This window comes from Telluria sp. ZT3P25 (assembly GCF_059685895.1).
The window spans coordinates 397,801-1,305,298 of the sequence record NZ_JCASIJ010000001.1 but is presented as its reverse complement, the minus strand read 5'-3'; the positions used below and the strand labels follow the sequence as shown (position 1 = coordinate 1,305,298).

The 907,498-nt window shown below is 63.6% G+C and carries 817 protein-coding genes, 11 tRNA genes, 2 other RNA genes, 3 pseudogenes and 3 riboswitches (2 of these 836 running past the window's edge); of the genes and pseudogenes, 332 read left to right on the top strand and 501 right to left on the bottom strand.

Going from position 1 to position 907,498, the window contains the following annotated elements:
• On the bottom strand, nucleotides 1-2,879 hold the 5' portion of the coding sequence (locus AC56LY_RS05980; RefSeq protein WP_499577390.1) for a TonB-dependent receptor. The gene continues 145 nt to the left of window position 1, outside the view; only the first 2,879 of its 3,024 coding nucleotides appear in the window; its start codon is at nucleotides 2,877-2,879; its stop codon lies off the left edge, out of view.
• 237 nt (nucleotides 2,880-3,116) lie between these two features.
• On the opposite strand from AC56LY_RS05980, the gene AC56LY_RS05975 reads away from it, so the two are divergent.
• A complete protein-coding gene (locus AC56LY_RS05975; protein ID WP_499577387.1) occupies nucleotides 3,117-4,073 on the top strand; it encodes an N-acetylmuramoyl-L-alanine amidase-like domain-containing protein in 957 nt (318 codons plus the stop codon).
• A 183-nt stretch (nucleotides 4,074-4,256) separates the two neighbouring features.
• Here AC56LY_RS05975 and AC56LY_RS05970 read toward each other — a convergent pair whose 3' ends face one another.
• Entirely contained in the window at nucleotides 4,257-4,415 is a 159-nt protein-coding gene (locus tag AC56LY_RS05970; protein WP_499577384.1) for a hypothetical protein, read from the bottom strand.
• A 452-nt stretch (nucleotides 4,416-4,867) separates the two neighbouring features.
• On the opposite strand from AC56LY_RS05970, the gene AC56LY_RS05965 reads away from it, so the two are divergent.
• The gene (locus AC56LY_RS05965) at nucleotides 4,868-6,196 is read left to right on the top strand and encodes a nucleotide sugar dehydrogenase (RefSeq protein ID WP_499577382.1); all 1,329 of its coding nucleotides are present in this window, start codon (nucleotides 4,868-4,870) and stop codon (nucleotides 6,194-6,196) included.
• A 96-nt stretch (nucleotides 6,197-6,292) separates the two neighbouring features.
• The gene (locus AC56LY_RS05960) at nucleotides 6,293-7,429 is read left to right on the top strand and encodes a DegT/DnrJ/EryC1/StrS family aminotransferase (RefSeq protein WP_499577378.1); all 1,137 of its coding nucleotides are present in this window, start codon (nucleotides 6,293-6,295) and stop codon (nucleotides 7,427-7,429) included.
• 93 nt (nucleotides 7,430-7,522) lie between these two features.
• Here the strand turns inward: AC56LY_RS05960 and AC56LY_RS05955 are convergent, their stop codons facing one another.
• The 3 genes from AC56LY_RS05955 to AC56LY_RS05945 form a co-directional block, all read right to left on the bottom strand.
• Nucleotides 7,523-9,355: an energy transducer TonB gene (locus tag AC56LY_RS05955; RefSeq protein ID WP_499577374.1), complete on the bottom strand. Its 1,833-nt coding sequence runs from the start codon at nucleotides 9,353-9,355 to the stop codon at nucleotides 7,523-7,525.
• Between the two features lie 60 nt (nucleotides 9,356-9,415).
• Nucleotides 9,416-9,838, bottom strand: a complete 423-nt coding sequence (locus AC56LY_RS05950; protein WP_499577372.1) for a DUF5710 domain-containing protein — start codon at nucleotides 9,836-9,838, stop codon at nucleotides 9,416-9,418.
• Nucleotides 9,839-9,904: 66 nt separating this feature from the next.
• A complete protein-coding gene (locus AC56LY_RS05945; RefSeq protein ID WP_499577368.1) occupies nucleotides 9,905-10,111 on the bottom strand; it encodes a hypothetical protein in 207 nt (68 codons plus the stop codon).
• 169 nt (nucleotides 10,112-10,280) lie between these two features.
• Here AC56LY_RS05945 and AC56LY_RS05940 point away from each other — a divergent pair, with 169 nt between their 5' ends.
• Nucleotides 10,281-11,018: a S24 family peptidase gene (locus AC56LY_RS05940; protein WP_499577365.1), complete on the top strand. Its 738-nt coding sequence runs from the start codon at nucleotides 10,281-10,283 to the stop codon at nucleotides 11,016-11,018.
• Nucleotides 11,019-11,034: 16 nt separating this feature from the next.
• Here the strand turns inward: AC56LY_RS05940 and AC56LY_RS05935 are convergent, their stop codons facing one another.
• Nucleotides 11,035-11,922 carry a LysR family transcriptional regulator gene (locus tag AC56LY_RS05935; RefSeq protein WP_499577363.1) on the bottom strand — a complete coding sequence of 296 codons (888 nt, stop codon included), beginning with the start codon at nucleotides 11,920-11,922 and terminating at the stop codon, nucleotides 11,035-11,037.
• 107 nt (nucleotides 11,923-12,029) lie between these two features.
• Here AC56LY_RS05935 and AC56LY_RS05930 point away from each other — a divergent pair, with 107 nt between their 5' ends.
• Both AC56LY_RS05930 and AC56LY_RS05925 read left to right on the top strand, forming a co-directional pair.
• Complete coding sequence (locus AC56LY_RS05930) at nucleotides 12,030-12,440, top strand: tellurite resistance TerB family protein (protein WP_499577362.1); 411 nt, start codon at nucleotides 12,030-12,032, stop codon at nucleotides 12,438-12,440.
• Between the two features lie 99 nt (nucleotides 12,441-12,539).
• Nucleotides 12,540-13,004, top strand: coding sequence for a hypothetical protein (locus AC56LY_RS05925; protein WP_499577360.1), 465 nt, complete (start codon nucleotides 12,540-12,542; stop codon nucleotides 13,002-13,004).
• A gap of 5 nt (nucleotides 13,005-13,009) precedes the next feature.
• Here the strand turns inward: AC56LY_RS05925 and AC56LY_RS05920 are convergent, their stop codons facing one another.
• The gene (locus tag AC56LY_RS05920) at nucleotides 13,010-14,197 is read right to left on the bottom strand and encodes an acyltransferase family protein (protein WP_499577359.1); all 1,188 of its coding nucleotides are present in this window, start codon (nucleotides 14,195-14,197) and stop codon (nucleotides 13,010-13,012) included.
• 729 nt (nucleotides 14,198-14,926) lie between these two features.
• A complete protein-coding gene (locus tag AC56LY_RS05915) occupies nucleotides 14,927-15,184 on the bottom strand; it encodes a hypothetical protein (RefSeq protein WP_499577357.1) in 258 nt (85 codons plus the stop codon).
• A 277-nt stretch (nucleotides 15,185-15,461) separates the two neighbouring features.
• Between AC56LY_RS05915 and AC56LY_RS05910 the strand changes: the two genes are divergently transcribed.
• Nucleotides 15,462-15,839 carry a hypothetical protein gene (locus AC56LY_RS05910; RefSeq protein WP_499577355.1) on the top strand — a complete coding sequence of 126 codons (378 nt, stop codon included), beginning with the start codon at nucleotides 15,462-15,464 and terminating at the stop codon, nucleotides 15,837-15,839.
• A gap of 151 nt (nucleotides 15,840-15,990) precedes the next feature.
• On the opposite strand, the gene AC56LY_RS05905 is transcribed toward AC56LY_RS05910, so the two are convergent.
• The 32 genes from AC56LY_RS05905 to AC56LY_RS05750 form a co-directional block, all read right to left on the bottom strand.
• The gene (locus AC56LY_RS05905; protein ID WP_499577353.1) at nucleotides 15,991-17,163 is read right to left on the bottom strand and encodes an acyltransferase family protein; all 1,173 of its coding nucleotides are present in this window, start codon (nucleotides 17,161-17,163) and stop codon (nucleotides 15,991-15,993) included.
• Between the two features lie 362 nt (nucleotides 17,164-17,525).
• The gene (locus AC56LY_RS05900) at nucleotides 17,526-17,936 is read right to left on the bottom strand and encodes a hypothetical protein (protein WP_499577351.1); all 411 of its coding nucleotides are present in this window, start codon (nucleotides 17,934-17,936) and stop codon (nucleotides 17,526-17,528) included.
• Entirely contained in the window at nucleotides 17,933-18,424 is a 492-nt protein-coding gene (locus AC56LY_RS05895) for a lysozyme (RefSeq protein ID WP_499577350.1), read from the bottom strand. Before AC56LY_RS05895 ends, AC56LY_RS05900 begins: the two co-directional genes overlap by 4 nt.
• Complete coding sequence (locus AC56LY_RS05890; protein ID WP_499577347.1) at nucleotides 18,417-18,629, bottom strand: DUF7940 domain-containing protein; 213 nt, start codon at nucleotides 18,627-18,629, stop codon at nucleotides 18,417-18,419. Before AC56LY_RS05890 ends, AC56LY_RS05895 begins: the two co-directional genes overlap by 8 nt.
• Nucleotides 18,630-18,654: 25 nt before the next feature.
• The gene (locus AC56LY_RS05885; protein ID WP_499577345.1) at nucleotides 18,655-18,999 is read right to left on the bottom strand and encodes a hypothetical protein; all 345 of its coding nucleotides are present in this window, start codon (nucleotides 18,997-18,999) and stop codon (nucleotides 18,655-18,657) included.
• A 64-nt stretch (nucleotides 19,000-19,063) separates the two neighbouring features.
• Nucleotides 19,064-19,570, bottom strand: a complete 507-nt coding sequence (locus AC56LY_RS05880; protein ID WP_499577342.1) for a hypothetical protein — start codon at nucleotides 19,568-19,570, stop codon at nucleotides 19,064-19,066.
• A 794-nt stretch (nucleotides 19,571-20,364) separates the two neighbouring features.
• The gene (locus AC56LY_RS05875) at nucleotides 20,365-21,054 is read right to left on the bottom strand and encodes a hypothetical protein (protein WP_499577340.1); all 690 of its coding nucleotides are present in this window, start codon (nucleotides 21,052-21,054) and stop codon (nucleotides 20,365-20,367) included.
• Nucleotides 21,051-22,094 carry a hypothetical protein gene (locus AC56LY_RS05870; RefSeq protein WP_499577338.1) on the bottom strand — a complete coding sequence of 348 codons (1,044 nt, stop codon included), beginning with the start codon at nucleotides 22,092-22,094 and terminating at the stop codon, nucleotides 21,051-21,053. The genes AC56LY_RS05875 and AC56LY_RS05870 overlap by 4 nt, the downstream gene beginning before the upstream one ends.
• An 8-nt stretch (nucleotides 22,095-22,102) precedes the next feature.
• Nucleotides 22,103-27,685, bottom strand: coding sequence for a tape measure protein (locus AC56LY_RS05865; protein ID WP_499577336.1), 5,583 nt, complete (start codon nucleotides 27,683-27,685; stop codon nucleotides 22,103-22,105).
• A 40-nt stretch (nucleotides 27,686-27,725) separates the two neighbouring features.
• Nucleotides 27,726-28,019 carry a DUF1799 domain-containing protein gene (locus AC56LY_RS05860; protein WP_499577334.1) on the bottom strand — a complete coding sequence of 98 codons (294 nt, stop codon included), beginning with the start codon at nucleotides 28,017-28,019 and terminating at the stop codon, nucleotides 27,726-27,728.
• Between the two features lie 17 nt (nucleotides 28,020-28,036).
• Complete coding sequence (locus AC56LY_RS05855) at nucleotides 28,037-28,354, bottom strand: phage tail assembly chaperone (protein ID WP_343024477.1); 318 nt, start codon at nucleotides 28,352-28,354, stop codon at nucleotides 28,037-28,039.
• A gap of 102 nt (nucleotides 28,355-28,456) precedes the next feature.
• A complete protein-coding gene (locus tag AC56LY_RS05850; RefSeq protein WP_499577330.1) occupies nucleotides 28,457-29,089 on the bottom strand; it encodes a phage tail tube protein in 633 nt (210 codons plus the stop codon).
• 89 nt (nucleotides 29,090-29,178) lie between these two features.
• On the bottom strand, nucleotides 29,179-29,529 hold the full coding sequence (locus AC56LY_RS05845) for a DUF3168 domain-containing protein (RefSeq protein ID WP_499577327.1): 351 nt from the start codon (nucleotides 29,527-29,529) through the stop codon (nucleotides 29,179-29,181).
• Nucleotides 29,526-30,053 (bottom strand): HK97 gp10 family phage protein, encoded by a 528-nt coding sequence (locus tag AC56LY_RS05840; RefSeq protein WP_499577324.1) that lies wholly within the window; start codon nucleotides 30,051-30,053, stop codon nucleotides 29,526-29,528. Before AC56LY_RS05840 ends, AC56LY_RS05845 begins: the two co-directional genes overlap by 4 nt.
• Nucleotides 30,050-30,355, bottom strand: coding sequence for a phage head closure protein (locus tag AC56LY_RS05835; protein ID WP_499577322.1), 306 nt, complete (start codon nucleotides 30,353-30,355; stop codon nucleotides 30,050-30,052). Before AC56LY_RS05835 ends, AC56LY_RS05840 begins: the two co-directional genes overlap by 4 nt.
• Nucleotides 30,352-30,912 (bottom strand): head-tail connector protein, encoded by a 561-nt coding sequence (locus tag AC56LY_RS05830; protein WP_499577319.1) that lies wholly within the window; start codon nucleotides 30,910-30,912, stop codon nucleotides 30,352-30,354. Before AC56LY_RS05830 ends, AC56LY_RS05835 begins: the two co-directional genes overlap by 4 nt.
• Nucleotides 30,909-31,061 carry a hypothetical protein gene (locus tag AC56LY_RS05825; protein ID WP_499577318.1) on the bottom strand — a complete coding sequence of 51 codons (153 nt, stop codon included), beginning with the start codon at nucleotides 31,059-31,061 and terminating at the stop codon, nucleotides 30,909-30,911. The genes AC56LY_RS05830 and AC56LY_RS05825 overlap by 4 nt, the downstream gene beginning before the upstream one ends.
• Nucleotides 31,061-34,075 (bottom strand): sialate O-acetylesterase, encoded by a 3,015-nt coding sequence (locus AC56LY_RS05820; protein ID WP_499577316.1) that lies wholly within the window; start codon nucleotides 34,073-34,075, stop codon nucleotides 31,061-31,063. Before AC56LY_RS05820 ends, AC56LY_RS05825 begins: the two co-directional genes overlap by 1 nt.
• Nucleotides 34,076-34,152: 77 nt before the next feature.
• The gene (locus AC56LY_RS05815; protein ID WP_499577315.1) at nucleotides 34,153-34,419 is read right to left on the bottom strand and encodes a hypothetical protein; all 267 of its coding nucleotides are present in this window, start codon (nucleotides 34,417-34,419) and stop codon (nucleotides 34,153-34,155) included.
• Nucleotides 34,420-34,496: 77 nt separating this feature from the next.
• The gene (locus AC56LY_RS05810; protein WP_499577313.1) at nucleotides 34,497-34,646 is read right to left on the bottom strand and encodes a hypothetical protein; all 150 of its coding nucleotides are present in this window, start codon (nucleotides 34,644-34,646) and stop codon (nucleotides 34,497-34,499) included.
• A 61-nt stretch (nucleotides 34,647-34,707) separates the two neighbouring features.
• Entirely contained in the window at nucleotides 34,708-36,033 is a 1,326-nt protein-coding gene (locus tag AC56LY_RS05805) for a phage major capsid protein (protein ID WP_499577311.1), read from the bottom strand.
• A gap of 66 nt (nucleotides 36,034-36,099) precedes the next feature.
• Nucleotides 36,100-37,059 (bottom strand): S49 family peptidase, encoded by a 960-nt coding sequence (locus tag AC56LY_RS05800; RefSeq protein ID WP_499577310.1) that lies wholly within the window; start codon nucleotides 37,057-37,059, stop codon nucleotides 36,100-36,102.
• Entirely contained in the window at nucleotides 37,056-38,303 is a 1,248-nt protein-coding gene (locus AC56LY_RS05795; RefSeq protein ID WP_499577309.1) for a phage portal protein, read from the bottom strand. Before AC56LY_RS05795 ends, AC56LY_RS05800 begins: the two co-directional genes overlap by 4 nt.
• Before the next feature lie 3 nt (nucleotides 38,304-38,306).
• Nucleotides 38,307-38,480, bottom strand: a complete 174-nt coding sequence (locus AC56LY_RS05790) for a hypothetical protein (protein WP_499577308.1) — start codon at nucleotides 38,478-38,480, stop codon at nucleotides 38,307-38,309.
• The gene (locus tag AC56LY_RS05785; RefSeq protein WP_499577307.1) at nucleotides 38,477-40,057 is read right to left on the bottom strand and encodes a terminase large subunit; all 1,581 of its coding nucleotides are present in this window, start codon (nucleotides 40,055-40,057) and stop codon (nucleotides 38,477-38,479) included. The genes AC56LY_RS05790 and AC56LY_RS05785 overlap by 4 nt, the downstream gene beginning before the upstream one ends.
• A gap of 110 nt (nucleotides 40,058-40,167) precedes the next feature.
• Nucleotides 40,168-40,632, bottom strand: coding sequence for a terminase small subunit (locus tag AC56LY_RS05780; RefSeq protein ID WP_499577306.1), 465 nt, complete (start codon nucleotides 40,630-40,632; stop codon nucleotides 40,168-40,170).
• 106 nt (nucleotides 40,633-40,738) lie between these two features.
• The gene (locus AC56LY_RS05775; protein WP_343024494.1) at nucleotides 40,739-41,002 is read right to left on the bottom strand and encodes an HNH endonuclease; all 264 of its coding nucleotides are present in this window, start codon (nucleotides 41,000-41,002) and stop codon (nucleotides 40,739-40,741) included.
• 205 nt (nucleotides 41,003-41,207) lie between these two features.
• Nucleotides 41,208-41,513: a hypothetical protein gene (locus tag AC56LY_RS05770; protein WP_499577304.1), complete on the bottom strand. Its 306-nt coding sequence runs from the start codon at nucleotides 41,511-41,513 to the stop codon at nucleotides 41,208-41,210.
• A 90-nt stretch (nucleotides 41,514-41,603) separates the two neighbouring features.
• Nucleotides 41,604-41,816 (bottom strand): hypothetical protein, encoded by a 213-nt coding sequence (locus AC56LY_RS05765; RefSeq protein WP_499577303.1) that lies wholly within the window; start codon nucleotides 41,814-41,816, stop codon nucleotides 41,604-41,606.
• 211 nt (nucleotides 41,817-42,027) lie between these two features.
• Nucleotides 42,028-42,125 (bottom strand) — tRNA-OTHER (locus AC56LY_RS05760).
• Between the two features lie 412 nt (nucleotides 42,126-42,537).
• Nucleotides 42,538-42,741 carry a hypothetical protein gene (locus tag AC56LY_RS05755; protein ID WP_499577302.1) on the bottom strand — a complete coding sequence of 68 codons (204 nt, stop codon included), beginning with the start codon at nucleotides 42,739-42,741 and terminating at the stop codon, nucleotides 42,538-42,540.
• Entirely contained in the window at nucleotides 42,738-43,280 is a 543-nt protein-coding gene (locus AC56LY_RS05750) for a hypothetical protein (protein WP_499577301.1), read from the bottom strand. The genes AC56LY_RS05755 and AC56LY_RS05750 overlap by 4 nt, the downstream gene beginning before the upstream one ends.
• A 253-nt stretch (nucleotides 43,281-43,533) precedes the next feature.
• Here AC56LY_RS05750 and AC56LY_RS05745 point away from each other — a divergent pair, with 253 nt between their 5' ends.
• The 3 genes from AC56LY_RS05745 (at nucleotide 43,534) to AC56LY_RS05735 (ending at nucleotide 45,093) form a co-directional block, all read left to right on the top strand.
• Entirely contained in the window at nucleotides 43,534-43,851 is a 318-nt protein-coding gene (locus tag AC56LY_RS05745; RefSeq protein ID WP_499577300.1) for a DUF2471 family protein, read from the top strand.
• A 413-nt stretch (nucleotides 43,852-44,264) separates the two neighbouring features.
• Nucleotides 44,265-44,747, top strand: coding sequence for a response regulator (locus tag AC56LY_RS05740; protein WP_499577298.1), 483 nt, complete (start codon nucleotides 44,265-44,267; stop codon nucleotides 44,745-44,747).
• 64 nt (nucleotides 44,748-44,811) lie between these two features.
• Nucleotides 44,812-45,093, top strand: a complete 282-nt coding sequence (locus tag AC56LY_RS05735; RefSeq protein WP_499577296.1) for a hypothetical protein — start codon at nucleotides 44,812-44,814, stop codon at nucleotides 45,091-45,093.
• Nucleotides 45,094-45,350: 257 nt separating this feature from the next.
• On the opposite strand, the gene AC56LY_RS05730 is transcribed toward AC56LY_RS05735, so the two are convergent.
• The 17 genes from AC56LY_RS05730 to AC56LY_RS05650 all read right to left on the bottom strand — a co-directional run bounded on the left by AC56LY_RS05730 (nucleotide 45,351) and on the right by AC56LY_RS05650 (nucleotide 56,832).
• Nucleotides 45,351-45,701 carry a PDDEXK family nuclease gene (locus AC56LY_RS05730; protein ID WP_499577295.1) on the bottom strand — a complete coding sequence of 117 codons (351 nt, stop codon included), beginning with the start codon at nucleotides 45,699-45,701 and terminating at the stop codon, nucleotides 45,351-45,353.
• The gene (locus tag AC56LY_RS05725; RefSeq protein WP_499577294.1) at nucleotides 45,698-45,943 is read right to left on the bottom strand and encodes a hypothetical protein; all 246 of its coding nucleotides are present in this window, start codon (nucleotides 45,941-45,943) and stop codon (nucleotides 45,698-45,700) included. The genes AC56LY_RS05730 and AC56LY_RS05725 overlap by 4 nt, the downstream gene beginning before the upstream one ends.
• A complete protein-coding gene (locus AC56LY_RS05720) occupies nucleotides 45,924-46,178 on the bottom strand; it encodes a hypothetical protein (protein ID WP_499577292.1) in 255 nt (84 codons plus the stop codon). Before AC56LY_RS05720 ends, AC56LY_RS05725 begins: the two co-directional genes overlap by 20 nt.
• Nucleotides 46,178-46,864, bottom strand: a complete 687-nt coding sequence (locus AC56LY_RS05715; RefSeq protein ID WP_499577291.1) for an LvrA C-terminal domain-related protein — start codon at nucleotides 46,862-46,864, stop codon at nucleotides 46,178-46,180. The genes AC56LY_RS05720 and AC56LY_RS05715 overlap by 1 nt, the downstream gene beginning before the upstream one ends.
• Entirely contained in the window at nucleotides 46,854-47,579 is a 726-nt protein-coding gene (locus tag AC56LY_RS05710) for a phage antirepressor KilAC domain-containing protein (protein WP_499577290.1), read from the bottom strand. The genes AC56LY_RS05715 and AC56LY_RS05710 overlap by 11 nt, the downstream gene beginning before the upstream one ends.
• Complete coding sequence (locus AC56LY_RS05705) at nucleotides 47,564-48,094, bottom strand: hypothetical protein (RefSeq protein WP_499577287.1); 531 nt, start codon at nucleotides 48,092-48,094, stop codon at nucleotides 47,564-47,566. Before AC56LY_RS05705 ends, AC56LY_RS05710 begins: the two co-directional genes overlap by 16 nt.
• Nucleotides 48,091-49,179, bottom strand: coding sequence for a phosphoadenosine phosphosulfate reductase domain-containing protein (locus AC56LY_RS05700; protein WP_499577285.1), 1,089 nt, complete (start codon nucleotides 49,177-49,179; stop codon nucleotides 48,091-48,093). Before AC56LY_RS05700 ends, AC56LY_RS05705 begins: the two co-directional genes overlap by 4 nt.
• A complete protein-coding gene (locus tag AC56LY_RS05695; RefSeq protein ID WP_499577283.1) occupies nucleotides 49,176-51,791 on the bottom strand; it encodes a DNA methyltransferase in 2,616 nt (871 codons plus the stop codon). The genes AC56LY_RS05700 and AC56LY_RS05695 overlap by 4 nt, the downstream gene beginning before the upstream one ends.
• A 2-nt stretch (nucleotides 51,792-51,793) precedes the next feature.
• On the bottom strand, nucleotides 51,794-52,327 hold the full coding sequence (locus tag AC56LY_RS05690; RefSeq protein ID WP_499577282.1) for a Ref family recombination enhancement nuclease: 534 nt from the start codon (nucleotides 52,325-52,327) through the stop codon (nucleotides 51,794-51,796).
• Nucleotides 52,324-52,989, bottom strand: coding sequence for an ASCH domain-containing protein (locus AC56LY_RS05685; RefSeq protein WP_499577280.1), 666 nt, complete (start codon nucleotides 52,987-52,989; stop codon nucleotides 52,324-52,326). Before AC56LY_RS05685 ends, AC56LY_RS05690 begins: the two co-directional genes overlap by 4 nt.
• A complete protein-coding gene (locus AC56LY_RS05680; protein ID WP_499577279.1) occupies nucleotides 52,986-54,047 on the bottom strand; it encodes a UvrB/UvrC motif-containing protein in 1,062 nt (353 codons plus the stop codon). The genes AC56LY_RS05685 and AC56LY_RS05680 overlap by 4 nt, the downstream gene beginning before the upstream one ends.
• Nucleotides 54,044-54,469, bottom strand: coding sequence for a hypothetical protein (locus AC56LY_RS05675; protein WP_499577278.1), 426 nt, complete (start codon nucleotides 54,467-54,469; stop codon nucleotides 54,044-54,046). The genes AC56LY_RS05680 and AC56LY_RS05675 overlap by 4 nt, the downstream gene beginning before the upstream one ends.
• Nucleotides 54,466-54,915, bottom strand: a complete 450-nt coding sequence (locus AC56LY_RS05670) for a hypothetical protein (protein WP_499577277.1) — start codon at nucleotides 54,913-54,915, stop codon at nucleotides 54,466-54,468. Before AC56LY_RS05670 ends, AC56LY_RS05675 begins: the two co-directional genes overlap by 4 nt.
• Nucleotides 54,912-55,631, bottom strand: coding sequence for a hypothetical protein (locus tag AC56LY_RS05665; protein WP_499577276.1), 720 nt, complete (start codon nucleotides 55,629-55,631; stop codon nucleotides 54,912-54,914). The genes AC56LY_RS05670 and AC56LY_RS05665 overlap by 4 nt, the downstream gene beginning before the upstream one ends.
• The gene (locus tag AC56LY_RS05660) at nucleotides 55,628-55,879 is read right to left on the bottom strand and encodes a hypothetical protein (RefSeq protein WP_499577275.1); all 252 of its coding nucleotides are present in this window, start codon (nucleotides 55,877-55,879) and stop codon (nucleotides 55,628-55,630) included. The genes AC56LY_RS05665 and AC56LY_RS05660 overlap by 4 nt, the downstream gene beginning before the upstream one ends.
• Nucleotides 55,880-55,970: 91 nt before the next feature.
• Nucleotides 55,971-56,174: a helix-turn-helix domain-containing protein gene (locus AC56LY_RS05655; RefSeq protein ID WP_499577274.1), complete on the bottom strand. Its 204-nt coding sequence runs from the start codon at nucleotides 56,172-56,174 to the stop codon at nucleotides 55,971-55,973.
• Nucleotides 56,175-56,238: 64 nt separating this feature from the next.
• A complete protein-coding gene (locus AC56LY_RS05650) occupies nucleotides 56,239-56,832 on the bottom strand; it encodes a toxin YdaT family protein (protein ID WP_499577273.1) in 594 nt (197 codons plus the stop codon).
• Nucleotides 56,833-57,297: 465 nt separating this feature from the next.
• On the opposite strand from AC56LY_RS05650, the gene AC56LY_RS05645 reads away from it, so the two are divergent.
• From AC56LY_RS05645 to AC56LY_RS05630, 4 genes are all read left to right on the top strand, one after another.
• On the top strand, nucleotides 57,298-58,086 hold the full coding sequence (locus AC56LY_RS05645) for a S24 family peptidase (RefSeq protein ID WP_499577271.1): 789 nt from the start codon (nucleotides 57,298-57,300) through the stop codon (nucleotides 58,084-58,086).
• A 380-nt stretch (nucleotides 58,087-58,466) separates the two neighbouring features.
• Nucleotides 58,467-58,808, top strand: a complete 342-nt coding sequence (locus tag AC56LY_RS05640; protein WP_499577269.1) for a hypothetical protein — start codon at nucleotides 58,467-58,469, stop codon at nucleotides 58,806-58,808.
• 676 nt (nucleotides 58,809-59,484) lie between these two features.
• On the top strand, nucleotides 59,485-60,159 hold the full coding sequence (locus AC56LY_RS05635; protein WP_499577268.1) for a hypothetical protein: 675 nt from the start codon (nucleotides 59,485-59,487) through the stop codon (nucleotides 60,157-60,159).
• Nucleotides 60,156-60,644 (top strand): type II toxin-antitoxin system VapC family toxin, encoded by a 489-nt coding sequence (locus AC56LY_RS05630; protein ID WP_499577267.1) that lies wholly within the window; start codon nucleotides 60,156-60,158, stop codon nucleotides 60,642-60,644. Before AC56LY_RS05635 ends, AC56LY_RS05630 begins: the two co-directional genes overlap by 4 nt.
• Nucleotides 60,645-60,692: 48 nt before the next feature.
• Here the strand turns inward: AC56LY_RS05630 and AC56LY_RS05625 are convergent, their stop codons facing one another.
• A complete protein-coding gene (locus tag AC56LY_RS05625; protein ID WP_499577265.1) occupies nucleotides 60,693-61,139 on the bottom strand; it encodes a hypothetical protein in 447 nt (148 codons plus the stop codon).
• Nucleotides 61,140-61,609: 470 nt separating this feature from the next.
• On the opposite strand from AC56LY_RS05625, the gene AC56LY_RS05620 reads away from it, so the two are divergent.
• The 12 genes from AC56LY_RS05620 to AC56LY_RS05565 all read left to right on the top strand — a co-directional run bounded on the left by AC56LY_RS05620 (nucleotide 61,610) and on the right by AC56LY_RS05565 (nucleotide 67,855).
• Nucleotides 61,610-61,801 (top strand): hypothetical protein, encoded by a 192-nt coding sequence (locus AC56LY_RS05620; protein WP_499577263.1) that lies wholly within the window; start codon nucleotides 61,610-61,612, stop codon nucleotides 61,799-61,801.
• Nucleotides 61,792-62,274 (top strand): hypothetical protein, encoded by a 483-nt coding sequence (locus AC56LY_RS05615; RefSeq protein ID WP_499577261.1) that lies wholly within the window; start codon nucleotides 61,792-61,794, stop codon nucleotides 62,272-62,274. Before AC56LY_RS05620 ends, AC56LY_RS05615 begins: the two co-directional genes overlap by 10 nt.
• 7 nt (nucleotides 62,275-62,281) lie before the next feature.
• Complete coding sequence (locus AC56LY_RS05610) at nucleotides 62,282-62,407, top strand: hypothetical protein (protein ID WP_499577260.1); 126 nt, start codon at nucleotides 62,282-62,284, stop codon at nucleotides 62,405-62,407.
• A 28-nt stretch (nucleotides 62,408-62,435) separates the two neighbouring features.
• Nucleotides 62,436-63,335 carry a recombination-associated protein RdgC gene (locus tag AC56LY_RS05605; RefSeq protein WP_499577259.1) on the top strand — a complete coding sequence of 300 codons (900 nt, stop codon included), beginning with the start codon at nucleotides 62,436-62,438 and terminating at the stop codon, nucleotides 63,333-63,335.
• Between the two features lie 169 nt (nucleotides 63,336-63,504).
• Nucleotides 63,505-64,203, top strand: coding sequence for a 3'-5' exonuclease (locus AC56LY_RS05600; RefSeq protein ID WP_499577257.1), 699 nt, complete (start codon nucleotides 63,505-63,507; stop codon nucleotides 64,201-64,203).
• Between the two features lie 106 nt (nucleotides 64,204-64,309).
• The gene (locus AC56LY_RS05595; RefSeq protein ID WP_499577255.1) at nucleotides 64,310-64,495 is read left to right on the top strand and encodes a hypothetical protein; all 186 of its coding nucleotides are present in this window, start codon (nucleotides 64,310-64,312) and stop codon (nucleotides 64,493-64,495) included.
• Entirely contained in the window at nucleotides 64,492-65,163 is a 672-nt protein-coding gene (locus AC56LY_RS05590; protein ID WP_499577254.1) for a hypothetical protein, read from the top strand. Before AC56LY_RS05595 ends, AC56LY_RS05590 begins: the two co-directional genes overlap by 4 nt.
• 88 nt (nucleotides 65,164-65,251) lie before the next feature.
• Entirely contained in the window at nucleotides 65,252-65,539 is a 288-nt protein-coding gene (locus AC56LY_RS05585; RefSeq protein WP_499577252.1) for a hypothetical protein, read from the top strand.
• A complete protein-coding gene (locus tag AC56LY_RS05580) occupies nucleotides 65,536-65,817 on the top strand; it encodes a hypothetical protein (RefSeq protein ID WP_499577249.1) in 282 nt (93 codons plus the stop codon). Before AC56LY_RS05585 ends, AC56LY_RS05580 begins: the two co-directional genes overlap by 4 nt.
• 550 nt (nucleotides 65,818-66,367) lie before the next feature.
• Nucleotides 66,368-66,568, top strand: coding sequence for a hypothetical protein (locus tag AC56LY_RS05575; protein WP_499577247.1), 201 nt, complete (start codon nucleotides 66,368-66,370; stop codon nucleotides 66,566-66,568).
• Nucleotides 66,565-66,795: a DUF4224 domain-containing protein gene (locus tag AC56LY_RS05570; protein WP_499577245.1), complete on the top strand. Its 231-nt coding sequence runs from the start codon at nucleotides 66,565-66,567 to the stop codon at nucleotides 66,793-66,795. The genes AC56LY_RS05575 and AC56LY_RS05570 overlap by 4 nt, the downstream gene beginning before the upstream one ends.
• Entirely contained in the window at nucleotides 66,788-67,855 is a 1,068-nt protein-coding gene (locus AC56LY_RS05565; RefSeq protein ID WP_499577243.1) for a tyrosine-type recombinase/integrase, read from the top strand. Before AC56LY_RS05570 ends, AC56LY_RS05565 begins: the two co-directional genes overlap by 8 nt.
• 81 nt (nucleotides 67,856-67,936) lie before the next feature.
• Here AC56LY_RS05565 and AC56LY_RS05560 read toward each other — a convergent pair.
• From AC56LY_RS05560 to AC56LY_RS05535, 6 genes are all read right to left on the bottom strand, one after another.
• Nucleotides 67,937-68,013, bottom strand: a tRNA-Arg gene (locus tag AC56LY_RS05560).
• A gap of 65 nt (nucleotides 68,014-68,078) precedes the next feature.
• Nucleotides 68,079-68,155, bottom strand: a tRNA-Pro gene (locus AC56LY_RS05555).
• Nucleotides 68,156-68,248: 93 nt separating this feature from the next.
• Nucleotides 68,249-69,589, bottom strand: coding sequence for a phosphoglucosamine mutase (gene glmM / locus AC56LY_RS05550; RefSeq protein WP_499577242.1), 1,341 nt, complete (start codon nucleotides 69,587-69,589; stop codon nucleotides 68,249-68,251).
• Nucleotides 69,590-69,621: 32 nt separating this feature from the next.
• Nucleotides 69,622-70,470 carry a dihydropteroate synthase gene (gene folP / locus AC56LY_RS05545; protein ID WP_499577241.1) on the bottom strand — a complete coding sequence of 283 codons (849 nt, stop codon included), beginning with the start codon at nucleotides 70,468-70,470 and terminating at the stop codon, nucleotides 69,622-69,624.
• Between the two features lie 97 nt (nucleotides 70,471-70,567).
• Nucleotides 70,568-72,451, bottom strand: a complete 1,884-nt coding sequence (ftsH, locus tag AC56LY_RS05540) for an ATP-dependent zinc metalloprotease FtsH (RefSeq protein WP_499574595.1) — start codon at nucleotides 72,449-72,451, stop codon at nucleotides 70,568-70,570.
• A 236-nt stretch (nucleotides 72,452-72,687) separates the two neighbouring features.
• Nucleotides 72,688-73,335 (bottom strand): RlmE family RNA methyltransferase, encoded by a 648-nt coding sequence (locus tag AC56LY_RS05535; protein WP_482898340.1) that lies wholly within the window; start codon nucleotides 73,333-73,335, stop codon nucleotides 72,688-72,690.
• Nucleotides 73,336-73,380: 45 nt separating this feature from the next.
• Here AC56LY_RS05535 and yhbY point away from each other — a divergent pair, with 45 nt between their 5' ends.
• Entirely contained in the window at nucleotides 73,381-73,851 is a 471-nt protein-coding gene (yhbY, locus tag AC56LY_RS05530; RefSeq protein WP_258837587.1) for a ribosome assembly RNA-binding protein YhbY, read from the top strand.
• A 59-nt stretch (nucleotides 73,852-73,910) separates the two neighbouring features.
• On the opposite strand, the gene AC56LY_RS05525 is transcribed toward yhbY, so the two are convergent.
• The 6 genes from AC56LY_RS05525 to AC56LY_RS05500 form a co-directional block, all read right to left on the bottom strand.
• Nucleotides 73,911-74,372 carry a DUF4149 domain-containing protein gene (locus AC56LY_RS05525; protein WP_499577238.1) on the bottom strand — a complete coding sequence of 154 codons (462 nt, stop codon included), beginning with the start codon at nucleotides 74,370-74,372 and terminating at the stop codon, nucleotides 73,911-73,913.
• Nucleotides 74,373-74,392: 20 nt separating this feature from the next.
• Entirely contained in the window at nucleotides 74,393-74,866 is a 474-nt protein-coding gene (gene greA / locus AC56LY_RS05520) for a transcription elongation factor GreA (RefSeq protein WP_183551119.1), read from the bottom strand.
• A 147-nt stretch (nucleotides 74,867-75,013) separates the two neighbouring features.
• Nucleotides 75,014-78,244, bottom strand: a complete 3,231-nt coding sequence (gene carB, locus AC56LY_RS05515) for a carbamoyl-phosphate synthase large subunit (protein ID WP_499577236.1) — start codon at nucleotides 78,242-78,244, stop codon at nucleotides 75,014-75,016.
• A 1-nt stretch (nucleotide 78,245) separates the two neighbouring features.
• Nucleotides 78,246-79,409: a glutamine-hydrolyzing carbamoyl-phosphate synthase small subunit gene (gene carA / locus AC56LY_RS05510; RefSeq protein ID WP_499577232.1), complete on the bottom strand. Its 1,164-nt coding sequence runs from the start codon at nucleotides 79,407-79,409 to the stop codon at nucleotides 78,246-78,248.
• Between the two features lie 243 nt (nucleotides 79,410-79,652).
• Nucleotides 79,653-80,063 (bottom strand): GlcG/HbpS family heme-binding protein, encoded by a 411-nt coding sequence (locus tag AC56LY_RS05505; RefSeq protein WP_499577230.1) that lies wholly within the window; start codon nucleotides 80,061-80,063, stop codon nucleotides 79,653-79,655.
• Between the two features lie 11 nt (nucleotides 80,064-80,074).
• Complete coding sequence (locus tag AC56LY_RS05500; RefSeq protein ID WP_183551109.1) at nucleotides 80,075-80,992, bottom strand: patatin-like phospholipase family protein; 918 nt, start codon at nucleotides 80,990-80,992, stop codon at nucleotides 80,075-80,077.
• A gap of 199 nt (nucleotides 80,993-81,191) precedes the next feature.
• On the opposite strand from AC56LY_RS05500, the gene AC56LY_RS05495 reads away from it, so the two are divergent.
• Genes AC56LY_RS05495 through AC56LY_RS05480 form a run of 4 tightly spaced genes read left to right on the top strand, consistent with a single transcriptional unit; the run spans nucleotide 81,192 to nucleotide 84,243 of the window.
• A complete protein-coding gene (locus tag AC56LY_RS05495; protein WP_499577227.1) occupies nucleotides 81,192-81,917 on the top strand; it encodes a DUF4198 domain-containing protein in 726 nt (241 codons plus the stop codon).
• A 57-nt stretch (nucleotides 81,918-81,974) separates the two neighbouring features.
• Nucleotides 81,975-82,262, top strand: a complete 288-nt coding sequence (locus tag AC56LY_RS05490; protein ID WP_258837580.1) for a DUF3649 domain-containing protein — start codon at nucleotides 81,975-81,977, stop codon at nucleotides 82,260-82,262.
• A complete protein-coding gene (locus AC56LY_RS05485; RefSeq protein WP_499577224.1) occupies nucleotides 82,259-83,896 on the top strand; it encodes a PepSY-associated TM helix domain-containing protein in 1,638 nt (545 codons plus the stop codon). The genes AC56LY_RS05490 and AC56LY_RS05485 overlap by 4 nt, the downstream gene beginning before the upstream one ends.
• Nucleotides 83,893-84,243 (top strand): DUF3325 domain-containing protein, encoded by a 351-nt coding sequence (locus AC56LY_RS05480; protein WP_499577223.1) that lies wholly within the window; start codon nucleotides 83,893-83,895, stop codon nucleotides 84,241-84,243. Before AC56LY_RS05485 ends, AC56LY_RS05480 begins: the two co-directional genes overlap by 4 nt.
• Nucleotides 84,244-84,729: 486 nt before the next feature.
• On the opposite strand, the gene phoR is transcribed toward AC56LY_RS05480, so the two are convergent.
• From phoR to alr, 10 genes are all read right to left on the bottom strand, one after another.
• Entirely contained in the window at nucleotides 84,730-86,022 is a 1,293-nt protein-coding gene (gene phoR / locus AC56LY_RS05475; protein WP_499577221.1) for a phosphate regulon sensor histidine kinase PhoR, read from the bottom strand.
• 18 nt (nucleotides 86,023-86,040) lie between these two features.
• Complete coding sequence (locus AC56LY_RS05470; protein ID WP_499577219.1) at nucleotides 86,041-86,727, bottom strand: response regulator; 687 nt, start codon at nucleotides 86,725-86,727, stop codon at nucleotides 86,041-86,043.
• A 2-nt stretch (nucleotides 86,728-86,729) separates the two neighbouring features.
• The gene (gene phoU, locus AC56LY_RS05465) at nucleotides 86,730-87,431 is read right to left on the bottom strand and encodes a phosphate signaling complex protein PhoU (RefSeq protein WP_183551093.1); all 702 of its coding nucleotides are present in this window, start codon (nucleotides 87,429-87,431) and stop codon (nucleotides 86,730-86,732) included.
• A 68-nt stretch (nucleotides 87,432-87,499) separates the two neighbouring features.
• Nucleotides 87,500-88,288 (bottom strand): phosphate ABC transporter ATP-binding protein PstB, encoded by a 789-nt coding sequence (gene pstB / locus AC56LY_RS05460; RefSeq protein ID WP_258837575.1) that lies wholly within the window; start codon nucleotides 88,286-88,288, stop codon nucleotides 87,500-87,502.
• 36 nt (nucleotides 88,289-88,324) lie between these two features.
• Complete coding sequence (gene pstA, locus AC56LY_RS05455; RefSeq protein WP_499577216.1) at nucleotides 88,325-89,185, bottom strand: phosphate ABC transporter permease PstA; 861 nt, start codon at nucleotides 89,183-89,185, stop codon at nucleotides 88,325-88,327.
• Nucleotides 89,186-89,198: 13 nt separating this feature from the next.
• Nucleotides 89,199-90,221, bottom strand: coding sequence for a phosphate ABC transporter permease subunit PstC (pstC, locus tag AC56LY_RS05450; protein WP_482898327.1), 1,023 nt, complete (start codon nucleotides 90,219-90,221; stop codon nucleotides 89,199-89,201).
• A 108-nt stretch (nucleotides 90,222-90,329) separates the two neighbouring features.
• Complete coding sequence (pstS, locus tag AC56LY_RS05445; RefSeq protein WP_499577214.1) at nucleotides 90,330-91,364, bottom strand: phosphate ABC transporter substrate-binding protein PstS; 1,035 nt, start codon at nucleotides 91,362-91,364, stop codon at nucleotides 90,330-90,332.
• A 465-nt stretch (nucleotides 91,365-91,829) separates the two neighbouring features.
• Nucleotides 91,830-92,150 carry a PilZ domain-containing protein gene (locus AC56LY_RS05440; protein ID WP_499577213.1) on the bottom strand — a complete coding sequence of 107 codons (321 nt, stop codon included), beginning with the start codon at nucleotides 92,148-92,150 and terminating at the stop codon, nucleotides 91,830-91,832.
• 101 nt (nucleotides 92,151-92,251) lie between these two features.
• On the bottom strand, nucleotides 92,252-93,628 hold the full coding sequence (gene radA, locus AC56LY_RS05435; RefSeq protein ID WP_183551078.1) for a DNA repair protein RadA: 1,377 nt from the start codon (nucleotides 93,626-93,628) through the stop codon (nucleotides 92,252-92,254).
• A 12-nt stretch (nucleotides 93,629-93,640) separates the two neighbouring features.
• On the bottom strand, nucleotides 93,641-94,747 hold the full coding sequence (gene alr, locus AC56LY_RS05430) for an alanine racemase (RefSeq protein ID WP_499577212.1): 1,107 nt from the start codon (nucleotides 94,745-94,747) through the stop codon (nucleotides 93,641-93,643).
• A gap of 160 nt (nucleotides 94,748-94,907) precedes the next feature.
• Between alr and lplT the strand changes: the two genes are divergently transcribed.
• Complete coding sequence (lplT, locus tag AC56LY_RS05425) at nucleotides 94,908-96,167, top strand: lysophospholipid transporter LplT (RefSeq protein ID WP_499577211.1); 1,260 nt, start codon at nucleotides 94,908-94,910, stop codon at nucleotides 96,165-96,167.
• 457 nt (nucleotides 96,168-96,624) lie between these two features.
• On the opposite strand, the gene AC56LY_RS05420 is transcribed toward lplT, so the two are convergent.
• The 4 genes from AC56LY_RS05420 to tsaB are packed head-to-tail and all read right to left on the bottom strand — an operon-like array spanning nucleotide 96,625 to nucleotide 99,620.
• Nucleotides 96,625-97,563 carry a DUF1853 family protein gene (locus AC56LY_RS05420; RefSeq protein WP_499577210.1) on the bottom strand — a complete coding sequence of 313 codons (939 nt, stop codon included), beginning with the start codon at nucleotides 97,561-97,563 and terminating at the stop codon, nucleotides 96,625-96,627.
• Nucleotides 97,547-98,452 carry a uracil-DNA glycosylase gene (locus AC56LY_RS05415; RefSeq protein ID WP_499577208.1) on the bottom strand — a complete coding sequence of 302 codons (906 nt, stop codon included), beginning with the start codon at nucleotides 98,450-98,452 and terminating at the stop codon, nucleotides 97,547-97,549. Before AC56LY_RS05415 ends, AC56LY_RS05420 begins: the two co-directional genes overlap by 17 nt.
• Nucleotides 98,449-98,916, bottom strand: coding sequence for a ribosomal protein S18-alanine N-acetyltransferase (gene rimI / locus AC56LY_RS05410; RefSeq protein ID WP_499577207.1), 468 nt, complete (start codon nucleotides 98,914-98,916; stop codon nucleotides 98,449-98,451). The genes AC56LY_RS05415 and rimI overlap by 4 nt, the downstream gene beginning before the upstream one ends.
• Nucleotides 98,913-99,620 carry a tRNA (adenosine(37)-N6)-threonylcarbamoyltransferase complex dimerization subunit type 1 TsaB gene (gene tsaB, locus AC56LY_RS05405; RefSeq protein ID WP_499577205.1) on the bottom strand — a complete coding sequence of 236 codons (708 nt, stop codon included), beginning with the start codon at nucleotides 99,618-99,620 and terminating at the stop codon, nucleotides 98,913-98,915. The genes rimI and tsaB overlap by 4 nt, the downstream gene beginning before the upstream one ends.
• 89 nt (nucleotides 99,621-99,709) lie before the next feature.
• Between tsaB and AC56LY_RS05400 the strand changes: the two genes are divergently transcribed.
• Entirely contained in the window at nucleotides 99,710-100,135 is a 426-nt protein-coding gene (locus AC56LY_RS05400; RefSeq protein ID WP_499581964.1) for a thioredoxin family protein, read from the top strand.
• On the opposite strand, the gene AC56LY_RS05395 is transcribed toward AC56LY_RS05400, so the two are convergent.
• Nucleotides 100,132-103,272 (bottom strand): sensor domain-containing protein, encoded by a 3,141-nt coding sequence (locus AC56LY_RS05395; protein ID WP_499581962.1) that lies wholly within the window; start codon nucleotides 103,270-103,272, stop codon nucleotides 100,132-100,134. The genes AC56LY_RS05400 and AC56LY_RS05395 overlap by 4 nt on opposite strands.
• Nucleotides 103,273-103,451: 179 nt before the next feature.
• Between AC56LY_RS05395 and AC56LY_RS05390 the strand changes: the two genes are divergently transcribed.
• Nucleotides 103,452-103,961 carry a DUF1993 domain-containing protein gene (locus AC56LY_RS05390; protein ID WP_499577202.1) on the top strand — a complete coding sequence of 170 codons (510 nt, stop codon included), beginning with the start codon at nucleotides 103,452-103,454 and terminating at the stop codon, nucleotides 103,959-103,961.
• Between the two features lie 19 nt (nucleotides 103,962-103,980).
• Here AC56LY_RS05390 and AC56LY_RS05385 read toward each other — a convergent pair whose 3' ends face one another.
• The gene (locus AC56LY_RS05385; protein WP_499577200.1) at nucleotides 103,981-104,229 is read right to left on the bottom strand and encodes a DUF1289 domain-containing protein; all 249 of its coding nucleotides are present in this window, start codon (nucleotides 104,227-104,229) and stop codon (nucleotides 103,981-103,983) included.
• Nucleotides 104,213-104,779, bottom strand: coding sequence for a DUF1415 domain-containing protein (locus AC56LY_RS05380; protein WP_499577198.1), 567 nt, complete (start codon nucleotides 104,777-104,779; stop codon nucleotides 104,213-104,215). The genes AC56LY_RS05385 and AC56LY_RS05380 overlap by 17 nt, the downstream gene beginning before the upstream one ends.
• A 345-nt stretch (nucleotides 104,780-105,124) precedes the next feature.
• Here AC56LY_RS05380 and AC56LY_RS05375 point away from each other — a divergent pair, with 345 nt between their 5' ends.
• The 3 genes from AC56LY_RS05375 (at nucleotide 105,125) to selD (ending at nucleotide 109,583) form a co-directional block, all read left to right on the top strand.
• A complete protein-coding gene (locus AC56LY_RS05375) occupies nucleotides 105,125-106,447 on the top strand; it encodes a transglycosylase SLT domain-containing protein (protein WP_499577196.1) in 1,323 nt (440 codons plus the stop codon).
• A 389-nt stretch (nucleotides 106,448-106,836) separates the two neighbouring features.
• Nucleotides 106,837-108,390: a DEAD/DEAH box helicase gene (locus tag AC56LY_RS05370; RefSeq protein ID WP_499577194.1), complete on the top strand. Its 1,554-nt coding sequence runs from the start codon at nucleotides 106,837-106,839 to the stop codon at nucleotides 108,388-108,390.
• 137 nt (nucleotides 108,391-108,527) lie between these two features.
• The gene (gene selD / locus AC56LY_RS05365) at nucleotides 108,528-109,583 is read left to right on the top strand and encodes a selenide, water dikinase SelD (protein ID WP_183551040.1); all 1,056 of its coding nucleotides are present in this window, start codon (nucleotides 108,528-108,530) and stop codon (nucleotides 109,581-109,583) included.
• A gap of 18 nt (nucleotides 109,584-109,601) precedes the next feature.
• Here selD and nhaR read toward each other — a convergent pair whose 3' ends face one another.
• Nucleotides 109,602-110,498, bottom strand: a complete 897-nt coding sequence (gene nhaR / locus AC56LY_RS05360) for a transcriptional activator NhaR (protein ID WP_499577190.1) — start codon at nucleotides 110,496-110,498, stop codon at nucleotides 109,602-109,604.
• Between the two features lie 193 nt (nucleotides 110,499-110,691).
• Between nhaR and AC56LY_RS05355 the strand changes: the two genes are divergently transcribed.
• On the top strand, nucleotides 110,692-111,654 hold the full coding sequence (locus AC56LY_RS05355) for a TerC family protein (RefSeq protein ID WP_499577188.1): 963 nt from the start codon (nucleotides 110,692-110,694) through the stop codon (nucleotides 111,652-111,654).
• A 50-nt stretch (nucleotides 111,655-111,704) separates the two neighbouring features.
• Here the strand turns inward: AC56LY_RS05355 and AC56LY_RS05350 are convergent, their stop codons facing one another.
• The 3 genes from AC56LY_RS05350 to egtD are packed head-to-tail and all read right to left on the bottom strand — an operon-like array spanning nucleotide 111,705 to nucleotide 114,849.
• On the bottom strand, nucleotides 111,705-112,661 hold the full coding sequence (locus AC56LY_RS05350) for a YihY/virulence factor BrkB family protein (RefSeq protein WP_499577186.1): 957 nt from the start codon (nucleotides 112,659-112,661) through the stop codon (nucleotides 111,705-111,707).
• The gene (egtB, locus tag AC56LY_RS05345; protein ID WP_499577183.1) at nucleotides 112,658-113,884 is read right to left on the bottom strand and encodes an ergothioneine biosynthesis protein EgtB; all 1,227 of its coding nucleotides are present in this window, start codon (nucleotides 113,882-113,884) and stop codon (nucleotides 112,658-112,660) included. The genes AC56LY_RS05350 and egtB overlap by 4 nt, the downstream gene beginning before the upstream one ends.
• On the bottom strand, nucleotides 113,881-114,849 hold the full coding sequence (gene egtD / locus AC56LY_RS05340; RefSeq protein WP_499577181.1) for an L-histidine N(alpha)-methyltransferase: 969 nt from the start codon (nucleotides 114,847-114,849) through the stop codon (nucleotides 113,881-113,883). The genes egtB and egtD overlap by 4 nt, the downstream gene beginning before the upstream one ends.
• A 198-nt stretch (nucleotides 114,850-115,047) precedes the next feature.
• Here egtD and AC56LY_RS05335 point away from each other — a divergent pair, with 198 nt between their 5' ends.
• The 6 genes from AC56LY_RS05335 to AC56LY_RS05310 all read left to right on the top strand — a co-directional run bounded on the left by AC56LY_RS05335 (nucleotide 115,048) and on the right by AC56LY_RS05310 (nucleotide 119,548).
• On the top strand, nucleotides 115,048-115,926 hold the full coding sequence (locus AC56LY_RS05335; RefSeq protein WP_499577180.1) for a putative selenate ABC transporter substrate-binding protein: 879 nt from the start codon (nucleotides 115,048-115,050) through the stop codon (nucleotides 115,924-115,926).
• A 7-nt stretch (nucleotides 115,927-115,933) separates the two neighbouring features.
• Nucleotides 115,934-116,749 carry a phosphonate ABC transporter ATP-binding protein gene (locus tag AC56LY_RS05330; RefSeq protein WP_499577178.1) on the top strand — a complete coding sequence of 272 codons (816 nt, stop codon included), beginning with the start codon at nucleotides 115,934-115,936 and terminating at the stop codon, nucleotides 116,747-116,749.
• A 2-nt stretch (nucleotides 116,750-116,751) separates the two neighbouring features.
• Nucleotides 116,752-117,582: a PhnE/PtxC family ABC transporter permease gene (locus tag AC56LY_RS05325; protein ID WP_499577176.1), complete on the top strand. Its 831-nt coding sequence runs from the start codon at nucleotides 116,752-116,754 to the stop codon at nucleotides 117,580-117,582.
• On the top strand, nucleotides 117,579-118,388 hold the full coding sequence (gene phnE / locus AC56LY_RS05320; protein WP_499577173.1) for a phosphonate ABC transporter, permease protein PhnE: 810 nt from the start codon (nucleotides 117,579-117,581) through the stop codon (nucleotides 118,386-118,388). Before AC56LY_RS05325 ends, phnE begins: the two co-directional genes overlap by 4 nt.
• A gap of 52 nt (nucleotides 118,389-118,440) precedes the next feature.
• Nucleotides 118,441-119,085: an ABC transporter ATP-binding protein gene (locus tag AC56LY_RS05315; protein WP_499577172.1), complete on the top strand. Its 645-nt coding sequence runs from the start codon at nucleotides 118,441-118,443 to the stop codon at nucleotides 119,083-119,085.
• A gap of 172 nt (nucleotides 119,086-119,257) precedes the next feature.
• Nucleotides 119,258-119,548: a hypothetical protein gene (locus AC56LY_RS05310; RefSeq protein WP_499577171.1), complete on the top strand. Its 291-nt coding sequence runs from the start codon at nucleotides 119,258-119,260 to the stop codon at nucleotides 119,546-119,548.
• Between the two features lie 21 nt (nucleotides 119,549-119,569).
• On the opposite strand, the gene AC56LY_RS05305 is transcribed toward AC56LY_RS05310, so the two are convergent.
• Entirely contained in the window at nucleotides 119,570-120,061 is a 492-nt protein-coding gene (locus tag AC56LY_RS05305) for a hypothetical protein (RefSeq protein WP_499577169.1), read from the bottom strand.
• 305 nt (nucleotides 120,062-120,366) lie between these two features.
• Between AC56LY_RS05305 and AC56LY_RS05300 the strand changes: the two genes are divergently transcribed.
• A complete protein-coding gene (locus tag AC56LY_RS05300; protein ID WP_499577167.1) occupies nucleotides 120,367-121,452 on the top strand; it encodes an AI-2E family transporter in 1,086 nt (361 codons plus the stop codon).
• Here the strand turns inward: AC56LY_RS05300 and AC56LY_RS05295 are convergent.
• The 8 genes from AC56LY_RS05295 to AC56LY_RS05260 all read right to left on the bottom strand — a co-directional run bounded on the left by AC56LY_RS05295 (nucleotide 121,426) and on the right by AC56LY_RS05260 (nucleotide 129,667).
• Nucleotides 121,426-122,352 (bottom strand): Ppx/GppA phosphatase family protein, encoded by a 927-nt coding sequence (locus AC56LY_RS05295; protein ID WP_499577165.1) that lies wholly within the window; start codon nucleotides 122,350-122,352, stop codon nucleotides 121,426-121,428. The two genes, AC56LY_RS05300 and AC56LY_RS05295, sit on opposite strands and share 27 nt — an antisense overlap.
• 74 nt (nucleotides 122,353-122,426) lie before the next feature.
• Complete coding sequence (locus AC56LY_RS05290; protein ID WP_499577163.1) at nucleotides 122,427-123,599, bottom strand: GGDEF domain-containing protein; 1,173 nt, start codon at nucleotides 123,597-123,599, stop codon at nucleotides 122,427-122,429.
• A gap of 156 nt (nucleotides 123,600-123,755) precedes the next feature.
• Nucleotides 123,756-124,382 carry an exopolysaccharide biosynthesis protein gene (locus AC56LY_RS05285; RefSeq protein WP_499577161.1) on the bottom strand — a complete coding sequence of 209 codons (627 nt, stop codon included), beginning with the start codon at nucleotides 124,380-124,382 and terminating at the stop codon, nucleotides 123,756-123,758.
• Between the two features lie 41 nt (nucleotides 124,383-124,423).
• On the bottom strand, nucleotides 124,424-124,672 hold the full coding sequence (locus AC56LY_RS05280) for a hypothetical protein (protein ID WP_499577158.1): 249 nt from the start codon (nucleotides 124,670-124,672) through the stop codon (nucleotides 124,424-124,426).
• A 68-nt stretch (nucleotides 124,673-124,740) separates the two neighbouring features.
• Nucleotides 124,741-126,330, bottom strand: a complete 1,590-nt coding sequence (locus tag AC56LY_RS05275; protein ID WP_499577155.1) for an aspartate-alanine antiporter-like transporter — start codon at nucleotides 126,328-126,330, stop codon at nucleotides 124,741-124,743.
• Nucleotides 126,331-126,562: 232 nt separating this feature from the next.
• Nucleotides 126,563-127,171, bottom strand: coding sequence for a PEP-CTERM sorting domain-containing protein (locus AC56LY_RS05270; RefSeq protein ID WP_499577152.1), 609 nt, complete (start codon nucleotides 127,169-127,171; stop codon nucleotides 126,563-126,565).
• Between the two features lie 429 nt (nucleotides 127,172-127,600).
• On the bottom strand, nucleotides 127,601-128,572 hold the full coding sequence (locus AC56LY_RS05265) for a tripartite tricarboxylate transporter substrate binding protein (protein WP_499577149.1): 972 nt from the start codon (nucleotides 128,570-128,572) through the stop codon (nucleotides 127,601-127,603).
• Between the two features lie 27 nt (nucleotides 128,573-128,599).
• Entirely contained in the window at nucleotides 128,600-129,667 is a 1,068-nt protein-coding gene (locus AC56LY_RS05260) for a porin (RefSeq protein ID WP_499577147.1), read from the bottom strand.
• A gap of 134 nt (nucleotides 129,668-129,801) precedes the next feature.
• Here AC56LY_RS05260 and AC56LY_RS05255 point away from each other — a divergent pair, with 134 nt between their 5' ends.
• The 6 genes from AC56LY_RS05255 to AC56LY_RS05230 all read left to right on the top strand — a co-directional run bounded on the left by AC56LY_RS05255 (nucleotide 129,802) and on the right by AC56LY_RS05230 (nucleotide 137,971).
• Nucleotides 129,802-130,491 carry a response regulator gene (locus tag AC56LY_RS05255; RefSeq protein ID WP_332529995.1) on the top strand — a complete coding sequence of 230 codons (690 nt, stop codon included), beginning with the start codon at nucleotides 129,802-129,804 and terminating at the stop codon, nucleotides 130,489-130,491.
• A gap of 13 nt (nucleotides 130,492-130,504) precedes the next feature.
• On the top strand, nucleotides 130,505-131,983 hold the full coding sequence (locus AC56LY_RS05250; RefSeq protein WP_499577146.1) for a sensor histidine kinase: 1,479 nt from the start codon (nucleotides 130,505-130,507) through the stop codon (nucleotides 131,981-131,983).
• A gap of 273 nt (nucleotides 131,984-132,256) precedes the next feature.
• A complete protein-coding gene (locus tag AC56LY_RS05245) occupies nucleotides 132,257-133,774 on the top strand; it encodes a CitMHS family transporter (protein ID WP_499581960.1) in 1,518 nt (505 codons plus the stop codon).
• Nucleotides 133,775-133,793: 19 nt separating this feature from the next.
• The gene (locus tag AC56LY_RS05240) at nucleotides 133,794-134,594 is read left to right on the top strand and encodes a fused MFS/spermidine synthase (RefSeq protein WP_499577144.1); all 801 of its coding nucleotides are present in this window, start codon (nucleotides 133,794-133,796) and stop codon (nucleotides 134,592-134,594) included.
• A gap of 165 nt (nucleotides 134,595-134,759) precedes the next feature.
• Nucleotides 134,760-137,594 carry a bifunctional diguanylate cyclase/phosphodiesterase gene (locus tag AC56LY_RS05235; RefSeq protein ID WP_499577142.1) on the top strand — a complete coding sequence of 945 codons (2,835 nt, stop codon included), beginning with the start codon at nucleotides 134,760-134,762 and terminating at the stop codon, nucleotides 137,592-137,594.
• A gap of 161 nt (nucleotides 137,595-137,755) precedes the next feature.
• Nucleotides 137,756-137,971 (top strand): hypothetical protein, encoded by a 216-nt coding sequence (locus AC56LY_RS05230; RefSeq protein ID WP_482898287.1) that lies wholly within the window; start codon nucleotides 137,756-137,758, stop codon nucleotides 137,969-137,971.
• A gap of 80 nt (nucleotides 137,972-138,051) precedes the next feature.
• Here AC56LY_RS05230 and AC56LY_RS05225 read toward each other — a convergent pair whose 3' ends face one another.
• Together AC56LY_RS05225 and AC56LY_RS05220 are read right to left on the bottom strand one after the other, a co-directional pair.
• Nucleotides 138,052-138,423: a hypothetical protein gene (locus AC56LY_RS05225; protein WP_499577140.1), complete on the bottom strand. Its 372-nt coding sequence runs from the start codon at nucleotides 138,421-138,423 to the stop codon at nucleotides 138,052-138,054.
• Nucleotides 138,424-138,482: 59 nt separating this feature from the next.
• Nucleotides 138,483-138,620 (bottom strand): hypothetical protein, encoded by a 138-nt coding sequence (locus tag AC56LY_RS05220; RefSeq protein WP_499577137.1) that lies wholly within the window; start codon nucleotides 138,618-138,620, stop codon nucleotides 138,483-138,485.
• 185 nt (nucleotides 138,621-138,805) lie between these two features.
• On the opposite strand from AC56LY_RS05220, the gene AC56LY_RS05215 reads away from it, so the two are divergent.
• Nucleotides 138,806-139,015 carry a hypothetical protein gene (locus tag AC56LY_RS05215; protein ID WP_499577134.1) on the top strand — a complete coding sequence of 70 codons (210 nt, stop codon included), beginning with the start codon at nucleotides 138,806-138,808 and terminating at the stop codon, nucleotides 139,013-139,015.
• An 18-nt stretch (nucleotides 139,016-139,033) separates the two neighbouring features.
• On the opposite strand, the gene AC56LY_RS05210 is transcribed toward AC56LY_RS05215, so the two are convergent.
• On the bottom strand, nucleotides 139,034-139,228 hold the full coding sequence (locus AC56LY_RS05210) for a hypothetical protein (protein ID WP_499577133.1): 195 nt from the start codon (nucleotides 139,226-139,228) through the stop codon (nucleotides 139,034-139,036).
• Between the two features lie 157 nt (nucleotides 139,229-139,385).
• Between AC56LY_RS05210 and AC56LY_RS05205 the strand changes: the two genes are divergently transcribed.
• Entirely contained in the window at nucleotides 139,386-140,288 is a 903-nt protein-coding gene (locus AC56LY_RS05205; RefSeq protein ID WP_499577130.1) for an alpha/beta hydrolase, read from the top strand.
• Between the two features lie 264 nt (nucleotides 140,289-140,552).
• Here the strand turns inward: AC56LY_RS05205 and AC56LY_RS05200 are convergent, their stop codons facing one another.
• Complete coding sequence (locus tag AC56LY_RS05200; protein WP_499577128.1) at nucleotides 140,553-140,861, bottom strand: 2Fe-2S iron-sulfur cluster-binding protein; 309 nt, start codon at nucleotides 140,859-140,861, stop codon at nucleotides 140,553-140,555.
• Nucleotides 140,862-140,975: 114 nt separating this feature from the next.
• Here AC56LY_RS05200 and AC56LY_RS05195 point away from each other — a divergent pair, with 114 nt between their 5' ends.
• The gene (locus AC56LY_RS05195) at nucleotides 140,976-142,007 is read left to right on the top strand and encodes a L,D-transpeptidase family protein (protein ID WP_499577126.1); all 1,032 of its coding nucleotides are present in this window, start codon (nucleotides 140,976-140,978) and stop codon (nucleotides 142,005-142,007) included.
• 51 nt (nucleotides 142,008-142,058) lie between these two features.
• The gene (locus AC56LY_RS05190) at nucleotides 142,059-142,751 is read left to right on the top strand and encodes a M23 family metallopeptidase (RefSeq protein ID WP_499577124.1); all 693 of its coding nucleotides are present in this window, start codon (nucleotides 142,059-142,061) and stop codon (nucleotides 142,749-142,751) included.
• Here AC56LY_RS05190 and AC56LY_RS05185 read toward each other — a convergent pair.
• The 5 genes from AC56LY_RS05185 to AC56LY_RS05165 form a co-directional block, all read right to left on the bottom strand.
• Entirely contained in the window at nucleotides 142,720-144,558 is a 1,839-nt protein-coding gene (locus AC56LY_RS05185) for a M4 family metallopeptidase (RefSeq protein ID WP_499577120.1), read from the bottom strand. The genes AC56LY_RS05190 and AC56LY_RS05185 overlap by 32 nt on opposite strands.
• A gap of 94 nt (nucleotides 144,559-144,652) precedes the next feature.
• Nucleotides 144,653-145,246 carry a hypothetical protein gene (locus AC56LY_RS05180; RefSeq protein WP_499577118.1) on the bottom strand — a complete coding sequence of 198 codons (594 nt, stop codon included), beginning with the start codon at nucleotides 145,244-145,246 and terminating at the stop codon, nucleotides 144,653-144,655.
• A 43-nt stretch (nucleotides 145,247-145,289) separates the two neighbouring features.
• The gene (locus AC56LY_RS05175; RefSeq protein WP_499577116.1) at nucleotides 145,290-146,474 is read right to left on the bottom strand and encodes a zinc-dependent alcohol dehydrogenase; all 1,185 of its coding nucleotides are present in this window, start codon (nucleotides 146,472-146,474) and stop codon (nucleotides 145,290-145,292) included.
• A gap of 185 nt (nucleotides 146,475-146,659) precedes the next feature.
• Entirely contained in the window at nucleotides 146,660-147,541 is an 882-nt protein-coding gene (ypfJ, locus tag AC56LY_RS05170) for a KPN_02809 family neutral zinc metallopeptidase (RefSeq protein WP_499577115.1), read from the bottom strand.
• Between the two features lie 28 nt (nucleotides 147,542-147,569).
• Nucleotides 147,570-147,752 carry a hypothetical protein gene (locus AC56LY_RS05165; protein WP_499577113.1) on the bottom strand — a complete coding sequence of 61 codons (183 nt, stop codon included), beginning with the start codon at nucleotides 147,750-147,752 and terminating at the stop codon, nucleotides 147,570-147,572.
• 164 nt (nucleotides 147,753-147,916) lie between these two features.
• Here AC56LY_RS05165 and AC56LY_RS05160 point away from each other — a divergent pair, with 164 nt between their 5' ends.
• Nucleotides 147,917-148,858, top strand: coding sequence for a methyltransferase (locus AC56LY_RS05160; RefSeq protein WP_499577112.1), 942 nt, complete (start codon nucleotides 147,917-147,919; stop codon nucleotides 148,856-148,858).
• Nucleotides 148,859-148,869: 11 nt separating this feature from the next.
• Here AC56LY_RS05160 and AC56LY_RS05155 read toward each other — a convergent pair whose 3' ends face one another.
• Together AC56LY_RS05155 and AC56LY_RS05150 are read right to left on the bottom strand one after the other, a co-directional pair.
• Nucleotides 148,870-150,174: a cation:proton antiporter gene (locus AC56LY_RS05155; RefSeq protein WP_499577111.1), complete on the bottom strand. Its 1,305-nt coding sequence runs from the start codon at nucleotides 150,172-150,174 to the stop codon at nucleotides 148,870-148,872.
• 528 nt (nucleotides 150,175-150,702) lie between these two features.
• A tRNA-Ser gene (locus tag AC56LY_RS05150) sits at nucleotides 150,703-150,792 on the bottom strand.
• Between the two features lie 237 nt (nucleotides 150,793-151,029).
• Between AC56LY_RS05150 and AC56LY_RS05145 the strand changes: the two genes are divergently transcribed.
• Nucleotides 151,030-151,743 (top strand): hypothetical protein, encoded by a 714-nt coding sequence (locus tag AC56LY_RS05145; RefSeq protein ID WP_499577110.1) that lies wholly within the window; start codon nucleotides 151,030-151,032, stop codon nucleotides 151,741-151,743.
• Between the two features lie 11 nt (nucleotides 151,744-151,754).
• Nucleotides 151,755-152,045, top strand: a complete 291-nt coding sequence (locus AC56LY_RS05140; RefSeq protein WP_499577109.1) for a hypothetical protein — start codon at nucleotides 151,755-151,757, stop codon at nucleotides 152,043-152,045.
• Here AC56LY_RS05140 and AC56LY_RS05135 read toward each other — a convergent pair.
• Genes AC56LY_RS05135 through AC56LY_RS05120 form a run of 4 tightly spaced genes read right to left on the bottom strand, consistent with a single transcriptional unit; the run spans nucleotide 152,042 to nucleotide 156,033 of the window.
• Nucleotides 152,042-152,329, bottom strand: a complete 288-nt coding sequence (locus AC56LY_RS05135) for an RNA recognition motif domain-containing protein (RefSeq protein ID WP_183550915.1) — start codon at nucleotides 152,327-152,329, stop codon at nucleotides 152,042-152,044. The genes AC56LY_RS05140 and AC56LY_RS05135 overlap by 4 nt on opposite strands.
• Nucleotides 152,326-153,540 (bottom strand): acetate/propionate family kinase, encoded by a 1,215-nt coding sequence (locus AC56LY_RS05130; RefSeq protein WP_499577108.1) that lies wholly within the window; start codon nucleotides 153,538-153,540, stop codon nucleotides 152,326-152,328. Before AC56LY_RS05130 ends, AC56LY_RS05135 begins: the two co-directional genes overlap by 4 nt.
• Nucleotides 153,540-154,502: a phosphate acetyltransferase gene (locus AC56LY_RS05125; protein ID WP_499577106.1), complete on the bottom strand. Its 963-nt coding sequence runs from the start codon at nucleotides 154,500-154,502 to the stop codon at nucleotides 153,540-153,542. Before AC56LY_RS05125 ends, AC56LY_RS05130 begins: the two co-directional genes overlap by 1 nt.
• A gap of 25 nt (nucleotides 154,503-154,527) precedes the next feature.
• Nucleotides 154,528-156,033 carry a DASS family sodium-coupled anion symporter gene (locus AC56LY_RS05120; protein WP_499577105.1) on the bottom strand — a complete coding sequence of 502 codons (1,506 nt, stop codon included), beginning with the start codon at nucleotides 156,031-156,033 and terminating at the stop codon, nucleotides 154,528-154,530.
• 176 nt (nucleotides 156,034-156,209) lie between these two features.
• On the opposite strand from AC56LY_RS05120, the gene AC56LY_RS05115 reads away from it, so the two are divergent.
• Nucleotides 156,210-156,710, top strand: coding sequence for an arsinothricin resistance N-acetyltransferase ArsN1 family B (locus AC56LY_RS05115; protein WP_499577104.1), 501 nt, complete (start codon nucleotides 156,210-156,212; stop codon nucleotides 156,708-156,710).
• Here AC56LY_RS05115 and AC56LY_RS05110 read toward each other — a convergent pair.
• From AC56LY_RS05110 to AC56LY_RS05090, 5 genes are all read right to left on the bottom strand, one after another.
• Complete coding sequence (locus tag AC56LY_RS05110; RefSeq protein WP_499577103.1) at nucleotides 156,707-157,660, bottom strand: bile acid:sodium symporter family protein; 954 nt, start codon at nucleotides 157,658-157,660, stop codon at nucleotides 156,707-156,709. The two genes, AC56LY_RS05115 and AC56LY_RS05110, sit on opposite strands and share 4 nt — an antisense overlap.
• Nucleotides 157,661-157,764: 104 nt before the next feature.
• Nucleotides 157,765-157,854 (bottom strand) — tRNA-Ser (locus AC56LY_RS05105).
• A 112-nt stretch (nucleotides 157,855-157,966) separates the two neighbouring features.
• On the bottom strand, nucleotides 157,967-159,262 hold the full coding sequence (gene serS / locus AC56LY_RS05100; RefSeq protein WP_499577101.1) for a serine--tRNA ligase: 1,296 nt from the start codon (nucleotides 159,260-159,262) through the stop codon (nucleotides 157,967-157,969).
• Between the two features lie 119 nt (nucleotides 159,263-159,381).
• Nucleotides 159,382-159,564 (bottom strand): hypothetical protein, encoded by a 183-nt coding sequence (locus AC56LY_RS05095; protein WP_183550899.1) that lies wholly within the window; start codon nucleotides 159,562-159,564, stop codon nucleotides 159,382-159,384.
• A gap of 170 nt (nucleotides 159,565-159,734) precedes the next feature.
• On the bottom strand, nucleotides 159,735-160,286 hold the full coding sequence (locus AC56LY_RS05090) for a hypothetical protein (RefSeq protein ID WP_343027766.1): 552 nt from the start codon (nucleotides 160,284-160,286) through the stop codon (nucleotides 159,735-159,737).
• Between the two features lie 148 nt (nucleotides 160,287-160,434).
• Here AC56LY_RS05090 and AC56LY_RS05085 point away from each other — a divergent pair, with 148 nt between their 5' ends.
• Nucleotides 160,435-160,800: a winged helix-turn-helix domain-containing protein gene (locus AC56LY_RS05085; protein ID WP_499577099.1), complete on the top strand. Its 366-nt coding sequence runs from the start codon at nucleotides 160,435-160,437 to the stop codon at nucleotides 160,798-160,800.
• Here the strand turns inward: AC56LY_RS05085 and AC56LY_RS05080 are convergent.
• The 3 genes from AC56LY_RS05080 to AC56LY_RS05070 all read right to left on the bottom strand — a co-directional run bounded on the left by AC56LY_RS05080 (nucleotide 160,797) and on the right by AC56LY_RS05070 (nucleotide 165,405).
• Nucleotides 160,797-162,098 carry a replication-associated recombination protein A gene (locus AC56LY_RS05080; protein WP_343027767.1) on the bottom strand — a complete coding sequence of 434 codons (1,302 nt, stop codon included), beginning with the start codon at nucleotides 162,096-162,098 and terminating at the stop codon, nucleotides 160,797-160,799. The genes AC56LY_RS05085 and AC56LY_RS05080 overlap by 4 nt on opposite strands.
• A gap of 17 nt (nucleotides 162,099-162,115) precedes the next feature.
• A complete protein-coding gene (gene lolA / locus AC56LY_RS05075) occupies nucleotides 162,116-162,751 on the bottom strand; it encodes an outer membrane lipoprotein chaperone LolA (protein WP_499577098.1) in 636 nt (211 codons plus the stop codon).
• 149 nt (nucleotides 162,752-162,900) lie between these two features.
• Complete coding sequence (locus AC56LY_RS05070; protein WP_499577097.1) at nucleotides 162,901-165,405, bottom strand: DNA translocase FtsK; 2,505 nt, start codon at nucleotides 165,403-165,405, stop codon at nucleotides 162,901-162,903.
• Nucleotides 165,406-165,624: 219 nt separating this feature from the next.
• Here AC56LY_RS05070 and trxB point away from each other — a divergent pair, with 219 nt between their 5' ends.
• The 3 genes from trxB (at nucleotide 165,625) to AC56LY_RS05055 (ending at nucleotide 169,631) form a co-directional block, all read left to right on the top strand.
• Entirely contained in the window at nucleotides 165,625-166,593 is a 969-nt protein-coding gene (gene trxB, locus AC56LY_RS05065; protein ID WP_482898254.1) for a thioredoxin-disulfide reductase, read from the top strand.
• Between the two features lie 23 nt (nucleotides 166,594-166,616).
• A complete protein-coding gene (locus tag AC56LY_RS05060) occupies nucleotides 166,617-167,285 on the top strand; it encodes a Smr/MutS family protein (protein ID WP_499577095.1) in 669 nt (222 codons plus the stop codon).
• A gap of 150 nt (nucleotides 167,286-167,435) precedes the next feature.
• The gene (locus AC56LY_RS05055; protein WP_499577093.1) at nucleotides 167,436-169,631 is read left to right on the top strand and encodes an ATP-binding protein; all 2,196 of its coding nucleotides are present in this window, start codon (nucleotides 167,436-167,438) and stop codon (nucleotides 169,629-169,631) included.
• Here the strand turns inward: AC56LY_RS05055 and AC56LY_RS05050 are convergent.
• Complete coding sequence (locus tag AC56LY_RS05050) at nucleotides 169,600-170,025, bottom strand: DUF1842 domain-containing protein (protein ID WP_499577091.1); 426 nt, start codon at nucleotides 170,023-170,025, stop codon at nucleotides 169,600-169,602. The two genes, AC56LY_RS05055 and AC56LY_RS05050, sit on opposite strands and share 32 nt — an antisense overlap.
• A 210-nt stretch (nucleotides 170,026-170,235) precedes the next feature.
• Between AC56LY_RS05050 and AC56LY_RS05045 the strand changes: the two genes are divergently transcribed.
• Complete coding sequence (locus tag AC56LY_RS05045) at nucleotides 170,236-170,841, top strand: trimeric intracellular cation channel family protein (protein ID WP_183550873.1); 606 nt, start codon at nucleotides 170,236-170,238, stop codon at nucleotides 170,839-170,841.
• 33 nt (nucleotides 170,842-170,874) lie between these two features.
• Here the strand turns inward: AC56LY_RS05045 and AC56LY_RS05040 are convergent, their stop codons facing one another.
• The gene (locus AC56LY_RS05040; RefSeq protein ID WP_183550870.1) at nucleotides 170,875-171,213 is read right to left on the bottom strand and encodes a P-II family nitrogen regulator; all 339 of its coding nucleotides are present in this window, start codon (nucleotides 171,211-171,213) and stop codon (nucleotides 170,875-170,877) included.
• Nucleotides 171,210-173,294, bottom strand: a complete 2,085-nt coding sequence (locus tag AC56LY_RS05035; RefSeq protein ID WP_499577089.1) for an NAD(+) synthase — start codon at nucleotides 173,292-173,294, stop codon at nucleotides 171,210-171,212. Before AC56LY_RS05035 ends, AC56LY_RS05040 begins: the two co-directional genes overlap by 4 nt.
• Nucleotides 173,295-173,374: 80 nt before the next feature.
• On the opposite strand from AC56LY_RS05035, the gene AC56LY_RS05030 reads away from it, so the two are divergent.
• Nucleotides 173,375-174,520 carry a GNAT family N-acetyltransferase gene (locus AC56LY_RS05030; protein ID WP_499577086.1) on the top strand — a complete coding sequence of 382 codons (1,146 nt, stop codon included), beginning with the start codon at nucleotides 173,375-173,377 and terminating at the stop codon, nucleotides 174,518-174,520.
• 89 nt (nucleotides 174,521-174,609) lie between these two features.
• Here the strand turns inward: AC56LY_RS05030 and AC56LY_RS05025 are convergent, their stop codons facing one another.
• The 9 genes from AC56LY_RS05025 to AC56LY_RS04985 form a co-directional block, all read right to left on the bottom strand.
• A complete protein-coding gene (locus AC56LY_RS05025; RefSeq protein WP_258837507.1) occupies nucleotides 174,610-174,738 on the bottom strand; it encodes a hypothetical protein in 129 nt (42 codons plus the stop codon).
• A gap of 131 nt (nucleotides 174,739-174,869) precedes the next feature.
• Nucleotides 174,870-175,826 (bottom strand): ACP S-malonyltransferase, encoded by a 957-nt coding sequence (locus AC56LY_RS05020; protein ID WP_499577084.1) that lies wholly within the window; start codon nucleotides 175,824-175,826, stop codon nucleotides 174,870-174,872.
• On the bottom strand, nucleotides 175,796-176,692 hold the full coding sequence (gene mdcB, locus AC56LY_RS05015) for a triphosphoribosyl-dephospho-CoA synthase MdcB (protein ID WP_499577083.1): 897 nt from the start codon (nucleotides 176,690-176,692) through the stop codon (nucleotides 175,796-175,798). The genes AC56LY_RS05020 and mdcB overlap by 31 nt, the downstream gene beginning before the upstream one ends.
• Nucleotides 176,685-177,359, bottom strand: a complete 675-nt coding sequence (gene mdcG, locus AC56LY_RS05010; RefSeq protein WP_499573836.1) for a malonate decarboxylase holo-[acyl-carrier-protein] synthase — start codon at nucleotides 177,357-177,359, stop codon at nucleotides 176,685-176,687. Before mdcG ends, mdcB begins: the two co-directional genes overlap by 8 nt.
• Nucleotides 177,343-178,059: a biotin-independent malonate decarboxylase subunit gamma gene (gene mdcE / locus AC56LY_RS05005; protein WP_499581959.1), complete on the bottom strand. Its 717-nt coding sequence runs from the start codon at nucleotides 178,057-178,059 to the stop codon at nucleotides 177,343-177,345. The genes mdcG and mdcE overlap by 17 nt, the downstream gene beginning before the upstream one ends.
• Nucleotides 178,059-178,967: a biotin-independent malonate decarboxylase subunit beta gene (locus tag AC56LY_RS05000; protein ID WP_499577080.1), complete on the bottom strand. Its 909-nt coding sequence runs from the start codon at nucleotides 178,965-178,967 to the stop codon at nucleotides 178,059-178,061. The genes mdcE and AC56LY_RS05000 overlap by 1 nt, the downstream gene beginning before the upstream one ends.
• Nucleotides 178,964-179,287 (bottom strand): malonate decarboxylase acyl carrier protein, encoded by a 324-nt coding sequence (gene mdcC / locus AC56LY_RS04995; RefSeq protein ID WP_258837503.1) that lies wholly within the window; start codon nucleotides 179,285-179,287, stop codon nucleotides 178,964-178,966. The genes AC56LY_RS05000 and mdcC overlap by 4 nt, the downstream gene beginning before the upstream one ends.
• An 11-nt stretch (nucleotides 179,288-179,298) precedes the next feature.
• Nucleotides 179,299-180,966 (bottom strand): malonate decarboxylase subunit alpha, encoded by a 1,668-nt coding sequence (gene mdcA, locus AC56LY_RS04990; protein ID WP_482898242.1) that lies wholly within the window; start codon nucleotides 180,964-180,966, stop codon nucleotides 179,299-179,301.
• Between the two features lie 25 nt (nucleotides 180,967-180,991).
• Nucleotides 180,992-182,410, bottom strand: a complete 1,419-nt coding sequence (locus AC56LY_RS04985; RefSeq protein ID WP_499577076.1) for an SLC13 family permease — start codon at nucleotides 182,408-182,410, stop codon at nucleotides 180,992-180,994.
• 271 nt (nucleotides 182,411-182,681) lie between these two features.
• Between AC56LY_RS04985 and AC56LY_RS04980 the strand changes: the two genes are divergently transcribed.
• On the top strand, nucleotides 182,682-183,659 hold the full coding sequence (locus tag AC56LY_RS04980; RefSeq protein ID WP_499577075.1) for a TIGR01777 family oxidoreductase: 978 nt from the start codon (nucleotides 182,682-182,684) through the stop codon (nucleotides 183,657-183,659).
• Between the two features lie 23 nt (nucleotides 183,660-183,682).
• Here AC56LY_RS04980 and AC56LY_RS04975 read toward each other — a convergent pair whose 3' ends face one another.
• Both AC56LY_RS04975 and AC56LY_RS04970 read right to left on the bottom strand, forming a co-directional pair.
• Complete coding sequence (locus tag AC56LY_RS04975; protein WP_499577073.1) at nucleotides 183,683-184,186, bottom strand: hypothetical protein; 504 nt, start codon at nucleotides 184,184-184,186, stop codon at nucleotides 183,683-183,685.
• A 37-nt stretch (nucleotides 184,187-184,223) separates the two neighbouring features.
• Complete coding sequence (locus AC56LY_RS04970) at nucleotides 184,224-185,216, bottom strand: ADP-ribosylglycohydrolase family protein (protein WP_499577072.1); 993 nt, start codon at nucleotides 185,214-185,216, stop codon at nucleotides 184,224-184,226.
• 92 nt (nucleotides 185,217-185,308) lie between these two features.
• Between AC56LY_RS04970 and udk the strand changes: the two genes are divergently transcribed.
• Nucleotides 185,309-185,950 carry a uridine kinase gene (udk, locus tag AC56LY_RS04965; protein ID WP_183550835.1) on the top strand — a complete coding sequence of 214 codons (642 nt, stop codon included), beginning with the start codon at nucleotides 185,309-185,311 and terminating at the stop codon, nucleotides 185,948-185,950.
• 44 nt (nucleotides 185,951-185,994) lie between these two features.
• Here the strand turns inward: udk and AC56LY_RS04960 are convergent, their stop codons facing one another.
• Nucleotides 185,995-186,915, bottom strand: a complete 921-nt coding sequence (locus AC56LY_RS04960) for a LysR family transcriptional regulator (RefSeq protein WP_499577071.1) — start codon at nucleotides 186,913-186,915, stop codon at nucleotides 185,995-185,997.
• 247 nt (nucleotides 186,916-187,162) lie between these two features.
• Between AC56LY_RS04960 and AC56LY_RS04955 the strand changes: the two genes are divergently transcribed.
• The 7 genes from AC56LY_RS04955 (at nucleotide 187,163) to AC56LY_RS04925 (ending at nucleotide 195,160) form a co-directional block, all read left to right on the top strand.
• A complete protein-coding gene (locus tag AC56LY_RS04955; RefSeq protein ID WP_499577070.1) occupies nucleotides 187,163-189,445 on the top strand; it encodes a TonB-dependent receptor in 2,283 nt (760 codons plus the stop codon).
• A 44-nt stretch (nucleotides 189,446-189,489) separates the two neighbouring features.
• Nucleotides 189,490-190,686, top strand: coding sequence for a substrate-binding domain-containing protein (locus AC56LY_RS04950; RefSeq protein ID WP_499577068.1), 1,197 nt, complete (start codon nucleotides 189,490-189,492; stop codon nucleotides 190,684-190,686).
• Between the two features lies 1 nt (nucleotide 190,687).
• Nucleotides 190,688-191,485 carry an ABC transporter ATP-binding protein gene (locus AC56LY_RS04945; protein WP_499577066.1) on the top strand — a complete coding sequence of 266 codons (798 nt, stop codon included), beginning with the start codon at nucleotides 190,688-190,690 and terminating at the stop codon, nucleotides 191,483-191,485.
• A complete protein-coding gene (locus AC56LY_RS04940; RefSeq protein WP_499581957.1) occupies nucleotides 191,472-192,218 on the top strand; it encodes an ABC transporter ATP-binding protein in 747 nt (248 codons plus the stop codon). The genes AC56LY_RS04945 and AC56LY_RS04940 overlap by 14 nt, the downstream gene beginning before the upstream one ends.
• Nucleotides 192,219-192,226: 8 nt before the next feature.
• On the top strand, nucleotides 192,227-193,249 hold the full coding sequence (locus AC56LY_RS04935) for a branched-chain amino acid ABC transporter permease (RefSeq protein ID WP_499577065.1): 1,023 nt from the start codon (nucleotides 192,227-192,229) through the stop codon (nucleotides 193,247-193,249).
• Nucleotides 193,250-193,251: 2 nt separating this feature from the next.
• Nucleotides 193,252-194,337, top strand: coding sequence for a branched-chain amino acid ABC transporter permease (locus tag AC56LY_RS04930; protein WP_499577063.1), 1,086 nt, complete (start codon nucleotides 193,252-193,254; stop codon nucleotides 194,335-194,337).
• A gap of 163 nt (nucleotides 194,338-194,500) precedes the next feature.
• Nucleotides 194,501-195,160, top strand: a complete 660-nt coding sequence (locus tag AC56LY_RS04925) for a choice-of-anchor J domain-containing protein (protein ID WP_499577062.1) — start codon at nucleotides 194,501-194,503, stop codon at nucleotides 195,158-195,160.
• 60 nt (nucleotides 195,161-195,220) lie between these two features.
• On the opposite strand, the gene ppa is transcribed toward AC56LY_RS04925, so the two are convergent.
• The 5 genes from ppa to hemC all read right to left on the bottom strand — a co-directional run bounded on the left by ppa (nucleotide 195,221) and on the right by hemC (nucleotide 199,942).
• On the bottom strand, nucleotides 195,221-195,760 hold the full coding sequence (gene ppa, locus AC56LY_RS04920) for an inorganic diphosphatase (RefSeq protein WP_183550812.1): 540 nt from the start codon (nucleotides 195,758-195,760) through the stop codon (nucleotides 195,221-195,223).
• A 61-nt stretch (nucleotides 195,761-195,821) separates the two neighbouring features.
• Complete coding sequence (locus tag AC56LY_RS04915; RefSeq protein WP_499577060.1) at nucleotides 195,822-197,018, bottom strand: heme biosynthesis protein HemY; 1,197 nt, start codon at nucleotides 197,016-197,018, stop codon at nucleotides 195,822-195,824.
• Nucleotides 197,019-197,020: 2 nt separating this feature from the next.
• On the bottom strand, nucleotides 197,021-198,205 hold the full coding sequence (locus AC56LY_RS04910) for a uroporphyrinogen-III C-methyltransferase (RefSeq protein WP_499577058.1): 1,185 nt from the start codon (nucleotides 198,203-198,205) through the stop codon (nucleotides 197,021-197,023).
• Entirely contained in the window at nucleotides 198,202-198,990 is a 789-nt protein-coding gene (locus AC56LY_RS04905) for a uroporphyrinogen-III synthase (RefSeq protein WP_499577053.1), read from the bottom strand. The genes AC56LY_RS04910 and AC56LY_RS04905 overlap by 4 nt, the downstream gene beginning before the upstream one ends.
• A complete protein-coding gene (hemC, locus tag AC56LY_RS04900) occupies nucleotides 198,983-199,942 on the bottom strand; it encodes a hydroxymethylbilane synthase (protein WP_499577051.1) in 960 nt (319 codons plus the stop codon). Before hemC ends, AC56LY_RS04905 begins: the two co-directional genes overlap by 8 nt.
• A gap of 185 nt (nucleotides 199,943-200,127) precedes the next feature.
• Here hemC and ppc point away from each other — a divergent pair, with 185 nt between their 5' ends.
• Nucleotides 200,128-202,959 (top strand): phosphoenolpyruvate carboxylase, encoded by a 2,832-nt coding sequence (gene ppc, locus AC56LY_RS04895; protein ID WP_499577048.1) that lies wholly within the window; start codon nucleotides 200,128-200,130, stop codon nucleotides 202,957-202,959.
• A 4-nt stretch (nucleotides 202,960-202,963) separates the two neighbouring features.
• On the opposite strand, the gene AC56LY_RS04890 is transcribed toward ppc, so the two are convergent.
• From AC56LY_RS04890 to rpoD, 3 genes are all read right to left on the bottom strand, one after another.
• Entirely contained in the window at nucleotides 202,964-204,568 is a 1,605-nt protein-coding gene (locus AC56LY_RS04890; protein WP_499577045.1) for a methyl-accepting chemotaxis protein, read from the bottom strand.
• A 12-nt stretch (nucleotides 204,569-204,580) separates the two neighbouring features.
• Nucleotides 204,581-205,375, bottom strand: a complete 795-nt coding sequence (locus AC56LY_RS04885; RefSeq protein ID WP_499577042.1) for a transporter — start codon at nucleotides 205,373-205,375, stop codon at nucleotides 204,581-204,583.
• A gap of 299 nt (nucleotides 205,376-205,674) precedes the next feature.
• Nucleotides 205,675-208,422: an RNA polymerase sigma factor RpoD gene (rpoD, locus tag AC56LY_RS04880; RefSeq protein ID WP_499577040.1), complete on the bottom strand. Its 2,748-nt coding sequence runs from the start codon at nucleotides 208,420-208,422 to the stop codon at nucleotides 205,675-205,677.
• A gap of 555 nt (nucleotides 208,423-208,977) precedes the next feature.
• Between rpoD and AC56LY_RS04875 the strand changes: the two genes are divergently transcribed.
• The 4 genes from AC56LY_RS04875 (at nucleotide 208,978) to AC56LY_RS04860 (ending at nucleotide 212,189) form a co-directional block, all read left to right on the top strand.
• The gene (locus AC56LY_RS04875) at nucleotides 208,978-209,517 is read left to right on the top strand and encodes a ProQ/FINO family protein (protein WP_499577037.1); all 540 of its coding nucleotides are present in this window, start codon (nucleotides 208,978-208,980) and stop codon (nucleotides 209,515-209,517) included.
• A 38-nt stretch (nucleotides 209,518-209,555) separates the two neighbouring features.
• On the top strand, nucleotides 209,556-210,143 hold the full coding sequence (locus AC56LY_RS04870) for a 3'-5' exonuclease (RefSeq protein WP_499581955.1): 588 nt from the start codon (nucleotides 209,556-209,558) through the stop codon (nucleotides 210,141-210,143).
• A gap of 61 nt (nucleotides 210,144-210,204) precedes the next feature.
• Complete coding sequence (locus AC56LY_RS04865; RefSeq protein WP_499577034.1) at nucleotides 210,205-210,915, top strand: c-type cytochrome; 711 nt, start codon at nucleotides 210,205-210,207, stop codon at nucleotides 210,913-210,915.
• Entirely contained in the window at nucleotides 210,915-212,189 is a 1,275-nt protein-coding gene (locus AC56LY_RS04860) for a cytochrome c (RefSeq protein WP_499581953.1), read from the top strand. Before AC56LY_RS04865 ends, AC56LY_RS04860 begins: the two co-directional genes overlap by 1 nt.
• A 12-nt stretch (nucleotides 212,190-212,201) precedes the next feature.
• On the opposite strand, the gene AC56LY_RS04855 is transcribed toward AC56LY_RS04860, so the two are convergent.
• Nucleotides 212,202-213,323 carry a type IV pilus twitching motility protein PilT gene (locus tag AC56LY_RS04855; RefSeq protein WP_499577030.1) on the bottom strand — a complete coding sequence of 374 codons (1,122 nt, stop codon included), beginning with the start codon at nucleotides 213,321-213,323 and terminating at the stop codon, nucleotides 212,202-212,204.
• Nucleotides 213,324-213,395: 72 nt separating this feature from the next.
• The gene (locus AC56LY_RS04850) at nucleotides 213,396-213,950 is read right to left on the bottom strand and encodes a DMT family transporter (RefSeq protein WP_499577026.1); all 555 of its coding nucleotides are present in this window, start codon (nucleotides 213,948-213,950) and stop codon (nucleotides 213,396-213,398) included.
• Between the two features lie 125 nt (nucleotides 213,951-214,075).
• On the opposite strand from AC56LY_RS04850, the gene AC56LY_RS04845 reads away from it, so the two are divergent.
• A complete protein-coding gene (locus AC56LY_RS04845) occupies nucleotides 214,076-214,858 on the top strand; it encodes a head GIN domain-containing protein (protein ID WP_499577022.1) in 783 nt (260 codons plus the stop codon).
• Between the two features lie 23 nt (nucleotides 214,859-214,881).
• Here AC56LY_RS04845 and AC56LY_RS04840 read toward each other — a convergent pair whose 3' ends face one another.
• Both AC56LY_RS04840 and AC56LY_RS04835 read right to left on the bottom strand, forming a co-directional pair.
• Nucleotides 214,882-215,361, bottom strand: a complete 480-nt coding sequence (locus AC56LY_RS04840) for a copper chaperone PCu(A)C (protein ID WP_499577018.1) — start codon at nucleotides 215,359-215,361, stop codon at nucleotides 214,882-214,884.
• 40 nt (nucleotides 215,362-215,401) lie between these two features.
• Entirely contained in the window at nucleotides 215,402-215,944 is a 543-nt protein-coding gene (locus AC56LY_RS04835; RefSeq protein ID WP_499577016.1) for a YaeQ family protein, read from the bottom strand.
• Between the two features lie 135 nt (nucleotides 215,945-216,079).
• Here AC56LY_RS04835 and AC56LY_RS04830 point away from each other — a divergent pair, with 135 nt between their 5' ends.
• The 7 genes from AC56LY_RS04830 to AC56LY_RS04800 all read left to right on the top strand — a co-directional run bounded on the left by AC56LY_RS04830 (nucleotide 216,080) and on the right by AC56LY_RS04800 (nucleotide 224,129).
• Nucleotides 216,080-217,111: an NADP-dependent oxidoreductase gene (locus tag AC56LY_RS04830; RefSeq protein WP_499577015.1), complete on the top strand. Its 1,032-nt coding sequence runs from the start codon at nucleotides 216,080-216,082 to the stop codon at nucleotides 217,109-217,111.
• 154 nt (nucleotides 217,112-217,265) lie between these two features.
• Entirely contained in the window at nucleotides 217,266-217,604 is a 339-nt protein-coding gene (locus tag AC56LY_RS04825) for a KGG domain-containing protein (protein WP_499577014.1), read from the top strand.
• A gap of 226 nt (nucleotides 217,605-217,830) precedes the next feature.
• On the top strand, nucleotides 217,831-218,364 hold the full coding sequence (locus tag AC56LY_RS04820; protein ID WP_499577010.1) for a YgjP-like metallopeptidase domain-containing protein: 534 nt from the start codon (nucleotides 217,831-217,833) through the stop codon (nucleotides 218,362-218,364).
• 220 nt (nucleotides 218,365-218,584) lie between these two features.
• Entirely contained in the window at nucleotides 218,585-219,817 is a 1,233-nt protein-coding gene (locus AC56LY_RS04815) for a hypothetical protein (protein WP_499577008.1), read from the top strand.
• A gap of 5 nt (nucleotides 219,818-219,822) precedes the next feature.
• Nucleotides 219,823-220,263, top strand: coding sequence for a phosphate ABC transporter substrate-binding protein (locus AC56LY_RS04810; protein ID WP_499577006.1), 441 nt, complete (start codon nucleotides 219,823-219,825; stop codon nucleotides 220,261-220,263).
• Nucleotides 220,264-220,276: 13 nt separating this feature from the next.
• On the top strand, nucleotides 220,277-223,030 hold the full coding sequence (locus AC56LY_RS04805; protein WP_499577005.1) for a bifunctional diguanylate cyclase/phosphodiesterase: 2,754 nt from the start codon (nucleotides 220,277-220,279) through the stop codon (nucleotides 223,028-223,030).
• On the top strand, nucleotides 223,011-224,129 hold the full coding sequence (locus AC56LY_RS04800) for a diguanylate cyclase domain-containing protein (protein ID WP_499577003.1): 1,119 nt from the start codon (nucleotides 223,011-223,013) through the stop codon (nucleotides 224,127-224,129). Before AC56LY_RS04805 ends, AC56LY_RS04800 begins: the two co-directional genes overlap by 20 nt.
• A 9-nt stretch (nucleotides 224,130-224,138) precedes the next feature.
• Here AC56LY_RS04800 and AC56LY_RS04795 read toward each other — a convergent pair whose 3' ends face one another.
• From AC56LY_RS04795 to AC56LY_RS04775, 5 genes are all read right to left on the bottom strand, one after another.
• A complete protein-coding gene (locus AC56LY_RS04795) occupies nucleotides 224,139-224,735 on the bottom strand; it encodes an LOG family protein (RefSeq protein ID WP_499577002.1) in 597 nt (198 codons plus the stop codon).
• Nucleotides 224,736-224,746: 11 nt separating this feature from the next.
• Entirely contained in the window at nucleotides 224,747-225,442 is a 696-nt protein-coding gene (locus tag AC56LY_RS04790) for a TetR/AcrR family transcriptional regulator (protein ID WP_482898206.1), read from the bottom strand.
• A gap of 91 nt (nucleotides 225,443-225,533) precedes the next feature.
• Nucleotides 225,534-226,379: a response regulator gene (locus AC56LY_RS04785; protein ID WP_499577001.1), complete on the bottom strand. Its 846-nt coding sequence runs from the start codon at nucleotides 226,377-226,379 to the stop codon at nucleotides 225,534-225,536.
• Between the two features lie 60 nt (nucleotides 226,380-226,439).
• On the bottom strand, nucleotides 226,440-227,402 hold the full coding sequence (locus tag AC56LY_RS04780; protein WP_499576999.1) for an esterase/lipase family protein: 963 nt from the start codon (nucleotides 227,400-227,402) through the stop codon (nucleotides 226,440-226,442).
• A gap of 94 nt (nucleotides 227,403-227,496) precedes the next feature.
• Nucleotides 227,497-228,276: an RNA methyltransferase gene (locus tag AC56LY_RS04775; RefSeq protein ID WP_499576997.1), complete on the bottom strand. Its 780-nt coding sequence runs from the start codon at nucleotides 228,274-228,276 to the stop codon at nucleotides 227,497-227,499.
• A gap of 181 nt (nucleotides 228,277-228,457) precedes the next feature.
• On the opposite strand from AC56LY_RS04775, the gene AC56LY_RS04770 reads away from it, so the two are divergent.
• The 4 genes from AC56LY_RS04770 to AC56LY_RS04755 all read left to right on the top strand — a co-directional run bounded on the left by AC56LY_RS04770 (nucleotide 228,458) and on the right by AC56LY_RS04755 (nucleotide 232,944).
• Complete coding sequence (locus tag AC56LY_RS04770) at nucleotides 228,458-229,237, top strand: inositol monophosphatase family protein (RefSeq protein WP_183553544.1); 780 nt, start codon at nucleotides 228,458-228,460, stop codon at nucleotides 229,235-229,237.
• Nucleotides 229,238-229,483: 246 nt separating this feature from the next.
• Complete coding sequence (locus AC56LY_RS04765) at nucleotides 229,484-230,860, top strand: DEAD/DEAH box helicase (RefSeq protein WP_499576994.1); 1,377 nt, start codon at nucleotides 229,484-229,486, stop codon at nucleotides 230,858-230,860.
• A gap of 564 nt (nucleotides 230,861-231,424) precedes the next feature.
• Nucleotides 231,425-232,276 (top strand): hypothetical protein, encoded by an 852-nt coding sequence (locus tag AC56LY_RS04760; protein WP_499576992.1) that lies wholly within the window; start codon nucleotides 231,425-231,427, stop codon nucleotides 232,274-232,276.
• Between the two features lie 11 nt (nucleotides 232,277-232,287).
• Nucleotides 232,288-232,944 (top strand): hypothetical protein, encoded by a 657-nt coding sequence (locus AC56LY_RS04755; RefSeq protein WP_499576991.1) that lies wholly within the window; start codon nucleotides 232,288-232,290, stop codon nucleotides 232,942-232,944.
• 178 nt (nucleotides 232,945-233,122) lie between these two features.
• Here AC56LY_RS04755 and AC56LY_RS04750 read toward each other — a convergent pair whose 3' ends face one another.
• From AC56LY_RS04750 to AC56LY_RS04735, 4 genes are all read right to left on the bottom strand, one after another.
• On the bottom strand, nucleotides 233,123-233,677 hold the full coding sequence (locus tag AC56LY_RS04750) for a hypothetical protein (RefSeq protein WP_499576989.1): 555 nt from the start codon (nucleotides 233,675-233,677) through the stop codon (nucleotides 233,123-233,125).
• 114 nt (nucleotides 233,678-233,791) lie between these two features.
• The gene (locus tag AC56LY_RS04745; RefSeq protein WP_499576988.1) at nucleotides 233,792-234,685 is read right to left on the bottom strand and encodes a M90 family metallopeptidase; all 894 of its coding nucleotides are present in this window, start codon (nucleotides 234,683-234,685) and stop codon (nucleotides 233,792-233,794) included.
• On the bottom strand, nucleotides 234,685-235,431 hold the full coding sequence (locus tag AC56LY_RS04740) for a glutathione peroxidase (protein WP_499576986.1): 747 nt from the start codon (nucleotides 235,429-235,431) through the stop codon (nucleotides 234,685-234,687). Before AC56LY_RS04740 ends, AC56LY_RS04745 begins: the two co-directional genes overlap by 1 nt.
• Nucleotides 235,432-235,646: 215 nt before the next feature.
• A complete protein-coding gene (locus tag AC56LY_RS04735) occupies nucleotides 235,647-236,255 on the bottom strand; it encodes a winged helix-turn-helix domain-containing protein (protein ID WP_482898194.1) in 609 nt (202 codons plus the stop codon).
• 523 nt (nucleotides 236,256-236,778) lie between these two features.
• Between AC56LY_RS04735 and AC56LY_RS04730 the strand changes: the two genes are divergently transcribed.
• On the top strand, nucleotides 236,779-237,807 hold the full coding sequence (locus AC56LY_RS04730; protein ID WP_499576984.1) for an OmpA family protein: 1,029 nt from the start codon (nucleotides 236,779-236,781) through the stop codon (nucleotides 237,805-237,807).
• Between the two features lie 86 nt (nucleotides 237,808-237,893).
• Complete coding sequence (locus AC56LY_RS04725) at nucleotides 237,894-238,808, top strand: YihY/virulence factor BrkB family protein (RefSeq protein ID WP_499576983.1); 915 nt, start codon at nucleotides 237,894-237,896, stop codon at nucleotides 238,806-238,808.
• A gap of 46 nt (nucleotides 238,809-238,854) precedes the next feature.
• Here the strand turns inward: AC56LY_RS04725 and AC56LY_RS04720 are convergent, their stop codons facing one another.
• The 3 genes from AC56LY_RS04720 to AC56LY_RS04710 all read right to left on the bottom strand — a co-directional run bounded on the left by AC56LY_RS04720 (nucleotide 238,855) and on the right by AC56LY_RS04710 (nucleotide 241,087).
• Nucleotides 238,855-240,111 (bottom strand): AI-2E family transporter, encoded by a 1,257-nt coding sequence (locus AC56LY_RS04720; RefSeq protein WP_499576981.1) that lies wholly within the window; start codon nucleotides 240,109-240,111, stop codon nucleotides 238,855-238,857.
• 45 nt (nucleotides 240,112-240,156) lie between these two features.
• Nucleotides 240,157-240,471, bottom strand: a complete 315-nt coding sequence (locus AC56LY_RS04715; RefSeq protein WP_183550710.1) for a BON domain-containing protein — start codon at nucleotides 240,469-240,471, stop codon at nucleotides 240,157-240,159.
• A gap of 79 nt (nucleotides 240,472-240,550) precedes the next feature.
• Nucleotides 240,551-241,087, bottom strand: a complete 537-nt coding sequence (locus tag AC56LY_RS04710) for a hypothetical protein (protein WP_499576977.1) — start codon at nucleotides 241,085-241,087, stop codon at nucleotides 240,551-240,553.
• A gap of 264 nt (nucleotides 241,088-241,351) precedes the next feature.
• Here AC56LY_RS04710 and AC56LY_RS04705 point away from each other — a divergent pair, with 264 nt between their 5' ends.
• Nucleotides 241,352-241,810, top strand: coding sequence for an outer membrane lipoprotein (locus AC56LY_RS04705; protein ID WP_499576973.1), 459 nt, complete (start codon nucleotides 241,352-241,354; stop codon nucleotides 241,808-241,810).
• Between the two features lie 110 nt (nucleotides 241,811-241,920).
• Entirely contained in the window at nucleotides 241,921-242,268 is a 348-nt protein-coding gene (locus AC56LY_RS04700) for a hypothetical protein (protein ID WP_499576969.1), read from the top strand.
• 14 nt (nucleotides 242,269-242,282) lie between these two features.
• Here the strand turns inward: AC56LY_RS04700 and AC56LY_RS04695 are convergent, their stop codons facing one another.
• The 7 genes from AC56LY_RS04695 to AC56LY_RS04665 form a co-directional block, all read right to left on the bottom strand.
• Nucleotides 242,283-243,425, bottom strand: coding sequence for a DUF3616 domain-containing protein (locus tag AC56LY_RS04695; RefSeq protein ID WP_499576966.1), 1,143 nt, complete (start codon nucleotides 243,423-243,425; stop codon nucleotides 242,283-242,285).
• 185 nt (nucleotides 243,426-243,610) lie between these two features.
• Nucleotides 243,611-244,000 (bottom strand): hypothetical protein, encoded by a 390-nt coding sequence (locus AC56LY_RS04690; protein ID WP_499576963.1) that lies wholly within the window; start codon nucleotides 243,998-244,000, stop codon nucleotides 243,611-243,613.
• Between the two features lie 23 nt (nucleotides 244,001-244,023).
• Nucleotides 244,024-244,410 (bottom strand): phage holin family protein, encoded by a 387-nt coding sequence (locus AC56LY_RS04685; RefSeq protein ID WP_499576959.1) that lies wholly within the window; start codon nucleotides 244,408-244,410, stop codon nucleotides 244,024-244,026.
• Between the two features lie 13 nt (nucleotides 244,411-244,423).
• Nucleotides 244,424-244,768, bottom strand: a complete 345-nt coding sequence (locus AC56LY_RS04680; RefSeq protein WP_499576956.1) for an ElaB/YgaM/YqjD family protein — start codon at nucleotides 244,766-244,768, stop codon at nucleotides 244,424-244,426.
• Nucleotides 244,769-244,831: 63 nt separating this feature from the next.
• On the bottom strand, nucleotides 244,832-245,371 hold the full coding sequence (locus AC56LY_RS04675; RefSeq protein ID WP_499576954.1) for a ferritin-like domain-containing protein: 540 nt from the start codon (nucleotides 245,369-245,371) through the stop codon (nucleotides 244,832-244,834).
• A 37-nt stretch (nucleotides 245,372-245,408) separates the two neighbouring features.
• The gene (locus AC56LY_RS04670) at nucleotides 245,409-246,332 is read right to left on the bottom strand and encodes an OmpA family protein (RefSeq protein ID WP_499576951.1); all 924 of its coding nucleotides are present in this window, start codon (nucleotides 246,330-246,332) and stop codon (nucleotides 245,409-245,411) included.
• Nucleotides 246,333-246,437: 105 nt separating this feature from the next.
• Entirely contained in the window at nucleotides 246,438-246,827 is a 390-nt protein-coding gene (locus AC56LY_RS04665) for a DUF4398 domain-containing protein (protein WP_499576950.1), read from the bottom strand.
• Between the two features lie 200 nt (nucleotides 246,828-247,027).
• On the opposite strand from AC56LY_RS04665, the gene AC56LY_RS04660 reads away from it, so the two are divergent.
• The 3 genes from AC56LY_RS04660 to AC56LY_RS04650 all read left to right on the top strand — a co-directional run bounded on the left by AC56LY_RS04660 (nucleotide 247,028) and on the right by AC56LY_RS04650 (nucleotide 249,799).
• Nucleotides 247,028-249,112 (top strand): AsmA family protein, encoded by a 2,085-nt coding sequence (locus AC56LY_RS04660; protein WP_499576947.1) that lies wholly within the window; start codon nucleotides 247,028-247,030, stop codon nucleotides 249,110-249,112.
• An 85-nt stretch (nucleotides 249,113-249,197) separates the two neighbouring features.
• The gene (locus AC56LY_RS04655; RefSeq protein WP_499576945.1) at nucleotides 249,198-249,557 is read left to right on the top strand and encodes a BON domain-containing protein; all 360 of its coding nucleotides are present in this window, start codon (nucleotides 249,198-249,200) and stop codon (nucleotides 249,555-249,557) included.
• Nucleotides 249,558-249,577: 20 nt separating this feature from the next.
• Nucleotides 249,578-249,799, top strand: a complete 222-nt coding sequence (locus tag AC56LY_RS04650) for a YMGG-like glycine zipper-containing protein (protein ID WP_183550660.1) — start codon at nucleotides 249,578-249,580, stop codon at nucleotides 249,797-249,799.
• Nucleotides 249,800-249,899: 100 nt separating this feature from the next.
• Here AC56LY_RS04650 and AC56LY_RS04645 read toward each other — a convergent pair whose 3' ends face one another.
• The gene (locus AC56LY_RS04645; protein ID WP_499576943.1) at nucleotides 249,900-250,628 is read right to left on the bottom strand and encodes a Crp/Fnr family transcriptional regulator; all 729 of its coding nucleotides are present in this window, start codon (nucleotides 250,626-250,628) and stop codon (nucleotides 249,900-249,902) included.
• A gap of 186 nt (nucleotides 250,629-250,814) precedes the next feature.
• On the opposite strand from AC56LY_RS04645, the gene AC56LY_RS04640 reads away from it, so the two are divergent.
• The 4 genes from AC56LY_RS04640 (at nucleotide 250,815) to AC56LY_RS04625 (ending at nucleotide 252,923) form a co-directional block, all read left to right on the top strand.
• Nucleotides 250,815-251,513 (top strand): glycine zipper 2TM domain-containing protein, encoded by a 699-nt coding sequence (locus tag AC56LY_RS04640; RefSeq protein ID WP_499576941.1) that lies wholly within the window; start codon nucleotides 250,815-250,817, stop codon nucleotides 251,511-251,513.
• A 175-nt stretch (nucleotides 251,514-251,688) separates the two neighbouring features.
• Nucleotides 251,689-251,913, top strand: coding sequence for a hypothetical protein (locus AC56LY_RS04635; protein WP_499576940.1), 225 nt, complete (start codon nucleotides 251,689-251,691; stop codon nucleotides 251,911-251,913).
• 86 nt (nucleotides 251,914-251,999) lie between these two features.
• On the top strand, nucleotides 252,000-252,146 hold the full coding sequence (locus AC56LY_RS04630; RefSeq protein ID WP_005671362.1) for a lmo0937 family membrane protein: 147 nt from the start codon (nucleotides 252,000-252,002) through the stop codon (nucleotides 252,144-252,146).
• A 108-nt stretch (nucleotides 252,147-252,254) separates the two neighbouring features.
• Nucleotides 252,255-252,923: a YiaD family glycine zipper/OmpA-like lipoprotein gene (locus AC56LY_RS04625; RefSeq protein ID WP_482898175.1), complete on the top strand. Its 669-nt coding sequence runs from the start codon at nucleotides 252,255-252,257 to the stop codon at nucleotides 252,921-252,923.
• Nucleotides 252,924-252,992: 69 nt separating this feature from the next.
• On the opposite strand, the gene AC56LY_RS04620 is transcribed toward AC56LY_RS04625, so the two are convergent.
• A complete protein-coding gene (locus tag AC56LY_RS04620; RefSeq protein ID WP_499576939.1) occupies nucleotides 252,993-253,829 on the bottom strand; it encodes a branched-chain amino acid aminotransferase in 837 nt (278 codons plus the stop codon).
• 195 nt (nucleotides 253,830-254,024) lie between these two features.
• On the opposite strand from AC56LY_RS04620, the gene AC56LY_RS04615 reads away from it, so the two are divergent.
• Together AC56LY_RS04615 and cls are read left to right on the top strand one after the other, a co-directional pair.
• Nucleotides 254,025-256,232, top strand: a complete 2,208-nt coding sequence (locus AC56LY_RS04615) for a site-specific recombinase (protein WP_499576938.1) — start codon at nucleotides 254,025-254,027, stop codon at nucleotides 256,230-256,232.
• Nucleotides 256,229-257,617, top strand: coding sequence for a cardiolipin synthase (gene cls, locus AC56LY_RS04610; protein ID WP_499576937.1), 1,389 nt, complete (start codon nucleotides 256,229-256,231; stop codon nucleotides 257,615-257,617). Before AC56LY_RS04615 ends, cls begins: the two co-directional genes overlap by 4 nt.
• 15 nt (nucleotides 257,618-257,632) lie before the next feature.
• On the opposite strand, the gene AC56LY_RS04605 is transcribed toward cls, so the two are convergent.
• Both AC56LY_RS04605 and AC56LY_RS04600 read right to left on the bottom strand, forming a co-directional pair.
• Nucleotides 257,633-258,469: a metallophosphoesterase family protein gene (locus AC56LY_RS04605; RefSeq protein WP_499576936.1), complete on the bottom strand. Its 837-nt coding sequence runs from the start codon at nucleotides 258,467-258,469 to the stop codon at nucleotides 257,633-257,635.
• Between the two features lie 11 nt (nucleotides 258,470-258,480).
• On the bottom strand, nucleotides 258,481-259,230 hold the full coding sequence (locus tag AC56LY_RS04600; RefSeq protein WP_499576934.1) for a phosphatase PAP2 family protein: 750 nt from the start codon (nucleotides 259,228-259,230) through the stop codon (nucleotides 258,481-258,483).
• A 140-nt stretch (nucleotides 259,231-259,370) separates the two neighbouring features.
• Between AC56LY_RS04600 and AC56LY_RS04595 the strand changes: the two genes are divergently transcribed.
• The 3 genes from AC56LY_RS04595 to AC56LY_RS04585 all read left to right on the top strand — a co-directional run bounded on the left by AC56LY_RS04595 (nucleotide 259,371) and on the right by AC56LY_RS04585 (nucleotide 261,970).
• On the top strand, nucleotides 259,371-259,583 hold the full coding sequence (locus AC56LY_RS04595) for a hypothetical protein (protein WP_482898161.1): 213 nt from the start codon (nucleotides 259,371-259,373) through the stop codon (nucleotides 259,581-259,583).
• Between the two features lie 109 nt (nucleotides 259,584-259,692).
• On the top strand, nucleotides 259,693-260,694 hold the full coding sequence (locus tag AC56LY_RS04590) for a sulfate ABC transporter substrate-binding protein (RefSeq protein WP_499576931.1): 1,002 nt from the start codon (nucleotides 259,693-259,695) through the stop codon (nucleotides 260,692-260,694).
• Between the two features lie 253 nt (nucleotides 260,695-260,947).
• A complete protein-coding gene (locus AC56LY_RS04585) occupies nucleotides 260,948-261,970 on the top strand; it encodes an SDR family oxidoreductase (RefSeq protein WP_499576928.1) in 1,023 nt (340 codons plus the stop codon).
• Here the strand turns inward: AC56LY_RS04585 and AC56LY_RS04580 are convergent.
• The 4 genes from AC56LY_RS04580 to AC56LY_RS04565 form a co-directional block, all read right to left on the bottom strand.
• Entirely contained in the window at nucleotides 261,932-262,366 is a 435-nt protein-coding gene (locus tag AC56LY_RS04580) for a hypothetical protein (RefSeq protein ID WP_499576926.1), read from the bottom strand. The two genes, AC56LY_RS04585 and AC56LY_RS04580, sit on opposite strands and share 39 nt — an antisense overlap.
• Nucleotides 262,367-262,464: 98 nt before the next feature.
• Nucleotides 262,465-263,442 (bottom strand): porin, encoded by a 978-nt coding sequence (locus tag AC56LY_RS04575; protein ID WP_499576924.1) that lies wholly within the window; start codon nucleotides 263,440-263,442, stop codon nucleotides 262,465-262,467.
• Between the two features lie 119 nt (nucleotides 263,443-263,561).
• Nucleotides 263,562-264,293, bottom strand: coding sequence for a helix-turn-helix domain-containing protein (locus tag AC56LY_RS04570; RefSeq protein ID WP_499576923.1), 732 nt, complete (start codon nucleotides 264,291-264,293; stop codon nucleotides 263,562-263,564).
• 55 nt (nucleotides 264,294-264,348) lie between these two features.
• Nucleotides 264,349-266,007: a diguanylate cyclase domain-containing protein gene (locus AC56LY_RS04565; protein WP_499576921.1), complete on the bottom strand. Its 1,659-nt coding sequence runs from the start codon at nucleotides 266,005-266,007 to the stop codon at nucleotides 264,349-264,351.
• A gap of 306 nt (nucleotides 266,008-266,313) precedes the next feature.
• On the opposite strand from AC56LY_RS04565, the gene AC56LY_RS04560 reads away from it, so the two are divergent.
• On the top strand, nucleotides 266,314-267,762 hold the full coding sequence (locus AC56LY_RS04560; protein ID WP_499576919.1) for a carboxylesterase/lipase family protein: 1,449 nt from the start codon (nucleotides 266,314-266,316) through the stop codon (nucleotides 267,760-267,762).
• 30 nt (nucleotides 267,763-267,792) lie between these two features.
• On the opposite strand, the gene AC56LY_RS04555 is transcribed toward AC56LY_RS04560, so the two are convergent.
• On the bottom strand, nucleotides 267,793-269,436 hold the full coding sequence (locus AC56LY_RS04555) for a methyl-accepting chemotaxis protein (RefSeq protein WP_499576917.1): 1,644 nt from the start codon (nucleotides 269,434-269,436) through the stop codon (nucleotides 267,793-267,795).
• Nucleotides 269,437-269,976: 540 nt separating this feature from the next.
• Between AC56LY_RS04555 and AC56LY_RS04550 the strand changes: the two genes are divergently transcribed.
• Nucleotides 269,977-270,579 carry a PEP-CTERM sorting domain-containing protein gene (locus AC56LY_RS04550; protein WP_499576916.1) on the top strand — a complete coding sequence of 201 codons (603 nt, stop codon included), beginning with the start codon at nucleotides 269,977-269,979 and terminating at the stop codon, nucleotides 270,577-270,579.
• 791 nt (nucleotides 270,580-271,370) lie between these two features.
• On the opposite strand, the gene AC56LY_RS04545 is transcribed toward AC56LY_RS04550, so the two are convergent.
• The 8 genes from AC56LY_RS04545 to AC56LY_RS04510 form a co-directional block, all read right to left on the bottom strand.
• On the bottom strand, nucleotides 271,371-272,285 hold the full coding sequence (locus AC56LY_RS04545) for a Brp/Blh family beta-carotene 15,15'-dioxygenase (RefSeq protein WP_499576915.1): 915 nt from the start codon (nucleotides 272,283-272,285) through the stop codon (nucleotides 271,371-271,373).
• Between the two features lie 88 nt (nucleotides 272,286-272,373).
• Nucleotides 272,374-272,589 carry a hypothetical protein gene (locus AC56LY_RS04540; protein ID WP_499576913.1) on the bottom strand — a complete coding sequence of 72 codons (216 nt, stop codon included), beginning with the start codon at nucleotides 272,587-272,589 and terminating at the stop codon, nucleotides 272,374-272,376.
• 80 nt (nucleotides 272,590-272,669) lie between these two features.
• The gene (locus AC56LY_RS04535; protein WP_499576912.1) at nucleotides 272,670-273,452 is read right to left on the bottom strand and encodes a bacteriorhodopsin-like; all 783 of its coding nucleotides are present in this window, start codon (nucleotides 273,450-273,452) and stop codon (nucleotides 272,670-272,672) included.
• A gap of 1,027 nt (nucleotides 273,453-274,479) precedes the next feature.
• Nucleotides 274,480-274,569, bottom strand: a tRNA-Ser gene (locus AC56LY_RS04530).
• An 87-nt stretch (nucleotides 274,570-274,656) separates the two neighbouring features.
• On the bottom strand, nucleotides 274,657-276,729 hold the full coding sequence (locus AC56LY_RS04525; protein WP_499576910.1) for a putative bifunctional diguanylate cyclase/phosphodiesterase: 2,073 nt from the start codon (nucleotides 276,727-276,729) through the stop codon (nucleotides 274,657-274,659).
• Nucleotides 276,722-277,888, bottom strand: coding sequence for an HDOD domain-containing protein (locus tag AC56LY_RS04520; RefSeq protein WP_499576909.1), 1,167 nt, complete (start codon nucleotides 277,886-277,888; stop codon nucleotides 276,722-276,724). The genes AC56LY_RS04525 and AC56LY_RS04520 overlap by 8 nt, the downstream gene beginning before the upstream one ends.
• 91 nt (nucleotides 277,889-277,979) lie before the next feature.
• Nucleotides 277,980-278,612 carry a response regulator gene (locus AC56LY_RS04515; protein WP_499576907.1) on the bottom strand — a complete coding sequence of 211 codons (633 nt, stop codon included), beginning with the start codon at nucleotides 278,610-278,612 and terminating at the stop codon, nucleotides 277,980-277,982.
• Between the two features lie 4 nt (nucleotides 278,613-278,616).
• Nucleotides 278,617-279,975: a cache domain-containing protein gene (locus tag AC56LY_RS04510; RefSeq protein ID WP_499576906.1), complete on the bottom strand. Its 1,359-nt coding sequence runs from the start codon at nucleotides 279,973-279,975 to the stop codon at nucleotides 278,617-278,619.
• 202 nt (nucleotides 279,976-280,177) lie between these two features.
• Between AC56LY_RS04510 and AC56LY_RS04505 the strand changes: the two genes are divergently transcribed.
• Nucleotides 280,178-282,244 (top strand): carbon starvation CstA family protein, encoded by a 2,067-nt coding sequence (locus AC56LY_RS04505; RefSeq protein WP_183550585.1) that lies wholly within the window; start codon nucleotides 280,178-280,180, stop codon nucleotides 282,242-282,244.
• Nucleotides 282,244-282,438: a YbdD/YjiX family protein gene (locus AC56LY_RS04500; RefSeq protein WP_183550582.1), complete on the top strand. Its 195-nt coding sequence runs from the start codon at nucleotides 282,244-282,246 to the stop codon at nucleotides 282,436-282,438. Before AC56LY_RS04505 ends, AC56LY_RS04500 begins: the two co-directional genes overlap by 1 nt.
• Before the next feature lie 165 nt (nucleotides 282,439-282,603).
• Here AC56LY_RS04500 and AC56LY_RS04495 read toward each other — a convergent pair whose 3' ends face one another.
• Together AC56LY_RS04495 and AC56LY_RS04490 are read right to left on the bottom strand one after the other, a co-directional pair.
• The gene (locus AC56LY_RS04495; RefSeq protein WP_499576904.1) at nucleotides 282,604-283,119 is read right to left on the bottom strand and encodes a GNAT family N-acetyltransferase; all 516 of its coding nucleotides are present in this window, start codon (nucleotides 283,117-283,119) and stop codon (nucleotides 282,604-282,606) included.
• 113 nt (nucleotides 283,120-283,232) lie between these two features.
• A complete protein-coding gene (locus AC56LY_RS04490; RefSeq protein WP_499576902.1) occupies nucleotides 283,233-284,159 on the bottom strand; it encodes a LysR family transcriptional regulator in 927 nt (308 codons plus the stop codon).
• A gap of 96 nt (nucleotides 284,160-284,255) precedes the next feature.
• Between AC56LY_RS04490 and AC56LY_RS04485 the strand changes: the two genes are divergently transcribed.
• A complete protein-coding gene (locus AC56LY_RS04485; RefSeq protein ID WP_499576901.1) occupies nucleotides 284,256-284,891 on the top strand; it encodes an NAD(P)H-dependent oxidoreductase in 636 nt (211 codons plus the stop codon).
• Nucleotides 284,892-285,152: 261 nt separating this feature from the next.
• Here the strand turns inward: AC56LY_RS04485 and AC56LY_RS04480 are convergent, their stop codons facing one another.
• On the bottom strand, nucleotides 285,153-287,810 hold the full coding sequence (locus AC56LY_RS04480; RefSeq protein ID WP_499576899.1) for a molybdopterin-containing oxidoreductase family protein: 2,658 nt from the start codon (nucleotides 287,808-287,810) through the stop codon (nucleotides 285,153-285,155).
• Nucleotides 287,811-287,812: 2 nt separating this feature from the next.
• Nucleotides 287,813-288,556 (bottom strand): 4Fe-4S dicluster domain-containing protein, encoded by a 744-nt coding sequence (locus AC56LY_RS04475; protein WP_499576898.1) that lies wholly within the window; start codon nucleotides 288,554-288,556, stop codon nucleotides 287,813-287,815.
• A 283-nt stretch (nucleotides 288,557-288,839) separates the two neighbouring features.
• On the opposite strand from AC56LY_RS04475, the gene AC56LY_RS04470 reads away from it, so the two are divergent.
• Together AC56LY_RS04470 and AC56LY_RS04465 are read left to right on the top strand one after the other, a co-directional pair.
• Entirely contained in the window at nucleotides 288,840-291,689 is a 2,850-nt protein-coding gene (locus AC56LY_RS04470; RefSeq protein WP_499576896.1) for a response regulator, read from the top strand.
• Nucleotide 291,690: 1 nt separating this feature from the next.
• Nucleotides 291,691-293,847, top strand: a complete 2,157-nt coding sequence (locus AC56LY_RS04465) for a putative bifunctional diguanylate cyclase/phosphodiesterase (RefSeq protein WP_499576895.1) — start codon at nucleotides 291,691-291,693, stop codon at nucleotides 293,845-293,847.
• 38 nt (nucleotides 293,848-293,885) lie between these two features.
• On the opposite strand, the gene AC56LY_RS04460 is transcribed toward AC56LY_RS04465, so the two are convergent.
• The 6 genes from AC56LY_RS04460 to ubiD all read right to left on the bottom strand — a co-directional run bounded on the left by AC56LY_RS04460 (nucleotide 293,886) and on the right by ubiD (nucleotide 301,538).
• On the bottom strand, nucleotides 293,886-296,291 hold the full coding sequence (locus AC56LY_RS04460; protein ID WP_499576893.1) for a penicillin acylase family protein: 2,406 nt from the start codon (nucleotides 296,289-296,291) through the stop codon (nucleotides 293,886-293,888).
• A 162-nt stretch (nucleotides 296,292-296,453) separates the two neighbouring features.
• Complete coding sequence (recR, locus tag AC56LY_RS04455) at nucleotides 296,454-297,044, bottom strand: recombination mediator RecR (RefSeq protein WP_183550560.1); 591 nt, start codon at nucleotides 297,042-297,044, stop codon at nucleotides 296,454-296,456.
• 59 nt (nucleotides 297,045-297,103) lie between these two features.
• Nucleotides 297,104-297,433 (bottom strand): YbaB/EbfC family nucleoid-associated protein, encoded by a 330-nt coding sequence (locus AC56LY_RS04450; protein WP_183550557.1) that lies wholly within the window; start codon nucleotides 297,431-297,433, stop codon nucleotides 297,104-297,106.
• Nucleotides 297,434-297,473: 40 nt separating this feature from the next.
• On the bottom strand, nucleotides 297,474-299,705 hold the full coding sequence (locus AC56LY_RS04445) for a DNA polymerase III subunit gamma/tau (RefSeq protein ID WP_499576890.1): 2,232 nt from the start codon (nucleotides 299,703-299,705) through the stop codon (nucleotides 297,474-297,476).
• A 180-nt stretch (nucleotides 299,706-299,885) separates the two neighbouring features.
• An RNA gene (ffs, locus tag AC56LY_RS04440) (signal recognition particle sRNA small type) lies at nucleotides 299,886-299,984 on the bottom strand.
• Between the two features lie 69 nt (nucleotides 299,985-300,053).
• Entirely contained in the window at nucleotides 300,054-301,538 is a 1,485-nt protein-coding gene (ubiD, locus tag AC56LY_RS04435) for a 4-hydroxy-3-polyprenylbenzoate decarboxylase (RefSeq protein ID WP_499576887.1), read from the bottom strand.
• Between the two features lie 547 nt (nucleotides 301,539-302,085).
• Between ubiD and AC56LY_RS04430 the strand changes: the two genes are divergently transcribed.
• Nucleotides 302,086-302,964, top strand: a complete 879-nt coding sequence (locus AC56LY_RS04430) for a transglycosylase SLT domain-containing protein (RefSeq protein ID WP_499576886.1) — start codon at nucleotides 302,086-302,088, stop codon at nucleotides 302,962-302,964.
• 126 nt (nucleotides 302,965-303,090) lie between these two features.
• Here the strand turns inward: AC56LY_RS04430 and nusB are convergent, their stop codons facing one another.
• The 3 genes from nusB to ribBA are packed head-to-tail and all read right to left on the bottom strand — an operon-like array spanning nucleotide 303,091 to nucleotide 305,206.
• A complete protein-coding gene (gene nusB / locus AC56LY_RS04425) occupies nucleotides 303,091-303,561 on the bottom strand; it encodes a transcription antitermination factor NusB (RefSeq protein ID WP_332529834.1) in 471 nt (156 codons plus the stop codon).
• A 19-nt stretch (nucleotides 303,562-303,580) separates the two neighbouring features.
• The gene (gene ribH / locus AC56LY_RS04420) at nucleotides 303,581-304,060 is read right to left on the bottom strand and encodes a 6,7-dimethyl-8-ribityllumazine synthase (protein WP_183550546.1); all 480 of its coding nucleotides are present in this window, start codon (nucleotides 304,058-304,060) and stop codon (nucleotides 303,581-303,583) included.
• 15 nt (nucleotides 304,061-304,075) lie between these two features.
• On the bottom strand, nucleotides 304,076-305,206 hold the full coding sequence (ribBA, locus tag AC56LY_RS04415; protein ID WP_499576884.1) for a bifunctional 3,4-dihydroxy-2-butanone-4-phosphate synthase/GTP cyclohydrolase II: 1,131 nt from the start codon (nucleotides 305,204-305,206) through the stop codon (nucleotides 304,076-304,078).
• 346 nt (nucleotides 305,207-305,552) lie between these two features.
• Between ribBA and AC56LY_RS04410 the strand changes: the two genes are divergently transcribed.
• The 4 genes from AC56LY_RS04410 to AC56LY_RS04395 all read left to right on the top strand — a co-directional run bounded on the left by AC56LY_RS04410 (nucleotide 305,553) and on the right by AC56LY_RS04395 (nucleotide 314,548).
• Nucleotides 305,553-308,237: a two-component system response regulator gene (locus AC56LY_RS04410; protein ID WP_499576883.1), complete on the top strand. Its 2,685-nt coding sequence runs from the start codon at nucleotides 305,553-305,555 to the stop codon at nucleotides 308,235-308,237.
• A gap of 115 nt (nucleotides 308,238-308,352) precedes the next feature.
• On the top strand, nucleotides 308,353-311,277 hold the full coding sequence (locus tag AC56LY_RS04405) for a M16 family metallopeptidase (protein ID WP_499576881.1): 2,925 nt from the start codon (nucleotides 308,353-308,355) through the stop codon (nucleotides 311,275-311,277).
• A gap of 137 nt (nucleotides 311,278-311,414) precedes the next feature.
• Nucleotides 311,415-312,071 (top strand): MEDS domain-containing protein, encoded by a 657-nt coding sequence (locus AC56LY_RS04400; RefSeq protein ID WP_499576880.1) that lies wholly within the window; start codon nucleotides 311,415-311,417, stop codon nucleotides 312,069-312,071.
• Between the two features lie 14 nt (nucleotides 312,072-312,085).
• Nucleotides 312,086-314,548, top strand: a complete 2,463-nt coding sequence (locus AC56LY_RS04395; protein WP_499576878.1) for a hybrid sensor histidine kinase/response regulator — start codon at nucleotides 312,086-312,088, stop codon at nucleotides 314,546-314,548.
• Here the strand turns inward: AC56LY_RS04395 and AC56LY_RS04390 are convergent.
• From AC56LY_RS04390 to glyA, 9 genes are all read right to left on the bottom strand, one after another.
• Nucleotides 314,509-315,141: a riboflavin synthase gene (locus AC56LY_RS04390; RefSeq protein WP_499576876.1), complete on the bottom strand. Its 633-nt coding sequence runs from the start codon at nucleotides 315,139-315,141 to the stop codon at nucleotides 314,509-314,511. The genes AC56LY_RS04395 and AC56LY_RS04390 overlap by 40 nt on opposite strands.
• Nucleotides 315,142-315,147: 6 nt before the next feature.
• Nucleotides 315,148-316,257: a bifunctional diaminohydroxyphosphoribosylaminopyrimidine deaminase/5-amino-6-(5-phosphoribosylamino)uracil reductase RibD gene (ribD, locus tag AC56LY_RS04385; RefSeq protein ID WP_499581952.1), complete on the bottom strand. Its 1,110-nt coding sequence runs from the start codon at nucleotides 316,255-316,257 to the stop codon at nucleotides 315,148-315,150.
• Nucleotides 316,258-316,361: 104 nt separating this feature from the next.
• Nucleotides 316,362-316,931, bottom strand: a complete 570-nt coding sequence (locus AC56LY_RS04380) for a GspH/FimT family pseudopilin (RefSeq protein WP_499576873.1) — start codon at nucleotides 316,929-316,931, stop codon at nucleotides 316,362-316,364.
• A 23-nt stretch (nucleotides 316,932-316,954) separates the two neighbouring features.
• On the bottom strand, nucleotides 316,955-317,416 hold the full coding sequence (locus tag AC56LY_RS04375) for a type IV pilin protein (RefSeq protein ID WP_499576871.1): 462 nt from the start codon (nucleotides 317,414-317,416) through the stop codon (nucleotides 316,955-316,957).
• A 49-nt stretch (nucleotides 317,417-317,465) separates the two neighbouring features.
• Nucleotides 317,466-318,089, bottom strand: a complete 624-nt coding sequence (locus AC56LY_RS04370) for a pilus assembly PilX family protein (RefSeq protein ID WP_499576870.1) — start codon at nucleotides 318,087-318,089, stop codon at nucleotides 317,466-317,468.
• Nucleotides 318,090-318,117: 28 nt separating this feature from the next.
• Nucleotides 318,118-319,197 carry a PilW family protein gene (locus tag AC56LY_RS04365; RefSeq protein WP_499576868.1) on the bottom strand — a complete coding sequence of 360 codons (1,080 nt, stop codon included), beginning with the start codon at nucleotides 319,195-319,197 and terminating at the stop codon, nucleotides 318,118-318,120.
• Nucleotides 319,194-319,721, bottom strand: coding sequence for a type IV pilus modification protein PilV (gene pilV / locus AC56LY_RS04360; protein WP_499576866.1), 528 nt, complete (start codon nucleotides 319,719-319,721; stop codon nucleotides 319,194-319,196). Before pilV ends, AC56LY_RS04365 begins: the two co-directional genes overlap by 4 nt.
• 103 nt (nucleotides 319,722-319,824) lie before the next feature.
• Nucleotides 319,825-320,292, bottom strand: coding sequence for a transcriptional regulator NrdR (nrdR, locus tag AC56LY_RS04355; protein ID WP_482898045.1), 468 nt, complete (start codon nucleotides 320,290-320,292; stop codon nucleotides 319,825-319,827).
• Nucleotides 320,293-320,365: 73 nt separating this feature from the next.
• Nucleotides 320,366-321,613, bottom strand: a complete 1,248-nt coding sequence (gene glyA / locus AC56LY_RS04350) for a serine hydroxymethyltransferase (protein WP_499576864.1) — start codon at nucleotides 321,611-321,613, stop codon at nucleotides 320,366-320,368.
• 100 nt (nucleotides 321,614-321,713) lie between these two features.
• A riboswitch (ZMP/ZTP riboswitch) is annotated at nucleotides 321,714-321,833 on the bottom strand.
• Nucleotides 321,834-322,012: 179 nt separating this feature from the next.
• Here glyA and AC56LY_RS04345 point away from each other — a divergent pair.
• From AC56LY_RS04345 to AC56LY_RS04300, 10 genes are all read left to right on the top strand, one after another.
• Nucleotides 322,013-322,759, top strand: coding sequence for an SDR family oxidoreductase (locus AC56LY_RS04345; RefSeq protein ID WP_499576862.1), 747 nt, complete (start codon nucleotides 322,013-322,015; stop codon nucleotides 322,757-322,759).
• 257 nt (nucleotides 322,760-323,016) lie between these two features.
• Nucleotides 323,017-323,421 carry a tol-pal system-associated acyl-CoA thioesterase gene (ybgC, locus tag AC56LY_RS04340; protein ID WP_499576860.1) on the top strand — a complete coding sequence of 135 codons (405 nt, stop codon included), beginning with the start codon at nucleotides 323,017-323,019 and terminating at the stop codon, nucleotides 323,419-323,421.
• Nucleotides 323,422-323,444: 23 nt separating this feature from the next.
• The gene (gene tolQ, locus AC56LY_RS04335; RefSeq protein WP_499576858.1) at nucleotides 323,445-324,128 is read left to right on the top strand and encodes a protein TolQ; all 684 of its coding nucleotides are present in this window, start codon (nucleotides 323,445-323,447) and stop codon (nucleotides 324,126-324,128) included.
• A 16-nt stretch (nucleotides 324,129-324,144) separates the two neighbouring features.
• Nucleotides 324,145-324,576, top strand: a complete 432-nt coding sequence (locus AC56LY_RS04330) for a biopolymer transporter ExbD (protein WP_499576854.1) — start codon at nucleotides 324,145-324,147, stop codon at nucleotides 324,574-324,576.
• A gap of 24 nt (nucleotides 324,577-324,600) precedes the next feature.
• Complete coding sequence (tolA, locus tag AC56LY_RS04325) at nucleotides 324,601-325,677, top strand: cell envelope integrity protein TolA (protein WP_499576852.1); 1,077 nt, start codon at nucleotides 324,601-324,603, stop codon at nucleotides 325,675-325,677.
• A gap of 31 nt (nucleotides 325,678-325,708) precedes the next feature.
• On the top strand, nucleotides 325,709-326,980 hold the full coding sequence (tolB, locus tag AC56LY_RS04320; RefSeq protein WP_183550507.1) for a Tol-Pal system beta propeller repeat protein TolB: 1,272 nt from the start codon (nucleotides 325,709-325,711) through the stop codon (nucleotides 326,978-326,980).
• Between the two features lie 33 nt (nucleotides 326,981-327,013).
• Nucleotides 327,014-327,541, top strand: coding sequence for a peptidoglycan-associated lipoprotein Pal (pal, locus tag AC56LY_RS04315; RefSeq protein WP_499576848.1), 528 nt, complete (start codon nucleotides 327,014-327,016; stop codon nucleotides 327,539-327,541).
• A 130-nt stretch (nucleotides 327,542-327,671) separates the two neighbouring features.
• Nucleotides 327,672-328,427 carry a tol-pal system protein YbgF gene (ybgF, locus tag AC56LY_RS04310; protein WP_499576847.1) on the top strand — a complete coding sequence of 252 codons (756 nt, stop codon included), beginning with the start codon at nucleotides 327,672-327,674 and terminating at the stop codon, nucleotides 328,425-328,427.
• Nucleotides 328,428-328,513: 86 nt separating this feature from the next.
• Nucleotides 328,514-328,589, top strand: a tRNA-Lys gene (locus AC56LY_RS04305).
• Nucleotides 328,590-328,659: 70 nt separating this feature from the next.
• Nucleotides 328,660-328,917, top strand: a complete 258-nt coding sequence (locus AC56LY_RS04300) for a hypothetical protein (RefSeq protein WP_258836033.1) — start codon at nucleotides 328,660-328,662, stop codon at nucleotides 328,915-328,917.
• On the opposite strand, the gene AC56LY_RS04295 is transcribed toward AC56LY_RS04300, so the two are convergent.
• From AC56LY_RS04295 to AC56LY_RS04285, 3 genes are read right to left on the bottom strand one after another with little or no spacing between them, the layout of a single operon-like run.
• Entirely contained in the window at nucleotides 328,918-329,727 is an 810-nt protein-coding gene (locus AC56LY_RS04295) for an ABC transporter ATP-binding protein (RefSeq protein ID WP_499576846.1), read from the bottom strand.
• Between the two features lie 14 nt (nucleotides 329,728-329,741).
• Entirely contained in the window at nucleotides 329,742-330,644 is a 903-nt protein-coding gene (gene ntrB / locus AC56LY_RS04290; protein ID WP_499576844.1) for a nitrate ABC transporter permease, read from the bottom strand.
• A gap of 28 nt (nucleotides 330,645-330,672) precedes the next feature.
• Nucleotides 330,673-331,953 (bottom strand): CmpA/NrtA family ABC transporter substrate-binding protein, encoded by a 1,281-nt coding sequence (locus AC56LY_RS04285; protein ID WP_499576842.1) that lies wholly within the window; start codon nucleotides 331,951-331,953, stop codon nucleotides 330,673-330,675.
• Between the two features lie 426 nt (nucleotides 331,954-332,379).
• Here AC56LY_RS04285 and AC56LY_RS04280 point away from each other — a divergent pair, with 426 nt between their 5' ends.
• From AC56LY_RS04280 to AC56LY_RS04260, 5 genes are all read left to right on the top strand, one after another.
• The gene (locus AC56LY_RS04280) at nucleotides 332,380-332,574 is read left to right on the top strand and encodes a hypothetical protein (RefSeq protein WP_183550491.1); all 195 of its coding nucleotides are present in this window, start codon (nucleotides 332,380-332,382) and stop codon (nucleotides 332,572-332,574) included.
• A gap of 76 nt (nucleotides 332,575-332,650) precedes the next feature.
• The gene (locus AC56LY_RS04275; protein WP_499555534.1) at nucleotides 332,651-332,980 is read left to right on the top strand and encodes a hypothetical protein; all 330 of its coding nucleotides are present in this window, start codon (nucleotides 332,651-332,653) and stop codon (nucleotides 332,978-332,980) included.
• A gap of 166 nt (nucleotides 332,981-333,146) precedes the next feature.
• On the top strand, nucleotides 333,147-333,902 hold the full coding sequence (locus AC56LY_RS04270; protein ID WP_499576841.1) for an ABC transporter ATP-binding protein: 756 nt from the start codon (nucleotides 333,147-333,149) through the stop codon (nucleotides 333,900-333,902).
• Nucleotides 333,899-335,329 (top strand): DUF3526 domain-containing protein, encoded by a 1,431-nt coding sequence (locus AC56LY_RS04265; protein ID WP_499576840.1) that lies wholly within the window; start codon nucleotides 333,899-333,901, stop codon nucleotides 335,327-335,329. Before AC56LY_RS04270 ends, AC56LY_RS04265 begins: the two co-directional genes overlap by 4 nt.
• Nucleotides 335,326-336,684 (top strand): DUF3526 domain-containing protein, encoded by a 1,359-nt coding sequence (locus tag AC56LY_RS04260; protein ID WP_499576838.1) that lies wholly within the window; start codon nucleotides 335,326-335,328, stop codon nucleotides 336,682-336,684. Before AC56LY_RS04265 ends, AC56LY_RS04260 begins: the two co-directional genes overlap by 4 nt.
• A 30-nt stretch (nucleotides 336,685-336,714) precedes the next feature.
• On the opposite strand, the gene AC56LY_RS04255 is transcribed toward AC56LY_RS04260, so the two are convergent.
• Nucleotides 336,715-338,523 (bottom strand): methyl-accepting chemotaxis protein, encoded by a 1,809-nt coding sequence (locus tag AC56LY_RS04255; RefSeq protein WP_499576837.1) that lies wholly within the window; start codon nucleotides 338,521-338,523, stop codon nucleotides 336,715-336,717.
• Nucleotides 338,524-338,774: 251 nt separating this feature from the next.
• Between AC56LY_RS04255 and AC56LY_RS04250 the strand changes: the two genes are divergently transcribed.
• The 4 genes from AC56LY_RS04250 (at nucleotide 338,775) to AC56LY_RS04235 (ending at nucleotide 342,712) form a co-directional block, all read left to right on the top strand.
• Nucleotides 338,775-340,175, top strand: a complete 1,401-nt coding sequence (locus AC56LY_RS04250; protein WP_499576836.1) for an L-cystine transporter — start codon at nucleotides 338,775-338,777, stop codon at nucleotides 340,173-340,175.
• Nucleotides 340,176-340,270: 95 nt separating this feature from the next.
• Nucleotides 340,271-341,032, top strand: a complete 762-nt coding sequence (locus AC56LY_RS04245; RefSeq protein ID WP_499576834.1) for a histidine phosphatase family protein — start codon at nucleotides 340,271-340,273, stop codon at nucleotides 341,030-341,032.
• An 11-nt stretch (nucleotides 341,033-341,043) separates the two neighbouring features.
• The gene (locus tag AC56LY_RS04240; protein WP_499576832.1) at nucleotides 341,044-342,021 is read left to right on the top strand and encodes an NAD(P)H-hydrate dehydratase; all 978 of its coding nucleotides are present in this window, start codon (nucleotides 341,044-341,046) and stop codon (nucleotides 342,019-342,021) included.
• A gap of 292 nt (nucleotides 342,022-342,313) precedes the next feature.
• Nucleotides 342,314-342,712 carry a hypothetical protein gene (locus tag AC56LY_RS04235; protein WP_499452935.1) on the top strand — a complete coding sequence of 133 codons (399 nt, stop codon included), beginning with the start codon at nucleotides 342,314-342,316 and terminating at the stop codon, nucleotides 342,710-342,712.
• Nucleotides 342,713-342,782: 70 nt separating this feature from the next.
• Here AC56LY_RS04235 and AC56LY_RS04230 read toward each other — a convergent pair whose 3' ends face one another.
• The 4 genes from AC56LY_RS04230 to AC56LY_RS04215 all read right to left on the bottom strand — a co-directional run bounded on the left by AC56LY_RS04230 (nucleotide 342,783) and on the right by AC56LY_RS04215 (nucleotide 352,365).
• Entirely contained in the window at nucleotides 342,783-347,033 is a 4,251-nt protein-coding gene (locus AC56LY_RS04230) for an ATP-binding protein (protein WP_499576831.1), read from the bottom strand.
• A gap of 261 nt (nucleotides 347,034-347,294) precedes the next feature.
• Nucleotides 347,295-350,501 carry an efflux RND transporter permease subunit gene (locus AC56LY_RS04225; RefSeq protein WP_499576830.1) on the bottom strand — a complete coding sequence of 1,069 codons (3,207 nt, stop codon included), beginning with the start codon at nucleotides 350,499-350,501 and terminating at the stop codon, nucleotides 347,295-347,297.
• A gap of 28 nt (nucleotides 350,502-350,529) precedes the next feature.
• Nucleotides 350,530-351,675 carry an efflux RND transporter periplasmic adaptor subunit gene (locus AC56LY_RS04220; RefSeq protein WP_499576828.1) on the bottom strand — a complete coding sequence of 382 codons (1,146 nt, stop codon included), beginning with the start codon at nucleotides 351,673-351,675 and terminating at the stop codon, nucleotides 350,530-350,532.
• Nucleotides 351,676-351,942: 267 nt separating this feature from the next.
• Nucleotides 351,943-352,365 (bottom strand): divergent PAP2 family protein, encoded by a 423-nt coding sequence (locus AC56LY_RS04215; protein WP_499576827.1) that lies wholly within the window; start codon nucleotides 352,363-352,365, stop codon nucleotides 351,943-351,945.
• A 133-nt stretch (nucleotides 352,366-352,498) separates the two neighbouring features.
• Between AC56LY_RS04215 and AC56LY_RS04210 the strand changes: the two genes are divergently transcribed.
• Both AC56LY_RS04210 and AC56LY_RS04205 read left to right on the top strand, forming a co-directional pair.
• Nucleotides 352,499-353,557, top strand: coding sequence for a DUF475 domain-containing protein (locus AC56LY_RS04210; RefSeq protein WP_499576826.1), 1,059 nt, complete (start codon nucleotides 352,499-352,501; stop codon nucleotides 353,555-353,557).
• 122 nt (nucleotides 353,558-353,679) lie between these two features.
• Nucleotides 353,680-354,114: a DUF8785 domain-containing protein gene (locus AC56LY_RS04205; protein ID WP_499576825.1), complete on the top strand. Its 435-nt coding sequence runs from the start codon at nucleotides 353,680-353,682 to the stop codon at nucleotides 354,112-354,114.
• 27 nt (nucleotides 354,115-354,141) lie between these two features.
• On the opposite strand, the gene AC56LY_RS04200 is transcribed toward AC56LY_RS04205, so the two are convergent.
• Nucleotides 354,142-356,598: a coiled-coil domain-containing protein gene (locus tag AC56LY_RS04200; RefSeq protein WP_499576823.1), complete on the bottom strand. Its 2,457-nt coding sequence runs from the start codon at nucleotides 356,596-356,598 to the stop codon at nucleotides 354,142-354,144.
• A gap of 109 nt (nucleotides 356,599-356,707) precedes the next feature.
• Nucleotides 356,708-357,715, bottom strand: a complete 1,008-nt coding sequence (locus AC56LY_RS04195) for a serine/threonine protein kinase (RefSeq protein ID WP_499576822.1) — start codon at nucleotides 357,713-357,715, stop codon at nucleotides 356,708-356,710.
• A 156-nt stretch (nucleotides 357,716-357,871) separates the two neighbouring features.
• Between AC56LY_RS04195 and AC56LY_RS04190 the strand changes: the two genes are divergently transcribed.
• Nucleotides 357,872-358,912, top strand: coding sequence for an alpha/beta hydrolase (locus AC56LY_RS04190; protein ID WP_499576820.1), 1,041 nt, complete (start codon nucleotides 357,872-357,874; stop codon nucleotides 358,910-358,912).
• Nucleotides 358,913-359,042: 130 nt separating this feature from the next.
• The gene (locus AC56LY_RS04185) at nucleotides 359,043-359,729 is read left to right on the top strand and encodes a UPF0149 family protein (RefSeq protein WP_499452926.1); all 687 of its coding nucleotides are present in this window, start codon (nucleotides 359,043-359,045) and stop codon (nucleotides 359,727-359,729) included.
• 28 nt (nucleotides 359,730-359,757) lie between these two features.
• Here the strand turns inward: AC56LY_RS04185 and AC56LY_RS04180 are convergent, their stop codons facing one another.
• Nucleotides 359,758-362,244, bottom strand: a complete 2,487-nt coding sequence (locus tag AC56LY_RS04180) for an ATP-binding protein (RefSeq protein WP_499576819.1) — start codon at nucleotides 362,242-362,244, stop codon at nucleotides 359,758-359,760.
• A gap of 114 nt (nucleotides 362,245-362,358) precedes the next feature.
• Nucleotides 362,359-362,943 carry an oligoribonuclease gene (gene orn, locus AC56LY_RS04175; protein ID WP_499576817.1) on the bottom strand — a complete coding sequence of 195 codons (585 nt, stop codon included), beginning with the start codon at nucleotides 362,941-362,943 and terminating at the stop codon, nucleotides 362,359-362,361.
• Nucleotides 362,944-362,990: 47 nt separating this feature from the next.
• On the opposite strand from orn, the gene AC56LY_RS04170 reads away from it, so the two are divergent.
• From AC56LY_RS04170 to AC56LY_RS04150, 5 genes are all read left to right on the top strand, one after another.
• On the top strand, nucleotides 362,991-364,253 hold the full coding sequence (locus AC56LY_RS04170; RefSeq protein ID WP_499576816.1) for a M48 family metallopeptidase: 1,263 nt from the start codon (nucleotides 362,991-362,993) through the stop codon (nucleotides 364,251-364,253).
• A complete protein-coding gene (locus AC56LY_RS04165) occupies nucleotides 364,250-364,582 on the top strand; it encodes a 4a-hydroxytetrahydrobiopterin dehydratase (protein WP_499576814.1) in 333 nt (110 codons plus the stop codon). The genes AC56LY_RS04170 and AC56LY_RS04165 overlap by 4 nt, the downstream gene beginning before the upstream one ends.
• Entirely contained in the window at nucleotides 364,579-365,493 is a 915-nt protein-coding gene (gene rsgA / locus AC56LY_RS04160; protein WP_499576812.1) for a ribosome small subunit-dependent GTPase A, read from the top strand. Before AC56LY_RS04165 ends, rsgA begins: the two co-directional genes overlap by 4 nt.
• An 84-nt stretch (nucleotides 365,494-365,577) precedes the next feature.
• Nucleotides 365,578-366,501, top strand: coding sequence for an ornithine carbamoyltransferase (gene argF / locus AC56LY_RS04155; RefSeq protein WP_499581950.1), 924 nt, complete (start codon nucleotides 365,578-365,580; stop codon nucleotides 366,499-366,501).
• A gap of 104 nt (nucleotides 366,502-366,605) precedes the next feature.
• Complete coding sequence (locus AC56LY_RS04150) at nucleotides 366,606-367,838, top strand: argininosuccinate synthase (protein WP_183550422.1); 1,233 nt, start codon at nucleotides 366,606-366,608, stop codon at nucleotides 367,836-367,838.
• Nucleotides 367,839-368,119: 281 nt separating this feature from the next.
• Here the strand turns inward: AC56LY_RS04150 and blaOXA (AC56LY_RS04145) are convergent, their stop codons facing one another.
• The 6 genes from blaOXA (AC56LY_RS04145) to murB form a co-directional block, all read right to left on the bottom strand.
• Nucleotides 368,120-368,896 (bottom strand): class D beta-lactamase, encoded by a 777-nt coding sequence (blaOXA, locus tag AC56LY_RS04145; RefSeq protein WP_499581948.1) that lies wholly within the window; start codon nucleotides 368,894-368,896, stop codon nucleotides 368,120-368,122.
• Complete coding sequence (bla, locus tag AC56LY_RS04140; RefSeq protein ID WP_499576811.1) at nucleotides 368,896-369,759, bottom strand: subclass B3 metallo-beta-lactamase; 864 nt, start codon at nucleotides 369,757-369,759, stop codon at nucleotides 368,896-368,898. Before bla ends, blaOXA (AC56LY_RS04145) begins: the two co-directional genes overlap by 1 nt.
• A gap of 9 nt (nucleotides 369,760-369,768) precedes the next feature.
• Complete coding sequence (blaOXA, locus tag AC56LY_RS04135) at nucleotides 369,769-371,484, bottom strand: class D beta-lactamase (protein ID WP_499576810.1); 1,716 nt, start codon at nucleotides 371,482-371,484, stop codon at nucleotides 369,769-369,771.
• Nucleotides 371,481-371,864: a BlaI/MecI/CopY family transcriptional regulator gene (locus AC56LY_RS04130; RefSeq protein ID WP_258836062.1), complete on the bottom strand. Its 384-nt coding sequence runs from the start codon at nucleotides 371,862-371,864 to the stop codon at nucleotides 371,481-371,483. Before AC56LY_RS04130 ends, blaOXA (AC56LY_RS04135) begins: the two co-directional genes overlap by 4 nt.
• Before the next feature lie 92 nt (nucleotides 371,865-371,956).
• The gene (locus AC56LY_RS04125) at nucleotides 371,957-372,664 is read right to left on the bottom strand and encodes an SDR family oxidoreductase (protein WP_499576808.1); all 708 of its coding nucleotides are present in this window, start codon (nucleotides 372,662-372,664) and stop codon (nucleotides 371,957-371,959) included.
• 10 nt (nucleotides 372,665-372,674) lie between these two features.
• Nucleotides 372,675-373,691 carry a UDP-N-acetylmuramate dehydrogenase gene (gene murB / locus AC56LY_RS04120; RefSeq protein WP_499576807.1) on the bottom strand — a complete coding sequence of 339 codons (1,017 nt, stop codon included), beginning with the start codon at nucleotides 373,689-373,691 and terminating at the stop codon, nucleotides 372,675-372,677.
• A 143-nt stretch (nucleotides 373,692-373,834) separates the two neighbouring features.
• Here murB and AC56LY_RS04115 point away from each other — a divergent pair, with 143 nt between their 5' ends.
• The 10 genes from AC56LY_RS04115 to AC56LY_RS04070 all read left to right on the top strand — a co-directional run bounded on the left by AC56LY_RS04115 (nucleotide 373,835) and on the right by AC56LY_RS04070 (nucleotide 387,274).
• The gene (locus AC56LY_RS04115; RefSeq protein WP_343024173.1) at nucleotides 373,835-374,320 is read left to right on the top strand and encodes a YajQ family cyclic di-GMP-binding protein; all 486 of its coding nucleotides are present in this window, start codon (nucleotides 373,835-373,837) and stop codon (nucleotides 374,318-374,320) included.
• Between the two features lie 178 nt (nucleotides 374,321-374,498).
• Nucleotides 374,499-375,767, top strand: coding sequence for a nitronate monooxygenase (locus AC56LY_RS04110; RefSeq protein ID WP_499576806.1), 1,269 nt, complete (start codon nucleotides 374,499-374,501; stop codon nucleotides 375,765-375,767).
• 220 nt (nucleotides 375,768-375,987) lie between these two features.
• Complete coding sequence (locus AC56LY_RS04105) at nucleotides 375,988-378,315, top strand: FdhF/YdeP family oxidoreductase (RefSeq protein WP_499576805.1); 2,328 nt, start codon at nucleotides 375,988-375,990, stop codon at nucleotides 378,313-378,315.
• Nucleotides 378,312-379,169 carry a formate dehydrogenase accessory sulfurtransferase FdhD gene (gene fdhD / locus AC56LY_RS04100; RefSeq protein WP_499576803.1) on the top strand — a complete coding sequence of 286 codons (858 nt, stop codon included), beginning with the start codon at nucleotides 378,312-378,314 and terminating at the stop codon, nucleotides 379,167-379,169. Before AC56LY_RS04105 ends, fdhD begins: the two co-directional genes overlap by 4 nt.
• 106 nt (nucleotides 379,170-379,275) lie before the next feature.
• Nucleotides 379,276-381,651 (top strand): putative bifunctional diguanylate cyclase/phosphodiesterase, encoded by a 2,376-nt coding sequence (locus AC56LY_RS04095; RefSeq protein WP_499576802.1) that lies wholly within the window; start codon nucleotides 379,276-379,278, stop codon nucleotides 381,649-381,651.
• Nucleotides 381,652-381,861: 210 nt separating this feature from the next.
• Nucleotides 381,862-383,151: a sensor histidine kinase gene (locus tag AC56LY_RS04090; RefSeq protein ID WP_499576801.1), complete on the top strand. Its 1,290-nt coding sequence runs from the start codon at nucleotides 381,862-381,864 to the stop codon at nucleotides 383,149-383,151.
• Between the two features lie 104 nt (nucleotides 383,152-383,255).
• On the top strand, nucleotides 383,256-384,017 hold the full coding sequence (locus AC56LY_RS04085) for a LytR/AlgR family response regulator transcription factor (RefSeq protein ID WP_499576799.1): 762 nt from the start codon (nucleotides 383,256-383,258) through the stop codon (nucleotides 384,015-384,017).
• Between the two features lie 119 nt (nucleotides 384,018-384,136).
• Entirely contained in the window at nucleotides 384,137-385,243 is a 1,107-nt protein-coding gene (locus tag AC56LY_RS04080; protein ID WP_499576798.1) for a PAS domain-containing sensor histidine kinase, read from the top strand.
• Nucleotides 385,244-385,394: 151 nt separating this feature from the next.
• Nucleotides 385,395-386,435: a porin gene (locus AC56LY_RS04075; protein WP_499576797.1), complete on the top strand. Its 1,041-nt coding sequence runs from the start codon at nucleotides 385,395-385,397 to the stop codon at nucleotides 386,433-386,435.
• Between the two features lie 416 nt (nucleotides 386,436-386,851).
• A complete protein-coding gene (locus AC56LY_RS04070; RefSeq protein ID WP_499576795.1) occupies nucleotides 386,852-387,274 on the top strand; it encodes a hypothetical protein in 423 nt (140 codons plus the stop codon).
• A gap of 123 nt (nucleotides 387,275-387,397) precedes the next feature.
• On the opposite strand, the gene AC56LY_RS04065 is transcribed toward AC56LY_RS04070, so the two are convergent.
• Nucleotides 387,398-387,835 (bottom strand): PACE efflux transporter, encoded by a 438-nt coding sequence (locus AC56LY_RS04065; RefSeq protein WP_499576793.1) that lies wholly within the window; start codon nucleotides 387,833-387,835, stop codon nucleotides 387,398-387,400.
• 146 nt (nucleotides 387,836-387,981) lie between these two features.
• Between AC56LY_RS04065 and AC56LY_RS04060 the strand changes: the two genes are divergently transcribed.
• A complete protein-coding gene (locus AC56LY_RS04060; protein ID WP_499576792.1) occupies nucleotides 387,982-388,875 on the top strand; it encodes a LysR family transcriptional regulator in 894 nt (297 codons plus the stop codon).
• Between the two features lie 117 nt (nucleotides 388,876-388,992).
• On the opposite strand, the gene AC56LY_RS04055 is transcribed toward AC56LY_RS04060, so the two are convergent.
• The 6 genes from AC56LY_RS04055 to AC56LY_RS04030 form a co-directional block, all read right to left on the bottom strand.
• Nucleotides 388,993-389,283: a hypothetical protein gene (locus AC56LY_RS04055; RefSeq protein WP_499576790.1), complete on the bottom strand. Its 291-nt coding sequence runs from the start codon at nucleotides 389,281-389,283 to the stop codon at nucleotides 388,993-388,995.
• A gap of 132 nt (nucleotides 389,284-389,415) precedes the next feature.
• A complete protein-coding gene (locus AC56LY_RS04050; protein ID WP_499576788.1) occupies nucleotides 389,416-389,958 on the bottom strand; it encodes a hypothetical protein in 543 nt (180 codons plus the stop codon).
• Nucleotides 389,959-390,137: 179 nt separating this feature from the next.
• Entirely contained in the window at nucleotides 390,138-390,584 is a 447-nt protein-coding gene (locus AC56LY_RS04045; protein ID WP_499576787.1) for a YaiI/YqxD family protein, read from the bottom strand.
• A gap of 30 nt (nucleotides 390,585-390,614) precedes the next feature.
• Entirely contained in the window at nucleotides 390,615-391,139 is a 525-nt protein-coding gene (locus AC56LY_RS04040; RefSeq protein ID WP_499576785.1) for a GNAT family N-acetyltransferase, read from the bottom strand.
• Nucleotides 391,136-391,834 (bottom strand): class I SAM-dependent methyltransferase, encoded by a 699-nt coding sequence (locus AC56LY_RS04035; protein WP_499576784.1) that lies wholly within the window; start codon nucleotides 391,832-391,834, stop codon nucleotides 391,136-391,138. Before AC56LY_RS04035 ends, AC56LY_RS04040 begins: the two co-directional genes overlap by 4 nt.
• The gene (locus tag AC56LY_RS04030) at nucleotides 391,834-392,772 is read right to left on the bottom strand and encodes a CysB family HTH-type transcriptional regulator (protein WP_499576783.1); all 939 of its coding nucleotides are present in this window, start codon (nucleotides 392,770-392,772) and stop codon (nucleotides 391,834-391,836) included. The genes AC56LY_RS04035 and AC56LY_RS04030 overlap by 1 nt, the downstream gene beginning before the upstream one ends.
• 165 nt (nucleotides 392,773-392,937) lie before the next feature.
• On the opposite strand from AC56LY_RS04030, the gene AC56LY_RS04025 reads away from it, so the two are divergent.
• The 6 genes from AC56LY_RS04025 to cobA are packed head-to-tail and all read left to right on the top strand — an operon-like array spanning nucleotide 392,938 to nucleotide 398,913.
• Nucleotides 392,938-394,626 carry a nitrite/sulfite reductase gene (locus tag AC56LY_RS04025; protein WP_499576781.1) on the top strand — a complete coding sequence of 563 codons (1,689 nt, stop codon included), beginning with the start codon at nucleotides 392,938-392,940 and terminating at the stop codon, nucleotides 394,624-394,626.
• Nucleotides 394,619-395,176, top strand: coding sequence for a DUF934 domain-containing protein (locus tag AC56LY_RS04020; protein WP_499576779.1), 558 nt, complete (start codon nucleotides 394,619-394,621; stop codon nucleotides 395,174-395,176). Before AC56LY_RS04025 ends, AC56LY_RS04020 begins: the two co-directional genes overlap by 8 nt.
• A 3-nt stretch (nucleotides 395,177-395,179) precedes the next feature.
• Nucleotides 395,180-395,896 carry a phosphoadenylyl-sulfate reductase gene (locus AC56LY_RS04015; protein ID WP_499576777.1) on the top strand — a complete coding sequence of 239 codons (717 nt, stop codon included), beginning with the start codon at nucleotides 395,180-395,182 and terminating at the stop codon, nucleotides 395,894-395,896.
• A 24-nt stretch (nucleotides 395,897-395,920) separates the two neighbouring features.
• Nucleotides 395,921-396,853: a sulfate adenylyltransferase subunit CysD gene (gene cysD, locus AC56LY_RS04010; RefSeq protein WP_499576776.1), complete on the top strand. Its 933-nt coding sequence runs from the start codon at nucleotides 395,921-395,923 to the stop codon at nucleotides 396,851-396,853.
• On the top strand, nucleotides 396,853-398,178 hold the full coding sequence (locus tag AC56LY_RS04005) for a sulfate adenylyltransferase subunit 1 (protein ID WP_499576775.1): 1,326 nt from the start codon (nucleotides 396,853-396,855) through the stop codon (nucleotides 398,176-398,178). Before cysD ends, AC56LY_RS04005 begins: the two co-directional genes overlap by 1 nt.
• A 15-nt stretch (nucleotides 398,179-398,193) precedes the next feature.
• Nucleotides 398,194-398,913 carry a uroporphyrinogen-III C-methyltransferase gene (gene cobA, locus AC56LY_RS04000; protein WP_499576774.1) on the top strand — a complete coding sequence of 240 codons (720 nt, stop codon included), beginning with the start codon at nucleotides 398,194-398,196 and terminating at the stop codon, nucleotides 398,911-398,913.
• 23 nt (nucleotides 398,914-398,936) lie between these two features.
• On the opposite strand, the gene AC56LY_RS03995 is transcribed toward cobA, so the two are convergent.
• Nucleotides 398,937-399,938 carry a LysR family transcriptional regulator gene (locus AC56LY_RS03995; protein ID WP_499576773.1) on the bottom strand — a complete coding sequence of 334 codons (1,002 nt, stop codon included), beginning with the start codon at nucleotides 399,936-399,938 and terminating at the stop codon, nucleotides 398,937-398,939.
• Nucleotides 399,939-400,066: 128 nt separating this feature from the next.
• On the opposite strand from AC56LY_RS03995, the gene AC56LY_RS03990 reads away from it, so the two are divergent.
• Complete coding sequence (locus tag AC56LY_RS03990) at nucleotides 400,067-400,804, top strand: alpha/beta hydrolase (RefSeq protein WP_499576772.1); 738 nt, start codon at nucleotides 400,067-400,069, stop codon at nucleotides 400,802-400,804.
• A 123-nt stretch (nucleotides 400,805-400,927) separates the two neighbouring features.
• Here AC56LY_RS03990 and AC56LY_RS03985 read toward each other — a convergent pair whose 3' ends face one another.
• From AC56LY_RS03985 to lptF, 3 genes are read right to left on the bottom strand one after another with little or no spacing between them, the layout of a single operon-like run.
• Complete coding sequence (locus AC56LY_RS03985; protein WP_499576771.1) at nucleotides 400,928-401,305, bottom strand: sirohydrochlorin chelatase; 378 nt, start codon at nucleotides 401,303-401,305, stop codon at nucleotides 400,928-400,930.
• 2 nt (nucleotides 401,306-401,307) lie between these two features.
• Nucleotides 401,308-402,492, bottom strand: coding sequence for an LPS export ABC transporter permease LptG (lptG, locus tag AC56LY_RS03980; RefSeq protein ID WP_499576770.1), 1,185 nt, complete (start codon nucleotides 402,490-402,492; stop codon nucleotides 401,308-401,310).
• On the bottom strand, nucleotides 402,489-403,643 hold the full coding sequence (gene lptF, locus AC56LY_RS03975; protein WP_499576769.1) for an LPS export ABC transporter permease LptF: 1,155 nt from the start codon (nucleotides 403,641-403,643) through the stop codon (nucleotides 402,489-402,491). Before lptF ends, lptG begins: the two co-directional genes overlap by 4 nt.
• Nucleotides 403,644-403,706: 63 nt before the next feature.
• Between lptF and AC56LY_RS03970 the strand changes: the two genes are divergently transcribed.
• The gene (locus tag AC56LY_RS03970; RefSeq protein ID WP_499576768.1) at nucleotides 403,707-405,200 is read left to right on the top strand and encodes a leucyl aminopeptidase; all 1,494 of its coding nucleotides are present in this window, start codon (nucleotides 403,707-403,709) and stop codon (nucleotides 405,198-405,200) included.
• Nucleotides 405,201-405,427: 227 nt separating this feature from the next.
• Here the strand turns inward: AC56LY_RS03970 and AC56LY_RS03965 are convergent, their stop codons facing one another.
• The 3 genes from AC56LY_RS03965 to AC56LY_RS03955 form a co-directional block, all read right to left on the bottom strand.
• A complete protein-coding gene (locus AC56LY_RS03965) occupies nucleotides 405,428-405,814 on the bottom strand; it encodes a hypothetical protein (RefSeq protein ID WP_499576766.1) in 387 nt (128 codons plus the stop codon).
• A gap of 124 nt (nucleotides 405,815-405,938) precedes the next feature.
• A complete protein-coding gene (locus AC56LY_RS03960; RefSeq protein WP_499576765.1) occupies nucleotides 405,939-406,127 on the bottom strand; it encodes a DUF1653 domain-containing protein in 189 nt (62 codons plus the stop codon).
• 13 nt (nucleotides 406,128-406,140) lie between these two features.
• Complete coding sequence (locus tag AC56LY_RS03955; RefSeq protein WP_499573523.1) at nucleotides 406,141-406,488, bottom strand: phiTE_015 family protein; 348 nt, start codon at nucleotides 406,486-406,488, stop codon at nucleotides 406,141-406,143.
• 457 nt (nucleotides 406,489-406,945) lie between these two features.
• Between AC56LY_RS03955 and xth the strand changes: the two genes are divergently transcribed.
• The gene (gene xth, locus AC56LY_RS03950; RefSeq protein WP_499576764.1) at nucleotides 406,946-407,713 is read left to right on the top strand and encodes an exodeoxyribonuclease III; all 768 of its coding nucleotides are present in this window, start codon (nucleotides 406,946-406,948) and stop codon (nucleotides 407,711-407,713) included.
• Here xth and AC56LY_RS03945 read toward each other — a convergent pair.
• From AC56LY_RS03945 to AC56LY_RS03905, 9 genes are all read right to left on the bottom strand, one after another.
• Nucleotides 407,710-410,310, bottom strand: coding sequence for a bifunctional diguanylate cyclase/phosphodiesterase (locus tag AC56LY_RS03945; protein ID WP_499576762.1), 2,601 nt, complete (start codon nucleotides 410,308-410,310; stop codon nucleotides 407,710-407,712). The genes xth and AC56LY_RS03945 overlap by 4 nt on opposite strands.
• Nucleotides 410,311-410,428: 118 nt before the next feature.
• A complete protein-coding gene (gene prpF / locus AC56LY_RS03940) occupies nucleotides 410,429-411,622 on the bottom strand; it encodes a 2-methylaconitate cis-trans isomerase PrpF (protein WP_499576761.1) in 1,194 nt (397 codons plus the stop codon).
• Nucleotides 411,619-414,219, bottom strand: coding sequence for a Fe/S-dependent 2-methylisocitrate dehydratase AcnD (acnD, locus tag AC56LY_RS03935; protein ID WP_499576759.1), 2,601 nt, complete (start codon nucleotides 414,217-414,219; stop codon nucleotides 411,619-411,621). Before acnD ends, prpF begins: the two co-directional genes overlap by 4 nt.
• Nucleotides 414,220-414,223: 4 nt before the next feature.
• Nucleotides 414,224-415,369 (bottom strand): bifunctional 2-methylcitrate synthase/citrate synthase, encoded by a 1,146-nt coding sequence (gene prpC / locus AC56LY_RS03930; protein ID WP_499581946.1) that lies wholly within the window; start codon nucleotides 415,367-415,369, stop codon nucleotides 414,224-414,226.
• Nucleotides 415,370-415,395: 26 nt separating this feature from the next.
• Nucleotides 415,396-416,286, bottom strand: a complete 891-nt coding sequence (gene prpB / locus AC56LY_RS03925) for a methylisocitrate lyase (RefSeq protein WP_499576758.1) — start codon at nucleotides 416,284-416,286, stop codon at nucleotides 415,396-415,398.
• Between the two features lie 189 nt (nucleotides 416,287-416,475).
• Entirely contained in the window at nucleotides 416,476-421,587 is a 5,112-nt protein-coding gene (locus AC56LY_RS03920) for a beta strand repeat-containing protein (RefSeq protein WP_499576757.1), read from the bottom strand.
• Between the two features lie 69 nt (nucleotides 421,588-421,656).
• Nucleotides 421,657-422,313 (bottom strand): phage tail protein, encoded by a 657-nt coding sequence (locus AC56LY_RS03915; protein WP_499576756.1) that lies wholly within the window; start codon nucleotides 422,311-422,313, stop codon nucleotides 421,657-421,659.
• Nucleotides 422,314-422,535: 222 nt separating this feature from the next.
• The gene (locus AC56LY_RS03910) at nucleotides 422,536-424,203 is read right to left on the bottom strand and encodes a cation acetate symporter (RefSeq protein WP_499576754.1); all 1,668 of its coding nucleotides are present in this window, start codon (nucleotides 424,201-424,203) and stop codon (nucleotides 422,536-422,538) included.
• Entirely contained in the window at nucleotides 424,200-424,508 is a 309-nt protein-coding gene (locus tag AC56LY_RS03905) for a DUF485 domain-containing protein (protein ID WP_499576753.1), read from the bottom strand. The genes AC56LY_RS03910 and AC56LY_RS03905 overlap by 4 nt, the downstream gene beginning before the upstream one ends.
• A gap of 175 nt (nucleotides 424,509-424,683) precedes the next feature.
• Here AC56LY_RS03905 and prpR point away from each other — a divergent pair, with 175 nt between their 5' ends.
• The 3 genes from prpR to AC56LY_RS03890 all read left to right on the top strand — a co-directional run bounded on the left by prpR (nucleotide 424,684) and on the right by AC56LY_RS03890 (nucleotide 429,046).
• Complete coding sequence (gene prpR, locus AC56LY_RS03900) at nucleotides 424,684-426,306, top strand: propionate catabolism operon regulatory protein PrpR (RefSeq protein WP_499576752.1); 1,623 nt, start codon at nucleotides 424,684-424,686, stop codon at nucleotides 426,304-426,306.
• Nucleotides 426,307-426,470: 164 nt separating this feature from the next.
• Nucleotides 426,471-427,850, top strand: a complete 1,380-nt coding sequence (locus AC56LY_RS03895; protein ID WP_499576751.1) for a pyridoxal-phosphate dependent enzyme — start codon at nucleotides 426,471-426,473, stop codon at nucleotides 427,848-427,850.
• A complete protein-coding gene (locus AC56LY_RS03890; RefSeq protein ID WP_499576750.1) occupies nucleotides 427,847-429,046 on the top strand; it encodes a trans-sulfuration enzyme family protein in 1,200 nt (399 codons plus the stop codon). Before AC56LY_RS03895 ends, AC56LY_RS03890 begins: the two co-directional genes overlap by 4 nt.
• Before the next feature lie 103 nt (nucleotides 429,047-429,149).
• On the opposite strand, the gene AC56LY_RS03885 is transcribed toward AC56LY_RS03890, so the two are convergent.
• The 3 genes from AC56LY_RS03885 to clpS form a co-directional block, all read right to left on the bottom strand.
• Nucleotides 429,150-430,715: a methyl-accepting chemotaxis protein gene (locus tag AC56LY_RS03885; protein WP_499576748.1), complete on the bottom strand. Its 1,566-nt coding sequence runs from the start codon at nucleotides 430,713-430,715 to the stop codon at nucleotides 429,150-429,152.
• A 192-nt stretch (nucleotides 430,716-430,907) separates the two neighbouring features.
• Nucleotides 430,908-433,208: an ATP-dependent Clp protease ATP-binding subunit ClpA gene (gene clpA / locus AC56LY_RS03880; RefSeq protein ID WP_482897957.1), complete on the bottom strand. Its 2,301-nt coding sequence runs from the start codon at nucleotides 433,206-433,208 to the stop codon at nucleotides 430,908-430,910.
• A complete protein-coding gene (clpS, locus tag AC56LY_RS03875; protein ID WP_137175749.1) occupies nucleotides 433,205-433,507 on the bottom strand; it encodes an ATP-dependent Clp protease adapter ClpS in 303 nt (100 codons plus the stop codon). Before clpS ends, clpA begins: the two co-directional genes overlap by 4 nt.
• Nucleotides 433,508-433,823: 316 nt before the next feature.
• On the opposite strand from clpS, the gene AC56LY_RS03870 reads away from it, so the two are divergent.
• Nucleotides 433,824-434,027, top strand: a complete 204-nt coding sequence (locus tag AC56LY_RS03870; RefSeq protein WP_171084635.1) for a cold-shock protein — start codon at nucleotides 433,824-433,826, stop codon at nucleotides 434,025-434,027.
• 78 nt (nucleotides 434,028-434,105) lie between these two features.
• Here the strand turns inward: AC56LY_RS03870 and icd are convergent, their stop codons facing one another.
• Nucleotides 434,106-435,359 carry an NADP-dependent isocitrate dehydrogenase gene (icd, locus tag AC56LY_RS03865; protein WP_499576747.1) on the bottom strand — a complete coding sequence of 418 codons (1,254 nt, stop codon included), beginning with the start codon at nucleotides 435,357-435,359 and terminating at the stop codon, nucleotides 434,106-434,108.
• A gap of 181 nt (nucleotides 435,360-435,540) precedes the next feature.
• Here icd and AC56LY_RS03860 point away from each other — a divergent pair, with 181 nt between their 5' ends.
• Both AC56LY_RS03860 and AC56LY_RS03855 read left to right on the top strand, forming a co-directional pair.
• On the top strand, nucleotides 435,541-436,107 hold the full coding sequence (locus tag AC56LY_RS03860; RefSeq protein WP_499576746.1) for a pseudouridine synthase: 567 nt from the start codon (nucleotides 435,541-435,543) through the stop codon (nucleotides 436,105-436,107).
• A gap of 90 nt (nucleotides 436,108-436,197) precedes the next feature.
• Nucleotides 436,198-437,166 (top strand): IS1595 family transposase, encoded by a 969-nt coding sequence (locus tag AC56LY_RS03855; RefSeq protein WP_499576744.1) that lies wholly within the window; start codon nucleotides 436,198-436,200, stop codon nucleotides 437,164-437,166.
• 70 nt (nucleotides 437,167-437,236) lie between these two features.
• Here AC56LY_RS03855 and AC56LY_RS03850 read toward each other — a convergent pair whose 3' ends face one another.
• Entirely contained in the window at nucleotides 437,237-439,468 is a 2,232-nt protein-coding gene (locus tag AC56LY_RS03850) for an NADP-dependent isocitrate dehydrogenase (protein ID WP_499576743.1), read from the bottom strand.
• A 414-nt stretch (nucleotides 439,469-439,882) separates the two neighbouring features.
• Entirely contained in the window at nucleotides 439,883-440,149 is a 267-nt protein-coding gene (rpsT, locus tag AC56LY_RS03845) for a 30S ribosomal protein S20 (protein WP_183550274.1), read from the bottom strand.
• 209 nt (nucleotides 440,150-440,358) lie between these two features.
• On the opposite strand from rpsT, the gene murJ reads away from it, so the two are divergent.
• Nucleotides 440,359-441,909, top strand: coding sequence for a murein biosynthesis integral membrane protein MurJ (murJ, locus tag AC56LY_RS03840; RefSeq protein ID WP_499576742.1), 1,551 nt, complete (start codon nucleotides 440,359-440,361; stop codon nucleotides 441,907-441,909).
• Between the two features lie 7 nt (nucleotides 441,910-441,916).
• Here the strand turns inward: murJ and AC56LY_RS03835 are convergent, their stop codons facing one another.
• On the bottom strand, nucleotides 441,917-443,452 hold the full coding sequence (locus AC56LY_RS03835) for a dienelactone hydrolase family protein (protein ID WP_499576740.1): 1,536 nt from the start codon (nucleotides 443,450-443,452) through the stop codon (nucleotides 441,917-441,919).
• 19 nt (nucleotides 443,453-443,471) lie between these two features.
• Nucleotides 443,472-443,951, bottom strand: a complete 480-nt coding sequence (locus AC56LY_RS03830) for a nuclear transport factor 2 family protein (protein ID WP_499576739.1) — start codon at nucleotides 443,949-443,951, stop codon at nucleotides 443,472-443,474.
• Here AC56LY_RS03830 and AC56LY_RS03825 point away from each other — a divergent pair.
• From AC56LY_RS03825 to AC56LY_RS03795, 7 genes are all read left to right on the top strand, one after another.
• Nucleotides 443,950-444,459, top strand: a complete 510-nt coding sequence (locus AC56LY_RS03825) for a DUF6984 family protein (RefSeq protein ID WP_499576737.1) — start codon at nucleotides 443,950-443,952, stop codon at nucleotides 444,457-444,459. The genes AC56LY_RS03830 and AC56LY_RS03825 overlap by 2 nt on opposite strands.
• Before the next feature lie 61 nt (nucleotides 444,460-444,520).
• Nucleotides 444,521-444,961, top strand: coding sequence for a hypothetical protein (locus AC56LY_RS03820; protein WP_499576736.1), 441 nt, complete (start codon nucleotides 444,521-444,523; stop codon nucleotides 444,959-444,961).
• 160 nt (nucleotides 444,962-445,121) lie between these two features.
• Entirely contained in the window at nucleotides 445,122-445,637 is a 516-nt protein-coding gene (locus AC56LY_RS03815) for a hypothetical protein (RefSeq protein WP_499576735.1), read from the top strand.
• Nucleotides 445,638-445,788: 151 nt separating this feature from the next.
• A complete protein-coding gene (locus tag AC56LY_RS03810) occupies nucleotides 445,789-446,352 on the top strand; it encodes an SMI1/KNR4 family protein (RefSeq protein ID WP_499576733.1) in 564 nt (187 codons plus the stop codon).
• Between the two features lie 127 nt (nucleotides 446,353-446,479).
• Nucleotides 446,480-447,166, top strand: a complete 687-nt coding sequence (locus AC56LY_RS03805) for a hypothetical protein (RefSeq protein ID WP_499576732.1) — start codon at nucleotides 446,480-446,482, stop codon at nucleotides 447,164-447,166.
• 141 nt (nucleotides 447,167-447,307) lie between these two features.
• Nucleotides 447,308-447,616: a hypothetical protein gene (locus AC56LY_RS03800; protein WP_499576730.1), complete on the top strand. Its 309-nt coding sequence runs from the start codon at nucleotides 447,308-447,310 to the stop codon at nucleotides 447,614-447,616.
• A gap of 164 nt (nucleotides 447,617-447,780) precedes the next feature.
• Complete coding sequence (locus AC56LY_RS03795; RefSeq protein ID WP_499576729.1) at nucleotides 447,781-448,239, top strand: hypothetical protein; 459 nt, start codon at nucleotides 447,781-447,783, stop codon at nucleotides 448,237-448,239.
• Between the two features lie 467 nt (nucleotides 448,240-448,706).
• Here AC56LY_RS03795 and AC56LY_RS03790 read toward each other — a convergent pair whose 3' ends face one another.
• The 11 genes from AC56LY_RS03790 to gspG form a co-directional block, all read right to left on the bottom strand.
• On the bottom strand, nucleotides 448,707-449,420 hold the full coding sequence (locus AC56LY_RS03790) for a type II secretion system protein (protein ID WP_499576727.1): 714 nt from the start codon (nucleotides 449,418-449,420) through the stop codon (nucleotides 448,707-448,709).
• Nucleotides 449,414-449,803: a type II secretion system protein gene (locus tag AC56LY_RS03785; protein WP_499576726.1), complete on the bottom strand. Its 390-nt coding sequence runs from the start codon at nucleotides 449,801-449,803 to the stop codon at nucleotides 449,414-449,416. Before AC56LY_RS03785 ends, AC56LY_RS03790 begins: the two co-directional genes overlap by 7 nt.
• 5 nt (nucleotides 449,804-449,808) lie before the next feature.
• Complete coding sequence (locus AC56LY_RS03780; RefSeq protein WP_499576724.1) at nucleotides 449,809-450,282, bottom strand: type II secretion system protein; 474 nt, start codon at nucleotides 450,280-450,282, stop codon at nucleotides 449,809-449,811.
• An 11-nt stretch (nucleotides 450,283-450,293) separates the two neighbouring features.
• The gene (locus AC56LY_RS03775; RefSeq protein WP_499576722.1) at nucleotides 450,294-452,348 is read right to left on the bottom strand and encodes a secretin GspD/PilQ domain-containing protein; all 2,055 of its coding nucleotides are present in this window, start codon (nucleotides 452,346-452,348) and stop codon (nucleotides 450,294-450,296) included.
• Nucleotides 452,349-452,362: 14 nt separating this feature from the next.
• Nucleotides 452,363-452,908, bottom strand: coding sequence for a hypothetical protein (locus AC56LY_RS03770; RefSeq protein WP_499576721.1), 546 nt, complete (start codon nucleotides 452,906-452,908; stop codon nucleotides 452,363-452,365).
• A complete protein-coding gene (locus AC56LY_RS03765) occupies nucleotides 452,905-453,480 on the bottom strand; it encodes a hypothetical protein (protein WP_499576719.1) in 576 nt (191 codons plus the stop codon). Before AC56LY_RS03765 ends, AC56LY_RS03770 begins: the two co-directional genes overlap by 4 nt.
• On the bottom strand, nucleotides 453,477-454,022 hold the full coding sequence (locus AC56LY_RS03760) for a PilN domain-containing protein (RefSeq protein WP_499576717.1): 546 nt from the start codon (nucleotides 454,020-454,022) through the stop codon (nucleotides 453,477-453,479). The genes AC56LY_RS03765 and AC56LY_RS03760 overlap by 4 nt, the downstream gene beginning before the upstream one ends.
• Nucleotides 454,019-454,828 carry a hypothetical protein gene (locus tag AC56LY_RS03755; RefSeq protein WP_499576715.1) on the bottom strand — a complete coding sequence of 270 codons (810 nt, stop codon included), beginning with the start codon at nucleotides 454,826-454,828 and terminating at the stop codon, nucleotides 454,019-454,021. Before AC56LY_RS03755 ends, AC56LY_RS03760 begins: the two co-directional genes overlap by 4 nt.
• Nucleotides 454,821-456,506 carry a GspE/PulE family protein gene (locus AC56LY_RS03750; protein ID WP_499576714.1) on the bottom strand — a complete coding sequence of 562 codons (1,686 nt, stop codon included), beginning with the start codon at nucleotides 456,504-456,506 and terminating at the stop codon, nucleotides 454,821-454,823. The genes AC56LY_RS03755 and AC56LY_RS03750 overlap by 8 nt, the downstream gene beginning before the upstream one ends.
• Nucleotides 456,503-457,690, bottom strand: coding sequence for a type II secretion system F family protein (locus tag AC56LY_RS03745; RefSeq protein WP_499576713.1), 1,188 nt, complete (start codon nucleotides 457,688-457,690; stop codon nucleotides 456,503-456,505). The genes AC56LY_RS03750 and AC56LY_RS03745 overlap by 4 nt, the downstream gene beginning before the upstream one ends.
• A gap of 62 nt (nucleotides 457,691-457,752) precedes the next feature.
• Nucleotides 457,753-458,190: a type II secretion system major pseudopilin GspG gene (gspG, locus tag AC56LY_RS03740; RefSeq protein ID WP_499576712.1), complete on the bottom strand. Its 438-nt coding sequence runs from the start codon at nucleotides 458,188-458,190 to the stop codon at nucleotides 457,753-457,755.
• Nucleotides 458,191-458,616: 426 nt separating this feature from the next.
• Here gspG and AC56LY_RS03735 point away from each other — a divergent pair, with 426 nt between their 5' ends.
• A complete protein-coding gene (locus AC56LY_RS03735; protein WP_499576711.1) occupies nucleotides 458,617-459,342 on the top strand; it encodes an NF038120 family PEP-CTERM protein in 726 nt (241 codons plus the stop codon).
• A gap of 31 nt (nucleotides 459,343-459,373) precedes the next feature.
• Nucleotides 459,374-462,514, top strand: coding sequence for a S8 family serine peptidase (locus tag AC56LY_RS03730; protein ID WP_499576709.1), 3,141 nt, complete (start codon nucleotides 459,374-459,376; stop codon nucleotides 462,512-462,514).
• A 145-nt stretch (nucleotides 462,515-462,659) separates the two neighbouring features.
• Here the strand turns inward: AC56LY_RS03730 and AC56LY_RS03725 are convergent, their stop codons facing one another.
• The 14 genes from AC56LY_RS03725 to AC56LY_RS03660 all read right to left on the bottom strand — a co-directional run bounded on the left by AC56LY_RS03725 (nucleotide 462,660) and on the right by AC56LY_RS03660 (nucleotide 481,154).
• Entirely contained in the window at nucleotides 462,660-463,070 is a 411-nt protein-coding gene (locus AC56LY_RS03725) for a hypothetical protein (RefSeq protein WP_499576708.1), read from the bottom strand.
• Between the two features lie 82 nt (nucleotides 463,071-463,152).
• Complete coding sequence (locus AC56LY_RS03720; RefSeq protein WP_499576707.1) at nucleotides 463,153-463,863, bottom strand: LuxR C-terminal-related transcriptional regulator; 711 nt, start codon at nucleotides 463,861-463,863, stop codon at nucleotides 463,153-463,155.
• A complete protein-coding gene (locus AC56LY_RS03715) occupies nucleotides 463,860-464,576 on the bottom strand; it encodes a winged helix-turn-helix domain-containing protein (RefSeq protein WP_499581944.1) in 717 nt (238 codons plus the stop codon). Before AC56LY_RS03715 ends, AC56LY_RS03720 begins: the two co-directional genes overlap by 4 nt.
• A 158-nt stretch (nucleotides 464,577-464,734) precedes the next feature.
• On the bottom strand, nucleotides 464,735-465,337 hold the full coding sequence (locus AC56LY_RS03710; protein WP_499576705.1) for an NF038129 family PEP-CTERM protein: 603 nt from the start codon (nucleotides 465,335-465,337) through the stop codon (nucleotides 464,735-464,737).
• A gap of 12 nt (nucleotides 465,338-465,349) precedes the next feature.
• The gene (locus AC56LY_RS03705) at nucleotides 465,350-468,328 is read right to left on the bottom strand and encodes an ExeM/NucH family extracellular endonuclease (protein ID WP_499576703.1); all 2,979 of its coding nucleotides are present in this window, start codon (nucleotides 468,326-468,328) and stop codon (nucleotides 465,350-465,352) included.
• A 437-nt stretch (nucleotides 468,329-468,765) separates the two neighbouring features.
• Nucleotides 468,766-470,184, bottom strand: coding sequence for a mannose-1-phosphate guanylyltransferase/mannose-6-phosphate isomerase (locus tag AC56LY_RS03700; protein WP_499576702.1), 1,419 nt, complete (start codon nucleotides 470,182-470,184; stop codon nucleotides 468,766-468,768).
• Nucleotides 470,181-471,347, bottom strand: a complete 1,167-nt coding sequence (locus tag AC56LY_RS03695) for a nucleotidyltransferase family protein (protein WP_499576700.1) — start codon at nucleotides 471,345-471,347, stop codon at nucleotides 470,181-470,183. Before AC56LY_RS03695 ends, AC56LY_RS03700 begins: the two co-directional genes overlap by 4 nt.
• A 16-nt stretch (nucleotides 471,348-471,363) precedes the next feature.
• Nucleotides 471,364-472,362, bottom strand: coding sequence for a UDP-glucose 4-epimerase GalE (galE, locus tag AC56LY_RS03690; protein WP_499576699.1), 999 nt, complete (start codon nucleotides 472,360-472,362; stop codon nucleotides 471,364-471,366).
• A gap of 437 nt (nucleotides 472,363-472,799) precedes the next feature.
• A complete protein-coding gene (locus AC56LY_RS03685; RefSeq protein ID WP_499576697.1) occupies nucleotides 472,800-474,794 on the bottom strand; it encodes a heparinase II/III family protein in 1,995 nt (664 codons plus the stop codon).
• A 777-nt stretch (nucleotides 474,795-475,571) separates the two neighbouring features.
• Entirely contained in the window at nucleotides 475,572-476,054 is a 483-nt protein-coding gene (locus AC56LY_RS03680; RefSeq protein ID WP_499576694.1) for an MgtC/SapB family protein, read from the bottom strand.
• A 150-nt stretch (nucleotides 476,055-476,204) separates the two neighbouring features.
• A complete protein-coding gene (gene epsE / locus AC56LY_RS03675; protein WP_499576693.1) occupies nucleotides 476,205-476,999 on the bottom strand; it encodes a polysaccharide export protein EpsE in 795 nt (264 codons plus the stop codon).
• Nucleotides 477,000-477,208: 209 nt separating this feature from the next.
• Nucleotides 477,209-478,426, bottom strand: a complete 1,218-nt coding sequence (gene epsL / locus AC56LY_RS03670; RefSeq protein ID WP_499576692.1) for an XrtB/PEP-CTERM-associated polysaccharide biosynthesis outer membrane protein EpsL — start codon at nucleotides 478,424-478,426, stop codon at nucleotides 477,209-477,211.
• Between the two features lie 36 nt (nucleotides 478,427-478,462).
• The gene (locus AC56LY_RS03665) at nucleotides 478,463-479,212 is read right to left on the bottom strand and encodes a CAAX prenyl protease-related protein (protein WP_499576690.1); all 750 of its coding nucleotides are present in this window, start codon (nucleotides 479,210-479,212) and stop codon (nucleotides 478,463-478,465) included.
• A 40-nt stretch (nucleotides 479,213-479,252) separates the two neighbouring features.
• On the bottom strand, nucleotides 479,253-481,154 hold the full coding sequence (locus tag AC56LY_RS03660; RefSeq protein ID WP_499576688.1) for an ATP-binding cassette domain-containing protein: 1,902 nt from the start codon (nucleotides 481,152-481,154) through the stop codon (nucleotides 479,253-479,255).
• Nucleotides 481,155-481,383: 229 nt separating this feature from the next.
• On the opposite strand from AC56LY_RS03660, the gene AC56LY_RS03655 reads away from it, so the two are divergent.
• A tRNA-Arg gene (locus tag AC56LY_RS03655) sits at nucleotides 481,384-481,458 on the top strand.
• 1 nt (nucleotide 481,459) lies between these two features.
• Here AC56LY_RS03655 and AC56LY_RS03650 read toward each other — a convergent pair.
• The 4 genes from AC56LY_RS03650 to AC56LY_RS03635 all read right to left on the bottom strand — a co-directional run bounded on the left by AC56LY_RS03650 (nucleotide 481,460) and on the right by AC56LY_RS03635 (nucleotide 488,719).
• Nucleotides 481,460-481,984: a MarR family winged helix-turn-helix transcriptional regulator gene (locus tag AC56LY_RS03650; protein WP_499576686.1), complete on the bottom strand. Its 525-nt coding sequence runs from the start codon at nucleotides 481,982-481,984 to the stop codon at nucleotides 481,460-481,462.
• A 7-nt stretch (nucleotides 481,985-481,991) separates the two neighbouring features.
• Complete coding sequence (locus AC56LY_RS03645) at nucleotides 481,992-483,629, bottom strand: AMP-binding protein (RefSeq protein WP_499576685.1); 1,638 nt, start codon at nucleotides 483,627-483,629, stop codon at nucleotides 481,992-481,994.
• 132 nt (nucleotides 483,630-483,761) lie between these two features.
• Nucleotides 483,762-484,424, bottom strand: a complete 663-nt coding sequence (locus AC56LY_RS03640) for a response regulator (RefSeq protein ID WP_499576683.1) — start codon at nucleotides 484,422-484,424, stop codon at nucleotides 483,762-483,764.
• A gap of 44 nt (nucleotides 484,425-484,468) precedes the next feature.
• Nucleotides 484,469-488,719 (bottom strand): hybrid sensor histidine kinase/response regulator, encoded by a 4,251-nt coding sequence (locus tag AC56LY_RS03635; protein ID WP_499576682.1) that lies wholly within the window; start codon nucleotides 488,717-488,719, stop codon nucleotides 484,469-484,471.
• 315 nt (nucleotides 488,720-489,034) lie between these two features.
• Between AC56LY_RS03635 and AC56LY_RS03630 the strand changes: the two genes are divergently transcribed.
• From AC56LY_RS03630 to AC56LY_RS03620, 3 genes are all read left to right on the top strand, one after another.
• A complete protein-coding gene (locus tag AC56LY_RS03630; RefSeq protein WP_499576681.1) occupies nucleotides 489,035-489,457 on the top strand; it encodes a hypothetical protein in 423 nt (140 codons plus the stop codon).
• A 144-nt stretch (nucleotides 489,458-489,601) separates the two neighbouring features.
• The gene (locus AC56LY_RS03625) at nucleotides 489,602-490,192 is read left to right on the top strand and encodes a hypothetical protein (RefSeq protein WP_499576679.1); all 591 of its coding nucleotides are present in this window, start codon (nucleotides 489,602-489,604) and stop codon (nucleotides 490,190-490,192) included.
• Between the two features lie 89 nt (nucleotides 490,193-490,281).
• Nucleotides 490,282-490,872, top strand: a complete 591-nt coding sequence (locus AC56LY_RS03620) for a hypothetical protein (protein ID WP_499576678.1) — start codon at nucleotides 490,282-490,284, stop codon at nucleotides 490,870-490,872.
• Between the two features lie 43 nt (nucleotides 490,873-490,915).
• On the opposite strand, the gene ggt is transcribed toward AC56LY_RS03620, so the two are convergent.
• From ggt to AC56LY_RS03575, 9 genes are all read right to left on the bottom strand, one after another.
• Nucleotides 490,916-492,691 carry a gamma-glutamyltransferase gene (ggt, locus tag AC56LY_RS03615; RefSeq protein ID WP_499576677.1) on the bottom strand — a complete coding sequence of 592 codons (1,776 nt, stop codon included), beginning with the start codon at nucleotides 492,689-492,691 and terminating at the stop codon, nucleotides 490,916-490,918.
• A 107-nt stretch (nucleotides 492,692-492,798) separates the two neighbouring features.
• Entirely contained in the window at nucleotides 492,799-493,557 is a 759-nt protein-coding gene (locus AC56LY_RS03610; RefSeq protein ID WP_499576676.1) for a 3-hydroxyacyl-CoA dehydrogenase, read from the bottom strand.
• 109 nt (nucleotides 493,558-493,666) lie between these two features.
• Complete coding sequence (locus AC56LY_RS03605) at nucleotides 493,667-494,236, bottom strand: hypothetical protein (RefSeq protein ID WP_499576674.1); 570 nt, start codon at nucleotides 494,234-494,236, stop codon at nucleotides 493,667-493,669.
• A gap of 180 nt (nucleotides 494,237-494,416) precedes the next feature.
• Nucleotides 494,417-495,073, bottom strand: coding sequence for an adenylate kinase (gene adk, locus AC56LY_RS03600; protein ID WP_499576673.1), 657 nt, complete (start codon nucleotides 495,071-495,073; stop codon nucleotides 494,417-494,419).
• Between the two features lie 186 nt (nucleotides 495,074-495,259).
• A complete protein-coding gene (kdsB, locus tag AC56LY_RS03595) occupies nucleotides 495,260-496,012 on the bottom strand; it encodes a 3-deoxy-manno-octulosonate cytidylyltransferase (protein WP_499576672.1) in 753 nt (250 codons plus the stop codon).
• Nucleotides 496,013-496,021: 9 nt separating this feature from the next.
• Nucleotides 496,022-496,192: a Trm112 family protein gene (locus AC56LY_RS03590; RefSeq protein WP_183550164.1), complete on the bottom strand. Its 171-nt coding sequence runs from the start codon at nucleotides 496,190-496,192 to the stop codon at nucleotides 496,022-496,024.
• Nucleotides 496,173-497,219 carry a tetraacyldisaccharide 4'-kinase gene (gene lpxK / locus AC56LY_RS03585; RefSeq protein ID WP_499576671.1) on the bottom strand — a complete coding sequence of 349 codons (1,047 nt, stop codon included), beginning with the start codon at nucleotides 497,217-497,219 and terminating at the stop codon, nucleotides 496,173-496,175. Before lpxK ends, AC56LY_RS03590 begins: the two co-directional genes overlap by 20 nt.
• A 39-nt stretch (nucleotides 497,220-497,258) precedes the next feature.
• The gene (locus tag AC56LY_RS03580; RefSeq protein ID WP_499581942.1) at nucleotides 497,259-497,696 is read right to left on the bottom strand and encodes an ExbD/TolR family protein; all 438 of its coding nucleotides are present in this window, start codon (nucleotides 497,694-497,696) and stop codon (nucleotides 497,259-497,261) included.
• Nucleotides 497,696-498,304, bottom strand: coding sequence for a MotA/TolQ/ExbB proton channel family protein (locus AC56LY_RS03575; protein WP_183550160.1), 609 nt, complete (start codon nucleotides 498,302-498,304; stop codon nucleotides 497,696-497,698). The genes AC56LY_RS03580 and AC56LY_RS03575 overlap by 1 nt, the downstream gene beginning before the upstream one ends.
• A 1,063-nt stretch (nucleotides 498,305-499,367) precedes the next feature.
• Here AC56LY_RS03575 and xseA point away from each other — a divergent pair.
• Both xseA and AC56LY_RS03565 read left to right on the top strand, forming a co-directional pair.
• Entirely contained in the window at nucleotides 499,368-500,729 is a 1,362-nt protein-coding gene (gene xseA, locus AC56LY_RS03570) for an exodeoxyribonuclease VII large subunit (RefSeq protein ID WP_499576669.1), read from the top strand.
• Between the two features lie 110 nt (nucleotides 500,730-500,839).
• Complete coding sequence (locus AC56LY_RS03565; RefSeq protein WP_183550156.1) at nucleotides 500,840-501,415, top strand: superoxide dismutase; 576 nt, start codon at nucleotides 500,840-500,842, stop codon at nucleotides 501,413-501,415.
• Nucleotides 501,416-501,500: 85 nt separating this feature from the next.
• Here the strand turns inward: AC56LY_RS03565 and AC56LY_RS03560 are convergent, their stop codons facing one another.
• Nucleotides 501,501-502,370, bottom strand: coding sequence for a UCP032817 domain-containing protein (locus AC56LY_RS03560; protein WP_499576668.1), 870 nt, complete (start codon nucleotides 502,368-502,370; stop codon nucleotides 501,501-501,503).
• A 167-nt stretch (nucleotides 502,371-502,537) separates the two neighbouring features.
• On the opposite strand from AC56LY_RS03560, the gene AC56LY_RS03555 reads away from it, so the two are divergent.
• On the top strand, nucleotides 502,538-504,106 hold the full coding sequence (locus tag AC56LY_RS03555; protein ID WP_499576666.1) for an alpha-amylase: 1,569 nt from the start codon (nucleotides 502,538-502,540) through the stop codon (nucleotides 504,104-504,106).
• Between the two features lie 145 nt (nucleotides 504,107-504,251).
• Nucleotides 504,252-504,938 carry a response regulator gene (locus AC56LY_RS03550; protein ID WP_499576664.1) on the top strand — a complete coding sequence of 229 codons (687 nt, stop codon included), beginning with the start codon at nucleotides 504,252-504,254 and terminating at the stop codon, nucleotides 504,936-504,938.
• Between the two features lie 225 nt (nucleotides 504,939-505,163).
• Here AC56LY_RS03550 and AC56LY_RS03545 read toward each other — a convergent pair whose 3' ends face one another.
• Together AC56LY_RS03545 and AC56LY_RS03540 are read right to left on the bottom strand one after the other, a co-directional pair.
• Nucleotides 505,164-505,859: a hypothetical protein gene (locus AC56LY_RS03545; protein WP_499576662.1), complete on the bottom strand. Its 696-nt coding sequence runs from the start codon at nucleotides 505,857-505,859 to the stop codon at nucleotides 505,164-505,166.
• Nucleotides 505,859-506,698: a MipA/OmpV family protein gene (locus tag AC56LY_RS03540; protein ID WP_499576661.1), complete on the bottom strand. Its 840-nt coding sequence runs from the start codon at nucleotides 506,696-506,698 to the stop codon at nucleotides 505,859-505,861. The genes AC56LY_RS03545 and AC56LY_RS03540 overlap by 1 nt, the downstream gene beginning before the upstream one ends.
• Before the next feature lie 351 nt (nucleotides 506,699-507,049).
• Between AC56LY_RS03540 and AC56LY_RS03535 the strand changes: the two genes are divergently transcribed.
• The 3 genes from AC56LY_RS03535 to AC56LY_RS03525 all read left to right on the top strand — a co-directional run bounded on the left by AC56LY_RS03535 (nucleotide 507,050) and on the right by AC56LY_RS03525 (nucleotide 510,272).
• A complete protein-coding gene (locus tag AC56LY_RS03535; protein ID WP_499576659.1) occupies nucleotides 507,050-508,360 on the top strand; it encodes an ATP-binding protein in 1,311 nt (436 codons plus the stop codon).
• 71 nt (nucleotides 508,361-508,431) lie between these two features.
• The gene (locus AC56LY_RS03530) at nucleotides 508,432-509,643 is read left to right on the top strand and encodes an MFS transporter (RefSeq protein WP_499576658.1); all 1,212 of its coding nucleotides are present in this window, start codon (nucleotides 508,432-508,434) and stop codon (nucleotides 509,641-509,643) included.
• A complete protein-coding gene (locus AC56LY_RS03525) occupies nucleotides 509,640-510,272 on the top strand; it encodes a helix-turn-helix transcriptional regulator (RefSeq protein WP_499576657.1) in 633 nt (210 codons plus the stop codon). The genes AC56LY_RS03530 and AC56LY_RS03525 overlap by 4 nt, the downstream gene beginning before the upstream one ends.
• 67 nt (nucleotides 510,273-510,339) lie before the next feature.
• Here AC56LY_RS03525 and AC56LY_RS03520 read toward each other — a convergent pair whose 3' ends face one another.
• The 7 genes from AC56LY_RS03520 to AC56LY_RS03490 form a co-directional block, all read right to left on the bottom strand.
• Complete coding sequence (locus AC56LY_RS03520; protein WP_499576655.1) at nucleotides 510,340-510,669, bottom strand: hypothetical protein; 330 nt, start codon at nucleotides 510,667-510,669, stop codon at nucleotides 510,340-510,342.
• Nucleotides 510,666-511,328 (bottom strand): thiol:disulfide interchange protein DsbA/DsbL, encoded by a 663-nt coding sequence (locus AC56LY_RS03515; RefSeq protein ID WP_183550131.1) that lies wholly within the window; start codon nucleotides 511,326-511,328, stop codon nucleotides 510,666-510,668. Before AC56LY_RS03515 ends, AC56LY_RS03520 begins: the two co-directional genes overlap by 4 nt.
• A gap of 150 nt (nucleotides 511,329-511,478) precedes the next feature.
• Nucleotides 511,479-513,425, bottom strand: a complete 1,947-nt coding sequence (locus AC56LY_RS03510) for a TonB-dependent receptor (RefSeq protein WP_499576653.1) — start codon at nucleotides 513,423-513,425, stop codon at nucleotides 511,479-511,481.
• 68 nt (nucleotides 513,426-513,493) lie between these two features.
• Nucleotides 513,494-513,733, bottom strand: a riboswitch (cobalamin riboswitch).
• A 25-nt stretch (nucleotides 513,734-513,758) separates the two neighbouring features.
• Nucleotides 513,759-514,706, bottom strand: a complete 948-nt coding sequence (gene ylqF, locus AC56LY_RS03505; RefSeq protein WP_499576652.1) for a ribosome biogenesis GTPase YlqF — start codon at nucleotides 514,704-514,706, stop codon at nucleotides 513,759-513,761.
• 298 nt (nucleotides 514,707-515,004) lie between these two features.
• A complete protein-coding gene (locus AC56LY_RS03500) occupies nucleotides 515,005-516,216 on the bottom strand; it encodes a hypothetical protein (protein WP_499576650.1) in 1,212 nt (403 codons plus the stop codon).
• A 53-nt stretch (nucleotides 516,217-516,269) separates the two neighbouring features.
• On the bottom strand, nucleotides 516,270-517,037 hold the full coding sequence (locus tag AC56LY_RS03495) for a hypothetical protein (RefSeq protein ID WP_499576649.1): 768 nt from the start codon (nucleotides 517,035-517,037) through the stop codon (nucleotides 516,270-516,272).
• Nucleotides 517,038-517,125: 88 nt separating this feature from the next.
• The gene (locus tag AC56LY_RS03490; protein ID WP_499576648.1) at nucleotides 517,126-518,058 is read right to left on the bottom strand and encodes a histone deacetylase family protein; all 933 of its coding nucleotides are present in this window, start codon (nucleotides 518,056-518,058) and stop codon (nucleotides 517,126-517,128) included.
• Nucleotides 518,059-518,273: 215 nt separating this feature from the next.
• On the opposite strand from AC56LY_RS03490, the gene AC56LY_RS03485 reads away from it, so the two are divergent.
• The 5 genes from AC56LY_RS03485 to AC56LY_RS03465 all read left to right on the top strand — a co-directional run bounded on the left by AC56LY_RS03485 (nucleotide 518,274) and on the right by AC56LY_RS03465 (nucleotide 524,192).
• Entirely contained in the window at nucleotides 518,274-519,194 is a 921-nt protein-coding gene (locus AC56LY_RS03485; RefSeq protein WP_499576646.1) for an AAA family ATPase, read from the top strand.
• A complete protein-coding gene (locus tag AC56LY_RS03480; protein WP_499576645.1) occupies nucleotides 519,194-520,186 on the top strand; it encodes a DUF58 domain-containing protein in 993 nt (330 codons plus the stop codon). Before AC56LY_RS03485 ends, AC56LY_RS03480 begins: the two co-directional genes overlap by 1 nt.
• Nucleotides 520,183-522,198 carry a transglutaminase TgpA family protein gene (locus tag AC56LY_RS03475; protein ID WP_499576642.1) on the top strand — a complete coding sequence of 672 codons (2,016 nt, stop codon included), beginning with the start codon at nucleotides 520,183-520,185 and terminating at the stop codon, nucleotides 522,196-522,198. The genes AC56LY_RS03480 and AC56LY_RS03475 overlap by 4 nt, the downstream gene beginning before the upstream one ends.
• A complete protein-coding gene (mltB, locus tag AC56LY_RS03470) occupies nucleotides 522,195-523,385 on the top strand; it encodes a lytic murein transglycosylase B (RefSeq protein ID WP_499576639.1) in 1,191 nt (396 codons plus the stop codon). Before AC56LY_RS03475 ends, mltB begins: the two co-directional genes overlap by 4 nt.
• Nucleotides 523,386-523,853: 468 nt before the next feature.
• On the top strand, nucleotides 523,854-524,192 hold the full coding sequence (locus AC56LY_RS03465; RefSeq protein WP_183550106.1) for a hypothetical protein: 339 nt from the start codon (nucleotides 523,854-523,856) through the stop codon (nucleotides 524,190-524,192).
• A gap of 265 nt (nucleotides 524,193-524,457) precedes the next feature.
• Here AC56LY_RS03465 and cysM read toward each other — a convergent pair whose 3' ends face one another.
• The 18 genes from cysM to gyrA form a co-directional block, all read right to left on the bottom strand.
• On the bottom strand, nucleotides 524,458-525,360 hold the full coding sequence (cysM, locus tag AC56LY_RS03460) for a cysteine synthase CysM (protein WP_499576637.1): 903 nt from the start codon (nucleotides 525,358-525,360) through the stop codon (nucleotides 524,458-524,460).
• Between the two features lie 107 nt (nucleotides 525,361-525,467).
• Nucleotides 525,468-525,941 carry a DUF4124 domain-containing protein gene (locus tag AC56LY_RS03455; protein WP_499576636.1) on the bottom strand — a complete coding sequence of 158 codons (474 nt, stop codon included), beginning with the start codon at nucleotides 525,939-525,941 and terminating at the stop codon, nucleotides 525,468-525,470.
• Nucleotides 525,942-525,956: 15 nt separating this feature from the next.
• On the bottom strand, nucleotides 525,957-527,333 hold the full coding sequence (locus tag AC56LY_RS03450; RefSeq protein WP_499576635.1) for a M28 family peptidase: 1,377 nt from the start codon (nucleotides 527,331-527,333) through the stop codon (nucleotides 525,957-525,959).
• Nucleotides 527,334-527,461: 128 nt separating this feature from the next.
• Nucleotides 527,462-527,809 (bottom strand): ComEA family DNA-binding protein, encoded by a 348-nt coding sequence (locus tag AC56LY_RS03445; protein WP_499576633.1) that lies wholly within the window; start codon nucleotides 527,807-527,809, stop codon nucleotides 527,462-527,464.
• A gap of 101 nt (nucleotides 527,810-527,910) precedes the next feature.
• On the bottom strand, nucleotides 527,911-528,879 hold the full coding sequence (gene rfaE1 / locus AC56LY_RS03440; RefSeq protein ID WP_499581940.1) for a D-glycero-beta-D-manno-heptose-7-phosphate kinase: 969 nt from the start codon (nucleotides 528,877-528,879) through the stop codon (nucleotides 527,911-527,913).
• Nucleotides 528,880-528,929: 50 nt separating this feature from the next.
• Entirely contained in the window at nucleotides 528,930-530,105 is a 1,176-nt protein-coding gene (lapB, locus tag AC56LY_RS03435) for a lipopolysaccharide assembly protein LapB (protein ID WP_499573374.1), read from the bottom strand.
• 13 nt (nucleotides 530,106-530,118) lie between these two features.
• Nucleotides 530,119-530,442 (bottom strand): LapA family protein, encoded by a 324-nt coding sequence (locus AC56LY_RS03430; protein ID WP_183550089.1) that lies wholly within the window; start codon nucleotides 530,440-530,442, stop codon nucleotides 530,119-530,121.
• Nucleotides 530,443-530,573: 131 nt separating this feature from the next.
• Complete coding sequence (locus tag AC56LY_RS03425) at nucleotides 530,574-532,307, bottom strand: methyl-accepting chemotaxis protein (protein ID WP_499576632.1); 1,734 nt, start codon at nucleotides 532,305-532,307, stop codon at nucleotides 530,574-530,576.
• Nucleotides 532,308-532,842: 535 nt separating this feature from the next.
• Nucleotides 532,843-533,148: an integration host factor subunit beta gene (locus tag AC56LY_RS03420; RefSeq protein WP_183550085.1), complete on the bottom strand. Its 306-nt coding sequence runs from the start codon at nucleotides 533,146-533,148 to the stop codon at nucleotides 532,843-532,845.
• 26 nt (nucleotides 533,149-533,174) lie between these two features.
• Nucleotides 533,175-534,881: a 30S ribosomal protein S1 gene (gene rpsA, locus AC56LY_RS03415; RefSeq protein WP_343024300.1), complete on the bottom strand. Its 1,707-nt coding sequence runs from the start codon at nucleotides 534,879-534,881 to the stop codon at nucleotides 533,175-533,177.
• A gap of 341 nt (nucleotides 534,882-535,222) precedes the next feature.
• Nucleotides 535,223-535,885 carry a (d)CMP kinase gene (gene cmk, locus AC56LY_RS03410; protein WP_499555270.1) on the bottom strand — a complete coding sequence of 221 codons (663 nt, stop codon included), beginning with the start codon at nucleotides 535,883-535,885 and terminating at the stop codon, nucleotides 535,223-535,225.
• Nucleotides 535,886-535,903: 18 nt separating this feature from the next.
• Nucleotides 535,904-537,235: a 3-phosphoshikimate 1-carboxyvinyltransferase gene (gene aroA / locus AC56LY_RS03405; RefSeq protein ID WP_499576630.1), complete on the bottom strand. Its 1,332-nt coding sequence runs from the start codon at nucleotides 537,233-537,235 to the stop codon at nucleotides 535,904-535,906.
• Entirely contained in the window at nucleotides 537,232-538,134 is a 903-nt protein-coding gene (locus tag AC56LY_RS03400; protein ID WP_499576628.1) for a prephenate dehydrogenase, read from the bottom strand. Before AC56LY_RS03400 ends, aroA begins: the two co-directional genes overlap by 4 nt.
• Nucleotides 538,135-539,238 (bottom strand): histidinol-phosphate transaminase, encoded by a 1,104-nt coding sequence (gene hisC / locus AC56LY_RS03395; protein ID WP_499576626.1) that lies wholly within the window; start codon nucleotides 539,236-539,238, stop codon nucleotides 538,135-538,137.
• A 21-nt stretch (nucleotides 539,239-539,259) separates the two neighbouring features.
• Nucleotides 539,260-540,330 (bottom strand): prephenate dehydratase, encoded by a 1,071-nt coding sequence (pheA, locus tag AC56LY_RS03390; protein ID WP_499576624.1) that lies wholly within the window; start codon nucleotides 540,328-540,330, stop codon nucleotides 539,260-539,262.
• Nucleotides 540,331-540,436: 106 nt separating this feature from the next.
• On the bottom strand, nucleotides 540,437-541,522 hold the full coding sequence (serC, locus tag AC56LY_RS03385; RefSeq protein WP_499576623.1) for a 3-phosphoserine/phosphohydroxythreonine transaminase: 1,086 nt from the start codon (nucleotides 541,520-541,522) through the stop codon (nucleotides 540,437-540,439).
• 19 nt (nucleotides 541,523-541,541) lie between these two features.
• Nucleotides 541,542-542,120 (bottom strand): DUF2059 domain-containing protein, encoded by a 579-nt coding sequence (locus tag AC56LY_RS03380; protein ID WP_499576622.1) that lies wholly within the window; start codon nucleotides 542,118-542,120, stop codon nucleotides 541,542-541,544.
• A gap of 115 nt (nucleotides 542,121-542,235) precedes the next feature.
• Nucleotides 542,236-544,851 carry a DNA gyrase subunit A gene (gyrA, locus tag AC56LY_RS03375; RefSeq protein ID WP_499576620.1) on the bottom strand — a complete coding sequence of 872 codons (2,616 nt, stop codon included), beginning with the start codon at nucleotides 544,849-544,851 and terminating at the stop codon, nucleotides 542,236-542,238.
• Between the two features lie 374 nt (nucleotides 544,852-545,225).
• Between gyrA and ompA the strand changes: the two genes are divergently transcribed.
• From ompA to AC56LY_RS03335, 8 genes are all read left to right on the top strand, one after another.
• A complete protein-coding gene (gene ompA / locus AC56LY_RS03370; RefSeq protein ID WP_499576619.1) occupies nucleotides 545,226-545,930 on the top strand; it encodes an outer membrane protein OmpA in 705 nt (234 codons plus the stop codon).
• Nucleotides 545,931-546,041: 111 nt separating this feature from the next.
• Nucleotides 546,042-546,746, top strand: a complete 705-nt coding sequence (gene ubiG, locus AC56LY_RS03365) for a bifunctional 2-polyprenyl-6-hydroxyphenol methylase/3-demethylubiquinol 3-O-methyltransferase UbiG (protein WP_499576618.1) — start codon at nucleotides 546,042-546,044, stop codon at nucleotides 546,744-546,746.
• 4 nt (nucleotides 546,747-546,750) lie between these two features.
• Nucleotides 546,751-547,458, top strand: a complete 708-nt coding sequence (locus AC56LY_RS03360) for an HAD family hydrolase (protein WP_499576616.1) — start codon at nucleotides 546,751-546,753, stop codon at nucleotides 547,456-547,458.
• Nucleotides 547,459-547,616: 158 nt separating this feature from the next.
• Nucleotides 547,617-548,585, top strand: a complete 969-nt coding sequence (locus AC56LY_RS03355; protein WP_499576614.1) for an IS1595 family transposase — start codon at nucleotides 547,617-547,619, stop codon at nucleotides 548,583-548,585.
• 145 nt (nucleotides 548,586-548,730) lie between these two features.
• Nucleotides 548,731-549,336: a glycine zipper 2TM domain-containing protein gene (locus tag AC56LY_RS03350; protein WP_499576613.1), complete on the top strand. Its 606-nt coding sequence runs from the start codon at nucleotides 548,731-548,733 to the stop codon at nucleotides 549,334-549,336.
• Nucleotides 549,337-549,444: 108 nt separating this feature from the next.
• Nucleotides 549,445-549,778: a transfer-messenger RNA gene (gene ssrA / locus AC56LY_RS03345) on the top strand.
• Between the two features lie 267 nt (nucleotides 549,779-550,045).
• On the top strand, nucleotides 550,046-551,167 hold the full coding sequence (locus AC56LY_RS03340; RefSeq protein WP_499576612.1) for an acyltransferase family protein: 1,122 nt from the start codon (nucleotides 550,046-550,048) through the stop codon (nucleotides 551,165-551,167).
• An 84-nt stretch (nucleotides 551,168-551,251) separates the two neighbouring features.
• A riboswitch (yybP-ykoY riboswitch) is annotated at nucleotides 551,252-551,425 on the top strand.
• Nucleotides 551,426-551,980 carry a manganese efflux pump MntP gene (locus AC56LY_RS03335; protein WP_499576610.1) on the top strand — a complete coding sequence of 185 codons (555 nt, stop codon included), beginning with the start codon at nucleotides 551,426-551,428 and terminating at the stop codon, nucleotides 551,978-551,980. It begins immediately after the preceding riboswitch.
• 27 nt (nucleotides 551,981-552,007) lie between these two features.
• On the opposite strand, the gene AC56LY_RS03330 is transcribed toward AC56LY_RS03335, so the two are convergent.
• The 3 genes from AC56LY_RS03330 to tssF all read right to left on the bottom strand — a co-directional run bounded on the left by AC56LY_RS03330 (nucleotide 552,008) and on the right by tssF (nucleotide 555,541).
• Nucleotides 552,008-552,637 carry a type 1 glutamine amidotransferase domain-containing protein gene (locus AC56LY_RS03330; protein WP_499576609.1) on the bottom strand — a complete coding sequence of 210 codons (630 nt, stop codon included), beginning with the start codon at nucleotides 552,635-552,637 and terminating at the stop codon, nucleotides 552,008-552,010.
• A 96-nt stretch (nucleotides 552,638-552,733) separates the two neighbouring features.
• Nucleotides 552,734-553,699 carry a type VI secretion system baseplate subunit TssG gene (gene tssG, locus AC56LY_RS03325; protein ID WP_499576608.1) on the bottom strand — a complete coding sequence of 322 codons (966 nt, stop codon included), beginning with the start codon at nucleotides 553,697-553,699 and terminating at the stop codon, nucleotides 552,734-552,736.
• Nucleotides 553,700-553,702: 3 nt separating this feature from the next.
• A complete protein-coding gene (tssF, locus tag AC56LY_RS03320) occupies nucleotides 553,703-555,541 on the bottom strand; it encodes a type VI secretion system baseplate subunit TssF (protein ID WP_499576606.1) in 1,839 nt (612 codons plus the stop codon).
• 174 nt (nucleotides 555,542-555,715) lie between these two features.
• Between tssF and AC56LY_RS03315 the strand changes: the two genes are divergently transcribed.
• Both AC56LY_RS03315 and AC56LY_RS03310 read left to right on the top strand, forming a co-directional pair.
• Nucleotides 555,716-557,116 carry an MATE family efflux transporter gene (locus tag AC56LY_RS03315; protein WP_499576605.1) on the top strand — a complete coding sequence of 467 codons (1,401 nt, stop codon included), beginning with the start codon at nucleotides 555,716-555,718 and terminating at the stop codon, nucleotides 557,114-557,116.
• A gap of 87 nt (nucleotides 557,117-557,203) precedes the next feature.
• Complete coding sequence (locus AC56LY_RS03310; protein WP_499576604.1) at nucleotides 557,204-559,423, top strand: S9 family peptidase; 2,220 nt, start codon at nucleotides 557,204-557,206, stop codon at nucleotides 559,421-559,423.
• A gap of 99 nt (nucleotides 559,424-559,522) precedes the next feature.
• On the opposite strand, the gene AC56LY_RS03305 is transcribed toward AC56LY_RS03310, so the two are convergent.
• Nucleotides 559,523-559,735 carry a CsbD family protein gene (locus tag AC56LY_RS03305; protein WP_499576601.1) on the bottom strand — a complete coding sequence of 71 codons (213 nt, stop codon included), beginning with the start codon at nucleotides 559,733-559,735 and terminating at the stop codon, nucleotides 559,523-559,525.
• 235 nt (nucleotides 559,736-559,970) lie between these two features.
• On the opposite strand from AC56LY_RS03305, the gene AC56LY_RS03300 reads away from it, so the two are divergent.
• Complete coding sequence (locus AC56LY_RS03300; RefSeq protein WP_499576599.1) at nucleotides 559,971-561,086, top strand: AI-2E family transporter; 1,116 nt, start codon at nucleotides 559,971-559,973, stop codon at nucleotides 561,084-561,086.
• 67 nt (nucleotides 561,087-561,153) lie between these two features.
• On the opposite strand, the gene AC56LY_RS03295 is transcribed toward AC56LY_RS03300, so the two are convergent.
• Complete coding sequence (locus AC56LY_RS03295; protein WP_343024334.1) at nucleotides 561,154-561,330, bottom strand: CsbD family protein; 177 nt, start codon at nucleotides 561,328-561,330, stop codon at nucleotides 561,154-561,156.
• Between the two features lie 72 nt (nucleotides 561,331-561,402).
• Nucleotides 561,403-562,020 (bottom strand): class I SAM-dependent methyltransferase, encoded by a 618-nt coding sequence (locus AC56LY_RS03290; protein WP_499576597.1) that lies wholly within the window; start codon nucleotides 562,018-562,020, stop codon nucleotides 561,403-561,405.
• 159 nt (nucleotides 562,021-562,179) lie between these two features.
• On the opposite strand from AC56LY_RS03290, the gene AC56LY_RS03285 reads away from it, so the two are divergent.
• A complete protein-coding gene (locus AC56LY_RS03285; protein WP_499576595.1) occupies nucleotides 562,180-562,461 on the top strand; it encodes a flagellar protein FliT in 282 nt (93 codons plus the stop codon).
• Between the two features lie 349 nt (nucleotides 562,462-562,810).
• Here AC56LY_RS03285 and AC56LY_RS03280 read toward each other — a convergent pair whose 3' ends face one another.
• Nucleotides 562,811-563,926, bottom strand: a complete 1,116-nt coding sequence (locus AC56LY_RS03280; protein WP_499576594.1) for a FimV/HubP-related protein — start codon at nucleotides 563,924-563,926, stop codon at nucleotides 562,811-562,813.
• 125 nt (nucleotides 563,927-564,051) lie between these two features.
• Between AC56LY_RS03280 and fumC the strand changes: the two genes are divergently transcribed.
• From fumC to AC56LY_RS03265, 3 genes are all read left to right on the top strand, one after another.
• Entirely contained in the window at nucleotides 564,052-565,449 is a 1,398-nt protein-coding gene (gene fumC / locus AC56LY_RS03275) for a class II fumarate hydratase (RefSeq protein ID WP_499576592.1), read from the top strand.
• Nucleotides 565,450-565,509: 60 nt separating this feature from the next.
• Nucleotides 565,510-565,722: an RNA-binding S4 domain-containing protein gene (locus AC56LY_RS03270; RefSeq protein ID WP_482897858.1), complete on the top strand. Its 213-nt coding sequence runs from the start codon at nucleotides 565,510-565,512 to the stop codon at nucleotides 565,720-565,722.
• 105 nt (nucleotides 565,723-565,827) lie between these two features.
• Nucleotides 565,828-566,112 carry a DUF883 family protein gene (locus AC56LY_RS03265; RefSeq protein ID WP_499576590.1) on the top strand — a complete coding sequence of 95 codons (285 nt, stop codon included), beginning with the start codon at nucleotides 565,828-565,830 and terminating at the stop codon, nucleotides 566,110-566,112.
• A gap of 73 nt (nucleotides 566,113-566,185) precedes the next feature.
• Here AC56LY_RS03265 and AC56LY_RS03260 read toward each other — a convergent pair whose 3' ends face one another.
• From AC56LY_RS03260 to AC56LY_RS03240, 5 genes are read right to left on the bottom strand one after another with little or no spacing between them, the layout of a single operon-like run.
• Nucleotides 566,186-566,377, bottom strand: coding sequence for a YjfB family protein (locus tag AC56LY_RS03260; protein ID WP_499576589.1), 192 nt, complete (start codon nucleotides 566,375-566,377; stop codon nucleotides 566,186-566,188).
• 23 nt (nucleotides 566,378-566,400) lie between these two features.
• Entirely contained in the window at nucleotides 566,401-566,991 is a 591-nt protein-coding gene (gene mobB, locus AC56LY_RS03255) for a molybdopterin-guanine dinucleotide biosynthesis protein B (RefSeq protein ID WP_499576587.1), read from the bottom strand.
• A complete protein-coding gene (locus tag AC56LY_RS03250; protein WP_499576586.1) occupies nucleotides 566,963-567,733 on the bottom strand; it encodes a general secretion pathway protein GspB in 771 nt (256 codons plus the stop codon). Before AC56LY_RS03250 ends, mobB begins: the two co-directional genes overlap by 29 nt.
• 1 nt (nucleotide 567,734) lies before the next feature.
• On the bottom strand, nucleotides 567,735-569,405 hold the full coding sequence (locus tag AC56LY_RS03245; protein WP_499576584.1) for an AAA family ATPase: 1,671 nt from the start codon (nucleotides 569,403-569,405) through the stop codon (nucleotides 567,735-567,737).
• Between the two features lie 6 nt (nucleotides 569,406-569,411).
• Nucleotides 569,412-569,927: a hypothetical protein gene (locus AC56LY_RS03240; protein ID WP_499576582.1), complete on the bottom strand. Its 516-nt coding sequence runs from the start codon at nucleotides 569,925-569,927 to the stop codon at nucleotides 569,412-569,414.
• On the opposite strand from AC56LY_RS03240, the gene AC56LY_RS03235 reads away from it, so the two are divergent.
• From AC56LY_RS03235 to AC56LY_RS03210, 6 genes are all read left to right on the top strand, one after another.
• Nucleotides 569,926-570,228 (top strand): hypothetical protein, encoded by a 303-nt coding sequence (locus AC56LY_RS03235; RefSeq protein ID WP_499576581.1) that lies wholly within the window; start codon nucleotides 569,926-569,928, stop codon nucleotides 570,226-570,228. The genes AC56LY_RS03240 and AC56LY_RS03235 overlap by 2 nt on opposite strands.
• 59 nt (nucleotides 570,229-570,287) lie before the next feature.
• A complete protein-coding gene (locus AC56LY_RS03230; protein ID WP_499576579.1) occupies nucleotides 570,288-571,163 on the top strand; it encodes a glucosamine kinase nucleotide-binding domain-containing protein in 876 nt (291 codons plus the stop codon).
• Complete coding sequence (gene nagA, locus AC56LY_RS03225; RefSeq protein WP_499576578.1) at nucleotides 571,160-572,299, top strand: N-acetylglucosamine-6-phosphate deacetylase; 1,140 nt, start codon at nucleotides 571,160-571,162, stop codon at nucleotides 572,297-572,299. The genes AC56LY_RS03230 and nagA overlap by 4 nt, the downstream gene beginning before the upstream one ends.
• Nucleotides 572,300-572,304: 5 nt before the next feature.
• Nucleotides 572,305-573,360, top strand: coding sequence for an SIS domain-containing protein (locus AC56LY_RS03220; protein ID WP_499581938.1), 1,056 nt, complete (start codon nucleotides 572,305-572,307; stop codon nucleotides 573,358-573,360).
• A gap of 28 nt (nucleotides 573,361-573,388) precedes the next feature.
• Nucleotides 573,389-574,876: a glycoside hydrolase family 3 protein gene (locus AC56LY_RS03215; RefSeq protein ID WP_499576577.1), complete on the top strand. Its 1,488-nt coding sequence runs from the start codon at nucleotides 573,389-573,391 to the stop codon at nucleotides 574,874-574,876.
• 177 nt (nucleotides 574,877-575,053) lie between these two features.
• Entirely contained in the window at nucleotides 575,054-576,337 is a 1,284-nt protein-coding gene (locus AC56LY_RS03210) for a tetratricopeptide repeat protein (RefSeq protein ID WP_499576576.1), read from the top strand.
• 452 nt (nucleotides 576,338-576,789) lie between these two features.
• Here the strand turns inward: AC56LY_RS03210 and AC56LY_RS03205 are convergent, their stop codons facing one another.
• The 4 genes from AC56LY_RS03205 to AC56LY_RS03190 form a co-directional block, all read right to left on the bottom strand.
• On the bottom strand, nucleotides 576,790-578,526 hold the full coding sequence (locus AC56LY_RS03205; RefSeq protein WP_499576575.1) for a methyl-accepting chemotaxis protein: 1,737 nt from the start codon (nucleotides 578,524-578,526) through the stop codon (nucleotides 576,790-576,792).
• Between the two features lie 516 nt (nucleotides 578,527-579,042).
• Nucleotides 579,043-580,071 carry a methionine synthase gene (locus AC56LY_RS03200; protein WP_499576573.1) on the bottom strand — a complete coding sequence of 343 codons (1,029 nt, stop codon included), beginning with the start codon at nucleotides 580,069-580,071 and terminating at the stop codon, nucleotides 579,043-579,045.
• Nucleotides 580,072-580,097: 26 nt separating this feature from the next.
• On the bottom strand, nucleotides 580,098-581,084 hold the full coding sequence (locus AC56LY_RS03195) for a DUF1852 domain-containing protein (RefSeq protein ID WP_499576572.1): 987 nt from the start codon (nucleotides 581,082-581,084) through the stop codon (nucleotides 580,098-580,100).
• 151 nt (nucleotides 581,085-581,235) lie between these two features.
• The gene (locus AC56LY_RS03190; RefSeq protein WP_499576569.1) at nucleotides 581,236-582,021 is read right to left on the bottom strand and encodes an NAD(P)H-dependent oxidoreductase; all 786 of its coding nucleotides are present in this window, start codon (nucleotides 582,019-582,021) and stop codon (nucleotides 581,236-581,238) included.
• A gap of 95 nt (nucleotides 582,022-582,116) precedes the next feature.
• Here AC56LY_RS03190 and AC56LY_RS03185 point away from each other — a divergent pair, with 95 nt between their 5' ends.
• Entirely contained in the window at nucleotides 582,117-583,022 is a 906-nt protein-coding gene (locus AC56LY_RS03185) for a LysR family transcriptional regulator (protein WP_499576567.1), read from the top strand.
• A 99-nt stretch (nucleotides 583,023-583,121) separates the two neighbouring features.
• Here the strand turns inward: AC56LY_RS03185 and AC56LY_RS03180 are convergent, their stop codons facing one another.
• Nucleotides 583,122-583,367 (bottom strand): glutaredoxin domain-containing protein, encoded by a 246-nt coding sequence (locus AC56LY_RS03180; protein ID WP_499576566.1) that lies wholly within the window; start codon nucleotides 583,365-583,367, stop codon nucleotides 583,122-583,124.
• Between the two features lie 214 nt (nucleotides 583,368-583,581).
• Between AC56LY_RS03180 and AC56LY_RS03175 the strand changes: the two genes are divergently transcribed.
• Nucleotides 583,582-584,655: a flavodoxin family protein gene (locus AC56LY_RS03175; RefSeq protein ID WP_499576563.1), complete on the top strand. Its 1,074-nt coding sequence runs from the start codon at nucleotides 583,582-583,584 to the stop codon at nucleotides 584,653-584,655.
• A gap of 47 nt (nucleotides 584,656-584,702) precedes the next feature.
• On the opposite strand, the gene AC56LY_RS03170 is transcribed toward AC56LY_RS03175, so the two are convergent.
• The 9 genes from AC56LY_RS03170 to rpsP form a co-directional block, all read right to left on the bottom strand.
• Nucleotides 584,703-585,494: an SDR family oxidoreductase gene (locus AC56LY_RS03170; RefSeq protein ID WP_499576561.1), complete on the bottom strand. Its 792-nt coding sequence runs from the start codon at nucleotides 585,492-585,494 to the stop codon at nucleotides 584,703-584,705.
• A gap of 101 nt (nucleotides 585,495-585,595) precedes the next feature.
• Nucleotides 585,596-588,406: a M16 family metallopeptidase gene (locus AC56LY_RS03165; RefSeq protein WP_499576558.1), complete on the bottom strand. Its 2,811-nt coding sequence runs from the start codon at nucleotides 588,404-588,406 to the stop codon at nucleotides 585,596-585,598.
• A gap of 245 nt (nucleotides 588,407-588,651) precedes the next feature.
• Complete coding sequence (locus AC56LY_RS03160; protein WP_499576554.1) at nucleotides 588,652-589,002, bottom strand: DUF3579 domain-containing protein; 351 nt, start codon at nucleotides 589,000-589,002, stop codon at nucleotides 588,652-588,654.
• An 83-nt stretch (nucleotides 589,003-589,085) separates the two neighbouring features.
• A complete protein-coding gene (locus AC56LY_RS03155; RefSeq protein ID WP_499576550.1) occupies nucleotides 589,086-590,045 on the bottom strand; it encodes a CobD/CbiB family protein in 960 nt (319 codons plus the stop codon).
• A 91-nt stretch (nucleotides 590,046-590,136) separates the two neighbouring features.
• On the bottom strand, nucleotides 590,137-590,802 hold the full coding sequence (locus AC56LY_RS03150; protein ID WP_499576548.1) for a CoA pyrophosphatase: 666 nt from the start codon (nucleotides 590,800-590,802) through the stop codon (nucleotides 590,137-590,139).
• 91 nt (nucleotides 590,803-590,893) lie between these two features.
• Nucleotides 590,894-591,286 carry a 50S ribosomal protein L19 gene (gene rplS / locus AC56LY_RS03145; protein WP_183553473.1) on the bottom strand — a complete coding sequence of 131 codons (393 nt, stop codon included), beginning with the start codon at nucleotides 591,284-591,286 and terminating at the stop codon, nucleotides 590,894-590,896.
• Between the two features lie 135 nt (nucleotides 591,287-591,421).
• Nucleotides 591,422-592,183, bottom strand: a complete 762-nt coding sequence (gene trmD, locus AC56LY_RS03140) for a tRNA (guanosine(37)-N1)-methyltransferase TrmD (RefSeq protein WP_499576546.1) — start codon at nucleotides 592,181-592,183, stop codon at nucleotides 591,422-591,424.
• A gap of 26 nt (nucleotides 592,184-592,209) precedes the next feature.
• On the bottom strand, nucleotides 592,210-592,746 hold the full coding sequence (gene rimM, locus AC56LY_RS03135; RefSeq protein WP_499576544.1) for a ribosome maturation factor RimM: 537 nt from the start codon (nucleotides 592,744-592,746) through the stop codon (nucleotides 592,210-592,212).
• Between the two features lie 55 nt (nucleotides 592,747-592,801).
• Complete coding sequence (gene rpsP / locus AC56LY_RS03130; protein WP_258836218.1) at nucleotides 592,802-593,050, bottom strand: 30S ribosomal protein S16; 249 nt, start codon at nucleotides 593,048-593,050, stop codon at nucleotides 592,802-592,804.
• A gap of 248 nt (nucleotides 593,051-593,298) precedes the next feature.
• Here rpsP and AC56LY_RS03125 point away from each other — a divergent pair, with 248 nt between their 5' ends.
• Nucleotides 593,299-593,712 carry an NINE protein gene (locus tag AC56LY_RS03125; protein ID WP_499576539.1) on the top strand — a complete coding sequence of 138 codons (414 nt, stop codon included), beginning with the start codon at nucleotides 593,299-593,301 and terminating at the stop codon, nucleotides 593,710-593,712.
• A 53-nt stretch (nucleotides 593,713-593,765) separates the two neighbouring features.
• Here AC56LY_RS03125 and AC56LY_RS03120 read toward each other — a convergent pair whose 3' ends face one another.
• From AC56LY_RS03120 to AC56LY_RS03080, 9 genes are all read right to left on the bottom strand, one after another.
• Nucleotides 593,766-595,556 (bottom strand): acyl-CoA dehydrogenase, encoded by a 1,791-nt coding sequence (locus tag AC56LY_RS03120; RefSeq protein ID WP_499581936.1) that lies wholly within the window; start codon nucleotides 595,554-595,556, stop codon nucleotides 593,766-593,768.
• A gap of 110 nt (nucleotides 595,557-595,666) precedes the next feature.
• On the bottom strand, nucleotides 595,667-596,596 hold the full coding sequence (locus AC56LY_RS03115) for an electron transfer flavoprotein subunit alpha/FixB family protein (RefSeq protein WP_499576536.1): 930 nt from the start codon (nucleotides 596,594-596,596) through the stop codon (nucleotides 595,667-595,669).
• 34 nt (nucleotides 596,597-596,630) lie between these two features.
• Nucleotides 596,631-597,380, bottom strand: coding sequence for an electron transfer flavoprotein subunit beta/FixA family protein (locus AC56LY_RS03110; protein WP_258836221.1), 750 nt, complete (start codon nucleotides 597,378-597,380; stop codon nucleotides 596,631-596,633).
• A gap of 216 nt (nucleotides 597,381-597,596) precedes the next feature.
• Nucleotides 597,597-597,824 carry a sulfurtransferase TusA family protein gene (locus tag AC56LY_RS03105; protein WP_499574699.1) on the bottom strand — a complete coding sequence of 76 codons (228 nt, stop codon included), beginning with the start codon at nucleotides 597,822-597,824 and terminating at the stop codon, nucleotides 597,597-597,599.
• Nucleotides 597,825-598,137: 313 nt separating this feature from the next.
• Nucleotides 598,138-599,139 (bottom strand): OmpA family protein, encoded by a 1,002-nt coding sequence (locus AC56LY_RS03100; RefSeq protein ID WP_499576532.1) that lies wholly within the window; start codon nucleotides 599,137-599,139, stop codon nucleotides 598,138-598,140.
• A 111-nt stretch (nucleotides 599,140-599,250) separates the two neighbouring features.
• On the bottom strand, nucleotides 599,251-601,860 hold the full coding sequence (gene alaS / locus AC56LY_RS03095; protein WP_499576530.1) for an alanine--tRNA ligase: 2,610 nt from the start codon (nucleotides 601,858-601,860) through the stop codon (nucleotides 599,251-599,253).
• A 72-nt stretch (nucleotides 601,861-601,932) separates the two neighbouring features.
• Nucleotides 601,933-603,588, bottom strand: coding sequence for a flagellinolysin (locus AC56LY_RS03090; RefSeq protein WP_499576528.1), 1,656 nt, complete (start codon nucleotides 603,586-603,588; stop codon nucleotides 601,933-601,935).
• A 93-nt stretch (nucleotides 603,589-603,681) separates the two neighbouring features.
• A complete protein-coding gene (ugpQ, locus tag AC56LY_RS03085) occupies nucleotides 603,682-604,434 on the bottom strand; it encodes a glycerophosphodiester phosphodiesterase (RefSeq protein ID WP_499581934.1) in 753 nt (250 codons plus the stop codon).
• Between the two features lie 14 nt (nucleotides 604,435-604,448).
• The gene (locus AC56LY_RS03080; protein WP_499576525.1) at nucleotides 604,449-604,799 is read right to left on the bottom strand and encodes a DUF1294 domain-containing protein; all 351 of its coding nucleotides are present in this window, start codon (nucleotides 604,797-604,799) and stop codon (nucleotides 604,449-604,451) included.
• A gap of 767 nt (nucleotides 604,800-605,566) precedes the next feature.
• Here AC56LY_RS03080 and AC56LY_RS03075 point away from each other — a divergent pair.
• Nucleotides 605,567-605,989 carry a DUF3597 domain-containing protein gene (locus AC56LY_RS03075; protein WP_332530914.1) on the top strand — a complete coding sequence of 141 codons (423 nt, stop codon included), beginning with the start codon at nucleotides 605,567-605,569 and terminating at the stop codon, nucleotides 605,987-605,989.
• Between the two features lie 61 nt (nucleotides 605,990-606,050).
• Here AC56LY_RS03075 and AC56LY_RS03070 read toward each other — a convergent pair whose 3' ends face one another.
• Nucleotides 606,051-607,100, bottom strand: a complete 1,050-nt coding sequence (locus tag AC56LY_RS03070; protein WP_499576523.1) for a serine endopeptidase — start codon at nucleotides 607,098-607,100, stop codon at nucleotides 606,051-606,053.
• Nucleotides 607,101-607,228: 128 nt separating this feature from the next.
• The gene (trpS, locus tag AC56LY_RS03065) at nucleotides 607,229-608,290 is read right to left on the bottom strand and encodes a tryptophan--tRNA ligase (RefSeq protein WP_499576521.1); all 1,062 of its coding nucleotides are present in this window, start codon (nucleotides 608,288-608,290) and stop codon (nucleotides 607,229-607,231) included.
• Nucleotides 608,291-608,600: 310 nt separating this feature from the next.
• Between trpS and AC56LY_RS03060 the strand changes: the two genes are divergently transcribed.
• Genes AC56LY_RS03060 through AC56LY_RS03050 form a run of 3 tightly spaced genes read left to right on the top strand, consistent with a single transcriptional unit; the run spans nucleotide 608,601 to nucleotide 614,051 of the window.
• Nucleotides 608,601-610,928 (top strand): family 1 glycosylhydrolase, encoded by a 2,328-nt coding sequence (locus AC56LY_RS03060; protein WP_499576519.1) that lies wholly within the window; start codon nucleotides 608,601-608,603, stop codon nucleotides 610,926-610,928.
• 56 nt (nucleotides 610,929-610,984) lie between these two features.
• Complete coding sequence (locus AC56LY_RS03055; protein WP_499576517.1) at nucleotides 610,985-612,754, top strand: cation:proton antiporter domain-containing protein; 1,770 nt, start codon at nucleotides 610,985-610,987, stop codon at nucleotides 612,752-612,754.
• 34 nt (nucleotides 612,755-612,788) lie between these two features.
• Nucleotides 612,789-614,051, top strand: coding sequence for a CaiB/BaiF CoA transferase family protein (locus tag AC56LY_RS03050; RefSeq protein WP_499576515.1), 1,263 nt, complete (start codon nucleotides 612,789-612,791; stop codon nucleotides 614,049-614,051).
• A gap of 58 nt (nucleotides 614,052-614,109) precedes the next feature.
• Here the strand turns inward: AC56LY_RS03050 and AC56LY_RS03045 are convergent, their stop codons facing one another.
• A complete protein-coding gene (locus AC56LY_RS03045; protein ID WP_499576513.1) occupies nucleotides 614,110-614,313 on the bottom strand; it encodes a hypothetical protein in 204 nt (67 codons plus the stop codon).
• A 269-nt stretch (nucleotides 614,314-614,582) separates the two neighbouring features.
• Here AC56LY_RS03045 and AC56LY_RS03040 point away from each other — a divergent pair, with 269 nt between their 5' ends.
• Complete coding sequence (locus tag AC56LY_RS03040; protein ID WP_499576511.1) at nucleotides 614,583-616,232, top strand: DUF4394 domain-containing protein; 1,650 nt, start codon at nucleotides 614,583-614,585, stop codon at nucleotides 616,230-616,232.
• A gap of 86 nt (nucleotides 616,233-616,318) precedes the next feature.
• Here AC56LY_RS03040 and AC56LY_RS03035 read toward each other — a convergent pair whose 3' ends face one another.
• Genes AC56LY_RS03035 through AC56LY_RS03020 form a run of 4 tightly spaced genes read right to left on the bottom strand, consistent with a single transcriptional unit; the run spans nucleotide 616,319 to nucleotide 620,837 of the window.
• Nucleotides 616,319-617,029 carry an anti-sigma factor gene (locus AC56LY_RS03035; RefSeq protein ID WP_499576509.1) on the bottom strand — a complete coding sequence of 237 codons (711 nt, stop codon included), beginning with the start codon at nucleotides 617,027-617,029 and terminating at the stop codon, nucleotides 616,319-616,321.
• On the bottom strand, nucleotides 617,026-617,583 hold the full coding sequence (locus AC56LY_RS03030; RefSeq protein WP_499576505.1) for a sigma-70 family RNA polymerase sigma factor: 558 nt from the start codon (nucleotides 617,581-617,583) through the stop codon (nucleotides 617,026-617,028). Before AC56LY_RS03030 ends, AC56LY_RS03035 begins: the two co-directional genes overlap by 4 nt.
• 28 nt (nucleotides 617,584-617,611) lie before the next feature.
• Nucleotides 617,612-619,348 (bottom strand): response regulator, encoded by a 1,737-nt coding sequence (locus tag AC56LY_RS03025; RefSeq protein ID WP_499576501.1) that lies wholly within the window; start codon nucleotides 619,346-619,348, stop codon nucleotides 617,612-617,614.
• Entirely contained in the window at nucleotides 619,335-620,837 is a 1,503-nt protein-coding gene (locus AC56LY_RS03020) for an ATPase domain-containing protein (RefSeq protein ID WP_499576497.1), read from the bottom strand. Before AC56LY_RS03020 ends, AC56LY_RS03025 begins: the two co-directional genes overlap by 14 nt.
• A gap of 450 nt (nucleotides 620,838-621,287) precedes the next feature.
• Between AC56LY_RS03020 and infA the strand changes: the two genes are divergently transcribed.
• Entirely contained in the window at nucleotides 621,288-621,554 is a 267-nt protein-coding gene (infA, locus tag AC56LY_RS03015; protein WP_482897817.1) for a translation initiation factor IF-1, read from the top strand.
• Nucleotides 621,555-621,683: 129 nt separating this feature from the next.
• Here the strand turns inward: infA and AC56LY_RS03010 are convergent, their stop codons facing one another.
• From AC56LY_RS03010 to AC56LY_RS02990, 5 genes are read right to left on the bottom strand one after another with little or no spacing between them, the layout of a single operon-like run.
• The gene (locus tag AC56LY_RS03010; RefSeq protein WP_499576494.1) at nucleotides 621,684-622,892 is read right to left on the bottom strand and encodes an MFS transporter; all 1,209 of its coding nucleotides are present in this window, start codon (nucleotides 622,890-622,892) and stop codon (nucleotides 621,684-621,686) included.
• Between the two features lie 10 nt (nucleotides 622,893-622,902).
• A complete protein-coding gene (locus AC56LY_RS03005) occupies nucleotides 622,903-623,781 on the bottom strand; it encodes a hypothetical protein (RefSeq protein ID WP_183549875.1) in 879 nt (292 codons plus the stop codon).
• Nucleotides 623,782-623,795: 14 nt separating this feature from the next.
• Entirely contained in the window at nucleotides 623,796-624,587 is a 792-nt protein-coding gene (locus AC56LY_RS03000; RefSeq protein ID WP_183549872.1) for a hypothetical protein, read from the bottom strand.
• On the bottom strand, nucleotides 624,577-625,086 hold the full coding sequence (locus tag AC56LY_RS02995; protein ID WP_499576491.1) for a hypothetical protein: 510 nt from the start codon (nucleotides 625,084-625,086) through the stop codon (nucleotides 624,577-624,579). The genes AC56LY_RS03000 and AC56LY_RS02995 overlap by 11 nt, the downstream gene beginning before the upstream one ends.
• Before the next feature lie 48 nt (nucleotides 625,087-625,134).
• Entirely contained in the window at nucleotides 625,135-625,428 is a 294-nt protein-coding gene (locus tag AC56LY_RS02990; RefSeq protein WP_499576489.1) for a DnaJ domain-containing protein, read from the bottom strand.
• 199 nt (nucleotides 625,429-625,627) lie between these two features.
• Here AC56LY_RS02990 and AC56LY_RS02985 point away from each other — a divergent pair, with 199 nt between their 5' ends.
• The 4 genes from AC56LY_RS02985 (at nucleotide 625,628) to AC56LY_RS02970 (ending at nucleotide 632,526) form a co-directional block, all read left to right on the top strand.
• The gene (locus AC56LY_RS02985) at nucleotides 625,628-627,382 is read left to right on the top strand and encodes a glutamine--tRNA ligase/YqeY domain fusion protein (RefSeq protein ID WP_499576486.1); all 1,755 of its coding nucleotides are present in this window, start codon (nucleotides 625,628-625,630) and stop codon (nucleotides 627,380-627,382) included.
• Nucleotides 627,383-627,455: 73 nt separating this feature from the next.
• Nucleotides 627,456-629,645 (top strand): metallophosphoesterase, encoded by a 2,190-nt coding sequence (locus AC56LY_RS02980; protein ID WP_499576482.1) that lies wholly within the window; start codon nucleotides 627,456-627,458, stop codon nucleotides 629,643-629,645.
• 188 nt (nucleotides 629,646-629,833) lie between these two features.
• Nucleotides 629,834-631,687, top strand: coding sequence for a sensor histidine kinase (locus AC56LY_RS02975; protein WP_499576480.1), 1,854 nt, complete (start codon nucleotides 629,834-629,836; stop codon nucleotides 631,685-631,687).
• Between the two features lie 236 nt (nucleotides 631,688-631,923).
• Nucleotides 631,924-632,526, top strand: coding sequence for a glycine-rich domain-containing protein (locus tag AC56LY_RS02970; protein ID WP_499576478.1), 603 nt, complete (start codon nucleotides 631,924-631,926; stop codon nucleotides 632,524-632,526).
• A gap of 32 nt (nucleotides 632,527-632,558) precedes the next feature.
• Here the strand turns inward: AC56LY_RS02970 and AC56LY_RS02965 are convergent, their stop codons facing one another.
• On the bottom strand, nucleotides 632,559-633,440 hold the full coding sequence (locus AC56LY_RS02965; protein WP_499581932.1) for an NAD(P)H-binding protein: 882 nt from the start codon (nucleotides 633,438-633,440) through the stop codon (nucleotides 632,559-632,561).
• A gap of 151 nt (nucleotides 633,441-633,591) precedes the next feature.
• On the opposite strand from AC56LY_RS02965, the gene AC56LY_RS02960 reads away from it, so the two are divergent.
• From AC56LY_RS02960 to AC56LY_RS02950, 3 genes are all read left to right on the top strand, one after another.
• Nucleotides 633,592-634,620 carry a CDP-6-deoxy-delta-3,4-glucoseen reductase gene (locus tag AC56LY_RS02960; protein ID WP_499581930.1) on the top strand — a complete coding sequence of 343 codons (1,029 nt, stop codon included), beginning with the start codon at nucleotides 633,592-633,594 and terminating at the stop codon, nucleotides 634,618-634,620.
• A gap of 6 nt (nucleotides 634,621-634,626) precedes the next feature.
• Nucleotides 634,627-635,883: an MFS transporter gene (locus tag AC56LY_RS02955; protein WP_499576475.1), complete on the top strand. Its 1,257-nt coding sequence runs from the start codon at nucleotides 634,627-634,629 to the stop codon at nucleotides 635,881-635,883.
• 95 nt (nucleotides 635,884-635,978) lie between these two features.
• Nucleotides 635,979-636,371: an HPF/RaiA family ribosome-associated protein gene (locus AC56LY_RS02950; protein WP_183549853.1), complete on the top strand. Its 393-nt coding sequence runs from the start codon at nucleotides 635,979-635,981 to the stop codon at nucleotides 636,369-636,371.
• A 68-nt stretch (nucleotides 636,372-636,439) separates the two neighbouring features.
• Here the strand turns inward: AC56LY_RS02950 and AC56LY_RS02945 are convergent, their stop codons facing one another.
• The gene (locus AC56LY_RS02945) at nucleotides 636,440-637,252 is read right to left on the bottom strand and encodes a helical backbone metal receptor (RefSeq protein ID WP_499576471.1); all 813 of its coding nucleotides are present in this window, start codon (nucleotides 637,250-637,252) and stop codon (nucleotides 636,440-636,442) included.
• A 126-nt stretch (nucleotides 637,253-637,378) separates the two neighbouring features.
• Between AC56LY_RS02945 and AC56LY_RS02940 the strand changes: the two genes are divergently transcribed.
• Nucleotides 637,379-638,341, top strand: coding sequence for a GGDEF domain-containing protein (locus tag AC56LY_RS02940; RefSeq protein WP_499576467.1), 963 nt, complete (start codon nucleotides 637,379-637,381; stop codon nucleotides 638,339-638,341).
• A 107-nt stretch (nucleotides 638,342-638,448) separates the two neighbouring features.
• Nucleotides 638,449-639,897 (top strand): exodeoxyribonuclease I, encoded by a 1,449-nt coding sequence (gene sbcB / locus AC56LY_RS02935; protein WP_499576464.1) that lies wholly within the window; start codon nucleotides 638,449-638,451, stop codon nucleotides 639,895-639,897.
• Between the two features lie 82 nt (nucleotides 639,898-639,979).
• On the opposite strand, the gene pyrF is transcribed toward sbcB, so the two are convergent.
• Complete coding sequence (pyrF, locus tag AC56LY_RS02930) at nucleotides 639,980-640,807, bottom strand: orotidine-5'-phosphate decarboxylase (RefSeq protein ID WP_499576461.1); 828 nt, start codon at nucleotides 640,805-640,807, stop codon at nucleotides 639,980-639,982.
• 149 nt (nucleotides 640,808-640,956) lie between these two features.
• Between pyrF and AC56LY_RS02925 the strand changes: the two genes are divergently transcribed.
• Genes AC56LY_RS02925 through AC56LY_RS02915 form a run of 3 tightly spaced genes read left to right on the top strand, consistent with a single transcriptional unit; the run spans nucleotide 640,957 to nucleotide 642,955 of the window.
• Entirely contained in the window at nucleotides 640,957-641,568 is a 612-nt protein-coding gene (locus tag AC56LY_RS02925; protein ID WP_258836249.1) for a LemA family protein, read from the top strand.
• Between the two features lie 8 nt (nucleotides 641,569-641,576).
• Nucleotides 641,577-642,443, top strand: a complete 867-nt coding sequence (locus AC56LY_RS02920; RefSeq protein ID WP_499576458.1) for a TPM domain-containing protein — start codon at nucleotides 641,577-641,579, stop codon at nucleotides 642,441-642,443.
• On the top strand, nucleotides 642,443-642,955 hold the full coding sequence (locus AC56LY_RS02915; RefSeq protein ID WP_499576455.1) for a TPM domain-containing protein: 513 nt from the start codon (nucleotides 642,443-642,445) through the stop codon (nucleotides 642,953-642,955). Before AC56LY_RS02920 ends, AC56LY_RS02915 begins: the two co-directional genes overlap by 1 nt.
• Here the strand turns inward: AC56LY_RS02915 and AC56LY_RS02910 are convergent.
• Genes AC56LY_RS02910 through AC56LY_RS02900 form a run of 3 tightly spaced genes read right to left on the bottom strand, consistent with a single transcriptional unit; the run spans nucleotide 642,945 to nucleotide 644,253 of the window.
• Nucleotides 642,945-643,556 carry a hypothetical protein gene (locus tag AC56LY_RS02910; protein WP_499576452.1) on the bottom strand — a complete coding sequence of 204 codons (612 nt, stop codon included), beginning with the start codon at nucleotides 643,554-643,556 and terminating at the stop codon, nucleotides 642,945-642,947. The two genes, AC56LY_RS02915 and AC56LY_RS02910, sit on opposite strands and share 11 nt — an antisense overlap.
• Nucleotides 643,553-644,059 carry an RNA polymerase sigma factor gene (locus AC56LY_RS02905; protein WP_499576450.1) on the bottom strand — a complete coding sequence of 169 codons (507 nt, stop codon included), beginning with the start codon at nucleotides 644,057-644,059 and terminating at the stop codon, nucleotides 643,553-643,555. Before AC56LY_RS02905 ends, AC56LY_RS02910 begins: the two co-directional genes overlap by 4 nt.
• A complete protein-coding gene (locus AC56LY_RS02900; protein WP_499576448.1) occupies nucleotides 644,056-644,253 on the bottom strand; it encodes a hypothetical protein in 198 nt (65 codons plus the stop codon). Before AC56LY_RS02900 ends, AC56LY_RS02905 begins: the two co-directional genes overlap by 4 nt.
• Nucleotides 644,254-644,371: 118 nt before the next feature.
• Here AC56LY_RS02900 and AC56LY_RS02895 point away from each other — a divergent pair, with 118 nt between their 5' ends.
• From AC56LY_RS02895 to AC56LY_RS02880, 4 genes are all read left to right on the top strand, one after another.
• A complete protein-coding gene (locus AC56LY_RS02895) occupies nucleotides 644,372-645,139 on the top strand; it encodes an SDR family NAD(P)-dependent oxidoreductase (protein WP_499576446.1) in 768 nt (255 codons plus the stop codon).
• 400 nt (nucleotides 645,140-645,539) lie between these two features.
• Nucleotides 645,540-646,016 carry a hypothetical protein gene (locus AC56LY_RS02890; RefSeq protein ID WP_499576442.1) on the top strand — a complete coding sequence of 159 codons (477 nt, stop codon included), beginning with the start codon at nucleotides 645,540-645,542 and terminating at the stop codon, nucleotides 646,014-646,016.
• A gap of 69 nt (nucleotides 646,017-646,085) precedes the next feature.
• Entirely contained in the window at nucleotides 646,086-646,553 is a 468-nt protein-coding gene (locus AC56LY_RS02885; RefSeq protein WP_499576439.1) for a VanZ family protein, read from the top strand.
• A 151-nt stretch (nucleotides 646,554-646,704) separates the two neighbouring features.
• Nucleotides 646,705-647,238 (top strand): hypothetical protein, encoded by a 534-nt coding sequence (locus AC56LY_RS02880; RefSeq protein ID WP_499576437.1) that lies wholly within the window; start codon nucleotides 646,705-646,707, stop codon nucleotides 647,236-647,238.
• A 98-nt stretch (nucleotides 647,239-647,336) separates the two neighbouring features.
• Here the strand turns inward: AC56LY_RS02880 and AC56LY_RS02875 are convergent, their stop codons facing one another.
• The 5 genes from AC56LY_RS02875 to AC56LY_RS02855 form a co-directional block, all read right to left on the bottom strand.
• On the bottom strand, nucleotides 647,337-649,148 hold the full coding sequence (locus tag AC56LY_RS02875; protein ID WP_499576435.1) for a glycoside hydrolase family 2 protein: 1,812 nt from the start codon (nucleotides 649,146-649,148) through the stop codon (nucleotides 647,337-647,339).
• Nucleotides 649,135-650,250 (bottom strand): galactokinase, encoded by a 1,116-nt coding sequence (gene galK / locus AC56LY_RS02870; protein ID WP_499576431.1) that lies wholly within the window; start codon nucleotides 650,248-650,250, stop codon nucleotides 649,135-649,137. Before galK ends, AC56LY_RS02875 begins: the two co-directional genes overlap by 14 nt.
• Complete coding sequence (locus AC56LY_RS02865; protein WP_499576428.1) at nucleotides 650,247-651,350, bottom strand: M24 family metallopeptidase; 1,104 nt, start codon at nucleotides 651,348-651,350, stop codon at nucleotides 650,247-650,249. The genes galK and AC56LY_RS02865 overlap by 4 nt, the downstream gene beginning before the upstream one ends.
• Complete coding sequence (galT, locus tag AC56LY_RS02860; protein ID WP_499576426.1) at nucleotides 651,347-652,441, bottom strand: galactose-1-phosphate uridylyltransferase; 1,095 nt, start codon at nucleotides 652,439-652,441, stop codon at nucleotides 651,347-651,349. Before galT ends, AC56LY_RS02865 begins: the two co-directional genes overlap by 4 nt.
• A gap of 367 nt (nucleotides 652,442-652,808) precedes the next feature.
• The gene (locus tag AC56LY_RS02855; RefSeq protein ID WP_499576424.1) at nucleotides 652,809-654,347 is read right to left on the bottom strand and encodes a dipeptidase; all 1,539 of its coding nucleotides are present in this window, start codon (nucleotides 654,345-654,347) and stop codon (nucleotides 652,809-652,811) included.
• Nucleotides 654,348-654,473: 126 nt separating this feature from the next.
• Between AC56LY_RS02855 and AC56LY_RS02850 the strand changes: the two genes are divergently transcribed.
• Nucleotides 654,474-655,340: a pirin family protein gene (locus AC56LY_RS02850; RefSeq protein WP_499576422.1), complete on the top strand. Its 867-nt coding sequence runs from the start codon at nucleotides 654,474-654,476 to the stop codon at nucleotides 655,338-655,340.
• On the opposite strand, the gene AC56LY_RS02845 is transcribed toward AC56LY_RS02850, so the two are convergent.
• Nucleotides 655,326-655,709 carry a hypothetical protein gene (locus AC56LY_RS02845; RefSeq protein WP_499576418.1) on the bottom strand — a complete coding sequence of 128 codons (384 nt, stop codon included), beginning with the start codon at nucleotides 655,707-655,709 and terminating at the stop codon, nucleotides 655,326-655,328. The two genes, AC56LY_RS02850 and AC56LY_RS02845, sit on opposite strands and share 15 nt — an antisense overlap.
• 261 nt (nucleotides 655,710-655,970) lie before the next feature.
• On the opposite strand from AC56LY_RS02845, the gene AC56LY_RS02840 reads away from it, so the two are divergent.
• On the top strand, nucleotides 655,971-656,996 hold the full coding sequence (locus AC56LY_RS02840; RefSeq protein ID WP_499576414.1) for an asparaginase: 1,026 nt from the start codon (nucleotides 655,971-655,973) through the stop codon (nucleotides 656,994-656,996).
• Nucleotides 656,997-657,174: 178 nt separating this feature from the next.
• The gene (locus AC56LY_RS02835; protein ID WP_499581928.1) at nucleotides 657,175-658,725 is read left to right on the top strand and encodes a methyl-accepting chemotaxis protein; all 1,551 of its coding nucleotides are present in this window, start codon (nucleotides 657,175-657,177) and stop codon (nucleotides 658,723-658,725) included.
• 22 nt (nucleotides 658,726-658,747) lie between these two features.
• On the opposite strand, the gene AC56LY_RS02830 is transcribed toward AC56LY_RS02835, so the two are convergent.
• The 4 genes from AC56LY_RS02830 to AC56LY_RS02815 form a co-directional block, all read right to left on the bottom strand.
• Nucleotides 658,748-659,605 carry a hypothetical protein gene (locus AC56LY_RS02830; protein WP_499576411.1) on the bottom strand — a complete coding sequence of 286 codons (858 nt, stop codon included), beginning with the start codon at nucleotides 659,603-659,605 and terminating at the stop codon, nucleotides 658,748-658,750.
• Nucleotides 659,606-659,692: 87 nt separating this feature from the next.
• Nucleotides 659,693-660,388, bottom strand: a complete 696-nt coding sequence (locus AC56LY_RS02825; protein ID WP_499576408.1) for a fumarylacetoacetate hydrolase family protein — start codon at nucleotides 660,386-660,388, stop codon at nucleotides 659,693-659,695.
• Nucleotides 660,389-660,456: 68 nt separating this feature from the next.
• Nucleotides 660,457-663,246: a GAF domain-containing protein gene (locus AC56LY_RS02820; RefSeq protein ID WP_499576406.1), complete on the bottom strand. Its 2,790-nt coding sequence runs from the start codon at nucleotides 663,244-663,246 to the stop codon at nucleotides 660,457-660,459.
• A gap of 276 nt (nucleotides 663,247-663,522) precedes the next feature.
• A complete protein-coding gene (locus tag AC56LY_RS02815) occupies nucleotides 663,523-664,500 on the bottom strand; it encodes a ferritin-like domain-containing protein (protein WP_499576403.1) in 978 nt (325 codons plus the stop codon).
• Between the two features lie 251 nt (nucleotides 664,501-664,751).
• Here AC56LY_RS02815 and AC56LY_RS02810 point away from each other — a divergent pair, with 251 nt between their 5' ends.
• Both AC56LY_RS02810 and AC56LY_RS02805 read left to right on the top strand, forming a co-directional pair.
• On the top strand, nucleotides 664,752-665,345 hold the full coding sequence (locus AC56LY_RS02810; RefSeq protein ID WP_499576401.1) for a sigma-70 family RNA polymerase sigma factor: 594 nt from the start codon (nucleotides 664,752-664,754) through the stop codon (nucleotides 665,343-665,345).
• Entirely contained in the window at nucleotides 665,342-666,058 is a 717-nt protein-coding gene (locus tag AC56LY_RS02805) for an anti-sigma factor (RefSeq protein WP_499576399.1), read from the top strand. The genes AC56LY_RS02810 and AC56LY_RS02805 overlap by 4 nt, the downstream gene beginning before the upstream one ends.
• A gap of 24 nt (nucleotides 666,059-666,082) precedes the next feature.
• On the opposite strand, the gene AC56LY_RS02800 is transcribed toward AC56LY_RS02805, so the two are convergent.
• Nucleotides 666,083-666,964 carry an SMP-30/gluconolactonase/LRE family protein gene (locus AC56LY_RS02800; protein ID WP_499576396.1) on the bottom strand — a complete coding sequence of 294 codons (882 nt, stop codon included), beginning with the start codon at nucleotides 666,962-666,964 and terminating at the stop codon, nucleotides 666,083-666,085.
• Nucleotides 666,961-668,013, bottom strand: a complete 1,053-nt coding sequence (locus AC56LY_RS02795) for an aldose epimerase family protein (protein ID WP_499581927.1) — start codon at nucleotides 668,011-668,013, stop codon at nucleotides 666,961-666,963. Before AC56LY_RS02795 ends, AC56LY_RS02800 begins: the two co-directional genes overlap by 4 nt.
• A gap of 516 nt (nucleotides 668,014-668,529) precedes the next feature.
• On the opposite strand from AC56LY_RS02795, the gene AC56LY_RS02790 reads away from it, so the two are divergent.
• A complete protein-coding gene (locus AC56LY_RS02790; protein ID WP_499576393.1) occupies nucleotides 668,530-669,552 on the top strand; it encodes a porin in 1,023 nt (340 codons plus the stop codon).
• A gap of 412 nt (nucleotides 669,553-669,964) precedes the next feature.
• Here the strand turns inward: AC56LY_RS02790 and AC56LY_RS02785 are convergent, their stop codons facing one another.
• The 3 genes from AC56LY_RS02785 to AC56LY_RS02775 all read right to left on the bottom strand — a co-directional run bounded on the left by AC56LY_RS02785 (nucleotide 669,965) and on the right by AC56LY_RS02775 (nucleotide 674,239).
• Nucleotides 669,965-671,689: a methyl-accepting chemotaxis protein gene (locus tag AC56LY_RS02785; RefSeq protein ID WP_499576391.1), complete on the bottom strand. Its 1,725-nt coding sequence runs from the start codon at nucleotides 671,687-671,689 to the stop codon at nucleotides 669,965-669,967.
• 24 nt (nucleotides 671,690-671,713) lie between these two features.
• Complete coding sequence (locus AC56LY_RS02780) at nucleotides 671,714-672,184, bottom strand: chemotaxis protein CheW (RefSeq protein WP_482897760.1); 471 nt, start codon at nucleotides 672,182-672,184, stop codon at nucleotides 671,714-671,716.
• 246 nt (nucleotides 672,185-672,430) lie between these two features.
• Complete coding sequence (locus tag AC56LY_RS02775) at nucleotides 672,431-674,239, bottom strand: methyl-accepting chemotaxis protein (protein WP_499576388.1); 1,809 nt, start codon at nucleotides 674,237-674,239, stop codon at nucleotides 672,431-672,433.
• Between the two features lie 236 nt (nucleotides 674,240-674,475).
• On the opposite strand from AC56LY_RS02775, the gene AC56LY_RS02770 reads away from it, so the two are divergent.
• A complete protein-coding gene (locus AC56LY_RS02770; RefSeq protein WP_499576387.1) occupies nucleotides 674,476-675,006 on the top strand; it encodes a GNAT family N-acetyltransferase in 531 nt (176 codons plus the stop codon).
• A gap of 141 nt (nucleotides 675,007-675,147) precedes the next feature.
• A complete protein-coding gene (locus tag AC56LY_RS02765) occupies nucleotides 675,148-677,676 on the top strand; it encodes a hybrid sensor histidine kinase/response regulator (RefSeq protein ID WP_499576384.1) in 2,529 nt (842 codons plus the stop codon).
• Nucleotides 677,677-677,692: 16 nt separating this feature from the next.
• Here AC56LY_RS02765 and AC56LY_RS02760 read toward each other — a convergent pair whose 3' ends face one another.
• Entirely contained in the window at nucleotides 677,693-679,330 is a 1,638-nt protein-coding gene (locus AC56LY_RS02760) for a M28 family peptidase (protein ID WP_499576383.1), read from the bottom strand.
• 137 nt (nucleotides 679,331-679,467) lie between these two features.
• On the opposite strand from AC56LY_RS02760, the gene AC56LY_RS02755 reads away from it, so the two are divergent.
• Nucleotides 679,468-679,878, top strand: a complete 411-nt coding sequence (locus AC56LY_RS02755; RefSeq protein ID WP_499576382.1) for a putative quinol monooxygenase — start codon at nucleotides 679,468-679,470, stop codon at nucleotides 679,876-679,878.
• A 446-nt stretch (nucleotides 679,879-680,324) separates the two neighbouring features.
• Here the strand turns inward: AC56LY_RS02755 and kdpE are convergent, their stop codons facing one another.
• The 9 genes from kdpE to waaF form a co-directional block, all read right to left on the bottom strand.
• On the bottom strand, nucleotides 680,325-681,017 hold the full coding sequence (gene kdpE, locus AC56LY_RS02750) for a two-component system response regulator KdpE (RefSeq protein WP_499576380.1): 693 nt from the start codon (nucleotides 681,015-681,017) through the stop codon (nucleotides 680,325-680,327).
• Nucleotides 681,010-683,733: a two-component system sensor histidine kinase KdpD gene (gene kdpD / locus AC56LY_RS02745; RefSeq protein ID WP_499576378.1), complete on the bottom strand. Its 2,724-nt coding sequence runs from the start codon at nucleotides 683,731-683,733 to the stop codon at nucleotides 681,010-681,012. Before kdpD ends, kdpE begins: the two co-directional genes overlap by 8 nt.
• Nucleotides 683,734-683,736: 3 nt before the next feature.
• The gene (kdpC, locus tag AC56LY_RS02740) at nucleotides 683,737-684,345 is read right to left on the bottom strand and encodes a potassium-transporting ATPase subunit KdpC (protein WP_499576377.1); all 609 of its coding nucleotides are present in this window, start codon (nucleotides 684,343-684,345) and stop codon (nucleotides 683,737-683,739) included.
• Nucleotides 684,346-684,353: 8 nt separating this feature from the next.
• Nucleotides 684,354-686,453 carry a potassium-transporting ATPase subunit KdpB gene (kdpB, locus tag AC56LY_RS02735; protein WP_499576375.1) on the bottom strand — a complete coding sequence of 700 codons (2,100 nt, stop codon included), beginning with the start codon at nucleotides 686,451-686,453 and terminating at the stop codon, nucleotides 684,354-684,356.
• Between the two features lie 14 nt (nucleotides 686,454-686,467).
• Nucleotides 686,468-688,267: a potassium-transporting ATPase subunit KdpA gene (gene kdpA / locus AC56LY_RS02730; RefSeq protein WP_499576373.1), complete on the bottom strand. Its 1,800-nt coding sequence runs from the start codon at nucleotides 688,265-688,267 to the stop codon at nucleotides 686,468-686,470.
• Nucleotides 688,267-688,356 (bottom strand): potassium-transporting ATPase subunit F, encoded by a 90-nt coding sequence (locus AC56LY_RS02725; protein ID WP_183549701.1) that lies wholly within the window; start codon nucleotides 688,354-688,356, stop codon nucleotides 688,267-688,269. Before AC56LY_RS02725 ends, kdpA begins: the two co-directional genes overlap by 1 nt.
• Before the next feature lie 131 nt (nucleotides 688,357-688,487).
• Entirely contained in the window at nucleotides 688,488-689,288 is an 801-nt protein-coding gene (locus AC56LY_RS02720; protein WP_499576371.1) for a TorF family putative porin, read from the bottom strand.
• Nucleotides 689,289-689,425: 137 nt separating this feature from the next.
• A complete protein-coding gene (gene rfaD, locus AC56LY_RS02715; RefSeq protein ID WP_499581925.1) occupies nucleotides 689,426-690,436 on the bottom strand; it encodes an ADP-glyceromanno-heptose 6-epimerase in 1,011 nt (336 codons plus the stop codon).
• Nucleotides 690,437-690,470: 34 nt separating this feature from the next.
• A complete protein-coding gene (gene waaF, locus AC56LY_RS02710) occupies nucleotides 690,471-691,493 on the bottom strand; it encodes a lipopolysaccharide heptosyltransferase II (RefSeq protein WP_499576370.1) in 1,023 nt (340 codons plus the stop codon).
• 148 nt (nucleotides 691,494-691,641) lie between these two features.
• Here waaF and AC56LY_RS02705 point away from each other — a divergent pair, with 148 nt between their 5' ends.
• The 3 genes from AC56LY_RS02705 (at nucleotide 691,642) to AC56LY_RS02695 (ending at nucleotide 695,868) form a co-directional block, all read left to right on the top strand.
• Entirely contained in the window at nucleotides 691,642-692,043 is a 402-nt protein-coding gene (locus AC56LY_RS02705) for a DUF2946 domain-containing protein (protein ID WP_499576368.1), read from the top strand.
• 98 nt (nucleotides 692,044-692,141) lie between these two features.
• Nucleotides 692,142-694,289: a TonB-dependent receptor gene (locus AC56LY_RS02700; protein ID WP_499576367.1), complete on the top strand. Its 2,148-nt coding sequence runs from the start codon at nucleotides 692,142-692,144 to the stop codon at nucleotides 694,287-694,289.
• Nucleotides 694,290-694,302: 13 nt separating this feature from the next.
• Nucleotides 694,303-695,868 carry a PepSY domain-containing protein gene (locus AC56LY_RS02695; protein ID WP_499576364.1) on the top strand — a complete coding sequence of 522 codons (1,566 nt, stop codon included), beginning with the start codon at nucleotides 694,303-694,305 and terminating at the stop codon, nucleotides 695,866-695,868.
• Here the strand turns inward: AC56LY_RS02695 and AC56LY_RS02690 are convergent.
• The 11 genes from AC56LY_RS02690 to AC56LY_RS02640 form a co-directional block, all read right to left on the bottom strand.
• Complete coding sequence (locus tag AC56LY_RS02690) at nucleotides 695,804-696,598, bottom strand: fatty acid desaturase (RefSeq protein ID WP_499576363.1); 795 nt, start codon at nucleotides 696,596-696,598, stop codon at nucleotides 695,804-695,806. The genes AC56LY_RS02695 and AC56LY_RS02690 overlap by 65 nt on opposite strands.
• Nucleotides 696,599-696,748: 150 nt before the next feature.
• Nucleotides 696,749-698,062: a VWA domain-containing protein gene (locus AC56LY_RS02685; RefSeq protein WP_499576361.1), complete on the bottom strand. Its 1,314-nt coding sequence runs from the start codon at nucleotides 698,060-698,062 to the stop codon at nucleotides 696,749-696,751.
• Between the two features lie 39 nt (nucleotides 698,063-698,101).
• A complete protein-coding gene (locus tag AC56LY_RS02680) occupies nucleotides 698,102-699,661 on the bottom strand; it encodes a TerC family protein (protein ID WP_499576359.1) in 1,560 nt (519 codons plus the stop codon).
• Between the two features lie 102 nt (nucleotides 699,662-699,763).
• A complete protein-coding gene (locus tag AC56LY_RS02675; protein ID WP_499576357.1) occupies nucleotides 699,764-700,585 on the bottom strand; it encodes a sterol desaturase family protein in 822 nt (273 codons plus the stop codon).
• 54 nt (nucleotides 700,586-700,639) lie between these two features.
• Nucleotides 700,640-701,383, bottom strand: coding sequence for a PEPxxWA-CTERM sorting domain-containing protein (locus AC56LY_RS02670; RefSeq protein ID WP_499576355.1), 744 nt, complete (start codon nucleotides 701,381-701,383; stop codon nucleotides 700,640-700,642).
• Between the two features lie 246 nt (nucleotides 701,384-701,629).
• Nucleotides 701,630-703,030: a phophatidylserine decarboxylase associated domain-containing protein gene (locus AC56LY_RS02665; protein WP_499576353.1), complete on the bottom strand. Its 1,401-nt coding sequence runs from the start codon at nucleotides 703,028-703,030 to the stop codon at nucleotides 701,630-701,632.
• Between the two features lie 55 nt (nucleotides 703,031-703,085).
• Entirely contained in the window at nucleotides 703,086-704,153 is a 1,068-nt protein-coding gene (locus AC56LY_RS02660; RefSeq protein ID WP_499576351.1) for an FAD-dependent monooxygenase, read from the bottom strand.
• The gene (locus AC56LY_RS02655) at nucleotides 704,150-707,935 is read right to left on the bottom strand and encodes a LodA/GoxA family CTQ-dependent oxidase (RefSeq protein WP_499576348.1); all 3,786 of its coding nucleotides are present in this window, start codon (nucleotides 707,933-707,935) and stop codon (nucleotides 704,150-704,152) included. The genes AC56LY_RS02660 and AC56LY_RS02655 overlap by 4 nt, the downstream gene beginning before the upstream one ends.
• Nucleotides 707,936-707,946: 11 nt before the next feature.
• A complete protein-coding gene (locus tag AC56LY_RS02650; RefSeq protein WP_499576345.1) occupies nucleotides 707,947-709,374 on the bottom strand; it encodes a C69 family dipeptidase in 1,428 nt (475 codons plus the stop codon).
• A gap of 87 nt (nucleotides 709,375-709,461) precedes the next feature.
• Entirely contained in the window at nucleotides 709,462-709,854 is a 393-nt protein-coding gene (locus AC56LY_RS02645; protein ID WP_499576342.1) for an agmatine deiminase family protein, read from the bottom strand.
• Entirely contained in the window at nucleotides 709,851-710,882 is a 1,032-nt protein-coding gene (locus AC56LY_RS02640; protein ID WP_499576340.1) for a hypothetical protein, read from the bottom strand. Before AC56LY_RS02640 ends, AC56LY_RS02645 begins: the two co-directional genes overlap by 4 nt.
• A gap of 366 nt (nucleotides 710,883-711,248) precedes the next feature.
• Here AC56LY_RS02640 and AC56LY_RS02635 point away from each other — a divergent pair, with 366 nt between their 5' ends.
• Genes AC56LY_RS02635 through AC56LY_RS02625 form a run of 3 tightly spaced genes read left to right on the top strand, consistent with a single transcriptional unit; the run spans nucleotide 711,249 to nucleotide 713,024 of the window.
• Complete coding sequence (locus tag AC56LY_RS02635) at nucleotides 711,249-711,425, top strand: DUF3606 domain-containing protein (protein WP_482897739.1); 177 nt, start codon at nucleotides 711,249-711,251, stop codon at nucleotides 711,423-711,425.
• On the top strand, nucleotides 711,425-712,288 hold the full coding sequence (locus AC56LY_RS02630; RefSeq protein WP_499576337.1) for an oxidoreductase: 864 nt from the start codon (nucleotides 711,425-711,427) through the stop codon (nucleotides 712,286-712,288). The genes AC56LY_RS02635 and AC56LY_RS02630 overlap by 1 nt, the downstream gene beginning before the upstream one ends.
• A 49-nt stretch (nucleotides 712,289-712,337) precedes the next feature.
• On the top strand, nucleotides 712,338-713,024 hold the full coding sequence (locus AC56LY_RS02625; protein ID WP_499576335.1) for a dihydrofolate reductase family protein: 687 nt from the start codon (nucleotides 712,338-712,340) through the stop codon (nucleotides 713,022-713,024).
• A gap of 102 nt (nucleotides 713,025-713,126) precedes the next feature.
• On the opposite strand, the gene AC56LY_RS02620 is transcribed toward AC56LY_RS02625, so the two are convergent.
• Nucleotides 713,127-714,275, bottom strand: a complete 1,149-nt coding sequence (locus AC56LY_RS02620; protein ID WP_499576333.1) for an acyltransferase family protein — start codon at nucleotides 714,273-714,275, stop codon at nucleotides 713,127-713,129.
• A 291-nt stretch (nucleotides 714,276-714,566) separates the two neighbouring features.
• Nucleotides 714,567-714,657 (bottom strand) — tRNA-Ser (locus AC56LY_RS02615).
• Between the two features lie 168 nt (nucleotides 714,658-714,825).
• On the opposite strand from AC56LY_RS02615, the gene AC56LY_RS02610 reads away from it, so the two are divergent.
• Complete coding sequence (locus AC56LY_RS02610) at nucleotides 714,826-717,531, top strand: polysaccharide deacetylase family protein (RefSeq protein ID WP_499576331.1); 2,706 nt, start codon at nucleotides 714,826-714,828, stop codon at nucleotides 717,529-717,531.
• A gap of 90 nt (nucleotides 717,532-717,621) precedes the next feature.
• Here the strand turns inward: AC56LY_RS02610 and acs are convergent, their stop codons facing one another.
• Nucleotides 717,622-719,622 carry an acetate--CoA ligase gene (gene acs / locus AC56LY_RS02605; protein ID WP_499576328.1) on the bottom strand — a complete coding sequence of 667 codons (2,001 nt, stop codon included), beginning with the start codon at nucleotides 719,620-719,622 and terminating at the stop codon, nucleotides 717,622-717,624.
• Between the two features lie 220 nt (nucleotides 719,623-719,842).
• Between acs and AC56LY_RS02600 the strand changes: the two genes are divergently transcribed.
• From AC56LY_RS02600 to AC56LY_RS02575, 6 genes are all read left to right on the top strand, one after another.
• Nucleotides 719,843-720,451: a TIGR00645 family protein gene (locus AC56LY_RS02600; RefSeq protein ID WP_499576326.1), complete on the top strand. Its 609-nt coding sequence runs from the start codon at nucleotides 719,843-719,845 to the stop codon at nucleotides 720,449-720,451.
• Nucleotides 720,452-720,486: 35 nt separating this feature from the next.
• Nucleotides 720,487-722,022 carry a fumarate hydratase gene (locus AC56LY_RS02595; RefSeq protein ID WP_183549636.1) on the top strand — a complete coding sequence of 512 codons (1,536 nt, stop codon included), beginning with the start codon at nucleotides 720,487-720,489 and terminating at the stop codon, nucleotides 722,020-722,022.
• Nucleotides 722,023-722,039: 17 nt separating this feature from the next.
• Nucleotides 722,040-722,915 (top strand): glutamate racemase, encoded by an 876-nt coding sequence (murI, locus tag AC56LY_RS02590; RefSeq protein WP_499576324.1) that lies wholly within the window; start codon nucleotides 722,040-722,042, stop codon nucleotides 722,913-722,915.
• 76 nt (nucleotides 722,916-722,991) lie between these two features.
• A tRNA-His gene (locus tag AC56LY_RS02585) sits at nucleotides 722,992-723,067 on the top strand.
• Between the two features lie 467 nt (nucleotides 723,068-723,534).
• A complete protein-coding gene (locus tag AC56LY_RS02580; RefSeq protein WP_499576320.1) occupies nucleotides 723,535-723,972 on the top strand; it encodes a BPSL0067 family protein in 438 nt (145 codons plus the stop codon).
• Nucleotides 723,969-724,304 carry an STY0301 family protein gene (locus tag AC56LY_RS02575; protein WP_499576318.1) on the top strand — a complete coding sequence of 112 codons (336 nt, stop codon included), beginning with the start codon at nucleotides 723,969-723,971 and terminating at the stop codon, nucleotides 724,302-724,304. The genes AC56LY_RS02580 and AC56LY_RS02575 overlap by 4 nt, the downstream gene beginning before the upstream one ends.
• 195 nt (nucleotides 724,305-724,499) lie before the next feature.
• On the opposite strand, the gene AC56LY_RS02570 is transcribed toward AC56LY_RS02575, so the two are convergent.
• The 7 genes from AC56LY_RS02570 to AC56LY_RS02540 all read right to left on the bottom strand — a co-directional run bounded on the left by AC56LY_RS02570 (nucleotide 724,500) and on the right by AC56LY_RS02540 (nucleotide 733,937).
• Nucleotides 724,500-725,216: a hypothetical protein gene (locus AC56LY_RS02570; RefSeq protein WP_499452594.1), complete on the bottom strand. Its 717-nt coding sequence runs from the start codon at nucleotides 725,214-725,216 to the stop codon at nucleotides 724,500-724,502.
• Between the two features lie 22 nt (nucleotides 725,217-725,238).
• Complete coding sequence (locus AC56LY_RS02565; RefSeq protein ID WP_499576314.1) at nucleotides 725,239-726,267, bottom strand: hypothetical protein; 1,029 nt, start codon at nucleotides 726,265-726,267, stop codon at nucleotides 725,239-725,241.
• Nucleotides 726,268-726,466: 199 nt separating this feature from the next.
• Nucleotides 726,467-730,189 carry a tubulin-like doman-containing protein gene (locus AC56LY_RS02560; protein ID WP_499576310.1) on the bottom strand — a complete coding sequence of 1,241 codons (3,723 nt, stop codon included), beginning with the start codon at nucleotides 730,187-730,189 and terminating at the stop codon, nucleotides 726,467-726,469.
• Between the two features lie 25 nt (nucleotides 730,190-730,214).
• On the bottom strand, nucleotides 730,215-730,649 hold the full coding sequence (locus AC56LY_RS02555; RefSeq protein ID WP_499576307.1) for a hypothetical protein: 435 nt from the start codon (nucleotides 730,647-730,649) through the stop codon (nucleotides 730,215-730,217).
• 40 nt (nucleotides 730,650-730,689) lie between these two features.
• Complete coding sequence (locus AC56LY_RS02550; protein ID WP_499576305.1) at nucleotides 730,690-732,168, bottom strand: hypothetical protein; 1,479 nt, start codon at nucleotides 732,166-732,168, stop codon at nucleotides 730,690-730,692.
• A complete protein-coding gene (locus AC56LY_RS02545; RefSeq protein WP_499576303.1) occupies nucleotides 732,165-733,637 on the bottom strand; it encodes a hypothetical protein in 1,473 nt (490 codons plus the stop codon). The genes AC56LY_RS02550 and AC56LY_RS02545 overlap by 4 nt, the downstream gene beginning before the upstream one ends.
• 102 nt (nucleotides 733,638-733,739) lie before the next feature.
• Nucleotides 733,740-733,937: a hypothetical protein gene (locus tag AC56LY_RS02540; protein WP_499576300.1), complete on the bottom strand. Its 198-nt coding sequence runs from the start codon at nucleotides 733,935-733,937 to the stop codon at nucleotides 733,740-733,742.
• Between the two features lie 66 nt (nucleotides 733,938-734,003).
• Here AC56LY_RS02540 and AC56LY_RS02535 point away from each other — a divergent pair, with 66 nt between their 5' ends.
• The gene (locus AC56LY_RS02535; protein ID WP_499576298.1) at nucleotides 734,004-734,672 is read left to right on the top strand and encodes a pentapeptide repeat-containing protein; all 669 of its coding nucleotides are present in this window, start codon (nucleotides 734,004-734,006) and stop codon (nucleotides 734,670-734,672) included.
• 143 nt (nucleotides 734,673-734,815) lie between these two features.
• Nucleotides 734,816-736,396 carry a sensor domain-containing diguanylate cyclase gene (locus AC56LY_RS02530; RefSeq protein WP_499576295.1) on the top strand — a complete coding sequence of 527 codons (1,581 nt, stop codon included), beginning with the start codon at nucleotides 734,816-734,818 and terminating at the stop codon, nucleotides 736,394-736,396.
• A gap of 37 nt (nucleotides 736,397-736,433) precedes the next feature.
• Here AC56LY_RS02530 and AC56LY_RS02525 read toward each other — a convergent pair whose 3' ends face one another.
• From AC56LY_RS02525 to dusA, 4 genes are all read right to left on the bottom strand, one after another.
• Nucleotides 736,434-736,859, bottom strand: coding sequence for a YXWGXW repeat-containing protein (locus AC56LY_RS02525; protein ID WP_499576292.1), 426 nt, complete (start codon nucleotides 736,857-736,859; stop codon nucleotides 736,434-736,436).
• A 221-nt stretch (nucleotides 736,860-737,080) separates the two neighbouring features.
• Entirely contained in the window at nucleotides 737,081-737,425 is a 345-nt protein-coding gene (locus AC56LY_RS02520; RefSeq protein ID WP_482897717.1) for an energy transducer TonB, read from the bottom strand.
• Nucleotides 737,426-737,514: 89 nt separating this feature from the next.
• Nucleotides 737,515-739,323, bottom strand: coding sequence for a methyl-accepting chemotaxis protein (locus AC56LY_RS02515; RefSeq protein ID WP_499576290.1), 1,809 nt, complete (start codon nucleotides 739,321-739,323; stop codon nucleotides 737,515-737,517).
• A gap of 357 nt (nucleotides 739,324-739,680) precedes the next feature.
• Nucleotides 739,681-740,706: a tRNA dihydrouridine(20/20a) synthase DusA gene (gene dusA / locus AC56LY_RS02510; RefSeq protein WP_499576288.1), complete on the bottom strand. Its 1,026-nt coding sequence runs from the start codon at nucleotides 740,704-740,706 to the stop codon at nucleotides 739,681-739,683.
• Between the two features lie 804 nt (nucleotides 740,707-741,510).
• On the opposite strand from dusA, the gene AC56LY_RS02505 reads away from it, so the two are divergent.
• Complete coding sequence (locus tag AC56LY_RS02505; protein ID WP_499576286.1) at nucleotides 741,511-741,663, top strand: hypothetical protein; 153 nt, start codon at nucleotides 741,511-741,513, stop codon at nucleotides 741,661-741,663.
• An 81-nt stretch (nucleotides 741,664-741,744) separates the two neighbouring features.
• Here the strand turns inward: AC56LY_RS02505 and AC56LY_RS02500 are convergent, their stop codons facing one another.
• Nucleotides 741,745-741,972: a hypothetical protein gene (locus AC56LY_RS02500; RefSeq protein ID WP_499576284.1), complete on the bottom strand. Its 228-nt coding sequence runs from the start codon at nucleotides 741,970-741,972 to the stop codon at nucleotides 741,745-741,747.
• A gap of 189 nt (nucleotides 741,973-742,161) precedes the next feature.
• Nucleotides 742,162-744,369, bottom strand: a complete 2,208-nt coding sequence (locus AC56LY_RS02495; protein ID WP_499576282.1) for a TonB-dependent receptor — start codon at nucleotides 744,367-744,369, stop codon at nucleotides 742,162-742,164.
• A gap of 208 nt (nucleotides 744,370-744,577) precedes the next feature.
• Between AC56LY_RS02495 and AC56LY_RS02490 the strand changes: the two are divergent.
• From AC56LY_RS02490 to AC56LY_RS02475, 4 genes and pseudogenes are all read left to right on the top strand, one after another.
• Nucleotides 744,578-744,992 (top strand): annotated as a pseudogene (locus AC56LY_RS02490) (flagellin N-terminal helical domain-containing protein); the annotation flags it as partial.
• Nucleotides 744,993-745,144: 152 nt separating this feature from the next.
• Nucleotides 745,145-745,780: a flagellin gene (locus tag AC56LY_RS02485; RefSeq protein WP_499581924.1), complete on the top strand. Its 636-nt coding sequence runs from the start codon at nucleotides 745,145-745,147 to the stop codon at nucleotides 745,778-745,780.
• A gap of 86 nt (nucleotides 745,781-745,866) precedes the next feature.
• Nucleotides 745,867-746,715 (top strand): hypothetical protein, encoded by an 849-nt coding sequence (locus tag AC56LY_RS02480; protein ID WP_499576280.1) that lies wholly within the window; start codon nucleotides 745,867-745,869, stop codon nucleotides 746,713-746,715.
• A 135-nt stretch (nucleotides 746,716-746,850) separates the two neighbouring features.
• Nucleotides 746,851-748,476, top strand: a complete 1,626-nt coding sequence (locus AC56LY_RS02475) for an MFS transporter (protein WP_499576277.1) — start codon at nucleotides 746,851-746,853, stop codon at nucleotides 748,474-748,476.
• Here AC56LY_RS02475 and AC56LY_RS02470 read toward each other — a convergent pair whose 3' ends face one another.
• From AC56LY_RS02470 to AC56LY_RS02440, 7 genes are read right to left on the bottom strand one after another with little or no spacing between them, the layout of a single operon-like run.
• Nucleotides 748,477-750,579 carry a flagellar biosynthesis protein FlhA gene (locus tag AC56LY_RS02470; protein ID WP_499576274.1) on the bottom strand — a complete coding sequence of 701 codons (2,103 nt, stop codon included), beginning with the start codon at nucleotides 750,577-750,579 and terminating at the stop codon, nucleotides 748,477-748,479.
• The gene (gene flhB, locus AC56LY_RS02465) at nucleotides 750,576-751,712 is read right to left on the bottom strand and encodes a flagellar type III secretion system protein FlhB (RefSeq protein WP_499576271.1); all 1,137 of its coding nucleotides are present in this window, start codon (nucleotides 751,710-751,712) and stop codon (nucleotides 750,576-750,578) included. Before flhB ends, AC56LY_RS02470 begins: the two co-directional genes overlap by 4 nt.
• Entirely contained in the window at nucleotides 751,702-752,481 is a 780-nt protein-coding gene (gene fliR / locus AC56LY_RS02460; protein ID WP_499576267.1) for a flagellar biosynthetic protein FliR, read from the bottom strand. Before fliR ends, flhB begins: the two co-directional genes overlap by 11 nt.
• A gap of 16 nt (nucleotides 752,482-752,497) precedes the next feature.
• Nucleotides 752,498-752,767: a flagellar biosynthesis protein FliQ gene (gene fliQ, locus AC56LY_RS02455; protein WP_343024566.1), complete on the bottom strand. Its 270-nt coding sequence runs from the start codon at nucleotides 752,765-752,767 to the stop codon at nucleotides 752,498-752,500.
• A 33-nt stretch (nucleotides 752,768-752,800) separates the two neighbouring features.
• A complete protein-coding gene (fliP, locus tag AC56LY_RS02450) occupies nucleotides 752,801-753,577 on the bottom strand; it encodes a flagellar type III secretion system pore protein FliP (protein WP_499581922.1) in 777 nt (258 codons plus the stop codon).
• On the bottom strand, nucleotides 753,577-753,927 hold the full coding sequence (locus tag AC56LY_RS02445; RefSeq protein ID WP_499581920.1) for a FliM/FliN family flagellar motor switch protein: 351 nt from the start codon (nucleotides 753,925-753,927) through the stop codon (nucleotides 753,577-753,579). Before AC56LY_RS02445 ends, fliP begins: the two co-directional genes overlap by 1 nt.
• Nucleotides 753,928-753,932: 5 nt before the next feature.
• A complete protein-coding gene (locus tag AC56LY_RS02440; RefSeq protein WP_499576265.1) occupies nucleotides 753,933-754,853 on the bottom strand; it encodes a FliM/FliN family flagellar motor switch protein in 921 nt (306 codons plus the stop codon).
• 315 nt (nucleotides 754,854-755,168) lie between these two features.
• On the opposite strand from AC56LY_RS02440, the gene fliE reads away from it, so the two are divergent.
• Genes fliE through AC56LY_RS02355 form a run of 17 tightly spaced genes read left to right on the top strand, consistent with a single transcriptional unit; the run spans nucleotide 755,169 to nucleotide 768,693 of the window.
• The gene (gene fliE, locus AC56LY_RS02435) at nucleotides 755,169-755,519 is read left to right on the top strand and encodes a flagellar hook-basal body complex protein FliE (protein ID WP_499576262.1); all 351 of its coding nucleotides are present in this window, start codon (nucleotides 755,169-755,171) and stop codon (nucleotides 755,517-755,519) included.
• A 23-nt stretch (nucleotides 755,520-755,542) separates the two neighbouring features.
• Nucleotides 755,543-757,216 carry a flagellar basal-body MS-ring/collar protein FliF gene (gene fliF, locus AC56LY_RS02430; protein WP_499576260.1) on the top strand — a complete coding sequence of 558 codons (1,674 nt, stop codon included), beginning with the start codon at nucleotides 755,543-755,545 and terminating at the stop codon, nucleotides 757,214-757,216.
• Nucleotides 757,200-758,228, top strand: coding sequence for a FliG C-terminal domain-containing protein (locus AC56LY_RS02425; RefSeq protein WP_499576257.1), 1,029 nt, complete (start codon nucleotides 757,200-757,202; stop codon nucleotides 758,226-758,228). The genes fliF and AC56LY_RS02425 overlap by 17 nt, the downstream gene beginning before the upstream one ends.
• Nucleotides 758,225-758,911 carry a flagellar assembly protein FliH gene (fliH, locus tag AC56LY_RS02420; protein ID WP_499576254.1) on the top strand — a complete coding sequence of 229 codons (687 nt, stop codon included), beginning with the start codon at nucleotides 758,225-758,227 and terminating at the stop codon, nucleotides 758,909-758,911. The genes AC56LY_RS02425 and fliH overlap by 4 nt, the downstream gene beginning before the upstream one ends.
• Complete coding sequence (gene fliI, locus AC56LY_RS02415; RefSeq protein ID WP_499576249.1) at nucleotides 758,908-760,236, top strand: flagellar protein export ATPase FliI; 1,329 nt, start codon at nucleotides 758,908-758,910, stop codon at nucleotides 760,234-760,236. The genes fliH and fliI overlap by 4 nt, the downstream gene beginning before the upstream one ends.
• Nucleotides 760,233-760,679 carry a flagellar FliJ family protein gene (locus AC56LY_RS02410; protein WP_499576245.1) on the top strand — a complete coding sequence of 149 codons (447 nt, stop codon included), beginning with the start codon at nucleotides 760,233-760,235 and terminating at the stop codon, nucleotides 760,677-760,679. Before fliI ends, AC56LY_RS02410 begins: the two co-directional genes overlap by 4 nt.
• Entirely contained in the window at nucleotides 760,642-762,096 is a 1,455-nt protein-coding gene (gene fliD, locus AC56LY_RS02405) for a flagellar filament capping protein FliD (RefSeq protein ID WP_499576240.1), read from the top strand. The genes AC56LY_RS02410 and fliD overlap by 38 nt, the downstream gene beginning before the upstream one ends.
• Nucleotides 762,097-762,127: 31 nt before the next feature.
• A complete protein-coding gene (fliS, locus tag AC56LY_RS02400) occupies nucleotides 762,128-762,517 on the top strand; it encodes a flagellar export chaperone FliS (RefSeq protein ID WP_183549548.1) in 390 nt (129 codons plus the stop codon).
• Complete coding sequence (locus AC56LY_RS02395) at nucleotides 762,510-762,827, top strand: hypothetical protein (RefSeq protein ID WP_499576235.1); 318 nt, start codon at nucleotides 762,510-762,512, stop codon at nucleotides 762,825-762,827. The genes fliS and AC56LY_RS02395 overlap by 8 nt, the downstream gene beginning before the upstream one ends.
• Nucleotides 762,828-762,847: 20 nt before the next feature.
• A complete protein-coding gene (locus AC56LY_RS02390) occupies nucleotides 762,848-764,068 on the top strand; it encodes a flagellar hook-length control protein FliK (RefSeq protein ID WP_499576233.1) in 1,221 nt (406 codons plus the stop codon).
• Nucleotides 764,069-764,078: 10 nt separating this feature from the next.
• The gene (locus tag AC56LY_RS02385; protein ID WP_499576231.1) at nucleotides 764,079-764,528 is read left to right on the top strand and encodes a flagellar basal body-associated FliL family protein; all 450 of its coding nucleotides are present in this window, start codon (nucleotides 764,079-764,081) and stop codon (nucleotides 764,526-764,528) included.
• 34 nt (nucleotides 764,529-764,562) lie between these two features.
• Nucleotides 764,563-765,291, top strand: a complete 729-nt coding sequence (locus tag AC56LY_RS02380; RefSeq protein ID WP_499581919.1) for a FliA/WhiG family RNA polymerase sigma factor — start codon at nucleotides 764,563-764,565, stop codon at nucleotides 765,289-765,291.
• A 34-nt stretch (nucleotides 765,292-765,325) separates the two neighbouring features.
• Nucleotides 765,326-766,237: a flagellar motor stator protein MotA gene (gene motA, locus AC56LY_RS02375; protein WP_258836336.1), complete on the top strand. Its 912-nt coding sequence runs from the start codon at nucleotides 765,326-765,328 to the stop codon at nucleotides 766,235-766,237.
• A gap of 3 nt (nucleotides 766,238-766,240) precedes the next feature.
• A complete protein-coding gene (locus AC56LY_RS02370) occupies nucleotides 766,241-767,218 on the top strand; it encodes a flagellar motor protein MotB (protein WP_499576229.1) in 978 nt (325 codons plus the stop codon).
• Between the two features lie 29 nt (nucleotides 767,219-767,247).
• Nucleotides 767,248-767,520 (top strand): flagellar biosynthesis anti-sigma factor FlgM, encoded by a 273-nt coding sequence (gene flgM / locus AC56LY_RS02365; protein ID WP_499576226.1) that lies wholly within the window; start codon nucleotides 767,248-767,250, stop codon nucleotides 767,518-767,520.
• 2 nt (nucleotides 767,521-767,522) lie between these two features.
• Entirely contained in the window at nucleotides 767,523-767,951 is a 429-nt protein-coding gene (flgN, locus tag AC56LY_RS02360; RefSeq protein WP_499576224.1) for a flagellar export chaperone FlgN, read from the top strand.
• Nucleotides 767,938-768,693 (top strand): glycoside hydrolase family 73 protein, encoded by a 756-nt coding sequence (locus AC56LY_RS02355; RefSeq protein ID WP_499576221.1) that lies wholly within the window; start codon nucleotides 767,938-767,940, stop codon nucleotides 768,691-768,693. The genes flgN and AC56LY_RS02355 overlap by 14 nt, the downstream gene beginning before the upstream one ends.
• Nucleotides 768,694-768,709: 16 nt before the next feature.
• On the opposite strand, the gene flgA is transcribed toward AC56LY_RS02355, so the two are convergent.
• Nucleotides 768,710-769,279, bottom strand: coding sequence for a flagellar basal body P-ring formation chaperone FlgA (gene flgA / locus AC56LY_RS02350; protein WP_499576220.1), 570 nt, complete (start codon nucleotides 769,277-769,279; stop codon nucleotides 768,710-768,712).
• Between the two features lie 206 nt (nucleotides 769,280-769,485).
• Between flgA and flgB the strand changes: the two genes are divergently transcribed.
• The 13 genes from flgB to AC56LY_RS02285 all read left to right on the top strand — a co-directional run bounded on the left by flgB (nucleotide 769,486) and on the right by AC56LY_RS02285 (nucleotide 780,448).
• The gene (gene flgB, locus AC56LY_RS02345) at nucleotides 769,486-769,845 is read left to right on the top strand and encodes a flagellar basal body rod protein FlgB (protein ID WP_499576219.1); all 360 of its coding nucleotides are present in this window, start codon (nucleotides 769,486-769,488) and stop codon (nucleotides 769,843-769,845) included.
• A gap of 18 nt (nucleotides 769,846-769,863) precedes the next feature.
• Nucleotides 769,864-770,268 carry a flagellar basal body rod protein FlgC gene (flgC, locus tag AC56LY_RS02340; RefSeq protein WP_499576218.1) on the top strand — a complete coding sequence of 135 codons (405 nt, stop codon included), beginning with the start codon at nucleotides 769,864-769,866 and terminating at the stop codon, nucleotides 770,266-770,268.
• A 2-nt stretch (nucleotides 770,269-770,270) separates the two neighbouring features.
• Complete coding sequence (locus AC56LY_RS02335) at nucleotides 770,271-770,972, top strand: flagellar hook capping FlgD N-terminal domain-containing protein (RefSeq protein WP_499576217.1); 702 nt, start codon at nucleotides 770,271-770,273, stop codon at nucleotides 770,970-770,972.
• Nucleotides 770,973-770,983: 11 nt separating this feature from the next.
• Nucleotides 770,984-772,174 carry a flagellar hook protein FlgE gene (locus AC56LY_RS02330; protein ID WP_499576216.1) on the top strand — a complete coding sequence of 397 codons (1,191 nt, stop codon included), beginning with the start codon at nucleotides 770,984-770,986 and terminating at the stop codon, nucleotides 772,172-772,174.
• Between the two features lie 10 nt (nucleotides 772,175-772,184).
• A complete protein-coding gene (locus AC56LY_RS02325) occupies nucleotides 772,185-772,910 on the top strand; it encodes a flagellar basal body rod protein FlgF (RefSeq protein ID WP_499576214.1) in 726 nt (241 codons plus the stop codon).
• A gap of 28 nt (nucleotides 772,911-772,938) precedes the next feature.
• Complete coding sequence (gene flgG / locus AC56LY_RS02320; RefSeq protein ID WP_183549500.1) at nucleotides 772,939-773,724, top strand: flagellar basal-body rod protein FlgG; 786 nt, start codon at nucleotides 772,939-772,941, stop codon at nucleotides 773,722-773,724.
• Complete coding sequence (flgH, locus tag AC56LY_RS02315) at nucleotides 773,724-774,407, top strand: flagellar basal body L-ring protein FlgH (RefSeq protein ID WP_499576212.1); 684 nt, start codon at nucleotides 773,724-773,726, stop codon at nucleotides 774,405-774,407. The genes flgG and flgH overlap by 1 nt, the downstream gene beginning before the upstream one ends.
• Nucleotides 774,408-774,415: 8 nt before the next feature.
• The gene (locus tag AC56LY_RS02310; RefSeq protein ID WP_499576210.1) at nucleotides 774,416-775,534 is read left to right on the top strand and encodes a flagellar basal body P-ring protein FlgI; all 1,119 of its coding nucleotides are present in this window, start codon (nucleotides 774,416-774,418) and stop codon (nucleotides 775,532-775,534) included.
• Nucleotides 775,534-775,875, top strand: a complete 342-nt coding sequence (locus tag AC56LY_RS02305; protein WP_499576208.1) for a rod-binding protein — start codon at nucleotides 775,534-775,536, stop codon at nucleotides 775,873-775,875. The genes AC56LY_RS02310 and AC56LY_RS02305 overlap by 1 nt, the downstream gene beginning before the upstream one ends.
• A gap of 98 nt (nucleotides 775,876-775,973) precedes the next feature.
• The gene (gene flgK, locus AC56LY_RS02300; RefSeq protein ID WP_499576206.1) at nucleotides 775,974-777,359 is read left to right on the top strand and encodes a flagellar hook-associated protein FlgK; all 1,386 of its coding nucleotides are present in this window, start codon (nucleotides 775,974-775,976) and stop codon (nucleotides 777,357-777,359) included.
• A gap of 10 nt (nucleotides 777,360-777,369) precedes the next feature.
• On the top strand, nucleotides 777,370-778,281 hold the full coding sequence (gene flgL, locus AC56LY_RS02295) for a flagellar hook-associated protein FlgL (RefSeq protein ID WP_499576203.1): 912 nt from the start codon (nucleotides 777,370-777,372) through the stop codon (nucleotides 778,279-778,281).
• Nucleotides 778,281-779,303 (top strand): hypothetical protein, encoded by a 1,023-nt coding sequence (locus AC56LY_RS02290; RefSeq protein WP_499576200.1) that lies wholly within the window; start codon nucleotides 778,281-778,283, stop codon nucleotides 779,301-779,303. Before flgL ends, AC56LY_RS02290 begins: the two co-directional genes overlap by 1 nt.
• A gap of 125 nt (nucleotides 779,304-779,428) precedes the next feature.
• Nucleotides 779,429-780,448 carry a glycosyltransferase family 2 protein gene (locus AC56LY_RS02285; RefSeq protein ID WP_499576198.1) on the top strand — a complete coding sequence of 340 codons (1,020 nt, stop codon included), beginning with the start codon at nucleotides 779,429-779,431 and terminating at the stop codon, nucleotides 780,446-780,448.
• Between the two features lie 40 nt (nucleotides 780,449-780,488).
• On the opposite strand, the gene AC56LY_RS02280 is transcribed toward AC56LY_RS02285, so the two are convergent.
• From AC56LY_RS02280 to AC56LY_RS02215, 14 genes and pseudogenes are all read right to left on the bottom strand, one after another.
• Nucleotides 780,489-781,463, bottom strand: a complete 975-nt coding sequence (locus AC56LY_RS02280) for an IS1595 family transposase (RefSeq protein ID WP_499576195.1) — start codon at nucleotides 781,461-781,463, stop codon at nucleotides 780,489-780,491.
• A 137-nt stretch (nucleotides 781,464-781,600) separates the two neighbouring features.
• The gene (typA, locus tag AC56LY_RS02275) at nucleotides 781,601-783,433 is read right to left on the bottom strand and encodes a translational GTPase TypA (protein ID WP_482897671.1); all 1,833 of its coding nucleotides are present in this window, start codon (nucleotides 783,431-783,433) and stop codon (nucleotides 781,601-781,603) included.
• Between the two features lie 278 nt (nucleotides 783,434-783,711).
• Nucleotides 783,712-784,638: a tRNA pseudouridine(55) synthase TruB gene (gene truB / locus AC56LY_RS02270; protein ID WP_499576194.1), complete on the bottom strand. Its 927-nt coding sequence runs from the start codon at nucleotides 784,636-784,638 to the stop codon at nucleotides 783,712-783,714.
• A gap of 119 nt (nucleotides 784,639-784,757) precedes the next feature.
• Nucleotides 784,758-785,132 (bottom strand): annotated as a pseudogene (gene rbfA, locus AC56LY_RS02265) (30S ribosome-binding factor RbfA); the annotation flags it as partial.
• Between the two features lie 110 nt (nucleotides 785,133-785,242).
• Nucleotides 785,243-788,104, bottom strand: a complete 2,862-nt coding sequence (gene infB, locus AC56LY_RS02260) for a translation initiation factor IF-2 (RefSeq protein ID WP_499576192.1) — start codon at nucleotides 788,102-788,104, stop codon at nucleotides 785,243-785,245.
• A gap of 44 nt (nucleotides 788,105-788,148) precedes the next feature.
• The gene (nusA, locus tag AC56LY_RS02255; RefSeq protein WP_482897667.1) at nucleotides 788,149-789,714 is read right to left on the bottom strand and encodes a transcription termination factor NusA; all 1,566 of its coding nucleotides are present in this window, start codon (nucleotides 789,712-789,714) and stop codon (nucleotides 788,149-788,151) included.
• Nucleotides 789,711-790,199, bottom strand: coding sequence for a ribosome maturation factor RimP (gene rimP / locus AC56LY_RS02250; RefSeq protein ID WP_183549472.1), 489 nt, complete (start codon nucleotides 790,197-790,199; stop codon nucleotides 789,711-789,713). The genes nusA and rimP overlap by 4 nt, the downstream gene beginning before the upstream one ends.
• Nucleotides 790,200-790,446: 247 nt before the next feature.
• Entirely contained in the window at nucleotides 790,447-792,537 is a 2,091-nt protein-coding gene (gene rluB / locus AC56LY_RS02245; RefSeq protein WP_499576190.1) for a 23S rRNA pseudouridine(2605) synthase RluB, read from the bottom strand.
• The gene (scpB, locus tag AC56LY_RS02240; RefSeq protein ID WP_499573121.1) at nucleotides 792,524-793,258 is read right to left on the bottom strand and encodes an SMC-Scp complex subunit ScpB; all 735 of its coding nucleotides are present in this window, start codon (nucleotides 793,256-793,258) and stop codon (nucleotides 792,524-792,526) included. Before scpB ends, rluB begins: the two co-directional genes overlap by 14 nt.
• 419 nt (nucleotides 793,259-793,677) lie before the next feature.
• Nucleotides 793,678-794,673, bottom strand: a complete 996-nt coding sequence (locus AC56LY_RS02235; protein ID WP_499576188.1) for a glucokinase — start codon at nucleotides 794,671-794,673, stop codon at nucleotides 793,678-793,680.
• A gap of 188 nt (nucleotides 794,674-794,861) precedes the next feature.
• Nucleotides 794,862-795,806: a VTT domain-containing protein gene (locus AC56LY_RS02230; RefSeq protein WP_499576187.1), complete on the bottom strand. Its 945-nt coding sequence runs from the start codon at nucleotides 795,804-795,806 to the stop codon at nucleotides 794,862-794,864.
• 108 nt (nucleotides 795,807-795,914) lie between these two features.
• Nucleotides 795,915-797,606 carry an ABC transporter ATP-binding protein gene (locus tag AC56LY_RS02225; protein WP_499576185.1) on the bottom strand — a complete coding sequence of 564 codons (1,692 nt, stop codon included), beginning with the start codon at nucleotides 797,604-797,606 and terminating at the stop codon, nucleotides 795,915-795,917.
• Nucleotides 797,603-798,622: an ABC transporter permease gene (locus tag AC56LY_RS02220; RefSeq protein WP_499576184.1), complete on the bottom strand. Its 1,020-nt coding sequence runs from the start codon at nucleotides 798,620-798,622 to the stop codon at nucleotides 797,603-797,605. The genes AC56LY_RS02225 and AC56LY_RS02220 overlap by 4 nt, the downstream gene beginning before the upstream one ends.
• On the bottom strand, nucleotides 798,619-799,557 hold the full coding sequence (locus AC56LY_RS02215) for an ABC transporter permease (protein WP_499576182.1): 939 nt from the start codon (nucleotides 799,555-799,557) through the stop codon (nucleotides 798,619-798,621). The genes AC56LY_RS02220 and AC56LY_RS02215 overlap by 4 nt, the downstream gene beginning before the upstream one ends.
• Nucleotides 799,558-800,140: 583 nt before the next feature.
• On the opposite strand from AC56LY_RS02215, the gene AC56LY_RS02210 reads away from it, so the two are divergent.
• Nucleotides 800,141-802,972, top strand: coding sequence for a TonB-dependent receptor domain-containing protein (locus AC56LY_RS02210; RefSeq protein WP_499576180.1), 2,832 nt, complete (start codon nucleotides 800,141-800,143; stop codon nucleotides 802,970-802,972).
• A gap of 79 nt (nucleotides 802,973-803,051) precedes the next feature.
• Here the strand turns inward: AC56LY_RS02210 and aroG are convergent, their stop codons facing one another.
• From aroG to AC56LY_RS02190, 4 genes are all read right to left on the bottom strand, one after another.
• A complete protein-coding gene (aroG, locus tag AC56LY_RS02205) occupies nucleotides 803,052-804,110 on the bottom strand; it encodes a 3-deoxy-7-phosphoheptulonate synthase AroG (RefSeq protein WP_499576179.1) in 1,059 nt (352 codons plus the stop codon).
• A gap of 313 nt (nucleotides 804,111-804,423) precedes the next feature.
• A complete protein-coding gene (gene tldD / locus AC56LY_RS02200) occupies nucleotides 804,424-805,884 on the bottom strand; it encodes a metalloprotease TldD (RefSeq protein ID WP_499576178.1) in 1,461 nt (486 codons plus the stop codon).
• Nucleotides 805,885-805,974: 90 nt separating this feature from the next.
• Nucleotides 805,975-806,772 carry a carbon-nitrogen hydrolase family protein gene (locus AC56LY_RS02195; RefSeq protein ID WP_499576177.1) on the bottom strand — a complete coding sequence of 266 codons (798 nt, stop codon included), beginning with the start codon at nucleotides 806,770-806,772 and terminating at the stop codon, nucleotides 805,975-805,977.
• A 1-nt stretch (nucleotide 806,773) separates the two neighbouring features.
• A complete protein-coding gene (locus AC56LY_RS02190; RefSeq protein WP_499576175.1) occupies nucleotides 806,774-810,901 on the bottom strand; it encodes a YhdP family protein in 4,128 nt (1,375 codons plus the stop codon).
• Between the two features lie 207 nt (nucleotides 810,902-811,108).
• On the opposite strand from AC56LY_RS02190, the gene glnE reads away from it, so the two are divergent.
• The 5 genes from glnE (at nucleotide 811,109) to map (ending at nucleotide 822,296) form a co-directional block, all read left to right on the top strand.
• A complete protein-coding gene (gene glnE / locus AC56LY_RS02185) occupies nucleotides 811,109-813,862 on the top strand; it encodes a bifunctional [glutamate--ammonia ligase]-adenylyl-L-tyrosine phosphorylase/[glutamate--ammonia-ligase] adenylyltransferase (RefSeq protein ID WP_499576174.1) in 2,754 nt (917 codons plus the stop codon).
• Between the two features lie 306 nt (nucleotides 813,863-814,168).
• Nucleotides 814,169-817,042 (top strand): TonB-dependent receptor plug domain-containing protein, encoded by a 2,874-nt coding sequence (locus AC56LY_RS02180; protein WP_499576173.1) that lies wholly within the window; start codon nucleotides 814,169-814,171, stop codon nucleotides 817,040-817,042.
• 410 nt (nucleotides 817,043-817,452) lie between these two features.
• Nucleotides 817,453-820,296: a TonB-dependent receptor domain-containing protein gene (locus AC56LY_RS02175; RefSeq protein WP_499576171.1), complete on the top strand. Its 2,844-nt coding sequence runs from the start codon at nucleotides 817,453-817,455 to the stop codon at nucleotides 820,294-820,296.
• 164 nt (nucleotides 820,297-820,460) lie between these two features.
• Nucleotides 820,461-821,435 carry an IS1595 family transposase gene (locus AC56LY_RS02170; RefSeq protein WP_499576168.1) on the top strand — a complete coding sequence of 325 codons (975 nt, stop codon included), beginning with the start codon at nucleotides 820,461-820,463 and terminating at the stop codon, nucleotides 821,433-821,435.
• 93 nt (nucleotides 821,436-821,528) lie between these two features.
• Nucleotides 821,529-822,296, top strand: coding sequence for a type I methionyl aminopeptidase (gene map, locus AC56LY_RS02165; protein ID WP_499576165.1), 768 nt, complete (start codon nucleotides 821,529-821,531; stop codon nucleotides 822,294-822,296).
• A gap of 115 nt (nucleotides 822,297-822,411) precedes the next feature.
• On the opposite strand, the gene AC56LY_RS02160 is transcribed toward map, so the two are convergent.
• Both AC56LY_RS02160 and AC56LY_RS02155 read right to left on the bottom strand, forming a co-directional pair.
• Nucleotides 822,412-825,174 (bottom strand): TonB-dependent receptor, encoded by a 2,763-nt coding sequence (locus AC56LY_RS02160; RefSeq protein WP_499576163.1) that lies wholly within the window; start codon nucleotides 825,172-825,174, stop codon nucleotides 822,412-822,414.
• A 520-nt stretch (nucleotides 825,175-825,694) separates the two neighbouring features.
• Entirely contained in the window at nucleotides 825,695-828,580 is a 2,886-nt protein-coding gene (locus tag AC56LY_RS02155; RefSeq protein ID WP_499576161.1) for a TonB-dependent receptor domain-containing protein, read from the bottom strand.
• A 339-nt stretch (nucleotides 828,581-828,919) separates the two neighbouring features.
• Between AC56LY_RS02155 and AC56LY_RS02150 the strand changes: the two genes are divergently transcribed.
• Nucleotides 828,920-829,888: an IS1595 family transposase gene (locus AC56LY_RS02150; RefSeq protein WP_499576159.1), complete on the top strand. Its 969-nt coding sequence runs from the start codon at nucleotides 828,920-828,922 to the stop codon at nucleotides 829,886-829,888.
• A 67-nt stretch (nucleotides 829,889-829,955) separates the two neighbouring features.
• Here the strand turns inward: AC56LY_RS02150 and gap are convergent, their stop codons facing one another.
• Nucleotides 829,956-830,966, bottom strand: coding sequence for a type I glyceraldehyde-3-phosphate dehydrogenase (gene gap, locus AC56LY_RS02145; RefSeq protein WP_499576157.1), 1,011 nt, complete (start codon nucleotides 830,964-830,966; stop codon nucleotides 829,956-829,958).
• A gap of 89 nt (nucleotides 830,967-831,055) precedes the next feature.
• Nucleotides 831,056-833,053: a transketolase gene (tkt, locus tag AC56LY_RS02140; RefSeq protein WP_499576156.1), complete on the bottom strand. Its 1,998-nt coding sequence runs from the start codon at nucleotides 833,051-833,053 to the stop codon at nucleotides 831,056-831,058.
• A 123-nt stretch (nucleotides 833,054-833,176) separates the two neighbouring features.
• On the opposite strand from tkt, the gene AC56LY_RS02135 reads away from it, so the two are divergent.
• Nucleotides 833,177-833,902, top strand: coding sequence for a 16S rRNA (uracil(1498)-N(3))-methyltransferase (locus AC56LY_RS02135; protein ID WP_499576154.1), 726 nt, complete (start codon nucleotides 833,177-833,179; stop codon nucleotides 833,900-833,902).
• Nucleotides 833,903-833,977: 75 nt separating this feature from the next.
• On the opposite strand, the gene AC56LY_RS02130 is transcribed toward AC56LY_RS02135, so the two are convergent.
• Both AC56LY_RS02130 and AC56LY_RS02125 read right to left on the bottom strand, forming a co-directional pair.
• A complete protein-coding gene (locus AC56LY_RS02130) occupies nucleotides 833,978-836,875 on the bottom strand; it encodes a TonB-dependent receptor (protein ID WP_499576153.1) in 2,898 nt (965 codons plus the stop codon).
• Between the two features lie 616 nt (nucleotides 836,876-837,491).
• Nucleotides 837,492-840,554, bottom strand: a complete 3,063-nt coding sequence (locus AC56LY_RS02125; protein WP_499576149.1) for a TonB-dependent receptor — start codon at nucleotides 840,552-840,554, stop codon at nucleotides 837,492-837,494.
• 33 nt (nucleotides 840,555-840,587) lie between these two features.
• Between AC56LY_RS02125 and AC56LY_RS02120 the strand changes: the two genes are divergently transcribed.
• The 3 genes from AC56LY_RS02120 (at nucleotide 840,588) to AC56LY_RS02110 (ending at nucleotide 843,615) form a co-directional block, all read left to right on the top strand.
• Nucleotides 840,588-840,989, top strand: a complete 402-nt coding sequence (locus AC56LY_RS02120; protein WP_499576146.1) for a hypothetical protein — start codon at nucleotides 840,588-840,590, stop codon at nucleotides 840,987-840,989.
• A 146-nt stretch (nucleotides 840,990-841,135) separates the two neighbouring features.
• Entirely contained in the window at nucleotides 841,136-842,752 is a 1,617-nt protein-coding gene (locus AC56LY_RS02115) for an NAD(P)/FAD-dependent oxidoreductase (protein ID WP_183549403.1), read from the top strand.
• A gap of 53 nt (nucleotides 842,753-842,805) precedes the next feature.
• Nucleotides 842,806-843,615 (top strand): EamA family transporter, encoded by an 810-nt coding sequence (locus AC56LY_RS02110; protein WP_499581917.1) that lies wholly within the window; start codon nucleotides 842,806-842,808, stop codon nucleotides 843,613-843,615.
• Here the strand turns inward: AC56LY_RS02110 and corA are convergent.
• The 5 genes from corA to glnA form a co-directional block, all read right to left on the bottom strand.
• Nucleotides 843,610-844,578 carry a magnesium/cobalt transporter CorA gene (gene corA / locus AC56LY_RS02105; RefSeq protein WP_183549401.1) on the bottom strand — a complete coding sequence of 323 codons (969 nt, stop codon included), beginning with the start codon at nucleotides 844,576-844,578 and terminating at the stop codon, nucleotides 843,610-843,612. The two genes, AC56LY_RS02110 and corA, sit on opposite strands and share 6 nt — an antisense overlap.
• A 70-nt stretch (nucleotides 844,579-844,648) precedes the next feature.
• Entirely contained in the window at nucleotides 844,649-846,157 is a 1,509-nt protein-coding gene (gene ntrC, locus AC56LY_RS02100) for a nitrogen regulation protein NR(I) (RefSeq protein ID WP_499576138.1), read from the bottom strand.
• Between the two features lie 65 nt (nucleotides 846,158-846,222).
• Nucleotides 846,223-847,323 (bottom strand): nitrogen regulation protein NR(II), encoded by a 1,101-nt coding sequence (gene glnL / locus AC56LY_RS02095; RefSeq protein ID WP_499576136.1) that lies wholly within the window; start codon nucleotides 847,321-847,323, stop codon nucleotides 846,223-846,225.
• On the bottom strand, nucleotides 847,320-847,862 hold the full coding sequence (locus AC56LY_RS02090; protein WP_499576132.1) for a DUF4124 domain-containing protein: 543 nt from the start codon (nucleotides 847,860-847,862) through the stop codon (nucleotides 847,320-847,322). The genes glnL and AC56LY_RS02090 overlap by 4 nt, the downstream gene beginning before the upstream one ends.
• Nucleotides 847,863-848,031: 169 nt before the next feature.
• Nucleotides 848,032-849,447: a type I glutamate--ammonia ligase gene (gene glnA, locus AC56LY_RS02085; protein WP_499576129.1), complete on the bottom strand. Its 1,416-nt coding sequence runs from the start codon at nucleotides 849,445-849,447 to the stop codon at nucleotides 848,032-848,034.
• 318 nt (nucleotides 849,448-849,765) lie between these two features.
• Between glnA and AC56LY_RS02080 the strand changes: the two genes are divergently transcribed.
• On the top strand, nucleotides 849,766-850,221 hold the full coding sequence (locus AC56LY_RS02080; RefSeq protein ID WP_499576127.1) for a rhodanese-like domain-containing protein: 456 nt from the start codon (nucleotides 849,766-849,768) through the stop codon (nucleotides 850,219-850,221).
• 1 nt (nucleotide 850,222) lies between these two features.
• Here AC56LY_RS02080 and AC56LY_RS02075 read toward each other — a convergent pair whose 3' ends face one another.
• From AC56LY_RS02075 to AC56LY_RS02055, 5 genes are all read right to left on the bottom strand, one after another.
• Nucleotides 850,223-852,196: a CocE/NonD family hydrolase gene (locus tag AC56LY_RS02075; RefSeq protein ID WP_499576124.1), complete on the bottom strand. Its 1,974-nt coding sequence runs from the start codon at nucleotides 852,194-852,196 to the stop codon at nucleotides 850,223-850,225.
• A 76-nt stretch (nucleotides 852,197-852,272) separates the two neighbouring features.
• Complete coding sequence (locus AC56LY_RS02070; protein WP_499576122.1) at nucleotides 852,273-853,241, bottom strand: IS1595 family transposase; 969 nt, start codon at nucleotides 853,239-853,241, stop codon at nucleotides 852,273-852,275.
• A 103-nt stretch (nucleotides 853,242-853,344) separates the two neighbouring features.
• Complete coding sequence (locus AC56LY_RS02065; RefSeq protein ID WP_499576120.1) at nucleotides 853,345-854,748, bottom strand: TAXI family TRAP transporter solute-binding subunit; 1,404 nt, start codon at nucleotides 854,746-854,748, stop codon at nucleotides 853,345-853,347.
• Nucleotides 854,745-858,071: a transglycosylase domain-containing protein gene (locus AC56LY_RS02060; protein ID WP_499576118.1), complete on the bottom strand. Its 3,327-nt coding sequence runs from the start codon at nucleotides 858,069-858,071 to the stop codon at nucleotides 854,745-854,747. The genes AC56LY_RS02065 and AC56LY_RS02060 overlap by 4 nt, the downstream gene beginning before the upstream one ends.
• Nucleotides 858,072-858,442: 371 nt before the next feature.
• Complete coding sequence (locus AC56LY_RS02055; protein ID WP_499576117.1) at nucleotides 858,443-859,321, bottom strand: EI24 domain-containing protein; 879 nt, start codon at nucleotides 859,319-859,321, stop codon at nucleotides 858,443-858,445.
• Nucleotides 859,322-859,462: 141 nt separating this feature from the next.
• On the opposite strand from AC56LY_RS02055, the gene AC56LY_RS02050 reads away from it, so the two are divergent.
• Together AC56LY_RS02050 and AC56LY_RS02045 are read left to right on the top strand one after the other, a co-directional pair.
• Nucleotides 859,463-859,819 (top strand): FKBP-type peptidyl-prolyl cis-trans isomerase, encoded by a 357-nt coding sequence (locus tag AC56LY_RS02050; protein WP_343024632.1) that lies wholly within the window; start codon nucleotides 859,463-859,465, stop codon nucleotides 859,817-859,819.
• A 180-nt stretch (nucleotides 859,820-859,999) separates the two neighbouring features.
• Entirely contained in the window at nucleotides 860,000-860,254 is a 255-nt protein-coding gene (locus AC56LY_RS02045) for an acyl-CoA-binding protein (protein ID WP_183549378.1), read from the top strand.
• Between the two features lie 18 nt (nucleotides 860,255-860,272).
• Here AC56LY_RS02045 and AC56LY_RS02040 read toward each other — a convergent pair whose 3' ends face one another.
• A complete protein-coding gene (locus tag AC56LY_RS02040) occupies nucleotides 860,273-860,551 on the bottom strand; it encodes a polyhydroxyalkanoic acid system family protein (RefSeq protein ID WP_499576115.1) in 279 nt (92 codons plus the stop codon).
• Nucleotides 860,552-860,729: 178 nt separating this feature from the next.
• Here AC56LY_RS02040 and AC56LY_RS02035 point away from each other — a divergent pair, with 178 nt between their 5' ends.
• The 4 genes from AC56LY_RS02035 to AC56LY_RS02020 all read left to right on the top strand — a co-directional run bounded on the left by AC56LY_RS02035 (nucleotide 860,730) and on the right by AC56LY_RS02020 (nucleotide 865,327).
• On the top strand, nucleotides 860,730-862,046 hold the full coding sequence (locus AC56LY_RS02035; RefSeq protein ID WP_499576113.1) for a hypothetical protein: 1,317 nt from the start codon (nucleotides 860,730-860,732) through the stop codon (nucleotides 862,044-862,046).
• Nucleotides 862,047-862,301: 255 nt separating this feature from the next.
• Nucleotides 862,302-862,625, top strand: coding sequence for a ferredoxin FdxA (gene fdxA, locus AC56LY_RS02030; protein WP_183549368.1), 324 nt, complete (start codon nucleotides 862,302-862,304; stop codon nucleotides 862,623-862,625).
• A 120-nt stretch (nucleotides 862,626-862,745) separates the two neighbouring features.
• Entirely contained in the window at nucleotides 862,746-863,843 is a 1,098-nt protein-coding gene (locus AC56LY_RS02025) for an NAD(P)/FAD-dependent oxidoreductase (protein WP_499576112.1), read from the top strand.
• Between the two features lie 248 nt (nucleotides 863,844-864,091).
• Nucleotides 864,092-865,327 carry a polyhydroxyalkanoate depolymerase gene (locus AC56LY_RS02020; protein WP_499576110.1) on the top strand — a complete coding sequence of 412 codons (1,236 nt, stop codon included), beginning with the start codon at nucleotides 864,092-864,094 and terminating at the stop codon, nucleotides 865,325-865,327.
• Between the two features lie 64 nt (nucleotides 865,328-865,391).
• Here the strand turns inward: AC56LY_RS02020 and AC56LY_RS02015 are convergent, their stop codons facing one another.
• Nucleotides 865,392-865,736, bottom strand: coding sequence for an RcnB family protein (locus AC56LY_RS02015; RefSeq protein ID WP_499576107.1), 345 nt, complete (start codon nucleotides 865,734-865,736; stop codon nucleotides 865,392-865,394).
• Nucleotides 865,737-865,908: 172 nt separating this feature from the next.
• Between AC56LY_RS02015 and rsxB the strand changes: the two genes are divergently transcribed.
• Nucleotides 865,909-866,586, top strand: a complete 678-nt coding sequence (gene rsxB / locus AC56LY_RS02010) for an electron transport complex subunit RsxB (protein WP_499576103.1) — start codon at nucleotides 865,909-865,911, stop codon at nucleotides 866,584-866,586.
• Between the two features lie 5 nt (nucleotides 866,587-866,591).
• Nucleotides 866,592-867,290: an endonuclease III gene (gene nth / locus AC56LY_RS02005; protein WP_499576101.1), complete on the top strand. Its 699-nt coding sequence runs from the start codon at nucleotides 866,592-866,594 to the stop codon at nucleotides 867,288-867,290.
• Here nth and AC56LY_RS02000 read toward each other — a convergent pair.
• The 7 genes from AC56LY_RS02000 to rplU form a co-directional block, all read right to left on the bottom strand.
• Nucleotides 867,287-867,664 (bottom strand): nuclear transport factor 2 family protein, encoded by a 378-nt coding sequence (locus AC56LY_RS02000; RefSeq protein ID WP_499576099.1) that lies wholly within the window; start codon nucleotides 867,662-867,664, stop codon nucleotides 867,287-867,289. The two genes, nth and AC56LY_RS02000, sit on opposite strands and share 4 nt — an antisense overlap.
• 73 nt (nucleotides 867,665-867,737) lie before the next feature.
• On the bottom strand, nucleotides 867,738-869,312 hold the full coding sequence (locus tag AC56LY_RS01995; protein ID WP_499576097.1) for a methyl-accepting chemotaxis protein: 1,575 nt from the start codon (nucleotides 869,310-869,312) through the stop codon (nucleotides 867,738-867,740).
• Between the two features lie 155 nt (nucleotides 869,313-869,467).
• On the bottom strand, nucleotides 869,468-870,586 hold the full coding sequence (gene proB / locus AC56LY_RS01990; protein ID WP_499576095.1) for a glutamate 5-kinase: 1,119 nt from the start codon (nucleotides 870,584-870,586) through the stop codon (nucleotides 869,468-869,470).
• Nucleotides 870,583-871,008, bottom strand: a complete 426-nt coding sequence (locus tag AC56LY_RS01985) for a hypothetical protein (RefSeq protein WP_499576093.1) — start codon at nucleotides 871,006-871,008, stop codon at nucleotides 870,583-870,585. The genes proB and AC56LY_RS01985 overlap by 4 nt, the downstream gene beginning before the upstream one ends.
• Nucleotides 871,009-871,011: 3 nt before the next feature.
• Nucleotides 871,012-872,124 carry an Obg family GTPase CgtA gene (cgtA, locus tag AC56LY_RS01980; protein WP_183549345.1) on the bottom strand — a complete coding sequence of 371 codons (1,113 nt, stop codon included), beginning with the start codon at nucleotides 872,122-872,124 and terminating at the stop codon, nucleotides 871,012-871,014.
• Nucleotides 872,125-872,233: 109 nt separating this feature from the next.
• Nucleotides 872,234-872,515, bottom strand: coding sequence for a 50S ribosomal protein L27 (gene rpmA, locus AC56LY_RS01975; RefSeq protein ID WP_183549343.1), 282 nt, complete (start codon nucleotides 872,513-872,515; stop codon nucleotides 872,234-872,236).
• Between the two features lie 42 nt (nucleotides 872,516-872,557).
• Entirely contained in the window at nucleotides 872,558-872,869 is a 312-nt protein-coding gene (gene rplU, locus AC56LY_RS01970) for a 50S ribosomal protein L21 (RefSeq protein WP_183549341.1), read from the bottom strand.
• Nucleotides 872,870-873,204: 335 nt separating this feature from the next.
• On the opposite strand from rplU, the gene ispB reads away from it, so the two are divergent.
• Nucleotides 873,205-874,134 (top strand): octaprenyl diphosphate synthase, encoded by a 930-nt coding sequence (ispB, locus tag AC56LY_RS01965; RefSeq protein WP_499581915.1) that lies wholly within the window; start codon nucleotides 873,205-873,207, stop codon nucleotides 874,132-874,134.
• A 53-nt stretch (nucleotides 874,135-874,187) separates the two neighbouring features.
• Nucleotides 874,188-874,264, top strand: a tRNA-Pro gene (locus AC56LY_RS01960).
• 129 nt (nucleotides 874,265-874,393) lie between these two features.
• On the opposite strand, the gene AC56LY_RS01955 is transcribed toward AC56LY_RS01960, so the two are convergent.
• The 18 genes and pseudogenes from AC56LY_RS01955 to AC56LY_RS01870 all read right to left on the bottom strand — a co-directional run bounded on the left by AC56LY_RS01955 (nucleotide 874,394) and on the right by AC56LY_RS01870 (nucleotide 900,953).
• Nucleotides 874,394-874,678, bottom strand: a complete 285-nt coding sequence (locus AC56LY_RS01955) for a hypothetical protein (protein ID WP_499576091.1) — start codon at nucleotides 874,676-874,678, stop codon at nucleotides 874,394-874,396.
• Between the two features lie 212 nt (nucleotides 874,679-874,890).
• Nucleotides 874,891-876,708 carry a DUF4832 domain-containing protein gene (locus AC56LY_RS01950; protein WP_499576088.1) on the bottom strand — a complete coding sequence of 606 codons (1,818 nt, stop codon included), beginning with the start codon at nucleotides 876,706-876,708 and terminating at the stop codon, nucleotides 874,891-874,893.
• A gap of 864 nt (nucleotides 876,709-877,572) precedes the next feature.
• A complete protein-coding gene (locus tag AC56LY_RS01945) occupies nucleotides 877,573-878,727 on the bottom strand; it encodes a glycosyltransferase family 4 protein (RefSeq protein ID WP_499576086.1) in 1,155 nt (384 codons plus the stop codon).
• A 22-nt stretch (nucleotides 878,728-878,749) separates the two neighbouring features.
• Entirely contained in the window at nucleotides 878,750-879,985 is a 1,236-nt protein-coding gene (locus AC56LY_RS01940; RefSeq protein ID WP_499576083.1) for a hypothetical protein, read from the bottom strand.
• A gap of 22 nt (nucleotides 879,986-880,007) precedes the next feature.
• Complete coding sequence (locus tag AC56LY_RS01935; RefSeq protein ID WP_499576080.1) at nucleotides 880,008-881,072, bottom strand: GNAT family N-acetyltransferase; 1,065 nt, start codon at nucleotides 881,070-881,072, stop codon at nucleotides 880,008-880,010.
• Nucleotides 881,054-882,688, bottom strand: coding sequence for a GNAT family N-acetyltransferase (locus AC56LY_RS01930; RefSeq protein ID WP_499576078.1), 1,635 nt, complete (start codon nucleotides 882,686-882,688; stop codon nucleotides 881,054-881,056). Before AC56LY_RS01930 ends, AC56LY_RS01935 begins: the two co-directional genes overlap by 19 nt.
• A gap of 1 nt (nucleotide 882,689) precedes the next feature.
• Nucleotides 882,690-883,856 (bottom strand): glycosyltransferase family 4 protein, encoded by a 1,167-nt coding sequence (locus AC56LY_RS01925; protein WP_499576075.1) that lies wholly within the window; start codon nucleotides 883,854-883,856, stop codon nucleotides 882,690-882,692.
• A gap of 30 nt (nucleotides 883,857-883,886) precedes the next feature.
• Nucleotides 883,887-885,941, bottom strand: a complete 2,055-nt coding sequence (asnB, locus tag AC56LY_RS01920; protein ID WP_499576072.1) for an asparagine synthase (glutamine-hydrolyzing) — start codon at nucleotides 885,939-885,941, stop codon at nucleotides 883,887-883,889.
• On the bottom strand, nucleotides 885,941-887,077 hold the full coding sequence (locus tag AC56LY_RS01915; protein ID WP_499576069.1) for a glycosyltransferase family 4 protein: 1,137 nt from the start codon (nucleotides 887,075-887,077) through the stop codon (nucleotides 885,941-885,943). The genes asnB and AC56LY_RS01915 overlap by 1 nt, the downstream gene beginning before the upstream one ends.
• The gene (locus tag AC56LY_RS01910) at nucleotides 887,074-888,069 is read right to left on the bottom strand and encodes a polysaccharide deacetylase family protein (protein WP_499576067.1); all 996 of its coding nucleotides are present in this window, start codon (nucleotides 888,067-888,069) and stop codon (nucleotides 887,074-887,076) included. Before AC56LY_RS01910 ends, AC56LY_RS01915 begins: the two co-directional genes overlap by 4 nt.
• Nucleotides 888,070-888,181: 112 nt before the next feature.
• The gene (locus AC56LY_RS01905; RefSeq protein ID WP_499576064.1) at nucleotides 888,182-889,525 is read right to left on the bottom strand and encodes an O-antigen ligase family protein; all 1,344 of its coding nucleotides are present in this window, start codon (nucleotides 889,523-889,525) and stop codon (nucleotides 888,182-888,184) included.
• Nucleotides 889,515-890,729: a glycosyltransferase family 4 protein gene (locus tag AC56LY_RS01900; RefSeq protein WP_499576062.1), complete on the bottom strand. Its 1,215-nt coding sequence runs from the start codon at nucleotides 890,727-890,729 to the stop codon at nucleotides 889,515-889,517. Before AC56LY_RS01900 ends, AC56LY_RS01905 begins: the two co-directional genes overlap by 11 nt.
• A 17-nt stretch (nucleotides 890,730-890,746) precedes the next feature.
• On the bottom strand, nucleotides 890,747-892,102 hold the full coding sequence (locus tag AC56LY_RS01895) for a lipid II flippase MurJ (protein ID WP_499576059.1): 1,356 nt from the start codon (nucleotides 892,100-892,102) through the stop codon (nucleotides 890,747-890,749).
• A 303-nt stretch (nucleotides 892,103-892,405) separates the two neighbouring features.
• Nucleotides 892,406-893,422, bottom strand: a pseudogene (locus tag AC56LY_RS01890) (SDR family oxidoreductase); the annotation flags it as partial.
• Between the two features lie 62 nt (nucleotides 893,423-893,484).
• Complete coding sequence (locus AC56LY_RS01885; protein ID WP_499576057.1) at nucleotides 893,485-894,693, bottom strand: MraY family glycosyltransferase; 1,209 nt, start codon at nucleotides 894,691-894,693, stop codon at nucleotides 893,485-893,487.
• Between the two features lie 410 nt (nucleotides 894,694-895,103).
• Nucleotides 895,104-896,744, bottom strand: a complete 1,641-nt coding sequence (locus AC56LY_RS01880; RefSeq protein ID WP_499576055.1) for a Wzz/FepE/Etk N-terminal domain-containing protein — start codon at nucleotides 896,742-896,744, stop codon at nucleotides 895,104-895,106.
• On the bottom strand, nucleotides 896,741-897,754 hold the full coding sequence (locus AC56LY_RS01875) for a LysR family transcriptional regulator (RefSeq protein ID WP_499576053.1): 1,014 nt from the start codon (nucleotides 897,752-897,754) through the stop codon (nucleotides 896,741-896,743). The genes AC56LY_RS01880 and AC56LY_RS01875 overlap by 4 nt, the downstream gene beginning before the upstream one ends.
• Before the next feature lie 310 nt (nucleotides 897,755-898,064).
• Entirely contained in the window at nucleotides 898,065-900,953 is a 2,889-nt protein-coding gene (locus tag AC56LY_RS01870) for an insulinase family protein (protein WP_499576051.1), read from the bottom strand.
• 210 nt (nucleotides 900,954-901,163) lie between these two features.
• On the opposite strand from AC56LY_RS01870, the gene AC56LY_RS01865 reads away from it, so the two are divergent.
• From AC56LY_RS01865 to AC56LY_RS01845, 5 genes are all read left to right on the top strand, one after another.
• Complete coding sequence (locus AC56LY_RS01865) at nucleotides 901,164-901,514, top strand: ArsR/SmtB family transcription factor (RefSeq protein WP_499576048.1); 351 nt, start codon at nucleotides 901,164-901,166, stop codon at nucleotides 901,512-901,514.
• Nucleotides 901,495-901,926, top strand: a complete 432-nt coding sequence (locus AC56LY_RS01860; RefSeq protein ID WP_499576044.1) for a YeeE/YedE family protein — start codon at nucleotides 901,495-901,497, stop codon at nucleotides 901,924-901,926. Before AC56LY_RS01865 ends, AC56LY_RS01860 begins: the two co-directional genes overlap by 20 nt.
• Before the next feature lie 10 nt (nucleotides 901,927-901,936).
• Nucleotides 901,937-902,353 carry a YeeE/YedE family protein gene (locus tag AC56LY_RS01855; protein ID WP_499576040.1) on the top strand — a complete coding sequence of 139 codons (417 nt, stop codon included), beginning with the start codon at nucleotides 901,937-901,939 and terminating at the stop codon, nucleotides 902,351-902,353.
• 22 nt (nucleotides 902,354-902,375) lie between these two features.
• Complete coding sequence (locus AC56LY_RS01850) at nucleotides 902,376-903,125, top strand: MBL fold metallo-hydrolase (protein ID WP_499576038.1); 750 nt, start codon at nucleotides 902,376-902,378, stop codon at nucleotides 903,123-903,125.
• 139 nt (nucleotides 903,126-903,264) lie between these two features.
• The gene (locus AC56LY_RS01845; protein ID WP_499576036.1) at nucleotides 903,265-903,963 is read left to right on the top strand and encodes a dienelactone hydrolase family protein; all 699 of its coding nucleotides are present in this window, start codon (nucleotides 903,265-903,267) and stop codon (nucleotides 903,961-903,963) included.
• 126 nt (nucleotides 903,964-904,089) lie between these two features.
• Here AC56LY_RS01845 and AC56LY_RS01840 read toward each other — a convergent pair whose 3' ends face one another.
• From AC56LY_RS01840 to AC56LY_RS01830, 3 genes are all read right to left on the bottom strand, one after another.
• Nucleotides 904,090-904,386 (bottom strand): GNAT family N-acetyltransferase, encoded by a 297-nt coding sequence (locus AC56LY_RS01840; protein WP_499581913.1) that lies wholly within the window; start codon nucleotides 904,384-904,386, stop codon nucleotides 904,090-904,092.
• Nucleotides 904,383-904,592, bottom strand: coding sequence for a hypothetical protein (locus AC56LY_RS01835; RefSeq protein WP_499576033.1), 210 nt, complete (start codon nucleotides 904,590-904,592; stop codon nucleotides 904,383-904,385). The genes AC56LY_RS01840 and AC56LY_RS01835 overlap by 4 nt, the downstream gene beginning before the upstream one ends.
• Nucleotides 904,593-904,734: 142 nt before the next feature.
• Entirely contained in the window at nucleotides 904,735-906,099 is a 1,365-nt protein-coding gene (locus AC56LY_RS01830) for a hypothetical protein (RefSeq protein ID WP_499576031.1), read from the bottom strand.
• A 294-nt stretch (nucleotides 906,100-906,393) separates the two neighbouring features.
• Here AC56LY_RS01830 and AC56LY_RS01825 point away from each other — a divergent pair, with 294 nt between their 5' ends.
• Nucleotides 906,394-907,362 (top strand): TerC family protein, encoded by a 969-nt coding sequence (locus AC56LY_RS01825; RefSeq protein WP_499576029.1) that lies wholly within the window; start codon nucleotides 906,394-906,396, stop codon nucleotides 907,360-907,362.
• Here AC56LY_RS01825 and AC56LY_RS01820 read toward each other — a convergent pair whose 3' ends face one another.
• Nucleotides 907,363-907,498: the 3' end of a molybdopterin-dependent oxidoreductase gene (locus AC56LY_RS01820; RefSeq protein ID WP_499576026.1), read on the bottom strand. It continues 2,558 nt past the right edge of the window; only the last 136 of its 2,694 coding nucleotides appear in the window; its start codon lies off the right edge, out of view — the gene reads right to left on this strand; the stop codon is at nucleotides 907,363-907,365.

Genomic DNA, 907,498 nt, shown 5'->3' with positions numbered 1-907,498 from the left:
TAGTAGTTGGCTGACAGCGCCAGCGTCGTCACCGCATCGGCGTACGTTGGCGCGGTTGGCATCGCCACGCCGTTGATCACGGTCAAGCCCTGGCTGTTGGCCGTTGGCGCCGGCGCCGTCGTGCTGTTGACGTACTCGCCGCGGTAGTTTGCGACCAGGCGCGCCGACAGCTTGCGGTCTTCATAGTACAGACCCAGGTTGCCGGTCCACTCGGATGCGCCCACCATCGGCCGGCCATCGTCGACCTTCGTCTTGGCGCGGCTGATGTTCGACGTGAAGCCGAAGTTCGTCTGCCCGAACGGCTGCTCGTACTGCAGCTCGATGCCGTTGATCTTCGCGCCCTGTTGCGAGGCCGTGTTGATGAAGAAGGACTTGACGGTCTGGTCGCGCGGATCCTGCAGGTCGATCGTGCTGCTGCCCACCGCGCCCGTCTTCGGATAGCCGTTGATCGACGAATGGAACACGCTCAGTGCGACGATCGAGCGTGGTGCGAAGTACCACGACCACGACAGGTCGACGTTGTCGGCCGTTTGCGGTTCGAGGTCGGGATTCGGCCCCGTGACACGGCAGCCGTTGGCGTCGCAACCCGGCGTGCCGAAGCCGCTGCCCAGCAGGTTGTAGTTCTGGCGCCCGATCGTGCGGCTCACGCCAAAGCGCGCCAGCATGTCGTTGCCCATGTCGTAGCGCACGTTCAGGCTTGGCAGCCAGTTGTCGAAGGTGCGCTTGGTTGGCGTCTTGTAGTAAATCACGCCGGCCAGTGGATTGAACGGCGTGCCATCGAAGAACGGGGTCGCGTCGCCAGCATCGGTGATCGCACCCGGATACGCGGCGCAGGTCACGGGCGACTGGCCCGGCGCGACGCGCTGGCAGGCGCCAAGGGGGATCGGCGTGGCGATATTGGCTTTCACTTCCGTGCGCGAGAAGCGCACGCCGACGTTACCCGACCAGCGATCGCGTTCCAGGTTGGCCATCAGGTAGGCGGCGCTCTGGCGTTCCTGCATGTCGATCTCGGAACTCACGCGGCGCTCGAACGCGTCGCTCGTGACCTTGGTATTGGCCGCGATATAGTCCTTGATCGCTTCCGGCGTGTAGGTGAAGCCGGTGTTGTCCCAGCCGGCCGGGCCATCCAGGCCATCGCCGAAGTCACCGGGGAACGCTTGCCAGCCGGTGGTTGGCGTCGGCGTATTGGACGTAACGCGGCCCGTGACCGGGTCGAGCGTAATGCCATTGCGGAACGCCGGGCCGCGGCGCGCACTGGTGCGCTTGTGATCCGAGAAGCGCACACCGCTTTCCAGCGACTGGAAGATGCCGCGATCGACGCGGTATTCGGCGTCGAATTGCGCGCTCCATTCCTTGTCCACAGTACGCACGCCCGAGGCGGCGCGGTCAACGATGGTGTAGCCGCTGCCGTCGGCGTTCAGGCCGGGCTGGTTGCCGCCGGCGTTCTGGTACTGAACGAACGGCGCGTCGTGCAGGCTGCCGAGCGCGTACGAAATGCCGGTGCCGTAGCGGGCCAGCGTCAGTCCCTGATCGAGTTCGGTCGTGCCCACCCCGCGCGTGCTCGAGAGCAGCGTCTTGATCGTCAGGTCATCGTTGACGCGGTACTTGGCGTCCAGGTCGAGGAACGAGCTCTCGGCCTTGGCGCCGTCGCGATAGAAGCCCTCCGAGTTGCCGACGTACTGCGGCGTGGTCCCGTTCGGGAACACGATGTCGGCGGCCTTGAGCACCTTGAGCTGGTTGCCGTAGACCGTGGTTTCGTTGACGATGACAGGGTTGCGGATCTGCGCGAATACTTGCTGCCCGTTCGAACTGGTGTTGGCGGCGGCGCCGATGGTGCTGCCCAGCGGCGCGTTCTTCCCGAGCAGCATGGAGTAGATGGCGCTCGATGTCAGGCGGCCGTGGTTATCGGCATCCATCGATGAATGAAAGCCCGTGAGCGTCACGTCGAGGTCGCGGTTCGGCTTGAACTGCAGCGACAGCATGCCGCCCTTGCGGTCACGCACCGACTCGACGAACTCCGAGCTCATCGAGCCCGGCAGGCGCACGCCGTTCAGGTCTGCCGCCGTGTAGCCCGTGCCGGCGAGCGATGCATCGGTGATGCCTTTCATCGTGCTGGTGTTGATCACGTCCCAGCCGCTGTTGGTGCCGTACGCGAACCGCGAGACCGAATCGCGCCGCACGTAGCGCTTTTCGGCAAACAGCGCAGCCAGCACGCCGAAGGTGCCGGCCTCGTTCTTCCAGTTGACCGAGCCGTTCATGTCCGGCGCATAGCGGCCCGGCAGGTCGGCGTAGCTGGCGCCGACGCTGACGACGCCCGAGAAATTCTCCTTGGCTGACAGCGGTTTACGCGTGGAGACATTGATGGTGCCAGCCAGGCCGCCATCGACGATATTGGCCTGGGAGGTCTTGTAGACGACGGCCTGCTGCAGCACGTGCGATGGCATCAGGGACAGGCTGGTCGAGCGCGAGCTTGAGCCCTGGTCGGCCACGTACCAGTCGGCGCTGCTGACGGCGTGGCCATTGAAGATGATCAGCGACATGTCGGGGTTGGTGCCGCGCATCGAGACCTTCTCGGCCTCGTCATAGTCGGTGCGCACCGCCACGCCAGCCAGGCGCTGCAGCGAATCGGCCAGGTTTTTGTCCGGCATCTTGCCGACGTCTTCGGCCGTGATCACCTCGACGTTGGCCGACGCATCGCGCTTGACCGCCAGCGACCGAGCCAGCGAGGCGCGGATGCCCGTCACTTCCACGGTCTGTATCGGCACGGCGGCTGCGCTCTCCTGGTCCTGTGCTTGCGCCTGCGCCAGCACTGGCAAGGTGGCAAGGCTCCAGACGGCCATCGATACGGCCGCGGCAAGCGGCTTCTGCTTGAACATCATCTCTCTCCTGGGAAGGGTGCGATTCTTGGTAAAGTAAGGCAAATTTTTAAATGCTTGTGGCGAGTATTGATGATGGATTGCCATCATGAATAATCACTTGTGTTTGCTTTCGTATAACTGGGAGGAATGTATGTTTGCGACGGGTCGTTCTGGTTATGGGCAACGACGCAGAATTCATTATCTCCATTGCGCTTACCGGATTAGCGTGACACTTTCCCTTCTCTCGAGATGACCGCCATGCGCCTTGCCTGCCTGCTTCTTGCCAGCACCGTCCTGACCGGCTGCGCCAGTCCCCCTGCTTCCACGCCGCCGATCCCGGGTGCGCCACCGCCGCCCACGCCAATGGCGGCCCTGCTGGACAAGCCGATCTACAAGATGACACCGTTCGAAGCCGGCCAGTACATCCCACACATGCAGGGCGCGCAGCCCGACCTGCGCAAGCGCATCGCGGCAATCGGCCGCCAGAACATCGGCCAGCCGTATTCGCTGAACCTGCTGGGCGAGTTTCCGTTCGAAATTCATGACAGCCTGCCGATGTACAGCATCGAACAAAGCGATTGTGTCGTTTTTGTGGAACACACCTATGCGATGGCGCTGTCGCAATCATGGGAAGAATTCTTCTGGATGCTGCAGCGGATCCGCTACCGCGATGGCGTGATCGGTGTCGCCACGCGCAACCATTACACCGAGCTGGACTGGAACGTGGCCAACCGCTGGCTGGTCACGGATATCAGCGCCAACCTGGCCGGCCCGAACGGCCCCGGCTACGACATGCGCGTCGACCGCGCGCGCTTCCTGCGCACGCGCCACAACACGGTGCGCGACATCCCTGTTGAAACAAGCCGCCAGACCTACGTGCCGAAAGACGGCGTGGCGGCCATCCTCGATCAGTTGCAAGAGGGCGACTTCGTCAACGTGATCTCGACCCGCAACGGCGAGTACTGGGCCTCGCATGTGGGCCTGGTGGTGCTGGGGCCGAATGGCGAGCGGCACTTCCTGCATTCGTCGGCGCCGAAGGTGCGCGAAGAAACGTTCGCCTCGTACATGGCCCGCGTGGCCGGACGCGAAGCCGACAATGCACGCGCCGGCAAGCCCGGCCAGATGCTGGCAGGTTTCAAGTTCCTGCGCCTGAACGAGACAATCACGGTGCCGCCGATGGCGCCGCAGCCGCGGCCCGGTCGGCCCGGCGCGTAATACATTGCCTTGCGTTCCCGGCTTGCCGGGCCGGGAACGTTACCCCGCCTCCGCTTCAATCTTCAATCTTCAAAAAAGAAATAGGGAATTAGAAATCTAATTCCCTGACTCTATTTCTATTTTCACTAAGACGTTTGAATAACGCTATTCCTCGGCTATATCCCTGAGTGCTGTTGAGTGATCTCAATCCTGCCATGCAGTCAGGATTGGATAATCAACTCGCGACACATGGACGATCGAACGCAATTTGATTCCATCGAGTGGCGTGTTGGCTCGACCATGTTGCAAGTAAATTTCTTTGATTGAAATAGCCAGCTTTTGAAGCGAGGGAATGATTGCCATGTCAATTCAATGTGTTGCAAGGACCAGGCCGCCCTCTGCGTACCGCATGTCAGTGCCTTGCACAGCCAGGGCTGGTCTCACGATGATAATGGCCACGGCCGGATTGGCGCTGTGGTTTTTTGCAGCCCTAATATATTGCAATGGCGATTTTTATCTGACAAATCGATTTGGGATTGCCACTCTATTTATTCTCCCTGCAAACTATTTTCTGCTAGCCGCAACGGTTATATTCGCATTCGCGCAATATATTGATCCCCACGCCGTCATTCAATCTATCCAAGGCCGCCTCGCAAAACCATTTGGCTTGCCATGCAATACCGCCTTGCCATGTTCTTTTTTCACGCCCGCCATTTTTAATCAACAACTTTAGCGCGCTGCCGAACGATTACCAACCTGAAGCATCGCCGTTTTCAATCTCACCCGTAACGATCACTGCCATTGTGGAGGACACCATGCGAGACGAAAACACATCAGTGCACCTGGAGCAGCTGCTGACCCGGCTGCGCGAGCGCCACGCCGTGATCGGCATTGTCGGCCTTGGCTACGTCGGCCTGCCGCTCGCGCTGCGCTATGCGGCCGAAGGCTTCCACGTCCTGGGGATCGACATCGACGCCGCCAAGGTCGACCAGCTCAACCGCGGCGAGAGCTATATTGCCCACATCAAGAGCCCGACGATCGCTGCCGCCCGCGCGGCCGGCCTGGCCGCCACCAGCGATTTTTCACGCGTGGTCGAAGCCGATGTGCTGATCATCTGCGTCCCCACGCCCCTGACCGCCTACCGCGAGCCCGATTTGTCGTACGTGATCGGCACCGTCGAGTCGCTGCTGCCCCACATGCGGCCCGGGCAATTGCTATCCCTCGAAAGCACCACCTATCCCGGCACCACTGAAGAAGAACTGCGGCCCCGCCTGGAAGCGCGCGGCCTGCGCGTCGGCCATGATGTCTTTCTCGTGTTTTCGCCCGAACGCGAAGACCCTGGCAACCCCGACTTTCACACCCGCACCATCCCCAAGATCTGCGGCGGCTCGACCGACGCCTGCCTGGAAGCCGGCCTGGCCCTGTACCGGACGGCAATCGACACCGTCGTCCCGGTCAGCTCGACCCGCGCGGCTGAACTGACCAAGCTGCTCGAGAACATTCACCGCGCCGTCAATATCGGGCTGGTCAACGAGATGAAAATCATCGCCGACCGGATGGGCATCGACATCCACGAAGTCATCCGGGCCGCCGCCACCAAGCCGTTCGGCTTCACCCCCTATTATCCCGGCCCGGGCCTGGGCGGGCACTGCATCCCGATCGACCCGTTCTATCTCACCTGGAAAGCGCGCCAGTTCGGCCTGCACACCCGCTTTATCGAGCTGGCAGGCGAAATCAACAGCGACATGCCGGCCTGGGTAATCGCCAAGGTCGCCGACGCGCTGAACAGTCGCAGTCGCGCCGTCATGGGCAGCCGCGTCCTGGTGCTGGGCATCGCCTACAAGAAGGATGTCGATGACATGCGCGAGTCACCCTCGGTGGCGCTGATGGAACTGCTGCGGGCGCGTGGCGCCACAGTCGAGTATTCCGACCCCCATGTGCCGGTGTTCCCACGCATGCGCGAACACCATTTCGACCTGTCCAGCGTCGAGCTCACACCGTCATCGCTCGCCTCTTATGACGTGGTGTTGCTGGCCACCGGCCACAGCGCCTTTGACTATGAACTCGTGCGTCAAAACGCCAGCCTCATCGTGGATACGCGAGGCGTGTTCCCGCACCGCTCGCCCAACGTCGTGCAGGCTTGAATCCGGGACCACTACCAGCGCTCGCGGCCACGAACGGGCCGTCCACGTGCTGCACGACGGCCACGTGCCGCAACCATCGGTGAACAAGGACAACGCATGAAATTCACCGACCTGCAATCGCAATACAATGCTTTGCGCAGCCTGATCAACAGCCGTATCCAGACCGTTCTCGACCATGGCCAATACGTGATGGGCCCGGAAGTCGCCGAGCTGGAGCAACGCCTGGCCAGCTACACGGGCGTGCGCCATTGCATCACCGTATCGTCCGGCACCACGGCACTGGCGATCGCCATGATGGCAGTTGGCATCGGGCCAGGTGACGACGTCATCGCCTCACCGTTCGCTGGCATCGCGACGGCCGAGGCGATCTTGCTGGTGGGTGCGAGGCCCGTATTCACCGACATCGAGCGCGTCACCTGCACGCTCGATCCCGGCCTGATCGAACCGGCGATCACGCCGGCGGCACGCGCCATCATCCCTGTGTCTCTGTACGGCCAGCCGTCCGACATGGACGCCATCAACAGCATCGCCGCCCGCCATGGCCTGGCAGTGATCGAAAACGGCGCGCAGAGTTTTGGCGCAACCTATCACGGCCGCCAGAGCGGCAACCTGGCGCTGATCGGCTGCACCAGCTTTTCACCAAGCCATCCGCTCAGCTGCTATGGCGATGGCGGCGCCCTGCTGACGAACGACGATGCGCTCGCAAGTGCGATGCGCGACATCCGCATGCACGGCCGGGCGCGGCGCCACGCGTATGGCCGTGTCCGTCTTGGTCCCGGCGCTCGCATGGACACACTGCAATGCGCCATCGTGCTGGCCAAGCTGGAACGCTTCGACCAAGAGAACAAGCAACGTCGCCTGGTCGCTGCCGCGTACGATGAAATGCTGCAGCCGCATGTGCCGCTCATTGGCTGCCGGCCCGACCGGACCAGCGTCCACGCCCAGTACACCGTGCTGGTCGAGGACCGCGAGCGAGTGCGCGCGGTCCTGGCGCAAGCCGGCATCCCGACCGTCGTGCACTACCCGGTGCCGGTGCACCGGCAACCTGCCTACGCTCCCCTGGCAGCCGGCGCGTCGTGCCCCGTCAGCGATGCGATGGCTGCGTCCGTATTGAGCTTGCCAATCGGCCCTTACCTGGCGGCGTCCGATGCGCGCCACGTTGCGCTGAGTCTGCTAAACGCGACCAGGCCGCGGCAAGTACGCAGTGTCGACTCGGTCGAACTTCTGGGATGATGCATTGAACGGTCGAAGGTGCTCCGGCTGACAGGTGACAGCCTTTGCAATCGACGTAACCGCAGATGCCGTGGAGACTGGCGCCAGATGGCGTCAGCGCATTTCTTCGACAAGCTTGAGTCCATCGCCGAAGCGCCAGATACGGCGGATCTCGATCACATCGAAGTTCGCAGCGACATTCGGCGGGAACACGGCGTAACGGGCGTTCAGGCGCACGAAGCGGCGCACCGCATCATCCACGTCGGCGCGCCCGCTTGACCGCACGATGGTGACCTCGTCGATACTGCCGTCGCTGCGCAGCGCAACGCTCACCAGGGGATCGATGCGAACGTCGCGCAGCGACAGGCGCGCGCCGCCGAGCACGGCGTTGCGCTCGAGTTTCTGACGCACGCTGTCGACGTACAAGCGCAGCGGCGCATCGCGCTCGCCGCCGTCGGCCACCACGCGGCGATTGCCGGCCGAGCGCTCGCGCGGCAAGCCGGCGGCGTCTACGTTCGGGATCGTCACCCCGCGCAGCAATTCGCGTGCGCGGTTGCCGGGCAAGCCAGCGATGGCGCCCGGGCCGGCCAACGCACCCGGACCGCTGCCCTGGCCGACGCCGGCGCCGGCGCCGGCACCATCAACGCGCGTCGCCGCCGGACCGCTGCCAGTGGCTGGCCCAGCAGCCGATCCTGCGGCCGGTCCGGCCACTTGCGCCTGCGAACGCTGCGCCGCCTGACGCGCAGCTTCTTCGGCAGCGCCCCGCGCCAGCCGCGCCTGGTCAGCCGCTTGCTCGCGTGCCCGCTCCTCGGCCAGCTTGCGCTGTGCCAGTTCGTCGATGCGTTGCCGCTCGGCGGCTTGCTGGCGTGCGCGCTCCTCGGCCCGGCTGCGCTGCGCCAGTTCCTCGGCACGCTGGCGCTCGGCCGCCTGCTGCACCAGGCGTTGGGCAGCCTCTTCGGCACGCTGGCGTGCTTGTAACTGCGCCTGGGCCAGGGTTTCCTGCGCCGCTGCTTCCTGCGCCGCGCGCTGCGCAGCCAGTTCGCGCGCCGCTCCCGCCTCTTGTTCGCGCTGGCGCAGCAGCGCCTCCTGATCGCGCAGGGCCTGCTGCTGCGCCTGCTGTTGCTGCGCTCGTTGCTGCGCTTCTTGCTGCGCTAGTTGTTGCGCCTGCTGCTCCTGTGCCTGCTGCAGCTCGGCGAGCCTGCGTGCCTCGGCAGCGTCGCGTTGCGCCTGCTCCCGCTGCAGGGCAAGCTCCTGCTGTAACGCCGCATCACGCGCCGCATCGTCCGCGCGCCGTGCCAATGCCGCCTGCGCGATGTGTTCCGCTTCGGAATCCACGACAGGCGCCGGTTCAGCAGGCATCTCTCGCGCCGCAACATCCTCGGGCGCGTCAGGCACATCTGCATCGGTTGGCGGCGGACCGGCGTCGACCTCGGGTAACGGCACCGCGACAGCGAATTCGGACGCCGGATCGACTTGCATGGCAATCACGGGCGTTGCCACGTCACGCAGACGACGCTTTGGCACAGCTGGCGTCGGTCGACGCAGGCTTGCCTTCGGCGCTGGCGCAATCTTCTCTACCGGGGGTGGTGGCGGTGGTAAATCGACCAGACGTAATCCGCGCGCAGGCTCGGGATCTGGCGGGGCCGCCGCAGCAGGCGCCGGGGATGGCGACTGAACAGCGAGCGTGGCCAACGGCGTCAAAGGCTCAGCAGCCGTCGGCGGCGGCGGCGGCGGTAGCGGGGCCAGCGAGGGATCCGGTGCCGACACAGCAGAAGGCGCAAGCACAACACTCAGCGCTCCACCACCACCGGCATCACTGCCCGGCACCCCAAATTGCAGCGACAGCAGCAAGGCATGCAGCAGCACCGAGATGGCGATGCCGCCGACCAGGCGCCGGTTGCTGCGGGCGTGGCCGGCGTGTCGCGTGCTGGCGGTCGCAGGATGCATGGCGTCGGTTGGGAAGTATTGTCAGGCTTGCATCTTAGCGTTAACGCGACCGTATGGCGATCACGACGCCTTGCCAGGCGTCCGGATCGTCGACGTGCCCGGCATCCCGCCAACCAGCGCGGCCAGGCTGGTGCGTGCAGCCCACCATGGGGTGCCTTCCAGGGTCTGCCGGCAGCGCGGGCATTCTTCGAGCGGGTTGCAATCGTGTTCGAGCGCCACGTAATTCACGCCGACCACGGTTTTGCCCTGATAGCTGTCCACCCGACCGGAACCCGCCTTGGCGCCCGGCTTGGCGGCGCCGCCACCAGAACTGGCGGTTGACGCCGATGCAGAGGCAGACGCAGAGGCTGCATCAATCCACTTGGCAAAGGGTTCAGTAGCGACGCCATCGGCCACATACCAACGGCGGCGGGTCGGATTCCAGCGGGCACCTAGCGCCTTGGCGGCGTCTTTTTCGGCGTAGGGGACGGTGAGAAAAACCATGTACTGACTGCTCCGGGATCGATGTGCTTGCGGTTTGCTATTCTACCGCGACCGGCGAGCCAGGCCTCAGGGTTCCTTCTGGCGCCGGGCCCAGGCGGCATCGCTGTCGCGCTGCTCACGCCGGTCCTTGCGCCATGTATATAACAGATTGCCGAGGGTGCTCAGCAAGGCGCTGACCATTCCAATGAGCGCCCCGATATCGGCCAGTGTCAGCTCGGTGGCCAGCCCGGCCAGGTTGGCGTCCATCAGACGCTGTAATGTTTCAATGATCATCGTGTCTCCCCTGTGCTTGCGGCGGAACCTGCACCGGCAAGCCCACGCTTACCCTGCGCCACATCAATGCAATGGATCAAAGTATAGGAAAACTATACCACAGCAGTAAAGAAAAGCTATACTTCAATGTATAGATTTCCTTTACCATACGCATATGGACCTTCAAACAATGATTGCTAACTGGGTAAAAGAAGCACGGACCTCGGCCGGCTTGTCGGGCACGGCGCTGGGCGCACGCCTCGCACTCGAGCTCGGCACGGAGCGTGGCCACACCAAGGCCAATATCTCGCACTGGGAAAATGAAAAGCACAGCCCCAACCTGAAGCAGCTGCTGGCAATTTCCAGGGTCACCGGCTGCCGTCTGCCGCCCGACATCCTGGCGCCGCTGGCCGGTAGCCCGCTCGTGGACGGCACCACCCTGCCCGGCCTGGCCGGGCCAGTCGGGTTACCCAATGCGCTGCGGGTGGTGGCCGAAGGCGACGACGATGCCTTCGTGCCGATTCCGATGGTGAAATTACGCCTGTCGGCGGGTATCACCGGGTACCAGGCCGAGCCCGAGGCACGCGATGGCGGCACACTCGGCATGCGCCGCACCTGGCTCGAACGCAACCAGTACAGCCCGTCGCATCTGATTGCGATCTACGTCAAGGGCGAGAGCATGGAGCCGTCGCTATACGCCGGCGACATCGTCGTCATCAACACGCTCGACACCAAACCGGTTGCCGGCGCCGTATTCGCGTTCAATGTCGAGGGCGAAGCCGTCGTCAAGCGCCTGGCGCGCGATGCGGCCCAGTGGTGGCTCACGTCCGACAACCCCGACCAGCGCACCTATCACCGCAAACGATGCCAAGGCGACGAGTGCATCGTGATCGGGCGCGTCGTGCGCAAGGAAAGCGATCGCATCTGACGCACGCGGGCCGTTCTCAGCCAAATACCTGCGGCGCCCGTTCCAGGATGCGCCGCAACGCCGGATGGTGCACCCGCCGTTCGACGGTCACGGCATAGACCTGCTCGACGATGGCGTCGATCGCACCCACCGGCTCGAGCCCGTACTGCGCGCACAGTGACGCCGCAAGCACGGTAGGCGCTGCCATGAAGCCCGCCCCGGCGCCGGCGAATGCGCCAAGCAGTGCACCGTCGTCGAATTCGCCAACGACGATCGGGCGCAATCCGTTCGCTTCGAGCCAGGCCATCAACTGGCTGTGCAGCGCCGCACCCTGACCCGGCATCAGGAACGGCGCTCCCTTCAGGCGCTGCGGAAAATCACCGCCCCAGCGCTGGCATACATCGGGATGCCCCACGACCGTTACCGTGCTCGAGCCGAGCAAGTGACTATGGCCACGCACCGCGCCACCGGGCGGCAAGCCCTGGTCCGAGATCAACAGGTCGAGCCGGTGCGCGCTGAGGTCCTCCATCAGGTCGCCAAAGCGACCCTCACGGCAGACCAGGTGCATGGCCAGCCCCGCATCGCGCGCCGGTTGCAGCAGCCGGAAGGCCATCGTCTTGGCGATCGCGTCGCACAGGCCAACGCGCAATGTCTCCGTCTCGGTGAACAGGCCGCGTCGCACCGCCTGCTCCAGTTCATTACCGAGGCTGAAGATCTGGTCCGTGTAGCGCAAGACGGTCTTGCCGGCCTCGGTCAGCACCAGCCCGCGCCCTTTCTTGCGCAACAGTTCCTCGCCAAACTGGTCTTCCAACAACTGCAGTTGCGTACTGATTGCCTGCGCCGACACGTGCAACTGCTCGGCCGCCCGAACAACGCTGCCGACCGTGGCAACCGTATGGAAATACTGCAAGTGCTTGTAATTCATCCGCGCTTACCACCAAAAATGTTGAGGATTGCTAAAGATATTTCGATTTTACTTTAGCATTGCGCAACCGTATATTGGTGACTCAGTTCACACGAAGCGAGGAAGCAATGAGAAATTACCCGACCGACAGTCCCAAGGCCATGAGCCGTCTGCTGGCCCTGGCCATGATCGCCGACGGTCGTCTGGCACCGCAGGAGCTCAAGACCTTGCACCACAGCGGCGTCCTGGAGGTACTGGGCGTGAGCGAAGACACGTTCGACGATGCCGCCGGCGAGCTGACCCAGGATCTCCTGGCTCACAGTACCAACCACGCGGCTGGCATGGTCGAAATCGAACCCGCCACGATCGACGCACTGCTGGACGAAGTCCAAGATCCGGCACTGCGCGCACTGGTGCTCAAGGGCATGCTCGAAATCGTGCGGGCCGACCAGCAGATCGATCACCGCGAACGGCGCCTGCTGCGCCGCGCACTGGCCGCATGGGGCGACGGTAGCGAAGCGTTCCCGGCGGTCGCATGATGACCACGTGATGCCGCACGTATAGCGCGTAACCATGTCGGCGCGCTGGCCGGTATTGCCAGGCCTACCATCGGCGCATCCCATTGCCCGAGGCCTGCCGTGTCCGCCTACCCCACGCTCGACTCCCTGGATGACCTGACGTGGTCGGGCATGAACCGGGCCTGGCGCCTCGACCTGGATCCCGTCCGGGCCCCGGAACTCGGCCAGTTCTACGGCCGCGCCGCCCGCTACAGCACCGTCGATCCGTATGCAAGCGAGGACGATATCTTCGTCTTTCACGCCACGGCCAGCATGGGCATACGGTCCAGAGCGGCAGCTATTACGACCCATTCCTGCTGCGCATCTACGACGACGCCGGCAATGCGATTGCCGCCGACGATGGCAGCGGCGCCTATGGTTACGATTACGCAGCGTTCCACGGCAGCCTATACCGGCTGGTACTACATCAACGCCTCATGGGATCAGGATTATTACGACACCGATGCCAGCGTAAACGTGTACGAGAGCCGGTTCCCCACGACCACACGGATCATCGTTCCGCGATCTCACCATCGTGCTTACTAACGTCCTTAACTTGAGTGCATTGCCGGCTCACCTTTTTTATAAATAGGAAAAAACATTGCCCTGGTGATCTGAAACCGCTTGCAAGTCTGCCAAATTGCAAGTGGAATAAACATCGCACATAGCAAGACAGTCGCTTCGATAGCAAACTTATAAGGCAGAATTCGATTCAAAATGGCTGGGAAATTATACAAAATTGGCATGTGAAACAGCAGAATAAAAAGCGAACCGCGACCAATAAAAGTCAAACCTTTTTCGGCCCATGCTATTTTCCCAAGCAGGCTACTCAAGCCCAGCATTAAATAAATTCCAGAAAATGCTAAAGCGGTGGTGCCAAGTAGGTGGTCATATTGGCGATAATTCAAATTCATCGAATCACCGAAGGAAAACCAGACAACCGAGACGATGCATAGAGCCACCCCCAAATGCAATGAGCTAAACTTGAAATTCTTGACCGTTGCCGACATGAAAACACCAAAAATAAAAAACACTGCCGTAATCAGCAAAAAATCTGCGCTCATCGGCAAACCGCAGCTGAAAAGCGCGGTACTGAACTCGGTCATTTTAAAGCAGTCATTATTTTCATAAGGATTGTTGAACATATCGAGAACAGAGTATCCGACCCCAAGCAAGATGGTCAGAGACGCAGTGCGTCGGATGCTAGTAGAGAACAGATACTGGCAATGCATCAACAACGCACTGCATGAAACATACAACAGCCACAAATGTGGCAAAAACCATACTGCGCGTGGTGAGAGTGTATAGCCAGTACCATATGTCAGCGCCAGTACCAAACCTTCAAACGTTCCCGTCCCACGCAAGATATTCAAACATCCAAAAATTGTCACCACCACCACAAATGGCTTCAGCCATGCATCTGCCCTCGTAATTGCAATATCAGTCAGATCGCGGCGACCTAGCGAGAAAGTCACACCTGAAATAAAGAAAAAGAACGGCATTCGTATGCCCCCCAAGAAATCCGCAAACTGGGGAAAATATCGACTAAACCCAGCATCGTGACCTAAAACAATCAAAAGGATGCCAATGCCCTTGGCAATGTCAATTGTCGACGATCGGGCTTTGATTGGTAAAGGCTCAGAAGGCTTTAGGTGAATTTGTCCCTTTTCATGAGACAACTTCTTCAAATCGAGTTCATATTTATTATTCATCTCATTCAGGGAAATTGGTAAATTCATTTTTCGATCGGTTGGTCGCTTGACTACTTCAAAGTTGCGAACGCAAAACTAAATCAGCATTTTCGCGAAAGAAACCGCATTTCTTGCAGAGCGTATTTTTTTTAGATAGACACATGTTTACTAAAATGTCCTCCGATTTATTGGATGACATAAAGCCAACCCATCCATAAGTTGCAAAAAACATGATTTCATTACCTAGGCTTAAGCCATCTGCCAGCCATGAGCCAGAGATTTATGCGTATTGTGTTCCTGTTTCAGCGAGCCTGAATCATCTTCGCTGGACGTCCTCGGCACCTGGTTAATTTCAGGGAAAGGGTCACCAAGCCGGATCTGCTCGCAAATTGCATAATGATACCGAGTCACTGGCGCCGCCCCGCGCGCTGCTCGCGCATGCCGATATGTCAGCTCACGCAGCGCGTATATTGCTGACAGCCAGAGCGTGTGAAGCTCGGGAAAATGGCGTTTAATAGCCCAAGGATGCTTCAGTAGCGCAATGCCTGAAGAAAGGTAGCCGCACGATGCGATAAGACCTTGTTTGGTTTGGAAAATCTGGCCCGCCCTGAGGGAATCGAACCCCCGACCCACAGCTTAGAAGTCAGATGCTCCAAAGCTTATTTGTGCCAATTAATCAAAACCTTGCAAGCCCTGGACTGCGCTATTGATTCACTGGTTATGGGCGTATAAGTGCTTGATTAGATTGAAAGTGGTCGCGTTGAATAGCGCAGCAATTCAGTCCTTCAGGCGCGACTGCTCTTGAATCACTGGCTCGTCTTCGAGCATCGTGCGCAGCGAGTCGGCCAGGATGAGTGCCGTCGACGACGAGCCTTGGCGGAAGTAGTCGTGCGTCCGGAGCGCCAGCGCACGCAACCGCGCCACCTCCCACAGCAGCGCGCGCATGTCAGGCGAGTCAGGGTTGCGATCCTGAATTGCCTTCAGATCGTCCTTCGTAAGCGCGCGCTTGAACCGCGTGGCTGGAATACTGTTCATCCATACAGTGTAGCAGCTGTGGCATGCAGCCTGCCTAATTTTGCCTCTCATCAAGCTCCGGCGGCTTCCCCTGCCATACTTGGCACATGGAGAAACGAACAGATCATCTCACCGCGACCTATGTCGATCTGGCAGCAAATGTTGCGGCCGTGTTCGGCCTCGATGTTGGCTTGCGCGTTCTCCAGCCGACGACGCCTTTGCACGTGGTGCAGCGCGTTCTAAGTGATGGAGGGCAGCGACGCCGCGGGGCTGCACCGATCAAACCTGACTAAGGACGATGATGGACTACGAGATCGATGGCGACATGGAAGAGCTGCCAGGGCAGCCCAGGGTGGATGTTCCGGAGTCCGACCTGATACTGCTGCAGCGTGCGGCGCACGCGATCGGCGCGGTGCGCTTTGCTGTGGTCGTCGGCGAAGGCTTTGTCAACTTGCACTTCGCCGACGGCTCGGTCATACACAGCTGGAACCCGCTCATGTTCGACGGTGACGCGCTCGACCTAGCCGTGCGACTTCGACTTGAGATTTACATACACGAGCAGGACACCAGCGCGATGACCGCCGATCTCAAATTGGCAAACGAGCAGCATTGCGACGATGCCGGTGCAGCTACCCGGCGAGCCATCACCCGTGTCGCGGGCGAGATCGAGAACTAGCGCGCTACTTCGGCCAGGCCTGAACCGTCTTTGCATGGAATGATGCGCACATAGCATTCTGGTCCAGCAGATCGATCGCTACGCACTGACATGCATAGCGGTCGCCAGCGGTCAGCGACAGGCAGGTGACATCGAACTGATTGCCAAGTAGTCAGGCTTCTTTTGAGACGGAGAGTCGTGCTCCACGTCGTCGGAACCGTTTGCCCAGATCGATTCCTGGCTTTTCGACGAAGTGATATGCCAAACCAGCTATGGAGAGAGTGACTAGAGCCAAAAGTGCCACAAACGTCCAGTAAATTGGAGCGGACATGCGCGCCGTCGCATCTCTTCCAACGAGGAAACTGACCGCTGTAAATAGCACAATGCCGTGAATCAAATAGATGCCGTAGGCAAGCTCACCGAATCTATGTGAAGTTGGCAACAAAAACAGGCCAAACATATCTGCGCCACCGGCGATTATGCAAAAGGCAAAAATAAGAACGACACACGGAACAATCTGATGCGAATTTGGAAATTGCAGTACTACAGCCAGACATATAAGCACTAATACTGACGCGATCTTTTTTTGGCAAAATCTGACGAACCTTGCATCTCGAACTAAACAAGCAGCGATAATTCCGCCCACAAATACTAGCGCGTATTTAGGATTTAGTCCTATCATCGCTCCCCCAATAAGCGACGCGATTGACACAGCCAGAATGAGGAAACCTGGACGTTGTCCGGGGATTAGCGAAATCAATGGAAGGGCCAAATAAAAAATCCATTCGTAGCGTAGCGACCAAGTCACGCCTGCAACGATAATATTCGATTCAGCGATTCCATTGATCGGTGCTGCAGTAGGAATGGTGAACAACAACCACTGTCCGACAGCTTTTGAAACCTCCTGCGCGTTTTCAATTATTCGCCAATTCGACAAAAATCCAACAATCAAAAAAACAAACATGACTACCACTAGATATAGCGGCGCGATTCTAAATAGTCGCCCAATAAAAAATGCGCCCCAATCAAACGCTCGCCCGCGCGAATTTAGCAGCTTGTCGTAAAATAAAAAGCTTGTAATCATAAAGAACAAAAAAACGCTGGCCTGACCGAGATGCGCATAGAGCCTTGATTCCGGCAATGCCCAAGAGCCTGTCCGGCAAAAAAAGTACCAAATGCTCGCGTGGTGCAACATCACGAAAAATGCAAGATATCCACGCAAACCATTAATCGTAGCAAACCGCATCGGTGGCGGATTCTTACTTTCAAATTTGAATGTTATCCTTATAGATATAAATGCCAATAAAGTTAAGGCTAAAGCGAAGGCAGGGCTGGTAATGCTCATAAATATCTGGCCGCAAGAGTATTGACATTGCTAATTATATATGGCTTAAAATACCCTGTCAGATAATATTTTTACTACACAGACGCAGTGACCACACTTCCGCGGGAAATTGCGCGCGCCTCCGCCGGGTTTGCCCATGTCAGCCTCCAACTCTCAGCGCCAAGTGTAGGTCGATCGCACTTCCCCGCAGTGACGCAGCCGTTCCTCAACTATCACTTTATTGTGGCCAAGCCTGTACGGTCTTCGCGTGGCGCGCCGCGCACGTAGCGTACTGGCCGAGCAACTCGTTCATCCATTCCTGCCACGCGTCGTAGTCGGGCGCGGCCGGACGCCTAACTACCGGGCACGGCGCCGCCAGTGCACTATCGAGGGATGCTTTTGTTGGCGGCTTCGATTGCGGCGTCGAGGTTGCGCACCCGCACAGGGTCAGGCACACAGCCAGCAGGAAGTTTCGGTGCATTGCGCAGCTCCTTGGTGAGCGCCGACATGCGCGGCGCGAGGGTGGATTGGATGGTGGCGAACTCGGTGGCCGCCTGGCGGATCGTGGCCGCATCGGCCTGGACGTCGGCGAGTGCAGCCTCCGACAGCGTGGCGCGGAACTCGGCGTGCGCGCGCTGCAGATCGGCGATCTCGGCGTCGTGCCGCCAGCCATTCGTGAACCAGCCGGCGGCACCGGCCAGCCCCATCGCCAGCAGCAGGCCCAGGCCGGCCACCAGCGCGCGAGACGACGCGGCGACAGCGGGTGCGGCGGTTGCCGCGACGACCGGGATCATGGCAGTCCCTTCAAGCACAGCTCACGCTCGGCCTGGCGTCGGCGCGTGAGACCGCGCACTTCCTTGCCGCCGACCTTGTTCCACATCAGCAGCGCATTGCAGGCGCCGACCATATCGCCCGCGTTCGTGCGCCGCGCCATGCTCGATCCGCAGAACCCGCTCACGCCGATGTTGTAGGCCACGTCGACGAAGGCCACCTTCTGGCCATTGGTCAGGCGCGCCAGCGGGATGCACATGGCGATGCCGGCGGCGTGCCGCTCCAGGTCACGATCGAGCTGCGCGAGGCATTGCGCGGGCGTGTACGTCTTGCCCCAAGCCGCGTTCTCGGTGGCGCCGGTGCAGTACGTGAGCACACCTGCGATGTCGCGGTACGTGGTGAGCTTGGTGCCCTCGAACGGTGGAGTGAATGTGAACAGTGCGGCCGCAGCGATGGCGCCGACCAGCGCAGCCAAGCCGCCGGGCCGCTGGATGGTTGCGCCCTTAACCATTGCCGGTCACCGACGGTTGTGCCACGACGCGCGCGATCGCGGCGCCGAGCGAGGTCAGGCCGGCGGCCACCACCAGGATGGGGGCGGTGCCGCTGGCGTACAGGTGCATGCCGGCCTCGATGGCCGATGCGATGGCGGCCAGCAGCGCGAAGCGTACCGACCAGAGTTTCGGGAACTGCTTTCTTGCATCTTCGATGAAGCTCACGATGATTTCCTTTCAGGTTACGGGCTCACTTGGCCACAGTGATCTTGAATGCCTGCCAGAGTGCGAGGGCAAGCCAGCCGAAAGCGGCCAGCGTGCCGGCTTGAGCTACTTTCATCAGAGCCTCTCGCACCATCTTGTTGCGCAGCTCACGCCACTCGATTACAGACTCGTGATAGCGGCGATGCCCCTCAACGTCATCCGCAGGGAAGCCAGATAGCAGGCGCTTGTTAGTCGCCTCAAGCTCACTCGTTTTCTTTTTCAGCTGATCGAAGTTGGCCATCAGGTCGAGCTGGTTATCGCGCACTTCACTGAGCAGCTGCACGAGAGCAGGTCCGCCCAAGCGAGCGGCATCTTGTTGCCATTGGTTCATCAGGTTCCTTGGATGGACGTAAAAAAACCTGCCGAAGCAGGTTGGGTCTGGATGGTTACTTAGATCACAGGCGTGCTGCGTCAATGAACAGTTCGTCGAGCGCACCGTCGCCCAAGCCAAGAATGCCGGCCATCATGGCGACGAATGGCGATTGCCGCTCCCACGTTGGACGATAGTCCCATGCGTTTTGGACGCGCCACTTGGCATCCGCATCCTCGATCGCATCGATGGCGGGCTGGACGTTGGCGAACAGCCCGACGTTGTAAAGCGCCTCACGGCCCTGGCCCGACGAGATCTGTTGCGGGACTGGAGGCTTGCTGGCGTTGATCTCTTCTGGCGTCATGTCGCGCACTCCCCATTGCTGGGTCCACTGCTCGTCGATCCACTCTACCGCACCGGGCACGGCGATCTGGCCAGCAGTGACTTCAGGCGAGACACTCAACAGCGGGAAGATGCCGCAGTAGGCCAGGTCGTCATCGGTGATGACCTCGCTGAAACCAACATTGGAAAGCGCCGAGCGGATCTCGCTGTGCGATGAAAACACGCGAGCAGTTTCAGTTTGATAATACATTCGTGCTCCAGGTTAAAGGTCGTACGTGCGCAGTGATGGGAAGGCTCGGTTGTCGCCCCAGATGATGCGGATGGCGCCAGAATTAATACCATCGCCAAACCCGTCGTTGTTGCCCCCGTAGCCCCCGGCGCCATATAGCTGCGAGCCTGGCGCCCCAGGGGAGCCAGGCCCGGCTGGAGCGACGCCATTAGCACCTTGGCCGAACAGCCCCACCCCTCCACCTCGACGCTGGGCAAGAGCCGCCGAATGTTGGCCGCCTGCCCCGCCGCCGCCCATGCCTGGCATCAGCGCCGCCGCCGGGGACACCTGCCCATTTCCGCCATTCCCAGCGTAGCCTCCAGCACCTCCGCCGGACCCGCCGGCTTGGTTGATACCCGACGCCCCGTCTCCTCCATCTCCTCCGCCAACGCCGTCTACACCCAGAGGCATATCAGTAGACAAAAGCACAGAGGCGTCCGTCGAGCGAACGATGGTCGAAATAGCCCGGCCCGTGCTGGAACCAGTAGCTCCAGGTTGCAGGAATATGCTCTCGCCCGGAGTGACGGGTATGTTGTTCTTCCAGCGAAGATTTCCCCCTCGGCCTCCGTTCCCGTTCTGGGGCGCGCCCGCCGGCGGATTTCCGCCCGCTTCCCCCGGGCTTCCTCCCGCGACAGTTACTGCGCAAATAAAAAATACTCCAGCCGGTACTGTGAGCAGTGCTCCGCCACCATTGTCAGTGAGAAACTGGCCGGCAGGACTGCCACTACCCGATGCGCCCATGGCGAGCTTGAAAGTAATTTCGTCCATGACAATCCTCAGGAAACGTAATTGCCAGCCACGGCCAGCCGCCAAGTCGTGCCGCCATTCGACGTGATGAACATCAGCAGGTGCGTTCGGCCAGTGGTCAGCACCACTGGCCGCCCATCTGCGGTACGCACCGACGTCGGGAAGCTGGCAATCCCCGATGTGACGGCCAACTCAAGGGTGAAGCAGTAGCCCCCAGCGGGGACGTTGCTGAATGTGAATGTGGTGTTACCCGCGATCGCCTTGGTGAAGTAACGCCCGCGCGCAAGGTCGACGTCCACGCCACCGACTGCTTGCGGTTCGAACGCACCGTTGGTTGCCACGATTCGCCAGTTGCCAATGTCGTTTGCCGGGTCGACGGATCCACTGCCTGCGGCCACCCTGCGGTATGCCTGGAAGTTAATCTGGCTGATGGCGGCATCATTCTTCTGATAGACCTTGCCACTGACGAAAGCGGATGCGCCTCCCAAACTAAGGGTTGCATCAAAAGACGCGGCTGCTGCAATTGCGGCAGCCGTCGCGACCTGCGATTTCGCAAGTACGTCCGCGGCGACAGCGTTAACTCCAGCAGTAGAGCTGTTCATCTCCGCGCCGAGCTTTGGCAGATCGCGCATGAAACCCGACATCTTATTGTCGAAGTCCAACTGGTCCTGGGACTGGTCTGGCATCTGGGTCGGGTCAAGCAGCACAGTAATCGTCATACGGTTCCTTCAATTTGCATGGACATGTTCCAGCGGTTTTTACCCTTCACCACCGGCTTGAGGCTTGAGTAGCGACCGTAAGCAATCGCCAGGCCATAATTGAGTGACCCCACCCACACGATCGGTCGCTGCCGGTATTCGGCCAGCAGCTCGTAGACGGCATCGACCCGCGATGCATCCACGTCGACGTCGGCGCTGATCCGCTTTGCCCAGTTCCGGATCTGGGTTTTGCTGGTGCCGTCGAAGTTGAACGAGGTGTCAGAAAAGTCTTTGATCTCGGCGCCCAGCGTCATCAGGGTTTTGCCCAAGTCAGCGGTCGGGCCCACCACGCACATGCCGCACTTGGCCGTTCCGCCTGGCTTCTTGATCGTGATCGTGATGAGTGCGTTGGCGAAGGGCGGCAGCTTGAGGCTGACCGCCCAGGTCTTGCGCCGGATCCGCTTGAATGCCCAGTTGAAAAAGCTCGACCCCGACGTCGACACCTTGAGCGACTGCTGCTCGCGGTAGACCAGCCCCTTCGTGCGATCAACGACGGACACCCGCACCTCACCTGCATCGACGTTGCCGATGTAGAAGCCCTGGCTGATCATCTGGGCCGAGGCCACGATGATGATTTCTTCAGCGTTAGCGGTCTGGGTGTTGTTGTACTGGTCGAGCATGGCCCAGCGATTGGCCGCGCCGCGCGGTGACCAGGCCGTTGTATCGGTCAGCACCTTGCCCACGTTGCCGGCGACAAGGGACTGGAATACGTTGTGACTGGCCGGATCGTAGACCAGCGCGTCCTTCGCATACGTCGTGGCCGCGTTGTAGGCCGGCTCGACGATCGGTACATTCGAATACACCAGGCCTGCGCCGGCGCTGATCACCTCCCCGGCGTCGAGCAGGACATACGGTGCCCGACTCAGATCTGCCGGGTCGTACGTGACGCGGAGCACGTTCGGCGGCGCCATCTGCTGCACGCCATTCCGGTCGTAGTACGGCGCCGAAGTGGCGCGCGTGCAGGTGACGTCACCCAGGGTGACGGGTTCAATGATGTCCATCAGGATCCTTATGCTAGAGCGAGTGCAGGAACGATCTCGGTAGAAATCGGCTTGCGGCCATTGACCATGTCATCCAGATGGCTTGCGGTATCACTGGTGTGCGAGGCAACGGCCAACATGCCAGCACGGATCACCTCGCGCAGCTCGGCGTTTTCAATCTGCTGCGCTTCGATTGCCGTCGCCAGGCGCGCTACTTCGGCCGCCAGTGCTTCGGCGTTCCCGTCAGGGCTGGCCAGTCGGCGCATCAGCTCGCGGTTGTCAGCCGCAGGCATGATGCGCTCGCCCTCGTGGATCATTGCCGGCATGTCGGTCGTGACGTAGTTGGTACCGACTGCGAACCCTGGCAGCTTGCTCGACGCGTCCTTCTGCGCGGCCTTCAGCCAGTCGGCTTTCTCCGCCTCGCTCATCGTCGGGCCGTAGGCTTGCATCCAGAACTGCAGCCCCTCGGCATCCGGCGCCCGACCCAGCACACTCTGGTACAGCTTCCGGAGATCGGCCTCCGTCGAGCTGGCGATGCCACCTACGATCTGATCGATCGGCGTGCCGCTGGCGGCGGCGTTCTTCCACCATTCGAAACCGGCAGCGTCGGGCGCACGGCCCAGGTTCTGCTGGTAGGCGTTGTTGATCGCCGCGCCGGCCGATACAACCGGGTTGGCATTTGCCGCTGCTATGGCGCCCTGCAGAGCTTTGATCGCCTGCTCGATCGACAGGCCGATGGTGCTGATGCCCTTCAGGACGTCGATCTGATCCTGGTGGCGCGCCAACATCGCGTCGAGCTGCTTGACTTGATCCTCAGCAACCTTCAGGTTCTTCTCTTCGACCGTCAGGGCGCCGTCGGTCAGCTTGGTCAGCTCGGCCAGGTCGCCCTGAGCGCCGAACAGGTCACGCTGATAGTCCTGGTACGTGGCGTAGGCCGCTGTCGATGGACCGTTACCGATCTTCGACAGCGATTTCTGCAACGCGTCCGCAGCAGGCAGCGGGCCGCCGGCCTTGGCGATCGCCAGCGCCGCGCGCACTTCCGCCATCCCGCCGTAGCGGTCCGCCTCCTGCTGCTCTGGAGAGCGCATACCGTCAAGCGAGCTGCGCAGTGCGCTCGACATGCTTTTCAGATTGTTGACCGCTTCGGTCCGCATCTGAATGTCATCCTGCATCGCCTTTTTCTGACGATCGGTCACGCGCTGGAGCACGCCGAATGCTGCGTCGACGCCGCTCAGTAGCGATACCGCATCATCTTTGCGCAGCTGGATTGCCGCAGCCGCAGCCGCCGTGGCCGCTTCCGATGCGGCCGTCTGCTGCTTGACCGCCTGGATCTGGTCGAACAGAGCGCGGTTGCTCTCATCGAGCGCTGCGCGCTGCTTGCCCAGAAGATCAGTCGCCGACATCGTCAGCGTATCGAGCTCGTCCTGCAGTTGCCCACGCTCCTGAAGGATGCTGGCTGCCAAGGTGGCCGCCGCTTCGGCAGCCGTATCGCTGGCCTCTTTCAGGTAGTCGGACACCAGCTTGTACTGCGGGCCCAGCGCCAGCAGTTCGGCATAACGCTGCGCGCCGCCGGCGGTGGCCAGCGCGCCTGACTGCACCAGGCCCTGTGCGGCTTCCTTGAATTGCTCACTGGTCGTGATCCCGGCAAAGCCTAGCTTCGCGAGCTGATCGTTCAGCGGCCCCTGCGCCCTTGCAATGCGCTCGGCTTGCGAGAGGAAATTGTCGTTGAAGAAGTTGGTCTTCTCCGCCAGCGCTTCAATGCCGCCGGCCAGCGCCACCAAGCGCTCGCGGGCCTCGATCGAATCCTTGCCAACAGCACCGAAAGCGACCTGCGATGTTGCACCCATCACCGCCAGGATCTGGTCGACCGCGCTGAAGTTCGCGGCCAGGCGCTGGAGGGTGGCGGAAGCCTGCTCGCCCTGAGCCTGAAACTTTCCGATTTCGGGCAGAAGTTCCGCTGCCACCGTGTTGGCCACGCCGACGAAGAACTCGGCGATCGCAGCTTGGTTGGCTGCCTCATCCTTGCCCAGCGCGATCTTGATGGTCTGGGAACGGCTGGCGATGCTGGCCGCGTTCAGGCCGAGCACGTCAGCGAAGTCAGCCGAAGATGCTTTGATGGCGTCGTATGCGGACGTCAGGCCAGCCGATACTTCGGCGCCGACCGGGCTCTTGTCGACGCCATCCTTGTCGCTGCGGAACCACCCGCCCTTCTTCACCCAGGCAGCATCCATCGTGCCGGAGAAACCGCCAGCGCCCAGCGATCCGTTGAGAGTCTGGTCGCCGCTGTATTCCTTCGGACCGCGACCGAACGCTTTCTTACCGATTGTATAAACAGCCAGTGCACCAGCCACCCAAGGCGCTGCAGCAGCGAGCCCCGACAGCCCAGTGGCGATGCCGCTGGCAACATTCGAGCCCACGACGGACGCAATGCCGTTGCCGATGTTCATGCCCAGCGCCGACGTCAGCCCCGAACCAATACCCGCGCCATTGAGGCCGCCGGCCAGGCTGCCGAGGAAGCCGGTACCGAGGCCGCCGGCAACGGTAGCGCCACCACTGACCATGCTGTACAGGTTCGACACACCGCTGGCCGCGCTAGCGAAGCCACCAACCGCGCTCGAAGCCCCAGCAGCACCGCCGCCCAAGCCCAGAGTATTCGTCAGGCTGGCAGCCAGTGGGTTCACCGTCGCCGAAATGATCGGCCGCAGCACCAGGGTGCCGAACATGTTTTTCAGCGTGGACACCAGGTTCTGACCGAAGTCCTTGCCCGACTCGAAACCGCGCAGCAGCGCATCGGTCAGGGACTGCTCGATCGATTCCGATGCGCGCTTCCATTCTTCAGCAGCCTTCTTCGCTGCGTCGACCTGCTCTATCGCAGCGACCGCCGATGCATTGCGTTTCTTCGCATCGATCAGTTTTTCGAGATACTCGATTTGATCAAGCTGTAGGCCCAGGGTGGCGCGCTGCGTCAGTTGTGCTTCGAGCTCAGCGATTTCCAGCTGTTCAACCGCCGATTTGGTCAGGCCGTAAGTTCTGGCCAGCTCCACGTTGCGCGCGGCTTCGTCCTCCGCATCCTGAACACGCTTCGCGTAAATACCGCTGGTCGCCTCCAGGCCCTTCGAGTAGCTGTCTTGGAAGTCGCTTATTTCCTTGAGCGCGCGCAGGCGCTCTTCTTCTGCCTTTTTTGCAAATGGTTGCTGGGCGATGTAGGCCTCAACAGTCGCCTGGTACGCTTCGAGCGACTGCTTGCCTGCCCTGTAGCCGGCCGCTAGCTTAAGCAAATTTTCCTGGTAGTCCGAATCGACCCCGGCACTTTTGCCATTGATCCGGTCGACCAGGTCAGCGTATTCCTTGGCGGCTGCCGCTTGAGTTTTGATTGCCTTGGTAGAAGCCGGATCCGCGAATTTCGCGCGAACCAGCTTTTCCATTTCGGGCGGGATCGCGCCGAATTCCTTCTTCAGCTTGTCAAGTTCAGCCGCCAACCGCTGTGCTGAAGAGCCATTCTGCGCGTACCAGTCGTCCAGGCGCGCTGTGCGAGTACGCAATGCAGCCGTGGCCACTTCGCCCTGGAGCGATTTCACGCGCGACATGGCGCCCTCGTACTTGCCCGAGAGCTCCACCTCCTCAAGTTGGAGCATCATGCGGGCCCGAGCATCGGTGCCGGCAGCGGCCTGGGCCGCTTTGTTTGCGTCGAGTGCCGCCTTGGCGCGTGCCAGTCCGTCCTTGTCGACCTCACTGACCCCGCTCAGGTCCTTGATGCGCGGCTCAGTCGCAGCCAGAGCGTTACGCTCACGCAGCTTGGTGATTTGCTCATCCAGGCGCCCGATCATTTCAGCGGTCGATTCCTGGGTGGACTGGACAACTTTATCGTTAGCCTCTTCCGCCTTGCTTGCCCATACCGCCCAGATCGTTGCTGCAGCCCCCAATGCAAGGGTCACAAGGCCAATTGGCCCCCCAACCAAAGCCATCGTCGCGCCAAGCGCGCGCCCAGCCACTGACGCCGCACCTGCGGCGGCTGCTTGAGCCGTGAGCGCGGTCGACAGCGTTGCGGACGTTGCGGCCAGCCGCGCCTCGGCAGGAACAAGCCCGTTTGTTGTAATGGCAAGGGCAACGTTCCCCTCCGCAGCTAACACTGCTGCGCGCAATTCGGCAACTCGAGCTGCCGCCAAGGCATTGGCGGTAGTGGCAGCCGCCACATCCGCTCGCGCTGCAGCAACGTTTGATGCCAAGCGCGCGCTATTGGCGGCAACATTCGCGTAAGCAGCAGAAGCGGCCGACGCAAGCGAAGACGCCAGCTTCACGGCGGCAACTGTTGCCATGGCACCACCGACCAAGATCAAGTTGTCGGCAAGCAGCTTGATACCGCCAGACAGCGCTGCGACAACGCCACTGGATTGCGCTGTAGCGCCAACCAGAAGCATTACCTTGTCCTTGAGGACGGTGACCGAGCCGCCTATCGTTTCGACAGTCTTAGCTTCCTCCTGAAGCTTCTTCAAACCACGCGGCAGCGCGTTCGCCATCACCTCGGTTGTCAAGAGACCTTGCTCGGCCATCGCACGCAGTGCACCAACGGGCACACCAATCCCATCGGCCAGCGCTTCCATCAGGCGCGGCGAAGCGTCGGTTACCGCGTTAAATTCCTCGCTGCGCAGTGCCCCCATATTGAAAGCCTGGCTCAGCTGGTAAATCGCTGAACCGCTCGCTTCTGCACTTGCGCCGGACACTTTCAGCCCCAGACTGACAGTCTCTGTAATATTGGCGACTTGGGATTGGGCGATACCTAGATCCCTGGTGCTCTTCGTGATGCTCGCGTACAGCGATGCAGTGCTCGAAAGATCCGACTGCGCAGATGCGGCGATCTGCTGCACGGCTGCCTGAGCCTGCACAAATTCGCTCTGACCAGTGGTTGCCAAACGGAGCTTTGCGACGTAGTTGTTGTATGCATCAGAGAGCTGCACCACACTGGCAATCCCGGCGCTCGCGCCAGCTGCCGCGAGCGCAGCGCCGAAGCCGCTTATCGCGCCCCCAGCATTTCCCGCTGCTTGTTCTGCCGCCTGAAGCTGCTCGATCAGCGGGCGCACGTCATCAGCAACGCCCAACTGCTCGGCGCGCAGCGCGGCCAGCTGGGACGCAGTTTTACCGATTCCATCAGCCTGCGAGCGCAGACCGTCCAAGAAGCTGCTGCCGGCATCGAGTTGACGTTGCGCCGCAGCCGCCTGAGCGGTCTTCCGGGTGACGGCGTCGAGCTGGTCAAGGTACGGCCGCAACGCGGTCATATTCAGGCCGCGCGAATTGGCCAGGCTCGCGTAGAAATCCGCCCCACTCTTCGCTCCAGCATCTGCCGCAGCGGTTGCGCGCTGGATGGATGCGGCCATGGTCAGCGTGGCGCGGTCTACCTTGCCAGCCGCCGCGCCGGCCCCGTCGCCCACAGCGCGCATGCCGGACGAGCCACCGAGGTCGTCGAGCGACTTGCCAGTCCGCTTCGCGGTCGTAGCGAGGTTTTCGAGATTCTTCCCGGTCCGCGCGGTCGATGCATCAATACGTCGCCCGCCCTCTTCCACGCCAGTGGCATCGGTGGTGACCTTGATAATTGCTTCGTTGGTGATTGTGCTCATTCGCCGCCCATAAAAAAGCCGCCCGGCGGCGGCACTGCATTCAGTCCGAGCTTCGCATCGCCGTGAGCGCTGCGTCTTCCATCACCTGGAGGTCCTCGTCCAGCTGGTTGTATTCCTCAATCGTCAGCCCCATCCGGTCCATCCGGTTGTAGGCGACGAGGAAGTTCAAACCAATCGGGCCGCCCATCGGAGCGATATTCCACTGCTTGCGCAGCCCGTAAAAGGTGTTGTAGGCCCGCACGTTGTCGGGCCAGATTTCGACCGACGTTGTCACCTCATCCCGAGTCATGCCTGCGATCGCCAGTTCAGCGTCGGTGGGCGCAGCCTCGTACATGGCGGTGGCAACGTCCCTTAGTTTTTTGCGCGGGCGCCGGTCAGTTCGGCCAGGTACACGTCGAGCACGGCGCGGGCCGAACCCATGTAGCGCTGCACCAGCTTCTCGACAGCGTCCTTACCGAACGGCTCGTCCAGATCCCAGCCGCTGGCGATGTCCATCAGCGCGTCGACGTCTTCGGCGCCAGCCAGGGTTTCCATGAATTCCTTGAAGTCGTCGCGAGTGCGATGCTTGAAGATGAATTCGACATCAGCCGACTTGCCGCCCGGGACTGGGATCGACACGGTTGCTTTGAAGGTGGCAGCGACTGCCAGGGTGAGTTTTGCTTTTGCCATGATGATTTTTCTTTCGAGATGGTAAAAAAGACCCACGAGGCGCTACCTCGTGGGCTGGGAAAAGGCCAGCGCCGACCATTCGGCGCCAGCTGGCAACACAGATCAGTAGCGGACGACCTTGTTCTGCAGCGAGAAGACGGACTTCACCGCCATCACACTGCCTTTGGCCAGGCTCGGCGATTCGTTGAACGAGCAGTAGCCGGCGTACAGCAGCACGCCGCCGCCCGGGAGCATGCCGCGCAGGCAGGTCAACGCGACGCCATCCGAGATTTTCTTCAGGGCGGCGTGATGCGCCAGCGACTTATCGTCGGCGGTCGTCAGCGTGACGGTGGTTGCGGTGAAGCCGTCGGGCAACATGACCGGCATGTCGCTGTCCAGCAGCGGCACTTCGACGTTTTTGCCATCGCCGCCGGAGATGTCAGCACTGACCACGCCAGTAACGGGGGTCCAGGTAGTGATCTTGCGCACGGTGCCCAGGCCGGCGCCGGCAGGGAACAGCGAGGTGTCGCTCGTGTCCAGGCCTTCGAATGTGAACGAAGTGCCCGACGCCGCCTTCGCGCGGAAGACGCGGCCGTTGGCCTTGCTCCAGCCGCCGGTGTATTCGAAGTAGTCGCCTGCTGCGAAGGTATTCGTCGCGGTGGCCACAGCCTCGGTGGCGTTGGTGATCGCGGTGATGCTGACGGCAGCGGCGAATGCGGACGCTACTGCGAACGCGATGTTATTTGGCAATTGCATATCGGCCTTTCAGGGGTAAAGCCCGGAAGCCGGGCATAAAAAAACCGCCCGGCTTTCGCGGGGCGGCTTGGGGATAAAACTGGTTCAGGTCAGCAGAAAAGCATGAAGTCCTGCATAGTCCCGCGGGTATCGGTTTCTTCGTCATACGTGGACATGCGCCCGGACACGACCTCGACCTGCAGCGCGGTCGCGGAGCGCAATGTGTCCTCCACCAGCATGCCGACTTCGGAGGCCTCCGCGCGGTGCTTGCTCCACACATTCACTTGCATGCGCACGAGCTGCTTGTCAGGCCAGTCACCGGAAAGGAAATTGATCGGCTCTCCGCCCACCACCTGGTATGTGATGTACGGCGTATCAGTGTCCAGCGGCGCCACGTCGGGATAGACGCGCCCGTCGACCAGGTGAGCCAGCACGCCGTCAATATGGTCTTCAGGGGTCACTTTGCATTCCTTGCGATCTGCTCAGCCAGTGTCCGCGTCATGACGTCAATGGCTTCCTGTTTTTTGCTGTCGTAGGCAGGCCGCATGAAAGGGTATGCACGGGAGCGCTTATTGCCGAACTCCAGATCAGCCACGCGCTGAGCTGCTTCTCGGTGGGCCTTCCAGCCAATTGTCCTGCCCGTCTTTTTGCTCACCTTTTTGTTCTTGGGCACGAACTTGTGACCGTTCTCGACAAAGCGCCAGTAGAAGGCGCCAGGGCTAGCGGCAGTACCGTTGCGCACGGTGACCATGTACGCTTGACGCCGATCTCCATCGGAATCCTCTTCCAAGCGCTTGACGATGATGTTGTCGAACAGGATGCCGGTCTTCTTGTTGGCTAGCGAATTCTGCTTTGCCTGATCACGGAAAACTTCGGCGCCGGCAAAACCCACCGTCCGAAGCGTCGATTCGCCGAGCGCTTCAGTGATGGTTCGCCTTACGGCCGTCATGGCAGTCTCAAAAGCCGAGGTATCGAAGTCGATCATGTGACCGCCTTGCACACCAAGAACATGAAGTGAGAGTCGCGCCCATCTGGCAGTGCCGATTCGACGTCGTAGGCCTTCCCCTTGAAGAGCACGCGCGCAGCGGTATCAATGTCAGTGCGTGAGCGGATCCGAATTGAGCACTTGACGATCGATATTTCGGCACCGGCGCGCACCACTTCCACGCCACTTGGAAAAAGTACGTTAGCCCACACGGTGGCGATTGGCTCCCAGGCGGCCTGGGCCCGAAGCTTGCCAGCACCGGGCCCAGGCCGCTGCAACGTAATTCGGTCGTTCATGTTCATGCGATCACCACCTCTGGCCACAGCAGCCGCTTAACGTGCTCGTTTTCCGTCTGCCCGCCGGACTGGAAGTGCTCGCTCAGGCGCGCCAGGATGAAGCCGGAGATGGCGTCCGGAACGGTCGTGTGGTCGGGCCCGTAGCCGCATCGGATTTGAACCTCAACCGAGTTGACCGCGCGCCCCGTGGCTGGCCAGGCGCGGCCAGGTGCGGCAAGAATGAAGCCCGGCTCGCTTTCGCCGTCGACCTGGTAGTCCTCAGGATGGAGCGTCTGCAGGATCATGTCGGCGTCGTAGAACTTCAGGTGCACCACTTGGAGCAACGGTGGCCGACGAAGCGCGATCGCACCCTTGAAGCCGTCCAGCGTCAGGCGCCAGGTCTGCTCCATCACCGCGCGGTTCGTTTCGCCTTCCGCTTCAGTGGTGTAGGTCCGGATCGCACGCTGGATTTCGCCATCGAGGGGCGACGTGCCGTCTTCGCCGACGTCCACACGCGCGGCCGTGCGCGCTTCGGTCATCGAAACCGCCAGGCCGACAGGAGGAGTGATCAGCTTCCAGCTCATCGCGTCGGCCCCTGCACTGCTGGCGGGCGGCCGGCGCCGGGCGGCGCGCCAGGCGCAGCCGGCGCACGCGCATATTCGACGGCGGCCTCTTCCTGCTGCTTCAGCAGCTCGGTGTTCGGCACGCTCGGCAGTTGGGATGCATCGATCATCAGTTGTCCACCCTGTTAAATTGAATGGTCCGGTAGAAGCGCTCGCTGTTCGCACAGTCGATGCGGAAGTCGCAGTAATTTGCGCCGGCCGGAAGCGTGTCCATGCCGCCCAACTTCACCAGGATCGAAGGCCCCTGGATCACTGCTGGCACGAGCTCTTCCACACCGACCGGAAGCGCTTTCACCAGAGTGGCCGTGGTGTTGCTGTCGACCAAGTCGTTTCCGATATCTCCGACGAAATAGCTTTGCTCGTCCGGATCCTTGTCGAGCAAATACACGCCAACCTGCTGCTTGAACCAGGTCGTGCGATCGATCCGCTCACCATTTGCAAGGGTGATGCGGAGTGTGCAGAAGTTAGATGCACCGATCGCCGCGTTAAAGCCGCCCAGCTTTACCGAGATCAGCTTGCCCTGGATGACGGGTTCCTCGATTACGGTGACACCGGCCACCAGCGCGACAACCTCCTTCGCTGTCGTGCCGCGCTCGGCCAGGTCAATCGTGATGTCTGCCACCCAGTACCGTTCGTCAAGCGGGTGCTTCTCGCTCCACCACCGCCCGGTTTCGAGGTACGGGGCATTGGGCAACCGCGCAGTCGGCACACTGCCGAATTTCACCACACGAGTACCGCCCGGGAATGCGACCCGGCGCGACTCAGCCACTGTCGAGGCCGACACCGCATTTTGCGCAGGCTGCGCGGCCAGCGTGGTGAAGCTCGCCGACAGCGGCGTGGCGCGGTTACCGGCGGCGTCGATGGCGCGCATCCGCACAGAATGCGCGGTGCTTGCAGGCCGGCCAGAAACCACCACCGAACGGGCCGCATTGGCGATCAGGCTGTAGCTCGTGCCGCCGTCGATGCTGTATTCGTAGCCCGCCACGCCGACGGCATCGGTCGCAGCGTCGCAGGCCAGCGTAAAGCCGCTCGACGTCGGGCTGCTAACGGTAATCGAGCCGGTCATTACGGGGGCGGTGGTGTCAGCTGCAGAAACTGCGGTAGTCGCAAGCACCGTCTCCACGTGCATCGGCAGCGGCATCGCACCGTCATCCATAATCGGGGCGCTGTCCGAAGGGGCCGGGCCAGCAAGAACGCGCGTGACAACAGGTGCCACCAGCGCGCGATTACACGTGACGCGGTAGCGGGTAGCGCTCACGCGGGCGGTGGCAGTGATTGACGGCGTGCCGCTGGCGTCGCTTACGGTAAAGCCAGTGCCCCCGGTTGCCGGCGACAAATCGGTGCCGTTGCGGTGCGCCACGTCGATAAATACGTCACTGCCGCTGAATGTGAACGCTGTTGCTACTGGCCCGCGCATGTACGCGCCGTCGCCGTACAGTCGGCGTGCCCACACTTTGCCGATGCGGTTGGTTAGACCCTGAAAACCGGCAGGCAGCATGTGGATGCCGTCGCCGCTCAGTGGGAAATCGACCACTTGAACATGGCTCACGCCGGGCAGGTCGCCGCTGGCGTTTTCGGCCATGCGCACGGCATCGGATCGACGCGCGAAATCGCCGTAGGTGCCGCCGTAGCTGGTGCGGCGATTGTAGCCGCCAATCATGATCGGCAAAGTGGCCTGCCCGGTCAGATTGCGGAGGCGTAGAAACAGCTCTTGCAGGTTGGTCAGGTGCCCGGCCGTGTCTACAACAAGTTGGTTTGCGGCATCGTTAGAACCAACCGACACGACGGCGCCAGCGAGTTTTAAGCCGTTGGCCGTGACGTAGTTGGTTACCCGCGTCCATGCTGTACTTGACGTGTTGAGCCAATCGCCCGCCAGCGTGGTGCCACCGATACCGCAATGCAGGAACCCGATCGGGACACCTGATTGTTCGGCCAGTGCGTTTGCCGCGAGGATGGCCGAACCGACACCCGTGTACTTAGCCCACGATCCGGCGTAGACACGCACTTCCGCGCGTGGGGTGAAACCCGAGCCTGACAGCGTGGTGAAACAGCCTTCGGGGGTGCTTGAGCCAGTCCATACGAACAGGTCGCCCACACCGAACACGTTCGCGAAGATGGCCGATGTGGCTAAAACTGATGCGCCACTTTTTGAGCGCACAGCCATTTTGTACATGCCGCCGGCAGGAATCGCCGGGGTTGCCAACCAGGCGCCCGATGCGATGGTGGCGGCCATTGCCGTCCACGGTTTGACGATGGTCACGTCGTCTTCTGCATACAGCTGGTACTCGATGGCCGTTGGCGCGGTGCCGGCGTAGACCCCGGATACCGCAATCGATGCGGCGCCGTTGATGCGCTGGTAGATGCGTTCAGCAGCAGGGCCGGCGAGCGTGACGCTGTTGGCCGACGGGGTCGCGCCATAACCGAATGCCGGCTGCACAGTGCTGGTTGTCGGCGTGCCGGACTTTGTAAACATGTTGGCCGATGGCCCACGGTCCGCGAAGTCGTCGACGGTATCAAGCCGGACGTACCAATTAACCGTTTTTCCGAGCTGCGCGATGACATCTTCGCCGAACGCGAGCCGCGCCTTTTCCAATGGCGTTAACAGTCCAGCCATTGCGAACACGCGGCCGAGCGACTGGTCAGACATGCGCGCGGTGTTTTTGTCGGACCGGCTGCCGATATACATGCCTGCCGTACTGTTGAACGACAACGCCGTGTTGAGCGTGGCAGTCGTGTCGGTTTGCATCGCCGAGCCGTCAGCCGGCGCGTTTGCAAGAATCGGGAATCGCTGCAGGCTGAGAACCGAACCCGCGCGCTCGACAAAGTACGCCCAAATTTCACCCGCCGCCAACGCGACCGTGCCGGGAAGTGTTGGATTGTTGGTGTCGGTGTTTGTACCGCTCCAAATCTTCAATTTGCCGTTGGCCGGCTCGTATGTGATGTTGAAAGAACCAGCCGCACCGAACCCGCCGTTTGATATCAGGTATTGCGGTTCCCCGCTAACAACACCATCCATGCCCAAAATAAAGCCGATCGTAAAATCGCCGGCTGGGAGGGTGAAGCTGTCGTGATCGGGCGCCGAAAAATATTGGTTGTAAGCGGCGCGGCTGGTTTTAACAGTCATGTTTTATTTAGCCTTGCTGAGAGTTTCGAGGATGCCGTCGATTTCGGCGCGTGGCATCGTGGCCAGTTACTCGGCGCTCACGTCTTTGTTTCCAGCTCGATGGTTTTCATTCGTCCACGCCGCTCGTACATCACCGTGGTGACCCCGCGATCGCGGAGCATGTTCAGCGCGGCCATGTGGGTTGCGCGGTCAATCTTGCCTACGGCGCCGTGCATATACACGGTGCTGCTTGTCAGGTGGTCGACCGTGATGATCCCGTCATACGGCCTGCGTGCTTCGTAGCCTCCTGGCGCGTCGTACGCGCGGATGGTCGAGACGGTCGTTACCATGTGAAGGTGGGCCATAACGGTAGCTTTCTCTTAACGCTGTGCCAGGCTGGCGCGCGCGGTGCGCGCCGACCTGGCACCGGGCATGCGGAAGATTACTTCGCTGCTTTTGCAGCTTTTGCGTCTGCCTCGTAGGGCTTTGCCACTTTGCCGTCGGTCAGGATCTTGGCCTGATCGGCCTCGAAGCCGGCGACGTCGCCTGGACTGTAAATTTTCCAGGGCTTGATGAATTCGACAGTTTCCACGATGGAGTTCCTTGATGAAGGGTTGGCCGACCTGCGGCAGCAGGCCGGCATTCAGGTCGCTTTAGCCGCCCCAGGTAACCGCAGTCAGAATCGCGATCGATTCGACGTGGCGCGGGCCGAAGTCGTGCTTCGCGATGACGCGCACCAGCGTTTGGTCACGCTGGAAGGCGCTCACGAGATTGCCGCCTTCGTCCTTGTACGTCGCTTCCTTCGAGTAATCGATCAGAAGCGTTTCGTCTTCGCCGATGAAGCAGTCGTTGAAGTCCACGAAGTAGATTTCCGACTGGTTCGAGCCGGTGCCCAGGTTGTTGGGAATCTGGGTGGTCTTCCCGACTGGATAGCCCTTCAGGTTCCCGTCCTTCATCTCGGGGTAGACCTTATTGCCGTTGCCGTCGCGCAGACCTTCCAGGAAGCGGAACGAACGCGGCGACATGATCCAGCCGGGAGCGCCCATGTTGGCGTTCACGTTTTCCAGGGCCAGGATCAACTTGTTCAGATCGGTTTCGATCTTCTGCAGCGTGTCACCAGCGGATGCCGCGAACTTGAAGCCAGCCAGTGCCCATGCCAGCAGACCTTTCGGGGTTTCCAGGGTGCCGTCGTCGCGGATGAACGCCTTGTCTTCGCGCGAGCTCATGGCGCCAGTCAGGTCATCCACCACCAGCTTGTCAACGTTCGGGCTGGTGCCGGCGTAGGCCAGCAGGTCGTTCGAAATCGGGACCAGGCCGGTCAGCTTTTTCGCCGACAGCTTCAGGTTGTCGAAGGTCTGCCCAGTCACACCGATATCCGAATCGCTGCCGGTGTAGCCAACGACTGCACCACCCTTCAAGCGCGGCAGGGTGATGTTGCCGTTCGTGAGCGGCATCGTGCGCGCGCCGAGGCGGCGGACAACCGACTGAGGACGCCACAGCTCGATCACTTCACGGGCCATGTTTTGCGGGACCAGCACGCCGCCGGCGCCAGGCGTCAGGGTGTTCAGTGCCATCGCGACGTCTTCACCGAAGTGATTGTCCATCGCAAACTTGGCGGCCACCTGCTGGTTGCCTTGAGCGACGACCAGTGCGCGCACCATGCGCGACATGCCGGTACCGGGAACGCTTGGCATGCGCGGCGTCGCCGGCATGCTTGCAGCGGCCGCAGGCGGTGCTGCGGGTTGGTGGATCGCCGACAGGGCACGATCGACAGGCACGGCGGCCGCAGCGGCCATGCTCTCGGATGCTTCCATGCGAGTGATTTGCGCGGTCAGCTCGCCGAATTTGGTTTGCAGACCGGTGAACTCGACCAGCTGCTCCGCGGTCAGTTGACCGCCGCCGGCTTCGATCAGGGCCAGGGCTTGCACGCTGGCGTTGACCTTGGCGCGTTCGCTGCGGAGTTCGTTGATAGTTGGCATATTGCCTCTCCTAAAATGGAAAAAACCGCCTCGGGGGCGGCTTGGTTGCTTGTCCCGCGAACGCGGTCAAATTTGGGATTGGATGGCCATCGCTTGCGCGCGGGCTCCGATGGAAGGTTTGGTACTGCGCGCAGCGCGCGACTCGCGCGCCCGCATCGCAACGCGATCAATTGCCGCCTGAGGGGTCTCAATGCGATCCGCAAAACCGATGTCCACACCCTTTTGTCCGAAGAAGACGCCGGCCTCAGTGGCGCGTACCGCGTCGGCACCGATTCCGCGGTACTTGGCGACGGCCTCCACGAACTGGGTGTAATAGCCCTGCACCATGTCGACCAAGAATTTCATCGACTGCTCGGTGATGGGCTCGTGCGGACTGAGATCATTTTTGTGCGCGCCAGCCGCGACAGTTGTCACCTTGACGCCCATCTGCTCATTGCGCGCCGAGATGTCCAGGTGCTTGGCAATCACGCCGACCGAACCAACGCCGGACGTGCGGGACATCGAAATATTGCCGACGGCGGCAGCGATGAGATACGCCGCCGAGAAACCGTTGTAGTGCACGATCGCAGTCATGGGCTTGACAGCGCGCGCTTCGAAGAGGAAATCTGCCAGCTCGTAACAGCCGGTGGTACTGCCACCGGGGCTGTCAATATCGAATGCGATTTGCTCGACCGATGGATCGGCCAGTGCGGCGCTCACTTGCGCGCGGACCTGCTCATAGCTGGTCATAGTTTCGCAGGGGTTCATCTGCATGCTGCGGCTGACGAGGACGCCATGGACCGGAATGATCGCCACGCCGGTGTCAGCAATGGACTGGCGGCGCGCCGACTCAGCGCGCATCGCCGCCGTCTCATATGGGCCGTCGTCGTCCTCCATCATCTGCGGCTGCGCGCCGTTGACGCTCAGGTTGACGATGTTCAGGCTCATCTGCTGGTTCGCCCAGGCAGCAGCCTGGTCGAGCATGGCCTCGGTGACCATGAGCGGCTGATTGAAAATCATGCCGGCGATGCGAAAACGATTCTTCATGCAAGGATTCCTTCGATTTCAGCGACTTGCTCGGCGCTCGCCTTCACGGGCGTGACCGGCAGCGGCTTGGCCGCGTCGACCATGTTGAGCGGTTGCAGGTAGGTGTTGCCACCCTTGATAGGGGGCAGGTTTTCCAGGCGGCGGATGTCGTTCACAGACAGCCATCCCCACTGGCGGGCAACCGCGTATGCGGTATAGCGCGATCCTTGATCGCCGCGCAGCAGGCCGGAGACGTTGAACTCGATGTAGTACTCATCGCGCTCGCTTGGAAGCAGGAGATCGCGCATCATCGCCTGCTCGTGTCGCTTGATCCAAGGCAGCAGCGTGTAAATCACGAACTGGATCGCCTGGTGCTCGATGTTCGAGAACGTGGCCTTGTCTAGCTCGCCGATCATGTGCGGCGGCACCTTGTAGATGCGCGCAATGTCGAGGGACGTCAGCTTCAGGGCCGGGATCAGCTCCGCATCGACGTTGGTCATCGAGAGAGGCTTGAACGTCATCCCCTCCTGCAGCATCGCCACGCGCTTGGCGTTGGTGCTGCCACCGTACATCTGCTGCCAGCGGTCGGTGATTCGATCGATGACGCTCTGGTCCTTGATCGGCGACGACTCTCGCGGCCGCTCGATCACACCCGACAGCGCAGTCCCGTTCAGGAACGACTTGCCTGCGTATTGCTGGATCGCCTGCGCATGGCCGATGGCGTTCGCGTGCAGCATGATCGGCGACATGCCGACGTAGTTGTTCAGGCTCCACCACCGGACATGGTGCACCATCCGCTGCGGGATCGGCTCCTGGCCATCGATGCGGTAGTACGGCAGCAGGTCGGGTCCCTTGAGCACCTGTACGCTTTCCGTGTCGACCGGGTACAGTCCGGTGACCGTGCCATCGCCGTCGCGGCCGATCAGGCTGATCGAGTTGCCCCGGGTGCCCGCCTTCAGCTGGCTGTTCTCGCGATATTCGAAAGGGGTCTGCCACTCGTTCGGGGCATACGCCAGGATCCGGTAAAGCGGGTGATCCTTGGCCGGCTCGCGACCACCGTCCTCGGTGCGGCGGAACAGCTCGAGCGGCAGTTGCGCAATGCTTTCGGCGATCAAAGTCACACACGCCTGCAGCGAAGTCAGCGTGAGGGCCGACTCGACAGTCACAAGCGGTCCCGCATCGGAGCGTGCCCCACCCAGGCCGGACAGCCAGTTGCCGCCGCCGCCGGCGCTAACCTGCGGGCTAAAAAACTGTTTGGCGAACATCCGTTATTCCTTGATGCCACCGCGCGCCATGGCGCGGGCGACGGTGTATGACCAGAACAGAAGGCCAGCGCCAGCAACGATGAAGCCAGCGGGCAGGTAGATCATCCCGGCGCCGACGGTGACCGAAATCAGGCCCACGATGCCAGCGACGAGGGTCGCACAATCGATAAAGCTCATATGGAAACGCCCTCGTCGTAGATTGAAGTGGTTTGCGCTGGCTCCGGGTTTAGCGCCATCAGCTGTACTGCATTGAACAGGGCCATGAGCGGGTCAATCTTGCCTGTGCCGGATGCCTGCTTGGTGATGAGAGCGGCGTTTCCGCGCGGCTCTATCTTGGCGTTGCTGACACACCAGTTCATGAGCGGCTGGCCGCCATGCAGAAGCACGCCCTCGGCCAGCTTCCGCTCGGTGACGCTGATCGCGCCTATCAGTTTCCAGCCCTGCGAAACGCCAAAGCACTTGGCCTCATCAATTTCGGCATCGACCAACGCTTGGAACATGACTTTGTGGGTCTTTTCTGGATCCAGACCGACGGAAGCCAGGAGGCCTGACTCGTTGACTTCTTTCACCACTGCCGCAACCGCAGCGACGTCGCCGGGAAGCTGCTCGATGATTACCAGGTCACCCTGCTCCTGAAAGTCGGTGTACTTGCTTTCTTCGCTCTTGCGACGCTCCATTGCGATCGGGTGCGCCCAAGCGCGCGTCCATGCAAGCCACTTTCCAGTTTTGCGCTCGCGCCCAACAAACGCCAGACCCAGCAAGTCATCAAGGCCGCCACCGTCAATGCCGGCCGTGATCACCTCGCAGCGCGCGAGCAGATCGTGCAGCGTGATGTTTGGCACCTTGGCCTGGCGTTCCCAGAAATCTGCTCCAACCCACCGATCGGACCGAAGGTTCAGGCCGATCTCGACGTTGCCGTGCTTCGACAGAAAGCCGCGTAGGGATGCCTCCCCTTCGATCTCGGCCTTCATGAATTCGCGCTCGAGGAACGCGCTGTCGACGGAGTACCCATAGTTCGGGTTCACCATCGGCAGGTTTTCGAGCTTCAGGTGCTGCTTCGCCTTCACCATCTCCGGCGGGTGCTCGTAGATGATCGGAACGAACTGCGGGTCGTGAATTTTCCCGTCCCGTACGTCGCGGGCGTATTGCAGTTTTTCTTTGAAGATGCCGGCAGGCGGCTCATCGCTCTGCGTCGTTACCCAAATAACAAAGCCCTCTGGACGAGATGCCAAGCCGCCGAGCGCCTCGCGAAACATATCTTTCGCATTGGCCTGTTTGCCGAACAGCCATAGCTCTTCGACGAGCGTGCCGACCGATTTCTTACCCGCGACCGTCGCGCTGTCAGTTGCGATCACCCTGAGGGTTGAGTTCTTCTCGCGGTGCGTCAGCTTTTTGACGTGCTCTTGCACGTGAATCAGGTCGAGCAGCTCGCTGTAGTCGTCTTCATCCAGGTAATTCACCATGTCCCGCGCCGGGTTGTAGCTGTTGTCAGCCACTTCCTTGGTGGGAGCAAGGATGGTGAACTCCGCCGACTGACGCCAGTTCCGGATCAGGCAGGTCAGCATGATCGAGGCTGCCAAGCCGGACTTGAAGTTCTTCTTCGGCAGCATCACGAACCACTCTTTGATCAGCCTCCGGCCACTCTGCGCGTCATACGCGCCGAACACCGATGCTGCCAAATCGAACACCCATTGCCCTGATGCCTCACCGATCCGAGGGCTGCCAGGAGCATCGACGATCCGCAACTCCCGCATAACCTCCAGGTTAGCCTCTGCCTCCTCTGGAAAGATGGGCGGCGGAATGATCGAACGGCCAGAGCGAAGTCGCTCAGCCCAATCGGGGCACGCAGTTGTCCATTCCGGCATCACAACCTCTTACCATTCGCCGCTGCCAACTTTGGTGGCTCGGATGAGCCAAATTTTCCAGCCCCGGCTTTGCGCGCCGCGACCTGTTTCTGATCTTTCTTTCCGCCCTCGCCCAGCTTCTGATGCTTAAACGGCAGCATCGCCTTCGCCGCATCGATTCGAAGCCGAAGATCGGCTGCCGGCTCGTTCATGACCTTAGTGAGGAATTCGACGGGGTCGGCGGTTGGCGGAATCTCGATCGCGTCGTCCACCGGGCCGGGCTGCGCCGGTGCCTTCGTGCCGGCAATAGAGGTCGGCTGACGGCGCTGATCGAGGTAAGCTTTAACATCCGGGTCTTTAACATTTCGGGACCCGGCTGCCGACGCCGTTTTTTCACTGAAGCCGGCACGAATCGCCGCTTCCTTATTCGAGAACCCGGCCAAAACGGCATCGGCGAAGGCTCGCTTCTTGCCTGTTAAAGCCATTAACAATTTCCTCCAAGGGGACTTTTTTCTGCGCGTGAGTTGCTAGTCGGTGTCCGGGTCCGAGGCGTTGTAGACTTACAACACCCCCTCCCCTTGCCGGCTATCGTCAGCCGCGCGACCGCTCCGCAGCCTCACGAGCCGTCTTGGCGTCATGGCACGGAACGCACAACACTTCCTTGTTCGATTCGTCGTCACTGCCGCCCTTCCAGAGCGGGATGATGTGGTCGACCGGGCCACCGATGGTGGCGCGACCTTTGCGCTTGCACTCTTGGCACAAGCCGCAGTCGCGCGCCCGGATGCGGTCACGATCACGCACGCCAGCCGACCCGCGCTTGCGCTCGACTGTCTCAGGTCGCTGCGTCGGCAGCATGGTGACCCTGCTTGCTGCAGGCCGAAGTTGGGTTCGTAGCTGCTGCAGCTTCACGACGACTCGAACTTGATTCCGCGATCAACGATCCAGTCGATCATCTGATCGGCGCGAGCTGGGCAGCGCGAGGCGCACAGGAACGCGACGGTAAGCGCAGGACGAACCCACCATGCAACATGTGTGCGCAATACAAGCGATACGGTTGCCATCAGGTGGACTTCCATGGTTCGTGTGCTTGCTCTATGCCCTGCTCACGCGGTGCCGCTGGCGCCGAGAACAGCGCTCGAATAACGTGCTTCACGTTGGCAGGGACTTGACGAGCAGCCTCGACGATACTGGTGCTCTGTCCGCCGTGGCCTTTGGCGCGCAGGATCGTCTGGGCTTCTTCGCACGCCGCCAGGTGCTCAGCGAACTGGTTCAAGCGATGAAGGTCAGCCGCCTTGGCCGCATGGGCGCCAGGGCCAAGCACCGCTCGCAGGATCTCGGCGCGATAGATGCGTGCGATGTCGTTCATGCGATACCTCGAATCCGATTGAATGTTGCTTGCTCACGCAGCTTGAGCAAGCGATGGCGCAGCCAGTCCAACTCCTGCGCGACCGTCATGCTATTTCTCCCCGAAGCCCGGCACGTCTTGTGCGGACTCGGTCTTGAACGAAATGACCCAGATAAATACGAGCAAGCCGACCAGCGTCCACAGCACCCCGAATGCCCAGCCCGGCGCACCCAGGCGATCGAGCAGCAGCCAGAACAGAATGGCGAGACCGAGCGGCGAACGCATCGGCAGGGACGACGACTTGATGACGGTGCTGCGCTTCATGCGATACCTCGGAAAAGAAAAGCCGCCCGGCGCATGGATGCGAGGGGCGGCGAAGTCCAGCGAGCTGGAGGGAGACAAGTAGTGGTGGCCGGCGCTAATCTCCGGCTTACTGAATTAACCCGCGTTCCAGTAGGTGGTCGTGACGCTCTTGCGCAGCGGCTCTCGAAACACGACACCAACCCGCGCATCAGCCTGCGCGATTCCCCCACACGGCTGCCGACAGGAGTCGAACCTGCATCCTCTCCTTTCCATCGGACTATTGTTCAATCCGGACTGCGGGAGCGCTCTATCCAATGAGCTTCGGCATGCATGTGGTGACTCGTTAGCGGGAGTCAGGCGACCTACATGCCCACATCCTACAAGGATGGCGAAGATCCTGCTGGTGCAGGACCGGAGACAAGGGAGCGGACGGTGGGGCTCTCACCCACGGCTTGGGCTGTGTGCGATTCGCGCATCACCAGGCAGGCTGCGGCCGCATTGATCGGTTGGCCCGTGCGTGGGCCAGGCGGCGAGCCTCAAAGCTATCTGCTAGGTAGGCCGCAAATGCAAAAAGCCCACCGGAATGGCGGGCCTTTTTGCTAGACGAGCGCCGGCTGTATTGCGGGCCGGGTACTCGACTGCCTCGGGTGACGTTGGCGCCGGAGCGCGCATTACGTGGATCGAGGGATATGTGAAGAAACGTAGTTTACGCCCGGTTCGCCTAGTTTGCAACACTGTTGCGCTACAACTCGATACGCGCTGCAACACCAAGAACGACATCATCAACGGCTACACCCAAACGCATGCGCCGATTCATCGTGATATAGATGTCCGATGGTGTGGCACCGGTGACGTTTCTGAACTCGTCTACTGCCTGGACGGTGGCGAGCAAGATTGCGCTCTCCATCTTCTCGCGCGCGGCGCGGATGCTATCGGCCGCACTCATGCCGCTCGCCTCATCTTAGCGGACGCCCGCGCGCTGTGCGCCTGGTACAGCCCTTGCAGCTCCGACACCATGTCCTTGACGCGCTCAATCTCCAGCGCACCACCCTGGATCGGCTCACGGCCAGTGCCGGCGCAGTGAGCGCAGACCCGGCTGGCCACGACCTTTGTCCCGTTGCATGCTGAGCATTCGCCGCCCAGCCAGTGCGCTAGGCTGACGCGCGCGATCTTGGCATATATGGCATAGGCGGCCTTGATGTCCCACTCGGCTTTGATATTCATCCACTTCCGATCAAAGCCCTTGCGTGCTACCTCGCCCGTCCACACACGCAGCAACACGCCCAGGTCACGAGCGCTGCTCTCGTCTGCCTGACGCGGCACGCCAGCGATACTGGCTCGCAGCAGCATGGTGCCGAACAACGCGCCCGATCCGCCCGACAGGTCAGCTAGCGCTGCGGCGACAAGTGGCTCGGTTTGGTGGTGCTGATCGTCATCCTGCAAATTGGATGTATTCAGTGCATTGAGGTAGCGCTCAGCAAACATGGGTTCTCCTTCGTAACGACAAAGAGATTACCAGTGGAAAGAAAATAATGTAGACGCCCGACATTTTCCAAATCGCAATTTGTATCCGATTTGCATCACGTGAGTGCGACCCGGATGCAAAATAGACTGGCCATTGACTACCTATTCACCGGTGTCGCAAGCGGCGGTTCAGTTCAGCAGAGTGGCAACAGACATGACACAATTGCTCAGTTGATCGAACCCTATTGCCACTCAAATTGCAGGAAAATATTTAATGGATTCACTTACTCCAACTCAGCTAATGAACGAACTTGACAGCGCGTCGGCGGCTGTTCAGGAAGCGTTGCCCAGAATTATCCAAAGACACCGGTCGTTGGGAATTTTGACTTGGGCGCTTTTGCATCAAATCGAGCGGGAGGTACTGGAAGATGTCGAAGCAGATGGAGAGCATCATCCACAGGTTTTACGCATGCTGCGCTCGATCCCGGCCATGGGCTACCCAAATGACGATAGGCCGGCATCCTTTGAGGGTCATGGAGTGATCTCGAGCGCATTTTCAATGATCTTCAAGGCATGGCAGCACGTACACTGAAATCGTAGGCGTGTGGTTAGAACTCTTGAATATGCCAGCCCAGCCCTCCTTCTTCGGCTTCACGCGTACAGCAATGAAACGGATAGGATAAAGGTCAGCGGCAATTTTTATCTTGGCACGGACGCCGTCCTGCCAAAAATCCTTCACTCCTGCATCTCTAGTGCGCCATCCACTAGCACGACAACGAAGCCAGATGTGTAAAAGGTGTTGTCGGCGAGCCACAGCTTGACGCCTTTGAGGTGGGATTGAACGCGTTCTCAACCTTTCAATCCTTCGTCCCCGGAGGTTCACAGCGGAAATCTTTGAGGAAGACAGGCTATAGTGTGCACTCAGCGGCGCTTCAAAGCGTGTGCCGCGTTTTTGGTACTCGGCGCCGATATAGCAAACGCCTTCAATCTAACTTGGTGCCATCGATGTTCACTGTCAACGGATCACCAGTACGCCTTTTGTTCGTCAGTCAGAACCGTGATGTTTGTGAGATCTACGAAAGTCTGTTTGAGGCGTTCGGCTGCGTCATGGCGATAGCACATAGCGGCCAAGCGGCAGTGGAAATAGCTGAGACCTACAGGCCACATGCTGTTTATATGTCGCTCGAGCTCGGCGACATGCGGGGAGCGGAGCTAGGCATCAAGCTACGCAGAATTGACGTCACGCGCGACATCGTGCTGGTTGCAGTCACGGGGCACTCCGCCCGAATTGTTGAGAAGTACGGCCTGTGCGTAGGTTTCGACAGTTGCATAACAGTGCCGGTGCGCCTGCCTCAGCTATTTTTACCGCTCGCAGGTATAGCGAATATCACTGCAAATTTAGCTGTTTCGGCAGTGGCGCAGGAGGCGCAGCCCACGCTCGAATCGCAAGCTTACGCTTCTTTTCGGGACGTCATTCTTGGTCGCTAGCGGGCATTGAACAGACGCCGCCGGAGCGCCAAATCTGGAATTTCTGATCTTTTAAACGACCAATATGCTGATTCGCGAAAAAACTGACATCGACGGCTGGATAGTCACAGTGAACCTCAACGAGGTAAAACCTGACGGGTGGTTCCCAATCGTTCAGGAAAGATGCGCGGTTTGGGCGACTGCTGAGTTACGTGGCCCAGCTCAACACCCATCAGTATGGAAACAGACCGCACTGCTTCGATACCCTCAAAAAACGATCGCTGCCTTGTTCGACAGCGCCTCTGAAGGACGTGACGCTGCTGTCTCTGAGCTGACCGCGCGGATAAAAACGTTCACGAAAAAATAGGCCCGGCCAGGTGGCAAGTCCAGCTCCCTTCTACCTACTGGAGGCCTAGCTGCCAGCATCTTCTCCAATTAGCCCATAGTGGTGGTGAAGCTGTTGTGCCGCATCACCCGCTGCAGCGTCTGAACTGGCGCGCCAGCTTTGGACATAGGTGTCGGCGCGCTCGCTGGTCAGGCCTGTTGCTCTTTCCGGCCACCTGAAATCGGCAGTTTAGTACGCGCCCCGCTTGAAGACATTCGTACTCATATCGATCCCTTTTTCTAAAACTCTTCCACCGACCAGCCGCCGCCATCCTTCTTCGGGCGAGCCTGGATGGCAACGAATCGCATTGGGTAAAGGTCGGCCGCTATTTTGATCTTCGCTCGAGCATCATCTTGCCAGAAGCCTTTCACCTCGTGCATCTCCAGCGCACCGTCGGCCAGCATGACGGCGAAGTCCGGGGTGTAGAACGTGTTATCGGCCAGCCGCAGTTTCACCCCCTCGAACTTGAACCACGCAACATCACCGGCAAAGCGACGGGCGTCGAGCGTAGCGGCGTAAGCGGCCTCGGTCTTGTTCATAGTGCCGACCTTGAGCCGGCCCAGCGCCTGGAGCGCGCGCTGAGCGGTCATTGGCCCATTTCCCGTCTCGCGATCTCGTTGGCGACAATCGTGTCTCGAGTAATGCCGTCACACTCCAGCAGTGGGCCACAGTCGCGCCAGTCGCCATTCCAATCCGGCACCCTGGCCTGACCGCGAGATTGCGCCGCGCCGTCGGGCGGCGTGCCCAGCAGCGCGCCGCTCACCTGAAAAATGTTTGTCCACCCCATCAATTCCGCCAGGCGGCGGTTTGCATCAAGTTGCTGTTGTTGCATCTGACTCCTTTTTGGTTTTCATTTCCCACTTCTCGATCCAGCGCTCGCGCAGCGCCATTTCCTTCGCTCGAATGAACAGCACGCAAGCACGGTCATTCCAAGTAGCGAACGGCCCGCGCGACGGGCTATCATCCTCGTGGCCCCGGCAATACCCCTGCCCTTGCTTGAGCTTGTCCGGATAACCCTCCGTCTTGAGCCGCTCGCAGCGCGCGCATATCTCGACGTCGCCACCCATCACGCTGCTCTAGCCGGCGGCAGGTCGCGGCGCACAAGATCCTTGAGCGAGCCAATGCCCTCCGGCTTGGGCGCGCGCCGCTCCGGCTGGGGTGGCGCGGCCAAGGTCGGCATGATCGTGGTGAACGTGGGCGACGCCGTTGCCTGCTTGAGCGCGGGGTCCAGCGCCAGCTCGATGCGAGCCTTGAACTGACCCATGTACTCACCGGACCGCGGCGAAAGCCCCAGCTCAGCTCCCTTGGCCAGAATCGTTGCATCGGTCGCCCACCAGTTCCCGCCGGCTGGCTTCGGCTGGTTGACGGGAGGCGTCCAGTCGGCGGCGTAGTGCTCCCCGGGCCCGAAGAACGTGGCCGCCTGCTTGATGAACTGCGGCTCGATCTTCATCGCCTTGACGTAATGGGCGTACGCCTGCGCACCAGCCAGCATCTCTGCCGGCGTGGCGCCGATCGTGATCCGAGCAGCCCATGCCTTGTGCGCCGCCTTCTTACTAGCGCCTGGGCGCGCCGGGTAGACCTCCCACACGACTTCAAAGTCAGCGGGATAGTCGTTGCGAGCCACTTTCGCCGGCCGGCCACCTGCGCGAAGCAGATCAAGCTCGTCCAGCAGCTCTGTGACCGTGGTCGACTTGAGATGCACTGTCAGGGCACTGGCGGCAAGCGCGCGCAGTGGTGAGTAATCACGCGGCATGGGCCACCTCCTTTTGCCGCTGCACGACCTGGTGCTTCGCCCACTCGCCAGCGACCCATGTCACGCCTTTCGATGTGAAGCGAGCCGAGTTAAACGCGTGTCCGCTTCCTGCTGTACCGGCCTTCACGCAGAAGCGGCCGGCGTCAATGTGCTGGGCGTGGGGTGTCAGCTCCGATCCGAGCCGGTACAGAATCTTCTGTTCGATCAGGAACTCACGGAACAGGTTCTCTTTCGCGCCCAGCAGCTTAGCCACCTGACGGAAGCCCTTCGTGCCGGTCGAGTCGGCGTAGCGCTCGACGAACTCGACGGCCGGCGCTGCAGCGGCGAGCTGGGCGGCCTGTGCATCGATGACATCCTGCTGCTCGGCAGCCAGGCGCAGCGCCGCGGCGAACGATTGCGGAACGGCCGGAGCTGGAGCCGACGGTACAGCTTCCAGCGCCTGCCAGCGGTCGATGATTCGCGCGCGCAGCTCGGCGCTGTAGCCGGACGCTACTACCATCGTGTCACGAAACGACAGCCAGAACTCCGTATAGCATTGGCCGTTCTGCGGGTGTTGGTAGGGGGTCTCGTTCCCAGAAACGATACCCTCGGCAATCAATCGTCGTACCGTTTTCAGAACGCTTTCGTGCGGGGCGCCCGTCACATTGGATATCTCGCGGCTCGACATCGTCAAGTCGTTGCCGCCGGTATTTTGCAAATTCAGCATGCTTCCCATGATGTTTCCTTTCTATCCGTTGGCGCCGCGTCAGGCGCTTCTCTGTACACGTGGCCCTCGTCGACGCGCTGGAACACCAGCTGCAGCGCAGCGATGGTTTCGGCGCGCGTAGCGACTTCCAGCTGGGCATCGTGGACCGTGAGTACCGTTTCGATATCTCGCATGGCATCGCCGTCGAGCCGGAAGTTACCGCTCTTGGCGCTGCGCACTTTGGCGCGGAAAGCGCCGTCGAGCGCGCGGATGATCGACGCCTCGTGCTCCGCGCCGATATCAGCCTCGGCCATAGCCATGGCGATGTTCAGCGCGGTGACCACGCACGACCAGGCTTCTTCGGTCGCGGCACCGGTGCGCAGCTGCTCGAGACTGAGCCAGTACGCAAGGCCCAGGTCGGCCAGCTGATCCTCGGCGAGCGGCGCAGCGTCCTGCCCGCGCGCGATACACCGTGCAATTGCGGTCAGGCCGCCGGCCAGCGCCACCGGGCGCGGGCGATACTTCTTAGTGCGTACCTTTTTCATGCCGCCGCCTGATCACAAAGTCCATAGGAAGACGAGCAACCATCCGGCTCGTCGAGGTCGTTCAGCAGTGAGAACTGCTTTCCTCCGCGCGTGGTTTGAGCCCACCGGACGACCTGCCAGACCTCGTTGCGCGTGAAAATGCGCGCGGCGCGTTCGTTGGCCTGGTTGTCGACCTTGTGGAAGAACGTGCTGTAGCCCCGCTTGCTGGCCATCGAAACGATGCGCTCCCAATCGCTGATGCGCACCAAATGGCCACGACGGCGCACGCTCGTCTGGCGGATCTCTTCCTTCTTCGAATTGATGCAAGGCATGCAGCCGACCCGGTCGCAACCTTCCAGATACAGCGGGTTCGGCGTCCGGCCCCGTGCCGCGCAGTAGGCGAAGGCTTCAGGTTTCGTCCAGTCGACGATCGGGCGGTAAATGAACATTCCGCCGCCGAGCGATTCGAACTTGGGCGCGTTCTTGCGCGCTTCGGATTCATCCCGGCGCACACCCTGCCAGCTCACGACGGTATGCCCCTTCTCGATCAAACCGAGTTGGAAATCGACGGCCATGTTGCGCTTGAGCTCTTCAGTGCAGAACTGGGCTTTGCGCGATGGGAAGCGTCCCTTCCAAATGCACAGGTCGAGGAACGCGTTGCCGGTCGGGTACAGCACGCTCAGCGCGCGGCGCTTGGCCTTGTTCGACCAGCGCTTGCGCCGGCCGCCGCCTACCTTGACGGTCTTCTGCACAGGCTTGCCCTTCTTCATGACGACGTTGCCGAAACGGTCGCGCTTCCAGATAGGCGTCTTGCCGTCGGCTTCGAACACCGGCTTCGTGTCGTACTCGCGGCCGGTGCGCACGTCGCGCGCCACGAACCAGCGCTTGTCAGCGATCTGCTGGGTGAAGTCGGCCTTCAGCCGGTGAATGCGCACGCCGATCTCGCGTTCCAGGTAGTCGAGGTGGTCGTAGACGGCTTGATCCTCGTTGTCCGTGTCGCAGAAGATGCCAATGACCCGGTGGGCGCCGAAGCGCTCGACCGCTTGTTCGAGGGTTGCCTGGCTGTCGATGCCGCTGGAGACCGACGCTACATGAATGATGCTCATGCTGCCTCCCGCGCCGGCTGTTCGGCGTCGACCGCCTCGAGGTCGAACAGTGTCGGCATGCTGACCTCGCGCTCCATCGCGCGGCAGTAGTGCACCTGGTCATTGAAATACGCTGGATTCAGTTCCGACCCGGCGCCGCGGCGACCCAGCTTCATGGCGCGCACCGGGACCGTGCCCAGGCCACAGAACGGGTCGTACACGACGTCGCCCGGGTTGCTGTAGCGGTTGATCAGGCGGTCAACGATATCGATCTGGAACGGGCAGACATGCTTCTCGACGGCGCGCGCCGACTGGTCGCCGTTCAGGGTGCGCATGCGCACGATGTCGTGCCACACCATCGGATCGCCGCTGCCCGGCGCCAGGCTGAGGTAGTCGGCCGGCAGCGAACGGTTCGCCAGCATCGCCTCGCCCACCTTCACGTGGTATTCGTAATCGTAGACATTGGTAATCGACAGCTGGGTGAACATCTTGGCCAGCTTTGCCGGACCGTAGCTGGCCAGCTCCTCGGCCGCGAGCAGGCGATCGCCGCTCGAGCGCCAGAATGCGTGGGCGTCGACCTGCCAGCGCGCGACGCTGTAGCCGGTACCTGGGATCGGCGGCAGCTTACGGTCGAAGGCAACCTGCTCACCGTCATCGGTCTGGCACAGCGGCTTGAACTTGGTCACCGGGATATCGGCATAGCCACGGCTGCGGTCGCTCTGCGGTTTGTGGAACAGCAGGATGTACTCCGGCGAGCCGACGCCCATCTTCGTGCCGTCCTTGCACACCTCGGAATAGCCCAGCCGGTAGGTCTGATTGTTCTCGCGCACGACGTCCGTAACCACGGTGATCATGCCCAGGTAGTCGAAGCCGTGCTTCATGCCGTGAAACAGCGCCTCCGCATGGAACGGGCTGACCGTCGGGATGCCAGCGCCGGTCACGTTGCCGAAGTTGATCCGGTCCTTCACGTGGCAGGCGTAGATGCGGCCCGGCTGCAGGATGCGGAGCAGCTGCGGCGTCAGGAAGTCCATCTGCTCCCAGAAGTGGTTGTTGTCCTGGGTGTGGCCGAAGTCGTTGTAGCTCGGCGTGTACTCGTAGTGATTCGCGAACGGGACGCTGGTGACGATCAGTCCGACCGAGTTCTCCGGCTGCTCGAGCGCTTCCAGCACGCAATCGTTGTTGGCCACGCTGAACCGCTCACCCGCGACCACGTGCCGCTCGACGCCGATCGTGCGCGCCAGGCTGTCCTGCATCGACAGCTGATCCAGCCCGTAGGTGCGAATGATCTCGCCCATCGTGTCCTGCATCTCGTCGTGCCGGCGCCACTTCTCTTGCAACTCGGCCAGAACAGCGCGCTCCACCTCAGTGTGGATGATGTCGATCCGGACCGGATGCGTCTGCTGGAAGCGCTGGATGCGGTGAATCGCCTGGATGAAGTCGTTGAACTTGAAGCCGATGCCGGCGAAGATCGCCCGGTGGCAGTGCACCTGGAAATTGCAACCTGAGCCTGCGATGATCGGCTTGGTCGACAGGATCGGGAACTTGCCGTCGCTGAAGTCCGCAATGCGCTGCTCGCGCTCGTCCAGATCCTGCGTACCCCACACGCTCACGGCGCCGGGCAGCGCAGCCTGGATTGAGTGACGCTCATCCTCGAGGTCGTGCCAGATGACGAAATGGTCGTCCGGATCCGCCTCGACGATCTCGGCGACCTTGGCGACGCGCGCGGCCATGCTCTGCCGCTTCTCGCCGGCTGCCGCCGACAGGCCCATCGCGACGTTCGGGATCAGCAGACCCTGGCCATTCCGCTCAGCGCCGGCGGCGTCATAGTCGCTCGGCACCTCGTGATAGTGCACCTCGAGCGGCGGCAGGTCGTAGCCTTCATCCGAGTGACCCAGATCGCTCGGGCGACGGATGAAGCATGCCCAGCTCGCCACCCACAGCCAGAACTCGGTTTCCTTGTGCGGGTACAGGGTCAGGTTGCCGGCCTTCTCGCTGTCACGCTGGAAGAAGCGGGTCAGTGCCTGGCCGGTGTCCATCACGCCCAGGAAACCCGCATAGTGGATCAGTTCCTTGAAACGGTTCGGGCTAGGCGTGGCGGTGTAGACAAACTTGAACTCGACCTGGTCGAACAGCGGCAGGAACTCCTGATAGGTCTTGCTGCCATAGCTGCGCAGGATACTGGCTTCATCGAGCGACGCGGCGCCGAAGCGGGTGACATCGATCTTCCCGTCGCGCACGCTCTCATAATTCGTCATGTAGACCGTGTCGATACCGTCGATCTCTGCATCAGTGCGGATGAAGCGCAGGTCGACCGCGCAGTCGCCGGTGAAGCGCTTCGCCACCTCACGGGTGAACTCCTGACGCACGCCCAGTGGCAGAACGATCAGGCGCAGGCACGGCCGGTGGATGCCGATCTGGCGCATCACCTCAAGGTTCGTACTGGTCTTGTGCAGGCCGAACGAGGCGAAGACCGCGCGCTGGCCGCCCTGCAGCGCCCAGCGCACGATGTCGCGGGTGTGCGGCTTGAGGCCTGGATTGATCTGATCGAAAGGGACGGCGAAGCCTTTACGCTGTGCCAGCTTGATCTTGGCGCGAAGGAAGTCGTTGTAATCGCTTAAAATATTGGCAGACATAATTACTCCACTGTGATTTGTTCAGAGGCCGCGTCGGGTGCAACCGCCGCGGCTTCGTTATTTGTGAGCATGGCCACGCATTCGGCCAGCAGCGCCAGTTGGGCGCCGTAGCGAGCCTCGAAGCGCGCCTTGTATGGATGAACGGCGATCAGCGTCGGGTTCGTGCCAGTGCCGTCCTGGTGGTGGCCAGCGCACAGAGGCAGGACCAGTAGGTGCGCACCAGGCTTCGTGCGGCCGTCGATGTGGTGCACACTGACGTCAGGGTTGCTCCAGCCGTCATGACGGCATGCCACGCAGCCCAAGTCGGCGATCGCGCTCATGAACCGCGCTTCGTCGGCGGTCGGCGGACGTCCCTTCATCCCACGCGAGGCCATAGGCTTCTGCAGCTTCGGCTCACGGGCTCGGGCCTTCGTCTGCACTGCGGCAACACGCAGCAGTCCAGCGCCAGCTGCGGGTGTCTTGAAGCCGGTACCGCGCGCCATCGGCGTCTTGCGCTGCAGCGGCTTGCCCTGCTTGAGGGCGCCAGAGCGGATCACGGCATCACCCGTTTGAACTCGACCACCCACACCCATGGGTTGGCATCCCAGCTGCCGACACCATTGATCGATTCCCAGAGCGCGGCATACGTTGGCGCCACATCCTCAAAGCTGCGCCCCATTCGCTTCGCCAGATGGATGATGGCCAGGTCGTCCAACGCTCCGTCCACCGCTTCGATGCCCTCAGCCCAGCAGTCGGCCTCGCTGATGTCCTGCAGTCGCTCGACGCGCACCGACACAATCTCGAGCAGGATGCGACTGGCCCAGCGCGGCATGTGGATGCTTGGGCGCCAACGCAGACTGCTGCCGTCCCACCCCTCTCGGAAGATGCAGTGTTCTGGCTTCTGGAATTTGCGCGGGATGTCCGACAGTGGCGAACCCTTACAACCCGTGTATTGCGTATAGGCCCAGGTGCCGTCGTCGTCAGGGTCTTCCAGCCAGGTCTCGCGCACCCACAGGCGGTCGCCGGGCTGGCCGTATGGGCATGCGTGCCAATGGTCGGCGGCGGTGTCGGGGTTTTCCGACCAAGGCCAAAGGCTGCCGCCGTCACGTTCGCCGATCTCTTGGCAGCGAACCTTCAACGCTCGGCGCGTCTGTGTCTTGCTGCCGTTGAGCAGCGCGCGCACCATGGCACCGCTGAATAGGATCGGACGCTCTTTCATGCGGCCTCCAGCATGGCAATCGACATGACCCTATTCGGAGCGCAGTCCCACCCGCGTACCTCGTCGGCCGTGAACTTGCCGGCTTGAGACTGGTCAGCCGTGTAACCGCAGAAGCCCGCGCGGTGATAGAGCTGATGCTCGTCATGCCAGACGTTGAACAACTGCTGGTCGCCCGGGAACAGGATGTCGCGCAGTTGGGCGGCGCGCTCGAACTTCATCCCTTTGACTGCGCTGGCCATCTCCGCCTCGAGACGCTTGCGGCGGCGGTCGGCGTTGCGCTTGACGCGAACATTGCCCGGGCTCTTCACGTAGACCTGGTTGTGCCACACATAGTCCAGATCGTAGCGACCGGTCACGATCTGCCAGTTGCCGTTCAGGCTGTAGAAAGCGACGCCACTGATCACACGGCCGTCGCGGTTGATCGCATAGACCGGCGTACCGTTCTCCAGCTGGTAGCCGTCAGCTGACTTGTCATTGCCGCTGTTGCCGAAGCGGGCGCGGTCGAGCTCGGGCACGTAGTGGCCGGACGTGCGGCGAGCGTGCGCCGCGTATTCGAGGGCGGTGACGCCATTGAACCCCAGTTCTGGCCGCGGTTCGCCGCAGGCGTAACCGGTGAACACGTTGCACAGGTAGTCGCGAATCCGCCGGCGCGTCCGCTCCATCTCTAGGCGCAGCACGTGTGGCATCCGATCTTCTTTGTCAAAATCGTAGCGGCCGCCGTTGCGGTTTTCTGACTGCGTGACGTCCTGCCACATCTCAAACTTAATGCAACGCCCGCTCAAGCTGAGCTCGCCCTTCAAGTCACCCTTGCTGCAGGTGCGATGGTTGAGCGCGATCACCTTGTAATGCTCTGTTTTATCCCACGGGCCAACGGTCCATCCGATACGGTTCAGGGTCTGAACAATGCGCGCGAACACTTGGCGCTTGAACAAGCGTTCCCAGGCCTTTTCTGCTGGGTAGCCACCCGCTGCACGCGCGGCGCTGATGCCGTCTTCCCAGATCGAGATGCTAGCGTCGCCGAAGTTGACCGTACCGGTCCGGTCGATACGAGTGCTCATGCGCCACCTCCACCAACGGTCTTGAATGAAGTCTCGCTGCGCACCGACCAGGCCGGTATGTCCTGGCGCAGGCCACGACGGTTAGGGATGTATTTCTTGCTCAACGTCGGGCGCGCAAACACGTCCGAATGGCGCGGCGCCGCGACCTGGCCAACGTGCTTGACATGCACGATGCCGGCCAGACGGTCGTAGGAGATGCGGGCGTACAGGCTGACGGCGATGCGGCCATCCTGTTGCACCGTCAGCCAGCCGGTGCGCAGCGCGCGCTGCAGTGCGTCGCCCTTGAGCTTCGCCTCACCGATGGCATCCAGTGCAGCCTCGAGGTCTTGCTCCTTCATGGGGCCATGTTTGTACAGGTGCTCGCCTGCGGCAAAGGCTGCAGTGCCGCGCGTAGGCTGACGGTAGTTACTATGCTCAGTCATGCCCGCACCTCCGGATTACGCGCGCCGAACAGCGCAGCAACCAGCGGGTCGCGCGCGGGCGCCGCTGAGTGCAAGCGCACCGAGTAGTGCACGTCGTCTTCCATGATATGTACGAGACGGCCGGCGCCGATTTTGGCCGTCTCGCTCGAGCGCTTCGGGACGCCTGTGGGGCGCGCCACTGGTGCCGTAGCGAGTTGAGCAAGATAAGCCTGAGCCTGGTCGATGGTGATGGCGAGGAAGCACATCGATTCACTGTCGATGCGCGCAGTCGTAATGCGGCTCCCGAGATCGACCAAGTACTTGCGCACGCCGGATGGACCCATTTGCAGCAGGTTCCCGATCTCGTCGCGGCGCAGTGGGCGAATCATGAGTTCAGCCACCAGACGGCGCAGGTTGTCGATACGCGCGGCAGTCTGGCCAGGGGTAACGTAACTGGCGCGTGTCATGCCGGCACCTCTTCAGTTTTCGCTGGAGCTGCGGCTTTCGTCATCGACGCGAGGTCGTCCACAACCGGAAGCGCCGCAACCCATGCAGGTGCAGCAGGCAGGTTATCTTCGCCGCGCATCGACATCATCACGCCGATGAAGTTTGGAGCGCAGCCCAGCCGGAAAACCGCTGAACCTGGATCGTCTTTTTTCGAGAAGAAACTCATCGCCACCGCATCGCGGGACCGACGCAGCAGCGCCTTGCCAGCCGCGATAGCCGCCTTTTGGGCCAGCGCAATGACCGGGGAGCCGAACGTGCCTGGAAGTCCTGGTAGCAGGTCTTCCAACTTCGGGATCACGCGCTCATACCGCGGGTACTGCGCCTCGATTTCAGGACGGCCGGCCTGGATGTACACATCCGCGTCACCGTTCTCGACCACAGCCAACCGGTCGCCGATCATCACGACATGGCGATCATTCGTCAGGCCAGTTGCGCACGCTTGCTGCATGCGATTGTCAAACCGCAGGATGACTTCATGCTCGCAGATCGCTTCTGGGTCGTAGATCGCACCAAGCACATGTCCGTTGGTCGCGCAGATGACCGCGCCGCCGTCCTTATGCGGGCGGACGTTTATTGCGTTGAGGTAGTAGCGGATATCAGCCTTCGCGATGAATGGCGCGATGATCGGCAGCAGTTTGGCCGTCAGTCGTAGCTTGGCGTGTTTGTTTTCGATCATTGCTCACCACCGATCACGGCGCGAGCGGCCGCATTCAGGTCGGAATCAGTGAGGACAATGCGGTTGGTGGTGGTGAGGTACACGACATCGCCAGCGCGCAGCCAGCTGTTGTCGATCACGAGCTCAACCAACGACTGGGCGTCGGTTTCGACCTGGTTGACTGAGTACCCTTGCACAGGTGCGAAGCGCGCAGTCGAAGACTGGTCTTCACCGGCGTGCACCGGCGTGATATTTGATTGTGCTAACATGCGTTCTCCAAGTAGTTGCTTCATCAAAGCCCGGTTGCAGCCGGGCTTTTTCGTTTCGTGCCTCTCAGCAAACATCCGCTGGGGGCCCTCTTTACTGCGCCAACTCGCGAATCTCTTTCACCGGTACGCCCAGGTGCTCGTGGATGCTCAAGATCGTCGACGGGCCCAAGGCCGATCCGGCGCGCATCTTGCTGATTTGCGCTGGCGAGACTTCCAACTCACGCGCCAACGCCGCGTCGCTCTTGATCTGGAAGCGCTCGCGCAGCGCGTCCAGCAGCTTTGGTACGTTCGTCAATTCCGCTCCCTGATGTGATATTGGTGACGGCGCCATCCCGCCGTCTGGGTACTGCCTACGTCGACTAGGCGCTCGCCCGGGCCAGCGCCTGGCGAGCAGTGATCTTCGCTTTCAGGTCAGCGGCAGCGGCTTCGTACGCCTGGGCCGCCTCGACGAGCTCCGTATGGGCAGCGAGCAGCTCGGCATCGCTGGCGTCCGGCGCCACGGTGAGCAGCGCCATCTTTGCTTCGGCGCCCTCTTTCGTAATGCTGAGCAGGTGTTTGATCGCGTCGAAGCCGACATCAGCGGTCTGGCCAGCCTGGCGAACCTCGACGCCGAGCGTGCAGAGAATCTGGTTGAGCACGTGCACGCGGCAATCCATCGGCAGCGCGGCGAGAATCGACGGAACCATGTTGGCCGGCAGCTTCGCGTCCTGCTCGTCGTCGCCACCGAGCCAGCGGTATAGCTTCTGTGCGGCGCTCTTGGCGCGGGTGTAAGCGTCCTTGCTGGTCGAGTCGAACGTAAGGCCCGTGGCACGGTCAGCTCCGATCCGCTCGTGCGCTTCCATCACATGGATGGCGGCGGTCTCGCGACTCATTTGACCGCTGTCCCAGCGCCATGCCTCGACGGCCGTGCGAAGAAGATCAACGAGCGAGTTTTTCTGAGGACACATCTTCATGACTTTTTCCATTTAGAAAGCTAATCTGAAAACACTTAATAGGAGATCGACTTCATGACCGCTTTACCCGCCCAGATGTCATACCGCCGGCTGCACGCAGTCGATCAGGCTAAGTCTGGCGCGGCGTCAGTGGATCTAAGCGACCCACTCGAAGTTCCCGACGACTGCGAGCGGATATACGCCCAGTCCGCATCAGGCAACAGATCCTCGCAACGAACTGCTCCGCTAGATTCGCGCTCGAGCAAAATGCATAGCTCGGCACGAAACGATTGGTGGCGGCTAGCAGCCTTCCGGAGGTATCCCTCACTCGTCCCGCAGGCCGAGACGAATGCTGCGCGCTCGTCCTTTGCCAAGGAGTTGAGGTACTTAAGCAATTTGTCCATGCGCATAATTTACCCGCAGGTAAAGTTGAAGTCAATACCCATAGGTCATTTACCTGCAAGTAAATTGCTGATTGAATGCCGCATGGACAAATTTGAAATACGCAGGCTCAACTTGTTAGCTCTTCTACGCACCCATTGCGGTGGGAAGGCAGCGACGCTGGCGGACAAGATTGGTCGATCGGCGTCCTATGTGTCGCGGATGTTGTACGCCGACGGCAAAGTTGGGAAGAAGCGCATCGGCGAGGACATGCGCGATGTAATTGAGGACGCGCTGGCACTACCAAGAGGACAGCTAGACAACGAACTCCTCGCGGTTAGTGAGCGAGACGGCTTAGCCGCGCCTGAAGTCGAAGCGCCGGCAGAGGCAACCACAACCCCACTTTCGAAAGAAGAAGCTCTCAGGCTGCTGCCTGGCGCTAGGCCAGTTCGCGTAGTAGACAGCGACGATCCCGCTTTGACCCATATACCCAAAGTGAGGCTGCGCCTTTCCGCAGGGATCAGTGGCTTCCAAGTAGAACCGGAACGATTCGACGGATCGACCACGACGGTCCCGACCGACTGGATCGAGCGAAACGGCTATAACCGTGAGCAGCTGATCGCTATCCGTGTGAAGGGCGAGAGTATGGAGCCAACGCTTTACGAGGATGACCTGGTCGTTGTCAATCTGGCTGACACGCGGCCATCAGACGGCAACGTCTACGCCATCAACTATGAAGGCGAGCCATTGGTGAAGCGTCTGACGCGAGATGCAGGGCAATGGTGGCTCACCTCAGACCACACGGACCAGCGCAAGTTTTACCGCAGGGTATGCCAGGGAGGCGACTGCATCATTGTCGGTCGCGTGGTGCGTAAGGAAAGCGAAAGGCTGTAATGCACTACGCAGTTTTGCGAGTGCGCGGAGTGCGCACGGTTGTCGGGCTCGTGGAGCGGTGGCAGTTAGGCGACCGGCATGCGCCAGATCTAGTCGATAAACTGCAGCGGCAATTTGCGCTTCCAGCAGTGCTAGTGGCTTGCGACGACTCGACCTGGCGCACTGCCCGCGCTTACGCGGCGAATGACTCAGAACGGCCGCTGTTCGAACTACTCGCGGAGGCGGCTGACATCGAGTGGCAAGAGCTCACCGCAACTGACTGCCGACGACCGGCCCAGTGAGTATTGGCGAGATTCCGGCACTGATCGCTCAGCTATACTCCCGCGAGCGAAACGGCACGCTCAGATGTCGGGAATTCGAACCCTGCACAGGTCTATAAAATGAAATTCTTCGGCATCTTAATTTTGGTGGTCGGCTTGGCGCTCAGCGTTTTCGCGCTCAATATGAAGGTCAATGTCGAAGTGGAGTCCAGAGACCTCGGCTACGGGGTCCGTATCCCCGCAATGAGCGTCGCGAACGTTAATCTTATGGACCAGCGCCAGAACTTGCTAATCTTCTCCGGCGTGCTCGCAGTTGTCGGCGCGATCTTGACCGGGTTTGCCTCAATGCGTCCAGCGGCGCCTGCACCTGTGCCTGTCATCCTGAAGGAGGGCGAAGGGCTACTCGACTTCTTGAACGAAAAGCCCGCCATGAAAACAGCGCAGAAAACCGAAGATTTATGACAGTGACAAGGGCGCGAACTTGCTCCCTATCTCCGGTGACTTTTGGCTAGATTTCGCTGCCTTCGACCAAGCTATACTCGCTAGCTAAACGGTACGCTTAGATGCCAAACTCAAAGTCCAAAATGCAGAAAACCTTTGTCGCCCTCGCAATGCTTGTGAGCCTCGTATTGGCTCCGGCCGCCGTAAATGCTGCTGGGATCAGCATTGGAGCAGCGCCCGAAGGTGACGCCCGAGCCGTAGCTACCAGAATCATCAAAGAGAACCATCCAGCATGCAAGAAGGTATCTGGGGCAACACGCCACGCCGATGGATCGATCAGAGCGCAGTGCAATGGCACAAGCTTCTTGATTTTTACGATCTTCAACCCGAAGGTGGGACGCACTATCGAGCTTGCGATGAATTGCAGCGCAGCTAAAAGACACCTGAATATCGCTTGTTGAGCCCGTCGGATGACTTAACGCACGGAGTTACAGTGGCCTTCGAAGCGCGACGGTTCGAGACAGTAATTGACGATCTCCTGCAAGTCGTGTCGTAAGCGCGCCTGCGCGAACATACACATTTGTAACAGGCAGGGACGCCTCATGTCCATCCTGCGATAATGTGGCCGAGGTGCGAAATGGACAATATAGAGTTACTAACATTCCGAATTGATAGCTTGTCACCGGACACTATACCGATGGCACGTCTTGCTGAATACCTGAAGGAGCTATCAGCTCTGTACGGCAGCGAGGAGCACGTCCATTTCGCCGGCCTAAGCCGAGGCAGCGTTAAATTAGCAGCGCAGCTTGATGAACCGGTGGTCCAGCAAGTGCGTGCCCGCCTGACGTTGGTTAAACGTGGCGCCCCACCACCTGATGCTCTCCGGGCATATACAGCTCTGGGCAAACTATTGAAGCGCGACAACGCGGCAGCAACCATCTACGCTCAACAGGGTGAAAACATTCTTGTTTTCCCTGGCAGAGATGCGGTCGCGGAAGAAACCATAACAATAACGCAGCCTACGACAGTTGATGGAGTCGTAATAAAAATTGGTGGCCGTGACGACACAATTCCGGTTCATATCCAAGATCATGACGGGACGGTCATACGGTGCGTTGTAAAAGGCTATGCTCAGGCGAAGCGTCTCGCGACGCACTATTTAGACAAGCCGATCCGGATTCACGGGATTGGGAAATGGATCCGCGGCCCGGTTGGTTGGAGGATCGAGAGCCTAGCAATTCAAACATGGGAACCTGTCGATGATTCCTTTGCCGAGGATGTATTAGTCCGATTCCATAAAATATCCGACAATGCATGGCTGGACCACAGTGATCCAGCTGAAGAATGGCGTAAAGTGCGGGGACTAGATTGATACTACTTGACGCGAATTTCATTATTACCCTCGCTCAAAGCTCCCTGGACGACGCGTGGTTGCAGTCTTTCCTAGCTTCTCTTGGGCGCAGGCGAACGATTGGAATTCCAGCGCCCTCTTGGGCTGAATTTTTGAGCGGCGCGGGCAACGCGGCCTCCGCTTTTTCTAAAGCTGTTCGCAGTAAGGGTGGCGTGCAGATAATTCCTTTTGATGAAATGGCAGCCATCGAGTGTGGCTTCATCGACCGACAAATACGTGCTAAGACTGGAAATAAAAAGGGTGTATCGACTGCCGCGTGGCAGAAAATAAAGATAGACCGTCAGATTCTTGCCATCGCATCAGCCCGACGAGTAACTGCCGTTTACACTGATGACGAAGGATTAATAGCCGACGCGGAATTACTAGGGATTCCTACGATCAAAATGGGTGACGTCCCGCGAATTCCTCAACAGCTTCCGCTTCTTAAGTCCGGCAACGACGAGTAGCCCACTTCAGGTCACCCCTATTTGAACTCCCATCTTCGCCATCACCAATCAGCTAGTGCAAAGCATACGAGTGCGAAGCATACGTTTGCGAATACGTTTTGACGGACGAATCACAAATACTCGCGCAATAGACATCGAGACTGGACTCACCGAAGGCGCAGCTTGATCCAACCCGTCGTCGAAAATATGCTGGAGCTCTTGATAACTCCCTTCGGATGCTGCACTAGCAAGGCCTCGACGCGCCTTCTTCGCAGTTGACCGGCATGCAGATGTGATGCGCTGCGCCAGATCCTCAAGCATGGCCGAAGTTATCTCGATGTTTTCATAACGTGCCGGCCAGCCTGATACCAGGGGGTATGGCACGCCAAACGCCTCCGCTTCGATGCGGGTCAGCGACTTTACCGCCCCCCTGCCATCCAGATAGAGCGCCAGCGTCAGTTTTCGCGACATTTTTGAGCCTTTTTTTGCTAAGCACCCTTTATAGGTACTGTTCAAGCTTTGTTCTTGGCTGATCAGGCAGATGTTTCTAAGTTATTGGCTTCGCTTTATCCCAGCAGAGCCTCGGTTCCAGAGCGTAACCCTCCCTAAAGCGGTCGACGTTGATCGACCTCCGTGGTGGGCTACTGCATCCCATGCTTTCGCCTTCGGACACTTTCGCTTGTTCGCAGACTTCCCAGGCATCTCTACCTGTCCCCCGGCGCGCTCTACGATCCACCCACGCGTTGCCCTCCCGGTCGTCCTTGGCACTTGAGCCTGAGCGTCGGCGGTTTCCCCTCCCTGCCCCAGGCTTGCGATCTATCGAATTCGACGGATTGAAGAATTTTACCTAATTTTTTACCTTTGGGTATATTTTTTTGTTGCGTTTGTTTTTACCTGAGGGTAAAGTATTCATTAACGACTCGAGCTGAGCACCACCAGCTGCGACGCCGACAACGAGCCGCAGCGCGGCGCTATGGAGAAAGATCATGAAACGCAAAACCACGGAACTGCAGTGCGCTGGCCTGGTGGCCTCCATCGGCTGCCCGCGCCGCCTGGAAATGTGCAACGAACTCGGTCGTCGCACCCTGCCGCCTGGGCAGTTGCGCTATCGGACGGAGCAGCAGCGCGCTTCCCAGAACAGCGCTGCGGCCTTGACGTCGGGATGGGCATGCGCATGACCCAGCAGTACGACCAGGACTACCTGAAAAAGGCGATTGCCGACGAGCGCGAGATTGCGCGGCTCGACCTACGCGTGCGCACTTCGATGCCCGGTGGCCTGGGTCTGTCGATCGACTCAAACGTCTACCTGATGACGGGCCGTGTCGGCAGCGGCAGCGGCATTCGCACAAGCGAGATCATGTCGAAGTGGCGGCGCGACCCTCGGGCCGCTGGCGCGCTCGCCATCAAGCACGCGCTGAACATCAAACACGACCCCGACGAGTACTCGGTGACCGTGGGATACGGCCCCGGCCGGCGCGGCGTCACTGAGCACTACGGCTCCCACCCCAACCGGGACGCCGCGACGATGGCCGCAATCACCCGCGCCACCCTGCAGAAGCTCACCGAAGAACGCGACGAAGCTGTCGCGCTCAACCCTACCCGCTCAAAGCCGAGCCGTCAGCCCGTCGCGCGGGCCAAATCAAAAACTTGAGGTCACGATGATTCGCTTCTTACTTTTCTTTGGCATGGACTGGGCCGAGCGCCACCCGGGCGTGATGCTCACTTTGTTGGCCCTGCTGATCTGCCTGGCCGGCGCAATCGGTCCGATCGCGCCACACCTGTAACTGACTTCCCGATAACGAAGGAACCACGATGTTTTTCCGAAACCTCCAGATCTACCGCCTGCCGGCGCCGTACGCAATGACCGCCGACGCGCTGGCGACCGCTCTCGCGCATCAGGCGTTCACGCCAGCGTCGAGCAGCGAGCTGCTGCGCCAAGGGTGGCAGTCGCCACGCGGCGCGCACGCGCCACTCGTGCATGTAGCGAACAGCCAATTCTTGCTGCAGCTCGTTACCGAGAAGAAGGTACTGCCAGCAAAGGTAATCAACCAGATCGCCGCAGCGCGCGCCGATGAGCTGGAAGAGCAGCAAGGGTTCCGCCCAGGGAAGAAGGCGATGCGTGAATTGAAAGAGCGCGTCGCCGACGAGCTGCTGCCGCGCGCGTTTCCGATCCGTTCGGCGGTGCTCGTATGGATCGATCCGGTCAATGGCTGGCTCGTGGTCGATGCGTCGGGCCCGGCCAAGGCTGACGACGTCGTGAAGCTGCTGCTCAAGGCAGTCGACAAGATGCCGCTGGAATCGCTACGCGTGCAGCGTTCGCCGGTGGCCGTGATGACTGGCTGGCTCGAAGCCGATGAAGCGCCGTACGGCTTTACGATCGACCAGGATGCGACGCTGCGCGCTACCGGCGAGAGCCGTGCCCAGGTCGGATACAAGCGCCACACTCTGGACCCACAGGACACCCGGCGCCACATCGCCGCTGGCAAACAGTGCACGCGTCTCGCGCTGACGTGGAACGACCGCATCAGCTTCGTACTGGACGAATCTCTGGCTATCAAGAGCATCAAACCGCTGGACGTGCTCAAGGAAGGCGCCTTCGGCGTGCATGACGCCGACGAGCGCTTCGACAGCGACTTCGCTCTCATGTCTGGCGAACTGGCCAAGCTGCTGGCGGACCTGGTCGAAGCGATGGGCGGTGAGGCGCGGGCATGAAGTACCGCGTACGCCGCGCGCCCAGCGCCGACTCGCAATCGCTGACGCCTGCCGACCGCCAAGCCATTCAGCAGTCGCGCATTAACGTCCAGTCCAGCCGCTATCAACGAGCAGCCGCGATTGAAAAAGCTTTCGCAGCCGCACGCCCACCGGAGTCAAGGAAATGACAATGACCAACACCACGGATGCAGCGCCAACCATCCAAGAACATGAGCGGATTATTCCCTCGGCCGTCAATGGCGAGCTGTTACGGCGCCTGGACGACAAAGTGCAGCCCGTCAAGCAGCTGGACTGGCGCGATGCTGCCCCCGGCCTGGCCAAGATGAGCGACGTCATGATTGACACCGAGACGCTCGGTACCACGCCCGGCTCGGCGATCCTGAGCATCGGCGCAGTCATGTTCGGAATGGATGGCCTTGGCGCACAGTTCTACTCCGCGATTCAGCTCTCCTCGTGCACCGACGTCGGCCTAACCATCGATCCGGCTACGGTGGAGTGGTGGATGCGCCAGAGCGAGGAGGCGCGCGCCGCTGCGTTCCCAGCCGACGCCCTGCCGCTCGGCGCCGTGCTGGCTTGCTTCCGCGAGTGGATGCTCGAGCAGAGCGCGAAGTACCCGTGGTGCCATGGCGCGACGTTCGACGTTCCGCTGCTTGATGCCGCCTACCGTGCGTGCGGCATTCCGGCGCCATGGGAGTTCTGGAGCGTTCGCGACACCCGCACCCTTTACGACTTGGCAGGGGTGAAGGTCGACCGCCGCGGCGGCACGCACCACCACGCCCTGGACGACGCGATCAACCAGGCGGAAGCAGCTGCGCTCGCGCTGCGCATCCTGCACGTCAATAAGGCCATAGCGGAGGTGCTGCAGTGAAATCTACGTTCAACGAGCACCGCCTGCGCGCCATCAAGTGGAAGTGCGCCGCTGTGCTGCTGTATTGCGCCCTGTGCGCCTCGGCCATCGCCCACGGGTGGCCACTATGACCTTCGAAGAATTGCGCCCCAACTACGAGAGCGACGAAGAGATGGCCCGCGACCTGCTCCGCAAGCTGGTGGTCGCAGAAGCAGCAGCCACGATCGCGCAAGCGCATCGTGTGCGTGCCGAAAACAAGCTGGCGATGGCAATGCCGCGCCGCATTAACCGAGACCGAGAGGGAAACCGATGACCATCACCCAAGCCATCCAGCTCACCAAAGAGCGAATTGCCCGTGCATTTGGCGTACCCGTCCAAATGTTGATGGACGCTGATCGCCCAGCGATGCCGCGCATCTGGTCGCTGTGCATGACCGGCGAAAACTATGGCGAAGTCGGTCCGGCCGGCAGCGCCTTCCAGCATCGTGGCAAAAAGCACGAGCGCGTGCTGGTGGTCGAGGTGTCCACGGCCGCCGGTGCACTCGTCGACCAGATCAACCTCCGCCTCATCGATGCCGTCGCCGCACGATCTGCCCAGCCAGCGATACTGAGCCAGTCCTGGAAAGCGATCGGGCCCGTGCCAGTTGATCGAGACGAGAACGGCTGGTGGTCGCATCCCGCAATCCCGAACTTCGACGAAGACGTCGACTCGTATTTGGCATGGGTGAAGGCCATCAGCCTTGAAATGAAATACAACGCGCTGGAGAGTGATCCTGATCACCCTCTCTACGACGCATGGTTCGAGAACGGCGAGTGCAACGCTTCGAGCTGGGCGCCGGAAGAACCCGCCGGCGATGGCTGGTTCACGTTCTCGATCCACGACAGCGAAGACGGGCCGATTTGGGCATGGGCGCGCCGGATCAACCGCACGGCGGTGCCGGCGTCTGCATCAGGCGAGCGCCAGGAAGGCGGGCTATCGTGAGCCGCGAGGTGCTAGTCAAGGCCGGCGCGTTGGTGCTTGCCGAGATCGAACGCATAGACCGCGCCGCCGCGCCGAAGGGAGGTGCGTGATGGATGATCGCACCGTGCTAGTTGTCGGTCATAACACGAGCTCGCAGCAGCTGCGGGCCATGCTCGCCGGTCACAACATCAACGTTCTATGCGCTGGCCTGATGGCAGGCTCACCACTCGACAGAGCTATTGACATGTGCATTCCGCTGAGTAGGGGTTTGCCGCAATTGCCGGCGCCGTTGACTGAGCGTGACATGCAAGCCCTGTCAGCGGCAGAGGCGAAACGCGAACAACGCGCAGCCAAACGACAGGCGCGCGCCGCCCAGCTCGACGGCGGTGCTGCATGAGCGCCGCTAAACGACGCCGCAAGGCGAAGCTGGCGCGCCTCAAGCGCCTCGACGAGAACCACGGCTGGCTGTACCTCATGAAAAGCCCGCGCCGCGACGGGCCACGCGCAGCCGCGTTGTGGTGCAACTGTATCGTGCCGCTCGGCGACAAGCTCGAAACGCAGAAGCCAGGCGCGTGGCAATCGCTCGACCGCTGCGCGACCGGGAAGATCGGCCTGCTGCACAACTACGAGAACCGGCGCGCCGCCCAATTCCACGGCAACCAGGGAGGCGAATGATGGAGGACTTTCTAGAATCTCTGGCAGTCGTGGTGCTGGGGCTATTCTGCCTTTTCGTGACCTTCCTGTTCGTAGGCGAACCGGACCTGTGGGACACCGCGCACGCTGCCGTGATGGCCCACTTTTTGTCTCAAGGGGGCATCAATGGCTGATACCGAAAACGAAGCATTCGAAGCTTGGATAAAAACTGCCGATGGACTGGTGAAGTTTCATCCTGCCGAGTCAAACAGCGTCATTCAGGCTCTGCGATGGGCTAGAGCAGCCTGGAATGCGCGTGCAGCAATTGCGCCATCGGGATGCACGCCCCCCGATTCTCAACCAGCCGATGGGTGCCAGGCGACAGAACCAGGTCGAAAGCTTGTGGGGTACGCGGTAGGCATGACGGTGCATATGAATTCTATGCACCCCGGATCAACCGAGCTACAGCCCGATTCAACTCACCTGATTTTGACGTGTCGCATGAAGGATGGCTGGAGGGAGACTTGCAGTAACAGAGCTCCGTGGTTGGTGATGCTGCCCGACCTAGACGAGCAGATCGCCGGAGAAATCCGTGCAACTTGACCATATCACGCACACGGCGCGCTGCGATCACCTGTGCGCCTTCTGCGGCATGACCGTGCAGAAGAACGAGCGGTACGTGCGCGCGCCGTCACCGGGTGGCGCGCAGGCCAAGAAGGCGTTTCACAGCGGCTGCTATCGCGGACTTCTGCCCGGCGCCGCAGAATCGGAAAAAGGATCGAGGGGGAAATGATGGATCAGATGTTTCTCGATGATGACGAGCTGAAGAGCATGACCAAGCGCGTGCAGCGGACTGCCCAAGCGAAGATGCTACGCTCGATGGGGATCGCCTTCAAGCACCGTGCCGACGGCACGCTGGCCGTGCTGCGCGCGCACGTCGAAAAGGAATTCGGGGCCGGGAAGGATCGACAGCCGAAGACGAAAGAATTTGTACCGAACTGGGGTGGGCTGAATGCCTAGAAAGCGCAACAAGGAGAACGTCGGGCTGCCGGCGCGCTGGAAGATCGAGCATGGCGCGGTCTTTTACCAGGTGCCGACGGGCCTCGAGGATCGATGGGACGGAAAAAGGAAGTTCCGGCTCGGCGCTACGCTGCCCGAAGCCTACAAGGAGTGGGCGGCGCGCCTGGAGTCGGTCGACCAGGCCAAGACGATCGGCGCCCTGCTCGACCGCTACGCACTGGAAGTGATCCCGAAGAAGGCGGTTCGTACTCAGGTCGAGAACCAGCGTGCCGTGCGCTCGCTGCGGGCGGTGTTCGGCGCCGCGCCACTGACCTGGCTGCGGCCGCAGCACGTCTACCAGTACGCGGACAAGCGCAAGGCCACGCCAGTCGCTGCGAATCGCGCGATCGACGTCCTCTCGCACGCGTTCACGATGGCTGTGATGTGGGGTTACATGGACCGTCACCCGTTCAAGGGCGAGGTGCGCCTCGAGGGCGAGAAGCCGCGCGAGCGCTACGTCGACGACTGGGAGCTGATCGAATGCCTGGCCCTGGCCAGCAAGCGGAAGAAAGGAAGCGTGCTCGTGCTGCAGGCATACATCAGGATCAAACTGCTGACCGGCCTGCGCCGCGGCGATCTCCTGCGCCTGACCAGCGCCGCGCTGCAGCAGGATGGGATTCACGTCACCCCGAGCAAGACCCAAGGCAGCACCGGCAAGCGCGTCATCATCGAGTGGTCGCCAGAGCTGACCAGTGCGGTCGCAACTGCGAGGGCAGTCCGGCCCGTCGATATATCGCCTTGGCTGTTCTGCACGCGCAAGGGCGAAGGATATTTCAACGAAGACAAGGGGACCGCGAGCGGATGGGACTCGATGTGGCAACGATTCATGGAGCGAATCTTGGCCGAGACCAACGTCAAGGAAAGGTTCACCGAGCACGACCTGCGCGCGAAGTGCGCGAGCGATGCCGAGTCGCTGGAACATGCCCGCGCGCTGCTCGCGCATGCCGATAGTCAGCTCACGCAGCGCGTGTATCGCCGCCGGCCTGAGCGTGTGAAACCCGGAAAACTGGCATTTGAATAGCGCAAGCCGGATTGAATAGCGCGTTGCACAAAGAATAGGCAGCGAGCGAATGCGGCAAGCGTTTGAAAGTATTGAGGAATCTGGCCCGCCCTGAGGGAATCGAACCCCCGACCCACAGCTTAGAAGGCTGTTGCTCTATCCGACTGAGCTAAGGGCGGTGCAAAACGATGAGACCGGAAAACAAAACAGGCCGTCGATGACGGCCTGTTTTGATGAATCTTGCTGGTCGGAGTACAAGGATTCGAACCTTGGACCCCCTGGTCCCAAACCAGGTGCGCTACCGGGCTGCGCTACACTCCGCCGTGGGCAACATTATATGACAATCGTTCGCGAAACACCAGTGCCTGACAGCCGCTTGATGCGATGCCGACGACAGCGCTTCGGTCAGCGCATTTATGTCGACAACTTGGCCGCAATACGCCGTGCCAGGCTGTCCGCAAGTTCGGCCTCTTTCGCCTCGACCATCACCCGGATCAGTGGCTCGGTGCCCGATGCGCGGATCAGCACGCGGCCGTTGTCGCCCAGCTCGCGCTCGACTGCTTCCTTCTCGGCGACCATCGCCGCATCGGCCGTCCAGTCGAAGCCCGGTGCGACTTTCTTGTTGATCAGGGTTTGCGGGAACAGCGTGAGCTCGTTGCAGCATTCAGCCAGCGACTTGTTGCCGCGTACCAGCGCCGACAGCACTTGCAGGGCCGAGACGATGCCGTCGCCGGTGGTGTGCTTGTCCAGTGCCAGCAGATGGCCCGACCCTTCTCCGCCGAACAGCCAGCCACGCTCCCTCATGACTTCGAGCACGTAGCGGTCGCCTACCTTCGCGCGCGCAAAGCCGATGCCCATTTCCTTGAACGCCACTTCGAGCGCCATATTCGTCATCAGGGTGCCCACAGCGCCGGCCACGGGGCCGGTGCTCATGCGGTCGCGCACCATCACGTACAGCAGCTCGTCGCCGTTATAGACGCGACCGGTGGCGTCGACCATGATCAGGCGGTCGGCGTCGCCGTCCAGTGCGATGCCCAGGTCGGCCTTGTTGGCCACGACGGCTTCCGACAGCGCCTGCGGCGCGGTAGCGCCGAAGCCGGCGTTGATGTTGAAGCCGTCCGGCTGGGCACCAATGGAAATGACTTCGGCGCCCAGTTCATGGAACACGTGCGGGGCGATGTTGTAGGCGGCGCCGTGGGCGCTGTCGACGACGATCTTCAGGCCGCGCAGGTCGAGCTCGTTCGGGAACGTGCTTTTGCAGAATTCGATGTAGCGGCCCTGGGCGTCGCGCAGGCGCGATACGCGGCCGAGCTTGTCCGACGACACGCAGCCCATTGGCTGGTCGATCGCCTCTTCAATTTCCAGTTCCACCGCGTCTGGCAGCTTGGTGCCATGGCCGGAGAAGAACTTGATGCCGTTATCCTGGAACGGGTTGTGCGAAGCCGAGATCACGACGCCGGCCTGCAGGCGCAGCGCGCGCGTCAGGTAGGCAATGGCCGGGGTTGGCATCGGGCCAGCCAGCATGACGTCGACGCCAGCAGCCGAGAAGCCGGACTCCAGCGCTGCCTCAAGCATATAGCCCGAGATGCGCGTGTCCTTGCCAATCAGAACGACGGGACGGCCGCTGCTCGATTTCTTTCCCTTTGCCAGCACGGTGCCGGCGGCATAGCCGAGGCGCATGACGAAATCAGGAGTGATTGGTGCTGCGCCCACGAGGCCGCGAATGCCATCGGTGCCGAAATATTTCCGTGCCATCTAGTTCTCTTTTCTCTTATTGAAACGAATTTTTATGGATGCATGGCCGCGTGCCATACCTTCAGCGCATCGACCGTCTCCGCAACATCATGCACACGCACAATTCTAGCGCCCTGCGCTACCGCAGCCAATGCCGCGCCAACGCTGCCAGCCGTACGCTGCTCGACCGGCCGCCCCGTGACGGCGCCGATCATGGACTTGCGCGACATGCCGGCCAGTACCGGCAGGCCAAGTTCGTCCCGGATACGGCCCAGGCCGCGCAGCAACGCGTAATTGTGCTCGACCGTCTTGCCGAAGCCAAAGCCCGGGTCGACGCAGATGCGGCTGCGCTCGATGCCGGCCGCCGTCATCGCATCGATGCGCGTGGCCAGGAACGCAATCACCTCCCCCACCACGTCATCATACCGGGGCGCCTGCTGCATGGTGGCCGGCGTGGCTTGCATGTGCATCACGCACAGGCCGCAGTCGCTGTCCTGCACCGCCTCCAGCGCTCCTGGTGCGCGAAAGCCGTTGACGTCGTTGATCATGTCGGCGCCAGCGATCAGCGCCTCGCGCATGACCTCGGGCTTGGTGGTATCGACCGACAGCGCGACGTCCAGCGTACGCAGCGCGTACAGCGTCGGCATCACGCGGCGCAGCTCTTCATCGAGGGGTACGGTAGGCGAACCGGGACGGGTCGATTCGCCGCCGATGTCGATCATCGTGGCGCCATCGCGGATCATGGATTCGGCTTGGGTCAGCGCGAATTCCAGCCCCTGGTAGCGGCCGCCATCGGAAAACGAATCAGGCGTGATGTTCAGGATGCCCATCACGACGGGTTCGAGCGAGGCGGCGCCGTCGAGCGCGAAGCGGAATTGGCCGCATTGCAGTGTCTTGTTCATGGTGTCAGTAGTGCGGGCGCTACGCTCTGGGTCAGCAAGCAGACGCCGTCATGAAAAAAGGCACCCTTGCGGGTGCCTTCGTGGGGTAGCGCGAGCGTCAGGCTGGTGCAGTGGCGTTTGGCGCCACACCGCCAGGGCCGCTGTCGCCTGGCGGCGTGCGCTTGGTCAGCACCGTCGTCGGCTTGCGTGGCTCCTGGCCGGCCATGATGTCGTTGATCTGGTCGGCATCGATGGTTTCCCAGTCGAGCAGCGCCTTCGTCATCATCTCGACCTTGTCGCGGTTCTCTTCCAGCAGGCGGCGCGCCAGGGCGTACTGCGTGTCGAGGATGGCGCGGATCTCGGCGTCGACCTTTTGCTGGGTCGCTTCCGAAATGGTCTTGGTGGCGCCGCCGAAGAAGCCTTCGTTCTCGCTGTCTTCGTAGACCATCACGCCCATGCTGTCGGACATACCGAAGCGGGTCACCATCGAACGCGCCAGCTTGGTCGCACGCGAGAAGTCATTCGACGCGCCGGTAGACATCTGGCCCACAAAGATCTCTTCGGCGATACGGCCACCGAACAGGATCGAGATTTCTTCGAGCATCTTGTCTTTGTAGCCAGACAGTGCATCGTGTTCAGGCAGCTGCCAGGTCAGGCCCAGCGCGTAACCGCGCGGCATGATCGTGACCTTGTGCACCGGATCAGCCTTTGGCAACAGCTTGGCGATGACTGCGTGGCCCGACTCGTGGTAGGCCGTGTTGCGACGTTCTTCTTCGCGGATGACCATCGACTTGCGCTCAGGACCCATGAAGATCTTGTCCTTCGCATCTTCGAAGTCGATCATCTCGACCAGACGCTTGCTGCGACGGGCTGCAAACAGCGCTGCCTCGTTGACCAGGTTGGCCAGATCGGCGCCCGAGAAGCCAGGCGTACCGCGGGCCAGGATGTCGGCTTTCACGTCGGTGCCAATTGGCACTTTACGCATGTGCACGTTCAGGATCTGTTCGCGGCCGCGGATATCCGGCAGGCCCACCATCACCTGGCGGTCGAAACGGCCCGGACGCAGCAGCGCTTTATCCAGCACGTCGGCGCGGTTGGTGGCGGCGATGACGATCACGCCCGATTGCGCTTCAAAGCCATCCATCTCTACCAGCAGCTGGTTCAGCGTCTGTTCGCGCTCATCGTTACCGCCGCCCATGCCGGCGCCACGGTGACGACCGACTGCGTCGATCTCGTCGATGAAGATGATGCACGGCGAATGCTTCTTGGCGTTCTCGAACATGTCACGGACGCGGCTGGCGCCGACACCGACGAACATCTCGACGAAGTCGGAACCCGAGATCGAGAAGAACGGCACTTTGGCTTCACCGGCGATGGCGCGGGCCAGCAGGGTCTTACCGGTACCTGGAGGACCGACCATCAGCACGCCGCGCGGGATGCGGCCACCCAGTTTCTGGAACTTGGTTGGATCGCGCAGGAAGTCAACGATTTCGGAAACTTCTTCTTTGGCTTCATCGCAACCGGCGACGTCCGAGAACGTCACGGTGTTGTTGGTTTCGTCGAGCATGCGTGCCTTCGACTTGCCGAAGGAGAACGCGCCGCCCTTGCCGCCGCCCTGCATCTGACGCATGAAGAACACCCACACGCCGATCAGGAGGAGCATCGGGAACCACGAGATGAAGACCTGTTGCAGGAACGAGGCTTCTTCTGGCGGCTTGACATCGAAGCGCACGCCGTTTTCACGCAGGTCGCCGATCAGGCCACGGTCGAGACCGGTGGCGGTCGCGCGCACCTTGGTGTCATCAGCGCGCGTGGCGGTGATGTTGGTGCCCTCGATCAGGACTTCCTTGATGCGGCGCGCCTTCACTTCATCGAGCAACTCGGAATAAGCGATGGTCTTGCTGCCGCCAGCGACGCTGTGGGTGTCAAACTGCTTGAACAGCATGAACAACAGCAGCGCGACGACCACCCAGATGGCGGATTTGGAAAACATATTATTCACGAGCACTCCTCCGATGCGTACGCATCTCTACCGATTTCAGTATTCTGATTTTACCCGCAATAAGCCAACGCTGCCACGCAACTCCGGCCGTAGTGTCGAAATACCATCGAATGACTGTCTTATTCATTCCCGTCGCTGCGACTGCCCGAAACGCAGTTGCAACACACGGGTTCACGCGGCAGATGTGGTGGCCGCGCGACCAAATTTCAAGGGGTTGATCGATCGCCACCTGCCAATTACGCACTCGGATTTTTCAGACCGCGGCCCAGCAGGAAAATCTCGGACGATTTATCGCGGCTGGCCTTGGGTTTGATTTGCTTCACGGTCGTAAACTCGAGGCGGAATTTCTCCAGGATCTGCGTAAAACCCATGTCCTTGAAACACTTCACCAGCAGAGCACCGCCCGGCTTCAGATGCGCCTGCGAGAATTCGATTGCCAGATCGATCAGATGTTCCATCCGGGCGGCGTCGGCATGGCCGATACCCGACAGATTCGGCGCCATGTCGGACAGCACGACATCGACCTTGCGATCGGCCAGCACGACGTCGAGCTGCGTCAGCACCTCTTCTTCACGGAAGTCGCCCTGAATATATTGAACATCGGCGACGGGTTCCATTGGCAGAATATCCAGGCCAATGATGGTGCCGTGGATGCCGCCACCGTCCTTGCCGGCCAGTTTGCGCCGGGTGTACTGGGCCCAGCTGCCGGGAGTGCAGCCAAGGTCGACCACGACATTGCCGGACTTGATGAGTTTCTCGGCTTCGTCGATTTCTTTCAGCTTGTAAGCAGCGCGGGCGCGGTAGCCCTCTTTTTGCGCGAGTTTGACGTAGGGATCGTTAATATGGTCGTGTAACCAGTTTTTGTTTAATTTGTTCTTGGCCATTCGCGTAGAATACTGCTTTTATAGGTCCATCAAAAAAAATTTATTATGCTTAAACTCACTCCGGCCGAGCGCAGTGCTCTGCGCGCAGAAGCCCACGGGCTCAATCCTGTTGTCATGATCGGCGCCGACGGCCTGACCGAATCCGTGATGAAGGAAGTCGCCAACAGCCTCGACTCGCACGGCTTGATCAAGGTGCGCGTGTTCGGTGACGACCGCGAAGCGCGCGTTGCCATGTACGACAAGATCAGCGCCGACCTCCAGGCGGCTCAGGTCCAGCACATCGGCAAGCTGCTGGTGCTGTACCGTCCGAAGGTCGAGACAGCCAAGGAACGCAGCAGCAAGGCCGGCCCGGGCATGCGCGAAGTCACGATCGTCAAGGCCAGCGCCAGCGGCACCAAGAAGCCGAGCGTCACCAAGGTCATGCTCAAGGGTAACGAGCGCGTCACGGCAGGCGGCAACATCAAGCGCGCCAAGCCGCGTCAGACCAGCTCCAAGAAAAATTCGCTGAACAAGTAAAAAAAAGACCGGGGCAACCCGGTTTTTTTATATCGGTGTCGCGTACGGTGGGCTAAAAATTACCGCAACTTCACCAGCAACCACGCCCCCAGCACGCTCTGGATCATGTGGAACACCTGCGACACGCCATGCATGACGGCAAACTGCGTCCAGTACGGCGACGCACGTACCCCGGCCTCACCCGCCAGCACGCGCAGATGCGCCATCCCGGGCTGCAAGCCCACGAAAATCGCCAGCGCGCACGCCAGCATCGCGATCACGAGCCAGCCGAGAAAGCGCCGGCGCGGCGCGGCAAGGTCGGTCGAGCGCCACAGTAACAGCGCCAGCACGACTGCACAGCCAATCGACAGCCACGCTTGGCGCGTGAGCAGCACGGCGACCAGATCCCCGGCCTGCCCACTGCCAAGCACCTTGAACGCCGTTGGCGCGGCGATATAGCCCAGCGCCCACAAGCTGCCGGTCCACAGCGCCGCCACCAGCAGACGCGCAGCCGGCAAGCGCCCTGCCCGGCCGGTGCTCACCGCTTGCGCGCCGCCGTCCATCAGATGTAGCGCACTTCCAGGATTTCGTATTCGCGCGGGCCGGACGGCGCCTGCACTTCGACAACGTCACCGGCGTACTTGCCGATCAGCGCGCGCGCGATTGGCGACGTGATCGAGACCTTGTTCATCTTGAGGTCGGCCTCATCCATGCCGACGATCTGGTACGTGACCTTCTGGCTCGAGTCGAGGTCTTCCAGGTCGACGGTGGCGGCGAACACCACGCGGCCTTCTGCGTCGAGCGTGGTCGGATCGATCACCTGCGAGGTGCTCAGCTTGCTTTCCAGCTCGGCGATGCGGCCTTCGACGAACGCCTGGCGTTCCTTGGCGGCGTCGTATTCGGCGTTCTCGGACAGGTCGCCATGCGAACGCGCCTCGGCGATCGCGTCGATCACGCTGCGGCGTTCCTTCGTCTTGAGCTGGTGCAGCTCTTCTTTCAGGAGTTCTGCGCCGAATTTGGTCAGTGGTGTGGTCATGGTTCTCTGCTTGGTTTGTTTGACGGGTCCGCCGAGGCGGATCGTACCGACGCGACAAGAAAGCGAAAACCACAGAGGCACGCGGCGCCAAGGCCGCGCGAGCTCTGTGGTTGACTGGACTTCCAGTGTGACGGGTACTGCGTCTGCTTAGTTTAAGGTTTTATGAAGACCTTGTAAATCATACACACGCAGTTCGTCGATATGGGGCATGCCTTCGATGGCCGCTTCGGCGCCGGCGATCGTCGTGTAGGTCACCACGTGGGCGGCCAGGGCCGACGTACGGATCGCACGCGAGTCGACGATGGCACTGCGCTTTTCTTCGACGGTATTGACGACCATGACGATTTCGCGGTTCTTGATCATGTCGACAACGTGCGGACGGCCTTCCAGCACCTTGTTCACGGCGCGCACCGGAATCCCGGCGGCGGCGATCACGGCAGCCGTGCCCTTGGTCGCGACCAGGTCGAAGCCCAGCGCCACCAGATCACGCGCCACGCTCGTTGCGCGCGGCTTGTCGGACGACTTCACCGACAGGAACACGGTGCCCGAGCGCGGCAGCTTGATGCCGGCTGCCAGTTGCGACTTGACGAAGGCTTCGCCGAAGGTCATGCCAACGCCCATCACTTCGCCGGTCGATTTCATCTCGGGGCCCAGGATGGTGTCGACGCCCGGGAATTTCACGAACGGGAACACGACTTCTTTCACGCTGAAGAATGGCGGGATCACTTCCTTCGTGATGCCCTGCTGCGCCAGCGTCTGGCCAACCATGCAGCGCGCGGCGATCTTGGCCAGTTGCAGGCCGGTGGCTTTCGAGACGAACGGCACGGTACGGGACGCGCGCGGGTTCACTTCCAGCACAAAAACAGTATCAACCGTTTGACCGTTTTCTTCCTTCTGCTGGATCGCGAACTGCACGTTCATCAGGCCGACCACGTTCAGGGCCTTTGCCATCAGCGAGGTCTGGCGCTTGAGTTCATCGATCGTCGCTTGTGTGAGCGAGTACGGTGGCAGCGAGCAGGCCGAGTCGCCCGAGTGCACGCCAGCCTGCTCGATGTGTTCCATCACGCCGCCGATGAAGGTGGCTTCGCCGTCCGAGATGCAGTCGACGTCGACTTCGATGGCGTCGTTCAGGAAGCGGTCGAGCAGCACCGGCGAATCGTGCGAGACCTTGACCGCTTCGCGCATGTAGCGCTCGAGGTCACGCTGCTCGTGGACGATTTCCATCGCGCGGCCGCCCAGCACGTACGATGGACGCACGACCAGCGGATACCCGATTTCTTCGGCCAGCGTCAAAGCGTCGGCCTCGGTGCGGGCGGTACGGTTTGGCGGCTGGCGCAGGCCCAGCTCTTGCAGCAGCTGCTGGAAACGCTCGCGGTCTTCGGCGGCGTCGATCATGTCCGGCGAGGTGCCGATGATCGGCACGCCGTTCGCTTCCAGGTCCAGCGCCAGTTTCAATGGCGTCTGGCCGCCGTACTGGACGATCACGCCGACCGGCTTTTCGAGCTCGACGATTTCGAGCACGTCTTCCAGCGTCAGCGACTCGAAGTACAGGCGGTCGGACGTGTCGTAGTCGGTCGAGACGGTTTCTGGGTTGCAGTTGACCATGATGGTCTCGTAGCCGTCTTCGCGCATTGCGAGGGCGGCGTGGACGCAGCAGTAGTCGAACTCGATGCCCTGGCCGATGCGGTTCGGACCACCACCCAGCACCATGATTTTCTTCTTGTCGGTCGGGTTCGACTCGCACTCTTCGTCGTACGTCGAGTACATGTACGCGGTGTCGGTCGAGAACTCGGCCGCGCAGGTGTCGACGCGCTTGTAGACGGGACGGATGTTCAGCGCGTGACGGCGCGCGCGCACTTCTTCGGGCTTGACCTTCAGCAGGAACGCGAGGCGACGGTCAGCAAAACCTTTTTGCTTGAGCTTGTACAGGACAGGCTTGTCCAGGCCTTCGAGCGTCTGCGTCTCGAGCCACAGTTCGATGTCGACGATTTCCTTGATCTGCACGAGGAACCACGGATCGATCTTGGTCAGGCTGTGCACTTCTTCGAGCGTGAAGCCCTGGGCAAACGCGTCGCCCACGTACCAGATACGGTCCGGGCCAGGCTCGCCCAGCTCTTCTTCGATCTTTTCGCGGTCGCGCGTTTTTTCGTTCAGGCCATCGACGCCCACTTCCAGGCCGCGCAGGGCTTTCTGGAACGCTTCCTGGAAGGTGCGGCCCATGGCCATCACTTCACCCACCGATTTCATCTGCGTGGTCAGGTGCTTGTCGGCGGTCGGAAATTTCTCGAACGTGAAACGCGGAATCTTGACGACGACGTAATCGATCGACGGTTCGAACGAGGCCGGTGTGGCGCCGCCCGTGATGTCGTTGCGCAGCTCGTCGAGCGTGTAACCCACGGCCAGCTTGGCCGCAACCTTGGCGATCGGGAAGCCGGTGGCTTTCGAGGCCAGCGCCGACGAACGCGAGACGCGCGGGTTCATCTCGATGACGATCATGCGGCCGTCTTTCGGGTTGATCGCGAACTGCACGTTCGAGCCGCCCGTGTCGACGCCGATTTCACGCAGCACGTCGATCGACGCGTTGCGCAGGATCTGGTATTCCTTGTCGGTCAGGGTCTGCGCCGGTGCGACGGTGATCGAGTCGCCCGTGTGCACGCCCATCGGATCGAGGTTCTCGATCGAGCAGATGATGATGCAGTTGTCGTTCTTGTCGCGCACGACTTCCATCTCGTACTCTTTCCAACCGAGCAGCGACTCTTCGATCAGGAGCTCCGAGGTTGGCGAGGCTTCCAGGCCGCGCTTGCAGATCGCTTCGAATTCTTCTTCGTTGTAGGCGATGCCGCCGCCGCTGCCGCCCATCGTGAACGATGGACGGATGATGGTCGGGAAGCCCATCTCGCGTTGCACGACCCACGATTCTTCCATCGTGTGCGCCACGCCCGAACGCGCCGAACCGAGGCCGATCTTGGTCATGGCGTTCTTGAACTTCAGGCGGTCTTCGGCCTTGTCGATCGCTTCCGGCGTCGCGCCGATCAGCTCGACCTTGTATTTTTCGAGCACGCCGTGACGGTGCAGGTCGAGCGCGCAGTTGAGCGCGGTCTGGCCGCCCATCGTCGGCAGGATCGCGTCCGGACGCTCTTTCTCGATGATGCGCTCGACAACCTTCCAGGTGATCGGCTCGATGTAGGTCACGTCCGCCGTTTCCGGGTCGGTCATGATCGTGGCCGGGTTCGAATTTACCAGGATGACCTTGTAACCCTCTTCGCGCAGGGCCTTGCAGGCTTGCGCGCCGGAGTAGTCGAATTCGACGGCCTGGCCGATGACGATCGGGCCAGCGCCGATGATCAGGATGCTTTTAATGTCACTACGTTTTGGCATATTATTTTTTCTCCGCTGCTTGCATCAGGCCGATGAAGCGGTCAAACAGGTAGGCGACGTCGGTCGGCCCAGGCGAGGCTTCCGGGTGACCCTGGAAGCAGAACGCGGGTTTGTCGGTACGCTCGAAACCCTGCAGCGAGCCGTCGAACAGCGACACGTGCGTGACGCGGCAGTTGGCGGGCAAGGTGGTCGGATCGACCGCGAAGCCGTGGTTCTGCGACGTGATCAGGACCTTTCTGGAATCGAGGTCCTGCACCGGGTGGTTGGCGCCGTGGTGGCCGAACTTCATCTTCATGGTCTTGGCGCCGGAAGCCAGCGCCATGATCTGGTGACCCAGGCAGATGCCGAAGGTCGGAATGCCTTTTTCGATCAGCTCGCGCGAGGCGGCGATGGCGTAGTCGCATGGTTCCGGGTCGCCCGGGCCATTGGCCAGGAAGATACCGTCCGGGTTCAGCGCCAGCGCGTCGGCGGCGGTGGACTGCGCCGGCAGCACAGTGACCTTGCAACCGCGCTCGGCCAGCATGCGCAGGATGTTGCGCTTGACGCCGTAGTCGAAAGCGACCACGTGGTACTGGGGATTGGTCTGCTTGCCGAAGCCTTCGCCCAGCTTCCATTCGGTTTCGGTGAACTCGTACGGCGCCTTGACTGAGACGACCTTGGCCAGGTCCATGCCGGCCAGACCCGGGAACGAGCGTGCCAGTTCGAGTGCCTGCGCTGCCGATGGCTCGGCGCCCTGCGACGACGTGAGGATCGCGCCGGCCTGGGCGCCCTTCTCGCGCAGGATGCGGGTGAGCTTGCGGGTATCGATGCCGGCAATCGCCACGACGTTCTCGGCCTTCAGGTAGTCGCCGAGCGACTGCGTGGAGCGGAAGTTGGACGCCAGCAGTGGCAGGTCGCGAATGATCAGGCCAGCGGCGTGCACTTTCGACGCTTCGACGTCGCTCGTGTTGACGCCGTAGTTGCCGATGTGCGGGTAGGTCAGCGTGACGATCTGACGCGAATAGCTCGGGTCGGTAAGGATTTCCTGGTAGCCGGTCATGGCGGTGTTGAACACCACCTCGCCGGTCGTGTGACCGACGGCGCCAATGGAATAACCTTTGAAGATGGTCCCGTCAGCAAGGGCCAGGATGGCCGGGACAGAGGGGCCGGAAAAGAATGGCGGCAAGGGCAACTCCCGTAAAAGTTGCCGTAGCTGCGCCACGTCAGACCGACATCCAGCTAACCCCGCTGCACTGCTTGCGCCGGGTGTTGGAGGTCATGTTGAATGAGGGTTGGTGGGTATGCGCTACGGCGAAGTTTGAATTAGATAAACTTCCGAATTATAGCGCGTACAACGGCATTCGGCAATGCGGCGTTGCAGCAAATACGGGCACCGAAGTTGCAAAAATCATGCGCCCGTACCCTTGATTTACGCCGTGCCCAGGGCGGCGATACCGGCCCTGGCGATCTGCACATCCTCGTTCGATTTCACGCCCGAGACGCCGACCGCGCCGATCACGTGGCCATCGACGATGACGGGCACGCCACCCTCGAGCATGCCTTCGAGCTTCGGTGCGCTGAGGAACGACATGCGCCCGCCGTTGATCACGTCTTCATACACCTTCGACTCGCGGCGACCGAGCGCGGCCGTGTTGGCCTTGCTGGGTGCGATGTGCGACGAGATCGGCGGCGCGCCGTCCAGGCGCTGCTGCCACAGCAGGTGGCCGCCATCGTCGACGATGGCGATCGACACGGCCCAGCCGTTGGCGAGGGCTTCGGCTTCGGCGGCAGCGCCGATCTGTTTGGCGTCCGCCAGGGTCAGGTAAGGTTTGGTGTTCATCGTGGGCTTTCTCAGGGAACTTGCTGTTTGAGTTTCAGTTTGGCCTTGATTTGCGGCATGACGGCGGCGGCGGCCTGCTCGCCCGCCAGGATGGCCAGGTTGCGGCCACCGAAATCGCTCGATCCCATATTGCCCAGCGCGGGCGTGATGACGACGTCGGCATCCTTGAGCTCGAAGTGATTCAGGCGCTGGCCCATGATCGAGAAAGTCTGCATCAGCACGTCGAGCGAGCTGGCCGTTGCCGCGCCCTCGGTCGCGCTCGAGATATTGACCGCGATGATGAAGTCGGCGCCCATGTCACGCACGTAGCGCACCGGCACCGGCGCGACCAGGCCGCCGTCGACATAGCTCTTGTTGCCGATGACGACAGGCTGGAACACGCTCGGCACGCTGGAAGATGCGCGCACGGCCATGCCCGTATTGCCGCGGCTGAACAGGATCGGCTGGCCCGTTTTCAGGTCGGTGGCCACGGCGCCGAAGCGCAGTTTCAACTTCTCGATCGGCACGTTGTTGACGGCCTTGTTCACATAGCTCTGCAGTGCTTCACCCTTGAGCAGGCCGGTGGATTTGCTGAACAGCGGCAGCGCCCAGTCCGAGATGGTGGCCTCGTCCATGGTCATCGCCGTCTTTTGCAGCGCAAAGCCGTTCACGCCCGACGCATACAGCGCGCCGACAACCGAGCCGGCGCTGGTGCCGACGACGATTTCCGGGTAGATGCCCTGGGCTTCGAGTGCCTTGATGACGCCGATATGGGCGAAGCCGCGCGCGGCGCCACCACCGAGGGCCAGGCCGATACGGATTTTCTTGGGAGGCAATGGCGCCGCCTTGGGGGCGGCAACGGGAGTGACGGGAGCCGGGGTCGGGGTGCTGCCGCAGGCGGCCAGCAACAGCGCGGCGCAGGCCACGAGGGAAGTACGTCGAGAGAGCATAGAGGAGGCCGATAAGAACGAGGCACGATTGTACATCGGCGCGTTCTTGATGACATGCCTCGGCGGGCGCGACGGTAAGCGGGTTATTCGCTCTGTTCGGAGCAGTTGCAAAAATGTTTTGAAATGAGAATGATTCGCATTATAATTCTTGTCGCAATACTGCCCGTCTGATCCGATCAACAACCACAAAGCGCTTACCATGACCAAAATTCTGCTCCCTTCCCTCGTCGCCATGCTGGTCGCAGCGCCTGCCGTACAGGCCCACCAAATCTGGTTCGAGCAGGACGGCAAGGCGGTCAAGCTGCAATTCGGCGAGTTTGCCCTGAACCAGCGCGAAACCACGCCGGGCCTGCTCGACAAGTTCGGCGCCCCAAGCGCGACGCTGCTGGGCGCCAAGGGCGAACGCACGCTCAAGCTGGACAAGACCGCCAAGGGCTATCTGGTCAGCGGCGCCACGCCAGCGGCGGGTGACGCGATCGTCGCTCAGGACAATGCCTACCCGAGCTGGGAAACGGATGAGGCTGGCAAGAAGCTGAACCACATCTGGGTGCCGGCCGCGCGCATGGCCACCAGCTTCGCTGCGCAGCAGCCGAAGCTGACGCTCGACCTCGTCCCGACCGGCAAGGTTGGCGAATTCAAGGTGTTCTACAAGGGCCAGCCGCTGCCGAAAGCGAAGGTCAACGCGATCGTCCAGAGCGGCTGGGCGAAAGAAGCGGAGTCGGATGACAGCGGCGTCGTCAAGTTCGACATGCCATGGAAAGGCTTGTACGTGCTTGAGACCGAGCACACCGACAAGACGGCGGGCGAGCGCGCCGGCCTGCAATACGCAACGTCCAGCTACACCACGTCGCTGAGCGTCGTGCAGCCGAAGGGCATCGCAGCCGTTGCGGCTGGCCCGGCCATGGCGCCAAGCGCCGATCACTGATCCGGCTCACCGTGTATCCAGTGACGCCATCCGTCGTCTGAAGAAAGGCCCGGGCTCATGACCACGATCACCTGGCGCTACCGTGGCGGCGTCACCGCCCGCGCGGTGGCCGCGATCGGCGGCGGCTACGTGCTCGCGGCGCTTGCCGGCGCACTGATTGCGCTGGCGCTGCCGCTGCCACGCGCCGACGCCGTCACCATCGCCACGCTGCTGGCGTTCGTCATCTATCCCTGCGTGATCCTGTGGGTGTTTGCCACGCGCAGTGCGCTGCGCGCCTGCGTTGGCGTGGCTGCAACGTGCGCGGTGCTGGGGATGGTGTTGTGGCTGGTCGGAGGGACGGCATGAAGGATGGCTTGCGGCAATCGATGGCGTGGGTCCATACGTGGGCGGGCCTGCTCGTCTGCTGGCTGCTGCTGCTGGTGTTCATGGGCGGCACGGCGGCGTATTACCGGCACGAGATCACATTCTGGATGAAGCCCGAGCTGCACGCGGCAGCCGCTGCGCCGACCACGCTCGCCCCGGCGCAGGCGGCGCAACTGGCCGTGCGCGTGCTGCAGGAGCGCGCGCCCAATGCGACGCGCTGGACGATCGACCTGCCCGATGAGCGCAACCCGGTAATCCAGGCCGCCTGGCAGAATCCGCCGAAAAAAGACATGACGCGCCAAGAGCGCCGCAATGCGCTGCGCGACCAGAATGTCACGCTCGACCCGACGAGTGGCCTGCCAACGGCCAAACCGCGCGATACCCGTGGTGGCGACTTCCTGTACCGCCTGCACTTCGACCTGCACTACATGCCGGCGATCTGGGGCCGCTGGATCGTCGGCATTGGCGCGATGTTCATGCTGGTGGCGATCATCAGCGGCGTGATCACGCACAAGCGCATCTTCAAGGACTTCTTCACGTTCCGGCCAAAGAAAGGCCAGCGTTCGTGGCTGGATGCGCACAACGCAACCGCTGTGCTGGCGCTGCCGTTTCACCTGATGATTACCTACACGGGCATCGTCACGCTGATGTTCATCTACATGCCCGCGCCCACCAAGGCGCTGTACGGCGACGAACAGAACACGATGTTCAGCGACGTATTCGGCAACTTCGAGCGCGGCAAGCCGGCGGACATCGCCGCACCGCTGGCGGACATCGGGCCGATGCTGCAGCAGGCCGGGCGGGCATGGGGCGTGACCCCGTCGCGGGTGGCGATCAGCCATCCAAACGATGCGGCTGCGCGCGTGGAACTGTATCGGCCGTCGGGCCAGCAGTTGTCGAACCTCGAGCCGGCAATGACATTCGATGGTGTCAGTGGCGCCCTGCTGTCGGAAACACCGCCGGTGAGCACGGCGCTCGCCACGCGCGCCGCGATCTACGGCATGCACCTGGCGCACTTCGCCGATCCCCTGCTGCGCGCGCTGTTCTTCGTGTGCGGCCTGGCTGGTTCTGCGATGGTCGCCACCGGCGCGCTGCTGTGGGGCGTGCGGGAACGCCAGTCGTACGCCAAGGTCGTGGCCAACGGCGGGCGCGTCGGCTTCGGCGTGCGTCTGGTCGACGCACTGAACATCGGCGCCATTGCCGGCCTGCCGATCGCATTTGCCGCGTTCTTCTGGGCCAACCGCCTGCTGCCGGTGGACATGGCCCAACGCGCCAGCGCCGAAGCCAACTGGTTCTTCATCGCCTGGGGCGCCGCCGCCCTCCTCGCGCAGATCCGGCCGACACGCGCGATGTGGCGCTTCCAGCTCACGGTCGGCGCAGTGCTGCTGGCCGGAATCCCTGTGCTGAATGTGTTCACGACCCATTCGCACCTGGGCGTGTCGCTGTTCGGCGGCCCGGGCCTGCGGCCGGTGGCGGCGTTCGACATCGTCGTCCTGGTGCTGGGTGCGTTGCTGGGCTGGGCCGCCTGGTGGCTGGGACACAAGGCCAAACAGAAAGCAGCGAAAAAGCAGACGGCGGCTGACGCCGGATCGACCTCGACCATGGAGCCCGTATGAGCATGCTATTCCTCAGCAGCGTTTCCCTCGCCTTCAGCGCATTCGCCGCCAAAGGCATCGTGATGGACCGCCACTACGCCGACCTGCACGGCCGCGGCAAGGAGCCGGCGCCAGCCCTGAGAATGCGCATGCGCACACTGGCCTGGCTGGGCCTGGCACTATCCTTCGCCGCCTGCATCGCCGCCCGCGGCTGGCACGTCGGCCCGGTGCTGTGGTGCGGCGTCCTGTCGGTCGCCGCCTGGACCGTCGCCGCCATGCTCCAATACGCCCCCCGCAAAGTCGCCCAAGGCGCCTGGATCGGCATCCCGGCAGCCGCCGTGACCACCGCCCTCCTCCTGCTACCCTAACAATCCGGAACAATTAGGGTCAGAGTCGAATTATTGGGTAATTTCCCACTCGCATCACGACGTTTTACCGACCCTCAATTTCCTAGCTTCAGCTTGCCCTAAAGACAATTAGGGTCAGAGTCGAATTGTTTGACAACTTTCGAAGTTGCTCATTAATTCGACTCTGACCCTCATTTTTTTCGGGTCAAAAAAGCCGAAAAAAGTATCTCAATATATTGAGCGATGGCTTTGCTTGCTCGTGCCCATCGTCCTAGCCAAAATCAATTGTTCTTCTCACTAAAACGCCGAAAAAACAATGAGGGTCAGAGTCGAATTGTTTGACAACTTTCGAAGTTGCTCATTAATTCGACTCTGACCCTCATTGTCCCAAACAAACGTTTCCATGCAATTTGTGATCAACCGGAAGATCTCCCCGGCATGTCACAAAGTTATCAAACAATTCGACTCTGACCCCAATTGGAATGCAATTGCTTTTGGGGTCGGAGGTTACGCTGGCAGGGATGTGTTCGGGAGCGTGGCGGCGAAGGTGCTGCCTTTGCCGGGTTGGGAGGTGATGGTCAGCTTGCCGCCGTGGCGCAGCAGCACGTGCTTGACGATGGCCAGGCCCAGGCCCGTGCCCTGCGTTTCGCGCGAGCGGCTCTTGTCCACGCGGTAGAAACGCTCCGTCAGGCGCGGGATGTGTTCCGGGTCGATGCCGATGCCGCAGTCGGTTACCGCAAACGCCAGCGCGTCGGGGCCGCGTGACCAGGCCAGGCGGATCGTGCCGCCGTTGGGCGAGTAGCGCACGGCGTTCGATGCCAGGTTGGCGAAGGCGCTGCGAAGCTCTTCCATGCTGCCCATCACGTCGGGGCCATCCACCGCCACCTCGACCGTGTGCCGGCCGCCCGACAGCGCGCGCGCCTCGGCGGCGATCGATTCGACCAGAATCTTGATATCCACCCGCTCGCGCTTGAGCGGGAATTCGTCCGACTCCAGCCGTGACAGGGTCAGCATGTCCTGGATCAGCCGCTGCATCCGCTGCGCCTGCTCGGTCATCAGGGTCAGGTGCGCCGTGCGCGTGGTCACGTCCAGGCCCGGGTCGGCCATCGCGATTTCGAGGAAGCCCACGATCACCGTCAGCGGCGTCCTCAGCTCATGCGAGGCGTTGGCGATGAAGTCGCGCCGCATCGCTTCGATCCGCTCGGTGTCGGTCGCATCGTGCGTGACCAGGATCTGGCGCCGGTTTTCGAACGGGATGATGCGGCATTCGATCTTGCGGCCTCTGAAGGCCAGCGTCAGCGGCTGCTCGTAGCGGCCCAGAATGATGTAGTCGATGAAGTCCGGATGGCGCACCAGATTGGTCACCCGCAGCCCCTTGTCGCGCTCCATCGTCAAACCCAGATGGCGCTCGAGCGCGGGATTGCACCACTCCAGGAACAGCACGTCGTCCATGATGGCCACGCCTTCCGGCAGCAGGTGCATCGCCTGGCGGAAGCGGGCCAGCCATTCAGTGAGTTCGGCCTGGTGCTTCTTGTCGTCGCGCCGCAGGTGGTACAGGCGCGCGAACGCTTCGGTCCAGGCGCCCCAGCCGTCGGGCAGGCGCGTCTCTTGCGGATGCTCGAGCCATTCGCCCAGCTTCTGCAGATACGACAGCTGGACGATGATGGCCGTGACGGTGGCGGCCAGCGCCAGCGACAGCCCGGCCACCAGCCCCAGCCACCACCAGACGAGGCCCGCAAAGGCAAACAACAGCCCCAGGCGCAACAGCGCCGGGACCCAGAACAGCAACTTGGGATTCATCGCGTCCTTCGACACAGACTATTTTTCGGACAGCATGTAGCCGACGCTGCGCACCGTGCGGATCAGGCCATCGGCCGATTTCAGCGCCTTGCGCAGCCGCAGCACATGCACGTCGACCGTGCGCTCTTCGATCACCGCATGGTCGCCCCACACCTTGTCGAGCAACTGGGCGCGCGAAAACACGCGCTCGCGATGCGCCAGCAGGTACTTGAGCAGCTTGTATTCGGCGTTGCCGATGTCGATCTGCTGGTTCTCGACCGTCACGGTGCAGCTGTTCGGATCGAGCATCACGCTGCCAGCGCGCAGCGGCGCTTCGGCTAGGTGCGGACTCTTGCGGCGCAGCAGCGCACGTGAACGGGCCAGCAGCTCGCGCGGCGAGAACGGCTTGGTGATGTAGTCGTCGGCGCCGCTGTTCAGGCCCGCCAGCTTGTCTTCTTCCATGCTCTTGGCGGTCAGCATGATGACCGGCAGCTCCTGGAAATCGCGGTCGGCGCGAATACGCGATAGCAGGCGCAGGCCGCTCTGGTCGGGCAGCATCCAGTCCAGCAGCAGCAGGTCGGGCTTGCCCCGGCTGATGCTGTCCCAGGCGCCGGCCGCCGTATCGGCCGTGCGGATTTCCCAGCCTGCTTCGCGCAGCGAATAGGTTACCAGTTCGACGATCGCCGGCTCATCCTCGACCACGAGGACGGAGGTGGTGTCAGCCATGCTCACAGTACCGGCGGCTCACCGAGCGTCGGCTTGCTGTGGCGGATGTCGCGGCCTTCGACCACGTAGATCACGTATTCGGCGATGTTCTTGGCATGGTCGCCAATACGCTCGATGGCCTTGGCCACCCACAGCGTGTCGAGCGCCGACGAAATCGTGCGCGGGTCTTCCATCATGAACGTGACCATCGTGCGCAGAATCACGCGGAACTCGTGGTCGACCACTTCGTCGCCCGCGATGATCTGCAAGGCCTGCTTGCCGTCCAGGCGCGCGAACGCGTCGAGCGAATCGTGCAGCAGTTCGGACGTCGCCTTGGCGATGGTGCGGATCATGTCGAAATGGGCAAAGCCCGTCGCGCCCCGCTCGTGCAGGCTTTTCGCCGTGCGCGCAACCTTGGTCGCTTCGTCGCCGATGCGCTCGAGGTCGGTGATCACCTTGATGGTGGCCATCACGGTGCGCAGGTCGTTCGCGGTCGGCTGACGTTTCACGATCAGGTGGCTGCAGGCGTCGTCCAGCGCAACTTCAAGCTGGTTGACGGCCTGGTCTTCGGCCATCACGCGCTCGGCGCGCGCGATGTCGCCGATGCGGAAGCATTCCAGCGCCTCTTCGAACTGGGTTTCCACCATGCCGCCCATCAGCAAGACCTGGGAACGGATCCCTTCGAGTTCCTGGTCGTACTGCTTGGATGAATGCTCGCCTGTCATACAAACTCTCCGTCAATATTCTTGTGAAGCCGCCCGCAAGGACGGCCGAAAAAGGTCAGCCAGCTCGATCAGCCGAAGCGGCCGGTAATGTAATCCTGCGTTTCCTTGCGCGCCGGCTTCATGAAGATCTGGTCCGTCTCGCCGAATTCGACCAGCTCGCCCAGGTACATATAGGCGGTGTAGTCCGAGCAGCGCGCGGCCTGCTGCATATTGTGGGTCACGATGGTGATCGTGTAATCCTGCTTCAGTTCGCTGATCAGTTCTTCGATCTTGGCGGTCGAAATCGGGTCCAGCGCCGAGGTCGGCTCATCGAGCAGCAGCACGTCGGGCTTGACTGCCACGCCGCGCGCGATGCACAGGCGCTGTTGCTGGCCGCCCGACAACGACAGGCCGCTCTTGGACAGCTTGTCCTTGGCTTCTTCCCACAGCGCCGCCTTTTTCAGGGCCCACTCGACGCGCTCGTCCATCTCGCCTTTCGACAGGTTCTCGTACAGACGCACGCCGAACGCGATGTTGTCGTAGATCGACATCGGGAACGGGGTCGGCTTCTGGAACACCATGCCGACCTTGGCACGCAGCATGTTCACGTCGACGCCTGCGTCGAGGATATTGCCACCGCGGTACATGATCTTGCCTTCGGCGCGCTGGCCCGGGTACAGGTCGTACATCCGGTTCAGGGTGCGCAGCAGCGTCGACTTGCCGCAGCCCGACGGGCCGATGAAGGCCGTCACCTGCTTGGCGTGGATGTCGAGGCTGACATTCTTCAGACTCTGCGTTTTACCGTAAAAGAAGTTCAGGCCTTCGATTTCGATCGTCTTGGCTTTGGCCGCAGCCGGGGTCGGAGTCGTATTGAGCATGGCTTGGTTCATCACTTTATCGTTTATCAGAGTGAATTAATTCGGGGTTTTTTGGCTGAACAGCGTACGCGACAGAATGTTCAGCAGCAACACGGTCGTGGTCACCAGCAATGCACCGGCCCAGGCCAGCGAGCGCCAGTCGTCATACGGGCTCATGGCGTAGGTGTAGATCACCACCGGCAGGTTCGCCAGCGGTGCATTCATGTCATGGCTATAGAACTGGTTGTTCAGCGCAGTGAACAGCAGCGGCGCGGTTTCACCCGTGACGCGGGCCACGGCCAGCAGCACACCAGTGACGACGCCGGCCTTCACGGCGCGCAGGCGCACGGTCAGGGCCACTTTCCAGTGCGGCGCGCCCAGTGCGTAGGCCGCTTCGAGCAAGCTGGCAGGTACCAGGCGCAGCATGTTGTCAGTGGTGCGAACCACGACCGGAATCGCGATCAGCGACAGCGCGATCGTGCCGGCGTAACCCGAGAAGTGCTGGACCTTGGCCACATAGATGGCGTACACAAACAGGCCGATCACGATCGACGGGGCCGACAGCATGATGTCGGTCACGAAGCGCGTGACTTGCGCGAACTTGTTGTTCTCGCCGTATTCAGCCAGATAGATACCGGCCAGGATGCCGACCGGCGTGCTGATCAGCGTCGACAGACCGACCATCATCACGCTGCCCAGAATGGCGTTGCGCAAGCCACCACCGGGCGTGCCCGGGGCCGGCGTGTCCGCCGTGAACAGCGTGGCCGACAGGCCGCCCAGGCCGTTGTACAGCAGCGTGAACAGAATCCAGGCCAGGAAGGCCAGGCCAATGCCCATCGCGCACACCGACATCGTGATGCCGATGCGGTGCGCCAGCAGGCGCCGGCGGTACACCGGGTTCTTGGTAGCAGTATTCATCTCGGTTGCCATATTATTTGGTGCCTTCGTTACGGGACATACCGAGCAGCATGATCTTGGCCGCCGACAGCACGATGAACGTGATGCCAAACAGGATCAGTGCCAGCGCAAACAGCGACGACGAGTGCAGCGTGCTGGCCGCTTCGGCAAATTCATTGGCCAGTGTCGACGAAATCGAATTACCCGGCGAGAACAGCGAGGCCGACAGCGAGTGCGCATTGCCGATCACGAAGGTCACGGCCATCGTCTCACCCAGCGCGCGGCCCAGGCCCAGCATGACGCCGCCCACCACACCGTTGCGGGTATAAGGCAGCACGACCTTGCGCACCACTTCCCAGCGCGTGCAACCCAGGCCGTACGCCGATTCCTTCAGCACGGTCGGCACGATCTCGAACACGTCGCGCATCACCGAGGCGATGAACGGGATGATCATGATCGCCAGGATCAGGCCGGCGGTCATGATGCCGATGCCCATCGTCGGACCCTGGAAGATGACACCGATCACCGGCAACTGGCCGATGGTTTCCTTCAGCAGCGGCTGGACGTGGTCGGCGAACATCGGCGCGAACACGAACAGGCCCCACATGCCGTAGATGATCGACGGCACGCCGGCGAGCAGCTCGACGGCGGTGCCCAGCGGGCGACGCAGCCAGGCCGGGCAGATTTCGGTCAGGAACAGCGCAATGCCGAAGCTGATCGGGAAGGCAACAGCCAGCGCGATGATCGACGTGGCCAGCGTGCCCCAGATGGCGATCATGGCGCCGAATTCGTCATTCACCGGATCCCACTCGACGCGGGTGATGAAACCCGGGCCGAACTGCGAGAACGCCGGCGCCGCGCCGATTGCCAGCGAGATGATGATCCCGATCAGCACCGCCAGGACCGTGGCAGCAAACAGCAGCGTGATTTTGTGGAAGAAGAAGTCCTGGATGCGCTGGTTGCGCATCGTCGTGCGCAGTGCAGCGTAACGGCGGGCGTCTTCGGCTGCTGCCTGATCAGGCAGGTCCTGCACGGACAAGGATGGGTGGGCGCTCATATGTGTGGAAGACTCGCTATAAGACTCGTAATCAATATCGTTTTGTCAATATTGCTGGCATGCAGAAGGACCGGTCGGGCCGGTCCTTCGATGATGAAAACTAGTGGATTACCAGAGCGCCTTGCCGGTGGTGTCTTTCAGATTGGTGCGCCAGGCGTCCTGCACGAGCTTGATGACCGGCGCAGGCATTGGCACGTAGTCGAGTTCAGCAGCCGAGGTGGCGCCGTTCTTGTACGACCAGTCGAAGAACTTCAGCACTTCCTTGCCCTTGGCAGCGTCCTGGGCCTTGTGCACGAGGATGTACGACGCGCCCGTGACTGGCCAGCTGTCCTTGCCTGGCTGGTCGGTCAGGATAACCGCGAAGCCCGGGGTGCCGGCCCAGTTGGCGCCGGCAGCGGCGGCCTTGAAGGCATCGTCGCTTGGCTGCAGGAACACGCCATCCTTGTTCTGGAGCTGGGTGTGCGACATCTTGTTCTTCTTGGCATAGGCCCACTCGACGTAGCCGATGCCGCCCTTGATGCGCTGCACGTTGGCGGCGACGCCTTCGTTGCCCTTGCCGCCCACGCCCACTGCCCACTTGACGGTGGTGCCGGCGCCGACCTTGGTCTTCCATTCCGGGCTCGACTTCGACAGGAAATCGGTCCACAGGAACGACGTGCCCGAGCTGTCGGCGCGGCGCACGACGGTGATGTCGGCGTCCGGCAGTTTGACGCCCGGGTTCAGCGCGGCGATCTGCGGCGCGTTCCACTTGACGATCTTGCCCATGTAGATGTCGGCGATGACGGCGCCGCTCAGTTTCATCTGGCCCGGGGCGATGCCCGCCAGGTTGACGATCGGCACAACGCCGCCCATCACGGCCGGGAACTGGAACAGGCCGGCGGCGTTGAGTTCAGCGGCTGCCAGCGGCATGTCGGACGCGCCGAAGTCGACGGTCTTGGCCTTGATCTGCTTGATGCCGGCGCCGGAACCGACCGACTGGTAATTCAGGCCATTGCCCGATGCTGCCTTGTACAGCTCGGCCCATTTGGCGTAGATCGGATAAGGGAACGTCGCGCCTGCGCCGGTGATGTTGGCGGCCTGGGCGGTTGCGGTGAATGCCGAAGCGGCGACGGCGATCGAAACGAAGAGATGCTTCATGCGCATATCTGATCCTCTGAAAATAGAACGACGGGACGATCCCGCTGACGATGAAGCGCAGTCTAGCGGGCGAATATGACAAGTTCATGACATATTCTGAAATGTGACATGAACATGACACGGCCGCAAGCATGGCATTGCAGAGGCCGGCGTGGCGCGCGGCTGGCCATTGACCATCCTGTTCCGCTTGCGCCAGCCTTGTAAATACCACGCCAGCTGCTAACCTGATGGTGTCGTCACCATATGGAGGGGATGCCCGAAGGCGTTGAACAATGTATGTTGGACATGATGGTCATGGGGATTCTTGGGGGGCTGGCAGCGCTGGTCGCGTTCGAGATCTACCAGGAAGTACGTGGCAGTTCCAGGCAACTTGAAGACCGCTATCACGAATAGCGACAAACCCGCTCAGCGGGTCAGCAGCGAGCGGCGAGGCCCCAGGGCGCTCGCCGCTTGTCATGTACAGGGTCGGGATCAGCGCAGGAAGCGCGCCAGCGCGGTCACGCCTGCCAGGTCGAGGCTCTGGAACTTGAACCCCACTTTGTATTCGCCGCCGCTGAAGATGCAGTGCAGCGCTTTTGCGTGCGTGTCGATCGTCGTGAAGCGACCGTCGATCATCAGGTCGAAGCGCAGTTGACTGGACAACCCGACCGGGACCGGGTCGGGGATATTGACACTGATGCCGTTGGCGCTGATATCGACGCTTTTGCCGCTGAACGGCGTCCGGCCGTCGATGGCCAGCAAGACTTTGGTGCGCAGTACTTTGCGCGGGGATTGCCTCTGCTCTTGTAACACGTGTTTCCCATGATGCCGAAAAAGAGACACTATTATAAGAACAACCGGGCAATCCGGCACACCATTGTTGCGTTGTGCCGGCTTGCCGGTGACCAGCGCGCCTAGTCGAGTTCGCGCAATTTGTTGAACGCTTCCTCGATGCGTTCGACGGCGATGATCGTCATGCCTTCGATTTTCTGCTTGGGCGCATTTGCTTTCGGGATCACAGCAATCGAAAAGCCGAGCTTGGCCGCTTCGCGCAGGCGTTCCTGGCCACGTGGCGCCGGCCGGATTTCACCGGCCAGGCCCACTTCGCCAAATACCACGAGCCCGCGCGGCAAGGGCTTGCTGCGCATCGATGAATTGATCGCCAGCAGCACGGCCAGGTCGGCCGCCGGTTCGGTAATCTTCACGCCGCCGACCGCGTTGATGAACACATCCTGATCGAACGCGGCAATGCCGGCGTGACGGTGCAGCACCGCCAGCAGCATCGCCAGCCGGTTCTGCTCGAGGCCGACCGACAGGCGGCGCGCATTGGGCAGGTGGCTCGTGTCGACCAGCGCCTGGATCTCGACGAGCAGCGGACGCGTGCCCTCCTGCGTGACCATGACGCACGAGCCCGGCACCGGCGTGTCGTGCTGTGACAGGAACAGCGCGGACGGATTCGACACGCCTTTCAGACCCTTCTCGGTCATCGCGAACACGCCCAGCTCGTTAACGGCGCCGAAGCGATTCTTGATTGCCCGCACCAGGCGGAAGCTCGACTGGGTGTCGCCCTCAAAATACAGCACCGTGTCGACGATGTGTTCGAGCACGCGCGGGCCGGCCAGCGCGCCCTCTTTCGTCACGTGGCCGACCAGGATGATCGTCACGCCAGTCTGCTTGGCCACGCGCGTCAGTTGCGCCGCGCATTCGCGCACCTGGGCCACCGAACCGGGGGCCGACGTCAGCGCATCGGAATACACGGTCTGGATCGAGTCGATCACCGCGACTTCGGGTTTCAGGTCGGCGATCGTGCCGAGGATTTTCTCGAGCTGGATTTCGGCCTGCAATTTAAGGTCTTGCGCGTCGACCGCGAGGCGGCGCGCACGCAGCGCGATCTGGGCGCCGGATTCTTCGCCACTCACATATAACGTGGAGCGGGTTTTGGACAGGCTTGCCAGGGCCTGCAGCAGCAGTGTGGATTTGCCGATGCCCGGGTCGCCGCCAATCAGCACGACGCCGCCGGCCACCAGGCCGCCGCCCAGCACGCGGTCGAATTCCTCGATGCCGGTGCCAAAGCGCGGCACATCGATGGCCTCGATATCGGCCAGCGACAAGACCGGCGCGGTCTGCGCCAGCGCGCGGTGCGGGGTTTGCGACATGCGGTTTACGCCAGGCGCCTCGACGACGGTTTCGACCATCGTGTTCCAGGCCTTGCAGTCAGCGCACTGCCCCATCCAGCGGGTGGCGATCGCGCCGCATTCGGAGCAGGTGTAATTGGTTTTTGCTTTTGCCATGTTCTCTATTGGTTATCCATCGGTGCCAAGGCGGCCTTCGGCGATGCGCACGCGCGGCGCGACGGCGCACATCAACTCGTAGCCGATCGTGCCGGCGGCGTGCGCCACGTCGTCGATCGGCAGGCCATCGCCCCACAGTGTGACCTTGCTGCCGATACGCGCATTGGGTACTAGCGAGAGGTCGACTGTCATCATGTCCATCGAGACGCGGCCGATCAGCCCCGTGCGCACGCCATCGACGATCACCGGCGTGCCGTGCGGCGCGCTGCGCGGGTAGCCATCTGCATAGCCGCAGGCGACCACGCCGATCGTCATCGGGCCTTCGGCAACGAAGCGGCTGCCGTAGCCGACCGTGTCGCCGCGCTCGATGTGCTGGATGCCGATGATTTCCGAGCGCAGCGTCATCGTCGGGCGCAGGCCGAAATCGCTGGCACTACGCCCGCCCGGCGTGCCGCCGTAGAGCATGATGCCGGGGCGGACCCAGTCGTTGGACAGGTGTTCTGCCAGCTCGGCTTGATGCAGCACGCCGCCCGAATTGGACAGGCTGCGCTCGCCGGGCAAGTCGCCGGCGCCGATCTGGAAGCGGCGCACCTGCTCGGCGATGGTCAAGAGCGGGTGTTCGAGTTCATCGGCGTTGGCGAAGTGCGTCATGTGCGTGATGTTGCGCACGCCGGGAATCGCGCGCAGGCGTTTGTAGGCGGCCGCGTAGTCCTCTGGGCGCAGACCGAGGCGGTTCATGCCCGTGTTCATTTTCAGGTAAATGTCGATCGGGCGGTAGAGCTGCGTGTATTCGAGCAGCTTGATCTGTTCGACCGAGTGCACGGCCGTGACGATATTGTGTTCGGCCAGCAGGGGCACGTCGGCTGCTTCGAAGAATCCCTCTAATAACAGGATCGGCTTGATCCAGCCAAGTTCGCGCAGGCGGATGGCGTTTTCGAGCTCGATCAGGGCCAGGCCATCGGCCGTGGCGAAGCCGTGCATCGCGCGCTCCAGGCCGTGACCGTAGGCATCGGCTTTGACGACCGCCCATATTTTCGCCATAGGCGCGCAGGTGCGGGCCTGCGACAAATTATGCTGCATCGAATCCGGGTGGATGGTGGCAAAGAGTGGGCGCGGCATGGTCGGCGATCGAGGTGGAATCGGTACGAAAAGAAGGAGTGGCTATTCTACCGGAGCAGGCCCGGGGGCGTTGCCGGGGCAGTCACGGTGCATCGTACGGCTTCGCCACGCCAGCCATTCATGGTATAAAGCAACCCGGACCGAACTTTAGAATTTTAGAATGAACCGTGGTTTTTATACCATCATGGCGGCGCAGTTCTTCTCGTCGCTGGCAGATAACGCGCTCCTGTTTGTCGCGATCAGCCTGCTCGTCGCAATGGACGCCCCGGCATCGCTCACTCCGCTGCTGAAGCTGTCGTTCGTCCTGTTCTATGTGTTGCTGGCCGCCTTCGTCGGCGCCTTCGCCGACGCGCTCAACAAGGGCCGCGTGATGTTCATCGCGAACATCATCAAGGTGTTCGGCTGCGCGCTGATGTTCTTCACGGTGCATCCATTGATTTCTTACGCCGTCGTCGGCTTCGGCGCGGCCGTGTATTCGCCCGCCAAGTACGGCATCCTGACCGAACTGCTGCCGCCGGAAAAACTGGTGCCGGCCAATGGCTGGATCGAGGGCCTGACGGTGATGTCGATCATCCTCGGCACGGTGCTGGGCGGCACGCTGGTGAGCCCCCGCGGCTCGGGCTTCTTGCTGTCGTTCGACCTGCTGCCGCGCATCGGCATCGACACACCGGCTGAGGCGGCGATGGCCGTCGTCGTCGCCATCTATATTCTGGCCGCCATCTTCAACCTGCGCATCCCGGATACCGGCGCACGCTACGAGCACCAGGAACGCAATCCCATCAAGCTCATCACCGACTTCGCCAATTGCTCGACCACGCTGTGGCGTGACAAGCTGGGCCAGATTTCGCTGGCGGTCACGACCTTGTTCTGGGGCGCCGGCGCCACGCTGCAATTCATCGTGCTCAAGTGGGCCGAAGCATCGCTCGGCTTACCGCTGGACCAGGCGACGAACCTGATCGGCGTGGTCGCGATCGGCGTCGCGCTGGGCGCCGCGATGGCCGCCCGCATGATCCCGCTGCGCAAGTCGCTCACCGTGATCCCGATGGGCATCATCATGGGCCTGGTGGTGACGAGCATGGTGTTCGTGAAATCGGTCACGCTGGCCTACCCGCTGCTGGCCTTCATCGGCTTCCTGTCGGGCTTCTTCGTGGTACCGATGAACGCGCTGCTGCAGCACCGCGGCCACGTCCTGATGAGCGCCGGCCACTCGATCGCGGTGCAGAACTTCAACGAGAACCTGTCGATCCTGACGATGCTCGCCGCCTACGCAGTCATGATCACGCTGAACCTCGACCTGAACATCATCATCGTCATCTTCGGCCTGTCCGTCGCCGGCATCATGCTCCTGATCCAACGCCGCCACCTGCTGAACCAGCGCGAACACGACTCCCTCGGCCTGATCGGCGAAGGCAAACACTAAACTAGGGTCAGTGTCGAATTGTTTGACAACGTTTCGCCTGCCCCCTTTCCCTGAGGCTTCCCCTGCTCGGCATATGCAGCGGGCAATAGCTCAGGACGGGCACTCTGTCCCCACCTTTCTCGCTTTCGTGAGAAATTGCTCAATAATTCGACTCTGACCCTAATTGTTTGGCGGGCCTGAAATTGCTGGCCGCAACGCATTTGTCAGCGCTTTCCCATCCGATTCAGCCATCGGCTGAACTTGATGCTAGCGATCATGCAAAACGAGTCCAGCAAGCAAAAAATTAATTAGGGTCAGAGTCGAATTGTTTGACAACTTTGAGGAATTGCCCATTAAATCGACTCTGACCCTACTTTATTAGGCGGGCTAATCAGCGGGGTTCGAGGCAGGGTCGGGGGCTATTTATTGGGAAATTCGGGAAATTGCTCAATAAATCGACTCTGACCCTCATTGGGAATTAGGGGTGGGTGGTTTGGGCGCGGGTGCGCCAGTCGTTGGGGACGATGAAGCCGCGGTCGGCTTCTTCCAGCGCGTTGTCTTGTGTGCGGACTCTTGCGATCAGCACTGGGGTAGTTGCGGTGGCGAAGCGGTCAGTCAGTTCGGCTGCCAGTTGTGCGCGGGTCATTGTCCATGTCTGTGAAGCGGTGCGCAGTGGTGCCAGCCATTCGAGTTTTGGCAGGATCACGTAGGTGGCGTCAGGCACAATGTCCAGCTCGCTCAGTGCGCACCAGAATCCGCGGCAATGGCCTTGGGTGATGCCTTGCATTGCCGGCCAGTGACCGGCGGGATAGAACAGCCAGCCTTTGACCAGCGCGCCGGCTTTGCTGACGGGACGTGGCAGTTGCGCTTGCGCGGCCGGGTGTTGGCCCAGCGCGAGCTGGCGCTCGAAGATCTTGCGCATCTTCATACCCAGCGTGTCGGCCAGGTTGGGGCCGACCAATCTGTCGAGGCCTCCTGCGCCGCCTTCGCCCTGCAGATAGAATTTTGTTGCGAACTCGATGTGCTCCAGCACATCCGGGCCATTTTCGAGCAGAAAGTCGAATTCGCCGACCGTGTCGTTGCGGTTGGCGCGGATTTGCAGGCCGTGCGCGACCAGCCGTCCCTGCTGCGCGAAATAGAACGCCATCAGCTTTTCCGCGTACAACCCCAGTCGCGTGTACGGTTTCTCGCCGAGCGCGGCGTACAGTGCCGATGGGTCCGCATCCAACTGCGCGAGCCAGGTGGCGACCTCGTCCGTGACCGGGCCCAGCGTCGCCACACGTCCAGCCCAGGCCGGTGCGGCGCCGTCGAGCAGGTCGGGCGAATCGAGCAGCCAGGCCAGCGCGCGCACGTGCGGCTGCGTCAGGTGCCGCCAGCGCGCGTGGAACGCGGCCTGGTAACTAGGTGCGGGGTGCAAGCGAACGCGCCCGGCACAGGTCGGCCCAGGCCAGCGCCTTGTCGGCGCCGCGCAGCAGCAATTCACCCGGATGCAGCGTGGCCACCAGTGGCACCTCGCCCAGCGCATGCACCTGACCACGCACGCCGGCCAGCGGCTCGTTCAGTGCGCGGCCCAGCAGGCCGTTGGCCGCGACCTGCCCCATCGTCAGCACAGTTGTTGCGCCTGTCAGCGCCAGCTCGCGCTCCAGGAACGGCCGGCACGCCGTGATTTCCTCAAGCGTCGGCGCGCGCTCGCCGCCCCTGGCATTGACCGGGCGGCACTTCACCAGCGGCGTGACATACGCATCGCGCTCGCGCGACAGGCCGACCGCGTGCAGCATATTGTCCAGCAGCTTGCCCGGGTCGCCCGTTAGCGGCTGACCCGCTTGCTCGTCGAGCGCGCTGGGCGTGCCGGCGGCGATCAGCCAGACCGCCTGGCGCGGCCCGCTGCCATACACGGGCTTGCGCCCTTCCCCGCAGGCGCAATCCTTGCAGCCGGCAATCGCCTGGCGCAAGCCCGCCCAGTCGAGCGTCGACACGTCGGGCGCGGCCGGCGCCGCATGACTGCCGTCGTCCCACGCAGCGTCGGTGGCGACGGGCGGCGGATTGCGATACGGCGGCGCCGACAGCGGCGTCATCCCGCGCGCGAGCGGAGCAGGATCGGGAACTGGCACGGGTGCCGGCGCCACCACAGGCGCAGACGCCGGCACAACCGCCGGCGCAGCATCGACCGCGGCACCAGCATCGCTGTCGACAACATCGTCACCAGCAGAATCCGTCGACGACGCAGCCGTCGCCCGCAACTGCCACAACGGCCCGATCCCCATCTCGTTCAGGAACAGCGCATCGCGCCCGCTCACGGTCTTCATAAATCCAGCCTCATCACGATGGCATCTTCACGGCCCGCAGCACCAGCCGGATAGTAGCCCTTGCGGCGCCCGATATGGACGTACCCATGGCGCCGGTACACATCCAGCGCGCGCTCGTTCGATGGCCGCACCTCGAGCAGGATCGACGTCATGCCCTGGCTGCGCGCGCGCGCCGCGAGCACGTCCAGCAAGCGCCGGCCCAGTCCCTGGCGCTGGCGATTCGCCGCCACCGCGACGTCGAGCAGGTGCGCTTCGTCGAGCGCATACATCAACAGGTAGTAGCCGGCCAGCGCGCCCGCAGCATCGCGCACGGTCCAGCAATCGTAGCCGCTGTTGAGCGAGTCGATGAAGTTCCCGCGACTCCAGGGAAACGGAAACACGCTCGCCTCCAGCGCGCACACCTCGCCCACGTCGGCCGCCGTCATCGGCGCCAGTTGCAGGCCGAGATCGAGCAGGTCGCTCATGCGCCAGCCTTGGCCGCATTGATCACCAGGCGCTCGGCCGTGGTGAACGCGATCTTGTTGCGCAGGTAAATCGGCTGCGCCTGCGCCGCCGGCACGCCCTGCCCGGCGGCCAGCGCGCCAACGGCCAGCAGCGCCATCTCGCGCGCATGCGGCACGATGTCTGCCATCGCGCCGGCTGCAAATGCCTGGTCAGCAAAAGCATCGGCATACGCCTCGAAGCCGTTGCCGCACGCCTGCAGACCAGCCACTGCCAGCGGCACCACGGCCTGCGGCGCGCTCAACGTGGGCGCCACGACTTCGCGCCATGCGCCATCGAAGCGGTACTGCGCCCAATAGACTTCGCCCATGCGCGCATCCAGCACCGCCAGCACCTCGGTCGCGCCGCAGCGTGCACGGCAGCTTTCGGCCATTGCCGCCAGCGTCACCATCGGAAGCACCGGCAGATTGGCGCCGTAGGCCAGCCCCTGCGCGACGCCGCAGGCCGTGCGCACACCGGTGAACGACCCGGGGCCGGCGCCGAAGGCAATGGCGTCGCAGCCGGCCAGCGCAATGCCGGCTTCGCGCAGCAGTTCCTGCACCATCGGCAGGATCGATTGCGAGTGGGTGCGCACGCCGGCCGTGGCACGGGCGATGACGGTGTCGTTGACCAGCAGCGCGCAGGACGCCAGCTCGGCCGAGGTTTCAATGGCAAGAATAGTAGGCATCCCGTATTTTAACCGCTTGGCCGGACGCCATCCATGCCGGTCTGCCTTCCCCGCCACATTGCAGCGCAACACGGAGTAAAATGCGCTCCATGCATAGCCTGACCCTCGATTCTTCGACCCTCGACGCTGCCATCGCCGCCGTCCATGACGACGCCTGGACGGTCGCCTGCCTGTGCGCCGCCTGGTGCGGCACCTGCGCTACGTACCGCGCCACCTTCGAGAACCTGGCCGCGCGCCATCCGGACAAGCACTTCATCTGGATCGACATCGAAGACCAGGCCGCCCTGGTTGGCGACCTCGATGTCGACAACTTCCCGACGTTGCTGCTGCAGCGCGGTGACACGGTCGCGTTCTTCGGCACGATGGTGCCCGATGGCGGCGTGGCCGATCGGCTGATCCAGGCCCAGGCCGACATCGCGCCGGCCGAACTGGCGCGCCTGGCCCAGTCGAGCGACGAGCGCCGCGAATGGCAGCGCGACTGCAATCTGCGCGTACTGCTGGGCGGCGCGGACTAACCCTGCCCGCCCCAGCGGGCGACAATCTCGTCGCCCGCCACCGGCTTCCCATACAAATACCCCTGCGCCAGATTACACCCATGGCGCAGCAAGAACGCCGCTTGATCCGCGCGCTCGACACCCTCAGCGATCACCGACAGGTTCATGCTCTTGCCAAGCTGGATGATGGCAACCGCAATGGCCTCGTCGTCCGGTCCCTGCGAGATATCCTTGATGAAGCTGCGGTCGATCTTGAGCGTCTGTACCGGTAACTGCTTCAGGTAGGCCAGCGATGAATAGCCGGTGCCGAAATCGTCAATGGCCAGCCCCACCCCGATCGCATGCAGGTCCTTCACGTACTGCAGCGCGTCGCCCGTGTTCATGATGATCGACTCGGTCACTTCCAGCTGCAGGCGGTGCGGCGCCAGGCCGGTCGATTCCAGCACCTCGGCCACGATTGCCGCCATGCCCCCACGCTCGAACTGGCGCACCGACAGGTTCACCGCGATCTTCGGCATGATCAAGCCCTGCGCTTCCCACGCCACCATCTGGCGGCATGCTTCCTGCAGCACCCACTGGCCAAGCTGGCCGATGAAACCGGTGTCTTCGGCCAACGGGATGAATTGCCCCGGGCCGATTTGCCCCAGCTCGGCGCTGTTCCAGCGCACCAGCGCTTCGACGCCGGTCAGGCGACCGGTGTCCATTTCAACCTGCGGCTGATACGCCAGGTAGATTTCGTGCTTGTCGATCGCGCGGCGCAGCAGGCCTTCCATGCGCAGGCGCTCGACGCCGTCGCCACTCATCGACGCCGCGTAGAACTGGTAGCCGTTGCGCCCGCGCGCCTTGGCCTGGTACATCGCCACGTCGGCGTTGCGGATCAGCATGTGCATGTCCTGCGCGTCCTGCGGATACAGGCTGATGCCGACGCTGCCGGTGACGAACAGCTCGTAGCCGGACACCATAAACGGCTGCTCGAACATCGCGATCAGCTTGGCCGCCACGCGGGTCGCGCCGGCGACGCCGCCGATATCCTCCAGCAGCACGATGAATTCATCGCCGCCCAGGCGCGCCAGCGTATCGCCTTCGCGCAGGCAGCGGGCCAGCGCGAAGGCGGCCTGCTTCAGCAGCTCGTCGCCGACATGGTGCCCCAGCGTGTCGTTGACGTTTTTGAAGCGATCCAGGTCGATGAACAGCACCGCGAGCTGCTGGCCGTCGCGCTGCGCGCGCGTCATCGCGTGGCGCAGTCGGTCGTGGAACAGCAGGCGGTTGGGCAGCGCGGTCAAGGGGTCGTGGTGCGCCAGGTGGTCGAGCTGGTTCTGCGATTCGCGCGCACGCGTGATGTCGCTGAAGACCGACACGTAATGCGTGATCGCCCCGGCGTCGCCCCGCACTGCAGTAACGGTCAGCGATTCCAGATACGCTTCGCCGTCCTGGCGCGTGTCCCAGAGCTCACCGCGCCAGAAGCCGGTGTCGTCCAGTTCGCGCCACAGCTTGTGATAAAAATCGTCGTCCTGGAGGCGGCCACGCATCATGCTCGACTCGCGGCCCACCGCTTCTTCTTCGCTGTAGCCGGTGATGCAGGTGAAGGCCGGGTTGACGGCGACGATCCGCCCCGTCACGTCCAGCACCATGACACCATCGGCGATGTGCTCGAGCACCGTGGCCGACAGGCGCAGTTTTTCTTCGGCCAGCTTGCGTTCGGTGATGTCGGCAAACACCCAGATGCTGCCTTCGTCCGGGTGCGCCGGGTCGAGCGCCGAACCGCTCACCAGGCACCAGAACAGGCTGCCGTCGCGATGGCGTAACTGGTGTTCTTCGCCCAGATCCACGCGCCGCGCCAGCAGCGGGTATTGCGTCATGGCGGTCTGTTCGTCGTCCTTACGCGTGGGATACAGAATCTCGGTCGACTGACCAGCCATCTCGCCTTCGTCATAGCCGAACAGCGCTTCGCCGCGCCGGTTGCTCGAGACGATGCGGCGCTGGCGCACGAACAGCACGCCGAACATCACGTTGTCGAGGATCGCGCCCTGCTCGGTGAGCAGCGCCTCGATGCGCATCTCGTTGTGCTTGCGCTCACTGATATCCGAGATGATGCCGTCGATCCGCACGGCGCCGTCCAGCGCGGCTGCGCCTGACAATCCCTGCGGTTGCCCGCTTTCCTGCACCCAGCGCTCGATGCCGTGGGCATCGATGATCCGGTATTCCAGCTGATACGCGTCGCCGACGCGCGCGGCATGGCGCACCGTGTGGCTGTACCGGCGCCGGTCTTCCGGGTGCACGATATCGGTCCAGTCGTGGGTCGTGGCGCGCATCAGGTGCTCTGCTGCATGGCCGGTGATGTCTTCGATCGCGTCGCTGACAAACTCGATGGTCCCGCCGGCGCGCACGCGAAACACCGCACCGGGGACCTGGTTCACGATGCTGCGAAACTGTTCTTCACGCCGCGCGATATCGGCGAACAGGTCGCGAATGGCCAGACGCATGCGCTCCATCTGCTGGCCCAGACGCCCCAGTTCGTCGGACGCCGACAGTGCCAGCGGGGTGTCGAAGTCTGCGCGCGCCAGCCGGTCGGAAAACCGCATCAGGCGGCGCAGCGGCGAGAGCAGGCGCCGGCGCAGCAGCAGCGCGATCAGCAGCAGCGAGACAGCAACCTGCCCGACGACCACCAGCGCATAGTTGCGCTGCTTGCGGCGCAGCTCCTGCTGGCTGCGATAGTCGTCCATCTCGAGGCGCACGGTGCCAATGGTCTCGCCGCGCACCACGACCGGCCGTTCGGCCCCCAGCACCCGCCCCAGCGGGCGCGCCGGCGAGCGCACCCGCAGCGCGACCTCGCCTTCCGGCCCATGAACCTCGACCATCACGACGGCCGGGTCACGCAGCATCGCATCGAGCAGCGGCCGCGCCGTCTCGGGATCGAGATTCCAGAGCGCCTCCTGCACACCCAGCGCCAGGATCTCTGCATTGCGCTTGAGCGATTCGTCGAGCGCTGCAGCAACCGCGGCGCGCTCCTGCACACCGATCAGAAGATAACTGCCCACCGCCGCCGGCCCCGCCAGCCCGACGAATACCACCAGCAGCAAGGCCCGGTAGAGCGAACGGCCGTACAGACTGCCCAGGCGCGACAGGATGGTGGGGGGCGTGGATGCGGGATTCGACATGACGTTGGCGCCGCCGGCGCTCGCCGCTGGCACTGCCTTTACTGACACGATAGGGAAGACGCGATTATGCCCCGTCGCTTGCTAGGCGTCACTAGCTAACAATCCGTGACGGCAGCAGCGCGTGGCCGGACTTGCTATGATGGATTGTCATGAACACGTTTTCAATCAAGGAGAATCTGATGAGTCATTCCCTGTACGCCGCTTCGGTGCCGGTATTTCGCCAACTGCTCGACGCGTTGGCTGACGTGCTCGAAAAGGCCGAGGCCCATGCACTCGAGCGCCGCATCGAACCGGACGCCCTGCTCCAGGCCCGCCTGTTCCCCGACATGTTCCCGCTGGCGCGCCAGATCCAGCTGGCCACCGACTTTGCCAAGGGCGCCGGTGCGCGCCTGGCCGGGATCGAATCGCCACGCTATGAAGATGGCGAACGCACCTTTACTGAACTGCAGCAGCGCATCACGCGCACGGTCGGTTTTCTGGACACCCTGGAACAAGCCGATATCGATGCCGGCACCACCCGCCCGATCACGCATGGCAGCGGCGAACGCGCACGCCATTTCGACACCGGCGCGGTCTATCTGACCCACTTCGCGATGCCGCAGTTCTGCTTCCACGTGACGACCGCCTACGCGATCCTGCGTCACAACGGCGTACCGATCGGCAAGCGCGACTTTATCGGCAACTATTAATAAAGGTAATTAATATAGGTTATTTGTTGCGGCGCGGGTAACCCTGCGCCAGGATGCGCTGCCAGACGAGCTCCTTGGCGTCGGCGCTCATCGACACCCAATGCGCGACCTCGGCCACCGTGCGGCCGCAGCCGCGGCAGACTTCGTCGAACGTGGTCGAGCAGACCGCCACGCAGGGGGTATCCGGGCGCCCGGCGGGGGTGCCGGGGGTTGCCGGTGAAGGCGTCGGTGCGGGGCCGGCCCCGCCCGCCTCAGGCCGGTCCGACATGGAGCTTGTCCCAACCGTCGTGACCGAGCTGTTCCATCGTCTCGATATTCTTTTCAAAGATGTCTTCCGCTTGCGGGAAGGCTTCGACGGCGCGCGCGATGCTGTCCTCGCGTAGCAGGTGCAGGATCGGGTACGGCGCGCGGTTGGTGTAATTGGAGATATCGTTGATATCGGTATCGGCGAACTGGTACAACGGATGGAAGCTGGCCACCTGCAGCTCGCCATCGAGCTGCATGTCCTCGAGCGCGGCGTCGGCCACATCCAGGAACTCGTTGTAGTCCTCGAAGTCGCCCAGCACAAACGGGTGAATGATCAGCGTGGTGTCGACCTTTTCGGCAGCGGTATCGGACAGGTGCTGCAACTCGTCCATCAAGGTTTCAAGCAATTGCTCGGGCGTGGTCGCGTTCGCAACGACGTAACGGACCTGCTCCTTGACATACACGGCTTTGGCAAACGGGCACAGGTTCAGGCCGATCACGGCGCGCTCGAGCCAGTTGCGGGTTGCCGCGACGATGGCGTCGTCGTCGGCGTTGAGGTTGGGGGTGCGCATGGAAGACTCTCTATAGCTATGCAGACAGCAAACCCCGGATTGTACGCACTCTTTGCGTGCCCTCATAGATCGGCCCCGATCCCGGCGTAACGTGGGCGGGTCGGTCGGTATGCAGGCCGGATAACGGCGCCAAATCACCTCTGCTGCTGACCAAAACCGTCCTCAGTTCAGTAATTTCGATGATCCTGATGGCATCTTCTGTTTTCATGATGTTAACGTACGCGATCCCAAAGGCCATTTTTATTGTAACGAAGGCGTCATACATCTTGACTCGCTCAACAATCCCTTCGTACACTGCCTCCTTGTCCTCGGTCCGTTCGTTCCTGAACGCAACACTGGAAAGCTATGCACAACACGAAACGTCCTACCTTCGCACTGGCTGCATTGGCCTTCCTGGCCGCGTCACCCCTCAGTTTTGCCATGGACGCAGCTTCGCTGCCCACAGTCCAGTCTGCCGCAGTCGGCAGCCGCACCGCCGCAGCACCGTCCCAACTCCAGAGCAAGCCCGATGAATACCGCGAGACCGACGTCTGGGGCCGCATCCGCAGCGGTTACGCCATTCCCGATCTGAGCAACGCACTCGTCACCCGTCATACCCAGGCCTACGCCAACCATCCTGGCACCCTGTCCCGCATCTCGGGTCGCGCTTCCCCGTATCTGTACCACGTGGTGTCCGAACTCGAAAAGCGCGGCATGCCGACCGAACTGGCGCTGCTGCCGGTGATCGAATCGGCGTTCAATCCGCAAGCCATGTCGAGCGCCAACGCCGCCGGCCTGTGGCAGTTCGTGCCGGGCACCGGCAAGGACTTCGACCTCAAGCAGAACATGTTCAAGGACGAGCGCCGCGGCGTCGTGGCATCCACCGATGCAGCCCTGAACTACCTGCAACGCCTGTATACGATGTTCGGCGACTGGCCGCTGGCTCTTGCCGCGTATAACTGGGGCGAAGGCAATGTGCAGCGCGCCATCAAGAAAAACCAGGCCGAAGGCAAGCCGACCGATTTCGAGAGCCTGGCCGATCTGATGCCAGCCGAAACGCGCAACTACGTGCCAAAACTGCAGGCGGTCAAGAACGTGATCGCCAATCCCGGCATGTACGGCGTCATGCTGCCCGCCATTGACAACCAGCCCTACTTCACCACGGTCGACAAGACCAGCGATATCGACCTGGCCGTCGCGGCGCAGCTGGCCGAAATGTCGCTCGAAGAATTCAAGGCGCTCAATCCGCAATTCAAGAAGCCGGTCATCATCGGCGGCGCCCAGACCCAGATCCTGCTGCCGAAAGAAAACGCCGAGAAATTCCATGTGAACCTCGCGCAATGGGGTCATGCGCTGTCGACCTGGACCACCCACAAGATCACCGGCGCGCGCGTCAGCATTGCGTCGCTGGCTTCGAAATTCGGCACCACACCAGAAGTCATTCGCCAGGCCAACAATATCCCGGCACAGTCGCTGCTGAAAGTGGGCTCGACGATCCTGGTGCCAAAAATCTCGACCTCGAGCCATAACGATATCGCCGAGAGCATCATGGACAACGCAGTCGTCGCGTTCGAAGCCGATCGTGGCATCGTCAAGCGTGCGACGAGCCGCTTCAAGGCCAAGGTTGGCGTGAGCAAGGACAGCAAGCGCATTTCCCGCAATACGTCGTCCAAGCGCAAGCAGCGCTGATTGTCTGCCGGCGCCCTCACCAGGGGGTGCTGGCGGCGATTGAAGGCACCTTCAGTTATACGATTTTCAAAGGGTCCGTGCACGAACGCCGAAAAACCTGTATAGTTCGGTTTGTGCACTGCGACATTGCGCCCGATTCTGAAAACATCCAGTTCCGGCAGCAGCAACGGCAGTCATCCAAGCAGCACCGCAAACCCCAGGCAGCTCATTAGAGCGCCTTTCTAAAGCCCTCCCGCCCTGTGTGTCGCTTTCAGACACCGTCCCGGCGCAAAGCTTTTGTGCCGAAATTTCTTTCATTCTGAGTCATTTCGTTTGTTGGTTCGCGTTGCATTTTTTCGTTCGCGCCATCCGTGCGAGCGTATTTGATTTATTCCGAAAGTACAGATCACATGAGTTTTGAAGCCCTAGGCCTCCACGCGTCCCTCGTCCAGGCTGTTGCCGATACCGGTTACACCACCCCTACGCCAGTCCAGGCGCAAGCCATTCCTGCCGCCATCGCCGGCCGCGACCTGCTGGTCTCGTCGCAAACCGGTTCGGGCAAGACTGCCGCCTTCATGCTGCCAGCACTGAACAAGCTGGCTAACGCCGAAGAAACGCCAGCCGGCAAGACCGCTGCGCAAGAAGCGCAGGCTGCCCGCGCCAAAGGCGAGCGCGTCCGTTTCAAGGCTGCCCAGCCAAAAATGCTGGTGCTGACCCCGACCCGCGAACTGGCCCTGCAAGTCTCGGCTGCCACCGAACAGTACACGGCCCACATGCGCCGCCTGCGCTGCGTCTCGATCCTGGGCGGCATGCCGTACCCGAAACAGATGCAACTGCTGGCCAAGAATCCTGAAATCCTGGTTGCTACCCCAGGCCGCCTGATCGACCACATGGAATCGGGCAAGATCGATTTCTCGCAGCTGGAAATCCTCGTGCTCGACGAAGCCGACCGCATGCTGGACATGGGTTTCATCGACGACATCGAGAAAATCGTTGCCGCGACCCCATCGGCCCGTCAAACCATGCTGTTCTCGGCCACGCTGGATGGCGTCGTCGGCAACATGGCACGTCGCATTACGACCGATCCGATGACGATCCAGATCGCCAGCGCGACCAATCGCCACGAGAACATCTCGCAGCGCGTCCACTTCGTCGACGACCTGTCGCACAAGAATCGCCTGCTGGACCACCTGCTGCGCGACGAATCGATGGACCAGGCCGTTGTCTTCACCGCCACCAAGCGTGACGCCGACACGATCGCCGACCGCCTGAATATCGCCGGTTTCGCTGCTGCCGCACTGCATGGCGACATGCACCAGGGCGCCCGTAACCGCACGCTGGACAGCATGCGCCGTGGCAGCATCAAGGTGCTGGTCGCAACCGACGTCGCTGCACGCGGCATCGACGTGCCGAGCATCACGCACGTCGTCAACTACGACCTGCCGAAGTTCCCGGAAGACTACGTCCACCGCATCGGCCGTACCGGTCGCGCTGGCCGTAACGGTGTCGCCGTCTCGCTGGTGAACCACGCCGAAAGCATGAACGTGCGTCGCATCGAGCGTTTCACGCGCCAGCCGATCCCGGTCGCTGTCGTCGAAGGTTTCGAGCCAAAGCGCGCCGCAGGACCAGCGCGCGCCGGCTGGAAGCCAGGCGACGGCCGCAGCCCGTCGGCCAAGCCGGCATCGCGCGGTTTCTCGAAGCCATCCGGTGCCCGTGAAGGCTACGCCGACCGCGCTGCCAGCGGTTCCCGTGGTGCCCCGTCGGAAAGCCGTTACGCTGACCGCGGTCCGCGCGAAGCCGGCCCGGCCCGCGCACCAGGCGCCGCACCACGTGCGCCAAGCGCGCCACGTGACGGCAACCGTTTCAGCGCCCCGCGTGAAGGCCAGCCGGCCCGTCGCGAAGGTGGCTACAAGGGTGCCCACCCACGTTCGGCGGACGGCGTGCGTCGTTCGTTCGGTGAGTAATCACCCTGCGTGAACCAAGAAACGGCTGCTTCGGCAGCCGTTTTTTATGGCCGCCACTTTCATTACTGGCACCCTGCCTGGCACGTCCACGCCACATGGTGGATAATCCCAGACGATCAACGATTACCGGACATCCCATGAGCACCAGCGACCAACCCATCAAACTTACCTCGTTCTCGCACGGCGGCGGCTGCGGCTGCAAGATCGCGCCCGGCGTGCTGGCCGAGATCCTGAAGTCGTCGCATGGCTTCCCCGTGCCGAAGGAGCTGATGGTTGGCATCGAGACCGCCGACGATGCCGCGGTCTATAAGCTCAACGATGAACAGGCCCTGATCGCCACCACCGACTTCTTCATGCCGATCGTCGACGATCCGTTCGACTTCGGCCGCATCGCCGCCACCAATGCGATCTCGGACGTGTATGCGATGGGCGGCACGCCGATCATGGCGCTGGCACTGGTCGGCATGCCGATCAACAAGCTGCCGCTCGATACGATCGGGCAGATCCTGCGCGGTGGCGAGTCGATCTGCGCCGAAGCGGGCATTCCGATTGCCGGCGGCCACACGATCGATTCGGTCGAGCCGATCTATGGCCTGGTCGTGCTGGGCCTCGTGCATCCATCGAAAGTCAAACGCAATGCCGACGCCCGCGATGGCGACGTGCTCATCCTCGGCAAGCCGCTGGGCGTGGGTGTACTGTCGGCCGCGCTCAAGAAAGACAAGCTGGGCGCCGACGGCTATGCGGCGATGATCGCCAACACGACCAAACTGAACAAACCCGGGCGCCTGCTGGCCGACATGCCGGGCGTGCACGCACTGACCGACGTCACCGGCTTTGGCCTGCTGGGTCACCTGCTGGAACTGTCGCGGGGCGCGAAGCTGCATGCCACGCTGGACATGCCGAACATCCCGCTGCTGCCGGGCGTGCTGCAACTGGCGCAGGATGGCTACTTCACCGGTGCCTCGGGCCGCAACTGGGAAGCATATGGCAAGGACGTGCAGCTCGACGCGGCGATCCTGCCCGAGCAGCGCGCGCTGCTGACCGATCCGCAGACCTCGGGCGGGCTGCTGGTAGCCTGCGACCCGGCGGCGGCCGACGAGGTGCTGGCGCTGTTCGCACGCGAAGGCTTTGCCGACGCCGCGATCATCGGCCGCATGGCTGCCGGCGAGCCAGGCATCAGTGTCAAGCCATAACAACAGGCATGGCAAGCCTTAGACGAACAGCTTGTCGCGCGCCAGCGTACTGATCGCCACCGTGGCCGGATGACTCATCCGGCGTTCGGTGGTAATCGCATATACCTGCTCGACCACCCCATCGATCTGACCCAGCGCCACCACCTGGTATTGCTGGCTCACCTGCGCCGCAATCACCGTCGGCACGAAGAACACCCCTGCCCCTGACTGGCCGAACGCATTCATCATTGCGCTGTCGTCGAATTCGCCGACGATGTGTGGATGCACTTCGGCCTGCTCCAGCCAGCGCAACAGGCGCTGGTGGATCGCAAAATCCTCGCCCGGCAATAACATCGGCGCATTGTGCAGGCAGGCCGGAAACGGCTGGTCGAACGTGGCCGCCAGCGCCTGCGTGCACAGCGCTGTCATCGGACTCTGGCCCAGCAAGTGGTTGTACGCGCGCACGCTGAAATGCCCGGGAATCGGCCGGTCGGCGATGACCAGATCGAGCCGGTGCACGGCCAGGTCGCCGATCAGGCTGTCGAGCCGTCCTTCGCGGCAGATCAGCCGCACCGGTTCCTTCAGCTTCAACGCCGGCTCCACCAGCTGGCAGGCAATGAGTTTCGACACCGAATCGGCGCAGCCAATACGGAACGACATCGTGGCGAAACTTTTGTCACGCACCAGTTCGAGCAATTCGTCGCCGGTGCTGAAGATCGTTTCGGCATAGCTGACGATGCGGCGCCCCGTGTCGGTCAGCTCGAGGCTGCGACCCGACTTGCGAAACAGCGCCACGCCCAGCGCTTCGGCGAATTCGGACAACTGGCCCGAAATCGAATGGGGCGTCAGGTTCAGCTGCGAGGCTGCCTTGGCGATGCTGCCGGTCTTGGCCACCATCCAGAAGTAGCGCAGGTGTTTGTAGTTCAGTGCAGACATGGCTCTCCAATACATCGAGAAATTCGATCTTATATGAAATTATATTCGATTTGTACGATGCTTTGCACTCCCCTATAGTCGAGTCCTCACCACAAACTAAAGGTGCCATACCAATGACACATCCTGTCCACCATTCCTGCGCACGGGCGCAGGGCAACCGGCCGCATGCGATGCGCCATGAAGGGAGCAAGCCATGAACGGTCTGGAAACAATTGCAAGTCCCATGATGTGGGCTGGCTTCGTCGGCTTCGTGCTGGTGATGCTGGCGCTCGACCTGTTCGTCTTCGGCGGTAACAAGGCGCACAAGGTCAGCGTCAAGGAAGCGGGTATCTGGTCGCTGGTCTGGGTCAGCATGGCCCTGCTGTTCAACGCCGGCCTCTGGTGGTATCTGAAAGGCAGCGTCGGTTCGGAAATCGCCGACCAGAAAGCGCTGGAGTTCTTCTCCGGTTATCTGATCGAGAAAGCCCTGTCGGTCGATAACGTGTTCGTGTTCCTGCTGATCTTTACCGCCTTCCAGGTGCCGCAGCAGTACCAGCGCCGCGTCCTGATTTACGGTGTGCTCGGTGCGATCATCATGCGCGCCATCATGATCAGCGCAGGTGCATGGGTCGTGAGCGAATTCAGCTGGGTGCTGTACGTGTTCGGTGCATTCCTGCTGTTCACCGGTATCCGCATGCTGGTGGCCGTCGATGCAGAACCGGACGTGGTCAACAACCCGATCCTGAAGTTCGCCCGCAAGCACCTGAAAGTGTCCGACGGTGACCATGGCGAGAAGTTCTTCGTGCGAATCAACGGTGTGCGCTTTGTCACCCCGCTGTTCCTGGTGCTGATCCTGATCGAAGTGACCGATCTGGTGTTCGCAGTCGACTCGATCCCGGCGATTTTCGCGATCACGACCGATCCGTTCATCGTGTTCACGTCGAACATGTTCGCGATCCTGGGTCTGCGTGCGCTGTACTTCCTGCTGGTGGACGTGGCTGACCGCTTCCACCTGCTCAAGTATGGCCTGGCGATGGTCCTGACCTTCATCGGTGTCAAGATGCTGATCATGCCGTGGTACCACGTGCCGGTGCAGGCTTCGCTGACCGTCGTGGCGGTGCTGATCGCCGGTAGCTGTATCGCCAGCGTATTCATCACCAAGAAGGACGACAAGTAAGATCGTCGCTTCCCGGTAACGCCCAGAGCGGCGCCAGGAGCACCCGGAAATTACCGGGCTGCGCCTGGCGCCGTTGTCATTGGGTCTTGCGCCTTGCCGTCCGGTGCCTTGTCGTCCGGCTCCTTGCCGACCCGCTCGTACTCGGCGATCACCTGCGCGCCCAGCAGCAGCAGCGTCGCCGCGATCTCGAGCGAGAACATGACGACGATGGCCGTGGTCATCGAGCCATACACCAGGTTTACCTGCGACAGCGTCGAGAAATACCAGACCAGCACATGGCGCGCCGCTTCCCACAGCAGCGCCGCGGTCACGCCGCCGATGGCGGCATGCCACAGCGACAACCGCCCCACCGGCATCACCAGGTAGATCGACGTGAGCACGAGAATCTCGCCGATCAGCCCGAGCAGATACAAGAGCGCACCGGACACGCCGTTCAGCGACCACTGATAGTTGAACAACCACACGCTTTCGCGCCCCATGACCTGCAGCGCGCCCGCCACGAGCGTGACCACCATGATCCCCACGCCCAGCGCCAGGATGTAGCAGTACGGCAGCACGGCCGACACCAGATAGTGCCGCCGCCGGATCGCCACGCGGTGCACGAAAATCACGCTCATCGCGTTTTCGAGCACGGTGAAGGCAAGCGAGCTGAAGAACAGCATCGTCACCGCCAACACCCACGTGATGAGTTGGCGGTCATCCAGGAAGTGGGCCACCTCGGCGACAATCGGCGCCGACTGCCCCGGCATCAGCAGTTGCAGGTAGCGGCTGAGCGTCTCGAGCAATTCGGCCGGGTCGATGAAGTGCGACAGCACCACCATCACGAGCATCAGGAACGGGACGATCGACAGCAGCGCGTAATAGGCCACGGCGCCCGCCAGCAGCAAGCCCTGATTGGCGCGGAACCCCTTCAAGACTTGCAGCGTGAACTTGAGCGGATGATTCAGGATATAGACATTGGCGCGCTGATCCTTCAGACGCGCCGTCCAGTCACGCCGACGACTCATCGGGCGAGGCGAATGCCGGAAAACTGCCAGCGCGCGCCTGTCGGGAAGAAGTTGCGGTAGCTGGGCCGTGCGTGACCGCCCGGCGTCGCGCAGGACGAGCCGCGCAAGACATACTGGTTGATCATGAACTTGCCGTTGTATTCACCGATGGCGCCCGGCGCCGGTGCGAAGCCGGGATATGGTGCGTAGCTGCTGCTGGTCCACTGCCAGCAGGCGCCGAACATCTGTTGCAGGCCGGCGCCGCTGGCCGCGTCCGGGTGATGCGACGGGCCGCTGCCCAGGCAGGCCTGACGCGCCGCAAATTCCCATTCGAATTCGGTCGGCAGACGCGCGCCCGACCAGCGCGCGAATGCATCGGCCTCGTACATCGAAACGTGGGTAACGGGCAGTTCAAAGTCGAGCGGCTGCAGGCCGTGCAATGTAAACTCGTACCAGCCATCGGCCTGCTCCACCCAGTACAGCGGATGGGTGATTTCGCCACTGCTGACGCGGTCCCAGCCCTCGGCCAGCCACAGTGCCGGATCGCGGTAGCCGCCCGCCTCGATGAACGCGCGGTATTCGCCATTGGTCACCAGGCGCGACGCCAGCGCGAACGGCGCCACATAGGTGCTATGGCGCGGCAATTCGTTATCGAAGCAAAAGCCCTTGCCACCATAGCCGGCTTCGGCCAGGCCGCCTTCGAAATCGAGCCATGTCAGCGGCTCGGCCGGTGCGGACGGCGCCATGGCATCGGTCGCATACGCCGGATACAGCGGATTTTGCGCCAGCAGATGCTTCACGTCAGTGAGCATCAGCTCCTGGTGCTGCTGTTCGTGCTGCAAGCCCAGCTCGATCAGCGTGGCCAGCGTCTCATCGATACCGCCAGCCAGAAGGTCTGCGATGCGGCGATCGACATTCGCACGGTATTCCCTGACGACACCCATGCCCGGGCGCGTCAGGAGTCCGCGCTGGGCGCGCGGATGCTTGTTGCCCACGCCGTTGTAGTACGAGTTGAAGAACACCCGGAACGCCGGATGAAACGGCGCGAAATTGGCTTCGCGCGGCTCGAGGATGAAGGTTTCAAAGAACCACGTCGTGTGCGCCAGGTGCCATTTCATCGGGCTGGCGTCCGGCATCGACTGCGCGACGCAGTCTTCGTCGGACAAGCCCTCGGCCAGCTGCAGTGAACGGGTACGTACCTGCGCAAATGCGCGTGGCAAGCTGTTATCGCGCATCATGTTCATGATGCGATCGCCTGTGCGTGAATCACGGCGAACCAGCTCTGCGGATCGGTCCAGACGTGCGTGGCCTCGAAACCGGAGCGCTCGAGCAGCCCGATTGCGTCGGCCTGCTGGTATTTGTAGCTGTTCTCGGTGTGGATGCGCTCGCCCGCTTCGAAGCGGCGCTCGCCGCCGCGCCAGTGCACGGTCTGCGCGCTGCGCGCTTCCAGGTGCATCTCGATGCGGCCCATGGCCGCGTTGTAGGCGCCCCGGTGCTGCCAGCCCTTGATGTCGAAGTCGGCGTCGATCAGCCGGTTCACGTGGCGCAGCAGGTTCAGGTTGAAGGCGGCCGTGACGCCCAGCGCGTCATCGTACGCAGCGTCGAGCGTGGCGGCATCCTTGGCCAGGTCAATGCCGATCAGCACGCCGCCATCGTTGCCGCACTGCGCGCGCAGGCGCGTGAGAAAACCCTGCGCTTCGTCCGGCGTGAAGTTGCCGATCGACGAGCCCGGATAAAAGAACAGGCGCCGTCCGGCATTGACCTGCGGCGGCAATTCGAAGCTCGATGAGAAATCCATGCCCAGCGCTTCCATCGCGATCTGCGGGAACCGCTGGCGCAGGCGCGCCAGGGCGTCGTGCACGAAGTCGGTGGAAATGTCGATCGCCACATACTGCGCCGGCTGCAACAGCGGGAACAGCGCCGCCGCCTTGGCGCAGTTGCCGGCACCCAGGTCGATCAGGGTCGCGCCGGTGCCGGCGGAACGGGCGATTTCGGTGCCATAGCGTTCAAAGATCGACGCTTCGGTGCGCGTCGGGTAATACTCTGGCAGTTCGCAGATCGCTTCGAACAATTTCGAGCCAAGTGCGTCATACAGGTATTTGGGGGAGATCCAGGCGGCTGGCGCCTGCAGACCGGTGTGCAGTTCGTCGGCTTCGTGCGCGCTGTGACGGGGCGCCGCGACGTCTTCAGGTGTACAGGATGTCAGCATAGGGTTTATCATTCGTGCCGCCACGACGCACCATGCGAGATGGCCTGTGAGTTTTGCTTCGCGTAGTTCTGGTATTTCTCTGTGTATTGCTGTTTTAGCTATCATAGCGGATTCCCCGAATTCGCCTAGTCTGCCTCACGCCAAGCGTGCTGCCCCTCGGGTCAGCCCCGTTTCATTATTTTATAGACAAGAGCCACCATGACCCTGTCCTTCCGCCGCCACGTTCTCAAAACCCTGTGCGCCGCCGCTGCCGGCACGATGCTGATCGCGGGCGCCGCCCACGCGCAGAGCAATGGCGTGCTGCGCGTTTCGGCCATTCCCGACGAGTCGCCTACCGAACTGCAACGCAAGTTCAAGCCGCTGGGCGACTACCTGGCCAAGGCCACGGGTCTGAAGGTGGAATTCACGCCGGTGACTGACTACGCCGCGTCGGTGGAAGGCCTGGTCAACCGCAAGATCGACATGGTCTGGTTCGGCGGCTTTACGTTTGTGCAGGCAAACGTGCGCAGCAAGGGCCAGGTCACGCCGCTGGTACAGCGCGTGGAAGATGAAAAATTCCGCTCGGTCTTCATCACCACCGTGCCGACCATCACCAAGCTGGAAGACCTGAAGGGCAAGACGCTGGCCTTCGGCTCGGAATCGTCGACCTCGGGTCACCTGATGCCGCGCTCGTTCCTGCTGCAAGCCAAGATCAATCCGGACACCGACCTGAAGCGCATCGCGTTCTCGGGCGCCCATGACGCCACCGTCGCCGCAGTTGCCGGCGGCAAGGTCGATGCCGGCGCGCTGAACATCTCGGTATGGGAAAAGCTGGTCGAGGCGAAAAAGGTCGATCCGAAGCAGGTACGCGTGTTCTACACGACCCCGGGCTACTTCGACTACAACTGGACCGTGCGCACCGACATGGATCCGGCCCTGAAGAAGAAAATCACCGACGCCTTCCTGGCGCTGGACGATTCGACCCCGCAGGGCAAGGAAATCCTCGAACTGCAACGTGCCACCAAGTTCGTGACCACCAAGACCGCCAACTACGGCGCGATCGAAGCAGCGGCGAAAAACGCCGGCCTGCTGAAGTAAGACAGTCATGGCAACCTTTCGCCTGCGCGGCGTGACCGTGCGCCACCTGGCAGGCAGCCGCGCGCCTGCCCTGCATGCGCTCGATCTCGCGATCGGCGCCGGTGAACAGGTTGCCCTGATTGGCCCATCCGGGGCCGGCAAGACCACGTTGCTCGCGACGCTGGCCTGCGCCCACCAACCCAGCGAAGGTACGCTGGAAATCCTGGGCCAGGAACCGTGGAACCTGCTGCATGCCGCGCGCCACCGGCTGCGTGCGCGCCTGTTCCTGGCGCCGCAGACACCCCCGCTGCCTGCGCGCCAGCGCGTCGTCACCGCAGTTCTGGCGGCGCGCTTGCCGCACTGGACGCTGTGGCAGGCTTTGCGTTCGCTCGTACGCCCGCAGGATCCCGACGCGGCCCATGCCGCACTGTCGCGCTTTTCGCTGGGCGACAAGCTGTATGCACGCGTCGACCGCCTCTCCGGCGGCGAACGCCAGCGCTGCGGCCTGGCGCGCCTGCTGCTGTCGGATGCCGAAGCCCTGCTGGTCGACGAGCCCATCTCGGCGCTCGACCCGGCCCTGGCCCGCCACACGCTGGCCACGCTGCGCCAGGAAGCGGCGCAGCGCAACGCCACGCTGGTGTGCAGCCTGCACCAGGTGGATCTGGCACGTGAGCAGTTTGCCCGCCTGGTAGGCCTGCGCGACGGGCGCATCGTGTTCGACGCACCGCGCGAGCAGGTCACCGACACCATGATCGCCGACCTGTACGCCAACGAAAACGTCGAGCCGCACGTGGCGCCGCCGCACGACACGCCAGCCCAAATCGCCGTCGGCGCCTGTTTCTAGGCATGACGAGCAAGACCGTGCTGCATCCCGATCCGGCCTGGCGCGCGCGCCTGATGGGCGCCGTCGTCTTCATACTGCTGCTGTATCCGCTGCTGGTTGCAGCCGAATTCAAACCGTGGCTGCTGTTCGATGCGCAAAGCCTGCGCGCGGCCGGTGGCTTCCTGCGCGATTTTCTGACGCCCGAAACCGATCCCGCTTTCCTGGCGATGGTGCTGCGCGAAACCTGGCAGACGGTGGCGATTGCCACTGCCGGCCTGACGCTGGCGCTGATCGTCGCCATTCCCGCCACCTTCGTCATCAGCGAGCGCCTGTCGATTTCGCGCCTGGGCACGGGCCGCATCCGTCCGCTGGCCGGTGTCGTGCGCCAGGTCCTGCGCTGGATCCTGATGGTGCTGCGCTCCGTGCCCGAGCTGGTGTGGGCGCTGCTGTTCGTGCGCATCGTCGGCCTGGGCCCCACGGCCGGGGTGCTGGCGATCGCGCTGTCGTATTCGGGCATGCTGGCCAAGGTGTATGCCGAGATCCTCGAGTCGTCCGACGCGCATGCCACCGATGTGTTGCTGGCCAATGGCAGCGGGCGGTTGCCGGCGCTGCTGTACGGCGCCCTGCCCGATGCCAGCGCCGAACTCGTGTCGTACACCGTGTACCGCTGGGAATGCGCAATTCGCGGCTCGGCCGTGATGGGCTTTGTCGGTGCCGGTGGTCTGGGCCAGCGGCTGGATGAATCGACCAAGATGATGGCCGGCGGTGAAGTGGCCACGATGCTCATCATGTTCGTGCTGCTGGTGGCCGGCGCCGACCTGGTCTCGAAACTGCTGCGCCGGAGGATCGGATGAAGGCAGACACGACTCAGCGCGCCGCGATCCCCGCCCCGCCGCCACGCCAGATCGGCACCTGGCTCATTCTCGGCGGTCTGCTGGCGCTGATCGTCGCCAGCTTTGCTTCGCTGCCGCTGCAATGGCGCGCATTCTTCACGCGCGAAGCCATCGATTCGGCGTCCGAATTCCTGGCCGGCTTCGCGCCGCCCGACACCGCGCCGGCCTTCCTGGCCAAGACGCTCGTCGCGTTCTTGGAAACGCTGGCCATGTCGGCCATCGGCACCATCCTGGCAGCGCTGGTCGCCATGCCGCTGGCGCTGGCCGGCGCCGGACGCATGGGCCGCGCGGCGCGCGCCGTGACGCGCCTGGTGCTCAATGTGCTGCGCTCGATCCCCGAACTGGTGTGGGCCGCGGTGCTGCTGGTGCTGGCAGGCCTGGGTCCACTGGCCGGCACGCTGGCGCTGGCCGCGCACACGGCCGGCGTGCTGGGGCGCCTGTTCGCCGATGCGCTGGAAAACATCGAGCCGCACGCCGAACAAAGCCTGCGCACGAATGGCGCGCGGCCGCTGGCGGCGTTTCTGTACGCGACGCTGCCCCAGGCGCTGCCGCAGATGCTGTCATATACACTGTACCGCTGGGAAAACAATATCCGCGCGGCGGCGGTGCTGGGCGTGGTCGGGGCCGGGGGTCTGGGCCAGATGCTCAAGTACCACCTGTCGCTGTTCCAGATGCCCAGTGCTGCCACGGTCGTGATTGCGATGCTGGTGCTGGTGGCACTGGTCGACGCGGCCAGTTATGCACTGCGCCGCGCATTGATGCGTTGATATTCATCCGTTGCCATTCATGCGCTAACCCTACTTGCGGACACCTTACCCGATGCTCGAACTCGACCAGCTCACCAAATCGTATGGCGGCCGCACCGTGCTGGCCGAACTCTCGCACGTGTTCAAGGCGGGCGAATTCGTCGCGATCATGGGCGAATCGGGCGTCGGCAAGTCGACGCTGCTGAACCTGATCGCGGGCCTCGATACGCCCGACGGCGGGCGCGTGATCATCGACGGCACGCCGATCTCGAATTTGGACGACGACGCCGCCACCCGGTTGCGCCGTACCCGCATGGGCTTCATCTTCCAGGCCTTCCACGTGCTGCCGCACCTGACACTGCGTCAGAACGTCGCGCTGCCGCTGCTGCTGAACAAGGCGCCGCTCGAGCGCGCCGACGTGATGCTCGATGCAGTCGGCCTGCACGGGCGCGGCGGCGACTTCCCGCGCCAGCTTTCCGGCGGCGAAATGCAGCGCGTGGCGATTGCGCGCGCGCTGGTGCATCGTCCGGCCCTGCTGCTGGCCGATGAACCAACTGGCAACCTCGATCCCGAGACTGCCGGCAGCATCCTGCAACTGCTGCGTGACGAAACGCGCGCGCACGGCGCCGGCGCCATCATGGTCACCCACTCCCACGCCGCAGCCGCCATGGCCGACAAGGTCCTGCTGCTGACCCATTCCGGCCTGAAATTAGCGTAAGTTCCAAGAAGAAACGCTCGCTTACAGCGAAATTAGTTAAATGTGCAAACGCGTGCGTGATGCAATCGTAGTAATATCGCAACGACCCGCCACATATCGCCGTCAAAACAGGTGGGGAATATCCAGAACCAGCGCTCTGTCCTGAATCATGTTTACATCAGGGAGAACCGACATGACCGTACGACAGAAAAAACAGGAATTGCTCGACGCGATGCAACGAGCGCGCGAGCTGGAGCCGTCGAGCTTCGTGCCCAACAAGCTGCTCGACACGCTGATCGAGCGCATGCAACTGAAAAATGACGCGGAGCTGTGCCGGGTGCTGGAAGTGCAGCCCCCGATCATCAGCAAGATCCGCCACCGCAAGCTCAATGTCGGCGCGACGATCCTGCTGCGCATGCACGAAAAGTCGAACATTCCGATCCGCGAACTCAAGGAATTGACCAACGACTCGGCGCTGCACTGACGGCGCGCGAGGGCCTTGCCGTCACTCCGGTGCCGGTGGCCGCCCGGTCTTGAGCTGCGGCAGCGCCGCCAGCACGCCTTGCAAGGTCGCGACATCGAGCTGACCCAGCAGGGCCACACCAATGCGCAGCAATTCGCTTTTCTTGACGTCGATGCCTGCGCGCAGACAGGCCTGCTTTACTTCCAGCAGTACCGCATACTCCCCTTCCGGCATCGTGAAGCTGTCGCGCACGAGCGCCGGGCGTGCTTCGCGGGCAGGCGTGCGCTCCACGATCGGGACGACCGGCGGCCTGGCCGTGGTGCGCGGCGCGGCCGGCTTTCTTGCCGGACTGCTGGCCAGCGCCTTTGCTGCCGACTTGACCACCGCCTTCACACTGGTCTTCGCGGCGGGCCGGGTCGGCGCGACAGGCTTGGCGGGTTTGGTGACGGCCTTCGCGGACTTGGCGGGTTTGGCAGTGCTTGCGGCCGCAGGTGCGGCGCGGGATGCTGATTTGGCAGCAGGTGTGCGGGGCATAAGCCGCTCCGTCGTTGAGAGGGCAAACAATATAAACGATTTGCCAGTATGCTGTCGGACGGGAATGCACGGCGGGTAGCAGCCAAATGCCAGCAGCCGACGCCAATCCGCGCGACAATACAGGCGTCATAGAGCGAAGTTTCTGTTTTTCCGAAGTAAAGCTTCGACAAACTCCTCTTTTGCAGGAAATGAACCTGAATTATCCTGCCAAGGCGACGACTCTGCTGTAAACTTGTCGGCGCCGCGGGCTGCGTCTCGCGGGCCCCTGCGCACCCCAGTAATTTATGAACCCGACCCAGGCCAGTATGCGCACCAAGACTCAATGGATCCTGCCGGTGCTGTTTGCCGCCGCGCTGGCCCTGCTGCTCCAGCATTTCCTCGGCTCGATCGCGTGGGCCGGCCTGCTGGCCGTGATCACGTGGCCGCTGCACCAGCGCATGCTGCGCCGCGGCTGGCCGCCACTGGCCAGCGCCGCCTTCATGCTCATTCTGCTGATCGTCAGCTTCGTGGGCCCGTCCGTCCTGCTGTTCCATACACTCAGCAGCGAACTGGCCAGCCTGCAGCGCCTGCTCATCAGCTTCAACCAGACCGGCGTGCCGGTGCCGGCCTGGCTGACCGGCCTGCCACTGGTGGCCGAACCGGCCGTCACCTGGTGGCTCGAACACCTGGCCGTGCCGGGTGGCCTGAACGCCCTCGTACGCACGACCCTGGGCGACTTCATGCCACACCTGACCGACACGGCGCGCGTCTGGGGCTCGACCATCCTGGCCAATGCGCTGTACCTGTTCCTGACACTGTTGACGCTGTTCGTGCTGTACCTGCACGGCGCGGCCGTGATGCATTACATCGACGGTGCCGGCCAGCGTCTGGCGCCCGTCCAGTACGCCAAGCTGCGCCGCGTGCTGCCGCTGTCGGTGCGCGGCACGGCGCTGGGCCTGGGCTCGATCGCGATCCTGGAAGGCATCGTGCTGGGCGTGGCCTACTGGATCGCCGGCGCGCCGGCTCCGGTGCTGCTGGGCGTGATCACCGGCTACCTGGCCCTGATCCCGGGCGGCGCGCCGCTGTCGTTCACGATGGTCTCGCTGCTGCTGTTTGGTCAGGGCAATTCGGCCGAGGCACTCGGCCTGTTCACCTGGGGCGCGGTCGAGCTGTTCCTGGTCGATAAATTCATCCGCCCGAAACTGATCGGCAAGCGCGTGAACCTGCCGTTCCTGGCGGTGCTGTTCGGCCTGCTGGGCGGCGTGTCGACGCTGGGCGTCATTGGCCTGTTCGTCGGCCCGCTGATGATGGCGATCCTGTTCGGCTGGCTGCGCGACAGCACACCGGCAGCGCCGCTGGTGCTGACCCCGGTGGCGCTGGAACCGTCAAACGATACCCAGGGTATCCGCTAGCGTCCCGCCGACCGCCCCGGCGCGCTGGTGCATGTCCCACAGCGCGCCGACACGCAGCCCGGCGGTCACCGGTGTGACCGCCGCGATCTCGAGTTCTTCCATCAAGCCGCACAACAGCGCCAGCCCGCCGGCCAGATGCGCCCCCTCGCGGGTGACAATGAAGGCGTCGCGCAGAAGAGCAAGATCGCCCTGCGTCAGCGGCGTACCCATATTCCCGCCCCGGTGCGCGTGGCCGGCCAGCGCGCGCACCGTGGCGCACGCCCCATACGCCATGTCCCAGCCGCGCGCCCCGAACCCCGCTTCGGCGAAGCGGCTGCGGCTCGAGCGCACGGCGGCGTCAAAGCCGGCCGCGTCGATCCGCCCGTTTGCAAAAAACGTCAGGCTCTGGCGCACCGCGCCGAGTGCGAACGATTCGATGCGCCGGATCGCCGCGCCCTCCCCGATCACCAGCTCGGTCGACACGCCGCCGATGTCGAGCACGAGCCGTGGTGCACAGTCGGCCGCGCCCAGGGTATTCGCCACGCCCAGGTAGACCAGGCGCCCGGCTTCATCGCCCGCGATGATGTCGACCGGGTGACCGAGCGCGCGCCCCGCTGCCAACAGGAACAGGGAGGCATTGCGCGCCATGCGCAGGGCGGCCGTGGCCACGACGCGCACCGCATGCGGCCGCCAGGCATCCAGTGCACCCCGGAATTGCGCCAGGCAGGCCAGCGCACCCCGCAGCGCGGCGCTGTCAAGCATGCCGTCTTCGTCGAGCGACGCCGACAGCTCGACCTTCTCGCACATGGTCGCGACGAGCTCCAGCACGCCATTATTGAAACGGCCGATGTGCAGACGAAAACTGTCCGAGCCAAGCTCGACAGCGGCATAGATGGGGGATTCGTGATCGATGGGCGGCATGGCGCATGAGCATAAGCGGCCACCGTGACGGGCGCATTACATGGCGCTGCGAGGTGCGCCCGTGCGCCCGTGCGCTAGATATCGGCGACTGCTTCGCTGGCAGGTGCCACGCGATTGCGCCCGGCCTGCTTGGCTTGCTGCATGGCCTCGTCGGCGCGCTGGAACAGCGAGGTCGTGCTGTCTTCGGGCCGGATCGTCGTCACGCCGAAGCTGGCCGTGAGCTTGATCATCGCCCGCTCGCTCTTGACTGGCGTCGTGTCGATGGCCACCCGGATACGCTCGGCCACCATGACGGCCTCATCGAGGCTGGTACGCGGCAGCAGGACCGCGAATTCGACGCCCACGACGCGGCCCAGCTGGTCGCTGTCACGCAACTGGCGCCGGCACAAGGCGACCATCTGGTGCAGCACCACGTCGCCGGCCGGATGCCCGTAGCTGTCATTGACGCGCTTGAAGCCGTCCAGGTCGAACACAATCAGCGCAGTCGGCAGGCCGGGCCGGCGCGCCAGTGCAATCCAGGGCGCAAGCAGCTGGAAGAAACCGCGCCGGTTCGGCGCATCGGTCAACGGATCGATCGTCTCGAGCCGTTCAAGCGTATCCTGCAGGCGTTCGCGGGTCAGCAGCAGCACACCGAAGGCATTGCCGAGCAAGAGCAGGTACAGGGCGCCACTGGAGAATTGGCTCAGCAGGTCATTCGAGAGCCAGCCCCAGCCACGTGGCAACAGCAGCACCGACAGCCCGCGCGCCGCGACCACCAGCGCCAGCGCCCCTGTGGCCAGCGCCAGGAAGCGTTGCAACAGGCTGGCATCACGCCAGCGCCAGCCGAGCGCCACCGCGCCGGACAGGTAGAACGCACCCAGCAGGAGCGATGCGGCCACGCTGCGCAAGCCTTCTTCATCGACAAAGTAGCACAGGAAGAACACGAGGATGGCCACGCCACCCAGGATCAGCGTCGGCTTGCGCCAGCCGGGCCGGCGCGCCGCTTCCCAGGCAGCGCCCGCCTCGACTGCGACGCCGGCGAACAGCAGCGCATAGCCGCCGGGAATCGAGATGGGGGCCGGCACCACGCCGGCGTCGCCCAGCGCCAGCAGCAGCCAGGCGCCGCCCTGGATCTGTTTCGACAGGCCCCAGAAGGTCAGCGCAGGGGCGCGTACGGGACCGTGATTGAAAAACGTGAGCAGCGCGCACAGGGTCAGGTTGCCCAGCGCGAGCACCAGCACCATCGTCGACGCATCCAGCATAGGCATGTCATTACTCATGTTCGGCGTTCTCGGGTGCCGCCACCAGGCTGGCTGGCCGGGGCGCGGGGTAATTGGTTCGCGCCACGGGGCCGGCAGACGGCGCACGGGCAGCTGACGGCCAGCTTATCAGAAAGAGATGCCTTGCAACAAGCAACGCTGCCGTCAGCCGACCAAGCGGTTGAACACTTCGCGCATGGCCAGGCCGCCGCCGCCAATCAGCACGCCGAAATAGATGATCGTCACGACATTGCTGATGTGGCCCAGCAGGATGCACACGCCGTCGCGCTGCAGCAAGCCAATGGCCAGGAACAGGATGGCCACGGCCGGGAACGTATTGCTGAACGGGATCAGGCCGAACGGCATCATCAGCAGCACGGCGCCCAGGATCAGGGCCGCGTTGTTGAAGAACGCGACCGGACCGGCAGCGACCAGCCACTGGATGCGGTTGGGCTTGCTGACACGCTCGAGTTTCTTGAGCCACGACAGCGCCTTGCGCAGCAGCGGGCGCAGCTTGCGCGTGCCGATGACGCGGTGTTCGAGCTTCGACGGAATCCACAGCTCGCGCCCGCTCAGGCGGCTCACGCTGATCAACAGGATCGCGGCGCCGAAGACGGTGCTCACGCCGGGAATCGAAATCGGGATCAGGAACACCAGCGTGAGCAGCGCCACCAGGATCAGGAGGCCATCGTTGCCGACGCTGCGGATCAGTTCACTGAGGGTGATGCCGGTGCGCGGCATCGAGCGGACCAGCGCGCGCAGGCGCTGGGAAACGGGTGGTTCACTGTGCATGGTGTTTTCTTGTGGTGCGTCCGGATGGCCGAACAGGGTGGCTACTGGCCAACGCAAATGATCCGGGTCTCGTACTCGGCCGCTTTTTCTTTCTTGGTGCTGGCCCAGGCGATGACTTCGTCCGCTTGCGCGATCGTCATGATCGTCGCCTTCTCCTTGTTCTTGATGAAGGAGACGCCTTCGAACTTGCCTTCCTTGCTGCGCATGACCTTGGCGAAGACCGGTGGTTTCTTGCCGTCGTCCGACCGTTTGTCCTGGCGGACGAGATAACGCTGCTCTGCTGGTTCCATAAAATAGTCCGTGCTTGATCGATCAAACCGCTATTTTACGGTGCGCGGATTGCGGACACGTGAAAAGTTCACCGCCCCACGACGCCGATCACTTGCACCAGCACGATCTTGAGCACGGTCATCGACGGAAAAATCATCGCGTAACCGATATCGGGCCGGTCCGTCGGCGCGATCCGGTTGGCAAACGCGAGAATGGCGGGATTGCCCGTGGTGCCGGCCACGATGCCGACCACGCTGTCGAACGGCAGGCGAAACACGAACAGGGCAATGACCATCGTGACGATGACGAGCGTGGCTGCGATCGCACTGCCCAGCAGCAGGTACAGCAAACCATCGTTGGCGATCGCCGCGGCAAACGTCGCGCCCGACGAGATGCCCACGACCGCCAGGAACAGCGTCAGGCCAAAGTTACGCAGGACCAGGTTGGCCGGGATTGGCATCGCCCACTGGAACATGCCGCTGCGGCGGCGCCAGCCGAGCACCAGTGCGACCAGCAGCAGCCCCGCAAACCCGAATGAAAACTGCCCGATCAGCGGCAACGGCCATACGATCGCCCCAAACGCCAAGCCCAGCGTCACGCCGACGCCGATCCCGATATAGCTCACCTCCCCCGTGCTGCGCACCGAGTCGCCGAACAGCTTGCGCAGCGCAGGAAAGCTGCTGCGCGGCGCGAGCACACCGATGCGGTCGCCCAGTTCGAGCAGGCGACCAGGACTCAGGACCAGGTCGGCATCTCCCCGCCGCAGGTGCAGGACGCGGGCATTGAGTGCAGCTGGCAGCGCCAACGCGCTCAATGACATGCCGGCCATGCTGGCGCTGGACACGAAGAAGCGGTCATAGTCGAGGTCGCTGCGGTCATGCAGCATGACGCCCGGATGTGCCGGGCCGAAGCGCGTGGCAACCTCGTGCAGCACGGCCTGGTCATTGCCTGCGACAAGCAGGCGGTCGCCCGACTCGATGCGCATCGCGTTGTCGGCCACCAGATTGTGCTCGCCGCGGCGGAGTGCGACGATGGCCACGCCATCGGGCAAGCGCGCTGCGGCTTCAAGCAGGGTCATGCCCAGCACGGAGAATTCAGCCACGTCGATTTCTTCCAGATGCAGCGCAGACGATGCCGGCGCGGCGGTTGCAGGCTTGAACACGGCGTTGTACAGGCCGAGCAGCAGGATGGGCACGGCAACGCCGACCGGGTACGCAACCGAATAGCCGGTCGCAGCCGACGTACCGAACACGGCCAGCGCCGCTTGCAGCGCCGCCGTGCTGGTGCCGGCACCGGCGAAAGCGCCCAATGCTTCGGGCAAGGCGAAGACCGGGAACAGCCATGCCACGCCGACAGCCAGGGCCAATGCCGTGAAGACGGCCAGTAGCGCCGCCAGATTGGCCCTGATGCCGTCAGGCGTCGTCAAGCCGCGGAAGAACTGGGCGCCATAGGCAATGCCGACGCCGTACAGGAACAGGAGCAGCCCCAGGTTGCCCAGCATGCCGGGCAAGACGAGGTCAGGTACGGCCGCGCCGACCGCGAGGCCGACGAACAGCACCGCGCCGGAGCCGAGCGACAAGCCCTTCACGCTGACTGCCCCCAGCAGGTAGCCTGCAGCGATGGTGAAAAACAGCGCAAACATCGGCTGGTGGCTGAAGAACGTGGTGATGGCGGTCATGGACGTTGCCTAGTTGCATGTGTGTGATGCAGTCTACGGCATGGGAAGGGAGTTGCCCGCGGTTAGTGCGATATAAACTTTTTGGGGATCACGTGATGCCTTCCGATAGCACCCGTTGCTACCGGCGACCTGCACATCAATTGCTCCCAGCAACATATTGGCGTGGCCGGTTACATGCATGTTTTTGGCTATAAAGGCTGCCGCATCAACGATGCGCGCAGCCAGTACCTGATCAGCAGATGCGCACAGGATATGATGGCGTTATGCGCTTGCGGCGGGTTGCTGCGATGCCCAGTGCTCCGAGACTAAGCAGCAAGACTGAGGCCGGTTCAGGCACTTCAGATTGCTGGGTGATCGATACTACGCCAAGCAAGAGGGGATTGGAGTCGAAATTCGATCCGCCAAAGCGGAACTGCAAGACATCCCCTGCTTCAACATTTTCAAATGTGTAGCTGCCGACCATGTAAAAGCCGTCGAATGGGCTGAAATTGAGTAGCGTTTCTACTGCCGAGCCATTAGATGCCGTAAGAAATGCATGGGTCGCAAAAAACGCATGTTCACCCCAATAAGTCCAATCGAAGGTGTAATCACCTGCATCAGCCACCGTTGCTGTTGCGGACCATGCACCGCCGCTATAAGCGAGCGGACCGGTACCGTTATATTCGAACACTGTGGTCTCATTGGTCGTCGAGACAGTGCTCGTGCCAGGACCAGCCAGTGCCCAGTCAAGCAGCGCTGCATGACTCGCAGGTGCTGCGATTAATGCAGAAAGCAACGCGCAGCCAGCCAACAGTTGCCGAACGCCGAACATCGTTTTTTTACCCAATTCAAGTTGATTCATTTTATCCCTAGTTAGTTATAAGCCTGCTTGCCTGATTGGCGTATCAACCTAAGCAATAAACAAGCCATATAATAAAAATAATATAAATCAACAGCTTGCAAACAATTCAACAGAACTGAAATTTAGATATGTCAGATTAATCGACAATATTTATGCCATACACATTGAATTGAGGAAGAAATTTCCCACTGCCGTCTCGCCGGGACCAAGATCGGAATCCTTGCAGATAATGCCCTCAGAAATACCGCCTGCTGATTTGCTCAATGCAGACTCTCATGGCCTGACGCAAACTGAAGGGATTTGATAATAAACCTTCAGCCCGAGCCGGGGTATTTTCAATTCCATCCAGAATATTTTCAGGCCCGTGAAGAAGAATGCGGAAATGATCGAGCCAATAAGCCGCCTTGGATCTGCCCACCACGCGCCGACCTACGGCTCACGCAACAACTTGAACTGCCTCGCCTGCCGGTGATACGTATCCACCGACTGCTTGACATACCGCGTAAGCGCATCCCCCGTCAGCGCAAAAGGATACAACCCGGCCTGCGTCCGCATTTCCGCGAATGCGGGCGAGTTCTCGACGCCGTCGAACGCCTTCACCCAGCGCCGGTAATCCGCCTCGCGCACGTCGGGCCCCATCCAGACGCCGCGGATCACCGGCCAGACCACGTCATACCCCTGCTCACGCGCCGTGCGCACGCCAGCCAGCGCGCCGGGCAAACGCTGCTCGGACAGCACCGCCAGCACGCGCACATTGCCGGCTCTCGCTGCCAGCAGCGCTTCGGACGTGTCCCCCGACACTGCCTGCACGTGCCCTGCCCCCATCGCGATGAATTGTTCGCCACCGCCTTCGAGGGCGACAAAGCGCAGCTTGCGCGGGTCCACGCCAGCCATGCGTGCGAGCAGCGCCATCTTGATCCAGTCCTGGCTACCAACGGTGCCGGACATGCCGATCAAGACCTGCTTCGGATTGCGCCTGATCGCGCCCAGCAGGTCGGACAGTGTCTTGTAGGGGGAATCGGCGCGCACGGCGACCATGCCGTAGTCGGCGCCGAAGGCCGCGACCCAGCGCACATCGTCGACGTCGGCCTTGCCGAATTTGCCCAGCGCGAGATTCAGGACCGAGCCGCCCGAGAACGTGACGAGCGTGTTGGCTTCGCTGCGGCGCTGCGAGACGACCGAGTGCCAGGCCACGGCGCCCACGCCCCCGGGCAGGTAGCTGAGCGTGAGTTCAGGCGCGCCCGGCTGCTCGTGCAGCGCTTTTTGCGCCAGCTTGCAGGTGAGGTCCATGCCGCCGCCGGGTTTCGACGGGATCAGGCATTCGGCGGCGCCGGCGTGCGGCAGGCCGCCGAGCGCCAGCATGGTCAACAGGAAGACGTGCGAGGTTTTCATGGCGCCCATGATACCGCCGCACGGTAAGGCGTGGCATCAGAAGCGGTGCTGCATGCCCGCGGTGATGCCGCTCTGGGTCGACCCGAAGCCCGGATCGTCGCGCGACAGGCCAATCAACTGGCCGTTGTCCGCCTTCGCATGCGCCAGTGACAGGTACAGGTCCGTGCGCTTGGACAGCGCCAGCATGGCGCGCGCGACGAACATCGTCGGGTCGGCGTCCAGATTGGCAGGCAGGTTCTTCGTGTTGATGTGATACACCGCGCCCGTCAGCGTGACCGCGTCGATCGTGCGCGTGATGCCGCCCCAGTAGGTGTCGCCGCGCAGGTCGGCCAGGTTGGTACGGCCCTGCGCCATCTTGTAGCCGCGCTTGCCGGCCGTGTAGCGCCACGGGCCGCTGCGGTAGTCGACCGCCACGTGATACGCCGTCGTCTCGTCGAGCGCATTCGTGGCGACGCCCTCGATGGGCGTGCCGTCGATCCGCTCCCACGAGGCCATCACGCCCAGGCCATCGCCGAACCACGAGCCGCCCAGCGCCAGCTTGCGGCCTTCGCGCGAGCTGCCCGAACGTTCGCCCAGGCCCACCGTGGCGCCGTAGGTGAAGCCGCCCGTGCGCCCCGTGTACTTGATCAGGTTATCGAACTGGGTCGTCATGCCGTAGCGCGATGGCCGGGTGGCGCTGCCGCCCGTGGCCCACGAATAGTTCGGTGCAAAGCCCAGTGGATCGAACTTGATCACCAGTTCGTACACGGTGGTAAACGAGCGGCCGATGACGATCCGGCCCAGGTCGTTCTCCAGTCCCACGTAGGCCTGGCGCTTGAAGATCGCGCCGTCACTGGCGCCCGTATCGAGCAGGATGCCGCCTTCGAGGTTGAAGACGGCTTTCAGGCCGCCGCCCAGGTCTTCGCTGCCGCGAAAGCCCCAGCGAGACGTGTTCTTGCCGCCCGAGATGACGCGCACTGCGTTGCCGCCGTCTTCGCCGGCATGGTTGACGAATTCCGCGCCAGCGTCGATCAGGCCATAGACCTGGACGTTGCTCTGGGCGAGGACGGGTGCGGAAAGGGACAGCGCTGCCAGGACGGCAAGCGCGAGGGCCGATTGTTTCATGTGTCTCCGGACGTTGTTATGGTGATCTGCTGCAGCTGGGTCGCTGCTTGTGGGCTGACTATAGGGGCACGAGCCTTTCAGTTCGCTTTCAGTGGCGCTTTTCGGGAAAGCCGCTTTGCGTTTACACTGGCGCGATGAGAATCCTGCTCGTTGAAGACCATGTCGAACTGTCCCACTGGGTGTCCAAGGCCCTGCGCGACGCCAAGCTCACCGTCGAATGCGCCGCCACCGGCGCCGATGCCGACGCGCTGCTGCACACCCAGGACTACGCCCTGGTGATCCTGGACCTGACGCTGCCCAAAATGGACGGCCTGGACGTGCTGCGCCGGTTGCGTGCGCGCGGCGGCGCGCGGGGCGGCACGCCGGTGCTGATCCTGACTGCGCGCGGTGGCCTCGAAGACCGCGTGCAGGGCCTGAACCTGGGCGCCGACGACTATCTGCCCAAGCCGTTCGAGCTGGCCGAACTCGAAGCCCGCGTCAAAGCGCTGCTGCGCCGCCGCAGCGGCAACGAAGCGCTGGTGCACGAATGCGGCGGGCTGCGCTTCGACACCGTGTCGCGCATGTTTACCATCTGCGGCGAAGCGCTCGCGCTGACGCCACGCGAGCACGCCGTGCTCGAAGCGCTGATCGCGCGCCCGGGCCGCGCGCTGTCGAAAGAAAAGCTGTTCGACGAAGTGTTCGCGCTGGCCGACGACGTCAACCTCGACGCCATCGAGCTGTATATCCACCGCATCCGCAAGAAGCTCGAAAAGTTTCCGGATGCCCGCGCGATGATCGTCACGCTGCGCGGCATCGGCTACCTGATGCAGCAGCGGCCCGATTGAGCCGCCGCACGCGATGACCCTGCGCGCATCCCTGCTCCAGATCACCGCCGGCCGGCCACTGGGCAGCCTGCGCGGACAGCTGCTGCGCTGGCTGATCCTGCCGCTGGTGCTACTGGTCGCGCTCAATGCGGTCTCGCTGTACCGCGACGCCCTCGAAGCAGCCGATGTCGCCTATGACCGCTCGCTGCTGTCGTCCACGCGCGCGCTGGCCGAGCGGGTCTCGGTCCAGGATGGCAAGGTCGTCGCCAACGTGCCCTACGTGGCGCTCGACAGCTTTGAAACCGACACGCTGGGCCGCATCTATTACAAGGTCACAGGCCTGCACGGCGAAACCGTGTCGGGCTACGACGACCTGCCGCCGGTGCCGAAGAACGTGCCGCGCACCGACCTGTATCCGGCGCTGGTGCGGTTCTATCACGCCACCTACAACGGCGAGCGCGTACGCATCGCGGCGCTGCTGCAGCCGGTCTACGACGATTCGATGCGGGGCATCGCGCTGATCCAGGTCGGCGAAACGCTCGACGCGCGCCAGGCCCTGTCGCGCGATATCCTGCTCAGCACCCTGCTGCGCCAGGCCTTGCTGGTGCTGGCGGTGGCGGCGATGGTGTGGTTCGCCGTGCGCCTGGTGCTGCGGCCCCTGATGCTCCTGAAGAACGAGGTCGAGACGCGCGCGCTGTCCGACCTGTCGAACATCGACCCGGCGCTCGTGCACAAGGAAGTGCGGCCGCTGGTGGCGGCGATGAATGGCGCGATGGCGCGCACGCAGGACCTGATCGCCAGCCAGCGCCGCTTCATCGCCGACGCCTCGCACCAGCTGCGCACCCCGCTGGCGGTGCTCAAGACGCAGGCCGAACTGGCCCTGCGCGAAAACGATCCGGCCGCGATGCGCTCGATTGTCAGCTCGATTGCCGGCACTACCGACGGGGCAATCCACTTGGCCAACCGCCTGCTGACGCTCGCGCGCATCGAGCATGGCGGCGGCATTGCGGCCACTACGCCGGTGTCGCTGGCAGAGGTGGCGCGCCAGGTCGGGCTCGAACTGGCGCTGCCGGCAGTGCAGAAAGGGATCGACCTGGCGCTCGAAGCCGATGCCGACGATCAGACCACGGTGCCGGGCCAGGCGCTGCTGCTGCATGAAATGGTGTCGAACCTGGTCGACAATGCGATCCGCTACACGCCCGCTGGCGGCAGCGTGCTGCTGCAGGTCCGGCGCGAAGGCGACGGTGTCACGCTCGCCGTCAGCGACAGCGGGCCCGGCATCGCAGCGGGCGATGTCGATAAAGTGTTCATGCCGTTCTACCGCGCCCAGGCGACGCTCGAAGCCAATCCGGGCGGCACCGGGCTCGGACTGGCCATCGTGCGCGATATCGCCAACCTGCACGGTGCCAGTATCGCGCTGGGCCAGACCGATGGCGGGCATGGCCTGAGCGTGCGCCTGGTATTCCCCGCGCCGGCAATCGTTGAAGCGTCAAGTGCACTGAAAGCCAATTGAAAGGCACGCACGCCTATAGTTGGTGCAAACAGCAGCACACCAACGACAACGATCGGAGACACCATGCACACCCCCGCCCCTGCGCCCGCCGCCCTGGCCGCGCTTTCCCGCCTTTGAACCGCGCCTGAAAAAAACGGCGCGCGATCAACCGTGTATCGGCCTGCATGAAGCAGCCGTGCACCACAACCCCACGCGCCACCTGCATTAACACCACGGGCCCCAGCGGCCCACACACCGCGTGCGGCAAGCGCACCGGCAAGGAGAATGATGATGATGTTGACCATCCTGGCGTATTCCATGGTCGTCGTGTTCATGTACCTGATCATGACCAAGCGCCTGCCGGCGCTCGTGGCCCTGATCGTGGTCCCTATCGGGTTCGGCGTGATCGGCGGCTTCGGCCCGCAGCTCGGCCCGATGATGCTCGACGGGATCCGCAACCTGGCCCCGACCGGCGTCATGCTGATGTTCGCCATCCTGTACTTCGGCATCATGATCGATTCTGGCCTGTTCGACCCGGTCGTGCGCCTGATCCTGAAGATCGTCGGCGGTGACCCGTTCAAGATCGTCGTCGGCACTGCCGTGCTGGCGATGTTCATCTCGCTCGACGGCGACGGCGCCACGACCTACATGATCACCGTTGCCGCCATGCTGCCGCTGTACGTGCGCCTCGGCATGAGCCGCCTGGTGCTGGCCTGCGTCATCATGCTGGCCGGCGGCGTCTTCAACATCCTGCCATGGGGCGGCCCGACGGCGCGCGCCGCCACTGCCCTGGGCGTGGACGTCAGCGACATCTTCGTACCAATGATCCTGCCGATGGCCGTTACCTCCCTCTGGGTCGTGTTCGTGGCCTGCGTGCTGGGCATGAAGGAGCGCAAGCGCCTGGGCATCATGACGCTGCCGACGCAGGCTGAAAAAGCGGAAAAAGCGGCCCAGGCAGCACAGAATGTCGCCGTGCTGCAGCCGGCCGTGGCCGCTGAAATGAACGGCACCACCGGCCACTGGAGCCCAAGCGCCGCTGCTGCAGCGCGCGATGGCAATGTGCACCAGCTGGCGGGCGGCCGGGTCGAATCGACGGTGACGTCGTCGGCCGAACCGGCGCTGGCCATCGGTGGTGGTAACGGCGGTGGCGATGACAACGACGTCTCGAACGCCGCGATCAAGCGCCCACGCCTGATCTGGATCAACTTCGCGATGACCACCCTGTTGATGGTGTTCCTGATCAAGGGCGTGCTGCCACTGCCCGTGTTGTTCATGATCTTCTTCGCTGTCGCGATCATGATCAACTACCCGGGCCTCGAAGAGCAGAAGGAGCGCATTGCGCACCATGCCGCGAACGTGCTGCCAGTGGTGTCGCTGATCTTCGCGGCCGGTATCTTCGTTGGCATCCTGCAAGGCACCAAGATGGTCGATGCGATTGCGCTGTCTGTCATCGCCGGCGTGCCCGACTGGATGGGTCCGTACCTGGCGGTCGTCACGGGTCTGCTCAGCATCCCGTTCACGTTCTTCATCTCGAACGACGCGTTCTACTTCGGCATCGTGCCGGTGCTGGCCAAAGCGGCCGAAGTGTATGGCATCACGGCGGCAGAAATCGGCCGCGCTTCGGTGATCGGCCAGCCGGTTCACCTGCTCAGCCCACTGGTCGCCTCGACCTATCTGCTGGTCGGCATGTGCAAGGTGGAGTTTGGCGACCACCAGCGCTTCACGCTGATCTGGTCGATCTCGGCTGCCCTCGTGATGCTGGTGGCGGCACTGGTGTTCGGCGTGGTCCCGCTGATGGGCAGCGCCGCTTAAGCGATCCCTCGGGCGCGGCATGGCGACGTATACTCGCGCCATGCCCGCGCCCTCCGATCTCCCCGACTCTCCTGCCACGACAGCGCCGCTGGTCATCAGCGACGGCGTGCGCCGCACGCTCGGCTTCACACCGGGCGACGTGCAAAGCGAGATGCTGCTGGCGCGGCCCGATGCGCTGGTCCTCGACTACACCCGCGCCATGATGTGCTTTGCGCTGTTCGCACCGCAGCCGCGCCACATCGTCATGGTGGGCCTGGGTGGCGGCTCGCTCGCCAAGTTTTGCTACCGCCACTTTCCCACTGCCCGCATCACCGTGCTCGAGATCCGCGCCGACGTGATCGCGCTGCGCGACCTGTTCTGCGTGCCGCCGGACGATGCGCGCCTGCGCGTGCTGCATTGCGACGCCGCCGATTACCTGGCGCGCACGCCGGGCGATGCCGACGTGCTGCTGGTGGACGGCTTCGACGGGCGCGGCCTGCCACCGGCACTGGCCAGCACAGCGTTCTACGCAGCCTGCCGGCGCGCGCTGCGGCCCGGTGGCGTTCTGGTGGCCAATATTTTCACGTACGATCCCGATTATGTGTCTTTCTTACAACGGTTGAGAGATGCCTTTAACGGCCGCATCCTGTGGTTCCAGCGCATTGCCGGCAACAACCGGATCCTGTTCGCCGTCCATCCCGCCACAGCGCCCTCGCGCGGACAACGCCTGCTGGCAAGCCTCGCACGGCCCGGAAGAGACCCCAGCGGCATCGGCTTTGGCTGGAGCAACCGGCTGCTCGCACGCGGCGTGGTTGCATGGCTGGCATGGCGGCGTGACTAATATGCTTTTACCCACGGCGGGCAGGTTGTCCTTCACAATACGATAAGTTTGCGGCGCCGGGCCCTTGTATGACACACTGGCGCGCATTAATGCCCGCCGGAAAGCATCTCCTGCCGCGCGCGCCCCTGATTGATTTGTACGAATTTGCCTGGACCTTTCGATACCATGCCGCGCCGACTGTCCCGTTCGCTGACCCTCGCGGCGTCCCTCACGCTGGGGGGCGGCCTGGCTGCCTCCTTCGGCCTGTTCATCGGTGTCAGCCACCTCGAATACGACAATATGGCGCTGTCGTTCGGCCAGCGCGCCGACGAGCGCGTGGCGGCGGTGCGCCAGGGCATGGGCCAGGCGTTCGAAGTCCTGGCCGTGACCAACCAGCTGTTTTCCAGGGGCGAGCCGGTCAGCCGCGAGCGCTTTGCCGACTTCACGTCGGCCCTGCTGGAGCGCCACCGTTTCGTGCAAGCGTTCAATTTCCATCGGGTGGTACCGGGCCATGAACGCGCCGCCATCGAGGCCGAACTGCAGCGCGTGCGGCCCGGCACGATCCTGACCGAAATGACGCCCGGCGGCCTGGTGCCGGCGCCCGTGCGCACCCGCTACCACGTCATCGAATATGTCGAACCGATGGCCGGCAACGAGGCGGCGTTCGGCCTGAACCTGTCCCACAATGGCGCCGTCATGGGCGCGCTCGAGCTGGCGCGCAGCACCGGCCAGCCGGCGGCCAGCGGCCTGTTCGCACTGGCCCAGGCGCCCACGAGCCAGACCAGCTTCGACCTGGTGCAGCCGGTGTTCGACAAGAACGGCGTCATGCGCGGTAACACCGCGGTCGTCCTGCGCGGCAAGGAACTGGTGCGCGAGTCGCTTGCGGCTGCCGGGCTGCTCGGAGGCGGCGACATCTTCGTGTCGGTGTATGCCAGCGAGCTTGCCGACCCTGCTACCTTGCTGTTCTCGAACGGCCCGACGTCGGGCGCATCGCGCCGCGAATTTGCGGGCTGGCTGCGCCCCGACCATGGCATGCACAGCACCGTGCTGCACGCGGGCGGGCGACCCTGGCGAGTGGAAGTCGCCGCGGCGCCGCGCCCATTCCTGGCCGACCATCTCGCCTCGCTGTCGTTGCTGTGCGGCGGCATTCTCGTCACCCTGATGGGCGCTGCCTTCGTGCAATCGGCCGGCGAGCGGGCGCGCAAGGTGCAGCAACTGGTGCGCCAGCGCACGTCGGAGCTGCGCCGCAGCAATCGCCAGCTGATCGACGACATGGCCGCGCGCAAACGCGCCGAAAAAGCGCTGCTGTACAGCGAGCAGCGCTTCCGCCAGCTGGTCTCGATGTCGTCCGACTGGTACTGGGAGCAAGATGCCGAACTGCGCTTCACGATGATCACCGGCGGCTTCACCGAAAAGTCGGGCGTCGCGGTCGAAGGGCTGATCGGCAAGACGCGCTGGGAATACGTGCCGGGCCTGCTCGACAGCGACAGCGGCCGCACGCACCTGGCCAGGATGCAGGCACGCGAAGCGTTCAATAACCTTGAATACCAGGTTCTCGATGACGACGGCAACGCGCGCTGGTTCTGCGTCAATGGCGAGCCGGTGTTCGACGAGGCCGGTGAGCTGACCGGCTACCGCGGCACCGGCAGTGACATCACGGAGCGCAAGCTGACCGAGCAGCGCGTCCACCACGTGGCCCAGCACGACGTGCTCACCGGTCTGCCGAACCGCTCGCTGCTGCAGGACCGCCTGAGCCAGTCGATTGCATTTGCCAGCCGCAGCGACCGGCCGGTGTGGGTCATGCTGATCGACCTGGACCGCTTCAAGTTCGTCAACGACAGCATGGGCCACAAGGCGGGCGACGTGCTGCTGGTCACCGTCGCGGCGCGCCTGCGTGCGGCGCTGCGCGATGCCGACACGGTGGCCCGCCTGTCGGGCGACGAATTCGTCGTGATCCTCAACGAGCATGCCGATGAACCGCTGTGCCCCGCTGTCGTGCAGCGGATCATGGATGCGGTGGCGCAGCCGGTCATGCTGGGCAACAAGGAATTCTTCGTCACCTGTTCGGTGGGCGTGGCCGTGTTCCCGACCGAAGGCACGCTGAGCGAGAACCTGATCGAGCACGCCGACATCGCCATGTACCGCGCCAAGAAGCTGGGGCGCAACAACTTCCAGTTCTTCACGCCGAGCATGAACGACGAGGCGATGGAACGGGTGCGCATCGAAGGCGCGCTGCGCAATGCGCTCGAGCGCAACGAATTCGTGCTGCACTACCAGCCGCAGGTCGACATGAAGACGGGCCAGATCGTCGGCATGGAAGCGCTGATCCGCTGGAACCATCCCGAATTGGGCATGGTCCCGCCGGGCCGGTTCGTCGGCGTGGCCGAAGAAACCGGGCTGATCGTGCCGATCGGCGCCTGGGTCATGCGCACTGCCTGCGCCCAGAACAAGGCCTGGCAGCTTGCCGGTTACCAGCGCCTGCGGGTCGCGGTGAACCTGTCGGCGCGCCAGTTCGGCGCAGCCGGCCTGATGGCCAGCCTGGAAGCAACGCTGGCAGAAACCGGGCTGGATGCAGCCTGCCTCGAGATCGAGCTGACCGAGAGCCTGTTCATGAGCGACGTCACGCCCGCGGTGGAACTGCTGCACCGGATGAAGGCACTTGGCATCAATCTCTCCATCGACGACTTCGGTACCGGGTATTCGAGCTTCTCGTACCTGTCGCGCTTCCCGATCGACGTGCTCAAGATCGACCGCTCGTTCGTGGCCGACATCACGCATGACGCGAATGACGCGGCCATCGTGACGTCGATCATCGCGCTGGCGCACAACCTGAAGCTGGCCGTGATCGCCGAGGGCGTTGAAACGCTGGCGCAGCTGGACTACCTGCGCAGCCACGGCTGTGACGAAATGCAGGGCTACTACTTCAGCAAACCCCTGCCCGCTGCCGACTTCGAAGCGCTACTGATCGAGGGCCGCTGCTTGCCAATGCCCACGCCTGCACCGGAAACACTGCCGGCCTGAGGCATCCACAGAGGCATCGCCAGTTGCAGACCCGCCACGCCTGTTGGCAGAAAGCCATGTCATTACATAACTGGCAAAACATTTGTATAGCTAAATAAACATTATTGGTCGTACAATCAGCGGGCCGATGGCAATCCCGACACCTGGACACGATAATGAACATGAATGACATGCCTGATATGGCCGTCAAAGCCAACACGACCACGACCCGCCACCAGCGCGTCGATGGCCGCACGTCCGATCTGGTCAATCAGGCGATCGCGTCGATCCCGACGCTGGGCCTGCAGCGCGCAGCAGAGTTTCTGGCCACGATGAACGTGCCAGCCGAAGTTGCAGTGCGGGTACTCGTGTATCCGGCCCGCCGCCGCGCACACTGAACGGGCGCGCGGCTGCACACAGGCAGCCGATACAGAAGCAAGGCAGGAAGGCGGTCGCGGGCAACGGACCGCCAGCGCGATCAGCGGCGCTCTTCGTTCAGGGCGATGTCGGCCAGCGACTCGCGGCCCTTGTCACTCAGGCCATGACCGCCACCGTCGAGTGGCACGATGTGCGACTTGCGGTTCAGGAAACGCAGCACGTCGTCGTCGAGCGCTACCTGCGGATCGGCAGCCAGTGCGCGCAAGCCCGTCACGCAGCGGCGCAGAAACAGCACTTCTTCACCCTTGTCGGTCAGCGTCAGCCGCTTGTCACGACCGTAGGACATCAGCTTGATGCCGCACAGGCGCTTCGAATTGCGCCCGACACAGGCACTGGCCATCTCTTGTTTACCGCCGCGCCGCACCATCTCGAGTGCGTCGTATTCGTCCGTCGTGAGCTTTTCGTTTTTCATTACCGCGTTTCGTTGACCAAAGGGCGCATGGTACGCGTCGCAGCGCCCCGGGGCAACCTTCAGCGCAGCGAACGCAGCACGAACCAGCCCAGGCCGACACTGGCCAGCACGCCAAGCACCAGCGCAAGCTGCACGCTACGCGAAGCCAGCAACGGGCTGCGGCCCAGATAAATCTTGTTGTACAACGTCGAACCCATGATCGTCTCCTGTTTGTATGTCACTGACATTATAGAAACCGCTTTGTTGCGGTTCAGTGACAGACAGCACAGAGCTCTTCGACGCGCACGAAAAAGCAACAGTTTTCAGCGTGGTCTGGCGCGCGACATGGCTGACGGATGGCTGTTAGGATCGTACAACATTGACAACGCTATTGGAGCACAGCATGACCGACACGACACCCCAGGTGGATCCCGAAAACAAGAGCCGCGCGATCTTCGACGAAGCCGACATCGGCAGCGGCGAACGCTCGCCCGGCCAGCACGACACCGAGCAGATGATTCGTGAGATTCCGGCGCTGCCGCCAGCGGGCGCCGACGACAAGCAGGAAGATAAAGAAGACAAACAAGACAAGCGCCAGGAACCCGGCGCCTGATTCAAGCAGATGCAGTAATCAGTGTGCCCGGATCGGTGGTTCGGGCATGCTTGGCTCTTCGACCGGTGCATTGACCGGATCGGGGACATCGTCCGGCACCGGCGGCTGTGCAGGCGGCGCCAGCGGATCGTTCGGTGCATCCGGATCGGGCGTCGTGTGTGCATGCTGGATGATCGGTTCGCGCGAGGCGTCGTTGGCATGGAATTGATTCATGGTCGCCTTTCGGTTGGTGATTGGGTCATGCCAGACTAGCATGCCCGCCTCCGCGGAGCCGTACGATTGCCTCGCCATATGCCGCCGTCACTGCGGCAGGTGCCACCCTCAGGCGACTCGGCTATAGTGATGTTTTCACCACCCTCACCGCCCCGCCATGCGCCTTCCCAGCCTGCTGCTTGCCCTCGTGCTTGGCGCCGCCACCAGCGCCCACGCCGCCCCGATGAAACTCGACGATTACCTGGCCCTGCGCGGCCCTGCCCCGACCACCAAACTGACCTACGGCCCTGCCCCGTCCCAATATGCAGAACTGTTCGTGCCGCCGGGCGCCGGGCCGTTCCCCGTCGCGGTGCTGGTGCACGGCGGCTGCTGGAACAGCAAATTCGGCGGCATCACGCAGTTTCGCAATATGGCCGGGGCACTGGCCGCACGCGGCATCGCCGTCTGGAACGTCGAATACCGGCGCATCGATGAACCCGGCGGCGGCTATCCCGGCATGTACCTCGACATGCACGCCGCGCTCGACCTGCTGGCGCAGCACGCGCCCGCGCACAAGCTCGACCTCGAACGCGTTGTTGCGGTGGGCCATTCGGCCGGTGGCCAGCTGGTGCAATGGATCGCGGGCCGCGCGCGCATTCCTGCCGGCAGCCCGCTGCACCAGGCCAACCCGCTTCCGATCAACCGCATCGTGAGCCTGGGGGGCCTGGCCGACCTGCGCCACGAAGCGGCGCTGATCAAGTCGAGCTGCGACCGCGATCTCGCCCAGCTTGCAGGTGAGCCCAGCGCCACGCGGCCGGACGTGCTGCTTGACACCAATGCTGCCGACCTGATGCCCAATGGCAGCCGCACGTGGCTGGTGACAGGGGCGCTCGACACGATTTCGCCACCGCGCGTGGCGCATGACTATGCGGCGCGGGCAAAACAATCCGGGGATATGGCTGAGGTCGTGATCTTGCCGCAGGCAAGCCATTACGATGAGGTGGCAACGAGTTCGCCGGCGTGGCCGACCGTGCTGGGGGTGATCGAGGGTGCACTGGGTCTGTCGCCCAACAAGCCCTGACCGGCGCGACGCGCGTCGCCGCGAGGCGACGCGGTCATGCAGTGTAAAGCGCAATTACATCATTACTGCTGGCGCGACTTTTCTTCTTTCTTGACCTTCTTGGCTTCCTTCTTTTCCTTCATGGTCTTGGCCGGTTCCTTCTTGGTCGTCTTCTTTGCATCCTGACTTTTGCTCATGGTGGTGCTCCATTCATGGTGATTGCTGCGGATGTCATGAGAATGTGCCGGACAGCGCGTCGGGCATCATGCAAATAGTACCACCATGCTAACGCTGCCCGATAGCGGCTTGCCGCGCCAGCGGGACGTCCAGCACCAGATCCGCGCGTGCCAGCGCCACGCAGGGCAGGATGTCGCCGTCACGCCGTTCATCGAACGATACGCCCGGCCAGTCGATCGTGTAGGCCACCTCGCCGGCGCGCAGGCGGCACAGGCAGGTGCGGCAGGTCCCGTTACGGCAAGAGCTGGGCAGTTCGATGCCAGCGGCCTCGAGCGCATGCAGCAGCGTCGTGGACACGTCAATGGCAACCGTGGCACCCAGCGGCAGTACGGTGACGGTGTAGACAGGGTTATCCATGGCGCAATTGTAGCCTTAATGAAACAGTTGACCGACTATGAGTACGCTGACGCACAGACCCGCGCCATGCAGACCACTAGTCTATAGTTTTCCAGAAGCAAACCCGGAGACCGCATGAACAAGATGACCGCCCTGACCCTGATCGCCGCCCTTGGAGGCACGCTGACGCACGCCATCGCGCAACAGCCAGCCCCACTGCCACCCGCCGCCCAACCGGCAACGACGGCCCAGAACACGACGACGTCGACGGCGGTCACCGCTGCACCCGGCGCTGTGCAGGATCCGGCAATTGCCGAGCAGGCGGAATTCGAAAAACTGCTGCGCGCGCAGGTGCTCCTGGAACGTATCTATCTGTCTCCGGGCGAACTGGACGGCGCTTACGGCTCGAACCTGCGCCAGGCCCTGACCACGTTTCAGACCTTGCGCAAGCTGCCGGTCACCGGCAAGCTCGATGACGCAACCTGGAATGCCCTCGCCGTCGACACTACCCCGACGCTGGCCGAGTACGCGCTGATCGCCGAAGACGTCGAAGGCCCGTTCAAGCCAATCCCTGACACGATGATGGAAAAGGCCAAGCTCGACAAGCTGGGCTATGCCAACGTGCTCGAAGGCCTGGGCGAAAAATTCCATGCCAGCCCGGCCCTGCTGCAACGCCTGAACCCAGGCAAGACGTTCGCCCGCGCCGGCGAGCGCATCATGGTGCCGAACGTGAGCGGCAAGGAACCGCTGGCGCAGGCGACCAAGGTCGTCGTGCGCGATGGTGCCAAGACGCTGCAACTGTTTGACGCGTCGGGCCGCCTGCTGGCGCAATATCCGGCCTCGACCGGCAGCAGCCGCGATCCGCTGCCGATTGGCACCTGGAAGATCGAGGGCGTGCACGCCAATCCGGTCTACAACTACAACCCGAAACTGTTCTGGGATGCCAAGCCGGGCGACAAGGCAACGCCGGTCAAGCCAGGTCCGAACAATCCGGTTGGCGTGATGTGGATCGACCTGTCCAAACCGCACTACGGCATCCACGGCACCCCGGTACCGGGCCACGTGGGCAAGACCGAGTCGCATGGCTGCATCCGCCTGACCAACTGGAGCGCTGCCGAAGTGGGCGCGGCCGTCTCGGCCGGGGTCGAAGTGATCCTGCAAAAATAACGATCGCCACAGGCACACACGCGGCGCCGGTGGCGCCGCACGGAGAACAAGATGAAATGGTTGATCACGTTTATCATCGGCGCCCTGGTCGGCGCCGCGATACTGTTCGTCGCGCTGCAGGACGTGCCGGAGACCCCGGCACCGGCGGTCGCGGCTGCTGCCCCTGCGGCACCTGGCATCCCGGCATCGCAGATCGATGGCCAGTTGCCGCCGGCGCCGGTGGTGATGCCGAACCTGGAAGATGCCGACCTGCCACTGCGTCCGACGCCTGACGGTACTGCGACTGCCGGCGCAGCAGCGCCAACAACGATGCCGGGCAAGCTGCTGGTGCCGGTGCAGGGCATCAAGTCGGCCCAGCTGACCGACACTTTCTACCAGCCGCGCGGCGAGCAGCGCCAGCACGAAGCGCTCGACATCATGGCCCCAACCGGCACCCCGGTGGTCGCGGTCGCTGACGGCAAGGTCGTCAAACTGTTTCAGAGCAAACCGGGCGGCCTGACCGTGTACCAGTTCGATCCGACCGAACAGTTTGCGTATTACTACGCCCATCTGGACCGCTACGCCGACGGCCTGGTTGAAGGCATGGACGTCAAGCGCGGCACGGTGATCGGGTATGTCGGCGTCACCGGCAATTCCGACCCCAATGCGCCGCACCTGCACTTCGCCCTCGTTTCTCTCACGGCCGAGAAGCAGTGGTGGAAAGGCACGCCCATCAATCCGTTTCCACTGATGAGCGATCAGTAACCGCTGCGGCTGCCAGCCCGTTCCCCGGGCCGGCAGCCGCGCCGGCAGCCAATTCATCGATGTCGGCCCCGACATTGATGGCAGCATAAGCACGCGTGACCGCGACCACTTCGCGGCTTCCCACCCCGTACAACTCCCCCGCCGCTTCGATCATCTTCGCCCGCGCATCGGCGTAGTTGGTGCTGGCCGTGAACTTGGTCGTGTTTGCACGGAACCAGATGCGAAACGCCTTGTCGATGCCGATGCCCGTCATCGCGGCTGGCTGCCGTGTCAGGTAGCTGCTCCACGCGTCGCCCGTCTTGTCGGCGTCCGAGCCCCGCGCCAGGAAATAGAACATCCGGTTGTTCGGACCACTGCTGTAGTGCACGTCCAGCCGTTTCAGACTCGTACTCCAGGCATCGCGGCTGCTGCCATCCTTGCTTGGCTTGATCATCCAGCGCAGCGGCTTGCCATCGCGGGCGATCTCGCTGCCCAGCATCCAGTCGTTGCCCAGCTCGGGCACGACGCCCCCGGTGCCGCCGGCGCGCGCATACGCCTCGACCACCTCGCCCGCGATGTCCGAACTCGACTCGTTCAGCCCGCCCGATTCGCCCTTGTAGACGAGATTGGACGTGGCGGCCGTGATGCCGTGGCCCATTTCGTGGCCAACCACGTCGATCGCCCCCAGATTGGTGAAGAACGTGCCGTCGCCGATGAACATGCAGCGGCAGGTGTCGCTGTAATACGCGTTGTCGTAGCCGCGGTTGACGTGCACGGCGATGTGGGTGGCGGTATCGTTGCCATCGAGCGCGCGCCAGCCCAGCACGTTCTGGTGCAGGTCATAGGTGTTCATCAAGCCCCACATGGCGTTGACGGCGGCGGTCTGGCCGTTGGCGCCCGTCGTGCTGGCACCTTCGACGAACTGCTTGCCGTCGCCCCAGGTGTTGGTGCTGTTGGTATACACGCGCCCGCTCGAGGTGGCGTGGTTGGCATTGGTGATGGCCATCGCGCCGAACGATCCGCCCTTGCCGCGCCGCGGATCGAGCAGCTGGTACACATTGCCGGCCAGGGTCGTGCTGAGCGGGACATTGCCGTTGTACTGGCTCAGGCCAATCCCTTCGACGGTCTGCAGCATGTTCCAGCGTTCGATGATGGCGGCCGTGCGCGCATCGACGATGGCATCGTAGTAGATCGGTTGCTCGCCGCTGCGCAGCCGCACGCGCACATGCCAGGCCAGCACGTAGCGGTCGACCGTCTCGACCACGTCAACCGCGTTCAGCTCACTATCGGGCTTGGCAACGGCGCTTGGCGCGCGTTCATCGCGCATCACGGGATAGATCACCAGTTCGGCGGTGGGAAGCTTGACGTTGACCACACTGGGCGGACTGCCCTTGAGCGCGGCGCTGACAGCGGCCTTGCGCTTGATGACGGGCGTGGTGTCGAAACCGGTGGTGGCGGGTGTCATCGCACTGCCCGCCCCACGCCCCAGCTCCAGGCGGCGGGGCGAGGCGCTTTCGGACACGATCTGCTGGCGTGCATCGAGTACGACCACCGATTCGGAACCAAAGATGCGCACGCCCTTGTACAGGTGCGCCACGCGCATCACATGCGTGCCCTGCACGCCGGGATGCTGCGCGACGACCCGGTAGCTGTGATCGGTATCGAGACCGATCGCCGGCCGGCGCGCACCGAGCTGTTCCAGCACCTGCGCCTGTGCCTTGCTGTCAAGCTTGGCAGGACCAGCCATCATCGGCGCAGCAGAAACACCAGGCGCCAGCAAGATCGTGGCAGCCAGCACGACTGCCCTGAAAAACGGTTGAGGAATCATCTCGGCTCCATCCGGTAAGCCGGGCCAGGAGGCACCGGTCATCGACCATGATGGACGTGCAAATAAACGAGTATTTGCTTGAGAACAATGTCCCCTACCTACGGCGCTTCATCAGATACACGGCCGTACCAACGACGGCGACACCCAGCGCGACTTTTTTCGCCAGACCCGCCTTGTTGTGCTGGAACTCAGCCTTGATGCCCATCTCGGCCAGCACGTTCGGTATCTTGCCACTCGCCAGATCGTGCCCGATGCCTTCGACCATGTTGACGCGATCGGCCAGCAGCAACAGCACCCAGTGGCGCACGTCATTCTCGGTCAGCTTGAACGCCTGGCGCCGGATCAACCCGGACAGCCCGGATGGCGGCTGCACCGTGCCGAACAACGGCGTGCGGCCCGGACGCTCGGTGGAAACCAGCACCTCGACGTGTTCTTCCTGCGGCGCAGCATCGCGATCCGGTACGTTGATGAAACGCGGCGGGGTGCGTTCCATGGGCACGCCGGGCCGGTCCTTGCGATCCAGATCGGCGCCCCAGCCCTGGATGTGCGCCAGTTGCGCGCGGGTGGGCCGGCGCGGCGCGATCGCGCCGTGAACGTGGCCGACGTGGCCATCGTTGTCGTGTTCGCCCGGTGCGTGCTGGCCGTCGTGCTGGTCGTTGGCGCTCACGATGTCGTTACGTGTCTGCATGATGTGTCCTCGTAGTGATCTGCATTAGTGATCGGCAAGTCGGTTACGCTGCGGTGCTGGCCTTGACGGCCCGTACTTCGTTCGCACGCGGCGGAATCAGGATCGTCTTGATGCAGTTGTCGAGCTTGCTCGAGAAGATGTGATACGCATCAGATACTTCTTCGAGCGGCACGCGGTGCGTGATGATCGCTTTGGGATCGATGCGGCCGGCGCGGATGTGCTCGATCAGTCGCGGCAGATGGCGGCGCACGCTGGCCTGGTTCATGCGCAGCGTCAGGCCCTTGTTCAGCGCATTGCCGATCGGGACCGCGTTGAAGGTGGGCCCGTACACGCCGACGATCGACACATTGCCCCCCTTGCGCACCGAGTTGATGCACCAGTGCAGCACGGTCGCAGCACCGGCCTGCATCATCGTGTAGACACCCGTGATCGTCTGCATCGTGTTGCCCGCCGCTTCGCAGCCAACCGCATCGATGCAGACGTCGGCGCCCATCCAGTCGGTCATCTTCTTGATGTGCAGCGCCATGTCGCGCACTTCCTTGAAGTTGACCACTTCACACTGCGCATAGTTCTTGACGAATTCGAGGCGGTATTCGATCTCGTCGACGACGATCACGCGCCCGGCACCCATCAGCCAGGCTGATTTGGCAGCAAAGATGCCGACCGGGCCTGCACCGAACACGACGACCGTATCGCCTTCCTTGATGTCGCCCATTTCGGCGGCCTGGTAACCGGTCGGCAGCGCGTCGGTCAGCAGCACGGCGTCGTCATCGTGGATGTCGTCCGGGATGATCATCGGGCCGACGTCGGCCATCGGCACGCGCACGTACTCGGCCTGGCCGCCGTCGTAGCCGCCCGCCGTGTGCGAGTAGCCGTAGATCGCGCCCACGGCGGTCGATTGTGAATTTGTGTTGTGGCAATTGCCGTACAGCTCGTGCTGGCAAAAGAAGCAGGAGCCGCAAAAGACGTTGAACGGCACCAGCACCTTGTCGCCCACCTTGAGCTTGTGGACGTCGGAACCGATTTCTTCGACGATGCCGATGAATTCGTGGCCGAAGGTGTGGCCCACGCGGGTATCGGGCACCAGACCATGGTACAGGTGCAGGTCGGAACCGCAGATGCAGGCGCGGGTGACGCGCACGATGGCGTCACCAGGGTGTTCAATGACGGGCTCCGGCTTCTGGTCGGCGCGGACTCGGTATGGCCCGCGGTAGTTCATGGCAAGCATAAGCACTCCTTGGCAAGTTCAGTGAGGTTATGTCGGCGCGCTCTAAGTAGCGTGCTGATCTAACACTAACTTATGTCAAGTTACCAAGAATTGCCATATGCGCACGGTAACAAACATGCATTTTTACGCGCTTACGCCGAATTAACATCCGCCTTTATACCCGACAGGAAACTTTCTCATGCCTTTTATAGATTTTTGGCATCAAAAGTATTGCACGAAGTCACTTCTCCACTTTCCAGGCCGCGCTCGAACCAGCGGACGCGCTGCGCTGAAGTGCCGTGTGTGAACGAGTCCGGCACCACCACGCCGCGCGACTGCTTCTGCAGCGCATCGTCACCAATGGCGCTGGCAGCGTTTAATGCCGATTCGACGTCGCCCTGCTCCAGGATCTTGGCACGCTGATCCGTGCGCTTGGCCCAGACACCGGCGAAGCAATCGGCTTGCAGCTCGAGCTTGACCGACAGGATATTGCCCTGCTTTTCGGATGCGTTCTGCTGGGCTGCATGCACTTTGTCGGAAATCCCGAGCAGATTCTGGACATGGTGGCCGACCTCATGTGCGATCACATAGGCCTGGGCGAATTCACCGCCGGCATTGAAACGTTGCTGCATCGTGCGGAAAAAGTCGAGGTCGATGTAGACCGACGCATCGGCCGGGCAATAGAACGGCCCGGTTGCGCTTTGGCCAACACCGCACGAGGTGCTCGTGCGACCGTCGAACAGCACGAGTTTTGCCGGCTGATACTGCGCATTCTGTTCGGTGAAGATCTGGGTCCAGGCGTCTTCGGTGTAACGCAGCGTGACCTTCACGAACTGGCTTTCGCGGTCGTCGGCCGGCGCCGCACGCGGCTGTGACGATTGCTGGACTTGGGGCGCGCCGCCGCCCGACAACAGGCTCAGGATCGTGGCGGGCGAGACGCCAAGAAAATAGGACCCGACCAGTGCGATGACGATGGTGCCGATGCCGATCGAGCGCCCGCCAATTCCGAAGCCGCCACTACCTCCCCTGCCACTGTCACCCCGACGGTCTTCGACATTGTTGCTTTCCGGATCACCTTCCCAACGCATACGTTCTCCCTTTGCTCGAGTATCTGATTTAGCGGCTGTTGCGCTTGAGGTTCGAGGTATCGGCGCGCTCGCGCGCATCCTTGCCACGCAGGTCGTCAGCAGGCGCCAGGCCCGCACGCTGCTCGTCGTTCAACGCGCGCTCGCGGCGTTCGCGGGCGATTTCGCGGTCCATGCGACCGCGCGGGACGTCGTCCATGTCAAAGCTTTTCATGTTGTCGGTTCTCTCTCGTGTCGTTGTCGTTTGACTATGTTGGTGAGTATGGTCGGTCGCCATCATCCGGTATGTTCGAATAATCACATATTGCATCAAATTCCATCGGCATACGGCGCGGTTGGAGCGCGCCAATCCTGCCAATTTCGTGCGATGCTTGCGCCATGACACCTTTCCAAGCCAACGCCCTGCTCACCCTCGGCACGACCCTGCGCCAGGCCGGTTACCGCTTCATGACCGTCACCCCATCGACACACCGGCGCATCAACGGCCGGCCGGGCAACGAACAGGCACGCGACCTGCGCGATGTGTTCGGCTGGAGCCGGCCGTTCGCCGCCGCAATACTACCGCCCGGCATGCTCGAATTGATGGCGGCGGCCGGCGTTCTGGCTGGCGAAGGCGACGCGCTGCGCTCGACCGTGCGTGCCTCGACGCTGGACGACCTGCTGTTGTTTCATTCTGCCTTCCCCACGCAGGCCGACGATGCCGTGTTTTTCGGGCCGGACACCTACCGTTTCATCGGCGCGATGCAGCGCGCGTTCGTGGCGGACGGCGCCGCACCGGCGCCCCGGCGTGCTGTCGATGTCGGCTGCGGCGGCGGCGCCGGCGCGCTGACAATCGCGCGTGCGTTCCCGGCGGCCGACGTAATCGGCGCGGATGTCAACACGAGCGCGCTGGCGCTGGCCCGGGTGAATGCCCGGTTGAACGGTGTGACCACGTTCACGGCCTGCGAAAGCGATGTGTTTGCCGGTGTTGAGGGTGAGGTCGACCTGATCGTCTCGAATCCACCGTTCGTCGTCGATCCGGATGAGCGCCGCTACCGCCACGGCGGCGGCGAACGTGGCGCCGAGCTGTCGCGCCGCATCGTCGAAGAAGGCCTGGCGCGCTTGCGCCCAGGCGGGCGGCTGCTGCTGTACACCGGCGTTGCGCTTTCGGGGGACAATGACCACTTCCTGGACAGCATCCGCGCGCGGCTCGATGCAGAATGCGCATCGTGGTCGTATGAAGAACTCGACCCCGACATCTTCGGCGGACAACTTGGCGAGGCCGGCTACGAAGAGGTCGAGCGGATTGCCGCAGTATGGCTGCAGGCGCGCAAACGCTAAAGCCAGTACGATCAGCCCGGATTGTTCCTGCGCCGGCGCCAGAAGCGGTCCATAATCGGTTTGACGCTCAGGCCGTGGGCCAGGATCGACAGCATAATCACGGCAATCGTGATCTGGCTGAGCTGGCTTGCCAGGCCGGACGGCAAGTTGTGGTTGATCGCATACATCAGGTAATACAGCGAGCCAATGCCCCGCACGCCGAACCAGGCAATCATCGACGTCACGCGCGGCGAGCGGCCACAGCCCAGCAGCCCCAGGTAGACGCTCAGCGGGCGCGCGACCACGAACAGGAACAGCGCCGTCAACACCGTCTGCCAGGTCCAGGTCTGGATTGCCAGCATGCCGCCCAATAGCAGCACCAGCGTCAGCTCGGACAGGCGCTCGATGTGCTCCTTGAACACGAGCGACTCGGAACTGACCGACAGCGGCGCCTGGGCCTCGGCTGAGGGGCTGGCAGGTGGCTCGTCCGGCACCAGCAAACCCTGGCGATCCTTGTGCGCGCCCGACGCCGTCAGCTCGGTATGGCGCAGCGCCACGCCTGCGGCAAACACGGCCAGGAAGCCCCACGCCATGCACATCACCGTCACCGCATACACGACAGCAATGAGCCCCAGGCCGACCAGATCGTCCAGCACCTCGTGCTTGGGTTCGCGCCCGCGCAGCATCCAGCCCAGGCGCCCGACGGCGTAGCCGCCAAGGGCGCCGATCAGGATCGCCCCGAACGTGGCCCAGATGACTTCCACCGCGAACCAGCGCAGGCCGAATTCGCCAAGTTCATGCACGCCCAGCAAGCCAAGGCCCAGCATCACGAACGGAAACGCGGAGCCGTCGTTCATGCCCGCTTCACAGGTCAGCGTGAAGCGCAGTTCATCGCGGTCGTCGGGATGCCGGACCTGGACGTCCGTGGCCAGCACCGGATCGGTCGGCGCCAGAATGGCGCCCAGCAGGATACCGGCCCCGAGCGGCAGCCCCAGAACGTAGTACGCAAACGCGGCCACGAGCGCGACGCTGATGGTCATCGACACCCACGCGAGCCGCAGCGCCGGCACCCAGCGTGGCCAGCGGATCGGCACCGGCATCTTGACGCCTGCCGAAAACAGCGAGACCAGCACGGCGATTTCGGTGAGCGTTTCCAGCAGATGGGATTGGCCGATCGGATCGAACGAAAAGACATGAAAGCCCGCCGGCCCGAGGACGAGTCCGACGCCCAGATAGATGATCGCGGACGTGACGGGCAGGCGCGCCAATGTGGACGCCGCGAGGCCGCGCGCCAGCATCAGCATGCCGATCAGGAAAAACCAATGAGTTGTCGACATGAGATAGCCAGCAGATTGAATCGGGCGATTGTACGGACATTGTCTGTACAGGCCCGTTGTGTAGCCGGCAGGAATTATCGCGCCCGATTGTGGGCTGGAAACGAACAGCGGGGGTCAGGTCTGACATTCGGACACGAACTCGACAGTCGGGTCGTCGGAACAGCCGGGGTCACAGCCGGGGTCAGGTCTGACATTCGGACACGAACTCGACAGTCGGGTCGTCGGAACTCGCTGGCACCGGGCCATGCCGGTACTGGTCAACACACGACTGGAAGTGGATAAGGACGAGGCCGTGTCCGAATGTCAGACCTGACCCCGGCTGGGCGCTACGAATGAAAAAAGCCACCTTGCGGTGGCTTTTTTTTGCTACTTGGCGGAGAGGGTGGGATTCTCCTACATGCCGCAGGCCGCGCCATCGCGAATACGCGATGGCCTTCTCATCCCACACGCGGGGCGCGCAGGCGCCCCGCTCCTCTGACACGCCGCGGAATGAAAAAAGCCACCTTGCGGTGGCTTTTTTTTGCTACTTGGCGGAGAGGGTGGGATTCGAACCCACGGTACGCTCGCGCGTACGCCTGATTTCGAGTCAGGTACATTCGACCACTCTGCCACCTCTCCAGATTCGGTCGTCTCGCATCGCTGCGAGAGGCCGCATTATACCGGCTGCCTGGCGAACCTTGCAAGTAATGCGCCGCAACTTTTTTGCGAGCAGCATCGAGATACTTCCGTCACTGCCGCGCGGTGTATTCCTGCCAGCGACGTTTACACGGCATTGACAGACATGCCCGCCTCTTTTGCCCCGTTTTTACGGCCGCATCGCTACGCTGGATACATCAATCCAACCAGGAGGCCTGCATGATCATCGCCATCGTCAATCAGCACGACAACCCCGAGCGCACGGTCATCGCGCGCAATCTGGCGGTGTTGCGTGCGCGTGCGGGGCGGCGCGTGTGTCTGATGACCACTGCCGGGAATGGCGACAGCGACTGGTCCGGGGAACGCAACCAGGCCGGGTTGCAGCCGTGGATCGAGACGCACCAGGTGGGCAGCCGCGCGGTCAAGATGCGCCTGGCGGCGCTGCGCCCCCTGTTCGACGACATCCTGATCGACGCCGGCACGCGCGACACCGACGGTTGCCGCTGCGTGCTGGCGGAGAGCCGGCTGGTGGTGGTGCCGGTGCGCGGTGGTGCGCTCGATCTCGACCTGCAATACCACCTGCTGGCGCGCCTGAATGGCGCACGCGCGTTCAACCCCGCCATGCGGGTGCTGTTTGTCGCCGTCAGTGGCCCGGCTGAACGTGACGCCAGCGAGCGCGCCGCCGTGCTGGCGCAGGTGGCGCGCGTGCACGATGCCACACTGGCCGAAACGGTCCTGCATGCACCGGCCGCGTTCGACTACGGACCCGGTCGCTGCGTGTCGGACACTACCACGTGCGACCCCGATGCGGCCGCCGAGATGCGCGCGCTGTACGAGGAGGTGTATCCGGCGGCAGCGCCGATGGCCTTCGCGGTGCAGGCGCAGATGGGTCGCCAGGAATGTTTCACACGCCGGATGTCACGGCAATCGTAGGAGAAATCACGATGAAACACGTTACTCTTCACAGCCCCGCCCTGCGGCGCCAGCCGCCCACCGATCACACGATGCTTGTCTGGCTGCAGGTCGATACCGCATCGGCCACGAGTTTGCGTCAGGCGGTGATCCGGGCGGGCCTGGACGCGGTGCGTTTTCTTCGCATCGACGCCTGCCCGAGCGGGCGCAACGTACGGGCATTGCTGTGCATCGAGCGCGAGGCTGCACCGGCATTGCAGGCGCAGCTGTTGCAGCGCCTGCCCGGCTGCCAGTGGCATGCCGCGCCGCGGCGCCACGCTTAGGCGATATCGAGGCGCTCGTGCGGCGCGAACTCGTGATAGATGTCGGGCTGGTGCGTCGGGATGTACACGCTCAGGCGCTTGCCGCGATGGAAGACGCCGCGCAGGCTGTTGCAGGCCGCCCAGGCATGCTCGTACGAATCCGCGATGTGCAGCACGGCCCAGGGACTGTCAGGCGAACCTTCGCGGATCATGTCCACCTGCGTGATGTGAAAGTACGGGGTGAAGCTCTCGATGATGGCGCTTTCGCTGGCATCGGCGTGCAAGCCGGACAGGATGACTTTCATGGGTGTTCTCCAGATTCAGGCAGTGGTGGATCGAGCAGTTCATACGTATGGCGCGCGATCATCAGTTCTTCATTGGCGGGCACCAGCCAGACCGCGACCCGGCTCGATGCCAGGCTGATGCGGGCGGGGCCGGCCGGCGGTGCCGCGTTGGCGGCCGGGTCGAGCTCGACCCCGAGCCAGGCCGCATCACGGCATACCGCGGCACGCAGCCGCGCGCTGTTCTCGCCGATCCCGCCCGAGAACACCAGCGCATCCAGTCCGCCCAGGCTGGCGGCCAGCGAACCCAGTTCGCGGCCGATCCGGTACACCAGCAGGTCGATCGCCAGTTGCGCGCGCGGCTCACTGCTCGCTTCCAGCACGCGCATGTCGGACGACACGCCGGACACGCCCAGCAAGCCCGATTCGTTGTACATCATGCGCTGCACACTCTCTACCGTCATGCCCAGTTCTTCGATCAGGTAGATGACCACACCCGGGTCGAGCGCGCCGCAGCGCGTGCCCATCGGCAGGCCGTCGACCGCCGTGAAACCCATCGTGCTGGCCATGCTGCGCCCGCCCTGCATCGCGCACATGCTGGCGCCGTTGCCCAGATGCGCGGCGACCACGCGCGCGCCGGCCAGCGCCGGATCGCACAGCGGCAGCGTGGCCGCGATGTATTCGTAGGACAGCCCGTGAAAGCCGTAGCGGCGGATGCCCAGGTCGGTGATCGCCTGCGGCAGCGCGAACGCCTGCGCCAGCGCCGGCTGCGCCGTATGGAACGCGGTGTCGAAGCAGCCAACCTGCAGCAGTCCGGGGCGCAGCGCCATCAAGGCACGCACCGGCGCCAGATTGTGCGGCAGGTGCAGCGGCGCGAGCGGAATCAGACCGGTCAGCCGGTCGAGCACGGCATCGTCCAGCCGCACCGGTCCGCTGAACTCGACGCCGCCGTGCACGATGCGGTGACCGACCGCGCACACGCGGTAGCCATCCAGGTGGCCCTCGGCGAAATCGATCAGGTATTCCATGCCGGCCTGATGGTCGAGCGGCGTCGTCCAGGCATGTTCACCGACCGTGTGACTGGCGGCGTCGCGGGCGATGAAACGCGCGGCGCCCCGATACAGCCCGTCGATCTTGCCCGTGAAGAGCGGCGCCAGATCGGGCAGCGCATGCAGCGAAAACTTGATGCTCGACGAGCCGGCATTGATGACCGCGATGCAGTCCTGCGTCGCCATCAGCGCCCCACCACGTTGGCGCTTGCGGTGACGCTGGCCAGCTGATGCCGCGCCAGCAACACGGCGACGGCGCACGACGCCAGGCGCGCGGCGACCGAATCGGCGCGGCTGGTCAGGATCAACGGCACGCGCGCGCCGAGGACGATGCCGGCGGCCGCCGCCCCGGCCATGAAGGTCAGGCTCTTGGCCAGCATATTGCCCGCTTCCAGATCGGGCGCAACGAGCACGTTGGCGCGCCCGGCCACGGGCGAATCGAGCCCCTTGACGGCGGCGGCCTGCGGGTCGATCGCATTGTCCATCGCCAGCGGGCCATCGAGGATCGCACCGGTGATCTGGCCGCGATCGGCCATCTTGCACAGCGCCGCCGCATCGATCGTCGACGGCATCTTGTCGCTGACGGTTTCCACCGCCGCCAGAATCGCCACGCGCACGCCCTCGAAGCGCAGCACGTGCGCCAGGTCGATCGCGTTCTGCACGATGTCGCGCTTTTCGGCCAGCGTCGGGATGATGTTGATGGCGGCGTCGGTGATGATGAGCGGCTCGCTGCGTCCCGGCACGTCCATCACGAAGCAGTGGCTCAGGCGCCGCGCCGTGCGCAGACCGGTCGTGGCGGCCACCACGGCGCCCATCAGTTCATCGGTGTGCAGGCTGCCTTTCATCAGCGCGGCGGCCTGCCCTTCGCGCACCAGTTCGACGGCGCGCGCGGCCGAGGCATGGCTGTGCGCCGTGTCGATCAGGCGCAGCGCGCCGATGTCCAGGCCAGCCGCATCGGCCGCGGCGTGGATGCGCGCCGCCGGTCCGACCAGCAGCGGCGTGATCAGGCCGACGCGGGCCGCGTCGAGCGCCGCTTCGAGTGCGAAGCGGTCGCATGGGTGCGCCACCGCCACGGTCACCGGCCCGTTGGCGCGGCCCGCGTCGATCAGACGGTCATAGTACGGATGTGCGGTCACAACTGCTGTCATCAATCTCTCCTTGAACGTGGGCACATCACCAGTACCCGAGCAACTTCCACCACAGGCCGCCGACGACGGCAAACACCGCCAGCTCGAACAGGCACATGATGAGGCCGACCTTCCACCACAGGCCCATGGTGACATACCCGCTGCCGAAGATGATCGGCGAGGTGCCGGTGGCATAGTGGGTCAGCGTCATCATGATGCCGGAAGCCGCGGTCATCATCAGCAGGAACAGCACCAGGTACTGGCCAGGCACCAGCGCGGCGCCGACCGACAGAAACGCGAACATCATCGCGCTGATGTGGGCTGTGGTGCTGGCAAACAGGTAGTGCGACAGCACGAAGGCCAGCACCAGCACACTGGCTGCGGCGCCCCACCCCATGCCGCTGGCGACGATGGCGTCGCGCATGCCGTTCGAGGCCCAGCCAATGACGCCCATCTTGTTGAGCTGCTCGGCCAGCATGACGAGCGCGCCGAACCAGATCAGCGTATCCCACGCGCTTTTCTCGGACAGGATATCGTCCCAGTCGAGCGTGCCGGTGATGATCAGGACGAACAGGCCGACAAAGGCGACAACGGTCGGATCGAGCGTAAACGCGCTGCCAAAGAGCATGGCCGGCATGTTCGCCCACAGCACCAGCAGCAGGCCGAAGGTGCCGAGCATCACGCGCTCGCTGGCCGACAACGGCCCCATACGCGCGAGTTCACCCCGCGCGAAGCCGATCGCATCGGGCGTCTGTTTGAGCTCTGGCGGCGCCAGCAGGTAGACGATCAGGGGCATCAGGAACAGGCACACGAGGCCCGGCAGCACCATGCACAGCGCCCATGTGGTCCAGCTCAGCTGAAACGTCTGGCCACTGGCGCGCGCGACGAAATCGACCACCAGCGGATTGGGCGCGGTGGCGGTGACGAACATCGTCGAGGTGATCGGATTGGCGTGGTAGTTGACCAGCGCCAGGTAGGTGCCCACCTTGCCCTCGGTGCCCTTGGCCGGATCGGAATCGAACGATGCGGCAATCGACTTCATGATCGGGTGAACAATCCCGCCGCCGCGCGCCGTGTTACTTGGCGTGAACGGCGCCAGCACCAGTTCGCACACGGCCAGCCCGTAGCCGATGCCGATCGTGCGCTTGCCCAGCAGCGCGATGAAGTTCAGCCCGATTCGGTTGCCCAGGCCCGTCTTTTTCAGGCCGCGCGAGATCAGCACGGCAACGACGATCAGCCAGATCAGCGGACTCGAAAAGCTGCCCAGCGCGTCGGCCATCGCGCCCTTCGATGAGCCGGACGTCACCTGCGACAGCGCCACGATCACGATCGCCATCAGCGCCATGACGCCGATGGGCATGACTTTCAGGATGATGGCAACGATGGTAGTGAGGAAAATCGCCACCAGCGTCCAGGCGCTGGATGTCAGGCCCGCCGGATGCGGAATGGCCAGCAACGTGAGCAGTACGGCAGTAGTAACCAGTGCAGGGATCAGGCGAAATGGTACTGCCTGATTGAAATAACGAAATGCAGCCTGCAAGCGCAACAGCATGAACTTCCTTCTACTTAACCGACCAGCCAGCGAAAATATTGACTACTGGTCTGGATAGTAACAGGAATATATTGCACCGCATCAATCATCGAGCGGTTTGGTCGGGTATTCGCGCAGGTTGTGGCCTGGGCCCAGCTCGTCTTATGATGCGTCTTTACATGGCCTTGTAGACGACAATGACCGCTATCCGCACCGCATGTCCGCTCGACGCCGCCCGCATCTGCGCGATCTACAACCACTACGTCGACGGCACAACCATCTCGTTCGAGGAAGCGCCGGTCACCGCCGCCGACATGGCCGCGCGCATTGCGGACGTGATCGACGGCGGCCTGCCCTGGCTGGTGCTGACGGACGGCGACGCCATCATCGGCTACGCCTATGCCACCAAGTGGCGCGCCCGGCACGCCTATCGCCACGCGGTCGAGAGCACGATCTATCTCGACGTCGAGCTGGCCGGCCAGGGCCATGGCATGCGCCTGTATGCCAGCTTGCTGGACGAGTTGCGCACGCGCGGGCTGCACACGGTCATTGCCGGCATCGCGCAGCCGAACGCGCGCAGTGTCCGGCTGCACGAACGCCTGGGCTTCGCCAAGGTCGCGCACTTTTCAGAAGTGGGCTTCAAGCTCGGGATGTGGCTCGACGTCGGCTACTGGCAGATGCGCCTGGCGCCAGGCTAGACGGGTTCCGCAGGCTCTACCGGCCGCCGCGCGTAGCGGCCCGCAATCACCGCGCAGACGATCAGCTGGATCTGATGGAACAGCATCAGCGGCAGCACCACCATGCTGATGCTTGCGGCGGGAATCAGCACGTGGGCCAGCGGGATGCCGGTGGCCAGGCTTTTCTTGGACCCGCAAAAGACGATGGTGATTTCGTCGGCTTTCGAAAAGCCGAAGCGGCGCGCCAGCCACGTTACCACCAGCATGACGACCGCCAGCAGGAGGATGCAGACCACGACCAGGTTGGCCAGCATCGCAGGCGGCACGCGTGACCACAACCCTTCCACCACCGCTGCGCTGAACGCGGAAAACACCACCAGCAGGATCGAACCCTGGTCGACGCCCCTGACCAGGCTCTTGTGGCGATCGACCCAGCCACCGATCCAGCGCCGCGCAATCTGGCCCGCAACGAATGGCAGCAACAGCTGGTAGACGATCATCAGGACCGAATCGAGCGATGCGCCCGCGCCGGACGAGGCCGGCATCGCCACATTCACCAGTAATGGCGTGAGGACGATACCGAGCAGGCTCGATACCGAGGCGCTGCAGACTGCTGCCGGCACATTGCCGCGCGCCGCAGCCGTGAACGCGATCGACGACTGCACGGTCGAGGGAAGCAGGCACAGGAACAGGATGCCGAGATACAGCTCGGGCGTGAGCAGCAGCAGGATGCCGGGCTTGAATAGCAGCGCCAGCACGGGGAACAGCGCGAACGTGCACAGCAGCACCAGCAGGTGCAGACGCCAGTGGGTCGCACCTGCGATGATCGCGGCGCGCGACAGCTTGGCACCGTGCAAAAAGAACAGCACGCCGATCATCACCATCGTGACGACCTTCAGCACGGCAGCGACGTCGCCCTGCGCCGGGAAGACGCTGGCGGCAGCCACGACGGCCAGCAGCATCAGGGTCATTCGGTCCGGCAGAAATCGGGAAGGAATTCGAAATGGCATGCGGCGGTCCTGGCAGCGTTCGGGAATGAAAAAAGCCACCTTGCGGTGGCTTGTTCCATGCTACTTGGCGGAGAGGGTGGGATTCGAACCCACGGTACGCTCGCGCGTACGCCTGATTTCGAGTCAGGTACATTCGACCACTCTGCCACCTCTCCTGATTCGGTCGATTCTTGCTGTGAGCTGCAAGAGACCGCCATTATAGCGGATTGATCGAGAAATGGAAGGGAGAAAATGCGCGGTGACTTATTTCTCCTTCCCTCACCCGTTTCAATCTGCTGGCGTCAAGCGTTCCAGGCCACCCATGTACGGGCGCAGCACTTCGGGAACGAGCACGCTGCCGTCGGCCTGCTGGTAATTCTCGAGCACCGCCACCAGCGTGCGGCCCACGGCCAGACCCGAGCCATTGAGCGTGTGCACAAGCTCGGGCTTGTTCTGGGCATTGCGGAAACGGGCCTGCATGCGGCGCGCCTGGAAGGCTTCGCAGTTCGACAGCGACGAAATCTCGCGGTAGGTGTTCTGCGCCGGCAGCCAGACTTCGATATCAAAGGTTTTGGCGGCCGAGAAGCCCATGTCGCCCGTGCACAGCAGCATCACGCGGTATGGCAGGCCGAGCGAGGTCAGGATGAATTCGGCATGGCCGACCATCTCGTCGAGCACGGCGTATGACTGCTCCGGATGCACCACCTGGACCAGCTCGACTTTGTCGAACTGGTGCTGGCGGATCATGCCGCGCGTGTCGCGGCCATAGCTGCCCGCTTCGGAGCGGAAGCATGGCGTGTGCGCCGTCATCTTCAGCGGCAGCGCATCCAGCGCCAGGATCTCGTCGCGCACGACGTTGGTCAGCGACACTTCGGAAGTCGGGATCAGGTAAAAGGTCTCGCCCTCGCCTTCGACGCCGCCCTTTTTCACCGAAAACAGGTCGGCTTCGAATTTCGGCAACTGGCCGGTGCCGCGCAGCGAATCGGCGTTGACCATGTACGGGGTGTAGCACTCGGTGTAGCCGTGGCGTTCGGTGTGCGTGTCGAGCATGAACTGCGCCAGCGCGCGGTGCAGGCGCGCCATGCCGCCCTTCATCATCGAGAAGCGCGAGCCGGTGATCTTGGTGGCGGTTTCGAAGTCCAGGCCCAGGCGCTCGCCGATGTCGACGTGGTCGCGCACGGCGAAGTCGAATGCCGGCACGTCGCCCACTTTGCGCACTTCGACGTTACCGCTTTCGTCCAGGCCCTGCGGGGCGCTGTCGTGCGGCAGATTCGGCACGGCCGCCATGAACTGGGCCATGCTCTCCTGCACCTTCGCCAGCGCCGCTTCATTGGCCTTGAGCTCGTCGGCCAGGCCCGCCACTTCCGCCATCACGGCCGTCGTGTCTTCGCCTTTGCCCTTGAGCATGCCGATCTGCTTAGACAGCGCATTGCGCTTGCCCTGCAGTTCTTCGGTGCGCGTCTGGATGGCCTTGCGTTCGGCCTCCAGTGCACTGAAGGCGGACACATCGAGCTGGTACTTGCGGGTCGCCAGGCGGGCGGCAGCGGTGTCGATGTCTTTGCGGAGAAGTTGGATGTCAATCATGTCGGGTTGGACCAGGCTGTGTGTATCGAAACCACAATTGTACCAAGCCGACTGGCATTCCTTGCGAGATTTGGCAGTGACGCTGCCGGGCCCTCGCCTGCCCACCGGTCGGCGGCGAGTTACAGCGTGGCGGCCAGGCGCGGCGCACTCACGACGACGGTCTGGATGCTGGCCATGTCGAGTGCTGGTGCGGTCGATGCAGCGATCGTGATCGGACGTTCGCTGGCGGTGACGTAGCTGCCAACCAGGCCCAGTGCAACAACGGCCAGGAACAGGGCTTCGAAGTTTTTACGGATGTTCATGATGGCTCCTCGGTGGTGGTTTCAGGGTCCGCAAACTTGCTGCGGTATGGTGGTACTGTAGTCACCACGCCCCTGCACCGCCATCGACATGCGACGAAGCGCACGATCCGCAGCGCAGAATGCGCCAATGTCCGACCGACCGCATCACCGCCCGCGTCACCACCCGTCAATCAGCGGCGGCGTGCCATGGGCCCGGGTGAGAACACGTTCAGTGCGAGCCTGGCGCCGTACAGCACGATGAGCGTGCCGGCCAGGTCACCGATGAACATGACGACGAAGCCATGCCACAGATCCTGCCCGCCCGTCAGCGCGAACCAGACGTGGTGCATGGCCGGACTCATGACGGAAAACAGCAGCGCAAAGCAGAACAATCGCTGGCCGCTCATGCCGCGCAGCGAGGCGCCAATGCCCGACGCCAGCAATGCGCGGTAGGCAAGATACGGGGCCAGCGCCGACAGGATGCCGCCGATGAACGAGCGCAGCGGATCATCCGGAAACATGTAGAAGAAGCAGATACCCCAGGACGCCAGCAGCAGGCCGATGGCGCCGGCTTCGGCAAACAGCAGAACGCTCAGCAGGCGCACCCCGGCGGGCAGATAGATCATATTGATGCCGGGCGCAAACTCGAGGTGCGTAAACAAGACTTCGTTCAGCAGGATCGTTGTCAGGAACAGGATCGCGGTACCCGCGACCATCGTGAATTCAAGCTGCAAGTGACGCATGACCGGGAGGCTTTGGTTACAATGTCCATACACTGGACAGACGCGGGATTATAAACAATCGGATGGTATCTCGATGTTATCTGAGGTGCAACAATTTACGGGCGTAGCACCAACGCAACAACATCCCCGACGGGGGCACGGACACTCGATGAGTCACGAAAAACCACTGACGCGACCGGCTGATATCTACCTGCGCTTCCTGCATCTGGTCGATGCCTTGCGCACGTTGCCCACGCTGGGTCCGCTGGACGCACGCGAGGAGCGTGTGCTGACCGTTGTCGCCCGCGCAGCGCAGGCCCAGCAGCGCCTCTCCGTGCGCGACCTGATGGCGCAGGAACATCTGGGCGCGCCCGCCACCATCCATGCGCGGGTCACGGCGATGCGCAAGAAAGGCTGGCTGACGCTCGCCGACACCGAAGACACGCGGCGCAAGCAGGTCGATCTCACGCCAGCCGCGCTGGCGTATTTCGATGAGTTATCCGGCCTGCTGGTGAAGGCCGCCGAGGGTCGCTAGCGGCGCGCTTCGTCGTCCAGCCCGCGCAGCCACGCCATCTTTTCGGCGATCTTGGTCTCGATCCCGCGCGGTACCGGCTGGTACCAGCCCGGCTCTGGCATGTCGTATGGCAGATAGGTCTCGCCGGCCGCATATGCGTTGGGCTCATCGTGCGCATACCGGTAATCGTGACCGTAGCCCAGTTCTTTCATGAGCTTGGTCGGCGCATTGCGCAAATGAACCGGCACTTCGCGTGACTTGTCCTTGCGCACGAACGCCATCGCCGCATTGAAGGCGTTATAGCCGGCATTGCTCTTGGCTGCAATCGCCAGATAAATCACCGCCTGGCCCAGCGCCAGCTCGCCTTCGGGCGAACCGAGCCGCTCGTAGGTGGCCGCCGCGTCGTTGGCCAGCTGGATCGCACGCGGATCGGCAATGCCGATGTCTTCCCAGGCCATGCGCACGATGCGGCGCGACAGGTATTTGGCGTCGGCCCCGCCATCGAGCATCCGGCACAGCCAGTACAGCGCCGCATCTGGGTGCGAACCGCGTACCGACTTGTGCAGCGCCGAGATCTGGTCATAGAAATTGTCGCCACCCTTGTCGAAGCGGCGCACGTTCAGCGTCAGCGCATTCTCGACAAAGTCGGCCGTGATGTGCGTGATGCCGGCCGTCTCGCTCGACGTCTTCGTTTGCTCGAGCAAATTCAGGAAGCGGCGCGCGTCGCCGTCGGCGTAGCCGATCAACGTGTCGACGGCGACGTCGTCGAATTCGAGGTGCTGCAGTACAGATTCTTTCGCGCGCGCCAGCAACTGGCGCAGCTCGTCATCGGTCAGTGCCTTGAGCGTATACACCTGCGACCGTGACAGCAGCGCCGAGTTGACCTCGAACGACGGGTTCTCGGTCGTCGCGCCGATCAACGTGACCAACCCGCTTTCGACGAACGGCAGCAAGGCATCCTGCTGCGATTTGTTGAAGCGGTGGATTTCGTCGATGAACAGGATCGTGTGCTTGCCGCGCGCCAGATACTGCTCGGCCTGGTCGATCGACGCACGGATATCCTTCACGCCCGACAGCACCGCCGACAGCGCGATGAATTCGCAGTCGAACGCATACGCGGTCAGGCGCGCCAGCGTGGTCTTGCCCACGCCCGGCGGGCCCCACAGGATCATCGAATGGGGCTTGCCCGACTTGAAGACCAGGTTCAGCGGCTTGCCGGGGCCCAGCAGGTGGCTCTGCCCAACGACCTCGTCGATGGTGCGCGGGCGCAGGGCTTCGGCCAGCGGCGCCGCCGGTTCGGTTTTGAACAGGTCATCCACGGCGCTCTCCGTACGGCTTACTGGTTGACGACGTCGGCGCCCTTGGGCGTCTCGAACTTGAATTGCTGCGCACCCAGGGCCGGGTTGCGCTGGAAGTTGGCGAACGTCAGGCGCGAAGTCTGGCCGAACGTGTCCTTCAATTCCATCGCCAGCGGCACGCCGCCCTTCAGGCCGATGCTGATCTGCTCGAACGACGTGTCCCTGGCTTTCGGGACGGCGTTGAGCCATTCCATGCCGTCGCGCTCGCCGGCTTCGCTGAGCGTGAAGTTTTCTTCCAGCTTGTTGCGGCCAAACAGGATCGCGGCCGGGGATGAACCCAGCGCGTTACCGAGTTTGCGCACGGTGACCTGGTTCAGGTCCTTGTCGTAGATATACAGCTGGTCACCATCGGCTTGCAGGACTTGCTCGTACGGCTTCTGGTAGGTCCAGATAAATTTGCCGGGGCGGGCAAAGACGAAGCTGCCGCTCGATGCGGGGCTGGCCTTGCCGCTTTTGGATTTGCCCAGCTGTTGCTGGGTAAATTCGCCCTTGGCCGACTTGGTGCTGGCGACGAAGGATTTGAACTGGTCGAGTGCAGCGGCGTGCGCCGTGTTTGAAACGGCAAAGACGCTCGTGGCGAACAGTGCGGCGATCGTGAATTTGGTTGCTTGCATGCGTGGGGCCTTTTCTTGTTGTTGGGGCCTGCTCGGGCAGGTTGAACGCGTGGACGGCAGAGCCGTCTCGCCGGCCGCGTCCACCCTACTTGCGTCGTCGGTTCACGGCCAGCCAGCCAAGCAGCGCAGGCACATGGCCGGCGCGGCGCTTATTCCGCGCTGGCCGCCGGCACCAGGATGTCGCGGTTGCCGTTCGACTGCATCGGCGAGACGACGCCGCTGTTTTCCATCTGTTCCAGCAGGCGCGCGGCGCGGTTGTAGCCGATGCGCAGGTGACGCTGGACCAGCGAGATCGATGCGCGGCGGTTTTTGAGCACCACCTGCACCGCCTGGTCGTACAGCGCATCGGCTTCGCCGCCACCTTCGCCTGGCGCAGCCCCGTCAGCGGCGCCGCCTTCTTCCAGCGTGCCCCCTTCGAGGATGCCTTCAATATAGTTCGGCTCGCCAAGCGATTGCAGATGTTTTACAACTCGATGCACTTCCTCGTCGGACACGAAGGCCCCGTGCACACGCACCGGCAGGCCCGTACCTGGCGGCATGTAGAGCATGTCACCCATGCCCAGCAGCGCCTCGGCGCCCATCTGGTCGAGAATCGTGCGCGAGTCGATTTTTGAGGACACCTGGAACGCAATACGGGTCGGGATGTTCGCCTTGATCAGGCCGGTGATGACGTCGACCGATGGACGCTGCGTCGCCAGGATCAGGTGGATGCCGGCCGCGCGCGCCTTCTGGGCGATACGGGCGATCAGCTCTTCGACCTTTTTACCGACGACCATCATCAGGTCGGCCAGCTCGTCGATGATGATGACGATGGTCGGCAGCTTCTCGAGCGGCTCCGGGTTGTCCGGCATGATCGAGAACGGATTCGGGATGTGCTCTTCGCGCTTGGTCGCCTCGAGGATCTTGTTGTTGTAGCCGGCGAGATTCCTCACGCCGAGCTTGCTCATCAGCTTGTAGCGGCGCTCCATCTCGTTGACCGCCCAGTTCAGCGCATGGCCCGCCTGGCGCATGTCGGTCACGACCGGCGCGAGCAGGTGCGGAATGCCTTCGTACACCGACATTTCCAGCATCTTCGGGTCGATCAGGATCAGGCGCACGTCGGCCGGGTCGGACTTGTAGAGCAGCGACAGGATGGTGGCGTTGATGCCGACCGACTTGCCCGAACCCGTCGTACCCGCCACCAGCAGGTGCGGCATCTTGGCCAGGTCGGCCACCACCGGCTTGCCGGCGATGTCCTTGCCCAGCGCCACGGTCAGGCTCGACGCACTGTCGCCATACACCTTGGAGCCGACGATTTCGGACAGGCGCACGATCTGGCGTTTCGGGTTTGGCAGCTCGAGCGCCATGTAATTCTTGCCGGGGATGGTTTCCACGACGCGGATCGAGGTCAGCGACAGCGAACGCGCCAGGTCGCGCGCCAGGTTGACGATCTGGCTGCCCTTCACGCCGGTGGCCGGCTCGATCTCGTAGCGCGTGACGACCGGGCCCGGGTAGGCAGCCACGACCTTGGCATCGACGCCGAAGTCGGACAGTTTCTTTTCGATGAGGCGGCTGGTGAACTCAAGCGTCTCGACGCTGACCGTTTCGGTCACGGGCGGCGCTTCATCGAGCAGCGCCAGTGGCGGCAGACCGGTATCGCCCCGGTGATCGGAGAACAACGGCGTCTGGCGTTCTTTTTCGGCGCGCTCGGACTTGGGCACGCTGACCATCTGCGGCTCGATCTTGATCGGCTGCAGCGCGGGCTGCGCAGTTGGCGCGGCACTTGGAACGACGCCCGGTGCGACACCAGGCGCCGACGCTGCCGTCGACTTGGCCATGGAAACAGGTGCCGGCGCCGGCGCCATGTCGAGCGATGGCTCGGCCTTGACGACCGGAATCGGCTCGTTCGAATGCTTTTCAGTGAACCTGGCGCGGCCATGGTCGACGACCTCGTCGCGCTTGACAGCCGCCACTTCGCCCTGCTTGCGGTCTTCGATGTCTTCCATGCGCAGACGGAACCAGTCGAACGCGTCGTCGAACACGCCGCCGATCCGCTCGGCCACGGCCAGCCACGAGACCTGGAAGAACAGCGAGAAGCCCAGACCGAACAGCAGCAACAGCAGCAAGGTTGCGCCGGTGGCGCCGAACGTGACCTGGCTTGCGTGCCCGATCAGTTGCCCCAGCACGCCGCCCGGCGCGCGCGGCAGTTCAACGTCCCACGACCACATGCGCAGGTATTCCAGCCCGACGCTGCCGGCGAACATCAGCGCAAAGCCGATCCAGCGGACATAGATTTCACCATGGTGCACGGGTTCGGCCGCCGCCGCGGTGCCGAGCTTGTCGGTCAGGCGCTGCCAGCCGCGCCACACCTGGCGCAGGAAGATGACGCTCCACCACCAGGCCGAAAAGCCGAAGATGAACAGCAGCAGGTCGGACAGCCAGGCCCCGGCGCGCCCGCCCAGGTTATCGATGCGCGGCACCGAATTGGCATGCGACCAGCCGGGATCACCCTTGCTGTAACTGAGAAGGATCAGGACGAAATAAAGGAACGCGACGGCGCCGGCGATCCAGCGCGCTTCGGACAGCAGGCGCGACAGGCGGCCTGGCAGCGGCGCGCGGGCCGTTTGCTTGGTGCGGGTATATCCGGAGGTGGCGGCTGGACTATTCTTGCTCATTGCAGGCACTACTAGGTAACTACGTGGTAAGTACGAATCGGCTATCCGGACATTCTAAGCGATATACGCTCGCGCCGGCCCCACGATTCATGCCCGCGCGCCGCATCGTCTATAATCTGCCCTCTTTCGCACACCCCGACCGGCGCCCGCGTGGGCCTTGATTCTTCTCAAGCCGCCCCCAATTGCCGTGTGTCTATTAACAATCATTGAAGCGCCGCCATGACTACAACTAAACACGCCAAAGTCCTCATCCTCGGTTCCGGTCCTGCCGGCTACAGCGCTGCCGTGTACGCCGCGCGCGCCAACCTCAAGCCGATGCTGGTGACGGGTGTCGAGCAAGGCGGCCAGCTGATGACCACCACCGATGTCGAGAACTGGCCAGGCGACCCGATGGGCGTGCAGGGCCCGGAACTGATGCAGCGCCTGCTGCAGCACGCCGAGCGCTTCAATACCGAGATCGTGTTCGACCAGATCCACACCACCTACCTGAACGAAAAGCCGATCCGCCTGGTCGGTGACAGCTTCACGTTCACCTGCGACGCCCTGATCATCGCGACCGGCGCGTCGGCCCAGTACCTGGGCCTGCCATCGGAGCAGGCGTTCATGGGCAAGGGCGTGTCGGCCTGCGCCACCTGCGACGGTTTCTTCTACCGCAACCAGGAAGTCGCGGTCATCGGCGGCGGCAACACCGCCGTTGAAGAAGCGCTGTACCTGGCCGGCATCGCCTCTAAAGTCACGCTGATCCACCGCCGCGACAAGTTCCGCGCCGAGCCGATCCTGGTCGACCGCCTGATGCACAAGGTTTCCGAAGGCAAGATCGTGCTGGAATACAACCAGACGCTCGACGAAGTCCTGGGTGACAACAGCGGCGTGACAGGCCTGCGCCTGAAGTCGACCCAGACGGGCGAATCGAAGGACCTGACCGTGCACGGCCTGTTCGTCGCCATCGGCCACAAGCCGAATACCGGCATCTTCGAAGGCCAGCTCGAGATGCACAGCGGCGGCTACCTGGTGACCAAGTCGGGCCTCGAAGGCATGGCGACCGCCACCAGCGTGCCGGGCGTGTTCGCTGCGGGCGACGTGCAGGATCACATCTATCGCCAGGCGATCACCAGCTCGGGTACCGGCTGCATGGCCGCGCTCGACGCACAGCGCTATCTCGAAGCGCTGGAAGACGACCCACAGTAAATCCTCACCAGGGACCGCATTCGATGGCGCTCATGAAAGACTTCGCCGAGCTCAAGGGCTTGCGCGACCAGCTCAAGGAAACCGAGCGCGTGCGCGCCATCGAACAGGCCGAGCGTGAACAGCGCGAACGCCTGGCGCGCGAACGGGCCGTGGAATTTCGCAGCTCGATGCGGGGCGTGCGCAAGCTGCCCGAATCCGACCGCTACGTGCACCGCCCGGTGTACGTCGCCCCGAACCGCGACCTGCGCAAGGGGCCAGTGCTCTCTGCCGCTGAAGAGACCGAGGCCGTCCTGCGTGAATCGCTGTCGGACGAATTCGACGTCGAAGGCATGCTCGATGAAGATCCGGCCCTCAGTTATTCGCGCGATGGCGTCGGCCCGGACGTCGTGCGTAAATTGCGCAAACGCCACTGGCCGATCCAGGACGAACTCGACCTGCATGGCCTGAACCGCGACGCTGCGCGCGACGCCCTCACCGACTTTTTGCACCGTGCTAACCGGCGCGGCGTCCGCTGCGTGCGCATCATCCACGGAATCGGCTACGGCTCCCCGGGTGGCGCGCCCGTGCTGCGCGGGATCGTACACAGCTGGCTGGTGCAAAAGAACGAAGTAATTGCCTTTTGCGCGGCCGGCCGTTCCGATGGCGGCCATGGCGCGCTGATCGCGCTGTTGCGCGCTGCGCTGCTGGAATAATGCCCGTCTGTATGGGTAATGCAACATGGCTGTGTAACAATTGCAATGTTCGTGTTTGCAGTGCCGACGCCTTTTGCAGGTTGATTGTAGAATTCTTTTCGGCCGGTCTTTTCCCGGTTATTCGACTAGGGGTGGTGTGATTTGAAGGCAATGCAAGCGGTCATCATGGAGCATGGGCAACGGGTCGATTTGTCGTCCTGCGCCGCAGAGCCGATCCATATCCCGGGCTCGATCCAGCCCCATGGCGCAATCCTGTTCTTTACCGAAGATGCACGTCTGGCCGGCTGGAGCGAAAACGCGCCCGGCATGCTGGGTGTCGTTCCGCAGCTGGGCCTGGCCCTTGGAGACCTGGCGCTGCCGGTGGCCGCCTTCGACGCCATCTCCGACTGCATCGATGCGCTGCACGACGACGATGCCGGTCCGATCGTGGCCGGCCTGTCCATCGGCGCGGCCGAATATGATTGTGTCGTGCACGCCGCCCATGGGCGCGTCACTGCCGAATTCGAACTACGCGAAGCCTCGACTGAAGAAGTATCGCAGTTCGCCGTCAAGGCGCACAGCTCGATCGACCGACTGCGCCGCCAGAAAACCATCGAAGGCCTGCTCAGCGTCGCCGTGACCCAGGTGCGCGATTTCACCGGCTTCGACCGCGTGATGGCGTACCGCTTCCGCGCTGACGACAGCGGCGACGTGGTGGCCGAAAGCCGGCGCGACGACCTGGTGCCGTACATCGGCCAGCGCTATCCGGCCGGCGACATCCCGGCCCAGGCGCGCCGCCTGTACACGCTCAATACGCTGCGCATGATCGGCGACATGGACTACAAAGCCGTGCCACTGTGCGGCGCACCGGGCGCCCTGCCGCTGGACATGAGCTTCGCGGTGCTGCGCAGTGTCTCGCCGGTCCATATCGAATACCTGAAAAACATGCACGTGATGGCGTCGATGAGCGTGTCGATCGTCATCAATGGCCGCCTGTGGGGCCTGATCGCCTGCCATCACATGTCGAAGAAGCTGGTGCCGTACGCGGTACGCCTGGCGGCCGACGTGCTGGCGCAGGTAATGGCCTCGACCATCCTCAGCATCGAAGCGCGCGCCGACGCCACGCTGGCCGAGCAGTCGGCCCGCGTGCGCACGAGCATCGTCGAATCGCTGCTGCTCGACGACGACCCGATCGACGCGTTGGGCGAGCACAGCAAATCACTGATGGCGGCTGCCGGCGCCCAGGCGATGATCGTTGCCCAGCATGGCAAGGTGGTCGTGTATGGCGAGCTGGCACCCGAACTGGCCAAGGCCGTCATTGCGTCGCTGCCCGACAACCAGCACGACTTGCTGGTGCGCGAAGCCAAGCGCGAATGGCCGGAGGCGCTCCAGGAGCAATTGGGGAAGTGGGTCGGCATGCTGGCCCTGCCCTTCGATCCGATGGGCCAGGGCTGGTGCGTGCTGCTGCGCGTCGAACAGATCGAAACCGTGGCCTGGGGCGGTCGTCCCGAAAAGATTGCCATCTTCGGCCCGCTGGGCGAACGCCTGACGCCACGCGGCTCGTTCGACGCCTGGCATGAAACGGTGCGCGGCTGTGCGCATCCGTGGGAACCGACCGTGCTGGGCAATGCCCGTTTGACGCTGGCCGAGCTGGTGCGCGCGATGAACTCGCACCGCTCCCAGACCGAAGCAACCCGCGCGCAGTTGCTGGCGATGCTCGGGCACGACCTGCGCGATCCGCTGCACTCGATCAATATGGCCGGCATGGTGCTGGAACGCACCGGCAACGGTGGCGGCAACGGCCAGCCGACGCTGGGCAAGCGCATCCAGTCATCGACCAACCGCATGCAGCGCATGATCAGCCAGGTGCTGGACATGAGCCGCATCGACAGCGGCATGGGTCTGGGCGTGTCGCTCGTGCCCGTCGACCTGAAGGAATTGCTGATCGACCTGATGGACGAGGCGCGCATGGCGTACCCGTCGATCCCGCTCGACCTGATCTGCGACGACGACGCCACCGTCAAGGCCGACAGCGGCCGCCTCGGTCAGGTGTTATCCAACCTGATGAGCAATGCACGCCATCACGGCGAGCCAGGCACGCCGGTAACCGTGTGCCTGCGCGCCAACGAGCGCGACGCATCGGTCGAAGTCGCCAACGCCGGTCAGGCGATTCCACCCGAAACGGTGGCCACGCTGTTCAACCCGTTCAAGCGTGCGTCGATGAACAACCCGCGCAACCGCACCGGCATGGGCCTGGGCCTGTATATCGCGCAGCAGATCGTGCGCGAGCACCAGGGCGAGCTGGCCTACCGGTATGCGGATGGGCGGGTCATCTTTACGCTGCGTCTGCCGCTGCTCGCAGGGTAAGGCCCGGCGTGATCGGCACATCGGTCACGTCGTTTGGCGGGTAGTTGAAGTAGCCGCGGCCTACCCAGTCGTTGTCGGTCACAAAGAAAGCGCTGAACGGAATCTCCAGGGTGCCGATCGCCGGCGGTTTGAGCGGCGTGAAGATGGTGCCCTTGAGCGCCAGCGAGCGCGTCGCCGGGCCGAATCCCATCGCGCGTATCTGGCCGGTGATGTTCGACACCGGCAGCTCGCCGTATGGTGGCGCCAGCGCCTGGGTGATCTCGCCCTTGCCCTGCACGGTGCCATCGGCCCCGTCGATCAGCAGCGCCATCGTCAGGATCGGGGCGCCGGGCATGCCCTGGTTGCCGGCGGTCAGCGTGACCACTCTTACGGACTCGAACGTATTCGCCATCATGTGCTCCTTGATCTGGTTGGCCTGCGGGATTGCCCGGCGTTCGCGCCGCTCGGGGCATCGTCACTGTAAGCAACCCAGGCCACGCCCACCTTCCGGTTTCCTTCCGGTGCGCAAGCAACAGCACTTGATCCGTGCCACCCGCACATAATTCTCTTATGCAAGCGCCGAGCACGTGGTAATCTCACAACACCATTCCCAGCCTCCTGTTGCATGACGCTCATCAAGTTCATCGAAATCATGGCGATCCTGGTCGGCGCGTTTTCCGGCTTCATCGAAGCGCGGCGCAAGCGCATGGACCTGGTGGGCGTCTTCACCGTCGCGTTCATCACGGCATTCGGCGGCGGCACGCTGCGCGACATCCTGCTCGACAAGCGCCCCCTGTTCTGGGTGACGCACCAGGAATACGCCATTGCGATCTTCGTGCTGGCACTGGTTGCCTCTCCCCTCATCCGCACGCTGCGTCAGATCGTCTCGGAACGCCTGATCGTGATTGCCGATGCCGTCGGCCTGGGCCTGTTTTCGATCGCCGGCGTATCGGCCGCGCTGGCCGCGGACATGCCGATCTTCATCGCCTCGATGATGGGCGTGATTACCGGGATTTTCGGGGGTGTGCTGCGCGATATCGTCTGTAACGAAGTGCCGATGGTGTTCCGGGACGGCAAACCGTATGCGATCTGCGCCTTCATCGGCAACTGGCTCTTCCTGCTCATGGGCAAGTACGGCGTGCCGGACGATTTTGCGCTGTGGTCGAGCTGCCTGTTCATCAGTGGCCTGCGGCTGCTGACGTGGAAGTTCGATATGCGGATGGGGCGGTAGCGATGCACCGCCCCCGGGGTCGAGCAGGCCGGCTTAGACGGCGTCGGGGCCGGTCTCGCCGGTACGGATCCGGATGACCTGCTCGATGTTCTGCACGAAGATCTTGCCGTCACCGATCTTGCCGGTGCGCGCCGCCTTGATGATGGCGTCGACGACGCTGTCGGCCATCGGATCGTCCACCACGACTTCGATCTTCACTTTCGGCAGGAAGTCCACGACGTACTCGGCGCCGCGGTACAGCTCGGTATGCCCCTTCTGACGGCCGAAACCCTTCACTTCAGTGACGGTCAGGCCGGTGACGTTCACTTCGGCCAGCGCTTCGCGCACTTCGTCGAGCTTGAACGGTTTGATCACGCAGGTAATCTGTTTCATGGTGGTAGTCCTTTCGATGAGTCGGGGATGGTCGCCAGGTCGTCGAGCCAGACGGTGGCTTCGGAGTCGGACGGTGCGCGCCAGTCGCCGCGTGGCGAGAGGGAGCCGCCGTTGCCGACCTTCGGTCCGTTCGGCACGCACGAGCGCTTGAACTGGCTGGTCTTGAAGAATCGGAATAAAAAGATCGACAGGTTGCGCTTGATGGCGTCCAGGTCGTATTGGTTGCGCGTGCCGGTCTCGTCCGGCCAGCGGCCTGTCGCGTTGTCGTGCCAGGCCGAATACGCCATGAACGCGACCTTGCTCGGCTTGAAGCCGTAGCGCAACGTGTAAAACAGGTTGAAGTCTTGCAGCTCGTAGGGCCCGATGCGCTCCTGCGTGCTTTGCGCGGGCTTGGCATCGGCGCCGTGACTGACTGCGCCGCCGGGTACCAGCTCCGGGCTGATCTCGGTATCGAGAATGTCGATCAGCACTTGCGACTGGCCTTCGGCAACCACGGTGCCCGTCTCGGCCACCCAGCGCACCAGGTACGAGATCAGCGTCTTGGGCACGCTGGCGTTGACGTTGTAGTGCGACATATGGTCGCCCACGCCGTAGGTGCACCAGCCCAGCGCCAGCTCGGACAAATCGCCCGTGCCGATCACGATCCCGTTGTGGAAGTTCGCAAGCCGGAACAGGTGGTTGGTGCGCTCGCCCGCCTGCACGTTCTCGAACGTGATGTCGTAATCCGGCATGCCTTCGCTGTACGGGTGGCCCAGATCCTTGAGCATCTGAATGCAGCTGGGGCGGATATCGATTTCCTGCGCGCTGCAGCCCACGGCCGTCATCAGGTCGCGCGCCTGTTTGAGCGTGCGCTCGCTGGTGGCAAAGCCCGGCATCGTGTAGGCCAGGATGTTCGTGCGCGGCAGCTTCAGGCGGTCCATCACCTTGGCACAGACGAGCAGCGCATGGGTCGAGTCCAGGCCGCCCGAGACACCGATGACCACCTTCTGGATGCCGCTCGAGGCCAGGCGCTGGATCAGTGCCTGCACCTGGATGTTGTAGACCTCGGTGCAGCGCTCGTCGCGCAGGGCGCGGTCGGCCGGCACGTATGGGAAGCGCTCGACGACGCGCGCCAGCGGCAAGGTGTGCTCCACGGGCAGCGCGAGGTCGAAGCGCACGATGCGAAACGCCGCGACTTCGGCCGCGTGGCGCTGCGCAGTCTGCGCGAACGTGGTGGCTTTCATGCGCTCGGTCGACAGGCGCTCAAGGTCGACGTCGGCGAAGATGATGTGCGACTCGTCGGAAAAGCGTTCGGATTCGGCCAGCAGCTCGCCTTTTTCGTAGATCAGCGACTGGCCATCCCACGCCATGTCGGTGGTCGATTCGCCCCGCCCGGCCGACGTGTACAGGTAAGCGGCCATGCAGCGCGCCGATTGCTGGGCGACCAGCTGATGGCGGTAGCCGCTCTTGCCGACGACGACGTTCGATGCCGACAGGTTGACCAGCACCGTGGCGCCGGCCAGTGCCGCGAACGACGATGGTGGCACCGGCACCCAGACGTCTTCGCAGATCTCGAGGTGAAAGCGCAGCAGCGGCAGGTTGGCGACCTCGAACAGCAGGTTCACGCCGAACGGCACGGTCTCGCCAAACAGGTCGATCTGATCGACCGGCGCGCAATCGGCGGGCGTGAACTGCCGGGATTCGTAAAACTCGCCATAATTAGGCAAATAACTTTTCGGCACCACGCCCAGCACGCGCCCATCGGCGATGGCGACGGCGCAGTTGAACAGCATGTGGTTGACCCGCAGCGGCATGCCGATGACGATGGCCAGCGGCAGGCTGCGCGAGGCATCGAGAACGGTGCGCAAGCCGCCCAAGCAGGCGTCGAGCAGCGCGCGCTGGTGGAACAGGTCGTCGCAGGTGTAGGCGGACAGGCCCAGTTCAGGAAACGCGACCAGTGCCGCGCCTTCGCTTGCTGCCTGCTGCGCCAGTTTGATCGTCTGTTCGACGTTGTAGGCCGGGTCGGCCACACGGATGCGCGGGATGGCGACCGCAACGCGTGCAAAATGGTGCGAATAGAGATTGAAGAATCGGCTGGTCATAAGGGTCCCTCGCAGTGCCGACGCGGCGAATCGCTGCCCGTGGCACTCACTTCTTGGAATTGGAAGCAATGTTGAAAGCAATGACAGATTATCGCACGCATATCGTCTCGAGCCTGTCCGAAGTCGGGCAGGCGCCATGGGACGCGCTGGTCCAGGCCCAGGCCGCGCCAACGCCGTTTCTCTCGTACGCCTTCCTGCACGCGCTGCATGCGTCGGGCAGCGCGGCGCCCGAAAGCGGCTGGCAGCCACAGTTCCTGCTGCTGTACGACGCGGCCGACGTGCTGGCGGCCGCCCTGCCCCTGTACGTCAAGGGCCACTCGTATGGCGAGTATGTGTTCGACTGGGCCTGGGCCGATGCCTACGCGCGCAATGGCCTCGATTACTACCCGAAGCTGCTGTCGGCGATTCCGTTCACGCCGGTGGCCGGCTCGCGCCTCTTGGCAGTCGACGCCGCCGCGCGCGCCGCGCTGATCGACGTGCTGACGGCCACGCAGTCGGCCACCGAAGTCTCGTCGACCCACATCCTGTTCCCGCCCGAAGATGAAGCGCAGGCCCTCAAGGATGCCGGCTTCCTGCTGCGCAGCGGCGTGCAGTTTCACTGGCTGAACCGGGGCTATGCGAGCTTTGATGACTTCCTGGCCACGCTGGAGCCGAAAAAGCGCAAGAACATCCGCGCCGAGCGGCGCAAGGTGGTTGAGGCTGGGGTGACGATGCGGCGCGTGCGCGGCGCGGATGCCACGCGTGAAGACTGGGTACTGTTCAACCGCTGCTACCGCAACACCTATAAAGACCACCACTCGACGCCCTACCTGAACCTGGACTTTTTCCTGCGCATCGGTGCGACGATGCCGGACAATATCCTCCTGGTGATCGCCGAACTGGAAGGCCGTGCGGTCGCCGCGTCCCTCGTCATTCATGATGCCGACACGCTGTACGGTCGCTACTGGGGCGCGCTCGAACACGTGCCGTGCCTGCACTTCGAGGCCGCGTATTACCAGCCACTGGAATTCTGCATCGAACAGGGCATCGCCACATTCGAAGGCGGCGCGCAGGGCGAGCACAAGATGGCGCGCGGCTTCCTGCCGACCAAGACCTGGTCGGCGCACTGGCTTGCGCACCCGTCGTTTGCGAATGCGGTGGAAAATTTCCTGCAGCGTGAAGCTGGCGGCATCGACGACTATCTCGATGAGCTGAACGAGCGCAGTCCGTTTCGCAGCCAGCCATGAGACGACGCTCCTAGATGAAAAAAAAGGCCGGCCCGCAGTACGGGCCCAGCCTTTTCATCAGTCCGCCAGGGGGTGGCGGTGAGTACTGCTTAGTTCCAGCCGCCGGCGTTCAGGCGATAGTCGACCTTCGATGGCTTGATGGCTTCAGCGCGCTTGCGCAGGGCATATTTGGCGCGGCTGCCGGCAGCGGCGACCAGTGCGTGGACAATCTTTTTCACGTAGAGCTCCTTCGATTGCATTGCCCAGATGGGCAACGCCTATGGTTTCAGTTGGTGTACCACTGTTATATAGGCGACTCAGCGTGTTTTCCAATTGTGAGTTGCAATATCAGACATCAGTTTCGTGAATGTCAGTCGAGCTGCCTGTCTAGCCAGGCGCGTATCCCGTCGAGCGAGCGGAATTCCATGACCGAGCGGCACGCAATGTTTGGGTTGCGAGACTGCAACATACGGGACAGCGCGGCGCCCGGCCCCAGTTCGAGCGCCACAGCGACGCCGGCCTCGCCCAACGCGTCCATACAGTCACGCCAGCGGATCGGCTCGGCGATCTGGCGCGGCAGTTCCGCCAACGCTTTGGCCGTATCGAACACCGGTTCGGCCGTGATGCCGGATAGCACCGGGAACGCAGGTGCGTGCCAGTGCGCATCCGCCAGCAAGGCCTCGAACGGTGCGACCGCAACCGCCAGCAGTGGCGTATGCGATGCGACCGCGACCGGCAGCACCGTGGCGTGGCCACCGGCGGCGATCGCGGCGCTGGCCAACGCGTCACGCTGCGCGGCCGGACCGCCTGCCACCAGCGCATCGTCACCGGTCACGATGGCAGGATAAAAACCGGCGTCCGCCAGCAACGCATCAACGGTCCCGGACGGCATGCCGGACAACGCCACCATGCCCTGCGCCGCACCCTCGACCACACAGGCATCCATCAGGCGCGCCCGTTCGATGGCCAGCTTGATCACGTCCTCCGGTGCCAGCGCTCCGGCCACGCCATAGGCCGACAATTCCCCGATGCTGTAGCCGGCCACCAGCGCCGGCGTCGCGATCGTGGCCTGCAACGCGCGCCACATGGCCAGCGTGGCAGCGACGATGGCCGGTTGTGCGATGCGGTTCGTGAAGCGTTCTTCGCCAAGGCCGGCCTGCAGCGTTGCACCCAGCTCAGGATCGGCACACCATTCCTCAAGCAGCCGGCTGGCGGCAGGGTCCGTGCGCGCCATCTCGAACATGGCCGGATGCTGCGCGCCCTGCCCCGGACACAGGATGGCCAGGCGCCCCGCCATCAGCGCGTCGTCACCGCGTGCACGAGGCACACGGCGCCCAGCAGATCGGCCGCGCCGCCCGGCGACAGGCGCGATGCCACGAAGGTGCGGTGGCTGGCCAGCGCCCGTGCTTCCCAGTCCGGCGCAGCCGTAGCACCGCGTGCGACGAAGGCGCGTGCCTGGCGCCGCACGGTCAACGCGCCTTCAACGCCGCCGCGGTGGTAGACATTGGTGTCGCTGATATGGGCCATCAACGCAAACAGTGCGTCGATGCGTGCTTCGCGCATGCCACGTCCCGCTGCCAATGCCTGGTGCAGCGCCGGCAGGCCCACATCGAATACCGAAGGAAAGCCAAGCGCGCCTTCTTCACGCGCACCGCTGGCTGCGTAGCGCAGCACGGCGCGGGCGCCGTGCGAAACAGGCTCGCCTTTGACAACGCTGTGCGCCCCCAGCGCCTGGCCCCAGCATGCGCGCAGCAGCTCGCCAATGCGCGCCGGGGTCAAGCCTTCACCACGCGCCCGGCAGCGACCGATGGCTGCGCACAGCATGCCCAGGCAAAAGATCGCGCCACGGTGCGTGTTGATGCCGCCGGTCGCGCGCAGCATCCGTGCTTCGGCGTCGATACCCAGTTGTTTTAGCGTGTGGAATGGCGCATCCAGCATGCCGGCGCGGGTGATGTCGCCAAAGTAGCGGCGCAGCGCAAACAGGCTGCGCACGAAGGTGGCGGCCGTCATGTCGGTGTGGCTGCCGTTGTCGATCTTCGAGACGAGGCCTGGCTTCGGGTACAGCACCAGTTCCGCGTACAGGCTGCGCACGGCAACGCCTGCGATGCGCTGGCAAAAGGCGCGCTCGCTGGTGTCGCCCTGCTCGGGCCAACCAGGCGCACGCACCGTCTGCAGCGGATTCAGGTCATCCATGTTCTTCCTCCAGCGTGGCCATCAAGGCTTCGGGCAGCACCAGCGCAATGCGGTCCAGCCCCTTCGTCAGCACGCGCGTGCCCGGCGCACCGGCAAACGCCGCGCGCAGTTCTTTCCACGCGACCGCGCGGCCATCGGGAAACACCACTTCGCCATCCAGCGGCAGGATGCCCGCATGCCACGACAGCAGATCGAGCCCAATCATCAGCTGGCGCCGCGTCTGCGGCTGCAGCAGCACGTCGATATCGGACAGCGGCGTCAGATAATACTGGCCCGTGAGCGCGGCCAGCGCCACCGAGCCATACACGGAGAGGCTCACGCCCGCATCGGCCGCCTGGCGCTCCAGCGCTTCCAGGCCTTCGCGCCACTGCGCCGGCACGGCGTCGAGCGCGCCCACGAGCGGCAAGGCGCGCGTGCGCCGGCCGATATCGGACATCTCGACGGCGCAACCGAATTTGAGTTTGCCGCCATCTTCGGGGCGCGGCGGCAGCGGGAACCCGATTGCCACCTCGCCCGGCAGCATGCCAGCCTCGGTGCGCCGCACGACCGCTGGCCAGCCGCCATCACGCCAGCGATCCAGTGCAGACAGGGCAGCCTGCGGCGCGCCCGAACGCACACGCTGCCAGCCGCGGCTCGTCAGCCAGACCAGGTCATGCCGGGCGAACATCGCTGCCCACCCTGACCGCCTGCGCCACCGGGTGCGCCATCAGGCGGCCGCCCCGCGCCAGGCCCAGCGCCATTCGCCCATCCTCGACCTTGGCATCGGCCAGCGCGCGCACCAGTTCACCGGCCAGATCGCCATCCCAGATGCCGTGCAGGCCACCCATGCGCAGGTAGTTTTCCGGACCCGGTGCGAACACCGGATTGTCCTTGGCCAGTTCGGTCAGACGTTCCTCGGGCACCTTGGTGATGCGCGCCATCGCCGGCAAGCCCATCACGCGGATGGTCGCCTCGGGCAGCGCGTAACACGCGCTGGCGATCAGGCCGCTGGTGATGAAGCCACCCGACAGCGCCTGGTCGTACACGAGGCCGATCACCGTGTGGCCTTCGCGCCGCGCCAGGTCGACGCATTTGCCCAGATGGGCCATGTAGCTGTTGATGCCCAACATCTCGTCGCGGTGGCGCAGGCGCTGGCCTTGCGTGTCGACCAGGATCAGGATCGGGCGCCCCGGATGCTCGCGCACCGTCCGCAGGATCGCCTGCGCCTGGGCCAGCGCGATCTCGATGCCGATCGGCGTGTGGTCGGTGGTGCCAATGACGGCCACCGGCTTGCCGTCGACCTGCGCGCTGCCGCTCAAAAAATTGTCGGCTTCGGTGATGGTATGCCCGCCGGGGAAAAGTTGTGCTGCTACCGTCTGCCAATCCATCATCGTTCTCCCAGCGTGGGCGTGGCGCGGTGCTGCGCCGCCAGTTCGAGGAAGGCGTCGGGTTCCAGCATCGGCACCCGCGCCGGGTCCGGCATGCCCAGTCCCTTCCAGATATCCATCGGTTCGGTGAGGCCCTGCGTGTCATGCAGGCGCCGTTCGAGCATCGCCTGCTCGGCCAGCAGGCCGTCGAGCGTCAACGGTGCGCCGCCCGCCGGGATGTCCGCGATGGCTTCGAGCGCCGCAGCGCGCAGCGCCTCTGTATCGTCTTCTACCAGCACCTGACAGTCGCCCAGCAGGTAGCGGTGCTTGCCGCCCGTCGTGCGCCAGACCAGCGCGCGGTCGCGCGAATCGAATTCTTCCACGCCGTTGGCAGTCTCGATGACTTCGGGGCCCGACATCGCCAGGCGCCCTTCCTCGGACATGATGACGGTATTGGCGCAGCGCGCCGCGATGCCCATGCCGCCAAAGCAGCCGTTGGCACCGCCGACCACCGCGATCACGGGGATGCCGGCCGCGCGCACGTCGAGCATCGCGCGCATGACTTCCGACACGGCGATCAGGCCCGCATTGGCTTCATGCAGCCGCACGCCGCCCGATTCGAGCAGCAGCACGACGGCGTGCGCCCGTTCGTCGATCGCACGCTGCAGCATGCCCACCAGCTTGGCGCCATGCACTTCGCCCACCGCGCCGCCCATGAAGCCGCCCTCCTGCGCTGCGCCGAACACGACCTGGCCCCCCAGCTTGCCGCGCCCGACGACGACACCATCGTCGAACGACACCGCCGCATCGAGCTGCGCCAGGTGCGGACTGACGATGCGCATGGACGGCGGCAGGAATTCTTCGAAACTGCCGGCGTCGAACATGGCCGGAATGCGCTGGCGCGCCGTGAGTTCCTGATAGCTGCTCATGGCGCGCCTCCAGGAAGAGCGGCGATCGACTCGACCGCCTGGTCCAGGCGCAGGCTCACGACGGCCGGCGTGGCGCCCATGTCGTTGACGCTCACGCGCGCGTCGGCCAGGCTCCAGCGCGCATGAAAGTCGGCCATGACGGCCTGCCAGGTGGCGCCGAAACCGACGGCCGCCGTGCGCACTTCGATCTCGCACGCGCCCTTCAGGTGCGCCGGTTCAATCAGGATTTCGAGATTGCCCGAGCCGACCACGCCCACCAGCTGCGGCATGCCGCTCAACGGGCGCTGCCCGCCTTCGAATCGATAGTTCAGCGTTTCCATGATGTTGTTCCTTACCAGTTCCTGAAGCGCTTCGGCGGGTCGTACAGCCCGCCCGATGCGCGCACCAGGCCCTTCATGTTCTTGGCGGCCAGCAGGTCGCGGGTCGCCATGCGTTTGTCGATGCCGAGATCTTCCGGCCGGCGGATGATGCCCCGGTCGCGCAGGTTCTCGACCATGCGCTTGTCGCGCGCCATGCCCACCGGCGTGTAGCCGGCCACGCCGCGGATCGCCTGTTCGCGCTCTTCATCCGTGCGGCACAGCAGCAGGTTGGCGATGCCTTCCTCGGTCAGGATGTGACTCACGTCGTCACCATAGATCATCACCGGCGGAATCGCCATGCCGGCCTGCTCGGCCAGTTGCCAGGCGTCGAGCTTGTCGACGAAGGCCGGTGCCATGTGTTCGCGGAAGGTCTCGACCATCTGCACCACCAGCTTCTGCCCGCGCGGGATCACGTTGCGGCCCGCGCGCGCCTCTTCGCCGGCCTTCAGCCAGGCCTTGCTCGGATGGCGCCGGCCGCGCGCATCGGCGCCCATGTTCGGCGCGCCGCCAAAGCCCGCGATGCGCCCCAGCGTGGCGGTCGACGAATTGCCCTGCAAGTCGATCTGCAGCGTCGAGCCGATGAACAGGTCGCAGGCGTAGTGCCCGGCTGCCTGGCAGAAGGCGCGGTTGCTGCGCATCGAGCCATCGGGCCCGACAAAGAACACGTCGGGCCGCGCGCGGATATAGTTTTCCATCCCCAGTTCGGAACCGAACGAGTGCACCGATTCGACGAAGCCCGCTTCGATGGCCGGAATCAGGGCCGGATGCGGGTTCAGCGCCCAGTGACGGGCAATCTTCCCTTTCAGGCCCAGGCTCGCGGCGTAGGTTGGCAGCAGCAGTTCGATGGCGGCCGTGTCGAAACCGATGCCGTGGTTCAGGCGCTCGATCTCGTACTCGGCATAGATGCCCTTGATGGCCATCATCGCCATCAACACCTGGATCTCCGAAATCAGGGCCGGGTCACGGGTGAACAGCGGCTCGATGTAGTACGGCGTGGGCGACTGCACGACGTAGCCGACCCAGTCGCCGGGAATGTCGATGCGGGGCAGCTTGTCGACGATCTGGTTCACCTGCGCGATCACGATGCCGCTCTTGAAGGCCGTCGCTTCGGCAATCGCCGGCGTGTCTTCGGTGTTCGGGCCGGTGTACAGATTGCCATCGCGGTCGGCCATCTCGGCGGCCACCAGCGCCACGCGCGGCGTCAGGTCGATGAAGTAGCGCGCGAACAGCTCGAGGTAGGTGTGGATCGCGCCGATATTGAGCTTGCCCGACTGCGCCAGTTTGGCCAGGCGCCCGGCCTGCGGGCCCGAGAATGAAAAGTCGAGCTTGGAGGCGATCCCCTTCTCGAACACGTCCAGGTGTTCAGGCAGCGAGAGCACCGACAGCAGCATGTGCAGGTCATGCACACGCGCCGTATCGACGCGCGTCAGGGCTTTACCGAGAAAGTCGGCCTGCTTCTGGTTATTGCCTTCGAGGCAGACGCGGTCGCCCGGTTCGAGCACCGCGTGCAGCAGCTCGACGATGTGCGAGGCCTGGACGACCTTGCCGTCGAGCGCCCCGCCAAGGGCGGCGCCGGCGCGGGCCAGGCGCTCGCTGCGGTTACGTTGCTGGCCGGTCCAGCGGCCTTCAGCATGATTCATGATAATTCCTAAAATTTGCGTGGCCTTACAACACCACGAACAGCAGCCACACGACGATCGGTGCGACCAGCGTCACGATACCGCCATAGATCATCAGCTGGCGCAGGAATACGTCGCGGTCGATGCCCTGGGCACTGGCCAGCACGAGTGCGCCGTTGGTCGAGAACGGGCTGACGTCGACGATCGTCGAGGCGACCGCCATGGCGGCGATGAAGCCGATGGCGTCGACACCGGTGCCCGATGCCAGGAACGGCACGGCCAGCGGAATCAGCGACCCCAGCACGGCGGTCGACGACGCAAAGGCCGAGACGATGGCGCCGACGAACAGCAGCAGCAAGGCCACCGTCAGCGGCGAAGTCAGGCTGGCGACGCTTTCGCCAACCCAGGTAATGGTGCCCATCTTCTGCATCACACCCACATACGTGCTCACGCCGACGATCAGCATGATCTCGGGCCACGACACCTGGCCGATGGCGCGCTTTTGCACTTGCGGCGACAGGATCGAAATCAACAGGCCGATGGTGAGGGCGACAAAGCCGATATCGAGCTTATACAGCAGCGTGAGCACGGCCAGTGCGACCAGGCCGATCACGGTAAACATCTGGTGGAAGGTCGGGCCGGCATGCAGGTCGATGTCGCCGGTGCCCAGGCCCGAACCAGGGCCGCCGCTGCCGACTGCGCCGACGGCAGCCGTCGAACGCTGCGCCGTCAGGCGCTCTTCGCTGCCGGTTTCATTTTCGGCGTCGCCGTAGATCTGCGGGCCTTGCGCCGCCACTGCCACCGGTGGCGTGAACGGCGTCATCGGACGAACGCCGGCGCCGGCCTTCGGCATTTGCTGGCGCATCAGTTTGGCGCCGCCGAACACAAAGAACAGGATGATCGACACGGCCAGGTTCACGCCCAGGCTGGTGAATGCGGTGGTCAGCGGCGAAATCGGCAGGCCGGCTTCCATGACGACCTTGTTGGTAATGCCGCCGTAGATGCTGATCGGCGAGAAGCCGCCGCCCTGCGCGCCGTGGATGACCAGCAGGCCCATCATCAGGGGATTGATCTTGTACTTGGCGGCAAAGCCCAGCGCGATCGGGGCGATGATCGCCACCGCGGCCGGGCTGACGGCGCCGACGGAGGTCAGGAGCGCCGTGACTGCGAACATGACCCACGGAATGGCGGCGATGCGTCCGCCCACGGCGCGCACGGCCAGTCTGACGAGCCAGTCGATGGTGCCGTTGTTCTGGGCCTGGGCAAACAGGAACGTGATGCCGACCAGGGTCAGGAACAGCTCGGCTGGGTAGCCGGACATGATCGCCTTGGTCTCCATGCTGAAGACGATGGTGCCGACCAGGAATGCGCCGACAAACGCGATGACGCCCATATTGATGGGCATGGCGGTGGCGACGATGAACATGAGCGCCAGAACGCAGATTGCAATGACATGAGAGGACACAGGGTGGCTCCTACGAGGTGCGGCGGCCGGTTCCACCCGGCGCGTCGCTGGTGATACGTCTCCAATGCATGGCCTGTCGCCATCGCCTCCTCGGACCGTGGTCTCGGGAGCTTTGCGGGGCCGGCCATGCTCTTTTGTTATGCAGGTTGTGCCGCCAAGGTAAACCCGATTGCCGCCAAGATCAATTACGCCCGGTTGGCGACGTTTACTGTCAGCGGAAGTGTTACATTCCTGTCTTGGCAGAATTGAGAACACTGAACCGGAGAACAAGTTGACAACGAGTGCGACACCGACATCCAAGAAAGCCCTGAGCGTGTTCGACACGGTCGCCCGCTGCGTGCTGGTCACCGGCGCCACGGGCTTCGTGGGCCAGCACCTGGTGCGCGCGTTGCTGCAGGACGGCCACCAGGTAATCGCGCTGACCCGCGACGTGGGGCGCGCTGCCACGCTGTTCGGTGGCCAGGTACGCGCCATCGCCGCGATGGACGATCTGCCGCTCGACCACCAGGTCGACATCGTCGTCAACCTGGCCGGCGCCCGGATCCTCGGCCAGCGCTGGACCGACGCGCGCAAGGCGACGCTGCGCCAGAGCCGCGTCGCATTGACCGAGAAAGTGGTCGACTGGATCGGCCGCGCCAGTCACAAGCCGCGGCTGTTGCTGTCGGCGTCGGCGATCGGCTACTACGGCATCCAGCGCATTGGCGACGACGCCAAGCTCGACGAAGCAGCGCCGCCGCAACCGATGTTCATGTCGGACCTGTGCCGCGAGTGGGAAGCCGCTGCCGCCGGCGCCGTGCGCCATGGCGTGCAGGTCGAGTGCATGCGCTTCGGCCTGGTGCTGGGCGAACAAGGCGCGCTGCCGATGATGCTGTTGCCGATCCGGCTGGGCATCGGCGGCCGGCTGGGCAGCGGCCGCCAGTGGCTGTCGTGGATTCACATCGACGATCTGATCGGGGGCATCGCCCATCGCTGGAAGCAGGCGCTGAGCGATCCTTCTGCGCCGACGTTCGGTGCGACCAACTTCACCGCGCCGATCGCGGTGTCGCAACTTGAATTCAGCCAGGCGGCCGCGCGCGTCTGGAAACGGCCCTGCGTGATCCCGACACCCGGCTGGCCGATGCGCCTGGCGCTGGGCGAGCAGGCCGACCTGCTGCTCGAAGGCCAGCGCGTGGTGCCGCTGCGGTTCGCCCGTGAAGGATTCGAGTTCACCTATCCGGCGCTGGAAGCGGCGCTGCGCAGCCTGAAGTAGCGGCGGCACGGCCGGTTGTCGGGTCAATGTCGTTGCGCGGTAGCGGTACGCTCGAGTAGCTCGTCCAGTTCCACTAACTTGCCATCATCATTGACCGAGGTCGGAATGCCGCCAATACGACGCAGGCGGCGCGAATCGATGAAAATTTTTCCATCCTGTTCGATTGCAGGCGACCAGGACACCTCCCCCGCCTGTTCGCTGACAACGATGCGTTTTTCATGTACTGGAAAACTCGGGCCCCACTCGCCGATGCGCGACTTGAAGCGCCGCGTCTCGCCCTTGGCGTCCCCACGATAGACACGCTCGATCTTCACATCCATCGTTTGACACCCACCACCGTTCGAGATGCAGATCCTTCTCGATCCGTCCGGATAGAGCGTGTCAGGCGGGCATGACGGCGGGCAGTCTGCCGTGCCGGACGGCTGCAGAATGACACGTTGAACCTCGCCGATCAGGAGCACCTCCTGTGCTGAAACAGGTGAGATGACGCTGAATACGACAGCTGCAAGTATTGCGAACCGGATCATGTGCATTCCTTCTGGAATGGGGACAGGGGTTGGTCGATCAATATTGTTCCTGGGCCGCGGACGTGGCCAGTCGAGCGAGCACATCTTCAACAATGGATCCACCTTTCAGAGCGTGTCGCCAACGCGCTGGAATACCTTGTTCCCCATAGAGCACACCTGCCAGACCGCCTGCGATACAGGCCGTGGTATCCGTATCATTTCCGAGTGCGATCGCTTCGCGAACACAATCTTCATAATTGTCGGTCGCAAGCACGCACCGTATTGCTGACCAAAGACTGTCGACGACATAGCCAGAACCCTGCGACCGGTCCAGGCGACCGTCCAGGATCAGGCCGAGCTCTGCTTGCTCGCCAGGATCAACCCCTTGCTGGAGGGTGTCTTGTGCGTAGTCGAGTGCTTCAATGGGCGCCCTTCCCTCCACCATCTGCCATGCCATGAGCGCGTAAAGAGCACACGCCAGTTGAGACCGCAGATGGGCGTGGGTTGGCAAACTTTGTCGTCTTGCGCGAGCGATCATATCCGCCGGGTCCGACGTGACAAGGAATGCGCATGGAAGCGTGCGCATTAACGAACCATTGCCATTACTCCTCTCCTGGTTGGGGCCACAAGTGAGAGGGTCGCCGTACCGTGCGAATTGTTCAAGTGCCTGTCTTGTCTGGATCCCGATATCGAACACCCTCCCGTCCGGCGTCATGGCGCCGTTTCGGTACCAATCCATCAGGCTCTCGGTAAATTGCTGCAGGTCGAGTGATTGACACTCGACCAACGACGCCAGCAGCAAAAGCGCCTGTGCGCCATCGTCGCTCCAGGTCCCCTCGGGAACCGAGCTGTGTGCCCGGGTGAAGCCGGGTGGCGGAGACATGTCGATCAACCGTCGTTCTGGAATATCCTGCGGCGCTGAAAATTCATAAGGAACGCCCAGGGCATCCCCTACCAGCAAGCCATACATACCACCACGAATCCGATCCAGCCTTGTAATCATGACGATCTCGATAGTGACGATGATTTTGACAGAAATGCATCCATTCATCGGTGTTTTTCCGGTAGCGCCGACGCGACATCTGCAACCGGTCGTGTCGCCGGTGACCTGTCAGTCAGGTCCCGAATCCGGTATCATTCGGCATGCTCAGTTTTCCTTTTCAACCGTTTATTATTGGCGTCGCAGGCGGTAGCGGCAGTGGCAAGTCCACCGTGTCCAGGCAAGTGCTGTCCACGTTTGGTACCGAGATGGTCTCGGTGGTGATGCAGGACGATTATTACTGCGACCAGACGCATCTCAGTCCCGAAGTACGCACCCAGCAGAATTACGACCATCCGCAGGCGTTCGAGTGGTCGCTGCTGGTGCAACATGTCCAGGCGCTGCGCCGGGGCGAATCAATCGATATGCCCGAGTACGACTTCACGCTGCACAACCGCTCCGACCGCACAATCCGCGTCAAGCCAGCCCCGGTGATCGTCATCGAAGGCCTGTTTGCCCTGTATGACCCGGCGCTGTGCGACATGATGTCGCTGAAAATCTTTGTCGATACCGCGTCCGACATCCGCTTCATCCGCCGCATGCAGCGCGATATCACCGAACGGGGCCGCTCGGTGGAAAGCGTCATCAGCCAGTATCTCGACACCGTGCGCCCGATGCACAAGCAGTTCATCGAGCCGACCAAGCGCAATGCCGATGTCATCATCCCGCACGGGGCGAACAATCCGGCGGTCGACATGATCACCACCAAGGTCGCCAGCGTGATCAACCAGCTGAAGCGCTCGTAAAGGTGGCCGGGCGCTGATCCGCACTGGCATCAGCGCCAGCGTATTCAGCCTGCCGGCGTACGGTGTTTCAGCATCCGGCACACCGCCGCCAGCGCCAGCAGGTTTGGATCGCGCTCGCGCACCCGCAGAAAACTCAGACCGATCGTCTGACGCATCAGATAATCATTCTTCAGCGGGATCAACTGCACCTTGTCGCCAAACGCATGGCGCACGCGGCCTGGCAGCAGCGTGTAGCCGATCCCCGCCCCGACCAGGTTCATCAGCGAGAAAATATCGCCTACGCGTGTGACGATGGTCGGTGCATACCCGGCAATCCGAAACGCTTCCTGGAACCCGTTGAAGGTCACGAAACCATCCTTCAGGCAGACGAAGTTTTCGTCCGCGCAGGCGCGCAGATCGACTTCCGCCATCCCCGCATACGGCGAGCCGGCCGGCGCCGCAAAGAAGATCTCGTCCTCGAACAGCGCGATCGATTCGATATCCGGATCGGGTTCGGGCACCGCCATCAGCGCCGCATCGATCGCATTTTGCTTGAGCTTGTGCAGCAGATCCGCGTTCGAACCCAGCACCAGTTCGGTTTCCAGTTCCTGCTTGCGCAGTTTGATGCCGATGATGACATCCGGGATCGTGCCGGTCGTCAGCGAATACAGCGAGCCGATTTTCAAATGGTCCGCTGAATACCCGGCGGCCGAACGCGTCGCTGCGATCCCGTCCGCCATCAGCCGGACCACGTCGCGGCTCACGTCTGCCAGCACCTGCGCGGCGTCGTTCGGAATCAGGTTGCGGCCCTGCAGACTGAACAGCTGACAACTCATCCCGTCCTCCAGCGAATGCAGCGCGCGGTGCACGCTCACGGCGCTGATGTCGAGCATGCGGGCGGCGGCGTTGAGGTTGCCGCCTTCCATGTACGCCAGCAGGATCTCGAGTTTGCGGAAGGTGATGTCGTCGCTGATCTGGCTGCGCATGGTGGCCCTCGTGAAATGGATACATGACGAGGATACATCAACCGCCCACACGGGGCCTCAATCACCAGGCACCGGCACGCTTGGTGATGCAACGCGCATGAGTTCGACCATCTGTTGCAACGCCGCCATTCAAACTGCGTATTCATGGGAGCGCTTGTTGATACGCAAGGCGACGCATGGTGCGCTCGGGCACATTCCCCCATTGAGCGACACATCCACCGTGGCGACGAACAAGAAGGAGACATCCATGCGTCCGATCAGAAAGATGAAGCTGCTGCATCCGTCCACGTGCGCCCTGCTGGCCGCGTGCAGCGGCGCCATCGGCGCCGTCCATGCCCAGGAAGCGACGGGCGGCCCGGCAGCGGCCAACGCCGACGAGAACATGTCGCGGGTGGTCGTCACCGCGCGCCGACGCGAAGAGTCGCTGCAGGACGTGCCGGTATCGGTCACCGCGTTCTCCGCCGACCAGCTCTCGAAGCAGGCGCTGCCCGACGTGACTGCCCTCGCGCTGTCGCTGCCCAACACGACGCTCAAGGCGTCGCGTGCCACCAACAGCACGCTCACGGCGTTCATCCGCGGCGTCGGCCAGGCCGACCCGCTGGCCGGGTTCGAATCGGGCGTGGGCATCTATGTCGACGACATTTATCTGGCCCGGCCGCAGGCCGCCGTGGCCGATATCTATGACGTCGAGCGCATCGAGGTGCTGCGCGGCCCGCAGGGCACGCTGTACGGCCGAAACACGATTGGCGGCGCGCTCAAGTATGTCACCCGCAAGCTTGGCCCCCAGCGCGACGTGCGCGTGCGCGCCACGCTCGGCGACTACGGCCAGCGAGACGGCGTGCTCACGGCCAGCACGCCGCTGACCGACACCGCGCGCATCGGCGGCACATTCGCGCGCTTCACGCGCGACGGCTTTGGCGACAACCTGACCACCGGCAAGGGCAACTACGACAAGGACGTCACCGCCGGCAGGGTCTCAATTGAACTCGTGCCGAACCAGGACCTGTTCGTCCGCCTTGCCGGCGACTTCACGCAGGACGATTCCAATCCCAAGAATGGCCATCGTCTGATCGTCGGGCGCACCAGCCGCGCGCCCATCCTGGACGACGTGTTCGACACGCGCGGCAACCTCACCAAAGTACTGGGCCGCGACCAGGAAGTGCGCTCGTATGGCGGCTCGGTCACGGTCGAGTACACCGTCGACAGTGCGTGGCGCCTGAAATCGATCACGGCCGCGCGCCGCGACAAATCGTGGGCGCCGATCGACTTCGACGCCCTGCCCGTCGTCGACATGGAAGTGCCGGCGCTGTACACCAACCGCCAGTTCAGCCAGGAGCTGCAGATGACCTACACCGGCGCGCGTCTGCAGGGCGTGGCCGGCGTGTACTACATGGACGCCAACGCCTACAACAAGTTCGACACGCTGCTGGCCGGCGCCGTGCCCACGTCGACCTTCACGCTGGGCGACATCGACACGCAAGCGTGGGCCGCCTACGTCGACGGCAGCTACACGATCGCCGATGGCGTGAACCTGTCGCTGGGCGGGCGCTACACGGTCGACAAACGCGAAGGCGACGTGCTGCGCCAGATCTATTTCGGCCTGGCCGGCTCGCCCGCCATGGGCAATCCAACCGCCATCCTGTTTCGCACCGACACCGACTTGCGCGGCGGCCTGCTCGAGCGCAAGGACAAGAAATTCACGCCGCGCGTGGCACTGAGCTGGAAGATCAACGACGCCCACAACCTGTACGCGTCGTATGCCGAAGGCTTCAAGGGCGGCGGCTTCGATCCGCGCCTGAACGTGGTGGGCACGCGCATCCCGCTCGCCACCGCGCGCGCCGGCTATGCACCGGAAACGATCGAGACGACCGAACTGGGCCTGAAGTCGGCCTTCAACGGCGGGCGTATCACGACCAATCTTGCCGTGTTCCACAGCGATTACCAGGACGTGCAGATTCCCGGCTCGGTGGCCATCGACACCAACGGCGACGGACGCGACGACAGCTTTGCCGGCGTGACGACCAATGCCGGCAAGGCCCGGATCAAGGGTGTCGAACTCGAAGCCGTCGCCAACCTCACGCCCAACTTCATGGTGGCCGGGATGTACAGCTACATCGACGCGAAGTACAAGGAGTACATCGTGGCCAACGTCAACGTAGCCGGCCAGCGCACATTCCAGAACACGCCGAAGAATTCGGCCAATCTGCGCGCCAACTACGATATCCCGCTGCCGGTCATGGGCCACAACGGGCGCGTGTCGCTGATCGGCAGCTATGCGTTCAAGGGCGCCACGAGCCAGTTCGAGACCGCATCGATCCTCGACCAGGACTCGTACAGGATCTGGGATGCCAGCATCGTCTGGACCCGCGCCGATGGCAAGGTACGCGCCGGCCTGCATGGCAAGAACCTGGGCGACGAACACTATAAAACGGCCGGCTACCTGTTCCCGACGCTGGGCAACGAAGGCACCTTGACCGCCTTCTACGGCAACCCGCGCACGGTGTCGGCGACGCTTGAACTGCGCTTCTGAGACCTGGTCGCGGCCAGGCACGACAACCATCACAAGGAGATCGCATGCCCCAATCGATCCGCCCCATCGCCCTGCTGCTGGCTGCGTTCGCCCTGGGCGCCGCGCCGTACGCTGGCGCCCAGGGCAAGGACTTCAAGGTGGCCCTCATCGCCGGCAAGACGGGCGCACTTGAAACCTACGCGCGCGAAACCGAGAACGGTTTCATGCTGGGCCTCGAGTACCTGACCAAAGGTACGATGGCCATCAACGGTCGCGCCATCAAGGTCATCGTCAAGGACGACCAGAGCCGGCCTGACCTGGGGCGCACGCTGCTGGCCGAAGCGTATGGCGACGACCGCGTCGACATCGCGGTCGGCACCACATCGTCCGCGTCGGCGCTGGCCATGCTGCCGGTGGCGAAAGAGTACAAGAAAGTCCTGATCATCGAGCCGGCCGTGGCCGACGCGATCACGGGCGACAAGTGGAACAAGTACATTTTTCGCACCGCGCGCAGCTCGATGCAGGATGCGCTGGCCGCCGCCAGTACGCTCAAAAGCGGCAGCGTGGGCTTTCTGACGCAGGACTATGCGTTCGGGCGCGATGCGATCAAGGCCGGCAAGGAAGCCCTGACCGCCACTGGCAGCAAGGCCAGCGTCGTGCACGAAGAATACGCGCCGCTGGCAACGACCGACTTCACCGCGTCGGCGCAGCGCCTGTTCGATGCACTGAAGGACAAGCCGCAGCCACGCGTGCTGGCGATCGTCTGGGCCGGCCCGAACCCGATGAACAAGGTTGCGGCCATGAAGCCGGAGCGCTACGGCATCGCACTGGCACCGGGCGGCAATATCCTGCCCGTGATGCAGACCTGGAAGGCCCATGCCGGCACCGAAGGCACCACCTATTACTACTACGATTTCCCGAAAAATCCGATGAACGACTGGCTGGTGACAGAGCACACGAAGCGCTACAAGACCCCGCCCGACATGTTCACCGCGGGTGGCATGGCCGCTGCCAGCGCGGTCGTTGCCGCGCTGGGCAAGGCGCCGGACGGCGATGGCGACCGGATGGCCGCCGCGATGGAAGGCATGCGCTTCGAGACACCCAAGGGTGCCATGGTGTTTCGCAACCAGGACCATCAGGCGCTCCAGCCGATGTACCACTTTCGCATCAAAAAGGACCAGAAGAACGAATGGGACCTGCTCGAACTGGTGCGCGAGATTCCGGCCGGCGCGATGCCACTGCCGGTGCGGAACAAGCGCTGACATGGCCGACGAACGCGACCTTGATCGGACTGCGCCATCCCTGTCCACGCGCGGCCTGACGATCCGCTTTGGCGGCCACGTTGCGGTCAACGCCGTCACGGCCGACTTTTATCCCGGCACCCTTACCGTCATCGTCGGGCCCAATGGTGCCGGCAAGACCACATGGTTCAACCTGATCTCGGGCCAGTTGCGCGCGAGCGCTGGCAGCGTGCATCTGCATGGCCGCGACATCACGCGCCTGGGCGCGGCGCGGCGCACGCGCCTTGGCATCGGTCGCGCGTTCCAGCTCACCAACCTGTTTCCGCTGCTGTCCGTGATCGAGAACGTGCGGCTGGCGGTGCAGAGCCGCGCCGGCATCGGCCTGGATTTCTTCTCAGTCTGCGCCGACCACAAGGGACTCATCGAACGCGCCGACTATTACCTTGAGCGCGTGGCGCTGGCCGCGCGGCGCGACATGCTGGTCGGCGCGCTCTCGCACGGCGACCAGCGCAAGCTCGAAGTGGCGATCCTGCTCGCGCTGCAGCCGTCCGTGATGATGTTCGACGAGCCCACCGCCGGCATGAGCGTGGACGACGTGCCGGTCGTGCTCGACCTGATCCGCGACGTGAAGGGCGACGCCGCCCGCACCGTGCTGCTGGTCGAGCACAAGATGGACGTCGTGCGCCAGCTGGCCGACCGCATCGTCGTGCTGCACAACGGCGCGCTGGTGGCCGATGGCAAGCCGGGCGAGGTCATGGCATCCACCATCGTACAGGAGGCTTATCTTGGAACGTCCGACACCCAACATGCTCGCGCCTGACCCGGCGGCGAGGCAACCGCTGCTGCGCCTGGCCGGTGTGCACACGCATATCGGCGCGTACCACATCCTGCACGGCGTCGACCTGCAGGTGGCGCGCGGCGAGCTCGCCGTTCTGCTGGGCCGCAACGGCGCCGGCAAGACGACGACATTGCGCACGATTATGGGCCTGTGGCGGGCCAGCAGTGGCAGCATCCACTTCGATGGCAACGACATCACGCGCCTGGCTACGCCCGCCATCGCGCGCGCCGGCATCGCGTACGTGCCCGAGAACATGGCAGTCTTTTCCGACCTGACGGTACGCGAGAACCTGGTGCTGGCCGCGCGCAACGGTCCGCCCGACACCGCGCGTGTCGACTGGATCTGCGGTTTCTTCCCGGCGCTGCGCACGTTCTGGCACCGTCCGGCCGGGAATCTGTCCGGTGGCCAGAAGCAGATGGTGGCCATCGCGCGCGCCATGGTCGAACCGCGCACACTGCTGCTGGTCGACGAACCGACCAAGGGCCTGGCGCCCGCCATCGTGCACAGCCTGATGGCGGCGTTTCGCGAACTGAAGGCGCAGGGCACAACAATCCTGCTGGTCGAGCAGAACGTGCAGGTCGTGCGCGCGCTGGGCGATACGGCCAGCGTGATGGACGACGGGCACGTGGTGCATACCGGCCCGATGGTCGTGCTGGCCGGCGACGCCGCGCTGCAACAGCGCCTGCTCGGCCTGTCCCTCGATCCCCACCTCTAGGAAAATCCATGTCCATCGCCCCCGCCGCACCACCGGCCGACAGCCAGCTACCGGCCACCCGCCGCGACATCGCGCCGCTGCTGCTCGTGCCGCTGCTGATGCTGGCCATGCTGCCACTGGTGGGCAACCTGGCCACCTGGCTCACCTTGAGCGTCGCGGGCCTCGCGATGGGCATGATGATCTTCATCATGGCCAGCGGGCTGACACTCGTGTTCGGGCTGATGAACGTGATCAATTTCGGCCACGGCGCGTTCATCGCGGTGGGCGCGTTTTCTGCCACCCTCGTGCTGCTGCCGCTGCGCGTCTGGCTCGAGATGGATTCGCTCACTCTCAACCTGGGCGTGCTGGCGCTGGCGATCGTGGTCGCCATGCTGGTCACGGGACTGCTCGGCTGGGCCTTCGAGCGCCTGCTCATCCAGCCGGTCTACGGCCAGCACCTCAAGCAGATCCTGGTCACGATGGGCGGCATGATCGTGGCCGAGCAGCTGATCCACGTCGTCTGGGGCGCCGAAACGATCGCCGTGCCGCTGCCGACGGCGCTGCGCGGTGCGTTCCTGCTGGGCGACGCAGCCATCGACAAATACCGCCTGGTGGCGGTAGCGATTGGCGTGGTGGTATTCGTTGCGATGTACCTGATCCTGAACCGCACGAAGATCGGCCTGCTGGTACGCGCCGGCGTCGAACATGGCGAGATGGTCGAAGCGCTCGGTTACCGCATCCGGCGCCTGTTCGTGATGGTCTTTGCGGCCGGCGCGAGCCTGGCCGGCCTGGGTGGCGTCATGTGGGCGTTGTACAAGGAAACGCTGACGGCCGCGATGGGCGGCGAGATCATGGTGATGCTGTTCATCGTCATCATCATCGGCGGCCTGGGATCGGTCGGTGGCTGCTTCATCGGCGCGCTGCTCATCGCGCTGGTGGCCAATTACGCGGGCTTCCTGGCGCCCGGTGTCGCGCTGGTCTCGAGCATCATTCTGATGGTCTCGGTACTGCTGTGGCGGCCGGCCGGGCTGTACGCAACGGGACGGGGCTGAGCATGCTGCGGCAACTGTTATCGGGCGACCTGCCGCGCAGCCGCATCCTGACAGCGCTACTGGTCGCGATCCTGCTCGGGCTCGCACTGGCGCCGTTCCTGACCTCCGGCGCGCGACCGCTCAACACGGCTGCCACGATCTGCGTCTATATCGTGCTGGTGGCATCCTACGACCTGCTGCTGGGCTATACCGGCATCGTTTCGTTCGCCCACACGATGTTCTACGGGATCGGCGCGTATGGCGTCGGGCTGGCGCTGGCGCGCGTCGACGAGCCCACCTGGGGCGTCGCCATGACGGGGCTTGGCCTGGCATTGCTGCTCGCGCTCGCGCTCGCGCTGGTGGTCGGCCTGTTCGCGCTGCGCGTGCAAGCCATCTTCTACGCGATGATCACGCTGGCCGTGGCCTCGTCGTTTGCGGTGCTGGCCTCGCAACTGTCCGATTTCACCGGCGGCGAAGATGGCGTCACGTTCAGCGTGCCGCACGCGCTGTCTCCCGGCTTCGTGCTGCTCGAAGGCGACGTGTTCGGGCGCCAGCTCGATGGCCGGCTGCTGACCTATTACGTCGTCTTCTGCGGCTGCCTGCTGCTGTTCCTGTTCCTGCTGCGGTTGGTCAATTCGCCGTTCGGGCGGGTGCTGCAGGCCATCCGCGAAAACCCGTTTCGCGCCGAGGCACTGGGCTATCGCACGATGCTGTACCGGATCTGGGCCAATGTGCTGGCGGCGCTGATGGCGAGCCTGGCCGGCGCCCTGATGGCGCTGTGGCTGCGCTACGTCGGCCCGAAGACGTCGCTCGGGTTCGAGGTCATGACCGACATCCTGCTGATCGTCGTGATCGGCGGTATGGGCACGATGTATGGCGCGGTGGTGGGTGCGACGCTGTTCATCCTGGCCCAGAACTACCTGCGGGACGGGATGGCGCACGGCGCTGCTGCGCTGGACGGTGTGCCAGTGCTGGCTGCAGTCCTGCATCCGGATCGCTGGATGCTGTGGCTGGGAGTGCTGTTCATCCTGTCGATTTACTGGTTTCCGGTGGGGATCGTTGGCAAGCTGCGGCTGCGGGCGTGGCTGGCGGCGCGCTCTCTGCGTTAAGAACATTCAATTCGCGCACCCTACGACCTCGGCGACGTTTTTTGGTTCCCCCTCGCCTTTTGCGTCGCGCCGGACACGTGACCCGACAGCGCCGAGGCACCGCAATACCGCAGCGCCCGCCGTTTCTATGATGAAGCCTCGATCCACGACGCGACGCCTCATCATGCAACGACTCAATTACATGCTCGCCGCAGCAGCGGTCCCGGCCGCCTGTGCCCCTCACACCGCCCACGCAGCCGGGATCGAGGTACTCAGCGAAGATTTCGCCAACCTGGCCGACTCCCCCGGCTGGGTCCGAATCAACCGCAGTGTCCCGCCCGGCACGCCCTGGCACCAGGGCGAACCCGCCATCTTCCCGGCCCACACCGGTGCACCTGACAACTACGGCGCCGCGAGCTGCCTCAGCGCCGCGCACGGCATCGGTCTCGTCGACAACTGGCTGATCACGCCCACGCTGACGCTCAACGGCCTGAGCACATTGTCATTCTTCACCAGCCGCGAGCGCGTCGACGGCTTCGACGACCTGCTTGAAGTCCGCTTCGGCCGCAGCAGCGACACCGCTGCCGCGTCCTTCGACACGCTGCTGGCCAGCATCGGCGGCGCCGCCGACTTCCCCGCCCAATGGCAGCCATGGCACCTCGACCTGACGGTGGATGGCACCGGCCGCTTCGCGTTTCGTTACCTGGGCGACGCGACCAGGCTGAGCCATGTCGGAATCGACACGGTGCGCGTGGTCACGCGCCTGCCGGAGCCGACCAGCCGGCTGCTACTGGCCAGCGGCCTGGGTGTCCTTTGCCTGCTGCGCCGCCACGAGCGCCACTGACGTAAAAAAGCCGGCGTCCCTCACGGGCCGCCGGCTCTCAAATACTGCCTGCGCGCTGGCTTATGCCTGGGCGCCCTTGTTGTACGCTGCCACGCCGGCAACGATTTCGGCCTTGGCTTCATCGATACCCGCCCAGCCTTCGATCTTGACCCATTTGCCGGCTTCCAGATCCTTGTAGTGCTCGAAGAAGTGCTGGATCTGCTTCAGGCGCAGCTCTTCCACGTCGTCGAGCGACTGGATTTTCTTGTACATCGGCAGCACTTTTTCGATTGGCACCGCGATGACTTTGGCATCGCCGCCGCCATCGTCAGTCATCTTCAGCACGCCCAGCGCGCGGCAACGAACCACGACGCCCGGTGGCAGCGGGAACGGGGTGATGACCAGCACGTCGCATGGGTCGCCGTCGTCGGCGATGGTCTGCGGCACGTAGCCGTAGTTGCATGGGTAGTGCATGGCGGTACCCATGAAACGGTCAACGAAGATCGCGCCGGTGTCCTTGTCGACTTCATACTTGACCGGATCGGAGTTCATCGGGATTTCAATGATGACGTTGAAGTCGTTCGGCACGTCTTTGCCGGCTGGGACGTTGTTCAGGCTCATGATGGGATCCTTGGTTGCTAAAGAGTCAAAATTAGTCCGCCATTATAGCGAAAGGCACGCGTTATAACACAGTGGCCAGTGCGCACTGCCGGTAATGCCTGGCGGCCAGCTCGTCCTGCCCCAGCGCTTCATGCATCTGGGCCAGTTTCAGATGCGCTTCGCGCACCATTGCTGCTTCGGTCGCATCCGACAAGGCTTGCTCCAGATAGCGCTGGGCCTTGCCCCACAGCTTCTGTTTCAGGCACAGCGTGCCGAGCGTGAGCGCCAGTTCGGCGTCCTGCGGGCGTTCACGGCGCCAGGTTTCGCAGGCTTCGATCTGGGCCAGCAGCGATGGCGAGCCCGCCGGGCTGGCCGCGTCGCGGTAGGCGCGCACGACGCGCTCGTCCCAGTTGGCCCTGAGCGACTCTTCGGCAATCGCGCGCGCTTCGTCGTGCAGGCCGCGCGCATTGAAAGCGCCGGCGGCGCGCGCCGCCACGTACGGCACCGTGCGGTCCTGCAGCGGCACCGTGGCCCAGGTCCAGCGGATCGATTCGGCGTCGTGGTCGTCTTCGCCAAGCAGCGCTTCGTACGCCATTTCGCGCAAGCGTCGTGCCAGAGCAGGATGCAGCGCATTGCGCTTGTCGAGGATGCGCACCAGGCGCAGCACCTCGGGCCAGTTGCGCGCCTGCTGGTTGGCCTTCATCGCCCACTGCAGCGCGTGGATGTGGCGCTGGCCGCTGGCATTGAGTTCGGCCACCGCTTCAAGCGCCGCTTCGGGCCGGTGGTCGTCGACCAGCAGTTCGGTCAGCGTCATCAGGCGCGCCGTCTTGAGCGTGGTGTCATGCGAGATGCCAGCCAGCCAGGCGTCGCGCCGTGCCGGCTCGCGCATGCGGTGCGCCGCACGCGCGCCGATCAGGGCCGCGAGGCCCGTGTTCTCGGGCAGGTCGGCAGCGCGCATCGCGGCTTTTTCGGCGTGGCCGAAGCGGCCTTCGAACAGTGCCTTGAGCGCATCGCGCAAGCCCTTGTTGCCATCGCGCTCGCGGCGGCGCTGGCGGTATGCCGCCACCCGCTGCGGCATGCGCGCCGTCGCGTAGAAGGTGCGCACCAGCACGTACAGCGTGGCAAACAGCAGCATCAGCACCACGACAAACAGATTGAGCGACATGTCGATCCGGTGCGGTGGATAGAACAGCACCACGTTGCCCGGATTGAAACGTGCCGTCACCGCGATGCCGATGGCCGCGGCCATCAGCGTAACCAGCCAGATGAGTAAGCGCATGGTTATTGCTTCGCTTTGTAGTTGCGCACCGCGCCCAGACTCTCGGCCAGCGTCGGCAGCTCGATCGTCAGGTCGTTGGCCTGCACCTGGCGCAATGCCGCCTGGGCCGATTGCGTCGTGCGGGCGCGCGTGTCGAAATACTTGGCCAGCATGGTCTGGGCCGTGGCCAGGTCGTCGCGGAACGTGGTTTCGTTACGCGACAACAGGGCCAGGCGCGCATTGAGCAGGCGCAGCTTCAGGTTTTCGCGCACAAAGAACGACTCGCTCGGCGAAAGCATCAGCGCCTCGGGGTCGTCGACGCTGCGCACGCGGATCAGCTGGCGCACGTCGTCCCACATCTCCTGGCTCCACTGGCTCCAGGTCTGCAGCAGACGCTGACCCACACCGAGCGACTCAGGCGGCACGGCCGGCACGGCGGTTTTGGCAGGCGCGGCGGCGGCCTCGAGCCGGCGCGTGGTGCGCACCGGGGCCACCGGCAGCAGCGGCTTTTCATCGGCCAGCATCGGCAGTGTCTCGACCTGGACGATCACGTTATCCAGGCGCAGCGCGACGCCGGCCAGATCGACCGCCGGCAAGGCCTTGAGCTTGTCGATGTCGGCCGCGATCGCGCGGCGGATGGTCAAAAATTGCGGCGCATTCGAGCTCGAGACGGCGCGGTCGGCGTTCTGCAGCGCGATCAGGGCGCCCTGCACATTGCCGGCCAGTTGCAGTTGCTGGCTCGCGGTCGCGAGCACCTGCTCGATTTCGGACAGCGCCCACTCGTCGCGGTTCTGCGACAGATCCTTGTACAGCTGCTCGAGCGCGACCTGCTGGCTCTGCGCTTCGCTCTGGCGGCTTTCCAGCACGCCGACCTTGATCTGCAGCTCTTTCGACTGGTCGGCCACGTCGCGGGCCAGCGCTGCCGTCTCGGCATTGACCGCATTGCCCTTCTGCAGGCTGCGCGCCATGTCCTGGCGCAGCGAATTGATACGGCTGTGCGACGAGACCGTCTGCACGGCCAGCAGCGTGGCCAGCGCGATGACGGCCAGCGGCAATGGCCGCGCCACGCGATCAAACAGGCCGCGCGTCGCAGGGCCGCTCATGCGCGGCGCAGCAGCAGGCGGCACCTGCGCCTCCTCATGCTTGGCAAGGCTGGGAGCGGGCACACTGCCCTGGGGCTGGTCTGGGTTATTCGGCAATTCGTTCATTCTTGTGATTGTAACGCTGCTAATAGGCGTGCATCGCCGGAACCGGTGAGGCGCACGTGTTCCAGGCCCAGATCGCGGGCCGTCTGTGCAATCCGCGCATGGGGCACGATCAGGCGCTGCTGCATCAACTTGGTCAGCAACGCGTCACTTCCTTCGTCATCGATGGCTTGCACCAGCCCGGCCAGGCCGCGCAGGGCCTCCGAGCTCGTGATTATCCAGTCGTTTGGCTGCGCCAGCAAGGCGCGCAATCGTGTGGCCAGTTCCGCCGTCAATACCGGCGTCGCGCGGCGATACGCCGCCACCGGCTCGACCCGGGCGCCGGCGGCGCGCAAGGCGTCGGCCAGCAGCTCGCGCCCGCCGTCGCCGCGCACGATCAGCACGCGTTTGCCAGCGTACGCTGCCAGGTCAAGGCGCTGCAGCAGATGCTCCGAATCGCTGTGCGCGCTGTCGGCCGGGCTGAAGATCGTGAACGCGTCACCCGTCACGCCGTGGCGCGCCAGCGCAGCGCGGCTGCCGTCGCCGACGATCGCCACCGGCACGGCCACGGGCCAGGCGTCGATGTGCGCGAACGCCGCGTCGATGGCATTGGGCGAGACGAACACCACCAGCGCAAAGCGGTCGAGTTCAGCCAGCGCCGCGCGCAGCGGCGCGGCATCCTCGACCGGGCTGATCTCGAGCAGGGGCAGCAGCACGGCCTTGCGACCGCTGGCGGACACTGCCTGCGCCAGCGCATCGGCCTGCGCGCGCGGGCGCGTGACGACGACGACGCTTGCCGTCTCAGGCATCCTGGTTTGCCGCGGCATCGAGACGGCATGCCGCCAGGATCGCATTCGCATCCTGCTGCGCCAGCAACTCGGACACCTGCTCGCCCAGGTACTCGGGCTGCTCGACCGGGCCGCTCACTTCGGCGTGCGCGCTGCGCTTGCCGTCGGGCGTGGCGACCATCGCACGCAGGCGCAGTTGACCGCCCTGCACGGTGGCGAAGGCCGCCAGCGGGATCTGGCAGCTGCCGCCAAAGACGCGCGAGACCTTGCGCTCGGCCAGCACGGCGCTGGCGGTGTCGTCGTGGTTCAGCGGCGCCAGCACGGCGCGCAGGTCGACGCCATCGCTGCGCGCGCTGCTCAGGATCTCGATCGCCATCGCGCCCTGCCCGGCCGCCGGCAAACTCGTCTCGGGTTCAAGTAATGCGCGGATGCGCTGCGGCAGGCCGAGGCGCTTGAGGCCCGCAGCGGCCAGGATGATGGCGGCATATTCGCCGCGATCGAGCTTGCCCAGGCGGGTATCGAGATTGCCGCGCAGCGGCAGGATGACCAGGTGCGGATAGCGCGCCGCGATCAGCGACTGGCGGCGCAGGCTGCTGGTGCCGACGATGGCGCCGGGGGGCAGCGCGGCCAGGCTGTCGTAATCGTTCGAGACAAACGCGTCGCGCGGGTCTTCGCGTTCGAGCACCGCGGTCAGCTCGAAGCCTTCGGGCAGCTCCATCGGCACGTCCTTGAGCGAGTGCACGGCCAGGTCGGCGCGGCCTTCTGCCATCGCGACTTCGAGCTCCTTGACGAACAGGCCCTTGCCGCCGACGGCCGACAGCGTGCGGTCGAGAATCTGGTCGCCCCGTGTCGTCATGCCGAGAATTTCGACGCGACACTGTGGATATAATGCGACGAGCCGGTCGCGCACGTGCTCTGCCTGCCACATGGCCAGGCGGCTCTCGCGGGATGCGATAATGAGTTTTGACGGCATCGTTGGCGCCACTGGCGCTGAAGTACCTTGCTGTATAGCTGCTAACACACGAATTCTTTCACTGTCATTGGGCCGATCCGGCCGATGCCGGTAACCGCTCCCTGCATAAGATCACAAATTTTATCATGGGGGCCTCTTGCAGACCGTGGCTAACCGCCCTCGCACAACGCTTACTTGTGGTCGATATGAACAACCCTGCTCTCCCTGACGTATCCACTGGCGCCGACAAGGACGCGCCGCTCAAAGAAGACATCCGCCTGCTTGGCCGCCTGCTCGGCGACGTACTGCGCGACCAGGAAGGCGCCAAGGTCTTCGACCTGGTCGAAACCATTCGCCAGACCGCCGTGCGCTTCAGGCGCGACGACGACCCCGACGCCAGCAAGGAACTCACGACCATGCTGCACGGGCTGACCCGCGACCAGACCATTTCGGTCGTGCGCGCGTTCTCGTACTTTTCGCACCTGGCCAATATCGCCGAAGACCAGCACCACAACCGCCGCCGCCGCGCCCACCTGCTGGGCGGCTCGGCGCCGCGTGCCGGGAGCATCGGCCATGCCCTCGACAAGCTGGCCGGCGCCGGCATCGGGCGCGCCGAGATCCAGACCTTCTTCAACGAGGCGCTGATCTCGCCCGTGCTGACGGCGCACCCGACCGAGGTGCAGCGCAAGAGCATCCTGGACGCCGAGCACGATATCGCGCGCCTGCTGGCCGAGCGCGACACGCCGCTCACGCCGCGCGAACGCCAGCGCAACGAGCAGATGCTGCATGCACGCATCGCCACGCTGTGGCAGACGCGCATGCTGCGCTACTCGAAGCTGACGGTAGCCGATGAAATCGACAACGCGCTGTCGTACTATCGCATCACGTTCCTGCGCGAGCTGCCGGCGCTGTACGACGACATCGAGTTCGAGATCGCCGAACAGTACGGCCCTGACGACAGCGCGCAGGATGACGTCCCCAAACCCCACGCGTCCTACCTGCAGATGGGCAGCTGGATCGGCGGCGACCGTGACGGCAACCCGAACGTCAACGCCGACACGATGCGCCACGCGCTGACGCGCCAGTCGACGACGATCCTGGACTTCTATCTCGACGAAGTCCACGCGCTGGGCGCCGAACTGTCGGCTTCCACGCTGCTGGTGGACGTCACGCCGGCGCTGGAACTGCTGGCACAGAACTCGCCCGACGCCTCGCCGCACCGCAGCGACGAGCCTTACCGGCGCGCGCTGATCGGCATCTATGCGCGCCTGGCCGCCACCGCGCGTGAACTGGGCGTGGGCCACATCCTGCGCAAGGAAGTCGGCCACGCCGCGCCGTATCTGGATCCAGAACTGTTTGCGGCCGACCTCGAAACGCTGGCCGATTCGCTGCGCCAGAACCACGGCGCGATGCTGACCATGCCGCGCCTGGCCGGCCTGCTGCGCGCGGCGCGCATCTTTGGCTTTCACCTGGCCTCACTCGACATGCGCCAGAGTTCGGACATCCACGAGCGCGTGCTGGCCGAACTGCTGGCCCGCGCCGGCGTCGAGGCTGACTACGCGGCGCTCGACGAAGACGCCAAGGTCGCGCTGCTGCTGCGCGAACTCGACGGCGCCCGGCCATTGATTTCGCCATGGGACACCTATGGCGAAGAAACGACGTCCGAGCTGGCGATTTTGCGCTGCGCGCGCGAGATCCGCCTGCGCTACGGCCCGCGCGCGATCCGCAACTACATCATCTCGCACACCGAGACGGTGTCCGACCTGCTCGAAGTGCTGCTGCTGCAAAAGGAAACCGGTCTGCTGCGCGCCGGCAGCGCAACGGGCGAAGTGATGGTGATCCCGCTGTTCGAAACCATTCCCGACCTGCAGCGCGCGGCCGGCATCATGGATGCCTGGATGGCGCTGCCGTTCGTGGCCAACGTGATCGCGAAACAGGGTCACCTGCAGGAAGTCATGCTGGGCTACTCCGACTCGAACAAGGACGGGGGTTTCCTCACATCGAACTGGGAGCTGTACCAGGCCGAACTGAAACTGGTCGAGGTGTTTGCGCAGCAGCAGGTCAAGCTGCGCCTGTTCCATGGCCGCGGTGGCACGGTCGGCCGTGGCGGTGGGCCGAGCTACGATGCGATCCGCGCACAGCCGCCAGGCACGGTCAATGGCCAGATCCGCCTGACCGAACAGGGCGAGATCATCGCATCCAAGTTCTCGAATGCCGAAATCGGCCGGCGCAATCTGGAGCTGCTGGTCTCGGCCACGCTGGAAGCGAGCCTGACGCCCAATACTGCCAGCGACGCCCAGACCGCGCGCCTGCACCGCTTCGAGTCGGTGATGGCCGGGTTGTCGAACCGCGCCTACAAGGCCTACCGCGACCTGGTCTACGACACACCGGGTTTTACCGACTACTTCTTTGCCGCCACGCCGATCGCCGAGATCGCGGAGCTGAACCTCGGTTCGCGCCCTGCCTCGCGCAAGTCGACCCGTCGCATCGAAGACCTGCGCGCGATTCCGTGGGGCTTCTCGTGGGGCCAGTGCCGCCTGCTGCTGCCGGGCTGGTTCGGGTTTGCCTCGGCCGTCAACGGCTGGCTGGGCGAGGTCGAGGGCGAGCGCGAAAACAGACTGGCCGAGCTGCGCACGATGTTCCAGGAGTGGCCGTTCTTCGCCACGCTGCTGTCGAACATGGACATGGTACTGGCCAAGACCGATCTGCCGATCGCCCGCCGCTACGCCGAACTGGTGGCCGACGTGGAACTGCGCGAGCGGATCTTCAAGCGCATCACGGCCGAACATGCGCTCACGCTGCGGATCCTGGAAGACATCACCGGCACGGGCGAGCGCCTGCAGGGCAATCCGCTGCTGGCACGCTCGATCCAGAACCGCTTCGCGTACCTGGACCCGCTGAACCACTTGCAGGTCGAGTTGATCGGCCGGCACCGGGCACTGGGCCTCGATCCGGCAAGCCAGGTCGATGAACGGGTGCACCGTGGCATCCACCTGTCGATCAACGGCGTCGCGGCCGGCCTGCGCAATACCGGCTAACGGTTCAGGCCAGTTGCAGGACCCCGCTCTGCCGGCGCTGTTCCACCGGCGCCGGCAGAGCAGCAGTCGTTTGACCCAGCTTGAAATTCCCGACCAGCACACTGAGGTTGGCTGTCTGCTCCTGCATCGACGCCGCTGCCGCTGCAGCCTGCTCCACCAGCGCGGCGTTCTGCTGCGTGACGGCGTCGATTTCCCCGATCGCACTATTGACCTGTGCAATCCCCAGCCCCTGCCGATGACTGGCAGTGGCAATCTCGGCCACGATATCGGTGACGCGCCTGACGCTCGCCACGATCTCGTCCATCGTGCCGCCGGCTGCCGCGACGAGGGAGATCCCGTTGTCGGCGTGCCGCACCGACTCATCGATGAGCACCTTGATTTCGCCGGCCGCCGCATTGGCGCGCTGCGCCAGATTGCGCACCTCGGATGCCACCACTGCAAAGCCGCGGCCCTGCTCGCCGGCCCGCGCTGCTTCCACCGCTGCATTGAGCGCCAGGATATTGGTCTGGAACGCGATCGATTCGATCGTGCCGGTGATGTCGACGATGCGACGCGACGACGTGTGGATGGCGCCCATCGTGTCGACCACGCGCGCCACCGCCTCGCCGCCCTTGACGGCTACTGCAGAAGCCGATGCCGACAGCGTGTTGGCCTGCAAGGCACTATCGGCATTCTGCTTGACCGTCGCCGCCAGTTCTTCGATCGATGCCGCCGTTTCTTCGAGTGCGCCGGCCTGCTGCTCGGTGCGGCGCGACAGGTCCAGGTTGCCGCTGGCGATTTCACCGGACGCCGTCTCGATCGCGTCGGTGCTGCCGCGCACCTGGCTGACCACCCCATGCAGGTTGGCGCGCATGCGCTGCAGCGCCACCTTCAGGCGCCCGGTTTCGGTCTGGTCGTCGGCATTGCCGTCCAGCGTCGCGCCCAGGTCGCCGTCGGCGATGCGGCCTGCGAACGCCACCGCTTCCTCAAGCGGGCGCCGGATGGCGCGTGCAGACAGCTGGCCCACCACCACCATCAGCATCACGGCGGTCAAGGCAGCGAGCAACAGCAGGCGTTCCGAGCGGACGACCAGTTCGTGGCCGCCAACGCGCGTGGCCTCGGCGCTGGCGCCGATGGTATCGCTCAGTGCGCCCATGCTCGTTTCCAGCTTGCGAAAATGCCCCATGAATTCCGCCTGCGCCTGGCGCGCCGCACCCGGGTCGGTGAACGCCAGGTCGATCATCCGCGCCACGCTCTTCAGATAAGCGTCGACGTCGGCGCGCACGGCAGGAATGGCGCTTTGCAAGGCTGCGTCGGTATCCTCCTTGGCCAGCGTGTCGATCAAGCCGGCCAGTGTGGCGGCGTGCTGCGCATGGTCGCGCCGGACCTCGGCCTGCTTGCCTGCGTCATCCGGCCCGGCAATCAGTGCGGCCAGCACATCGGCGCGCAGAGCGTCGTGCGCCATGTCGGCCTGCAGCTGCTGCTTCAGCGCGCTCCCGTTGACGGTGATGGCGTTCATCACCTTCTCCAGCGACAACATCGCGCCGTAGCCGATGCTGGCCACCACGGCAGCCAGAAATACCGCTGCCAGGTTCGATAGAAACAGCCGGTGCCGGATGGTCAGATTCATGGTGATTTCTCCCTACAGTTTGAACGATAGCCCGACCGTGAGCGCGGCATCGGGTGTGCGCCGGTTCAGGCCCAGCGCGAGCATGGTGTCGAGCTGGCAGCGGTCCGACAGCAACCAGGCCATGCCCGTATCGAAGGTGGCCACGGTGCCGCCATTGGCGCTGCGGGCGATTTGCGGTGCCGCCACTTCGACGAATGCGCGCCAGGTTGGCGTCAATTCTTTACCCAGCACCACGCCGAAGATACCGTAGCCGTAGCGCTTGCCATCCTCGGTGCGCTCGCTCCCGACGCCGGGCATCACGCCCAGCGACAGGTCACCCGGCAATTCCCATTCGGCGGCCACGCGCAGCGACGGGCGCACGCCCTGGCCGCGCCAGGTCCGCGACCCGCTGTCCAGGTCGGCATGCAACAGCACACCCACCGACGGGCGACCGGGCGCCTCGTCCTGCACATGCCACTTCACGCCAAGCGCGGTGTCGGCGTAGCCGGCGGACGTGCCCTCGCTCCCGGCATGCTGGACCGTACGGCCGTCGGTTTCGAGGCGCAGTTCCAGCACGTCGCCCACGCCGTAGCGCAGCAGCGTCGGCATGCTGTAGCTCCGCGCGCGGACACCATCGGTCTTGTCGCGCTCGGCCAGCACGCTGGTCTCGATCTGGAACCGGCCACGGCCGACCACATTGCTGGACTCGACGAAATCGGGACGGTCGGTAACGATCCCGTCATCGCCAGCGACAGCGGACAACGGGGCCAGCAGCGCGAGGCTGGCGAGACAGGTATGGGCAAGGCGCGGGAGTGTGGTGGTAGGCATGCTGCAGTCTTTCAAGGAAGTAAATCAAGGCCTGGAGTGCAGGTCAAGTATTGCAAAATTTGAGGGGAGCAGAACATGTGTCCGATTTTATTTCTGCTGTTCAATAAAACGTGTGTATTGACAACCACGGTTTACTTGGGAGAGTGACAAAGAATCGCGAGCGGGGCATATCGATGATTTATTCTGGAAGGTGGCGCGCACACGGCGTCGACTTCACCTGACAGGCCAGCGCAAAAAAAGCCGCCCGGCGTGAACCGGGCGGCTTTTTCACGTCGAGACGACCGACGCTGTATGACGAATTACTGATTGTGCAAGAAGGTCTTGAGCTTGTCCGAGCGCGATGGCTGGCGCAGCTTGCTCATTGCCTTGGCTTCGATCTGGCGAATCCGCTCGCGGGTCACGTCGAACTGCTTGCCCACTTCTTCCAGCGTGTGGTCGTTCGACATCTCGACGCCGTAACGCATGCGCAGCACCTTTGCTTCGCGCGGGGTCAGCGAATCGAGCACTTCCTTGATCACGTTGCGCATCGAGGCGTGCAGCGCAGCGTCGAGCGGGGCCAGCGTGGCGTTGTCTTCGATGAAGTCGCCCAGCTGCGAATCGCCGTCCTCGCCCATCGGCGTTTCCATCGAAATCGGCTCTTTCGCGATCTTCATGATCTCGCGAACCTTGTTCTCTGGCATTTCCATCTTCAGGGCCAGCGTCGGCAGATCCGGCTCGCTGCCGGTTTCCTGCATGATCTGGCGCGAGATGCGGTTCATCTTGTTGATCGTCTCGATCATGTGCACCGGCACGCGGATCGTGCGGGCCATGTCGGCGATCGAACGCGTGATCGCCTGGCGGATCCACCACGTCGCATACGTCGAGAACTTGTAGCCGCGACGGTATTCGAATTTGTCGACCGCTTTCAGCAGACCGATATTGCCTTCCTGGATCAGATCCAGGAACTGCAGGCCGCGGTTGATGTATTTCTTGGCGATCGAGATCACCAGGCGCAGGTTGGCCACGGTCATTTCGCGCTTGGCCTGGCGTGCGCGCTTCTCGCCCGCCGCCATCTGCTTGTTGATCTTGCGCAGATCGGCCAGTGGCAGTGCCACGCGCGCCTGCAGGTCGATCATGCGCTGTTGCAGTTCCTTGATCGCCGGCAGGTTACGGCTCAGCACCGCGCTGTACGGATACGCGCAGTCGACTTCGCGGTCGCCCCATTGCAGATCGGTTTCGTTGCCCGGGAAGACCTTGATGAAGTGAGCGCGCGGCATGCCGCAGCGGTTCACGCAGATATCCAGCACGGCGCGCTCGATCGAACGCACTTCGTCCATCTGGCCGCGCAGCGTGTCGCACAGCTTCTCGACGACCTTGGCAGTAAAGCGGATGCCCAGCAGCTCGTACGAGATGACGGCCTGCGCATCTTCGTAAGCGGCCGAACCATAGCCCTTGTTCTTGAACGCGTGGCCCATCAGGTCGAACTGCTGCTCGATCAGCGCAAATTTCTCGAGCGCGCTCTTCTTCAGTTGCGCGAGCTGCTCGGGCGAATAGCCGGCAGCGGCGCCGCTGTTGACGTCGCCCTCTTCTTCTTCGACTTCTTCCTCTTCTTCTTCGTCGTCCTCTTCGCTGATCGCAGCGGCGTGGGCGACCGAGGCGGCAGGCGCCGGGGTATCGTTCATGTCGACGAAGCCATCGACCACGTCGTCGATCTTCAGTTCATCGTTGGCGATCTTGTGCGACAGCGCGATGATTTCCGAAATCGTCGTCGGGCAGGCCGAGATCGCCTGGACCATGTCCTTCAGGCCCTGTTCGATGCGCTTGGCGATTTCGATTTCGCCTTCGCGCGTCAGCAGCGACACGGCGCCCATTTCACGCATGTACATGCGCACCGGGTCGGTCGTGCGGCCAAAGTCCGAATCGGCGGTCGACAGCGCGGTCGCGGCGGCTGCTTCCACTTCGTCTTCGCTGGTCGGCGTCACGGCCTGGTCCGACAACAGCATCATTTCGGCTTCCGGCGCGCGCTCGTAGACGGCGATGCCCATGTCGTTGAAGGTCGCGATGATGCCTTCGATCGCTTCCGGATCGATGATGTTTTCCGGCAGGTGATCGTTGATCTCGGCGTGGGTCAAAAAGCCCCGCTCCTTGCCCATATTGATCAGGTTCTTCAGCTGCTGGCGACGGCGCTCGAGTTCGGTTTCCGAGAAGCCTTCTTCTTTCAGCAGCGCAATACCCTTGGCCTTGCGCTCACGTACTTTCGATGCGGCCTTCATTTCGGCGCGCTCGACGGCGTTCAGCGCCGCGACTTCGTCGTTCTCCGGCACGAATTCGCTCGGCTTGCGGCCACGGCGGCCAGGCACCTTCACCTGCGGCAGCAGGTAGCCCGACGTGTCGATCGCAGCCAGTGCAGCGGCGTCGGTGGTCTTGCTGACGGTGCCCACGGCATTGGTCTGGGCGACTGGCACCGAAGCCGGGCTGGCGTCGACACGGCGCGCGGTGCGGGTGCGCACGACTTTCGGCGCTTCCTCGGCCACTGGCGCAGGGTCGGCAACGGCGGCGGCCACGGCCACGGCTTCGGCTGGTGCGGCTTCGGCAGCAACGTCGCTTTCCGGCTCGGCGTTTTTCAGTGCCGCCAGACGGCCGCGCTTGCGAACGATGACCGGTGGCGCAGCTGGCTTGGCCTGCGTTGGCATGTAGTCGTCGGCTGGATCGTGCGCGTCAAGCGCGATGTCGGCTGCGGTGTCTGCTGCAGCAGCGACAGGTTCAGGCGCGCTGACCTCGACCGCCGCTGCAGCTTCCACTGGCGCGGCCGCTGGCGCCACTGGTGCAGGTGCGGCTTCAGCGACGGCAGCAACCGGCTCGGCTGCGGGGCCACCGGCGGCCAGGATCGCGTCGGCCTGGGCTTTGAGCGTCGCCAGGCGCGAACGGGTCTTGACCACCGTGACCTTGGCCGCCGCTTCCGTTTCGAGGAAGTAGGAAGTGGCGGTTTTAGGCACTGCCAGCGGGGCCGATGCTTTGGCGGGGGCTTTTTTCGCTGTCAGTGTCAATGTCTTGGCGGTGTTTTTCATAGCTTAAAACTCTCCAGTCGAGGCGAGTAGCGCGCCTGCGAAGTCAATAATCCAGCGGGCCCCGCGTACGGGACCTGGGAATGGGGAACGGAAGTGGCCCTACCTTAGGGCGGACATGCCAGACTTCAAGCTCGACCTGCCCTTCGGTGCGCGCGCCGGCGTAATATCGGGGCTGCGGGCAGGTGGCGTTGGTCGCTGTTCAAAATCGTGCTTTGCATGTCAGAACGAAAAAAAGCCCGCTAACACGGGCTTGCATCTATTTTTCTAGAAGAATAGGAGATGGGGGTATTATTCCCCAATGCAAGTTTTGATGATCGTCGCGCAATCCGGCGAAGGATTTCCACGAGTCACATAGTGCATCGCCCCGGCATAACGACCTTCTTGCTGGTCTGCGCCGGCGCAAGCCGGACTCAAGGCAAGAGGCGGATCATACACGATTTCGCGTTTCAATGCTTCATTGCAGTGCGTCTTTCTCAACATTTATTAGTGGAACTAGTACAATGCGGCTTTTAGCGCCGTGCTATCCTTCGCAATCCTGTTCTTACCATGAAGTCAATGAATACCAATACCCCTGCAGAGTCCGTCGACACCACCGCCGCGCCGGCCACCCCGGATGCACAGCAGCCATCGCAGTCGCCAGCCGAGTCAGTCGAGCCGGCAGCGCCAGCAGCCCCGGCTGCAGCCGCGGCCCCGGCATCAGGCCAGTCGGCGCGCTCGCTGCTCAAGCAACTCCAGCAGGAGTATCCCGCCTTCCGTGACTGCCTGCCACTGTCGATCGGTATCGACAAGCAGCTGCAGGCACGCATGCCGGGCCTGGACAAGAAAACGATGCGCGCCGCCCTCGGCATCCACACCGGCTCGATGCGCTACCTGCGCGCGATGGAAAAAGCCAAGGTCCGCTACGACCTCGACGGCACAGCCGGCGCCGAAGTGCCTGAGGCGCACCGCCTGCACGCAAAAGAGCAATTGCAGCAGCGCTTCAAGAAAGAAGCCGACCGCAAGAAGGCCGAGCGCGACGCCGCCCTTGAAGAAGAAAACAACCGCAAGCGCCAGGAAAAGCTGCAGGCGCTGGCGTCCAAGTTCTCGAAGACTTGAATTCGGGCGACGTCCTGAAGGGCGCGGCAGCCGAAGGAATGCAACCCGAGCTGCCCGCCTACATCGGCATCGACCCGGCCGATGTGCGGCTGGTGCGTTCCGATGCCGACGCGCAGCAGGCGCTCGCGGCGCTGCTCGCAGCCGACGTCATCGGCTTCGATACCGAATCCAAGCCGACGTTCGCCAAGGGCGAAGTCTCGACCGGGCCGCATCTGGTGCAGCTGGCGACCGACGAATTCGCCTTCCTGTTCCAGACCGCCACGCCGGCCGGCAATGCCCTCGCCTTCACCGTGCTAGAACCTGTGCTCGCGTCAAGCAGCATCCTCAAGGTGGGTTTTGGCCTGGGTGACGACGTCAAGCGGCTGAAGTCCAAGTTCGGCATCGAGCTGCGCCACGTGCTCGACCTGTCGACGGCGCTGCGCCGGCGCGGCGAAAAGAATCCGCTGGGCGCCAAGAGCGCCGTCGAGCGCTTCTTCGGTGAGCGGCTGCAAAAATCCAAGCGCATCACGACCACCAACTGGTCGCTGCCGCACCTGTCGGACAAGCAGTTGCAATATGCGGCAGACGACGCGCATGCGGCGCTGCGGATCTACCGGCGCTGGAAAGCGGACACGCCGGCAGTCTGAATCCCGCGCGGCGTTCAAGATTCGCGCTATCATCGTCAGCGTCCATGCTGCCGGTGAATCCATGATGTCTCGCTGCTTCCGTTGGCCCGCTGCTGCGCTCCTGTGCGCTGCAACGTCCGTGGCCAACGCCGCGCCACAGCCCGTCCCCGACACCCTCACCCAGCGCCTGCTCGCCTGCGCCACCTGCCACGCGCGCGTCGATGCACGCGGCAACCCCGTCAACGACAGCTTCTATCCGCGCATCGGCGGCAAGCCGGCCGGCTACCTGTACCACCAGCTGCGCAACTTCCAGGATGGCCGGCGCCACTACCCGGTGATGACTTACCTCACCGAGTACCTGCCCGACGCCTACCTGCGCGAGATTGCCGCGCATTTTGCGGCGCAGGCACCGACCGTGCTGCCGCCCACGCCCATGAACCTGTCACCCGCGCAGCGCGAACGCGGTCGCCAACTGGTGCACGAGGGCGACGAAGGGCGCGGCATCCCGGCCTGCATCGCCTGCCACGGCGCGCGCCTGACCGGCGTGCAGCCCGCGATCCCGGGCCTGCTTGGTCTGCCGCGCGATTACGTCAACGCGCAGTTCGGCGCCTGGCGCAACGGCGTGCGGCGCGCCCACGCGCCCGATTGCATGGGCCAGGTGGCGGCGCGCCTGTCGCCCGACGATGTCGCCGCCGTCTCGGGCTGGCTGGCGGCGCAGTCAATGCCACCCGACCCACGGCCGGCCGATGCCGTCGCCCGTCCGCTGCCGATCCTCTGTGGCAGCGCGCCATGATGAAGACCGTCCGCATCGCTTTTCTCGCAGGGGTGGCGGTCGTCGGCGGCGCGATCCTGCTCGCGTGGCCGCGCGCCGAATTCGTGCCGGCCAGCTCGCCTGCGGCCTGGGCGTCCACGCCCGCCAACATCGCGCGCGGCGCCTATCTGGCGCGCGCCGGTGACTGCATCGCCTGCCACACGGCGCGTGGCGGCGTGGCGTATGCCGGCGGGCGCGCGCTCGATACGCCGTTCGGGCGCTTTTACGGCCCGAACCTCACACCCGACCGCGACACCGGCATCGGCGCCTGGAGCGCCGACGACTTCTGGAATGCGCTGCACAATGGCATCGCACCAAGCGGCCGCCTGCTGTATCCGGCCTTCCCGTACACGAACTACACCAAAGTGACGCGCGCGGATTCGGATGCGCTGTACGCGTACTTTCGCAGCCTGCCGCCGCAGCACCAGGCAAACCGGCCGCATGCCATCCGCTTCCCATACAACCAGCCGGCGTTGCTGGCCGGCTGGCGGCTGCTGTACTTTCGGCCCGCCGAATATGCCGCACAACCGGCGCGCAGCGCCAGCTGGAACCGGGGCGCGTACCTGGTCGAGGGATTAGGCCATTGCAGCGCCTGCCACAGCACGCGCAACAGCCTGGGCACGACCGATGGCACGCTGGCCGGCGGCATGATCCCGACCCTTGGCTGGTACGCGCCATCGCTGACTGCCAACCGTGAAGCGGGCCTTGGGGACTGGAGCGACGCGCATATCGTGGCGTTGCTGGGCACGGGCATCTCGCCACGCGGCGCGGCGACCGGTCCGATGGCCGAAGTGGTGGCGCGCAGCCTGCAGTACCTGACGCCCGAGGATCTGGGCGCGATGGCGGGCTATCTGAAGTCGCTCGCTGCCACGCCTGCGGTAGCGCAGCCCACGCTGGTATCGGCGCCAGCTGCCGAACAGGTGCTGGCCGAAGGCGGGCGAATTTACGCGGCGCAGTGCGCGGCGTGTCATGGCGACGATGGCAAGGGGAACGCGCCGGCCTACCCGCCGCTGGCCGGCAACCGCGCCGTGACCATGACGCCGGCCGTGAACGCGATCCGGATGACGGTCAACGGCGGCTTCCCGCCCGGCACGCGCGGCAATCCGCGGCCTTACGGAATGCCGCCGTTCGGGCATGAACTGAATGATGAGCAAGTGGCGGCGGTACTGACCTGGGTCCGGGTCAGCTGGGGCAATGCCGGCGCGCCGGTCACGGCGACCGAGGTCAATCGCTATCGGGCGGTGTCGCTCGATTGAGTCGCCAAGGGCTCACACCATATCGGCAAACGCCACGCGATCGGTGGTGGCATTGCGCGCATCCTCGACGCGCACCTTGTGCGACGCCAGCAAGCCTTCGAGCGACGCATTCATCGTGTGGCAACCGGCATCGATGCCCCGATTCATGTGCGCGCGGATGCTGCTCAGGTCCCCTGCTTCGAGCATGCGCACGACGGCCGGACTCGGGGTCAGGCATTCGGTGGCGAGGTGGTAGCGGTTGCCCTCGACCGACGGCAGCAAGGCCTGGCACAGCACGCCGCGCAGCGCGTGGGCCAGCGCTTGCGCCTGGGCGTCCGTGTTGCCCAGCAGGCGCAGCATCTTTTGCAGGCCCAGCTCGGTCGAACGCGCATGCAGAGACGCCAGCACCAGCGGGCCGGATTCGGCCAGCGCCAGCGCTTCCTGCGCGGTCTGGGCGTCGCGGATCTCGCCGATGACGATCACGTCGGGCCGCTCGCGCAGCGCGTCCAGTGCGCCCAGGTAGTAGCTGTCGACGTCGCCGTCCTCGCCCACTTCGCGCTGCGTGATGATGCACTTGCGCTGCGGGATCAGCGTTTCGACCGGGTCTTCGATGGTGATGATGTGGCCCGAGCGGTGGCGGTTGATCTCGTCGAGGATCGACGCGATCGTCGTCGACTTGCCCTGGCAGGTGTCGCCAATGATCAGGACCAGGCCGCTGGTCAGGCGCGCGAATTCGCGCTCGTCGTCCCACAGGCCCAGATCGGCCAGCGGAATCGGCTCTTTCGGAAAGCGCCGGATCACGCAGCCTATCCGCTTGCCGCCCTGGAAGCGGAAGCAGTTGGCACGGATGCGCGCCGTGTGCAGGTCGATCGAGCGGTCAAACGCGCGCGAGGCGATGCGCTGCGGCCAGTTCGGCTCGATCACGTCGAAGAATTCTTCCAGCTCTTCCTTCGTGATCGGCGAATCGGTCACCGCCACCAGACCCTTCGGCTGGCGCAGCATCAACGGGCTGTTCTGGTGGATGATGATGTCCGAAAACACCAGCTTCGAGTTCAGCAGATGCAGGATCTGCTGGACCAGGGTTTCGAACACCGGATGGTCTTCGTTCTCGATGTACGACAGGGTGGGGATCTGCGAGGACTGGTGATATTCCATCTGGCCGATGCTAGTAAAAGATCAAGTGTCGACCATTATAGAACCTGAATATTGCAGAAAAGAAAAAAATCTTTAGCGTGACATACTTGCAACAATCCGCTCGCCGAACACCGTGATCGTCACCCCGGCCACCACCACCAGCGCACCAATAACGCGCACACCGGACACCTTGCGCGTCGCCATATTAATCAGCCCGAAATGGTCGATCGCCATCGAGCTGAGCAGCTGACCGGCAATCACCAGCACGATCAGGCTGAGCAGCCCGATGCGCGGTGCTAGGAACACGGTCCCGAACACGAACGCCGCACCAAGAAAGCCGCCAAGGAATTTCCAGGCCGGCTGCGATGGCAATGCGGCCAGCGTCGCGCCCAGGCCGCCCACCCCGCTCTTGGCCAGCGCAACCGCCAGCAATACCGCCGTGCCGCAACTGAATGACACCAGCGCCGCCATCACCGAATTGGCACCGATCGAATGGGCGAGCTGGCTATTGACTGCCGCCTGCACCGACATGGCCATGCCCACACAGAAGGCCATCGCCAATAAAATCACGTTCATCGCACTACTCCGTTGCAAAAAGCGCACTATCTTAGTGCATCTTGCGTGGGCGTGCTCGATCTTCCGGCGCATGCGGCTTAATCCGCACAGTTGCATTTCACACCACGTCGCGCGCAGTCTGTCGCAAACGGCTCGGCGGAACCGGGCCGTCCTGCCAGGATGTGCAGCATACCCACCGACTTTCAAGGAGCCCCACCATGTCGCGTCATGTCTGTTCCACCTCTGCCCTGCGCGCCCTGATGCTCGCCGCCGCCCTCGCCTGCACCGTGGCGCCCCCGACGGCCACGGCCTGGCCATTTGGCGGCGAACAAGTCGACGGCAATGGCACCGTCACACGCCAGGCGCGCAAGGTCGAGTCATTCAATGGCATCGCGCTGGGCCTGCCGGGCCGGCTGGAACTGCGTATTGGCAACGTCGGCAACGTCGACAGTGTCACAGTCGAGACCGATGACAATCTGCAAGCCCTGGTCGAAACGCGGGTGGAAGACGGCATGCTGCGCATCCGTCCCGCCAGGCGCAACCTCGACCTGCGCACGCGCAATCTTAAAATTGTCGTGACGGCGCGCCAGATCGAGCGCCTGTCACTGGGCGGCTCGGGCACCATCGATGCGGATGTCCTGCACGGCAAGCGCCTGGACGTGGACGTCGGCGGGTCGGGCAAGATCCAGATCGCGCGACTGGACGCCGAGACGGTTGCGGCCAAAGTGGCCGGCAGCGGTGACCTGCGCGCCGATGGCGGAATGGTACGTGACCTGTCCGTGTCGATCGGTGGCTCGGGTAGTGTTGACCTGGGCAAGGTTGGCGCCGATACGGTACGCGTCAGCATCGCCGGGTCCGGCGACGTGACGGTGTGGGCAAAGAACGATCTGCGCGCAAAAATCGCCGGGTCGGGCGACGTGGGCTATTACGGTGACCCGGCAGTGAGCCGCAGCGTGGCGGGCTCGGGAGAAGTGAGGCGCATCGGGAACGCGCCGCGCTGATGCGGTGAAGTCGCCGGTTGCGCTCAGTGGCCGGCGTGGCCCGCGTGCGCATCCTGCGCTGCCGGCTTGCCGCTGTGCGTCAGCGGCATGACCGGCAACGTCACTTTGACTTCCTGGCGTTTGGCGGCGGCGTCCTGCACCACCAGGGTCAGCTCGACGTTCTCGCCTTCTTTCAGCTGGCGCTTCAGGTCCAGCAGCATCACGTGGTAACCGCCCGAGGCCAGCACGACCGGCTTGCCGGCCGGCAGATCGATGCTCTTCACCTGACGCATGCGCATCACCTGGCCCTCCATCGCCATCTCGTGGATTTCGGCGCGGCCGGCAACGGGCGTACGCACCTCGAGCAGGCGCGCAGGCGTGGCCGATTGCAGCTGCATGAAAGCGCCGGTGCTTTTCTGGGCCGGCACGGTGGCACGCACCCACGGTTCGGTCACGGTGACCTGGGCCAGCGCGGAGACGGAAAACAGGCCAGCGGCAAGCGCGGCGATCAGGTGACGGGTCATGGCAATCCTTGGCAAGTTGGTGTCAGTGAAAAATACAATCTTACACGGCGCCGCGCAAGGCTTCGCGCTCGACCAGCACAGTGTCGGTGCCGTCGGTCAGCCACACCTGACCATCCTGGATCGTGCACTGCAGCGCCATCGAGCGTGACGCCATTTTCTCGAGCTGGGCGCTGATCTCGGCCGGGATGTTGATCACGCTGACGTTCCTGGCGCGCTCGATCTTGTTGGCGATGCCCTTGAACCAGATGCTGCTCGTTGCGCTGTAGCTGTAGACGATCACTTTCTCGGCGCGGCCGGCCGCCTTCAGCAGGCGCTTCTCGTCGGGCTGACCCACTTCGATCCACAGGTCGATGGCGCCGGTCAGGTCCTTGAGCCACAGCGCCGGCTCGTCGACGTCGAACAGGTCTTTCGTGAACGCCAGCGCCGGGTCGGCGTGCAGCGCGTAGGCCAGCACGCGGATCATCACGCGTTCCTCGGTCTCGGACGGATGCCGGGCGATCGTCAGGCTGTGTTCGTGGTAATAGTTGCGGTCCATGTCTGCAATCGACAGGTCGGCCTTGTAGATGGTCGCTTTGATAGCCATTGGTGCGGTGCTTTGAACGGATTGATCGGTAGTCGGACTCGTGAGCCCGCTATTGTCGCATGCGCAGCGCGCGCCGGGCGACGGCGCGGGGTAGACTTCCTGGCACAGATCATCCAACCAAGCCAGGAGACCCGCATGACCGACACCTTTCCACCCAATCAGCAATTCCTGCTCGCTGCCCGCCCGGTCGGACTGCCGCAGGCCCACGACTGGCAATTGCACGAACAGGCGGTGCCGGCGCCTGGCGAGGGCGAGATCGTGGTCAAGGTGCTGTATCTGTCGCTCGACCCGGCCATGCGTGGCTGGATGAACGAAGGCAAATCGTATATCCGCCCGGTCGCCATTGGCGAAGTCATGCGCGCCGGCGGGCTGGGCGTGGTGGTGGCGTCGCGTTCGCCCCGCTTTGCGGTGGGCGACCATGTCGCCGGCGGCACCGGCGTGCAGCGCTACTGGTCCGGCCCGGCCGATGACAAGAACGCCAGCTTCAACAAGATCGATCCACGCATCGGTCACCCTACCGCGTGGCTGAACCTGCTCGGCATGCCGGGCATGACGGCCTGGTTCGGCCTGCGCGAGGTCGGCCAGGCCAAGGCCGGCGACACGGTCGTGGTTTCGGGCGCGGCCGGCGCCGTCGGCATGACCGTGGGCCAGGTCGCCAGGCGCATGGGGTGCCGCGTGGTCGGCATTGCCGGTGGCGCCGAGAAATGCCGCTTCGTCGTCGAGCAACTGGGTCTTGATGCTTGCATCGACTACAAGGCGGGCGGCCTGCACGCAGCGCTCAAGCAGCATTGCCCGCAAGGCGTGGACGTCTATTTCGACAATGTCGGCGGCGACATCCTCGACGCCGTCCTCACGCGCATCAACATGAAAGCCCGGATCGTGATCTGCGGGGCGATCTCGCAATACAACGTCACCGCACCCGTCAAGGGGCCGGCGAACTACCTGGCGCTGCTGGTGAACCGCGCGCGGATGGAAGGCATGGTGGTGTTCGACTACGCGGCGCGCTACCCGGAAGCCGTGGCCGAACTGGGTGCGTGGCTGGCGGCGGGCGAGATCGCCAGCCACGAGCACGTGGTCGACGGCTTCGAACAATTCCCGCAGGCGCTCCTGATGCTGTTCGAAGGCCGCAACCTGGGCAAGCTGGTCTTGAAGGTGGCCGACGCATAGGCACCTCGCAGCTGCCTCTGGCCTGCCCTTGCATGAAAACGGTGGAACTAACGCTCACCACGTCTCTCTAAACACGAGCGCGCATCCTGTGTGCGCTCGTGGCATTCGGGCACGACCTCTATCACTGACAGCCCAAGGGCAGAAGGAGATCGACATGGCGACCAGCAAAGAGAACGGCATCAAGGGCACGACCACCGGCAGTGCCCAGAAAAGCGGGCAACCGGCCAAGCGTGGTTTCGCAGCGATGGACCAGAACCAGCAGCGCGAAATCGCCAGCAAGGGCGGCCAGGCGGCGCACCAGAAAGGCACGGCGCACGAATTCGATTCCGAAGAAGCGCGCCGCGCCGGCCAGAAAGGCGGTGAAGCCGTCAGCCGCAATCGCGCGCACATGGCCGATATCGGCCGCAAGGGGGGCGAGAGCCGGCAGTCGGCGCAGCGCGCGGCGGCAGCGGCGCTGGCCGACAAAGGCAATCGCCAGGGCAAGGACAGCTAGTCTTGCCAGCGTCGTTTCCCGCCCGCGCGGGAACGACGCGTTGGCGCTGCGTGTCTGCTGGGGCCCGTTGTCTGCTCGGGCCCGTTGCCTGCGCCGCCCCGTTGCCTGCGCCGCCCCGTTGCTTGCGCCGCCCCGTTGCCTGCCCGCTCCCGGCAACGCTCACCTCCCCACCTCCTGGCCAACCATTCGGGCGCAGCGCCACCCCCTGTGGTACATTGCCCGCCTTATGCAAACGCTGAAATACCTGACCGCCTATCCCGAGCAACTGCGCACGCAGGTCAGCGACCTGATCGCGCAGAACCGCCTTGGCGACACACTGCGTCAGCGCTATCCGGCGCCGCACGGCATCCGCACCGACCGCGCCCTGTACGACTATGTACAAGACCTGAAGGACGAGTACCTGCGCCAGGCCGCGCCGGTGTCAAAAGTGGCTTTCGACAGCAAGATCCAGGTGGTCCAGCATGCGCTCGGCCTGCACACGGCCATCTCGCGGGTCCAGGGCGCACGCCTCAAGGCCAAGCACGAGATCCGCATCGCCAGCCTGTTTCGCGATGCGCCGCTGCCGTTCCTGCGCATGATCGCCGTGCACGAACTGGCGCACCTGAAAGAAAAAGAACACGACAAGGCGTTCTACAAGCTGTGCAGCTGGATGGAACCGGCCTATCACCAGCTGGAGTTCGACGTGCGGCTGTACCTGACCTGGCTCGATCTGGCCGGCGCACGCTTGTGGGACGTCGAACCAGCAACGCTGTCGCGTTGATGCTACCATGTGCAACTATCGTTGCGCATGTGCAACAAAAATCTTCGCCGATTGTCTGTCTTGTCGTGCTCCGCTCGACTTTGAACGTGTGCTTCGCTAGAGTCGTCAGGTTCTGGCCCGGCGTCACCCGACACCATACAGGCCCTTGGCGCCAACATCTCATCACATGCTTTTGCACTATTTCCCCGGCACGCTATTGCCTGCCGCATTCGTTACTTGCATGCTCGCCTGCACGCCGCTGTATGCCCAGGCGCAGGCACCCGTGCAGGCCGCCGAACCGGCGCCCGACACGGTTGCTGGCCCCACGTGGCAGCTGTCCGGCTTCGGCACGCTCGGCGTCGTCCATTCGAACAACCGTGAGGCCGATTTCACCTCGTCCATCCTGCGCGCCAGCGGCGCCGGCGTGTCCGGCTCGTGGAGTCCGGACGTCGACAGCCGCCTCGGCGCCCAGCTCGACGTGGGCCTGGGTGCATGGTCGGGCGTGCTGCAGGTGGTCAGTGAACAGCACCTGGACGGCAGCTATCATCCGCGCGTCGAATGGGCCAATATCAAGTACCAGATAACGCCCGATCTCGCCGTGCGCGTGGGCCGCATCGCCCTGCCGGTCTTTCTGGGCGCCGAATCGCGCAAGATCGGCTACACCATTCCGTGGGCGCGTACGCCGGTCGAAGTCTATGGCGCACTGCCGATTTCAAGCAGCGACGGGATTGACGCGACCTGGCGCTGGAACGCGGGCGCCGTGCGCCATGCAACGCAGGTCTTCTCGGGCAGCACCGACCAGAAACTGGGCTTTGGCCTGCAAATCGACGCCGAAAACATCCTGGGCCTGTCGCACAGCATTGATTACGGCCCCCTGACGGTGCGCCTGTCGGCCGCGCGCGCGCGCCTGAACACCGGCATCGCCGCCGACCTGTTCGCCGGCATGCGCATGTTCGGCCCGCAGGGCCAGATGCTGGCCGAGCGCTACGCCATCGTCGACAAACGCGTGGAGATGGTCAGCGCCGGCGCCAGCTACGATCCGGGCCCCTGGTTCGTCACCGCCGAAGCGGGGCGCGCCCGCACCGACTCCCTGCTCGGCGACGGCACTTCGGTGTATATCGGCGCCGGCTGGCGCCAGGGTGCATTCACCCCGTACGTCGGCTACGCGCAGATCCGTGCCGACATGAACACGTCCGATCCCGGCCTGTCACTGGAAGGCCTGCCACCGCCCGTCGCCGCCGGTGCCGCCCAGATCAATGGGGCGCTGAATACCTTGCTGTCGATGATTCCGATCCAGACCACCTGGAGTACCGGCGTGCGCTGGGATGTCGCATCCGACCTGGCCCTCAAGCTGCAGTTCGAGCAAGTGCGCCCGCGCGGCGGCTCGCGCGGCACCCTGATCAATTCCACGCCTGCGTTTCGTTCGGATCGCACGGTCAACGTGACCAGCATTGCGCTGGACTTTGTCTTTTGACGCCGATGAAAACACGCCTCGGTACTTACTCCCGCCAGATGCTGGTCCTGTGCACGCTGTGCTTTGTCGCCACGAGCGCGTCGGCCGAACTGGTCGTCATCGTTTCCAGCCGCAACCCGAACCCGGTGCTCAACGCCGAGCAGGTCAGCGCCATCTTCCTCGGCCAGACGGGCCGCTTCCCCGATGGCGCGGCCGCCGTTGCCATCGACCAGGGTCTGGGCGCCGCGCAGCGCGACCTGTTCTATCGCCAGCTCACCGGCAAGAGCCCCGCGCTGCTCAAGGCGCACTGGTCGAAGATGGTGTTTACGGGCCGTGGCCAGCCGCCACGCGAAGCTGCAAGCGACGCCGCCGTGCGCCGCATGGTGGCCGACAATCCGTCGATGATCGGCTACATCGAGCGCGCCGCGCTCGACCCGTCGGTGCGTCCGGTGCTGGTGCTGCAGTGAGAACGCCGTGAACATGCTCGCGCGTCCAACCGGGCCGGCGCTGGCCGCCAGCGACGAGCAGTCGGCCGCCGCCCCGCGCGCGCGCGGCCGGCTGGCGCGCTGGCTTGCGCTGGCGCTCGAGACACACATTTCGCTGCCGCTGTTTGCGCTGGCGCTGCTGGGCGCGATGTGGTTCGGCACCCTGCACGTGATCGATGCCGAGCGCCGCACTGCCATCGCGGCCACCCGCGACGCCACCCAGGAACTGCTCGACACCTATGAAGCGCAACTGGCGCGCAGCCTGAGCGCGATCGACCAGACCCTGCGCGTGCTGAAGTACGCTGTGGAGCAGAACGGCCCGACTGGCGCCCTGCCCGCGCTCGAAGCCAAGGGCCTGCTGCCGCCCGGCCTCGTGTTCCGGGTCGAAATCAGCGATGCCAGCGGGCGCATCGTCGCCAGCAATCCGGCATCGAAGGGCCGCAATCTGGCCGGTAGCGCGTGGTTCGAATTCCATCGCCAGACGCGCGACGACGTGCCGTTCGTTAGCCTGACGAACCTGAGCGAGTCATCGCACGAACCGATCGTCCATTTTTCGCGCCGTATCAACGATGCCAGCGGCCACTTTGCCGGCGTGGCAGTCGTCGCGCTCGACCCGGCCTATTTCACCAGTGGCTACGAACGCTCGCGCCAGGGCGATCGCGGCCTGCTCGGCATGGCGGGCACCGACGGCGTGCTGCGCGCACTGCGCGTCGGCGAAACCGTCTCGTGGGGCCAGCGCTTTGCGCCGGGCGTAAACGGTGGCATAGCAGCCGGCACGGGCGCGCGCGGCGCCCCCGTGCTCGAGGACGAAGCCCGCACCGTCGCCAGCCGCTCGATGAACAGTTTCCCGCTGGTCGCGGTGGCCGGCCTGTCCGAAGCCGAACAGATGGCCGATTTCTATCAGGGCCGGCGCGCCTGGTTGCTCGGTGCGGGCGCGGCCAGCGCACTGCTGATCGCCGTCGTGATCCTGGTCAGCGCCTGGTCATGGCAATTGGCCAAGGCGCGCCGGCGCGAACGGCTGGCGCAGGAAACCTATGCCGCCGCATCCGAAGCCAGTCCTGACGCCTTCTTCGTGCTGCGCACCGTGTTCGGCCCCCGCGGCGAGGTGCGTGATTTTGTCGTTGCCACCACCAACAGCCGGGCCGAGCGCTTCACCAGCCTGACCAAGCACCAGATGGCCGCCAAGCCGATCTCGGGCCTGCTGCCACCCTCGATCAGTCAGTCGGTCTTCGACGATCTGTCGGCAGTGGCGCGCGACGGCATTGCGCGCGAAACGGAATGGCAGGCGCAGAGCCTGCCCCAGCCCGGTGTCTGGCTGCACCGCCAGGCCGTCGCCGTGGAGGGCGGCGTGGTGGTGATCGTGCGCGACATCACCGAGCGCAAGGTCGGCGAACAGCGCATCCGTCACCTGGCCCACCACGATGACCTGACCGGCCTGCCCAACCGCAGCCTGCTGCGCGAACGCCTGGGTCAGGCGATCGTTACCGCCGCCGGGGCGGGGCAAGCGGTTGGCCTGGCGTTCATCGACCTCGATGGCTTCAAGCTGGTCAACGACACGCTGGGCCACAACGCCGGCGACGAACTGCTCAAGGTGGTCGGCGCGCGCATGCACCGCTGCCTGCGCCGCGACGACACGCTGGCGCGCTTCGGCGGCGACGAATTCGTGATCCTGCTGCCGGAACTGGCGGGCGACCCGATGGCGATCGCGCCGCTGCTCGAACGGGTACGCGAAGCGGTTACCGAGCCAGTGCTGGTCGAGGGCCAGGAAGTCCAGGTCAGCTGCAGTATCGGCGTGACGTTCTACCCGCGCGACGGCGCCAGCGCCAATGCGCTGATGATGCACGCCGACGTGGCCATGTACCGCGCCAAGGAACTGGGCAGCAATAACGTGCAGTACTACGTCAGCGAGATGAACGAGAGCGTCGACGAGAAACTCGTGCTGCTCGAAGGCCTGCGCGCGGCGATCGACACCTGCGCCGAAGACTATCCGGGCCCGTGCCAGTTCCAGCTGCTGTACCAGCCGAAGATCGACCTGCGCACGAATTGCCTGTTCGGCGTCGAGGCGCTGATTCGCTGGCACCATCCGGAGCAGGGCCTGGTCTCGCCGCTGCGCTTCATCGGCCTGGCCGAAGAGAGTGGCCTGATCGTGCCGATCGGCGACTGGGTGCTGCGCACCGCCTGCGCCCAGGCCCAGGCCTGGCGCATGGACGGTCTGCCGCCAGTGAGCGTGTCGGTCAATGTCTCGGCGCGCCAGTTCGAAGACAAGCGTCTGGTCGAACGCGTCGCCGACGCGCTGCGCGCCAGTGGCCTGCCGGCCGACGGCCTCGAAGTCGAGGTGACCGAGAGCCTGATCATGCGCGACCTGGGCCGCTCAATCGACAAGATGCGCGAGCTCGAGGCGATGGGCGTGGCGCTGTCGATCGACGACTTCGGCACCGGTTACTCGAGCCTGTCGGCGCTCAAGTCGTTCCCGATCAGCCGCCTGAAGATCGACAAGTCGTTCGTCGCCGACCTGGCCGATTCGCCCGACGACCAGGCGATCGCGATGGCCGTGATCTCGCTGGGCCACAAACTCGACCTGCGCGTGATTGCCGAAGGCGTCGAGACCGAGCAGCAGCGTGACTTCCTGCGCGCCAACGACTGCGACGAAATGCAAGGTTACCTGTTCAGCCGTCCGCTCCCGGCCGGCGACATTGCACGCCTGCTCGCGGGCGGCGCAGGAGACACGCATGCACCCTGCCCCCAATAGCACCAGTACCAGCGCCAGCACGGGCGCTGCGCCGTCCCATGACGCACCCATGCTGCGCCGCATGCGCAATTACTGGTTCGCTACCGCCATGCTGTACGTGGCCACCATGGGCCTGCTGGCCGCGCAGGTTGGCGCGGGCTACACGCCACGCGGTCCCGCGCTGGTGCTCAGCATCGTCGCCGCGTGCGGGACGCTGGCGTTCTATGCGCTGATCCGCTTCAGCACGCGCCTCAAGATCGCGCCCGACATGCTCGCCGCGCTGCAATCGCTGTTCGCGATCGGCTGCACCATCGTCGGCTATGCCATTGCCGGTCCGCTGCGGGCATCGCTCCTGAGCATGCTGGTGGTGGCCATCGCTTTCTGTACGTTCGCCATGCACCCGCGCCGCGCACTGCTGCTGGCCAGCGCCGCACTGGCCGGCATGGCCGGCATCATGTGGTATCTGCAGGCAGTCGATCCGCTGGGCCACCCGCCCGCAGTCGAAGCAATGAGCTTCGGCTACCTGGCTGCCGCCTTGCTGGCGACCACGCTGCTGGCCAGCGAAATGACCAAGCTGCGCCGGCGTATGAAGGCCAGCCGGCAGGAGCTGCTGGCGGCGCTCGAGACCATCCGCCTGCTTGCCACGGTCGACGAATTGACGTCGCTGGCGAACCGCCGCCACATGAACGAGTTGCTGGGCGCCGAAGAACGGCGTTCGGCGCCGACGACCAGTTGCGTGGCACTGCTCGACCTCGACCTGTTCAAGCAGGTCAACGACCAGTATGGCCACGCGGTGGGCGACGCGGTGCTGCGCGGATTTGCCGGCGCGGCGCATGGCGCGCTGCGCGAACACGATACGCTGGCGCGCTGGGGTGGCGAGGAATTTTTACTGCTGCTGCCCGATGCCACGGCGCAGGCGGCGCGCCAGGTGCTCGAGCGCATCGTCACGCGCGTGCATGCACTGCACATCGACGGCATGGCGCCGGCGCAGCGGATCAGCTTTTCGGCCGGCCTGGCCGAACGCCGCGATGGCGAACCGTTCATGGAAGCGATCAGCCGCGCGGACAAGGCCCTGTACCGTGCCAAGGCGGCAGGACGCGACCGGATCGAAGTGGCCTAGCTTGTCTGCCTAGCCTTTCAATTCGTCGGCCGCCGCCGCTGGCAGGCTCGACGCCAGCACGACCGGCGCCGACGCGCGCAGGCGCTGGATCAGCAGGTCGGGATCGCTGTCGGCGATCATCAGGTTTTCGTGCTCGGGCCGCACGAACCCTTCGGCCACCTGGTGACCCACGAACGCGCGCAGTCCGTCATAGAAACCATTCACGTTCAACAGGCCGATCGGCTTGGCATGGATGCCCAACTGGGCCCAGGTCACCATTTCAAACAGTTCTTCCAGCGTGCCCATCCCGCCGGGCATGGCGATGAAGCCTTCGGACAGGTCGGCCATCATCGCTTTGCGCTCGTGCATGTCCTTGACGACGAACAGGCGCGTCAGGCCCGCGTGGCCGACTTCGCGCTCGACCAGCGCGCGCGGGATGACACCGGTGGCTTCACCACCCAGACGCAGCACTTCGTCGGCGATCACGCCCATCAGGCCGACCTTGCCGCCGCCATAGACGAGGCTGATGTTGTGGTCCACCATCGCGCGCGCCAGCAGGCGCGCAGCGTCGGCATAAACAGGGTTGACGCCGTGTGCGGCGCCGCAGTAGACAGCAAGGGTTTTCATCGTATGCATTTTCAGAGGAAATCAGCGCCGGGCCGGGCATCGGCCGACAGTTTTTTCAGATAGTCGTCAGAGAGCTTCTCGAACAGCACGCGCGTCTCGCCATTCAGGTAGGGACCGATCATCGACAGCACCTGGTAGCAGCCGCGCGCGAGCGCATCGGCAATCGCCTGCTGCTCGCTGTATTTGCGGGGATTGCGCACGTATTCAAACGACAGCCAGTAAGTCGCCACCACCACCATATTGGTGGCCATGGCGCCGATCTGCTGGTCCGACGCATCGAGCGAACCTTCGCTGCGCAAGTCTTCGCACAGCTGGCGCGCGACCTTGATCTTGTGCGCGTGGATCGCCTTGAAGTGCAGTTCGAGCTTGCGGTTGCGCGACAGCAGATCGTTCAGATCGCGGTAGAAGAAGCGGTAGCGCCAGATCAGCTTGAACATATGGTGCAGGTAAAGCCACACGTCTTCCATGTTCGAGCGGCGCCCGGCCGGCACCGTCAGGATGCGCTCGATCTCCGCCTCGAACTGGACGAAGATCGAGTTGACGATATCGTCCTTGTTGCGGAAATGGTAGTACAGATTGCCGGGCGAGATGTTCATCTCTTCGGCAATGACGGTGGTCGTGATGTTGGGCTCGCCGAACTCGTTGAACAACCTGAGCGAGAGCTCGAGGATGCGTTCACGGGTCCGGCGCGGTGCTTTTTGTTGCATGTAGGCCGCTGTTCGTGTTTGTTCCCGCAAGGATATCATCGAACGGTCGTTCTATCGAGCAATCTACCGGCAGACCGGGCTCGGACTCGCCTTACCCGGTGCAGCGCGCGCTTTGCAGACGGAACGCTTCGTCGAGCTGCTCGCGCAGCGCCCGCGCGCCCAGCGGCTTGATGTAATGACCGTCCGCCACGCCACTCTTGATGGCCGCTTCGATGTCAGTCAGGTCGGGCTGACCCGACAGCATCAGGCGCACCGTGTTCGGGTAACGCGCCGCTGCCTCGGCCAGCACCTCGGTGCCGCGCATGCCGGGCATCGCCTGATCGCACAGGATGACTTCGACCGGTTCGTGCGACAGCACCTGCAGCGCTTCTTCGCCGGAGCAGGCGCTGAGGACCCGGTATGGCTGGCCGATCAGCATGTCGTTGAGCACCCCGAGCATGAAGCGGTCGTCGTCGACCAGCAGCAACGTGCGCGCGCCGGCGTCCGGCGTGGCGGCGGTGGCCGTGGTGTCATTGGCCGCCATGGCCGTGACCGGAGGCGGCGCTGCAGCCGCTGCGGGCGCGGACGCCGGTGCGGTCGTCAGGAAGGCTTCAAGTTCGGCGACGAAACTTTCGGGTTCGATCGGCTTGCTGATATAGCCATCGAAGCCGGCGGCCAGGACTTTTTCGCGGTCACCCGTCATCGCCAGCGCAGTCACGGCGAGGATTGGCACGCCAGCCAGCGCCGGGTCACCCTTCAGCTCGGCCAGGACGGCAAAACCGTCCATGCCTGGCAGGTTGACGTCGCAGGCGATCAGATCGGGGCGCTCGCTGCGTGCAGCGGCCACGCCGCGGGGCCCGTCGGCCGCACTCAGCGGCGCGTGACCATATGCGCTGAGCAGGAACGACATCAGTTCGATGTTGGCCGGGTTGTCTTCGATAATCAGGATGCGCGCCACTGGCTACTCCGAAAGATGCGTTGTTGATATCACTGTACCACGCTCGGGCGCGGGGTGGATTCACGCAGCGCCGTGCAAAACAGGGGGTGCCTGACGGGCCGTTTGCAGACCACCGATCTCGGCCATGACGAGCGCCAGCACGCGCCGGTTGCGGCCCAGTGCGACATGGCCGACGCCGCCCAGTTCGACATTGCGCGCCCCTTCCAGGTGACCTGACGTCTGGGGCGCCACGATATTGTCGTGGTGCGTGTAGATCGACGTGATACGCGCGCGCGTGGCGGCATCTTCGTGCGCGGCGAGTTCGCGCAACCACGTGCAGGCGGGCCCGTCGACACCCGCGCGCTGCATCTGCTTGGCATTGATGCCGATTCCGAACGTCGCCAGGCACGTGCCGTGGTGCGGCGTGCCGAGCGTGATGACGCGCGCCGCATGCGCGCCGCCATGGCGGCGCAACCAGGCGCGCGCGGCCAGGCCGCCCATGCTATGGCCGACAACGATGACCTGCTGCGCGCCAGCCTCGCGCCGCAACCGTGTTGCGCCCTCTTCGATCGCATCGGCAAAGCCGTCGATGTCGCCGGTAAGCGGCTCCAGGTCAAGCGTGGCATGGCTGATGCCGGCCGCGTCGAGCCGCGGCGCCAGGTGCGCCCAGTAGCCGCTGTTGCAGCCGTAACCGTGCAGTAGCAGGACGGGCGGCGTGCTGCAGTCAGGATGGATGCGTGTGTGGGGCCGCGCACGCGGCATGTGCCAGGAACTGACCAGCATGCTGGCGCCGAACTCTTCGCCGACCATGCGCAAGGCGGCAGCTGCCCCGAGCTGGTGCCGGGGTGGCGTGGGACTGGCGACGCGCCGGCTCATCACGAAATTGTTTGCGTTGATCGCCAGGCGCACCAGCACCACGCTCATGACGCCAATGGCGGCGGCGTACCACGGCCCGGCGCCGGCCCAGGCAGCACCTGCGGCGATGGCACAGGCGATCAGCGCCTGCACGAGCAGGATCAGGCGTAGCAGAAGGCGCGAGCTCATGCCGGGGGCCTGTTGGAAGGACGGGCAAGGCGTGGGGCCGAATCGATGCGGTGGATGTCCATGACGCGAGTATAGGCCTGGCGTGGCGGCCGCATCAACGGGGCGGCGCATCCTTCAGGATCGCACGGGCGATGCCGCGCAGGATGTTGACTTCTTCGAGTTCCAGGCCACCGCGCGCGAACATGCGCTTGATGCGCGGCATCAACTTTTTCGGGTTGTCGGCATTCAGAAAACCGATGGCGACAAGGGCCTGCTCGAGGTGCGCGTACATGCCGTCGATCTGGGTCACGCTGGCGGCGTCGCCCTGGAAGCCGACGCCACGCGTATCGGGCGCGCCGCTGACGAAGGCCATGCGCGCCTCATAGGCCAGCACCTGGGCCGCCTGCGACAGGTTCAGCGACGAATAGTCGGGATTGGCCGGGATGTTGATCAAGACATTGCAGCGCTCGACGATGTCGTTCGGCAGCCCGACGCGCTCGTTGCCAAACACGATGGCAGCGCGCAGGTCGGGGGCGGCGCCGGCGTGTTCGGCGAACGCGCGCGGGGTCCAGACCGGGGGTGAAAATTCGCGCAGGCGCGCCGAGACGGCAGCAGCGAAGTTGCAGCCGTCGAGCGCCGCGCCGATATCCGGCACGACCCGTGCATTGTTCAGGACGTCGCCCGCGCCGCTGGCAAAGGCGACGGCTTCCGGGTCATTGACGAAGTCGGCGCATTTCGGCGTGACCAGCACCAGATCGGTAAAGCCCATTGTCTTCATCGCACGCGCGACCGAGCCGATGTTGCCGGCGCGGCTCGTTTCGACGAGGACGAAACGCAAACGGCCGAACAGCGGCGGCGGGGGCAAAGAAGAAGTGTCGGTTTGGGTCGGGTTCATTTACAATAGCGACCATCGCGTGGTGCGGACGGTTTTACGGTAGCGGGGGCAAGCCCCGGATTGTAACGGGTTCCAGCGCCACCCTGCTCTTTAATCACTCTTCAATAGCTGATCGTTCACGGCGCCCTTTCGGTGCGTGAGTGGGCGTTCGCGTTCTTACGGAAAAGCCTCCATGCACCCAATGCTCAACACGGCCATCAAGGCCGCCCGCCGCGCCGCCACCGTCATCAACCGTGCGTCCTTCGACATCGACCGCATCGTCGTTTCAGAAAAGCAACATAACGATTTCGTTACCGACGTCGACCAGGCGGCGGAGCATGAAATCGTCGAAACGCTGCTCAAGGCGTATCCGGGCCATGCCATTCTGGCCGAAGAAAGCGGTGCATCAGCCAATCTGAACGACGAGAGTGAAAACGTGTGGATCATCGACCCGATCGATGGCACCACCAACTTCCTGCACGGCTACCCCAACTACTGCATCTCGATCGCGCTCAAGCAGCGCGGCGTGATCACGAACGGCCTGGTCTATGACCCGGTCCGCAACGACCTGTTTACCGCCACCAAGGGCGGCGGCGCTTACCTTAACGACAAGCGTATCCGCGTGCGCAGCACCGAGCGCATCGGTCGCGCGCTGCTGTCGTCGGGCCATGGTCCGGATCCACGCGCACTGGCCGAATACCTGCGCATGTACGAAGTCGTCGCCTCGCGCAGCCATGGCGTGCGCAGCGGCGGTTCCGCAGCACTGGAACTGGCCAACGTGGCCGCCGGCCGCATCGACGGCTTCTTCGAAAAGAACCTGAAGATCTGGGACATCGCTGCCGGCGCCCTCTTGGTGACTGAGGCTGGTGGCATCGTCGGCGAATTCAGCGGCGAATCCGATTACCTGAACAAGGGCGACGTGATCGCGGCCGGTCCGAAGGTTTTCGGCGCGCTTGTCCCGCTGTTGTCGCCTTTCGCGTAAAATACACGTTGTAACAGTCAGGCCACTCGCAGGCGGTGCTTGCCAGTGGCCTGTGCTTTTATACAATACGTTACAGAGTTCTGCATCAAATACTTTCTACAGTGAAATACACTTCACTATAATCCCTGCCAGCCGCCTTTGCGGCAGCGTCCGGGCGCCCGCTAGCTTGCGCGCCTGCATCGATCAATCCGATTCCAGGACTGCCGCCAAGCATGGCGACGGGCCGCTTTTTTACTGAAAAAATCTATGTCATTTTCTTCACTTGGTCTTTCTGACGCGATCGTGCGCGCGGTAACCGAACAAGGCTATACCGCCCCGACCCCGATCCAGAGCCAGGCCATTCCAACCGTGCTGAACGGCGGCGACCTGCTCGCCGGCGCCCAGACCGGTACCGGCAAAACGGCTGGCTTCACGCTGCCGATCCTGCATCGCCTGTCGAACGACACTATCGGCGCAGCGCAGAAAAACAAGACCTCGCCACGCGTGATCCGCGCGCTGGTCCTGACCCCGACCCGCGAACTGGCGGCCCAGGTCGAGGAAAGCGTGCGCCTGTACGGCGCGTACACGAACCTGAACTCGGCCGTCATCTTTGGCGGCGTCGGCATCAATCCGCAGATCAAGCTGCTCAAGCATGGCGTCGACATCCTCGTCGCCACGCCGGGCCGCCTGCTGGACCACGCTGGCCAGGGCACCGTCGACCTGTCGAAGGTCGAAATCCTGATCCTGGACGAAGCCGACCGCATGCTGGACATGGGCTTCATCCACGACATCCGCAAAGTGCTGGCACTGCTGCCGGCCAAGCGCCAGAACCTGCTGTTCTCGGCTACGTTCTCGGAAGAGATCAAGACGCTGGCTGATCGCCTGCTGAACAACCCGCAGATGATCGAAGTGGCACGCCGCAACTCGACCGTCGAAGTCATCGCACAGAAGATCCACCCGGTCGACCGCGACAAGAAGCACCCGCTGCTGTCGCACCTGATCAAGGCGAACAACTGGACGCAGGTGCTGGTCTTCACGCGCACCAAGCACGGCGCCAACAAGCTGGTCGAGCAGCTGGGCAAGGACAGCATCGGCGCAATGGCGATTCACGGCAACAAGAGCCAGTCGGCACGCACCAAGGCGCTGGCCGAGTTCAAGGATGGCAGCCTGCAGGTGCTGGTCGCCACCGACATCGCCGCGCGCGGCATCGACATCGACCAGTTGCCACACGTGGTGAACTACGACCTGCCGAACATTCCGGAAGACTACGTCCACCGCATTGGCCGTACGGGCCGTGCCGGCGCGACGGGTGAAGCGGTATCGCTGGTGTGCGTCGACGAGCACCAGATGTTGAAAGACATCGAAAAGCTGATCAAGCAAACGCTGCCACGCGAAGTCATCGAAGGTTTCGAGCCGGACATGAACGCCAAGCCACAACCAATCCAGCTGCGCAGCGGCGCCCCAGGCCACACCGGCCGCGGCGGTCGTCCAGGTGGTGGCAATGGTGGTGGCCGTGGTAACGGCGGTGGCGGTGGTGGCGGCGGCAACGGCGGCGGCAACAAGCCCCGCACCCCCGGCGGCGCCCCGGCAGCCGCAAAACGCAGCGGCCCCCGCCCCGCCTCCGCAGTACGCCGCGACCGCTAATCCCATTAGGGCTTAATTAGGGTCAGAGTCGAATTATTGGGAAAGATTGTCACAACGCCCTCTGATTCGATTTCACCCGAAGGTCAATGTCGCAAAAGCTCTTACCCAACAATGAGGGTCAGAGTCGAATTGTTTGACAACTTTAAAAGTTGTCAGTTAATTCGACTCTGACCCTCATTGTTCTATTTCTACTCAGCATCTGAAATCGTGAACGTGCGGCACTATTATTGCCTAGCTAAAAAATCCTGCGCTGGCGAGCGATCATTGATTTCCCCAAGGCTTTTTTCGCTCTTGATTGAATGAGGGTCAGAGTCGAATTGTTGAGCAATATCCTCAAGAAAGTTGAGATCCGGCTTTTTCCATCGCCGGCTTTCCTAAAATCAATTACATATTAAGTAGGGTCAGAGTCGAATTATTTGATAACTTTTTAAGTTGTTATTTAATTCGACTCTGACCCTCATTGTTTATTGGGCTGAGGGAATGGCGCGGTGTTGATGAATAACAATGAGGGTTGGTTGGGGGTGGGAAGAATGGGATGTTGGGGAAGCGTGATGAGGGGGTGATATGGAGCGCCGGCGGATGTTGCGTGTGGGGGTACTGGTTGGGTTGGTGTTGGCGGGATGTGCTTCGCCTGGGCCTGTCAGCCTGACTGAAGTGCGGGAATTTGCGGATGCGTCTGCCAAGCTGGGTGGTTATGCGGAGTTGTCGCGGCGGTATCGGGATACGTACCAGCGCGAATTGCCGTATTTGTCACCCCAGGCGGAACGCATGGCGCGCGATACCGATGCAAAGCGGCAGGCGGTGTTCGGGAATTTTGTAGCAATCCAGAAGACGCTTGTTCTGTATATGCAGACGCTGAGTTTACTGGCGGGAGAGGACCGGTACGATTTATCCGGACGCATTGACGAGCTGGGGCACGGTCTCGGTGCCGTGACCGATTCCGGGCTGACGCAGCGTCATGTTGCGGCGTATGCGGGGATGACCCGGCTGTTGACGCGAATTATTACGTCCCGCTACCAGAATCAGCACGTCGATACAATGGTGCGCGATGGGGACGCTGACGTACAGGCGCTGCTTGATGCCATGATGGTTCTCACCCGCATTTATGAAAAAGCCAATGCGAATGAACAGAAAACCGTACTGGGCAGCTTCAATGCAGATATCCCAATGGCGAATCGCACTACGGATCGCATGCTGGTCATGTTGGCCAAGGTGCATCTGCAGAACAAGACGGCCGAGTACAAGCTGATCGACCGCCGGTACAAGCTGGCCCAGCAGGGCTTGACCAAGGTGGCGCTTGGCCATCAGAAAATGCGCGAGAACATGGATCATCTCAGCAGCGCGGAAACGCGACGCATGCTGGCGGGCTATGTTCGCGACTTGCATTTGATCCGCAATGCTCTCAGCGACGATTAAGGGGGAACACCATGTCCACACCTTCCGATAGCAAGCCCGGCCAGGCAAGGGGCGAGGCAAGCCCGACGCTACCCTTGATGACACCGCGTGAGCCAGCGGCGGCAGCGCAAACAGCCCAGCCGAAGCCGGCAACGACGGCAACGACGGTCGGCACGCCTGGCGCCGTACCGCAACCTGCCATGGTCGCACTCGATGTCGCCAACGCAGCGCGCGTCAATGCGCTGTCGAGCGTGGAGCACGTCGTCGAACTGGCTGACAGCGTGGTCCATATAGCGGATCAATTGCACGAGCGTATCTTGGAGGAGATAGCCTGCTACCAGGATCGAACCATGCCGGATAGCCAAAAGGCCGTAATGCATGCATTGATGGACGATGAACTGTTACTGCGCCAGCGTGCGCAAGCACTGTACGCCGAAGCAACCACCTGCGTCATCCACGGTCTCGATCAACCACAACGACACCTGATGGCGTTGACAGCGGCGGCTGCCGAACAAATCCGGCACATCGGCATCATCGCTGAAACCACCGGACTCGTTGGCGAGATTCTGTCACTCGTCGGCGGCATTGCCACCGGTCAGTTATCGCAGGTGGAAGCGGCGCTGGAAAACATCAAGCTTCATCACACCGCACTGAAGGCGCTCAAGCCAACGCCCCAGGCCAAGACCTGAATACTGCGCAATTGATTGAACACAGACGCGATATCAAGAAGCATCCTGCCTGCCGCGAGCCCGCAATGTCGACCTGCTGGCCGGCACACGTCCCGCGCAGCAGCACCCTTTCGCATCGCACATTCGATCGCAGAAGATCACCGCAGGCCCAAAAGACGCCGTCCCTGCCAGCAGTCGCTCAGGCAATCACGTCCGGCCGGCTCGACGGATCAAAATCGGCCCAGTCGCCTGCAACAATATTGCCCTGCGCCCGCTCGATGTGATGCGCCCCAAGCTGGCGCAGCAGATCGACGGCGCGGGTTTCCTGCGCCGGATCGGTAAACGCGACGGCGACCAGCATGCCGGCCGTGCGCGGCGCCACCGAATTCTCACCGCCCTCCTCGGACTCACCCCGGTCTTTCATCTTCGAAAAGCTGAACAGCGAACCGATATGCCCGCCCACCAGTCCGCCGACAATCGGCCCGATCGGCCCGGTGACGGGTGACGTTGCTGCGCCGATGGCCACACCAACTGCGCCACCCGTCGCCACGCCCTGCACCACGCCCTCGGGCGTATCTTTGGCGCCAGGCGACTGCAGATGATCGCCGCCAATCGGCGTCATGTCGTGCTGGCCGGGCTGGCTCAGATAAAAGCCACTGATGCGATCGGCATCGAAACCAGCATCGACCAGAGCGCTGCGCGCGCGATCGACATCGTCCTGAAGCTCGAAACGTCCTGCGATGATCATAGACATGGGCAAGTTCTCCTGGATAGAGCTAGCAGCATGCGCCCGCCGCTGCTGCCCATCTGTACGGCGCCGCACGCACCCTGTCACAGCCAACGGAGGCCAGGCAGCGCCCCGCGCACGTCAGCGCCACTGTCCATAGACCACGCCGTATTGCGGCGGTTCCTCGAGCGGTGCAGGCGCACTCACCTGCTGCCACTGACGTGGATCAATCTTGTAGTATTTGAGGAATTCGTCATACAAGGCAGGATGACGCGCGGCAAGCTGATGCGGTTGCTCGAAGAAGCTCTCAGTGGCAACCGCAAAGAATTCGGCCGGATTGGTGGCGCCGTAATGGTCGAGCACGCCTTGATTGCCCCACATTGCGTCATGCCGCAGATTGGCGTAATCGCGTGACAGCACTTCTGACCAACGACGGTAGCGTTCGCTGCTGCCCAGATACGGCGCGCCATTCGTGCTCCCGGATTCGCTGTCGAGTTGGTGGGCGAACTCGTGCAGCACGACGTTGTGCCCGGGCGCGTCCACGGTATCGCCGCGCCGCACATGATCCCACGACAGAATCACGCGCCCGTCGCCCCACGATTCACCCAGCAGATCCTGCCGCTCTTCGGTCACCACGCCGGACGCGTCGATCTGTTTGCGTGGCGCCAGGAAAGCGCCCGGATACACCAGGACCATCTCGAGCGTGGGATAACTGACCGGCTTTGCGCTGTCGCCAACGCGCCCCAGCAATAACAGACACGCTTGCCCGGCGATCGTCACGCGCATTGTGTCGGTGATATCGAGCCCGCCGCAGCCGACAAATTTTTTCTGATGCAGGAAATACTGGACCATGCGCCCCAGCCGTTGTCGCTGCAGATCGTCCATCCCGTTGTACTGCATGACATTGCGCGCCAGAATGGCGACATGCGCAGGCGGCAGCGGACGGGACACAGCGCAGCGCAAGCGCCACTTGGGCAGCAGCCAGGCGACCAGGATCACGACGCCCAGCAACCCGACAACAAGCGCTTCCATCATCAAGCCCGGTTGGTGAGCCAGGCTTCCACATCGTCGGCGCCGCCGATCAATTCCCCGCCGACAAAGACCTGCGGCCAGGTCATGCTGCCGGTGATGCCGCGCAAGACGATCGAATTGATTTTATTATCTTCGGAAATGTCGGTGAACTCGATGTCCTGCTCACGCAACGCTTCCCGGGCACGCGCGCAATGCGGACAACCGGGCCGCGAAAACATGACAACCGGCTCGGGCACCTGGGCCTGAGGCGCGACGTAACCGAGCATCGTGTCGGCGTCGGACACCTCGAACGGGTCGCCTTCCTTGTCTGCCTCGATAAACATCTTCTCGATCACGCCGTCGCGCACCAGCATCGAATAACGCCACGAGCGCGCGCCGAAACCCAGGTCGCGCTTGTCGACCAGCATGCCCATACCAGTGGTGAAGTCGCCATTGCCGTCCGGGATCACAGTGATGTTGCCGGCGTCCTGCCCTGCTTTCCACTGATTCATGACGAAGGCGTCATTGACTGAGATACACATCACTTCATCGACGCCGTGCGAGCACAGCACGGGTGCCAGCTCGTTATAACGTGGCAGATGGGTCGAGGAACAGGTCGGCGTGAAGGCTCCGGGCAGCGAGAACACCACCACCGTGCGTCCCTTGAACAATTCATCGGACGTTACGTCGCGCCACTGATCATCGGGGCGCGCCTTGAACGTCACCTTCGGTACGGGTTTGCCTTCCAGCGATTCGGCACTCGGTAACATCGATACTCCTGTCTGGTTGATTGTGCACCGCGTAAACGCGGCGAGATGGCAGGCAGATGAGGACTATTGATTTGTTTTCAACACATGGCTTGCAAAAGACGCAGCCCAAAAAACAAAACCGCGCAAGATGCGCGGCAAAGGACGACAGCGTTCGTCAGAACCGTGGCCAATGCGGGTCTCGACCGCATCAGCCCCGGGGGCGCATGTGGGGCACCTTACTTGACTACAGGTTGGCCTGGTGGCGGGCCGAACAGTGCTGCAACGAGTGGATCGCGTGCCACAGGGCTGCGATTGACGCGGATGGCGTAGTGGGTGTCATCGGCCAGGATATGGAAGTGACGACCGCTGCCGGCCATGTTCTGCTCGCGCAGGCCTGGACGCTCCTTGCGCGGTGCGACGCCTTCGCGCTTTGGCTGGCAGATCGCCGCCAGGAACGCCTTGACGCGATCCGGATCAGGCGAAATCTGATACACGGCCTTGCCCAGATAGGTGGCGGTGCCTTCGATGTAGCGCGCCAGCTCGATCACGCCGGCTTCACGCAAGTCGCGAATGTACTTGCGCGCACCGGATGGCGAAAACTTGAGGAACCAGGCAATTTCATCGGCGAGCATCTCGTGGCTCGATAGTTCATTGATCAGCTTTTGCATGTTTTCAATGCGGCGCTGGGTGGCAGACGTCGAACGCACGCGTTCGATCGGTGCCAGTGAAATCGGTGCACGCTCGGTTGGCTGTGGTGGGACGCGTTCAATCAGCGCCGAATTGCCGGAAGTGTGCACTGCGCCGGTTTCGCTGTGAGCCGCGTTGTGCTGTGTCGTTGCATGCATATTGATTAGCTCCAATAGAGAGTGAGACTGTGTGGTCCGGGTCGCTGTGTGTCGTGTGACACCCTGACAACATCTCGGTTCCGCTTAACTAGCCTCAAGATTGCCTGCATCAGACACCATGGTCTGTGCGCCATCCAACATTCGACAAGATTCCTGAAAGCACTATGGTGCGAAGCACCAAAACCGTGGCTTTGCGCCACTGGTGGAACTTTTAGCAATCTTGTAAGCTCTCTAAAACATGACGGCGATGTGGCGTCATGTAATCTGCACAAGCAACACTATACCTGCATGACGGCGACGTGACATTCTCCAGTGCGCACCCCTTGTTGCGTCATATGACAGCGTCGTTACAGTTCGTTTCACCTTAGAAATGTGCAAATTTGACCACTGTTGTAAAATCGCACAGCGTTTTTCCATTAGGTGCGGTAGCGCACCGAGGATTCTGAACCAGCACTGTTAAGCTTTATCCAACTTAGCTGCTGACGCATGCTTTGTCATCAATTTTAACCAACGGGAGTTACCTGTGAACAACACCAAGAAAATCGCCCTGGCTGCTGCACTGCTGTGCGCATCCGGCGCCACCCTCGCTCAAGAGATCAACCCATCGTGGTACATCCAGCCTAGCGTGAACCACGTTAAGCCGGATGCAGACTTCGGCGTTGACGACCGCGACACGGGTGGCGGCCTGAAGTTCGGTAAGGCGGTAAGTCAGAACTGGGATATCCAGGTCGGCGCCAGCCAGACCCGTTTCGAACAGGGTCGTAGCGAATACCGCCAGACCCTGCTGGGCGCGGACGCTCTGCTGATGCTGAGCCGTGAGCGTTTCCGTCCATTCATCCTGTTCGGTCTGGGCGTCGAGCGTGACAAGGTCAACAACCCACTGCGTAACGTCGAGAAAAACTCGCCGTACGGCACCGTTGGTATCGGTTTCCAGGCAAGCCTGACCCCGCAATGGTCGCTGCAAGCTGACCTGCGCACCGTGCGTGGCTTCCTGCGTGATGACGAACTGTTCGGCTTCAAGCGCAGCAACAACAAAATGCTGACCGTCGGCGTGAACTACGCGTTCAACCCGCCACCAGCAGCACCAATGCCAGCACCGGCACCAGTGGTCGAAGCACCAGCTCCAGCACCTGAGCCAGTCGCACCGCCACCACCACCAGCACCACGCTTCCAGAAAGTCACCCTCGAAGCGACCAAGATGTTCGCCTTCGACAAGGCTGTCGTGATCACCCCAGCACCTAAGCTGGACGAGATCGCTGCTGCCCTGCAAGCTGACACCAGCGTCACCAACGTTGAAATCACCGGTTACACCGACCGTCTGGGTTCGGAAACGTACAACCAGAAGCTGTCGGAGCGTCGCGCCATGGCCGTGCGTGAATACCTGATCGGCAAGGGCATCGACGGCAACCGTCTGCGCGCTGTCGGCAAGGGCGAAGCTAACCCAGTCGTTGAGTGCAACCAGAAAGGCCGCGCTCAGCTGATCGCTTGCCTGGAACCTAACCGTCGCGTCGAAGTCGACCAGATCACGGTTGAAGTCCCAGTCCAGCGTTAATACCTGAAGCTGTCACTGCCGCCTGTCGGCGGTGACAATGCGAGATCGAGGGGGCTTCGGCCCCCTTTTCTTTTGGAGAAGCGGTTATGGCAGTGAATAAATGGTTCCCGTACACGCACCAGATCTACAAGGTGCTGCGCGCTGCGGTCATGGACTGGATCGATCACCGGGCATCGAGCAAAGGCGCTGCCCTCGCGTTCTACACGCTGTTTTCGCTGGCACCGATCCTGGTGCTCGTGATTGCTGTCGCCGGTTTTTTCTACGGTGCAGAAGCAGCTCAAGGGCAGTTGCTCAATGAATTGCGCGGCCTCGTCGGCGCCCAGGGCGCCGACACCATCCAGGCCATTCTGGCGGGCGCGCAAAACAAGGAAACCGGCATGTTTGCCACAATCGTGGCCACATTGCTGTTGATCGTCGGTGCGACAACTGTGTTTTCAGAACTCAAGGACAGTCTGGATGAAATCTGGAACCTGCCGGCGCCACCGAATGGTGGCATCTGGAACCTGATCCGTACCCGCCTGCTGTCGTTTGGCGTGATTCTGGTGCTGGGTTTCCTGCTGATGGTGTCGCTGGTAATCAGCGCCGCGACCACCGTGGCTGAGAAATTTATCAGCGGTATGTGGCAAGAAGCCGCGATCGTCATGGGCTGGATTGCTTCGGCACTGGGCTTTTTGGTCATCGCCACCCTGTTTGGCGTCATCTACAAGCTGCTGCCGCGGGTGAAACTGTCGTGGAAAGACGTGGCCATCGGTGCGCTTGGCACGGCGGCGATGTTCACGCTGGGCAAGTTTGGGATTGGCCTGTACATCGGGAACAGCGGCACCACGGACAGCTTCGGCGCCGCCGGTTCGCTGATCGCGTTGCTGCTGTGGGTATATTACTCGGCGCAGATCTTTTTCCTGGGCGCAGAGTTCGCGCGCCAGTATGCGTTGCAGATGGGTAGTTTGCGCAACAAGCCGAAGTCGGTAACGGGCGTGGATCCGAAACCTGCAGAGGAGTAAGTCGTAACAATGGGTCGGCAGCCTGGCTGCCGACCTGGTCCGCTTGTTATTCCCCCAGCAGTTCCGATACCACTTCCATGCCCTCGACGCGCTCGGCCACGACCTTGAGCACCATCACGAGCGGCACGCCAAGCAACAGACCCCAGACGCCCCACAGCCAGCCCCAGAACAGCAGGCTGACAAAGACCGCTGCCGGATTCATGCGCGCGATCTTGCCGGTCATCCAGGTTGCAACGACCATGCCGACCAGTGTTGCAATGCCGAGCGAAGCGCCGGCCACGAGCGTTACCATGCCCACTGTCTCGAATTGCAGGAAAGCCGCCATGCCGGTCGCAACCGTAATCACGAGCGGACCGAAATATGGCATCAGGTGTGCAACACCGGCGAAGGCGGCCCAGGCGCCAGCGTTTTCCAGACCGATCGCGCGCAATGTGCCCCACATTAGCAGCGCCAGCAGGACATTGGTCACCAGCAGCATGAACATATAGCTCTGGATCGAGGTGTTGATGTCGTCCAGAATATGGACTGTGACTTTCTTGCGTGACAGTGAAGGCCCCGTCAGCTTGACCAGCTTGCGCTTGAACGTGTCGCCTGCCAGAAGCAGGAAGAACACGAGGAAGATCACCATCGTGGCCTGCGACATGAATGCGGCCAGGCTCATCGAGCCGGCCAGCACCCAGTCCATCACGCGAATCGGTGAACTCCCCGAGGCGTCGCCGGCATTCTGACGTCGTTGCTGCGTGACGCGGCGGGCATCCGAGCCGACATTGCTGGCAGCGCGTTCGATTTCAGCGGCCGCCGCCTGCATCTGCTGCAGCGTCGAGCGCTCTCCCGTCGTATTGGACAGGATGCGCGTGACCTTCGAAGTCAGCGTCGGCAGATCGTCGATAATATTGAAGAATTCGCCCTGCAGCCGGTATACGGTGCCGGCCATTGCGCCCACGATCACGACCGTGACCAGCGTGGCGCCGACGATGCGGCGTATATGCCAGCGCTCGAGCCAGCGCACCACAGGATTGAGGGTATACGCGATCAGAATGCCGAGCAGAAGCGGCACGAAGAATTTTTGCGCCCATTGGAGCGCGAAGACGAATGCGATGGTAGCGAGTACGCCGAGCGAGAGACCGCGGGCGTTAACGTGCAATGGAACGCGCAAACCACCGATGTGGAGCGCGATCTCATCGCCGGTGGAACGCACCTCGGGATGGAGGGCGTCACCGTTGCTGCTGGGGGGCAAAGCCCCCGGGGCGGCAGTATCAGGCGGGGTTGCCGGCATGGCCGGATCAGATTGAGCTAGCTGCATATGTGTGCCTGAACAAGTGACCGGGCCGCCCCGGCGATCCGACTATTATTTCACGCGGATGTCGTTCTTGACAGCGGTCACGCCTTTGACGCCACGTGCGATCTCGACAGCGCGCTGTGCATCGCGTGCATCAGCAACAAAGCCCGACAGCTGAACGTCGCCCTTGAAGGTTTCGACGTTGACTTCGCGTGCTTTCACGTTCGGGTCATTGATCAGGGCAGCCTTGACCTTGGTGGTGATCACTGCGTCGTCGACGTATTCGCCGGTGCTGGCTTGCTTGTTGGTCGACGAGCAACCGACAGCGGTGATGGCGACGGTAGCGAAGATGGCAGCGGAGATGATGCTTTTAGCGATTTTCATGATGGCTCCTAATAATGATCATGTTTAAAACTTACCCTTGCGGGCGGATTGCGCGGCGCCGGCAAGCCGGCCCGCAGGTTTATTTGCCGTATGCCGTCCGGGCGGTGCTTACGCACCCGTCCTTGACAGCACCGGCGAAGGCATCGCACTTCTGCAGTGCGACGCGATATTCGGCGTCGATCTTGGCGTCATTGGCATCCAGCCGCGCCTCGATCGCCTTGCGGTCGGCCCGGGCATCCGCCTGGAGCGTGACCAGTGTTGCCTTGGCCTGAGCCAGGCAGACCTCGCGGTCGTTGCCAACCAGCGTGCCGCAGCGCGTCTTGTCGCGGTCGTGGAACGCCGTCGCGATGCGCATGCGTGCCTGGGTATAGGCCGCCAGCGTGTTCTTGTGGGCCGCCGTCGCTTCTTCTTCGATCCGGATGCGCGCCGCGCGGGCATTGGCCACACAGATATCGTGCGGCACACCCGCCATGGCATCGCACTGGCTCTTGGCAGCATCATAGGCAGCCTCGGCAGTGTCCATTGCGTATTGATAGGTGGTCTTCGCATCTTCCCCTGCTTGTTGCGCCATGACTGGAGCAGTCCAGGCCATGGCAACAGCAATCAGGAACGTCACGTGCAAAGTCTTCATTATTTTTGTTCACCATTTGTCAACACTGGCGCTATCTTTACATGCGCAGCACGCTCGTTCTGTTCGCTGCCGAACATAAGACGCAGAGTGTTGGCGCTTGTCACACAAACCATGCAGATTGCCTGCCGTATTCACCGACAACCGACGAAACCACGGCCTCATGCTGTAAAACAGAGTAAGTGTGGCAGCGCACAGACCCCCACCGACAGCATGATTATTCTGAACCATACCATTTGTCAGGAGAACAATATGAATGCAAACCGTAAACTAATCGTCGCCGTGCTGGCGACTGGCGCCCTGCTCACCGGTTGCGCCACCAACAGCTCGCAGCCATTCGGCGGCGGCTATAACAATGCCAGCAGCAGCGCCTCGGCTGGCTATGGTGTGATCGATTCGATCCAGGTAGCACAGGGTGAAAACCGTACCAGCGGCGCCGGCGCCATTCTCGGCGGCGTGGTCGGTGCACTGGCCGGCAACCAGATCGGTAGCGGCGGCGGTCGCACGGCAGCCACCGTGGCCGCCGGCGTTGCCGGTGCTGCACTGGGTAACAGCGTCGAAAAGAACCGCAACGCGCCAGGTCCTGAGCAATACCAGATCAATGTGCGCATGGACAACGGCGAATACCGCGCCGTCATGCAGGACAGCGTCTACGATCTGCGCGTGGGTAACCGCGTGCGCATCGTCGACGGCCGCGTCTACCGCTACTGATCCGGCTAACCGGCCGCACCTTCTGGCCGGTTGATGCGACGGGACATGACCCCGTCGCCTTGACCGGCCTGCCAGCATCACCGTCTGCCGTACCGCCTCCGGAGAACGCCATGAGACACGTCATCCGCACTGCCACCACCGGCCTCTTTGCGCTGGCCACCTCGTTTGCCTGCCTGAGCGCCGCTGCGCAATCCACCCCACCCACCGGCGGGGATGCCAATGTCAGCCAGGTCGCTGCCCGCCAGCAAGCCCAGGAAATCGCCAAGGGCGATCCGGCACGCTGGTACCGCGACGATCCAGAGCAACAGACGCTGCGCAAGGAATTGCGCGCAGCATTGCAGGAAGCGCAGAACGCATGCCGGCAGCGGCCCGCCGCCGAACGCAAGGCCTGCGTGGCCGAAGCACGCGCAACGTTCCAGCGCGATTCGGCATCACCGGCCAAAACGCCATCCGCATAAGCCCAAGCGCGACGTCAGCGCTTTTTCTTGCGTGACGGTAGCGGGTACACATCCGCTACCAGTGTGCTTTCGCCAATTTGCCGGCTCGGCGATGCCGAGTCGTGTACCACCAGCAAACCTTCTTCGCTCCCGTCCCGGCTGGCAAAGAGCGCTATGCCTTCCGGATGATCGACGCCCTGCCCGAACGGCAAGTGCATCACCTGCTCCAGCACCGCACTGGAGACAACCGTTTCGCCATCCGGCTCGGCGCCGCCGACCCACCTGAACAAGGTCACTGGCCCATCCAGGTCCATCGTCGGCCCGGCCAGGATCAACAGATCCCTGCCCTGCTTGCACAGGTCGCGAATGCCCAGCCCGCCCAGGTCGAGGAAGTGTTTCCGGTACAGATTGCCATCGGCATCGAGTGGCGCCAGGCGCAATGCCCCCGCCTTCTCGTCATCGACAGGGGCGACCTCGATAATCGTGGCCCAGCCGCGCAGAACCGGCCCGCGCAGGCCAAGCAGCACATGCTTGCCCGCCAGCGCGATGCCTTCGATATCGAAACCATTGTCCTTGCCGGGAATGGCCAGGAACGGGCCGATGTGTTCATCCAGCCTGAGTTGCGCCGTCAGTTCGTTGCCGTGCGTGTCGCCACGCAGCATGGCGGCGGTGCGGCGCTTGCCCTTGTGCTCGATTTCCTTGACCAGTGTGGGCATGCCATCCTGTTTGCCCATCGGGATGCGGCCCAGCAGATAACGGTTGCCGTCGGCGCTCACCGTGGCCAGGCGCTTGTGCGTGCGCTTGTTGCCGTCCTCCGGGTCGGGCTTCTTGCGGCGCAGGCTGTGCGAGCCCGTCACCCACATGTACTTGCCATCGCAGGCCAGGCCTTCGACATCGGCTTCGTTGATGCGCTCCTTGTCGGCGTCGAAGGCGGGCAGCGGCAGGTCAAAGAAATCATGCAATGCGAACTGGCGATGCCCGCGCGCGAAGCTGCTCTGTCCGCGGCTGTCTTCTTCTACCAGCGTCAGGCGCTCGATGCTGACCGACTCATCGTTCGCCAGCCACAGCGTCTTGCCCATGCGCAGCGCCACTGACAAGCCGTTGCGCAGCTCCTTGTCGGGACTGAGGTCATCGCGTTCCGGATGGAATTCGAGCAGGACAATATTCGAGGGATGCATGGGTGTCTCGTGGTGAATGGTGTGTGTCCAGCATACCCGATCAATGACGCGGCCAATACAGGACAAAAAAAGACGGCGTCCAACTCGCGATTGGACGCCGTTCAAGCCCCACCATAACCGCTACAGCGCGCTGCACTGTAGCGTCATTCGTCGCCCGTGGCCGATGTTCACCATCGACCGGGGCGCTAGTCTTGTTTAGCCGCTTTGCGCGCCCGCTTGCGATTGAAGTACCAACCCAGAACGCCGACCGCTACTGCCGCACCGGCGACCGGTTTGCCGAGGCGACGCTGGCGCACGAAGTTCAGCGCATTCATCGCATACGGCATCAGCATCGCCACATTGGCGCCAGTCGGCTTGAGCAATGCGTCAGCCTTGGTGCGCAATGCCACCGTAGTATGGTCGAGGGCCGTGCGCATCATGACCTCAGGCTTGATGCCGTGCTGGATGCTGGCCTTGGCGTGGGCCACGCCAGCGCGGAAAAACTCGCCTTCACGCAGCAATTCCTTTTTGCGCACTGCCGGGTCCAGACTGTGTTGATGACCGGCCAACCCGGTCGTCTCTTCGTGTTTGTGCATGTTGGCTTCCTTGGATACGCCGCTCATAGCAGCATCTCGCGATCGTTTTTCAGTTCTTTCATCGTCGCCGGGAAACCCAGCTTGTTCTGCTTGATCAGCGCCATGCCCTTGGTGACCAGGATGGCGGTAATCAGCGTGAACACCGCGAACATGATCAACAGGATGGTCCAGCCCATCGATTCCCACGCCAGCGCCACGATGGTCATCGCACCGAACGCAATGGCAAACCAGACTGCCAGCACGGCGACGGCGAAGATCGCCACCAGTTCGATGACATGGTTGCGGATCTCGGCCAGCTCGAGCGCGGCGAGTTCCACGCGCGAAACCGCCAGACCAAACAGACTCTTGAAGAGACTGGAAATGCCGGCAAACACCCCGGGGTTCTGCACGTTTGCTTCTTGTTTATCCACGTAGCCTCCAGCCTTATTGTTTGCGGCTGATCAGCAGGCCGATGAGCATACCGACACCTGCCGCCGCTGCCACGATGCGCCATGGATTATGTTTCACATAATCATCGGCGGTATGCACCAGTTCCTTGCCCTTGACCACGGCTTGCGTGGGCATCAGGCTGGCGCCGCCCAGCACGGTATCGAGCATCGCCATGCCGCGCTCGCGCAGTTCTTCGGCTTTTTCGCCGGTGAGCGATGCGGCTGCAGTCAGCATGGACTGCGCATCGCGCACCAGGGCCTTCATGTCGGACTGGGTGGCATAGGTGCTGCCGCTGATTGGGTGCATGCTGCCGTGGCTGTTGCGGGAAGTGTCTAGCATGTTCTACTCCTGTCACTAATCAATCAATGAAACTGACCCGCACGGGGCGGGTCACGGTCAAGCTCAGGCCATCAGGTCGCGCATGTCGTCGGCGTGCTCTTCTTCGACAGCCATGATCTCCACCAGCATGTTGCGGGTGGTTGGATCCTTGTCGCCAATCGCCACGATCATCTGGCGATACGATTCGATCGCCACACGTTCGGCGATCAGATCGGCGCGGACCATGTCTTGCGCGTTTTCCGATGCATCGTATTCGGCGTGGCTGCGCGCAGCGAACGTGGCCGGGTTGAAGTCTGGCGAACCGTTCAGTTGCACGATGCGTTCGGCGATGCGGTCGGCGTGTTCCTGCTCTTGCTGCGCGTGCTCGAGGAACTCGGCCTTGATCTGGCCGGTGCCCGGGCCGCTGACCGTGTAGTAATGGCGCTTGTAGCGCATCACGCACAGCAGTTCGGTGGCCAGTGCATCGTTGAGCATGGCGATGACCGCTTCGCGATCGGCCTGATAGCCCTCGGTGACGGCGCCGTCATCGAGGTTGGCGGCTGCCTTGCGGATTGCCGAGACATCAAAGCCGTGGCCGAGGTTGGTGGTTTGTTCTTGTTCCATGGTGATTCCTTAATTCAAATACGCTTTAAAAGTAGGTTCAACGCGCTGCTGCACGTGGCGGAATGGCTGCGCCTTCGTTCGACAGAACGATTTCGACGCGACGATTCTGCTGACGGCTTGCTGCGCTGTCATTCGATGCAACAGGGAATGCTTCGCCGTATGCGCGCATGGCGATACGTTCACGTGGCACGCCCTGGCCGGCCAGCGCGGTCGCGACAGCGGCGGCGCGGCGTTCGGACAGTTGCTGGTTGTGGCTCTCGCTGCCGGTGCTGTCGGTAAAGCCTTCGATCAGCACGGTGCGGTTCGGGTTCTGGGCCATGACGTCAGCCAGTTTGCGCAGCGTCGCGACGCCATTCGCATTCAATACAGCCTGGTCGGTGGCAAACAGCACGTCGCCGATCGTGACCACGAAGCCACGTTCGGTCTTGACGGCCTGCAGGTCGACCAGCAGCGCTTCGAGCTTGGCAGCGCGTTCGGCCATGGCTGCGGTTTCAGCCTGGGCTGCCTGTGCCTGCATCTGGGCTTGCTGCGCCTGGCCTTGTGCCTGCTGTGCAGCAGCCTGGGCCGCTTCAGCATCGCGCTTGGCACGGTCGGCTTCGGCAGTGCGGGCATCGAGGCGTACCATGTCGCGCTGGCGCGTTGCATCGGCGATATTCGCTTCAGCGGCCTTGCCCTTGGCGACTTCTTGCGCCGTAGCGATGCGCTGCTTGGCCACATAGGCCAGGCGATCGATGTCGCTCAGGCTTTCGCGGCGGGCCGCTGCCTGGTTGGCCTGGTCGAGCGCTTCGCTGGCCTGCTTGAATTCGAGTGGTGCGTAGGTCGAGACCTGCGAATTATTGTTTGCGCTGACAAAGTCGGCGCGCGCCTGGTCGAGTGTTGGCGTGGTCATCGGTGCGCTGGCGCAGGCGGCGGCCAGCACGGCGGCGGCCAGGATCGATACGGCGGATTTGCGGTTTTTCATGTTGTTATTCCTTTTATTTTGCAAGCGCCGGATCGTCGGCGCGAACTCCTGTCCGGGGACAGGAAACAGTGCAATGACTCAAATGGCTCGGCTGCCTTGGTTGCCTTACTTGGTGTTGGCGCGGTCGACTTCTTCACGCAGTACGCGCAAATCGTCATTCAGCTGGGTCGAAGCAGCGGTTGCCTTGCTCGATACAGCCTTGCTCTGCGCCAGCTTGGCATCGGCCTGCGCCTGCACCGCCAGTTCGCGTGCCATCTTGTAATCACGCGCGGCCAGTGCCTGGTTGGCGCGACCCATCTTTTCACGTGCTGCCGTGATTTCGGCTGGTGCCAGGTCAGCTGCACCTGCCGACACTGCGTTCTCGATGGCGTTGCGCGAGACTGCCACGTCCGCCGTCGCAGGCGCCTTGTCAGGACTTGCGCAAGCCGTCAGTGCCAGCAGAGCGGCAACGCAGCCAAGGCGGGCAAACCCGGTCATCGATTGATGTTTATTCATCACATTTTCTCCTGGGAAGTGGTGTAGATAACGTTATAAACCTGTTATCGGTTGCGCTCAGTTCGGTGACGCACATTGCCTGCAGCGCGGAGCACCCGCAGCGCATACGCCGCTTATCGCCGGCATTGGGTGCGCCATCGCACGTTGACCCCGATTCCCATAGGCTACCCTCGCCGCACCACTATTGACAAAGGATAATCATGGCCGATCCAACGCCACCGGCGGCGCAGCGCCTGCAAGGACCACGCGGCAACAAGAAGAAACAGATCGCCCTGGCGGTCCTCGCGGTCTCGATTGCGCTGCCCGTCGTCGCCGTCATCGTCATCGTCACCTTTGACTGGAACCGCGCACGGCCGTGGATCAATGACAAGGTCAGCGACGCCATCGACCGCCCGTTCGCCATCGTTGGCGACCTGACCGTCTCATGGGAGCGTCCCGCTGCACGGATGGCGCCCGCCGAGCGCACCTGGCGCGATGACATACCGTGGCCCTACCTGGTCGCACGCAACACCACCATCGGCAACCCCGCCGGCATGGCGGCCGGCGACATGGTCAGCGTGGGCCAGTTTTCGTTCTCGCTCGACCCGCTTGCGCTGCTGGACAAGCGGATCGGCATTCCGCTGCTGCGCTTTGACGCGCCGCGGGTCGATCTGCTGCGCACCAATGCGACGACCAATAACTGGACGTTCAAGCGCAACGAGGAGCCTTCACGCTGGAATCTCGACCTCGAACGTGTGGTGCTGACCGACGGCGTCATCCACGTCAAGGATGCGGTTACGAAAGCCGATGTCACGGCCCGGGTACGCACGCTCGAGCGCGACCCGGTGTATGGCGTGGCCTTCACGCTGGACGGCACCTATAACGGTGCCCGGGTCGGCGGCGGGGGCAAGCTCGGCTCGGTGTTTTCGCTGAAGAACGAGACCGCGCCCTACCCGGTCCAGGGCGAGTTCAAGTCGGGCAAGACCCGGATCGCCATCGAAGGCACCGTCACCAACCCGGCGCAGCTTGCCGCGCTGGACGTACGACTCGAACTGGCGGGTGCCAGCATGGCCCGCTTGTACAACTTCACCGGCATCCTCCTGCCGGAAACACCGGCGTTTTCCACCGCGGGCCGCCTGACAGGTCGCCTTGGCAAGGGCGCCAGCAATTGGGTGTACGACGGTTTCTCCGGCAAGGTCGGCGCCAGCGATATCGGCGGGCGACTTGCGTATGCCACCGGCGGCGCACGCCCTGTCCTGTCGGGCAATGTGCGCTCGCGCCAGCTCGTGTTCGCCGATCTGGCGCCGCTGGTCGGCGCCGATTCGAATGCCAGCAAGGCGGCGCGTGGCGTCGAGGCCAAACAGCCAGGCGGCAAGGTGTTGCCGGTGGAAGAATTCCACACCGAACGCTGGACCGCGCTCGATGCCGACGTGCGCTTTGCCGCCGACAATATTGTGCGCGACAAGGCGCTGCCGATCAGTAAGCTCAGCAGCCACATCAAGATGGACAATGGCGTGCTGAAGCTCGATCCCCTCGAATTCGGCATGGCCGGCGGTACCGTGCGCTCGACCATTCGCCTCGATGGCAGCGGGCGCAGCGGCAAGAATGCCATCCAGGCCGTCGCTGACGTGCGGGCACGCAAGATCGGCATCAAGCAACTCTTCCCGAAGATCGAGCAGATGCAGGCAACCGCTGGCCAGATCAACGCCGACGCCAAGCTGTCGGCCACCGGCAACTCCGTCGCATCGCTGCTGGCCAAGTCCAATGGCGAACTCAAGGCGCTGGTCAGCGAAGGCACAGTGAGCAAGATGCTGCTGGAAATGGCGGGCCTGAACGTGGCAAATATCGTCGTGACCAAGCTGTTTGGTGACAAGCAGGTCGAACTCAATTGCGTGGCAGCCGACTTTGCCGTCAATGACGGCGTCGCGCGCACGCGCAGCTTCATCGTCGATACCGAAGAAGCCATCATCACTGTCGACGGCGCCATCAACCTGGCGGGTGAGCAGATGGAACTGCGCATCCGGCCCGAAACGAAGGCGCTGCGCATCTTTTCGCTGCGCGCGCCCCTGTATGTGCGCGGCTCATTCAGCAAGCCGGACGTTGCCATCGACAAGGGCGTGCTGGCAATGAAAGCAGGCGGCGCAGCGGCACTCGCCGTGGTCGCCGCGCCGCTGGCCGCCCTGCTCCCGCTGATCAATACGGGGCCCGGCGAAGACAGCGATTGCGCCCGCCTGCTGGCCCAGGCACGGCAAGCCCCAAGCGCGCCGCCACCGGGCCGGCGTCAGGGCCAGGGTCAGCGCCGCTGAAATAGCCTTGCGGATACAACCTGTAACAACCTGGCACGGGCTCTGTGTGTTGCCGAACAGATCAATTTGGCAATCCTGACTATGATTGCCTCAGGTCATCAAGAAAAGAAACACCCGCATGAACGGATCGAGCATCAGGCGTATTGGCAGCATCCCCGTTTTACTGGTCGCACTGGCTGGTGGGACACTGATGGGATGTACGTCCGGACTACCCGGCTTTGGCAAGATCGAAGCTGTCCAGGACGATGTCATCACGGCCGGGGTGCACAGCGCCATCCGGCGCGATCCGGAACTGAAGGTATCCGATCTGGATGTCGATACGTATCAAGGCATTGTCCGGTTGCGGGGATTTGTATCCTCGGCCGACAGCGTCGCCGCAGCGGCCTCGGTCGCGCGAACCGTCAACGGCGTGAAATCGGTCAGAAATGACCTGCGCCTGAAATAACCCCATCAAAGGAGAACATCATGAAACTCATTAAAAACCTGGTAGTGACGGCAACCCTGGCGACCGCCGCATTCGGTATGGTCGGCTGCTCGAACATGTCCAAGCAAGACCGTAACACCGCAGTCGGCGCTGGCGCCGGTGCTGTGATCGGTGGCGTCCTGACCGGCGGCAGCGCAGTCGGCACCGTTGGCGGCGCAGCTGTCGGCGGCGTGGTCGGCAACCAGGTCAAGACCACCAACTGATCCGTGTTCACTGGCACCAATGCCAGTGACATGACAGTGAATAGAAAACGCCCGGCTTGCCGGGCGTTTTCTATTGGGCGGCGCGCTTGGCGCACAGCGCTCAAACGGTATCGGTGGCTGGCGCCGCACCGGCTTCGCGCACGATCTGGTAGCAGGTGCAGGCCGCAGCGGCAAGACGCTCCGGATCGAGAATCTCGATATTGCCGCGACTGTAGTTGATCAGGCCCTGCTGCTGCAGCGCGCTGGCCGCCTTCGTCACGCCGACCCGGCGCACCCCCAGCGCATGCGCCAGAAATTCGTGAGTCAGATGGAACTTGTCCGATTCCAGGCGGTCGCGCGTGATGAGCAGCGAGCGTGCCAGGCGCGCTTCGAGCACATGGAAGCGGCTGCAGACAGCGATCTGGATGGCCTGCGCCAGCAACGAGTCGGTGTACCGGTACAGCACGCGCTGCAGGGCCGGATTGCGCGAGACTTCGAGACGAAAACGCCCGCCGTCCATGCGGCTGGCGCTCCCCGCGCGTTGCACGACGGCGCGCACCTGCGTGGTGTCGTGGCCCAGGGCCGTGGTAGCGCCGAGCATGCCTTCCCGCCCGACCTGCCCAACCTCGAGCGTCATGCGCCCTTCGGCCACGCCCAGCAGCGACACCAGGCAATCGTGGGGGAAATAGATGTGAAGAATGGGATCACCCGCTTCGCAGAGGACCTGGCCAGCTTCCACCCTGACCTCGTCGAGCTGCGGCAGCATCTGAGCAAGATCTTGTGGGGAAAGTGCTGCGAGCAACAAATTACTGCTGGGCTCGAAGACAGGCGGGTGGACGGCAGAATTCATTATTTCCTCACAGATTGGTGCGTGGCGCCAGCCGGGACCGCCACAACCAGTTACATTTACAAACAATGTCTTGAAGACTAACGGTACAGGGTGTGCAGGTATGTACGGTGACGCACGGAAGCTTTAGTTGTTCCTGAGGACAATCATTGAACATCCGGCTTAATGCCTATACGAAAGGAACAAAAGATGACATCCCCTCCAAACATGCCTGTGAAGAACCGCACCCACCCGCTGCTGCTGCTGGCTGCCGCTGCTGTCGTGCTGTTCTCGCTGGTCGGTACTGCCGCCATCATGGGCTGGCTGCCGTCGTCAGTGGGTGGCACGGCCAACCGTCAGCTGACCGAAACCGATCGCCTGGCGCTCGCGTCGACCTTGCCGCAGGGCGCGCCGCCGCAGGGCTACGCCGCCGCACCACAGACCGCCTACCCTGCACAGGCGCCGGCACAAGCCTACGCGCCAGCGCCAGCCCCAGCGCCAGTACAACAAGCTGCACCGGTGACGCAGATCAAGGAAAACCAGCCAACCCAGCTGGCCGCGAAGAGCAACTGGTGTGAGAACTGCGGCAATGTGGAATCAGTCCGCGCAATCAAGCAGCGCGCCGAAGGCAGCGGCCTGGGCGCAGCAGGCGGCGCTGTCCTGGGTGGCCTGCTGGGTAACCAGATCGGTGGCGGCAATGGCAAGACACTGGCCACTGCGGCTGGCGCCATCGGTGGCGCTGTCGTCGGCAATCAGGTCGAGGGCAATGTAAAGGCCACGACGAGCTACGAAATCCGGGTTCGCCTGGATGACGGCACACTGCGCACCTTCCGCCAGACCAGCCAGCCGCAATGGGGCAATGGCGACCGCGTGCGTATCGTCAAGGGCCGTCTGCGCTCGGTGGCATAACGACGCAACGCCCTGTTTGCAATACAACGACATGGCCGGGATCGCGCAAGCGACCCGGTCAAGTTTTTTTTCCTGAGTGCAATGTGTGCCATCGCACGGAATTATTGATGAGCTAAGCCGACAATCGACATGTGCTGAATCGATTGGCGATACGGCATCAATCAGGGAGATACGCATGAATACCTTGACCTGGATCGGCATCATTATTTGGGGAATCGCACTGACTCTGTTCGGCCTGCTCTCGGCCGGACCGTCCCCTGTCGCGCAAGGCATGGTGCAAGCCCATGACGTGGTCTTCCTGATTGCTGGTGGCCTGCTCAGCTGCTTGATCGGCTTTGCCGGCCTGATCGGGATGCTGGGCTGGATTCCTGGTGTACAAAAACAAAAAAGTTGCGTTTAATGTACGCCATCGAACGGTAGTCGCTCTCAGGAAACAACATACTGGTTTCACAGCGCAACGGGCGCACCCCTTCTAGGAGATTCATCATGCTGTACACAATTGCTGTTGTCCTCGTTATCCTCTGGCTGCTCGGCTTGGTCACCTCGTACACCATCGGCGGCTTCATCCACATTCTGCTCGTCGTCGCCGTCATCATGATCCTGGTTCGCCTGATCAGCGGTCGCGGTATATAGAATTTTTATGACAAGTCTCTGCTTGTCGTAAAATCCAATCCGTTTCGCGGTCGCGCCCATGTTCGGCGTGACAGCGAAACGGATTTCTTACTTTTAAGGAGTTCCACCATGAACAAAAACTTCATCAAAACCACCGCAGCAGTCGCTCTCGTCGTCATGACGGCAACCGGTTGCGCAGACATGACCGGCACCCAGCGCGGTACCGCAACCGGCGCCGGCATCGGCGCAGGCCTGGGCGGCCTGATCGGTGGCACGACCAGCGGCGGTGGCGGCGGCCGTGTGGCAGGCGGCGCAGCGATTGGCGCAGCAGCCGGCGCCGTGATCGGCAACATCTGGTCCAAGCGCATGGAACAGCAAAAACAAGCCATGGAGCAAGCGACCCAAGGTACCGGCGTGCAAGTGACCCAGACCTCGGACAACCGCCTGAAGCTGGAAATCCCGAGCGACATCTCGTTCGACACCGGCCGCTCGGACATCAAGGGCAACTTCCAGCCAGTGCTGCAGCGCTTCGCTTCGACCCTGCAAGAAAACCCGAACACCAACGTCGTGATCATCGGCCACACCGACAGCACCGGCAGCGACAGCATCAACCAGCCATTGTCGGTCGACCGCGCATCGCGCACCCGCGACTACCTGGCCGGCCGCGGTGTGAACCCGAACCGCATCACCATCGAAGGCCGCGGTTCGCGCGAGCCAATCGCATCGAACAACGACAATGCCGGCAAGGCGCGTAACCGCCGCGTCGAGATCTATGTCGCAGAACCAGCACGCGGCTAATCGCCACGTTCGCCAGTAATACAAAAGGCCGGCATTTGCCGGCCTTTTGTATTGGGATGCCAGGACCGTTCATGCGGCCTGTGTGAACGCCAGGTACAGCTCACGTGCCTGCTGCGCCACCGGCCCGGCTTCCAGCACATGGTCTTCATAGCGCGTGCATGGCGTGACCTTGCCATAGTTACCGGTGCTAAAGATCTCGCGCGCCGTGCGCAGTTCGGCCTCATCGACCGTGCGTTCTTCGACATCAATACCGACGCCAGCCAGCAGCGCCATCACGCGCGCCCGTGTGATCCCGGCCAGGAAGGTACCGTTCAACTTTGGCGTGACCACCTTGCCGTCCGCAGTAACCAGAAACAGATTCGAGGCTGCAAACTCGGCGACGTGGCCTTCGCCATCGAGCATGATCGCCTGCTCGAAACCGCGCGCCTTCACTTCGCGCATGGCGCGGGTCGAATTGGCATACAGCGCCGAGGCCTTGGCGTCGGTCGGTGCCATGCTCGGCTGCGGACGACGCATCGTCGACAGGCCGGCCGAAAAGCCCACGAATGGCGGCAGCGGTGCATCGAACAGCGTCAGCGCAAACTGGCTCTTTTCGGCCACCGGAATCAAAAAGCCTTCCGTACCGAACACGAGCGGACGCACATACAGCTCGGCATCGGGCGCAAATTTTGCCACGCCTTCGCGTACCAGCGCTTCCATCTCGTCCACGCTCAACGGGCATGCCAGGCCCAGCTTCTCGGCCGAGGTGATGACGCGCTCGAGGTGCGGCCGCAGGTCGGGCAGCTTGCCTGCCAGCGAACGCGCGCCATCGAACACGGATGAGCCGAGCCACAGGCTGTGATCCATTGCGCCGTACAGGGGCACATTGCCTTCGGCCCACTGGCCGTTGAAATAGGTGAGGTACATGGTTTCTTTCGTGACTGGGACATTGCAGATCGGGGCCAGTGTAGCGGGACTGTCCGGCCCGCGTCCAGTCGCCGGCGCCAGGATGCGGGCGCTGAACCTTGCCGCAGGATACTTCCACGAGGTTACTGTTCGTTGCCACACCATATTGGCCCGGGTCCTCGCGTACACTGACGCTTTTCTGTACAGATTTTTTTCATGCTCGCAACACTTGAACGGATTGATCCCCACAGCGACAAGATCGACCTGCTGGTCGAGCTCGTCTGCCATTTGCGCCCGCGTCAGCGCTGGGTATGGCAAACGGCCGATGACCCGGCGCAGGCCGTGCGCACGCTGACCCAGCTCCTCAAGGGAAATCCCGACCAGGCATGGGCACTACGCCGCTACATCACCACGCTGCTCGAAAAACGCCGGCACACCAGCCTGTACAGCGACATCGGCATCCTGTCGAACGATGGTTTTGTCACCGAACTGAAAAGCCGCATCACGTACCGCTTCCTGCCGCCTGCGCTGGAAGACCTGTACCTGTCCGATGCGCTCGACCAGGTGTTGTACCGCCAGGACGATTACGCCTGGATCCGCGCGGTGCCCGACACCGACTGGATGACCCTCTTCCACGTGATCGAAAGCGCCCCGGTGCCGGCGGACGCGAATCCCGGCCGCGCGCGCGTGGTCACGCTCAAGGGTCTGCTCGATGCGATCCGCACGCTGTCGTGCCGCGTCTGCGCGCTGGGCCTGGAGCCACGCCTCGTGCACAGCTACAGCCAGATCGAGAACTTCGATTCGCCGTTTCTGATGCAGAACATCGAGGTCAACCGTTACCTCGATGAATACGCACGCTACCTGAACGGCGACATTGCGCGCCCGGACGATGCACGCCACCTGCTCGTGATGCTCGACCAGTGCGAAGACGTCGTGCTCAAGATCCGGCGCCTGGCACTGAGCAGCGGCACCAGCATCGCGCTGACCTATCTGCTGGTCGCGCTGCAGCAAAGTATCGATCGCCTGCAAAAACTGCTGTTCCTGGTGGATGTGCCAGAGGTTGCGTCGACCGACGACACGCAGGTCGACCCGTCGGCCGCGACCCAGGGGGTGCTGAGCGCCATGAGCGCGACGGCAACGCCGCCGCAGGCAGCGGCCGTGACGGCGCCTGCCACAACGGTTGCCCCACAGGGCAGTGTCGCCGTCATCACCGACCAGCCAGCGCCCGAACTGGGGCCGCGCGAGCGCGCCGTGATCGAGCTGGCCGAGGAACTGATCGAGGCGCACAACACCAAGTACCAGGTGACGAACCTGGTGCGCGACAACGTCGACCTGCTGGCGCGCAATGTCACCGAAAACGCCAGCCGCACCGGCGAGCATTACATTGCCGAAGACCGCAAGGGCTTGCGCAAGATGCTCTGGTCGTCGTCCGGCGCCGGCTTCATCGTCGGCTTCATGGCGCTGCTCAAGATCCTGCTGGGCTATCTGCACTCGCCGCCGCTGGTCCAGGCGTTTTTGTTCAGCATGAATTACTCGTTCGGCTTCGTGCTGATCCACATGCTGCACTTTACTGTCGCCACCAAGCAGCCGGCCATGACGGCCCAGCGCATCGCCGCATCACTGCACCGCTCGGCAACAGGCCGTGGCCTGGACGTCGACCGGCTCGCAGAACTCGTCAATAAAGTGTTCCGCACCCAGATGGTGGCGGTGCTCGGCAACGTGCTGGTCGCGTTCCCGGTCGCCTGGGCCATTGCCGAAGGCGTGCGCTGGTACCGGGGCGAGCATCTGGTCGACCCGATCAAGGCGCTGCACCTGCTCAACGAAATCGATCCCGTCAACAGTCCGGCCCTGTTCTATGCAGCAGTGGCCGGCGTCTGGCTGTTCGTGGCCGGCCTGGTATCGGGTTACTACGACAACAAGGCGCTGTACACCCGCATGGGCCAGCGCGTGCAGCAATTGCGCGGCCTGCGCACGCTGCTGGGTCCGGCGCGGCTGGCGCGCCTGGGCGCGTATGTCGAGAACAACCTCGGCGGTCTGATGGGTAACTTCTTCTTCGGTATTCTGCTCGGCACCACCGGCACCGTCGGCTTCCTGCTGGGCCTGCCGATCGATATCCGTCACATCACGTTCTCGGCCGCCAATTTCGCGACCGCGCTGGTGGCGCTCGACTACCAGATGACCGTACCTCAGATCATCAACGCCACGGCCGGCGTGCTGCTGATCGGCACGGTCAACCTCTTGGTCAGCTTCGGCCTGGCGCTCTGGGTTGCCCTGCGCGCACGCAAGATCCGTTTCAAGCGCGGCATCCTGCTGGTGCAGGCACTGGGCCGCCGCTTTGCCTATTCTCCGGTCGAGTTCTTCCTCGGCCCCAAGCACCGCCAACTGGCGCCCCCCGACTCCGACCCTGCACGAGGACCAAAATGATCACGAAGCGCTTCGCCACCTGGTGTGCCATCGCCGCTCTCGCCTGCGCGGTGACCGCATGCAAGACACTGCCCGATGCGAGCACCATGACCGGCGGGCCTTCGCAGTCCACGCCGACGGTCACGAACCAGCACGGCGAGCTCAAGCAGAAACAGGCGGCGGCGCTGCTCAAGCGGCGTTGGGCGCGCGCGTCCGCTGACCTCAAGGGGCTGGCGGTGCTGGAAGAACAGGCCACCGGCGTGCCCATGATCGCCGGCAATGCCGTCACGCTGCTGTTCGATGGTCCGGCGACGATGCGCGCGATGATGGAAGCGGCGCGCGGGGCGAAGACATCGATCAATCTGGAAACGTATATCTTCGATCATGACGAGATCGGTGGGCAGTTTGCCGAGATCCTGATGGAAAAACGGCGCCAGGGCGTGGTCGTCAATGTCATGGTCGACGGGGTCGGAACGCTGTCCACCCCGAAGGAGTTCTTCGACCGCCTGCGCCAGGCCGGCGTCAATGTGCTGGTTTTCAATCCGGTGGATCCGACCAAGCGGCCCGGCAAATGGGCGCTGAACAACCGCGATCACCGCAAGATCATGATTGTCGATGGCCTCGTGGCCTTCACTGGTGGCATCAATATCAGCAGCACGTACGCCAACAGCTCGCTGTTTCGCTCCAAGAAACGACCGGACGACATCAGCAAGGATAAGGTCGGCTGGCGCGACACGCACATCAAGATCGAAGGGCCTGCCGCTGGGGCGCTGCAATGGGCGTTCATCGACAACTGGGTACACCAGGACGCGGGTGAGTTGCCCGAAATTGATTACTTCCCAAAACTGGCGCCGGCAGGCGACAAGGTCGTGCGCGTGCTGGCCACGTCGCCGGACCACGATTCGACGATTTACAAATCCCTGGTCGTCGCCATCGGCGAATCGAAGAAATCGATTCATCTGACGGCCGCATACTTCGTGCCGGACCGCCAGATCGTCGACAGCCTGATTGCCGCTGCCAGACGCGGCGTGGATGTGCAGCTTGTGCTGCCGGGCGTGTCGGATCACGGCTTCATCCGGCATGCGGGCGAGTCGTTCTATGAAGAGCTGCTCGAGGGCGGCGTGCGCATCCACCAGTTGCAGGTAGCCGTATTGCATGCCAAGACCACGGTGATCGACGGGATGTGGTCGTCGATCGGCTCGGCCAATATCGACCGCCGCAGCTTCATCCACAACTACGAAGTCAATGTGGTGGTGCTGGACCCGGCTTTCGGGCGCGACATGGAAGCCGCGTTCCGGGACGACGTGGTCCACTCGAAGGAAATCAAGCTCGACGCCTGGAAGCGGCGGCCATGGTCGGACCGCCTGCGTGAAGCGATGGCGCGCCTGACCGAATACTGGATCTGAGCGCCGGGCGGCGCGTCAGAGTCCCGCTGCCAGCATGCCGTCGGTGTGCGGGGCCCAGACGCTGCCCGCCTGCATGAACTTTTCGGTCGTGATCACTTCAAACTTGCCGCCCACGGCATCCCAGCCATAGCGGTCGATCTCGACCCGATGTGCATCGACCCGCACGACATTGAACGAGTTCACTTCGCCGCGCCCGCGCGTCGACGTGGCCGTGCCGGCCTGGATCACCAGCGCTGCATACGCATCGATCTGATACCGCGCCGCCGTGCTGCCGGCGTGGCTGGCATGCATGTGGCCGGCCATCAGGATATCCACGCCCGTCTCGGCAAACACTTCCATCGCGAGCGGCGCACGCACGACCAGGTCGCGCTTTTCGAAATGATCGGGCAAATCGAACGGATGGTGCGTGACCACGATGCGCGTGATGTCCGGGGCGAGGCCACTCAGGCGCTCGCGCAGCCCGGCGATCTGTTCGTGGCTGACGCGCCCGTCCTTGATCGTCAGCGAGCGCGCGGTGTTGAGGCCCACGACGGCGATCTCGTCATCGATGAACACCGGCTCGAGATCGTCTGTAATGTAGCGGCGGTAGCGCGACAAGGGCCGGGCGAAACGGCGCAGCACGTTGTACAGCGAGATATCGTGATTGCCCGGCACGACGATCTGCGGCCCCGGCAGCGAATCGAGAAACGCGCGCGCTTCTTCGAATTCTTCCACCTTGGCGCGCTGGGTCAGGTCGCCCGAAATGACGACGACGTCGGCCGCGATCGCATGTACGAGCTCGCGCAGCGGGCCCAGCAGGGCCTGGTCGACGCGGCCGAAGTGCAGGTCGGACAGGTGAATGAGAGTGCGCATCGAAAAACTCCTTACATGTCTTGGGGTGAAGCCGTGCCGGACTGGCGCCGCTCGCGGGCACGGCGGCGGCGGTTGAGGGTGGCGGTGCCGCTGATGCAGATCGCGAGCCAGCCGCAGCCTTCCACCAGCGCAGCGAGAATGTCGGTGAGATAGTGCGCGCCGAGATACATGCGCGAGAACGCCACGGCGCCGATCATCAGGGCCGCAAGCACGAACGGCAGCACCCTGCCCGGCCAGGTCCGGGCGTGGCGCGCGAAGTAACAGGCCAGCACGCCGTACAGCACGGTGGCGGCCATCGTATGCCCGCTCGGGAAACTGTAGGTGGTCAAGGTGACGATCGGCTCGTCGAAGTGCGGCCGCACGCGCTCGAACGTGTGCTTGAGCGCGACATTGAGCAGCATGCCGCCCGGCACGCAGGCGATCACCGCCATTGTCCAGTAACGATGGCCGCTGCGATACAGCCACAGTGCCGCGCAGAAGGCCATCACGAGGATGCCGGGCGTGCTGTGCAGGTTTGTGAGAAGCAGCAGCGCATCGCGCAGCAGGCCGCCCTGGCGTGCATGCAGATGCAGCCAGTTGGCGATCTCGGCATCGAATTGCGTGATCGGCGCACCGGCCACGACGGCGCCGGCCAGCTGGGCAAACACCGCCATGGCAGCGAGCAACAGCGCCACGCCAATGGTCAGGTGCAGCCCATACTCGCCTTCCGGCGAGAAACGGTTGGCGGCAAAGCGCTGGAGTCGGGGCAGTGTTTTGGTCATGATGACGCGATTATGACTGACTTGGCGAAAATACCACACACGGCAAAAAGTACTGTATGCCCGAACAGTAACTGTTGATTCATACAGTGGTTGTGGTATTCTTACTTCACTGCATAACCACTCGATACGAGGAAACGAACATGACCACGCTCAACAGCTCTTTTGGTATGGAACACGCCCCGACCCCTTTCATGGTCCGCATTGGCCGTCGTGAAATCCTGGTAACCCGTGACTTCCGCAAGCGTTTCTACGCCGTGAATCCGGTCATGGAGTGCGATACCGGTGTCGAGGCTGGCCATGTCGAAATCCTGCTGTTCCGCCGCTGGCTGGTCATCCTGTCGAAGGCGCACTGATCTTCGCCAGTGCCGGCGCAGAAACCGCATAAGGTTGCTTGAAATTATTCGTTTTGTTTCTACAGGCAGAGACCGTACGCTACCGTCTCCAACCTAGAGAAAGATAACAATGCTTCGCAAAACCTTCATCAGCTCGCTGGCAGCCCTGACCCTTCTGGCGCAAGCGCCCGCTTTTGCTGCCGACATCAGCCTGCTCAACGTGTCTTATGATCCGACACGCGAGCTGTACCACGAGTTCGACGCGGCATTTGCCAAGCACTGGAAAGCAAAAACCGGCGACAACGTCACGATCAAGCAGTCGCACGGCGGCTCGGGCAAGCAGGCGCGCTCGGTGATCGACGGCCTGCAGGCCGACGTCGTCACCCTCGCACTGGCGTACGACATCGACGCCATCCGCGACAAGGGCCTGATCAATCCGGGCTGGGAAAAAAAACTGAATTACCGCAGCGCGCCGTACACGTCGACCATCGTGTTCCTGGTGCGTAAGGGCAATCCGAAACAGATCCGCGATTGGGGCGACCTCGTCAAGCCGGGTGTGTCGGTGATCACCCCGAATCCGAAGACCTCAGGCGGCGCGCGCTGGAACCACCTGGCCGCCTACGGCTACGCACTGCGCCAGCCGGGTGGCACCGATGCCAAGGCACGCGACTATCTGGCGCGCCTGTACAAGAACGTGCCGGTACTCGACTCGGGCGCCCGCGGCGCCACCACCACGTTCGTCGAGCGCGGCATTGGCGACGTGCTGCTGGCCTGGGAAAACGAAGCGCTGCTGGCGCTGCGCGAACTGGGCCCGGACAAGTTCGAGATCGTTGCCCCGTCGGTCAGCATCCTGGCCGAGCCGCCGGTGGCCGTGGTCGACAAGAACGTCGACAAGCGCGGCACCCGTCCGGTGGCGCAGGCCTATCTTGAGTTCCTGTACGGCGACCAGGGCCAGGAAATCGTCGCCAAGAACTATTACCGTCCGTCGGTCGACAAGTTCGCCAAGAAATACGCGTCGCAGTTCCCGCAGATCAAGCTGTTCCAGATCAGCGATTTTGGCGGCTGGACCGCAGCACAAAAAACCCACTTTGCCGATGGTGGCGTGTTCGACCAGATCTACGCGAAGAAATAACTGATAGCAACTGCACGCGCCTGCCTCGGCGCAGTGTGCATGTAACGCCGTTCCCGCATCCTGTGGGCACGGCGTTTTTTTGTCCTGTGCTCTCGCGCCGGAACGATCGCGTCACCCGCGCGCCACGATTTCGCTTGAAATATCACTATCAGATACGAAGTGATCATTTCACTAACTTATGGCTTGCCCCCGGCTCACGACGTGCATACGGGGGACGCCCTTCCCGCCAACATCAGAGCAAAAAGGATCACCCATGTCAGTCAATCTGAAACACATCAAGGAACAAGTTATCGTCATCACCGGCGCCACCAGCGGCATCGGCCTGTCCACGGCGCGCATGGCGGCCGGGCAAGGCGCCAAGCTGGTACTGGCAGCACGCGCCGACGACGCCCTCGCCCATCTGGCCGAAGAACTCGGGTCGCTGGGCGCCGAGGTCGTCACCGTCACGGCAGACGTGGGCAATGCCGACGACGTGACGCGCATTGGCGACGCCGCCATCGAGCGTTTCGGCCGCATCGATACCTGGATCAACAATGCCGGCATCTCGATCTTCGGTCGCCTGGAAGATGTCGCGCCAGAAGACCACCACCGCCTGTTCCAGACCAACTTCTGGGGTGTGGTCAATGGTTCGCTGGAAGCGGTCAAGCGCATGAAGCTACGTGGCGGCGGCGCGCTGATCAACCTGGGCAGCGAGCTGTCGGACCATGCGATCCCGTTGCAAGGCATGTACGCGGCGTCCAAGCATGCCGTCAAGGGCTTCACGGATTCGCTGCGCATGGAGCTTGAAAAAGAAGGGGCGCCGATGTCAGTCACCCTGATCAAGCCGACCGGGATCGACACGATGTTTGCCGTGCATGCGAAGAACTATATGGACAAGGAACCGAAGCTGCCAGCGCCTGTGTATGCGCCGGAGATTGTTGCGGATGCGATCCTGTATGCGGCCCAGCACCCAAAGCGCGACGTGTTTGTCGGCGGGGCGTCGAAGTTCAACGCAACCGGTGCGCGCCTGCTGCCACGCGTGTTCGACAAATATCTGCAAGCGACGATGTTCAAGAATCAAAAGCTCGACATCGATACCGATCCGAGCCGGCGCGACGCATTGCACAAGCCTGATTACACGCGTGAATTGCGCGAGCGCCAGGGTTCGCCGCACGATGTGATCGAACACAGCGAATACACGGCGGCAGCGCTGCGCTCGAAGTACATCACCACCGCCCTGCTGGGCGGCGGCGCCGTGTTAGCGGCTTTCGCCCTGACCCGGCGGAAGACTCGTTAAAAAGTCGGTGTCATCCTCGGTCAGTGGCAGATCGGGGATGGACTCGATGCGGTCGGTATCGATGTCGGCGCCATCCCTGACGACGGCATCGCGGCCGGCAGCGGCGCGTTCGCCGGTACCGCTGCGATCGCTGTCACCCGAGAAATCGGCGTCGCCGACATCCGGCCCGGCCGTCTCGCCCGCGTGACCGGCTTCGAGGTCGGACGTGGTGCCGCCGTCGAAATCAAGCGTCTGTTCCGGATCGATATTGGCGGCAAAGCCAGGACCGCCGACGACGTCGCTGCCGGTGTCCGACAAGTCGCTCGGACCGAGCGCGTCAACGCCATGGCCCTTGCCCAGACTGCGGTCTGGGGCTTCCGGGAAGTTATCCGGATCAAGTGTGCTGGTACCAGTCATAAGGTCTCCTCAATAGTTAATGAACCATGGAGACACATTACTGAATTTTGCCGATTCCTGTCGCAACGCACGGACCGCGCGCCCGCGGCTGCCAGGCATCAGAAGGCGCGGCGCATCCCGACATTGAGCGACGAACCATTGCCCGGCTTGACACCGAGCTCCACGCCGGCCAGGTGCTGGATGCGCGAATAGGCTGCGTAGAAATCCATGCGGCGCGAAACCGCGTAACTGGCGCCGACGGCAATCTGGCGCGCATCGCGATTGCCCAGATCGCGGTCGTTGCGGCGGATGTACGAGGCCAGCAGCGTGGTCGAGTGGGACATGGGCACGGCCACACCGGCCAGCACGTCACGGCTATTGGTCGAGCGGGTGGCGGCCACGCCGGCGCTGTAGGGATTGTCGGGATTGAACAGCGGCGAGCTGCCCCAGCCACGGCTGGCACTGTAGGCAGCGTACGCGGTGCCCCAGTCGAAGCGCATATTGGCCGCGACGATGGAGTTCTTGGCAGCCATCGTGATGTCCACCTGGTCGTAGCGCGTAACCTTGGCCACGTTGCGATTCTGGTGCGCCGCGCGGATATTCAGCGGCCCGAGATTGACGCCGACCGACATGCCCCAGGCGCGGCCCGACGGCGATCCGTCGACGTCGCCCTTGCCCCACTTGGCGCCCGTCGACAAACCAGCAAATCTGCCCTCGTAGGCAACGCTGTCGTCGGCGCGTGCGCCGCGCGGCGCTGCCTGGGCGGACAGGCCGCCATGGAAGGGATCGCCCACGTCATTGAGCGTCGTGTAATCGATGTTGAATTGCCGGCCAACGATGACCGTGCCTGCGCCGATGCGTCCGGCGGTTTGCTGGGGTTCGGCGGCAGTTTCATGGGTGAAGATGGCGTTGCCGGCCGGCGCATTCACGCCGTCGGCGCGTGCGGGCAGCTGCAGCTGGGCCAGGCAATCGTGCGCGCATACGGATTCGGGCATCGCAACGCGGTCGGCGCCGCCTGCAGCGGATGCCGAATCCTGCGCCGAAGCACATACCGCACTTGATCCCAGCACGGCCATAGCGATGAAAGACATTTTCATGGCGTCACACTCTCCCTGACACCTACTATCCGACAAATCCGGCGATCTTATCTGTCTAGTACTTCACATAACTGACCGCTTCCGACCGTCATGGCCCAGCACGTGCAACCCATCATACGCTACCGGCGCAGGCCCGCAAAGGCTGCCGGCTCCCACTCGCGCAAGGCGATCAACAAACCGGTGCCGCGACGCTGGGCGAGCGGCGCGGCCAGGCTTTCGTCGTGCAATTGCGCAAAGCGGCTGCGTAACTGGCGCAGCTCCTGCTGCAGCCTGGCACGTGCGCTTTCGGTCAGCATCCCATGGGCAAAGTCGAGCGACTCGCCCACGCCGCCGAACTCGCCAGCCACGAATTCCGGCAAACCCTGCTCGCGGAAATACGCCCGGATCGGGCCATCCGGTAACCAGTCGAAATCGCGCGCCACGTTCACGCGGATGCGGTTGCCGGGCAGCAGAGAAATCAGTTGCAGGCGGTCGAGATGAAGCAGGTGCTGGATGCACTGCGCTTCGCTCAGGGCATAGGCGCCGAGGATATCGAGCATGCGCCAGTGGTTCAGCGCGCAGACGGCGACCAGCAACAGTTTCGGGTCGGACACCAGTTCGGCTTCCTGCTCGGCGCAGAGCGTGCGCAGGCGGCATTGGCCATTCTGCGCTTCCTGCGTGATCTCGGCCAGGGTAAAGCCGAGCAGGCTGCAGATTTCGACGATCCGGTCGAGCGTAAATTGCTCGCTGGCGAACAGACGCTTGACGCTCGGCTCGGACAAACCGAGTGCGACGGCAACGTCACGGTAGGTCAGCCCCTGCAGCTTCAACTGACGCTTGATGGTGGCGATGATCTGGCTGATTTGGGTCATGGGAGGTACTGGCAATCGCAAAGAAACACGTGGGGCGTGCAGGCCAGTAAGCGCCTCACACGGGTACGGCAGCCAGGGCCACCGCATTCTTGCCGCCGCGCTTGGCGGCGTACATGGCATGGTCGGCGCGTGCCAGCCAGGCATCGAGATCGGGCTTGTCGCCCGGCGCAAAGACTGCAACGCCGATACTGGCGCCGACGGTCACTTCGGTGGTGCTGAGGTGGTATGGCTCGCGCAGCCGGTCGAGGAGTTTCCAGGAGGTTTCCTCGGCATCGGTGCGCGAGGTCAGCATTTCAAGCACGACGACAAATTCGTCACCGGCCAGCCGCGCCACCATATCGGTCTTGCGGATCGCCCCGGCCAGGCGCGCGCCGAACTGGCGCAGCAGTTCGTCGCCTTCTTCGTGGCCATGGTTGTCGTTGACCGCCTTGAAGCCGTCCATGTCGATGAACAGCAGCGCCGCCGGGCGCCCGCCCCGGCTGGCGCGCCCCATCGCCTCGGGCAAGGTCTCGAGCAGCGCGCGGCGGTTCGGCAAGCCGGTGAGCACGTCGCGCAGCAGCAGCGCCTGCAGTTCTGCCGTGCGCTGCGCCACCTTCGACTCCAGGTGCTCGTTCATCTGCTGCAGCGCGCGCCGGTAGTCCGCTTCGCTCTCGACCAGGTTGCGCATCGTGCGCGACAGCATATTGGCTTCGTAGAAGCCCTGGATGTGTGGAATGGCCGGCAATTCATGCCCGCCAGCGGTGGCCTCCGTCACCCGCTCGATCGCTTCGCCCAGCCGCGTCATCGGGCGCGCCAGGCGCTGCGCCAGCAACGCGGCGACCACGGCCAGCACTACACCCAGCAAAGCGCTCCACATCAGCATCCGGTGCTGCAGCAGCTTGGCGCTCTGCAAGGCCTTGTCCTCGTCCTGGCGCACCAGCACGGCCCAGTTCAGCGAGGCCGCGTTGCCGATTTGCCCGGTCTGGCTATAGCCGGTGAGATAGGTACGTCCATCCGGCCACGCTTCGCGCAGCGCGCCCGTGTCACCCAACCTGGCGCGGCGCAGGCTTTCCGTTGAAATCTTTTTCTCGATCAGTTCTTCCGGGCCAAGCATTACCGTCCCATCGTTGCGCACGACCAGGATCTCGGCGCCGTATTCGCGCAGCGCCGGGGTCAAGAGCTTGCGCGCCTGACGGCGTGCCCAGTCCCAGCTCAGGTGCAGGCCGAGCACGGCGAACATGTCGCCGTCCTGGCTGAAGACGGGGGTGGAGACATCGACGAAGCGCCATGGATCGGTACCGTGGGGCATGAGCTTCTCGAGCAACACGGCGGGATGGTAATCGGTGGCACGCACGCCCACCTGGCCAGCTTTGAACCACGGCCGGGCGCTGACGTCCGCGCCTTCGAGAAGTCCCTTGGTCGAGGACGTCACTTTGCCGTTGATATCGGCCAGGCCGATCCAGGCGTAATCAGGGAAGGTTTGCTGCAGGCTTTCCAGCGCAATGCGCGCCGACGCCGGACTGCGCGCGTTGCGCACTTGTGGCAAGGCAGCAAGGAGGCGCGCGTCGCCCGTGGCCTGCTCGACCACACGGTTCAGCGAATCGCGCATTTGCCACGACAACTGTTGCAGTCGCAACTGCGCTTCAGCATTGGCCTGACGCACCGCGAAATGGTTGACCACCGCCAGCAGCAGAGCGACCGTTAGTGTCACCGTGGCACACACAGCCAGGGTCATCAGGGTGGACAGTCGGAATCTACAGAGCAAACCTTGCATGTGCGGTCGTGGCAAACGTGTAATAACTCATCATGATAGCGCCGAAACCAGGAGTGAATCCGGATTGCTGTGGATGCGCCATGGAAATAAATTTCCAGGCTGCTATTTTGGATGAATTGCAACACTGTAACGGAGATTGGCAGGCCTGACCATCTTTACGCTGCAGTTGCCCCCGAAAGTCGGCTGCTCTCGGGTACTGCCGGTGCGCTGTCCCGTCGCGTACTATGATCCGACAACCGTTCAACCATCCGATCAAGAGGCCCGCTCATGTTGCATCGCTCCCTTCCACCCCTCCTTGCCATGTCGCTCGTCGTGGCCGCCTCTGGCTCGACCGCGTCGCCAGGCGCACCGGTGATCGCCATCGACACCGGCAACGTGGCAGGCTCGACCGATGCAGGCGTCACCAGCTGGAAAGGTATTCCGTTCGCCTCCCCGCCGGTGGGCACGCTGCGCTGGCGCCCGCCAGCACCTGTCAAGCCGTGGTCGGGTGTGCGGCAGGCCACCGCCTATGCCGCAGATTGCATGCAAGTGCCCTTCCCCAGCGACGCCGCGCCACTGGGCACGACACCCAGCGAAGACTGCCTGTACCTGAACGTCTGGAAGCCGTCTGATGCCAAGGGCGCACTTCCCGTGATCGTCTGGATCTATGGCGGCGGCTTCGTCAACGGCGGCGCATCGCCCCCGACCTATTCCGGCGCCGAATTGGCGAAACAGGGCGCGCTCGTGGTCAGCTTCAACTACCGCATCGGGCGTTTCGGCTTCTTCGCCCATCCGCAACTCACGCGCGAAGCCACTACCAGCGGCATCGTCGGCAACTACGGCTTCATGGACCAGATCGCGGCGCTGGAATGGGTCAAGCGCAATGTGGCGGCGTTCGGTGGCGATCCGGCCAATGTCACCATTGCCGGTGAATCGGCGGGCGGCATGTCCGTCAACACGCTGTTGACGTCGCCAATGAGCAAGGGCTTGTTCGCCAAGGCGGTCGTGATGTCAGGCGGCGATGGCGGCGCGGCGCCGACAACGCTGGCGGACGTCGAACGGATCGGCGTGAATTTTGCAACCAGCAAGGGCATCGCGGCGGACGACCCGAAAGCGCTCGACAAACTGCGGGCGCTGCCGGCAGACGCAATCGCCGACGGCTTGAACCTGGCCAACTTCATGCAGCGAGACAAGCCGACGTACCACGGGCCGTATGTCGACGGCAAGCTGGCCATCGACTCACGCGCTGCGTTTGCGAAGGGCCGCATGCACAAGGTGCCAGTGATGATCGGCGCCACCAGCGCAGATATCGGCGGCAAGACCGGGTATATGGTTGCCGGCGCACGCAGTCTGGCAGGAACGCTGGCCGGTCATGGCGCGCCCGTGTATGCGTACCGCTTTTCCTATGTGCATCAGGCGAACGACAAGCCGGGCGCCGGCGCCGGGCATGCAACGGATATCCCGTTCTTTTTCGATACGGTGGCGATCAAGTACGGCGCGCAAGCCACGCCCCGCGATCTTGGCGTGGGCAAGGCGATGAGTACGTACATGGTGAATTTCGCGAAGCGCGGGGATCCGAACGGGGCCGGGTTACCGGTGTGGGAACGCTATGCGCGTGCGGCCGACGCGATCATGGACTTCACCGCAGACGGCACCCCGGTGATGGGCAAGGATGCCTGGGGCGCCGACATCGATGGGGCGCAAACGACACCCGCCAAGCCTGGCGAGCGTCGCTGAACCGCCGCTTCTTCAACGGCGGGCGTTACATCAGGCCAGTTGAGCCTGGTAAGGAATGGCGCTGGCGTGGCGTGCAGTGACCGGCTTGGCCGGCGCTGACACGACGGCCGGCGCGATTTTGAACACGCTGACGCGATCGGCCAGACCGGCAGCGCTTTCCTGCAGCGACGTGGCAGCGCTGGCGGCTTCCTCGACGAGGGCGGCGTTCTGCTGCGTGACCTGGTCCATCTGGCTGATTGCCTGGTGAATCTGCTCGATGCCCGAGCTCTGCTCGGCGCTGGCGACACTGATTTCACCCATGATGCCCGCCACCCGGCGCACGCTCTGCACGATCTCTTCCATCGTTGCACCGGCCTGATCGACCAGGCGCGTGCCCGCATCCACCTTGCTGACCGAGTCGCCGATCAGTTCCTTGATTTCCTTGGCCGCACTGGCCGAACGCTGCGCCAGATTGCGCACCTCGCTCGCGACGACGGCAAAGCCACGACCCTGCTCCCCGGCACGCGCCGCTTCCACTGCCGCATTGAGCGCCAGGATATTGGTCTGGAACGCGATGCCATCGATAACGCCGATGATATCGACAATCTTGCGGGCCGACGCATTGATCTCGCCCATGGTACCCACGACTTCGGTCACGACCGTACCACCACGGGTGGCGATCTGCGTGGCCGATGCTGCCAGCTCATTGGCCTGACGCGCATTTTCTGCATTCTGGCGCACGGTGCTGGTCAGCTCTTCGACGGACGCGGCAGTCTCTTCAATTGCGCTGGCCTGCTGTTCGGTACGCGACGACAGGTCCATATTGCCGGCGGCGATCTGCGTCGATGCGGTGGCAATCACTTCACTTTCGCTGCGCACATCCTTGACGATACCGGCCAGCGATGCGGTCATGTCACGCAGAGCGGCCAGCAGCTGACCGAATTCGTTGGTCGACTTGACCGGCGCCTGGAGGCTGAGGTCGCCATCGGCGACACGGCGTGCAACCGCCACGGCTTGCATCAACGGCGCATTGATCGCACCGACCAGGTAGAACGCAGCGCCAACGCTGAGCAGGATGGCGACAACGATGGCGCCGATCACGACCGCGTTGAGCATGGCGAGTTCCTGATGCAGCTCCTGGCCCTGACGGACGTTGCGATCACTCATCAGCTTCTGCAATACAGCGAACGCTTCGGTCGACTTGTTGTACGTCGGGTTGATCTGTTTGCCGAGCATCAGATTGGCGTCATCCCACTGACCCGATTGAATCGCGCGCATGGCATTGCCGATCATGTCGATGCCCAGGTTGTCACTGGCCGTCATCCACGCAGCAAAACGCTCGCGCGTCTCGGGAAAGCGCAGACTCGCCTCCAGCTCCTGCTGCTCCTTGCGCATCTCTTCGCTGTTCTTGGCGATGAAGTCGCTGTGGAACGTCAGCGGATGGTTGTGCAGCGACGCATGCTTGTTTTCAGGATTGTGCTGCAGCGCCTGCAGGATGTGGCTGCGGTTCGTTTCCATGCGCATTTTCAGGTCGGACATGCCGATCTGCTGGTTGGCCGTGGTGAGCGCAAGGTTTTCGAGGAGGTCAACGGCGCGCTGCGTGGCGTGGTAGCCAAGGGCGCCGACGGTGATCACGGCAAGAATGAGCACGCCGATGACGGCGGCGATCAGGTGCTTGATGCTGAAGTTTTTCATGATGGATGGGAAGTGGGGGGCGATCGATGTCGCTGAGGGGATCGATTATCCACGCACTTCAGTCAGATTTCGAAATAGAAACATGGCTTTCCGTCTGACAATATTTACAGTTGTTTTTTGAGCAATGGGGTGTCCTTACCGCGCTCCAACAGTATTGAGATGGTGCGAAGGTGGCGCTTGGAACGCGGCCAGAAGCGGCTACCAGCTGTCTGGCAGACTATGACGATGGGATAGATATCCGCTACATCGACAGGCAATCTCGCGTTTATTTCCGTCGTCGCGGAAGAATGCTGCGGTACTGGAATAGTTGGGCCGAGGGTAGTGATCGGCTGATCGAACCTGTTCCAACATCTTACTGCTGGTGAAAAAAACTCTCGGAATGATTTTCCTGTCAATCACGTTGTTAACTGACGGTATTTCTTACACCCGCGCACAACTTTGAATAAACCGTTTTACAAGTGCATGATCTTTAATGAATTTATTGATTGGCACGGGAATTGCTAATTAAACTTCTCCGATACAACTCCACCTCAACTCAATATGATCAAATCAATCATCGCGCTGGCCGTAGGCGCCCTTTTCTCCTTCAATGCTTCGGCCGGATACGTGAAGTACGATCTGCAAGGACCTCTTTCTGGCTCCATCGTCCAGCATGATACGGACAAGTCGATTGCTTACTTCAATCTGGATTTGACAATTGATGGCGTGGGTCGTCCATTCAGAATGAATTTAAGTCCACAGCAGTCAGAGGGAACGACAAGAATCACTTACGCGACAACCTCATTCCGTGATCAAGGACCGACGAACTTTGGCATCTACAGTGACTTCGGAGCGGACCAGTATACAAATCTGGGCGTCACTTTTTCGCAAGCGTTTGACGGCGCATTCAGCTACGTTGCGAACTACACAAGCTCGATATTTTTCAACGAGGGGTTTCGGGACTTTGCTGGGCAGCACACTGGCTATGCTCACATTGGTGTGATGAACCCACAATTTGCAGCAGAGTTGGACGAGAACGGTGGTTACTATGAAACCCTGAATGGGGCGATCATTCCTGTATTTGTCCCAGAGCCGGGTAGTATGGCTCTCCTGGCCATAGGCGCGATCGGCTTGCTCAATATTCGCCGTAGTCGTCAAGCATAATCGATGACTGAGTCCCGTGCCTGGCGGCGCGGGCCTGCCGCCGCGATAGATTCGACATGACATCCTGATATCGTCAAACAACGCTTACATGACTTGCGTAGGAGACTTGCTTCCAGTCGCGGTGTTTTCTTGCAGCACCGCCAAGGGCGCACCATCGATTCGTTCGCCCGCATTGTGCAGCTATGCCGGCGATCCAAGTATCGCTCACCAGCGAGTGTGAGGACAACCCACTGAAAGGCGCTGTGATGCGTTGCATGAAAGCGCGGGCTGGCTTATTAGATCACCTGTCTGCGGGCGATGCGAGTAACTCGGCGATATGGCTCGCGGTAAGCGGCTGCATCGAGGCGGACGACAAAAGTTTTTCGCCGTTGATAACGCAACAAATTACCCATATTGCAAATTGCCGGTCATGTCAGAAATGGTTAGATTTTATCGACCCAAATCGAATAACTGCGAGAAAAAGGGCGAAGAATTACTGTTGTGCTCACATACAAGGAGCGATAGAGGGATAATGGAACAACGTTTTCGTTCGCGCTGTTCAGAAATGAGGATCCCTGTTGGTGCGTCAACGACGACTACGCCTTCGCACGGTTCTGCCCATAGTGCGGCAAGGTGCTGCCAGCTGGGTCATTTTAGTATTTCGCTGCGACAACAGCCTGCCACGAATTTACGCTTCCCATGATGCACAGGCTTGGGATGACAGGTGACAGCGGCAATTACCAAGCAGAGGGTCAAGTCCGAAATTGCTTGACCACTACAATCACTCCATGCGGCATCGCCCGCGCCTGACGTCATCCGGCATCGAGCGGCGTCGGCGCGCGCCGTCTGACCCAGCCGCGCCAACGCACCGGCTCCACGAGCACCATATGCGGCACCGTCAGCGCGGCCAACCCGACAAATAGCCATTGGATCAGGCCCGCTTCGAGCGGCTGCGTGCGCCAGCAATACGCCACTGCGGCGCCAAGCACGAGCGTACCGAGTGTGGGAAGCAGCATCGCTCGACCGAGCCGCGCTGCTTCGCCCACACTAGCGCCGACATAGTGCCAGGTGCGCACGATGTGGCGGGCACTGTGCATGGCGCAAAAAAACACGGCGAACCCCAGTAAAGGCGGCGCAAGTAACGCCAGTGCCGCCGCCACCGCCATTTCGAAACACGTCAGCCAGTCCCTGCGCGCCTGCCAGCCCGCCGTCAGTGCCGTTCCCAGCAGCCACGGCCAGCTCAGATCGTGCAACACAGAAGCCTGCGCAGCCGCCGCCTGCGGCATCACCAGGAAGGCAAACAGGCGCCCCATTTCCTCTTCGTGGAGCAACGCCGGCAACACGATCACGGCGCCGCCAAACAAAAGACGCGCAGTGACAGGAGTACCGCGCGCCGGGTCGCCCGAAAAATGCAGCGCCGACAACAGCAGGAAGCTTGACAGGAACAGTTGCGGAAAAAAATGCCACAACAGCACCACCAACAGCGCCGTTCCAAGGTAGGCCAGCACGAATGCGCACCATCCGAGCATACCGTGGACGCCGTACAGCTCCTCGGCGAACACCGGGTCGAGCGCGCCGTGCGGTACGCCGAGCAGCAAGATCAGTGCCGCGAGCAGAAACAGCACGGCGGCGTCGTCAGGTGGTAGCGCAACGCCGGCGATGACGACGGCGGCAACGCTGGAGGCGATGGCGCAAAACAACATTCCCTGGGCACGCAGCGCCGTCATGGCGCACACGCACCGGTGCGAGCGACAATCGCCAGGTTAAACGCGCTCTCAAGTTGCGGTGTTCCGAGCGGCATTGGGTCAGATTGCTTCACGTCGACGATTCGTCGATATTGTGGCTGACAGCAAAAGGTTCGGCAGCGTGCCTGGCGCTGGTGAGGATGTCGACTCGGTCCGCTGCGGACAGCGCGAGTTTCATGGGCAAACTGCGCATGGAGAAAGGTTTGACCATCGCCATCGCTTGGTAGCGTGTAACGTGATGCCCCGTCCGACCACACAAGTCGGGTAGAACAGCATGCAGGTACATGTTTGCTCTCCAGGGATCAGAAAAGTTCCACTGGGGCCAGTGGCCCCGGTGGATGTTGTGCTTACGTCCCGGATGCGCGCCTAGGCAGCCATGTTTCGATCGGCAAGTGTCCCGGATACATACCCGTCGGCGGCAGATTTGCGCACCGCAATCATGTAGATCAGTACACCGAATACCGCTTTTGCGACGATGTCAGCGACCGTATACCCCACCTGGACAGCCGTGGTGGCAGCGCCGCCTGTGAAGCCGATCATCGGGAACACGAAAACCACCGGGTAGAAACACCAGGATACGACTGTCAGCCAGCGTGCAGTACTGATCAAGCCGCGCGCTGATTCAGGTTGCGAGTCGATTGACCGCTTCAAGCCGACGAACAAGTCGTAAACAATGATCAGGAACGGAATCATTGCCAGCGCCCACCAGAGCCAGCGCGTGCCTGGAACGGTGGAAATTTCACCGGGATACCCGAGAACCACCATCAGTGCTGCCAAAATACCGAGCTTTGTCCCTTTCGCGACCGTTTCTGCCGGTGACAGACGCATTACCAGGATCAGTTCAATCAATAGTAGCGGTACCGTCAATAGCCAGTCGACATAGCGGTAGGCATCGTTGAATTTGACGCCCGTCGCTGTTACCTCACCTGCCATCAGCGAGTACGATGCCTCCCAGGAGGCGAAAATACGCACATAGTGATAAGCCGCTATCAGCGTGACGATACCAGTGATGGTAATGGCAGTCTTGTAGGCTGGTGCCACCTGGGAACGACCCAGAAAAAAGAACACGGTGGCAGCGCCCATGACGGCGATGGCAAATGAAAACGCATTGAAAACCAGTTCGTACTGGTTTAGTGAAATGATGTCCATAGATTCTCCTATCCTTTTGAGTCACAAGGTAATTATTGTTGTTCCGTCTCAAAACGAATCCTCCACGGATTCTTCGCCTCCTTCTTGAAAAACGAACATTCGGTGTCCGCTACAGAAATATCCTCAGCTTCGGTGGTAGCAATACATTGAATTACTGCAGCAGTATAATGTCGACCAAAAGGAGAATCTCTTGGAACGTATATTTTAAGCACTGAATTACCAGAAAGAGCGTCTTCAGTTTTAATGCGATAGCGTAAAGCTAGCGAGAATGAGCTTTGGAAACAGAACCCACCAGGCTCAGATGTCGTCGACATTACTGAACTCGCAGCGTGGCGGCACATGACGGCTTGAACCATGTTGACATTAGCAGCGGTCTCAGAGGCATCTGCGACGCTAGCTAAACTGGTTGTCTGTTCATTTTAATAACGACGACAATGGTAACCCAATTTCAATCACGGTTCTGTCGAATATTTATACATCGGATTGCTGATGGGCACTATTTTTGCAGCGCCGAATGCACAATGGGTTAATTGGCGGAAAAATTTATCTTTTTATTTATTTCACGCATTCACATTCGATATGCAAACACGCTATTCATAGCAATGAATCAATTTAAATATGCACGGTAGATCAATTTCAGGTACCTTCCAAACGCAATCGTCAACAATCAGCTTTAAAAATATCATTATTTAACGTTTTAATTCATTTTGCATGGAAATATCAAGATCGATGACCAACCAATTTTTGAACCAATATTGAACCGGTATTTTTATCTCGCCTCCAAACATTTCGCAGCAGAAAAGTTCACCGGCGCGTCAATCCAAGGGCAGAGAGCTCGCCATATCGAGGCTGAGAAGGTGTTTGGAAGATCAGCGAAGTCGTCAAGCCGACGTAATCAGGCAGGAGTCACGGAAATGGCTTCCGCAACCTGGTAAATAAGAAGGGAGAAAACAAGACCCACGCGGTCGATGCCAGCGGGCTGTAGAAACGAAAAAGCCGTCGAAGATCGACGGCTTTTTCTCAATTCTGGCGGAAGCGGTGAGATTCGAACTCACGAACGGCTCACACCGTCGGCAGTTTTCAAGACTGCTGCCTTCAACCACTCGGCCACGCTTCCTGTTGCACGGCATTATACATAATCATCGGCCAGATGAGGGAGTTCTGACCGGGGCAAAACGGCCGCGCTCGCGCATGATCCCCTCGCCTACCCCACCAACGCCCAATTCTCCCGCAACGCCTTCTCGAACGCATACGCCGGCAACGGCGCCGCATACAAGTAACCCTGCACCTCATCACACCCGGCGCCGCGCAGAAACGCCAACTGATCCAGCGTCTCGACACCCTCGGCAATCACGCGCAGGCACAACTGCCGCGCCATGCTGATGATCGTCCCGGCAATCGCGCAGTCACTCCCGTCCGCCGGTATCCCCATCGTGAACGAGCGGTCGATCTTCAAAGTATGAATCGGGAACCGCTTCAGATACGACAGGCTCGAGAACCCGGTCCCGAAATCGTCCAGCGACAGCGACACGCCCAGCGCCGTGATCTGGTCCATGATGGCTGTCACGCGATCCACGTCGTGCATCAGCGTGCTCTCGGTGATCTCCAGCTCCAGCCACGACGGGTCGAGCTGATAGCGCCGCAGCGTAGTGGCCACGCGTTCCGGCAGCGATGGCGTGAATTCGCGCGCCGACACGTTCACCGCGACGCGGAACGGGGCGATGCCCGAGCGCTGCCAGATCGACGCTTGCGCGCAGGCTTCTTCCAGCACCCACTCGCCGACCTGCACGATCAGGCCCGTGGTCTCGGCCAGCGGGATGAATTCGCCGGGCGGCACGATGCCGCGCTCGGGATGCATCCAGCGCACCAGCGCTTCCGCGCCGACCAGGCGGCCGCTCGCGATTTCGAACTTCGGCTGGTAGTACAGCACCAATTCGCCGTTGCCCAGCGCATGGCGCAGGCCGGATTCGATGCGCATGCGCTCCTGCATGCCCTTGTTCATGTCCTGGCTGTAGAACGCGACGCTGCGGTCCGGGTTGGCGTCGTCGCCCTTGGCCCGTTCCATTGCGATGTCGGCCAGCGCCAGCAGCGTTTCGGCGTCGTTGCCGTCCTGCGGGTAGACGCTGATGCCGATGCTGGCGCCCAGGCGCAGGTCGTGGCCGCCGATCAGGAACGGTGCGTCGAGCGCGGCTTGCAGCTTTTGCGCCACCGTGGTGGCTTCGAAGTGCTGCCGTACGTCGGCCAGGCCGACTGCGTATTCGTCGCCCGACAGGCGCGCTACCAGGTCTTCGTCGCGCAGCGTGGCCTTGAAGCGCTGGCCGACCTGCTTGAGCAGTTCGTCGCCGATGCGCCGGCCCAGCGTGTCGTTGATGCGCTTGAAGCGATTCAGGTCGATGAACAGGATGCAGCCAGCCGTCTCGTTGCGCTGCGCGACCATCAAGGCCTGGTCGACCAGGCGCGCGAACAGCGTCCGGTTCGGCAGGCCGGTCAGTTCGTCGTAGTAGGCCAGGTGGTGCAGCTGCTCTTCGGCGTGTTTGCGTTCGGTGATGTCGGTCAGGTAGGCGATCAGGCCGCTCGGGCGGCCGGCCAGGTCGCGCAGGGGCGAGAGCGACAGGCTGGCCCAGAAGATGTCGCCCGACTTCTTGCGGCGTTTCACTTCCATCATGCGTCCGCCGTGCTCGGCGAACAGGTCGGGTGGCGCGCCGCCCTGCTCGTCGTTCAGGTCTTCATCGGCGTACAGGAACAGGATATTGCGGCCGACCGCTTCAAGCGCCGTGTAGCCGAACAGGCGTTCGGCGCCGCGGTTCCAGCTGGTGATGTAGCCCATCTGGTCCATCGTCAGCACCGACTCGTGGATCTGGTCGAGGATCTGCGACTGGTGCGCCAGTTGCGCTTCCATCTGTGCGTAGGCGTGGGTCGAGCGCTGCGCCAGCGAATGCATCTGCATCAGGCTCGCGGTCAGTTGCGCCAGTGCGGCCAGTGCCGCCAGCGTGTGTCCGCTGGCCTCGGCATGGTCGGCAAAGCCGCTCACTTCATACCAGCCGAATTGTTCGAGGCCCACGGCCACCGCGTGGCGCAGCACGCGCCCGCCGGGCTGGCCGGGATCGACGAGGCCCGGACCGGGCACGAAGCGCCCGTGCGCGCTGCCCGTCAGTGTGCGCGCCAGGCGGCTCAGCTCCTGCACCAGCGCGTCGCCGCGCAGGCGCAGGACCGCGTCGCAGACGGCGCTCGTGCCCTGGACGAAGGCGGTCGGGGCCAGTTCGCGCACGTCAGACATTGCGGCCCACCTCGATTGCCCAGTGGTATGCGTGCAGCTGGCTGTGCCACCAGTCGTCGAGACTCACGCCGGCCTCGTGCAGCGCCGCCCCGCTCGGATTGGCGTCGACCAGCGCCAGCCACACGCCGAGCTGGCCGCTGCGGTCGATCAGGGCGCCGGCCACGTCGTCGGGCAGGTACAGCTCGGCCGCGATCTCGGCCATCGGCATGTGCAGCAGCCGGTCGAGCAGCGAGAACACGCCGGTCATGAAGGCCAGGTCCTGCGCGTCGCGGTCGTCGCCCTGCAGGCGTGCGAGCGCTTCGAGCTGGGCGCCGCGGCGCGCGGCCAGCGGCAGCAGCAGGTTGGGCAAGCCGTCCGGTTGCTGGCGCGCATACAGCAGCAGTTGCAGCCAGCGCTGCAACTGGCGCCGGCCCAGCACCGTGATCGCCTGGCCGAAGCTGGTCACTTGTGTCGATATCGTGAAGGCGGCCGAATTGACCAGCTTGAGCAGGTGGTAGGCCAGCGCCGGATCCTGCTTGACCTGCTCTTCGAGTTCGCGCGAGTCGGCGTCGCGTGCGAGCAAACCCAGCAGCGTGAGGATGCGGCGGCGCGAACTGCCGTCGTCGTCGGGCGATGGCGCGATGTCCGGGTCGTACGCGTAGTCGCCGATGAACCAGTCGAAGCCTGCGATCTCGCAGCCGAAGAAGCGGCGCGCGTTGTCGACGCCATACGCGATGTGCGGGGCAAACAGGGCCACCAGACGGCCCGGTGGCATCGGAGCGACGCGGCAGTTGCGCGCGACCGAGCGCAGTGCGGATGGCGCCGTGACGCCGTCGGGAACGTCGCCGTCGAGCCAGATGCGGTAACCGCAGGCGTGCAGTTCAACAAGCTTGCGCGCCACGCCATCGAGCGCCAGCGCGTTTGCGTCGATCACCAGGCCAACGCGGTTGGCCGGCAACAGCGCCAGCATCGGTGGGGTGAAGGTGGTGGGGTCGTCCAGATTCAACAGGCAGTCGAGCGGCGCGGCAGCAGCCAGCAGGTCGGGCGTGCCGAACACGGTCTGCAGGCGCTGGGCCAAGTCGGTGCCCGGTGCCAGGCGCACGCTGAGTGCGACCCATTCATTCTGTGCGTTGGCGACTGGCTCGATTGCGACCAGCGGACATGTTTCCTGCTCTGCCATGGAAAGTTTCAAAGTAGTATCCAGGCAATCTTATTGCACCGAATGCCATAAAGCAAATCGAAGTTTCCTACTGGACAGCCAGTGTTGACCATCAGTTACCCCCGGCCCGCTGCACGGCGAACCGGATCAGCTCAGCCTGGCCTTCGATGCCCAGCTTGCGCTTGATGTTCAGGCGGTGCGTTTCGACCGTGCGCACCGACAGGTCGAGGTCGCGCGCGATCTGCTTGTTCGACTGGCCGGCAGCGATATGCCCCAGTACTTCGTGCTCGCGCGCTGTCAATTGGTCGCTCGGGGCAGCCGGATTGGCCAGCTGGCGCGCCAGCGCGGCGCTGTAATAAATACCGCCGCCCATGACGGTGTCGATGGCCAGCACGATGTCCTTGCCCGGCGCGTCCTTGAGTACGTAACCGCGCGCACCGGCGCCGATGGCCTGGCTCACGTATTCCGGTTTGTCGTGCATTGACAACATCAGGACCGCGATGCCGGGAAAACGTGCGGTCAGCTGGAAGGTGGCTTCGATGCCGCTGCCGCCGCGCATGTTCACGTCCATCAGCACCAGGTCGGGGTGGTATTCGCCGGCGCGCTCCAGCGCTTCGGCGCTCGAGCCGGCTTCGGCCACCACGTGCAGGTGGGGCGCCGACTCAAGCCGCGCGCGCAGGCCGTCGCGCACCAGCGGGTGGTCGTCCACCAGCAAAATCTTCACTTCTTTGATGTCTTCGTTCACTGCCCTACTCCTTCAAGTCGATGCTGGCCACCACGCTGGTGCCGCTGGACGACGAGTCGACCGACAGGCGCCCGCCGATCGCTTCCATCCGTTCCATCATATTCCTCAAGCCGATGCCACGCTTCGGGTGCACGGCCACGCCATCGGTATCAAAGCCCACGCCATCGTCGGCAATCGACAGGCTGACGCGGTTGGCCACGCGCTCGAGCGAGAGCTCGATGGTGCTGGCCTGGGCGTGGCGTTCGACATTCGTCAGCGCCTCTTGCGCGATGCGAAACAGCACCGTGCCGACCATGTCGGGCAGCGCATCCACGGCGCCGGCCGCACGAAAGCGCACCGGCGTGCCGGCGTCTTCGCCGAATTCGCGGGCCAGGTATTCCAGCGCTGGCGCCAGGCCCATGTCGTCGAGCAGCGTCGGGCGCAGGTCGTGCGAGATGCGCCGCACTTCGCCGAGCACCGCGTTGACCTGGTCGACAGTGCGCTCCAGGCCGGCGCGCGCCTGCTCGCGCTTGTTGGCGTCGCCATCGAGGCGGATGATGCCTGCCTCCAGCTGCAGCTTGACCGAGACCAGCGCCTGGCTGATCCCGTCGTGCAGGTCGCGCGACAGGCGCGCCCGTTCTTCTTCCTGCGATTCCACCACGCGCTGGGCCAGCGCGCGCAGCTTGGCGTCGGCCAGGCGCCCTTCGCTGATATTCAGCGCCAGCCCGCCACCGGCCACGCCGATTGTCGCCAGCGTGGCAAGGACCGCCATCCAGAGCAGCGTCTGGTCGCTGTTGCGCGACTGCTGGGCCTCGACCAGTTCGAGCGCCGCCTCGACATCGTCAAGGTAGATGCCGGTGCCCATGACCCAGCCCCAGTGCGCGACCGGGACCACGTAGCCCAGCTTGGGCGCGGCTGTCTTGCTCGACGGCTTGGCCCAGGTGTAGCGCAGGAACCCGCCGCCGCCCTCGGCCAGTCCGATCAGGCGCTGGATCGTCAGCGAGCCGGTCGAGTCGCGCCAGTTCCACATGTCGGTGCCGACCAGTTCCGGCTGGCGCGGATGCGCGAGGTTCTTGCCGCGCGTGTCATACACGAAAAAGTAACCATCGCCGCCGTAGCTCAGCGATGACAGGATGCGGATTGCCTCAGCCTGCGTGGCCGGATCGCTGCGTCCGCTCTGGGTCAGGTGCGCGATCGAGCGCGTGGCCAGTTCGACGTAGTGGCGCAGCTCGGCTTCCTTGCTGGCCAGGTAGGCGCTGCCGATCGTGTCGCGTTGTTGTTGCGCCAGAGTGACAGCCTGCTGGCGCACGTAGAGCGTGATTGCGCACAGGGCCACGACCAGCGGCGCGACCGCCAGCATGATGACTTTTTGCTTGAGCCGCATGGGCGGACCGCCTTCTGTTGAGAGAAGCGACGCATTTTACGTGCGTTACGGGCATGCGTCCTACGTAGTGGTACGTAGCTTCTGCGTAATAGTTGCGCTTGCAGTCCTGATAATTGTGCAAGATACTCATTGCCATGCTGTAAAGAATCGCGCCGGCATGTACTGGCGTACGAAGCATCAATCCATATCGGAGGAGTCACCAATGAAGAAAATGACGAGCATGCTCGGATGGATCGCCTTGTCCATCCTGGGCGCGTTTTCGCTCGGCTACATCGCGCTCAAACGCGGTGAAACCATCAATGCCATCTGGATCGTCGCGGCCGCCGGCTGCGTCTATCTCATCGCTTACCGCTTCTACTCGAAGTTCATCGCCAACAAGGTGCTGGGGCTCGATGCCACCCGCCAGACACCCGCCCACAAATTCAATGACGGTCTCGATTACGTGCCGACCAACAAGAACGTTTTGTTCGGTCACCACTTCGCGGCGATTGCCGGCGCCGGCCCGCTGGTGGGCCCCGTGCTTGCCGCGCAAATGGGTTACCTGCCCGGCATGATGTGGATTCTGGCCGGCGTCGTGTTCGCCGGCGCGGTGCAGGATTTCATCGTGCTGTTCATGTCCACGCGCCGCGACGGCCGCTCGCTCGGTGACCTGATCAAGTCCGAAATGGGCGAGATTCCAGGGATGATCGCGCTGCTAGGTACCTTCATGATCATGGTGATTATTCTGGCCGTGCTGGCCCTGATCGTCGTGAAAGCACTCACCGGTTCGCCGTGGGGCACCTTCACCGTGATGGCCACGATCCCGATCGCGCTGTTCATGGGCATCTACTCGCGCTATGTGCGGGTCGGGCGCATCGGCGAGATTTCGCTGATCGGTTTCGTATTGCTGATGCTCGCCATCATCGGCGGCCAGTGGGTGCACGATTCGCCAGTCTGGGGCCCGATGTTCACCTTCACCGGTACCGAACTGACCTGGATGCTGATCGGCTACGGCTTTGTCGCCGCCGTGATTCCCGTGTGGCTGCTGCTGGCGCCGCGCGACTACCTGTCGACCTTCCTCAAGATCGGCACCATCCTCGCGCTGGCGATCGGCATTCTGGTCGTCGCACCTGACCTGCGCATGCCGGCCGTGACGAAGTTCGTCGATGGTTCGGGCCCGGTCTGGTCGGGTGGCATCTTCCCGTTCCTGTTCATCACCATCGCCTGCGGCGCCGTGTCGGGCTTCCACGCGCTGATTGCCTCGGGCACCACCCCGAAGATGCTGGAAAATGAAACGCAGGCGCGCTTCATCGGCTACGGCGGCATGCTGATGGAAAGTTTTGTCGCCATGATGGCGCTGATCGCCGCGTCGACCATCGACCCGGGCGTCTACTTCGCCATGAACAGCCCGGCCGCCCTGCTGGGCACCACCGCGCAATCGGCCGCCGCTGCCGTCTCGCAGATGGGCTTCGTGATCACGCCGGAAGCACTGGAGCAGATGGCGCGTGACGTCGGTGAGCACACCATCATCTCGCGCGCCGGTGGCGCACCGACGCTGGCAGTGGGCATGGCCCACATCCTGTCGAACCTGGTCGGTGGCCAGACCATGATGGCGTTCTGGTACCACTTCGCGATCCTGTTCGAGGCGCTGTTCATCCTGACCGCGGTGGACGCGGGCACCCGCGCCGGCCGCTTCATGCTGCAGGATCTGCTGGGCGCGTTCGCACCATCGCTCAAGCGCACCGATTCGCTGCCGGCCAACCTGCTGGCCACCGGCCTGTGCGTCGCGGCCTGGGGTTACTTCCTGTACCAGGGCGTGGTCGATCCGCTGGGCGGCATCAACACCTTGTGGCCGCTGTTCGGCATCGCTAACCAGATGCTGGCCGGTATTGCACTGATGCTCGGCACCTGCGTGCTGTTCAAGATGAAGCGCGGCCAGTACGCGTGGGTCACTGCGCTGCCGACCGTGTGGCTGCTGGCCTGCACGCTGACGGCGGGCTACCAGAAGATCTTCCACGACGACCCGCGCATCGGCTTCGTGGCGCACGCCAACAAGTACCAGGCCGCGCACGACGCCGGCACGATCCTGGCGCCGGCCAAGTCGATCGTCGAGATGGAACGGATCATCTTCAACGACTACGTCAACGCCAGCCTGGCCGGCTTCTTCATCTTCGTCGTGCTGGCCGTGCTGTTCTATGGCCTGCGCACGGTGATGGATGCCCGCAAGGCGAATGGCGCGACCGCAAAAGAGTCGCCGTACGTCGCCATGCCCGCACCGCAGGTGACCTGATGTTCGGCACCCTGAAGCAGGCCGGCAGTTACCTCGGGCAGTCGCTGCGCCTGATGGTCGGCCTGCCCGAGTACGACACGTACCTGGCGCACATGGAGCGTACGCATCCGGATGAGCCGGCGATGACGTACGAGGAGTTCTTCCGTGAGCGCCAGGAGGCGCGGTATGGAGGGAGTCGGGCTTCGTGCTGCTGAGCCTGTAGCAGCTGAGCGTCGTCGAGGCGACGCCGCGTGAACTGAAAACCCCAAAAGTTGAATGTCAACTTTTGGGGTTTTTTCATGACCGGGGATTCGCTACCAGGAATACGGTCAGGCCTCACGAGCCAGCGCTGCCAGCACGCGAAAAGGTCTGAGGCTCCCTCAGTCAAGCAGGCCAAGGTTGTACGCTACGAAGGCCTCTTCGCGTACCCAGCCAGTTTCCTGATACAGCGCCTGTGCTGTTTCATTGGCTTTTGCGGTGGACAAGCCCAGACGGATCGCGCCAGTCGCCTTGCCATGCCGTATCGCAGCGTCGATCAGGGCCTTGCCGACACCACGGCGGCGAGCGTTTTCTGCGACAAACAGATCGTTGAGTATAAAAGTTCGGGCCATCGATACGGATGAAAAGCTCGGATATAGCTGAGTAAATCCAAGCGCCTCCTCGCCATCCTGCGCGAGAAACAAGACCGAATCACCATTCTTTAAACGCTCTGCCAGGAACGTTCGCACTGCGGCGGGACTGCTGTCCCGGTCGTAAAACTGGCGATATTGATCAAACATCGGAACGAGCAAATCAAGATCCGCGAGGCTGGCCTGACGGACCCGGACGCTGGAAGATTTAGCGGGTAATTCGTTATGCACATTGGCTCCAGTATATGAAAATGAAAGTTGCTGCATAGCTTGACCAGAGTCACAGCCGGGGTCAGGTCTGACATTCGGACACGAGTTCAACAATAGTCTGTTTATGAAAGACCTTGTGAAAGGGCTAAGGAAGAGTCCGTGTCCAAATGTCAGACCTGACCCCGGCTTTTTGAACTGTCCCGCGCCGTGACGAGCATGTCGATCAGCGCGCGCGACGCTGCCGACAGGCCACGGTGCGCCGGATAGACGACCGAAAAGGCGCGCGTGCGGCCACTTAGCTGTGGCAATATCTCCACCAGCTGTCCGGCTGCCAGGCTGGCTTCGGCAAACAGGCGCGGACACAGTGCGATCCCCATCCCCTGCTCGGCCAGCCAGATGACGCCCATCGCGTCGGTCGATACCATCACCGATGCCGGCGGGATCCAGTCGATATTGCGCCCGCCATCGCGTAGCTGCCAGGGGAACACCCGTCCGGTGTTGGGCCGGACAAAGGCAATGCATTGCTGGCGGGCCAGGTCGTCGAGCGTCGCCAGCGAACCGGCGGTTTCCAGGTAGGCTGGGGATGCCAGCAGGCACAGCGGCGATGCTTCCAGCTGGCGCGAGGCCATCGTGCTGCTTGGCAGCGGGCCGGAGCGGATCGCCAGGTCGAATCCCTCGGCCACCAGATCGACGTTGCGGTTGGTGATGTCGACATCCAGTTCGACCAGCGGATAGGCGCGTGCGTAGGCGGCCAGGATGGGCGGCAAACGTTGCTGCCCGTAGCCGGTCGACACGCTCATGCGGACCTTGCCGCTCAGTTGCGCCGTCGTGCTGCGCATCGCCTGCTCTGCCTGCCCAAGGCGGGCGAAGGCGTCGCGTGCCTCGTTGGCGTAGCGCTGGCCGGCGTCGGTGAGGCTGAGGCTACGCGTGGTCCGGCGCAATAATTGTGTGGCGAGCCGCACTTCGAGTCGCGACAGGGCCCGACTCAGCACCGACGGCGTGGTCGAGAGCACGACCGCCGCTGCGCTGAACGAACCGTGCTCGACGACGCTCAGAAACACCTCGACATCGGCCAGGTGATCGAACTTGCGTGCCATCTTGTCTCCTCAAGAACAAATCATTTGCCAAAATCGTAGTTTATCTATCTGCTGAGAAAAAATACAATGGTGAATCTTTTATCTGGAAGGATTCACATGGAATTGCTCGACAAACTGAACTGGCGCTATGCCACCAAGGCGATGGACCCGACCCGCAAGGTGCCGCAGGATAAGATCGATCGGATCATCGAAGCGGCGCGCCTGGCGCCGACGTCGTCCGGCCTGCAGCCCTATGAAATCCTGATCGTGAAGAATCAGGCGCTGCGCGCCCAGATCAAGGACGTCGCCTGGAACCAGGCGCAGGTGGTCGATGCCTCGCACCTGATGGTCTTTGCCGCCTGGGACAACTACACGCCCGAGCGGATCAACCACATGTTCGACCTGACCAACGAAGTGCGCGGTTTCCGCAACGAAGGCTGGGAAGCCTATCGCCAGCAACTGCTGTCGACCTATCCGGGCCGCGATGCGCAGGTGAACTTCGAGCACGCGGCGCGCCAGGCCTACATCGGTTTCACTGCGGCGATGATCGCCGCCGCCTTCGAGGAAGTCGATTGCACACCGATGGAAGGTTTCGATCCGGCCGCGGTCGACGGCATCCTGAACCTGGGCGAGCGTAATCTGCGTAGCGTGGTCATTCTGCCGCTGGGCTACCGCAAGACCGAAGATGATTGGCTCGCAGGCCTGGCGAAAGTGCGCCGCCCGCTCGACCAATTCGTCAGCGAAATCGACTGATTCCCGTTTTGCCGTAACCTGCCGGGCGGCGTCGATCTGCGCACGCCGCCCGCGTTCCCAACCATGAACAGGTGAGCGACTCGCTGTCCGAGTATCGCTTTACGCACTGCCCTGCCCTCCTCAACGTGCACCCCTGAGACGTCGTAAGTAAGGGACGGCCTTGAAGACCGCTCTTTTCTGCCTGGTAGTCTCACAGTTGGTTAGTTACATATCAGGAGTAGAGCCGAGCGCACTGCTGGAAGCCGTGCGCTGCGGCGGCGCTCAGGATGACACTTTGCGCAGCGAACACACCGTATCGAACCATGCCTGCATGCCCACCAGCGGCTGCGGATTGATCGGCAGCAGCGCATTGATGTTGACACCATTGCCCCGCCCGCCGTTCTTCTTGTCCCACCAGACGCCCGCATTCAGGTCATCCAGCGCTGGCACCGGCGCATAGCCCTTGGCGGCATCTGGGCTGATGCCGCGCGCCGCCACGTCGGCCCGCCAGCCGCTCTTGCCCTCACTGGCGCGGCCGCCACTGATCCACCCGAGCGAATTGGACACGGCCACCACCCGCGGATGGATGCCGCGCGTGACGAACACGCGCATGCGCGCCGAACCGATCACTTCGCCTGTTCCGCGATACGCCTGCTGCGCCTTGTGCTCGCCGGAACGCGGGCGGTACGTCGTCAGCTCGACCATGTCGCCGCTTTTCACGCCCAGCTTTTTTGCCGTTGCCACATTGATCCACATGGGATTGTCGTGCACGATCTCGGACAGGTATTTCTGCGATGCCGTCCTGCCCTGCGTGTGCACGTTCCATTTGAACGACGTCAAAATGAACCGGTCTGCCGGCAAGTCCACGTGCGACGGAATGCGTGCAAAGGTTGGCATGCCATCGTCGACAATGCCAAGCGCCCTGGCCACCTGCGTGATCTCCGGCGCATGGATTTCGAACTTGCGTGACGGCGTGGCAAAGCCGCGCACTGCCCGTCCATCGACCTGCAGGCCCACGGCGCTGTCCTTGCCCTTGTCGTTGGGGCGGTAGACAACGCCGGTCGCTCCCTCGACGCGCGACCCAGCCAGTTGCTTGTCGCTGAGCGGCTTGCGATAAATCTCGTACGGTTTCGGCGCCGATTTGTCGACGAACGCGCCGTAGAATTTCATGTACTCGAACCCATCCTTGAACTGGCGCCCGTCCGGCCCCACCGTCGGCAGTTTCGAACACTGGATGCGCACGAAATCCTCGTGGCTGCCGAACTGGAAATATTTCGCCTGTTCCGGCCCCAGACGCCGGCCGATGTCGAACAGGACGTCGGCAAAACTGCGTGCATCGCCAGGTGGCTTGGTGAGCGGCTGGCACAGCGTGACGAAGTGGGTCAATTCGAGATTGTTGCGGATATCCAGACCCCAGCGTTCCAGGTACGTCGCATCCGGCAGGATCAGGTCGGCATAATGGGCTGTCTCGGAGTAGACAATGTCGGAACATGCATGGAACGGGATCAGCGTTTCATCGAGCAGCACCTCGACCGTCGTGCTGCGGCCCTCCGGCCACGTCATCGGTGAACCCAGCGTGTAGGTCAGATAAACGTCGAGTTTGGCCCGGCCCTGGCGCACGAAGTCGTAGACGATCTGTCCCACTTTCATCTTCTGCCAGCGGTTCGCCAGCGGCCACTCGGGAGGGTCTTCCAAGTCCGTGCGAATTTTTGGTGCCGGCGGCAGCGGCAGTGGCTGGGGGTAGCGGCTGATCGACAGTTTCTCGTCGAGGCCGTAGCAATACCCGCCCGGCCTGGCGATGGAGCCGGCCAGTGCATTGAGCATCACGACCGCACGCTCGCCATTGAAGCCGTTGAAGTGCGCGCCGACGCCCCGGTTGGAGAAAGCAACGGTGGCGGGACGGGCGCGCGCAAATTCCAGCGCCAGCCGTTCGATGTCGGCCACCGCGATGCCCGACAGTTTGGCGGCCCATGCCGGCGTGCAATCAGCCAGCCACGTACGCAGCGTGGCGACACCTGGCTGGACGTACTTGTCCACGAACGCCTGGTCGAACTCGTTTTCACGCAGCATGACGTGGGCCATTGCCAGCGCCACAGCGCCTTCGGTGCCAGGAAACGGCTGGTGCCACTCGTCGCTGCGCCCGGCCGTGTTGGACAGGCGCACGTCGAACGTCACCAGCTTGGCGCCATGGTCGTAGCGCGCCTTGACGACGCGGCTGACCAGATGCAGGCCGCCCTGGTGCGCCTCGTAGAAATTGGCGCCGAAATTAAGAAAGTACTTGCAGCGCTCGGCGTCGATGGATTCCCAGTCTGTCTCGCCCAGCGATACATAATTCGCAGCCCGCTTGTTCGATGAGCACAGGGCGCGGTGATTCAGTTGCACGGGCGTGCCGATGGCCGATAAAAACCGGTTGATTTCCGCGTCGATGCGCGAGCGGCCCTGGTGCAGCGCCACGCGCTCCGGGTGGCCGCTGGCGATGCTCGCCTTGATGCGGTCGGCCACTTCGGTGTAGGCCTCGTCCCAGCTGATGCGCTGCCACAGGCCCTCGCCCCGCTTGCCCACGCGCTTTAACGGATACAGCAACCGCTCCGGATAATCGTTGATCGTCGGTCCCGACTGGCCCTTCGCGCAGGTCATGTGGCTGCCCATGTTCGGGTCGAGCGGATTACCCCGTATCTTGATGACCTTGTTGTCCACCACATGGGCCTCGATGCCGCAGACGGTCGAGCAGTTCAGGCACACGCTGGTGATGCGTTTGGCGGTGCGGTAATTGTTTTTCACCTTGCGCAGCTGGCCGGCGCGTTCGCCCGCCAGCACAGGGGTGTAATTGAGCACTTGGTCGGCCGCCTGCGCGGCGCCGTGCGTGAGCAGGATCGTGTCGCCAAGGCCCAGCGTGGCCATGGCGCCGAAGCCCCGCTTGATGAAATGACGGCGGTCCATGATTACGCTTTCCGTGGTGTTTTCGGGTGGGGCGTCGACGCTGGCGCCGGCGAGAATGCCGCCTTGAGCTGGTCCCAGGTATCGGTTTCGTACGATAACGGATCATGCGGGCGCCCTTTGGGCACCTTCTTTTCCATTGCCAGCGGCACGGCCGTACCAAGGCCGCGGTACTGCACGCGCGGGCGCGTCTTCTCTTCCGCTTTCATTGCCTTGACCTGCGTGCCATGCGTGGCGTTGAATACGCTGACAGGACTGGCAGGATCCTTCAGGTCGCCGAACGCAAACACACCGGCCGGACACACTTCCACGCAGGCTGGCGCCATATCCGCCTCCAGCCGGTGCGCGCAAAAATCGCATTTGTCCGCCACTTGCGAGACGGGATCGATGTGGATGGCGCCGTACGGGCAGGCCTTGATGCAATCGCGACTGCGGTCGCAGACGTCGACATCGATGTGCACGATACCGTCCGCACTGCGCGTGATGGCATCGGTGGGACAGGCGTCCAGGCACGGCGCGTCGGTGCACTGCATGCACAGCGTCGGCAGGAACGCCCGCTTCGTCGTCGGCTGGCGATTGAACGGGTTGGTGGCCGCGTAATCGTAGTAATACACCTTGGTGCGGAAAAACCCCAGCGACACGGCATTCTCCACCTTGCAGGCGACGGCACAGGCGTGGCAGCCAATGCAGCGTTCAAGATCGACGCCCATGCCCCATTGGGGACTGGCGGTAGCGGAAGCGTTGTTCATGAAAATCCTTGTGAGTCGTGCCAGGCAGGATTGTAAGACAGCCAGCCGGTCGCGTTATTAAAATACCCACATCGGGTTATCCCGCAGGCGCCGCTGCGGTCCGCGACAGTCCCTCGCGGATTTGGGCGTGTTTGCAACATGAACCCGGTTCGCCTGCCCTGTTTGCGCTCTCGCAAAGCCGCGCACGCCCCTACCCCGTATATTTTTTTCCTGCGGGCTCTTGCCCGCGCGGAGGATCCGCGTCGTGCAGGTCCATGCCGCTGTGCCCACCGCGGGAATTGCGATGCCGAACTTCGAGCGCTCGAGCCTGAACCGGAAGCTGACCATCATCTCGCTGCTCTCGACGGCGACCGCATTGCTGTTCGTGTTCGGTGCGTTCGCCGTCACGTCCATTCACAACCACCGCAAGGATGAAGCCGTGCAGCTGGCGGCGTTCGCACGCATCCTCGGTGCGGCCAGCGCCGGTGACCTGCTGCTGGTCGACCGCAAGCAGGCCGGTGCCACGCTGTCGGTCCTCGAAGCCCAGCGCAGCATTTCGGCAGCAGCGCTGTACGACCGCTTCGGCCAGATCATCGCCACCTACCGCACGCCGGCGCGTCAGGACACGGACCTGCCTGCCCTGGAGGGCACCGATGCCGGCACGCTGGAACAGGTCAACCGTGCTGGCCGCGCGCTGCTGGGACGCCACATGCGCGTGGTGCAGGCCGTCCAGCACGGCGAGCTGGTGGTGGGCGCGGTGATGATCGAAGCCGACCTGCTGCCGATGTGGCTCGATATCGCCGCCAGCCTGGGCGTGATCGGTCTGGCGATGGGCGCGGCGATGCTGGTCTCGCTTGGCCTGGCCGGACGGCTCAAGCACAGCATCGCCGAGCCGATCACCAAACTGATCCAGGCCGCGCAAAAGGTCTCGGCCAGCCAGAACTACGGCCTGCGCGTGCCGCATCAGCGCAGCGACGAACTGGGTGTGCTGATCGACAGCTTCAACAGCATGCTGGCGCAGATCGAAGAGCGCGGCGCCGCCCTGCTGCACCACCGCGACGAACTCGAACGCCAGGTCGGCGTGCGCACCGAGCAGCTCGAGAAAGCCAAGAACGCGGCCGAGGCGGCCAGCCGCGCCAAGAGCGGTTTTCTGGCCACGATGAGCCACGAGATCCGCACCCCGATGAACGGCGTGCTGGGCATGACCGACATGCTGCTGGCCACGCCCCTGACCGAGGCCCAGCGCAACTACACGCAGCTGGTGAAGCGCTCGGGCGAGCACCTCCTGGTGATCATCAACGATATCCTCGATTTTTCCAAGATCGAGGCCGGCAAGCTCACGATCGAATACATCAACTTCAACCTGTGGGACCTGCTCGACGACATCCACAACGTCTACACGCCGCAGGCTGCGGCCAAGGGCCTGGGCTGCGAGTTCGACATCGCCAACGACATCCCGGTGGCGATCTGCGGCGACCCGAACCGGCTGCGCCAGATCCTGGCCAACCTGCTGGGCAACGCGCTCAAGTTCACCGACGATGGCCAGATCCTGGCGCGCGTGCGCGTGGCCGGCGAAGATGCGCAGCAGGTCGCGCTGCGCTTCGAGGTGCACGACACCGGCATCGGCATTTCGCGCGAGGCACGGGCGCGCCTGTTCAACGCCTTTTCGCAGGCGGACGATTCCACCACCCGCAAGTATGGCGGCACCGGCCTGGGGCTGGCGATTTCGAAGCAGCTGGTCGAATTGATGAACGGCGCCATCGGCGTCGAGAATGCACAGCAGCGTGGCTCGGTCTTCTGGTTCACGGTCAGCTTCGACAAGCACCGGATCGACCCGGAGGCACCGGGCCATCAGCGCAACACGCTGGACGGCCTGCGCGTGCTGGTCGTTGACGATCAGGATGCCAGCCGCAAGGCGCTGGTGCAGCAGCTGACAGCATGGCAGGCACGCTGCGACGACGTCGGTGGCGCGCTCGCATTCGAACGGCTGGTCAACGCGGCCCGGGCCGGGCAGCCCTACGATGCGGCGGTGCTGGACATGGAATTGCGCGAGACCAGCGGCCTGGCACTGGCCGCGGCAGTGCGCGCCGAGCCGCTGGCGCGGAGCACGCATCTGGTGCTGCTCAGCCCCGAGCGGCTGGCCGCCGATCCGGTGCAGCGGCGCGAGGCGGGCGTGGCCTACCAGCTCGTCAAGCCGGCGCGCGCGGCCGATCTGTATGCGTGCCTGGCCGCGCGCCTGCCGCGACGGGCGTTGCCACCGGCTGCGGCCAGCGACGCGGCGCCCGCACTGCCACCGGCCAGACGCGCGCGACGCGTGCTGCTGGCCGAGGACAACCCGGTCAACGTCGAAGTCGCGCGCGCGATGCTGGAAAGCCTGGGCCTGGAAACGGGCTGCGCGAAAAACAGCCAGGAAGCGCTGCGCGCGGTGCACGAAGGCCGCTGGGATGCGGTGCTGATGGATTGCCAGATGCCGGTGATGGACGGCTTTGCGGCCACCGGCGAGATCCGGCGCCACGAACGCGAGATGGGCCGCCAGCGCGGGTTACCCGTCATTGCCATTACCGCCAACGCGCTGCAGGGCGACCGCGAAGCGTGTCTGGCTGCGGGCATGGATGACTACCTGTCCAAGCCCTTCACCCAGCAGCAACTGGCCGCCGTCATCGGTCGCTGGATCGCGATGCCGCTGCTGTCGGCGCGCGAGCACGGCGACGAGCCGGTGGTCGAGATTGCGCCGGCGACGCCGCTGCTGCCAGCCAAACCCGCGCCCGCACCTGCCGCCACGCGCATCGCCCCGGACCCCGCCACCATCAACCGCACTGCCCTGGAGAACATCCGCGCCCTGAGCCGCGACAACGGCGACGCGCTCGTCAACAAGGTGATCGCCGCCTACGTCGGCGACACGCCGCGCCAGTTGCACGCGCTGCGCCAGGCGCTGGGCGAAGGCGATGCGGAGAGCGTGCGGCGCGTGGCCCATGGCCTGAAATCGGCCAGCGCCAATATCGGCGCGGTGCGCCTGTCCGGTCTGTGCCGCGACCTCGAACAACTGGGACGCAGCGGCAACGTGGACAGCGGCGGCCCGCTGCTGTCCGACCTGGAACGCGAGTTCCGCTCGGTGCGCCAGGCGCTTCACGCATCGCTTGAAAAGGAGTCCTGACATGCCCTGTGCCCCCACCCAGCGCGTGACGGTCCTGGTGGCCGACGACGATCCCGTCATGCGATTGTTGATGCTTGAGATGCTGGCGCAGGTCGGCCTGGAGGGCATCGAGGCCGGCGACGGCATCGAGGCCCTGGCCCAGGCGCGCAGCAGCCAGCCCGGCCTGATTCTGATGGACGTCGATATGCCACGCATGGACGGTTTCGCTGCCTGCAGCGCACTGCGCGCGGCCGAACGCGATGGCGCCTGCGTGCCGGTCATCATGGTGACGGGCAGCGACGACATCGACGCCGTCACCCATGCCTATGAAGTGGGCGCAACCGATTTCGTGTCCAAGCCGATCAACTGGCCGATCCTCGGGCACCGCGTGCTGTACGTGCTGCGCGCCAGCGACGCCATCGCGCGCCTGCGCATTGCCGACGCCCAGAACCGCGCCGTGCTGGCGGCGATTCCCGATACCTTCTTTCGCCTGAATGCCGACGGCTTCTATCTGGATTACGAGGCCGGCCATGCACGTCAGCCCCAGGGCAGCCCCACCGGTACGGTAGCGGCCGACGGTGCCGGCGCCCGCTTCATCGGCAAGCACCTGGCCGATACGCTGCCACCCGAAATCGCCGGGCGCATGCTGGACCAGATGAAGACCGTGCTGGCCACCCGCGAAGTCCGCTCGGTCGAATACGAGCTGGTCGACTGCGGCATCGCCCAGCATTTCGAGGCGCGCCTGGTGGCCACCAGCCCGTTCGAAGTGCTGGGCCTAGTGCGCGACATCAGCGAGCGCAAACGCGCCGAAGAACAGATCCGGCGCCTGGCCTATTGCGACGGCCTGACTGGCATCCCGAACCGCCAGGCGTTCCTGGAGACGCTCGAGCGCGAGCTGCACCGCTCGCGGATCGGCAACAAGAAGTTCGCGGTGCTGTTCATGGATCTCGACGCGTTCAAGCGCATCAACGACACGCTTGGCCACAACGCTGGCGACCAGCTGCTCAAGATGGTGTCCGAGCGTCTGCGCGACACCACGCGCCCGAGCGATCTGGTCTCGCGCGGGGACAGCGGTGCAGCAAACGGCGACGGCGCCAGCAACCTGGCGCGCCTGGGCGGCGACGAATTCACGATCCTGATCCCGGATCTGGAACGGGTCGAACATGCGCTCAATGTCGCGCACCGGGTCAAGGAAGCAATGCGGCGCTCCTTTGTCATCGAAGGCAACGAGATCTTCGTCACGGCCAGCATCGGCATCTCGCTGTTCCCGGAAGACGGCGACGATTCGGGCTCGCTGCTCAAGTTTGCCGACACCGCGATGTACCACGCCAAGAGCTGCGGCAAGAACAACGCCAAGCTGTACAGCTCATCGCTGACGATGCAGATCATGAGCCACGTGAAGCTCGAAGTGGGCCTGCGCCGCGCACTGCAGAACGACGAGCTGTATCTGGTCTACCAGCCGCAGCGCGACGTGGCCAGCGCGGAGATCGTCGGCGTCGAAGCGCTGGTGCGCTGGCGCCATCCCGAGCGGGGCCTGATTGCGCCGACCGAGTTCATTCCGCTGGCCGAAGAGACGGGCCTGATCGTACCGATCGGCGAATGGGTGCTGCGCACGGCCTGCCGCCAGGCGCGCACGTGGCAACGCCTGACGCAGCGCACGCTGCGCATTGCAGTGAATCTGTCAGCCAAGCAGTTCAAGGACGAGAACCTGTCGCAGATCGTGCTCTCGGCGCTGCTCGACACGGGGCTCGAACCGCGCCTGCTCGAACTGGAGCTGACCGAAGGCACACTGATGGACGATGCGCGCGCCACGATGGTCACGCTAGAACGCCTGCGCAACATCGGCGTGCACCTGTCGATCGACGATTTCGGGACCGGGTATTCGTCGATGAATTACCTGAAACGCTTCGACGTCCGTGCTCTCAAGATCGACCGCAGCTTCATTTCAGGCCTGCCGCAGGATGCCGAAAACGCCGCCATCACGCGCGCGATCATCGCGATGGCGCACGGCCTGAAAATGGTGGTGGTGGCCGAAGGGGTCGAGACGGGCGAACAGCTGTTGCTGCTGGAGGAATATGGCTGCGATATGGTGCAGGGCTACTACCTTGGCCACCCGTCCACTGCCGAGACGATCACCGAGCTGCTGCAGGTCGTGCAGCTGATGCTGCCGGCCAGGTAAGGCCGGCAGCATCAGCGCTATCAGCCCGATCAGCGCGATCAGGGATGCAGGCGCAGTGTGTAGCGCGCGGCCCCCGGCAGCAATGGCGTCGGTTTGCCATCGACCCACGCCTGGTGGCCGGTCAGGAAGAACGGCGACAGCGGATGCCCGCTCTGCCCGCCCGGCATATTGTACAAACCTTCTTCTTCCCGCCCCGGCGAGACCACCAGGCGTTCGGACTGGCCGAACTTCGGTCCGGCCACGCGCGGCATGTGCGCGTCGCCTGCCAGCTGGTCGGCCGGCGCGGCCAGCCAGGGCCGCAGCGCCGGCACCGCCATGCTGATCGGATGGGCGACGCCTGACGTGTTGCGCTGACCCCAGGTGGCTTGCGCCAGCGGCGTGCCGGCGTCCTGCAGCGCGGCGATCGCGCGGTCTACCGCGGCCACTTGCAGCGCCTGCCAATCGGCGTGGCCCGGCGGCAGCCAGCCGGCCGGTCGTGCATCGAGCAGGCGCGCCACCACGGCCGGCCAGCGCGCACTGGCGCCGGCAGCGCTGGCTTTCGGGTCGAGGTCCTTCAGCGCCTGGTTGGCCCCGCCGTACAGGAGGTCATGCAGCGCCCACAGAAAATCGCGCGCCAGGCGGTAGCCGACCGAATTCACACTGGCCCGGCCATCCCAGCTGGTCTCGAGCAGGCGCCGAAACTCGGCGCGCGCCGGATGCCCTGCCAGCGCCCCGGCGTCGAGCGCCGTCAGCGCGCGCTCACGCCAGGCGCCGATCAGGATTGCCCGGTCGTCCAGCGCCGCGTCGAACGCGCGCCGCACATCGGTCTGCGCGCCCAAAGCGGCCAGGCCATCGTGCAGCTGGCGGTTGCGCATGCCCAGGTCGTAGCCGCCGTCGCCCAGCAGTGCGTAACCGGCGCCCATCAACTGGCGACTGTTGGCGGTGGTGAGCTGGCCGTTGGCGGGGTTGATCACGCGTGGATGCGCGGCGTAGGGCAGCGCGCCCGTCCAGGTAGGCGTTGCGCCGGCCAGCGCCAGCGGAAACGTGGTGTCGCCAGGGGCGGTGGTGCGCTGCGGAAGCAGACCGGCAATCGTCCAGCCGATGTTCCCCTGCGTGTCGCCGGCCACGAAGTTCTGCGCCGGGATGCCATCGGTGGCCGCCGTCGCCAGCGCTGCAGCGAGCGTCGCGCTGGACTCGAGCTGGATGTGATGCATGTTCAGCGCTGCCGGATCGTGCGCGATCCAGTGCACGGCGTAACTGCGGCCGGCGACTTCGCGCACCGGGCCGAGCGACGTCTCGCGCACGACCATCCGTTCAGCCGGCGCGCCTTTCACCAGGATCGACTCGACGTGTTCCTGCGGCGTTTCCCATTTGCCCGCCACTTGCAGCTGGCCCGGGCGCGCGGCATCGACGCCCAGTTCGACCAGGTCAAGTGCATCGGCGTAGCTGTTGGTGAAGGCCCACGCCACCTGGCCATTGCTGCCGACGATGACCGAGGGCGGCGCGCCGGGCAGGCTCACGCCCACCAGGCGGCGCTGGCCACCGGGCGCCGCCGGATCGGGAAAGCGCAGCGCGAGCCGGTACCAGATGTTCGGCAGTTGCAGGCCAAGATGCATGTCGTCGGCGACGATCGCTGCGCCATTCGTGCTGCGGCTGCCGGCGAGCGCATAATTGTTGCTGCCGACGGCATCGGTCACGTCGAGGCCGGCCAGCTTGATGGGGGTGTCTGGTGCGGCGGCGGCGGCGCCCCACCAGGCAGGCGCACGTGCGGGAATCGAGCCCGGCGCTGGCGGCGCGCCGCCATCGAGCGTGGTGTCGAACGCGGTTGCCTCGGGCAGCAGGAACGCCAGTTGCGCGGCGTCGCTATGCTCGCGCAGCCAGCCGCGCGCGATGTCGCGCGACGCCTGCATGCCTTGCAGATCGATGTACATGGCCCAGACGACGAGCAGCGAATCGGCGCCATGCCAGGGACGCTGCGCAGCGCCAGTCAACGCGTATTCGAATGGTCGCGCGTTCAACGCCGCCAGGCCGGCGTTGACGCCGGCCGCATAGCGCTCCAGCAGCGCACGCTCGGCCGGTGCCAGGCGCGCGAACGTGGTCCGGGCGCGGGCGGCGAAACGGTGCAGCCGGTTAGCGCGGTCGAGCGGCACGGCGCGTGGCCCGAACAGCTCGGCCAGCTCGCCGCTTGCCGTGCGGCGCAGCAGGTCCATCTGGAAGAAGCGTTCCTGGGCGTGCACAAAACCGGTTGCATATGCGACGTCGAGCCGTGTGGCGCCGGTGATCAGGGGCACGCCGCTGGCGTCACGCTCGATGCGGACCTCGGCGGACAGGCCCGCGCCCTGGCGCTCGCCGTCGAGCTGCGGCAGGCTGGCGCGCAGGAACAACCAGGCGCCCAGCAACACCAGCAGGACGAGGCCCAGCAACGCGGCAAGGCCGCGCAACGTCCATTTCTTCCATCCCTGCATGCTGTCTCCCTGAGTGCTACCCGCGTGCTGTCTATGGTGCAAGATTATGGTGCCAGATTATGGTGCCAGATTATGGTGCCAGAAAACTGTGCCAGAAAGAAAGGAGGCCCGCGTCAACGGGCCTCTTCTCGGACATACCGGCGCGCAAGCCGGCAATGACGCCTACGTGCTGCGCCGATCAAGCATCGCGCGCGCGATCGTGCCCGCGTCGACATATTCGAGTTCGCCGCCAACTGGCACACCACGCGCAAGGCGGCTGACCTTGAGTCCGCGCGCCTTGAGCATTTCGCTGATGTAGTGCGCGGTGGCTTCACCCTCGTTGGTGAAATTGGTGGCCAGCACCACTTCACCCACCACCTCATCGGTGGCGCGCGTCACCAGCTTTTCCAGGTGCAGGTCGCGCGGCCCGATGCCGTCCAATGGCGACAGGCGCCCCATCAACACGAAATACAAACCGCGCCAGGTCAGCGTCTGCTCGACCATCAACTGGTCGGCTGGCGTTTCGACCACGCACAGCAGCGTGTGGTCGCGCTCGGGATCGGCGCACAGGTCGCAGATCTCGATGTCGGAAAAGGTATTGCACTTGATGCAGTGGTGCACCGTGTCGACCGCCTGGTACAGCGCGCGCGACAGTTGCGCAGCACCCTCGCGGTCATGCTGGAGCAAATGAAACGCCATGCGCTGGGCGGATTTGGGGCCCACGCCGGGCAGGCGCCGGAGCGATTCGATGAGAAATTCGAGGGATGTCGACATGGATACGTGAACAAGACGGCCTGCCGGCATGGCGCCGGCAGGACCGCATCATTCCTGGATCAGAAAGGCATCTTGAAGCCAGGCGGCAGGCCCGGCATGCCGGCGGTCACGCCGCTCATTTTTTCGGCGGCAGTGGCTTCTGCCTTGCGCGACGCGTCGTTGAACGCGGCGGCCACCAGGTCTTCCAGCATGTCGCGGTCGTCGCCGAGCAGCGACGGGTCGATGGTGACGCGCTTGACGTCGTTCTTGCAGGTCATGACAACCTTGACGAGGCCTGCGCCCGACTGGCCTTCGACTTCGACCAGGGCCAGCGCTTCCTGCGCTTTCTTCATGTTGTCCTGCATGGCTTGCGCCTGTTTCATCAAGCCTGCGAGCTGGTTCTTCATCATGGTGTGGTTCTCCAAATAGGGGTTGTCTGTATTGATTGGATCAGGCGATCTTGACCGAGCCGGGCACGACGAACGCATCGAAGCGTTGCTCGAGTTCCTGCACGAACGGGTCGGCCGCGACCAGGGCCTCGGCCTCGCGCTGGCGCGCCTCGCGCGCCGCTTTCTGTTCGGCGCCGGCGGTGTACCACACCGGGCCGATGTCGGACTCCACGCTCACGCGCAGGTTCGGAAAATGCTCTTGCAGCGCGGCCGCCAGCTTTTCGCTGTTGCCGCTGGCGCGCAGCGTGTCGACCGGAACGCGCAGGCGGAACATCACCGCGTTGTCGCGCGCTTCGCACGCAACCAGCTCGGTCTGCAGCGCCAGTTGCTGGGCCACGCCGCGCAGCGGCAGACTGCCGGCCAGCGCCGGCCAGTTGCCGTCCCAGTCGATCTCGGGGACCGGCGTGACGACGTAGGCGTGCGGCGCCACGCGTGGCGCACGCACAGCCGCGGCCGGGGCCGGCGCTACTGCGACGGCCGGCGCGGCCTCGGTGGTGACGGTGGCCACGGCCGTGTCGTCCGAAAACTCGGTGACCCAGGACGGCACATCGTCATCGGGCGGCTGCTGGGCGCGCATCGCCGGCTGCGGCGGCGCGATCGCTTGCGCCTGCGCCGGGGCGCTGGACTGGGCGACGGACTGCTGGCCGCCACCATCCCATGGCGGCGCGGCCCGGCTTTGCGGCGCCGCTGGCGCCGCATGCATGGTGGCACCCGGCCCCGGTGCAGCAGGCCGCGGTGGCTGCTGCGGCGGCGGTGCAAGATCGGTGGCGGGAGCAGAAGCAGGAGCAGGAGCGGACTCGGGACGCTTGTTGCCACCCGAGCGCATGCCGGAACCGGCGCGCGCAGCTTCCAGCGCCGCATTGATCGCGGCCCGCGCCGACGTCATTGGCGGCGCGCCAGGTGCCGAGGCACCGGTAGGTGCTGCAGGCATCGGCGGCGGTGGCGGCGCCGGACGTGGTGCCGGTGCCGGTGCCGGCGGCGTAGCGGCAACTGGTGCGCTGGCCGGTGCATTAGCCGGTGCACCCGCCCGCGGCGTCACTGCTGCATGGCTTGCGGCAGCGGCCGCGGCGGCGCGTGCGCCGGGCACGTTGATCGGTGCGGCGGCAGGCGGGGCCTGGACCTCGGCGCCGCCCTGACCGGGACGGAATGCGAGCATGCGCAAGAGCGTCATCGTGAAGCCCGCGTATTCGTCCGGCGCCAGGCCGATCTCGTTACGGCCATGCACGGCGATCTGGTAATACAGCTGCACTTCTTGCGGCTCGAACAGGCCGGCCAGGCGCATGATGTCGGCCAGCTCGGGCAAGTCCTGCGGCACCGCGCCCGGCACCGACTGCGCCAGCGCAACGCGGTGCAGCAGCGTGCCCAGGTCTTGCAGCGCGCCGTTGTACGACAGACTGCGGCTGGCCATTTCATCGGCCACCGCCATCAGGTCGGCGCCGTCCTGCGCAGCAAGTGCATCGAGCAGGCGCACCAGGTACGACTGGTCGAGTGCGCCGAGCATGCCCTGCACCGCTTCGAGTGTGACCTGACCGGCGGCGTACGCGATGGCCTGATCGGTCAGCGACAACGCATCGCGCATCGAGCCGTGCGCGCCTTGCGCCAGCAGGCGCAGTGCCGGTTGCTCGAACGTGACGCCTTCTTGACCCAGGATGTCTTCGAGGTGGCCGACGATATGCCCCGGCGGCATCTGCTTGAGGTTGAACTGCAGGCAGCGCGACAGCACCGTCACCGGGATCTTTTGCGGATCGGTGGTGGCGAGGATGAACTTGACGTGCGGCGGCGGTTCTTCGAGCGTTTTGAGCATCGAATTGAACGCGTGGTTTGTCAGCATGTGCACCTCATCGATCATGTAGACCTTGAAGCGCGCATTGCTTGGTGCGTAGACCGCCTGTTCGAGCAGCTGCGCCATCTCGTCGACGCCGCGGTTGGACGCCGCATCCATCTCGATGTAGTCAACGAAGCGGCCGGCATCGATGGCGACGCAGGCTTCACAGACGCCGCAGGGTTGCTCGGTGATGCCGCCCTGCCCGTCCGGGCCAATGCAATTGAGCGACTTGGCCAGGATGCGCGACAGCGTGGTCTTGCCGACCCCGCGCGTGCCCGTGAACAGATAGGCGTGGTGCAGCCGCCCGGTGCGCAGGGCGTGGCTCAGTGCACGGACGACGTGCTCCTGGCCAACCAGCGTATCGAAATTCTTGGGACGGTATTTGCGGGCGAGGACTTGATAGGACATGCCACGATTTTACCGCAGATGACGCCCGCCGCGGACATTCGGCAGATGCGTCGGCAGATACGCCAGCACGCCGCGCTGACGACAGACGTGGGCAAGCCGCGCCGGCAAACATGATTCAAAAGGGGGACGAACAGACAATACAGACGCGTAATGAAGCGTCATCACGCGAGGAAGAACGAAAGAGGCGAGCCTGATCTGCGGCACTTGCGGTGAACGGCTTTGGCTGCTTCGTTCCCGACCTGACCAGGTAAACCATGCCGCAATGCGCAGGGGCCCGCCAGCGCGAATTATACCCCACGCACGCCGTTTGGGGAAATGGCCGGCAACATCAATGGCCGGCCTTGCTCATCAGATCCCCAGCTCTTGCCAGATCGCATCCACGCGCGCCTTGACATCGGGCGCCATCACGATCGGCGTGCCCCATTCGCGGTTGGTCTCGCCCGGCCATTTATTGGTCGCGTCGATGCCCATCTTGCTGCCCAGGCCACTGATCGGCGACGCGAAGTCCAGATAATCGATGGGCGTATTGTCGACCAGGACCGTGTCGCGGGTCGGATCGACGCGCGTCGTGATCGCCCAGATCACTTCTTTCCAGTCACGCACATTGACGTCCTCGTCCACCACCACGATGAACTTGGTATACATGAACTGGCGCAGGAAACTCCAGACCCCGAACATCACGCGCTTGGCGTGACCCGCGTACTGCTTCTTCATCTGCACGACTGCCATGCGGTAGCTGCAACCTTCCGGTGGCAGATAGAAGTCGGTAATCTCGGTGAACTGTTTCTGCAGCAACGGAATGAACACTTCATTGAGCGCCACGCCCAGCACGGCCGGCTCGTCCGGCGGTTTGCCGGTATAAGTGGAGTGGTAGATCGGGTCGCGCCGCATCGTGATGCGGTCAATCGTAAACACAGGGAAACTGTCCTGCTCATTATAGTAGCCGGTGTGGTCACCATACGGCCCCTCAAGCGCATGCTCGAACCCGGTCGGGTGATTCGCATCCGGATAGATATGGCCTTCCAGCACGATTTCGGCGGACGCTGGCACGCGCAGTTCGCTGCCGATCGCTTTCGTCAGCGTCGTGCGGCTGCCGCGCAGCAGGCCGGCAAACTGGTATTCGGACAGCGAATCGGGCACCGGCGTCACCGCGCCCAGAATGGTGGCCGGATCGGCACCCAGCGCCACCGCGATCGGATACGGCTTGGCCGGATTGGACAGCGCGTGCTCGCGGAAGTCGAGCGCGCCGCCGCGGTGCGCCAGCCAGCGCATGATGACCTTGTTCCGGCTCAGCACCTGCTGGCGGTAGATGCCCAGGTTCTGGCGCTTCTTGTTCGGCCCCTTGGTAATGACCAGGCCCCAGGTGATCAACGGTGCCACGTCGCCGGGCCAGCAATGCTGGATCGGCAGACGGGCCAGATCGACGTCCTGCCCTTCCCAGACGATTTCCTGGCAGGACGCGCCCTTGACCTCTTTCGGCGCCATGTCCCAGACCGCCTTGACGAGCGAGCCCATGCCCATGATGTCGGCGAAGCCCTTCGGCGGCTCGGGTTCTTTCAGGCGCGCCAGCACGTGGCCAATGCGGCGCAGCTCGCTCACATCGCTCGCGCCCATCCCCAGCGCCACGCGTTTTGGCGTACCGAACAGATTGGCCAGCACCGGGATCGTGTGCCCGGTCGGCTTGGAAAACAGCAGCGCAGGACCCTCGGCGCGCAACGTGCGGTCGCACACTTCGGTCATTTCAAGATGCGTCGAGACAGGAAAATCGACACGTTTGAGTTCACCCATGCGCTCCAACTGGGCCATAAAATCACGCAAATCTGTATATTTCATCAAGTTTTAAGCTTTTCTTCGGTTGCAGAACATTAGTGAAGCGACGCCGCCAAGTGATTGATTCGACAAGTGTTTCACGCTCATCAGTACCGCCTTAATAACTGGAAGTAATATAGAACAGTCGTGCTAGGGTTGACTTGATATAAGCTCGCCCATACAATCCGTCCTACTTGATGAGACGGCGATACCTTTTTTGACACAATTTTAGCTGTTCTCATGCATTCACGGGGTCGGGGCCCCACATGACATTGTAGGAGTGTTTTCAACGGGCGTCTGCCCACCCCCCCGAGACAGTTGTTGAGCCACTGGCACCAGTCCCCATGTTGGACGGCAGCCAGCTGTAGCAAGGCAATGACGGCGTTAGTCGGCCGCGTCGCGGCGACAAACGATTTTCTGATGCACGGTCCAAAGCACCCCCACGTATCGCCTTTGGCGCGACGACGGGCTTCTTTTTGCCGCGACAAGGGGAAATTCGATGTTTCATCGTTTTATCATGAGCGCAAAGTTCATGCATTCCAGGGCCAGCCAGCCCATCACGGTGTCCTCCGTGACCAAAACGGCACGCAGTGTTGTCCAGACTGCGCGTTCTACCCTGACCGTATTCGGTCTCAGCGCAGTGGCCTTGATGGCCCTGATCTACTCCAACGACAGCGTTGCCAAGCGCGTCTCCGAGATGCTGCATCCGCAACCGGTCGTCGCTGCCAGCATGTCGGTAGCACCCGTTGCCACCGTCGTGCCGGCAATGCAGGCCACGGCCCAGACAGTCGCCGTTGAAACGACCCACATGGGCACGTCAACCGCCACGCTTGGCAACAGCAAGCAGCAGCAGTACGTGACCAAGTGGCTGTCGAAGCGTTACCGCGTCGCCAGCGACGCTGCCAATATGCTGGTCTCGACCGCGTACCTGACGGCGCATGACCTGAAACTCGATCCGCTGCTGATTCTGGCGGTGATGGCGATCGAATCGGGCCTGAACCCGTTTGCCGAAAGCGCGATGGGCGCCAAGGGCCTGATGCAGGTGATGGCCAAGGTCCACCATGACAAGTTCGAGAAGGTCGGCGGCCAGCAGGCAGCCCTCAATCCCGTGGCCAATATCCGTGTCGGTGCCTTGATCCTGAAAGACTACGTCAAGCGCACCGGTTCGGTCGAAGGCGGCCTGAAGACCTATGTGGGCGCAGCCGACATGGACAGCGATCAGGGTTACGGCGCGAAGGTCATCAACGAGTATCGCCTGCTGAACCAGGTGGCGAAAGGCCAGAACGTGCCGGCAATGAAACGCAATACGCCGGTACGGACATCGGCGCCAGTCGTTGTCAGCAAGCAGCCGGACGCCGACAGCGTCAAGCCGGATGCCAAGCCAGTGCCGGAAGCAACCACTGCTGCTACCGCACCGGTGGTTGCCTCGGACGCATTGGCCGGTCTGTAAATCGACGGCGCATCTGAAAACCACCGCCTCGGCGGTGGTTTTTTTACGCCGGTTACGCGGGCAACGACCAACAAAAAAGCCACCGGCTCGCGCACGGTGGCTTTTTTAATTGCGCAACCTGCACGATCAGCGGCGCTGATCGCCCGCCGCTTCATCTGGACGCAGGCGCTGGGCCAGCTTGTCCAGCACGCCGTTGACATACTTGTGGCCGTCGATACCGCCAAACGACTTGGTCAGCTCGACCGCTTCGTTGATTACGACGCGGTACGGCACTTCGGGATGGTTCTTCAGCTCGTACGCGCCCAGCAGCAGCACCGCGTGCTCGATCGGCGACAGCTCGGCGATCGAACGGTCGATCAGCGGGGCGATCGACTCGCGCAGCTCGACCGAGGTGCTGATCGCGCCATTGAGCAGCGCCGAAAAGAAATCGCTGTCGGCCTTGTCGAAACCGTGGGCGCTGCGGATATTGGCCGCGACGATGCGCGCCGGCTCATTGTTCAGCAGCCATTGGTACAGACCCTGCAGCGCGAACTCGCGCGCGCGGTGGCGCGGCGTGCGGTTCTTGCTCGGGTTGGCGTGCATATTCTTGTCAGTCATTGTTCTCTTGCCTTTATTGTTATTCGTCCTCTGGCACCAGCTCGTCCAGCGCCATCAGGAGGTTGGCCATTTCGACGGCGACACGTGCGGCGTCGGCGCCTTTTTCGGCCATGCGCACTTCTGCCTGTGCATCGTTCTCGGTGGTCAGGATCGCGTTGGCGACCGGGATGCCGTAATCGAGGCCGATGCGGGTGATGCCCGCGCCCGATTCGTTCGACACCAGCTCGAAGTGATAGGTTTCACCACGGATGACCGCGCCCAGCGCGATCAGCGCGTCGAACTGCTCAGTGACTGCCATGCGCTGCAGCGCCAGTGGCACTTCGAGCGCACCCGGCACGGTCACGTGCAGGATGTCTTCGTCGGCCACGCCCAGGCGCTTCAGTTCAGCCAGGCACGACGACAGCAGGCCGTTGCCCACGGTCTCGTTGAAACGGGCCTGCACGATACCGATGCGCAGGTCTTCGCCCTGCATATTGCTTTCAAAAGTTCCTACCGTCATGACTGACCTCTTGTATTAGTTGGATTGGATGGTTGAGGCGTCGGGACGCGGCACGTAGCCGGTCACTTCCAGGTCGAACCCGGTCATCGACGGCATCTTGCGCGGATTGGCCAGCAGCTGCATCTTGCCCACGCCCAGCGCGCGCAGGATCTGGGCGCCGATGCCGTAGGTGCGCAGATCCATCGACGCGGCGCGGGCGCCGGCGCGGCTGCCCTTGGCGTCCTGCGGTGCCAGTTGCGCAAATAACTGTTCAGCCGTCTCGCCGCAATTGAGCAGCACGATCACGCCGGCGTCGCTGGCCTTGATGGTGCGCATCGCCGAGGCCATGTCCCACGAGTGGGTGGTGGCGCGATTTTCCAGCAGGTCGAGGATCGACACCGGCTGGTGCACGCGCACGAGTGCTTCTTTTTCTGGCGACAGCTCGCCGTGCACGAGTGCCAAGTGGGCTGAGCCGCTCGGCGCGTCGCGAAACGCCACCAGCTTGAACTCGCCCGCCTCGGTCGACAGCGCGCGTTCGGCAATGCGCTCGACCAGGCATTCGTTCTGGCTGCGGTAATGGATCAGGTCAGCGATGGTGCCGATCTTGAGCTCGTGCTCTTTGGCGAACTCGATCAGGTCGGGCAGGCGCGCCATGGTGCCGTCTTCCTTGATGATCTCGCAGATCACCGAAGCGGGCGACAGGCCGGCCATCTGGGTCAGGTCGCAACCGGCTTCGGTATGACCGGCACGCATCAGGACGCCGCCCTTCTGGGCGCGCAGCGGGAAGATGTGACCCGGCTGGACCAGATCGTCCGGCACGGTGCCCTTGTTGACGGCCACCTGGATGGTGCGCGCGCGGTCGGCCGCCGAGATACCGGTGGTCACGCCCTCGGCCGCTTCGATCGAGACCGTGAAATTGGTGCCGAACGAGGTGCCGTTTTTCGACGTCATCATCGGCAGGGCCAACTCGTCGCAGCGTTCTTCGGTCAGGGTCAGGCAGACCAGGCCACGGGCGTGCCGGATCATGAAATTGATCGCTTCGGGGGTGACGAAATCGGCTGCAAGCACGAGGTCGCCTTCGTTTTCGCGATCTTCTTCGTCGACCAGGATAACCATGCGGCCAGCGCGCAGTTCGGCGACGATTTCCTCGGTGCTGGAAATGGACATACAGATTCCTTGAAACAGGGGTTTTGCGTAATCCGCTATTTTAAAGGATTTACCGGCGCCCAACGGCATTCCCGATCGCCGGAGGGCCAAATTGCCAGCACGGCGCGCCCCTGTCGTCAACCATGCGTTGCCAATAGACAACCACACGTGACCTCTTGTCGGTTAATTGTTAAGCTAGTCCATTCGCGTGGCAAGCCCGTGGCACGACTGCAACCAACTGGATTATGATTAACATATTATTGCCGTATTTACCCATCCACAGCGGCGGTCTTTGCGACGGAGTTGCCATGCCGATTGTTCATCCCGATCATTCCCAGCGCGCGAACGACAGCGGCAGGCGCGACTGATGGCGACCATCCTGATCGTCGATGACCGGCCCAGCAACCGCAGTTATCTGAGTGCCCTGCTCGGCCTGTCCGGGTACCGCATCCTCGAAGCCGAAAACGGCGTCTGCGCGCTGGCCATTACGCGCGCCGAACGGCCCGACCTGATCATCACCGACATCCTGATGCCAACGATGGACGGCTATGAGTTCGTCCAGCAGCTGCGCGCCGAAGCGGCGCTGCAGCACACGCGCGTCATCTTCTTCTCGGCCGTCTACTCCGAGCGCGAGACGCTGGCGATGGCGGCCAGGTGCGGCGTGACCACGGTACTGGGCAAGCCGGCCGACCCGCACCGGATCCTCGAAGCCGTCGAGGCCGAACTGGGCGTGGCCGGCGGCGCACCGGCGCCCGGCCCCGACCTCGGCGACGGCGCTGCGCAAGAAGACGAACGCGCGTTGCCGTTCGACCTGGGCGCGCGCCTGGGCGAACTCGAACGCATGTGCATGATGCTCGTCGGCGAACGCCGGGTCGAGGCGCTGGCCGCCGCATTCGTCGACGCCGTGCGCCGCGTGCTCGACGCCGACTGCGTCGCGCTGTGCCTGCTGGGCAGCTCCGAAAGCACCGTGCGCCACCTGGGCACGTATGGCGTCGACGCCGCGCTGCTGCTGCCATCGGCACTGGACGAACACGACCTGCCCGGCGTGCTGCTGCGCGCCCGAGCGCCGCTGCGCCTGGACGCAGACGATGCGCTGCTGGCCACGCTGCCCGCCGGCCATCCGCGCGTTCTGCATTTGCTGGGCCTGCAGGTCCACGACCTGCAGCATCCGCTCGGCTGGCTGTATTGCACGCGCGCCGACGGCGCCGCGCCGTTTTCGGATGAAGAAGAACGCTGGGCCACGGCGCTGGCTGCGCAACTGGCGGTCGCCTACGAGAACCTGAACCTGTACGAAGTGGTGCAGCACCACGCGGCGCAGCTGCAGCTCGAGGCCATCGCGCGCGCCGATGCCGACGCCGCCCTGCGCGACAGCGAACACCGGCTGGAACTGGCGCGCCAGGTGTTCGACAGCACGCAGGAAGCGATCCTGATGACCGATGCCGATGCCAATATCGTCGCCGCCAATCCGGCCTTCGAAACCATCACCGGCTACGTCGAAGCCGATGTCATGGGGACCAACCCGCGCTTCATGCGTTCGGGCCGGCACGACGCCACGTTCTACGCCAGTATGTGGACCTGCCTCGAAAAAGACGGCCAGTGGCGCGGCGAAATCTGGAACCGGCGCAAGAATGGCGAGATCTACCCGGCCAGCATGAGCATCAGCGCGGTGCGCGACGATGCCGGCAACCTGACGGCGTATGTGTCGGTTTCCACCGACCTGTCGGCGCTGAAGGCGGCCCACCACCAGCTCGATTTCCTGTCCAACCACGACGCGCTGACGCAGTTGCCGAACCGCTCGCTGTTCAACGACCGCGTGGGCCAGGCACTGGCCGCAGCGCGCCAGGATGCCAGCCAGGTCGCGGTGCTGCTGTTTAACGTCGACCGGCTCTCGCGCATCAACGACAGCCTCGGGCACGCGGCCGGCGACACCGTGCTGCGCGAAGTCGCGCGCCGCGTCAGCGTGCTGGCCGGTCCGACCGATACGGTGGCGCGCCTGTCGGGCGATGAATTCGTCCTCTTGATGACCGACTTCGACGACACCGACGACGTTATTTATTGCGCCCAGAAGCTGATCGATGCCGTCGCCGAGCCGCATGGCGTGGGTGGCCATGATCTGGTGGTCACCGGCAGTGTGGGCATCAGCATTTATCCGCGCGATGGCGACGCGCCGGGCGACCTGCTCAAGGCGGCCGATGCGGCGCTCACGCACGTCAAGGAATCGGGGCGCAATGGCTTTCGCTTCTTCAAGGGCGAGATGAACGCCGAGGCGCTGCGCTGGCTGGCGCTCGAGACGCGCCTGCGGCGCGCGATCGAACGCAACGAGCTGGCGCTGCACTACCAGCCGCAGGTCTCGCGCCTGGATGGCACGCTGGTCGGCATGGAAGCCCTGCTGCGCTGGCACAGCACCGAAATCGGCAATGTCTCGCCGGCCGACTTCATCCCGCTGGCCGAAGACACGGGCCTGATCCACCCGATCGGCGAATGGGTCGTGCGCCAGGCGTGCTTCCAGAACAAGGCCTGGCAGGATGCGGGCCTGGCGCCGGTACGCGTGGCAGTCAATGTGTCGGCCCACCAGTTCAAGGCCGGCGCCGTCGTCGCGGTGGTGCGCAGCGCGCTGCGTGACAGCGGTCTGGCGCCGCGCTGGCTCGAAGTCGAACTGACCGAGAGCGTGATGCTGGGCGACAGCAGCGCGGCCGAAGCCCAGATGGCCGAACTGCGCGAGCTGGGCGTGTCGCTCTCGCTCGACGACTTCGGCACCGGCTACTCGTCGCTGGGCTACCTGTCGCGCTTCCCGCTCGACAAGCTCAAGATCGACCAGACCTTCGTGCGCAATATCACCAGCGAACAGCGCAGCGCCGCGATCGCCCAGGCCACCATCGCGCTGGCCAAGGGCCTGTCCCTGGCCGTGGTGGCCGAAGGCGTCGAGACGATCGGCCAGAGCGATTTTCTCGGTTCGCTTGGCTGCGACGTGATGCAGGGGTATCTGTATGGGCGGCCCATCCCGGCGGCAGAGATGGCCGGCTTGCTGGCACTGGGCGGCGTGAAGCTGTAACTGCTCCCGTGGCGCCGCATCCTCTGGTGCGGCGTTCGTTAGCGCAGCCTTAAGCCCAGCCGTGCACGGATGGGCGCGCTGTAAAATGCACGGATCAAGTCACCGGGAACACCCAATGAGCAACAAATTTGTACGCGGCGCCTGGCTGGCCGTGGTGGTGTGCGTGTCCTCGCTGGCGCACAGTGCGCCGCAGGTCAGTGCGCCAACGGCAGCCGTCTCGAAAATGGATGCGCTGCAGCTCGACGCCGTGATCCCGGTTGGCCCGCAAGTCAAGGTCGGCAAGCTGGCCAATGGTTTGACCTACTACATCCAGCGCAATGCGCGCCCCGAACGCAAGCTCGAACTGCGCCTGGTCGTCAAGGCCGGCTCGATCCTCGAAGACGACGACCAGCGCGGCCTGGCGCACTTCGTCGAGCACATGGCGTTCAATGGCTCCACCAACTTCCGCAAGCATGAGCTGGTGTCGTACCTGCAATCGATCGGCGTGGGCTTTGGCGCCGACCTGAATGCCTACACGTCGTTCGACGAAACCGTGTATATCCTGCCGATCCCGACCGACAAACCGCAAAATGTCACCAAGGCCTTCCAGGTGCTGGAAGACTGGGCCCACGGCGTGAGCTTTGACCCAGATGCCATCGACAAGGAGCGCGGCATCATCCTCGAAGAAGCGCGCCTGGGCAAAGGCGCGGCCGACCGCATGGGCAAGCAGATCTATCCGCGCCTGTTCAACGGCTCGCGCTACGCCGAGCGCCTGCCGATCGGCCGCGAAGACGTGCTGCGCAATTTCAAGCCCGAGACGCTCAAGCGCTTCTACAAGGATTGGTACCGGCCCGACCTGATGGCGGTTGTCGTCGTCGGCGACATCAATCCGGCGCAGGCCGAAAAGCTCGTCAAGCAGCATTTCACGCGCCTGAAGAATCCGGCCGCACCGCGCCCGCGCGAGTACGCCGCGATTCCAGCGCGCGCCGACACCGAGGCGCTGGTCGTGACCGACCCCGAAGCCGACGGCAATGCGGTGCTGATCCGCTATCCGGTGCAGCCGGTGCGCGACCTGGGCACCGTGCGCGCTTACCGCGAAGAGCTGGTCCAGGGTCTGTTCGCGTCGATGCTCAGCGCGCGCCTGGCTGAAATCTCGCAATTGCCCGATGCGCCGTGGCTGGGCGCCAGCAGTTCGCTGGGCAAGCTGACCCCGCGCTACCGCGCCTACAATGCGTCGGCCGCCATCGGTCCGCGCGGCGCACAGCCGGCCATCGAAGCGCTGGTCCAGGAAAACGAACGCGCGCGCCAGCACGGCTTCGGCGTGCAGGAAATCGAGCGTGCCAAGAAAAACCTGATGCGCACCTACGAGCAGGCCTGGAACGAGCGCGCCAAGAGCGATTCGGGCACCTATGCTGCCGAGTACATCCGCAACTTCCTGCAGGACGAAGCCATCCCCGGCATCGAGACCGAATACCGTTACGTGCAGAACCTGGTGCCCGGCATTACGCAGGCCGAGATGAACGCGTACGCACGCAGCACGATCCCGCAAGACTCGGGCAAGCTGGTGCTGTACACGGGCGTGGCCAAATCCGATACGCCCACCGGCCCGCAACTGCTGGCAGCAGTGGCCGACGCCGCGCGCCAGCCGGTCGCGCCGTACGATGAAAAACTGCTGGCAGCGCGCCTGATGGAGCGTCCGGCGCAACCCGGCACGATCACGCATGAAGAGCACGACAAGGCGCTGGGCCTGACGCGCCTCACGCTGTCCAACGGCGTGAAGGTGATCCTGAAACCCACCGATTTCCTGAACGACCAGGTGGTGCTGAGCGCGGCGCGTCCCGGCGGGCAAAGCCTGTTCCCCGACCAGGACATCCTGAATGCGCGCTTTTCCAACGCGATCGTGGCCAGCATGGGCGTGAAGGATTTCACGCCGCTCGACATGCGCAAGATCCTGGCCGGCAAGGCGGCCGGTGTGACCGTGGGCCTGGGCAGCTACACCGACGTCATCGCTGGCGCCTCGGGCGCGACCGACATCGAAACGATGCTGCAATTGTTGTGGCTGAAGTTCGCCGGCGTGCGCCGCGACGAAGACCTGTTCCACGCATATATCGACAAGCAGGCCGAGATCGCGCGCAATGCCAGCGGCCAGCCAGGCCGGCGCTTCGGCGACGCCGTGGTGTCGGCGCTGTTTGGCAACCATCCGCGTGCGCCACGCTCGCTCGAGGCCGACGAGTACGCCAAGATCGACCTCGATCGCAGCATCGCCATCTTCCGCCAGCGCTTTTCGAGCGCAAAGGACATGACGTTCATCCTGGTCGGCAGCTTCGACGAAAAGTCGATCCGCCCGCTGTTGACGAGCTATCTGGGCACGCTGCCGACGCCTGCGGTGCCGGTGGCGTTTCGCGACGTGGGCCTGCGTCCGGTGACCGGCGTGGTCAAGCGCGAGGTACGCAGCGGTACTGAACCGAAGAGCACGATCTCGATCAACTTCACCGGCCCGGCCGAGTTTTCCGAAGCCGAGCAGCTGCGCCTGTCGGCGCTGATCGAGGTCACCAATCTGCGCATCATCGAGGTGCTGCGCGAAAAGATGGCGATGATCTACGGCGGCGGCGCCAGCGGCGCGCTCAGCAAGATCCCGTACGGGAACTACTCGATCGGCATCAACCTGCCGACCGGGCCGGAAAACGTCGACAAGGTCGTGGCAGCGACGTTCGCCGAGATCAAGCGTCTGCAAGAGAACGGACCTGACGCTGCCGAGCTGGAGAAAGTCAAATCCGGCTGGATCCAGAACCACCGCCGCTCGCTGCGCGAGAATGGCTACTGGGTGGCGAACCTGCAATCGAGCCTGACCGAAGGCACCGATCCGGCCTCGATCCTGAAGGTCGAGCAGCAGGTCGGCGCGCTGACGGCGCAGGACGTACAGGCGGCGGCGCGGCGTTACTTCGACACGAAGAATTACGTGCAGGTGGTGCTCAATCCGGAGCTGGCAACCAAGGCCGCAAACGTGGCCAAGGCGCCGGCCACGGGCAAGCAGGACGTGCCGGCCACGCCCGGCACCTGACGCCCGCCCGCCCCACCGGTCGGGTGGCGGCGGGCTTCGTCTATACTGTGCCTGCCCGCTGCGCGGCAGCAGGCCTCAGCCCACGTACAGATCAACGCCGGCGCCCGGCACCACCGGCGCTCTACTGGTGAAAGACCATGCGCATTTCCGATAACCCGGTTCACCTGGCCGGCAAGCCCCTCACCCACGCTTGCCATGCCTGCGCCTTTTTTCATACAGATGAAGAAAAGTACCGCGTGCTGCTGCCATTCATCCTGGAAGGCGTCGAACGCGGCGATCTGGCTACCCACATCGTCAACCCGGCGCAGCGCGCCGCGCACCTGGCCCGGCTGGCGCAAGCGGGCGTGGACCTTGACGCCGCCCAGGCGCAGGGACAGCTTGCCGTGTACACCTGGGACGAGACCTACCTGCAGGATGGCAGGTTCGACCAGCAGCGCATGATCGCCACGCTGCTGGCGCTGATTGCGCCGGCCAACGCACCCCCCGGAAAAATTTCGCGCAATATCGCCGACATGGCCTGGTCGCCCGGCGCCCGCCCCGAGGGCTACGAGATTGTCGAATACGAGGCGCGCCTGAACCAGGTACTTCCCGACTACCACCATCCGATCGTGTGCACGTACGACCTGACGCATTTCAGCGCCGACGTCGTGATCGATATCCTGCGCACCCACCCGATGGTCATCATCGGCGGCATCCTGCAAGAAAATCCGTTCTTCGTCCCGCCGGCGGAGATGATCAAAGAACTCGACGCGCGTCGCCTGGCAGGCGCCACGCCGGCCAGCGCTGCGCGCTAGACAGGCGCACCGGCATGCATTCACCCGACGAGTACCGCGCCGAGATCGACCGCCTGCGCAAGACCACGCGCGACCTGGTGGCCATGACCACCCTGCCAACCGTCTGGGGCGACCTGCCGCCGGAAGGCGTCATCGACAGCCTGGCCGGCGTTCTGTTCAGCACACTCGACCTGGACCTGGTCGCAATCCACCTGCCGGGCAAGGGTGAGATCGAGCCACTGGAAATCATTCGCCTGCGGGGCGACGCCACGGGCAGCATGCTGTCCGCCGCACGCGCGGCGCTCGACGCCGCCCTGCAGCCGGCCGATCTGCATGGCATGCGTCCTGCCACGCTGCACGACGACGCGCCGCTGCAGTTCGGCAGCGCCCGCTTCGGCATCGGCAGCGAGATTGGCGTCGTGCTCATCGGCGCGCGGCGCACCGGCTTTCCGTCCGAGCACGAGCGCCTGCTGCTGGGCGTGGCTGCGAACCAGGCCGCCGCGATCCTGCAGCGCCGCCTGGCCGAACGCGCGCTGGCGCGCAGCGAGTCGCGCTTCCAGGACCTGGCCGATGCCGCGCCGGCCATGCTGTGGGTCACCGAGCCCGATGGCAAGCTCTCGTTCCTGTCACGCGCCTGGCACGAATTCACGGCCCAGGACAAGGGAACGAGCCTGGCGTTCGGCTGGACGGCCGCGGTGCATCCCGATGAGCGCGACGCGGCGCTGCACGCGGTCATCGATGCCAATGCGCGCCGCGTGCCATTCAGCATGGAGCATCGGCTGCGGCATGTCGTCGATGGGTATCGCTGGGTAATCGCGGCCGGACAGCCGCGCTTTGCGGCGAACGGCGACTTCCTGGGGTTTGTCGGTAACGTGCTCGACATCAGCGACCGCAAGCGAACCGAACAGGCTCTGCACGAGACACGCGACACGCTCGTGACGATGTTCGACGCCCTGCCGGTGGGCGTGGCCGTGGCCGGCCAGGACGGCAAGCTGCTGCTGTCAAACCAGGCCATGCACCGCTACCTGCCCACCGGCGTGCTGCCGTCGCTGGACGAGGAGCGCTATCTGCGCTGGACCGCGTTCGATGCCGACGGCAAGCCACTCGAGCGGCATGATTTCGCGGGTGCGCGCGCGTCACGTGGCGAGCGCGTCGTGCCGGGCATCGAAGCGCGTTACCTGGGCGACGATGGCGTCGAGATCTGGACGCAGGTGGCCGCCGTGCCGCTCAAGGGGCGCGACGATGTCATGCGCGGCCACGTGGCGATCGTCACCGACATCGATGCCTTCAAACGCACCGAGGCCGCCCTGCGCCTGGCCGAGGTAAGGCAGCGCGACCTGTTCGACGAAGTGGCCAGGGCGAACCGCAACCTGAGCGAATTTTTGGCCGTGCTGGCGCATGAATTGCGCAATCCGCTGGCCCCGCTGTTGACGGGCCTGGAACTGATGCGTATTGGGGCCAGCGGGGCCAGCGGTGCCGGTGATGCCAACGCCGCCGCCAATGTCCGGGCGATGATGGAGCGCCAGGTGCGGCAACTGGCGCACCTGATCGACGACCTGCTCGACATCGCACGCGTCACCAATGGCAAGGTAGAGATCCGAAAAACCCGCGTCGACCTCAACGCGATCGTGGCCGACGCGGTCGAGACCAGCCTGCCGCTGATCGAACAGAAGCAGCACGCACTCGACCTGCAACTGCACGCTGCACCGCTGCCGGTACAGGCCGACGCCACCCGCATCGCGCAGGTGGTCGGCAACCTGCTGACCAATGCGGCCAAGTACACGCCCCCGGGCGGCGCGATTTCGCTGCACGTGACCCAGGATGGCGCCGACGCCGTCATTACCGTGACCGACAACGGCGTCGGCATCCCGGCCGCGTCGCTGGAATCGGTGTTCGAGATGTTCAGCCAGGTGGGCAGCAACCGGCAACACGCGCAAGGCGGCCTGGGCATCGGCCTGTCGCTGGTACGCCAGCTGATTGCCCTGCACGACGGCGCGGTCAGCGCTTACAGCGATGGCATCGGCAAGGGCAGCACGTTCGTGGTCAGGCTGGCGCTGGACGGGGCAACGGCTGCGGCACCGCTTGAGGAGGTCACCGTGCAGGCCACGCCGGCTGCGCCGGGACTGCGCATTCTCGTCACGGACGACAATGTCGATGCCGCGGTGACGCTGTCGATGCTGCTCGAGATGGAAGGCCACGACGTCACGCTTGCCCATGACGGCCAGCAGGCACTGCAAGTGGCTGCGCAATGCTTGCCGGACGTGGCGTTTCTGGATATCGGCCTGCCGGACATGTCGGGCCACGAGGTGGCACGCCGCCTGCGCCAGATCGCCGGTCTCGAGCGCTGCGCCATTGTCGCCGTGTCCGGCTGGGGCGCGCAGGACGATCTGGCGCGCTCGAGCGCCGCCGGCTTTGACGCGCACTTCACCAAGCCGGTGGCCTCGAGTCGCGTACTCGATTACCTGGCAGTGGTGGCTGCCAGCATGCGCTCGACGTAGCGTGCGATCAGGTCGATCTCGAGATTGACGCGCGAGCCGGCCGCCAGGTGGCGCAGCGTGGTGACCTCGATCGTGTGCGGAATCAGGTTGATCGAGAAGCGGCAGACTTTCTGGCCGCCCTCTTCCAGGTCGTGCACCCGGTTGACGGTCAGCGACACGCCATTGACGACAATGGAACCTTTATAGGCCAGGAACTTGCCCAGCTCGTGCGGCGCATCGATGATCAGTTCGCGCGATTCGCCGACCGGCTCGAAGCTGTGCACGACGCCCAGGCCGTCGACGTGGCCCGACACCAGGTGTCCGCCCAGGCGCTCGGCCAGCGTCAGGGCTTTCTCGAGGTTGACTTCACCGGGCGCGTCCAGGCCCACGGTCTTGTTCAGGCTTTCGCGCGAGACGTCGACGGTGAACGCAGTGGCGCTCTTTTCGGTGACGGTCATGCAGGCGCCATTGATGGCGATCGAGTCGCCCAGGCCCACGTCGGCCAGCGACATTGGGCCGGCATCGATGGCAAGACGCACGCCGGCGTCCAGGCCACCGGCCAGCGGTGCAACGGAAGTGATGGTGCCGACAGCGGCGACGATTCCAGTAAACATACGACGTTATTCCTTGTTGGGGGTAGCAGAGGATGGGGGAGCAGCTTCGGCAAAGCGGGCCAGGATGCGCAGGTCGTCGCCCACGCGCGTGACGTCGTGGAAGCGCAGCTGGCGCCGCTCGGTCAGTTGCGTGAGCGGCGGCAGGTCGAACATGCCCTGCCCCGGACCGATCAGGCTGGGCGCCAGATACACCAGCAGTTCGTCGACGCAGCCTTCGCGCACCAGTGACGCATTGAGCTTGCTGCCCGCTTCGATATGCACTTCGTTGACTTCGCGCCGGCCCAGTTCGCGCATCAAGGCCGGCAGGTCGACCTTGCCGTGGGAGTTCGGCAGGTACAGCACCTCGTGGCCGGCGGCGCGCAGGGCGGCGGCTTTCTCGTCGCCCGGCTGCTCGAGCGCCGCGACGAGCCAGCACGGTTCGCCCTGCAGGATGTGCGCATTGGGATCGATATCGAGGCGGCTGTCGACGATCACGCGACGCGGCTGCATCGGCGTGGCAAGACCGCGCACGGTGAGCTGCGGGTTGTCGGCCTTGACGGTGCCGATGCCGGTGACGATTGCACTGGCGCGCGCACGCCAGGCATGGCCGTCGGCGCGGGCATCGGGGCCGGTGATCCACTGGCTTTCGCCGCCGGCCAGCGCCGTGGCGCCGTCCAGGCTTGCCGCCACCTTGAGGCGCACCCACGGCAGACCGCGCACCATGCGCGAAAAGAAGCCAATGTTCAATTCCTGCGCTTCGCGCGCCATGATCCCGGAACGCACCGCGATGCCGGCTGCTTCCAGCTGCGCCAAGCCACGGCCCGCGACAAGCGGATTGGGATCGACCATCGCCGCCACCACGCGCCCCAGCCCTGCGGCAATCAGCGCCTCCGAGCAAGGCGGCGTGCGGCCGTGGTGGCTGCACGGCTCGAGCGTGACGTAGGCGGTGGCGCCGCGCACATCGTTACCGCGTGCGGCGGCGTCGCGCAGTGCCTGGATTTCGGCGTGCGCCTGCCCGGCAGGCTGGGTGTGGCCGGCACCGATGACAACGTCGTTCTTGACGATCACGCAGCCAATGCGCGGATTGGGCGCCGTGATGAACATGCCGCGCGCAGCCCAGGCCAGCGCCGCGGCCATGCCTTCGGTGTCGTTGAGAATGGGTTGGCTGTCGTGGGTCACGGGGTCTTTCATCGATGCGCTTGGTGCCATGCGCTGGTTTTCAGGCGTGTTTCGGGCTTGCTTCAAGGCGGTGCGGCGGCGCCGTCGCAGCCGGCATCGCGGGCCGGGTTGCACAGGCGCGGGCGGCCAAGCATATTGATTTTAATACGGCGCACCTGACCGCCGTGGAACAGTGACAGCGTGCCCGGCCGCGCTGCGGCGCTGCTGGCCGTGCTGCAACTGCGCCCCGCGCCATTGTAGGCGATGTATTGCGGGGCTGCAGCGCTGGCAAAGGAATAGCCCACCTGTACCCCTTGCGCCAGCGTGGCGCGCACGGCCAGGATGTCGTCGCCCGCGCCTGCCTGGCGATTGTTGTCGCGGTCGACGTAGACGGTCCAGCCGCGCGACCAGTCGATGCCGGCCGCGTCGTTGGCCGTGAGGATGACCGGTTCGTTGCGGGCAATCGCCTGCGAACGGGCCAGCTGGATCGCGCTGTACAAGTCGCTGGCGGCCGCGCGCAGTTCCTGGCCCTGCACGATCCGGTGCAGACCGGGCGCCGCCAGCGCCGCCGTGATGGCCACCATGCCCAGTACCACGGCCAGTTCGGCCAGAGACACACCGCGACAGCGGGCGCGCCGGGTGGATCGGGGCATCGGCGGGTTCACGGCCGACTCTGTCATGGCCAGCAGCGCGGCGATGCGCCGCTGGCGCCCTGTGCACCGGTGCTGTCCAGCGTCAGCGTGCCGCATTCCCGATCGGAAAATGCAGCGTTGACGTTGGCCGTGCCGGGCCGCGCGCGCAGCACGATGCAGGCGGCAATGGGCTGGCCCGGACAGGCGTCGCCGTCGAGCTCATAGGCGCTGGCAGCGGCACTGTTGCCGAGCCAGGTGCGGAACTGGCGCGTGTCGGCAGTGCTGGCGGCGCTGATGGCGATGGAGAACGCCATATAGGTGTGATGCTGGGCGCGGTACTGTTCCTGACGCTGCATCAGGTCGAGCAGCGCCAGCTGGGCCTCGACCCGGCGCGCCTTGACGATCTGGTGGGCATACGACGGATACGCGACCGATGTCAGGATGCCGACGATCGCCAGCACGGCCAGCAGCTCGATCAGTGTGAAACCCTTGCGATGTCGTGTCATGCGTTTTGCTCCTGTTTGCGTCTGTTTGCGCCTGTTTTGCGCTAATGGCTCATTCGGCTGCAGCGGCAACCAGTGCGGACCAGTTGCCGACCTCGCGCCAGCCGGCGCGCCGCCCGCGCGATCCATCGGATGGTTTGCGGTAATAGGCCTGCAGCGCGACCTGGGCGCCGGGCATGCTGCCGGCGCCGTGCGCGGCAATGCGATACAGCTGTCCTTCGCTGGAGGCTGGCATCAGCTCGATCAGGTAACGCGGCAGCGCGAGCGGCAAGCCGCCCTCGCCCGTCGGCAGCGTCGCGCCGGTGAACGTACCGAAGGCGATGGCCGGCCCGTCATCGACGGCCAGCCGGGCCAGTTGCCGGTTGGGATCGGCGTCGTGCGCGCACAGGCCGTTGTACGGCCGGGCACCCAGACATTCACCGATGAACGCATCCACACTGCCGCCCAGGATCGCGTTGGCACGCGCCGAGCCCGGCGCCGCGCCGCCGTCGATATCGTGTTCGGCATCGGTTAAAGCGGCCTCTGCCATGTGCATGGCCAGCACGCGATCGCGTTCGTACGCTGCGCCACGGGTGCTTTGCAACGCGCCGCGCGCCGAGGCAATGCCGGTCATCAGCACCGCCAGCATCAGCACGAGCGCGGTGATCAGCGCTATGCCCGCCTGGCGTCGGGGCATGGAAAAGTGTCGGTTGCACATGCGCGGCTCAAGGTGCGGCCAACGGCGGAGAGATGGGTGGCGCAGCGCGCGGTCCAGTGGGTGGTGATGCGGGTGGTGACGCGGGCGGCGACGCGGGTGGCGCTGTGGGCGGTGCAGCAGGCGGCGCGGCCGAAGGTAAAACGGACAGCGCAATGGGCAACGCAATGACCGCGCCATACACCTTGCGCAGGCGCGCATCGCTGTCGCCGTCAAGATCGGCCGCCGCCAGCCGGACACCCGGATCGGCAGCGGCCAGTGCACCGTCGTACCCCGGCCCGAACAGCCAGTGCACGAGGTTCGCGCCGCTGCCGGCAGCCTGGCGCGGCCCATGCAGCAGCAAGCCCACACGCACGCTCGCGACCCGCTTCCAGTGGCTGCGCGTGCGCAGATCGGCATCACGCTCATCTGGAGTCGACCCGGCCAGCAACAGCGCCGCATCCAGCGCCCGGATCGCGCTGGCGTTGACATAGCGGTTGGGCGCACCATCGCCATCGGTATCGAGCCCGTAGAGCACCTGGAAGCTGTCGACATGCCCTGCCACGGCATCGGACGACCAGTTGCCGGTGCCCCGGTATTTGCAACGCAATTCGGCGTCGCCCTGCGCATTGCGCGCGACATAGAAGATGCTCCACCCTTCCTGATCGCGATGGACCGGAAAGCCGGCGCAATCGAGCGTGCCGCCATCGCCATCCGGTGGCGCACCGGTGCCGGCAAAGCGCAGCGCCAGCACGTCGCTGCCGTTGACCGCAAGTGGTAGCGGGGCCTCGATGCCGGGGCCGGCGTAGGTCAGCGAGGCCGCATCCAGGCCGGCAACCGCGGCCGGGGCTGCCGGGTCAAGCGCCGGATGCGCCGCCCAATCGACGTGCCCCGCCAGGCGCACGGCGCGCGCCAGTGCGTCCAGCGCATAGCGGCCGGCGTCGTCCATCTCGGCCGCGTCGAGCAGCGCCGCGTGCGCCCGCGTGGCGCCGATCAGCAGCGAGCCTGCCGCCAGCAGCACGGCGAGGCCGAGCACCATCGCCACCATGAATTCGGCGATGGTAAAACCCGGCTGGTGCGGGCACGGGCACGGGTGCCGGCCGTGCGTCATTGCGCCACCATCAGCACGAATGCCGGCGCGTCGTTATTGCCGTGCCAGCCGATCTTGATCGCCACCGCCGCCTGCGCGCTGCCGCTGCAGGCCCACCGATAGCGGTGGCTGCCGGCATCCCATGGCGCCGCATCGCGGCACACGGCAATGCGCCCGCCGGGAAAGCGGCCGTGCACAAGCAGGCGCGTCTCATCAAGGTCGAACGCCGCCAGTGCCAGCGGATCGCATGCGGCGGTGCCAAAGCATGTGGGGGCGGCGGCAGGCGGGCCGTCGGCAACGGCGTCATAATCGAGCGCAAGATAGGGATTGCCCGCATCGGGCAGGCGCGCCACGGGCCCATTCGCCGTGATGCGCGCCGCCAGCGAACCCGCCAGCTGGGCCGCTTCGGCCGTCAAGGCCGCCTGCTGGCGCGTACGATCGGCCGTCAGTTGCGCCGCGCCCGCGCCGACAACACCAATGGCGAGCACGAACAGCGCCACCAGCACTTCAATGAGCGTGAAACCGTGGTGTGAATGATTGCGCACGCAAGCCTCCCGATAACGAGCTACGACGTTATCAGGCCGGCTTTACACGCCCGTGCGGCGGCGCAAGCGTAGGCCGCGCCGTTCGGGGAACCTCGGGAAGGGATTAGTTGTCGAGTTTGTGCTGATGCCCGACTTCGGCCAGCGCTGCCTGGAACGAATCCAGGTCTTCGAAATTCTTGTAGACGGACGCGAAGCGGATATACGCGATTTTGTCGAGGCCCTTGAGCTCTTGCATCACGAGCTCGCCCACATGGCCGGTGTCGACTTCACGCAGGCCGCTGGTGAGCAGCTTTTCTTCAATCGAGGCGACGGCCTTGTCGATGGCTTCGGCTGCCACCGGCCGCTTGCGCAGTGCCAGCATCAGACTGCCGCGCAGCTTGGACGAAGCGAACTCGGTGCGGCTGCCATTTTTCTTGACGATAATCGGCATCGACAGTTCGATGCGCTCATACGTGGTAAAGCGCTTGTCGCACTTGCCGCAGCGGCGCCGGCGCCGGATGGCGTCCCCTTCCTCCGATACGCGGGTATCGAGGACTTGTGTATCTTCATGCTGACAAAAGGGACATTTCATGGCGCCGGGGCTGCAAGACTACGTGGGACGACTACCGGGCCGGCGAACCGGCCCGCGAAGGCAGATCAGCAAATCAGGCAGCGTAGACCGGGTACTTGCTGGTCAGCTTCTTGACTTCGCCCTTGACGCGCTCGATGGTCGCGGCGTCGTGCGGGTTATCCAGCACGTCGGCAATCAGGTTGCCCACGGTGACGGCGTCTTCTTCGACAAAGCCACGCGTCGTGAAGGCCGGGCTGCCCAGGCGGATGCCCGACGTGACGAACGGCTTTTGCGGGTCGTTCGGGATGCCGTTCTTGTTGCAGGTCATGTGCGCCTGGCCCAGGATCGCTTCGGCTTCCTTGCCGGTCAGGTTCTTGGCGCGCAGGTCGACCAGCATCACGTGCGATTCGGTGCGACCCGACACGATGCGCAGGCCACGCGCGGTCAGCGTGTCGGCCAGTGCCTTGGCGTTCCTGACGACCTGCTGCTGGTAAGTCTTGAACTCAGGCGTCAGCGCTTCCTTGAACGCGACGGCCTTGCCGGCGATCACGTGCATCAGCGGGCCGCCCTGGATACCAGGGAAGATGGCCGAGTTGATGATCTTCTCGTGCTCGGCCTTCATCAGGATGATGCCGCCGCGCGGGCCGCGCAGCGACTTGTGCGTGGTCGAGGTGACGAAGTCGGCGAACGGCACCGGATTCGGGTACTCGCCTGCAGCGATCAGGCCGGCGTAGTGGGCCATGTCGACCATGAAGTAGGCACCGACCGCCTTGGCGACCTTGGCGATGCGCTCGAAATCGATCTTCAGCGAGAACGCCGACGCGCCGGCGATGATCATTTTCGGCTTGTGCTCGTGCGCCTGGCGCTCGAGGGCCTCGTAGTCGATGTCTTCGTCAGCCGTCAGGCCGTACGAGACGACGTTGAACCACTTGCCCGACATGTTCAGTGGCATGCCGTGGGTCAGGTGACCGCCTTCGGCCAGCGACATGCCCATGATCGTGTCGCCCGGCTTGAGGACGGCGAAGAACACGCCCTGGTTCGCTTGCGAACCCGAGTTCGGCTGCACGTTGGCGGCTTCGGCGCCAAACAATTGCTTCAGGCGGTCAATCGCCAGTTGCTCGACGACGTCAACGTATTCGCAGCCGCCGTAGTAGCGCTTGCCCGGATAACCTTCGGCATACTTGTTGGTCAGTTGCGAGCCCTGCGCTTCCATGACGGCTGGCGAGGTGTAGTTTTCGGACGCGATCAGTTCGATGTGGTCTTGCTGACGAACGTTTTCCTTCTGAATGGCATTCCACAGATCCGGATCGACATTGGCCAGCGTATGGTCTTTAGCAAACATGTAAAACTCCAATCGGTAGTAATCCAGGCAACGAGCGGCGCTGTGTGCGGATGCGGGAGCCAATAGGGCGCGGGCAGCCGCGATCGAACGCGTACCGGTTGATGGCTGCCCAGGCGAACGGCGTATGGCGTCTCACGTTCCCCGGTGGGTGCCCACCTTTGCCGCGCCGCGCACCATTCGGTGGCGCTGGTGCGGTGTTTCGCCAGTTACGTGAGACGTAAAGTCCGCAAATTGTACTGAACTCCCCATTGAAGGGCAAGGAAAGCGGGGAATGGACGGCCCGCCACGCGCCGGTGGTCATTTCGGCTACAATTTTGCGCTGCTGCTTCTACGACTGCTTTTACTACTACTGCTTCTGCCCGCCTACCACTCACGCATCGCTTCCTTCAAGGATTCATCATGATCGTCCTCATCACCGGCGCATCGGCCGGCTTCGGCGCCGAAATGGCGCGCACCTTCGTTTCGAACGGCCACCGCGTGATCCTGGCAGCCCGCCGTACCGATCGCATCGCCGATCTGGCCGCCGAGCTCGGCAACTCAGCCCTGCCGGTAACGCTGGACGTCACCAGCCGCACGTCGATCGAGACGGCGCTGGCCGGCCTACCGGCCGAGTGGAAACAGATCGATGTGCTGATCAACAATGCCGGCCTGGCCCTCAACACGGTGCCGGCGCACGAAGTGCCATTGGAAGACTGGGAAACCATGATCGCCACCAATTGCAAGGGACTGGTGACGATGACCCGTCTCGTTCTTCCCGACATGGTCGCGCGCGGCAGCGGACTGGTGATCAATATCGGCTCGACCGCCGGCCACTATCCTTACCCGGGCGGTAATGTGTACGGCGCCACCAAGGCGTTTGTCGAACAGTTCACGCTCAATCTGCGCGCCGACCTCGTCGGTACGGGCGTGCGCGCCACCAATCTGGCGCCAGGCCTGTCCGGCGGCACGGAATTCTCGAACGTACGCTTCAAGGGCGACGATTCGGCCGCCGCCAAGGTGTATGAAGGCACGACGCCACTGAGCGCGAAAGACATTGCCGACACCGCCTACTGGATCGCGACGCTGCCACCGCACGTGAATGTGAACAGCATCGAACTGATGCCGACCTGCCAGGGCTTCTCGCCGTTCACGATCAAGCGCGCCTGACGTCGCGCTGGCCTGCGCGGGCCACCCGCGCAGGCATCGAGCAGGCTTCAAGCAGGGCAACCAGAAACGCGCTCGCCATTTGTGAGAAAATGTTACAGTGATTGGTCTTTTTGCTACGTATCAAGTCTACTACCGCCCAAAAGCACGGTTTCGTGCGAGGGCTACGTAAGTAATTTCCGCGCTAATGTTCTTTAACAGACATGTCGAGAAGGAAACTCGCGTAGAATATTTCTCATTTTCATGTATCGGCAGTAACAATGTCTTCAGTTTTTAACTGGCCAGTCAGGGTGTATTACGAAGATACCGACGCCGGCGGCATTGTTTTCTATGCCAACTACCTGAAATTCTTTGAACGTGCCCGTACCGAATGGCTGCGCGCACTTGGCGTACAACAGCAAGCTCTGCTCGATGCAGACAACACCGCCTTTGTCGTCAAGACCGTGACCCTCGACTACCACGCGGCGGCGCGTCTCGATGACGAGCTGACGATACAGACCAGTGTTGCCAAACTGGGCCGCGCATCGGTCCAGTTCCTGCAGCAGGCCTGGTGCGGTGACACCCTGCTCAATACGGCCAGCGTGACCGTGTGTTGTGTCGATATTGCCACAATGCGCCCGCGCCCCTTGCCTGACCACGTGGCTGCTAAAATGCGTGCCGCCTGAATCCATCCCTAGATAATTCGCCCATGACCGTCACCCCAGACCTTTCATTCGTCGCCCTGATCGGCAATGCCCACGTGCTGGTGCAATTGATTATGGCCTTGCTGTTGCTGCTGTCGATCGTGAGCTGGACGTACATCTTCCGCAAGGTGTTCGCGATCCGCGCCGCACGTGCGCAGACCGAGCAGTTCGAGCGCAGCTTCTGGGCCGGTGGCAATCTGCACACACTGCACCAGAGCGCCAGCAGCCAGCGCGACCAGAGCGGCGCCCTGGCCCGCATCTTCGAGTCCGGCATGGGTGAATTCATCAAGGGCAAGCAAGCGTCGCGCGAAACGCTCGACATGAATTCGGTGCTCGACGGCGCACGTCGCGCCATGCGCGCATCGTTCCAGCGTGAACTCGATGCCCTTGAATCGCACCTGAACTTTTTGGCGTCAGTCGGCTCGGTCTCGCCGTACATTGGCCTGCTGGGTACCGTCTGGGGCATCATGAACGCGTTTCGCGGCCTGGCCAGTGTCGAGCAAGCCACGCTGGCGATCGTCGCCCCAGGCATTGCCGAAGCACTGATCGCCACCGCGATCGGCCTGTTTGCTGCAATCCCGGCCGTGGTGGCGTACAACCGCTTCACCCACGATATCGACCGCCTGGGCAACCGCTTCGAGAGCTTCGTCGAAGAATTCTCGAACATTCTCCAGCGCCAGTCGCGCTGATTGGGGGAGACTGTTCATGGCCTTTTCCAGCAGCATGCGCGGTGGACGTCGCCGCAAGCTCAAATCCGAAATCAACGTCGTGCCCTACATCGACGTGATGCTGGTGCTGCTCATTATTTTCATGGCAGTGCCGGCCAACCAGGCGCCAAGTGTGGTCAACCTGCCGCGCGCCGAGAAGTCGGCGCTGCCGCCGGACACCTATATCCAGGTGTCGATCGAGCCCGAAAATCGCCTGTCGATCGGCGTGCAGGGCAAGGGGCGCGTGGCCCAGGAAGATGTGGCCGACCGCTCTGCCCTGCTGCAGCGCCTGCGCGCGCTGCATGAAGAACATCCCGATTATCCGGTGCTGATCGCGGGCGACCGCGAGAGCAAGTACGACGACGTCATCCAACTGATCTCGGAAGCCAAGAAGATGGGTATCAACCGGGTTGGCCTGGCCACCCAGTGATGTCGATGCATTGATGCCTAGAATATGCCCGAAATAAAGCCAGACAACGCCGGCGTGCCGTACCACGTGCCGCCCGAACCGAGCCGACTGCCATCGTTCCTGCTGGCAGTGGCCGTGCACGCCGCGTTGCTGGCGTTTCTGTGGATCGGCGTGAGCTGGACGGCCAAGACGCCGATCACTGTCGAGGCCGAAGTATGGGACATGTCGGTGCAGACGGCTGCCGCGCCCGAGTTGCCGCTCGAGCCTGCTCCGGAGCCCGAGCCAACGCCTGAACCGGAACCAGCACCCGAGCCGACGCCGGAACCCGTGCGCACGCCACCACCGCCGCCACCGCCACCGGTGGTCGAGGAGCCGGCCCCGAAGCCGGCACCGGACATCGCATTGCAGCGCGAGAAAGAACGCAAGGCCGAGGAAGCGAAGAAAAAGGCGCTGGCCGAGAAGCGCGACGCGGAAAAACGCGAGCGTGAAGAAAAGCTGGCCGAGCAAAAGAAGAAGGACGAGGCCGAGCGCAAGCAGAAAGAGAAAGAAAAAGAGCTGCTCGCCAAGAAGGAAGCGGACGAGAAGAAGAAAGAAGCCGAGAAAGAAGCCGACAAGAAAGCAGCAGCGCTGGCCGCGGCGGAGAAGAAAAAAGAAGCAGACGAGAAAAAGAAAGCTGATCAGTTGGCGGCGGCTGCCGACAAGAAGAAAGCGGACGCTGCCAAGGCCAAGGCGGCCGCTGCCGAAGACGCCAAGCTCGCGAAATTCCGGGCCGATGAGCTCAAGCGGATGAGCGGCGCCATGGGCAGCGGCGGCAGCGCTGCAAAGTCGACGGGGCCGAAATCGGACGGCGGTTATATCGCTGCGATCACGGCGGCCATCAAGAGCAGCACGGCTTACCCGGGCAACACCGATGTATCGGGCAATCCACGCGCCACGTTCCGCGTCGAGCAGTTGCCGACCGGTGAAATCATGTCGGTTCGGTTGGTGAAAAGCAGCGGTGTGCCAGAATTTGACAGGGCAGTGGAAAATGGTATCAAGAAAGCATCGCCACTGCCCAAAAAGAAGGACGGGACCGTGGAGCGTACGCTTGACGTGAATTTCTCGATGCGCGATTACGATTGATTCGGTTCGAACCAGTTTTACAAGAGAAACTATGAAAAAAATCCATTTCCTGCTGTTTAGCGCTTCCCTTGCCATGGGATCGGCAGCCAATGCGCAGCTGCAAATCGAAATCGCCGGTGTTGGCAGCAACCAGATCCCGGTCGCCATTGCGGCCTTCGCCGACGAATCCGTCGCACCCGATAAAGTCTCGGCCGTCATCCGCGCCGACCTCGAGCGCAGTGGCGTGTTCAAGGTCATCGACGCCGGCCAGGTCATCAGCGACCGCGACGCCGGCAGCATCAACCTGGCCGCCTTCAAGGCCAGCGGCGCCGACGCGCTCGTGGTCGGCAGCGTCTCCAAGCAACCCGACGGCCGTTTTGCCATCCGCTACAAGCTGATGGACACGGTCAAGGGCGGCGAAATCTCGCAGATGGGCGGCGAAGTCCAGCCCCGCTACACGCGCCTGCAGGCGCACCGCATCGCCGACGACGTCTATGAAAAGCTGACCGGTGTGCGCGGCATCTTCTCGACCCGCATCGCCTACGTGAAGGCCGACAGCGGCGCCAAGCGCTATGTGCTGGCCGTGTCGGACGCCGACGGCGAGAACGAAGTCATCGCCACCCAGGGCAAGGAGCCGATCATTTCGCCATCCTGGTCGCCGGACGGCTCGAAAGTCGCCTACGTCTCGATGGAAGACCGCAAGCCGGTCGTGTATCTGCAAGACCTGATGACGGGTCGCCGCAACGTGATCTCGAACCAGAAGGGCAACAACTCGGCGCCATCGTGGTCGCCGGACGGCTCGACGCTGGCCGTGGCCCTGTCGAAGGACGGGAACACCGAAATCTACTCGGTCAATTCGGGCGGTACCGGCCACAAGCGCCTGACCAACAACCCGGCGATCGATACCGAGCCACAGTTCTCGGCCGACGGCCGGACCATTTATTTCACGAGCGACCGCAGCGGCGGCCCGCAAATCTACAAGATGAGCGCAGCCGGTGGCAACGCCACCCGCGTGACGTTCAATGGCAGCTACAACATCAGCCCACGCGTGTCGTCCGACGGCAAGACGCTGGCCTGGATTTCGCAGCGCGGCGGCGCTTACTCCTTATATGCGATGGACCTGGCCAGCGGCCAGGAACTGCGCCTGGCCGATGGGGCCACCGAACCGAGTTTTTCGCCTAACGGCAAGTACATCATGTATGCAACCAAGGGTGGCGGTCGCACCTCGCTGGCCGTGGTGTCTGTGGATGGACGAGTCAAGCAACGCTTGACGACCAAAGCGGGAAACATTCGGGAGCCCAGCTGGGGTCCCTTCATGAAGTAAGAAGTAAAACCTCACCATAACAGGAGAAAATCCATGCGCAACTTCAAGAGTGTAGCTTTCATCGTTTCCACCGCAGCCCTGCTGGCCGCTTGCTCGTCGGCAACCAAGCTGAACGAAACCCCGGTCGTCGAGAAATCGCCAACGCCAGCAGCGCCAGCTGCTGCCGATCCACGTGACATCAACCCGGTCCAGACCGGCAGCGTCGATCCACTGAACGACCCACAAGGTGTTCTGGCCAAGCGCAGCATCTACTTCGACTACGACAGCTTCGTCGTGCGTGCTGATGGCCAGCCAGTGGTCCAGAACCACTCGGCTTTCCTGACCAAGAACACGTCGCGTAAAGTCCTGATCCAGGGCAATACCGATGAACGCGGCGGCACCGAGTACAACCTGGCCCTGGGCCAGAAGCGTGCTGAAGCCGTCCGTCGTTCGATGGCGTCGCTGGGCGTGTCGGAAGGCCAGATCGAAGCCGTGTCGCTGGGTGAAGAAAAGCCAAAAGCCACTGGCAGCAACGAAGAATCGTGGGCTGAAAACCGCCGCGCAGACATCGTCTATCAATAATCGATTCGGCTGAATAAGCCGGACAGGTTCGATTGACAGGGGGCGGGACGCAGTGCAGACTGCTACCCGCCCCTTGTTTTATCTCAGCAACCGCCGAAGTCACCGGCTTAGTAGAAAGAACACAACGCTTATGCTCAAACTGTCCAAGTCCCGCCTCGCATGCCTCGTTCTCGCCCTGTCGATGCCGCTGCACGCCGTCGCCGGCCCGTTCGACGACGAAGAAGCGCGCAAGGCCATCCTGGACCTGCGCACCAAGGTCGACAACATCACGCGCGACCTGACCGCACGTATCGACAGTAAATCGGACAAGACGGTGCAGATCGAGATGCTCAACCAGCACGAGCAGACGATGCAGGAAATCGCCCGCCTGCGTGGCCAGATCGAAGTGCTGGCCAATGAGGTCGCCAAGGCCCAGAACAGCCAGAAGCAGCTGTACGCCGACCTCGACGCGCGCCTGAAAAAAGTCGAGCCGCGCGCGGAAGTGATCGACGGCCAGGCCGCTGAAGTGCTGCCAACCGAAAAGACCGCATACGAAGCCGCCACCGCCCAGTTCCAGGCCGGCGACTACAAGGGCGCCTCGGTCGCGCTGCAGGAATTCGTCCGCCAGTACCCGCAGTCGCCGTACGCTTCGAATGCGCAGTACTGGCTCGGCAACACCTTCTACGCGCTGGGCGACTACAAGAAGGCCATCGCAGCGCAGCAGGTCGTCACCACCACCTACGCCACGAGCCCGAAGGTGCCGGACGCGATGCTCAATATCGCCAGCAGCTACGCCCTGCTCAAGGACAACAAGAACGCGAAGAAGTCGCTCCAGACGCTGGTGGCGAAGTACCCGGATTCGAGCGCCGCGCAGACTGCGCGCGATCGCCTGGCGTCGCTGAAGTAAGCCGTCGGGCACGCGACACACGTGAGCCACACACCGGGCGCGGCATTTGACAGCACCCGTGTCGCCCCCTATAATCTTGCTTCTTCGGGTCGTTAGCTCAGCTGGTAGAGCAGCGGACTTTTAATCCGTTGGTCGCAGGTTCGAATCCCGCACGGCCTACCAAAGATTCAGCAAAAAAGCCAACCTTCGGGTTGGCTTTTTTGTATTCCGCTCACATTAGGATGATCGCACCATGACTTATGAAGATTTTCTCGACGAGGTGACCACGCTCCTCACGGAGATGTATGACCTCACCGACGAAGCGGCGATCAAGCTGGTGGTCGACGCGCAAGCCAACGATTACTTCGTCGCTCACGACGACAAGGAAGAACTGCGCACCGCCGAGCAAGCCAAGCTGGATGCCACCGCGCTCCACGAAGGCAAGCAGAACCGCAACCAGACGCAGCGCAAGCAGCAGCAGCGTCAGGTGCAGAAGAAAAAAGCCACGTAATCAGGCTGCCACGGCCGGATTCGCCTGCTTGCGGTACAAGAACTCCAGCACCTGCCGGCGATGCTCGGTATAGCGCGCATCCTGCGCCAGCGCTACCCGGTCGCGCGGCCGCTCGAGTTCCACGGCGACGATCTCGCCGATCGTCGCTGCCGGGCCGTTGGTCAGCATGACGATCCGGTCCGACAACAGCACCGCCTCGTCCACATCGTGCGTCACCATCACCACCGTGGATTTCGTGGCCGCCACGATCTTGAGCAGCTCGTCCTGCAAATGCGCCCGCGTGAGCGCATCGAGTGCGCCGAACGGCTCGTCCATCAGCAGCACCTTCGGCTGCATCGCCAGCGCCCGCGCGATGCCGACGCGCTGCTTCATGCCACCCGAGATCTCATGCGGCCGCTTGGTCTCGGCGCTCGTCAAGCCCACCAGCGCCAGCGCTTCCATCGTCCGCTCACGCAACTGCGCACGGGATTCAGCCCCGCCAAACACCCGCTCGACACCCAGGTGGATGTTCTCGTAGCACGTCAGCCACGGCAGCAACGAGTGATTCTGGAACACCACCGCGCGCTCCGGTGACGGCCCGCCAATCTCGCGGCCGGCGCAGATCAGCAGGCCTGCCGTCGGTTTGAGTAGTCCGGCGACCAGGTTCAGCAGCGTCGACTTGCCGCAGCCCGAGTGGCCGATCAGCGTGATGAATTCGCCCTTGCTGACCGTCAGGTCGATCCCCTGCAACGCCGGAAACACGCCCTTCTTCGTATGAAACGCCATCTCGACGCCGGTGATGTCGATGAATTTCTTTTGCAGTTCGTCCATGATCGAAACCCTTTTTAGTTAGCCACTTGTTCGTGGGTCAGTGCGCGTGCCAGCGATACCAACGCCAGTTCGAGCAGCAGGCCGACCACGCCGATGATGGCAATCGCGATGATGATGTGCGCCACGTTCAGGTTGTTCCACTCGTCCCATACCCAGAAGCCGATGCCCACACCGCCGGTCAGCATTTCCGCCGCGACGATGACGAGCCACGCGGTGCCGATTGCCAGACGCACGCCGGTCAGGATGTACGGCAGTGCCGATGGCAGCAGGATCTTGGTGAGGATCTTCCATTCCGACAGGTTCAGCACGCGCGCCACGTTCATGTAGTCCTGCGGCACGCGCTGCACGCCGACGGCCGTGTTGATGATCATTGGCCAGATCGAGCAGATGAAGATCGACCAGATCGCCGCCGGGTCGGCCGACTTGAAGACCAGCAGGCCAATCGGCAGCCAGGCCAGCGGCGAGACCGGCTTGAGCAGGCTGATGATCGGGCCGAACATGCGGCTGACAAATTGCACGCGCCCGATCACGAAGCCCAGCGGAATCCCGATCAGCGCCGCCAGGCCGAAGCCGATCGCCACGCGCTGCAGCGACGCCAGCACGTTCCAGCCGATGCCCTGATCGTTGGGGCTGTTGCGGTAGAACGGGTCGGCGAACAGTTCGAGCGCTGCCTGCCACGTGACCAGCGGCGACGGAAACGCCTCGTTCTGCGCGGCGATCACCTGCCAGACCAGCAGCACGAGCGCGATGCCGGTCAGTGGCGGTGCCACGCGCCGGACCGCCGTGGCAAACGGCTGCGCGCGACGTGCAGCGAGGGCGGCGGCCGGCTTGCGCGGCGGGACCGTGCGCGCCGGGCCGCTGACGGCCACCGGCACTGGCGCCGGCTCGTTGGGAACGGATTTCAACAGGGCATTCATGACGGCTCCTCGCAGTACGGGTGAATGGTCAAGCCTTGACCTTGAACGACGCGGCATACGCCTGGGGGTTCTTGCCGTCCCACACGGTGCCGTCCATCAGCTTCGATGTGCGCAGCAAGCCCGCCGGGACCGGCGTCTTGGTCATCGTCGCCGCATCCTTGTACAACTGCACCTGGTTGACCGCCGTGGCCACCGCCAGGTAATCCGGATCGGTCTTGAGCAGGCCCCAGCGGCGGTGCTGCGTCATGAACCACATGCCGTCGGACAGGTACGGGAAGTTGACCAGGCCATCGTTGTAGAACTTCATGTGGTTCGCGTCGTCCCAGGTCTTGCCCATGCCGTTCTGGTAGCGGCCCATGATGCGCTGGTCGATCGCATCCTTGCTGGTGTTGACATACGACTTGGCGGCGATCACTTCGGCCATCTTGTTCTTGTTGGCCAGCGACGCATCGATCCACTTGCCTGCCTCCAGAATGGCGGCCATCATCGCGCGGCAGGTGTTCGGATTGGCTTTCGCGAACGCCAGCGTCGAGCCCAGCACTTTCTCGGGGTGGTCGCGCCAGATGTCCTGGGTCGTCGTGGCCGTGATGCCGATGCCGTCCATGATGGCACGGTGGCCCCACGGCTCGCCGACGCAGAAGCCGTCCATGTTCCCGATGCGCATATTGGCCACCATCTGCGGCGGCGGCACGGTGATGACCTTGGCATCCTTCATCGGATTGATGCCGTTGGCGGCGAGCCAGTAGTACAGCCACATCGCGTGGGTGCCGGTCGGGAACGTTTGCGCGAACGTGTAGTCGCGCTTTTCGGTGCGCATCAGTTTGGCCAGCGAGGCGCCGTCGACCGCGCCCTTGGTGGCCAGTTGCTTGGACAGCGTGATGGCCTGGCCGTTGTTGTTCAGCCCCATCAGCACGGCCATGTCCTTCTTCTGGCCACCAATGCCCATCTGCACGCCGTACAGCAGGCCATACAGCACGTGGGCGGCATCCAGGTCACCATTGGCGAGCTTGTCGCGCACGCCGGCCCATGAGGCCTCTTTGCTCAGCACAAACTTGACGCCGTATTTCTTGTCGAAGCCCAGCACCGACGCCATCACGACCGATGCGCAATCGGTCAACGGAATGAAGCCGATCCTGATCTCGGTCTTTTCGGGCTTGTCCGATCCCGCTGCCCATGCCCCGCCCCCGCCCAGCCCCAAGAGGCCACCGGCTGCTGCCAGCGAGGCACCCTGAATGATGTTCCTGCGCGTCCCGTCGACGTTCGTGCCGGTGGACGAATTGCCCTGCGCTTGACGCTGTTGATTTTCCATCGCAAATCCCAAAAAGTGATCAGGCAAAAAAAAAACGGCTACCCCACATGAACGTGTTCATGCATTGGTAGACGTCGTTGTCCGGGGAGGCGGGCCAGCGTTGGCATGCACCTCGTGCGCTCCGTTGCGCATGAGTCGTTACGCAAGCTTCGTGCCAGTGGCCGCCGCAGAGTGAGCGCGAGAATAGCCACCGCTGCGGTGCACCGCAGCATGGCGCGCGCGGCGCACTACGATTGCGCAGCGCCTCTTTTTGGACGGCATTGCAGGCCGGTGTGGTGGCTGTCCGTATGCGCGCACGGTTGACAACGTGGCCTTCCACAACCCAATGCGTGCATGCTAGGATTGTTTATTGCCTCAAACACAAGCACGAGTACATTACTACCACTACTGACCTTGCACCGCCGGGGCCTGCAACTGGAGCCATTTATGCACACCGAACAAGTCCAGCGTCACCGCACGCCGATCCATACGGCGACCGCCGTCGACCGCAGCAATCCAAAAAAGCCACGCCGTCATATCGCGAAAGACATCGTCGCGAGCAGTCGCCGCCTGCGCCAGCGCATCGGCGTAGTTGCTGTTGTCTGCATCAGCCTGGCCACGCTGCTGGTGGCGTTCGAGTAAGCCAGCCGTCCTGGTGCCTTGCCCGCGCCATATTGGCCGGGCTATACTGCCTCGTCACCCGTTCAACCAGGATTGCATGTCGCTGTTGCATACCTTACGCATTACCCACACCAGCACGGCCTTGCGCCGGCTGCTCCTGTGTGCGTGCGCGCTGATCCTGGCACTGCAACTCATCGGCAGCTCGTACCACGAGCATGACCTGGCCGAGCAACTGTCCGACTGCGTCAGCTGCCAGGTCGCAGCCCATGCCACGGCGGACCTCCCCGCCGTGTCGCCACAACTGCTGGCCGTCTTCCTGGCGGTCGCCTACCTTCTCGCGCGCCTGCCGCGCCCTGCGCCGTTCTACCGGCGCCAGTACCTGATCCCTTCCCCCCAGGCGCCACCACGCCACCAGTCCGTCCACTGATTCGTCCTTGCGCCGACGCGGTCACCAACGTGATCTGACGGCGTAGCGGCGCGAGTCATCTCCAGCCCGTTTGCCGGCGCCGCTTCTGCGCGTACGTCTGCATCGAGCGTGCACGCTGCATGCGTGCGCCGGCATCCCTTGTTTACTTTGAAAGAACACGATGACCATGACCACTCCTGCCATGGAAGCGACCGGCGTGACCGTCGCCTACGGCGCCACGACCGTCCTGCGCGACCTGAACCTGCGCGTTGCGCGCGGTGAAATCTATGCCCTGCTGGGCGGCAACGGCGCCGGCAAATCGACGACGCTCAACGCCTTCCTCGGCTTTCTCGCACCGCAGACCGGCAGCGTACGCGTGTGCGGCATCGACGTCGCCGCCGACCCGCTTGCCGCGCGTGGCCAGCTTGCCTACGTGCCGGAAAACGTCGCCCTCTACGAACACCTGAGCGCCCGCGAGAACATCGACTACTTCCTGCGCCTGGCCGGCAGCGATCGGACCGGTGCAGCGATGGACGCCACCATTGACGATGCCTTGCGCGCGGTGCGGCTCGATCCCGCCGCATGGACGCGTCGCCTGGGCGGCTATTCGAAAGGCATGCGCCAGAAGGTCGCGATCGCGCTCGCCGTGGCGCGCCAGGTGCCGCTGCTGCTGCTCGACGAGCCCACCACGGGTCTGGATCCGCACGCCACCAGCGAATTCAACACGCTGCTGCAGGATCTGCGCGCGCGGGGCAGCGCCATCTTCATGGTCACGCACGATCTGCTGGGTGCAGCCGAAGTGGCCGACCGTATCGGCTTTCTGGAACGCGGCCACATCGGCCACGAAGTGGCCGCCAGCGGCGCCGAACACTATGACGTGCGCGACCTGTACCGACGCTACGCCGGTGCCACTAACGCTGCCGCCAGGACGGAGGCCGCATGAGCGTTTCTCGAGCACTGCCCGCGGTTGCCGTGGGCGAGTGGCGCGCCATGCTGCGCAACCAGGTGGCCGTCGCCGCCGGCATCCTGATGCTGGCGCTCACGCTTGTCGCCATCGTCGTCAGCCATGAGCGCGTGGGCGCCGTGAACGCCGAACGGGCCCGCTTCCAGAGCACAGTCGACGCCCAGTGGGCCAACCAGCCGGACCGCCACCCGCACCGCGTCGTCCATTACGGGCACTATGTGTTCCGGCCACTGAGTCCCCTCGCCTTCTTCGATTTCGGCGTCGATCCGTTCACTGGCAGTACGCTGTTTTTGGAAGGCCACCGCCAGAACAGCGCCAATTTCAGCGACGCCGCGCAGTCATCGGTGCTGCTGCGTTTCGGCCAGCTGACGCCGGCTTTTGTCCTGCAGGTGCTCACGCCGCTGCTGATCGTGTTTCTCGCTTTCGGCAGCGTCGCGCGCGAGCGTGAACGTGGTCAGTTGCGGCTGCAGATCGTGCAGGGTGTCCGCGGCGCGACGCTGTTGCTTGGCAAACTCGCGGCCCACGCGGGTGTGGCGCTGCTGCTGGGCGCGCCTGCCTTCATCGCCCTCGTGGCGATCGCCGTCGTGCACCCGGCCGTCGCCGCCGAGGCGATCGCGCTGCTGGCCGGGTATGCGCTATACCTGCTGGTATGGGTCGTGGCCGCCGTGCTGGTGTCGGCATCGCTGCCCCGTGCGCGCGATGCGCTGCTTGCGCTGGTAGCCGGCTGGATCGTCACGGCGATCCTGCTGCCGCGCGTGATGCCCGATGTCGCGGCCGGCGACGTGGGCCGCCCGAGCCGCATTGAAACCGAGGTCGCCATCCACGAGCGCCTGGCCGCGATCGGCGATACCCACAATCCGGACGACCCGTACTTCAACGCGTTCCGGGCGCGCACCTTGCAACACTACGGTGTGACGCGCGTGGAAGACCTGCCGGTCAACTACAGCGGCCTGTTGATGGCCGAGGGCGAGCGCATGACGAGCGCTCTGTTCGATGAATTCATGCGCGCCGATCATGCGCGCCAGACCGAGGAAAGCGCGATCGTCCATTCGGCCAGCGTGGCCAGTCCGCTGATCGCGCTGCGCCGCATGTCGACCGCGCTGTCCGGCACCAACCTCGACAGCCACGCACGCTTCCTGCTCGAAGGGGAACGTTACCGCTACGCGTTCGTCCAGCGCCTCAACGGCCTGCACGTCAACGTCGTCACGCCCACTGGCGCCGGCGACGAGCGCATTGACAAGCACCACTGGGAAGATACGCCGCGCTTCGGCTACGCCCCTGCCCCGTTCGGCGACGTCGCCGCGCGCCACGCCTGGCCTGCGTTCGCCCTGCTGGGCGGCTGGCTGCTGGCGTTATGCGCCATCGGCGGCTGGGTCGCCAAACGCCTCGAAAGGAATCCGGCATGAAAACATACCTTCTTGAACTGCGCCAGATCGCGCACTCGCGTCTGGCCGTCGGCGCTGTCGTACTGCTAACGCTGTTGTCCGCGCTGTCGGTCTGGACCGGACTGCACGCCGTGAACCAGCAGCGCGCCACGCTCGAGCGCATCGCCGCAAGCCATGCCCATGACCACGCGGCCATCCTGGCGACGCAGTTACGCAGTAACAATGCCGAAGCCGGCGCGGTCGGCTACTACCTGCCGCACCTGACCGTCAATCCGCCGTCGCCACTGGCGTTTGCCGCCATCGGCGGGCGCGATCTGCAGCCGTCGGCGCTGCGCGTGCGCATCCTTGGTCTGCAGTCGCAGCTGTACGAATCGGAGTCGATCAATCCCGAACTGGCGATGCCGGGGCGCTTCGATTTCGCGTTCGTCTTGGTGTACCTGACGCCGCTGTTCGTCATCGCGCTGATGCACGATCTGGTCTCGAGCGAGCGCGAAGCCGGCCGCCTGCGACTGCTGGCATCCCTGCCGAAAGGCGCAGCCGACACCTGGCGCCGCCGCGTCGGTTTGCGCTACGGATTGCTGTGGCTGGCCGCGCTGCTGCCGCTGGCGGTGGGTACGTTTGTCGCCGGGGCTGGCGTGATTGGCTTCGCGCAGATTGCGCTGGTGGCGACGCTGTACCTGGCGTTCTGGTTCGGCCTGGCGGCCTGGGTGGCGGCGCGTGCCCGCACGTCGGCCAGCAGCGCCGCGATCCTGCTGGCGAGCCTGGTGGGACTGACGATGATCCTGCCGACACTGGCCGATGCGGGCATCGCGCGCCTGTCGCCGGTGTCGAAAGGCGTCGAGCTGGCGCTGGCGCAACGCCAGGCCGTGCACTCGGCGTGGGACGTGCCCAAGCTTGACACGTTCGAGAAATTCTTCCGCACGCATCCCGAATGGAAGGACACGGCGCCGGTCACCGGGCGCTTCCACTGGAAATGGTATTACGCGATGCACCAGGCGGGCGACGATGCGGTGGCGCCAAGCGTGGCGCAGTACCGCGCCAGCATGGAGGCGCGCGAAGACTGGACCGCGCGCGCCGGGCTGCTATTGGCATCGGTGAACGTGCAGGTGCTGCTGCACCGGCTGGCCGACACCGACCTGGCGTCGCAACTGGCGTATCACGACCGCATCGGGGCGTATCACACGCGGCTGCGGCAGTTCTTCTATCCGTACATGTTTGATGAGCGCCCGTTCACACCAAGCGATGCGGCGAAGCTGCCCGTGTACGACGGCCGTGCGATGAAGGGAACGCTGGCGCCGGGGCAGTTGCTGGCGCTGGCCGTGCTGGCCTTGCTGCTATTGACGGTGGGGCTGCGCACGTTGCGCAAGGTGCGCTAGGGTTGGCGGCAAGGCCGCCAACCCTGTCGATCAGAACTCTTCCCAGCCGTCGCCGGCGCTGGCGTTGGCGGTCTCTGCCTTCGCCGGCTTCACCGGCTTCGCGGCCGGCGCAGCATCGGTGCCAGTTTTCGTCACGACCGGTTTTACCGGCGCTTTGGCTACCGGCTTCAGCGCAGGTTTGGCCACCACAGGCGGCGTCGCTTTGGCCACCGCAGGCGGTGCTGCATTGCCCACCATCTTCGGCGCACTGGTCACCACGCGCGGCTTGGCCACGACTGCGCGCACGCCCGGCGACGTCGCGAGCTTGAACTCGCCCACGGTCTGCGCCAGCTTGGCCGCTTCTTCCTGCAGCGATGTCGCCGCCGCCGACGCCTGTTCGACCAGCGCCGCATTCTGCGTCGTCACCTGATCCATCTGCGCGATAGCGCCGTTGATCTGCTCGATGCCGGCTGTCTGCTCCTGGCTGGCGGCGGTGATCTCGGACATGATGTCGGTCACGCGGTTCACGCTTTGCACGATCTCGGCCATCGTCGTGCCGGCGCGGTCCACCAGTTCCGAGCCGTGGTGCACCTTCTCGACCGAATCGTCGATCAGCACCTTGATTTCCTTGGCTGCCGCCGCGCTGCGCTGCGCCAGGCTGCGCACCTCGCCCGCCACCACGGCAAAGCCGCGGCCCTGCTCGCCGGCGCGCGCTGCCTCGACGGCCGCGTTCAGGGCCAGGATATTGGTCTGGAACGCGATGCCGTCGATCACGGCGATGATGTCGACGATGCGGGTGGCCGACGTGTTGATCGCCCCCATCGTCTGCACCACCTCGGCCACCACGGCGCCGCCTTTGCCCGCCACTTCCGATGCCGACGTGGCCAGTGCATTGGCCTGGCGCGCATTGTCGGCGTTCTGCTTGACGGTCGACGTCAGTTCTTCCATTGACGAGGCAGTTTCTTCCAGCGAGCCGGCCTGCTGCTCGGTGCGCGACGACAGATCCAGGTTGCCGGCCGCAATTTCGCTGGAAGCAGTGGCGATATTGTCGGTGCCGGTGCGGACCTGGCCGACGATGCGCACCAGTGAATCGTTCATGTCCTTGAGCGCCTGCAGCAGGCGCCCGGTTTCGTCAGTCGACGTGACCTCGATGGTCTGGGTCAGGTCGCCCTGGGCCACGGCGCCGGCGATCTTCACGGCCTGCTCGATCGGACGCACGATCGCGCGTACCAGCAGGTAGCCAACCAGCGCGGCCATGATGAGGCCGAAGGCCAGGCCGGCCAGGCATACTGCGCGCACCAGTTCGAACGTTGCCTGCGAGGCCTGGTATTCGGCCAGCGCCGCAGCCTGCTGTTCGTCGATCAGCCGGATGCCAAGCGTATTGAGCGGTGCATACAACTGCGTCATCGGTCCGTTCAGCAACTGGATCGCCTGCGCATTGTCATTGGCGCGAATCGCGGCCACTGCCGGCAGCAGGCCGCCATCGAGGAACGCCTTGCGCGCCGCGGCGATCTCCCCGACCAGCGCACGCTCCTTGTCGTTCATGGCGATCTGCGTGTACTGGTCCCAGAGCTTGCTGATCGTGGCGGCATTCGCGCCGACGGAATCCATCGCGGCGCTGCGCTGGGCGGCATCTTCCAGAGTGACTGCCTTGGCCACGGTCAGCTGGTTTGCCGTGATCAGCTGGTTGACTTCCCCGGCCTGGCTCAAGCCGACCAGGCGGCGATCGTACATCTGCTTGAGCTCGGCGTTGGCCGTGCCAAGGTTGTAGATGCCGATGACGGCGCCGGCGATGAGTTCGACCGCGAGAAACGCGATGACGAAAATGAGGCGCGACTTGATGCTGAGATGTTTGAACATGTTCGCTGGGCTGACGTGTGAAGGGATCGGAGGTGCTCAATTGGATTATAGAAACTTTGTCTTCCCTGTGGGAAGTATTGAACGGGAGATTGACCGGTTACCTATACAAGCCGCTGCCAGCGTCGCTGGTCCGCAACAGCCAAGGGCCGCCAGGACAAGCTGCGCCTTGGCAAAAATGACAAGCGCACTGTGAACAGGCAACTTTGTCGATAAAATGACACGATTGTCCACGCCGTCCCATCGAAGCCCCCATGACACTCCCCGTCCTGCTCAACATGGCCATTGCCCTGGCCGTCTGCGTCTTCCTGTACCGGTTGCAGGCCAACCACGTTTCGTTCACCAAGCGCGTGTTCGCCGGCCTTGGCCTTGGCGTCGTGCTCGGCGCCGCGCTGCAGGTGATGTACGGCGTGGGTGAACCCGAGATCAAGGCCACCAATGAATGGCTCAACGTGATCGGCAGCGGCTACGTCCAGCTGCTGCAGATGATCATCATTCCATTGATTATGGTCTCGATCATCCAGGCGATCCTGAAGCTGCGCGATGCCTCCTCGCTTGGCAAGATCAGCACGCTCACGATCGGCATCCTGCTCATTACGACCATCGTGGCCGCCTCGATCGGCATCCTGATGGCCAAGCTGTTTGGCCTGACGGCGGTCGGCCTGACCTCCACCGCCGCCGAAGTCGCGCGCGGCGAGTACATGCAGGGCAATCTGGCGGCGGCCAAGGAACTGTCGCTGCCGTCGCTGCTGCTGTCCTTCATCCCGGCCAATCCGTTCCTCGACATGACCGGCGCGCGCAAGACCTCGACCATTGCAGTGGTGATATTCGCGATTTTCATCGGCGTTTCGGCCACCGGCATCGCCGGCAAGAAGCCGGAAGTCTTCACGTCGTTCAGCAGCTTCGTCCATGTGGCGCACGTGATCGTGATGCGCATGGTCACGCTCGTGCTGCGCCTGACCCCGTACGGCGTGTTCGCGCTGATGGCCAAGGTTGTATCGAGCTCGAGCTGGCAAGACATTCTTGGCCTGCTCAACTTCGTGGTTGCCTCGTATGCCGCGCTGGCGTTGATGTTCTGCGTCCACCTGGCGATGGTCGCAGCCAGTGGCCTGAAGCCCTGGCGCTACGTGAAAAAGATCTTCCCGGTGCTGGTGTTCGCGTTCACGTCGCGCACCAGCGCCGGCTCGATCCCGATGAGCGTGGCCACGCAGACCGCGCGCCTGGGCACGCCGGAAGGCACGGCCAACTTTGCCGCCTCGTTCGGCGCCACGATCGGCCAGAACGGCTGCGCCGGCATCTACCCGGCCATGCTGGCGGTGATGATCGCGCCGACGGTTGGCGTCGATCCGTTCACGGCCGCGTTCCTGCTGCCACTGCTGGCGATCATCGCCTTCGGCTCGATCGGCGTGGCCGGCGTGGGCGGCGGCGCCACCTTCGCGGCGCTGATCGTGCTGTCGGCGATGGACCTGCCAGTGGCGCTCGCGGGCCTGCTGATCTCGGTCGAACCGCTGATCGACATGGGCCGCACGGCGCTGAACGTCAGCGGCTCGATCGCTGCCGGCACGGTGACCAGCCGCGTCATGGGGCAGACCGATATGCGCGTGTTCGATGACGATGCCGACATCAACCTGGACAGCGAGGCGCGGGCCGTCTGACACCGCCCGACGGTTTCCGTGCACGGAACAATCGTGCGCTGAAGCCGTCATGAAACCTTCTATGATGACGCCAAGATAACTCTTTGGCGGACTTCATGGAACAAAAATGGCCACAGGAAATTTGGGTCGTGCGGCACGGACAAAGCGCCGGCAACGTCGCCCGCGACCTGGCTGAAGCAGCAGCAGGACACCGCATCGACATCGCCGAGCGCGACGTCGACGTGCCATTGTCCGACCTCGGCGAGCGCCAGTCAGACGCCCTGGGCGCCTGGTTCGCATCGCTGCCGGAAGCGCAGCGCCCGACCGTCGTGCTGCATTCGCCGTACGTGCGCGCTGCCGAGACGGCCAACCTCGTGATGCGCCACCTCGAGCGCGACAACTTGTGCGTGCGCGAAGACGAGCGCCTGCGCGAGAAGGAATTTGGCGTGCTCGACCGCCTGACGACGCACGGCATCGCGCACGACTTCCCCGACCTGTACGAGCAGCGCCACCACGTCGGCAAGTTCTATTTCCGCCCGCCCGGCGGCGAAAGCTGGTGCGACGTCATCCTGCGCCTGCGCAGTGTCATGGATTCGATCGAACGGGAATTTGCCGGCGAGCGCGTGCTGATCGTCGCGCACCAGGTCACGGTCAATTGCTTCCGTTACCTGTTCGAGCACCTTACCGAAGCGCAGATCCTCGAATTCGACCGCAACGGCGATGTCCCGAACTGCTCTGTCACATCGTACGAATTCGATCCCGAGGCCGGCAAGCGCGGCGATCTGTCGCTGCGCCTGGTCAATTTCGTCGCGCCACTGGAAGAGACCGGCACACCGGTCACGGTGGCCAAGGACGTCGCATCCGCACCCAACGCGTAAGGTTACCCAGCATGGACAAGAACCAGGTACACGACGTCGATGCCGCCATGCTGGCCGCCTGGCCGCTGCCGCAGCCGGGCACCGGCGGCGACAAGGAAATGCGCGGCCACATCCTGATCATCGGCGGCTTGCGCGAAATGCCGGGCGCCATCATCCTGGCCGCCACGGCCGCGCTGCGCGCCGGGGCCGGCAAGCTCACGATCGCAACCGGCGCCAGCGTGGCCCAGCTGGTCGCACTGGCCATGCCCGAGGCGCGCGTGATCGGCCTGACCGAGCACGATACCGATGGCTTCAGCCTCGATGCCCTGTCCAGCCTTGACCCGCTGGCCGATCGCGTCGATGCGGTGCTGGTCGGTCCCGGCATGCGCGATGAAGCGAGCACGGCCCGCCTGGTGCATGCACTGCTGCCCCGCCTGGTTGAAGCGGACGTGGGCCTGGTGCTCGACGCCTGCGCGATGGACGTCCTGCTCTATCCGCCCGAGCACTGGCCCGAGGGCAAGCCGATGCGCTTCGAGCGTCCCGTGATCATGACGCCCCACTGCGGCGAAATGGCGCACCTGACGGGCATCGACAAGGATTGCATCGTCGGCTTGCCCGATGCGCCAGCCCTTGCGGCGGCGCGCGACTGGAACGCCGTGATCGCGCTCAAGGGTGCGCGCACCGTGATCGCCGCACCGGACGGCACGCTGTGGCAGCACGAAGGCGCCGGCAATATCGGCCTGGCCAGTTCTGGCTCGGGCGACGTGCTGGCTGGCCTCATCGGCGGTCTGCTGGCGCGCGGGGCGACCGAGACGCAGGCGGCCTGCTGGGGCGTGGCGCTGCATGCACGCGCCGGTGACCGGCTCGCGCAGCGGCTGGGCACGCTGGGCTATCTGGCACGGGAAATCGCCGCCGAGGTACCAGCATTACTGGAGCAGATCGGTCGGCAGGACGAGTCAGTGGGAGAGGCGGCAAAGCCGGTGTCGGGCGACGTGCACCTGGGCACGTAGGTCACTCGCGGTCACCGAAACTGTGTAAATAATGTTACCAATTTCCGTAAGTGTGCGGTATCTAACGAACCAGCTGTCGGGCTTGCGGTCTAATCGACACAGATGCATTGGAACACATTGAAGTGGAACAAGATTTACTGAAGTACGCACTGGGGCCGCGTATTGCGCCGGTACCCTCACCGTTTCACCAGCGACCATGGCGCCGCAGTGGAACTGACCTGGCGCCGCAATGTCCCAACAAGTAGTCCGGGATCTGCGGCACACAAATAGACGTCAATCGAGGAGTAAAAAAATGAATGCAATGACCAAGGCACCAAAAATCCTGCTGACCGCCGCTGTGCTGGCAACCCTGCTGGGCGCATGCAAGAAAGATGAAGCAGCGACCACGACCGTTCCAGCCGACACCTCGGCAACCATGCCAAGCAGCACCTCGGGCGCCACCGGCACCATGGGTGACACCGGCACTGGCGCAACGGGCACCGGCACCACCGGTACGGGCGACATGGGCACCGGCGCTGCTGCTGGCACCACCGGTACCACGACCGACACGTCGGGCGCAGCAGGCACCACGGGCACGACTGGCGCCACCGGCACCACGGGCATGACCGGCACCGCAGAAGGCGCCACCAGCCCACAGACCACCGACCCACAAAGCACCACCACGCCAGCAACTGGCACGACCGGTAAGTAATCGCGGTCAACCAGCCGAACAGCGCCCTGCAAGTTGGGGCGGGTTCGGCGCACCATCGCAGCCCGGCTTTTCAGCCGGGCTGTTTGTTTTGTGGCAGCGTTGGAACCGGTCGCGGGGTGCGCTCCGCCACGTCGCGGATCAATTGCTCCACAATCAAAAAATCAGCCGGCTTGGTCAGATGGTGATCGAACCCTGCCTGGCTCGAGCGCTTGCGGTCCTGCTCGGCGCCCCAACCCGTCAGTGCGATCAGCGTCGATGTTTCCATGCCGGCGATGCGCCGCATTGCTTCGGCCGCGTCGTAGCCGGTCATGTCGGGCAGCCCGATATCGAGAAACACGACTTGCGGCAACAGCGCCGCGGCCTGCAGCAACGCCGAAGCGCCATCGTGCACGGCGGTCACCGTGTGCCCGTTCATTTCCAGCAAGGCCTGCAGCGTCTCGGCCGCATCGACATTGTCGTCGACCACCAGGATACGCAGCCTGCCCGGGTCGGTCTGCGCTGCCTGCAACGCCGCGTCGGCCACGACTGGCGGCGGCGCGGCGCTGTCGGCCGGCAGCGGCAGCCAGACCGTGAACTGGCTGCCCTGCCCGACCCCGGCGCTGGTGGCGGCCACCCGGCCGCCATGCAGCTTCACCAGGCGCTGCACCAGGTTCAGGCCCACACCCAGACCGCCCTGCGCCATCTCGGCGCCCGCATGGGCCTGTGCATACATGTCGAACACGCCCTCGAGCGCATCGGCGGCGATGCCGATGCCGTTGTCCAGCACTGAGATCGCGACTTCATCGCCCTCGATTTGCGCCCGGATTTCCAGCGCGCCACCGGGCGGCGTGTATTTGGCCGCGTTGTTGAGAAGGTTGCTCAGAATCTGGGCCACGCGGTGGCGGTCGGCGTGCAGGCCGACATAACCATCCGGCAGGTGCACGGCCAGTGTATGGCGGCCACGTTCGACCAGCGGCATGCTCATGTCGACGGCTTCGCGCACCGCGTCGGCCAGCAGCACGCGCTCGCAGCGCAGTGTGACCTTGCCTTCGGCCAGGCGTGCCATGTCGAGCAGATCGTCCACCAGGTGCACCATGTGATCGACCTGGCGCCGCATGATGGCCTGCACGTCGCCGCTGGCCGCGCCGATGCGCATCAGTTCCAGCCCCGAACGGATCGGCGCCAGCGGATTGCGCAGTTCGTGCGCGAGCGTAAACAGGAAGTCGCTCTGCGCCCGGTTCTTGGCACCCAGTTCGCGCGCCAGGCGGTGCAGTTCCTGCTCGGCATGCTTCTGGCTGTCGATGTCGAGCGTGACGCCGTCGAAGCGCTCGGGCTGGCCATTCTTGTCCAGGCCACACCAGCCGATGGCGCGCAACCAGCGCGGCGTACCGTCGCCGCCGTCCGCTGCGGCAACGCGGGTGCGGAATTCGAGGTCCAGCGGCGCGCCGGCGCGCACCGCGTGCTCGACACTTTCGGCCAGCCGCTCGCGGTCTTCCGGATCGACCGCCGCCAGCAGTTCGCTCACCGCAGCGGCGCGCCCCATGTCGACACCGAAGTGCAGCGCCATCTCGGCATTGATCTGGAAATGCGTGAACGGCACGTCGGCGTACCAGACGCCGATATCGCCCGCCTCGGACACGCGCTCGAAGCGCTCCTGCAACAGCTTGCGCGCATGGATGTCGATCACGGTGCCGACATAGCCATCCGGCTCCCCGGCGGCGTTCACGCGCGGCAGGCCGGCATCGATGAACCAGCGGTAGCTGCCGTCCTGGCCGCGCAGGCGGTAGTCGAACGAGAACGGCTCGCGCGCCGCGCTGGCGGCCAGGAAGATCTCGCCCGAGCGCGCGGCATCGTCGGGATGCACGTTCTCGAGCCAGCCCATGCCCAGGTCCTGCTCGGGCGTGCGGCCCGTGTAGTCGTACCAGCGCTGGCTCAGGTAGGTGCACCGGCTGTCGTTGTCGGTGGTCCAGAGCATCGCGGGCGAGGCGTCGATCAGCGCCCGCACATGCGCTTCGCGCGCCTGCGCATCGCGTGCGTTCTGGCGCCGTTCGCGTCCCAGCGCCACCTGGGTGCCAATGCGCGCCAGTAGTTCGTTGGCCGAAAACGGCTTGACCAGATAATCGTCGGCGCCGGCCTGCAGGCCCTCGACCTTGGCTTCTTCGCCGGCGCGGGCCGACAGCAGCATCACCGGCAGATGGCGCAGCACTTCGCTGGCGCGCACCTTGGCGATCAGGCCGAAGCCGTCCAGGCGCGGCATCATCACGTCCGACAGCAACAGGTCGGGCGGGTCCAGCAGCGCCATCTCGTACGCTGCCTGGCCATCGGCCACCGCGCGCACATCGGCATGCGGTTCGAGCAGCGACTTGAGATAGGCACGCATGTCGTTGTTGTCGTCGGCGACCAGGATGCGCGGGCGCGCTTCAGGCTGCACGTCAGACTGCGCGGGGAGCGGCGCGGGCGCGCTCGTGTCCGGGTCCGAATCCGAATCCGGCGCAGCGCCTTCCTGTGAGTCGGGCAACCAGCGCAGTGCTTCTTCGACGAACGCCGCGCCCATGCGCTGGCGGTCGGCCATCGTCTCCGGCGCCTGCACGATGCGATCCGGCGGCAGGTGGGCGTCGCCAAACGGCAGGTCGACATCGAAGCGCGTGCCTTCGCCAAAGGCGCTCGAGACCGCGATCGTCCCGCCATGCAGGCGCACCAGCTCCTGGATCAGCGCCAGGCCGATGCCGGTGCCTTCGTAGGTGCGGCCCGGCGCGCCCTCGATGCGGTGGAAGCGCTCGAACATGCGCGGCAGTTCGTGCTCGGGAATCCCGGTGCCGGTGTCCTGCACCGACAGGCGCGCCATGCCGGCATGTTCGCGCAGCGTCACGGTCACGCCGCCGTGCAGCGTGAACTTGAAGGCGTTCGACAGCAGGTTGAAGACGATCTTTTCCCACATGTCGCGATCGACAAACACCGGCTGGGTCAATGGCTGCAGATCGACGGTGTAATGCAGGCCGCCCTTGGCCATGGCCGACTCGAACACGCCGGCAAGATCGACCGTCAGGCGCGTGAGATCGACCGGGACGTAGCTGGCCTGCACGCGGCCCGCCTCGATGCGCGAAAAGTCGAGCAACGAATTGACCAGCTTGAGCAGGCGCAGCGAATTGCGGTGCGTAAGCTCGACGCGCTGGCGCTGGACTGCATTCATCGACTCGGGCGCATCGGCCAGTGCATCGTCGAGCGGGCCGAGAATCAGCGTCAGCGGCGTGCGAAATTCATGCGAGACGTTCGAGAAAAATGCGGTCTTGGCGCGGTCGATCTGGGCCAGTTCTTCGGCGCGGCGCTGTTCCTGCTCGTAGGCGACGACGTTGCCCACGGCCGTATTGACGGCGGCCCCGAGTAATGCATAGAAATTGCGGTACTCGGCATCGAGCGCGCGGCGCACGCTGACGCCGGCCACGACAAAGCCGAACAGCTCCTGCTGCCCGGGCAAGGTCAGTGGCAGCACCAGCGCCGAGCGCGGCGCGTCCTCATAGGGCCCGCACGCGACATGCCCGAGGCGCGCGGCCACATCGTCGGCCTGTTCGACCGTATGCGAGCTGCTGCTGCGGGCAAACGGCCAGATGCTGTCATCCAACGCGGTTGCCACCGGGGCCAGTGCACTACCCGCCGCCAGGCCGGCGCTGCCACGCAGCGCCAGCGTGCCGGTCTCGGCATCGATCTGGTAGAACAGCACGAACGGCACGTCTGCCGTCATGTGCGCGCAGTGGCTTGCCAGCTGCGTACCGATGTCACCGATCGAGCGCACGCCTGCCAGGCTGGCGGTCAGGTCACGCAAACCCTTGCTGCGGCGCGCGCTGAGCACCTGGACCGTGGTTTCGGTAATTGGGTGAAATATCCCGCCGATCGCGCCCGACTCATCGCGGATCGGCGAGAACGAGAACGTCATATTGGCTTCTTCAAGGTAGCCGCTGCGATCGAGGAACATCTGCTGGTCGCGGATGTACGCACCGGAGCCCTGGTGCGCCAGTTCAAAGGCCTCGCCCACGACCGGCAGGGCCGAGGCCCAGACCACCTTGAATGGCGCGCCCATGGCTGCCGGATGCAGGTCGCCGCAGATCGGGCGATAGGCGTCGTTGTAGATCTGGATGTCGTCCGGGCCCCAGCAGACCAGGATCGGGAACGTCGACGACAGGCACAGGCTGACCGATGTGCGCAGGCTTTGCGGCCAGCCAGACAGCGGTCCGAGCGGCGTGGCCGACCAGTCCATGCTGCGGATCAGTTCGCCCATCTCGCCCCCACCGGCGAGCCAGTTCATGTCGTCGTTCACGAACAAGGCAATGGGCTGGGCTGCGGGCATGGGGCTGGACCTTACGGAGGAAAATAGAGATGCGGCGTGGCGTCATGCGAAGGCACGCCACCGTTGCACATGCTGCCTAATGGCAAGGCGCATGGCAAAACAGCCGCTATTAGACCATAAGCCGTCGTCCCTTGGTTGCCGGGGTGCTATTTTACAACCCAGATATAGCAACCATTAGTCAAGCATAAAAAAACACGGCCAGTTATCACTGGCCGTGCCCGGAAAATCCGGCAAGACGCGTGCGCGCCCTGCCGTGGCAGATCAGACCGGCGCCACCTTGGCACGGCCGCGACCCGTCACCATCTGCACGAGGCGCATGATCACCCGATACACCAGGCGCACCAGTGTCAGCGCCAGGATGGCTTCGACAAACGTCATCAGGAACGCCACCAGCGCATTGCGGTGCTCAGCGCGGCGGCCATACTTGGCCACCATGCGATCGCGGGCGATCTCGATGCTGTCATAGAACGTTGGCACCACCAGCAGCGTCAGGATGGTCGAGGTGATCGTGCCGCCGATGATTGCAATGGCCAGTGGCTGGTAGAACTCGCCCGAGTCACCCAGGGCCAGCGCCACCGGCAGCATGCCGGCGATCAGCGCGAAGGTGGTCATCAGAATCGGCCGCAGACGCTTGCGCCCGGCTGCCATCAGCGCTTCTTCGCGGTCCATCCCTTCCTCCTCGAGCGCCCTGGCCGCGTCGAGCAGCAGGATCGCGTTCTTGGCCACCAGTCCCATCAGCATCAGGATGCCGATCATGCTCATCAGGTTGAGCGTGTTGCCGGTCATGATCAGGGCCAGCACGACGCCGATCAGTGACAGCGGCAGCGACAGCATCACGCCGATCGGCGCCGTGAACGAACCGAACTGCATCACGAGGATCAGGTACATCAGCGCGATGCCCGAGAACAGCGCAATGAGCATCTGGGTGAACAGCTCCTGCTGGTCTTCACCCGAACCGCCCAGCGCCAGGCCATAACCCGGCGGGAAGTCGAAGGTGCGCGCCAGCTTCATGGCGTCGGTCGTGACTTCGCCCGCCGAACGGCCTTGGGCATTGGCCGACACGGTGATCATGCGCTCGCCGTTCTTGTGGCGGATCGCCGACGGGCCCTTGCCCATCGTGATCGACGCAATCTGTTCGAGCGGCACCATCATGCCGGTGCCCGTGACAGGGATCGGCAGGCGCTCGATGCTGTCGGTATTGACGCGGTCGTCCGGATGCAGGCGCACGGCGACGTCGCGGGTTTCACTGGTCGGATCGACCCAGTCGCCCACTTCGATGCCGGCGAACGCCACCCGCAGCGACTGCGCCGCATCGCCCACCGAAATACCCAGGGCATTGGCAAGACCCCGGTCGAGCACGATCTGCAGCTCGTTCTTCGGATCCTGCTCGGACAGCGCGACGTCGACCGCGCCCGGCACTTCACGCAGCTTTTCCATGTAGGCGGTGGTCAGCTCCATGAGTTTGCGCGAATCGGGACCGGTGAATTCCACCTGCACCGGTTTGCCGCCGCCGGACAGGTCATCGATGACCGTGTACTCGGCGCCCACCAGGCTGGCGATCTTGGCGCGCAGCTCGACGGCGACTTCGGACGCAGTACGCTTGCGTTCGCTGCGCTTGCCGATGTCGACGTAGATCGTGCCGCCGCTGGTCTTGACGTTGCTGTTGGTGTCCTTCGTTTCAGGCAGGGTACGGGCCAGCACGGCTGCCGCTTCGAGCTTGCGGCGCGCATACTCGATCGACGACGAGGCTGGCGTACGCACCTCGATCTGCAGGTTGCCCGAGTCCTGCTTGGGCAGGAAGCTCGACCCGCCAAAGAAATGGTGCATGGCCAGCGCGCCGATCAGGCTGAGAACTGCCAGGCACGCCATCGCGCGGCGGTGATGCAGCGCCCAGGCGATCACGCGGCCGTAGCGGTCGGCCTGGTGGTCGAACCAGTGATTGAAACGGTCGAGCACGGCGCCGATGCCGGTCTTTGGCCGGCTGTGGTGATCCGGCGGATCGCCCCAGAAGGCCGACATCATCGGGTCGAGCGTGAACGAGATGAACAGCGAGACGATCACCGAGCAGGTCACGGTCAGTGCGAACGGGCGGAACCACTCGCCGGACACGCCCGGCATGAATGCCACCGGCACGAACACGGCCATGATCGAGAACGTGGTCGCGGCCACTGCCATGCCGATTTCGGCGGTGCCTTCAAGCGCGGCCGTGCGGCGGTCGGACCCCATCTCCATATGGCGCACGATGTTTTCACGCACCACGATCGCATCGTCGATCAGCACGCCGATTGCCAGCGACAGGCCCAGCAGCGTCATGAAGTTCAGCGTGAAGCCGCACAGCCAGACCGCGATAAACGCGGCCAGCACCGATGTCGGCAGCGCCAGCGCGGTGATCAGCGTCGAGCGCCACGAATTGAGAAACGCGTAGACGACGAACACGGTCAGCACGGCGCCCAGCACCAGCGCTTCGATGACGTTGTTCAGGCTTGACTGCGCATCCTTGCCGCCGTCGCGCACGACTTCGAGTTCGGTGCCGGCCGGCAGCAGCTTGCTTTGCGCCGCCACCACTTCGTGCACGCGCTTGGCCAGCGACACAGTCGACGCGTCACGTGAACGCGAGATCTGCAGGCCCACATTCGGCTTGCCGCTGCGCACCGACAGCGTATTCACGTCGGCAAAGCCATCGCGGATCTCGGCCACCTGGCTCAGGCGCACGATCTGGTCGCCATTGCGCTTGACGACGATCTGCGAAAAGTCTTCCGGCCGCTCGATGCGCCCGACCAGGCGGATGCCTTTTTCGTCGAGTTCGCTACGCAGCTTGCCCACCGGCGCATTGGTATTGCCGTTGCGCAGCGCATTAGTGACGTCGGACGCCGAGACATTAAATTCGCTCAGCTTCTCGGCGCGCAGCAGCACCGACAGCTCGCGCCGCAGCGCGCCGTTGACGACCACGGTCGAGACGCCATCGATGCCGCGGAATTCGTCGGCCAGCACGTCTTCAGCGTAGCGCGAGATTTCGGCGTGGCTCTGGGTGCTCGACGACAAGGCCAGCGACATGATCGGCTGGGCCGACGGATCGATCCGGCGCAGCACCGGCTCGCGCATCTCGATCGGCAGCTTGTAGCGCACCGCAGCAATGGCGTTGCGCACGTCGTCCGATGCTTCGATCAGGTCGCGGTCGAAGTCGAATTCCATCCAGATCGAGGCGCCGCCTTCGTAGGAGTTGGAATTGACGTCCTTGACGCCCTGGATCGCCTGCATCTGCTTTTCGAGGCGGTTGGTGATCTCGCGCTCGGCGGTCTCGGGCGATGCGCCCGGATACGGGATGTCGACGACGATGATCGGGATCTCGACGTCGGGCTCCTGGTTGACCTTCAGCTTGGACAGGGCCAGCAGGCCGATGGCCATCATCGCGACGATGATGACAATCGTCGCGACCGGTTTCTTGACACTAAAATTGGACAGGAACATGGTGGGTTTTCCTTTGGTGTTCCTGGATTTACTTGCCCTGGACTGCGCCGGCACCTGCACCAGCGCCATTCGCGCTGGCTACCCGGGCGTTCGGCATGTCGACCTTCTGGCCGTCCTTCAGGTTCGACGTCGGTGCACGCAGCACCACGTCGCCGGCCGCGAGGCCCTGCTTGATCTCGACATTGCCGGTGCGGGCATCGCGCGCGCCAACCACCAGCTTGACCTTCGACAGCGTCTTGTCCCTGATGCGCCAGGTATGGCTGGCGTCGCCCACGCGCACCAGCGCGCTCTCGGGCAGCATCAGCGCGTCGCTCGCCGCGGCATCGACCCGTCCTTCGGCGTACAGGCCGGCCACGCGCGGCTGCGCATTGTCGACAAAGCCCACCAGCACCTCGACCTGGCGGGTCACCGGATTGGCGGCGGGATCGATCCGTTTGACCACGCCGGCAAACGTCTGATCCGCGTAGCCGTTGACGCGGAAGTTGACCTTCTGGCCGATCTTGACGGTGCTGACCGAATCGGCCGAGACCGCGCCTTCAAAGCGCATGCTGGTCGGATCGATGACCTTGACGAGTTCCTTGCCGATGGTGGCGGTGTCGCCATTCGAGACCTTACGCTCGGAAACGATGCCGTCGAATGGCGCACGCACGGTGGTGCGGGCCAGTTGCTGGCGCGCGGTGGCCACGCGGCTACGTGAGCTCGACAATTCACTCATGGCGTTGTTGCGCGCCATTTCGGCGTCGTCGAGCGCCTTGGCCGAGGTCATGCCCGACGCTGTCAGGGTTTTCAGGCGCTCGAGCTGGCGGTTGGCCTGGTCGACGGCCAGCGAGGCAGCGCGCTGCATGTCTTCGGCCGACATCAGGGTGTCGCGGATCGACGTTTCGTCGAGGCGCACCAGCACGTCGCCGCGCTTGACCGGCTCGCCGTTTTCCTTGAGCACCTGCAGCACGATGGCCGAGACTTCGGCGCGCAGGTCGGCGCGGCGCTCGGGCTCGATCGAGCCGGTAATCACCGGGCCCGAAGACACCGACGCGCTCTGGATCGTCAGGACATCCTCCTGCGCCACAGTCAGCTGGGTCGGCTTGTTGTCCTTGCCCTCGGGGGCTTTGGCATCCTTGCCGCAAGCGACGAGGCTTGATGCGATGGCTAGAACGAGGAGTGTTTTGCGCAGCATGGTGGTTCTCCGGAAATGGACTCGGTGTTTTTATAAAAATAAGGTCAGATACATCCAGCGCGCAGTATTCAGGAGGTCTCCAGCAGCGTCAATTGACGAACCTGTGTACTGCCGGATTCGATGGATGAAGTGCGGAATCTGGCGATGAGCTGCATTCCGTCCGGGATGAAATGCAGTGAAAAACGGACAACCAACAGACAATGCAAGGACAACGGCGGACGCCCGGACGTCCACCGGGATGCGCGGCCCGCGCATCCCGTACAACCACTAGAACCCGCGCAGCACGGTATAGATCAGAAAGCCCATGCCGATGCCGGTCAGGATGCCACCGGCGATCTCGAACCGGGTGTGGCCCATGCGCTCGCGCAGGATCACATAATCCTCTTTACCGTCGTGCAGGCGGTTCAGCGTGACCGCGTGGCGACCGACGTGCTGGCGCAGGCTGTTGGCGTCGATCATGACAATGAAGGCGAGCGTGACGGCCACGCCGAACGCCGGATGGCCCATGCCTTCGCGCAGTGCGATCAGCGTGGCCATGCTGGAGACGACGGCGCTGTGGTTGCTGGGAAAGCCGCCATTGCCGACCAGGTCGAAAGCCCAGCGCCGGTAGCGCACACTGGATATGAGGAACTTGATCGGGCCGACTACCATCCAGGTCAGTACGGGTGTGATGAGATAAATGATTTCCATGATGTCTTAGAGTGAAAAATGCTGGGCAGAATTATCTCAGAAGCAAGGCTCGGCAGGCGACTTTCGGTACGGTCGATTTTGGCAAGGACACGGTAATATTGTCCCAACGGGTAACTGCACACAAGAGGCGCATATGCGGCATTTCCGGTGGTCCTTTGTCGTAACGGCAGTGCTGATGGTGCTGGCTGGCTGGTGGGGCTATGCGCATCGGGGCTGGCCCGGGCTGTTACAGGCCTTGTGGATCACCGCCATTCTCGGCGTGCTGGAAGTGTCGCTTTCTTTCGACAATGCGGTCGTCAACGCGTCGGTACTCAAGCACTGGAACGAATTCTGGCGCAAGTTGTTCCTCACCGTTGGCATCCTGGTGGCGGTATTCGGGATGCGCCTGCTGTTTCCGCTCGTGATCGTGGCGGCCGCGACCAGGCTGGGGCTGCCGGATGTCTGGCATATGGCGCTCGACAATCCCGACGAGTATTCGCGCAACCTGACCGCACACCACGCCGAGGTCGCAGCCTTCGGCGGCGCCTTCCTGATGCTGGTGTTCCTGAACTTTTTGTTCGACGAAGAAAAAGAGCTGCACTGGTTCGAGTGGTTCGAGGCGAAAGTCGGCAAGTACGGCACCGAAGGCCTGGCCGTGCTGCTCACACTGCTGTGCGTGATCGGCGCCATGCGCCTGATGCCAGAGGCGCGCAAGCTGGCTGTGCTGATCGCCGGCGTTACGGGCGTGCTGATCTATATAGCGGTGAAGTGGCTCAGCAACCTGCTCGAAGCGAAGGAACACGATCCGTCGGTGGGCGCGATGATCTCGCAGGGCAGCATCGGAGGCTTCCTGTACCTCGAGGTGCTCGATGCGTCGTTCAGCTTCGACGGCGTGATCGGCGCATTTGCCATCACCAACGATGTCGTCATCATCATGCTGGGGCTGGCCATCGGCGCCATGTTCGTGCGCTCGATGACCGTGTTCCTGGTCTACAAGGGCACGCTGCAGGAATTCGTGTACCTGGAACACGGCGCGCACTATGCCATCGGCATCCTGGCGCTGATCATGTTCGCCAGCGTCCACTATCACATTCCCGAGTGGTTCACGGGGCTGTCCGGGCTGGCGTTCATTCTCGTCTCGCTATGGTCGTCGATCCGGCATCGCCGGCGACTGGCTGCACAAGACGCCCTGGCCGCTAGCCAGACGGGCTGAATCCGTCGTTGTCAGCAATCCCGGTTTGCGATTAAGGCAAGGCATGGCAGAATGGGCGCGCACCGCGTTTGCGCTGCCCGTTTGCCAACCCCGACCACTTTCTTGATCGACCAGCCCCAACCATGCCGACAACCCTGCCCAAGCGCACTTCCGCCATCCTGCTCATCCTCATCGCCATCGTCGCTGTCCTGGCTGCAGGCTATACCTGGTTCACGCTGACCTGGTCGTACTCCGAGGGCGAACGTGCCGGCTACCTGCAGAAATTCTCCAAGCGCGGCTGGCTGTGCAAAACGTGGGAAGGCGAAATTCTGCTGTCGAGCATGCCGGGCGCGATTCCCGAGCGCTTCGTGTTTACGGTGCGCGACGAAACCGTGGTGCCGGCCCTGCTGGCCAGCATGGGCAAGCGCGTGCAGCTGACGTATGACCAGCACAAGGGTGTGCCAACCACGTGCTTTGGCGAGACCGAGTATTTCGTGTCGAAAGTGGCTGGCGGCCCGGACAATCCGTTGTCGCCAAGCCAGGCGCCGGGTTTGCCTGAACAGGCGCCGGCGCAGTAAGCACAGGGGGCGGACCGCCCGCCTCCGTTATGGTTTGCGATCCGGGTCCAGCTCGCGCTGGGTCGCAATCACTTCTGCCAGCCTGGCGGCCGCCTGCGCCGCCGATGTATCGCCGGCCCGCGCCTGCGACTGCTTGAACCGGCCCAGTACCTCACGGGTCAGGTCCGCCGAGACCGAGCGCTGTCCTGCTTCAACCTTGCGCTCGCCGATGGCGCGCTGCGTCGCTGCCAGCTCGACCGCATCGTCGTCCTGACGCCGGCTTTCCAGATTGACCAGTTGCTTGCGCGCGTCAGCCATCTGCTGCGTCGCGTGCGCCGCCTTGCGCTGCATTTCGGCGTGCTCTTGCGCATGTTCGAGCAGCGCCCGCTGCGCTTCGCGTTTTTCGAGCGCAGCCTGCACGGCCGCCAGCTCGGCCAGCTCGCGCTGGCGCGCCAGTTCGGCCTGGGCCTGCTCGGCGTCGGCGCGCGATACGGCGGCCTGCGCCGCAGCCTGTTCGGATGCCAGGCGCGCTGCCTGTGCTTCGTTGGCACGGGTATCGGCAGCAGCCTGTTCGCGCTGCGCGGCCAGCTTGCGCTCGACCAGCAACAACGCTTCGCGTGCGGCCCGGGTTGCTTCGCGCTCGGCAGCAATGGCCGCCTCGGTCAATGTCACCTGCTGCTGCTCGAGCTCGGCCCGTTCAGCCTGCGCTTGCGCCAGCTCGGCGGCGCGGCGCGCGTGCGCCTGCTGCGCGGTTGCGGCCGCCTCGGCCTGCGAGGCTTCTTCGATGGCTGCGTCGGCCTGCGCCTGCTGCGCTTCCCAGGCAGCGCGCTGCGCGTCTTCGATGCGTCGCTCGGCCTCGACCTTGGCCTGCAGGGCAGCGGCAGCCGCCGCTTCGGCCTCGCCCCGTGCCTGCGCCGCCAGCGTCAGTTCGTGCTCGGCCGCAATTTTCTGATCCAGGGCGGCCAGCGCTTGCGCCTCGGCCGCAGCGCGCTCCTGCTCGGCCTGCACGAGGCGTTCAGCCTGCTCGCGCCGCTGGGCCGCCAGTTGCGCTGCCTCCTGCGCCAACTGCACCTGCGATGCTTCGAGCGCCAGCGCCGCAGCCTCGTCGTCATTCATTGCAGCCTGCGCAGCGGCGGCCGCCTGCGCCAGTGCAGCGCGCTCGTCGGCCAGTGCGCTCTCGCGCCGGTGTTCTTCGGCTTCGCGCTGCGCTGCAGCGGTAGCCGCCTCATCGGCCGCCATGCGCGCCCGCGCGTCGAGTGCCGCCTGCGCTTCGGCTTCCAGCCGCGCCTGCACCTGCTCGCCCGCTTCTTCTTCGGCGCGGGCGCGGTCTTCGGCCACCAGACGCAGCTTGCGGTCGGCTTCGATGCGCGCTTCGGTCGCGGCCAGGATGCGTGTTTCGGCGTCGCGCCGTGCGGCGGCGCTCGATGCCGCCATCTGTTCTTGCCGCTCGCGGTGCACGGCCGCGTCGCGGATGTCTTTCTCGGTCTGCAGGCGCATGCGCAGCGACTGGCCGGCCACCCGTTCGGACTCGGCCTGGGCCAGCGCGATCGCCTCGCGTTCCTGCTCGATATGGGCGTAGGCGCGCGCTTCTTCGAGTGCGCGCGCTTCGGCTGCGGCGCGGGCGAAGGCCGACGTGAGCGCGATCTGGTCGGCGCGCTCGCGCTGCTGGGTCAGTTCGAGGGCTTCGGCCTCGGCGTCGGCCAGTTTCTCGGCGGTCTGACGCGCAGAGCGTTCGGCCCGCTCGCGCTCGCGCGCCAGGATGGCGATACGGGCGTCAGCGCTGGCGTTGTGCTGCACTTCTTCACGCGCCGCCTCGACGGCAGCCATGCGCTCGACCGCCTGCAGGCGCGCCTGCTCGGTGTGCACGACCAGTTCGTCGGCCGCGCGAGCGGCCTTGGCAGCCAGTTCGGCTTCGGCTTCGATCTGGGCCGTCGCGCGGCGGCGCGCTTCTTCTTCGAGACGCGCACGGGCTTCGGTAGCGACCCGGACTTCGGTGTCGCTTTTCACGCGCGCACGCAGCTCGGCTGTTTCCTGGCGAATCGCATCCAGCCGCTCGCTCGACGCCTGCGCGGCGGCGCGCAGCGAATCGAGGCGTTCGCGGTTGGCGGCAATGGCGTCTTCGGAGGCCTGCGAATTGGCTTGCGCTGCCGCAGCGGCAGCGGCATCGATCGAGGCGCGCTCGTCGGCCAGCGAGCGGGCGCGCGCTTCGGCGTGGTGGCGGCTCTCGGCCGCCATATTGGCCTTGGCTTCGGCCTCGACGCGCGCGATCGCTTCCTGGATTTCGCGCATCTCGAGTGGTTTGCGACCTGGACCGGCAAATTCGGTTGGTTCCGCCCCGGCCGGTAGCACCGGCGTGACCGGCACCATCGGCTGCGCAAAGGCGGCAGCCGGCGTTGGCATTGGCACTGACATTGACACCGCATCGGCCGGCGCCAGCGCGCCGGCGGCCGGCGACAGGTCGATCGTGAAGTCGGTGTCGTCTTGTGGGGCTGGGTTCGGTTCCATGCGGAGTCTCTGTAGCGGCAGTCCTGTTGATTATCCGGCAAAACCGGTTCCCGTGCTATGCCGAACTGGGTGGCAATCGTGCGTCAGCTTGGCGCTTTGCCACGCCCTTCTACATCTGCCACAGCGGCGGCTCATCCATCAACGCGACCTGCTCGCGCAATTCAAGAATGCGATCCTGCCAGTAACGCTGCGTATTAAACCAGGGGAATGCGGCCGGAAACGCCGGATCGGTCCAGCGCATCGCCAGCCACGCCGAGTAATGGATCAGGCGCAGCGTACGCAGCGCTTCGACCAGGTACAGCTGGCGCGGGTGGAAATCGCAGAAATCCTCGTAGCCGGCCAGCACATCGGCCATCTGGCCCACCATCTCCTGCCGCTCGCCGGAGAGCAGCATCCACAGATCCTGCACCGCCGGGCCCATGCGGCTGTCGTCGAAGTCGACGAAGTGCGGCCCGTCGGGCGTCCACAACACGTTGCCGCCGTGGCAGTCGCCGTGCAGGCGCACGAGTGGCAGTTCGCCGGCGCGCTCGTAGCAGCGCGTCACGCCTTCCAGCGCCTGTTCCATCACGCTCGACCAGGCCGGCATCAGCTCGGGTGGCACGAAGTCGTGGCTGCGCAGCCAGTCAAACGGCTCTCGGCCGAACGTGACCGGGTCGAGCGCCGGACGCAGCAGGAACGGCTTGACGGCGCCGTGCGCATGGATGCGGCCAATGAAACGGCCAATCCATTCCAGCACGGCGGGGTCACCCAGCTCGGGGGCGCGCCCGCCTCGGCTTTCGAACACCGAAAAACGGAAGCCGTCGAACGTGTGCAGCGTGCGCCCGTCGATGTCGATGGCCGGCACCACGGGGATCTCTTGCGCCACCAGCTCGGCCACGAAACCGTGTTCTTCCAGGATGGCCTCATCGCTCCAGCGCTCGGGCCGGTAAAACTTGACCACGACCGGCTCGCCCTCTTCACGGCCGACACGGTACACCCGGTTCTCGTAGCTGTTGAGCGCCAGCAGGCGCCCGTCACCGTGCAGGCCGACGCTGTCGAGCGCATCGAGCACGGTCGCTGGATCCAGCCGCGCGTAGGGATGGTCGGGCGTTTCGTTATCGAGGTTCAAATTATCCATGCCCCATTGTACGGTGGCGCACGTGCGCGTGGTGATTGTGAACAATTGGGTACTGTTGTGTTCGTTCTCGCACAGAGTGTGACAATGTAACAAGGTTTCATGACATGTATGTATCCGCGCATCGTGCTGCGGACAAATCACCGCATAGGACTGACCATGAAAAAACTGACTTTGACCGTCGTCGCTCTCGCTGCTGGCCTCCTGGCCGGCACCGCCATCGCACAAACCGCTGCCCAGCCGGCGAAAGCCGAGCCGAACATGCAGAAAGTGCTGGACGCGATGGCGGCCCTGAAGCCGAAGCCGATCGAAACCCTGAGCCCGGAAGAAGCGCGCAAGCAGCCAACCCCGAGTGACGCTGTCAAGAAAGTGCTGACCGACGCCGGCAAGAGCACGGCGCCGGAACCAGGCGTCACGATGAAGACGCAATCGATCCAGGGCAAGGGCGGCAGCTTCCCGATCCATATCTTCACGCCTGAAGGCACCGGCCCGTTCCCGGTTGTCGTGTACTTCCACGGCGGCGGCTTCGTGATTGCCGACACCAAGGTGTATGAAGCATCGGTGCGTGGCCTGGCCAAGAAGGCCAAGGCGATCGTGATCTCGGCCGACTACCGTCTGGCGCCAGAGCACAAGTTCCCGACCCAGACCGAAGACGCATTCGCGGCTTACCAGTGGGCGCTGGCCAATGCCAAGAGCATCAATGGCGACCCGATGCGCGTGGCAGTGGCGGGCGAATCGGCCGGCGGCAACCTGGCAACCGTCGTGTCGATGATGGCGATGGAAAAGAAAATCCAGATGCCGGTGCACCAGCTGCTGGTGTATCCAGTCGTGAACGACGACATGAACAACGAGTCGTACAAGAAGAATGCCAACGCCAAGCCGCTGAACAAGGCGATGATGACGTGGTTCTTCAAGCACTATGGCGCCGATCCGAAGAGCCCGTACGCACTGCCAATGAAGGCTGCCTCGCTCAAGGGCCTGCCACCGGCAACCGTGATCACCGCAGAAATCGATCCGCTGATGACCGAGGGTAAGGCCTACGCCGACCGCCTCAAGAAGGAAGGCGTGACCGTCAACTATCGCCACTTCACCGGCGTGACCCACGAGTTCTTCGGCATGGAAGCCGTGGTACCGAAGGCGAAAGAAGCCCAGCAGTTCGCAGCTGACGAGCTGACCAAGGCGTTCAACGCCAAGCGTTAAACCTTTTGCACTGAAGTAAACGTTGCAAGCAGCGCCTCGCCGGCAGGTTTTTCGTGCCCGGCGACGGCGCAGGCGTTACACTGGCGCCTTTGACGCAACAGGCGCGCTCGCGCCACAGACCACCTACCCCATGCACCTCGAACAGCCCCTCTCCGAAAAAGAATTCGACGAACTCGACCAGTTCCTGCTCTCCGACCGTTGTTCCGACGACGCGATGACGATGGACACCCTGCACGGCTACCTGACCGCCATCGCGATCGGCCCGGAATCGATCATGCCGGCCGAGTGGCTGCCGATGGTCTGGGGCGAAGACGAGGCCGCCGCGCCGAAATGGAAGAACAAGCGCGACGAAGAACGCATCGTCAACCTGATCATGCGCTTCATGAACGAAGTCCTGATCACGTTCGAGGTCGCGCCGAAGGATTTCGAGCCGCTGTTCTGCGAGCACGACGTCGATGGCAAGGTCCTGATCGATCCGGAAGCCTGGTGCTGGGGGTTCTGGGAAGGCGTCGAACTGCGCGCCGGTTCATGGGATGCGATCTGGGACAGCGATGTGGCTGAACTGATCCGTCCGATCTACCTGCTGGGCGCGGACGAAATCGAAGAAGCCGAGCTGGCCGAGGTCGACGATCCGGTCAAGGTGCATGCCCTGGCGTTGCAGATCGAGGCCAACGTGCCAGCGATCTACCGTCACTGGCTGCCACTGCGCAAGCCGGCCGTGGAAACCATCGTGCGCGATGAGCCGAAGGTTGGCCGCAACGACGATTGCACCTGCGGCAGCGGCAAGAAATTCAAGAAGTGCTGCGGCGCTGAATAAGCACCCCGGGGGATTGGCGGCCCGGCCGTCAATCCTGCCCGACGTTCTCCCCGACCTGTTCGGCCGTCCTGGCCGGCACCCCGGCCAGCACCTCCAGCAACACCTCCACATCGAGCGGCTTGACCAAGTGGTGCGCAAATCCTGCCGCCAGCGCCGCTTCGCGATCCTGCGGCTGTCCATAGCCCGTCACGGCAACCAGCACTGAACCGGCCATGCCGGGGTCCTGCTGCAGGCGCCGTGCCAGTTCGTGGCCGTCAATGTCAGGCAAGCCGATATCGAGCAGGCAGACATCGGGCTGCATGCTGCGCGAACGCGCCAGCGCGCCCAGCGCCCCGTGCTCGATCGCCACGTCATGCCCCTGCGCTGCCAGCAGCAGGCCGAGCATCTCGGCCGCATCGGTATTGTCATCGACCACCAGCACTTTCAGACGCCCGGTGGCGGCTGGCGCCGTGACCACGGGCGCCGGCAACTCTGGCGCCTCGTCTACCAGCAGCGGCAACGTGATGACGAAAGTGCTGCCCTTGCCCAGTCCCGGACTCGAACAACCCACCGTGCCGCCGTGCAGCTCGACCAGATGCTTGACCAGCGCCAGCCCGAGCCCCAGGCCACCCTGGGCGCGGTCGGACGAGCGCTCGGCCTGCGTAAACAGGTCGAACACGCGCCCGGTGAGTTCGAGATCCATGCCGATGCCCTCGTCGCGCACGCTCAGCACCAGGCGCGTGCCATGCAGGTCGGCGCGCAGGTCGATGCTGCGCCCGGCCGGCGTGTACTTGGCCGCATTGGCCAGCACGTTGGCCACCACCTGCACCAGGCGCGCCTTGTCGCCGAGCACCGCCACGCCGGCCGACGGCAGGCGCACGGTGAGGGTCTGTGCGCGCGTGTCGACCGTCGGGCGCACCTGCTCGATCGCCTCTTCGATGACGGTGCGCGCCGCCACGCGCGCCTGGCCCAGCGTGATCAGGCCACGCGTCACGCGCGAGACGTCGAGCAGATCGTCCACCAGCCGCGTCATGTGGCGCACCTGGCGGCTGATGATGGTGCTGCTCTGGTGCACCCGGCGCGCATCGACGTTGCCGAGCCGGAGCAGTTCGGCCGCCGCGCTGATCGGCGCGAGCGGATTGCGCAGTTCGTGCGCGAGCATCGCCAGGAATTCGTCCTTGCGGCGGTCGCCCTCCACCAGCTTTTCTTCGGCCAGCTTGCGGTCGGTAATGTCGCGGAAGAACGTGGCGATGCCACCATCCTGCGTTGGATAGGCGCGGATATCGATCCAGACGCGGCGGCCATCGGGAAACACGCGGCACTGTTCGGCGCTGCCGGCCTTGCGGGTCGCCATCGCGCTGTGGTACATGCGGCCGGCCTCGCAATCGCTCATGGCCGGGAACACCGCCCAGTGATTGCGTCCGATGACCTCGTCGCTCGTGACGTCGCAGATGCGTAAACCTTCGGCGTTCATGCGCTGCATTACCCAGTTGCGGTCGAACAGCGCGAAGCCTTCGGAGATATTGGCGAAGATCTCGCGGCCCCGGTCGCGCTCCTCGCGCAGCATCGCATGCGCACGCGCCGTGCCGGCCGCGGCCCAGGTGCGCTCGGCAACGTCGCGCGCCAGCCGGATATCGTGTTCGGTCCAAAAGCGCGGCGCCGGCGCATCGACACACAGGCACGCGGCCAGGCGGCCCGCAGCCATCAATGGCACCACCAGCATGGCGCCTATGCGCTCGCCAAACGGCGACTGCAGCGCGCGCGGATCGCTGGCGGTGTCGTGGATGCTCACCACGGCGCCCTGCTGCAGCGCCGCCATCATCGCCGGACCGAAGCGGTCCGGCTGCGCCTGCGGCGCGCTGTCCGCCAGCGCCGACAGGCAGGGTGCGGCCAAGGTTCCGCTGAGCGGATCGATCTCGGCATACCGCGCGCGCGTCGTGGTCGAGTCCGCGCTCAATTCTGCACCCAGCAGCGCACTGGCGGTGGCAATCACGTCACCCGGATCGGCCAGCACGGCCAGCGCGTCGGACAGCATGAGCCGGAACGCCGCGCGGCGCTCGCCCAGCATGCGGGCCGTGGTTTCCATCGCGGTACAGAACAGACCGGCGACACTGCCGCCGTCGGCATGCAGCGGGGCGTACGAAAAGGTGAACCAGGTGCGCTCGGGATAGCCGTTACGCAGCAGGCACAGCGCGTAATCTTCGAAAAAGACCGGCTTGCCCGCCATCGTGCGTTCGATCTGCGGCTGCAGCTCGGGCCAGACCTCGGGCCACACGGCCGCGAACGGCTGGCCGAGCGCACTTGGGTGGCGCTCGCCGAGGATCGGGATATACGCATCGTTGTACAGGACAATGTGCTGTGGCCCCCACGCAACGAACATCGGGAAGGCGGAATGCAGCATCATGTCGACGGCCGTCTGGAGGGACGACGGCCAGGTGTCGGGTGCGCCGAGCGGGCACTGGCGCCAGTCGTGGCTGCGCATCTGCGCAGCCATCACACTGTCACCCGAAAAAGCAGTAGCGGAGAGCGAGGCCATGCCCGGGATTGTCGCATAACTTCCTTGCCGGATTGCAGCTTTTTCCGGTTTGACAGTGACCCTTGCGCAACTTTACAACTCTCGCATTACCGTTAAGGCATCACAGCTTACGCATCACAGTTTGATGAAGTGCTCACGGTAGTAGCGCAGCTCTTCGATCGACTCGACGATGTCGGCCAGCGCCGTGTGCTTCTGGTGCTTCTTGAAGCCGGACGCCAGCTCGGGCTTCCAGCGGCGGCACAGTTCCTTCAGCGTCGACACGTCGAGGTTGCGGTAGTGGAAGAACGCTTCGAGCTTCGGCATGCCACGGGCCATGAAACGGCGGTCCTGGCAGATCGAATTGCCGCACATCGGCGACTTGTTCTTCGGCACGTATTGCTTGAGGAACTCGATCAGTTCGAGTTCGGCCTGGGCTTCGGTCACGGTCGACGCCTTCACGCGGTCGATCAGGCCCGACTTGCCGTGGGTGCCCTTGTTCCAGTTGTCCATCTTGTCCAGTGTTTCATCGGACTGGTGAATGGCAAAAACCGGGCCTTCGGCGATGATGTTCAGGTCGGGATCGGTCACAACGACGGCGACCTCGATGATGCGGTCATTGTCCGGGTCGAGGCCCGTCATTTCCATGTCGAGCCAGACGAGGTTGAATTCATTGGGACGCTGGGTCGTGCCCGGCACTGCGGAAGGTGTCGCTTGTGACATAATTCTCTCTTTGCCTAATCAATCCTGCATTTTCTCACAGGCACAGAATGTCTTCATTCGCGTTTTCGGTTTTGTTCGTCGTTTTCCTGCTGCTCACGTTGTCGCTGCGCACCTGGCTGGCCGCGCGCCATATCCGCCATATCGCGCGCCACCGCGCCAGCGTGCCGGCCGAGTTTGCGCCGAAAGTGCCACTGGCGGCGCACCAGAAAGCGGCCGACTACACCGTCGCCAAGACCCGGCTTGGCCTGATCGGCACGCTGTGGGGGGCCATTGTCCTGATCGGCTTCACGCTGATGGGCGGCCTGCAACTGCTGTCGCTGGCAATTCTGCCATTCACCGGCCCCGGCCTGATGCATCAGCTGGTGCTGGTCGTGGCGTTTGCCGTGATCGCCAGTGTGCTCGACCTGCCGCTCGACTGGTATCGCCAGTTCGTCCTCGAGCAGCGCTTCGGCTTCAACAAGATGACGCCCGGCCTGTGGTGGGGCGACCTGGTCAAGAGCACGTTCGTGGGCGCACTGATCGGCCTGCCGCTGCTGTGGGTCGTGCTCAAGCTGATGGAAGCAAGCGGCGCGTTGTGGTGGCTGTACACGTGGTTCGTCTGGAGCGGGTTCCAGCTCCTCATGATCGCGTTCTACCCGACCGTCATCGCGCCGCTGTTCAACAAATTCACGCCACTGGCCGACGTCAGCCTCAAAGAGCGCATCGACGGCTTGATGACGCGCGTGGGCTTTGCGTCGCGCGGCCTGTTCGTCATGGATGGCAGCAAGCGCAGCGCCCACGGCAACGCGTATTTTTCGGGCTTTGGCCGGGCCAAGCGCATCGTGTTCTTCGACACGCTGCTGTCGCGCCTGGAGCCGCAGGAAATCGAAGCGGTGCTGGCGCACGAACTGGGCCACTTCAAGCTGCGCCACATCGTCAAGCGCGTGGCGACGCTGTTCGCGATCTCGCTGGCCTTCCTCGCCCTGCTGGGCTACCTGAAAGGCCAGGCCTGGTTCTACACGGGCCTGGGCGTCCTGCCGTTCATGAACGCGTCGAACGATGGCATGGCGCTGATCCTGTTCATCCTCGTGTTGCCGGTGTTCACCTTCGTGCTCGCGCCGCTGAGCTCGATCACGTCGCGCAAGCACGAATTCGAGGCCGATGCCTTCGCTGCGCAGCACACCGACCACCGCGACCTGGTGTCGGCGCTGGTGAAGATGTACGAGGACAATGCGTCGACGCTGACGCCCGATCCGCTGCACTCGGCGTTCTACGATTCGCACCCGCCGGCATCGGTCCGGGTCAAGCGCCTGACGATGGCGGCCGCATGAAACTAGAACAGCGCCACTGTACGCGGCAAGGGGTTGCACTCGACCGGGCGGCCATCGCCACGCTGCTGCACGAAGTGCCCGGCTGGAGCGTGGCCGACAACGTGCTGGCGCGCACCTTCACGCTGCCCGACTACCGCGCCACGATCGCATTCGTCAACGCGGTGGCAACGCTGGCCGAGCACGAAGACCATCACCCCGAGATGACGGTGGGCTACACCACCTGCCGCGTCGGCTGGACCACCCATTCTGCGGGCAGCGCGCTGTCCGACAACGACTTTATCTGCGCCGCGAAAGCCAATGCGCTGTACCTCAACCAGGAAAACGCATGAGCGCATCCCCCACTGAACTGACCGGTACCATCATCGCGGCCCACGGCCGCCACTACCTGGCCGACATCGACGGCGAAAAACTGCAGTGCGTCACGCGCGGCAAGAAGACCAATGTGGCCGTGGGCGACGTCGTCCATGTGGTCCGGACATCCGAGAACCAGGCCGTGATCGAGCGCATCGCCGAGCGCACCACACTGCTGTACCGCTCTGACCAGTACAAATCCAAGCTGCTGGCGGCCAACATCTCGCGCCTGTTCGTCGTGATCGCCACCGAGCCCGGCTTTGCCGACGACCTGGTGTCACGCTCGCTGGTAGCGTGCGAGGCGGCCGGCATCGAGGCGCACCTTATCCTCAACAAGACCGACGTGACCGACCTGCTGCCCCGCGCACGGGAGCGCGCTGCGCAGTATTCACGCCTCGGCTACCCGGTGCACGAGGTCTCGGCCCAGGCGCATCCTGAAGAAACCGTGGAAATCCTCAAGCCGCTGCTGGCCGGCCAGTCGTCGATTTTCATCGGCCAGTCGGGCATGGGCAAGTCGTCGCTGATCAACCTGTTGATCCCGGACGCCGACATCGCCGTGCGCGAAATCTCGGCCGCGCTGGATACCGGAAAGCACACGACCACCTTCACGCGCCTGTACTGGCTGCCTGAAGTCGATGGCAAGGCGAGCGCGATCATCGATTCGCCAGGCTTCCAGGAATTCGGCCTGTACCACCTGAGCGAAGGCATGCTCGAGCGCGCTTTTGTGGAGTTCAAGCCGTATCTGGGTGGCTGCAAGTACTACAACTGCCGCCACATGGCCGAGCCGTTCTGCGCCATTCTCGATGCGGTGGCAGAGGGCAAGATCTGGAAGCACCGCCATGAACTCTACGGGCAATTGCTGCACGAATCGGCGCAGACCCTGTACTAAGGACCTGACTACTTTCCCTAACGGAAAGAAATTCCCCTTATAATTCAAGGGACAAACATCGCAGCAGACACGAGCAGACTTATGATGACGAGCACCCCACCGATCAAGCACTTCCTGCAGTTTTCCGACTTCACGCGCGACGAGTTCGAATACGTTATCAAGCGCGCGGCGATCATCAAGCGCAAGTTCAAGGCCTATGAGGTGTATCACCCGCTGGTCGACCGCACGCTGGTGATGGTGTTCGAGAAAAGCTCGACGCGCACGCGCCTGTCGTTCGAAGCCGGCATGCACCAGCTGGGCGGCGCCGCCATCTACCTGAACACGCGCGACAGCCAGCTCGGCCGTGGCGAACCGGTCGAAGACGCCGGTCAGGTGATCAGCCGCATGTGCGACATTATCATGATCCGCACTTTTGGCCAGGACATCATCGACCGCTTCGCCGCCAACTCGCGCGTGCCGGTCATCAATGGCCTGACCAATGAACACCATCCGTGCCAGGTGCTGGCGGACGTGTTCACGTTCCACGAGCACCGCGGCTCCATCGCCGGCAAGACCGTCGCATGGATCGGCGACGCCAACAATATGCTGTACTCGTGGCTGCAGGCAGCCGAAGTGTTCGGCTTCCACCTGAACGTCGCCACCCCGAAAGGCTACGAGATGGACCCGAGCCTGGTCTCGACCACGCGCTACACCCGGTTCGACAACCCGTCGGACGCCTGCGAAGGCGCGCACCTGGTCAATACCGACGTCTGGACCAGCATGGGCTACGAGAAGGAAAACGCCGAGCGCATGAAGGCGTTTGACGGCTTCATCGTCGACGAGGCCAAGATGGCCCGCGCCGCGAGCGACGCGCTGTTCATGCACTGCCTGCCGGCGCACCGCGGCGAAGAAGTGGCCGCCGAAGTCATCGACGGCCCGCAATCGGTGGTCTGGGACGAAGCCGAGAACCGCCTGCACGTGCAAAAAGCCCTGATCGAGTACCTGCTGCTCGGCCGTATCGAAGATTGATTTTTACCCCTGAAGCTTGATCGTTGGCCGTCCAGCCCGGCGCGTGCCGGGCTGGATTTGCGAGCCAGCTGACCATTACCCTCCCTCCATCACTGGAACATCCCATGAGCGACATCAAGAAAGTAGTACTTGCCTATTCCGGCGGCCTCGACACCTCCGTCATCCTGAAATGGCTGCAAGACAATTACGGCTGCGAAATCGTCACCTTCACCGCCGACCTCGGCCAGGGTGAAGAACTGGAACCGGCACGCGCCAAGGCCATCAAGTTCGGCATCAAGCCAGAGAACATCTATATCGACGACGTGCGCGAAGAATTCGTGCGCGACTTCGTCTTCCCGATGTTCCGCGCGAACACCGTGTACGAAGGCGAATACCTGCTGGGCACGTCGATCGCGCGTCCGCTGATCGCCAAGCGCCTGATCGAGATCGCCAACGAAACCGGCGCCGACGCCGTTTCGCACGGCGCGACCGGCAAAGGCAACGACCAGGTGCGTTTCGAGCTGGGCGCGTACGCCCTGAAGCCAGACGTCAAGATCATCGCGCCATGGCGTGAATGGGACCTGCTGTCGCGCGAAAAACTGCTGAAGTACGCAGAAGACGCGGGCATCGCGGTGGACATGAAGCACAAGAACGGCGGCGCGCCGTACTCGATGGACGCCAATCTGCTGCACATCAGCTTTGAAGGCCGTCACCTGGAAAACCCGAGCGCCGAAGCCGAGGAATCGATGTGGCGCTGGACCGTCTCGCCAGAAGCGGCGCCCGACGAAGCGGAATACCTGGACGTCGAATTCGAGCGCGGCGACATCGTCGGCCTGAACGGCAAGCGCCTGTCGCCAGCCGCCGTCCTGACCGAGCTGAACCGCCTGGGCGGCAAGCACGGCATCGGCCGCCTGGACCTGGTGGAAAACCGTTACGTCGGCATGAAGTCGCGCGGCTGCTACGAAACCCCGGGCGGCACGATCATGCTGCGCGCGCACCGCGCGATCGAATCGATCACGCTCGACCGCGAAGTGGCGCACCTGAAGGACGACCTGATGCCACGCTACGCGTCGCTGATCTATAACGGCTACTGGTGGGCGCCGGAACGCGTCGCGCTGCAGACGCTGATCGACCACACGCAGGCCACCGTCAACGGCTGGGTGCGCATCAAGCTGTACAAGGGCAATGTCATCGTCGTGTCGCGCGATTCGAAGACCGACTCGCTGTTCGACATGAACATCGCAACGTTCGACGAAGACGGCGGCGCGTACAACCAGGCTGACGCTGGCGGCTTCATCAAGCTCAATGCGCTGCGCATGCGGATTGCGGCGAAGGCACGCGCCAAGCGCGGGCAGTAAGTTCAGCGACCGGCCACAAAGCCGGCCGGTCACAGAAACAGCTGGGTCACAGCTGGGGTCAGGTCTGACATTCGGACACAACCTCAGCCTTAGCCACTTCTAACTTGCACAGCTGGGGTCAGGTCTGACATTCAGACACAGCCTCAGCTTTAACGATTTCCAATGGTGTCTGGCCCAGCATTAACATTGCGCGGCGCTACCTTATTTCGACTACCCTACTGTCGAGATCGTGTCCGAATGTCAGACCTGACCCCGGCTTTTAACATCAAACGGTACAAGCGCTACAGCAGTCTCAGCGACTGCAACGCCGCTTTCGCCAGCGACACGCGCTTGTCGTCGGCCCCGTCCGGGATGTCGATGTTCAGCGCGAACGTGTAGAGCTTGCCGTCCTTTTTGATCCAGCCGACCCACCAGCCGATATCGGGCTGACCGGGCCGCATGCCCCAGCCGGTTTTTGCATACAGTTCGGCCGGGCCATCCTGGCGTGCAATCGCGCGCACGGCGTCCATGTGCACGTTCTTGAACGGCAGCTGGCCCTGCGCCAGCCGGGCCAGGAACACGGTCTGCTCGAGCGCGCTGATTTCGAGCGGGCCATCGAGCCAGAAGCGATCCACGACTGTGCCAATGTTTATGTTCCCGTAATTCATGCGCACGAGCGCGCCGCGCATGCGCTCCAGGCCGATGCGCCGTGCCACTTCCTGGTAGACGGGCACGTTCGAGATTTTGATCGCTTCGCGCAGGCCCATGTCCCGTGCCCACTCGGGGCGGGCGACCGGCTTGCCGCCGTACGGCACGATCTCGTCGACCGAGGCCACGGCGCCGGTGCTCAGTGCGATCAGCGAGTTCGCAAGCTTGAAGGTCGACGCCGGGATGAAACGTTTGGCGGCGCGCTGGCGGTCGTGGCCCGTGTCGGTGTCCAGCGCCACGTCGTGCACGACGAACGTGCCGGTGACGCCCTCTTTCTTGAACAGCTGCGTGATGGCCGGGCTGTCGCGCCATTCGGCGGCCTGAACGACGGCGCCAAACGCCATCAGGACGAGTGCAACAACATGCTTGATCATTGGTCTGCTTCCTTGGCCAGTCGGGTGGCCAGACGCGCACGCGCCTTGTCGGCATACGTGCGGCAGGCGGTGATGTCGATGAAGGCAGCATTGCCTCGCGCAGCGCGGCGGGCGTAGCGTTGCCACAGATCGCTGCCTTCCGGGTGCGCCGAGACCAGCACGTCGCACGGCAGGCCGGCCACTGTCGCAATCGAGCGTTCAAGGTTTGCGCGCGCCGTCGGATAGGCAGGATGGCCGCGGTAGCGGAATGGCCCCGCTGCGATCGCGTTCAAGCTGTCGGCGTACACCATGTGCGCCGTCCGGCTGCCTTCGACGGCGTTCCAGGTCCAGCTTGCGCCGCCCTGCGTGTGGCCGGGCGTGGCGTGCATGGTGACTGCCAGCGGGCCGAGCTTGACGACGTCGCCGTCGGCCACGGCCCGCACGCGGGCAGTTGGTGCCATCGGCTGAAGGTCGGTGTATTGCGGGTCACCCTTGTCGGCCTGGCCGCTCGCCAGCACCGGTACGGCAGCGCTGCCGACCAGGACCTCGGCGCCCGACAGGCGCTGCAGCTCGGCGATGCCGCCTGCGTGATCGGCGTGTGCGTGCGAGTTCAGGATGAAGCGGATATCTTCGACCTTGAAGCCGAGCTGGCGCATATTGCGCACGATCTGCGGGGCCGATTTCTCGCTGCCGCCGTCGATCAGAATGTGGCCCTGTGGCGATGTGATCAGGACCGCCGACAGCCCATGCGTACCGACATAGTAGGTGTTGCCGTACAAGGCAAACGGTTGCTGCGGCGTGTTCCAGTCGTTGGCTGCAGCAGGCTGCAGGCACGCGACGAGGCCAGCCGCGGCCAGTGCCAGGCTTGTGTGTTTCATCATGACGATTCCTTATGTGGGCGGTGACAGCGTTGCGAGCCTTCCAGGCAGGGCGCGCAGGAAGTGTTCTTTCAGGAGCGGCCCGGCCGCGCGGTCGGGGTGGCGCGGACCAAGGTTCTGCCGCGCGAAGACGACGGTGCGCCCATCCTTAGTGGCCCAGCCGACGAACCAGCCCAGCGCGCGGTCTGCGTCCCCGGCCCCATCGCCCGACGCAGTGCCGGTTTTGCCGTACACCTGCCAGCCATTGGCCGACGTGGGCAAGCGCAGCAGCTGCGCCGTCATGTCGAAGGCGTGCGCGCTGACGGGCAGTTCGCGGTTGGCAACCTTGCGCAGAAAAGCGACCTGCTCGCGCGGCGAAACCTGCAGCGATGAGGCGATCCAGGCGATGTCGACGCCGCCGGTCAGGTCCTGGTTGCCGTAGTCGAAGCGGCCCACGTAATCCTGCACGCGGCGCTCGCCCAGCCGGCTGGTGACCTGCTGCGCGTACCAGACGGTCGAATTGCGGATCCAGCTCGTCGGATCGGTGGCGGCGCGCCACGATGGCTGCCAGTCGACGTAGCCGTCCTTGAACGGCAGCGCCGGTGTATGAGCATCCTGCAGGATGCCGGCATCGAATCCCATCAGGCTCACGGCGATATTAAAGATCGACGCGGGCGTGGTGCGCACGTCGCAGCGCCCTTCCTCGACCAGCACCGCCCCCGTGGCAGCATCGAGCATCAGCGTGCAGTCGAGCGTTTCCGGTGCATCGCCCCAGGCCAGCGCTGGCTGCAGGGCCAGATTGGCGCCGAACACCAGCGCCAGTGCAGCCAGGCCGGCGCACCGGGCACGGCCGGCATTCCGGGCGAGGAACGGCGTGCGGATCAATGCGACACGCGCGGTCAGCGTGTCCGGCGCGACGCCGCCAAAGGCCAGCGCATTCGCTGGCGCCGCCTGGAACTGGAAGCGCAGCTGCGCGACCAGCGCGGCCGCGTAGGCCTTGCGCTGGATCTGCGGCCGGCCGCGCAGCACGTCACGGTCGCAGCCCAGTTCCTGGGCCCAGACCAGACGCGCGCGCAGCAGGCGCATTGCGGGATTGAACCAGCACAGCGCCTGCAATAGCGCGCAGGCGGCGAGCCACCACAGATCGCCCCGGCGCCAGTGCGTCAGTTCATGGGCGACGATCAGGTCGCGCTGCAGCGGATCGATCGTTCGCAGGGCCAGCGGCAACAGCAGGCGCGGTCGGAACGGGCCGACCAGCATCGGGGAAATGGGAGCGTCGACTTCGATAATAGGTGGCAATGCTGCGTCCGCTGGCAGGTGCGCACCGACGAGCAGCAACCGTGCCAGCGCGTGCTGTCCATGGACCAGGCGCGCAAGCATCCACAGCAGACCACCCGTGTAAGCCAGCGCCCATGCCCACGCGGCCCAGGCCAGCCATGATCGCGGTTCTGCCAACGTGCTGATGCGCCCGACAGTCTGGGTGGACGTGGCGACCGTGGCAGAGGTCATGGGCGACAGGTCGACGTCGAACACGGGCAGCATGTGAAGCTGCTGCGCCTGCGGCAGCATCAGGATGATGAAGGTGGCCACAAGCGCGACCTGCCCCAGCATCCACGGGGTGCGCTGCATGCCGAGCGCCGGCAGGTACCGTCGCGCCAGCGCCATCACGCCCCACACGGCCACGCCAGCCGCCAGGCAGCCGATGCTGGCAAACAGGAAGCGGATGAGCGTCGCGTCGAGCAGGTTCATGGCGCCGCGTCCTTGTCGACCGGCCAGTCGTTGAGCAATTGCTCCAGCCGCGCGAGCTCGTCGTCGTCCACCAGCTTGCTGCCAGTGAACATATTGACCGGCAGCGGCGTGTCGATCTCCATCACGCGCTTGCCAAAATCATGGGCGAACGCGGCCAGCGTATCGACCTTGTCGCTGACCGCCGCATACACCTGCACGCCATGGCGTAGCTCCTGGCGCACCATGCCTTTATCGAGCATGCGCTCAAGCGTCTTGCGGGTGGACGAATACGACCAGCCCAGTTCGGCCTCGACCGCGTCGTGGATTTCACGTGCGCTGAGCGGCTGCTGGCGCCACAGCGCCTTGAGCAGGCTGAGTTCGGAAATCGAGGGTACGGCCATGGCAACAGTCCTTGACGTGACGCTTGATGTGACGACTGCCGCAATGATGCGACAACTGTCGCACCTACGTCAACAAAAACTTGTTGCGACCGTCAGTTGCGCAAGTCGTCGACCGCCTCGCGACCAAAGTCAGGCGCGAGCAGGTAGTCGGCCAGGTTGCGCGCGCAATCCTCGGGCGAGGTCAAGCCACCGGTATCCTTCATCTCGACGAAGCGTTCGCGCAGCGGGAAGTTGGCGTCGGGCGTGGCGCGGATCGCCGCCTGCATGTCAGTGTCGATGACACCCGGCGCCAGGCTGACTGCCAGCACGCGCGGGTCGCCGTCAAGCTGGACAGCCCGCGCATGCTGGTCAAGCGCAGCCTTCGTCGCGCAGTACACGGCCCAGCCAGGATAGGCATTGCGCCCTGCCCCGCTGGAAATATGCAGGATGCGCCGCGTCGACTCGGGCGCGGCCTGCACGAATGCGGCGGCCAGCGCCAAAGGCGCACCGACATTGAGCATCACCGCCTGCAGCACGGCGGCCGGGTCCTGCGCGGCGAGCTGCCCCACCGGCGTGACAACACCGGCGTTGTTGACCAGGTACGCTGCCTCGGCGCCGGCGAGGAAATCGCGCAGCGCCGGGCCAGCCAGCCAGGCCTGCAATGCAGCCGGATCGGCCATGTCGACTTCGGCCTGTTCGATGCCGGCCAGCGCAGAACGTCCGCGCGCCAGGCCCAGCACGGCCAGGCCGCGCGCCTTTAATTCGGCCGCGATGGCGGCCCCGAGGCCACGGGTATGGCCGGTGACGATGACTTTTTTCATGAAGCGTTCCTTAGATGAAGACGGGTTCGGGTTCAAGCATCACGCCGTAGCGGGCCGCCACATCGGCCTGGATCGCCGCGGCCAGCCGGACAACATCCTGCCCCGTGGCCCCGCCCAGGTTGACGAGCACCAGCGCCTGCTTGTGGTAAACGCCGGCCGCGCCCAGGTGGCGGCCCTTCCAGCCGCACTGGTCGATCAGCCAGCCAGCGGCCAGCTTGAACGTGCCGTCTGGCTGGGCGTGGTGCACCAGATTCGGAAACTGCGCGAGCAGGCGCGCGCATTCCGTGTTTGACACCACCGGGTTCTTGAAGAAGCTGCCGGCGTTGCCGATTTCGCGCGGATCGGGCAGCTTGCGGCGCCGGATCGCTTCGACCAACAGGCCGATGTCGTTGGGCGTGGGCGACGCCAGGCCGGCTTCGCGCACCGCATTGCCCAGCTCTGCGTAGCGCAGGTTTGGCTCCCACGCGCGCGGCAGCGCAAAGGTCACGTCCAGCACGACCAGATTGGCGCCATCGGGGTGCTTGAAGATGCTGTCGCGGTAGCCGAAGCGGCAGGCGGCGGCGTCCAGCGTGCGCGTGGCGCCGCTGGCCATGTCGTAGGCAGTGAGGCTATGGAGTACATCCTTGGTTTCCACGCCATACGCCCCCACATTCTGGATAGGCGCGGCGCCCACGGTGCCCGGTATCAGGGACAGGTTTTCCAGTCCGCCAATGCCTTGCTCCAGCGTGAAGCGCACGAACGCATGCCAGTTTTCGCCGGCCTGGGCGCGCACGAGGATCTTGCCGGCCTCTTCGCCCCGCACCTCGCGGCCCTGCCCCGTCATGTGCAGCACCAGACCCTCGACGTCGCGCGTGAACAGCAGATTGCTGCCGCCGCCAAGCACCAGGCGCGGCAAGGCCGCCAGCGCCGGATCGGCACGCACTGCGGCCAGTTGCTCGGCGCCATCCACGCGCAGGTAGTGGCGCGCGCGGGCGGGAATGCGGAAGGTGTTGAACGTGTCGAGCGGCTGGTCGTGAATGAGAGGCATGATGTAACGGCGTAAAAGTGTCGTTTCATTATAGTGGTTCGTGCATTCCCGGCTTTCCACACGGGTGAAACGATCGCGATTCGGGCTGCCGTCCGCTAAAATAGAGCAATTCATCTATATGCAAACTATAAAAAGGACACACCATGCCATCGTTTGATGTCGTCTGCGAAGCAGACATGGTCGAAGTAAAGAACGCGATTGAACAATCGAACAAAGAAATCACGACCCGTTTTGATTTCAAGGGCAGCTCGGCCAATGTCGAGCAAAAAGACAAGGAACTGACGCTGTTTGCCGATTCCGATTTTCAGCTGACCCAGGTCAAGGATGTGCTGATCAACAAGATGGCCAAGCGCAAGGTGGACGTGCGTTTTCTGGACGAAGGCAAGGTCGAGAAAATCGGCGGCGACAAGGTCAAGCTGGTGATCAAGGTGCGCAACGGCATTGAAACCGACGACGCAAAAAAGATCACCAAGCTGGTCAAGGAAAGCAAGATGAAGGTACAGGCGAGCATCCAGGGCGAATCGGTGCGCATCACCGGCGCCAAGCGCGACGACCTGCAGACGGCCATGGCCATGCTGCGCAAGGACGTGCAGGACCTGCCGCTGGCCTTCAACAACTTCCGCGACTGATCGGTATCAGCGCGTTGCAAAGGGCCGGCTTGACCGGCGCTGGCACGGGGCGCTACGTGGACAATGTGTCCGCTGAAGCCTTGTAACGCTTGGAGTAAAATGGCGCCGTGTGCCGACCCAGGGTCGACTCTCGCACACCGCAGCCACTCCGGGCAGATTAGGTAGTCTAAGGATAGCAATGAAACGTGTTGATGATTTCCGCCTGCGCATGGGCAACAAGGAATACGTGCCCATCATGATCGGCGGAATGGGTGTGGACATTTCGACGTCCGAACTGGCGCTGGAAGCAGCCCGCCTGGGCGGTATCGGCCATATCTCCGATGCAATGTCGCAAGACGTGTCCGACCGCAAGTTCGACACCACGTACGTCAAGGAAAAAACCAAGACCTACAAGTTCAACATCAACAACATGAACAAGGCCGTGGTCCAGTTCGATCTGGATCACCTGGCCGAGGCCACGCGCCGTCATGTCAGCTCCACCATGGAAGCGAAGAAAGGCGATGGCCTGATCTACGTGAACTGCATGGAAAAGCTGACCATGAACGCGCCAAAGGAAACGCTGCGCGTGCGCCTGGCATCGGCCCTGGACGGCGGCATCGACGGCATCACGCTGTCGGCGGGCCTGCACCTGGGTTCGTTCGAGCTGATCAAGGATCACCCGCGTTTTCGCGATGCGCACCTGGGCATCATCGTCTCGTCCGTCCGCGCGCTGCAACTGTTCCTGCGTAAAGTCTCGCGCCTGGACCGCAAGCCCGACTTCATCATCGTCGAAGGTCCGCTGGCCGGTGGCCACCTTGGCTTCGGCATGGACGACTGGAAGCAATACGACCTGCACACGATCATGGACGAGATCCATGCGTTCGTGAAGGCCGAGCAACTGGGCATCCCGGTGATTGCCGCCGGTGGCGTGTTCACCGGTTCGGACGCCGTCAGCTTCCTCGAAAAAGGCGCAGGCGCAGTCCAGGTCGCCACGCGCTTTACCGTGACCACCGAATGCGGCCTGCCTGACGACGTCAAGCAGGAATACTTCCGCGCCAGCGAAGAAGACATCGAAGTCAACGGCATCTCGCCGACCGGCTATCCGATGCGCATGCTCAAGAATACGCCGGCCATTGGCTCGGGGATTCGCCCGGGCTGCGAATCGTATGGCTATCTGCTCGATGCGACCGGCAATTGCTCGTACATCAATGCCTACAACCGCGAGGTGCAGGCGCATCCCGAGCTGAAAAAAGTCACGGTGATGGACAAGACCTGCCTGTGCACGCACATGCGCAACTTCAATTGCTGGACGTGCGGGCATTACACGTACCGCCTGAAGGACACGTCGCATCTGCTGGCCGATGGCAAGTACCAGATCCTGAGCGCCCAGCACGTGTTCGAGGATTACCAGTTCAGTGTCAACAACGAGATCGCCCTGCCGGAAAAGCAGGAAATCGTCGCAGCGTAATCGCGCGACGTAATCTCGTCTGTTGCTGTTGCTGTTGCCGCTTCGCACGGCAACCACTAAAACGTCATTCCTGCCCCGCGGGAATGACGTTATTGCGTTTACCCCTGAATGAACCGCCTTGTCCCGCCCCTGCCCCGTGATCGCCGCTGAATGTGCGCAGGCGCACCGAAGCCGTCTTGCATGAACGTTACGGTAACCATTCCATCAGCGGGAGTGAGCAATGAGCGAAGAGAAAAAGCAGGTCCGTATTACCAAAGCGACGATGCCGGCCGGTGGCTGGGGTTCCGTTGGCGACGTCAGCACGATCCTGACCGACCAGAACGTCGTCGTCAAAGACACGGGCTTGCTGCTCAAGCAAAACAAGCCGGATGGCTTTGCCTGCGTCAGCTGCGCCTGGGCCAAGCCGGCCAATCCGCACCCCTTCGAATTCTGTTCCAGCGGCGCCAAGGCCACCGCCTGGGAAACCACGAGCAAGTCCATCGGCGCCGACTTTTTCCAGCGCCACACCCTGACCGAGCTCGAAGGCTGGAGCGACCATGAGCTCGAAGACCACGGCCGCCTGACCACACCGCTGCGCTACGACGCCGCCAGCGACAAATATGTGCAGGTCGAATGGGACGTGGCCTTCAACGAGATCGGCGCCACGCTGCGCGGTTTTGACCCTAAGCAGGTCGTGTTCTACGCATCAGGCCGCGCCTCGCTGGAAACGTCGTACATGTACCAGCTGCTGGCGCGCATGTACGGCAACAACAACCTGCCGGACAGCTCGAACATGTGCCACGAAAGCACGTCGGTCGGCCTGCAGAAGACAATCGGCATCGCCGTGGGCACGGTCCAGCTGAGCGACTTCGAGGACACCGACTGCATCCTGTTCTTTGGCCAGAACGTGGGCGTCAACAGCCCGCGCATGCTGCACCAGCTGCAAGAAGCGCGCAAGCGCGACGTGCCGATCATCACCTTCAACCCGCTGCGCGAGCGCGGGCTGGTGAGCTTCACCAATCCGCAGTCGCCACTGGAAATGCTGACCAGACAAGAGACGGCGATTTCGACCCAGTACCATCAGGTCAAGCCGGGTGGCGACACGGCCGTCATCATGGGCATGTGCAAGGCGATCTTCGCCCTCGACGATGCAGCGCTGGCGGCCGGCGAACAGCGCGTGATCGACATCGCATTCATCCAGGAACACACCAACGGTTTCGGCGACTTCGAGCAGGCCGTGCGTGCCTGCTCTTGGGAAGCCATCGAGCGCGAAGCGGGCCTGTCGCAAGCGGCGCTCGAAGAGGCAGCGGGCGTGTATGCCAGGTCGAGCGCCGTGCTGGGCGTGTACGGTATGGGCCTGACCCAGCACCGTAATGGCGTGCAGAACGTGACGATGCTGGTCAACCTGTTGCTCCTGCGCGGCAATATCGGCAAGCCGGGCGCCGGCATCTGCCCGGTGCGTGGCCACTCGAACGTGCAGGGCCAGCGCACGGTGGGCATCACCGAAAAACCCGAACTGGCGCCGCTCGACAAGCTCAAGGAACAATTCAACTTCGAGCCGCCACGCGACATGGGCCTGACGACGGTCGACGCCTGCGAAGCCATCATCAAGCGCGAGCTGCAAGGCTTCATCGGCCTGGGCGGCAATTTCCTGCGCGCCGTGCCGGAAACGGTGCTGATGGAAGCGGCCTGGCGCGAGCTGCCGCTGACGGTGCAGATTGCTACCAAGCTCAACCGCAACCACGTCATCCACGGTAAGGCAGCATACCTGCTGCCATGCCTGGGCCGGATCGAAATCGACCGCCAGGGCTCGGGCGACCAGTCCGTGTCGGTCGAGGACAGCACGTCGCACATGCACGGCTCGCGCGGCATGACCGAGCCGGCCGCGCCCGGTCTGCTGTCCGAGCCGGCGATCGTGGCCGGTATCGCCAAGGCGACGTTGGCGCCCAACCCCAGCGTCGACTGGGACGCCTGGGTGGCCGACTACCGGGTCATCCGCAAGGCGATGGGCATCACGTTCCCCGAGATTTTCAAGGATCTGAACGAGCGCATGTGGACGCCGGGTGGTTACCGCAAGCCACTGGCGGCTGCCGAGAGGGTCTGGAAGACCGAGAGCGGCAAGGCGGAATTCACGGTACCCGAAGAACTGCCGGGCAACCCGAACATGCCGGGCGGCCCCGACATCCTGCGCCTGTTTACGATCCGCAGCGACGGCCAGTTCAACACGACGATCTACAGCAACGACGACCGCTTCCGCGGTGTCCACGGCAGCCGCATGGTGCTGTTCATGAATGCGGCCGACATGGAACGCTATGGCCTGGGCAAGGGTGACGTGGTGGCGCTGCGCACGCATGCGGACGATGGTGTCGACCGGCGCGTCGAGGGCTTGCAGATCGTGCCCTACGATGTTCCGACCGGCTGCATCGCCGGTTACTACCCGGAATGCAATCCGTTAATTCCACTCTGGCACCATGCCAAGGAAAGCAAGGTGCCGGCGGCAAAAGCCATCGACGTCCTGCTCGAACGCACCCGCAGTGGGATCCCCAGCGGTGCCACGAGCGTCGTATGAACGCGCGCACGTCCTTCCCCGGCGACGGCGGGCCGGACTTCCCCGTTGCCAGCAGCCTGCCGGCCGCCTGCTGGCAGGCTGGTGCGAGTGAAGCACTGGCCGAGGTGCTGGCCGAGGAAGTGCCCGTTGCACTCGTCTACAACGGCATCAGCCACGCTGTGATGCTGGCCTCGCCGCAGGATCTGGACGACTTTGCACTGGGCTTTTCGCTGTCCGAACGCATCGTGCGTCAGGTGGCAGACATCCGCGATATCGCGATCGAGCCGGGCCCGCACGGTATCACGGTATCGATGGACATTGCCCCTGGCGCCATGGCGCGCCTGAAGGAAACCCGGCGCGCGCGCACCGGCAAGACCGGCTGCGGCCTGTGCGGCGTGGACAGTCTGGCCTGGTTCGAGCGCGAAACGGGCCTGCTCGACGCCCGCGATGGCGGCGCGCACGGCGTGACGGCGCAGTTCGCACCGGCGGCGCTGCACCGCGCGATGGCCGCGATGAACGCGGACCAGCGGCTGCACCAGGCAACCGGCGCCGTGCATGCAGCCGGCTGGGCCGACCGCGACGGCGTGCTGCGCACCGTGCGCGAAGATGTCGGTCGCCACAATGCACTCGACAAACTGATCGGCGCAGTCGCGCGCGATGGCCTGGCGGCCGACAGCGGCTTTGTCGTCGTGACCAGCCGGGCCAGTTTCGAGATGGTGCAAAAGACCGCGCGTGCCGGCATCGCCGTGCTGGCAGCCATTTCGGCGCCCACGGCCATGGCCGTGCGCATGGCCGATGCGGCCGGTGTGACGCTGGCCGGCTTCGTGCGCGCCGGTCGCCACGTCGTCTACAGCCATCCGCAGCGTCTCGTGTAGCTGCCGCCGCACACTGCACGCGGTCGTTGCGGTGCCATGTTGAACGGGTATATGCTGGACGCAAGCGCAGACCCGACGCAGCGCGATGCGAGAGAGGCGGCCCGTCATGTCAACGTTTGCCCCTGCCGAGCAGGTCAGCTTTCTGGCTGACGGAGCGGGCAGCATCACCAGCTGGAATGCCGCATGCGCGGCGCTGTTCGGCCGCGCCGCAGCCGACATCATCGGTCAACCGCTCGTCAGCCTGCTGGCCGGTGGCGACTGGCTCGCCCTGCAACGTGCCGGCTACAGCCAGACCGCACTGGCAACCGCCGCCGGTCAGTGCGCTGCCGGCCTCAGCCTGGTACCGCAGTGCGCCGCCGACGGCGCACCGCTCGGCTACAGCATCACCATTACCCCCGCCATCCCCCCCGCTCTGCCCGGTGCTACCGAGGGCGACCGACTCGGCGCGACGCCGCTGTCCGCCGTCGTCGACCTGTTGCCCGGCACGTTCTACATCATGAACCGCGAAGGCCGCATTCTGCTCTGGAACCATAATCTCGAGCGGCTGTGCGAGATGATGCCGGACGAAATCGCCGCCGCCAACGGCATCGCCATGCTCGACTCGCGCGACCGCCCTGGGGCGCTCGTGCAGGTCGAGGCCATGTTCGCCAACAACACCGAGATCGCACTGGAAACCGATTACGTCTCGCGCAGCGGCCGCGAAACGCCGATGCTGCTGCGTGGCGCGCGCATCGATTGCAACGGCGGCCAGTACCTGGTCGGCATGGGCATCGACATTTCCAGGCAACGCGCGCGCGAGCGCCAGCTGGTCCTGTACCGGCGCGCCCTCAATGTCGCCCGCAATGGCGTGATCATCGCCCACGATAGCGGGCCCAACCGCGTGGTCGAGTATGTCAACCCCGCATTCGAACACATCACCGGCTACAGCGCCGACGAAGTCGTCGGGCGCGATCCCCGCTTCATGGCCGCGCCCGGCCTGGACGAAGACGAACGCAGCCGCATGCGCCTTGCCCTGCGCGAGCAGCGCTCGGTTCACGTCGTGCTGCGCAACCTGCGCAAGAATGGCGAACTGTTCTGGAACGACCTGCAGATCACGCCGGTGCACGACGACAACGGCAAGGTCACGCATTTCATCGGCATCATCAACGACGTCACCGCCAGCAAGCAGCGTGCGGAAGAGATCGAGCCCGACGCCAACCACGACAGCCTGACGGGCCTTGCCAACCGCACGCTGCTATGGGACCGGCTCGACCATGCGCTGCACCTGGCACGGCGCCACCAGTCGCTGGTGGCCACGGTGCTGGTCGACCTGGCCGGGTTCAAGACCATCAACCACACCTATGGCCACGATGCCGGCGACGCCGTGCTCAAGGTCGTGGCGCGGCGCCTGCAAGCGGCTGTGCGCGACTGCGACACCGTGGCGCGCATGGCAGGCGATGAATTCGTGATGGTGCTGGTGGACCAGCCGACCTTGCGCTTCACGCTGCGCGTGGTCGAGCGGTTACGGCGCGCACTGGTCATGCCGGTCGCGTACGGCGGCACCGACATCGCCGTCGGCGCGCGTATTGGCGTGGCAGCCTACCCGGGCGATGGCGCGACGCCAGCCGAACTGATCCGCGCGGCCGAGCTGGCGGTCCACCGCGCGAGGCAAGATGGCGGCGATGTGCATTTCTATTCCCGTGACATGCGCAGCGCCAGCGAAGCGCGCGTCGCGCTGGCCGGCACGATGCGCAGTGCGCTCGCCAACGATCAGTGGTTCCTGCTGTTCCAGCCACGGATGGAAGCGTGCAGCGGCAAGGTACGGGGGTTCGAAGCGCTGCTGCGCTGGCACCATCCCGAGCATGGCGTAATGTTGCCGGCATCATTTTTGGCCGAAGCCGAAGAAAGCGGCCAGATCGTCGCGATCGGCGGCTGGGTGCTGGACCAGGCCTGCGCCTTCGCCCGCGACCTGCGCGCCGCAGGTTACGCCGGGCTGCCAGTGGCAGTGAACGTGACACACCGCGAATACAGCCGGCCCGATTTCATCGCCGGCATCGCCCGCCGCATGCGGGAGGCCGGCTTACCCTCCGGTAGCCTCGAGATCGAGATCCCCGAAGCCGACCTGATCCGCAACCCTGGCTTGGGGCGCGACCTGGCCGTGCAACTACGCGCGGCCGGCGCGATGTTGTCGATCGACCAGTTCGGGCAAGGCATCTCCGATCTGGCGTTCTTGCAGCAATTGTCGGTGCGCCAGATAAAACTGTCCCGCAAGGCCGTGCATGACATCGCCCGGCACAGCCAGGGCGGCACGCTTGCCCGGACCCTGATCGACATCGGGCACAACCTTGATATCACGGTGGTCGGCGAAGCGGTGGAAACCGAGGCGCAGGTCGACTTTTTGCGCAGCCACGGCTGCGACCAGCTCCAGGGGCAATGGTTCAGCGCGCCCCTGTCCGCCGACGCGGCGCGTGATTTTTTGGCGCAGCGGCAACATGCATTGTAGGGTGGACGGGTCCCCGTCCACGCGTTCAACGCACGTCATCGCGCCACGACATCAAGCGAAGCCCGTCCATCCTACTGCCCCCGTCCATTCCCCGATTCATGCAGGCTGTCGCAGGATACTGGCCCTGACGCGCCCGGCGCGTTAAAGTTGCATCATTCCAACGGCCGATATTTCAGGCCGATGCAGCCTACTCCGACGATCGACGACGCCATGCAATCACGCAGCACGACACAGCACCATCTGGCCGGCATCCTGACCTGGCTCTACCGCGCCTTCGATGGCGTGGCGACCTGGGTCACCCAGCTGTCGTGGTGGAAGTTTCTTCTCTTCGCCGGCCTGACCCTGACCGCCGCCGGCATCCTGCAGGAAGAACTGTTCAACGGCCCGGCCGAAGAAGAAATTGCCCGCGCCGAGCGCGAGTCGGGCCGCCGCAGCGATGCCAGCATCCTGATCGACGAGAGCGGCATCCGCTTCAATCCCCGCACCCGGACGCGCACTGCCGAACCGGCCCCGGCGACCACGCCAGAAACACCCGAAGTGCCCGCAGTGCCAGATACGCCCGATACGCCACCGGGCCCGCCGGTCACGTCGACGACACCCTCCCCGAGCGCCGGTGCCGGCGCCGTCAACATCTCGCCCAACAGCGACTCGGTCCACATCGAACTGCCGCCGCAAATCGGCGAAGAATTGTCGAACGCCATCGAGGCGGCCGTCGAAGACGCCGCCGAACAGAAGGTGTCGCGTTACCACAAGCAGGCGTCGACGTGGTTCATGAACTTCGTCGTGCTCCTGCTGCTGGCCTTGTTCGGCACCAAGGCGCTGGTCGGCGGCAAGAAGCGCGCCGATGCCGAAGCCCAGGTGGCCAACGCGGCCGCCGAGCGCGAGGCGATGCGCCGCCAGTTGATGGAAACGAAAATGCAGATGATGCAGGCGCAGGTCGAGCCTCACTTTTTATTCAACACGCTGGCCTCGGTCGAGCACCTGATCCGCGTCGATCCGCCCCGCGCCTCGGCCATGCAGCGCAGCCTGATCCAGTACCTGCGCGCGGTGCTGCCGCAGATGCGCGACAACGCCGTCGTCACGGGCCTGGGGCGCGAGGTCGACATGGTCAACGCCTACCTGGACCTGCTCAAGATGCGGATGGAAGAACGCTTGAGCGTCAACCTGCGCGTGCCGGACGGCCTGCGCAGCGCGGCCTTCCCGCCGATGATGCTGCAGTCGATGGTCGAAAACGCGATCAAGCACGGGCTCGAGTGCAAGCCCGAAGGCGGCACCCTGAACATCGTTGCCGAGGTCGTCGACAGCCGCCTGCGCGTGACCGTGGCCGACGATGGTGTGGGCTTTGGCGTGATGCCGAGCGACGGCACCGGCCTGGGCCTGCAAACGATCCGCGAGCGCCTGAAACTGCTGCACGGCGACGCCGGCTGGCTGCACATCGGTGCCAACAGCCCGACGGGCGTGATCGCGACGATCGAAGTGCCTTACCAGTTGTCGAAGTAATCAAACGGCCAACGGGGCAGCGGCGATCGACGACTTGCCTGTTGGTCAGTTTCATTGAATAATCATTCAATCACTTTTCATAACAACCTTGTCAAGAGACCACCATGCCCACCGCGATAATTGCCGATGACGAAAGACTGATGCGCGACCAGCTGCGCATGCGCCTGCAGGAGGCCTGGCCAGAATTGCAGATCATCGGCGAAGCGAAGAATGGTGACGAAGCGGTGCAACTGGTGGGCGAGCTCAAGCCTGACCTGACGTTTCTGGATATCCGCATGCCGGGCAAGACCGGCATGGAAGCGGCGCGCGACATCGGCGACAAGAGCCTGATCGTGTTCGTCACCGCCTACGACCAGTACGCGGTGGAAGCGTTCGAACGCGGCGCCATCGACTACGTGCTCAAGCCGACCGAGCCGGACCGCTTGCGGGTCACGGTCGATCGCCTGAAAGAGCGCCTTGAGCGTCCGCAAGACAACGTCAACGACAGTGTCAGCGCCATGCTGAGCCAGCTGGCCGAAAAGATCGCCTCGCCCAAGCCGAAGCATCTGCAATGGATCCAGGCCAGCATCGGCCAGGATCTGCGCATGATTCCCGTCGAAGACATCCTGTTCTTCCGCTCGGACGAGAAATACACCAGCGTGCAGACGAGTGGCTTCGAGGCGCTGATCCGCAAGCCGGTGCGTGACCTGGCCGACGAGCTCGACCCGTCGCTGTTCTGGCAAATCCACCGCGCCACACTGGTCAACGTCAATGCCATCGAGGGCGTGACGCGCGATATCCGTGGCCGCCATCTGGTGATGGTCAAGGGCCGGCCCGAAAAACTCGAAGTCAGCCGCAGCTTCCTGCACCTGTTCAAGCAGATGTGACAACGTTGCCGGGCGCGCATGCCAATGCGCGCCTTGTGACCTCGCAAAGCCCCCAACGGGGTGTGCGCGTAGTGTAGAAGGTCCGGTCCGCACCCGTGACCTTCTCGTCCCGTACCCGCATGAAACTCCAGCGCACGATGCACCTGCGGCGCAACCGCAGCCCTGACCAGCGCGCCGCACGTGCCTGCGACAGCCGGCGCATCCTGCACAGTGCCAGCGACGCCATCCTGTCGGTCGGCCACGACAACACCATCCTGCTGGCCAATCCTGCAGCGGCGCGCATGTTCGATACGGGCGTGCCCAACCTGCAAGGCAGCGCGCTGGCGCGCTTCATCGCTGCCCCAGGCACCGAGGCCTGCACGCCGCTCGACTACTTTCCCGCCGGCCTCGGCCGCGCAGGCCGGCGCGCCACCGACTACGCCGTCACCGGCATTCGCAGCGATGGCGAGCGCTTTCCCATCGAAGGCTCGATTTCGAGCGTCGAGCACGACGGCCGGCCGATCTACACGGTGATCCTGCGCGACGTGTCCGAGCGCCACCTGGTCCAGCAGACACTGGCGCGCTCGCACGACCAGTTGCGCCAGTTGTCGTCGGCGCTGCAAAGCATCCGCGAAGAAGAGCGCACCCACATCGCACGCGAACTGCACGACGACCTCGGGCAATTGCTCGCGTCGCTGCGCATGGACCTCACGCTGCTGGCGCGTGTCGAGCGCTTGCCCGAGGCCAGCACGCCGCTGATCGGCGGCATGCAAAGCAATCTGCTCACGGCCATCGCGTCGCTGCGCCGGATTGCCACCAACCTGCGCCCGCGCGCGCTCGACGAAGGTGGGCTGTACTTCGCACTGCAAGGCTTGCGCGACGAATTTACCGAACGCCACGGCATCGCCTGCAGCATCCTCGCCGACGAAGCCGAATTGCGGCTGGACGATGCCGCCAGTACCGCCATCTTCCGCATCGTTCAAGAGGCGTTGACCAATATCGCCCGTCATGCCGGTGCGCAGCACGTATGCGTGAACCTGTACCGCATCAATGGCGACCTGCTGCTGACGATCCAGGACGACGGCCGGGGCATCCGCGCGCAAGACATGGACAAGGCTGAATCGCTGGGCCTGATCGGCATGCGCGAGCGGGTCTGGGCAATGCTGGGCGACATCACGATCGGTGCCGATGAGTCGCCTGGCACACGGATCGATATCGTGCTGCCGATTGCAGGCCACGTGGTCTGATGCCCGAAAAAACGGGCATGCCGATCGACCTATTGCATAAAAACAACAGTGCCAAGCTGTCATGAACGAGACACATAGTCTCGATAAGATCGCTGTCGATCTGAGTTGATTACAAACTCAACATCTTGTCGAAACCAAACTGGAGATCTTCATGAAGTATAAGTTCCTGGCCGCCGCCGTGCTGTCATCCCTGCCACTGTTCGCATCCGCCCAAACCAACGTCCAGATCTATGGCGTGATGGACGCGGCCATCGCGCTCGAAGACACCGATGTGCCGGGTGAAGACCGTCGCACCACGATCAGCTCGGGCAACCAGTCGAGCAGCCGTCTGGGCTTCCGCGGTACCGAAGATCTCGGCAATGGCCTGAAAGCCCTGTTCAACATCGAAGCCGGCGTCGCGCTGGACACCGGTGCCACTGATGCACAAACCTTCGGCCGCCGCGCCGTGGTCGGCCTGCAAGGCAACTTCGGTACCGTGACCCTGGGTCGCGAGTACTCGCCAATCGCTGCTGTCGCCGCCGCATCGGACATCAACGGTCAGGGCATGTACGGCAGCAACCTGTCGGCCTTCGGCACCAACCGTCTGACCCGTCGCCTGTCGAACTCGATCAACTACAAATCGAACGACCTGTCGGGCTTCGTCGTCAACGCCGCCTACTCGACCGCCGAAAAAACCGTCGACCCGTCGGGCGACCTGCTGGGCATCGCGCTGGAATACAAAATCGGCGGCCTGTACCTGGGCGCCGGTTACCACACCATCGAGCGTCTGGCTTCGGGCGACGACAAGGAAATGGCATTCGGTGCCGGCTACAAATTCGGTGACTTCGAAATCAAGGGTAACTACCTGGAAGCCGAACTGGAAGGCACCACCGCCAGCAACGGCGTCGAGTACAAGAACGCCAACATCGGTGCATCGTACGCACTGGGCGCCAACAAGTTCTTCCTGAACTTCCAGCAGCAGAAGCTGAACAACGGCGCCAAGGGCAACACCGTGGCCGTGTCGTACACCTACACGCTGTCCAAGCGCACCAACTTCTACGGCACCTACGCCCAGCTGAGCAACAACAACCGCGCTGCCTTCGGCATCAACGCGTCGTCGAACAACGTGACCCCGGTCTCGAGCGTTCCGGCCATCAGCGCGCTGAGCGCCGATCCATCGGTCCTGACCGTCGGTATCCGTCACGCGTTCTAACCATGGCGCCGCACACGCTGCCAACGGCGGCGTGTGACGGACGCTGTCCGTTCCTGCGTTCGTGGGAACGTTTGATGCCGGCGCTGCCGGCATTTTTCATTGGTGCGAGCCTGATTGGATATATCGGCCGCCTCGCCTTTGCGGGATATTACCGCTCAACTTTTTGGATTTGATACGAATCTGAAAACGACCAGACAAATCGCGTGTCATGCCGTTTCCATCTAACTTTTTGAGCAAATAGTCAATTTAGTCAGGATCATTGTTTTACGCTTGCCGTTCAACGCACCCGACCTAAACTCAATTCCGACTCACGACAGCCTCAGACGTGGTCAATTTTTCCCCAACGACAAGGCATCACGCCTTTTTGCGCAAACGTCAGAACAGGCGCCTCTGCCTATATTTCATAAGGAAATATCATGCGCATTTCATCTGTTTTGCTTCCCGCAACCCTGTTTCTTCTCGCATCGACTTCTGGCGCGCAGACTTGGCCTTATCCACAAAATGACACGGCGCCAGTCACGTCCGTGGTTGTCAGCGCAGCAGCAAAGCCGGTTCGTATTCAGGAAGAACAAGCCCGGCAAATTGCCGGAACCTACGATCTGGTAAATGGCTGGCGCCTGAAAGTACGACCAGGCACCCGCACGATCGATACTAAGATCGATAAACAGCAACCTATGCGTCTTCTTGCTGTCGCCCCTTATAAATTCGTGTCGGGAGATGGTCGAGTCACCATGGAATTCAATCTTGGCGAATTCGGCGACGACATGCTCATGACCTACGCGCCAGACCCGCGCTTCGCCGATATGGTGGTGATCTCATCGGCTGTTGCGCAGCGCTAGTGAAGGACCATGACTGGCCACTGCCCAGCCAAGGCCTCTCTGCCAATCAATCACAACGCGGCTTCTCAATACAGCGGGTTGCCGCGTTATTCCCATCCAGACGTTGCGGGTAGTCGGCGATATTCAGCAGGGCTGCGCGGGCGCCGCCACACTGGCGACCGGAAACAAACGATCATAGGCAAGATTGAACAGGAAGCCGTAGACCAGATAAAACGTCACGATAGCAATATCCATGAGTAAGGCAGCCCACAGGCCAATCCCCAGATACCAGGCGATCAACGGGATCAACATGGCAACCAGGCCTGCTTCGAACAGGAAGGTATGCGTGACACGAATCGCCATCGTCTTTTCGACACTGCCCCGCAGACGCAGCATGGCGCGGTCAAATCCGAAGTTGAACACGAAATTCCAGAGTGTGGCGATGGTGGCCGAGAAAATGCCGATGACGCCCATGTCCTGCACGGGCTGGTCGAACAGTACGGCCGAGCCGGGGATGAAGATGGCCAGCGCCACCGCCTCGAAAAGAAGCGCGTGCCGCACGCGATCAGCGAATGTACGCATGTAAATCCTTGTTATTGTTGGTGGGGCTTACGGCAAGCAGATGTTGAGGGGTACGTTCAAACGCTGGACCGGCAAAGCAAGGCAAGATCATCCCATAGTCTATAAATGCACACATAGCCAAGAAACTGAGGCATCATGATGCAAATATGAAACACTTGAACTGGGATGACCTGCGCTTGCTGGCGTTCATCGCGCAAGAGGGCACCTTGCGTGGTGCTGCCCGAAAGGCGGGATTGAGCCCCGCCACACTGTCACGAAGGCTTGACCAGCTTGAGGAGGCGGTCGGCCAGAAGCTGGTCGAGCGCCATCAAGGCGGTTGCGTGCCAACGACGTTTGGCGTGGACATGTTCGCCCTGGCCGAACAGATGAGCGATATTGCATTGGAAGTCGAGCATGCACAGGCTCGGCAGAATGCAAGTTCTGCGTCGGGCGTGGTGCGCATCAATACCGATGAATGGCTCTCGTACTTCCTGACGACCCGCTTCGCACCGTTCCATGATGCCTATCCGGATGTGGAAGTCGAGATCGTTACTTCCCACCGCCCCTATAACCTGGCACGGCGCGAAGCCGATATCGCCATCCGCCCTTACCGGCCCGAACAGCTCGACCTCGTGGCACGCCAGGTCGGCACGCTGTCGTTTGGACTGTACGGCAGTCAGGCGATTGCAACGCGTTATGCGTCGGCCATCGCAAACCAGGACTGGACAGGCGTGCCATTCGTGGGCTTCGACGAGCCTCGTGCCGAGTTCCAGTCCGACCGGTGGCTACGGGCGCTGCCCGGTGCGTCGGCACCCTGGATGCGCTGCAGTTATGGCCTTGGCATTCTTGATGGCGTTACACATGGCGCCGGTCTGGGGGTGCTGGCCTCGTTTCTGGCGAGCGAAGCACATGGTCTTGTCACGGCAATTCCGCATATTCCCGAATTGGACCAGGCCATCTGGCTCTCGATGCATCGCACCGTGCGAACGACTGCGCGTGTCAGAGCGGTAGTCGATTTCGTGGGCTTGCTGTTCGCGCAGTACCACGAGGGCGAGGGTTGATGCGTAAAAAAACCCGCGAGACTTGCGGGTTTTTTCATGCGCCAACCGGTTATTTGGTCTTTGCGGTTTCCGATACACGTGTTTCGTGCGTACCGGCTAGCACCTCTACCGACACCATCACTTTGGTTTGACGGTATCCTTGCTCTCGGTTTTCGCCATCGCCTTGGCTTCCTTGTCGGCTTGCGCTACTGCTTTCGCATCGGCCTTGCTGACCTTCTTGACCAGCTTGCCGTCGGTTTGCGTGCTGCCTTTCAGATTTTCGTTAGGTACAAACGCAGCTTTCGGCGTCTTGGTGTCCGTCGTGGCGTGCGCTTCCGACGTTGCTGACGACGAATGCGTGGCCGGCGTCTGGGCGAAGGCAGCGGTGGCAAACAGACCTGCAATCAGGGTAACAGTCATTTTTTTCATGGTGCAGCTCCTTGGGTGGTGGTTTGGAAGTGCATGTTTTCCATGCGACTAACCAATCAACGATGAGCTGGCCAAGCTGTTGACCGACTTAACAAATGCTTACATTTATTGAGTCGGCGATGATCCGGTCACTCATGCAAGACCGCGCCTGGCGCGGACCTTGCGCCACAACGCGCCCCAGGCGGTATGCACCATCCATGAAAACAGCGCGACCATGGCGCCGAATGCTGCTGGCAAAACTGGCCCGATCACAAACCCCATGCCGACAACGAATCCAAGCACATACTCTCCATGCCACAGGCGCAGCACGAGGGCCAGGGCCAGCAGACCGAAGAAAGCATAGTCAACCAGCGTGCTGCCGTGCGAGAACAGGAGCGACAATACGAGGCCATAAGCCAGAGCACATACGAATGCGGCCAGCGCTGCAAACCCCTTCGCGCTGTGCTGAGCGCTGCGCTCACTGCGGCGGCGCAACTGGGTCATGGTCCACCACGTCAACAGCGGAATCAGGAGCAGTCCCCACCAGTTCGAGACAGCGGGCAGATCCGGACTGGCCAGCAGGTGGTGGGACCGCACGCCACCGTTCAGGTATTCCCATGCCAGGATGCCGGCTTCGGCCCCAAACGCGAGCAAGGTAAGCTGGATGCGGCGATCTCTGACTGACACGGCTGGCATGATTCCCCCGGATGACAAGTCGATCAAGTGGCCGACGCTTCGCCACTGGCGCAGATTGCATGTACAAGCGGACTACCCTACCAGAAGCCGCGGCCCGAATCTACGGCCCGGGTCGATTACATGCCACTGTCATACCGGGCATATACATTTACGCCAATCAGCGATCGGCACGATGGGATTTATTTCAGTTTTGCCAGCGCTCGATCGAGCGCATTGGCAAAATTGCGGCTGTCGGCCTGACTGAACGCCGCCGGCCCACCAGTATCGACGCCGCTGCCGCGCAGTTCTTCCATGAAGGCGCGCATCGTCAATTGCTGCGCGATCGTGTCCTTCGTGTACCAGTCGCCACGCGGATTGAGCGGCAGGCCACCCTTTTCCAGCACCAGCGCCGCCAGCGGAATATCGCCGGTGACGACGATGTCGCCGGGACTGACGCGTTCGACGATCTCGGCATCGGCCACATCGGCGCCGGCCGGCACCTGCAGCGCGCGGATAAAGCGCGAACCCGGCACGCGCATCAACTGGTTCGCCACCAGCGTGACGGGCAGCTGGGTGCGCTCCGCTACCCGGAACAGGATGTCCTTGATGACGCCAGGGCAGGCATCGGCGTCGACCCAGATATGCATGATAAGAATGAAATGAGTGGTTCTGAAAGATCAGTCGGGCACATCACCATTGATGATGAACTGGTGAAAAACCTCATGATGTGGCCCGGGCTGGACTGACCTGAACGGCAGCCGCGTAAACGCGCTCTGCCAGTAACGCAGTGCACGTTCATCCTTGCGAAACACCGCAATCAACCACGGCCCTTCGTGACCCGGCACGATCCTGCGCGCGGCAGCCTCGGCCAGGCCAAGACGGCGGTACTTCGGCATGACGAACAGGTCGGCCAATTCCCGTATCTGTCCACCTTCGAACGGGATCGATTCGACCAATACGAAACCGGCCGCTTGACCATCTACCTTCAATAGCCAGGCTGCGTCCACGCCGTCCGGCTCGCAGTAGCTTGCCACGCCAGCTGGGTCGCACTCGAACAGCCCATCTTCCAGCAAGTCTTCGCCGCTCCACTGAGTCGCCTCGAAGTAATAGAACTGCAGCATGCGGAACAACAACGCCTGATGCTCGCGTGTTGCACGCTCGACCGCGAATCGACTGTCGGCTGGCTGCAAAGGCACGGTCATTTCAAGCGGCAGGTCAGCACCCAGTAAAACTCCCAGCGCGCCACGCGGATCTCGCGCCCGGCCGCGCCCACGCGCTTGCGCAGCGCGCTGTCGGTCGGGTAGTTCTTGACGAGTTCGTGCTGCTTGCCGTCGGCGTCGAGCTGGAATTCGTGGGTGTTGCCCAGCAAGTCGGTGCGCACGGTGACGGCGCTCTCGCCTTCGACGTAGTTGTCGTCGAACAGCACCAGCAGCACATCCTTGCCCAGCCGCTTTTTCAGTGATTGCAGCAGATCGTCCTGCTGCTTGCGGGTCAGGTGCGCCCACAGGCCGCCCAGGAATACGGCTGTGAACTTGTCCTCCCCCGTGCCCAGGTCATCCGGGAGCGCCAGTGCGTCCAGCAGGCGATACTCGACATTGTCCAGGTCCTCGCCATGCATTTGCGCGAGTTCGAGCATCGCGGCGCTGGCGTCGGTGGCGACGATCGACTCAGCGGTTTCGGCCAGCACCTCGGTCCAGGCGCCGCTACCGCAGCCCAGTTCCAGGATGCGGTGGCCGGCCAGCAGCGTGGAAATCTGCTCGCGCGCTTCGTCCAGGTCTTCCAGCTGCTCGTCGGCCACTTCGGCGGCGGCGTTGTCATAGTGGGCGGCGATGCTGTCGTAATAGGCGATAACCGGATTCTTGTCCATCGGTGCTTCCATTGAAATATCGTTGTGCATCAAAGTTCGTAATTGTCCCCACCGCGCATGGCCGATTCGACCATCTTGCGATTCAGTGTCGGCGTCAGCAGTTCGATGAAGGTGTACACATAGCTGCGCAGGTAGGCGCCCTGCTTGATCGCCACGCGCGACGTGTTCATGCCGAACAGGTGGCCGACCGGGATCGCGCGCAGGCCGCGGTCGCGCTCGGGGTCGAACGCCATGCCGGCGATGATGCCGATGCCCATGCCCAGCTCGACGTAGGTCTTGATCACGTCGGCGTCGATCGCCTCCAGCAACACGTCGGGTTTCAGGCTGCGCAGGCCGAAGGCATGATCGATCTTGCTGCGCCCGGCGAAGGCGGCATCATACGTGATGATCGGGTAGCTGGCGATTTCTTCGAGCGAGATCGCCCGCGACTTGAACAGCGGGTGCTCGGGCGGCGCCACCACCACGTGCTCCCACTGGTAGGCCGGCAGTGTGATCAGGCCGTCGATCGTCGTGATGGCCTCGGTGGCGATGGCCAGGTCGGCCTGGTCGCTCTTGACCATGTCGGCGATCTGCTTCGGATTGCCCTGCAGCAGCGACAGGCGCACCTTCGGGTACTTCTGCATGAAGGCCTGCACGACTTTCGGCAGCATGTAGCGCGCCTGCGTGTGCGTGGTGGCAATGGTGAAGCTGCCGCTGTCGTGCGCGGCGTACTCCTTGCCGATGCGCTTGAGGCTTTCGATCTCCTGCATGATCAGCTCGACCGACTGCAGCACCAGCCGGCCCGGCTCGGTCAGGCCACGGATCCGCTTGCCATGGCGTGTGAAGATGTCGACGCCCAGCTCTTCTTCCAGCTCGATGATCGCCTTCGAGACCCCCGGCTGCGAGGTAAACAGCGATTTGGCGGCGTCGGTCAGGTTGTAGTTCTGGCGCACGGCCTCGCGCACGAAGCGCAGCTGGTGGAGGTTCATTCTGTAAATATTCTTGTTGGCTCTGCGAACAGCATTTTAAGATGCTTATTCGGGTTACGTATATAAGCAAATAAATTATCCGTAGTTTGGAATATAAGTCGACCTCCGTATCATCGGAACATTATTGAATGGGCGTGCACTATCCGCCCTTACCGGAACAAGCCCATGTATCGTTACGACCAGTACGACCACCTCATCGTGCGCGAGCGCATCGCCCAGTACCGCGACCAGGTGGCGCGCCGCCTGAGCGGTGAGTTGCTCGAAGAAGAATTCATCCCGCTGCGCCTGCAGAATGGCCTGTACATGCAGCGCCACGCCTACATGCTGCGCGTGGCCGTGCCTTACGGCCTGCTGTCGAGCGCCCAGGTGCGCATGTTCGGCCACATCGCCCGCACCTACGACCGCGGCTATGGCCACTTCACCACGCGCCAGAACATCCAGTACAACTGGATCGAGCTGGAGCAGACCCCGGACATCCTGACCGACCTGGCGTCGGTCGAGATGCACGCGATTCAGACCTCAGGCAATTGCATCCGCAACATCACCACCGACGAATTCGCCGGTGTGGCGGCCGATGAGATCATCGATCCGCGCCCGTTCGCCGAGATCCTGCGCCAGTGGAGCACCTTCCACCCGGAATTTGCCGCCCTCCCCCGCAAGTTCAAGGTCGCCATCAATGGCGCAGTCGAAGACCGCGCGGCCATCGCCGTGCACGATATCGGTCTGACGGTTGTGTACAACGAAGCAGGCGAAGTCGGCTTCAAGTTCATGGCCGGTGGCGGCATGGGCCGTACGCCAATCCTGGGCAGCGTCATCCGCGAGTTTTTGCCATGGCAGCACCTGCTGACGTACACCGAAGCGGTGATGCGCGTGTACAACCAAAACGGTCGCCGCGACAACAAGTACAAGGCACGCATCAAGATTTTGCTCAAGGCGATGGGCGTCGAGGAATTCACGCGCCAGGTCGAAGCCGAATGGGCCGACCTGAAAGATGGCCCTGAAACGCTGACGCAGGAAGAATTCGACCGCGTTGCCAAGTGGTTCCAGCCGCATGCCTACCACACGCTCGAGACGATCGACGTGGCTGCGTCACAGCCGGACAACAAACCATTCGCCAACTGGCTCGATCGCAACGTCAAGCCACACAAGGTGCCGGGTTACGCCGCCGTGCTGCTGTCGCTGAAGAAAACCGGCGTGCCGCCGGGCGACGCCACCGACGGGCAACTCGATTTCGTGGCCGACCTGGCCGATCAGTTCAGCTTTGGCGAAGTGCGCGTGACGCACGAGCAGAACCTGGTGCTGGCCGATGTGGAACAAAGCCAGTTGTTCGCGCTGTGGGAATTGCTTAAGTCGCAGGGCCTGGCCACGCCAAACATTGGCCTCTTGACCGACATCATTGCCTGCCCGGGCGGCGACTACTGCTCGCTGGCCAACGCCAAGTCGCTGCCGATTGCCGCGGCCATTGCCGAGCGCTTCGACGACCTGGATTTCCAGCACGACATCGGCGACATCGAACTGAACATCTCGGGCTGCATCAATGCCTGCGGTCACCACCACGTCGGCAATATCGGCATCCTGGGCGTGGACAAGGATGGCAGCGAGTGGTACCAGGTGTCGGTCGGCGGCGCGCAGGGCAATACCTCGGCCATCGGCAAGATCATCGGGCCGTCGTTCTCGGCGCCGCAAATGCCGGAAGTCATCGGGCGCCTGCTCGAGACGTATGTCCAGTGCCGGATCGAGGGTGAGCGCTTCGTCGACACCGTGGGCCGCCTGGGCATCGCCCCATTCAAGGAACATGTGTATGCCACGCCGATTCCGGCCGGCGAACCCGCGAAGGAAGACCAGTATGCTTGACGCTCACCCACAGATCATCAAGGGCCGCGAAGTCGTCGCCGACGACTGGAGCGTGCTGCGTCTTGCAGAAACCGATGCAGCCGAGACGATCGAGGTCCCGGCCGGCAAGATCATCGTGCCGCTGACCGTCTGGCTGGCCCAGCGCGCGGTGCTGGAGACGCGCGCCGAGCTCGGCGTATGGCTGGCACCGGACGAACGCGCGGAGAGCATCAAGGACGATCTGGGCCGCTTTGCGGTCATCGCGATCGACTTTCCGAAGTTCACCGATGGCCGTGGCTACTCGACTGCCTTCAACCTGCGCCGGCGCCTTGGCTGGACGGGCGAACTGCGCGCCATCGGCGACGTGCTGCGCGACCAGCTGTTCCAGATGCAGCGCTGCGGCTTCGATGCATTTGCCACCCGGCCGGATCGCAGCATCCACGATGCGCTCAAGGGCTTGTCGGTGTTCTCGGAAACCTACCAGGCGTCGATCGACAATCCGGTGCCGTTGTTCCGCCGCGTGCCGCGGGAAACCCCGGCGGCCTCAAGCGACGTTGTCAGCCAGGAGTAACCCATGAGCGATCTGCATCGTCGCGTGGCCGAGACCAGCGCGATCCTGGAACGTATTGCCCGCGATTTCACGCCGGCCGTGTTCGCATCGAGCCTGGCTGCGGAAGACATGGTGCTGACCGACCTGATCCTGAAGGCAGAACTGCCGATTGCGATCTTCTCGCTCGAGACGGGCCGTCTGCATGCCGAGACGCTGGCGATGATCGATCGCGTCAAGGAAAACTACGACTACGATATCGCCCTGTTCCGCCCCGACGCGCTGGCGGTCGAGCGCTACGTCACGCAAAACGGGCTGAACGCGTTCTACGAGAGCGTGGACATGCGCAAGGAATGCTGCCGCATCCGCAAGGTCGAGCCGCTTGGCCGTGCGCTGGCCGGCAAGCGCGCCTGGATCACGGGCCAGCGCCGCGCGCAATCGGCCACGCGCGCCGAACTGGCGGTGCAGGAAGGCGATCTGGGCCACGCCATGCAGAAGTTCAATCCGTTGACGGACTGGAGCGAAGAGAACGTCTGGGACTATCTGCGCTCGAACAATGTGCCGTACAACGCGCTGCACGATCGGGGCTTTCCGTCGATCGGCTGCGAACCGTGCACCCGCGCTGTCCAGCCTGGCGAAGATGTGCGCGCCGGCCGCTGGTGGTGGGAAAACCCGGAATCGAAGGAATGCGGGCTGCACGTCGTGGACGGCAAACTTATCCGCATCAAATCCGTGGCTGCCTAAGCCACAACAACAACAGGCACCGCCATGACATCTGTTACCGAACATATTTTTAACGAAGTAAACGCCGCCCACCTGGACGCGCTGGAGTCCGAAGCGATCCACATCCTGCGCGAAGTGGCCGCCGAATGCAGCAACCCCGCTCTGCTGTTCTCGGGCGGCAAGGACTCGGTCGTCCTGCTGCGCCTGGCCGAGAAAGCCTTCCGCCCGGGTAGCTTCCCATTCCCGCTCGTGCACATCGACACCGGCCACAATTTCGATGAAGTGATCGCCTTCCGCGACGCCCGCGCCGCTGAACTGGGCGAGCGCCTGATCGTCGGCAGCGTCGAGGAATCGATCCGCCGCGGCACGGTGCGCCTGCGCAATCCGGCCACCGATTCGCGCAATGCGGCCCAGGCCGTCACGCTGCTGGAAACGATCGCCGAACACGGCTTCGACGCCTGCATCGGTGGCGCGCGCCGCGACGAAGAAAAAGCCCGCGCCAAGGAACGCATCTTTTCGTTCCGCGACGAATTCGGCCAGTGGGACCCGAAAGCCCAGCGCCCCGAACTGTGGGATCTGTATAACACCCGCGTCCATCCGGGCGAAAACATGCGCGTGTTCCCGATCTCGAACTGGACCGAGCTCGATGTGTGGCAATACATCGCCCGCGAACAACTGGCGCTGCCGTCGATCTATTTCGCGCACCAGCGCGACGTCATCGAGCGCAATGGCCTCCTGGTGCCGCTGACGCCCCTGACCCCGGCGCGCGAGGGTGAGACGGTCGAGAACCGCACCGTGCGCTTCCGGACCGTGGGCGATATCTCGTGCACCTGCCCGGTGGCTTCCAGCGCCGATTCGCTGGCCGACATCATTGCCGAGACGGCGATTACCGACATCACCGAACGGGGCGCCACGCGCATGGATGACCAGACCTCCGAAGCCTCGATGGAAAAACGCAAGAAAGCAGGATACTTCTGATGAACGCCATGACTGATCTCAACGCCAACGGCGACACCAAAGCCAACCGCTCACTGCTGCGCTTCATCACGGCCGGCTCGGTCGACGATGGCAAGAGCACGCTGATCGGCCGCCTGCTGTTTGACAGCAAGGGCATCTTCGCCGACCAGCTGGCCGCCGTCTCGCGCGCCAAGCACAAGCGCACCGTCGGCGACACCATCGACCTGTCGCTGCTGACCGACGGCCTTGAGGCCGAGCGCGAACAGGGCATCACGATCGACGTGGCCTACCGCTACTTCGCCACGCCCAAGCGCAAGTTCATCATCGCCGACACGCCGGGCCACGAGCAGTACACGCGCAATATGGTCACGGGCGCATCGACCGCCGACGCCGTCATCATCCTGATCGACGTGTCTAAGGTCACGCTGCGCGAAGATGGCGGCGTCGACCTGCTCACGCAGACCAAACGGCATTCGACCATCGCCAAACTGCTGCAGATCGAGCACGTGGTGGTGGCGGTCAACAAGATGGACCTGATCGGGTACGACCAGGCGATCTATGACCGCATCGTCGCCGAGTACCAGAAGTTTGCGACGTCGCTCGGCCTGAAGGACATCACGGCCATCCCGCTGTCGGCGCTCACCGGCGACAACGTCGTCGACAAATCGACGAACACGCCGTGGTACAGCGGCCCGACGCTGATCGACCTGCTCGAATCACTGTCGGTCTACGACGAAGCGCACAGCGCGCCCTTCCGCTTCCCGGTGCAGCTGGTGGCGCGCCACAACGGCCATGCGGCCAAGGACTTCCGTGGCTATATGGGCCGCATCGAATCGGGCGTCGTCAACGTGGGCGATACGCTGGTCGTGCAGCCGTCCGGCCAGAGCGCGACGGTGAAAGAGATCGTCACGTTCGACGGCTCGCTGCAGTCGGCGACGGCCGGCCAGTCGGTGACGCTGGTGCTGAACGAATACGTGGACGTCTCCCGCGGCGACATGCTGGCCGGTAGCACGCAGCCAGCGACCCTGCTCAAGCAAGTCACGGCTGACGTGTGCTGGATGGCCGATGAGCCGCTCGACCTGCGCCGCAAGTATTGGCTCAAGCACGGCACGCGCCAGACGGCGGCCAAGTTTGCGCGCATCGACACTCTGCTGGACGTGAACACACAAGAGCGCCATCCGGCCGAGGGCCTCAAGCTCAACGACATCGCGCGCGTGCAACTGACCGTCCAGCAGCCGCTGGCGGCCGATGCCTACGACGCGATCCGGGCAACCGGCGCGTTCATCCTGATCGACGAAGTCACCCACCAGACCGTGGCCGCAGGTATGATCCGCATCGACGCATAACAACGAAGGGGCGGTATGGCGGCACTGGGCAAAGTCTATCTGGTGGGAGCAGGCCCCGGCGCGGCCGACCTGATCACGGTGCGCGGCGCGCGCCTGCTGGCAGCCGCCGACGTGGTGCTGTACGACGCGCTGGTCACGCCCGAGATGCTGGCGCTGTGCGAGCGGGCCGATAAAATCTCGGTCGGCAAGCGCTCTGGCCAGCGTTCGATGGCGCAGACCGTGATCAACGGCCAGATCGTCGAGTGTGCGCACAAGTATGCGCTGGTCGTGCGCCTCAAAGGCGGCGACCCGATGCTGTTCGGCCGCGCCGATGAAGAATTGCGGGCACTCGAAGCCGAAGGGATCGAGGTCGAAGTGGTGCCGGGGATTACCACCGCCGTCGCTGCCGCGGCAGCCACCAAACAGCCGCTGACCAAACGCGGCGTGGCGCGCAGCGTGGCGTTTTTCACGTCGAGTACCGCACCCGATGAGCCGGATCACCCAGCACTGCCCGAAACCGATACGCTGGTTCAGTACATGGGCGGGCGTGAAGCCGCGGCCACCGCGGAACGCTTACTGGCCGAGGGACGGCGTGCCGATCTGCCGGTGGTGGTGGTGGAAAATTGCAGTCGTATCGATCAACGCATCCTGCGCCTGACGCTGACGGACCTGGCGCGTGGCCTGGAGCCTGGCCATGGGCCGGTGCTGGTCATGATGGGTGAGGCGCTGGCGCGGCGCGAGCACCAGCCGGACTAAGAATGCCTGCCAAAACCTTCGGGTTACTTTGAAGGCGTCGACCGGATGGATACCTGATTCGGCGTGTCATGGCGTGCATCGGCGGATGGACCGGATGACGTATCAGTGTCGACGCGCTCACGCGACAGCAACGTGGCCGGGCGCATCTGCTCGATAAGGGCGCGGAAGGCTGGCGCGGTGCGGCGCCGGCTCGGGTAATAGAGGCTAAAACCGGGCAAGTCCGGCAGCCAGTCCTGCAAGACCGGCTGCAAGCGGCCAGCGAGCATGTCATCATGGACCATCGAACCAAACAGATAGGCCAGGCCGAGGCCGTCGAGCGCGGCAGAACGAATCGCGGCGCCATCGTTCAGTACCAGGGGACCATTCGATTTGACTTCCATCTTGTCGCCATCCTTTTCCAACAGCCAGCGAAACAGCCGGGTTGAGGTGTTGTAGCGATAGTTGATGCAGTGATGGGCCTTGAGCTCCTCCGGCGTGCGCGGCGCAGGCATGTGGCGTTCAAAATAGGCAGGCGCGCCGACAATGACGACCGGCGAAGAATGCGTCAGCGGCATGACGACCATGTCTTTTTCAACCAACGTGCCAAAACGAATACCGCCGTCGAAACCGTTGGCAACAATATCGCTGGTACCTTCATCGATGGACACTTCCACTGACACGTGCGGATGCTTTGCAAAAAAATCAGCAAGGATTGGCCGCATCAATGTGTCGTAGGCCACAGGCAACATGGTCAGGCGCACCGTACCGGAGACGTCGGTGCGCAAATCCTGCAGGCTCTGCAGTTCGTTGTCGATATCAGCGAATGCGGGGATGAGGGTTGCCAACAGGCGCTGTCCAGCTTCGGTCGGTGCAACCTGGCGCGTAGTGCGTGCCAATAAGGCCAGGCCGAGACGTTGCTCCAGCTGGCTTACCGTATAGCTGAGTGCAGACTGCGACACCCCCAGTTCGGCGGCCGCACTGGTAAAGCTCTGATGACGTGCAACGACCTCGAACACGGCAAGGTCGCGCAGAATGACACGGTCCATTCATAAATCTCATTGATTAACTCATGCTAATTCTACCGTCTTATCAATAAGATGCTGCTGGGATATTCTTTTCAATACCGACCGGCGGCACGCATGCATGCCGGACAACCACACGAAAAGGATGAAACATGATGAACAAACTGGCCATTGCCGGGATGCTTTTGGCGCCACTCTCGGGCGGTGTGATGGCGGAGGCGCGCAACGTCGTGCTGGTACATGGCGCTACCATGGACGGTTCAGGATGGCATGCTGTCCATGATCTGTTGCAGGCGAAGGGACTGTCAGTCAGCGTAGTGCAGTTGCCGCATACCAGCATGGCCGACGATGTCGCCGCCACACGTCTCGTCCTCTCGCAGCAACAGGGTTCGACAGTACTGGTTGGACACAGCTATGGCGGCGCGGTCATCACGGAAGCGGGAACCGGGGATACGGTCAAAGCACTGGTGTATGTGGCGGCGTTCCAGCCAGAGCCAGGAGAAACGCTGGGTGAATTGTCGCAGCGGTTCCCTGTGAAGGTGAGCCTGAAGATGCTCGATAGCACTCACTTTGTGCCGGACCCGGCCACTTACCACGACAGTCTCGGCGCAGATTTGCCGGTTGCGTTAACGGATTTTATGTCGGCTTCGGCAAGGCCGATGTCAGTCGAGACGTTTGGCGTGAAACTCCGGGACGCCGCTTGGCACACCAAACCCAGCTACGCCATCGTCACCACGCAAGACCGCACGATCGCCCCGGCCTTGCAAAAGTGGATGTACACCCGCTCCGGCGCGAAAGTCACCGAGGTTGCATCCAGCCACATGGCTCACATCTCGCACCCGCAGGAAGTGGCCAAGGTGATCATGGATGCCGTCAAGGCCGTCAACTAACCTCACGATCGCATTGGGCGATACAGGTTTGCCTGGCTTGCGTGTGCCAGCCCATGCAGGTGCTGACCCTGCGGGCCGCAACCCGATCGTGCAGGTTCGCGCGCAGCCTTCAGCTGCTCTGAATCAGCCAAGCGAATTCACGCAATAATCCGTCATCGCCCGCTGCACGCCCGGATCCTCTCCAATGGCGCCGGCGACATTGAGCGTCAAGGCCGGATGCGCCGCGCGCACCTCATCGCACAGCGCGGGCAAATCACGCAGCAAGTGCCCACCCTTCCCCAAAAATACCGGCACCACCGTGATGTCGTCGATGCCCTGCGCGCGCATGGCGTCGATGGTATCGGGAAGGCTCGGCGTCATCAGTTCCAGGAATGCCAGTTCCACGACCGCCCCGGACACACGCTCGCGCGTCTGGTCGCGCAGGCGCTCGAACGGCACCGCCCACGATGCGGCGCGCGCGCCATGGGCAAACAGGATCAGGCCACGTTTCTTTGTCGTCATGCTTAGTGTCGCTCCACCCACCACAGCGCACCAAGCGCCATGAGCAGGAATAACAGGCTGGGCGCCAGCGCTGTGAAGAACGCAGGCAGAATGGTCAGCACACCGAGGTGCGAGAACAGGGAATTGATTAGCAGGAAGCTCACGCCGATCATGATGCCGATGAAAATCTTGAGGCTCACGCCGCCGCTGCGCGTGTGCAGGTAGGCAAACGGCAGCGCCAGCGCCATCAGGACAAAAATCGAAAACGGATCGATGACCTTTTTCCAGAACGCGACCTTGAAGCGCTCGGTCTCCTGCTTGTTCTCGGCCAGGTGGCGCGTGTAGACGGCCAGCTCGGACGCCGACATGCGCTCGGGGTCCGAGCGCGACACCGACAGGATCTTCGGCGTGATCTCGGACGCCAGCGTGTAGGTGGCAAGCTTGCGCGTCGCGATCGCTGCGGTTTCCTGGCCATACGTGCTCTGGATCGTCTGCCCTGCCGGCACGGCCGAACCAGGCGCCGGCAACTCGCGGCTGTTGCTGAACATCGTCTCGGTGACATCCGTCAGGCGCCACGTGTTGTTGCCCCCATACGTGCCGCGGGCCGCCGTCACGAGCGAACGCATGCGCATATTGTTGTCGAACTCGTAGAGTCGCACGTCTTCCAGCTGACCATCGGGCGCAATGCGGCGCACGTTGAAAAAGCGCGAGCCGGTGATGGTGCCGCGCACGCCGTTTTCGTGCACGCTATCCTTGGTCCACATACCCGAGCGGAACTCGGCCGAGATCGAGCCGCCCTTGGCCGTCAGGCGCATGCGCTCGGCAATCGGCGCCGTGCGCGGGGTGATCAGCTCCCCGAAAATAAACGTCACCACGACGAAGATCGCGCCAATCTTGAACAGCATCCAGGCCGCATGCCGGGTCGACATCGACGAGGCGCGCATGATGGTGAACTCGGAGCTCGAGGCAAATTGCGCCATCGTGTAGATGGTGCCGATCAGTGCGGCCACCGGCATCACCTGGTACACATTGCCCGGCACCAGCAGCAGCACGTACAGGAACGCGTGCTGCATGCCGAAGTCGTCCTTGCCGACCGATGGCAGGATGCTGGTCAGGTCCATGAAGGCGACGAGCGCCAGGAACGCGGCCAGCACGAATGCCACCGCCTGGAAGATATTGATGGCGAAGTAACGCTGCAGGATTTTCATTCGACGGCTGCCTCGTCACGCTTGTGCAAAGGCTGTGGCTTGCGCAGGCGGCGCTTGAACGCACCCAGCATGACCAGCGGATGGTACGGGTGGTTCACGTTCAGGCGCCAGGCGAACAGCCCCGCCACGCACAGCAGCGCGAACAGATGCAGCGGCCACCAGCCCATGACAAAGGCAACCTTGCCCTGCTTGACGCTCGCTTCGGACAGCCGCACCAGGTTGTTATAGGTGAAGAAGATCAAAAGCGCCAGGATCATGTTGGCCGACGATCCCGCGCGCGGGTTGACGAAGCCAAGCGGAATGGCCAGCAGCATCAGGATCAGGCAGGTGATCGGCGCGGCGATGCGCGCCAGCAGTTCGGCCTGCGTAAAGCGGTTGGGCGCCAGCAGCAGCGCGGGCGTGGACAACGCCGCCACCGGGATGTCGGCGCCGAGCATCGGGGCCTGCGTGGCCACGCGCATGCTGTAGCGCTCGAACTCCATCGTCTGGAAGTTGGCCTGGCCCGGAATGCCTTCGTAGCGGCGCCCGTTGCTCAGGACGAGGAACTGGCCGCCCTTGCCGTCCGATTCGATCACGCCCTGCTTGGCCACCACCACCGAATGCGTATTGCCGTTGACGCTGTTGACGAAGACGTTCTGCACGACGGTGGCGCCTTCGGCGCTGCGCTCGACAAAGAACACACGGTCATTCGAGCTCGATTCGCGGAACTGGCCCGGCGCCACGCGCTGCAGGTCTTCGCGCTTCTGAAAGCGCTCGACGAATTCGGCGCTTTTCATCTTGGCCCATGGCGTGACGACCAGCGACAGCGCAGCCACGACAAACACCATCGGCAGGCCGAGCGTGAGCACGGGCCGGATCCACGCCAGCAGCGACTGGCCGGAGGCGAACCAGACCACCATCTCGGAATCGCGATAACTGCGCGTGACGGCCGCGACAACGGCGATGAAACACGTGAGGATCAGAATGATCGGCAACAGCTCGGCACTGCGAAAGACAATCAGCGCCAGCACGTCGCCGGACGCGACCTTGCCACCGGCCGCCCGGCCAAGGATGGCGATCAGGGTCCAGGTAACAAGAATGGAAAACAGCACCGTGAAGGTCGCGCCAGCGGCGCTTGCCAACTCACGTTGCAGGGAACGTCGGAAGATCATTCAATAGAGTCGTTATAATTGCAGATTAGGCAGTCCGCCGCGAACAATGAATCGGAGAACCAAATGGACTTTAGCATAAAAGCATTCGACACAAAAAACACCCTGGCAGCGGCGAAGACCGGCTGTGTCGCAGTGGCGGTGTTCGAAAATAAAAAATTGTCGGCTGCAGCACAGGCACTCGACTTGAATGGCGAGATCAGCGCGGCGGTCAAGTCCGGAGACATCAGCGGCAAGCCCGGTTCGACCCTGCTGCTGCGAGGCATTGCCGGCGTGACCGCGGCGCGCGTGCTGCTCGTGGGCCTGGGCGCCGATGAGACCATCTCCCAGAAAAACTTCACCACGGGCGCCACTGCTGCCCTGAAACTGTTCGCCACGCTGGGTGCCACGGACGCCATTATCGCATTCCCGCTCGAGAGCGTGAAAGAACGCGATGCCAACTGGGCGCTGCAGGCACTGGTGCTGGCCTCGAGCGACGCCGAATACCGTACCGACGCGCAGAAAAGCAAGAAAGAGCCGGCGCTTGCGGGCGTGCGCAAGGTCGTCATCGCCATGCCGAATGCCGGTACCGCCAAGGCCGCCCTGGCACAGGCCGCCGCAATTGCCAACGGCATGAAGCTCACGCGCGACCTGGGTAACCTGTCGCCGAACATCTGCACCCCGACCTACCTGGCACAAACGGCGCGCAAACTGTCCGACGACTTCGGCTTCGGCCTCGAAGTCCTGGAGCGCAAGCAGCTCGAAGCGCTCAAGATGGGCAGCTTCCTGGCAGTGGCGCGCGGCAGCGAAGAAGCGCCGAAGTTCATTGTCCTGCGCCACAACGGCGGCAAGCCGAACGATGCGCCGGTCGTCCTGGTCGGCAAGGGCATCACGTTCGATTCGGGTGGTATCTCGATCAAGCCGGGTCCGAGCATGGACGAGATGAAATACGATATGTGCGGCGCCGGTTCGGTGCTGGGCACCTTCCGCGCGATCGGCGAGATGGGCCTGAAGCTCAACGTGATCGGCATCGTCGTCGCCTGCGAAAACATGCCCTCGGGTCGCGCTGCCAAGCCGGGTGACATCGTCACCGCGATGAACGGCACCACCATTGAAATCCTCAACACCGACGCCGAAGGCCGCCTGGTGCTGTGCGACGCGCTGTCGTACGCCGAGCGCTTCAACCCGGCCGTCGTGGTCGACATCGCCACGCTGACGGGCGCCTGCATCGTGGCCCTGGGTCACCACACGAGCGGCCTGTTCACCCGTGACGACGCCGCGCACGACGCACTGGCCGACGAGCTGCTCACGGCCGGCAAGCAGGCTGGCGACGTCGCCTGGCGCTTCCCGCTGGGCGAGATCTACAACGACCAGCTCAAGTCGAACTTCGCCGACCTGGCCAATATTGGCACCCCGGGCGCCGCGTCGATCACGGCCGCGTGCTTCCTGGAGAACTTCACCCGCAAGTACACGTGGGCCCACCTCGACATCGCCGGCACCGCCTGGAAGTCGGGCGCCGCCAAGGGCGCCACCGGCCGCCCGGTGCCGCTGTTGACCACGTTCCTGATGAATCGCGTGTAAGCACCTCACGCATCGTGAAAAAGCCCCGCATGCGGGGCTTTTTTTCGTTTCGAACCGGTGCCCACAGCTGGGGTCAGGTCTGACATTCGGACACGACCTCAGCCTTAACCACTCGCAATGGTGTCGTGCACAGCATCAGTATGGGCCAGTGCCAACCAGCTCCGACTACCAACTGTCGAGACCGTGTCCAAATGTCAGACCTGACCCCGGCTTTTTTTTAAAGCAGGTCAGAACATTCTGGTGGCCACCGGCTCGGCGCCTGCTACGGCGGCGGACTTTTCTGCCGGCTGCATCAGCACGGTCAACGTGGCCGGGTAGCCATAGCCAGCGCCGGAATAGCGATCGACGTAGTGGCCGATGCCGGCGGTCGTGATCAGGTTGCCGACGAGGTTGCCCGTGTTGAGCTGCGCTTCTACCCGCTCGGCGGCGATGGCCACGCCCTGCTTCTTGCAGCTGATCGACAGCGGCCCCTTGTTGCGCGTGACCGTGACGCGGCCCGGGGCGATCACGTACCAGCGCCCGGCATCATTGCTCAGGATGCAACCGACCCCGCCAATTTCCCGGTAATCGAGTATGGCGTGCACTTCGAGCTGCTGCGTGGGGGAATCGGACATGGTCGCGCAGCCGCCCAACAGGGCAAGCGCGGACAGGACAAGCGGGCGGAAAAGAGGCGACATGGCAACCATCAAGAGGCAGATGCTTCTTTAACGGCAGCAGCGCGCAAATACTGAGGTGGGATCAGTCGAGCGGCGCGAAACGCGGCTGGACGAGACCGTCTTGGGTTACGGAGCCGAAGAAGGCGTCGCGGGGACGCACCCAGACGGCGCCAGCCGCATCCCGGTACACGATGACCGGGGTGTGATCGGATTCCAGCAGCGCCTCGCACACCACCTCATAGATGCCGCCCTTGTAGTGGCGGTAACGCATGCGGTGAAAAGGCTCAGACCTTTTCGGCCTCGGCCTTCTGTTTTTTCTTCAGGCCCTGGATGACCTTGAGCACGCCTTCCATACCAGCGGTCTCGTCCAGCTCGCTGAAAGCGTCCAGAACTTCATTCAGCACGCTGTTGCGCACTGCCGCTTCATCGGGCGCGATGGCCGGCACGGGGCTGCCATCCTTGCCGAACTTCGATGGTGATTCGGCAGCAGTCTTGGCGCCATGCGCCAGGGCGGCCTGCCAGATCACCCAGCGGCGCTGGGTTTCGAAAACGAGGTATTCCTCGGGCTTGTCTTCGCGGCGGCGAACGATGTGGCCCTCACGCTGGGCCCATGCTTCAAATGCACTGCGCATTTCTGTCCTTTTCAAATCTGCGTCAGGATGATGAACTCCCGAACGCAATATTTCACAATAGTACCACTAGCGCACGTCGATGGCTGGAAACAACTGTGTCGGCTGTCAACCAATACGGCATCATGACGCACCAATGGTACAATGAAAGTTGCACATACACAATTTTATTATTAACAAAAAGCAACCTGTGATGTTGTCGCGTCATGCGACGACGTCCGGATTCAATTCCTTATAGTCTTGAAGCGGCGATCAGGCAATACTTTTAGGAAAGTTATTAATCAAAAGTGTCATTAGTTGTTGTAATTATACCAACCAAGCCTCGATTCCACTACCGTTATTTCATGCATGCAGCTTAATCAATCCGGTAATTTCGTTAATAATAGCTGGTTGGCAAGCAAATGGGCTGCATTATCTTGAGTTACAAGCAACTCGCACAACGTTAACTGTAGAGAAATTGATGAAAATTGTCACCTGGAATGTAAATTCATTGAAGGTCCGCCTTGCACATCTGTTGCAATGGCTCGAAACTAACCCCGTCGATGTACTGTGTATTCAGGAGACCAAGCTCACCGACGACAAGTTCCCCGTCGCCGAGCTCAATGCCGCCGGCTACCAGGTCGCGTTCTCGGGTCAAAAGACCTACAACGGCGTGGCGATCCTGTCCCGCCTGCCAATCGACGATGTGGTGCGCAACAATCCGCATTTCGACGATCCGCAGCAGCGGCTGCTGGCCGCGACGATCGGTGGCGTACGCGTCATCTGCGCGTACGTGCCCAACGGGCAGGAAGTCGGCTCCGACAAGTACGCCTACAAGCTGGCCTGGCTGGCGGCCTTGCAGACGTGGGTGGCGGCCGAGATGGCAGCGCATCGGCAGTTCGCGATTCTCGGTGACTACAATATCGCGCCCGATGCACGCGACGTGCACGATGTGGCCGAATGGGAAGGCCGGATCCACTTTTCACTGCCTGAACGCGACGCGCTGCAGGCGCTGATGGCACTGGGCCTGTCGGACGCATTCCGCCTGTTCGAGCAGCCCGAAAAGCAGTACAGCTGGTGGGATTACCGCCAGATGGCGTTTCGCCGCAACCGCGGCCTGCGCATCGATCACATCCTGCTGTCCAAGGCGCTGGCCGAGCGCTGCACTGCCTGCCACATCGACCGCGAAACGCGCAAGTGGGAGCAGCCGTCCGACCACGCCCCAGTGGTTGCCACGCTGACCGATTAACCGGCCAGCAGCCGGCCGATCTGCGCGGCCGGCAACGGCCGCGCGAACAGGTACCCCTGCGCGAACTGGCAACCGAACGAACGCAGCAGCGCATACTGCCCTTCCGTCTCCACCCCTTCGGCCACGACCGACAGTTGCAGGCTGTTGGCCAGCGCCATCACGGCGGCCACGATCGCGCGGTCCTCGGCGCTGGCTTCGAGCTCGCGCACAAAAGCGCGGTCGATCTTGATCTTGTGGACCGGGAAACGCTTCAGATACGCCAGGCTCGAATAGCCGGTCCCGAAGTCGTCGATCGACAGGCGTGCCCCCATGGCATTCATCCGGTGCAGCGTCTCGAGCGTCTGGCCGCCGTGCTGCATCAGCGCGGTCTCGGTGATCTCGAATTCCACCAGGCGCGCGTCGATGCCAGTTTCCTGCACGATGGCGCCGATCGCGTCGACCAGGCCGTGGTGCGTGAACTGGCGCGCCGACAGGTTGATCGCGAGCGGCACCACGTCCAGCCCTTCGCTGCGCCACAACTGATTCTGCACGCACGCGGTGCGGATCACCCACTCGCCCACCGCCATGATCATGCCGCTCTCTTCGAGGATCGGAATGAATTCGTCCGGACCCACCAGTTCGTCGCCGCCTCGCCGCCAGCGCAGCAGCACCTCGAGTCCGTGCACGCGGCGCGTGGCGGTGCACATGATCGGCTGGTAGTGCAGCTCGAATTCACCCCGCGCCAGCGCGCCGCGCAGGCTCGATTCGAGGTCGAAGTGACGCGCCGCAGCCTGGTTCATGCGCTCGGTGAAGAACTGGTAATTGTTGCGCCCCGCCGCCTTGGCCTGGTACATCGCCGCGTCCGCGTGGCGCATCAGCGTATCGACGTCGCCGCCATCCTGCGGATACAGGCAGATGCCAATCGACGGCGAGATGTGCAGGCTGCGGCCTTCGATCGCGCACGGCGAGGCCAGTGCCTCGATGATCGCGTCGCCGACCGCAGCGGCGGCAGCGCCCTCCTCGACCCCGGGCAGCAGTACGACGAATTCATCGCCACCCAGGCGCGCCACCAGGTCGCCCGGACGCACCGAACGCACCAGCCGGTGGGCGACTTCGCGCAGCAGCTGGTCGCCGACCACATGACCGAGCGAATCGTTGATCGTCTTGAAGCGATCGAGGTCGAGGAACATCAGCGCCAGCCCCATGCCCTTGTGCGCTTCGTCGCCGCTGGCCACGCTGCGCATCGCCGCATCGAGCCGGTCGGACAGCATCGCGCGGTTGGGCAACCCGGTCAGGCTGTCGTGGTAGGCCATGTGGTGCACGCGCGCCTCGGCCTGGCGCCGCTCGTTGATTTCTTCCTGCAGCAGCGCGTTGGCGCCGGCCAGTTCGGCCGTGCGCTCGGCCACGCGCACTTCGAGCTCGTCACGCGCGCGCCGCACCGCATCGGCCGCTTCGCGCTGGGCCGTCACGTCGTCCACCAGCCAGACGCTGCGCCCGCGCGTGAGCGCCGCGTCGAACAGGCGCCCGGACAGGCGCGCCCAGAACCGCGTGCCATCGCGCCGCACCAGTTCATGCTCGGCCATGTGGGCCTGGCCAGTCGAGAACTGCGTCGCGGACAGCGTACGCGCGGCCATCCAGCTGGTCTGGTCGGCATACAGCGCGCGCACCGGATTGCCGTCCATGCCGCCCGGCGGCGCGCCGAACAGCTCTTCCATCTTGCGGTTGCAGTGCAGCGTGCGGCCGTTCTCGACGACGGCAATGCCCAGCACTGCGTTGTCGAGGATGGCGCGGTTTTCCATCAGCGCTTCACGCAGCGACTGCTCGTCGCCCTTTTCACGCGTGCGGTCTTCGAGCATCCAGATCGTGCCCTTGTCCGGGTCGAGCGGATTGACCTGATAGCCGATCATCAGGACCCAGACCCGCGCGCCATCCTTGCGCACCAGCGTGCGCTCGGTGCGAAACGGGCGGCCCTCTGCCAGTTGAGGATAGGCATCGGCGCCCAGCGCGCGGTACGCGTCTTCGTCCGGGTACAGCACGCGCGTGGACACGCCGAGCGGCTCCTGTTCGGTGTAGCCGAACATCGTGCAGAAGGCGGGATTGGCGCGCCGGATCACGCGGTTGCGGGTAAACATGACGCCGATCGAGGCATTGGTCATGATCGCCTGCATTTCACTGGCCGCCTGGCGCGCCGCGGTCACATCCTCGACGATCCAGATCGTGCCCGCGCTGCGGTTGCCCGGTTCGACTGAGCAGCCACGCAGGCGCGCCCAGAAGGGCGAGCCATCGCGGCGCCGGAACTGCTGCTCGCCCTTTTCGAACATGTCGCCCCGCCCCAGCACGGTGAACGCTTCGGTGGCCAGGGCCTGATACGCCTCGGGCGAGACGCACACGTCCTGCAGCGAAATGGTATCGACTTCATGCTGCGCATAGCCGAACATCTCGCCCAGGCGCGGGTTGAATGAACGGATCTGGTCCGGCTGTGTGACGGCGATGCCGACCGGTGCGTGCTCAAAGATCGCGCGCTGTTCGCGCACCGTGGGGCGCAGGCCGCCCAGATCCGCCCCGCGCACACCGGCGGCCGGCGTCGTGGGAACTTGCGGGGTCGAGAATCCATCCATCGTCGAGGTAGTCAGGCTGTGGGAAGTGATGATCAGGAGTTGTCATTTAGCAACCTGTTAAGTGAATCATAACCCGGAACAGCCAGGCACTCCAATCCGGAGCGACCAGAATACGACACTAGCCCGGCACCCGCACCCAGCCTTCCATCAGGATGCGTGCACTGCGGCTCATGCTGGCCTTCGCCACGCGCCACTGGCCATCGTCCAGCACCGCTTCGGCGCCCACCCGCAGCGTGCCGGATGGATGGCCGAAACGCACCGCGGAGCGCTCGCCGCCACCGGCCGCCAGGTTCACCAGCGTGCCCGGAATGGCTGCGGCCGTGCCGATCGCCACCGCCGCGGTGCCCATCATCGCGTGGTGCAGCTTGCCCATCGACAGCGCCCGTACCAGCAGGTCGATGTCGCCCGCCGCCACTTGCCGCCCGCTCGACGACACATACCCGGCGGCCTTGGCCACGAACGCGACCTTCGGCGTGTGCTGGCGTTTGCCTGCCTCGTCGATGCTGGCGATGAGACCCATGCGCAGCGCGCCGTGGGCGCGGATCGTCTCGAATACGGCCAGTGCGCGCGGGTCGCCATTGATCGCGTCCTGCAGCTCGGTGCCGTCGTAGCCCAGCGCCCCGGCCTCGATGAAGATGGTCGGGATGCCGGCATTGATCAGGGTCGCGCGCAGCACGCCCACGCCAGGCACGTCGAGCTCATCGACCAGATTCCCGGTCGGGAACATGGCGCCGCCACCGCCCTCTTCTTCGGCCGCCGGGTCGATGAACTCGAGTTGCACCTCGGCCGCCGGGAAGGTCACGCCATCGAGCTCGAAGCCGCCGGTTTCCTGCACCTGGCCAGCGGCCATCGGCACATGCGCGAGGATGGTCTTGCCGATATTGGCTTGCCAGATGCGCACCACGGCCACGCCGTCGTGCGGCACACGGGCCGGATCGACCAGGCCGGCGGCAATGGCGAACGGCCCCACCGCGGCCGACAGGTTGCCGCAGTTGCCGCTCCAGTCGACGAACGGCTTGTCGATCGCCACCTGGCCGAACAGGTAGTCGACGTCGTGCTCCGCGCGCGTGGACGCCGCGACGATGACGGCCTTGCTGGTGCTGGACGTGGCGCCGCCCATGCCGTCGATCTGCTTGCCGTACGGGTCGGGGCTGCCGATCACGCGCAGCAGCAGCGCGTCGCGTGCGGCGCCGGCCACGCGGGCATCATCGGGCAGATCGTCCAGCTTGAAGAACACGCCCTTGCTGGTGCCGCCACGCAGATAGGTGGCGGCGATCCGGCGCTGGGGAGAATACGTGGTTGGTCCCATCATGCCGCCTTCACCGTCGATTCAAGGAAATCCTGCGCAAAGCGCTGCAGCACGCCGCCGGCCTCGTAGATGGCCACTTCTTCGGCCGTATCGAGCCGGCACGTGACGGCCACCTCGACCCGCTCGCCGCTCGCGCGGTTGATGACCAGCGTGAGCTCGGCGCGCGGCGTGCGCGCGCCGATCACGTCGAACGTTTCGGTGCCGTCGATGGCCAATGTCAGGCGGTTTTCGCCCGGCTTGAATTCCAGCGGCAGCACGCCCATCCCCACCAGATTGGTGCGGTGGATGCGCTCGAAGCCTTCGGCCGCAATCGCTTCGACGCCCGCCAGGCGCACGCCCTTGGCCGCCCAGTCGCGCGACGAGCCCTGGCCGTAGTCGGCGCCGGCAATGATGATCAACGGCTGCTTGCGCGCCATGTAATGCTCGATCGCTTCCCACATGCGGGTGACTTCACCCTGTGGCTCGATGCGTGCGAGCGAACCGGCCATGACCTTGCCGTGGCTATCCTTGACCATCTCGTTCTTGAGCGTCGGATTGGCGAACGTGGCGCGTTGCGCCGTCAGGTGGTCGCCCCGGTGCGTGGCGTACGAGTTGAAGTCTTCTTCGGGCAGGCCCATCTTGGCCAGGTATTCGCCGGCGGCCGAATCGAGCAGGATCGCGTTCGACGGCGACAGGTGGTCGGTGGTGATGTTGTCGCCCAATACCGCCAGTGGCCGCATTCCAGCGAGCGGCCGGCTGCCTGCCAGCGCGCCTTCCCAGTATGGTGGGCGGCGGATGTAAGTGCTCGGCGCCCGCCAGTCGTACAGCGGGCTGACGGCGGCGCCATCGTCGGCCACGCGCGCGAACATCGGCGTGTAGACCTTGCGGAACTGTTCCGGCTTGACGCTCGCGGCGACGACGGCATCGATTTCTTCCTCGGATGGCCACAGATCGGCCAGGCGAATTTCACGGCCAGATGCGTCCAGCCCCAGCACGTCCTTCTCGATGTCGAAGCGGATCGTGCCGGCAATCGCGTAGGCCACCACCAGCGGCGGCGAGGCCAGGAACGCCTGCTTCGCGTACGGATGGATGCGGCCATCGAAATTGCGGTTGCCTGACAGGACCGCCGTTGCGTACAGGTCGCGCTTGATGATCTCGTCCTGGATCGCCGGGTCGAGCGCGCCGCTCATGCCGTTGCAGGTGGTGCAGGCAAAGGCGACGACGCCAAAGCCCAATTGGTCGAGCTCATGGCTCAGGCCCGCTTCGTCGAGGTACAGCGCCACGGCCTTCGAGCCGGGCGCCAGCGAACTTTTCACCCACGGCTTGCGTGTAAGGCCGGCGCGGTTGGCATTGCGCGCCAGCAGGCCCGCCGTGACCATATTGCGCGGGTTGCTGGTGTTGGTGCAACTGGTGATCGCGGCGATGATGACGGCGCCATCGGGCATCTGGCCCGGTGTGTTTTCGATCACGCCCGAGATGCCGCGCGCAGCCAGTTCTGACGTCGGCACGCGCTTGTGCGGATTGGACGGGCCAGCGATATTGCGCACCACGCTTGACAGATCGAACGACAGCGTGCGTTCGTATTCAGCCGTCTGCAGGCTGTCGGCCCACAGGCCGGCGTGCTTCGCGTACGTCTCGACCAAATGCACGGTGGCGTCGTCGCGCCCCGTCAGGCGCAGGTACTTGATGGTTTGCTCGTCGATGTAGAACATCGCCGCGGTGGCGCCGAATTCGGGCGCCATGTTCGCGATCGTGGCGCGGTCGCCCAGCGTCAGCGCGGCGGCGCCAGCGCCATAAAATTCGAGATAGGTCGAGACGACTTTGGCATTGCGCAGGAACTCGGTCAGCGCCAGCACGACGTCGGTCGCGGTGATGCCCGGCTGCGGCTTGCCGGTGAGTTCGACGCCGACGATGTCGGGCAGGCGCATCCACGAGGCGCGGCCCAGCATCACGCTCTCGGCTTCCAGCCCGCCGACACCGATGGCGAGCACGCCAAGCGCGTCGACCATCGGCGTGTGCGAGTCGGTGCCGACCAGCGTGTCCGGATAGGCCACGCCGCGCTCCGCCTGAATCACCGGCGACATGCGCTCGAGATTGATCTGGTGCAGGATGCCGTTCCCGGGCGGGATCACGTCGACGTTCTTGAAGGCCTTCTTGGTCCAGTCGATAAAGTGAAAGCGGTCTTCGTTGCGGCGATCTTCGATGGCGCGGTTCTTGGTGAACGCATCCGGGTCGAACCCGCCGCATTCGACGGCCAGCGAATGGTCGACCACGAGCTGCGTCGGCACCACCGGGTTCACCAGCGCGGGGTCGCCCCCTTGCAGCGCGATGGCGTCGCGCAGGCCCGCCAGGTCGACCAGCGCCGTCTGGCCGAGGATGTCGTGGCAAACCACGCGCGCCGGAAACCACGGAAAATCGAGGTCGCGCTTGCGCTCGATGAGCTGCTTCAGCGAATCGCGCAGGGTCGCCGGCGCGCAGCGGCGCACGAGATTTTCGGCCAGCACGCGCGACGTGTAGGGCAGCGTGGCGTAGGCGCCAGGCGCGATCGCGTCGACGGCGGCGCGGGTGTCGAAGTAGTCGAGCTCCGTGCCCGGCAGTGATGTGCGGTAATCGGTATTCATGGCGTTACTTGCGCTCTGCCAGCGGCACGAACTGCAGATCTTCCGGCCCCACGTAGTTGGCGCTTGGGCGGATGATCTTGTTGTCGATGCGCTGCTCGATGACGTGCGCCGCCCAGCCGGACGTGCGCGCGATGACGAACAGCGGCGTGAACATCGCCGTCGGCACGCCCATCATGTGGTACGACACGGCCGAGAACCAGTCCAGGTTCGGGAACATCTTTTTCACGTCCCACATCACCGTCTCGAGGCGCTCGGCGATGTCGAACATCTTCATCGAGCCGCCCTCTTCCGACAAGGTGCGCGCCACTTCCTTGATGACCTTGTTGCGCGGGTCCGAGATCGTGTAGACCGGATGGCCGAAGCCGATCACGACTTCCTTGTTGGCCACGCGGTTGCGGATATCGGCTTCGGCTTCGTCCGGGTTGTCATAGCGCTTCTGGATGTCGTGCGCGACTTCGTTGGCGCCGCCGTGCTTCGGTCCGCGCAGCGCGCCGATCGCGCCCGTGATGGCCGAGTGGATGTCCGAGCCGGTACCGGCGATCACGCGGGCGGTGAAGGTCGACGCATTGAATTCGTGTTCGGCGTACAGGATCAGCGACGTGTGCATCGCGCGCACCCACGATTCTTTTGGCGCAAAGCCATGCAGCAGGTGCAGGAAGTGGCCGCCGATCGAATCGTCGTCGGTATTCACGTCGATGCGTTTGCCGCTGTGGCTGAAGTGGTACCAGTACAGCAGCATCGAGCCGAACGACGCCATCAGGCGGTCGGCGATATCGCGCGCACCGTTGATGTGGTGATCGTCCTTCTCGGGCAGCGTGCACCCCAGGACCGACACGCCCGTGCGCATCACGTCCATCGGATGGGCATTGGCCGGCAACGCTTCGAGCGCGCTTTTCAGCGCCTGCGGCAGGCCGCGCAGCGAGCGCAGTTTGGCCTTGTAGCCGCGCAGTTCGCCGTCGTTCGGCAGCTTGCCGTGCACCAGCAGGTAGGCGATTTCCTCGAATTCGCTGGTAGTGGCGATGTCGAGGATATCGTAGCCGCGGTAATGCAGGTCGTTGCCCGATTTGCCCACCGAGCACAGCGCGGTATTGCCGGCGGCGACACCGGACAGGGCGACGGATTTCTTCGGTTTGAAGGTCGGGTTTTCCATGTTCTGCGTAGTCATCTAGGGTCTCCTTACTTGACTTTGTTCTGGGCAAACAGCGCATCGAGCTTCTGCTCGTAGCTGTGGTAATCGATGCGATCATACAGTTCGGCGCGCGTCTGCATCGTGTCCAGCACGTGCTGCTGCGTGCCGTCGCGGCGGATCGCGGCATACACGTTTTCGGCGGCCTTGTTCATCGCGCGAAACGCCGACAGCGGATACAGCACCAGGCCAACACCAGCGCCAGCCAGTTCGTCGACGGTAAACAGCGGCGTCGCGCCGAACTCGGTGATATTGGCCAGCACCGGCACCTTGACGGCGTCGGCGAAGCGCTTGTACATGTCGAGCGTCGTCATCGCTTCCGGAAAAATCATGTCGGCGCCCGCTTCGACACACGCCACGGCGCGTTCGATCGCTGCGTCCAGGCCTTCGACGGCCAGCGCATCGGTGCGAGCCATGATCACGAAGTCGTCATCCAGACGCGCGTCAGCAGCGGCGCGGATGCGGTCGACCATTTCTTCCTTGCTGACGATTTCCTTGCCCGGCCGGTGGCCGCAGCGCTTGGCGCCGACCTGGTCTTCGATGTGGCAGGCCGCCGCGCCGGCCTTGGAAAGCGAACGGACGGTGCGCGCGACATTGAAGGCCGAGGCGCCAAAGCCGGTGTCGACGTCCACCAGCAGCGGCAGGTCGCACACATCGGTGATGCGGCGCACGTCGACCAGCACGTCGTCGAGATTCGAGATGCCCAGGTCAGGCAGACCAAGCGAGCCGGCAGCAACGCCGCCGCCGGACAGGTAGATGGCCTTGAAGCCGGCGCGCTTGGCCAGCAGTGCGTGGTTGGCATTGATTGCGCCCACGACTTGCAGCGGGGATTCATCCAGGATCGCCTGACGGAAGGCGGCGCCTGCGGAAAGTGTGCTCATGCTGGTCCTTTGTGATTGCGGTAAGAGATCAGGCCAGGGATTGCAAGCACCGTGCCAGAGCGCCTCGACCTGTCCCTTACCGCAATTTCAAGGACTTACATGCGATCAGCGCCCTTTCCAGTGGCTGTACGAGATTCCGGATGTTTCATCATGAAATCCGGATTGAAACATGAAACACATGAATTTAGCTTACACCAGCCACAGCCCAGCGCCACTGACCTGCGCATCGATCACGTCTTGCTGCCCGATCCAGCTGCCGATCAGTTCAGCACGTGAAGCGGTCGCCAGTTGCGCGACCCACCCCGCGCTACCGCCGACTGCGTCCGCATCCAGGTCCGAGTTGGCATACAGCGCCGCCACGAACTGGGTGTCCGACAAGGCACCATAGCGCGCCGCGAACTCGTCCGAGCCGACAAAGCCTGCCACCAGGTCGGACTTGTCCAGGCCACTGGTGGCCCAGTCATTGAAGCCATCGAGATCGCCGCTACGATCGAGCACGGTCTGGTACAGCAGCCCCACAGACCTGAGCGTGCCCGCGTCGACCTGGGTGAACCGGAGATCGACCGTGCCATTGCTGAATGCGCCCTGCTCGATACCGAGCAACGTGTCGATGTCGCCGGTGGCCGCATCCACCGCCCGCACCGCTGTCGCGCCGAGCACGAAGCGCGTGGCGGCCAGCGCGCCGGCGTAGACGACGGTATCGGTGCCGTCGCCACCGACCAGCAAGTCATTGCCGGCGCCGCCATCCAGACGATCATCACCGCTGGCGGCGAGCCAGCCGTTTTCAGCGTTGACGCTGGAGGCAGCAATGACCAGGTCAGGACCCTGCAGCGCCCGGTGTTCGGTGCTGGCAGCAAAGCCGAGCAGCACGTCAGCGCGCGTGAGAAGCCCTTGCGCCAGCTGGCCGCTCCAGAATGCGAACCCCTGCGCGTCGGGCAAGCGACCCAGCACTTGGCTGTAGAGCGTCGACACGAACGCATCATCGGTCAGCGCATTCGTGCCACGCGCGGCCCACTCGGTCGAGGCGATGATGCCACGCGCCACGGACGCGGCATTGTTGCCATTGTTCAGGTAGAAGTTCAGGCCGTCGATGTCGGGTGCGCGGTCAAACGCTGCCTGATACAGCAGCGCCATGTCCACCAGGCTGTCGCGCGGGGCCGCAAGAAACGCAAGGTCGGCATCGCTGGCATCCAGCTGCGCGAGGGTAAGCGTGGCCGGCCGCCCCCCGGCGAACACCGTTTCGGCATGGACGGCGCCGAGCGCGCCGTCGCCCTCGATCGTGAATTGCCAGGCACCGCGCACGCTATTGCCGCCCTGCAGCACATCGTCGCCGCTGCCCCCGCGCAGGCTGTCGTTGCCGATGCCGCCCACCACCAGATCGGCACCGCTGCCGCCATCGAGCAGGTCATTGCCGCCGGCACTGCCGATGATGTCGTTGCCGCCGCCGCCGAACAGCTGGTCGTCGCCGGCGCCGAGATACATGTTCTGGACGGCGTCATCGCCGATCACGATGTTCTCGCCCGCTCCGCCGCGCAAGGTGACCGCACCGACGATCGCGGCGAACTGTACTTCGTTGAGCTCGATGGTCGCATTCGTGGGCAGACGGGTCGTATCGATGACCAGACCAATCGCGGCGCCGCCCGAGGCATCGCCCGTGATGGCGATCGTCGGCGCAGTGCTGCCGGGGGCCAGCGAAGGCGTCAGTGTGGCCGTGTGCAGCAAGGTACTCTGTGCCAAGGCCTGCAGGAAAGCGACGCCTTCCCCGCTCATGTCATCCTGCGCGTCGGAGCCGGCCACCGTCTTTTGCTCGATGCGCAGGATCAGGTCGCGCAGCGCCTGATCGCGGTCGAGCAGGCTGGACGGGCCGGCGGCCTGCAGCCCGGTGCCGACAGGCAGGCCGACCGTCAGTACCGATGTCACGCCGGCAGCCGATGCCGCCAGGGGAATGTCGGCCAGGCTCGCGTTCGGTGTGTTCGGGTCGTCAGAGCGGGTGGCTGTGACGAACGGCACCGTGATCACCGTGTTGACCAGGCCCGTCGCGGGATCGGTCGTGGTGCTGGTGACGACAGGCACGCCATCGACCGTCGTGGTGGGCGTTTCCGGTGGCGGCTCGGGCGGGTTGTCCGGGCCCACGGTGAACGTATGGGCCGCGGCATTTGCCGCGACCGCGTTGCCGGCGATATCGCGCAGCGTGCCGGTGATCCCGATCGTGTAGGTCCCGGCGTCGAGCGGATCCCAGTTGCCACCCGGCGCCTGTACCGTGTAGGTGACGACGTTGCCATCGACGACGTAGCTGATGACGGTCAGGACGCCGTCCGGCCCGGTCACGCTGACATTGTCGATGCCGGCCGTGGCGGCATCGATGCCTGCGCCGCTATCGGCGTACGTCACGGTGAAGGTGAAGCTGGTACCGACCGGATCGATCAGGCTGGCCCGGACCGGCGTGCCGGCGGTCGGCGCCGCCCCGTCGACCAGGTAAGCCTGCGTCAACGCCGGGCCATGGTTGCCCGCCGTGTCGGCCACGCGCACCTGCAGCGTGCCGCTCGCCGGCAGCACGACGCCTTCCAGCGTCCAGGCACTGCCACTGCCGCCGGCCGTGAGCCAGCTTTCACCGTCGTCGAGCGACACTTCGACGAACTCGTCGCCCGTGAGCGCGGTGCTCAGGGTGCCGCTGATGTCCTGCGCGGCGACGTTGGTGATGAAGTCGTTCGCACTGGCGCCCGAGTCGATCGCCAGCACCGCCGTGGCCGGCGTGGTCGTGGGCACGTCGAGGTCGATCGTGTAGGCCTGGCTGGCGTCGATGCCCGCAAGATTGTCGGCGTCGAGCGCGCGGATGATGATTGTCCCGGACGCCGGCAAGACGACATCGGCCCATGTCACGCTTGCGCCGACGACGCCGGCGCTGATGTCGATCCAGGTGGCGCCATTGTCGACCGAGCCGAACACGCTCTCGCCCGCCACCAGCGCGCGCGACAGTGTTGCCTCGATCGTTTGCAACGCAACGTTGGTATTGAAGTCAGTATCGCTGACGCCATTGTCGGCCGACAGGCGCAGGTTGCCGACCGTGGGCGCATTGCTGAAGGTGACGTCGATGACGCCTGCGCTGGTCACGCCAGCCACGCCGTTGCCAGCCAGGTCGAGCACCGAACCGGCCGCAATCCCGACGGTGTAGCGCCCGGCATCCTGGATGTCCCAGGCGCCGCCCGGCGCGGCGACGGTGTAGGTGACGACATTACCGTTGACGCTGTACGACTGGACGTCCAGAAGGTCGTTCGCGGGCGTGGTGACGCTGATGTTATCGGTGCCGAAACTGTCGATGTCGAGGCCCGCGCCGCCGGTATCGCCCCAGGTCACCACGACCTCGAAGGTGGCGCCGGCCGGCAACTGCAGCACAGTGGCGGCCGGCACCGCTGCGGTCGGACTCACCGCGTCGACGAGGTAGTTGCTGCTGTAGACCGGCCCGGCATTGCCTGCCAGGTCGAGCACCCGCACCTGCAGGGCGCCGCTCGCATCGAGCACGAGGCCGGCGAGCGACCAATTGGGCGAGCCGGTTGAGGCAATGGCATCGAGCCAATCGGTGCCATTGACCGACACCTGGACCTGCTCGCCGGCCTGCAGCGCCGTGTCGAGCGTCCCTGACACGGTCTGGTTTGCGCTGGCCACGATGAAGTCGCCGTTGCTGTCGCCGCTCAGTTCCGCCAGCGTGATCCCGGTCGTGGGCGCGGTGGTGTCGAGCGTGTACGCGCGCGTGGCCGGTGTACCGGCATTGCCATGCTCGTCTTCCAGGCGCAGCACGATCGCCCCGCCCACGACCAGCGTGGCGCTGGTCCAGTCGAGTGTGGTGCCGCTGACGCGGTTCGTGATGTCGGTCCAGGTGGCGCCATTGTCCACCGAGCCCAGGAGCGTCTCACCGGCGTCGAGCGGCTGGCTCAGGGTCGCGCTGATCGTCTGGCTGGCGACGTTCGTGTTGAAGTCGGCGTCGCTGGCGCCGCTGTCGTTCGCGATGCCGATATCGCTGAAGCTGGTCGTGGGCGCCGTGTGGTCGATCGTCAAGGCAAGTGCGCTGCCAAGCGCGCTCGAGAGGTCGCCGGTGGCGGACGTGACGAAGGCGCGCACAGCGTAGGTGCCGTCCAGGCCGCTCGTCGACAGGTCGCTGACGGTCCAGGTGCCGTTGGCAACCGTCGCCGTGGCAGACCGCTCGCCGACGTCGTAGGTGCCGTCGTCATCGCCGTCGATGAACACCGTGACCGTGCTGGCCGTATCGCCCGTTGCACTGGTGCCGGACAGTGTCAGGCTGGCGGCCGCGGTAACGTCGTCGTCGCTCTCGAGACCCGTATCGGCGCCTGCATCCAGGTCGGGCGTGCCGGGCGTCTGCGGTATGACGCTGAAGTTGATGGTCCGGGTTGCCGTCGCAGCCCCATCGCTGACCTGGATCGTGATGCTGTCGTTGCCGGCATAGCCGCTGGTGGGTGTATATAGCAAGGTGCCGCCCGGCGTGATGTCGGCGCTGCCGCCGCTGGCCGTGGCGCCCGTCAGTTGTGCGATGCCGTGGCTGGCCTGACTGACGACTGACCAGGTCAGCGTTTCGGCAGCGTCCGGATCGTTCACGTGCAGCAGGCTGGCGAGGTCGAGCGCGCTGCCATTCTGGTCCACGTCCACGCTGGCGGCAAGCGGCTCGACGAACACCGGGGCGGTGGACAGGGACTCAATGTTGGACAGGACGATATTGTCGAACTGGAGCAGGATGACCTCGCCGGTTGCTGCATTGGACAGCTCGGCCCATGCAATGCCTTGCATCGCCGGCTCGCTGGCCAGCATCACGCGCACCGCATCGCTGGGCAACTGCGTGCCGCCGTCGAATTGCGCGGCAGGGATGTTGAAGGTCACCGGCGTCACTGTTTTATCCGTGCGGATATTGACCGTCAACCCGAACGCGCTCAGGTCCAGCACCGACAACTCCGTCAGATCGAATGTCCGGCCACCGTCGAGCGCCAGCGTGACCACGGCAGGCGCGAGCACGTTCGGGTTTTCCAGGTCGACCGAGATGGTCAAGCCATCCAGGCCGACCACGTCGTAGCCTGAGAACGATGTCTCATCGGTATACACGAGAGAGCCGGCATCGGCGGTGAGCGTCAGCACCGCGTCGCCGATCTGCTGGCTGGCAATGGGTGAGCCGGGGTTCCCGATGATGTCTTGCGCGATGACGCCGTTCGTGAAATCGAACGTCACCGGGCCGGGCTGGACCAGGTTGCTGTTGGCGATGGACGCGCGGGTGTGGCTGGCATGCGAGGAAGTGATCATGGTTGTCGTAGGATGTCGATGGCGTGAAGGGAAGTTTCAACCGGGCTGCGCCTGGCAGCCCGGGAGCACTCATGGACGTGACGGGTAAATACCTTGCGTGGCGATGATGAAGTTCAGGGTGGTATATGGCGGCATGGTGCCGATGGCGCCGGTCAGGGCGACCTGCACCGGCAACGGCTGCCCGGCGCCAGTCGTGCTCACCGCGATCGTGCCCGCCGCTGCCGGCAACGCCACGTCGAACGGCCGCAGCGTGGTCGTGGCGGTGTCGGTCGCATACAGCTTGGGCGGCGTGAGCCCACCCGTCACGCACCCGAGTACCTTGCCGGGACCCGGCACGCTGTCCACCGCCGCACCGACCGCATCGACGGGAACCGCGACACTGATGCTGGCCGCCGCCGCGCCCGTGAATGCGGCCCCGTGACTGTGCGCGGGCAGGTTGTTCACGCCGATCGTGACGCTGCCGGCACCGCTGGCCCCGCTCATGCTCGCCGTGGTGGCGCCGCCCTTCTGGGCGATGCCCGTCATCCCCTGGGCGCCCATCGGAAACCTGTTACGCAGGTCGGGCAGCGCAAAGGTCTGCTGACCGTCACCACCGTAGTAGTTGCCCAGCAGCGTGTAGAGCGCCTGATTCTGATTGATCGCTAGTAATGAGCCGTCGCACAAGGCCCAGCCGATCGGTACCCACGGTATGGGCCACAAGATGATTTGTCCCAGGATTGGATCCATGTCTCTCCTCCAGCTTGAATGAAGTTTGAGTGGAATTACCTTTGGGATGGTCGCACGACAGAAATTGGCACCCGGTCGACAATGGTCAAACCATGTGCGCTTCGTTGAAAAGATTGACGGATATACGACGGTTTGATGCAGTTCCAATAGCGCAGAGACCAAAAAAAACCGGGTGGGTCCTTGCGGACCACACCCGGTTTGCGCTGCCTGACTGATCGGACGTTAGTGGCCCGACGCGCCTGATGCACCGATACCGGTCTCGGCGCGCACTTGCTGCGCCTCGAAGCCTGCACGGTCGATCCGGGCACGGGGACCCTTGTCGGTGATCGAGAACAGCCAGATACCGATGAAGCCCACTGCCATCGAGAAGATGGCTGGCGAGGCGTACGGGAAGATCGCTGCCGGATGGTGCAGCACATCGACCCACACCGATTTCGACACGATCGTCAGGCCCACTGCCGTGGCCAGGCCCAGGAAGCCGCCGACCGTGGCGCCGCGGGTAGTGCAATCCTTCCAGAGCACCGACATGAACAGCACCGGGAAGTTGGCCGATGCGGCAATTGCGAAGGCCAGCGACACCATGAAGGCGACGTTCTGCTTCTCAAAGGCGATACCCAGCACCACGGCCACGATACCCAGGCCGATGGTGGTGATCTTCGACACGCGCAGCTCGTTTTCGCTGGTGGCATTGCCCTTCTTGAACACGGTCGCATACAGATCGTGCGACACGGCAGAAGCGCCCGACAGCGTCAGACCGGCCACCACAGCCAGGATGGTCGCGAACGCCACCGCCGAGATGAAGCCCAGGAACACGTCACCGCCCACGGCCTTGGCCAGGTGGACCGCCGCCATATTGTTACCGCCCAGCAGAGCACCGGCTGCATCCTTGAATGCCGGGTTGGTACCCACCAGCACGATCGCGCCGAAGCCGATGATGAAGGTCAGGATGTAGAAGTAGCCGATCCAGGTGGTCGCCCACAGCACCGACTTGCGCGCTTCCTTCGCGCTCGGGACGGTGAAGAAGCGCATCAGGATGTGTGGCAGGCCGGCGGTACCGAACATCAGCGCCATACCGAACGAAATGGCCGAGATCGGATCCTTAATGAAGGTGCCCGGGCCCATGATGGCGGTGCCCTTGGCATGCACTTCGGTCGCGGTCTGGAACAGTTTGGCCGGGCTGAAGTTGTATTGCGCCAGCACCGAGAACGCCATGAACGACGCGCCCGACAGCAGCAGCACGGCCTTGATGATCTGGACCCAGGTGGTGGCCGTCATGCCGCCGAACAGCACGTAGACCATCATCAGGATACCGACCAGCACGACGGCGATCCAGTATTCCAGACCGAACAGCAGCTTGATCAGCTGACCCGCGCCGACCATCTGCGCGATCAGGTAGAACGCGACCACGACCAGCGTGCCGGACGCAGCGAACACGCGGATCGGCTTTTGCGCGAAGCGGTACGAAGCGACGTCGGCAAACGTGAAGCGGCCCAGGTTACGCAGGCGCTCGGCCATCAGGAACGTGATGACAGGCCAGCCGACCAAAAAGCCGATCGCATAGATCAGGCCATCGTAACCGTCGAGGAACACGGCGGCCGAGATACCCAGGAACGATGCAGCCGACATGAAGTCGCCCGCGATCGCCAGACCGTTCTGAAAGCCCGTGATGCCGCCGCCAGCGGTGTAGAAGTCGGACGCCGACTTGGTCTTGGCTGCGGCCCACTTGGTGATGAACAGCGTGCCCACGACAAACAGCGCGAACATGCTGATCGCGGTCCAGTTGGTCGGCTGGCGAACGGCCTGGCCCATATCGGGCGCGGCGTAAGCAATGCCGGAGGCGGCCAGCAGCACGAATGCCAGCAGCGAGGGGGTGCGAGCGCCGGCCATCATGCGCCCACCTTGGCACGGATGGCATCGCTCAACTCGTCGTATTCGCGGTTGGCGCGGCGCACGTAGATGCCGGTGATCAGAATGGTAAACAGGATGACGAACAGGCCCAGGGGAATACCCCAGGTGATGACACTGTTGCCGATCGGGGTGCCCATGAATTCCTTGTTGAACGCGACCAGCAGCGTGAAGCCGTAGTACACGATCATCATGGCCCAGGTCAGCGTCCAGCCGAAGCGGGAACGGATGCGCTTGAGTTTCTGGTAATTGGGGTCGTTCTTGACCCGGTCTACGATATCTTGATCCACTTTGTCTCCTGATTCTTTTGATAATGCCGTGGTTCGGCTGCCTTTGTGGCTGCGACCCATCCTACGGGCATGCCCTTACCGGATTCTTACGCCGCAAGCTTAATTACGACCGGTCGTTCGACAAATTGGCGTTTCAAGCTGAAACAGGGTTCATCATTTGCACTACACTTGAAACATGGATTCCCCACGCCCTTCTTCTGCTGGCGACAAGCCGATCATCTGGACGGTCTCGGTCTCGCGCCTGTCCGCGCTGTTTCGCGACATCACCGTCGAATACGATCACCTGGCGTCGATCGAGCCCCTGCACATCGGTTTCGACGAGGCGGCCACCTATATCCGTGAGCGGCTGGCCAGCGAGCACTGCGACGTCGTGATTGCGGCCGGCTCGAACGCGGCCTGGCTCAAGAGCCGCGTGTCGGTGCCCGTGGTCGCCGCCAGGGCCAGCGGCTTCGACGTGCTGCAGGCGCTCACGCGCGCGCGCAAGCTCGCCGGCAATGCCCCTGGCGCCATTGGCGTGGTCAGTTATGGCGCCCTGCTCCCTGAGCTGGCCGAGTTCGCCACCGGCTTCGGCCTGGCCCTGGTCCAGCGCAGCTATGTCACGCAGGAAGACGCGCGCGCTGCCGTCGATGAACTCAAGGCGCTGGGCGTGGCCGTCATCGTCGGCGCCGGCTCGGTAACCGACCTGGCCGAAGAAGCGGGCCTGCGCGCCGTGTTCCTGTATTCGGCGGCATCGATCCGCCAGGCGTTCGACGATGCTCTGGAACTGGCGCGCCTGACCCGGCTCGAGGTCGATCGCAGCCGTGGCCGTGGCCGAACCGGCAGCACGCCGCCCGACAGGCAGCGGCTGCGGCGCGGCCTGAACGACCTGCGCGGCGACTCGCCCGCCATGCAGCAGCTGCGCCAGACGGTGGTGCTGTACGCGCGCTCGCCCAGCACCGTGCTGATCGAAGGCGAAACCGGCAGCGGCAAGGAACTCGTGGCGCAGGCGATCCACCGCGAAAGCCCGCGCCAGGATGCGAACCGCCCTTTCGTGGCCGTCAATTGCGGCGCGATTGCCGAGTCGCTGCTCGAATCGGAACTGTTCGGCCATGAAGACGGCGCGTTTACCGGCGCACGCCGTGGCGGGCACGCGGGGCTGTTCGAAGCGGCCAATGGCGGCACGCTGTTTCTCGACGAGATTGGCGAAATGCCCCTCGCCTTGCAGACGCGCCTGCTGCGCGTGCTGGAGGAACGCGAAGTGATGCGCGTGGGCGGCACGCGGCCGGTGCCGATCGATGTGCGCGTGATCAGCGCCACCCACTGCGACCTGGAGGCGCGCGTGCGCGACGGACGCTTCCGGGCCGACCTGTTCTATCGCCTGGCCGTGCTGCGCCTGGCCCTGCCGCCACTGCGGGCACGGGTGCAGGACATCGCGCCGCTGCTCGAATGGTCGCTCAAGGGCGCACTGGCCGCGCTCGATGCGCGCCCGCATCCCAACCTGCTGGCCGAACTGAAGGCCTGCACGCCGCTCCTCACCGGCTACGCCTGGCCCGGTAACGTGCGCGAGCTGCGCAACCTGACCGAGCGCCTGGCGCTGTTCCTGGCGGCCGAACCGCTGCAGGCGCTCACGCCCGGCTTCATGCTGTCGGTGGCGCCGGAGCTGGCGCGTGGTGCAGCGCCGGCCAGCGCATCGGCCGGGCAGAACCGCGAATCGGCAGCGGCAGTGCTGGCGCGCTTTGGCGGGCAGCGCGACCTGGCGGCCGACCATCTGGGAATCAGCCGCACGACGCTGTGGCGGCGGCTGAAGGCGGAAGGCTGACCTCGGATCTTCAACCCTTAAGACGCTCTAAAGCAACGTCCACCGAAAACTCGTATCATGATTCTTTGATATGGCCTGGCGCCAATCCGCGCCAGGTCGTCATGGCATGCCGACCGCGGCGCCTCTATCCGCGGCGCCGCAGTCCGACCCCAACGGAGGCAAATATGCAACATGCGTCGCAAGCGGCTTTGTTTTCCCTGATTGGCGATACCCCGATGGTCGAAGTGACCCGCATCGATACCGGGCCCTGCCAGCTGTTCCTGAAGCTCGAATCGCAGAATCCCGGCGGCTCCATCAAGGACCGCATCGGCAAGACGATGATCGAACAGGCCGAGCATGACGGCCTGCTCAATCCCGGCGGCACCGTCGTCGAAGCCACCGCCGGCAACACGGGCCTGGGCCTGGCGCTGGTGGCGCGCATCAAGGGCTATCGCGTCGTGCTCGTCGTGCCCGACAAAATGGCACCCGAAAAAATCCTGCACCTCAAGGCACTTGGCGCCGAAATCCACCTGACCCGCTCCGACGTCGGCAAGGGCCACCCGGAGTACTACCAGGATCTCGCCGCGCGGCTGGCCAAGCAGATTCCCGGCGCCTGGTTTGCCGACCAGTTCAACAACCCGGCCAATCCGCGCGCCCACGAAACCACGACCGGCCCCGAGATCTGGGACCAGGCCAAGCACAAGCTGGACGCAATCGTGCTCGGGGTCGGCTCGTCCGGCACGCTCACCGGCCTGTCGCGCTACTTCAAGAAAGCCGCACCCCAGCTCGAATTCATTCTGGCCGATCCGAAAGGCTCGATCCTGGCCGAATACGTCGAGACCGGCCACGTGTCGCAGCATGCCGGCTCGTGGGCCGTGGAAGGCATCGGCGAAGACTTCATTCCCGGCATCGCCGACCTCACCCGCGTCAAGCAGGCCTACACGATCACCGACGAAGAAAGCTTCGCGACCGCCCGCCTGCTGCTGCAGCAGGAAGGCATCCTGGGTGGTTCTTCCACCGGCACGCTGCTGGCCGCGGCGCTCAAGTACTGCCGCGCACAGACGCGCCCCAAACGCGTCGTCACGTTCGTCTGCGACACCGGGACGCGCTATCTCAGCAAGGTGTACAGCGATGGCTGGATGGTCGACCAGGGCCTGATCACGCGTCCGAAAACGGGTGACTTGCGCGACCTGATCGGGCGCCGCCACGACGCCGGCGAAGTCATCACGCTGGCGCCATCGGACACGCTGCTCACTGCGTTTAACCGCATGCGCTCGAGCGATCTGCAGCAACTGCCCGTGATGGACGCCGATGGGCGTCTGGCGGGCCTGATCGATGAATCCGACCTGCTGCTGAAGGTGACGCAATCGAACGACCATTTCAGCGCGCCGGTTTCAACCACCATGACGGCCGACCTTCAAACCCTGCCCCCTGGCGCGAGCATGGCGCAACTGCGCGACATTCTCGACCGGGGCCTTACTGCCGTGATCGCCGACGGGCCGCAGTTCTTCGGCCTGATCACGCGCTTCGACCTGCTCAATCACCTGCGAAGGACACTCTCGTGACCCATCCGGACACCAAACACACGATCGAATTCAAACGCCACCTGGCCACCCGCGTCATCCATGGCGGCCAGTCACCCGAACCCGCGACCGGCGCCGTGATGCCGCCGATCTTCGCCACTTCCACCTATCGCCAGGAAAGCCCGGGCGTGCACCAGGGCTTCGACTACGGCCGCTCGCACAACCCGACCCGCTTCGCGCTCGAACGCTCGCTGGCCGATATCGAGGGTGGCCGCGCCGCCTTCGCGTTTGCGTCGGGCCTGGCCGCCATCGCTGCCGTGCTGGAACTGCTTCCGAGCGGTTCGCACATCGTGGCCGGCGACGACATGTACGGCGGCACTTACCGCCTGTTCGAGCGCGTGCGCCGCGACAGCGCCGGGCATACGTTCAGCTACGTCGATCTGTCCGACGCGGACGCGCTGGCCGCCGCCATCACGCCTGCCACGCGCATGGTGTGGGTCGAGACGCCCACCAACCCGATGCTCAAGCTGGCCGACCTGACCGCCATTGCCAGCCTGTGCCACGCACGCGGCATCCTCAGCGTCTGCGACAACACGTTCGCCAGCCCGATCATCCAGCGCCCGCTCGAACACGGGTTCGACATCGTCGTGCACTCGACCACCAAGTACATCAACGGCCACTCGGACGTGATCGGCGGCGTGGCCATCGTCGGCGCCAGCGACCACCAAACGGGCCTGGCCGAAAAGCTCGGCTTCATCCAGAACTCGGTCGGCGCGATCCAGGGGCCATTCGACAGTTTTCTCGTGCTGCGCGGGATCAAGACGCTGGCCCTGCGCGTCGAGCGCAGCAGCGGTAACGCCCTGCTGCTGGCCAGCTGGCTCGAGCAGCAGCCACAGGTTCGCAAGGTGCACTATCCGGGGCTGGAGTCGCATCCGCAGCACGCGCTGGCGCGCAACCAGATGCATGGCGGGTATGGCGGTATTGTCTCGATTGAGCTGGACGCTGACCTGGACGGCGCGCGGCGCTTCCTGGAAGCGTGCGAAGTGTTCACGCTGGCCGAAAGCCTGGGCGGGGTGGAGAGCCTGATCGAGCATCCGGCGCTGATGACGCATGCCAGCATTCCGCCGGAGCGGCGTGCCGAGCTGGGTATTGGCGACGGGCTGATTCGCCTGTCGGTCGGGATCGAGCATATCGACGATCAGCGTGAGGATTTGCGGCGGGCGCTGGCGGCGATTTGATTGGTTAAATTGCCGTCATCATCCGTCTGAGAGCCGACGCCGATCTCTCCCGGATGAACGTGCTGCCAACCATCACCGCGTGCGCGGCGAAGCCGCGCACGCCCTACGCCAGCAAGAGAGGTTCTTGACGTAATTTGAACGTTGCCACCAGCGCCGACAATTCCGCGGCCTGCTGACGCATCGAGGCGGCTGCTGCTGCCGCTTCTTCGACCATCGCCGCATTCTGCTGGGTCGAGAGGTCCATCTCGGCAATCGCGCGGCTGACCTGCGTGACGCCGTTGGCCTGGCCGGCGCTGGCGGTGTGGATCTGGCCCAGGATGCCCGCCACTTCGTGCACGTGCTGGAGCATGGCGCGCATCGTCGAGCCGGCTGCTTCAGCCATGCCGGTGCCGACCTCGATCTCGTGCGACGATTCGCCGATCAGCTTCTTGATTTCTTTGGCGGCATTGGCCGAATGCTGCGCCAGGTTGCGCACTTCGGCTGCCACCACCGCAAACCCCCGCCCCTCGCTGCCGGCGCGCGCCGCTTCCACCGCTGCATTCAGCGCAAGGATATTCGTCTGGAACGCGATGCTGTCAATCATCCCGGTGATGTCGACGATGCGCGCGGCCGACGCCTTGATCGCACCCATGCGCGTGACCAGTTGACCCACGGCCTGCGCACCCTCGGCGGCCACGCCTGACGCCGTCTGGGCCAGCGCATTGGCCTGCTGCGCATTGGCGTTGTTGCTGGCGATGGCGTCCGACAGTTCGTCCATCGCCGTGACCGTCTCGCGCAGCGATTCGGCCTGGCGCTCGGTGCGGATCGACAGGTCCTGGTTGCCTTCGGCGATTTCACCTGACGCGGCATCGATTGCCTGCGCCCCTTGCAGCACTTGCGCCACGGTCCCCGACACGCCATGCGTCATGCCGTTGAGTGCATCGAACAGGCGACCGATTTCATCCGTACGGACGTGGCGGATGGTCGGGCGCAGGTCGCCATGGGCTACCTGCTCGGCCAGCGTGGCAGCTTGTTTGAGCGGCACGACCAGATTACGGGTCAGCAGCCACGCCAGGCCACCGGCGACGGCCAGCGCCGCAGCGCCGAGCACCAGCAGCAGCGCCTTGCTGAAACGCGAGGCCGCTGCCGACGCGTCGGCCAGGCGGTGCGCTTCGTTGCTCTCGTGGGTAAGCAGACCTTCAAGCGCAGCAACCTCGGCACCGTAGGCCGGCTCCCATCGCCTGGTCAGGATCTCTTCGACCAGGCCGGTCTGGCCCAGGTCCTTGGCCTTGAACAGGTCGGCCTGGATCGTGGCCAGCGCCGCCTTACGCTCTCCTGCTGCAGCGATCAGCGTGCGCTCCTGTGGCGTACCCGGCAATTTGCCCAGTTTCGCCTCGATGTCGCTGGCGATCTTGCGTCCTTCGGCCAGTTGTGCGCCGAAGTAATCGCCCAGTTCCAGACTGTCGCTGCGCGCGATCGACACGGCACGCGAGCCGTTCAGGCGCGCGATGCCGAGCAGTTCGGAGGCCAGTTGCTGCTTGGCGAGCTTGTCGTCGACCAGGTTGGACGTGATGACGTCGGCTGCTTGCATGCGCCAGACGGCAACGGCGGCGATGATGACAATGACGAGGGACAGGATGCCAAAGGCACCGATGAGCTTGGAAAAAGTAGTGCGCGGTGCGAGTCGCATTGGGATTTCCGGGAGAGTGAAACAACGTGTGCGCACAGTGTAGGAATGTTCGATGACAGGCATGTGAAATAGCGCCGCAGGAACTGTGATTGCCATGCTGAAATGCGCAATCAACGTTACGTGTGGGTGACGCCAAGCATGAAAAAAGCCCGCGGCACTTGCGTGCGCGGGCTTTTGCGGGAGCGAACCTGCTTACTCGATTTCGACCGTCTCGGCCGGGGCCGGTGGCGGGCTGACATCGCCCTCGGGGAACTCGAGAACCACGTCGTCCTTCTCGTTCAGGTCGACCGTCACGCGACCACCGTTGGTCAGGCGACCGAACAGCAGTTCGTCGGCCAGCGCCTTGCGGATCAGATCCTGGATCAGGCGCGACATCGGACGTGCACCCATCGACGGGTCGAACCCTTTCTGGCCGAGGAACTTGCGCAGCTTCTCGGTGAAGATGGCTTCAACTTTTTTCTCGTGCAGCTGCTCTTCGAGCTGCATCAGGAACTTGTCGACGACGCGCAGGATGATGTCTTCGTCCAGCGCGCGGAAGCTGATGATCGCATCCAGACGATTGCGGAACTCTGGCGTGAACATGCGCTTGATGTCGCCCATTTCGTCGCCCGCTTCACGCGAGTTGACGAAACCAACCGAACGCTTGGTCAGGCTTTCCGCACCCGCATTCGTGGTCATGATGATGATCACGTTGCGGAAGTCGGCCTTGCGACCGTTGTTGTCGGTCAGCGTGCCATGGTCCATCACCTGGAGCAGGATATTGAAAATGTCCGGGTGGGCTTTTTCAATCTCGTCCAGCAGCAGCACCGTGTGCGGCTTCTTGGTGATCGCTTCGGTCAGCAGGCCGCCCTGGTCGAAACCAACGTAGCCCGGCGGCGCACCGATCAGGCGCGAGACAGCGTGCCGCTCCATGTACTCGGACATGTCGAAGCGCACCAGCTCGATGCCCATGATGAAGGCCAGCTGCTTGGCGACCTCGGTCTTGCCGACACCGGTCGGGCCCGAGAACAGGAACGAACCGATCGGCTTGTCCGTCTTGCCAAGGCCGGCGCGCGCCATCTTGATCGCCGCCGACAGTGCTTCGATCGCCGGGTCTTGCCCGAACACGACGTTGCGCAGGTCGCGGTCGATCGTCTGCAGCTTGCTGCGATCGTCCTGGTTGACCGATTGCGGCGGGATTCGCGCGATCTTGGCAATGATGTCCTCGATCTCGGCCTTGCCAATCGTCTTCTTCTGCTTCGACTTCGGCAGGACGCGCTGGGCAGCACCGGCTTCGTCGATCACGTCGATTGCCTTGTCCGGCAGGTGACGGTCATTGATGAAGCGCGCAGCCAGTTCGGCTGCGGTCGTCAGCGCCGATGACGAGTATTTCACGCCATGGTGCTCTTCGAAGCGCGATTTCAGGCCGCGCAGGATCGCGATGGTCTGTTCGACCGTCGGCTCGTTGACGTCGACCTTCTGGAACCGGCGCGACAGCGCGTGGTCTTTTTCGAACACGCCGCGGTACTCGGTGAACGTGGTCGCGCCAATGCACTTGAGCTGGCCATTGGCCAACGCCGGCTTGAGCAGGTTCGATGCGTCGAGCGTACCGCCCGAAGCCGAACCGGCGCCGATGATCGTGTGGATCTCGTCGATGAACAGGATGCCGTTCGGCGTGTCCTTGATCTGCTTGAGCACGGCCTTCAGGCGCTGCTCGAAGTCACCGCGGTACTTGGTGCCGGCCAGCAGTGCGCCCATGTCCAGCGAGAACACGACCGCGTTCTGCAGGATTTCAGGCACGTCTTCCTGGACGATGCGCCATGCCAGGCCCTCGGCGATCGCGGTTTTACCCACGCCCGCCTCGCCCACCAGCAGCGGATTGTTCTTGCGGCGACGGCACAGGATCTGGATCACGCGATCGACTTCTTCTTCGCGTCCGATCAGCGGATCGATCTTGCCGTCGGCAGCTGCCTTGTTCAGGTTTTGCGTGAACTGGTCCAGCGGGCTCTCTTTGGCCTGACCTTCGACCTGCGCTTCCTCGACGCCTTCAGGCGCCTTGGACGTGTCGACCTGCTGGTCCTTGCGCACGCCGTGCGAAATGAAATTGACCACGTCGAGACGGGTCACGCCCTGCTGGTGCAGGTAGTACACCGCGTGCGAGTCCTTTTCGCCGAAGATCGCCACCAGCACGTTGGCGCCGGTGACTTCCTTCTTGCCGTTGGACGCCGACTGCACGTGCATGATCGCGCGCTGGATCACGCGCTGGAAACCCAGCGTCGGCTGGGTGTCGACCTCGCCCGTGCCAGGCACGGTCGGGGTGTTATCGCCGATGAAATTCGTCAGGGTCTTGCGCAGGTCTTCAATATTGACCGCGCATGCACGCAGGACTTCGGCGGCCGAAGGATTATCGAGCAACGCCAATAGCAGGTGTTCCACGGTGATGAACTCGTGGCGTGCCTGGCGTGCCTCGACAAAGGCCATGTGTAGGGATACTTCAAGTTCCTGCGCAATCATACTTCCTCCATCACGCACTGCAGGGGATGCCCTGCCTTGCGTGCATGCGTTAAGACAAACTCCACTTTGGTACACGCTATATCTTTGGAAAACACGCCGCACACCCCTTTGCCATTCTGGTGCACCGACAGCATGATCTGCGTGGCCGTTTCCCGATCCTTGTTGAAATACTCCTGGATCACGGCCACGACAAATTCCATCGGCGTGTAATCATCGTTCAGTAGCGCCACCTGGTATAGCGGAGGCGGTTTGACGGTCTGCCGCTCTAGCAGTTGTTCAGTATCGTGCTTCGTTGCCATGGGGTATTCTAATACTTCCGAGGTTGGTGCCGAGCGTAAACATCAGCTCGTTTTCTGATATTTCCATCTTACGCTTTTTCGGATAACTGCGCAGATGGCGTTTCGATTGCCGAAATCAAGTCCGGCGCGCAGGAATACCGTGAAAAATTTGACAACCTGCGCCCCAAACCCCTTGACTTACGTGATTATTCCACCAACAATGCAGTCATCGACTTTGTACTTATGTACGCGTTGATACGCAGTTAGCAGGCTGAGGAGGGCAAGAAGATTCTTGCTTTTATGGCTCGTGTGATTTGTTAAATTTGAAAGTTCTTTTATGGCAACTGGTACTGTTAAGTGGTTCAATGATTCCAAAGGCTTTGGCTTCATCACGCCTGATGACGGCGGCGAGGATCTGTTCGCACACTTCTCCGCAATCAACATGAACGGTTTTAAGACCCTCAAAGAAGGTCAAAAAGTCCAATTCGAAGTCACGCAAGGCCCTAAAGGCAAGCAAGCTTCCAACATCCAGGGTAACTAATCATACCCCTCACGGAAGTGAAAAACCCCACTCCCGCAGTGGGGTTTTTTTTCGCCTGCCACAATGGCAGGCGGCGCGTTACAGGTGTTCGATCAGCACTTCGCCAAAGCCCGAGCACGATACCTGCGTCGCCCCTTCCATCAGGCGCGCGAAATCGTACGTGACTTTTTTCGACACAATTGCCTTGCCCATCGCCGCGATGATCAGGTCGGCCGCCTCGCTCCAGCCCATGTGGCGCAACATCATTTCGGCCGACAGGATCAGTGAACCGGGATTCACGTAATCCTTGCCGGCGTATTTCGGCGCGGTGCCGTGGGTCGCTTCGAACATCGCCACAGAATCGGACATGTTGGCGCCCGGCGCGATGCCGATGCCGCCGACCTGGGCCGCCAGTGCATCGGAAATATAATCGCCGTTCAGGTTCAGCGTGGCAATCACGCTGTATTCGGCCGGACGCAGCAGGATCTGCTGCAGGAAGGCGTCAGCGATCGAGTCCTTGATCATGATGTCGCGCCCGGTCTTCGGATTCTTGAGCTTGCACCATGGGCCGCCATCGAACAGCTCGGCGCCGAATTCCTTCTGCGCCAGCGCGTAACCCCAATCGCGGAAGCCCCCTTCGGTGTATTTCATGATGTTGCCCTTGTGGACCAGGGTTACCGATGGCTTGTCGTGGTCGATCGCGTACTGGATCGCCTTGCGTACGAGGCGTTCGGTGCCTTCGATCGACACAGGCTTCAGGCCAAGGGCCGACGTGGCCGGGAAACGGATCTTCGACACGCCCAGTTCGGCCTTCAGGAACGCGATCAGCTTTTGCGCGCCTTCGGAGCCGGCCTCCCATTCGATGCCGGCATAGATGTCTTCGGAGTTTTCACGGAAGATGACCATGTCGGTCTTTTCCGGCTGCTTCAGTGGCGAGGGCACGCCGTTGAAGTAGCGCACCGGGCGCAGGCAGACGTACAGATCGAGCTCCTGGCGCAGCGCGACATTGAGCGAGCGGATGCCGCCGCCGACGGGCGTGGTCAGCGGCCCCTTGATCGAGACGACATACTCCTTCAGCACATCCAGTGCTTCGGCGGGCAGCCAGACATCGGCGCCGTAGCGTTTGGTCGCTTTTTCGCCGGCAAAAATCTCCATCCAGGCAATGCTGCGCTCACCTCCGTAGGCCTTGCGCACGGCCGCATCGACCACCTTCTTCATCACCGGCGTGATGTCCGCGCCCGTGCCGTCACCCTCGATATACGGAATGATCGGCGTGGCCGGCACGTTCAGGCTGAAATCGGCGTTGACAGTGATCTTCTGGCCCGCAGGCGGGACGGTGATATGCTGGTACATCAAGTTCTCCAGGTGGGTGGCGAAAGGCGGTGCGAACGACGTGACGAACTGCGTTACCAACTCGCTTACAATGTCGCCGTTGCCAGCGGCAGCCGATGGCTGCTCTTCATTATGCCCCAGTATTTTGCCATATCGCCACGCTACCGGTTGGCTCCCCTCTCATTCGCTTTACTGCATCGTCATGTCCCTGATTCTCTTCAATAAACCGTTCCAGGTCCTGTGCCAGTTCTCGCCCCAGGATGGCCGTGAGTCCCTGGCTGACTACCTCAAGATTCCCGGTATCTACCCGGCCGGTCGGCTCGATGCCGACAGCGAAGGCCTGATGCTCTTGACCGACGACGGCCAGCTCCAGCACAAGATCGCCCATCCGGATCACAAGGAAGCCAAGACCTATCTGGTGCAGGTCGATGGCGTACCCGATGCCGCGGCTATGGCGCGCCTGCAGGCGCCGCTCGACCTGGGCGACTTCGTCACCAAGCCGTGCCGCGCCGCGCGGATTACCGAACCCGAGTGGCTGTGGCCGCGTAATCCACCGATCCGTGCGCGCCAGGACAAGCCCACCAGCTGGCTTGCCATCACGCTCGAAGAAGGCAAGAACCGCCAGGTGCGCCGGATGACGGCGGCCGTGGGCTTGCCGACGCTGCGCCTGGTGCGCAGCAGCATCGGCCCGTTTTCTCTCAGCACGCATCCGTTGCTGCCGGGCGAATTCATCGACGTTCCGGCCTACTCGCGCCACGCGGGCAAATAAAAAGGCGCAGTCAGCGTTAAATAGAGACCAGCTTTGAACTGACGAGCATTCCGGTGGTCCAACCCCTGTCCCCAGCGTCAGGAGTCGATCATGAAAGCGCCACGTTTCAAGGGCTGGTTCGCAAAACTGCCTTCGCTGAACCAACCCCAGCGCCGGCAAGTGCTTGATGCGCTGCATCCTGCAGCCGGGCTCGATCAAGTGGTCGCACTCATCAGTGAGGCCAGAGCGCCAGGTCGCTGCTGTCCCAGATGCGGCAACGAGCGCTGCTACCGCCATGGCTTCGCCAATGATTTGCAGCGCTACCGCTGCTGTGCCTGTGGCCGCACCTTTAACGACCTGACCGGTACGCCATTGGCGCGACTGCGGCTCAAGGCCAAATGGCTCGCGTATTCGCAGGTGCTGCTGGATTCACTCCCCGTGCGCACGGCGGCAGATCGGGTCGGGGTGCACCGCAACACGGCCTTTCGATGGCGCCACCGCTTCCTGCACTGGGTCAAGCTCGACCGGCCCGCGCCTCTCAATGGCATCGTCGAAGCTGACGAGACATTTTTACTCGAATCACAAAAAGGTTCGCGCACCCTCGACCGGCCACCGCGCCATCGCGGCGGCCATGCTGCCAAACGGGGCATTTCCAGCGAACTCGATTGCATTCTGGTCGCGCGCGACCGCGAGGGGCGAACGGTCGATGCCGTCACTGGTCGTGGCGCGCTCATAGCTGCGCAACTCGAGCGTGACTTGCTGCCCAGGCTCAACAGGCAGGCCTTACTGGTCAGTGACGGCCATCCCGCCTACCGCGCCTTTGCACGCAAACACAGGATCGCGCACGAGGCGGTCAACCTGCGCGCCAGGGTGCGTGTGAGGCGTCTGGGCAACCTTGCCATCCACGTGCAAAACGTGAACGCCTACCATCAACGCTTCAAGGCCTGGCTACAGGGCTTTCGTGGCGTGGCATCGCGCTACCTGCCCAATTACCTGGGCTGGCGCTGGGCGCTGGATGGTGAAAGGGTCGCATCGCCGGAACAATTGCTCCGCATTGCTATCAACGTCATCAATAGATAACGCTGACTGCGCCAATAAAAAACCCGCCGACCTTGCGGTCGGCGGGTTCTAGTTACGACAGTCGTTCAGTTCAGGCGAACGAATCGATCGCCGCATTGAAGGTGGCGCTCGGACGCATCGCGGCCGTCACCTTGGCTTCATCCAGCTTGTAGTAGCCACCGATATCGACCGGCTTGCCCTGCACTGCCAGCAGCTCGGCAACGATGGTCGCTTCGTCGTCGGCCAGTTTCTTGGCCAGCGGCGCGAACGTGGCGGCCAGTGCGGCGTCGTCGGTCTGCGCGGCCAGCTCTTGCGCCCAGAACAGCGACAGGTAGAACTGGCTGCCGCGGTTGTCGAGTTCGCCGGTCTTTGGCGATGGCGACTTGCGGTTATCCAGCAGCTTGCCGGTGGCAGCGTCGAGCGTGCGGGCCAGAATCTTGGCCTTGTGGTTGCCGGTTTTCAGGCCCAGGTCTTCCAGCGACACGGCCAGCGCGAGGAATTCGCCCAGCGAATCCCAGCGCAGGTGGTTTTCTTCGACCAGCTGCTGCACGTGTTTCGGGGCCGAACCGCCGGCGCCCGTTTCATACATGCCACCACCGGCCATCAGTGGGACGATCGACAGCATCTTGGCAGACGTGCCCAGTTCCATAATCGGGAACAGGTCGGTCAGGTAATCGCGCAGGATGTTGCCGGTCACCGAGATGGTGTCCAGGCCGCGCCAGACGCGCTCGAGCGTGAAGCGCATTGCACGCACTTGCGACATGATCTGGATATCCAGGCCGTTCGTGTCGTGATCCTTCAGGTAGACCTTGACCTTCTTGATCAGTTCATTTTCGTGCGGACGGTACGGGTCGAGCCAGAACACGGTCGGCATGCCCGAGTTGCGCGCGCGCGTCACGGCCAGCTTGACCCAGTCGCGGATCGGCGCATCCTTGACCTGGCACATGCGCCAGATATCGCCCTGCTCGACGTTCTGGCTCATCAGGACTTCGCCGGTGGCGAGGTCGGTGATGTTGGCCACGCCGTCTTCCTGGATTTCGAAGGTCTTGTCGTGCGAGCCGTATTCTTCGGCTTGCTGGGCCATCAGGCCGACGTTCGGGACCGTGCCCATCGTCTTCGGATCGAATGCGCCATGCCATTTGCAGAAGTTGATGATCTCCTGGTAGATGCGCGCGAAGGTGCTCTCCGGGATGACGGCCTTGACTTCCTTCAGGCGGCCATCGGCGCCGTACATCTTGCCGCCGGCGCGGATCATCGCTGGCATCGACGCGTCGACGATGACGTCGTTCGGCGAATGGAAGTTGGTGATGCCCTTGGCCGAATCGACCATGGCCAGTTCAGGACGGTGTTCCTGGCAGGCGTGCAGGTCGCGGATGATTTCTTCGCGCTGCGACGATGGTAGGTCGGCGATCTTGTTGTACAGGTCGGCCATGCCGTTGTTGACGTTGATGCCCAGGCTCTCGAACAGCGCGCCGTGCTTCTCGAATGCTTCCTTGTAGAACATGCGTACGCAGTGACCGAAGACGATCGGGTGCGACACCTTCATCATCGTTGCCTTGACGTGCAGCGAGAACAGCATGCCGGTGGCGTGCGCGTCTTCGATCTGGGCTTCGTAGAAGGCCAGCAGCGACTTGCGGCTCATGAACATCGAATCGATGATTTCACCGGCCAGCAGCGAAACTTTTGGCTTCAGAACAATGGTCTGGCCGCTCTTGGTGACCAGTTCCATCTTGACGTCGCGCGCCGCTTCGACCGTCATCGACTTTTCGCCGTGGTAGAAGTCGCCTTCGGTCATGTGCGCCACGTGGGTGCGCGATGCTTGCGACCATGGGGCCATCGAGTGCGGGTTCTTGCGTGCGTATTCCTTGACGGCACGCGGCGCGCGGCGGTCGGAGTTACCTTCGCGCAGGACCGGGTTCACTGCCGAGCCGATGCACTTGCCGTACCTGGCCTTGATGGTTTTTTCTTCGTCGGTCTTCGGGTCCGACGGGTAGTCAGGGATGTTGTAGCCCTTGTCCTGCAGTTCCTTGATCGCGGTGATCAGCTGGCTGACCGACGCGCTGATGTTCGGCAGCTTGATGATGTTTGTGCTCGCCTCGAGCGTCTTCTTGCCCAGCTCGACCAGCGAATCCGGCACGCGCTGCTCTGCGCTCAGGTTTTCAGGGAACGCTGCCAGGATACGGGCCGCGACCGAGATGTCGCTGGCCGTGACGGTGATGCCGGCCGGCTTCGTGAAGGTGCTGACCACAGGCAGGAAGGCGTGGGTCGCCAGCAGCGGCGCCTCGTCGGTCAGGGTGTAGATGATGGTCTGATCACTGCTCATGCACATTTTCCTCGGTAATCGCGACAACGTCGCGCGTAGTAAAAACTGACAATTGGCCACGGCCCATCAATAGATGGGCTGCGGGCACTGGGCGCCGATGCCGGACATTCTACCCCTGTCTGCGACGGGAGGGCCAGAGCGCACCGGCGTACATTCCGTTGGTTGGGCGGCCGCTTCGTGCAAGGCCGCGAAACCTGTCTTTAACGCCAGTCTTCTATAAGACATAAGACGCGCCATATTATGCCCCACCTTTGCGGCAGACACCAGTTTTTACGTTATCGACAAGCCCGTCATGCATTCCGGATGGAAAAATGGAAGCGCCAAGCAAAAAAACCCGCCAGGACCGAAGTCGGGCGGGTCTTTCCACTGCACAGAACTTGCCTGCGCGGCCCGAAGGCCGCACGCACGCGGGCTTTACGCCGACAGTGCTTTCAGGGCTGCAGCCAGGCGGCTCTTGTGGCGCGCTGCTTTGTTCTTGTGGATGATTTTCTTGTCAGCGATGCTGTCGATTTTCGACACGGACTGCTGGAAGATCAGGGTCGCGGCTTCTTTGTCGCCAGCCTGAATGGCTTTGCGAGCTGCCTTGATTGCGGTACGCAGGGTCGAACGCTGCGACGAGTTGTGCGCGTTTTGCTTAACTGCTTGACGAGCGCGCTTGCGCGCTTGTGCGGTATTTGCCATGGAATTTCCTAAATCGGGGTCAAGTTGCGTTTGCAAACATTAGCGACTGTTAAACCGGCGCAGGAGCCTGCCCAACGATTAGTGTCTGCTAACAGAATTCAGTACAGCCCATGATTATAGCGAAGCTTTCAAGTATGGGCAATTTAAAATTCAAAGATTGTCGGCCGGATGTCTGTACTGGCCGAGTTGCACCAGTATAATCTCGCGCCATGAACCTGCTCAGAACCCTCGCCGCCATCTCCAGCATGACGATGCTTTCGCGCGTCACCGGCCTCTTGCGCGAAAGCCTGTTTGCGCGCGCTTTCGGCGCCTCGGCGTACACCGATGCCTTCATCATCGCGTTCCGTCTGCCCAACCTGCTGCGGCGCCTGTTTGCCGAAGGTGCGTTCTCGCAAGCCTTCGTGCCGATCCTGTCCGAATACAAGACGCAGCATGGCGACGTGGCCACCAAGACGCTGGTCGACCATGTCGCCACCTCGCTGCTGTGGGCCACGGTGCTTACCAGTATCGTGGGCATCATCGGTGCCCCGCTCCTGATCATGGTCCTGGCCGGTGACCTGCGCGAGACGCCCGGCGCCTACAACGCGTCGGTCATCATGACGCAGATGATGTTCCCGTACATCGCCTGCATGTCGTTCGTCGCGCTGGCCGGCGGCATCCTGAATACCTGGCGCCAGTTCAAGATCCCTGCGTTCACGCCCGTGCTGCTGAACCTGTCGTTCATCTTCGCGTCGCTCGTGCTGGTCAATTATCTCGAGCAGCCGATCTATGCGATGGCGATTGCGGTCTGCGTCGGCGGCGTGCTGCAGGTGGCGATCCAGATTCCGTCGCTCGTGAAAATCGGCATGTTGCCGCGCATCTCGTTCAATCCGATGACGGGCCTGCGCGACGCCGGCGTGCGCCGGATGCTCAAGAAGATGGGTCCGGCCGTGTTCGCCGTGTCCGCAGCGCAGATCAGCCTGTTGATCAATACCGGCATCGCCGCCAGCCTGGCTGCCGGCGCCGTCTCGGCGCTGCAATATGCCGATCGCCTGATGGAATTTCCAACCGCGATGCTGGGCGTGGCCCTGGGCACGATCCTGCTGCCGTCGCTGTCGAAAGCCAATAGCGAAGGCGACACCGCCGAATACGCGGCGCTGCTCAACTGGGGCCTGCGCCTGACCTTCCTGCTCGCGCTGCCAGCTGCGGTTGGCATGGCCACGCTGGCGGTGCCGATGATCGCCACCCTCTTCCACTACGGTAAATTCGACGATGCAGCGCTGGTCAATTCATCGATGCCGCTGATGGCGTACAGCGCCGGCCTGCTCGGCATCATCCTGGTCAAGATCCTGGCGCCGGCATTCTACGCCCGCCAGGACGTCAAGACGCCGGTGCGCATCGCCGTTGCGGTGCTGGTTGCCACGCAGCTGATGAACCTGATCTTCGTGCCGCTGATGGGCGTGGCGGGCCTGGCCCTGTCGATTGGCCTGGGCGCCTGCATCAATGCCACCTGCCTGTACATCGGCCTGCGCAAACGCGGCATCTATACGCCGCAGCCGGGCTGGGGCAAGTTCTTCCTGAAGCTCGCCATCGGCGTGGCGGCAATGGGCGCCGTGGCCTGGTTCGGCCAGGCGCAATTCGACTGGGCCGCCATGAAAGCCACGCCCGGCCTGCGCATCGGCGCGCTCCTGGGGATCATCGTGGCCAGTGCCGTGACGTATTTCGCGATGCTTGCACTGCTGGGATTCCGGCCGCGCGACTTCCGGCGCCGCGCGGCCTGAACGCTGCTCAGTCTGCGCCGCCCCGGCGCAGCGCTGCAATCCGCGCCACGGCGTTGCGCTGGTTCGGATCGGCCGCGACGGCTTTTTCGTAGGCTGCAATGGCTGACCTGGTGTCACCAAGCGCTTCGTACGCCTCGCCTTCACTGTCGAACGCGTTGGCGTACTTCGGCTCGAGGAACGTGGCCAGCTTGAACAGCTCGACGGCGCCGCGCGCGTTCTTCCCGCGCAGCAGCTGGTAGCCCAGCGTATTCATGCTCAAGGGGCTGAGTTTGAAGTCGGGCGAGCGTGCCACCATCCCGGCGTGGATCGACTGCGCATCCTGGAAGCCCGCCTTGGCGAACGCACGCAGGAAGTCGCCTTCGCCAAGGAGTTCATGCCGGGCCGGCGTCAACGCCATCGACATCACCTGCGGGCCGATACCATGGCGCGCCGGCGACTGCTTCAGCCATGCAAGCGCCTCGCCGTCCTGCTTCAGATACGCGTCCAGGAACCGGCGCACATACAACGCGCTGCTGCGGTACGCCTGCAGCACATCGGCACGCGCATAGTCGCCAAACGCAGCATCGTCGGCAAAGCGCACATGCCACGCGCTGAAATCCGGATGCGTCATCGGCGGCAGCGTCGCGACATACACGTCGGAATAGGTCATCGTGTTGAGGTAACTCTTGCCGAGCATGTCCTTGCGCTCCATGACTTCCGCAGACGGCGCACGCGCGCCCAGGTACAGCATCGGCACCGCCGTGCGCGCTGGCTGCACATAACCCGCCGCGCCCCACACTTTCGGGTGATACCGGATGGAGCCGTCCAGGCTGACCAACGCCTTGATGCGGCTGGAACGCGCCGCGGCAAACACATTGGCCATGCCGCCCCAGCTGAAACCTGCCGCCGCCACATTGCCGATGTCGGCCTGCGGCAGCGTCTGCGCGTAATTGGCAAGAAAAGCGATATCGGCGGCCTGCGCCTCGACGCCTTCGACGTCGTCGGTCATCATGACCGAGCGCGCGCCCAGGCTGCGGCTGGCCAGCACCACATAACCATGGCTGGCCAGGTATTCGCACAGGTCGATGTTTTCATGGGCTTCTGCAGCGAAGCTGGGCGCGTAGATCACCACCGGAAAGCGGCCGGCGGCAGCCGCCGCATCACGCACGGCCAGCGTCGGCGCGCCGTACTGCGCTTTTTGCGGTCCCGTCATCCAGCCTGCCCGCTGCTTGCTTGCCTCGGCGGCGGACACATTAAAGTCGACCTCGGACAGGCTGGCCTGCTGATAGTCTGCCGCCAGCATGCGCGCGCCACCACCGCGCCTGGCCGGGTACCAGACCAGCATCTGGATTGGCCGGCCAGGCGCAGCATTGCCGGCCTTGCCGAATGCATCGACCGCCGGCTCGAGCAGCCGACTGTAATCGTATTGCTGGATGACGCGCAGGCCGACGGCGTGCGGACCGGCCTCAGGGATCAGATTTAGCGAAGCGGGTATCGGCGCGCTGGCGCTGGCACTGACACTGACGGCGATGGACAAGAAGATAAGGACGGGACGCAGGCTCATTGGCAATTTCATCGGCTGTTCACTTGGCTGGTGCGGCCGGCGGCCGGATTGGCGTGTACTGCGCCGACACCAGCTTCCAGGCACCGTCCTGCTGCTGGGCTACGAAGCTCGAGCGTAACGCGGCTGTGCGGGTTTGCCCGCCAACCGTCATGGCGTACGACACCTTCGCGAGCACGATGGCGGTATTGCCCATCACCCGCGGCGTGATCTCGTCGACGCTGATTGCCGGCAGCGGCTTGTCGTCATGCTTGACGTAGAACGACAGCATCTTCGCGCGCGGGTCGACCTCGCCCAGTGGGGAAATCTCGATATAGTTTTCAAACGTCAGCGCTTCGAGTGCGGCGCGGTCGAACGTGCCTTGCGCGGTGGCAAAGCGCTGCACCAGTTCGCTGACCGACTGCTCCGGCGTGGCGGCGTGGACGAGCGTGATCGACAGGCAGGCAAGCGCGCCCGCAATGCATAGGGTGTTGCTGCGACGGCGCGACAGGACAGAAATCATGCGACTCCTCGTAGAGTTGGTCAACGCCGGCATTGGCGTCATGGTGACGGTCGATCATAGCAATGTGCGCTATCGTTGCCTATTAAAAACGGATGCATATGACTACTGGGTTATTGCGCCGGATGCGGTTTCACATTGGAAGGGAAATATGGTGCCGGACCAGATTCGGGACGGCTTACGCCCTCTGCGTCTTGAAGAGGAGTCATTCATACGCGCTCTGCTTCGGCGGGCACGGGATGGCGAGCATCTGCTCGTCCAACTGGAGCATGCTCAGGTACTTGACATGAGCGATGGCAAAATGGGTAGCGTTCAATTTGCCGGTCACGACAATCGGTTTTTAGGCAGTTGCCTTGTTGAGGCGCAGTACGTCGATCACGATGGCGTCCCGGTGAGTATCGTTCTCAATGCGGACACAACCGGACAGCTCTATGAACTCGACATTTGGAAGGCAGACTTTTCCCCACTTCAGGCATATCCGGTTTTTGAACGTGTGACAGTCAAGGTTTGATATCGTAGGGTTGTACCAGACTGCCTTTGTCCAGAAAACGTCACGCCATCGCAGAGAAACCGTGCATCCATCCGCCAGATTAGTCTTCCGTACCATGTCGATGCTTGGAGTGGCCGCCGTTATTGGTGTGACGATCGCCACCTTCACCACCTGCGGCGTTGGGCTTTCCCATGGAACGGGCATTTGGTGCGCGTTACCACTCGTTTGGTTCATCGGCTTCCCGCTTGCAATTACCAATGCGCTCATCTTTGGCCTGCCACTTGCGGTTTTATTCTGCAAGTTGCGTCTAACGCGATGGTGGCAGTTCGCAGTGACAGGCGCTATCTGCGCCATACCTGTATGGATTGAGCTTGCCGAGCCATTCACATCCGTCCGTTGGGCGCAATTCGGTCTGTATGATTCATTGAACTATCTTGGGTCGGGCCTTGCCGGTGGACTTGCTTACTGGTGGATAAGCCAGAAAGTCGGTATTCGTCGTGGTACTGATGAGATGGCTCCCTAGTCATTGGAAATGGGTGACCGGTCCCTTTGGGTCAATTGCTGACTGTCGAGACAGCGTGTGACCTTTTCAGCCCGGGAGCTGCTACGCTGACGCTAACTTCCGAATCCAGCCATACCGACTGTTGATGAAGCATGCAGCGCACCGCACAAACCATGGATGAATGATGCTTGAACTAGATAGCGCACTGTGGGCTGAACTGCACGATGCATACGGCAGCGCTGCAGAAATTCCCGGGCTCCTTCGGCAGCTATCGGCGCTACCAGGCGACGATGGAAATTCAGAGCCGTGGTTCAGCTTATGGAGCGCCCTTGCGCATCAGGGCGACGTTTACTCAGCGTCGTTTGCAGCAGTGCCACACGTTATTGAGGCAATCGCTGGCTCGCCGGAACGCGTGACCGATGTGTATTTTCTTTTTCCGGCATGGATCGAAATCTGCCGGCACAAGAACAGCGTCGCGGTTCCCGAGCGACTGGCAGCAGACTACTTCGATGCGTTGAATCGTATTCCAGCATTAGTGGCACGTGCCGCACAAAAACAGTGGAGCCCTGCTTTTACCGCCTGTGCCTTGTCTGCCGCCGCTGCAGCGAAAGGTCAACATGCTCTTGCTGAGGCGTTGCTGGAGTTGACTTCGACAGAAATGGTTGGGGAGTTTATGGAATGGCTCCACGATCGCTAAGGGTCAGAAACGGACCTCTGTGACAGTCTGCATTTTTTGTTTTCGCAGCCCACCAGCCAGACTATTCAAGTAGCCAGCCAGGTCCGGCCAAAAGCAGACATACAGACTGCCGAGCCGGCTTCACCCTTCTTTGCTATTACAGGGATGTACGATGCACAGTTTATGGACCAGATTTGAAGTATGGTTGGCAGAACATTGGCCTGAAGGGCTTGCTAGCCTCATCGCGCCAGCAACCGACGAACAAATAGCCCGCCTTCAGGAAGCGCGAGGGCTAACTTTGCCAGATGACTACGTGGCATGCCTCAAGATTCATAATGGCCAAGCGCCGAACGTCGGGGGGATGTTTGAGGGTTCTGAATTTCTCTCGACTGATGAGATTCTGGCTCAGTGGACGGTATGGAAGGACCTACTCGACGGTGGAGACTTTGTCGGTATTAAATCAGATCCCTCCAATGGCGTTCGAGACGACTGGTGGAACGCTGGCTGGATACCGTTTACTTACAACGGTAGCGGTGACCACCTTTGTCTCGACCTCGCTCCACATGCCTCTGGGTCCTCGGGGCAAGTAATCACGATGTGGCACGATTCAAGCGAGCGAGAACTAGTTGCTCCGAATTTTCGCAGTTGGTTCAATTCGTATCTAAAACGGGTATTTTCCGGTGACGTCATTTACTCGGATGAGTACGGGGGATTAATAAACCGTGAAGACGCGTAGTTTTCATAGTTGTCAGGTGTGCTGCCGACTGCAGGTTTGTCGAATGACTGCTTCGGGTCGAGACCGGCCTGACAACTACCGACCGATTTCGGCCATACGCAGACGTTCGAAATAATCGAGGTGCACCATGAGAAAACTTGCATTGATCATTTTCTTGACGATCGGTACCAACGTGTATGCACAGACGAACGCCAGAGTTGCGCGATCCGTCGCCGATTTCGTACCGCGCGGTTACGTCGTGGTGCAGGAGATTAAAAGTGACTTGAACAAGGATCGTGACCCAGATATCGTACTCATCATCAAAAGCATGGACCGCAGAAAATTCGTCAAGGATAAGTATGGCGGAGAACGTGACCGCAACCGACGTAGCATCCTTGTCGCTCTTCACGATCAACACGGGTATCGGCTAGTTCTCGAGAATCGAAATTGCTTCTCATCCGAAAACGAAGACGGCGGCGTCTACTTTGCGCCGGAGCTCGGCGTTAGCATCAACAAAGGCAACCTCACAATTCATTATGCGCATGGCCGATACGGCTACTGGACCTATGCGTTCCGCTACCATAACTCCGATTTCGCGCTGATCGGTTACGACAGCAGTTCCGATCGGGGCCCGGTCGTGCAGAATACGGTCAGTGTCAATCTCTCCACCGGGAGGGCGAGATTCCTAGATAACGTCAATCCGGATGACGACGGTGGTGAGGAAAAGTTCAAGGAAACCTGGAAAAAGTTCACGCTCTCGAAGCCAATCAGATTGAGCGAGGTGCGAGATTTTGACGAGCTTGACGTTCTGGGCCTTCTTGGTCTGGTCCAGTAATGTGAAGGCGTGTAGTCAGGGTCAGGTCTGACATTTGGACGCGGACTCTTCCCTAGCACCTTCACCACGGCATTCATAAATAGACTTATTGTCGAACTTGTGTCTGAATGTCTGACCTGACCCTGCTCGCTGACATAACTAATGCTGAACTATCTGAAATGGCTGTCCGTTGCTGGCGTATGGCTACCGATCATGGGGCTTGCAGCATGGGCGGGGATCTCGTGGGTAGTGGGTGCACTAGCTCCTGACGCAGCTTGGGGAATTGTCGTAATCGGCATGGCTCTTACATTCGGTTTAAGCCATGCGCTGGCGGTCTCTTCTCTTATCGGAGCAGGGTTACTTTTGACTCGCCGTGCTCCCAGTCCAGCCTTCACAATGCTCAGTGTTACTGCTGGCGGTCTGGTATCGGCAGTCGTATTGTCACGTATCTATTTCGACTTCACCATGTAGGGTTGTCTGCAATCCTCGTGCAGCGTTCAATGACTGCTTTGGGCCGGTTCCAGCCAGTCAGGGCTAACGCAAAGTTTTTAACCTAGCAACGTGTTATGCTGGTCTGAACGGCCGGATCCGGCGGAGAGCGGACATTCTCCTGTTTTCAAATTTGGAAGCGACTTATGCAAATCCGCTGTGCTTCGTGTGCCTTGGCGTTTCTGTTATTGACTAACATTGTCGAAGCATCCCCTCTTGTTAGCTATTTCCCATCGAAGGATCTCGAACTATTTTTGGCGGATAAGTTCGATTTGGCCAGTATCCGAAGCTCTCTCGGGCCACGTCGTTCCCCAGCACTGCGCACATTTGCTGATTTCGGCCTGACGCCAAGCAAAGCCGCTGAGAATGCGCTTGTGTTTGAGACCCCAGGTACATGGTTGTATGAGCTGAAGATTGTGGGAAGGAAGGACGTCAACGGGGATGGAATCGAGGACTTGGAGGTTTGCTTCGTCGATCAGGCATTAAACGGCGGAACCTACCGCACATCAAAAGGGCTGCTGGTTACGCGCTACTCCCCAGACGGTTATGCAGTCGCCTTGGATTTCAGTCTTAACGATAGCATTTGTGACGAATATGCCCGGTAGAGTTCTGTATGCAATGTCCGCTCTGGTCGGTTCCTGGCATTCGTTAGAGTCTGCGGCTTTTCTGCCTTAGCGACCTGATATGCCCAACTGAACGGTCGGGTTGGGCACACAAGCGGACATTGCAGCTATCATTGCTCAGGTATCGTGCTCACTCATTTCCGGTCCAAACTATATCTTCAGCTCAGGGATCTCATGTTCAACTTTTTCCATCCTAAACCTGTCGTTGACGGCCGCGCAGTCGCAGTGATGGTTGTGCAACAAAAGGCATTAGCTCTGCAGGACAACCGAACGTTGGCCGTGACAATCCAAAATGCTGCACCAAGCGGGCTAACCGCAAAAGATGGCGGTTGCGAGAAATAGTGGTGGTCTGCTTGGGTTCGACAGCTGCCTGTCGCTGCAGTCAGTGGATTTCCAATTCGGCCTGGCTTATCGGATAACTTGTGGCAGGCTCTATTGTTCGTCTATACCTACCGCTCCTCGGGTAACGTTTCCGGCTCGGGCTGCGCTTGCGGTTCGGGCGCAGTCTCCGGCACATTCGCCGGTGCGGGTTCTGGTGCAGGTTCCACTTCTTCGGCCGTCTCCGCCGGCGGCACATCTGCCGGCGCTGCCGCAGGCAAGCCAGGCGGCACCGGTTGCGCCGTCGGCGCCGCCGGCGCAGCAGGCCGCGGCTGCGGCTGTCCAGGGCCCTGCCCCAACGCCGGATCACGCGCCTTGAACCGCCACGCGGAAATCGTATCAGCATTGTCCAGGCCCGCGAACCGGCTGTCGAAATTGGCGACCTTCAGCGGCCTGGCCGTCGACAGACTATGCACTGCAACCACGCCCGTCGTACCCTCCCCCAGATACACCACGCCCCACTCGGCCTTGCCCGTCAGCGGGTCGACGAAGATCTTGCGCAGGTGCCGGCGCACGCCGGGCACGCGCGGGTCCTTCAGCAATTCCTTGAGCGATGGCGGATACGGCGAGGCGCCCTGCGGCGTCGCCGCCGCGTAGCTGTCGAGCGCCGCGCTGAAGGCGGCACCGATGTCCAGCAGTTCTTCTTCGGCCGCCGCCCGTTGCAGCAGCGCGCCGATCTTGAGCGTGGCTGCGCCCACCAGGCCGATGATGGTGACAAAGATGATCAGGCCCAGATAGGTGAACCCGGCCTGGCGCCCCCGCCGTATCCCTTCCCGAACTACCATTCCAGATAAGGCCGGCCGCGCCGGTCATTGCCCGGTGCGCCGCTGCGCAGGTTGGCAAAGCCCCCCTGCTCCCCTTCGTGCGGCGCTTCGAGGATCCACGTGTCGCGCGCCTCGGTGACCGGGTCGAGCGGAATTTCGCGCAGGTAGCGTGCCTCCACCAGCTGCTCGAGCGATTCGGGATAGCGGCCGGTATCGGAGCGGTACTGATCGACCACCTGGCGCGTGTTGCGCAGGTTATCGGCAAGGATCGTCTCCTTCGCGCTGTCGATGCTGGGGAAAAAGCGCGGCAGCGCCACCGTCAGCAGCAGTGCGATGATCCCCAGCACCACCAGCAATTCGATCAGCGTGAAGCCACGGTCTTTTCCATCTGCATGCAGTTGCATCGTGCTCACCATTTGTTGTAGGGGATGCCGTTCAGCCCCACCCGCGTGGAGCGCGAATACACATCATAGACATCGTCGCCTTCCTGCGGTTGATCCGGCTCGCTGGCATAACTGCGCTTGCCCCAGGTGGCGGCATCATCAAGGTCGCGCTCCGGCGTAAACGGGTCGCGCGGCAGGCGCCGCATGAAATAGATCTTCGCCTGTTTGGGACTGCGCAGGTCGGGCACGCCCTGCACCAGCAATTCGAGACGCGGCGGATAGCCGCTGGCGTCGGCGGCCTTGGCCACGCGGCCTTCGTCGGCAGCCTTCTTGTAGGCATCCAGGCCGGCGCGGATTTCGCGCAGGCCGCGCCGCAGTTCCTGCTCGTCGCGGCGCTGCACCGTCACTTCGGCCACCGGCAGCACCAGGGTGCCGAGCAAGGCCAGGATCGCGAGCGTGACGAGCAGCTCGATCAGCGTGAAGCCGTGCCGCGCGCGCATGCCCGGCTGCGTCATCGCTGCGGCACTGGCGGCGTCACGCCCGGCGGATAGGCGGCCGGCTGCGCCTCGGCCTCCGGCGCAGACGCAGGCGCAGATTCGGGCGCCGTCACCGGCTGGCCCGGCGGCGCCGATGGCGGCGAGCCCAGTTGCGGTGTGGCCGGCAAGGCCGACGGCGGCACCGAGAATGACGTCGCGGGTTCCTGCGCCGGCGGCGGCGCGACGGGCGTCGTGACCGTCGTCGTCGTGACGGTTGCTGGCGACGCCAGGGCCGGTATGGTGGTCCGCGCGCCCGTCGTCGGCAGCGCTACCGGTGCGCGCACGGCATTGTCAGGCCGGCGGCGGAAGCTCGACTCGGTGCCGGCGCCGAATTCGGATGCCGATGCGGGCGGGCGCTGCACCGCGCGCACGATGCGCGGCGTGATCGACAGCAGGATCTCGGTGCGTCCGCTGCTGTCGGTCTGGCTGCCGAACAGGCGGCCGACGATCGGCAGGTCGCCCACGCCCGGCACCTTGGTGCCGCTGCTGCGGTCTTCATTGCTGATCAGGCCAGCGAGCACCTGGTTCTCGCCATCCTTCAGTTGCAGCATGGTGGTCGCCGAGCGGCTGCCGATGCGGTAGGCCACCGTGCCGTTGCGGGTCTCGACGCGCTCACCCAGCGTGCTGACCTCCAGGTTGATGCGGATCGCCACCTCGTTGTTCAGGTAGATGGTCGGCTCGACGTTCAGCGTCAGGCCCACGTCCAGGTAGGTGATGTTATCGGACGCGAAGCCGCCGATCCCCGACGACACCGTCGCCGAGATATTCGGGATCTTGTCGCCGATGACGATCTTGGCCTTTTCCTTGTTGCGCACGCGGATGCGCGGGTTGGCCAGCGTCGTCGTGTCGCCGTCGGTCTTGCTGGCGTTGAGCGTGGCGCTGATCGGGCCTGTCGTGATCGTGCTGCTGTTCAGGCCACGCAGCTGGTCGATGGTCAGCACATTGCCGTCGAACGACGTCAGTGGCGAGAACCCGAGCGATGACGGCCAGTTGATCCCCAGGTCCATCACGCTGCTGCGGTTGATCTCCAGCACCTCGACGTCGAGCATGACTTCGGGCTCCGGCACGTCCTGCAGCGCCACCAGCTGCGTGGCGATGCGGATCGCTTCCGGATTGTCGCGCAGGATCACCAGGTTCAGTTTTTCATCGACCACCACGTCGCGGCTCTTGAGGATCGTCTTGAACGTGTTGGCGATGGACTTGGCGTCGGCGTTCGCCAGGAAGAACGTCTTGACCGTCATTTCCTGGTACTCGCGCAGCTTGGCCGCGACGTTCGGGTAGATCAGGATCGTGTTGCCGTCCATGACCTGGCGCTCGAGCTGGTTCGTCATCAAGAGGTAGTAGACGGCCGCTTCGACGGTGCTGTTCTTCAGGAAGATCGAGGTGCGGGTATCGGCCTTGACGTCCTTGTCGAAGATGAAGTTCAGGCCCGAGTGACGGGCGATGATCTCGAACACCTGCTTGAGTGGGGCATCACGAAATTCGAGGCTGATGGGCTTGCGGTAGCTGGCCGCCAGCGCTGCCGGGCCGGATGGCGCGGCCGCCGCTTTCTCGTCGATCTCCAGCAGCAGCAGGCGCGCCGCCTCGTGCGCCGGACGCTCGGTCAGCACGGCCGCGAGCTTGTTGCGCGCGGTGTCGATATCGTCCTTCTCGAACGCGGCGCGTGCCTCGATCAGTGCGGCCGCATGGCGCCGGTCCGCCTCGACCTGGCGCAGGCCAGCGCGGGCGCGGTCGTTGCCCGGATCGATGGTCTGCACGCGCCGATATTCGTTACCGGCCACGTCGATCTGGCCGGCGGCCAGCGCGCGGTCGGCCGCCTCCACCATGCGCACGACGGCGCCGTCGCGCGCGCGCAGGTAGGCCGCCTTGTATTCGGGATTGCCGGGATCGGCGGCCAGCGCCTCCTGGTACTTGGCCAGGCCGGCGCCGACCTTGTCCTGGGCCACCAGTGCGTTGCCCTCCTGGTAGGCGCGCTGCGCCGCGCAACCCGCGAGAAGAAACGGCAACAGCAGCAGGGTCAACCCCCGCATCGGCAAACGAGCCATCAATCGAATACTCCAATATTGAGCTGCTGGACCTGGTCCAGCGGCAGGTAAGTCAGGGTCAGCGTGGGCGGACGGATCGCGTCGACGCGGTAGGCGCCGTCGATCGTCGCGCCGTCGCGCACGAGATAGGTACGGTCGTTGCGGGCCAGGTAGATTTCCCACACGCCGTCCTGGAGCGACTTGCCGATGTACTTGAACGGCAGGGGCGGCGCCACGGGCGGCGGCGGTGGCGGGGGCGGTGCGTTCGATGGCGGTGGCGGTGGCGGCGTCCAGTCGTGGCGCGCGAACAGGCCCTGCTCACCCTCGCCGAAACGCTCGCCGTCGGCGCCGATCAACTCGTCGCGGGGGACCAGGCGGACGATTGCGGTGTCCGCGACCGGCTTGATGACCGCCACGGCCGTGCTGCGCGCAGGCCCGGTGGACGAGACTGTCGCCACACGTTCGGCCGGCGCGGCCAGCGTATCTTCAGGTGTGTTGTCGCCAAACACGACCAGGCCCGCGGCCAGCGCCAGCGCGCCACCCATGGCGATGTGACGGGACTTCATCGTGCTTCTCCCGGTGCTGCGCTGCGCTCGGCCAGATAGAACGTCAGGCGCAGCCGCGCATCGACGCCTGCCTCGCCGATGGCGTCGCGGCGAAATGCCACATCGTCGAGCGAGGCATGCGGGACCGCGCGCAGGACGTCCATCGCAAACTGCCAGATTGCCGCGTAACTGCCCTTGACGGGCAGGTTGACCTGATAGGCGACCAGCCGGGCGTTGCGGTCAACGGTGGTGCGGTACTCGCCCTGCTCCAGCGTCAAGCCATGGCGCGCGGCCAGTGCGAACACCGCTTTCAACTGGCGCTCCACGCTACGGGCATCGCCCAGCGTCGCGTAGAACTGCGCCAGGTTCTGGTCGCTGCTCGGTGGCGGTGCGCTTGGTGCCGGGCGTGGTGGCAACGGCGTGCGTGCAAGGCGGCGCGCCGCCTCGTAGTCTGCTTCGAGGCGGGCGCGCGCCGGCACCAGCGCGACCTGCACGGCTGCGCCGGCCACGATCAGCGCCACGACCAGCGCCACCAGCGGATTGACGCGCGCGAGCAGCAGGCGCGCGCGAAGTGGCAGGGTCGCGAGCGTCATGGCGTCCCCCATTGCACGCTGACCTGGAAGCGCAGCGGCCGGTTCGGGTCTTCCTGCATGACTTCATGGCGCATCAGCACCACACTCGTGAACCATTCCTCGGCCTGCAGGCGGGTGATGTAGGCCAGCATGTCGTCGCTGTTTTTTGCCTCGGCGCTGATGCGCAGCGTGCGCCGCTTGGCGTCGGGTTCCAGCGCCAGCAGCGCGATCGAGGCTGGGGTGGCTTCGGCCAGCGCCGCCGCCAGGTCGCGCCATGGCAGGTTCAGTTGCCCCACGGCGGCGTTGACGGCAGTGACCTGCGCCGGCGCCAGGGTTACCTTCGGCGCGGCCGCCACCACGACGGGCGGCGGCGCACTGCGCACGGCCAGCGCTGCCTGCAAGTCGGTCAGTTCCTGCTGCTGCTCGACGTAGCGCTGGGTCATGAACCCTGCCGGTACGCACATCGCCAGCACGGCAGGCAGCATGAAGATCAGACGTGGCGGCGTGCGAAACAGCGTGCGGCGCAGGCCGGGCGGGGCGAAATCGATGCGGGTACGTTTCACGCGGGCGCTCCCGTGCGCGCCAGGCGCGCCAGGTCGGACCAGCCGTCGCCGGCGTTCTGTTCGAGCAGGCTGCAGGCAAACTTCAGACGCCCCGGGCTGCTGCCCCAGGTGGCCGGCGCGGCGCCGCACAGTTGCAGCCGTTCGGGCCGTCCCACGCCCACGCGCAGCGCTTCGCGCGCCACGTGCGCTTCCAGCCAGTCGCGATCGGCGCCGGCCGGGATCGGGCTGCTGCGCACGGCCATCAACACCGCGCCGTCATACGCCGCGAGCGACAGCACGCCGCCATGCACCTGGCCGAACCAGGCCCCTGCCCTGCGCGCCTGGCGCCACTGGTTGAGCGAGGCGACGAACTGCGGCCGGATGTCGACCAGGTGAAAGCGGTGGGTCTCGGCGGCCAGCATCAGGCCATCGAGCAGGTTGAGCGGCGCGGCGCTGGCCAGGAACGGCTTGGCCGCATCCCAGTCGGCGCGGATCACCCACTCGGCAGGCGGGGCGCCGAACAGGTGCTGGAAGCGCAGCGCGGCCGCCCCTTCGAGGTCGCCCATGCGCGTGGCGCCTTGCGGCGGCGTGACCTGCCACAGGCGGATCAATTCATCGGCCAGCACGACACTCACCGTCCAGCCGCCAGGCGCATGGTCGGCGAACAGCGCGCGCAGGCCCGTGGCCAGCGCATCGGGCGCGAACAGGTCGAGCCGCTGCTCGGCCAGCAGCACGGGCGCGCGGCCGAACAGGCGGTTGATCCTGACCAGGGCCAGGCCATCGCTGGCAATGCCCAGCCGCAGGGTGTGTCCAAGGACTTTACGCATGCAGGGTCACCCGCTTGATTTCATCGATGGTGGTGGCGCCGCGCCGCACCAGGTCGAGTGCGGCCAGGCGCAGGCTGCGCGTGCCGTTGGCGTGGGCCGCGGCCTTGATGCGGCGGATTGGCTGCTTGTCGACGATCAGTTCGCGGATCTCGTCGTTCAGGGTCAGGATTTCGGCGATCGAACGGCGGCCCTTGTAGCCGGTGCCGCGGCAATCGCCGCAGCCTTTGCCGCGCATGAACAGATAGTCGCCTACCTCGGCACGTTCCAGGTGCACCGAAGCCAGTTCGAGATCGGTGGGGTCGTGCCGCTCGCCGCAGCGCGGGCAGTTCATGCGGATCAGGCGCTGGGCCCAGATGCCGTTCAGCGCCGAGACGAACGCATACGGATCGATGCCCATGTGCGTGAAGCGCCCGAACACGTCGAACACGTTGTTGGCGTGGACGGTCGTCAGGACCAGGTGACCCGTCAGCGCCGACTGCACCGCGATTTCGGCGGTTTCGCGGTCACGGATTTCACCGACCATGATCTTGTCCGGGTCATGCCGCAGGATCGAGCGCAGGCCCTTGGCAAACGTCAGCCCCTTCTTTTCGTTGACCGGGATTTGCAGGATGCCGGGCAGCTGGTATTCCACCGGGTCTTCGATCGTGATGATCTTTTCGCGGCCATTGTGGATTTCAGTCAGCGCCGCGTACAGCGTCGTGGTCTTGCCCGAACCGGTCGGCCCCGTGACCAGCAGCATGCCGTAGGCTTCCTGCGCCAGGTGGCGCAGCGTGACGAGCGACGGCGCGTCGAACCCCAGCGCTTCGAGTGTGAGCGAGCCGTAGGCTTCGATCATCGCGCGTTTGTCCAGGATACGGATCACCGCATCTTCGCCGTGGATGCTCGGCATGATCGACACGCGCAGGTCGATGTCGCGCCCGGCCGCCTCGACCCGGAAGCTCCCGTCCTGCGGCACGCGGCGCTCGGCAATATCGAGTTCGGCCAGCACCTTCAGACGCGAAATAATGTGCTCGGCCAGTTCAATGCCGCCCACCGTCGTGGCGTGATCGAGCACGCCATCGACGCGGTACTTTACGGCCAGGCCGCCGGCCGTGCTTTCCAGGTGGATGTCCGAGGCGCCGGCTTTCAACGCGTCGTACAGCGTGGAGTTGACCAGCTTGACGGCCGGGCTGCCCGCTTCGGACACCGAGGCGAACGACAGCACGGTGCCGATCTTGCCGTCGCGCCTGCCGTCGGCTGCCCCGCCCACGAGCGAATCGACAGCGCGCGCCGATTCCTCCTGCTTGGACAGGTAGGCCTGAATGTCGGCCTGCTGCGCCAGGCACAGTGCGAGCGGTCGGCTGGGCATGGCGCGGGCCTGGGCGCCGAGCCACGTCTGCAGGTCGAGGTCGAACGGATCGGCCACCACGCCGACCAGGCGCCCGTCGGCGTGGCGCAGCAGCGCGCAGTGACGCGACAACGCCTGCGCCAGCGGCAGCAGATCGAACGCCGGCGCGAGCAGCAGCATCTCGCCCGTTTCCATGACGGGCAGCGCAAACAGTGCGGCCAGGCCGTCGACCAGTTCGCGCGCATCGCGCCCGGTCAGCGCTTCCAGCTCGGCCACGAGGCCACGGCGCGACACGTTGGCCGCGGCTCTGGCCTGCGCCAGGATGGCGGGATCGAACGGCGCGGCGGTCACGACATGTCCCCTGCCAGATCGAAGATCGGCATGTACAGCAGCACGACGATGGCGCCAACCACGAGGCCGATGGCTGCCATCAGGAGCGGCTCGAAGGTGCGCGTGAAGCGGTCGATCCAGCGCCCGATCTCGCCATCGTAGAACGCGGCCGACTGGGTCAGCATCGGCCCCATCTCGCCCGTGCGTTCACCCACGCGCAGCATGCGCAGCGAGATCGGCGTGGTCAGGCCATTGGCCTCGAAGGCATTGGACATCGGCTCGCCCGACTCGATCGCGGCGCGTGCCGCCATCAGGTTTTTTGCCAGGTGTGGCGAGACCATCTGCTGCACGGTTTCGATGGCGCCAACGATCGTGATGCCGCCTTCGGTCAGCATGCCGAGCGTCAGGTACAGGCGCGAGAGTTCATACACGCGGGCACGCTCGCCGATGCCGGGCACGCGCCGCAGCAGCCGCCCCATGCCGCCGCTGCGGCGCAGGTGACGAATGCCGGCGACGATGCCGGCCACAACCAGCACGGCGCCGATCAGGATTGCCGTCCCGTGGCCGGACGCGAACTGGCCCCAGTCGAGCAGCCGCTGCGACAGCCAGGGCAAGTCGCGCCCCGCGCCCTGGTAGACCTCGGCAAATTTGGGCACCACATAGCCGATCAGGAAGCCCGAGACGCCCCCGCCGACCATCAAGAGGATCACCGGATAGATCGAGGCGCTGACGATTTTGGCGCGCACGGTGTCGATGCGCTGCTGGTAATCGATGTAGCGCGTCAGCGCGCGCGGCAGGTCGCTGGTGCCTTCGGCGGCGCGCACGATGCCGATGTACAGCGGCGGGAACAGCATCGGCTGCGCCGCCAGCACGGCTGAAAAGCGCTTGCCTTCGCGCAGGCCGCCGAGCAGGCGTTCGAGCACGGCGCGGGTGGGCGCGGCGCTTTCCTTTTCCAGCAGGGCTTCGAGGCTTTCGACGATGCCCAGTCCGGCATTGAGCAGCGCGAGCAACTCCTGGCTGAACAGGACCAGAGATAATTTGGCGCCGCGTGAACTGGCCAGGCGCGCGCCGCGCGCCGGTTCGACGGCGCTGACGAACAGCCCGCGCGCCTCGATCTGGCGGCGCGCATCCTGCGCGTCGAGGGCGTCGACGACGAGGTTGGCGATCGACATGTCGGGCGCGAGGGTGCGAACGGCGAACTGCATGGGCGGCGCTGTCAGGTGGGTGAAACGAACAATGAGGCGAACAAAAAAGCGGACAACGTCGTTCAGTTCGACGTGATGTCGGCGTTCTCGCCGGCGCCGCCGGGCTGGCCGTCCTTGCCCAGCGAAAGCACTTCGTATTCGGCCTTGGCGCCGGGCGCGCGGTACTGGTACGCATTGCCCCATGGATCGAGTGGCACGGCTTTTTTCAGGTACGGGCCGTTCCATTTGACGCCGGCGCTGGGCGGCGCCGTCATCAGGGCAGCCAGGCCTTCTTCGGTGGTCGGATAGCGGCCGACATCGAGCCGGTAGGTGTCGAGTGTCTTATCGAACGCGTCGATCTGGGCCTTGGCCGCGGTGACTTCGGACTTGCCGAGTTGGGAAAAATATTTCGGGCCGACATAGGCAGCAAGCAAACCGATGATGACGATCACCACCAGCAATTCCAGCAACGTGAACCCGGCGCTGCGACGCGCGGCGCCCCGTTTCATGGCAAAAAACATCAACCGACTCCTCATGTGCTACTCGAAAAAGATACCTCTGAACGGTATCACGCGGTATAGCAGAAGGACAACTCTTGTTTTGAAATACCACCCAACGTCAAAGCTGTAGAGCTGAAACAAACAGCACCTTGTTCAATTACCGTTACAAAAACACCACAATTCATACTGACGTCATAAAACCATAAAACAAAGACTGGTCGCTGTGGAAACCGAATTTAATTAGCCTTTTTCGCTAAAACTCAAGATTTTTCCTGTTAAGAATTTTTACATTTTAATTATTTCCATTGATATATTTATTTACAACGCAACACGAGTTGCACTTTTACCGGTCTTGCCGAATCACGGCAGGGACCATTTCAACGACAAAGGCACATCATGACCCGGCACGCGCGATTCGCATTACCGAACCTCGGCAGCACCCTTGCAATGTTATGCGGCACCGCGCTTGGCGCTGCCGTCCTGGCCGCACCGGCCCAGGCAGCCACCATCGGCTTCGAGAACGGTTATGGCGCTGTCGCGCATGGCGAGACTTACCAGGAATCGGGCTTCTCGCTGTATTTCGATGCGAATAAAACGGGCGCCGATGGCAGCACCGGTGTGGGTGCATTTGTCGATGGCAGCGACCCATGGGCCTGCGACATGGCCTGCCCGGTCAATAATTCGAGCATGTACTACGGCGCATTCAACGACAGCGTCGTCTGGATCACCGCTGCAGACAGCAACCCGTTCCGCATGCTCGGTCTGGATGCGAGCTTCATCGGCAATACGACCGAGCTGGGCGGCTACCCGGCCGTCTCGGGTCTGCTGCGCGCGCAGGGATTCCGCGCCGACGGTACCTCGTCTTACCTCGACCTGGCCCTTGACGGTCCGTCGAGCGCTGGATTCGGGTTCGGCGGCTACGACTTCGGTGCGTTCTCGCAACTGGAATTCATGGAAGTCGCTCTCTTCGGCTTCGTGTGCAATGTCGCGGGTGACTGCTCGGCCTTCAATACCAACCAGGGCCAGTTTGCCATCGATAACCTGAACCTGGAATCGGGCGCAGCCGCCGATGTGCCGGAACCGGCCAGCGCCCTCTTGTTCGGCCTCGGCCTGGCCGGCCTGGCCGCCAGCGCACGCCGCCGCCGCAGCAACAGCCTCGGCTTCACCGCCTGATCCCCACAACGCTTCCCGGGAACGAATCACCATGAAACTCCGTCCATTATCCGCTGCCGTACTGCTGGTCCTGTCCAGCCTGACGATCACCGTCCAGGCCCAGGACGTGCGCCGCCCGTATATCGTTCAACTGGCCGACAAGCCGATCGCCGGCTATACCGGCGAGATCGCCGGCATGCCCGCCACCCAGCCGACCGCAGGCAACCGCCTGAATCTGGAAGCCCAGAACGTCCTGCTCTACAACAACTACCTGACCCGCAAGCAGGCGGCCGTGCGCGCCGTCGTGGCAGGCGCACCGGTGCTGCATGAGTACAGCGTGGTCCTGAACGGCTTTGCCGCGATGCTGACCGATGCCGAAGTGCGTACCCTGATGGCGCGCACCGACGTGGTCACGGTCTCGCCGGACGTACCGCGCGAACTGGCCACCACCTACACCCCGACCTTCCTCGGCCTGGACCAACCGGGCGGCCTGTGGTCGCAGCTCGGCGGCCAGGGCGCCGCCGGCGAGGACATCATCATCGGCATCGTCGATGGCGGCATCTGGCCCGAGCATCCATCGTACGCCGACCGTATCGACGCCAACGGCAAGCCGACCTTCGCCACCAGCGGCACCATCGTGTACGATGCGCCGCCGTCGCGCTGGAAAGGCACGTGCCAGACCGGCGAAGGCTTCACGGCCGCCGATTGCAATAACAAGCTGATCGGCGCCCAGTACTTCGATGCCAGCTACCGCTCGAGCAACCGGGTCAGCCACTGGACCGAGTTCAACTCGTCGCCACGCGATTCGATCGGCGGCACCACCGGCGAAGGCGGTCACGGTACCCACACCTCCACCACGGCCGGCGGCAATGCCCGCTCGACTGCGGTCGTCGGCGGCGTCGCCATCGGCGAAATGAGCGGCATGGCGCCACGCGCGCGGATCGCTTCGTACAAGGTGTGCTGGACCTACCTGGATCCGGCCCAGGCCAGCGGCCGGCGCAATGCCTGCTTCACCGGAGACAGCGTCGCGGCCATCGAAAAAGCGGTGGTCGATGGCGTGCACGTGATCAACTTCTCGATCAGCGGCGGCGAATCGATCATCGACCCGGTCGAGCAAGCTTTCTTCAATGCCTCGAACGCCGGCGTATTCGTTGCTGCCTCGGCCGGCAACAGCGGTCCGGCAAACACGGTCGCCCACATCAGCCCATGGCAGGCAACCGTTGCCGCCTCGACCCACAACCGCGAACTGCAGGCCACCGTCACCCTCGGCAACGGCCGCAGCTTCCGCGGCGCCTCGATGAATTCGACGGCCGTGGGCCCGGCGCCAATGATCACCGCCGAAGCGGCCGCGCTGCCAGGCGCCAATCCAACGCTGGTGGCGCAGTGCTACAGCGCCAGCGGCAACGGCGGCCAGGCCGTGCTCGATCCGGCCAAAGTGGCCGGCAAAATCGTGACCTGTATGCGCGGCGGCAATGCGCGCGTCGACAAGAGCCTGGCCGTGCAGGATGCCGGTGGCGTCGGCATGGTGCAGATCGACAACGGCACCGGCCTCGTGGCCGAAGTGCATGCGGTCCCATCGGTGCACGTCAATGCCAACGATGGCGCTGTCATCAAGTCGTATGCCGCAACGTCCGGCGCCACCGCGTCGATCTCGACCTTCGTGATCGGCACGTCGAGCGTGCCGGCACCGATGATGGCCAGCTTCTCGTCGCGCGGCCCGAACCGTTACGACCCGAACGTGCTCAAGCCTGACATGACCGCACCTGGCGTGGACGTCATCGCCGGCGTCTCGCCGAACATGACCGAAGCGCAGCGCGCAGCGCTGCTCACCGGCACGCTCGATCCGGTGCCGGTGGCCTGGGCGTCGTACCAGGGCACGTCGATGTCGAGCCCGCACGTGGCCGGCCTGGCCGCCCTGCTGCGCCAGCAGCACCCGACCTGGTCGCCAGCCATGATCAAATCGGCACTGATGACGACCGCCACCGACACCTTCGCCGATGCGATTGCCAACGGCGACACGCGCGGCCGCCTGCCGTTCGGCCAGGGCGCAGGCCACGTGGCACCGAACGCTGCGGCCAATCCGGGCCTGGTGTATGACATCACCGAACTCGATTACCGCAAATACATGTGCGGCGCGGGCGTCACGGCCCAGTGTAGCGGCGGCAGCATCGCCGGCTACAACCTGAACCTGCCGTCGATCGCGGTTGGCAATGTGCTGGGCACCGTTACCGTTACCCGCTCGGTCACCAATGTCAGCGACAGCGAATCGACCTATACGCCGACGGTGGCCATCACGGGCTTTAACGCCACGGTCAGCCCGACCTCGCTGACCGTACCGGCTGGCGAGACGCGCCAGTACACCGTGACGCTGACCCGCACCAACGCTGTCGAGAATGTGTGGCAGTTCGGTTCGCTGACCTGGTCGGACGGCACCCACCGCGTGCGCAGCCCGATCGTGGCCCGCTCGGGCCGCCTGATCTCGGCGCCTGCCCTCGTGGAAAGCGACCGCGCCAGCGGCGGCAAGTCACTCACCATCAGCACCGGATTCGCCGGCAAGATGGGCGTGGCGGTCGGCGGCATGAAGGAAATCGACCGCATTGCCGGCACCGTGGGCACCGCCAACCCGGCGATCTTTGGCACCCGGGAAACGATGCGCCAGGCCTGCCTGGCCAGCGCACCGGGCGTGTTCGTGTCCAAGGTTGTGGTGCCAAGCAACGCGATGGCCGCGAAGTTCGAACTGTTCGACCGTGACATGACGGGCGAAGGCGCGAACGACCTCGACCTGCTCGTGCTCAACGGTGCAAATGCCGATGTGGGCTATTCGGGCAACGGCACGTCGGACGAGATGGTTACGCTGACCTCGCCAAGCGCCGGTACCTACACGGTCTGCGCCCTCGGCTACGACACCGTCAATGGCGGCGTGGTCGGTTTCGGCCTGCATGCCGGCGTCGTCACCACGGCTGACCGCGCCTACAACTTCAAGGCGCTGGTGCCTGCCCAGGTGTACGTGGGCGGTACGGCAACGGTCACGACGAGCTGGTCGGGTCTGCCAACCGGCAAACGCTTCCTGGGCGCCATCCGCTTGCTCGAACCAAACGGCGCGATTGCCTCGACGACGCTGCTGCAGGTGGAAACCAACAGCCCGATTCCACGGGCGGTCTCGGGTGCACGCAAGAAGGACCTGGGCCGGTAAGGTGATGCTGGATCGTTGCAACAGAGCAGCGTTCAACGATCCGGCGATCCGGCGATCCGGCGGTCCGGCTGTCCGGTGGTAAACGACAAAGCGCGCCTCGGCGCGCTTTGTCGTTGCAGGCGCATGACAATGCGCTGATGAACGATCAATTGGCTGGGGAACCGGTGCCCAGCTGGCAGGTGCCGGCGACGCAGACTGCGCCCGGATCGGCCTTCAGCATGCAGGTCGATACCATGCCACTGGCCGTGAGCGCGGCCTTGGTCTCGGCGTACGAGCGTTCGGACAGTGCGCGCAGCGCCTTGGCGTCGCTCTTTTGCGTGGAGTACGGCAGGTATTCCTGCGGGCCGCCACAGGCCATGGCGCCCACCGGCAGCGTGCGGCATTGCGCGTTGTCGCTGCACGTCGGCGTGCCGATCTGGCGCCGGATGTCGGCCAGCGTATTGGCCGGCGCCGTGCTGATGGAGGTTTCACCCTTGACCTGAGCGCGGACGGGACCTTGGGCCTGGCTCGTGCAGGCGGCGCAGCTGACGAGCAGCAAAAGTAAGAGTTTGTTCATGGGGCTATCTTCGCGTGCGTTCGGCGTGCGGTCAAGTACATTGCGCCTGGCCCGCCCCGCCGGGATGTCCTTGCAGCGACGATCAGAGCAGACGCAGCGCCATGCAGCGCGCCACCGCGTGCGCCCGGTTGGCCACGCCAAGCACCCGGTAGCTGCGCTGCAGATGGTTCTTCACCGTCAGCGCACTGATGCCAAGCTGGCGCCCCACTTCTTCGTTGCTGTGCCCCTCGCGTATCCGGTCGAGCACGGCCAGCTCGCGCCCGCTCAGGGGCCGCACCGGCGCGCTGTCGGCCACCTGCCCGGCGCTGGCGGCGACCGGCATGCGCAGCAGTCCCAGATGCAGGTACGGCAGCAGCAACTGCAGAAAATAGACCTGGAGCGCAGCCGGCCGCGATGGCATGCCCAGCAGTGCGAATACCGTACCCGCTGCCCCCGGCTGCGCGCTGCCATGCACGAGCGCGTGGTCCATGCCCGTCGCGCTCAAGGCCATGTCGGGTGCATCGATTACCGTGGGTATGGCGCGCCCCGCCTGCCAGCGCGCGACCAGCGCCGGCGCTACATGGGTCTTGAGCCGCGCCAGCGCAGCGCGGTCGAGCACGGTGCGGTGCAGGCACTCGACATGGTCGACGGCGCCGGCCGCATCCAGTCTCGCGCACAGCATGATCTCGTGTGGCAGCAGCGCCTGGAACGCCCCCTGCGTCCACAGGAACAGCTGGCGCCGCTCCGTGAGGTCGACACCCGACTCGATCGTACGCAACAGGTATTCCTGCTCCAGCTTGTCGAGGATCGTCATGCTGCCCTCACCAGCGTCGCCAGTGCCGGCAGGCCGGCCGTAAAGCGGTAGCCGGCGCCGCGCACGGTCTGGATACGCTCCCCCTGCCCGTCCGGGCCCAGCGCCTGGCGCAGGCGGCCGACATGGGTGTCGACAGTCCGTTCATCGAGCACCGCATGGCAGCCCCAGACCCGGTCGAGTAATTGTGGTCGCGAGTGCACACGGTCGGGATGGCGCATCAAAAATGCCAGCAGGCGAAATTCGATCGGGCCGAGCATGATCGGACGGCCACCCGCGCTCACTTGCAATGTGTCCGGATCGAGGTGCAAGCCGCCGTCGCGCAGAGCGGCAGCGCCGGCCGGTGCCAGCCGACGCAACACGGATTGCGTGCGCGCCAGCAATTCGCGCGGGCTGAACGGCTTGGTAACGTAATCGTCGGCGCCCGATTCGAGCGCCAGCACCTTGTCGGCCTCGGCGCCGCGCACGGTCAGCATGATCAGGCCCAGTCCACGCGTGCCCGCCTGTGCACGCAGGCGGCGGATGAGCGTTTCGCCGCTCTGGCCCGGCAATTCCCACTCAATCAGCACCAGATCCGGCAAGCCGTGCGCCAGATGCCGCAGGGCCTGTTCCGCATCCGGGCAACAGTCGACCAGATAGCCGGCATTGCCGAAATTGAGCCTTAATAACTGCTGGACAGCAGGGTCAGGATCGACCGCGAGAATCTGGACTGGCATGGAAGGCATAGGTAATGTCTGCGCGACAATACAATGACTATGCCCCAAGGATGCGCTGTTTATAAATACAATTTCTTTATCGTATTTAGATATTTAAAGAATAAATCGGGCGCAGCGACCTGGCAGTCGCTGCGCCCGATTTATCTGTACTGCAGGTTTCAGCCGCGTTGTTGCATCCGGCGGGTGGCGACGATCAGCAGCAAGCCAGTGGCCAGCAGCAGCCATTCGCCTGGTTCAGGAACTTCCGCGATCTGGGCGACTTGTGCCAGGCCAGGGGCGTTCACGGTGACGTCGTCCATCTTGCCCGCGATCACGTCGATCGAGAGCAGTTCGGCGTCGGCGCCAAGGTAGGCATCAAACGCGTCGTTGAACAGCGCCACGGTGAACAGCGTACGCAGTGGCTCATTGCCCAAATCAAACGCCACGTCGAAGGAGAACAGCCCACCGAAGGTCACTGCCTGGGTGAAGAAATTTTCGCCCGTGCTGTTGCCCAGGATCGCCCCGGCAGCCACGGTACCGGTGGCATCACCCGCATACGTCGCATCGCCCATGAAGTTGCCGCTGAAGTTGCTCAAACGGGCGATCGATTGCCCCATGTCGCCACCACCGTTGAAGCCCAGGTCGAGAAAGCCGGTGCTGCCCGCAAACGACGACGTGTCGACGGAAACCCGGTACAGCGGACCGGCCAGCGCTGCAGGTGCGCCGACAGCGATCGAGAACGCCAGCATGGCGCGAAGAAACAGAGCGTACAGATTGTTCATGATGATTCCTGATCAGAGTGCGCCGGAAACCAGCTGCGGGGTGTAGGTAATGGACCGTTTGGCGCTATTGGTGAACGTGGTCGTGAAGGTGACGGTGGCGCCTGGTGCGACGCTCGCTTGCGGCAGCGTCAGATAAGGCGCGCCGCCCCGCATGCCGGTGCTGTTGTCCAGCGTCACGCCGCTTGGCAAGCCCTGCATGACAAAGTGCAGCGGGCCGGTGAGCACCGTGGCACTCGTGTTGGTGACCGTGACCTTGCCGCTGTATTTTCCGGTGATGCGGTTGATGGCAAAGCCGCCGATGTCCACACTGACCGATGCCGTGACATCACTGAACGCGGGCGTCAGGTTCAGGCTTACCACCAGTGGATCGTGGTCCGATGCACGGTAGGCGTTGTTGCGGTACGGATCTTGCACGGTGTCGTTCAGGTTGTAGTCGATGGTTTCCGGCTCATCCGCATTGCTGTGCCATTCGGCGGCGCCCACCACTTGCGCGGCCAGCGAGCTGCTTGCCAGCGCATGGTCGAGGTAGCCCGACAGGCCGTCGAACACATACGAGTACGGCATCGCGTTCGGACGCACGAAACGCTCGAGCAGGTTGACCATGCCGGCCACGCCGGTCAGGTGGTTGATCGGGGTTTCGAAGGCGTAGGCGTTCAGGTCACCGATGACCAGCACGTCCGGGTCACCAGCGGCCGCGATCACTTGCGGGATGAAGTACGACGTCAGGCGCTGGGCCTGCTGGGTGCGGGTACGATCCCAGCAACCTGCGCCATTGCCCGGGTCGGTATCGCCAGCGCCGGCGCCGCTGCATCCGCCCTTGGATTTCAGGTGGTTCACGACGACCGAGAACTTGCCACCGCCATTGCTGGCCATGAAGGTCTGGGCCATCGGCGCACGGTTGTTGACGGCGTTGCCGTCCGACAGCGCACTGCCCACCAGCGACACGACCGACGGCTTGTAGATCATCGCCACGCGGATTGCATCGGTGCCCAGCGCGACCGGCTGCGGCACGACGGCGTACTTGCCCGGCGCCGTGGCGGCGTTGAGCTGCTCGACCAGGTAGCCGACGGCGATGTCACGGTTGTTCTGGATTTCCATCAGGCCGACCACATCGGCGTCGAGCGCGGCCAGCGACTTGACGATCTTGTCACGCTGACGGATGAACTCGGCCGAGTTGTCTGCACCGCGGCAGTTGCCGGCGGACGTCGAGTTGCCGATCGTGCAGCCCTGACCGGTGCGGCCCCAGGCGTCGCGCCCGTCAGTGAAGGTGGTGAAGAAGTTGAGCACGTTGGCGCTGCCGACCTTGACGCCGGCCGGCACGGTTGGCGCCGGGGTACGCTCGTTGGTACGGGCAAAGGTCGGGGCCATGGTCGGCTGCAGCTTGAAGCCGGCGCCACCACCACCCAGCGCGCCATAATCGATGACACCGGTCAGGTCGGTGACGGTGTCGCCGACGCGCACGGTACCGTCTTCGGCCAGGTACGGAATTACGGCTGGTGCAACGAAAATGCCGTCGTCCAGCACGATCTGGTTGGCCTGATGTTCCTGGTACAGCGCCAGGGCTTCCGGCGAACCGAGCGGGAAACGGTTGGTTGGGTTTTCGCGGCGGCCATTGGCCAGAATCAGTTCACCACGGTCACCGACGTTGCGGTTGCCGTTCACCGTCAATGGCGAGGTGAAGCGCACCAGCATGCCTTCGACGCTGGCCAGATCGGCGTTCGGCAACACGATATTGGTCGGCGTGACGGCTGGACCGGTACCCAGGCGCTGCACGCCCGTGACGTTGGAAAATTCGGTATAGGTGCGGTTGGCGCCGGTTGGGCGGTATTCGACGATCGTGCCGGTCACGCGCACCAGTTCGCCGATCGCCGCATCGGTCGGCGCGCCAAAGACATACAGACCGTCCGACGTCGACGGGTCGCCATCGCCGGCGGCGTCCTGGATGAAGAAGCCGCTGCCGATCTTGGCCGTGATCACGCCTTGCGTGGACTGGACCGTGCCGACATACGGGCTGGCCGCACCCGATCCCTGGATCGCCGGAATGCGCAGTTCACCGGCGACATTGACGTTGATGGAGCAGGTTTCGGCGTCGCCGGCGACATTGCCGAACTGAACCTGGACCGGATAGCTGCCAGCGGCCAGCGTGTCGGCAATGACGAGCTGCGCCTGGGCACGACCGCCAACGGCGCCGGCGGCTGCGAAGTCGACCAGACTGATGCCGGGACGAGCGCCGCCGATGATGCTGGCGCTGTTGACGATGCCGTCACCGTCAATGGCCGACAGGAGCGTTGACGAAGCGCTGCCCTGTGCGACCTGGACCGCTGTCGGGCAGGTCAGCACGATCGGCTGCACGACCGGGCCACCGCATGCCTGGATGGCCGAGCCCATGCTGCGTGGGCCGGTCACGGGCGAGGCAGCAAAGTCGTCACGGTTGTTGTCGGTATCCTGGCAACCCAGCGCCGCGCGCTGGATCGAATTGACGGTCGATGGGGCCGGTGCTGGCGCGCCCTCGGCGCGGTTGGCGCTGCCGAAGCCCACCAGGTCGATCAGGTTCGTGCCCTCGCCCGCTGGCATCTGCGTCGCAATACCGGACAGCGCGACCTTGCCGCCACCTGCCGCCATGTCGAAGCTGGCGCTGGTGGCGTCGCCCGTACCCACCGGCATGGCGTTGGCCTGGGTGCCGGAGCGACCGACCATCAGGAAGTATTGACCTGGCTTGAGTTCCACGGCCGGCAGGCGCGTGACCGAACCCCAGGCGGTACCGGCTGCAGACTGGTACTGCAGGCTCATGCCATCCAGATTGACTGGCGAGGAACTGCGATTGAACAGTTCGACGAAGTCGTGGCTCCACTGACCGCCAGCGTTGTTCGAATGGGCATATAGCTGGCTGATCACGACGTCGCCCGGGGCAGCCGAAGCTGTCGCGGCAAAGCCGGCAATCAAGGTCGCCAGCAGCGTACGCCGTGGCATGAAGGATGCAAAGGTGGTCATGGATTCCCTGTTGGTTGTCATGCAAGGCATGCTTGCGGCATTCATTAACAAAATCATAGTAAATGCGCTAATTGACAACATGATGACGCTGCATTAGACCAAAGGAACCAATCTTCAGCATGCATACAACACAATGGAGAATTACTGCGGCAGAACGGTGGTTCCTGCAAGGCTGACGGGCGGCTGGCACGGATATAGAGCGCCGGGATGGCCGCTGCTGAACGCGTGTCGGGCAGGGTCGGTCGAGGACCATGTAACGGACGAGCAAATTGCCGCCAGCGTGCTGCAGGCAGAATTCGTCGGTGGGGAAACGTGTGGGTGTCGCCGGGGGGTGGGTAATACTGGCGTCGGTCACGCAGGAACGCGTGGCGCCACACCGGTGATGCCGTGGCGGTCAGACCGACCGCCACGGCATCACCGTGATACAGCGTAAAGAATTACGCGCGCTTGTAGATATCTTCGAAGCGAACGATGTCGTCTTCACCCAGATAGCTGCCCGACTGCACTTCGATGATGTGCAGTGGCAATTTGCCCGGGTTTTCCAGTCGGTGGTTCATGCCGATCGGGATGTACGTCGATTCGTTCTCGGACAGCAGGCTGACCGTATCGCCGCACGTCACGCGCGCCGTGCCCGACACCACGACCCAATGCTCGGCGCGGTGATGGTGCATCTGCAGCGACAGTTTCTCGCCCGGCTTGACCGTGATGCGCTTGACCTGGAAACGGTCGCCCGCATCGATGCCTTCGTAATGGCCCCATGGACGATACACCTTGGTGTGGTGCAGGTGCTCGGTACGCTCTTTCGACTTCAGGTGTTCGACCACCTGCTTGACGCGCTGCACCTGGCTCTTGCTCGTGACCAGCACGGCATCCTGGGTTTCGACGACAACGATGTCTTCGAGACCGACGACGGCCACGATGCGGCTTTCGGCACGCACCAGCGAGTTCTTCACGCCATCCAGATACACGTCACCGCGCTGGGCGTTGCCGTTGGTATCTTTCGGCTGCGTTTCCCACAAGGCCGACCACGAACCGACGTCATTCCAGCCGATATCGGCCGGCACGACTGCCGCGTCACGCGTGTGCTCCATGACCGCATAGTCGATCGAATCGGACGGGCACGCCGAGAAGGCGGTTTCGTCGAGACGGCAGAAATCGAGGTCGCGGTAGGCAGCGTGCATGGCCTGGTCGGCGGCAGCGGCGATGGCCGGCGCGTGCTCTTGAAGCTCTTGCAGGTAGCGCGCAGCGCCGAACATGAACATGCCGCTGTTCCAGTAATACGTGCCTTCAGCAACAAAGCCTTCGGCGGTAGCCGCATCCGGCTTTTCGACGAAGCGCGCCACGTTGTAGCAATCGCTGCACTCGGCCACCGGTTCGCCGCGGCGGATGTAGCCGTAGCCGGTTTCCGGGGTTTTCGGCACGATGCCAAACGTGGCCAGCTTGCCGGCCTCGACCAGGCGGGTCGCGCGCTCGACTGCTTCACGGAAAGCCGCGACATTTTCGATGACGTGGTCGGCTGGCAGCACCAGCATGACGGCGTCCGGATCAATCTGTTGCAGGTGGTGCGCAGCTGCGGCCACGGCCGGCGCCGTGTTGCGGCCAACCGGCTCGAGCAGGATGCCCAGCGGCGTGATGCCTACTTCGCGCAACTGCTCGGCCACCATGAATCGGTGATCATTGCCACAAACCACCAGTGGCGCCATCAATCCAGGCCAGTTCGTCACACGCAAGGCAGTGTCCTGCAGCATGGTTTTGTCGGCAACCAGTGGCAGTAACTGCTTTGGCAGAACGGCACGCGACAGGGGCCACAGACGGGTCCCGGCGCCGCCGGAAAGGATGACTGGATAGATCTTCATGCGCTGGCTTTCTCTTTCTTTGAATCGTTGGTGTCCGGGGTATCCTTGCGGCGCGAGGTGCGACGATCGCGTGCATTCAGCCACTCTTCGGAAGAATATTCGGAAGTGTGCTTCATCTCGCCATTTCGGTCGACACTGTATTCCTTGAAGACAATCATTTCATTTAATGTTACATCATGCAACACCCGCGTGTATTCAAACAGGACGCTGCGAACGACTTCGGCACCTTCGCAGATGTGGCTGCCGTGACCGATCCAGGTCGGGCCCACGATGCGCGTGCCCGCTTCGATTTTGCAGCCGGAACCGATGTACACCGGTCCTTCGATGGTCGTGCCTTCCCAGTCGATGCTGGTGTTCAGGCCAACCCAGAGACCTGGCTTGATCTGGATGCCCGGCACGTGCATGTGGTTCACTTCGCCAGTCAGGACCGTCTGCAGCACTTCCCAGTAGTCGCTCATGGTACCGATATCGAGCCAGTTGAACGGGCGGCCCTGGGCATAGAACGGCAGGCCGCGCTCGGCCAGCAGCGGGAACAGGTCGGAGCCGATGTCGAACGAGACGCCCGACGGGATCAGATCGATGACTTCAGGCTCGAAAATATAGATGCCGGTCGAAATGAAGTTGGACTTGGCATCGGCTTCGGACGGCTTTTCCTGGAATTCCTGGATGCGGCCTTCTTCATCGGTCACGACCACGCCGTACGACGAGACCTTGTCCCATGGGACTTCCTTGGTGATGACGGTGGCCATCGCGCCCTTGCGGCGGTGTTCCATCAGGGCCGCCTTCAGGTCGAGGTCGATCAGCGCGTCACCGCACAGCACGACCGTGGTGTCGTCGAAGAAGCCACCGAATTCCTGGATTTTCTTCATGCCGCCGGCCGAGCCGATCGGCATCGGCACGACTTCGCCGTCGTCCTTCGTGTAGCCTTCGAAGGAGTAGCCGATCTGGACGCCGAACTGCTCGCCTTCACCGAAGTACTCTTCGATTTTTTCATGCAGCCAGCTGACGTTGACCATGATTTCGGAAATTCCGTTTTTTCGGAGGTGGTCGACCAGGTAGGCCATCACGGGCCGGCCCAGCAACGGAATCATCGGTTTTGGCAGATCGTAGGTGAGTGGACGCACGCGCGTCCCTTTGCCTGCGGCGAGAATCATGGCTTTCATTCGATGTTCCTTTGAATTATTTGGCAGTGGTTTGATAGCGCCATACATCGGCGCACATTTGGGCGACATCGCGTTCGGCAGTCCAGCCGAGTTCATCGCGTGCCTTGGCCGGGTCGGCGTAGCATTTGGCCACGTCGCCTGGGCGGCGGTCGACGATCTGGTAAGCGACCGTGCGGCCGCTGGCCGCCTCGAACGCGCGGATCATTTCCAGGACGCTGTTGCCGCGACCCGTACCGAGGTTGTAGGCAACGATGCCCGGGCCCTTGGCCAGACGGTCCAGCGTCTTGACGTGGCCGATGGCCAGGTCGACGACGTGGATATAGTCACGCTGGCCGGTGCCGTCCGGGGTGTTGTAGTCGCCGCCGAAGACCGACAGCTTGTCGCGCTGGCCATTGGCAACCTGGGCAATGTAGGGCACGAGGTTGTTTGGAATGCCACTTGGCTCTTCGCCGATCAGGCCGCTCTCATGGGCGCCAACCGGGTTGAAGTAGCGCAGCAGCGCAATGCGCCAGTCGGGCTGGGCCTTGGCCAGGTCTTGCAGGATCTCTTCGATCATCAGCTTGCTGCGACCGTATGGATTGGTGGCCGACAGCGGAAAATCTTCGCGGATCGGCACCGAGGCCGGGTCGCCGTACACGGTGGCCGACGACGAGAACACAAGCGACCTGCAGCCGAACTTGGCCATTGTTTCGAACAGCACGACACTGCCCGAGACATTGTTGTCGTAATAACGCAGTGGCTCGGCCACTGATTCGCCCACGGCCTTCAGGCCGGCGAAGTGAATGACCGCTTCCGGCTTGTGCTCGGCAAATGCTGCTTCCATTGCTGCGCGGTCACGGATATCGGCTTCGACAAAGGCGAACGGCTTGCCGCTGATGCGCTGCACCCGGTCGCGCACTGACAACTGGGCGTTGGACAGGTTGTCGAGCACCACGACGTCGTGGCCTGCGCTTTGCAGTTCGACGACGGTGTGCGAGCCGATATAGCCAATGCCGCCAGTAACGAGAATTTTCATGTATTGCTCTCTGCTTTCACTTTGAGTGATCAATTATTTTTTGCAATAACGTTGTTGCCTGATGTTGCGTGCTGCGATTTCTTGCTATTTTTGCTATACCATGCCCGTCACAGACTCGCTCGCCAGCATGAAGCAGCTGGCGACGATCAAACTCATGGCGTGACTAGGATACATCCGCTGACCCCGCGCACGATATCCGGTTGTGCAGCGAACAAAATACGCGCGCACTTTACTGCTGAGGACCAGGTTGACCAGCCGCACGCCCCGGGAGGCAATATTGCTGCATAGCGTCATTCCAAAGCTTATCTATTTTACAAGCCTTTTGCAAAATTTGTGCGCGCGCGTGTTTGTACATACGGGCACTCTGGCCGCGAATACCCTGCTTCATCGCCCGTTGGCATGCCGGTTGGCAGCAGGCGACGGTGCTTGCCATACCGCTATTTTTCGTCGATGAACGTGATGGAAAACCTGCATTCCACCGGCACGGCAGACGAGACAGTCGAGATGCGCAGCACATCGCACGGCACCTTTGACTGGTAGGTGCCGGAGTACCAGCCAAGCGGCGGATTTTCAGCGCCGTTCACGAGCTCAAGGTGCAGATCCTCGCCGCTGGCCTGCATCTGCAGCACGAAGCGGCGGCCACGCACGGCCAGGCCATTGCTGGTCAGGCGCACGTCGAGGCCGGGCGCGAAGTGCCAGAACAGCTCGACCTTGTGCGGCTTCTTGCCGGACACTTCGTCGCGTACGGTCAGGGAATTGCTGGCGCTCTCGAAGCGGACACTGCGCACATGGCGGACCGGGTCGGGCAGGCGCGCGTAGCCATCGTGCGAACCGCGGAAATCGAACTCGTGCGGCGAAGCCGGCATGCGCTCGATGCTGGCCACCGCCTTGCGCAACCACATGAAACGGCCACCCGGGACCGATTGGTCCAGGCCATCGATGCGCACCGTGTTGTGGCTGGACGTGCCGCGAAAGTAGTCGCGCCATTTGTCGTCCTGGCCATACGAATAGGTGCCGGGATCGATCAGGCATGGTTCGCCTGCCACCGACAGCACCAGCGCCAGTGCATCGGCGTGGCCATGGGCGGCCGTGCCCAGATAGCCCAGTGGACCGCAGTCGAGCAAGCCCTTGATCTCGTCTGCTTCCCCGAAGTGGTTGCCGAACAGCAGGTAGCCACCATCGGGAAATGCCCATGCCGAATCGACTTCGTACGGATCGCAATCGGGTCGCCCGCCCGGCAGTGTGTGCAGCAGCCAGCGTACGCCGGGATGACTGTCGGCCTGGCCACCGAATACGGTCTCGCCCAGCGCCAGCAACTGCGCGGCACGGTCCATGCCGGAAGCATCCAGGCGGAACACGCTGCCATCGTCGGCGTCGCCCACGGCCGGCACATTGCCACCGGCGTCGCGTACCGAGCGCAGGAAGCGCAGCGCGCGCTGCAGACTGCCCCAGTACGCGCGCGAAAACGGCTGCAGCCCGTGGCCGCCGGTCTGCGCCAGCAAGCCGGCCACGAACAGGAATTCGCAGACGAACAAGTGGTAGCCGAAGGCTTGCTCGCGGTGGACACCATCGCGCGAGAACTGCGCCTGGGCTTGAATTTCGAGTTCGTTTCGGGCCAGCGCCTGCCAGTCGCGCGATTCTTTCCAGCACGCCCAGGTGACGGCGCCCATGTACAGGCCGGTCAGCTCACCGATCAAGTGGTTGTTGGCCGACGAGTGGCGCGACAGATGGCGCGCGATCGTGCGGCAGTGGGCGTGGATGCTGCCGAGCCAGTCGGCGCGCAGGCGCTGCCCGTCGTCGCCCTCGAACAGCGCGCTGCGTTCGCCTCCGATCAATTGCCAGATCAGACTCCAGTTGACGAGCCGGATGCCCAGTTCCCTCGAGCTGGTCCAGTTGGGGCCGGTCAGCGGCGGACATTGTTCGAGCCAGCTGCGCAGGTTCTGTCCGAGGGCATCCATCCAGCGCGCATCGCGCGTGAGCGCCCAGGCCTGCGCCAGTCGCACGAGGTGCAGGTGGCGGTTCAGTTCCCAGACATGCTTGATGTCGCCCACCAGCTCGCGGTCGGTGATGGCGATGTCGCCCCGGTACACGGCTGGCGCGGTCACGCCGGTGTCGGGATCGCGGTTCCATGCGGTCGGCACACCCACGTCGAAGCGGCCATCGGCAAACAGCACGACGTGGCCTGCACAGATGCGTTCGGCATCCAGCAGCAGCGCCTCGACCTCGCGCGGATCGAGTTCCGGCGCACCACGCACGCCCAGCGTCAGGGCCGGGACGGACGGCGGCGCCGCCCGCGATTGCGCCAGCTGCGCACGGCCCGCCATGCGGCGCCCCAGCCGGATCGCGGTTGCCTGCTGCACCCGATACCCCATCTCGGCGACCGACATGCAGCGCAGGCGGTTCACCAGCTGCACCATGTTTGTTCCATTCATCACGCTTCCCTCATGCAGAACTCCGCTTCGTCAACCGATTGCCCGGCCCGTCTGGTGTGCGTGGCGCGCAGCGCTGCGGGTATATGTCGTCCATCGAATTCGCCTGGTCGATCGTGACGTCCGACCTGCGGCAGCCTGGTGCCGCACACGGGAGTGGCTTCACCCTGTCAGGAGCGACTGCCAGTGCCCTCCCTCGCGGCGCGAGCGTGCCGGCGTTCGGCCGTTCTGCGGCATCCCCTGAATATCACAACAGCGCCGGCGATGATCAGCGTGGCGTGCAGTCCGGCGTAGCCCGTCGCCGATGACCTGCGCCCTTGCGCTGGAACCGGCGACAACCGCAGCGCAGCGATACCGGTACGATCATGCCCGCGCACTTGGTAAAGGCACAATTTTTCCGATCATACATTTTTCCGTGAGGGACGCCACGCACGATTCAGACCGCATGCGTGGGACGCAGACCTGCAATGAGCCCGGTATGTGACGGCGTCGATCATTTGGATCAGCGTGATTCTGGGGCGAGCGCGCAGCAGCCAATCGTGGCTCGCGAGTACTTGTGGAGAGAGTGTGGCGATGACCTCATGACACCGGATGCCGGCATCCAGACGGCATCGGGGACGTCACTCCGGCCACGTAAATGCCGGGCTAACAACGAAAATTTAGCCGGTGCAATAACGGGTCAGTGGATTGATTCCCACCGCGAAAACACATGCCGGTGCGCACGCACGCCGCTTGCACCGGGAGCGTGCTCGCACTGTCTTGACACTCAACACTGCCCGGTCACCCGGCACTGCGCTTGTTGGGCGAACGAATGAACGCGAGAATAACCAGGCCGAACAATGCACTGAGTACCGCTGTGCCCTCGCGCCCCATGCCGGCGGCAACCCCGATGGCAGCGGTCATCCAGACACTGGCAGCCGTGGTCAATCCCTTGACGTCGTTATTATCGCGCTGCTTGAGAATGGCACCAGCCCCCAGGAAGCCGATACCGGCCGTGACCCCTTGCAACACACGGGACAGGTCCTGGACCGACATCCCGGCCTGCAATGGAATCAGCACGAACAGCGCCGAGCCGACCGACACCAGCATGTGGGTGCGCAGACCAGCCGAGGCACCCTTCGTTTCGCGCTCGTAACCAAGCAGGCCGCCCAGGACGGACGCCACCAGCAGACGCACGACGAGCACCGTCACATCCTCGGCGTCGCCCAAATCGGAAAATTCACGTTGAATCGTCTGCAAGCTTTCTGTCCACCACACGCGCATGCCCTCCATCCTTGATCACATTGTTCAAGGAAATGATGACATCCATGCAAGAAGGGTGTCGCCACGCTCGCCAGATGAGGCTGTCCTGGACGCCAGATAACGCGGTGGCAAGGCGGCAAGGCGGCACCAACTGATGCCGGCCGCGACTGGCTAGAACCAGCTTTCGCGCACGACGATCACGTCATCGACCTGGACGATATCGCTACTACGCGCGTCCAGCGAGACTGACTGCCCACCGGCATCCTTGCGCGTGATGCGGATGCCGTTGCTGCTGCCGCGCGGACTCAGGCCACCGCCAGCCGACAATGCCTGCTGGACCGTCATGCCACGCTCGAGCCGGAATGGTCCCGGGCGACTGACCTCCCCGGTGATGTACGCCCTCGGCGCCCGTTCGACGAAGATGATGTCGCCGCCGGCCACTTCCACGTCCCTGTCGAGTTCGCCTTTGCGCACCATGTCGACCACATCGATGGTCTCGCGCATGGTCTTGCCGTCACGGGTGCGCACCAGACTGATCATGTCGCCGCCATCGCTGTGGATGCCACCCGCCAGCGCCAGCATGTCGAGCACGCGACGGCGGCCCTCCACCGGATAGCGGCCAGGCCGGTTCACATGGCCGAGCACCGAAATCTGCTGGCTGGCCATGGTCGTCACCAGCATGTTGACCTGGGCATGCTTGATGTAGCCGCTTTTCTCGAGCAGACCTGCGATGGTGTTTTCGGCCGCAGCCACCGGCATGCCGCCGACCGCCACCTGTCCCAGCATCGGGAACGTCAGATGCCCGCTTTCACTGACGCGCGTCTCCAGCGACAGGTCGGGACTGCCATACACCGACAACTTGACCACGTCGCCCGGCCCCAGCAGCACGTCGGCCGCGCCAGCCATGCCGATGCCCATGCCGAGCAGCACCGCCAGGCCCGCAATCCATATGACGACACGCTTCATGATGCCTCCATCCGTATTGGTGATCGTTGCACGGTGTTTGTGCCTGGCCGGGACCGCTGCACCCGTCCCATAAAAAATCTGCCCGACATGTCATTCGACGCGCCTGCAACCCATCGGTTCCGTCAAACAGCGGCTGCTTTGACTGAGCTGGCGCAAGCGCAAGCGATGCGCGTCATTCGCGCGAACATACATGGCCGTCAGGACGCTGGTCAAAACAGCACATTGGCAGTGACCTCCACCACGTTGGCATCGAACCCGCCGGTACCAAGCCGCGCCGCGGCGCTGCGTGCCTGGTGGACAAACCCAGCGACGACCTTCACCTTCGGCCTGACCTGCCACACGGCGCGCACGCTGGCCGAGCGGAGCGCGTCGCGCAGCGCATCGGCGCCGGTGACGTCGCCCCGGCCTGTAGAACGACGCCGCTCGTAGAGCGCGCTGGCCTCGACTGCCACCCGGGCGCTGGCAGCCCAGTTGACGCCGATGCTGGCGCCCTGGTTCAGCGTGTAGCTGACGAACGGGCTTTCGACCGGTGCGAAGTCGCGCCACACACCCGCCTGATAGCTGACGGGGCCGCGCGGCGTGAAGACCACGTCGACGCGGCCGTTCACACCGCTCGTGGCGCCCGCGCCGTACGACGGCTGCTCGCGCCGCACATACCCGGCCAGGCCCTGCACCGTGGCCGAACCCGTGGCGAGCCAGTGCACGCGCAGCTTGAGTTCGTCCTGGGTGAAATCGTCAAGCAGGCCCGTGGTGATGGACGGACGCCGGAACGGATAGCTGCCCTTGATGCGCCGCGCGACCAGGCCCAGCGCGCTGCCGCCCCTCGGCTGGTACAGGAGTTCGGTCTCAAACGCGGTTTCAGTGCGGTTATTGAAGCGCTGGATTGCCAGGTCGTAGCTCGCCTTGTCGCGCACGGCACCAACGCGCACTTTCCAGCTTGGGTGCAAGGTCCAGCCGGCATCGGCTTCCTGGCGGCGCTGCTGGCGCAGGTTGCGCTGGTCGCTGTTGAAGTCGGTGTACGGCGCCAGCGTCTCGAGATACAGCCCCGCGAGATGGCCGTCGAACTGGTCGCCAACTTCCCAGAACCATGTGGCTTGCAGGTTGCGCCCGGTGTAGTCGAGCTGCCTGAAATGATCGAATGCGGTCGTCGACACCTTGGCCGTGGCCGCAATGCGCTGGCGGCTGATGTGTTTGTCGAGCACCACACCCGCTTCAAGCGTACGGTAGCTGTCGCTGCGCCCGTTGCCGAATGCGGACACGCCATCGGCCTGGCGCAGGAGATTGTCGTCGTAGGCCCAGCCGATACCGGCGAGCAGTTGCAGGCTTTCAGCTGGCGCCGTGGACGCCGCGCCTGCGGGAAGACACCAGAATGCACCGGCGCAGAGTGCGACCGGCGAAAGGCGATGCAACGCTGAAGGGGTTGGCATGGTCGTCGTCTTCCACGGGTCGTGCTACCGGAGGAATTACCAGAATTGCCAGCCCCCTGTGTAGACGACCCAGACGCCCAGCAATCCATTCGTCACAGCGTGGGCCAGGATGGGCGACCACAGGTTGCGGTGCCTCATATACAACACGCCGTAGGCCACGCCAGCCACAATACCGGCCAGCCACAGCGTGTGTTCAAAGCCGAACAGCACGCATGGGATCACGAACGCCTTGAATCCGATACGCGCCGGATCAACGCGTCTGAAGTTGGCGTGCTCGACCCAGCGCATCAGGAACGAGCGCCAGAACAATTCTTCCATGACGGGCACGACCAGCGCTGCGCCGGCAATGCGCAGCGTCACCATCAGCCAGTCGATCTCGCCATTCGTGCGCGGATCGTAGCCGGGCGAGCTGTCCAATGTCATCCATGGCAAAGTCAGATTCACCCACAACACCAGCACGATGACGCCGACGAGAATGGCAACGAGCGTCTGCGACAAGCGCAAGCCGAACCGGTGCAGCTCGTCGTACTGGCGCCAGAAAACGGCCAGCAGCGCCAGCACGGCCCCTGCCTGCACCGGATACAGCCAGCGCAGGTCGGCGCGGCTCATGCCCATGCGCTCGAGCAGGTCGCCAATCACGATGAACAGGATGTAGGTGCCGAATGGCAGGATGCGCGCCCAGGCGGCGCGGGTCAGGAAGGGTTCGTCGGCCGCCGGGGCCGCAGACCCGGGACCGGAGCCGGGGCCGGCTGCCCGGGCGCTGCGCGATTCGTCGTTGTCGATCATGAAAAGTCGCCCTGCCCGGTCATTGCCCGCCCCTTGTTGATTAGACGCCGCGCGAGCGCGCTTCGATCGTTTCCCAGCGCTCCAGCGCATCGAGCAGCAAGTCTTCGATTTCGGCAAAGCGCGCATTGATGCGCTTGGCGTCGGCCGGGTTCTGCTTGTAGAAGTCAGGGCCGTTGAGCTGCGCCGTGATTGCCGACTGTTCGTCTTCCAGCGTCGCGATCAGCTTCGGCAACTCTTCCAGCTCGCGCTGTTCCTTGTAGCTCAGCTTGACCTTCTTGGCGGCCGGGGCTGCCGTGTCGTCCGCTTTCGGCGCGCTGGTCTTGACCGGCGCCTGGACCACCGGCGTTGCCGCCTTGACGCGTTCCCAGTCGGTATAGCCACCGACGAATTCGCGCCACTTGCCGGCGCCTTCGGCCACGATCACTTGCGTGACGACGTTGTCGAGGAACGTGCGGTCGTGGCTGACCAGGAACACGGTGCCCGTGTATTCCTCGAGCAGTTCTTCGAGCAGCTCGAGCGTGTCGATGTCCAGATCGTTGGTCGGCTCATCGAGCACGAGGCAATTGGCCGGCTTGGCGAACAGGCGCGCCAGCAGCAGGCGGTTGCGCTCGCCACCGGAGAGCGACTTGACCGGCGAACGTGCACGTTCCGGCGAGAACAGGAAGTCGTTCAGGTAGGTCATCACGTGGCGGCGCTGGCCATTGATCTCGACCCAGTCGCTGCCCGGTGCGATGGTGTCGGCCAGGCTGGCTTCTTCATTGAGCTGGGTGCGCATCTGGTCGAAGTACGCGACGTTCAGCTTGGTGCCCAGGCGGACCTTGCCGCTGTCGGCGTTTTCTTCGCCCAGGATGATCTTGAGCAGCGTCGTCTTGCCGGCGCCGTTCGGTCCGATCAGGCCGACCTTGTCGCCACGCATCAGCGTGCCGGTAAAGTTGTCGACGATGACCTTGTCGCCGTACATTTTCGAGATGTTCTCGAGATCGGCAACAATCTTGCCCGAACGTTCGCCCGTGGCGACGTCGAGCTTGATCTGGCCCTGCTGGTCGCGGCGCACCGCGCGCTGCGAACGCAGTGCTTCCAGGCGGCGCACGCGGCCTTCGTCGCGGGTACGGCGTGCCTGCACGCCCTTGCGGATCCACACTTCTTCTTGCGCCAGGAACTTGTCGAACTTGGCGTTTTCGACTTCTTCATTGGCCAGCAGTTCTTGCTTGCGCGCCTGATAGGTCGTGAAATTGCCCGGGAACGACAGCAGACGGCCGCGGTCGAGTTCAATGATGCGGGTGGCCACATTGTCCAGGAAACTACGATCGTGGGTAATGAACAGGACCGAACCGCGGAATTCGCGCAGCAGACTTTCGAGCCACTTGATCGACGTGAAGTCCAGGTGGTTGGTCGGCTCATCGAGCAGCAGCACGTCCGGCGCCGACACCAGTGCCACGGCCAGCGCGACGCGCTTTTGCATACCACCCGAGAGCGTGCCCATCAGCGCGTCGCCCGACAGGTTCAGGCGATCGAGCGTGGTCTCGACCTTGTGCGCCAGGTTCCAGCCATCGTTCGCATCGAGCTTGGTCTGGATCACATGCATGCGCTCCATCAGCGCGTCGTCGTCGCCCTGGCCGAATTTGCCGGTCAGTTCTTCGTATTCGGTCAGCATCGCCTGCTGATCGCCCATGCCGCCGGCGACGACGGCAAACACCGTCATGCTCAGGTCAAACACCGGTTCCTGCTCGACATAGGCGATGGTGACGCCCTGCTGCATGACCAGCAAGCCATCGTCCAGACGCGAACGGCCCGAGATGACTTTCAGGAGCGAGGATTTGCCGGTGCCGTTGCGGCCGATGAGGCCGACGCGTTCGCCGGTCTCGAGGGAAAAATCAGCGTGGTCGAGCAGCGGCACGTGGCCGAAAGCAAGTTGAGCGGAACTAATGGAGATGACAGCCATGATCGGTATGCGTTTCGTCGCGCGAAGAAAAATAAGGCGCGGGGGGAAAAGGTGCGTTGATTGAATAAGGGGCACATTGTACCGACTGCCGGGCATGAACCTGCATTTCTATTTCGATCCCGGCTATAATTGCAACCGGTTCACGGTACCAGCCCGCCCTGCGGGGCCTGCCCGCCGGACTGCAGGCTTGCCCTGCTTCGCGCCGTCAGCACCTGGCGGCGCGGGCGTCCTCCCCGTAGCACAATGGATAGTGCACATGCCTCCTAAGCGTGGGATACTGGTTCGATTCCAGTCGGGGGGACCAGCTACACCCCGTCATCCACACGCAAACTGCGCTTCATGGTCGACAACAACGCGATCATCGTCGCCTTGTCTTCTGTTGCCACATCGGCCAGCATTTCCTCGATCCAGCGCTCGTGCACTGCCGCCATTTCGTCGAACGCCGCGCGCCCCGCTGGCGTCAGCTTGACGGCCGATGCGCGCCGGTCGTTCACATCCTGCACCCGCACCACGAGCTGCTCGCGTTCAAGCTGGTCGGTGATCCCCGTGATATTGCCGCCGGTGACCATCATGCGCTTGGACAGCTCGCCCATGCGCAGGCCGTCCGGATGGCGCTGGAGCTGCGCCATCAGGTCAAAGCGTGGCAGCGTGATGTCGAACGTCGTGCGCAGGCGGCTGCGGATTTCGTTTTCGATACGCGTCGTGCACGACAACATGCGCAGCCACAGGCGCAGCGATTGGTGATGTTCGTCCGTCAGGCGGCTTTCCATGTCCAGCTCGGCTGCCCCGCCCATCGCTGGGCCTTGTTCACGTCCATCCACTTCCTGCATGCTGTCCTCAATCTGCGTTCGTGCGTAATTTAAAGCGTTGTAGTTTACCGGTTTCGGTGCGAGGCAGTTGTTCCCTGAACAAAATGGCCCTGGGGTACTTGTACGGCGCGATCTGTGTCTTCACGAATTCCTGCAATTCGCATGCCAGGTCGTCCGACCCCACCCGCCCTGTGCGCAGCACGACGTGGGCCTCGACCACCTGGCCGCGCTCGGGATCGAGCCGCCCCACGACGGCGCACTCGGCCACCGCCGGATGGTGCAGCAGCGCTTCTTCGACCTCGGCGCCGGCGATGTTGTAGCCGGCCGAGATGATCATGTCGTCCGTGCGCGAGCGGTAGTAGAAATAGCCGTCGGCGTCCATTTCGTAGGCGTCGCCCGTGATGTTCCAGCCACCCTGCACGTAATCACCCTGGCGCTCGTCGTCCAGATAGCGGCAGCCGGTCGGGCCTTTCACGGCCAGGCGCCCGATCACGCCCGGGCCGACAGGTACGCCGTCGGCATCGAGGATGCAGGCCTGGTAGCCCGGCACCGGCTTGCCGGTCGCGCCCGGCCGGATGGCGGCGCCTGCGCTGGCGATGAAGATGTGCAGCAGTTCGGTCGCGCCGATCCCGTCGATCATCGCCAGCCCCGTCGCCGCCTGCCAGGCCGCGCGCGTGGCCAGCGGCAGCGGCTCGCCGGCCGACACGCTGGCGCGCAGGCTGGCCAGGTCATAGCGCCCTGCCTGCGCCGCCATCAGGCGATAAAAGGTCGGCGCCGTGAAGCATACGGTGGCACGGTAGTCGGCGATGGCCGCCAGCAGCGCCTCGGGGCTCAGGCGTTCGAGCAACACCCCTGCGCCACCGACGCGCAGCGGAAACAGCAGCAGGCCGCCCAGCCCGAACGTGAACGCCAGCGGCGGCGTGCCGATGAAGATATCGTCCGCGCGTGAGTCCAGCGTGTGGCGCGGAAAGCAGTCACACACGGCCAGCACGTCGCGGTGAAAGTGCATGGTGCCTTTGGGGATGCCGGTGGTGCCGGACGTGAAACTGATCAGGCAGACGTCGTCGCGCGCGGTGTCGGCAGCGACGAACGGGGCGTCGTGGCGGGCCATCCGTTCTTCCAGCGCGCCGGGTAGATCGGGCGCCGGCGCACCGAACACCAGTACCGGCACGCGCAGGCCCAGCGCATCGATGGCATCCACCAGGCCATCGGCGCACAGCACCGCATTGATGCGCGCCTTGTCGGCAATGGCGCCCAGCTCGCGTGCGCGCAGCAGCGGCATGGTCGGCAGCACGATGCAACCGGCCTTGATCACGCCCAGGATGCAGGCCGCCATCATCGGACAATTCGCACCGCGCACCAGCACGCGGCTGCCGGTGGCCAGCCCGACATCGTGGCGCAGCACATGGGCAATGCGGTCGACCTGGGCCAGCAATTCAGCATACGTCAGGCGTTCGCGCGCGCCGATCAGCGCCGTGCGCGCCCCCCAGCCACGCGCGATGGCGTCGTCGAGCAGCGCGCTCGCGCAGTTCAGGCGCGCCGGGTACTGCAGCTCGGGCAGGTCGAACAGGAAGTCGGGCCAGGCGTCGGGCGGCGGCAAGTGCGCACGGGCGAAGCCGTCCGTGTGGCCGGACGGGGACAGCGCGGCACTGGTGACGTCGTTCATGGCGTGATCCCCCGCTAACAGCGAAGCAGTCGACCGGCAGCGCCGGTCACGCAACATCCGCGCGCTATCGTAGATCCAAAGCACATCGGCAGCAAGCGGGTTTGTCGGGCAGTCATGCCATCGACTGCAACGTCACGCACGCGCCGCGCGCTCGATCTGGCGCGCCACTGCGGCCTGTGCCTGCGTCAGACTTGCCGCGAGCGGCGCCCGGTCGAGCGCTGCGGCGGCGCCGTGCAGGCCGAGCATGCTGCAACCGGCGCGCAGGCGCGCACGCTGTTCGAGGCCCTCGGCGCCTTCTGCCAACCCGCCCTGCGCTGCCTGCAACTGGCGCGCCAGGCCGTCGAGGTAAAGGCGCAGGCGATCGAGGTCGATGCCCAGCCGGCGCGCCACTGCGTCCGGAGTCTCGTCGGTTGCATCGTTCGCGTCGGGTTGCGCAAACAGGCGCTCGAACTGGGCGCGCACGTCCTCGTGGCGAAATGGCTTGACGATATACCCGCTCGCACCGGCCAGCGCCGCTTCGTCCATCGTGGCACTGTCGGACGCCGCCGAGACCAGCACGAACGGCAGCGCCGCCAGCAGCGGGGTCTGGCGCACGCGCTGCAGCAGTTCGATCCCGGACAGGTGCGGCATGCGCAGGTCGCAGAACACGATGTCGGGCTGCAGGCCGCCCGCCAACTGGCGCCAGGCATCCTCGCCGTCTTCGGCTTCGACGATCGCATGGCTGCCGCAGCTGTCCACCAGATGCATCAGCATCATGCGCGCCACCACATCGTCGTCGACCACCAGCACGTTCATCACGTCTCCACGAGATTCCTCAGAAACTCCATTATAAGCAGGTGTCAGGAAGGGGCGCCCGTTTCGAAGGTGTCGAGCGCCGCGGCCAGCCTCGGCAAGCCGGCGCGCAGCCGCTGGCCGTCGTGGCCGTCGGCGGCCGCTTCCAGTTCGCCGCACAGTGCTTCCAGTGCCGGCTCGGCCAGATAGGTGGCGCTGCCGCGCAGTCCATGCAGGATCCGGCCTGCGGCCTCGAAGTCGTCGTCTGCCAGCGCGGCGTCCAGTTCGGCGCGCCGGCGCGGCAGGTCGTTGCAGAACGCAGCGCGCAGGCGCAGCCCCAGGTGGTCAGTCCGCGCGGCAGGCGCCGCCGTCGGCGCCTCCACACCGAACAGGGCGTCCAGGGCAGCGGTAGGTGTGGCCGGCGCAGGTGCAGCTGGTGCCATGGCGAGCACCGGTCCATACGCCAGCAGTGGCAACGGGAACCCGCGCTGCAGCTGGCGTTCGATCGCGCGCGCCAGTTGCAGGTGCAGCGCTGCCTCGTCGATCGGCTTGGTCAGGAACGCGTCCATGCCGCAGGCCAGATAGCGCGCGCGGTCTTCGCCGCTGGCGTTGGCGGTGAGCGCCACGATCATCACGTGCTGGTCGAGCACCGGCGCGTCGGGCGGGCCGCCGGCGCGGATCAGGCGCGTGGCGCTGGCCCCGTCCATCTCCGGCATGCGCCCGTCCATCAGCACCAGGTCGTAGCGCTTGCGGGCGCACGCCGCCACCGCTTCGGTGCCGTTGCCGACGATGTCGATCGCATGGCCCATCTCCTCGACCATCAGGCGTGCGATGACCTGGTTGGTCGGGAAATCCTCGGCGCACAGGACCGTCAGCTGGTGGCTATGCGGCGCGCGCGTCACGTGCGGGGTATGGGCAGGCGGGACGCCATCGCGCAGCGGCAGCAGCACGGAGAACACGCTGCCCTCGCCTTCGACACTGTTCACGCCAATAGTCCCGCCCATCAGCTCGACCAGCTGGCGACAGATCGCCAGGCCCAGGCCCGTGCCGCCGTAGCGGCGCGTGGTGGTGGTGTCGGCCTGCTCGAATTTCTGGAACAGGCGCGGTACGGCCTCAGCCGGGATGCCGATGCCGGTATCGCGCACCGTGAAGCGGATCATGTGCTGTTCGCCCGCCCCCTGCTGGTCGCTTGGCCGGCACTCGACATGGATCGTCACGCCGCCCGCTTTGGTGAACTTGAAGGCATTGCCGACCAGGTTGACCAGCACCTGGCGCACGCGGGTCGGGTCGCCCACCAGATAGCGCGGCACGTTGTCATCGACCAGCACTGAAAACGCCAGGTCCATCCCTGCCGCCTGTTCGTCGAACAGGCTGGCCACGTTGCGCATCTTGGCGTGCAGGTCGAAGTCGATCCGCTCCACGGTCAGCTTGCCGGCCTCGATCTTGGAAAAGTCGAGCAGGTCGTTGATGATCGACAGCAGGGCCTGGGCGTTGGCCTGGCCGCGCAGGATCTGCTCGCGCGTGGTTTCGCGCAGTGCCAGGTCGCGCAGCGCGAAGCCCAGCATGCCGATCACGCCGGCCAATGGCGTGCGCATCTCATGGCTCATATTGGCCAGGAATTCCGACTTCTGGCGCGTCGCATCCTCGGCGCGCTCCTTGGCATGGCGCAGCACTTCCTCGTTGTCCTGCAAGGCGCGGTAGGCGAGCGCCAGCTCGTTGCTCTGGTGACGGCCGCGCCGCTCCTGCTCGCGCAGTTCCTCGGTCTGCAGTTCGAGCATGCGGTTCTGCTGCTCGACCTGCTCGGTGCGCGCGCTGACCTGGTGCTCGAGACGCTCTTTCTGGTGGCGCAGGCTTGCAAAGCGGATCCGCATGCCCAGGTAGATCGCGCCGCAGGTCAGGATGATCATGCCGATCCGGAACCAGGCGGTACCCCACGGCGGCGGCTCGATCGTGATCGCCAGCGCGGCCACATCTTCGCTCCAGACATCGTCCTTGTTGGCCGCGCGCACGCGGAACACATACGTGCCCGGATCGAGATTGGTATAGGTCGCAAAGCGCTTGTCGGCGCCGGCATTGACCCAGCCCGCGTCGAATCCGTCGAGGCGGTAGGCAAAGCGGTTGCGCTCGGGCGCTGCAAAATGCAGCGCCGCGAATTCGACCGTGATCACGGCGGCGTCCGATGGCAGCGTGATGCTGCTGGCATGCTCGATCGGTCCCGGCAACAGGCCCGGGAATACCTGCTCGACCGGCTGGTTGAACACCTGCAGCCCGGTGATCGTCGGGCGTGGCGGAATGCGGTTGTCATGGACCGCGCGCGGATCGAACGCGGTCAGGCCATTGAAGCCGCCGAAATACAGCGTGCCATCGGTCGTCCTCAGCGCTGCCGTGTCGAAGAACGCGCCTTCGCTGATGCCGTCGGCCGCCGTGTAGCTGCGCCAGCGCCCGCTGGCCGGATCGAAGCTCGAGATACCGCTCGACGTGCTGGCCCAGATGCGACCGTCGGCATCTTCCAGGATCGCCGACACGGCGTCGTCCACCAGTCCATCGCGGGTGGAGTAGCGCGTGAAGCTCAGGGCGCCGTCCGGTCCGGTGGCCATGCGGTTCAGGCCCACGCCGGTGCCAATCCAGATGTCGCCCCGGCTGTCTTCGAACAGCGACCGCACTTCGTTGTGACTGATGCTGTTCGGGTCGAACGGATCGTGGCGGAAATGGCGGAAACGCCCGCTGGCGCGGTCCAGCAGTTCCAGACCCGAGACCGTGCCGACCCAGAAGCGCCCGCGGCGGTCTTCCAGCAGCGGGCGTACCGAATCGTCCGTCAGGCTGGTCGAGCGCGCCGGATCATGGCGCAGACTCGTCACCGCGCGCGTGCCGGCCGCCATCCGGTGCATGCCGCCGCGGGTACCGATCCAGATGACATCATCGCGATCGACCAGCAGCGAGCGCACCTGGTTGGCGTCGGCGTCTCCCGGCAGCACCTGGCGCCGGAAGCGCCGCGTCGCCGGATCGAAGCTGGTGATGCCCGAGCGGCTGCCGATCCACAGCAGGCCGGCGCGATCGCGCACGACGGCCGCTGCCGGCACGTCGATCAGGCTGTTGGGATTGTCCTTCTGGTGCCGGTACACATCCGCCTTGCCGGTGGCCGGATCGAACCGGTGCAACGCGGTGGCCGAGCCAATCCACAGATGGTCGCCATCCTGCAGCAGCGCGCGGATCTTGTTGTCGGCCAGTGAATGGGGATCGTCGGGGCGCCCGACGATGCGGGCAAAGCCGCCGCCGCCCAGGTCGACGCGCGAAACGCCGCCATACCAGGTGCCGGCCCAGAACGTACCGACGTTGTCGCGGTACAGCGCCGAGACATAATTGTCGCCCAGGCTGTGGCGATCGGCGATCGCATGGCGAAAGACGTCGAAGCGGTCGCCCTGCGCACGCCAGCGGTACATGCCGTCGTCGTGCGTGCCCACCCACACCGTGCCGTCGGCATCCTGGTGCAGCGTGGTGATCCATTCGTTGCCGACGCCGTCGCCCGCCCCGAAGCGGCGCAGCGCACCCTTGCCCGGCCCGCCCTGGCCATGGCGTTCGAGCCCGCCGTAGCGCCCCACCCACAGCCGCTGCTGGCTGTCGACCAGCAGCGCATGTACCGGGAGCGCGCGCTCCGGCAGGTCCGACGCATGGTGCTCGATGCGCTGGCGGTCCGCGCTCAAACTGTCCAGACCTGCCGCGCTGCCGATCCACAGACGCCCGTCGCCGCCCAGCGCCAGCGCCTGGATACCGTCGTGGCGCAGTGTGCGCGGATCGCCCCGGACGTGGTGCCAGACCGTGAACTTGCCGGTGTCGATATCGAAGTGCTGGAGGCCGTCGGCGGTGCCGATCCACAGGCCGTCCTGGCCATCGCTGATCATCGTCTTGATCTGGCGGTTGCCGGTGCCGCGCCGCGCCGGTTCGTTCGGCGCATGCAGCGTGAAGCTGCGGGTGGCCGGGTCGTAGCGATTCAGGCCGCCGTCGGTGCCCAGCCACATGGTCCCGTGCCGGTCGAGCAGCATCGCGCGCACCCAGTTGCTCGCCAGGCTGCGCGGGTTGCCGATCTCGCTGCGGTAATTGACGAACCGGTAACCGTCGTAGCGCGACAGGCCGGACTGGGTACCGAACCACATGAAGCCATCCGCATCCTGCAGGATCGACAGCACCGACTCCTGCGCCAGGCCGTGCTGCACCGACAGGTGCTCGAAGCGCAGCGTCGGCACGGGCGCCGCCGCGCGCACGGGCGGTGCACACAGCGTGGTCAGCGCCAGCAGCGCCAGGAGCAGGAACGCGCGCAGCATCGTCACGCCTTGAGGAGGGCCGGCACGTCGCCGCGCCGTGGGGCGTGCAGAATCCCGCCCTGGCAGGCGGCGCGTGCGCCTTGCCATGTCACGCTCGGTCCGGTTTTCTGTTTGTTCTCCACGCCAGCAGGTTAGCAAATTCTGCTTGTCTTGAGGCAAATATGGGATGGAAATGGCAAGAATTTGTCGCAGATTGTCGCTTGTGTGCCCCAGTCGCGCAGGATCACGGCCATCGCACGCGTGGTCTTGCGAAGCGCAACATCGTGACGCTTGTACCGGCACAGAATCACGTCTCGATTCCACCTCGGAGGCAGTATGGCAAACGCGATCTATCTGCATGAGACGGTATTTTACAAATCAATTCTTGTGGCCAAGAACATTTGCCTTCAGTGCGCGACGGTTCGGTGGACATGCACACGGAACAAGATCAGCAGTGGCGACGGCGACGGCGACGGCGACGGCAGCGCCACTGTCGGTGGATGGAATCTGGCGCAAAACAGAACTGCGCAGGCATTACGATGCCTCTCGATATTGAACGATACACGGCGCATTTGCGCACCGAAGCAAAAGATACGAGCCAGAAAAGGTGAGCGCAATTTGTTCGTGAAGCACTTGCTGCCGGCGGTGCCTCCACGCACGGCATCCATCCGATTCATGCAAAAGACTGGGGACCCACACTACGGCGGCTTGGCTTTCATCGTCTCAAGGTCGGGAACTCAGACGCTTTTATTCCGTTGAAAGGCGACGTCGTGGTTATTCAGCCATATCCAAAAGGGAATGTCTCCGGACATATTGCTGCGTACGATGGACGAATCTGGATCTCCGACTTCAAACAGCGCGACTTTCGGTCAGGTCCAACTTACAGAAAGCTAAAGCCCCCACATGTCTTCTATCGCCCTTAAGCAATACATTGCCGCAGTAATGCTCGTTACCGCTTGCGGCGCTCTCTGCGCACAAGATCCACCCAGCATTCTCGAAGACCCGCTTCTCGACTTGCGATATGAGCGCGCCAAGGTTTGGTTCGATTCATGGCCTTTCAAATTAGTCAACGACTGTCCGGTGCTGGCCGACGATGAGTATCGTCAAGGTGTATGGTTTGTTTTCGCGAAAACCGGCGATGCCTCTGGCTGGACCTATTATCTTCTCAATGGATATGATGTTCGGAAAAAGTCTGGTTCCACTAATCAGCTTGAGTATTCGACTGGCGGCCATGGATTGATCGTGATGGTCCGGGGTCTGGAGTGCCTGATCATCGATAACGATGCCAGAGAAACATTCAGGAGTCCGGTTTTCAATGACGAATATCCCCAGGATGTACACCAGAGGCTGGCAATCGACTTCGCTGCCCGGCTGTCCTCGGCCTTTGGTGGCAAGGAGAAGCTCCGGGCGCAAATCGTAAAGCAGCGCGTGGATCTCGACATGCTGCCCGACGAGCTTCGCCATGCATTCAGGGACTTGCACCTGCCGAAATAGAGATTGCCAACTCGCTGGCATTGGCGCCCTTTTCCATGCCCGTCAGATGGTCGATCAGATCCGGAATCAACGAATGGGAGGCTGCTGCCATGTCGTCCAATACGATCAAGCCACTTGTTTGCGCCATCCTGTTCAGTACATTGAGCGGATTGCTGTGCGCCCAACCCCTGCCACGCATTCTGGAAGATCCTGTCCTTCGCCTTCGGTATGAACCCGCCACAATCCATTTCGCGCCTTTCCCGTCAAAACTACGCAACGACTGCCCGGCGCTGGACAAGGGCGGAGATCCACAACGCACCTTCTTCATTTTTGCCAGCGCCAGCGATGCCTCCGGCCGGGTCTACTACCTGCTCAACGGCTATCAGGTTCGGCATCACGTCGACGATATGCGCTTCCCGCGCTACATCACCGATGAATATGCACCGATCATCATGCTGCAACATCAAGCGTGCGTCATCATCGACCACGAAGGCCCCGACCGGCTGGCCGATGACAACTTCACCGAGGAATACTCGCGCGACATGCAGCAGCGCCTCATGATCGACTATGCGAACCGGCTTGTTGCTGCCTATGGTGGCAAGGAAAAGCTCCGGATCGAACTGTTGAATCAATACGTCGACATGGACACGCTGCCGGAAGCACTTCGCTACGCATTCCGCAATCTGCATCTCACCAAATAAAAAAGCCGGCCCATGCGAGCCGGCTTGCATTCGAGGAGATATCTCAATCGCCCCTGGCAACACCTTCCCGGCGCGGATCGGCGCCGCCAAACCACATCGGCACGCCCTTCACCACCACGCGCTCGATGCCGTGCAGACCCGACGTCTGTTCACTGACCCGGATCGCGTGGCCGCGCGCGCGCAGCACGTCAATGGTGGCATCGGGGAAGCGGCCCCGTTCCAGTTCGGTCGGGCCGTTGCGGCTGCCGAAATTCGGCAGCGCGATGGCCTGCTGCACGTTCAGGTCCCAGTCGAGCGTTCCTACCAGCACCTTGGCCACGTAATTGATGATGGCCGGGCCGCCGGGCGAGCCGATGGCGAGCACCAGCTTGCCGCTGGCGCGGTCGAACACGATCGTCGGCGACATCGCGCTGCGCGGGCGCTTGTTGGCTTCGACGCGGTTGGCCACCGGGCCGTCGGCGTCGCGTGCGCTGAACGAGAAATCGGTCAGCTGGTTATTCAGCATGAAGCCGTCGACCATCTGGCGCGAACCGAACGCATCTTCGATCGTCGTCGTCATCGCCAGGCCGGCGCCATTGCCGTCGACGACCGACATATGCGAGGTCGACGGCGTCTCGATCGCGTTGTCGGTGCCCCAGGCTACCTCCATCCCGGGCGGCGTGCCGGCCTTGGCTTCGCCCATCGAACGCGCGCCCACCATGCCGGCGCGCGCCGTCAGGTAGCCCTTGTCGATCAAACTCGGGATGCCACGGCCCGGCAGCGGCACGAAGTCGGCGTCGGCGGCGTAGCGGTTGCGGTCGGCGTAGGCCAGGCGCCCTACTTCCGAGAACACGTGCACGGCTTCTGCGCCCGGCACGCCGTCCTTCGGCGCGAGCGCCTTCATGTCGAAGGTCTCGAACATGCCCAGCATCTGGGCCACGGCAATCCCGCCCGACGATGGCGGTGGCATGCCGCACACGGTGTAGGCGCGGTAGTCGCTGCAGACGGGCGTGCGGACCTTCGGGCGGTAGTCGGCGATGTCCTTGGCGGTCAGCAGGCCCGGATTGGTCGGGTGCGCAGCCACTTTGGCAGCGATGTCGCGGGCAAAGCGCCCCGTGTAGAACACGTCGGCGCCGCCGGCGGCGATCTCGCGCAGCGTCGCGGCCAGTGCCGGATTCTTCAGCACGTGGCCGACCGGCCACGGCTTGCCGGCAGCGTCATAAAAGTAGGCAGCAGCGACCGGGTCCTTGATCAGGAAGGTCTCGCCAGCGAGCATCTTGTGCATGCGCGGGCTGACCTTGAAGCCTGTCTCGGACAGACGGATCGCCGGGGCGAACAGCGCCTTCCACGGCAGCTTGCCGTGCTGGCGGTGCGCCAGTTCGAGCATGCGCAGCACGCCCGGCGCGCCGACCGAGCGGCCGCCGACCACGCCTTCGGTGCGCGACAGCGGCGTGCCGTCAGGCCGTTCGAACAGGTGCTCGTCGGCCTTGCTCGGCGCCGTTTCACGACCGTCGAACGCCTGCGTCTGCTTGCCATCGTAATGGACCATGAACGCGCCGCCGCCGATGCCCGACGATTGCGGCTCGACCAGCGTCAGCACCAGTTGGGTGGCAATCGCCGCGTCAATGGCCGCCCCGCCCTGGCGCAGGATCTGGTAGCCGGCCTCGACTGCCAGCGGGTTGGCGGCGGTGACCATGTATTTTTTGGCCTGCCAGCCATTTTTCTCGGTGTAGCCGGTTGCCGCTTCGGGCGCGGCCTGCAGTGAATCCTGGGCCCACAGGGGCGTTGTCGTCGCGCCGGCGAGTGCCAGGGCGAGCGCAAGCTTGCTGAGTGTGTTCAAACGGTTCTCCAAAATAGCAAACGGGCGCGTGGACTTAGGCCAGGCGCCCGACATCGAAGACATGCTACAGCATCTTCGACATGCTTTCAGGACACGTCCCTGAAGAACTACTTCGGCTGCATGCGGATCGCGCCGTCGAGGCGGATCGTCTCGCCATTGAGCATCACATTTTCGATGATGGCGCGCGCCAGATGGGCGAACTCGGTCGGCAAACCCAGGCGGGGCGGGAACGGCACCATCTTGCCCAGCGAATCACGGACCTCTTGCGGCATGTTCATCAGCATCGGCGTCTCGAAAATGCCCGGCGCGATGGTCATCACGCGGATACCGTTGCGCGCCAGGTCGCGCGCCATCGGCAGCGTCAGGCCGGCCACGGCCGCCTTGGACGACGCGTAGGCTGCCTGCCCCATCTGGCCGTCGAAGGCAGCGACCGACGCCGTGTTGATGATGATGCCGCGCTCACCGTGCTCAGCCGGTTCGGTCTTGCCCATGGCCTCGGCGGCCAGGCGCGCCATATTGAAGGTACCGACCAGGTTGATGTTCACGGCGCGCTGGAACACGTCCAGCGGGTGCGCGCCATCCTTGCCGACGGTCTTGACGGCCGGCGCGACGCCGGCGCAGTTGACCAGGCCGCGCAGCACGCCCAGCTTGACGGCGGCATCGACGACAGCCTGGGCATCGGCTTCCTGGGTGACGTCGCAGCGGACGAACTGGCCTTTCAATTCTTCGGCCAGCGCCTGACCCGCCTCGGCCTGGACGTCGGCGATAACGACGCTGGCGCCGTTCTCGGCGAGCATGCGTGCGGTGGCGGCGCCAAGGCCGGACGCGCCGCCGGTGACGATGAAGACGTTATCCTGGATATGCATGGTTGTCCCTTAGTAAAAGTTCTTGTGCCACTATTTTGCCCGGCTTTAACGTTTACGTAAACGTAAAGTGGACAGCTGGCGAACTTTCGGGACGACGGACGCTCTTACTTCAGAAGCACTGTACCGTGGTGCCGCTGCGGTTACACAGGCGACCGGCGCTGTTCACGCTCGAGCTGCCGACGGCGCCTGCAGTGGTCGCGCCGGTGGCATCGGTGCACGTTGCGCCGATGCATGGGCTGACCTGGCTGGTCGTTGGCACGACGGGTGTCGGCGCACTGGTGGCCGGCGCGACCACCGTCGGTGCATTTGGCGACGCCAGGCGCGCTGCGCTGTCGATCTGCTGCTGGACAGAACGGCGTGCGACCGGTTGCACGCCCTGCTCTTGCCGGGTCTTCGGTGACGGTGTCGGCTGCGGGCGCACGTTCTGTGGCGCCGGATGCGTGGCCGGGTCGATGTCCTTCAGGCGCGACGGCTCCTGGCGGCCCGTGGCTTTCTCTTCCTGTGTTTTTGGCTGCATGTCGATCGGCGCAGCCGGCGTCGACGTTTGCTGGCCATCCAGGGATGGCCGGTATGTCTCGCCCGTGGTGGGCTGACCCTGGGTGGCGCCGGTCGTCTGGGCACTGGCGCCGGCAGCGGCGAGCGCCAGCAGCATGGCGAGGATGGCGTTATTCTTGTTCATGGGAAGACCTCTCAGGGTTGTAGACAGATAACTTATTATCGTCTTGCCAACCCGCACACGGCGCACGGGAAACAATTGCTCACAATTGTACGGCGTAATGACGGTCGCAGGCCCCAAATGCATCGATCCCGCGCGGGCAGTGCCGGCGCGGGATCGATGGGGTCGTACTGAATGGACGAATTACTCGGCCAGCGCCGCAAATGCGTTGTCACGCACCTGCTCGACCGGACCGACGCCCGTGATGCGGCGGTATTTCGGCGCGCCTGGCAGGCCCGACTCGGCCCACTTGCCGTAGTAGCCCAGCAGCACCTTGGTCTGGTTGTGGTACACCTCAAGGCGCTTCGAGACGGTTTCCGCCTTGTCGTCGTCGCGCTGGATCAGTGGCTCGCCCGTGACGTCGTCGGTGTCGGCAACTTTTGGCGGGTTGAACTTGACGTGGTACACGCGGCCCGACGCAGCGTGCGAGCGGCGGCCGGTCATACGTTCGAGAATCATGTCGTCCGGAACGTCGATCTCGAGCACGTAATCGATGTTCACGCCGCTGTCCTTCATCGCTTCGGCCTGCGCGATGGTGCGTGGGAAGCCGTCGAACAGATAGCCGTTCTGGCAGTCTGCGTCCTTCAGGCGCTCCTTGACCAGGCCGATGATGATGTCGTCCGACACGAGTTGGCCGGCATCCATCACTTTTTTGGCGGCCATGCCCAGTTCAGTCCCGGCCTTGATCGCGGCGCGCAGCATATCGCCGGTCGAGATTTGGGGGATGCCGAACTTTTCTTTGATGAAATTGGCCTGGGTGCCCTTGCCGGCACCGGGTGCTCCTAACAGAATGAGACGCATGAGTTTCCTGAGATTCTAGAAAATAGAGAAAAGTAAAATGGCGGATAGGGTGATCTTTTTGATATGGCGCAGACTTCGTTGAGACGGAAGTTACCACAAAAGTTGGCGTAAAAGCCAGTCGCAAGGCGTTGCAGCGAGGATATTTGATCCTGCGCAGATGGCTTTGCTATCCCGTTGTGGCTTGCGTCAAGACGCGTAGTGCAGGCGCACCCGGGCCAGATCGTCGGGCGTATCGACGCCCGCTGGCGGTGCGCTGTCGGTAATGTGCACGGCGATCGGCACACCGTGCCACAGCACGCGCAACTGCTCCAGGGCCTCGATCGACTCGAGTGGCGACACGGCCATGGCCGGATACGCCTGCAAGAACGCATTGCTGTAGGCATACAAGCCAATGTGGCGCAGCGGCGCATAGCCGGCAGGCAGCGACTCGAGCGTCTGCGCGAATGCATCGCGGTGCCACGGGATCGTGGCACGCGAGAAATACAGTGCGCGCCCGTTCTTGTCGAGCACGACCTTGACGACGTTCGGGTTGAACACGTCGGCCGCATCGTGGATCGGGTGCGCGCAGGTGGCCATCGGCACGTCGGCACTGATGCGGGCGGCGCAGGCCGCCAGCAGGCGCGGGTCGATCAATGGCTCGTCGCCTTGCAGGTTGACGACGACGTCATCCGGCGCCAGGCCCAGCACCCGCGCCACTTCGGCGATGCGGTCGGTGCCGGACGGGTGATCGGCACGCGTGAGCACGGCGCTCACGCCATGCTCGGCGCAGGCGGCGGCAATGTCGGCGTGGTCGGTCGCAACGATGATCCGGGTCGCGCCCGATTCACGGGCACGCTCGGCCACGCGCACCACCATCGGCTTGCCGCCAAGGTCGGCCAGCGGCTTGTTCGGCAGGCGGGTCGACGCCAGGCGCGCCGGGATGATGACGGTAAAGTTCATGCAGGCCGATCAGACAGGCTCGATCTTGCGCGCCTGGTCGGCCCACATGATCGGGATGCCGTCACGGATCGGATAGGCGAGGCGGTCGGCGCGGCAGGTCAGCTCCTGCGCCTTCTTGTCGAGTTCAAGCGGACCCTTGCACAACGGGCAGACCAGGATATCAAGCAGGCGAGCGTCCACGACATTTCTCCACGATTTGTTCAGCCAGCGCAGGGTCGAGCTGCGCCGTCACAGGCACGACCCACAAGCGCGGATCGTCCTTCAGATGTTCAAGTTGCCGACATTTTACTGCATCCTTCTCCGTGATCAGGATGATCTCGGCGTCCACGGCGGCAAACGGGTCGTCCAGGAAATCATGATGGTCGGGCAAGGCCAGTTCGCCAGGGGCCAGGCCAGCCGCGCGCAGCATCGCAAAGAAGCGTCCCGGATTGCCGATACCGGCTGCGGCGACGATGCGTTTGGCGCGCAGATCGGCCAGCGGCACGCGGGCGCCGCCGCCGCTGCCGCCATTTAACGGTTCGGCATACTGGCCCGACAGCAGCATGCGGTACGGGGCGCCGCCGACAGCCCGGGCCAGCGCGGGCGTGATCTCGGGGACATTGACCACGGTGAAATCACGGCGGCGCGATGGCGATTCGCGCAGCGGCCCGGCCGGCAGCAGCCAGCCATTGCCCACGCCACGGCCGTCGAACAGGACAATCTCGATGTCGCGTGCCAGCGCATAGTGCTGCAGGCCATCGTCGGTGATGAGGACGTCGACTTCCGGGTGCGCCGCCAGCAGCGCCCTGCCCGCCTCGGCGCGCTGGCGGCCGATGACAACCGGACAACCGGTGCGCTGCGCAATCAGGAGCGGCTCGTCGCCCACGACGCGCGGATCAGAATGCGGCGTGACGGCCCGCGGCGCCCCATCCTTGCCAGCATCGCCACCGTGACCGCGCGAGATGACGCCCGGTCGCATGCCGGCCGCGCGCAAGGCTTCCGCCAGCCAGATCGTCAGCGGCGTCTTGCCGGTGCCGCCAATAAAAATATTGCCGACAACGATGACGGGCACGGGCAACCGCGCCGACTGTTTGAGGCCGGACTGGAACAGCCGGCGGCGCACGGCGGCCAGCGTCCCGAACAGCAGCGCCACCGGCAGCAGCGCGACCGCAAGTGGTCCGCGCCGCAGCCACGCACGGGTCAGGGTTGTTTCGAGGGAAGAAGCCATGCGGGAGGATGCCGGCCCGCTTGACGCGGGCCGGTGAGGTTACTTGCCAGTGCCGGTCTGGGCAGCGAAGGTCAGCTTGTCGTAGCCGGCCACGCGCGCTGCTTCCAGCACATTGATCACCATCTGGTGCATCGCGAACTGGTCGGCGTTGACGATGACGACCGGGCTGGCCACCACCTGGCCATCGGGCGTGCGCGCCGCTGTTTTCATGTCCTGCGCCAGGCCTGCCACGCTGGTAAATGCCACGGGCGTGTTATTGACCGTGTAGTTCCCCTTGGCGTCGACCGTGACATTGATCTCGAACGGCTTTTGCACCTGCTTGTCGGCCTCGGCCGTCGGCAACGTGATCTGCAGTTCGGTGAACTTGCTGTAGGTGGTCGAGACCATCAGGAAGATCAGGACCACGAGCAGCACGTCGATGAACGGGATCAGGTTGATCTCCGGATCCTCACGCTTGCGGCCACGGCGAAAGTCCATCATTTGCGGGCACCATGGACGACGTCGACAAATTTCACCGCCTGCAGTTCCATGTCGACGATATAGGTGTCGACCAGGTTGCGGAAGTGGCGGTAGGCAACCAGTGCGGGCATTGCAATGGCCAGGCCGAAACCGGTGTTGTACAGCGCCACCGAAATACCGTGCGCCAGTTGGGCCGGGTTATTGCCGCCAGTCGGGGCCGAGGCGCCGAAGATCTCGATCATGCCGACCACCGTGCCGAACAGACCCATCAGCGGCGCGAGCGACGCAATGGTGCCGAGCGTGGTCAGGAAACGTTCGAGGTTCTGGGCCACACCGCGGCCTGCTTCTTCGATCGACTCCTTCATCACGTCGCGCGGGGCATCGACATTACGCAGCGCAGCGGCCAGCACGGTGCCCAGCGGCGAATTCTGTTCCAGCTTGTTGATGACGTCCGGCGTGGCCTTGCCGGTGTGGTGCACACGGATGACTTCGTCGAGCAGATTGCGGGGAAGGATTTTCTCGCGGCGCAGCGTGATCAGGCGTTCGACGATGAGAGCGACGGCAACGATCGACGCGAACAGCAGGAACCAGATAGGCCAGCCTGCGGCTTGAAAGATGGCGAGCAAGAGATACTCCTGAGAGGATAAAAGTCAATCCGGCAATGTAGCAAGTTGGCAGCGAAGCAGCAAGTAGAGTTCTGCACACCTTCTGTGGATAAAATTGTGCGCAACGCGCTTGAGGCCATACGAGTGTGTTGATTTCAAAGGACTTTCTGCGCCTGCGCAAGAAAATGGCAGTCTCAGGACTCGGTGCCACCACGCAGTGACACCATGGCTTTTTCGACAACGCCGGCGCGAACGCCTGTAGTTGCGAACACATTCTGTGGACAAAATTGTGCGCAAGCCGCTCTAACAAGTCATAAGTCATTGATTTCATAGGACTTGGTCGGCGCGCCTGTTTTGGAGGCAGTATGTCTACAAAATGATCGCGCCAGCGGGTCGTGTAGTTCCGCACACTTATTGTGGACAAAATTGTGTGCAAGCCACCATTTATGACACTAAGCCTTTGATTTCAATCAGTATTAGCGAACCGCTTAAAATTTGAGCATATGGGCCGATTATGCAATTAAACCTGCCCTGATTCGCCACGTTACCGTGTTTATTTGGCCTTCGAGCCCGTTGTGCTCCGAATATTCACACTGTGCACACTTTGTGTGGATAAGAGTGTGAGGAAGCGTCAAGTTAGCGTCACAAGTCCTTGATTCTATTGGGATGACACTGCGGTGCTTCAAATTAAGGCAGCACGATCCAGGCAGTCGTGCCAACCGATATTGCGGATGCCGGTCCGCAAAACGACCCAAACAGTGCGTCATCATGTGTGCACAGATTCTGTGGACAACTTTGTGATCAAGCGCGCCACAAACGACCTAAGTCATTGTTTTGTAATAAATCCAGGCACGCTGCCCAATCTGCGCGCAGTAACGGGTCTTCTGCAGGAGTTCCCCACAGTTTGTGTGGATAAACTGCTCTCAAACGACATTACCAACCCCTCAAGCCGTTGATTTCAAACACAATTCAATAGATTGCATTGAAAAGCAGCAATAATCGGTGTTTGCCGGCGGTGCGCCACTGACAGAAAACGCCCGCCGGGCGGCTATAATCCCCCCTCCCCGATTTTTCGCGACCCACCATGCCCCCGACCAGCGACGCCGATTCCGCCTACGCTCCCCCCGCCGTTCTGAGCGTCACTGCGCTGAACCAGCAGGTGGCGCGCCTGCTCGAGCGTACTTTTCCACTGACGTGGATTGGTGGCGAAATTTCCAATTTCACGCGCGCGGCGTCGGGCCACTGGTATTTCACGCTCAAGGATGACGCGGCCCAGGTGCGTGCTGTCATGTTCCGTGGCCGTGCACAGTCGGCCGGCTTCATCCCGCGTGAAGGCGACAAGGTCGAGGTGCGCGCCCTCGTGACGCTATACGGCGCGCGCGGCGACTACCAGATCAATGTCGAGGCAATCCGGCGCGCCGGCGTGGGCCAGTTGTACGAGGCGTTTTTGCGCCTGAAGGAAAAGCTGGCCGCGCAGGGCATGTTCGACGCCGACCGCAAGCGCGCGCTGCCGTTGTTCCCGCGCAGCATCGGCATCGTCACCAGCCCCGGCGCCGCCGCGCTGCGCGACGTGCTCACCGCCCTGCGCCGGCGCGTCCCCCATGTCCGCGTGGTGCTCTACCCGACGCCGGTCCAGGGCCAGTTCGCTGCCGACAAGATTGCCGAGGCGATCATGACCGCCTCGCGCCGCGGCGAAGTCGACGTGCTGCTGGTGTGCCGCGGCGGCGGCTCGATCGAAGACCTGTGGAGTTTCAACGAAGAATGCGTGGCGCGCGCGATCGATGCCTGCGCGATTCCCGTGGTCTCGGGCGTGGGGCACGAAACCGACGTCACCATCGCCGACTTCGCGGCCGACGTGCGCGCCGCGACGCCGACCGCCGCCGCCGAACTGGCCGCCACGCCGCGCGCCGACTGGCTTGCGTCGCTGCACGGCGACGCGCTCGATTTGCAGCGCGCGATGGACCGCCGCCTGTCGGACGCCAGCCAGGGCCTGGATAACCTGAGCCGTCGCCTGCTGAGCCCCTCAGCGCAGATCGGTCACCAGCGCCTGAAGTTACTGGCATTGGCCACGGCCATGACGCATGCGGTCAAGCTGCCCATCAACCGCCAGGGACTGGTGCTGGCGCAATTGCAGCAGCGCTGGAGCCGGCACCGGCCCGACATGCGCGCACTGCGGGCGCATTTGGCGTCGGATGAGCGGCACCTGCACACCAGCCTGCGCAACAGCCTCAAGGGCCGCCGCGATGCGTTGATGGGACTGGCGGCGCAGCTCGAACTGCTCAATCCGCAGCGCACGCTCGAGCGCGGCTACGCCATCGTGCGCGATGGCAAAGGCCAGATCGTGCGCGACCCGGCGCAGATCCACGCACGCGACACGCTGCACATCCGCCTGGCCGATGGCAGCGCCGAGGTTGGTGTAGCGCAGGTGCAGAGCGTGCTCGAGTAACGAATCCTGTCTGGCAGGAAAGAGAATGCAGTCATGCAATATTGCTGCAGCCGGTTTAGAATAGCGCCGCTATCAGAACTGCAACCTTTCCAACCCAACAAGGATTTATCATGGAACACACCCTGCCAGCACTGCCGTATGCCAAGGACGCCCTGCAACCGCACATCTCGGCCGAGACCCTGGAATACCACCACGGCAAGCATCACCAGACCTACGTGACCAACTTGAATAACCTGATCAAGGGCACCGAGTTCGAAGAGATGCCACTGGAAGAGATCGTCAAGAAGTCGTCGGGCGGCGTGTTCAACAATTCGGCGCAGGTCTGGAACCATACCTTCTTCTGGCACTGCATGACCCCGAACGGCGCAGCACCGAGCGGCAAGGCGCTGGACGCCATCAATGCCAAATGGGGTTCGGTCGAGAAGTTCAAGGAAGAGTTCAACAAATCGGCACTGGGTAACTTCGGTTCGGGCTGGACCTGGCTGGTGCAAAAAGCCGACGGCAGCGTCGACATCGTCAACACCTCGAACGCCGCCACGCCGCTGACCACGACCGACAAGCCGCTGCTGACGGCCGACGTCTGGGAACACGCTTACTACATCGACTACCGCAACGCGCGCGCGAAGTTCCTGGAAGCATTCTGGAACGTCGCCAACTGGGACTTCGTCAACCAGAACATGGCCTGAAGTAATTGAGTCACCCAATGTCACGTGCGGTCCGGCGTGACGCTGTGCAACGGCCCGCGCACGCGGGCCGTTTGCATGCTGGCGTTCAGTCTCCGCCGCCGCCACCGCCACCGCAACTGCTGCCGCCGCCATCGCCACCATCGCTTCCGCCGCCGTGGCAGTTGAGGTCGGCGCCGCAGTCGCGCAACCCGTGGTCGCTGCCACCATCACCGACGTAATAGGTGCCTGATCCGCTGTCCAGCCCCCGTTTTTCTCGCAGGGCTGAAGCGTAGTCTGCCTGGCTGATCAGGTTCGCCAGCAGCAGCGCCCGCAGTGTCAGCTCGGGATGCAGCCGTGCGCCTCCGGCCATTTTGCCGTTCGCATCCAGACGGCTGTACACGATGTCCTCGTCTTGCAGCGCGTAGCCATGACCATATGGCATACGCAACGTGGCATCGAGGCGGAACAACGCGGGCAAGCCCCGTACCCGCGAGCGCGCGTCTTCGTGCTCGCGACAGCCAACGAGCACGCGCGGCAGTGCCAGCGCATCGAGACTGGCGTGGGGCAGATGGTCGATTGGCTTGCCGAAGTGGCGGCGACAGAAGTGGTCCAGATTCGCGGCATCCCATGCCATCCATGCATGCCAGACGGAGTCGGCGGCCAGCGACGGCAACGCGCACGGTTCGCGCCGGTCAGCGGCGACCTCGAAAAAGCGCATCAATCCAGTTGCTGCTTGCGTGAAAAAAAGCGCGCTGTCCGGCATGCCGGGAAACTCTTTCCCGCTATTGCGCTGCCAGAACGGGAACAGACCCGGCGGAATATCTTCCAGCTGCGAACGAAAGCCGGACTGCCGGATGTGCCGCAGCACGCGTACTTTGACGACCAGGTTCATGGCGTTTTCCAAGGGTGTCAGGACGTGGTTGATGACCGGAATCTTCGACGACAGATCCCTGTTCGTCAAGCCGGAAACCCCCATGCCCAGGCTACCTGGCTCTGAAGCAAGTCTGAATCTACGCCCTGACGTTCCGTGATAATTTCCGCGGTAGCAACATTGGACAGGCAGTGCGTCCACCGTGCGGTCATTCATCGTCAACGCGTCACAACCCGGGAATCAACGTGGAATTTATCCGAATCAGGCAATTGGTGCACCATCTGCCTCGCGCAGCGCGTCTCTCCAGCATCGCCTGCATCGCCGTGGCATTTTCTACGCCAGCGGCCGCAGCCGACTTCAACCCTGCCGACACCTCGGTACAGATGTTCCGCTGGAAATGGAACGACATCGCCAAGGAGTGCACGAACTGGCTCGGGCCCCAGGGCTACGGCGCGGTGCAGATCTCGCCACCGCATGCATCGCGCAAGCTGGACTTCTGGTACGACGTCTATCAGGCCGTCAACTACACCAGGCTCGACAGCCGGATGGGCACGGAAGCCGAGTTGCAGGCCATGATCAACACCTGCCATGCGGCCAAGGTGCGCATCTACGCCGACGTGGTCGTCAACCAGATGGCCGACGGCGCCGGCGCCGGCACGGCCACCGATGGCAGCAGCTGGAATGCCGCCACGCAAAGCTATCCCCATTTCAGCGCCCCCGACTTCCATGCCGCCTGCGTGATCCAGGGCGGCGACTACAGCCTGGCTGACCGCACTAAGGTGACGAGCTGCCGCCTCAACAACCTGCCCGACCTGAATACCAGTGCCACGTATGTCCAGGGGCAGATCCGTAACTACCTGAACAAGCTCGTGGCCATGGGCGTGGACGGCGTGCGGCTGGATGCCGCCAAACACATGGCGCCGGGCGACATTGCCGGCTTCCTCAACGGCGTATCCCGCACGACCAAAGCCGGCGAGCCCCTGTGGTTCACGCAAGAGGTGATCCCGGACAGTGGCGTCAAGGCGAATGCCTACCTGGCCACCGGCTCGGTCAACGAGTTTCATTACGTCTATGCGATGAAGGAAATGTTCCAGAACGTGAATGGCGCGGCCGTCGCAGACTTGCCCAGGTTTATGGGTTCGCCAAGCGCCGGATGGGGCGGGACCTGGGGCTTCATCCCCAGCGACAAGGCAACCGTGTTCATCAACAACTGGGATTCCGAACGCGGCGAACACGCCCCGAGCTCGCTCGTGGCCAGCAACTTCACCGGCGTCCCCAACGATACGCAAGGCACCAAGCGCTACCAGCTGGCCAATATCCTGATGCTGGCCTGGCCCTACGGCGCAGCGCAGGTGCATTCGGGCTTTCGCTTTACCCGGAGCGAACAGCCGCCGCCAGCGGCCAGCCCGTTCGATGCGAATGGCAATCCGCTCATCAACCAGGCATGGGACTTCATCCACCGCTGGCCCGAAATCTCGAACATGGTCGGCTTTCGCGCTGCCACATCGGGCCAGGGCGTGGATAATTTTGTCACCGGCACGCGCAACCAGATCGCATTTTCGCGTGGCAACAAGGGCTTTGTCGCGATCAATAACGATCCGGCGGCCTGGACCACAACGCGCGCGACCGGCCTGCCGCCTGGCACCTATTGCAACGTCATCAATGGCCAGCTCAATGCCGCCAGGACCGGTTGCAGCGGCGACGTCGTGGTGGTCCCGGCCAATGGCGTGATCAAGTTCACGCTGGGCAGCGTGAACGGTACAACCGTGCCGGCGCTCGCGCTGCACGCCAGCCAGAAGGTCGGCGCCAGCTTGCAGCGCGGTACGGATGGTGCGGAGTAGCGATCGTTTGCTTGCCTTGATCCGACAACCGGGCGCGTCCAGATGCGCCCGGTTGTCGTCAAACTGTAATGACTTGTCTCGCTTCTCGCAGGATCTGCCATTGCGCCGCCCTGCCCGCTACAATGGTCGACCGAGGAGAAACTGAATGCACCGTGTAATGTTGGTGGAAGACGATGCGCGCCTGGCCGAGCTCGTCTCCGAATACCTGTCCAGTTACGAGTTCGCGGTTGACCTCGTCACCCGCGGCGATACCGCTCTTGAACGCTTCAAGGAACTGGCGCCCGACGTCGTGATCCTCGACCTGATGCTGCCGGGCCTGGATGGCATGGTCGTGTGCCGCCAGATCCGCGAGCACTCGGACGTCCCGATCCTGATCCTGACCGCGCGCGAAGACTCCTACGATGAAGTCTCGGGCCTGGAACAAGGCGCTGACGACTTCGTCAACAAGCCGGTCCAGCCGCGCGTGCTGCTGGCGCGCCTGCGCGCCCTGATGCGGCGCGCCCAGGCCAAGTCGGGCGTCGATGCGCGCATCCTGCAATTTGGCGCGCTGCGCATCGTCACGAGCGACCGCAGCGTGGTCTGGCGCGGCCAGCCGTGCATCCTGTCGAATACCGAATACAAATTGCTGCTGGTGCTGGCCGAGGCAGCCGGCCGCGTACTCTCGCGCGACGCCCTGCTCAAGAAGATGCGCGGCATCGAATTCGACGGGCTCGACCGCAGTATCGACAACTGCATCTCCAAGCTGCGCCGCAAGTTCGACGACGCCGATTCGGAAAAGATCAAGACCGTCTGGGGCGAAGGCTATCTGTTCTCGCCATCGGCCTGGAATTGACGCGTAAAAAGCCGGGGTCAGGTCTGACATTCAGACACGGCCTCAGGCTTAGCCAGTTCCAATAGCGGCGAAGCCGGGGTCAGGTCTGACATTCAGACACGGCCTCAGCCTTAAACACGTCCAATGGTGTCTTGACCAGTATTAGCATGGCGCGGTGCCAACTAGTTCCAATTACCCGAATGTCGAGATCGTGTCCGAATGTCAGACCTGACCCCGGCTTTTGGCTTATTCAAACACTGGCACGATGGCCAGCGGCGCGTTGTATGTGACGAGCTGGGCTGCATCCGATGGGGCGAAGCGGTAGGTGACGACGGGGAAATCGTCATCGACGTCGCCGGCAAACGCGGCTGCACGCGTGACCGGCAGGACGGTGTCGGTGCTACCGGTGCGCACTCGGGCACCGGCAGCGGGACTTGTCTTTGCAAACACCAGCCGTACGCCCACACACGCCAGGCTGCGCGCCGAAGCGTCGCCATGGCGGGCAAAGCCCAGCGCCTGCTCGCAGGCGGCGCGCAATTCGGTTGTGTCATATGCACCGTCGGCGCGCAGCGCCAGCGAGATGCGCGGGCGCACCGTAAAGCCGCCCAGCGCCCGGCTGGGTGCCAGCACGGCATTCTCGTCGTAGGCAGCCTTGAGCAGCGGCAGCGTCGTACGGCCCAGCGCATCGAGCGCCAGGGTAGTCTGCAGCGTGCGGCCCTTGATCAGCAGGCTCGCGTCGTCGTTCAGCATGCCCCGGATGCGCGGGCGCACCTGCAGCTGATTGTGCAGCAGGTGTTTGGGGCCGCCATACTTGTCGAATACCACCATCGCGCGGTACGCATCCCGATAGCTCACCCATTCCCCGGCGTGCGCCTGCGCGACGGCAACGCCTGCCGTCAGCAGCAGGGTCACGCAGGCGATGTGGTGTACGCGTTGCATCATCAGAAGCGGTAAGCGAAGGCGGTCGAAACCGTCACGTTGGTCGGCCGCTCGACGAGCGGGCTATGGCGAACGCTGCCGATCAGGCGCGTTGCTTGCAGATTGGTCGTGAGCATCCACGATGGACCAAGGGCCCAGTTCCAGCGTGCGCCAGCGCGCACATCCTTCAGGCCGCCACCGGGGCGATACACGGCGTTGCCGCTGCTCCAGGCTTCGTTCTCGTTCACGCCGAAGTAGCTGCGGTTGTAGTCGCGGTTGACCAGCGTGAGGCCGGCATTAAACGAGACCGTGTGCTGCGGCGCAATGGCCACGGCAAGGCGCTGGACGCCCAGTTCCATGCGGGCACCGTCATGCTCGTTGCCCGAGCCGATCAACACGCTGCTGGTGAGCCGCCAGGCCGGGCTCAGATAGTAGTTCAGGAAGGCGCCACCTTCGACGCGGGCATCCACGTCCGGCATGCCGACGACGGGATCGTCGCGCCGCACGCGCGCCGCCAGCGGCAGCATGGTCGCCACGCCGACGCCATCGATGATGCCGCCCGAGCCGGACGCGTCGCGGCTGGCGTGGAGCGATACCAATGGGCCGTATTCAAGGGTGGGATCGTTCGACCAATGCATCCCGGCGCTCATGCCGGAGATAAACACGCCATTGCTCCATTGCACCTGCAGCACCGGCATGACCGACGTCTTGCGGCTTTCCGCACCCTCGTAGCGCGCCCGTGACACGGCGCCCAGCCCCGCATACATGTCGTGGCTGCCATCGGGCATCGGATTGGTGGCCGGCATCTGCGCGCTCGCTGCACTGCTTGCAGCGGCGAGGGCCAGGGCGAAGAACTGTTTCATCGTGATAGCGGTCCGGGAGTTCGTGTGCTGATATTTTACGTCGAGCAAGCTGCGCTCTCCCATCGCATGGTGACACTGCAGATGCTTTCGCTCTGGCTCGAATAAAAAAACCCACTGACACTCGCGCATCAGTGGGCAAACGGAAACCCTGATGATGAGACAGATGGTAAGCGCTGCCGGTGCTGCGAATCACCCTTCAGATGTCCACCAATTGTCGTCAATTTGTAAGGCAGCCAGGGGCGTCCGGCAAGTACGCTTAACGTTCCATCCTTGCCCCTGTACAATCGCCGGCTCAGGAGAAACCATGCATTTGGCCGCATTTCGTCACCGACAGTCACCCGGGATGGCACCGTGAACCGGTTATTTTTCCGGTTCTTCGTGTTCGTCATGCTGTCGATCACGGCTGCGACCTTTCTCATCTACTTCGCGTTTGCCCGCCTGTTTGGCGACCCGCTGGAAGACATTGCACGGCGCCAGGCCGCGGGTCAGATTTTCCTGATCGAGCATTACGTGGACGAAGCGTCCGGCGACGAGTGGCTCACGCGCCTGAACAAGGTGCGCGAGGTCTCGCCAGTGCGCTACGACCTGCTGCCGCTGGCCGATGTGCGCACCCGGCTGTCTGCCGGCCAGCGCGCGGCGCTCGACGGGGGCGCCATCGTCCTCGACATCGGCGAGCGGGCCCTGTACCGGCGCGTCGACCTGCAGGGCGAGCGCTATATCGGCAGCGACGACGACGTGCTGCATGCGCAGAACCTGCCGATCGACATCGGCAAGGAACTCACGATGGAGCTGCTGCGCTTCGTCATCGTCGCCCTTGCCCTGCTGGTGCCGATCGCGTTGTGGTCGCGCTCGCACTGGCGCGCGCTGCAATCGCTGTCGCGCATGGCCGACGAATTCGGCGCCGGCAAGCTGTCGGTGCGCGCGCAGTTGCACCGCTCCGAGATCGTGTATCCGCTGGCCGAACGCATCAACCACATGGCCGGGCGCATCGAAGGCCTGATGGCGGCGCAGCGCAGCCTGCTGCATTCGGTCTCGCACGAACTGCGTACACCGATTGCGCGCCTCGAATTCGGCCTCGAATTGCTCGACGCGCGCGCCGACGACCCGGACCTGCGCCGCCGCATCGCCGCGCTGGAAGGCGACGTGCGCGAGCTGAACGACCTGGTCAAAGAGCTGCTCGACATGAGCAAGCTTGACAGCGCCGGCACGTTGCAGGGTTCCACGGTCGATCTCGACGCGCTGTTGCGCGACTGCTGCGCCACGCTGCCACCGTCGCCCCAGGAAATCACCTGCGAGTTCAAGGACGGTCTTGGCACCATCGAGGCCGATGCTCGCCTGCTGGCGCGCGCCATCGGCAACCTGCTGCGCAACGCCCAGAAATATGCAGGCAGCCGGGTCGTGCTGTCGGCCGCACGGGGTCCAACAGCCATCGAAATTGCCGTCGACGACGACGGTCCCGGCATTCCCGAAAGCGAGCGAGACAAGGTGTTCGAGCCGTTCTACCGGCTCGACCGCAGCCGCGACCGTGCCACCGGCGGCTTCGGTCTCGGCCTGTCGATTGCGCACAAGGCGGTGCTGTTGCATGGCGGCGCGCTGCGCATCGACACCTCGCCGCTTGGCGGCGCGCGCTTCGTGGTGCGATTACCGCAAGCCCCCAAATAAATAAACAGTTTCGTTTACTTATTTTGCGGGCGGGCGTAAGCTCGGCGCGTTGACATTCTTTCAGCGCCATCATGAACCAGCGTTTCCTCATCCTCACTCTATGCGGCCTGGCCCTGCTGTCGACGGTTGGCGCCTCGCTGCCCTATCCGATGCTCGCCCCGCTGTTTGCCGATGGCAGCGTCCATGGGCTCAACAGCTTTCTCGGTCTGCCGCCCAAGCTGCTGTTGGGGATTGCCCTGATGATCAATCCTCTCGGCCTGCTGCTCGGCAGCGCCGTGCTGGGGCCGTTGTCCGATGGTTTCGGCCGCCGCCGCGCGCTGCTGCTGACGACCGTCGGCGCGGCGATCGGCCACTTGCTCACGGCCGTGGCGATGGTCATGGAATCGTATCTGCTGTTCCTGGCAGCGCGCTTCTTCACCGGCCTGCTCGAAGGCAATGGCGCCGTGATGCGGGCCCTGGTGATTGAGCGCATCAAGGGACCGATGCGCAATCACGCGCTGTCGTGGCTGAATGGTTCCTTCAACCTGGGCTGGCTGGTCGGCCCGCTGCTGGGCGGCTTCACGATGACGCTGGGCGCCGAGGTGCCGTTCGGTATCGCCGCTGTCGCCCTGCTGCTGGGTACCCTCTGCGTGTTCCTGACAATTCCCGCCACGCCGCCCGCCACGCACGGCCTGCGCTGGTGGACGGTAGCGCGGGAACGCCATGCGCTGACACTGCTGCGTCACGGCCCGCTGCGCACGCTCTTCATCGTCCACCTGGGCTATTGCTGTGGCGTCGCATCGCTGTACGAATACTTCCCGTTATGGCTGGTCGATGTGGGCGGCTACGATGCGCGCCAGATTTCGCTCGTGAACATGGGCATGTGCGCGTTGATGACGACCGCCGCACTGTTCGCCGGCCACGCCAGCCTGGTGGAAGGCCGCCGGCGCGCTGCCTGGTACGCGGCTGTGGGTGCCACCGCCATCCTGTGCGTGGGCTTCGGTAACCTGTGGATCGGTATTGCCGGGATCGTCCTGTTCGGGGTGCCGCACGCGTTCTACAACACGGCGCTGCAAACCTGGGCGGCCGACGAGTTTGCGGCCCACGGCCAGGGGTCGGTCATGGCGCTGCTGTCGACCATTTTTTGCCTGGCCAATATTCTGATGGCGCTGTTGGGCGCCGTGCTGACGCTGATCGACACCCGGCTGGTGCTGGTCGTCGGCGGCATGCTGGCAGCCTGGGCATCGGTGGCGCTGCGGCGCTGGAGCATGCGCAGTACGCATCCGCAACTGGAGACGCCATGAACACCTCGGAACGCATCCTGATGCAACTGAAAATGCGCGGTCCCCAGACCGCCCAGACACTGGCTGCGCAGCTCGATCTGACCTCGATGGGCGTGCGCCGCCATCTGGAGAGTGCGTTTGAGAAGGGACTGGTCGAGTATGAGGACAGCGGGGGCAAGGTCGGGCGTCCGGTGCGGCGCTGGGGCTTGAGCCAGGCCGGGCAGGCACGTTATCCGGATCGTCATGCCGAACTCACGGTGGACTTGATCGGGCAGGTGCAGACGCTGTTCGGACCGGCAGCGATGGAACGCCTGATTGTCGCGCGTGAGCAGACGAGCGAAGCGCTGTACCGCAGCCGGCTCGACGAAGTCGGCGCTGCGGCGCCACTGGACGCGCGCGTCGCAGCGCTGGCTGCCGTGCGCGATGAAGAGGGGTATATGGCCGAGGCGCAGCCACAGCCCGATGGCAGCATGCTGTTGATAGAGAACCACTGCCCGATCTGCGCCGCGGCACGCATGTGCCAAGACTTTTGCCGCTCGGAGCTCGACGTGTTCGCGCGCGTGCTGGGCCCGACCGTGAAGGTCATCCGCATCGAGCATCAGTTGCATGGCGCGCGGCGCTGCGCTTATGCGGTCTCGACCGCGGAATGACAGAACGGCGCCCATGGGGCGCCGTTCTGATACTGCCTGCCTTACTTGCCCAGCTTACTTGCCCAGCTTATTTGCCCACATTATGCGGAGCAGGCCGCACATTCATCACGCCGAACCAGAGGTGTTCCCACCAGTGATCACGCGAACTCACCGTCACCAGGCATGCCTTGTCAAATCCCGCCTTGAACACAAGGTCAGGACATTGATTCGTTGCCAGCGCATGGCGCTGATTCTCGGCATTGATCAGGGCGATGCTCAGCCAGATGGTCGCCATGGCGAAGATCGCCACCAGCGACCACGCGAGATGGTTCACGCGGCTGATCTCAAACAGCTCTTCCTCTTTGGGCCGTGACCCTTCGTAAATCTTGAGGATGTCGCGTTCGACGTCGTTGGTCATTTGGTCTGGGCTGCTTTCGTTACCAGTGCATCGAGGACCTGGCCGGTGGCCGTCATCAGCTGCCCCATGTCCTGGATCTTGTTCGATTGTGCCACAGTCGCCGGCGACACGACGTATTTACCATCGATGACGACGGTCGGCGTGCTGCTGGCTTTGTACGCTTCGGCAACAGCCGGCAGGCGCTTGAGCTTGGTCTGCACACCGAACGAGTTCCACGCTTCCATGAACTTGGCCTTGTCCAGGCCGTTCGAGGTTGCCCAGGCGATGATGTCCTCATCCTTCATCAGGCGCTTGCGCTCGACGTGCACGGCGCGGAACACGCGGTCATGGTACTGCTCCAGCTTGCCCATGGCGTCGAGCGTCAGGAACAGGCGGGCTTCAGGGTCGCTTGGGCCCTGGAACGGCAGCGGGATGCGGCGCATCACGATGTTGTCACCCTGCTTCTTGATCCATGCATTGAGCGTCGGCTCGAACGCATTGCAGGCGCCGCAGTGGTAGGCGAAGAATTCAACGACTTCGACCTTCTTGCCAACGGTCTGGGTCGGCTGCGGCGCGGCCAGCACGGTGTATTCGGAACCGACGCGTGGATCAGTCGGCGAGGCATTGGCGAAACCGGCAACCAGGGCGGCAGCAACGAGGGCAAAACGCAGAGTGCGCATAACATCCTTCCACAAATATGATTGAGCGAACGATCGCGAGATTACCACTTTTTACCCCTACCCTGTCTGCAGGGCGCGATTTATTGCATTTGCTTACCGCTGAAACATGGGTGCAAATACATCAGCCAACCGCGCCCGACAAACGACCGATCAGAAGTCGTAACGCAGCGACACCTTCAGCTGACGGCCATCGCTCGGATAAATCCCGGCGCGGCAGCTGAACGCGTAGCTGTAATGCTGGCGATCGAGCAGGTTCAGGCCCGATACCGACGCTTCCCATGGGCCGAAGCGGCGCGCATAGCGGGCGTCGACCGTGGTGTACGACGGCACGCGCGCGCTGCAGCTATTGGCGAAGTCGTCGCCAAAACGCTGGCTGGCTACCCACTGCGCGCCCACATCGGCGGTCTGGCCATTGCCCGGCGTCCAGGCCAGGCGCGTCGTCACGACGTGTTTCGGTACCAGTACCATTTCGCGGCCGGCGTTCGGGCCATCACGGAACTCGGATTGCACGTACTGCCAGGCCCCGGTCAGGCGCAGGTTGTTCGCCAGCAGCGCATCACCCTCGAATTCCACGCCCTGGCGCCGGGTCGGGTCGAGATTGGTGTTGATGCCAAAGCCGCCGGCCAGCGTCGGATCGAAGAAGATTTCGTTGGTCAGGCGGTGACGGAACACGCGCGCCGTGGCCTTGCGCGCATCGTTGCCGAAGGCAACGCCCAGTTCCAGGTCGCGCGACGTTTGCGGCGCCAGCACGCCCGTCGTCGCGCGGTACGAGTTTTCGTCGATATTGGCGATGCGGTAGCTGCGGCCGGCCTTGGCGAACACGGCCACTTCCGGCGCGACGTCAAAGCTGCCTTCAAGCGTGAACGCGTTGACTGACTGCTCCGTGTCTTCCGGGTCGGTGAACGCGAGCGGATCGGCGTATTCCTTGTCGAAACGTTCATGCCGCGCGCCGACGGCCAGGCGCGCATTGTGCGGCGCGTTCCAGGTCAGTTCGTCGCGTACGTAGATCGCCCTGGACTCCTGTTTGGCGTCGCCGGCCGAGAAACTCGACGTCACCTGGCGATCCCAGCGGGTCAGATCGATACCGGTGACAAATTCGTTGCGCTTGTCGCCAAGCGTGGCCGTATGGCGCAGGCGCGGCGAGAACTGGGTCTGCTCGGACTCGTAGCGCGAACCAAACCCGCTGTAGGTCGACTTTACATCGCGCTCGCGGTGCGACAGTTCGGCTGCCAGTTCGATGGCGCCGATGCGGTGCTCGACGAAGGCGCTGACACGGTCGGTGTCGAGCGAGCCGAAGTCGTCCGGCGTGTTGCTCTGGGTCGGGATCGACTGGAATTGCGCGTCGGTCAGCGAACCCGGAAAGCGCGCGTCCGAACGCGAGCTCTCGAAGCGCAGGCCAGCGCGACCGTTCGCGCCGTATGCATATTGCACGCCGCCGCTGAAGCTCGTCTGTTCGTACCGGTTGTTGTCGCGGTAGTTGTCGGTGCGGCGATCGGTCACGGCGGCGTCGAACGACCAGGGGCCGGCGCCGTGCGCGATCGAGGCGCGCAGGTCGCGGGCATCGAAGCGCCCGGCTTCGGCAAACAGCGAACCGCGCGTGCCGCTGCCCGATGGACGGCGGGTGAAGATCTGGATCACGCCGCCGGTGGCGCCGTCGCCGTACAGCACGCTGCTGCCGCCGCGCGTGATTTCGATGCGCTCGACCGTATCGATCGAAATGCTCGACAGCACCGTGCTGGCCAGCTCGTTTTCATTCAGGCGCACGCCGTCGACCATCACCACCACGTTCTGCGCGCTGTTGGTACCGAAACCACGCAGGTCGAGGCTGAAGTCGGGCGAGCCGTCCAGGCTTTGGCGACCGAAGACGCCGCCGATCTTGCGGATCGCCGCATTCACGTCGGCCACGCCGGAGGTGCGGATCTGGTCCGCCGTGATCACGGTGGCGCCGATCGGTGTGGCGGTGGCCGGGAAACGGGCGGCGGTGACGACGACCGGCGCCAGCGTTTCCTGCGCGGTGGCGAGGGTGGCGAAGGTCGAAACGGCGAGAGCGCACGCCACGGCGAGGGGCGCGCGGCGCGCGGGAGCTGCAAAAGTCATGATGAATGTGTTCTCGGTAAAGGGCGCCCCGCTGCGTCCCCGCAGCCTGGCGTCGAAGGAAGCGCGTGGCGCTTCCACCTGTCCTGGCCGGTATCCGGGCTGGCAAGCGGGACGCCCTCACCTTCCTGTCGTGCGGACAGTGGTTATCGAGATTGTCTGCCGCGGCGCAGGATGTGCGAGCGCGGCGCTTGTCGACCGTTGCGGGGGCAGCACACTTCCAGGACCGCGCGTGGCGCAGGCCTGTCGTGTTTCCCGTTTAACTTCGCGCGCCGGAATGCGCACGAGAGCACCAAAACGGCGCGATTATACCGTGTCGGCACCCGCCCTGGCAGGTTAGCTGCCGCGCTTGCCGCGCGACTGCTCTTCGAGCTTGGCAGCGAGCTTCTCGGCGGCCAGGCGGGCTTTCTCGGCCACTTCGGCCGCGTGCAGCGCCAGGCTGGTAGCGCGCGAATCCGGCGTTTCCAGGCTGATGCGGCCCAGGGCGCCCTGACGATAATCCTGCAGCAGCGAGTGCGCCGCCTTTTCGTAGTCGTACTCGCCACCGCGCACACGGAAGCCACGGCGCATTGCAACGCCTTCGATCACGCCCACGCCATCCATGCCCTCGGTCTTCAGGCCGTAGCGCGCGGTGAGCAGGTGCGGGTAGCGCTGCAGCAGCAGTTCGCCCAGGTATTCGGCCACTTCTTCTTCAACCAGCGCATTGGTACCGATGGCGTGGCTGGCTGCCAGCATCAGGCCATCGGTGGCCATGGCGATCTTTGGCCACAGCATGCCGGGCGTGTCGACCAGCACCACGTTCTTGTTCAGGTACAGGCGCTGCTGGACCTTGGTCACGGCCGGCTCGTCGCCCACCTTGGCCACGCGTTTTTTCAGCAGCGCGTTCATCAACGTCGATTTGCCGACGTTAGGGATGCCCATGATCATGATGCGCAGCGGTTTGGTCGGCACGCCGCGGTGTGGCGCCAGCGACAGGGCCAGATCGGGGATGCGGGCGACGTCGGCCGGCTTCTTGGTCGTCATCGGGTAGGCCGTGACGCCATCCTGCGCATCGTAATAGGCTTTCCAGGCGGCGGTAGCGACCGGATCGGCCAGGTCGATCTTGTTCAGGATCTTGAGGCTGGGACGCTGGCGGAACTTGCGCAGCTGGTCCACCAGTGGGTTGCAGCTCGCCTCGGGCAGGCGTGCATCGAGGACTTCGATCACCAGATCGATGTTCTCCATCTGCTCGGCCGCTTCCTTCTTGGCCGCGTTCATGTGGCCCGGGAACCATTGTATCGACATGCTGTTGCTTTCTTTATCTTTCGTTCAAGGTGCTATTTTACGCTGGTGGCGCGCCGTGGCGTCGCGAACCCGCCACAGCCGACGTTTCTCTTCTGCACGACGTTGAGCCGTTGCAACACTGTTGACATATTCGGCGTGCACACTGGGCTTTGGCCACGCATCGTGGCGGGACGCAGCGGAGACGACATATGCGCGCACGGGACAGACTGAAACGATCGATGGCACGCTGGTATGGCGTCGGCTTGCTGTGCTGCGCCATCGCGGTGTCCGCACTGGTCGAGCTGCCGCTGGTGCCCTACTAAACCAGCCCCGGCGCGCTGCACGCGGCCGGCGGCAACGTGGCCGCCGGATCGAACGCCGCTAACCGGTCGCGCGCCGCCATGCGGTCTTTCGCATACTCGGCCAGGTAGCGGCTGCGTTCCTCGCTCTGCCATTCGTGATCGGGCACGCCCGCCAACGACAGCGTGCGGCTGACCAGCACGGGGCCCTCGCGGCGCGCCAGCAAGAGCCGGTCCGGATCGGCATTCTCGCGCAGCAGATAGCCTTCGACATCGCGCAGCACCAGTGGCAATGCCGGCCCGGGGTCGGCGTCATGCAGCAGCTTGCCGTGCACACGCAAGGCCACCGCCTGCATCCCCTGCCCCAGCAGCTCGTTGAAGCTCGCCAGCGCAAACGGGCGCCCCAACGCATCGTCGACGCGGCCGCTGACCACGTAGCGGCCGGGGATGCGCACATCGAGCGCCAGCGTGAACTCGAGCGCGTCCGGGCCGATCGCTTCATGCGGCGCGCCGTGCCACACGGCGGGCAGCTCGGGCGAGTGGATCACATCGAACAACACCACACCCGACCGCCCGTTGACGCTGAAGCGCACCCCGCTGCGGATGGTGCCGTGAAAGGCCGCCAGCGCGCCCGCTTGCGGCGCGAACGTGGCGCGCCAGTCGTTGCCATCCTGCGCAAACGCCAGCGTCACGCGCGGCGCGGCGCGCGTTCCCGGCGCGACCATGCCCTGGGCCAGCGCGTGCGTGACCACCAGCGGCAGCGCCACGCCTTGCGCATCGACGGCGCGCAGCGAAAACGCCACCGTCTCACCCGCCGCCAGGTAGACGCGCGACTGCGTGGTCTGCACCAGCACGGCCGGGTCGCTGTCGCCGCCATCGACCCGCAGCGGGTTCGATTCGCTGACCTGCTGGTTCGGATACAGCTGGTCGGGATGCTGCGCGGCCGGGCGCGATGTGTGCGGATAGCGGGTCTGCTGCAGGTAGCTGCAATAGGTGTGCCCGGTCAATCGAACCTGTTCGGCAAGCTGACGGCGGCGTGCGGTACGGTCTTCGCCAGCAGAGCGCATGACCGGCACCGGGCCAAGAAAATGCAGGCCGGCCGGTGGCGCCGATACAGCAAGTGGCGGCGCCGGATCGTCCTCGTGCCAGACCAGCCCGACCACGAGCGCAGCGGCGACGCACAGCGCCAGCCAGACCCACAGCCTAGTTGGCCGTATCGACCATTGCCGCACGCATGACCCCGATGATGCCGGCCCAGTTGCTGTCGCCATAGTGGTTGAAGCGTTCACCGTCGTCGCGGAACACGACCGAATGCCAGCTCCATTTGACGCTGCCGCCCTGGTTGGGCGCGGTGCCCAGGCGCAGGTCGTCGCACAGCCAGTCGCCCGGGTTGCACAGCGCACGGCCCGCATTGCCGGCCACGCCGCCGCTGCTGTGGTACGCCACGACCTCGTCGTCCTGGCCCGGCAACAGACCAGACGTTGCGGGTGTCGTTGTGGTTGTACATGGCGCGCGCGGTGCTGGTCTTGAGGTCTTGCACGAGCGGCTCGGAGGTGGTCCAGGCACCGGCGTTGGCCAGCTCGGAGCCGCCCGCTGCACCGGCCGCGACGCGTACCCATTTGAGGTTCCAGCCGGTCTGCATGCCGCCGCTGGCGCCGCATACGCCGTTGGCGTTCGCGCTGGCGTTCGTCACGGCGCGCGTCGAGCCGCCGTAATTGGCGAGTGTGTAGCCAAGCAGCAGGTCACCCGCGCTGTAGGCAGCGATATAGCACCAGTTCTGGCCCGTGCAGAAGCAGTCGAGCGCATCGCGCAAGCGGCCGCTTTGCGACGCAATGCTGCTGCGCCCGTCCCAGTTGACCGCCTGCTTGTTGATGCCGGCAGGCGTCGCGGCCGGGCCCCAGTAGCGAAAATCGCCGTAGTTGCCGGGTGCGCCGCCGCCGCTACGGCCGTTGATCCAGAGGGTGTAGTTGGTGGCGCCCGCCACGGTGCTGGCCAGCAGCAGGCACAGGGTGCAGAAGATGTAGAGGGCGTACGGGATGCGGCGGTGTTTCATGCTGGTCTCCTCGCTCATGCTGGTCTCCTCGCTGCCCGGCTTGTGCCGGTGCTACGTTAGAGAGCAGAATGCCGTCGCGGTTCCCCAACTATTCGAGATCGGCCAGCACCTTCAGGTGCGCCACCACGCTGCGCGCCAGCGACGACAACTCGTAGCCGCCTTCGAGACAGCTGACAATGCGCCCGCCGGCGTATTCGTTGGCCACCGCCACAACCTGCCGCGTGATCCAGGCATAGTCCGCCTCGACCAGTCCGATGCCGCCCATGTCGTCGTCGCGATGGCCGTCGAAGCCGGCCGAGACAAAAATCATCTGCGGCTTGAACGCGTGCAACGCCGGCAGCCACTGCTCCTGCACCAGCTGGCGCACGGTGTCGCCCTCGCAGCGCGCCGGGACCGGCACGTTCACGCAGGTGGCGGTAATCGGTTCGGGCTCGGTGTACGGAAAGAACGGGTGCTGGAAGAAGCTTGCCATCAGTACGCGCGGATCGTCCTTGAACGCGTCGGCCGTACCGTTGCCGTGATGGACATCGAAATCGATGATCGCCACGCGCGCCAAGCCATGCGCCTCGAGCGCGTGGCGCGCGGCGATGGCCACGTTATTAAAGAAGCAAAAGCCCATCGGCTCGGTCGGCGTGGCGTGGTGGCCCGGCGGGCGTACCGAGCAAAAGGCATTGGTAACCGTGCCGGCAATCACGTCGTCGGTTGCCGCAACCGCAGCGCCGGCTGCGCGCAGCGCCGCCTGGTAGCTGTACTGATTGAGCGACGTGTCACCGTCGAGCGGGTAGTAGTCGCCCGGCGTCGTGGGCACATGATCGCGCACCAGCGCCAGCGCGCCCGCCGTATGGTTACGCAGGATCTGGGCCGTATCGGCCAGCGGCGCACTGCGCTGCTCGATCAGCCCGTCCAGGCGCGCCAGGATCAGCTGGTCGTCGATCGCCCGCAGGCGCGCCGGGGACTCGGGGTGCCAATCGCCCATCTCGTGCCGCAGGCAGTCGGGGTGGCTGTAAATCGCTGTACTCATGATGCTCGGTCTCCGCCTGTGCTCATCCATTCACACCTTGCCGCGCCGTTCTCGCATAGAATCCCTTGGGACGGCTGTTGCTGTCGACGTATGAAGATTGCCAATGGCGCTAATCTACCACGGCAGGCCACAGCCCTGCTGTGCCGCCTTGTCAATCATGCATGCGCGCCAGGTTCGCCGACCTGTTTCATGTACCGAATAACGTAAAGCCAACCATGTTTAACAAATTGCACGCCGTCGCACGCCAGGTCAACGAGGTGGTGGTCGGCAAGGACCAGCAAGTGCGCCTGGCCCTGACCTGCCTGTTGGCCGGCGGCCACCTGCTGCTCGACGACCTGCCGGGCGTCGGCAAGACCACGCTGGCGCACGCGCTGGCCATTTCGCTGGGCCTGCGCTTTAACCGCGTCCAGTTCACGAGCGACCTGCTGCCGGCCGACGTGGCCGGCATTTCGATCTACGAGCGCGAAAAGAACGAGTTCGTGTTCCACCCGGGCCCGATCTTCACGCAGGTGTTGCTGGCCGACGAGATCAACCGCGCCACGCCCAAGACCCAATCGGGCCTGCTCGAAGCGATGGAAGAACACCAGGTCTCGGCCGACGGCGTCACGCGCGCCCTGCCCGAACCGTTCTTCGTCATCGCCACGCAAAACCCGGCCAACCAGGTCGGCGTGTTCCCGCTGCCCGAGTCGCAGCTCGACCGCTTTTTGATGTGCCTGACGCTGGGCTACCCGGATGCCGCCGCCGAACGCGCGCTGCTGATGGGCGAAGACCGGCGCGCGATGCTCAAGACGCTGCAGCCCGCAATGCAGGCCGCCGAACTGGCCGCGGCCCGGCATCAGCTGCGCACGATCCACGCGTCCGGCGCCCTGATCACGTACGTGCAGGCGCTGGCGCAGGCGTCGCGCCAGAACGGCATGTTCGCCGAAGGCCTGTCGCCACGCGCGGCCATTGCGTTGCTGCAGGCCGGACGCGCCTGGGCCGCGCTCGAAGGGCGCGACCACGTAATCCCCGAGGATATCCAGGCCGTCCTGGTGCCGGTCTGCGCGCACCGCCTGCGGCCTGTGCGCGCCGCGCATGGCACCGCACTGGCCAGCCGCGACCTGGTGCTGCAACTGCAAAAGGCGGTCCCGGTCTGATGGCGCTGGCGCTCCGGGGCTGGTTGCGCCGCACGACCGGCACATGGCTGCCGCGCGGCGGCGCACTCGATGCGGGCGAGGTGGTCATCAGCCAGCGTCGCGTGTTCATCGTGCCGTCGCGCGCGGGCCTGGGGTTCGTCCTGCTGCTGGCGGTGCTGCTGGTCGGCTCGGTCAATTACGCGCTGGGCCTGGGCTTCGGCCTGACCTTCCTGGCCTTGTCATGCGCTCTGGTCGACATGGTCGCCACCTACCGCAATCTGGCGCAGTTGCGCCTGCAGCAGGGCCGCACGGCGCCCGTGTTTGCGGGCGAGGTCGCGCAGTTCGAGCTGCAGGTCATCAACCGCACGCGCCTGGCGCGCTACGCCGTGCGGGCCGACTTTGCCGACTGGCCCGAGGCACGCCATGTTGCCGACATCGCTGCCGGCACGCAGGCCACCGTCACCCTCACGCTGCCAACCACCGCGCGCGGTTGGGCGGCGCCGGGGCGCGTGAAACTGTCGACGCGCTTTCCCCTTGGCCTGTTCGTCGCCTGGAGTTACTGGCGGCCTGCCGCGCAAGTGCTGGTCTATCCGCGGCCCGAAGACGGCGCGCCCGGCCTGCCGCTGCAGGGCGGCGGCGGCAACAGCGTGCGCACGGCCGGTCATGACGACTTTGCCGGCGTACGCAATTACCAGGCGGGCGACTCGCCGCGCCAGATGGCCTGGCGCCAGATCGCGCGGCTCGACCCCAGCATCGGCGGCCAGCTGGTGACGAAACACTTCGAAGGCGGTGGCGGCGACGAACTGGTGCTCGACTTCGACCGCCTGCCACGCGACCTCGACGTCGAACTGCGCCTGGCGCGCCTGACGCGCTGGGTGCTGGAAGCGGAAAGCCGCGCCCTGCCCTACGCCTTCCACCTGGGCGTCGTGCGCATCGATGCTGGCAGCGGCGCGGCGCACCAGGCGGCGTGCCTGCGCGCGCTGGCCTTGTATGGCATCGAGGACCCTGCATGACATTCCTGCGTACCCCGCTGTCACGCGACAAGGCCGACACGCTGCTGCTCCTGGCCAGTGCGGTGCTGGTGCTGGCGCCACACGCGCTGCATCTGCCGTGGTGGGTGTCGCTGCTGTGCGCGGCCACGCTGGCCTGGCGCGCCGCGATCACGCTGCGCGGCAAGCGCATGCCCAAGGCCATCGTGCTGCTGCCGGTTGCCATTGCCGCCATGGTCGGCGTGCAGTTCAGCTACGACACGCTGCTCGGCAAGGATGCCGGGGTGGCGATGCTGGTGCTGCTGGTGGCCTTCAAGATGCTCGAGATGCATGCGCGGCGCGACCTGTTCGTCGTGGTGTTCCTGTGCTTCTTCCTGGTGCTCACCAACTTCTTTTACGCGCAGGGGATCGGCACCGCCATCATGATGATCGCGTCGGTGCTTCTGCTGCTGGCCACGCAACTGTCGTTCCAGTTCACCGGCGCGGTGCCGCCGCTGCGCACGCGGCTGGCGATGGCCGCGCGCATGCTGGCCTTTGCCGCGCCGATTGCGATTGCGCTGTTTTTCGTGTTCCCGCGCATCCAGGGTCCGCTGTGGAGCATGCCGGGCGGCCCCGGCGCCGGCAGCTCGGGCTTGTCGGACCAGATGGCGCCGGGCCAGATGTCGAACCTGGCGCTGTCCGAAGAACCGGCATTTCGCGTGCGCTTCTTTGGCCGTCCACCGCTGCCGCCCCAGTTGTACTGGCGCGGCCCGGTGCTCGACGCCTTCGACGGCCTGACCTGGCGCCGTGGCGACAACACCGCATCGGGCCGCAACCTGCGCCTGTCGGTCGGCGGGCCAGGGCTGGAATACGAAGTCACGCTCGAACCGTCGCAGTCGCGCTGGGTGTTCGCGCTCGAGATGCCCGGCGAACTGCCGGTCGTGCCGGGCCACGAGCTGCGCATCTCGCCGCAGTTCGAACTGACGGCCGACGCGCCCCTGGCAAGCCGCGTGCGCTACCGCGCCAGCTCGCACGTCGAGTATGCGCTGCAGAATGGTCGTGTGCTCGCTGACACCAATCGCTGGCTGCTGCTGCCGTATGGCTTCAACCCGCGCGCCCTGGCTGCCGGCATGGCCTTGCGCGCGCTGGGCGACCCGGCCGCGCGGGTCGACGCCGTACTGCGCCAGTTCCGCGAGCAGCCATTCGAATACACGCTGGCCCCGCCGCTGCTCGGGCGCCATACGGTCGACGAATTCCTGTACGGGACGCGCTCGGGCTTTTGCGAACATTACTCGGGCGCGTTCGTGTTTTTGATGCGCGCGGCCGGCGTGCCAGCGCGCGTGGTGACCGGCTACCAGGGGGGCGAGCTCAATCCCATCGACGGCTTCATGACGGTGCGCCAGTCGGATGCCCATGCCTGGGCCGAAGTCTGGATCGCGGGCCGCGGCTGGCTGCGCGTCGATCCGACGGCGGCGGTGGCGCCGGAGCGGGTCCGGACCGGTACCAACCGCGCCACGGAGCGGCCGGCGCCGTTCGGTATCGAGGCACTGCGCGGCGCGAACCCGTTCGGTCTGGAAGCCGGTGCCTGGCTGGCCGATATGCGCAACGCGATGGGCGCGCTCAACAACGGCTGGAACCAGTGGGTGCTGAACTACACGCCGGAACGCCAGCGCAGCGTCGTGCAAGGCTTGCAAGACAAGTTGCTGGCCTGGCCATTTGGCGTCGTGCTGGTGCTGGCCGGGGTGGCCTGGTGGGGGATGAAAATTTTGCGGCGCCGTCGCGAAATCGACCCGATCGATGCTCTATACTCGGTCTTGTGCAAGCGTCTGGGCCAGGCCGGCCTGCCGCGCGCGCAAGACGAAGGGCCGAGCGCCTACGCGGCGCGCATCCTCGCTACCGCTGCTGCTACCGCCGCCGGCGCGCAGGCCCTGGCGCCTCCCGCCCGCGAGGCGGCCATCGCCTTCCTGCGTCGTTACAGCGCCTGGCGCTATGCGGCGCCCGCAGCCGATCCCCGGCTCCACGCCACCTTGAAAAGTCTATTGTCGCAAGTCAGATGAAATTAATTGTTACCCTGTTCGCCGCGCTCGCGCTTGCCGCCAGCGCGCACGGCGATGCGCTCGCCGCTCCTTCTTCGGATACCCAGGCGCGTAGTGCGCAAACCAAGGCCAAGGCTGCCAAAGCCAAAGCCGCATCGAAAGCAAAACCTGCGAAGGCCAAGTCTTCCAAGGCCGCCCCAATGGCTGCCGCCGGCGCTGCCGTGGCCAGCGTTGTCGATGCCGCCAACGAGCATGTCAACTTTCTGGAATGGCAACCGGTACGCGAGTTCATCGACGGGATGGTCGCGCAGCATGGCTTTGAACGCACGGCGCTCGAAACGCTGTTCGGCCAGGTGCGTTACATCGATACAGCCGTGCAACTGGTCAAGCCGGCGCCGCCGGGCAAGCCGAAGAACTGGCAAGCCTACAGCGCCCGCTTCATCGAGCCGATCCGGATCCGCGCCGGCGTGCGCTTCTGGGAAGCCAACGCCGAAGCGCTCAAGCGCGCCGAGGCAGCGTATGGCGTGCCGGCAGAAATCATCGTCGGCATCATCGGCATTGAAACCATCTACGGGCGCGACACGGGGCGCTTTCGCGTACTCGACTCGCTGACCACGCTGGCGTTCGCCTATCCGGATTCACCGAACCAGGCCGCGCGCCAGGCGTTCTTCCGCGACGAACTTTCCAGCACGCTGGTTCTGGCGCGCGAACGCGGCTACGACCCGTTCTCGCTGCTGGGGTCGTTCGCGGGCGCGGTCGGCATGCCGCAGTTCATGCCGAGCAATATCCTTAAGTATGGCGTGGACTTCGACAACGATGGCCGGGTCGATCTGCGCGGTTCCAGCGTGGATGCGATTGGCAGCGTGGCGAACTTCCTGGTCCAGCATGGCTGGAACGCGGAACATCGCGGCCCGGTGGCGTATGCCGCCGATGTGTCGCCGACGCGCGCCTGGGAGCCGCTGCTCGAACTTGGTCTCGAAGCGACACTGCGCCCGGAGGCGCTGCGCACGGCGGGCGTCGTGACCGGTACGGCGCTGCCAGCAGAGACACTGTACGGTTTGATCGACCTGCAGAACGGCGCCGAGCCGACCGAGTACTGGGTGGCGAACGATAATTTCTACGCCATCACCAAATACAACCGCAGTTATTTCTATGCGATGTCTGTCGTGGATCTGGGTCGCGCCGTGCGGGCTGCCCGGCCGGAGTAAGCGGCAACACGCTCCATTTCCGAGCGGGAAATTTTGTAATCCTTTGTAACAAGTTTCCCGCCAACTTTCAATATTGCTGATCAGAACCCACTCGCATACCCCCCAGGGGTATGCGCAGGCTTGTTGCCATTATTCGTACTAAATATATTACGAATCTAGTCATACTCCCCATTTTCTTTCAATTTAGTCAGCAATTCCCATACTGTGCGGCATCAAATGCTGGATGCCCGTACACTAATGATTAATCAAAAAACAATAGTTGTTTCAAGTGACTATATGAGAGAATTGCATTGCGGCTATTGTTGCAAGTAGACAACGATAACCAAATCGAAAGAAACGATTCCGGCTTGCTCATGAGTATCGGTATCGAAATAGTTGTACAATTGAATAGAAATTTACGAAAGTAAAAACCGGACTCGACGCAGTAGATGTTGATGACTCCGCACTAACCCCTAAGGAATATGAATCATGACTAACCAAGTCGGCATTGATATGAACAGCGATTCAGAAGGCGACGAGCTGCTTCAGTACAACCCGAACCGCCTGCTCGATACGTTGATCGAGAACCTGCGTCTGAAGAACGACGCAGCCCTGTCTCGCGCGCTGGAAGTGGCGCCGCCGGTGATCTCGAAAATCCGTCACCACCGTCTGCCGGTCGGCGCATCGCTGCTGATCCGCATGCACGAAGTGAGCGACCTGTCGATCCGTGACCTGCGCTACCTGATGGGCGATCGCCGCGCGAAGTTCCGCATCAGCGACAAGCAGTTCAAGCCAAAAGAAGGCGCAGTTCCGGCAATGAAGGACTGACCAGCATCGGGCGTTCCAGGGCGCCTGTGTTTGTCGTCTTGCCAGGATTGAACCGGCCAGCGCCGTACGGCACGGCCGGCACCAGTAGTGCATACGCCCGCGCGGGCGTATGAGCCGCCGCATTGGCGGACGACCGAAGGAAATTGGCGCTATGCCGATGGAAAGGTCTAGGCAGTCCAAGGACTGATTTGAAAGCCGCCTGTGCAACGGGCGGCTTTTTTATGGGCGCGGTCGACGTTGCAAGCACGCTGACCGCGACTTCGCTTCAGGCGGGAAACACACCCGTGGACAGGTAGCGATCGCCCCGGTCGCAAACGATGAACACGATGGTCGCGTTCTCGACGGTCTGCGCGATGCGCAGCGCCACATCGCAGGCGCCAGCGGCCGAGATGCCGCAGAAGATGCCCTCTTCGGCTGCCATGCGGCGCGCCATTTGCTCGGCCGCTGCCTGGCTCACGCTTTCGACCTGATCGACGCGCGCCTTGTCGTAGATCTTCGGCAGGTAGGCTTCAGGCCACTTGCGGATGCCGGGAATCGACGAACCCTCTTCGGGCTGCGCGCCAATGATGCGCACGGCGTCGTTCTGTTCCTTCAGATAACGCGATACGCCCATGATGGTGCCGGTCGTGCCCATGGCGCTGACGAAGTGCGTGACGCGCCCTTCGGTGTCACGCCAGATTTCCGGGCCGGTGCTCTCGTAGTGCGCGCGCGGATTGTCGTCATTGGCGAACTGGTCGAGGATGATGCCCTGGCCGTCCTTCTGCATCTGCTCGGCCATGTCGCGCGCGTATTCCATGCCGCCGGACTTGGGCGTGAGGATGATCTGCGCGCCATACGCGGCCATGCTCTGGCGGCGTTCGATCGACAGGTTGTCGGGCATCAGGAGAATCATCTTGTAGCCGAGGATCGCCGCCGCCATTGCCAGCGCGATGCCGGTGTTGCCGCTGGTCGCTTCGATCAGCGTGTCGCCCGGCTTGATCTGGCCGCGCAGTTCGGCGCCGCGCAGCATCGACATCGCCGCACGGTCCTTGACGGAGCCGGCCGGGTTATTGCCTTCGAGCTTGCCCAGGATGATGTTGTTGCGGGCCGCGTTCTCGGCGCCCGGCAGGCGCTGCAGCTGCACGAGCGGCGTGTTGCCGATCGTCGATTCGATGGTCTTGTATGCCATTGCGTTCTCTATTCCTTGCGATACCAAAACACCATTTTAATCCGAGACGCACGCGGGCGTCGGCGCAGCCGCCGGTCACGACAACCGGCGGCTGCAAAGCATGGTGTTCAGCGCGAACCCTGGCGCGTCAGCTGGCCCGGCACGGGATTCGGACTCATGAAGTAACCGCAGATGCGGTTGACATCGATGACGGGTTCCTTCGCATCGGACGCGAAGTTGGTGACGCGGCTTCGGCGCACTGCCAGTTTCCTTTTCGCCTGCTCGCACTCGTACGAGTTCGGGTCACCCTGCGGCGGCGCGATTGAGCCGACCGGCTCGACCGCAGCTGGCTGCAGGCCCGCACGCGCGTCTTCTGCACGCCAGTCCTGCACCGGTGCGGGCCGCGTTGCCTGCGGCGTACGCGTGACGACTGGCGGGAGTGCCTCCATCGTCGTGCGCTGCGCGCTGCGGACGCAGCCCGAGTCGGAATAGGTCTTGGCCCCAGTCTTCGGATCGACACATTTGTAGACCTGCGCCGAAGCCGGCAACGCGAGTGCGCACCCGCCCACCGCAATGATGCACATGACGATGGACGATTTCACGATATCGAGACCGGACTAGCGCAGCGGCATCGGATACGTCGCGACGCTGACGTTACCGTCCTTGTCGACCGCCTGCACGCCGAAGAAGACATTGTCTTTCGACAGGTCGAGCGTGGCTTCCGTCACGTTGCCGACCCACTTCGAACCTTCCCAATTGGCGCTGGTGGTGTCGCGCCAGACGATGCGATAACCGGCCAGGTCGGGCTCGCCATTCGCTTTCCAGACCAGTGTGGAATCGTTGGTCAGGGCTGCGGTGCGCAGCTTGACCTCTTGCGGTGCGGCAGGCGCCATTGCGAGCGAGGCCATCGCGGCGCCGTTCACGCGCGTGACCTTGGCGATGTAGTCGAAGTCGACGTGGTCGATCGTGTCGCCATACACCTTGCCGTTCTCGGTGCGCAGGTCCTGGTGCTGGTGCGAAAAATCTTCGGCTGGTTCGGTAAAGCGCAGCGCGGCATAGCCCTGCTCCAGGAACGGCATGTGGTCGCCCCCGCGCAGATAACGGTCATGCCGCTGAATCACGCTGACCTTGAAGCCTTTCACGTAGCGCTCGCCCTGCTCTTTCGTGTGGCGCGCGAGCTGGCGCGAGAGCGAATCGTTTTCGCCGCCCGTGGCCACCAGCTGGCGCACGGCCTCGCTCATTTCCTTGGTCGCCGGAATGCTCTGTGCGAACAGGCGCACCTGCTTGTTGTCGACCTTGCCATCGTCGCCCTTCGAGCTGCCGATGATGTCGTTAGTGAACATGCCAGCCACGTTCCAGTTCTTTTCACGCGCGCCAACGGCCCAGTGGCGCGCGCCGATCAGGCCCTGTTCTTCAGCGGCCACGGCCATGAAGACCAGCGTCGCGTCGAACTTGTACTTGGCCATCACGCACGCCAGCTCCATGATTGCGGCGGTGCCCGATGCATCGTCGTTCGCGCCCGGGGCATCCGAGGTAGCGTCCATCACGTCCGAAGCGCGCGAGTCGTAGTGACCGCTGACCACGTACATGCGCTCTTTGGAAGCGGCCTGCGTGCCCGGCAGCGTTGCAACGACGTTGACGATCTCGGTGGGCTTGGTGATGCGCGCCGAGACGGGCGCGACGTGGCTGTCATACGTGACCTGCAATGGCGTGCCGGCGCCGCAGCGCTCGAGCTCGGCCTTGATCCAGCGGCGGGCGGCGCCGATGCCGCGCGTTGGTGACTCGGTCTCGGACATCGTGTGGCGCGTGCCGAAACTGACCAGCTTGCGGATATGGCCTTCGATGCGCTGTTGCGAGACTTCACCGAGGATCTTGGTGATCTGGGCCTGCTGCGCGGTGATGTCGGGTTGTTTCGGTGTGGCGGGGGTGGCGGCAGTAGTCACTGGCGCAGCAGCAGATGCGACGCCTGCAGCAGCCAGCAGGGCTGCCAGCATGGCGGTTGAGACACGAGATGAGACACGGGCGTGAGGCATGACGACCTTTCTGATATTGATGTTCAAGCACGATCTTGAAGAGCTGGAACATCTTGCCACGCGCCCGTGACGCTGTCAGTCAATACATGTCATGTTGCGGTTTTGGCGTCGGCCGGTTTGGCGGCCGACTTGTCGCCCTTGGCCGCGGCAGGCTTGGCGCCAGCACCTTCCTTGCCCTTGCCGTTGACCACCAGCCCGGACTGGCTCAGCTTGGCGGCCTTTTTATCGCCCATGCCCTTGACGCGCGTTTGCAGGTCGGCCCAGTCCTTGAACTCGCCCTTGGCGCGCTCGTCGAGAATGGCCTTGGACATGCTCGGCCCCACGCCCTTGACGCCATCGAGCGCGGCTACGTCGGCCTTGTTCACGTCGACCTGGGCAAACGCGATACCGCTCGAGACGGCCAGCGCGGCGAAGGCAAGCATCAGTTTCTTGATCATCGAAATTTCTCCGTTGGTTGAAGACGCTGGACGGCGACGCCGCCCATCGGTCTTTCAACGGATGGCCCGGCGCGTCGTTGACGGGCCGGGCTTGAGGCAAATCAGGAGGGGAACAGCTCGTCGCGGGTCACGGTGGCCGTGCCCAGCTTGCCGACGACGATGCCGCCGGCGCGGTTGGCCGTGACCAGCGCCTCGCCCAGCGGCGCGCCCGTGCCCAGCATCGTGGCCAGCGTCGCAATCACCGTGTCACCGGCGCCCGACACATCGAACACTTCGCGCGCGTCAGCGTTCACGTGCAGCACTTCATCAGCCGTAAACAGGCTCATGCCTTCTTCGGAGCGTGTCAGCAGCAGTGCATCCAGGCCAAGCTCCACACGCAGCGCCTGCGCTTTTTCGAGCAATTGCGTCTCGCTCTTCCAGCCACCGACGACGCGCTGCAGTTCGGCGCGGTTGGGCGTCAGGATGCTTGCGCCCTTGTACGGCGTGAAGTCGTCGCCTTTCGGGTCCACCAGCACGATCTTGCCGGCAGCGCGCGCCAGCGCAATCATCTCGGCGACATTGACCAGCGCGCCCTTGTTGTAGTCGGACAGGATGATCACATCGTAATCGGGCAGCAATGCCTTGAACTGGCTGAGCTTATCGCGCAGCACGGTTTCGGTCGGCGCATCCTCGAAATCGATGCGCACCATCTGCTGCTGGCGGCCAATGACGCGCAGCTTGATGATGGTCGAGATGGCTTCGTCGCGCTTGAGGTAGCTGTGGATGCCCGCACCTTGCAGCAGGCGCTCGACTTCATCGCCCGCCTCGTCGGCGCCTGCCACGCCCAGCAGGCCCGTGTAGGCACCCAGCGCGGCGGCATTGCGCGCCACGTTGGCAGCGCCGCCAAGGCGCTCCTCGCGCCGCTCGATGCGCACGACGGGCACCGGCGCTTCGGGCGAGATGCGCGAGACCTCGCCGAACCAGTAGCGGTCGAGCATCACGTCGCCCACCACCAGCAGGCGTACGGCGGACAGTTCAGGGGCCGCCTGCTGGCGGTAGTCGTCGGCCACCAGCAGGCGGCTTGGGGTCATGGGCATGGAGGTTGTGCTCGTGCTGGTCATTCAGATCGTTCGATGAACCGTCAGTTCATCACATTGAGTTCTTCGGTGCGGCGTGGCGGGTACGAATCCCAGCGGTTGCAGCCCGGGCATTGCCAGTAGAACTGGCGCGCCTTGAAACCGCAGTGGCTGCACTGGTAGCGCGCCAGCTTCTGCGTGTAGCGTTGCACCAGGTTCTTGACCATCGACAGCTCTTCCCAGACATGGGCCGGCGCATCCATCAGACGCGCTTCAAGCAATTTATCCAGGCCAAGCAGCGTCGGGTTGCGGCGCAGCTCTTCCACCACCAGGCCCTTGGCCGCTTCGACGCCATCGAGCTCGATCACGGCCTTGAACACGACTTCGATCAGGTCGATCGACGAGGCTTCGGCCAGGTACGAGCGCAGCAGGTTCACGCCCTCTTGCGGGCGGCCCACCTTGCGGTAGCCATCCATCAGGCGCGCAGCCACCAGGGCCACGTGCGGCACGCTTTGCTGCTCCACGCGGCGCCAGGTCTTGAGCGCTTCTTCCACGTCGCCCTGGGCCAGCAGCGCGTCGCCGCGCAGGATGGTCGCGCGCACGCTGTGGCGATTCGCCTCGAGCGCCTTGTCCAGCAACAGCATGGCGTCGCTCGGTGCCATGTGCACCAGCGCATCGGCCGCCAGTTCGCAATAGAACTGGGCGATCTCGATCTGGCGCGCGCCGGCGCCGGACGCCTGCAAATCCTGGGCCGCCTCGATGGCGCGCTTCCATTCTTTTTCGCGCTGGTAGATTTCCAGCAGCGAGCGCCGCGCTTGCACCGCGTACGGTGTGTCGGCCAGTCCATTGAACGATTCCTCGGCGCGGTCCAGCAGACCCGCTTTCAGATAATCGATGCCCAGCTCGTACTGCGCGTGCGCTTTTTCATCGCTCGGCAAATCCGGACGCGCGAGCAGGTTCTGGTGCACGCGAATGGCGCGCTCGGTCTCGCCACGGCGCCGAAACAGATTGCCCAGCGCGAAGTGCATATCGCTCGATTCAGGGTCGAGCTTGACGATCTCGATGAACGAATCGATGGCCTTGTCGGGCTGGTCATTGAGCAGGTGGTTCAGGCCCTTGAAGTAGCCGCGCGGCAGCGTGCGCGACTCGGAAACCACCTCGTTGATGTCGACCCGGGCAGCGAGCCAGCCCAGGCCAAAGAAGAAGGGGATGCCAAGCAGCATCCAGAGTTCGAAATCCATGGTGTTCTTGTTGTTAGTGGCGGGGTGCAACCGGTGGAACGGCATCCGGCGGCGGTGGCGTGGTGGCGACCACACCGGTACCGGCGGCGCTTTGCAGGGCCTGGATGGTGTACTTGTGCTGCCACTTTTCGCGGCGCTGACGGAACACGGTCGGTGCCAGTGCCAGGATGCCAAACGCGGCGCCGGCAACGAAGAATGCCAGCAGCATCAGCACGAGTGGGCCACGCAGTTCATAGTCGAGGAAAAAATGCAGGTCGACCTCTTTCGTGTTCTTCAGCGCGAAGCCGAAGAACAGGATGAACAGGACAAATCCGACAATGGTCGAGACGAATTTCATCAACAGGTTCCGCTAGACAATGGTGTAAGGGCGAAGTGTCGCACATCCACCATCATATTTCAAAACAGCGTGCGGCGTTGGGGTGCCTGCCCCGGGCGTCGCGATCCTGTGATGCAGTCCAGGGCAGCGGTTTAGAAACTTTCCCAACCACCGTCGCCGACTGGCGCAGGGGTCTTCTTTGCGAGCACCGGCTTCACGGGGGCAGAAATCTGTCGGGTGGGCTGCTTTGCCTTGGGCGCTGCTGTCACACGCTCATGCGCATGGGCTGGCACCGGTGTCGGCGCCGATGCAGACGAACCTTGAGCATTCGCCGGATTGACCTTGAACACGCTGACGATGTTGGCCAGCTTCGCAGCTTGTACCTGCATCGATTCTGAAGCGGCTGCAGCCTCCTCGACCAATGCGGCATTCTGCTGCGTGACCTGGTCCATTTGCGTGATCGCTTCATTGATCTGCTCAATGCCGGATGTCTGTTCCTGACTGGCCGAGGAAATCTCCTGCATGATGTCGGTGACGCGTTTGACGCTGTCGACGATGCTGCTCATCGTCAGCCCGGCTTCATTGACCAGCCGGCTACCGGTATCGACCTTGCTCACTGAATCGCCAATCAGGCTCTTGATCTCCTTGGCGGCACTGGCTGAACGTTGCGCCAGGATACGCACCTCGGAAGCGACAACCGCAAAGCCCCTGCCTTGCTCACCCGCCCGCGCCGCTTCGACCGCCGCATTCAAAGCGAGAATATTGGTCTGGAAAGCGATGCCGTCAATCACGCTGATGATGTCGACAATCTTGGTCGCCGAAGCATTGATTTCACTCATCGTGTCCACCACCTGGCCGATGACAGCGCCACCCTTCGATGCGACTGCCGATGCGGTCGCTGCGAGACCGTTTGCCTGTCGTGCATTGTCGGCATTCTGCTTGACGGTAGAGGTCAGCTCTTCCATGGACGACGCAGTTTCTTCCAGCGAACTGGCCTGCTCTTCAGTCCGCGCTGACAGGTCCTGGCTGCCTGCGGCGACTTGCGCCGAGGCGGCGGCAATGGTTTCGGTGCCGCTACGTACCTCGCTGACGATCGTCGCCAGTCGTTCCTGCATGCTGCGCATCGACGCCATCATGCTGGTGGTGTCGCCCGCAGGCACGATCACTGGCGTGGCCAGGTCGCCGTCGGCAATCCGTTGCGCGACCTGGGCCGCATAGTCGGGTTCGCCGCCAAGCTTGCGTACGAGACTCATGGTAATGATGCTCGCCGCCGCCACGCCAATGATGGCGGCGAGCACGCCCAGTCCCAGGCTCAAGCGATTCGCGTTCTGGTAACTTTGCGCTGCGTCTGCAGCCGATTGCACATTCAGTGCTTGTTCGAATTTATTGAACTCTCGCAGCGCTGCGATCAGCTTCGTCTGGGGTGGAGCAACCTCTTCCAGCAATGTCCTCGTCGTTTCCTCCTGCTGGTTTGCATAGCCCACCTCGATCGCCCTTTTCATCGGCGCAGCCGTTGCCGCGGCCAGGCTCTTGATGTTCGCCAGCATCGCCTTTTCTTCAGGCTTGGTTTGGGCGATCGAGTTGAACATGCGCTCGAGCTCAGCTGATGCCTTGTCGAAATCCTCATTTGCCTTCGTGATGACCTGCATTTCAATACGCATTTTTGCCTGGTCGGTCATCAGGCCGAGATTGCGTACCGCCACCGCGCGCGCATAGACCGATTCGGTCATTTCGCTGGCCAACGCAATCTCTGGATTGTTGACATCGACAATCGACGATGTGCTGTCGTTCATCGCGGCCATGTTCATGCTGCTCACAGCGATAATCAGCGCCAGCATCACGAGCAGCAGGGCGAAGCCAAGGGCCAGCCTGGTGCCGACTTTCATTGTCGAAAAATTCATTGTTTCAATCGTAGGTAAGATGATGAAGCTGGGAAAACGGGCGGGGAACCCGAGTCTGTTTGACTCGCGGGCTTGGCGTGGTGAGTCAGACATCACGTGTTGTCGATGGCCTTCCACACTTGACCAGCCAGACAGAAGGGCTTAATTCATCTTACCGTTCAGTAAGAATAATCCTACATTTAATTATAATTTAGACAATTATACATACAATAAGCGTTGTATTGAGGCACTTTTTGTTATTTATATGATATTTTTAAGCCGTGATGGGTATCGAAAATACGTAAATGCACTCAGGACTCCCTGCGCTGAACAAGCGCGCGAATGATTGCGGTCGATTTCAAGCGTGAACCTTTTGATGACAAAAGATTCATGCAATCGGTCAGATCGGTAGCGATAGAACAGTTCGACACGCAGGCGAAATCGCTTGAGACACGATCGTCATGGACCCGCCGGTGGCGGTTACGCCGCGCAAAAAAAAACGGCATCCTCGCGGATGCCGTTCTTTGGTGCAAGCACTGACTCAATCGTTGATGATCGGTTGCCCGACCATCGCGTCCACCTGCTCGCGCAACTGCTTGCCCGGCTTGAAGTGGGGCACCCGTTTTTCGGGCACCATCACCTTGTCGCCGGACTTCGGATTGCGACCGATGCGTGGCGGACGGCTGTTCAGCGAGAAACTGCCGAAACCACGGATCTCGATGCGTTGACCGGTCGCCAGGGCGTTGGTCATCGCATCGAGGATGGTCTTGACAGCAAATTCCGCATCCTTTGCCACCAGCTGAGAATAACGCTCAGCCAGTCGGTTGATCAGCTCGGATTTGGTCATCTGCAAGCTCCTCAGGGCTTACCTGATTAGTTCTTGTTGTCGAACTTGGCCTTGAGCAGTGCGCCCAGGCTGGTCGTGCCCGAAGCAGCGCTGTTGTCGTTCGACAGCTTGCTCATGGCTTCTTGCGTATCGACATTGTCTTTCGCCTTGATCGACAGCTGGATGCTGCGAGCCTTGCGATCGATGTTGATCACCAGAGCTTCGACGCTGTCGCCGACTTTCAGGTGGGTGCCAGCATCTTCAACGCGGTCACGCGAGATTTCCGAAGCGCGCAGGTAGCCTTCGACTTCTTCCGACAGCGAGATCACGGCGCCTTTTGGCTCAACCGATTTCACGGTGCCGGTGACCAGCGAACCCTTGTCGTTCATCGACGAGTAGGTGTTGAACGGGTCGCCTTCGAGTTGCTTCACGCCCAGCGAAACACGCTCGCGCTCGACGTCGATGGCCAGAACCACGGCTTCCAGTTCGTCGCCTTTCTTGAAGCGGCGCACAGCTTCTTCGCCGGCTTCGGTCCACGACAGGTCCGACAGGTGCACCAGACCATCGATATTGCCTGGCAGGCCGATGAACACGCCGAAGTCGGTGATCGACTTGATCGAACCCTTGACCTTGTCGCCCTTCTTGTGGGTCATGCCGAAGTCGTCCCATGGATTTGCTTTGCACTGCTTCATGCCCAGCGAAATACGGCGGCGCTCTTCGTCGATCTCCAGAACCATGACTTCCACTTCGTCGCCCAGCTGGACAACTTTGTTTGGTGCCACGTTCTTGTTGGTCCAGTCCATTTCGGACACGTGGACCAGACCTTCGATACCCTGCTCGACTTCGACGAACGCGCCATAGTCGGTAAGGTTCGTGACTTTACCGAACAGGCGGGTGCTCTGTGGGTAACGACGCGACAGACCGGTCCATGGATCGTCGCCCAGCTGCTTGACGCCCAGCGAGACACGGTTCTTCTCTTGATCGTACTTGAGGACCTTGGCGGTGATCTCTTGGCCAACCGACAGAACTTCCGACGGGTGACGCACACGACGCCATGCCAGATCGGTGATGTGCAGCAGACCATCGATGCCGCCCAGGTCCACGAATGCGCCATAGTCGGTGATGTTCTTGACGATACCGGTAACGACGGTACCTTCTTTCAGCGTTTCCATCAGCTTCTGACGCTCTTCGCCCATCGATGCTTCGATGACAGCGCGGCGCGACAGCACGACGTTGTTACGCTTGCGGTCCAGCTTGATGACCTTGAATTCGAGGGTCTTGCCTTCGAATGGGGTCGTGTCCTTGACTGGACGGGTGTCAACCAGCGAACCCGGCAGGAACGCGCGGATGCCGTTGGTCAGAACGGTCAGGCCGCCCTTGACCTTGCCATTGACGGTACCGGTGACGATCTCGCCCGATTCCATTGCTTTTTCCAGCGCCAGCCACGAAGCCAGACGCTTGGCCTTGTCGCGCGACAGGATGGTGTCGCCAAAGCCGTTTTCCAGCGACTCGATGGCCACGGAAACGAAGTCGCCTACTGCGACTTCCAGTTCGCCCTGGTCATTCTTGAATTCTTCGATTGGAATGAACGCTTCCGACTTCAGGCCTGCGTTGACGATCACGAAGTTGTGATCCAGACGCACGACTTCAGCCGAAATGACTTCGCCCGAACGCATGTCTTGACGCGACAGCGATTCCTCGAAGAGGGCGGCAAAGCTTTCCATACCAGTATCTTGGGTAGTTGCAGTAGACATAAAAAAGTTGGTTATTTCATGTGAGCCAGCAGACCGACGATAGTGCGGACTGAACTGGGTTAGGTTAAAACACGCTTGCGATGGCCAATATGCTGTCGCAAGCACCAAAGGACAAGGTCTTCAAGTGCCATCCTCAACAACGAAAATGCCAACCGGAAGACCACCGTCCCCACCCAGGTGGGGATCCAGATTTACTTGCAAACCACCATGGCGATGACTCAAGCCAATGGTGACGCATCGAACCGGGATTCCCGCCTGCGCGGGAATGACGTTCAGGCGCTGCTGTCTAACGGTTCGTACTGCAACCGGTTGACACCACCGCCACCACGTCATTCAAAGTCTTATTTCTGCGCATACCAGGTCAGGACTTGCTCGACCGCCTGGTCGACCCCCATCGCAGAGGTATCCAGGATATGCGCATCAGCTGCTGCGACCAGGGGAGCGACTGCGCGACCGGTGTCGCGTTCGTCTCTAGCCCGTAAATCTGCAAGCAGGTCGTTCATATTAGCAGAAAAGCCTTTGTCAATCAATTGCTTATACCGGCGTTGCGCGCGCGCCTCAGCACTTGCGGTGAGGAACACTTTGAGCTTGGCGGTAGGAAAGATCACCGTGCCCATATCGCGGCCATCGGCCACCAGTCCAGGCGCCTGACGAAAACCCAGTTGCAGGTCAAACAGCGCCTGGCGCACACCCGGCAAGGCGGCAATCTTCGACGCCATATTGCCCACCTCTTCCGCGCGGATCGCGTGGCTCACATCCTCATCCGCCAGGTAGATCACGTCATCCCGGAAGCGCGCCGGCAGCTGCTGGGCCAGCTTCGCGATGCCCGCCTCGTCCGACAGCGGCAGCGCGCCGCGCAGCGCCTGGAGCGCCGTCAGGCGATACAGCGCGCCTGAATCAAGCAGGTGAAAACCCAGGCGGTCGGCGATACGGCTGGCCACGGTGCCCTTGCCGGAAGCGGTCGGGCCGTCGATGGTGATGACTGGTACGTTGGAATTGGGCATGGGTTCGGGGCGGGTCAATTAAAACAGCTCGTTGCGCGCAATGCCCGCAAACGCTTCGAAATAGTCAGGGAAGGTCTTGGCGACGCACTTCGGATCGTTGATCCGCATGGCGTTGCCGCGCCGCGCTTTGCCATCGAGCGACGCGAGCGAAAAGCACATTGCCATCCGGTGGTCGTCGTAGGTGTCGATCGTGGCGGGCTTGAGTTCGTCCGGCGGCGTGATGCGGATGTAGTCGGGGCCCTCCTCCACCTCGGCGCCGACCTTGCGCAGTTCGGTCGCCATCGCGCTCAGGCGATCGGTTTCCTTCACGCGCCAGCTGGCGATATTGCGCAGCGTGCTCGGGCCGTCGGCGTACAGCGCCGCCACCGCAATCGTCATCGCCGCATCCGGGATATGGTTGAAGTCGGCGTCGATGGCTTTCAGCACGCCATTCGATTGCACCTCGATCCAGTTTTCGCCCCGCGTGACAATGGCGCCCATGCGTTCGAGCGCATCGGCAAAGCGTACGTCGCCCTGGATGCTGTGTTCACCGACGCCTTCGACGCGCACCGGCCCGCCCGCGATCGCGCCGGCGGCCAGGAAGTACGACGCCGACGACGCATCGCCTTCGACGTGGATGGTGCCCGGGCTCTGATAACGCTGGCCCGGTTGCACGGTGAACGAGGCCCAGCCGTTCTGCTCGACCTCGACGCCGAAGCGGCGCATCAGGTTCAGCGTGATTTCGATGTAGGGCTTGGAAATCAGCTCGCCGACGACGTCGATGGACACTGGATGCGTCGTGGCCATCAGCGGCGCGGCCATCAAGAGCGCGGTCAGGAACTGGCTCGACACATTGCCGCGCACTGCCATGCGGTTGGCCGTAATGTGCCCGCGGCGGATGCGCAGCGGCGGAAAGCCCTGCTCGCCCGTGTATTCGATCTGCGCGCCGACAGCATTCAGTGCGTCGACCAGGTCGCCGATCGGGCGCTCGTGCATGCGCGAGACGCCGTGGAGCGTGTAGTCGCCGCCGATCACCGCCAGCGCCGCCGTCAGCGGCCGGATCGCGGTGCCGGCATTGCCCATGAACAGATCGGCTGCAGGCTCGGGCAGCACGCCGCCGTTGCCATGCACGATGACCGTGCGCTCGTCGACTTCATCCCAGCGGATGCCCAGCGAGCGCAGCGCGCCCAGCATGACCATCGTGTCGTCCGACGCGAGCATGTCGTGGATCGTGGTCGTGCCCTCGGCCAGCGCGGCCAGCAGCAACGTGCGGTTCGAGATGCTCTTGGAGCCCGGCAGCCGCACCACGCCCTGCGCGTGCAGCACGGGTTCGAGGTCGATATGCTGCGGATAGTGTTTTTGCTGCGTCATGTGTTTTCCTGAATTGGCGCGCGACCCGAGCCAGCTTCGATGGCGATCTGCCACTCGTGGCGGGCGCGCTGCGCGTTCGCATAAATATCGTGCAATCCGGCCCCGTCGCCGGCGGCGAGCATGGCCCGCATCGCCGTCAATTGTGCCAGATAGGCATCGAGCTCGGTCAGCAGCGCAGTCTGGTTGGCCAGGCTGATGTCACGCCACATTTCGGGCGACGAGCCGGCGATGCGCGTGAAATCGCGAAAGCCACTGGCGGCGTACTGGAACAGCATGTCGGCGTGCGGCTTGCCGGCGAGGTCGTCCACCAGCGCGTAGGCCAGCAGGTGCGGCAGATGGCTGACGGCGGCGAACACGCGGTCATGGTCTTCTGGCGTCAACTGGTGGATCACGGCGCCGCAGGCGCGCCAGGCGGCGGCCACTCGTTCGACGTCGCCTGGTGCGTTTTCGGGCAACGACGTGAGCACCGCCTTCTTGCCCTGGTACAGGCCAGCCAGCGCGGCGTCGGGGCCGTTCGCTTCGCTGCCGGCGATCGGGTGGCCGGGCACGAACTGGTGCACGCGCTCGCCGAGCACCGCGCGGGCTGCCGCGACCACGTCGCACTTGGTGCTGCCGGCATCGGTGACGATCGTGCCGGGCGCCAGGTGCGGCAGCAGCGCAGCCAGGATCGGCCCCGTCTGCGCCACCGGCGCGGCCAGCATGACCAGATCAGCGCCTGTCAACGCATCGGCGTAGTCGTCACAGACCCGGTCGATGATGCCAAGGGCGAGCGCCCGGGCCAGTGCCTCGGGATGGCGGCCGACGCCGACCACCTCCCGTACCTGCCCGGCGCGTTTGAGCGCCAGCGCGAACGACCCGCCGATCAGGCCGACGCCGACGATAACGATCTTGTCCAGCATTCAGCCGAGCGCCTTCTTCAACGCCTCGATGAAGGCCGCGTTCTCCTGCGGCAGGCCGATCGAGATGCGCAGCCACTGCGGCAGGCCGTAGTTGCCGACCGGGCGCACGATCACGCCCTGCTTGAGCAGCGCCACGTTCACACGCGCACCGGCGCCATCGTCGTCGCCGACACGTACCAGCACGAAGTTGCCGAACGACGGCACGTACTCGAGCCCCAGTTCTTCAAAGGCAGCGATCATCTGGCGATAGCCGTCGGCGTTGTTGCGCGCGCCCTGCTCCAGGAACGGCGTGTCGTTCAGCGCCGCGACCGCAGCGGCCTGCGCCAGCGAATTGACATTGAATGGCTGGCGAATGCGGTTCATCAGATCGGTGACGGCTGGCTGCGCGATGGCAAAGCCCACGCGCAGGCCGGCCAGGCCATACGCCTTCGAGAACGTGCGCGACACGATCAGGTTCGGGTAGGTGCGCACCCAGGCGCTCGACTCGAACCCGTGCTCGGGCGCCAGGTACTCGTTGTACGCTTCGTCCAGCACGACGATCACATGCGCCGGCACTTTTTGCAGGAACGCTTCGATCTGCGCGGCCGGGATGAAGGTGCCGGTCGGGTTGTTCGGGTTGGCGACATACACGAGGCGCGTATCGGCATCGATGGCGGCCGCCATCGCATCGAGATCGTGACCGTAGTCGACAGCCGGCACCACGATCGCGCGGCCACCGACGCCTTGCGTGGCCAGCGCATACACGGCGAACGAATACTGCGAATACACGACCGCTTCGCCTTTTTGCACGAAGGCGTGCGCTGCGATCTCGAGGATGTCGTTGCTGCCGTTGCCGAGCGTGATCCAGTCGAGCGGCACGTCGTAGCGCTTGGCCAGTGCGGTCTTCAGGTCAAAACCGTTGGCGTCCGGGTAGCGGCCCAGGTCTGCTGCTGCTTCGAGCATCGCGGCGCGGCTCGATGCCGGAATGCCGAACGGGTTTTCGTTCGACGCCAGCTTGACGATGTTCGCTTCGTCGAGACCATATTCGCGGGCCACTTCGGCGATCGGTTTGCCGGCCTGGTAGGGGGCGATGGCGCGGACGTATTCAGGACCAAATGTCGACATGAAAATCTCTCTCGTAATCGTTTAAAGGCTTTGCGGGTAAGACCCCAGCACCTTGAAGAAGGCGGCGTTGTCCTTGAGTTCCTCGAGCGCGCGCGCAACGGCGGCGTCGTGCACGTGGCCCTCGATGTCGACATAGAAGTAGTACTCCCAGGTGCCGATGCGGGCCGGGCGCGATTCAAAACGCGTCATCGACACGCCGTGTTTTTCAAGAGGCGCGAGCAGGTTGTAGACGGCGCCGGCCTTGTTGGGCACGGCCAGCACGATGCCGGTGCGGTCCTTGCCCGAGCGGCCGGTCTGCACCTGGCCGATCACGACAAAGCGCGTGCGGTTGTGCGGATCGTCCTGGATGTGGGCCTGCACGACGCCCAGTCGATACTGCTCGCCCGCCATCTCGCTGGCGATCGCGGCGACCGTCGGATCCTGGCTGGCCAGCACGGCCGCCTCGGCGTTCGACGCCACCGCGCGGCGCTCGATGTTCGGGTAATGCTGGTTGAGCCACACCTGGCATTGTGCCAGCGCCTGCGAATGGGCGCAGACGACGGTCACGCCGTCCATCGTGCCCGTCTTGGTCATCAGGCTGTGGTGGACCGCGATCGAGACTTCGCCGCTGATGATGGTGGTCGTTGCCAGCAGCAGGTCCAGGGTGCGGTTGATGGCACCCTCGGACGAATTCTCGACCGGGACCACGCCAAAGTCGGCGGTGCCGGCTTCGGTGGCGCGAAACACTTCATCGATCGACACGCACGGCAGCGCGTCGATGGCCGTGCCGAACTGCTGGAACACGGCCTGCTCGCTGAAGGTGCCCGTGGGGCCGAGAAACGCGACCGTCACGCGCTTTTCGAGGGCGCGGCAGGACGACATGATTTCGCGGAAGATGGTCTGGACGTCGCTGTTCTTGAGCGGACCGGGATTACGCTCGGCCACGCCGCGCAGCACCTGGGCTTCGCGTTCCGGGCGAAACACGGGCGCGTTGGTTTCGGCCTTCACGTGGCCGACGGCCTGCGCGACCTGGCCGCGCTCGCTCAACAGCTGGAGAATTTGTGCGTCGATCGCATCGATGCGTTCGCGCAAGGGAGTGAGTTTGTCTGTCATCGTTATGCTGGTTGGTCGATGTTGTTTGCGTTCGGGCGCATCAGCGGCGCATTGGACGCGTGGACGGGATACCCGTCCACCCTACGTCGTGCTCAACCGCGACGGCTTACCGTCCTGCAAACGTGTTCAAATAATCGACGAGGGCTTGTAGGCCCTCGATTGGCATCGCGTTGTAGATGGATGCCCGCATGCCGCCGACGGACTTGTGGCCCTTCAGTTGCAACAGCCCGCGCTCTTTCGCGCCGGCCAGGAATTGCTCGTTCAGTGATTCGTCACGCAGGTAGAACGGGATGTTCATGCGCGAACGATAAGCCGGATCCACGCGGTTGGCGTAGAAATCATCGGCGTCGAGCGCGGCATACAGCAGGCGCGCTTTTTCGATATTGATGGCTTCCATCGCCGCCACGCCGCCGCGCTGCTTGAGCCACGCGAACACGAGGCCCGCGATATAGATCGCATAGGTGGGCGGCGTGTTGTACAGCGAATCGTGCTCGGCGCAGGTCTTCCAGTGGAAGGCCGACGGGCATCGGGGCGAGGCAAAGTCGAGCAGGTCATCGCGCACGATCACGAGCGTCAGGCCCGCCGGGCCGATGTTCTTTTGCGCGCCGGCGAAGATCACGCCGTACTTCGAGATGTCGATCTGGCGCGACAGGATGTGCGACGACATGTCGGCCACGATCGGCAGATCGGCCGGCACGTCGGGCGCGTCAGGGTATTCGACGCCGTCGATGGTTTCGTTGGTGCAGATGTGCAGATACGATGCGTCGTCGCTCAGGCGCCAGGTGTCGCGCGCCGGCACGCGCGTAAAGTGGTCAGGCTCGCTCGACGCCGCGATGTTCACGCGCGCAAAGCGCGCTGCTTCCTTGGCCGACTTGCCCGACCAGGTGCCGGTGTGGACGAAGTCGATCACCGGATCTGGCCGGCGCCCGGCCAGATTCAGGGGCACGATGGCGTTCTGCCCAAGCCCCCCGCCCTGCTGGAACAGGATCTTGTAATTGGCCGGCACGTTCAGCAGCTCGCGCAGATCAATCATCGCCTGGCGGTGGATGCTGGAAAATTCGGGACCACGGTGGCTCATCTCCATCACCGACATGCCGCTGCCATGCCAGTCGAGCATGTCGTGCGCGGCCTGTTGGAGCACCTCTTTCGGCAGTACGGCGGGGCCGGCCGAGAAATTGAAGATCTGGGTCATGCGGTCCTTTCGTGGAGGGTTATTTGCCTTGCGCGCTCTGCATGACTTCCTGCATCATGCCATTCAGGCGCGGCGCGACGATGCGCTGGCCGATCGCCATGCTTTCGGCGGACAGGCGCGGGCTCAGGGCCATCATCTTGCGGCCCAGCGGCGTGCGGTAGAACGCGGTCAGTTCCTTCAGTTCGGCGACCGTGTAGTTCCTGGCGTACAGCGGCGCGATTTCGACCATCATTTCATCGATCAGCGCCGGATCCTTGAACATGCGGTTGATGGCTTGCGACGCCACGGGCAAGACCTGCTCGACCTTGGCTAGTGCGGCCTTCTTTTTCTCGGCATCGGCGCCCGGATCGGCGTTGATCACGGCCGTCATCTGCGCGCGCATCATCTGCGGCAGCGCCTTTTCCATCTCGGCGAACGACGCGGCCATCATCTTGCGCACGTCCATTGCGTCGAGCAGTTCCTTGACGGCGGCGTTGGCTTGCGGGCTGACGGCAGCGGCCGTGGCCACCGGGGCCGGCGCGGTCTGCGCTACGGCAAACGACGGCGCAGCAGCGACGGCGGCGGCAACGATGGTCAGGGAACGAAGAAAGTGTTTCATCAGGAGTCCATGCGGGTGGCAGAGCCCGGCGACTTGGGACAATGGCCGGCCTGCCGGGCCGGCCATTCGAAGTAGCAGCAACAGGGACGACAGCACGCCCCTGCTCAGTACGATATTACTCGGGCGCCGGCTCGAACTCGACTTCTTCGAGATCGGTTTCGACGATGCGCTGCAGGCCGGACAGCTTGGTGCCGTCTTCCACGGCGATCAGGGTCACGCCCTGCGTGGCGCGGCCCATCTCGCGGATCTCGGCCACGCGGGTGCGAATCAGCACGCCGCCGGTTGTGATCAGCATGATCTCGTCGCTTGGCTCGACCAGGGTCGCTGCCACCACCTTGCCGTTACGCTCGGAGGTCTGGATGGCTATCATGCCCTTCGTACCGCGGCCATGGCGGGTGTACTCCGTGATCGGGGTACGCTTGCCAAAGCCGTTCTCGGTCGCGGTCAGCACGGTTTGCTGCTCGTTCTCGGCCACCAGCAGCGCGATGACTTCCTGGCCTTCTTCGAGGTTCATGCCGCGCACACCGCGCGCCGTACGGCCCATCGGGCGCACGTCGTTCTCGTCGAAGCGCACGGCCTTGCCGGCGTCGGAGAACAGCATCACGTCGTGCTTGCCATCGGTGAGCGCCGCGCCAACGAGCACGTCGCCTTCATCCAGGTCGACCGCGATGATGCCGGCCTTGCGTGGATTGGAGAAGTCGCGCAGTGGCGTCTTCTTGACGGTGCCCAGCGAAGTGGACATGAAGACGTAATGGTCTTCAGGGAAGGTGCGGTTCTCGCCCTGCAGCGGCAGTACGACGGTGATTTTTTCGTTGTCCTGCAGCGGGAACATGTTGACGATTGGTTTGCCGCGCGAGTTGCGCGAGCCTTGCGGCACTTCCCAGACCTTGAGCCAGTACATGCGGCCACGGTTGCTGAAGCACAGGATGTAATCGTGCGTGTTGGCGATGAAGAGCTGGTCGATCCAGTCGTCTTCTTTCGTTGCCATCGCCTGCTTGCCACGACCGCCGCGCTTTTGCGCGCGGTATTCGGACACCGGCTGCGACTTCATGTAGCCCGAGTGCGACAGCGTCACGACCATGTCCTGCGGCGTGATCAGGTCTTCGGTTTCGAGGTCGCTGGCATTGTGCTCGATGGCCGAACGGCGCGTATCCTTGCCATTGTCGGCGTACTCGGATTTGATCGCCGTCATTTCGTCGACGATGATCGTGGTGACGCGCTCGGGCTTGGACAGGATGTCGAGCAGGTCGGCGATGTGGGTCATCACTTCCTTGTACTCGTTGACGATCTTGTCCTGCTCCAGGCCCGTCAGGCGCTGCAGACGCATCTGCAGAATCTCTTGCGCCTGTTCGTCCGACAGCTTGTACAGGCCGTCAGGCTGCATGCCGTAGTGCTTCGGCAGGTGCTCGGGACGGAAGGCTTCGATGCCGCCGGCCGCGCCGGTTTCGGTACGGTTGAGCATTTCGCGCACCAGGGACGAATCCCAGGCTTGCTGCATCAGCTCGACCTTGGCGACCGGTGGCGAAGGCGCCGCCTTGATGATCGCGATGAAATCGTCGATATTGGCCAACGCGACGGCCAGGCCTTCGAGCATGTGACCGCGGTCGCGCGCCTTGCGCAGTTCGAACACGGTACGGCGCGTGACGACTTCGCGGCGGTGCGACAGGAAGCACTCGAGCATCTGCTTGAGGTTCAGCAGCTTCGGCTGGCCATTGACCAGCGCCACCATGTTCATGCCGAACGTGTCTTGCAGCTGCGTTTGCTTGTACAGGTTGTTCAGCACGACTTCAGGGACTTCGCCGCGCTTGAGCTCGATCACGACGCGCATGCCCGACTTGTCGGACTCGTCGCGGATGTCGGAAATGCCTTCGAGCTTCTTGTCGCGCACGTTCTCGGCGATGCGCTCGAGCAGCGACTTCTTGTTCACCTGGTACGGCAGCTCATCGATGATGATCGCCGTACGGGCGCCGTCGCGGCCAATTTCTTCGAAGTGGGTCTTGGCCCGCATCACGACGCGGCCACGACCGGTGCGGTAACCGTCGCGCACGCCCGAGACGCCATAGATGATGCCGGCGGTCGGGAAGTCCGGCGCCGGAATCAGCTCGATCAGCTCGTCAATGGTGCAGTCCGGGTTGTGCAGCACGTGCATCGCGCCGGCAATCACTTCGGACAGGTTGTGCGGCGGAATATTGGTGGCCATGCCGACCGCGATGCCTGACGAACCGTTGATCAACAGGTTCGGGATGCGGGTTGGCAGGACAGTCGGCTCTTTCTCTTTGCCGTCGTAGTTCGGCTGGAAGTCGACGGTGTCCTTGTCGATGTCGGCCAGAATTTCGCCGGCAATCTTGTCCAGGCGGCACTCGGTGTAACGCATCGCTGCGGCGCTGTCGCCGTCGATGGAACCGAAGTTGCCCTGGCCATCGACCAGCGTGTAGCGCAGCGAGAAGTCTTGCGCCATGCGCACGAGCGTGTCGTAGATCGACGAGTCGCCGTGCGGGTGGAACTTGCCCATCGTGTCGCCGACGACGCGCGCGCACTTCAGGTAAGGCCGGTTCCACACGTTGTTCATTTCGTGCATCGCGTACAGGACGCGGCGGTGCACCGGCTTTAAGCCATCGCGGACATCCGGCAGTGCGCGGCCCACGATCACGCTCATCGCGTAATCGAGATAGCTCTTGCGCATCTCTTCTTCGAGGGAAATCGGGACTGTTTCTTTTGCGAATTGATCCATTGGCGGGTCGACTGCTTTCAGGCGAAAGTTATAAGTTACAGCGGGCGATTCTACCACGCGTGACATAGTAGTTGCTCAATTCCGGACGATGCCTTTTTGGCACGGGAAATCCGGACGGGATGCACTAAAAGTTCCAGTATTGTCGTCACCAGGGACGCCTGCTTGCATAAATGTTGCGCTTAAACAACGTCAAGCAACAAATGCTCGGTGTTTGATTTGGGTGCAGTCGTACGATTTTGGTGCGTGTGGCAGAATGGCCAGGAAGTCAATTGCTTGTTTCACAATACGAAACGGACAGAGCAGCCACCATGTTATTGTTATGACCACATGGAGACTGTCTGAATCGACACGGAATTTACCGAAAGGAAAAGAATATGAAAAAAATGATCACTGTTCTGTTCGCAGCAACGGCCGCCATCGCGGGCGTCGCTTCTGCCCAAAGCGCCCCACCTTATGCGCCGCTGACCACTGACCTGCAAGCGCGCACCCCATACAGCGCTTATGTGCAGGACAGCCGCGGCGTGATCGCACGCAATCCTTTCGGTCTGTGCTGGCGTACCGGCTACTGGACCCCGGCCGATGCAGTGCCGGGTTGCGACGCGCCACTGTGCGTCGAGCCAGAAAAGCTTGAAAACGGCAAGTGCGTCGCGCCACCAGCGCCCGTCGCTCCTGCACCAGCACCAGCACCGGCACCTGTTGCCGCACCAGTGCCAACCTCGGAAAAAGTCAGCTACTCGGCCGACGCCTTCTTCGATTTCGACAAGGCGATCCTGAAGCCAGCCGGCAAAGCATCGCTGGACGAGCTGAGCGGCAAGCTGGGCGACATGAATCTGGAAGTCATCATCGCCGTCGGTCACACTGACTCGGTCGGTACCGATGCGTACAACCAGAAACTGTCGATCCGCCGCGCAGAAGCCGTCAAGGCTTACCTGAAGGGCAAGGGCATCGAAGAAACCCGCATCTACACCGAAGGCAAGGGCGAGAGCCAGCCTAAAGCGGACAACGCCACTGCCGAAGGCCGCGCACAGAACCGTCGCGTGGAAATCGAAGTGGTCGGCACCCGCGGCGCCGCCAAGTAATCAGGCTCCGCAGGCCCCTCGGGGCCTTGGCGGTACCTCAAAAACCCCGCCACGGCGGGGTTTTTTCATGCGCGCTATTCTGTTGCACCATTTCCGTTATTATTCCAAGCTATGACGACGACAAATTCAGACCCATCAGAAATTCAGAAGTTCAGCGAACTGGCCCACCGCTGGTGGGATCCAACCTCGGAATTCCGGCCGCTGCACGAAATCAATCCCCTGCGCCTCGAGTGGATCAACGCGCGCGTGCCGCTGGCCGGCAAGAACGTGATCGACATCGGTTGCGGCGGCGGCGTACTGTCCGAGGCGATGGCGAAAAAAGGCGCCAAGGTCACCGGCATCGACCTGTCCGAAAAAGCGCTGAAGGTCGCTGACCTGCACAGCCTTGAATCGGGCGTCGAGGTGCGTTACAAGCACATCGCTGCGGAAGACATGGCGCAAGAAGAGCCTGGTCAGTTCGACGTGGTCACCTGCATGGAAATGCTGGAACACGTGCCCGACCCGGCGTCGATCGTGCGCGCCGCAGCGGCCCTGGTAAAACGGGGCGGCCACCTGTTCTTCTCGACGCTCAACCGCAATCCGAAGTCGTACCTGTTCGCCGTGATCGGCGCCGAGTACATCCTGCGCATGCTGCCGCGCGGCACGCACGACTACGGCAAGTTCATCACGCCAGCCGAGCTGTCGCAGTTCGTGCGTCAGGCCGGCCTGCAAGTCGATGGCCTCAAGGGTTTGACCTACAACCCGCTGACCAAGATCTATTCGCTCAATAGCGACACCAGTGTGAACTACATGGTGGCGTGCACCAAACCCCTTTGATCCGATGACCTTCCCTGCTTCGATTCCGGCGCCGCGCGCCGTCCTGTTCGACCTCGATGGCACGCTGGCTGACACCGCGCCCGACCTGGCTGCGGCCGTCAACTGGCTGCGCACCGAGCGCGGCCTGGCCGAAACGCCCTACGAGGTGCTGCGCCCCACGGCCTCGGCCGGCGCGCGCGGCATGATCGGCGCCGCCTTTGGCCTCGCGCCCGGCGACGATGGCTACGAAGAACTGCGCCTGGCCTGGTTCGACCGCTACCAGACGGCAATGTCGACCCATACGACGCTGTTCGACGGCATCAATGAACTGCTGACCGGCATCGAACAAGCCGGCATGGCGTGGGGCATCGTCACCAACAAACCGTCACGCTTTACCGACCCGCTGGTCCCGCAAATCGCATTGGCCCACGCCGGCTGCATCGTCTCCGGTGACACGACGGCGTTTGCCAAGCCACACCCGGCGCCCGTGCTCGAAGGCGCGCGCCGGCTCGGCGTTGCACCAGAACAGTGCTGGTATGTCGGTGACGACCTGCGCGATATCGAGGCGGGCAAGGCCGCAGGCATGATCACGGTGGCCTGCGCATGGGGTTATTGCGGTGCGATTGCGCCGTCGACCTGGGGCGCCGATTACCTGTTCGACACACCGGAGCAATTGCTGGCTGCATTGCGCGATGCTGCCGACCGCACGTCGCGCGCGGAGCGGGCGGCCTGATCGCGGGGAGCGACCGGTCTCGTACTGACCTCCTTCCACGATGGCGCCCTCTTCCGGGCGCCATTTTTGTTGGCGCAGTCAACGTTAAATAGAGACGAGCTTTGAACTGATGAGCAGTACGGCGGTCGAACCCCTGTCCCTAGCGTCAGGAGTCGATCATGAAAGCGCCGCGTTTCAAAAACTGGTTCGCAAAACTGCCGTTGCTGAATCAGCCGCAACGCCAGCAAGTGCTCGATTCTCTGCATCCTCTTGCCGGGCTCGAGCAGGTGGTCGCGCTGATTGCAGAGATCAGGACGCCAGGGCGCTGTTGCCCCCGATGCGGCAACGCGCGCTGCTACCGCCACGGCTTTGCCAATGACCTGCAGCGCTACCGATGCTGCGCCTGCGGACGCACGTTCAACGACCTGACAGGCACACCGCTGGCACGGCTCAGGCTGAAGGCCAAATGGCTCACGTATTCGCAAGTTCTGCTGGATTCACTTCCAGTGCGCAAGGCGGCAGATCGCGTTGGCGTACACCGCAACACGGCTTTCCGATGGCGCCACCGTTTCCTGCACTGGAGCAAACTCGACCGGCTCGCGGCGCTGAATGGCATCGTTGAGGCCGACGAGACATTCCTACTCGAATCGCAAAAAGGTTCGCGCACACTGGATCGCCCAGCGCGCCGCCATGGTGGCAATGCGGCCAGGCGCGGCATTTCCCGCGAACTGGACTGTATCCTGGTCGCACGTGATCGCGAAGGACGCACGGTCGATGCTGTCACTGGTCGTGGCGCGCTGACTGCGGCGCAACTCGAGCGCGACTTGCTACCTAGACTCGATCCCCGAGCGCTACTAGTGAGCGACAGCCATCGCGCCTACCGGGCATTCGCTCGTAAGCACAACATCGCCCATGCAGCGGTCAATCTGCGCGCAGGCATGCGTGTCAGGCATCTGGGCAATCGTGCCATCCACGTGCAGAACGTGAATGCTTATCACCAGCGTTTTAAGGCGTGGCTGCTGGGCTTTTGTGGCGTAGCGTCGCGCTATTTGGCTAACTACCTGGGCTGGCGATGGGCGCTGGATGGCGGGAGGGTTAGTTCCCCAGAGCACTTGCTTCGCATTGCAATCAGGGTCATCAACAGATAACGCTGACTGCGCCTTTTTGTTTGTGCCATCCACGGATGCGGGCTTACATCTCTTTACGATTGATACAGGGATGCGTCTAGCTTGGAAGCGGCCCCGGCAGTAATCTACATCCATACGAACAAGCAATAACTAACTGGAGCAGATCATGGAAAACACCACCAACCGCATTCACCCAATGATGGCAGCCGCAGCAGCGTCGGTCATCATCGTCAGCCTGACCGGTGCCGCAGCGATCACTGGTCTGCTGCCATCGTCCAAGAGCGCGCCCGAGCCAATGCCGCTCGCCGCCACGTCGCCATACAATCTGCAGCAACCTGGCATGCAGCAGCCTGGCCTGCAAGTGCCGAACGGCTACATGGTCCAGAACGGCCAGCTGGTGCCAGTTTCGGCCAACCAGCAGCAACTGGTCCCTGCCATGGTCCCAGCGATGGTCCCCGCCAACCAGTTGGCCTATGCACAGCCAGTAGCCCAGCAGCAACCGACCGTGATCATCAAGGAAAAGCCGGTGGTGCGCGTGGTCGAGAAAACCCGCGTGGTGCATGCAGCGCCGAAGCAGGTGCACTATGAACAGCGGCGCTACGCAGAACCAGCGCCAGCGCAGCCTAACTATGTTGGCATCGGTACCGGCGCCGTCATCGGTGGCCTGATCGGTAACCAGATTGGCGGCGGCAATGGCAAGAAACTGGCCACCGTGGCCGGCGTGATCGGCGGCGGCATGCTCGGTAACGAAATCGCCAACCGCAACCGTTAAACGAGACTCTGACCGCAAGCTCGTCAGCTTGCGGCCACTTTAGAGCACGGTTAGTGAAAACGGCTGTACATCGCCAGTTCATGGAGTACAATAAAGCTTCTCGACACTGGGGGCGACCTGGTTTCGACGTGGGTTGCAAAGCAGCGCAGGGCATACCGAGGACTGGTTACCTCGTAAATACATCCAGAAATCAATAACTGCAAACGATAACTCGTACGCACAAGCAGCTTAATTGCTGCTAGCTCTACAACACCTCGCCTCTGGGGTGAGTCGCAAGACTAGTAGAGTCATTTACAGAGGCTAGGACTCAGCCGGGTTACTTGGTTGTTTCCGAAATTTAAGGTAACTCGCCTGTCCAAAGCGTGCACATCCGCGCTGTACGGGCTAAATTAAATGATAGTGCTAAGTATGTAGAACTGTCTGTAGAGTGCTTGCGGACGCGGGGGATTTCCGGGAATTCGGGGAGCACCGCTCCCCGCCGGAAATCCGCCTTGCGCTTGCAAGCGCAAGGCTCTCCGATTCGTCTGACTAAAGGGAAATCGCTCCGCGATTTCTTGCCCTCCCGCCTCTGCTAAAACGCCACAGGTTTAAATCAGAGAACGACATAAAAGCCAGCCCCCCCCCACACACCTCCCCCCCCCATGTCTTTCTAGCAAGATCAGCTATGATAGCGCCCCAACAAGCGCATCAGCAGCATCCCCAAAAACACATGAAGTCCACCCCCAACACCACCCTGACAACACCCCCACGACGCCCGACAGACTACACCACGATCAACCTGCTCAAAGCCATCTCAGCCCAACTGATCGTCCTGCACCACCTGGCCTTCTACGGCCCCATGGCCGACCACACGCGCCAGGCATTCCCGGACCTGATCGACTGGCTCGCCCAGGACGCCCGCATCGCCGTTCAGGTCTTCCTCGTCATCGGCGGCTTCCTTGCCGCAAAGTCGTTATCACCCCAGGCGCTGTCCGGCCCATCCAACCCATGGACGACCATCCTGCGCCGCTACACCAAGCTGGCGCCGCCGTTCTTCGTGGCGATCCTGCTCGCCGTCGCCGCGTCGTGGCTGGCAAGCTTCTGGATGACGCACGACGCCATTTCCGCGCCACCTAGCGGCGGGCAATTGCTCGCACATGCATTCCTGCTACAGGACGTACTCGCCTATGACGCACTGTCGGCGGGTGCCTGGTACGTCGCCATCGATCTCCAGCTGTATGCGATGTTCAGCATCCTGCTCTGGACCTGCAGCCGCGCATCGGTAGAGCCCATGCCGGCGTACCTGATCCCGGCCCTGACAGCGATCGCCGCCGGCGCTTCGCTGCTGTACTTCAACCTCGATGCCGACTGGGACGTCTGGGCGCCCTACTTTCTCGGCAGTTATGGCCTGGGGGCGCTGGCCTGGTGGGCAAGCGATCCCAAACGCCGGCCTCGCTCGACTGCCGTCCTGCTGCTACTGATGGCGGTGCCGGCGCTGCTTGCGCTAACGGTCGATTTCCGCAGTCGCATTGCGCTCGCACTGCTCATCGCGTGCGCACTAGTCGCGTTCGGCCGCATGCAATCCGCATCGACCGCACCCGGGCAATGGCGCCTCGTCAGCGTCGCCGGAAACATCTCGTTCTCCGTGTTCCTCGTGCACTTCCCTGTGTGCCTCGTTGTCAATGCAGCGTTCACCCGCTTCGCACCGCAGGATGTGCTCGTGCAAACTGCCGGCGTCATCCTTGCCTGGATCGCCAGCTTGATTGCCGGCGCCCTGTTCCATCACGGCGTCGAATTGCCGATCGGACGCGCGCTGATGTGGGCACCCAAACCCAGCGCAGTGCCCGCCTGATGCTGGCAACGTGACCCTAACGCCTCCTTAACGCCAGCATCACGCGCGCATAACGCGCCTTGCCGATTGGCTACTGCTGAGTTACCATAGCGCCGCCCTTGGGGAGTAGCCTGCTTCGCTTCAGAAGTTCTCGCATCAACATACTTGACGCTTAACGTCATGGTGCGAAAGCCTTTCGGTTGGCAAGACCATTGGCATGTTTGCGTGACGTTCGGGCCACGCGACATGCCTTTTGTCGTGCCCGATCGGAAAGCTGTCATGTCTCTCGTCGCCATTCTCATTCTCGCCTTCGCCATGTCCACCGACGCCTTTGCTGTCGCCATCGCCATGGGTGCGCGCCGCCATCATGTACGGCTCAAGGATGCATTGAAGGTAGGCCTGCTGTTCGGTGTGATCGAGGGTGTGACGCCACTGGTCGGCTGGGCGCTGGGCAGCATTGCCGCCTCCTACGTCGAGAGCTGGGATCACTGGGTGGCCTTCGTCCTGCTGTGTGGACTCGGCGTGCGCATGATCCACGAAGGCTTGTCCCCACCGGAAGATGCGGAAGATTCAAACCGGCCACTTTGGCTGCTGGCATTGACGGGGTTCGCCACCAGCATCGATGCCATGGTGGTCGGCGTCAGCCTGGCCTTCACGGCCACAAATATCGTCTGGCCGGCACTGGCCATTGGCCTGGCGACGCTGACGATGGTGACGCTGGGAATGCTGGTAGGCCGCCGTATTGGCGCCCTGGCCGGCAAGCGCGCCGAGATCTTCGGCGGCCTGGTATTGATTGCGGTCGGTTGCGTCACGCTGTGGGAACACTTGCAGTGACGCGCCCTTGCCGCGAAGACTGACTGATTACGAGGTCGGCCCCGGATCGGTGCCGGCTTCTTGCAGCACCATCAATTGCTTCATGATGGCTTCGTTGAATGCCGGAATATCATCCGGTTTGCGGCTCGTGATCAGCTTGCCGTCGACGACCACTTCGTCATCGGTCCATTCGGCGCCGGCATTGACCAGGTCGATCTGCAGCGTTGGCCAGCTGGTCATGTGCTTCGACTCGGCAATGCCAGCGTCGATCAGCGGCCACGGGCCGTGGCAGATCGCGGCAATTGGCTTGTCGCCATCGCCAAATGCCTTGATGAAGGCGATCGATTCCGGACTGGAACGCAGATTGTCGGGATTGGCCACGCCGCCCGGCAGCAGCAGCAGATCGAAGTCATCCGCGTTGGCGTCTTCCACATTCAGTTCGACCGCGTACTTGTCGCCTGGTTCCAGATGATTGAAGCCCTGGATCTGCTCCCCTGCTTTCTTTGGCGAGACCAGCACGACCGTCACGCCCTGCGCTTCGAGGAACTGGCGCGGCTTGGTGTATTCGACTTGCTCGACGCCGTCGGTCATCAGGACGGCGACACGGCGGCCGTCGAGGGATTGGGTTGCAGCTGGTTCGAGATGATCTGCCGGCTGCATGTTTTCTGGCTGTTGCATGGTGCCTCCTGGTCGATGGTGTGTTGATTCGTTGACATCGATTGTAGGCTCCCGGGCACATGTGTGGCGCGCGTATGCCATCAGGAATCGAATATGTCAGCCGAGCAGGTAGCACATATCGTCACGGTCACCCGGAGCGCCGCGCGTACACAGGAAGTCATCCAGCCCCAGCCGGGTGGTTCCACCCAGGCGGACGCCGTGAATCGCCTCGCGCTGCAGCACGACCTGCAGTTCGCGATACGGCACGTCAATCGCAAAGCGCGCCAGCAAGGCGTCCAGCGCGCGGCTGCCCTCCTGGCCCGGCAGAAAGCGCGCGAACTGCCGGGCGTTCACCGGGCCCAGGCGAATGCGGATGCCCAGTTCGGGCCGTAGCAGCCGCGCTCCTGCGGTAGCGCCCGCACCCAGCACGCAATTGCCCTGGGCCAGCCGGGTGCGCTGGTCCGGTTCGAGGATGTCCCAACGTCCGGTAAATTGCTCGACACGCACTGCGACACCGAAGCGGGCCCCGAGTACGCCCGCGATCAGGTCGGCACTGACCACCCGGCTGCGCAGGGGCGCGGCAAACCGGGCCAGCGCAACGGGATCGTCGTTACCCGCACGCCGGTTTCCCGGCGCCACGCCGGCCAGCGCCAGCAGCAGCGGCTGAAAACGGTCACTGCCCGCCACGAGCGGTTCCCGCACGCGGTACTTGCACCAGGCGCGATAGAACAGCGCCACCTGACGGCTGGAAAACAGATCGAGAAAAGCGCGTGGCCCAGTGTCGCGGTTGGTCAGTTCCCAGGCAGCGAACCGTTCCGTGTAGTGCAGCGGCAAGGCGCCCATCATGCCGAGCAGGCCCATCATCGCGGGCGTGACAGTGATCGCCGGCATGCCTGCAGTAACAGGGTCGATGCCTTCGATTTCGCTGGGCGGAAAGCCCAACCTGACGCTGTTGCGAAAGCGGATCACGTCGCCAAGCGCCTGCTCGGGGCCAATCCCCTGCCGGCCCAGCCAGCGCAGCAGCAGGCGCACCGCCTGGAAGAATTCGTAGCGCTGCGGCTGCGCCAGCAGGTCGGCAATCACCGGCTACACCAGCGTCAGGTTGCCGCTGCGCGGTTCACAGCGCAACAATTCCTTGTTGCTCTGGCTAGAAATCAGCACGAGTCGCGTGAAACTGTTCAGGTGAACATACAGCCCCAGAAAGCGGCTGACCACTTGCGCGAAGACGAACAGGCTGCTGCCGGCAAACGCTTCTTCGTCCAGCGTCAGCCGCACCTCGGTGCCGTGCACGAGCGTGGCGCCGTGCCGGTTGCGCAGCCAGGCCGTGGCCGGAAAGGTGGTCAACCCACGCAGGCCGGCGATCTGGCGCTGCGAGCTGGCCGAGTGCGCCAGATCGTACAGCGCCAGCGTGTCGCGGAAGGTGTCGAGCTGGGCCAGCGAGCGGTGATTCAGCGCCAGCTGGGCCACGAGGCGCCAGCCCGTGCCATCGCGGTTGCCGAACTGCAGCGGCGCCGACGGTTTGCGCAACAGGCGGATGGGTACGCCGCCCGTCGCCGTTTCGCTGGCCAGGTCGCCGCCCGGTGCGCCGATGCCCACGGCGCAGGCCGCCAAGCCATTGCTGCAGGTCAGGTCGAGCGAGGCAATACTCGCATCCAGGCCGGCCAGCGCCCGGTCATCGTCGGTGAAGCCGATCTGCATGCGATGCCGGCGCTCGCCGCCGTCGTCGCTGCGGGCGAACCAGTAGCGCTGGCCGTCGCTGGCTTCTCCATGGCGCAGGCCGTAGCAGGGCCGACAGGTGGCGGCGCTCGTCCTGCCATCGCGCGTCGTCAGCAGTTGCACCGTGTCGATGCTGACAACCTCGACCTGGTCTTCGTGCCGGCTGGGGACCACGTCGTACATCGCCGAGCGGTGCGTGATGCGCACTGGCGCGGCCGCCTGGCGGAACAGATTCACGACCGGCGCGCAGCCTGCAATCACATGCTCGTTCGACAGTGCGCGCAGGACGCGGGCCGGGCTCGATGCGACGTGGACGCCGGCCAGCAGCATGTGCAGCGTGAAACGACGTGCGCCGGCGGGGAACATCGGCGCCAGCGCCGCCAGGTCGACATCCAGGAAGTGGAACTTGTCGGGGAAGGCAAAGTATTCCGTCAGCAACCGGTAGGCAGGATGGGCATGCGCCGGCTCCGGCACCAGGGCTTCGTCAGCCTCCAGGCCGCCGAGCGACAAGGCCGGGCGATCGAGGCGGCGCCAGCGCTCCTGCCCTTCCGTCTCGACCCACGTTTCCAGCGTGTGCATGCACAGGCTGTCGATCAGTGCGGCCGTCAACAGCGCGTCGCCGGCGACGTGCAGCCGCAGGCGGCCCAGGCCGAGGCTGGGCAAGAGCCGGCATGGCATCGCGCTGTCGAACGTGATGCTGATGCGCGCGCTGGCGCCTGCCGGCAGCCGGATCCGTGGCGGCACATGTGCCACCGGCGAAAACCAGGCGCGCGCCACCGTCACGGGCGCCAGCGCCAGGCTGGCCGTCGTGCGGAACCGGCATGGCGCGCCGCCTGCGGCCAGCGATGTCATTTCGGTGCCGCGCGGCACCACGTGCACGTGACCGGGCGCGGCCGGGTGCGCCTGGCGGTCACGGTCGCGGTCGGCAACGTGCACGATCGAGCAGCTCGGGATGCCATGCACGAAATGTGGATACAGGCTGGCCAGCAGCGCCCCGGTCAGTTCCGGATAATCGTCGTCGAGCTTTTTCGCGGTGCGTGCATTGAGCAGCGCGCATGCCTGGATCAGGCGCCGGATATGCGGATCCTCGCTGCCTTCCGGCCCCAGGCCAAGCTCGGCGGCCAGACGCGGATACTGGTGAGCGAACTCGCGCCCGACCGTGTTCAGATACACCAGCTCGCGCTCGTAATAAGGCAGCAGTTCTTTCATTGCAGTCTCCTCAGGCTGACACGCTACGGTCGATCAGATCGCGCGCCGGGTCGTTGCGCAGGCGCAGTAACCACGCACCGATCGACCACAGGCCGTGGTGGTGGACAATGTCGCTTTCCCCGGTCTTGACAATAAGTCAGTAAAATCACGGGTTCCCTAAGCCGAGCCCGCATCATGACCACCTCCGCCACACCGATCCGTACCGAAATTCTTACCCTGTGGCGCCTGTCGTGGCCGGTGCTGGTCGGCCAGCTGGCCACCGTCGGGATGGGCGTGGTCGATGTCGCCATGACCGGGCACGTCAGCGCCGAAGAGCTGGCAGCGGTGTCGCTCGGCACCGCCGTGTGGTCGATCGTGCTGGTGACCGTGATGGGCACGATGATGGCGATCAACACCGTCGTCGCGCACGAAATGGGCGCCGCTCGGCACGATCAGGTGCCTCACTCGGTGCGCCAGGCAATGTGGAAAGGCCTGCTGGTCGGCACCATCGCGATGCTGTTTGCCAACCTGTGCACGCTGCTGTTCGACCATGTCGGGCTCGATGCGCATGTGGCTGCGCGCGCGTCGCTCGTCGTGCACGTGATCAGCGTCGGCTTGCCCGCGTTTGGCGTCTACCGCGCGCTGTATGGGTACACGACCAGCATCAACCAGACCAAGCCGATCATGTGGATCGCGATCGCGGGCCTGCTATACAACACCCTGGTGAGCTGGCTGCTCGTCTTTGGCGAGCTGGGCTTTCCGCGCCTGGGCGCGGTCGGCTGCGCCATTGCCACGGCCAGCGGCATGTGGCTGATGCTGGGCGTGATGCTGTGGTGGGTGCGGCGCTCGCCCGCCTACCGCATGACCTATCCGTTCGACCGTTTCGAAGGCCCAAACGCCGCGGCCATCGGCAGCATGCTGCGCCTGGGCCTGCCGATCGGCGTGACCTATTTCGCCGAGGTCAGCGCCTTCGGCCTGATCAGTCTGCTGGTGGCGCGTTACGGCGTCGTGCAAGTCTCGGCGCACCAGATCGCGCTCAATTTTGCCTCGCTTGTGTTCATGCTGCCGCTCAGTTTCGCCATTGGCATGCTCACCCGCGTCGGCCAGGCGATGGGCGAAGGCGACCCGGTGCGCGCCCGTTTCGTCGGCTGGGTCGGGGTGGGGATGTCGCTGACCATCGGCGCGCTGGCGGCGCTGTTCATCGCCATCTTCCGCTGGGAAATTGCGGCGGCCTACACGTCCGATCCGGCCGTGCAGCAGGTGACGGCGCACCTGTTGCTGTTTGCCGCACTGTTCCAGTTGTCGGACGCGACCCAGGTGGCCACCGCCTCGGCCATCCGCGGCTACCAGGTAACGCGCCCGCCGATGGTGATCCAGCTGGTCTCGTTCTGGGGCTTGTCGCTGCCACTCGGTTGCGTGCTGGGCCTGGCGCCGCAATGGTTCCCGTGGACACCCGCCGCGCCGATGGAGGCAACCGGCTTCTGGATCGGCCTCGTGTTTGCGTTGACGGTCGCGGCGGTACTGCTGACCTGGCAATTCGAGAAGCTCGCGCGCCAGCGCATCCGCGAGGGTGTGGCGAAACCGTTGGCATCCTAGTTTTTATGACATGTCATTACAGCGCTGGCAGGCTGACTCTGGTATCGTCTCGCGGTTGCTGTCAATTAAACATCCACCAGAGAAACTATGCGCCCTCTCCTTGTCCTCCTGGCCGCTCTCACGGCCGTTCCTGCCATGGCTGAACGTCTGACCCTCGATCGTATTTATGGCGATGCCTCACTGGCCGGCGCCAGCGTGCGCAACCTGCGCGTGTCGCCGGACGGTGAACGCGTCACCTTCCTGCGCCCGCGCGCCGACGACCAGTACCGTCTCGATCTGTGGGAATACAACACCAAGAGCAAGGCCACGCAGCGCCTGGTGGACTCGAAGCAACTGGTGCCGACCGAGACCTTGTCGCTCGAAGAAAAAGCACGCCGCGAGCGTGCCCGCACCGCCGGCCTGTCGGGCATCCTGAATTATTTCTGGTCGCCGGATGGCAAGCAGTTGCTGGTGCCGGTCGGTGGTGACCTGTACCTCGTCGATGCGGCCAAGCCAGAGAACGCACGCAAGGTCGCCTCGGGCAGCGTGACCGATCCGAAAATCTCGCCACGCGGCCGCTATGTCTCGTTCGTGCGCAACCAGAACCTGGTCGTGATCGACCTGAAAAGCGGCGCCGAGCGCCAGCTGACCACGGATGGCAAGGGCACCGTGCACAACGGCGCGGCCGAGTTCATCGCGCAGGAAGAAATGAGCCAGACCACCGGCTACTACTGGGCGCCAGACGATTCGGCCATTGCCTACCGCCGCTACGATGAAGCGCCGGTGCCGGTCGTGCGTCGCTTCGAGATCTTCGCCGATCGCACCGAAGTGATCGACCAGCACTACCCTGCTGCGGGCGATCCGAACGTGCTGATCGACCTGATGCTGGTCGACCCGGCCACGGGCGTGCAGCGCAAGATCGACCTGGGCGCGGACAAGGACATCTATCTGGTACGCGCCGATTTCAGCGCCGATGCCAAAACGCTCGTGTTCCAGCGCCAGACGCGCGACCAGAAGCGCCTGGACCTGGTGGCCGTCGACGTCGGTTCGCTGGCGCAGCGCCCGCTGTTTTCGGAAAACTCGAAGACCTGGGTCAGCATCCACAACGACCTGCGCTTTTTGAAGAACCGCAAGGCCTTCATCTGGGCCTCGGAGCGCAGCGGCTACAACCACCTGTATCTGTACGACCTGGACGGCAAGCTGCTGCACCCGATCTCGCGCGGCGCGTGGGGCGTGGACGATGTGCTGGCGGTCGACGAAGGCGCCGGCAAGGTGTATGTGTCGTCGAACCGCGACGCCGTGATCGACAAGCAGACCTATGCGCTGGCCCTGGACGGCAGCAGCGCCGACAAGCCGGCCCGCATCACCCAGGGCGACGGCTGGCACGACGCGGCTTTTGCCGGCAATGGCAAATTGTTCGTCGACACCTATTCGAATCCGCGCACGCCACCGCAAGTGTCGATCCGCCGCGCCGATGGCGCGATGGTCGAGTGGATCGAAAAGAACGAGCTCAATGCCAACCACCCGTACACGCGTCATATGGCCGACCACCTGGCGACCGAATACGGCACGATGAAGGCCAACGATGGCCAGACGCTGCACTATTCGATCATCAAGCCGGCCAATTTTGACGCGACCAAGCGCTATCCGGTGTTCCTGTTCACCTACGGCGGCCCGCACTCGCAGCGCGTGACCCGGGCCTGGGGCAATTACTTTGACCAGTACATGGCGCAGCAGGGCTTTGTCGTGTTCCGCCTCGATAACCGTGGCTCGGGCCGCCGCGAGCGCGCCTTCACCGACGTGCTGTACAACAATCTGGGCAAGCATGAAGTCGAAGACCAGGTGACCGGCATCGACTGGCTGGCCAAGCAGAGCTTTGTCGACGCGAAGCGCATCGGCGTGTTCGGCTGGAGTTATGGCGGTTTCATGACCCTGCGTTTGCTGTCGGCAGCATCGGACAAAATCGCGATGGGCGTGTCGGTGGCACCGGTGACCGACTGGTCGCTGTATGACACCCATTACACCGAACAGTTCGTCGGCGCGACGCCAAAGGGCGATCCGGAAGCCTACAAGCGCAGTGGCGTGTTTGCACACCTGGATGGCATGAAGTCGCCATTGCTGCTGGTGCATGGGATGGCCGACGACAATGTGCTGTTCTCGAACACGACGCTCCTGATCGACGAACTGGTCAAGCGCAATGTGCAGTTCGACCTGATGACGTATCCGGGCGCCAAGCACGGCATTTCGGGCCGCACCAGCCAGCGCCACGTGTATGGCCTGATCGAAGCGTACTTCAAGCGCCATCTGGCCGAGAAGCCGGCACAATAAACCAGCTGCGCCAGACGTAAAAAAGCCGCATCGGAAACGATGCGGCTTTTTCTTCGTCCATTCACCTGCCGCAATCTGCGGCGGGTGAGGGAGTCCGTATTATGGACGTGGACGGTTTGCGCGGTCAGCTGCGTTGTCAGCTGCGTCTTCTGCTGCTTCACGCACGTCACCAGCTGCGTTCTGAACCTTGCCTTCAACCTGGTTTGCCAGACCTTTGGCCTGCTGTTCCTTGCTGTCCACCAGTTTGCCGGCGCCTTCTTGGATTTTGCCGCCAACTTCTTTCAGTTTGCCTTCGACTTGGTCTTTGTTCATGGTGATCTCCTGTGAGTGGCATGGCCGGTTGGCGATGCGATGAATACAGATTAACGCAATGCTTCCAGCTCTTCTGTTAGCGCACGCACTTAGTGCAACGATCGAACGATGCGCCATCTTGCCGTTAAGAATGCTATCGTTTTACCAACATCCAGCTGTAACTTCACCAGTTGTAATAAAGCTGTTTTAACTACACCAGTTCCAATAACATTCTAATGCGCGATCGAACACCATCATGAATCCCCACACACCGCCATCTTCCGACGCAACGGCCCCCGAGACTCCCCTCACCCAGCGCAAACTCGCGCGCCGCGTCACGCTTGTCAACGGTATCGGCGTCCTGTTCATCCTGGGCCTGGCTGCGGTCGTGCTTGCCGCCGACGCCTTGCTGCTGATCTTTGCCTGCATCCTGTTTTCGATCCTGCTCTATAAACTGAGCGCGCTGCTGCATCAGCGCACCGGCATCAAGCGCAATATCGCCCTCGTCATCGTCGTGCTGCTGCTCACCGCCATCTTCGGCCTGGGCGGGTGGGCGATGGCGCCGCAGATTTCCGAACAGTCAGGTCAGCTGGCCAAGGAGATCCCTGCCGCAGTCGAGCGCCTGCAAGCCGAAGTCGCGCAACATCCTCTGCTCAAGCGCGTGGTAGCCGAGCTGCCACCGCCGGAAGACATCGTCAAGCAGATGGGTTCGCTCGTGCCGAATGCCGGCCTGTTCTTCAGTGGCATCATTGGCGCGCTGGGCAATATTGTCATCATCATTTTCGTGGGCATTTATTTTGCTGCGTCACCTGGCGTATATACCGGTGGCTTCATCCGCCTCGTGCCGCAACAGAAGCGTGGCCGCGCACGTGAAGTACTGCAGGAGATGGGCGACAACCTGTCGAGCTGGCTGCTGGGCAAGGCCGTGTCGATGCTGATCGTTGGCGTCACGACGGCGATCGGCCTGAGTCTGCTCGGTGTGCCGCTGGCGCTGATCCTGGGTGTGATTGCGGGCCTGCTCGACTTCATTCCGTACCTGGGCCCGATCATGGCGGGCATTCCGGCGGTCTTGCTGGCGCTGTCGATCAGCCCTGACCTGGCGTTGTATGCGCTGCTGCTGTTTGCAGCGATCAATATGCTCGAAGGCTATGTGCTGCAGCCGATGATCGAGGCCAAAGCCATCGAATTGCCGCCGGCCCTCGTGATCGTGATGCAACTGATCTTCGGCACGCTGTTCGGCTTTGCCGGCGTGGCACTGGCCACGCCACTGGCGGCCGTGCTGTCGGTGCTGGTCAAGATGCTGTATATCGAAGACATACTGGGAGATAGATCCGGGGACAAACGCGGGGACAGATCCGCACAAGGGTCCTGATAACAACAAAGCCGCGCAATGCGCGGCTTTGTCGATCATGCTGCTGAGGTGAATCAGCAAACGTACATCAGCGGTTGCCTTTTGCAATTTCCTTGACGTCGCCAACTTTCTTCTGAGCTTTGCCTTCAGCCTGGTTCGACAGGCCTTCGCTCTGCTGCTGGCGGCTGCCGACGGCTTCGCCGACTTTCTCCTGCACCTTGCCGGCGACTTCCTTTGTTTTGCCCTTGACTTGATCCTTGTTCATTGCAATCTCCTTGCCCGTGACGTGGATGAGGCTTGACAGTAGGAGCATGTGCAAGTCAGTTCTGTACGGCGTTTAACAAACAGGCTTACGCCACACGCTCGCCAGCCACGGTTGCTGGTCGCGTGGCAAGCCGGGCGGGCGGTAATAGTGGTGCAGCGCAACAAAACCGGCCGCCAGCAAGAAACGCTCCCAACTCTCGTAGTCATGGTAGCTGCCATAGCGGTCGCCATTCCAGCCTTCCTGATTCTGGCCGCGTGGATTCGAGGTGAACAGCACCCCGCCCGGCTTGAGCGTACCGAACAATTGATCGAGCGTGTGCGGCAAGGCCGCACTGGGGACATGGAACAGCACCGCGTTGGCAAACACGCCATCGAACAGCGCCGGCGGCAAATCGAGGTGCAGGAAATCCTGCTGCCACACGTCGCAACCACTGTACTGCCGCGCCATCGCGACAAACCGTTCGCTGCCATCCACGCCGATCGCTCGATGGCCCAGACCGCTGAAGGTCTTGAGGTCGCGCCCTGGCCCGCAACCCAGGTCGAGAATCGTGTGCGGCGCTGGCGTTGCGATCGCGCCCAGCAGCGCATCAATGTTTTGACTTACGTCATGGTCGATTGTGCCGTTAAAGAAATCCTCGGCATGCTCGTTGTAGTGTTGAAGCGTAGTGCGGGAAATGTCGTCATGGTTCATGCGCATAGTATGCCAGCGGCGGCGCCGCTTGCGGTAGACGCCTCGGCGCAAAATAATTTGAAGATATTTTCTCGATCACCCTAAAGTTTCGATAAGCTCAGCCGTAAACGATTCAGACAACCGGGAATCCGGCCTGACAATCAATGCTCTGGTGCCACTATGAACGCAAACGATGTCCTTGCGATATACGAAAACCTCGCTGGCCTGACAGGTCAGATGACGCACGCCGCCAAGGCAGGCGACTGGCACGAGTTTGCCCAATTGAATATGGAAGCCCGGGCTCAGGCAGCCCCGGCAGTAGCCGGCCTGCCGGCACTGGCGGGCGCCAAGCGCCTGAGCAAGGTCGACCTGTTGAAGCAATTGATGGCCAACGATCGCGCCATCCGTGATGTGACCGACCCATGGGACGACCAGGTCGATCGCGCACTGCAAGCACACTGAGTTGCCATTGAATCGTTGATCAAAGCACCTGCGGGTGCTTTTTTTGCGTCCCGATGCACCACATTGCAAACGCCAGGACAACAAAAAAGCGCCCATCGGGCGCTTTGGTGGCCATCGAGCTGGGAGCTGGACGGCGAATTCTGTGAGAGGACGAACCCCAGCTATCTGCTGGCGTCGCCTCGTGCCGGTTGCTGCCGGCGTCCGTTGCCACTGTAGGCAAGCAGACTGCTTCCAGACACAGGCGTTTCCTCAACGGTCGTCTGCTTGCCGCGCCACCTATCGTTGGTGACTGCGCCAGACCCTGCACTGTCTGTGATCTTGTCGATCACAAGGCCATTATAGCGCAGAATCAAAGTTGTGTAGACATTTCCTTGTGCGACTCATCCAGCTGTGGTTCGACCGGTGCCGGCGCCTTGTTCTTGGGGGCGAAACGCTGGCGCAGACGCGCCGTCAGCGAGGCGCGCGGCATGGGCTGGATCATCGGTCCTGCCCGTTTGCGGCGCCGCAGAACGACCAGCACGCCACCCGCGAGCCCCAGCAAGGCGAGCACCGCGCCGGCGATCCAGCCCCAAGGGGTGGACGCTTCCGGCTCCGGCGCAGGCCGCTTGCGGGATGGCCTTGGCGTCGCCGGCTTCGCCACCTTGTCCTGGACAACGGCGGACGGGTTGGCGCCCAGCGCCACTTGCAACACCCTTACCTTGTCTTCCAGCGTGCCGATCTGCTCGCGCAGCAAGGCATTCTTGACATCGAGCGCGGCGCACACCGGCGCACTGTCGGCGGAAGACGGCGCGCAGGTTGCGGCAGGCGCCGCTGCGGGTGCAGGTGCAGGTGCAGATACCGGAACTGGCAGCGGCTTCGGCAATGAGGTTGACGCCTGCGTGGCTGCGGCCGGTTCCGGTTCCGGTGCTGGCGCGGCCTTCGCCACGGCCAGCGGCTTGGGCGGCTTCGGTGGCTTCGGTGGCTTCGGTGGCTTGGGCGGCTTTACCGGCGCGGGCTTGACCACGGCGATCGGCCTGGACGCCGCAACGGGTGCAGCAGGCAGGACGGCCACGACCGGCACCGCCGCTGGCACTGGCGCTGGCACCGCAACGGGCAGCGGAACGGCTGGCGCCGGCGGATTCGGATTGGGCGCAATGAAAAGCGTCACAAGACGCACATCGCGCTCGCCCCCATCGGCCAGTTCCAGATACAGATGCAGGCGGCTTGATTCAACCGGCGCCGACGACGTCACGCGCAGGAACTGACGGCCATCGCGCTGGCTCACACGCATGGCCAGCGTCGCCAGCACGGTCGGCATGCCGATGTTCGCGCCCCGGTACACGTCGGGGCGCGCCAGGCGTGCCTGGACCAGGGTCGCGGGCGACGCGAGCGCGGTCAGCTCGAGTTCCAGCGCTAGCGGCTGGCCGATATACGAACCGATGCGCGGCTCGCCAAGCTCGGCCGCGCCGACGCCGCAAGAGAGCAAAACACATGTGATGAATACAGGGAGGCGGCTGGCCATAGCAACTAACAAAAGTGAAGCCCAAGCGTCATTAACGGACATTGGGATAAACTCTTTAATCCCAGCCTCTTGCATATCAGGACATGTCCATGGAAAACAGGATTGAGAAAGACAGCTTTGGTCCCATCGAAGTGCCACAGAACAATTTGTGGGGTGCGCAAACCCAGCGCTCGCTTCACCACTTCCACATCTCGACCGAACGCATGGCGCCCGAGCTCGTCGCCGCCCTCGCCCAGGTCAAGCGCGCCGCGGCCGCCGTCAACCGCTCGCTGGGCAAGCTGCCAGCCGACAAGGCCGACGCCATCATCCGCGCGGCCGATGAAGTGCTCGACGGGCGCCACCCCGGCGAATTCCCGCTGGCCGTGTGGCAGACCGGTTCGGGCACGCAAAGCAATATGAACATGAACGAAGTGCTGGCCAACCGCGGCTCCGAGCTGCTCGGCGGCGAGCGCGGCGAAGCACGCCTGCTGCACCCGAACGACCACGTCAACATGGGCCAGTCGTCCAACGACATCTTCCCTACCGCAATGCACGTGGCAGCCGCCTGGGCGCTGGCCAAGGAAGTCCTGCCTGCGCTGGCGCAGTTGCGCGGCACGCTGGTGCGCAAGTCGCGCGATTTCGAGCCAATCGTCAAGATCGGCCGCACCCACCTGCAGGATGCGACGCCGCTGACGCTGGGCCAGGAATTTTCCGGCTACGTCGCCCAGCTCGAATTCGCCGAAAGCGCGCTCAAGTCCACCCTGTCGGGCTTGCTACAACTGGCGGCCGGTGGCACCGCCGTGGGCACGGGCCTGAATGCGCACCCCGATTTCGCGCCACGTATTGCGGCCGAACTCGGTTCGCGCACCGGCCTGTCGTTCAAGTCGGCGCCCAACAAATTCATGGCGCTGGCCGGGCATGACGCGATGGTCTCGGCCCATGGCGCGTTCAAGCTGCTGGCCACGGCGCTGATGAAAATCGCTAACGATATCCGCTGGATGGCCTCTGGCCCGCGCTCGGGCCTGGGAGAAATCACGATCCCCGAGAACGAACCGGGCAGCTCGATCATGCCCGGCAAGGTCAATCCGACCCAGTGCGAAGCGTTGACGATGCTTTGCTGCCAGGTGTTCGGCAACGATGTCGCGATCACGATCGGCGGCTCACAGGGCAATTTCGAGCTCAATGTGTTCAAGCCGATGATCGCGCATAACTTCCTGCAAAGTGCACGCCTGCTGGCTGACGGCATGCGCTCGTTCGATACGCATTGCGCCCAGGGGATCGAACCGAACCTGGTCCGGATCGGCGAACTGATGGAAAAATCGCTGATGCTGGTGACCGCACTGGCGCCGCACATCGGGTATGATCGCGCCGCGCAGATTGCCAAGACCGCATCGAAGGAAGGCCTGACCCTGCGCCAGGCAGCCCTGCAGAGCGGCTTTGTCGACGATCAGCAGTTTGACCAGTGGATCGTGCCGATCGATATGACGCGGCCCGATCCGGTCGAGTAAACATCCAGTACCCGGGCGGCCTCGTAACGATCAGGCCGCCTTTTTATTCCCGAGGAAAGAATGCAGAAAATCGAATTTGAGTTGACATCGGAATTTGTCGAAGTCAACCAGTTGCTCAAGCTGGCCGGCCTGGTCGACAGCGGCGGCGCCGGCAAGAACCTGGTCGCCAGCGGCGTGGTAAAGGTCGACGGCAAGCAGGAATTGCGCAAGACCGCCAAGATCCGTACCGGTCAGATCGTGACGTTGGGCGACGTCGAAATCACCGTCCGCTAAAAAATAGACAGAAAGACAGCTTGTTATGTTTGCGGCTTAACAAACAGAACCGGGCTTCATTGTTTATATTTTAAGACGTTAATCAACGGCTTATAGGTGAAATCGATGGAAACCCCGGAAACCCGCGTCCAGTCGCAAGAGCAACTTATCGGTGATCTGCGCCTCGTGATCGAAAACGCGGAAGAGCTGCTCAAGAATACGGATCAATATTCGAGCGAGTTGTATCAGAGTGCACGGACGAAGTTGTCGCTGGCCCTTGAAGCGGCCAATGAAGAGCTGTCCCGTTTCGAAGACGCGCAGCTCGAACGCATGATGGCCGCGACCCGCATGGCCAACGAACAGTTCGCAGACCGCTCGGGTGAATCGCGCATCCTGCGCGCGTTTCACTAAGCTGTTCACTTAGCTGTTCAATAAGCTGTTCACTAAGCTGCAATGACGACAACCCGGCATCGCGCCGGGTTCTTCACGCCTTCGTGTTGATCGAATTGCCCAGGTGCGCCGGCAGGTTCTGTGCCTGAGGAAGCGATGCGATCATTTGCGCCGCCGACGAGGCTTCGATGTCCATGGCGCGCTTGAGCATCGTCATGCCCACTTCCTGACGGATACCGGTCTCAGCCATGCTGGTCGACAGCTTGGCAATATTCGTGACGTCCATATACTTCTCCAGAAAAAGACTCGTCAGTCTTTAACGACGCCGCCAACCATAACTTGAGGGTCGGTGCCCGACCAGGTGCCAATCCAGCCCAGCACCGCGTTAATGTCGTTCAGGTCGAGCCAGGCCACGCCAGCGCGCAGGTCAAAGGGGCGCTCTGCGTCCGAGACCACCGCAACGATCGCTGCATCGTCGGTGTACAGGGCCGGCTTGCCCAGCGCCGGCCGGTGCACTTCCAGCTTCGGTAGCGTCTCCCACTTGTAGCCTTCCACCAGCGTCAGGTCGGCTGGCGACAGGCGCGCCAGCAGCTCGGCCAGCGGCGGCTCGGGCGCGGCGCGCAGTTCACGCATGATGGCGATCCGGTACGGCGACGCGATCATCACCTCGGCCGCGCCAGCCAGGCGCAGGCGCGCACTGTCCTTGCGCGGCGGCTCGAGCTCGATATCGTGGTGGCTGTGCTTGACAATATTGACGCGCAGGCCGGCGCCGGACAGGCCCGCAACCAGATGCTCGAGCAGCGTCGTCTTGCCGCTGCCGGACCAGCCGACCACCGCCAGGACGGGCCCGGTCGTGCCGTGATCTGGCAACTCAGTACGGCGCACGGTAGCGGGTTCCACGGTAGTTCATCACGGCGGCCTTGGGCGTCAGGCGTTCGAGCACGAGGCCAGGCGCGACTTCCTCGCCTTCGCGGCGCAGCATCTTGTCGACCAGCAGCAGACTTTCGCCAGGCGTCGGTGAATAGATGTAGCCGCCAAAGGCCAGCTTCGGGATCTCACGCTGGAGCGCGTCCGGCAATTGCTGCAGGGTGCGTAATGGTTCGTCGCCGCCTGGCTGCGCGGTCACGGTGGCAGGTGCCGGCGCGGCCTCGCGCGGCGGCGTTGACGGCGGCGCGGCCGGCGTGGGTGCCGGCTTCGTGCGCACCGGGCGGGCTTCGACCACCGGTGCAGGTGCAGGTGCAGGTGCAGGTGCAGGCTGGACAACCGGGGCGGGTGCGGGTAGGACAACAGCGGCCGGCGCAGGCGTGGCCACAGGTGCCGCCACTTGCGCGGTCGCCGGCGCAGCTGTCGGTGCAGTTGTCGGCGCAGTCGTCGGTGCAGTCGTCGGTGCAGCGACGGGCGCAACCACGGGCGGCGTCACGGCTGCCAGCCGCACCGGTGGCTCGCCCGCAAGGCGTGGCCACAGCAGCGCCACCGCCGCCACGACCACGACCAGGCCCGCGCCAAGAGCCAGGTAGCGCCGCTGCGCGCCCTGACCTGCGCGCGGCGCTGCATATGACGGCGCCGGTGCGTGGATCGTCGGGGCATTGCCCAGCTGGCGTTCGGCTTGCGCCTTCTTGAGTGCTTCGAGGATGTACGACATATCAGGTTCCCGTCCCGCCAGCGGTCAGCAAACGGGGTTCGACCACGTTCGACAACTGGTTCAGACGCATATAAGTGCGCGGTCCGGCCACGCCATCGGCCTTCAGGTCTTGCGTGGCCTGGAAGGCGCGCAGCCACTCCCTGGTGCGCGCATCGAGGGGTGCATCGAGCGCCGGCGCGGTTTCTTTGTGCAGGCCTGCAAGTCGTTGCGCGATCCAGTCGACGTCCGGCCCGCGGTCTCCCTGGCCGACGACATCGCGAAACGCCGCCGGCATGCGCCAGAAGGTGGTGAATTCGCCGCCGAAACGCGCGACGAAATCAGCGATATCAACCCGCTCGCGCCGGTCGCCGTGCGCCAGCGTGACGCTGCGCTCGTCCATCGCGACCAGCACCGCATGGCCGGTGCGCGGGCCGTCGTGCAGCGTGACCACGGCCGGCCGGTCGAGCAGGCGCAGTTCGTACAGGCCGCCCCGCCCTGCATGGCAGCGCAGATTGGCGCGCAGTGCGGCCTCGCAGGTGGCCTTCGGGTCGGCGCCGGCCAGGCCGGCAAACGACGGCCCCCAGAATGCCGCCAATGCACTTAGCGCTGCGGTCTCGCTTTCAAGGGTCGGCAGTGGCGCGCCCGGTGCCGCAGCGGTTGCGGTTGCGGTTGCGGCTACGGATGCAGCGACCGGTATGGCTGCCGGCTTCGGCCTGGTCGACGACACGGGTGCCGGCTTGACCGCGATGGCACCGGCGACGGCCGGCGCCGCCACATGCTGCGGCAGCATCTGCCATGCGGCCGCGCCCAGTGCCACGCAGGCCAGCGCGCCGCCAGCGAGCAGCGGCCAGCGGCGCGGCGCACGGCGCGCGGCCGGATCGTCGGCAAAAACTTCGGCAGCCGCCCGGCGCACAATGGCGCGCGTGACCTGCGGACTGTTTTCCACGTAGGCGCCCAGCAGCGCGCGATCGCACAGCAGGTTGATCCGGCGCGGCACGCCATGCGCCAGGCGGTGCACCAGCGGCGTCAGTGCAGGCGGGAACGGCGTCCCGACTGCGCCGGCAACAGCCAGCCGGTGCGCGATATACGCACCCGTCTCGGCTTCGCCCAGTGGTCCCAGGTGGTAGCGCGCGATCACGCGCTGGGCCAGTTGTTCGAGTTCGGGGCGCGCGAGCATCGTGCGCAGTTCGGGTTGGCCGATCAGGATGATCTGCAGCAGCTTGCGCTCGCTAGTCTCGAGATTGGTCAGCAGGCGCAGTTGCTCGAGCACGTCGCTCGACAGGTTCTGCGCCTCGTCGATCACCAGCACGTTGTTCAGTCCCTGCGCGTGCGAGGCCAGCAGGTAGCGGTTGATCGCATCCACGTACCCCTTCACGCCCGCGCCAGATGCCGCCGGCGCTACCTCGATATGCAGCTCGTCGCACACGGTCTGCAGCAGCTCCTGCGCCGTCAGGCGCGGATTGAAGATATAGGCAAGACGGCAGTTCGCTGGCACCTGCTCGATGAAGCAGCGGCAGACGGTGGTCTTGCCGGCGCCGATCTCGCCGGTCAGCAGCACGAAGCCACCGCCGCTGCCGATCCCGTACAACAGGTGCGCCAGCGCTTCGCGATGCCGTTCGCTCATGAACAGGTAACGCGGATCGGGGGCGATCGAAAATGGCGAGTGCGAGAGCTGGAAATAGTGGTTGTACATGAATGACTAACGAATGCCCTGAGGGCCGTTCAGCGGCTTGAACTTGGCGCAGTATATTTTGCTTTTGTCGTTCGCGTAAGCGATCGTGCTGCCCGGGATCGACTTGCGCAACGGGTAGCGCGAGCCGTCGACCGCGCGAAACGGCGTACCTGCGGCGGCGCGCACCGACTTTTCCAGTTCATCGGGCTTGGCCTCGAGGATGGCCGCCACGAACACGACGGCGCTTGTGTCGTCACTGACCATGACTTGCTCGACGTTGGCGCCCCACAGCGACGCCTCGGTACGGAACCAGTAGGCCCCGCCCTCGCGCTTGTAGGCCGGGCCGAAGAATTCGGTGAGATAGGCGTGAAAGTAGGCGTTATCGAGCTGGCTGCGGCACAGCAGCGCGCTGCCGATCACCGGCCCGAAAGTCGATGGCGCCGCACCCGCCCCTGCTGCGGCGCAGGCCAGCACGAGGCCTGCGAGCAGCGACCGGCCGCGTGGCAGCATGGTGGTACAACGGACAACAACCGGGCGGATCATGGCGATTCTCTCCTTCAGCGGCGCCCATTATGCCACTGCGTGGCGCTGCGGCAGCCAAGTCCCGCCTCACCCCGGTATGCGCACCGCAGCCGCCGCTGGTTCTCTCGATGTCGCTGCAGCCATCGCCGCGTCCACTTCATCCGGCAAGGCCGCCGTACAGGAACTGCCCCGGTCTTCGCTGGCAATGCGATACCAATTAAGATACCAATTTCAAGTAAAGGTGCCCTCATTTGGTCCACTCATCCTCAATGGCACCATCTCGCTAACCGGCCAAAAACAATACCAATCAAATACCTGTTGACAGCATAGAGTGCCCTGCCTATAGTGCGATGACCCTTTTCCCGGTAATGATTGCACACCATGATCGACTATCTCATTGGCGTTGACGGCGGCGGCACCAACACCCGCGTGCGCCTGGCCAGCCGCGACGGCGCCGCACTGGCCACCGGCAGCAGCGGCGCATCCGGCCTGCGTCACGGCATCGACAAGGCCTGGCGCGCAGTGCTTGCGGCCACCAGCCAGGCCTTCGCCGCGATCGGCATCGACGCCATTCCCCTGAACGCCTGCGCGATCGGCCTGGGCATGGCCGGCGTACACAATAGAGAGTGGGCAGCGGCCTTTCGCGCCGCCGATCCGGGCTTCGGCGCCATCATGCTCGATACCGACGGTTTCACGACACTGATGGGCGCCCATGGCGGGCGGCCCGGCGCGATCGTCGCCATCGGCACCGGCAGCGTCGGCGAAGCCCTGCGCCAGGATGGCACGCGCGTCGAAGTGGGCGGCTGGGGCTTTCCTGCCGGCGACGAGGCGGGCGGCGCCTGGATGGGCTTGCGCGCGATCGGCCACGTCCAGCAGGTACTCGATGGCCGCACCGAAGGGGGCGCTCTTGCCGACGCCGTGATTGCCGCGTGCGGCGGCGCGCGCGATCCCATTCAGGTCTGGCTCGGCCACGCCACGCAGACCGACTACGCGGGCCTGGCGCGCTTCGTCGTGGCGCACGGTGACAGCGACCCCGTGGCCACCGGAATCCTGACACAGGCCGGCACGGAAGCGGCCCGCATCGCGCGCGCGCTCGACCCGTCGGGCAGCCTGCCGCTGTCGCTGTGCGGCGGCCTGGGTGACACGCTGCGCGCCTACCTGCCAACTGAGACGCTGGCACGCTGCACGGCGCCGCATGGGGACTCCGCCGCCGGCGCACTGCGCATGATCGAACTGCACTTGAAGGACAACACATGACCGACGAACGCACGACCGACGAACGTACAACGAACGAACCGCACCGTACCGTCAAAGGCAACATCCTCACCCCGGCCGGCTGGGTGCACGGCGCGCTGCGCTTCGGCGCGCGCATCGTTGGCATCGACGGCCGCCGGGTCGACCCGGCCAACAACGACGACGTGTATATCGTGCCGGGCTTTATCGACGTGCACGTGCACGGCGGCGCGGGCCGCGACATGATGGAGGGCGGCGACGCCCCGCACGTGATCGCCGCGCTGCACGCGAAGCACGGCACCACCAGCCTGCTCGCCACGACCATGACCGCGCCAGTCGAAGACATCGACCGGGCGCTGGCCGCCATCGGCGCGGCCTGCGCGGCGCGCGGCAAGGGCGAGGCGCGCATCCTGGGCGTGCACCTGGAAGGCCCGTACATCAACGCCGGCAAACTGGGCGCCCAGCCGCCGTTCGCGCGCGAAGCGCATCTCGATGAAGTACGGCGCTTTCAGGCCCTGGCGCCGATGAAGCTCATCACCGTGGCGCCCGAAATCGATGGCCACATGGCCCTCGTGCGGCAATTGACGAAGGCCGGCATCCGGGTCCAGATCGGTCACACCAACGGCGATTACGACGTCGGCGTGGCGGCCCTGAAACACGGCGCGGCCGGCTTCACGCACCTGTTCAACGCCATGCCCGGCCTGCACCACCGCGATCCCGGCATGGTTGGCGCGGCGCTCGCGCACGCCGAATACGCCGAGATCATTCCCGACCTGCTGCACGTGCACCCGGGCGCGATCCGCACTGCCCTGCGCTGCATCCCCAAATTGTTTTGCGTGACCGATTCGACGGCGGCGGCCGGCATGCCCGATGGCGACTACATGCTGGGCCGCCAGGTGGTCCACAAATGCATGGGCGGCGTGCGCCTGGCCGACGGCACGCTGGCCGGCAGCACGCTGACGATGGACCAGGCGCTGCGCAACCTGGTGGACATGGGACTGTCGATCGACGAGGCCAGCAAGCGCGTTTCGACCCACGCCGCCGACTATCTCGGCGAGACCCGGCGCGGTCGCCTGGTACCTGGCTGTCACGCCGACTTCGTGGTCCTGGACCGCGCCCTGAACATCAAAGCTGTCCATATCGAAGGAGAATGCCTGTGAATGCCATGCCCGCCACCCCTGACGGTTCCGAATCGCTGATGCTGCAAGAAGCGCTGTCGTCCGGCGACTGCATCGCCCACGCCCTGACGCAGGATGCCGACCGCTACGCCGCGCTGGGCGAACAGCTCCGTGCGACCCGGTTGCACAGCGCAGTCACGGTGGCGCGCGGCAGCTCCGATCATGCGTCGGGCTACCTGGCCTACCTGATCATGTCGCGCATGGGCCGCCTGGTGACGTCGCTGCCAATGTCGCTCATTACGCTGTACAAGTCGCCGATCATCGCGCGCGACACGCTGGCCATCGCGATCTCGCAATCGGGCCAGAGTCCCGACGTGGTCGAACCGATGCGGTACTTCCGCGCCGGCGGGGCCGTCACCGTGGCACTGGTGAACGATGCCGGTTCGCCGCTGGCCGAAGCCGCCGAGTGGACCATGCCGCTGCATGCCGGCAAAGAGCAGAGCGTGGCCGCGACCAAGAGCTTCATCGCCAGCCTGGTGGCCGGCGCGCGCCTGGTCGCCGATTGGCAGAACGACCCCGAACTGAAGGACGGCATCGCCGCCCTGCCCGATGCGCTGCGCGCCGCCCGCAATTTCGGCCAGGACGGCGACTGGCTGGCCGCCATCGACGTGCTGGCGCCGGCGCGCAACATCATGGTGGTGGGCCGCGGCATCAGCTTCCCGCTGGCGCTCGAGTCGGCGCTCAAGTTCAAGGAAACCTCGGCGCTGCAGGCCGAAGCGTTTTCGGGCGCCGAGATCAAGCATGGCCCGATGGCGCTGATCGAGGACGGCTATCCGCTGCTGATCTTCGCGACGCGCGGCCCGACCCAGGCCAGCCTGGTGGCGCTGGCCGACGACATGCGTGCACGGGGCGCGCGCGTGCTGCTCGCGGCGCCAGCCGATATCGCCAGCCGCGACCTGACGCTGCCCACCGCCGCCATCCCCGACCTCGACCCGATCGTCGCGGTACAGGCGTTTTATACAATGGCGGCCCGGCTGTCGGCGGCGCGCGGCATGAATGCCGACCAGCCGCGCCATCTGAGCAAAGTCACCAAGACGAACTAACCGCCCGAATCTCGCCCTCATTTCACCCATGAACGACTACCTCGACCTGGCCGGCCAACTGGTGATGGTGCGCCTGTTCGGCACCGAACTCGATGCCGAGACCGACGCCTTCCTGCGTACCTACCGCATTCGCGGCGCCTGCCTGTTCCGCCAGAACATGGTCGACGCGGCGCAGCTGACCCGCTTCACGGGCGCGCTGCGTGACGCGATCGGCCCGCAAGCCCTGATCGCCCTTGACCAGGAAGGCGGCGCCGTCGTGCGCTCGACCTGGGTGCCGGCCCCACCAAGCGCGATGGCGCTCGGCGCGGCCAATGATCCGGACCTGGCGCGCGAGGTCGGCGCAGCCGTGGCGCGCGCAGTGCGCTCGCTGGGCTTCAACTGGAACTTCGCGCCGGTGCTGGACCTGAACAACAACCCGCACAATCCGGTGATCGCGGAGCGCTCGTTCGGCGCCGATCCCGAGCAGGCGACGCGCATTGCGCTGGCCTGGATGGAAGGCAGCGAGCGCGAAGGCGTGGCCTGCTGCGTCAAGCACTTCCCCGGCCACGGCGACACGCATGTCGATTCGCACCGCGACCTGCCGTACGTCGACAAAACGCGCGCCGACCTCGAACGCTTCGAGTTCGCGCCGTTTCGCATTGCTGCGCCCCATGCACCGGCCATGATGACGGCCCACATCGTCTATCCGGCGCTGGACCCCGCCAATCCGGCCACCATGTCGCATGCGATCCTGACCGGGGTACTGCGCGAGCAATTCGGCTACGACGGTGTGATCATCACCGACGGCATGGACATGCTTGCGATCGCGCACCGCTACGGCGTCGGCCAGGCTGCCGTCAACGCGCTGGTTGCCGGCGCCGACATGGTGATGGCCATCGGCACGCGTGCCACGCAAATCGAGACGGTGCAGGCGATCGCCGCCGCGATCCGCGACGACGTGCTGCCACTGGCCGCCGTGCAGGCGCGCCTGGCGCGCCTTGGCAAACTGGCCGACGCGCATCCGGCCGGCACGGTCACCTACGCGGCCGAACCGGATGATCGCGCTCTGATGGCGCGCGCCTGGCGCGCCGGCCTGACAGCACTGCGCTCGCCCCAGCGCCCGCCTCGTGGCGCCCGTGTACGCCTGATCGCGCGCGCCGACGTGATCAGCGATGGCGTGTCCGAAGCCGGCGTACCGGCTGCCAGCATCGCGGCAGCGTTGTCACAGCTGTATGACGTCGATCTGGTGACCTTTGCCGACAGCGAGACCTTCGACTGGGCCGTGCTGCCGGCCGACGGCCGTTTCACGATCCTGGCCTCGACCGCGCGCCGCCGCTACGGGCCGCAGGCCTGCGCCACCTGGCGGCCGGACCTGCACCTGGCGCTGTGGAACCCGTATCAGGCGCTCGACTTCCCGGGCCCCGCGCTGCTCACTTATGGCTTCGCGCCGCCCGCACTGGCCGCGACCGTGGCCTGGCTGGCGGGCGAGATCGACGCGCCAGGCGTCTGCCCGGTACCGGGTTTTGACGGGCCGTGACAACGGCAAAGTAACGCGATGTAACGACACGGGCACGGTAGCCCGTGCTGCGGCACAATTGCCAATCCAGAAAATGCTGGATGTATGGGACAATACTTTTTTGTCCGAGCTTGGCATTTTTGCTATATTGCAAAACGCACATTTCGTATATTTTTTGTCTAGATAGAAGGATAACCAATGTCCCAATTCCGTCTCGCCCGCCTCTGCCTGATGCTGGCCGCCGTCGGCCTGAGCTCCGCTGCCGTGATTCCTGCCGTCCACGCACAAGACAAGCCTGCCGCCGCCGCCGCTGCAGCGCCGAAGGACACCGTCCGTCCAGAGCTGTTCAAGCTGCTCGACCCGGCGCAGATCAAGCCGCTGATGGATGCAAAGAATTACGCCGAAATCAAGAACCGCGTGACGCAGGCCGAAGCGTTCCCGAACCGTACGCCGTATGAAGACTACGTCGTCAACCGCATGAAGCTGTCGCTGGGTTCGGCAACGAACGACAACGCCATCTCGATCCCGGCCCTCGAAGCCGTCATCGCATCGGGCCGCCTGGCGCCGAATGAGCAGGCCGACTTCATCCAGGCCCTGGCGAACATGCACTACAACGCCAAGGATTACCCGAAGGCGATCGAGTGGTTCAAGCGCTACCAGAAAGAAAGCCCGACGCCTGAAAAGGTCGCCGCGCCACTGACCCGCGCCTATTACCTGGGCGGCGATTACGCCAGCGCCAAGACCGCACTGCTGCCAGCGATCGAGGCCACCGAAAAAGCCGGCCAGAAGCCAAGCGAAGAAGACCTGCGCCTGCTGGCCTCGTCGGCCAACAAGGTCAAGGACGATGCCGGTTACCTGGTCGCACTGGAAAAGCTGGTCGCCCACTACCCGAGCGACGACTTCTGGACCGACCTGCTCAACCGCGGCGTCGCACGCAAGTCGGGCTTCGATGCGCAGACCAACATGATCAACGTGTATCGCCTGGAAGCCGCTGCCGTCAAGCAGATGGCGGCAGAGGAATACGTCGACCTGGCCGAACTGTCGCTGCGTGACGGTTTCCCGACCGAAGCCAAGAAAACCATGGATGCCGGTTACTCCGCAGGCGTGCTGGGCAAAGGCGCCAATGCCAAGACCCACAGCGCGCTGCGTGACAAGGCCAACAAGGGCGCGGCGGACGATGCCAAGAACATCGCTGCCGGCGAAGCAGGCGCGGCCAAGGCCAAGACCGGCGCTGGCCTGGTCAACCTGGGTTGGGCGTACGCGACCATGGACCAGGGCGACAAGGGTGTCGGTTTCATCCAGCAAGGTATCGCCAAGGGCGGCCTGAAGAACGCTGAAGAAGCCAAGCTGCGCCTCGGCATGGCACAAGTTCGCGCTGGCAAGAAAGCCGACGCGATCTCGACCTTCCAGACCGTCAAGGGCGGCGGCGGTGCGGGCGACCTGGCCAAGTACTGGCTGGTGCTGCTGCAGCAGCAGAAGTAAGACTGCCGCTGTCGATGGACCCGTGAAAGCGGGCCGGGCCCTGAGCCCGGCCCGCTTTTTTCATGCCAAAAGCCGGGGTCAGGTCTGACATTTGGACACGGACTCTTCCTTAACCCATTCACGGGGCGTTCATAAACAGACTTCTTGTTGAGCTTGTGTCTGAATGTCAGACCTGACCCTGCTAGTTTGTCTAAAGCCGGGGTCAGGTCTGACATTTGGACACGGACTCTTCCTTAACCCATTCACAGGGCGTTCATAAACAGACTTCTTGTTGAGCTTGTGTCTGAATGTCAGACCTGACCCTGCTAGTTTGACTTTTGTTTGACCCTGCTAGTTTGTCACCCTGCTAGTTCCGGAAACCAGCTAGGCCGACACGCTCCTGGAGAGAGAATTGCTGCGACAGTGTCTGGCGCGCGGCATTCTTGCCGGGATGAGAATCCCAGCAAGTTTCATCAGAACTCTTCCCACTCAAGGTCCTTGTGCGCCTTGGTAACGCTGGTTGCAGGGGTCGTACCAGTCGCCCTGGCAGCCGGTGCGGCTTTGGGCGCGCTGGCCGCCAGTACCAGCGACTTGTCTGCCGGTTTTGCTGTCGCTACCTGCCGCGTGATTTTGCGTACCGGTGCGGCCATGGCTGAAACCGGCTCATCCAGCTTGAATATGCTCACAGCCTGTGCGAGTTTGCTCGCCTGCTGCTGCAGGGCAGATGTGGCGGCCGCGGCCTCTTCCACCAGTGCCGCGTTTTGCTGGGTTACCGAGTCCATCGATGTGATCGCTTCGTTGATTTGCTCGATGCCCGTTTCCTGCTCTCGGCCGGCAGTCGTAATTTCGCCAACAATGGCAGTCAGCTTCCGCACGCTCTCTACTACTTCGCTCATGGTCTCGCCGGCGGTGCTTACCAGCTTGTTTCCGTCCTGGACTCGGTCGACCGAGGCACCAATCAGTACTTTGATCTCCTTTGCAGCACTGGCTGACCGTTGCGCCAGGTTGCGCACTTCCGATGCCACCACTGCAAAGCCCCGGCCCTGCTCGCCAGCGCGCGCCGCTTCTACTGCAGCATTCAGCGCCAAGATGTTTGTCTGAAAAGCGATACCATCAATCACCGCAATGATGTCCACAATCTTGCTGGCGGACGTATTGATCGATTCCATTGTCGAGACGACCTGAGACACGACATCACCGCCCCGTACGGCTACGGCTGTGGCCGATTGCGCCAGCTGGTTGGCCACGCGGGCATTCTCACTGTTTTGCCTGACGGTCGACGTCAATTCTTCCATTGATGATGCGGTTTCTTCCAGCGCACTGGCCTGCTGTTCAGTACGTGAAGAAAGGTCCATGTTGCCGGTCGCGACTTCAGTTGTAGCGGATGCGATTTCCTCGGTGCCGTTACGCACTTCACCAACGATTTTCTTGAGGTTGTCGTTCATCTCGCCCAGCGACGCGAGCAGCATGCCGATTTCGTCCTTGGTGGTGACCACGATGCGACTGGTCAAGTCCCCCGCTGCCACCGTGCGTGCCACTTCCACCGCACGGTTGACGGGGATGGTAATCGAGCGCGTGATGACCACTGCGATGATGATGGCGGTCAACGAGGCAATGCTTGATAACACGACCGTCGACATGAAAGCGGCGCTCGTGTTGGCGCGTACTTCTTCGCCCGATTCCTGCATCAACCGCTCCTGCAGTGCAACCATCGCTTTCAGAGAATCGAAGAATCTGGTTTGTGGCGGGCGCAGGTCTTTCAGTACGTATTGGCCAGCGGCTTCGGCCTGACCATCGCGCAACAGCTTGATGGCGGCGTCCCGCGCTTGACCATAGCCGCTGCGCGCCTCGGTCATGGCAGCAAACATGCGCGTGCCTTCTTCGGTATTGATCATGCCCTTCAATTGTTCCATCATCTCAGTGTTCTTTTGAACTGACGCATCGACCTTGCCCAGCGACGCACTGAGCTCTGCCGCATCATTGGCACCGATGGTGGCGTTGCGAATGAACCGCGCCTGGACGTTGACCTCATCCTGTATCGACTTGGCCAGCATCACCTTGACGTAGCGGTCGTCGAGCATTTTGCTGGTAGCGACATTGATGTTCTGGATCCGAATGACCGTAACCGCCGCCACTACCAACAGCAGGACCAGTACGATGCCGAAGCCGGCGGCCAGTCGGGTACCAATTTTAAAATTTGAAATATTCATGGTTGTGCGCTGTAAGAAGTGTGTCAGGAGTCTGCCCCGTTGGTCGGGGGAGTAGAAACCAGGAATACCGGAAGCAGGACACAATCCGTGCAACCCGATGAGAATAATCTCCATCCGATTGTAAGCACAAAATTGCCTCAGGGAAAAAATATCAGCGATTAATAGCAGGATAGAGTTGTAATTACGCGATTACGCGCCAACGGTCGTCGTTAATCTTGCAGCTTCTGCAAGATTAAAAATCAACATGATTTTCGCGCATGGGCAGGTGGATCAAAAATGAGTACTGTCGCTTCCAAACCGAGGGACTGGGAGCACAAGGACGTACACGCTTACAACGTCAGATAGTTGAAGACGCTGCGTGGGTCGCTGGGATGGTGGAGACGGTCAGGCAGCATGTCCAGAAGCGAACGTTCTGGACAGGTGAATAATTGTGTATTCGTCAGCGTAATACATTACTGAAAGCGGGCACGCCTTGGCGTGCCCGACTCTGCATCAGCAAACTAAAACGTCACATGGTCAGGCCGAGAGTTCGCGCCGGATGATGTCGGCGCCGGCGTTCAATGCCGCCAGCTTGGCGCGCGCGATGTGGCGTGGCAAAGGCGCCATCCCACAATTGGTGCAAGGGCACAGCTTGTCGGCATCGACGAACTGGAGCGCCTTGCGCAGGGTGTTGGCAACTTCTTCCGGCGTTTCGATACTATTGCTTGCCACGTCAATCGCACCGACCATGACTTTCTTGCCGCGAATGAGTTCCAGCAGATCCATCGGGACATGCGAGTTATGGCACTCCAGCGAGACGATGTCGATATTCGATTTTTGCAACTGAGGGAAGATGGATTCATATTGCCGCCACTCCGACCCCAGAGTCTTTTTCCAGTCGGTATTGGCTTTGATGCCGTAGCCGTAGCAAATATGGACGGCGGTTTCACATTTGAGGCCTTCGATGGCCCGTTCCAGCGTGGCGATACCCCAGTCGTTGACTTCATCGAAAAACACGTTGAAGGCAGGCTCGTCGAACTGGATGATGTCGACGCCGGCTGCTTCCAGTTCACGCGCTTCCTGGTTCAGGATTTTCGCAAATTCCCAGGCCAGCTTTTCACGGCTTTTATAGTGGCTGTCGTAGAGCGTGTCGATCATGGTCATGGGGCCAGGCAAGGCCCATTTGATCGGCTGTCTGGTTTGCCGACGCAGGAATTTGGCATCGTCGACAAACACTGACTTCGGGCGGCTCACGGCGCCAACCACGGTGGGTACACTGGCGTCGTAACGATTGCGGATCCTGACGGTCTCGCGTTTCTCGAAGTCGACACCGTCCAGGTGTTCAACAAAGGTCGTGACGAAATGCTGACGCGTCTGTTCGCCATCGCTGACGATATCGATGCCAGCCTGCTGTTGGTCGTCGAGGGACAGACGCAACGCATCCTGTTTGCCCTCGGCGAGTTCCTCGTCCTGCAGTTTCCAGGGCGACCAGAGCGTCTCTGGTTGTGCGAGCCAGGCGGGTTTCGGCAGGCTGCCAGCGGTTGAAGTGGGCAACAATTTTTTCATATCAGGTGGCTTTATATGTTTGGTGATCAGAGGGTGTAGCTGGCCGCCCAGCGCTCGAGGATCGGCTGGTATGGCTTGATAAAGTGTTCTTCAGCAAATTTCCCCTGCTTGACGGCGAGCTGGCTACGCTCTTCCCGGTCATACACGATCTGCGTCAATGAGTAATCCTGGTGTTTCAATTTCGGCTGAAAGCATTTGGCCGCCGAAGAATTGGCGTTGTAGATTTCGGGCCGGTAGATCTTCTGGAACGCCTCCATGGTGCTGACGGTGCCGATCAGTTCAAGATCGGTATAGTCCGACAGCAGATCGCCCACAAAATAGAATGCCAGTGGCGCAACGCTATCGGGCGGCATGAAGTAGCGCACCCGCAGCCCCATCTTGCTGAAGTATTGATCGGTCAGCGAAGGGGCATCCTGCAGGTATTCGACACCCAATACAGGATGTTGATGTTCGGCGCGGTGGTACGTCTTGTTGGTTGAAATACTCAGGCAGATCACGGGCGGCTTGCCAAAATTGTCCTTGTAGGCCGTCGAGTCGAGGAAGCAATGGAACAGCTTTCCGTGCAGGTCGCCAAAGTTATCCGGGACGCCAAATTCCTGTCGATCCTTGTTGTGATCCGACAGCAGCACGCTGAAATCATAATCGCGCACATACGAGGAAAAGTTATTGCCTGCGATGCCGTCGATGCGCTCGTTGGTCTCGCGATCGACGATACTGGTTTTTAAGATCTCGATCAGCGGGAACGCATCACCACGTCCTGTGCCCCCCAATGACATCTCGACGGAGACGATATCGAGTTCGAGAGAATAACGATCCCCCCTGGGATTGTCCCAATGGGCCAGCGCATTGAAACGCGCGTCCATCATCTGCAGTGCCTTGCGCAGATTGTCCTGACGGTGCTCGCCTCTGGCCAGGTTGGCGAAATTGGTCGTGATACGCGTGCCATCCGCCGGACGGTAATGTTCGTCGAAACGGACCGTCTTGATCGCAAATGTGAAATCTTCATTCTTCATAGCCAGGTGCTCCGGGGTAGAGAGCACAACATGTGTGCCCAACCCGATGCAGTATGCCCACGCTGTGGAATGAATAAAAGTGATGTTAACTCATCAAACGATGAGTTCCGCTCATGATTCGTATCTTGAGTGTCGTCACGCTTGCGGAAGCTCACGCCTTGATATGCGCTTCCAGCCCGGTTCTCCCAGGCATGACCTCCTCAGCCAGCACGTGCCGGTCGGGATAGTCTCCACCGTTCTGCGTGCGAAACGCAATGGGGGCAGCATCGAACAGGTCGCGCAGGCTCGTTCGCCATGCGGACTCGATGGAGGCCATGCGCCCGGCGTCGATGCGCGCAGCGTTGTAGGTGGCAAACGTTGGCAATACCTGCATGCCGGGAAAGAACAGGGTGCCATGGGTGATGGGGAACAGCAGCTGCTCGAGGGGGCCATTGATGCCACGAGCTGCGTAGTCGATTTCCGGTCCGCCAACGGTGACGGCCAGCATGGCACGCTTGCCGGCGAACCCGCCTTCGCCGTAGCGATACGTGTTGCCCGCGCCCTGGTAACCGTAAGCCAGGCCGAACGCCCAGACCCTGTCGATCCAGCCCTTCATAATCGCCGGCATGCCGAACCACCAGAGCGGAAACAGCAGGATGATGGCATCGGCGGCGCGTAATTTCGCCTGCTCCTGTTCGACGTCCGGCGTCTGGCTGCCGGTCGCATAGGCATGGCCCGACTCGTCGATGAACGCCAGACGTTCGGGGTTGACGCGGATCGGGAAATCGCCTTCGTCAAACACAGCCTTCCATCCCATCCCGTACAGGTCGGACAGCATGACGGTGTGTCCCTGCGCCTCCAGGGTTTGAATGGCAATCTCCACAAGGTGACGGGTGGCCGAGGTCGGTTCCGGGTGTGCATACACGAGCAGCACGTTCTTTCTGGTCGTTGAGGGCATATCAGCGCTTCCTGCAAGAGTGATGGGAGTTCGCCAGTGTGAGCGGCCCCACGGTATCCGTGAAATCACATTGTTTTTGACCTATCATCCATCGGATGAATACCAAAACCTCACTTGACCTCAATCTTCTGGTGACGTTGGAAGCGCTGCTGATCGAGCAGAACGTCACCAGAGCGGCCCAGCGTTTGCACCTGAGCCAGCCGGCAGTCAGCGCACAATTGCGTCGCCTGCGCACGCTGTTCGATGATCCCCTGTTAATTCCAATGCAGCGCGGTATGGCGCCTACCAGCAAGGCACTCGAATTGCTCGAGCCACTGCGTCACTCGCTGGACCAGCTGCGCTCGACTGTGGCCGGGCACCATCGATTCGAGCCGGAAACGGCCGCGCTCGACGTCAACATCGCCTGCACGGACTATGTGCAGGCTGTGCTCGGGCAGCCGTTCGTGTTAATGCTGCGTCAACGTTTTCTCGGCGTAAGAGTCGCCTTGCACCATCTCGATCCGAACGGGCTGGAAGCAAAAATGGCTGAGGGCGACATTGATCTTGCGCTGATGACGCCAGGCGAGGCGCAAGGCAGTCTTCGCAGCCGTCATTTGTTTGACGAGCGTTACGTGTTGATCGGCAGGCGTGGTCATCCAGAGTTGGGCCCCGGGATGTCAGTCGCGCGGTTCTGCACGCTGGAGCATGTCATCGTGTCACTCGATGGCGGGACGTTCTCGACGGCTCTGGATAGCGGGCTGGCTGCGCTTGGGCACCAGCGCAAGGTGGTGCTGTCGGCGGCGTCATTCCTGTTTGTGCCTGGCATCGTTGCGCAGTCGGACCTTGTGGCCCTGGTACCGGAACGCCTGGTGCGCGATGCTGCAGTGATGCTCGACGCCGTCGATTGCGCCTTTCCAGTCCCCGGCTTTTCGGTGAGCATGTTATGGCATGAGCGTCATCATGGTCATCCTGCCCAGCGTTGGCTGCGTGCCATGATTGCGGAGTTCGCCGAGCGGCTATGAGCGGACATCCAGGTTCATGTCTGGCACAGGCTCTGCCGGCATTGACGGACTGGTGGGACAGCGGACATTCATCGCGCTGCCCCACCAGCCGGTTGCTGTTTACTTCTGACCTAACAACTGGACAAGTTCGTCGTACCCACCGACGCGCTTTCCGTCGATATAGGTCTGCGGCGTCGTCTGGACACCTTCGGCGTCCATGAAGGCATCTACTTCGCTACGGGTCGTCAGTTGATGATCCTCAACCTGGTAACCGGCCTGTTGTAATAATTCAAGTGACTCGACGCCGAACGGACAGATATGTTCCGGGGTGACCATGCGGTGCAGCACTGCTTTTTTCGATTCCATTGACATGTTATTCCTTTGCTCTTTACGGGTTATTGGCGGTGACGCCACGGGCCATTACATTGTGGTTCCAGCGTAAACAGGCATGACGGGCCGCGCCGTGCGTGAACGCACCTACAGTCGCCCTGCCCGTCGCACCGATTCGCCATTCAGTGTGCGCGTGCGAACACAGCCTTTGACCAGTCCTCGCGATAATCACCCCATTCACATGGGAGAAATGATGACAACGGTACGCAAGGGCCAGGCGCCCGCCAAGCTGGGGCGCAACGAATTCCACCTGCAATTTCGCCGCACCTTCCAGGACCCTGGCTACGACGCGCTCGAAAACGAGCTGGCCGCCATTGAGGCGGTCGCCTGGGACGCTTACCAGGACGGCCGCAAGGCCCCACGCACGGTGAAAGCCGGCCCTGGCTTTGCCGATCCCGACTACGACCTGTCGATCGACTGGAAAGCCGCGCGCGACCGCCTGCTCGAGGCCGAGAAACACCAGAAGAATCCCGACACCAAGAGCCGCATCCTGGTCATCAACGCGTCGGCCCGCAACGACGGCACCTGCCCCGGCGAAATCTCGAAAAGCTGGCGCATGTCAGAGATGGCGCGCGAGATCATCGAAGCCGATGGCATCGAGGCCGACATCCTCGACCTCAGCCTGATCAACTCCGACTACGACCGCCACATCCACCCGTGCAAGGGTTGCGTCTCGACCGCCATGCCGCTGTGCCACTGGCCATGCAGCTGCTACCCGAACCATGCCGAGCGCCAGGTCAATGACTGGATGAACGAGATCTACGAACGCTGGGTGCTGGCGCATGGCGTCATCATCATCACGCCCGTCTACTGGTACCAGACGCCAGGCGTGCTCAAGCAGATGATCGACCGCCTGGTCTGCGCGGACGGCGGCAATCCCGACCCATCCTCGACGCAGGGCAAGAAGGCCGAAATCGCCAAGCAGATCGAACGCGACGGCTGGGACTATCCGAAGCACCTGGCCGGACGCGCGTTCGGCCTCGTGGTGCACGGCGACGTGGCCGGGATCGAGGGCGTACGCCGCTCGCTGTCGGACTGGCTGGAATGGATGGGGTTGATCAGTTCGGGCAGCTTCGGGCAGCTCAACCGTTTTATCGGCTATTACGAATCGTATGCCGACAGCCACGAGACGTTCGACGCCGACCATGCGGTGCAGGAAGAAGCGCGCAACGTCGCGCGCGCCGTAGCGACTGCCGTGCGCGAAGTGCGCGCCGGGCGCGTCGCCGTGGCCAGCCAGAACCTCAAGCAGCCACGGCCCAAGTAAGCCCGGCGCCATCAGCGTGCACCAAGGAGTGCACGCCGATGGCGAACCTAGACGGCCGTATAACCGCCGTCGATGACCATCTCGTGGCCATTGACGTACGAGGCCATGTCCGAACACAGCCACAAGGCCGCCTGCGCGACTTCGCCGGCTTCGGCAAAGCGGCCCATCGGGTGGGCGGCCTTGAGTTTTTTCTCGATGCCCGGGTCGCGCTCGATCGCGCGCGCCAGCATCGGCGTTTTTACCGCTGCCGGGCACAGCACGTTGACGCGCACGCCGTCACGCGCGTACTCGGCTGCGGCGCTCTTGGTCAGGCCCACCACCGCATGCTTGCTGGCACTGTAGATCGCATGGTTCGGGCTGCCCACCAGGCCGGCAACGCCCGCCATATTGACGATCGACCCGCCACCCTGCTTGAGCATCTGGCGCAGCTGGTATTTCATGCACAGCCAGACACCCTTGACGTTGACGTTCATGATGCGGTCGAACCGCTCATCGTCGGCATCTGCCAGCGGGTGATGCTCTTCGTCCACTGCGGCATTGTTGACAGCAATGTCCAGGCGCCCGTAGTAATTGATGGTTTTTTCCACCAGGGCCTCGACCTCGGACGCGCGCGTGACGTTGCTCTGCACGAACAGCGCCTTGCCGCCGTTTTCGACGATCATCCCGGCCGTCGCGTGGCCGCCCTCGATCGAGATATCGGCCACGACCACGCAGGCGCCTGCGCGGCCGAAGGCCAAGGCGATGGCGCGACCGATGCCGCTGGCGGCGCCAGTGACCAGGACGACCTTGCCGGTGAACGACAAGCCGCTCGCTGGCGGCAATTTGCTGATGCCCTTCATGATGCTCCCTGGGTGATACTTTAATTCTGGAAGGAAACATTTTAACGCATGCTTCCCCCAGCGTCACACTTCCGGGCATTTATGACGGGTATCTGTTGCAGTTAGGGCATAGCGACTATCGGTTTGACCGGCTCCCCGACTTTGGATTGGTCGCCAGCCATCACGACGGACAGTTTTGCCGGATCGATCGCCTTGCGAAACGCCGCATTCAGCTCGGGCAATGTAACCGCATTCAGCCTGCGTTCCAGCTCCAGTGACCACAGGAAGGTCTTGCCGCGGTACAGGTATGAGGTCCAGCTGCCTGCCAGCGCGGCGTCGTTCGTGCGCGTCTGCAGGCGTTGCTGCATCATCCCCGAACGGGCGCCGGCCAGTTCTTCGGCCGTGAAGCCCTCCTTGACCGCGCGCGTCAGTTCGGCGCGCACCGCCGCGTCCAGCTTGGCCAGGTTCTGCGGTGCGGCAATGGCGCCGATCGAGAACACGCCGGAGCGGTCGAGCGTTCCCGCCATCAGGTTCGAGCCGCCGCCGTACGACAGCCCGTCCTTCTGACGGATCCGGTCCATCAGGCGCGACTTCAGGCCCCCTTCGCCGAAGATATAGTTGGCCAGCATCAGGGCCGGGTAGTCCGGGTCTTCGAAGTTCAGATCCACGTTCAGGCGCGCCGTGTAGGACCCGTTTTCCTTGTCCGGCGTATCGAGCATGCGCGCGAGCGGCGCCACATCGGCGTAGTCGGTCAGCACCGGTGCGAACGGCTGCGGAGCGCGCCAGGCGCCGAACAGCGTGTTCACCAGCGGCGTGATCTGGGCCGCGTCGAAGTCACCGACGATCGCCATCTCGGCCGGCTGGGCGCCGTGGAAGTCCGCATGGAACGTTTTCAGGTCGGCCAGGCGCGCCGCCTTGACCTCGGCCACGTCTTCTTCGAGCGAATTCGCATGGCGCACATCGCCCTTCGGATAGCGGTTGAAGTGCAGCGCCATGGCGCGCGCGGCGGCGCTGTCGGGTTCATTGCGGCTCGCTTCCAGTCCCACCAGGATCTGCTGGCGCAGCTGTTCGAATTCCGATTCCGGGAATGCCGGCTCACGCAGCACGTGTGCCACCAGTTTCAGTGCTTCGGGCAGATGTTCGCGCGTGGTCTGGAAATGCGTCGGGCCGCCCGTCATCTTGAGCTTGTCGAAGGCGTCGGCCAGTTCGGCGCGCGTGTAGCGCGTCGTGCCGCGCATCAGCATCGCCGACGTCAGGCCCTGGATCGTGCCCTTGCCGAACAGGCTTTGTTCGGTGCCGAAGTGCTGGCGCAGGTCCACCGTGACGGTTTCACCGCGGTTCTTTTTCGGCAGCAGCGCCAGCTTCACGCCCCCTGCCGTCGTCACCGTCGTGCGCTGCATGATGTTCTGCTGGCTCGGGTCGAAGTTTTCCGCTACCAGGTTCGACACGGCCGGCTTGAAGTCCTTCAGCACGTCGGCCACGGCCGGCGCGGCTGGCAGCACGGCGCGCTTCGACGATTCTTCAGGAATGAACGTACCGGTCACGCGGTTGGTGCGCAGGTAGTAGCGGCCGGCGCTGGCGGCGATCTCCTCGGCGGTCATCTTCTGCACACGCTCGCGGCTGACGAAAAACATGCGCCAGTCGCCCAGGGACGCCGGCTCGGACAGCGCCACGCCCACTGCCTGCGGATCGTTCAGGCTGCGCTCGATCGTGTTGAGCCACGAACGGCGCACGCGCTCGAGTTCCTCGGCCGTGGGCGGCTTGCTGGCGAATTCTTCGACGGCCTGGATCAACGCCTCGCGTACCGGCTCGATCGGCTCGCCCAGCTTGACCACGGCGCCAAAGTACTGCAGGCCGGGCGCATACCCGGTCTGACCGAAGCTGAACACCTGGCTGGCCTTGCCGGTTTCAACCAGCAGCTTGTGCAGGCGGCCATTGGGTGCATCCCCCATGATCTGCGAGGCGAAGCCCAGCGCTTCGGCCTGCGGGTGCAGGTCGGACGGAATCTTGTAGCCGACCGCGACGAACTGCATGTCGCCCTGGCGCCGCACGGTAAAGCTGCGCTCGCCATCCTGGGTGGGCTCTTCGGTCCAGAACACGGGCAAGGCGCGCTTCGGCTTCGGAATCGCCCCGAACAGGCGCTGGATGTTGGCCAGCGTGGCAGTCGGCTCGAACTGGCCGGCCACCAGCAGCACAGCGTTGTCCGGCTGGTAGTAGGTGCGGTAAAAGTCCTGCAGGTTCTTGATGCGCACATTCTCGATGTCGCTGCGGTTGCCGATCGTCGAGCGGCCGTAGCTGTGCCAGTCATAGGCGATGCTCTGCATGCGCTTGAACAGCACGTTGCCCGGCTGGTTTTCGCCGCTTTCGAACTCGTTGCGCACGACCGTCATCTCGGACGCCAGGTCCTTGGCGGAGACAAACGAATTGACCATGCGGTCGGCTTCCATCTGCAGCGCCCAGTCCAGATTGCCTTTCGAGGCCTGGAACACTTCATAGTAATTGGTGCGGTCGAGCGACGTGGTGCCGTTGAACTGCATGCCCCGTTCGGAGAACTGCTTCGTGATGTCGCGGTTCTTCGTCGACCCCTTGAACAGCAGGTGTTCGAGCAGGTGCGCCATCCCGGTCTCGCCGTAGTTTTCGTGGCGCGAGCCGACCATATAGGTCATGTTGACCGTCACGGTCGGGCGCGAGGCGTCCGGAAACAGCAGTACCTTGAGGCCATTAGCCAGGCGGTATTCGGTGATCCCTTCGACCGCCGGGCCGAGGGTCACGCCCTTGGGCAGCGCGGCACTGGCAGCACTGGCAGCACTGGCGGCGCTGGCAGCGGGCGCCTTGACGGCTGTCTGGGCGCCGGCAGGCGCAATGGTGATCAGCGCCAGGCACAGTGCAGCGACATGCGCGGACACGCCGCGCAATTTGTTCTTTGAATCCATGATGTCCCATCCTTGGGGCAGGACGCCAACCGTCCCGCCTGCGACCGGCATGGTAGCAGACGGGCCAGCCCGTCATGCCCCTCCGGTTGACTGGTTGACAGGCGGCATTGGACGCGTACTAACGCGCTAGGGTGGGCAGGATGCGGGGCAAGATGCGGGGCAAAATACAGGGAAATTCGAGGCTACCCCAAAGCAACACTGGCGCCTGGAGATGATCGAGGCGCCAGTGGCGAGGTGCTGCAGGTTCAGGTCCGGGGTTTTTGCTCGCCGGGCAGCGGTACGAAGCAGGCTTCGACGATCTGCATGTCGTTGTCGGTCGCAAAGCTGCGCACAAAGTGATAAGCCAGCGGCTCGATCTGTTGCAGCTTGCGGTTGACCACGACGGCCTTGATGCCATTGACGAGCGTCGGGTAGACGTAGGGCGAATACTTGAGGTGGGCGTTGGGCCCGCCGGTGCCGGGGCAATACGCCGCCAGCACACCGCACAGGCGCTCTGCCCAGTCGCTCGGGCGGAATTGCTTGCCGTTGTTCGTCATGCCCAGGACAAAAAATTCTCCGGAGAGTTCCTCGTCCTTTGTCTGCGCTAGATCGGTCATAGTCCTGAGGGGCTAAGTGAAGCCACTATTATATCTTATAGAAGACCTGAGGACGAGAACCAGGGCGCCGCCCTGCTCCCGCCCTAGCGCAGCCAGGCCACACTCGAGGTCAGCAACAGCAGAATCATCCACAGAATCACGGCGCGCCACACGAGGCCCACCGTACTTTGCAGCGCGCGGATCGTCGGCTCTTCGCCCGGCAGGATATCCGCATCGCTGTCGCTCATGTCGACCATGGCGGCGTCCGCCGGCAGCAATTGTGGGGCATTTTCATTCGGTGTGCCAAGGCGCACGCCCATCGCGCCGCCGCCCGCCGACAGGATGATCCCGCGCGCTTCATCGACCCACCGGTTGGCGAAATTGCGCCACGCATAGACGGCGTCTTCGAAATTGCCTACTACGGCAAACGCCACCGCCGTCAGGCGCACGGGCATCCAGTCGATCCAGTAAAACGCCTTGGCCGCAAACTCGCCGAACGCTTCGTTGCGCATGTGGTCCGGCTCGTTCCACGCACGCGACAGGTATTCCGAGACGCGGTACATCACGGCGCCGGCCGGCCCCAGTGGCATCAGGAACCAGAAGAACACACCGAATACATTGCGGTGGGTCGTGATCAGCGCTTTCTCGACGGCGATGCGCGTGATCTCGGTGCTGTCCATGCCGACCGTGTCGAGCCGCGTCCATTCGGCCAGCAGCGCACGCGCACGCGCCTCGTCGCCGGTATTGAGCGCGAACTGGATCGAGGTAAAGAAATGGCTGTAGTGGCGAAACCCCATCGTCAGGTAGACGATCAGGACGTTCCAGATGAACGCGAGGAACACCAGGTTGTAGTACATGAACACCCAGTGAATGATCCAGGTGGGGAGCATCAGCGCCCCCATCATCAGGAACCATCCCATGCGGCCATTGGTCTGCTCGCCGGCGTTGAACCAGGTTTCGATGCGAATGGCCAATGCCTTGATGGCGCCGTACACCTGGTTGTCCGCGCGCAGCGGTTTCAGTTGCTCGATGAGCAGCGCGCACAGGATGGAAAAGAATGTCATTCAGGAACCCTTTTTTGTTATGGCAATACGACTGCCCCGATACGATAGCGGAGAAGCACGCCAGAATCAAATTTCGGGTACCGACACCCTTTCACGCCCGCAAGAAATGGAACAGGTTGCGCAGCATCGCGGCCGTCGCACCCCAGACGAAATACCGCTCGTACGGCATCGTGTAGAAGGCGCGGCTGCCGCCCTGCGGCAGCGCAATTTCGCGCCGCTGGTGATGCTGGCCATCCATCAGCCAGGCGAGCGGCACCTCGAAAGCTTCGGCAACCTCGCCCGGATCGACCTGTAACGTGAACGGTGGCGCGACCAGGGCCACGACCGGCGTGACGCGGTACGCGCTGATGGTGGCGTAGTCGGGCAGCACGCCGATGATCTCGATCCGGTGGCGCGACAGGCCGATTTCTTCTTCGGTTTCGCGCAGCGCGGTTTCGATCGGCGACGAATCGTAGTCTTCCGAACGGCCACCGGGAAAGCTGACCTGGCCAGCGTGGCTCGTCAGGTGGTCGGTGCGGCGCGTGAGCAGGACCGTCACGCCTTCTGGCCGCTCGACCAGCGGGATCAATACGGCGGCACGCCGAAACGGCGCGGCCAGACGGTCGTCGGTCTCGGTCGAGATTTCCGGTTCCCACGCCAGGGTTTGCGCAAAGCGCTGGCGCAGCGCAGTTGGATGCAGGCGAGCCGGCGCCACTGCGGCCTCGCCGGCCAGACTAATCACGGGCAACTGGGTGGGGTCGAACACGAGCTTGGCCAAAATAACGTTCTTTCAATAACGCTGCGGATAGTAAAAAAGGCATCCTTGCGGATGCCTTTTTATTAGCAAAAGTGCTTGCGCACGATGGCTATTACTCAGCTGCAGCTGCTGGCGCTGCTTTGACGCGACGCTGTGGCAGTTTTTCTTTGATACGCGCCGATTTGCCCGAACGCTCACGCAGGTAGTACAGCTTCGCACGACGCACATCGCCACGACGCTTGACTTCGATCGAAGCGATCAGCGGCGAGTAGAGTTGGAACGTACGCTCGACGCCTTCGCCGGACGAGATCTTGCGAACGATGAAGTTCGAGTTCAGGCCACGGTTACGACGGGAAATCACGACGCCTTCGTATGCCTGGGCGCGCTTGCGGGTGCCTTCGACGACGTTGACGCTGACGATAACGGTATCGCCAGGTGCGAAATCAGGGATCTTGCGGCCGAGGCGCGCAATTTCTTCTTGCTCGAGTTGTTGAATCAGATTCATTTTTATGACTCCATAAACCATCTTGCCGGCGCTACCTTCGCCCAGTAGAGGATGGGGTTGAACAACGGGCAACGTGCCCGCTTTTGCATGCGTCTTGCAACGCATATTCGTAACGCGTCTTGCAACGCAAAATTCTTATTCGGCAGGTTTGACCAACCCTGCCAGAAACTGTTCGTCCTTCTTGGTCAGCTGGCCAGCGCTGCGCGCCGCGTCCAGCAGATCCGGCCGTTTTGACAAGGTCGCTTCCAGCATGCGCTGGCGGCGCCACTTGACGATCTCGGCGTGGTTGCCACCCATCAGGACAGGTGGCACCGGTATGTCTTCGTACACGTCAGGCCGCGTATAGTGCGGCGAGTCGAGCAAGCCGTTGACGAAACTGTCTTCGACGGCCGATGCATCGTCGCCGAGCACGCCGGGAATCAGGCGTACCACGGCGTCCATCAGGGCCATCGCCGGCAGTTCGCCGCCCGATAACACGAAGTCGCCGAGAGAAATTTCCTCATCGACGCAGCGATCGAGCAGGCGCTGGTCCACCGCTTCGTAGCGACCGCACAGAATGACGAGACCGGGCTCGTCCTTCAGTGCCATCGCACGGGCGTGGGTCAGTGGCTTGCCTTGCGGCGACATGAACACCACGCGCGGGCTGGGCAGACCGAGGTCTTGCTGGCGCGCCTTCGCGGCATTGATGGTCGCTTCAAGCGGCCGTGCCATCATCACCATGCCGGGACCACCGCCATACGGGCGGTCATCGACGGTGCGGTGACGGTCTTGCGTGAAATCGCGTGGATTCCAGAGATGCAAGCCCCAGCGTTGCTGCTCGAACGCACGGCGGGTCACCCCGGACTGCGTCAATGCGGCAAACATTTCCGGGAACAAGCTCACGACGTCAAATTGCATCGGATCTCAAGCCCACGTGGACGGGTTCAAAAATCGAGACCCCAGTCCAGGGTAATCAGTTTTTGGTCGAGGCTGACAGTCTTGACGAATTGGTCGACGAACGGCACGAGGCGCTCAGGGGCCTTCTCGTCTGACGACGGATCGGGCACCGGCACGATGCGCAAAATCGATTGCGCGCCATTGCTCATCATGTCGGCCACCTTGCCCAGGGCTTCGCCCTGCAGGTTGACCACGTCAAGCCCGATCAGATCGGACCAGTAATACTCATCTTCTTCGAGCGCGGGAAACGCGCTGCGTGCGATCTGTACCGTGGCGCCCTTGAGCGCTTCAGCAGCATCGCGGCCCTGCAGGCCGACCAGCGTGGCGACGACATCGCCGCCATGCAGTTTTGCACTGCGCACCGTGACGGCGTGCAGAGTCGGCTTGCTGACCCACCAGGTTTTCACGCTCAGCAGCGCATCGGCATCAGAAGAGTGCGGCGTGACACGAATGCCACCGACGATGCCATAAGCACCGGACACATACCCCACTTCGGCCAGATCGGCGGGAACCGAAGTCCCCATACCGGCGTTGCTTGCTGCTGAATCGTTCAAACCTGCGTACCTTGCTTAATAAAAATTAAGCAGCTGGCTTTTGCTGGGCGACCAGGCGAGCGACGGTTGGCGACAGTTGCGCGCCAACGCCTTCCCAGTGAGCCAGACGGTCAGCAGCGATACGCAGGCTGACTTCAGCGCCCGATGCCATCGGGTTGTAGAAACCGATACGCTCGATGAAACGACCATCGCGACGATTGCGCGAATCAGTTGCAACGATGTTGAAGAACGGACGCTTTTTTGCGCCACCACGAGCCAAACGAATAACGACCATAATATTTCCGAAAAAGTTGTTCTGGACGGAGAAAGTCGACGATTATAGCGCGCGACACCGAACAGCAGCAAGCGTTAATGATACAGGGCGCGCAGTCCCAGGAGAATCAACCATTATCACCGATTTCGCGCCAGACCGCTACCAGCCATCTGCCCTAATGCCCTGGAATACGCTGCCAATCGCCGAAAGCGTGCCATTCGCGCCAATCTGGACGATACTTTGGCTTTCCTGAACGATTGACAACATCCATGGCTGCTGCGCACAAGAACAAGACTGTCGCCACCCTGCTCGCCCTGCTGCTGGGTGGCTTCGGCATTCACCGCTTTTATCTGAAACCGGGCGCGGACCGCATCGGTCTGCTGCACCTGTGCTGCCTGCCGGTCATGGGGATCCTGTACGGCGCGGTCAAGCCGCATCCGTTCTATATGGTGCTGCCGCTGCTGGTGTCGTACATCGCCGGCTTTGTCGAGGCGCTGGTGATCGGGCTGACGCCGGATGAGAAGTGGGATGCAGCGTACAACACGCACAGCGGGCAGCAGACGCATTCGAACTGGGTGCTGGTGCTGCTGCTGGTGATCACGATGCTGGTGGCGACGACCGTGCTGATCGGGACGATCGCACGGTTGTCGGACGTGGTGTACACGGGTGGCGCGTACGGGTAAAAAAAGGCAGCCCGCGGGCTGCCTTTTTGTTACGGGCAACGCGAACTGTTCCGTTAGAACTGCTCGATCTCCAGCGCCAGCACGCCCGCTGCGCCATCGACGATCGACGTGCGCAGCCCCGGCGCCTGCGACAGGATGTGGTCGGCAAAGAAGCGCGCCGTGCCGATCTTGGCGCGGTAGAAGGCGGCATCGCCCTCCCCGGCATCCAGGCGCTTCTGCGCCGCCAGTGCGGCGCGCGCCATCTGCCAGCCGCCGAGCACGATGCCCGCCAGCTTCAGGTACGTGACGCTGCCGGCAAACACCGCCTTCACGTCCGTCCTGATATTGGCCACCACATACTCGACCACTTGCTCGAGCGCCGCGCTGCCCTCTTGCAGGCGCTGCGCAATCGCCGTGAAATCGGCGTTCTGCGCCTCGCCCAGCTGGCGTTCGACATCCCGGATCTGGGCGATCAGCGCCTTGGCCACGGCGCCGCCATCGCGCACCGTCTTGCGACCCACCAGGTCATTGGCCTGGATCGCGGTCGTGCCTTCGTAGATGGTCAGGATCTTGGCGTCGCGGTAGTGCTGCGCCGCGCCCGTTTCTTCGATGAAGCCCATGCCGCCGTGCACCTGCACGCCGTCGCGTGCGACCTGCTCGCTCATCTCGGTCGCCCAGCCCTTGATGACGGGGACCAGGTATTCATAGATGGCCAGGTTGGCCGTGCGCGTGGCTTCGTCGGGATGGTGATGGGCCAGGTCGGACAGTGCCGCGCCGACATACGACAGCGCGCGCGCGGCTTCCGTCTGCGAACGCATCGACATCAGCATGCGGCGCACGTCCGGGTGGTGGATGATCGTCACCGGGCCGCTCGAACCGGCCACGTCGCGCGACTGGACGCGGTCCTTGGCAAAGGCCACCGCGCCCTGGTACGCATGCTCGGCCAGGCCGACGCCCTGGATGCCCACGCCGAAGCGCGCTGCATTCATCATGATGAACATGTATTCGAGGCCACGGTTTTCTTCGCCGACCAGCGTGCCGACGGCGCCGCCGTTGTCGCCAAACTGCAGCACGGCCGTCGGACTGGCCTTGATGCCCAGCTTGTGTTCGATCGAGACGCAGGCAACGTCGTTGCGCGCGCCCAGTGAACCATCGTCGTTGATCATGAACTTGGGCACGATGAACAGCGAGATCCCCTTCACGCCCGGTGGCGCGTCAGGCGTGCGCGCCAGCACCAGGTGCACGATGTTCTCGGTCATGTCGTGATCGCCATACGTGATGTAGATCTTGGTGCCGAACAGTTTATAGGTGCCATCGCCCTGCGGCTCGGCGCGGGTGCGCACAGCGGCCAGGTCCGAGCCAGCCTGCGGCTCGGTCAGGTTCATGGTGCCGGTCCACCGGCCCGACACCAGCGGCTCGAGAAAGCGCGCCTTTTGCGCGTCCGAGCCAGCGGTGAGCAAGGCCTCGATGGCGCCATCGGACAACAGTGCCACCAGCGCGAACGACAGGTTGGCGCCGTGCAGCATTTCCATGCAGGGCGTGGCCACGAGCTTGGGCAAGCCCTGCCCGCCGAAGTCCTGCGGATGCTGCACGCCCTGCCAGCCGGCCTCGGCGTACGCCTTGAACGCCTCGCGGAAGCCCTTGGTCGTGGTAACAAAGCCGTCTTTCCAGTAGCTCGGGTCCTTGTCGCCCACGCGGTTCAGCGGCGCGATCACGTCGCGGCAGAATTTCGCGTTTTCTTCCAGGACCGCTTCCACGGTATCGGGCGTCGCATCTTCACAGCCGGGCAGCGCATTGATCTCGGCCAGATTGGCCAGTTCGGTCAGCACGAACTGCATGTCTTTCAGCGGGGCGTTGTAGCTCACCATTGTCTCCTGAATAAATTCTTATGCAAAAAAAACGCCGTTCCTGCAGAGGCGGGAACGGCGTCATTGGCGGCTGTCGGCGCGGCGTACAACGACGCCGCGCCTGGCGATCAGCCCAGTTCCTTGACCAGTTCCGGCACGGCTTCGAACAGATCGCCCACCAGGCCGTAGTCGGCGACCGAGAAGATCGGCGCTTCCGGGTCCTTGTTGATGGCGACGATGACCTTCGAGTCCTTCATGCCGGCCAGGTGCTGGATCGCGCCGGAAATACCGACGGCGATGTACAGCGTTGGCGCGACGATCTTGCCCGTCTGGCCGACTTGCCAGTCGTTCGGCACGAAGCCGGCGTCGACGGCGGCGCGCGATGCACCCATGGCCGCGCCCAGCTTGTCGGCCAGCGGCTCGAGGATCTTGAAGTTGTCGGCCGAGCCGATGCCGCGGCCACCCGAGACGATCACCTTGGCGGCGGTCAGTTCCGGACGATCCGACTTGGCCAGCTCGCGGCCCACGAAGCTCGACGTACCTGCGTCCGCCACGGCAGCGATGGCTTCGATGGCGGCCGAACCACCAGCGGCTGCGGAATCGAACGCCGTGCCGCGCACGGTGATGACTTTCACGCTGTCGCTCGACTGCACGGTGGCAATCGCGTTACCGGCGTAAATCGGGCGCTCGAACGTGTCGGGCGAATCGACCTTGGTGATTTCGGAAATCTGCGCGACGTCGAGCTTGGCAGCCACGCGCGGCAGGATGTTCTTGCCGTAGGCGGTGGCTGGCGCGAGGATGTGCGAGTAGCTGCCGGCGATCGCCAGAATCTGCTCGGCCACGTTCTCGGCCAGGCCGTCGGCGAAGTGCGGCGCGTCGGCGACCAGCACTTTCGAAACGCCCGCGATCTGCGCAGCAGCTTCGGCAGCGGCGCCGCAACCCGAACCGGCAACCAGGATGTGCACATCGCCGCCGCACTGAACAGCTGCGGTAACGGTGTGGTGGGTAGCGCCCTTCAGGGAGCCGTTGTCGTGTTCAGCAATGACTAATGCGACCATGTTGATTCCTATCTTGTAAATGACGACAAACGGCTCAGATGACTTTGGCTTCAGTGCGCAGCTTCTGCACCAGCGTGCCCACGTCCGGGACCTTCACGCCCGCCGAACGCTTGGCAGGCTCGACGACTTTCAGGGTCTTGAGGCGCGGCGCCACGTCCACGCCCAGGTCTTCCGGCTTGATCGTCTCGAGCGGCTTTTTCTTTGCCTTCATGATGTTCGGCAGCGTCACATAGCGCGGCTCGTTCAGGCGCAGGTCGGTGGTGATGACTGCAGGCAGCTTGAGCGCCACGGTTTCCAGGCCGCCGTCGACTTCGCGCGTCACGGTGACCTTGTCGTCCTCGAGCACCACTTTCGATGCGAACGTCGCTTGTGGCCAGCCCAGCAGTGCGGCGAGCATCTGGCCGGTCTGGTTCGAGTCGTCGTCGATTGCCTGCTTGCCCAGGATGATCAGCTGTGGCTGCTCTTTGTCGGCCAGTGCCTTCATGATCTTGGCCACGCCCAGCGGCTCGGTGTCGCCCGCGGTCTCGACCAGGATGGCACGGTCGGCGCCGATGGCCAGGCCGGTACGCAGGGTTTCCTGGCACTGAGGCACGCCGATCGACACTGCCACCACTTCGGTAACCTTGCCGCCTTCTTTCAGGCGGGTGGCCTCTTCCAGCGCGATTTCGTCGAACGGGTTCATCGACATCTTGACGTTGGCGATATCCACGCCGCTGTTGTCGGACTTGACGCGAACCTTGACGTTGTAGTCGACCACGCGTTTGACGGGTACCAGGACTTTCATAGGGTGCCTTTTAAAATGAGATGGAGACAGACTAAAGTGGCTCAGATTATATGAGAAATCGGGGCATCGGGCCAAATTAAAGCACGAGCGTGCGATTTTTTAGTAGAGTAAAACACCTAAAGTAGTCTGTCTGTCATGAATTCGGGGAAACAGACGGGGGCAGACCCCGTTACGACAATGCGCGCCGTCGCGATGAACGCGACCCGGCGGCGTGGCTTACTTGCGGCGCATCAGAAAAGTGAACTCGCCGTGTTCGAAGGTGTGGGCCAGCAGCGCATTGCCGGTCTGCTTGGCGAAGGCCTGGAAATCACGCACGGAGCCGGTGTCGGTGGCCACGATACGCAGCACCTGACCGCTCTCCATGTCGGCGAGCGCCTTCTTCGCTTTGAGGATGGGCAGTGGGCAATTCAGCCCCCGCGCATCCAGATCTTTCTGGAATTCCATAATATCGGTGTCGGTGTCGAAAATGATGTCGCTCATCGCATTCCTGATCAGTAAGGATGGTGCTGGAACTTGAATACTACTCCAATTCGCGCAGTATGACGCACCGCACCAAAATAGTCATAGATTGTTGCGAGCCTGCAACCCAATGTTAAAAGCTTGACGAAGTTACACGGAGTCTGTACTGGATGCTCACGGAAAAGCACTATGGCGGTGCATCTTTTCAACCAGATGTGATCCAAAACGGCGCATACAATAGCCGTTCCGGCAAGCCCGCGCAATAGAATTGCGCGATGTTGTCGCAGCCAGGCGGGCCTTACTGCTCGACCAGTTCGACCCGCCGGTTCTGCTGGCGCCCCGCCTCGGCGCGGTTCGACGCCAGTGGCGCATACGCAGCCACGCCTTTCGGACTGAGGCGCGCGGCATCGATCTTGTAGGTGCCGGCCAGCGCCCCGACCACCGACTCGGCGCGTCGCTGCGACAACGCCAGGTTCTGGGCCACGGCGCCCTGGTTGTCGGTGTGACCGACCACGAACACCTTGAGCTTTGGCGACTGCTTGAGCATGGCAGCCATCTCGGCCAGCGCAGCTGCCGATTCGGGTTTGACGTCGGCCTTGCCGGTGTCGAAATAGACGCCGTAGATCGCCACCTTGCCGTCCGTGGCGATGCCCTTGGCCATGTCCGCCGCGTTCAGGTCGGCAGCAACCTTGCCCCCTTCCATCGGCTTGCCTTCGACGATGTCGAGGTAGACGCCGCCGTTCTTGCCCTGGACCGGATCGACTGCGTATACGGCAACGGTCAGCGCAGACCCATCGGGCCGCGTTCCCGATGCGAGCAGATAACGGTTGTCATTGCGGCCGTAGTTGAAGGGCGAGGTCGCCGCCTCGCCGCCCTGGATGAAGTTGTAGCCTACCCGCTGCTGCTGCACGAAGTCGCCAAAATTTTCGCCACAGGTTTCCTTGGCGCAGGCGAAGGTGCTTTTCATGCCGGCCTTTTCGAGCGCCGTCTGGTAGTTGCGCATGACTTCGAGCGACGAGCGGTCCTGGGGATAGACGTAGGCGATGCGGGTGTACTTGCCTTCCAGGCGCAGGGTCTTCTCGAAACCGGGCTTGCCGGCGATCCGGACGCGCTTGCCTGCCGGCAGCGTGGCCTCGTCGAACTGCTTCACCTCGTAGCCAACCAGCTTCGCGCCCGCAAAACGCGTGAGCAGCGGATGATCCTTGCCGCCCTTGACCGTGTCGTTTGCCGGCATCTGGGCCTGCGCCACAGACACCGCCGTTACCAGAAGACCCGTTACCAGAACCCGAAGTGTCAGCATGATCGCCTTTAAAAGGTTGATGTTCGTGCATGATTCTATGAGGGCAATGCGATGAAGGCAATAAAAAACGCCGCCCGGAGAGGCGGCGTTTTTTATCCGGCAAAACGCTGCTTACGCGCGTTTGCCCACCCAGCCAGCCACGCCGGCCAGCGCCGTCGGCAAGCCCGATGGATCGGTGCCGCCGGCCTGCGCCATGTCCGGACGCCCGCCGCCCTTGCCGCCCACCTGCTGGGCCACAAAGTTGACCAGCTCGCCCGCCTTGACCTTGCCGGTGGCATCCTTGGTCACGCCTGCGATCAGGCTGACCTTGCCATCGAGGACGCTTGCCAGCACGATCGCGGCCGTGCCCAGTTTGTCCTTGAGCTTGTCCATCGCTTCACGCAGCGTCGCCACGTCGGCGCCTTCCATCGTGGCCGCCAGCACCTTGATGCCGTTGACGTCGATGGCTTGCGCGATGAGCTCGTCGCCCTGCCCTGACGCCAGCTTCGACTTCAGTGCCGCGACTTCTTTTTCGAGCAGCTTTACCTGGTCTTGCACCTGGCCGATGCGGCTGGTCAGTTCGTCAGGATTGGTCTTGAGGGCGCCAGCCGCTTCGATCAGCTTGCGGTTGATCGATTGGACCAGGGCCAGTGCACCTTCGCCCGTGACGGCTTCGATACGGCGGATACCGGCCGCGACGCCGCCTTCGGACACGATCTTGAACAGGCCGATGTCGCCGGTGCGGGTCACGTGGACGCCGCCGCACAGCTCTTTCGACGTGCCGATGTCGAGCACGCGCACGGTGTCGCCGTACTTCTCGCCGAACAGCGCCATGGCGCCGTGCTTGACCGCATCGTCAAACGACATATTGTGCGATTGCGTCGCGTGGTTCTCGAGAATTTCGCGGTTGACGATGGTCTCGACCTGTGTGATCTCGTCCAGCGTCAGCGCCTGCGGGTGGCTGAAGTCGAAGCGGGTCTTGTCCGGGTCGACCAGCGAGCCTTTTTGTGCCACGTGTGTGCCCAGCACTTCGCGCAGCGCCTTGTGCATCAGGTGCGTTGCCGAGTGGTTGCGGATGGTGCGTGCGCGCTTGGCCGTATCGACCTGTGCGTCGACCGTTGCGCCCACCTTCAGCGTGCCTTCGCGCAGCACGCCGTGGTGACCGAAGACGTCGGCCTGGATCTTGAGCGTGTCTTCGACTTCGAAGCGGATGGCGCCGTCGCCAATCACACCCTGGTCGCCCACCTGGCCGCCCGATTCGGCGTAGAACGGCGTCGTGTCGAGCACGACGATGCCGGCCTGGCCGGCGCTCAGTTGCTCGACCTTCACGCCGTCGGCGTACAGCGCAAGCACGTGCGTGTTGTGGGCCAGCGAATCGTAGCCGACGAATTTCGTTTTCTCGCCAGCGTACTCGACGTTGGCGGCCATCTTGAACTTGCCGGCGGCGCGCGCCGTTTTCTTCTGCTGTTCCATCGCGGCGGTAAAGCCTGCTTCGTCGAGCGTGATGCCACGCTCGCGGCAGATGTCGGCAGTCAGATCCAGCGGGAAGCCGTAGGTATCGTACAGCGTGAAGGCGGTGCCGCCGTCGAGGTTCTTCGGATCCTTGGCCAGCTGCGCTTCCAGGATCTTCATGCCGTTTTCGAGCGTCTCGCCGAAGCGTTCTTCTTCGGCCTTGAGCACCTGCGCCACGCGGTCTTTGGCCGTGCGCAGTTCGGGGTAGGCTTCGCCCATCTCGATGTCCAGGTCAGCCACCAGCTTGTAGAAGAATGGCTTGGTCTGGCCCAGCTTGTGGCCATGACGCAGCGCGCGGCGCACGATGCGGCGTAGCACGTAGCCGTGCCCTTCGCTGCTCGGGATGATGCCGTCGACAATCATGAACGACGCAGCGCGGATGTGGTCGGCGATGACCTTGAGCGAATTGTTGTCGAGGTCAGGTGCGGCGGTTTCGCGGGCAGCGGCCTTGATCAGGTTCTGGAACAAGTCGATTTCGTAGTTGCTGTGCACGTTCTGCAGCACGGCGGCCAGACGCTCCATGCCCATGCCGGTGTCAATCGACGGCTTTGGCAGCGGCGTGAGCGAGCCGGATTCGTCGCGGTAGAACTGCATGAACACGAGGTTCCAGATTTCGATGAAGCGGTCGCCGTCTTCTTCGGCCGAGCCCGGTGGGCCGCCCCAGATGTCGGCGCCGTGGTCATAGAAGATCTCGGTGCACGGACCGCATGGGCCCGTATCGGCCATCTGCCAGAAGTTGTCGGAGGCGTAGCGCGCGCCCTTGTTGTCGCCGATGCGGATGATGCGCTCTGTCGGCACGCCGATTTCGTTGGCCCAGATGTCGTACGCTTCGTCATCCTCGAAGTACACGGTGATGGTCAGCTTTTCGGCTGGCAGCAGGTAGACCTTGGTCAGGAGCTCCCAGGCCAGCTGGATCGCATCGCGCTTGAAATAGTCGCCAAAGCTGAAGTTGCCCAGCATCTCGAAGAACGTGTGGTGCCGCGCCGTGTAGCCGACGTTTTCGAGGTCATTGTGCTTGCCGCCGGCGCGCACGCAGCGCTGCACGGACGTCGCGCGCGAATACGGGCGCGAATCCAGGCCCAGGAACACATCCTTGAACTGCACCATGCCGCTGTTGGTCAGCAGCATGGTCGGATCGTTGCCCGGCACCAGCGGGCTGGAACGCACGATGGAATGGCCTTTGGATTCAAAGAACTTGAGGAACTTTTCGCGGATGTCGGAGGATTTCATGTCTGATCGTTGGGCGGAGTGAGGCAGCGTGCCTGTAAAGGAACGATTATAGCCTAGCTCCCCGATCCATTCTCAGCGCAGCAGGCTCAGGATCGAGCGTGGTTGCCCGTTGGCCTGCGCCAGCATCGCCGACGCCGCCTGCTGCAGGATCTGCGTGCGGGTCAGCCGGGCCGTGTCGCTGGCGTAATCGGTGTCCTGGATGCGCGAGCGCGCTGCCTGGATGTTCTGCGAACTCGTCTCGAGCGCACTGGCGGCCAGGTCGAGCCGGTTGCTCGAGGCGCCCGTACGCACGCGCTGCTCACCCACAAATTCCAGCGCCCGGTCGATGCTCAGCAGCGCCACGCTCGATCGCGTCATGTCGAGATTGGCCAGGCCCAGAGCGCGCGCATTCATCGACGAGAATTGCAGGTCGATCAGGTCGCTCGCTTTGTCCCCGGCCTGCACCTGCACCCGCCGCACGCCGCTGGCGCCGCCCTCGTCCGGGTAGACGACGTTGAAACCGGCCAGGCCATCCGCGGCATTGCTGGTCCCGCTGGCAGGCACGACGGCGCGGGCATCGCGCACGGGGCCGCCGTCGGCGTCCAGTCCGCCGATCGCGCCCGTATCGGCATTGGTCAGATTCATTTTTGTATTGATAAATTGTTCGCCGTTGGCGCCGAAGTCGGCCAGGAACGCGGCGTTGCTCGTGTACACGCCTTTCGAGACGGCATTGAGCGCCGCATCCAGGTCGGCGGACTGGTTGTTGTTCAAGTATTGCATGATGCCCTTGATGCCCCCCTCCACGCCCAGGCCCTTCATGCGGTCGTGCAGGTAGCGGCTGGCGGCATACCCGCCTTCGTACGAAAAACCGCCGCCGGCGATGGTGGCGACGACCCCCGCCATGCTGCCGGCACCGGCCAGGCGTTCGTCGGCACCATTGATCAGTTCAGCCGTGCCTTCGACGAACCATTGCGGCAGCGCTCCCATGTTCATCGTGCGGCCCATCACCGCGTGCACCATCTCATGGGCGACGATGCGGTCGCTGTAGAGCGGCGCGCTGCCGCCGTCGGGGGTAGCCGCGGTGCCGAAGTCGGCCATGTCGATATTCAGGTGCAGATTGTTCAGCTTGCCACCGGACGACGTGCCGGACACCGAAGCGAGCACGTTGTAGGCACCATCCGTGGTGTCGAGGTTGACAGTCAGTTTGGCGCCATCGCCCATGAGCCCGTAATGCTGCTTGATCAGGTCTTCGGCCGAACTGAGCCAGCCGGACTGGAGGCCATCGAGCACGGCGCGCCGTCGTTCGTCGCCGCCAATGCTGACGGTGTCCTGCGAAAACACTGCTTCGCCGTTGAAACTGGTGTCGGTGCCTACCTGTGTGATGTGTTGCAGCAGCGCCTGTGTTTCTTTCTGCAGCGCGCCGCGGTCCCCATCCGTGTAGCTGCCATTGCCGGCGGCCACTGCCATCTCGCGCAGGCGTTGCAGGGTCTCGGTGACGCTGGCCATGGCGCCATCGGCCACCTGCAGCATCGACGTCGCGTCGCTCATGCTGCGCAGCGCCTGGCTGGTGCCGCGCAGGTTCGAGTTCAAGCGCGACGTGATCGCCTGGCCGGCCGCATCGTCCGATGCGCGGTTGATGCGCATGCCGGAGCTCAGGCGCTCGACGAGCTTTGCCTGCTCGGTGTCATGCGTGCGCATGCTGCGCTGCGTACTGAGCGACAGGGTATTCGTTGATATGGAAAGCGCCATGGTGGCAACACCGTCAGGGTGATCGTCCCTTCTTAACGTCACCCCTCGTTGTTACTTTAGGTCACCGTGTAAATATAGTGCCTGACCTTGATCTCAGGCGAAATCGGGCGTGATCAGGTCGATGCGGTCGGTGCAGAAGGCGTCCACGCCCCACGCCAGCAGTTCGCGCGCGCGGCCGGCATCGTTGACGGTGTAGCAGAACAGGCCGTAGCCCGCGTCCTTGACGGCGCGTGCCTGCTGCCGGCTCAGGTGCAGGTGATTGGTATGGATGGCGCGCGCACCGAGCGCCTGCGCCCGCGTCTGCCAATCGGCACCGAGGGCGCTGATCAAGCAGGCGCGCGGCAGCGCCGGTGCGGCCGCCTGCGCTGCTGCCAGCGCGACGTCGCTGAACGATGACAACAGCGGCAACGCGGCCGGGTCGCCGGACGCGAGCGCGTCGGCGAACAGCGCGGCCGTCATCTGCGCCACGACGCGGCCCGTCTCCCGTTCGTAGCCGGGCGCCGGCTTGATCTCGATATTCATCCAGATGCCGCGGGCCATGCACAGGCGCGCGAAGGCGTCGAACAGCGGCACCGGCTCGCCCGCAAACGCCGGGCCGAACCAGCTGCCGGCATCCATCGCGGCCAGGTCCAGCGCATCGTGCTCGAACACGCTGCCGCTGCCCCGGACCGTGCGGCCCAGGCCCGGGTCGTGCAGCACCACGGGGACGCCGTCGCGCGCCAGCATGACGTCGAACTCGATCGCGCGAAAGCCCGCTGCCATGCCGCAGCGCAGGCCGGCCACCGTGTTCTCGGGCGCGAGGGTGCCGCCGCCACGGTGCGCGAGGATGCGGGGCCACGGCCACACGGGATCGTGCTTCATCATGCAGCAGCCGGTTGACCGAAGCGGTAAGCAAGTAATGCGAAGACGCCCAGGTTCAGCGCCACCGTCGCCTGAAATTTCCATTGGAACGATTGCTTGCTGGTCTTGTGGCGCAGCCACTGTTGCGCCAGCACGGCGCCGGGCCAGCCACCGATCAGGCCCAGCAGCAGGAGCGTGGCTTCCGGCGTGCGCCACGTGCTGGCGCGAGCGGCCGACTTGTCCATCGCGTAGGCCACGAAACAGGTCAGGCTGGTGACGAGATAGGCGGCGCCGACGATCTGCGACATGTTCCAGGCCAGGCTGGCAAACAGGTACAGGACGAGGAACATGGCGAGCGGGACGTAGGGCATGCCGACAGCTTACCGTTCGCGGCGCCGTCGTGTCCACTTGGCAAATAGATGCAGCGCTACCCTTTCCTGCTCAACACCCACGCAACGGTCACAGAGCGCAGAGCGCGGACCGCAGAGCCCAGATCGTTGATGATCGATGCACCGTGGGTTCGTCATCGTACAGAGCGGTACATATCAAAACGCCTACGCTGGTCATCCATCCCGGCATTCACCCAGCAGGAGAACACATGGCTTTTGATTTAGGTAATTTGTTGCAGCAATATCTTGGTGGCGCAGGCGCCGCCAGCACCAACGGCAATGCTGCCGCCGACTTCGACCAGGTAGCGCAGAACGCGCCCCGGGCCAGCGTCGCACAAGGCATCGCGAGCGCACTGCGCTCCGACCAGACCCCACCGTTCCCGCAGATGGTCAGCCAGCTGTTTGGCCAGAGCGACCAGAACCAGCGCGCCGGCATGCTGACCAGCTTGCTGGGTGGCGCGGGTGGCAGCGTGCTGTCGTCGGTCGCCGGTGGCGCACTGAGCAAGATCTTCGGCAACAATGTGCCGACGCAGGTGACACCTGAACAGGCAGCGCAGGTCTCGCCCGAGCAAGTACAGGAACTGGCTGAAAAAGCACAACAGCAGAATCCCGGCATCGTCGATCGCATGAGCGACTTCTACGCCGAGCATCCGACGCTGATCAAGGCTGCCGGGGGCGCCGCCCTGGCCGTCGCACTGGGCTACATGGCAAACAACATCCGTAAACAATCACCAGAAAAGGAGGGTCCCGTGGGTATCCTGAGCAACATCTTCCATAAAATTTTCCCAGGCAAAAAAGACGCAGCACCGGCGGCAACGCCAACGGCTGCACCTGCTGCCCCGACCGCAGCACCGGCAGCACCAACGGCCGCCGCACCGGCAGCAGCGCCAGCGCCAGCAGCGGCGCCAGCCCAGCCAGTCGATGTCGAGCAAGTCCTGAACGGCATGCTCGCCTCGTCGGGCCAGCAACTGAACTGGCGTTCGTCGATCGTCGACCTGCTCAAGCTGCTCGGCCTGGACAGCAGCCTGCAGTCGCGCAAGGAACTCGCCGCTGAGCTGAACTACACCGGCGACATGAACGATTCGGCCAAGATGAACATCTGGCTGCACCGCCAGGTCATGAACAAGCTGGCAGCCAATGGCGGCAAGGTGCCTGCTGACCTGCGTGACTGATACCCCGTAGCGCGCAACAAACAAAACCGCAACCGGTCTGGCCGGCTGCGGTTTTTTTCATTCAGTCGGCCAGTGTCGTGTTGGCCGTCGTGCCGCATGCAAAGCAGAACCGTGCAAACGCATTCTTGCGCGTCGTGCAGGCAGTGCAGCGGTTGAACAGGCCGATGCCACAGTGCGGGCAGAAATCGTTCTTGCCGTCCTTCAGGTCGACCGCCCGCTCGCAGCCGGGACACACACTTTTCACCAGCCGGGTCTGAACCACGTCATAGCGCATCCCCTGGCGGCGTTCGGCATCGGGCAAGGCTTCAGCCAGCTTCTGGCGCGCCAGGTATCCCTGCAACCACCGGATCGCATAACGCCCGGCAACGACCGTCAGGACGATGCCGACGATGTAGCGCACGTAACCGCCATAGCTCGGCAGATACGGCACCAGTTCGAAAAAGAACGTGAACAACGCAAACAGGATGAAGCCCCAGGCGAATGGCCAGTCGGGCGTCTTGCGCTTGTGCTTGAACAGCCAGCCGGCCACCAGCAACAGCGGCAGGGTCAGTGCAAGCCGATAGCCGAAGACACGCAGCTCACGCGCAGCCTGGGCTTCAAACAACGCCGTCTCGGCAGGCTCTTCCAGCGAGCGCCAACGGGTGCCGGCACGCTCCCCGGCCTGGGTTGCGTCGAGCAGCGTCTGCTGCTCGGCTTCGACTGCTGCAAGCGCCGTGCGCTCGGCGCTTGCGAGCGCATCGAGTGCTTCGGTGCGCTTGATTAATTCCGGATCCTGCTCGGGGCGCGCCGTCACCTGCCGCGTCGCCAGCCAGTTGCCGAACGTCTCGCGCGCCGAGGCAGTATTCGCACTGGCCACCGTGTGCTTCTGGGTTGCCTGTTCCAGACGCGACTGGGCCTGCTCCTGCGCCTTGTGCGCTGCTTCCCGCTCGGCTTGCACACTGGCCAGTTGGGCCGGGTCCATGAACTGCTCGAGCGTCAGTGGCTCTTCAACATCGCGCAAGTTCTGCACGATCAGGCTGCCAAGCCCGATCAAAAAGCCGGCAAACACGAACGCAACGAGCCACAGGGCGCGCTGCATCCATTTTTCAGTCAGGCGAAGGCCTTTGCTCATGAGGAACTCCCGGGTGATGGACAAGCGTGCAGCTTGCCACCCCCGGGCGCCGTGCGCTACCGATAGTCAACACGGCCTTGCGCTGCGCTACCACCGGCATCACCTCGTGATACCCGTCCGAAGCAAGCTTAGAAGTACGACAGTCCCAGCGCCTTCTTGACTTCATCGGTGGTGGCCGCCGCAACTTCACGCGCCTTCATCGTGCCTTCCTTCAGCATCTGCATGACGTAAGCCGGGTCTTTCGCGAACTCTTCACGGCGCGCGCGGATCGGCGCCAGCATGTCCTGCAGGATGCCTTCGAGGCGCTTCTTGACGATGCTGTCGCCCAGGCCGCCGCGCTGGTAATGCGCCTTCATCTCGGCCAGGCCATCCTTGTCGGTATCGAACGCGTCCAGGTACGTGAAGGCGACGTTGCCTTCGATGTGGCCCGGGTCGGACACCTTCAGGTGCAGGGGGTCGGTGTAGACGTTCTTGACGGCGGCGCGGATCTCGTCAGGGCTGGCGCCCAGGTTGATCGTGTTGCCCAGCGACTTGCTCATCTTGGCCTTGCCGTCGATGCCTGGCAGGCGCCCCACTTCGGGCACGAAGGCCTTGGCTTCCACCAGAATGTCGCGCCCCACGATGCGATTGAACTTGCGCACGATCTCGTTGCACTGCTCGATCATCGGGATCTGGTCTTCACCGACCGGCACCATGTTTGCCTTGAAGGCGCTGATGTCGGCAGCCTGGCTGGCCGGGTAGGTCAAAAAGCCCGCCGGGATGTCGCGCTCGAAGCCGCGCAGGACGATTTCAGCCTTGACGGTCGGGTTGCGCTCGAGGCGCGCGACGGTCACGAGGTTCAGGTAATAGAACGTGAGCTCGGTCAGCTCGGGAATTTGCGACTGGATGAACACGGTCGTCTTGGCAGGATCGATCCCGACAGCAAGGTAATCGAGCGCCACTTCGACCACATTCCGGTGTACCTTACCCAAGTCATCCATATTGTCGGTCATGGCCTGGGAGTCGGCGAGCATGACGAACTGACGGTATTGATGCTGATACGCCACGCGATCGCGCAGGCTGCCGACGAAGTGGCCCAGGTGCAGCGGGCCCGTTGGCCGGTCACCGGTGAGGATGATCGAGTTGGCAGCCGGGGTTGCTACGGTAGCAGTGGCAGTATCGGTAGAAGTAGTTGAAGTAGGCAGTGTCATCGAGGTTCCTGGTTCTATGCCCCGATCGCTGCGTATCAACAATGAACGCCGCCTGAATCGAGGCGGCTATGAAATGCACATCATTTCCCGTGGCCGCGCGCTGTCAGCGGCGCCACCAGGAAAGAAGAATGGAATGTGCTTTCGGAAAGATCATGGACCGCATGGTTGCAGGTTGCCGCCGCGCTGTCAACCGCCACCCGGACCATGACCCGACAGCAAGCTCTCCCAACACAGCAGAAATTAACTGGAGCACTTCGCAGAGCACTTCATGCCGACCAGCTAGTTGCAATAATATTAAGGAATCAACGCCATGAACAAGAGCACGAACAGCCACAATGATCAGAACCACCAGGACCATCCCCTCGAACTGTGGGGCGGCCTCGAATGCACCGTCAACCGCGTGCAGGACGCCTATTTCAGCCAGCTCGACCGCAACGGCCACACCGACCGGCCGTGCGACATCGAGCGCTTCGCCGGCCTCGGCATCCGCGCCATCCGCTATCCGATCCTGTGGGAGCGCACGGCGCCGGATGGCCTCGAGCACGCCAACTGGCACTGGCCCGACGAACGCCTGAACGCGCTGCGCGCCGCCGGTGTCACGCCGATCGCCGGCCTGGTCCACCACGGCAGCGGGCCGCGCCACACGAGCCTGGTCGACCCCGGTTTTGCAGAGGCACTGGCCGCCTACGCCGGCGCTGTCGCCGCGCGCTATCCCTGGCTCGAGTACTACACCCCCGTCAACGAGATCTGCACGACGGCGCGCTTTGCCGGCCTGTACGGTGTCTGGTATCCGCACGGGCGCGACGACCGCACCTTCATCCAGGCGCTGCTGAATCAGTGCCGCGCGACCGTGCTGTCGATGCGCGCGATCCGCGCCGTCAATCCAGATGCCAAGCTGATCCAGACCGACGATCTCGGCAAGACCTACAGCACGCCCGAACTGAGCGACGTCGCCGAGTTCTACAACGAGCGCCGCTGGCTGGGCTGGGACCTGCTGTGCGGAATGGTCGTGCCCGACCACCCGTTGTGGAACTACCTGCTGCGCAATGGCGCCGATGCCGCCGACATCCTCTGGTTCCGCGACAACCCGTGCCCACCCGACATCATCGGCTGCAATTACTACGTCACGAGCGAGCGCTGGCTCGACCATCGCCCGGAGCGCTATCCGGCGCACCACCGCGGCATGGCCGACGACCTTCCGTGCGCCGACGTCGAAGCCTCGCGCGTGCTGGCCACACCCACGCCCGGCATCGCCCCGCTGCTGCAGGAAATCTGGGACCGCTACGGCATCCCGCTGGCGATCACCGAAGCGCACATCGACGCCAACCGCGAAGACCAGATGCGCTGGCTGCTTGAAATCTGGGAAGCGGCGCAGCAGTCGCGCGCCAAGGGCGTGGACGTGCGCGCCGTGACCGTCTGGGCGCTGCTCGGGTCATTCGACTGGAATTGCCTCGTCACCGCCGAACACGGCTATTACGAGCCGGGCCCGCTCGACGTGCGCTCGCCGCTGCCGCGCCGCACTGCGCTGGCCAACATGATGAACGAACTGGCCGCCGGCCAGCCACTGTCGCACCCGGTACTGCGTGCGCAGGGCTGGTGGCGCCGCCCGGGCCGCTTCGTCTGCCAGCCCGTTGCCACGCCCGACACGGTTACGTCCACCGCCACCGACGGGCACCGCGTGGTCGACACGAGCGCCCCGCCGATCCTGATCCTGGGCGCCACCGGCACGCTGGGCCGCGCTTTTGCCCGCATCTGCGAAAAGCGCAACCTGGCGCACCGGCTGCTGTCGCGTCAGGACATGGACATCGCCGATCAGGAATCGGTCGAGCGCGCACTGGCGCGTTACAAACCGTGGGCCGTGATCAATACCTGCGGCTACGTGCGCGTGGACGACGCCGAGCACGAACTCGAGCGCTGCATGCGCGAAAACACCGTGGGCGCGGCGACGCTGGCCGCTGCCTGCGCGCAGCATGGCATTCACCTGACCACGTTCTCGAGCGACCTCGTGTTCGATGGCAGCAACGAGCGGCCGTATGTCGAATCCGATCCCGTTGCGCCGCTGGGCGTGTATGGCCGCAGCAAGGCCGAGGCCGAGCGCGTTGTCCTTCTGAACCACCCGGGTGCGCTGGTCGTGCGCACGAGCGCCTTCTTCGGGCCGTGGGACGAGCACAACTTCGTCACGCAGGCCCTCGCTGCGCTGGAACGGGGTGACCCGTTCGTCGCAGCCGGCGACCTGACCGTGTCGCCGACCTTCGTGCCCGACCTGGTGCATGCGTGCCTCGACCTCGCGGTCGACGGCGAAGCGGGCATCTGGCACCTGGCGAATCAGGGCGAACTCACCTGGGCCGAACTGGCGCGCCGCGCGGCCGAACTGGCCGGCATCGATGCGCACCGGCTCGAAGCGCTGCCCGCAGAGGAATTCGGCTTCACGGCGCCGCGCCCACGCTATTGCGCGCTCGCCAGCGAACGGGGCGCGCTGCTGCCGACGCTCGACGATGCGCTGCGCCGCTACATCGACCTGCGTAATGCCGACCGCGACGAACGGCGCGAGCTTGAAGCGCAGGCCGAACGGCGCCAGGACGTGGCGGGTGGCGAGCGTCAGGCCGAACTGGATGAGGCCATTCACTCGGGGACCTGACCGGTCCGTGTGGTAGGGTTGGCAATCGCGCCAACCCTCCACGAACAGGTACCACCGTGAACGACCACCACGCTTTCCCCTTCCTGCGTGAAATCCTGCTGTTCCTGATCCTGGCTGGCATCCTCATTCCTACCTTGCAGCGCCTGCGCATCAACCAGGTGCTGGGATTTCTTGCCGTCGGCGCCCTGCTCGGCCCCTTCGGCCTGGGCGCGCTGGCCCTGCATACGCCGTGGCTGTCGTTCCTCACCTTCCCCGCCGGCCCCGGCATCTCGATGCTGGCTGAAATCGGCGTGCTGTTCCTCATGTTCATGATCGGGCTGGAACTGTCGGCCGCGCGCCTGTGGTCGATGCGGCGCTGGGTGTTCGGTGCCGGCACCGCGCAGGTCGCGGCCAGCGCCACACTGATCGGCGCGGCCCTGTATCTGTATGGCTTGCCGGGCCAGGCCGCCGTCATCCTCGGCCTCGTGCTCTCATTGTCGTCCACCGCCGTCGTCATGCAGCTGATGAACCAGCAGCACAGCACCGGAACGCGCCTGGGCCAGGCCGCCTTCGCCGTATTGATGCTGCAGGATCTGGCCGTGGTGCCGATCCTGATCCTGATCGGCGCACTGGCGAAGGGTGCCGGCGACGGCAACGACGCGCTGCTGCTGGCCGCCATCACGCTGGCCAAGGCCGCTGGCGCGATTGCTCTCATCTACCTGGTGGGCGGGCGCGTCGTGCATCCGCTGTTTCGCGCCTTTGCCCGCCAGCGCCAGCCCGACGTGTTCATGGCACTGGTGCTGCTCGCGACCTTCGGCATCGCGGCGCTGTCGGCCGCCGCCGGCCTGTCGATGGCGCTGGGCGCACTGATCGCGGGCCTGCTGCTGGCCGAAACCGAATTCAAGCACGAGGTCGAGCTGATGGTCGAGCCGTTCAAGGGCCTGCTGATGGGCCTGTTCTTCATGACGGTCGGGATGACCATCGACACCGGCCAGATCCTCGACGCCCCGCTGTGGCTGGCCACCTTCGTCCTCGGACTGGTACTGATCAAGGGCATTGTCGTGGCCCTGCTGTTCCGGATTGGCGGGTTGCCGTGGGGCCGCGCCGTCGAAGGTGGCCTGCTGCTGGGCCAGGGCGGCGAGTTCGCCTTCATCGTCATCGGCTATGCGGCCACCAGCGGCGTGCTCGATCCGGCGCTGGGCGCGCGCGTGATGCTGGCGGTCGGCCTGTCGCTGTTCATCACGCCAATGCTGGCGCGCCTGGGCCGGGCCATCGGCGACCAGCTGGAAACGCGCGGGGACCAGCTCGCCGCGCAGCACGATCATGCCGCCCTGAGTGCGGTGCGCGGCCAGGTCATCATTGCCGGGTTCGGCCGCGTCGGCCAGCAACTGGGCAAGCTGCTGACTGCGCAAAAGATTCCATTCGTGGCGTTCGAAACCGATGCGCGACTGGTGGCGCAGCTGCGCGCCGACGGCTGGCCGGTCTGGTTCGGCAATGCGGCGCGGCCCGAGCTGCTGCGCCGCGTGCACGCCGACGAGGTGCCCGCGATCGTGCTGACGATGGACCAGCCGCTCGCGGCGCTGCAGGCCGTGCACGGCATCCGGCGCGAATTCCCGCACGTGGCCTTGTTTGCCCGCTCGCGCGACGAGAAGCACGCGCGCGACCTGCGCCTGGCCGGGGCCTCGGTCGTGGTGCCCGAAACGCTGGAAGCGAGCCTGCAATTGTCCAGCTTCGTGCTTGGGGCGATGGGCCTGGAAGAGCGCACGATCGACGCCATCGTCGACCGTGAACGCGCGCTGTCGGCGGCCGCCCAGCTGGCGCCGCAGCCCATGGCCGGCCCGTTATAATCGGCGCTTCATGATTGATTAAGCTGCCTCCACCATGACGCCATCTTCCGCTTCCGCCGCCGCTTCCACATCCCTGCCCAAGGCGCTCGGCCACATCCGCGTGCTCGACCTGTCGCGCGTGCTGGCCGGCCCGTGGTGCGCGCAGAACCTGGCCGACCTGGGCGCCGACGTGATCAAGATCGAGCGCCCCGGCAGCGGCGACGACACGCGCGCCTGGGGCCCGCCGTATGCGAAGGACGCCAATGGCCGCGACACGCAGGAAGCGGCGTATTACCTGACGGCCAACCGCGGCAAGCGCTCGATGACGGTCGATATCGCCAGCAGCGAGGGCCAGGCGTTACTGCGCGAACTGGTACTGTCGTGCGACGTGGTGCTCGAGAACTTCAAGGTCGGGCACCTGGCGCGCTATGGCCTCGACTACGCGAGCCTCAAGGCGCTCAAACCCGACCTGGTCTACTGCTCGATCACGGGCTTTGGCCAGGATGGTCCCTACGCGCACCGCGCCGGTTACGACTTTCTGATCCAGGGCATGGGCGGCCTGATGTCGGTGACGGGCGAGCGCGACGACGTGCCCGGCGGCGGGCCGCAGAAGGCCGGCGTGGCGCTGACGGACCTGATGACAGGCATGTATGCGACGGTGGCCGTGCTGGCTGCGCTGACGCATCGCGATCGCACCGGTGAAGGCCAGCAGATCGACATGGCGCTGCTCGACACGCAGGTGGCGATGCTGGCCAATGTCGGCAGCAATTATCTCAACAGCGGCAAGGCGCCAAAGCGCTGGGGCAATGCGCACGCCAATATCGTGCCATACCAGACCTTTGCCTGCCTGGATGGTCACATCATTGTCGCCGCGGGCAACGATGGCCAGTACCAGAAGTTCGTCGAAGCGGGCGGCCGGCCCGGGCTGGCGTTGGATGCGCGCTTTGCCACCAACCCGCTGCGGGTGCAGCACCGCGACGTGCTCGTGCCGCTGCTGGCCGAGATGGTCGGCGAAAGAACGCGCGCCGACTGGATCGCGCTGCTGGAAGAACACGGCGTGCCGTGCGGGCCGATCAACGACGTGGGCGAGGTCTTCGCCAATGAGCAGGTGCAGGCGCGCGCGATGGCGATCGCGCTGCCGCATCCGAGCGCCGGCAAAGTCACGCTGGTACGTAATCCGATCCGCATGTCGGCCACGCCGGCCACCAGCAGCGTGGCGCCGCCCACGCTGGGCCAGCACACGCTGGACGTCCTGCGCGATGTGCTGGGCAAGAGCGACGCCGAGATCGCCGCCCTGCAGAACCGCGGCGTCGTCTAGACCCGCCTCTTCCCGTCGTCCTCCACGCTGGCGGCCCCCCGGCCGCTTCCGGGCGAACTTAGCGCACCCGCGTCCAGGCCCGCACCGATGCGAAGACCAGCAGGAACAAAGAACAGATCAGCATGCTGAAGAGCGCGCCGGCGATATAGAAGCCCGGCGTGAATTCGGTATCCGACATGGTCGACCAGGTCTTGATGAGCGCGCCCGCGCCAGCCAATGAAATGGCGAGCACGGACACGACCTCACCCAGGGAAACACGCATGACAACACCGTTGAAACAGAGGTTGCTGATGCAGAAAATCTGCAACAGAATTACCCAAGAGTAACATGCGACATTGTCACCAAAATGCGTGCATTCTCACCATCGCGCAGGGTTCAGGCACCTGCCGGGCTAGGCCAGAAAATTTATTTTCACCAAGCTGCATCCAATCCTGCATCTGATGCGTAGTACCGGTGTCGACATGGCAGCGTGCCCGCGGGCCGTGCGCCCTGATCCACTTTGACGACCCATTCTACTAATAAGGACACATCATGAAAAAACCACAATTCGCCAAGCTCGTCCTCGTTTCTTCGATCGCCCTTGCGCTGACCGCCTGCGGCAGCGATGACGACGACAACAATGCCGCGCCGGCGCCGACCACCCCGCCGCCGGCATCCGCGACTGTTGGCGATGTGGTTGCCCTGACTGTCAGCAACCGCTTGATCTCGTTCGACCGCGCCGCCCCTGCGACCATCCGCACCAATGTGCTGGTCACCGGCCTGCAGAGCGGCGAAAACCTGGTCGGCATCGACATGCGTCCGGTCGACGGCATGCTGTACGGCGTCGGTTCGACCGGCCGCCTGTACACGCTCGATCCGGTGACCGGCGCCGCGACCAACAAATCGCGCCTGGCCGCTGATCCTGCCGACACCACCGATGCATTCACCGCGCTGGCGGGCACCAACTTCGGCGTCGACTTCAACCCGATGGCCGACCGCCTGCGCATTGTCAGCAACACGGGCCAGAGCCTGCGCATCAATGTCGACACCGGCGCGACGACCACCGACGGCAGCATCAATGGCGGCGCAGCGAACACGGCGATTTCCGCCTCGGCCTACACCAACTCGTTCGCCGGCACCGGCTCGACGACGCTGTTCGGCATCGATGCCGTCAACAACACGCTGTATACGCAGAATCCGCCAAACAACGGCACGCTGGCCAACCCGGTCCCGCTGGGCATCGTCGCCGGCGCCGTCAACGGCTTCGACATCGATGCACGCACGAACATGGGCTATATGGTGGCCACCGTCGGCGGCGCACGCAACCTGTATGGCGTGAACCTGGCCGCCACCACCGCACCGGCGACGCTAGTGGGCGCGCTGGGCGTGACCGAAGACATCCGCGGCATCGCGCTGCGCGCGGCGCAGACGCCGGTCGTGCTGGGCCTGACCGACGATAACCGCCTGGTCGGCTTCAAGGTCGGCACGCCGAACACGCTCGACACCAATGTCACCATCAGCGGCCTGGCCCCGGGTGAACTCGTGCTCGGCATCGACGTGCGTCCACGTGACGGCATGCTGTACGGCCTGACCTCGACCGCGCGCCTGATCACGATCGATCCAACCAATGGCGTCGCGACCGTGAAGGCCACGCTGGCCGCTGACTCCACCGACACCACGCTCCCCTACACCGCGATTGCCGGCACCGCATTTGCCGTCGACTTCAACCCGGTGGCCGACCGCCTGCGCGTGATCAGCAATAGCGGCCAGAACCTGCGCATCAACGTCGACACCGGCGCGACGACCACCGACGGCGTCATCAACCGCGCCGGCGTCGCCCCTGTCGTCGCAGCAGCGGCCTACACCAACAGCATCCTGAATGCGACCACGACGCAGCTATTCGACGTCGACAGCGCCAGCTCGGTGCTGGCCCTGCAGAACCCGCCGAATGACGGCACGCTGGTCAATGTCGGCCCGCTGGGCGTGACAATCGCCGGCGACGGCGGCATGGACATCGCCGGCGGCGCCAACGGCCTGGTGCTGGCAGCGCTGCGCACCACCGACGGTGGCCCGACCTCGCTGTACCGCGTCGACATCACCACCGGCGCCGGCACGCCGATCGGCGGCGCCACCAACCCGACCGCATCGCGCATCGGCAGCGGCATGCCGGGCGTGAAGGACATCGCAATCTGGCTGCGTTGATCCGGCTGCGATAATCACACCGTAGCATGAACAAAGGGCGTTCCCGCTGATGCGGGAACGCCCTTTTCCGTTGGTGCGCGCGATGTCTAGATAACCACGGCACGTCCGATGAACAGGATGGGACCGGTCGGCTTGCCGATCGGTGAGCCGGCCTCCGGCTCCAGCGTGATCTCGAACAGCTGGTTCGGCACGATCTTCGGCAGCTTGTCGAGCTTGACCTCGACGGTCTCGCCCGGCTTGACGAGGCCCAGCGACACGGGGCCGGACCAGTCGTCGGCCTTGGTCCACAGCTGCAGCGCACGCTGCGACGGCACGGCAGTCGCGACCAGCGGTTCGAGGCGCAGCGTGGTCGCGCCCGTCATCTTGAGCACCCAACCCGGCGCCGCGTTCTGCGGCGCGGCCAGCACGACCATGTAGTGCGGCTGCTGCAGGTCGTTGACGCGCAGGCCGACCACTACCGCCATCACGGCAGCGGCGGCAAAGCCGCCGGCAGCCAGGCCGCGCCACAGGCCAAGGCGCTCCCACCAGCCGTGGCGCGCGACCGTCACTGGCTTGCTGACAGGTCCCAGGCTGCGCTCGATGCGCGCCCACAGCGACGCCGGCGGCGTGCTTGGTTCCACCAGCGTGGTTAGGGGCAGCAGGCGCGCTTCCCAGAAGGCAACGGCGGCGCGCAGCGAGGCATTCTCAACCAGCGCAGCGTCGACCTCGAGCCGCTTGGCGCGTGGCAGCGTGCCGAGCACGTATTGGCCGGCCAGCTCGTCGTAATCGTGTGTCGTGTAATCGTGTGTTGCGTTCATACCATGCACTCCCGCAGCGCGCTCATGCCGCGCTTGATCCAGGCCTTGACCGTGCCCAGCGGTGACTTGAGCCGCTCGGCGATTTCACTGTGCGAAAAGCCATCCACATACGCGTGCAGGATGCTGTTGCGCTTGGCCGGATCGAGTTGCGTCAGGCACTCGTGCAGCCGGCCCATGTCCTGGCGCAGCTCGAACGCATCCTGCATATTGGGATCGAAGGCGTCGGCGTCGAGCGCATCGAGCGTTTCTTCGTCGACGCCGACTTCATGGGCGCCATCGCGCATCGCGTCGAGCGCCGCATGGCGCACGATCGTATACATCCAGCCGCGGCCCGAACCGCGCGTGGCATCGAAGCCGGCGGCGCGGGTCCAGATACTCACGAAGGCGTCGTGCACGACATCTTCGGCGCTCTGGCGGTCGCGCACGATGCGCAGCGCCACGCCCAACAGGCGCGGACTTTCCTGGTCATACAGCCGGCGCAGGGCGTGCCGGTCGCCGCGGGCGCAGGCGCCGATGGCAGCTTCATAGTCGAATGGGTCAGGTGCGGTCGTCACGATCGTCCGTTGGAAAGTGGCAGTGCATTCATACGAGTGCCGCGCTGTCGCGCTGGCGCTGGCGGTCAAGGGCCTGGCCGACACTCACTGCGAGTTCGGCCAGCTGGAACGGTTTGCGCAGCACGATGTCGTCGCCGATCACCTGCTCGATCGCCTTCATGTCGGCGTAGCCGGTGGCAATGATCATCGGCAGGCCCGGGAACATGGCGCGCGTGCGCACCATCAGGTCGGCGCCCGTCATGCCGGGCATCAGGTAGTCCGTAATCAGGAGGTCCGGCCGCGCCCGTTGCAGGGCTGCGAGGCCCGCTTCGCCGTCGGCCGCCTGCGTCACTTTGTGGCCGAGCGCTTCGAGTGACGAGACCATAGAGGCGCGTACGAAGTCGTCGTCTTCCACGATCAGGATGCGCGCCGGCTGGCTCGCCACCGGCATCTGCGCCACCGGCGCCGGCTCGGCTTCGTCCAGATTGGTGGCGGCGCGCAGCCAGATCTCCACCGTGGTGCCCACGCCCTGCTCGCTGACGATGCGCGCCGCGCCGCCCGATTGCTGCGCCATGCCGTACACCTGGCTCAGGCCCAGCCCGGTGCCCTTGACGCCTTTGGTCGTGAAGAATGGCTCGAACACCTTGCCCACCAGTTCCGGCGCCATGCCTTCGCCGCTGTCGGTCACGGCGATGCGCACGTAGTCGCCGTCGGCCAGCAGGCCCGCCGGCGGCGCCGACATGCCGGCCGAGAACACCAGCTCGCCCCCGGCCGGCATCGCGTCACGGGCATTGATGGCCAGGTTCAGCAAGGCCATCTCCATCTGGTTGCCGTCGGCCAGCACCGCCGTGCAATCCTGGTCGACGGCAAAGCGCAGCCGGATCGCCGAACCGACGGAGCTGGCCACCAGTTCGCGCACGCCATCGAACAACAGGCCGATATCGGTCTCGCGCAGGTCGAGGCTCTGGTTGCGCGCGAACGCCAGCAACTGGCTCGTGAGCTTGCCGCCGCGCTGGCAGGCGCGGCGCGCGATCTCGGCGCGGCCCTTGGCCACGTCGTCCTTCGACATCAACAGGATCAGGTCCATGCTGCCCTGGATCACATTGAGCAGGTTGTTGAAGTCGTGCGCGATGCCGCCGGTCAGGCGCCCGACCGCTTCCATCTTCTGGTATTGCGCCATCGCCTGCTGCACGCGTTCGCGCTCGATGATCTCGTTCATCAGGCGGTCGTTGGCCTGGGCCAGCGCGCGCGTGCGCTCGTCGATGCGCGATTCCAGCGTTTCGTTCAGGGCGACGAGTTCCTGCCGGCTGTCGTGCAGGCTTTGCGCCGTGCGCTCGCGGTCGGCCAGCACGTCGCGCGCCTGGTACTGGCGGCGGCGCGCGCGCAGGGCCGAGATACTGGCGCTGCGCAGCGTCTGCGCATTGAGCGGGCGTTCGAGCAGGATTACGTTACCGTAGTCGCCCAGGCGCTCGCGGGCCGCGCCCTGCTGCAGGCCGATTGCCTTGGCCAGCAACACGATGAACGGAAAGTCGGACCATGGCGCCTGCGCCTCGAGCCAGGCATGCAGGGCCCTGACATCGACGTTCTGCAGCGCTTCTTCGGCCAGGATGGCCGCGCCGGCGCCTTCTGCGATCGCCGCGCCCAGCTGGGCGAAGTCGGTGAAGGCCTTGCACTCGAGGCCATCGCGCTGCAGCACCGACGCCATGACGTCGGCATCGCGCCCGCGCGGCGCGAAGATCAGGATGCGCTCTTCGTGCGCGCTGCGCGGCTGGCTAGCGCCCGGCATCTGCAACCGGTTCCATCATGGGCGTGGCGCCGCGGTAGTTGGGGATACCGGTCAGCACACCCTCGAAACCGACGAGCGGCGCGCCGATGCGCACCCCGCCCTCGCCCAGCTGCAGTTCGTGGATCGTCTGCGCGTGCTGCGTGGTGCGGCTCTTGATCACACTGATGGCGCGCCGCACATTGCCGCTGGCTTCAAAAAAGCGCATCAGCACCGTGCTGTCGCTCAGGTAGCTCAAGTCGATGTCGGTGCGGGCCTCGGCCATCAGGCCGTGCTGGCCCAGGATCATCACGGTCGTCACGCCCTGCTGGTTCAGGTACGACAGCAGTTCGTGCATCTGCAGCGTCAGGAACTGTTCGCCCGGCATCGCCTGCAGGTAGGCGTTCAGGCTGTCGATCACCATGAAGCGCGTGCTTTCGCGTTCGACAGCGTCGCGCAGCAGTTGCGCGAATTCCCCGGGCGAGAGTTCGGCCGGATCGAAGTGGCACATCGTGAGCTGGCCAGTGGCCAGGTAAGGCCGCAGGTCCAGCCCCAGTTGCGTGCTGCGGGCAAAGAAGGTGCCCAGGCCCTCGTCGAACAGGTAATACGCGGCCTTTTCGCCACGCTCGAGCGCAGCCAGCAGGCAGCGCGTGGACAGCGTGGTCTTGCCGATGCCGGACGGCCCGACGATCAAGGTGTTGGTACCGCGAATCAGGCCGCCGCCCAGCAGCGCGTCGAAGCCGTCGGAGCCGCTCGAGCCGACCATCGGCACGAAGTCGCGCACGTGTTCGGCGGCCACCAGGCGCGGGTACATCGTGATGCCGCCCGTATCGAGCGCATAGTCATGGAAACCCCCGCGAAAGCGGATGCCGCGCATCTTGATGATATTGACGCGGCGCCGCTCCTTGCCGTAGTCGCGGGCAATCTGTTCCAGGCTGATGACGCCGTGCGCAATGCTGTGCAGATGCTGATCGGACTGGCTGGTCTTGTCGTCGAGCAGCAACACGGTGCAGTCACGCGCGGTAAAAAATTGCTTGAGCGCGAGAATCTGGCGGCGGTAACGCAGCGGATTCTGGGCCAGCAGGCGCATTTCGGACAGGCTGTCGAACACCACGCGCACCGGACGCAGTTCGTCGACCCGGTCCATCACCTTGCGCGTGGTTTCGCCCAGCTCGATTTCGGAGGGGTGAAAGACGGACTGTTGCGCATCGACATCAAGATCGTCTTCCCCTGCCAGCTCGTAGATCGACAGCGCGCCCAGGTCCCATCCATGACTTTGACCTACCGCAACAAGCTCATCGGCAGTTTCGGACAGGGTGACATACAGGCCTGCCTCACCACGGGCCAGCCCGTCGAGCAGGAACTGCAGACCAAGCGTGGTCTTGCCGGCACCGGGGGAGCCTTCGACGAGGTACACGCGTTGCGGCGTCAAGCCGCCACCCAGAATGTCGTCGAGACCGGAGATACCGGTGGAAATACGGCCCGGCATGTTGTCGGAAACGCGGTCGTTCATGAAAGCAGCCCAGGGAAGTCGGCCGGAGCACGCGTGGGCAGTGGCGGCACGCGGAAGACCTGGTGAAAGACGTTGCTTTTTGCAACGGAAGTTGGGCAGATTATATCGTCATTAAGGCTGTGCATGAACCGCAGACCGGCAACCGTGCTACACTATCGCTTGTATGCATCGATCACTCCTCCACGATTACAAAGTTTCAGGAATGACAACACGAGATTGCCACTGGAAAATTCTACTACCGTCCCCATATCGTGTTCCTGTGGACAAATGATTCGCGCGAAGCGCGACGCCACGGCACGAGATGGCACACGGGCCGCAACACCCAGCGAAGTCAATATTATTCCCATCCTGACACCGCCTGCTTCATGCGGGCCGCATCATCCGCCAGCCCGTGCGCCGCGCGCCAGGCTGGTGTGATTACCCAATATTAAAATTTACAGGAGCTCCATCATGGCAAAAGAAGAACTCATCGAAATGAATGGCGTCGTGGCTGAAGTGCTGCCGGACTCGCGTTATCGTATCGACTGCGAAAACGGCCACAAGCTGATCGCTTATACCTCGGGCAAGATGCGCAAGAACCACATCCGCATCATCGCCGGCGATCAGGTCAGTCTCGAACTGTCGCCGTACGACCTGAGCAAGGGCCGGATCACCTTCCGTCACCTTGGCAAAACCAACGGCGCACCGCGCCCGCAAAACCGCGCAGCACGCCGCTGATCGCATAACGCCACGCTTCGCAGCGTGGCGTTTTTACTTGTGCGCCGCTTTTCACGCGTCGCACCGCACCGGTATTGCCCCGTAGTTGCTGCGTTAGTCGCCCCGTTAGTCGCCCTGTTTTTGCTTCCGCTAGTAGTTAATCGGCAACGGTGCCAGCCGCCGCAGATGCAGCGCAATCCCCAAGCCCACTCCCAGCAACCCCGCCAGCAAGCTCACGACACCGGTCCAGCCCCAGTGCTCGTAGACATACCCGCCCGACCAGCCCACCACGCTCGACCCCAGGTAATAGAAGAACAGGTAGATGCCCGAGGCCAGTGCCTGTGGCGCCCGTGCGCGCCGCCCGACCCAGCTGCTGGCCACTGAATGCGACGCAAAGAAGCCGAATGTCGCCAGGCCCACGCCCAGCACGATCGCGACCAGTGAATCGGCCAGCGTGATCAGCAAGCCGGCGATCATCAATCCCATCATGAGCCACAGCACATTGCGCCGCCCCAGCCGGTCGGCCAGCTTGCCGGCCCACATCGAACTGACAATGCCCAGCAGGTACAGCAGCGACAGCAGCCCGACAGCGCTTGGTCGCAGGTTGAATGGCGCGCCCAGCAACCGGTAACCGATGTAGTTGTACAGCGTGATGAAGGCGCCCATCAGCAGAAACGACAGCGCGAACAGCCACGGCAGCCCAGGATCGCGCAAGTGAATGCGCACACCGGCGATGAAGCCGGGGCCGCGCGCCGGCAGCGTCGCACCATGGCGCGAGGCCGGCAGGCTGCGCGAGAATTCCCACGCCGCGTACAGCCCGGCCGCGCCCAGCACGCCGAGCGCGATGCGCCACGAGGCGAAATCGCTGATGAAAGCCGATAACACCCGCCCCGTCATGCCGCCAAAAGCGCTGCCGCTGATGTACATGCCCATCGACAGGCCAAGGGATGTCGGTTCGATCTCGTCACCCAGATAGGCCATCGCCACGGCCGGCAAGCCGCCCAGCATCAGGCCCATGCAGGCGCGCAGCGCCACCAGGTGAATGTAATCGGACGCAAACGCGCAGCCCAGCGTCAGCACGGCGCCGCTGAGCATCGAGCCGACCATGACTTTTTTACGCCCAAAGCGCTCGGCAACGTTGCTGGAGCCCAGCAGTGCGAGGGCCAGCATGGCCGTTGCCACCGACAGCACCAGGCTGCTCTGCGCCGGGGACAGCCCGAAATCGCGGCCCAGCAGCGGCATCAGCGGCTGCACGCAATACAGCAGCGCAAAGGTGGAAAAGCCGCCAAACGCCATCGCGCGGTTGATACGCCGGAACGCCACGCTGCCGGCGGCAATGCGCACGCCTGACGTGGTCACCGGCCAGCCTTCACGGGTACTCGGGATCGAGCTCCGACCCGGCGTAGTTTTCCATTTCGGCAAACAGCTGCTTCATCGTCGCCGTCGTGCCAATCAGTTGCAGCACCGTGCAACTGGCGCGGTAGGTCGCGATGCGCGCAGCGATGACTGGCTGGTGCGCCGGCGGCACACGCGCCATCAGCTCGGCCCAGCCGGCCTCGAAATCGGGATTGTGCTTGCGCACTGCCTTGACGAAGCGTTCGAACTCGCGCTGGCCGGTGCGCGCCGTAATGCGCGCGCCGCCTTCGGCCGCGAAAATGATCGCCATCGCGATCACGCCTTCGGCATTCAGGTCCGGATCGACGACCGCGCCCTCATAATGGTGCTTGCGCAGCCACTCGGCGGCCTTGACGACCGCCTGGACTTCCTGGCGCTGGCGCACCTGGCCCAGATAGCGCTCGTAGCCCGACCACGATTCGCCCGGATCGGCGGTGCAGATGTCGACGAACAGTTCTTTCAGGCGCCGCTGCGCATAGATCGGGTCCAGGTCGTATTCGCTCACCAGGCTGTCCTCGGGCAGCGCGGCCAGCTCGCGGATCAGGCGAAAGCCGGCCTGGAACGCGTGCTCGGCGCCCTCCCCGATCAGGATGTCGAGCGCATCGAGGTCGCCCTCTTCCTCGGTCTGGATCAGGTGCTCGAGACCCAGCGAGATGCCGCCGACCGTCAACAGCAGCGCGCGCCCGATGCCTTCGGCGGTACGGTCGTTGGTGAACTTTTCGGCCACCATGGCGGTGATCCCGGACAATTCATCGGCCAGGATCGCCGCTTCATCGGGCGTGGCGTCGACCGGCAGCAGCCGGATCGCGCGGATCAGCCGGGGCGGCTTTTCAATGACAATGGCAGGCAACATGCTGGGACCTGCCGTCACGAAAAGATGTCCGAGCCCAGGCTGCGGCGCGGGCTGCGGCGCGGCATGCTGCGCACCGACGGCACCTGCTTGCGCAGACGCAGCAACAGGTCGCGGGTCGAGCGCTGCATGAATTCGGACTCTTCGTCCGGATCGTCCGGCAGCTCGATCTCGGCCATCTCGGCGCTGTGGCGGAACTCCGGGAACAGCTCCAGTAGCGAACGCTCCCAGCCATCTTCGCTGGCCTTGGCCAGGTCGACCGCCAGCGGCACGATGTCGCTGTCGGCGCTCGTCTGGCCGCTCACGTAACGCCCCTTCGACAGGATTTCGCCCGCCACTTCGAGGATTTCGCGCGGGGCCAGCGACCACATGATCGCGAAGATCGTCGCGCCATGGTCGGTGGCGGACGCCGCTTCGAGCAGCTCGTTGCGGCGCTCTTCATCGTCCTGCGCATACACCACGCCATGAACGTGGTTGAACAGGTTTTCGGCAATGCGCTCGGGATCGTCCTCGATCAGGTTGTCGGGCCAGGTCGCAGCGATGTAGGCCAGGCTGTCGGCCCAGGCCTTGGGCGGCACCAGCATCGTGGCCAGCGACGTCTTGCCGCCGTCAAAGCCGGCCAGGTGCAGCGCCGTCACCTGCGGTGGCAGGTCGCTCAGCACCTGTGCCACGGCGTAGTCGCCGTGCTCGTCGGCCGCTTTCGAGAACACCTCTTCGGCGTGGTCGAGCGAGCCGGCCAGCACCAGGTCACCCACCTGCTGCGTCAAGGCTGGCAGGTGTTCGTTCTTGCTGCCGGTATCATCGCTCATCGCGGTCTCCTTCGTCGAACAGGCCGCTGAAGTCGTCGGTCGCTTCGCCGTCTTCATCGACATCGTCGCCATCGTCGTTGCGGCCCAGCTGCTCGAGCGACTGGTCTTCATCGTCCCAGCGGTTCTGGTTCTTGAACAGGAATGCGGTGATGATCGCCTGGCGCGCCAGCTCCGGGAAGTTGGTCGTCATTGCTTCGTACATCCTGGCGCCATCGTCGCCCGTGCATTCGGCCATGGCGAACACCTTGGCCGGGTCGCCGTCGGCGTAGTCCAGTGCTTCGCCCATCAGGCCCTTGGCGTCCAGAAAGCGGATCTTGTCGACCAGCGCGAAGGCCATCATGTTGACGTCGTCGATACCGCCGCCGTCGGCGTATTCGGACACCAGCGCGTTCACCATCATGTCGTAGTTTTTGCGGTTCGGCGGGTCGCCCAGGGTGCCCTCGATCTGGCCTTCCAGTTCACGCGACTGGAAAGAGAATTCGGGATGTACGTTTTTCATAATGTGTCCTGTAGATGTGTATGGCGGGCCGCATGCGCGGCCAGGGCGTCAGTGCGCGGGCAGGTTGACGCCGTTCAGGGCGAACAGCGAGCGCCACAGCTCGAAGGCTTCGGCTTCGGCGTCGAGCACGATGCGGTGGTTCACGCTCTGGTTGTATTCGTCGCGCCTGGCGCGGTCAGAGAGGATCTCATAGGCCTTGCTCACGGCCTTGAAGCGCGCCTCGGCGCCCGGCGCCTGGTTGCGGTCCGGGTGATAGCGCATGGCCAGCGAGCGGTAGACCTTCTTGATCTCGTCGTCGGTGGCATTCGGGGCCACGCCGAGGATCGCATATAAATTTTCCAACAGAAACTCTCCCGGCGTCAGCCGTCTGGCAATGAATCACGGTTTAAAGAGAGATTATCCTATAGAAAAGGTTCGACGGGGCGCGGGTGCCCGCTTTTGCGGGATGGCGGTGGCAGCAGGCAGGGTAACGACGAGGGCATGCTACAGGGCCGCTGTCTACGGTAAAATGCCCGACACCTTACCCTCCCAGAACTATCTCATGAGCAACGACAAGAATTCCCCGGCGCCGGGCAACGCACCGTCGTCGAACTTTGTGCGTGCCATCGTCGAATCCGACCTGGCCGCCGGCACGCATGCCCGTGAGGGCCTGCCGCCCGTGATCACGCGCTTCCCGCCCGAGCCGAACGGCTACCTGCACATCGGCCACGCCAAATCGATCTGCCTGAACTTTGGCCTGACGCGCGACTACGGCGGCCTGTGCCACCTGCGTTTCGACGACACCAATCCCGAGAAGGAAGACCAGGAATACGTCGACACGATCATCGACAGCGTCAAGTGGCTCGGTTTCTCGTGGCAGCAGAACGGCCAGGAGCACCTGTACTACGCCAGCGACTACTTCGACCAGCTGTACGCGATGGCCGAGTACCTGATCCAGAACGGGAAAGCCTACGTCGACAGCCAGAGCGCCGAAGAGATGGCGAAGAACCGCGGCAATTTCGGCACGCTGGGCACCAATTCGCGCTTCCGCGACCGCCCGACCGAAGAATCGCTGCAGCTGTTCCGCGACATGAAAGCCGGCAAGTACAAGGACGGCGAGCACATCCTGCGCGCCAAGATGAGCGAAGACGCGATGTCCTCGCCGATCATGACGAACCGCGATCCGGCCCTGTACCGCATCCGCCATGCGCACCACCACCGCACGGGCGACGCCTGGTGCATCTACCCGATGTACGACTACACGCACCCGATCTCGGATGCGATCGAAAACATCACGCACTCGCTGTGCACGCTGGAATTCCAGGATCACCGCCCGTTCTATGACTGGCTGGTCGAGACGCTGGCCGAGGGCGGCTTCTTCAGGAAGCCCGTGCCGCGCCAGTACGAATTCGCGCGCCTGAACCTGACCTATGTCGTGACCTCCAAGCGCAAGCTGCGCGCGCTGGTCGACGACGGCACCGTCACCGGCTGGGACGATCCGCGCATGCCGACCATCGTCGGCCTGCGCCGCCGTGGCTACACGCCCGAATCGCTGCAGCTGTTCTGCGAACGCATCGGCGTGTCGAAGGCCGACGGCTGGATCGACATGAGCACGCTCGAAGGCGCACTGCGTGATGATCTGGACCCAAAGGCGCCGCGCGCGATTGCCGTGCTGCGCCCATTGAAACTCATCGTCGACAACTTCCCCGAAGGCGAGTCGCACGAGTGCAGCTCGCCCGTGCACCCGCACCATCCGGAGATGGGCAAGCGCACCTTCCCGTTCACGCGCGAACTGTGGATCGAGCAGGAAGACTTCATGGAAACGCCGGTCAAGGGTTACTTCCGCTTCACGCCGCCGCAGGGCGACCTGCCGGGCAGCCGCGTGCGCCTGAAATATGGCTACGTGGTCGAGTGCACGGGCTTCGACAAGGATGCCGACGGCAACGTCACGGCCGTGCACGTGAAATACTTCGAGGATTCGAAGTCGGGCACGCCGGGCGCGGACAACTACAAGGTCAAGGGCAACATCACGTGGGTCAGCGCGGCCAGCGCACTGGAAGCCGAAGTGCGCCTGTACGACCGCCTGTTCCTGGATCCGCAGCCGGACGCCGGCGGCAAGGACTTCAAGACGGTGCTCAATCCGAATGCGCTCGAGACGATCACGGCGTACCTGGAGCCGGGCCTGAAGGATGCCGTGGGCGACCAGCGCTTCCAGTTCGAGCGCCACGGTTACTTCGTGGCCGACCGCGTCGATTCGACGCCGGGCAAGCCGGTCTTCAACCGGGTCACAACCCTCAAGGACAGCTGGGGCAAGTAATCCACCTGTCATGTAACCATCCGGTCATGCAACGATGTCATCCTCCGGGCATCTTGATGACCGGAGTAATTGCATGACCCGTCCAATGTCTCACCGCGCTGCCGCCTGCGCAGCGCTTTCCCTGCTGGCCGTGCTGGCAGGCTGCAGTCCTGGCGACAGCGACTCCCCTGTTGCCGTCACGCCGCCGGTGCAAACGCCGGCCCCGGTCCCGGCACCAGTGCCGGTGAGCACTGCCGTCGCCTTCATGAGCGACGTTCATTTCCAGAATGTCTACGGCGACTTCAAGAGCAGCCAGTTCGCGGGCATTCCGACCAAGGACGGCAAGAACGCAACCATCCGCACGATGTATGCGCAGCTGACCTCCACGCGCCTGTTCAACGAAAATTACTTCGCCTTCTACGCTGCGCTCGACGACGCCTATGCCAAGGGCATTCGCGTCGTCGCGCTGCCGGGCGACTATACCGACGACGCCCAGCCGATGAACGTCGACGGCATCGCCGAGATCATGAAGCAGTACCAGGCCAAGGGCATGCGCTTTTTCATCGCGCCCGGCAACCATGATCCCGTCGAGCCGTTCGATGACAACGAAGCGGGCAAGAACGACTTTCTGACCAAGGACGGCAAGGAACAGAAAATCTACGCCACCGGCAATCCGGCGTGCCTGGCCAAGGACCCGACGGTGATCTGCACCGACCAGGTCATGGAACAAGGCACCGAACGCCTGATGGTCAAGATGGGCGAATTCGGCTTCATGCCGAACAAGGCCGACCTGCTGTGGGAAACCCCGTTCAGCAAGTACGACGCCGGCAAATACACGTATGACGCGGCGCTGGCGCAGTCGAGCGGCAAGAGCCGTGAATTCGAAATCTGCGCCGAAGGTTCGGGCGGCGCCTACAAGGCGGCAGGCGAAGCCAAGCTGGGCAAAGCCTTCACCAAATGTACCAAGCTGATCGACACGACATACCTGGTCGAGCCGGTCAAGGGCCTGTGGCTGCTGTCGATCGACGCCAACGTGTTCGTGCCGAACGCGAAGTTCGACCCGGCCAACCCGACCAGCTTCAAAGGCTTCGACGGCGCGGGTAACGCCGGCTGGAACAAGGTGATCACCCACAAGATGTTCCTGATGGAGTACATCAAGTCGGTCGCCGCCCGTGCCAAGGCCGAAGGCAAGCAGCTGATGGCCTTCTCGCACTATCCGACCATGGACTTCTACGCCAACCAGACGCAGGCGATGAAAGACGTGTTCAAATCGGGCGCGTTCCAGACGGCGCGCGTGCCGGACGCAAGCGTCGCCAACGCCGTGGCGGCCACGGGCCTGCGCCTGCACGTGGGCGGTCACATGCACTTCAACGGCACCAACGACCACACCGACGGCAGCGGCAACTACCTCGTCAATGTGCAGTCGCCGTCGCTGGCCGTGTATGGCGCCGCCTACAAGGTCGTCACCTACAAGGATGCCGAGACGATCGACGTCCAGACCATGCCGCTGTCGACGGTGCCGCGCTTTGCCGAACTGTTCCCGCATTACGTGGTCGAGAACGATTACCTCAAGGGCAGCTCGGTGGTCGCCGATGTCGCCAAGCGCTGGGACCGCAGCATCCTCGACACCCGTTCGTACGGCGAATTCACGCACCAGTACTTCGGCGAACTGTCGCGCCTGCGCTTCATGGATGAATACTGGCCGTGCGAGATGAAAGAAGCGGCGATGGCGCTAAACGGCAAGCACATGCTGATCCTGTCGCAGTTGCAGACCAAGGTCACGCTGGCGCAACTGAAGGATGCGCCCGGCGTGCTGCCCTTGACCGCCGCGTGCGCAGCCCCCGGCACACCGGCGAGCACCACGGTTGCCGCCTCGACGCTGGCCACCGACTGGCAGGACGCCACCGTGCGCGCCGAACGCCTGGCCACGGCCGCCGGCCTGCGCCTGGACGACTTTGCGAACCTCACTCCGTACGCCTTCTACGGCGACTTCCACCGCACCGTGTACGCGGGCGAACTGGCCCTGCGCGACATGGGCCAGGCGCGCGTGAACCAGTACAAGGTCTTGATGGCGGCATTCCCGGCGACGCCAGCGGCGATCGTGCGCATCGGCGACAAGCCGTCCGACCAGAACCCGGTGCACGTGCCGTTCCAGCAGCAGTTCAAGGGCGTCTTCGCGATCCTCAAGGGCCTGGGTTCGGCCAAGCCGAGCGACCATTTCACGGTCGACCTGAAGGGCAAGAAAGTCAGTAACGCCAGCAACAACGGGCTGAGCTTCAACTAGACCAACCTCGTCCTGGTTATTTTACGGCGCCCCGCTCGCAACGAGCCGGGCGCCGTTCCCGCATCAAAGGGGTGGCAGATTGCGGAACCTAGTAAACCTGCTAGCTACGGTGCAGGCCAACAATGCTTAGCGTGGAACCATCATCCGCGCGCACGACTACAACGGGCCTCACGTTCGTGAGATCGACCATGCATCCAGACCGCCAACCCGGGACCGTGATTCCCGCCGCCATGCTCGCCGGCGTCGTGCTGTCGCTGGCGTTCGGGGCCGGCGGCTACGTCGCCACGTCGCAGGCGATCGAGAGCGATGCGCAGACACGCTTTCGCGCCATGGCGCGCGCCGCCCAGACCATGATCGACGCGCGCGTGAAGAGCTACAGCGACGTGCTGCGCGGGGTTGCCGGCCTGTTCCGGGCCGCACCCGATACCAGCGCGGCCCAGTTCCACCAGTATGTCGGTGAACTCGACATCAAGCGCCACTTCCCCGGGATCGTCAATATCAACTACGCGCGTGCCGTACGCGCCGACGGCTTGCCGGCACTGAACGACGAATTGCAAAAGCGCCTGGCGCGGCGCGGCGTCGTGCATACCCCCTTGCTGACGGCGCCGGATCGCGACACCTACACGGTGCTGGTCTACATGGAACCGCTGCCGCCGAACCTGCTCGACCGGCTGGGCCTGGACCTGGAAGCGCGTGGCACGACGCGGCGCTCGCTGGCCGTGTCGCGCGATACCGGCAGCTCGAGCGCCTCGGGCACCCGCATCGCCTTGCGGCCCGGGCCCAACCAGAGTGCGCTGGCGCTGCGCCTGCCGGTCTACCGCAGCGACCTGCCCAACAACAGCGTGGAGGAACGGCGCCTGGCCTATGTCGGCTCGGCCGGTCTCGGCTTCGGCATTTCGCCATTGGTGGCCGGGGTGCTCGATGAATTCCCGGTCCAGGGCGTGCGCCTCGTGCTGACCGAGCTGACCGCGCTGGCGCCCGAACCGGGCGAGGCGCCGCCACGCGCCGTGCTGTACGACAGCCTGGCCACGCGCACGCAACCCAACCCGGCCCCGCCACAGGCCGACGATGCGATCTTCGCGGCCAGCCTGCCGGTCGAGTTCAACCAGCGCGTCTGGCGCGCCGACTTCAGCATTCCAAAATCCGCCATGTACACGCGTTTCGATCTGTATTACCCATGGCTGGCGGCGCTTGCGGCCGGCATGAGCACCGCCCTGCTCTACGCGCTGTTCCAGACGCTGGCCTCGTCGCGCCGCAACGCGCTGCGCATGGCCGAGGAAATGACGCGCGAACTGCGTGCTTCGCAAACCAAGCTGCAGGCCAGCCATGAAAAACTGCGCCTGCTGGCCGCCCACGCCGAGCAGATCAAGGAAGGCGAGCGCAAGCGCATTGCGCGCGAAATCCATGACGACCTGGCGCAGAATCTGCTGGCGCTGAAGATCGAGGCCGAACTGCTGGCCAACCGCACCCGTGGCGCGCAGCAGCGCCTGCACGCGCGCGCTGCGGCCACGGTACGCCAGATCGACGTCACGATCCGCAGCGTGCGCCAGATCATCAACGACCTGCGGCCGAACGTGCTCGACCTGGGGCTGTCGGCAGCTGTCGACTGGCAGGTGGCCGATTTTGCGCGCCGCACCGGCATCACCTGCGAGCTGGTGGACGACGATGGCGAGCACCGCATCGACGACAACAGCGCCACCGCGTTCTTCCGCATCCTGCAGGAGTCGCTCAACAACGTGGCGCGCCATGCGCGTGCCACCGAGGTCGGCATCACGCTGCACCAGCATGCCGGCATGCTCACCATGACGATCCGCGACAACGGCGTCGGCCTGCAGCCGGGCAGCCGCAACCGCCACGGCTCGTTTGGCCTGGTGGGCATCGAGGAACGCGTCGCCATCCTGGGCGGCTCGTTCTCGATCAACAGCAGCGGCAGCGGCGGCACCACGATCGTGGTCAGCATCCCGGTGGCCGACGTACCGGGTGACGCGTACACGCCCGGCCTGCGCACCGACAGCGCCCCAATCGCGCCCGTCGCCGCCTGACCCAGCCCTTTTCGTTCAACGGGTGGCGCTGCCGCCCTCCCGCGTGCTCGGCCATTCTCCCGGAGTTTGATCCAGCGCAACTGCTGAGCTGACCTACCGCACGACAATGGCTGTGTCTGTCACAGGTCAACACCACCGGAATTTTCCGGTAATGCGTCACGGAAATACCCCACACCGACACTGTGACAGCGGCCGCATGTCCCGATCCATCCACAACCCAAGACGAGGTGAACACGATGTCGACCCATACCGAATACGCTGCTTTCGAGGCGCTTGACCTGAACCCGATCAAGATGAAACTGATGCACGCGGCGTCCGGCGAAGGCTGGTCCGAAACGCGCACCAACGCCGTCGAGACCGAGTACCGGCGCTTCCTGTTCCTGATGAAAAAGTACCCGGATGCCGGCGCGTCGCCAACCGTCGATGTCGACACCTTCTGGCACTATCACATTCTCGACACCATGAAGTACGCGCGCGATTGCGAAGCCGCGTTCGGCTTCTTCCTGCATCACTATCCATATGTCGGCATCGCCGCCGGCACCGAAGGCGAGCATGTCCAGGCGGGCGAGCGCATGCGCGCGCTGTACGAAGCCGAGTTCGGTGTCATGGTCAAGGGCGACGCTGCGTTCTGCGCGTCGCCAGGCAAGCCGGCCGGCGCGACCGCGTTCTGCGCCTCCCCGGGCAAGCCAGCAGTTGCAGAGAGTGCCACCGCCTTCTGCGCTTATCCAGGCAAGCCCGCCAGCAAGGGCGCGGACAGCGCCTTCTGCGCTTCGCCGGGCTTGCCGGCCATCATGACCAGCAAGATCGCGTTCTGCGCGTCGCCCGGCAAGCGCGCTTAAGCAGGCGTCAGAGGGCCTGGCGGCCGCCCGGATCAACCGCGCAGGCGCGCCAGCGCCGTGGCGACGTCCGGGTACTGCAGGCGCACGCGCAGTTCGCGCCGCAAGCGTGTGTTGTCGAGCTGGCGCGATTCGGACATGTACGACAGCAGCACGGGCGAGACCAGCTGCGCCAGTTCGGCGCGCGGCAGCCGCGGCGAGCGCGGCATGCCGAAGGCGTCGGCCACGGCGTCGAAGTAATCGGCCATCTTCATGCGCGTGTCGTCAACCGCGTGATAGACCCGCCCGGACCGGCCGCGTGTCAACGACTGCAGCACGATGCGCGCCAGGTCATCGGCGTGGATATGGTTGGTGTACACATCGTCCTCAAATCGCAGCGCGGGCGTGCCCTGTTCCAGGCGGCGCAGCGGCAGGCGGTCGGCGGCGTAGATGCCGGGCACACGCAGGATCGACAGCGTCGCGCCGGCCATCAGTGCCCACGCGCGCAGGATACGCTCGGCGTCGACGCGGCGCCGGGCGCGCCCGTTCTTCGGCGCCACCGGCCGGTACTCTTTCACCAGCGCCCCGCCGCAATCGCCGTACACCCCACTGGTACTCACGTACACGATGCGGCGCACGTCGCCCAGCGCCGCTACCAGGTGCCGCGTGCGGCGGTCGGTATCGCCATCGGGCTGGGGCGGGGCCAGGTGCAGCACCCACGGCGCCAGATTATGCAGGCGCGCCAGCGTGGCGGGCTGGTCGAGGTCGGCGACGACCGGCACCGCGCCGGCCGCGCGCAATTCTGCGCAGCGCTCCGGCTGGCTGGTCAGTGCAAACACGCGGAAGCGCCCGGCCAGCAGTGGCAGCAGGCGCATGCCGACGTCGCCGCAGCCGATGATCAACAGGCGCGGACGGGCAAAAGCGGGGCGGGATGGCATGGTCATGAAAGAATCGCGGGGTCGTGGAGGCGGCAACTGTAGCACAGGGCGCGCCCGGTAAAACAAGGGCCGGTGTAGAATGACGGCCTCTCGCCGCACGCCGGCGCACCCCATCAACCACCCGCGTTCGCGCCCCAACCTCTCCATTCGCATGACCTTCCAGATCACCGTCCAGCCCAGCGGCAGCCAGTTCGGCTGCGAAGCCGATGAAACCGTGTTAGCCGCCGCGATCCGCGCCGGCATCGGCCTGCCATATGGCTGCAAGAACGGCGCTTGCGGCTCGTGCAAGGGCAAAGTGCTCGATGGCGCCATCGAGCACAAGCCGTACCAGCAGCGCGCGCTCTCCGACATCGAAAAGACCGCCGGCATGGCGCTGTTCTGCTGCGCGATGCCGGCGGCCGACCTGGTGATCGAGGCGCGCGAAGTGGGCGGCAGCTCGGATTACCCGCTGCGCAAGATGCCCACCCGCGTCGCCGGCATCCGCAAGGCCGCGCCGGACGTCGCCATCGTCAACCTGCAATTGCCGGCCAACGAATTGCTGGCCTACCGCGCCGGCCAGTACATCGAATTTCTGCTCAAGGACGGCAAGCGCCGCGCGTATTCGATTGCCAATGCGCCGTCGTTCGAGGGCCCGCTGGAACTGCACATCCGCCACCTGCCCGGCGGCCTGTTCACCGACCACGTGTTCGGCGCCATGAAAGAGCGCGACATCCTGCGCTTCGAAGGCCCGCTCGGCACGTTCTTCCTGCGCGAAGATTCCGACAAGCCGATCGTGCTGCTGGCGTCCGGCACCGGCTTCGCACCGGTCAAGGCGCTGGTCGAGCACCTGATGCACCTGAAGTCCACGCGCAAGGTCACGCTGTACTGGGGCGGTCGCCGCCCGCACGACCTGTACATGGACGAACTGTGCCGCGCCTGGGAAACCACGCTGCCCGACTTCACCTACGTGCCGGTGATATCGGATGCGCTGCCAGAGGATGCCTGGACGGGCCGCACCGGCTATGTGCACGCCGCCGTCGTGCAGGACATCATCGACCTCTCAGGCCACCAGGTGTATGCCTGCGGCGCGCCGCTCATGGTCGATTCGGCGCGCCGCGATTACGTGGCGCTGTGCGGCCTGCCCGAGGACGAATTCTTCGCCGACGCGTTCACGACCGCCGCCGATCTGGCTGACCAGTAAGGCCCCATGCCGCTGATCTCACCGACTGGGCGCCTGGGTGTCCTGCGCAACCGTAACCTGGCGTTCTACCTGTCGGCGCGCTTTCTTGCCACCTTCGCCGTGCAGATGCAGAGCGTGGCGATCGGCTGGCAGGTGTACCAGATCACCGGCAGCCTGTTTGACCTGGGCCTGATCGGCCTGGCGCAGTTCGCGCCGTTCCTGGTGCTGATCCTGTGGGCCGGCCACGTGGCCGACCGCTACAACCGGCGCCTGATCGTGTTGTGCTGCATGGCCGTGCAACTGCTGTGCAGCGCGATGCTGATTGCCTTCACGGCCAGTGGCAGCACGACCGTGTGGCCGGTGTTCGCGATCCTGGTCCTGTTCGGCAGCGCGCGCGCCTTCATGATGCCGGCTTCGCAAGCGGTGCTCAAGAACCTGGTGCCGGACCGCGACTTCAGTCAGGCGGTGGCGCTGGGCTCGTCGACGATGCACGTGGCGATGATTCTCGGCCCGATCGTCGGCGGCCTGCTCTACGTGCTGGGGCCGCAGACGGTGCACATGACGGCCGCCTCGCTCCTCGCGCTGGCGGTGCTCTTGATGACGAACACGCGCACCATCGCGCAGGTGATCAACAAGGCGCCCGTCAGCTGGCACACGCTGCTCGAAGGCCTGCGCTTCGTGCGCTCGCGCCCGATCGTGCTGGGCGCGATTTCGCTCGACCTGTTCGCGGTGCTGTTCGGCGGCGCAACCGCCCTGCTGCCCGCCTACGCGCACGATATCCTGGGCGTGGGGCCGTCCGGCCTGGGCTTTCTGCGCACCGCGCCGGGCATGGGCGCAGCCCTGTGTTCGGTGGCGCTGGTGATGTTTCCGATCACGCGCCGCGTCGGCGCCTGGATGTTCGGCGGCGTCGCCCTGTTCGGCCTGTGCGTGATCGTGCTGGGCCTGACCGACCATGTCGCGATTGCCTTCGGCGCGTTGTTCCTGCTTGGCGTGGGCGACATGGTCAGCGTGTATATCCGCCATCTGCTGGTGCAGTATGAAACGCCGGACGATATCCGCGGGCGTGTGAGCGCCGTGAACTCGGTGTTCATCGGCGCCTCGAATGAACTGGGTGAATTCGAGTCGGGCGTCACGGCCGGCTGGCTGGGATTGACGCGGGCGATTTTGCTCGGCGGCGTGGCGACGCTGGTCGTGACGGGCGTGTGGGCGATGCTGTTCCCGGTACTGTCGCGGATGGACCGTTTTCCGCATCACGAGAAAGCGCGTGAGAAGGACGTGGCCTGATGGCGTTATGACAGGCCGAGCACGGTTGGCCGAGCGGACGCGGTAAAAATCGCGGGACGTGTAAGATAAAGCCATAACGATTACAGGAGCCATCCATGCAGATCAATGTCAATACCGATAACACCATCACCAAGCACCAAGGCCTGGACGAGCACGTGGATACCGTCTTGCGCGCTTCCATCGGTCGTTTCAGCGAGCAAGTGACCCGCGTCGACGTTCACCTGAGCGACGAGAACAAGGAAAAGAAAGCGGACGGCGGCAACCACTGCATGCTCGAAGCGCGCCTGGCCGGCGTGGCCCCGATCGTCGTGCACGATCACGCGAACGACCTGCACCAGGCGATCAACAACGCCAGCGGCAAACTGGCCCGCGCGCTCGACAGCACCATCGGCCGCCTGCATGACAAGCATCGCCATACCGCCGTCCCGGTGGTCAGCGTTGACGGCGACATCGACCCGACTGCCGACAAGCACCTGACCGATAACTGATCAGTGCCCGCAGGACCCTGCGCCCGCCATGGGCGCAGGGGCAACAAGCATGCCGTGCTGTCCAGTACTCAGCGCGGCGCGCCTTCTAATAGTTCCCGCAACGTCTCCAGATAATTCACCCCCGCCAGCGCGCGGCTGCCGTACCACGACAGCATTTCGCCATCGACCAGCAGCACGGGAATGCCGATCTGTTTTTCCAGCGCGTCCACGTGCGCCTGCGTGAAACGATACGGTTCGGTCGACAGCAGCACGGCATCCAGGCCATCGACCAGGCTGTCCGACCACGTGAAGCGCGGGTAGCGGTCTTCGCCCAGCTGTGGCACGCGCCAACCCAGTTCAGCCAGCATCGCAGCGATATACGTTTCGGCCGAGATGCTCATCCACGGATCCTGCCAGATGCAGTACAGCACCGTGCGTGATGGACCGGCGGGCCGGGCACGCAGCGCGGCCAATGCCTGTGTGAAGGCGGTGGACCAGGATTCGGCCGCATCCTGCATGCCGAAGATGCCACCCAGCAGGCGGGTCAGCGCCAGATTGTCCTGCGGCGTCACCGGATGCGTGACGATCACGTGCGGCACGAATTCCACCAGCGCGTCATACGTCGGTCGCGTGTTTTCATCGAGATTGACGACCACGTGGGTCGGCGCCAGCGCACGAATTTTGTCGAGATTGACGTCCTTGGTGCCGCCGACCTTGGGAATCGCGGCGACAATGTCCTTGGGATGGATGCAAAAACCCGTGCGGCCGACGAGCTGCGGCGCCAGGCCCAGGTCGCACAGCAATTCGGTAATCGATGGTACGAGAGAGACGATACGTGCACCGGGCGCGGGCAGATGTGCCTGGCCCAACGCATCGATGAGGTCAGTGGTAGGAGGTGTCATACAGGTCGGTCATGGTGGTTTAAGTTTCGCCAAACGCGCAGGAGTGGCACAATCGGCTATGATTCCGTCGATGTAATAACACATGCAATCACGCATGCCAACGCGGCACACCGCTTGAGGACTCACTTGGAACAGATCGGCACCTTCGGCACCAGCCGTACCACTATCAACGACTTGCAGCTGTTTCGCGACGAAACCGACCCCGAAGTCGCCGCGATGCTGGCCGACTGCGCCATCGTGCGCGTGCCGAAGGGCGAACGCATCGACGACAGCGGCCAGGCGCATCTGTATATCGTTCTCTCGGGCCAGCTCGAAATCGAATCGGACGCGCACGCGGGCGATGAAACCGGCACCACCCGCGTCTTGCCGGGCGAAAGCGTCGGCGACCAGGCCGTGCTGGACGATGCCGCGAACCTGGCGGCCATGACGGCGCTGGAAGACAGCGAGCTCCTGGTGATCGAATCGAGCATCGTCTGGTCACTGATCGACCGCTCGAGCGTGCTGGCGCGCAATCTGCTGCGCCTGCTGTCGTTCCGCATCCGCACCACAAACGCGCTGCTGCGCCGGCGCCAGAAGCTTGGCGAGTTCTACCGCCAGCTATCGCTCAACGACCCGCTTACGGGCCTGTACAACCGCGCCTGGCTCAATGACATGCTGCCGAAGCTGGCGGCGCGCGCGGCCCGTACCGGCAGCGGCCTGTCGATCGTCATGATCGACCTGGACCACTTCAAGCAGTTCAACGATACCCACGGCCACATCATCGGCGACGTGGCGCTGTCGGCTGCCGCGAGCCTGATCCGCGACGCACTTCGCCCATCCGACTTCGCAGTGCGCTTCGGCGGCGAGGAAATGCTGGCCGTGCTGCCCGACACCGGCATCGAACTGGCCACGATGGTGGCCGAGCGCCTGTGCCAGCGCTTGCGCGACACCGTCGTGTTTACCGACATGCGCGTGGAGCTGCCGCACCTGACCGCATCGTTCGGCGTGGCCAGCCTGGGTGAGAACGGCGACGAATACGCGCTGATGGCGGCTGCCGACGCTGCCCTCTACCGGGCGAAAGAAGCCGGACGCAACCGCGTCTGCAACTAGCGCCCAACGCCGTCCCGCACGGACCGTGACACCGGGCCGTGACGGGACGGCGCATCTGTGCCACCATGTCGCCGACGCTGTGATTGCAGCCAAGACAACAACAAGACATGAGCCCGCATACCTTCCTCTGGCACGACTACGAAACCTTTGGCGCGACCCCGCGCCGCGACCGCCCGGCCCAGTTCGCCGCGATCCGCACCGACGCTGAACTCAACGAGATCGGCGAACCGATCATGCTGTACTGCCAGCCGGCCAACGACTTCCTGCCCGATCCGGAATCGTGCCTGATCACCGGCATCCTGCCGCAGCACTGCCTCGAACACGGCGTGCCCGAGCACGAGTTCGCACGCCAGATCGAAGCCGCGTTCAGCCAGCCCGACACGATCGGCGTCGGCTACAACACGATCCGCTTCGACGACGAAGTCACGCGCTATCTGTTCTGGCGCAACCTGATCGATCCGTACGCGCGCGAGTGGCAGCACAACTGCGGCCGCTGGGACTTGCTCGACGTCGTGCGCATGGTGCATGCGCTGCGCCCGGACGGCATCGTGTGGCCCACCCGCGACGATGGCAAGCCGAGCTTCAAACTGGAACACCTGAGCGCTGCCAACGGCCTGGCGCATGAGGCTGCGCACGATGCGCTGTCGGACGTGCGCGCCACCATCGCGCTGGCGCGCCTGATCCGCAGCAAGCAGCCGCGCCTGTTCGACTTTTGCCTGGAGCTGCGCCGCAAGGACCGCGTCGCTGCCGAGATCGGCCTGCACCAGGCCCCTGAGGCGCGCCAGCCGTTCCTGCACGTGTCCGGCATGTTCCCGGTCGAGCACGGCTGCCTTGCCCTCGTCTATCCGCTGGCGCAGCACCCGACCAACAAGAACGAAATCCTGGTCTGGGATTGCCGCTACGATCCGTCCGAACTGTTTGGGCTGGACGCCGAGACGATCCGCACGCGCATGTTCACGCGCACCGACGACTTGCCGGAAGGCGTCACGCGCCTGCCGATCAAGAGCGTGCACCTGAACAAGTCGCCGATGCTGGTGGCCAATCTCAAGACGCTGCAGCCCGAACTGGCCACGCGCTGGGATATCGATCTCGAACAGGGCCGCGCGCACGCCGCGCTGGCCGCTGCCGGTCCCGACCTGCGCGCCGTCTGGGCGCAGGTGCTGCAAAAGCCGGCATCCGGCACGCCGGTCGATGTGGATGAAGATCTGTATGGCGGCTTCGTCAGTAAGGAAGACCGGCGCCAGCTGGAATCGATCCGCATGCAAAAGCCGGCAGCACTGACCGGCAAGCGCGTGAGCTTCGACGACGAGCGCCTCAACGAACTGCTGCTGCGCTACCGGGCGCGCAACTTCCCCGAGACGCTGTCGGAAGAAGAAATGCAGACCTGGGAAGCGCACCGCGCAGCGCGCCTGTTCGAGGGCGCCGGCGCGGCCAGAACCATCGATCAACTGTTCCAGGAGATCGATGCATTGTCGGAGACGGCCGACGAGCGGGCCGAGGCGATTCTGGGTGCCCTGTATGACTATGCAGAAATGATTGCGCCTGAACTGCACTGATGGTCAGCGATACGTAGGGTGGACGGCTGGCCTTCCACCCTACCGGCATTAGGCCATTTGGCCATTAGGCGCAATGTTTTTATCATGCAGCGTGACGCGCCGCATTGATCGCGTCGCGCGTTTCCGTCGCCACGCGCCGCGCTGCCTGCGCGAAGTCTTCGCCATCCTGCGGCGTTGCATACAAAATCGCACGCGACGAATTGATCATCATGCCGGCGCCGCCCGCCGTGCGCCCTGCCCTGACCGTCGCTTCAACATCGCCACCCTGCGCGCCCACGCCGGGAATCAACAACGGCATGTCGCCCACCAGCGCCCGCACCTGCGCGATCTCTTCCGGGAACGTCGCGCCCACCACCAGCGCGCACTGGCCATTGCGGTTCCATTTGTCGGCCACCAGTTGCGCCACGTGCTGGTACAGCGGGCGGCCGCCGACGTCCAGAAATTGCAGATCGGAGCCGCCCGCGTTCGACGTGCGGCACAGCACGATCACGCCGCGATCCGGCCAGGCCATGTATGGCTCGACCGAATCGAAGCCCATGTACGGATTGACGGTCACCGCATCGGCGCCGTAGCGGTCAAACGCTTCGCGCGCGTACTGGTGCGCGGTGGCGCCGATGTCGCCGCGCTTGGCGTCGAGCACTAGCGGGATGTGTGGATACGTCTCACGCAGATAGGTGCAGATTTCCTCGAGCTGGTCTTCGGCGCCCAGTGCGGCGAAATAGGCAATTTGCGGCTTGAAGGCGCACGCCAGGTCAGCGGTGGCGTCGATGATGGCCTTGCAGAACTGCACGATCGCATCCGGCTGGCCGGCCAGGTGCGCCGGGAAGCGCGCCAGGTCCGGGTCGAGGCCGACACACAGAAGCGAATCGTTGCGGGTCCATGCAGCCGCCAGTTTTTGAATGAAAGTCACTTCGAGCCCCTTGTATCCGAATAATTGCAAACCCATTATTGTACCCGCCGCCACGCAGCCCCCTGCCCCTTGGGGTTGCAGGAACACCAATTGCGGCCCGTTTCAGGTATATTTTGATTATTCGACAACTTGCACGGACCTTTACTGCCATGACTACGACCTTTATCTCCCGCTGGACCCGCCTGCTCGGCAGCGCCATTCTCGCCGGCGTCCTGCTCTCTGGCTGCGGCTACAACGATTTCCAGACCAAGGATGAAGCGACCAAGGCCGCCTGGAGCGAAGTGGTCAACCAGTACCAGCGCCGCGCCGACCTGATCCCGAACCTGGTCAACACCGTCAAGGGCTATGCCTCGCACGAGCGTGAAACGCTCGAAGCCGTGACGCGCGCCCGCGCTTCGGCCACCAGCTTCCAGATCACCCCGGAAGTGCTGAACAACCCGGAAGCGTTCCAGAAGTTCCAGCAGGTGCAGGGTGAACTGTCGAGCGCGCTGTCGCGCCTGATGGTGGTCTCCGAAAAATACCCGGACCTGAAAGCCGATACCAGCTTCCGTGACCTGGCCTCGCAGCTCGAAGGCACCGAGAACCGCATCACGGTGGCCCGCCAGCGCTATATCGCGTCGGTCCAGGATTACAACGTGACGGTGCGTCAGTTCCCGAAGAACCTGACCGCCATGGTGTTCGGCTACGAGACCAAGCCATCGTTCACGGTGGAGAATGAAAAAGCGATCTCGACCGCACCAGCAGTCGACTTCGGCAAGTAAGGCTGGCGATGAGGGCCTTCCTGCGCTTGTTCTCCACGCTCCTGTTCGCACTGGCAACCCTGCTCGCCGGTGCAGCGCCAGCCCATGCCCAGCTCAAGGAGGTGCCGAAGCTCACGACGCGCGTAACTGACCAGGCCGGCATGCTCGACGCCACCCAGCGTCAGCGCCTGGAATCCGTGCTGGCCGACTACGAAGCCAAGACGGGCAGCCAGATCGCCGTGCTGCTCGTGAAATCGACCGAACCCGAAGCCATCGAGGCCTACAGCATCCGCGTCACCGATGCCTGGAAACTCGGCCGCAAGGGTGTCGACGATGGCGTGCTGCTGGTGGTCGCACCCGGCAACCCGTCGGCGCTGCGCCGCCTGCGTATCGAAGCCGGCCGTGGCGTACAGGGCGTGCTGACCGACGCCCAATCCAAGCGCATCCTGCAGGACGTGATCGCGCCGCATTTCCGGGAACAACATTATTACGAAGGCCTGGTAGCCGGCGTGGGCGCCATCGCCACGCTGCTGAACCAGGAAGCCTTCCCGGCCCCTGCGCGCGCACCAGAGCAGGGAGTGGAGAGTGATTTCGTCAAATATGCCTTCGTCGCCGGACTCGTCTTCTTCGCTGGCCTGGCCGTGTTTGGCGGGGTAGCGGGCACCATCGCGACGGGCCGTCGCAAGGCCGCCGGCAACCTAAATGGTGCCAGCCGCCGCAGCCGTTCCAGCTCGGGCAACTCAGCGGGCGATTTGGTACTGGGCGCTATTATCGGCGGCATACTCAACGGTGGTGGGCGCAGCTCTGGTGGTGGTGGCGGCGGTTTTTCAGGTGGTGGTGGTTTTTCAGGCGGTGGCGGCAGCTTTGATGGCGGCGGCGCCTCGGGAGACTGGTAATGGGATCGATCGCACACAAAATCGCACGCACGTGGCGCCATGCCACCAGCAGCGCCGCCGAGGCGCGGCGCGCGTTTCCTGAAACGACACTGATGGCCATTGCCCAGGCGATCGATGCAGGTGAACGCACGCACCGCGGCGAAGTCCGCCTCATCGTCGAAAAGGCCCTGCCCTTCGAGGACGCCTGGGATGACGTCACCAACCGCCAGCGTGCGCTTGCGCTGTTCGCCGACCATGGAGTCTGGGACACCGAAGACAATTGCGGCGTGCTGATCTACGTGAACATGGCCGAGCACAAGATCGACATCGTGGCCGACCGTGGCATCGACCGCAAGATCGACGCCGCCACCTGGCAGGCCGTGTGCCGCACAATGACGGCAGGCTTCAAGAACGGGCACTTCCATGACGCCACGCTGGCGGCGGTAGCGCAGGTCAACGACCTGCTGCACCAGCACTTCCCGGCCAGCGGAGAGCGCACCAACGAATTGCCCGACCGGCCCATCATGCTGTAGACGTCTGGCCCGATGGGCCGGGCGGTTCATCCAGCCATTCCAGCGCCAGGGCGTCGACCTCGGCAATCTCGGCATTCATGCGGGCGCGCTTGCGCTGCGCCCACCACCACCCTCCCGCCAGCACCAGCGTCGTTGTCACCAGCCCGGTGATGCCGGCCTGGGTGCTGCGCGCCATGGCAAGCACGATTACCGGCGCCGGCAACAAGGCAAGCGTCGTCCAGCGTGTGACGCGCGCCAGGCGCAAACCGAGCTGCGCACGCCGGCGGCGCAGCGCCAGCCAGTTGCGCAGGCTCGTTCCCGTCGGCTCATGCAGGGCAGCCAGGCGCGTCCAGGTATAAACGACCATGATGACGCCCATGAGCAGCGTCTGGAACCCCAGCCACAGTGTCTCGTAGCCGTTGGTCGCGACACGCTGCCAGTGTGCCGCAAGAACTGCCGCGCCCACGATCATCATCGCCCATTCGCCTACCAGCACCAGCACCGTCATGCGGCGTTCGCGCCGCGCACGGGCAATCATCAGGCCCACGTCGGGCATGGCGCTGGCAGGCCGGCTTGCGCCCCACGCATCCTGCAAACTCGCCCATTCGTCCTGCTCGGTCATCGTTCCTCCAGTTGTTCTTTGAGCGCTGCCCGGGCCCGGTTCAGGCGCACGCCCACATTCCCCACCGTAATGCCGAGCAAGTGGGCGATCTCGTCGTAGTGCAGACCTTCGAGCGCCAGCACCACCAGTTGGCGCTGGCCGACAGGCAAGTCGCGCAGCGCGCTCAAGAGACGCGTTTGCTGCTGGTTCAGGCCTGCCAGCGCTTCAGGACCCGGCTGGCCATCAACCCACTCGTCGTCGAGTTGCTCATGGCGCGGCTGCGCCACCTCGCGCATCACATGCGAGGCGCAGCGCCGGTGCGCCACGCCGAGGATGTAGGTCTTGAGACTCGCGTCGCCCCGAAACGCAGGCAGCGCCTGCCACACGCCGAGCAAAATATCCTGCACCAGGTCTTCCCGGGCGTGGCGATTTCGCTCGAAACTGGCCGCGAAGCGCGCCAGCATGGGGCCATGTTCCGCGACCACGCGGGCAAACGTGGCATCCTGCGCCCCGCGCATCTTCATGCCGACATCCGCTCATCCTGGTGACGTAGCACGACACATGCAGGCGCCGGTGCGCAGCACCCGACCCGCTCGATTGGCCGCGACAGATGGCCGAGCGGCAGCGCCGACGCCATGCAGTGATAGCTCAGGACCGTAAGGGCAAATGCGAAGTGTTTCCAGTTCATCTCGTTCTCATTGAAGGGGCGATGGATCATGTAGTACGTTGCTGCGGGAAAAACTTACACATGAATGGAAGTTTTTCTTCCATCACCCCTGGAGCGCTGGCGCGGGTGGTTAAAATGGCGGCTTTTGCCACAGCGTCGAAAGCCCGCCATGAAACTACACCAGAAGATCGCCATCGTCACCGGGGCCAGTCAGGGCATCGGCCTGGCCTGCGCCGAGCGCCTCGTGCGCGAAGGCGCGCGCGTCATGCTCGTCGATATCCGGCCCGAAGTCGAGCAAGCCGCCGCCAGCCTGGGCGACGCAGCCCGGGCCTACCGCGCCGATGTCGGCATGAAGGTCGAGGTCGATGCGATGATCGCGGCCACGCTGGCCGCATTCGGCCGCATCGATATCCTGATCAACAATGCCGGCGTGACCCACGCCGCCGAATTTCTCGACCTGCACGAGGACGATTTCGACCGCGTGCTGCGCATCAACCTGAAATCCATGTTCCTGTGCAGCCAGGCAGCGGCGCGCGACATGGTGGCGCGCGGTGAAGGCGGCTGCATCATCAATATGTCGAGTGTGAACGCCGAGCTGACGATTCCGAACCAGGTGCCGTACGTGATCTCGAAAGGTGGCGTCAACCAGCTCACGCGCGTGGCGGCCATCGCGCTGGCCCAGTACGACATTCGCGTGAACGCCATCGGCCCAGGCACGATCCTGACCGAGCTGGCGAAAAAGGCGGTGCTGGGCAGCCCGGAAGCGCGTCACACGATCCTGTCGCGCACCCCGCTGGGCCGGTGTGGCGAACCGGAAGAAGTCGCGTCGATCGCCGCCTTCCTGGCCAGCGACGACGCGTCGTACATGACCGGCCAGACCCTGTATGCCGATGGCGGCCGCATGGCACTGAACTACACGGTGCCCGTGCGCGATTGACACGTCAGCAGCGCCAAAACAGAGATATTGACGGATCACATGTCTGGTATCCGAAAACGCAATTGGACGCCGGGTCAGTGAATCCCTATAGTTACACCTGTCTCCACTATTCTCCTCCAAGAAAATAGTTTCAAGCCCGCCCAGCGGGCTTTTTTTTTGCCTGGACGGTTTGCGCGGCCCACGTCATTTGCGGCCGTATTGTCTCAAGCCCAATTCTGTCATCACATTTCCTACTGTTCCGTCCGAACCTTGACGACGGTCACTGACCCGTCACAATCCCTGCCTATACTCAAACGCACCTGACACACACGTAACCGATATGCGTGGTGCCAGCAGGTGTGGAGCGCTCCGTGCGCTGCACACCAACCCGGTTTCCGCACTCTTGGCCCGATCTCGGGTTATGCCCGCCTCGCGCGGGCATTTTTTTTGGGCAGTGTGGCAACTCGGACCAGAAAATATTGTCTATGTGCTTGAAGCCGTCTTCAATAGGGCTATCATGAAGCTGCGACGCCCCACCTTGTCCAGCCGGGTGGCGGCCGCGTACAACGAAACGACCACGGGAGATCGTCCGATGAGTTTACGTGTACCAGAAACATCGCTTTCGCCAGACAGTTGCCGTCGCAATCATTCCACAAGCGACCTCATCCTCAGCGAACTCAACCCACGCGCCGTGGTCGACCATGTCGATCACGACAGCGCGCCCCTCAATCTGCTCACCTTCGGCAATGTCCGCGAAGTGTGTCCCAAGTGCCGGCGCTCGCACCTGAAACTCGTGTTGCGACAGGCGAGCGTCCGCGTGGCGCATCTGTTCTGTGCCGACTGCGCCAGCTGTTTCGATGCCCATTACGCCGACGGCGCGCCAGCACTCACCATCTGAAGCGCGTGTGCGCCCGGCGCCTGCTGGGTAGCCGGCGCGGCAAGATCCGGCACACAAGGTGTGCACGACATGGTAACGTTGACGTTTGCCCCGTCACCGCCCCGCCCTGCCATGCTTGCCCTGTCGCCCCTGCTGTACGCTGAACGTCGTTTGCGCCGTGCCATGCACGCTGCCGCACTGATCATTTTTGCCGGCATCGTGATCGCCGGCTCGGTCCCCGGTGCGCGTGCCGAGGTGGGCGAATTCGCGTCCGGGCTCGTCCTGCACAGCCTGGCCTATGCCGCTCTCGCGACGCTGTGGTTCCTTGGCAGCACCGGGAGCGGGTTGCAACGTGCGCTCAAGGCAGTGCTCGCCATCGCGCTGATGGGTGCCTTTGACGAGTGCGTGCAGCATTTCCTGCCCTACCGCTCGGGCGCGGTGCACGACTGGCTGGTCGACGTCAGCGCGGCCACTGTCGCGGCCACGGTACTGGCCGTGCTGCTTGCGCGCGTCCCGATGCCGCACGCGTTGCGCGCTGCGCCGGAACGGGCGCGCTGACCGCCTTTGCCCGCCTGGGTTCCCGCCACGGCCAGCCTGCTTGATCCAACTACCTTCCTGACGCGACAGCTGGAACGCTGATGCGCTTTTCGCCTCTTATCCTCGTGGCGCAGCATCGTCACATCCCTACTACCACTACGAGGAGTTGAACATGAAGCAATCGCACCAGAGCGTGGCCACGGCGGGCGTACTGGCGGTCGTGCTCGCCGTATCGGGCTGCGCCGCCACCGGCGGCGCCGGCCACATGGCCAGCAGCGCAACAAGCAACCGTACCGATGATGTCGCCAGTAGCAGCGGCGACGTGGAACGCATTTTGCCCAGCCCGGCCATCTCGTCGGCCAGTGCAGGCACATCCGGCAGCAAGGGCGCCACCGGCTCGGGCAGCGCCGGCATGCAGGACGAGCGTGGCGACCAGCCCGCCGCCGCGTCTGCGCGCGCGCCAGCGCCCAATAGTACGGTGCTGTCTATCGCCCCCCTTCCTGTCCCGGGTGGCGTGAGCAAAGGCGACGCGGCCGTGGGCACCAGCGGCACAGCCGGCGCAACAGACAGCGCCGGTGCTGCCAAGGCCTACCGCGTTACGGTGCGAATGGACGATGGCAGCACCGAGGTGATCACCAGCACCGGCACCCCCGACTTTCGCAGCGGCGAGCGCATCAATGTGACCGACGGCGCGATCCGGCGCTGACCGCATGCACACGTACAAAGGCCACATGCGCCTGCGCGTCATGTGGCCCGGTGAAACCTCAGTGGCCAGGCCGTACCGCACCTGCCCCCTGAGCAGCGTTACGGCGTGGCAGGATCCTTGCCCTCTTCCAGCGCACGCTGGAACAGGGGAATATTGCGCGTGGCGGCGCTGATCACCTCAAGCGGCAGTTTCGGCGAGCGGTCGGCGTTCAGCAAGCCATTGGCTTCCTGGAACGTGTCCGTGAATTGCGTATAGCAGAAACCACTGAACATGAACGTCTCATTGACCACCTGCAGCAGGCGCCGGTACTGCTTCAGATAGCTTTCGGCCGTGTGCGCGCGGCTGTAGCCCCACGTGGTTTCGTCGGGATTGGGCGTCTGTTTCGGATCGTAGGCGATGCCGCCGAATTCCGTCAGCACGATCGGCTGGCCACGATGCGGGAAGCCATCGAGCGTCAGGATACGGCCACCAGGCCGGCGCTGATCGAACAGCGTGCGCACCGGATCGGTGACGGCGTAACGCGCCAGCACCTTCTCGGGATCGCTGTCGTAGTCGTGGATGCCCAGGATGTCGGTGGCCGACGCTTCCCAGCCATCGTTGCCGATCACCGGGCGCGTCGAGTCGAGCGTGCGCGTCAGGTGGTACAGCGCCTCGACGGCGTTGCGATGCGCCTGCGTGAGCGTCAGGTTCGGCACGCCCCACGACTCGTTGAAGGCCACCCAGACGATGATGCACGGGTGGCTGTAGTCACGCTCGATCGCCTCGGTCCACTCCTTGACCATGCGCGTGATCGCGCGCGGGCTGAAGCGGTAGGCCGATGGCATTTCTTCCCACACCATCAGGCCCAGCTTGTCGGCCCAGTACAAAAAGCGCGGGTCCTCGATCTTCTGGTGCTTGCGCACGCCATTGAAGCCCATCTGCTTGGCCAGTTCGACGTCGCGCTTCAGGTGCGCATCGGACGGCGCCGTCATGAACGATTCCGGCCAGTATCCCTGGTCCAGCACCAGGCGCAGCTGGTACGGACGGCCATTGAGCATGAAGCGGTCGCGGTTGATCGACACCGAGCGCAGCGCCGTGTACGAGCGGATGCGGTCGAGCACCACGTCACCCGCGCGCAAGGTCACCTCGGCGTCGAGCAGGGTGGGACGTTCCGGACTCCACAAAATTTCATTGCGCGAGTCGTCGATGCCCGGGTCGGACAGCGCGATCTTGCGGTTCGCCTCACCATTGAGCAGCTTGTAGTAATCGTCGGCCAGCAACTGGTCGCCATTCCAGATTTTGACTTCGACAAACAGCTCTTCCTGGATATCGCCGGTGGCGAACACCTCGCAGCCGATTTCGTAGGTCTCGAAAACCGGCGTCCAGCGCAGTTTCTGGATATACGTGTGCGAGACCTGCTCGATCCATACCGTCTGCCAGATGCCGGTGGTGCGCGGGTACCAGATCGAGTGCGCATCGAGCAGCCAGTCCTGCTTGCCGCGCGGCTTGGCCAGATCGGCCGGATCATCTTCGACCCAGACCGTGACGACCTGCTTGCCATCCGCGTTCAGGGTGCCGGAGATGTCGGCCGAGAATGGCGTATGACCGCCTTCGTGCTCGACCACCAGCTGGCCATTGACCCACACGCGCGCGCTGTAGTCGACCGCGCCGAAGTGCAGGATCGTGCGCCCTTCCATGGGCATCACCTCGAATTCGCGCTGGTACCAGACGAACCGGTGAAAGCCCGTGTCTTCGATACCGCTCATCGCGGTCTCCGGCGCAAACGGCACGGTGATCTCGTGCGTCCATTCCTTCACGTCCGACGGTAGCGTGTAGTGCCCTTCGTCATCGAAGCAGAACTGCCATGTGCCGTTCAGGTTCTGCCACTGGTCGCGCACCAGTTGTGGACGCGGATATTCAAACTGATTCATTCTTGTCCTTTCTGTCAGTTGGCACCGGAATCAGGATACGTCCCTGGACGTCATTGCCTGGTCCATGATGGTCTTGATACGCCGCCAGCGCGGTGGCGGCTGCTTCTTGCGCCTGCCCCTTGCGGCACAGGGCGACGCAGGCGCCGCCAAAGCCGGCGCCGGTCAGGCGCGCGCCCAGTACGCCGGGCGCTGCGCGCAGCGCCTCGCACAAGACGTCGAGCGCGGGGATCGAGACTTCGTAATCGTCACGCAGACTCGCATGCGATGCGTTCATCAGTTCGCCAAAGCGTTCAGCGTCAACGCCCTTGGCGGCTTCGAGCACGCGCAGGTTTTCGTGCACTACGTGGCGGGCCCGTTCGCGCAGCGGTGACGGCAGCGTCTCGACCGATGCAGCGTCGACGACGTCGCGTAGCGCCGTCACGCCCAGGATGCGCGAAGCTTCTTCGCATTCGGCGCGGCGCTCGTTGTACTTGCTGGCCGCCAGCGTGCGCGCCACGCCCGAATCGATGACGATCAGTTCAGTGTCGGGCGGCAGCGCCGACAAGTGATGCTCAAGCGTGCGCGCATCGATGAACAGCATATTGGTTTCATCGGCCAGGCTCGAGGCCATCTGGTCCATGATTCCGCAGTTCACGTGCGCGTATTCGATCTCGGCGCGCTGGGCGATGCGCGCCAGCTTGACGTCGTCGAGCTCGAACCCCAGCAGCGCGCGCATGGCGCGCAGCGTGGCCACTTCGAGCGCGGCCGACGACGACAGGCCCGAGCCCACCGGCAAATCGGTCTCGACGTACACGCGCAGTGGCGGCACCTCGATGCCTTCGGCCTGCACGAGGCGGATGCAGCCCTCGATATAGCTGCCGAAGCCCTGCGGCGCGCTGCTGTCCTTCGCGAACGTGACGGTCGCGTCGAAGTTGGGTGAATAAAAATGGAAATGGTCGTCGCCGCTGCGGCTCATGGCCACCAGCGTGCGCTGCGGCGTGGCCACCGGCAGCATGAAGCCATCGTTGTAGTCGGTGTGTTCGCCCAGCAGGTTCACGCGCCCCGGCGCCGAGGCGTTCACTTCGGGCGCGCCGCCAAAGAAGGTATCGGTCGTGATGGTCATGCGTCCACCTCCAGCCAGAGCGGCCGCTGACGGCCTCCAATGTCCACCGACGGCCAGGCCGGGTCGAAAGTCAGGTTTTCGAGTCCGTCGGGGCCGAGCAGGAACGTGTCTTCGATCTTCATACCGTTATAACTTGGATTGAACGCAAATGCCATGCCCTGTTCGAGCTGCGTGGCCGTGCTGGGCGTGGCCACGATCTCGCGCGCCAGGTAGCCGGTGATGCCGCCCTGGTGGTGCTCGCGGATCGCGTCCTCGACATCGGCGTGGTGATAGGCCTGGGCCAGCGCGTGGTACACCGACGACAGCGATTTGCCCGGCACCACGGCCGCCAGGCCGGTGGCCTCGAGCGCCATCAGCGCGCGCTGGGCCGTGGGCGCCGAACCTGTACCGCCAAAGCTGACGAAGCGCGTCAGGTTGGCATACAGGCCGTGCCGGCGCGCGCAGAACACGAGCATGGCGCGCTCGCCGATCGGCTCGTGCGACGGCGTCGCATGGCGAAACAGCGGCAGGCGCCGCGCGCCGGCCACCAGCACCAGCGCCGGATGGATGCCGCGGCGCCACAGCGCGTCGGCGCCAGCGCCGGCCAGCTGCTGCTCGGTCCAGTCGGGCCGGGCGCGGTGCAGTACCTCGGTCATTGCTTCGGCCGCTTCGCGCCCCAGCAGGCGGTAACGGGCCTGTTCGGCTTCGCCCAGCACCAGCTTGCGCTGACGGAGCGGCAGCGGCAACGGCAGTTCGTCCGCTCGCGGACGGTCCGACAGCACCGGCCGGCCCTCGGCCGCGGCCAGCACGAAATGTTCGCGCAGCTCGGGCTCGGCCCACGGTTCGATATGAAAGCTGAACCCGGCCGGCACTTCTTCAAGGCGCAGGCGCTCGCCCTCGATCTGGTCGGTCAGCACGCAGGCGTCGCCCGGCGTGATCAACACTTCGGCAATGCCCGTGTCGGTCGTGTGCAGCACGGCGTTGGAGCCGCCTGCGGTAACCCACGCGAACCAGTCGGTGCCGCGCAGGCGCACGGCGCCGGCGCCGCTGGCGGCAAGGGTGGCGCGCAGCAGCGCAAGTTTGTCGGCGACCTCCTGGGCGCGCATATCGATGTCCGTCATGCGCTCTCCTCCAGGTCGATCTCGACCTGCTGCAATTCGTAGGCCGTGGTCTCGGGCAGCACGTCCATCGCGAACATGCCGGCAGCCAGCTCGGTGCCGGCCAGGTATTTCAGACGGTCACGCGTGCGGTACGGCGGATAGAACTGCGCGTGCAACTGCGTCTCGGGATGCTCGGCGCCGTCGGTCGGCGCCTGGTACCACGCCATCAGGTACGGGAACGGGCGGTTCCACAGGGTTTCGTACTTGAGCAGTACGGTCTTGAGCGCACGCGCCAGCGAGTCGCGCTGTGGGGGCGTGAGCGCGGCGAAATCCTTGCATGGCGCGGTCGGCATCACCCACACCTCGTACGGATAACGCGCGCAGGCCGGCACGAAAGCAATCGCGAAATCGTCCTCGTACAGCACGCGCTTGCCATCCGCGGCTTCGTCGCGCGCCATGTCGCACAACATGCTCGAACCGTGCTGCTGGTAGTACTCGCGCTCTTGCGCAAGCATGCGCGCCGGCACCGACGGCACGAACGGGTATGAATAGATCTGGCCATGCGGATGGTGCAGCGTAACGCCCACTTCGGCGCCACGGTTCTCGAACGGCAGCACGTACTGGATGTGGGCAAGGCTGCCCACGCGCGTGGTGCGGTCGCCCCAGACCTGCAGCAACAGCGCGATGCGCGACAGCGGCAGGTGGGCCAGCGCCGTATTCGGGTCCTGCGTGAACACGACCACTTCGCACTGGCCATTGGCCGGCGCGGTCTGCACCGTCACCGATGGCGGATCGTGCGACTCGAGCGCCAGCGACGGGAAGCGGTTGTCGAACACGGCGATCTCGTAGTCGCCGGCTGGCATTTCAGTAGGATTGGCGGGGTCGATCGTCGGCGCCAGCGGGTTGTACTGGGGCGGCGGCTGGTAGGTGCGGTTCTGGCGGAAGGCCGCGTAGGTCACCCACTCGCCGCGCAGCGGATGCCAGCGCAGGTGCGGGTTCGCGTGCTGCGGATCCGGGAACGGGCTGGGTGCGACCAGATCGTCCGGAATGGGTCCGTTGCTGTAGAGGGTAAGGTTGCGTCCGTCCGGTTTTTTGAGTTCTTTACTGTGCATGGCAATCAATAAGGTTCGGTCACATCCGGCGCGAGCGCGCACGCCAACATCGACGCATTCATGCGCTCACGGCTGCAGGAGCATGGCTCCTTGCCGATCCTAACATGCTGTATTTGCCACATTTTCTACCGGGAACTATGGACTTTTCCAGGCGACAATACTGTGGCTGTATCGGGAAGATACCGCCCTCGGCATACAACGATGATTCACAAGGGAGAGCACCAGCAAAGGCGCTCCACGGCAAGGATATTGTAGTCCCGCGCCTACGCAAAAATTAGAAGTTTTTACACTAGCTGGCAAGAAGCAGCCCTACAGGCCAGCCGTGGCAAATACCGCGTTCGAGCGCGCCTGCAACCAGGCCACCAGCTCAGCGCGCCAGCTCGACCAGCACCGCCGTGTACATCTGCAGGTTCAGCAGCAGTTGCTTCGTCGTGATGAACTCATGCTCCGAGTGTCCTGAATACTTCTTGCCCGGCATCGACGGACCAAAGCTGACAGTATTCGGGAACAGCCGCGAATTGGTGCCACCGCCGATGGCAACGGGCTTCGCATCCTTCATGCCGGTGAAATAGGCAAAGGTCGCCAGCAACGTCGGCACCTGCGGCGCATCGTTCAGCACCCACGGGTCGCGCATGCCGACCTTGATGTTGGTGAGCGGGACCTGGCGCGCCTGCCACTGGCTCAGTGCCGCGTTGATCTCGTCGGTCAACTGCGCGCCCGTCTTGCCTTGCGGGCGACGCAGATTGATCGCCACCTCGATGCCGTCGTCCAGCTGGCGGATCACGGTCGGCTTGAACGTCAGCGGGCCCATGAACTTGTCGCGGTAGGCGATATTGCCGGCGCCGCTGCCGAATTTCTCGCCGTAGTAGCCGGTGCCCACCATCTCGTTGAGGTAGTTCACGGTGCCCCCGGCGGTCGTGTTGGCCCACGGCCGCACGGCCAGCGCATCGGCCAGCATACTCACCGCGTTCACGCCCTCCTGCGGCTTGGACGAGTGGGCCGAGACGCCCTTGGCGCGCACCGCCAGGTCCTTGCCCTGCCAGGTGTAGGTGTAGGTCATGCCCTCGTGCTGCGCGCCGCGCGCGCGGATCTGCGCTTCGATCTGCGGCGTCGCGTTGGCCACTAGCGCTTCGGCGTCTTCCGGAATCTGCGTGTTGAACGAGCCGCCCGCGAACGCGGCGATGTAGGCGTCGCCTTCGAGCGGCGCCTGCGCGCCGGCCTTCGGGATCGTCACGGCCACCGTGCCGCCGCCCTTCTCCGCCGTCACCACCGGATATTCGGCGTCGAGCGTGATGCTCATCTGCGGCGGCACGTGCGTCTTGAGAAATTCGGTCAGGGGGCCCCAGTCGGATTCCTCGCCCATGTACACGTACAGCTCGATACGCTTGGTAAGCGGAATCTGGCGGTCGCGGATCGTCTTCATGGCATACAGCGCGGTGGCGATCGGCCCCTTGTCGTCCTCGGCGCCGCGCGCGAGCAGTTTGCCCGGCTCGCTCGTGCGGTCCAGCACGAACGGCGACTTTTTCCACTTGGTCGGGTCGACCGGCTGCACGTCGCCATGCGTGACGATGCCGACGCGTTCAAGGCCCTGGCCCAGGCCGATGACGACCGTCCAGCCGTAATCGGTGTAGTCGAGCCCCATGCGCTCGGCTTCTGCCTTGAGCGCGGCCTTGAACGCGCCATGCACCGGGTTCTGGTCCGACGGGTAGCGCGGGTCCGCCACCGTATTGAAGCTCACCAGCTTGGCCAGCGTATCGATGACGTCATTGCGGTAGGTGGCCACCGCATACTTGGCCGCGTTGACGGCAACTTCGCTGGGCGCCGAAGTCGGCGCCGGAGCAGATGCGGCAGCCAGCACAGTGGATGAGGCCAGCAACAGGCTGGCAAGGCAGACGTTCTTGTACATACTGGGCCGTTCTCCAAGGGTTGCATGTTCGCAAAAGGACCAGCATAGCGCCTTCTGCCACCGCTGTGAACGTCATGACCACTTTCAGCGTATCGTTACGCATCGCCACTCAACAACATCCTCACCATGACCGACAAGACTTTCCTGCGCACGCACGCCGCGCTGCGCGACGATATCGGCGACCTGCTCACGCAGCGCCCCGTGCCTTCGCCCCAGCTCGACCAGATCGATCCGTTTCTGTTCCTGAATCACCACGGCCCGCAAACCTATGGCCCGCACAACCGCGGCCTGCCGTTCGGCCCGCATCCGCACCGGGGATTCGAAACCGTCACCTTCATCGTCGAAGGCATGCTGGCCCACCGCGACAGCGCCGGCCACGAAAGCGTGATCCACGCCGGTGGCATCCAGTGGATGACGGCCGGCAGCGGCATCGTGCACGCCGAAGTCTCGCCGCGCGCGTTTCTCGAGACGGGCGGCCCGCTCGAGATCCTGCAGTTATGGGTCAACCTGCCGTCGCACCTGAAGATGACGGCGCCCGCCTACACCGGCGTGCAGCAGGACCGCATTCCCGCGTTATCGCTCGACGATGGCAAGGTGACGCTGAACCTGATCGCAGGCGAATGGGATGGCAGCACGGGCCCGGTACAGTCGCTGACCGGCGTGTTCATGAGCACGGTCGCGATGCAGGCCGGTGGCCGGTTGCGCATCACCGGCCTGCAAGGTCGCAACGTGCTGCTGTATGTGGTGCGTGGACGCATCGGCGTGGGTCACCACGGCGATCTCGCCAACGCTTACCAACTGGTGGAGCTGAGCACGGAGGGCGACACACTCGAGATCGTCGCCGAGTCCGGCTCGCTGCTGTTATTCGGACATGCCGATCCGATCGGCGAACCGGTCGTCTCGCACGGGCCATTCGTCATGAACACCCGCGATGAAATCGCACAGGCGATCACCGACTACCAGGCCGGCCGCTTCGGCTCAACGCTGGCTTGACGCCAGCACCCGGCCGGCATCGTCCCTGAGATGCACCGTGTGCGGGAACGGTCCGCCGTCGAAGCGCACGCTCAGGTCCTTGCCGACCGCCTCAAAGCGGTCGCTGCCCACGTGGACGATTTCCTGCGGCCCGTCACCCAGATCCGCGTACAGCTTGCGGCCCTTGCCGGTCACGTGCAGCGTGCGCCCGTCGTCGAGCTTGTAGGCGCCCTGCATGCGCTGGTACATCAGCGGATCGACATAGACTTTCTTTGGCTGCGCGGCCTGCACGTTGACGACGTCAGGGCTGGTTGCAGTCACCGGCTGGGCGGCGCTGGTCAGCGAGACGACAGCGGCGGCGGCGAACAAGGCAAGTTGGGAGAGGCGCATGATGGAAATTCCTTTCAGATCGGTGGCAGAGAAGTCCGTGTCGCCAGCGCTTCGTTGCCTGACGATGAAACCAGTCTAGCGAGCCGCAAAACCCGTTCAAGCGCCAGGCGCATCAAGCGCCGGAAATGCGCGATGAAGTGCGCAATCGGTGGGGTGAACGGGAGGTGCATATATGAAAGCGCGCCTTGTTTCAACTGTGTGTCTGCATTCCGTACGTATGTCGTACAGTAGGGTTCCTTGAACCCGAATTCACCCTCTCCCATGCCAGTCATTCCCCTCGCCGCGACCACGCGCGGCTACCCCGACAGCGGTAACGTGATCGAGAACGTGCACCTCGGATCGGTCGCCGTCGTCGACACAAGCGGACGCCTGTTATGGTCTGCCGGCGACCCGGATTACCCGACCTTCACGCGTTCGGCACTCAAGCCGTTCCAGGCCCTGCCGTTCATCCTGGCCGACGGTCCGGCGCGCTTCGCGCTCTCGGGCGACGAAGTCGCGCTGCTGTGCGCGAGCCATTCGGGCGAAGCCAAGCACCTCGACGGCGTGAGCTCGATCCTCAACAAGATCGGGCTCGACCCCGGCCACCTCGAATGCGGCTGCGCGGTGCCGCTGCACTACGAGTTCACGGGTCAGAAGCCCCCGCTGGACGCGCACTGGACGCCGCTGCATCACAACTGCTCCGGCAAGCACAGTGGCTTCCTGGCCTGGTGCCGCCTGCACGATGCGCCTACTGCGAACTACGTCGACCGCGCGCACCCGCTGCAGCAAGCCGTGCGCGGCACGCTGGCCGATGCCATCGGCATGGCGCCCGAAGCAATGCCAGTTGGCCTGGACGGCTGTTCCGCCCCCAACTACGCGATGCCGCTCAGTCGCCTGGCGCACTTGTACGCGCGCCTGGCACACGGCCCGCAAGACCCGCAACTGGGCGGCGCGATGGGCACGCTGCGCGATGCGATGATCGCCCGCCCCGATCTGGTTTCGGGCGAGGAGCGTACCGATCTGCACTGGATGACGGCGGGTGGCGGCGACTGGGTCACCAAGATCGGCGCCGACGCCGTACAGGCGATCGGTATCCGCTCGGCCGGGGTCGGCATCGCGATCAAGATCACCGATGGCAATGTGCGCGCGCTGCACCCGACCGTGTACGCCGTGCTGGACCAGCTGGGCCTGCTGAACGCGGCGCGCCGCGAGCTGCTCGAACGCTACCGCCAGCCTTTGATCAAGAACGCACGTGGTGCCGTGGCCGGTGATATCCGTACGCTGTTCAAACTGACCCGTCAGGCATAAAGCACCAGGTTTGTGCTGCGTCATTACAACATACTGTCTTCTTGCTATTTCATTTGAGATTTAAAGGGTTGATACTTGCCGCAAGGCATTTCCCAGGCGTTCAATCCTTTCTTCAAGTGATGACATCGTGTTAAAAAATCTCCGTATCGGTTCACGTCTCACAGTCGGCTTTGCCACGATGCTCTTCCTGTCGCTGGCCGGCACCTCGTTCGCCCTCTACACCACCCGCAGCAGCGCCGAAGCCACCCAGCAGATGATGCAGAAGCCATTGACCAAGGAACGGCTGGTCTCGGACTGGTACGTGCTGACCTATTCGGCCATCGCCCGCACGTCCCTGATCGCGCGCAGCACCGACAGCACCTTGTCAGCGGTATTCGCCAAGCCGATCAAGGACAGCGTCACCGATACCACGGCCATTCTCAAGAAAGTCGAAGCCCTGCTCGATTCGCCCGAAGAAAAAGCGACACTGGAGGACATCCTCGTCCTGCGCAAGACCTACCAGAAAGCCAAGGAAACCGTCATGAACGCGCGCACGTCGGGCGACGCGGCGGCGGCGGAACAGGCCTATGAGCAGGTATTCGCCCCAGCTGCCGCTGCGTATGGCGCCCGCGTCCAGAGCCTGCTCCAGATCCAGCGCAAGAGCATCGACCAGACGGCGCTGGCGATCGAGGCGGCCAACGAGCGCAGCACCCGACTGGTCTTGCTGCTGGCGGTACTCTCGACGCTGATCGGCGCAGTTGCTGCCGTGCTGGTCACGCGCAGCATCACGCGGCCACTGGACGCCGCGCTCGATGTCGCCGAAACGGTAGCGTCGGGCGACCTTGGCCACAAGTTCGCGACCTACCCGAAAGACGAAGTCGGTGACCTGATGCGCTCGCTGCAAACGATGAACGGCTCGCTGGTGCGGGTGGTTTCGCAAGTCCAGCAAGGTACCAATGCCATCTCGACCGCCTCGAGCGAAATCGCAGCCGGCAACCTCGACCTGTCGGCGCGCACCGAACAGCAGGCCAGCTCGCTCGAAGAAACCGCTGCCTCGATGGAAGAACTGACCGCCACCGTGCGCCAGAATGCCGACAATGCGGTGCAGGCCAATGGCCTGGCAAAAACGGCCTCGGATGTCGCGGCGCGCGGCGGCGCCATCGTCGGGCAAGTCGTCGACACGATGGGCTCGATCGACGCCTCGGCGCGCAAGATCGTCGACATCATCGGCGTGATCGACGGCATCGCCTTCCAGACCAATATCCTGGCCTTGAATGCCGCCGTGGAAGCAGCGCGCGCCGGTGAACAGGGCCGCGGCTTTGCAGTGGTGGCGTCCGAAGTGCGCAACCTGGCGCAGCGCTCGGCCGGTGCGGCGCGCGAAATCAAGGGCCTGATCGGCGACTCGATGACGCAGGTGAATGCCGGCACGGCGCTCGTGCAGCAGGCCGGGGCCACGATGGACGACGTCGTGGCCAGCGTGGCGCGCGTGACCGACATGATGTCCGAGATCACCAGCGCCACGCAGGAGCAGCGTGTGGGCATCAATCAGGTCAATGAAGCGATCACGCAGATGGACCATGTGACGCAGCAGAACGCGGCGCTGGTCGAACAAGCCGCCGCTGCGGCAGCAAGCATGCAGGAGCAGGCTGCGCAACTGGCGCAGGTGGCGGCTGCATTCAAGCTGGGTGAATCAGGCGGCCGGATGCGTCCGGTCCTGGCAGCGCGCAAGGTGCCGGCACTGGCGGCGTAACAGTAGCAGCGTGACAGTGCTGCTACGCCGCCAGGCGGCGCAGCATCGCGGCGATGGCGTCGAGTACCGCGTCATCGTCCCAGTAGGTATTGTGCGCCAGCGGATTCCAGCTGCGCAGCAACAAGTCCCCCACCCCGTTACCGGCATTGATCGCGCGGTCTTCGACCAGTGCGTGGTAGCCGTTTGACAACGGCTGCAGCGGCCAGCCCAGCACGTCGTCGGGATCGTAGAAGTTGATCCACTTGAACAGCGACGTCGGCGGCGCAATCGGGATGATGTGCATTTCCTGGTGCGCGGCGACAAAGATGGGGATATTGCAGCCGGTCGTGACCAGCCCGGCGCAGGTGGCGCCACCGATGAAGGCCAGTTCGCTTGCTGTCAGCGGGCGGCCAAGCGCAACACCGGCCCAGGCATCGATATCGCGCCAGATGCCCGCGCCGACCGGCTTGCCAGCGGCCGCCTTCTGCGCATCGTACAGATAACTCGACAGCACCTGGCCGCCCAGCGACTGCGCGACGAACACGACCGGCATGCCGGGCATCACGGTGTGCGCCGCCAGCAGCGTGGTGGCAATGTCGCCCTGCGCCTGCTCGTAGACCGAACCGGGATCTTCCTTGCGGTTTTCCAGCCCGGCGGCGTCGCCCAGGCCATACAGAACGAATTTGCGCAATGCGGCGTAACGCACCTGGCCGGTGGCCGCCGTACGGTCCCAGACCATGCGCTGGTTATTGTGCAGGATGCCCTGGTAATAGACCGAACGCATGACGGCCTGACCAGCCAGCGTACCCAGACGGCGACGCAATCCGGCCATCAGGCCGTCGGCATAATCGGGCAAGGTCTCGCCCATGCCGTGTACGGCAATCAATGCAACCTGTGTCATTGCTACCTCCCCACGTGCGCCGATATCTCTAGCGTATCAAATTTCGCACATGTTGATGCAGAACACAGATTCTGCAGAGACGGCCGATCAGCGTGGCGCGATGGTCAGCTCGAACGTGTCGACACCGTCGACGCCGCCGCGCACGCGGTCACCCGGCTGCAGCGCGCCGACACCGGACGGGGTGCCAGAATAAATCAGGTCGCCCGGCGCCAGCGTCACGAGGCGTGACAGCGACGCGATCACGTCGGCGATCGGCCAGATCATTTCATCGAGGTTGCCTTCCTGGCGCAGCGTGCCGTTTACTTCCAGCCAGATGCGCGCCTGGGCCGGATGTCCCACGTCGCTGACCGGATGCAGCGCGCTGCACGGGGCCGACGCGTCGAAGCCCTTGGCCATGTCCCATGGCCGGCCGGCGTCCTTGGCTACCGCCTGCAGGTCGCGCCGGGTCAGGTCCAGGCCCACGCCGTAACCCCAAACGAGCTCGAGCGCCTGCGTCGCGTCGATGTCCTTGCCACCCGCCTTCAGTGCCACGACCAGTTCGATTTCGTGGTGCAGGTCGTTCGTCGACGGCGGATACGGCACCGCGCCGCTGGCCGGGATGACGGCATCGGCCGGCTTGGTGAAGAAGAACGGTGGTTCGCGGTTCGGGTCGCTGCCCATTTCGCGCGCATGCGCCGCGTAGTTGCGGCCCACGCAGAACACGCGGCGCACCGGGAAGCGCGCGCTGGAACCGGCGACGGCCACGGACGCCGTCTCGGGTGCGGTGATGACGAATTCGGTCATGCTCATCCTTTCATTGACAGGAGCACCATCATACTCCCGCCATCGCTGAGCGTAGCCGAAAGCAACACTCAGGACGGTACGGCCGCTGCCTCGGCCTGCGCCGCCAGTGACGCACTCGATTCGAGGATCCGCACGAGCGCCGTCATGTCGACCGGCTTGACCAGGTGGTGGACAAAGCCGGCCTCGAGCGCACGTTCGCGATCCTTGGCCTGACCATAGCCGGTCACGGCCACCGGCACCGTGGCGGCCATCTCGGGCAGCGCGCGCAGGCTCGATGCCAGCTGGTAGCCATCGATGTCGGGCAGGCCGATATCGATCAGCATCACGTCGGGATGCTCGATGCGCGCGCGGCGCAGGGCCGACGCGGCGTCGTATTCGACGGCGGTGGCGTGGCCCTGCACCTGCAGCAGCGTAGCCAGGCTGTCGGCAGCGTCCGTGTTGTCGTCGACGATCAGCACGCGCAACTGGCGGCCCAGTGCGGCGCGTACCGGGTCGACCTCGGACGGCGGCGCATCGTCGGCGTCATGGTCGGCGCGCGCGCTCACGCACGGCAGGCACAGTGTGAAGGTGCTGCCGCAACCGACGCCGTCGCTGTGCGCGGTGACGTCGCCATTGTGCAGGTCGACCAGGCGCTTGACGAGCGTGAGGCCCAGCCCCAGCCCGCCCTGCGATCTGGCCAGCGTGCGCGCGCCCTGCGTGAACAGGTCGAACACATTGGGCACCAGGTCGGGCGGCATGCCGGAACCGTTGTCGCGCACCTCGAGCGTCATGCGCCCGTCGCTGCATACCAGGCGCAGCGCCAGCGTGCCGGCCTTGGGCGTGTACTTGGCGGCGTTGCCGACGATATTGGCCACGCTCTGCACGAGGCGCGTCAGGTCGCCCCGCACGTACACGGGCGTGTCGGGCAGCTGCACCGTCACGTGGTGCGATTTTTCGAGCACCAGCGGGCGGGTCTGGTCGAGCGCCCCGCTCACCACATCGCGGAAATCGACCGTCGCCAGCTTGAGCTTGACCAGCCCGCGCGTGACGCGCGAGACGTCCAGCAGATCGTCGATCAGGCGGCTCATGTGCTTGACCTGGCGGCTGATGATGGAACTGGTCTGGCAGATGCGCGGTTCGTTCGCGAACTGCAGGCTCAGCAAGCTGGCCGAGCTGCTGATCGGCGCGAGTGGATTGCGCAGCTCGTGCGCGAGCATGGCCAGGAATTCATCCTTGGTGTGGCTGAGGCGCTCGGCCTGCACGCGCGCCAGGCGCTCGCTCTGCAGCAGCGCATCGCGTTCGAGCGCGGACGTCTGCGCGATCTCATACAGGTGCGCGTTGTCCATGGCCACGGCGGCTTGCGCGGCCAGACCGGCGACGATGCGCTCGGTGCGCTCGGTGAACATGGCCGGCGCCGGGTGGCCGAGGAACAGGCCGCCCAGTACCTTGCCCGACTGCGACACGACCGGCACCGCAAGGTAGCTGCGCACGCGCAGCTGCGCCAGCGGCGTGCCGTCGGCCACCAGCGCGGCGTGCTGCGGATCGCGCGTGATGTCGTCGCTGCGTACCGGCGCTCCGCCCTCAATGAGCGGGCGGAAGATGGCCGCCGTCGGCGGCGTGAGCTGATCGAACTGCTCGCGCGACGCGCCCGACAGCGCGTACAGGCGCATCTGCTCGTGCAGCGGCACCTGCAACGGGTCGCCCAGGCTCCCGGTGTGGCAGAAGAACGCACCGAAACGCGCACCACTCAGTTCGGCGCCGGCGTCGGTGATCGACTGCGCCAGTGTATTCAGGTCGAGCGTCGATGCCAGCGCGCGTCCGGCGCGATTGACCGTTTCCAGGATCCGGCTCTCGTCGCGCAGGTGTTCTTCGACGCGCGAGCGGCGCGCCACTTCACGCGTGTGGCGCGCCACGTCTTCGGCCATCGCCACTTCTTGTTCGGTCCAGTGGCGCGCCATCGGCTCGTGCAGGTAGAACACGGCGCACAAACGCCCTTCTTCGACAATCGGCACCATCACCAGCGCGCGCACGCCAATGGCGTCGTACGCCGCAGCATGCGGCGCACTGCGTTCGTCGCCGCCGACATCGTCGATGCGTACGCTGCGGCCCTGGCGCAGCTTGGCCATGATCGCCGGACCGAACACGGCAAACGGATGCGCGCGGCCGGCCAGGCTGGCCATGCGGCCGCTGGTCCAGTCGCTGTCGATGCTGACGGTACTCCCGGCAGCGTCGATCTCGCCGTAGCCCACGCGCGCCACACCCAGCGTCTGCCCGGTCATGGCGCTCGTTGCGCGCATGATGTGGGCTGCGTCATCCAGGCCATCGAGCGCTTCGTCGAGCTTCTGGTGGAAGGCGTGGCGGTAATCGGACAGTACGTCGGACGTGGTTTCAGTCAGCACGCAGTAGACACCGGCCACCTGGCCGGCGTGGCGCACGGGCGAGAGCGACACGCAGAAAAAGCGCCGCTCGCGCTTGCCGTTGCGCTCGAATTCCATCAGTGCGTGCTGGAGCTGGGCCGATTCGCCGGCCAGGACTTCGTCGAAATACGGCCGCATGCGGTCCCACAGCTCGGGGCGCACGCTGGCATACGGCGCGCCGCGCGCCGCCGGATGCTTGTCGCCCAGCAGGTCGGAATAGGCGTCGTTGTAAAACAGGCGCAGCTCGCGCCCGATCGCCAGAAACATCGGAAAACGCGATGCCTGAATCAGGTCGGCGATGGCGTGCAGGCCATCCGGCCAAGTGGCAGGCTCGAACAGCGCGGGCTCGAACGGTGCAGATGGCGCGGCCACGACTGGCGCAGGCGCGTCCGGTCCGGTGCGGTCGCCGGAAAGTGCGGGACTGCCATCGACCATCGGCATGAAGCCGCTCAGATTACTCATCAGGAATACCCAGTATGGTTCTTGCAAGGCTGGCGAGCTTGAAACCCTGAACATCTTGTCCTGCTTTACTGCATCGCCGCCAACCTATTCTTGTTGGGGCGATTATATCGAGCAACCAAACGGGACCGCGCCCGTTAGGCATGCGCCCAGGATGGCGCGTGGCGGGGATGCCACAATCCTGATGAACACTGCGCATGCCGCCGGCGGGCGCCGGTTGGCAACGCACTGTCCCGTCAAGGCGATGCAGCAGGCCGCATCGCCGGGTACCGCCAGCGATCAGACGTAAGCAGAACTCATATTGAGCACGCCATTCGCGCCACGCGGGAAGAAGCCGCCCATCGTGACCGATTCCTTGGTCAGATACACGATATTGAGCACGTCGCCCGGTGTGCGGCTGAAGGCGATGCCGTCCTTGTCGAGCGGGACGATGTTCGACACGCTGCTGTCGGTCGCGTTGACGATGCCCTGATCGACATCGGTCGAGCCGTCGAGACTGTCGCGCGCGTTCGAGATTGCCGTGGCCGCGGTGCGCAGCGATGGCGCCGACAAGCCTTTCGTGTACAGCACGGTGCGCACGATGCCCGCGTGGTACGCCTCGGCTGCCAGGATGCCGGCTGCCGCTTCCAGGAAGGTCTTGTTGGTGATCAGCGGCGAGGCGCCCTTGTACGCGGTCACACCGACGTCTTCGAAGATGAACGCGCCCAGCAGGAAGTTTTCATCGCTGGCATACGGATCGAACGCGACACCCGGACCCACCAAACCGGCCGCGCGGGCAGCGTTCGAGAACGCGCCGTTCGGATCGGTACCGCCGATGTCGATGGCGGGCTGGGCCACAGCTGCCGTGCCAAGCGCTGCGCGCAGGAAGCCAACGTGCGCGATTTCATCCTGCGCGATTTCCTTGGCGTATTGCGCGACCAGCGGATCCTTGAATGCGACTGCGCGCCCACCCGTCACGGCGCCTTGCGTGCCGGTGCCGGTTGTCAGGTTCGCTGCCAGACCGGTGCCGAACACCGCGTACGAATAGAACTGCGCTTCGAGATACTCGAGGTTCAGCGCAAAGTTGAGGATGTCGATATCGGTCGGCTGCGCTGCCTGCGCAATGGCGTCCTTGACCGAGCCGCCGCAGGCGGACAGGAAGGTACCGCCAACCATACCGACGCTGATCCCTCCGACGTTCTTAAAGAACGAGCGGCGCTTTTCCAGCTTTTCCTTGCGTGAGTCGAGCAGTGCCAATGTCACATTCGTGTCTGTCATGGTGAGTCTCCGGTTGATGCGATCAAGTAAATGGGCTGGCGTCTGCTCGGGTATGTCAGCCAGGAAACCTGGTTGCCACCGCTGATGCAGCGCGTATAGCTTGTACTGACGCACGATTGAATCGGTTTCAACTATTTAAAAAAATGTAAGAAATAGTTCGACACCGTCTGCCGCCCCAGCCGTGCGGGCACGCGCGGGGCGATATGATATTGTCAATACCAGCAGATATTTCACTCACACAACGTCCAAGGATGGCAGTGCCAGATACCCTTCATCCCGATCCCGACCAGCTGGCAATCTGGCTGCACGGCACAGCACAAAGTGACGCGGCGGCCTTTCGCGCGTTGTACGACGCCATTTCGCCGAAACTGTTCGGCTACGCGCTGCGTATATTAGGTAAGCGCGAACTGGCTGAAGAAGCACTGCAGGACGGGTTTGTGGCAATCTGGAACGGCGCAGCCGGTTACCAGCGCCACCTGGCCGCGCCCATGACGTGGATGACGACGATCGTGCGCAACAAATCGCTCGACCTGCTGCGCCGCTGCGCTCACGACCTCGACATCGACGGCCCCGTCTTCGATGCCGAGATCATGGCGGCGCTGCAGGATCCGCGCGCCACGCCGATCGACGCGCTGCTCATCAGCCATGATGCGAAGGCGCTGGCCTACTGCATGTCGTTGCTCGAAGGGGCGCACCGGCAAGTCGTTGGCCTGGCCTTCTTCCATGATTTGTCGCACAGCGAGGTGGCGCAGCAGATGGCGATCCCGATCGGTACCGTCAAGACCTGGATCCGCCGCAGCCTGGAGCGACTCAAGACCTGCCTGGTTAAAGGCGAACGAGCATGAATATCCGCAACAATCCGCAACTGTGCGACAAGCTGGCGGCCGAATATGTCCTCGGCACGCTCAGGGGCGGCGCGCGCCGGCGTTTCGAACGCTATCTGCGCGACGATGCAACGCTGCAGCGCCTGACTGCCGAATGGCAGGAGCGCCTGATGCCGATGGCCGAATTTGCGGGCGCGCAGACTCCCCGTGCCCAGGTATGGCGCGCGATCGAGCGCCGCCTTGGCCTGGGTCAGGCGCAACAACGTGCGCACGCGGCCTGGCAGTTCTGGCGCACCGAGTCGCTGACATTCTGGCGTTCGCTGAGCCTGGCGTCACTGGCCGCGACGCTGCTGATGGTGGGCGTGCTGCGCTCGACACTGGTCGAGGCGCCGCAGGTCGACCTGGTGGCCACGCTCATCGATGAGAAGGCACGCACGGCGCTGCTGCTGACCGCCGACAGCCAGCGCCGCGTGTTCACGGCGCGCCTGGTCGAGAACGCACCGGTCGCTGCCGACAAGTCGCTGCAACTGTGGGCCGTTCCCAAGCAAGGGGCGCCCCGTTCGCTCGGCGTGATCCCACCCGAAGGCGCGATCGAGCTGCCCCTGACCGGCAGCGCGATCGGCGACGACATCGCCACGCTGGCCGTGTCGCTCGAACCGCGCGGCGGTTCGCCCGGCGCCGGCGGGCCGACCGGACCGATTCTCTACAAGGGTAACTGGGTGAAAATGCTCTAGTTGCTGGCCACTGGCGCGGTCCGGTCAGGCATGCAGGAAGCGTGACTCGGGCAGACCACGCACAGCGAGCGCCTGCGCGAACAGCGCGCCCGCTGACGGCGCGGCGGCGCGCTCGCCGTCGCTCATGCCCACGTGGGCACTGGTGACGAACAGCGTCGCCAGGTCCGCACCGCCAAACGCCGGGCAGCTTGGTTGCGGCGCGGCGAGCGGTACCGTCCGATCGAGCCGGCCATCGGGCGCGAACCGCGCGACGATGCCGGCGCCCCAGCGCGCGCTCCACAGGTAACCATCGGCATCGATCGTCGCGCCATCCGGCTCACCCGGCACGGCATCGGCCGCGACGAACGTGTGCACCCGCCCTACTTCAGCGCTGCACGGGTTGTAGTCGGCGTACAGGATTGCCTTTTGCGCCGAGTCAGCAAAATACATGCGGCGCCCGTCAGGACTGAAGCAGATGCTGTTGGCAATGGCGGCATTGGGCAATAGCAGACGCTCGAGCGACAGGTCGAGGTTCAGCCGATAAAAACCGCCCAGCGCGTCCTTCGGCTGTTCGGCCTGGTTGAACATGCCGAAGACGAAGCGCCCCTGGCGGTCGCAGCGGCCGTCATTCAGGCGCGTGGACGGGATGTCGGATTCGACGTCGCAGATGCGCGTGACCCTGCCGCTCGAGAAGGTGAAGAACGCGAGGCCGGACGCCAGCCCCAGCAGCAAGCGGTCATCGCTCCCGGTCAGCGCGAAGCAGCACAGGCGCTCGGGCATGGGCCAGCTGGCCGTGCGGCCGGTTGCCGGCGTGTGCACCCACAGCGTGGCGGCCGGAATATCCGTCCACAGCAGGCGGCCGGTGCGCTCGCACCACAGCACGCATTCGCCAAGCTCGTGCCGGGTGTCGGTCAGCACCTGCATCATGCTCCCTCGGTCAGGAATCGAAAGCGCGACTCGGTGGCGTAGACCTCACCCGGGCGCAGGATCACGTTCGGGAACTGCGGCTGGTTCGGCGAATCGGGGAAATGCTGCGGCTCCAGGCACAAGCCGCTGCGGTGCCCGTAGTGGCGGCCCTTGCCGGCTAGCGAACCATCGAGGAAATTCCCGCTATAGAACTGCACGCCGGGTTCCTGCGTCCACAATTCCAGCACCCGTCCGGAGACGGGTTCGCTCACGCGCGCCGCCCGCGTCAGCGCGCTGCCTTGCGGCTTGTTCAGGACAAAATTATGGTCGTAGCCGCTGCCGTGGCGCAGTTGCTCGTCAGATTGCCCGAGCCGCTCGCCGATCGGATGCGGCTGGCGAAAATCAAACGGCGTGCCGGCGACCGGCGCCAGCTCGCCCGTTGGAATCGATTCGCTGTCGATCGCCACGAAGCGGTCGGCATCGATGGTCAGGTGGTGACCGAGGATGTCGCCGTCGCCGGCCAGGTTGAAGTAGCTGTGCTGCGTCAGGTTGACGGGCGTGGCCTTGTCGGTCACGGCGTGAAAACGCACGACCAGTTCATTGGCATCCGTGAGTGTATAGACCACAGTGACATCGAGGTTGCCCGGATAACCCATTTCGCCGTCGACGCTGCGATAGGCAAGGCGCAGGCTGTCGCCATCGATCGTCGCCTGCCACAGGACGCGGTCGAAACCGCCAGCGCCACCGTGCAGATGGTTGCTGCCATTATTGACCGGCAGCTGGACCTGTACGCCATCGAGCGTGAAGCATCCCTTGGCGATGCGGTTGCCGTAGCGGCCGATGAGCGCACCAAAGTACGGGCTGTCGCTGCAATAAGGGCCGATCGTGTCGAAACCCAGCACCACGTCGGCCAGCCTGCCCTCGCGATCGGGCGCGTGCAGTTCGGTGATGATGCCGCCGAAGTCGATGATCCTGGCCACCATGCCATGGGCATTGGTGAGCGTGAACTGCGTGACGGCGCCGCCGTCTGGCGATTGGCCGAATGGCGCTTGCGTGATACCGGTTTGCACGTTGAGGTGATCCTTGATAGAGAGAGGTTGGTCGACGACGCCGTGATCGTAGCATGCACGCCTGGGCGGGCCGGTCGGCAGCGTCACCGGCCCGTCGGCGTCAACATCAGTCATGCACTACTGCGGTGCAAAAAAGTGACGATTCCGGCGCTGCCTGGATGCCCGGCACGGCTATTCAGCCCCGTCCTTCCCTGCTGCACCGTCGCGTCGGCACAGCACGTATGCACCGTTATTGCGCATTGCAGCAGCTGTCAAGGCCGAAAATGTGGCGTCTCTGCAACGGCTTGAATTGATTTTCAGCAATATTTTTCAGCGATCCCGGCGCCTGTTTGCGTCATCCGAGGGGCCGCCAGATACCCCAATTCTCCTATGAAAAGCAGGTTGAATCGCGCGCCGGCCGGCGTCGATTCCGGCCGCTATCGTGACAATTCTGCTTGGGCGAACCCGGTGACAGATGTCCGTCGGGCATGTCATGATTACTAGGCTATTTCACAAACAAACACTGGAGATTCATCCATGAAGCACAAAATTCTTGCCATCGCCCTCGTGTCGGCACTGCCACTCGTCGCCCAAGCCCAAACCAGCGTCACCATGTACGGTATGGTCGATGCGTCGATCGGCGTTGAAAACAACGATGCGCCTGGCGAGAGCAGCCGCACCGTCGTGTCGTCGGGTACCCAATCGGCCAGCCGCATCGGCTTCCGCGGTACCGAAGACCTGGGCAATGGTCTGAAGGCACTGTTCAACATCGAAGCCGCTGTTGCCGTCGATACCGGCGCAACCGATTCGAACATGTTCCAGCGCCGCGCTGTCGTGGGCCTGCAAGGCGCCTTCGGTACCGTGACCGTCGGTCGTGAATACGGCCCGATCGCCGCCGTTGCAGCCGCATCGGACACCCTGGGCCAGGGCTTCTACGGTTCGAACCTGGCAGGCTTTGGCACCAACCGCCTGACCCGTCGCCTGTCGAACTCGGTCAACTACCAGAGCAACGCTCTGAGCGGCTTCACCCTGCGCGCTGCCTACGGCGCCGGTGAGCGCAGCATCGATCCATCGGGCGACGTGACCGGCGTTTCGCTGGAATACGCGAACGCTGGCCTGTACATCGGCGCTGGTTACCAGAACGTCGAGCGCCTGGCGACCGGCGACGACAAAGAGTACAACGCAGGTATCGGCTACAAGTTCGGCGACTTCGAAGTGCGCGCTGGCTACATGGCTGCTGATCCGGAAACCGGCATCCTGCCAAGCGCCAAGTACGAGCAGAAGAACGCCGGCGTGTCGTATGGCTTCGGCGCCAACCGCGTCTTCCTGAACTACCAGCAGCAAGAACTGGCCAGCGGTGCAGAAGGCAAAGCAGTCACCGTTGCCTACAGCTACACCCTGTCGAAGCGCACCAACGTGTACGCATCGTACGCAAAACTGCGTAACAACAACAACGGCGTGTTCTCGCTGACCTCGCCAGCCGGCTCGCTGGCACTGCCAGCAACCGCTTTCGGCGCAGACCCACAGGTCTACAACGTCGGCGTGCGTCACTCGTTCTAAGCGACGCTCCTTCGCATCGGGCGCATGTCGCCTGACGCGGGACGGACGTAAAAAAAACGGCAGACCTCTGGGTCTGCCGTTTTTTTACGTCTGCGGTTTGCCGGTTGGCGCTGTCAACGTTAAATAGGGGATGCGTTGGCTTGCTCGAATAGCGTACCGGTTTCAGAGGGAGTGCGTGGCGTACGGCGTCATGGTGTGTTGGAATCGCCGGGCCACGGAGTCATCGGACTATGGGACTACGGACTACGGGGTCACGCCGTCATGCGGTCATGCGGTCATGCCAGGTAGCATCATGTATCGCCCACGATAACAGCCGACCAAACACTCAGGCCAAGCAATAAAAAAACGGCAAGCCTTGCGGCTTGCCGTTTTGTTCTTCACCCGTCATCCGGGCATGCAGAATCGGTGCTGCTTAAAACGTTTCCCACTCATCCGCAGCGACGTGGGCCTTGGCGTGTGCCCGTGCCGGTGCGGGCATTGGTGCCGGCTTTGCATGGGCAATGGCAACCTTCTTCACTGCCGGTGCCGGGGCCGGCGCCGGTTTTGCACGCACGACACCGACATCCGCCGGCGCCGCATCGGCCATCTGCGCATCGATCCGGAACACGGCCACTGTCGCAGCCAGCATTGCCGCCTGTTCCTGCATCGACGCCGATGCCGCTGCCGCTTCTTCGACCAGCGCCGCGTTCTGCTGCGTGCCCTCGTCCATCTGTGCCACTGCCTGGTTGATCTGCTCGATGCCTGCGGTCTGCTCGACACTGGCTGCGCTGATCTCGGTCATGATGTCAGTCACGCGCCGCACGCTCTCGACGATCTCCTGCATCGTGGTGCCCGCCTGCGCCACCAGTTTGCTGCCGTCGGCAACCTTGCTGCTTGAGTCCCCGATCAGGGTCTTGATTTCCTTGGCTGCCGCCGCCGAACGCTGCGCCAGATTGCGCACTTCGCTGGCCACGACCGCAAAGCCCCGCCCCTGTTCGCCCGCACGGGCCGCTTCCACTGCTGCATTGAGCGCCAGGATATTGGTCTGGAACGCGATGCTGTCGATGACGCCGATGATGTCGCTGATCTTGCTCGACGATGCGTTGATCTGGTCCATCGTGTCGACGACCTGGTGAATCACTTCACCGCCGCGCGCAGCCACGTTCGACGCGGTCTCGGCCAGCTTGTTGGCCTGACGCGCATTGTCGGCATTCTGCTTGACCGTCGATGTCAGTTCTTCCATCGACGACGCGGTTTCTTCCAGCGCGCCGGCCTGCTGCTCGGTGCGGCCCGACAGATCCTGGCTGCCCGCCGCCACCTGGCTGGCGGCAACTGCGATGGTATCAGTGCCGATCCGCACGGCACCCACGGTGCGCGCCAGGTTTTCGTTCATGGTCTTGAGCGCTTGCAGCAGCTGACCGGTTTCGTCGTGCGTGGTGACGTCGATGCGGCTGGTCAGGTCGCCGGCGGCAACGGTATTGGCCACTTCCAGCGCGCGGCGCACAGGCACCGTGATCGAACGCGTGATCAAGGTAGCCACCAGGGCCGCGAATGCCAGCGCCAGGCCGCCCAGGGCCCAGGTTTGCCACATCGTGCTGTCGTAGGTTGCTGCAGCGCTTGCTGCGGCTTTCGCGGCCAGGTCTTTTTGCAGGGCCAGTTCGGCGCCAGTTGCTTCCTTGAGCTTGGCCAGGCGCGGGCGCAATTCGTTGGTCAGGTAGGTTTTGGCGGGCTCTTCCTGGCCCGCATTGATCAGGGCCAGCAATTCACCGACACCGGTCAGGTAGCTGGTGCTCGCGCCCTGCATGGTCCGCAGAATGGCCAGCTCCTCCGGATGACTCGCCAGCACCGGTTCGATCTCGGTCAGCGTCGCGGTGATCGTCGTACGCGCCTTGCCGATGGCGTCCACCTGCTTCTGGCGGTCGGTCGGCTCGGCATTGAGCATCATGTTGCGCAGTGCGATGGCGATGACGTTGATCTGTCCTTCAAGCCGGTTGCTCATCTCGATCGCCGGGATCCTGTGCTCGACCAGATCCTTGGTGCCATTGTTCACGCGCAGCAGCGACGCATTACTCATGATGATCATCGCAACGAGCATGACGCCGACGATGCCGAAACCGAGGGACAGGCGTGATGCAATATTCAGATTACTGAGTTTCATGGAATTGCTCCTTCGGCGAAAGGTTCAGGCAGCCAGCGGCAGCGACGGCACGAGGCCGAGTTCGTCGGATTGCATCAGGGCGTCGATATCGAGCAGGATCAGCATGCGTTCGCCGACCGTGCCAAGGCCACGCAGGTAACCGGCATCGAGCGAGCCCATCGCAGGTGCCGGCCGGATCTGGTCCGCTTCGAGGGTGACGACCTCGGAGACGCTGTCGACCACCATGCCGATCACGTGCTGCCCGATGTTCAGGATGATCACGACCGTCAGGCTGTCATACGAAGGATTGGCAAAGCCGAACTTGATGCGCATGTCGACCACCGGCACGATTCGCCCGCGCAGATTGATGACGCCCTTCAGAAAATCCGGCGCATTGGCCAGACGCGTCGGCGCCTCGTAGCCGCGAATTTCCTGCACATTGAGGATGCTGATGCCGTACTCTTCCTTGCCGAGGCGGAAAGAGAGCACTTCGTGATCGTTGACTGCGTGTTCCATGAGCTTACTTTCAAGGCCGTTAGTTTGTGTGATATTTCTTTTCGGCAATAAGAGTAAGTTTTAATGCGGACTATAACGATGCATGCACGCTAACGAAATGGCAAAGCCAGCGGTATCGCCATGAATCCTGGACGATGCGCACTTTTTTATTGGCACATGTGTTGGTTGACGGTATAAAAAAACGGCAAGCCGCAGCTTGCCGTTGTCGATCCCGAGGCCGTCGAAGCGGCCAAACTCAACCCGAACTCAGAACTCTTCCCAGTCCCCGGCCGCTACCGGCGTAGCACCAGACGTCGTCTCCGGTTTGGCTGGTGCCCTGGCCGATGCGGTTGCCTTGCGCGGTGCGAGTACAGGCGCAGGCGCAGGTGCCGGTGTCACGTCCGGGGCAGGCGCCGGGACAGTCCGGGCCGGCGTGACCGTTACCAGCGCCGTCACCGGCGCCGGCGCTCTCGCTGCCGCAGACGCATCCTGCATCTGCTCGCCGTCGATCTGGAACACCGCCACCGCCTGCGCCAGCAGGGCCGCCTGCTCGCGCATCGATGTTGCTGCCGCGGCCGCTTCCTCGACCAGCGCCGCATTCTGCTGCGTGCCCTCGTCCATCTGCGTCACGGCTTGGTTGATCTGCTCGATGCCGGCAGTCTGCTCCAGGCTCGCTGCGCTGATCTCGGTCATGATGTCGGTCACGCTGCGCACGCTGTCGACGATCTCGCGCATGGTCTGGCCAGCCTGCGCCACCAGCTTGCCGCCCTCGGCGACCTTGCCGCTCGAATCCTGGATCAGGCCCTTGATCTCGCGCGCCGCTGCTGCCGAGCGCTGCGCCAGGTTGCGCACCTCGCCCGCCACGACCGCGAAACCCCTGCCCTGCTCACCCGCACGCGCCGCCTCGACTGCCGCGTTCAGGGCCAGAATATTGGTCTGGAACGCGATGCCGTCGATGACGCCGATGATGTCGTTGATCTTGTTCGACGATGCGTTGATGCCATCCATGGTACCGACCACCTGCTCGATCACGTCGCCGCCGCGCGATGCAACGGTCGAGGCCAGGCCCGCCATCACATTGGCCTGACGCGCATTGTCCGCGTTCTGACGCACGGTCGCCGTCAGCTGTTCCATCGACGACGCGGCCTCTTCCAGCGCCGCCGCCTGCTGCTCGGTGCGGATCGACAGGTCGTGGCTGCCCGCCGCCACTTCGGCTGCCGCCACCGCAATCGTGTCCGTCCCCACGCGCACGGTGCCGACAGTGCGCGCCAGGTTCTCGTTCATGGTCTTGAGCGCCTGCAGCAACTGGCCCGTTTCGTCACGTGTTGTCACCTCGATGCGACTGGTCAGGTCACCGGCAGCGACCGTGTGGGCCACATCCAACGCCCGCGCCAGTGGCCGCGTGATCGAGCGCGTGATGGCCCACGCCGCCAGCACCGACAGCAGCAGTGCAACGCCGCCCAGGCCCCACATCATCACGCTCGTGTTGCGGTAGGTAATGGCAGCATCGCGCGCGGCCTCGTTCGCGATCGCGACCTGCAGCGCGGTCTGGTCGGCCGTTGCCCGCTTCAGGCGCATCAGCAGCGGGCCCAGGTCTTCGCCGAGCAGCGCGCGCGCCTCGTCGACTTCCTCGGCCTCCAGGTGCTTGATCATGGCGTCCTGCCCGGCCTTGTAGAGCGTGGTTTCCTTTTCCATCTGGGCGAGCAGCTCGAGCGCTTTCGGGTTGTGCAGCGATGCCCGCAGCTTGACCAGGATGCCGTCCATCGCAGCGCGCGCGGCCATGATGTCCTTGACCTGGCGCCGGTGATCGGAGCCGCTTTCGCTAAGGATCATATTGCGCAGCGAAATCGCAATATCGTTGATCCGGTCCTGCATCTGGGTGGTCAGCGCGATGCGCGGCATGCGCTCGTTGACGATCTCGGCGGTGCCTGCATTGGTACGGGCCAGCATTGCATTGCTCAGTACGATCATCACGACGAGCATGATGCAGATCAGGCCAAAGCCCAGTCCTAGCCGTTTTCCGATGCGCAGATTTGCCAGCGTCATGCCGGATCGCTTGTTGTGTGGTCCTGTCATGGTCGTCCTTGTGCAGCGCCTCGCGCTGAAAATAGTTACCCTGAGAGAACATTACAAGCGACTTTTGGTCGTGTCGATAGATCGTTGTCAATACTGGAAAATAAAACCTGGTTTAGGTCGAAACTATGGCGCGCTCACAACACGTGACAAAAGCTTTCCCTACCGTCATGGCCACGTTGGCACACAATGTGCTTGAGCTAAAAGGACATCCATTCACCATCAGTTCCGGGAGTTTTATGATCATCCGCAGACTCGATCCACGCACCATCGCCCAATCCATGCCGTCCCTGGGCACGCTGCTGCTCGATGCCGTCGCCGATGGCCACTCACTGGGATTCGTCAACGGCCTTGACCAGGATCAACTCGACGCCTATTGGCAAGGCGTCGCGGAAGAAGTGGGTCTGGGGCGACGCGTACTATTGGCAGCGGAGCGTGAAGGTGTGCTGCTCGGCAGTATCCAACTGGAACTATGTACCAAGCCGAATGGCCACAACCGCGCCGAAGTGCAACAATTGCTCGTACACTGCACTGCTCGCCGCAGCGGCATCGGGATGGCGCTCATGCAGGCCCTCGAGATCGAAGCCCTTTCGTTGCGCCGCGGCTTGTTGTTTCTGGATGCTGCGGTCGGTTCCGCTGCCGAGCAACTGGTGCAGCAAAGTGGCTACGAGCGGGTTGGTGAATTGCCCGAATATGCCTGTACGCCCAATGGCCGCTGGCACGCGACAGCAATTTATTACAGGACCCTGTTTACCCGTAACCGGCGCTGACCCACACCTCCTGCCGCCAGCCTGACTGAAGGAATGTGTGCGCCAGCGGTTTGTGGCGTAGAATTCGCCGGACTGAACGTTCTGGAAAGCAATGTGACTGGCATATCGTCGACCATCCCCCGCAGACCGCTGCGGGCTTATTTGCTCTGGCTCGTCCTGGTGACGCTGTTGCCGGGCGTGGTCGGCGCATCGCTCCTGTTCGTCCATCAGTACCAGAAAAGCCGCGCCCAGTTCGAGCGCAACACGATGCAGACCGTGCGCGCGCTCGTGCACACGGTCGACAGCAAGCTGCTGCAGGCGCAGGTCGTCGGCCAGACCCTGTCGACGCTCGACGCGCTCCAGGAACGTGATTTCGCGCGCGTGCACCGCCAGGCGCGGGCAGCACTGCAACTGTCCGGCGACGGCATGACCGCCGTGCTGCGCGAGCGCAGCGGTCAGCAGATTCTGAATACCGCCGTAGCCTACGGCGAACGGCTTCCGGTCGAAACGTCCGACTCGCTGGAACAGGTGTTCGCCAGCGGCCGGCCGGCCATCTCGCGCGTGTTCATCGGCAAGGTCGTCGGCCAGCCCATCGTCAGCGTCGACGTGCCGGTGGTGATCGATGGCAGCGTGGCGTACGTGCTGAGCATCGGCGTGCGGCCCGACTACTTCGACGATATGCTCACGCCCAAATCGGTGTCGGAAGGCGCGCGCGCGTCGGTCGTCGACGCCGGTGGCACCATCTTCGCGCGCAACCTGAGTCCCGAACGCTTCGTCGGCAACCGCGTGACCGCTCCGTTGTTCCATGCCATCGAGCGCAAGCGCGAAGGCATCGTGCGCTCCGTATCGCAGGAAGGCACCGCCCAGCTCACCTTCTACTCGGGCTCCGAAACCACCGGCTGGCACGTGGCGATCGGCATACCACGCGCGAGCCTGAACCAGGTGCTGTTCGAGCCACTGGCCGCACTGCTGACCGGCGTGCTGCTGCTGTTTGCCATCGGCCTGTGGCTCGCCTGGCAGATCGGCGGGCGTCTCGCGCGTTCGGTCCAGGCCCTGACCGAACCGGCTGTGGCGCTGGGCAAAGGCGAGACGCCGCCCCGCTTCACGCAGGTGCACGTCAAGGAAGCGGCCGAAGTGGCCGAAGCCATCGGCGCCGCATCGAACCTCCTCGGTGAACGCGCGCAGGCGCTGGCCATCAAGGAAGCCGAACTGCGCGACGCGCACCGCATGGCGCGCTTCGGTACCTGGCACATGCAACTGCCGGGTGGCGCCCTGATCACGTCCGAGTCGGTACCGCACATCTACGGGCGCGAGCTGCCGCCATTCGACGAACAGCGCGGCGCGGTGCTGCCCGAAGAATCGTGGCAACGCGCCAATGCCCTGATCCGCGAGCTGCAACGCACCGGCGGCAGCGGCAGGCTGCAACTGCAGGTACTGCACGCCCACGGCCACCGGATCTGGATCGATTTGCATTGCGAAGCAGTGCAGGACAGCGACGGGAACGTGTCGGCGCTGCGCGGTACCATCCAGGACGTGACCGACCGGGTCAATGCCGAAGAAGCGCTGCGCCAGGCCGACCAGCGCAAGAACGAATTCCTGGCGATGCTCGCGCATGAACTGCGCAATCCGCTGGCGCCGATTGCGTCCGGCGCGCAGTTGCTGGGCCACGACACACTCGACCCGGCGCGCACGCGCCAGATCAGTGGCATCATCGCGCGCCAGGCGCGGCACATGGCCGGCCTGGTGGACGATTTGCTGGACGTCTCGCGCGTCACGCGCGGCCTGGTGACGCTGGCGAAAACCCGCATCGATGTCAACGACGTGCTGACCGAAGCGCTGGAACAGGTGCAGGAGCCGCTGCGCCAGAAGGGCCACACGCTGGAATCGTCGCTGCTGACGGCGCCGGCCTGGGTGATGGGCGACCGCAAGCGCCTGGTGCAGGTGGTGGGCAACCTGCTGCACAACGCGGTCAAGTTCACACCCGCCGGCGGCAAGCTGCGGGTCGCGCTCGAACTGGACCCGTCGCGGCTGCGCATCGTGGTGACCGACAACGGCATCGGCATGCTGCCCGAAGAGCTGGACCGCGCATTCGACATGTTCGTGCAGGGCGAGCGCACGCCGGACCGCACGCAGGGCGGCCTTGGCATCGGGCTCGCGCTGGTGCGCAGCCTGGTGCAGCTGCATGGCGGCAGCGTGCGGGTAGAGAGCGCCGGTCAGGGCCAGGGCAGCAGCTTCATCGTGACGCTGCCGCGCAGCGCGGATCAACGGGCAGGCAACAGCGATGCCGACGCGCCCGCGGCCACTGTGGCGCATCAGCTCAAGGTGCTGGTGGTGGACGACAATGTCGACGCGGCGCAGGTACTGGCGATGTACGTCAGCGCTGCCGGGCATGAGGTGGCCGTCGAACACGATCCGTTCGATGCCTTGATGCGCGCCGCGCAGTTCGTGCCCGATGCCTGCCTGCTCGACATCGGCCTGCCCGGCATGGATGGCCACGAACTGGCGCGCCGCCTGCGCGCGGCCCCGGCGACAGCGCACGCGTTGCTGGTCGCTGTCACTGGCTATGGCCAGTCGCAGGACCGCGATGCCAGCAGCCAGGCGGGGTTCGACCACCATCTGGTCAAACCGGTCGACATGGCCAACCTGGATCGCATCCTGACAGCGGCGAGTAGCGCCGCCGCTGCCGTGTGAGTGCTGGCGACGGAATCTACTTGCGCTTGACGCTGCCGAACGCTTCGCCCTTCTTCCAGGTCGGCATGCCAGGTGCGTTCGCGACCGCGTAACCCAGGTTGAGCGTGAACTGGGCCTGCTGCACCATGCCCGACAGATCCCACTCCGGCCGGTAGGCATCGCTGACCTGGTGGTAGTGGTCCTTGAAGCCCTTGATGTTGGTGCTCGATGCGTCCTGGTGCTGCTCGAACTCGAAGTGACCGTCGCCCGAGAACACGGCCGAGCCGACGTTAAACGCCGGCACGCCCGCCTTGGCAAACGCAAAGTGGTCGGCGCGGAAGTAGGCGCCCGACATGTCCGGCGAGCTTGGTGCAATCTTCAGGCCCATCGATTTCGCCACCTGGCTCGAGGTCTCGAGCAGGCTGCTGCGCTCCGCGCCGGCGACACCGATATCGCGGGTGCGGCCCACGAAGTTCAGGCTGTCGAGATTGAGGTCGGCGGCCGTTTGCGCCAGCGGCCAGACCGGGTTGGCGACATACGCCGCCGCGCCCAGCAAGCCCTGTTCTTCAGCGGCGGGCCATAAGAAGATCTGGGTGCGCCTGGCCGGCTTCTTGACCGCTTCGGCCGCCATCACCAGCAGCGCCGCGGTGCCCGATGCATTATCGATCGCGCCGTTGTAGATGCGGTCGGCCTTCGGATCGTCGCCGGCCTTCAGTTCGGCCATGCCCATGTGATCCCAGTGCGACGAATAGACGACGGCCTGCTCTTTCAGCTTGGCGTCGGTGCCGGGCACGATGCCGATCACGTTGAACTGCTCGACCGGCCGGATCGCCGAGCGCAATTCGACATGCCCTGCAACCTTCAGGTCGACCGGGCGAAAATCACGGCGCTCGGCCTGCGCGCGCAGCTTGTCGAGGTCATGGCCACCGGCGGCGAACAGCTCGCGCGCCGTGTCTTCGTGCAACCAGCCTTCCATTGGATTGCCGGGGCCCTTGAGGCCGAAGCGCTCGTTGCCAAAGCCATTGGCCGGCACACTCCACGGATACGAGCTCGATGGCGTCGTGTGGATCAACAGCACGCCGGCCGCGCCACGGCGCGCAGCTTCCTCGAATTTGTAGACCCAGCGGCCATACCAGGTATAGGCCTTGCCGGCAAAGCGGTTGGGCTCTTCGGCGGTGGGCTGGGGATCGTCGACCATCATGACGAGGATCTTGCCCTTGGCGTCGAGACCCTTGTAGTCGTCCCATTTTTCTTCGGGTGCTGCGGCGCCGTAGCCGACAAAGACGAGAGGCGCATCGAACGACAGGTTCTGATTGCCGCTCTTGGTGCCCATGACGATGCCCTTGCCCAGCTCCGGCTTGAAGGTCTTGCCGCCGGCGGTGAAGGTGGCGCTGCCACTGAGGAGTTTGGAGCCCTCGATCTCGACCTTCTGGCGATAGCCGCCGCCGGGGATGGGCTTGAGGCCAATCAGCGCAGCCTGGGTTTCGAGATAGCGCACGGCCAGATCACCGCCGCGCTGACCGGTGCCGCGGCCTTCGAGCAGATCGTCGGCAAGGAAGGACAGGTGGGCACGCAGTGCGGTTTCGGACACGGCGGCCGGCTGCTGCGCATGCGCAGCCTGGGAGACGGAGAAAATGCAGGCGCTGACGGCCAGGGCAAGAGGATGAAGTCGCATCGAGGCTTTCGTGACAGGATGATGGAAAAGCCATCTTAACCCGACCTGCATCGAATGCGCCAAGACGCCCGTTTGTGCTTGGCGACGCCAGGGGGCACACCTATACTTCTCCAGGAACAATTCACGCGAGGACAGGCATGACCGTATCCCGCCGCACGGTGCTGGGGACACTGGCAGCACTGCCGCTGACCCAAACCCGCGCCGCCGCACCCCCCGTCACCACCACCACGATGAAAGAGACACCCCGCATGTACGGTCTGATCGGAAAAATGCGCGCCACCCTAGGCCAACGCGACGCCCTCATCGCCATCCTGCTGGAAGGCACCACCGCCATGCCCGGCTGCCTGGCCTACATCATCGCCAAAGACAAGCAGGACGCCGACGCCATCTGGATCACCGAGACCTGGGACACGCAGGACAACCACAAGGCCTCCCTGACCCTCCCGTCAGTCCAAGCCGCCATCAAACAAGCCCGCCCCATGATCGCCGGCTTCGGCGAACGCTTCGAAACCGAACCCATCGGCGGCCAAGGCCTCCCCAACAATTAGGGTCAGTGTAGATTTATTGGGCAATTACCCAAAGTTGTCAAACAATTCGACTCTGACCCTAATTTATTTTTACAGAAACTCTTGCAAATTAATTAGGGTCAGAGTCGAATTATTGAGCAATTGATCGCCATTTTTTGATAGTTTGATTCCTGGATTCATCGAATCGAATTCGCGGTGTATTTAAATGATTCGGGGATCGTTCTTTCTGCTATCGAATTCCACAACGCAGGAAAATTGCTGGCCAAAAGACAGAATTAATGAGGGTCAGAGTCGATTTGTTGGGCAATTACCGAATGTTGTCAAACAATTCGACTCTGACCCTAATTTAGATTTTGGGAAAGTATTGCAAAATAATTAGGGTCAGAGTCGAATTAACTGGCAACTTTGAAAATTGCTTTTTAATTCTACTCTGACCCTAATTTATTTAACATTGATTTGGGGGATTATTAGCCCAGCCAGAGGCGGTAGCCGACGCCGGTTTCGGTGAGGAGGTGGCGGGGTTGGGCGGGGTCGGGTTCGAGTTTGTGGCGAAGGTGGCCCATGTAGATGCGCAGGTAGTGGCCGCTTTCGGCGTGGCCGGGGCCCCAGACGGCGCGCAGCAGTTGCGGGGTAGTCATGACGCGGCCGGCGTTGCTGACCAGGACGGCGAGCAGGCGGTATTCGGTAGGCGTTAAGTGGACGTGTTCGCCGTTTCGGGTGACCACACGGTCTTGCAGGTCCACCGAGACGTCGCTGAAGTGCGTTTTGTTGTCGCCGCCCGCGGCCGGTTGGCGCTGGCGGCGCAGCGTGGCGCGCACCCGAGCGAGCAGTTCGCCGGTGCCGAAGGGTTTGGTCAGGTAGTCGTCGGCGCCGGCGTCAAGGGCGCGGATTTTTTCGCCCTCGGCCACGCGGGCCGACAGCACGATGATGGGCACCACCGACCATTTGTGCACGTCGTGGATGAAGTCGATGCCGTCGCCGTCCGGCAGGCCCAGGTCGAGCACGATCAGGTCGGGGCGGCGGGTGCCGGCGTCGATCAGGCCGCGCGCCATGCTCACCGATTCGTGCACCTGCCAGCCTTCCTGTTCGAGGGCGGCGCGCACGAAGCGGCGGATCTGTGGCTCGTCCTCGACCAGCAGTGCGCATGGCGCGTCAAGCATCGTTTGTCTCCATCGACAGCAAGTCCAGTTCAGGGGGGCTGCCGGCTGGCAGCGAGAACACGAAGCCGGCGCCGCCCAGGGTTGATGTGCAGGCGCGGATTGCGCCACCGTGTGCGCCGACAATTGCGCGGCAGATCGCCAGGCCCAGGCCCACGCCGGGCAGCGCCGATTCGCGCTCGCCGCGCGTGAATTTTTCGAAGATCGCTTCTTCGCTGCCGGCGCGCAGGCCCGGACCGTCGTCGCTCACCGTGACGTCGATCCAGGCCCCGCGCGCCAGCGCGGAGATCTCGATGCGCGAGCCGGCCGGCGTGTATTTTGCGGCATTTTCAACGAGGTTGCACAGCACGCGTTCGATCAGCACGGCGTCGAAGCGCACCAGCGGCATGTCGGGCGGCAGACGCACCGTCACCGTGTGCTGGCGCAGCGCCGCGCCGCAGGCGCGCAGTGCACTGCCGATGACTTCTTCGAGCGCCTGCCATTCCAGGTTGAAGCGCACTTCCCCGCTTTCGATGCGCGCCATGTCCAGCAGGTTCGTCACCAATGTCCCCATGCGCACCGCTTCGTCGTAAAGCGCCTGGGCCAGGGCCTGCGATGTATCGGGCAACGCCGGCTCACCGCGCAGCAGCGATTCGGACAAGCCCACCAGCGCCGTGAGCGGCGTGCGCAGATCGTGCGACAGCGCCGCCAGCAGCGAATTGCGCAGCCGCTCCGATTCCATGTTCACCAATGCAGCCTGCGCCACCTCGACGTAATGCACCCGTTCGAGCGCGATCGCGGCCAGCGCTGCCAGTGCGTCGAGCTGGCGCCGCTGCTCGGGAATCAGGACCCAGCGCCCGCCTTCCGGCTCGATCGCCAGCACGCCGCGCGTGCGCATCGGTGCCACCAGCGGCAGATAGAACAACGGGCATGCCGGCAGCGTGTCCGTGCCCAGACCGGCCGGCTGCGCGTGGTCGTACGCCCACTGCGCGATACCCAGATCGACGTTGCCGGGCGCCGGCCCGGTCGCGGCGCCATCCTCCGCGGGCGGCATGCCGAGCCGCTCGCCGGCATCGGGCACCAGCAACGTGGCACGCGCGCCGAAGGCATTCTGGATCACGGCGCGGCTCGACTCGAACACCTGCGACGCCGCCAGCGCGCCCGACAACTCGCGCGCAAATTCGTACAGCGCGCGCACGCGCCGCTCGCGCTGCGCCGCCACGCGCGCCTGGAAACGCAGGCCGGCCGTCAGGTGTCCGGTAATCAGGCCCACGGCCAGCATCACGGAAAACGTGACGAGATACTGCACGTCGCTGACCGCGAAATCGAAACGCGGCGGTACGAAGAAGAAATCGAAACTGGCCACGCCGATGCAGGTGGCGGTGACCGATGGCGCGCGCCCGAAGCGCATGGCCACGAGCAGCACCACCAGCAGGAACAGCATGACGATATTGGCCAGATCGAGCCATGGCTGCAGCGGCGTGGCCACCAGCACCGTGAGCAGGCTGGCACCCGCAGCCCACGCGTGCGGCAGCAGCGACTGGCGCGACTCCACTGCTGCAGCCGCAGCCGCCGTGGCGCCGCTGACAGCAGCAGGCGGCACCGCCGGCTGCCCGATCTCGATCAGGTCCACGCCCGGCGCAAGCCGCGCGAGGCGGCGCGCCGTGCGCCGGCGCCACGGCCAGCGCGAACTATCCCGGCCCAGCGCGATACGCGACAGGTTATGGTCGCGCGCGTAATCCAGCGTGCTGGCCGCGATGTCTTCACCCGACAGCACGGCCGTGGTCGCGCCCAGGCTGTGCGCAAGCTTAAGCGTGTCCATGATGCGCGCCCGCACAGCCTCGGGCAGCTTGCCCAGGCGCGCCGTTTCGACATACACCGCATGCCAGGCCGTGCCCAGTTGCGAGGCCATGCGCGCGCTGCTGCGTATGACGTGTTCGGCATGCGTTCCCGGCCCGAGGCACACCAGCAGGCCGGCACCAGTCTTCCAGATCGCGTCGATCGATTGCGCTTCGCGCCAGGCGCGCACATCGCCTTCGACGCGGTCGGCCGTGCGGCGTAGCGCCAGTTCGCGCAGCGCGATCAGGTTGCCCTTTTTAAAGAAGTTACCGGCAGCGCGCTCGGCCTGCTGCGGCTGATACACCTTGCCCTCTTTCAGGCGCGCCAGCAGCGCATCGGCCGTCAGGTCGACCATCACGATTTCGTCGGCGCTGTCGAACACGCGATCGGGCACCGTCTCGGCCACGCGAATGCCGGCGATGCCGCCCACCACGTCGTTCAGGCTTTCCAGGTGCTGCACATTGACGGTGGTGAGCACGTCGATGCCCGCCGCCAGCAATTCTTCGACGTCCTGCCAGCGTTTGGGATGGCGCGAACCGGGCGCGTTCGAATGCGCCAGTTCATCGACCAGGATGACGCCGGGCGCACGCGCCAGCGCGGCGTCGAGATCGAATTCATCGAGCGTCTTGCCGCGGTAGTCGATACGCCGCCGTGGCAGCAGTTCGAGCCCGTCGAGCAGGCGCGCCGTCTCGGTGCGCCCGTGCGTTTCGATGACGCCTACCAGCGGCGCGGCGCCCTCGCGCTGCAGCTTGCGCGCCTCTTGCAGCATGGCGTAGGTCTTGCCCACGCCGGCCGAGGCACCAAAATAGATGCGCAGGCGGCCGCGCGCGGCGCGCCGGTCCTGCTCGCGCAGTTGCGCAAGCAGTGCGTCGGGGTCGGGTCGCTGGTGGTCGTGGGGCATGGTCTAACGAGTATGCCCGCTTTCGCGGCTGCTGGCCACGCCGGCTGCCTGGTCCAGCGCCAGGTTCAGCGCCAGCACGTTCACGCGCGGCGCACCTGGCAAGCCAGGCAGCGGCAGCTCGGTGTGCCGTTCGATCAGGGCGCCGACCCGTTCGACCGGCATGGCGCGCGCACGCGCCACCCGCGCTGCCTGGTACTGCGCGCCCGCCACGCTGATCTCGGGATCGAGACCGCTGGCCGACGCCGTCACCAGGTCGACTGGCACCGGCGCCGTATTGGACGGGTCGAGTGCGCGCAGCGCAGCGACGCGGCCCTTGACCGCTTCCTGCAGAGCCGGGTTGAGCGGGCCCTGGTTCGAGCCGCCGGAGCCGCCGCCGTTATTGGCCATCGGGCCGGTGGCCGATGGCCGGCCCCAGAAGTAGCCCGGCGCAGTGAACGACTGGCCGATCAGCGCCGAGCCGACCGTCTTGCCATCCCGTTCCACCAGGCTGCCATTGGCCTGGACGGGGAACGCCGCCTGGGCGATCCCGGTCACGGCCAGTGGATAGAGCACGCCGCAGATCAGCGTGAGCACCGCGAACAGCACGAGTGCGGGGCGAAGAATCGATTGCATGAAAACTCCTAGGTCAGATTGAGCGCAGTGAGCGCCATGTCGATCAGCTTGATGCCGGCGAACGGCAGCAGCAGGCCGCCGAGGCCGTAGATCAGCATGTTCCGGCGCAGCAGGGCCGCCGCACCGATGGCGCGATAGCGCACGCCGCGCAGCGCTAGCGGGATCAGGACCACGATGATCAGGGCATTGAAGATCACCGCCGACATGATGGCCGACGATGGACTGGTCAGCCCCATCACGTCCAGCGCCTTCAGCTCGGGATAGGTGGCGACGAACATGGCAGGCACGATCGCGAAGTACTTGGCGATGTCGTTCGAGATCGAGAACGTCGTCAGCGCGCCGCGCGTCATCAGCATCTGTTTGCCGATTTCGACGATCTCGAGCAGCTTGGTCGGATTGGAATCCAGGTCGACCATATTGCCGGCCTCCTTGGCCGCCTGCGTGCCCGAGTTCATCGCCACGGCGACGTCGGCCTGGGCCAGTGCCGGCGCATCGTTGGTGCCGTCGCCCGTCATCGCCACCAGCTTGCCTTCGCTCTGATAGGTGCGGATCAGCGCAAGCTTTTCTTCCGGCGTCGCTTCGGCGATGAAGTCGTCGACCCCGGCTTCGGCCGCAATCGCTGCCGCCGTGAGCTTGTTGTCGCCGGTGACCATCACGGTCTTGACGCCCATGCGGCGCAGTTCGGCGAAGCGCTCGCGGATGCCGCCCTTGACGACGTCCTTGAGTTCGACCACGCCCATCACGCGGCTGCCGTCGGCCACTACCAGCGGCGTGCTGCCACGGCGCGACGCTTCATCGACGCTGCGTTCCACGTCGCCGGGCCAGACCGCGCCGAGCGATTCCATATGACGGCGCAGCGCCGAGGCGGCGCCCTTGCGTAACTGCCGCTGACCCAAGTCCACACCACTCATGCGCGTCTGGGCCGTGAACGGCACGAACACCGCGCCGAGCGATTCCATCGCCCGCTCGCGCAGATTGAAGCGGTTCTTGGCCAGTACCACGATGCTGCGGCCTTCCGGCGTTTCGTCGGCCAGCGAAGCCAGTTGCGCCACATCGGCCAGCTCTTCTTCGGTCACGCCGGGCGCCGGCAGGAACGCGGCGGCCTGGCGGTTACCGAACGTGATGGTGCCCGTCTTGTCGAGCAGGAGCACGTCGACGTCGCCAGCCGCCTCCACCGCGCGGCCCGACGTGGCGATCACGTTGGCCTGCAACATGCGGCTCATGCCGGCCACGCCGATGGCCGACAGCAGGCCACCGATCGTCGTCGGGATCAGGCACACCAGCAGCGCGACCAGCGCAGTGAGCGTCACCGGCGAACCGCTGCCGGACGCCTGCACCGCAAACAGCGAGAACGGCAGCAGCGTCACCGTCACGACCAGAAACACGATCGTCAGCGCCACGAGCAGGATGGTCAGCGCGATCTCGTTCGGCGTCTTTTTGCGCGACGCGCCTTCGACCATACCGATCATCCGGTCCAGGAACGTCTCGCCGGGATTGGCGCTCACCTGCACCACCAGCCAGTCCGACAGCACGCGGGTGCCGCCGGTGACCGAGCCGAAGTCGCCGCCCGATTCGCGGATCACGGGCGCCGATTCGCCGGTGATGGCGCTTTCGTCAACCGAGGCCACGCCGTCGACCACTTCACCGTCCACGGGAATCACGTCGCCCGCTTCGACCAGGAAGAACATGCCCTTGCGCAGATCGCCCGACGGGCAGGCCTGCCATGGCTCGCCATGCTTGGGCGCCTCGAGCTTCTTTGCCGTCACGGTCTGGCGCAGGTTGCGCAGCGATGCCGCCTGCGCCTTGCTGCGGCCTTCGGCCAGTGCCTCGGCGAAGTTCGCAAACAGCACCGTGAACCACAGCCAGACGGCGGTGGCCAGGATGAAGCCGGCGCTTGTTTCGCCATGCCCTGCCAGCGCCTGAAACCACAGCAGCGTGGTGATGATGCTGCCGACGTAGACGACGAACATCACGGGGCTGCGCAGTTGCGTGCGTGGATGCAGCTTCTTGCATGCGTCGAGCATCGCGGGCCAGACCAGCGCGCCGTCGAACAGGTTCAGCGACTTGCGCGGTGCCTGGACCGGGGTTGCTTCAGTTGCGTTGATCATTGATTGATCCATTGTCATTCTCCGAACAATTGCAGGTGTTCGACCACGGGACCGAGCGCCAGGGCCGGGACGTAGTTGAGGACACCGACCAGCACGACGATCGCGGCCAGCATGGCGACGAACATCAGGCCATGGGTGGGCAAGGTGCCGGGTGTGGCGGGCAGGCGCTGGCGACCGGCCAGGGATCCGGCAATGGCCAGCACCGGCACGATCACGGCGAAGCGGCCAAACCACATGGCCACGGCAAGCAGCGTGTTATAGAACGGCGTATTGGCCGACAAGCCCGCAAACGCGCTGCCATTGTTGTTGGCGGCGGACGTCAGCGCATACAGGATTTCGGAGAAGCCGTGCGCGCCCGGATTGGCCACGCCGGCCGCGCCAAGGCCCGTGGTGACGGCCAGTGCGGTGCCCAGCAGGACCAGGCATGGCGTGACCAGAATGACGACGGCGACCATCTTCATCTCGAACGCGCCGATCTTCTTGCCCAGGTATTCCGGCGTGCGGCCGATCATCAGGCCGGCGATGAACACCGTCAGGATCGCGAACACCAGCATGCCGTACAGGCCCGAGCCCACACCGCCGAAGATCACTTCACCGAACTGCATCATCACCATCGGCACCATGCCGCCCAGTGGCGTGAACGAATCGTGCATGGCGTTGACTGCGCCGCACGATGCGGCCGTGGTCACCACCGCGAACAGGCTCGATGCGGCGATGCCGAAGCGGGTCTCCTTGCCTTCCATATTGCCGCCCGACTGCAGGCTGCTTGCCGCCTGGTCGATGCCCAGTGGCGTGAGCAGCGGATTGGCTTGCTGCTCGGCGGCGAAGGCGCCGATGGCCGCGATCACGAAGATCAGCGTCATCGTGCCCAGCACGGCCCAACCCTGGCGGGTGTCGCCCACCATGCGGCCGAAGGCGAAGCACAGCGCGGCCGGGATCAGGAAGATGGCGATCATCTGCGCGAAGTTCGACAGCGCGGTCGGGTTTTCAAACGGATGCGCCGAGTTGGCGTTGAAGTAGCCACCGCCGTTCGTGCCCAGCATCTTGATGGCTTCCTGCGACGCGACGGGGCCCATCGGAATGACCTGCGTCTCGGCGCGCGTCTCGACTGCCGCCTGGCCATCGCTGGCCGGCTGCGTGTAGGTGACCGGCTCGATCATCTGCGCTTCGGCGTGCGGGGACAGGCTCTGTACCACGCCCTGCCCCGCCAGAAACACGGCAAGGATCACGGACAGCGGCAGCAGCACGTACAGCGTCGAGCGCGTAACGTCGACCCAGAAATTGCCGATCGCGCCGGCCGAACGGGCCGCAAAGCCGCGGATCAGCGCGAACGCGACGGCGATGCCGGTGGCGGCCGAAAAGAAGTTCTGGCCGGCCAGGCCGACCATCTGGGTCAGGATGCTCATCGTCTGCTCGCCGCTGTAGCCTTGCCAGTTGGTGTTGGCAACGAAGCTGACGGCGGTGTTGAAGCTCGAATCGGGGCTCACACCCGCCATGCCTTCGGGATTGAGTGGAAGCCAGCCCTGCAGGCGCTGCAGGCCGTAGACAAACACCACGCCGACGGCATTGAAGGCGATCAGCGCCAGCGCATAGGCTTTCCAGGTCTGTGCAGTGCCGGCGGCGGGACCCGCAGCGCGCAGCAGCGCGCGTTCGATGCCGCCGACCCAGCCCAGGCCAGGCACGGCGCCCGGTTGGATGTCGGCGGCGCCGATGCGCGCCAGCAGTGCGCCCAGCGGCCAGGCCAGCGCCAGCAGCACGACGAGAAACAGCGCCAGCAGCGGCAGGAACTGCGTCATCAGTTCATTGGTGGCCATCACATGTCCTCCGGTTTGAACAGGGCGATCAGGAGATAGACCAGGAGCGCGCAGGCGGCCAGGCCGCCGATCGCATAAGAGAGATTCATTGCTTGGCTCCGAGAAGTCCGCAACCGCTCACCAGCAGGCAAGTCAGGCGGACGAAGACGAGGAGCGCGCCGATATAGATGAGATCCATGGACGTTCGCTTTCAGCGTGGTTGTTATTCTGGTGGCGCGGTTTAGAACGTGCGGCTCAGGGTCAGCTGCAGCGTGTCGCGGCCGGTGAACTTGCCATTTTTCGGCGAGGCGTACGCGCTCTTGTCGGCATTGGTGCCGACATACGCGACGGCCACCGTGGCCAGCGCGAAGCTGCGCGAGGCGCCGATCTTCCAGTCGGTGTAATCGGCTGCCGGGTTGTGGTCCACACGCTGGCGGCCGGCGTGCAGCAGCACCGTGACGCCATGGCCGGCGTCGAGATTGGCGCCGATGTCGAGGTAGCCGCTCCCCTCGCTGTCGACGAAGCCGAACAGGTTGGTGATGGCGTGCGAATACTTGATGTAGGCCGGGCCGTAACCCAGTTGCGCATACGCCTCGGTGGTATTGGCATTGACGAAGCCGGCGACCTGGCCCAGGCCATTGTCCGGATACAGGTAGCGCAGCACGCCGACGTCATACGTCAGACCCGAGGACAGGCCGACCGCGATCTCGCCGCGCTTGCCGGCGTACAGATCGATCTCGACGTCGCCGTCGCCCCCGGCGTCCTTGGCGAACTTGACGGTCGATGCCCACGCGCCGACATACCAGCCAGTGGCGTGGACGTAATCAAGACCGCCCTGCAGCGCCGGTTGCAGGCGCGTCTGTGAAATGCCGCGGTAGCGGTAATCCGACGTGATGGCGGCGTTGAAGGTGACGGGGGATGCGGCTGCGGAAGGTTCGGCCAGCGCGACGGTGTCGGTAGCCTGGGCCTGGGCCGCGCCACTGATGGCCAGCATGGCGGCTGCCGCCAGGGCGGCGCGCCGCGCTTGAATCGATGCGTTCATGGTGTCTGCTCGTGGTTGTGTTGGAACCCATGCGGCGCACGATAGCGCCGCATGGAACACGAGCAGGTTAGCGATTCAGGCGTAAAAACCGGGTATAAAGCTTGGCCCCCGGTGTATACGTAATGTAAACGTGGTCCTTAACGCACCGGCTGCGCGCGCAACCAGTCCATGTACTTGGCCACGCCGGTGGCCGCGTCGGTGAACGGTTCGTTGTAGCCGGCTGCGCGCAACGCCGAGATGTCGGCCTGCGTAAAGCTCTGGTACTTGCCCTTCAATTTGTCCGGGAACGGCAGGTACTCGAGCAGGCCCTGCTCAACGATCTCCTGCAGCGTCAAGGCCGGCTTGCCTTCGTTGGCAAGCGCGTTGGCGGTGGCCACCGCCAGGTCGTTGAACGGCTGCGCGCGGCCGGTGCCCAGGTTGAAGATGCCGCGCTGTTCGGGATGGTCCAGGAAGAACAGGTTGACCTTGACGACGTCGTCGATGTAGACGAAGTCGCGCATCTGCGCGCCGGCTTCATAGCCGTCGTTGGCGCCGAACAGCCGCACCTTGCCGTCCTTCAGGAACTGGTGGTACTGGTGGAACGGCACCGACGCCATCGTGCCCTTGTGCCCTTCGAGCGGGCCATAGACATTGAAGTAACGCAGGCCGACGACCTGGCTGCCCGCATCCTTGCCCTTGGTGGCCCAGTAGCGGCGCAGGTACTGGTCGAACAGGAATTTCGAGTAGCCATACACGTTCAGTGGCCGCTCGAGCGGCCGCTCTTCGCGAAACACGGTGCCGGCGCCATACACGGCGGCCGACGACGCGTAGATGAACGGGATGTCCTGGCGCTGGCAGAATTCGAACAACGCGACCGTGTAGTCGTAGTTATTCTTCATCATGTAACGGCCATCGGTCTCCATCGTGTTCGAGCACGCGCCCTGGTGCAGCACGGCCGTGAACTTGTTGTCGAACTCCCCGGCCTTCAGGCGCACCAGGAAATCTTCCTTGTCGGCGTAGTCCGCGATCTCGGCGTCGACGATGTTATGAAATTTTTCGGGCCGCGACATATTGTCGACGGCGAACACGCTGAACGGCTGGCGCGCTGACAGCGCATGCACGAGGTTCGCGCCAATAAAACCTGCGGCGCCGGTAACCAGAATCATGATGGGGTCCTCTGTTAAATCGTTTGGCTTGTCCGCATCACGCGGCGGCAAGCATGGATTGCAAGGGCTGCCAGACAGCCTGCGGCAGGATCTGCTTCATGCAGTGCTGGTGGCCCAGCGGGCATTCGCGCTGCTGGCAGGGCGAGCATTCGAGGTGCAGCCACAGGATCTGCGCCAGTTGCGACAGCGGTGGCGTGTGGCGCGGATCGGTCGGGCCATAAATGGCCACCACGGGCCGCCCCAGCGCCGCTCCGATGTGCATCAGGCCCGAGTCGTTCGTGACCACGGCGGCAGCGCGCGAGATCAGCGCAATGGCTTCGGCCAGCGACGTCGAACCGGCCAGGTTGTGCGCCTGCGGCGCAATCGCCGTGATCTCGTCGCAGACCGCGCGGTCTTTCGGTGAGCCGAGCAGCAGGATCTGCACATCCGGGCGATGGGCCAGGATCGTTTGCGCCAGCTCAGCGAAGTACGCGGACGGCCAGCGCTTGGCCGGGCCAAATTCGGCGCCCGGTGCAAACACGACGTGCGCACCCCCGGGTAGCTGCAGGCGCGCGAGCGCGGCCTGTGCTTCTGCTGGCGCCACGGTCATCACCGGTTCGGGCAGGCGCTCGGGCCGCGCCAGGTCGCGCACTGGCGCGTCGGCCAGCGCCTGGTAGAACTGGGCCATCGGGCGCGGCGCGGCCTTGTCGTCGTGGTGCATGACATTGACCAGGCCATAGCGCATCTCGCCCTTGTAGCCCACGCGGCGCGGGATGCCGGCCAGCCAGGGGATCAGCGCGAACTTGAGCGTGTTGGGCAAGACGTACGAGTCGGCGTAGCCGCGCGCCCTGAGTATCTTCGCAAATGCCTTGCGCTCTTTCCACTGCAGCGCGCCATGCTTGAACGGCGACTCGAGCACCGTGTCGACTTCGCGCATCGCGCGCCAGACCGGGGCCACCCAGGTAGGCGCCACGACATCGATCGGCCGATCGGGATGGCGCTCCTTCAACCGGCGCAGCAAGGGCTGGGCCATGACGGCGTCGCCGATCCAGTTGGGGGAAATGACAAGGGTGCGCGGCATCGTGTTGGTCGTCGTTAGCGGGGATGATAGGCCGCGATTATAACAATCGCGGGCGCTATCGTTCGTGACCCGGTCGCGGGCCGCCCGCCGAGATGGACAAATTGACCACCCGTGCGCCGCGGCGCGCTGCCCCGACTATAATTTTCATATGCACAGGCTCCGCACAACCCGCGCGCTGTATGGCTGGACCGTCCTCGTGGCGTTCCTGTTCGGCCTGTTCACGCCCGTGCTGTCGCATGCGATGGCCCTGGCCACCGCCCAGCCGCCCAATGCCTATCTCTCCGAGATTTGCAGCGCCAGCGGCACCCGCCACGTCCTGGTCGTGGACGACGCGGGCCAGACGACAGCGCCGCCGGTGCCCGACATGTCGCACTGTGACCTGTGCTGCTCGCACCAGCATGTCGCCATCGCACCGCCGCCCTACGCCGGCGCGCTGCAGGTGGTCAGCCTGGAGCGCGATCCCTACCCGCCCCTGTTCTACCACGCCCCACGCCCGAAATTTGCCTGGACGCCTGCGCAATCGCGCGGGCCGCCTGTCGCCATTTCCTGATCCGTCCTCACCCTTGATTCCGGTGCTTCATCCCCATGCAGCACCGGTGGACCATGCGCGACGCGCCATCGCTGTACGTCGCGCGCACAGGAAATGCAATGACCCCATGTCTTCACGCCAGGCCGCGCACGATCGCGCTTGCTCTTGGCTTTACCTTCGTCGTCCCGTGGCAGGTGCACGCCCAGACCATCCCCACCGTCGAAATCACGGCTGACGCACCGCGCGCGGGCAGCCTGCTCGACCTCGACACGCCGCTCGATACCGCCAGCCGCCTTGGCTTGAGCGCACGCGAAACCCCGGCCACCGTCACGGTTGTCGACCGCGCACTGATCGACGTGCGCGGCGCCCAGGACACGCAGGAAATCCTGCGCGCGATCCCCGGCGTGACCGCCCACAATGCGCCGGGCAATATCGGCGTGAGCTACCGGGGCTTTGGCAGCGGCTCGATCAGCCAGCTGTTCAACGGCATCAACGTCCAGTATGCGATCGCCGCACGCCCTGTCGACAGCTGGATCATCGACCGGGTCGAAGCCATTGGCGGGCCATCGAGCTTTCTGTTCGGCTCGGGCGCCGTGGGCGGTTCGATCAACTACATCACCAAACTGGCCGAGGCGCGCGAATTTTCAGAAGCCCAGGCGCGGCTTGGCGCGCATGGCTTGAAAGAAGCATCGGTCGGCCTGAATCGCCAGCTGAGCGATGGCCATTACGCGCGCATTGACATCAACCACCGCGACACCGGCAGCCCGATCGACGGCGTCGACAGCCGCTCCACCCAGCTGGCCGCGTCCCTGCTGTCGCAGTTCGGGCGCGGCGTGACGCACACGCTGGCCTATGAATTCCAGCAGGAGGACGTGGACCGGCCGTACTGGGGCACGCCGCTGGCCAACCCGATTGCCGGCCAGGCGCGCATTCTCGAGGCCACGCGCTTCAAGAACTACAACAGCGCCGATGGCGTCTACGATCAACGGGTGCACTGGCTGCGCTCGATCGGCAAGTGGCAGGTGAGCGACGCGCTGCAGCTCACGAACACGCTGTATCTGTACGATGCGCTGCGCGACTACCGCAACGTCGAGACCTACCGCTTCAACCCGTCCAATACAGCCGTGATCCGCTCGGCCGCCCTGCTCCAGCGCCACGACCAGCGCATGGTCGGCGATCGCCTCGACGGCGTTTATAAAAGCCGCATCGGCGCGCGCCGCAGCGACTGGGCGTTTGGCCTGGACGTCAGCGTCAACAAGCAGACGCGCTTCCCGAACAGCCTGCCTGCCACGGTCAGCACGGTCGACCCGTACGACTTCGTCACCGAACTGTTCTTCGCGGTGCCGGGCATGACGCCAGGCTTCAGGCCCGACCGCGATAACAAGGTCACGACAACGGCCGTGTATATCGAGAACCGCACGGCGCTGGTGCCGGACTTGAACCTGGTGACAGCGCTGCGCCACGAGCGTATCGAACTCGATCTGACGAATCGCCGCGAGGTGACGAGCGCCAGCCCGGCCAGCTTCGCGCGCAGCTACACGCCGACGACGGGCCGCCTTGGCCTGGTGTGGGACGTCACGCCCAACATGAACCTGTATGCGCAGTACGCGACGGCAGCCGATCCACCGTCCGGCGTGCTGTCGACCGCGTCGTTCGCGGACGTGCGCACCAACAGCGAACTGACCACCGGGCGCCAGTTCGAGGTGGGCAGCAAGCTGGGATTCTGGGACGGCAAGGGCACGGCGACGCTGGCCGCGTACCACATCACGCGCAAGAACATCGCGACGCAGGACCCGAACAACAGCGCCCTGACCCTGCTGGTGGGCGAGCAGACATCGCAAGGCGTTGAACTGGCCGTCGGCCTGCAGCCGACGCGCCGCCTGGGCCTGCAGGGCAACGTCACCTATGTGGATGCCGAGTACCAGAACTACCGCCAGGGCAATGTGTCGCTGGCCGGGAAGACGCCGGTCAACACGCCGGCGACCGTGGCCAACCTGTGGCTGTCGTACGCCATCACGCCGGCGCTGCAGACGAATATCGGCGTGCGCCGGGTCGGCAAGGTGTATGCAGATGCGGCCAACACGCTGTACTGGCCGGATTACACGTTCGTCGACCTGGGTCTCTCCTACCAAGTGACCCGCGACGTCACGCTGGTCGGGCGCGTGCGCAATCTGACCGACCGGATCTACGCGGCCAACGTGAACAGCACGATGGCGTACCTGGGCGCGGCGCGCACGGCGGACGTGTCGCTGCGCGTGGCGTTCTGACGGGGAGTCTCGCATGAAGGCACAACTCAAGCGCTGGCTGTTCCTGACCCACCGCTGGCTGGGCATCGGTGGCTGCGTGCTGTTTGCGATGTGGTTCGCATCGGGCATCGTCATGATGTATGTCGGTTACCCGAAGCTGACCGATGCCGAACGGCTGGCGCATCTGCCGGCGCTGTCGCAGAACGCCCCGCTGCTGGCACCAAACGTGGCGCTGGCCAGGGCCGGTGTCTCCAAGCCGCTGGACGGGTTGCGCCTGGCGCTGTCCAGTGGCGGGCGCGCCGTGTATATGGCGACACCGATTGCCAGCAGCAAGCGCGGTGCCATCGTCATCGACGCCATCAGCGGCGCGCGCGTGGAAACGGTGAACGCAGCCCATGCACTGGCCAGTGCTTCCGCCTGGGCCGGCCCCGGCGTGAACGTGCATTACCAGGACGTCATCGACGAAGATGCCTTCACCCATTCGCGCGGGCTCGATGCGCAGCGCCCGCTGCACCGGGTCGAGGTGATTGATGCCGATCGCACGCTGCTGTACGTGTCCGGGAAAAGCGGCGAAGTCGTGCGCGATGCAACGCGCAGCGAACAGCTGTGGAATTACGCCGGCGCCTGGATCCACTGGCTGTATCCGTTTCGCGGCAATGTGTTCCAGCCTTACTGGACCAATATCGTCAATTACCTGGCAATCGCCGGCATCGCTGCTGCGCTGTCGGGCACCGTGGCCGGCATCCTGCGCTGGCGTTTTCACGCGCCATACCGCAGCGGCGCGCGCACGCCCTACCCGACTGCGATGATGCGTTGGCACCACGTGACGGGCCTGTTGTTTGCACTGGTGACGATCGCGTGGATCTTCAGCGGCCTGATGTCGATGAATCCGTGGCACATCTTCGACACCGGCGCGCCGAAGTTGCACATGGAAGCGCTGCAGGGCGGGCCATTGACGCTGACGGGCCAGGACGCCGCCCCGCCAGCACTGCTGGCCGCGAGCACGGGCGCCGTGCGCGAGTTGCGCTGGGTGCGCGTGCTGGGCCAGAACCGCGTGCTGGCCTACCGCGCGGGCGGCGCGCCGCAGGTGCTGGACAGCCACGCCGCGCGCCCGCTGACGCTCGATCCAGCAGCGCTGCAGGCTGCGGCCGCGCATCTGGTGGATGCACCCGTCGCGCGGATCGAGCAACTGAGTGAGTACGACCTGTATTACTACGCACGCGATGCGCACACGATGATGGGCGGCGCCGACAAGCCGTTACCTGTTCTGCGCATCGTATTCAACGATCCGCACGCGACCTGGGTGCATCTCGACCCGCATACGGGGGCGGTGCTGGGCCACATCGACAGCGGCAAGCGCACCAGCCGCTGGCTGTTTGCGATGCTGCATTCGTGGGACTGGCTGCCGCTGCTCGAGCGGCGCCCGTTATGGGACATCGTGCTGGTCGTGCTGAGCCTCGGTGGTTTGCTGCTCAGCGTGACGGGCGTGGTGATCGGGTGGCGCCGGCTTGGCAGGAAGCTGCGCCCGACTGGCGTCAACCCGCCGCGTGCCGCCGCGCCTGCGCCGCATCCGGTGCCGGCAGCCGGTCGACATGGTTGATCGTCACAAGGCGCACGAACGAGAGGACGCGGATAACGAGCCAGCCCGCATCGAACTCCCACCACTTCATCGACAGCTTGGCCGAGGCCGGGTTGGCGTGGTGGTTGTTGTGCAGTTCGGCGCCGCCGAAGATGATCCCGATCGGGAAGAAGTTGCGTGACCCTTCCTTGGTCTGGAAGTTACGGTAGCCCACCACGTGGAAGATCCCGTTGATGAAGCCCGAGGCCCAGAATGGCAGGATCGAAAACTGGAACAGCCAGATCAAAAAGCCGTTCGTCATGCCAAACACCAGCATCTCGAGCGCCAGGAACAGGAACGCGCCGCGAAAGCGGTGCTTCGTGTACAGGTGCGCGTCCATCCAGTCTTCCTTGATGCCCACGCCGTAGGCCTTGATCAGGTCCGCATTGCGCGCGGCCTTCCGGTACAGCAGCGTGCCCTTGGTCAGGATGGTCCACAGGCCGTGGATGTGCGGGCTGTGCGGATCGTCGACCGTGTCGCACTTGGCGTGGTGCTTGCGGTGCACCGCCACCCAGGCCTTGGCGGTCACGCCGTAGGTCGTCAGCCAGATCCACAGGCGAAACAGGTGGCACAGCAGCGGGTGAAACGTGATCGCGCGGTGGCTGCGCGAACGGTGCAGATACAGTTCGCTGGCAAACACGGTCATGATGTACGACGCGGCCATGGTGAGCGCGACGCCCGTTGGGGTGAGCTGGATGAATCCTTCGAACACGTTGTTTCTCCCTGTTGTACATGATCTGTGGACGTAACAACGTCCTGACGATGCGACAAGAGTAACGTGCGACTACTGGTTTCTAATGGTTGAGCAGAGCGGTATTTCGGGGCCTGTTTTACATGACCAATGCGCCCCTTCCACCGCGCGTCAGCCGATCATCCCAAGCGCCCTGACCTGCTTCACCCACTGCGGGTATTCGTTCATCAACAGGTCGTACAGCGCGGCGTCGGGGTGCTCGTCGGGCGAGGCCACCGAGAAGAAGTCGGCGTTGTCGACCAGGCGCCCATCGAGCTCGTCGAGCTTTTCCAGAAACGGGAAATCCGAGTCGGCAAAGCTGGCCAGCGCCTTGGCTTTCGACTTGCGGCCTTTGCCAATGCCCATGAACTGCCAGAAGATCGGCTCGCGGCTGGCCCAGCGCAGCTGGCGCTCGGTCAGCGGCTTGTCGGATGTCGAGCCGTCGGTAACGAACATCACGTACACCGGCACGGCAGCCGTGGCGATCGCCTTGCGCTCGCCGCCGCGCGCATCCGGGAAGTAGTGGCGGCGCACGGCTTCGATCGCGGCGCCGTAACGGGTATCGCCTTCGAGCGGGTGGCGCGCGATGATGCCCTTGATGTAGTCGGGCCAGTTCGCCAGGCCCATCGCCTCACCCTGGTGGACGTTGCGGCCAAACAGGAACACGTCGATCTCGCCGTCGTCATCGAAGCGGCAGCCCAGCGCCAGGATGCGCTCGGCGAACTGCTGCACCAAACCCTTGCTGTACAAGGCGCTCATCGAACCGGAGATGTCGAGCACGAGGCAGACCTTGGCACGATGCTGCGCGAGCCCCGCTTTTTCGAGCGACACGGCAGCCGATTTGACCAGATTGACCAGTTGCGGTGCGGCCTGGGCCACGCGCTTTTCGAGGTCGACCGATGCGGCTGGCGCAGCCTGGGGAACCTCGTCCGCCACCGCGCCGCCAAAGTGACGCACCAGCGCATCCAGCCCGCCATTGAAGCCCTGCCCCACCGCCATGAAACGCCAGCCGCCGTCCTTGCGATACAGCTCGCCCAGCATGACGGCGCGCTCGCCGGCAAAGTCGCTGCCGCTGAACGTGAAGCGCGCGAACTCGCCTTGCGGGCCAACCAGGCGCAGGTAGCCGGTCTGCAGTTGCGCCATCGTCGCTGCGCCATCGGTACTGGCGACGATGCTCACGCGCTCGACCCAGCCAGGTAGCCGCGCGAGCTGAAAACTGAAGCCCGCAGCATCCTGGCCGGCGGCATCCAGCGCCACGCCGCCGCACGGCGTCGCGCTCTGGTTGAAGAAGGTCATATAGCGCTCATCCGCCAGCTTGCCGGCGGCATCCAGCGCGAAGCACGCGACATCGAGCACCAGGCCCTGGGCCGACACGCCCGCCTGCAGCATGCCGTCTGGCGCTACGGTGGACAGGGGCAGGCGCTGGCCCCGGGAGAGTACTTGCATGGTGGCGTCCCTATCGTAAAACAGTCGTTCAACTTGTCGTCAAAGCGGATCGGCAATGCGCGTGACCAGCACCGAGGCGATACGGCGCTCCAGCACCTCTTCGACTTCCATGCGCAAGCCGTCGATCTCGATGCCGTCGCCCACCAGCGGCAAGGTGCCGAAGCGCTCGAGCATCAGCCCGGCCAGCGACGTGTAGTCGTCGGTGTCGCCCACCAGCGCATCCACCTCGAGCACCTGTTCCAGGTAGTGCAGGTCGGCCGTGCCATCCACGCGCCAGCGCCCGCCGCCCAGGTCCTGCACCACGGGCTGCTCGTCTTCGTCCGGGAATTCGCCGGCGATGGCTTCGAGGATGTCGATCGGCGTGACCAGGCCCTGGAGGGTGCCGTATTCGTCGGCGATGAGAACCAGCTGGCCGTGCGAGCGCTTGAGGCGGTCCATCACCTTGAGCACGCCGCTGGCGTCGGGCACGATGATCGGCACGCGGATATGGTTCGCATCGATCGCGCCCGACAACGCCAGGTCGGCGATCAGGTCCTTGGCGCGCGCGACGCCGATCACTTCATCGAGCTCGCCCCGGCACACCGGGAAGAAGCCGTGCGGCGTGGCCAGAAGCTGGGCGCGGATCGTGTCGGCATCGTCCTCGATATTGATCCACGAGATGTCCGAGCGGTTGGTCATGATCGAGCGCACCGACCGCTGCGACAGGCTCAGGACCCCGCTAACCATATTGCGCTCTTCGAGCTCGAAGGTCGGCTCATCGGGCTTTTGCTTCTGCTGCTTGTTCGTCACCGGGTCCGGCTCGTCGCCCGGCTCGATCCCGCGCGTGCTGCCCAGCAGGCGCAGCACCGCATCGGCCGTGCGGTCGCGCAGCGGGATGTGCGCATCCTGCTTGACGAAGTTACGGCGCGCCAGCTGGTTCAGCAGCTCGATCACGACCGAGAAGCCGATCGCCGCGTACAGGTAACCCTTGGGAATATGGAAGCCCAGGCCTTCGGCGATCAGCGACAGGCCGATCATCAGAAGGAAACTCAGGCACAGCACGACGACGGTCGGATGCGCGTTGACGAAGCGCGTGAGCGGCTTGGAGGCGAACAGCATGACGCCCATCGAGATCACGACGGCGGCCATCATGACGCCCAGCTCGTCGACCATGCCGACGGCCGTGATCACGGCGTCGAGCGAGAACACGGCATCGAGCACGATGATCTGCGCGACGACGGCGGCAAAGCTGGCGTAGGCGCGCTTGCCGGTTGCGACATGCAGCTTGCCTTCGACGCGCTCGTGCAGCTCCATCGTAGCCTTGGCCAACAGGAAGAAGCCGCCCACCAGCAAAATCAGGTCGCGCCCGGAGAACGTCAGCGGGCCGAGGACAATCAGGGGCGCGGTGAGTTTGACGAGCCAGGCGATGACGGTGAGCAGGCCAAGGCGCATGATCATGGCGAGCGACAGGCCGACAAGGCGGGCTTTGTCACGCTGGTGCGGGGGGAGTTTGTCCGCCAGGATGGCGATGAAGATCAGGTTGTCGATGCCAAGGACGATCTCGAGCACGACAAGGGTGAACAAGCCGACCCAGATATTTGGGTCAAAAAGCCATTCCATTAGGTGTGTTTGGTAGTGATTGGCCCGTCATTGTACGCGATCACGCTGTCAATCAACCAGATTCGGGGGCCGCCGTTGTATCGGAGTCGCCCTTCAAAATAACTATTCGGACGCCGTTCTGGCTGGCGGCGCCGGCAGCAGCGGCTCGATCAACTGGCGGCTCAAAGTGAGCGCGAGCGGCGTGTCCGTCCCTACTTCGGCCGGCCAGTGGCGCGGCAGGTAATGGCTGCCGAACAGGCGGTCCAGGAACGGCAGCGTGGACGCGTAGTTGCGGTTGATGTGTTCTTGCCGGCTGTGGTGCCAGTGATGAAAGGCCGGCGTCGTGACGAACCATTCGAGCGGGCCGAAGCGCCAGCGCAGGTTGGCGTGGATGAAGAAGCCCCACAGCGTGCCGAGCACGATCAGTGCGGCAGGCGCGGCGCTGCCGACCGCCGTCGGGCTGGCCAGGCCCAGCAGATACAGCGGCGCGATGCCGAACAGGCGCGTGATGACCATGTCGACGGGATGGCTGCGGGTGTTGGCCAAAAAATGCATGCGCTCCGTGCTGTGGTGCAGTGCGTGGAAACGCCACAGCCACGGCAGCTCATGGCTGAGCCGGTGGCCCCAGTAGAAACCGGTCTCGGCGACCACAAAGGCCAGCACCATGCGCACCGCGAGCGGCAAGCCGGCAACCGTGGCAGTCAACGCATCCGGCACCAGCCAGGCAGCCAGCGCGGCCAGCAGCGCCATCGGCGCGCTCAGCAGCACGATCGGCACCAGGCTGCTGAGGAAGTAATACGCGAGGTTGTGCCGCAGCTCGCCGTTCGGGCCGTCGTGGCGCACGCCGAACCAGCGCTCCAGCGGCACGAACAGCGCCGTGAGCAGGATCAGCCAGACGCACAGGCGCAGTGCGGTGGCGGCGAATTCGGCGGGCGAAAAATGCATGGTGATCTACAGGCGGGTAGCGACAGACTTGCCTTGCGCCACCCGCCCGTATTTTCAGACCTGCGCGTTGCGGCGACGGCGTGCCATGAAGCCGATCAGGCCCAGGCCGCCAAGCAGCAGGGTCCAGGTGGCTGGCTCGGGCACTTCGGCATTCAGCGCGACGTTATCGAGCAGCAGGAATGGCGGTGCGCCAGGCGCAGTGCCGCGGGCCAGGAACGACAGCATTTCGCTTGCGCTGGTGGCCGTGAAAGCCATCGTGGCCGACTTCCAGCCGCTGAAACCGTCATCTGGAATGCTCAGCTTGGTGCTGTTCTGGGTGACCTTGCCGAAGCCGACCTGCCAGTAATTGTCGTAGTTCGCGCCAGTGAAGCCCGATTGCTGCGCCAGTGCGAAGTCAAAGCTCAGCAGGTACGACGTGCCGATCGTCAGGCCGTTGATCAGCTGGGACAATTGGCCCGGGTAGTACTGCGAGTCGGACGCGAAGAAATTGCCGCCGGTTGGCGAGGCGGTGAAATCGTTCCTGGCGCCTTCCAGTCGCAGCGCCGACGTGGTCGTCGTGGCGGTGGCGCCATCGAGGACGAAGTTGTAGCCCCCCGAGCCGCTGCTACCTTCCTTGCTGGTCCAGCCCGTCAGCGTGGTGCCCTTGGCGTCGACGGTCGTGCCGTTGATTTTCTTGTTGCCACCGTTCGAGGTCAGCTCGAAATTGCCGTTCTGCACCAGGATCGGGCCGGCCTGGGCGATGCCCGCGCTGAACGTGATGAAGGTAGACAGGACCAGCAGGACGGACTTGATGCGCATGCGACGGAACTCCGGGAATGAAGGCGAATGGTGGACGGCTCGGGGTGAGTTGGCGTCGGTAACGCCAGTAGCCCAGCTAGTTGATATTGATCAATACTTATTGCACTGTAAATATTATAGCAGAATCATTCTTTATGGAAATTTGACGAATGCATTACGCAGTAAAAAACAACAGACGGGGCGGAGCAACGCACGGATCGCGTGACATTCACCGGCACGCGTGCCCCGTCTGAAGCAGAGGCAGGATTACGAACGGGAGGCGGGTCTTACCACGGCAAGTTCGGCGTTGACCCGGACGTTCGCAGCATTGATGCCGCTTGGCTCGTAGGACGTGAAGACAAGATTCACGCCCGGACGGAAGATCAGGCAATGGGTGGATCCGCCAAAATGGAACATGCCAAGCTCGTCGCCCTTCTCGACATGCTGACCCGGTTGCACGGAGATGTCGCAGCTCGAGACTTCCGCCATCCCGACCGGCATCACGCACATCAGCCCGATATCCGGATTGTCTGCCTCGATGAAGATCAGCGCGCGCGTGGCGACGGCTGTCAGGAACGCCTGCGAATTATTGGGCGCGACTTGATCGGCCCCGTTCGGATCGAAGAAGCCTTGCTGCAGATTCTCGAGGTAATAAGCCCCGTTGACCACATAGGCTTTCTTGATGGTGCCGCTGACCGGGCTGTGCCAGCGGTGATAGCTCAGTGCACTGAGAAATGCCTGGTACACCGTCGCGCCGTCGCCACCCGCGAATTGTGGCGTGTACTCATCCCAGTTGAGCATGTTTTCCAGCGAGTAGCGCTGGTCCTTGAGCCAGAACGCGTCGGACAGCGCCACGTTGTGGGTGATGGCGAGCGGACCTGATTCGCAAGCATTCACGATGATGCTGTCATCGCCAATGCCGCTGACGGGACGCACGCCGTCGCGGAATTTGCGGGTAAAAAAGTCGTCCCACGAGCGGAACCCATACCAGGGGTCGGCCGGATTGCAGTTGAAGACCTGTGCGAACGTGGCATCCGTGGTGATGGGGTTAGGTGCCGGCCCGAACGCCGTCTGGGCAGCGTTCACCATCTCCGCCTGCACGATAGGGTTCAGCCACGCGAGCGCATCGCTCGCGGGATCATCCTGCGTCAGCACGTAGCGCGACGCCTCGGTGCCCAGGAAGACCGACCAGTACTGCAGAATTTTCTTGAATTGCTGGTTGATGAGCGCGTTCGAGAACACGTCATACCCGAACGACGTGCCCATCGGCCAGTCGAGCAAGGCATTGATGGGAAAGCCAATCAGCCCGGCGGCCCCCTGCGTCCCATTCGTTTCGCTCTGATAAGCCTCCGGGGCGGTGCACATGATCGCATTGAGCAGCGCCAGGAAATCCTCGAAGTTCAGGGGCTCCGGCTGCCAGCCGAGCGGCGTACTGCTCTCGAGGAAGTGCGCTTCGGCGAACATGCCCTGTACATTCGCGTACAGAACAGGATCGCCATACACCATCTGCCGGAATACCGCGATGGGCTCGACCAGTGGTTGTGGCGATGCCCTGACTTTCAGCCTGAGCTTTTGTATCCAGAGAGCCGTATGCTGGGGGTTGTGGGGGAGCCAGCCACCGAGACGGGCATCGCTGACTTTACTGATCGTGCGAACTGGTTTGGTCATGACCTGCTCCTTCATTCAATGGAGAAAAGTTGCTGCCGTGTGTGCATGCATCGGTTCAGAACGTGCCCCCAAGCGCGGTGCGCGCGTGGCGACGCTGCCAGAACGGCGAATCCGGCCAGCGCCGTTCCAGTCCGTAGAAATAATTTCGATTGGTCAGGTACTCCGTGAAACGGGACTGGACCGCGTGCTGGTAGCTGGCGTCCAGATCGCTTCCCGTCGCGAGCGCCGCAGCAATGGCGTGCGCCGCGGCGATGCCATCGGCCAGCGCCTTGTAGATGCCCTGGGCAGAGAGCGGATCGAAGCACGACGCGGCGTCGCCCACCGCGAGCCAGTGCGCGCCGCAAACGCGGTCGAGCAAAAAGCTGGGGACCACCCGCGCCACCAGGCTCGTGGCGACGAAGCGCGCGCCGCCCAGACAGGATGCAATCTGGCGTGTCGAGAATGCGGCGCGCAGCCACGCGCTCTCGCGGGCCAGGCTGGCGTCGCGGATGGTCTCGGCATCGCCGGCAAACGCGACGGCCATGCGGCGGCCCGGAATCGCTGCCGCGTACCACCAGCCATCGCGCACGGCCTCGAGGAATGTCAGGCGCGAATGCGCCGCAGCGGGAGGCAGGTCGAAAAAGCCATACACAAAGGTCAGGCGATCGAGCGCAATCTGGCGGGCGCCCGCGCGCCGCGCGAGGACCGACGAACGGCCGGTGGCATCGACGACAAAGCGCGGCTGGCTGGCGGGAGCGCCCGCCTCTTCTGCCAGCAGCGTCACGCCCGCGTGTTCGGCCTGGCGGCACAGGAACGCATCGAAGCGCCCGCGATCGAGGTGCCAGCCGCTTCCCTGCGGATTGAGCAGATAGTCGTTGTAGCCCGGGGTTGCGCCGCCCCAGGTCGAGCAACTGCCCAGGCAGGGTTCATGGCCCTGCTCGAGGAACGCTTGCCACAGGCCAAGGCGATCCAGCAAGCCCCTTGCATCGGGCGGGATCGATTCACCGATCGCCCCCTGCCCGGCGAATGGGTCACGCCGCCCCATCAGGTGCACGCCGTCGACACCGGCGCGCGCCAGCGCCAGTGCGCACGCCGCGCCCGCCGGGCCGCTGCCGTGGATGACGACTTGCGCCGCGCCGGTCAATGCACGTTCCCCATGCCATGGATGTGCCCGGTCGGATGCTGCGCACGCCTGGCGCGCGGGGTACCGAGCCGCAGCGTGAATGGCTTGTTACCGGGCACAGGAGAACCAGCACGGATCCAGAGTTCGACCACATCGCGGCACGAGCCCGTGTTGGGCGCCACGGCAGGCTGGCCAAACGCGGCGCCCATCGGCCCCGTGGGCGCGATCAGCTCCATCAGGAAACGGCTGTTGGCAGGGTCGCCAGGTTTCACGAGCGCGTTCACGGGCGAGGCCAGCGCCGTCAACAGCACGGGCGTGGACTGCCTGAACCACCAGTCGATGCTGTGGACGACGCCATGCTCGTCCGCCATCCAGTTGACCGCGTGGCCGGCAATGCCTTGCTGCACGGGCCGCAGCTGGTCGATGACAGCGGCCATTGCCCGGGTGGGTGATACCGCAGGCACTGGCGCGGGGGCGGGCTGGCCGAGCGCATTCGTGTAGTCCTGCCAGAGCTGGATCTCGCTGTCGGTGAAGACGCGGAACATCGGCCCTGTTTCAAAGCTCATCAGCTGCAGCATGCGGCTGTTGGCCCATTGCCCCGGGATCAGGTAACCGTGCTCGACCAGCGCATCGAGGAAGACCGGCGGATTGGAGAACCAGTCATCGATCCGGCTGGGACCGACCATGTGGTTCTGGTGATTCCTGCTGCCGAAGTCGGCCTTGTTCTCGATCATCGAGAGCATCTGCGCGCGCAGGTCGACCGGCGTCGTGACCAGGTTGAGCAGGTCATTGCCAAACGTGCCGATCGTCGAGAACGCGACGAACCCGTTCCAGATGCGCCGCCATGCCGCCTGCACCGCCGTGTCGCCGCCGGATGCACGCTGGTTCTGGAGGTACAGCATGATCGCGTCGCGCGCCCGCTGCCCGTGGCCGTTGACCGCGTTGTCGATGCCGATGTGCATGATGTAGAAATGCGGATCGAGCCCCGTGTAGAGCATCGAGTCGCGTGTCTGCTTCAACTGCACGACTTCCCATTCCAGCATCAGCGTCATGCCGAGCAATTCAGGCAAGTAGCACTGCGTGAACTCGGAAATGGCGAGCTGGAACGCCGGTACAGTGAACGCGCTGTCGAGAAACTGCGGGTCGAACGCGAATTCGCGCGAGTCGATCGGCTGCGGGTAATAGCCAATCGAGTGGCAGAGGTCGCGGTAGATATTGCAGTGGTTCATCGAGACGACGCCGTCGCCACGCTCGTCCATCGACACCGAGTACAGCAGGGACATCACGTCGTCCATCGGCCCGACGCCGCCGATATTGCGCAGCCAGGCGCCGTCGATCAGGTTGAATGGCGCCCACTGGATCGTGTAGGTGCACATCTGGTCGTAAGTCGTGAACTGCCCATCCTGCGCCGGATCGAAGTCCGCGGCTTCGTCAACCAGTTGCTGGTAAATCCGCTCGAGCCGGTCAGTGAATGCCTGTTCGGTGTAGCGGAAGAAAGCGCGGTCTTCGGGCGAGGCGGGATTGTTCGAGAAATCCTGCGCCCATTTGAGCCAGGCATCGACATAGATGCGCGCACTGTCGCGCACCTCCGGATACGTGTCGACATTCTGCAGCTTGAAATACAGGTCGCGTGGGTCGAGGCCGCTCGTCGGATCTTCATTCACGCTGGTGGCAGTATTGGGGAACGGCGCCACGCGCTGGCGGTCGGTGTCGACCAGCTGGCTCTGCACTTCCAGGTACCAGCTGGCCGGCAGGGCGGCAGGCAGCGCCCCTTTCCCGTCTGCCCGTGGCTCACGGTCCGCAGGCGCCGGTACCTGCGTCGCCTGCATGACGATGCCGATGCGGCTCCAGTTCATCAGCATGTCACGGGGTACCTGGTAGCGGCCCCAGTTCTCGGCATAGGCAGATTGCGTGCCCTGCCCCCGCACCGACCAGCGCTGCTGGCCCAGTTGCCAGAATTCGTTCCAGGTCGACGTGTCCGCATCTGGCGATGCGTCCGGCGCATCATCCGAACCCCAGAGCACGTCGCCGTCGGTGTAGACCGCCACGGGCCGCTGGGCCGGCCAGGACCAGAACAGCGTGCGGTTGCCCGCCGGGTTGGGCGATGGCAGATGCGTGGCGCAGCTGTTGTAGTCGGTATGCCATGGCAACGCCATGAATTTTCCAAGGTCCCCCGGTTCCAGGCCATCCGCCTCGGCATGGCGCGGCACGTAACCTGCGGTCAGCAAGGGCACGCCCGCCGGACGCGTGCCGGCATACGCGAGCGGCTTGGCGCGCAGCCGGAACGGGCCTGCGACCGACCATGGCAACTGGTAAATGGCGGCTTCGCGCATCACGAAGGTCAGGTCGATGCCGGGGCTGAAACGGCCACCGAGGCAGTTCACGAACGTGGCCTTGTCGAGCAATTCGCCCGGTCCCAGCGCCGGACCCGCGCCCGCCAGGTAGTTGGTCTTGCCGGCATTCCACCGTTCAAGGAAGAAGTACTGCGTCTTGCGCAGGGTCAGGAAGGACTCCCCGGCATCGCCCAGGTGCGCCGGCATCAGGGCGATATTGTCCTGCTGCGTGGGATCGTACGGGCTGCGGAAGATTGCCTTGATGCCCGCCAGAGGTGTGGTGGCGGGATCGTCGGCGGCCGAGATGGCAGACAGGGCCGCATGGGCCGATATCGCCCGCTGGCTCAGGTTGACTACCCATTGCTGCATGGCCGCGCTGGCGAAGATCGGCTGGATCTGGTCGTCGAACGTGGGCCGGTAGCCGGACTGGAAGCCGCCCTTGTCCTCGTCATACATGGCCGGGGCGAGCTTCTGGGTGCGCACCCAGGTGTCGTAGATGTCGTCCCACAGCGAGACGACATTCAGGATCTGCGGCGCAAACGCGGGGTCGGTCGCGGTCACCCAGGCGCCCTGCACCGAAGCGCGACTGCCGTCGTCGAACACGAGGTGCGCCGAGACGGGTCCGTCCCCGGTGTCGTCGAACCACTGGTTGTTGTTGACATCGTCGTCCAGCGTCGGCGCCTGGCCGTCGATATGCCAGCCGGCCGCCTTGCCGTAACCGCCCAGCACGAGCAGCCGGCCCCTGGCGTCGGTCAGCAGTTCGCCGAGCGTGTCGATCGCCCCGCTCGGCGTGTCCATCTGCGCGAACGAATCATCGGGAAACGACTTCGGATACTGCGGCAGCGGGACGATGACGCCCTGGGTGTCGACATGCTGCGCCAGGGTTGGCTTGTCGAACCGCACGGCGGGCGCGTCGGCGCCTGAAATGACACGCGGGCCCGGATCGATCGTCAGCTGGAACACGCGTTTCGGATCGTTCATCAGCCCGATGCGGCGCGCCACGGGGGGTTGCGGCGCATTGGCCTGCTCGAGACTGACATTGCGCATCGGCGGCAGATGGCCATCGCCATAGCTGGCGATACCCTGGCGCCCTGTCTCGGTGAGCACGAAGCAGTTGGCTTTCTTGTTGGCGAGATGGACTGTCCAGAGGATGTCCGTGACGGTTCGCGCGCCCACCTTGCTGCCGATGACGACTTCGACGCCATCGCCACGTGGCCAGGTGGTGTTGTCGTCGTCCGGATAGACAAAGACCCGGAACCTGGCCGCCTGGCGCTTGAGCGCCCCGGCGGCGTCGCGCACATCGGCACTGGTGACGACGTCACTCTCGGTCCCTGCCCGGATCGGCAAGCCGCCGCTGGGGGTGCTGCCGCCAAGCCCCGCGCCCGCCATCGTCTCGGGCGCGATCACGTAGTCGACACTGTTACCGACGCGGGCGATGCCCACGACAGGATGGATGCGGAACTGTTCCATGATGATTCCGATCAATTTGATGAGTTAGGGGGTACGTCAGTGAGGTCGGTCATGAGCCCGTTGCGGATGGCACGGGCCAGCGCCAGCCCCTCGGCGATGGTGCCCGCAGAGCAGGCAAGCGCGATGGCGGCATGCTCCCCCTGCCCCGCGGCATCATCGCCACTCAGCAGGCTGCGCAGGGCGCGTTGCTGCGCGATGAGCTGTGTCTGATACGCCAGCCACAACGACGCCACATGTGCGGTGCGGCCGGCTGCCTGCGCCAGCGTGTACAGCCCGCGATAGGTCCAGTAGGCCGAGTCGGTGCCATAGTGGTCGTCGCCACGCGCGTAGGCTTCCGGTATGTGCTCCAGCCCGCCAACGAACGGCAGGTAGGGCGCGCACAGCGGCGTGCCGACGCACTGCCAGATCAGCGCGCGCAACCCGTCCGGCATCGCGGCATCCAGGACGATCACATGACTTTCCGCCGTCTTGCTCCAGCCAATGGGCCGCTGGCCGATCCCTTCCAGCGCGGTGCCCTCGTAGCCGGCGCGCAGTACCTGCATCAGATCGCCGGGGCCGACCGGGCGGTCCGGCGCCAGGAACAGCGGATACTGCAGCTGGCGTCCCGGCTGCGCGAGCGATGGCGTCAGCAGCAGCTGGGCCAGCCAGATGCGGTCCACGTCGTACGGCTGGCCCAGTTCGCCAAACGCGGCGGCAAAATCGAAACAGTGCGGGTCGGCATTGGCCAGCAGCCAATGGTCGCGCACGAACGCCAGCAAGCCCTCCGAATGGCGCACGTTGGCGGTGTCGTCCAGGTCGACGCCATGCACCCGCAGCGCGTTGGCCACCGCAATGCAGGCGCCGGCCGGCACCCGCACGGCAATCCAGTGATGGCCGCTGCCGATCTCGACGTACCAGGTGTCCGATGGATCGGCCAGGAACAAGCCGTTGGACTCGCTGGCGCCCACCGTCTGCATATACCCGGACAACAAATCGAGCGCATGGGAGGCGGAACGCGCCTGGGGCAGCAGCAAGGTCGGCAAGATACTCTCGGCCAGGCCGGCGCCCTCCCCGGTCGCGGCGTCGCCGACGAAGGGGTCGGCCGCCTGCGCAGCCGGGTTGGTGGTCATCGAATTGGTGGCGGAGATCGCGAAGTCGCAACTGTTGACCCCGCGCTCTTCGAACAGGAAGCGGTTGCCGATGGCCGCGATGGCTTCGCCCGCCGCACTGGCGTCGGGCATGCCGGTGTACGCATAACTGGTGGCCGGCACCGGCACCCGCATGCCGTTGCCCAAGGTCCAGATACCATTGGCCACCGAGTTCGTAAAGGCCAGCCATTCAGGCTGCGCGCGCCTGATCATGGCCTTGTTCCAGTTGGCGCGTTCGCAATCCTCGTTGCGCGCCACTAGCAGACTGCCGTCGCTGCTGGCGTCGCGCCCTACCGCGATACTGGTGCACATGCTGCCCTCCCGGTTACGTCACACATGCGTCAAGACAGCGCGCTGGCAATGCAAAGACGCCAGCGCCGCGATGGGATCACGACGGCCTTATGGTGCGGCCGGCGCCTGCGCCTTGAGCCAGTTGTCGACCACGTCGCGCGGCACGCCGCGGGTGCGGCAGTGCATGGCATCGGTGCCCAGCCACGGGAACGCCGGCTTGCCTGCAATACCGATGACCTGGTAGCCGGGCAGCGCTTCCCTGTAGGTCGTCAACGCCTGCTGATCGAACTGCTCATGGCCAGGGCCGGCCAGCGGCACGTACACACACTGGTTGAGAATCAGGCTGTTGGTATAGGCGGCCGTCGTGGCGCCGTTGTCGGGGCCGGGGATGTACATGTCCTGCACCATCGTGCGATAGACCCGGAAACCGTCATCGGCGAACGATTGCGCGATCCGGTCGAACGCCTGGTTGGTGGCCGCGTCCTGCGACTGTGCGATCAAGACCTGTCGTCGGCCAGGAACTTGCCCCAGCAATCGACGTGGCCGATGTAGGTGCCAGTGGGATCGGACAGCACGTGGTACGACGCGATGCCCATGAAGCGATTGAGCTGCTGCAGGATGTAGTCCAGCCGCCGTTCGAGCACCGCCGGCGAGGGGTTCGTGTTGTCTTCCTCGTCCCTGGTGGGCAGCTCGTTCTGGGTTGCCACCAGATACGACGACGCGATCTTGTTCTGGCCGGTGACCATGTAGTTGCCGCCCACATCGAGCAGGCCGGTGAAGTACCAGTCATGCACGGGCAGCGGCGCCAGCGTGCGCGGGTTCTGCTTCTGGTTGCCCCAGCTGGCCTTGTTCCACGCCCGGATGGGGGCGTTCAGGAAGTCGGAAAAGGCAATCGCGGCATAGTCGTCATTCGGGCGGAAAATGCCGAGGCCAAGATGCGGATCGACACTTTCGGCCCCGTCCACCAGGCCGACGCTGCCACCGCCCAGCGTGGTGTAGGTGTGCTTGGCGATCGCATAGGCGCCGGTGACATTGTTGCGCATCCACCAGGGGCCGAAGTCGCGTGTCCAGAAGGTGTCGGTGTCCCACGGCACCAGGTGCAGATGGGTCGGGTAGTAGCTCAGCTGCAGGCGCCCGGCTTCTGCGGCAAGGCTCGCGTCGATCACCGGCTTCATCGCGACGTCATCGCACAACACGAAAATATGCACCGGATTGCCAGTGTCATTCTGCTGCATCCGAACGATGAGCTCATCCGGTATGCCAAACGCACGCGGCCCTGACGGCGTCAGTTGCGCGCGCGTCGTCGGCGGCGCCTGCACCCCGGGATACGCGATCAGCACGCCACCCATCGGGGCGTACTCGGGAATGGCGCTGACCGGCTGCGGCGTGTCATCACGGTAGATTTGACTGGCCGGCGGCGGTGCAATGCCGACCTGGGACTCGAACGCCATGGCCAGTTGGCGGGGCGTGGGGCGCTTCGGGCGCGTCAACTGCACCAGATGAGAGGACTTCGTCAGATCAAGCGACATTGTGTTCTCCAGGGGTTGGATCAAGCATCGATTTTTCTTACCGCACACCAGCAAAGCAGCGCTGCAGGATTGCATTAATAACACTTTTTAATTTGAAATAAAGACATGCTGACGGCTCACAAGCTCACTGTTTGAGCAAGCTCAACAAAGGCGAAAAAGATTGCCAACCAGACGCAACAGGGCCGCCATCGCATGGCATTTGCGGCAGTTGAACGGATGAAGACATCCGGTGTCGATCACGGTGACGCCGCATTGAATGCCGCGCGAAATGCCGTCATGTCATGGCCAGGTTGTTCTGCGTTCGTGAAGTCACGCACGGACTCGACGCGCCCTGACCGCGCATCCTGAGGTTTTAAGGAGATACCCATGTCAGATAATCTTTCGAACCGAGGCAACCCCGACCGTAACCTGATCAGTCTCACGGAAGCCCACGAGGTCCGCTATTGGACTGAAGCCCTGGGCATCAGTAAAGAAGAGCTGGAGCGCGTGGTTGGCCAGGTGGGCAACAGTGCAGCCAAGGTGCGCGAGCACTTGAACAAGTAATGCCGCGCTTACTCGAGCAAGAGAACACGCCGGTCTGGTTCATTACCGGCTGTTCAACTGGCCTTGGCCGGGCTCTGGCTGAACTGATCGTCCAGCGCGGTTGGCGCGTGGTGGTTACCGCGCGCGACAAGGACGCCATCGCAGACATCGAAAACAGTGCACCGGATCGCGTGCTCGCGCTGTCGCTGGATGTCACGCGCCCTGACGACGTTGCTGCAGCCGTTGCTGCGACGCGCGAACGATTCGAACGCATTGACGTTCTGGTCAACAACGCCGGCTACGGTTACCAAAGCACCGTGGAAGAAGGTGACGACGCGGAAATTCGTGCGCAGTTCGACACGAACGTCTTCGGCCTGTTTGCGATGACGCGGGCGGTCCTTCCGCTGATGCGCGAGCAGCGCAAGGGCAACATCCTCAACATCACTTCGGTCGCTGGCCTCATCGGTTATCCGGGGTCGGGCTACTACGCCGCTTCGAAGCATGCGGTCGAGGGCTGGTCGGACGCGCTGCGCGCCGAAGTGCTTCCGCTGGGGATTGGCGTGACGTGCGTCGAGCCTGGCCCGTTTCGGACGGATTGGGCGGGCCGCTCTCTACGCCAGACGACGAGCCGGATTGCCGATTACGCCGATACGGCGGCAAAGCGCCTGGCCGTCACCAAAGAAACCAGCGGCGGGCAGGCGGGTGACCCGGTCAGGGCCGCGCAGGCCATGGTCACGATTGCGAATGGCGCCGACGCGCCACGCCATCTTGTACTGGGCGCCTGGGGCTTCGATGCGGTTGTTGAGCGCCTTGAGCAACGTGTCCGCGACATCTCGCTGCAACGTGATCTGAGTCTGTCTGCCGACTTTAATGACGGGGCATGACCCTTTTTACTGACGAGCAGTTTTCTCATGTCTCGTTTTGGAGAATTTAATGAAACCCTATGTTATTTGCCACATGATGTCGTCCATCGATGGCCATGCACTGACCGATGGCTGGGATCGACCATTCAAGAAAGCTGCGGGCGAGCTGTATGAAAAGCTCGCCGCAACGTTTGAATTCGATGGCTGGATTTGCGGCCGTACGACCATGGAAGAAATCGCCCATGGCGAAGGTTATCCAAAAGGATTGGCAAAGGAGCCGATTCCGCGCACGCCCTATTTCGCCAGGCGTGACGCGAAGACCTACGCCATTGCGATCGATGGTCACGGCAAGGTTGCATGGAAGAGCAATGAAGCGCTCGGCTCGCACGTGGTTGCGGTGCTGACGGAAGCCGTGTCGGATGACTATCTGGCTTATCTGCAGTCGATCGAGGTGTCGTATTTCTTCGCAGGCAAAACCGAGATCGATCTGGCGCAGGTCGTCCAGATCCTGGCCGATGAGCTGGGCACGAAGCGACTGATCGTCGAAGGCGGCCCGCACGTCAGCGGCTCCTTCGTCAACGCTGGCCTGGTCGATGAAGTCAGCGTGTTGATACTGCCGCTGATCGACGGGCGTGGCCATCATCCTGCGTCGTTTGAAATTGCCGAGGAGGCCTGGAAGCAGCCGAGTTACCTGAAACTCGATTCGGCCGAGGTTCAGGACAGTGGCGGTGTTTGGCTGCGTTACAAGCGGTCATAACGTTTTTGGCGCGCGACGATCTTTGATTCACGCGCGCCAACGTTCGATCCACGGTCTGTCTGAATGGATCGAGGGTCCGGGGCCATCAGGGCCGGCCAGGGATCATGCGCTTCGCTTGCCAAGTCGCTTGCCCAGAGCGATTCCTGGCTTCTCAACGTAGTGGTATGCGATGCCAGACAGCCCCAGGGTGACCAGCGCCAGCACTGCAACAAACACCCAGTAGATCGGCACCGACATATCAGCCGTCGCATTTTTGCCGACAACAAAATTTATCGCTACAAACAGCACGATGCCGTGGATTAAATAGATGCCATAGGCGAGTTCGCCGAGCCTGTGAGACGTCGGTAACGAGAACAGGCCGAACATATCGGAACCCCCGGCAATCAAGCAGAATGCGGTGATCAGCGCGATACACGGCGCAATCTGCAGCAGATTGTCGAATTGAAGCGCCGCAGCAAAACAAAGCAGCACCAATACCGAGGCCACCTTTTTTTCACAGAATCGGGTAAATTTTGGGTCCCGCACCAGATACGCGGCCAGGATGCCACCCAAAAATACGGCTGCAAATCGACTATTCAATCCAATCCGCCAACCGATGAACAGCGCTGCGACCGAGACCAGCAACAAGAGCCAACCTGGACGTTGCCCCACAGCCAGCGAAATCAATGGCAGCGCCAGATAGAAACACCACTCGTAGCGGAGCGACCATGTCACGCCAGCCATGATGATCCAGGAATCGGTGTGGCCGTTGAGCGGCGCGGCGGTAGGAATGGTGAACAACAACCACTTCGCGACGGCGAGGAAAATCGCTTGCAGGCTGTCGACGACGCGCCAGTCTGACAGGTAGGCAACGGTTAGAAAAACAAATACCAGGACCACGTAATATAGCGGCGCAATACGGAAAAAGCGGCCGATGAAAAATGCTTTCCAGTCAAACCTGAGCCCCCGCGCATTCAATAGTTTGTCATAGAATAAAAAACTCGTGATCATGAAAAACATGAGAACGCTCGCCTGGCCGAGAGGTCCATACAAATTTGGCCGAGGCACATCCCATCTGCCTGTCTGGACCAATACGAACCACATGCACGCATGGTGCAACATCACGAAGAGTGCAAGATATCCACGCAAACCATTGATGGTGCCAAACCGCATCGGTGGAGGACGCTTGCCTTCAAATAGAAACGTCACTTTTATCGCCAGAAATGCCAACAGCGTTAAAGCTATAGCGAAGACAGGATTAGAAATATTCATATAAATTGGCGAAGGTAGTTACCTTGCAATGGGAACAAGGGTGACGGGAACTTCACCGAGCGCACCTTCGTGCCAAGTGCCCCAGCGATCCGACTATCTTGAAGTACGCCCGCAGCCAGCTCTCGCACGCCAACAGGAAGATCACAGACCGCATCTGTCGGCAACGTTCGGACTTGGTCAAACCACTGGGGTATTCATTTGCATGGTACAGCCCGAATCTATAGTAAAACGGGCAAAAAAAATCCTCCGAGTCTGGAGGATTTTTTTCGTCAAATCAACGGCTTGTGTTCTTGGCGGAGAGAGGGGGATTCGAACCCCCGGTAGGCTATGAACCTACACACGCTTTCCAGGCGTGCGACTTAAACCACTCATCCATCTCTCCTGATGGTCGACGTGCGCGTTCCACGAAGCCGCTCATTATAACAACAATTCCTGGTAGTACAAGACCGATCCTGCAACGTCCCGCTGACCTCTTTCCTCGCACCACCTCTGAATGGTATCGTTCCCGGCTGGCCTGCCCCTCTGGCACGCTACCCGCAACGGATACGTCGTGAAACGCACATCACTTTATCTCATCATCTTCGCTGTGGCCGCCGCTGGCGCCGGCGCCGGCTCTTGGCTCGTGAACCGCACCCCGACCGGGGCACCGGAAACGAAGCCTGCCCCCGCAACCGCAACCGCTACCAGCACCCAAGACGCCAGCGCCATCGCAACCGAGCTGCGCGCCATGCTCGACGCCTACCGCAAAATCATTGTGCTGACCCACGACGAGGCAACTCTGCCCGCCGCCGAGCGCGCCCAGGCAAACCGCATCGGCCAGCAGCTGTTCCACGAAAACCAGGAACGCATCGGTCGCGTCGAGACGGCGTTGGCTACCCTGATCGCGTCAAACAACCCACGCCGCTTCGACGCCATCAGCACCCTGCTCGACTATATCGAGTCGGGCGACGGCCTGTACGACGCCGACCGCCTGGCGTTTCGCGAAACGCTGCGCAGCCTGCAGGCGCAGATCGCCAGCGATTCGTCGCTCGCCGCGATCAAGCTGCACAAACGGATCTCGGAAGACCTCGACGCACTGGCCGAGATCGAGCGCAATTACGAGAAGGAGATCCGCGCGATCTTCGGGCGCTACGACACGCGCGCGATTGAGCTGAAGCGCGAGAAGTGGGACAGCTACATCGCCTACCTTAAGAAACTCTACACGCGCGAGCGCATCCTGAAGGAATACGGCGTCGTGCTGCCCTACCCCGCTACGCCGGAACCGGAACCTGCTGCTCCAGAACCGGGGGCGCCAGCGCAGGCCAGCCGCGAAGGCGCCGAGATCTTCGGCAAGTCGCTGCCAAAAAAGACCGTGCTGCTGACCTTCGACGACGGCCCGCACCGCCGCTACAGCGAAGAAATCGCCGCGATCCTCAAGCAGTACAACGCGCCGGCGATCTTCTTCAACGTCGGGCGCAACCTGGGCGCGCTCGATGCGCAGGGTTCCGCCAAACTGAGCGCCAATGCCCAGGTCAGTCGCAAGCTCAAGGACGCCGGCTACGTGCTGGCCAATCACAGCCTCACGCATGCGCAGCTATCGAAGCAGACGGGCGCGAAGCTCAAGTCCGAGATCCTCGATACCGACACGCTGCTCAAGGCGGTCGATCCGCAGCGCTCGTCGCTGTTTCGCTTTCCGTACGGCGCGCGCAATCGCGAAGGCATGCAATTGCTGGCCGATGCGCAGCTCACGTCGATGATGTGGAATATCGATTCGCTCGACTGGGCCGACCCGGTGCCGTCGTCGATCGCCGACCGCGTGCTGCGCAGCGTCGAGAAGGAAGGCCGCGGCATCATCCTGTTTCACGATATTCACGAGCGCACCGTCAAGGCGCTGCCGATGATTCTCGAACGCCTGGCCGCGGAGGGTTACCAATTTGCCGGCTGGGATGGCGCGACGTTCAAGGTCGACAGCAAGGCGGCGCCTGCACCGGCACCGCGCGCCGCGGCCACCGGCTACGCCAATTCGTGGGCGATCCTGGTGGGCATCGACAATTATCCGAAATGGCCGCGCCTGGAATATGCGGTGCGCGATGCCGAAGGCGTCGAGCGGCTGCTGGTGCAGAAGTTCGGCTTCGCGCAGGAGCGCGTGATCACACTAAAGAATGAACAGGCCACGCGCCAGGGCATCCTGGCTGCGTTCCACGATCGCCTGGCCCATGGCGGCTTGCAGCCGAACGACCGCGTGTTCGTGTTCTTTGCCGGGCATGGCGCCACGCGCAAGCTCAGTTCCGGGCGCGATCTCGGCTACATCGTACCGTTTGACGCCGACCCGAACAACCTGGCCACCGATGCGATCCCGATGACCGAAATCCAGAACATCGCCGAGAGCCTGCCCGCCAAGCACGCGCTGTTCGTGATGGACGCCTGCTACAGCGGCCTTGGCCTGACGCGCGGCGCGGCCAACGCGTCGTTCTTGCGCGATAATGCGCGCCGCCTGGGACGGCAGATGCTGACGGCCGGCGGCACCGACCAGCTGGTGGCCGATGGCGGACCGAATGGCCACTCAGTCTTTACCTGGACGCTGATGCAGGGCCTGGGCGGCAAGGGTGACCTGAATGGCGATGGCCTGATCACGGCCACCGAGCTGGCGGCGTATGTGGCGCCGGCCGTCTCCAGCGTGTCGCAGCAGACGCCGGCTTTTGGCAGCTTGCCGGGCTCGGAAGGCGGCGACTTCGTATTCGAGCTGCCCGAAGAAACCGAGTTCCTCACGGCCGGCACGGCGCAGTTGTCGAACGATGCGATTGCGCTCAACACACGGCTCGATGCGCAGGCGTCGAAGGCAACGGGCACGGTGGTGGTCAAGGATCTGCAGGGTGGCGAGACGCGGCTCAAGGCGCCGGCGGCGGTGCCGGTGTCAAGCCGGCAGCAGGCGCAGCGGGCCAATGATCTGGGGTTGCAACTGTATAAAGAGAAGCAGTATGCGCAGGCCGAGGCGCAGTTTACCGAGGCGCTCAAGCTGCGGCCGGACTTTGCGCTGGCGGCCAATAACCTGGGCTTCGTGTTTTACAAACAGGATCGTTTTGTCGAGGCGGCGCGCTGGTTTGAGAACACCGTCAAGATCGATCCGTCGCGTGCGATTGCGTATCGCAATCTGGGCGATGCGTATGTGAGGGCGAAGCAGCCGCAGAAAGCCAAAGCGGCGTTCACGACGTATCTGGAATTGGCGCCGACCGGTGCGGGTGCGGCGTATGCGAAGGAGCAGTTGCAGAAGTTGTGATGGTGGTTGGCGTCATAAAAAATGCCCGTGTTCGCAATGCGACCACGGGCATTTTTTCACCGACCTGCAGGCCGGTGCAGCTACTTGCGATTACGCCGATTCTTTCAACTGCTCCAGAATCGCTGGATTTTCAAGCGTCGACACATCCTGCGTAATGTTCTCGCCCTTGGCCAGCACGCGCAGCAGGCGGCGCATGATCTTGCCCGAGCGGGTTTTCGGCAGATTGTCGCCGAAGCGGATTTCCTTCGGCTTGGCGATCGGACCGATCTCCTTGCCCACCCACGCACGCAGTTCATTGGCGATTTTCTTGGCTTCTTCGCCGGTTGGCCGTGCGCCCTTGAGCACGACAAAGGCGCAGATCGATTCGCCCGTCGTGTCGTCCGGGCGCCCCACCACCGCCGCTTCGGCCACCAGCGAATTGGCGACCAGCGCCGATTCGATTTCCATCGTGCCCATGCGGTGACCCGACACGTTCAGCACGTCGTCGATGCGGCCCGTGATCGTGAAGTTGCCCGTGTCCTTGTTGCGGATCGCGCCGTCGCCCGCCAGATAGTATTTGCCACCCAGCTCGTCCGGGAAGTAACTGGTGCGGAACCGGTCCGGGTTATTCCAGATGGTACGGATCATCGACGGCCATGGGCGCTTGACGACCAGGATGCCGCCCTGCCCGTTCGGCACGTCGGCGCCGGCTTCATCGACAATCGCGGCCATAATGCCCGGCAGCGGCAGCGTGCACGAACCCGGTACCATCGGCGTCGCGCCTGGCAGCGGCGTGATCATGTGGCCACCCGTTTCGGTCTGCCAGAAGGTGTCGACGATCGGGCAGCGTTCGCCGCCGACGTTCTTGTAGTACCACATCCAGGCTTCCGGATTGATCGGCTCGCCGACCGAACCCAACAGGCGCAGGCTCGACAGGTCCGAATTCTTCGGATGGACTTTTTCGTCCACGTCCGACGCCTTGATCAGCGAGCGGATCGCCGTTGGCGCCGTGTAGAAGATGCTGACCTTGTGCTTTTCGATCGTTTTCCAGAAGCGGCCGGCGTTCGGGAAGGTGGGCACGCCCTCGAACACGACCTGCGTGCCGCCGACGGCCAGCGGGCCATAGGCGATGTAGGTGTGACCCGTGATCCAGCCGATGTCGGCGGTGCACCAGAAGACGTCGTCGGGCTTCAGGTCGAACGTCCACTTCATGGTCAGCGCGGCCCACAGCAGGTAGCCGCCGGTCGAGTGCTGCACGCCTTTCGGGGTGCCGGTCGAGCCGGACGTGTAGAGGATGAACAGCGGGTGCTCGGCGTCGACCCATTCCGGCTCGCAGTCGGCCGACTGGCCTTCAACCAGCTCGTGCAGCCACAGGTCGCGGCCTTCCTTGAAAGCGACGTCGCCGCCGGTGCGGCGGTAGACGATGACGTCCTTGACCGTGTCGCAGCCACCCATGCCCAGGGCTTCGTCGACGATGGCTTTGAGGGGCAGCGATTTGCCGCCGCGCTGCTGCTCGTCAGCCGTGATGACCGCAACTGCGCCGGCGTCGATGATGCGCTCCTGCAGCGACTTGGCGGAGAAGCCGCCGAACACCACCGAGTGGGTCGCGCCGATGCGGGCGCAGGCCTGCATCGCGCTGATGCCTTCGACCGACATCGACATGTAGATGATGACGCGGTCACCCTTCTTGATGCCGCGCGACTTGAGCGCGTTGGCGAATTTGCAGACACGCTCGTGCAGCTCGCGGTAGGTCACGCGATTGACGGCGCCGTCGTCGGCTTCGAAGATGATCGCGGTCTTGTCGGCGTTGCCGTTTTCAAGGTTGCGGTCGAGGCAGTTGTACGACGCATTGAGCTGGCCGTCGCCGAACCATTTGTAGAACGGTGCGTCGGACTCGTCGAGCGTGCTGGTAAATGGCTTGTGCCAGTCGAGGTTCTCGCGCGCCAGGCGCGCCCAGAAACCTTCGTAGTCGCTGGCCGCTTCGGCGCACAGCTTGTCGTAGGCGGCCATGCCGCTGACGGTGGCGTTGGCGGCAAAGTCGTGCGGCGGCTGGAATACGCGGTGTTCTTGCAGGCCCTGGGATTGCTCTTGCGTCGTCTCGTTCTCGGACATGTCAGTCTCCATTCTAGTTAGTGGGTTATGCCGATACCATAGGGGCGCTCGCTTACTGAGCCCTTACACACCTGCCCCCGGCGACCGGCAGATGCCGCCTGCCTCATTCTAACGCCGTCGCTTGCAAAGCGGACAAGTGCGCGCCCGACGACACCGTAACGCTGGCGCCGGTGTAAAATGCCGTGCTGAATTTTCTCGCATTTCCTGGAGTTCCATCCCGATGTCGTCTCTGCCCCCGAACCAGCCTTTTCGCAAGCTGTCGCCCCTCAATTCGCTGATTTTCTCGAGCCGCTGGCTGCAACTTCCGCTTTATCTGGGCCTGATCCTGGCCCAGTGCGTCTACGTCTTTCACTTCTGGGTCGAACTCGTCGACCTGATCGGCGCCGCCATGGGCAACGCCGACTCGCTCAAACACATCATCGATGCCGTCAGCGTCCCGGGCGCCACGCGCCCTACCCGGCTCAATGAAACCATCATCATGCTGGTCGTGCTCGGCCTGATCGATGTGGTGATGATCTCGAACCTGTTGATCATGGTGATCATCGGGGGTTATGAGACGTTCGTGTCGCGCATGCACCTGGATGGTCACCCGGACCAGCCAGAGTGGTTATCGCACGTGAACGCGTCGGTCCTGAAGACCAAGCTGGCGATGGCGATCATCGGCATTTCGTCGATTCATCTGCTCAAGACCTTCATCAATGCGTCGTCATACGACGTGAAGACGCTGTTCTTCCAGACCCTGATCCACTTCGCGTTCCTGCTCTCGGCCATGGCGATTGCCTACACCGACCGCATCGTGATGAGCACGCACAACGACAAGCATTCTTAAAACAGAACCTTCCTGGTACTCCTGAAAGAGCGAACATGGCAACCGTGATTACCCAAGACGACCTGATCGAATCGGTCGCGGCAGCACTGCAGTACATCAGCTACTACCACCCTGCGGATTACATCCAGCACCTGGCGCGCGCCTACGAGGCCGAGCAGAGCCCGGCCGCCAAGGATGCGATCGCCCAGATCCTGACCAATTCGCGCATGTGCGCCGAAGGCAAGCGCCCGATCTGCCAGGACACCGGCATCGTCAACGTGTTCCTGAAAATCGGCATGGGCGTGCGCTTCGAGGGTTTCACGGGCACCGTCACGGATGCTGTCAATGAAGGCGTGCGCCGCGCCTACAACTTCGCCGACAACAAGCTGCGCGCCTCGATCGTTGCGGACCCGCATTTCGAGCGCAAGAACACCAAGGACAACACCCCGGCCGTGGTCCACATGGAGCTGGTCGAGGGCGAGACCGTCGACGTGAAAGTCGCGGCCAAGGGCGGCGGTTCGGAAAACAAAACCAAGTTCGTCATGCTCAACCCGTCCGACTCGCTGGTCGACTGGGTGCTGAAAACCGTGCCGCTGATGGGCGCGGGCTGGTGCCCGCCGGGCATGCTCGGCATCGGCATCGGCGGCACCGCCGAGAAGGCGATGCTGATGGCCAAAGAGTCGCTGATGGAAGACATCGACATGTACGAGCTGCGCCAGCGCGGCCCGAACAACAAGCTTGAAGAGCTGCGCATCGAGCTGTGCGACAAGATCAACGCGCTGGGCATCGGCGCGCAGGGCCTGGGCGGCCTGACCACGGTGCTGGACGTGAAGATCAATATGTACCCGACCCACGCGGCCTCCAAGCCTGTGGCGATGATCCCGAACTGCGCCGCCACGCGCCACGCGCACTTCGTGCTGGACGGCTCGGGCCCGGTCTACATCGAACCGCCTGCGCTGTCGAGCTGGCCTGACGTGAACTGGACGCCGGACACGCAGAAATCCAAGCGCGTCGACCTGAACACGCTGACGAAAGAAGAAGTCGCTTCGTGGCAGCCGGGCCAGACGCTGCTGCTCAACGGCAAAATGCTGACGGGCCGCGACGCTGCGCACAAGCGCATCCAGGACATGCTGGCCAAGGGCGAATCGCTGCCGGTGGACTTCACCAACCGCGTGATCTATTACGTCGGCCCGGTCGACCCGGTCGGCGATGAAGTGGTCGGCCCAGCTGGCCCGACGACCGCCACGCGCATGGACAAGTTCACCGACATGATGCTCGAGCAGACCGGCCTCATCTCGATGATCGGCAAGGCCGAGCGCGGCCCGGCCGCCATCGAGTCGATCAAGAAGCACCAGTCGGCCTACCTGATGGCGGTTGGCGGCTCGGCGTACCTGGTCTCGAAAGCGATCAAGTCGGCCACCGTGGTCGGCTTTGCGGACCTGGGCATGGAAGCGATCTACGAGTTCGACGTGACTGACATGCCAGTGACCGTCGCCGTCGATTCGACCGGCACGTCGGTCCACACGACCGGCCCGAAGGAATGGTCGGCCAAGATCGAATCGCTGCGCGGCGTGCCGATCAACGTCGCATAACACCTCTCCCCTTCAGCATGGTTTCCACCACGCTTTCCCACGACGCCCCGGTCGGCATTTTCGACTCGGGCGTCGGCGGTCTCTCGGTGCTGCGCCACATCCAGGCGCAGCTGCCGCATGAACACCTGTTGTACGTTGCCGATTCCGGCTATGCGCCGTATGGCGACAAGCCGGAAGCGCTCGTCATTGCGCGTGTGCTGGCGATTGCTGATTTTCTGATTGGGCAAGGCGCGAAGGCGATCGTCGTGGCATGCAATACGGCCACCGTGGCGGCGGTGCGCGTGCTGCGTGAAGCGCATCCGGGCATGCCGGTCGTCGGGGTGGAGCCGGGGTTGAAGCCCGCTGCTGCGTTGACCCGCAGTGGCAAGGTGGGCGTGCTGGCGACGGCGCGCACCCTGCAAGGCGCAAAGTTCTTGCTGCTGCGCGACCAGATCCATCGTGAAACCGGGGTGGATTTTTTGCTGCAGCCATGTGTGGGCCTGGTGGACCAGATCGAACTGGGCGAGCTGGACTCTAGCACCATGACGGCCATGCTGGACCGCTTCATTGCGCCGCTGCTGGCGCAGGAGGCCGATACGCTGGTGCTGGGCTGCACGCACTATCCGCTGGTGCGTGGGGCGATCGAGCGGCTTTTGGTGAATGCGGGGCGTGGTGACGTGGCGCTGGTGGATACGGGGGATGCCGTGGCGCGGCAGTTGGCACGCTTGCTGGTGGCTGGTGGGCTGGCGCGGACTGTGGGCACTGAGGGGCTGTCAGCTGGCCTGACGGGCTATACGACGGCCAGTGCGGCCGCGCTGACGGCGGCGTTTCGTAGCCTGCTGGGGATCGATCCGCGGGTCTACGCGGTCAACATTGCCGAGCCGCAAGCGCCCTCTGCTTCGACATGCAATTAAATTTGCAAGCACGGGCTAAAGTTTATATAATCTTGTTCTGTCGCGGAAACAACGAGACAGATGTAGTAGTTCAGTGGTGGCTGTAGCTCAGTTGGTAGAGTCCAGGATTGTGATTCCTGTTGTCGTGGGTTCGAGCCCCATCAGCCACCCCACAGAATACAAGTAAAAAGCCCAGTCTTCGGACTGGGCTTTTTGCGTTCTGATCCGAACAAAAGCCGGGGTCAGGTCTGACATTCGGACACGACCTCAACATTGAGCCTGTAGTCATTCCTGCACGGCATCGAATTTCTTTGCTCAGCAAATTTCCTCGGTTATTGCTGTTATGTTAAGCCCGAGTTCGTGTCCAATTTTGACACCTGATCCTGGGTTCCCTGGCTTCCCACAGCAACGTGCGAACGTCGGCCGAGTCGGCGCTGGGCCCTTGGATGGCAGTCAAGTCGTCTTCGGTGAGAGCGGATGCTCACCCGTCCGGACAAGCGCCGCGCCATAAGCGAGCAAGTGTTTTCTGAGTTATTTCAGATACATGTAAGTCAACCTCATATCTTAAGCCCGCTGACCCACGCCAAAGTCTGATAGCAACTATAAAGACAAAATACCCCTAATTCAATTGGGAGGGGTTATGGCCTATTTCATATATTCTGGGGACGTGGAAAAACTAAACGGTCACGCACCATTTTCGAACGGCGAGTGTGTAGCGCTTGTGCAGGCAACGACAAGTGTTGGGCATACAAGCCGATGGCGGCCAGGACCTCGTGTGGTCGATCTGAGCTATTTGAATCCGGGAACGGTGATCGCGAACTTCGTATTCGACAAGCAGGGTAATGGGCGTTTCCCGAATCAGCATGGATACCATGCAGCGCTGTTCGTGGATTTTTGCGGGAGGAGCGTATCGAGCACCAAAGCAAAGAATATACGGGTCATGGACCAGTGGCGCACGCGCATCCCGAATACCGTCAGGCAGCGGGAAATCGTCGCGCGGGGCAAAAGCAAGGCCGAGGGAGGTGCCTATTCCGACTCAGATAACGCAGACCAGTTCTACGTGGTGGTTTCCAAATGAAGGCCGCATTGCTCGCAATTATCTTGGTTTCTGGCGCCGTGCAAGCAGAGGTAATCGACTGTCCCGCGAAGAATTCTGGAGCGCGACTCATCGGGGCCGGCATGTTTGAAGGTGATGGGAAACAGTACGAATTGATGGGTGAGCCAAAAATGGTGCGCGGCGGCCACGATGTCAGATTCGGTTTCAATGGTGGCGAGGTGAGGTGGATAGCCTGCTGGTACGAGCCCACCACCGCTCGCTGGTATCGCGTTAGCGCTTCCGCGAAACATTGCATACTCAAACAACGAACACTGGAGTCGCGCCGAGTGACAGCATCCGTCCAGTGCAAATGATTTTGCGCCCCTACTTCGGCCAAGCCCGAGAAAGGTGGGGTCGGGTCTGACATTCAGACACGTGCTCTGCATTCGCCTCGCAATCCCTGCTGCACGTATCAAATTTCTTCGCTCAGCAAAACTCCCTAGTCTTCGATGCTCTTTAAGCCTGAGGTCGTGTCCGAATGTCAGACCTGACCCCGGCTTTAGTTTGAGTCAGCGGCTGGCAATCATCACCTGCTCCACCCCATTCCACACCAACTGCGTATTCAAATCCCGCGACGCCGACAGCTTGCCATTGACATACAAATTGGTTCGCAGCGCATAGCGTCCCTGCGACGCATCCTTCGGCAGCGTGATTTCAAACGAATTCTCGAAGCGCCCGCCCGAGTTGTTGGTCAGCGCCTTCGAGCCTGATTTGAACTGCTTGCCATCCTGATCGAACACCACCAACTCTTCGCGCACTTGCATGACCGGTGTCGTCGCACCGTTGACCAGTTCGACCGTCGATGTCACCACCACTGGCTTGCCACGCTGTACCGTGCTGGCGTTCAGACGCGGTTGATACGATACGACTTGCGGCTCGGCTGGCAGGCGGCCGCGGGTGCGGATGAAGTCGTTGTCGACCTGGGCGGCGGTGCGGGTCTGGCGTGATTGCGAGTTGATGGCCACGCAGCCGAGCGCGGCCACGATGCCGCCGGCGGCGGCGCCGCGTGCTGCGCCGCGCTTGCCATCCATCAGGGCGCCCAGCAATGCGCCGGCTGCGGCGCCCATCAGTGCCGATGAGCCGACGGCGCACGGGTCCTGCTCGGCGGCGACGCCGCCTTGCGGGTACTGCGTTTGCGACATGCCGCTCTGGCCCGTCGTGGCGCAGCCGGACACCAGGCTCGTCAGCAACGTCAGGACAACGATCTTTTTCATTGGCGTTTTCATGGTTTTTCCTGATGAAACTGCATTATCTGATGGTGGTTTCTTCTTGCAGCATCTGGCGTTCGCGATCGCGGATCTGCTGCATCATGCTGTCGAGCTGCGGATTGTTCGGGTCGGCCCGGCGTGCGCTTTCTACATAGGTTTTCGCGGCATCAAATTTTCGCTGCAACAGCGCCTGCTCGGCATCGCGCAGGAACATCGTTGCCATCGACGTGCGCTGCGCGGCGCCCGCGTCTTGGGTAACTGACGCAGTCGGCGCACGCTGCGCAGCCGGCTCCTGGCTTGATGCGCGCGGAACCGGTGCCGCGCCTGGCATGAAGACCTCCGCAGGCGGCGCCGGTTGAGCTGCAGCCGCAGCGGCGGCGTCCAGTGCGTCGACCTCCCATTTAAGCTGGTTCAGGCTGGGTTCATCGCGGTTCAGGCCAGTCAGTTTGGCCAGTGCGGCCCTGGCTTGCTCCTGGTCACGTGCATCGAGCGCACTGCGCACGTCAGCCAGCGCCGCCTTGATGGCTTCCTGGATCGCTTCCAGCCGGGTGCGCAAGGCTTCGGCCTCCGGCTTGTTTGAACACGCCGCCGTCAATTCGTTCAGTCCTGCGCGCGCACGACCGGGCCGGCTATCCTGCAGCAAGCCGTCGATTGAACGGAAGTTGCGCTGGCAGGCGTTGTCGGTCTTTTCCGCTGCTGCAATCGCACGTTGCAAAGTGTTGACCTTGGCGCGTTCCTTGTCGCCGCATTCGGCGCTGGCCCGCAGCGCCTGGGTACGCGCGGCAGCGAGGTCGCCCGACGTGACCGCCTGGGTGCCCAGGTCGAAGGCCGATTCACAGGCGTTTTCCTCGATCACCGGCTTGTCGCCGGAACCCATGTTGTAGAGCACAATCAGCAGCAGCGCGATCCCGCCGGCGATCCACTTGCCCTTTCCGCCTTTGCGCGTCGCAGGCGGTATCGGTGCGCGATCGGCTGCAGGCCGGTAAGGCGTTGCTGGAGCAGATGGCGGCAACACCGCAGCAGCGGGCGGGACGCTTGCCGTCGGCGCCGCAACTGGTCGCGATGTCACGACGGGCGCCGCAGGCACAGGCACACTCGGCGGCGGCGGTACCGCAGCAACCGGAGCAGCATTCTGAGCCGCAACCGGAGCAGCAACCTGCCCCACCTTGCGCAACGCCCCATCCACCCCTTCACCACAGAATGGACAAAACGCCACCTCACCCTGCAGCGTCACGCTGCAGCCAGAACACTGTTTCAAAGTCTCGTCCTCACAGCATCGGTGGCAACGGCGGCGGCGAGGCCGGCGCTGCAAACAGCATCGTCAATTCCGGCAACTGCCCCAGCTCACCCCACGCCGCAAGACCCGCACGCCACACCTTAGTACCGGCAACCACGACCTGCCCCGCCTGCACCATCTGCACGATCTGCTGCGCGCTGTAAGGCCCGAACTGCTGCCCGCCAATGCCCAGGTGATATTGATGCTCGACGAGCGGTGGCGGCATGCCCAGTGGTGGTGGCGTCGCACCCAATGGCGGCGGCATGCCAGGCATTCCCGGCGCACCAGCCGGGAACGTGGCAACGGGCGCGGCAGCCTGCGGCGCCAGCAAGGCATCTAACTTGCCGGCATTGAACGCATCCGGCTTGATCACGTACTTCAGGCGCAGATGGCCATCCTCGCCCGGCTCGCGCACTTCCCAGTCATACGCGTCTTCATCCGAATCCGGCACGACGCTCGCCCACTCCGTCAGCACCTCGAGCAATTGCTCGTCAGCGCGGTCGATGTCGCGCTGGCTCATGCCCTTGCGGCGCGCCTTCTCGGCCAGCTCGCGTTTGGCTTCACCGGCAATCGCGCTGGCAAAGCCCTTGCGATCATCCTGCGCGCCGGTTGCGTCTTCCACCAGTTTCGGCGTGTAGACGGCAGTCTCGTAATAGCTCGCCAGTGCCGCCAGAGCGACAGTCTGGCTCGCGTCAAGTTCGGCCAGACGTTCCTGCACCCGCTCGACGATGGCGTCGCGGTAGGTGGCTGGCAAGCCGTTCTGGCGAATCGCCCGTTCGTTGCCGATGCGGCGCACGTCACCGCGCGCGACGGCAAACTGGTACTGCCCGCGCGGGATCACGCGCTGGGTCGAGCGGGTCAGGATGCCCAGCATGATCGCCTGCAGGTACTGCTTGAAGTCTTCGGCCAGGCGGTTGATCTCGTCGGTGGTCGGCGCCATCGGATGGCTGAACTGGGTCGAGTCGATGTGCGTGTGGGTCGGGTTCTTTTCGGCTTCCTTGCGGTAGCTGGTACGCCACCCTTCCATGCCGCGCAGCACCGTCATCGGAATCCCGGACAGCTCGCAGTAACAGACGGCGCGGCCCGGCACGCCGGTCTCGACGATGGACAATTGCGCTGCGGTGATATTGGCCTGGGTCGGCACGCAGGTATTGAGTTCTGCACCGAACAGGCGTTTGAAACGGTCGGCATTGGCCACGCCCACGAAGCACTTGAACTGGTCGGCCTTCACCGTGAAGTCGCCCGACAGGTTCGCGTCGATCCACGGCATCGCGCAGGCCAGCAGTTTGCGGAAGCGGTCCATCCGCTCGGCCGGGTTCATCTGTTCCAGCGCCTCGATCAACGGATCGTGATCGGCGGTTTCCGCGTCGCCCGCACCGGCCAGCGTCAACTGCCGCTCGGCCATGCGTTTGACTTTATTGATGATCTCGCTGCGCTGGGCGGCGTCGCCCAGCATCGGGAACAGCACCTTCGAGCCGCCCAGGTCCTTGAACGCCTCGTCGGCCCATTCACGCAGTTGCAGCGCGCCCGGCATCGGCACGTTGCGCTCGGCCACCGGCACCGTGATCAACGTGGCGTGGTCCTTGTTCAGGTCTTGCTGGATGATCGCGTTGGCGTGCTGCAGCTGGCCCAGCATGGTCAGCACGGCTTCGCGGCCGGCTTGCAATTCGCCGACCAGACCGTTCCAGATGGCACGGCCCTGCGCGTCGACACCGTTCTTCTTGCCCAGCCAGGCGGACAGGTCGGCCATCAGGATCGCCGCTTCGTCGGCGGCCTTGGCGCGCAGGTGGAACTTGAGCGCGTTGGCGATTTCGGTGCGCAGGTGGTCCAGCACCGTGACGGCCTGCTTTTCGTTATTGCTGCTGAAGAAGCCGCCCTTGGTTTGTTCGAGGTTGGCCAGCAGGCGTTCGTATTCGCGGGTGCGCACCGCTTCCTTGATCTCGCGGTAACGCTCGCTGTTGAGTTTGAGCGCGCTAATCAGGCCCGTGCCTGGCGCTTCCAGGCGGTCCTTGATCTGCTCGACCAGCGACAGCACGTATTCGAGGCCGCCGAAATCCTTGTTGTCGAGGTAAGCGTAGAGCTGGTCGCGGATCGCCTGCTTGATGCGCTCGAGCACTTCGCGGCGGCGCTTCACGACGCGGTCTTCAGTCGTGTCAGCGGTGGAATCCTGATCGCGCACCGAGTCGCGCTCGAGCTGCTGGACGGTGTCGCGCACCTGCGTCGGCCACTCGGCGCGGTCGAACCCGGTACGGATGCTGTCGATGCGTGCATTGACGCGCTGCTCGACGCCGGCCAGCAGCAGGCCGTGCTTGTCCTGCAGCAGGTCGTCGACGAGGGCGTAATCGAGGAACTCGCCGCTCGAGCGTTTCAGCTCGACGTTGCGGTCGGAGAAGGTCGGGAAGTCGCTGAACGGCGCGGCGCGCAGCGCCATCTGGGCCGCCATGAATTCGTCGCGCTGCTTGTCGGTGGCACGGTTCACGCCGGTGTCGACGCCGCCCACGCCAAAGAAGGCCTTGAGCATCGCGCCGGCCCAGCGGTGCGCGCGCTCTTCGCGCCGCGCTTCCTGGCGCGTGTCGAGCACGGCCTGGCCGAATGACGAGAAGCGCTTCGAGTACGACAGGCGCATGTCGGCAAAGCGGTTCTTCGGCACCAGCGCGTCGTGCAGGAAGTTCTTGTGCTGCGCCTGATTCACGGCCACCGAGCGCTTGCGGCGCGCGAAGTCGCCCGACGCAAAATCTTCGAACAGCGTGTCGGCCACCATGTGGTAGACATCCTTGACGTCGTTCGTGTGCTGCTGGGCCAGGTTGCCCGAGTCGATCAGATAGACTTCGCTGTACGGCTCGCGCGGCAATTCCGGCTGGTCGTAGGCATCCCAGCGGCCCACGTAGCCCTTGTTGCCGAGCATGGCTGATTCGAGTTCCATCAGCGCGGCGTAGCCATTCGCTTCGGTGCGCTCCTTGTTGGCGCCCGCGTAGCCGGTCGGCAAGAACAGCATCAGTTCGACGTCGGCATTGCCTACCTCGGACTTGGCCAGCCAGCGCGCCAGCAGACCCATGTCGAGGAAGGCGCCGGAGCCGGTGCCGCCGGCCACCGAGCCCACGATGACGATCCGGAACTTCTCGGTTTCCATGCGCAGGCCCAGGCGCGCCAGTTGCTGCTCGTGCGACAGGCCGGCCTTGAGCGTCTTGAGCTTCAGGCGGATCTTGTCGCGGATCTTGGTGTACTTGTCGAACAGGTACAGGCGCGAGACGGCGCGGATCTGGCCCGCGCCCTTCGACGGGTCGATGCCCAGTTCGCGGATTTTCTTTGGCGTCAGCGACAGCCATTCCTTGATGTGCGGGTATTTCTCGAGCGCGTCGTCGTCACGGCTGTACTTGTCCATGTCGAACGCTTCGACGATTTTCTCTTCGTCGGTGAACTTGACCTGGTCAAATTGCAGGTCTTCAGCCTGGGCGCGGCCGCTGTCGATGACGGCGCCCGTGTCGAGGTCGAACTGGATGAACTGCGCGACCGGAAATTCGGCCAGGCTGTCGACGCGGGTGCGCGCGCCGTTGCCGCCCCACAGGGTGTTGAGGATGCGGCGGCGTACGCGCATCAGCACTTCCATGCCGGTGCCGCCGATGCCGATGAACAGCGTCGGGCGCAGGTCGATGCTCTGCTCCTGCTTGCGTTCGCCGGTGCCGGCGCCGATCGTTTGGTTCAGATTATCTGCCATGTCGCGTGGTTCCTGGTCTGGGTACTTATTTGCGGGAAGACAGCAGCATCAGCACCAGCGCAATCAGGCCGATCAGCGTCAGTGGTCCGATGATCAGGGGCGCCATGAACTTCGGTGCATTGATTGCCGCCAGCACGACGCCGGTCGACAGGCTGGCCAGAAAGATGAACAGCCACCAGCCGGCCGCATTCGCCTTGCCCGGTTGAATACGTTTTGCCACCAGCGTGTTGGCGTAGGCATTTTTGGCAAAGAAGAACGCAATGAACAGCACCAGCAGGACGCCGCCGCCGATCAGCGCATCGCGCGACGACGTGTCGACGTCGGTGGTCACCGGCAGCGACTCGACCGTCTCGGGCGTGCCCGTTGCCGGGGTCGCCGGGGTCGTCGCCACTGGCGCCTGCTGGCCTTCGACCGGTGCCGGCAGGGTAAAGCCTGCGTTATCTTTTGCTTGCTGCGTCATGCCACGTTCTCCTGAATGGGGTAAAGACTACTTGAATGGATTACGACGCGATCGTCAACGTCTGGCCCGGCTCGACCTGCACGACGGTCGGGCGACCGAGCCCGCGCCGGATTTCGCCGACCGCAGCGCCGTCGTCGGCCTTGATCGCCAGCGACTTGAACGGCTTGAGCAGCACGTTGCGGCGCACGCCGTTGACCATGACCGGATAGCGGGTGGTTTTCATGGCCAGGAAGGCGAGCGCAGCCAGCGCCAGCAGCAATGCCAGCACGCCGCCGACGATCACGAGCACGGGCGTCAATGGATATTGCACGCGCACGATCAGCGGCACCTGCGCCGTGGACGATTTCACGCTGTCGGGCGGCACGAACATGTCCGACAGCGGATCGCCCGGGAACAGTTCCTGCATCTCGGTCTTGAACGATGCTGGCAAGGCCAGCCGCTGATTGCTCAGGCCCAGGCTCACCGACATCGGCATGATCACTTGCTTGCCCATCGCCGCGATCGCCTGGCGCGACCAGGCCGACGGCACTTCTTCGAGCGGCAGCTTGAAGCTCACCTCGATCGACTGGCTGGCGCCCGGCGCAAGATTGCTCACTGCTGTTGGTGTCACCATGAGCGGCGTGGTGCCGGCCCGCGTACGCAACTGGCCATCGACGGTGGCCTGCGCAATCAGGTACGGATAGAACAGATTCTGCAACGACGCTTTCAGGCGCACTTGCGGGACCAGTTTGTCAGCATCCACGTCGAGCACGACGGTGCGCTTGTCAGTGCCCATCGAGGCCGTCATGTTCGGGGTATTCAGCACGGCCTGCGGCACGATGCGCACGCCGTCCTGGTCCACCGGTTTCAGGCGCGCCGGCGGTTTGGTCAGGATCGTCGACAGACGGCCTTCGGCCACCATACGGCCCAGCTCGTCGCCGGCTTCCTTGCCGTAGGCCAGCCCGTAGACCATCAAACCTTTTGCGGCAAAGAACTTGCCCTGCACCGGCATGCGCAGCGGGAACACCACAGTGCGCGTGATGGATGGCTCCAGGTGCAATAGCCGGTAGAACTCCAGGTTGCGCGCCGCCGTGGCGGGATCGTTGCCGGGGCTGTTCTTGTTGTTGGTGAAAATCCAGATGATGCCGGGGCGCGACTTGAACGTCTCACCGATGGTTTTGGTCACCGCTTCGCGAAAATCCGTGTCGGCCAGTGCACTAGGGCTCTTGCGCGCAGGCGCGAGCGGCGCCAGCCAGCCGGCCACCTGGGCCGCGCCATCGCCCTGCCCCAGCAATTGCGGCGAGACGTTGCTGCCGCTGGACTGGCTGAACGCGAGCACCATGACCTTGTCGCCCGGGCGCGCGGCGGCATTGGCCACGGCGGCAATCAGCGGTTTGAACTGCGATTGCGGATCGGCGTAGAACGGCTCCATCCAGCCGGAATTCTGCACCAGAAACGCGTGCTGAATGGCCTGCGCCGGCACAGCACACAGACCCAGGACGACGCTCGCGAGCGCCGCACACCACGCGCGCGGCATCATTGCTGGACGTCCCAGCCGAGGATGCGCTGCATGCCGGGATGGTAGGCCCACAGATACCCGTTGTGCAGGAAAAGGCGCAGTTCCCATGGTTTGCTGACCGCGATGGTGTGAAACACGATGTCGTTGTTCTCATCATCGTAGACCAGTTGGGCGCGCATGCGTTCAGCCGAATTGAGCAAGGTGCCCAGGCCGGCCGTGCTGTCGATGCGCAGCCCCAGCACGGCGCTGCGCTCGCCCAGCTCGAGCAGCGGCACGACGACCGTGTTGGCCGCGCCATCGTCGCCATGTTCCGGCTCGATCCACGGATCGGTTTTCAGCTTGGTGGCGAAGCGGTAATTGATGGTGCCCGAGCCGATGCGCGGATTGAGCGCGGCGACCTGTTCGTGCTCGTTCACGCCAAGGCGCACGTACACATAACTGTCGAGACGGCTGTCAAAGCACAACTGCCACAGCGAACCCGAGCGCGCCATGTGGGCGCTGCCGAACTCGAAATGCGGCGTGATGCCTTCTGGCCAGGCCAGGAACGTGGCCGCCACACTGCCATCAGTCATTTTCTGCAGGCGCAACTGCCCCGCCTTGCAGGGCCAGACCGCAAGCCGGCCGTAGGCGCACGGCGCACCCATTTCGCCCAGGTCCCAGCGGCCATCGACACGCAGTGGCGGACCGGCCACGCCATGGGCATCGGCAAAGACGAACTGCACCACGCCGTCTTCATGGCGGATCGGCGCCCACACCTGGTGATCGAACGCCACCGGCGCGCCCACGACCGGGGCGTTGCCGACGTAATCGATGCGGAACTGCAGCGCCGCGAAATCAGGCACCAGCATCGCCATGCCATGCTCGGTAGGGATATACAGGCGGCTGTTGAAGGCAGCTGCCATCTCGGCGCGCCAGGCATGCACGGGCAAGGTCGACTCGGACAAGAGGCGCGTGCCGGTGCCCAGCAGCGGCTGCCATTTTTGCGACGCCGGCAACCAGCCGAACAGGGTGCCCTTGCCCGTATCGAGCGCCAGCAGAACGACATCGACCGTGCCGAACGTGCCGGAGAAAAATTCGTACTCGCCAGGTGGTGGCAGAGGCAGTTCCATGTCGGCCATGCTGTCGGCGTCATGCCGGCGCAGGCGATCGACCGGCACGCTGTGGCGCGTGCGCTTGAGGCCGACAGCTTCGGGCATCCCGGCGTCCGTGATGGCCGACGCCCCGCTTGGCGCGATCCAGCTGGCGCCGCTCGCGGCGTTGGGCGCCAGCCGGGCGCCGTCAACTGGCGAGAAATTGAAATCGGGGGGATACAGCGTTGACGCACCGTTGGCACGACGCATTTTCATGATGGCGGCAATGTCTGCAACACCCAATGAGGCAGCGACGGCATTGCCCAGCAACGTGCGATTGAGGCGAATCTCGCCATCGTTGGTTGCCACCGTCCAGCTGCCGGAAGCGAGTTCCCAATCAGCCGATTTCTTATGATCCATCTTGTATTCCGAATTTCTCAAACACGATTACCCTTCAACTGTTTTCAATATGCTTGATCAGGAATAAGCGCTTATCAAAAACATAAAGGGAGCGACACTATCTTACCTTTTTTTTTGTCCAAGTGGAAACGCAGCTGATGCCTCGCTCGTCATGCGCACAACAGCGGCGCCGCCCGTCAAAACGCCAGCAATTCCTGGTGGAATCTTGCACGGATTGAGCACGGCCGAATTCAGGTAGACTGCCGCAGTCATTATGTCGTTGATGGCGCGCTTGTCCCCTTGCGTGATATTGCGTGCCATCAGCGCAATCCGGGAACTTGAAAAACAGTCGCGGAGTTTGGAAAACGCTTTTTTCGAAACAATTCAATGCATACATTTACCCAATTTCCAGGCCGTGACGCCATTGATGCGGCGCTTGCTGACGGCAGCGTCACCTTTCTCGATTGCGTGCTCGATGCTGCCGACCTGTCGCGGCTTGACCTGCGTGGCAGCAGTTTCATCAATTGCAGCATTGCCGAAACCTCGTTCTACGCCGCCAAAATGGCGCAGACGACGTGGCAACGCTGCCGTGGCAGGCAAGCCGATTTCGAGGCGGCCGACCTGACCGATGCGCAGTTCCAGAGCTGCGACCTGAACAACAGCAGCTGGCGCCGCGCGCGCCTGGCTTCGCTGACCTTCAAGGGGTGCAAGCTGACGGGTGCAAATTTCGAGGAAAGCGCGCATCTGGGCTTGACCTTCGAAGAATGCTTGCTGATCGGCGCCGACCTGCGCCGCATGTCGTTTCGCAAGTCGACCTTGAAGGCGCTCGATTTTTCCGATGCCGACCTGGCCGCCTGCGACTTTCGCGACACCGTGTTCGAAGGCGGCAGCCTGCGCAACGCCAGCCTGAAGCAGGCGCGCTTCGATAACGCCGACCTGCGCGAAGCGGATCTGTCCGGCTTGACGCTGGCCGACGTCAAGCTGTTTCAGGGCGCCTGGATAACGCCGCGCCAGGCGGCAGAACTGATCAGTGAGCTGGGGCTGCGCGTGGCGTAAGTTGCGCGGCTTTGTAATAAGGTGGTGACAATTCAAGTGATCCAGCAGCGCTGTGCGACAATTCGTCGGTTTTCTACCAGTATTGTGAGTCACTGCTGCTGACGGCCATGGCGTTTGCGCCAGTGGCGCCTCACCGCCCCGTCATGCCAGACCACAGCACCGTTCCCGAAATCTCCCGCCTGACCGCTGAAAAGCGCCCCGCCGTGCGCAATGCCGTGCTGTTCGTGATCGGGCTGTGCCTGCTACTGCTGGCGATCCAGATTTCGGACAGCTGGCGCGCGCGCAAGGAGCGCCTGGCCGAGGTGGCCGTGGCCACCGCCAATATGTCGCATGCACTGGCGGCGCAGGGCGAAAGCGCGGTGCGTGTGGTCGATACCGTGCTTGCCGGCGTGGTCGAGCGCGTGGAAACCGATGGTGTCGACAATGGCCCGGCGCGTACCCGGCTGCAGTTGCATCTGAAGAATATGGCAGCGCAGGTCGAAGAGCTGCATGGGCTGTTCGTGTTCGGCGCCGACGGGCGCTGGCTGATGACCTCGCAAGACCGCACGCCGCGGTACAACAATGTCGACCGCGAATACTTTCAATATCACCTGACGCACCCGAACCGCAGCGTGCACGTGGGCAAACCTGTGCGCAGCCGGTCGACCGGTGACTGGATATTGCCGGTGTCACGCCGGCTCGATCATCCTGACGGCACCTTTGCCGGCGTGGCGCTCGGCACCATCCGCATCGCGTATTTTTCGACACTGTACGAAAGCTTCGACGTCGGCCGCGCTGGCGTAGTCATGCTCACGCTTGACGATGGCACGATGGTCTACCGCCTGCCGCACAGCGAGTCGCTGATCGGCACCAGCGTGAGCAACGGCCCCATCCAGCAGATGTATATCCGCCAGGGACCAGTGGGCAGCGGCATACGCCGCTCGAAGATCGACGGCATCGAGCGACTCTACAGTTACCGTCACCTCGATACCTATCCTTTGATTGTCGCGACTGCGCAATCGAAGCAGGAAATCCTTGAAAAATGGCTGCAGTCGATGCTCACGCAAGCGGCGATCACGTTTGTCGCCATCGTGCTGCTGCTGGGTTTTGGCTGGCGGCTGGTGCGCCAGATCATGATTCGCGACCACTTGCAGAATGAACTGGTCGGCGCGCGCGAGCAATTGCAAGAGCATAACCGCGCACTGACCGTGCTGGCCGACCACGACGGCCTGACCGGCATCGCCAACCGGCGCCGCTTCGAAACGGTGCTGGCCAAGGAACACGCGCGCGCAGCGCGGAGCAGGCTGCCATTGTCGATCGTCATCCTCGACGTCGATCATTTCAAGCGCTTCAACGATACCTATGGCCATGTGGCGGGCGACGCCTGTTTGCGTCAGGTGGCGGCAGCGCTGCGGGACAGCCTGGTGCGCCCGGCCGATCTGGCGGCGCGCTATGGCGGCGAAGAATTCGTGGCATTGCTGCCCGATACCGATCCGGCCGGTGCCAGGATGGTTGCCGAGCGCATCCGCTGCGCCGTGATGGCGCTGCAGATCGCGCATACCGGCAATGACGCCGGCATCGTGACGATCAGCGCTGGCGTCTACACGTCGGTTGCTGTCGCAACCAACGGAGATGGCGTGGCGGTTGCCACCAGCACCCTGATTGAACGTGCCGACGCCCGGCTTTACCGGGCGAAGATGTCAGGCCGTAACCTGGTGTGCGGCGACGACGGGCCGGTGGCGTGATGCTTGCCGTGGATCGCCGCCGCCCGGTACATCTACATCAATAGCGGTTCGGATTGTTCGGACGGTCGTCGTGGCGGTTCGGGACGCCGTCGCGATCACGGTCGCCGCGTGGGCCGTTGTCACGGCCGCGCACTTCCTGACGCCAGCCGCCGCGGTCAAGCTGCCAGCCATTACGGTCCTGGCGCCACTGTGCGCGCTGATAGGCGTAGCCAGGACGCACTTTTTCCCAGTGGCCAGCCACCCAGTCGTGGCGGCGACCGCTCCAGTTCCAGTAACCCGGCACCCAGTCAAAACCACGGCGCGCGTTTGGCACGGCTTCGCGGCGCAGTGCTGGCGGCGCTTTCTTGATGATGATGACGTCGGCGCGCTGATGGTGCGGCTGCGCTTGCACTGGTGCGAAAGCCGAGGTGCCGATCAGGAGCGCGGCAGCGGCGGCGGTAGCGGTCGAGAGAAAGGTTTTCATGGTGTGCTCCGTTTCGGTTTCTGTTTGTATGACCCCACTATAGCGGGCACATGCGACGAAAAACGGGATTGAACCAAGTGATTACAGTAGTAACATATGGCAACAATCTTGTAACAACCAAGATTATTCGGGGCGGGGGATACAACGTTGAAGTGCGTACTGCGGGGTGCTGAAACAACGCAGCCGGCACAGGGTGCCGGCTGCGCATCAGGAAGCGTAGATCAGTCCAGCTTGAAGGCGTAGTCGATCTTGGTCCAGGTCTGTGCTGGTGCGCCATCCTTGGTGCCCGGCTTGAACTTGCACGAGGTCAGGCCCTTGACCAGCGCGCGGTCCAGGTTCTTGAAGCCGCTCGACTTGTCGATCTTCGATTCCGTCACGGTACCGTCCGCAGTGACCAGGAACGACGCGGTGGTCGTGCCCTGCTCTTCATTCATCAGCGACGCCTTCGGGTACTCGATGCTGCATTTCTTTGGATCGAACTGAGCAGCGGTTTCAGCGGCGAAGCTCGCGCCGGCAGCGGCGGTCAGGGTCAGTGCAACGAACAGTTTGGCGGACAGGTTTTTCATAATTTTCCCCACTTAAGGTTTTTGAATTGAACGGCAATGGTCTTGGTGTGCGCCGCACGACGGGCCGGCGCTGGTCGACTACTTAAAAATCAGAACTCTTCCCACTCGTCGGCGCTGGCGGTGGCGCTGACGGCGGCTTTCTTCGGCTTCGGCGTTGCAACGGCGTCGTCCGGTTTTTTCGGTGCGGCCGAGGCTGCGGCTGGCTTCTTCAGTGCCGGTGGCGCCGGACGCTTGACGACGGGACGCGTCACCACGGCAGTGGTGGTCACGACCGGCGCCGCTGCCGGAGCATGGGTCTGGGGCTGGGCCTGGGTTGGAACGTGGTGCTCTTCGCCCTCTTCCAGCTTGAAGATGCTGACCACGCGGGCCAGTTCGCCGGCCTGGTCCTGCAGACTCTGGGCAGCGGCGGCAGCTTGTTCCACCAGCGCAGCGTTTTGTTGCGTCATGCTGTCCATCTCGATGATCGACGTGTTGACCTGGGCAATACCGGCGCTCTGCTCGGCGCTGGCGTTGGCGATCTCGCTCATGATGTCGGTCACGCGCTTGACGCTCGAGACCACTTCGTCCATCGTCACGCCGGCCTGGCCGACCAGCTTGCTGCCGCGCTCGACCTTCTCGACCGAGTCGCCGATCAGCGTCTTGATTTCTTTTGCTGCCGCTGCCGAACGTTGCGCCAGATTGCGCACTTCGGATGCCACGACCGCAAAGCCACGGCCCTGTTCACCGGCACGGGCCGCTTCGACTGCCGCGTTCAGCGCCAGGATGTTGGTCTGGAAGGCGATGCCATCGATGACGCCGATGATGTCCGAGATCTTGTTGGCCGATGTATTGATCTCGCCCATCGTGCCGACCACTTGCGACACCACATCGCCACCCTTGCGGGCCACGTCCGACGCGGTTGCCGCCAGCGCATTGGCTTCGCGGGCACTGTCGGCATTCTGTTTCACGGTCGCGGTCAGCTCTTCCATCGCCGAGGCGGTCTTTTCCAGCGAGCTTGCCTGCAGTTCGGTACGCGACGACAGATCGATATTACCGGCGGCGATTTCACGCGAGGCGGTGCCGATGGTTTCCGTACCGCGACGCACTTGCTCGACGATACCAACCAGGCTGTTGCGCATTTCTTTCATTTCGACCAGCAGGCTGCCGCGATCCGATGCTTTGGTGTCGATGGCGATCGACAGGTCGCCATGGGCGATGCTACCGGCGATCTTTGCGGTGTAGGCCGGTTCGCCGCCGAGCTGCTTGAGCAGGCTGCGGGTAATGACCACGGCAGCGACGATACCGATGACGACGGCCAGCACCAACAGGACCAGCATGAAGTTACGGGCATTGGCAAACGCGGTTTCGGCATCGGCCTTGCTTTGCGCATTCTGCTTGTCTTCAAGGGCCGACAGCGCGTTCAGGGCGTCGGTCCATTTGCGCTGCACAGGACGAACTTCGCGGATCATCACGCGGGTGGCGCCCATCGCGTTTGCCGCCAGATACAGGTCGGTAGCGCGGGCAATGGCGGGCATCGCGGTCGCTTCGTGTTCCTTGATCTGGTTCAGCAGCGTCTTTTCCTGGCCGTTGGCATAGGTTGCAAACAACGCAGCCAGCTTGGCCTGGGCGGCATCGTACTTGGCGGTTTGTTCCTTGAACTTGACGATTTCCGGTTCCATGTCGGCCGGGTCGGTCATCAAGGTCAGCACGCGCAGGGAAGCCAGGCGATCGCTGACGTTGTTACGCATCTCAACCACCAGACCGGTCGATACATTACTGACGCTGACCACGTGGTCCAGGCGATCCTGGATCTGCGCCATGCGCAGGATACCAACCACCGCAACTGCCACCAGCAGTACCAGAACCAGTGCAAAACCGAGGGCCAGACGGGTGCCGACCTTCATGTTGTTCAAATTCATTCGTGTTTTCCCTGTAACTTATTGATCAAAACTCGTTTGGTTGAGATCGCGTCCCGCGATACGCCGCACGATGCGCAAGTGAAATCTGCGTTTCCTATAGTTTTCAGCTATTTCCTGAAGGATAAATGAAGACTCCATCGCCTAGCGTGAAAATCTATTTCTCGAATGAATTGTTTCTATATAACAACAACGTTGATATAAACCAAGAAACAGAACAAGTGGGCATTATGGAACTGGGGTTGCCCATCGGCAAGCAAATTTGGCCGGTCGTGATGGTTTCGATAAGGAAATGTCTCGATTTGTCGACAGACGAAAAAAAAGCGTGCCGAGGCACGCTTTTTGGCAGCGAAATTATGCTTATGCGGTGGCTGGCATCCGGGCAGCCGCGGCCAGCAACAGGCGTGCATCGCCCAGCGCCAGCTGCTTGGAATCCGACAGCGTCTGGCGGAAGACGCGCGCGCCCGGCAAGCCCTGCATCAGGCCCAGCATGTGACGTGTGATGCTGTTCAGTTTCAAGCCCAGCGGCCCGTACTGGCGCAGCTGCGCGTCGATGTACGGGATCATCGCTTCCAGCACGTCGATCCGCGTGCGCGGCGCGCCGGGCGCATCGTAGAAACGGGCATCCCAGTCGGCCATTGTCCACGGGTTGTGATAGGCCTCGCGCCCGAGCATGACGCCATCGACATGCTGCAAGTGCAGCGCGATCTCGTCGTCGCTCTTGATGCCGCCGTTGATGATGATTTCCAGATCAGGAAACTCGCGCTTGAGTTCATACGCCACGGCGTAGCGCAGCGGCGGAATCTCGCGGTTTTCCTTTGGCGACAGGCCTTTCAGGATCGCGTTGCGGGCGTGCACGATGAACGTCTTGCAACCGGCGTCGGCGACCGTGCCGATAAAGTCGCGCACGAAGCCGTATTCTTCATTGTGATCGATGCCGATGCGGTGCTTGACGGTGACGTCGATCGAGACGGCATCGCGCATCGCCTTGACGCAGTCGGCCACCAGTTGCGGCTCATTCATCAGGCAGGCGCCAAAAGAGCCCTTCTGGACGCGCTCGGAGGGGCAGCCGCAGTTCAGGTTGATTTCGTCGTAACCCCACTGTTCACCGAGCTTGGCGCTCTTGGCCAGATCGCCGGGGTCGCTGCCGCCCAGCTGCAGGGCGACGGGATGCTCGATGTCGTCAAAGCGCAGGTGACGCTCGGCGTCGCCGTAGACCAGAGCGCCGGTGTTGACCATCTCGGTGTAGAGCCAGGTGTGGCGGGTGATCTGCCGGTGGAAGACGCGGCAGTGGCGGTCGGTCCAGTCCATCATGGGGGCGACCGACAGGCGGCGAGATGGCGGGACAACGGCAGTAGCAGCCGGAATGGTCGAAGTAGTGCTCATGCTGGGGGTCTGGTCGCCTGGAGAGCAGGCAATGAATACTGTCGAAAACGCGCCATCATAAGCCAAAGCTGTTGACGCTGCATGCATGCTGCTAGATCGGTTGTGGTAGGCGCCACGATGCACGAACACTAGACTGGAGTAAAGATACCGTCGGGGTTGTTCAGGTCGCGTACCAAGGCTTGGGCAGCGCTATGCAAGCGCCGAGTCTGAGAAGGTTAAGTTGAGGTCATGTCCAAATGTCAGACCTGACACCGTAGTCGTGTCTTGAGACCGTGTTGTGGTCACCGGTCCAGAAAAGCGATCGCCCAGACCTGCAAGGCATCGAAGTCGCCGTTATTATCGACGCGCCAACTGCCGGGTTAGCACGGAAGTTGACGCCTCTATCATTTACTTTTTGGGGGGCTTGCTAGGTACGCTCGGCTTTACGGCCGGATTATTCCCTGGCGTAGTTTTGTTATCACGGCGACGCTGATCCGGCAGCCCTGTTGATTTTGCAATCGGTTTTGGTCCTGGCTTAAGTGCCATTGTTATACTCCCAAGATTTTGACACGCGGGAGGATTTCCGCATGGAACAGAATATGGAGGGCAAGCAAGCCGAAATCAAGAGCGGCATTGCATTTTATGCAACTTACATGAATCTCTAGCTCGGCCACGTTTCTTAGCGAAGATTTTTCAAGTCGCTTGAATCACTTTCTTGAACTGAAGAAGCGATGGAAAGTCTCGATAGGAGAGATGATTTACCGCTGTAGTGATTTGGCTATATTTTCGGATGAGGAGGTCTTGAATCTCCGGCGACAAATGAGTATGAGCAAGATGCGTACTGGAGATCCGCTCGCTGATATTTGGCCTGTCGAAATCCCAGTGGTGCTTCCCAAAAGTATCGATTTGCTGCTGAAGAACAAGGTGGTATCACCTGAAGATATTCTGCTTGAGGTTCATCTGAAGTCGATCTGCTGAGCGAAGTACGGCGACAATGAAACGGCGCATTCCGTCGCATCCAACCTCCCGAGGGACGGGTACAAACCGGCGCCAACAACACTACATCATCAACTGCAGGAAAGCCCCACTGAAATCAACCGCCTTCTCCAGCACCATATCAGCGCAATACGCGCCGTCAAACTTGATCTGTTGCTGGACGATGGCTGACATCGCACCATCACCGGCATGGCTGGAAGCCGTTAATACGCAGTCCCATTGCTCTCCAGCTTTTTTCACTGTAGTGATGGCAAGGGAACGATCACTGATTTCAAAGGTTATAAGTTTCATCACATGTTCGCAAAATATATGAGGAACTATACCCTAGAGCAACAGAATTCACGCGATTCAGTTACCGCAAAACAACGTTTCGAATAAATTTTGTTCCGGATCTTGTGCGGCGCATTGTCGTTGCCAAAAACAACAGGACCTGCCTGCATTTACCATGCAGGCAGGTCCCGGATAACGACGCAGTGTAAATTAGAAGTCGACCTGCGCCGACAACAGCACGGTACGCGGCGCTGCCGCCGTGCCGACCGTCGCCAGCGTGCTGCTCGACAGCCAGTAGCGTTTGTTGGCGGCATTCTCGACACTCGCGCGCAGCACCACTGGTTTGCCCATCAACTCGGTACGATAGCGCGCGCCCAGGTCGAAGCGGGTCCATGACGAGATGTACACAGTATTGGTGACGTTCTGCGCCAGCTCGGCCGTGTGGATCGCGCGGGCGTTGAGGCTCAGGCCGCTAATCCATGGCAAGTCCCAGTCGACGCCGGCGTTGAACGCGTTTTTCGGCACGCCCGTGGCTTTCTTGCCTTCGTTGATGCCGCCGGCGGTGCGTTGCTGCTTGGCGTTGTAGAACGTGGCGCTCGTCATCAGGCGCAGTCCCGGTGCGGCTTCGCCGACCGCCGACAGTTCCAGGCCGCGGTTGCGTTGCGTGCCGTCCAGGCTATAGACCGTCGTCAGCGGATCGGTGATGGCGTTCGGGCGGTCGATCTGGAACACGGCGGCGCCAAACAGCACGCGACCGGTGTCAACCTTCGTGCCCACTTCATATTGCTTGGACTTGAACGGGGCGAACACTTCGCCGGCATTCGCGGCCGTAGGCGGGGCAACGCTGCCGCGGCTCAGGCCCGACGTGAAGTTGGCATACAGCGACACGTTTTCCATCGGCATGACGACCAGACCAGCCAGCGGCGACACGGCGCTTTCGCTGTACGAACCCGTCACCGCGCCGCTCGGCGCCAGGTTGTCGAGCGATACCTTTTGCTTGCGCAAGCCGCCGGTAAACAGCACGCGCCCGTCCAGGAACGTCAGCGTGTCGGTCAGCGAGACGCTCGACAGCTCGGTTTCCGAGGTCTTGGTCGGCGCCAGGCGGTTGCCCGTCATCGGCGTGATCGCGACCGGGTTGTAGATGCTCGAGAGCTGCGACGAGCTTGGCGCGGCCGACAGGTAGAAGCTGCCGGCTTCGCTGTCCAGGCGCGAGACCGAGGCGGTGATGAAGTGCTTGATGCCGGCCGTATCCAGGCTCAGGCGGGCGCCGACTTCGCCGGTCTTGCTGCGCGCATAGGCGTCGTACCAGGCGTTGGTCAGGCGGAAATTACCGGCAGCATCGACTCCGTTCAGTGCGCGCGCCGTCGGGAAGTCCTGCTCGCTGGCGCCGTAGTGGTAGCCAGCCGTCGCGTAGACCATCAATTGGTTCGACACATCGTATTCGAGGCGCGACGCAATCGTCGCATCGCGGAACTCGAGGTCGGCGCCGCGGTACACGGCGCGGTGGCCCGACGGTGGCGCCGGGATCGACGTGATGTCAGGACGGAAGCTGTTCTGCGCGCGGAAGTTGTCGGTCTTTTCTTGCTGGCCATAGCTGTCCAGGGTCCAGCGCAGCTTGGGCGAGCGGTAGTCGAGCGCGATTGCGGCCAGACCAAAGTCCTGCTTGCCCTCGTCGATATTGGTGTCGCCGCCACGGATCACGCCGTTGACGCGCACGCCCCAGGCGCCGTCCTCGCCAAAACGGCGGCCGACGTCGACATGGTTGCCAAACAGCGCCTGGCTCTCATAGGTGGCCGTCACGCGCGTCAGTGGCTGGTCGCCGGCGCGCTTGGTGACGATGTTGATGTTGCCACCGACGCTGCCGTTCGGGCTGATGCCGTACATCAGCGTGCCCGGGCCCTTGAGCACTTCGACGCGCTCCATGATGGCGGCTGGCATCCGGTTCGACGACGACAGGCCGTACAAGCCGTTCATGCCGACGTCGCCGCTGGTGACATTGAAGCCGCGGATCTGGAAGTCTTCACTGAAGCCACCGGTCGAGGTCATCACGCGCACCGAGGCTTCGTTGACGACCACGTCGGCCAGCGTGCGCACCTGCTGGTCTTCGAGGATCTGCGATGTGTAGTTGGTGGTGGAGAACGGCGTCTTCATGATGTCCGCCTCACCCAGCACGCCCAGGCCGCCACTGCGCCTGATCTGGCCGCCCGCGTAGGCAGGATCGGCTTGCACCTTGGCACCGGTGATGACGACCTGCTCGACCGGGGCTGGCGCCATGTCCTGGGCACTGGCTGCCAGCGGCAGCCACAGGATCGGTGCCGACGCAACGGCGCCGCCCAATGCGCTCCTGACAAGGCGCGCAAGCAGCGAGTGTTTATGGGGGGCGGTGGCGAACGACGACGAGTGGCGCAGTGGATTCATGTTGGCTGGGAAAGACTTGGGAAAAACACATTCTACCAGTAATGAGAATCGTTATCATCATCATTCTCATCTGACTCAAAGCCATCGCCAAAAAGAATTTCAAAATAAATTTAATGCCGTTCGGCAATTTGTCGCCCTGTACTCATGAGAGCGAACGAAGCGCTCGAAATTACCGAATTCTCCCCCCTACCTATTTCAGGAGTTCAACATGCTGAGCCTTCATACCAACAACGCCGCCCTGTCCGCACAAAACGCGATTTCCCGTAACCAGGGTTCGTTGTCGACCTCGATGACCCGCCTGTCGACCGGCTACCGCATCAACTCGGCCATGGACGACGCTGCCGGCCTGCAGATCGCAACCCGCCTGAAAGCACAGAGCAGCGGCATGGCCGTCGCCATGCGCAACACCCAGAACGCCACGTCGATGATGCAGACCGCCGAAGGCGCGCTGGGCGAAGCAAGCAACATCCTGGTGCGCATGAAGGATCTGGCCACCCAGGCAGCCGATGCATCGTCGAACGCAGCCGACAAGACCGCCATGCAGTCGGAATACGACGCACTGGCCAGCGAACTGACCAACATCGTGGGCAACACCTCGTTCGGTGGCGCCAAGCTGCTCAACAGCAAAGCAGTTACCGCCGATGTCACCGCTGCCACGGCAAAATCAACCGCAGCAAACTTGGCAAAGGCCAATGCGGACGCGATCCTTGGTACCTCGACCCCGGGTGCGACTGCTGCTGACGCGCCAACCGGCACTGGCGCTGCACAGGATTACATGCTTGCAGTGCACAACTACAACGCGGCGCCAGACGCAGCTCTGCTGCAGACCATGGCAACGGCAAAGATCGCTTTTGACAAAGCGACGGAAGCGGCCGGGAAAGCCGATACCGCAGCAACCTCTGCAACCGATTATCTGGCGGGCGTCACTGCATCCCAGGCAGCCATCGGCGGTGCCGGCAAATTTAGCGACAAGCTGAATTTCCAGATCGGCGCATCGAGCAGCGAGACCATGGAACTGGATCTGTCGGCTCAGATGAACTCGATGCAAACCTCGTTGGTCACTATCAGCTCACGTTACAACTCGTTTGGCGTGGCGAGCACCGTAACGGGTACCGAGTTGACCGCCGACGGCAGCGCGAATCTGGCTGTGGACAATCTGCAGGCCGCGATCGATTCGCTGGGCGCAGTCCGTTCGTCGCTGGGTGCAACCGCCAACCGTCTCGAACACGCCAACACCAACCTGGCCAACGTCAGCAGCAACACCCAGGCTGCTGCCGGTCGCATCATGGACGTCGACTTCGCTACCGAAAGCGCCAGCATGACGTCGAACCAGATGCTGCTGCAAGCCGGTACCGCGATGCTCAAGCAGTCGAACAGCCTGTCGTCGATGGTCATGTCCCTGCTGCAATAATGGCCGCAAGCCCGGGCCTCACCCCGGGTTAGAAATCCAAGGCCAGCCACACGGTTGGCCTTTTTTTATTCTTGACAGGCACTCTGATGGCCCACATGTTCCCCGTTGCCGCGCTGCCCCCGCCCGTCCTCGCGCCACTGCAGGTCGGCGCCGTGGTGGCCCCGGCTGCCGTGCTGGCCGGCGGCGCCGATGCGCTGCCGCTGCCGTTTTCCGCGCCCCGCGCGCCGGAACCACAAGCAGCCGGCCAGCCATCGGCCGAGTCCGGTGCGGACGGCGCGGCGATGCGGCCCGATCAGGTGCTGATGGCACGTCAGCTCGCCTATCAGCAGCAGGACGCCGCCGGCCTGGCGCGCGCCTGGCGCAGCCAGGTACGCAATCATGGGAGCCAGTTGACCAGCCGCGCGCTGGCCGACATGGGCGGGCATTTGTCGCCGGCGATGCTCGCTGCAGGGCAACAGGGCCAGGTCGTGCACCAGCCCCAGCTGCTCGCGACGCACCAGGATGCCTGGCGCTTCACGGTGCATGGCGGTGGCGAAACGCCGCAGCACCTGGCCGTGCTGGCCGATGAGGCCGACAAGCCACCAGGCCGCCGGCGCCGTGCGCGCGCCGCGCTGCGTCTCGAACTCGAACTGGCCGATGGCAGCGCCGTCGTGATCCAGGTCGAACCGACGCCGCAGGGGCTGGTGATCGAGGTCTGCGCGCCAGACGCCAGCGCGCTCACGCGCCTGCGCTGGTTGCAGCCCGAACTCGAAACGGCGCTGTCTCGGGCCGGCCTGACCGTGCTGCGCTGGGGCTTTCGCGATGCCCTGCCCCCCGGACGCAGTCACGCGATGATCGCCAATGCCGAAGAAGCGGCGCAAGCGCTGACGCCGGCCGTGTTTCGCGCCGTGGCCGAACTGGCGCTGCTGCTGCCTGCGCAGCGCGCACGCGGCTGACAGACCGGACTGACCTGCGCGCCGCCATCGGCGCTGCGCCGACTACAATGGCAGTTGTCTTCACGCATCTGCCTTTCCAATGACACGTTGCATACGCTCGCGGCCATCGCCCCTGTTTCCGATGAGCCCATCTGCATGAAGTTGCCCCTGCCTCCCCTTCCGGCATCCTCGGCCAACGACGCCGCGCCGCCGCCGTCGGCATTCGGGCCGATGCGCGCGCCCGTGTTCCGCATGCTGTGGCTGACCTGGCTGATCGCCAACACCTGCATGTGGATGAACGACGTGGCCGCCGCCTGGATGATGACATCGCTGACGACCGCGCCGATCTGGGTCGCCCTTGTGCAGACCGCATCGATGCTGCCCGTCTTCCTGCTCGGCCTGCCCAGCGGCGCGCTGGCCGATATCCTCGACCGCCGGCGCTACTTCATCATCACGCAGTTCTGGGTCGCCATCGTGGCCACGATCCTGTGTGCGGTGATCCTGGCCGACGCCATCACGCCGCCGGTGCTGCTGGCGCTCACCTTTGCCAACGGCATCGGCCTGGCCATGCGCTGGCCCGTGTTCTCGGCGATCGTGCCCGAACTGGTGCCACGCGCGCAGCTGCCGGCCGCGCTGGCATTGAATGGCGTGGCGATGAACGCGTCGCGCATCGCCGGACCGCTGGCGGCGGGCGCCATCATCGCGAGCCTGGGCAGCGCCTATGTGTTCGTGCTCAATGCGGTGCTGTCGGTGATTTCGGGCTTCGTGATCATGCGCTGGCGCCGCACGCACGTGCCAAGTCCGCTGGGGCGCGAGCGGATCGGCGGCGCGATGCGCGTCGGCCTGCAGTTTGCGCGGCACTCCAACCGCGTCAAGGCAGTGCTGGCGCGGGTGGCGGCGTCGTTCTTCCACTCCACGGCCCTGATGGCGCTGCTGCCACTGGTGGCACGCGCGCAGGGTGGTGGTGGCGCCGGCGTGTTCACGCTGCTGCTGGCCTGCATGGGCGGCGGCGCGATCAGCGCCGTGTTTTTCCTGCCGCGCATGCGCCAGGCGTTCAGCCGCGACAGGCTCGTCATGGGCAGCACCGTGCTGTCGGCGGCGATGATCGCGGTGGCGGCCATCAGCACGAACGTGGTCCTGACCTCTGGCGCGATGTGGCTGTCGGGGATGGCGTTCATCGTGTCGGCCAATTCGCTGAGCGTGTCGATGCAGATGGCCCTGCCCGACTGGGTGCGGGCGCGCGGGATGTCGATCTACCAGATGGCGCTCATGGGCGCGAGTGCGACGGGCGCCGCGGTCTGGGGCCAGGTCGCGACGCTCGACAGCGTGCAGCACAGCCTGTTGTATGCGGCCGGCAGCAGCGTGGTCGTCATGGCACTCGTGCTGCGCGCCATCCAGGACCGCGAGCTGCTCGAAGACATGACGCCGTCGTCGGCGCTCAAGGCGCTGGCGCCGTCGCTCTCGCCGCTGCAGGACGGCGGGCGCCTCGTGCTGACAGTCGAATACCGGATCGACCCGGCCCGCACCGAGGCGTTCATGGCACTGATGGAACTGAGCCGGCGCGCGCGCCTGCGCCAGGGCGCACTGAGCTGGACCTTGCTGCGCGACGTCAGCGATCCAGGATTATTTACCGAGCAGATCATCGATCCGTCCTGGACCGAACACCTGCGCCGCTTCGACCGCGCCACCGCGGGCGACGCCGCACTGCGCGAGCGCAAGCTGGCGTTTCACCTGGGCCCGGACGGCCCGGTGATCACGCGGCGCCTGGTGGCGAAGGGCTGATCAGCCCACCGTGCCGACGATCGACACGTCGCGGTTTTCGGGGATCTCGTTGTACGACAGCACGTGCAGGCCCGGTGCGAACAGCCGCGCGTAACGGGCCAGCAGCGGCCGTACCTGCGGCAGCACCAGCAAGAGCGGGGGCGTTTGCTGGCCCTTCATCTGTTCGCGCGCGACCGGCATGTTGATCTGCAGTTGCGACAGCAGTTGCGGGTCGATCGGGTAATTGTCCAGCGCGACCTTGCCGCCGCCATTCTGGCGCGCCTGGTTCAGGGACCCGAGCAGCATGTTTTCCAGTTCGGCCGACAGGTTAAAGGCCGGCATGTCCTTCTTCTTGCCGAACAGCGTCGAGACGATCTGGCGCCGCAGCGCGCAGCGTACTTCGGCCGCCAGCAGGATCGGATCCTTGGTCGTCTCCGAGCTGTCGAGCAGCGTGGTGGCGATCACCACGATGTCCTTCAATGACACGCCTTCGGTCAGCAGCACGCGGAACACGCGCAGCAGCTGGGTGTGCGTGAGCGCCTTGTCGAGCGCGGCGGCCAGCTTGGGCGACAGCGCCGTCAGGCGTTCCATGATTGCCGGCACGTCTTCGTGGCGGAACAATTCGTGCAGGTATTCGCGCACCACTTTCGACACGTGCGTGGCGATCGCGCTCGGCACTTCGACCACCTGGTAGCCCAGGCCCAGCGCGTGCGCCTTCTGCTCGGGCAGGATCCACGTGATTGCCATCCCGTAGGCCGGCTCGATCCCGGGAATGCCATCGAGTTCGCCGTACACGTTCGGCGACGGGATTGCCAGCAGATGGTCGGGCATGACTTCGGCCTCGGCCACGACGGTGCCCGACAGGCTGATCGCGTATTGCGTCGGGCGCAGCGCCAGGTCGTCACGCACCGAGATCGCCGGCAGCAGCATCCCCATCTGCTCCGACAGGCTCTGGCGCACGCCCTTGATGCGCTTGGCCAGCGGCTCAGCCTGGGCGCGGTCGATCATGCCCACCAGCTTGTAGCCCACCGCCACCGTGACCGCCTGCACCACCGGCAGCGCCTGCCAATCGAGTTCGGGCACGCGGTCGTCGCGCAGCGCAGCCTCGATCTTCGCGACGCCCGCCACGTCCGGCGCAACGATGCGTTTGGCCATGGTCCAGCCGACCCAGGCCAGCACGCCAGCAGCGACCGTAAAGAACCACCAGGGCATGCCCGGCACGATCGCCAGGATCATCATCACGCCGGCAGCCGAGTACAACACGCCCGGCCGGGCCAGCAATTGCTGGCTGACCTGATCTTCGAGGTCGCCCGATTCGCCAATGCGCGTGACCAGGATCGCGGCGGCGGCCGACAGCAGCAGCGCCGGGATCTGGCCCACCAGGCCATCGCCGATCGTGAGCAGTGCGTAGACGCGGAACGAGTCGGCCAGCGGCAGGTCGTGCATCAGCGAACCGATGGCGATACCGCCGATCAGGTTGATGATCAGGATCAGGATCGAGGCGATGGCGTCGCCGCGCACGAATTTCGAGGCGCCGTCCATCGCGCCATAAAAGTCGGCTTCGGCCGCGACGTCCTTGCGCCGCGTAGTCGCCTGTTCCTGGTTGACCAGGCCGGCATTGAGGTCGGCGTCGATCGCCATCTGCTTGCCCGGCAGCGCATCGAGCGTGAAGCGCGCCGAGACTTCCGAGATGCGTTCGGCGCCCTTGGTCACGACGATGAAGTTGATGATCATCAGGATCACGAACACCACCAGGCCGACGACGAAATTGCCGCCGATGACGACGTTGCCGAACGATTCGATGACCTGGCCGGCCGCATGCGTGCCTTCGTGGCCGTGCAGCAGGACCACCCGGGTCGAGGCCACGTTCAGCGCCAGGCGCATCAGGGTCGTGCCCAGGATCACGGTCGGGAACACCGAGAAGTCGAGCGGGCGCCGCGCCGTCACGGCCACCAGGATCACGATCAGCGCCAGCACGATGTTGAACGTGAACAGCACGTCGAGCAGGATCGGCGGCAGCGGCAGGATGATCATGCCCAGGAGCGCGATCAGGAACACGGGCGCGGCGAACTTGTGGCGGCGCAGTTCTCCGACGAAGGCGTTGAAGGAATTCGTTACGGTCATGCTGGAGCCTCACTCAGGTGCGGTGGTACGACCACCTCGTTGGGGAACCGGGGCGGCGCCTGGCGCCTGCCTGCACGGAACGCATTCAGTTGTAAAACATAATTCAGCACTTGCGACACGGCCTGGTACAGCGGTGCCGGAATCTGCTGCTGCACCTGGCTCGTGTGATAAATCGCACGCGCCAGCGGCGGCAGCTCGAGTGTCTCGATCTTGTTTTCGGTGGCGATGCGGCGGATGAACAGTGCCATCTCGTCGACGCCCTTGGCCACCACGAACGGCGCCTCGGCGCGGTCGACGTCGTACTTCAGCGCGACCGCGTAATGCTCGGGATTGACGATCACCACGTCGGCCGTCGGCACCGACTTGCGCACGCTGCGCTGGGCCAGCTGGTGTTGCAGCTGGCGGATGCGCTGCTTGATTTCGGGCCGGCCTTCGCTGCTCTTGTGCTCTTCCTTGATGTCCTGCTTGCTCATGCGCTGGTTACGCATGAACAGAAAACTCTGCACCGGCACGTCGATCAGCGCGAAGATCACGAACACCGTCACCAGCGCCATCAGCGCATCGAACACGAGTGTCCCGCCGACCGCGATGGCGTTGTCCAGGGGCATGCGCTGCAACTCGATGTAGCCCTTGATGCTGCCGCTCGAGACATGCCACAGCACGATCCCGAGCACGATCGCCTTGGCTGCCGACGTCAAAAAGCCCACCCAGTGCTTCTGCTTGAACAGGTTGCCCAGATTGGTCAGCGGATTGAGGCGGCTGAACTTCGGCGCCAGGTTCTTGCCGCTGGCAACAATGCCGCCCGGGATCGCGCCGGCAATGACGATCGCCACCGGCACAGCCACCAATGGCAGCACCATGTGCACGAGCAGCAGCAACGCTGACGAAAACACCGTCGACATCGCGTTTTCCAGGTCGCCCGCCTCGCGCAGGGGCACGAACACGAGGCGAAACAGGTGGCGCATGTCTTCCAGGTAGCCGGGCAGCATCAGCATGAAGATCTTCAGGCTGATCAGGATCCCGACGGCCGTGGCCAGGTCGCGCGAACGCGCCACCTGCCCCTCGTCACGCGCTTTCTTGAGCTTTTGTGCCGAGGGTTTTTCGGTCTTGTCGCCGCTGCTGCTATCGGCCATGGGCCAGCCTCATTTGTTCGGTCAGCATTTCCAGCACCTGGTTGGTCATCGCGATGTAGTGCTCGGGGATAAAGCGCACCAGCTGGATCAGCATCAGCAGGCCAAAAATCGTCACCAGTGAAAAACCCAGTGAAAACAGGTTCAGGCTGGGCGCGACGCGATTCAGAAAACCAAAGCCGATCTGCACCACCACTGTGGAAAACACGAGCGGCAGCGCCAGCAGGATGGCGGCGGCGAACACCCAGCTCAGGTTCAGCGCCACGGCTTCGAGCAGCATCGGCTGCAGCCCGCCGCCGACCGGCCAGGCCAGGAAACTCTGGCCCAGCACCGCCACCAGCACCAGGTGCGCGTCGATGGCAAAGAACACCAGCATCGCCACCAGCGCCATCAGGCTGGAAATCACGTCCGACGCCTGGCCGTTGACCGGGTCGTTCATCGTCGCCATCGAAAAGCCGATCTGGCTCGAGGCCAGGAAACCCAGCATGCTGATGGCCGCCATTGCGAACTGCAGTGCCAGGCCGATGACGGCGCCGATCACGGCCTGCTCGAACATCGCCAGCACGCCGGCCAGCGAAAACGGATCGGGCATCGCGCCCTTGCTGGTCAGCGGCAGCATCAGGAACGACAGCACCACCGCCAGCAGCGCGCGCACCGCGATGGGAATCGTGCCATCGCCCAGTACCGGCGCGGTGATCATCATCGCCATGATGCGGCAGAATGGCCACCACAGGGCGCCGATCAGGGGCATCAGGAAGCCGTACAGTTCCATCGGCGCGCGCCCTGCCCTAGCCGACGAGCGTGGCTGCGCGCTGGAACACCGAGACGCAGTAATCCATCAGCGTCGACGTCAACCAGTGCCCCGCCAGGATCACGGCCAGCAGCGTGACGAGCAGGCGCGGCAGGAAACTCAGCGTCTGTTCGTTGATCTGCGTGGCCGCCTGCACCAGTGCGACCAGCAGGCCGACCAAGAGGCCCGGGATCACCAGTACCATTACCATCAGCATGACGATCTGCAGTGCCTCGACCACGAGGTCGACGGCGATATCGGGCGTCATTGCCAGTCTCCTGCGGCGACGCGGTGGTCAGTGTCAGTACGCATGGATGCTGCCAACCAGTGTGCTCACCGTGAGCGTCCAGCCATCGACCAGCACGAACAGCAGCAGCTTGAATGGCAGGGAAATGACAAGGGGCGAGAGCATCATCATGCCCATCGCCATCAGTACCGACGAAACCACCAGGTCGATGATCAAAAACGGGATGAACAGCATCGCCCCGATCTGGAACGCCGTCTTCAGTTCGGACAGCACGAACGCTGCCAGCTTGACCGGGAAGCTGTGCTGCTGCGGCGGCTGGGCCGTCGACTCGCCGGCCAGTCGCGCGACCTGCGCCAGCGACGCCTTGCTGGTCTGGGCCAGCATGAAGCGCGAGATGGGCTGCTCAGCGATACGCAGCGCCGTCTCGAGGCCGATCTTGTCCTGGTCGTACGGCAGGAATGCCTGGGTCCAGACCTGCTCGCCCACGGGGCGCATGACGAGGATGGTCAGGATCAGGGCGATGCCGGTGATGATCCGGGTGGGCAGGCCCTGCTGCAGACCGAGGGCCTGGCGCAGCAGCGACAGCACGATCACGAAGCGCGTGAAGCAGGTCATCATCATGACCATCACGGGCAGCAGCCCGAGCAGCGTCATGAGCACCAGAATCTGCGACTTGACGCTCATGCCGGCGCTGGTGGACGTGGCGCCGGGCAGCACGCCGGCCAGCAGGTCCTGGTTCTGGGCGGCCGCCGGAACGGCAATCAACAATCCCACCAACAGCGCCGACAGAAGCGCAGGGGCGCGGGCCCTGACGCCCCCGGTAATACACATCATGGCGCGAGAATGTCCAGGTTCAGACCTTCGAGGTCGATCACCTTCAGACCGTACTGCTCGCCCGCGACGACCACTTCGGCGCGACCGATCGGCGTACCGTTGACCTTGATGACCAGCGGTTCGCCGGCCAGCGAATCGAGCGGCAGCACCGACGACGGGCCGATATCCATCAGTTCCTGCAGCGAGATGCGCACCGAACCGACTTCAAGGGTCAGCGTGACCGGGATGCGCCGCATCATCTGCGGCAGCTGGCGGGCGCCGCTGCGACCGGCGGCGACTTGCAATGCATCCTGGCCGTCCAGATCGTCAATGATGACGTCGCCACTCAGTTGCTCGTTGAGATTCATGTCCATTATTCGGCATCTTCAAATGAGGTTAAACACAGCTTGCCCTTGTGCTCCGCCACCGAGGCGGTGAACAGGCGGGAGTTGTCCAGCAATACATCGGCGCGACCGACCGATACCGGGATCACGTCGCCGATCTGCAGACCAAACAGCGTGGCGAGCGTGACTTCCTTGCTCACCAGGCAGCCCTCGAGCTTGACTTCGAGGCGCGAGGCCAGCGGTTCGCGCGGCATGCGCGCACCCCCTGCCGCGCGCACGGCGCCACGGTCGGCCTTGATGCCCTGCAGCACGCAGGCCATCAAGGCGTGGTCGAGCCCAATCCAGATCTGCCCTTCCGGCGCGGCCTGGGTCGGCTCATCGGTATCGCGCCGGCCGTACTGGGCGCGCAGCACAGCGCGCAGCACCCATCCGGTCTTGCCAGGCGCGCTTGCCGGCACGACAGCAGCGCCAGCGACTGCGCGCAGTGGCGCGGGCGCGCCGTCCACCCTGGCCAGGCCCTCGGCCACGCGGGCATCGAGCAGGCTGGCCAGTAGCTGGGCCAGCGTGGCGGCGAGCCGTTCTTCCGTGGCCGTAACACGCTCCATCACGGGATTTTGCTGCGTTGCAGCAGAAACCGTTGGCTGATGGCGTGCGTACCGCCCTTCCAGCAGGCCCAACAGCAGGCTGCGCTCGAAGGCAACGGCAGCCACGCCGTAGTGGCCACTTACTCCCAACCAGCGTAATCCGGGCTGCTCGGGCGCCCGTTCGAACGACAGCTGCTCCAGGCGGTAGGCGCCCCAGTGCCGGCGCCCCCCGGGTGATGCCATTTCGCTACCAATCGCCTCGGCCAGTCCGGCAGCGAACGCCGGCAGCAGATGCACCGGACGCCCAAGCAAGCATGGGTCGAGCACCTGGTGGTCACGCCGTCGGTCAAGTTGATTAATTGCCATCTGTCTTTACCGAAAGTTAATGTCACATTGTTTTGATTCCGCACAGCAATAATTATACAGCGAGTTCAAACGCCGCAACTTTGACATATCGCTTTGATTTATCATTTGCCCTACGGTAATATTGAGTCACTGCATTGCACCATCTGCCCTCTGCAGAGTGAATGTCAGGGGTAACTTGCCTAGGCGCGACAGGTCACCGTGCATACAAATCCACACCGCACCAGCCTCCGATTTAACAAATTTCAGCGAAGAAATTACTAAAAGGTTGTTAAATTTTGTCGCTGATGAACAACAATACTTCCTCAAGGAACCACGATGGCAAATGAACTTGCTGGCCTGATCCGCGCTGATCTTGCACAACTGAGCAATGACGCAAGCCGTTTGGCGATCAACCCTGCCTCGGCTTCGTTTGCCGGGCTCGGCGCGCCAACGGGCGGCGCCGAAGCGTTTTCATTTACCCAGGCCATGCAAAGCGCCATCGCCGGCGTCGATGCCCAGGACCAGGCTGCAAGTGCCCGCGTTACGGCGGTCGAAACCGGCAAGAGCGACGACCTGGTCGGGGCCATGCTGGCCAGCCAGGAAGCCAGCCTCTCGTTCTCGATGCTGATGCAAGTACGCAACAAAGTGATGGGCGCAGTCGATGAACTGCTCAAGCTCCCGATCTGATTTCTTCGACAAGCGACGCTCACGTGCTCTCCTCCCTCAAGTCCTCCTTCAGCGGCAAGCTCGCGCTGCCCGCGCTGCCGCCGCTGCTGCGCAATAACCTGCCGCTGATGCTTGGCCTGGCCATGGCGGTCACGGCTGCCGTCATGATGTTCATGTGGCAGGATCAATCGAGCTACAAGCCGGTCTTCGGCGCGCGCGAGAAAGTCGTCGCCGCCGACATGATGACGGTGCTGGAAGCCGAACAGATTCCCTACCGCGTGCATCCGGACAGCGGCCAGGTCCTGGTCCCGTCGTCGCAGCTGGGCAAGGTGCGCATGCTGCTCGCGGCCAAGGGCGTGACCGCCCAACTGCCGGCCGGCCTCGAACTGATGGACCGTAACGACCCGCTGGGCGTGTCGCAATTCGTGCAGGACGTACGCTTCCGGCGCGGCCTGGAAGGCGAGCTCGCGCAAAGTATCCTGGCGATGGATTCGATCGCCAGTGCGCGCGTGCACCTGGCCATTGCAAAGACCAGTTCGTTCGTGACGGGCAATGCCGATGGCAACTCGGCGTCGGTCGTGGTGGCCGTCAAGCCGGGCCGCAGCCTGGGCAACGAGCAGATCGCCGCCATCGTCAACCTGGTCTCGGGCAGCGTCGCGGGGCTCTCGCCCCAGCGCGTCTCGCTGGTCGACCAGGCCGGCAATTACCTGTCCTCGCGCATCGACCTGGCCGACGGCTTCGATGGCGCCGCGCAGGGCGACACGGCTGCCAAGCGCCACGCCGATGAGGTGCGCTCCAACGTCAACGACCTGCTCGCACCGATCCTCGGCGTGGCCAACTACAAGGTCAGCGTTACCGCCGCCGTGGACAACGACCGTGTCGACGAGACACAGGAAAAATACGGCGAAGCGCCGAAGGTCACGAGCGAGGCAATGCGCGAAGAGATGGAAAAGAGCCGGATGGCGATGGGCGTGCCGGGCACGCTGTCGAACCGGCCGCCGGCGCCCGCTACCGCAGAAGCGGCAGGCGCCGCGCCTGCCGAAAAAGCCGACGACGGCAACGCCCGCAAGAACGCCACCACGCGCCAGTACGCGTATGACCGCGCGATCACGCAAATCAAGCGCGAACGCGGCCGCCTGAAAAAACTGTCGGTGGCCGTCGTGCTCAACACGACCAGCGCTGCCGACGGCAAGGCCTGGACGCCGGCCGAACTGACGAATATCGAGAAAATCCTGGCCGGTGGCCTGGGCATCGACGCCACACGGGGCGACGTGCTGGCCGTGTCGGCCATGAAGTTCCCGGCCGCGCCGGTCGAACAGGCATGGTGGCAGGAACGCGACAACATCGTCGACATGGCGAGCTGGGCCTTGTGGGCCATCGGCGCGGTGCTGGCGTACTTCCTGCTGGCCCGGCCGCTGCTGCGCGCTGCCACCACGCGCCTGGCGCCGCCGTCGCCGACGTCGGCCACGCCGGCACTGGCGGGCGCTGCCGCAGCGCCACTCACCGCGCTGCCGGCCGGCGTGACGGCGCTTGAAGCGCCGGCGCCGGGCAACCCGGGCGCCGTCATTCCCCTCCTCGAGAACTATGACTTGCCACCGTCCGGCTCGCCGGTCGACGTCATGGTCGATCACCTGAAAGTGCTGGCGGCCAAAGAGCCGGAGCGCGTCGCCGAAGTCGTCAAACAATGGGTACAGAAAAAACATGGCCGAACTGAATAACGTGGAAGACGGCGAACTCGAGGCCGGTCTGAGCCCGGTCGAACAGGCGGCCATCGTGCTGCTGTCGATCGGTGAAGAGCAGGCTGCGGCCGTGCTGCGCTGCCTCGAGCGCGACGAACTGATGGAGCTGACCCAGGTCATGTCGCGCATGAGCGGCATCAAGGTCGACACCGTCAAATCGGCGCTGCAGAGCTTCTTCGACGACTACCGCCAGCAAAGCGGCCTGCACGGCGCCTCGCGCAGCTACCTGAAGCGTTCGCTCGACCTGGCGCTGGGCAGCGACATCGCCAACAGCGTGCTCAATTCGATCTACGGCGATGCGATCCGCCCGAAAATGGCGCGCCTGCAGTACGCGTCGCCGAAGTGGCTGGCCGAATTCGTCTCGAGCGAGCACGTGCAGATGCAGGCCGTGTTCCTGGCCTTCCTGCCACCCGCGCTGGCTTCGCAGATCCTCGAAGCACTACCGGTAGAAGGCCGCGAACTGGTGCTGCTGAACATGGCGCGCCTGGACGAGATCGACCGCGACGTGCTGCACGAACTCGAAGAACTGGTGGGCCGCTGCCTGGCCGCGCTCGACACGCAGAGCGCCAGCGTCGAAGGCGTGCGCCAGGTCGCCGACATCCTCAACCGCCTGCAGGACAACCGCGCCGGCATGGTCGAACTGCTGCGCGCCCACGATCCTGCGGTCGTCTCGCAGATCGAAATGTCGATGTACGACTTCTTCATCCTGTCGCGCCAGACCGAACAGGTCATCTCGCGCCTGCTCGACGACGTGCCGCTGGAACAGTGGGCCATCGCGCTGAAAGGCGCCGAAGCGCCGCTGCGCGACGCCATCCTGGCCGCGATGCCGCGCCGCCAGGCGCAAAGCTTCGAAGACCTGATGCGTCGCTCCGGGCCGGTGCCGATGTCGCGCATCGAGCAGACCCGCCGCGAGATCATGACCACAGTCAAGGAACTGGCCGACGCCGGCGAAATCGACATCCAGCTGTTTGCCGAGGCGACTGCCGAATGAAACCGTTTCGCGCTTATCACTTTCCGCCGCTGCACCAGTTCAGCGCGGCGCGCCCTGCCGGTGCATCCGCCGGCGCGGCCGGTGGCAATGCCGCCGACGAGTGGCAAAGCGCGCTGGCCGACGGCTATCGCCAGGGCCAGCGTGACGGGTACGAGGTGGGCCTGGACCAGGGCCGCGCCGACGGTATTGCATCCGGCAAGATCGAGGGCCTCGAACGGGGTCTCGAGGAAGGCCGCGCGATGGCGCTCGAGAGTTTCGAACAACTGGCCAAGCCGGTCGACGCGATGCTCAAGAGCCTCAAGAAACTCAAGACCGACCTGCGCGCCGCGCAGCGTACCGAAGTGGTCGACCTGGTGGGCAAGATCGCGCGCCAGGTAATCCGCGCCGAACTGGCGCTGCAGCCGGTGCAGCTGCTCTCGCTGGTCGAGGAAGCGCTGGCCGTGATGCCGCCGTCGCGCGATCAGGTCGAAGTGTTCATGAATCCGGAAGAACTGCGCCGCGTGCTGGAGCTCGATCCGAAGCGCGCCAAGAAGTGGACCATCCTGCCCGACCCGGCGCTCGACGCCGGCGAATGCCGCGTGCGTTCGGGCGACCATGAAGTCGATGCCGGTTGCCAGGGGCGCCTGACGGCCGTCATGGAACAGGTGCATCAGCAGTTGCTCGGCGAAGGAGAGCAGGCATGACGGGGTTGGCGCATTCACTCGCCGACTCGCTGCGCGCCGTCGAACTGGGCGCCGTGCCGGTGGCCACACCCACCGGGCGCCTGGTCGGCGCCCAGGGGCTGCTGCTGGAAGCGAGCGGCTGCCGCCTGCACACAGGCCAGCGCTGCCGCATCGAGACCGTCGATGGCGAATGGCTCGATGCGCAGGTGGTCGGCTTTCGCGACAAGGTCTCGTATCTGATGCCGTTCAAAAAGGCGACCGGCCTGGCCACCGGCGCGCGCGTGCTGCCGGCGACGGACAAGGGCGACCTCATGATCGGCCCAAGCTGGATGGGCCGCATGGTCAACGGCCTGGGCGAACCGATCGACGGCCTGGGCCGCCTCGGTGGCGACCAGCCACTTGCCCCTGCCCCGCCGCGCGTGAATCCGCTGAAAAAAACCCCGGTGGACGAACCGCTCGACGTGGGCGTACGCGCCATCAATGCGATGCTCACGATCGGCAAGGGCCAGCGCGTCGGCCTGATGGCCGGCTCGGGCGTCGGCAAATCGGTGCTGCTGGGCCTGATCACGCGCCAGACCGTGGCCGATGTGGTCGTGGTTGGCCTGATCGGCGAGCGCAATCGCGAGGTGCGCGAATTCGTCGAGCGCTCGCTCGGCCCCGAAGGCCTGAAGCGCGCCGTTCTCGTCGTCGCGCCGGCCGACGAAAGCCCGCTGATGCGCGTGATGGCGACCGAGCTGTGTCATGCGGTCGCGGCGCATTTCCGCGACCGCGGCCAGAACGTGCTGCTGCTGTGCGATTCGCTGACCCGCTACGCGATGGCGCTGCGCGAAGTGGCGCTGTCGCTGGGCGAGCCGCCGGCCACGCGCGGCTATCCGCCGTCGGTGTTTTCGAACATGCCGCAACTGGTGGAATCGGCCGGCAACGGCGAGAACCCGCAAGGCAGCATGAGCGCGATCTACACGGTGCTGGCCGAAGGCGACGACCAGCAGGATCCGGTGGTCGACTCGGCGCGCGCGATCCTGGATGGCCACATCGTGCTCACGCGCGAACTGGCCGAGCGCGGCCACTATCCGGCGATCGACGTTGCGCAATCGATTTCGCGCTGCATGGCGCAGGTGGTCACGCCGGAACACACGCTGGCCGCGCGCAAGCTCAAGGCGGCCCTGGCGCGCCACGCACGCGTGCGCGACCTGATTCCGCTGGGCGCGTATGTGCCGGGCGCCGACCCCGAGACCGACCGCGCGGTGCAGCTGCAACCGCATATCGATGCGTTCCTGTGCCAGGGCACACGCGAAGGCGCGCCCATCGACAATTGCATCGACGCCCTGAAAGCGATCATGGCATGACACGTTCGACGACCATCCGCAGCCTGGGCACCCTGGTGCAACTCCGTTCGACTCAGGTCGAACGCCTGGAAGCCGACCTGGCCAGCCAGGAAGCGACCCGGGTGCGCTACCAGAACAACCTGGATCGCCTGACGGCGCTGACGCACGGCAGCGGCGCATCGGGCGCGGCGCTGCAGGTCAATCCGGCCATGGCGCTGAACTGCGGCGCCTACAAGCAGGGCGTGATGGCGCTGGCCGACAGCCACCGGATCGACCTGTCGCTGCACCAGGCGAACATGGCGGTCTCGCAGACCCGGCTCAAGGATGCCTGGGTCGGCCGCGAACTGCTGGGCAAGGTGCTGGCGCGCGAACAAGGTGCGCAGGCACGCGACACAGACCGATTGATGAAAAAACGCGACGACGAGATTGCCAACCAATCGTGGATGGCAGGACGGACGGCATGAGCTGCAACGAGCACCCAAGGAGAACACCATGGCATCAGTGATTACTGCACCGACCTACGACCCGATCAGCACGGCGAGCGCACTGGCCGACAAGTACGTGGCCTCGCGCCGCGAGATGATCGCGACCCAGACAAAGCAGGCGGAGGCCGCCGAACGTGGCTTGAGCGAACTCGGCGCAACGATCACATCGTTCCAGACCAGTCTTGCCGCACTCACAGGCACCGGCAAGACGCTGTACGCACAGTCCGTCACGTTCAGCGATAGTGCAATCGGTTCCGGCACTGCAAGGGCCGATGCGCCGGCCGGCACCTATGCGTTTTTCGTCAAGCAGCTTGCCACGCCCAGCCAAGTCGCGTTCGCCGGACTGACAAACGACACCGCGGCCACTGGCGACCTCAGTATTAGCATGGGCGGCAGCGAAGCCTTCAAGGTCGATCTGGCCGCGGCAGACAGCGATATCGACGGGGTCCTGAGCCCGCGCGAACTCGCGGCCGCGATTAATGCCGCGCCGATGAACCTGGGCAAGATCACGGCCTCGGTCATCACGACCGGCGCCACATCGGAGCTGGTTCTGAGCAGCAAGAGCACCGGTGAGAATGCTGAAATCTCGATCAACACCGCCAGCATGGGCAAAGCGACGAGCCTGGCCAAGGCCAATGAGCCCGCCAACGTGCGCACGCTGAGCAAGGCGCAGGATGCGATCGTTCACATCGGCGCGGAGAGCGGCACCCCGATCAAACAAGCCAGCAACACGTTCCAGAATATCGATGGCCTGACCATCACATTCAACAAGGCCCAGGCCTCTGGCACCGCACCGGTCACGATCACTACCGGCGTCAACAACGCAACAACGACGGCCAATGTTCAGGCCTTCATCACAGCCTACAATACCCTGAAAACGGGTCTTTCAAAGCTGATTTACCCAGGCAACCCTACCAGTGGCACCGCGGCCGGCGCCTTCGCCGCCGACAGCGGTGTACGTGCGCTGCACGACCGTCTGGTCAGCCTGCTGCGCCCTGCAGGCAGCGCCAGCCTGGCCTCGTTCGGCATCATCGCAAGCAAGGACGGCACCCTCGAATTGCGCGCCGACCGGCTGACGGCCCAGCTGGCACTCACGCCCAACGGCCTCGACAAGCTCATCGGCTCCACATCGGCGGCTGGCGCCAGCGGCATTGCCAATGAGCTCAACACCTATCTGAAAAGCTGGAACGACGTATCGTCAGGCCAGATCGGCAAGCGCAAAGCAGCGACCGAGGAGTTGCAATCAACACTGGGAGCCCGTGAAGCGCTGATCGACAAGCAGTACGACGTTGCCTACCAGCGCTATCTGGCGCAATTCACCCAATTGCAGAGCATTCAAAGCGTCATGAATCAAAACGTATCGCTGTTCGATGCCCTGTTCGGCAAAGACGACTGATCCATTCGCACACAGACAAACCAATATCGCCATGTCCTATCAAAACGCCTACGACGGCTACCACGCCGTCAACCTCGACACACAGACCTCGCGTGCCTCGCCGGTCGAGCTGGTGCTGCTGCTGACCGACGGCCTGCTCGACGAGCTGGCGCGCGCGCGCGCCCATATCGTGGCCCGCCGCTACGAGCAGAAAGCCATCAGCATCGACAAGTGCCTCGAAATCATCAACGGTCTTTCCGGCTCGCTCGATTTCGAGGGCGGCGGCGACACCGTGACCAACCTGGCGCGTGTGTATGAATTCTGTGCCAACCACCTGCACCGCGCCGGCATCAAGCTCGATCCGGCCATGGTGGACGAGGTAACCCGCGTGCTAAGCACCATCCGGCAAGGCTGGAAAGGCATCCAGGACCGCAATGGATAGGACAAGCGCCATCGACCGCCTTGCGAAGCGCCTGCAGGGCGCCAGCACGGCGGCGAACTGGGATCTGCTGGAACTGGCTGTACGCGAGCTGGCGCCGCAATTGACGCTGCTGGCCACAAGCGGCGCCTGGAGCGTGCCCGAGCGCGCCGCGCTGGCCCGGCTGCGCGCGGCCCACGACGGCGCCGTGCGCGCATGTGCTGGCGCTGCCGACACGCTGCAGGTGCGCCTGGATGAGATGGGAAGCAATAAAGAAGGCTGGATGGCCTACGCCCTCGTGGGCGAACTCGAACCATGTGAGACTGCCCGATGAACCTTGCGATGAACACCGCCATGAATTCTGCCAGCAATGCGCTTGGCAAGCTGGCCACCGTGGCCGGCAACGACGCGCCGTCGGCCGCCAGAACCGGCGCACCCCAGGCCCTGAACGGGGACACCGCAGTCAAGCCGGACGCCCTGCCCGACGGCGCGGGCGCCGCCCCAACCGGGGCACCGGGTCAGGCGCCGGTCACGCATCCTGCTGCGCTGCCGTTCGGCCACTGGGTGGCGCTCGACAGCGCGCGGGAAGCCGATGTAGCGCCCCTGGAGATCGTTACCGCTGACGCAGACGCCGTACCGCATGACGACGATGCGCCAGCGCTCGAAGCCGCTTTGCCCGACCACGCCGACGCCATCGAACCAACCGTGGCGCCCGAGACCATGTTGGCTGCCATGGCGCCGACGATGGTGCCAATGATGATGCCAGTGACGCTGCCGGCCATGATGCTGGCCATGCGTGACGCACACCGCGGCGACGGGGAATCGGCCACGCCGGCTGCCGGCTCCGCAGACGCCGCACCGGCCATCCAGGCCAGTGGCGCAGCACCGGCATTGCCGCCAGGCGCAGCCGGTGTACGGGCAACGCCGGCGTCCGCCGAGCTGCCGCCGGTCGCCGCCGCGCCGGCAACGGCACGGCCCGAGCAGGCTGCGGCGGCAGCACCTGTCGCCGCACGCACCTTTGAGCAGGCTGCACCAGAATCCGTGGACGCCACCCCGATCACGCCGGGCGCTGCCGTGAACGCTACCGCCAGCCAGACGGCGAACGCGCGCAGCGCCGACAGCATCGTGCTGGCCGGACCGCCGACCGCATGGCGCCAGAACCTGCACGAAGCACTGGGCGAACGGCTCCAGATCCAGCTTGGCCGCAACATCGAGCAGGCCACGATCCGCCTGGAGCCGCCGATGCTGGGCCGCATCGAGATCGCGATCCGCCACAGTGCCGGCAACCTCGAAATCCACATTGCCGCCTCCAACAGCGAAGTGCTGCGCCAGCTGAACACCGTCAGCGACAGCCTGCGCAGCGACCTCGCGGGACGCCAGTACGGCAGCGTCTCGGTCAACGTCAGCGATGTGCCGCGCATGCAGGCCAGCACCCAGACCGGTGGCCAGACCCCGGGTCAGGGCCAGTCCGATGCCCAGGGCCGTTCGCGCCAGGAGCAGGAACAGGCCCGTGCCCCCGGGCGCGCGCTGCATGACGAAGCCGCCACCGGCACCACCCTTTTCTCGATGAACTGACACGCCCCCCATGAAAGCAAAACTGATCATTGCAATTGTCGCCGCCGTCGTCGTCGTGGCGGGCGCCGCTGGCGGCGCGATGTGGTACATGAACACGTCCGCAAGCCCCGCCGTGGCGGCCAAGCCGGTGCCCGAAACCAAGCTGACCAAGTACGTCACGCTGGACAAGGTCATCGTCATGCTGCGCCGCGCCCCGGCCGAGCAGTCCACCCATTACCTGTCGGTCGACCTGGTCCTGGCCACCACGGCCGAGGGCGAAAAAGCCACCAAGGAACAATTGCCGCTGCTGCGCAGCATCGTGGTGTCCGCGCTGTCGGCCCGCACGATGGCCGAAGCGTCGGGCATGACGGTGGACCAGTACGCGGCCGAGCTGAACAAGGTCTTCAATGCCAACTATGCGAAGGAAAACCACATCAAGCCGTTTTCCGAAGTCATGGTCGGCAAGCTGATCATCGAGTGATACGCAGCCCGATCCCGGAGACGCCGTGGCCTACATGACCGATTACGTCGATGCCGCCGCCAGCGAATATGGCGAGGTGGTGGCCAGTGCCGGCTTGTCGCCGCAGGACGAGTCGCGTCACCTGCTGGCGTACGCGCCGCTGGTCAAGCGCATCGCGCGCCAGCTCGGCAGCCAGGTCTCGGGGGCGATGGGGCGCGAGGACATGGAACAGATCGGCCTGATGGGCCTGCTGGAGGCGCTGCGCCGCTATGGCGCGCCCGACACCGGGTTCTCGAGCTACGCCGCGCTGCGCGTGCGCGGCGCGATCCTGGACGAATTGCGGCGCCAGGACTGGCGCCCGCGCGCCGTGCGCCAGGACAGCCACCGCCAGCGCGACGCGTTGCGCGCACTCACGCGCAGCCTGGGTCGCGAGCCAAGCGAACCGGAAGCGGCGAACGCGCTGGGCCTGAGCCTGGACGACTACCAGCAGTATCTGCTGGCCGAGAGTGCCGAAGAGATGCTCAGCTTTGACGAAGTCCTGCAGGAAGCGGTCGGCGCCGAGAACCACACGCCCGGCCCCGAAGACGCCTACATGGTGCGGCGCAGCCTGGAACAGGCGCTGGCCAAACTGAACGAAAAAGAACAGCGCGTGATCCAGATGATCTACGAGTTCGAACTGAGCTACAAGGAAATCGCCGCCGTGCTCGACCTGTCCGACGCGCGTGTCTGCCAGCTCAACAAGAGCGCGCTGGCAAAAATGAACACTGCGCTGCGGCGCGACTGAACTCAACAAAGAAACCGCCAGAAAGGCACACGTCATGCAGCAATTACTCGGTATCGCCATCGTGCTCGGCGCCGTCTTCGGGGGCTTCACCCTGATGGGCGGCACCTTCACCTCGATCTTCCACCCGATCGAGCTGTTGATCATCGGCGGCGCTGCCCTCGGCGCGCTGGTGCTCGGCAACCCGAAGCACGTCCTGGCCGAACTGGGCCACCAGCTCAAGAAGGTGGCGGCGCGCAAGAAGCACGACTCGGAGTTTCAGCGCCAGCTGCTGCTCCTGATGTACGAACTGCTGCAGACGGCGGCCGGCGGCCTGAAGGCACTGGATGCGCACGTCGAGGCGCCTGCCGAAAGCCCGCTGTTCCAGCGCTATCCGGCGATCCTCGATGAGACCAAACTGCTGGCCTTCATCGTCGATAACTTCCGCCTGATGGCGATGGGCAAGATCAACGCGCACGAGCTCGAAGGCGTGCTCGAGCAGGAGCTCGAAGCTATCCACGAAGAGCTGACGCAACCGGCCAAGTCGCTGCAAAAGATCGCCGAAGCAATGCCAGGATTTGGCATCCTGGCCGCGGTGCTGGGCATCGTGATGGCGATGTACTCGGTCTCGGGCGGCGCCGATTCGGGCGAGATCGCCGAAAAGATCGGCGCGGCCATGGTCGGCACCTTCATCGGCATCTTCGCCTGCTACGGCGTGCTCGAGCCGCTGGCCAACCTGATGAAGCAAACGGTCAACTCGGACGCCTCGACGATGGAAACCGTCAAGGTCGTGCTGTGCACCCACGTGGCCGGCAAGCCGGCCCTGCTGGCGATCGACGCCGGGCGCCGCCTGATCCAGCTGAATACCAAACCCAGCTTTGCCCAGCTTGAACAGTGGATCAACGCGATGGGCGGCGAAGACGAATCGCAGAACAAGCGCCGGCGCGCCGCCGACCGCATGACGGGGTAACACGTGTCGAAAACGAACGACAAACACGAATCGACCATCGTCAAGCGCGGTGGCGGCAAGCATCAGCATGACGAGCATGGCGGTGCCTGGAAAGTCGCGTTCGCCGACTTCTGCCTGGCGCTGATGGCCCTGTTCCTGGTGCTGTGGCTGATCGCCTCGCGCGAGCAGCAGAACCTGAAAGCCATCATCAGCGAGGCAACCGAGAGCGGCATGCTCGAAGGCCAGGGCCAGAAGCCGGCCATCGCCAGCGAACCAAGTGGCAGCCTGATCGAACGCTTCCCGGTGCCGCACTCGGGTAGTGGCGGCCCTGGCAATCCGGGCAGCGGGGGCGATGCGGGCGCGCCGAAGGTGGGCTATGAAACCCCGGCCGACCTCACCGCACTGTCAAAGGCCCTGACCGAACTGTCGGTGGAAGCCGGACTGGCCCCGAACCTGGCCACCGTCGTCACACCGTACGGATTGCGCGTGATGCTGCACGACACCGACAAGCAGGGCATGTTCATGCGCGGCAGCGCCCTGCCCACCGGCCGCTTCGCGCGCCTGCTGCAAAAGATGGGACCGCTGTTCGCCCGGATGCGCAACCAGATGCTGATCGTCGGCCATACCGATTCCAGCCGCTACGCCGGCATCGATCGCGGCGCGTACTCGAACTGGGCGCTGTCGACCGACCGCGCACTGTCGGCGCGGGCCCAGCTGCTCACCGGTGGCATGCGCACCGACACCGTGCTGCAGGTGGTGGGCATGGCCGATCGCGGCCCGCTGCACCCCGAGCAGCCGCTCGACGGCAAGAACCGCCGCATCGAACTGTTGATCCTGACGGGCGCGCAATCGCGCGCGGTGGCCGGCATGTTCGGCGCGCCGGCCGCCGGCGCACCAGCGGGCAAGGCACTGGTTGGCAACGCCAGTGCAGGCGCCACCGTCAGCCTGCCCGACGCGGCGGCACTCGAGACACTGCGCGGCCAGCTGCCGACATCGCCATGACAATCAATACCAAATCACGAGGTAACCGCATGAAAATCTCCGGCGCATCGTCGTCCGCCATCACCACCGTGACGCCCGGCGCCGGTGCGGTGTCGGTACCGGTTCAGACCGAAGCATCGGCAGCACCGGCAGCCGCCCTGCAGTCGGCGGTGCTGCAGCCGGCCGCCGATGCGCTCAGCGCCATGCCGGACTTCGACGCGGTGCGCGTGGCCGAACTGCGCGAGGCGCTTGCACGCGGCGAGCTGCCGTTCGATGCCGGGCGCCTGGCCGGCCTGATTCAAAAATTCCACTCGGGACGCTAAGCATGGCCACCCTCACCCGCAGCCAGGCCAACGCGCTGCTTGCCGACGGCGTCACCCAGGACGTCAACGAGGCAGCCACCATCCTGATGCTGCTCGAACGCCAGTTCGACGCCGCCGTGCGCCACCGCAGTGCCGAGCTGAGCACGCTGGCCGACGAACTCACCCCGCTGCTCGAGGCCATGGAAGCGCGCCGCCAGCAGCGCGTGACGCTGGTGCGCGCACTGCTGGGGCCGCAGGGAACGATGGCGCAATACAGCGCGACACTGGCGCCGGCGCCGCGCGCCGCCTTCGAGGCAGCCTGGCAGGCGCTCGAACAGACGGTGCGCGCCTGCAAGGATGCAACGCTGCGCAACGGCCAGCTAATGGCCGAACAGCACGGGATCATGCAGCGCGTGCTGCACGGCGAGGAGCAGTTGTATGCGCCACGTTGACCTGACAACCCGCGCCACCGCGCCAACCGCAGCGACGCTCGCAACGAGCGCAACTCGCCCGACCGCCGCAACCGGTGGGGGCACGGGGTTTGGCAGCCTGTTGAACGATGTCGCCAGTGAAGTGACCGCCTACATCCAGCATGGCGACGCGGACGGTGGCACTGCCAGCACGCTGAGCGCCGAAGGTGCGCTGCTGCGCGCACGCGCCACCGGCCTGATCATGGATGGCACCGAGGGTGCGGATGGCGTCACTGCACCGAACGCAGCCGCCAGGCCGCCCCAGCAGCAGGCATTTTTGGACAGCATCGCGCCCTGGGCGCGCCAGGCGGCGCAGCAGCTGGGCGTGGCGCCGGAGCTGGTCCAGGCCCACGCGGCCCTCGAGTCGGGCTGGGGCCAGCGGCCGCTGCGGGTCGAGGGCGGTGCGAGCAGCCACAACCTGTTCGGCATCAAGGCCGGCCCGCGCTGGAACGGCGCGACGGGCGACTCGACCACCACCGAATACGTGAACGGCGCGGCGCTGACCACCCGCGAGCGCTTTCGTGCTTACCCGGATGCGGCCAGCGCGTTCCAGGACTATGCCCGCGTGTTGCTGGACAATCCCCGCTACCGGGCCGCGCTCAACACGGGCAACGACGCACAGGCCTTCGCGCAGGGACTGGCGCGTGGCGGTTACGCAACAGATCCCGACTACGCGTCGAAACTCGCGCGCATCGCCGGCAAGCTGCAGGGCATGGCCGATTGATGCATGGCTTGACGCGTCATTCGCCGAGCGGCAAGTCGAGCGGCTGGACCGCGCCGGCACCGACCACGCGCATGCGCACCACCTGGCCGCTGGCGCCGTTCTTGACCCGGACCACGGCGCCGCGCGCGCCGGCGTCGAGCGCTTCGCCGGCCATGCTCACTTCGATGCCGTCCTGGCGCGCGACCATCATCACGCCATCCCCGCGCTTGACGACGACCGGCGCGGCCAGGCTGCCAGCACGCAGCACGTCGCCTGCACGCAGGCTGCGCCGGCTCGACTGGCCGACGACATTGGCCAGCACCCCGACCGGATCCGCGATATTGGTGATGTCGCGCCGCTCGAGCGCGACGTCGGTCTCGCCAAGCACCGTATTGGCAGACAACGGCGCACTGGCCACCGCCACCATGGCCGACACCCGCGCGCGCACGATGAATTCATGGCGCCAGCCAGTGCCGTCCGGGCAACGGGCGACAAAGCGCATGCGGGCCGGCTGGCGCGTGTCGACCGCCTCGATGGCGGGGGCGACGCTGCAGGCCGGCGCCGGCCGGCTGCTGACGACGGTCAGGTCGAACTCCGGTTCGCTCAAACCACTGGCGGCAGCGACTTTTTCGAGCTCATCACGCGCAATCTGTTGTATCTGTGCGGAAAGAGTTTGCGCTGACCATGCTGTGGTGCACAACACACAGGTTACAATAATCAGTATTGCCTTACGGAAATCCATAGGTGGACAATGTTGGTCAGGCGGAAATAACCATTCTAACCAATCCCACTGCACTTCACCGGAGAATCGCCATGTCGATCAATTTCAAGGACGCGCTGGGCGTCCACGCCGATGCGCTCCAGCTGCGCGCTGAACGCACCCGCGTCCTGGCCGCCAACATCGCCAACGAAAGCACGCCGGGCTACACCGCCCGCGACATCGATTTCGCCAGTGCATTGCAGGACCAGCTCGATAGCGAGGACGGCATGCCGACCCTGTCGGCCGACGGCCCGCTGTACCGCGTCCCGTACCAGGCCAGCGCCGACGGCAACACCGTCGAAATCGGCGTCGAGCAGGCAGCGTTTTCGCAGAACGCGTCCGACTTCCAGACCAGCCTCACCTTCATCAACATGAAGTTGCGCGGTCTGAACAAAGTCATCACGGGTCAATAAGACCAATAGGAGCATCGCATGGGATTCAAGGATATTTCACAGATCGCAGGTTCGGCCATGGCGGCCCAGACCGTGCGCATGAACACGATCGCCAGCAACCTGGCCAACGCGAATGCCGTCGCGGGCACCGAAGCGGATGCCTACCGTGCGCGCAAGCCCGTGTTCGCCGCGATGGTGGGCGACGCCGGCACCGCCAGCGTGCAGGTGCTCGACGTGGTCGAGTCGAGCGCGCCGCTGCGCCGCATGCACGAACCCGACAATCCGCTGGCCGATGCCGACGGCATGGTGTTTTATGCCAACGTCAATGAAGTGGCCGAAATGGCCGACATGATGGCCGCCTCGCGCGCCTTCGAGACCAATGTCGAGGTCATGGACCGCATCAAGTCGATGCAGCAGTCGCTGATGCGCATGGGAGAAAGCTGATCATGGTCACCACCACCTCGAATGCATTCGGCCTGAATGGCAACGCGAACGGCAGCACGGGCAGCAATGCCGTCGCCCCGGCCGCCAGCCCGGTCAGCGCCAACAAGGACATGTTCACCAAGCTCCTGGTCGCGCAGATCCGCAACCAGGATCCGCTGGCGCCGTCCGATCCAGCCACATTCGTCAACCAGCTCTCGCAGCTGTCGCAGACCGAAGCGCTGGAAAACATGACCCAGACCACCGCTGCCAGCGCCACCATGCTGCAAAGCCTGCAGGTGCTGGCCATGGGCGGCCAGGTCGGCAACCAGGTGTCGGTCGAGACGAGCCGAGTGCAACTGGGCGAGACCCCGCTGCAGGGCACCGTCCAGCTGGGCGGGGCCAGCAGCCTGACCCACCTGGTGCTCACCGGCGCCACCGGAACACAGACACGGGTCGAATTGCCGCCGCATGCCGCGGGCGCGCAGCCTTTCACGATCGACCCGGCCAAACTTGGCCTGCCAGCGGGCAAATATAGCGTTGCTGCCGAAGCGTCGGACGGCACCAAGCCAGCCGTGGAGATCGACGGGCGCTTGAACAGCGTGCGCCTGTCGTCCACTGGCGGCATAGTCATGCAGGTGGCCGGCATCGGTGATGTCGAGCCGGGCTGGATCACGGGTTTCAACGGCAAGACCACCGGCGCCGATGCGCCCGTTACGTTCAATTAAAAGGATATGCCATGAGCTTCAATATCGCCCTGTCGGGCATTCAGGCCATCAACGAACAGCTCACGACGCTGTCGAACAATATTGCCAACGCCGGCACCTACGGCTTCAAGAGCAGCCGCGCCAACTTCGCGTCGATCTATGCGGGTGACCAGGCCAACGGTGTGCAGGTGCAGTCGCTGACGCAGAACATCAGCCAGAACGGCAGCCTGTCGAGCACCGGGCGCGGCATGGACGCTGCCATCCAGGGACGCGGCTTCTTTACCAGCCGCGATGCGCAGGGCGTCGTGTCGTACTCGCGCGTGGGCATCTTCTCGACCAACGCCGACGGCCTGCTCGTCGATTCGACCGGCAAGAAAGTCCAGGGCTATGGCCCGACCACCGGCGGCGCGCTCGGCACGATGGGCGACATCGCCATCCCGACCGGCCAGATCCCGGCCGTGGCCAGCACCAAGGTGAGCTACGCCGGCAATATGTCGGGCGACTGGAAAACCCCGGCGGCGGCCTTCAATGCGACCGACGGCAATACCTACAATATGGTCAAGCAGTCGGTGGTCTACGATTCGCTCGGCACGCAGCACACGGTATCGCAGTATTTCGTCAAGACCGATGCCGACACCGTGACCGTGCATTACAGCCTCGATGGCGCTGCGCCGGCCGGCGCCGGCTTCGCCATGAACTTCGGCACCAATGGCCAGATCCTGCCGGCGTCGACGACCGGCCCGGCCCTGACCATCCCGGGCGCCGCTGCGGGCGCCGCCGACATGACCTTCAACTTCGACTACACCGGCACGTCCAAGTTCGCCGGCGAAGCGACCAACACCACCAACCGCGCGGACGGCTATGCGTCGGGCACCTTTGTCGGCGTCGAGCTGGCCGAGAACGGTTCGATCGTGGCCAAGTACAGCAACGAGCAGCAGCAGGTCGTCGGCACGATCGCCATCGCCACCTTCCCGGACGAAGGCAGCCTGGTGTCGGTCAGCGATACTGCCTGGATCGCGAACGCCAGCTCGGGCGCGCCGCTGTACACGACGCCGGGCGTCGGCCTGGGCGGCAAGCTGTCCAAGGGCGTGCTGGAAGGCTCGAACGTCGACATCACGTCGGAACTGGTCGGCCTGATGACGTCGCAGCGCAATTATCAGGCGAACTCGAAGGTGATCACCGCCGAGAACCAGATGATGCAGTCGCTGATGCAGGCACTGTAAGCACCGCGCCATGGATAAGCTCATCTTTACCGCCGTCAGCGGCGCCGAACGCACGCTGCGCGCGCAGCAGGTGCGGGCCAACAACCTGGCCAATGCCGACACGCCGGGCTTTCGCGCCAATATCGAGCTGGCGTCGGCGCAGTCGCTGGGCGGCTACGGCTACGACAGCGTGCACCAGTCGCGCTCACAAGCCGATGCGATTTCCACCCGCACCGGCACCGTGCGCGAAACCGGTCGTCCGCTCGACGTGGCGGTCGCCGGCAACGGCTATCTGGCGGTCGAATGGAATGGCGGCGAAGCCTACACCCGCAGCGGCGCCATCGACATCGATGCCAACGGCGCGCTGTCGGTCGCCGGCCGCCCTCTGATGGGCGAAGGCGGCGCGATCGTGCTGCCGCCTCATACCGCGGTCGACATCGCCAACGACGGCACGATCTCGGTCATGCCCGAAGGCGGCACCGTCACCCAGGTCGTCGACCGGCTGCGGCTGGTGGGCGCCGAAGGAGCCGAACTGACCAAAAACGAGGCCGGCCTGATCGTGGCGCGCAGCGGCGAGCCGCTCGCGGCCGACCAGAACATCAATGTGCGCAGCCGCGTGCTCGAAGGCAGCAACGTCTCGGCAGTGGAAGAAATGGTCGCCGTGATGGCCCTGAACCGCAGCTTCGAGATGCAGATGAAGATGTTCAAGGCCAGCGACAGCATGAACGAATCGGGCAACCGACTGCTCGGCGCCTGACGCCGGCACAACCTAACAGGGAGCAACCATGAATCCAGCAATGTGGATCAGCAAGACCGGTGTACAGGCGCAAGACGCCAAGCTGCAGGCCATCGCCAACAACCTGGCCAACGTCAACACCGTCGGCTTCAAGCGCGATCGCGTCGTGTTCGAAGACCTGTTCTATCAGGTCGATGCGCAGCCGGGTGCCCAGAATGCCGATAACACCGTCAGCAATGGCGTGCAGCTCGGTAATGGCGTGCGCGTGGTCGGCACCCAGAAGGCGTTCACCAACGGCAGCCTGCAACAGACCAGCCAGCCGCTCGACGTCGCCATCTCCGGCGCCGGTTTCCTGCAGGTGCGCCGTCCCAACGGCGAACCGGCCTACACCCGCGCCGGCCAGTTGCAGGTCGACGCCAACGGCACGCTGACCAATGCCCAGGGTTTGCCGATCGTCCCGCAGATCACGATTCCGCAAAACGCTGCCGGTGTGACCATCGGCGAGAACGGCGTCGTCTCGGTGACGATCGCAGGCCAGCCGGCGCCGCAGGAAATTGGCCAGCTGAACCTGACCGCCTTCATCAACCCGACGGGCCTGCTTGCACTGGGCGACAACCTGTTCCAGGAAACCGCTGCCAGCGGCGCGGCCAACGAAGGCCGCCCGGGCGACGCCGCATTCGGCAAGCTCAAGCAAGGCTCGCTGGAAGGCTCGAACGTGCAGGTCGTCGAAGAGATGGTCGACATGATTGCGGCCCAGCGCACCTACGAAATGAACACCAAGGTGCTGTCGGCCGCCGACAATATGCTGCAGACCCTGGCGGCGGCAGCACGCTGATGCATACCGTTGCCATTCCGCCTGCCAACGCGCTTGCCCGCGCGCTTGCTGCCGCACTATGCGGGCTGGTCCTGGCCGGCTGCTCGTCGCCGATGCCGGTGTCGCTGGCCGACGACGACGCCATGCCACTGCAGCGCCCGGTGCGCGCCGGCCTGTCGGGTGGCGTGTTCACGGCCGATACGGTCTCGCTCACGTCCGACAGCCGCGCCTACCGCGTGGGTGACGCCGTCACCGTGATCCTGCAAGAGACCACGCAGGCGAGCAAGCGCGCCGGCACCAGCATCTCGAAGGGTTCGTCGATCGGCATCTCGCCGCTGGCTGCGCTCGGCAAGGTCTACGGCAAGACCGGAATCGACATTTCGGCCGACCGCGATTTCGAGGGCGACGCCACCAGCACCCAGCAAAATGCGCTGTCCGGCGCCCTGACCGTGATCGTGCAGGAAGTGCTGCCCAACGGTCTGCTGCGCGTGGCCGGCGAAAAGAACCTGATGCTGAACCAGGGCGAAGAGTTCGTGCGCCTGAAAGGCTTTGTGCGCGCCGCCGACATCGATACCGACAACCGCGTCTCGTCGCTGCGGGTGGCCAATGCCCGCATCGCCTACTCCGCCCGCGGCGCACTGGCCGAGGCCAACACGCCGGGCTGGCTGACGCGCTTTTTCAACAGCCCCCTGATGCCGTTCTGAGGATGCCCATGATTTCGCGCCGCTTTGCGCCATTGCTGTTTGCCGCGTTCTGCGCGAGCGCCCTGCTGTCCTTTCATCCTGCCCATGCCGCCCAGGCCCTGCGCAACCTCGTGAGCGTCGAAGGCGTGCGCGACAACCCGCTGGTCGGCTACGGCCTCGTCGTGGGCCTGAACGGCAGCGGCGACTCGACCCAGGTGAAATACTCGAGCCAGTCGGTCGTCAACATGCTCAAGCAGTTCGGCGTGCGTCTGCCCGAGGGCGAAGACGCCAAGAACAAGAACGTCGCCGCCGTCATGGTCTCGGCCACCTTCCCGCCCGGCTACCGGCGCGGCCAGACGATCGACGTCACCGTCTCGTCGCTGGGCGACTCGAAAAGCCTGCGCGGCGGCACGCTGCTGCTGACGCAACTGCGCGCGGCCGACAACGAAGTCTATGCACTGGCCCAGGGCAATGTCGTGGTCGGCGGCCTGAACGCCACCGGCCGCAGCGGCTCGTCGGTCACGGTGAATACCCCGACCGCGGGCCGCGTGCCCAACGGCGCCCAGATCGAGCGCGAAATCGCCACCGACTTTGCCACCCGCCCGCAAATCACGCTGCGCCTGCGCCAGCCGCATTTCGAGACGGCGACCAATGTCGTCGATGCGATCAACAAGCGCTACGGCCCGGTGGCCACCACGCAGGATGGCACCAGCGTCGACGTCATCGCGCCCAGCAATCCGACCGAACGCGTGGCGTTCATGGCGCGCCTGACGGCGCTGACCGTCGAATCGGGCGTCGAGGTGCCGCGCGTCGTGTTCAATTCGCGCACCGGCACCGTCGTCATCGCCGACGGCCTGCGGGTCAAGGCCGCCGCCGTCACGCACGGCTCGCTCAAGGTGATCATTTCGGAAAGTTCGCGCGTCAGCCAGCCGGGGCCGCTCAGCCGCGGCCAGACCGCCGTGACGCCCGAATCGAAGCTGTCGGTCGACCAGGGTTCAGGCCAGATGTTCCGCTGGCCGCCGGGCGCGCGCCTGCAGACGATCATCGACACCGTCAACAGCCTGGGCGCCTCGCCCGACGACATCATGGCGATCCTGCAGGCCCTCGACCAGGCCGGCGCGATCGAAGGCGAACTGGTGGTGATCTGATGCGCATCGACGAACTTCGCAACACGAGCCTCGCACTCAACGCAGACAGTCCGGTTGCGCCTGCGGTCGAACCGTTGGCCGATCCGGCCTATGTTGCCAAGGCCACCAAGGCCGCGGTCGAATTCGAGCGTTTCTTCATCGGTCACATGCTGCGCACGATGCGCGCCTCGACCCGCGAAATGGCGGGCGAGGACAGCGTTTTCAACAACCGCGTCAACCAGGACATGCAGGACATGGCCGACGATCTGCTGGCAGGCAATATGGCCGGTCAGCGCGCGTTCGGTATTGCCGACGCGATCCTGCGCCAGCTGGTGCCTGGCGCCAGCGGCGGCAAAACCTGATCGACGGCACCGGCAGCACCAATCTGCGATAAAGCTTAACAAACGGCAATAATTGGTCGCCTTATCAGGTTAACCCTGTCCCGAAAAGAGTCTCACCCATGACGATCATCAACAATGCCCTTTCCGGCGCCCTCGCCGCCCAGATCGCGCTGTCGGCCAGCAGCCAGAACATCGCGAATCTGCAAACCAAGGGATATACCCGGCAGACGGCGCTGTTTACGTCGGTGGGCCCGGATGCCAGCGGGCGTTCGGCCGGCAACGGTGTCCAGGTGAGTTCACTCATGCGGTTTTCGGACAACTACAAGAGCCAGGCCATGTGGCGCGCCGCGTCGGAGCAAGGCGCCTACGCGCAGTCGCAGCCCTACCTGACCCAGCTCGAAAGCGTCATGGGTGACGCATCGGCCAGCCTGTCGGCCGGCATCGATGCCTTCTTCAGGGCGATCAACGCCGTTGCCGGCGACCCCGGCTCGACCCCGCTGCGCCAGCAGGTGCTCACGTCCGCCAGTCTGATGGGCGAGCGCATCAATGGCATGAACAATGTTTTCAATGCACAGCTGACATCGGTGCGCCAGCAGCGCAGCGCACTGGTCGACTCGGCCAACAGCGACATCAGCACGATCGCCAGCCTGAACCGGCAGATCATGGAAACCCAGGCCGGCGGTGTCTCGGCATCCGGCCTGATCGATGCGCGCGACAATGCCATCGACGCGCTGGCATCCAGGATGGCGCTGGAAGTGTCGACCAACGCGGATGGCAGCCGCGATGTCTCGCTCAAGAGCGGTCAGGCACTGGTGATCGGCAGCATGCATGGCACGCTCCAGGCCGCTGCGACGGCCGACGCGCCGCAGGCGTTTTCGATCACGTTTGCCAATGCCACCTTCGCGCTCGACGCAACGAAGATGGGGGGCCAGATCGGCGGCCTGAGCCAGTACGAAATCACGACCCTCAAGCCGCTGCAAAACGATATCGACACGCTGGGGCGCACCATTGCCGAGCGCGTCAATGCCCAGCTGGCGCTCGGCTACAGCACGCCCGCCAGCGGACCCGCCGTGCTCGGCACCCCGCTGTTTGTCTACACCCCGGGCAGCGGCGCTAATGCCCTTAAGGTTATCACCGGCTTCAAGGCCGAAGACCTGGCCTTCTCGGGTGACGGCAAGCCGGGCGACACCGGCAATCTGCAACAACTTGCCGCGCTGAAGGGGCAGCCGGTCACGCTGCCCGGCATCGGCACCGTCCTGCTGAGCGACGCCGATACCCAGCTGCTGGGCAAACTGGCCATCGACAGCAAACTCAATAAAGCATCCCTGAAGACCACCGACACCGTACGCACGCAATCGATCGACGACTGGCAATCGACCAGCGGCGTCAACGAAGACGAAGAAGCGGTCAAGCTGGTGGAACTGCAGCGGATGTACGAAGCGAACATGCGGGTGATCTCGATTGCCAATTCGATGTTCGACGCCACGCTCGCGATGATGGGCTAAAGGAAAAATCATGCGTATCGCCACTTCCCAGTACCAATCGACGATGAACGCCTCGCTCCAGGTCAACCAGGAGCGGGTCAGCCAGATCATGCAGCAGATCGCCAGCAACAAGCGCATCCTGCTGCCGTCGGACGACCCGGTCGACAGCGTGCGCCTGTCGCGACTGGAACGCGAGGAATCGTCGGTCCAGCAGTACCGCGACAATATCGGCGCCCTGCAGCTGCGTCTGTCCAAGTCGGAAGGCTACCTCAGTAATATGGTGACCGAGATGACCGAGGGCCGCGACCTGCTGGTCTGGGCCTCGGACGGCAGCAATGCGCCGGCCGACCTGAAGGCGATGCTCGCACCGCTGCAGGCCGTGCGCGACAGCCTGTTCTTCACTGCCAACACGGTCGACAACGAAGGGAACCATTTGTTCTCGGGCACCCTGACCCGGACTGCGCCGCTGGTCTTCGATCCGGCCGCAGCAGAGGGCGCGCGCTACACCTATGCGGGCAACAGCAACAGCCAGAACGTCACGGTAGGCAACGGCCTGACCCAGCCTGCCAACGAGGACCTGGCGGGCCTGGAGTCGCTGCTGAACCAGCTCGACGAAAGCATCCGCGTGCTGTCCGCACCGGGTGCGAGCGCCAACGATCCTGCCGTGCGCGCGGTGCTGGCGGCGAACCTGGACGGCTTCGAGACGACCCAGGGCCTGGTCTCGAGCAAGGTGGCCACATTGGGCGGACGCCAGAACGTCATCCGCACGCTCGACGACAACCACGCCAACATCAGTCTGTCGAACAAAATGGCCATTACCGACATCGGCCAGCTCGACGTCGGCCTTGCCGCGACTGAGCTCAGCGGCTACTCATCGGCCCTGCAGGCAACCTACAAGGCCTATGCCAAGATCGGCAACCTGTCGCTGTTCGACGCTCTCTGATGACCATGGACGCCCTGACCCGCACCATCACGCCGTCCACTGTTCCCGCCAGCAGCACGTCGGGTGGCACCGTCCGCGCCAGTGCGGCCCGGACGCTGGCCGTCCAGCCGTCCGCACCGCACGCCGACACGAGCGACGTCACGGCGCCAGCCGCGCGTGCACCGCGCCGCAGCGTCGCCCACCACGCCAGCCTGCAAACGGACGTGGCGCAAGCCCAGCAGGCACTCGACTACCTGGCGCGCATCGCCTCGCAGCTCGAAGCGCTCAAGACCGACCTCGCCACGCGCCTGGCCGGGCGCGGCGCCGCCTCGCGCCAGCTCGAATCGCGCGCACGCCAGCTCGGTGACACACTCGACGCCCGCCGCAGCGAAGGAGGTGCCGGGCTCGATGCCGAGCTCGGCTTCGATGGCAACCGGGTCGCGCAGCAGCGCTTTCGCATCGATGGCCTGGACATCGCCAGCCTGCAGGCGAGTGCGCCCCAGACCCTGGCATTTTCCGTCGGCAGCGTCGGCGGCCCGCAACTGGCGGCAAGGTTCGAACCAGGCATGACCGAGGAAGACATTGCCCGGCGCCTGGACCGCACACTGGCGCCGGTCGGAATTCGCGCCGGGCTCGACACGGACCGCGCGCTCGTCTTCACCACGCCCGAAGCCGCGTTTGACGGCGTCAAGGACGCCATCGCCGTGACGGGCCGTGGCCGCGTGGACACGATCGCACTACCGGCCTCGCTGGCACCGCAGGAATGGCAGATGGGCAATCCCGATGCCCTGCGCCAGGGCTTGCGCGACGTGGTGCAGGCCCTGGCGCGCGTGCGCCGCTCGCAGGACGCTGCCACGCTCGCCCTGAGCGTGGCCATGACGCGCACGGCGCAACCGGAGATGGAACAAGCCGAACTGGCGCTGCTGGCTGCGGATTTTTCCGGCACTGCCACCAGCCACGATTACCAGTCGCTGCTGGCCATCACGTCGGCACTGGTGGGCGTCAGCCGGGAACGGGTGCAGGCCTTGCTCGGTCTTCGCTGACCGACGGAAACATTTATTTCTTGCGACTACGCAGAGTAGCAATCTATGGTTGTAATTACCACAGTCGATTGTGCAGGACTAATAGGCGCGCTATCATCAATTTCAATTGACATTGACTGGCGCCCATGGATTCATCAAATACTGTCTGCGGCACACCACTGACCAGCGGCGTCGCGCTGATCACCCATAACGGTTTGAAATACCTGCCGCAGCAACTGCACAGCATTCTTGCGCAAACCCGCGCCGTCGCTCATATCGTCGTGTCCGATGACGGTTCCACCGACGGAACCTGGGAATACCTGGAAGCCTGGGCCAACGAGGCGCCGGTGCGCGTCACGCTGGTGCACAACGATCCACCGCTTGGCGTGAGCGCCAACTTCGAGCAGGCGATGCGCCTGGTCGAAACGGATATCGTGTTCGCGTCCGATCAGGACGACATCTGGATGCCCGACAAGGTCGCGCTGCTCGCCGCCGAATTCGAGGCTGACGACAGCGTGCAACTGGCCCATACCGATGCAATCCTGGTCGACGCCGACGGGCACGAGCTCGGGGCGACGCTGTTCGAGGAACTCGAGATCACGCGCGCCGAACGGCGCGACATCCACAGCGGTAGCGCATTTCGCGTGTATTGCCGCCGCAATGTGGTCACCGGCGCGGCCGCGGCATTCCGGCGCCGCCTGATCCGGCACGTGCAGCCGCTGCCTCCCAAGACCATGTTCTACCACGACGGCTGGCTGGCGCTGATGGCGGCAGCGTCGGGCCGCATCGTCATGCTCGACACGCCAACCATCCAGTACCGCCAGCATGGCGCCAACCTGGTGGGCGTCAAGCGGCTGGGACGGCTCACCAAGCTGCGGCACCTGTGGTGGGCAATCGGCAGCACGAGTCCGCTGAAAGCCACCACCGACAGCCTTCTGTCGGCGCGCGCCACGCTCCATGCACACATGGCCGGGTGCGCTGGCCTGGCCCCATCGCACGTCACCATGGCACAGGAAGCGGTGGACTTCATTCGCTGGCGCGGCCGGTTGCCGCTCAATCCGGTAGCGCGCTGTGCCAAGGTGGCCAGCGCCCTGCTGGCACGGCGCTACCACACCTTCGCGCACGAGCCATGGGCCGATGCGTTGCGCGATACGCTGAATCGCTGATCACCTTGCCCGATGCGGTGAACCAGACGTAAAGGCGCAGTCAGCGTTGTCTATCGATCACGCTGACTGCAATGCAGAACAATTGTTCTGCAGAACTGACTCGCCCGCCATCCAGGGCCCAGCACCAACCCAGATAATTGCGCAGGTAGCGTGATGCCACGCCGCGAAAGCCCAGTAACCAGGACTTGAAACGCACGTGGTAAGCGTTCACGTTCTGTACGTGAATCGCGCGTTCGCCCGCATGCCTGGTGCGCACGCCGGCACGCAGATTGACTGCCTCATGGGCAATCCTGAACTTGCGTGCGAAAGCCCGATAGGCAGCATGGCTGTCGGTGACCAGCAGTGCCTGTGGATCGAGCCTGGGCAACAAGTCGCGTTCGAGTTGTGCGGCTGTCAGCGCACCACGCCCGGTGACGGCATCGATGGTGTTGCCGTTGCGATCGCGCGCAACCAGGATGCAATCCAGGTACCGCGATATGCCACGCGTGGGGGCATGCCCGCCGCGCCGCCGCGGCGGGCGATCCAGCGTGCGCGATCCCTTTTGCGATTCGAGAAGAAACGTCTCATCGGCCTCGACAATACCGTTCAGGGATGCCGGCCGGTCAAGCTTGACCCAGTCGAGGAAGCGGTGACGCCATCGGAAAGCTGTGTTGCGATGCACGCCAACCCGGTCTGCCGCCTTGCGCACGGACAGTGAATCGAGCAGCACTTGCGAATAGGCGAGCCATTTGCCCTTGAGCCTGAGCCGCGCCAGTGGCGTGCCGCTCAGGTCGTTGAAGGTGCGGCCACAGGCGCAGCAGCGATAGCGCTGCAGATCGTTGGCGAACCCGTGCCGGTGGCAACGTTGGTCACCACAGCGGGGACAGCAACGGCCAGGGCCTCTGGCTTGAGCAATGAGTGCTACTACCTGGTCGAGCCCGGCTGCAGGATGCAGGGCGTCGAGCACTTGCCGGCGCTGCGGCACGTTCAGCGATGGCAGTCTGGCGAACCAGCTCTTGAAACGAGGTGCTTTCATGACCGGCTCCTGTCATTGAGGACAGGAGTTGGACCACGGGACCGCTCAGCAGTTCAAAGCTCGGCTCTATTTAACGCTGACTGCGCCGACGTAAAAAAACCCGCTGCAGGCAGCGGGTTTTTTTGCACTCGAAGGAATTAACCTTCGCGGTTGGCTTTCTTGCGCTCGTGCTCTTTCAGGTAGCGCTTGCGCAGACGAATGCTCTTCGGGGTGATCTCGACCAGTTCGTCGTCCTCGATGAATTCGACTGCGTATTCCAGCGACATCTGAATTGGTGGCACCAGGCGCACCGCTTCGTCGGTACCCGACGAACGCACGTTGGTCAGCTGCTTGCCCTTGATCGGGTTCACGACCAGATCGTTGTCGCGCGAGTGGATGCCGATGACCATGCCTTCGTACACTGGATCGTTGTGCGACACGAACATGCGGCCGCGGTCCTGCAGTTTCCAGATTGCGTAGGCAACGGCAGCGCCGTCATCCTGCGAGATCAGCACGCCGTTACGACGGCCGGCCATTTCGCCCTTGCTGTTGTCGACAGGTGCGTATTCGTGGAACACGTGGCTCATCAGGCCGGTGCCGCGGGTCAGGGTCATGAATTCGCCCTGGAAGCCGATCAGGCCACGTGCCGGGATCAGGTACTCGAGACGCACGCGACCCTTGCCATCCGATTCCATGTTCTGCAGGTCGCCACGACGGCGGCCCAGTTCTTCCATCACGCCGCCCTGGTTGGCTTCTTCGACGTCGACCGACAGGCTCTCGAACGGCTCATGGCGCACGCCATCGACCATCTTGAACACGACGCGTGGACGCGACACTGCCAGCTCGAAGCCTTCGCGACGCATGTTTTCCAGCAGAATCGTCAGGTGCAGTTCGCCGCGGCCCGACACTTCGAAAATCGTGTCGTCGTCGGTTGGCGAAACGCGCAGTGCAACGTTGGCTTTCAGTTCGCGGTCGAGGCGCTCGCGCAGCTGACGGCTGGTGACGAACTTGCCTTCACGGCCGGCCAGTGGCGAGTTGTTGACCATGAAGTTCATGGTCAGCGTCGGCTCGTCGACGGTCAGCATTTCGAGTGCGTCCGGGGTGTCCGGTGCGCAGACGGTCGAACCGATGCCGATTTCTTCGATACCGTTGATCAGGACGATGTCGCCGGCGACGGCTTCATCGACCAGCACGCGCTCCAGGCCCTTGAAGTTCAGCACCTGGTTGATGCGGCCCTTGATCGGGGTCGAACCAGGACCGTTCAGGACGATGACGTCCTGGCCAGCCTTGATGCGGCCGCGCGAGATACGGCCAATGCCGATCTTGCCGACGTACGACGAGTAGTCGAGCGAGGTCACTTGCATCTGCAGCGGGCCATCCGGATTGTCGTCACGGACTGGCACGTGTTGCAGGATCGCTTCGAACAGCGGCTTCATGTCGCCTTCGCGGACATCTTCGGTCAGGCCGGCATAGCCGTTCAGGCCCGATGCGTAGACGACCGGGAAGTCCAGCTGCTCGTCGGTTGCGCCGAGCTTGTCGAACAGTTCGAACGTCTGGTTGATGGCCCATTCGGCGCGCGCGCCTGGACGGTCGACCTTGTTGACGACGACGATTGGCTTCAGGCCCAGGGCCAGTGCCTTGCGGGTCACGAAGCGGGTCTGTGGCATCGGGCCTTCCTGCGCATCGACCAGCAGCAGCACGGAGTCAACCATCGACAGCACGCGCTCGACTTCACCGCCGAAGTCGGCGTGGCCTGGGGTGTCGACGATATTGATGTGGGTACCTTCGTACTCGACAGCGCAGTTCTTCGACAGAATGGTGATGCCGCGTTCTTTTTCGAGGTCGTTCGAGTCCATCACGCGGGTTTCCACCTGCTGATTTTCACGGAACGTACCGGATTGACGCAGCAGCATGTCCACCAGGGTGGTTTTGCCGTGGTCAACGTGGGCGATGATTGCGATATTACGAATCGCGCGTTTGGTGTTTGACATGGTCTCTGAGAAGTTGCGTTGTACGGAAGTGTACGATCTGCCGAGTATCTGCTGCGCTGTACCGCGATGCAGCTACGGTACTGCGACGATGTTGCCGCGATGGTGCCGCGAAGTTGTCGCGCACTTGCTGATTTCGGAAACCGACTAGTATAGCAGGTAAAGTACCGCTCTAACCGGGGTGGCTGGAAATAGCGAGGTATTTCAAGAGCTTGCCCTGTCATTGGGCAGACGGGGCGCTGCCTGCAAGGGTAGCGCCCGTTTATGACTGCCGCGTGACATCAATCCTGGGGCGCGGTCGAGATCAGGCGCTCGGGCGCCAGGATCGCATACTCACCGAGAATGCCGGTGCCCAGCAGGCTGCCATCATGATAGATGCGAACCCTGCCCTGCTGTTCGGGCACGACGATGTCTTCCTTGCCAAGCGCCAGGCGCTGGCCTTGCAGGAAGCGGCGCGCCAGTTCGGGCGTGAGCTCGAGCGCCGGGAAACTCGACAGCAAGGCGTCGACCGGCTGCAGCAGCGACAACGGGTCCGGGTGTGCCAGCAGATCGTCCAGCGTGATCATGCCGTCGATCGTCAAGGGGCCGACTTCGGTACGGCGCAGCGCGTTCAGGTGCGCGCCGCAACCGAGCGCGGCGCCGATATCTTCGCCAAGCACGCGCACATAGGTGCCCTTGCTGCAGGTCACGGCGATCTTCAGGAACGGCGCGTCGTACGCAACCAGCGTCAGTGCGTGGATCGTCACCGGGCGCGCTTCGCGCTCGAGCACGATGCCTTCGCGCGCGTATTCGTACAGCGCCTTGCCGTCGCGCTTGAGCGCCGAGTACATCGGCGGCGTTTGCAGGATCGGGCCGCGGTAGCGCGCCAGTGCTGTTTCGATCTGGTCCAGCGCCACATCGACCGGCTTCGTCTCGACGGCCTCGCCTTCGGTGTCGCCAGTGGTGGTCGTGATGCCAAGGTGAACCGTGGCCAGATAGGTCTTGTCCGACTCCAGCAAATCCTGCGAAAACTTGGTCGCCTCGCCAAAGCACAGGGGCAATAGACCGGTGGCGAACGGGTCGAGCGTACCGGTGTGACCGGCTTTTTTCGCGTTGAGCACGCGCTTGGCCTTGATCAGCGCGTCATTCGACGAGAAGCCCACCGGCTTGTCGAGCAACAGCACGCCATTGACCAGGTCGCGCGGTTTTTTGGCGGGCCGACCGTTCACGCTTTGTTCGCCTTGTCGGCGTCGTCACCAGCATCGCTGTCCTGATCCTGATCCTGATCCTGGTCCTGATCCTGCTCGAGGTCGACGTCCACCTCAGGCACCGGATTCGATTCCGGGTCATCTTTCGAGCGCGTTGCATTGGCCTGATCGATCAGGGCCGACATCTGCAGGCCGCGCACGGTCGATGTGTCATGCACGAAGTGCAGCGCCGGCAGCGTATGGATGTGCAGGCGCTTGCCCAGCATATTGCGCAGGTAGCCGGACGCCTTGTTCAGGCCTTCCTGCGTCTGCTTGACTTCTTCCACGCCATCCTTGAGCAGGGTGAAATACACCTTGGCGTGGGCATAGTCGGGGGTCAGTTGCACTTCGCTGATCGTGACCATGCCGACGCGAGGGTCCTTCAGTTCGAAGGCGATGAGTTCCGACAGATCCTTCTGGATCTGGTCGGCCACGCGCAGGCCGCGCTTGGGAATGCTTTTGCTGTGTTTAGCCATGATGTTGCTGCATCTTTTTCTGGAAAATCAGAGAGCCAAAATAAAAGGGCCAGGCCCTTCGCGACGTTGCCGCGAAGCGTCCTGGCCCCCATGTTACGCCAACGTGTCGCTTACAGCGTACGTGCCACTTCGGTGACTTCGAACACTTCCAGGACGTCGCCGACCTGGATTTCGTTCTGGCCCTTGAGCGACAGGCCACACTCGAGACCGGCGCGCACTTCTTTTGCGTCGTCCTTGAAGCGCTTGAGCGAATCGATCTCGCCAGTCCACAGCACAATGTTGTTGCGCAGCAGACGGACCGACGACGAACGCTTGACGACACCGTCGGTGACCAGGCAACCGGCAATCGCGCCGACTTTCGAGACCAGGATGACCTGGCGAATCTCGACCTGACCGGTGATGGTCTCGCGCTTTTCTGGCGCCAGCATGCCCGACAGTGCGGTACGGACTTCGTCGATTGCATCGTAAATGATGCTGTAGTAACGAATGTCCACGCCGTTCGACTCGGCCAGCTTGCGCGCCTGGGCGTCGGCACGGGCGTTAAAGCCGATGATGACTGCCTTCGACGCGGTCGCCAGGTTGACGTCCGACTCGGTGATGCCGCCGACCGCTGCGTGCACGATCTGGACCCGCACTTCCGAGGTCGACAGCTTCTGCAGCGAACCGACCAGTGCCTCTTGCGAACCCTGCACGTCGGTCTTGACGATCAGCGGCAGGTTCTTGATTTCGCCTTCGGCCAGTTGCTCGAACATGTTCTCGAGCTTTGCGGCTTGCTGCTTGGCCAGCTTCACGTCACGGAACTTACCTTGACGGAACAGGGCGATTTCACGCGCCTTGCGCTCGTCGGCCATGACCATGACTTCTTCACCGGCAGTCGGCACTTCGGTCAGGCCCTGGATCTCGACCGGAATCGATGGACCGGCAGCGGTGATCGCCTTGCCGTTTTCGTCCAGCATGGCACGAACACGACCGAACGACGAACCAGCCAGCACGACGTCGCCGCGCTTTAAGGTACCCGACTGCACCAGGATCGTTGCCACCGGGCCACGGCCCTTGTCCAGACGGGCTTCGACCACCAGACCACGGGCCGGCGCTTCGGTCGGTGCTTTCAGTTCCAGCACTTCGGCCTGCAGCAGCACTTGCTCCAGCAGATCGTCGATACCGGTACCGATTTTTGCCGACACTGGCACGAACGGCGATTCGCCACCGTATTCTTCAGGCACGACGCCTTCAGCGACCAGCTCTTGCGTGACGCGGTCGGTGTTGGCACCCGGCTTGTCGATCTTGTTGATCGCCACGACCAGCGGCACACCAGCGGCTTTTGCGTGAGCAATTGCCTCTTTGGTTTGCGGCATCACGCCGTCGTCCGCCGCCACCACCAGGATGACGATGTCGGTCGCCTTGGCACCACGCGCACGCATGGCGGTGAACGCCTCGTGACCCGGGGTGTCAAGGAAGGTGATCATGCCGCGCGGGGTATCCACGTGGTATGCACCGATGTGCTGGGTAATACCACCGGCTTCGCCCGAGGCGACCTTGGCGCGACGGATGTAATCCAGCAGCGACGTCTTACCATGGTCGACGTGACCCATGACGGTGACGACCGGTGCGCGCGAGGTCGATTCGAACTCGGCGTGCTCACCGTTGTCAGCCAGCAGTGCCTCTGGATCATCCTCGGCGGCAGCGAAGGCCTTGTGGCCCATCTCTTCCACCAGGATCATCGCGGTCTCTTGATCGAGCACCTGGTTCATCGTGCACATCTGGCCCAGCTTCATCAGTTGCTTGATGACTTCCGATGCCTTGATCGCCATCTTGTGGGCCAGTTCGGCCACGGTGATGGTTTCCGGCACGTGCACATCGCGCACGATCGCTTCGGTTGGCGCCTGGAAGTTGGTTTCGCGGTCATCATGACCACGACGACCACCACGGCCGCCACCAGCACGCCAGCCATCGCGGCCACCGGTGCTGCTGCCTGCGCCGCCGCGCGTTTTCACGCTCGGGCCGCCACGCTTTTTGGCGTCGTCCGACCAGGTCGACGACACATTGGCCGACTTGATCGACTTCTTGTCGCCAGGCTTCTTGGCGTCGTCTTTCTTGACTTCGCCAGGCTTCTTGTCAGCAGGCTTGTGCAGCGTACCGGCTGGGGCCGCTGGTGCGACGACCGGCTTCGGTGCTGGCTCAGGTGCCTTGATGACGCGACGCGGCTGACTCATCATCAGCTTGATCTGCGCGACTTCGTCAGCCACGGCCTTGCGTGCGCGCTCGGTAGCGGCAACGCGTTCGGCCGCTTCCTTGCTTGCCGCTTCATTGCGGGCCTTGACTTCTTCAGCGGCGCGCTTGGCCGATTCGTCAGCAGCAGCACCGGCAGCGGCTTCTTTCGCGCCGGCAGCAGCTTCCTTGGCAGCACCGGCAGCCACGGCAGCAGCAGCCGATTTCTCGGCGGCGTCGCGCTTGGCTTGTTCAGCCGCATCGCGCTTGGCCTGCTCTTGCGCTGCCTGGGCTTGCGCCTTTTCTTCGGCTTCGAGTTTGATCAGGCGCTCTTGCTTCTCGCGCAGATCAGCCTCTTGGCGGGCAATCGCTTCGTTCTGGCGCGCTGCTTCCTCTTCGCGACGTGCTTGTTCAGCAACATCGACGACTGGCTCTTCAGGTGCTTTGGTCGTGACCAGGTCGTCGCGCTGCACGAAGGTGCGCTTCTTGCGGACTTCAACCTGGATGGTGCGCGATTTGCCCGACGAATCAGCTTGCTTGATTTCGCTGGTTTCCTTGCGCGTTACCGTGATCTTTTTCTTTTCACCGGTGTCGCTCGCGCCGTGGGTACGACGCAGATGGTTCAGCAGCTTGTCCTTATCATCTTTCGACAACGGATCTGACGTCGAACTTTTTTCGACGCCGGCCGAGCGCAGCTGCGTCAGCAGCAGGTCTGCAGGCATCTTCAGCTCGGTGGCAAATTGGGCTACGTTGTTACTCGCCATTCAGTCCTCTTTTCTATGTGTCGCGACAGATGATAAAGATTTGCTCAAGCTTTGGCCGTTTCAGCCAGGCTCCAGGCTTTCGCCTGCAGTGCTTTCGCCCGGTCGTCGTACTTGCCATCGACCAGCTTCATCTCGTCGTCGGTCACATCATTAAATTCACTCTTGATCAGGTCGCGGGCACGTTCCGACGGCAGCGCCAGGATGGCGCCAAACTCGTCATAGGCCAGTGCCGCGAATGCGTCGACCGTCTTGATACCAGCCAGGCCAAGCTTGCCGGCAACGGTACGGTCCATGCCTTCCAGATTGACCAGAGCTTCTTCCATGCCTTCGAGGCCTTCTTCGGAAGCGATCGCCTCGGTCACCAGCGCATCACGTGCACGGGTGCGGAGTTCGTTGACGGTGTCTTCGTCGAACGATTCAATTTCCAGCATCTCGGAAATTGGGACATACGCGATTTCTTCCAGGCTCGAGAAGCCTTCTTCCACCAGGATGTCGGCCACTTCCTGGTCGACGTCCAGTTTTTGCATGAACAGCGCGCGGATGGCCGCCGACTCTTGCTCCACCTTGTTGGCCGATTCCTCGGCCGTCATGATGTTGATTTTCCAGCCGGTCAGCTCGGACGCCAGGCGCACGTTCTGGCCCGAACGGCCGATCGCGATGGCCAGGTTTTCTTCGTCCACGACGACATCCATCGCGTGCTTTTCTTCGTCGACCATGATCGACGAGACATTTGCCGGCGCCAGGGCGCCGATCACGAACTGCGCCGGGTCATCCGACCACAGCACGATGTCGACGCGCTCGCCGCCCAGTTCGCCGGTAACAGCCTGGACACGCGAACCGCGCATGCCGACGCAGGTACCGATCGGGTCGATGCGCTTGTCGGCCGTGAACACGGCGATCTTGGCGCGCACGCCAGCGTCACGGGCAGCCGATTTGATCTGCAGAAGACCCTGCTCGATCTCGGGTACTTCGAGTTCGAACAGCTTCATGATGAAATCAGGCGCAGTACGCGACAGGATCACCTGCGGGCCACGCATATTGCGGTCCACACGCAGGATGAAAGCGCGCACACGGTCGCCGATACGCAGGTTCTCTTTCGGGATCATCTGGTCGCGCGGGAGGCGCGCTTCGATCTTGCCCGATTCGACGATCGCGTCGCCGCGTTCCATGCGCTTGATGGTGCCGGTGACGAGTGAATCGCCACGTTCCAGGAAGTCTTGCAGGATCTGCTCGCGTTCGGCATCGCGCACGCGCTGCAGCACGACCTGCTTGGTGTCCTGGGCAAAACGACGACCGAAGTCGACCGATTCAATCGGCTCTTCGATGTATTCGTCGACTTCGATGTCAGAGATCTGCTCTTTGGCTTCGAAGTGCAGAATTTCCTGGTCAGGCAATTGCAGGCCTGCTTCATCGGGAACGACGTGCCAGCGGCGGAAAGTCTCGAATTCGCCGGTGTCGCGATCGATTGACACGCGAATGTCGACTTCGCCTTCATAACGCTTCTTCGTGGCCTGTGCCAGCGCGAACTCGAGCGCTCCGAAAACGACTTCCTTGTCGACGTTCTTTTCGCGCGCAAGCGCATCCACCAGTAACAAAATTTCGCGACTCATGCTTTGCGACTCCTAAAATCCACCTGCGGCACTAAACGTGCCTTATCCAATTCGGCCAGCGTAAATTCCATCAACGCCGGACCATCTTTACTGTCAAATTCCAAGCCGACCTTGTCGTTCTCGACGCCGCGCAGGATACCGGTGAACGTCTTGCGGTTATCACTGCCCGGCACCGCGACACGCAGCTTGACCGTGCACTCAAGGCCGGCAAAGCGCGCGAAATCGGCGAGGGTTCGTACCGGGCGATCGAGGCCCGGCGACGAAATTTCGAGTCGTTCGTAATCGACGTTTTCCACAGTGAAGACATGCGACAGCTGGTGACTCACCTTGGCGCAATCCTCGACCGTGATCGGGCCCTTTTCGTCCGCGTCGGCAGCCGGAAAATCGATATACACACGCAGGATCCCGCGGTCGCCTCGTTCCACGTCGACGAGTTCATAACCGAGACCACTGACTGTCGTGGCGATTAAATCAAACTGCTGCACGGCACTTCTCCAGGGCTTCTAAAACGATTTACCAAAAAAAAAATGGGCATCTGCCCATCTTTTTGTAATTACAACCCAATCAAAATATGACGCTTACACCGGATGCACGCTGAACAACACGTCGGGAAGGTCTTCGATTAGGCTGCAAATTATACTGCTTTTCGGCGTGCCTCGCAATCCGCACGCCAAAATGAGCAGCTATACAACAGTTGACAGGCTGCCATCGGCACCCTGCAACCGATGGCGCTTAGCCGCGGCGACCACGACGGGGCGCCGCATTCTCGGCGCCACCGCGCGGACCCTGTCCGCCGCCGCCACCGCCACGGCGTGCCCCGCCACCGGTGTTGGCAAAACCGAACGTGGTCTGCAACGGATCGGGCTGGCGTGGACGGCTGCTGGCACCAGCGCCGCCCGTCTTGCTGCCCTGCCCGCCGCCGAAACCGGCGCCGCGACCCTTGCCACCACCCTGGCCACCCGGACGGCCACCGACTGGCTTGTTGCCAGGCACCGGACCATTCAGGATACCCTGGCCGCGGGTGCTGCCCACGCGCGTTGCTTGCGGACCGAACGGATCGACGTTACGGTTGGCGTCGGCGCGGTCGATGCGGTTGCCATCGCTGCGGTCGTTGCCACGCTCATCGTCGCCGCCGGCGCTGCGCACGTTGCCGCGCTCAGGGCCGCGGCTGTTGCCACGTTCGTTGCCCCGTTCGCTGCCACGTTCATTGCCGCGCTCGCTGTCGCGCGCACCATTCGGACGCGGACCCTTGCCCGGCTTGCCGCCCGACTTGGCGTTTTTCTCCGGCGCCGCTTTTTTCTCGACACCGAAGGCCGTCATCAGCGAACGGACGTCGTTTTCTTCGAATTCTTCCCAACGGCCACGCTTCAGGCCACTTGGCAGCGTCATCGCACCGTAGCGGGTACGGATCAGGCGCGACACGGTCAGGCCGACCGCCTCGAACATGCGGCGCACTTCGCGGTTACGGCCTTCGCCGATGACCACACGGTACCAGCGGTTGATGCCTTCGCCGCCACCGTTCTGGATTTTGGAGAATGCCGCCTTGCCATCGTCAAGGTCGACGCCGGCCAGCAGCTTCTGGCGCATGCCTTCTTCGAGCTCGCCCAGCGTACGCACCGCGTATTCACGGTCGATATTGTAGCGCGGGTGCATCAGGCGGTTGGCCAGGTCACCCGAGGTTGTAAACAGCAGCAGGCCTTCGGTGTTGAAGTCGAGGCGGCCAACGGCCAGCCACTTGCCTGCTTTCATCGACGGCAGGCGATCGAACACCGATGGACGGCCTTCCGGGTCGTCATGGCTGACGATTTCGCCGGCCGGCTTGTGGTACACCAGCACGCGCGGCGGCTTGCTGCTCACGCGGCGCTGGATCAGCTTGCCGTTGATGCGCACGGCATCGGTCGGCAGGATGCGCTGGCCGATGTGGGCCGGCTCACCGTTGACCGACACGCGGCCGGCAACGATCAGGTCTTCCATGTCGCGGCGCGAACCCAGACCGGCTTCGGCCAGCACCTTGTGCAGCTTCGGCGCGTCGTCGTCGGCGGTCAGGTCGCGGCGCACGGCCTTGACCGGCGCATTGCGGCGAGCGCCGTCGTTGGCATCGAAGTCGTCCGACGTGACGAACGAGAACACGTTGTCGGCCTCATCCATCGGCTGCGGCTTGCCGCCGGGCTTGCCCGGCTTGCCGTTACGACCGATCTGCTTGACCGGCTGGCCCTGGCGACCGGCGCCCTGCACCGGACGGTTGCTTTGCTGGTTGCGCATGCCCGGCTTTTGCTGGCCACGGCCGCGGCCTTGCGGCGCGCCGTCAGCGGCAGCATCGGCAGTATCAACAGCCGGCGCGTCGCCTGCTGGTGCAGCGTCGACCGCGTCGGCGGCGGCAGGCGCTGCCAACTGCTCGAGCGCTTCGCGTTCAGCGCGCTTTTCGCGCATCTGACGGGGACCGCGCGGCTTCGGCGCCGGCGCAGGTGCAGCGTCGACGCCATCGGCGGCCGGCGCTGCGGCGAGCTCTTCCTTGGCAGCCTGGACTTCTTTGGCGGCTTTCATCGCGCGCGGCTTGCGCACTTTCGCGGCCGGCGCGTCAGCTGCCGGTGCGTCGGCAGCCAACTCGGCAGCAACCGGCGCGGCGGCGCCCGATTCCGAAGCGACGGCGACCTTGCGGGTGCGCTTTGCCTTGACCGGTGCTTCCACGGCGGCGTCGGCTGGCGCAGAGGCGGCAGCAGCAGCCTCTGCTGCAATCACGGCCTTGGTGCGGCGCTTTGGCTTGGCGGCGGCGGTCTCGGCTGCGTCGACAGGCTTGTTTTCGGTTGGTTCAGTTGGGTTCATCGTTCGTATCTTTATTGTGCTGACCCGCCTCGGCAATTCCGTCGTCTGTCAGGTCTTGTATCGACACTTCAATCGGTGAAGTGTCCGGGTGTGTGACGGGCGCGCCGGCGTCCGCCTTCTCAAAATTGTCGTTCAGTGCTGCTTCCAGTGCTTCCAGGCTCCGTGCATCCGGCCCCTCGGCCAGCGCCTGCAACGGCGGCAGTTGCGACAGCGACGCCAGGCCCAGGTCGTCCAGGAACTGGCGCGTCGTGCCCAGCAGCGCCGGGCGCCCCACCACTTCGCGGTGACCAAGGACGTCGATCCAGCCGCGGTCTTCCAGCATCTTGATCGTCTGCGAATTGACCGCCACGCCGCGAATTTCTTCGATATCGCCGCGCGTGACCGGCTGGCGGTAGGCAATGATGGCCAGCGTTTCCAGCGTCGCCCGCGAATACTTCGGCGGTTTCTCGGGTGACAGCCGGTCGAGATACGGCTTCATCTCGGGGCGGCTCTGGAAGCGCCAGCCCGAGGCCAGGCTGACGATCTCGATACCGCGCCCGTCCCAGTCGTGGCGAAGTTCTTCCAGCAAAATCTTGATCGTATCGGCGCCAACACCGGCACCCTGGCTGCGACCGCCCGCATCGACCTCGGCGAACAGCTTTTTCATGCCGTGGATCGACAAGGGCTCGCGGGCGCACAGCAAGGCGGTTTCGAGGACGCGCTTGGCCTCGTCAGTATTCATAGTGCGATGTCGTCAATCCACAAACTATAGCGGTAGCAGAAACAGAATCCGCGCAACAGAATCAGGGCAAACACGGCCAGCGCCCGGCAACCATGCAACGAGCGGTGCCGGCGCGTGGGCGGCTACCCTTCTGCTTGCGATCTGCTGCCTGATACTGGAATGCGTGGGTCCGGGGCTGATGCGCCGGACAATCTATTACACGACAGGCAAGGAACCCGTCGCGGGCAACCTGCCTCTGAGTATTGATGCTCGTTGGGAAACGCGGCGTATCGGCGCACTCGCCATGTTCGGGAGGCGCCGGGGAGCGGCCTGTGCGGCACGCGGAGGGACGACAACGTTTCTTGCAACTGGCGGCCATTGTACCCGATAAAACCGCGTAGTGGACAAGCGACCATCCACGCGGCGGGTAGCTAGTAGCGTCAGTCTGACAGTTTTTCCGACAAAATCGCTGACACGCCAACAAATGCCGGGTACTCGGCGGTGATGACGTAGGTCGGCACGGCCGTCAGGTAGTGGACGAAGCGCCCTTTTTGTTCGAAACGACGGCGGAACGACGAGCGGTCAAAGCGCGTGCCCAGGCGCGGGACGATGCCGCCGCCAATATAGATACCGCCCTGCGCGCCGAGCGTGACGGCAAGATTGCCGGCCACGGTGCCCAGCATGCCGCAGAATGCTTCGAGCACGTCGTCGCACAATGGGCATTCGCCGGACAAAGCGCGACGCGAGATTTCGGCCGCGCTGAGACGCTCGTCAGGACTGCCGGCGCGGTCGGCCAGCGCGCGGTAGATCAGTTCGACACCGGCGCCGGACAGGAACCGCTCGAACGAGACGTGGTCGTACTCGCGCCAGGCAAATTGCAGGATCGCGATTTCATCATCGTTGATCGGCGCGAAGCTGACGTGCCCGCCTTCGCTGCGCAATGCCGTCCACGAACTGGCGCATGGGATCAGGCCCGACACGCCCAGGCCGGTACCGGCGCCGATCAGGCCCAGCGCCGTGTCCGGTTGTGGCACGCCCCCGCCGACCTGGCGCTTGTGCTCCCCCAGATGCGGCAGCGAACGCGCGAGCGCCGAAAAGTCATTGACCACCATCAGGATCTCGAAACCGCACTCGAGCCGCAGGGCTTCGGTGGAAAATTCCCAATGGTGATTGGTCATGCGCACATAATCGCCCGTGACCGGGTTGGCAATTGCCAGCGCCGCATGCAGGATCGGGCTGGACGTCAGCGCCTGGACGGTCGGGCTGGCCAGATAGGTGCGCATCGCATCACCGAGCGTCGCATACGCGGCGCACGGGTAGATCTCGATGCCGTCGAGCTGGTCAGGGCCACATTCCAGTGCGAAACGGCAATTGGTACCGCCGATATCGGCCAGCAGGCGGGGTCCGCCGGCATGCAGGCGGGAAGTCTCGGACATGAACATGGAAGCGGTCATTGCAGACATTGGGAGCGAAGCTGCAAGAATACTAAATTCTTTGCCTTGAAGACAAGAACTATCTGTAGTTTAGGTACAGAGAATCGCACCCGTGAGGGGTGACCGAGCCAAAAATGCACGCTAACAGCGTAACTGCACTACTTGAACAACCGTGCAAGATGCGTCATCGATCAGCAGGGTGCCGGATCGAGCGAGGGAGCGGCGCCACGTTGCGCATTCCATGCATCCAGGCCGCCCCTCAGCGGCCGCACCCGCTGAAAACCGTTGGCCGCGAACTGGCGCGCGACCTGGGCAGCCGTTATGTCATCGGGACAACTACAGTAGACCACAATCTGGCGCTCGCGGTCGAGCGAAGCCATCAGTTGCGCCGGCGGGCACGCGTGGAAAATGAGCGCGCCGGGGATCGCGGCTTCCAGCGTCTGCGCAGTCAGGCTGCGCGCATCGATGAGTACCGGTTCATCGCCGCTGTCGATCAGCGCCAGCAATTCGGTCATCTCGATGCGCTCGCCGGCGCTGCGCGAGCGATGCCGGCGCCGCTCGGCATACTTGAACGCGATGAACAGGGCCAGAGCGCTGGCGACGACGACCAGCGCCGTGCTGCCCATCGTCGACAGGATACCCAGCACGTCGTCAACGCTGTCATGGAACCACGCACCGAGCAGGATGCCGACACCGCTCCACAGCGCCGCGCCCGTGACGGCATACAGCAGGAACGGCTTGGGCGCGACGCCCATCGCGCCCGACAACGGCGCGGCGATGGTATTGAAGCCCGGGATGAACTTGGATACCAGCAGCGACTTGACGCCAAACTTGCTGAAGCGCTCTTCGGTCTGGTTGACGCACGAATCGGGTGACAGGGAAATCTTGCACAGCAGCCGCAGGATGCGCTTGCCGTAGAAGCGCCCGGCGCGGAACCAGAACACATCGCAGATGAAGCAGGCACCGATGGCGGCCAGCCACACGAGCTGCCAGCTGACGTCGGCTTCGACCGACAGCGCGCCGGCCACGATCAGGATCGGGTAAGCGGGAATGGGCAGGCCAAACTGCTCGACGAGAACGATGCCGAACACGATCAGCACGCCATAGACTTGAATGAGTTCGACTAACTGGGGCATCGCCATAGTGTACGTGAATTGCGCTCGCGGCACAGGAATGTGGCCGGTTCCGGCAGCCTGTTTGGCATATTCGCAACGGTCTTTTGCGGCATCGACCGCTACTCGTAATTACACCCCGCGCGGAATCGCCACCAGCAGCGACTTGGTGTACGGGTGCTGCGGATTGCGGTACAGCACATCGGCATCGGCCACTTCCACCACAGCACCATTGCGCATCACCATCACCTGGTCGGAGATGTACTTCACGACCGACAAATCATGTGAAATGAAGATATAACTCAGGCCGAATTCATCCTGCAGGTCCTGCAGCAGGTTCAGCACCTGGGCCTGTACCGACACGTCCAGTGCCGAGACCGATTCGTCGCAGACGAGGATCTCGGGCTGCATCGTCAGGCAGCGCGCAATGGCAATGCGCTGACGCTGCCCGCCCGAAAATTCATGGGGATAGCGCCCGTACGCGGCGTCCGGCAAGCCGACGCGCCCCAGCAAGGCGCGGGCCAGCGCCGCGCGCCCGGCCTCGTGCGCGCCGATCCCGTGGATGCGCATCGGTTCCAGCAGGATCTGGCCGACCGTAAAGCGCGGATTGAGCGATGCATAAGGGTTCTGGAAAATGATCTGGATGCGCCGCTTGTACGGCTGGAATTCACGGTCGCTCATCGTGACCAGGTCGCGCCCTTCGAACAGTGCCGAGCCACCCGTCGCGCGGTGCAGCCGCAACAGCGTCAGGCCCACTGTCGTCTTGCCCGAACCCGATTCACCAACCACGCCCAGCGTCTTGCCGCGCGCCAGCGTGAACGAGACATCCTCGACCGCCTTGAATTCGCGCTTGCCGAACAGCCCCTCTCGCGTCCAGAAACTCTTGGCCAGATTGTTCACCACCAGGAGCGGCGCATCGTCAGGGTTCGTGCCGCGTACGCGCTGCGGCAGCTGCGCGCCAGGCAGCACGCGCCCCGCCAGGTAATCGTCGATCACCGGCAGGCGCAGAGGGCGCGCGTCGAGCGACGGCCGGCAATGCAGCAGCGCCCGTGTATAGGCGTCCTGCGGCGCGCCGAACACCTGCACGGCGGTGCCCTCCTCGCGCACCTCGCCATGGCGCATCACGATCACGCGATCGGCAATCTCGCCCACCAGGCCCAGGTCGTGCGTGATGAACAGCACGGCCATGCGCCGCTCGCGCTGCAGGCGCGCGATCAGGTCCATGATCTGCTTCTGGATCGTCACGTCCAGCGCCGTGGTCGGCTCATCGGCGATCAGCAGTTTCGGTTCGCAGGCAATGGCCATCGCGATCATTACGCGCTGCTGCTGGCCACCCGACATCTGGCCCGGATAGGCGTCAATCTTGTGCTGCGGATCGGGAATGCCCACTTCGGCCAGCAGCTCGAGCGTGCGCGCGCGTGCACCGCGCCTGGTCATGCCCATGTGCTGGCGCAGCACTTCACCGATCTGGAACCCCACCGTCAACACCGGGTTGAGCGACGACATCGGCTCCTGGAAGATCATCGCGATGTCCTTGCCGCACAAGGCGCGCCGCGCGGCCAGCGGCAGGCCGAGCAGCTCGCGGCCGGCAAACGCGATCCGTGAGCGCGGATCGACGATCGTGGTCTCGGGCGGCAGCAGCCCCATCACCGCCAGTGAACTGACCGACTTGCCGCTGCCCGATTCACCCACCAGCGCCACCGTGCTGTTATCGGGCACGTCGAACGACACGCCCTTCAATGCCTCGCTGGTGCGGTGCCTGTCGACCCGGAATGCGATGCGCAGGTCGCGCACCCGAAGCAAGGGGTTTGTGTCCTGGTTCATTTGATCTTGGGGTCGAGCGCGTCGCGCAAGGCGTCGGCGAACAGCGAAAAACTGGTGACGAGCACGGCCATGGCGCCGGCTGCGGCCGCCAGTTGCCACCACTTGCCGAGGATGAGTTCATTCTGCGCCTCGTTGAGCATGCTGCCCCACGAGACAGTGCCCACCGGCACGCCGAAGCCCAGGAACGACAGGATCACCTCGGCCTTGATGAAGCCGACCACGAGGATCGACATCTGCACCAGCGCCACGTGCGACACGTTCGGCAGGATATGCCCGAACATGCGCTGCCAGTTCGACGCGCCGATGGCGTTGGCGGCCATCACGTATTCGCGCGCGCTGTGCTTGATGTACTCGGCGCGCATCAGGCGAAACGGCCCGGTCCAGCCAGTCAGGCCCAGGATCAGCACGATGGTCGTCACGCCCTTCTGTTGCAGCACGGCGGCCACGGTCAGGATCATCAGGATCGACGGAATCGATGTGAAGATGCTGTAGAACCAGTTGAACAGGTCATCGATCCAGCCACCGAAAAACCCGGCAACGGCGCCGAACAGCGTGCCCAGCGTGACCGCCACCAGTGCAGCGACCAGGCCGACGACGATCGACGTTTCACCGCCCTTGATCGTTTTCTTGACGATGTCGTGACCCCATTTATCGGCGCCAAACAGCAGCGTCGTTTGCTTGGCCACCGGCGGATGGGTCGTGGCCAGTTGCGCCTGCAGCGCCGCCAGTTCGGCCGCGAGCGGATCGAACGCATTCGGCGGCGTCGCACGTGGCAGTTGCGCCTGCGCCAGTGCACGCGCCGTCGCATCGGCGCCGACAAAGCTCGGCGGCGCGTAATTGACGGCCACCTCGTCTTCCCAGTCAGCAGCCACCAGGCCCGTGCTCGAGAGCAGCACGAGCAGCAGAAAGCCGGCCACGACGGCCAGCGCCGCCATCGCCACGCGGTCTGCCCGCAGGCGGCGCCAGGCCAGCGTCCACAGGCCGGCCGAATCGGCGGACGTCTGCATTGTCGTCATCGGAATTGCACCCGCGGATCGACGGCGCGGTACAGCAGGTCGGCCAGCAGGTTGAACACCATCGTCGCAGCGGCCACGTAGACCGTGATCGCCTTGATCACCGGGAAGTCGCTGCGCTCGACGGCGAGAATGACTTCACGGCCGATGCCGGGAATGCCGAAGAAACGTTCCAGCAGAAATGCCCCGATCAACAGCGCCGGCAGGTTTGCCATCACGTGCGTGATGATGGGAATGGCCGCATTGCGCAGCACGTGCACCCAGACGATGCGGCGCTCGCTCAGGCCCTTGGCGCGCGCAGTGCGCACATAGTCCTGCCCCACCTCATCGAGTACGAAGCTGCGGTACAGGCGCAGCGTCGGCGCGATCGAGACGGCCAGGCCGATGATGATCGGCAGCAGCGCGTAGTGCCGCAGATTCTCGCCCAGGCTGCTGCCCCAGCCCTGCACCGGAAACAGGCCCAGCTGGTAGGCAAACACGTACTGGAACACCGAGATATACACCAGGATCGAGATCGACATCCCCACCGTGCAGGCCACCATCACGGCGCGGTCGGTGAGCGAGCCGCGCACGAAGGCGATGCCCAGCGCCAGCGCGATACCGAAGAACACTTCCAGTACCGTTAGCGGGATCAGGACCGTGAGCGATGGCCCCAGGCGGCTAGTGATGATCTGCGCCACCGGCTCGCCCGTGCTCCAGGCGTTGCCGAAGTCGAACGTGAGGATTTGCTGGACGAAGATCCACAGCTGCACCGGGTACGGCTGGTCAGTGCCCAGCTGGCGCCGGATGTTCTCGATGGCGCTCGCATCGGCCATCTTGCCGGCCAGCAGATAGGCCGGATCGCCACCGACCCAGTTGAACAGCACGAACACCAGCAACACGACGCCCGCCATGGTCGGCAACATCTGCCACAGGCGACGGACGATATAAGCAAGCATGAAACTCCCGAACCGGAACCAGGCAAACGTGCCATTTCCCGCGAAATCCGCCACGCCAATGCAGACGTTGCGAACCCGACACGATAGCGCATATCGGCGCGGGCTGACAGATGCAGGATGTCATGGGGCGATAGACATGGGTTATCCGACGTACTTACGTTTGTGACATAAAAACGGCACTGACAACATGTCATCGATGGTTTTGCATGCATATGCTTAATCAGCAATATCTGCCAATTAACCCACCTATCGCCGCATTAAATACCGATCAAACTCTATTTTCCTTCATATATTCCACATATTATTTTTCATGTCGGAATCATGACTAGCACCAAAATGCATGCTTGTACAGACTAGTCGGTGCACAGTTGTATTTTTGATTCGTAAAGACTTTATACGTTGACACTGCCTCACCGGAAATGTTTTTATTGCCAAGTAGTAAAAATTCGACGCTGCTATTCGCGGTGGCAATCCAATGACATTACTGCAGGCGACATCCGCCCTGCAGGTCTTACCTGGGAAAATCGACATGATGGTTGAAACAGTGTTATCTCGATCGGTTCGACTGATCTGTGCAGGCGGCATGATCGTCGCGTTCTCGGCGGCACACGCCCAGGACACGGCACCCGCCACAGGCGAACCTCAGCGCGTGGAAGTGACCGGTTCACGCATCGCCACGGCCAACCTGGAAAGCATCAGTCCAGTTACCGTCGTCAACGCCAAGGACATCAAACTCGAAGGTGTGCGTTCGGTCGAGAGCCTGCTCAACAACCTGCCCCAGGTCTTCGCCGACCAGGGCGGCTCGGTCTCGAACGGCTCCACCGGCACCGCCACCGTCAACCTGCGCAATTTCGGCGCCGATCGCACCCTGGTGCTGGTCAATGGCCGCCGTCTGCCAGCAGGCAGCCCGCGTAACACGGCTGCCGACTTGAACCAGATCCCCGTGGGCCTGGTCAAGCGCGTCGAAGTACTGACCGGCGGCGCCGGCGCCATCTACGGCTCCGACGCCGTGGCCGGCGTGGTCAACTTCATCATGGACGACAACTTCCAGGGCGTCCAGATCGACAGCAACTACCAGTTCTACAACCACCAGCAGAACGGCGGACCTGCGGCCGATGCCGCCACGCGCCGCAACTTCACGGTGCCGGGCGACAAGAGCGCCGATGCCAAGGTCAAGGACATCAGCATCACGATGGGCGGCAACTTCGCCGACGGCCGCGGCAATGCCGTGGTCTACCTGGGCTACAAGAAAGAAGACCCGCTGCTGCAATCGGAGCGTGACTTCACCGCCTGCTCGCTGGGCGGCTCCACCACGGGCGACACGTTCAACTGCGGCGGCTCCGGCACCAGCTTCCCGGGCCGTTTCCTGGTCGGCACACGCAGCTTCACCGTGGCCGATGCGAACGGCGGCGTGCGTCCCTATGTTGGCGCAAACGATGCCTACAACTTCGGCCCGCTGAACTATTTCCGCCGTCCGTCCGAGCGCTACACATTCAGCTCGTTCACGCACTACGACATCAACGACAAGGCCCGCGTCTACGCCGAGGCCAGCTTCCACGATGACAGCACCGTCGCCCAGATCGCGCCGTCCGGCCTGTTCGGCCTCGACGCATCCGGCGCCAATGCAATCACGTTTGAAAACCCGCTGCTGTCAAACGCCTGGCGCCAGACGCTGGGCCTGAACGCGCCGGGTGACACGGCCGACCTGGTGATCTTCCGCCGCAACGTCGAAGGCGGTGGCCGCCGCGACGACCTGAACCACACGTCCTACCGTGGCGTGGTCGGCGTCAAGGGCGATGTCGGCAACTGGAAGTACGACGTCTTCGCGCAGGTGGGCAAGGTTCGCTACGCCGAAACCTACTTCAACGACTTCTCGGTGTCGCGCAGTGCGCGGGCCCTGGACGTGGTCCGTGGCCCGAACGGCGCAGCGGTCTGCCGCAGCACCCTGAACGGCATCGATCCGAACTGCGTGCCGTACAACATCTGGAGCCTCGGCGGCGTCACCAGGGAGGCACTGACCTACCTGCAGACCCCGGGTTTCCAGCGCGGCAACACCTCCCAAACCGTGCAGGGCGTCAATCTGTCGACCGACCTGGGCGAATACGGCCTGAAGATCCCGACCAGCACCGAAGGCATCGGTCTGGCGCTGGGCTGGGAACACCGCACTGAAAAACTGACGCTGGACAACGATGCTGCCTTCGAATCGGGCGACCTCGCCGGCCAGGGCGGCCCGACCAAGAACGTGAGCGGCCAGTTCAGCGTGCGTGACTACTACGCCGAAACCCGCATCCCGATCCTGCAGAAGCAACCGTTTGCTGACCAGCTCAACGTCACGGCCAGCTACCGCAAATCGGATTATTCGACCGGCCAGAAGACCAGCTCGTATGGTGCGGGCATCGAATGGGCGCCGATCAAGGAAGCGAAGTTCCGCTTCAGCTATCAGCGCGCCGCGCGCGCGGCGAACGTGGTCGAACTGTACACGCCGGCCGGTCTGGGCCTGTATGACATGTCGTCCGACCCTTGCGCAGGCACGACGCCGACCGCGACCCTGGCCCAGTGCGCACGCACCGGCGTGACTGCGGCACAGTACGGCAACATCGTCGATTCCCCGGCCCAGCAGTACAATCAGATCAGCGGCGGCAATGCGAACCTGGCGCCGGAAGAATCCGACTCGTACACGCTGGGCCTGGTGCTGACACCGACGCGCAACACCTCGGTCACCATCGACGCCTTCGACATGAAGGTCAAGGGCATCATCGGCGGCTTGCCGGCAACGACCAGCCTCGAAAGCTGCCTGGCAACGGGCGACCCGACGTTCTGCTCGCTGATCACGCGTGACCGTCTGGGCACCCTGTGGGCACTGGAAACCGCGCAGATCGTCGCCACCAACCAGAACCTGGGCATGTCGTCGACCAAGGGTATTGACCTGGGCGCGAACTGGAATGCCAAGCTGGGCGAATGGGGCAGCCTGAACCTGTCGCTGATGGGCACCTACCTGAAAGAGTTCAAGGAACAGGACTTGCCAGGCGGCGATACGCGTGACTGCGCCGGCCTGCACGGTCCTACCTGCGGCGTGCCACTGCCAAAATGGCGCCACAAGGTGCGCGCTGTCTGGGGCACCCCATGGAATGGCGTGGAACTGGGCGCGACCTGGCGCTATGTGCGCGGTGTGGACCTGGACACCGAATCGGAACCGGCTGATGCCAGCCTGGGCGCACGCAACTACCTGGATCTGGTCAGCAGCTGGCAGGTCAACCGGATCTTCACCCTGCGCGCCGGCATCAACAACGCGCTGGACAAGGATCCACCGCTGTCAGGCGTGGTTGCTGCGGTCTACGGCAACGGCAACACCTACCCGCAGGTGTATGACGCGATGGGCCGTCATATCTTCCTGAACCTGACCGCCAAGTTCTGATCGCAGTGGGTTAGAACGAAAGGGGCGCACCTCGGTGCGCCCCTTTGTCATTGCGGCGGCGCATCGCGCACCGCCTGGATTATTCCTGGCGCAGGCGACGCTGGCGCACCGCCGCTGCCAGACCATCGAGCACCTGCAGGCTGCTGTCCCAGTCGATGCAGCCATCGGTCACCGACTGGCCATATGTCAATTCCTTGCCCGGCACCAGATCCTGGCGCCCGCCCACCAGATTCGACTCGATCATCACACCGACGATGCGATCGTCGCCGGCCGCGATCTGCGCGGCGATGTCGGCGCATACCGGCACCTGGTTCTCGGGCTTTTTAGAACTGTTGGCATGCGACGCATCGATCATCAGGCGGCTGGCCAGGCCCAGCGCGGCGATCTGGCGGCAGGCTTCGTCGACGCTGGCGGCGTCGTAGTTCGGCGCCTTGCCGCCACGCAGGATGATGTGGCAATCCTCGTTGCCCGAGGTCGATACGATGGCCGAGTGGCCGCCTTTGGTGACGGACAGGAAGTGGTGCGGCTGCGACGCAGCCTTGATGGCCTCGGTAGCGATCTTGATATTGCCGTCGGTGCCGTTCTTGAAGCCGACCGGGCACGACAGGCCGGACGCCAGCTCACGGTGCACCTGCGACTCGGTCGTGCGCGCACCGATGGCGCCCCAGCTGATCAGGTCGGCGATGTACTGCGGGCTGATCACGTCGAGGAATTCGGTGCCGGCCGGCAGGCCCATCTCGTTGATGTCGCGCAGCAGCTCGCGCGCCATGCGCAGGCCGTCGTTGATGCGGAAGCTGTTGTCCATGTACGGGTCGTTGATCAGGCCTTTCCAGCCCACCGTCGTGCGGGGCTTTTCGAAGTAGACCCGCATCACGATCTCGAGTTCACCGGCGAAGCGCTGGCGCTGTTCGACCAGGCGGCGCGCATACTCGATCGCCGCCTTCGGATCATGGATCGAGCATGGCCCGATCACCACCATCAGGCGGTCGTCCTGGCCATGCAGGATGCGGTGCAGGTCGACGCGCGCGCCGGCCGCGGTCTGCTCGGCCCCCGGGGTGACGGGGTACTCGCGGATCAGGTGCGAGGGTGGCGTCAGTTCCTTCATTTCACGGATGCGTAGGTCGTCGGTGCGGGGCATGCTGGACTCTCTTTCGTGCTCGGTTGAGTTGGTTTTATACCGTCTGAAAATAAAAAAACCGCCATTGCTGGCGGTTTGTCTGGATGCTGCCGGGACTTTTACTGCGCGTACCCGCTGCTGTTCCACCGCCTGAGGCTGGAATGGCTAAAGTAAAAAAAGCAGGTAAAGAAAGCGTGGCGCATGATGTCGTCCGTGTTTGGTCAATTGACTATAGCAACAACCCGCAAAACTTGGCAAGCCCTTTATCCGTCGATGACGGCTTGTACAGACAGCTTGTTACCGGATACCACAGCAACGCATCATCAATGCAAACTCAGGCCGTGCCGCCGACCGTGACGCCATCGATGCGCAGGGTCGGCTGGCCCACGCCCACCGGCACGCTCTGGCCTTCCTTGCCGCACACGCCCACGCCCGAATCCAGGCGCATGTCGTTGCCGATCATCGAGATGCGGTTCATCACTTCAGGGCCATTGCCAATCAAGGTAGCGCCCTTGACCGGATAGGTGACCTTGCCGTCTTCGATCATGTACGCCTCGCTGGCGGAGAACACAAACTTGCCGTTCGTGATATCGACCTGGCCGCCGCCGAAGTTCACCGCGTACAGCCCATTCTTGACCGAGGCCAGAATTTCCTGCGGGTCCTTGTCACCGGCGAGCATATAGGTGTTGGTCATGCGCGGCATCGGCAGGTGCGCGAACGATTCGCGGCGCGCGTTGCCGGTAACCGGCATCTTCATCAGGCGCGCGTTCATCGTGTCCTGGATGTAGCCTTTCAGGATGCCGTCTTCGATCAGCGTCGTGCACTGGGTCGGATTGCCTTCGTCGTCGACATTGAGCGAGCCGCGCCGGTCCTGCAGCGTGCCGTCGTCGACGATGGTGACGCCCTTGGCCGCCACGCGCTGGCCGATCATGCCGGCATACGACGACGAGCCCTTGCGGTTGAAGTCACCCTCGAGGCCGTGGCCGACCGCTTCGTGCAGCAGCACGCCGGGCCAGCCCGGGCCCAGCACAATCGTCATCGGACCGGCCGGCGCCGGCCGCGCTTCCAGGTTCACGCAGGCTGCCTTGACGGCATCGGTCGCATAGCGATCGAGCACTTCATCAGTGAAGTAACCGTAGTCGAAGCGCCCGCCACCGCCCGACGAACCCACTTCGCGCCGCCCGTTCTGCTCGGCGATGACGGTGACCGACACGCGCACCAGCGGCCGGATATCGGCCGCCAGCACGCCGTCGCTGCGCAGCACCAGCACGACATCGTATTCGCCGGCCAGGCCCGCCATCACCTGCACCACGCGCGGGTCTTTGGCGCGCGCCATCTTTTCGACGCGCTCGAGCAGCGTCACCTTGGCCGTCGCATCGAGCGAGGCCAGCGGATCGCTGGGCAGGTACAGCGAGCGCCCGCCGCTGTGCTGGGTGCTGCGCGCGATCTTGATGCGCCCGGCGCCCTGGCGCCCGATGGTGCGGGTGGCAGAGGCAGCGTCCAGCAGCGCCTGTTCTGAAATCTCGTCGGAGTACGCGAACGCGGTCTTTTCGCCCGACACCGCGCGCACGCCGACGCCCTGGTCGATCGAAAAACTGCCGCTCTTGACGATGCCTTCTTCGAGACTCCAGCCTTCGCTCTTGGTGAACTGGAAGTACAGGTCGGCGTAGTCGACCTTGTGCGTGAACATCGTCCCCAGCGCGCGCAGCAGCTTGTCTTCGTCCAGGCCGAATGGCGTCAGGAGGACGTCACGGGCAACGGCGATGGCGGAAAGATTCGGTTCGAATGGCGTCATGGTGGTTCGATTCAGGCGTCGGTTGGAACGGGCATTGTGCCATATCCCGTTTGTTCGCATCGCTGCGCCACGTTCATGTGACAGCCTGGTTTACATCTTCCGGTGGCGCAGCGCCGGCAGGCTGTCGCGCACGCCGCGCAGGAACGCCGGATCGAGTTCGCCCGTGATCACGCCCTCGCCTTCCGGCAGTACCGCCTTGACCTCGCCCCACGGGTCGACCAGCATGCTGTGGCCCCAGGTGCGGCGGCCATTGACGTGCATGCCGCCCTGCGCCGCAGCCAGCACATAGCACTGGTTCTCGATGGCGCGCGCGCGCAGCAGCACTTCCCAGTGCGCGCGGCCGGTGGTGTAGGTGAACGCGGCCGGCACGATGATCAAGGCGCACTCGCCCATCGCGCGGTACAGCTCGGGAAAGCGCAGGTCGTAGCACACCGACAGCCCGACGCGCCCGAACGGCGCATCGAACACGCCGACCGCGTCGCCCGGCACGATGGTGCGCGCCTCGTCGTACGATTCCGTGCCCTTGTTGAAGCCGAACAGGTGGATCTTGTCGTAGCGGCTCATCGACATACCCTGCGGGTCATACACGAGCGTGGTATTGAGCACCTTGCCGGCGCTTGGCGAGACGAGCGGCAGCGTGCCGCCCACCAGCCAGATGCCGTGCTCGCGCGCCAGTTCGGCCATGCAGTCCTGGATCGGCCCGGCGCCCGGTTCTTCGGCCAGCGCCACCTTGTCGACATCGGTCATGCCCATGATCGGCCAGTACTCGGGCAAGGCCACGAGCGTGGCGCCCTTGCCGGCAGCCTCGGCCACGAGGCGGCGTACGGTGATCAGGTTGTCTTCGAGGTGCGGAGTGGAAATCATCTGGATCGCGGCGACGGTCGTCATGTCATTCCTTGCTGGCGGTGGGGGTGGCTGGTGTGCTGACAGTGGCGCTGTCAGGTCCGTTGGGGATTTTGGTAATGGTCGGCGATTTCCACGGCCCTGTCACCTGCATCTGGTAAGTCAGCGCCTTCATCACCGGTGCGCGCAGGAACAGCTGGGCCAGATAGCCGCCCAGGCCCAGGACCGGATTGACGGCCAGGCCGTACACGAGCGGGCCGGTGCCCAGATTGAATTCCGGGATCACGACCACGCGCAGATTGGTCGACTCGTTGGCGATATCGGCCGTGCCATTCATCAGGACGGTCGCGGCCACGCCATGCATTTTGAGATTGTCGGTGCGCACCACGCCGCGCGTGATCAGCGCGTTGGCCGTGATGCCGTCGAATGCCAGACCGTCGGAAAACACGTCATGGAAATCGAGCTTGAGCAGACGCGGCAAGGCCTGCAGGCTGAGCACGCCCAGCAGCTTGGCTGCGCCCGGGTCCTGCTTGAGGAACTGGCCGGATTCGACGTTCATCTCGATCTGGCCCGACAGGCTCGGGATGTCCATCGCATACGGCAGGCCGGCCCACGAGATGTCGCCGCGCAGGTAGCCGTTGCCGCGCCCGATCGTGTCCGGGAAACCCACGCGGTCGAGCAGGCGTCCGGCATTGTCCATATCGAGCGCGAAGTTCAGGCTGGTATTGCTCTTGCCATCCTTGGTCAACCAGCGGCCCGATGCCTTCAGCTTGCCATCGGGGTTGCTCAGCGCCAGCCGGTCGATGCGCCACTCGCGCCCTGCCAGCGCGCGCACATTGCTGGCGTCCAGCTCCAGGCGTCCCAGGTTCTTGTTGAACAGCTCGAAGCGTTCGGCCACGATGTCGAGCGACGGGATGCTGGCCGTGGCGCCCTTGTTCGACTCGAGCAGGTCCTTGACCTCGGCCTCGGCCGATTCCGGAATCACGAGCGAGGCCAGGCGCGCCGTGACCTTGCCCAGGCCGCTGGGCGTTTCGGCCCAGGTGAGATAGCCGCTGGCCTGGCGCGAATGCAGGTTGGCGCGCCAGGTGTCGCCCACGTGCGTGGCGCCGATGACCACGTCGGCCACGCGCCGTTCGCCGACCGTCAGTTCGCTGACGCGACCGGCGACCACCGTCGGCAGCACATACTGGGTGAAGTCGGCGCCGCCGGCCGGCGTTGCATCGGGGGCCGGGGCAGGCGTGTTCTTGTCCATGCCGGCAATGGCGCGGCCCGCCGCCAGCCAGTGGTCGACATTGAGCGCCTTCATGTCCAGGTGCGCCATCAGGCCCTGGTCCGGGCGCGGGGCCGGCACGTTCACGCCAATGCCGCCGTGGGTCACGCGCCAGGCACCCTTGCCCTGCTTTTCACGTTCGTACCGCGCGCCCAGGTCCTGCCCCACGCCGACGCGGATGACGTCGCGCGCCAGGCCATCGACGGTCGGCTCGCCCTCGAGCACGAAGTGCAGCGGCAGGTTCGCGTCCTGCACCTTGTTCAGCGGGGCCGGCAGTTCAATGCCCAGTCCCGCCAGCGCCGAATCGATGGTGATCGTGCGATGCCCGGCCTTGACGACAATCTCGCCGCGATACGGCGTGCTGCCCGACAGGCGTTCGGCCAGGCGGCCCAGCGCCGGCACCGGTGCGGTGCGGCGCATGCCCTCGGCCGACAGCGTGCCGGCCAGCGTGACGCGCGTGCTGCCGTCCGGCGCCGTGCCGCCGCCCACCGCCAGCGGCGCGCCCAGGAAGTCGGCGCCAACGCCTTCGAGGCCAAAGCCGTGGTCGTGGAACGCGATTTTTCCGTGGGCGTTCTGCAGCGCCGGCAGCTCGGGGAAGAGCACGACATCGTTACCTTGCAACTGCAGATTGCCCTGCACCTTGGCTTCGTTCAGGTGCGACAGCGGCAGGCGCAGCTTCAGGTCGAGCTTTGCATTGCCGCTGCCCTGCGTGTCTTCGGTAAAGTGGCCGATCCAGCCCAGCACAGGCGTGGCCGCCACGTAGCGCAGGAATTCCTGCAGCGGCCCGGCGCCGGCGCCATCGATCTCCAGCATCATCTTGTCATGCGCGCCCAGGTCGGGGATCACGGCCTTGACGTTCGACAGCGCCACGCCCAGCGTGCGCAGGCTCCTGCCCGTGATTTCCATGCGTGCGCGGTCGAACACGATGCGCCCGTCAATGGCTTCGGCCAGTGGCCACAGCGGTGTGCCGTCCGGATGGCGGTGGCCCGGCGCATACTCGAGCCGCGCGCCAGCCAGGCGACCGGCAACGCGGAATTCGCCGGTGTCAGAGGCCTTGAACGGAAACTGCGCGAGGTCGCCGCGCAGGCGCAGCGTGGTGTCGTGCAGCTGGCCGCCCTGCAGCGCGCCCACCAGCCAGTCATGCAGGCCGTGCGGCGTGGCCAGCGGCAGGAAGGTGCCGATCTTGTCGATCGGGAAACCGTCGAGGTTGCCCGTGAAGTCGGCCGTGCCGGGGCCGTGACCCGGCGTGAGCGGCATACTGTGGCGGCCCGAGACCGATCCCTTGAACGTGCCCTGTACAAAATCCAGGTCCTCAATATCGACCTGCAATTGCCGACCCGCGTCAAACTGCCAGCGCGCATCGAGGGCCAGGCGGTCGAACGGCATGCGCGGCTCGGCGAACCAGGCCGGCATGTTCAAGGCGAATTGCTGCGAGTCGAGCTTGACGCTGCCGGCGCGCTCGTTGGCGTCGATGCGCCCGCTCAGATTCTCGAAGCCGGGTGTTGCGGCCCGTCCCGGGCGCGCGGCCTGGGCTTTCAACGCCAGCCCGGCGACGTCGCCGCGGATGCGCCAGCCAGTCACACCGGGATAATGCCCATCCCATTCGACGCTGACATCCTGCAACGTGCCGCGCGGCGCGTAATCGGCCAGCAGGCCGCGCTGCACGGGCGAGATCGGCAGATACTGTGCCAGCGCTGCCAGCGCGCCGATATCGAGGCCCTGCGCGCGCAGCGTGCCCTGCTCGGGCTTGCCATCGGCGGCAGGCCGCCAGGTTTGTTCAAGGGTGGCAGGCGGCAAGGCGCGGCCATCGCGCGCCACCACCGTGAAATTGTCGAGCCGCAGCGCGTGGCCGTTCGCGCCGAACGTCGGTTTGCCATCGCCCTTGCCGGTCAACAGCGTTTCGCGCGCGCTCAGGCGGCCCGACACGCGCGCCAGTTGCAACGGTGCGATGTTCGGACCCAGGCGCGCATTCACGCCGGCCAGCGCCAGGTCGGCGGTAAAACCGGCCAGGCGGGCCTGGTCGACATTGATCCAGGTGCGCAGCGAGCCGCGGCCCCGTTCAAGCTGGATCGGATAATCGACGAAGCGCTTCCAGGCGCCCAGGTCGACGTCGCGCAGATCGGCGTACAGCTCGCCCTTCCAGCGCGTGACATCGGACGGCTGCTGGCCGAAGCGGTGCCGGAAGCGCGCGCGGATATCGATCGGACCGCCCAGCCGCGCCGGCGGCGTCGCCGTCAGCGCCACATGGTGTGCGCCCCAGCGGTTGAGCAGCGCCAGCGTGACGCCCTGCAGCGCCAGCGGCGGCGTGCCGCGCAATTCGTCGACCCAGTCGACGCGGCCATTGCGGATGACGATTTCACGCTGGCGCAGCAGCCAGTCGGCGCCGGCGCCGTTGCCCTGCTGCTGCTCGAGCCGCACGCCAGCGACGACCAGCACGCCGTCGCGGCCGCGCCGCACGGCCAGGCGCGGGCCGATGATTTCGAGCGATGCAAACCGGGGTTCGAGCGCGGCGATGCTCCACCAGCCGATCGTGGCGTCGACTTGCGGCAAGGCCAGTACTTGCCGGCCACGGCGATCGTGCAGGCGCACGTCGCGCAGCGACAACACCGGGCGCATCCCGTGCCATGACGCGGCCAGCTGCGAGATCGTGACGCGGCTGCCGAGCGCATTGCCGGCGACGCGCTCAATGTCGCTCTTGTACAGGTCGATATTGGGGAGGATGGCGTAGCGCAGCACCAGGAACAGCACGGCCAGCGCGAAATACACGATCAGCAGCAGCTTGATGGCAAAGCCCAGCACGTGGTGCGAGGCCAGGTTCGCGAAGCGGTAGCACGCGCGCGCCCGGCGCCAGCGTACGGCCAGCGGCCGCGACGCGGATGTCGCCTGCGGATCCGGGTTGTGCATCAAGGTGCTAATAACAAAGGCTCGCCGAAAAATGTATAGCTCAAAAAACAGGTCGCTTGCATGCGTTGCGGCGTCTACCTTACCATCGGTGCTGACCCGGGCAGCAGCGACGGCCTGTTAGCGGGCCATTTTAACGCATCGACTGCCTGCCGGCCCCGACTAATGGCCTATTGAAACGGCCATCCATCGCGTTTCCCAGGATCAACGATGACCGAAGTTTCCACTGCACCACAGACTACCCCAGCCACTGTTGTTGTTCCTGTCACCGCCTCGCGTTTCGTGGCGCGCTGGCTGGGCGCCGCGCCCGAGCGCGCCGGGCAGCTCGCCAGCTTGTCCGCCCTATCGCTGGCCCACGCCGATTTCCGCGCGCTGCTGGAGGGCGAACTGGCCAAGGGCTTGCCGCTCGAACGCGCGATGCGCCGGGTGCGCAACCTGTTGATCTCGACCATCGTCGCGCGCGATCTCGGCGGGCAGGCTGACCTTGATGAAGTCGTCACCGCAATGACGGCCTTTGCCGACTTCGCGATCCAGACCCATGTGACCAGCCTGATGGCCGAGCTGGTCGCGGCGCACGGCATGCCGGTCGGCGAGGATTCGGGGCGCCCGCAGCACCTGATCGTGCTGGCCATGGGCAAGCAGGGTGGCGGCGAACTCAATGTGTCGTCGGACATCGACCTGATCTTCGTGTATCCGGAAGACGGCGACACGGCCGCTGCGGCCGGCCAGCGCCAGTTATCGAACCACGAATTCTTCATCCGCCTGGGGCGCCGCCTGAGCGCGGCCTTGTCCGAAGTGATCGAGGACGGTTTCGTGTTCCGGGTCGACATGGCGCTGCGCCCCAACGGCAAGTCGGGCCCGCTGGCGGCCAGCTTCGGCATGGTCGAGGAATACCTGATCGTCCAGGGGCGCGAATGGGAGCGCTATGCGTGGGTCAAGGCGCGCGCTGTCACGGGCGAGCCGGACGACATCGCGGCGCTCGACGCCATCGTGCAGCCGTTCATCTTCCGGCGCTACCTGGACTTCGGTGTCATCGATGCGATCCGCACGATGCACGCCCAGATCCGCGCCGAGGTCAAACGCCAGGAGCGCCTGCACCCGGAACGCAGCCACAACGTCAAGCTGGGCCGCGGTGGCATCCGCGAGATCGAATTTCTGGCGCAAGTCTTCCAGCTGATCCGCGGCGGACGCGATCCGGCGCTGCGCGAGCGCTCCACGCGCAAGACGCTGCTCCTGCTGGCCGAACGCGAACTATTGACGGTCGACACGGTCGAACGCCTCCTGCAGGCCTACACCTTCCTGCGCAACCTCGAACACCGGTTGCAATACCTCGAAGACGCCCAGACCCACACGCTGCCGGTGAGCGACGACGACCGCCTGACCGTGGCGCGCATGATGGGCTGCCCGGACGAAGCCACCCTGCTCGCGCGGCTCGAAGAACAGCGCACCTACGTCGCGCAGCAGTTCGACGCGATCTTCGCCGACAAGGAAGCGCCAGACCAGGACCCCGATGCGCCGGCTCTGGTCGACGATCTGGACAACCTCGACGCGCTGACCACACGCCTGGCGGACCTGGGCTTCAACGATCCACGGGGCGCCGCCGGCCGCCTGACCAACACGCTGCAGGGCGCGCGCCTGACCAGCCTGCCGGACTTCAGCCGCGTGCGCCTGCTGGCCCTGGTCGAGGCCGCCCTGCCCCTGATCGCCACGGTCGTGAAGGATGCCGGCATCGGCAGCCACGCCGCCACGCTGGGGCGCCTGCTCGACCTGTTCGAGGCGATCGCGCGCCGCTCGGCCTATCTGGCGCTGCTGACCGAATACCCGCACACGCTCGAGCGCGTGATCCGGATGATCAATGCGAGCGGCTGGGCCGCGACGTTCCTGACCCAGCACCCGATCCTGCTCGACGAACTGCTGGACGACCGCAACGCCGGCGCCGAAGCGCTGCCGCAACTGGCAGCCACCCTCGACGCGCAGTTGAACGACGCGGCCGGCGACACCGAGCGCCAGCTCGACATCCTGCGCGAGACGCACCACGCGCAACTGTTTCGCCTGCTGGCGCTGGACCTGGCCGGCGAACTGTCGGTCGAGCACCTGGCCGATCATCTGTCAGCGCTGGCCGACACGATCGTCGGCGCCGTGGTCACGCACGCCTGGCGCGCGGTCAATGGCCACCACCGCGAGGTCCCGCGCTTTGCCGTCATCGCTTACGGCAAGCTGGGCGGCAAGGAGCTGGGGTACGTCTCCGACCTGGATGTGATCTTTTTGTACGACGACGACGATGGCGACGCGCCACCGCTGTATGCCAGGCTGGCCCAGCGCTTCATCACCTGGATGACGGCGCCGACGCCGGCCGGCATCCTGTTCGACATCGACATCGCCCTGCGTCCTGACGGCGCCAGCGGGATGCTGGTGTCGTCCCTCGCCGCTTTCGAGCGCTACCAGAGCAAAGCGGCCTGGATCTGGGAGCACCAGGCGCTGACGCGGGCGCGCTTTTGCGCCGGTGACGCCGCCATCGGCGCGCGCTTCGAGGCGATCCGTGAACAGGTGCTGCGCAAGGACCGCTCCGGCCAGGCAGATGTGCTGAAAAACGAAGTCGTGCAGATGCGCGCGCGCATGCATGACGCCAACCTGAACCGCAGCACGCAGTTCGACCTCAAGCACGATGCGGGCGGCATGATCGACATCGAGTTCATCGTGCAATACCTGGTGCTGCGTCATGCACACACCTATCCGCAGCTGACCGCGAACGCCGGCAACATCGCGCTGTTGCACCTGTGCGGCGAGCTGGGCCTGATCGACGCGGCCATGGCCAGCCAGGTCGCAGCGGCATACCGCGCCATGCGCAAGCTGCAGCACAGCGTGCGGCTGCAGGGGCACGACAAGACCCGGGTCGAGCCGGCCCAAGTGGGCGCCCATCCCGACAGCGTGCTGCGGTTGTGGCACGCCTGTTTTACCAGTTGATTCCATGCGCACCACCCTGGTGCGCATGGTTTTTCCCCGCACTACCTCCACCCAAAAGCAGTATTTGTTGCACCCCAAAAGCACGTGCGAGCTGCTGACTTTTTAGTCATTTAATTTCTTTTTGTTAACTGTTGTATTTGCAACAGAAATGCCCTCCTGACTTATTGACACCCGTCAATAGCGAATGGTTTGATACCTGAGGCGTATGCATATCCAGCAAAAAGTATCGCGATTTGTTGAGCATGCGCCAGTTCGCCGATCAATCATTAGACTGCCCCACACCACGGGGCTCAGGATGGAGAGCACATGCAACAACGTACCAGGATCGCACTCGCCGTGACGCTGGCGCTGGCGTCGATGACCGCCACCGCACAAGAGACCTTGCAACGCGTCGAAGTAACGGGCTCCCGCATTCGCCAGGTCGATCTGGAAACGGCGCAGCCGGTCCAGGTCATGAGCCAGGAACAAATCCAGAAAAGTGGCCTGGTCACGGTCGGCGACATCATCAACAGCATGTCCTCGGCCGGCGTACCGGCCTTCTCGCGCGGTTCGTCGCTGGGCGCGAGCCGCGAACAGGGCGGCCAGTTCCTCGACATGCGCAACCTGGGCGCGCAGCGCCTGCTGGTGCTGGTCGATGGCAAGCGCTGGACCCAGTCGGTCAGCGGCTATACCGACATGTCGACGATCCCGTCGGCACTGATCGAGCGCGTCGAAATCCTGAAGGATGGCGCCTCGTCGATCTACGGTTCGGATGCGATCTCGGGCGTGGTCAACATCATCCTGAAAAAAACCATGCAGGGCGGCCAGGTCAGCGTCTACCACGGCCAGAACGAAGAAAACGACGGCAAGACCAAGGATTACTCGGTCACCTACGGCGCCGGCGACGACAAGGCGTCGTTGCTGTTCGGCCTGACCTATACCGACCAGGGCGGTGTCTGGGCGCGCACGCGCGACATCACCGCCACGACGAATGGCCCGACGCGGCCGAATTCGTCGCTGGGCAGCGGCCCGTGGGGCCGTATCCGCCAGGTCAGTTCGACCGGCGCCGTCACCGGCTTTGACCGCGTGCTGAACCACACCGGCGGCCCGCTGGGCGATGGCGTGGGCCAGGATGCGCGCAATCCGGCCAACTACCACACCTTTGCCAATGCGCCGGCCGACCTGTTCAACTCGACCAGCCAGATGCACTTTTTGACGCCAAGCAAGCTGACGTCGCTGTTCGTCAAGGGCGAAGTCGAACTGCCGGCCAATATGCGCTTCAAGACCACCGCGATGTACGCCGATCGCACCTCGTCGCGTCAGGTTGCCGGCTATCCGCTGAGCTCGACCTCGCAGGCCAGATACCCGGTGTATGTCGACAAGGACAGCTACTACAATCCGTACGGCAACTCGGTAGCCGGCGCCGGCAACGGCCAGGACCTGTTCTTCTACCGCCGCACGATCGAAGTGCCGCGCGTGACCGACAACAGCAACCGCAGCCTGCACATCGACGCCTCGCTCGAAGGCGAGTTCTCGATCCGCACGCTGCCGTGGAACTGGAGCGTCGGCTACAACCACAGCAAGGTCGATGGCCAGGTCACCGGCTATGGCGACCTGAACCTCATCAACCTCAAGCGCGCCCTCGGCCCGTCGTTCCGCAATGCCGCAGGCATCGTTCAGTGCGGCACTGCCGCCGCGCCGATCGGCCTGGGTGAATGCACCCCGTGGAACATCCTGGGCGGCCCATCGGCCTCGACCCCGGAAGCGCTCGATTACGTGATGTCGATTGCCCAGGCCACCTACAGCTCGGTCGTCAACAGCGCCACCGCCGACCTCAGCGGCGAACTGTTCACGCTGCCAGCTGGCGCGGTCGGCATTGCCGGCGGCATCGAGCACCGCGAAGTGCGCGGCGACGACGTGCCGGGCCAGTTCGAACGCTCGGGCTATTCGTCGAGCCTGGCCGGCAATCCGACCTACGGCCGCTACACCGTGCGCGAAGCCTACCTCGAAGCGAACATCCCGCTGCTCAAGGACGTGCCGTTTGCCGAACTGCTCAGCCTGAACCTGGCCACGCGCTATTCGGATTACTCGAACTTCGGCTCGACCACCAACAGCAAGGCCAGCTTCATGTGGAAACCGGTACGTGACCTGCTCACGCGCGGTACCTACGCCGAAGGCTTCCGCGCGCCAACGCTGGGCGACACGTTCGGCGGCGGCTCGCAGACCTTTGCCAGCTACCTCGATGCCTGCGACAGCGTCGTCGGCGAAGCGGCCGTCAACCCGGCCGTGGCCCAGCGCTGCGCGGCGCGCGGCGTGCCGGCCGGCTTCCGCCAGAAAAACCAGACGGGTGCGAACGTGCCTGCCACCGGCGGCCAGACCCCGTTCCCGTTCACGACCGGCGCCGGCAACAGCTTCCTGCAGCCCGAGACCGCCAAGACCCGCACGCTGGGTCTGGTCCTGAGCCCGTCGAGCGTGCCGGGCCTGTCGGTCTCGGTCGACTGGTTCAACATCAAGATCGACAACCTGATCACGGGCGTGTCGGCCACCGACACGATCGAGGAGTGCTTCCTGTACAACGTGGAAAACTTCTGCTCGCTGATCACGCGTGATGCCAGCGGCCAGGTCGTCGATCTGCAGATCGGCAACACCAACCGCGGCAAGGTCGAAACCGAAGGCGTCGATCTGGCGATCAACTACCGCCTGCCACGCACCGCATGGGGCCAGTTCGGGATCCGCAGCGAAACGACCTACACCGACACGTACAAGCAGCAGTCGACCCCGGATTCGGAATGGGTCGAGTACGCCGGCGAATACGACACGTTCCGCGTCAAGTCGAACACCTCGCTGGACTGGAACATGGGCAACTGGAGCGCAACCTTCACGGCCCGCTTCTACAGCAGCCAGAAGAACCGTTGCTTCTCGCTGACACTGCCGGGCGAATGCTCGGACCCGACTGCCAAGACCAGCTGGGGCACCGGCTACACCCGTGCCAAGGAGATGTGGTACGGCGACCTGTCGATCGGTTACGCGCTGCCATGGAACGCCAAGCTGCTGCTCGGCGCGAACAATATCTTCGACAAGAAACCGGTCATCAACTACAGCGCCGGTTCGGCCACCGGTGGCAACTCGTCGTCGTCGTCGGTCAGCCCGGAATTGCCGATCGATCGATTTGTCTACGTTCGCTACAACCAGTCGTTCTAAAAAAATACGTAACACATAGCAATTTAATTGCTTAAAAAGCCCGTCCGGCGCAAGCCGGACGGGCTTTTTGCCGTCTGACCAAACTTAGATCAGCAAGTAACCGCCGAGTCAATTACATGTTAGATAGAAAATCAGTAAATACACATTTCTGCAACAAAACGGTCACATTCTCACCCTTCTGGTGCGTATGCATTGACAGTGAAGTACCCCGAATGGTTTTATTGCTGACTTGAAAAGCCGTTTGACCAATTAGTTGGCGTTTTTCAGCGAGTCGCACCGCGACATTTTTTCGGTGGCAGGCCCTTACCCAGGTCCCGCCGCGCATACACCCCTAGGAGTTCTGCAACATGATGGAAACACTCTTGTCCCGTTCGGTCCGCGCTATCTGCCTCGGCGGTATGACCCTTGGCATGACCGCTGCGATCGCGCAGGAAGTCGCTGCGCCACAGCGCGTTGAAGTGACCGGTTCGCGTATTCGCCAGGTTGACCTGGAAACGGCCCAGCCACTGCAGATCATGAGCCAGGAACAGATCCAGAAGTCGGGTCTGGTGACCGTCGGCGACATCCTGAACAACCTGTCGTCGGCTGGCGCCCCTGACTTCTCGCGTTCGGGCTCGCTGACCTCGAACACCGAAGCCGGCGGCCAGTTCGTCAGCCTGCGCAACCTCGGCTCGAACCGCCTGCTGGTGCTGGTCGACGGCAAGCGCTGGACCCAGTCGGTCGATGGCTACACCGACTTGTCGACCATTCCGTCGGCAATGATCGAGCGTATGGAAATCCTGAAGGATGGCGCATCGTCGATCTACGGCTCGGACGCAATCGCAGGCGTGATCAACATCATCCTGAAAAAGAACATGCAGGGCGGCCAGTTGTCGATCTACACCGGTCAGAACGAGAAGAACGACGGCAAGAACAAGGACTTCTCGCTGAGCTACGGCGCCGGCGATGACAAAGCATCGCTGATGTTCGGCCTGTCGCACACCGAGCAAGGCCTGGTGAGCACGCAGACCCGCAACAGCACCAGCTACTCGAATGGCCCGTACCACCCGTTCGACGGTCTGGCCGCAGGCCCATGGGGTCGCATCACGCCGGTCAATCCACTGAGCGGCGGCGCTCTGACCAACCCGATTGCTGGCGGCTTCAACCAATACCTGAACCACACCGGCTCGTTCGACGGTCAGGGCCAGGGCGCAGTGTCGCGCAACCCGAACAACTATCACCCGTACGTCGGCAGCAATGACGACAAGTACAACTCGACGCAAGACATGGATCTGCTGTCGCCGAACAAGCTCGACACGCTGTTCGTCAAGGGCGAGATCGCGCTGCCGAAAGACATGCGCCTGAAGACCACCGCGATGTACTCGCAGCGTCAGTCGCTGCGCACCATTGCCGGCTATCCGCTGCAGTCGACCTCGCAGGCCGCCTACCCGGTCTACGTCGACAAGGACAGCTACTACAACCCGTACGGTAACCAGGTTGCCGGCGCCGGTCGTGGCCAGGATCTGTTCTTCCAGCGCCGCACGATCGAACTGCCGCGCGTGACCGACAACGAAAACCGCACGCTGCACATCGACGCGACCCTGGAAGGTGAATTCACCATCAAGGATCTGGCGTGGAACTGGAGCGCCGGCTACAACCACAACAAGGTCTCGGGCACCTCGAACGATAGCGGCAACATCAACCTGCTGAACCTGAAGAAGGCGCTGGGCCCATCGTTCATGAACGCCAGCGGCGTTGTCCAGTGCGGTACGGCTGCCAACCCGATCGCGCTCGGTTCGTGCACCCCGTTTGACATCCTGGGCGGCCCATCGGCGTCGACCCCGGAAGCGCTGGCGTACATCAACACCAACGGCACCAAGACCTACGGTTCGACCATCAACAGCGCCACCGCCGATATCGCCGGTGAACTGTATCAGCTGCCAGCCGGCGCGCTGGGCATCGCGGTCGGTATCGAGCACCGTGAAGTCAAGGGTTCGGACGTTCCTGACCAGTTCTCGCAGTCGGGCTACTCGACCAACCTGTCGGGTCAGGCAACCTACGGCCGCTACACCGTGCGTGAAGCGTACGCAGAGCTGCAGATCCCTGTCCTGAAGGACCAGCCGTTCGCAGAACTGCTGAACTTCAACCTGGCCACCCGCCACTCGGACTACAGCAACTTCGGCGTGACCAACAACAGCAAGGCCAGCTTCATGTACAAGCCGGTCAAGGACGTGCTGTTCCGTGGTACCTGGGCTGAAGGCTTCCGCGCTCCAACCATCGGTGACACCTTCGGTGGCGGTTCGCAGTCGTTCGACACCTTCCTGGACCCATGCGACACCCGCTTCGGCGAAGCTGCAACCAGCAGCGCAGTTCAGGCACGCTGCGTGGCCGCTGGCACCAACGCAACCTACCGTCAACTGCAACAGGCTGGCACGCCAGTCTCGAGCACCACTGGCACGCAGTCGCTGGTCGCCTTCAACTCGGGCGCCGGTAACAGCTTCCTGAAGCCAGAAACCGCAGTCACCAAAACGGCCGGTATCGTCTACAGCCCATCGTTCGTGACCGGCCTGACCGTTGGCCTCGACTGGTACAACATCAAGATCGCCAACCGCATCACTGCAATCGGCGCCGACTATGTTGCCAACGAGTGCTACATCTCGGGCAATGCAGACTACTGCAGCGTGATTCGTCGTGACGCGGTCACCGGCCAGATCAGCGCCCTGTCGCGCGGTAACGCCAACCTGGGTGCGATGGAAACCGAAGGCCTGGATCTGTCGGTCTCGTACCGTCTGCCACGCACCGCCTACGGCCAGTTCGCCATCCGTAACGAAACGTCGTATGTCGATTCGTTCCGCACCAACGACGGCGCTGGTACGCCATGGAAGGAATACGCAGGCGAGCTCTTCTACAATCGTGTGAAGTCGAACACCAACCTCGATTGGACCATGGGTAACTGGAGCGCCACCTGGGGTGTTCGCTACTTCAGCCCGGTCAAGGACAGCTGCTACGATGTGCCGCAACAGATCGAGTGCAACATGCCTACGTTTGAAACCGCTGATAACGGCACTGGTGCCAACAAGCTCGGTTCGTACGTGATCCATGACGTGAACGTCGGCTTCAAGACGTCGTGGGATGGCCGTATCCTGTTCGGTATCAACAACGTGTTCGACAAGTCGCCACGCGTCGCGTACAACACGCAGGCATCGGCAACGGCTATCGACGTCGACCTGTCGCTGGACCGCTTCTTCTACGTCCGCTACAACCAGTCGTTCTAATGGACCGGGGTCGCAAGACCCTGTCCTGAAGTCCTGACCATATGCCCGCCCGGCTCTGCCTGGCGGGCATTTTTACAGGCGCAGTCAACGTTAAATAGAGCCGAGCTTTGAACTGATGAGCCGTCCCGTGGTCCAACTCCTGTCCTCAACGCCAGGAGCCGGTCATGAAAGCACCACATTTCAAGAGCTGGTTCGCCAGGCTGCCATTGCTGAACGTCCCGCAGCGTCGGCAAGTGCTCGACGCCCTGCATCCTGCAGCCGGGCTCGACCAGGTAGTAGCACTCATCGCCCAGGCCAGAGGGGCTCGCCGTTGCTGTCCCCGCTGTGGTGACCAACGTTGCCACCGGCACGGGTTCGCCAACGATCTGCAGCGCTTTCGCTGCTGCGCCTGTGGCCGCACCTTCAACGACCTGAGCGGCACTCCACTGGCGCGGCTCAGGCTCAAGGGCAAATGGCTCGCCTATTCGCAGGTGCTGCTCGATTCACTGTCCGTGCGCAAGGCGGCAGACCGGGTTGGCGTGCATCGCAAAACGGCTTTCCGATGGCGTCACCGCTTCCTCGACTGGATCAAGTTTGACCGGCCGGCATCCCTGAACGGTATTGTCGAGGCCGATGAGACGTTTCTTCTCGAATCGCAAAAGGGATCGCGCACGCTGGACCGCCCGCCGCGGCGGCGCGGCGGGCACGCCCCCACGCGTGGCATATCGCGGTACCTGGATTGCATCCTGGTTGCGCGCGATCGCAACGGCAATACTATCGATGCCGTCACCGGGCGGGGTGCCCTGACAGCCAAACAACTCGAACGTGACTTGCTGCCCAGGCTCGATCCACAGGCACTGCTGGTCACCGACAGCCATGCTGCCTATCGGGCTTTCGCACGCAAGTTCAGGATTGCCCATGAGGCAGTCAATCTGCGTGCCGGCGTGCGCACCAGGCATGCGGGAGGTCGAGCGATTCACGTTCAGAACGTAAACGCCTACCACGGGCGTTTCAAGTCCTGGTTACTGGGCTTTCGCGGCGTGGCATCACGCTACCTGCGCAATTATCTGGGTTGGCGCTGGGCCCTGGATGGCGGGCGAGTCAGTTCTGCAGAACAATTGTTCTGCATTGCAGTCGGCGTCATCAATAGAAAACGATGACTGCGCCTTTTTACATCCCTGCCCTGCCCGACTGGCGCCGACGCGGTATCATGGCGGTTTGCCTGCGGCGCTGCCGCGTGACTCCCTCCCCGTATGACCATCAAACTCAAAAACGACAAAGACATCGCCAAGATGCGTGTGGCCGGCCGCATGGCCGCCGAAGTGCTGGACATGATCAAGGAATTTGTCGTGCCCGGCGTCTCCACCGAAGAACTCGACCGCCGCTGCCACGACCACATTCGCAAGGTGCAGAAGGCCACGCCGGCCAATATCGGCTACCACGGCTTCCCGAAAACCCTGTGCACGTCGATCAACGGCGTGGTCTGCCACGGCATCCCGAGCGAAAAGGACATCCTCAAGGATGGCGACATCGTCAACATCGACGTGACCGTGATCAAGGATGGCTGGCATGGCGACACGAGCCGCATGTACTTTGCCGGCACGCCGTCACCCGAAGCAAAGAAGCTGGTCGAGGTTACCTATGAAGCGATGATGGCCGGCATCCGCGCCGTCGGCCCGGGCGCGCGCCTGGGCGACGTCGGCCACGCGATCCAGAAGCTGGCCGAAGGCGCCGGCTACTCGGTCGTGCGCGACTACTGCGGCCACGGCATCGGCCGGGTCTACCACGAAGAACCGCAGGTGCTGCACTATGGCCGCAAGAACACGGGCCTGCTGCTGAAGGAAGGCATGACCTTCACGGTCGAGCCGATGATCAATATGGGCGCAGATGATGTGATCCAGTTAGAGGACGGCTGGACCGTGATGACGCGTGACGGGTCGCTGTCGGCGCAGTGGGAACACATGCTGGTGGTAACCAAAAACGGCGCCGAGATCCTGACGCCGTGGCCGGACGCGCGCTGATCAGGGCCCAGCAAGAAACGCGAAGATAAAAAACGCGAAGACAAAAAACGCGAAGACAAAAAAAAGGCCGGATCCTGTTAAGGATCCGGCCTTTTTCGTTCAACTCAAGCCCTGATCAGAACTTGTAGTTGCCCGTCACGTACAGCTGACGACCGAGTGGATCGGCGTAGCGCGGGTCAAAGCCAACCTGGTGACCCGACGAGGCGCGCAGCGACAGCGGCGGCTTGCGGTCCGCGATATTCTTCATGCCGGCGCGCAGGATGAAGTTCTCGGTGAAGGTATAGCGGCCTTGCCAGTCAATGGTCAGGAACGATGGCACATCCAGGCGGAAGCCGGTTTCGTTGCGGCCGGTGTCCAGGTTGCGCACCGTGGCGGCTGCATCGACATAGCCATTGCGGTAGTTGACGATCAGCGAGTTCGACAGCTTGCCCGTATCGAGCGAGCTCGACAGGCGGACGATATGACGGAACGTGACGGCATTGTTGGTGCCGAAGTAGTTCATGCTGTTGGTCCAGTCATTCGCCGTGCCCGCACGCGTGTAGTCCGACTTCATCATGTACGTGCCGTTCAGCGTCGTCGTCCAGGTGCCGAAGCCGAAGCGCTGGCGGCCGGTCATGTCCCAGTCGATACCGCGGTTATGGGTCTTGCCGATGTTTACCGACGACTGCAGGAACGCCCAGTAGGTGTTGCCGGTTGCAGGTTCCGTGTAGGTCTGGAACAGCGCGCGGAAGGTGACCGGGTCAGCCCATGCCTGCTGTTCGCTGACGGCGCTCACGGCATCCTTGATCTTCACGTCCCACAGGTCCAGGCCTGCCGAGAAGCGTGGGGATGGCTCGAAGCGCATGCCGACGGTGAACTGCTTCGAGGTTTCAGGACGCAGGTCCTCGTTGCCGGTCGAGAGCACGTTGTATTGCGTCGAGCCCGGGCGGCACAGCGTGGCATCGGCAATCGGGCAGGCCCACGACGATGCGGTGAAGCCGGCGTTGACGGTTGGCTGAGCCAGGCTGAGCATGTCAGGCGCCTTGAAGCCGGTACCGTACGAACCGCGGAACAGGAGTTCCGGCATCGGCTGGTAACGGGCCGAGACCTTGTACGTGGTCTTCGACTGATCGCTGCCGACCTTGCGACCGCGCACGCCGTCGTCGATGGCCGAGATGCTGTCGTAGCGCAGCGCCGCCGTGACCTCGATCTGCTTGGTCAACGGGGCCAGCACTTCGGCAAAGGCGCCGACGTTGTCGCGCTTCATGTCATACCGGGCCGGCGCGTTGAAGTTATAGATCACGCCATTGACCGCATCGGCCGATGGATCCTGCTGGTAGTGGTATTCGCGGTAGTCCGCGCCGAGGGCCAGCTGGGCTGCACCGCCGCTGAGGGCGAACAGCTCGCGCGAACCGCGCACGTCGGCTGCCTTCAGGGTGGTCGAGGCTTCACGGATCGAACCGTTGAAGATCGAGGCGTCGATCAGTTTCTGGGTTGCTTCGCTTTGCGCGCCGATTGGTGCGAACGGATCGAACAGGCGGTTGGTCAGCATATTGCGGAACTCGGCGTTCTTCATGTAGCCGCCGACATAGCGCTCGTCGATCGAGTTTTCCGACCAGGTCAGCGCGCTGTTGATGTTCCAGCCAGCGAACTCGCCTTCAACGCCCGCCACTGCGTGCTTCGACTCGGTGATGGTCTGGCTGTCGCGCGTGCCCCAGTCATAGGCACGGTAGTTGCCCGAGACGGTGTTGACGCGGCCGAGCTGGGTCGCATTCAGGAAAGGTGCCACATACTGATTGAACTGCGGCGAGCCGGCAACGATCGTGAACGGCGCGGTATTCGGTGCGATGCGCGCGGTCAGGTCGAAGCGCGAGTAAGCGATGTCGGTGAACGCTTCCCAGTTGTCGCCCAGCTTCTTGGTCCCTTTCAGGAACAGGCTGTCGCGCTTGTTTTCCGGAACCATTTCGACGGTCTGGATATAGTCGAACGTGCAGTTGCGCGCCGTGGTGCCGTTGTTGTTGATGCTCGGCACAGTCAACGTAGGGCAATTGTTGTTGGCAAGCAGGTACGGCGAGAAGCCGACCGATGGCAGTGCGGCGACGCCGGCCGGGTTGCGGAACGCCACGGTGACATTGGCCGGCACCGACGCGGTACTGGTATTGTCATAGACGTAGTTGGTGCCGTTGCGTGAGAACCGGCGGAAAGCCGTGTCGGCGAAATCGCGTTCGGTCGAGCGGATCTGGTCCTGCTCATCGCGGCGGTAGCTCGCCAGCACGTTCCAGCCGTCAGTGTCCAGGTCGCCCATGCCGTAGGTTGCGGCGATATAGCGCGAACCGCCCGCCTGGCCGGCAGTCGGCTGGCTGTAGTTCGCTTCGATGTCGCCGCCCTGCTGGTTCTTTTTCAGGACAAAGTTGATCACGCCGGCGATGGCGTCCGAACCGTACAGGGCCGAAGCGCCATCGGTCAGGATTTCAACGCGCTCGACAGCGCTCATCGGGATGGCTTGCAGATTGACCGTGCTGCCCGAACCTTGTGGCGCCAGGCGGCGGCCGTTGAGCAGCACCAGCGTGTACGATTCGCCGATGTCGTGGATCGAGGCCGACACACGGCCGCCCGAGTTGGTGCCGGCGGCGATCGCGCCAATGGTGAAGCCCTGCATCGCAGGCAGGGTCTGGAGCAACTCTGCAACGCTGTTGGCGCCGGTCTTGGCAATCGCTTCCTGGGTCAGGGTCTGGATCGGCAGCGCGCCCTCGACGTTGATGCGCTTGATCGCCGAACCGGTGACTTCCACGCGCTGGATCGGTGCTTCCTGTGCCACGCCATGGGCAACGACCAGAGTCGATACCAGGCCAAGGGCAAGGCGCACTGCACGCACGCTCATCTTTTCGTTGAACATCATTGAATCATCCTTAGTTGCATTCATAAACGCGCCAAAATGGAGCATGTCTGTTGCGGCTCTCTGTACAGCGCCGATTCATTATGGCAACGCCATTGCCTCTCACCAAGTAGAAATCCGGGGCTCAGACATCCCCGCTTCATGCGAATGTCACAGTGCCGTGTATTTACTGCTGGTAAATTCTTGTAAAGACATCCAAAGTGAATGGATCATCGTTCTGAAGCCCGCGAGACTTTCATTGGAATCGTAGTCAAATAGTCACAAATTCGTTGTCAAGTAACAACCAGGCATGGCCTTGGGTCGCGATTTATCGCGCAAGCCAGGTGATCTGCAGGCAACACAACCTCACTTTCGCGCGGATTTCACACAATCCGTCTCCCCGCAGGGGTGCATACCTGCCTCACCGTGGTGCCATGGAAGACCCGCAGCGCTGGGGTACAACGGACAAGGGCCGGAACCGCATGCGGTTCCGGCCCTTGTTCTCACCCGCCAGGCCAGGCCGGGTAAGGATCATCGTCGATGCCTAGAAGCTGTAACGGGCCGACGCGGTGAAGTAGCGGCCGTACGGATTGTGCAATCCTTCGTTGTAGCCGGCCAGTGGCGCACCTGCCGTAGCGCCGTAGCGCGGGTCGAACGGCGCCGCCTTGTCGAACAGGTTCTGGACGTTGAACGTGAGCGACAGGTTCTGGATGCCGGTGTAGGTATAGCCTACGCCGAATCGCACCCATTCCTTGACCTTGCAATCCGGGAACTCAGCAAGGTAGCCAGGTACGGTGATGCTGGCACTGGGCGCGCCTGCACTGGTGGCTGGCTGGTAGTGACAGAATGCCGCGTCATAGGCGGTCTGGTTGTCGTACTTGCGCAGCAGCGACACAGGGCCGGTATAGTTGACGTTGGCACTGAAGGCATGCGCGCCCCGCGTCAGCGAAGCGGACAGGCTCGTTTTCCAGCGCGGCAAATCGATGCTGCTGCTCAGGTTCCAGTCAAGCAGGCCGGCATTGTAGCCAACCAGATTGTGTTCGGCATCGCCCGGTTCCTGCTGCAGCGTGTACGAGTGCAGGTAGGCCGACGTGAGCTTGGCGCTGAAATTGCCCCAGTCGCCCAGATTCTTGCGGAAGGCGACGTCGATATCGATGCCCTGCACTTCCACCGAACCCTTGTTGAGCCACGGCTGGCGCACCGTCAACAGCGGGCCCGTGCCCGCAATCGGCCGGCCGGCGGCATCGGTGATGAAGTTGGCAGGATTCTGATCGCGCACGATCAGGCCGGGATTGGTGTCTTCGTCGCGCAGCGCATCGAACGCCGTACCAAGTGCCACCTCGCCTTCCTTGCGGATCTTGAAGAAGTCCAGACCGATATCGAAGCTCGGGCTCGGCGAGAACAGGATGCCGAAGGTATAGCTCTTCGATTCTTCCGGCTTGAGGTTCGGGTTGGCGCCACCGGTGCCGGATGCCGACTTGCGGCAATCGATTTCGGTCGCGTTTGGCTTGGGCGTCACTTCGTCGCTCTCGCAGCGGCGCGGATCGTACAGATTGTTGAGGAAGAACTGCGCGCCGCCTGGCGTGACCTGCGACAACGCCGGTGCCCGGAAGCCTTCAGAGTAGCTGCCGCGCAAGGCGAGGCTGTCAATCACCGTCCATTTGGCGCCCACCTTCGGCACGAAGTTGGTCTTGATGCCCGGGTACTTGTCCCAGCGACCGGCGAAGTCCATCTCGAAGTTCTTGAAGAACGGGGTACGCACTTCGATGAAGGCCGACTTGACGTCACGTTCGCCATCGATGATGGTGTTGGCCAGCCCGTAGATCTGACCGGTCGCCAGCAACTCGCCAGGATTCATCTGCAGCTTTTCGCGGCGCGCTTCGGCGCCCACCGCGACGCCGATCGCCCCGCCGCCCAGCTGACCGAACTGGGTATTGGCCTTGACGTCGAAATGCGTGATCGACGATTTGTCGTCGCTCTGGGTCCTGCGGAACAGGTCCGGGTTGGCCGACAGCTGCGCCAGCGTGGCGCCGGCGTTCAGCTGGCGCAGCACCGGCAGGTACAGGCGGCCCTCGTAGCTGTCGTTGCGGCGTGCTTCATTGTAGAGCAGGCCCACTTCCCAGTCCCAGTTGAAATGCGAGCCTTGCAGGCCCGCGAGCAGGCGCCCCTGTTCATTGATCGTCTCGGTGCCGCTCGGGGCATTCTCGAAGCGGTAGGCCACCGAGGCGCGCGCATTCGGGAACGGGTTGTCGGGGTGACCGGCCGGCAGAATCGTCTGGTAGCTCGGCGCCACGCCAGTCGCATTGAAGTTGGTCACCGGCGTGGTATTGATCGTGATCGGATTGGACGTGTACTGGCGCTCGGTGCGGGCGTAGGCGCCCTCGACGAACGCGCGCACGTTCGGACCCAGCTTGATCGTGCCGCGGCTCAAGAGACTCGCATCCTTGCCCTCGCCCGTGCCTTCCAGGTTCTGGTTGGTGTCGTAGTTACAGAACGTGCGGCCCACGAACACGCTGGTCGCGGCCAGACCCATGGCTGTGGAGCCGGTCAACTGGCGCGCCGGGTCGCAGTTCGTGCTCAGGCGCAGGCGGTCGGCCGCATTGGCGCGGGTCGCGGTGAACTGGCCAGAGTTGGGTGCGGTCTCGCGGTAGAACGCGGGCGCGCCTGAAATCGTGCTGCCGTACGGCGTGGCGTAACGGTTCGACAGACGGCGGTACTGTTCGAACTCGATGTCCTTGACGTTTTCGCGCAGAACGCGGTCGCGGTCGGACAGGTCAGCCGTGAAGAACACGTTATAGCCATCGGTGTCGAGGTCGCCCGTGCCGGCAACGACGTTGACGCCCTTGCGCTTGAATTCGTTGTCATCGTTGGCGCTGACGCGCGCCGAGATTTCGGCACCCTTGTAATTGGAGCGGGTGATGAAGTTGATCACGCCGCCAATCGCATCCGACCCATACACGGCCGAGGCGCCATCGCGCAGGATCTCGACGCGTTCGAGCGCCGCCAGCGGAATCGAATTGAGGTCATACAGCGTCGAGTTGCCATCGTTCGGATCGGCATACGCGACCGGCGTCATGCGGCGGCCGTTGAGCAGGATCAGCGTGGAGCTGGACGACAGCCCGCGCAGTGAAGCGGTCGACACACCACGGGAAAACCCGCCGTCGTTGGTGTCGAGGTTCACATCCGAGCCCATCGATGGCACCAGGCGGATCAGTTCGGTCACCGTGGAGGCACCGGTTTCGCGGATATCCTTCGCGGTGATGATCTGGATGGGCTGGGTGCCTTCCTTCTCGGTGCGCTTCAGGTTCGATCCCGTGACATACACGGTTTGGGCGCCCTCGCCGCCGGCATTTTGTGCCGATGCGTATGGTGATGTGGCAATGGCCATGGCGACCGCGATGACGCTGTATTTCAGGACTGGCGGCTTCATTGATTTCCTCTCGCTGCGATTATTATTATCCGAAAATGTCTGTATGCACCCGGTACATACAACGATAAAGTCTCGCAGAGAGTTAATGAAAATAAAACGATTTTTTACGTGATAGGGTATGTATTCCTTGCTTTGTTGCACAGAGATGACAAGTGACTGCCGATGACGCAGGCGATTTATCCACGCCGAGTAGTCGACCAATCTTTATTCATTCGACATGCGATCTCTGCATCAGTTTTGGCGAAAAAAAAAGGCGCAGTCAACGTTAAATAGAGACTAGCTTTGAACTGACGAGCACTCCAGTGGTCCAACGCCTGTCCCCAGCGTCAGGAGTCGATCATGAAAGCGCCGCGTTTCAAGGGCCGGTTCGCAAAACTGCCTTCGCTGAATGAGCCGCAGCGCCGGCAAGTGCTCGATGCCCTGCATCCTGCAGCCGGGCTCGATCAGGTAGTCGCACTCATCAGTGAGGTCAGAGCGCCAGGGCGCCGATGCCCCCGGTGCAACAACGAGCGTTGCTACCGGCACGGGTTCGCCAATGACTTGCAGCGTTACCGTTGTTGCGCCTGTGGCCGCACCTTCAACGATCTGACTGGTACGCCACTGGCGCGGCTGAGGCTCAAGGCCAAGTGGCTCGCCTATTCGCAGGTGCTGCTCGATTCACTTCCCGTACGCAAGGCAGCTGATCGGGTCGGGGTACACCGCAACACGGCCTTTCGCTGGCGCCACCGCTTTCTGCATTGGGTCAAGCTCGACCGGCCCGCACTCCTGAATGGCATCGTCGAGGCTGACGAAACATTTCTGCTCGAGTCACAAAAAGGTTCGCGTACGCTCGATCGGCCGCCGCGCCGTCGCGGCGGGCACGCTGCCAAGCGAGGCATTTCAAGCGAACTGGACTGCATCCTGGTCGCGCGCGACCGCGAGGGACGCACCATCGATGCCGTCACCGGCCGCGGTGCGCTCAAGGCTGCGCAACTCGACCGTAACTTGCTGCCCAGGCTGGATCGGCAGGCGTTGCTGGTCAGTGACAGCCATCCCGCTTACCGTGCCTTTGCACGCAAGCACAGGATCGCGCATGAGACGGTCAACCTGCGCGCTGGTGTGCGTGCGAGGCGGCTGGGCAACCTTGCCATCCACGTGCAGAACGTGAACGCCTACCATCAACGCTTCAAGGCCTGGTTACAGGGCTTTCGTGGCGTGGCGTCGCGCTACCTGCCCAATTACCTTGGCTGGCGCTGGGCGCTGGATGGAGAGAGGGTTATTTCGCCGGAACAATTGCTTCGCATCGCTATCAGCGTCATCAACAGATAACGTTGACTGCGCCAAAAAAAAACCCGGTCACTGGCAGTGACCGGGTTTTCAGTGAAGCACCAGCAGATTACTTGGCGTTCATCAGTGCAACCGTGGTGTCGAGCATGCGGTTCGAGAAACCCCACTCGTTGTCGTACCACGACGTCACTTTGACCAGGCGGCCCGACACTTTGGTCAGGGTCGCGTCGAAGTTCGACGATGCCGGGTTGTGGTTGAAGTCAACCGACACCAGCGGCTCGGTCTGGTACGTCAGGATGCCGTTCAGCGCGCCATCGGCGGCCGTCTTCATGATCTCGTTGATTTCATCGACGGTGGTGTCGCGCTTGGCGATGAAGGTCAGGTCGACGATCGACACGTTGATGGTCGGCACGCGGATCGCGAAGCCGTCCAGCTTGCCGTTCAGCTCTGGCAGCACCAGACCGACTGCAGCGGCAGCGCCGGTCTTGGTCGGGATCATCGACTGCGTGGCCGAGCGGGCGCGGCGCAGGTCTTCGTGCATCACGTCGGTCAGCACCTGGTCATTCGTGTACGAGTGCACGGTGGTCATCAGGCCGGTTTCCAGGCCGACGGCGTCATGCAGCGGCTTGACCAGCGGGGCCAGGCAGTTGGTGGTGCACGATGCGTTCGAGATCACGGTGTCCGAGCTTTTCAGCACGTCCTGGTTCACGCCGAACACGATGGTCGCGTCGACATCCTTGCCGCCCGGGGCCGAGATGATGACTTTCTTGGCGCCGCCCTTGATGTGGGCCGATGCTTTTTCTTTGGTGGTGAAGAAACCGGTGCACTCGAGGACCACGTCCACGCCCAGCTCGCCCCATGGGATTTCCGCAGGGTTGCGCTGTGCGAACACACGGATTGGATCGCCGTTCACGATCATGTTGTCGCCTTCGACCGTGACGGTGCCAGGGAACTTGCCGTGGGCCGTGTCGTAGCGGGTCAGATGGGCGTTCGACTCGGCATTGCCGAGGTCATTGATCGCCACGATCTGGATGTCCTGTTTCTTGCCGCCTTCGTAGAATGCGCGCAGGATATTGCGGCCGATACGGCCATAACCATTGATTGCAACTTTGATCGTCATGCTTGGCTCCTAGTAGAAAAAAAACTTTTTCGTAACGAACATAGTAAAACGGACCATCCCTTCGGGACAGTCCGTTTTCTGGCGAATGCTTACGCTGCGATAACTTGTTTGGCCTTGGCAACCACGTTCTCGACGGTGAAGCCGAAGTGCTTGAACAGCACCGGCGCTGGCGCCGATTCGCCGAAGGTGTCGATGCCGACCACGGCGCCTTCCAGACCCACGTACTTGTACCAGAAGGCGGTGATGCCGGCTTCGATGGCCACGCGCGGCGTGCCGCGGGTCAGCACGCTGGCCTTATAGGCGGCGTCCTGGCGGTCGAACACGTCGGTCGACGGCATCGAGACGACGCGTGCGGCGATACCCTCAGCGGCCAGTGCGTCGAACGCCTTCACGGCCAGTTCGACTTCCGAGCCGGTGGCGATGAAGATGACCTTGGCATCCGGCGTGTCACGCAGCACGTAGCCGCCCTTGGCGACGTCGGCGACCTGCTGGGTGTCGCGGGCCATGAACGGCAGGTTCTGGCGCGAGAAGATCAGCGTCGTCGGGCCATCCTTGCGCTGGACTGCTGCGCCCCATGCGACGGCCGATTCGACCGTGTCGCATGGACGCCAGTTGTCCAGGCCCGGGATCAGGCGCAGCGACGAGACGTGCTCGACCGACTGGTGGGTTGGACCGTCTTCGCCCAGACCGATCGAATCGTGCGTGAAGACCGAGATCGAACGGAGCTTCATCAGCGAGGCCATGCGCAGTGCATTGCGGCTGTAGTCGGAGAAGGTCAGGAACGTTGCGCCGAACGGGATGAAGCCGCCATGCAGCGCCACGCCGTTCTGGATCGCGGCCATGCCGAATTCGCGCACGCCGTAGTTGATGTGGTTGCCGGCGATGCCCGAACGCACGGCGACCGATTCTTTCCAGTTGGTCAGGTTCGAACCGGTCAGGTCGGCCGAGCCGCCCAAAAATTCTGGCAGGCTCGCGGCCAGCGCCTGGATGGCATTTTGCGAGGCCTTGCGGGTGGCGATGGTTTCCTGCTTTTCGATGCAGCTGGCAATCGCGGCGTCCAGCGCCTTGGTGAACTCACCCGACAGCTCACCCTTCATGCGGCGCTCGAATTCGCTCGCCAGCTCGGGGTGCGCGCCGCGGTAGGCCGCGAACATCGTGTTCCATTCGCCTTCAGCCTGGGCGCCGCGCTCTTTCGCGTCCCATGCTTCGTACAGTTCGGCAGGAATGTCGAACGGGATCGGATCCCAGACCAGGTGCTGGCGCACGGCGGCAATTTCCTTGTCGCCCAATGGGGCGCCGTGGACCTTGTCGCCACCTTCCAGGTTCGGAGCGCCCTTGCCGATGATCGTCTTGCAGCAGATCAGCGTTGGACGGTCCGACGTCTTGGCTTGCTCGATGGCGGCATCGATATCTTTGACGCTGTGGCCGTCGACCTTCGGAATCACGTTCCAGCCATAGGCTTCAAAGCGCTTTTGCGTGTCATCGGTGAACCAGCCTTCAACCTTGCCGTCGATGGAGATGCCGTTGTCGTCGTACAGCCAGATCAGCTTGTTGAGCTTGAGGGTGCCGGCCAGCGACGCCACTTCGTGCGAGATGCCTTCCATCAGGCAGCCATCGCCCAGGAACGCATAGGTGTAGTGATCCACCACGTCGTAGCCTGGACGGTTGAATTCGTAGCCCAGCAGCCATTCGGCCAGCGCCATGCCGACCGAATTGGCGATGCCCTGCCCCAGCGGACCGGTAGTGGTCTCAACGCCCGGGGTGATGCCCACTTCAGGGTGACCTGGGGTCTTGGAATGCATCTGGCGGAATGCGCGCAGATCGTCCATCGTCAGGTCGTACCCAGCCAGATGCAGCAGCGCGTAATGCAGCATCGAGCCATGGCCGTTCGACAGCAGGAAGCGGTCGCGGTTCATCCAGCCCGGATTGGCCGGATTATGGCGGTAATGCTTGTCCCACAGCGCAACGGCGATCTCGGCCATGCCCATTGGCATGCCCGGGTGGCCCGAGTTGGCTTGCTGAACAGCGTCCATCGCCAGCGCGCGGATCGCGTTGGCCATCAGGGTGGTGGTTTGCGTAGATTTCATGGAGATCGGGGATCAGGGATTGGAAAGCTGGTGGCCTGCGGCTGGCCGTAGCCCGTTATTTTACCAGACCGCCGTAGCGAGGATTTAAAATGCAGCCCTGTCCATACCGATTTCAGGAGTGCCATGCCGCGTTTTTATTGTCCCCAGCCGCTTGTCAATGGCAGCACCGTCGAGCTGCCGGAAGCAGTCGCGCATCACCTGCATGTGGTGCGCCTGCAGCCAGGGGCAGCGCTGACGCTGTTCAATGGCGAAGGCGGTCAGTACCGCGCCACACTGGTCGAGAGCGGCAAGCGGCGCGCGACTGCCGTCATCGACGCACATGAGGCGATCGAGGCCGAAGCGCCCTATTCCGTGACGCTGGCCCAGGGCTTGCCGGAAGGCTCGAAAATGGACTGGATTATCGAAAAGGCCGTTGAACTGGGCGTGGCCGCGATCCAGCCGCTGGCGGCGGCGCGCAGCGTCGTGCGCCTGTCGGGCGAGCGGCTCGAGAAACGCCAGGCACACTGGCATGGCGTGATCGTGGCCGCGTCCGAGCAATGCGGGCGCAACCGGCTGGCGCAGTTGCACCCAGTGGCGGATGTGCAACCGTGGCTGGCGGCTGGCGCGGGCACGACACGCATCCTGCTCAGTCCGCGCGCAACCGGATCGCTGGCCGGCTGGGCGCGCGCGAATGCGCCACAGGCGGTCACGCTCCTGATCGGCCCCGAAGGCGGGCTCACGCCGCACGAAGAAGACGCGGCCGTTGCTGCCGGCGCGCTGTCGCTGTCGATGGGACCACGCGTGCTGCGCACCGAGACGGCCGGTCTGGCGGCGCTCGCCGTGCTGGCAGGGGCCTGGGACGCCATCTGAGTAAATCAATAGAGAACGCATGAAAAAACCCCGCCGGCATCGCTGCCGGCGGGGTTTTTTTATACAGCGGCAGGCTTAGAACGTGTAGTTCGCGCCCAGGCTGAAGAAGCGGCCCACTGCGCCTGGCTGGTGCAGCGACGCGTTGTACGACGTTTGTGCACCGGCGTTGCCGTAGGTAGCGACGTCATATGGTGCTTCCTTGTCGAACAGGTTCAGGATCGCGCCGCGGATCGTCAGGTTGTCCGTGACCTTGTACGACAGGTTCAGGTTGGTGACGGTGAACGACGACACGTTGCAGTAGCCAATCGGCTGGACCAGACCCTGGAAGTAGGTACGGCCACCAACGTCGGCTGCAGTCGATGCGCAATCGGTCGCGCCCAGTGCCGGGTCGAAGGTCGAGAAGCCGCTCGTGTAGTTCACGGTGGCGGTCACGTCCAGCGGGCCACGGTTGTAGCCGAGGGTGAACTGCGCACGGTCTTTCGGATTACCCGTTGCGCCGCCAACCGACGATGGACCTTGCGTGCCGGCCAGCTGGTACGAATCGCTGCCCAGTTCGGTCACATAGCCAAAGACGTGGGCTGCGCTCAGGTTCGCGCTGACGGTGCCCAGATCGTTGGCCAGGCGCCAGCGGTAGCGGATGTCCGCTTCGATACCGTGGGTCTCGGTGCTGCCGGCGTTGATGTAAGGCGACAGGCCGTACAGGATCGGACCAGCCGCAGGGATGCCAGGCACCGTGTTGTTGCCCACGCCGGTGGCGATGTCGATCGTGTTGGCAGGACCGCGGACCCAGGTTGGGGTGAACCCTGGATCGTTACCCGCTTGCGTGACGACCAGGTTCTTGATCTGGATCTTGTAGTAGTCCAGGGTCATGTTCAGGCCGCGCATTGGCTCGACGATGATACCGGCCGTGAACGACTTCGACTTCTCTGGCTGCAGATCAGGATTGGTGGTCTGGACGTACGGTGGGCTGAACGAGCAAGCCGACGGCACGTTGCCGGCCGTGGTCTGGCTGCCATTGGCGCACAGGAGCGGATCGCGGATCGCGTTGAACGTGAAGAACGAACCTGCATTGCCGACTTCGGCCGGGTTCGGCGCGCGGAAACCGCGTGCGAACGTACCGCGCAGACCGAACTGCTGGATCGGCGCCCACTTGAAGTTGGCCGACGGCGTGAACGAATTGCCGTAGGTATCGTAGTGGTCATAACGACCGGACAGGCCGATTTCCAGGTTCTTGATCGGCGTGGCCTGCAGCTCGGCAAACACCGCGCTGTTGGTCTCGTCACCAATGGTGAACGCTGCCGTATTGGCGACCGCGCCATTGAGCGTCAGGCTCGATGCAGGTGCATTCTGCTTGCGCTCATGCCAGTGCACGCCAGCGGCGAAGGCCAGTGGGCCGGCGCCAAAATTCGACAGCAGTTCACGCGAACCGATCAGGTCGGCGTAGTTCAGCGTCGAGTCGATCTCGTTGCTGAAACGCGGCGAGACGGCATCCACGACGCCCGGTGCATTGTTGCCCAGCACATTGAACGTGCCATTCCGCAGCAGGTTGTACAGGTTGGAGCGATTGACGTAGCCGCTGTAGTTCAGGTCGCTCTTGACGCGGGTACCGCCGATGGCAGCGTTCACGTCCCAGCCGTAGGCGCTACCGACGAGATCAGCCGCGAAGCGGGTCGCGGTGGTCTTGTTGTTGGTGGTCAGGTTGGCGCCGACATCCGGGATGTAGCCGTACAGGCGGGCCGCTGCGCCCAGTTGATTGGTGATATTCGCGCCGACCGGTGCGCCGGCAGCAAACGTCGTGTTCGGGATGGCGCCCACGCGCGGGGTCAGCACGCCATTGACCAGGGTCGTGGTGCCGTTGAAGCTGATCGGGTTGAACGCTTGCGGGGTGGCGTTACGGTTGTTCGTGCTTTCGCGCTGGAACATCGAGCCGTTGAAGCGCACTTCCCAGTCTTCGCTCAGCTTTTTCGTCATGCCGATCATCAGGTTGACGTTTTCCGTCTCTGGCTGGATGTTCGACAGTTCATCGCGCACCGAGCAGCCACCGGCACGGTATTTGGTGAAGTTGCAGTTCGTCGGATCGAGGAACTGGTAGTTGGCCGGGTTATTGACGTTGGAGACGCCAGCCGGGTTGTTCGGGTTCGCCGCGTTGTACAGGAACGGGCTGCTGGCCGGGGTCAGGAAGTTGTTGATGTTGGTCGGCACGCCCAGGGTCAGGTCGTTACCACCACGTGCGCGCCAGTCGCGGTTCGCGTAGCCATACTGTTCGCGGTCGACGACCTTGATCGCGTTCTGCTTGCGGTATTCAGCCGTGATGAAGGCGTTGTAGCCGTCGTTGTCGAGGTCACCGATGCCGGTGCTGATCGAGGCGCGCTTGGTCTTGCCGCCGCCGTGCTGCGTGTCGCCGACTTCGGCCGACAGACGGGTGCCGTTCAGGTTTTTCTTGAGCTTGATGTTGATGACGCCGGCGATGGCGTCCGAGCCGTACAGCGACGAAGCGCCGCTCTTCAGGATCTCGATGCTTTCAATGGCATCGAACGGGATCGACGAGACGTCGACGAACGAGCGCTGGGAGTCATCCGACAGTGGATACGGGGCCATGCGGTGGCCGTCGATCAGCACCAGGGTCGCGCCCACGGTCAGGCCGCGCAGCGAGATGCCCGATGCGCCATTGGCGAACGCGCCGGCAAAGCCGGTGCCCAGAGTACCAGCGCCATTGGCGGCCAGGTCGGTCAGCAGCTCGGCAACCGAAGTCTTGCCGCTCTTCTGGATGTCGGCTGCGGTCAGCACCTGCACCGGGGTCGGCGTTTCGGTGTTGGTACGGCTGATCAGCGAACCCGTCACGACCACGCGCTGGGCGGCCGGTTCGGTGCTGCCCTGCTGGGCTTGGGCAAATGCCGGAGCAGCGCAGGTCAGGGCGCCGCTGGCAATTGCGCAGGCAATCGCGAAAGGCATCGACTTCAGTTTCAACATCATGGGTGATTCTCCTCGTACTTTCTTATCGGTAATTGCGCACCAAAATGCTCGTGTGTCTTATCCAGCAGGCCTGGCTACCGTTCGCTCGTGCCAGCAGGCATCGCGATCGTGCTGGTTAGCTGAAATACCTGGACCGCATATGGCATTCTGGACAGCAGTATTTTTCATGCATACGTTTTACTGGGGACGATCAGCCTAAATAAGTGCTCGGGTGAAACCAAACGTTATTCAAGTGGAGCTATAAAAACATGGCGTCAAGAATAGTGTCAACACAGCACCAATGGTGCCGAGTGTGAAATACAACACTTTATTTTTTTGAAAGTTGGAAAGGTTCGATGGTGGTGCAACGCAATATCAGCTTGGTGCACCAACTCCGTTCTGCAATAAGAACCCAAAAATACGCAACCTCTTGTATTGACTCTTTTTTTGTTATCAAAATGGCGTGTTTCTCACGAAAATCGTGAGGTGATCCGATGCCGACGATCACGGTTTCTATTTCATTGCACCATTATTGGGCGCGGTCGAATGAGTTGGATAAATACAACACAATGTATTTAGGCAACCAATAAAAAACCGCCCCGAAGGGCGGTTTGCTTTGGTCAACAGAAATGTCGAATCAGAACTTGCGATCGTACATCAGCGAGAAACGGGCATAACGCGGTGCAGTCAGCGACAGCGGCGTCTGGTACAGACTGCTGACGTTGGCAGCATTGTTGTATGCCTCAGTGACGCTGGAAACCGACTGGCTGTTGAAGACGTTGAACACGTCGACACGCAACTGCAGGCCCTTGATGAAGTTAGGCTTATAGGCCACGTTCATGTCCCAGCGATGGGTCCATGGCAGGCTGCCGACCGAACCGCGTGGGGTCAGCACGTTCTGCGAACGGGTCAGGCCGCCGCAATAGAAGGTCTGGTTGGCGTAGTTCGGCGAATCGCCCGGATTGGCGGCGCTGCCGATGCAGCTGCGTGGACGGCCCGAAGCGATCAGCGCATTGCCACCAACGGTGATCTCGTCGTTGAACTGATAGAAGCCAAAAGCCTTGACCTGGTGCTTGCGGTGATTCGGCAGGTAGCCATAGGCGCCTTCCATCAGCTCAGGGTAATCCCACGACGAGGTGACGGCGACGTCAGCCTGGCCGTTATCCGAACGCACCTGGCCTTCGGTATTACCCTTGTTGCGCGACCACACATAGCTCATCTTGCCGTACCAGCCATTGCGGAACGGGTGCTCGAGGAACGCTTCGACCGAGCTGTAAGTGCGCTTTGGCTTGTCGAAACCCATGTCCGCTGCACTCAGGTTGACCGGTGTCAGGTTTGACGTGTCGCCCGAGAAGTCGACCAGGAACTCATTGTCTTCACCCGGATTGAAGGTCTGGCAGCTGTTGCCAAACAGCGGGTTGGTGATCGCGATGCCGTTGGCTGCGGCAAAGCGCCGGAGTGGACGCACGTCGCAGAAGTCGTCGATGGTCGATTGCAGCTTGCGATGAATTGCCTTGGCGCCGAAGTTCAGCGATGGCGACCAGGCCTTTTCGAAGCCGAACGTGATTTCATCCTGGTACGTCGGTTCCATATTGCGCGCTGCCAGAGTCTCGACAACTTTGTCCTGACCATATTCGTTGTTGTTCGACAGCGGCTCGCTTAGTTGCGTCAGGCCGGTCGGCGCGCCATTGGCGTCGACGCCGGTATAGCCGTAGTATTGCGCGGTATAGGTCGAACGGCCCGCGCCACGCACCGAGATGTGGGTCGGGATCGGCACCGAGTAGCGGCCCAGGGTGGCGTACACCTTGAAGCTTGCGTCACCATTGACGTCCCAGACTGCGGCCAGGCGCGGCTGGTACTGGTTCTTCATTTCCAGGAAGGTCGTCTTCGAGTCGTTCTGGTTCTTGAACGATTCGTTACGCACACCCAGGGTCAGCAGCAGGTTCGGTGTTGCCTGGAAACGGTCTTCCAGGTACCACGCGCTTTGCTCGCCGAACGAATTCGTCACGGTCGAGAACAGGTCGCGGGTCACGTAGTAGCCCTGGTTGCCGAGCGCGGTACCGGTGCTCGCTGGTGACGGGATCAGCACGCCGTTCGGCCCTTCGATCGGCGCCGACGGCGTGCCGGCGCGGAAGTAGGTCCACAGGCCGCCACCGGCGCGGAATTCGCCTGCAGCAATCGACTCGACCTTGGTCTGGTCGAAGCCGCCGCGCAGGGTGTGCGCGCCAAGGCGCCATTCGACATCAAGACGACCCGAATCGACGATGTCTTCCGAGCCAGGTGCCAGGATATTGCCGCTGATGTTTTGCGGGTTGGGGTAGCTGAGGCCAGGAGCACGTGCGTCGAGCGACGCCGAAGTCTGGTACAGGTCCGGGTTGTAGCCGGTGAAGTAGTTTTCGTGCGGCGACTTCGAACGGCCATACAGGGCGGTCAGGGTCAGGTCGTCGGTCAGGTTGCCGACATAGCGCAGCGTGTTGATCTTGGCCCCGTTGCTGTCGACGTTGATACGGCGCGAGCTCGAGTTGACGACACCGCTGCGGGTGCGGGTCGCGTAATTGAAGCCGCTGTCCGAATTGTTCACTTCAGGCGTGTCGCCCAGCGTGGTGAATTCGAGGCGGTGGTTGTCGGTGATGTTCCAGTCGATCTTGGCCATGTAGCGCTCGATCTTGGTGTCACGCTCGCGCCAGCCAACGGCGGCATTGTTGGTCGCGATGCGCGTGCCATTGACCAGGCCTTCTTCGGTTTCGGTCTTCTCGGCCGAAGCAAAGAAGAACAGCTTGTCCTTGATGATCGGGCCGCCGACGTAGGCGCCGTACACCTTCTGGTCGCGCGTATTTTCGGCGCGCGCCTGGCGCAGCGTGCCGTCGGTGGCCACATTGTTCCGGGTGCCGGTGTTGCCGTAGTAGATGTCTTTCGGCGTGGCGCGCAGCGATTTCGGTTCCCAGGTCACGATTCCGCCTGCTTCCCAGGTGTTGGTGCCGCCCTTGGTGACGATGTTGACGACGCCGCCGATCGAGCGGCCGAATTCGGAGCCGAAGCCGCCGGTCAGCACTTGCGCTTCGGCGATCGCGCCGAATGGCAGCTGGGCAGCGCCCAGGCCGGTCAGCGGATTGGTGACAGGGAAACCGTTGATGTAGTACGAGTTCTCGGACGCTGCGCCGCCACCGAACGATGCGCCGCCCGCAAAGCGCGAGTCGGCGGTGGTGGTGTTGGGCGCAAGCTGGATGATGGCTTCGACAGTGCGACCGATCGGCAACGCTGCCAGTTCGCGGGCATTGAAGGTGGCGCTGCTGCCGGCGCTGCTGGTGTCGATGGTGGCGCGGGTGCCGGTCACCTGGACGACCTGGGCGCCGCCGACCGGTGCGGCGGCGGCGAAGATGGCTTCGCCGTTGCGGCCAATGCCGGTCTCGACGTTGACGGTGCCGACGACACCGCCGTCACGCAACTGGGACACGCGGTAGGTGCCGCTCGGCAGCGAGCTGGCGACGAAACGGCCCTGTGCATCCGGGGTCAGGGTACGGCGGATACCGATGTCGGTATTTTCAATGAGAATCTGCACATTGCTGCCCGGGGCGACGGTACCGAAGACACTACCCGATGCATTCGACTGCGCCATTGCCGGCGACATTGCCGCCATGCCAATCACTGCGCCACCAAAGGCCAGGCTCAATGCGTGAACTAATACAGTTTTCTTCAACATGTGATTTGCTTTCTCTTTTTTGCCGGACCGCTCATGGCAGTCCTGTTGTTGGTCGCACCAGCACCGATCGCGGTAGCGCCCCTCCCTGTACACCTGCATCGCCGTGCAGGTACGTTCATGCCATTTTTCCCTCGCAAAGGAAATGAACGCTTATCTACATTCATGCATACGGCATTGTGGCGTCAACAACTTTTTATGCATATACGCCTGCATTTCATTGTTTTCGTTCGCACAATGTTGTGGGTGCGAGACAGCGCGCAGGCACGGTGCGCCCACTCACCAAAACAGCTCAGAAAACTCCCTGCTGCAGTGCACTTTTTCGACGTGCGCGCAGCAGGATTTTTTATGGATTTCTGCCGCCTGACGTTGCGACAGTTCCACAAAAGTCGTTGTAAAGCGGCACGAATGAAGACGATTTCGGCGCTTTGGCTGTGACAATTCTCAAAGATCACACATCCTATGTATTTACATTTTAAAGACTATTCGTTTTTTTAAGCAACATACCGTCTGGCACGTAAGCGGCGGGGTAAAATATCGGCCTTTGCCGCTCCACTTTTGTTGCCTCACCAGCAACCACTCCCATGCTGCGTATTAACGAACTCAAACTCCCCCTGAACCACCCGGACGCCGCCCTGCGCGACGCCATCCTGGCCCGCCTTGGCATCGCTGACGCCGAGCTGCTCGACTTTGCCGTCTACAAGCGCAGCTACGACGCGCGCAAGAAATCCGCCATCGTCCTGATCTACTCGATCGACGCGACCGTTGCCGACGATAAGGCAGTGCTGGCAAAACTGCGCGACCCGCACGTCATGCCCGCCCCCGACGTCGAGTACAAGTTCGTCAATGCCGCCAAACCCGCGCCCGGCACCCCGCGCCCGGTCGTCGTCGGCACCGGTCCGTGCGGGCTGTTCGTCGCGCTGATCCTGGCGCAGATGGGCCTGAATCCGATCGTGCTCGAGCGCGGCAAGGTCGTGCGCGAGCGCACCGTCGACACCTTCGGCTTCTGGCGCAAGCGCAAGCTCGATACGGAGTCGAACGTGCAGTTCGGCGAAGGCGGCGCCGGCACCTTCTCGGACGGCAAGCTCTACAGCCAGATCAAGGACAGCAACCACCACGGCCGCAAGGTGCTCACCGAGTTCGTCAAGTTCGGCGCACCCGAAGAGATCATGTACGTCAGCAAGCCGCACATCGGTACCTTCCGCCTGGTCAAGATGGTCGAGCAGATGCGCGCCGAGATCATCAATCTGGGCGGCGAAATGCGCTTCGATACGCGCATGCAGGATGTGCTGATCGAAGAAACCGGCGGCGTGCGCCAGGTGGTCGGCGTGCGCCTGGCCAGCGGCGAAGAAATCCCGACCCGTCACCTGACGATCGCCATCGGCCACAGCGCGCGCGACACCTTCGAGATGTTGTACGAACGCGGCGTGTACATCGAAGCCAAGCCGTTCTCGATCGGCTTCCGGGTCGAACACCCGCAGTCGCTGATCGACGTCTGCCGCTTCGGCCCGAACGCCGGCAACAAGCTGCTGGGCGCGGCCGACTACAAGATCGTGCACCACGCGTCCAACGGCCGCTCGGTCTACAGCTTCTGCATGTGCCCGGGCGGCACGGTGGTGGCCGCGTCGAGCGAAGAAGGCCGCGTCGTCACCAACGGCATGAGCCAGTATTCGCGCAACGAGCGCAATGCCAACAGCGCCATCGTGGTGGGCATCACGCCTGAGGATTTCCCGGGCCACCCGCTGGCCGGCATCGCCTTCCAGCGCGAGCTCGAATCGCGCGCGTTCGTGCTGGGCGGCTCGACCTACGATGCACCGGGCCAGCTGATGGGCGACTTCGTGGCCGGCCGGCCATCCACGTCGCTCGGTTCGGTCACGCCATCGTTCCTGCCGGCCGTGCACCTGACCGACCTGGCCACGTCGCTGCCCGACTACGCCATCGTCGCGATGCGCGAAGCGTTCGTCGCCTTCGACAAGCAGATCAAGGGCTACTACAAGGAAGACGCGGTGCTGACGGGCGTGGAGACACGCACCTCGTCGCCGATCCGCATCCGGCGCAACAACGACGACCTGCAAAGCCTGAACACGCGCGGCCTGTTCCCGGCCGGCGAAGGCGCCGGTTACGCAGGCGGCATCATGTCGGCGGCCGTCGACGGCATCCGCGTGGCCGAAGCGGTGGCGCTGGCCATGGCGCCACGTTGAACGCGGCTGGCCGGCATGCCGCATGGGGCCCGGGTCTGGCGATCCTGGCCTCGATGGTGTCGGTCAACGCGGGCGCGGCCTGGGCCAAGGGGTTGTTTCCGGCCGTCGGCAGCGAAGGCGTTACCGCGCTGCGCGTGGGCCTGGCGGCGCTGATCCTGCTGGCCATCGTGCGGCCCTGGCGCTTTGGGCGCCCGGCGCGCGCCGATGTGGGCAACCTGCTCGTGTACGGCCTGATGCTGGGCGCGATGAATCTGTGCATCTACCGCGCGTTCGAGCGCATCCCGCTCGGGATTGCGGTGGCAATCGAGGTTACGGGGCCGCTGGCGGTCGTGGTCCTGTCGTCGCGCCATGCGCGCGATTTTGTGTGGGTGATCTGCGCGGGATTCGGCCTGTGGCTGCTGCTACCGGTGGCCGGCGCGACGCAGCTCGACCCGGCCGGCATCGCGTATGCGCTGGCGGCGGCGTTCTGCTGGGCGATGTACATCGTGTTCGGCAAGCGCGTCTCGACCCTGAACGGCGGCCAGGCCGTGGCCTGGGGCTTGCTGGCGGCGAGCGTGTTCGCGGTGCCATTTGGCGTGGCGCATGCGGGCATGGCGCTGTTCACGCCGGCCATGCTGGCGGGCGGCGTGGCGGTGGCGCTGCTGTCGTCCGCCCTGCCCTACTCGCTCGAGATGATGGCGCTGCGGCGCCTGCCGCAGCGGGTGTTCGGCATCCTGGTCAGCAGCGGGCCGGCCATCGCGGCGCTGGCTGGCTTTCTGTGGCTGGGCGAGCGCCTGACCAGCCTGCAGTGGCTGGCGATCGCGCTGGTGATCGTGGCGTCTGGCGGCGCAGCCGCCACGGCCGACAAGCGCCAGCCCCTATAACCACCCCACCCGCTTGAACTTGCGATACAGGTAGCCGCACACGCAGATCATCGTCAGCATCGCGAACGGGTAGCCATACTTCCATTTCAGCTCGGGCATGAATTCGAAGTTCATGCCCCATACGCCGGCGAACGCGGTAAACACCGCAAAAATCGCCGCGTACGACGCGAGCTTCTTGCTCACTTCATTCTCTTCGATCGCCACCATCGACAGCGTCACCTGGATTGCCGTGTTGATCGTGTCGCGCACCGCGTCCAGGCGGCCGGCGATGCGGTGCAGGTGGTCGTGCACGTCGCGGAAGTATTCCTGGGTCTCGTCCACCACGGCCGGCACGCGCCCGCCGTACAGGCGCCCCAGCGCGTCCATCAGCGGCACCACGGCGTGGCGCAGCGTCTGCGCCTTGCGCTTCAGATCATACAGGCGCTCGACATTGTCGCGCTGCTTGCCCTGCATGGAAAAGATATGGTCTTCGATCGATTCGAGCTCGGATTCGAGCGTGTCGACCACGGGGAAATAACGGTCGACGACGGCATCGACCAGCGCGTACAGCACGAAGCCCGCGCCTTTCCTGAGCTGGTGCGGTTCGCGCTCGGCGCGCGCACGCACGCCGAGAAAACCCTGGTTGGCATCACGCCGCACCGACAGCACGTAATTGGGTCCGGCGAAGACGGACAACTGACCGACGGACATCTCCTCACCCACCAGTTCAACGATCTGCACGACGACGAACAGCGAATCGCCATACTCTTCGAGCTTGGGCCTTTGGTGACCGCGCAGCGCGTCTTCCACCGCCAGTTCGTGCAGGCCGAATTCTTCCTGCATCAGCGCGATGTCGGCAGCGTCCGGGTCGCGCAGTGCGACCCAGACAAAGGTGTCATCCAGCTTGATGTATTCGCTGATATCCTCGACCGGGATATCGGACAGCTTCTTGCCTTCCTGGTAGGCGACGCAATTGATCAGCATTGAGTAGAAAATGAAACGGGCGCAGCGCGCCGATGCAGGACTTTACACCAACGCCCTGCCATCTGACAGCCTACTCTTCGCGCGCCCCGTCGATTCCCAGCTCCACGATCTTGCGCGTGATGGTGTTGCGCCCGATCCCGAGCCGCATCGCCGCGTCGTTCTTGCGCCCGTGCGTGTGCTTGAGGGCCGTGCGGATCAGCGCCGATTCGAACTGGCGGCCCAGGATATCCATCACGTCCATCTGCCCTGCGCTCAGCATGCCGGCCGCCTGCAATTCGAGCAGGCCCAACCAGCCTTCGGGCGACTGCACGCCGGCCGCCTGCAGTACGACGCCGCCGCCGGAGGCCATTGGCTGCGCACCGGCACCGACGATGCCGTCGGACAGCGGCACGACATTCGGCACGCTGCTCCCTGTCAGCGGCGCCGAACCCTGGGTCAGGTCGCGCGGCAGATCCTTGACCTCCACGGTCTGGCCCGGGGCCATCACGGTGATCCAGTTGCACAGGTTTTCCAGCTGGCGTACGTTCCCCGGCAGCTCAAGACCCGACAGGAAGCGCATCGCCTGCTCGCTCATGCGCTTGGGCTCCACCCCCAATTGGTGCGCACTTTGCACCAGGAAGTGGCGCGTGAGGACCGGAATGTCTTCGTTGCGCTCGCGCAGCGACGGCAGGCGCAGGCGGATCACGTTCAGTCGGTGGTACAAGTCTTCGCGGAACAGGCCGTCGCGCACGCGCTGTTCGAGGTTCTGGTGGGTGGCCGCAATGACGCGCACATTGGCCTTGACGGGCTGGTGGCCGCCCACGCGGTAGAAGTGGCCATCGGACAGCACGCGCAGCAAACGCGTCTGCAGGTCGAATGGCATGTCGCCGATTTCGTCGAGGAACAGCGTGCCATCCTCGGCCTGCTCGAAGCGGCCCCGCCGCATCGCCTGCGCGCCCGTGAACGCACCGCGTTCGTGGCCGAACAGTTCGGATTCGAGCAGGTCTTTCGGGATCGCGGCCGTGTTGAGCGCGATGAACGGCTGCTGCGCGCGCGGGCTGTGCTTGTGCAGCGCGCGCGCCACGAGCTCCTTGCCGGTGCCCGATTCACCCGTGATCAGCACCGTGACGTTCGACTGCGACAGGCGGCCGATGGCGCGAAATACTTCCTGCATCGCCGGTGCATGGCCGAGGATCTCGGGGGTTTCAGCTGGCGGGGCTTCGACGCTCGCTTCGCGCAAACTCTCCTCTAACGCACGCCGGATCAGCGAGACGGCCTTGTCGATGTCGAATGGCTTGGCCAGGTAGTCAAAGGCGCCGCCCTGGAACGAGGACACGGCCGAATCGAGGTCCGAGAAGGCGGTGATGATGATGACCGGCAGGCCCGGATGGCGTTCCTTGACCGCCTGCAGCAGGTCGATGCCGGATTCGCCCGGCATCCGGATATCCGACACCAGCACTTGCGGGGTGTCGGTTTCAAAGGCGGTCATCGCTTCGCGCGCATTGGCGAAACTGCGGGTCTCCAGACTTTCGCGCGCCAGGGCCTTTTCGAGGACCCAGCGAATCGATGCATCGTCGTCGACAATCCAGATTGGTTTCATGGTTTCGTGCTTCCCGCAACATGGATTCAATAAAGGACTGGTCGGGACGGTCCGCTGTCTCCCGCTTATGGCAGGGGCAGCAGGATCCTGAAATCCGTCAGTCCAGGCCGGCTTTCGCACTCGATCACACCCAGGTGTTGCTGCACAAAGGTTTGCGCCAGCGTCAGCCCGAGGCCACTTCCGCCGTCACGCCCGGATACGAGCGGATAAAAAATGCGGTCGCGGATATCGGGCGCGATGCCCGGTCCATTGTCAATGATATGCAAGTCTAATGCCAGCCCGTAGCGGACCTTGGCCAGCGTGACCTGGCGCGCCACGCGGGTGCGCAAAACGATCTCGGCGTCGCCCTGCGCAATGCGCGCGGCAACGGCCTGCGCAGCGTTGTGGGCAATGTTCAGCACCACCTGGATCAGCTGCTCCATATCGCCGCGAAACTCGGGAATCGACGCATCGTAATCGCGCCGGATCGACAGGCCCTGCGGGAATTCGGCCAGGATCAGGCTGCGCACGCGCTCGCACACCTCGTGGATATTGACGTCGCCGACGATGTGCGGCTTGCGGTGCGGCGCCAGCAGGCGATCGACCAGCGTTTGCAGGCGGTCGGCTTCCTTGATGATCACCTGCGTGTATTCCTGAAGCTCCAGCAGATGGTGCGGCGGCAGTTCGAGTTCGAGCAATTGCGCCGCGCCACGGATGCCGCCCAGCGGGTTCTTGATCTCGTGCGCCAGGTTGCGGATCAGTTCCTTGTTGGCCTGGCTCTGGTCCATCAGGCGCTCTTCGCGGTCGAGCTTCAACTGCTGCACGTTCTCGCGCAGCTCGATCAGCGCCGTGCCGTCGCCCAGCGCGCTGACGATGCTGTTCACGTGCAGCGGTTCGCGCCCGCTGCGCTGCAGCGTCAGGTCCTGGCGCAGGTCGGCGTACTGGTGCACCAGCGCCTGCGTGATCAACACGCCGATCTCGGCGCCGTTGGTAAACAGTTCGGGCAGGCGATGGCGCTGCAGCGACTTGAACGACAGCTCCATCAGGTTTTCGGCAGCGGCGTTGGCATACACCACCTCGCCATCGGGCCCGGTCATCATCACGGCCGAAGCCAGCAAGTCGAGGCCGGCGAAACGCGCCGGGTTGCCTGGGTCGTACACGGGTGGGGCCATCGGAGGCAGGGTCATCTGATATTGCCGATCTCGCGCCTGAGCGCTTCGATATTGCGTTCGCTGCGATTGATTTCGTCGCGCATGGACGCCACGCGCTCCTGGTATTTGGCGTAGTTGCGCTCATTGCCCTGGCGCTCGGGTTCGCCGTTGTTGAAGACGCGCTTGAGGTCGGTAAGCTTGCGTTCTTCGAGGCGCAGTTCATCGCCCAGGATCTCGCGCCGGTCGTCGTCGCGGGCGCGCTGCAGGACGTTGTCCACGCGCGGGAAGTTCGACTGGGCCGCGCTTGGCGCCGCCGTCGGGGCGGAATTCGACGCGGATGACCCGCCCCCACCGCCCGCCGAGCGCGGTGCAGGAATCGGGGCCGAGGCTGCCGGCGGCGCGCTGTAGCCAGTGTCGATCAGCTGGCACTTGCCCACCTTGGTGTCGGTGTACAGCGGCCGACCATTGGCATCGGTACAACGGTAGATCTGCGCGTGCGCGCTGGCGCACAGCAGCACTGAGGCAAACACGGCGGTAAAAACGGCCACACTGGCCTGAAACACACTATTTGTCATTCCCATCCCGGTTGGTCGCAAGGGCACGCTATTGTAGATGCGCCCGACTATACCCCAAGGAATATAAACCCCAAGCAACAAAAAACGCGGGGAAAGCATGGCTTTCCCCGCGTTTGTTCTACCCGCCAGGCTGGCGCGATGCACATCCGCGCCAGCCTGGATAGACCGATTACGACGAGTAGTACATGTCGAATTCGGCTGGGTGCGGGGTCATGCGCATGCGCTGGACTTCCTGCATCTTCAGTTCGATGTAGGCATCGATCATGCTGTCGCTGAACACGCCGCCACGGGTCAGGAACTCGCGGTCTTCGTTCAGGGCGTCCAGCGCTTCTTCCAGCGATGCGCACACCGTCGGGATCAGCTTGTCTTCTTCAGGCGGCAGATGGTACAGGTCTTTGGTTGCCGCTTCGCCCGGGTGGATCTTGTTCTGGATACCATCCAGACCGGCCATCATCAGTGCTGCGAAGCACAGGTAGACGTTCGCCAGTGGATCCGGGAAACGCGTCTCGATGCGGCGGCCTTTCGGGTTCGCCACGTGCGGGATGCGGATCGAGGCCGAACGGTTACGGGCCGAATACGCCAGCTTGACCGGGGCTTCGAAGCCTGGCACCAGGCGCTTGTACGAGTTGGTGCCTGGATTGGTGATCGCGTTCAGGGCGCGGGCGTGCTTGATGATGCCGCCGATGTAGAACAGGGCGGTATCCGACAGACCTGCATAGCCGTCGCCTGCGAACAGGTTCTTGCCATCTTTCCAGATCGACTGGTGCACGTGCATGCCCGAGCCGTTGTCGCCTGCCATTGGCTTTGGCATGAAGGTCGCGGTCTTGCCGTAGCTATGGGCCACGTTCCAGATCACGTATTTCATGTTCTGGGTCCAGTCGGCGCGCTCGATCAGGGTCGAGAACTTGGTGCCGATTTCATTCTGGCCGGCGCCGGCAACTTCATGGTGGTGCACTTCGACCGGAATGCCCATCGATTCGAGGATCAGGCACATTTCGGAGCGCATGTCCTGGAACGAGTCGACTGGTGGCACTGGGAAATAGCCGCCCTTCACGCCTGGACGGTGACCGCTGTTGCCGCCTTCGAATTCCTTGTCGGTCGACCACGATGCTTCTTCGGAGTCGATCTTGACGAAGCAACCCGACATGTCCAGCTTCCAGCGCACGGCGTCGAAGATGAAGAATTCCGGCTCTGGACCGAAGTAGGCGGTGTCGCCGATGCCCGACGATTTCAGGTAGGCTTCAGCGCGCTTGGCGATCGAACGCGGATCGCGGTCGTAGCCCTTGCCGTCCGATGGCTCGATGACGTCGCACTGCATGAACAGCGTGGTCTCTTCCATGAACGGGTCGATATTGGCGGTGTTTGCATCCGGAATCAGGAGCATGTCCGATGCTTCAATACCTTTCCAGCCGGCGATCGACGAACCGTCGAAGGCGTGACCGGATTCGAATTTGTCCAGGTCGAAGTGCGACACCGGGACCGTGACGTGCTGTTCCTTGCCGCGGGTATCGGCGAAGCGTAAATCAACGAATTTGACTTCGTTGTCCTTGACCATTTGCATTACATCTGCGGCGGACTTTGCCATTCGGAATCTCCTAATTGAAAAAAGGATGTCAGTCTATGCGAACCGACAACTTGCATCATGTTGAAGCACAAATTGTGCCAACTGCGTTGCGAACCGGGGTGCTAACTTCTGTGCATGACGACATGCGCAAATCGTTCTTGGGCAATGGGCTAGTTTACCCATAAAATCGCCTCGGCCGGGGGCATCCTCGAAGATTTACCTGCGTGTCGATCTGCACCAGCAAAGCGCAATTCTACGTGCTTGCACCAAATCGGCGCACAACGCTGCGCGCCAGAATGGTGCATTGCGAATGACGAACCAACAATGGGCACCACGAACATGACTAAAGAACAAATTCTCACGGCGGCGCGCCAGCGTGGCGCTGGCCAGCCCTACGCTGGTGCAGTCACGCCTCAGGAAGCCTACGACCTGCTCCAGAGCGGCGCCGACGTCAAGCTCGTCGACGTGCGCACCAACGCCGAACGCGACTGGGTGGGGCGCGTCGCGATCGACGGCGCGCAGCATCTGGCCGTGCAGTGGGCAACCTATCCCGGCGGCGCGCCCAATCCCGACTTCGTCGCGCAGCTCGAACAGGTGGCCGGCAAGGACGACGTGCTGCTGTTCCTGTGCCGCTCGGGCGTACGCTCGCGCCACAGCGCACGCGTCGCAACCGAACTGGGCTATGCAAACGCCTTCGACATCCTGGAAGGGTTCGAAGGCGATCGCGATGGCGACGGCCACCGCAAGACGATCGGCGGCTGGTGCACGGCCGGCCTGCCGTGGGTCGGCGCCTGAGCTAGTTGGCGCTGCCCGGGTTCGGCAGCACCATCAGCTCCAGCCCGGACGCCGTCCCCGGCGCGTGATACACGCGCTGGGTCGCCTTCCTGAAGTCGCCTGGCTGTGCGTCAGGAATGCGCATGAACGTTTGCGGATTCAGGTCGATCAGCGGAAACCACGAGCTCTGCACCTGCACCATGATCCGGTGGCCGCGCCGGAAGGTGTGGTTCACCTGGCCCAGTTCATACTTGATTGGCTCGACCTTGCCCGGCACGAATGGCTCGGGCTTCTCATAGCTGTTGCGGAACTTGCCGCGCAGCGGGTTGCCACGCACCAGTTGCTGGAAGCCGCCCAGGCTCACCGCGGGCGGGCCGACATCGCCGCCCCGCTCGCCTGCCGGGGTCGGGAAGCTGGCCGGGTAGACATCGATCAGCTTGACGACCCAGTCGGCATCGGTGCCGCTCGTGGACACGAACAGCCTGGGCGTGACCGGCCCGGCAACCGTCACATCCTCTTCCAGCACGGCGCTCTGGTACACCAGCACATCGGGCCGGGTGGCAGCGAAGCGCTGGTCCGACACCATGTATTCGCGCGGCACGCCCAGCGCCGGGTAACCGATGTACGGCACCGGGCGCGCCGGATCGGCCACGTATTCGTCGAAACCTGCGCCCGTGGTCGTGCTCATCGTCGCGGCCGGCTGCTGCCAGCCCAGCGTGCCATTCACGCCAAAGTACAGCGTGCGCGCCTTGGCCGGCTTGGGCGGCCAAGCGTCGTACTGGCGCCAGACATTCGTGCCCGTTTCGAACACGGTCACCGGCGCCAGCGTCTTGCCCGGCTTGACGCCCTTCAGGTGCTGCTCGAAGAACGGGAACTGGACCTCGCGCCGGAACCATTCGCTTGTTTTCGCGTCGAACTTGACGTGGCCAAGCCGGGCGCCATCGCCGCGCGCCCAGCCGCCGTGCACCCACGGGCCCACCACAAGCGCATGGTTGCCGCCCTTGTTCTGCGCTTCCAGCGCGCGGTGCACGATGAACGGGCCGGCCGCGTCTTCGGCATCGAACCAGCCGCCCACCGTCAGCACGGCCGCCTTGACGTTCTTGATGTGCGGGCCGATGGCGCGCTCTTTCCAGAAGCTGTCATAGGTATCGTGCTCGATGTTCGGCATGAACAGTTCGCGCTGCGTGGCGGTCATCGTGGCGGCGATGTTTGCCAGCGTGCGGTGCTTCAGAAAATAATCGTAGCCGTCGGCCACGCCATAATCGAATTCGCTGCCGGTCTTTGGCAGCGGAGTCGGGTTTGGCGCCGCCGTGAAGGCCGCATAAAAGTCGAAGTTGGCGGCCAGCTTGAAGGCGCCACCGTGGTATGAATCGTCGCCCATGTACAGGTCGGCAATCGGTGCCTGGGGCGAGGCGGCCTTGATCGCCGGGTGCGAATCGATCACGCTGGCAGCAGCGTAGAAGCCCGGGTAGCTGATGCCCCAGATGCCGACTTTACCGTTGTTGTTCGGGATATTCTTGAGCAGCCACGTTACCGTGTCGTGCATGTCATCGCTCTCGCGGCCCTCGCCTTTTGCCAGCTTACCCTTGCCGTGCGGCGTCATTTCCTGCCACGCACCTTCGGACATGTAGCGGCCACGTACGTCCTGGCTCACGAAGATGTAACCCGCTTCCTCGAATTCGCGCGATGGCCCCAGCGACTCGGGCAGCCAGTCCACGCCATAGCGCAGTTCGCCTTCGGCGCGTACGCCGGCGCTGTACGGGGTCCGCTGCATCAGGAACGGGTAGCTGCGCGTGCTGTCTTTCGGCACGTAGACGACCGTGAACAACTGCACGCCGTCACGCATCGGGATCCGGTACTCGTACTTGGTATAGGCTTCGCGCGTCGGGCGCTTGCCGTCCTTGACGCTGTCGGCGGCAATCGCGGCAGACGGACTAGCCAGACCAGCGGCAAGGCACAAGCCGAAAACAAGAGCGGGAAACGTGCGGCGGATCATGACGGCCTTCGAAGAGATGAGTGGGGACGCCAGTGTAATGGGATTCCCCGACCAATTCCAAAAGGCTCAGTCAACCTTATCTGTTGATGACGCCGACTGCGATGCAGAACAACTGTTCTGCGGAACTGACCCGCCCACCATCCAGGGCCCAGCGCCATCCCAGGTAATTGGGCAGGTAGCGCGATGCCACCCCGCGAAAGCCTCGTAGCCAGTCCTTGAAACGCCCGTGATACGCGTTCACGTTCTGTACGTGGATGGCGCGGCTGCCCATATGCCTGACGCGCACGCCGGCGCGCAGATTGACGGTCTCGTGCGCAATACTGTGCTTACGTGCAAAGGCCCGGTACGCGGCATGGCTGTCGCTGACCAAGAGCGCCTGCGGATCAAGTCTGGGCAGCAAATCGCGTTCGAGTTGCGCGGCCGTCAGTGCGCCACGACCAGTGACGGCATCGATGGTGCGGCCATTCCGGTCGCGCGCCACCAGGATGCAATCCAGATGCCGGGAAATGCCACGCATGGGCGCGCGTCCGCCCCGTCGGCGTGGCGGGCGGTCGAGCGTGCGTGATCCTTTTTGCGATTCGAGCAGGAATGTCTCATCGGCCTCCACGATGCCGTTGAGCGATGCAGGCCGGTCGAGCTTGACCCATTTGAGAAAGCGGTGGCGCCACCGGAATGCCGTGTTGCGGTGCACGCCGACCTGGTCTGCGCCCTTGCGCACGGACAGTGAATCGAGCAGCACCTGTGAATACGCGAGCCATTTGGCCTTGTGCCGGAGTCGTGCTAGCGGCGTGCCGCTCAGGTCGTTGAACGTGCGGCCACAAGCGCAGCAGCGAAAGCGCTGCAGGTCGTTGGCGAATCCGTGCCGATTGCAGCGTTCGTTGCCACAACTGGGGCAACAGCGCGCTGGCGCTCTGGCTTGCGCGATCAGTGCGACTACTTGGTCGAGGCCAGCTGCGGGATGCAGGGCGTCGAGCACTTGCCGGCGCTGTGGCTGATTCAGCGCTGGCAACCTGGCAAACCAGTTCTTGAAACGGGGCGCTTTCATGATCGACTCCTGACGCTGGGGACAGGCGTTGGACCATGGGACCGCTGATCAGTTCATAGCTCGGCTCTATTTAACGTTGACTGCGCCTTCCAAAAAGACATGCTCAAGCGACTGGCTGCGCCACCTGTTCTTCATGCACGCCGCGTACGCGCTCGCGCACCAGGTGGATGTGACTGCGCAGGCGGTACAGCTCGTCCGCATAGGCCAGCGGCACCGAGATATGGTTGACGCGGTCTTCCAGCCCATCCAGGCGCTGCAGTAACTCCTTGCGCACCGCGTCGGTAGCATCCGCCCCGCTCTCCTCCAGTGCCTGCTCGATCGCGCGCAGCTCACCGTACCAGCGGTACACGCGCGAGCGCACGCGCCAGACGTAAATCGGCGGCACGATCTTGGACAGCGGAATCAAGAGCGCGGTCAGCGCCACCACCACGACCCACAGCCGCTCGGCCAGGTTGGCCAGCCAGAACCGCATGTAGCGCTGCATGAAGGGCGGGCCGTCACGGTAGTAGCGCGCCGCCTCGGGCGCGACCGGAATCTCGGTGTACTTTGGCGACGGGAACTGGCCCTGCTGCTGGAACCAGCCGGCGCCGCCGTGGATCTCGGTCGCCGCCTTGACCAAGAGGCCCACGAGCGCCGGATGGATTTCTTCGCGCGCAACGAGCGTGGCGGTCGGCGCGATCAGGTGGTAATCCTGGTTCGGGATATTGCGGCCCAGATCGACGATCCCGCGCGGCAGCACCACGTGCGTCAGGAACGGCAGGCGCCGCGTATAGGCTTCGGCCTGCGAAAAATCGAACAGGCGAATCCCCGGCGTTTGCAGCAGCATCTGGATCAGCGGCGCTTCCGGCGCCGAGCTGAAGACCAGGCCGTCGATGCGCCCGGCCAGCAATTCGACGGTGGCCGGCGTGTTGGCCAGGTCGCTGATCGTCAGCGCGCCAGGCACGATATTGTTGGCGTCGAGCAGCTGGCGCACCAGGCGCGGCACGCCGGTGCCTTCCGGTCCCAGGTTGATGCGCTTGCCGCGCAGATCAGTCAGGCGCGTGACCTTCGCTTCATCGCGCACGAACAGCCACACCGGTTCGGTAAACAAGCTGCCCAGCGACACCAGGCCGCGCCGCTCGATGCTGTCGGCGCTGCCCCTCTTGTCGTCGGTCGAGCCGCTTTGCACGAACGCGACATCGGCCTGCCCGGCCAGCAACTGCTGCAGATTGTCCTGCGAGCCGAGCGTGCCGCGCAGCGTGACCTTGATATCGTCGCGCGCCAGAACGCTGGCATATTGCTTGCCAAATTGTTCGTACGCGGAATTTTCCTGGCCCGTGGCCAGCCTGAGCGTGCGCGGCGGCGCCGGGTCGACCCACCAGTAGGCGAGCACCACGGCCGCCGTCACCAGCATGATCGTCGGGCCGGTGGCCACGACCAGGTCGCGCAGCGAGACGATGCTGAAGTTCTGCAGGCGGGCGCGCAGTCCCTTGGCCGGCGCGCCCGGAAGATCCTGCTGTGGCCTCAACGCACGCACTGCCGCGGCGCGGCGGCGACCGCCTGGCCGGGCACGGGCGCAGGCGCAACCGGCGGTTCGATCATCGGCATCAGGCTCGGCGCCAGCGTGACGAGCAGCTGCACCGGCAGCGCGCTGGTGAAGTCATAGTTCTCGGACTGCGGCCCGTGCACGTACGCCGTCATGCTGCCGTAGAAGCGTTCGCCGATGTTGAACACGAACGTCGCCGACCGGTTCACGTAGCGCGACTCGATCAGGCGACCACCACGGGCATACACATCGAAGCGCTGGTCGCCGGTACCGGTCTTGCCGCCCACGGCGATGATGCTGCCGTCGGCCTGCTGGAAGGCGGTCTTGACGCGCTTGGCGGTGCCGTCCGACACGACGCCCTGGATGGCGTCAGCCACGGCGCGCGCCACTTCCGGCGACAGCACTTGCTCCTTGCCCCCGCCCTTGTTACGGCGCACGAGCGTTTCGTATGGCGTGGCCTTGGCAAAGTGCAACGAATCGATGCGCTCGATCGGTTTGCGCACGCCGCCATTGACGATGATGCCCATCATCTCGGCCAGTGCGGCCGGCCGGTCGGCTGAAGCGCCCAGTGTCGTCGCATACGACGGCACGAGCGAGTCGAACGGGTAGCCCATCTTCTTCCATTGCGCGTGGATCTTCAGGAACGCTTCGACTTCGAGCAGGCCGGCAATGCGGTTGTCCTGTGCGTGCTTGCGGTGCGTCTTGAACAGCCATTGGTAGACTTCCTGGCGCTCCTTGACACTGGCGGCCGTCACTTCGGACCAGGTCGCTTTTGGATGCGTGCGCAGATAGCTCACCAGCCACAATTCGAGCGGGTGCACCGACGCCACGTAGCCGCGGTCGGCCAGCGACATATTGCGGACGTCGTAGGTTTCGTACAGTTTCGGGATGCGATCGGGATCGATCTCGTTGCTGGCCGGGACCGAGGCATCGATGAACGCGCCGAACTGCGCCAGCGTGGCGTTCGGCACCACGGTGCGGTGGGCCGCAGCGAGCTTCGAGGCCAGCGGGCGCACGCCGGAGAACAGCAGCGTCTCGACTTCTTGCGGCGTCTTGCCCTTGTACTTGTTCCAGAACTTGGCCATGAAGACCTTGCCTTCGTTGTCGGCAAAGCGCGCCAGATAGGCGGCGCGGCGCGGATCGTCGGCGTCGGCCAGCAGTTGCGCGGACGAGCCCGGCAACTGGAACATGTAATAGCGCACGACGTCGCGCATCATGCGCACGAACACGAGGTTGGTCGAGCTGCGCAGCGCCTGGTTCACGTCCATGATGCGGCTGTCGTCGAGCTTGCTGAAGTTGCCGAACGTGTGCACGCCGCCGCCGGTAAAGAAGCGCTCGCCGGGATTGGCCGAATACTTGCGCGCCATGGCGGCGTCGAGCATCGGCTTGAGGCTGCGGTCGGCGCCGTCGGGCAGCGTCTTGAAGTACTCGAGGCCCCACAGCGACATGCGGTCTTTCGGATCGACTTCGATGCCCATCAGGCCGATCTTGTCCATCGCGCCAAAGCGCTTGTGGAGCTGGTCGACGATGTCGAGGTAGGTCACCAGCGTGCGCAGCTTGGCGGTCGAGCCCAGGTCGAGCTTGGCGCCTTCGTTGATGTCCAGCGGCTGATCGTAGTTGTCGGTCTGCACGCGCAGGTAATTAACGTGCTCGCCCCGCTCCATCAGCGTGAAGCTGTAGACCACTTGTGCCGGGTCGCCATTGCCGAGCATGCCCTTGCCGGTCAGGCCGGCTTCTTTCGCGTGTTCGGCGTCGGACAGCTTGCGCAGCGCAGCCGTGACGGCTTGCTGGGCATTGCCGTCGAGCGTCGAGACCACCGACAGATCGAGACGGTCGACGTTGTACAGGCGCGCGTCGCCGATCAGGTAGCCGACATGGTTACGCACCGCGTTGGCCGCCTTGCGCGAGACGAACGCGTCCGCTGGCGGTGGTGCCACGCCCGTGTGCAGCGCCGGTTTCAGTTTGGCGCTCAGGGCAGCGTCGCGCAGTTGCGGCGAAATCACGCCCTGCTGCGTCAGCACGCGCAGGTGGCTGTTGGTCAGGGTTTCCAGGTCGTTCTCGCCGGCGCCCAGGTAATACGCCGGGCGGCGCTGGGCAATCATCAGCGACAGCGCCTCTTTGTAGGCCATCACGGCGTCCGGGCTCGTCATCGGGCCCTTGAGCATCGCGTTGACCTTGTCGAAATCGCGGCCATACCAGACCCACATGCCGTCGCCGATGCCGTTGACTTCGCCGTAACCCGGCTTGGCCGACAGCGGCACCGTGTTCAGGTAGTCGAGCACGACCTGGCGGCGCGAACCCGTGGTGTCTTCGCCGTCCTGGTAGGCGCGCAGCGTGGCCGATGCCATCTGGATGATCTTGTCGGTCAGCGAGCCGGTGCGGCCCTCGGCCGAGTGACGGTATTTTTCGATCTGCGTTGCCAGCGTGCTGCCGCCGGCCACGCGGCCTTCGCCGCCCAGGCCAACGCTGGCCAGCGTCTTGTCGAACACGGCCTTCGAGAAGCGGTCCCATTCGACCGCCGGATTGCGGCGCGGGTGGCTCGCGTCGAGCAGTTCGCGGTTCTCGATGAACAGCAGGCTTTGCACCAGCAGCGACGGCGCGGCATCGAATTTATCGTAGTAGCGCTCGGGGAAGCGCGACGTGAACAGGGGCTGGGCGCGGCAATCGAGGATCTCGAGGCCGACCTTGGTTTTTTCGTGGTAGGTGGCGTACAGGCCGAGATCGGCCATCTTGACCATCTGCGGCGAGATGCGCGCCTGCGACGCGATCGCGTAATCGCGCGTCTGCAGGCGTTCGAGGTATTTCGGCAGGCCGGCATAGCCCAGCCGGGTGTCGTACGGGCTGGCGGCCGGGAAGCGGATCGAATCGCTTGGACCATTACCCATGCGGAACGTAAGTTCGCTGGCCATGTCGGCGAAGATTTTGGACTGCAGGCGCGAGCTGCGGGTTTCCATCACGGCCCAGGCCGCCAGGATCGCGAGCAGCAGCAAGCCGATCAGCGCCAGCCAGAGCTTCCAGCGGCTCTTGCGCGGTGCTGGCGGCGGTGATTCCGGCCCGCCGGACGGATCGCCCGGCACGCCGCTGCCATCGCCGTTGCCGGCCAGGTGCGGGAAGGCTTCGTGCAGAGGGATATCACCTGTCGAATCTGGCGTGACAGGGGACGCAGAAGCGCCCGCCGCTGTGGCGGCGATGGGCGCAGCAGTAGACGCAGAAACTGCGCCGTCCATGGTTGGTTCGCTCCGCGAGTTGGCGGCGCGCTTGCCGAAGACATTGTTTGGTCGCACGAGGCGACGGATACTTTCCATGATGGCTTAACCGGTCCGAATCAAAACGCTTGCAACCCCCGCCAACCTGCTCGCCATCTATTGCTGCTGGTCCGTTCGAGTGATTGTGGTGTCTGTTAGTTCACAAATTTCAGCAGTGCAATCCCACTCCAGATCGCCCCGTACATGGGTAATATTCCACCACATCAATAAGACACACGCGAGATACCGTTTAACAAATTGGCGTTATCGCGAATATTTTCGCAAAAAAACAACGGGTTGGCGCAATAGCATGGCCACAGGGATGCCAGGGCGTTACGACAGTTGGCGGCAACACATCAAGTGCCGTATGCACGGTCGACGCTGGTAGTTAACGCACCCGCGGGCGGGATGGTGCACAGCACACCACTGATTCAGATCGACGCATCGTCACCAGAATGTGTCATGGGCTGGCGCGTGCGCAGCTCGTCCAATGCCTGCAGACAGTAGTACTGGAACCACAGCCCGGCGAACAGGAAGAGCATGATGTACAGCCACAGCGACACGAGTGCGAGCACCGGGAACAGCACGACCGAGATCACCGCGCCGCCCATCCATGCGATTCCGGGCAGCGCGCCTGCCAGGCCCGAAGCCAGGCCGATCGCCAGCAGCGCCGGGCGGCAAGCGCGCATCAATGTCTGACGTTCGGCCCTGCTGGCGTGCGCGGCCAGCGCGTCGTAGCTCATCACGCGCGACGTGACCCAGGCCCACAGGCAGGCCTGCACCAGCCAGGCCAGTGGCGGCACCGCATACAGCGGCAGCGTGAAAAGCCACAGCAGCGCGAACACGGCCGTGCTGCCCAGATTGATGGCCAGGCTGCCGACGAACGAGCCGCCCTCCTTCTTCTCGAGCCTGGAAAAGTGGCGACTGCTTACGTGGCGCTCAATGGCCGGCATCGCGACGATGCCCATGAACAGCAGGCTCGAGGCGATCATCAGGGGCAGCAGCAACGCGATGGCCAGCAGTGGCACGACCATCACCTTGAGCATGCCCAGGCCGACCAAGCCCAGCATGCTGTTGCTGGCGTCGAAGCCGCCGTAGTCAGAAAACAGGCCATGCAGCCAGTCGAGCAGCGGCTGCAGGCCCAGCCACATCGCCACGCCCCACAGTGTGAGCGAGAGCAGCAGCGGGACCAGCGAGAGCAGCAGCATGCGGCCGCTGAACTGCGAACCCAGCGCGCGCCGCCAGGCCAGCATGACACCTTTCATCGGCGCGGTTTTCGGTATAACGGTGGCGCTGTCGGCACGCGGCATGGCGGTTCCAGATGGGATGATCAAGAGGCTATTCTACGGGACCGCGCCGGGCTGCAGCGGGGCGCACGGCAGGCCTGGACAATGGCGGTTTCCCGACCCATGCACTACAATTGTCGTTCAATCTGCATAACAAGGAAGACCATGTCCACCACCACTACCGATTCTGGCCTGCAATACGAAGAACTCGTCACCGGCACCGGCGACGAAGCCAAGGCTGGCCAGCACGTCACCGTGCACTACACCGGTTGGCTGCGCAACGACGACGGCAGCCTCGGCGCCAAGTTCGATTCCAGCAAAGACCGTGGCGATCCGTTCGAGTTCGCACTCGGCGCCGGCCAGGTCATCCGCGGCTGGGACGAAGGCGTGCAAGGCATGAAAATCGGCGGTTCGCGCCGCCTGACCATTCCTGCAGCCCTGGGCTATGGCGCGCGCGGCGCCGGCGGCGTCATTCCGCCAAACGCCACCCTGATCTTCGACGTCGACCTGCTGGCTGTCTAAGCACCGTCACCGATTTACTGCCATGCGCCGCCATCCAGGCGCGCATTGGCGGCTTGCACCGCATTTGAAGTTCCCCTCTAAAGTACGTCCCAATCCCCCGGTCGCCCCCGTCTCCTGCGCTAAGATGCCTGCCGCCTTGTCCGAGCGACAAGACTGCAACCAACCATCACAGGAGTTTCCATGAGCGTGCAAGAACAGTTCACCCAGGCCCAGCTCGATTCGAAGAATCTGTCGGAGCGTCCGGACAATATGACCTTGCTGAAGATTTACGCGCTGTACAAGCAGGGTTCGAGCGGCGACGCGACCGGCGAGCGTCCGGGCATGACCGATTTCGTGGCGCGCGCCAAGTTCGACGCCTGGGCCGGTCTGGCCGGTACGTCGCAAGAAGAAGCCCAACAGCAATACATCGATCTGATCGAAGAGCTGAAAGGCTGATTCAAAAGGGGCAATTGCTTAGGCGGCGAAGGTCTTGCGCATCTTCTCCGCCACCTTGGCCTCAATGGCCGGCGCGAAGGCGCCCATCAGGAATCCCAGGTTAATCCGCATCGCCGCCTGCTGGTCTTCCAGCGTCAATGCCCCCTCCACGCCACTGCGCTCGAAGCGCAGCACGTCGCCATCCCACTGGCATGCCAGTCCATATTCGGTCGCAATACGCTGCGCCACTTGCTCGGCCGCCGTGCGCGCTGCAGCCGGGCTCAGGTTGTGTTGCTGGACGATGCTGATTTCCGCCATCGGGACGATCCTTCCTAAATTATTGCGAACAATCCGCCATGATGCCAGTTGACGCCGTCGTATGCCAGAGCGCGCTAGAACTGATGCAGTCGTGGCGCCATTATTGACGCGTATCAACGCGTGACTGTCATGGCGGGCGACCATGAAGGCAAACGCCGTCATCACGCGAGGAGCCGTCATGGAAACCCATCCCCAACAACCGCACGAGGCGCCGCCCGACCCCGGCCCGCCTGTCGAAGCCGAACCGCTGCCGCACGCCTTCGGTGCGCGCGTGCTGATGTGGAAACAAGACCCGTCAGTAGGCGCGATCGGCACCCGCACGGCCTATCTGCCCGGCGTCGTACTGGCCGGCCCGCGCGATGCCCGCATCGCGCCTGGCGCGCCCGGTATCGCCCAAGTCGAACCGAACGCCTCGGGCGACTTCGTCACCCCGCCCGACACGCCCCAGTTCGACGCCGTGCACACCTTTGCCGTCGCGCGCCAGACCCTGACCATGTACCAGCGCGTGCTGGCCGCGGCCGGGGTCGCCATGCCGCTGCCATGGCAATGGAACAGCAGCAGCGACACCGATCCGCTGCGGCTCTTCCCGCACGGCTTGCCCGACGTCAAGAACGCGTTCTACAGCCGCAACCAGGGTTGCCTCAAGTTTGGTGACTTCACTCCCACCAGCAGCCCCGAGCGCTTGTTTACCTGCCGCTCGCTCGATATCGTCTCGCACGAGACCGCCCACGCGATACTCGACGGCATCAAGCCACGCTGGCTGCAGGCGGACGCGCCGCCCCAGACGGGCGGCCTGCACGAATCGTTTGGCGACCTCACCGCCGTATTCCTGGCCCTGGCGCAGTTCGACCAGTGTGAAGCCATCGTCGCCCAGACCAAGGCCAATCTGCACGACAAATCGTTCCTGGCCGACGTCGCCGAGCAGTTCGGGCTGGCGCTTGGCTACCGCAACGGCTTGCGCAATGCCGACAATGATCTGCGGCTGAGCCAGGCGGGCACCCAGGTGCACGCCATTTCCCAGGTCTTTACCGGCGCCATGTACGACGTGCTGGCCGATGTCTTTGCCCACGAGCGCAATCCCGAGCGCGAAGACGACGCCGCCGTGCTGCACCGGGTAGCGGCCTACCTGGGCGGCGTGCTGCTGCGCGCCCTGATTGGCGCGCCGGATGCGGCTGCCACGTTCGCCGACGTCGTCAATGGCATGCTGCTGGCGGTCGCAGGCGACGGCAAGCCCGCTGCGTACGGCGGCTTCATCCGCAACCAGTTCAGCCGGCGCGAAGTGGTCCAGACCGGCGCGTCGCCAGCTGACGCCACCGAAGACGTCTACCTGCCCGGCGCGCCGCTGGCCGCCTGCGTGTGCGATGCCCCTGGCGCCCGCCAGGACCGGCGCGCCTGCTGCGGCACCATGCAATTGCCCGAATACGACCACGCCGCCAGCCTGTCCACGTCCACGGCCACCCTGGCCGCCGACGCGTCGCTGCGCGCATCAGCATGAGCGACAGCGCACGCGCCGCCATCGGCGGCACCGAATGGCAACATCTGCTGGTACCCTTGCGCCAGCCTGCCTGACGCCGCAGCCGTGCACGCACCGCACGCCCGTGTGGTACCGCTCGTCATTTGCTTATGTCCATTGTGTATATAAGCGAGTTTGTGAGAAAACCCGAATTGCCCTAAAATACAGTGCTTTGTCTTGTCCGGCCGGCCCTCGTGCGCCCGGCAATGCGACACCCCACCAACTGATAGGACTGTTATGACCCACGTTGTCACCGAATCGTGCATCAGCTGTCGTTACACCGACTGCGTCGATGTATGCCCGGTAGATTGTTTCCGGGAAGGCCCGAATTTCCTCGCCATCGATCCCGACGAGTGCATCGACTGCGCCGTGTGCGTCGCCGAGTGCCCCGTGAATGCAATCTTTGCCGAAGAAGACGTGCCCGGCGATCAACAGCAGTTCATCAAGATCAATGCCGATCTGTCGCGCTTCTGGCCGTCGATTACCAAGACGAAGGCCGCCCTGCCAGAGGCCGACAAGTGGAAAGACGTCACGGACAAGCTCGACCAACTGGTTCGCTGATCGGGCGGTCAGGTCGCCGTCGCGCCGGCTGTTGTGCGCCGGCGCCGGTCCCGGGGGCGTTACGCACGGCGGCTCCGGTCGCCCTCGCCTCACCATTCAAACATCACAGGATTTAAGCGCATGACTATCAGTGCCACCCACGAAGCGGGCAGCATCGCTCCCAACAGTTCGTTCGCCGGCGCCATCGAGACCGATGCCGTCATCATCGGCGCCGGTCCGGTCGGCCTGTTCCAGGTCTTCGAACTGGGCCTGCTCGAAATCAAGGCCCACGTCATCGATTCGCTGCCAGCCGTCGGCGGTCAATGCGTGGAACTGTACCCGGACAAGCCGATCTATGACATTCCGGCCGTGCCGGTGTGCACCGGCCAGGAACTGACCGACAACCTGCTCAAGCAGATCGAGCCGTTCGAGCCAACGTTCCACCTGGGCCAGGAAGTCACCGGCGTGCAGCGCCGTGAAGACAACCGGTTCAATGTCGAGACATCGACCGGTACCCAGTTCATCACCAAGACCATCTTCATCGCTGCCGGCGTCGGTTCGTTCCAGGCGCGCACGATCAAGGTCGATGCGATCGACAAGTTCGAAAACGAACAGCTGTTCTACCGTGTCAAGGACCCGGCACGTTTCGATGGCAAGAACATCGTCATCTGCGGCGGCGGCGACTCGGCACTCGACTGGGCACTGAACTTCGTCGGCAAGGCAGAGTCCGTGGTGCTGGTGCACCGCCGTGACGACTTCCGCGCGGCCCCAAGCTCGGTGGCCAAGATGAAGGCACTGTGCGACGAATACGAAATGCAACTGATCACCGGCCAGGTCACCGGCTTCGATGAAAAAGACGGCCAGCTGACCGAAGTAAAAGTCACCGGCGCCGACGGCGTCACCCGCCGCGTCCCGCTGGACATGCTGCTGGTGTTCTTCGGCCTGTCGCCAAAACTGGGCCCGATCGCCGAGTGGGGCCTGGACATCGAGCGCAAGCAGCTGAAGGTGGTCGATACCGAAAAGTTCGAAACGAATGTCCCGGGCATCTTCGCCGTCGGCGACATCAACACCTATCCGGGCAAGAAAAAGCTGATCCTGTCGGGCTTCCACGAAGCCGCGCTGGCCGCGTTCGGCGCCGCGCCGTACATCTTCCCGGACAAGAAGATCCACATGCAGTACACGACCACGTCGCCAAAACTGCACAAGATCCTCGGTGTCGAGACGCCAGTCTTCGACTAAACAGCCGGTCACCGTCGTTCAGTAACACCGCAACGACAACGTCCCGTTAAAACGCCCCGCATCGCGGGGCGTTTTGTTTTATGTGGGATGCCCAACGAAGCGCGCACGGGTAAATATGCTACAAGTGCTCCAATGCTTCAGCGTCAGGTCAGCCAAGGTTTCCACAAGCCAAAAGCAAATCCCCTATAATCGTTGAAGCTTCAACGCAAATCTTTTGCGGCGCGCACAGTCAACAGAAGGATTTATTTATGCTTTACCAATTGCACGAAATGCAACGCTCCTTTCTGACCCCATTGATGCAATGGGCTGAGGCGTCGTCGAAGATGTTTTCCAATCCTGTTTCGCCCTTCGCACATACCCCGTTTTCGCAGCGGATCGCCGCTGGATACGAGCTGATGTACCGCCTGGGCAAGGAATACCAGAAGCCGGCATTCGGCTTGAAGACCACCACGATCAAGGGTGAAGAAGTCGGCATCGTCGAAGAGATCGTTCTCGAAAAGCCGTTCTGCAGCCTGCTGCACTTCAAGAAAAATTTGCCGGACGCCGGCATCGCCGCCCTGGCCCAGCCGACCGTGCTGCTCGTCGCACCGCTGTCCGGCCACCATGCCACGCTGCTGCGTGACACGGTCAAGGCGCTGCTGGTCGACCATGACGTGTTCATCACCGACTGGACCGACGCGCGCATGGTGCCACTGTCCGAAGGCCCGTTCCACCTCGACAATTACATCTTCTACATCCAGGACTTCATCCGTCACCTGGGTCCGGACGTGCACGTGATTTCCGTGTGCCAGCCAACCGTGCCGGTGCTGGCCGCGATCGCGCTGATGGCAAGCGAAAAAGACGCCAAACTGCCGAAGACGATGACGATGATGGGCGGCCCGATCGATCCGCGCAAATCGCCCACCGCCGTCAATGACCTGGCCGTCGAAAAGCCGTTCTCGTGGTTCGAGAACACCGTGATCTATTCGGTGCCGGGCAATTACCCGGGCTTTGGCCGCAAGGTCTACCCGGGCTTCCTGCAGCACGCTGGCTTCATCGCGATGAACCCTGGCCGCCACGCCAAGAGCCACCGCGAGTTCTATCAGCACCTGGTGCAGGGCGACGACGATTCGGCCGAATCGCACCGCCAGTTCTACGACGAATACAACGCCGTGCTCGACATGCCGGCCGAGTACTACCTGGACACGATCAAGACCGTGTTCCAGGACTTCAGCCTGCCAAAAGGCACGTGGAACGTCGGCGGCAATCTGGTGCGCCCGCAGGACATCAAAACGGTGGCATTGCTCACCGTCGAAGGCGAGCTGGACGATATTTCGGGCATCGGTCAGACCAGCGCTGCGCACGATCTGTGCAGTGGCGTGCCGGCAGAGAAAAAACAGGCGTTCGTCGTCGAGAAAGCTGGCCACTACGGCATCTTCTCGGGCCGCCGCTGGCGCGAGATCGTGTGTCCGAAGATCACGCAATTCATCCGCGACAATAAATAAGCGATCGCTGAATGAACAATGCCATGGCAAGCGCCATGGCATTTTTTTTGTGGTCTAGATACGCTCAGCGTCCCAGGACCACCTGCTCGACCCGGCCGGTCGCGATGGCCACGAGCGCGAAGCTGCGATCGGCCTGCACCCACTGGTGCCCACGTGGCGGCTTGGTCAGGCGCAGCTTGCGCCAGTCCTCGACCACGTACTGGACCGCCTGGTAGCGCGCCGGCAAGCGCTCGCCACGGCGCAATTCGCCGCTGGATTCCACGCTGCGATACAGCGACGGCAACGCCAGTGCCACCTCGGTATGCTCGGGCTGCGGAGTAACATGGCTGTCTTTGGCGTTGCGCGCTTGCAGGTTGTCTCCTGCAGAGAAAATGGCAGCAAACAGCAACGGGGCGATCAGTTCGTTCATGTCAGTCCTCGTCGGTGGGTCGGTTTATAGTACAGCAGGTTTTGGCCCACACCTCTGTTCGATTGACCACGCACGTGATCCACCCGTTTCCATGCCATGCTGGCGCGCCGGGTTTCACCGCAGCGCCCGGCATTTTGGCGGATAATGTCGGCTTTACCAGATCCGACACACCGTGACCAAACCCCTCGCCGACCGGCTCGAAGACCTGCTGCCGCAGACCCAGTGCACCAAGTGCGGCTATCCTGCGTGCCGGCCATATGCAGAAGCGATCGCCAGCGGCGAAGCCGACATCAACCAGTGCCCGCCCGGCGGCATGGAAGGCGTGCGCCGCCTGGCCGCTGCCACGGGCCGCGCTGTCATCCCGATCAATCCGGCCAATGGCCTCGAGCGGCCGCGCCCGGTAGCCTTCATCGACGAGGCACTGTGCATCGGTTGCACGCTGTGCATCCAGGCGTGTCCCGTCGATGCGATCCTGGGCGCAGCCAAGCAGATGCATACGATTCTGCCGAGCCTGTGCACCGGCTGCGACCTGTGCGTGGCGCCCTGCCCGGTGGATTGCATCGCGATGGTACCGGTCACGGGCGAGCGCACCGGCTGGGATGCCTGGACTCAAACGGCCGCCGACGCGGCGCGCAGCCGCCACGACTTCCGCGAAGCGCGTCTGCGCCGCGAGCGCGACGAGAACGACGCGCGCCTGGCCGCCAAGGCCGTGCAAAAACTGCGGGAAGTCACGGCCGAAGCCACCAATACCCCTGAAGAGCTGGCGGAAAAAGAGCGAAAGCGCGCGATCATCGCCGCCGCCATGGAACGCGCGCGCCTGAAAGCCGCCGGCAACACCGACCCCACCTGACCTGCATGAATTCCGCCAAACGCTACGAAATTTTTACGCGCTTTCGCGCCGCCAACCCGACGCCCACCACCGAGCTGGAATTTTCGACCCCGTTCGAGCTATTGATTGCCGTGCTGCTGTCGGCCCAGTCGACCGACGTCGGCGTGAACAAGGCCATGCGCCGTTTGTTCCCGGTGGCGAACACGCCGCAGGCGATCCTCGACCTGGGCATCGATGAGCTCAAGACCTATATCGCGACCATTGGCCTGTACAACACGAAGGCCAAGAACGTGATTGCGACCTGCCAGATCCTGGTAGAGCAGCATGGTGGTGAAGTGCCGCCCGTGCGTGAAGCGCTCGAAGCGCTGCCGGGCGTCGGGCGCAAGACGGCGAATGTCGTGCTCAACACAGCCTTTGGCGAACCGACGATGGCCGTCGACACGCACATCTTCCGCGTCTCGAATCGCACCAGGATCGCGCCGGGCAAGAACGTCGACATCGTCGAACAGAAGCTGCTGAAGTTCGTGCCGAAGGAATTCCTGCATGACGCCCATCACTGGCTGATCCTGCACGGGCGCTACACCTGCGTAGCGCGCAAGCCGAAATGCTGGAATTGCCTGATTGCCGACCTGTGTGAGTTCAAGGACAAGACACCGGCACCGAGCGGCGTACTCGAGCCGGCTGCTGTCGCGGCAGCCGAGGCAGCCATACCTGCAGCCACTTAAATCCGCGTCTCGCCGGTCGCGAACGAGGCGCGCACGATGCGCCCGTCCACCACTTCGTAGACGCACAGCATCTCGACCGTACCCTGCCCTTCCGGAAAATTGCGCGTCACGATCTCGAGGTCGGTGACGAAACTGCCCAGCACCGTGCGCGACAGCAGCCGTGCATGCAGGTCCGGCTCCAGGAAACGCTGTGCGTAGCGCGGCCGGATCTGGTCGTGGCCACGGGCCAGCAGGTCGCCGTGCAGCGCGAACTGCGCCGCATCCGGCGCGTAGGTGCGCATCAGCGCATCAAGGTCTTTGGCGTTGTAGGCGTCAAGCTGCGCCTGGACCACGGCGGAAGGGGAAAGTGGCGTCATTGAAGTGGGGATCGGCATGTTGCGCCACCGGTTGCCGGGCCAATCCCGGCAATACGGGCGCGCTGGCATCTTACCGCGCGCCCGGTCCGTGTCAAGCAGCCAGGGCCAGTTTGGTACGAGGCGGCGCCACAGCGTCGATCGGCTCTTCGACCTTGAACACGCTGACTACTTCGGTCAGCGCCACCGTCTGCTCGCGCAGCGACTGCGCGGCGGCGGCGGCCTGCTCGACCAGCGCCGCATTCTGCTGGGTCGTGACATCCATTTCGGTAACGGCCTGGTTGACCTGGGAGATGCCCTGGCTCTGCTCGCTGCTGGCAGCGCTGATCTCGGTGATGATGTCCATCACGCCGCGCACGCTGGTCAGGATCTCGCCCATGGTCACGCCCGCTTCACCGGCCAGCCGGTCGCCGGTTTCCACACAGGCCACCGATTCACCGATCAGGTCCTTGATTTCTTTCGCCGCCGTGGCTGAGCGCTGCGCGAGAATGCGCACCTCGCCCGCCACGACCGCAAAGCCACGGCCCTGCTCGCCGGCGCGCGCCGCTTCGACCGCTGCATTGAGCGCCAGGATATTGGTCTGGAACGCGATGCTGTCGATAACGCCGATGATATCGGTGATCTTGCGCGACGACGCGCTGATCGAAGCCATCGTGCCCACCACCTGCTCGACCACCTGGCCGCCCTTGACCGCCACATCGCAGGCCGACACGGCCAGTACACTGGCCTGGCGCGCGTTGTCGGCGTTCTGGATGACGGTCGACGTCAGTTCTTCCATCGACGACGCCGTCTCTTCCAGCGCGCCGGCCTGGCGCTCAGTGCGCGCGGACAGGTCGAGATTGCCCTGCGCGATTTCGCCAGACGCCACCGCAATGGTCTCGGCGCCGCCCCGCACTTCGAGCACGATGCGCTGCAGGCTGGCCGACATGTCCTTCAACGCCATCAGCAACTGGCCCGTTTCATCGTTGCTGCGCACGGTGATCGCGGTGCGCAAGTCGCCCGCTGCCACGCTGCGCGCTGCCTCGACCGCTTCATCAAGCGGCCGCGTGATCGAGCGCGACACCAGCACGCCAGCGATGACGGCCACCACGGCGCCCAGCAGCATCAGGCTGTAGCTGAGCAGCGTGGCCCGCTTGCCCACCGCATCGGCCTCGGCCGCAGTGGCCAGGCTGACGGCCGACATCTTTTCTTCGGCCTGCACCAGCAGCTCGGCCGGGGCACGGTCCTTCCCCTTGACGGCGACATCGCCAGCGGCAGCATCGAAACCTGCCGCTTCGAAATCCTGGTAGCCACGGCGGAAATCCGCACCCATGGTCGCGTGCGCCGCGCCGAACTGCGTGACCAGCGTACGGACCTCGCCTTCCGGCATGGCGTCCAGCAAGGCCTTGACCTGTTGCGCCACTTCCGTTTCATTTTTCTGGAACGCGTTCCAGTATTTCACGCGTTCGCTTTCCTGCTTGCCACGCAGCAGGGTGTTCTTCCACTCCTGAACCTGCTTGCGGAAATGGGACAGCAATGCCTGCACCTGCTGCGCCTGGCCTTCGGTGACCACCGCCTGGCGGTAGGTATTGACCGAGCTGTTCATCTGCGCCATGCCGAAGAAGCCTGCGCAGGCGACGAGCAGGGTGACGGCGGCGAAACCCAGTGGTAATTTGCGACTCAATTTCATGGTGGACATCCTGAATATACGCACGACGCGCTTAAACGCAGTGTATATCCAAGCCCAACGCTTGAATCCATACAGCAATATTTTTGGACGATTTGGGATACAAACCCGCCGTTACGTCAGATTGACGCAACAGCCGGTTGGTTAGTGCTCGCTGTCTACAGCAAGACCATATTGTCGCGATGGATGAGCTCAGGGCCTTCGACGAAGCCCAGGATACGCTCGATCTCGGTCGACGAATGACGCATGATGCGCCGCACTTCACCGCTGGCGTAATTGGTCAGTCCGCGCGCCAGCGCCTTGCCCGCTTCATCGACACAGGTAACCACCTGGCCACGGCCGAACTCACCCTTGACGGCGATGACGCCGATCGGCAGCAGCGATTTGCCCTCGCGCGTGAGCTTGGCTGCGGCGCCGGCGTCGATGACGACTTCACCGGTCGTGTGCAGATGGTCGACCATCCACTGGCGGCGCGCCGTCAGGCGGCCGGTCGGGGCCAGCAATTGCGTGCCGATCGCTTCGCCATTGGCAAGACGGGTAAGGACATCCGGCTCGCGCCCCCAGGCAATGACGGTGTGCGCGCCAGAACGCGCGGCGCGCTTGGCCGCCAGTACCTTGGTCAGCATACCGCCGCTGCCGATGCTGCTGCCGGCGCCGCCCGCCATGCTTTCCAGTGCCACGTCACCGGCCTGGGCCTGTTCGATCAGGCGCGCATCGGGATGCTTGCGCGGGTCGCTCGAGTACAGGCCCGGCTGGTCGGTCAGGATGACGAGCGCATCGGCCTCGATCAGGTTGGCCACCAGTGCACCCAGGGTGTCGTTGTCGCCAAACTTGATCTCGTCGGTGACGACGGTATCGTTCTCGTTGATGATCGGGACCACCTTCAGGCGCAGCAAGGTGGTCAGCGTCGAGCGCGCGTTCAGGTAGCGTTCGCGGTCGGCCAGGTCGGCATGCGTGAGCAGCACCTGGGCCGTCTGCACGCCGTGCGCGCGAAAGCTCGTTTCATAGATTTGCGCCAGGCCCATCTGGCCGCAGGCGGCGCACGCCTGCAGTTCGTGGATGTCGTGCGGGCGCTTTGCAAAGCCCAGGCGCAACATGCCTTCGGCAATGGCGCCCGAGCTGACCAGGACGACGTCCTTGCCAAGGGCGCGCAGCGCGGCAATCTGGGATGCCCAGCGGGCAATGGCGGTATGGTCCAGCCCCCTGCCCTCGTCCGTGACGAGGGAGGAGCCGACCTTGACGATGATGCGGGAAGCTTGTTGGAGGGCGGAGTTCATGGCGACAGGAATTTTCCCCGCGGACGCAATGCGAGCAGGGAAAGTCCTGCCAGCAGTTCAACCGCGCAGACAGCGAATAATACCCCCGTGGGCAAGCCGATCGCGAAGGCCGCGGCAAGGCGGCCGGCCGGCTGGGCCAGGAGGAACAGGGCAGTCAGGTCGCCCAGGATCGGCTGGTCGCCGTGCCTGGCCGCCAACAGCGCCAACCCCGCGGTAGCGAGGCGGACGCCCACATAGATGGCGTAGAACTGGCTGTAGCCATTCACGCCAACGAGAAACAGGCCCATCGCCGACGCAATACGGTCGGGATCGAGCAATGCCGCCAGCGCGGCCAGCGAACTGACGGTCGCGACCAGCTGCAGCAGTTGGCCGCGCAGCCAGGCACGCGACCAGCTCAGGGGCTGAGGAGCGCTGCCGGCCAAGGGTCAGTCTTCGAGAATCTTGAAGCGTGGATCGTCCGGATCGATCGACGAAATGCCGCGCGCTTCTTCGGTCATCGCGGTTTCTTCGGCGCGGTGCTCGGCGTGGCGCTTTTCTTCGAGGTGCAGGTAGATCGCGTTGATCAGTTCCTGGCAACCTTCGCGGTTCAGCGCCGAAATCTCGAACACCGGACCCTTCCAGGCCAGGCGCTTGATCATGTCCTTGACGCGCTTCTTGCGCTCGGCTTCGTCGAGTACGTCAAGCTTGTTGAGTACGAGCCAGCGTGGCTTGTTCAGCAGCTCTTCGTCGTACTTTTCGAGTTCCTTGATCAGGGCCTTGGCTTCCTTGACCGGATCGATGTTGGCTTCGAACGACGACAGGTCGACGATGTGCAGCAGCAAGCCGGTGCGCGCCAAGTGACGCAGGAACTGGTGACCCAGGCCCGCACCTTCGGCGGCGCCTTCGATCAGGCCCGGAATGTCGGCCACGACAAAGCTTTTCTCGTGCGACACGCGCACCACACCCAGGTTCGGGTGCAGGGTGGTGAACGGGTAATCAGCGATCTTCGGACGCGCGTTCGAGACGGCGGTGATGAAGGTCGACTTACCGGCGTTCGGCATGCCCAGCAGGCCCACATCCGCAAGGACTTTCAGTTCCAGGCGCAACGTACGACGCTCGCCTTCCTTGCCTTCGGTCTTTTGACGCGGGGCGCGGTTGGTCGAACTTTTAAAGTGGATATTGCCCCAGCCGCCCTCGCCGCCTTTGGCGAGCAGTTCGGTCTGGCCATGTTCGGTCAGGTCGGCAATGATTTCGCCATTGACATCGTCGATGATGAGCGTGCCGACCGGCATGCGCATATAGATGTCTTCGGCACCCTTGCCGTAGCAATCCGAGCCGCGGCCCGGTTCGCCGTGCTTGCCGGTGTGGACTTTCGAATAGCGAAAGTCGACCAGCGTGTTGACGTTGCGGTCGGCAACCACAAAGATCGAACTGCCCGTGCCGCCATCGCCGCCGTCGGGACCGCCAAATGGGCGGAACTTTTCGCGCCGGAACGAGGCGCATCCGTTGCCGCCGTCGCCTCCGATGACTTCAATTTTTGCTTCGTCGATAAACTTCATGATTGTGACCGCTTAAAAACTAAAAAGGCCCTACCGTGGGCAGAGCCTTTCGATGGAAGGCTTGCGCCTTGCAAAGAAGCGCCGCTCGAAAGCGGCGCGAAATGCGCAATTACGCTGCGACTGCTTCCGCTGCTTCGTTAGCAACGACGGTCACGAATTGCTTCGAGCCCACGCCTTGCTTGACGAACTTGACGGTGCCAGTGACCAGCGCGAACAGGGTGTGATCCTTGCCCGTACCGACGCCGGTGCCGGCGCGCACTGGGGTGCCGCGCTGACGAATGATGATGCCGCCGGCATTGACTGCCTGGCCGCCGTAGACTTTCACGCCAAGGCGCTTGCTTTCTGAGTCACGGCCGTTGCGGGTAGTACCGCCGCCTTTTTTGTGTGCCATTTATTTACTCCTGGATGACGTTGCTGGGAACCGGAACGGGGATTAGCCGTTGATCGAAACGATCTGGATTTCGGTGAAGTTTTGGCGATGGCCCATACGCTTCTGGTAGTGCTTACGACGACGCATCTTGAAGATACGCACTTTGTCGTGGCGACCCTGCGAAACCACTTTCACCAGCACCGTTGCACCTTCGACCAGCGGAGCACCAAACTTGATGCTTTCGCCTTCGCCGAGGGCGAGGACCTGATCGATCGTGAGTTCGGAACCAATGTCTGCCGGTATCTGTTCTACTTTAAGTTTTTCACCAGCGACAACTTTGTATTGCTTGCCACCGGTTTTTATGACCGCGTACATGATTTGAAACCTCATCAAATGTTAAAAGAACCCCTCGGCGCGTCGTCCTGCGCTTGTGACGCTGAACTATTCTTAAGCCGGGGAACAGAGGATTATACATAAGTGCAGGCACTGCGTCAAAGGCATTCAACGCCCTGTTCACGGCGTGCATCGATGCCAGCGTAAGCCTGACCCGCCTTGCGGCGAATGCGTCCCCGTCAGCCCGACGGTTCCCCCTCCCATGACGTATAATCGCCCCACTCTTATAGTTAACCCAACGCTCACGCAGGTCAGCCTTGTCAGCCGCTACCCAACACGCCCAACAGAACACCATCGTCCAGTCGATCGCGCCCGATATGGAGGCCGTCAACACGGTGATCCGCCAGCGGCTGCATTCCGAAGTCACGCTGGTCAACCAGATCGCCGAGTACATCATCAGTGCCGGCGGCAAGCGCATCCGTCCGGTACTGGTACTGCTGCTGGCCAACGCCTACGGCTACCGGGGCACCGCGCACCACGAGCTGGCCGCCGTCGTCGAATTCATCCACACCGCCACGCTGCTGCATGACGACGTCGTCGACGAATCGTCGATGCGCCGTGGCCGCCAGACCGCCAACGCGCTGTTCGGCAACGCCGCCTCGGTGCTGGTGGGCGACTTCCTCTATTCGCGTGCGTTCCAGATGATGGTTGGCCTGGACAGCATGCGCATCATGCAGATCTTGTCCGACGCCACCAACGTGATCGCCGAAGGCGAAGTGCTGCAACTGCTGAACATGCACGATCCGGACGTCACCGAAGCGAGCTACCTGCTCGTGATCCGCTCCAAGACCGCCAAGCTGTTCGAAGCCGCAGCCGAACTGGGCGCGCTGATCGCCGGCGCGAATGATGCACAGATCGCGGCAGCCGGTGAATACGGCCGCTCGCTGGGCACCGCGTTCCAGCTGATCGACGACGTGCTCGACTACGCCGGCGACGCCGCCGAGATCGGCAAGAACCTGGGGGACGACCTGCGCGAAGGCAAGCCTACCCTGCCCCTGATCTGGCTGATGGAACATGGCACGCAGGAACAGCGTGAACTGGTGCGCAGCTGCATCGAGCAAGGCGATGAAGCGCAATTCGACGCCGTGCTGGCCGCCGTGACGTCAAGTGGCGCGCTCGACTACACGCGGGCGCAGGCCGAACAGGCAGCGCGCCGGGCGTCCGAAGCGATTGCCGGCTTGCCCGACAGCGTGTTCAAGAACAGCCTGCTGCAACTGAGCAGCTTCGCCGTTGACAGGAACCACTAAGCGCTTTTATATTACGACCATCCCGGGGTGGCTGTACGTACATCCCGAACCGTCGGGGTGTAGCTTAGCCCGGTAGAGCGCTACGTTCGGGACGTAGAGGCCGGAGGTTCGAATCCTCTCACCCCGACCAGACAACAAAAAGCCAGACGAGGCGTCAGCCGGTCTGGCTTTTTATTTGTCCATGCATGGATCAGTGGTCGTCCTGCGCGATACCGGGCCGCGTCACGTTGTGGTTGTCGTCATGCTGCGATTGCAGCGTTCACAGCATCAGAACCCGTTTCCTTCCGCAGCAATACACGCCATGGTAATACTGCGAATTTTTACCGCAAACGACACACCCGAATTCCGGCACGCCCGGCGGCTTCGATTTATACGCCTTGACCTCGACGCCATTGGCGTCCCAGGTCGTTCCCATCAATTCAAAGCCTGCGGCAGTGGCCTCAGATGCCGACGCCGCTTCATACGCCAGAAACAACACGGTTTCACGCTTTCTGGTGGCGCTGTATTCCGTCGCCCGTGCCTGCCATGAGGCAAAACTGTTCATCGTGTGCTGTCCTGGTCTGAAAGGTGGTCTGATGCGGGCGATCAGACACAAGCTGCCAGTCTACACCAGTGCCGTGACGCCGACGTTCAGGCGCCTGCCGCCGCCGACAAATTCAGCACCGTCGGCCACGCAAGAAAAGCCAGACCGGCAACCCGGTCTGGCTTTTTTATTGCCTGCCTTTCGGTATCAGGCCGCGATGCTGCTCATGCTGCTTATGGCGCGACGCCAACCGTGTGCTGCAGATTGTTGAACCCGGTCGATGCTTCCCAGGTGTTGCTGTTGGCCAGCTGGATCGCGTACTCCGGCCGGTCGCGCAGCGATGCCTGTGGATCCGGCAGGTTCAGCAGCACGGCGTAGGAACCGGCTGGCATATTGGCCGGCAGCGCCACGGTCTGGTTGATCGTCACGGTCTGGTTCGACAGCCAATGGCGCGGGTCCGTTGCCAGCTTGACCCGGTAGTTTGCGCCGCTCGCCGTGTTGCGCAGCACCAGTTCCACGTCGCGGCTGTTGAATGGCGCCGACCAGCCCTCGTTCTGCAGCTGCAGGTTGACGACGAAGCCGCCGCCCGGTTTTGCCGTGCGCGAGAACGCGCCGCTCTTGAGCACGAAGCGGTAGCCCAGTTTCTGCTTGACCTGGGTGAAGCAGCCCTGCGTTTTCCAGTTGTTCAGCACCGTCGTGTTGTAGTCCAGATTCAGATACGACCAGTGGAAGCGGCCCATTTCGGCAAGCGCGGTGGGGCAATCGCTGCGCGGCGGCGCGTAATTGCAGGTCTCGCCGCCCGACGGGACATAGTTCGTCTCGGCGGCCAGGTACGGGAACTCCACCGATGGATTGATGTAGGTGCCGTAGTCCGATGCGTTGGACAGGAAGCAATCGTTGTGGTGACCCAGGCGTGCCTTGGCCGAACCGTTGTAGGCCTCGCTCGCGGTCAGGGCGGTCGGGGTATACAGCTTGGTTTTGAACAGGGGCATACGCAACTGCACCATGCGTTCGGCGGGCACCACTTGCAGCAGCTTGTCGACCACCGATTTGCGGTCGGCAATGTTTTTGGCGGTCATGTTGTAGCTGTCGCCATAGTTGTTGGTGTTGCCCCACTCTCCCCACGCACCGATCAGGCCGGCCTGTACGACGGCGATGATGTCCTTGTTGGCCGTCAGGTACGGCGCCAGCTGTGTCAGGTGGGTGTTGACCATCGCCGGGGTCGCATCGACCGGCGAGTTGTTGTCGTTGTAGGCGAAGCGGATGATGGCTTTCAGGCCAGCCTTGCGCACCGTGTCCATCTGTTGCTGGAACAGATTGAGCGTGGACTGGCTGATCGGGGCATTGACGAAGCTGCGCAGATAGAACACGCACAGCATCAGCGATTCGCCGCCCGAGGTACGGAAGCTCGTCAGTTGCGATTGGCTCAGCGGTGTTTCACAGCCGACGTGGCGATAAAAGCCGCGTTCCGGGTTGGTGATCACCGCCGTGCTGGCCGTGTAGTTCACAGGGACCGTGGTGCCCGGGGTTGGCGTTGGCGTTGGCGTTGGCGTTGGCGTCGGCGTCGGGGTTGGCGTCGGGGTTGGCGTTGGCGTCGGCGTCGGCGTGGGCGTGGGCGTCGGGGTCGGCGTGGGCGTCGGGGTTGGCGTTGGCGTTGGCGTCGGCGTTGGCGTCGGCGTCGCCTTGATGATCGACAGTTTCAGGATCGGTGAGAGCTGTGCTGGCGGATCGGTCTGGGTAATGACGCTGATATCAGTGGCGCCGCCCAGGTCGGCACGGGTCACGGTCATCGTCGCCTCGTTATTGGCCCGCACGTACGGGACGGTTTTGACGAAGGTCCAGGCCCATGCGCCATTGCTGCCGCTGTAGCGATACAGACGGCCGTTCTCGACCATGTAGCCGGCGCCGACGCCGTTATAGGCATAACCGGTCGTGGTGACGGCGTCGTTATCGATGAACACGCGCACCCAGGTCGGCGTGCCCGCATAGCGGATGCGGATGCTGACATTGGCGCCGTCACTGCTTGCCGTCGTCGGCCCTGCAGTGATCATGGCTGACGCCATCGGCGCAGCGGCAGCAGCCGACATCAGCACCGGGCTGGAAATGAGTCCGGCGCACAGCAGTGCGAGTCCGACAGGACGACGGATGGAAGGGATGGAAGTGATGTGAACCTGTGACATTTGATAATCGCTTTATATAAAAATCCAACAACCGGCGCGTGACGATCCAGCCGCCGCTTGCAGCGCAAGTGGCAGGGAACATCCGCAGACAGAGAGCGTGACAATCCCGCTGCCGCCCGAATGGGCATGCAGGGATATCCGCAGGACCTGCTGAAAGGACTAGCTGTCTGAATGGTGATCAGCTAGTAACGGGGAAGCGCCGAGCAGGCGCTATGGTGGTCAACCGGCGACGAGAAGACAGATTTGTCTTCCCACTACATGACGCGAGAGAGCGCACACAGAAATCCCCTACCGGGTCTTCCGTGACTACAACAACGTGCTATCGATCATGGCATCTCCTAATTTCCTGGAATCAAGGAACCGTTTGAGTTTCCTCAAATCGATTGGTTCCAAGAATTAAAAAAAATTTTCCTTGAAAAAAAGTTCTGGAGTTCACTTTATGGCAAGTCGACCACGTGCATTGACTGGCAAAAGTTCAGCCCCAACCTTTGGCGTGTGTCAGAAAAGTGCCTCTTAAAAATTCAAACACTGGCGTTGGAGATGCCTTAAGCAAATAAGTTCCCAAAATATTTTTCTTCGAGAAAACTGAGACGATGCAACATTGCATCAAGTGCATTTATTTTGGAAATTTTGGACGTGACGCAGCCTCCGCAAGGTGGCGGCTGGCAAAGGATCGACCGATCGGGGAATGACAGAGGGTGTTACTGCTTCTGGCGCATCAGGAAGCTGCGTGGATCACTGCGCGGTCATGTCAACGTCAGCATCGACGCCTCGCACGTACGTCGACCCGGTGAACACTGCTTCCCAACTGCGCGATATTTTGGCCATCGAGAACCGCTCGCGCGCATCGACGGCGCGCTGCGCGAACGCTGCCCGTGCGCACGCGTCACGCATCAGGGTATCCAGCGCGGATGCCATGCCATCGACATCGCCTGGCGCCACCAGCAGACCATCGATTCCGTGGCGGATGATGTCGCGGGGACCGGTGTCGCAGTCAAAGCTCACCGCCGGCACGCCATGCGCCATGGCTTCGACCAGCGTATTCGGAAACCCCTCGAAATGCGAAGTCATCGCGTAGAGACTGGCCTGCGCATACCAGTCGCCGATATTGCCGACACTGCCCGGCAAGAACACGCGCTGTGCCAGTGCGCCGGCCTGAACCTGCGCCGTCAACGCAGCACGCTGCGGCCCCTCGCCGAGAATGACGAGATCCCAGTCCGGGTGCGCGGGTGCCAGTCGGGCAAAAATCGCAATCAGGGTCGTGAAGTTCTTCTCTTCGCTGAGCCGCCCGACGCCCAGCAGGACCTGCCGGCCGGGCGCGCATGAGATCGCGGGACTGACCTGCGGTGCATGCTGCGACAACGGCCACACGACAGGGTTCGGAATCACGGGAACGCGTCGTGCGTGCGAATGGTGTTCGAGCCAGTGTGCGCATTCGTGGGTCAGCGCGACGACGGCGTGCAAGTGGCCATAAGTATGACGCCGCAATGTCTCCCAGATCACGCCCATCGGCGCCTTGGGCGGAAAATTGTGCTCGGAGCCGACCGTGCGCACGCCAGGCAGTCCTCGCGCCGCCAGCGCCAGCACCACATTGGCCGTGTGCATGGCAGACAAGACCACAGTGGGCTGCACGTCGCGCAGCACCCGACGCAGTGCGCGTGCGCGCCGTACCGTTCGCACGACACCGGCCAGCACGCCTTTGCCGTGGCCGGTGAGGTCGAGGCAGTGGCGCCCCACGCCAGGATCCAGCACATAGAAATCACACGCCCGGGGGGCCACGGTCACCACCGTGACGGCCCAGCCGAGCGACGCCCAGTAGTTGGCCAGGTTGGCGACCACACGTTCGGCGCCGCCATTTTCGAGGGAGTGAATATAAATCAGCAAGCGCATCGTCGACCATCGCCTCCGGGTTTCATTGCACCAGCAGCAGCATGTGGCCGGAACGCGCCTGCTGCGCCAGGTTACGATCAAGGCAGACCGTGCCGGGCGCGGTGCTCGCCGATGGATTGGCTACGACGCGGCCATCGAAGTTGCCGCTGATCGTGCCGTGCAGCGCGATCGCGTCCCATACCCGGGCAGTGGTTGCCTTGACAAAGCGGGCTTCGTGGTCGAACAGGAACAGGATCGTGGCGGCACCGGCACCGGCACCGGCATCTGCATCGGCAGTGGCGAGATGGACCGTGGCGTCGACATTGCGCATCGCGCCGCCAGGCTCATCGCCCTGGTGGTAGAAGTGCACGTAGCTGTCGTGGATGCCCGCGCCCGAGGCCGCGAGCGTGACCCGGACGTTCTCCACATTGCCCACGCTCGCGCCACCACAGATCAGCGCGATCAACCCATTGCTGCCAGGCCAATGCGCCGTGCTGGACACCGTCATGCGGATGTCGGCATTGCGCAGCGCAGACGCGATGATGCCCCGCCGTACGTTGTGGCACACCAGGTCAACATCGACGTTTTCCCTGATAAAACTGGCGCCGACACCGTAATACGCCTGGCGCACTTCGCCGTGCACACGAATATTCGACAGAAAGCGCTGCGTGGCAGCGTTGTTATGCGACGAGAGCAGACTCACGACCCGTTCGGCGTAACAATCGACCATCGTGAAGTCACGGCTAGGCTGATCCGCCTGCAGGCCGACGCACACCATGCCGCGCCAGTCGGTCCGGGGATCGAATCCGGCATCGGTGAAACTGGCACCGGCAATCGTGACGTTCTGGAAATTGAAAAAGTAAAACAGATTGGGCATGACATTGGCTGCCGTCGTGACCATAAACAGGGCGCCGTAGGCCGAGATGGCGATGTCACGCGCGCCGCGGCACAGGACAAGCGTGGCGGCGTCGGCACACTGGCCGAAATCGTAGATGCCGCGCGGGACGAACAAGGTGCCGCCGCCCTGCCCGGCCAGATCGGCCAGCGCATGGCGAAACGCCAGCACCAGTGCTGCCGCCCGCGCGCCAGGCACACCGCCGTAGTCGGCCAGGCTGACGGTGGACGGTGGCACCAGAGCGGCCCTGATACCCCCCACCTTGCTGCGTCGTGGCTGGAACCCCGTCGCATCGCCAAGGGGGGCCGGCAACAGCGCCGCCGCTGCGCCCAGGGCGGCGCCACGCAGCAGCAAGTGACGCCGCTTTGTTGACAGGCGCTTCATCTGGTCACCATGCGGCACAGCGTCACTTGCGGCGCTGCAACAGGTAGAACGACCTGGACACGAGCCGGGCCCACGGCGCGTGCTTGTGCTGGTGCACCAGATGCTTGGCCGAGCGGATGCTGGCAGCCAGCGTGACGCCGATCGCATGGCCGATATGGCGCAGCAGCTTCGCGGACGAACGGTAGACATGCACTTCGTCCATGTCGAACGGCACGCCCAGCAAGCGCTCCTTGAAGGTGAACACGCCCCCGCCCAGATAGAACCTGGTTCCGCCGCGCACGATGCTTTCGCAGATCGTCAGGTAGACGCACAATTTGCCAAGCCCGAATTTTTCATACTGCGGGTCGTAACCCATGGCGTCGCCGAAGAAGCTGGTGCCCACCTGATAATTGACGGAGCCGGCGCAGATGCGGCCGTCGATCAGGATCACGTGCACGAACCCGCACACCCTTGCCAGCCGGACAAGCCGCGCCACGTCGTAGAAAAACACGGCCTCACCGGCATTGATCTTTCGTTCGCTCAACGCCACGATTGCCCGGATATGGTCTTCGTCGATGTCGTCGTTGACGAAAAAGCGCGACTGGAACGACGGGAAGTGGCGCCGGATACCATTGCGGCCCTGGTGGATGCTGGCGCGCGTGGACTTGCCGATGCGCGCCGTGTAGGCCTCGGGCGTGGCGGGCAGCGTGATGACATAACTGCCCTTGGCCCGGTATTGTTGCACCGGGAACGGGAGCTCTCGGGCCCGGGTCTTGAGCGCCTTGAAACTGATGACGTCGATCTGCGGAAAATGCGCGAAGACATACGCCACGAAGCGCGTCATCTCGGCCTGCCCGATCTCGATCATTTCGTTGATGACGTCGATCCGGTGACCGCTGAACGTAAACAGCAAGACCGTGCTGGGTGCGCCGGCACAATGGGCCAGGTAACAACTGGCACCTTCGATCGACCTGAACACCTTGAAGAATGCCAGGGACGAATGCAGCGAAGCGTAGGTCGTCACCAGCGCCTCTTCGACACCGGCCGGAATCTGCCCGACGTGGCAGGTGATGCTGTCGGCAGGGGAACTCAATGCGCTTGCATGCATGGCGGTTGCTCCTGTTGGGGGTTGAGCGGGCTGAAACCACAGCGCGCCAGGCTTTCGTCGAGTTCAGCGGAGAGGCTGCCGTGGTAATGAATTGCCGCATGCGGATCGCGGCGGCGGACGTCCTGCACGACGCCTGCGATAAACCCTTCGACCAGATCGGACTGCCGGCATTGCCGATGCACGTACAAGCCAGACAGGACGATGGCGGCGCCCGCCGTGTCGTCTCTGGCCCAGCACAACAGGCCAAGCCGGTTGTCCCGGACCAGACTATAGACATGCTCGGCGCGCTCCATCCGCTTCATGACCGCGTTCATGAACGCGCAGTACGCCCATTGCGTACCACCGGCGTCAAATTGCAGCACGTCAGGCACGCTGTCCCGGGACGGCAGCAGCGTGCATGCGCCCGCGCGGGAAGGCCCGGGGCGAAGGATGCGCGAGACGGCGGCGGGGCGTACCCGACGCTGTCGCCACCCGGCGGCAAGGCGCGCCGGGCGCCACGTGCGAACGCGTTGCACGATCGCGAGCAGGTCATGGTGGCGCAAGCCGGCTCTGGTCGCCAGTGACTTGGCGGCGGCTACCAGGCCCTGGCGCGCCGCCGTTAGCAGAAAGCTGCGCAGGTCGCGGTGGACCGTTAGTGCCGAAACATGATCGTGGCCGGTCGCGAAATGCTCCTTGTACCCATCCCCGCCCGGCGTCAGGTCGAGCAACGGCATCTGCTGCGCCGCGAGATGCACGCCCAGCATGGCCAACAATAAATTGCCTGGTGAGTGAGCGGCGGTGGCCGGGTGATAGGTATTGATCCCCAGGTGCACGGCGCGGCCCGCGCTCAAGAGGCCGATGTGGGACGCGGCAATTTCGCCGTCCACCGTGAGCACCGTCACGTGCAGCAGCCCACGCCGATGCAGTGCGATATAAAACCGTTTTTTTGCCGCATCGAGTGCAAATGGCCTTGCCCGGAACAGCGCCGCCTGCCTGAAATCGTACTGGTCGCAGATGGCATCGACCACGCGCAAAAAATGGTCATGCCCGGTGATCTGCTCGAACCGCACCGCACCCAGCCGGCCCAGGCGATTGACGTTCTGCCGGTGATTTTTTTTATTGCGCTGCCGGTGCATCGCGACTGCATCGATCTGCATCAGTGGCCGGCGCACGCTGCGCAGCGTGCACCACCGGCCCGCAGCGCGCGCTTCATCACGCCACGCATCGAGCCAGGACAGCGGTGTGCCTGCCGGCAGGTAGCGCAGCGTGAGTTCTGCGCGCGGCAAGTGCGCGCGGATGGCGCACAGCGCAGCCGTGATGAACGCTGCGCCAGCCTCCGGGGGCTGCAGCCAGCTCTGGTATTCGGCGTGTCGCTCGCCGGCGCCAGTGAGGCGCTGGCCCTTCTCGTCCAGAGCCAGTGTCAACAGGCCGACCAGCGCGCCGTCGTCGGTTTTCTGAAGCACGACCACAGGCACGAACAGCGCCTGGTACACCTCGTACCAGGGCACGACAAAATCCGGATGCTGGCACGAAGTCGCCCACGGGCATGCGGCATGCAGCGCCATCCACGCTGTCATGAACGTCTGCGCGCGGATGTGTTCCAGTGCGGCGGGGCCGGTCAGCAGATGCAGCGTCATGTCAGACTTGCGCCGTGGTTTCGAGGCCCTGCACGGCGTGCGCCTGCGCATTGGCTTCAATCTGTCGCAGCGCGTGCAGGTAGCGCGCGATCACGACGTTTTCGTCGAACTGCGCGACGACCTTGGTCCTGCCAGCCTGCCCCATGGCCAGGTGCTGCGCGGGCGTGAGGCTCACCATCTGAACCATTTTGGCGGCCAGGTCGCCCGCATCCTTTACTTGGCACAGCAAGCCGTTGGCCTGATGCTCGACGATATCCTTGCAGCCGGCCACATTGGTGGCGATGATCGGGCGCGCCATGGCCGCCGCCTCGAGCAGCGTGTGCGGCACGCCTTCGCGGTACGACGGCAACACGACGCAATCGGCACGTGCCAGGTAGGGCCGGACATCGTCGGCCTCGGTCAGGTACTCGATCAGCCCACTGCTGGCCCAGCCCGCGATCCGTTCGAACGGGATCGAATTCGGATTGTGTGCATCCACCGGCCCCAGCAGCTGGAACTGCACCGCCGGCAATTGCTGACGCACGATGCGCGCCGCAGCGACGTATTCCTCGACACCTTTATCCCGCAGCATCCTGGCCACCAGCAAGAACCGAAACGGAGCCGCTGCAGGTTGCTGCGCCGGACACGGCTGGAAGTGCTGCAAGTCGATCCCGGAGCCGGGTAATACTTCCACCACGCCAGGCCGCGTCAGGCCCGCGTCGACGAACAGCTTGCAATCGTCGGCATTCTGGAAGAATACCCGATGCGATCGCCTGAGCGAGCTGCGGTACAGCCGCTTGACGAGACACGTCAGCAGGGAGTTGTTGATGAAGGTCGCGCCAAGGCCGGCGATATTGTTGATGACCGGAATACCGAGTCCATGCGCCGCAATCGATCCATAGATGTTCGGCTTGATCGTGTAACCCAGGTAGGCCAGCGGACGCACCGATTGCAACACACGCCAATACTTGACCAGGAGCGACAAGTCGCGGCTGGGACTGGTGCCGTTGTTGTCCATCGAAACAGTCTTGAAGCGACAGCCGAGCGAGGCCAGCCGGGGTGCATAGGCGTCGGCGGGTGCCATCACCATGACCTCGTACCCTTGCGCGATCAGGGCCTTGACCAGGCCGGCGCGAAAATTATGGATATTCCAGGCGGTATTAACCGAAATAACGATTTTCTTGTTCATGGTGTACATCCTCAGGAAAGTCGGCGCAGTTCACGAGGCCCAGTTCGCCAGCGTGCAGGGCGATGCCACGGCTGGCGTCGGCGGACAGCGCAGCGCAGCGTCGCCCGCGTCACTGTGCGGGGCGCCCTGCTGTTCGAGCCACGACTGGAACATCAGGACATCCCACAGGTGGTATTGCCAGTTGCGCTGGCCACTGAGGTGTTCGCGCCAGCGCGTGCGCAGCAGCACGGGATCGAAGAAGCCTTCGCTGCGCAGCCGCGGCTCGGCCAGCAGCGTGTCGGCCCAGTCACGCAGCGGGCCACGCAGCCAGTCGCCGATCGGCACGCCAAAGCCCATCTTGGGCCGCTCGATCAGTGCTTGCGGCACGTAGCGATACAACACTTGCCGCAGCGCCCACTTACCCACCCCATCGCGCAATTTCAGCGCGCGCGGCAGCCGCGCGGCGAACTCGACCACGCGGTGGTCCAGGAACGGCACCCGCGTTTCGAGCGACACGCTCATGGCGGCCCGGTCGACCTTGACCAGGATGTCGTCGGGCAGATAGGTCAGCGTATCGAGCGCCATCATGCGTTCGACACTCCCGAGCCCGGCCAGTGCCGGCGCGCCGCCGCGCAGCAATGTCGCCGGTTCGTGCCCACCGATCACGAGCGCAGCCGGGTCGTCCCAGTGCGACACCAGGCCCAGGTACACGGCGTCGAGCGAGGCGCTGGCAATGACCTGGGCGCCTTTATGCAGTTTGTCGCCCGTGTTGGCAAAGCGCATGGCACGTGGCAACCATGGCCCCAGCGTGCGCGCCAGCCGGTTCCAGGATGCGACCGGCACCCGCGTGATGCCCCGGGCGGCGAGCCGGCGCACGGGCAACGGTGCCATGCTGATCGACTTCCACAGATGCGCCGCGAAGCCATAGCGGGTATAGCCACAAAACAATTCGTCGCCGGCATCCCCCGACAGCGACACCGTGACGTGCCGGCGCGCCAGCTGGGACACGAGGAATGTGGGAATCTGGGATGAGTCCGAAAACGGTTCGTCGTACATCGATGGCAGCCGTGGAATAACGGACTGGGCCTGCGCGGCCGTCACGTACAGCTCGGTGTGATCGGTACCGAGATGACGCGCCACGGCTTTCGCATGCGGCGCCTCGTCGAAGCCTTGCTCGTGGAACCCGATGGAAAAGGTCTGCACCGGACGCGTTGATCTGGCCTGCATCAGTGCCACGATCGTCGACGAGTCGATGCCGCCGGACAGGAACGCACCCAGCGGGACGTCGGCCATCATCTGGGCGCCGACGGCATCCCTGAGCAAGGTGTCGAGTGCATCGACTGCCTGAGCTGGCGTGCCGGCAAACGGCGTGGCCAAACCCGCCGTCCACTGCTGCGCGGCCGACCAGTACCTGTGCAGCACCGGCTCCGGACGCGCCGCCGAAACGTTCAGCAGGCAGCCCGGCAGCAGCTTGGCGATGCCGCGATAGATCGAATACGGCGCCGGTACATAGCTGTGCCGCAGCTGCAGGCACAGCGCCGCGCGGTCGATGTCGGCAGCCCATGCCGGGTGCGCGCGCAGGGCCTTGAGTTCGGAGCCGAACAGAAACATCGCACCGTCCCCCCGGCCCTGCCAGCCGTAATACAGGGGCTTTTCGCCGACGCGGTCGCGCCCCAGTGTCAGCACGCCCGTCTGGCGGTCCCAGACGGCAAAGGCGAACATGCCGATGGCGCGTTCCACCGTGGCAGCGATGCCCCAGGCATCGAAACCGGCAAGCAGCGTTTCGGTGTCGGAGCGGCCACGCCATCCGCACACCCCGGAACTCGCCTCAAGCTCGCGGCGGATGCCCAGATGGTTATAGATTTCGCCGTTAAAGACCAGCATGAAGCGGCTCGAGCACGAGCGCATCGGCTGTTGGCCGGCTGGTGACAGGTCGATGATCGCCAGGCGCCGGTGCCCCAGAGCGATGCCATGCTCACCATCACACCAGTAGCCGGCATCGTCGGGGCCGCGATGGTCAATCGCGTCGGTCATGCGCCTGAGCCAGCCGATCTGGTCGGTCGCCGGTGCAGCAGCAGCTGCCAGAAAACCAGTGAATCCGCACATTAGCGTTCCCCTTTTGTCATGATGCCTTCGTAAATGCGCTCGAAGCGCTCCCGCACGCAGGCCATCGTGTATTCGGCGCCGATCCGCGCCCTGGCCTGCTGCCCCATCTGCCTGCGATGCGCGGCATCCAGCGCGACCAGGCCCGCCACGCCCTGCGCGAGCGCGTCGGGATTGGCCCGCGGCACCAGCACACCGGTGCCTGCCATCAGCACCGCAACATCGCCGACATCGGTCGCCACGCACGGCAAACCCATCGCCATCGCTTCGCCAACCACGTTGGGAAAGGCCTCGGTGCGCGAGGACAGGCAAAAGATGTCCATGGCAGACAGGCATATGGCAACATCGGTCCGCTCGCCCAGCAAGACGAAGCGCCCGGCATACCCCGTGGCATCGATCCAGCGCATCAGCTCGGTGTTGGCTGCATCCACGTTCTTGCCGATCATCAGAAAGCGCAGCCGTGGGTCGCGGCTGGCAAGCTGGCCGGCGGCCGCGACGAAGTTGGCGTAATCCTTGTCGAGGTTGAAGCGCCCGAGCGTGCCCAGCACGACATGGTCGGCCGCGAAGCCGCAGCGCGCACGCAGCGCAGCGCGCCCGTCATCGCCCGGGGTCAGCGCCGACAGATCGAAACCATTGCCCACCACCACCATACGGCTGGCATCGTAGCCAAGCAGGGAATGGGAGCGTCGCGCCGCTTCTGCCACGCACACGATGGTGTGCGGCACCCAACGCGACAACACTGCGCACAGGTGGCGCACGAGCGCGGTGCTGCGCGCGGAGCCGCCGTCGACATCGGTCGTGCGAATGCCCCAGATGACATTGCGGTTGCCGGCGAACCGGGCCGCCAGGCCACCGAGAAAATCGGCGTGATAGAGCCAGGTCTGGACGATATCGGGACGCATCGCGCGCATCAGGCGCACCAGTCGTACGAGGTCGATGACGGGCGTACGCCGCACATCAAGCACGACCAACGTGATGTCGGACGCGGCAAAACGCGGGTACATGCCGCCACCGGGGGTGAGGACGATGACCGTATGCCGGTAATCGCTGTCGCGAAACGCCTGGATGAGACGGTACAACGCCATCTCGGCGCCTCCCACCGCCAGGCCGGTGATCACATGCAGGACGTGGCGTGTCATGACTGCCCCCATGCGTCCGATCCAGTGGGTGTTGCCTGGGGTATTACCTGGGCAAAATCGGCCATGCAATGGCTTTGCATCCCATGGGTGTCGGCCAGGCGCCGGTAGTGCTGCAGCAGCACCTCGAGTTGCGCCAGATTTTCGTCCAGGTTCACGCCAAAATTGTGTGGATGCCACCACAGGTGAAAAATACTGCCCTCCCGCGCTGCCAGCGCCATCCCCTGCTTCAGGCGACGCAGACGCAGTGGCAACAAAGCACGGTGCCGGCGCGACCATGGATAGAGAAATTGACTCCCCGGCACATTCACAAGAGCACCGTGCGAATGTGGGCGCACTGTCCTCTTGCCGCTCAGGGGCAGGCAGGCATCGGCAAAGCGCACCGCGCGACCGGCAACGCCACCGACCACGGCGTCGCCATGGCGGTACAACGGATGCTGCGCATTGCCGCGATACACCTGAATCGCCGACTGCGCCAGGATGGGCAAAAAAGCGGCGACAATCTGGTTGCGTGGCAGTACCGCGCTACGCAAGCTGGCGCCCATGCCGGCCGCCACTGACTGGGCGCATGCCAGATCCGCTGCAAACTGCGCCGGTGATGCACCCGCTTCGTTGCAATAGAAATGGCCATACGTGTGCGTCCCCAATTCTTGCCCCTGCGCCGCCAGAATTTGCTCGACCAGTGGCCGCGCAAAGAACAGCTGCGGATAGCTGCGCACGACCTGGTCCATGCCATAGGGCGACAGGGCGCCGCGCGCATAGCCCGGCAACAGCGCCGGACGGGTGGCGCGCCAGTCAGCGTAATTGCGGCACATGATCATGCCGACCGTCGCCCACGTGACCCGCATGCCATAGCGCGCGAACAAGGCCAGCAGCCGGGGCACGGCTTCCCATTCGCCCAGCACATTGCGCCCGTAGGCAGCAATTGTCTGCGTATCGGCGACGCCCCAGAACAGCTCGAAGTCGAGCGAAATGACGAATTTTGCAGAAGCCATGGTTGAATACGAAGAGCACGTCTCAAGCGATGCGGTGTGTGCGTGCAGGTGCACGCGTGATGTGAAATCGGCCGGGCCGGTCGCGTTGTGGCACGCTGCACGGCGTTCCCTTTCAGCGAAAGCGCGCCGTGAGCTGCCCGGGCCAGGGTATCGATGCGCTCACCGTCGCGCGGCCCGGCATGGCACACACCAGCGCGAAGGTGGCCAGCCAGTACGAAGCAGCATCGAGCATCTGGTGCGTGAATAGCGACATGAACGCAAACAGAAATGCCATTGCATAGCGCAATCCCTGATCGCTGAAAAACAGGCTTTTACACAGCATGATGAGCATCCATCCCCATAATAAAATGCCGTAGACGCCATATTCGGCTGCCAAAAGAAGCAGCTGGTTATGCGTGCTTCCCCGGTGCCGCCAAAAATGCGTTGCGCCAGCACCTGCGCCAAATAAAGGGTTTTGGAGAAATAAATCCCAGCCCGCCTGAATCACATCCGCGCGTTCTTCGGAACTATCATCATCGAAGGTAAAGCTGGAGAAGAAGTTGAGCCTTGACAGAATATTGTTCGCTGCGTCTTCGAATTCGTCCCTTGACGATATATAACTTTCAAAGCTGCCGATAAAGACGAGAAGTATTCCCAATGCAATACCCAGCGATATGCACGCTGATTTCGGCAATGTTTTCTTATATATAAAGAGCCCCAGCAACACCAACCACGCGATAATGGCGGCACGGGAAAATGTGGTCAGAATGGCGATTCCGGCCAATAAAAACAACGGCATGCGATAGCGGCGCCCGAGCACTGCAAAGCCGAGTACGAGAATATGCAGTATGGCTTCACCGGCCAGGTTCGGATTGATGAACATTGCTGCTGCCCGGCCGAGAACTGCACCACTCAGATCCACCGGATACAATAACCCGGGGTTGGCAAAATCGACAATGACGGCGCACGGTACGCTGATCATCAGAACAAGCATGATCCGCAAATACGTTCTCGCGGGCGAGATATGGGCGACAAATCCTAGAAACAGGGCAAACAGAATATATTGCGCGCGCGTTGCGATCATGGAGCGCCTGGCTTCGGCGTGCATATCGATGAACGCTGCACCGCCCACATCGGCACTGGCGTGGAATGCAGCCAGATGAATCATGTTCAACAAGAATAAGAGCAGCGCCCACAAGGCAAATGGCGACATCAGGTAATTGCCAAGTGCCTGCCACCGCAGGAGTATCAGCGGCACGATAAATGCAAAGATGCCGAAATAAATAAATTTCGGCAGCAAACCTGCATCGAGAACATATAAATAGATCGGCAGGTTGGCGTACATCGCACCGAGCGCCACCGCCATCAACAGCGTGTGATAGCGGATGAAAAACCGGCTGTCAGTACGTGGCGGCGACTGGACCGCACGACGTTCGAGCAGCCTCGACAGAGTACCGGTGACAGGTTCATGGCGCATCGGCTGTGCCTCCCATCGCCGTACTGAGATTGCCTGCATGGCTGCCTGTATGGCTGGCTGTGTGGGTGCCTTCGCTGGCCGGCGCCTGACTGCCGCACAGATCCAGGAACAGCGTTTCCCACATCTGCCCGATCTTCTCGATCGAAAAGCGCTCCCTCGCCTGCGCCGCATGGGCCGCCAACTGGCCACGCAATATGGCGTCGCCCATCACACGCCCCAACGCGTCGGCCAGCGCTACGCTATCGTTCGGCGGTACCAGGAGGCCGTCGATGCCATGCCGGACGATATCGCGCGGCCCGGTATCACAATCGACGCTGACCGCAGGTACCCCGTGCGCCATGGCCTCGGCCAGAACGTTGGGAAAACCTTCGGACAGCGAGGTCAGCGCAAACAGATCAGCCTGGCCATACCACTGCGCGATATTGCCGGCCACGCCGGGCATGGCCACACGCTGCGCCAGTCCCAGGCGACTGATCGTCGCTGCCAGGCGGGCACGCTCGGGGCCCTCGCCGAGAATGACCAGATCCCAGTCGGGGAACACGCCTGCCAGGCGCTGGAAGGCGCGAATCAGGGCGTCGAAATTTTTCACGGGTTCGAGGCGACCCACGGCAAGCAGGCGTTTGCGCTGTGCATGGCACAGCTTGGCCAGACTGCGCCGCGGCGGATTATCCGGGAGCGGCCAGGCGATGGCATTGGGAATGACGACAACCCGCGACGCCGAGGTACGCGTTTCGATCCAGTGCGCGCACTCGCCAGTCAATGCCACCATCGCCGACAGCCGGCAGTACTGGGTGCGGCGCAGGCCGTGCCAGAGGCGACCGATCGGCGCATGTGGCGGGTAGCACCGCTCCGAACCGATTGTGCATAGTCCCGGCAACGACCGGCTGGCAAGGGCCAGCAGCACATTTGGCGTGCTCATCATCGCAAGCGCAACGTGCGGGCGCAGACTGCGTAACAGGCGCCGCAGCGCCACCACGCGCCGCACGTTTTGCCACAGGCCATGGAGCGCATGGCGACTGTCCCCGGCCAGATGCAGCGATATACGCATGATCCGGCGGTCAAGCGGGTAAAAATCGGCACTGACCGGCGCCAGCGTGACAATGGTCACCTCGCGGCCCTGGCCCGCCCAAAAATTGGCCAGGGTGCAAGCGGCGCGCTCGGCGCCGCCCGCGGCCAGGCTATGCATGAGCAAAAGAATTTTCATTCGATGCGCTCCATCGCTCACGCACATGGCGCAGGGCACTGCGGTGACAGCCGGCGCCGGAGCACCAGCCAGAAAAACGACGCGTTCAGACCGTACACCACCATCGCCGCCAACGCGATGCCGTTGACGCCAAAACGCGGCACCAGCAACAGGTTGCCGATCACCTTGCCGCCACAACCGATGACGCCGGACCAGAAAATCAGGCCATGGCGGCGCTGGCTGAGCGCATAACTCACCAGCACCATCGCCGAAAAATAAAAGGGCAACTGCGGCAAGCCGTAGCGCAGCACTTCGGTGACCCGCGCCGTGTCGGTGGCATCGAACTGGCCCCGCTCGAACAGAACCCGTATCGCCCACGGCGCGCTCAGATAGCTCAGCAGCATCACGACGACCCCGCCCGCGAACATCAGGCGTGCCCACGACACGGCGACGCGGTAGACGTCCCCGGTCGCGTCGGCGCCGGCCTGCGAAAACACCGGCAGCGTCGCGCGTGAGACGGCGATGGCAGCCAGGCCAAGAATCAGCGACAGCAGGCGGTTCGCGTAGCCCAGCATGGCAAGTGCCCCTGTGCCAAGGCCGACAGCATAGAACTGGTCGATGATCACGGTGAAGCTCATGAAGGCCTGGCCGGCGAGCATGATGCCGAAGCCTTGCCAGAACCATTGCCAGTGAGCAGAGTTTCTGGTGAAGACGGGCGCGGCAAGTTCATGGCGCGCCGTCACGGGTACCAGCAGCGTGAGCAGGTGAACGACGCAGCCGGCAAGCGTGCCCCACACCAGCGGGCCGATCCCGCCGCTGGTGAACGTCAGAACCGCTGCCGCAATGAACAGCGTCGGCACGCATTCGAGCAGCGTGCCCACGTGGCGCTGCGCCGCCAGCAGCCACGCCGACAGCAGCGCGACCAGCAGGCCGAGCGGCAGCATCATGAGCATGCCGGGAAGCGCCGTCGCGGCAAGCTGCGCCGAATGCGCCGGCAAGCCACTCCGGTCGAACCGCAACATGGCGCCGATGCCCAGCCCGCCCAGCAGCGCCAGCGCCATGCCGAGCATGAGTGTGAAGCCGGCCAGTTCAGCGCGAAAGCGCGGGATTGCCTGCGGATCGGATACGCGCATGCGCGCCACCAGGGGCACCAGAACCGCCGTCAGTACGCTGGCCCAGATGCCGAGCGGCCAGGACACCAGGTTATACACAAACTGGTAAGCATCGACCTCAGCCGAGAGGCCGTAGCGGTAGGCGACGACCATTTCCTTCACCGCGCTCATCAGCTTACCGAGCAAGGTGAACAGCGCAACGGTCAGCATCCCCCGAAAAATCGCGAGATGTTGCGGATCGGCGATGCGGCACCGTGTACCGAGCATATTGAGCAGGCTCACTTGCGCCTCTCGCCGCGGCCATGCGGCATCGTCAGCGCAGGCTGGACATGCTTAACCGGCGTGAGCATGGTTCACACCTGCGCTTGCGGCAGCATCCGCGATGCTATCGAAGGTGATATCGGAGGCGCCCGCCGAGGTGACACCAGCGGTGACACGAGTGGTGAGATCTGCGCTGACACCAGCACTGGCAATGACGCCGTCAGCCGCGCCTTCAGTAACGCCTTCAGAAGCACCTTCAGGAGTACCTTCAGTACCGCCCTCAATAACGCCGTCAACAACGTCCGCGCCCGGTGCCAGATTGTGAAGGTGTTCGAGATACCACGGCACAGCCGCCTCGAGGCCGGCATTGATGCGGTACGCCGGCGCGTACCCAAGTTCGCGCATGGCCTTGCTGACGTCTGCCTGCGAATGGTGCACGTCGCCAGCGCGGAACGCGGTGTAAAGCGGCGCCATAATTGCGGTCACGCCGTGCGTACCGAGAATGGTTTTGAGACACGCGAACAGCTGGTTCAGTGTCGTCGCATCGTTCACGGCCACGTTGTAGACCGCACTGCCGGCAGCGACCGGTGCCATCGCGGCCAGCAGGTTGGCTTGCACCGCATTGTCGACATAGCAGAAATCCCGGCTCGTGCTGCCGTCGCCATGGATCTGCACCTGGCGACCTGCCATCATCGCCGCGATCCACCTGGGAATCACGGCGGCATAGGCGCCATCGGGGTCCTGCCGCTTGCCGAACACGTTGAAGTAGCGCAGACCCACGGTGCGCAACCCGTAGCAACGGAAAAACACGTCTGCATACAGTTCGTTGACGTACTTTGTCAGCGCATAGGGCGACAGTGGCTTGCCGATGCGCTCTTCTACCTTGGGCAGGCCGGGGTGGTCACCATAGGTCGAACTGGACGCCGCATACACGAACGACGTGATCTGCGCATCGCGCGCAGCGACCAGCAATTGAAGAAAGCCGTTGATATTGGTGTCATTGGTGGCAACCGGATCTGCTATCGAGCGCGGCACCGAGCCCAGTGCGGCCTGGTGCAGGATCTTGTCGACGCCGGCGACGGCATGCCGGCACATGTACGGATCGCGAATATCGCCCTGCATGAACGTGAAGCGCTGCCACTGACTGGCGGTCACGAGACTGCGCACTTGATCCAGGTTACGCTGAAAGCCAGTCGACAGATTGTCGAGACCAACGACGGTCTGATCGAGCTTCAACAGCGTTTCAAGCAGATTGGAACCGATAAAGCCCGCACAGCCGGTGATCAGCCACCGCCGGGGATGCGCGCGCAGCGCCGTCTGGATCGTGTCGTAGTTGTGCATGACCTGTTCCTGTCAGAGTGGCAAATCGGATGAATGTGCTCGTTGCATGGCAGGCGCAGCGGTCAGATCGCCCTGCTCCTGGGCTGAGGCCGCAAACCAAGAATGACGGCGGGGTGGCGACAGCGCCCCCAGTGGCCACGCACCAGGCGCATGTAGACCGCCACGTAGATCACCATCTGAGCCAGGACCAGTGCCACGGCGGCCGGCACGGTATCGCCGACCAGCACGGCGGTGATTGTTGCGGCGCCGAGCCATGCGGTAACGAAGCAGGCTACGCCGGCATTGCGGCCCCATGCGTAGCGGGCTATGCGGATCCGGTTGCAGGCAACGCGGCGGTAAAACAGCGAATGCAGATGCAGGCGGTCTGGCGCGCCGACCAAGGCGCTGCGCAAGAACTTTCGGCGGTAGATGCTGAACAGGACTTCGATCACCGGGTACGCGTAGATCGCGAGAATCTGCCAGGCATTGATACCGGGATTGCGCACAATCGTCAGTACCGCGACTTCGGCTGCCCAGAAGCCGATGAAGTACGCGCCGCCATCGCCCATGAACAGACGGCCGGTGGGGTAATTGAAAAGCAGGAAGCCGATGGTTGCGCCCATCCCGGCAAGAGCCAGCTGCGTGACCAGGATATCCCCACCTTGCCATGCCAGAAAACCTGTGCCAGCAAGAATGACAACGACCGTGCCGCCGGCGACACCGTGAAAGCCATCGACAATATTGATGGCATTGGACACGCCGGCCACTGCAAACGCCGTAATGCCAAGCGAGATCGGTAGCCAGTGCAGAACGCCGTCAAGCGCCCAGATATCCAGACGGGGCAGATGCGCTTCCACCAGAAAGGCGGCAAGAACGGCGCTGGTGAGGATCGCGCACAGGCGGACGCGGACTGACACTTGCTTGGTCAGGTCTTCGATGATGCCGGCCAAAAACGCCGGCATCGCTGCCAGCAGCAGCAGCAGGATGCGTGTGTTTGTCTCGATTTGCTGCGCTGGCGGATAGCCGAACAGACTGCCGCATGACGGGACTGCCAGCACACCCGCCACCATGGCCACGCCGCCAGTGCGTGAAACCAGGGTCTTGTGAACTTTCTGGACACCATTGACATCGATATCGAATGAAAACTTGCCATGCCAACGTTCGGTCAGAATATTGAGCATACAAATGACTAAGCTGACCAATAATGCCACGACAAATGTTTCGACCAGCGGGAATAACAATGCTGATAGAAACATGGATTCAAGACCATTGAATGTTTCTTTCATCGCCATTATGCCCTCCGTTCATCGCCGAAAATAATCGGTATTCACGCGCGTGGCGCGCCCTGTCGTTGCCATCGGCATTCTCGACATTGGTGCACACCGTCTCGATACAGGCTTTTACTTTAGCAAAAAAGAGAAATGGAAAACGTTGAAAAAATCGATGCATCAATCGCCGGCCATGCTCTTCAGATGCATTTTTATGATTGGTTTCTTTCGCGATTCATCCTCAAGTAAATAGCAAAATCTATTTACCAAGGAGTGGCGATCGACGCGCGATGTGCGCCTGGAATTATCGGGATGATATCGGCGGATGGGATCGTACGCATCACATTGACGAGTTGCAGTGGCGCGTTGCACGCCATCTAACCGCGAGTGCGACTGCAGCGCGGCACTTGCGCCGCAAACACCGGAAGACCAGCTCACCCCTGCGTGGTCGTCGCCGGTGCCTCGCCCCGTGCAGTGTTGCCTTCCATGCTGCGTTGCGCCGCCGCAGGTGACGCGTCCCCCTGCCCCGCGCCGGGCGCCGCTTCCCCTTGCCCAGCAGTGGGCGACGCGGGCGACGCGGTGCTTTGCTGCTCATCGTTGTCGTCGGCCAGCGGCGCCTGCGTACCAATGGCGAGGCGCCGCGCACCCCACGCTGCGCCACCCCGGTGCTTGCGCCGCACGAGCGAATTTTTCAGTACCGAAGCGACGAGACCACTGACCACGCCCAGCAGACACGCCAGCACGACCATGACCGGCAAGGCCAGCGTGACCGACTGCAGCGGGGTCTGGGCCCGGTCGACCAGGCGCACGTTGATGTGATTCGACAGCATCAACGCATCCAGCTTGTGGCGCATATTGAGCAGCTCGAAACTCATCTGGCTGTGCGCCAGCTTGTCGCGGTTGACCGCCAGGATCTCTTGCTGGGCCGCTGCAAAGCCCTTGCGCCGGGTCTCGATGTCAGCCAGGTCACGGCGAACCGAGGCGATGTGCCGCGTGATCACCAGCATATCGGGGTGCCGGTCACCGAAGCGGCTCGACAACGCGATTTTCTGCTGCTCTTTTGCTGTGAGTTCCGCCTGCAGCACGAGCGATTGCTGGGCCAGGATACGTGCGTCCTCGCTCAGGTCAGAGGCACCATGCTTGCGCAGGAGTTCGTTGAGCCTGACATCGAGCTCACCGATGCGGCGTTGCGCCTGCGCGACTTGCTGGTCGTAGAACACCAGCTGGTTCTTCACCTCGTCGGTCTTCTGGGCGGTTTGCTGCTGGATATACTGGTCGGCAATTTCATTGAGGATCCGGCTGACCAGCTCGGGATTGCCACCCTGCAACGACACGCCGATCACATTCGATAGCCGGCCCTTTTCGGCAATTGCCAACGACCGTTGCAACCTGTCCACTGCCTGCCCTTCGCGACTGCGGTGCAGCGTGAACGCCGCGCCCGGTCTGGCATGGATGGACGTGACCAGGATGTCCAACGGCCCGGACAGGGTCCTGGCGCGCAGTTGCTGACCGACTTTGCCGTGCAACCGTATGCCGGCCTCTGGCTGGCTGAGCGTATAGGCATCATGACCGCTGACGACCAGCCTGAATGGCTGGCCCAGCAGCGCATCAGGCACCTTGAAGATGTCCACCCTTGCCTGTTCGTTTCCCCAGACATAGCCGCCGAGACCGAACAGCCCGGGATCGGACAAGCCCGGATTGCTGCGCGCTATGAACGCGCCAACGACGGGAAACAGGGTCGGCTCGACAGCGATATCGAGGTGAAGCGCATTCACCACCCGCGCCAGGACGGAGCGTGAACGCAGGATTTCGATTTCGGTGATGGCCGGGGTTTCCGTCTGCAGGTCGGCCGACGGGGGCGCGTGGCGCGTGATCTGGATCAGGATGTTTGATTCATACACCGGTTTGACACCCAGTGCGACGGCGATGGCGAGGATGGTGATTGCACAGGCTACGCCCACGATCAGCCAGCCGTTGCGCAGCACATGCCTGATCCCGAGCAGCGCTTCGGGCGCTTCAACGTCTCTGCCACGGCGCGACAGCGGCATGGACATTGGTTGCAGGGCGCGTTTCATGCCCGCCCCATGCCGGTCTGGAGGCAGCGTGCGCTGCAGACATGCAAGGCGTCGGCAAACTGCCTGGCCACTGACCCTGCCGTTACCGATTGTGCATACATCAGGTACAGGCGCGTGTGGTGATGGCGCCCGGCCACCACCGGCAACGCGCACAGGTGCCGGGCGTCGAGCGCGTGTTGCACCTGGAACCTGGGTAGCCACGCATACCCCACACCCTGTCGCAAGATGCCGATGGCCCGGTCTGGATGACACACACGCCAGGAACCCGGATGAGACGCCGACCCTGCCGGGCCGGCAACGCCATCGTGCTGTGCCGGGGCGATGATGATCTGGGAATGCGCGTCAAGCTCATCGTGCGTGATGGTGCGCTTGCCTGAACACAGCGGATGGGCAGGATGTGCCACGGCGATGTGCTCGACCTCGAACAGGAAACTGGCAGCAAAGCCCGGCACCGCCTGCGCGGCAATGGCGATATCGACCTCGCCCCCATGCAACGCGCGCCGGGCACCGTCGGGCGTGACTTCACTGATGCTCAGGCGCATGTCGTGCAGCGACGGTGAGCATTGCTGCACGGCCTGGATCAGCAGGTCGGACGGAAAGCCGGGGTCGATTGCCACGCGAACGTCAGGGCCCCAGCCCTGGCGCAGATTGTCGGCCAGCGCCTCGAGCGCATTGGCATGCTTGAGCAACTCGCGTGACCTTTCCAGCAGCCACAGGCCTTCGGCGGTGATCTGCGCCTTGCGGCCTTTCAGTTCGAGCAGAGGGATGCCGAGTTGTTCCTGGAGCTTGGCAACGGCGTGGCTGACAGTCGACTGAGTGACATGCAAACGATCGGCGGCGCCGTCGAAACCATCGCAATCAATTACCGCATGAAACATTTTCCATTGCTTGAGACTGATACGCGGCATTCTGGTGATGGACGGCGTGACCGTGCCGGCTTTCGCGGCAGCGCCAATATGAATGACCTGCGATATACCCGGCGCACTATCCAATGTTTCGACCAGTTTCATGGCGTACCTCACCTACATTATCCGTGCAGATATTTAATTGAGAAAATCTTTTAAAAATCCTGCGCACACGCGCAATACCATTGCATGGTATGCAAGATATCCAAGCCGGATTCTGCGTACCATCAATGCTGTGGAGCGATTGGAAAATGAATGAAGAAATCAGCGCTGACTGAATTGCACAGCAGGCATTGCGCCTGCCAATATAGGCAAGAATAAATTCCTATTAAATATTGTGCCTAAAATATTTTAATAGGGAATTAGCTTGGGAGGCGGCTACCGACGGCAGCCGCCTCCCATCAACCACCCGGTATCAAGCCCCGGCCAGCACCGACAAATCCAGCACGGCCAGGCCACCCAGGTCCTGCTCGGTATTGCCGGCAAACGCAGCGCGGCTGGCAGTGCCGTTTTTCAGGTACGTCTGTACGACCGCCTTCACCTGCGCCTGCGTACAGCCGAGCACGCCCTGGCGGAAACGCTCGCGCGTGGCCATGTCGGTGCCGCGCCGGAACATGCGCCAGCCCAGGCGCACCGCATCCCACGGTGCTTCCGGCTTGTCGAGCTTCTTGATCACGCCGATGATGGCTTCCTCGACCTGCTCGTCGCTGTAATCGGTCGCCAGGATGGTATCGATCGCCGCGTCGAAATCGCGGTAGGTGGCCGCCAGGCGCGGGTCGCGGAACGAGGCCATCGAAAACACGCCCGAATCGCCCGCATATGATGCGCTGCCGCCGTACGCGCCGCCCGCTTCGCGCAGCGCCGTGTGCAGCACCTGGTTGGTGAACAGCTCGGCAGCCACGCTCAGGGCACCGGCATCGTCGTCGTGCGACATCGGCACTGCCCAGGCGATATTGCAGTGATTGACCTGGCCTGCCGCGTGCAGCGCGACATTCGCCGGGGCCTGCGGTGCAACTTCTGCGGACGCGCCAGGCGCCATAGCTGCACCAGTGGCGGTAGCCGACGTCGGCCAGGCCGCCGCCAGCAAGCGCGCCAGCTCATGGCCATCGTCGCCACTGCCGGCGCACAGCATGCTCGGGCGCTGCGCCACGATGGCGGCGTGGATGCGCGCCAGTTCGGCCGCGACCTGCGCCACGCCTTCCGGCGTTGCGGCCAGGGTTTTGAGGCGGGCGTTGAATGCCAGCGCCGTCGGTCCGGCAATGGCATCCTGGAAGCGCCGCACCTGCGCCAGCGGCGCGCTCACGGCCATGGACGCGTAGTGGCTACCAGCCTGCGCCAGGTCGTCCAGTGTGTTTTCCACCTTGCGCTCGAGCAGATAACGCAGGCGCACGGCCTCGTCGAAGCGTGGCCGGGCCATGTAGGCGTCGAGCACCGCAACGATGTTGGCATGCTCTTCGCGCAGGGCGTTGGCCGATACCGTCAGGTCAATGCGCAGCGCGCCTTCCGGCAGCTGGAACGGCTGCAGGTCGAAGCCGAACGACGGCACCATGCGCTGGCGCCAGGCGCCGGCCTCGGCGTAGTCCTGCCCCTCCAGACCCAGGTCGTCGCGCAGCTGCGTGTACAGCGCCAGCCATGGCCAGTCGGCGGCCGGAATCGCCGACACGTCATACACGATGCTGGCCGACGAAATGCCGTTCGAGCCGATGCTGAACGCGTGGATGTCGTCGGCGGTCGGTGCAAACGCGGGCAAGGCGCGCGGCTGCGTGCTCACGTCACCGGGCCGGATACGCGGCAGCACCTGCGAATCGAAGGCCGTTTTCTGATGCGCTTCGAGGGCCACGGTATCGGCTGCGATGCGCGCACGGTCGGCATCGGTCAGCTGGGCCGAGGCCTGCGCCAGGCGCGCGCTTTCCACGGCGTCACGGTTGGAAAAATACGCAGCGTCTGGCACGATGGTCGAGACCAGGCGGCCCGGCGAGGTCAACAGGTTACGCACGAGCGATTTGAAGTAAGCCGGATCGGCGATATCGCTTTCCATCGCCTGCAGGATCGCATCGCTGTCGAAGGCGGTAACGACGTCGCCGTCGCGCATCGCGACCGGCAGCGCGGTCAAGAGGCGTTCGAGCACATTCGGCATGCTGCCGCTGCGGGTATTGCGCTGCTGGTATTTCAGGTCGCGCAGCGCGGCCTGCAGCGTGGCGTGCTCCACGCCCTGCTCGGCCACCTGCTCCAGCGTGGACCAGATCAGTGCTTCGGCCAGCGGCGCCTGGGCCTCGGTCAGACCCTCCATGCCGACGTGGAACAGCATCTGGCGCGCACTGTCGTCATGGCCATTAAAGCCCGACGGCCGGCCGTAACCCGCCGTCTCCATCGCCTTCATCAGCGGTGCAGCAGCGTCGCCCAGCAGGCCGGCCGACAGCAGGCTCGCTTCGAACGCCACTTTCGGGATCGCCGACTCGCCCATCAGCCACGTCATTTGCAGCCCGAATTCGTTGTCGCGGCCCTGCTGCGACGGAATGCGCACGGTATTGCGCTGCGGCGCCGCAAAGGCGCTGGCCAGTTGCGGCACGCGCCGCGTTGATGCGTCAATCTGGCGCGCCAGCACGCGCTCGGCAATGCGGGCCTGCACCGCAGCAGCGGGCAATGGCCCGGCCGTCATGAAGACCGCCTGCGACGGATGGTAATGGCTGGCGTGGAAGTCCTTGAGCATCTGGTGCGTGAGCTCGGGAATGGCCAGTGGATCGCCGCCCGAATCGACTTCGTAGGTGGTGCCGCTCAGGATGGTCGAGGTCAGGCCCTTGTACAGCGCGTGGCCCGGGTCAGCGAACGCACCCTTCATTTCATTGAAGACCACGCCCTGGTAACCAAGCACGCCATCGGTGAGCGTGTAGCGCCAGCCCTCTTGCAGGAAGTTCAGGTAATCGAGCTTCGGGAAGAAGGCGGCGTCGAGGTACACATCGAGCAGGTTGTAGAAATCATTTTCGTCGGTGCTGACGAATGGATACACGGTGCGGTCGGCATAGGTGAACGCATTCATGAAGGTCGCGGTGGAGCGGCGCAGCATGGCGAAGAACGGATCGCGCACCGGATAGCGCTGCGAGCCGCACAGCGCCAGGTGTTCGAGGATGTGCGCGCGGCCATCGCTGGCGTCGGGCACGGTGGGGAAACCCACCAGGAACGCCATGTCGGCGCCGCTGGTGGTCAGGTGGATGTGGCGCGCGCCGGACGCCGGCGCGACATACTCTTCCATCGTGGCCTGGAGTGCAGGAATGGCGTGACTGCGGAGGTGCTCGAAATGACTCATGTACGGTTCTTTCAGAATATGGCAATGGTCGTGGTGGGCCATGAAGACGTTCGACGACGGCATGACCACCACGATGCCCTGAAATTCTACCCCGTGCCGGGCACACGCGTCGGCGCCGCCCAAACCTTCGCCACGAACCCATCAATATATTAAAAGATATTTTGTTTTTCGATATAGTGTGATTCAATGGGGTCTGACGAAAGCGATACCATGAACCATTCTCCAGAACCATTCAACCCGCTTGAGATGCAAGCTGCCGCCGTGCGCGCCTGCGCATTGCTCAAGACGCTGGCGAACCCGGACCGGCTCCTGCTGCTGTGCCAGCTGACGCAGGCCGAATACTGCGTCAGCGAATTGGCAGCGGCGTCCGGCATTGCCCAGCCCATCCTCTCCCAACAGCTGGGTGTGTTGCGCGAGGAGCGCCTGGTCACGACCCGGCGCGACGGCAAGCAGATCTACTACAGCCTGGCCAGCGACGCGGCCAGCGCCGTGCTGCAGGTCCTGTACCAGCAATTCTGTGCACAACCGGCGGGAGACAGCAATGACCGTGAACTGGACTGACTTCACTCCCTGGACCGCGCTGGGCGGTGGCCTGCTGATCGGCCTGGCGGCCGCCATGTTCGTGCTGTTCAATGGCCGCATCGCCGGCATCAGCGGCATTCTCGGCGGACTGCTGCGGCCGGCCCCAGGCGAGCTTGGCTGGCGCATTGCGTTTCTGCTCGGTCTGGTCGCGGCGCCGCTCGTGTACATGCTGGCAGCCCCGTTGCCCGCCATGCACATCGACGCCGGCACGGGCACCCTGATTGCCGCCGGCCTGCTGGTCGGCATCGGCACCCGTTACGGCGCCGGCTGTACCAGCGGCCATGGCGTGTGTGGCCTGGCGCGCGGTTCGGCCCGTTCATTGGCGGCCACGCTGGCCTTCATGGGCGCGGGTTTTGCCACCGTGTTCATCGTGCGCCATCTACTGGCTTGAGGAGAACGGTATGAACATCCTGATGGCATTGATTACCGGGCTCGTGTTTGGCATCGGCCTGATCGTGGCTGGCATGACGAACCCGGCCAAAGTGCTTGGTTTTCTGGACCTGGCCGGCCGCTGGGACCCGTCGCTGGCACTGGTGATGGCCGGCGCGATCCCGGTGGCATTGCCGGCGTTCCGGGTCGCTGCCAGACGTCGGCAATCGCTGCTGGGCGAGCCCATGCGCCTGCCGACCGCCACCCGGATCGACCGCCGGCTGGTGCTGGGCAGCCTCGCCTTCGGCGCCGGCTGGGGGCTGGCGGGCTTCTGTCCCGGCCCGGCGCTGGCTTCGCTCACGACGGGCGCGGTGCAGCCGCTCATTTTTTGCGCCGCCATGCTGGTGGGCATGGGCATTTTCGAACTGCTCGAACGACGCAGGTCCTGATCCACCGATCACCGGAGGCACCATGATTTTCAAGCAACTTTTCGAACCGTTGTCGAGCACCTATACCTATCTGCTGGGTGATCCGCAGACCGGTCAGGCCATCCTGATCGACCCGGTGATCGTCAGCATGGAGCGCGATCTTGGCGTCCTGCACGATCTGGGGCTGACCCTGGCCTACACGCTCGACACCCATATCCATGCCGACCACATCACTGCGGCGCTGGCATTGCGCAACGCCACCGGCAGCAAGATCGCCGCGCCCGCGTTCGACTGCCTGCCGTGCGCCGATGTGGCGATCGAGGAAGGCCGCCCGTTCGAGGTCGGCGGCATATCCTTGCAACCGCTGCATACCCCCGGCCATACCGATGGCCACTTTTCCTATCTGCTGGGCGAACGGGTCTTCACCGGCGACGCCCTGCTGATCGACGGCTGCGGTCGCACGGATTTCCAGAACGGGGATGCCGATGCGCTGTATCGCAGCGTGACCGAAAAACTGTTTGCGCTGCCGGATGACACGCTGGTCTATCCCGCGCACGACTACCAGGCACGCCGCGTTTCTTCGATCGCCCAGGAAAAACAGCGCAACCTGCGACTGGGCGCCGGCAAGACGCTGGAGGAGTTCCGCTCGATCATGGCCGCGCTTGCGCTGCCCTACCCGACCTTCATCGACTATGCCGTGCCGGGCAACCGGGCGTGCGGCGCGTGCCCGGCGGATCTGCCCGAACACCTCGCCCAGTATTGCCGGCAAATGGGCGTCAGTCTGCAGGGTTGATGCCCACGCGTCCCAGGGGGCCGGGCCACGCTGCAATCGTGCTGGTGGCAGCATCCGTCGCATTCGTCTTATCATATGCCTCGCTACGGCCGCCCAAGCAAGCCGGCCGGCACCTTCTTCGTCAACCCAAAGGAATTCCATGTCCGAAACACTCACTGTCTCCACCGCCGAACGCGGTTTCGATTGCTACGTGGCCCGTCCCGACGTCGTCGGCACCTACCCGGTCATCATCGTGCTGCAGGAAATCTTCGGCGTGAACGCCGGCATCCGCAGCATTGCCGACAACTACGCCGCCAAGGGCTATATCGCCGTCGCCCCCGACCTGTTCTGGCGCGAAGAGCCGGGCGTGGATCTGTCGGAAGCGAATGAAGCCGACGTCGCGCGCGCGTTCGCCCTGTACAAGAGCTACGATTTCGACCACGGCGTGCAGGACATCGCCGCCACCATCAGCGCAGCGCGCACAATGGAAGGCAGCAACGGCAAGGTCGGCGTTACCGGCTACTGCCTGGGCGGCCTGATGACCTACCTGAGCGCGGCGCGTACCGATGGCGATGCGTTCGCAGCCTACTACGGCGGCGGCACCGACAACTACCTGTCCGAAGCAAAGAACATCGGCGCGCCGTTCCTGTATCACCTGGCCGGTGCCGACGAATACATCGGTCCGGACGCGCAGGAGAAGATCAAGGCAGCGTTTGCCGACAGCAACGATGCCGAAATCCATGTCTACCCTGGTTGCGACCACGCATTTGCCCGTCCGGGCGGCGGTCACTACGACCATGACGCGTCCACGCTGGCCAACAGCCGCACTGACGAGTTCTTCGCCCGTACGCTGCGCTGATCCGGCGCCTGGCGCCAGGTTCGTCTGCCGGTGTCATGCCGGCAGACGATGGGTGTGGCAATTTCCGGCCGACATGAACCGGATGCAGACAATTGACTAGTTTGATCAGAAGTCGGCCGATTCGTATCAGCTATTGCTGTTGATCGAAAGCACGAACCGATAATCGTCTTGTGTTTCTTGCTGGTGTGAGACATGTTCGATCACGAATCCACACCGTTGAAGCACTTTTGCCGAACCAATATTTTCAGCATATACATTGGCGACCAGCCGAGTCAGGTTCCAACGTGACCGTGCCTCCTGGATCAACCGCCTGACCGCGAGCGTTGCCAGTCCTTGCCCACAAGCGCGCTCGGCAATCCGGTAACCAATTTCTGCCGATCTTTCCGCTATAGCGATATCTTTCAAGTTCGCTCGACCAACTATTTGGCCGTCAGAATCTTCGATGACAAGCGGATGCCATGTTCCGTTAGCAAGGCCAGATAATACGAGGCGATATGCTCGGTAACGCCTTCGAATGCGTAGAAATCGGCGCTGCGGGCGTCAATATGCCGCTCGAACCATTGGCGATTTTCCAATTCGAATTTCAGCAACTGTTCAGCGTCACTACTTTGCAGAGTACGGATCTTCAAAGGCCTCATAGCATCATTTTAGCTCCAATGAAAAAGCCGGGGTCAGGTCTGACATTTGGACACAGCCTCAGCTCTTGCGCCAATCAGTGCTGACAGATCGGGGAGAAAGAAAGTCATCGCATAAAGACATGCTAATTTCTCATCACCTGAGACCATGCAGTTCAAATATTTGCCGAAATTCGCCGTTCGTACAAAACACATCCCGGCCGACAAGCGCATTGAGAACGCGCGGGGCATCTGGTGAAATCAGGAGTCTGACCTGTGCATCCGTCGGTTTGGTATAGATATTTGCAGACGCAGCCCGCCATTTTTGCAGCTCGCGGATCAGATCCGCCTTGTGCGATGCATCGACCTGGCGATTTGCCATTTTGAGGATGGTTGTAAGCCACGTCCAGGGCTCCCGTCGTGCCAGTGAAAGAGCAAGTGTGTGGTCAGATTTTTCTTCTGCCAGGGTCACCGCTTTGTCCAAAGGGATGTATGCGCCAAAGTCTTCGATTAACACCAGAGCCAGTTGCCGAACCCTGGCAAATTGGCTGGCCAGCGCAAATCGCAAGATGTCGTCACGTGCATCGGGAGCCAGACGGGTCCATGACATGACAGCAGTGGCCTGCGTCCGGGCGTGCGGCATGGCGGCGAACCGTTTGATGATCGCGACATGGTCGCGCGTGCCGCACGCAGCCAGTGAGGTCAGGCAAATACGCGTCCTGCGCATCGTCAGAACGTCATGAACAAGGCGGTCGGCATAAAACTGCGCAACCGGATAGCCTTTCTCTTTCAGGTGCCACATCGCGACGCTGCGTACCGAACTTTGCGGATCCAGCAGGGCCTGCTCGGCTAAAGCGTCGGCCTGTTCGCCAGCAGAATGCAAGGACTCGCGCAGGGCGGCCGTGCGAACTGCGCCGAACGGACTTGCCAGCGCGATATCTGCCAGCGTTCTCAGCTCGTTTGCTTTTAGCCCGGCGACCAAACGCCAAGCCGCAAGCGACGTGACGAAGTCGGCCCCAGTCTCGAGCACGCGCTGCGCCAGCTGGCCTGCGTCAAGCAGAGAATTCGTGCTGACAATATTGAAGCACGAGCGCGCCACTTCGCCAGTACCCGTTACGGCCTCGGCAACCAGGGCATCGGCGCCCAGGACATCGACCACCATGGCGTAGTACTGTTCAATCCAGGCGACATGATTCTCGCGCCTGGCGAGTCGCAACCGATCAATGACAGGCAGCGTTTTCAGGATTGCGGCTGGCGGGAGAACCGGTACCAGCGCCAGAAGAGCCGTACGCGCAGCTTGACGCACTTGCGGAACCCAGTCGTTCAGTCGCTCCAGGATTGCCTCGAGCAGCTCCGGCGAGCGAAGCTCGGCCGCACGAACCAGCACGTCCTCCCGTTTGAATCCGTAGTCGTCACGCGATAAATCAACCAATTGGGGAATCGATGCTGTTTTCACCTCGTCGTGCATCGTTGCTACCGTTGGCGGACGCGGACCAAAAAGGAAGCGTAATAGTTTTCTCATATTGCCTGCGTAGAATTTGGGGCGTTAAATTTTTATGAGGTCAGCCCGGTAGATTCCAAGTCGTCCGCGCATTACGTTGCTCTTCCCAACCAGTTGTGACCCAGCGGTAGAGTACCTTACTGGTCACTCGAACAAACTTGTTTTTACGATCAAGCCCTCGTTCCGCCACCGTCACCACAAGCGCGCGTCAAGAGTCCCCATGCGTGCGGCATGCCCAAAAAATTCATGCTGTAATGACAGCGCGTGCCGGTGAGCACGCTCCACCAGCGTCCATTGTCACTCCACGGAGTCAACATGATCGAATCGGTCGGTACGCCCACGCTCTATCTCTCCTTCACCGCGTTCGTCGTCGTCATGCTGGCGATCGACTTCTTTGGCCTCAAAACATCGGGCGATCACAAAATCAGCACGAAAGAAGCGGCCGTCTGGTCGCTGATCTGGATCTCGGTGGCCCTTGCCTTCGGTGGCTGGTTCTACTGGTATCTCGAAGGCATTGCCGGCCCGGTCGTGGCCAAGGAGAAGGCACTTGAATACATCACCGGCTACCTGATCGAAAAATCGCTGGCGGTCGACAATGTGTTTGTCTGGATCACCCTCTTCAGCTTTTTCAGCGTGCCGGCGCAATACCAGAAGCGCGTGCTGCTGTATGGCGTGCTGGGCGCGATCGTGCTGCGCGCGATCCTGATTTATCTGGGCGCGCTCCTGCTGGCCCAGTTCCACTGGATCCTCTACATCTTCGGGCTATTCCTGCTCTACACCGGTATCCAGATGCTGATCTCGGCCGACAGCGAACCCGACCTGGCGGACAACAAGCTGCTGAAATGGCTGCGCGGTCATATGCGGATCACTGACGAATACCACGGCGAAAAGTTCTTCATCATGCGCGATGGCCTGCGCTATGCGACGCCGATGTTGGTGGTGCTGATCATGGTCGAAATCACGGACGTGATCTTCGCGGTCGATTCGATCCCGGCGATCTTCGCGGTCACGAGCGACCCGTTCATCGTGTTCACGTCGAACGTCTTCGCCATTCTCGGCCTGCGCGCGATGTACTTCCTGCTGGCCGACATGGCGGACCGCTTCCACCTGCTCAAATACGGTCTGGCCGCAATCCTGATCTTCATCGGCGTCAAGATGCTGCTGCTCGATATCTACAAGATCCCGACCGGCATCGCGCTGGGGGTGGTCGGGGTAATCCTGGCGGGGTCGGTGGTGGCCAGCCTGCTCACGTCCAAACCCGTCCCGAAAACGCCGCCAGGCTGATCACGCGGCGGCAGCAGCGGCGAAGCGCACCTCGTGCAGCAGCGACTTGATCTCGGGGATGCACGAGCCGCAGTTGCCGCCCGCCTTCAGGCAGGCCGTCACCTGCGCTGGCGTCTGCAAGTCGCCGGCCCGGATC

What these genes read in the sequence shown, in the direction of transcription:
- AC56LY_RS05975 (WP_499577387.1), top strand. Translation starts at nt 3,117, where the DNA reads ATGCGCCTTGCCTGCCTGCTTCTTGCCAGCACCGTCCTGACCGGCTGC.
- AC56LY_RS05970 (WP_499577384.1), bottom strand. Translation starts at nt 4,415, where the DNA reads ATGGCAATCATTCCCTCGCTTCAAAAGCTGGCTATTTCAATCAAAGAA.
- AC56LY_RS05965 (WP_499577382.1), top strand. Translation starts at nt 4,868, where the DNA reads ATGCGAGACGAAAACACATCAGTGCACCTGGAGCAGCTGCTGACCCGG.
- AC56LY_RS05960 (WP_499577378.1), top strand. Translation starts at nt 6,293, where the DNA reads ATGAAATTCACCGACCTGCAATCGCAATACAATGCTTTGCGCAGCCTG.
- AC56LY_RS05955 (WP_499577374.1), bottom strand. Translation starts at nt 9,355, where the DNA reads ATGCATCCTGCGACCGCCAGCACGCGACACGCCGGCCACGCCCGCAGC.
- AC56LY_RS05950 (WP_499577372.1), bottom strand. Translation starts at nt 9,838, where the DNA reads ATGGTTTTTCTCACCGTCCCCTACGCCGAAAAAGACGCCGCCAAGGCG.
- AC56LY_RS05945 (WP_499577368.1), bottom strand. Translation starts at nt 10,111, where the DNA reads ATGATCATTGAAACATTACAGCGTCTGATGGACGCCAACCTGGCCGGG.
- AC56LY_RS05940 (WP_499577365.1), top strand. Translation starts at nt 10,281, where the DNA reads ATGATTGCTAACTGGGTAAAAGAAGCACGGACCTCGGCCGGCTTGTCG.
- AC56LY_RS05935 (WP_499577363.1), bottom strand. Translation starts at nt 11,922, where the DNA reads ATGAATTACAAGCACTTGCAGTATTTCCATACGGTTGCCACGGTCGGC.
- AC56LY_RS05930 (WP_499577362.1), top strand. Translation starts at nt 12,030, where the DNA reads ATGAGAAATTACCCGACCGACAGTCCCAAGGCCATGAGCCGTCTGCTG.
- AC56LY_RS05920 (WP_499577359.1), bottom strand. Translation starts at nt 14,197, where the DNA reads ATGAATTTACCAATTTCCCTGAATGAGATGAATAATAAATATGAACTC.
- AC56LY_RS05915 (WP_499577357.1), bottom strand. Translation starts at nt 15,184, where the DNA reads ATGAACAGTATTCCAGCCACGCGGTTCAAGCGCGCGCTTACGAAGGAC.
- AC56LY_RS05910 (WP_499577355.1), top strand. Translation starts at nt 15,462, where the DNA reads ATGATGGACTACGAGATCGATGGCGACATGGAAGAGCTGCCAGGGCAG.
- AC56LY_RS05905 (WP_499577353.1), bottom strand. Translation starts at nt 17,163, where the DNA reads ATGAGCATTACCAGCCCTGCCTTCGCTTTAGCCTTAACTTTATTGGCA.
- AC56LY_RS05900 (WP_499577351.1), bottom strand. Translation starts at nt 17,936, where the DNA reads ATGATCCCGGTCGTCGCGGCAACCGCCGCACCCGCTGTCGCCGCGTCG.
- AC56LY_RS05895 (WP_499577350.1), bottom strand. Translation starts at nt 18,424, where the DNA reads ATGGTTAAGGGCGCAACCATCCAGCGGCCCGGCGGCTTGGCTGCGCTG.
- AC56LY_RS05885 (WP_499577345.1), bottom strand. Translation starts at nt 18,999, where the DNA reads ATGAACCAATGGCAACAAGATGCCGCTCGCTTGGGCGGACCTGCTCTC.
- AC56LY_RS05880 (WP_499577342.1), bottom strand. Translation starts at nt 19,570, where the DNA reads ATGTATTATCAAACTGAAACTGCTCGCGTGTTTTCATCGCACAGCGAG.
- AC56LY_RS05875 (WP_499577340.1), bottom strand. Translation starts at nt 21,054, where the DNA reads ATGACGATTACTGTGCTGCTTGACCCGACCCAGATGCCAGACCAGTCC.
- AC56LY_RS05870 (WP_499577338.1), bottom strand. Translation starts at nt 22,094, where the DNA reads ATGGACATCATTGAACCCGTCACCCTGGGTGACGTCACCTGCACGCGC.
- AC56LY_RS05865 (WP_499577336.1), bottom strand. Translation starts at nt 27,685, where the DNA reads ATGAGCACAATCACCAACGAAGCAATTATCAAGGTCACCACCGATGCC.
- AC56LY_RS05860 (WP_499577334.1), bottom strand. Translation starts at nt 28,019, where the DNA reads ATGTACGAGGCTGCGCCCACCGACGCTGAACTGGCGATCGCAGGCATG.
- AC56LY_RS05855 (WP_343024477.1), bottom strand. Translation starts at nt 28,354, where the DNA reads ATGGCAAAAGCAAAACTCACCCTGGCAGTCGCTGCCACCTTCAAAGCA.
- AC56LY_RS05850 (WP_499577330.1), bottom strand. Translation starts at nt 29,089, where the DNA reads ATGCAATTGCCAAATAACATCGCGTTCGCAGTAGCGTCCGCATTCGCC.
- AC56LY_RS05840 (WP_499577324.1), bottom strand. Translation starts at nt 30,053, where the DNA reads ATGATCGACTTCGATACCTCGGCTTTTGAGACTGCCATGACGGCCGTA.
- AC56LY_RS05835 (WP_499577322.1), bottom strand. Translation starts at nt 30,355, where the DNA reads ATGAACATGAACGACCGAATTACGTTGCAGCGGCCTGGGCCCGGTGCT.
- AC56LY_RS05830 (WP_499577319.1), bottom strand. Translation starts at nt 30,912, where the DNA reads ATGAGCTGGAAGCTGATCACTCCTCCTGTCGGCCTGGCGGTTTCGATG.
- AC56LY_RS05825 (WP_499577318.1), bottom strand. Translation starts at nt 31,061, where the DNA reads ATGATCGATGCATCCCAACTGCCGAGCGTGCCGAACACCGAGCTGCTG.
- AC56LY_RS05820 (WP_499577316.1), bottom strand. Translation starts at nt 34,075, where the DNA reads ATGACTGTTAAAACCAGCCGCGCCGCTTACAACCAATATTTTTCGGCG.
- AC56LY_RS05815 (WP_499577315.1), bottom strand. Translation starts at nt 34,419, where the DNA reads ATGGCCCACCTTCACATGGTAACGACCGTCTCGACCATCCGCGCGTAC.
- AC56LY_RS05805 (WP_499577311.1), bottom strand. Translation starts at nt 36,033, where the DNA reads ATGCCAACTATCAACGAACTCCGCAGCGAACGCGCCAAGGTCAACGCC.
- AC56LY_RS05800 (WP_499577310.1), bottom strand. Translation starts at nt 37,059, where the DNA reads ATGAAGAATCGTTTTCGCATCGCCGGCATGATTTTCAATCAGCCGCTC.
- AC56LY_RS05795 (WP_499577309.1), bottom strand. Translation starts at nt 38,303, where the DNA reads ATGTTCGCCAAACAGTTTTTTAGCCCGCAGGTTAGCGCCGGCGGCGGC.
- AC56LY_RS05790 (WP_499577308.1), bottom strand. Translation starts at nt 38,480, where the DNA reads ATGAGCTTTATCGATTGTGCGACCCTCGTCGCTGGCATCGTGGGCCTG.
- AC56LY_RS05785 (WP_499577307.1), bottom strand. Translation starts at nt 40,057, where the DNA reads ATGCGGGAGTTGCGGATCGTCGATGCTCCTGGCAGCCCTCGGATCGGT.
- AC56LY_RS05780 (WP_499577306.1), bottom strand. Translation starts at nt 40,632, where the DNA reads ATGGCTTTAACAGGCAAGAAGCGAGCCTTCGCCGATGCCGTTTTGGCC.
- AC56LY_RS05775 (WP_343024494.1), bottom strand. Translation starts at nt 41,002, where the DNA reads ATGCTGCCGACGCAGCGACCTGAGACAGTCGAGCGCAAGCGCGGGTCG.
- AC56LY_RS05770 (WP_499577304.1), bottom strand. Translation starts at nt 41,513, where the DNA reads ATGAACGACATCGCACGCATCTATCGCGCCGAGATCCTGCGAGCGGTG.
- AC56LY_RS05765 (WP_499577303.1), bottom strand. Translation starts at nt 41,816, where the DNA reads ATGAAGCGCAGCACCGTCATCAAGTCGTCGTCCCTGCCGATGCGTTCG.
- AC56LY_RS05755 (WP_499577302.1), bottom strand. Translation starts at nt 42,741, where the DNA reads ATGAGTGCGGCCGATAGCATCCGCGCCGCGCGCGAGAAGATGGAGAGC.
- AC56LY_RS05750 (WP_499577301.1), bottom strand. Translation starts at nt 43,280, where the DNA reads ATGTTTGCTGAGCGCTACCTCAATGCACTGAATACATCCAATTTGCAG.
- AC56LY_RS05745 (WP_499577300.1), top strand. Translation starts at nt 43,534, where the DNA reads ATGGATTCACTTACTCCAACTCAGCTAATGAACGAACTTGACAGCGCG.
- AC56LY_RS05740 (WP_499577298.1), top strand. Translation starts at nt 44,265, where the DNA reads ATGTTCACTGTCAACGGATCACCAGTACGCCTTTTGTTCGTCAGTCAG.
- AC56LY_RS05735 (WP_499577296.1), top strand. Translation starts at nt 44,812, where the DNA reads ATGCTGATTCGCGAAAAAACTGACATCGACGGCTGGATAGTCACAGTG.
- AC56LY_RS05730 (WP_499577295.1), bottom strand. Translation starts at nt 45,701, where the DNA reads ATGACCGCTCAGCGCGCGCTCCAGGCGCTGGGCCGGCTCAAGGTCGGC.
- AC56LY_RS05725 (WP_499577294.1), bottom strand. Translation starts at nt 45,943, where the DNA reads ATGCAACAACAGCAACTTGATGCAAACCGCCGCCTGGCGGAATTGATG.
- AC56LY_RS05720 (WP_499577292.1), bottom strand. Translation starts at nt 46,178, where the DNA reads ATGGGTGGCGACGTCGAGATATGCGCGCGCTGCGAGCGGCTCAAGACG.
- AC56LY_RS05715 (WP_499577291.1), bottom strand. Translation starts at nt 46,864, where the DNA reads ATGCCGCGTGATTACTCACCACTGCGCGCGCTTGCCGCCAGTGCCCTG.
- AC56LY_RS05710 (WP_499577290.1), bottom strand. Translation starts at nt 47,579, where the DNA reads ATGGGAAGCATGCTGAATTTGCAAAATACCGGCGGCAACGACTTGACG.
- AC56LY_RS05705 (WP_499577287.1), bottom strand. Translation starts at nt 48,094, where the DNA reads ATGAAAAAGGTACGCACTAAGAAGTATCGCCCGCGCCCGGTGGCGCTG.
- AC56LY_RS05700 (WP_499577285.1), bottom strand. Translation starts at nt 49,179, where the DNA reads ATGAGCATCATTCATGTAGCGTCGGTCTCCAGCGGCATCGACAGCCAG.
- AC56LY_RS05695 (WP_499577283.1), bottom strand. Translation starts at nt 51,791, where the DNA reads ATGTCTGCCAATATTTTAAGCGATTACAACGACTTCCTTCGCGCCAAG.
- AC56LY_RS05685 (WP_499577280.1), bottom strand. Translation starts at nt 52,989, where the DNA reads ATGAAAGAGCGTCCGATCCTATTCAGCGGTGCCATGGTGCGCGCGCTG.
- AC56LY_RS05680 (WP_499577279.1), bottom strand. Translation starts at nt 54,047, where the DNA reads ATGAGCACTCGTATCGACCGGACCGGTACGGTCAACTTCGGCGACGCT.
- AC56LY_RS05675 (WP_499577278.1), bottom strand. Translation starts at nt 54,469, where the DNA reads ATGACTGAGCATAGTAACTACCGTCAGCCTACGCGCGGCACTGCAGCC.
- AC56LY_RS05670 (WP_499577277.1), bottom strand. Translation starts at nt 54,915, where the DNA reads ATGACACGCGCCAGTTACGTTACCCCTGGCCAGACTGCCGCGCGTATC.
- AC56LY_RS05665 (WP_499577276.1), bottom strand. Translation starts at nt 55,631, where the DNA reads ATGATCGAAAACAAACACGCCAAGCTACGACTGACGGCCAAACTGCTG.
- AC56LY_RS05660 (WP_499577275.1), bottom strand. Translation starts at nt 55,879, where the DNA reads ATGTTAGCACAATCAAATATCACGCCGGTGCACGCCGGTGAAGACCAG.
- AC56LY_RS05650 (WP_499577273.1), bottom strand. Translation starts at nt 56,832, where the DNA reads ATGAAGATGTGTCCTCAGAAAAACTCGCTCGTTGATCTTCTTCGCACG.
- AC56LY_RS05645 (WP_499577271.1), top strand. Translation starts at nt 57,298, where the DNA reads ATGGACAAATTTGAAATACGCAGGCTCAACTTGTTAGCTCTTCTACGC.
- AC56LY_RS05640 (WP_499577269.1), top strand. Translation starts at nt 58,467, where the DNA reads ATGAAATTCTTCGGCATCTTAATTTTGGTGGTCGGCTTGGCGCTCAGC.
- AC56LY_RS05635 (WP_499577268.1), top strand. Translation starts at nt 59,485, where the DNA reads ATGGCACGTCTTGCTGAATACCTGAAGGAGCTATCAGCTCTGTACGGC.
- AC56LY_RS05620 (WP_499577263.1), top strand. Translation starts at nt 61,610, where the DNA reads ATGAAACGCAAAACCACGGAACTGCAGTGCGCTGGCCTGGTGGCCTCC.
- AC56LY_RS05615 (WP_499577261.1), top strand. Translation starts at nt 61,792, where the DNA reads ATGCGCATGACCCAGCAGTACGACCAGGACTACCTGAAAAAGGCGATT.
- AC56LY_RS05610 (WP_499577260.1), top strand. Translation starts at nt 62,282, where the DNA reads ATGATTCGCTTCTTACTTTTCTTTGGCATGGACTGGGCCGAGCGCCAC.
- AC56LY_RS05605 (WP_499577259.1), top strand. Translation starts at nt 62,436, where the DNA reads ATGTTTTTCCGAAACCTCCAGATCTACCGCCTGCCGGCGCCGTACGCA.
- AC56LY_RS05600 (WP_499577257.1), top strand. Translation starts at nt 63,505, where the DNA reads ATGACCAACACCACGGATGCAGCGCCAACCATCCAAGAACATGAGCGG.
- AC56LY_RS05595 (WP_499577255.1), top strand. Translation starts at nt 64,310, where the DNA reads ATGACCTTCGAAGAATTGCGCCCCAACTACGAGAGCGACGAAGAGATG.
- AC56LY_RS05590 (WP_499577254.1), top strand. Translation starts at nt 64,492, where the DNA reads ATGACCATCACCCAAGCCATCCAGCTCACCAAAGAGCGAATTGCCCGT.
- AC56LY_RS05585 (WP_499577252.1), top strand. Translation starts at nt 65,252, where the DNA reads ATGGATGATCGCACCGTGCTAGTTGTCGGTCATAACACGAGCTCGCAG.
- AC56LY_RS05580 (WP_499577249.1), top strand. Translation starts at nt 65,536, where the DNA reads ATGAGCGCCGCTAAACGACGCCGCAAGGCGAAGCTGGCGCGCCTCAAG.
- AC56LY_RS05570 (WP_499577245.1), top strand. Translation starts at nt 66,565, where the DNA reads ATGATGGATCAGATGTTTCTCGATGATGACGAGCTGAAGAGCATGACC.
- AC56LY_RS05565 (WP_499577243.1), top strand. Translation starts at nt 66,788, where the DNA reads ATGCCTAGAAAGCGCAACAAGGAGAACGTCGGGCTGCCGGCGCGCTGG.
- glmM (WP_499577242.1), bottom strand. Translation starts at nt 69,589, where the DNA reads ATGGCACGGAAATATTTCGGCACCGATGGCATTCGCGGCCTCGTGGGC.
- folP (WP_499577241.1), bottom strand. Translation starts at nt 70,470, where the DNA reads ATGAACAAGACACTGCAATGCGGCCAATTCCGCTTCGCGCTCGACGGC.
- AC56LY_RS05535 (WP_482898340.1), bottom strand. Translation starts at nt 73,335, where the DNA reads ATGGCCAAGAACAAATTAAACAAAAACTGGTTACACGACCATATTAAC.
- yhbY (WP_258837587.1), top strand. Translation starts at nt 73,381, where the DNA reads ATGCTTAAACTCACTCCGGCCGAGCGCAGTGCTCTGCGCGCAGAAGCC.
- greA (WP_183551119.1), bottom strand. Translation starts at nt 74,866, where the DNA reads ATGACCACACCACTGACCAAATTCGGCGCAGAACTCCTGAAAGAAGAG.
- carB (WP_499577236.1), bottom strand. Translation starts at nt 78,244, where the DNA reads ATGCCAAAACGTAGTGACATTAAAAGCATCCTGATCATCGGCGCTGGC.
- AC56LY_RS05505 (WP_499577230.1), bottom strand. Translation starts at nt 80,063, where the DNA reads ATGAACACCAAACCTTACCTGACCCTGGCGGACGCCAAACAGATCGGC.
- AC56LY_RS05500 (WP_183551109.1), bottom strand. Translation starts at nt 80,992, where the DNA reads ATGCTCTCTCGACGTACTTCCCTCGTGGCCTGCGCCGCGCTGTTGCTG.
- AC56LY_RS05495 (WP_499577227.1), top strand. Translation starts at nt 81,192, where the DNA reads ATGACCAAAATTCTGCTCCCTTCCCTCGTCGCCATGCTGGTCGCAGCG.
- AC56LY_RS05490 (WP_258837580.1), top strand. Translation starts at nt 81,975, where the DNA reads ATGACCACGATCACCTGGCGCTACCGTGGCGGCGTCACCGCCCGCGCG.
- AC56LY_RS05485 (WP_499577224.1), top strand. Translation starts at nt 82,259, where the DNA reads ATGAAGGATGGCTTGCGGCAATCGATGGCGTGGGTCCATACGTGGGCG.
- AC56LY_RS05480 (WP_499577223.1), top strand. Translation starts at nt 83,893, where the DNA reads ATGAGCATGCTATTCCTCAGCAGCGTTTCCCTCGCCTTCAGCGCATTC.
- phoR (WP_499577221.1), bottom strand. Translation starts at nt 86,022, where the DNA reads ATGAATCCCAAGTTGCTGTTCTGGGTCCCGGCGCTGTTGCGCCTGGGG.
- AC56LY_RS05470 (WP_499577219.1), bottom strand. Translation starts at nt 86,727, where the DNA reads ATGGCTGACACCACCTCCGTCCTCGTGGTCGAGGATGAGCCGGCGATC.
- phoU (WP_183551093.1), bottom strand. Translation starts at nt 87,431, where the DNA reads ATGACAGGCGAGCATTCATCCAAGCAGTACGACCAGGAACTCGAAGGG.
- pstB (WP_258837575.1), bottom strand. Translation starts at nt 88,288, where the DNA reads ATGCTCAATACGACTCCGACCCCGGCTGCGGCCAAAGCCAAGACGATC.
- pstA (WP_499577216.1), bottom strand. Translation starts at nt 89,185, where the DNA reads ATGAATACTGCTACCAAGAACCCGGTGTACCGCCGGCGCCTGCTGGCG.
- pstC (WP_482898327.1), bottom strand. Translation starts at nt 90,221, where the DNA reads ATGAGCGCCCACCCATCCTTGTCCGTGCAGGACCTGCCTGATCAGGCA.
- pstS (WP_499577214.1), bottom strand. Translation starts at nt 91,364, where the DNA reads ATGCGCATGAAGCATCTCTTCGTTTCGATCGCCGTCGCCGCTTCGGCA.
- radA (WP_183551078.1), bottom strand. Translation starts at nt 93,628, where the DNA reads ATGGCAAAAGCAAAAACCAATTACACCTGCTCCGAATGCGGCGCGATC.
- alr (WP_499577212.1), bottom strand. Translation starts at nt 94,747, where the DNA reads ATGCCGCGCCCACTCTTTGCCACCATCCACCCGGATTCGATGCAGCAT.
- lplT (WP_499577211.1), top strand. Translation starts at nt 94,908, where the DNA reads ATGAACCGTGGTTTTTATACCATCATGGCGGCGCAGTTCTTCTCGTCG.
- AC56LY_RS05415 (WP_499577208.1), bottom strand. Translation starts at nt 98,452, where the DNA reads ATGAAGACCGTGAGCGGGCGCGATGCGCTGTTCCTGAACGAGATGGGG.
- rimI (WP_499577207.1), bottom strand. Translation starts at nt 98,916, where the DNA reads ATGAGCGACCTGCTCGATCTCGGCCTGCAACTGGCGCCGATGACGGCG.
- tsaB (WP_499577205.1), bottom strand. Translation starts at nt 99,620, where the DNA reads ATGCCTACTATTCTTGCCATTGAAACCTCGGCCGAGCTGGCGTCCTGC.
- AC56LY_RS05400 (WP_499581964.1), top strand. Translation starts at nt 99,710, where the DNA reads ATGCATAGCCTGACCCTCGATTCTTCGACCCTCGACGCTGCCATCGCC.
- AC56LY_RS05395 (WP_499581962.1), bottom strand. Translation starts at nt 103,272, where the DNA reads ATGTCGAATCCCGCATCCACGCCCCCCACCATCCTGTCGCGCCTGGGC.
- AC56LY_RS05390 (WP_499577202.1), top strand. Translation starts at nt 103,452, where the DNA reads ATGAGTCATTCCCTGTACGCCGCTTCGGTGCCGGTATTTCGCCAACTG.
- AC56LY_RS05385 (WP_499577200.1), bottom strand. Translation starts at nt 104,229, where the DNA reads ATGTCGGACCGGCCTGAGGCGGGCGGGGCCGGCCCCGCACCGACGCCT.
- AC56LY_RS05380 (WP_499577198.1), bottom strand. Translation starts at nt 104,779, where the DNA reads ATGCGCACCCCCAACCTCAACGCCGACGACGACGCCATCGTCGCGGCA.
- AC56LY_RS05375 (WP_499577196.1), top strand. Translation starts at nt 105,125, where the DNA reads ATGCACAACACGAAACGTCCTACCTTCGCACTGGCTGCATTGGCCTTC.
- AC56LY_RS05370 (WP_499577194.1), top strand. Translation starts at nt 106,837, where the DNA reads ATGAGTTTTGAAGCCCTAGGCCTCCACGCGTCCCTCGTCCAGGCTGTT.
- selD (WP_183551040.1), top strand. Translation starts at nt 108,528, where the DNA reads ATGAGCACCAGCGACCAACCCATCAAACTTACCTCGTTCTCGCACGGC.
- nhaR (WP_499577190.1), bottom strand. Translation starts at nt 110,498, where the DNA reads ATGTCTGCACTGAACTACAAACACCTGCGCTACTTCTGGATGGTGGCC.
- AC56LY_RS05355 (WP_499577188.1), top strand. Translation starts at nt 110,692, where the DNA reads ATGAACGGTCTGGAAACAATTGCAAGTCCCATGATGTGGGCTGGCTTC.
- AC56LY_RS05350 (WP_499577186.1), bottom strand. Translation starts at nt 112,661, where the DNA reads ATGAGTCGTCGGCGTGACTGGACGGCGCGTCTGAAGGATCAGCGCGCC.
- egtB (WP_499577183.1), bottom strand. Translation starts at nt 113,884, where the DNA reads ATGAACATGATGCGCGATAACAGCTTGCCACGCGCATTTGCGCAGGTA.
- egtD (WP_499577181.1), bottom strand. Translation starts at nt 114,849, where the DNA reads ATGCTGACATCCTGTACACCTGAAGACGTCGCGGCGCCCCGTCACAGC.
- AC56LY_RS05335 (WP_499577180.1), top strand. Translation starts at nt 115,048, where the DNA reads ATGACCCTGTCCTTCCGCCGCCACGTTCTCAAAACCCTGTGCGCCGCC.
- AC56LY_RS05330 (WP_499577178.1), top strand. Translation starts at nt 115,934, where the DNA reads ATGGCAACCTTTCGCCTGCGCGGCGTGACCGTGCGCCACCTGGCAGGC.
- AC56LY_RS05325 (WP_499577176.1), top strand. Translation starts at nt 116,752, where the DNA reads ATGACGAGCAAGACCGTGCTGCATCCCGATCCGGCCTGGCGCGCGCGC.
- phnE (WP_499577173.1), top strand. Translation starts at nt 117,579, where the DNA reads ATGAAGGCAGACACGACTCAGCGCGCCGCGATCCCCGCCCCGCCGCCA.
- AC56LY_RS05315 (WP_499577172.1), top strand. Translation starts at nt 118,441, where the DNA reads ATGCTCGAACTCGACCAGCTCACCAAATCGTATGGCGGCCGCACCGTG.
- AC56LY_RS05310 (WP_499577171.1), top strand. Translation starts at nt 119,258, where the DNA reads ATGACCGTACGACAGAAAAAACAGGAATTGCTCGACGCGATGCAACGA.
- AC56LY_RS05305 (WP_499577169.1), bottom strand. Translation starts at nt 120,061, where the DNA reads ATGCCCCGCACACCTGCTGCCAAATCAGCATCCCGCGCCGCACCTGCG.
- AC56LY_RS05300 (WP_499577167.1), top strand. Translation starts at nt 120,367, where the DNA reads ATGCGCACCAAGACTCAATGGATCCTGCCGGTGCTGTTTGCCGCCGCG.
- AC56LY_RS05295 (WP_499577165.1), bottom strand. Translation starts at nt 122,352, where the DNA reads ATGCCGCCCATCGATCACGAATCCCCCATCTATGCCGCTGTCGAGCTT.
- AC56LY_RS05290 (WP_499577163.1), bottom strand. Translation starts at nt 123,599, where the DNA reads ATGCCTATGCTGGATGCGTCGACGATGGTGCTGGTGCTCGCGCTGGGC.
- AC56LY_RS05285 (WP_499577161.1), bottom strand. Translation starts at nt 124,382, where the DNA reads ATGCACAGTGAACCACCCGTTTCCCAGCGCCTGCGCGCGCTGGTCCGC.
- AC56LY_RS05280 (WP_499577158.1), bottom strand. Translation starts at nt 124,672, where the DNA reads ATGGAACCAGCAGAGCAGCGTTATCTCGTCCGCCAGGACAAACGGTCG.
- AC56LY_RS05275 (WP_499577155.1), bottom strand. Translation starts at nt 126,330, where the DNA reads ATGACCGCCATCACCACGTTCTTCAGCCACCAGCCGATGTTTGCGCTG.
- AC56LY_RS05270 (WP_499577152.1), bottom strand. Translation starts at nt 127,171, where the DNA reads ATGAATCAACTTGAATTGGGTAAAAAAACGATGTTCGGCGTTCGGCAA.
- AC56LY_RS05265 (WP_499577149.1), bottom strand. Translation starts at nt 128,572, where the DNA reads ATGGGCGCCATGAAAACCTCGCACGTCTTCCTGTTGACCATGCTGGCG.
- AC56LY_RS05260 (WP_499577147.1), bottom strand. Translation starts at nt 129,667, where the DNA reads ATGAAACAATCGGCCCTCGCGCTTGCCGTCCTGGCAGCGCTGTCCCTT.
- AC56LY_RS05255 (WP_332529995.1), top strand. Translation starts at nt 129,802, where the DNA reads ATGAGAATCCTGCTCGTTGAAGACCATGTCGAACTGTCCCACTGGGTG.
- AC56LY_RS05250 (WP_499577146.1), top strand. Translation starts at nt 130,505, where the DNA reads ATGACCCTGCGCGCATCCCTGCTCCAGATCACCGCCGGCCGGCCACTG.
- AC56LY_RS05245 (WP_499581960.1), top strand. Translation starts at nt 132,257, where the DNA reads ATGTTGACCATCCTGGCGTATTCCATGGTCGTCGTGTTCATGTACCTG.
- AC56LY_RS05240 (WP_499577144.1), top strand. Translation starts at nt 133,794, where the DNA reads ATGGCGACGTATACTCGCGCCATGCCCGCGCCCTCCGATCTCCCCGAC.
- AC56LY_RS05235 (WP_499577142.1), top strand. Translation starts at nt 134,760, where the DNA reads ATGCCGCGCCGACTGTCCCGTTCGCTGACCCTCGCGGCGTCCCTCACG.
- AC56LY_RS05230 (WP_482898287.1), top strand. Translation starts at nt 137,756, where the DNA reads ATGAATGACATGCCTGATATGGCCGTCAAAGCCAACACGACCACGACC.
- AC56LY_RS05225 (WP_499577140.1), bottom strand. Translation starts at nt 138,423, where the DNA reads ATGAAAAACGAAAAGCTCACGACGGACGAATACGACGCACTCGAGATG.
- AC56LY_RS05220 (WP_499577137.1), bottom strand. Translation starts at nt 138,620, where the DNA reads ATGGGTTCGACGTTGTACAACAAGATTTATCTGGGCCGCAGCCCGTTG.
- AC56LY_RS05215 (WP_499577134.1), top strand. Translation starts at nt 138,806, where the DNA reads ATGACCGACACGACACCCCAGGTGGATCCCGAAAACAAGAGCCGCGCG.
- AC56LY_RS05210 (WP_499577133.1), bottom strand. Translation starts at nt 139,228, where the DNA reads ATGAATCAATTCCATGCCAACGACGCCTCGCGCGAACCGATCATCCAG.
- AC56LY_RS05205 (WP_499577130.1), top strand. Translation starts at nt 139,386, where the DNA reads ATGCGCCTTCCCAGCCTGCTGCTTGCCCTCGTGCTTGGCGCCGCCACC.
- AC56LY_RS05200 (WP_499577128.1), bottom strand. Translation starts at nt 140,861, where the DNA reads ATGGATAACCCTGTCTACACCGTCACCGTACTGCCGCTGGGTGCCACG.
- AC56LY_RS05195 (WP_499577126.1), top strand. Translation starts at nt 140,976, where the DNA reads ATGAACAAGATGACCGCCCTGACCCTGATCGCCGCCCTTGGAGGCACG.
- AC56LY_RS05190 (WP_499577124.1), top strand. Translation starts at nt 142,059, where the DNA reads ATGAAATGGTTGATCACGTTTATCATCGGCGCCCTGGTCGGCGCCGCG.
- AC56LY_RS05185 (WP_499577120.1), bottom strand. Translation starts at nt 144,558, where the DNA reads ATGATTCCTCAACCGTTTTTCAGGGCAGTCGTGCTGGCTGCCACGATC.
- AC56LY_RS05180 (WP_499577118.1), bottom strand. Translation starts at nt 145,246, where the DNA reads ATGCAGACACGTAACGACATCGTGAGCGCCAACGACCAGCACGACGGC.
- AC56LY_RS05175 (WP_499577116.1), bottom strand. Translation starts at nt 146,474, where the DNA reads ATGCTTGCCATGAACTACCGCGGGCCATACCGAGTCCGCGCCGACCAG.
- ypfJ (WP_499577115.1), bottom strand. Translation starts at nt 147,541, where the DNA reads ATGCGTTGGGAAGGTGATCCGGAAAGCAACAATGTCGAAGACCGTCGG.
- AC56LY_RS05165 (WP_499577113.1), bottom strand. Translation starts at nt 147,752, where the DNA reads ATGAAAAGCTTTGACATGGACGACGTCCCGCGCGGTCGCATGGACCGC.
- AC56LY_RS05160 (WP_499577112.1), top strand. Translation starts at nt 147,917, where the DNA reads ATGACACCTTTCCAAGCCAACGCCCTGCTCACCCTCGGCACGACCCTG.
- AC56LY_RS05155 (WP_499577111.1), bottom strand. Translation starts at nt 150,174, where the DNA reads ATGTCGACAACTCATTGGTTTTTCCTGATCGGCATGCTGATGCTGGCG.
- AC56LY_RS05145 (WP_499577110.1), top strand. Translation starts at nt 151,030, where the DNA reads ATGATCATCGCCATCGTCAATCAGCACGACAACCCCGAGCGCACGGTC.
- AC56LY_RS05140 (WP_499577109.1), top strand. Translation starts at nt 151,755, where the DNA reads ATGAAACACGTTACTCTTCACAGCCCCGCCCTGCGGCGCCAGCCGCCC.
- AC56LY_RS05135 (WP_183550915.1), bottom strand. Translation starts at nt 152,329, where the DNA reads ATGAAAGTCATCCTGTCCGGCTTGCACGCCGATGCCAGCGAAAGCGCC.
- AC56LY_RS05130 (WP_499577108.1), bottom strand. Translation starts at nt 153,540, where the DNA reads ATGGCGACGCAGGACTGCATCGCGGTCATCAATGCCGGCTCGTCGAGC.
- AC56LY_RS05125 (WP_499577106.1), bottom strand. Translation starts at nt 154,502, where the DNA reads ATGACAGCAGTTGTGACCGCACATCCGTACTATGACCGTCTGATCGAC.
- AC56LY_RS05120 (WP_499577105.1), bottom strand. Translation starts at nt 156,033, where the DNA reads ATGCTGTTGCGCTTGCAGGCTGCATTTCGTTATTTCAATCAGGCAGTA.
- AC56LY_RS05115 (WP_499577104.1), top strand. Translation starts at nt 156,210, where the DNA reads ATGACCGCTATCCGCACCGCATGTCCGCTCGACGCCGCCCGCATCTGC.
- AC56LY_RS05110 (WP_499577103.1), bottom strand. Translation starts at nt 157,660, where the DNA reads ATGACCCTGATGCTGCTGGCCGTCGTGGCTGCCGCCAGCGTCTTCCCG.
- serS (WP_499577101.1), bottom strand. Translation starts at nt 159,262, where the DNA reads ATGATTGACATCCAACTTCTCCGCAAAGACATCGACACCGCTGCCGCC.
- AC56LY_RS05095 (WP_183550899.1), bottom strand. Translation starts at nt 159,564, where the DNA reads ATGAACATCCGTAAAAACTTCGAAGCCCTGTTCCTGGCCGTTGTTGCA.
- AC56LY_RS05090 (WP_343027766.1), bottom strand. Translation starts at nt 160,286, where the DNA reads ATGCGTCACTTGCAGCTTGAATTCACGATGGTCGCGGGTACCGCGATC.
- AC56LY_RS05085 (WP_499577099.1), top strand. Translation starts at nt 160,435, where the DNA reads ATGAGTCACGAAAAACCACTGACGCGACCGGCTGATATCTACCTGCGC.
- lolA (WP_499577098.1), bottom strand. Translation starts at nt 162,751, where the DNA reads ATGCAAGCAACCAAATTCACGATCGCCGCACTGTTCGCCACGAGCGTC.
- AC56LY_RS05070 (WP_499577097.1), bottom strand. Translation starts at nt 165,405, where the DNA reads ATGAGCAAGAATAGTCCAGCCGCCACCTCCGGATATACCCGCACCAAG.
- trxB (WP_482898254.1), top strand. Translation starts at nt 165,625, where the DNA reads ATGACTACAACTAAACACGCCAAAGTCCTCATCCTCGGTTCCGGTCCT.
- AC56LY_RS05060 (WP_499577095.1), top strand. Translation starts at nt 166,617, where the DNA reads ATGGCGCTCATGAAAGACTTCGCCGAGCTCAAGGGCTTGCGCGACCAG.
- AC56LY_RS05055 (WP_499577093.1), top strand. Translation starts at nt 167,436, where the DNA reads ATGCAAGCGGTCATCATGGAGCATGGGCAACGGGTCGATTTGTCGTCC.
- AC56LY_RS05050 (WP_499577091.1), bottom strand. Translation starts at nt 170,025, where the DNA reads ATGATGGCGAATACGTTCGAGTCCGTAAGAGTGGTCACGCTGACCGCC.
- AC56LY_RS05045 (WP_183550873.1), top strand. Translation starts at nt 170,236, where the DNA reads ATGACGCTCATCAAGTTCATCGAAATCATGGCGATCCTGGTCGGCGCG.
- AC56LY_RS05040 (WP_183550870.1), bottom strand. Translation starts at nt 171,213, where the DNA reads ATGAAACAGATTACCTGCGTGATCAAACCGTTCAAGCTCGACGAAGTG.
- AC56LY_RS05035 (WP_499577089.1), bottom strand. Translation starts at nt 173,294, where the DNA reads ATGACCAGCCGATTCTTCAATCTCTATTCGCACCATTTTGCACGCGTT.
- AC56LY_RS05030 (WP_499577086.1), top strand. Translation starts at nt 173,375, where the DNA reads ATGACAGATTATCGCACGCATATCGTCTCGAGCCTGTCCGAAGTCGGG.
- mdcB (WP_499577083.1), bottom strand. Translation starts at nt 176,692, where the DNA reads ATGGATGACCTGAATCCGCTGCAGACGGTGCGTGCGCCTGGTTGGCCC.
- mdcG (WP_499573836.1), bottom strand. Translation starts at nt 177,359, where the DNA reads ATGTTCGCCCGGCATGACCTGGTCTGGCTGACGAGCCGCGGCTGGCAG.
- mdcE (WP_499581959.1), bottom strand. Translation starts at nt 178,059, where the DNA reads ATGGATTGGCAGACGGTAGCAGCACAACTTTTCCCCGGCGGGCATACC.
- AC56LY_RS05000 (WP_499577080.1), bottom strand. Translation starts at nt 178,967, where the DNA reads ATGAGCAGCTATCAGGAACTCACGGCGCGCCAGCGCATTCCGGCCATG.
- mdcC (WP_258837503.1), bottom strand. Translation starts at nt 179,287, where the DNA reads ATGGAAACGCTGAACTATCGATTCGAAGGCGGGCAGCGCCCGTTGAGC.
- mdcA (WP_482898242.1), bottom strand. Translation starts at nt 180,966, where the DNA reads ATGAATCATGCTGAAGGCCGCTGGACCGGCCAGCAACGTAACCGCAGC.
- AC56LY_RS04975 (WP_499577073.1), bottom strand. Translation starts at nt 184,186, where the DNA reads ATGATCCGGTTCGCAATACTTGCAGCTGTCGTATTCAGCGTCATCTCA.
- AC56LY_RS04970 (WP_499577072.1), bottom strand. Translation starts at nt 185,216, where the DNA reads ATGAATGGATGCATTTCTGTCAAAATCATCGTCACTATCGAGATCGTC.
- udk (WP_183550835.1), top strand. Translation starts at nt 185,309, where the DNA reads ATGCTCAGTTTTCCTTTTCAACCGTTTATTATTGGCGTCGCAGGCGGT.
- AC56LY_RS04960 (WP_499577071.1), bottom strand. Translation starts at nt 186,915, where the DNA reads ATGCGCAGCCAGATCAGCGACGACATCACCTTCCGCAAACTCGAGATC.
- AC56LY_RS04955 (WP_499577070.1), top strand. Translation starts at nt 187,163, where the DNA reads ATGCGTCCGATCAGAAAGATGAAGCTGCTGCATCCGTCCACGTGCGCC.
- AC56LY_RS04950 (WP_499577068.1), top strand. Translation starts at nt 189,490, where the DNA reads ATGCCCCAATCGATCCGCCCCATCGCCCTGCTGCTGGCTGCGTTCGCC.
- AC56LY_RS04945 (WP_499577066.1), top strand. Translation starts at nt 190,688, where the DNA reads ATGGCCGACGAACGCGACCTTGATCGGACTGCGCCATCCCTGTCCACG.
- AC56LY_RS04940 (WP_499581957.1), top strand. Translation starts at nt 191,472, where the DNA reads ATGCTCGCGCCTGACCCGGCGGCGAGGCAACCGCTGCTGCGCCTGGCC.
- AC56LY_RS04935 (WP_499577065.1), top strand. Translation starts at nt 192,227, where the DNA reads ATGTCCATCGCCCCCGCCGCACCACCGGCCGACAGCCAGCTACCGGCC.
- AC56LY_RS04930 (WP_499577063.1), top strand. Translation starts at nt 193,252, where the DNA reads ATGCTGCGGCAACTGTTATCGGGCGACCTGCCGCGCAGCCGCATCCTG.
- AC56LY_RS04925 (WP_499577062.1), top strand. Translation starts at nt 194,501, where the DNA reads ATGCAACGACTCAATTACATGCTCGCCGCAGCAGCGGTCCCGGCCGCC.
- ppa (WP_183550812.1), bottom strand. Translation starts at nt 195,760, where the DNA reads ATGAGCCTGAACAACGTCCCAGCCGGCAAAGACGTGCCGAACGACTTC.
- AC56LY_RS04915 (WP_499577060.1), bottom strand. Translation starts at nt 197,018, where the DNA reads ATGCGCTTACTCATCTGGCTGGTTACGCTGATGGCCGCGGCCATCGGC.
- AC56LY_RS04910 (WP_499577058.1), bottom strand. Translation starts at nt 198,205, where the DNA reads ATGAACGAATTGCCGAATAACCCAGACCAGCCCCAGGGCAGTGTGCCC.
- AC56LY_RS04905 (WP_499577053.1), bottom strand. Translation starts at nt 198,990, where the DNA reads ATGCCTGAGACGGCAAGCGTCGTCGTCGTCACGCGCCCGCGCGCGCAG.
- hemC (WP_499577051.1), bottom strand. Translation starts at nt 199,942, where the DNA reads ATGCCGTCAAAACTCATTATCGCATCCCGCGAGAGCCGCCTGGCCATG.
- ppc (WP_499577048.1), top strand. Translation starts at nt 200,128, where the DNA reads ATGAACAACCCTGCTCTCCCTGACGTATCCACTGGCGCCGACAAGGAC.
- AC56LY_RS04890 (WP_499577045.1), bottom strand. Translation starts at nt 204,568, where the DNA reads ATGAATCTGACCATCCGGCACCGGCTGTTTCTATCGAACCTGGCAGCG.
- AC56LY_RS04885 (WP_499577042.1), bottom strand. Translation starts at nt 205,375, where the DNA reads ATGCCTACCACCACACTCCCGCGCCTTGCCCATACCTGTCTCGCCAGC.
- rpoD (WP_499577040.1), bottom strand. Translation starts at nt 208,422, where the DNA reads ATGAAAAACACCGCCAAGACATTGACACTGACAGCGAAAAAAGCCCCC.
- AC56LY_RS04875 (WP_499577037.1), top strand. Translation starts at nt 208,978, where the DNA reads ATGAATACCAATACCCCTGCAGAGTCCGTCGACACCACCGCCGCGCCG.
- AC56LY_RS04870 (WP_499581955.1), top strand. Translation starts at nt 209,556, where the DNA reads ATGCAACCCGAGCTGCCCGCCTACATCGGCATCGACCCGGCCGATGTG.
- AC56LY_RS04865 (WP_499577034.1), top strand. Translation starts at nt 210,205, where the DNA reads ATGATGTCTCGCTGCTTCCGTTGGCCCGCTGCTGCGCTCCTGTGCGCT.
- AC56LY_RS04860 (WP_499581953.1), top strand. Translation starts at nt 210,915, where the DNA reads ATGAAGACCGTCCGCATCGCTTTTCTCGCAGGGGTGGCGGTCGTCGGC.
- AC56LY_RS04855 (WP_499577030.1), bottom strand. Translation starts at nt 213,323, where the DNA reads ATGGAATATCACCAGTCCTCGCAGATCCCCACCCTGTCGTACATCGAG.
- AC56LY_RS04850 (WP_499577026.1), bottom strand. Translation starts at nt 213,950, where the DNA reads ATGCGCCGGAAGATCGAGCACGCCCACGCAAGATGCACTAAGATAGTG.
- AC56LY_RS04845 (WP_499577022.1), top strand. Translation starts at nt 214,076, where the DNA reads ATGTCGCGTCATGTCTGTTCCACCTCTGCCCTGCGCGCCCTGATGCTC.
- AC56LY_RS04840 (WP_499577018.1), bottom strand. Translation starts at nt 215,361, where the DNA reads ATGACCCGTCACCTGATCGCCGCGCTTGCCGCTGGCCTGTTTTCCGTC.
- AC56LY_RS04835 (WP_499577016.1), bottom strand. Translation starts at nt 215,944, where the DNA reads ATGGCTATCAAAGCGACCATCTACAAGGCCGACCTGTCGATTGCAGAC.
- AC56LY_RS04830 (WP_499577015.1), top strand. Translation starts at nt 216,080, where the DNA reads ATGACCGACACCTTTCCACCCAATCAGCAATTCCTGCTCGCTGCCCGC.
- AC56LY_RS04825 (WP_499577014.1), top strand. Translation starts at nt 217,266, where the DNA reads ATGGCGACCAGCAAAGAGAACGGCATCAAGGGCACGACCACCGGCAGT.
- AC56LY_RS04820 (WP_499577010.1), top strand. Translation starts at nt 217,831, where the DNA reads ATGCAAACGCTGAAATACCTGACCGCCTATCCCGAGCAACTGCGCACG.
- AC56LY_RS04815 (WP_499577008.1), top strand. Translation starts at nt 218,585, where the DNA reads ATGCTCGCCTGCACGCCGCTGTATGCCCAGGCGCAGGCACCCGTGCAG.
- AC56LY_RS04810 (WP_499577006.1), top strand. Translation starts at nt 219,823, where the DNA reads ATGAAAACACGCCTCGGTACTTACTCCCGCCAGATGCTGGTCCTGTGC.
- AC56LY_RS04805 (WP_499577005.1), top strand. Translation starts at nt 220,277, where the DNA reads ATGCTCGCGCGTCCAACCGGGCCGGCGCTGGCCGCCAGCGACGAGCAG.
- AC56LY_RS04800 (WP_499577003.1), top strand. Translation starts at nt 223,011, where the DNA reads ATGCACCCTGCCCCCAATAGCACCAGTACCAGCGCCAGCACGGGCGCT.
- AC56LY_RS04795 (WP_499577002.1), bottom strand. Translation starts at nt 224,735, where the DNA reads ATGAAAACCCTTGCTGTCTACTGCGGCGCCGCACACGGCGTCAACCCT.
- AC56LY_RS04790 (WP_482898206.1), bottom strand. Translation starts at nt 225,442, where the DNA reads ATGCAACAAAAAGCACCGCGCCGGACCCGTGAACGCATCCTCGAGCTC.
- AC56LY_RS04780 (WP_499576999.1), bottom strand. Translation starts at nt 227,402, where the DNA reads ATGAGCTCGCGCCTTCTGCTACGCCTGATCCTGCTCGTGCAGGCGCTG.
- AC56LY_RS04775 (WP_499576997.1), bottom strand. Translation starts at nt 228,276, where the DNA reads ATGAACCCGACCCAAACCGACACTTCTTCTTTGCCCCCGCCGCCGCTG.
- AC56LY_RS04770 (WP_183553544.1), top strand. Translation starts at nt 228,458, where the DNA reads ATGCTCAACACGGCCATCAAGGCCGCCCGCCGCGCCGCCACCGTCATC.
- AC56LY_RS04765 (WP_499576994.1), top strand. Translation starts at nt 229,484, where the DNA reads ATGTCATTTTCTTCACTTGGTCTTTCTGACGCGATCGTGCGCGCGGTA.
- AC56LY_RS04760 (WP_499576992.1), top strand. Translation starts at nt 231,425, where the DNA reads ATGGAGCGCCGGCGGATGTTGCGTGTGGGGGTACTGGTTGGGTTGGTG.
- AC56LY_RS04755 (WP_499576991.1), top strand. Translation starts at nt 232,288, where the DNA reads ATGTCCACACCTTCCGATAGCAAGCCCGGCCAGGCAAGGGGCGAGGCA.
- AC56LY_RS04750 (WP_499576989.1), bottom strand. Translation starts at nt 233,677, where the DNA reads ATGTCTATGATCATCGCAGGACGTTTCGAGCTTCAGGACGATGTCGAT.
- AC56LY_RS04745 (WP_499576988.1), bottom strand. Translation starts at nt 234,685, where the DNA reads ATGATGGAAGCGCTTGTTGTCGGGTTGCTGGGCGTCGTGATCCTGGTC.
- AC56LY_RS04740 (WP_499576986.1), bottom strand. Translation starts at nt 235,431, where the DNA reads ATGTTACCGAGTGCCGAATCGCTGGAAGGCAAACCCGTACCGAAGGTG.
- AC56LY_RS04735 (WP_482898194.1), bottom strand. Translation starts at nt 236,255, where the DNA reads ATGCATGCAACGACACAGCACAACGCGGCTCACAGCGAAACCGGCGCA.
- AC56LY_RS04725 (WP_499576983.1), top strand. Translation starts at nt 237,894, where the DNA reads ATGGCAGTGAATAAATGGTTCCCGTACACGCACCAGATCTACAAGGTG.
- AC56LY_RS04720 (WP_499576981.1), bottom strand. Translation starts at nt 240,111, where the DNA reads ATGCAGCTAGCTCAATCTGATCCGGCCATGCCGGCAACCCCGCCTGAT.
- AC56LY_RS04715 (WP_183550710.1), bottom strand. Translation starts at nt 240,471, where the DNA reads ATGAAAATCGCTAAAAGCATCATCTCCGCTGCCATCTTCGCTACCGTC.
- AC56LY_RS04705 (WP_499576973.1), top strand. Translation starts at nt 241,352, where the DNA reads ATGAATGCAAACCGTAAACTAATCGTCGCCGTGCTGGCGACTGGCGCC.
- AC56LY_RS04700 (WP_499576969.1), top strand. Translation starts at nt 241,921, where the DNA reads ATGAGACACGTCATCCGCACTGCCACCACCGGCCTCTTTGCGCTGGCC.
- AC56LY_RS04695 (WP_499576966.1), bottom strand. Translation starts at nt 243,425, where the DNA reads ATGCATCCCTCGAATATTGTCCTGCTCGAATTCCATCCGGAACGCGAT.
- AC56LY_RS04690 (WP_499576963.1), bottom strand. Translation starts at nt 244,000, where the DNA reads ATGCACAAACACGAAGAGACGACCGGGTTGGCCGGTCATCAACACAGT.
- AC56LY_RS04680 (WP_499576956.1), bottom strand. Translation starts at nt 244,768, where the DNA reads ATGCTAGACACTTCCCGCAACAGCCACGGCAGCATGCACCCAATCAGC.
- AC56LY_RS04675 (WP_499576954.1), bottom strand. Translation starts at nt 245,371, where the DNA reads ATGGAACAAGAACAAACCACCAACCTCGGCCACGGCTTTGATGTCTCG.
- AC56LY_RS04670 (WP_499576951.1), bottom strand. Translation starts at nt 246,332, where the DNA reads ATGAAAAACCGCAAATCCGCCGTATCGATCCTGGCCGCCGCCGTGCTG.
- AC56LY_RS04665 (WP_499576950.1), bottom strand. Translation starts at nt 246,827, where the DNA reads ATGAATAAACATCAATCGATGACCGGGTTTGCCCGCCTTGGCTGCGTT.
- AC56LY_RS04660 (WP_499576947.1), top strand. Translation starts at nt 247,028, where the DNA reads ATGGCCGATCCAACGCCACCGGCGGCGCAGCGCCTGCAAGGACCACGC.
- AC56LY_RS04650 (WP_183550660.1), top strand. Translation starts at nt 249,578, where the DNA reads ATGAAACTCATTAAAAACCTGGTAGTGACGGCAACCCTGGCGACCGCC.
- AC56LY_RS04645 (WP_499576943.1), bottom strand. Translation starts at nt 250,628, where the DNA reads ATGAATTCTGCCGTCCACCCGCCTGTCTTCGAGCCCAGCAGTAATTTG.
- AC56LY_RS04640 (WP_499576941.1), top strand. Translation starts at nt 250,815, where the DNA reads ATGACATCCCCTCCAAACATGCCTGTGAAGAACCGCACCCACCCGCTG.
- AC56LY_RS04635 (WP_499576940.1), top strand. Translation starts at nt 251,689, where the DNA reads ATGAATACCTTGACCTGGATCGGCATCATTATTTGGGGAATCGCACTG.
- AC56LY_RS04630 (WP_005671362.1), top strand. Translation starts at nt 252,000, where the DNA reads ATGCTGTACACAATTGCTGTTGTCCTCGTTATCCTCTGGCTGCTCGGC.
- AC56LY_RS04625 (WP_482898175.1), top strand. Translation starts at nt 252,255, where the DNA reads ATGAACAAAAACTTCATCAAAACCACCGCAGCAGTCGCTCTCGTCGTC.
- AC56LY_RS04620 (WP_499576939.1), bottom strand. Translation starts at nt 253,829, where the DNA reads ATGTACCTCACCTATTTCAACGGCCAGTGGGCCGAAGGCAATGTGCCC.
- AC56LY_RS04615 (WP_499576938.1), top strand. Translation starts at nt 254,025, where the DNA reads ATGCTCGCAACACTTGAACGGATTGATCCCCACAGCGACAAGATCGAC.
- cls (WP_499576937.1), top strand. Translation starts at nt 256,229, where the DNA reads ATGATCACGAAGCGCTTCGCCACCTGGTGTGCCATCGCCGCTCTCGCC.
- AC56LY_RS04605 (WP_499576936.1), bottom strand. Translation starts at nt 258,469, where the DNA reads ATGCGCACTCTCATTCACCTGTCCGACCTGCACTTCGGCCGCGTCGAC.
- AC56LY_RS04600 (WP_499576934.1), bottom strand. Translation starts at nt 259,230, where the DNA reads ATGACCAAAACACTGCCCCGACTCCAGCGCTTTGCCGCCAACCGTTTC.
- AC56LY_RS04595 (WP_482898161.1), top strand. Translation starts at nt 259,371, where the DNA reads ATGACCACGCTCAACAGCTCTTTTGGTATGGAACACGCCCCGACCCCT.
- AC56LY_RS04590 (WP_499576931.1), top strand. Translation starts at nt 259,693, where the DNA reads ATGCTTCGCAAAACCTTCATCAGCTCGCTGGCAGCCCTGACCCTTCTG.
- AC56LY_RS04585 (WP_499576928.1), top strand. Translation starts at nt 260,948, where the DNA reads ATGTCAGTCAATCTGAAACACATCAAGGAACAAGTTATCGTCATCACC.
- AC56LY_RS04580 (WP_499576926.1), bottom strand. Translation starts at nt 262,366, where the DNA reads ATGACTGGTACCAGCACACTTGATCCGGATAACTTCCCGGAAGCCCCA.
- AC56LY_RS04575 (WP_499576924.1), bottom strand. Translation starts at nt 263,442, where the DNA reads ATGAAAATGTCTTTCATCGCTATGGCCGTGCTGGGATCAAGTGCGGTA.
- AC56LY_RS04570 (WP_499576923.1), bottom strand. Translation starts at nt 264,293, where the DNA reads ATGACCCAAATCAGCCAGATCATCGCCACCATCAAGCGTCAGTTGAAG.
- AC56LY_RS04565 (WP_499576921.1), bottom strand. Translation starts at nt 266,007, where the DNA reads ATGACCCTGGCTGTGTGTGCCACGGTGACACTAACGGTCGCTCTGCTG.
- AC56LY_RS04560 (WP_499576919.1), top strand. Translation starts at nt 266,314, where the DNA reads ATGTTGCATCGCTCCCTTCCACCCCTCCTTGCCATGTCGCTCGTCGTG.
- AC56LY_RS04555 (WP_499576917.1), bottom strand. Translation starts at nt 269,436, where the DNA reads ATGAAAAACTTCAGCATCAAGCACCTGATCGCCGCCGTCATCGGCGTG.
- AC56LY_RS04550 (WP_499576916.1), top strand. Translation starts at nt 269,977, where the DNA reads ATGATCAAATCAATCATCGCGCTGGCCGTAGGCGCCCTTTTCTCCTTC.
- AC56LY_RS04545 (WP_499576915.1), bottom strand. Translation starts at nt 272,285, where the DNA reads ATGACGGCGCTGCGTGCCCAGGGAATGTTGTTTTGCGCCATCGCCTCC.
- AC56LY_RS04540 (WP_499576913.1), bottom strand. Translation starts at nt 272,589, where the DNA reads ATGTACCTGCATGCTGTTCTACCCGACTTGTGTGGTCGGACGGGGCAT.
- AC56LY_RS04535 (WP_499576912.1), bottom strand. Translation starts at nt 273,452, where the DNA reads ATGGACATCATTTCACTAAACCAGTACGAACTGGTTTTCAATGCGTTT.
- AC56LY_RS04525 (WP_499576910.1), bottom strand. Translation starts at nt 276,729, where the DNA reads ATGTCTGACGTGCGCGAACTGGCCCCGACCGCCTTCGTCCAGGGCACG.
- AC56LY_RS04520 (WP_499576909.1), bottom strand. Translation starts at nt 277,888, where the DNA reads ATGGCAGAGCAGGAAACATGTCCGCTGGTCGCAATCGAGCCAGTCGCC.
- AC56LY_RS04510 (WP_499576906.1), bottom strand. Translation starts at nt 279,975, where the DNA reads ATGCGGCTCAAGCAAAAAGTCATCATGCTGGCGGTCGCGCCGCTGGTC.
- AC56LY_RS04505 (WP_183550585.1), top strand. Translation starts at nt 280,178, where the DNA reads ATGAAGAAAATGACGAGCATGCTCGGATGGATCGCCTTGTCCATCCTG.
- AC56LY_RS04500 (WP_183550582.1), top strand. Translation starts at nt 282,244, where the DNA reads ATGTTCGGCACCCTGAAGCAGGCCGGCAGTTACCTCGGGCAGTCGCTG.
- AC56LY_RS04495 (WP_499576904.1), bottom strand. Translation starts at nt 283,119, where the DNA reads ATGCAGCAACTTTCATTTTCATATACTGGAGCCAATGTGCATAACGAA.
- AC56LY_RS04490 (WP_499576902.1), bottom strand. Translation starts at nt 284,159, where the DNA reads ATGGCACGCAAGTTCGATCACCTGGCCGATGTCGAGGTGTTTCTGAGC.
- AC56LY_RS04485 (WP_499576901.1), top strand. Translation starts at nt 284,256, where the DNA reads ATGGAATTGCTCGACAAACTGAACTGGCGCTATGCCACCAAGGCGATG.
- AC56LY_RS04480 (WP_499576899.1), bottom strand. Translation starts at nt 287,810, where the DNA reads ATGGACCGCCGTCATTTCATCAAGCGGGGCTTCGGCGCCATGGCCACG.
- AC56LY_RS04475 (WP_499576898.1), bottom strand. Translation starts at nt 288,556, where the DNA reads ATGAACAACGCTTCCGCTACCGCCAGTCCCCAATGGGGCATGGGCGTC.
- AC56LY_RS04470 (WP_499576896.1), top strand. Translation starts at nt 288,840, where the DNA reads ATGCCGAACTTCGAGCGCTCGAGCCTGAACCGGAAGCTGACCATCATC.
- AC56LY_RS04465 (WP_499576895.1), top strand. Translation starts at nt 291,691, where the DNA reads ATGCCCTGTGCCCCCACCCAGCGCGTGACGGTCCTGGTGGCCGACGAC.
- AC56LY_RS04460 (WP_499576893.1), bottom strand. Translation starts at nt 296,291, where the DNA reads ATGCAGGGATGGAAGAAATGGACGTTGCGCGGCCTTGCCGCGTTGCTG.
- recR (WP_183550560.1), bottom strand. Translation starts at nt 297,044, where the DNA reads ATGTCGACATCCCTCGAATTTCTCATCGAATCGCTCCGGCGCCTGCCC.
- AC56LY_RS04450 (WP_183550557.1), bottom strand. Translation starts at nt 297,433, where the DNA reads ATGATGAAGAACCAGCTCGCAGGCTTGATGAAACAGGCGCAAGCCATG.
- AC56LY_RS04445 (WP_499576890.1), bottom strand. Translation starts at nt 299,705, where the DNA reads ATGTCCTATCAAGTCCTCGCCCGCAAATACCGTCCCAAGAATTTCGAT.
- ubiD (WP_499576887.1), bottom strand. Translation starts at nt 301,538, where the DNA reads ATGAAATATACAGATTTGCGTGATTTTATGGCCCAGTTGGAGCGCATG.
- nusB (WP_332529834.1), bottom strand. Translation starts at nt 303,561, where the DNA reads ATGACTGACAAGAATATGCACGCCAACCCGAGCAAGAACCGCACGCCG.
- ribH (WP_183550546.1), bottom strand. Translation starts at nt 304,060, where the DNA reads ATGACGGTAGGAACTTTTGAAAGCAATATGCAGGGCGAAGACCTGCGC.
- ribBA (WP_499576884.1), bottom strand. Translation starts at nt 305,206, where the DNA reads ATGTCCATTTCCAGCACCGAGGAAATCGTCGCCGAACTGCGCGCTGGC.
- AC56LY_RS04410 (WP_499576883.1), top strand. Translation starts at nt 305,553, where the DNA reads ATGGCGACCATCCTGATCGTCGATGACCGGCCCAGCAACCGCAGTTAT.
- AC56LY_RS04405 (WP_499576881.1), top strand. Translation starts at nt 308,353, where the DNA reads ATGAGCAACAAATTTGTACGCGGCGCCTGGCTGGCCGTGGTGGTGTGC.
- AC56LY_RS04400 (WP_499576880.1), top strand. Translation starts at nt 311,415, where the DNA reads ATGCGCATTTCCGATAACCCGGTTCACCTGGCCGGCAAGCCCCTCACC.
- AC56LY_RS04395 (WP_499576878.1), top strand. Translation starts at nt 312,086, where the DNA reads ATGCATTCACCCGACGAGTACCGCGCCGAGATCGACCGCCTGCGCAAG.
- AC56LY_RS04390 (WP_499576876.1), bottom strand. Translation starts at nt 315,141, where the DNA reads ATGTTTACTGGAATCGTCGCCGCTGTCGGCACCATCACTTCCGTTGCA.
- ribD (WP_499581952.1), bottom strand. Translation starts at nt 316,257, where the DNA reads ATGGCCGCGGCGCTGGCCTGGGCTGCGCGCGGCATGTTCATCACGGCG.
- AC56LY_RS04380 (WP_499576873.1), bottom strand. Translation starts at nt 316,931, where the DNA reads ATGCCCCGATCCACCCGGCGCGCCCGCTGTCGCGGTGTGTCTCTGGCC.
- AC56LY_RS04375 (WP_499576871.1), bottom strand. Translation starts at nt 317,416, where the DNA reads ATGACACGACATCGCAAGGGTTTCACACTGATCGAGCTGCTGGCCGTG.
- AC56LY_RS04370 (WP_499576870.1), bottom strand. Translation starts at nt 318,089, where the DNA reads ATGCCCCGACGCCAGGCGGGCATAGCGCTGATCACCGCGCTCGTGCTG.
- AC56LY_RS04365 (WP_499576868.1), bottom strand. Translation starts at nt 319,197, where the DNA reads ATGACGCACGGCCGGCACCCGTGCCCGTGCCCGCACCAGCCGGGTTTT.
- nrdR (WP_482898045.1), bottom strand. Translation starts at nt 320,292, where the DNA reads ATGAAATGTCCCTTTTGTCAGCATGAAGATACACAAGTCCTCGATACC.
- glyA (WP_499576864.1), bottom strand. Translation starts at nt 321,613, where the DNA reads ATGTTTGCTAAAGACCATACGCTGGCCAATGTCGATCCGGATCTGTGG.
- AC56LY_RS04345 (WP_499576862.1), top strand. Translation starts at nt 322,013, where the DNA reads ATGATCGTCCTCATCACCGGCGCATCGGCCGGCTTCGGCGCCGAAATG.
- ybgC (WP_499576860.1), top strand. Translation starts at nt 323,017, where the DNA reads ATGTCTTCAGTTTTTAACTGGCCAGTCAGGGTGTATTACGAAGATACC.
- tolQ (WP_499576858.1), top strand. Translation starts at nt 323,445, where the DNA reads ATGACCGTCACCCCAGACCTTTCATTCGTCGCCCTGATCGGCAATGCC.
- AC56LY_RS04330 (WP_499576854.1), top strand. Translation starts at nt 324,145, where the DNA reads ATGGCCTTTTCCAGCAGCATGCGCGGTGGACGTCGCCGCAAGCTCAAA.
- tolA (WP_499576852.1), top strand. Translation starts at nt 324,601, where the DNA reads ATGCCCGAAATAAAGCCAGACAACGCCGGCGTGCCGTACCACGTGCCG.
- tolB (WP_183550507.1), top strand. Translation starts at nt 325,709, where the DNA reads ATGAAAAAAATCCATTTCCTGCTGTTTAGCGCTTCCCTTGCCATGGGA.
- pal (WP_499576848.1), top strand. Translation starts at nt 327,014, where the DNA reads ATGCGCAACTTCAAGAGTGTAGCTTTCATCGTTTCCACCGCAGCCCTG.
- ybgF (WP_499576847.1), top strand. Translation starts at nt 327,672, where the DNA reads ATGCTCAAACTGTCCAAGTCCCGCCTCGCATGCCTCGTTCTCGCCCTG.
- AC56LY_RS04300 (WP_258836033.1), top strand. Translation starts at nt 328,660, where the DNA reads ATGACTTATGAAGATTTTCTCGACGAGGTGACCACGCTCCTCACGGAG.
- AC56LY_RS04295 (WP_499576846.1), bottom strand. Translation starts at nt 329,727, where the DNA reads ATGGACGAACTGCAAAAGAAATTCATCGACATCACCGGCGTCGAGATG.
- ntrB (WP_499576844.1), bottom strand. Translation starts at nt 330,644, where the DNA reads ATGAATGCCCTGTTGAAATCCGTTCCCAACGAGCCGGCGCCAGTGCCG.
- AC56LY_RS04285 (WP_499576842.1), bottom strand. Translation starts at nt 331,953, where the DNA reads ATGGAAAATCAACAGCGTCAAGCGCAGGGCAATTCGTCCACCGGCACG.
- AC56LY_RS04280 (WP_183550491.1), top strand. Translation starts at nt 332,380, where the DNA reads ATGCACACCGAACAAGTCCAGCGTCACCGCACGCCGATCCATACGGCG.
- AC56LY_RS04275 (WP_499555534.1), top strand. Translation starts at nt 332,651, where the DNA reads ATGTCGCTGTTGCATACCTTACGCATTACCCACACCAGCACGGCCTTG.
- AC56LY_RS04270 (WP_499576841.1), top strand. Translation starts at nt 333,147, where the DNA reads ATGACCACTCCTGCCATGGAAGCGACCGGCGTGACCGTCGCCTACGGC.
- AC56LY_RS04265 (WP_499576840.1), top strand. Translation starts at nt 333,899, where the DNA reads ATGAGCGTTTCTCGAGCACTGCCCGCGGTTGCCGTGGGCGAGTGGCGC.
- AC56LY_RS04260 (WP_499576838.1), top strand. Translation starts at nt 335,326, where the DNA reads ATGAAAACATACCTTCTTGAACTGCGCCAGATCGCGCACTCGCGTCTG.
- AC56LY_RS04255 (WP_499576837.1), bottom strand. Translation starts at nt 338,523, where the DNA reads ATGTTCAAACATCTCAGCATCAAGTCGCGCCTCATTTTCGTCATCGCG.
- AC56LY_RS04250 (WP_499576836.1), top strand. Translation starts at nt 338,775, where the DNA reads ATGACACTCCCCGTCCTGCTCAACATGGCCATTGCCCTGGCCGTCTGC.
- AC56LY_RS04245 (WP_499576834.1), top strand. Translation starts at nt 340,271, where the DNA reads ATGGAACAAAAATGGCCACAGGAAATTTGGGTCGTGCGGCACGGACAA.
- AC56LY_RS04240 (WP_499576832.1), top strand. Translation starts at nt 341,044, where the DNA reads ATGGACAAGAACCAGGTACACGACGTCGATGCCGCCATGCTGGCCGCC.
- AC56LY_RS04235 (WP_499452935.1), top strand. Translation starts at nt 342,314, where the DNA reads ATGAATGCAATGACCAAGGCACCAAAAATCCTGCTGACCGCCGCTGTG.
- AC56LY_RS04230 (WP_499576831.1), bottom strand. Translation starts at nt 347,033, where the DNA reads ATGCCCGCAGCCCAGCCCATTGCCTTGTTCGTGAACGACGACATGAAC.
- AC56LY_RS04225 (WP_499576830.1), bottom strand. Translation starts at nt 350,501, where the DNA reads ATGTTCCTGTCCAATTTTAGTGTCAAGAAACCGGTCGCGACGATTGTC.
- AC56LY_RS04220 (WP_499576828.1), bottom strand. Translation starts at nt 351,675, where the DNA reads ATGCTGCGCAAAACACTCCTCGTTCTAGCCATCGCATCAAGCCTCGTC.
- AC56LY_RS04215 (WP_499576827.1), bottom strand. Translation starts at nt 352,365, where the DNA reads ATGGAAATCATTTATCTCATCACACCCGTACTGACCTGGATGGTAGTC.
- AC56LY_RS04210 (WP_499576826.1), top strand. Translation starts at nt 352,499, where the DNA reads ATGCGGCATTTCCGGTGGTCCTTTGTCGTAACGGCAGTGCTGATGGTG.
- AC56LY_RS04205 (WP_499576825.1), top strand. Translation starts at nt 353,680, where the DNA reads ATGCCGACAACCCTGCCCAAGCGCACTTCCGCCATCCTGCTCATCCTC.
- AC56LY_RS04200 (WP_499576823.1), bottom strand. Translation starts at nt 356,598, where the DNA reads ATGGAACCGAACCCAGCCCCACAAGACGACACCGACTTCACGATCGAC.
- AC56LY_RS04195 (WP_499576822.1), bottom strand. Translation starts at nt 357,715, where the DNA reads ATGGATAATTTGAACCTCGATAACGAAACGCCCGACCATCCCTACGCG.
- AC56LY_RS04190 (WP_499576820.1), top strand. Translation starts at nt 357,872, where the DNA reads ATGAAAAAACTGACTTTGACCGTCGTCGCTCTCGCTGCTGGCCTCCTG.
- AC56LY_RS04185 (WP_499452926.1), top strand. Translation starts at nt 359,043, where the DNA reads ATGCACCTCGAACAGCCCCTCTCCGAAAAAGAATTCGACGAACTCGAC.
- AC56LY_RS04180 (WP_499576819.1), bottom strand. Translation starts at nt 362,244, where the DNA reads ATGGCCTCGCTCTCCGCTACTGCTTTTTCGGGTGACAGTGTGATGGCT.
- orn (WP_499576817.1), bottom strand. Translation starts at nt 362,943, where the DNA reads ATGTCACAAGCGACACCTTCCGCAGTGCCGGGCACGACCCAGCGTCCC.
- AC56LY_RS04170 (WP_499576816.1), top strand. Translation starts at nt 362,991, where the DNA reads ATGTCTTCATTCGCGTTTTCGGTTTTGTTCGTCGTTTTCCTGCTGCTC.
- AC56LY_RS04165 (WP_499576814.1), top strand. Translation starts at nt 364,250, where the DNA reads ATGAAACTAGAACAGCGCCACTGTACGCGGCAAGGGGTTGCACTCGAC.
- rsgA (WP_499576812.1), top strand. Translation starts at nt 364,579, where the DNA reads ATGAGCGCATCCCCCACTGAACTGACCGGTACCATCATCGCGGCCCAC.
- argF (WP_499581950.1), top strand. Translation starts at nt 365,578, where the DNA reads ATGACGAGCACCCCACCGATCAAGCACTTCCTGCAGTTTTCCGACTTC.
- AC56LY_RS04150 (WP_183550422.1), top strand. Translation starts at nt 366,606, where the DNA reads ATGAGCGACATCAAGAAAGTAGTACTTGCCTATTCCGGCGGCCTCGAC.
- bla (WP_499576811.1), bottom strand. Translation starts at nt 369,759, where the DNA reads ATGATGAAACACACAAGCCTGGCACTGGCCGCGGCTGGCCTCGTCGCG.
- blaOXA (WP_499576810.1), bottom strand. Translation starts at nt 371,484, where the DNA reads ATGAACCTGCTCGACGCGACGCTCATCCGCTTCCTGTTTGCCAGCATC.
- AC56LY_RS04130 (WP_258836062.1), bottom strand. Translation starts at nt 371,864, where the DNA reads ATGGCCGTACCCTCGATTTCCGAACTCAGCCTGCTCAAGGCGCTGTGG.
- AC56LY_RS04125 (WP_499576808.1), bottom strand. Translation starts at nt 372,664, where the DNA reads ATGAAAAAAGTCATCGTCACCGGCCATACCCGTGGCCTCGGGGCCGCC.
- murB (WP_499576807.1), bottom strand. Translation starts at nt 373,691, where the DNA reads ATGCCTCTCATTCACGACCAGCCGCTCGACACGTTCAACACCTTCCGC.
- AC56LY_RS04115 (WP_343024173.1), top strand. Translation starts at nt 373,835, where the DNA reads ATGCCATCGTTTGATGTCGTCTGCGAAGCAGACATGGTCGAAGTAAAG.
- AC56LY_RS04110 (WP_499576806.1), top strand. Translation starts at nt 374,499, where the DNA reads ATGAAACGTGTTGATGATTTCCGCCTGCGCATGGGCAACAAGGAATAC.
- AC56LY_RS04105 (WP_499576805.1), top strand. Translation starts at nt 375,988, where the DNA reads ATGAGCGAAGAGAAAAAGCAGGTCCGTATTACCAAAGCGACGATGCCG.
- fdhD (WP_499576803.1), top strand. Translation starts at nt 378,312, where the DNA reads ATGAACGCGCGCACGTCCTTCCCCGGCGACGGCGGGCCGGACTTCCCC.
- AC56LY_RS04095 (WP_499576802.1), top strand. Translation starts at nt 379,276, where the DNA reads ATGTCAACGTTTGCCCCTGCCGAGCAGGTCAGCTTTCTGGCTGACGGA.
- AC56LY_RS04090 (WP_499576801.1), top strand. Translation starts at nt 381,862, where the DNA reads ATGCAATCACGCAGCACGACACAGCACCATCTGGCCGGCATCCTGACC.
- AC56LY_RS04085 (WP_499576799.1), top strand. Translation starts at nt 383,256, where the DNA reads ATGCCCACCGCGATAATTGCCGATGACGAAAGACTGATGCGCGACCAG.
- AC56LY_RS04080 (WP_499576798.1), top strand. Translation starts at nt 384,137, where the DNA reads ATGAAACTCCAGCGCACGATGCACCTGCGGCGCAACCGCAGCCCTGAC.
- AC56LY_RS04075 (WP_499576797.1), top strand. Translation starts at nt 385,395, where the DNA reads ATGAAGTATAAGTTCCTGGCCGCCGCCGTGCTGTCATCCCTGCCACTG.
- AC56LY_RS04070 (WP_499576795.1), top strand. Translation starts at nt 386,852, where the DNA reads ATGCGCATTTCATCTGTTTTGCTTCCCGCAACCCTGTTTCTTCTCGCA.
- AC56LY_RS04065 (WP_499576793.1), bottom strand. Translation starts at nt 387,835, where the DNA reads ATGCGTACATTCGCTGATCGCGTGCGGCACGCGCTTCTTTTCGAGGCG.
- AC56LY_RS04060 (WP_499576792.1), top strand. Translation starts at nt 387,982, where the DNA reads ATGAAACACTTGAACTGGGATGACCTGCGCTTGCTGGCGTTCATCGCG.
- AC56LY_RS04055 (WP_499576790.1), bottom strand. Translation starts at nt 389,283, where the DNA reads ATGAAAAAAATGACTGTTACCCTGATTGCAGGTCTGTTTGCCACCGCT.
- AC56LY_RS04050 (WP_499576788.1), bottom strand. Translation starts at nt 389,958, where the DNA reads ATGCCAGCCGTGTCAGTCAGAGATCGCCGCATCCAGCTTACCTTGCTC.
- AC56LY_RS04045 (WP_499576787.1), bottom strand. Translation starts at nt 390,584, where the DNA reads ATGCATATCTGGGTCGACGCCGATGCCTGCCCTGGCGTCATCAAGGAC.
- AC56LY_RS04040 (WP_499576785.1), bottom strand. Translation starts at nt 391,139, where the DNA reads ATGACCGTGCCTTTGCAGCCAGCCGACAGTCGATTCGCGGTCGAGCGT.
- AC56LY_RS04035 (WP_499576784.1), bottom strand. Translation starts at nt 391,834, where the DNA reads ATGCACAACGATATTTCAATGGAAGCACCGATGGACAAGAATCCGGTT.
- AC56LY_RS04030 (WP_499576783.1), bottom strand. Translation starts at nt 392,772, where the DNA reads ATGAACCTCCACCAGCTGCGCTTCGTGCGCGAGGCCGTGCGCCAGAAC.
- AC56LY_RS04025 (WP_499576781.1), top strand. Translation starts at nt 392,938, where the DNA reads ATGTATCGTTACGACCAGTACGACCACCTCATCGTGCGCGAGCGCATC.
- AC56LY_RS04020 (WP_499576779.1), top strand. Translation starts at nt 394,619, where the DNA reads ATGCTTGACGCTCACCCACAGATCATCAAGGGCCGCGAAGTCGTCGCC.
- AC56LY_RS04015 (WP_499576777.1), top strand. Translation starts at nt 395,180, where the DNA reads ATGAGCGATCTGCATCGTCGCGTGGCCGAGACCAGCGCGATCCTGGAA.
- cysD (WP_499576776.1), top strand. Translation starts at nt 395,921, where the DNA reads ATGACATCTGTTACCGAACATATTTTTAACGAAGTAAACGCCGCCCAC.
- AC56LY_RS04005 (WP_499576775.1), top strand. Translation starts at nt 396,853, where the DNA reads ATGAACGCCATGACTGATCTCAACGCCAACGGCGACACCAAAGCCAAC.
- cobA (WP_499576774.1), top strand. Translation starts at nt 398,194, where the DNA reads ATGGCGGCACTGGGCAAAGTCTATCTGGTGGGAGCAGGCCCCGGCGCG.
- AC56LY_RS03995 (WP_499576773.1), bottom strand. Translation starts at nt 399,938, where the DNA reads ATGGACCGTGTCATTCTGCGCGACCTTGCCGTGTTCGAGGTCGTTGCA.
- AC56LY_RS03990 (WP_499576772.1), top strand. Translation starts at nt 400,067, where the DNA reads ATGATGAACAAACTGGCCATTGCCGGGATGCTTTTGGCGCCACTCTCG.
- AC56LY_RS03985 (WP_499576771.1), bottom strand. Translation starts at nt 401,305, where the DNA reads ATGACGACAAAGAAACGTGGCCTGATCCTGTTTGCCCATGGCGCGCGC.
- lptG (WP_499576770.1), bottom strand. Translation starts at nt 402,492, where the DNA reads ATGAAAATCCTGCAGCGTTACTTCGCCATCAATATCTTCCAGGCGGTG.
- lptF (WP_499576769.1), bottom strand. Translation starts at nt 403,643, where the DNA reads ATGATCTTCCGACGTTCCCTGCAACGTGAGTTGGCAAGCGCCGCTGGC.
- AC56LY_RS03970 (WP_499576768.1), top strand. Translation starts at nt 403,707, where the DNA reads ATGGACTTTAGCATAAAAGCATTCGACACAAAAAACACCCTGGCAGCG.
- AC56LY_RS03965 (WP_499576766.1), bottom strand. Translation starts at nt 405,814, where the DNA reads ATGTCCGATTCCCCCACGCAGCAGCTCGAAGTGCACGCCATACTCGAT.
- AC56LY_RS03960 (WP_499576765.1), bottom strand. Translation starts at nt 406,127, where the DNA reads ATGCGTTACCGCCACTACAAGGGCGGCATCTATGAGGTGGTGTGCGAG.
- AC56LY_RS03955 (WP_499573523.1), bottom strand. Translation starts at nt 406,488, where the DNA reads ATGCGCAGTGCATTTGAAGCATGGGCCCAGCGTGAGGGCCACATCGTT.
- xth (WP_499576764.1), top strand. Translation starts at nt 406,946, where the DNA reads ATGAAAATTGTCACCTGGAATGTAAATTCATTGAAGGTCCGCCTTGCA.
- AC56LY_RS03945 (WP_499576762.1), bottom strand. Translation starts at nt 410,310, where the DNA reads ATGGATGGATTCTCGACCCCGCAAGTTCCCACGACGCCGGCCGCCGGT.
- prpF (WP_499576761.1), bottom strand. Translation starts at nt 411,622, where the DNA reads ATGATGGGACCAACCACGTATTCTCCCCAGCGCCGGATCGCCGCCACC.
- acnD (WP_499576759.1), bottom strand. Translation starts at nt 414,219, where the DNA reads ATGAATACCGATTACCGCACATCACTGCCGGGCACGGAGCTCGACTAC.
- prpC (WP_499581946.1), bottom strand. Translation starts at nt 415,369, where the DNA reads ATGGAAAACCCGACCTTCAAACCGAAGAAATCCGTCGCCCTGTCCGGT.
- prpB (WP_499576758.1), bottom strand. Translation starts at nt 416,286, where the DNA reads ATGAGCACACTTTCCGCAGGCGCCGCCTTCCGTCAGGCGATCCTGGAT.
- AC56LY_RS03920 (WP_499576757.1), bottom strand. Translation starts at nt 421,587, where the DNA reads ATGATCACTTCCTCGCATGCCAGCCACACCCGCGCGTCCATCGCCAAC.
- AC56LY_RS03915 (WP_499576756.1), bottom strand. Translation starts at nt 422,313, where the DNA reads ATGGATCCAATCCTGGGACAAATCATCTTGTGGCCCATACCGTGGGTA.
- AC56LY_RS03910 (WP_499576754.1), bottom strand. Translation starts at nt 424,203, where the DNA reads ATGATGGCCGGCGCTCGCACCCCCTCGCTGCTGGCATTCGTGCTGCTG.
- prpR (WP_499576752.1), top strand. Translation starts at nt 424,684, where the DNA reads ATGGATTCCCCACGCCCTTCTTCTGCTGGCGACAAGCCGATCATCTGG.
- AC56LY_RS03895 (WP_499576751.1), top strand. Translation starts at nt 426,471, where the DNA reads ATGCAACATGCGTCGCAAGCGGCTTTGTTTTCCCTGATTGGCGATACC.
- AC56LY_RS03885 (WP_499576748.1), bottom strand. Translation starts at nt 430,715, where the DNA reads ATGCGACTCGCACCGCGCACTACTTTTTCCAAGCTCATCGGTGCCTTT.
- clpA (WP_482897957.1), bottom strand. Translation starts at nt 433,208, where the DNA reads ATGATTGCGCAGGAACTTGAAGTATCCCTACACATGGCCTTTGTCGAG.
- clpS (WP_137175749.1), bottom strand. Translation starts at nt 433,507, where the DNA reads ATGGCAACGAAGCACGATACTGAACAACTGCTAGAGCGGCAGACCGTC.
- AC56LY_RS03870 (WP_171084635.1), top strand. Translation starts at nt 433,824, where the DNA reads ATGGCAACTGGTACTGTTAAGTGGTTCAATGATTCCAAAGGCTTTGGC.
- icd (WP_499576747.1), bottom strand. Translation starts at nt 435,359, where the DNA reads ATGTACCAGCATATCACCGTCCCGCCTGCGGGCCAGAAGATCACTGTC.
- AC56LY_RS03860 (WP_499576746.1), top strand. Translation starts at nt 435,541, where the DNA reads ATGTCCCTGATTCTCTTCAATAAACCGTTCCAGGTCCTGTGCCAGTTC.
- AC56LY_RS03855 (WP_499576744.1), top strand. Translation starts at nt 436,198, where the DNA reads ATGAAAGCGCCACGTTTCAAGGGCTGGTTCGCAAAACTGCCTTCGCTG.
- AC56LY_RS03850 (WP_499576743.1), bottom strand. Translation starts at nt 439,468, where the DNA reads ATGAGCAGTGATCAGACCATCATCTACACCCTGACCGACGAGGCGCCG.
- rpsT (WP_183550274.1), bottom strand. Translation starts at nt 440,149, where the DNA reads ATGGCAAATACCGCACAAGCGCGCAAGCGCGCTCGTCAAGCAGTTAAG.
- murJ (WP_499576742.1), top strand. Translation starts at nt 440,359, where the DNA reads ATGAACCTGCTCAGAACCCTCGCCGCCATCTCCAGCATGACGATGCTT.
- AC56LY_RS03835 (WP_499576740.1), bottom strand. Translation starts at nt 443,452, where the DNA reads ATGAGCCTGCGTCCCGTCCTTATCTTCTTGTCCATCGCCGTCAGTGTC.
- AC56LY_RS03825 (WP_499576737.1), top strand. Translation starts at nt 443,950, where the DNA reads ATGCGACTCCTCGTAGAGTTGGTCAACGCCGGCATTGGCGTCATGGTG.
- AC56LY_RS03830 (WP_499576739.1), bottom strand. Translation starts at nt 443,951, where the DNA reads ATGATTTCTGTCCTGTCGCGCCGTCGCAGCAACACCCTATGCATTGCG.
- AC56LY_RS03815 (WP_499576735.1), top strand. Translation starts at nt 445,122, where the DNA reads ATGATGCTTGAACTAGATAGCGCACTGTGGGCTGAACTGCACGATGCA.
- AC56LY_RS03810 (WP_499576733.1), top strand. Translation starts at nt 445,789, where the DNA reads ATGCACAGTTTATGGACCAGATTTGAAGTATGGTTGGCAGAACATTGG.
- AC56LY_RS03805 (WP_499576732.1), top strand. Translation starts at nt 446,480, where the DNA reads ATGAGAAAACTTGCATTGATCATTTTCTTGACGATCGGTACCAACGTG.
- AC56LY_RS03800 (WP_499576730.1), top strand. Translation starts at nt 447,308, where the DNA reads ATGCTGAACTATCTGAAATGGCTGTCCGTTGCTGGCGTATGGCTACCG.
- AC56LY_RS03795 (WP_499576729.1), top strand. Translation starts at nt 447,781, where the DNA reads ATGCAAATCCGCTGTGCTTCGTGTGCCTTGGCGTTTCTGTTATTGACT.
- AC56LY_RS03790 (WP_499576727.1), bottom strand. Translation starts at nt 449,420, where the DNA reads ATGGTAGTTCGGGAAGGGATACGGCGGGGGCGCCAGGCCGGGTTCACC.
- AC56LY_RS03785 (WP_499576726.1), bottom strand. Translation starts at nt 449,803, where the DNA reads ATGCAACTGCATGCAGATGGAAAAGACCGTGGCTTCACGCTGATCGAA.
- AC56LY_RS03780 (WP_499576724.1), bottom strand. Translation starts at nt 450,282, where the DNA reads ATGCGCGCGCGGCACGGCTTCACGCTGATCGAGCTGCTCGTCACGCTC.
- AC56LY_RS03775 (WP_499576722.1), bottom strand. Translation starts at nt 452,348, where the DNA reads ATGCGGGGGTTGACCCTGCTGCTGTTGCCGTTTCTTCTCGCGGGTTGC.
- AC56LY_RS03770 (WP_499576721.1), bottom strand. Translation starts at nt 452,908, where the DNA reads ATGAAGTCCCGTCACATCGCCATGGGTGGCGCGCTGGCGCTGGCCGCG.
- AC56LY_RS03765 (WP_499576719.1), bottom strand. Translation starts at nt 453,480, where the DNA reads ATGACGCTCGCGACCCTGCCACTTCGCGCGCGCCTGCTGCTCGCGCGC.
- AC56LY_RS03755 (WP_499576715.1), bottom strand. Translation starts at nt 454,828, where the DNA reads ATGCGTAAAGTCCTTGGACACACCCTGCGGCTGGGCATTGCCAGCGAT.
- AC56LY_RS03745 (WP_499576713.1), bottom strand. Translation starts at nt 457,690, where the DNA reads ATGCAGTTCGCCGTTCGCACCCTCGCGCCCGACATGTCGATCGCCAAC.
- gspG (WP_499576712.1), bottom strand. Translation starts at nt 458,190, where the DNA reads ATGTTTTTTGCCATGAAACGGGGCGCCGCGCGTCGCAGCGCCGGGTTC.
- AC56LY_RS03735 (WP_499576711.1), top strand. Translation starts at nt 458,617, where the DNA reads ATGTTATGCGGCACCGCGCTTGGCGCTGCCGTCCTGGCCGCACCGGCC.
- AC56LY_RS03730 (WP_499576709.1), top strand. Translation starts at nt 459,374, where the DNA reads ATGAAACTCCGTCCATTATCCGCTGCCGTACTGCTGGTCCTGTCCAGC.
- AC56LY_RS03725 (WP_499576708.1), bottom strand. Translation starts at nt 463,070, where the DNA reads ATGAACAAACTCTTACTTTTGCTGCTCGTCAGCTGCGCCGCCTGCACG.
- AC56LY_RS03720 (WP_499576707.1), bottom strand. Translation starts at nt 463,863, where the DNA reads ATGACGATCCTCGACAAGCTGGAGCAGGAATACCTGTTGCGTACGATC.
- AC56LY_RS03715 (WP_499581944.1), bottom strand. Translation starts at nt 464,576, where the DNA reads ATGCCAGTCCAGATTCTCGCGGTCGATCCTGACCCTGCTGTCCAGCAG.
- AC56LY_RS03710 (WP_499576705.1), bottom strand. Translation starts at nt 465,337, where the DNA reads ATGAACAATCTGTACGCTCTGTTTCTTCGCGCCATGCTGGCGTTCTCG.
- AC56LY_RS03705 (WP_499576703.1), bottom strand. Translation starts at nt 468,328, where the DNA reads ATGACCACCTTTGCATCCTTCATGCCACGGCGTACGCTGCTGGCGACC.
- AC56LY_RS03700 (WP_499576702.1), bottom strand. Translation starts at nt 470,184, where the DNA reads ATGAAGATCTATCCAGTCATCCTTTCCGGCGGCGCCGGGACCCGTCTG.
- AC56LY_RS03695 (WP_499576700.1), bottom strand. Translation starts at nt 471,347, where the DNA reads ATGAAAGCCATGATTCTCGCCGCAGGCAAAGGGACGCGCGTGCGTCCA.
- galE (WP_499576699.1), bottom strand. Translation starts at nt 472,362, where the DNA reads ATGAAAATTCTCGTTACTGGCGGCATTGGCTATATCGGCTCGCACACC.
- AC56LY_RS03685 (WP_499576697.1), bottom strand. Translation starts at nt 474,794, where the DNA reads ATGAATGGAACAAACATGGTGCAGCTGGTGAACCGCCTGCGCTGCATG.
- AC56LY_RS03680 (WP_499576694.1), bottom strand. Translation starts at nt 476,054, where the DNA reads ATGCGCGTGTGGTGGACAGAAAGCTTGCAGACGATTCAACGTGAATTT.
- epsE (WP_499576693.1), bottom strand. Translation starts at nt 476,999, where the DNA reads ATGAAGCGTGTCGTCATATGGATTGCGGGCCTGGCGGTGCTGCTCGGC.
- epsL (WP_499576692.1), bottom strand. Translation starts at nt 478,426, where the DNA reads ATGCCAACCCCTTCAGCGTTGCATCGCCTTTCGCCGGTCGCACTCTGC.
- AC56LY_RS03665 (WP_499576690.1), bottom strand. Translation starts at nt 479,212, where the DNA reads ATGATCGACAACGACGAATCGCGCAGCGCCCGGGCAGCCGGCCCCGGC.
- AC56LY_RS03660 (WP_499576688.1), bottom strand. Translation starts at nt 481,154, where the DNA reads ATGGCTGTCATCTCCATTAGTTCCGCTCAACTTGCTTTCGGCCACGTG.
- AC56LY_RS03650 (WP_499576686.1), bottom strand. Translation starts at nt 481,984, where the DNA reads ATGCAGGAAGTGGATGGACGTGAACAAGGCCCAGCGATGGGCGGGGCA.
- AC56LY_RS03645 (WP_499576685.1), bottom strand. Translation starts at nt 483,629, where the DNA reads ATGAACGACGTCACCAGTGCCGCGCTGTCCCCGTCCGGCCACACGGAC.
- AC56LY_RS03640 (WP_499576683.1), bottom strand. Translation starts at nt 484,424, where the DNA reads ATGAACGTGCTGGTGGTCGACGACGATGTGGTGGCGCGCATGATGCTG.
- AC56LY_RS03635 (WP_499576682.1), bottom strand. Translation starts at nt 488,719, where the DNA reads ATGCTGCGCGCGTTCCTGCTCCTGGCGCTGCTGGCGCTGACCACGCTG.
- AC56LY_RS03630 (WP_499576681.1), top strand. Translation starts at nt 489,035, where the DNA reads ATGGCAAACGCGATCTATCTGCATGAGACGGTATTTTACAAATCAATT.
- AC56LY_RS03625 (WP_499576679.1), top strand. Translation starts at nt 489,602, where the DNA reads ATGTCTTCTATCGCCCTTAAGCAATACATTGCCGCAGTAATGCTCGTT.
- AC56LY_RS03620 (WP_499576678.1), top strand. Translation starts at nt 490,282, where the DNA reads ATGTCGTCCAATACGATCAAGCCACTTGTTTGCGCCATCCTGTTCAGT.
- AC56LY_RS03610 (WP_499576676.1), bottom strand. Translation starts at nt 493,557, where the DNA reads ATGCATATCCAGGATAACGTCTTCATCGTCACCGGCGGCGCGTCCGGC.
- AC56LY_RS03605 (WP_499576674.1), bottom strand. Translation starts at nt 494,236, where the DNA reads ATGAACAAGAATAACGCCATCCTCGCCATGCTGCTGGCGCTCGCCGCT.
- adk (WP_499576673.1), bottom strand. Translation starts at nt 495,073, where the DNA reads ATGCGTCTCATTCTGTTAGGAGCACCCGGTGCCGGCAAGGGCACCCAG.
- kdsB (WP_499576672.1), bottom strand. Translation starts at nt 496,012, where the DNA reads ATGAACTTTACCGTCATCATCCCGGCGCGCCTGGCGTCGACCCGCCTG.
- lpxK (WP_499576671.1), bottom strand. Translation starts at nt 497,219, where the DNA reads ATGGCTTCTTCCCTCGAAACAACCCTGACCCGTGCGTGGCTGCGGCGC.
- AC56LY_RS03580 (WP_499581942.1), bottom strand. Translation starts at nt 497,696, where the DNA reads ATGGACTTTCGCCGTGGCCGCAAGCGTGAGGATCCGGAGATCAACCTG.
- xseA (WP_499576669.1), top strand. Translation starts at nt 499,368, where the DNA reads ATGCCCCCGACCAGCGACGCCGATTCCGCCTACGCTCCCCCCGCCGTT.
- AC56LY_RS03565 (WP_183550156.1), top strand. Translation starts at nt 500,840, where the DNA reads ATGGAACACACCCTGCCAGCACTGCCGTATGCCAAGGACGCCCTGCAA.
- AC56LY_RS03560 (WP_499576668.1), bottom strand. Translation starts at nt 502,370, where the DNA reads ATGGGGGTTTCCGGCTTGACGAACAGGGATCTGTCGTCGAAGATTCCG.
- AC56LY_RS03550 (WP_499576664.1), top strand. Translation starts at nt 504,252, where the DNA reads ATGCACCGTGTAATGTTGGTGGAAGACGATGCGCGCCTGGCCGAGCTC.
- AC56LY_RS03545 (WP_499576662.1), bottom strand. Translation starts at nt 505,859, where the DNA reads ATGATGCAACGCGTACACCACATCGCCTGCGTGACCCTGCTGCTGACG.
- AC56LY_RS03540 (WP_499576661.1), bottom strand. Translation starts at nt 506,698, where the DNA reads ATGAAACAGTTCTTCGCCCTGGCCCTCGCCGCTGCAAGCAGTGCAGCG.
- AC56LY_RS03530 (WP_499576658.1), top strand. Translation starts at nt 508,432, where the DNA reads ATGAACCAGCGTTTCCTCATCCTCACTCTATGCGGCCTGGCCCTGCTG.
- AC56LY_RS03525 (WP_499576657.1), top strand. Translation starts at nt 509,640, where the DNA reads ATGAACACCTCGGAACGCATCCTGATGCAACTGAAAATGCGCGGTCCC.
- AC56LY_RS03520 (WP_499576655.1), bottom strand. Translation starts at nt 510,669, where the DNA reads ATGACCAACGACGTCGAACGCGACATCCTCAAGATTTACGAAGGGTCA.
- AC56LY_RS03515 (WP_183550131.1), bottom strand. Translation starts at nt 511,328, where the DNA reads ATGCGCACTCTGCGTTTTGCCCTCGTTGCTGCCGCCCTGGTTGCCGGT.
- AC56LY_RS03510 (WP_499576653.1), bottom strand. Translation starts at nt 513,425, where the DNA reads ATGACTTTTGCAGCTCCCGCGCGCCGCGCGCCCCTCGCCGTGGCGTGC.
- ylqF (WP_499576652.1), bottom strand. Translation starts at nt 514,706, where the DNA reads ATGTCGATACAATGGTTCCCGGGCCACATGAACGCGGCCAAGAAGGAA.
- AC56LY_RS03495 (WP_499576649.1), bottom strand. Translation starts at nt 517,037, where the DNA reads ATGAAACACCGCCGCATCCCGTACGCCCTCTACATCTTCTGCACCCTG.
- AC56LY_RS03490 (WP_499576648.1), bottom strand. Translation starts at nt 518,058, where the DNA reads ATGAGTACAGCGATTTACAGCCACCCCGACTGCCTGCGGCACGAGATG.
- AC56LY_RS03485 (WP_499576646.1), top strand. Translation starts at nt 518,274, where the DNA reads ATGTTTAACAAATTGCACGCCGTCGCACGCCAGGTCAACGAGGTGGTG.
- AC56LY_RS03480 (WP_499576645.1), top strand. Translation starts at nt 519,194, where the DNA reads ATGGCGCTGGCGCTCCGGGGCTGGTTGCGCCGCACGACCGGCACATGG.
- AC56LY_RS03475 (WP_499576642.1), top strand. Translation starts at nt 520,183, where the DNA reads ATGACATTCCTGCGTACCCCGCTGTCACGCGACAAGGCCGACACGCTG.
- mltB (WP_499576639.1), top strand. Translation starts at nt 522,195, where the DNA reads ATGAAATTAATTGTTACCCTGTTCGCCGCGCTCGCGCTTGCCGCCAGC.
- AC56LY_RS03465 (WP_183550106.1), top strand. Translation starts at nt 523,854, where the DNA reads ATGACTAACCAAGTCGGCATTGATATGAACAGCGATTCAGAAGGCGAC.
- cysM (WP_499576637.1), bottom strand. Translation starts at nt 525,360, where the DNA reads ATGGCATACAAGACCATCGAATCGACGATCGGCAACACGCCGCTCGTG.
- AC56LY_RS03450 (WP_499576635.1), bottom strand. Translation starts at nt 527,333, where the DNA reads ATGCTGGCAGCCCTGCTGGCTGCTGCAGGCGTCGCATCTGCTGCTGCG.
- AC56LY_RS03445 (WP_499576633.1), bottom strand. Translation starts at nt 527,809, where the DNA reads ATGATCAAGAAACTGATGCTTGCCTTCGCCGCGCTGGCCGTCTCGAGC.
- rfaE1 (WP_499581940.1), bottom strand. Translation starts at nt 528,879, where the DNA reads ATGACCCCAAGCCGCCTGCTGGTGGCCGACGACTACCGCCAGCAGGCG.
- lapB (WP_499573374.1), bottom strand. Translation starts at nt 530,105, where the DNA reads ATGGATTTCGAACTCTGGATGCTGCTTGGCATCCCCTTCTTCTTTGGC.
- AC56LY_RS03430 (WP_183550089.1), bottom strand. Translation starts at nt 530,442, where the DNA reads ATGAAATTCGTCTCGACCATTGTCGGATTTGTCCTGTTCATCCTGTTC.
- AC56LY_RS03425 (WP_499576632.1), bottom strand. Translation starts at nt 532,307, where the DNA reads ATGAAAGTCGGCACCAGGCTGGCCCTTGGCTTCGCCCTGCTGCTCGTG.
- AC56LY_RS03420 (WP_183550085.1), bottom strand. Translation starts at nt 533,148, where the DNA reads ATGACCAAATCCGAGCTGATCAACCGACTGGCTGAGCGTTATTCTCAG.
- rpsA (WP_343024300.1), bottom strand. Translation starts at nt 534,881, where the DNA reads ATGTCTACTGCAACTACCCAAGATACTGGTATGGAAAGCTTTGCCGCC.
- cmk (WP_499555270.1), bottom strand. Translation starts at nt 535,885, where the DNA reads ATGCCCAATTCCAACGTACCAGTCATCACCATCGACGGCCCGACCGCT.
- aroA (WP_499576630.1), bottom strand. Translation starts at nt 537,235, where the DNA reads ATGACGCAGCAAAAACACTATCCGCAGCATATCGACCTCGAACCCGTG.
- AC56LY_RS03400 (WP_499576628.1), bottom strand. Translation starts at nt 538,134, where the DNA reads ATGCTGGACAAGATCGTTATCGTCGGCGTCGGCCTGATCGGCGGGTCG.
- hisC (WP_499576626.1), bottom strand. Translation starts at nt 539,238, where the DNA reads ATGTCGACATTTGGTCCTGAATACGTCCGCGCCATCGCCCCCTACCAG.
- pheA (WP_499576624.1), bottom strand. Translation starts at nt 540,330, where the DNA reads ATGACAGACAAACTCACTCCCTTGCGCGAACGCATCGATGCGATCGAC.
- serC (WP_499576623.1), bottom strand. Translation starts at nt 541,522, where the DNA reads ATGACCCAGATCTTCAATTTCTCGGCCGGCCCCGCCGTACTGCCGAAA.
- AC56LY_RS03380 (WP_499576622.1), bottom strand. Translation starts at nt 542,120, where the DNA reads ATGAAACACTTTCTTCGTTCCCTGACCATCGTTGCCGCCGCCGTCGCT.
- gyrA (WP_499576620.1), bottom strand. Translation starts at nt 544,851, where the DNA reads ATGGATCAATTCGCAAAAGAAACAGTCCCGATTTCCCTCGAAGAAGAG.
- ompA (WP_499576619.1), top strand. Translation starts at nt 545,226, where the DNA reads ATGAAAAAAATGATCACTGTTCTGTTCGCAGCAACGGCCGCCATCGCG.
- ubiG (WP_499576618.1), top strand. Translation starts at nt 546,042, where the DNA reads ATGACGACGACAAATTCAGACCCATCAGAAATTCAGAAGTTCAGCGAA.
- AC56LY_RS03360 (WP_499576616.1), top strand. Translation starts at nt 546,751, where the DNA reads ATGACCTTCCCTGCTTCGATTCCGGCGCCGCGCGCCGTCCTGTTCGAC.
- AC56LY_RS03355 (WP_499576614.1), top strand. Translation starts at nt 547,617, where the DNA reads ATGAAAGCGCCGCGTTTCAAAAACTGGTTCGCAAAACTGCCGTTGCTG.
- AC56LY_RS03350 (WP_499576613.1), top strand. Translation starts at nt 548,731, where the DNA reads ATGGAAAACACCACCAACCGCATTCACCCAATGATGGCAGCCGCAGCA.
- AC56LY_RS03340 (WP_499576612.1), top strand. Translation starts at nt 550,046, where the DNA reads ATGAAGTCCACCCCCAACACCACCCTGACAACACCCCCACGACGCCCG.
- AC56LY_RS03335 (WP_499576610.1), top strand. Translation starts at nt 551,426, where the DNA reads ATGTCTCTCGTCGCCATTCTCATTCTCGCCTTCGCCATGTCCACCGAC.
- AC56LY_RS03330 (WP_499576609.1), bottom strand. Translation starts at nt 552,637, where the DNA reads ATGCAACAGCCAGAAAACATGCAGCCGGCAGATCATCTCGAACCAGCT.
- tssF (WP_499576606.1), bottom strand. Translation starts at nt 555,541, where the DNA reads ATGAAAGAACTGCTGCCTTATTACGAGCGCGAGCTGGTGTATCTGAAC.
- AC56LY_RS03315 (WP_499576605.1), top strand. Translation starts at nt 555,716, where the DNA reads ATGACCACCTCCGCCACACCGATCCGTACCGAAATTCTTACCCTGTGG.
- AC56LY_RS03310 (WP_499576604.1), top strand. Translation starts at nt 557,204, where the DNA reads ATGCGCCCTCTCCTTGTCCTCCTGGCCGCTCTCACGGCCGTTCCTGCC.
- AC56LY_RS03305 (WP_499576601.1), bottom strand. Translation starts at nt 559,735, where the DNA reads ATGAACAAAGACCAAGTCGAAGGCAAACTGAAAGAAGTTGGCGGCAAA.
- AC56LY_RS03300 (WP_499576599.1), top strand. Translation starts at nt 559,971, where the DNA reads ATGAATCCCCACACACCGCCATCTTCCGACGCAACGGCCCCCGAGACT.
- AC56LY_RS03295 (WP_343024334.1), bottom strand. Translation starts at nt 561,330, where the DNA reads ATGAACAAGGATCAAGTCAAGGGCAAAACAAAGGAAGTCGCCGGCAAG.
- AC56LY_RS03290 (WP_499576597.1), bottom strand. Translation starts at nt 562,020, where the DNA reads ATGAACCATGACGACATTTCCCGCACTACGCTTCAACACTACAACGAG.
- AC56LY_RS03285 (WP_499576595.1), top strand. Translation starts at nt 562,180, where the DNA reads ATGAACGCAAACGATGTCCTTGCGATATACGAAAACCTCGCTGGCCTG.
- fumC (WP_499576592.1), top strand. Translation starts at nt 564,052, where the DNA reads ATGGAAAACAGGATTGAGAAAGACAGCTTTGGTCCCATCGAAGTGCCA.
- AC56LY_RS03270 (WP_482897858.1), top strand. Translation starts at nt 565,510, where the DNA reads ATGCAGAAAATCGAATTTGAGTTGACATCGGAATTTGTCGAAGTCAAC.
- AC56LY_RS03265 (WP_499576590.1), top strand. Translation starts at nt 565,828, where the DNA reads ATGGAAACCCCGGAAACCCGCGTCCAGTCGCAAGAGCAACTTATCGGT.
- AC56LY_RS03260 (WP_499576589.1), bottom strand. Translation starts at nt 566,377, where the DNA reads ATGGACGTCACGAATATTGCCAAGCTGTCGACCAGCATGGCTGAGACC.
- AC56LY_RS03250 (WP_499576586.1), bottom strand. Translation starts at nt 567,733, where the DNA reads ATGTCGTACATCCTCGAAGCACTCAAGAAGGCGCAAGCCGAACGCCAG.
- AC56LY_RS03245 (WP_499576584.1), bottom strand. Translation starts at nt 569,405, where the DNA reads ATGTACAACCACTATTTCCAGCTCTCGCACTCGCCATTTTCGATCGCC.
- AC56LY_RS03235 (WP_499576581.1), top strand. Translation starts at nt 569,926, where the DNA reads ATGGCGATTCTCTCCTTCAGCGGCGCCCATTATGCCACTGCGTGGCGC.
- AC56LY_RS03240 (WP_499576582.1), bottom strand. Translation starts at nt 569,927, where the DNA reads ATGATCCGCCCGGTTGTTGTCCGTTGTACCACCATGCTGCCACGCGGC.
- AC56LY_RS03230 (WP_499576579.1), top strand. Translation starts at nt 570,288, where the DNA reads ATGATCGACTATCTCATTGGCGTTGACGGCGGCGGCACCAACACCCGC.
- nagA (WP_499576578.1), top strand. Translation starts at nt 571,160, where the DNA reads ATGACCGACGAACGCACGACCGACGAACGTACAACGAACGAACCGCAC.
- AC56LY_RS03220 (WP_499581938.1), top strand. Translation starts at nt 572,305, where the DNA reads ATGCCCGCCACCCCTGACGGTTCCGAATCGCTGATGCTGCAAGAAGCG.
- AC56LY_RS03215 (WP_499576577.1), top strand. Translation starts at nt 573,389, where the DNA reads ATGAACGACTACCTCGACCTGGCCGGCCAACTGGTGATGGTGCGCCTG.
- AC56LY_RS03210 (WP_499576576.1), top strand. Translation starts at nt 575,054, where the DNA reads ATGTCCCAATTCCGTCTCGCCCGCCTCTGCCTGATGCTGGCCGCCGTC.
- AC56LY_RS03205 (WP_499576575.1), bottom strand. Translation starts at nt 578,526, where the DNA reads ATGAATATTTCAAATTTTAAAATTGGTACCCGACTGGCCGCCGGCTTC.
- AC56LY_RS03200 (WP_499576573.1), bottom strand. Translation starts at nt 580,071, where the DNA reads ATGAAAAAATTGTTGCCCACTTCAACCGCTGGCAGCCTGCCGAAACCC.
- AC56LY_RS03195 (WP_499576572.1), bottom strand. Translation starts at nt 581,084, where the DNA reads ATGAAGAATGAAGATTTCACATTTGCGATCAAGACGGTCCGTTTCGAC.
- AC56LY_RS03190 (WP_499576569.1), bottom strand. Translation starts at nt 582,021, where the DNA reads ATGCCCTCAACGACCAGAAAGAACGTGCTGCTCGTGTATGCACACCCG.
- AC56LY_RS03185 (WP_499576567.1), top strand. Translation starts at nt 582,117, where the DNA reads ATGAATACCAAAACCTCACTTGACCTCAATCTTCTGGTGACGTTGGAA.
- AC56LY_RS03180 (WP_499576566.1), bottom strand. Translation starts at nt 583,367, where the DNA reads ATGGAATCGAAAAAAGCAGTGCTGCACCGCATGGTCACCCCGGAACAT.
- AC56LY_RS03175 (WP_499576563.1), top strand. Translation starts at nt 583,582, where the DNA reads ATGATGACAACGGTACGCAAGGGCCAGGCGCCCGCCAAGCTGGGGCGC.
- AC56LY_RS03170 (WP_499576561.1), bottom strand. Translation starts at nt 585,494, where the DNA reads ATGAAGGGCATCAGCAAATTGCCGCCAGCGAGCGGCTTGTCGTTCACC.
- AC56LY_RS03165 (WP_499576558.1), bottom strand. Translation starts at nt 588,406, where the DNA reads ATGGATTCAAAGAACAAATTGCGCGGCGTGTCCGCGCATGTCGCTGCA.
- AC56LY_RS03160 (WP_499576554.1), bottom strand. Translation starts at nt 589,002, where the DNA reads ATGACCGATCTAGCGCAGACAAAGGACGAGGAACTCTCCGGAGAATTT.
- AC56LY_RS03155 (WP_499576550.1), bottom strand. Translation starts at nt 590,045, where the DNA reads ATGACATTCTTTTCCATCCTGTGCGCGCTGCTCATCGAGCAACTGAAA.
- rplS (WP_183553473.1), bottom strand. Translation starts at nt 591,286, where the DNA reads ATGAATCTGATTCAACAACTCGAGCAAGAAGAAATTGCGCGCCTCGGC.
- trmD (WP_499576546.1), bottom strand. Translation starts at nt 592,183, where the DNA reads ATGCAATTTGACGTCGTGAGCTTGTTCCCGGAAATGTTTGCCGCATTG.
- rimM (WP_499576544.1), bottom strand. Translation starts at nt 592,746, where the DNA reads ATGGGGACTTCGGTTCCCGCCGATCTGGCCGAAGTGGGGTATGTGTCC.
- rpsP (WP_258836218.1), bottom strand. Translation starts at nt 593,050, where the DNA reads ATGGTCGTTATTCGTTTGGCTCGTGGTGGCGCAAAAAAGCGTCCGTTC.
- AC56LY_RS03125 (WP_499576539.1), top strand. Translation starts at nt 593,299, where the DNA reads ATGGCTGCTGCGCACAAGAACAAGACTGTCGCCACCCTGCTCGCCCTG.
- AC56LY_RS03115 (WP_499576536.1), bottom strand. Translation starts at nt 596,596, where the DNA reads ATGGTCGCATTAGTCATTGCTGAACACGACAACGGCTCCCTGAAGGGC.
- AC56LY_RS03110 (WP_258836221.1), bottom strand. Translation starts at nt 597,380, where the DNA reads ATGAAAGTCCTGGTACCCGTCAAACGCGTGGTCGACTACAACGTCAAG.
- AC56LY_RS03105 (WP_499574699.1), bottom strand. Translation starts at nt 597,824, where the DNA reads ATGGAATTCCAGAAAGATCTGGATGCGCGGGGGCTGAATTGCCCACTG.
- AC56LY_RS03100 (WP_499576532.1), bottom strand. Translation starts at nt 599,139, where the DNA reads ATGCTGACACTTCGGGTTCTGGTAACGGGTCTTCTGGTAACGGCGGTG.
- alaS (WP_499576530.1), bottom strand. Translation starts at nt 601,860, where the DNA reads ATGAAATCCTCCGACATCCGCGAAAAGTTCCTCAAGTTCTTTGAATCC.
- AC56LY_RS03090 (WP_499576528.1), bottom strand. Translation starts at nt 603,588, where the DNA reads ATGGCGCTTTCCATATCAACGAATACCCTGTCGCTCAGTACGCAGCGC.
- AC56LY_RS03080 (WP_499576525.1), bottom strand. Translation starts at nt 604,799, where the DNA reads ATGCCCTACGTCCCGCTCGCCATGTTCCTCGTCCTGTACCTGTTTGCC.
- AC56LY_RS03070 (WP_499576523.1), bottom strand. Translation starts at nt 607,100, where the DNA reads ATGAGCAAAGGCCTTCGCCTGACTGAAAAATGGATGCAGCGCGCCCTG.
- trpS (WP_499576521.1), bottom strand. Translation starts at nt 608,290, where the DNA reads ATGACACTGCCTACTTCAACTACTTCTACCGATACTGCCACTGCTACC.
- AC56LY_RS03060 (WP_499576519.1), top strand. Translation starts at nt 608,601, where the DNA reads ATGAACAAGAGCACGAACAGCCACAATGATCAGAACCACCAGGACCAT.
- AC56LY_RS03050 (WP_499576515.1), top strand. Translation starts at nt 612,789, where the DNA reads ATGACGCCATCTTCCGCTTCCGCCGCCGCTTCCACATCCCTGCCCAAG.
- AC56LY_RS03045 (WP_499576513.1), bottom strand. Translation starts at nt 614,313, where the DNA reads ATGCGTGTTTCCCTGGGTGAGGTCGTGTCCGTGCTCGCCATTTCATTG.
- AC56LY_RS03040 (WP_499576511.1), top strand. Translation starts at nt 614,583, where the DNA reads ATGAAAAAACCACAATTCGCCAAGCTCGTCCTCGTTTCTTCGATCGCC.
- AC56LY_RS03035 (WP_499576509.1), bottom strand. Translation starts at nt 617,029, where the DNA reads ATGAACGCAACACACGATTACACGACACACGATTACGACGAGCTGGCC.
- AC56LY_RS03025 (WP_499576501.1), bottom strand. Translation starts at nt 619,348, where the DNA reads ATGCCGGGCGCTAGCCAGCCGCGCAGCGCGCACGAAGAGCGCATCCTG.
- AC56LY_RS03020 (WP_499576497.1), bottom strand. Translation starts at nt 620,837, where the DNA reads ATGAACGACCGCGTTTCCGACAACATGCCGGGCCGTATTTCCACCGGT.
- infA (WP_482897817.1), top strand. Translation starts at nt 621,288, where the DNA reads ATGGCAAAAGAAGAACTCATCGAAATGAATGGCGTCGTGGCTGAAGTG.
- AC56LY_RS03005 (WP_183549875.1), bottom strand. Translation starts at nt 623,781, where the DNA reads ATGTTGCCTGCCATTGTCATTGAAAAGCCGCCCCGGCTGATCCGCGCG.
- AC56LY_RS03000 (WP_183549872.1), bottom strand. Translation starts at nt 624,587, where the DNA reads ATGAGCGATGATACCGGCAGCAAGAACGAACACCTGCCAGCCTTGACG.
- AC56LY_RS02995 (WP_499576491.1), bottom strand. Translation starts at nt 625,086, where the DNA reads ATGAAAAACGTACATCCCGAATTCTCTTTCCAGTCGCGTGAACTGGAA.
- AC56LY_RS02985 (WP_499576486.1), top strand. Translation starts at nt 625,628, where the DNA reads ATGAGCAACGACAAGAATTCCCCGGCGCCGGGCAACGCACCGTCGTCG.
- AC56LY_RS02980 (WP_499576482.1), top strand. Translation starts at nt 627,456, where the DNA reads ATGACCCGTCCAATGTCTCACCGCGCTGCCGCCTGCGCAGCGCTTTCC.
- AC56LY_RS02975 (WP_499576480.1), top strand. Translation starts at nt 629,834, where the DNA reads ATGCATCCAGACCGCCAACCCGGGACCGTGATTCCCGCCGCCATGCTC.
- AC56LY_RS02970 (WP_499576478.1), top strand. Translation starts at nt 631,924, where the DNA reads ATGTCGACCCATACCGAATACGCTGCTTTCGAGGCGCTTGACCTGAAC.
- AC56LY_RS02965 (WP_499581932.1), bottom strand. Translation starts at nt 633,440, where the DNA reads ATGCCATCCCGCCCCGCTTTTGCCCGTCCGCGCCTGTTGATCATCGGC.
- AC56LY_RS02960 (WP_499581930.1), top strand. Translation starts at nt 633,592, where the DNA reads ATGACCTTCCAGATCACCGTCCAGCCCAGCGGCAGCCAGTTCGGCTGC.
- AC56LY_RS02955 (WP_499576475.1), top strand. Translation starts at nt 634,627, where the DNA reads ATGCCGCTGATCTCACCGACTGGGCGCCTGGGTGTCCTGCGCAACCGT.
- AC56LY_RS02950 (WP_183549853.1), top strand. Translation starts at nt 635,979, where the DNA reads ATGCAGATCAATGTCAATACCGATAACACCATCACCAAGCACCAAGGC.
- AC56LY_RS02945 (WP_499576471.1), bottom strand. Translation starts at nt 637,252, where the DNA reads ATGACACCTCCTACCACTGACCTCATCGATGCGTTGGGCCAGGCACAT.
- sbcB (WP_499576464.1), top strand. Translation starts at nt 638,449, where the DNA reads ATGAGCCCGCATACCTTCCTCTGGCACGACTACGAAACCTTTGGCGCG.
- AC56LY_RS02925 (WP_258836249.1), top strand. Translation starts at nt 640,957, where the DNA reads ATGACTACGACCTTTATCTCCCGCTGGACCCGCCTGCTCGGCAGCGCC.
- AC56LY_RS02920 (WP_499576458.1), top strand. Translation starts at nt 641,577, where the DNA reads ATGAGGGCCTTCCTGCGCTTGTTCTCCACGCTCCTGTTCGCACTGGCA.
- AC56LY_RS02915 (WP_499576455.1), top strand. Translation starts at nt 642,443, where the DNA reads ATGGGATCGATCGCACACAAAATCGCACGCACGTGGCGCCATGCCACC.
- AC56LY_RS02910 (WP_499576452.1), bottom strand. Translation starts at nt 643,556, where the DNA reads ATGACCGAGCAGGACGAATGGGCGAGTTTGCAGGATGCGTGGGGCGCA.
- AC56LY_RS02905 (WP_499576450.1), bottom strand. Translation starts at nt 644,059, where the DNA reads ATGAAGATGCGCGGGGCGCAGGATGCCACGTTTGCCCGCGTGGTCGCG.
- AC56LY_RS02900 (WP_499576448.1), bottom strand. Translation starts at nt 644,253, where the DNA reads ATGATCCATCGCCCCTTCAATGAGAACGAGATGAACTGGAAACACTTC.
- AC56LY_RS02895 (WP_499576446.1), top strand. Translation starts at nt 644,372, where the DNA reads ATGAAACTACACCAGAAGATCGCCATCGTCACCGGGGCCAGTCAGGGC.
- AC56LY_RS02890 (WP_499576442.1), top strand. Translation starts at nt 645,540, where the DNA reads ATGCCCGCCTCGCGCGGGCATTTTTTTTGGGCAGTGTGGCAACTCGGA.
- AC56LY_RS02885 (WP_499576439.1), top strand. Translation starts at nt 646,086, where the DNA reads ATGGTAACGTTGACGTTTGCCCCGTCACCGCCCCGCCCTGCCATGCTT.
- AC56LY_RS02880 (WP_499576437.1), top strand. Translation starts at nt 646,705, where the DNA reads ATGAAGCAATCGCACCAGAGCGTGGCCACGGCGGGCGTACTGGCGGTC.
- AC56LY_RS02875 (WP_499576435.1), bottom strand. Translation starts at nt 649,148, where the DNA reads ATGAATCAGTTTGAATATCCGCGTCCACAACTGGTGCGCGACCAGTGG.
- galK (WP_499576431.1), bottom strand. Translation starts at nt 650,250, where the DNA reads ATGACCATCACGACCGATACCTTCTTTGGCGGCGCGCCCGAAGTGAAC.
- AC56LY_RS02865 (WP_499576428.1), bottom strand. Translation starts at nt 651,350, where the DNA reads ATGACGGACATCGATATGCGCGCCCAGGAGGTCGCCGACAAACTTGCG.
- galT (WP_499576426.1), bottom strand. Translation starts at nt 652,441, where the DNA reads ATGCACAGTAAAGAACTCAAAAAACCGGACGGACGCAACCTTACCCTC.
- AC56LY_RS02855 (WP_499576424.1), bottom strand. Translation starts at nt 654,347, where the DNA reads ATGTACAAGAACGTCTGCCTTGCCAGCCTGTTGCTGGCCTCATCCACT.
- AC56LY_RS02850 (WP_499576422.1), top strand. Translation starts at nt 654,474, where the DNA reads ATGACCGACAAGACTTTCCTGCGCACGCACGCCGCGCTGCGCGACGAT.
- AC56LY_RS02845 (WP_499576418.1), bottom strand. Translation starts at nt 655,709, where the DNA reads ATGCGCCTCTCCCAACTTGCCTTGTTCGCCGCCGCCGCTGTCGTCTCG.
- AC56LY_RS02840 (WP_499576414.1), top strand. Translation starts at nt 655,971, where the DNA reads ATGCCAGTCATTCCCCTCGCCGCGACCACGCGCGGCTACCCCGACAGC.
- AC56LY_RS02835 (WP_499581928.1), top strand. Translation starts at nt 657,175, where the DNA reads ATGCTCTTCCTGTCGCTGGCCGGCACCTCGTTCGCCCTCTACACCACC.
- AC56LY_RS02830 (WP_499576411.1), bottom strand. Translation starts at nt 659,605, where the DNA reads ATGACACAGGTTGCATTGATTGCCGTACACGGCATGGGCGAGACCTTG.
- AC56LY_RS02825 (WP_499576408.1), bottom strand. Translation starts at nt 660,388, where the DNA reads ATGACCGAATTCGTCATCACCGCACCCGAGACGGCGTCCGTGGCCGTC.
- AC56LY_RS02820 (WP_499576406.1), bottom strand. Translation starts at nt 663,246, where the DNA reads ATGAGTAATCTGAGCGGCTTCATGCCGATGGTCGATGGCAGTCCCGCA.
- AC56LY_RS02815 (WP_499576403.1), bottom strand. Translation starts at nt 664,500, where the DNA reads ATGACAGACACGAATGTGACATTGGCACTGCTCGACTCACGCAAGGAA.
- AC56LY_RS02810 (WP_499576401.1), top strand. Translation starts at nt 664,752, where the DNA reads ATGGCAGTGCCAGATACCCTTCATCCCGATCCCGACCAGCTGGCAATC.
- AC56LY_RS02805 (WP_499576399.1), top strand. Translation starts at nt 665,342, where the DNA reads ATGAATATCCGCAACAATCCGCAACTGTGCGACAAGCTGGCGGCCGAA.
- AC56LY_RS02800 (WP_499576396.1), bottom strand. Translation starts at nt 666,964, where the DNA reads ATGATGCAGGTGCTGACCGACACCCGGCACGAGCTTGGCGAATGCGTG.
- AC56LY_RS02790 (WP_499576393.1), top strand. Translation starts at nt 668,530, where the DNA reads ATGAAGCACAAAATTCTTGCCATCGCCCTCGTGTCGGCACTGCCACTC.
- AC56LY_RS02785 (WP_499576391.1), bottom strand. Translation starts at nt 671,689, where the DNA reads ATGAAACTCAGTAATCTGAATATTGCATCACGCCTGTCCCTCGGTTTC.
- AC56LY_RS02780 (WP_482897760.1), bottom strand. Translation starts at nt 672,184, where the DNA reads ATGGAACACGCAGTCAACGATCACGAAGTGCTCTCTTTCCGCCTCGGC.
- AC56LY_RS02775 (WP_499576388.1), bottom strand. Translation starts at nt 674,239, where the DNA reads ATGACAGGACCACACAACAAGCGATCCGGCATGACGCTGGCAAATCTG.
- AC56LY_RS02770 (WP_499576387.1), top strand. Translation starts at nt 674,476, where the DNA reads ATGATCATCCGCAGACTCGATCCACGCACCATCGCCCAATCCATGCCG.
- AC56LY_RS02760 (WP_499576383.1), bottom strand. Translation starts at nt 679,330, where the DNA reads ATGCGACTTCATCCTCTTGCCCTGGCCGTCAGCGCCTGCATTTTCTCC.
- AC56LY_RS02755 (WP_499576382.1), top strand. Translation starts at nt 679,468, where the DNA reads ATGACCGTATCCCGCCGCACGGTGCTGGGGACACTGGCAGCACTGCCG.
- kdpE (WP_499576380.1), bottom strand. Translation starts at nt 681,017, where the DNA reads ATGCTTGACGCGCCATGCGCACTGCTGGTCGAGGACGAGCCACAGATC.
- kdpD (WP_499576378.1), bottom strand. Translation starts at nt 683,733, where the DNA reads ATGCCCCACGACCACCAGCGACCCGACCCCGACGCACTGCTTGCGCAA.
- kdpC (WP_499576377.1), bottom strand. Translation starts at nt 684,345, where the DNA reads ATGCAATCGATTCTTCGCCCCGCACTCGTGCTGTTCGCGGTGCTCACG.
- kdpB (WP_499576375.1), bottom strand. Translation starts at nt 686,453, where the DNA reads ATGATCAACGCAACTGAAGCAACCCCGGTCCAGGCACCGCGCAAGTCG.
- kdpA (WP_499576373.1), bottom strand. Translation starts at nt 688,267, where the DNA reads ATGGCCACCAATGAACTGATGACGCAGTTCCTGCCGCTGCTGGCGCTG.
- AC56LY_RS02725 (WP_183549701.1), bottom strand. Translation starts at nt 688,356, where the DNA reads ATGAATCTCTCTTATGCGATCGGCGGCCTGGCCGCCTGCGCGCTCCTG.
- AC56LY_RS02720 (WP_499576371.1), bottom strand. Translation starts at nt 689,288, where the DNA reads ATGAACGCATCGATTCAAGCGCGGCGCGCCGCCCTGGCGGCAGCCGCC.
- waaF (WP_499576370.1), bottom strand. Translation starts at nt 691,493, where the DNA reads ATGCCGCGCACCCTTGTCATTTCCCCCAACTGGATCGGCGACGCCGTC.
- AC56LY_RS02705 (WP_499576368.1), top strand. Translation starts at nt 691,642, where the DNA reads ATGCACAGGCTCCGCACAACCCGCGCGCTGTATGGCTGGACCGTCCTC.
- AC56LY_RS02700 (WP_499576367.1), top strand. Translation starts at nt 692,142, where the DNA reads ATGACCCCATGTCTTCACGCCAGGCCGCGCACGATCGCGCTTGCTCTT.
- AC56LY_RS02695 (WP_499576364.1), top strand. Translation starts at nt 694,303, where the DNA reads ATGAAGGCACAACTCAAGCGCTGGCTGTTCCTGACCCACCGCTGGCTG.
- AC56LY_RS02685 (WP_499576361.1), bottom strand. Translation starts at nt 698,062, where the DNA reads ATGCAAGTACTCTCCCGGGGCCAGCGCCTGCCCCTGTCCACCGTAGCG.
- AC56LY_RS02680 (WP_499576359.1), bottom strand. Translation starts at nt 699,661, where the DNA reads ATGGAATGGCTTTTTGACCCAAATATCTGGGTCGGCTTGTTCACCCTT.
- AC56LY_RS02675 (WP_499576357.1), bottom strand. Translation starts at nt 700,585, where the DNA reads ATGCATTTTTCGCCCGCCGAATTCGCCGCCACCGCACTGCGCCTGTGC.
- AC56LY_RS02670 (WP_499576355.1), bottom strand. Translation starts at nt 701,383, where the DNA reads ATGCGCATCAAGTCCGTCCTGCTGGTCCTGTCTACCTTCATCACGTTC.
- AC56LY_RS02665 (WP_499576353.1), bottom strand. Translation starts at nt 703,030, where the DNA reads ATGACCAAACCAGTTCGCACGATCAGTAAAGTCAGCGATGCCCGTCTC.
- AC56LY_RS02655 (WP_499576348.1), bottom strand. Translation starts at nt 707,935, where the DNA reads ATGGAACAGTTCCGCATCCATCCTGTCGTGGGCATCGCCCGCGTCGGT.
- AC56LY_RS02650 (WP_499576345.1), bottom strand. Translation starts at nt 709,374, where the DNA reads ATGTGCACCAGTATCGCGGTAGGGCGCGACGCCAGCAGCGACGGCAGT.
- AC56LY_RS02640 (WP_499576340.1), bottom strand. Translation starts at nt 710,882, where the DNA reads ATGTCGCTTGATCTGACGAAGTCCTCTCATCTGGTGCAGTTGACGCGC.
- AC56LY_RS02635 (WP_482897739.1), top strand. Translation starts at nt 711,249, where the DNA reads ATGTCAGATAATCTTTCGAACCGAGGCAACCCCGACCGTAACCTGATC.
- AC56LY_RS02630 (WP_499576337.1), top strand. Translation starts at nt 711,425, where the DNA reads ATGCCGCGCTTACTCGAGCAAGAGAACACGCCGGTCTGGTTCATTACC.
- AC56LY_RS02625 (WP_499576335.1), top strand. Translation starts at nt 712,338, where the DNA reads ATGAAACCCTATGTTATTTGCCACATGATGTCGTCCATCGATGGCCAT.
- AC56LY_RS02620 (WP_499576333.1), bottom strand. Translation starts at nt 714,275, where the DNA reads ATGAATATTTCTAATCCTGTCTTCGCTATAGCTTTAACGCTGTTGGCA.
- acs (WP_499576328.1), bottom strand. Translation starts at nt 719,622, where the DNA reads ATGTCCGAGAACGAGACGACGCAAGAGCAATCCCAGGGCCTGCAAGAA.
- AC56LY_RS02600 (WP_499576326.1), top strand. Translation starts at nt 719,843, where the DNA reads ATGTCGTCTCTGCCCCCGAACCAGCCTTTTCGCAAGCTGTCGCCCCTC.
- AC56LY_RS02595 (WP_183549636.1), top strand. Translation starts at nt 720,487, where the DNA reads ATGGCAACCGTGATTACCCAAGACGACCTGATCGAATCGGTCGCGGCA.
- murI (WP_499576324.1), top strand. Translation starts at nt 722,040, where the DNA reads ATGGTTTCCACCACGCTTTCCCACGACGCCCCGGTCGGCATTTTCGAC.
- AC56LY_RS02580 (WP_499576320.1), top strand. Translation starts at nt 723,535, where the DNA reads ATGGCCTATTTCATATATTCTGGGGACGTGGAAAAACTAAACGGTCAC.
- AC56LY_RS02575 (WP_499576318.1), top strand. Translation starts at nt 723,969, where the DNA reads ATGAAGGCCGCATTGCTCGCAATTATCTTGGTTTCTGGCGCCGTGCAA.
- AC56LY_RS02570 (WP_499452594.1), bottom strand. Translation starts at nt 725,216, where the DNA reads ATGAAAACGCCAATGAAAAAGATCGTTGTCCTGACGTTGCTGACGAGC.
- AC56LY_RS02560 (WP_499576310.1), bottom strand. Translation starts at nt 730,189, where the DNA reads ATGGCAGATAATCTGAACCAAACGATCGGCGCCGGCACCGGCGAACGC.
- AC56LY_RS02555 (WP_499576307.1), bottom strand. Translation starts at nt 730,649, where the DNA reads ATGACGCAGCAAGCAAAAGATAACGCAGGCTTTACCCTGCCGGCACCG.
- AC56LY_RS02550 (WP_499576305.1), bottom strand. Translation starts at nt 732,168, where the DNA reads ATGATGCCGCGCGCGTGGTGTGCGGCGCTCGCGAGCGTCGTCCTGGGT.
- AC56LY_RS02545 (WP_499576303.1), bottom strand. Translation starts at nt 733,637, where the DNA reads ATGGATCATAAGAAATCGGCTGATTGGGAACTCGCTTCCGGCAGCTGG.
- AC56LY_RS02540 (WP_499576300.1), bottom strand. Translation starts at nt 733,937, where the DNA reads ATGGCACGCAATATCACGCAAGGGGACAAGCGCGCCATCAACGACATA.
- AC56LY_RS02535 (WP_499576298.1), top strand. Translation starts at nt 734,004, where the DNA reads ATGCATACATTTACCCAATTTCCAGGCCGTGACGCCATTGATGCGGCG.
- AC56LY_RS02530 (WP_499576295.1), top strand. Translation starts at nt 734,816, where the DNA reads ATGCCAGACCACAGCACCGTTCCCGAAATCTCCCGCCTGACCGCTGAA.
- AC56LY_RS02525 (WP_499576292.1), bottom strand. Translation starts at nt 736,859, where the DNA reads ATGAAAACCTTTCTCTCGACCGCTACCGCCGCCGCTGCCGCGCTCCTG.
- AC56LY_RS02520 (WP_482897717.1), bottom strand. Translation starts at nt 737,425, where the DNA reads ATGAAAAACCTGTCCGCCAAACTGTTCGTTGCACTGACCCTGACCGCC.
- AC56LY_RS02515 (WP_499576290.1), bottom strand. Translation starts at nt 739,323, where the DNA reads ATGAATTTGAACAACATGAAGGTCGGCACCCGTCTGGCCCTCGGTTTT.
- dusA (WP_499576288.1), bottom strand. Translation starts at nt 740,706, where the DNA reads ATGAGCACTACTTCGACCATTCCGGCTGCTACTGCCGTTGTCCCGCCA.
- AC56LY_RS02505 (WP_499576286.1), top strand. Translation starts at nt 741,511, where the DNA reads ATGAGCAAGATGCGTACTGGAGATCCGCTCGCTGATATTTGGCCTGTC.
- AC56LY_RS02500 (WP_499576284.1), bottom strand. Translation starts at nt 741,972, where the DNA reads ATGAAACTTATAACCTTTGAAATCAGTGATCGTTCCCTTGCCATCACT.
- AC56LY_RS02495 (WP_499576282.1), bottom strand. Translation starts at nt 744,369, where the DNA reads ATGAATCCACTGCGCCACTCGTCGTCGTTCGCCACCGCCCCCCATAAA.
- AC56LY_RS02485 (WP_499581924.1), top strand. Translation starts at nt 745,145, where the DNA reads ATGCTTGCAGTGCACAACTACAACGCGGCGCCAGACGCAGCTCTGCTG.
- AC56LY_RS02480 (WP_499576280.1), top strand. Translation starts at nt 745,867, where the DNA reads ATGGCCCACATGTTCCCCGTTGCCGCGCTGCCCCCGCCCGTCCTCGCG.
- AC56LY_RS02475 (WP_499576277.1), top strand. Translation starts at nt 746,851, where the DNA reads ATGAAGTTGCCCCTGCCTCCCCTTCCGGCATCCTCGGCCAACGACGCC.
- AC56LY_RS02470 (WP_499576274.1), bottom strand. Translation starts at nt 750,579, where the DNA reads ATGACCGTAACGAATTCCTTCAACGCCTTCGTCGGAGAACTGCGCCGC.
- flhB (WP_499576271.1), bottom strand. Translation starts at nt 751,712, where the DNA reads ATGGCCGATAGCAGCAGCGGCGACAAGACCGAAAAACCCTCGGCACAA.
- fliR (WP_499576267.1), bottom strand. Translation starts at nt 752,481, where the DNA reads ATGGAACTGTACGGCTTCCTGATGCCCCTGATCGGCGCCCTGTGGTGG.
- fliQ (WP_343024566.1), bottom strand. Translation starts at nt 752,767, where the DNA reads ATGACGCCCGATATCGCCGTCGACCTCGTGGTCGAGGCACTGCAGATC.
- fliP (WP_499581922.1), bottom strand. Translation starts at nt 753,577, where the DNA reads ATGTGTATTACCGGGGGCGTCAGGGCCCGCGCCCCTGCGCTTCTGTCG.
- AC56LY_RS02445 (WP_499581920.1), bottom strand. Translation starts at nt 753,927, where the DNA reads ATGAATCTCAACGAGCAACTGAGTGGCGACGTCATCATTGACGATCTG.
- AC56LY_RS02440 (WP_499576265.1), bottom strand. Translation starts at nt 754,853, where the DNA reads ATGGCAATTAATCAACTTGACCGACGGCGTGACCACCAGGTGCTCGAC.
- fliE (WP_499576262.1), top strand. Translation starts at nt 755,169, where the DNA reads ATGGCAAATGAACTTGCTGGCCTGATCCGCGCTGATCTTGCACAACTG.
- AC56LY_RS02425 (WP_499576257.1), top strand. Translation starts at nt 757,200, where the DNA reads ATGGCCGAACTGAATAACGTGGAAGACGGCGAACTCGAGGCCGGTCTG.
- fliH (WP_499576254.1), top strand. Translation starts at nt 758,225, where the DNA reads ATGAAACCGTTTCGCGCTTATCACTTTCCGCCGCTGCACCAGTTCAGC.
- fliI (WP_499576249.1), top strand. Translation starts at nt 758,908, where the DNA reads ATGACGGGGTTGGCGCATTCACTCGCCGACTCGCTGCGCGCCGTCGAA.
- AC56LY_RS02410 (WP_499576245.1), top strand. Translation starts at nt 760,233, where the DNA reads ATGACACGTTCGACGACCATCCGCAGCCTGGGCACCCTGGTGCAACTC.
- fliS (WP_183549548.1), top strand. Translation starts at nt 762,128, where the DNA reads ATGTCCTATCAAAACGCCTACGACGGCTACCACGCCGTCAACCTCGAC.
- AC56LY_RS02395 (WP_499576235.1), top strand. Translation starts at nt 762,510, where the DNA reads ATGGATAGGACAAGCGCCATCGACCGCCTTGCGAAGCGCCTGCAGGGC.
- AC56LY_RS02390 (WP_499576233.1), top strand. Translation starts at nt 762,848, where the DNA reads ATGAATTCTGCCAGCAATGCGCTTGGCAAGCTGGCCACCGTGGCCGGC.
- AC56LY_RS02385 (WP_499576231.1), top strand. Translation starts at nt 764,079, where the DNA reads ATGAAAGCAAAACTGATCATTGCAATTGTCGCCGCCGTCGTCGTCGTG.
- AC56LY_RS02380 (WP_499581919.1), top strand. Translation starts at nt 764,563, where the DNA reads ATGACCGATTACGTCGATGCCGCCGCCAGCGAATATGGCGAGGTGGTG.
- motA (WP_258836336.1), top strand. Translation starts at nt 765,326, where the DNA reads ATGCAGCAATTACTCGGTATCGCCATCGTGCTCGGCGCCGTCTTCGGG.
- flgM (WP_499576226.1), top strand. Translation starts at nt 767,248, where the DNA reads ATGAAAATCTCCGGCGCATCGTCGTCCGCCATCACCACCGTGACGCCC.
- flgN (WP_499576224.1), top strand. Translation starts at nt 767,523, where the DNA reads ATGGCCACCCTCACCCGCAGCCAGGCCAACGCGCTGCTTGCCGACGGC.
- AC56LY_RS02355 (WP_499576221.1), top strand. Translation starts at nt 767,938, where the DNA reads ATGCGCCACGTTGACCTGACAACCCGCGCCACCGCGCCAACCGCAGCG.
- flgB (WP_499576219.1), top strand. Translation starts at nt 769,486, where the DNA reads ATGTCGATCAATTTCAAGGACGCGCTGGGCGTCCACGCCGATGCGCTC.
- flgC (WP_499576218.1), top strand. Translation starts at nt 769,864, where the DNA reads ATGGGATTCAAGGATATTTCACAGATCGCAGGTTCGGCCATGGCGGCC.
- AC56LY_RS02335 (WP_499576217.1), top strand. Translation starts at nt 770,271, where the DNA reads ATGGTCACCACCACCTCGAATGCATTCGGCCTGAATGGCAACGCGAAC.
- AC56LY_RS02330 (WP_499576216.1), top strand. Translation starts at nt 770,984, where the DNA reads ATGAGCTTCAATATCGCCCTGTCGGGCATTCAGGCCATCAACGAACAG.
- AC56LY_RS02325 (WP_499576214.1), top strand. Translation starts at nt 772,185, where the DNA reads ATGGATAAGCTCATCTTTACCGCCGTCAGCGGCGCCGAACGCACGCTG.
- flgG (WP_183549500.1), top strand. Translation starts at nt 772,939, where the DNA reads ATGAATCCAGCAATGTGGATCAGCAAGACCGGTGTACAGGCGCAAGAC.
- flgH (WP_499576212.1), top strand. Translation starts at nt 773,724, where the DNA reads ATGCATACCGTTGCCATTCCGCCTGCCAACGCGCTTGCCCGCGCGCTT.
- AC56LY_RS02310 (WP_499576210.1), top strand. Translation starts at nt 774,416, where the DNA reads ATGATTTCGCGCCGCTTTGCGCCATTGCTGTTTGCCGCGTTCTGCGCG.
- AC56LY_RS02305 (WP_499576208.1), top strand. Translation starts at nt 775,534, where the DNA reads ATGCGCATCGACGAACTTCGCAACACGAGCCTCGCACTCAACGCAGAC.
- flgK (WP_499576206.1), top strand. Translation starts at nt 775,974, where the DNA reads ATGACGATCATCAACAATGCCCTTTCCGGCGCCCTCGCCGCCCAGATC.
- flgL (WP_499576203.1), top strand. Translation starts at nt 777,370, where the DNA reads ATGCGTATCGCCACTTCCCAGTACCAATCGACGATGAACGCCTCGCTC.
- AC56LY_RS02290 (WP_499576200.1), top strand. Translation starts at nt 778,281, where the DNA reads ATGACCATGGACGCCCTGACCCGCACCATCACGCCGTCCACTGTTCCC.
- AC56LY_RS02285 (WP_499576198.1), top strand. Translation starts at nt 779,429, where the DNA reads ATGGATTCATCAAATACTGTCTGCGGCACACCACTGACCAGCGGCGTC.
- AC56LY_RS02280 (WP_499576195.1), bottom strand. Translation starts at nt 781,463, where the DNA reads ATGAAAGCACCTCGTTTCAAGAGCTGGTTCGCCAGACTGCCATCGCTG.
- typA (WP_482897671.1), bottom strand. Translation starts at nt 783,433, where the DNA reads ATGTCAAACACCAAACGCGCGATTCGTAATATCGCAATCATCGCCCAC.
- infB (WP_499576192.1), bottom strand. Translation starts at nt 788,104, where the DNA reads ATGGCGAGTAACAACGTAGCCCAATTTGCCACCGAGCTGAAGATGCCT.
- nusA (WP_482897667.1), bottom strand. Translation starts at nt 789,714, where the DNA reads ATGAGTCGCGAAATTTTGTTACTGGTGGATGCGCTTGCGCGCGAAAAG.
- rluB (WP_499576190.1), bottom strand. Translation starts at nt 792,537, where the DNA reads ATGAACCCAACTGAACCAACCGAAAACAAGCCTGTCGACGCAGCCGAG.
- scpB (WP_499573121.1), bottom strand. Translation starts at nt 793,258, where the DNA reads ATGAATACTGACGAGGCCAAGCGCGTCCTCGAAACCGCCTTGCTGTGC.
- AC56LY_RS02235 (WP_499576188.1), bottom strand. Translation starts at nt 794,673, where the DNA reads ATGTCCGAGACTTCCCGCCTGCATGCCGGCGGACCCCGCCTGCTGGCC.
- AC56LY_RS02230 (WP_499576187.1), bottom strand. Translation starts at nt 795,806, where the DNA reads ATGCCCCAGTTAGTCGAACTCATTCAAGTCTATGGCGTGCTGATCGTG.
- AC56LY_RS02225 (WP_499576185.1), bottom strand. Translation starts at nt 797,606, where the DNA reads ATGAACCAGGACACAAACCCCTTGCTTCGGGTGCGCGACCTGCGCATC.
- AC56LY_RS02220 (WP_499576184.1), bottom strand. Translation starts at nt 798,622, where the DNA reads ATGACGACAATGCAGACGTCCGCCGATTCGGCCGGCCTGTGGACGCTG.
- AC56LY_RS02215 (WP_499576182.1), bottom strand. Translation starts at nt 799,557, where the DNA reads ATGCTTGCTTATATCGTCCGTCGCCTGTGGCAGATGTTGCCGACCATG.
- AC56LY_RS02210 (WP_499576180.1), top strand. Translation starts at nt 800,141, where the DNA reads ATGATCGTCGCGTTCTCGGCGGCACACGCCCAGGACACGGCACCCGCC.
- aroG (WP_499576179.1), bottom strand. Translation starts at nt 804,110, where the DNA reads ATGCCCCGCACCGACGACCTACGCATCCGTGAAATGAAGGAACTGACG.
- tldD (WP_499576178.1), bottom strand. Translation starts at nt 805,884, where the DNA reads ATGACGCCATTCGAACCGAATCTTTCCGCCATCGCCGTTGCCCGTGAC.
- AC56LY_RS02195 (WP_499576177.1), bottom strand. Translation starts at nt 806,772, where the DNA reads ATGACGACCGTCGCCGCGATCCAGATGATTTCCACTCCGCACCTCGAA.
- AC56LY_RS02190 (WP_499576175.1), bottom strand. Translation starts at nt 810,901, where the DNA reads ATGCACAACCCGGATCCGCAGGCGACATCCGCGTCGCGGCCGCTGGCC.
- glnE (WP_499576174.1), top strand. Translation starts at nt 811,109, where the DNA reads ATGACCGAAGTTTCCACTGCACCACAGACTACCCCAGCCACTGTTGTT.
- AC56LY_RS02180 (WP_499576173.1), top strand. Translation starts at nt 814,169, where the DNA reads ATGCAACAACGTACCAGGATCGCACTCGCCGTGACGCTGGCGCTGGCG.
- AC56LY_RS02175 (WP_499576171.1), top strand. Translation starts at nt 817,453, where the DNA reads ATGACCGCTGCGATCGCGCAGGAAGTCGCTGCGCCACAGCGCGTTGAA.
- AC56LY_RS02170 (WP_499576168.1), top strand. Translation starts at nt 820,461, where the DNA reads ATGAAAGCACCACATTTCAAGAGCTGGTTCGCCAGGCTGCCATTGCTG.
- map (WP_499576165.1), top strand. Translation starts at nt 821,529, where the DNA reads ATGACCATCAAACTCAAAAACGACAAAGACATCGCCAAGATGCGTGTG.
- AC56LY_RS02160 (WP_499576163.1), bottom strand. Translation starts at nt 825,174, where the DNA reads ATGATGTTCAACGAAAAGATGAGCGTGCGTGCAGTGCGCCTTGCCCTT.
- AC56LY_RS02155 (WP_499576161.1), bottom strand. Translation starts at nt 828,580, where the DNA reads ATGAAGCCGCCAGTCCTGAAATACAGCGTCATCGCGGTCGCCATGGCC.
- AC56LY_RS02150 (WP_499576159.1), top strand. Translation starts at nt 828,920, where the DNA reads ATGAAAGCGCCGCGTTTCAAGGGCCGGTTCGCAAAACTGCCTTCGCTG.
- gap (WP_499576157.1), bottom strand. Translation starts at nt 830,966, where the DNA reads ATGACGATCAAAGTTGCAATCAATGGTTATGGCCGTATCGGCCGCAAT.
- tkt (WP_499576156.1), bottom strand. Translation starts at nt 833,053, where the DNA reads ATGAAATCTACGCAAACCACCACCCTGATGGCCAACGCGATCCGCGCG.
- AC56LY_RS02135 (WP_499576154.1), top strand. Translation starts at nt 833,177, where the DNA reads ATGCCGCGTTTTTATTGTCCCCAGCCGCTTGTCAATGGCAGCACCGTC.
- AC56LY_RS02130 (WP_499576153.1), bottom strand. Translation starts at nt 836,875, where the DNA reads ATGATGTTGAAACTGAAGTCGATGCCTTTCGCGATTGCCTGCGCAATT.
- AC56LY_RS02125 (WP_499576149.1), bottom strand. Translation starts at nt 840,554, where the DNA reads ATGTTGAAGAAAACTGTATTAGTTCACGCATTGAGCCTGGCCTTTGGT.
- AC56LY_RS02120 (WP_499576146.1), top strand. Translation starts at nt 840,588, where the DNA reads ATGGCAGTCCTGTTGTTGGTCGCACCAGCACCGATCGCGGTAGCGCCC.
- AC56LY_RS02115 (WP_183549403.1), top strand. Translation starts at nt 841,136, where the DNA reads ATGCTGCGTATTAACGAACTCAAACTCCCCCTGAACCACCCGGACGCC.
- AC56LY_RS02110 (WP_499581917.1), top strand. Translation starts at nt 842,806, where the DNA reads ATGGTGTCGGTCAACGCGGGCGCGGCCTGGGCCAAGGGGTTGTTTCCG.
- corA (WP_183549401.1), bottom strand. Translation starts at nt 844,578, where the DNA reads ATGCTGATCAATTGCGTCGCCTACCAGGAAGGCAAGAAGCTGTCCGAT.
- ntrC (WP_499576138.1), bottom strand. Translation starts at nt 846,157, where the DNA reads ATGAAACCAATCTGGATTGTCGACGACGATGCATCGATTCGCTGGGTC.
- glnL (WP_499576136.1), bottom strand. Translation starts at nt 847,323, where the DNA reads ATGACCCTGCCTCCGATGGCCCCACCCGTGTACGACCCAGGCAACCCG.
- AC56LY_RS02090 (WP_499576132.1), bottom strand. Translation starts at nt 847,862, where the DNA reads ATGACAAATAGTGTGTTTCAGGCCAGTGTGGCCGTTTTTACCGCCGTG.
- glnA (WP_499576129.1), bottom strand. Translation starts at nt 849,447, where the DNA reads ATGGCAAAGTCCGCCGCAGATGTAATGCAAATGGTCAAGGACAACGAA.
- AC56LY_RS02080 (WP_499576127.1), top strand. Translation starts at nt 849,766, where the DNA reads ATGACTAAAGAACAAATTCTCACGGCGGCGCGCCAGCGTGGCGCTGGC.
- AC56LY_RS02075 (WP_499576124.1), bottom strand. Translation starts at nt 852,196, where the DNA reads ATGATCCGCCGCACGTTTCCCGCTCTTGTTTTCGGCTTGTGCCTTGCC.
- AC56LY_RS02070 (WP_499576122.1), bottom strand. Translation starts at nt 853,241, where the DNA reads ATGAAAGCGCCCCGTTTCAAGAACTGGTTTGCCAGGTTGCCAGCGCTG.
- AC56LY_RS02060 (WP_499576118.1), bottom strand. Translation starts at nt 858,071, where the DNA reads ATGGAAAGTATCCGTCGCCTCGTGCGACCAAACAATGTCTTCGGCAAG.
- AC56LY_RS02055 (WP_499576117.1), bottom strand. Translation starts at nt 859,321, where the DNA reads ATGCCGCGTGCCGACAGCGCCACCGTTATACCGAAAACCGCGCCGATG.
- AC56LY_RS02050 (WP_343024632.1), top strand. Translation starts at nt 859,463, where the DNA reads ATGTCCACCACCACTACCGATTCTGGCCTGCAATACGAAGAACTCGTC.
- AC56LY_RS02045 (WP_183549378.1), top strand. Translation starts at nt 860,000, where the DNA reads ATGAGCGTGCAAGAACAGTTCACCCAGGCCCAGCTCGATTCGAAGAAT.
- AC56LY_RS02040 (WP_499576115.1), bottom strand. Translation starts at nt 860,551, where the DNA reads ATGGCGGAAATCAGCATCGTCCAGCAACACAACCTGAGCCCGGCTGCA.
- AC56LY_RS02035 (WP_499576113.1), top strand. Translation starts at nt 860,730, where the DNA reads ATGGAAACCCATCCCCAACAACCGCACGAGGCGCCGCCCGACCCCGGC.
- fdxA (WP_183549368.1), top strand. Translation starts at nt 862,302, where the DNA reads ATGACCCACGTTGTCACCGAATCGTGCATCAGCTGTCGTTACACCGAC.
- AC56LY_RS02025 (WP_499576112.1), top strand. Translation starts at nt 862,746, where the DNA reads ATGACTATCAGTGCCACCCACGAAGCGGGCAGCATCGCTCCCAACAGT.
- AC56LY_RS02020 (WP_499576110.1), top strand. Translation starts at nt 864,092, where the DNA reads ATGCTTTACCAATTGCACGAAATGCAACGCTCCTTTCTGACCCCATTG.
- AC56LY_RS02015 (WP_499576107.1), bottom strand. Translation starts at nt 865,736, where the DNA reads ATGAACGAACTGATCGCCCCGTTGCTGTTTGCTGCCATTTTCTCTGCA.
- nth (WP_499576101.1), top strand. Translation starts at nt 866,592, where the DNA reads ATGAATTCCGCCAAACGCTACGAAATTTTTACGCGCTTTCGCGCCGCC.
- AC56LY_RS02000 (WP_499576099.1), bottom strand. Translation starts at nt 867,664, where the DNA reads ATGCCGATCCCCACTTCAATGACGCCACTTTCCCCTTCCGCCGTGGTC.
- AC56LY_RS01995 (WP_499576097.1), bottom strand. Translation starts at nt 869,312, where the DNA reads ATGAAATTGAGTCGCAAATTACCACTGGGTTTCGCCGCCGTCACCCTG.
- proB (WP_499576095.1), bottom strand. Translation starts at nt 870,586, where the DNA reads ATGAACTCCGCCCTCCAACAAGCTTCCCGCATCATCGTCAAGGTCGGC.
- cgtA (WP_183549345.1), bottom strand. Translation starts at nt 872,124, where the DNA reads ATGAAGTTTATCGACGAAGCAAAAATTGAAGTCATCGGAGGCGACGGC.
- rpmA (WP_183549343.1), bottom strand. Translation starts at nt 872,515, where the DNA reads ATGGCACACAAAAAAGGCGGCGGTACTACCCGCAACGGCCGTGACTCA.
- rplU (WP_183549341.1), bottom strand. Translation starts at nt 872,869, where the DNA reads ATGTACGCGGTCATAAAAACCGGTGGCAAGCAATACAAAGTTGTCGCT.
- ispB (WP_499581915.1), top strand. Translation starts at nt 873,205, where the DNA reads ATGGAGGCCGTCAACACGGTGATCCGCCAGCGGCTGCATTCCGAAGTC.
- AC56LY_RS01955 (WP_499576091.1), bottom strand. Translation starts at nt 874,678, where the DNA reads ATGAACAGTTTTGCCTCATGGCAGGCACGGGCGACGGAATACAGCGCC.
- AC56LY_RS01950 (WP_499576088.1), bottom strand. Translation starts at nt 876,708, where the DNA reads ATGATCACTGCAGGGCCGACGACGGCAAGCAGTGACGGCGCCAATGTC.
- AC56LY_RS01945 (WP_499576086.1), bottom strand. Translation starts at nt 878,727, where the DNA reads ATGCGCTTGCTGATTTATATTCACTCCCTCGAAAATGGCGGCGCCGAA.
- AC56LY_RS01940 (WP_499576083.1), bottom strand. Translation starts at nt 879,985, where the DNA reads ATGAAGCGCCTGTCAACAAAGCGGCGTCACTTGCTGCTGCGTGGCGCC.
- AC56LY_RS01935 (WP_499576080.1), bottom strand. Translation starts at nt 881,072, where the DNA reads ATGCATGCAAGCGCATTGAGTTCCCCTGCCGACAGCATCACCTGCCAC.
- AC56LY_RS01930 (WP_499576078.1), bottom strand. Translation starts at nt 882,688, where the DNA reads ATGACGCTGCATCTGCTGACCGGCCCCGCCGCACTGGAACACATCCGC.
- AC56LY_RS01925 (WP_499576075.1), bottom strand. Translation starts at nt 883,856, where the DNA reads ATGAACAAGAAAATCGTTATTTCGGTTAATACCGCCTGGAATATCCAT.
- asnB (WP_499576072.1), bottom strand. Translation starts at nt 885,941, where the DNA reads ATGTGCGGATTCACTGGTTTTCTGGCAGCTGCTGCTGCACCGGCGACC.
- AC56LY_RS01915 (WP_499576069.1), bottom strand. Translation starts at nt 887,077, where the DNA reads ATGACACGCCACGTCCTGCATGTGATCACCGGCCTGGCGGTGGGAGGC.
- AC56LY_RS01910 (WP_499576067.1), bottom strand. Translation starts at nt 888,069, where the DNA reads ATGGCTTCTGCAAAATTCGTCATTTCGCTCGACTTCGAGCTGTTCTGG.
- AC56LY_RS01905 (WP_499576064.1), bottom strand. Translation starts at nt 889,525, where the DNA reads ATGCGCCATGAACCTGTCACCGGTACTCTGTCGAGGCTGCTCGAACGT.
- AC56LY_RS01900 (WP_499576062.1), bottom strand. Translation starts at nt 890,729, where the DNA reads ATGAAAATTCTTTTGCTCATGCATAGCCTGGCCGCGGGCGGCGCCGAG.
- AC56LY_RS01885 (WP_499576057.1), bottom strand. Translation starts at nt 894,693, where the DNA reads ATGGCGATGAAAGAAACATTCAATGGTCTTGAATCCATGTTTCTATCA.
- AC56LY_RS01880 (WP_499576055.1), bottom strand. Translation starts at nt 896,744, where the DNA reads ATGAAACGCGCCCTGCAACCAATGTCCATGCCGCTGTCGCGCCGTGGC.
- AC56LY_RS01875 (WP_499576053.1), bottom strand. Translation starts at nt 897,754, where the DNA reads ATGAAACTGGTCGAAACATTGGATAGTGCGCCGGGTATATCGCAGGTC.
- AC56LY_RS01870 (WP_499576051.1), bottom strand. Translation starts at nt 900,953, where the DNA reads ATGAGTCATTTCGAGCACCTCCGCAGTCACGCCATTCCTGCACTCCAG.
- AC56LY_RS01865 (WP_499576048.1), top strand. Translation starts at nt 901,164, where the DNA reads ATGAACCATTCTCCAGAACCATTCAACCCGCTTGAGATGCAAGCTGCC.
- AC56LY_RS01860 (WP_499576044.1), top strand. Translation starts at nt 901,495, where the DNA reads ATGACCGTGAACTGGACTGACTTCACTCCCTGGACCGCGCTGGGCGGT.
- AC56LY_RS01855 (WP_499576040.1), top strand. Translation starts at nt 901,937, where the DNA reads ATGAACATCCTGATGGCATTGATTACCGGGCTCGTGTTTGGCATCGGC.
- AC56LY_RS01850 (WP_499576038.1), top strand. Translation starts at nt 902,376, where the DNA reads ATGATTTTCAAGCAACTTTTCGAACCGTTGTCGAGCACCTATACCTAT.
- AC56LY_RS01845 (WP_499576036.1), top strand. Translation starts at nt 903,265, where the DNA reads ATGTCCGAAACACTCACTGTCTCCACCGCCGAACGCGGTTTCGATTGC.
- AC56LY_RS01830 (WP_499576031.1), bottom strand. Translation starts at nt 906,099, where the DNA reads ATGAGAAAACTATTACGCTTCCTTTTTGGTCCGCGTCCGCCAACGGTA.
- AC56LY_RS01825 (WP_499576029.1), top strand. Translation starts at nt 906,394, where the DNA reads ATGATCGAATCGGTCGGTACGCCCACGCTCTATCTCTCCTTCACCGCG.